At 64.7% G+C, this 914,487-nt stretch carries 811 protein-coding genes, 8 tRNA genes and 21 pseudogenes (1 of these 840 cut by a window edge); 446 read left to right on the forward strand and 394 right to left on the reverse strand.

Going from position 1 to position 914,487, the window contains the following annotated elements:
- The 4 genes and pseudogenes from ACVMDN_RS36215 to ACVMDN_RS36230 all read left to right on the forward strand — a co-directional run.
- A protein-coding gene (locus ACVMDN_RS36215) for an Hsp70 family protein (protein ID WP_076834596.1) crosses the window boundary here: on the forward strand, window positions 1-719 show its 3' portion. Its footprint begins 601 nt before the window's first position; only the last 719 of its 1,320 coding nucleotides appear in the window; its start codon lies off the left edge, out of view; the stop codon is at window positions 717-719.
- Between the two features lie 132 nt (window positions 720-851).
- The gene (locus tag ACVMDN_RS36220; RefSeq protein WP_076834598.1) at window positions 852-2,441 is read left to right on the forward strand and encodes an ABC-F family ATP-binding cassette domain-containing protein; all 1,590 of its coding nucleotides are present in this window, start codon (window positions 852-854) and stop codon (window positions 2,439-2,441) included.
- A gap of 865 nt (window positions 2,442-3,306) precedes the next feature.
- A pseudogene (locus ACVMDN_RS36225) lies at window positions 3,307-3,893 on the forward strand (flavodoxin family protein).
- Between the two features lie 47 nt (window positions 3,894-3,940).
- Window positions 3,941-4,060: pseudogene (locus tag ACVMDN_RS36230) on the forward strand (sigma factor); the annotation flags it as partial.
- Window positions 4,061-4,098: 38 nt separating this feature from the next.
- Here ACVMDN_RS36230 and ACVMDN_RS36235 read toward each other — a convergent pair.
- On the reverse strand, window positions 4,099-5,328 hold the full coding sequence (locus ACVMDN_RS36235; protein WP_057020899.1) for a hypothetical protein: 1,230 nt from the start codon (window positions 5,326-5,328) through the stop codon (window positions 4,099-4,101).
- A 383-nt stretch (window positions 5,329-5,711) separates the two neighbouring features.
- Here ACVMDN_RS36235 and ACVMDN_RS36240 point away from each other — a divergent pair, with 383 nt between their 5' ends.
- The 5 genes from ACVMDN_RS36240 to ACVMDN_RS36260 all read left to right on the forward strand — a co-directional run bounded on the left by ACVMDN_RS36240 (window position 5,712) and on the right by ACVMDN_RS36260 (window position 9,101).
- Window positions 5,712-6,425 (forward strand): thioesterase domain-containing protein, encoded by a 714-nt coding sequence (locus ACVMDN_RS36240; protein WP_141342041.1) that lies wholly within the window; start codon window positions 5,712-5,714, stop codon window positions 6,423-6,425.
- A 125-nt stretch (window positions 6,426-6,550) separates the two neighbouring features.
- Entirely contained in the window at window positions 6,551-7,090 is a 540-nt protein-coding gene (locus tag ACVMDN_RS36245; protein WP_244559011.1) for an SGNH/GDSL hydrolase family protein, read from the forward strand.
- A gap of 244 nt (window positions 7,091-7,334) precedes the next feature.
- Complete coding sequence (locus tag ACVMDN_RS36250) at window positions 7,335-7,979, forward strand: protein-S-isoprenylcysteine O-methyltransferase (RefSeq protein WP_083715233.1); 645 nt, start codon at window positions 7,335-7,337, stop codon at window positions 7,977-7,979.
- A gap of 131 nt (window positions 7,980-8,110) precedes the next feature.
- Window positions 8,111-8,311 (forward strand): hypothetical protein, encoded by a 201-nt coding sequence (locus ACVMDN_RS36255; protein ID WP_057020971.1) that lies wholly within the window; start codon window positions 8,111-8,113, stop codon window positions 8,309-8,311.
- A 112-nt stretch (window positions 8,312-8,423) separates the two neighbouring features.
- Window positions 8,424-9,101, forward strand: a complete 678-nt coding sequence (locus tag ACVMDN_RS36260) for a hypothetical protein (protein WP_229191612.1) — start codon at window positions 8,424-8,426, stop codon at window positions 9,099-9,101.
- On the opposite strand, the pseudogene ACVMDN_RS36265 reads toward ACVMDN_RS36260, so the two are convergent.
- Window positions 9,036-9,491, reverse strand: a pseudogene (locus ACVMDN_RS36265) (GNAT family N-acetyltransferase); the annotation flags it as partial. The gene ACVMDN_RS36260 and the pseudogene ACVMDN_RS36265 overlap by 66 nt on opposite strands.
- On the opposite strand from ACVMDN_RS36265, the pseudogene ACVMDN_RS36270 reads away from it, so the two are divergent.
- Window positions 9,457-9,661: pseudogene (locus tag ACVMDN_RS36270) on the forward strand (IS481 family transposase); the annotation flags it as partial. The pseudogenes ACVMDN_RS36265 and ACVMDN_RS36270 overlap by 35 nt on opposite strands.
- 44 nt (window positions 9,662-9,705) lie before the next feature.
- On the opposite strand, the gene ACVMDN_RS36275 reads toward ACVMDN_RS36270, so the two are convergent.
- Window positions 9,706-9,795: transfer RNA gene (locus ACVMDN_RS36275), tRNA-Ser, on the reverse strand.
- Between the two features lie 213 nt (window positions 9,796-10,008).
- Here ACVMDN_RS36275 and ACVMDN_RS36280 point away from each other — a divergent pair.
- The gene (locus tag ACVMDN_RS36280; protein ID WP_076834602.1) at window positions 10,009-10,872 is read left to right on the forward strand and encodes an alpha/beta fold hydrolase; all 864 of its coding nucleotides are present in this window, start codon (window positions 10,009-10,011) and stop codon (window positions 10,870-10,872) included.
- 468 nt (window positions 10,873-11,340) lie between these two features.
- On the opposite strand, the gene ACVMDN_RS36285 is transcribed toward ACVMDN_RS36280, so the two are convergent.
- A complete protein-coding gene (locus ACVMDN_RS36285; protein ID WP_076834604.1) occupies window positions 11,341-12,498 on the reverse strand; it encodes an ROK family protein in 1,158 nt (385 codons plus the stop codon).
- Between the two features lie 169 nt (window positions 12,499-12,667).
- Window positions 12,668-13,468: an SDR family NAD(P)-dependent oxidoreductase gene (locus tag ACVMDN_RS36290; RefSeq protein WP_456835848.1), complete on the reverse strand. Its 801-nt coding sequence runs from the start codon at window positions 13,466-13,468 to the stop codon at window positions 12,668-12,670.
- Window positions 13,469-13,592: 124 nt separating this feature from the next.
- On the opposite strand from ACVMDN_RS36290, the gene ACVMDN_RS36295 reads away from it, so the two are divergent.
- From ACVMDN_RS36295 to ACVMDN_RS36310, 4 genes are all read left to right on the forward strand, one after another.
- Entirely contained in the window at window positions 13,593-14,543 is a 951-nt protein-coding gene (locus tag ACVMDN_RS36295) for a GlxA family transcriptional regulator (RefSeq protein ID WP_057020904.1), read from the forward strand.
- A gap of 255 nt (window positions 14,544-14,798) precedes the next feature.
- Window positions 14,799-15,266, forward strand: coding sequence for a 50S ribosomal protein L21 (gene rplU / locus ACVMDN_RS36300; RefSeq protein WP_016847849.1), 468 nt, complete (start codon window positions 14,799-14,801; stop codon window positions 15,264-15,266).
- A gap of 102 nt (window positions 15,267-15,368) precedes the next feature.
- The gene (rpmA, locus tag ACVMDN_RS36305) at window positions 15,369-15,638 is read left to right on the forward strand and encodes a 50S ribosomal protein L27 (RefSeq protein ID WP_016847848.1); all 270 of its coding nucleotides are present in this window, start codon (window positions 15,369-15,371) and stop codon (window positions 15,636-15,638) included.
- A 170-nt stretch (window positions 15,639-15,808) separates the two neighbouring features.
- The gene (locus tag ACVMDN_RS36310) at window positions 15,809-16,405 is read left to right on the forward strand and encodes a GNAT family N-acetyltransferase (protein WP_028336336.1); all 597 of its coding nucleotides are present in this window, start codon (window positions 15,809-15,811) and stop codon (window positions 16,403-16,405) included.
- A 176-nt stretch (window positions 16,406-16,581) separates the two neighbouring features.
- On the opposite strand, the gene ACVMDN_RS36315 is transcribed toward ACVMDN_RS36310, so the two are convergent.
- Entirely contained in the window at window positions 16,582-17,496 is a 915-nt protein-coding gene (locus ACVMDN_RS36315; RefSeq protein WP_016847846.1) for a DMT family transporter, read from the reverse strand.
- A gap of 154 nt (window positions 17,497-17,650) precedes the next feature.
- Here ACVMDN_RS36315 and ACVMDN_RS36320 point away from each other — a divergent pair, with 154 nt between their 5' ends.
- From ACVMDN_RS36320 to ACVMDN_RS36375, 12 genes are all read left to right on the forward strand, one after another.
- Complete coding sequence (locus tag ACVMDN_RS36320) at window positions 17,651-18,130, forward strand: MaoC family dehydratase (RefSeq protein ID WP_076834607.1); 480 nt, start codon at window positions 17,651-17,653, stop codon at window positions 18,128-18,130.
- A 101-nt stretch (window positions 18,131-18,231) separates the two neighbouring features.
- Window positions 18,232-19,284, forward strand: a complete 1,053-nt coding sequence (gene obgE, locus ACVMDN_RS36325) for a GTPase ObgE (RefSeq protein WP_016847844.1) — start codon at window positions 18,232-18,234, stop codon at window positions 19,282-19,284.
- Between the two features lie 82 nt (window positions 19,285-19,366).
- Complete coding sequence (gene proB / locus ACVMDN_RS36330) at window positions 19,367-20,509, forward strand: glutamate 5-kinase (RefSeq protein WP_076834609.1); 1,143 nt, start codon at window positions 19,367-19,369, stop codon at window positions 20,507-20,509.
- A 123-nt stretch (window positions 20,510-20,632) separates the two neighbouring features.
- On the forward strand, window positions 20,633-21,925 hold the full coding sequence (locus ACVMDN_RS36335) for a glutamate-5-semialdehyde dehydrogenase (protein WP_076834611.1): 1,293 nt from the start codon (window positions 20,633-20,635) through the stop codon (window positions 21,923-21,925).
- Window positions 21,926-21,970: 45 nt separating this feature from the next.
- Window positions 21,971-22,594, forward strand: a complete 624-nt coding sequence (locus tag ACVMDN_RS36340) for a nicotinate-nucleotide adenylyltransferase (RefSeq protein ID WP_080583350.1) — start codon at window positions 21,971-21,973, stop codon at window positions 22,592-22,594.
- Window positions 22,595-22,780: 186 nt separating this feature from the next.
- Window positions 22,781-23,149 (forward strand): ribosome silencing factor, encoded by a 369-nt coding sequence (gene rsfS / locus ACVMDN_RS36345; RefSeq protein WP_016847840.1) that lies wholly within the window; start codon window positions 22,781-22,783, stop codon window positions 23,147-23,149.
- Between the two features lie 50 nt (window positions 23,150-23,199).
- The gene (rlmH, locus tag ACVMDN_RS36350; RefSeq protein WP_076834612.1) at window positions 23,200-23,682 is read left to right on the forward strand and encodes a 23S rRNA (pseudouridine(1915)-N(3))-methyltransferase RlmH; all 483 of its coding nucleotides are present in this window, start codon (window positions 23,200-23,202) and stop codon (window positions 23,680-23,682) included.
- 40 nt (window positions 23,683-23,722) lie between these two features.
- A complete protein-coding gene (locus tag ACVMDN_RS36355; RefSeq protein WP_083715231.1) occupies window positions 23,723-25,129 on the forward strand; it encodes a murein hydrolase activator EnvC family protein in 1,407 nt (468 codons plus the stop codon).
- On the forward strand, window positions 25,126-26,493 hold the full coding sequence (locus ACVMDN_RS36360; protein ID WP_057020912.1) for a S41 family peptidase: 1,368 nt from the start codon (window positions 25,126-25,128) through the stop codon (window positions 26,491-26,493). The genes ACVMDN_RS36355 and ACVMDN_RS36360 overlap by 4 nt, the downstream gene beginning before the upstream one ends.
- A 150-nt stretch (window positions 26,494-26,643) precedes the next feature.
- Window positions 26,644-27,858, forward strand: a complete 1,215-nt coding sequence (locus ACVMDN_RS36365) for a divergent polysaccharide deacetylase family protein (RefSeq protein ID WP_057020913.1) — start codon at window positions 26,644-26,646, stop codon at window positions 27,856-27,858.
- Window positions 27,859-27,941: 83 nt separating this feature from the next.
- The gene (locus ACVMDN_RS36370) at window positions 27,942-28,445 is read left to right on the forward strand and encodes an RNA pyrophosphohydrolase (protein ID WP_016843816.1); all 504 of its coding nucleotides are present in this window, start codon (window positions 27,942-27,944) and stop codon (window positions 28,443-28,445) included.
- A 33-nt stretch (window positions 28,446-28,478) separates the two neighbouring features.
- Window positions 28,479-28,979 (forward strand): RNA pyrophosphohydrolase, encoded by a 501-nt coding sequence (locus ACVMDN_RS36375; RefSeq protein WP_076834615.1) that lies wholly within the window; start codon window positions 28,479-28,481, stop codon window positions 28,977-28,979.
- Here ACVMDN_RS36375 and ACVMDN_RS36380 read toward each other — a convergent pair.
- From ACVMDN_RS36380 to ACVMDN_RS36410, 7 genes are all read right to left on the reverse strand, one after another.
- Complete coding sequence (locus ACVMDN_RS36380; protein WP_076834617.1) at window positions 28,937-29,932, reverse strand: helix-turn-helix domain-containing protein; 996 nt, start codon at window positions 29,930-29,932, stop codon at window positions 28,937-28,939. The genes ACVMDN_RS36375 and ACVMDN_RS36380 overlap by 43 nt on opposite strands.
- A gap of 13 nt (window positions 29,933-29,945) precedes the next feature.
- Window positions 29,946-30,191 carry a hypothetical protein gene (locus ACVMDN_RS36385; RefSeq protein WP_141342851.1) on the reverse strand — a complete coding sequence of 82 codons (246 nt, stop codon included), beginning with the start codon at window positions 30,189-30,191 and terminating at the stop codon, window positions 29,946-29,948.
- Between the two features lie 204 nt (window positions 30,192-30,395).
- The gene (locus tag ACVMDN_RS36390; RefSeq protein WP_028336321.1) at window positions 30,396-30,803 is read right to left on the reverse strand and encodes a F0F1 ATP synthase subunit epsilon; all 408 of its coding nucleotides are present in this window, start codon (window positions 30,801-30,803) and stop codon (window positions 30,396-30,398) included.
- Between the two features lie 116 nt (window positions 30,804-30,919).
- A complete protein-coding gene (gene atpD, locus ACVMDN_RS36395; RefSeq protein ID WP_016843821.1) occupies window positions 30,920-32,362 on the reverse strand; it encodes a F0F1 ATP synthase subunit beta in 1,443 nt (480 codons plus the stop codon).
- A gap of 26 nt (window positions 32,363-32,388) precedes the next feature.
- Entirely contained in the window at window positions 32,389-33,267 is an 879-nt protein-coding gene (locus ACVMDN_RS36400; protein ID WP_076834620.1) for a F0F1 ATP synthase subunit gamma, read from the reverse strand.
- A 91-nt stretch (window positions 33,268-33,358) separates the two neighbouring features.
- Window positions 33,359-34,888 carry a F0F1 ATP synthase subunit alpha gene (atpA, locus tag ACVMDN_RS36405; protein WP_028340804.1) on the reverse strand — a complete coding sequence of 510 codons (1,530 nt, stop codon included), beginning with the start codon at window positions 34,886-34,888 and terminating at the stop codon, window positions 33,359-33,361.
- Window positions 34,888-35,448 carry a F0F1 ATP synthase subunit delta gene (locus tag ACVMDN_RS36410; protein WP_028340805.1) on the reverse strand — a complete coding sequence of 187 codons (561 nt, stop codon included), beginning with the start codon at window positions 35,446-35,448 and terminating at the stop codon, window positions 34,888-34,890. The genes atpA and ACVMDN_RS36410 overlap by 1 nt, the downstream gene beginning before the upstream one ends.
- A gap of 629 nt (window positions 35,449-36,077) precedes the next feature.
- Here ACVMDN_RS36410 and ACVMDN_RS36415 point away from each other — a divergent pair.
- Window positions 36,078-36,569, forward strand: a complete 492-nt coding sequence (locus tag ACVMDN_RS36415) for a septal ring lytic transglycosylase RlpA family protein (RefSeq protein WP_057020918.1) — start codon at window positions 36,078-36,080, stop codon at window positions 36,567-36,569.
- A gap of 223 nt (window positions 36,570-36,792) precedes the next feature.
- Here the strand turns inward: ACVMDN_RS36415 and ACVMDN_RS36420 are convergent, their stop codons facing one another.
- On the reverse strand, window positions 36,793-39,003 hold the full coding sequence (locus ACVMDN_RS36420; RefSeq protein ID WP_076834622.1) for a primosomal protein N': 2,211 nt from the start codon (window positions 39,001-39,003) through the stop codon (window positions 36,793-36,795).
- 234 nt (window positions 39,004-39,237) lie between these two features.
- Between ACVMDN_RS36420 and ACVMDN_RS36425 the strand changes: the two genes are divergently transcribed.
- Together ACVMDN_RS36425 and ACVMDN_RS36430 are read left to right on the forward strand one after the other, a co-directional pair.
- A complete protein-coding gene (locus tag ACVMDN_RS36425; RefSeq protein WP_076834624.1) occupies window positions 39,238-40,209 on the forward strand; it encodes a tyrosine recombinase XerC in 972 nt (323 codons plus the stop codon).
- Window positions 40,210-40,353: 144 nt separating this feature from the next.
- Window positions 40,354-40,944, forward strand: coding sequence for a DUF4337 domain-containing protein (locus ACVMDN_RS36430; protein ID WP_028336314.1), 591 nt, complete (start codon window positions 40,354-40,356; stop codon window positions 40,942-40,944).
- Between the two features lie 209 nt (window positions 40,945-41,153).
- Here ACVMDN_RS36430 and ACVMDN_RS36435 read toward each other — a convergent pair whose 3' ends face one another.
- The 12 genes from ACVMDN_RS36435 to ACVMDN_RS36490 form a co-directional block, all read right to left on the reverse strand.
- Window positions 41,154-41,693, reverse strand: a complete 540-nt coding sequence (locus ACVMDN_RS36435; protein ID WP_076834626.1) for a hypothetical protein — start codon at window positions 41,691-41,693, stop codon at window positions 41,154-41,156.
- 40 nt (window positions 41,694-41,733) lie between these two features.
- The gene (gene lpdA / locus ACVMDN_RS36440) at window positions 41,734-43,134 is read right to left on the reverse strand and encodes a dihydrolipoyl dehydrogenase (RefSeq protein ID WP_057020923.1); all 1,401 of its coding nucleotides are present in this window, start codon (window positions 43,132-43,134) and stop codon (window positions 41,734-41,736) included.
- Window positions 43,135-43,219: 85 nt separating this feature from the next.
- Window positions 43,220-43,969 (reverse strand): SDR family oxidoreductase, encoded by a 750-nt coding sequence (locus tag ACVMDN_RS36445; RefSeq protein ID WP_076834703.1) that lies wholly within the window; start codon window positions 43,967-43,969, stop codon window positions 43,220-43,222.
- A 72-nt stretch (window positions 43,970-44,041) separates the two neighbouring features.
- A complete protein-coding gene (odhB, locus tag ACVMDN_RS36450; RefSeq protein WP_076834705.1) occupies window positions 44,042-45,283 on the reverse strand; it encodes a 2-oxoglutarate dehydrogenase complex dihydrolipoyllysine-residue succinyltransferase in 1,242 nt (413 codons plus the stop codon).
- A 167-nt stretch (window positions 45,284-45,450) separates the two neighbouring features.
- Window positions 45,451-48,411 (reverse strand): 2-oxoglutarate dehydrogenase E1 component, encoded by a 2,961-nt coding sequence (locus ACVMDN_RS36455; protein ID WP_076834628.1) that lies wholly within the window; start codon window positions 48,409-48,411, stop codon window positions 45,451-45,453.
- A 254-nt stretch (window positions 48,412-48,665) separates the two neighbouring features.
- Window positions 48,666-49,547 (reverse strand): succinate--CoA ligase subunit alpha, encoded by an 882-nt coding sequence (gene sucD, locus ACVMDN_RS36460; RefSeq protein ID WP_028340814.1) that lies wholly within the window; start codon window positions 49,545-49,547, stop codon window positions 48,666-48,668.
- A 95-nt stretch (window positions 49,548-49,642) separates the two neighbouring features.
- Complete coding sequence (locus tag ACVMDN_RS36465) at window positions 49,643-50,119, reverse strand: DUF1579 family protein (RefSeq protein ID WP_076834630.1); 477 nt, start codon at window positions 50,117-50,119, stop codon at window positions 49,643-49,645.
- 2 nt (window positions 50,120-50,121) lie between these two features.
- Window positions 50,122-51,318 carry an ADP-forming succinate--CoA ligase subunit beta gene (gene sucC / locus ACVMDN_RS36470; protein ID WP_057020926.1) on the reverse strand — a complete coding sequence of 399 codons (1,197 nt, stop codon included), beginning with the start codon at window positions 51,316-51,318 and terminating at the stop codon, window positions 50,122-50,124.
- A gap of 161 nt (window positions 51,319-51,479) precedes the next feature.
- Window positions 51,480-52,448: a malate dehydrogenase gene (gene mdh, locus ACVMDN_RS36475; RefSeq protein ID WP_028336306.1), complete on the reverse strand. Its 969-nt coding sequence runs from the start codon at window positions 52,446-52,448 to the stop codon at window positions 51,480-51,482.
- A gap of 209 nt (window positions 52,449-52,657) precedes the next feature.
- Window positions 52,658-53,845, reverse strand: coding sequence for a cell division protein ZapE (zapE, locus tag ACVMDN_RS36480; RefSeq protein WP_057020927.1), 1,188 nt, complete (start codon window positions 53,843-53,845; stop codon window positions 52,658-52,660).
- 222 nt (window positions 53,846-54,067) lie between these two features.
- Window positions 54,068-54,604, reverse strand: a complete 537-nt coding sequence (gene thpR / locus ACVMDN_RS36485; protein ID WP_057020928.1) for an RNA 2',3'-cyclic phosphodiesterase — start codon at window positions 54,602-54,604, stop codon at window positions 54,068-54,070.
- A gap of 166 nt (window positions 54,605-54,770) precedes the next feature.
- On the reverse strand, window positions 54,771-55,430 hold the full coding sequence (locus ACVMDN_RS36490) for an arylesterase (protein ID WP_076834707.1): 660 nt from the start codon (window positions 55,428-55,430) through the stop codon (window positions 54,771-54,773).
- A 55-nt stretch (window positions 55,431-55,485) separates the two neighbouring features.
- Between ACVMDN_RS36490 and ACVMDN_RS36495 the strand changes: the two genes are divergently transcribed.
- The 3 genes from ACVMDN_RS36495 (at window position 55,486) to ACVMDN_RS36505 (ending at window position 59,798) form a co-directional block, all read left to right on the forward strand.
- Window positions 55,486-56,205, forward strand: a complete 720-nt coding sequence (locus ACVMDN_RS36495) for an ABC transporter ATP-binding protein (RefSeq protein WP_028336302.1) — start codon at window positions 55,486-55,488, stop codon at window positions 56,203-56,205.
- Window positions 56,202-58,772, forward strand: a complete 2,571-nt coding sequence (locus tag ACVMDN_RS36500) for an ABC transporter permease (RefSeq protein ID WP_076834632.1) — start codon at window positions 56,202-56,204, stop codon at window positions 58,770-58,772. Before ACVMDN_RS36495 ends, ACVMDN_RS36500 begins: the two co-directional genes overlap by 4 nt.
- 234 nt (window positions 58,773-59,006) lie before the next feature.
- On the forward strand, window positions 59,007-59,798 hold the full coding sequence (locus ACVMDN_RS36505; protein WP_021078796.1) for a Bax inhibitor-1/YccA family protein: 792 nt from the start codon (window positions 59,007-59,009) through the stop codon (window positions 59,796-59,798).
- Between the two features lie 221 nt (window positions 59,799-60,019).
- On the opposite strand, the gene ACVMDN_RS36510 is transcribed toward ACVMDN_RS36505, so the two are convergent.
- From ACVMDN_RS36510 to acnA, 3 genes are all read right to left on the reverse strand, one after another.
- Window positions 60,020-60,391 (reverse strand): DUF2794 domain-containing protein, encoded by a 372-nt coding sequence (locus tag ACVMDN_RS36510; protein WP_028340822.1) that lies wholly within the window; start codon window positions 60,389-60,391, stop codon window positions 60,020-60,022.
- A gap of 527 nt (window positions 60,392-60,918) precedes the next feature.
- Window positions 60,919-61,680 (reverse strand): DUF1223 domain-containing protein, encoded by a 762-nt coding sequence (locus tag ACVMDN_RS36515; protein WP_057020930.1) that lies wholly within the window; start codon window positions 61,678-61,680, stop codon window positions 60,919-60,921.
- Between the two features lie 226 nt (window positions 61,681-61,906).
- A complete protein-coding gene (gene acnA, locus ACVMDN_RS36520; protein ID WP_076834633.1) occupies window positions 61,907-64,627 on the reverse strand; it encodes an aconitate hydratase AcnA in 2,721 nt (906 codons plus the stop codon).
- A 240-nt stretch (window positions 64,628-64,867) separates the two neighbouring features.
- Between acnA and ccmA the strand changes: the two genes are divergently transcribed.
- The 5 genes from ccmA to ACVMDN_RS36545 all read left to right on the forward strand — a co-directional run bounded on the left by ccmA (window position 64,868) and on the right by ACVMDN_RS36545 (window position 67,773).
- The gene (gene ccmA / locus ACVMDN_RS36525; protein ID WP_076834635.1) at window positions 64,868-65,470 is read left to right on the forward strand and encodes a heme ABC exporter ATP-binding protein CcmA; all 603 of its coding nucleotides are present in this window, start codon (window positions 64,868-64,870) and stop codon (window positions 65,468-65,470) included.
- Window positions 65,467-66,135, forward strand: a complete 669-nt coding sequence (gene ccmB, locus ACVMDN_RS36530; RefSeq protein WP_076834637.1) for a heme exporter protein CcmB — start codon at window positions 65,467-65,469, stop codon at window positions 66,133-66,135. The genes ccmA and ccmB overlap by 4 nt, the downstream gene beginning before the upstream one ends.
- A gap of 75 nt (window positions 66,136-66,210) precedes the next feature.
- Window positions 66,211-66,999 (forward strand): heme ABC transporter permease, encoded by a 789-nt coding sequence (locus ACVMDN_RS36535; protein WP_076834639.1) that lies wholly within the window; start codon window positions 66,211-66,213, stop codon window positions 66,997-66,999.
- Window positions 67,000-67,003: 4 nt separating this feature from the next.
- Window positions 67,004-67,183, forward strand: a complete 180-nt coding sequence (gene ccmD / locus ACVMDN_RS36540; protein WP_057020935.1) for a heme exporter protein CcmD — start codon at window positions 67,004-67,006, stop codon at window positions 67,181-67,183.
- Window positions 67,180-67,773, forward strand: coding sequence for a DsbE family thiol:disulfide interchange protein (locus ACVMDN_RS36545; RefSeq protein ID WP_057020936.1), 594 nt, complete (start codon window positions 67,180-67,182; stop codon window positions 67,771-67,773). The genes ccmD and ACVMDN_RS36545 overlap by 4 nt, the downstream gene beginning before the upstream one ends.
- A gap of 180 nt (window positions 67,774-67,953) precedes the next feature.
- Here the strand turns inward: ACVMDN_RS36545 and ACVMDN_RS36550 are convergent, their stop codons facing one another.
- On the reverse strand, window positions 67,954-68,556 hold the full coding sequence (locus ACVMDN_RS36550) for a septation protein A (protein WP_057020937.1): 603 nt from the start codon (window positions 68,554-68,556) through the stop codon (window positions 67,954-67,956).
- An 82-nt stretch (window positions 68,557-68,638) separates the two neighbouring features.
- A complete protein-coding gene (gene ftsY, locus ACVMDN_RS36555) occupies window positions 68,639-69,586 on the reverse strand; it encodes a signal recognition particle-docking protein FtsY (protein ID WP_038384709.1) in 948 nt (315 codons plus the stop codon).
- 49 nt (window positions 69,587-69,635) lie between these two features.
- On the opposite strand from ftsY, the gene ACVMDN_RS36560 reads away from it, so the two are divergent.
- Together ACVMDN_RS36560 and ACVMDN_RS36565 are read left to right on the forward strand one after the other, a co-directional pair.
- A complete protein-coding gene (locus ACVMDN_RS36560) occupies window positions 69,636-70,337 on the forward strand; it encodes an RluA family pseudouridine synthase (protein WP_057020938.1) in 702 nt (233 codons plus the stop codon).
- A 204-nt stretch (window positions 70,338-70,541) separates the two neighbouring features.
- Window positions 70,542-71,681 carry a DUF2336 domain-containing protein gene (locus ACVMDN_RS36565; RefSeq protein ID WP_076834640.1) on the forward strand — a complete coding sequence of 380 codons (1,140 nt, stop codon included), beginning with the start codon at window positions 70,542-70,544 and terminating at the stop codon, window positions 71,679-71,681.
- Window positions 71,682-71,941: 260 nt separating this feature from the next.
- Here the strand turns inward: ACVMDN_RS36565 and mtaB are convergent, their stop codons facing one another.
- Together mtaB and dapF are read right to left on the reverse strand one after the other, a co-directional pair.
- Window positions 71,942-73,216 carry a tRNA (N(6)-L-threonylcarbamoyladenosine(37)-C(2))-methylthiotransferase MtaB gene (gene mtaB / locus ACVMDN_RS36570; protein WP_076834642.1) on the reverse strand — a complete coding sequence of 425 codons (1,275 nt, stop codon included), beginning with the start codon at window positions 73,214-73,216 and terminating at the stop codon, window positions 71,942-71,944.
- 18 nt (window positions 73,217-73,234) lie between these two features.
- The gene (gene dapF, locus ACVMDN_RS36575; protein WP_076834644.1) at window positions 73,235-74,122 is read right to left on the reverse strand and encodes a diaminopimelate epimerase; all 888 of its coding nucleotides are present in this window, start codon (window positions 74,120-74,122) and stop codon (window positions 73,235-73,237) included.
- Window positions 74,123-74,305: 183 nt separating this feature from the next.
- On the opposite strand from dapF, the gene ACVMDN_RS36580 reads away from it, so the two are divergent.
- The gene (locus ACVMDN_RS36580) at window positions 74,306-75,010 is read left to right on the forward strand and encodes a GyrI-like domain-containing protein (RefSeq protein WP_057020941.1); all 705 of its coding nucleotides are present in this window, start codon (window positions 74,306-74,308) and stop codon (window positions 75,008-75,010) included.
- 5 nt (window positions 75,011-75,015) lie between these two features.
- Complete coding sequence (locus ACVMDN_RS36585) at window positions 75,016-75,756, forward strand: SIMPL domain-containing protein (protein ID WP_076834709.1); 741 nt, start codon at window positions 75,016-75,018, stop codon at window positions 75,754-75,756.
- 145 nt (window positions 75,757-75,901) lie between these two features.
- On the opposite strand, the gene ACVMDN_RS36590 is transcribed toward ACVMDN_RS36585, so the two are convergent.
- On the reverse strand, window positions 75,902-76,966 hold the full coding sequence (locus ACVMDN_RS36590) for an MBL fold metallo-hydrolase (RefSeq protein WP_076834648.1): 1,065 nt from the start codon (window positions 76,964-76,966) through the stop codon (window positions 75,902-75,904).
- 426 nt (window positions 76,967-77,392) lie between these two features.
- On the opposite strand from ACVMDN_RS36590, the gene ffh reads away from it, so the two are divergent.
- From ffh to rimM, 3 genes are all read left to right on the forward strand, one after another.
- The gene (gene ffh, locus ACVMDN_RS36595) at window positions 77,393-78,940 is read left to right on the forward strand and encodes a signal recognition particle protein (protein ID WP_018269389.1); all 1,548 of its coding nucleotides are present in this window, start codon (window positions 77,393-77,395) and stop codon (window positions 78,938-78,940) included.
- Window positions 78,941-79,025: 85 nt separating this feature from the next.
- Window positions 79,026-79,358: a 30S ribosomal protein S16 gene (rpsP, locus tag ACVMDN_RS36600; RefSeq protein WP_016847621.1), complete on the forward strand. Its 333-nt coding sequence runs from the start codon at window positions 79,026-79,028 to the stop codon at window positions 79,356-79,358.
- A gap of 18 nt (window positions 79,359-79,376) precedes the next feature.
- A complete protein-coding gene (rimM, locus tag ACVMDN_RS36605; protein WP_076834650.1) occupies window positions 79,377-79,898 on the forward strand; it encodes a ribosome maturation factor RimM in 522 nt (173 codons plus the stop codon).
- Window positions 79,899-79,911: 13 nt separating this feature from the next.
- Here rimM and gcvA read toward each other — a convergent pair whose 3' ends face one another.
- The gene (gene gcvA / locus ACVMDN_RS36610) at window positions 79,912-80,823 is read right to left on the reverse strand and encodes a transcriptional regulator GcvA (protein WP_057020944.1); all 912 of its coding nucleotides are present in this window, start codon (window positions 80,821-80,823) and stop codon (window positions 79,912-79,914) included.
- 171 nt (window positions 80,824-80,994) lie between these two features.
- Here gcvA and ACVMDN_RS36615 point away from each other — a divergent pair, with 171 nt between their 5' ends.
- From ACVMDN_RS36615 to ACVMDN_RS36640, 6 genes are all read left to right on the forward strand, one after another.
- Window positions 80,995-82,194, forward strand: coding sequence for an MFS transporter (locus ACVMDN_RS36615; protein WP_076834651.1), 1,200 nt, complete (start codon window positions 80,995-80,997; stop codon window positions 82,192-82,194).
- A 134-nt stretch (window positions 82,195-82,328) separates the two neighbouring features.
- Window positions 82,329-83,411: a quinone oxidoreductase family protein gene (locus ACVMDN_RS36620; protein ID WP_076834653.1), complete on the forward strand. Its 1,083-nt coding sequence runs from the start codon at window positions 82,329-82,331 to the stop codon at window positions 83,409-83,411.
- 9 nt (window positions 83,412-83,420) lie between these two features.
- Complete coding sequence (gene trmD, locus ACVMDN_RS36625; protein ID WP_076834655.1) at window positions 83,421-84,182, forward strand: tRNA (guanosine(37)-N1)-methyltransferase TrmD; 762 nt, start codon at window positions 83,421-83,423, stop codon at window positions 84,180-84,182.
- A gap of 109 nt (window positions 84,183-84,291) precedes the next feature.
- Window positions 84,292-84,672, forward strand: coding sequence for a 50S ribosomal protein L19 (rplS, locus tag ACVMDN_RS36630; protein ID WP_018269387.1), 381 nt, complete (start codon window positions 84,292-84,294; stop codon window positions 84,670-84,672).
- A 345-nt stretch (window positions 84,673-85,017) separates the two neighbouring features.
- A complete protein-coding gene (leuC, locus tag ACVMDN_RS36635; protein WP_076834656.1) occupies window positions 85,018-86,424 on the forward strand; it encodes a 3-isopropylmalate dehydratase large subunit in 1,407 nt (468 codons plus the stop codon).
- Window positions 86,425-86,595: 171 nt separating this feature from the next.
- Window positions 86,596-86,805, forward strand: coding sequence for a hypothetical protein (locus ACVMDN_RS36640; RefSeq protein ID WP_016847629.1), 210 nt, complete (start codon window positions 86,596-86,598; stop codon window positions 86,803-86,805).
- Window positions 86,806-86,930: 125 nt separating this feature from the next.
- On the opposite strand, the pseudogene ACVMDN_RS36645 reads toward ACVMDN_RS36640, so the two are convergent.
- A pseudogene (locus ACVMDN_RS36645) lies at window positions 86,931-87,497 on the reverse strand (hypothetical protein).
- A gap of 158 nt (window positions 87,498-87,655) precedes the next feature.
- Here ACVMDN_RS36645 and ACVMDN_RS36650 point away from each other — a divergent pair.
- Complete coding sequence (locus ACVMDN_RS36650) at window positions 87,656-87,949, forward strand: DUF1330 domain-containing protein (protein WP_076834711.1); 294 nt, start codon at window positions 87,656-87,658, stop codon at window positions 87,947-87,949.
- A gap of 77 nt (window positions 87,950-88,026) precedes the next feature.
- Here the strand turns inward: ACVMDN_RS36650 and ACVMDN_RS36655 are convergent, their stop codons facing one another.
- The 3 genes from ACVMDN_RS36655 to ACVMDN_RS36665 all read right to left on the reverse strand — a co-directional run bounded on the left by ACVMDN_RS36655 (window position 88,027) and on the right by ACVMDN_RS36665 (window position 89,603).
- Window positions 88,027-88,362, reverse strand: coding sequence for a hypothetical protein (locus tag ACVMDN_RS36655; RefSeq protein WP_076834713.1), 336 nt, complete (start codon window positions 88,360-88,362; stop codon window positions 88,027-88,029).
- Between the two features lie 127 nt (window positions 88,363-88,489).
- On the reverse strand, window positions 88,490-88,723 hold the full coding sequence (locus ACVMDN_RS36660; RefSeq protein WP_057020951.1) for a hypothetical protein: 234 nt from the start codon (window positions 88,721-88,723) through the stop codon (window positions 88,490-88,492).
- A 553-nt stretch (window positions 88,724-89,276) separates the two neighbouring features.
- Window positions 89,277-89,603, reverse strand: a complete 327-nt coding sequence (locus ACVMDN_RS36665) for a hypothetical protein (protein WP_057020952.1) — start codon at window positions 89,601-89,603, stop codon at window positions 89,277-89,279.
- 115 nt (window positions 89,604-89,718) lie between these two features.
- Between ACVMDN_RS36665 and ACVMDN_RS36670 the strand changes: the two genes are divergently transcribed.
- From ACVMDN_RS36670 to ACVMDN_RS36680, 3 genes are all read left to right on the forward strand, one after another.
- Window positions 89,719-90,117 (forward strand): metallopeptidase family protein, encoded by a 399-nt coding sequence (locus ACVMDN_RS36670; RefSeq protein WP_016847635.1) that lies wholly within the window; start codon window positions 89,719-89,721, stop codon window positions 90,115-90,117.
- Between the two features lie 87 nt (window positions 90,118-90,204).
- Complete coding sequence (leuD, locus tag ACVMDN_RS36675; RefSeq protein ID WP_057020954.1) at window positions 90,205-90,807, forward strand: 3-isopropylmalate dehydratase small subunit; 603 nt, start codon at window positions 90,205-90,207, stop codon at window positions 90,805-90,807.
- A 93-nt stretch (window positions 90,808-90,900) separates the two neighbouring features.
- Window positions 90,901-91,689, forward strand: a complete 789-nt coding sequence (locus tag ACVMDN_RS36680) for a hypothetical protein (protein WP_076834660.1) — start codon at window positions 90,901-90,903, stop codon at window positions 91,687-91,689.
- 169 nt (window positions 91,690-91,858) lie between these two features.
- On the opposite strand, the gene ACVMDN_RS36685 is transcribed toward ACVMDN_RS36680, so the two are convergent.
- Window positions 91,859-92,737 carry an HpcH/HpaI aldolase/citrate lyase family protein gene (locus ACVMDN_RS36685; RefSeq protein ID WP_141341390.1) on the reverse strand — a complete coding sequence of 293 codons (879 nt, stop codon included), beginning with the start codon at window positions 92,735-92,737 and terminating at the stop codon, window positions 91,859-91,861.
- A 142-nt stretch (window positions 92,738-92,879) separates the two neighbouring features.
- On the opposite strand from ACVMDN_RS36685, the gene ACVMDN_RS36690 reads away from it, so the two are divergent.
- Window positions 92,880-93,536: a carbonic anhydrase gene (locus ACVMDN_RS36690; protein ID WP_057020957.1), complete on the forward strand. Its 657-nt coding sequence runs from the start codon at window positions 92,880-92,882 to the stop codon at window positions 93,534-93,536.
- A 1-nt stretch (window position 93,537) separates the two neighbouring features.
- Here the strand turns inward: ACVMDN_RS36690 and ACVMDN_RS36695 are convergent, their stop codons facing one another.
- Both ACVMDN_RS36695 and ACVMDN_RS36700 read right to left on the reverse strand, forming a co-directional pair.
- On the reverse strand, window positions 93,538-94,098 hold the full coding sequence (locus tag ACVMDN_RS36695; RefSeq protein WP_076834665.1) for a TIGR00645 family protein: 561 nt from the start codon (window positions 94,096-94,098) through the stop codon (window positions 93,538-93,540).
- 38 nt (window positions 94,099-94,136) lie between these two features.
- Window positions 94,137-95,171 carry an aspartate-semialdehyde dehydrogenase gene (locus tag ACVMDN_RS36700; RefSeq protein WP_076834668.1) on the reverse strand — a complete coding sequence of 345 codons (1,035 nt, stop codon included), beginning with the start codon at window positions 95,169-95,171 and terminating at the stop codon, window positions 94,137-94,139.
- 116 nt (window positions 95,172-95,287) lie between these two features.
- Here ACVMDN_RS36700 and ACVMDN_RS36705 point away from each other — a divergent pair, with 116 nt between their 5' ends.
- Together ACVMDN_RS36705 and ACVMDN_RS36710 are read left to right on the forward strand one after the other, a co-directional pair.
- Window positions 95,288-96,082 carry a hypothetical protein gene (locus tag ACVMDN_RS36705; protein ID WP_076834670.1) on the forward strand — a complete coding sequence of 265 codons (795 nt, stop codon included), beginning with the start codon at window positions 95,288-95,290 and terminating at the stop codon, window positions 96,080-96,082.
- Between the two features lie 176 nt (window positions 96,083-96,258).
- Window positions 96,259-96,663, forward strand: coding sequence for a hypothetical protein (locus tag ACVMDN_RS36710; protein ID WP_057020960.1), 405 nt, complete (start codon window positions 96,259-96,261; stop codon window positions 96,661-96,663).
- Window positions 96,664-96,839: 176 nt separating this feature from the next.
- Here the strand turns inward: ACVMDN_RS36710 and leuB are convergent, their stop codons facing one another.
- A complete protein-coding gene (gene leuB / locus ACVMDN_RS36715) occupies window positions 96,840-97,952 on the reverse strand; it encodes a 3-isopropylmalate dehydrogenase (protein WP_076834674.1) in 1,113 nt (370 codons plus the stop codon).
- Between the two features lie 262 nt (window positions 97,953-98,214).
- On the opposite strand from leuB, the gene ACVMDN_RS36720 reads away from it, so the two are divergent.
- A complete protein-coding gene (locus ACVMDN_RS36720; protein WP_076834675.1) occupies window positions 98,215-99,078 on the forward strand; it encodes a DMT family transporter in 864 nt (287 codons plus the stop codon).
- A gap of 89 nt (window positions 99,079-99,167) precedes the next feature.
- Entirely contained in the window at window positions 99,168-100,376 is a 1,209-nt protein-coding gene (locus ACVMDN_RS36725) for a YbfB/YjiJ family MFS transporter (protein WP_076834677.1), read from the forward strand.
- Window positions 100,377-100,490: 114 nt separating this feature from the next.
- Here the strand turns inward: ACVMDN_RS36725 and ACVMDN_RS36730 are convergent, their stop codons facing one another.
- The 3 genes from ACVMDN_RS36730 to ACVMDN_RS36740 form a co-directional block, all read right to left on the reverse strand.
- Entirely contained in the window at window positions 100,491-101,276 is a 786-nt protein-coding gene (locus tag ACVMDN_RS36730; RefSeq protein WP_076834679.1) for a molybdopterin-binding protein, read from the reverse strand.
- Between the two features lie 10 nt (window positions 101,277-101,286).
- Window positions 101,287-101,919, reverse strand: coding sequence for a cytochrome b/b6 domain-containing protein (locus tag ACVMDN_RS36735; protein WP_076834681.1), 633 nt, complete (start codon window positions 101,917-101,919; stop codon window positions 101,287-101,289).
- Between the two features lie 180 nt (window positions 101,920-102,099).
- Window positions 102,100-102,654 carry a fasciclin domain-containing protein gene (locus ACVMDN_RS36740; protein WP_057020966.1) on the reverse strand — a complete coding sequence of 185 codons (555 nt, stop codon included), beginning with the start codon at window positions 102,652-102,654 and terminating at the stop codon, window positions 102,100-102,102.
- Window positions 102,655-102,980: 326 nt separating this feature from the next.
- Here ACVMDN_RS36740 and ACVMDN_RS36745 point away from each other — a divergent pair, with 326 nt between their 5' ends.
- Window positions 102,981-104,381, forward strand: coding sequence for an MFS transporter (locus tag ACVMDN_RS36745; RefSeq protein WP_057020967.1), 1,401 nt, complete (start codon window positions 102,981-102,983; stop codon window positions 104,379-104,381).
- 257 nt (window positions 104,382-104,638) lie between these two features.
- Here the strand turns inward: ACVMDN_RS36745 and ACVMDN_RS36750 are convergent, their stop codons facing one another.
- Window positions 104,639-105,400 carry an SDR family oxidoreductase gene (locus ACVMDN_RS36750; RefSeq protein ID WP_057018142.1) on the reverse strand — a complete coding sequence of 254 codons (762 nt, stop codon included), beginning with the start codon at window positions 105,398-105,400 and terminating at the stop codon, window positions 104,639-104,641.
- Window positions 105,401-105,486: 86 nt separating this feature from the next.
- On the opposite strand from ACVMDN_RS36750, the gene ACVMDN_RS36755 reads away from it, so the two are divergent.
- Window positions 105,487-107,016 carry a malonate--CoA ligase gene (locus ACVMDN_RS36755; RefSeq protein WP_076834683.1) on the forward strand — a complete coding sequence of 510 codons (1,530 nt, stop codon included), beginning with the start codon at window positions 105,487-105,489 and terminating at the stop codon, window positions 107,014-107,016.
- 26 nt (window positions 107,017-107,042) lie between these two features.
- Window positions 107,043-107,567, forward strand: a complete 525-nt coding sequence (locus ACVMDN_RS36760; RefSeq protein ID WP_083715232.1) for a DUF3658 domain-containing protein — start codon at window positions 107,043-107,045, stop codon at window positions 107,565-107,567.
- On the opposite strand, the gene ACVMDN_RS36765 is transcribed toward ACVMDN_RS36760, so the two are convergent.
- Both ACVMDN_RS36765 and ACVMDN_RS36770 read right to left on the reverse strand, forming a co-directional pair.
- Window positions 107,545-108,405 carry a sulfite exporter TauE/SafE family protein gene (locus ACVMDN_RS36765; protein ID WP_076834685.1) on the reverse strand — a complete coding sequence of 287 codons (861 nt, stop codon included), beginning with the start codon at window positions 108,403-108,405 and terminating at the stop codon, window positions 107,545-107,547. The genes ACVMDN_RS36760 and ACVMDN_RS36765 overlap by 23 nt on opposite strands.
- A 13-nt stretch (window positions 108,406-108,418) precedes the next feature.
- Window positions 108,419-108,658 (reverse strand): hypothetical protein, encoded by a 240-nt coding sequence (locus ACVMDN_RS36770; RefSeq protein WP_076834686.1) that lies wholly within the window; start codon window positions 108,656-108,658, stop codon window positions 108,419-108,421.
- Window positions 108,659-108,780: 122 nt separating this feature from the next.
- Between ACVMDN_RS36770 and ACVMDN_RS36775 the strand changes: the two genes are divergently transcribed.
- From ACVMDN_RS36775 to ACVMDN_RS36795, 5 genes are all read left to right on the forward strand, one after another.
- On the forward strand, window positions 108,781-109,683 hold the full coding sequence (locus ACVMDN_RS36775; protein WP_246786655.1) for a LysR family transcriptional regulator: 903 nt from the start codon (window positions 108,781-108,783) through the stop codon (window positions 109,681-109,683).
- Between the two features lie 229 nt (window positions 109,684-109,912).
- Window positions 109,913-110,311: a succinate dehydrogenase, cytochrome b556 subunit gene (sdhC, locus tag ACVMDN_RS36780; RefSeq protein ID WP_028337891.1), complete on the forward strand. Its 399-nt coding sequence runs from the start codon at window positions 109,913-109,915 to the stop codon at window positions 110,309-110,311.
- A 14-nt stretch (window positions 110,312-110,325) separates the two neighbouring features.
- A complete protein-coding gene (gene sdhD, locus ACVMDN_RS36785; protein ID WP_141341401.1) occupies window positions 110,326-110,700 on the forward strand; it encodes a succinate dehydrogenase, hydrophobic membrane anchor protein in 375 nt (124 codons plus the stop codon).
- Window positions 110,701-110,703: 3 nt separating this feature from the next.
- Entirely contained in the window at window positions 110,704-112,542 is a 1,839-nt protein-coding gene (gene sdhA / locus ACVMDN_RS36790) for a succinate dehydrogenase flavoprotein subunit (protein WP_057018135.1), read from the forward strand.
- A gap of 18 nt (window positions 112,543-112,560) precedes the next feature.
- A complete protein-coding gene (locus ACVMDN_RS36795) occupies window positions 112,561-113,346 on the forward strand; it encodes a succinate dehydrogenase iron-sulfur subunit (protein ID WP_028337893.1) in 786 nt (261 codons plus the stop codon).
- Window positions 113,347-113,374: 28 nt separating this feature from the next.
- Here ACVMDN_RS36795 and ACVMDN_RS36800 read toward each other — a convergent pair whose 3' ends face one another.
- The 3 genes from ACVMDN_RS36800 to ACVMDN_RS36810 all read right to left on the reverse strand — a co-directional run bounded on the left by ACVMDN_RS36800 (window position 113,375) and on the right by ACVMDN_RS36810 (window position 118,409).
- A complete protein-coding gene (locus tag ACVMDN_RS36800; protein WP_076834691.1) occupies window positions 113,375-116,125 on the reverse strand; it encodes a bifunctional acetate--CoA ligase family protein/GNAT family N-acetyltransferase in 2,751 nt (916 codons plus the stop codon).
- Between the two features lie 125 nt (window positions 116,126-116,250).
- Complete coding sequence (gene feoB / locus ACVMDN_RS36805; RefSeq protein ID WP_057018133.1) at window positions 116,251-118,125, reverse strand: ferrous iron transporter B; 1,875 nt, start codon at window positions 118,123-118,125, stop codon at window positions 116,251-116,253.
- Window positions 118,122-118,409 carry a FeoA family protein gene (locus ACVMDN_RS36810; protein ID WP_057018132.1) on the reverse strand — a complete coding sequence of 96 codons (288 nt, stop codon included), beginning with the start codon at window positions 118,407-118,409 and terminating at the stop codon, window positions 118,122-118,124. Before ACVMDN_RS36810 ends, feoB begins: the two co-directional genes overlap by 4 nt.
- Before the next feature lie 333 nt (window positions 118,410-118,742).
- Between ACVMDN_RS36810 and ACVMDN_RS36815 the strand changes: the two genes are divergently transcribed.
- The 6 genes from ACVMDN_RS36815 to ACVMDN_RS36840 all read left to right on the forward strand — a co-directional run bounded on the left by ACVMDN_RS36815 (window position 118,743) and on the right by ACVMDN_RS36840 (window position 127,571).
- Window positions 118,743-120,887, forward strand: coding sequence for a hybrid sensor histidine kinase/response regulator (locus ACVMDN_RS36815; RefSeq protein ID WP_076834716.1), 2,145 nt, complete (start codon window positions 118,743-118,745; stop codon window positions 120,885-120,887).
- A 265-nt stretch (window positions 120,888-121,152) separates the two neighbouring features.
- On the forward strand, window positions 121,153-123,177 hold the full coding sequence (locus ACVMDN_RS36820) for an ABC transporter ATP-binding protein/permease (RefSeq protein ID WP_194295430.1): 2,025 nt from the start codon (window positions 121,153-121,155) through the stop codon (window positions 123,175-123,177).
- 57 nt (window positions 123,178-123,234) lie between these two features.
- On the forward strand, window positions 123,235-124,092 hold the full coding sequence (locus tag ACVMDN_RS36825) for an FkbM family methyltransferase (protein ID WP_141341395.1): 858 nt from the start codon (window positions 123,235-123,237) through the stop codon (window positions 124,090-124,092).
- A gap of 186 nt (window positions 124,093-124,278) precedes the next feature.
- The gene (locus ACVMDN_RS36830; protein ID WP_057021286.1) at window positions 124,279-124,665 is read left to right on the forward strand and encodes a VOC family protein; all 387 of its coding nucleotides are present in this window, start codon (window positions 124,279-124,281) and stop codon (window positions 124,663-124,665) included.
- 106 nt (window positions 124,666-124,771) lie between these two features.
- On the forward strand, window positions 124,772-125,047 hold the full coding sequence (locus ACVMDN_RS36835; RefSeq protein WP_076834722.1) for a hypothetical protein: 276 nt from the start codon (window positions 124,772-124,774) through the stop codon (window positions 125,045-125,047).
- A 187-nt stretch (window positions 125,048-125,234) separates the two neighbouring features.
- A complete protein-coding gene (locus tag ACVMDN_RS36840) occupies window positions 125,235-127,571 on the forward strand; it encodes an OmpA family protein (RefSeq protein WP_253625286.1) in 2,337 nt (778 codons plus the stop codon).
- A 251-nt stretch (window positions 127,572-127,822) separates the two neighbouring features.
- On the opposite strand, the gene ACVMDN_RS36845 is transcribed toward ACVMDN_RS36840, so the two are convergent.
- Together ACVMDN_RS36845 and ACVMDN_RS36850 are read right to left on the reverse strand one after the other, a co-directional pair.
- Complete coding sequence (locus ACVMDN_RS36845; RefSeq protein ID WP_076834724.1) at window positions 127,823-129,580, reverse strand: alkaline phosphatase; 1,758 nt, start codon at window positions 129,578-129,580, stop codon at window positions 127,823-127,825.
- A 112-nt stretch (window positions 129,581-129,692) separates the two neighbouring features.
- Complete coding sequence (locus tag ACVMDN_RS36850) at window positions 129,693-130,058, reverse strand: polyketide cyclase (protein WP_076834697.1); 366 nt, start codon at window positions 130,056-130,058, stop codon at window positions 129,693-129,695.
- A 96-nt stretch (window positions 130,059-130,154) separates the two neighbouring features.
- Here ACVMDN_RS36850 and ACVMDN_RS36855 point away from each other — a divergent pair, with 96 nt between their 5' ends.
- The gene (locus tag ACVMDN_RS36855) at window positions 130,155-130,742 is read left to right on the forward strand and encodes a TetR/AcrR family transcriptional regulator (protein WP_456835847.1); all 588 of its coding nucleotides are present in this window, start codon (window positions 130,155-130,157) and stop codon (window positions 130,740-130,742) included.
- Here the strand turns inward: ACVMDN_RS36855 and ACVMDN_RS36860 are convergent.
- The 7 genes from ACVMDN_RS36860 to ACVMDN_RS36890 form a co-directional block, all read right to left on the reverse strand.
- Complete coding sequence (locus tag ACVMDN_RS36860; protein ID WP_456815475.1) at window positions 130,729-131,769, reverse strand: IS30 family transposase; 1,041 nt, start codon at window positions 131,767-131,769, stop codon at window positions 130,729-130,731. The two genes, ACVMDN_RS36855 and ACVMDN_RS36860, sit on opposite strands and share 14 nt — an antisense overlap.
- 178 nt (window positions 131,770-131,947) lie before the next feature.
- Window positions 131,948-133,285, reverse strand: a complete 1,338-nt coding sequence (gene argG / locus ACVMDN_RS36865; protein WP_076834961.1) for an argininosuccinate synthase — start codon at window positions 133,283-133,285, stop codon at window positions 131,948-131,950.
- A 90-nt stretch (window positions 133,286-133,375) separates the two neighbouring features.
- Complete coding sequence (locus ACVMDN_RS36870; protein ID WP_076834962.1) at window positions 133,376-134,158, reverse strand: phosphatase PAP2 family protein; 783 nt, start codon at window positions 134,156-134,158, stop codon at window positions 133,376-133,378.
- A gap of 157 nt (window positions 134,159-134,315) precedes the next feature.
- Window positions 134,316-134,816: a hypothetical protein gene (locus tag ACVMDN_RS36875; protein WP_076834963.1), complete on the reverse strand. Its 501-nt coding sequence runs from the start codon at window positions 134,814-134,816 to the stop codon at window positions 134,316-134,318.
- Between the two features lie 119 nt (window positions 134,817-134,935).
- The gene (rlmN, locus tag ACVMDN_RS36880) at window positions 134,936-136,150 is read right to left on the reverse strand and encodes a 23S rRNA (adenine(2503)-C(2))-methyltransferase RlmN (protein WP_057021293.1); all 1,215 of its coding nucleotides are present in this window, start codon (window positions 136,148-136,150) and stop codon (window positions 134,936-134,938) included.
- 125 nt (window positions 136,151-136,275) lie between these two features.
- On the reverse strand, window positions 136,276-136,869 hold the full coding sequence (locus ACVMDN_RS36885) for an invasion associated locus B family protein (protein ID WP_057021355.1): 594 nt from the start codon (window positions 136,867-136,869) through the stop codon (window positions 136,276-136,278).
- A gap of 154 nt (window positions 136,870-137,023) precedes the next feature.
- Complete coding sequence (locus ACVMDN_RS36890; RefSeq protein WP_057021294.1) at window positions 137,024-137,860, reverse strand: SDR family oxidoreductase; 837 nt, start codon at window positions 137,858-137,860, stop codon at window positions 137,024-137,026.
- 105 nt (window positions 137,861-137,965) lie between these two features.
- On the opposite strand from ACVMDN_RS36890, the gene ACVMDN_RS36895 reads away from it, so the two are divergent.
- Window positions 137,966-138,946 carry an NADPH:quinone oxidoreductase family protein gene (locus tag ACVMDN_RS36895; protein ID WP_057021295.1) on the forward strand — a complete coding sequence of 327 codons (981 nt, stop codon included), beginning with the start codon at window positions 137,966-137,968 and terminating at the stop codon, window positions 138,944-138,946.
- A gap of 355 nt (window positions 138,947-139,301) precedes the next feature.
- Here the strand turns inward: ACVMDN_RS36895 and ACVMDN_RS36900 are convergent, their stop codons facing one another.
- Window positions 139,302-139,679, reverse strand: coding sequence for a YkvA family protein (locus tag ACVMDN_RS36900; protein ID WP_057021296.1), 378 nt, complete (start codon window positions 139,677-139,679; stop codon window positions 139,302-139,304).
- Window positions 139,680-139,770: 91 nt separating this feature from the next.
- Window positions 139,771-140,076 (reverse strand): 4a-hydroxytetrahydrobiopterin dehydratase, encoded by a 306-nt coding sequence (locus tag ACVMDN_RS36905; protein ID WP_076834964.1) that lies wholly within the window; start codon window positions 140,074-140,076, stop codon window positions 139,771-139,773.
- Window positions 140,077-140,288: 212 nt separating this feature from the next.
- Here ACVMDN_RS36905 and ACVMDN_RS36910 point away from each other — a divergent pair, with 212 nt between their 5' ends.
- The 3 genes from ACVMDN_RS36910 to ACVMDN_RS36920 all read left to right on the forward strand — a co-directional run bounded on the left by ACVMDN_RS36910 (window position 140,289) and on the right by ACVMDN_RS36920 (window position 144,744).
- Complete coding sequence (locus ACVMDN_RS36910) at window positions 140,289-141,692, forward strand: TAXI family TRAP transporter solute-binding subunit (protein WP_229160558.1); 1,404 nt, start codon at window positions 140,289-140,291, stop codon at window positions 141,690-141,692.
- Window positions 141,693-141,873: 181 nt separating this feature from the next.
- A complete protein-coding gene (locus ACVMDN_RS36915; RefSeq protein ID WP_456835846.1) occupies window positions 141,874-143,436 on the forward strand; it encodes an alkaline phosphatase D family protein in 1,563 nt (520 codons plus the stop codon).
- A gap of 546 nt (window positions 143,437-143,982) precedes the next feature.
- Window positions 143,983-144,744: an N-acetylmuramoyl-L-alanine amidase family protein gene (locus ACVMDN_RS36920; RefSeq protein WP_371852199.1), complete on the forward strand. Its 762-nt coding sequence runs from the start codon at window positions 143,983-143,985 to the stop codon at window positions 144,742-144,744.
- A 22-nt stretch (window positions 144,745-144,766) separates the two neighbouring features.
- Here ACVMDN_RS36920 and ACVMDN_RS36925 read toward each other — a convergent pair whose 3' ends face one another.
- Window positions 144,767-145,888, reverse strand: a complete 1,122-nt coding sequence (locus tag ACVMDN_RS36925; protein ID WP_076834965.1) for a hypothetical protein — start codon at window positions 145,886-145,888, stop codon at window positions 144,767-144,769.
- Between the two features lie 92 nt (window positions 145,889-145,980).
- Window positions 145,981-146,355 (reverse strand): response regulator, encoded by a 375-nt coding sequence (locus ACVMDN_RS36930; RefSeq protein WP_076834966.1) that lies wholly within the window; start codon window positions 146,353-146,355, stop codon window positions 145,981-145,983.
- A gap of 201 nt (window positions 146,356-146,556) precedes the next feature.
- Here ACVMDN_RS36930 and ACVMDN_RS36935 point away from each other — a divergent pair, with 201 nt between their 5' ends.
- The gene (locus ACVMDN_RS36935; RefSeq protein WP_057021301.1) at window positions 146,557-147,321 is read left to right on the forward strand and encodes a Crp/Fnr family transcriptional regulator; all 765 of its coding nucleotides are present in this window, start codon (window positions 146,557-146,559) and stop codon (window positions 147,319-147,321) included.
- A 36-nt stretch (window positions 147,322-147,357) separates the two neighbouring features.
- Here ACVMDN_RS36935 and ACVMDN_RS36940 read toward each other — a convergent pair whose 3' ends face one another.
- Entirely contained in the window at window positions 147,358-148,707 is a 1,350-nt protein-coding gene (locus ACVMDN_RS36940) for an IS701 family transposase (protein ID WP_076828966.1), read from the reverse strand.
- A gap of 265 nt (window positions 148,708-148,972) precedes the next feature.
- Here ACVMDN_RS36940 and ACVMDN_RS36945 point away from each other — a divergent pair, with 265 nt between their 5' ends.
- Both ACVMDN_RS36945 and ACVMDN_RS36950 read left to right on the forward strand, forming a co-directional pair.
- Window positions 148,973-149,557 carry a hypothetical protein gene (locus ACVMDN_RS36945; protein WP_244559035.1) on the forward strand — a complete coding sequence of 195 codons (585 nt, stop codon included), beginning with the start codon at window positions 148,973-148,975 and terminating at the stop codon, window positions 149,555-149,557.
- A 206-nt stretch (window positions 149,558-149,763) separates the two neighbouring features.
- The gene (locus tag ACVMDN_RS36950) at window positions 149,764-150,534 is read left to right on the forward strand and encodes a response regulator transcription factor (RefSeq protein ID WP_057021302.1); all 771 of its coding nucleotides are present in this window, start codon (window positions 149,764-149,766) and stop codon (window positions 150,532-150,534) included.
- Between the two features lie 15 nt (window positions 150,535-150,549).
- Here ACVMDN_RS36950 and ACVMDN_RS36955 read toward each other — a convergent pair whose 3' ends face one another.
- The 4 genes from ACVMDN_RS36955 to ACVMDN_RS36970 all read right to left on the reverse strand — a co-directional run bounded on the left by ACVMDN_RS36955 (window position 150,550) and on the right by ACVMDN_RS36970 (window position 156,014).
- Window positions 150,550-152,022, reverse strand: a complete 1,473-nt coding sequence (locus ACVMDN_RS36955; RefSeq protein ID WP_076834968.1) for an HlyD family type I secretion periplasmic adaptor subunit — start codon at window positions 152,020-152,022, stop codon at window positions 150,550-150,552.
- A complete protein-coding gene (locus ACVMDN_RS36960; RefSeq protein ID WP_083715240.1) occupies window positions 152,019-153,755 on the reverse strand; it encodes a type I secretion system permease/ATPase in 1,737 nt (578 codons plus the stop codon). Before ACVMDN_RS36960 ends, ACVMDN_RS36955 begins: the two co-directional genes overlap by 4 nt.
- A 156-nt stretch (window positions 153,756-153,911) precedes the next feature.
- Window positions 153,912-154,370 (reverse strand): hypothetical protein, encoded by a 459-nt coding sequence (locus tag ACVMDN_RS36965; RefSeq protein WP_028343759.1) that lies wholly within the window; start codon window positions 154,368-154,370, stop codon window positions 153,912-153,914.
- Between the two features lie 264 nt (window positions 154,371-154,634).
- Window positions 154,635-156,014, reverse strand: a complete 1,380-nt coding sequence (locus tag ACVMDN_RS36970; RefSeq protein WP_244559036.1) for a hypothetical protein — start codon at window positions 156,012-156,014, stop codon at window positions 154,635-154,637.
- A gap of 301 nt (window positions 156,015-156,315) precedes the next feature.
- Here ACVMDN_RS36970 and ACVMDN_RS36975 point away from each other — a divergent pair, with 301 nt between their 5' ends.
- From ACVMDN_RS36975 to ACVMDN_RS37000, 6 genes are all read left to right on the forward strand, one after another.
- Complete coding sequence (locus ACVMDN_RS36975; protein ID WP_076834971.1) at window positions 156,316-157,035, forward strand: prolipoprotein diacylglyceryl transferase; 720 nt, start codon at window positions 156,316-156,318, stop codon at window positions 157,033-157,035.
- Window positions 157,016-158,461 (forward strand): radical SAM protein, encoded by a 1,446-nt coding sequence (locus ACVMDN_RS36980; RefSeq protein WP_076834972.1) that lies wholly within the window; start codon window positions 157,016-157,018, stop codon window positions 158,459-158,461. The genes ACVMDN_RS36975 and ACVMDN_RS36980 overlap by 20 nt, the downstream gene beginning before the upstream one ends.
- Window positions 158,458-158,736 carry a hypothetical protein gene (locus ACVMDN_RS36985; RefSeq protein WP_076834973.1) on the forward strand — a complete coding sequence of 93 codons (279 nt, stop codon included), beginning with the start codon at window positions 158,458-158,460 and terminating at the stop codon, window positions 158,734-158,736. Before ACVMDN_RS36980 ends, ACVMDN_RS36985 begins: the two co-directional genes overlap by 4 nt.
- A gap of 11 nt (window positions 158,737-158,747) precedes the next feature.
- Window positions 158,748-158,969: a hypothetical protein gene (locus tag ACVMDN_RS36990; protein ID WP_076834974.1), complete on the forward strand. Its 222-nt coding sequence runs from the start codon at window positions 158,748-158,750 to the stop codon at window positions 158,967-158,969.
- A 276-nt stretch (window positions 158,970-159,245) separates the two neighbouring features.
- Window positions 159,246-161,072, forward strand: a complete 1,827-nt coding sequence (typA, locus tag ACVMDN_RS36995; protein ID WP_016847242.1) for a translational GTPase TypA — start codon at window positions 159,246-159,248, stop codon at window positions 161,070-161,072.
- 164 nt (window positions 161,073-161,236) lie between these two features.
- Entirely contained in the window at window positions 161,237-162,487 is a 1,251-nt protein-coding gene (locus ACVMDN_RS37000; protein ID WP_076834975.1) for a flavin monoamine oxidase family protein, read from the forward strand.
- 42 nt (window positions 162,488-162,529) lie between these two features.
- On the opposite strand, the gene ACVMDN_RS37005 is transcribed toward ACVMDN_RS37000, so the two are convergent.
- The 3 genes from ACVMDN_RS37005 to ACVMDN_RS37015 form a co-directional block, all read right to left on the reverse strand.
- The gene (locus tag ACVMDN_RS37005) at window positions 162,530-162,937 is read right to left on the reverse strand and encodes a thiol-disulfide oxidoreductase DCC family protein (RefSeq protein WP_076834976.1); all 408 of its coding nucleotides are present in this window, start codon (window positions 162,935-162,937) and stop codon (window positions 162,530-162,532) included.
- Window positions 162,938-162,995: 58 nt separating this feature from the next.
- Complete coding sequence (locus ACVMDN_RS37010; RefSeq protein WP_076834977.1) at window positions 162,996-164,324, reverse strand: SDR family oxidoreductase; 1,329 nt, start codon at window positions 164,322-164,324, stop codon at window positions 162,996-162,998.
- Between the two features lie 125 nt (window positions 164,325-164,449).
- A complete protein-coding gene (locus ACVMDN_RS37015; protein ID WP_076834978.1) occupies window positions 164,450-164,917 on the reverse strand; it encodes a DUF2269 family protein in 468 nt (155 codons plus the stop codon).
- 374 nt (window positions 164,918-165,291) lie between these two features.
- Here ACVMDN_RS37015 and ACVMDN_RS37020 point away from each other — a divergent pair, with 374 nt between their 5' ends.
- Window positions 165,292-165,801, forward strand: coding sequence for a GNAT family N-acetyltransferase (locus tag ACVMDN_RS37020; RefSeq protein WP_016847248.1), 510 nt, complete (start codon window positions 165,292-165,294; stop codon window positions 165,799-165,801).
- Between the two features lie 165 nt (window positions 165,802-165,966).
- Window positions 165,967-166,497, forward strand: a complete 531-nt coding sequence (gene ppa, locus ACVMDN_RS37025) for an inorganic diphosphatase (RefSeq protein ID WP_028337382.1) — start codon at window positions 165,967-165,969, stop codon at window positions 166,495-166,497.
- Window positions 166,498-166,651: 154 nt separating this feature from the next.
- On the opposite strand, the gene folD is transcribed toward ppa, so the two are convergent.
- The 3 genes from folD to ACVMDN_RS37040 are packed head-to-tail and all read right to left on the reverse strand — an operon-like array spanning window position 166,652 to window position 168,185.
- Complete coding sequence (folD, locus tag ACVMDN_RS37030) at window positions 166,652-167,536, reverse strand: bifunctional methylenetetrahydrofolate dehydrogenase/methenyltetrahydrofolate cyclohydrolase FolD (protein ID WP_076834979.1); 885 nt, start codon at window positions 167,534-167,536, stop codon at window positions 166,652-166,654.
- A 1-nt stretch (window position 167,537) separates the two neighbouring features.
- A complete protein-coding gene (locus ACVMDN_RS37035; protein ID WP_016847251.1) occupies window positions 167,538-167,873 on the reverse strand; it encodes a DUF167 domain-containing protein in 336 nt (111 codons plus the stop codon).
- 21 nt (window positions 167,874-167,894) lie between these two features.
- Entirely contained in the window at window positions 167,895-168,185 is a 291-nt protein-coding gene (locus ACVMDN_RS37040) for a YggT family protein (RefSeq protein WP_016847252.1), read from the reverse strand.
- A 297-nt stretch (window positions 168,186-168,482) separates the two neighbouring features.
- Here ACVMDN_RS37040 and ACVMDN_RS37045 point away from each other — a divergent pair.
- Window positions 168,483-168,558, forward strand: a tRNA-Ala gene (locus ACVMDN_RS37045).
- Window positions 168,559-168,668: 110 nt separating this feature from the next.
- Here ACVMDN_RS37045 and ACVMDN_RS37050 read toward each other — a convergent pair.
- From ACVMDN_RS37050 to ACVMDN_RS37080, 7 genes are all read right to left on the reverse strand, one after another.
- Entirely contained in the window at window positions 168,669-169,478 is an 810-nt protein-coding gene (locus tag ACVMDN_RS37050; RefSeq protein WP_076834980.1) for an enoyl-CoA hydratase, read from the reverse strand.
- 116 nt (window positions 169,479-169,594) lie between these two features.
- Window positions 169,595-170,422, reverse strand: a complete 828-nt coding sequence (locus ACVMDN_RS37055) for a glutamine amidotransferase (protein WP_076834981.1) — start codon at window positions 170,420-170,422, stop codon at window positions 169,595-169,597.
- 142 nt (window positions 170,423-170,564) lie between these two features.
- Window positions 170,565-171,344 (reverse strand): SDR family NAD(P)-dependent oxidoreductase, encoded by a 780-nt coding sequence (locus ACVMDN_RS37060; protein ID WP_076834982.1) that lies wholly within the window; start codon window positions 171,342-171,344, stop codon window positions 170,565-170,567.
- 226 nt (window positions 171,345-171,570) lie between these two features.
- Window positions 171,571-172,074 carry a tellurite resistance TerB family protein gene (locus tag ACVMDN_RS37065; RefSeq protein WP_016847256.1) on the reverse strand — a complete coding sequence of 168 codons (504 nt, stop codon included), beginning with the start codon at window positions 172,072-172,074 and terminating at the stop codon, window positions 171,571-171,573.
- Window positions 172,075-172,351: 277 nt separating this feature from the next.
- Window positions 172,352-173,761, reverse strand: a complete 1,410-nt coding sequence (locus ACVMDN_RS37070; RefSeq protein ID WP_076834983.1) for an adenylate/guanylate cyclase domain-containing protein — start codon at window positions 173,759-173,761, stop codon at window positions 172,352-172,354.
- 41 nt (window positions 173,762-173,802) lie between these two features.
- Entirely contained in the window at window positions 173,803-175,188 is a 1,386-nt protein-coding gene (locus ACVMDN_RS37075; protein WP_076835005.1) for a cytochrome P450, read from the reverse strand.
- 83 nt (window positions 175,189-175,271) lie between these two features.
- A complete protein-coding gene (locus tag ACVMDN_RS37080) occupies window positions 175,272-176,633 on the reverse strand; it encodes a hydrolase (protein ID WP_456835845.1) in 1,362 nt (453 codons plus the stop codon).
- A 183-nt stretch (window positions 176,634-176,816) separates the two neighbouring features.
- On the opposite strand from ACVMDN_RS37080, the gene ACVMDN_RS37085 reads away from it, so the two are divergent.
- Window positions 176,817-178,496, forward strand: coding sequence for an MFS transporter (locus tag ACVMDN_RS37085; protein WP_076834985.1), 1,680 nt, complete (start codon window positions 176,817-176,819; stop codon window positions 178,494-178,496).
- Between the two features lie 137 nt (window positions 178,497-178,633).
- Here ACVMDN_RS37085 and ACVMDN_RS37090 read toward each other — a convergent pair whose 3' ends face one another.
- On the reverse strand, window positions 178,634-178,849 hold the full coding sequence (locus ACVMDN_RS37090) for a hypothetical protein (protein ID WP_076834986.1): 216 nt from the start codon (window positions 178,847-178,849) through the stop codon (window positions 178,634-178,636).
- 311 nt (window positions 178,850-179,160) lie between these two features.
- Between ACVMDN_RS37090 and ACVMDN_RS37095 the strand changes: the two genes are divergently transcribed.
- Complete coding sequence (locus tag ACVMDN_RS37095) at window positions 179,161-180,219, forward strand: polysaccharide deacetylase family protein (protein ID WP_076834987.1); 1,059 nt, start codon at window positions 179,161-179,163, stop codon at window positions 180,217-180,219.
- Window positions 180,220-180,764: 545 nt separating this feature from the next.
- On the opposite strand, the gene ACVMDN_RS37100 is transcribed toward ACVMDN_RS37095, so the two are convergent.
- The 4 genes from ACVMDN_RS37100 to ACVMDN_RS37115 all read right to left on the reverse strand — a co-directional run bounded on the left by ACVMDN_RS37100 (window position 180,765) and on the right by ACVMDN_RS37115 (window position 184,474).
- A complete protein-coding gene (locus ACVMDN_RS37100; RefSeq protein WP_076834988.1) occupies window positions 180,765-181,310 on the reverse strand; it encodes a carboxymuconolactone decarboxylase family protein in 546 nt (181 codons plus the stop codon).
- 21 nt (window positions 181,311-181,331) lie between these two features.
- Window positions 181,332-181,949, reverse strand: coding sequence for a nitroreductase family protein (locus tag ACVMDN_RS37105; RefSeq protein ID WP_141341232.1), 618 nt, complete (start codon window positions 181,947-181,949; stop codon window positions 181,332-181,334).
- A 97-nt stretch (window positions 181,950-182,046) separates the two neighbouring features.
- On the reverse strand, window positions 182,047-182,964 hold the full coding sequence (locus tag ACVMDN_RS37110) for an NADP-dependent oxidoreductase (protein WP_076834990.1): 918 nt from the start codon (window positions 182,962-182,964) through the stop codon (window positions 182,047-182,049).
- A 490-nt stretch (window positions 182,965-183,454) separates the two neighbouring features.
- A complete protein-coding gene (locus tag ACVMDN_RS37115) occupies window positions 183,455-184,474 on the reverse strand; it encodes a helix-turn-helix transcriptional regulator (protein WP_076834991.1) in 1,020 nt (339 codons plus the stop codon).
- Between the two features lie 352 nt (window positions 184,475-184,826).
- Between ACVMDN_RS37115 and ACVMDN_RS37120 the strand changes: the two genes are divergently transcribed.
- On the forward strand, window positions 184,827-185,852 hold the full coding sequence (locus ACVMDN_RS37120; protein ID WP_076834992.1) for a hypothetical protein: 1,026 nt from the start codon (window positions 184,827-184,829) through the stop codon (window positions 185,850-185,852).
- A gap of 50 nt (window positions 185,853-185,902) precedes the next feature.
- Here the strand turns inward: ACVMDN_RS37120 and ACVMDN_RS37125 are convergent, their stop codons facing one another.
- The 5 genes from ACVMDN_RS37125 to ACVMDN_RS37145 all read right to left on the reverse strand — a co-directional run bounded on the left by ACVMDN_RS37125 (window position 185,903) and on the right by ACVMDN_RS37145 (window position 190,533).
- Entirely contained in the window at window positions 185,903-186,289 is a 387-nt protein-coding gene (locus ACVMDN_RS37125; protein ID WP_141341231.1) for a hypothetical protein, read from the reverse strand.
- A 132-nt stretch (window positions 186,290-186,421) separates the two neighbouring features.
- Window positions 186,422-186,497 (reverse strand) — tRNA-Thr (locus tag ACVMDN_RS37130).
- Between the two features lie 109 nt (window positions 186,498-186,606).
- Window positions 186,607-188,388, reverse strand: coding sequence for a heme biosynthesis protein HemY (locus ACVMDN_RS37135; protein ID WP_076834994.1), 1,782 nt, complete (start codon window positions 188,386-188,388; stop codon window positions 186,607-186,609).
- Window positions 188,389-188,408: 20 nt separating this feature from the next.
- Entirely contained in the window at window positions 188,409-189,680 is a 1,272-nt protein-coding gene (locus ACVMDN_RS37140) for a COG4223 family protein (protein WP_076834995.1), read from the reverse strand.
- 112 nt (window positions 189,681-189,792) lie between these two features.
- Window positions 189,793-190,533: a uroporphyrinogen-III synthase gene (locus ACVMDN_RS37145; RefSeq protein ID WP_076834996.1), complete on the reverse strand. Its 741-nt coding sequence runs from the start codon at window positions 190,531-190,533 to the stop codon at window positions 189,793-189,795.
- Window positions 190,534-190,707: 174 nt separating this feature from the next.
- On the opposite strand from ACVMDN_RS37145, the gene tsaD reads away from it, so the two are divergent.
- The 4 genes from tsaD (at window position 190,708) to ACVMDN_RS37165 (ending at window position 194,677) form a co-directional block, all read left to right on the forward strand.
- Window positions 190,708-191,781: a tRNA (adenosine(37)-N6)-threonylcarbamoyltransferase complex transferase subunit TsaD gene (gene tsaD, locus ACVMDN_RS37150; RefSeq protein ID WP_076834997.1), complete on the forward strand. Its 1,074-nt coding sequence runs from the start codon at window positions 190,708-190,710 to the stop codon at window positions 191,779-191,781.
- 188 nt (window positions 191,782-191,969) lie between these two features.
- Entirely contained in the window at window positions 191,970-192,947 is a 978-nt protein-coding gene (locus ACVMDN_RS37155; protein ID WP_076834998.1) for an NAD(P)H-dependent glycerol-3-phosphate dehydrogenase, read from the forward strand.
- Window positions 192,948-193,064: 117 nt separating this feature from the next.
- The gene (locus ACVMDN_RS37160; RefSeq protein ID WP_076834999.1) at window positions 193,065-194,177 is read left to right on the forward strand and encodes an alpha/beta hydrolase; all 1,113 of its coding nucleotides are present in this window, start codon (window positions 193,065-193,067) and stop codon (window positions 194,175-194,177) included.
- 86 nt (window positions 194,178-194,263) lie between these two features.
- A complete protein-coding gene (locus ACVMDN_RS37165; RefSeq protein ID WP_057021328.1) occupies window positions 194,264-194,677 on the forward strand; it encodes an EVE domain-containing protein in 414 nt (137 codons plus the stop codon).
- A 164-nt stretch (window positions 194,678-194,841) separates the two neighbouring features.
- On the opposite strand, the gene ACVMDN_RS37170 is transcribed toward ACVMDN_RS37165, so the two are convergent.
- Window positions 194,842-196,020: a DNA topoisomerase IB gene (locus ACVMDN_RS37170; protein ID WP_076835000.1), complete on the reverse strand. Its 1,179-nt coding sequence runs from the start codon at window positions 196,018-196,020 to the stop codon at window positions 194,842-194,844.
- A 771-nt stretch (window positions 196,021-196,791) separates the two neighbouring features.
- Between ACVMDN_RS37170 and acs the strand changes: the two genes are divergently transcribed.
- Together acs and ACVMDN_RS37180 are read left to right on the forward strand one after the other, a co-directional pair.
- Entirely contained in the window at window positions 196,792-198,744 is a 1,953-nt protein-coding gene (acs, locus tag ACVMDN_RS37175; protein ID WP_076835006.1) for an acetate--CoA ligase, read from the forward strand.
- Window positions 198,745-199,082: 338 nt separating this feature from the next.
- Window positions 199,083-199,598, forward strand: coding sequence for a L,D-transpeptidase (locus ACVMDN_RS37180; RefSeq protein WP_076835001.1), 516 nt, complete (start codon window positions 199,083-199,085; stop codon window positions 199,596-199,598).
- A 78-nt stretch (window positions 199,599-199,676) separates the two neighbouring features.
- On the opposite strand, the gene ACVMDN_RS37185 is transcribed toward ACVMDN_RS37180, so the two are convergent.
- Both ACVMDN_RS37185 and ACVMDN_RS37190 read right to left on the reverse strand, forming a co-directional pair.
- A complete protein-coding gene (locus ACVMDN_RS37185; protein ID WP_210262897.1) occupies window positions 199,677-200,273 on the reverse strand; it encodes a thermonuclease family protein in 597 nt (198 codons plus the stop codon).
- Between the two features lie 40 nt (window positions 200,274-200,313).
- Window positions 200,314-200,541: a DUF1674 domain-containing protein gene (locus tag ACVMDN_RS37190; protein WP_057021331.1), complete on the reverse strand. Its 228-nt coding sequence runs from the start codon at window positions 200,539-200,541 to the stop codon at window positions 200,314-200,316.
- Window positions 200,542-200,716: 175 nt separating this feature from the next.
- Between ACVMDN_RS37190 and ACVMDN_RS37195 the strand changes: the two genes are divergently transcribed.
- The 3 genes from ACVMDN_RS37195 to purH all read left to right on the forward strand — a co-directional run bounded on the left by ACVMDN_RS37195 (window position 200,717) and on the right by purH (window position 205,793).
- Window positions 200,717-202,063 carry an RsmB/NOP family class I SAM-dependent RNA methyltransferase gene (locus tag ACVMDN_RS37195; RefSeq protein ID WP_076835002.1) on the forward strand — a complete coding sequence of 449 codons (1,347 nt, stop codon included), beginning with the start codon at window positions 200,717-200,719 and terminating at the stop codon, window positions 202,061-202,063.
- Between the two features lie 153 nt (window positions 202,064-202,216).
- Complete coding sequence (locus ACVMDN_RS37200) at window positions 202,217-203,968, forward strand: heparinase II/III family protein (RefSeq protein ID WP_076835003.1); 1,752 nt, start codon at window positions 202,217-202,219, stop codon at window positions 203,966-203,968.
- Window positions 203,969-204,200: 232 nt separating this feature from the next.
- Window positions 204,201-205,793, forward strand: coding sequence for a bifunctional phosphoribosylaminoimidazolecarboxamide formyltransferase/IMP cyclohydrolase (purH, locus tag ACVMDN_RS37205; RefSeq protein WP_057021334.1), 1,593 nt, complete (start codon window positions 204,201-204,203; stop codon window positions 205,791-205,793).
- A gap of 163 nt (window positions 205,794-205,956) precedes the next feature.
- Here purH and ACVMDN_RS37210 read toward each other — a convergent pair whose 3' ends face one another.
- Together ACVMDN_RS37210 and ACVMDN_RS37215 are read right to left on the reverse strand one after the other, a co-directional pair.
- Window positions 205,957-207,075, reverse strand: coding sequence for an IS630 family transposase (locus ACVMDN_RS37210; RefSeq protein WP_141343495.1), 1,119 nt, complete (start codon window positions 207,073-207,075; stop codon window positions 205,957-205,959).
- 159 nt (window positions 207,076-207,234) lie between these two features.
- Window positions 207,235-208,614 (reverse strand): MFS transporter, encoded by a 1,380-nt coding sequence (locus ACVMDN_RS37215; RefSeq protein ID WP_076833609.1) that lies wholly within the window; start codon window positions 208,612-208,614, stop codon window positions 207,235-207,237.
- 125 nt (window positions 208,615-208,739) lie between these two features.
- On the opposite strand from ACVMDN_RS37215, the gene ggt (ACVMDN_RS37220) reads away from it, so the two are divergent.
- From ggt (ACVMDN_RS37220) to ACVMDN_RS37230, 3 genes are all read left to right on the forward strand, one after another.
- Complete coding sequence (gene ggt, locus ACVMDN_RS37220; protein ID WP_076833610.1) at window positions 208,740-210,485, forward strand: gamma-glutamyltransferase; 1,746 nt, start codon at window positions 208,740-208,742, stop codon at window positions 210,483-210,485.
- 130 nt (window positions 210,486-210,615) lie between these two features.
- Window positions 210,616-211,914, forward strand: a complete 1,299-nt coding sequence (locus ACVMDN_RS37225; protein ID WP_076833613.1) for an MFS transporter — start codon at window positions 210,616-210,618, stop codon at window positions 211,912-211,914.
- Window positions 211,915-212,025: 111 nt separating this feature from the next.
- Window positions 212,026-212,901 (forward strand): SDR family oxidoreductase, encoded by an 876-nt coding sequence (locus ACVMDN_RS37230; protein ID WP_076833615.1) that lies wholly within the window; start codon window positions 212,026-212,028, stop codon window positions 212,899-212,901.
- 1 nt (window position 212,902) lies between these two features.
- On the opposite strand, the gene ACVMDN_RS37235 is transcribed toward ACVMDN_RS37230, so the two are convergent.
- On the reverse strand, window positions 212,903-213,238 hold the full coding sequence (locus tag ACVMDN_RS37235; protein WP_057021339.1) for a GIY-YIG nuclease family protein: 336 nt from the start codon (window positions 213,236-213,238) through the stop codon (window positions 212,903-212,905).
- A 102-nt stretch (window positions 213,239-213,340) separates the two neighbouring features.
- Here ACVMDN_RS37235 and ACVMDN_RS37240 point away from each other — a divergent pair, with 102 nt between their 5' ends.
- The gene (locus ACVMDN_RS37240; protein WP_076833617.1) at window positions 213,341-213,769 is read left to right on the forward strand and encodes a DUF1330 domain-containing protein; all 429 of its coding nucleotides are present in this window, start codon (window positions 213,341-213,343) and stop codon (window positions 213,767-213,769) included.
- 8 nt (window positions 213,770-213,777) lie between these two features.
- Here the strand turns inward: ACVMDN_RS37240 and ACVMDN_RS37245 are convergent, their stop codons facing one another.
- Window positions 213,778-214,443 (reverse strand): glutathione S-transferase family protein, encoded by a 666-nt coding sequence (locus ACVMDN_RS37245; protein ID WP_076833619.1) that lies wholly within the window; start codon window positions 214,441-214,443, stop codon window positions 213,778-213,780.
- Between the two features lie 130 nt (window positions 214,444-214,573).
- Between ACVMDN_RS37245 and ACVMDN_RS37250 the strand changes: the two genes are divergently transcribed.
- The 4 genes and pseudogenes from ACVMDN_RS37250 (at window position 214,574) to panE (ending at window position 218,374) form a co-directional block, all read left to right on the forward strand.
- Window positions 214,574-215,158 (forward strand): DUF2239 family protein, encoded by a 585-nt coding sequence (locus ACVMDN_RS37250; RefSeq protein WP_057021341.1) that lies wholly within the window; start codon window positions 214,574-214,576, stop codon window positions 215,156-215,158.
- 168 nt (window positions 215,159-215,326) lie between these two features.
- Window positions 215,327-216,626 (forward strand): annotated as a pseudogene (locus ACVMDN_RS37255) (MATE family efflux transporter).
- A gap of 110 nt (window positions 216,627-216,736) precedes the next feature.
- Complete coding sequence (locus ACVMDN_RS37260; RefSeq protein WP_057021342.1) at window positions 216,737-217,342, forward strand: 2-hydroxychromene-2-carboxylate isomerase; 606 nt, start codon at window positions 216,737-216,739, stop codon at window positions 217,340-217,342.
- A 111-nt stretch (window positions 217,343-217,453) separates the two neighbouring features.
- The gene (gene panE, locus ACVMDN_RS37265; protein ID WP_076833621.1) at window positions 217,454-218,374 is read left to right on the forward strand and encodes a 2-dehydropantoate 2-reductase; all 921 of its coding nucleotides are present in this window, start codon (window positions 217,454-217,456) and stop codon (window positions 218,372-218,374) included.
- Window positions 218,375-218,480: 106 nt separating this feature from the next.
- Here the strand turns inward: panE and ACVMDN_RS37270 are convergent, their stop codons facing one another.
- The 5 genes from ACVMDN_RS37270 to ACVMDN_RS37290 form a co-directional block, all read right to left on the reverse strand.
- Complete coding sequence (locus ACVMDN_RS37270; protein ID WP_076833623.1) at window positions 218,481-219,062, reverse strand: c-type cytochrome; 582 nt, start codon at window positions 219,060-219,062, stop codon at window positions 218,481-218,483.
- A 194-nt stretch (window positions 219,063-219,256) separates the two neighbouring features.
- Complete coding sequence (locus tag ACVMDN_RS37275) at window positions 219,257-220,534, reverse strand: PQQ-dependent sugar dehydrogenase (RefSeq protein WP_076833625.1); 1,278 nt, start codon at window positions 220,532-220,534, stop codon at window positions 219,257-219,259.
- A gap of 268 nt (window positions 220,535-220,802) precedes the next feature.
- Complete coding sequence (locus ACVMDN_RS37280; RefSeq protein WP_076833627.1) at window positions 220,803-221,435, reverse strand: DUF2865 domain-containing protein; 633 nt, start codon at window positions 221,433-221,435, stop codon at window positions 220,803-220,805.
- A gap of 287 nt (window positions 221,436-221,722) precedes the next feature.
- Window positions 221,723-221,797: transfer RNA gene (locus tag ACVMDN_RS37285), tRNA-Gly, on the reverse strand.
- Window positions 221,798-221,957: 160 nt separating this feature from the next.
- Window positions 221,958-222,449 (reverse strand): SRPBCC family protein, encoded by a 492-nt coding sequence (locus ACVMDN_RS37290; protein ID WP_083715192.1) that lies wholly within the window; start codon window positions 222,447-222,449, stop codon window positions 221,958-221,960.
- Window positions 222,450-222,672: 223 nt separating this feature from the next.
- On the opposite strand from ACVMDN_RS37290, the gene trxA (ACVMDN_RS37295) reads away from it, so the two are divergent.
- Together trxA (ACVMDN_RS37295) and ACVMDN_RS37300 are read left to right on the forward strand one after the other, a co-directional pair.
- Complete coding sequence (gene trxA / locus ACVMDN_RS37295) at window positions 222,673-223,593, forward strand: thioredoxin (RefSeq protein WP_076833629.1); 921 nt, start codon at window positions 222,673-222,675, stop codon at window positions 223,591-223,593.
- A gap of 30 nt (window positions 223,594-223,623) precedes the next feature.
- Window positions 223,624-224,298: an LON peptidase substrate-binding domain-containing protein gene (locus tag ACVMDN_RS37300; RefSeq protein ID WP_076833630.1), complete on the forward strand. Its 675-nt coding sequence runs from the start codon at window positions 223,624-223,626 to the stop codon at window positions 224,296-224,298.
- A gap of 100 nt (window positions 224,299-224,398) precedes the next feature.
- Here the strand turns inward: ACVMDN_RS37300 and ACVMDN_RS37305 are convergent, their stop codons facing one another.
- From ACVMDN_RS37305 to ACVMDN_RS37330, 6 genes are all read right to left on the reverse strand, one after another.
- Entirely contained in the window at window positions 224,399-224,956 is a 558-nt protein-coding gene (locus ACVMDN_RS37305; RefSeq protein WP_076833632.1) for a cytochrome b/b6 domain-containing protein, read from the reverse strand.
- A 10-nt stretch (window positions 224,957-224,966) separates the two neighbouring features.
- Entirely contained in the window at window positions 224,967-225,263 is a 297-nt protein-coding gene (locus tag ACVMDN_RS37310; protein WP_141339861.1) for a PepSY domain-containing protein, read from the reverse strand.
- A gap of 221 nt (window positions 225,264-225,484) precedes the next feature.
- The gene (locus tag ACVMDN_RS37315) at window positions 225,485-228,019 is read right to left on the reverse strand and encodes a bifunctional diguanylate cyclase/phosphodiesterase (protein ID WP_456835844.1); all 2,535 of its coding nucleotides are present in this window, start codon (window positions 228,017-228,019) and stop codon (window positions 225,485-225,487) included.
- Between the two features lie 161 nt (window positions 228,020-228,180).
- Entirely contained in the window at window positions 228,181-228,603 is a 423-nt protein-coding gene (locus ACVMDN_RS37320; RefSeq protein WP_076833634.1) for a PaaI family thioesterase, read from the reverse strand.
- Complete coding sequence (locus ACVMDN_RS37325; protein ID WP_076833635.1) at window positions 228,600-229,406, reverse strand: crotonase/enoyl-CoA hydratase family protein; 807 nt, start codon at window positions 229,404-229,406, stop codon at window positions 228,600-228,602. The genes ACVMDN_RS37320 and ACVMDN_RS37325 overlap by 4 nt, the downstream gene beginning before the upstream one ends.
- 11 nt (window positions 229,407-229,417) lie before the next feature.
- Complete coding sequence (locus tag ACVMDN_RS37330) at window positions 229,418-229,768, reverse strand: hypothetical protein (protein ID WP_076833637.1); 351 nt, start codon at window positions 229,766-229,768, stop codon at window positions 229,418-229,420.
- A 92-nt stretch (window positions 229,769-229,860) separates the two neighbouring features.
- Between ACVMDN_RS37330 and ACVMDN_RS37335 the strand changes: the two genes are divergently transcribed.
- Window positions 229,861-230,397 carry a TetR/AcrR family transcriptional regulator gene (locus tag ACVMDN_RS37335; protein WP_076833639.1) on the forward strand — a complete coding sequence of 179 codons (537 nt, stop codon included), beginning with the start codon at window positions 229,861-229,863 and terminating at the stop codon, window positions 230,395-230,397.
- 46 nt (window positions 230,398-230,443) lie between these two features.
- A complete protein-coding gene (locus tag ACVMDN_RS37340) occupies window positions 230,444-230,641 on the forward strand; it encodes a Trm112 family protein (protein ID WP_018269337.1) in 198 nt (65 codons plus the stop codon).
- A gap of 133 nt (window positions 230,642-230,774) precedes the next feature.
- On the opposite strand, the gene ACVMDN_RS37345 is transcribed toward ACVMDN_RS37340, so the two are convergent.
- Complete coding sequence (locus tag ACVMDN_RS37345; protein ID WP_076833641.1) at window positions 230,775-231,995, reverse strand: ubiquinone biosynthesis hydroxylase; 1,221 nt, start codon at window positions 231,993-231,995, stop codon at window positions 230,775-230,777.
- A 206-nt stretch (window positions 231,996-232,201) separates the two neighbouring features.
- Here ACVMDN_RS37345 and tesB point away from each other — a divergent pair, with 206 nt between their 5' ends.
- Window positions 232,202-233,065 (forward strand): acyl-CoA thioesterase II, encoded by an 864-nt coding sequence (tesB, locus tag ACVMDN_RS37350; protein ID WP_016841424.1) that lies wholly within the window; start codon window positions 232,202-232,204, stop codon window positions 233,063-233,065.
- Between the two features lie 87 nt (window positions 233,066-233,152).
- Here the strand turns inward: tesB and ACVMDN_RS37355 are convergent, their stop codons facing one another.
- Window positions 233,153-234,043, reverse strand: coding sequence for a DUF4339 domain-containing protein (locus ACVMDN_RS37355; protein ID WP_076833643.1), 891 nt, complete (start codon window positions 234,041-234,043; stop codon window positions 233,153-233,155).
- Between the two features lie 329 nt (window positions 234,044-234,372).
- Between ACVMDN_RS37355 and ACVMDN_RS37360 the strand changes: the two genes are divergently transcribed.
- The 5 genes from ACVMDN_RS37360 (at window position 234,373) to ACVMDN_RS37380 (ending at window position 237,702) form a co-directional block, all read left to right on the forward strand.
- Window positions 234,373-234,711, forward strand: a complete 339-nt coding sequence (locus tag ACVMDN_RS37360) for a P-II family nitrogen regulator (protein WP_028335836.1) — start codon at window positions 234,373-234,375, stop codon at window positions 234,709-234,711.
- A gap of 146 nt (window positions 234,712-234,857) precedes the next feature.
- Complete coding sequence (locus tag ACVMDN_RS37365; protein WP_076833844.1) at window positions 234,858-236,177, forward strand: ammonium transporter; 1,320 nt, start codon at window positions 234,858-234,860, stop codon at window positions 236,175-236,177.
- 178 nt (window positions 236,178-236,355) lie between these two features.
- Window positions 236,356-236,670 (forward strand): ArsR/SmtB family transcription factor, encoded by a 315-nt coding sequence (locus tag ACVMDN_RS37370; RefSeq protein WP_016841428.1) that lies wholly within the window; start codon window positions 236,356-236,358, stop codon window positions 236,668-236,670.
- A complete protein-coding gene (locus ACVMDN_RS37375) occupies window positions 236,667-237,023 on the forward strand; it encodes an SRPBCC family protein (RefSeq protein ID WP_076833645.1) in 357 nt (118 codons plus the stop codon). The genes ACVMDN_RS37370 and ACVMDN_RS37375 overlap by 4 nt, the downstream gene beginning before the upstream one ends.
- A gap of 52 nt (window positions 237,024-237,075) precedes the next feature.
- Complete coding sequence (locus ACVMDN_RS37380; protein WP_057020311.1) at window positions 237,076-237,702, forward strand: ATP-dependent Clp protease proteolytic subunit; 627 nt, start codon at window positions 237,076-237,078, stop codon at window positions 237,700-237,702.
- A 28-nt stretch (window positions 237,703-237,730) separates the two neighbouring features.
- On the opposite strand, the gene ACVMDN_RS37385 is transcribed toward ACVMDN_RS37380, so the two are convergent.
- Genes ACVMDN_RS37385 through ACVMDN_RS37410 form a run of 6 tightly spaced genes read right to left on the reverse strand, consistent with a single transcriptional unit; the run spans window position 237,731 to window position 245,465 of the window.
- Entirely contained in the window at window positions 237,731-239,536 is a 1,806-nt protein-coding gene (locus tag ACVMDN_RS37385; RefSeq protein WP_076833646.1) for an alpha/beta fold hydrolase, read from the reverse strand.
- Complete coding sequence (locus ACVMDN_RS37390) at window positions 239,533-242,043, reverse strand: glycoside hydrolase family 2 protein (protein ID WP_200844513.1); 2,511 nt, start codon at window positions 242,041-242,043, stop codon at window positions 239,533-239,535. The genes ACVMDN_RS37385 and ACVMDN_RS37390 overlap by 4 nt, the downstream gene beginning before the upstream one ends.
- A 44-nt stretch (window positions 242,044-242,087) precedes the next feature.
- On the reverse strand, window positions 242,088-243,086 hold the full coding sequence (locus tag ACVMDN_RS37395; protein WP_076833650.1) for a DUF1839 family protein: 999 nt from the start codon (window positions 243,084-243,086) through the stop codon (window positions 242,088-242,090).
- Window position 243,087: 1 nt separating this feature from the next.
- The gene (locus ACVMDN_RS37400; RefSeq protein WP_028335830.1) at window positions 243,088-244,011 is read right to left on the reverse strand and encodes an amino acid--[acyl-carrier-protein] ligase; all 924 of its coding nucleotides are present in this window, start codon (window positions 244,009-244,011) and stop codon (window positions 243,088-243,090) included.
- Window position 244,012: 1 nt separating this feature from the next.
- Window positions 244,013-245,215, reverse strand: a complete 1,203-nt coding sequence (locus ACVMDN_RS37405) for an acyl-CoA dehydrogenase family protein (RefSeq protein WP_371852180.1) — start codon at window positions 245,213-245,215, stop codon at window positions 244,013-244,015.
- A gap of 4 nt (window positions 245,216-245,219) precedes the next feature.
- Complete coding sequence (locus ACVMDN_RS37410) at window positions 245,220-245,465, reverse strand: acyl carrier protein (RefSeq protein WP_076833653.1); 246 nt, start codon at window positions 245,463-245,465, stop codon at window positions 245,220-245,222.
- A gap of 658 nt (window positions 245,466-246,123) precedes the next feature.
- Here ACVMDN_RS37410 and ACVMDN_RS37415 point away from each other — a divergent pair.
- From ACVMDN_RS37415 to ACVMDN_RS37425, 3 genes are all read left to right on the forward strand, one after another.
- Window positions 246,124-246,462: a P-II family nitrogen regulator gene (locus ACVMDN_RS37415; RefSeq protein WP_024583097.1), complete on the forward strand. Its 339-nt coding sequence runs from the start codon at window positions 246,124-246,126 to the stop codon at window positions 246,460-246,462.
- Between the two features lie 39 nt (window positions 246,463-246,501).
- Window positions 246,502-247,950, forward strand: coding sequence for an ammonium transporter (locus tag ACVMDN_RS37420; protein ID WP_057020316.1), 1,449 nt, complete (start codon window positions 246,502-246,504; stop codon window positions 247,948-247,950).
- Between the two features lie 199 nt (window positions 247,951-248,149).
- Window positions 248,150-248,554: a GFA family protein gene (locus tag ACVMDN_RS37425; RefSeq protein WP_028342016.1), complete on the forward strand. Its 405-nt coding sequence runs from the start codon at window positions 248,150-248,152 to the stop codon at window positions 248,552-248,554.
- Between the two features lie 164 nt (window positions 248,555-248,718).
- On the opposite strand, the gene ACVMDN_RS37430 is transcribed toward ACVMDN_RS37425, so the two are convergent.
- Window positions 248,719-249,192, reverse strand: coding sequence for an NUDIX domain-containing protein (locus ACVMDN_RS37430; RefSeq protein ID WP_076833655.1), 474 nt, complete (start codon window positions 249,190-249,192; stop codon window positions 248,719-248,721).
- Window positions 249,193-249,371: 179 nt separating this feature from the next.
- Here ACVMDN_RS37430 and ACVMDN_RS37435 point away from each other — a divergent pair, with 179 nt between their 5' ends.
- The 4 genes from ACVMDN_RS37435 (at window position 249,372) to ACVMDN_RS37450 (ending at window position 255,070) form a co-directional block, all read left to right on the forward strand.
- The gene (locus ACVMDN_RS37435) at window positions 249,372-250,598 is read left to right on the forward strand and encodes an aminotransferase class I/II-fold pyridoxal phosphate-dependent enzyme (RefSeq protein WP_076833657.1); all 1,227 of its coding nucleotides are present in this window, start codon (window positions 249,372-249,374) and stop codon (window positions 250,596-250,598) included.
- Between the two features lie 16 nt (window positions 250,599-250,614).
- Window positions 250,615-253,089, forward strand: a complete 2,475-nt coding sequence (locus tag ACVMDN_RS37440) for a DNA translocase FtsK (protein WP_076833658.1) — start codon at window positions 250,615-250,617, stop codon at window positions 253,087-253,089.
- 100 nt (window positions 253,090-253,189) lie between these two features.
- Complete coding sequence (locus ACVMDN_RS37445; RefSeq protein ID WP_028335823.1) at window positions 253,190-254,008, forward strand: outer membrane lipoprotein carrier protein LolA; 819 nt, start codon at window positions 253,190-253,192, stop codon at window positions 254,006-254,008.
- Window positions 254,009-254,254: 246 nt separating this feature from the next.
- A complete protein-coding gene (locus tag ACVMDN_RS37450; protein ID WP_076833660.1) occupies window positions 254,255-255,070 on the forward strand; it encodes an exodeoxyribonuclease III in 816 nt (271 codons plus the stop codon).
- Window positions 255,071-255,247: 177 nt separating this feature from the next.
- Here the strand turns inward: ACVMDN_RS37450 and ACVMDN_RS37455 are convergent, their stop codons facing one another.
- Together ACVMDN_RS37455 and ACVMDN_RS37460 are read right to left on the reverse strand one after the other, a co-directional pair.
- Window positions 255,248-255,688: a cyclic nucleotide-binding domain-containing protein gene (locus ACVMDN_RS37455; protein WP_076833662.1), complete on the reverse strand. Its 441-nt coding sequence runs from the start codon at window positions 255,686-255,688 to the stop codon at window positions 255,248-255,250.
- A 57-nt stretch (window positions 255,689-255,745) separates the two neighbouring features.
- Window positions 255,746-256,432, reverse strand: coding sequence for a response regulator transcription factor (locus ACVMDN_RS37460; protein ID WP_016841446.1), 687 nt, complete (start codon window positions 256,430-256,432; stop codon window positions 255,746-255,748).
- Window positions 256,433-256,673: 241 nt separating this feature from the next.
- Between ACVMDN_RS37460 and ACVMDN_RS37465 the strand changes: the two genes are divergently transcribed.
- Both ACVMDN_RS37465 and ACVMDN_RS37470 read left to right on the forward strand, forming a co-directional pair.
- Window positions 256,674-257,213, forward strand: coding sequence for a L,D-transpeptidase family protein (locus ACVMDN_RS37465; protein ID WP_076833664.1), 540 nt, complete (start codon window positions 256,674-256,676; stop codon window positions 257,211-257,213).
- Window positions 257,214-257,317: 104 nt separating this feature from the next.
- A complete protein-coding gene (locus ACVMDN_RS37470; RefSeq protein WP_076833665.1) occupies window positions 257,318-258,103 on the forward strand; it encodes a 2-keto-4-pentenoate hydratase in 786 nt (261 codons plus the stop codon).
- Between the two features lie 60 nt (window positions 258,104-258,163).
- Here ACVMDN_RS37470 and ACVMDN_RS37475 read toward each other — a convergent pair whose 3' ends face one another.
- Window positions 258,164-258,868, reverse strand: a complete 705-nt coding sequence (locus ACVMDN_RS37475) for a YggS family pyridoxal phosphate-dependent enzyme (protein WP_076833667.1) — start codon at window positions 258,866-258,868, stop codon at window positions 258,164-258,166.
- A gap of 109 nt (window positions 258,869-258,977) precedes the next feature.
- On the opposite strand from ACVMDN_RS37475, the gene ACVMDN_RS37480 reads away from it, so the two are divergent.
- The 4 genes from ACVMDN_RS37480 to holA all read left to right on the forward strand — a co-directional run bounded on the left by ACVMDN_RS37480 (window position 258,978) and on the right by holA (window position 265,350).
- Complete coding sequence (locus ACVMDN_RS37480) at window positions 258,978-260,669, forward strand: sensor domain-containing diguanylate cyclase (protein ID WP_076833669.1); 1,692 nt, start codon at window positions 258,978-258,980, stop codon at window positions 260,667-260,669.
- A gap of 353 nt (window positions 260,670-261,022) precedes the next feature.
- Window positions 261,023-263,659, forward strand: coding sequence for a leucine--tRNA ligase (leuS, locus tag ACVMDN_RS37485; RefSeq protein WP_076833671.1), 2,637 nt, complete (start codon window positions 261,023-261,025; stop codon window positions 263,657-263,659).
- On the forward strand, window positions 263,646-264,203 hold the full coding sequence (gene lptE / locus ACVMDN_RS37490; RefSeq protein WP_076833672.1) for an LPS assembly lipoprotein LptE: 558 nt from the start codon (window positions 263,646-263,648) through the stop codon (window positions 264,201-264,203). The genes leuS and lptE overlap by 14 nt, the downstream gene beginning before the upstream one ends.
- A 115-nt stretch (window positions 264,204-264,318) precedes the next feature.
- Window positions 264,319-265,350, forward strand: a complete 1,032-nt coding sequence (holA, locus tag ACVMDN_RS37495) for a DNA polymerase III subunit delta (protein ID WP_057020328.1) — start codon at window positions 264,319-264,321, stop codon at window positions 265,348-265,350.
- 106 nt (window positions 265,351-265,456) lie between these two features.
- Here holA and ACVMDN_RS37500 read toward each other — a convergent pair whose 3' ends face one another.
- The 5 genes from ACVMDN_RS37500 to mnmE all read right to left on the reverse strand — a co-directional run bounded on the left by ACVMDN_RS37500 (window position 265,457) and on the right by mnmE (window position 271,625).
- Window positions 265,457-266,347: a ParB/RepB/Spo0J family partition protein gene (locus ACVMDN_RS37500; RefSeq protein WP_057020329.1), complete on the reverse strand. Its 891-nt coding sequence runs from the start codon at window positions 266,345-266,347 to the stop codon at window positions 265,457-265,459.
- A gap of 144 nt (window positions 266,348-266,491) precedes the next feature.
- Window positions 266,492-267,343: a ParA family protein gene (locus ACVMDN_RS37505; RefSeq protein ID WP_028335813.1), complete on the reverse strand. Its 852-nt coding sequence runs from the start codon at window positions 267,341-267,343 to the stop codon at window positions 266,492-266,494.
- 31 nt (window positions 267,344-267,374) lie between these two features.
- Entirely contained in the window at window positions 267,375-268,040 is a 666-nt protein-coding gene (gene rsmG, locus ACVMDN_RS37510; protein ID WP_194295419.1) for a 16S rRNA (guanine(527)-N(7))-methyltransferase RsmG, read from the reverse strand.
- Window positions 268,041-268,175: 135 nt separating this feature from the next.
- The gene (gene mnmG, locus ACVMDN_RS37515; protein ID WP_076833675.1) at window positions 268,176-270,059 is read right to left on the reverse strand and encodes a tRNA uridine-5-carboxymethylaminomethyl(34) synthesis enzyme MnmG; all 1,884 of its coding nucleotides are present in this window, start codon (window positions 270,057-270,059) and stop codon (window positions 268,176-268,178) included.
- Window positions 270,060-270,299: 240 nt separating this feature from the next.
- On the reverse strand, window positions 270,300-271,625 hold the full coding sequence (gene mnmE, locus ACVMDN_RS37520) for a tRNA uridine-5-carboxymethylaminomethyl(34) synthesis GTPase MnmE (protein WP_456835843.1): 1,326 nt from the start codon (window positions 271,623-271,625) through the stop codon (window positions 270,300-270,302).
- Here mnmE and ACVMDN_RS37525 point away from each other — a divergent pair.
- Window positions 271,525-271,764: a hypothetical protein gene (locus ACVMDN_RS37525; protein ID WP_244558985.1), complete on the forward strand. Its 240-nt coding sequence runs from the start codon at window positions 271,525-271,527 to the stop codon at window positions 271,762-271,764. The genes mnmE and ACVMDN_RS37525 overlap by 101 nt on opposite strands.
- Window positions 271,765-271,924: 160 nt before the next feature.
- Here the strand turns inward: ACVMDN_RS37525 and rho are convergent, their stop codons facing one another.
- Entirely contained in the window at window positions 271,925-273,190 is a 1,266-nt protein-coding gene (gene rho, locus ACVMDN_RS37530; protein ID WP_021078151.1) for a transcription termination factor Rho, read from the reverse strand.
- Window positions 273,191-273,442: 252 nt separating this feature from the next.
- Window positions 273,443-273,865 carry a protoporphyrinogen oxidase HemJ gene (gene hemJ, locus ACVMDN_RS37535; RefSeq protein WP_057020433.1) on the reverse strand — a complete coding sequence of 141 codons (423 nt, stop codon included), beginning with the start codon at window positions 273,863-273,865 and terminating at the stop codon, window positions 273,443-273,445.
- Window positions 273,866-274,338: 473 nt separating this feature from the next.
- On the opposite strand from hemJ, the gene ACVMDN_RS37540 reads away from it, so the two are divergent.
- Genes ACVMDN_RS37540 through dnaQ form a run of 4 tightly spaced genes read left to right on the forward strand, consistent with a single transcriptional unit; the run spans window position 274,339 to window position 277,179 of the window.
- Complete coding sequence (locus tag ACVMDN_RS37540) at window positions 274,339-275,175, forward strand: pyruvate, water dikinase regulatory protein (RefSeq protein ID WP_016841463.1); 837 nt, start codon at window positions 274,339-274,341, stop codon at window positions 275,173-275,175.
- A 10-nt stretch (window positions 275,176-275,185) separates the two neighbouring features.
- On the forward strand, window positions 275,186-275,794 hold the full coding sequence (locus tag ACVMDN_RS37545; RefSeq protein WP_057020332.1) for a Maf family protein: 609 nt from the start codon (window positions 275,186-275,188) through the stop codon (window positions 275,792-275,794).
- A 29-nt stretch (window positions 275,795-275,823) separates the two neighbouring features.
- Window positions 275,824-276,423: a dephospho-CoA kinase gene (gene coaE, locus ACVMDN_RS37550; RefSeq protein ID WP_057020333.1), complete on the forward strand. Its 600-nt coding sequence runs from the start codon at window positions 275,824-275,826 to the stop codon at window positions 276,421-276,423.
- Window positions 276,424-276,453: 30 nt separating this feature from the next.
- On the forward strand, window positions 276,454-277,179 hold the full coding sequence (gene dnaQ / locus ACVMDN_RS37555; RefSeq protein ID WP_050383510.1) for a DNA polymerase III subunit epsilon: 726 nt from the start codon (window positions 276,454-276,456) through the stop codon (window positions 277,177-277,179).
- A gap of 167 nt (window positions 277,180-277,346) precedes the next feature.
- Here the strand turns inward: dnaQ and secB are convergent, their stop codons facing one another.
- Complete coding sequence (gene secB / locus ACVMDN_RS37560; protein ID WP_069279084.1) at window positions 277,347-277,835, reverse strand: protein-export chaperone SecB; 489 nt, start codon at window positions 277,833-277,835, stop codon at window positions 277,347-277,349.
- Between the two features lie 411 nt (window positions 277,836-278,246).
- Between secB and ACVMDN_RS37565 the strand changes: the two genes are divergently transcribed.
- From ACVMDN_RS37565 to ACVMDN_RS37575, 3 genes are read left to right on the forward strand one after another with little or no spacing between them, the layout of a single operon-like run.
- A complete protein-coding gene (locus ACVMDN_RS37565) occupies window positions 278,247-278,951 on the forward strand; it encodes a Tim44/TimA family putative adaptor protein (protein ID WP_076833679.1) in 705 nt (234 codons plus the stop codon).
- On the forward strand, window positions 278,929-280,545 hold the full coding sequence (gene mltA / locus ACVMDN_RS37570; RefSeq protein ID WP_233285960.1) for a murein transglycosylase A: 1,617 nt from the start codon (window positions 278,929-278,931) through the stop codon (window positions 280,543-280,545). Before ACVMDN_RS37565 ends, mltA begins: the two co-directional genes overlap by 23 nt.
- A complete protein-coding gene (locus ACVMDN_RS37575) occupies window positions 280,542-281,135 on the forward strand; it encodes a Smr/MutS family protein (RefSeq protein WP_076833684.1) in 594 nt (197 codons plus the stop codon). The genes mltA and ACVMDN_RS37575 overlap by 4 nt, the downstream gene beginning before the upstream one ends.
- Before the next feature lie 2 nt (window positions 281,136-281,137).
- Here the strand turns inward: ACVMDN_RS37575 and ACVMDN_RS37580 are convergent, their stop codons facing one another.
- From ACVMDN_RS37580 to hslV, 5 genes are all read right to left on the reverse strand, one after another.
- The gene (locus ACVMDN_RS37580; protein ID WP_076833686.1) at window positions 281,138-282,262 is read right to left on the reverse strand and encodes a hypothetical protein; all 1,125 of its coding nucleotides are present in this window, start codon (window positions 282,260-282,262) and stop codon (window positions 281,138-281,140) included.
- 157 nt (window positions 282,263-282,419) lie between these two features.
- On the reverse strand, window positions 282,420-283,724 hold the full coding sequence (gene hslU / locus ACVMDN_RS37585) for an ATP-dependent protease ATPase subunit HslU (protein ID WP_057020340.1): 1,305 nt from the start codon (window positions 283,722-283,724) through the stop codon (window positions 282,420-282,422).
- A 61-nt stretch (window positions 283,725-283,785) separates the two neighbouring features.
- Window positions 283,786-284,382: a DUF2585 domain-containing protein gene (locus tag ACVMDN_RS37590; protein WP_076833688.1), complete on the reverse strand. Its 597-nt coding sequence runs from the start codon at window positions 284,380-284,382 to the stop codon at window positions 283,786-283,788.
- Complete coding sequence (locus tag ACVMDN_RS37595; protein ID WP_076833690.1) at window positions 284,379-284,864, reverse strand: GNAT family N-acetyltransferase; 486 nt, start codon at window positions 284,862-284,864, stop codon at window positions 284,379-284,381. The genes ACVMDN_RS37590 and ACVMDN_RS37595 overlap by 4 nt, the downstream gene beginning before the upstream one ends.
- A gap of 2 nt (window positions 284,865-284,866) precedes the next feature.
- Window positions 284,867-285,424 (reverse strand): ATP-dependent protease subunit HslV, encoded by a 558-nt coding sequence (hslV, locus tag ACVMDN_RS37600; RefSeq protein WP_057020343.1) that lies wholly within the window; start codon window positions 285,422-285,424, stop codon window positions 284,867-284,869.
- A 245-nt stretch (window positions 285,425-285,669) separates the two neighbouring features.
- Here hslV and hisB point away from each other — a divergent pair, with 245 nt between their 5' ends.
- The 7 genes and pseudogenes from hisB to coaA all read left to right on the forward strand — a co-directional run bounded on the left by hisB (window position 285,670) and on the right by coaA (window position 290,505).
- Window positions 285,670-286,263 (forward strand): imidazoleglycerol-phosphate dehydratase HisB, encoded by a 594-nt coding sequence (hisB, locus tag ACVMDN_RS37605; protein ID WP_016841476.1) that lies wholly within the window; start codon window positions 285,670-285,672, stop codon window positions 286,261-286,263.
- Window positions 286,264-286,349: 86 nt separating this feature from the next.
- Window positions 286,350-286,880, forward strand: a complete 531-nt coding sequence (locus ACVMDN_RS37610; protein WP_076833691.1) for a DUF2628 domain-containing protein — start codon at window positions 286,350-286,352, stop codon at window positions 286,878-286,880.
- Complete coding sequence (hisH, locus tag ACVMDN_RS37615) at window positions 286,877-287,527, forward strand: imidazole glycerol phosphate synthase subunit HisH (protein ID WP_028341984.1); 651 nt, start codon at window positions 286,877-286,879, stop codon at window positions 287,525-287,527. Before ACVMDN_RS37610 ends, hisH begins: the two co-directional genes overlap by 4 nt.
- Window positions 287,524-288,253: pseudogene (gene hisA / locus ACVMDN_RS37620) on the forward strand (1-(5-phosphoribosyl)-5-[(5-phosphoribosylamino)methylideneamino]imidazole-4-carboxamide isomerase). The gene hisH and the pseudogene hisA overlap by 4 nt, the downstream one beginning before the upstream one ends.
- Before the next feature lie 9 nt (window positions 288,254-288,262).
- Window positions 288,263-289,039 (forward strand): imidazole glycerol phosphate synthase subunit HisF, encoded by a 777-nt coding sequence (gene hisF / locus ACVMDN_RS37625; protein ID WP_038382736.1) that lies wholly within the window; start codon window positions 288,263-288,265, stop codon window positions 289,037-289,039.
- 150 nt (window positions 289,040-289,189) lie between these two features.
- Window positions 289,190-289,513 carry a phosphoribosyl-ATP diphosphatase gene (locus tag ACVMDN_RS37630; RefSeq protein ID WP_028341982.1) on the forward strand — a complete coding sequence of 108 codons (324 nt, stop codon included), beginning with the start codon at window positions 289,190-289,192 and terminating at the stop codon, window positions 289,511-289,513.
- Between the two features lie 35 nt (window positions 289,514-289,548).
- Window positions 289,549-290,505: a type I pantothenate kinase gene (coaA, locus tag ACVMDN_RS37635; RefSeq protein ID WP_026192056.1), complete on the forward strand. Its 957-nt coding sequence runs from the start codon at window positions 289,549-289,551 to the stop codon at window positions 290,503-290,505.
- A gap of 173 nt (window positions 290,506-290,678) precedes the next feature.
- Here the strand turns inward: coaA and ACVMDN_RS37640 are convergent, their stop codons facing one another.
- From ACVMDN_RS37640 to ACVMDN_RS37650, 3 genes are all read right to left on the reverse strand, one after another.
- Window positions 290,679-292,928 (reverse strand): PAS domain-containing hybrid sensor histidine kinase/response regulator, encoded by a 2,250-nt coding sequence (locus ACVMDN_RS37640; RefSeq protein WP_076833693.1) that lies wholly within the window; start codon window positions 292,926-292,928, stop codon window positions 290,679-290,681.
- A 103-nt stretch (window positions 292,929-293,031) separates the two neighbouring features.
- A complete protein-coding gene (locus ACVMDN_RS37645) occupies window positions 293,032-293,553 on the reverse strand; it encodes a protease-associated domain-containing protein (RefSeq protein ID WP_076833695.1) in 522 nt (173 codons plus the stop codon).
- Window positions 293,554-293,672: 119 nt separating this feature from the next.
- A complete protein-coding gene (locus ACVMDN_RS37650) occupies window positions 293,673-295,211 on the reverse strand; it encodes a YifB family Mg chelatase-like AAA ATPase (protein WP_141339863.1) in 1,539 nt (512 codons plus the stop codon).
- A 722-nt stretch (window positions 295,212-295,933) separates the two neighbouring features.
- Here ACVMDN_RS37650 and ACVMDN_RS37655 point away from each other — a divergent pair.
- Both ACVMDN_RS37655 and fsrB read left to right on the forward strand, forming a co-directional pair.
- Entirely contained in the window at window positions 295,934-297,925 is a 1,992-nt protein-coding gene (locus ACVMDN_RS37655; RefSeq protein WP_076833705.1) for a TonB-dependent siderophore receptor, read from the forward strand.
- A gap of 26 nt (window positions 297,926-297,951) precedes the next feature.
- On the forward strand, window positions 297,952-299,241 hold the full coding sequence (gene fsrB, locus ACVMDN_RS37660) for a siderophore utilization protein FsrB (RefSeq protein ID WP_076833707.1): 1,290 nt from the start codon (window positions 297,952-297,954) through the stop codon (window positions 299,239-299,241).
- Window positions 299,242-299,336: 95 nt separating this feature from the next.
- Here the strand turns inward: fsrB and ACVMDN_RS37665 are convergent, their stop codons facing one another.
- From ACVMDN_RS37665 to rsmI, 4 genes are all read right to left on the reverse strand, one after another.
- Window positions 299,337-300,308 carry an MBL fold metallo-hydrolase gene (locus ACVMDN_RS37665; RefSeq protein ID WP_057020349.1) on the reverse strand — a complete coding sequence of 324 codons (972 nt, stop codon included), beginning with the start codon at window positions 300,306-300,308 and terminating at the stop codon, window positions 299,337-299,339.
- 187 nt (window positions 300,309-300,495) lie between these two features.
- Window positions 300,496-301,443, reverse strand: coding sequence for a glutathione synthase (gshB, locus tag ACVMDN_RS37670; RefSeq protein ID WP_076833709.1), 948 nt, complete (start codon window positions 301,441-301,443; stop codon window positions 300,496-300,498).
- 25 nt (window positions 301,444-301,468) lie between these two features.
- Complete coding sequence (locus ACVMDN_RS37675) at window positions 301,469-301,855, reverse strand: YraN family protein (protein WP_076833711.1); 387 nt, start codon at window positions 301,853-301,855, stop codon at window positions 301,469-301,471.
- On the reverse strand, window positions 301,842-302,795 hold the full coding sequence (rsmI, locus tag ACVMDN_RS37680) for a 16S rRNA (cytidine(1402)-2'-O)-methyltransferase (protein WP_076833712.1): 954 nt from the start codon (window positions 302,793-302,795) through the stop codon (window positions 301,842-301,844). The genes ACVMDN_RS37675 and rsmI overlap by 14 nt, the downstream gene beginning before the upstream one ends.
- Before the next feature lie 220 nt (window positions 302,796-303,015).
- Between rsmI and ACVMDN_RS37685 the strand changes: the two genes are divergently transcribed.
- On the forward strand, window positions 303,016-304,230 hold the full coding sequence (locus tag ACVMDN_RS37685; protein WP_057020352.1) for a penicillin-binding protein activator: 1,215 nt from the start codon (window positions 303,016-303,018) through the stop codon (window positions 304,228-304,230).
- Between the two features lie 192 nt (window positions 304,231-304,422).
- Here ACVMDN_RS37685 and hemW read toward each other — a convergent pair whose 3' ends face one another.
- Genes hemW through rph form a run of 3 tightly spaced genes read right to left on the reverse strand, consistent with a single transcriptional unit; the run spans window position 304,423 to window position 306,927 of the window.
- Window positions 304,423-305,580, reverse strand: coding sequence for a radical SAM family heme chaperone HemW (hemW, locus tag ACVMDN_RS37690; RefSeq protein WP_057020353.1), 1,158 nt, complete (start codon window positions 305,578-305,580; stop codon window positions 304,423-304,425).
- Window positions 305,567-306,202, reverse strand: a complete 636-nt coding sequence (gene rdgB / locus ACVMDN_RS37695) for an RdgB/HAM1 family non-canonical purine NTP pyrophosphatase (RefSeq protein WP_057020354.1) — start codon at window positions 306,200-306,202, stop codon at window positions 305,567-305,569. The genes hemW and rdgB overlap by 14 nt, the downstream gene beginning before the upstream one ends.
- A gap of 11 nt (window positions 306,203-306,213) precedes the next feature.
- Window positions 306,214-306,927, reverse strand: coding sequence for a ribonuclease PH (gene rph / locus ACVMDN_RS37700; protein WP_016841497.1), 714 nt, complete (start codon window positions 306,925-306,927; stop codon window positions 306,214-306,216).
- A 182-nt stretch (window positions 306,928-307,109) separates the two neighbouring features.
- On the opposite strand from rph, the gene hrcA reads away from it, so the two are divergent.
- Together hrcA and grpE are read left to right on the forward strand one after the other, a co-directional pair.
- Complete coding sequence (gene hrcA, locus ACVMDN_RS37705; RefSeq protein ID WP_076833714.1) at window positions 307,110-308,198, forward strand: heat-inducible transcriptional repressor HrcA; 1,089 nt, start codon at window positions 307,110-307,112, stop codon at window positions 308,196-308,198.
- A 165-nt stretch (window positions 308,199-308,363) separates the two neighbouring features.
- Window positions 308,364-308,969: a nucleotide exchange factor GrpE gene (grpE, locus tag ACVMDN_RS37710; protein ID WP_028341763.1), complete on the forward strand. Its 606-nt coding sequence runs from the start codon at window positions 308,364-308,366 to the stop codon at window positions 308,967-308,969.
- Window positions 308,970-309,017: 48 nt separating this feature from the next.
- Here grpE and ACVMDN_RS37715 read toward each other — a convergent pair whose 3' ends face one another.
- From ACVMDN_RS37715 to ACVMDN_RS37730, 4 genes are all read right to left on the reverse strand, one after another.
- A complete protein-coding gene (locus ACVMDN_RS37715; protein ID WP_076833716.1) occupies window positions 309,018-309,443 on the reverse strand; it encodes a VOC family protein in 426 nt (141 codons plus the stop codon).
- A 68-nt stretch (window positions 309,444-309,511) separates the two neighbouring features.
- Complete coding sequence (locus ACVMDN_RS37720; protein ID WP_076833719.1) at window positions 309,512-310,366, reverse strand: helix-turn-helix domain-containing protein; 855 nt, start codon at window positions 310,364-310,366, stop codon at window positions 309,512-309,514.
- Between the two features lie 22 nt (window positions 310,367-310,388).
- Window positions 310,389-311,099, reverse strand: a complete 711-nt coding sequence (pncA, locus tag ACVMDN_RS37725; RefSeq protein ID WP_057020357.1) for a bifunctional nicotinamidase/pyrazinamidase — start codon at window positions 311,097-311,099, stop codon at window positions 310,389-310,391.
- A gap of 84 nt (window positions 311,100-311,183) precedes the next feature.
- Window positions 311,184-312,119, reverse strand: coding sequence for a hypothetical protein (locus ACVMDN_RS37730; RefSeq protein WP_057020358.1), 936 nt, complete (start codon window positions 312,117-312,119; stop codon window positions 311,184-311,186).
- A 566-nt stretch (window positions 312,120-312,685) separates the two neighbouring features.
- Here ACVMDN_RS37730 and dnaK point away from each other — a divergent pair.
- The 8 genes from dnaK to ACVMDN_RS37770 all read left to right on the forward strand — a co-directional run bounded on the left by dnaK (window position 312,686) and on the right by ACVMDN_RS37770 (window position 319,806).
- Window positions 312,686-314,587, forward strand: a complete 1,902-nt coding sequence (gene dnaK, locus ACVMDN_RS37735; protein ID WP_028335770.1) for a molecular chaperone DnaK — start codon at window positions 312,686-312,688, stop codon at window positions 314,585-314,587.
- A 172-nt stretch (window positions 314,588-314,759) separates the two neighbouring features.
- Window positions 314,760-315,887: a molecular chaperone DnaJ gene (gene dnaJ / locus ACVMDN_RS37740; protein ID WP_076833720.1), complete on the forward strand. Its 1,128-nt coding sequence runs from the start codon at window positions 314,760-314,762 to the stop codon at window positions 315,885-315,887.
- Between the two features lie 99 nt (window positions 315,888-315,986).
- Entirely contained in the window at window positions 315,987-316,589 is a 603-nt protein-coding gene (locus tag ACVMDN_RS37745) for a class I SAM-dependent methyltransferase (RefSeq protein ID WP_076833722.1), read from the forward strand.
- 48 nt (window positions 316,590-316,637) lie between these two features.
- Window positions 316,638-317,216: an NADPH-dependent FMN reductase gene (locus ACVMDN_RS37750; RefSeq protein ID WP_076833724.1), complete on the forward strand. Its 579-nt coding sequence runs from the start codon at window positions 316,638-316,640 to the stop codon at window positions 317,214-317,216.
- Between the two features lie 6 nt (window positions 317,217-317,222).
- Window positions 317,223-317,933, forward strand: coding sequence for an orotidine-5'-phosphate decarboxylase (gene pyrF / locus ACVMDN_RS37755; protein WP_057020362.1), 711 nt, complete (start codon window positions 317,223-317,225; stop codon window positions 317,931-317,933).
- 21 nt (window positions 317,934-317,954) lie between these two features.
- On the forward strand, window positions 317,955-318,251 hold the full coding sequence (locus tag ACVMDN_RS37760; protein ID WP_456835841.1) for a DUF1330 domain-containing protein: 297 nt from the start codon (window positions 317,955-317,957) through the stop codon (window positions 318,249-318,251).
- 71 nt (window positions 318,252-318,322) lie between these two features.
- Complete coding sequence (gene dapB / locus ACVMDN_RS37765) at window positions 318,323-319,135, forward strand: 4-hydroxy-tetrahydrodipicolinate reductase (RefSeq protein WP_028341754.1); 813 nt, start codon at window positions 318,323-318,325, stop codon at window positions 319,133-319,135.
- Between the two features lie 47 nt (window positions 319,136-319,182).
- Complete coding sequence (locus ACVMDN_RS37770) at window positions 319,183-319,806, forward strand: 2,3-bisphosphoglycerate-dependent phosphoglycerate mutase (protein WP_076833727.1); 624 nt, start codon at window positions 319,183-319,185, stop codon at window positions 319,804-319,806.
- Between the two features lie 124 nt (window positions 319,807-319,930).
- Here the strand turns inward: ACVMDN_RS37770 and ACVMDN_RS37775 are convergent, their stop codons facing one another.
- Together ACVMDN_RS37775 and ACVMDN_RS37780 are read right to left on the reverse strand one after the other, a co-directional pair.
- Window positions 319,931-320,827 carry a methylated-DNA--[protein]-cysteine S-methyltransferase gene (locus ACVMDN_RS37775; RefSeq protein ID WP_076833729.1) on the reverse strand — a complete coding sequence of 299 codons (897 nt, stop codon included), beginning with the start codon at window positions 320,825-320,827 and terminating at the stop codon, window positions 319,931-319,933.
- A 273-nt stretch (window positions 320,828-321,100) separates the two neighbouring features.
- Window positions 321,101-321,661 (reverse strand): DUF2244 domain-containing protein, encoded by a 561-nt coding sequence (locus ACVMDN_RS37780; RefSeq protein ID WP_244558980.1) that lies wholly within the window; start codon window positions 321,659-321,661, stop codon window positions 321,101-321,103.
- Between the two features lie 22 nt (window positions 321,662-321,683).
- On the opposite strand from ACVMDN_RS37780, the gene nth reads away from it, so the two are divergent.
- From nth to ACVMDN_RS37810, 6 genes are all read left to right on the forward strand, one after another.
- Complete coding sequence (gene nth, locus ACVMDN_RS37785) at window positions 321,684-322,457, forward strand: endonuclease III (protein WP_200844514.1); 774 nt, start codon at window positions 321,684-321,686, stop codon at window positions 322,455-322,457.
- A gap of 106 nt (window positions 322,458-322,563) precedes the next feature.
- Window positions 322,564-323,709: an HlyD family secretion protein gene (locus ACVMDN_RS37790; RefSeq protein ID WP_076833731.1), complete on the forward strand. Its 1,146-nt coding sequence runs from the start codon at window positions 322,564-322,566 to the stop codon at window positions 323,707-323,709.
- Window positions 323,696-325,324 carry an MFS transporter gene (locus tag ACVMDN_RS37795; protein WP_076833733.1) on the forward strand — a complete coding sequence of 543 codons (1,629 nt, stop codon included), beginning with the start codon at window positions 323,696-323,698 and terminating at the stop codon, window positions 325,322-325,324. Before ACVMDN_RS37790 ends, ACVMDN_RS37795 begins: the two co-directional genes overlap by 14 nt.
- Before the next feature lie 140 nt (window positions 325,325-325,464).
- Window positions 325,465-326,517, forward strand: a complete 1,053-nt coding sequence (locus ACVMDN_RS37800) for a type III polyketide synthase (RefSeq protein WP_141339866.1) — start codon at window positions 325,465-325,467, stop codon at window positions 326,515-326,517.
- A complete protein-coding gene (locus tag ACVMDN_RS37805) occupies window positions 326,514-327,026 on the forward strand; it encodes an isoprenylcysteine carboxyl methyltransferase family protein (protein ID WP_076833735.1) in 513 nt (170 codons plus the stop codon). The genes ACVMDN_RS37800 and ACVMDN_RS37805 overlap by 4 nt, the downstream gene beginning before the upstream one ends.
- Complete coding sequence (locus tag ACVMDN_RS37810; protein ID WP_371852181.1) at window positions 327,023-328,588, forward strand: DHA2 family efflux MFS transporter permease subunit; 1,566 nt, start codon at window positions 327,023-327,025, stop codon at window positions 328,586-328,588. The genes ACVMDN_RS37805 and ACVMDN_RS37810 overlap by 4 nt, the downstream gene beginning before the upstream one ends.
- Here ACVMDN_RS37810 and ACVMDN_RS37815 read toward each other — a convergent pair.
- From ACVMDN_RS37815 to ACVMDN_RS37825, 3 genes are all read right to left on the reverse strand, one after another.
- The gene (locus ACVMDN_RS37815) at window positions 328,585-329,337 is read right to left on the reverse strand and encodes a sulfate transporter family protein (protein ID WP_057020368.1); all 753 of its coding nucleotides are present in this window, start codon (window positions 329,335-329,337) and stop codon (window positions 328,585-328,587) included. The genes ACVMDN_RS37810 and ACVMDN_RS37815 overlap by 4 nt on opposite strands.
- 104 nt (window positions 329,338-329,441) lie before the next feature.
- Window positions 329,442-330,854 (reverse strand): MFS transporter, encoded by a 1,413-nt coding sequence (locus tag ACVMDN_RS37820; RefSeq protein ID WP_076833736.1) that lies wholly within the window; start codon window positions 330,852-330,854, stop codon window positions 329,442-329,444.
- A 328-nt stretch (window positions 330,855-331,182) separates the two neighbouring features.
- Window positions 331,183-332,106: a LysR family transcriptional regulator gene (locus ACVMDN_RS37825; protein WP_076833738.1), complete on the reverse strand. Its 924-nt coding sequence runs from the start codon at window positions 332,104-332,106 to the stop codon at window positions 331,183-331,185.
- Between the two features lie 170 nt (window positions 332,107-332,276).
- On the opposite strand from ACVMDN_RS37825, the gene ACVMDN_RS37830 reads away from it, so the two are divergent.
- Together ACVMDN_RS37830 and ACVMDN_RS37835 are read left to right on the forward strand one after the other, a co-directional pair.
- Complete coding sequence (locus ACVMDN_RS37830; protein WP_076833740.1) at window positions 332,277-333,446, forward strand: CaiB/BaiF CoA transferase family protein; 1,170 nt, start codon at window positions 332,277-332,279, stop codon at window positions 333,444-333,446.
- A 7-nt stretch (window positions 333,447-333,453) separates the two neighbouring features.
- A complete protein-coding gene (locus ACVMDN_RS37835) occupies window positions 333,454-334,401 on the forward strand; it encodes a hydroxymethylglutaryl-CoA lyase (protein ID WP_076833742.1) in 948 nt (315 codons plus the stop codon).
- Between the two features lie 110 nt (window positions 334,402-334,511).
- Here the strand turns inward: ACVMDN_RS37835 and nikR are convergent, their stop codons facing one another.
- Window positions 334,512-334,949, reverse strand: coding sequence for a nickel-responsive transcriptional regulator NikR (gene nikR, locus ACVMDN_RS37840; protein WP_076833744.1), 438 nt, complete (start codon window positions 334,947-334,949; stop codon window positions 334,512-334,514).
- Between the two features lie 147 nt (window positions 334,950-335,096).
- Between nikR and ACVMDN_RS37845 the strand changes: the two genes are divergently transcribed.
- Complete coding sequence (locus ACVMDN_RS37845; RefSeq protein ID WP_244558981.1) at window positions 335,097-337,301, forward strand: TonB-dependent receptor; 2,205 nt, start codon at window positions 335,097-335,099, stop codon at window positions 337,299-337,301.
- A 3-nt stretch (window positions 337,302-337,304) separates the two neighbouring features.
- Here the strand turns inward: ACVMDN_RS37845 and ACVMDN_RS37850 are convergent, their stop codons facing one another.
- On the reverse strand, window positions 337,305-338,186 hold the full coding sequence (locus ACVMDN_RS37850) for a YiiX/YebB-like N1pC/P60 family cysteine hydrolase (RefSeq protein WP_057020373.1): 882 nt from the start codon (window positions 338,184-338,186) through the stop codon (window positions 337,305-337,307).
- Between the two features lie 199 nt (window positions 338,187-338,385).
- Here ACVMDN_RS37850 and ACVMDN_RS37855 point away from each other — a divergent pair, with 199 nt between their 5' ends.
- Window positions 338,386-339,795, forward strand: a complete 1,410-nt coding sequence (locus ACVMDN_RS37855) for a flavin monoamine oxidase family protein (RefSeq protein WP_076833746.1) — start codon at window positions 338,386-338,388, stop codon at window positions 339,793-339,795.
- A 335-nt stretch (window positions 339,796-340,130) separates the two neighbouring features.
- Window positions 340,131-341,375: an IS4 family transposase gene (locus ACVMDN_RS37860; protein WP_253626092.1), complete on the forward strand. Its 1,245-nt coding sequence runs from the start codon at window positions 340,131-340,133 to the stop codon at window positions 341,373-341,375.
- A gap of 88 nt (window positions 341,376-341,463) precedes the next feature.
- Here the strand turns inward: ACVMDN_RS37860 and ACVMDN_RS37865 are convergent, their stop codons facing one another.
- The 4 genes from ACVMDN_RS37865 to pheS form a co-directional block, all read right to left on the reverse strand.
- Window positions 341,464-342,408 carry an MBL fold metallo-hydrolase gene (locus tag ACVMDN_RS37865; RefSeq protein WP_076833748.1) on the reverse strand — a complete coding sequence of 315 codons (945 nt, stop codon included), beginning with the start codon at window positions 342,406-342,408 and terminating at the stop codon, window positions 341,464-341,466.
- Between the two features lie 35 nt (window positions 342,409-342,443).
- The gene (locus ACVMDN_RS37870; RefSeq protein WP_076833750.1) at window positions 342,444-343,220 is read right to left on the reverse strand and encodes a sulfite exporter TauE/SafE family protein; all 777 of its coding nucleotides are present in this window, start codon (window positions 343,218-343,220) and stop codon (window positions 342,444-342,446) included.
- Between the two features lie 215 nt (window positions 343,221-343,435).
- A complete protein-coding gene (pheT, locus tag ACVMDN_RS37875) occupies window positions 343,436-345,844 on the reverse strand; it encodes a phenylalanine--tRNA ligase subunit beta (protein WP_076833752.1) in 2,409 nt (802 codons plus the stop codon).
- Between the two features lie 163 nt (window positions 345,845-346,007).
- Entirely contained in the window at window positions 346,008-347,090 is a 1,083-nt protein-coding gene (gene pheS, locus ACVMDN_RS37880) for a phenylalanine--tRNA ligase subunit alpha (RefSeq protein WP_076833859.1), read from the reverse strand.
- Window positions 347,091-347,297: 207 nt separating this feature from the next.
- Between pheS and ACVMDN_RS37885 the strand changes: the two genes are divergently transcribed.
- Window positions 347,298-347,708 carry a hypothetical protein gene (locus ACVMDN_RS37885; RefSeq protein ID WP_057020377.1) on the forward strand — a complete coding sequence of 137 codons (411 nt, stop codon included), beginning with the start codon at window positions 347,298-347,300 and terminating at the stop codon, window positions 347,706-347,708.
- Window positions 347,709-347,725: 17 nt separating this feature from the next.
- On the opposite strand, the gene rplT is transcribed toward ACVMDN_RS37885, so the two are convergent.
- The 3 genes from rplT to infC form a co-directional block, all read right to left on the reverse strand.
- Window positions 347,726-348,085 (reverse strand): 50S ribosomal protein L20, encoded by a 360-nt coding sequence (rplT, locus tag ACVMDN_RS37890; protein ID WP_018269297.1) that lies wholly within the window; start codon window positions 348,083-348,085, stop codon window positions 347,726-347,728.
- Window positions 348,086-348,159: 74 nt separating this feature from the next.
- The gene (gene rpmI / locus ACVMDN_RS37895) at window positions 348,160-348,360 is read right to left on the reverse strand and encodes a 50S ribosomal protein L35 (RefSeq protein WP_008539890.1); all 201 of its coding nucleotides are present in this window, start codon (window positions 348,358-348,360) and stop codon (window positions 348,160-348,162) included.
- Window positions 348,361-348,792: 432 nt separating this feature from the next.
- A complete protein-coding gene (gene infC / locus ACVMDN_RS37900; protein ID WP_026192043.1) occupies window positions 348,793-349,332 on the reverse strand; it encodes a translation initiation factor IF-3 in 540 nt (179 codons plus the stop codon).
- Between the two features lie 228 nt (window positions 349,333-349,560).
- Here infC and ACVMDN_RS37905 point away from each other — a divergent pair, with 228 nt between their 5' ends.
- The gene (locus ACVMDN_RS37905) at window positions 349,561-350,355 is read left to right on the forward strand and encodes an alpha/beta hydrolase (protein WP_076833754.1); all 795 of its coding nucleotides are present in this window, start codon (window positions 349,561-349,563) and stop codon (window positions 350,353-350,355) included.
- A 178-nt stretch (window positions 350,356-350,533) separates the two neighbouring features.
- Entirely contained in the window at window positions 350,534-351,001 is a 468-nt protein-coding gene (locus tag ACVMDN_RS37910) for a nuclear transport factor 2 family protein (protein WP_076833756.1), read from the forward strand.
- Window positions 351,002-351,151: 150 nt separating this feature from the next.
- Here ACVMDN_RS37910 and ACVMDN_RS37915 read toward each other — a convergent pair whose 3' ends face one another.
- The 3 genes from ACVMDN_RS37915 to ACVMDN_RS37925 are packed head-to-tail and all read right to left on the reverse strand — an operon-like array spanning window position 351,152 to window position 353,815.
- Window positions 351,152-351,949 carry an acyl-CoA thioesterase domain-containing protein gene (locus ACVMDN_RS37915; protein WP_057020380.1) on the reverse strand — a complete coding sequence of 266 codons (798 nt, stop codon included), beginning with the start codon at window positions 351,947-351,949 and terminating at the stop codon, window positions 351,152-351,154.
- Window positions 351,950-351,983: 34 nt separating this feature from the next.
- Complete coding sequence (gene queG / locus ACVMDN_RS37920) at window positions 351,984-353,174, reverse strand: tRNA epoxyqueuosine(34) reductase QueG (protein ID WP_076833758.1); 1,191 nt, start codon at window positions 353,172-353,174, stop codon at window positions 351,984-351,986.
- Entirely contained in the window at window positions 353,123-353,815 is a 693-nt protein-coding gene (locus tag ACVMDN_RS37925) for a glutathione S-transferase family protein (protein WP_057020382.1), read from the reverse strand. Before ACVMDN_RS37925 ends, queG begins: the two co-directional genes overlap by 52 nt.
- A 263-nt stretch (window positions 353,816-354,078) precedes the next feature.
- Between ACVMDN_RS37925 and ACVMDN_RS37930 the strand changes: the two genes are divergently transcribed.
- Window positions 354,079-354,885: an undecaprenyl-diphosphate phosphatase gene (locus ACVMDN_RS37930; RefSeq protein ID WP_028341730.1), complete on the forward strand. Its 807-nt coding sequence runs from the start codon at window positions 354,079-354,081 to the stop codon at window positions 354,883-354,885.
- Window positions 354,886-355,154: 269 nt separating this feature from the next.
- Here the strand turns inward: ACVMDN_RS37930 and ACVMDN_RS37935 are convergent, their stop codons facing one another.
- On the reverse strand, window positions 355,155-356,123 hold the full coding sequence (locus tag ACVMDN_RS37935; RefSeq protein WP_076833759.1) for a complex I NDUFA9 subunit family protein: 969 nt from the start codon (window positions 356,121-356,123) through the stop codon (window positions 355,155-355,157).
- A gap of 146 nt (window positions 356,124-356,269) precedes the next feature.
- Here ACVMDN_RS37935 and ACVMDN_RS37940 point away from each other — a divergent pair.
- A tRNA-Leu gene (locus ACVMDN_RS37940) sits at window positions 356,270-356,356 on the forward strand.
- A gap of 116 nt (window positions 356,357-356,472) precedes the next feature.
- On the opposite strand, the gene ACVMDN_RS37945 is transcribed toward ACVMDN_RS37940, so the two are convergent.
- The 3 genes from ACVMDN_RS37945 to styA all read right to left on the reverse strand — a co-directional run bounded on the left by ACVMDN_RS37945 (window position 356,473) and on the right by styA (window position 358,743).
- Window positions 356,473-356,661 (reverse strand): hypothetical protein, encoded by a 189-nt coding sequence (locus tag ACVMDN_RS37945; RefSeq protein ID WP_141340868.1) that lies wholly within the window; start codon window positions 356,659-356,661, stop codon window positions 356,473-356,475.
- Window positions 356,662-356,835: 174 nt separating this feature from the next.
- A complete protein-coding gene (locus ACVMDN_RS37950) occupies window positions 356,836-357,363 on the reverse strand; it encodes a flavin reductase family protein (protein WP_076833763.1) in 528 nt (175 codons plus the stop codon).
- A 129-nt stretch (window positions 357,364-357,492) separates the two neighbouring features.
- Window positions 357,493-358,743: a styrene monooxygenase subunit StyA gene (gene styA / locus ACVMDN_RS37955; RefSeq protein ID WP_057020386.1), complete on the reverse strand. Its 1,251-nt coding sequence runs from the start codon at window positions 358,741-358,743 to the stop codon at window positions 357,493-357,495.
- Between the two features lie 93 nt (window positions 358,744-358,836).
- Between styA and ACVMDN_RS37960 the strand changes: the two are divergent.
- Both ACVMDN_RS37960 and ACVMDN_RS37965 read left to right on the forward strand, forming a co-directional pair.
- Window positions 358,837-359,733, forward strand: a pseudogene (locus ACVMDN_RS37960) (LysR family transcriptional regulator).
- Between the two features lie 255 nt (window positions 359,734-359,988).
- Window positions 359,989-361,199, forward strand: a pseudogene (locus ACVMDN_RS37965) (GNAT family N-acetyltransferase).
- 40 nt (window positions 361,200-361,239) lie between these two features.
- Here ACVMDN_RS37965 and ACVMDN_RS37970 read toward each other — a convergent pair.
- On the reverse strand, window positions 361,240-362,505 hold the full coding sequence (locus ACVMDN_RS37970) for an MFS transporter (protein WP_076833765.1): 1,266 nt from the start codon (window positions 362,503-362,505) through the stop codon (window positions 361,240-361,242).
- Between the two features lie 446 nt (window positions 362,506-362,951).
- On the opposite strand from ACVMDN_RS37970, the gene ACVMDN_RS37975 reads away from it, so the two are divergent.
- The 13 genes from ACVMDN_RS37975 (at window position 362,952) to ACVMDN_RS38035 (ending at window position 373,522) form a co-directional block, all read left to right on the forward strand.
- On the forward strand, window positions 362,952-363,464 hold the full coding sequence (locus ACVMDN_RS37975) for a hypothetical protein (protein WP_141340869.1): 513 nt from the start codon (window positions 362,952-362,954) through the stop codon (window positions 363,462-363,464).
- A 50-nt stretch (window positions 363,465-363,514) separates the two neighbouring features.
- A complete protein-coding gene (locus ACVMDN_RS37980; RefSeq protein ID WP_076833769.1) occupies window positions 363,515-363,796 on the forward strand; it encodes a hypothetical protein in 282 nt (93 codons plus the stop codon).
- A gap of 132 nt (window positions 363,797-363,928) precedes the next feature.
- Window positions 363,929-364,267, forward strand: a complete 339-nt coding sequence (locus ACVMDN_RS37985) for a hypothetical protein (protein WP_076833770.1) — start codon at window positions 363,929-363,931, stop codon at window positions 364,265-364,267.
- Window positions 364,264-365,709: an autotransporter family protein gene (locus tag ACVMDN_RS37990; protein ID WP_283805984.1), complete on the forward strand. Its 1,446-nt coding sequence runs from the start codon at window positions 364,264-364,266 to the stop codon at window positions 365,707-365,709. Before ACVMDN_RS37985 ends, ACVMDN_RS37990 begins: the two co-directional genes overlap by 4 nt.
- 233 nt (window positions 365,710-365,942) lie before the next feature.
- The gene (locus ACVMDN_RS37995; protein WP_076833773.1) at window positions 365,943-366,557 is read left to right on the forward strand and encodes a ribonuclease D; all 615 of its coding nucleotides are present in this window, start codon (window positions 365,943-365,945) and stop codon (window positions 366,555-366,557) included.
- A gap of 154 nt (window positions 366,558-366,711) precedes the next feature.
- Window positions 366,712-367,437 carry an LPS export ABC transporter periplasmic protein LptC gene (gene lptC, locus ACVMDN_RS38000; protein WP_057020391.1) on the forward strand — a complete coding sequence of 242 codons (726 nt, stop codon included), beginning with the start codon at window positions 366,712-366,714 and terminating at the stop codon, window positions 367,435-367,437.
- Complete coding sequence (locus tag ACVMDN_RS38005) at window positions 367,434-368,165, forward strand: LptA/OstA family protein (RefSeq protein WP_057020392.1); 732 nt, start codon at window positions 367,434-367,436, stop codon at window positions 368,163-368,165. Before lptC ends, ACVMDN_RS38005 begins: the two co-directional genes overlap by 4 nt.
- A 341-nt stretch (window positions 368,166-368,506) precedes the next feature.
- Entirely contained in the window at window positions 368,507-369,487 is a 981-nt protein-coding gene (gene lptB / locus ACVMDN_RS38010; protein WP_028341724.1) for an LPS export ABC transporter ATP-binding protein, read from the forward strand.
- Between the two features lie 204 nt (window positions 369,488-369,691).
- Entirely contained in the window at window positions 369,692-371,347 is a 1,656-nt protein-coding gene (gene rpoN / locus ACVMDN_RS38015) for an RNA polymerase factor sigma-54 (protein ID WP_076833777.1), read from the forward strand.
- 185 nt (window positions 371,348-371,532) lie between these two features.
- Window positions 371,533-372,132 carry a ribosome hibernation-promoting factor, HPF/YfiA family gene (gene hpf / locus ACVMDN_RS38020; RefSeq protein WP_028337939.1) on the forward strand — a complete coding sequence of 200 codons (600 nt, stop codon included), beginning with the start codon at window positions 371,533-371,535 and terminating at the stop codon, window positions 372,130-372,132.
- 231 nt (window positions 372,133-372,363) lie between these two features.
- Complete coding sequence (ptsN, locus tag ACVMDN_RS38025; RefSeq protein WP_016843543.1) at window positions 372,364-372,825, forward strand: PTS IIA-like nitrogen regulatory protein PtsN; 462 nt, start codon at window positions 372,364-372,366, stop codon at window positions 372,823-372,825.
- Between the two features lie 55 nt (window positions 372,826-372,880).
- Window positions 372,881-373,177 carry a nucleotidyltransferase family protein gene (locus ACVMDN_RS38030; RefSeq protein ID WP_057020394.1) on the forward strand — a complete coding sequence of 99 codons (297 nt, stop codon included), beginning with the start codon at window positions 372,881-372,883 and terminating at the stop codon, window positions 373,175-373,177.
- On the forward strand, window positions 373,178-373,522 hold the full coding sequence (locus ACVMDN_RS38035) for a HepT-like ribonuclease domain-containing protein (protein ID WP_076833778.1): 345 nt from the start codon (window positions 373,178-373,180) through the stop codon (window positions 373,520-373,522).
- 109 nt (window positions 373,523-373,631) lie between these two features.
- Here ACVMDN_RS38035 and ACVMDN_RS38040 read toward each other — a convergent pair whose 3' ends face one another.
- Window positions 373,632-374,237 carry a TetR/AcrR family transcriptional regulator gene (locus ACVMDN_RS38040; RefSeq protein WP_026192040.1) on the reverse strand — a complete coding sequence of 202 codons (606 nt, stop codon included), beginning with the start codon at window positions 374,235-374,237 and terminating at the stop codon, window positions 373,632-373,634.
- A 365-nt stretch (window positions 374,238-374,602) separates the two neighbouring features.
- Here ACVMDN_RS38040 and ACVMDN_RS38045 point away from each other — a divergent pair, with 365 nt between their 5' ends.
- The 3 genes from ACVMDN_RS38045 to ACVMDN_RS38055 all read left to right on the forward strand — a co-directional run bounded on the left by ACVMDN_RS38045 (window position 374,603) and on the right by ACVMDN_RS38055 (window position 378,227).
- Window positions 374,603-375,406, forward strand: coding sequence for an SDR family NAD(P)-dependent oxidoreductase (locus ACVMDN_RS38045; protein WP_016843541.1), 804 nt, complete (start codon window positions 374,603-374,605; stop codon window positions 375,404-375,406).
- A 36-nt stretch (window positions 375,407-375,442) separates the two neighbouring features.
- The gene (locus ACVMDN_RS38050) at window positions 375,443-376,573 is read left to right on the forward strand and encodes a DUF5938 domain-containing protein (RefSeq protein WP_076833780.1); all 1,131 of its coding nucleotides are present in this window, start codon (window positions 375,443-375,445) and stop codon (window positions 376,571-376,573) included.
- A gap of 124 nt (window positions 376,574-376,697) precedes the next feature.
- On the forward strand, window positions 376,698-378,227 hold the full coding sequence (locus ACVMDN_RS38055; protein WP_076833782.1) for an AMP-binding protein: 1,530 nt from the start codon (window positions 376,698-376,700) through the stop codon (window positions 378,225-378,227).
- Window positions 378,228-378,244: 17 nt separating this feature from the next.
- On the opposite strand, the gene ACVMDN_RS38060 is transcribed toward ACVMDN_RS38055, so the two are convergent.
- Window positions 378,245-378,802, reverse strand: coding sequence for a cytochrome P460 family protein (locus ACVMDN_RS38060; protein WP_076833784.1), 558 nt, complete (start codon window positions 378,800-378,802; stop codon window positions 378,245-378,247).
- Between the two features lie 261 nt (window positions 378,803-379,063).
- Between ACVMDN_RS38060 and ACVMDN_RS38065 the strand changes: the two genes are divergently transcribed.
- Window positions 379,064-379,411, forward strand: coding sequence for a DUF6665 family protein (locus ACVMDN_RS38065; RefSeq protein WP_057020400.1), 348 nt, complete (start codon window positions 379,064-379,066; stop codon window positions 379,409-379,411).
- A 79-nt stretch (window positions 379,412-379,490) separates the two neighbouring features.
- Here ACVMDN_RS38065 and ACVMDN_RS38070 read toward each other — a convergent pair whose 3' ends face one another.
- From ACVMDN_RS38070 to ACVMDN_RS38105, 8 genes are all read right to left on the reverse strand, one after another.
- Complete coding sequence (locus ACVMDN_RS38070) at window positions 379,491-379,760, reverse strand: BQ00720 family protein (protein WP_016843536.1); 270 nt, start codon at window positions 379,758-379,760, stop codon at window positions 379,491-379,493.
- Window positions 379,761-379,810: 50 nt separating this feature from the next.
- Window positions 379,811-380,236 carry an Hsp20 family protein gene (locus ACVMDN_RS38075; RefSeq protein ID WP_057020402.1) on the reverse strand — a complete coding sequence of 142 codons (426 nt, stop codon included), beginning with the start codon at window positions 380,234-380,236 and terminating at the stop codon, window positions 379,811-379,813.
- A gap of 170 nt (window positions 380,237-380,406) precedes the next feature.
- Window positions 380,407-381,489 carry a sn-glycerol-3-phosphate import ATP-binding protein UgpC gene (locus ACVMDN_RS38080; protein ID WP_057020403.1) on the reverse strand — a complete coding sequence of 361 codons (1,083 nt, stop codon included), beginning with the start codon at window positions 381,487-381,489 and terminating at the stop codon, window positions 380,407-380,409.
- On the reverse strand, window positions 381,489-382,337 hold the full coding sequence (gene ugpE, locus ACVMDN_RS38085) for a sn-glycerol-3-phosphate ABC transporter permease UgpE (protein ID WP_057020404.1): 849 nt from the start codon (window positions 382,335-382,337) through the stop codon (window positions 381,489-381,491). The genes ACVMDN_RS38080 and ugpE overlap by 1 nt, the downstream gene beginning before the upstream one ends.
- The gene (gene ugpA / locus ACVMDN_RS38090; RefSeq protein WP_076833788.1) at window positions 382,337-383,218 is read right to left on the reverse strand and encodes a sn-glycerol-3-phosphate ABC transporter permease UgpA; all 882 of its coding nucleotides are present in this window, start codon (window positions 383,216-383,218) and stop codon (window positions 382,337-382,339) included. The genes ugpE and ugpA overlap by 1 nt, the downstream gene beginning before the upstream one ends.
- Window positions 383,219-383,375: 157 nt before the next feature.
- Window positions 383,376-384,692: a sn-glycerol-3-phosphate ABC transporter substrate-binding protein UgpB gene (gene ugpB / locus ACVMDN_RS38095; protein ID WP_076833789.1), complete on the reverse strand. Its 1,317-nt coding sequence runs from the start codon at window positions 384,690-384,692 to the stop codon at window positions 383,376-383,378.
- 290 nt (window positions 384,693-384,982) lie between these two features.
- Entirely contained in the window at window positions 384,983-386,188 is a 1,206-nt protein-coding gene (locus ACVMDN_RS38100; RefSeq protein ID WP_076833791.1) for a CaiB/BaiF CoA transferase family protein, read from the reverse strand.
- A gap of 189 nt (window positions 386,189-386,377) precedes the next feature.
- On the reverse strand, window positions 386,378-386,803 hold the full coding sequence (locus tag ACVMDN_RS38105; RefSeq protein WP_076833862.1) for an organic hydroperoxide resistance protein: 426 nt from the start codon (window positions 386,801-386,803) through the stop codon (window positions 386,378-386,380).
- Between the two features lie 168 nt (window positions 386,804-386,971).
- Between ACVMDN_RS38105 and ACVMDN_RS38110 the strand changes: the two genes are divergently transcribed.
- On the forward strand, window positions 386,972-387,433 hold the full coding sequence (locus tag ACVMDN_RS38110; RefSeq protein ID WP_057020441.1) for a MarR family winged helix-turn-helix transcriptional regulator: 462 nt from the start codon (window positions 386,972-386,974) through the stop codon (window positions 387,431-387,433).
- Between the two features lie 56 nt (window positions 387,434-387,489).
- On the opposite strand, the gene ACVMDN_RS38115 is transcribed toward ACVMDN_RS38110, so the two are convergent.
- The 3 genes from ACVMDN_RS38115 to ACVMDN_RS38125 all read right to left on the reverse strand — a co-directional run bounded on the left by ACVMDN_RS38115 (window position 387,490) and on the right by ACVMDN_RS38125 (window position 388,414).
- Window positions 387,490-387,681 carry a GIY-YIG nuclease family protein gene (locus tag ACVMDN_RS38115; RefSeq protein WP_076833793.1) on the reverse strand — a complete coding sequence of 64 codons (192 nt, stop codon included), beginning with the start codon at window positions 387,679-387,681 and terminating at the stop codon, window positions 387,490-387,492.
- Between the two features lie 154 nt (window positions 387,682-387,835).
- A tRNA-Ala gene (locus tag ACVMDN_RS38120) sits at window positions 387,836-387,911 on the reverse strand.
- Between the two features lie 95 nt (window positions 387,912-388,006).
- Window positions 388,007-388,414, reverse strand: coding sequence for a TIGR02300 family protein (locus ACVMDN_RS38125; RefSeq protein ID WP_057020408.1), 408 nt, complete (start codon window positions 388,412-388,414; stop codon window positions 388,007-388,009).
- A 145-nt stretch (window positions 388,415-388,559) separates the two neighbouring features.
- On the opposite strand from ACVMDN_RS38125, the gene aroA reads away from it, so the two are divergent.
- The 12 genes from aroA (at window position 388,560) to ACVMDN_RS38185 (ending at window position 401,154) form a co-directional block, all read left to right on the forward strand.
- A complete protein-coding gene (gene aroA / locus ACVMDN_RS38130; RefSeq protein ID WP_057020409.1) occupies window positions 388,560-389,897 on the forward strand; it encodes a 3-phosphoshikimate 1-carboxyvinyltransferase in 1,338 nt (445 codons plus the stop codon).
- Window positions 389,894-390,523, forward strand: coding sequence for a (d)CMP kinase (gene cmk / locus ACVMDN_RS38135; RefSeq protein ID WP_057020410.1), 630 nt, complete (start codon window positions 389,894-389,896; stop codon window positions 390,521-390,523). Before aroA ends, cmk begins: the two co-directional genes overlap by 4 nt.
- 394 nt (window positions 390,524-390,917) lie before the next feature.
- Complete coding sequence (gene rpsA / locus ACVMDN_RS38140) at window positions 390,918-392,627, forward strand: 30S ribosomal protein S1 (RefSeq protein WP_028337539.1); 1,710 nt, start codon at window positions 390,918-390,920, stop codon at window positions 392,625-392,627.
- 465 nt (window positions 392,628-393,092) lie between these two features.
- Window positions 393,093-394,070, forward strand: a complete 978-nt coding sequence (sppA, locus tag ACVMDN_RS38145) for a signal peptide peptidase SppA (protein WP_057020411.1) — start codon at window positions 393,093-393,095, stop codon at window positions 394,068-394,070.
- Between the two features lie 174 nt (window positions 394,071-394,244).
- Window positions 394,245-394,574 (forward strand): integration host factor subunit beta, encoded by a 330-nt coding sequence (locus tag ACVMDN_RS38150; RefSeq protein ID WP_016847379.1) that lies wholly within the window; start codon window positions 394,245-394,247, stop codon window positions 394,572-394,574.
- A gap of 71 nt (window positions 394,575-394,645) precedes the next feature.
- Window positions 394,646-395,032 carry a LapA family protein gene (locus ACVMDN_RS38155; protein WP_057020442.1) on the forward strand — a complete coding sequence of 129 codons (387 nt, stop codon included), beginning with the start codon at window positions 394,646-394,648 and terminating at the stop codon, window positions 395,030-395,032.
- 75 nt (window positions 395,033-395,107) lie between these two features.
- Entirely contained in the window at window positions 395,108-395,809 is a 702-nt protein-coding gene (locus ACVMDN_RS38160; protein ID WP_057020412.1) for a phosphoribosylanthranilate isomerase, read from the forward strand.
- A gap of 120 nt (window positions 395,810-395,929) precedes the next feature.
- Window positions 395,930-397,147 carry a tryptophan synthase subunit beta gene (gene trpB / locus ACVMDN_RS38165; protein WP_076833794.1) on the forward strand — a complete coding sequence of 406 codons (1,218 nt, stop codon included), beginning with the start codon at window positions 395,930-395,932 and terminating at the stop codon, window positions 397,145-397,147.
- Window positions 397,144-397,980 carry a tryptophan synthase subunit alpha gene (trpA, locus tag ACVMDN_RS38170; RefSeq protein WP_076833796.1) on the forward strand — a complete coding sequence of 279 codons (837 nt, stop codon included), beginning with the start codon at window positions 397,144-397,146 and terminating at the stop codon, window positions 397,978-397,980. Before trpB ends, trpA begins: the two co-directional genes overlap by 4 nt.
- Before the next feature lie 104 nt (window positions 397,981-398,084).
- Window positions 398,085-399,026, forward strand: coding sequence for an acetyl-CoA carboxylase, carboxyltransferase subunit beta (gene accD / locus ACVMDN_RS38175; protein WP_076833798.1), 942 nt, complete (start codon window positions 398,085-398,087; stop codon window positions 399,024-399,026).
- Between the two features lie 95 nt (window positions 399,027-399,121).
- Window positions 399,122-400,366, forward strand: a complete 1,245-nt coding sequence (locus ACVMDN_RS38180) for a bifunctional folylpolyglutamate synthase/dihydrofolate synthase (protein ID WP_244558984.1) — start codon at window positions 399,122-399,124, stop codon at window positions 400,364-400,366.
- A gap of 47 nt (window positions 400,367-400,413) precedes the next feature.
- Window positions 400,414-401,154 carry a metallophosphoesterase family protein gene (locus ACVMDN_RS38185; protein WP_076833802.1) on the forward strand — a complete coding sequence of 247 codons (741 nt, stop codon included), beginning with the start codon at window positions 400,414-400,416 and terminating at the stop codon, window positions 401,152-401,154.
- Between the two features lie 5 nt (window positions 401,155-401,159).
- Here the strand turns inward: ACVMDN_RS38185 and ACVMDN_RS38190 are convergent, their stop codons facing one another.
- From ACVMDN_RS38190 to ACVMDN_RS38215, 6 genes are all read right to left on the reverse strand, one after another.
- Window positions 401,160-401,618, reverse strand: a complete 459-nt coding sequence (locus tag ACVMDN_RS38190) for a DUF2231 domain-containing protein (RefSeq protein ID WP_076833804.1) — start codon at window positions 401,616-401,618, stop codon at window positions 401,160-401,162.
- An 83-nt stretch (window positions 401,619-401,701) separates the two neighbouring features.
- Window positions 401,702-402,766, reverse strand: coding sequence for an ATP-dependent DNA ligase (locus ACVMDN_RS38195; protein ID WP_283805983.1), 1,065 nt, complete (start codon window positions 402,764-402,766; stop codon window positions 401,702-401,704).
- Window positions 402,767-402,862: 96 nt separating this feature from the next.
- On the reverse strand, window positions 402,863-403,183 hold the full coding sequence (gene trxA / locus ACVMDN_RS38200) for a thioredoxin (RefSeq protein WP_016847387.1): 321 nt from the start codon (window positions 403,181-403,183) through the stop codon (window positions 402,863-402,865).
- A gap of 116 nt (window positions 403,184-403,299) precedes the next feature.
- Window positions 403,300-406,776, reverse strand: a complete 3,477-nt coding sequence (addA, locus tag ACVMDN_RS38205; protein ID WP_076833808.1) for a double-strand break repair helicase AddA — start codon at window positions 406,774-406,776, stop codon at window positions 403,300-403,302.
- Entirely contained in the window at window positions 406,770-409,916 is a 3,147-nt protein-coding gene (addB, locus tag ACVMDN_RS38210; protein ID WP_076833810.1) for a double-strand break repair protein AddB, read from the reverse strand. Before addB ends, addA begins: the two co-directional genes overlap by 7 nt.
- Window positions 409,917-409,996: 80 nt before the next feature.
- Window positions 409,997-410,953 carry a LysR family transcriptional regulator gene (locus tag ACVMDN_RS38215; RefSeq protein WP_456815195.1) on the reverse strand — a complete coding sequence of 319 codons (957 nt, stop codon included), beginning with the start codon at window positions 410,951-410,953 and terminating at the stop codon, window positions 409,997-409,999.
- 57 nt (window positions 410,954-411,010) lie between these two features.
- Between ACVMDN_RS38215 and ACVMDN_RS38220 the strand changes: the two genes are divergently transcribed.
- Both ACVMDN_RS38220 and ACVMDN_RS38225 read left to right on the forward strand, forming a co-directional pair.
- Window positions 411,011-411,934: a hypothetical protein gene (locus tag ACVMDN_RS38220; RefSeq protein ID WP_244558982.1), complete on the forward strand. Its 924-nt coding sequence runs from the start codon at window positions 411,011-411,013 to the stop codon at window positions 411,932-411,934.
- Window positions 411,931-412,944, forward strand: coding sequence for a DUF2891 domain-containing protein (locus ACVMDN_RS38225; RefSeq protein ID WP_076833815.1), 1,014 nt, complete (start codon window positions 411,931-411,933; stop codon window positions 412,942-412,944). Before ACVMDN_RS38220 ends, ACVMDN_RS38225 begins: the two co-directional genes overlap by 4 nt.
- A 12-nt stretch (window positions 412,945-412,956) precedes the next feature.
- Here the strand turns inward: ACVMDN_RS38225 and ACVMDN_RS38230 are convergent, their stop codons facing one another.
- The 8 genes from ACVMDN_RS38230 to ubiE form a co-directional block, all read right to left on the reverse strand.
- Window positions 412,957-413,679, reverse strand: coding sequence for a nucleotidyltransferase family protein (locus ACVMDN_RS38230; protein ID WP_057020444.1), 723 nt, complete (start codon window positions 413,677-413,679; stop codon window positions 412,957-412,959).
- A 125-nt stretch (window positions 413,680-413,804) separates the two neighbouring features.
- A complete protein-coding gene (locus ACVMDN_RS38235; protein ID WP_028337556.1) occupies window positions 413,805-414,125 on the reverse strand; it encodes a PilZ domain-containing protein in 321 nt (106 codons plus the stop codon).
- An 87-nt stretch (window positions 414,126-414,212) separates the two neighbouring features.
- Window positions 414,213-415,736, reverse strand: a complete 1,524-nt coding sequence (gene tsaE, locus ACVMDN_RS38240) for a tRNA (adenosine(37)-N6)-threonylcarbamoyltransferase complex ATPase subunit type 1 TsaE (RefSeq protein ID WP_076833817.1) — start codon at window positions 415,734-415,736, stop codon at window positions 414,213-414,215.
- Window positions 415,733-418,243 carry a sensor histidine kinase gene (locus tag ACVMDN_RS38245; protein ID WP_076833818.1) on the reverse strand — a complete coding sequence of 837 codons (2,511 nt, stop codon included), beginning with the start codon at window positions 418,241-418,243 and terminating at the stop codon, window positions 415,733-415,735. The genes tsaE and ACVMDN_RS38245 overlap by 4 nt, the downstream gene beginning before the upstream one ends.
- A 519-nt stretch (window positions 418,244-418,762) precedes the next feature.
- On the reverse strand, window positions 418,763-419,221 hold the full coding sequence (dut, locus tag ACVMDN_RS38250) for a dUTP diphosphatase (protein ID WP_076833820.1): 459 nt from the start codon (window positions 419,219-419,221) through the stop codon (window positions 418,763-418,765).
- A gap of 51 nt (window positions 419,222-419,272) precedes the next feature.
- A complete protein-coding gene (gene coaBC / locus ACVMDN_RS38255) occupies window positions 419,273-420,739 on the reverse strand; it encodes a bifunctional phosphopantothenoylcysteine decarboxylase/phosphopantothenate--cysteine ligase CoaBC (RefSeq protein WP_076833822.1) in 1,467 nt (488 codons plus the stop codon).
- Between the two features lie 69 nt (window positions 420,740-420,808).
- Complete coding sequence (ubiB, locus tag ACVMDN_RS38260; RefSeq protein WP_076833825.1) at window positions 420,809-422,383, reverse strand: 2-polyprenylphenol 6-hydroxylase; 1,575 nt, start codon at window positions 422,381-422,383, stop codon at window positions 420,809-420,811.
- Window positions 422,380-423,141, reverse strand: a complete 762-nt coding sequence (ubiE, locus tag ACVMDN_RS38265; protein ID WP_057020427.1) for a bifunctional demethylmenaquinone methyltransferase/2-methoxy-6-polyprenyl-1,4-benzoquinol methylase UbiE — start codon at window positions 423,139-423,141, stop codon at window positions 422,380-422,382. Before ubiE ends, ubiB begins: the two co-directional genes overlap by 4 nt.
- Before the next feature lie 141 nt (window positions 423,142-423,282).
- Between ubiE and mutM the strand changes: the two genes are divergently transcribed.
- The 3 genes from mutM (at window position 423,283) to ggt (ACVMDN_RS38280) (ending at window position 426,557) form a co-directional block, all read left to right on the forward strand.
- Window positions 423,283-424,188 (forward strand): bifunctional DNA-formamidopyrimidine glycosylase/DNA-(apurinic or apyrimidinic site) lyase, encoded by a 906-nt coding sequence (gene mutM / locus ACVMDN_RS38270; RefSeq protein WP_076833827.1) that lies wholly within the window; start codon window positions 423,283-423,285, stop codon window positions 424,186-424,188.
- Between the two features lie 2 nt (window positions 424,189-424,190).
- Window positions 424,191-424,754 (forward strand): GNAT family N-acetyltransferase, encoded by a 564-nt coding sequence (locus ACVMDN_RS38275; protein ID WP_057020429.1) that lies wholly within the window; start codon window positions 424,191-424,193, stop codon window positions 424,752-424,754.
- Window positions 424,755-424,877: 123 nt separating this feature from the next.
- Complete coding sequence (gene ggt / locus ACVMDN_RS38280; RefSeq protein ID WP_076833864.1) at window positions 424,878-426,557, forward strand: gamma-glutamyltransferase; 1,680 nt, start codon at window positions 424,878-424,880, stop codon at window positions 426,555-426,557.
- A gap of 156 nt (window positions 426,558-426,713) precedes the next feature.
- Here ggt (ACVMDN_RS38280) and ACVMDN_RS38285 read toward each other — a convergent pair whose 3' ends face one another.
- Window positions 426,714-428,087 carry a serine protease gene (locus tag ACVMDN_RS38285; RefSeq protein WP_076833829.1) on the reverse strand — a complete coding sequence of 458 codons (1,374 nt, stop codon included), beginning with the start codon at window positions 428,085-428,087 and terminating at the stop codon, window positions 426,714-426,716.
- 224 nt (window positions 428,088-428,311) lie between these two features.
- Between ACVMDN_RS38285 and ACVMDN_RS38290 the strand changes: the two genes are divergently transcribed.
- Entirely contained in the window at window positions 428,312-429,115 is an 804-nt protein-coding gene (locus ACVMDN_RS38290) for a HesA/MoeB/ThiF family protein (RefSeq protein ID WP_076833831.1), read from the forward strand.
- Between the two features lie 9 nt (window positions 429,116-429,124).
- Here ACVMDN_RS38290 and ACVMDN_RS38295 read toward each other — a convergent pair whose 3' ends face one another.
- Window positions 429,125-430,132: an aldo/keto reductase gene (locus ACVMDN_RS38295; protein WP_076833833.1), complete on the reverse strand. Its 1,008-nt coding sequence runs from the start codon at window positions 430,130-430,132 to the stop codon at window positions 429,125-429,127.
- Window positions 430,133-430,252: 120 nt separating this feature from the next.
- Here ACVMDN_RS38295 and ACVMDN_RS38300 point away from each other — a divergent pair, with 120 nt between their 5' ends.
- Together ACVMDN_RS38300 and ACVMDN_RS38305 are read left to right on the forward strand one after the other, a co-directional pair.
- Window positions 430,253-431,164: a LysR family transcriptional regulator gene (locus ACVMDN_RS38300; protein ID WP_076833835.1), complete on the forward strand. Its 912-nt coding sequence runs from the start codon at window positions 430,253-430,255 to the stop codon at window positions 431,162-431,164.
- Window positions 431,165-431,595: 431 nt separating this feature from the next.
- Window positions 431,596-432,624, forward strand: a complete 1,029-nt coding sequence (locus ACVMDN_RS38305) for an IS110 family RNA-guided transposase (RefSeq protein ID WP_057016162.1) — start codon at window positions 431,596-431,598, stop codon at window positions 432,622-432,624.
- 562 nt (window positions 432,625-433,186) lie between these two features.
- Here the strand turns inward: ACVMDN_RS38305 and ACVMDN_RS38310 are convergent.
- Window positions 433,187-434,191 carry a 2-hydroxyacid dehydrogenase gene (locus ACVMDN_RS38310; protein WP_028335496.1) on the reverse strand — a complete coding sequence of 335 codons (1,005 nt, stop codon included), beginning with the start codon at window positions 434,189-434,191 and terminating at the stop codon, window positions 433,187-433,189.
- A gap of 345 nt (window positions 434,192-434,536) precedes the next feature.
- Here ACVMDN_RS38310 and ACVMDN_RS38315 point away from each other — a divergent pair, with 345 nt between their 5' ends.
- Window positions 434,537-435,064: an SH3 domain-containing protein gene (locus ACVMDN_RS38315; RefSeq protein ID WP_076824741.1), complete on the forward strand. Its 528-nt coding sequence runs from the start codon at window positions 434,537-434,539 to the stop codon at window positions 435,062-435,064.
- Between the two features lie 72 nt (window positions 435,065-435,136).
- Here the strand turns inward: ACVMDN_RS38315 and irrA are convergent, their stop codons facing one another.
- The gene (gene irrA, locus ACVMDN_RS38320) at window positions 435,137-435,628 is read right to left on the reverse strand and encodes an iron response transcriptional regulator IrrA (RefSeq protein ID WP_026192029.1); all 492 of its coding nucleotides are present in this window, start codon (window positions 435,626-435,628) and stop codon (window positions 435,137-435,139) included.
- 327 nt (window positions 435,629-435,955) lie between these two features.
- Here irrA and fabA point away from each other — a divergent pair, with 327 nt between their 5' ends.
- From fabA to fabV, 3 genes are all read left to right on the forward strand, one after another.
- On the forward strand, window positions 435,956-436,477 hold the full coding sequence (gene fabA, locus ACVMDN_RS38325; RefSeq protein ID WP_057015289.1) for a 3-hydroxyacyl-[acyl-carrier-protein] dehydratase FabA: 522 nt from the start codon (window positions 435,956-435,958) through the stop codon (window positions 436,475-436,477).
- 43 nt (window positions 436,478-436,520) lie between these two features.
- Window positions 436,521-437,744, forward strand: a complete 1,224-nt coding sequence (gene fabB, locus ACVMDN_RS38330) for a beta-ketoacyl-ACP synthase I (RefSeq protein WP_057015290.1) — start codon at window positions 436,521-436,523, stop codon at window positions 437,742-437,744.
- Between the two features lie 78 nt (window positions 437,745-437,822).
- The gene (gene fabV / locus ACVMDN_RS38335) at window positions 437,823-438,995 is read left to right on the forward strand and encodes an enoyl-ACP reductase FabV (protein ID WP_057015291.1); all 1,173 of its coding nucleotides are present in this window, start codon (window positions 437,823-437,825) and stop codon (window positions 438,993-438,995) included.
- A 120-nt stretch (window positions 438,996-439,115) separates the two neighbouring features.
- Here the strand turns inward: fabV and ACVMDN_RS38340 are convergent, their stop codons facing one another.
- From ACVMDN_RS38340 to rimP, 11 genes and pseudogenes are all read right to left on the reverse strand, one after another.
- Window positions 439,116-439,712, reverse strand: a complete 597-nt coding sequence (locus ACVMDN_RS38340) for a glutathione S-transferase family protein (RefSeq protein WP_076824493.1) — start codon at window positions 439,710-439,712, stop codon at window positions 439,116-439,118.
- On the reverse strand, window positions 439,709-440,185 hold the full coding sequence (locus ACVMDN_RS38345; protein ID WP_076824495.1) for a GNAT family N-acetyltransferase: 477 nt from the start codon (window positions 440,183-440,185) through the stop codon (window positions 439,709-439,711). Before ACVMDN_RS38345 ends, ACVMDN_RS38340 begins: the two co-directional genes overlap by 4 nt.
- A gap of 123 nt (window positions 440,186-440,308) precedes the next feature.
- Window positions 440,309-441,043 (reverse strand): superoxide dismutase, encoded by a 735-nt coding sequence (locus tag ACVMDN_RS38350; RefSeq protein ID WP_076824497.1) that lies wholly within the window; start codon window positions 441,041-441,043, stop codon window positions 440,309-440,311.
- Window positions 441,044-441,248: 205 nt separating this feature from the next.
- Entirely contained in the window at window positions 441,249-443,411 is a 2,163-nt protein-coding gene (pnp, locus tag ACVMDN_RS38355; RefSeq protein ID WP_050383431.1) for a polyribonucleotide nucleotidyltransferase, read from the reverse strand.
- Window positions 443,412-443,725: 314 nt separating this feature from the next.
- Window positions 443,726-443,996: pseudogene (rpsO, locus tag ACVMDN_RS38360) on the reverse strand (30S ribosomal protein S15).
- Between the two features lie 2 nt (window positions 443,997-443,998).
- Window positions 443,999-445,108: a tRNA pseudouridine(55) synthase TruB gene (gene truB / locus ACVMDN_RS38365; protein WP_076824499.1), complete on the reverse strand. Its 1,110-nt coding sequence runs from the start codon at window positions 445,106-445,108 to the stop codon at window positions 443,999-444,001.
- Window positions 445,108-445,518: a 30S ribosome-binding factor RbfA gene (rbfA, locus tag ACVMDN_RS38370; RefSeq protein WP_028343913.1), complete on the reverse strand. Its 411-nt coding sequence runs from the start codon at window positions 445,516-445,518 to the stop codon at window positions 445,108-445,110. The genes truB and rbfA overlap by 1 nt, the downstream gene beginning before the upstream one ends.
- 174 nt (window positions 445,519-445,692) lie before the next feature.
- Entirely contained in the window at window positions 445,693-448,389 is a 2,697-nt protein-coding gene (gene infB / locus ACVMDN_RS38375; protein WP_076824501.1) for a translation initiation factor IF-2, read from the reverse strand.
- A 107-nt stretch (window positions 448,390-448,496) separates the two neighbouring features.
- Window positions 448,497-449,183: an RNA-binding protein gene (locus ACVMDN_RS38380; protein WP_057015296.1), complete on the reverse strand. Its 687-nt coding sequence runs from the start codon at window positions 449,181-449,183 to the stop codon at window positions 448,497-448,499.
- A 15-nt stretch (window positions 449,184-449,198) separates the two neighbouring features.
- Window positions 449,199-450,815: a transcription termination factor NusA gene (gene nusA / locus ACVMDN_RS38385; RefSeq protein ID WP_057015297.1), complete on the reverse strand. Its 1,617-nt coding sequence runs from the start codon at window positions 450,813-450,815 to the stop codon at window positions 449,199-449,201.
- 3 nt (window positions 450,816-450,818) lie between these two features.
- Window positions 450,819-451,607 carry a ribosome maturation factor RimP gene (gene rimP, locus ACVMDN_RS38390; RefSeq protein ID WP_016840382.1) on the reverse strand — a complete coding sequence of 263 codons (789 nt, stop codon included), beginning with the start codon at window positions 451,605-451,607 and terminating at the stop codon, window positions 450,819-450,821.
- Between the two features lie 347 nt (window positions 451,608-451,954).
- Between rimP and ACVMDN_RS38395 the strand changes: the two genes are divergently transcribed.
- Both ACVMDN_RS38395 and ACVMDN_RS38400 read left to right on the forward strand, forming a co-directional pair.
- Window positions 451,955-453,025: a DUF2336 domain-containing protein gene (locus ACVMDN_RS38395; RefSeq protein WP_456835840.1), complete on the forward strand. Its 1,071-nt coding sequence runs from the start codon at window positions 451,955-451,957 to the stop codon at window positions 453,023-453,025.
- Between the two features lie 206 nt (window positions 453,026-453,231).
- A complete protein-coding gene (locus tag ACVMDN_RS38400; protein WP_076824505.1) occupies window positions 453,232-454,074 on the forward strand; it encodes a phytanoyl-CoA dioxygenase family protein in 843 nt (280 codons plus the stop codon).
- Window positions 454,075-454,164: 90 nt separating this feature from the next.
- On the opposite strand, the gene ACVMDN_RS38405 is transcribed toward ACVMDN_RS38400, so the two are convergent.
- From ACVMDN_RS38405 to murJ, 16 genes are all read right to left on the reverse strand, one after another.
- Entirely contained in the window at window positions 454,165-454,905 is a 741-nt protein-coding gene (locus tag ACVMDN_RS38405) for a tRNA (guanine(46)-N(7))-methyltransferase TrmB (RefSeq protein ID WP_057015301.1), read from the reverse strand.
- Entirely contained in the window at window positions 454,902-456,026 is a 1,125-nt protein-coding gene (locus tag ACVMDN_RS38410; protein ID WP_057015302.1) for a M20 family metallopeptidase, read from the reverse strand. Before ACVMDN_RS38410 ends, ACVMDN_RS38405 begins: the two co-directional genes overlap by 4 nt.
- A 179-nt stretch (window positions 456,027-456,205) precedes the next feature.
- The gene (locus ACVMDN_RS38415) at window positions 456,206-456,622 is read right to left on the reverse strand and encodes a helix-turn-helix domain-containing protein (protein ID WP_028335515.1); all 417 of its coding nucleotides are present in this window, start codon (window positions 456,620-456,622) and stop codon (window positions 456,206-456,208) included.
- A gap of 261 nt (window positions 456,623-456,883) precedes the next feature.
- Window positions 456,884-458,497 carry an apolipoprotein N-acyltransferase gene (gene lnt, locus ACVMDN_RS38420; RefSeq protein WP_076824507.1) on the reverse strand — a complete coding sequence of 538 codons (1,614 nt, stop codon included), beginning with the start codon at window positions 458,495-458,497 and terminating at the stop codon, window positions 456,884-456,886.
- Window positions 458,494-459,606, reverse strand: coding sequence for a hemolysin family protein (locus ACVMDN_RS38425; protein WP_076824743.1), 1,113 nt, complete (start codon window positions 459,604-459,606; stop codon window positions 458,494-458,496). Before ACVMDN_RS38425 ends, lnt begins: the two co-directional genes overlap by 4 nt.
- 1 nt (window position 459,607) lies before the next feature.
- Window positions 459,608-460,105 (reverse strand): rRNA maturation RNase YbeY, encoded by a 498-nt coding sequence (gene ybeY, locus ACVMDN_RS38430; RefSeq protein ID WP_057015306.1) that lies wholly within the window; start codon window positions 460,103-460,105, stop codon window positions 459,608-459,610.
- A 68-nt stretch (window positions 460,106-460,173) separates the two neighbouring features.
- On the reverse strand, window positions 460,174-461,244 hold the full coding sequence (locus ACVMDN_RS38435) for a PhoH family protein (protein ID WP_077231173.1): 1,071 nt from the start codon (window positions 461,242-461,244) through the stop codon (window positions 460,174-460,176).
- Between the two features lie 5 nt (window positions 461,245-461,249).
- Window positions 461,250-462,638 carry a tRNA (N6-isopentenyl adenosine(37)-C2)-methylthiotransferase MiaB gene (gene miaB, locus ACVMDN_RS38440; protein ID WP_057015307.1) on the reverse strand — a complete coding sequence of 463 codons (1,389 nt, stop codon included), beginning with the start codon at window positions 462,636-462,638 and terminating at the stop codon, window positions 461,250-461,252.
- A 204-nt stretch (window positions 462,639-462,842) separates the two neighbouring features.
- Window positions 462,843-463,523: an HAD family hydrolase gene (locus ACVMDN_RS38445; protein WP_057015308.1), complete on the reverse strand. Its 681-nt coding sequence runs from the start codon at window positions 463,521-463,523 to the stop codon at window positions 462,843-462,845.
- Between the two features lie 5 nt (window positions 463,524-463,528).
- Complete coding sequence (locus ACVMDN_RS38450) at window positions 463,529-463,981, reverse strand: Fur family transcriptional regulator (RefSeq protein WP_016840396.1); 453 nt, start codon at window positions 463,979-463,981, stop codon at window positions 463,529-463,531.
- A gap of 77 nt (window positions 463,982-464,058) precedes the next feature.
- Window positions 464,059-464,544: a ribosomal protein S18-alanine N-acetyltransferase gene (rimI, locus tag ACVMDN_RS38455; RefSeq protein ID WP_057015309.1), complete on the reverse strand. Its 486-nt coding sequence runs from the start codon at window positions 464,542-464,544 to the stop codon at window positions 464,059-464,061.
- Window positions 464,541-465,236 carry a tRNA (adenosine(37)-N6)-threonylcarbamoyltransferase complex dimerization subunit type 1 TsaB gene (tsaB, locus tag ACVMDN_RS38460; RefSeq protein WP_076824509.1) on the reverse strand — a complete coding sequence of 232 codons (696 nt, stop codon included), beginning with the start codon at window positions 465,234-465,236 and terminating at the stop codon, window positions 464,541-464,543. The genes rimI and tsaB overlap by 4 nt, the downstream gene beginning before the upstream one ends.
- 88 nt (window positions 465,237-465,324) lie before the next feature.
- Window positions 465,325-465,894 carry a NifU family protein gene (locus ACVMDN_RS38465; RefSeq protein ID WP_076824745.1) on the reverse strand — a complete coding sequence of 190 codons (570 nt, stop codon included), beginning with the start codon at window positions 465,892-465,894 and terminating at the stop codon, window positions 465,325-465,327.
- 201 nt (window positions 465,895-466,095) lie between these two features.
- Window positions 466,096-466,590 carry a universal stress protein gene (locus tag ACVMDN_RS38470; protein WP_028335525.1) on the reverse strand — a complete coding sequence of 165 codons (495 nt, stop codon included), beginning with the start codon at window positions 466,588-466,590 and terminating at the stop codon, window positions 466,096-466,098.
- 88 nt (window positions 466,591-466,678) lie between these two features.
- On the reverse strand, window positions 466,679-467,731 hold the full coding sequence (gene trpS / locus ACVMDN_RS38475; protein WP_076824511.1) for a tryptophan--tRNA ligase: 1,053 nt from the start codon (window positions 467,729-467,731) through the stop codon (window positions 466,679-466,681).
- A 65-nt stretch (window positions 467,732-467,796) separates the two neighbouring features.
- Window positions 467,797-469,335 (reverse strand): murein biosynthesis integral membrane protein MurJ, encoded by a 1,539-nt coding sequence (murJ, locus tag ACVMDN_RS38480; protein WP_456835839.1) that lies wholly within the window; start codon window positions 469,333-469,335, stop codon window positions 467,797-467,799.
- A gap of 244 nt (window positions 469,336-469,579) precedes the next feature.
- Here murJ and ACVMDN_RS38485 point away from each other — a divergent pair, with 244 nt between their 5' ends.
- The gene (locus tag ACVMDN_RS38485; RefSeq protein ID WP_076824515.1) at window positions 469,580-470,581 is read left to right on the forward strand and encodes an adenosine kinase; all 1,002 of its coding nucleotides are present in this window, start codon (window positions 469,580-469,582) and stop codon (window positions 470,579-470,581) included.
- 170 nt (window positions 470,582-470,751) lie between these two features.
- On the opposite strand, the gene ACVMDN_RS38490 is transcribed toward ACVMDN_RS38485, so the two are convergent.
- Both ACVMDN_RS38490 and ACVMDN_RS38495 read right to left on the reverse strand, forming a co-directional pair.
- Complete coding sequence (locus ACVMDN_RS38490) at window positions 470,752-472,491, reverse strand: AMP-binding protein (protein WP_076824517.1); 1,740 nt, start codon at window positions 472,489-472,491, stop codon at window positions 470,752-470,754.
- A 289-nt stretch (window positions 472,492-472,780) separates the two neighbouring features.
- A complete protein-coding gene (locus tag ACVMDN_RS38495) occupies window positions 472,781-473,974 on the reverse strand; it encodes a serine hydrolase domain-containing protein (protein ID WP_076824518.1) in 1,194 nt (397 codons plus the stop codon).
- A gap of 345 nt (window positions 473,975-474,319) precedes the next feature.
- Between ACVMDN_RS38495 and ACVMDN_RS38500 the strand changes: the two genes are divergently transcribed.
- From ACVMDN_RS38500 to ACVMDN_RS38510, 3 genes are all read left to right on the forward strand, one after another.
- The gene (locus ACVMDN_RS38500) at window positions 474,320-474,643 is read left to right on the forward strand and encodes a hypothetical protein (protein ID WP_057015316.1); all 324 of its coding nucleotides are present in this window, start codon (window positions 474,320-474,322) and stop codon (window positions 474,641-474,643) included.
- Window positions 474,644-474,884: 241 nt separating this feature from the next.
- A complete protein-coding gene (locus ACVMDN_RS38505; protein WP_076824520.1) occupies window positions 474,885-476,381 on the forward strand; it encodes an NAD-dependent succinate-semialdehyde dehydrogenase in 1,497 nt (498 codons plus the stop codon).
- A gap of 109 nt (window positions 476,382-476,490) precedes the next feature.
- Window positions 476,491-476,952 carry an FAD-binding oxidoreductase/lyase gene (locus ACVMDN_RS38510; protein ID WP_057015318.1) on the forward strand — a complete coding sequence of 154 codons (462 nt, stop codon included), beginning with the start codon at window positions 476,491-476,493 and terminating at the stop codon, window positions 476,950-476,952.
- A 201-nt stretch (window positions 476,953-477,153) separates the two neighbouring features.
- Here the strand turns inward: ACVMDN_RS38510 and ACVMDN_RS38515 are convergent, their stop codons facing one another.
- The 3 genes from ACVMDN_RS38515 to ACVMDN_RS38525 all read right to left on the reverse strand — a co-directional run bounded on the left by ACVMDN_RS38515 (window position 477,154) and on the right by ACVMDN_RS38525 (window position 480,153).
- Window positions 477,154-477,960 (reverse strand): crotonase/enoyl-CoA hydratase family protein, encoded by an 807-nt coding sequence (locus ACVMDN_RS38515; RefSeq protein WP_456835838.1) that lies wholly within the window; start codon window positions 477,958-477,960, stop codon window positions 477,154-477,156.
- A 261-nt stretch (window positions 477,961-478,221) separates the two neighbouring features.
- The gene (locus ACVMDN_RS38520; RefSeq protein WP_076824524.1) at window positions 478,222-479,136 is read right to left on the reverse strand and encodes a phosphoribosylaminoimidazolesuccinocarboxamide synthase; all 915 of its coding nucleotides are present in this window, start codon (window positions 479,134-479,136) and stop codon (window positions 478,222-478,224) included.
- 99 nt (window positions 479,137-479,235) lie between these two features.
- Window positions 479,236-480,153 (reverse strand): pirin family protein, encoded by a 918-nt coding sequence (locus ACVMDN_RS38525; protein ID WP_028335539.1) that lies wholly within the window; start codon window positions 480,151-480,153, stop codon window positions 479,236-479,238.
- Between the two features lie 293 nt (window positions 480,154-480,446).
- Between ACVMDN_RS38525 and ACVMDN_RS38530 the strand changes: the two genes are divergently transcribed.
- The 4 genes and pseudogenes from ACVMDN_RS38530 (at window position 480,447) to ACVMDN_RS38545 (ending at window position 484,302) form a co-directional block, all read left to right on the forward strand.
- The gene (locus ACVMDN_RS38530; protein ID WP_076824527.1) at window positions 480,447-481,022 is read left to right on the forward strand and encodes a GNAT family N-acetyltransferase; all 576 of its coding nucleotides are present in this window, start codon (window positions 480,447-480,449) and stop codon (window positions 481,020-481,022) included.
- Between the two features lie 31 nt (window positions 481,023-481,053).
- On the forward strand, window positions 481,054-482,127 hold the full coding sequence (locus ACVMDN_RS38535) for a helix-turn-helix domain-containing protein (protein WP_076824528.1): 1,074 nt from the start codon (window positions 481,054-481,056) through the stop codon (window positions 482,125-482,127).
- Window positions 482,128-482,459: 332 nt separating this feature from the next.
- Window positions 482,460-483,882: pseudogene (locus ACVMDN_RS38540) on the forward strand (serine hydrolase domain-containing protein).
- 129 nt (window positions 483,883-484,011) lie between these two features.
- Complete coding sequence (locus ACVMDN_RS38545) at window positions 484,012-484,302, forward strand: DUF1330 domain-containing protein (RefSeq protein ID WP_076824530.1); 291 nt, start codon at window positions 484,012-484,014, stop codon at window positions 484,300-484,302.
- A gap of 273 nt (window positions 484,303-484,575) precedes the next feature.
- On the opposite strand, the gene ACVMDN_RS38550 is transcribed toward ACVMDN_RS38545, so the two are convergent.
- Window positions 484,576-485,946, reverse strand: coding sequence for an MmgE/PrpD family protein (locus tag ACVMDN_RS38550; RefSeq protein WP_057015325.1), 1,371 nt, complete (start codon window positions 485,944-485,946; stop codon window positions 484,576-484,578).
- Between the two features lie 177 nt (window positions 485,947-486,123).
- Between ACVMDN_RS38550 and ACVMDN_RS38555 the strand changes: the two genes are divergently transcribed.
- Complete coding sequence (locus tag ACVMDN_RS38555) at window positions 486,124-487,263, forward strand: FUSC family protein (RefSeq protein ID WP_076824532.1); 1,140 nt, start codon at window positions 486,124-486,126, stop codon at window positions 487,261-487,263.
- A gap of 14 nt (window positions 487,264-487,277) precedes the next feature.
- Here the strand turns inward: ACVMDN_RS38555 and ACVMDN_RS38560 are convergent, their stop codons facing one another.
- The 9 genes and pseudogenes from ACVMDN_RS38560 to rpsT all read right to left on the reverse strand — a co-directional run bounded on the left by ACVMDN_RS38560 (window position 487,278) and on the right by rpsT (window position 499,542).
- A complete protein-coding gene (locus ACVMDN_RS38560; protein WP_076824534.1) occupies window positions 487,278-487,751 on the reverse strand; it encodes a DUF2867 domain-containing protein in 474 nt (157 codons plus the stop codon).
- A complete protein-coding gene (locus ACVMDN_RS38565) occupies window positions 487,748-489,145 on the reverse strand; it encodes an MATE family efflux transporter (RefSeq protein WP_076824536.1) in 1,398 nt (465 codons plus the stop codon). Before ACVMDN_RS38565 ends, ACVMDN_RS38560 begins: the two co-directional genes overlap by 4 nt.
- Window positions 489,146-489,202: 57 nt before the next feature.
- Window positions 489,203-490,495, reverse strand: coding sequence for a UDP-N-acetylglucosamine 1-carboxyvinyltransferase (gene murA / locus ACVMDN_RS38570; protein WP_076824538.1), 1,293 nt, complete (start codon window positions 490,493-490,495; stop codon window positions 489,203-489,205).
- A 164-nt stretch (window positions 490,496-490,659) separates the two neighbouring features.
- Complete coding sequence (gene gyrB, locus ACVMDN_RS38575) at window positions 490,660-493,095, reverse strand: DNA topoisomerase (ATP-hydrolyzing) subunit B (protein ID WP_057015330.1); 2,436 nt, start codon at window positions 493,093-493,095, stop codon at window positions 490,660-490,662.
- Window positions 493,096-493,579: 484 nt separating this feature from the next.
- Window positions 493,580-494,717, reverse strand: a pseudogene (gene recF / locus ACVMDN_RS38580) (DNA replication/repair protein RecF).
- 73 nt (window positions 494,718-494,790) lie between these two features.
- Window positions 494,791-495,156 carry an endonuclease domain-containing protein gene (locus ACVMDN_RS38585; RefSeq protein WP_076824746.1) on the reverse strand — a complete coding sequence of 122 codons (366 nt, stop codon included), beginning with the start codon at window positions 495,154-495,156 and terminating at the stop codon, window positions 494,791-494,793.
- 78 nt (window positions 495,157-495,234) lie between these two features.
- Window positions 495,235-496,353 carry a DNA polymerase III subunit beta gene (gene dnaN, locus ACVMDN_RS38590; protein WP_057015333.1) on the reverse strand — a complete coding sequence of 373 codons (1,119 nt, stop codon included), beginning with the start codon at window positions 496,351-496,353 and terminating at the stop codon, window positions 495,235-495,237.
- A gap of 264 nt (window positions 496,354-496,617) precedes the next feature.
- Entirely contained in the window at window positions 496,618-498,048 is a 1,431-nt protein-coding gene (dnaA, locus tag ACVMDN_RS38595; protein WP_057015334.1) for a chromosomal replication initiator protein DnaA, read from the reverse strand.
- A gap of 1,227 nt (window positions 498,049-499,275) precedes the next feature.
- Window positions 499,276-499,542 carry a 30S ribosomal protein S20 gene (gene rpsT, locus ACVMDN_RS38600; protein ID WP_057015335.1) on the reverse strand — a complete coding sequence of 89 codons (267 nt, stop codon included), beginning with the start codon at window positions 499,540-499,542 and terminating at the stop codon, window positions 499,276-499,278.
- Between the two features lie 373 nt (window positions 499,543-499,915).
- On the opposite strand from rpsT, the gene ACVMDN_RS38605 reads away from it, so the two are divergent.
- The 3 genes from ACVMDN_RS38605 (at window position 499,916) to ACVMDN_RS38615 (ending at window position 501,949) form a co-directional block, all read left to right on the forward strand.
- Window positions 499,916-500,233 carry a hypothetical protein gene (locus ACVMDN_RS38605; protein WP_016842666.1) on the forward strand — a complete coding sequence of 106 codons (318 nt, stop codon included), beginning with the start codon at window positions 499,916-499,918 and terminating at the stop codon, window positions 500,231-500,233.
- A gap of 130 nt (window positions 500,234-500,363) precedes the next feature.
- Window positions 500,364-501,020, forward strand: a complete 657-nt coding sequence (gene msrA / locus ACVMDN_RS38610) for a peptide-methionine (S)-S-oxide reductase MsrA (RefSeq protein WP_076824540.1) — start codon at window positions 500,364-500,366, stop codon at window positions 501,018-501,020.
- A 173-nt stretch (window positions 501,021-501,193) separates the two neighbouring features.
- Window positions 501,194-501,949, forward strand: coding sequence for a polysaccharide biosynthesis/export family protein (locus ACVMDN_RS38615; RefSeq protein ID WP_076824542.1), 756 nt, complete (start codon window positions 501,194-501,196; stop codon window positions 501,947-501,949).
- Between the two features lie 131 nt (window positions 501,950-502,080).
- Here ACVMDN_RS38615 and ACVMDN_RS38620 read toward each other — a convergent pair whose 3' ends face one another.
- The 3 genes from ACVMDN_RS38620 to ACVMDN_RS38630 all read right to left on the reverse strand — a co-directional run bounded on the left by ACVMDN_RS38620 (window position 502,081) and on the right by ACVMDN_RS38630 (window position 504,010).
- On the reverse strand, window positions 502,081-502,755 hold the full coding sequence (locus ACVMDN_RS38620) for a dienelactone hydrolase family protein (protein WP_076824544.1): 675 nt from the start codon (window positions 502,753-502,755) through the stop codon (window positions 502,081-502,083).
- A 134-nt stretch (window positions 502,756-502,889) separates the two neighbouring features.
- A complete protein-coding gene (locus tag ACVMDN_RS38625) occupies window positions 502,890-503,225 on the reverse strand; it encodes a hypothetical protein (RefSeq protein WP_057015339.1) in 336 nt (111 codons plus the stop codon).
- On the reverse strand, window positions 503,222-504,010 hold the full coding sequence (locus ACVMDN_RS38630; protein ID WP_076824546.1) for an alpha/beta fold hydrolase: 789 nt from the start codon (window positions 504,008-504,010) through the stop codon (window positions 503,222-503,224). Before ACVMDN_RS38630 ends, ACVMDN_RS38625 begins: the two co-directional genes overlap by 4 nt.
- 309 nt (window positions 504,011-504,319) lie before the next feature.
- Between ACVMDN_RS38630 and ACVMDN_RS38635 the strand changes: the two genes are divergently transcribed.
- The 4 genes from ACVMDN_RS38635 (at window position 504,320) to ACVMDN_RS38650 (ending at window position 509,922) form a co-directional block, all read left to right on the forward strand.
- Window positions 504,320-504,811 carry a (2Fe-2S)-binding protein gene (locus tag ACVMDN_RS38635; protein ID WP_026192016.1) on the forward strand — a complete coding sequence of 164 codons (492 nt, stop codon included), beginning with the start codon at window positions 504,320-504,322 and terminating at the stop codon, window positions 504,809-504,811.
- Window positions 504,808-507,093 (forward strand): xanthine dehydrogenase family protein molybdopterin-binding subunit, encoded by a 2,286-nt coding sequence (locus ACVMDN_RS38640; protein ID WP_076824548.1) that lies wholly within the window; start codon window positions 504,808-504,810, stop codon window positions 507,091-507,093. The genes ACVMDN_RS38635 and ACVMDN_RS38640 overlap by 4 nt, the downstream gene beginning before the upstream one ends.
- 290 nt (window positions 507,094-507,383) lie before the next feature.
- Window positions 507,384-508,481 (forward strand): HD-GYP domain-containing protein, encoded by a 1,098-nt coding sequence (locus ACVMDN_RS38645; RefSeq protein ID WP_076824550.1) that lies wholly within the window; start codon window positions 507,384-507,386, stop codon window positions 508,479-508,481.
- 151 nt (window positions 508,482-508,632) lie between these two features.
- Complete coding sequence (locus tag ACVMDN_RS38650; protein ID WP_076824552.1) at window positions 508,633-509,922, forward strand: cytochrome P450; 1,290 nt, start codon at window positions 508,633-508,635, stop codon at window positions 509,920-509,922.
- A 102-nt stretch (window positions 509,923-510,024) separates the two neighbouring features.
- On the opposite strand, the gene ACVMDN_RS38655 is transcribed toward ACVMDN_RS38650, so the two are convergent.
- Both ACVMDN_RS38655 and ACVMDN_RS38660 read right to left on the reverse strand, forming a co-directional pair.
- Window positions 510,025-511,605, reverse strand: coding sequence for an AMP-binding protein (locus ACVMDN_RS38655; RefSeq protein ID WP_076824554.1), 1,581 nt, complete (start codon window positions 511,603-511,605; stop codon window positions 510,025-510,027).
- 208 nt (window positions 511,606-511,813) lie between these two features.
- Window positions 511,814-512,233, reverse strand: coding sequence for a VOC family protein (locus ACVMDN_RS38660; RefSeq protein ID WP_057015344.1), 420 nt, complete (start codon window positions 512,231-512,233; stop codon window positions 511,814-511,816).
- A gap of 204 nt (window positions 512,234-512,437) precedes the next feature.
- Between ACVMDN_RS38660 and ACVMDN_RS38665 the strand changes: the two genes are divergently transcribed.
- From ACVMDN_RS38665 to ACVMDN_RS38725, 13 genes and pseudogenes are all read left to right on the forward strand, one after another.
- Window positions 512,438-513,409: a Bug family tripartite tricarboxylate transporter substrate binding protein gene (locus ACVMDN_RS38665; protein WP_057015345.1), complete on the forward strand. Its 972-nt coding sequence runs from the start codon at window positions 512,438-512,440 to the stop codon at window positions 513,407-513,409.
- A 171-nt stretch (window positions 513,410-513,580) separates the two neighbouring features.
- On the forward strand, window positions 513,581-513,868 hold the full coding sequence (locus ACVMDN_RS38670; protein ID WP_076824556.1) for a DUF3551 domain-containing protein: 288 nt from the start codon (window positions 513,581-513,583) through the stop codon (window positions 513,866-513,868).
- A 130-nt stretch (window positions 513,869-513,998) separates the two neighbouring features.
- A complete protein-coding gene (locus tag ACVMDN_RS38675; protein WP_076824558.1) occupies window positions 513,999-514,454 on the forward strand; it encodes an ArsR/SmtB family transcription factor in 456 nt (151 codons plus the stop codon).
- A pseudogene (locus ACVMDN_RS38680) lies at window positions 514,439-514,801 on the forward strand (SRPBCC family protein); the annotation flags it as partial. The gene ACVMDN_RS38675 and the pseudogene ACVMDN_RS38680, both read left to right, overlap by 16 nt.
- Before the next feature lie 18 nt (window positions 514,802-514,819).
- On the forward strand, window positions 514,820-515,557 hold the full coding sequence (locus tag ACVMDN_RS38685; protein ID WP_076824560.1) for a DUF899 domain-containing protein: 738 nt from the start codon (window positions 514,820-514,822) through the stop codon (window positions 515,555-515,557).
- A 144-nt stretch (window positions 515,558-515,701) separates the two neighbouring features.
- Window positions 515,702-516,058, forward strand: a complete 357-nt coding sequence (locus ACVMDN_RS38690; RefSeq protein WP_028335567.1) for a DUF1428 domain-containing protein — start codon at window positions 515,702-515,704, stop codon at window positions 516,056-516,058.
- Window positions 516,059-516,186: 128 nt separating this feature from the next.
- A complete protein-coding gene (locus tag ACVMDN_RS38695) occupies window positions 516,187-516,804 on the forward strand; it encodes a hypothetical protein (protein WP_057015349.1) in 618 nt (205 codons plus the stop codon).
- Complete coding sequence (locus tag ACVMDN_RS38700; RefSeq protein ID WP_057015410.1) at window positions 516,791-517,213, forward strand: transcriptional regulator; 423 nt, start codon at window positions 516,791-516,793, stop codon at window positions 517,211-517,213. The genes ACVMDN_RS38695 and ACVMDN_RS38700 overlap by 14 nt, the downstream gene beginning before the upstream one ends.
- 29 nt (window positions 517,214-517,242) lie before the next feature.
- Window positions 517,243-517,983: a di-trans,poly-cis-decaprenylcistransferase gene (locus tag ACVMDN_RS38705; protein WP_057015350.1), complete on the forward strand. Its 741-nt coding sequence runs from the start codon at window positions 517,243-517,245 to the stop codon at window positions 517,981-517,983.
- Between the two features lie 113 nt (window positions 517,984-518,096).
- Window positions 518,097-519,623 carry a magnesium-protoporphyrin IX monomethyl ester anaerobic oxidative cyclase gene (bchE, locus tag ACVMDN_RS38710; protein WP_076824562.1) on the forward strand — a complete coding sequence of 509 codons (1,527 nt, stop codon included), beginning with the start codon at window positions 518,097-518,099 and terminating at the stop codon, window positions 519,621-519,623.
- Window positions 519,624-519,747: 124 nt separating this feature from the next.
- Window positions 519,748-520,038, forward strand: a complete 291-nt coding sequence (locus ACVMDN_RS38715) for a hypothetical protein (protein ID WP_310885499.1) — start codon at window positions 519,748-519,750, stop codon at window positions 520,036-520,038.
- 173 nt (window positions 520,039-520,211) lie between these two features.
- The gene (locus ACVMDN_RS38720) at window positions 520,212-520,367 is read left to right on the forward strand and encodes a response regulator (RefSeq protein WP_307720376.1); all 156 of its coding nucleotides are present in this window, start codon (window positions 520,212-520,214) and stop codon (window positions 520,365-520,367) included.
- A 316-nt stretch (window positions 520,368-520,683) separates the two neighbouring features.
- Window positions 520,684-521,907 carry a threonine ammonia-lyase gene (locus ACVMDN_RS38725; protein WP_456835837.1) on the forward strand — a complete coding sequence of 408 codons (1,224 nt, stop codon included), beginning with the start codon at window positions 520,684-520,686 and terminating at the stop codon, window positions 521,905-521,907.
- Between the two features lie 139 nt (window positions 521,908-522,046).
- On the opposite strand, the gene ACVMDN_RS38730 is transcribed toward ACVMDN_RS38725, so the two are convergent.
- The 3 genes from ACVMDN_RS38730 to ACVMDN_RS38740 all read right to left on the reverse strand — a co-directional run bounded on the left by ACVMDN_RS38730 (window position 522,047) and on the right by ACVMDN_RS38740 (window position 524,143).
- Entirely contained in the window at window positions 522,047-522,568 is a 522-nt protein-coding gene (locus ACVMDN_RS38730; protein WP_057015355.1) for a DUF1697 domain-containing protein, read from the reverse strand.
- A 3-nt stretch (window positions 522,569-522,571) separates the two neighbouring features.
- On the reverse strand, window positions 522,572-522,877 hold the full coding sequence (locus ACVMDN_RS38735; protein WP_076824566.1) for a hypothetical protein: 306 nt from the start codon (window positions 522,875-522,877) through the stop codon (window positions 522,572-522,574).
- Window positions 522,878-523,030: 153 nt separating this feature from the next.
- Window positions 523,031-524,143: a helix-turn-helix transcriptional regulator gene (locus ACVMDN_RS38740; RefSeq protein ID WP_076824568.1), complete on the reverse strand. Its 1,113-nt coding sequence runs from the start codon at window positions 524,141-524,143 to the stop codon at window positions 523,031-523,033.
- Between the two features lie 659 nt (window positions 524,144-524,802).
- Here ACVMDN_RS38740 and ACVMDN_RS38745 point away from each other — a divergent pair.
- The 4 genes from ACVMDN_RS38745 (at window position 524,803) to greA (ending at window position 531,191) form a co-directional block, all read left to right on the forward strand.
- Complete coding sequence (locus tag ACVMDN_RS38745; RefSeq protein WP_076824570.1) at window positions 524,803-525,939, forward strand: hypothetical protein; 1,137 nt, start codon at window positions 524,803-524,805, stop codon at window positions 525,937-525,939.
- 311 nt (window positions 525,940-526,250) lie between these two features.
- The gene (locus tag ACVMDN_RS38750; RefSeq protein WP_244558656.1) at window positions 526,251-527,486 is read left to right on the forward strand and encodes an efflux RND transporter periplasmic adaptor subunit; all 1,236 of its coding nucleotides are present in this window, start codon (window positions 526,251-526,253) and stop codon (window positions 527,484-527,486) included.
- Window positions 527,483-530,629, forward strand: coding sequence for an efflux RND transporter permease subunit (locus tag ACVMDN_RS38755; protein WP_076824574.1), 3,147 nt, complete (start codon window positions 527,483-527,485; stop codon window positions 530,627-530,629). The genes ACVMDN_RS38750 and ACVMDN_RS38755 overlap by 4 nt, the downstream gene beginning before the upstream one ends.
- A gap of 79 nt (window positions 530,630-530,708) precedes the next feature.
- A complete protein-coding gene (gene greA / locus ACVMDN_RS38760; RefSeq protein ID WP_076824576.1) occupies window positions 530,709-531,191 on the forward strand; it encodes a transcription elongation factor GreA in 483 nt (160 codons plus the stop codon).
- 239 nt (window positions 531,192-531,430) lie between these two features.
- On the opposite strand, the gene ACVMDN_RS38765 is transcribed toward greA, so the two are convergent.
- Entirely contained in the window at window positions 531,431-532,069 is a 639-nt protein-coding gene (locus ACVMDN_RS38765; protein WP_076824578.1) for a GntR family transcriptional regulator, read from the reverse strand.
- Between the two features lie 124 nt (window positions 532,070-532,193).
- Here ACVMDN_RS38765 and bioB point away from each other — a divergent pair, with 124 nt between their 5' ends.
- From bioB to ACVMDN_RS38785, 4 genes are all read left to right on the forward strand, one after another.
- On the forward strand, window positions 532,194-533,189 hold the full coding sequence (gene bioB, locus ACVMDN_RS38770) for a biotin synthase BioB (protein WP_076824580.1): 996 nt from the start codon (window positions 532,194-532,196) through the stop codon (window positions 533,187-533,189).
- Between the two features lie 65 nt (window positions 533,190-533,254).
- On the forward strand, window positions 533,255-534,409 hold the full coding sequence (locus ACVMDN_RS38775; protein WP_076824582.1) for an 8-amino-7-oxononanoate synthase: 1,155 nt from the start codon (window positions 533,255-533,257) through the stop codon (window positions 534,407-534,409).
- Window positions 534,406-535,038, forward strand: a complete 633-nt coding sequence (bioD, locus tag ACVMDN_RS38780; RefSeq protein ID WP_076824584.1) for a dethiobiotin synthase — start codon at window positions 534,406-534,408, stop codon at window positions 535,036-535,038. The genes ACVMDN_RS38775 and bioD overlap by 4 nt, the downstream gene beginning before the upstream one ends.
- On the forward strand, window positions 535,035-536,297 hold the full coding sequence (locus tag ACVMDN_RS38785) for an adenosylmethionine--8-amino-7-oxononanoate transaminase (protein WP_057015366.1): 1,263 nt from the start codon (window positions 535,035-535,037) through the stop codon (window positions 536,295-536,297). The genes bioD and ACVMDN_RS38785 overlap by 4 nt, the downstream gene beginning before the upstream one ends.
- Window positions 536,298-536,410: 113 nt before the next feature.
- Here ACVMDN_RS38785 and ACVMDN_RS38790 read toward each other — a convergent pair whose 3' ends face one another.
- Window positions 536,411-537,562 carry a YXWGXW repeat-containing protein gene (locus ACVMDN_RS38790; RefSeq protein ID WP_076824586.1) on the reverse strand — a complete coding sequence of 384 codons (1,152 nt, stop codon included), beginning with the start codon at window positions 537,560-537,562 and terminating at the stop codon, window positions 536,411-536,413.
- 298 nt (window positions 537,563-537,860) lie between these two features.
- On the opposite strand from ACVMDN_RS38790, the gene ACVMDN_RS38795 reads away from it, so the two are divergent.
- On the forward strand, window positions 537,861-539,270 hold the full coding sequence (locus ACVMDN_RS38795) for an MFS transporter (protein WP_456835836.1): 1,410 nt from the start codon (window positions 537,861-537,863) through the stop codon (window positions 539,268-539,270).
- Here ACVMDN_RS38795 and ACVMDN_RS38800 read toward each other — a convergent pair.
- Window positions 539,267-540,169, reverse strand: a complete 903-nt coding sequence (locus tag ACVMDN_RS38800; RefSeq protein WP_076824590.1) for a LysR family transcriptional regulator — start codon at window positions 540,167-540,169, stop codon at window positions 539,267-539,269. The genes ACVMDN_RS38795 and ACVMDN_RS38800 overlap by 4 nt on opposite strands.
- Before the next feature lie 94 nt (window positions 540,170-540,263).
- Here ACVMDN_RS38800 and ACVMDN_RS38805 point away from each other — a divergent pair, with 94 nt between their 5' ends.
- The 7 genes from ACVMDN_RS38805 (at window position 540,264) to ACVMDN_RS38835 (ending at window position 547,327) form a co-directional block, all read left to right on the forward strand.
- Window positions 540,264-540,965: a haloacid dehalogenase type II gene (locus ACVMDN_RS38805; RefSeq protein ID WP_076824592.1), complete on the forward strand. Its 702-nt coding sequence runs from the start codon at window positions 540,264-540,266 to the stop codon at window positions 540,963-540,965.
- Window positions 540,952-542,190 (forward strand): CaiB/BaiF CoA transferase family protein, encoded by a 1,239-nt coding sequence (locus ACVMDN_RS38810; RefSeq protein ID WP_076824594.1) that lies wholly within the window; start codon window positions 540,952-540,954, stop codon window positions 542,188-542,190. The genes ACVMDN_RS38805 and ACVMDN_RS38810 overlap by 14 nt, the downstream gene beginning before the upstream one ends.
- Window positions 542,191-542,380: 190 nt before the next feature.
- Window positions 542,381-544,216 (forward strand): DUF1963 domain-containing protein, encoded by a 1,836-nt coding sequence (locus ACVMDN_RS38815; protein ID WP_076824596.1) that lies wholly within the window; start codon window positions 542,381-542,383, stop codon window positions 544,214-544,216.
- Between the two features lie 96 nt (window positions 544,217-544,312).
- Window positions 544,313-544,963, forward strand: coding sequence for a hypothetical protein (locus ACVMDN_RS38820; protein ID WP_141340230.1), 651 nt, complete (start codon window positions 544,313-544,315; stop codon window positions 544,961-544,963).
- Window positions 544,964-545,252: 289 nt separating this feature from the next.
- Window positions 545,253-546,065 (forward strand): pentapeptide repeat-containing protein, encoded by an 813-nt coding sequence (locus tag ACVMDN_RS38825; protein ID WP_076824600.1) that lies wholly within the window; start codon window positions 545,253-545,255, stop codon window positions 546,063-546,065.
- Between the two features lie 120 nt (window positions 546,066-546,185).
- On the forward strand, window positions 546,186-546,656 hold the full coding sequence (locus ACVMDN_RS38830) for an aminoacyl-tRNA deacylase (RefSeq protein ID WP_200844595.1): 471 nt from the start codon (window positions 546,186-546,188) through the stop codon (window positions 546,654-546,656).
- Window positions 546,657-546,907: 251 nt separating this feature from the next.
- Window positions 546,908-547,327: a CBS domain-containing protein gene (locus ACVMDN_RS38835; RefSeq protein ID WP_057015376.1), complete on the forward strand. Its 420-nt coding sequence runs from the start codon at window positions 546,908-546,910 to the stop codon at window positions 547,325-547,327.
- Window positions 547,328-547,518: 191 nt separating this feature from the next.
- Here the strand turns inward: ACVMDN_RS38835 and ACVMDN_RS38840 are convergent, their stop codons facing one another.
- Window positions 547,519-549,327 (reverse strand): NAD(P)/FAD-dependent oxidoreductase, encoded by a 1,809-nt coding sequence (locus ACVMDN_RS38840; RefSeq protein WP_076824604.1) that lies wholly within the window; start codon window positions 549,325-549,327, stop codon window positions 547,519-547,521.
- A gap of 284 nt (window positions 549,328-549,611) precedes the next feature.
- Here ACVMDN_RS38840 and ACVMDN_RS38845 point away from each other — a divergent pair, with 284 nt between their 5' ends.
- From ACVMDN_RS38845 to ACVMDN_RS38870, 6 genes are all read left to right on the forward strand, one after another.
- Window positions 549,612-551,555 carry a sigma-54-dependent Fis family transcriptional regulator gene (locus ACVMDN_RS38845; protein ID WP_076824606.1) on the forward strand — a complete coding sequence of 648 codons (1,944 nt, stop codon included), beginning with the start codon at window positions 549,612-549,614 and terminating at the stop codon, window positions 551,553-551,555.
- Between the two features lie 321 nt (window positions 551,556-551,876).
- Window positions 551,877-556,700 (forward strand): NAD-glutamate dehydrogenase, encoded by a 4,824-nt coding sequence (locus ACVMDN_RS38850; protein ID WP_076824608.1) that lies wholly within the window; start codon window positions 551,877-551,879, stop codon window positions 556,698-556,700.
- Between the two features lie 71 nt (window positions 556,701-556,771).
- Complete coding sequence (locus ACVMDN_RS38855) at window positions 556,772-557,098, forward strand: hypothetical protein (protein WP_456843668.1); 327 nt, start codon at window positions 556,772-556,774, stop codon at window positions 557,096-557,098.
- Window positions 557,099-557,378: 280 nt separating this feature from the next.
- Window positions 557,379-558,737, forward strand: coding sequence for a tyrosine-type recombinase/integrase (locus tag ACVMDN_RS38860; protein ID WP_456835835.1), 1,359 nt, complete (start codon window positions 557,379-557,381; stop codon window positions 558,735-558,737).
- A 723-nt stretch (window positions 558,738-559,460) separates the two neighbouring features.
- Entirely contained in the window at window positions 559,461-559,988 is a 528-nt protein-coding gene (locus tag ACVMDN_RS38865; protein ID WP_456835834.1) for an ImmA/IrrE family metallo-endopeptidase, read from the forward strand.
- A 10-nt stretch (window positions 559,989-559,998) separates the two neighbouring features.
- Window positions 559,999-561,150, forward strand: a complete 1,152-nt coding sequence (locus tag ACVMDN_RS38870; RefSeq protein ID WP_456835833.1) for a hypothetical protein — start codon at window positions 559,999-560,001, stop codon at window positions 561,148-561,150.
- 94 nt (window positions 561,151-561,244) lie between these two features.
- On the opposite strand, the gene ACVMDN_RS38875 is transcribed toward ACVMDN_RS38870, so the two are convergent.
- Both ACVMDN_RS38875 and ACVMDN_RS38880 read right to left on the reverse strand, forming a co-directional pair.
- A complete protein-coding gene (locus tag ACVMDN_RS38875; RefSeq protein WP_456835832.1) occupies window positions 561,245-562,642 on the reverse strand; it encodes a hypothetical protein in 1,398 nt (465 codons plus the stop codon).
- A gap of 3 nt (window positions 562,643-562,645) precedes the next feature.
- Window positions 562,646-564,385 carry a metallophosphoesterase gene (locus ACVMDN_RS38880; protein ID WP_456835831.1) on the reverse strand — a complete coding sequence of 580 codons (1,740 nt, stop codon included), beginning with the start codon at window positions 564,383-564,385 and terminating at the stop codon, window positions 562,646-562,648.
- A 193-nt stretch (window positions 564,386-564,578) separates the two neighbouring features.
- Here ACVMDN_RS38880 and ACVMDN_RS38885 point away from each other — a divergent pair.
- Window positions 564,579-564,719: pseudogene (locus tag ACVMDN_RS38885) on the forward strand (VOC family protein); the annotation flags it as partial.
- A 31-nt stretch (window positions 564,720-564,750) separates the two neighbouring features.
- On the opposite strand, the gene ACVMDN_RS38890 reads toward ACVMDN_RS38885, so the two are convergent.
- Together ACVMDN_RS38890 and ACVMDN_RS38895 are read right to left on the reverse strand one after the other, a co-directional pair.
- Window positions 564,751-565,167 (reverse strand): hypothetical protein, encoded by a 417-nt coding sequence (locus ACVMDN_RS38890; protein ID WP_456835830.1) that lies wholly within the window; start codon window positions 565,165-565,167, stop codon window positions 564,751-564,753.
- Between the two features lie 12 nt (window positions 565,168-565,179).
- Window positions 565,180-565,932 carry a hypothetical protein gene (locus tag ACVMDN_RS38895; RefSeq protein WP_456835829.1) on the reverse strand — a complete coding sequence of 251 codons (753 nt, stop codon included), beginning with the start codon at window positions 565,930-565,932 and terminating at the stop codon, window positions 565,180-565,182.
- An 846-nt stretch (window positions 565,933-566,778) separates the two neighbouring features.
- Between ACVMDN_RS38895 and ACVMDN_RS38900 the strand changes: the two genes are divergently transcribed.
- From ACVMDN_RS38900 to ACVMDN_RS38915, 4 genes are all read left to right on the forward strand, one after another.
- On the forward strand, window positions 566,779-570,060 hold the full coding sequence (locus ACVMDN_RS38900; protein WP_456843669.1) for an STY4851/ECs_5259 family protein: 3,282 nt from the start codon (window positions 566,779-566,781) through the stop codon (window positions 570,058-570,060).
- Window positions 570,057-576,164 (forward strand): DEAD/DEAH box helicase, encoded by a 6,108-nt coding sequence (locus ACVMDN_RS38905; RefSeq protein ID WP_456843670.1) that lies wholly within the window; start codon window positions 570,057-570,059, stop codon window positions 576,162-576,164. Before ACVMDN_RS38900 ends, ACVMDN_RS38905 begins: the two co-directional genes overlap by 4 nt.
- A gap of 74 nt (window positions 576,165-576,238) precedes the next feature.
- A complete protein-coding gene (locus ACVMDN_RS38910) occupies window positions 576,239-577,402 on the forward strand; it encodes a DNA cytosine methyltransferase (protein ID WP_456843695.1) in 1,164 nt (387 codons plus the stop codon).
- Entirely contained in the window at window positions 577,399-577,818 is a 420-nt protein-coding gene (locus ACVMDN_RS38915) for a very short patch repair endonuclease (protein ID WP_456835824.1), read from the forward strand. Before ACVMDN_RS38910 ends, ACVMDN_RS38915 begins: the two co-directional genes overlap by 4 nt.
- Here the strand turns inward: ACVMDN_RS38915 and ACVMDN_RS38920 are convergent.
- A complete protein-coding gene (locus tag ACVMDN_RS38920; RefSeq protein ID WP_456835823.1) occupies window positions 577,777-578,619 on the reverse strand; it encodes a hypothetical protein in 843 nt (280 codons plus the stop codon). The genes ACVMDN_RS38915 and ACVMDN_RS38920 overlap by 42 nt on opposite strands.
- A 313-nt stretch (window positions 578,620-578,932) precedes the next feature.
- On the reverse strand, window positions 578,933-579,430 hold the full coding sequence (locus ACVMDN_RS38925; protein ID WP_456835822.1) for a hypothetical protein: 498 nt from the start codon (window positions 579,428-579,430) through the stop codon (window positions 578,933-578,935).
- 918 nt (window positions 579,431-580,348) lie between these two features.
- On the opposite strand from ACVMDN_RS38925, the gene ACVMDN_RS38930 reads away from it, so the two are divergent.
- The 3 genes from ACVMDN_RS38930 (at window position 580,349) to ACVMDN_RS38940 (ending at window position 584,890) form a co-directional block, all read left to right on the forward strand.
- Window positions 580,349-580,660, forward strand: a complete 312-nt coding sequence (locus ACVMDN_RS38930; protein ID WP_456835821.1) for a DUF736 domain-containing protein — start codon at window positions 580,349-580,351, stop codon at window positions 580,658-580,660.
- 1,130 nt (window positions 580,661-581,790) lie between these two features.
- Window positions 581,791-583,173: a group II intron reverse transcriptase/maturase gene (gene ltrA / locus ACVMDN_RS38935; protein WP_456835857.1), complete on the forward strand. Its 1,383-nt coding sequence runs from the start codon at window positions 581,791-581,793 to the stop codon at window positions 583,171-583,173.
- A gap of 526 nt (window positions 583,174-583,699) precedes the next feature.
- A complete protein-coding gene (locus tag ACVMDN_RS38940; protein WP_456835922.1) occupies window positions 583,700-584,890 on the forward strand; it encodes a DUF932 domain-containing protein in 1,191 nt (396 codons plus the stop codon).
- A gap of 300 nt (window positions 584,891-585,190) precedes the next feature.
- Here the strand turns inward: ACVMDN_RS38940 and ACVMDN_RS38945 are convergent, their stop codons facing one another.
- Complete coding sequence (locus ACVMDN_RS38945) at window positions 585,191-585,370, reverse strand: helix-turn-helix domain-containing protein (protein WP_229162973.1); 180 nt, start codon at window positions 585,368-585,370, stop codon at window positions 585,191-585,193.
- A 156-nt stretch (window positions 585,371-585,526) separates the two neighbouring features.
- Between ACVMDN_RS38945 and ACVMDN_RS38950 the strand changes: the two genes are divergently transcribed.
- Window positions 585,527-585,799, forward strand: a complete 273-nt coding sequence (locus ACVMDN_RS38950) for a DUF2285 domain-containing protein (RefSeq protein ID WP_456835820.1) — start codon at window positions 585,527-585,529, stop codon at window positions 585,797-585,799.
- Between the two features lie 1,129 nt (window positions 585,800-586,928).
- Here the strand turns inward: ACVMDN_RS38950 and ACVMDN_RS38955 are convergent.
- Window positions 586,929-587,120 carry a hypothetical protein gene (locus ACVMDN_RS38955; protein WP_456835819.1) on the reverse strand — a complete coding sequence of 64 codons (192 nt, stop codon included), beginning with the start codon at window positions 587,118-587,120 and terminating at the stop codon, window positions 586,929-586,931.
- Window positions 587,121-587,526: 406 nt separating this feature from the next.
- Here ACVMDN_RS38955 and ACVMDN_RS38960 point away from each other — a divergent pair, with 406 nt between their 5' ends.
- From ACVMDN_RS38960 to ACVMDN_RS38980, 5 genes and pseudogenes are all read left to right on the forward strand, one after another.
- The gene (locus tag ACVMDN_RS38960; RefSeq protein WP_456835818.1) at window positions 587,527-587,943 is read left to right on the forward strand and encodes a transposase; all 417 of its coding nucleotides are present in this window, start codon (window positions 587,527-587,529) and stop codon (window positions 587,941-587,943) included.
- A gap of 1,374 nt (window positions 587,944-589,317) precedes the next feature.
- Window positions 589,318-591,108 (forward strand): chloride channel protein, encoded by a 1,791-nt coding sequence (locus ACVMDN_RS38965; protein ID WP_456835817.1) that lies wholly within the window; start codon window positions 589,318-589,320, stop codon window positions 591,106-591,108.
- A gap of 495 nt (window positions 591,109-591,603) precedes the next feature.
- The gene (locus ACVMDN_RS38970) at window positions 591,604-594,699 is read left to right on the forward strand and encodes a S8 family serine peptidase (protein ID WP_310884849.1); all 3,096 of its coding nucleotides are present in this window, start codon (window positions 591,604-591,606) and stop codon (window positions 594,697-594,699) included.
- A gap of 50 nt (window positions 594,700-594,749) precedes the next feature.
- A pseudogene (locus tag ACVMDN_RS38975) lies at window positions 594,750-594,878 on the forward strand (ABC transporter substrate-binding protein); the annotation flags it as partial.
- 131 nt (window positions 594,879-595,009) lie between these two features.
- The gene (locus ACVMDN_RS38980) at window positions 595,010-595,192 is read left to right on the forward strand and encodes a zincin-like metallopeptidase domain-containing protein (RefSeq protein WP_310884848.1); all 183 of its coding nucleotides are present in this window, start codon (window positions 595,010-595,012) and stop codon (window positions 595,190-595,192) included.
- On the opposite strand, the gene ACVMDN_RS38985 is transcribed toward ACVMDN_RS38980, so the two are convergent.
- The 8 genes from ACVMDN_RS38985 to ACVMDN_RS39020 form a co-directional block, all read right to left on the reverse strand.
- Window positions 595,160-597,373 (reverse strand): helix-turn-helix domain-containing protein, encoded by a 2,214-nt coding sequence (locus ACVMDN_RS38985; RefSeq protein WP_310884847.1) that lies wholly within the window; start codon window positions 597,371-597,373, stop codon window positions 595,160-595,162. The two genes, ACVMDN_RS38980 and ACVMDN_RS38985, sit on opposite strands and share 33 nt — an antisense overlap.
- 142 nt (window positions 597,374-597,515) lie before the next feature.
- Window positions 597,516-598,559, reverse strand: coding sequence for an alcohol dehydrogenase catalytic domain-containing protein (locus tag ACVMDN_RS38990; RefSeq protein WP_310884846.1), 1,044 nt, complete (start codon window positions 598,557-598,559; stop codon window positions 597,516-597,518).
- A gap of 1 nt (window position 598,560) precedes the next feature.
- Window positions 598,561-599,454: a malate dehydrogenase gene (locus ACVMDN_RS38995; protein ID WP_456843671.1), complete on the reverse strand. Its 894-nt coding sequence runs from the start codon at window positions 599,452-599,454 to the stop codon at window positions 598,561-598,563.
- Between the two features lie 363 nt (window positions 599,455-599,817).
- On the reverse strand, window positions 599,818-600,438 hold the full coding sequence (locus ACVMDN_RS39000; RefSeq protein ID WP_310884844.1) for a BMC domain-containing protein: 621 nt from the start codon (window positions 600,436-600,438) through the stop codon (window positions 599,818-599,820).
- Window positions 600,439-600,442: 4 nt separating this feature from the next.
- Window positions 600,443-601,270 (reverse strand): ethanolamine utilization protein EutJ, encoded by an 828-nt coding sequence (gene eutJ, locus ACVMDN_RS39005; protein ID WP_456835816.1) that lies wholly within the window; start codon window positions 601,268-601,270, stop codon window positions 600,443-600,445.
- Between the two features lie 2 nt (window positions 601,271-601,272).
- Window positions 601,273-602,670 carry an aldehyde dehydrogenase family protein gene (locus ACVMDN_RS39010; protein ID WP_456835815.1) on the reverse strand — a complete coding sequence of 466 codons (1,398 nt, stop codon included), beginning with the start codon at window positions 602,668-602,670 and terminating at the stop codon, window positions 601,273-601,275.
- 48 nt (window positions 602,671-602,718) lie between these two features.
- Window positions 602,719-603,018, reverse strand: a complete 300-nt coding sequence (gene pduA, locus ACVMDN_RS39015; RefSeq protein WP_310884841.1) for a propanediol utilization microcompartment protein PduA — start codon at window positions 603,016-603,018, stop codon at window positions 602,719-602,721.
- Between the two features lie 55 nt (window positions 603,019-603,073).
- A complete protein-coding gene (locus ACVMDN_RS39020; RefSeq protein WP_310884840.1) occupies window positions 603,074-603,373 on the reverse strand; it encodes a EutN/CcmL family microcompartment protein in 300 nt (99 codons plus the stop codon).
- A 209-nt stretch (window positions 603,374-603,582) separates the two neighbouring features.
- Here ACVMDN_RS39020 and ACVMDN_RS39025 point away from each other — a divergent pair, with 209 nt between their 5' ends.
- Genes ACVMDN_RS39025 through ACVMDN_RS39055 form a run of 7 tightly spaced genes read left to right on the forward strand, consistent with a single transcriptional unit; the run spans window position 603,583 to window position 610,894 of the window.
- Window positions 603,583-604,605, forward strand: a complete 1,023-nt coding sequence (locus ACVMDN_RS39025; protein WP_456835814.1) for a DUF7064 domain-containing protein — start codon at window positions 603,583-603,585, stop codon at window positions 604,603-604,605.
- A complete protein-coding gene (locus ACVMDN_RS39030; protein ID WP_456835813.1) occupies window positions 604,602-605,582 on the forward strand; it encodes an HAD family hydrolase in 981 nt (326 codons plus the stop codon). The genes ACVMDN_RS39025 and ACVMDN_RS39030 overlap by 4 nt, the downstream gene beginning before the upstream one ends.
- Before the next feature lie 40 nt (window positions 605,583-605,622).
- On the forward strand, window positions 605,623-606,039 hold the full coding sequence (locus tag ACVMDN_RS39035) for a PEP-utilizing enzyme (protein ID WP_310884837.1): 417 nt from the start codon (window positions 605,623-605,625) through the stop codon (window positions 606,037-606,039).
- A gap of 37 nt (window positions 606,040-606,076) precedes the next feature.
- Window positions 606,077-607,486: a hypothetical protein gene (locus ACVMDN_RS39040; RefSeq protein WP_456835812.1), complete on the forward strand. Its 1,410-nt coding sequence runs from the start codon at window positions 606,077-606,079 to the stop codon at window positions 607,484-607,486.
- A gap of 60 nt (window positions 607,487-607,546) precedes the next feature.
- The gene (locus ACVMDN_RS39045) at window positions 607,547-608,122 is read left to right on the forward strand and encodes a hypothetical protein (protein ID WP_456835811.1); all 576 of its coding nucleotides are present in this window, start codon (window positions 607,547-607,549) and stop codon (window positions 608,120-608,122) included.
- A gap of 9 nt (window positions 608,123-608,131) precedes the next feature.
- Window positions 608,132-610,594 (forward strand): pyruvate, phosphate dikinase, encoded by a 2,463-nt coding sequence (locus ACVMDN_RS39050; RefSeq protein ID WP_456835810.1) that lies wholly within the window; start codon window positions 608,132-608,134, stop codon window positions 610,592-610,594.
- A 15-nt stretch (window positions 610,595-610,609) separates the two neighbouring features.
- Window positions 610,610-610,894, forward strand: a complete 285-nt coding sequence (locus ACVMDN_RS39055) for a BMC domain-containing protein (protein WP_456835809.1) — start codon at window positions 610,610-610,612, stop codon at window positions 610,892-610,894.
- 532 nt (window positions 610,895-611,426) lie between these two features.
- Here the strand turns inward: ACVMDN_RS39055 and ACVMDN_RS39060 are convergent.
- Both ACVMDN_RS39060 and ACVMDN_RS39065 read right to left on the reverse strand, forming a co-directional pair.
- Window positions 611,427-612,602 (reverse strand): hypothetical protein, encoded by a 1,176-nt coding sequence (locus ACVMDN_RS39060; RefSeq protein WP_456835808.1) that lies wholly within the window; start codon window positions 612,600-612,602, stop codon window positions 611,427-611,429.
- A gap of 279 nt (window positions 612,603-612,881) precedes the next feature.
- A tRNA-Arg gene (locus ACVMDN_RS39065) sits at window positions 612,882-612,958 on the reverse strand.
- Between the two features lie 296 nt (window positions 612,959-613,254).
- Here ACVMDN_RS39065 and ACVMDN_RS39070 point away from each other — a divergent pair.
- From ACVMDN_RS39070 to ACVMDN_RS39080, 3 genes and pseudogenes are all read left to right on the forward strand, one after another.
- Window positions 613,255-614,334, forward strand: coding sequence for an LLM class flavin-dependent oxidoreductase (locus ACVMDN_RS39070; RefSeq protein ID WP_076824612.1), 1,080 nt, complete (start codon window positions 613,255-613,257; stop codon window positions 614,332-614,334).
- A gap of 95 nt (window positions 614,335-614,429) precedes the next feature.
- Window positions 614,430-615,439 (forward strand): annotated as a pseudogene (locus ACVMDN_RS39075) (alpha/beta hydrolase).
- Between the two features lie 110 nt (window positions 615,440-615,549).
- Window positions 615,550-615,807: a GCG_CRPN prefix-to-repeats domain-containing protein gene (locus ACVMDN_RS39080; protein WP_156436045.1), complete on the forward strand. Its 258-nt coding sequence runs from the start codon at window positions 615,550-615,552 to the stop codon at window positions 615,805-615,807.
- 180 nt (window positions 615,808-615,987) lie between these two features.
- Here the strand turns inward: ACVMDN_RS39080 and ACVMDN_RS39085 are convergent, their stop codons facing one another.
- Window positions 615,988-616,392, reverse strand: coding sequence for a YccF domain-containing protein (locus ACVMDN_RS39085; RefSeq protein ID WP_016843571.1), 405 nt, complete (start codon window positions 616,390-616,392; stop codon window positions 615,988-615,990).
- Between the two features lie 219 nt (window positions 616,393-616,611).
- Between ACVMDN_RS39085 and ACVMDN_RS39090 the strand changes: the two genes are divergently transcribed.
- Window positions 616,612-617,250: a carboxymuconolactone decarboxylase family protein gene (locus ACVMDN_RS39090; protein WP_076824616.1), complete on the forward strand. Its 639-nt coding sequence runs from the start codon at window positions 616,612-616,614 to the stop codon at window positions 617,248-617,250.
- A gap of 167 nt (window positions 617,251-617,417) precedes the next feature.
- Here ACVMDN_RS39090 and ACVMDN_RS39095 read toward each other — a convergent pair whose 3' ends face one another.
- Entirely contained in the window at window positions 617,418-619,190 is a 1,773-nt protein-coding gene (locus ACVMDN_RS39095; protein ID WP_057015383.1) for a putative bifunctional diguanylate cyclase/phosphodiesterase, read from the reverse strand.
- Window positions 619,191-619,394: 204 nt separating this feature from the next.
- Entirely contained in the window at window positions 619,395-620,357 is a 963-nt protein-coding gene (locus tag ACVMDN_RS39100; protein ID WP_057015384.1) for a sensor histidine kinase, read from the reverse strand.
- A 179-nt stretch (window positions 620,358-620,536) separates the two neighbouring features.
- On the opposite strand from ACVMDN_RS39100, the gene ACVMDN_RS39105 reads away from it, so the two are divergent.
- Window positions 620,537-621,379, forward strand: a complete 843-nt coding sequence (locus tag ACVMDN_RS39105) for an SDR family NAD(P)-dependent oxidoreductase (RefSeq protein ID WP_076824619.1) — start codon at window positions 620,537-620,539, stop codon at window positions 621,377-621,379.
- Window positions 621,380-621,860: 481 nt separating this feature from the next.
- Here the strand turns inward: ACVMDN_RS39105 and ACVMDN_RS39110 are convergent, their stop codons facing one another.
- Window positions 621,861-623,102 carry an LLM class flavin-dependent oxidoreductase gene (locus tag ACVMDN_RS39110; RefSeq protein WP_076824620.1) on the reverse strand — a complete coding sequence of 414 codons (1,242 nt, stop codon included), beginning with the start codon at window positions 623,100-623,102 and terminating at the stop codon, window positions 621,861-621,863.
- A gap of 272 nt (window positions 623,103-623,374) precedes the next feature.
- Here ACVMDN_RS39110 and ACVMDN_RS39115 point away from each other — a divergent pair, with 272 nt between their 5' ends.
- Window positions 623,375-624,781 (forward strand): MFS transporter, encoded by a 1,407-nt coding sequence (locus tag ACVMDN_RS39115; protein ID WP_076824622.1) that lies wholly within the window; start codon window positions 623,375-623,377, stop codon window positions 624,779-624,781.
- A 210-nt stretch (window positions 624,782-624,991) separates the two neighbouring features.
- Entirely contained in the window at window positions 624,992-626,167 is a 1,176-nt protein-coding gene (locus ACVMDN_RS39120) for an extracellular catalytic domain type 1 short-chain-length polyhydroxyalkanoate depolymerase (RefSeq protein WP_057015412.1), read from the forward strand.
- Here the strand turns inward: ACVMDN_RS39120 and ACVMDN_RS39125 are convergent, their stop codons facing one another.
- The gene (locus ACVMDN_RS39125) at window positions 626,168-626,836 is read right to left on the reverse strand and encodes an MBL fold metallo-hydrolase (RefSeq protein WP_076824624.1); all 669 of its coding nucleotides are present in this window, start codon (window positions 626,834-626,836) and stop codon (window positions 626,168-626,170) included. It lies immediately after the preceding gene.
- A 176-nt stretch (window positions 626,837-627,012) separates the two neighbouring features.
- Here ACVMDN_RS39125 and ACVMDN_RS39130 point away from each other — a divergent pair, with 176 nt between their 5' ends.
- Window positions 627,013-627,825, forward strand: coding sequence for an RMD1 family protein (locus ACVMDN_RS39130; protein ID WP_057015413.1), 813 nt, complete (start codon window positions 627,013-627,015; stop codon window positions 627,823-627,825).
- A gap of 120 nt (window positions 627,826-627,945) precedes the next feature.
- The gene (locus ACVMDN_RS39135; protein ID WP_076824626.1) at window positions 627,946-629,553 is read left to right on the forward strand and encodes an alpha-amylase family glycosyl hydrolase; all 1,608 of its coding nucleotides are present in this window, start codon (window positions 627,946-627,948) and stop codon (window positions 629,551-629,553) included.
- Here the strand turns inward: ACVMDN_RS39135 and ACVMDN_RS39140 are convergent.
- Window positions 629,541-631,242 (reverse strand): annotated as a pseudogene (locus ACVMDN_RS39140) (alpha-amylase family protein). The gene ACVMDN_RS39135 and the pseudogene ACVMDN_RS39140 sit on opposite strands and share 13 nt — an antisense overlap.
- Before the next feature lie 217 nt (window positions 631,243-631,459).
- On the opposite strand from ACVMDN_RS39140, the gene ACVMDN_RS39145 reads away from it, so the two are divergent.
- The gene (locus ACVMDN_RS39145) at window positions 631,460-631,945 is read left to right on the forward strand and encodes an MmcB family DNA repair protein (RefSeq protein ID WP_076824630.1); all 486 of its coding nucleotides are present in this window, start codon (window positions 631,460-631,462) and stop codon (window positions 631,943-631,945) included.
- 326 nt (window positions 631,946-632,271) lie between these two features.
- Here ACVMDN_RS39145 and ACVMDN_RS39150 read toward each other — a convergent pair whose 3' ends face one another.
- Together ACVMDN_RS39150 and ACVMDN_RS39155 are read right to left on the reverse strand one after the other, a co-directional pair.
- A complete protein-coding gene (locus ACVMDN_RS39150) occupies window positions 632,272-632,826 on the reverse strand; it encodes an ActR/PrrA/RegA family redox response regulator transcription factor (protein ID WP_016845514.1) in 555 nt (184 codons plus the stop codon).
- A 134-nt stretch (window positions 632,827-632,960) separates the two neighbouring features.
- The gene (locus ACVMDN_RS39155) at window positions 632,961-634,280 is read right to left on the reverse strand and encodes an ActS/PrrB/RegB family redox-sensitive histidine kinase (protein ID WP_076824632.1); all 1,320 of its coding nucleotides are present in this window, start codon (window positions 634,278-634,280) and stop codon (window positions 632,961-632,963) included.
- Window positions 634,281-634,421: 141 nt separating this feature from the next.
- On the opposite strand from ACVMDN_RS39155, the gene ACVMDN_RS39160 reads away from it, so the two are divergent.
- From ACVMDN_RS39160 to ACVMDN_RS39175, 4 genes are all read left to right on the forward strand, one after another.
- The gene (locus ACVMDN_RS39160) at window positions 634,422-635,228 is read left to right on the forward strand and encodes an ABC transporter ATP-binding protein (RefSeq protein WP_076824748.1); all 807 of its coding nucleotides are present in this window, start codon (window positions 634,422-634,424) and stop codon (window positions 635,226-635,228) included.
- Entirely contained in the window at window positions 635,225-636,049 is an 825-nt protein-coding gene (locus tag ACVMDN_RS39165) for an ABC transporter permease (protein ID WP_057015392.1), read from the forward strand. Before ACVMDN_RS39160 ends, ACVMDN_RS39165 begins: the two co-directional genes overlap by 4 nt.
- 128 nt (window positions 636,050-636,177) lie before the next feature.
- Entirely contained in the window at window positions 636,178-637,506 is a 1,329-nt protein-coding gene (locus tag ACVMDN_RS39170) for a polyhydroxyalkanoate depolymerase (protein WP_028341465.1), read from the forward strand.
- A 198-nt stretch (window positions 637,507-637,704) separates the two neighbouring features.
- Window positions 637,705-638,544: a M48 family metallopeptidase gene (locus tag ACVMDN_RS39175; RefSeq protein WP_076824634.1), complete on the forward strand. Its 840-nt coding sequence runs from the start codon at window positions 637,705-637,707 to the stop codon at window positions 638,542-638,544.
- A 259-nt stretch (window positions 638,545-638,803) separates the two neighbouring features.
- Here ACVMDN_RS39175 and ACVMDN_RS39180 read toward each other — a convergent pair whose 3' ends face one another.
- The gene (locus ACVMDN_RS39180) at window positions 638,804-641,059 is read right to left on the reverse strand and encodes a transglycosylase domain-containing protein (RefSeq protein WP_076824750.1); all 2,256 of its coding nucleotides are present in this window, start codon (window positions 641,057-641,059) and stop codon (window positions 638,804-638,806) included.
- Window positions 641,060-641,306: 247 nt separating this feature from the next.
- Between ACVMDN_RS39180 and ACVMDN_RS39185 the strand changes: the two genes are divergently transcribed.
- Window positions 641,307-641,732 (forward strand): DUF1330 domain-containing protein, encoded by a 426-nt coding sequence (locus ACVMDN_RS39185; protein WP_016845520.1) that lies wholly within the window; start codon window positions 641,307-641,309, stop codon window positions 641,730-641,732.
- Window positions 641,733-641,942: 210 nt separating this feature from the next.
- Here ACVMDN_RS39185 and ACVMDN_RS39190 read toward each other — a convergent pair whose 3' ends face one another.
- The 3 genes from ACVMDN_RS39190 to ACVMDN_RS39200 form a co-directional block, all read right to left on the reverse strand.
- Window positions 641,943-643,169, reverse strand: coding sequence for an ABC transporter substrate-binding protein (locus ACVMDN_RS39190; RefSeq protein ID WP_018269220.1), 1,227 nt, complete (start codon window positions 643,167-643,169; stop codon window positions 641,943-641,945).
- Between the two features lie 382 nt (window positions 643,170-643,551).
- Window positions 643,552-644,772, reverse strand: a complete 1,221-nt coding sequence (locus ACVMDN_RS39195; RefSeq protein ID WP_456835807.1) for an ABC transporter substrate-binding protein — start codon at window positions 644,770-644,772, stop codon at window positions 643,552-643,554.
- 203 nt (window positions 644,773-644,975) lie between these two features.
- Window positions 644,976-645,338: a DUF1304 domain-containing protein gene (locus tag ACVMDN_RS39200; protein ID WP_083714868.1), complete on the reverse strand. Its 363-nt coding sequence runs from the start codon at window positions 645,336-645,338 to the stop codon at window positions 644,976-644,978.
- 190 nt (window positions 645,339-645,528) lie between these two features.
- Between ACVMDN_RS39200 and ACVMDN_RS39205 the strand changes: the two genes are divergently transcribed.
- Window positions 645,529-646,053 carry a methylated-DNA--[protein]-cysteine S-methyltransferase gene (locus ACVMDN_RS39205; RefSeq protein WP_141340233.1) on the forward strand — a complete coding sequence of 175 codons (525 nt, stop codon included), beginning with the start codon at window positions 645,529-645,531 and terminating at the stop codon, window positions 646,051-646,053.
- Between the two features lie 769 nt (window positions 646,054-646,822).
- On the opposite strand, the gene ACVMDN_RS39210 is transcribed toward ACVMDN_RS39205, so the two are convergent.
- The 3 genes from ACVMDN_RS39210 to ACVMDN_RS39220 all read right to left on the reverse strand — a co-directional run bounded on the left by ACVMDN_RS39210 (window position 646,823) and on the right by ACVMDN_RS39220 (window position 649,662).
- On the reverse strand, window positions 646,823-647,197 hold the full coding sequence (locus ACVMDN_RS39210; protein ID WP_076824638.1) for a response regulator transcription factor: 375 nt from the start codon (window positions 647,195-647,197) through the stop codon (window positions 646,823-646,825).
- A gap of 102 nt (window positions 647,198-647,299) precedes the next feature.
- Window positions 647,300-647,974 (reverse strand): response regulator transcription factor, encoded by a 675-nt coding sequence (locus ACVMDN_RS39215; protein WP_076824640.1) that lies wholly within the window; start codon window positions 647,972-647,974, stop codon window positions 647,300-647,302.
- Complete coding sequence (locus ACVMDN_RS39220; protein WP_456815481.1) at window positions 647,968-649,662, reverse strand: PAS domain-containing sensor histidine kinase; 1,695 nt, start codon at window positions 649,660-649,662, stop codon at window positions 647,968-647,970. Before ACVMDN_RS39220 ends, ACVMDN_RS39215 begins: the two co-directional genes overlap by 7 nt.
- Before the next feature lie 425 nt (window positions 649,663-650,087).
- On the opposite strand from ACVMDN_RS39220, the gene ACVMDN_RS39225 reads away from it, so the two are divergent.
- The 3 genes from ACVMDN_RS39225 to ACVMDN_RS39235 all read left to right on the forward strand — a co-directional run bounded on the left by ACVMDN_RS39225 (window position 650,088) and on the right by ACVMDN_RS39235 (window position 654,040).
- Complete coding sequence (locus ACVMDN_RS39225) at window positions 650,088-650,354, forward strand: hypothetical protein (protein ID WP_057015418.1); 267 nt, start codon at window positions 650,088-650,090, stop codon at window positions 650,352-650,354.
- A 387-nt stretch (window positions 650,355-650,741) separates the two neighbouring features.
- Complete coding sequence (locus ACVMDN_RS39230; protein WP_244558658.1) at window positions 650,742-652,097, forward strand: HlyD family efflux transporter periplasmic adaptor subunit; 1,356 nt, start codon at window positions 650,742-650,744, stop codon at window positions 652,095-652,097.
- On the forward strand, window positions 652,094-654,040 hold the full coding sequence (locus tag ACVMDN_RS39235) for a glycosyltransferase (RefSeq protein WP_076824643.1): 1,947 nt from the start codon (window positions 652,094-652,096) through the stop codon (window positions 654,038-654,040). The genes ACVMDN_RS39230 and ACVMDN_RS39235 overlap by 4 nt, the downstream gene beginning before the upstream one ends.
- Window positions 654,041-654,565: 525 nt before the next feature.
- Here ACVMDN_RS39235 and ACVMDN_RS39240 read toward each other — a convergent pair.
- Window positions 654,566-657,358: a [protein-PII] uridylyltransferase gene (locus ACVMDN_RS39240; protein WP_076824645.1), complete on the reverse strand. Its 2,793-nt coding sequence runs from the start codon at window positions 657,356-657,358 to the stop codon at window positions 654,566-654,568.
- A gap of 199 nt (window positions 657,359-657,557) precedes the next feature.
- On the opposite strand from ACVMDN_RS39240, the gene ACVMDN_RS39245 reads away from it, so the two are divergent.
- The 6 genes from ACVMDN_RS39245 (at window position 657,558) to ACVMDN_RS39270 (ending at window position 663,351) form a co-directional block, all read left to right on the forward strand.
- Window positions 657,558-658,532: an aliphatic sulfonate ABC transporter substrate-binding protein gene (locus tag ACVMDN_RS39245; protein WP_076824647.1), complete on the forward strand. Its 975-nt coding sequence runs from the start codon at window positions 657,558-657,560 to the stop codon at window positions 658,530-658,532.
- Window positions 658,533-658,769: 237 nt separating this feature from the next.
- A complete protein-coding gene (locus tag ACVMDN_RS39250; RefSeq protein ID WP_253604643.1) occupies window positions 658,770-659,855 on the forward strand; it encodes an IS4 family transposase in 1,086 nt (361 codons plus the stop codon).
- A 262-nt stretch (window positions 659,856-660,117) separates the two neighbouring features.
- Window positions 660,118-660,951: an ABC transporter permease gene (locus ACVMDN_RS39255; protein ID WP_076824755.1), complete on the forward strand. Its 834-nt coding sequence runs from the start codon at window positions 660,118-660,120 to the stop codon at window positions 660,949-660,951.
- Complete coding sequence (locus tag ACVMDN_RS39260; protein WP_141343250.1) at window positions 660,951-661,736, forward strand: ABC transporter ATP-binding protein; 786 nt, start codon at window positions 660,951-660,953, stop codon at window positions 661,734-661,736. Before ACVMDN_RS39255 ends, ACVMDN_RS39260 begins: the two co-directional genes overlap by 1 nt.
- Before the next feature lie 157 nt (window positions 661,737-661,893).
- Window positions 661,894-662,403, forward strand: coding sequence for an OsmC family protein (locus ACVMDN_RS39265; protein ID WP_076824652.1), 510 nt, complete (start codon window positions 661,894-661,896; stop codon window positions 662,401-662,403).
- Between the two features lie 150 nt (window positions 662,404-662,553).
- Window positions 662,554-663,351 carry a hypothetical protein gene (locus tag ACVMDN_RS39270; protein ID WP_076824654.1) on the forward strand — a complete coding sequence of 266 codons (798 nt, stop codon included), beginning with the start codon at window positions 662,554-662,556 and terminating at the stop codon, window positions 663,349-663,351.
- Window positions 663,352-663,443: 92 nt separating this feature from the next.
- On the opposite strand, the gene mutS is transcribed toward ACVMDN_RS39270, so the two are convergent.
- Window positions 663,444-666,173 (reverse strand): DNA mismatch repair protein MutS, encoded by a 2,730-nt coding sequence (mutS, locus tag ACVMDN_RS39275; protein WP_076824656.1) that lies wholly within the window; start codon window positions 666,171-666,173, stop codon window positions 663,444-663,446.
- Window positions 666,174-666,385: 212 nt separating this feature from the next.
- On the opposite strand from mutS, the gene pcaF reads away from it, so the two are divergent.
- From pcaF to pcaG (ACVMDN_RS39290), 3 genes are all read left to right on the forward strand, one after another.
- On the forward strand, window positions 666,386-667,594 hold the full coding sequence (gene pcaF, locus ACVMDN_RS39280) for a 3-oxoadipyl-CoA thiolase (RefSeq protein ID WP_028337987.1): 1,209 nt from the start codon (window positions 666,386-666,388) through the stop codon (window positions 667,592-667,594).
- Window positions 667,595-667,699: 105 nt separating this feature from the next.
- The gene (pcaH, locus tag ACVMDN_RS39285) at window positions 667,700-668,401 is read left to right on the forward strand and encodes a protocatechuate 3,4-dioxygenase subunit beta (protein ID WP_076824658.1); all 702 of its coding nucleotides are present in this window, start codon (window positions 667,700-667,702) and stop codon (window positions 668,399-668,401) included.
- Window position 668,402: 1 nt separating this feature from the next.
- Window positions 668,403-669,005, forward strand: a complete 603-nt coding sequence (pcaG, locus tag ACVMDN_RS39290; RefSeq protein ID WP_141340581.1) for a protocatechuate 3,4-dioxygenase subunit alpha — start codon at window positions 668,403-668,405, stop codon at window positions 669,003-669,005.
- Between the two features lie 8 nt (window positions 669,006-669,013).
- Here pcaG (ACVMDN_RS39290) and ACVMDN_RS39295 read toward each other — a convergent pair whose 3' ends face one another.
- The gene (locus ACVMDN_RS39295) at window positions 669,014-669,991 is read right to left on the reverse strand and encodes a LysR family transcriptional regulator (RefSeq protein ID WP_076824662.1); all 978 of its coding nucleotides are present in this window, start codon (window positions 669,989-669,991) and stop codon (window positions 669,014-669,016) included.
- A gap of 232 nt (window positions 669,992-670,223) precedes the next feature.
- Here ACVMDN_RS39295 and ACVMDN_RS39300 point away from each other — a divergent pair, with 232 nt between their 5' ends.
- The 9 genes and pseudogenes from ACVMDN_RS39300 (at window position 670,224) to ACVMDN_RS39340 (ending at window position 677,055) form a co-directional block, all read left to right on the forward strand.
- Entirely contained in the window at window positions 670,224-671,453 is a 1,230-nt protein-coding gene (locus ACVMDN_RS39300; protein ID WP_083714869.1) for an ABC transporter substrate-binding protein, read from the forward strand.
- Window positions 671,429-672,157: a nitroreductase gene (locus ACVMDN_RS39305; RefSeq protein WP_082653659.1), complete on the forward strand. Its 729-nt coding sequence runs from the start codon at window positions 671,429-671,431 to the stop codon at window positions 672,155-672,157. Before ACVMDN_RS39300 ends, ACVMDN_RS39305 begins: the two co-directional genes overlap by 25 nt.
- A gap of 13 nt (window positions 672,158-672,170) precedes the next feature.
- On the forward strand, window positions 672,171-672,710 hold the full coding sequence (locus tag ACVMDN_RS39310; protein WP_076824664.1) for a 4-hydroxylaminobenzoate lyase: 540 nt from the start codon (window positions 672,171-672,173) through the stop codon (window positions 672,708-672,710).
- Between the two features lie 38 nt (window positions 672,711-672,748).
- Window positions 672,749-673,450 (forward strand): protocatechuate 3,4-dioxygenase subunit beta, encoded by a 702-nt coding sequence (gene pcaH / locus ACVMDN_RS39315; protein WP_076824666.1) that lies wholly within the window; start codon window positions 672,749-672,751, stop codon window positions 673,448-673,450.
- Window position 673,451: 1 nt separating this feature from the next.
- Entirely contained in the window at window positions 673,452-674,054 is a 603-nt protein-coding gene (gene pcaG, locus ACVMDN_RS39320) for a protocatechuate 3,4-dioxygenase subunit alpha (RefSeq protein ID WP_076824667.1), read from the forward strand.
- 143 nt (window positions 674,055-674,197) lie between these two features.
- Window positions 674,198-674,521: an ArsR/SmtB family transcription factor gene (locus ACVMDN_RS39325; protein ID WP_057015449.1), complete on the forward strand. Its 324-nt coding sequence runs from the start codon at window positions 674,198-674,200 to the stop codon at window positions 674,519-674,521.
- Between the two features lie 11 nt (window positions 674,522-674,532).
- Window positions 674,533-674,997, forward strand: coding sequence for an SRPBCC domain-containing protein (locus tag ACVMDN_RS39330; protein ID WP_028344907.1), 465 nt, complete (start codon window positions 674,533-674,535; stop codon window positions 674,995-674,997).
- Between the two features lie 21 nt (window positions 674,998-675,018).
- Window positions 675,019-675,869: pseudogene (locus ACVMDN_RS39335) on the forward strand (shikimate dehydrogenase).
- A gap of 16 nt (window positions 675,870-675,885) precedes the next feature.
- Window positions 675,886-677,055, forward strand: a complete 1,170-nt coding sequence (locus tag ACVMDN_RS39340; RefSeq protein WP_057015446.1) for a Gfo/Idh/MocA family protein — start codon at window positions 675,886-675,888, stop codon at window positions 677,053-677,055.
- Window positions 677,056-677,498: 443 nt separating this feature from the next.
- On the opposite strand, the gene ACVMDN_RS39345 is transcribed toward ACVMDN_RS39340, so the two are convergent.
- The 4 genes and pseudogenes from ACVMDN_RS39345 to ACVMDN_RS39360 all read right to left on the reverse strand — a co-directional run bounded on the left by ACVMDN_RS39345 (window position 677,499) and on the right by ACVMDN_RS39360 (window position 682,408).
- Window positions 677,499-678,809, reverse strand: coding sequence for an ABC transporter substrate-binding protein (locus ACVMDN_RS39345; protein WP_076824669.1), 1,311 nt, complete (start codon window positions 678,807-678,809; stop codon window positions 677,499-677,501).
- Window positions 678,810-679,093: 284 nt separating this feature from the next.
- Window positions 679,094-680,650: an MDR family MFS transporter gene (locus ACVMDN_RS39350; RefSeq protein ID WP_141340582.1), complete on the reverse strand. Its 1,557-nt coding sequence runs from the start codon at window positions 680,648-680,650 to the stop codon at window positions 679,094-679,096.
- A 97-nt stretch (window positions 680,651-680,747) separates the two neighbouring features.
- The gene (locus ACVMDN_RS39355) at window positions 680,748-681,920 is read right to left on the reverse strand and encodes an HlyD family secretion protein (protein ID WP_076824671.1); all 1,173 of its coding nucleotides are present in this window, start codon (window positions 681,918-681,920) and stop codon (window positions 680,748-680,750) included.
- A pseudogene (locus ACVMDN_RS39360) lies at window positions 681,913-682,408 on the reverse strand (MarR family winged helix-turn-helix transcriptional regulator). The gene ACVMDN_RS39355 and the pseudogene ACVMDN_RS39360 overlap by 8 nt, the downstream one beginning before the upstream one ends.
- A 152-nt stretch (window positions 682,409-682,560) precedes the next feature.
- Here ACVMDN_RS39360 and ACVMDN_RS39365 point away from each other — a divergent pair.
- Complete coding sequence (locus tag ACVMDN_RS39365; RefSeq protein WP_026191999.1) at window positions 682,561-683,049, forward strand: Fur family transcriptional regulator; 489 nt, start codon at window positions 682,561-682,563, stop codon at window positions 683,047-683,049.
- Between the two features lie 232 nt (window positions 683,050-683,281).
- Window positions 683,282-684,238, forward strand: a complete 957-nt coding sequence (locus ACVMDN_RS39370; RefSeq protein WP_028343556.1) for a DMT family transporter — start codon at window positions 683,282-683,284, stop codon at window positions 684,236-684,238.
- A gap of 187 nt (window positions 684,239-684,425) precedes the next feature.
- On the opposite strand, the gene ACVMDN_RS39375 is transcribed toward ACVMDN_RS39370, so the two are convergent.
- Window positions 684,426-685,685 (reverse strand): DUF805 domain-containing protein, encoded by a 1,260-nt coding sequence (locus tag ACVMDN_RS39375; RefSeq protein ID WP_158074159.1) that lies wholly within the window; start codon window positions 685,683-685,685, stop codon window positions 684,426-684,428.
- A 164-nt stretch (window positions 685,686-685,849) separates the two neighbouring features.
- On the opposite strand from ACVMDN_RS39375, the gene ACVMDN_RS39380 reads away from it, so the two are divergent.
- The gene (locus tag ACVMDN_RS39380; RefSeq protein WP_076824677.1) at window positions 685,850-686,038 is read left to right on the forward strand and encodes a hypothetical protein; all 189 of its coding nucleotides are present in this window, start codon (window positions 685,850-685,852) and stop codon (window positions 686,036-686,038) included.
- A 218-nt stretch (window positions 686,039-686,256) separates the two neighbouring features.
- On the opposite strand, the gene ACVMDN_RS39385 is transcribed toward ACVMDN_RS39380, so the two are convergent.
- A complete protein-coding gene (locus ACVMDN_RS39385) occupies window positions 686,257-687,132 on the reverse strand; it encodes a sulfurtransferase (RefSeq protein ID WP_057016781.1) in 876 nt (291 codons plus the stop codon).
- A gap of 259 nt (window positions 687,133-687,391) precedes the next feature.
- Here ACVMDN_RS39385 and ispG point away from each other — a divergent pair, with 259 nt between their 5' ends.
- The 3 genes from ispG (at window position 687,392) to ACVMDN_RS39400 (ending at window position 691,241) form a co-directional block, all read left to right on the forward strand.
- Window positions 687,392-688,681 carry a flavodoxin-dependent (E)-4-hydroxy-3-methylbut-2-enyl-diphosphate synthase gene (gene ispG, locus ACVMDN_RS39390; RefSeq protein ID WP_076824679.1) on the forward strand — a complete coding sequence of 430 codons (1,290 nt, stop codon included), beginning with the start codon at window positions 687,392-687,394 and terminating at the stop codon, window positions 688,679-688,681.
- A gap of 252 nt (window positions 688,682-688,933) precedes the next feature.
- A complete protein-coding gene (locus tag ACVMDN_RS39395) occupies window positions 688,934-689,827 on the forward strand; it encodes a TauD/TfdA dioxygenase family protein (protein WP_028343560.1) in 894 nt (297 codons plus the stop codon).
- 73 nt (window positions 689,828-689,900) lie between these two features.
- The gene (locus ACVMDN_RS39400) at window positions 689,901-691,241 is read left to right on the forward strand and encodes a Rieske 2Fe-2S domain-containing protein (RefSeq protein WP_057015585.1); all 1,341 of its coding nucleotides are present in this window, start codon (window positions 689,901-689,903) and stop codon (window positions 691,239-691,241) included.
- Window positions 691,242-691,398: 157 nt separating this feature from the next.
- Here the strand turns inward: ACVMDN_RS39400 and ACVMDN_RS39405 are convergent, their stop codons facing one another.
- Together ACVMDN_RS39405 and ACVMDN_RS39410 are read right to left on the reverse strand one after the other, a co-directional pair.
- Window positions 691,399-693,006, reverse strand: coding sequence for a Na+/H+ antiporter (locus tag ACVMDN_RS39405; protein WP_076824681.1), 1,608 nt, complete (start codon window positions 693,004-693,006; stop codon window positions 691,399-691,401).
- Between the two features lie 108 nt (window positions 693,007-693,114).
- Entirely contained in the window at window positions 693,115-693,489 is a 375-nt protein-coding gene (locus ACVMDN_RS39410; protein ID WP_016847513.1) for a nuclear transport factor 2 family protein, read from the reverse strand.
- A 250-nt stretch (window positions 693,490-693,739) separates the two neighbouring features.
- Between ACVMDN_RS39410 and ACVMDN_RS39415 the strand changes: the two genes are divergently transcribed.
- Complete coding sequence (locus tag ACVMDN_RS39415; RefSeq protein WP_076824759.1) at window positions 693,740-694,174, forward strand: GFA family protein; 435 nt, start codon at window positions 693,740-693,742, stop codon at window positions 694,172-694,174.
- 78 nt (window positions 694,175-694,252) lie between these two features.
- Here the strand turns inward: ACVMDN_RS39415 and ACVMDN_RS39420 are convergent, their stop codons facing one another.
- Both ACVMDN_RS39420 and ACVMDN_RS39425 read right to left on the reverse strand, forming a co-directional pair.
- Window positions 694,253-694,933 (reverse strand): DUF1345 domain-containing protein, encoded by a 681-nt coding sequence (locus ACVMDN_RS39420; RefSeq protein ID WP_076824683.1) that lies wholly within the window; start codon window positions 694,931-694,933, stop codon window positions 694,253-694,255.
- 18 nt (window positions 694,934-694,951) lie between these two features.
- Window positions 694,952-695,872, reverse strand: a complete 921-nt coding sequence (locus ACVMDN_RS39425; RefSeq protein WP_076824685.1) for a polyprenyl synthetase family protein — start codon at window positions 695,870-695,872, stop codon at window positions 694,952-694,954.
- A gap of 213 nt (window positions 695,873-696,085) precedes the next feature.
- On the opposite strand from ACVMDN_RS39425, the gene mtgA reads away from it, so the two are divergent.
- The 3 genes from mtgA to ACVMDN_RS39440 all read left to right on the forward strand — a co-directional run bounded on the left by mtgA (window position 696,086) and on the right by ACVMDN_RS39440 (window position 697,885).
- Entirely contained in the window at window positions 696,086-696,757 is a 672-nt protein-coding gene (gene mtgA, locus ACVMDN_RS39430) for a monofunctional biosynthetic peptidoglycan transglycosylase (protein WP_028337347.1), read from the forward strand.
- A 160-nt stretch (window positions 696,758-696,917) separates the two neighbouring features.
- Window positions 696,918-697,103, forward strand: a complete 186-nt coding sequence (gene rpmF, locus ACVMDN_RS39435) for a 50S ribosomal protein L32 (protein ID WP_021077536.1) — start codon at window positions 696,918-696,920, stop codon at window positions 697,101-697,103.
- Between the two features lie 143 nt (window positions 697,104-697,246).
- A complete protein-coding gene (locus ACVMDN_RS39440) occupies window positions 697,247-697,885 on the forward strand; it encodes a hypothetical protein (protein ID WP_076824689.1) in 639 nt (212 codons plus the stop codon).
- 7 nt (window positions 697,886-697,892) lie between these two features.
- Here ACVMDN_RS39440 and ACVMDN_RS39445 read toward each other — a convergent pair whose 3' ends face one another.
- On the reverse strand, window positions 697,893-698,165 hold the full coding sequence (locus ACVMDN_RS39445; protein WP_076824691.1) for a hypothetical protein: 273 nt from the start codon (window positions 698,163-698,165) through the stop codon (window positions 697,893-697,895).
- A gap of 219 nt (window positions 698,166-698,384) precedes the next feature.
- On the opposite strand from ACVMDN_RS39445, the gene ACVMDN_RS39450 reads away from it, so the two are divergent.
- From ACVMDN_RS39450 to ACVMDN_RS39475, 6 genes are all read left to right on the forward strand, one after another.
- Window positions 698,385-700,082 carry a putative bifunctional diguanylate cyclase/phosphodiesterase gene (locus ACVMDN_RS39450; protein ID WP_076824693.1) on the forward strand — a complete coding sequence of 566 codons (1,698 nt, stop codon included), beginning with the start codon at window positions 698,385-698,387 and terminating at the stop codon, window positions 700,080-700,082.
- A 204-nt stretch (window positions 700,083-700,286) separates the two neighbouring features.
- The gene (locus tag ACVMDN_RS39455; protein WP_076824695.1) at window positions 700,287-701,180 is read left to right on the forward strand and encodes an ABC transporter substrate-binding protein; all 894 of its coding nucleotides are present in this window, start codon (window positions 700,287-700,289) and stop codon (window positions 701,178-701,180) included.
- 32 nt (window positions 701,181-701,212) lie between these two features.
- Window positions 701,213-702,823 carry an amino acid ABC transporter permease/ATP-binding protein gene (locus ACVMDN_RS39460; protein WP_057015577.1) on the forward strand — a complete coding sequence of 537 codons (1,611 nt, stop codon included), beginning with the start codon at window positions 701,213-701,215 and terminating at the stop codon, window positions 702,821-702,823.
- A 40-nt stretch (window positions 702,824-702,863) separates the two neighbouring features.
- The gene (locus ACVMDN_RS39465) at window positions 702,864-704,105 is read left to right on the forward strand and encodes an acetamidase/formamidase family protein (RefSeq protein WP_076824697.1); all 1,242 of its coding nucleotides are present in this window, start codon (window positions 702,864-702,866) and stop codon (window positions 704,103-704,105) included.
- An 82-nt stretch (window positions 704,106-704,187) separates the two neighbouring features.
- Window positions 704,188-706,521, forward strand: a complete 2,334-nt coding sequence (locus tag ACVMDN_RS39470) for an acetamidase/formamidase family protein (protein WP_076824699.1) — start codon at window positions 704,188-704,190, stop codon at window positions 706,519-706,521.
- A 257-nt stretch (window positions 706,522-706,778) separates the two neighbouring features.
- Window positions 706,779-707,165 carry a RidA family protein gene (locus ACVMDN_RS39475; protein WP_076824761.1) on the forward strand — a complete coding sequence of 129 codons (387 nt, stop codon included), beginning with the start codon at window positions 706,779-706,781 and terminating at the stop codon, window positions 707,163-707,165.
- 125 nt (window positions 707,166-707,290) lie between these two features.
- Here ACVMDN_RS39475 and phaR read toward each other — a convergent pair whose 3' ends face one another.
- A complete protein-coding gene (gene phaR, locus ACVMDN_RS39480; protein WP_057015574.1) occupies window positions 707,291-707,881 on the reverse strand; it encodes a polyhydroxyalkanoate synthesis repressor PhaR in 591 nt (196 codons plus the stop codon).
- A gap of 313 nt (window positions 707,882-708,194) precedes the next feature.
- On the opposite strand from phaR, the gene ACVMDN_RS39485 reads away from it, so the two are divergent.
- From ACVMDN_RS39485 to yddG, 3 genes are all read left to right on the forward strand, one after another.
- Complete coding sequence (locus ACVMDN_RS39485) at window positions 708,195-709,373, forward strand: acetyl-CoA C-acetyltransferase (RefSeq protein WP_076824763.1); 1,179 nt, start codon at window positions 708,195-708,197, stop codon at window positions 709,371-709,373.
- 268 nt (window positions 709,374-709,641) lie between these two features.
- On the forward strand, window positions 709,642-710,367 hold the full coding sequence (gene phbB / locus ACVMDN_RS39490) for an acetoacetyl-CoA reductase (protein ID WP_076824700.1): 726 nt from the start codon (window positions 709,642-709,644) through the stop codon (window positions 710,365-710,367).
- A 187-nt stretch (window positions 710,368-710,554) separates the two neighbouring features.
- Window positions 710,555-711,427 carry an aromatic amino acid exporter YddG gene (yddG, locus tag ACVMDN_RS39495; protein ID WP_057015572.1) on the forward strand — a complete coding sequence of 291 codons (873 nt, stop codon included), beginning with the start codon at window positions 710,555-710,557 and terminating at the stop codon, window positions 711,425-711,427.
- A 271-nt stretch (window positions 711,428-711,698) separates the two neighbouring features.
- On the opposite strand, the gene ACVMDN_RS39500 is transcribed toward yddG, so the two are convergent.
- Together ACVMDN_RS39500 and gloB are read right to left on the reverse strand one after the other, a co-directional pair.
- Window positions 711,699-712,130, reverse strand: a complete 432-nt coding sequence (locus ACVMDN_RS39500; protein ID WP_076824702.1) for a cupin domain-containing protein — start codon at window positions 712,128-712,130, stop codon at window positions 711,699-711,701.
- Entirely contained in the window at window positions 712,130-712,897 is a 768-nt protein-coding gene (gene gloB / locus ACVMDN_RS39505; protein ID WP_076824703.1) for a hydroxyacylglutathione hydrolase, read from the reverse strand. The genes ACVMDN_RS39500 and gloB overlap by 1 nt, the downstream gene beginning before the upstream one ends.
- A 185-nt stretch (window positions 712,898-713,082) precedes the next feature.
- Between gloB and ACVMDN_RS39510 the strand changes: the two genes are divergently transcribed.
- Window positions 713,083-713,835 carry a class I SAM-dependent methyltransferase gene (locus ACVMDN_RS39510; protein ID WP_028343579.1) on the forward strand — a complete coding sequence of 251 codons (753 nt, stop codon included), beginning with the start codon at window positions 713,083-713,085 and terminating at the stop codon, window positions 713,833-713,835.
- Window positions 713,836-713,901: 66 nt separating this feature from the next.
- Here the strand turns inward: ACVMDN_RS39510 and ACVMDN_RS39515 are convergent, their stop codons facing one another.
- Window positions 713,902-714,672 carry a DUF4167 domain-containing protein gene (locus tag ACVMDN_RS39515; protein ID WP_076824705.1) on the reverse strand — a complete coding sequence of 257 codons (771 nt, stop codon included), beginning with the start codon at window positions 714,670-714,672 and terminating at the stop codon, window positions 713,902-713,904.
- A 481-nt stretch (window positions 714,673-715,153) separates the two neighbouring features.
- Window positions 715,154-716,041: a peptide chain release factor N(5)-glutamine methyltransferase gene (gene prmC, locus ACVMDN_RS39520; RefSeq protein WP_076824707.1), complete on the reverse strand. Its 888-nt coding sequence runs from the start codon at window positions 716,039-716,041 to the stop codon at window positions 715,154-715,156.
- Between the two features lie 105 nt (window positions 716,042-716,146).
- Here prmC and ACVMDN_RS39525 point away from each other — a divergent pair, with 105 nt between their 5' ends.
- Window positions 716,147-716,572, forward strand: a complete 426-nt coding sequence (locus ACVMDN_RS39525) for an HIT domain-containing protein (protein WP_057015567.1) — start codon at window positions 716,147-716,149, stop codon at window positions 716,570-716,572.
- A 241-nt stretch (window positions 716,573-716,813) separates the two neighbouring features.
- On the opposite strand, the gene ACVMDN_RS39530 is transcribed toward ACVMDN_RS39525, so the two are convergent.
- The 4 genes from ACVMDN_RS39530 to ACVMDN_RS39545 form a co-directional block, all read right to left on the reverse strand.
- Window positions 716,814-717,512, reverse strand: coding sequence for an ABC transporter ATP-binding protein (locus tag ACVMDN_RS39530; protein ID WP_076824708.1), 699 nt, complete (start codon window positions 717,510-717,512; stop codon window positions 716,814-716,816).
- Window positions 717,509-719,365, reverse strand: coding sequence for a branched-chain amino acid ABC transporter ATP-binding protein/permease (locus ACVMDN_RS39535; RefSeq protein WP_057015565.1), 1,857 nt, complete (start codon window positions 719,363-719,365; stop codon window positions 717,509-717,511). Before ACVMDN_RS39535 ends, ACVMDN_RS39530 begins: the two co-directional genes overlap by 4 nt.
- Before the next feature lie 14 nt (window positions 719,366-719,379).
- A complete protein-coding gene (locus tag ACVMDN_RS39540; RefSeq protein WP_076824710.1) occupies window positions 719,380-720,255 on the reverse strand; it encodes a branched-chain amino acid ABC transporter permease in 876 nt (291 codons plus the stop codon).
- A gap of 114 nt (window positions 720,256-720,369) precedes the next feature.
- Window positions 720,370-721,725, reverse strand: coding sequence for a substrate-binding protein (locus ACVMDN_RS39545; RefSeq protein WP_076824712.1), 1,356 nt, complete (start codon window positions 721,723-721,725; stop codon window positions 720,370-720,372).
- Between the two features lie 291 nt (window positions 721,726-722,016).
- Between ACVMDN_RS39545 and ACVMDN_RS39550 the strand changes: the two genes are divergently transcribed.
- Together ACVMDN_RS39550 and ACVMDN_RS39555 are read left to right on the forward strand one after the other, a co-directional pair.
- A complete protein-coding gene (locus ACVMDN_RS39550; RefSeq protein ID WP_244558659.1) occupies window positions 722,017-722,457 on the forward strand; it encodes a hypothetical protein in 441 nt (146 codons plus the stop codon).
- A gap of 145 nt (window positions 722,458-722,602) precedes the next feature.
- The gene (locus ACVMDN_RS39555) at window positions 722,603-723,073 is read left to right on the forward strand and encodes a MarR family winged helix-turn-helix transcriptional regulator (RefSeq protein WP_057015561.1); all 471 of its coding nucleotides are present in this window, start codon (window positions 722,603-722,605) and stop codon (window positions 723,071-723,073) included.
- A 34-nt stretch (window positions 723,074-723,107) separates the two neighbouring features.
- On the opposite strand, the gene prfA is transcribed toward ACVMDN_RS39555, so the two are convergent.
- From prfA to ACVMDN_RS39570, 3 genes are all read right to left on the reverse strand, one after another.
- A complete protein-coding gene (gene prfA, locus ACVMDN_RS39560; RefSeq protein ID WP_076824716.1) occupies window positions 723,108-724,187 on the reverse strand; it encodes a peptide chain release factor 1 in 1,080 nt (359 codons plus the stop codon).
- Between the two features lie 57 nt (window positions 724,188-724,244).
- Complete coding sequence (gene ptsP / locus ACVMDN_RS39565) at window positions 724,245-726,512, reverse strand: phosphoenolpyruvate--protein phosphotransferase (RefSeq protein ID WP_028343590.1); 2,268 nt, start codon at window positions 726,510-726,512, stop codon at window positions 724,245-724,247.
- A gap of 421 nt (window positions 726,513-726,933) precedes the next feature.
- On the reverse strand, window positions 726,934-728,190 hold the full coding sequence (locus ACVMDN_RS39570; protein WP_057015560.1) for an aspartate kinase: 1,257 nt from the start codon (window positions 728,188-728,190) through the stop codon (window positions 726,934-726,936).
- A gap of 209 nt (window positions 728,191-728,399) precedes the next feature.
- Here ACVMDN_RS39570 and ACVMDN_RS39575 point away from each other — a divergent pair, with 209 nt between their 5' ends.
- The 3 genes from ACVMDN_RS39575 to ACVMDN_RS39585 all read left to right on the forward strand — a co-directional run bounded on the left by ACVMDN_RS39575 (window position 728,400) and on the right by ACVMDN_RS39585 (window position 730,820).
- Window positions 728,400-728,867 (forward strand): PH domain-containing protein, encoded by a 468-nt coding sequence (locus tag ACVMDN_RS39575; RefSeq protein ID WP_057015559.1) that lies wholly within the window; start codon window positions 728,400-728,402, stop codon window positions 728,865-728,867.
- Window positions 728,868-728,881: 14 nt separating this feature from the next.
- Entirely contained in the window at window positions 728,882-729,664 is a 783-nt protein-coding gene (gene ubiG / locus ACVMDN_RS39580; RefSeq protein WP_076824719.1) for a bifunctional 2-polyprenyl-6-hydroxyphenol methylase/3-demethylubiquinol 3-O-methyltransferase UbiG, read from the forward strand.
- Window positions 729,665-729,920: 256 nt separating this feature from the next.
- A complete protein-coding gene (locus ACVMDN_RS39585; protein WP_076824722.1) occupies window positions 729,921-730,820 on the forward strand; it encodes a DMT family transporter in 900 nt (299 codons plus the stop codon).
- On the opposite strand, the gene ACVMDN_RS39590 is transcribed toward ACVMDN_RS39585, so the two are convergent.
- The 5 genes from ACVMDN_RS39590 to ACVMDN_RS39610 all read right to left on the reverse strand — a co-directional run bounded on the left by ACVMDN_RS39590 (window position 730,821) and on the right by ACVMDN_RS39610 (window position 733,827).
- Window positions 730,821-731,261 carry an EamA family transporter gene (locus ACVMDN_RS39590; protein ID WP_076824724.1) on the reverse strand — a complete coding sequence of 147 codons (441 nt, stop codon included), beginning with the start codon at window positions 731,259-731,261 and terminating at the stop codon, window positions 730,821-730,823.
- A gap of 112 nt (window positions 731,262-731,373) precedes the next feature.
- Window positions 731,374-731,844 carry a DUF1178 family protein gene (locus ACVMDN_RS39595; protein ID WP_057015556.1) on the reverse strand — a complete coding sequence of 157 codons (471 nt, stop codon included), beginning with the start codon at window positions 731,842-731,844 and terminating at the stop codon, window positions 731,374-731,376.
- Complete coding sequence (locus ACVMDN_RS39600) at window positions 731,841-732,716, reverse strand: carbon-nitrogen hydrolase family protein (RefSeq protein ID WP_057015555.1); 876 nt, start codon at window positions 732,714-732,716, stop codon at window positions 731,841-731,843. Before ACVMDN_RS39600 ends, ACVMDN_RS39595 begins: the two co-directional genes overlap by 4 nt.
- Window positions 732,716-732,988, reverse strand: a complete 273-nt coding sequence (grxC, locus tag ACVMDN_RS39605) for a glutaredoxin 3 (protein WP_057015554.1) — start codon at window positions 732,986-732,988, stop codon at window positions 732,716-732,718. The genes ACVMDN_RS39600 and grxC overlap by 1 nt, the downstream gene beginning before the upstream one ends.
- Before the next feature lie 29 nt (window positions 732,989-733,017).
- Window positions 733,018-733,827, reverse strand: a complete 810-nt coding sequence (locus tag ACVMDN_RS39610; RefSeq protein WP_456835806.1) for a ComF family protein — start codon at window positions 733,825-733,827, stop codon at window positions 733,018-733,020.
- A 77-nt stretch (window positions 733,828-733,904) separates the two neighbouring features.
- Here ACVMDN_RS39610 and ACVMDN_RS39615 point away from each other — a divergent pair, with 77 nt between their 5' ends.
- Window positions 733,905-734,747 (forward strand): methyltransferase domain-containing protein, encoded by an 843-nt coding sequence (locus tag ACVMDN_RS39615; RefSeq protein ID WP_076824727.1) that lies wholly within the window; start codon window positions 733,905-733,907, stop codon window positions 734,745-734,747.
- Between the two features lie 397 nt (window positions 734,748-735,144).
- Here the strand turns inward: ACVMDN_RS39615 and ACVMDN_RS39620 are convergent, their stop codons facing one another.
- On the reverse strand, window positions 735,145-735,555 hold the full coding sequence (locus ACVMDN_RS39620; RefSeq protein WP_076824729.1) for a (deoxy)nucleoside triphosphate pyrophosphohydrolase: 411 nt from the start codon (window positions 735,553-735,555) through the stop codon (window positions 735,145-735,147).
- A 174-nt stretch (window positions 735,556-735,729) separates the two neighbouring features.
- On the opposite strand from ACVMDN_RS39620, the gene ACVMDN_RS39625 reads away from it, so the two are divergent.
- Entirely contained in the window at window positions 735,730-737,058 is a 1,329-nt protein-coding gene (locus tag ACVMDN_RS39625; protein ID WP_076824731.1) for a TadE/TadG family type IV pilus assembly protein, read from the forward strand.
- A 159-nt stretch (window positions 737,059-737,217) separates the two neighbouring features.
- Here ACVMDN_RS39625 and argJ read toward each other — a convergent pair whose 3' ends face one another.
- Both argJ and ACVMDN_RS39635 read right to left on the reverse strand, forming a co-directional pair.
- A complete protein-coding gene (gene argJ / locus ACVMDN_RS39630; protein ID WP_456835805.1) occupies window positions 737,218-738,459 on the reverse strand; it encodes a bifunctional glutamate N-acetyltransferase/amino-acid acetyltransferase ArgJ in 1,242 nt (413 codons plus the stop codon).
- 284 nt (window positions 738,460-738,743) lie between these two features.
- Complete coding sequence (locus tag ACVMDN_RS39635) at window positions 738,744-739,670, reverse strand: peptidylprolyl isomerase (protein ID WP_076824733.1); 927 nt, start codon at window positions 739,668-739,670, stop codon at window positions 738,744-738,746.
- Between the two features lie 392 nt (window positions 739,671-740,062).
- Here ACVMDN_RS39635 and secA point away from each other — a divergent pair, with 392 nt between their 5' ends.
- The gene (gene secA, locus ACVMDN_RS39640) at window positions 740,063-742,927 is read left to right on the forward strand and encodes a preprotein translocase subunit SecA (RefSeq protein WP_076824735.1); all 2,865 of its coding nucleotides are present in this window, start codon (window positions 740,063-740,065) and stop codon (window positions 742,925-742,927) included.
- A 57-nt stretch (window positions 742,928-742,984) separates the two neighbouring features.
- On the opposite strand, the gene ACVMDN_RS39645 is transcribed toward secA, so the two are convergent.
- Window positions 742,985-743,419 carry a VOC family protein gene (locus ACVMDN_RS39645; protein WP_076824737.1) on the reverse strand — a complete coding sequence of 145 codons (435 nt, stop codon included), beginning with the start codon at window positions 743,417-743,419 and terminating at the stop codon, window positions 742,985-742,987.
- Window positions 743,420-743,584: 165 nt separating this feature from the next.
- Window positions 743,585-744,028, reverse strand: a complete 444-nt coding sequence (locus ACVMDN_RS39650; protein WP_016847408.1) for a MarR family winged helix-turn-helix transcriptional regulator — start codon at window positions 744,026-744,028, stop codon at window positions 743,585-743,587.
- A gap of 178 nt (window positions 744,029-744,206) precedes the next feature.
- On the opposite strand from ACVMDN_RS39650, the gene ACVMDN_RS39655 reads away from it, so the two are divergent.
- The 8 genes from ACVMDN_RS39655 (at window position 744,207) to ACVMDN_RS39690 (ending at window position 752,981) form a co-directional block, all read left to right on the forward strand.
- Window positions 744,207-745,388, forward strand: coding sequence for a substrate-binding domain-containing protein (locus ACVMDN_RS39655; RefSeq protein WP_076824739.1), 1,182 nt, complete (start codon window positions 744,207-744,209; stop codon window positions 745,386-745,388).
- 79 nt (window positions 745,389-745,467) lie between these two features.
- Window positions 745,468-746,652, forward strand: a complete 1,185-nt coding sequence (locus ACVMDN_RS39660; RefSeq protein WP_057015628.1) for a substrate-binding domain-containing protein — start codon at window positions 745,468-745,470, stop codon at window positions 746,650-746,652.
- Between the two features lie 164 nt (window positions 746,653-746,816).
- The gene (locus ACVMDN_RS39665) at window positions 746,817-748,331 is read left to right on the forward strand and encodes an amidase (protein ID WP_456835804.1); all 1,515 of its coding nucleotides are present in this window, start codon (window positions 746,817-746,819) and stop codon (window positions 748,329-748,331) included.
- Between the two features lie 54 nt (window positions 748,332-748,385).
- Window positions 748,386-749,243 (forward strand): branched-chain amino acid ABC transporter permease, encoded by an 858-nt coding sequence (locus ACVMDN_RS39670; protein ID WP_028337306.1) that lies wholly within the window; start codon window positions 748,386-748,388, stop codon window positions 749,241-749,243.
- 4 nt (window positions 749,244-749,247) lie between these two features.
- Window positions 749,248-750,465, forward strand: coding sequence for a substrate-binding protein (locus ACVMDN_RS39675; protein WP_028337305.1), 1,218 nt, complete (start codon window positions 749,248-749,250; stop codon window positions 750,463-750,465).
- Between the two features lie 6 nt (window positions 750,466-750,471).
- Window positions 750,472-751,566 carry a branched-chain amino acid ABC transporter permease gene (locus tag ACVMDN_RS39680; protein WP_253588262.1) on the forward strand — a complete coding sequence of 365 codons (1,095 nt, stop codon included), beginning with the start codon at window positions 750,472-750,474 and terminating at the stop codon, window positions 751,564-751,566.
- A complete protein-coding gene (locus ACVMDN_RS39685) occupies window positions 751,553-752,287 on the forward strand; it encodes an ABC transporter ATP-binding protein (RefSeq protein WP_028343255.1) in 735 nt (244 codons plus the stop codon). Before ACVMDN_RS39680 ends, ACVMDN_RS39685 begins: the two co-directional genes overlap by 14 nt.
- Window positions 752,280-752,981: a branched-chain amino acid ABC transporter ATP-binding protein gene (locus ACVMDN_RS39690; protein ID WP_057015632.1), complete on the forward strand. Its 702-nt coding sequence runs from the start codon at window positions 752,280-752,282 to the stop codon at window positions 752,979-752,981. Before ACVMDN_RS39685 ends, ACVMDN_RS39690 begins: the two co-directional genes overlap by 8 nt.
- Window positions 752,982-752,987: 6 nt before the next feature.
- On the opposite strand, the gene ACVMDN_RS39695 is transcribed toward ACVMDN_RS39690, so the two are convergent.
- From ACVMDN_RS39695 to ACVMDN_RS39705, 3 genes are read right to left on the reverse strand one after another with little or no spacing between them, the layout of a single operon-like run.
- Window positions 752,988-753,476, reverse strand: coding sequence for a DUF3147 family protein (locus ACVMDN_RS39695; RefSeq protein ID WP_076824835.1), 489 nt, complete (start codon window positions 753,474-753,476; stop codon window positions 752,988-752,990).
- On the reverse strand, window positions 753,473-753,820 hold the full coding sequence (locus ACVMDN_RS39700) for a DUF3147 family protein (RefSeq protein ID WP_057015633.1): 348 nt from the start codon (window positions 753,818-753,820) through the stop codon (window positions 753,473-753,475). Before ACVMDN_RS39700 ends, ACVMDN_RS39695 begins: the two co-directional genes overlap by 4 nt.
- On the reverse strand, window positions 753,817-754,440 hold the full coding sequence (locus tag ACVMDN_RS39705) for a phosphatase PAP2 family protein (RefSeq protein WP_076824837.1): 624 nt from the start codon (window positions 754,438-754,440) through the stop codon (window positions 753,817-753,819). Before ACVMDN_RS39705 ends, ACVMDN_RS39700 begins: the two co-directional genes overlap by 4 nt.
- A gap of 198 nt (window positions 754,441-754,638) precedes the next feature.
- On the opposite strand from ACVMDN_RS39705, the gene ACVMDN_RS39710 reads away from it, so the two are divergent.
- The 3 genes from ACVMDN_RS39710 (at window position 754,639) to ACVMDN_RS39720 (ending at window position 757,135) form a co-directional block, all read left to right on the forward strand.
- Window positions 754,639-755,715 carry a flavodoxin family protein gene (locus ACVMDN_RS39710; RefSeq protein ID WP_076824839.1) on the forward strand — a complete coding sequence of 359 codons (1,077 nt, stop codon included), beginning with the start codon at window positions 754,639-754,641 and terminating at the stop codon, window positions 755,713-755,715.
- A gap of 68 nt (window positions 755,716-755,783) precedes the next feature.
- Entirely contained in the window at window positions 755,784-756,014 is a 231-nt protein-coding gene (locus tag ACVMDN_RS39715) for a hypothetical protein (RefSeq protein ID WP_028337297.1), read from the forward strand.
- A 722-nt stretch (window positions 756,015-756,736) separates the two neighbouring features.
- Window positions 756,737-757,135, forward strand: coding sequence for a hypothetical protein (locus tag ACVMDN_RS39720; RefSeq protein ID WP_371852085.1), 399 nt, complete (start codon window positions 756,737-756,739; stop codon window positions 757,133-757,135).
- A 278-nt stretch (window positions 757,136-757,413) separates the two neighbouring features.
- Here ACVMDN_RS39720 and ACVMDN_RS39725 read toward each other — a convergent pair.
- The 5 genes and pseudogenes from ACVMDN_RS39725 to ACVMDN_RS39745 form a co-directional block, all read right to left on the reverse strand.
- Window positions 757,414-757,989 (reverse strand): annotated as a pseudogene (locus ACVMDN_RS39725) (L,D-transpeptidase family protein); the annotation flags it as partial.
- A 163-nt stretch (window positions 757,990-758,152) separates the two neighbouring features.
- Window positions 758,153-759,115 (reverse strand): acetyl-CoA carboxylase carboxyltransferase subunit alpha, encoded by a 963-nt coding sequence (locus tag ACVMDN_RS39730; protein WP_076824843.1) that lies wholly within the window; start codon window positions 759,113-759,115, stop codon window positions 758,153-758,155.
- Between the two features lie 511 nt (window positions 759,116-759,626).
- Window positions 759,627-760,655 carry an IS110 family RNA-guided transposase gene (locus ACVMDN_RS39735; protein ID WP_456835803.1) on the reverse strand — a complete coding sequence of 343 codons (1,029 nt, stop codon included), beginning with the start codon at window positions 760,653-760,655 and terminating at the stop codon, window positions 759,627-759,629.
- Between the two features lie 160 nt (window positions 760,656-760,815).
- The gene (gene xerD / locus ACVMDN_RS39740; RefSeq protein ID WP_057015546.1) at window positions 760,816-761,799 is read right to left on the reverse strand and encodes a site-specific tyrosine recombinase XerD; all 984 of its coding nucleotides are present in this window, start codon (window positions 761,797-761,799) and stop codon (window positions 760,816-760,818) included.
- Between the two features lie 16 nt (window positions 761,800-761,815).
- The gene (locus ACVMDN_RS39745; protein WP_016843561.1) at window positions 761,816-761,962 is read right to left on the reverse strand and encodes a hypothetical protein; all 147 of its coding nucleotides are present in this window, start codon (window positions 761,960-761,962) and stop codon (window positions 761,816-761,818) included.
- A 145-nt stretch (window positions 761,963-762,107) separates the two neighbouring features.
- On the opposite strand from ACVMDN_RS39745, the gene ACVMDN_RS39750 reads away from it, so the two are divergent.
- The 3 genes from ACVMDN_RS39750 to ACVMDN_RS39760 all read left to right on the forward strand — a co-directional run bounded on the left by ACVMDN_RS39750 (window position 762,108) and on the right by ACVMDN_RS39760 (window position 765,306).
- The gene (locus tag ACVMDN_RS39750) at window positions 762,108-762,728 is read left to right on the forward strand and encodes a shikimate kinase (protein WP_076824827.1); all 621 of its coding nucleotides are present in this window, start codon (window positions 762,108-762,110) and stop codon (window positions 762,726-762,728) included.
- A 10-nt stretch (window positions 762,729-762,738) separates the two neighbouring features.
- A complete protein-coding gene (gene aroB, locus ACVMDN_RS39755) occupies window positions 762,739-763,881 on the forward strand; it encodes a 3-dehydroquinate synthase (protein ID WP_057015544.1) in 1,143 nt (380 codons plus the stop codon).
- Between the two features lie 117 nt (window positions 763,882-763,998).
- Window positions 763,999-765,306: an HlyC/CorC family transporter gene (locus tag ACVMDN_RS39760; RefSeq protein ID WP_076824825.1), complete on the forward strand. Its 1,308-nt coding sequence runs from the start codon at window positions 763,999-764,001 to the stop codon at window positions 765,304-765,306.
- Between the two features lie 149 nt (window positions 765,307-765,455).
- On the opposite strand, the gene ACVMDN_RS39765 is transcribed toward ACVMDN_RS39760, so the two are convergent.
- On the reverse strand, window positions 765,456-765,902 hold the full coding sequence (locus ACVMDN_RS39765; protein WP_076824822.1) for a hypothetical protein: 447 nt from the start codon (window positions 765,900-765,902) through the stop codon (window positions 765,456-765,458).
- A 118-nt stretch (window positions 765,903-766,020) separates the two neighbouring features.
- Complete coding sequence (locus ACVMDN_RS39770) at window positions 766,021-766,296, reverse strand: BolA family protein (RefSeq protein ID WP_028338206.1); 276 nt, start codon at window positions 766,294-766,296, stop codon at window positions 766,021-766,023.
- A 109-nt stretch (window positions 766,297-766,405) separates the two neighbouring features.
- On the opposite strand from ACVMDN_RS39770, the gene ACVMDN_RS39775 reads away from it, so the two are divergent.
- Window positions 766,406-767,044 carry a J domain-containing protein gene (locus ACVMDN_RS39775; protein ID WP_028338207.1) on the forward strand — a complete coding sequence of 213 codons (639 nt, stop codon included), beginning with the start codon at window positions 766,406-766,408 and terminating at the stop codon, window positions 767,042-767,044.
- Between the two features lie 199 nt (window positions 767,045-767,243).
- Here ACVMDN_RS39775 and ACVMDN_RS39780 read toward each other — a convergent pair whose 3' ends face one another.
- Complete coding sequence (locus ACVMDN_RS39780) at window positions 767,244-768,338, reverse strand: citrate synthase/methylcitrate synthase (protein WP_456835802.1); 1,095 nt, start codon at window positions 768,336-768,338, stop codon at window positions 767,244-767,246.
- 76 nt (window positions 768,339-768,414) lie between these two features.
- On the opposite strand from ACVMDN_RS39780, the gene ACVMDN_RS39785 reads away from it, so the two are divergent.
- The gene (locus ACVMDN_RS39785) at window positions 768,415-769,638 is read left to right on the forward strand and encodes a citrate/2-methylcitrate synthase (RefSeq protein WP_057015541.1); all 1,224 of its coding nucleotides are present in this window, start codon (window positions 768,415-768,417) and stop codon (window positions 769,636-769,638) included.
- A 60-nt stretch (window positions 769,639-769,698) separates the two neighbouring features.
- Here ACVMDN_RS39785 and ACVMDN_RS39790 read toward each other — a convergent pair whose 3' ends face one another.
- Window positions 769,699-770,361 carry a DedA family protein gene (locus ACVMDN_RS39790; RefSeq protein ID WP_057015540.1) on the reverse strand — a complete coding sequence of 221 codons (663 nt, stop codon included), beginning with the start codon at window positions 770,359-770,361 and terminating at the stop codon, window positions 769,699-769,701.
- 292 nt (window positions 770,362-770,653) lie between these two features.
- Here ACVMDN_RS39790 and cobS point away from each other — a divergent pair, with 292 nt between their 5' ends.
- The 5 genes from cobS to ACVMDN_RS39815 all read left to right on the forward strand — a co-directional run bounded on the left by cobS (window position 770,654) and on the right by ACVMDN_RS39815 (window position 776,297).
- The gene (gene cobS, locus ACVMDN_RS39795; protein WP_057015539.1) at window positions 770,654-771,652 is read left to right on the forward strand and encodes a cobaltochelatase subunit CobS; all 999 of its coding nucleotides are present in this window, start codon (window positions 770,654-770,656) and stop codon (window positions 771,650-771,652) included.
- Window positions 771,653-771,655: 3 nt separating this feature from the next.
- Entirely contained in the window at window positions 771,656-772,066 is a 411-nt protein-coding gene (locus tag ACVMDN_RS39800; RefSeq protein WP_076824818.1) for a GNAT family N-acetyltransferase, read from the forward strand.
- On the forward strand, window positions 772,063-773,961 hold the full coding sequence (gene cobT, locus ACVMDN_RS39805; protein ID WP_076824816.1) for a cobaltochelatase subunit CobT: 1,899 nt from the start codon (window positions 772,063-772,065) through the stop codon (window positions 773,959-773,961). Before ACVMDN_RS39800 ends, cobT begins: the two co-directional genes overlap by 4 nt.
- Window positions 773,962-773,964: 3 nt before the next feature.
- Window positions 773,965-775,047: an esterase-like activity of phytase family protein gene (locus tag ACVMDN_RS39810; protein WP_200844626.1), complete on the forward strand. Its 1,083-nt coding sequence runs from the start codon at window positions 773,965-773,967 to the stop codon at window positions 775,045-775,047.
- Between the two features lie 137 nt (window positions 775,048-775,184).
- The gene (locus ACVMDN_RS39815) at window positions 775,185-776,297 is read left to right on the forward strand and encodes an NADH:flavin oxidoreductase/NADH oxidase (RefSeq protein ID WP_057015537.1); all 1,113 of its coding nucleotides are present in this window, start codon (window positions 775,185-775,187) and stop codon (window positions 776,295-776,297) included.
- Between the two features lie 19 nt (window positions 776,298-776,316).
- Here the strand turns inward: ACVMDN_RS39815 and ACVMDN_RS39820 are convergent, their stop codons facing one another.
- Window positions 776,317-777,456 (reverse strand): FAD-dependent monooxygenase, encoded by a 1,140-nt coding sequence (locus tag ACVMDN_RS39820; RefSeq protein WP_456835801.1) that lies wholly within the window; start codon window positions 777,454-777,456, stop codon window positions 776,317-776,319.
- A gap of 266 nt (window positions 777,457-777,722) precedes the next feature.
- On the opposite strand from ACVMDN_RS39820, the gene ltrA (ACVMDN_RS39825) reads away from it, so the two are divergent.
- Window positions 777,723-779,105 (forward strand): group II intron reverse transcriptase/maturase, encoded by a 1,383-nt coding sequence (ltrA, locus tag ACVMDN_RS39825; protein ID WP_456835857.1) that lies wholly within the window; start codon window positions 777,723-777,725, stop codon window positions 779,103-779,105.
- Here the strand turns inward: ltrA (ACVMDN_RS39825) and ACVMDN_RS39830 are convergent.
- Complete coding sequence (locus tag ACVMDN_RS39830) at window positions 779,056-779,769, reverse strand: FAD-dependent oxidoreductase (RefSeq protein WP_456843672.1); 714 nt, start codon at window positions 779,767-779,769, stop codon at window positions 779,056-779,058. The two genes, ltrA (ACVMDN_RS39825) and ACVMDN_RS39830, sit on opposite strands and share 50 nt — an antisense overlap.
- Before the next feature lie 55 nt (window positions 779,770-779,824).
- Between ACVMDN_RS39830 and ACVMDN_RS39835 the strand changes: the two genes are divergently transcribed.
- Window positions 779,825-780,463, forward strand: coding sequence for a TetR/AcrR family transcriptional regulator (locus ACVMDN_RS39835; protein ID WP_076824810.1), 639 nt, complete (start codon window positions 779,825-779,827; stop codon window positions 780,461-780,463).
- 105 nt (window positions 780,464-780,568) lie between these two features.
- Window positions 780,569-781,669, forward strand: a complete 1,101-nt coding sequence (locus ACVMDN_RS39840) for an LLM class flavin-dependent oxidoreductase (protein WP_076824808.1) — start codon at window positions 780,569-780,571, stop codon at window positions 781,667-781,669.
- Between the two features lie 66 nt (window positions 781,670-781,735).
- Here ACVMDN_RS39840 and ACVMDN_RS39845 read toward each other — a convergent pair whose 3' ends face one another.
- Window positions 781,736-783,418: a phospholipase D-like domain-containing protein gene (locus tag ACVMDN_RS39845; RefSeq protein WP_076824806.1), complete on the reverse strand. Its 1,683-nt coding sequence runs from the start codon at window positions 783,416-783,418 to the stop codon at window positions 781,736-781,738.
- Between the two features lie 231 nt (window positions 783,419-783,649).
- Window positions 783,650-785,917 carry a DUF2235 domain-containing protein gene (locus tag ACVMDN_RS39850; protein WP_076824804.1) on the reverse strand — a complete coding sequence of 756 codons (2,268 nt, stop codon included), beginning with the start codon at window positions 785,915-785,917 and terminating at the stop codon, window positions 783,650-783,652.
- 220 nt (window positions 785,918-786,137) lie between these two features.
- On the opposite strand from ACVMDN_RS39850, the gene ACVMDN_RS39855 reads away from it, so the two are divergent.
- Complete coding sequence (locus tag ACVMDN_RS39855) at window positions 786,138-786,557, forward strand: hypothetical protein (protein WP_028336188.1); 420 nt, start codon at window positions 786,138-786,140, stop codon at window positions 786,555-786,557.
- A 159-nt stretch (window positions 786,558-786,716) separates the two neighbouring features.
- Here the strand turns inward: ACVMDN_RS39855 and ACVMDN_RS39860 are convergent, their stop codons facing one another.
- On the reverse strand, window positions 786,717-787,895 hold the full coding sequence (locus ACVMDN_RS39860; RefSeq protein ID WP_076824802.1) for an ABC transporter substrate-binding protein: 1,179 nt from the start codon (window positions 787,893-787,895) through the stop codon (window positions 786,717-786,719).
- A 151-nt stretch (window positions 787,896-788,046) separates the two neighbouring features.
- Here ACVMDN_RS39860 and ACVMDN_RS39865 point away from each other — a divergent pair, with 151 nt between their 5' ends.
- A complete protein-coding gene (locus tag ACVMDN_RS39865) occupies window positions 788,047-789,045 on the forward strand; it encodes a winged helix-turn-helix domain-containing protein (protein WP_076824800.1) in 999 nt (332 codons plus the stop codon).
- A gap of 20 nt (window positions 789,046-789,065) precedes the next feature.
- Here the strand turns inward: ACVMDN_RS39865 and ACVMDN_RS39870 are convergent, their stop codons facing one another.
- Window positions 789,066-789,686, reverse strand: a complete 621-nt coding sequence (locus ACVMDN_RS39870; RefSeq protein WP_194295307.1) for a TetR/AcrR family transcriptional regulator — start codon at window positions 789,684-789,686, stop codon at window positions 789,066-789,068.
- Between the two features lie 52 nt (window positions 789,687-789,738).
- Here ACVMDN_RS39870 and ACVMDN_RS39875 point away from each other — a divergent pair, with 52 nt between their 5' ends.
- From ACVMDN_RS39875 to ACVMDN_RS39890, 4 genes are all read left to right on the forward strand, one after another.
- Window positions 789,739-789,996 (forward strand): hypothetical protein, encoded by a 258-nt coding sequence (locus ACVMDN_RS39875; RefSeq protein ID WP_057015528.1) that lies wholly within the window; start codon window positions 789,739-789,741, stop codon window positions 789,994-789,996.
- Window positions 789,997-790,283: 287 nt separating this feature from the next.
- The gene (locus ACVMDN_RS39880) at window positions 790,284-793,754 is read left to right on the forward strand and encodes an acyl-[ACP]--phospholipid O-acyltransferase (protein WP_076824798.1); all 3,471 of its coding nucleotides are present in this window, start codon (window positions 790,284-790,286) and stop codon (window positions 793,752-793,754) included.
- A 75-nt stretch (window positions 793,755-793,829) separates the two neighbouring features.
- Window positions 793,830-795,605: an NAD(P)-binding domain-containing protein gene (locus tag ACVMDN_RS39885; protein ID WP_076824796.1), complete on the forward strand. Its 1,776-nt coding sequence runs from the start codon at window positions 793,830-793,832 to the stop codon at window positions 795,603-795,605.
- A gap of 29 nt (window positions 795,606-795,634) precedes the next feature.
- Entirely contained in the window at window positions 795,635-796,597 is a 963-nt protein-coding gene (locus tag ACVMDN_RS39890; RefSeq protein ID WP_076824794.1) for an alpha/beta hydrolase, read from the forward strand.
- 203 nt (window positions 796,598-796,800) lie between these two features.
- On the opposite strand, the gene ACVMDN_RS39895 is transcribed toward ACVMDN_RS39890, so the two are convergent.
- Both ACVMDN_RS39895 and ACVMDN_RS39900 read right to left on the reverse strand, forming a co-directional pair.
- On the reverse strand, window positions 796,801-798,006 hold the full coding sequence (locus ACVMDN_RS39895) for an ABC transporter substrate-binding protein (protein ID WP_076824792.1): 1,206 nt from the start codon (window positions 798,004-798,006) through the stop codon (window positions 796,801-796,803).
- A 299-nt stretch (window positions 798,007-798,305) separates the two neighbouring features.
- Window positions 798,306-798,533, reverse strand: coding sequence for a hypothetical protein (locus tag ACVMDN_RS39900; RefSeq protein WP_028336196.1), 228 nt, complete (start codon window positions 798,531-798,533; stop codon window positions 798,306-798,308).
- Window positions 798,534-798,912: 379 nt separating this feature from the next.
- Between ACVMDN_RS39900 and ACVMDN_RS39905 the strand changes: the two genes are divergently transcribed.
- Window positions 798,913-799,194, forward strand: a complete 282-nt coding sequence (locus ACVMDN_RS39905) for a hypothetical protein (protein ID WP_141341019.1) — start codon at window positions 798,913-798,915, stop codon at window positions 799,192-799,194.
- A gap of 214 nt (window positions 799,195-799,408) precedes the next feature.
- Here the strand turns inward: ACVMDN_RS39905 and rpmB are convergent, their stop codons facing one another.
- Window positions 799,409-799,717, reverse strand: a complete 309-nt coding sequence (gene rpmB / locus ACVMDN_RS39910) for a 50S ribosomal protein L28 (RefSeq protein WP_028341882.1) — start codon at window positions 799,715-799,717, stop codon at window positions 799,409-799,411.
- Window positions 799,718-800,071: 354 nt separating this feature from the next.
- Here rpmB and ACVMDN_RS39915 point away from each other — a divergent pair, with 354 nt between their 5' ends.
- From ACVMDN_RS39915 to ACVMDN_RS39940, 6 genes are all read left to right on the forward strand, one after another.
- Window positions 800,072-800,902, forward strand: coding sequence for a DUF3108 domain-containing protein (locus ACVMDN_RS39915; RefSeq protein ID WP_076824790.1), 831 nt, complete (start codon window positions 800,072-800,074; stop codon window positions 800,900-800,902).
- 628 nt (window positions 800,903-801,530) lie between these two features.
- Window positions 801,531-805,043: a helicase-related protein gene (locus ACVMDN_RS39920; RefSeq protein WP_076824786.1), complete on the forward strand. Its 3,513-nt coding sequence runs from the start codon at window positions 801,531-801,533 to the stop codon at window positions 805,041-805,043.
- A 30-nt stretch (window positions 805,044-805,073) separates the two neighbouring features.
- Window positions 805,074-805,358: an RNA-binding S4 domain-containing protein gene (locus ACVMDN_RS39925; RefSeq protein ID WP_076824784.1), complete on the forward strand. Its 285-nt coding sequence runs from the start codon at window positions 805,074-805,076 to the stop codon at window positions 805,356-805,358.
- A gap of 136 nt (window positions 805,359-805,494) precedes the next feature.
- Complete coding sequence (gene fdxA, locus ACVMDN_RS39930) at window positions 805,495-805,833, forward strand: ferredoxin FdxA (RefSeq protein WP_057015519.1); 339 nt, start codon at window positions 805,495-805,497, stop codon at window positions 805,831-805,833.
- 411 nt (window positions 805,834-806,244) lie between these two features.
- Entirely contained in the window at window positions 806,245-807,051 is an 807-nt protein-coding gene (locus ACVMDN_RS39935) for a CarD family transcriptional regulator (protein ID WP_076824782.1), read from the forward strand.
- A 311-nt stretch (window positions 807,052-807,362) separates the two neighbouring features.
- Complete coding sequence (locus ACVMDN_RS39940) at window positions 807,363-807,917, forward strand: hypothetical protein (RefSeq protein ID WP_141341017.1); 555 nt, start codon at window positions 807,363-807,365, stop codon at window positions 807,915-807,917.
- Between the two features lie 335 nt (window positions 807,918-808,252).
- Here the strand turns inward: ACVMDN_RS39940 and ACVMDN_RS39945 are convergent, their stop codons facing one another.
- Complete coding sequence (locus ACVMDN_RS39945) at window positions 808,253-808,672, reverse strand: hypothetical protein (protein WP_057015517.1); 420 nt, start codon at window positions 808,670-808,672, stop codon at window positions 808,253-808,255.
- 194 nt (window positions 808,673-808,866) lie between these two features.
- Between ACVMDN_RS39945 and ACVMDN_RS39950 the strand changes: the two genes are divergently transcribed.
- Window positions 808,867-809,265: a nuclear transport factor 2 family protein gene (locus ACVMDN_RS39950; RefSeq protein ID WP_057015516.1), complete on the forward strand. Its 399-nt coding sequence runs from the start codon at window positions 808,867-808,869 to the stop codon at window positions 809,263-809,265.
- Between the two features lie 58 nt (window positions 809,266-809,323).
- On the opposite strand, the gene ACVMDN_RS39955 is transcribed toward ACVMDN_RS39950, so the two are convergent.
- The 7 genes from ACVMDN_RS39955 to cyoA are packed head-to-tail and all read right to left on the reverse strand — an operon-like array spanning window position 809,324 to window position 816,247.
- Window positions 809,324-809,860, reverse strand: a complete 537-nt coding sequence (locus tag ACVMDN_RS39955) for a response regulator transcription factor (protein ID WP_057015515.1) — start codon at window positions 809,858-809,860, stop codon at window positions 809,324-809,326.
- A complete protein-coding gene (locus tag ACVMDN_RS39960) occupies window positions 809,850-811,235 on the reverse strand; it encodes an ATP-binding protein (protein ID WP_076824780.1) in 1,386 nt (461 codons plus the stop codon). The genes ACVMDN_RS39955 and ACVMDN_RS39960 overlap by 11 nt, the downstream gene beginning before the upstream one ends.
- Window positions 811,207-812,013: an SURF1 family protein gene (locus ACVMDN_RS39965; RefSeq protein ID WP_076824829.1), complete on the reverse strand. Its 807-nt coding sequence runs from the start codon at window positions 812,011-812,013 to the stop codon at window positions 811,207-811,209. The genes ACVMDN_RS39960 and ACVMDN_RS39965 overlap by 29 nt, the downstream gene beginning before the upstream one ends.
- Window positions 812,014-812,039: 26 nt before the next feature.
- On the reverse strand, window positions 812,040-812,441 hold the full coding sequence (gene cyoD, locus ACVMDN_RS39970) for a cytochrome o ubiquinol oxidase subunit IV (RefSeq protein ID WP_076824778.1): 402 nt from the start codon (window positions 812,439-812,441) through the stop codon (window positions 812,040-812,042).
- Window positions 812,438-813,070, reverse strand: a complete 633-nt coding sequence (gene cyoC / locus ACVMDN_RS39975; protein ID WP_057015511.1) for a cytochrome o ubiquinol oxidase subunit III — start codon at window positions 813,068-813,070, stop codon at window positions 812,438-812,440. Before cyoC ends, cyoD begins: the two co-directional genes overlap by 4 nt.
- Window positions 813,067-815,070: a cytochrome o ubiquinol oxidase subunit I gene (cyoB, locus tag ACVMDN_RS39980; protein ID WP_057015510.1), complete on the reverse strand. Its 2,004-nt coding sequence runs from the start codon at window positions 815,068-815,070 to the stop codon at window positions 813,067-813,069. Before cyoB ends, cyoC begins: the two co-directional genes overlap by 4 nt.
- A 10-nt stretch (window positions 815,071-815,080) precedes the next feature.
- Window positions 815,081-816,247, reverse strand: a complete 1,167-nt coding sequence (cyoA, locus tag ACVMDN_RS39985) for a ubiquinol oxidase subunit II (protein WP_076824776.1) — start codon at window positions 816,245-816,247, stop codon at window positions 815,081-815,083.
- Window positions 816,248-816,480: 233 nt separating this feature from the next.
- Between cyoA and ACVMDN_RS39990 the strand changes: the two genes are divergently transcribed.
- Window positions 816,481-817,770 carry an MFS transporter gene (locus ACVMDN_RS39990; RefSeq protein ID WP_057015508.1) on the forward strand — a complete coding sequence of 430 codons (1,290 nt, stop codon included), beginning with the start codon at window positions 816,481-816,483 and terminating at the stop codon, window positions 817,768-817,770.
- A 91-nt stretch (window positions 817,771-817,861) separates the two neighbouring features.
- Here the strand turns inward: ACVMDN_RS39990 and ACVMDN_RS39995 are convergent, their stop codons facing one another.
- Window positions 817,862-818,671 (reverse strand): transporter, encoded by an 810-nt coding sequence (locus ACVMDN_RS39995; protein ID WP_076824774.1) that lies wholly within the window; start codon window positions 818,669-818,671, stop codon window positions 817,862-817,864.
- A gap of 192 nt (window positions 818,672-818,863) precedes the next feature.
- On the opposite strand from ACVMDN_RS39995, the gene ACVMDN_RS40000 reads away from it, so the two are divergent.
- Complete coding sequence (locus ACVMDN_RS40000) at window positions 818,864-819,265, forward strand: c-type cytochrome (RefSeq protein ID WP_057015128.1); 402 nt, start codon at window positions 818,864-818,866, stop codon at window positions 819,263-819,265.
- Window positions 819,266-819,337: 72 nt separating this feature from the next.
- On the opposite strand, the gene ACVMDN_RS40005 is transcribed toward ACVMDN_RS40000, so the two are convergent.
- Both ACVMDN_RS40005 and ACVMDN_RS40010 read right to left on the reverse strand, forming a co-directional pair.
- A complete protein-coding gene (locus ACVMDN_RS40005; protein WP_076824772.1) occupies window positions 819,338-820,831 on the reverse strand; it encodes a M48 family metalloprotease in 1,494 nt (497 codons plus the stop codon).
- 72 nt (window positions 820,832-820,903) lie between these two features.
- A pseudogene (locus tag ACVMDN_RS40010) lies at window positions 820,904-821,649 on the reverse strand (thermonuclease family protein).
- Window positions 821,650-822,127: 478 nt separating this feature from the next.
- Between ACVMDN_RS40010 and ACVMDN_RS40015 the strand changes: the two are divergent.
- From ACVMDN_RS40015 to ACVMDN_RS40040, 6 genes are all read left to right on the forward strand, one after another.
- Window positions 822,128-829,621 (forward strand): Ig-like domain-containing protein, encoded by a 7,494-nt coding sequence (locus ACVMDN_RS40015; RefSeq protein ID WP_456813658.1) that lies wholly within the window; start codon window positions 822,128-822,130, stop codon window positions 829,619-829,621.
- Window positions 829,622-829,779: 158 nt separating this feature from the next.
- Complete coding sequence (locus tag ACVMDN_RS40020; protein WP_076832824.1) at window positions 829,780-830,985, forward strand: ABC transporter substrate-binding protein; 1,206 nt, start codon at window positions 829,780-829,782, stop codon at window positions 830,983-830,985.
- Window positions 830,986-831,116: 131 nt separating this feature from the next.
- On the forward strand, window positions 831,117-831,911 hold the full coding sequence (locus ACVMDN_RS40025) for an enoyl-CoA hydratase (RefSeq protein WP_076832822.1): 795 nt from the start codon (window positions 831,117-831,119) through the stop codon (window positions 831,909-831,911).
- A 3-nt stretch (window positions 831,912-831,914) separates the two neighbouring features.
- Window positions 831,915-832,670 (forward strand): VOC family protein, encoded by a 756-nt coding sequence (locus ACVMDN_RS40030; RefSeq protein WP_076832819.1) that lies wholly within the window; start codon window positions 831,915-831,917, stop codon window positions 832,668-832,670.
- 301 nt (window positions 832,671-832,971) lie between these two features.
- On the forward strand, window positions 832,972-835,086 hold the full coding sequence (locus ACVMDN_RS40035; protein WP_076832817.1) for an acetate--CoA ligase family protein: 2,115 nt from the start codon (window positions 832,972-832,974) through the stop codon (window positions 835,084-835,086).
- 108 nt (window positions 835,087-835,194) lie between these two features.
- A complete protein-coding gene (locus ACVMDN_RS40040) occupies window positions 835,195-836,280 on the forward strand; it encodes an IS4 family transposase (RefSeq protein ID WP_253604643.1) in 1,086 nt (361 codons plus the stop codon).
- A gap of 334 nt (window positions 836,281-836,614) precedes the next feature.
- Here the strand turns inward: ACVMDN_RS40040 and ACVMDN_RS40045 are convergent, their stop codons facing one another.
- The 7 genes from ACVMDN_RS40045 to ACVMDN_RS40075 all read right to left on the reverse strand — a co-directional run bounded on the left by ACVMDN_RS40045 (window position 836,615) and on the right by ACVMDN_RS40075 (window position 844,942).
- Window positions 836,615-837,415 carry an enoyl-CoA hydratase/isomerase family protein gene (locus tag ACVMDN_RS40045; protein ID WP_028341859.1) on the reverse strand — a complete coding sequence of 267 codons (801 nt, stop codon included), beginning with the start codon at window positions 837,413-837,415 and terminating at the stop codon, window positions 836,615-836,617.
- A gap of 40 nt (window positions 837,416-837,455) precedes the next feature.
- On the reverse strand, window positions 837,456-838,616 hold the full coding sequence (locus tag ACVMDN_RS40050; protein ID WP_018269158.1) for an acyl-CoA dehydrogenase family protein: 1,161 nt from the start codon (window positions 838,614-838,616) through the stop codon (window positions 837,456-837,458).
- A 30-nt stretch (window positions 838,617-838,646) separates the two neighbouring features.
- Window positions 838,647-839,714 carry an acyl-CoA dehydrogenase family protein gene (locus tag ACVMDN_RS40055; protein ID WP_057020166.1) on the reverse strand — a complete coding sequence of 356 codons (1,068 nt, stop codon included), beginning with the start codon at window positions 839,712-839,714 and terminating at the stop codon, window positions 838,647-838,649.
- A 230-nt stretch (window positions 839,715-839,944) separates the two neighbouring features.
- Window positions 839,945-840,796, reverse strand: coding sequence for an IclR family transcriptional regulator (locus tag ACVMDN_RS40060; protein WP_057020165.1), 852 nt, complete (start codon window positions 840,794-840,796; stop codon window positions 839,945-839,947).
- 2 nt (window positions 840,797-840,798) lie between these two features.
- Window positions 840,799-841,932 carry an NADH:flavin oxidoreductase/NADH oxidase gene (locus ACVMDN_RS40065; RefSeq protein ID WP_076832814.1) on the reverse strand — a complete coding sequence of 378 codons (1,134 nt, stop codon included), beginning with the start codon at window positions 841,930-841,932 and terminating at the stop codon, window positions 840,799-840,801.
- 58 nt (window positions 841,933-841,990) lie between these two features.
- A complete protein-coding gene (locus ACVMDN_RS40070) occupies window positions 841,991-843,208 on the reverse strand; it encodes an ABC transporter substrate-binding protein (protein ID WP_076832812.1) in 1,218 nt (405 codons plus the stop codon).
- A gap of 15 nt (window positions 843,209-843,223) precedes the next feature.
- A complete protein-coding gene (locus ACVMDN_RS40075) occupies window positions 843,224-844,942 on the reverse strand; it encodes an AMP-binding protein (protein WP_057020162.1) in 1,719 nt (572 codons plus the stop codon).
- A 111-nt stretch (window positions 844,943-845,053) separates the two neighbouring features.
- On the opposite strand from ACVMDN_RS40075, the gene ACVMDN_RS40080 reads away from it, so the two are divergent.
- Window positions 845,054-845,815, forward strand: coding sequence for an N-acyl homoserine lactonase family protein (locus tag ACVMDN_RS40080; RefSeq protein WP_076832809.1), 762 nt, complete (start codon window positions 845,054-845,056; stop codon window positions 845,813-845,815).
- Window positions 845,816-845,907: 92 nt separating this feature from the next.
- Complete coding sequence (locus ACVMDN_RS40085; RefSeq protein WP_076832902.1) at window positions 845,908-846,690, forward strand: SDR family NAD(P)-dependent oxidoreductase; 783 nt, start codon at window positions 845,908-845,910, stop codon at window positions 846,688-846,690.
- A gap of 165 nt (window positions 846,691-846,855) precedes the next feature.
- Here ACVMDN_RS40085 and ACVMDN_RS40090 read toward each other — a convergent pair whose 3' ends face one another.
- A complete protein-coding gene (locus ACVMDN_RS40090; RefSeq protein WP_024582682.1) occupies window positions 846,856-847,134 on the reverse strand; it encodes a GlsB/YeaQ/YmgE family stress response membrane protein in 279 nt (92 codons plus the stop codon).
- 36 nt (window positions 847,135-847,170) lie between these two features.
- Window positions 847,171-847,776, reverse strand: a complete 606-nt coding sequence (locus ACVMDN_RS40095) for a YidB family protein (RefSeq protein WP_076832806.1) — start codon at window positions 847,774-847,776, stop codon at window positions 847,171-847,173.
- 151 nt (window positions 847,777-847,927) lie between these two features.
- On the opposite strand from ACVMDN_RS40095, the gene ACVMDN_RS40100 reads away from it, so the two are divergent.
- From ACVMDN_RS40100 to ACVMDN_RS40110, 3 genes are read left to right on the forward strand one after another with little or no spacing between them, the layout of a single operon-like run.
- Window positions 847,928-848,950: a 2-dehydropantoate 2-reductase gene (locus ACVMDN_RS40100; protein WP_076832803.1), complete on the forward strand. Its 1,023-nt coding sequence runs from the start codon at window positions 847,928-847,930 to the stop codon at window positions 848,948-848,950.
- A 40-nt stretch (window positions 848,951-848,990) separates the two neighbouring features.
- Window positions 848,991-849,197 (forward strand): hypothetical protein, encoded by a 207-nt coding sequence (locus tag ACVMDN_RS40105; protein WP_057020159.1) that lies wholly within the window; start codon window positions 848,991-848,993, stop codon window positions 849,195-849,197.
- Between the two features lie 22 nt (window positions 849,198-849,219).
- A complete protein-coding gene (locus ACVMDN_RS40110; protein WP_057020158.1) occupies window positions 849,220-849,642 on the forward strand; it encodes a CAP domain-containing protein in 423 nt (140 codons plus the stop codon).
- A gap of 10 nt (window positions 849,643-849,652) precedes the next feature.
- On the opposite strand, the gene ACVMDN_RS40115 is transcribed toward ACVMDN_RS40110, so the two are convergent.
- The 3 genes from ACVMDN_RS40115 to ACVMDN_RS40125 all read right to left on the reverse strand — a co-directional run bounded on the left by ACVMDN_RS40115 (window position 849,653) and on the right by ACVMDN_RS40125 (window position 852,564).
- Window positions 849,653-850,393: a hypothetical protein gene (locus ACVMDN_RS40115; RefSeq protein WP_456843673.1), complete on the reverse strand. Its 741-nt coding sequence runs from the start codon at window positions 850,391-850,393 to the stop codon at window positions 849,653-849,655.
- Between the two features lie 222 nt (window positions 850,394-850,615).
- A complete protein-coding gene (locus ACVMDN_RS40120; RefSeq protein WP_057020156.1) occupies window positions 850,616-851,713 on the reverse strand; it encodes a helix-turn-helix transcriptional regulator in 1,098 nt (365 codons plus the stop codon).
- Between the two features lie 200 nt (window positions 851,714-851,913).
- Window positions 851,914-852,564 (reverse strand): TetR/AcrR family transcriptional regulator, encoded by a 651-nt coding sequence (locus tag ACVMDN_RS40125; protein WP_076832797.1) that lies wholly within the window; start codon window positions 852,562-852,564, stop codon window positions 851,914-851,916.
- A gap of 84 nt (window positions 852,565-852,648) precedes the next feature.
- On the opposite strand from ACVMDN_RS40125, the gene ACVMDN_RS40130 reads away from it, so the two are divergent.
- The 6 genes from ACVMDN_RS40130 to ACVMDN_RS40155 all read left to right on the forward strand — a co-directional run bounded on the left by ACVMDN_RS40130 (window position 852,649) and on the right by ACVMDN_RS40155 (window position 859,670).
- On the forward strand, window positions 852,649-854,151 hold the full coding sequence (locus tag ACVMDN_RS40130) for a flavin-containing monooxygenase (RefSeq protein WP_083715167.1): 1,503 nt from the start codon (window positions 852,649-852,651) through the stop codon (window positions 854,149-854,151).
- Window positions 854,152-854,270: 119 nt separating this feature from the next.
- Window positions 854,271-854,347, forward strand: a tRNA-Arg gene (locus tag ACVMDN_RS40135).
- A gap of 157 nt (window positions 854,348-854,504) precedes the next feature.
- Window positions 854,505-855,935 (forward strand): UbiA family prenyltransferase, encoded by a 1,431-nt coding sequence (locus tag ACVMDN_RS40140; RefSeq protein WP_076832794.1) that lies wholly within the window; start codon window positions 854,505-854,507, stop codon window positions 855,933-855,935.
- Window positions 855,936-855,967: 32 nt separating this feature from the next.
- Window positions 855,968-857,323, forward strand: coding sequence for an FAD-binding oxidoreductase (locus tag ACVMDN_RS40145; protein WP_057020154.1), 1,356 nt, complete (start codon window positions 855,968-855,970; stop codon window positions 857,321-857,323).
- A complete protein-coding gene (locus ACVMDN_RS40150; protein WP_057020153.1) occupies window positions 857,323-858,069 on the forward strand; it encodes an SDR family oxidoreductase in 747 nt (248 codons plus the stop codon). The genes ACVMDN_RS40145 and ACVMDN_RS40150 overlap by 1 nt, the downstream gene beginning before the upstream one ends.
- A complete protein-coding gene (locus tag ACVMDN_RS40155) occupies window positions 858,069-859,670 on the forward strand; it encodes a hypothetical protein (RefSeq protein ID WP_076832791.1) in 1,602 nt (533 codons plus the stop codon). The genes ACVMDN_RS40150 and ACVMDN_RS40155 overlap by 1 nt, the downstream gene beginning before the upstream one ends.
- Before the next feature lie 36 nt (window positions 859,671-859,706).
- Here the strand turns inward: ACVMDN_RS40155 and ACVMDN_RS40160 are convergent, their stop codons facing one another.
- Complete coding sequence (locus ACVMDN_RS40160) at window positions 859,707-860,960, reverse strand: glycosyltransferase family 87 protein (RefSeq protein ID WP_076832788.1); 1,254 nt, start codon at window positions 860,958-860,960, stop codon at window positions 859,707-859,709.
- Between the two features lie 291 nt (window positions 860,961-861,251).
- Between ACVMDN_RS40160 and ACVMDN_RS40165 the strand changes: the two genes are divergently transcribed.
- Window positions 861,252-862,025 (forward strand): tetratricopeptide repeat protein, encoded by a 774-nt coding sequence (locus ACVMDN_RS40165; RefSeq protein WP_283805980.1) that lies wholly within the window; start codon window positions 861,252-861,254, stop codon window positions 862,023-862,025.
- A gap of 369 nt (window positions 862,026-862,394) precedes the next feature.
- Here ACVMDN_RS40165 and ACVMDN_RS40170 read toward each other — a convergent pair whose 3' ends face one another.
- Window positions 862,395-863,108: a hypothetical protein gene (locus ACVMDN_RS40170; RefSeq protein WP_028336241.1), complete on the reverse strand. Its 714-nt coding sequence runs from the start codon at window positions 863,106-863,108 to the stop codon at window positions 862,395-862,397.
- A gap of 317 nt (window positions 863,109-863,425) precedes the next feature.
- On the opposite strand from ACVMDN_RS40170, the gene ACVMDN_RS40175 reads away from it, so the two are divergent.
- Window positions 863,426-865,051, forward strand: a complete 1,626-nt coding sequence (locus ACVMDN_RS40175; RefSeq protein ID WP_456843674.1) for an aspartate ammonia-lyase — start codon at window positions 863,426-863,428, stop codon at window positions 865,049-865,051.
- 189 nt (window positions 865,052-865,240) lie between these two features.
- Here ACVMDN_RS40175 and ACVMDN_RS40180 read toward each other — a convergent pair whose 3' ends face one another.
- Window positions 865,241-867,076 carry a c-type cytochrome gene (locus ACVMDN_RS40180; protein ID WP_076832780.1) on the reverse strand — a complete coding sequence of 612 codons (1,836 nt, stop codon included), beginning with the start codon at window positions 867,074-867,076 and terminating at the stop codon, window positions 865,241-865,243.
- A 249-nt stretch (window positions 867,077-867,325) separates the two neighbouring features.
- Here ACVMDN_RS40180 and ACVMDN_RS40185 point away from each other — a divergent pair, with 249 nt between their 5' ends.
- Entirely contained in the window at window positions 867,326-868,006 is a 681-nt protein-coding gene (locus tag ACVMDN_RS40185) for an alpha/beta hydrolase family protein (RefSeq protein WP_076832777.1), read from the forward strand.
- A 158-nt stretch (window positions 868,007-868,164) separates the two neighbouring features.
- Window positions 868,165-868,899: an aspartate/glutamate racemase family protein gene (locus ACVMDN_RS40190; RefSeq protein ID WP_076832774.1), complete on the forward strand. Its 735-nt coding sequence runs from the start codon at window positions 868,165-868,167 to the stop codon at window positions 868,897-868,899.
- Between the two features lie 98 nt (window positions 868,900-868,997).
- Here the strand turns inward: ACVMDN_RS40190 and ACVMDN_RS40195 are convergent, their stop codons facing one another.
- Entirely contained in the window at window positions 868,998-869,777 is a 780-nt protein-coding gene (locus ACVMDN_RS40195) for an SDR family oxidoreductase (protein WP_076832771.1), read from the reverse strand.
- 40 nt (window positions 869,778-869,817) lie between these two features.
- Window positions 869,818-870,792 carry a ketopantoate reductase family protein gene (locus ACVMDN_RS40200; protein ID WP_076832768.1) on the reverse strand — a complete coding sequence of 325 codons (975 nt, stop codon included), beginning with the start codon at window positions 870,790-870,792 and terminating at the stop codon, window positions 869,818-869,820.
- A 179-nt stretch (window positions 870,793-870,971) separates the two neighbouring features.
- Here ACVMDN_RS40200 and ACVMDN_RS40205 point away from each other — a divergent pair, with 179 nt between their 5' ends.
- On the forward strand, window positions 870,972-871,769 hold the full coding sequence (locus ACVMDN_RS40205) for an enoyl-CoA hydratase-related protein (RefSeq protein ID WP_076832765.1): 798 nt from the start codon (window positions 870,972-870,974) through the stop codon (window positions 871,767-871,769).
- A gap of 2 nt (window positions 871,770-871,771) precedes the next feature.
- On the opposite strand, the gene ACVMDN_RS40210 is transcribed toward ACVMDN_RS40205, so the two are convergent.
- Both ACVMDN_RS40210 and ACVMDN_RS40215 read right to left on the reverse strand, forming a co-directional pair.
- Window positions 871,772-872,035 carry a hypothetical protein gene (locus tag ACVMDN_RS40210; RefSeq protein ID WP_063790168.1) on the reverse strand — a complete coding sequence of 88 codons (264 nt, stop codon included), beginning with the start codon at window positions 872,033-872,035 and terminating at the stop codon, window positions 871,772-871,774.
- 62 nt (window positions 872,036-872,097) lie between these two features.
- The gene (locus tag ACVMDN_RS40215; RefSeq protein ID WP_057020144.1) at window positions 872,098-872,982 is read right to left on the reverse strand and encodes a LysR family transcriptional regulator; all 885 of its coding nucleotides are present in this window, start codon (window positions 872,980-872,982) and stop codon (window positions 872,098-872,100) included.
- 114 nt (window positions 872,983-873,096) lie between these two features.
- Here ACVMDN_RS40215 and ACVMDN_RS40220 point away from each other — a divergent pair, with 114 nt between their 5' ends.
- From ACVMDN_RS40220 to ACVMDN_RS40235, 4 genes are all read left to right on the forward strand, one after another.
- Complete coding sequence (locus ACVMDN_RS40220) at window positions 873,097-874,458, forward strand: FAD-dependent oxidoreductase (RefSeq protein ID WP_076832897.1); 1,362 nt, start codon at window positions 873,097-873,099, stop codon at window positions 874,456-874,458.
- Window positions 874,459-874,572: 114 nt separating this feature from the next.
- Window positions 874,573-875,577, forward strand: coding sequence for an ABC transporter substrate-binding protein (locus ACVMDN_RS40225; protein WP_076832761.1), 1,005 nt, complete (start codon window positions 874,573-874,575; stop codon window positions 875,575-875,577).
- A gap of 158 nt (window positions 875,578-875,735) precedes the next feature.
- Window positions 875,736-876,509, forward strand: a complete 774-nt coding sequence (locus ACVMDN_RS40230; protein WP_076832758.1) for an ABC transporter ATP-binding protein — start codon at window positions 875,736-875,738, stop codon at window positions 876,507-876,509.
- Window positions 876,502-877,329: an ABC transporter permease gene (locus tag ACVMDN_RS40235; protein ID WP_076832755.1), complete on the forward strand. Its 828-nt coding sequence runs from the start codon at window positions 876,502-876,504 to the stop codon at window positions 877,327-877,329. Before ACVMDN_RS40230 ends, ACVMDN_RS40235 begins: the two co-directional genes overlap by 8 nt.
- Window positions 877,330-877,515: 186 nt before the next feature.
- Here ACVMDN_RS40235 and gtdA read toward each other — a convergent pair whose 3' ends face one another.
- Window positions 877,516-878,556 carry a gentisate 1,2-dioxygenase gene (gene gtdA / locus ACVMDN_RS40240; protein WP_076832754.1) on the reverse strand — a complete coding sequence of 347 codons (1,041 nt, stop codon included), beginning with the start codon at window positions 878,554-878,556 and terminating at the stop codon, window positions 877,516-877,518.
- A 158-nt stretch (window positions 878,557-878,714) separates the two neighbouring features.
- Here gtdA and maiA point away from each other — a divergent pair, with 158 nt between their 5' ends.
- Genes maiA through ACVMDN_RS40255 form a run of 3 tightly spaced genes read left to right on the forward strand, consistent with a single transcriptional unit; the run spans window position 878,715 to window position 881,033 of the window.
- A complete protein-coding gene (gene maiA / locus ACVMDN_RS40245; protein ID WP_076832895.1) occupies window positions 878,715-879,347 on the forward strand; it encodes a maleylacetoacetate isomerase in 633 nt (210 codons plus the stop codon).
- Window positions 879,337-879,849, forward strand: a complete 513-nt coding sequence (locus ACVMDN_RS40250; RefSeq protein ID WP_057020139.1) for a MarR family winged helix-turn-helix transcriptional regulator — start codon at window positions 879,337-879,339, stop codon at window positions 879,847-879,849. Before maiA ends, ACVMDN_RS40250 begins: the two co-directional genes overlap by 11 nt.
- Entirely contained in the window at window positions 879,849-881,033 is a 1,185-nt protein-coding gene (locus ACVMDN_RS40255) for a 3-hydroxybenzoate 6-monooxygenase (protein WP_076832749.1), read from the forward strand. Before ACVMDN_RS40250 ends, ACVMDN_RS40255 begins: the two co-directional genes overlap by 1 nt.
- A gap of 341 nt (window positions 881,034-881,374) precedes the next feature.
- On the opposite strand, the gene ACVMDN_RS40260 is transcribed toward ACVMDN_RS40255, so the two are convergent.
- From ACVMDN_RS40260 to ACVMDN_RS40280, 5 genes are all read right to left on the reverse strand, one after another.
- Complete coding sequence (locus ACVMDN_RS40260; protein ID WP_076832746.1) at window positions 881,375-882,985, reverse strand: benzoate-CoA ligase family protein; 1,611 nt, start codon at window positions 882,983-882,985, stop codon at window positions 881,375-881,377.
- On the reverse strand, window positions 882,982-884,112 hold the full coding sequence (locus tag ACVMDN_RS40265; RefSeq protein WP_076832743.1) for an FAD-dependent monooxygenase: 1,131 nt from the start codon (window positions 884,110-884,112) through the stop codon (window positions 882,982-882,984). The genes ACVMDN_RS40260 and ACVMDN_RS40265 overlap by 4 nt, the downstream gene beginning before the upstream one ends.
- Window positions 884,113-884,227: 115 nt before the next feature.
- Window positions 884,228-884,440 carry a hypothetical protein gene (locus ACVMDN_RS40270; protein ID WP_076832741.1) on the reverse strand — a complete coding sequence of 71 codons (213 nt, stop codon included), beginning with the start codon at window positions 884,438-884,440 and terminating at the stop codon, window positions 884,228-884,230.
- A gap of 110 nt (window positions 884,441-884,550) precedes the next feature.
- Window positions 884,551-884,772, reverse strand: a complete 222-nt coding sequence (locus ACVMDN_RS40275) for a cysteine rich repeat-containing protein (protein WP_028336261.1) — start codon at window positions 884,770-884,772, stop codon at window positions 884,551-884,553.
- A gap of 39 nt (window positions 884,773-884,811) precedes the next feature.
- Complete coding sequence (locus tag ACVMDN_RS40280; RefSeq protein ID WP_076832738.1) at window positions 884,812-885,597, reverse strand: cysteine rich repeat-containing protein; 786 nt, start codon at window positions 885,595-885,597, stop codon at window positions 884,812-884,814.
- Between the two features lie 249 nt (window positions 885,598-885,846).
- Here ACVMDN_RS40280 and ACVMDN_RS40285 point away from each other — a divergent pair, with 249 nt between their 5' ends.
- A complete protein-coding gene (locus ACVMDN_RS40285) occupies window positions 885,847-887,004 on the forward strand; it encodes an efflux RND transporter periplasmic adaptor subunit (RefSeq protein WP_057020182.1) in 1,158 nt (385 codons plus the stop codon).
- Window positions 887,005-887,016: 12 nt separating this feature from the next.
- Complete coding sequence (locus ACVMDN_RS40290) at window positions 887,017-890,184, forward strand: efflux RND transporter permease subunit (protein ID WP_076832735.1); 3,168 nt, start codon at window positions 887,017-887,019, stop codon at window positions 890,182-890,184.
- A gap of 390 nt (window positions 890,185-890,574) precedes the next feature.
- On the opposite strand, the gene ACVMDN_RS40295 is transcribed toward ACVMDN_RS40290, so the two are convergent.
- Complete coding sequence (locus ACVMDN_RS40295) at window positions 890,575-891,576, reverse strand: NADP-dependent oxidoreductase (protein ID WP_057020132.1); 1,002 nt, start codon at window positions 891,574-891,576, stop codon at window positions 890,575-890,577.
- A gap of 241 nt (window positions 891,577-891,817) precedes the next feature.
- On the opposite strand from ACVMDN_RS40295, the gene ACVMDN_RS40300 reads away from it, so the two are divergent.
- Together ACVMDN_RS40300 and ACVMDN_RS40305 are read left to right on the forward strand one after the other, a co-directional pair.
- Window positions 891,818-893,107, forward strand: coding sequence for a dicarboxylate/amino acid:cation symporter (locus tag ACVMDN_RS40300; RefSeq protein WP_456835799.1), 1,290 nt, complete (start codon window positions 891,818-891,820; stop codon window positions 893,105-893,107).
- 12 nt (window positions 893,108-893,119) lie between these two features.
- Window positions 893,120-894,076, forward strand: coding sequence for an amino acid ABC transporter substrate-binding protein (locus ACVMDN_RS40305; protein WP_076832732.1), 957 nt, complete (start codon window positions 893,120-893,122; stop codon window positions 894,074-894,076).
- Between the two features lie 57 nt (window positions 894,077-894,133).
- Here ACVMDN_RS40305 and ACVMDN_RS40310 read toward each other — a convergent pair whose 3' ends face one another.
- Together ACVMDN_RS40310 and ACVMDN_RS40315 are read right to left on the reverse strand one after the other, a co-directional pair.
- Window positions 894,134-894,361, reverse strand: a complete 228-nt coding sequence (locus ACVMDN_RS40310) for a hypothetical protein (protein WP_028337614.1) — start codon at window positions 894,359-894,361, stop codon at window positions 894,134-894,136.
- Between the two features lie 336 nt (window positions 894,362-894,697).
- On the reverse strand, window positions 894,698-894,955 hold the full coding sequence (locus ACVMDN_RS40315; RefSeq protein WP_158074232.1) for a hypothetical protein: 258 nt from the start codon (window positions 894,953-894,955) through the stop codon (window positions 894,698-894,700).
- Window positions 894,956-895,169: 214 nt separating this feature from the next.
- Here ACVMDN_RS40315 and ACVMDN_RS40320 point away from each other — a divergent pair, with 214 nt between their 5' ends.
- Both ACVMDN_RS40320 and ACVMDN_RS40325 read left to right on the forward strand, forming a co-directional pair.
- Window positions 895,170-895,526, forward strand: coding sequence for a response regulator (locus ACVMDN_RS40320; RefSeq protein WP_076832727.1), 357 nt, complete (start codon window positions 895,170-895,172; stop codon window positions 895,524-895,526).
- 20 nt (window positions 895,527-895,546) lie between these two features.
- Window positions 895,547-895,747, forward strand: a complete 201-nt coding sequence (locus ACVMDN_RS40325) for a hypothetical protein (RefSeq protein ID WP_076832724.1) — start codon at window positions 895,547-895,549, stop codon at window positions 895,745-895,747.
- Between the two features lie 58 nt (window positions 895,748-895,805).
- Here ACVMDN_RS40325 and ACVMDN_RS40330 read toward each other — a convergent pair whose 3' ends face one another.
- Window positions 895,806-896,741: an ATP-grasp domain-containing protein gene (locus tag ACVMDN_RS40330; RefSeq protein ID WP_076832721.1), complete on the reverse strand. Its 936-nt coding sequence runs from the start codon at window positions 896,739-896,741 to the stop codon at window positions 895,806-895,808.
- Window positions 896,742-897,038: 297 nt separating this feature from the next.
- Between ACVMDN_RS40330 and ACVMDN_RS40335 the strand changes: the two genes are divergently transcribed.
- From ACVMDN_RS40335 to ACVMDN_RS40345, 3 genes are all read left to right on the forward strand, one after another.
- Window positions 897,039-897,812 (forward strand): ferredoxin--NADP reductase, encoded by a 774-nt coding sequence (locus ACVMDN_RS40335; protein ID WP_076832718.1) that lies wholly within the window; start codon window positions 897,039-897,041, stop codon window positions 897,810-897,812.
- Window positions 897,813-898,064: 252 nt separating this feature from the next.
- The gene (locus ACVMDN_RS40340; RefSeq protein WP_083715165.1) at window positions 898,065-898,934 is read left to right on the forward strand and encodes a patatin-like phospholipase family protein; all 870 of its coding nucleotides are present in this window, start codon (window positions 898,065-898,067) and stop codon (window positions 898,932-898,934) included.
- 655 nt (window positions 898,935-899,589) lie between these two features.
- A complete protein-coding gene (locus ACVMDN_RS40345) occupies window positions 899,590-901,215 on the forward strand; it encodes an FMN-binding glutamate synthase family protein (protein WP_076832715.1) in 1,626 nt (541 codons plus the stop codon).
- A gap of 107 nt (window positions 901,216-901,322) precedes the next feature.
- Here the strand turns inward: ACVMDN_RS40345 and ACVMDN_RS40350 are convergent, their stop codons facing one another.
- The 5 genes from ACVMDN_RS40350 to ACVMDN_RS40370 all read right to left on the reverse strand — a co-directional run bounded on the left by ACVMDN_RS40350 (window position 901,323) and on the right by ACVMDN_RS40370 (window position 907,843).
- Complete coding sequence (locus ACVMDN_RS40350; RefSeq protein ID WP_076832712.1) at window positions 901,323-902,795, reverse strand: FAD-dependent monooxygenase; 1,473 nt, start codon at window positions 902,793-902,795, stop codon at window positions 901,323-901,325.
- A gap of 197 nt (window positions 902,796-902,992) precedes the next feature.
- Window positions 902,993-904,981 (reverse strand): carbohydrate porin, encoded by a 1,989-nt coding sequence (locus tag ACVMDN_RS40355; protein ID WP_076832709.1) that lies wholly within the window; start codon window positions 904,979-904,981, stop codon window positions 902,993-902,995.
- Between the two features lie 338 nt (window positions 904,982-905,319).
- Window positions 905,320-905,532: a hypothetical protein gene (locus ACVMDN_RS40360; protein WP_057020122.1), complete on the reverse strand. Its 213-nt coding sequence runs from the start codon at window positions 905,530-905,532 to the stop codon at window positions 905,320-905,322.
- Entirely contained in the window at window positions 905,529-907,172 is a 1,644-nt protein-coding gene (locus ACVMDN_RS40365) for an NRAMP family divalent metal transporter (protein WP_076832708.1), read from the reverse strand. The genes ACVMDN_RS40360 and ACVMDN_RS40365 overlap by 4 nt, the downstream gene beginning before the upstream one ends.
- A 407-nt stretch (window positions 907,173-907,579) precedes the next feature.
- Window positions 907,580-907,843: a hypothetical protein gene (locus ACVMDN_RS40370; RefSeq protein WP_076832705.1), complete on the reverse strand. Its 264-nt coding sequence runs from the start codon at window positions 907,841-907,843 to the stop codon at window positions 907,580-907,582.
- A 339-nt stretch (window positions 907,844-908,182) separates the two neighbouring features.
- Between ACVMDN_RS40370 and ACVMDN_RS40375 the strand changes: the two genes are divergently transcribed.
- Window positions 908,183-908,452 carry a metal-sensing transcriptional repressor gene (locus ACVMDN_RS40375; protein ID WP_076832702.1) on the forward strand — a complete coding sequence of 90 codons (270 nt, stop codon included), beginning with the start codon at window positions 908,183-908,185 and terminating at the stop codon, window positions 908,450-908,452.
- Between the two features lie 116 nt (window positions 908,453-908,568).
- Here ACVMDN_RS40375 and ACVMDN_RS40380 read toward each other — a convergent pair whose 3' ends face one another.
- Together ACVMDN_RS40380 and ACVMDN_RS40385 are read right to left on the reverse strand one after the other, a co-directional pair.
- Complete coding sequence (locus ACVMDN_RS40380; RefSeq protein ID WP_057020179.1) at window positions 908,569-908,838, reverse strand: hypothetical protein; 270 nt, start codon at window positions 908,836-908,838, stop codon at window positions 908,569-908,571.
- Between the two features lie 144 nt (window positions 908,839-908,982).
- Window positions 908,983-909,789 carry a creatininase family protein gene (locus tag ACVMDN_RS40385; protein WP_076832699.1) on the reverse strand — a complete coding sequence of 269 codons (807 nt, stop codon included), beginning with the start codon at window positions 909,787-909,789 and terminating at the stop codon, window positions 908,983-908,985.
- Window positions 909,790-909,933: 144 nt separating this feature from the next.
- Here ACVMDN_RS40385 and ACVMDN_RS40390 point away from each other — a divergent pair, with 144 nt between their 5' ends.
- Genes ACVMDN_RS40390 through ACVMDN_RS40410 form a run of 5 tightly spaced genes read left to right on the forward strand, consistent with a single transcriptional unit; the run spans window position 909,934 to window position 914,260 of the window.
- Window positions 909,934-910,977 (forward strand): ABC transporter substrate-binding protein, encoded by a 1,044-nt coding sequence (locus ACVMDN_RS40390; RefSeq protein ID WP_076832696.1) that lies wholly within the window; start codon window positions 909,934-909,936, stop codon window positions 910,975-910,977.
- 16 nt (window positions 910,978-910,993) lie between these two features.
- The gene (locus tag ACVMDN_RS40395; RefSeq protein ID WP_076832693.1) at window positions 910,994-911,797 is read left to right on the forward strand and encodes an ABC transporter ATP-binding protein; all 804 of its coding nucleotides are present in this window, start codon (window positions 910,994-910,996) and stop codon (window positions 911,795-911,797) included.
- Window positions 911,794-912,582 carry an ABC transporter permease gene (locus tag ACVMDN_RS40400; RefSeq protein WP_076832691.1) on the forward strand — a complete coding sequence of 263 codons (789 nt, stop codon included), beginning with the start codon at window positions 911,794-911,796 and terminating at the stop codon, window positions 912,580-912,582. The genes ACVMDN_RS40395 and ACVMDN_RS40400 overlap by 4 nt, the downstream gene beginning before the upstream one ends.
- On the forward strand, window positions 912,582-913,565 hold the full coding sequence (locus ACVMDN_RS40405; protein ID WP_076832688.1) for a 2-hydroxyacid dehydrogenase: 984 nt from the start codon (window positions 912,582-912,584) through the stop codon (window positions 913,563-913,565). The genes ACVMDN_RS40400 and ACVMDN_RS40405 overlap by 1 nt, the downstream gene beginning before the upstream one ends.
- On the forward strand, window positions 913,565-914,260 hold the full coding sequence (locus tag ACVMDN_RS40410) for an AprI/Inh family metalloprotease inhibitor (RefSeq protein ID WP_076832685.1): 696 nt from the start codon (window positions 913,565-913,567) through the stop codon (window positions 914,258-914,260). The genes ACVMDN_RS40405 and ACVMDN_RS40410 overlap by 1 nt, the downstream gene beginning before the upstream one ends.
- The last annotated feature ends 227 nt before the right edge of the window (window positions 914,261-914,487 follow it).

Below are 914,487 nucleotides of genomic sequence, written 5' to 3' on the forward strand. Positions count from 1 at the left end.
GCGACTTCTCCGTGATGCGGTTCTCGCGCAAGGGCGGCGTGCTGCGCGCCGAACCGCTGGGCCATGCCGGCATCGGCATCGCCGGCGACACCTTCGATTACCGCATCGTCGACCACATCGTCTCGCCGCGACTCGGCAAGGGCACTAGCTACCGCTCGTTCGACAAGGTGCTGCCGATCCCCAATCACTATTATTCGAGCCTCGCCCGCTGGCATCAGCTCGCGATGATGCGGGGCAATGGCGATTTGCGCGAGTTGCAGCAGCTCGCGCGCACCGCGCTCGATCCGGCGCCGCTGCAAGACTTCATCACCATCGTCGACCACGATCTCGGCTTCGCGCTTTATCGCGCCGTGTCCGACACCAAGGTCGCGCTGTCGAGCCGCGACCGTGTCGAGTTCCGCTTCGCCCGCGACGGCATCGATATCGGCGCCACAGTGACGCGCGACGATTTCGAATCCTGGATCGCCGACGACATCGAGCGGCTCGGCGCGACGGTGGACGAGGCGCTGGCCAAGGCGGGCATCACCGCGCGCGACGTCGAGAAGGTGTTCCTGACCGGCGGCACCTCGTTCGTGCCGGCCGTGCAGCGGCTGTTCGCCGAGCGCTTCGGCGCGGCACGGCTGACTTCGGCGGATCAATTCGAATCGATCGCCTACGGCCTCGCTTTGATCGGCCACACGCCCGATCCAGACCGCTGGACCTTCGCCGAGGCCGCGTGACGGCTGGCTTCGCGCCTTGATCCCGGCTCAATAGACAACTACATCACGTCAATCATCAATCCACGAGGATGCCGGCGACCATGGATTTCACCCTGACAGCAACGCCCATCAGCCTTGCCCTCGGGGATATTCATGCCTGCATCGATCGCGCTTTCTCACCTGACCCTGTCCGCGCCTGACGGCCGGGTTCTCCTTTCCAATGTCGATCTGAATTTCGGACCTGAACGCACCGGCCTTGTCGGCAGGAACGGCGTCGGCAAGACGACGCTGCTCGGCCTCATCGCGAGGGTGCGCACGCCGCAATCCGGCACGGTCTCGGTTCAGGGACGCGTCGGGATGCTGCATCAGACGGTTCAGCTAAAGCCGGATGAACGCGTCGTCGACCTGTTCGACGCGCGCCGCGCATTGGCCGCGCTACGTCGTGCCGAACAGGGCCTTGCGAGCTCCGAGGAGATTGCCGACGTCGACTGGACGCTCGATACGCGCATCGCGGCCGCGCTCGAGCGCGTCGGACTGAGCGATGCACTCGACGCGCCGCTGGCAGCGCTGTCCGGCGGCCAGGCCACCCGGGCGCGCCTCGCCGCCCTGACCTTCGCGCAACCTGATTTTCTGCTGCTGGATGAGCCGACCAACAATCTCGACCGCGCGGGACGCGAGGCGGTGATCGACCTGCTCGCCGACTGGCGGCAAGGCGCCATCATCGTCAGCCACGACCGCGAACTGCTGGAGACGATGGATGCGATCGTCGAACTGACATCGCTGGAAGCCAGGCGGTACGGCGGCAATTGGAGCCAGTATCGCGCACGCAAGGCCATCGAGCTGTCGGCAGCACGACACGATCTGGCCGATGCCGAGAAGCGCGTCGCCGAGATCGACCGTAACACAAGAGAAGCCAACGAACGGAAGGCGCGCAAGGACGGCGCGGGTGCAAGGAAGCGCGCCAAGGGCGATCTGCCGCGCATCGCCGCCGGGCTGCGCAAGGACCGCAGCGAGGACAGCGGCGGCGAGAACGCCCGCCTCGCCGAACGACGGCGGACGCAAGCGCTCGAACTTGCCACCGCGGCGCGGCAGCGCATCGAGGTGCTGCAACCGTTCGCGGTGCAGCTGCCCTCGACGCATCTGCCGGCGAGCAGGATGGTGTTGCGGATCGACGCGGCCGATGTCGGCTACAGCGCGGACGCGCCGACCCTGCGTGACGTCACCTTCTCCATGTCGGGTCCGGAGCGCGTCGCGATCACTGGCCCCAACGGTGCCGGCAAGACGACGCTGCTCAAGCTCGTCAGTGGCGACCTGACCGCGGCGCGCGGCACCGTCGAGGTGATGACCCGGTTCGCCATGTTCGATCAGGCGGTCAGCCTGCTCGATGCGTCGGCCTCCATCCTGGACAATTTCCGGCGCATCAATCCGGATGCCGGCGAGAACGCCTGTCGCGCGGCGCTGGCGCGATTCATGTTCCGCGCCGATGCCGCGCTGCAGCCCGTTGCGAGCCTCTCCGGCGGCCAGTTGCTTCGCGCCGGTCTTGCCTGTGTGCTGGGCGGCGTGAGGCCGCCGCCTTTCCTGATCCTCGACGAGCCGACCAATCACCTGGATATCGAATCCATGGAAGCGGTCGAGGCCGGCTTGCGCGCCTATGACGGCGCGCTGCTGGTCGTCAGCCACGATGAGGCCTTCCTCGAGGCCATCGCGATCACGCGCAGACTGGATCTCGCGTCGTGGAGGTGACGCGGAGAGCGGAGCAATTGCCATTGCGCAATCAATGTTCGAACGGCGAAGATTGATCAGGAAAGTGAACAGCCGAGCACGCGTCGCCTTGGGGTAGGTCGTAAGGCGCGGTGCTCGGCTGTCAGGCCGCGCGGCGGTGCGGCCATCCCGCCAGCCTCGCTTGTCCCCAAGCGCGAGGCCGTCGGAGCTGAATCTGGTCTGTTGCTAAATCCGCGCCGTCGAATGAAGCGCGTTTCTCCAAAGGGCAAATGCGACGAAGCCAGCGAGCAACAAAAAGCCGCCACCGGCCGCGATCAAGACATGCGCGAGCGTCATCTTGGAACATCCCAATTGAAAGGCTTCATGCGGAGCGATATGCGCCGCAACCTGGCAATCAAAAGCACTTCAAAATTGATTTGCCCCGCCGGCCGCCGCCGGACAGCCCGAAAGGTGGCTGGCACTGCGCTCTGCCCACCCTTCGATTTCAGAGCGGTTGTCCAGCCACTCGGCTGTTGCCGCTCATCGTGCGGTTCGTCACACCGCTCAACTGTCACGAGGATAATCGATAAAACTTTATCGACAATCGAAAGGAAAAATTAAGGTTACCGGCGCGACCGCGCGAGGTTCGACCTCGCTGCCGACACCCGGTGATGATGGATGGGATTGTCGGGGTCAACCTTCGGCGAGGGTCGATCGCCCCCGACGCGACCGCGGCTCCCACCAAAATATCGAAAACAACCCCATGCAAAGGAGCCGGCGGCCGCCGCTCCCGGCCTGCGTGGCGGTCAATTGGAGCAACATCCTCCGGACGAAAATTCGCAGGGCATGTCACGTTTCGACGCGCTGTCTTGTCTTGGCTTCTGCAAGGGCAGCAGCAGAGGACAGCATGCACACACTCGGAACCGGCGGTGGTCGCACCCTGATCGCAATCGTCTATCATAGCGCCTACGGTCATACCCGGCGGCAGGCGGAGGCCGTCAGGTCCGGCGTCCAGGATATCGATGGCGCAGAGGCGCTTCTGGTGCCCGTCGAGAACGTGGAACAGAACTGGGATCGGCTGATGGATGCGGAAGCGCTGATCTTCGGCACGCCCACTTACATGGGCGCCGCCTCCGCGGCCTTCAAAGCCTTTCAGGAAGCAACTTCACGCGCGGTGATGTCCAAAGGCTATCGCTGGAAAGACAAGCTCGCGGCAGGCTTCACCAATTCGGGGGCACACGCCGGCGACAAGCTGTCCACATTGATCCAGCTTGCATTGTTCGCCGCGCAGCATGGGATGCATTGGGTCAATCTCGATCTGCCCCCAGGGAACAACTCCGCATCGGGATCGGAAGCCGATCCGAACAGGCTGGGATTTTGGCTGGGAGCCGGCGCGCAATCGAACACCGCGAGGGTGCGGACACCGCGCCGCCGGGATCCGATCTCGCAACCGCCGGTCACCTGGGAAAGCGGGTCGCGAAAACCGCGCTTTAGTTCGTGCGCGGCCGTGACGCGGCCACGGCGACCGTTCGGGCAGCGTCATGAACGATGCAGCCGAAGCGTCGGCGGCCGAAATCTTCGCCGAGCTGCGTCCGCGCCTGATCCGGCTAGCCTATCGGATGCTGGGCTCGGTCGCGGACGCGGAGGATGTCGTGCACGACGGATGTCGTGCACGACGCCTGGCTGCGCTGGCTCGCGTCTATTCTCGGCATGACGGATCCAGCCGATCATCAACTTTGGTCGTCATCACCGAACCGTCCGCGTCGAACAGGCCAACCGCTCCGCACGGTGAAGTCGAAACGTCGAAATCGAGCGGACCGCAAGTAATCATGCAATAGTCGTAAGCCGAACGTTGATCGTTTCCCATTAGAAACTGATAGTGAATCTGCATAAAATCGAATCGATGACGTCTGAAGCGGATTGGACTTATCATTGAATGTATTTGGACGCGCCGAATCCTTGGGTGGCCACCTGAATGGTCTCGACTGACACGTTTCAGAGTGACGGGGTCGAAGCGATAGAAGCTGATTGCGTCATCTCGAGCCTGGTATTCGACCCAGCCTATCGCAGACGTTCCGGCCACAAGTTGCGCCGCTTTCCGTATTTGGCCGCCCATCGGATGCAGCGCGAATTTAGGAATGGTAGCGCCCACCGTGAGAACGCATAGTTTGGGTCCACACGTTTCGAGCGGAGGATCCGATGTCAGCGCGCGCGCCACCGCCGCAATTGTGAGCGCTGCGCCGAGGGAGTGGCCAACAATCAGAACTTCATCAACTTCTGCGGCCCGAACCGTTCTTGATATCAGGTTCGCAAAAGCGCCGAGCCGCTCGTCAAGTTTGTTCTTCTGCCCGTAAAGAAATTGGTGGGAGAAAATGGCATCATCGAGAATGTGATTTATCCTACGCTTTGGTCCGATCCAGAGCATCGCGCCGACGAAGATGGCAAGCGACAAAGAAAGTCCAAGCAGTAATTCGATCCAAAATGTAGCGTGTATGAGCCTGATCACCAGATATGACAGCCCGAGGCTGCAAAATGCGATCAATAGCAAGCAGCAATATGGAAAGATGAAAAAGACAGCGTACTTCCAGCTCGCGATCGCATATCTAAATATTGTTCCCGTCACGATGAAGTCGAATAGCGCTTTCAAGGATTGAACGAGACGAGACACGAAGCCGGCTTTCGAATCGCACCGAATGAGATCATCCCAGCGGAGTATTTCGAAGGTGACGTGAGTTTTCCAGTTTGGCCCCCATGCTTCCAGGCTGCATGAAGCACTAATTGCAGACGTGTTCGATATCTCCGACAGCCGTGAAGAAGCGCCCCAAATCTTTTGGAAGCTCGAGAGCGAGCGCCGCAAGCGCTCGACCTGCTCTTCGGGGGTGATTGGATCGTAACCACCAATGTGAAAGACGTGCCGTCGTCGAATCATCCAGCAGCTCGAATTCTGTAAAGATATTGATCGGCGCTCATTCTGTAAGACGGAAATGCATGGACACTTTGGCGCTACTCCTCGTTGACCGCAGCCCTTGGCGAACCTGACATGGATGATGCGGATCTCGGCTTGTAAAATTACCACTTCGTCCGCGGGGTGGCACTCGTTGAGTTTGGCTTTGAGCAAAAAAGCGCAGGGCGCCGGAGTCACTGACAGTAGAGGGTCCTGACGGTCGCGGCACGATCGCTTTCTTCGTGTGGCAAATCCGCGACAGCGAGCCAATTGCGCGCCTCAACGCGTTTTTCGAAGCCGTTCAGGATTGTCACGATTCGTAAGTCTGATTTAATGCGTCTCGACCTGAGGTGGCGGGGATTCTGACAATGGAGAGATTGCGTTGCAGCACGGCGCTGATTTGCGCCGGCTTGACGATTCTTTTGGCAAGCAGTCTGCTTTTGAACAATGGGGCTCAGGCGAAGCCCGGAACGGCGGTGGCGCTTAGATCGACAAATTCGCCCGCTCGACTGCACTCTTCTGCGGCGCACGTTTATTTATTCCGCGGATTGTTGAACGTCTTTTCTTTGGGCATGGACGACCTTGCCGCTCAGTTGCAAGCGGCTGGCGTTGTCGCGGCTGTCGCAAATCACACTCAATGGAGAAGCGTCGCCGACGAAATCATCGTAAGATATAGGGCAGGCCAGCGCGGGCCTATCATACTGGTGGGGCACTCTCTTGGTGCAGATGCCGTGATGTCGATGGCAGAGCACCTTGGCCAAATGGGCGTGCCGGTTGCTTTGGTCGTCCCATTCGACGGAACATCGTCGCATATGGCATCGGCCAACGTAGGGCGCGTTCTAAATCTGTACAAAAATGAAGGCGTTAGAATAGGTCGCGGACCCGGCTTCCGCGGCGAGCTGACGAATTTCTATGTTCGTAATGCAAACGTCACTCACTTCAACATCGATAAAGACACGGCGTTGCATAGCATGGTTCTACGAAAGATCAGGGCAATCGGATCGGCTGTCGCGCGCCCACGAAGAAATCAGAGTCCTTCGAACCCGGTTTCATCTGCAGCCCGAGCTTCGACCAACTCTTAGCATACCGTCCAAAAGGACAGTTTGAAGTTGGCGTTGACGCAAGATGTGAGGCTTTAGATTAGGTCCCTGCAGGAGCCCGGTGTCGGTGTTGTTTTTGCTTAGCACTTTAGGCCGGGAGACAGTCAGTGACGCCATTTAGAAAACGCTCAGCCGCCATCGCCATTTGTTGCGTGGCGGCCGTGTGTGCAGCCTTCACAAAGCCGATTCATATCGTGGCAGTCGGCGCAAGCAACACCCAAGGCTGGTACGTTGGGAGGCAAGGCGCTTACCCGGCCAAGCTAGAAGCCCTGCTGAGAGAGAAGGGCGTCAATGCGACCGTCGCCAATGCCGGAGTTCCCTTTGACACCACCGCCGGCATGTTGAAGCGCATTGATAGCGACGTGCCAAAGGGAACCGACATCGTCATCTTGCAGCCTGGAGGCAACGATAGGCGCTTCCTTGTCACGAAGGAGCAGCGGGCGGCCAACATCGCGGCGATGGAGCGACGGCTCCGTGATCGCGCCATCAAAGTCATTTTGTACGACGAAGAGATTCCTCCGCAGTATTACGCTTTCGATCTTATTCACCTCACGGCTGCCGGGCATGCTTTCATAGCGTCGCAATTGCTCCCGCGAGTGTTGGAGATAGACCGGAGAGCCACCGTGCCTCCGCCGCGCGCGAGATAGAAAAAGCCTTGCCATGCCGGCATTGTGCTATCCGGTTCGATAGAGCGAACCGGGCGACGCATCCACCCAGGATCCACCTGTCGGACTGCCAACTAATCGGTGGAAACGACCCGCAAGCCCTGTATGATTGGTTCATGCCGGTCTGTGGACGTGCTTCTGTCAGATCTCAGACGCTCGCCAAGGATGCTACCCTTTCGATGATCGGCGAAGATGGCGCGCCAGCGAAACAAGCGCGTGGTCCATGATGACGCCCGGTATTGCCAAGTTCGTGTTCGTGATGATGGCGGTCGGTTGGTATCTCATCCGCTACAGACACGCGCGTCGTGCTCGCCGTGAAAAGGTCGCGAGAAGCGCCCGAGGCTCGCGCGAAAACACCCTGCTGCTGATATCGCTCACGGGTCTTGGCATTGTGCCGCTCGTCTACATCGCAACGGCCATGCCTCATTTCGCATCATACGCTTTCCGGCCAGCTCAAGCCTGGCTGGGTGTTTTCGTCGCGGTTGCGGCGCTGGTCATGTTCCGGCTGACCCACCGAGCTCTTGGTCGGAATTGGTCCTTAAGCCTCGACGTGCGGGAAAATCATCGCCTGATCACAGACGGTATTTATCGGACAGTTCGCCATCCTATGTATACCGCATTCTGGCTTTGGGCTGCTGCTCAGGCATTGCTCCTTCCGAACTGGGTGGCCGGTTTCGCAGGCCTGATCGGATTTGGAACCTTGTTTTTCGGGCGAGTTGCCCGAGAAGAGCAGATGATGCTGGAAGCCTTCGGCGACGAGTATCGCGAATATATGGCCCGGACCGGACGCCTTTTACCGAGGCTGTTCCGAGCCGGCCACAAGAGACTCCTCTCGCCGAACTCACGTCCGGATACTCACACAAAGCAATAATGCCGTGCCGTTTTTGTCACACTCGGCAAGGAAATGACCGCGCAAGCGCCAGCTTTGCTACAGCGTTAATTACGCCATGGCCTTTAGAGGGTAGGCTGTTCATGTTCACGCTACCCATCTCGGAGATCACGATGTTGAAGTTCCTGGTTGCTGGAGTTGCGACGTTTGGTTTTGTGGCTGCCGCCAGCGCGGCAGATCTTCCTCATCCGCAGCCGGTTACTGCTACGGCTCCGGTTGGCAAGATGCCGATCGGCAAGTATCCGGTTGGCAAGTACCCCGTCGGCAAGTACCCGGTTGGAAAAGCTCCTGCTCCGATCGTGACGAAGGGTTAGCTCGAGGATCGCTCAGTCAGCGCACGCTTTAGTTTTGCTGAAGGCGCTGCTTGGGGCCGACTACCCTTGTGAGGGCTTGAACGTGCCAGAATCCAATCGGACACGGGGCGGCTTGTGGCTGCTTGCCGGAATTGGTGTCATTGTGGCTTCCGTGACTTTGGGAGCCGGCATCGGTCATGCGCAGCAATTGGCTGCGCAAACGGATCAAGCGCCGCTGCGGCAGGACAAGCCGCGTAAGCCGTCGACGAGGTCGGTTGTGGCAACGGCCGTCGCGGGTTCAAGCGGTCCCGCTTCCGGAGCAGCCGCGAAGCCGGTTCGAAGGTCCTCGGCCAAAGGGCCGTACTACGTCGACTTTCGTGCCCGCACGGCGGCTTCTTATGGGCATGCGTTTGTTTGGTACGGCAAGACAAGCGAGAAGCAGGTCGAAGTCGCCGGGCTGCACCCGGCGGGCGATGTCCTGCCTTATGTGCTCGGACATCTTACTTGGGTGCCCTCCGAGACCGGAGCGAGCTACGGCGACCTTGACGAGCAGTATCTGACGGCCAGCTATCGCGTGTACTTGAGCGAGGCCGACGCGAAGAAGGTCTTTGCGTACATCAAGCACCTCCAGGCGACCTCGCCTGTTTGGAATGCGGAAACGACCAATTGCACGGCCTTTATTGGTCGCATCGCCAACTTCATGGGCCTGAAGGCGCCATTCCATTTGTTGAAGCCTGAGGAATACGTAAATCAGTTGAGAGAGTTGAACGGCGGGCGCCAAACGGCGCAGTTGGCTGATTCGGATCGCTAGTTTTCCCGCTAAGGCTGTTCGAAATACCGGGAGGTCGAGGCTGTAGCGGATCGCGGCTGCCGCAAAGGTCCGGTTGCGCAAGGCAAGCGCCGCCTCGGTGGCGTAGCCCTGTCCGTCATAGAGCAGCCAGCCAAGCTCCTGCTCCGGAAACAGCGGCCCATGGTTGATGCCGACCTGGCCGACGCACTGCTTCGAAGCCGTGACCTCAATCATCAACGCGCCATGACCGAACAAGCGCCAGCACGCTAGGTCGTGGCAAAACATCCCCCACGCCGCGCGCACATCGATCGAGCCGCCCATTCCGGCCGATCGGAGCGAAGCCAGGAACGCCTGATCGGCGGGGAACTCGTCAATCGCCTGCGGACGGCTCTGCCTGCATCGCAAGCGCATCAACCTCTCCACCGTGCTGGCTGGACAAAAAACTCGGCATCAAGGAGGTCGACGACGGCATTTGGCTCGTCAGCTTCATGCACTATGATTTGGGATACTTCGACCTGGAGCAGAAAACCCTGCAACCCCTCGACAACCCGTTCGGCACGAGGCTGTCACCCATGTCTTAGGTACGACCTGTTACCCATGTCTCCGGGCTGGACAAGGCGAAGGGTGGCGGAGAGGGAGGGATTCGAACCCCCGATAGGCTTGCACCTATGCCGCATTTCGAGTGCGGTGCATTCAACCACTCTGCCACCTCTCCGATGGCCCGGGTGATTTGCGCCACCCGCGGTCGGGGCGTGTTCTAGGCGAGGATGGCGGGCCAGACAAGGCGCTGCAATAATATTTCCGTCACCCGTGCCTCGCGCCACCAAAGCACCAGGACGGCCGGAGAAAGCGCGCGGAAACAAAGCGCTAGCAGAACGGTTCTGGCTCGATCGGCGCGCGAGCGAACCAGCCGGAGCAGGAGCGGGCCATGGAGCATGTGACGATTCGAGCCAATGGCGCGGCGTTCCACGTCGCGCGGACCGGGACGGGCAAGCCGCTGCTGCTGTTGCACGGCTGGCCGGAGTTCTGGCTGACCTGGAAGCCTGTCATGGCGCGCCTCGCCGGCCGCTACACCCTGATCGCCCCCGACCTGCGCGGCTTCGGCGACAGCGACAAGCCCGAAGGCCCCTATGGCCCCGATCAGCATACCGACGACATGCTGGCGCTGCTGGACGCGCTCGGGATCGACAAGGCCGGCGTGGTTGGCCACGACGTCGGTGGCGCCGTGATGCAGCCCCTCGCCCGCAAGGCGCCCGAGCGCATCGCCGGATTGTTTTTCTTCGATTTCGTCTATCCCGGCATCGGGCCGCGGATGGCCGCGCCCGACCGGCTGAACCACATCTGGTACCAGTCGTTCCACCAGATGGAGATGGCGCCGGCGCTGGTCGGCGCCAACAGAGACAGCTGCCGCACCTATATCGGCCATTTCCTGCACAACTGGTCGCACCGCAAGGCTGCGTTCGACGACGTGATCGAGGACTTCGCCGACAACTTCTTCAAGCCCGGCAATCTCGCCGGCGGCTTTGCGCATTATCGCGCGTCGCATGCGGCGCGCGTGAAGATGATGCAGGGCGAAGCCCCGGCGCTGCCGCCGATCACTGTTCCGACCTGCATTCGCTGGGCCGAGCACGATCCGCTGTTTCCCTATGCCTGGACCGACCGATTAGGCGAGACCTTCTCCAATCTGGACCTTGGGATGTTTCCCGATGTCGGGCATTTCCCGCATCGCGAGGACCCCGACCGCGCGGCCGCCGAGATCGCCGGCTTCTTCGGGCGGATCAATTGGAAGTAGAAGTGGTGGGACCGCCAGGACGCGACAAAAACTGGCGGTCCCGTGCCGCTTCTTAATATTGCTGGCCGGGAAGTGCGGCTTCGCCGGTCGGCGGGAGCGACACGGTCCACGGTAGCGACCGACGTCGAAACGGCAACGCGAACCCGATCTTAACCTAACCGATCAACCTTACCGTGCGTAATCCGCGGCCGCTGGATCTGCGGATGGAGGTGCCCCGGATTTCGCGGAGCCTGTCATCGGGCGCGCATTCGCGCGACCCGTTGGCTGCATCCGGGCTACGCATGCTTACCTCCCCTTGAAAAGGGGAGGTCGCTTTGCTCGCCAGAGCAAAGCGGGTGGAGATCTGCTCTCTCCGCAAACAGCATCGCCTGCGGCCGACCCCCATCCCGACCTTCCCCCTTTCAGGGGGAAGGAGAAGGCAGACCGTAGCCCGGATGGAGCGCGCACGATCGCTGCAGCCCGCACGGCTCAGGCGTCGGCTTTCCTGGCTTTTTTGGCCTTTTTCTCGCTCTTTTCGCTCTCGTCATCCTTGTCTTTCTTCTCGGCCTTCTTGTCGTCCTTGCCGTTCTCCCGCTTGCGATTGGTGTAGCGGGCATTGCCAAGCCCGGTTCCGATCGTCAGCACGCCCCAGCGCGCGACATCCTGCATGAACGGGACCTCGGCCAGCCCCTGCACCACGCCGTCATTGTGCATCACGACCGCGGTGTCATGATCGCCGATCTGCGGGATCGCCTCGACCAGGCTCGCCGGCAAGTTGAATTTGCTGCTCTCCCAATTGCCGGGCAGGTTCTGCGCGCCCTTTTCGATCGATCCGTCCTCATTGATGACGCCGGGACAGGCGATGCCGATGAACGGCGCGAGCTTGAGATTCTCCTTCTCGGCGGCGGCAATCAACTCCTTCAGCATCTTCACCAGCCGCTTCACCGCGCCCTCGCGCGTCGGCTCGTCATCGGCGTGGCGCCACAGCTCCGATTTCCAGACCGCCGCCTTGGAGAGATCGGGCGCCTTCTTCCAGCGCGACTCGACCACGCCGCAGCGGATATTGGTGCCGCCGATGTCAACGGCGAGGACGCCGTCATGGGCCTCGAAAATCCACGATGGCGCCAGATGCAGCGTGCCGATCAGGCCGGCATCGTCGGGGTGAAAGCGGATCGGCAGCAAATCGACCTTGAAATCCTCCGACTTCAGGATGATCTCGGTGCGTGCGATGGCGAGTTCGCCGAGCCTGGAGTCGCGGAAGCCGCCGCCGACCACGATGCGCTCGGTCTTGGCCCAGGCCTTGGTGTTGAGGAAGCGCCGCGTCACATGGGCGAGCTCCTGCGCAAACTCCTCGATGGCGCTGTGCACGACCGCCGAGGCCTCGGTGTCGTCGCCGACCAACAGCTCATCGAGCTTCTTCTTGCTGATCTTGTCCGACGGCTCGTCGCCGAACGGATCCTCGTCCGATTTGCGCAGCGGCTTGCGCCAGCGGTCGAGGATCTTGCGGAACGCGCCCTTCGAGGCGCGATCGCCGAGAAAGCCCTCGTCGTCCTTCAGCTCGATGTTGAAGCTGTCGATGTCGACAGACGGCAACCGCGCGGCACCGTGGTGCGCGATGCCCGTGGTCAATCCAGCGTCTTCGGCCATTTGCCCGTGCCTGCCCGCTTGAGGGTCCCAGAACTATTTCTTGAGCATGATCTTTTCGGAAAACCGCTTCACACTTTTCCGGATCATGCTGTAACGGCCGGGAACTCAAATGGTTGCGTCCCGCGCTGCGCCGTCTGGCCAGGCGCGGGACGCAATTTTCGCAGGGGCGTCAGGCGGCCTTCAGCCCGTAGCGCGCCGCAGGCGTGCTGCGCGACAGGTTCGGCATCAGCTTCTGGCGGGCCGCCTCATAGGCCTGCCAATCGGCAGCCTCCGGCAGCGACGGCACGGTGATGACTTCGCCCTGGTCGAGACCGGCGAGCGCGGCGTCGACCATGTCCTCGGCCTTCATCACGATCTCGCCGGGCAGATGCTCGACCGGCGTACCGGCCACGCCCCAGAATTCGGTCGCGGTGGCGCCCGGCAACACCGCCTGGACCCGGATGTTCTTGTCCTTGAGCTCGTGCTGCAACGATTGCGTCAAGGCGAGGACGAAAGCCTTGCTGCCGCCGTAGACGCCGTTGAGCATCTCCGGCGCGACGCCGACCACCGAGGCGATGTTGACGATGGTGCCGCCGCGCGCGACGAATCCCGGCACCGCCGCATAGGTCAGGCGCATCAGCGCGTCGACATTGAGCGCGATCAAGTCGCTCATCTTGTCGACATCGGACGCGAGCAGCGGCGCGGTCGCACCGACGCCCGCATTGTTCACCAGCACGCTGATGCCGGTATTGCTGCGCAGAATGGATTCGATCCGTGACACGTCGCCGCGCTTGCCGAGGTCGGCGGCAACGATCTCGATCGATCGGCCCGTCTCCGCCAACAGACGCCTGGCAAGCCCATCGAGGCGCTCGCGGTTGCGTGCGACGAGGATCAGATCGTAGCCACGCCGTGCGAGCCGGTCCGCGTAGATGGCACCGATTCCGGACGACGCACCGGTAACGAGCGCCGTTCCTTTGGCTGACTTGGTCATGTTGGTCTCCTGTTTGACCCGAACGGCCGGTTTTGGCCGCTGTTCAGGTTCTACAGGCCCCCTTGCATGTCTCAAATGTCATATATACACCTTTTTAGGACACGTATCGTGGCTGGAGGGTTCCATGCAGGAGATCGGCTTCGTCGTCTTCCCGGGATTCCAGGTGATGGGCTTCACCGCCATCACCGCCTTCGAGATCGCCAATCTGGTGGCGGGTGAAAATTTCTACCGGGTCACACTGCTGTCCGAGAATGGCGGCCCGGTGCGGTCATCCGCGGGCTTCAATGTCGAGACCGAAGCGTTCAGCGCGCGCAGCTTCGACACGCTGTTCGTCGGCGCGGGCACCGAGCTGCATCCAGCGTCACCGAAGCTGACCGACTATGTTCGCCGCGCCCTGACGGCGTCACAGCGCATCGCCGCGCCCTGCGTCGGCGCCTTCTCGCTCGCCGAAGCCGGCCTGCTCGACGGCCGGCGCGTCTCCACGCATTGGCAATACGCCGCCGAGCTGCAGGCGCGCTTTCCCAAGCTGAAAGTCGAGCAGGACCGCATCTACATCGTCGACGGGCCGATCTGGACCTCGGCCGGCATGACCGCGACGATCGATCTGGCGCTGGCGATGGTCGAGCATGACCTCGGCGTCGAGGTCGCCCGTTCGGTGGCGCGCAAGCTCGTCGTCTATCACCGCCGCACCGGCGGACAGTCGCAGTTTTCGGCGCTGCTCGAGCTCGACCCGAAATCCGATCGTATCCAGAACGCGCTCAATTACGCCAAGGCGCATCTGCGCAACGAGCTCTCGGTCGAGGAGTTGGCCGCCGTCGCACGGCTCAGCCCGCGCCAGTTCAGCCGCGCCTTCCGTTCAGAGACCGGCCAGTCACCGGCCAAGGCGATCGAGCATCTTAGGGTCGAGGCGGCGCGCGAATTGATCGGTGACGGCCGCCATTCGATGGACGAAATTGCCGTAGAGACCGGCTTTGCCGACCGCGAACGGATGCGGCGGGCGTTCTTGCGGGTGCTGGGCCAGCCGCCCCAGACCATCCGACGCCACGCGAGGATCGCGGCCCAGGCGCAGGCTTGAGCCGCCAATCTCGGCCAAAACCATGCCAAACCCTTCATTTTTGGCCGGTTTTTGCCCTGCTTTACCTTGACTCTCGGTCGTTTGCGGCTATAAGTCCCCCCGTCCGGCGCGGGGATTTCTCGCGCCGATCGTTTTTGTGCGGACCATTTGGGAATTCATTCCCTTCGCACGAGACACGCAACCCATAGCGACTGAACAAAAAGCCGACCCGGGCGAATCGTCCGAGGCCGGGATCGAACACGAAGGAATCAAACGATGTTCGCAGTCATCAAAACCGGCGGCCGGCAATACCGTGTCGTTCCGAATGATGTACTCGAGATAGGCAAGATCGCCGGCGATGTCGGCACGATCGTGCAGCTTGGCGAAGTTCTGGTGCTCGGCGGTGACACGCCGGTGCTGGGAACGCCCACCGTCGCAGGCGCGTCCGTTGCAGCCGAAGTGCTGCAGCACAAGCGCGGCGCCAAGGTGATCGCGTTCAAGAAGCGTCGCCGCAAGAATTCACGCCGCAAGCGCGGCTATCGCGACGAGCTCACGGTGCTTCGCATCACCGAGATCCTCGCCGATAACGCCAAGCCGACCGTCGGCCCGCGGCCGAAGAAGGAAAAGGTCGCAGCGCCCGCCGATGGCGAGGATGCAGCGCCAAAGGCGGCCAAGAAGAAGGCGCCCGCAAAGGCGCCGGCCGCCAAGAAGGCTCCGGCCAAGAAGGCCGCGGCCAAGGCTTAAGAAGAAGTGATCGTCGCGCTTTCAGATGTGAAGCGTGACAAAACGTGAAATGATTCCGTCAAGGAATTGATCTAGAGATCAAAGCGAAGTCGGAGACGAGCCATGGCTCACAAAAAAGCAGGCGGTTCATCGCGCAACGGGCGTGATTCCAAGGGCAAGCGCCTTGGCATCAAGGCGTTCGGTGGCGAGCGCGTGATCCCCGGAAACATCATCGCGCGTCAGCGCGGCACCACCTGGCATCCTGGCCTTAATGTCGGCATGGGCACCGATCATACTCTCTTCGCCAAGGTCGAGGGTCATGTCGAGTTCCGTGCCAAAGCCAACGGCCGCACATTCGTATCGGTTATTCCGATGGCAGAGGCGGCCGAGTAGACGGTGGACACACATGAGTCCGCCGGGTCCTGTTGAACCGGCGGAGTCGCAAAGGGCTCCAAGGGGAGGCGGGATGACCGGCCTCCCCTTTTTGTTGCGCGCGTTCCACTTCGACCGCGCGTGACGTTCCAAGCGTTGCGTACCGATTTTTCGCATCACAGGAGCTCGACATGTTGCAGGACATCCCGACGCCGACCTTGCGCGAGGCAAGAGCTTGCGTCCTCGAGACAGAACGGCTGACATTGCGCAAGCCGACGCTCGCGGACGTAAAAGCAATCGCACGCCTCGCCAATGACCGCCGCATCGCGGAGAACACCCGCCGCCTGCCGCATCCCTATACCCAGGACGACGCCATCGACTTCGTGCGCGCGCTCGGCGCCGGCGGGCGCGAAACCGTTTTCCTGATCGAGAACAATCACACGCCGATCGGCATGGTCGGCATCGACTGGCGCGAGGAGACATCGGCCGAACTCGGCTACTGGCTCGGCGTCGACTATTGGGGCCAGGGCTTCGGCACCGAGGCTGCGCGCGCGGTGATCGATTACTTCTTCGAGGAGTTCGATCTCGACCAGCTGATCTCGGGCGCCCGCGTCGTCAATCCGTCGTCGCGCAATATCCTCGAGAAGTGCGGCTTCCAGTGGGGCGGCGTCGAGCTGCACCGCTTCGAGGCGCTGGGCTCCTCGAGCCCGGTCGACTGCTTCCGCCTGTCACGCGGTGTCTGGACGTCGCTGAAGCGCTGGAACAACTCGACCCGGCGGGAGAGCTGAGACTTTTGGCTTCACCCTCCCCTGGAGGGGGAGGGTCGTTGCTGAAGCGCAGCGGAAGGCGCAACGGGGTGGGGTGATCTCTCCACTCGGGCACCGTTGGATGAGGAGAGACCTTCACCCCACCCCGCCGCTCATTGCATTCGCGTCGACCCTCCCCCTCCAGGGGAGGGTAAACATCACGCCGGCGGATTCACCGCGGAGTCCGGGCGTCCAAGCTGTTGCTCGCGCACGAAGATGTAGAGGCCGGCCGCGATGATAATAGCGGCGCCGATGATCGTGGCCCAGGACGGCACGTCGCCGAACACCACGAAGCCGAAGATCACCGCCCAGACGATCATCGAATACTGGTACGGCACCACCACGCTCGCCGGCGCGAGCTTCAGCGAACGATTGACGCAAAGCAGCGCCGCGACCGAGATGATGCCGGCGGTGAAGAACAGCACGAGGCTGCCGGCTGACGGCGTCACCCAGCCGAACGGCGAGAGCACGAGGCCCAGGATGAAGGTGCCGCCGAATTGCGACGTCGCCAGCACGATATCGGGGGTCGCGCGCAGCGAGCGCGTGATCAGCATCAGCACTGCAAACGACAGGCTGCCGCCAAGCGCGATCATCGCCGGCCAGCTGATGGTCTGCGCCGACGGCCGAAGCGCGATCAACACCCCGCAGAAGCCGACCAGGATCGCGGTCCAGCGCCGCCAGCCGATATGCTCGCCGAGCACGAGGCCCGACATCGCGGTGACGAAGATCGGTCCGGCCAGATAGTAGGTGATGACGTCGGCGAGCGGCAGATAGACGGTCGCCAGGAAGAACGCCGCAACCTCCACCGTCGACAGCGTGACGCGCAGCAATTGCAGCCACGGGCGTTCCAGATGCAGAAAATCCGCGCGCCGCTGCCACACGATCGGCAGCAGCACGAGCAGCGCCGCACAGGCGCGCAGCCACAGCAATTGCCCGACCGAATAGGTGGCGACGATGAATTTGCCCATCGCATCGCCGAACGAGAACATGAAGATCGACAGCAGCATCAACCCGATGCCGGCGAGCCGCGCCGATCGGTCGTCGTAGGAGGACAGCTTTGCGAACAGGCTCATGAGCAGACTTGCGCTTTTGTTCCCGAGTCGTCCGGTTTTAAAGACGTGGATGCCCGGGACAAGCCCGGGCATGACGAATTGAACGGATTGCCGCACCTGCGCCGCTGCGATACCGGTAGCTGATCCCGGCAACAAAATGAGCAGGAAACGCCGCATGAGCGACTTCGACCCCACCCAGCATCGCATGGTCCCCGCGCAGCGCTGGTTCGAGGATTTCGTGCTCGGCGAGCGCTTCGTGATTCCGAGCCGGACCCAGACCTCGGCGGTGTTCGCGGCGTTCCAGACCGCCAGCGGCGACACCCATCCGATCCATTACGACGTCGAATATTGCCGCGCGCGCGGCATGCCTGATTTGCTCGCGCACGGCTTCCAGACCCTGGTGCACACCGCGCCCGGCGCGGGATTGTTCCCCTATGTCGTGGAGGAGTCGCTGATCGGCTTCCTCGAGCAATCGAGCAAGTTCCTGAAACCGGTCTATGCCGGCGATACCATCTACCCCGCGCTGGAGGTGATCGAGCTGTCGCCGGGCAAGACCACCGGCGTCGTGACGCTGCGCTCGACCGTGCACAACCAGCGCCGCGAGCTGGTGCTGGAGGGGATGCAGAAATTCCTGGTCCGGCGGCGGCCGAGTTAGCCGCAAGGGCCGTAAAAAGGCCCGAAAATTAAGGCTTTTCGCTGAAGTCAGGGCCTTTCCGGGTTGCCGCCGCGGCCACCCTGCCCTAACTAGTGAAAATCATGAAATTCCTCGATGAAGCCAAGGTCTATATTCGCTCGGGCGACGGCGGCAACGGCTGCGTCGCGTTCCGGCGCGAGAAGTTCATCGAGTTCGGCGGTCCCTCCGGCGGCAATGGCGGTCGCGGCGGTGACGTCATCATCGAGTCCGTCGACGGACTGAACACGCTGATCGATTACCGCTACCAGCAGCACTTCAAGGCACAGAAGGGCACCAATGGCATGGGCAAGGACCGCCATGGCGCCAACGGCAAGCCGATCGTGCTGAAAGTGCCGGTCGGCACCCAGGTGTTCGACGAGGACCGCGAGACCCTGCTGCACGACTTCACCGAACTCGGCGAGAAATTCGTGCTGGCTGAAGGCGGCAATGGCGGCTTCGGCAACGCGCATTTCAAATCCTCCACCAACCGCGCGCCGCGCAACGCCAATCCCGGCGCGCCCGGCGAAGAGCGCTGGATCTGGCTGCGGCTGAAGCTGATCGCCGATGCCGGGCTGGTCGGCCTGCCCAACGCCGGCAAATCGACCTTCTTGTCGGTGGTCAGCGCGGCACGGCCGAAGATCGCCGACTATCCCTTCACCACGCTGCATCCGCAGCTTGGCGTGGTGAATTTCGGCGGCCGCGAATTCGTGCTCGCCGACATCCCCGGCCTGATCGAGGGCGCGCATGAAGGCGCCGGGCTCGGCGACCGCTTCCTCGGTCACGTCGAGCGCTGCCGCGTGCTGCTGCATCTGGTCGACGCGACCTGCGAGCATGCCGGCAAGGCCTACAAGACGGTGCGCACCGAGCTCGAAGCCTATGAGGGCCATCTCGCCGACAAGATCGAGATCGTCGCGCTCAACAAGATCGACGCCGTCGCGCCCGACGAACTGAAGAAGCAGAAGGACCGCCTCAAGCGGGCGGCGAAGAAGACGCCGCTGTTGCTGTCAGGCGCGACCGGCGAAGGCGTGCAGGATGCGCTGCGCGCGCTGGTCGAGGTGATCGGCGAGGCGCCGGTGTCCAACAAGGCCAAGGGTGGCCAGGCGGAGCCGTGGGCGACGCCGGTGCCGCAGGGTTGAACGGCACAAGCCGCGCAACGCCTGGACTTCCCAAGCCACATTGTGGCGTCTATTGCTTCCACCTTCCTGCCAGACCGAATCCATGAAACGCCCCGCGCTCAAGAACTTTCGCCGCATCGTCGTCAAGGTCGGCTCATCGCTGCTGGTCGACTCGCAGGCCGGCGAAGTGCGCGCGTCCTGGCTCGCCGCGCTGGTCGAGGACATCGCAAAGCTGCACAAACGAGGCTGCGAGGTCATGGTGGTGTCGTCGGGCTCGATCGCGCTCGGCCGCAGCCGCCTGAAGCTGCCGCGCGGCCCGCTGAAGCTCGAAGAGAGCCAGGCTGCCGCAGCGGTCGGCCAGATCGCGCTGGCGCGAATCTGGTCGGAGGTGCTCGGCCATCACGGCATCGGCGCCGGGCAGATTCTGGTGACGCTGCAGGACACCGAAGAGCGCCGCCGCTATCTCAACGCGCGCTCGACGATCGCAAAGCTGCTGGAATGGGGCGCGGTGCCCGTGATCAACGAGAATGACACGGTCGCGACCACCGAGATCCGCTATGGCGACAATGATCGCCTCGCCGCCCGCGTCGCCACCATGGCGAGCGCGGATCTTCTGATCCTGCTGTCCGATATCGACGGCCTCTACACCGCGCCGCCCGCGCTCGATCCCGACGCCAAGCTGATCCCGGTGGTCGAAAGCATCACCTCGGAGATCGAGGGGATGGCCGGCTCGGCCGGGTCCGAATTGTCGCGCGGCGGCATGACCACCAAGATCGAGGCCGCGAAGATCGCGACCACGGCCGGCACCCACATGCTGATCGCCTCCGGCAAGATCGAGCATCCGCTCGCTGCGATCGCCGACGGCGGCCGCTGCACCTGGTTCCTGACCCCCGCCAATCCCGTCACCGCGCGCAAACGCTGGATCGCGGGCTCACTCGAGCCAAAGGGCACCTTGACCATCGATGCCGGCGCGGTCGCGGCGCTGCGCGCCGGCAAGAGCCTGTTGCCGGCTGGCGTGATCCGGGTCGACGGCCAGTTCGCCCGCGGCGATGCCGTGGTGGTGCGCGGCCCCGACACCCACGAGATCGGCCGCGGCCTGGTCGCATACGACGCCGAGAACGCCGAGAAGATCATGGGCCGCTCCTCGCCCGACGTGATGACCATTCTGGGCATCAGCGGCCGGTCCGAGATGATCCATCGCGACGACCTCGTGATCGGCCCGGCCGGGGCGATCCCGCCCAAATAAGCCACTGGATAGGCCATTGGCCGAGCGGGGCGGCCTGCCGCCCACCTGCCATGCCGGTTCCGCGCCTCGCCACCCTTCAATTGCCATGCTAGAACATGGCCTTAGTCCAAAGCTGGTAGTTTCATGAGCGCCCCCCTGAAGGCGATCGACGGCAACGCCGATCTTACTGCCCTGATGACCGACCTCGCCGCCAAGGCGCGCGCCGCGGCGCGCGTGCTGGCGCTGGCGCCGCCGGAGCAGAAGGACCGGGCGCTCGCCGCGATCGAGCGCGCGATCCGCGCCGACGCGCCGGCCATCCTCGCCGCCAATGCCGAGGATGTCGCCGAGGCGCGCGCGAGCGGCATGACCTCCGCCTTCGTCGACCGCCTGACGCTGACCCAGGCGCGCGTTGCCGGCATGGCCGATGGCGTTGCGACCGTGCGTGAGATCATCGATCCGGTCGGCGCCGTCACCGAAAGCTGGCAGCGGCCGAACGGCATGACCATCGAACGCGTCCGCGTGCCGCTCGGCGTCATCGGCGTGATCTTCGAGAGCCGGCCCAATGTCGCCGCCGACGCCGGTGTGCTGTGCCTGAAGTCCGGCAACGCCGTGATCCTGCGCGGCGGCTCGGACAGTTTCCGCTCCTGCCGCGCGATCCATGCCTGCCTGGTGCAGGGCCTGCGTGAGGCCGGCCTGCCCGAGGCCGCGATTACCCTGGTGCCGACCCGTGACCGCGCGGCAGTCGGCCTGATGCTGACGGGATTGAACGGCGGCATCGATGTGATCGTGCCGCGCGGCGGCAAGAGCCTGGTCGCACGTGTCGAGGCGGAGGCGCGCGTTCCGGTGTTCGCGCATCTCGAGGGCGTCAACCACATTTACGTCGACGCCAGCGCCAGGCTCGATATGGCCAAGGCGGTCGTGCTGAACGCCAAGATGCGCCGTCCCGGCGTCTGCGGCGCCGTCGAGACCCTGCTGGTCGATCGCACCGCTGCCGCGACGCAGCTGAAACCGCTGGTCGAGCTGTTGATCGATGCCGGTTGCGAGGTGCGCGGCGACGACGCCGTGCAGGGCGTCGATGCCAGGGTGAAGCCCGCATCCGACGAGGACTGGGACACCGAATACGAGGACGCGATCATCTCGGCGAGGATCGTCGACGGTCTCGATGAAGCGATTACGCATATTCAAAATCACGGCTCGCATCACACCGATGCGATCGTGACGGAGGATGCCGCTGCCGCGCAAAGGTTTCTCAACGAAGTCGATTCGGCGATCGTGCTGCACAACGCCTCGACCCAGTTCGCCGACGGCGGCGAGTTCGGCTTCGGCGCTGAGATCGGAATTGCTACCGGCAAATTCCACGCCCGCGGGCCTGTTGGCGCCGAGCAGCTGACGAGCTTCAAGTACCGCGTCCACGGCACCGGGCAGACGCGGCCGTGATCATTGTCGCACGCGCACGGTAAGCCATTGCAGCAAGCATCGAGCGTGTCGTTATCCGCAGCCCAGGCGCTTCCGTTCTATACCAACGGCATGCGCATCGGGCTGCTTGGCGGCTCGTTCAATCCGCCGCACGCCGCGCATCGCGCCATCAGCCTGTTTGCGCTCAAGCGCCTGCAGCTCGACCGCGTGTGGTGGCTGCTGACGCCGGGCAACCCGCTGAAGAACCATGACGGCCTGCATGCGCTTGCCGAGCGCGCCGAGGCCGCGCGCCGCGTTGCCGATGATCCGCGCATCGACATCAGCTGTCTCGAAGCTGTCATTGGCGTCAGCTACACTGTGGACACGATCATCCACTTGCGCCGCCGTGTCTCCGGCGTGCACTTCGTCTGGATCATGGGCGCTGACAATCTCGCGCAATTTCATCGCTGGAAAGATTGGCGGCGCATCGCGTCCGATGTGCCGATTGCCGTGATCGACCGTCCGCCCCAAAGCTTCCGCGCCCTTGCCGCACCGGCGGCGCAGGCGCTCGCGCGCTATCGCATGCCCGAAAATCAGGCGACACGGCTGGCCGACCAGCAGGCGCCGGCCTGGGTGTTCCTGACAGGAATGAAATCCAATTTGTCTTCGACCGGACTTCGGAACCCGGACGGGAGCTGGAGAACGGCATGAAGCGCAAAAGGGTTACTGGAATATTGAAACCATTAACCCCACATGCGTAGTATGGCGCGTGGGGCCGAGGATTCGGCACCCGCGATACAGTGAAAGGAATGGTCCCTGGCCACATCTGTATTGTCAAAGTCTGTTTTACCCAAGGTTCCAAAGACTGCGCGTAAAACATCGACGAAAACCGCGGCCTTGCAGGCGCAACCGGACGCCGACAAACCGGATGCCAACAAGACGCTGAGCCTGATCCTCTCCCGCCTCGAGGACATGAAGGCGGAAGAGACGGTCACCATCGACCTTCGGGGCAAATCCGCATATTCCGACTACATGATCGTCACCACCGGCCGGGTTAACCGGCACGTTGGCGCGATCGCGGAAAATGTGACGAAGAGCCTCAAGGAGAACGGGGTCAAGAACATCCATGTCGAGGGCTTGCCCAATTGCGACTGGGTGCTGATCGATTCCGGCGAGGTGATCGTGCACGTGTTCAGGCCTGAGGTGCGCGAGTTCTACAACCTCGAGCGGTTGTGGACTCAGAACCCGGCGGTCGCGGCGGTCTAAGGGGGTTCGAAGCCGATGCGAATCGGCTGCAGCGCAGCTAGTCTGCGTTGATGCGCCTTGTCGTGATCTGCATCGGCCGTCTGAAACAGGGCCCTGAACGGGAGCTCGCCGAGCGTTACCGCGAGCGCTTCGAGGATATCGGCCGCAAGCTCGGGTTTCGCGGCCTCGACATCCACGAGATCGCGGAAAGCCGCGCGCGCGACACCGCCGCGCGCATTGCCGAGGAGGCTGCGGCGATCTCCGCATTGCTGCCTGAGAAGCACGCGCTGGTCGCCCTCGACGAACGCGGCAAGAGCATCGACAGTGCGACCTTTGCCCGGCAGCTCGGCCGCTGGCGCGACGAGGGAACAGCACATACTGTCTTCGTGATCGGCGGCGCAGACGGACTTTCGCCTGAATTGCAGCGCAAGGCTTTGTTGCGAATTGCATTCGGCTCCGCGACCTGGCCGCATCAAATGGTCCGCGTCATGCTTCTGGAACAGATTTATCGCGCCGCAACCATTTTGGCCGGCCACCCCTATCATCGCGCGTAAGGCGTGGTGACGGACAGTCGAAACCACTGAACTCACGCGAATGCAGCACAAGCGGGACACAGCTTCGTATTCGGCTTCGCATGCCGGCACCGCGCGCCGCCGCCGGCTGCCGGCATCGCTGCCGCTGTCGATCGCGATGTTCGCCGCCTATCCGCTGGCCGCGGCGCACGCGCAAGCGACACCACCAGCGCAGCAATCTGCGCCGCCGGCGCAGCAGGCCGCAACCGCGGAGCCGTCGCCCGATGAGATCAAGCAGCGCGAACAGGAACTCGAGGCCGCGCGCGAGCAGCAGCGCAAGGCGACCGAGCTGCAGGAGAAGCTGAAGGCCGACATCGCCGCGATCGGCCAGGACCGCAGCAAGCTCAATCAGCAGCTGATCGATATTGCCGGCCAGGTCCGCGGCGTCGAGACGCGGATCGCTGACGCCGAGGCACGCCTGCAGCCGCTCGACGGCCGTGAGCGCGAAATCCGCGCCTCGCTCGATTCACGCCGCTCCGAGGTGATCGAGGTGCTGGCCGCGCTGCAGCGCGCCGGGCGACGCACGCCGCCGGCGCTGCTGGTGCGGCCCGAGGACGCGCTGCAATCGCTGCGCACCGCAATGCTGCTCGGCGCCGTGGTGCCGGAGTTGCGCGTCCGCGCCGAGAAGCTTGCGGCCGATCTCGGCGAGCTGGTGGCGCTGCGCAAGACCATCTCGACCGAGCGCGACGCGCTGGCGGCCGACCGCGACAAGCTGAAGGAAGACCAGACCCGGCTGGCGGCGCTGGTCGACGAACGGCAACGGCAGCAGAGCGCGGCCGAAAAGGACATGGAGGCCGAAGGCGCCCGTGCCATCGCGCTGTCGAAGCAGGCCGACAATCTGCAGACCCTGATCGCCAAGATGGAGCAGGATCTCAAGAGCGCGGCCAAGGCCGCCGCCACCGCCAGCCTCCAGGGAGCGCCGGCGACGGTTAACGGCAAGCCGAATCTGGGGGCGCTCAAGGACCCGGCCCGCATGAGCCCGGCGGTCGCTTTCGCCTCGGCCAAGGGCCTGTTCTCCTATCCCGTGAATGGCACCAAGATTCGCGAATTTGGCGGTTCCGACGGCGCGGGGGGCGTACAAAAAGGCATTTCTTTGGCAGCCAAGCCGGGCGCGCAGGTCACAACCCCGTGTGACGGCTGGGTTGTTTACGCTGGTCCTTTCCGTAGCTATGGACAACTCTTGATCCTCAATGCCGGGGGCGGGTATCATGTCCTGATCGCCGGGATGGAGCGTATTTCGGTAAACATCGGCCAGTTTGTACTTACGGGGGAGCCGGTTGCGACCATGGGGTCGACGTCCCAAGTTGCATCCATTCTCGCGACAAATGCGAGCCAGCCAGTGCTCTATGTTGAGTTCCGGAAAGACGGCACTCCAATCGATCCAGGTCCATGGTGGGCCGCAAATGAAGGCGAAAAGGTTCGCGGATGATGCGCAAGACTTCGGTAATTCTCCTTAGCGCCGCCACCGGCGCGGCCCTGACGCTTTTCGTTACGCAGCCCCGCGCTGTGCTGATGGGATCGAGCGCGCGCGCCGCGACGTCGGACACCTATCGCCAGCTCAATCTGTTCGGCGACGTGTTCGAGCGGGTGCGCAGCGACTATGTCGAGAAGCCCGATGACAGCAAGCTGGTCGAATCCGCGATCTCCGGCATGCTGACCGGCCTCGACCCGCACTCGAGCTACATGGACGCCAAGAGCTTCCGCGACATGCAGGTGCAGACCCGCGGCGAGTTCGGCGGCCTCGGCATCGAGGTCACGATGGAAGACGGCCTGATCAAGGTCGTCTCGCCGATCGACGACACCCCGGCCTCGAAGGCCGGCATCATGGCCAACGACATCATCACGACCCTCGACGACGAGGCGGTGCAGGGTCTGACGCTGAACCAGGCCGTCGAGAAGATGCGCGGTCCGGTCAACACCAAGATCAAGCTCAAGATCATCCGCAAGGGCCAGGACAATCCGATCGACGTCACGCTGGTGCGCGACAACATCCGCGTCCGCTCGGTGCGTGCGCGCGTCGAGGCCGATGACATCGCCTATATCCGCATCACCACCTTCAACGAGCAGACCACCGAAGGCCTGAAGAAGGAGATCACCAATCTGCAGGGCCAGATCGGCGACAAGCTGAAGGGCTACGTCATCGATCTCCGCAACAACCCCGGCGGCCTGCTCGAAGAAGCGGTCACGGTGTCCGACTCCTTCCTGGAGCGTGGCGAGATCGTCTCGACCCGCGGCCGCAACGCCGAGGAAACCCAGCGCCGCGCCGCCCATCCGGGCGACCTGACCAAGGGCAAGCCGGTGATCGTGCTGATCAACGGCGGCTCGGCATCGGCCTCCGAAATCGTCGCCGGCGCGCTGCAGGACCACAAGCGGGCGACGCTGGTCGGCACCCGTTCGTTCGGCAAGGGCTCGGTGCAGACCATCATCCCGCTCGGCTCGGGCAATGGCGCGCTGCGCCTGACCACCGCGCGCTACTACACGCCGTCGGGCAAGTCGATCCAGGCCAAGGGCATCGTGCCCGACATCGAGGTGCTGCAGGACGTGCCGGAAGAGCTGAAGGCGCGCACCGACACCAAGGGCGAAGCCTCGCTGCGCGGCCATCTCAAGAACGACGGCGACGAGAAGACCGGCTCGCAGTCCTACGTCCCGCCGGACGCCAAGGACGACAAGGCGCTGAAGATGGCCGACGACCTGCTGCACGGCATCAAGTCGACCTCGAGCGCGCCAGCGGCGCCGGAGGCCGCGCGCGACAAGGCCGCGGTCGACAAGCCGGGCAACAAGGCCGCGAACTGATTTAATCCGATCGATTCGGCGAACAGGGCGGCCCGCGGGCCGCCCTTTCTGCTTTCGGTGTCCGCCCGTAACCGTGCTTTGCCGGGCAGGCCGGCGCGCGGGATTGCACCGCATCGTGCTATCGTTCGCGCTGTTGATTCGGGGAGGGTCATGGCAGAAGCGGCCGACGAACTGAGCACGCCGCTTGGGCAGACGACCGTGGGCAGGACGCGCTGGTTTCGCCTGCCATTCACGGCGATGCAGGCGCTCGCCGTGCTGCTCGGGCTCGTGCTGGTCGGCTTTGTCGGCATCGCGCTGTTCAACGACAACCCGCTCGGGGGCGAGCCGATCGCCCGTGTCACGCTGCGCAATCCCCCGCCCGCCGCCGACGACGACAAGCACGCTCCAGCCGCCCAGGCGGCGGCCGAACCGGCGGCCAAATCCGCCGCCAAGGCCCCGGCCGCAGCCAGTGACGCGAGAACCGTCACCATCATCGACGGCTCCAACGGCAAGCGCCAGGACGTGGTGATCGGCGCCGGCGATCCGGCCGACAAGGCCGACGGCGATACGCCGCCACTTGCGATGACTGGCATCGATCCGCGCCTGCTGGAAAAGTCACGCTACGGCATGATCCCGGTGGTCACCGACGGCCTGAAGCCGTTCACGGTCTACGCGGCCGAGGCTGACCGCGCCAAGGCCGCCCGGATGCCCGTGGTCGCCATTGTGGTCGCCGGCCTCGGCGTCGGCGCCGCCAAGACCACCGACGCCATCATGAAGCTGCCGCCGGCGGTGACGCTGGCCTTCACGCCCTATGGCTCCGATCCGGGCAAGCTTGCGGAACGTGCCCGGACCCAGCGTCACGAGATCCTGCTGCAGATCCCGATGGAGCCGTTCGACTATCCCGACAACGATCCCGGGCCGCAAACCCTGCTGACCACGCTGAGCAGCGAGCAGAACCTCGACCGCTTCTATTGGCACCTCAGCCGCCTGCAAGGCTATGCCGGGATAGCCAATTTCATGGGAGGCCGGTTCGTTGCGGCCGATCCCGTGATGCACCCCATCGTCCGCGAAGCGGCCAAGCGCGGCCTGAGCTATTTCGACGACGGTTCCACCCCACGTAGCGTCGCGCAGACCCTCTCAGCGGGCCAGTCATTGCCGTTCGCCAAGGCCGATTTCGCCATCGACGCGGTGCCGACGTCGGCGGAAATCGACCGCGCGCTGGTCAAGCTGGAAACCATCGCCAAGGAACGCGGCACGGCGGTGGGCGTCGCCTCGGCGTTGCCGGTCTCGATCGAGCGGCTCGGCGCCTGGCTCAAGACACTGGACTCCAAGGGCATTATGCTTGTGCCATTGACAACGGCGATGCTGAAATCAAAATCGGGCTAAAGATTCAATCCGTTGGTGCAGCTCGATACCTTGCCGGGGGGCCGGGTCGGGCGGCTCCAGAAAATGTGCGAGGTAGCGGCAGCATGGCACGTTATGAAGACCTGCCCTATCGAACCTGCGTCGGCATCATGCTGCTGAATACAGCGGGGCTGGTCTTCATCGGACGCCGCGCGGGCGGCATCGAGCATGTCGACGACGCGCATGTCTGGCAGATGCCGCAAGGCGGCGTCGATCCCGGCGAGGATACGTTTCAGGCGGCGCGACGCGAGCTCTATGAGGAGACCAGCATCAAGTCCGTGGAGAAGCTCGGCGAGGTCTCGGACTGGCTGATCTATGATATCCCACGCACCGTCGCCGGCCGCGCCTGGAAGGGCCGCTATCGCGGACAGCGACAAAAGTGGTTCGCGTTACGCTTCACCGGCGATGAGAACGAGATCAACGTCGCCAATCCGGGCGGCGGCCACAAGGCCGAGTTCATCACCTGGCGCTGGGAGCCGATGAAGAATCTGCCGGAGCTGATTGTGCCGTTCAAGCGTCCGGTCTATGAGCGCGTCGTGAAGGAATTCGCCGGTCTGGCGGCCAAGTAGCCGACCGGGTCAACGCGCGACGTACCCACCGAGATGTCATCAGATAAGCCCTATCGCCCCAATGTGGGCATCGCGCTGTTCAACGCCGACGGACGCGTGCTGATCGGCCACCGGATCAAGGACGACGGTCCGGAGATCGTGCTGCCCGGCCTCGAATGGCAGATGCCGCAGGGCGGCATCGACGCCGGCGAGGATCCGGGCCAGGCCGTGATGCGCGAATTGTGGGAAGAGACCGGGGCGGTCAACGCCGACTATCTCGGCGAGACCGACTGGATGACCTACGAATTCCCCGCCTATGACGGGCCGGCATCGCACCGGCTCGCCAAGTTCCGCGGCCAGCGGCAGAAATGGTTTGCGCTGCGCTTCACCGGACGCGACGAGGAGATCGATCCATTGACGCCGCGCAACGGCCAGCCCGCCGAATTCGATCAATGGCGCTGGGAGCGCCTCGACCACGTTGCCGATCTCGTGGTGCCGTTCCGCCGCAACGTCTATCGCGCGGTCGCGACCCGGTTCGCGGAATTCGCCGGCTGATCCTGCGGCGGTATGCGCCGCGCGTCGCCCGGTGTCATGCCGTAGGTCGAACGGAAGACGCGATAGAAGGTCGCGATGCTGTCGAAGCCGCACGAGAACGCGATCTCGTCGATGCTGCGCTCCCGTATGGCGTAGAGCGCGCGCCTCGCCGCCTTCAACCTTGCCGCCGTCAGCGTCCGCGCAAATGACAGGCCGGTTGGCTCGAACAGCGCATGCAATTGCCGCAGTGAGATGCCGAGCTCGGCGGCAACCACGGCCGGCGTGAGCGAGGCGCGATGCAGGTCGCGGAACAGAATTTCGCGGGCGGCATGAAGGTAGCCCGCATGCAGCGCAGCACGGATTTCGTCCTGGCGTGGCCGCACGCGTCCGCGCGCGAGCAGCGCCAGGCGCACCATATGCGCAACGTCGTCGGCGAACTGCCCGGCTTGCGCGAGATCTCGCGTCATCGAGCGGAACATGGCGCCGACAAGCCGGGTCAGGCTCGCATCACGCGCCAGCGCGACCGGCGGCGCATCCTCGATCCGCGCGCCGAGCACGAGCTCGTCGGTGACCGGGATCTTGAGGCTGAAGAAGTCAAAGCCGTCGGTCCGTTCGGGTGTCGAGGCAAACGGAAGATTGGAGTGGCCGAACACCAGGTCGCCGTTGCGCACGAACTGGACACGATCGCGACCGATATTCATGTGGCCGGGGCCGCGCACCTGCCAGGCGAGATGCAGGCTGTTGCTCGGAACGCGCGCGATGTCGGATGCGGTCCGGCTGACGCGGTAGGAGGAAGCCGACATTTGCGCCAGCACGGCACTGCCCACCGTCGTCGCCGAGAAGTGTCCGCGGAAATCGGCTCTCTTGTCGCGCTCGAGCTCGATCGTGACCCCGAACAGGCTCTTGCCGCGCACCTCGCACCAGTGCTCGAAACGGTCCTGCGGGCGGAGAGCATCGGTGGTGAAGGTCAGCACGGCAGCTTGTCCGTTATGTCAGGAATGAAATCGCGATGCGGTCGGGCCGTATCGTCATCGCGCTGCAGCTTGTCATTTGTGCGCGATCCCTGCTGTAACCTGCTTCACATATTTGCAGGTCGTTCGGTCGGGCCGACCGCGAAGAAGCGACTTGTCGAGAAGAGGCGAGCCGCCGCAGCGTCGCTTCCTCATCGTCGGCAACCAATCGGCCCTGACCTGCGATATCGGCCGCGAGGATTGCTGCGACCTTACGCTTCATGAGTAGCGGCCCCCGAACCCAGATATGCCGAGGAGAATGCCGCCAGACGATCCCGCGCGCAATAAACATTGAACGCTCGCCACGGCGTGGCGAGCGTTGAATTATTCAAGCCTTCTCAGGCGATGATCGAAAAAGTGTGAGCTATTCCACTAAGGGGTCGGCTCACTCGACATGGCGGCGCGATCGCCGGTCGGCAACCGCGCCCTAGTGCATAGCCGTCGTGTTGAGCTCTTGCTGGATGCTCTTGAAGTGGTCGAGCCGCTCGATCGCGTGGTCGAGCTCGGAGCCCTCCTTCTCGGCGAGCTTCTCCTGCATCTCGTTGATCGTCTCGGCGAACTTCGCGCGATCGATGTCCGCAAGCGCGGTCGCGACGTCGGCGAGCACGGTGAGGCCCTTGTCCGAGACCTCGGCGAGGCCGCCGAGCACGATCACCTTCTCGCGCTTGCCGGCGGTCGTGATCGTCAGGATGCCCGGACGAACCGTGGCGATGACCGGAGCGTGTCCGGCGAGCACACCGAAATCACCCTCCACGCCGGGGACGTCAACCTGATCGACCTCGCCGGAGAAGGCGAGCTTTTCGGGAGAGACGAGATCGAAGTGGAAGGTGGCCATTGTCTTTCCGTTCTTTGCGCTGTCACCCGCGGGCTCGACCCGCGGGTCCATCAGTCAAAATACTTCACGTGCGATGGATCGTCGGATCAGGTCCGGCGATGACGACATCCCAAAGCTTAGGCGGCTTCGGCCGCCAGCTTCTTGCCCTTCTCGACGGCTTCTTCGATGGTACCGACCATGTAGAACGCCGCTTCCGGCAGATGGTCGTACTTGCCCTGGCAGAGATCGCGGAAGCCCTTGATGGTGTCGGCGAGGTCGACGAACTTGCCCGGCGAGCCGGTGAAGACTTCGGCGACGTGGAACGGCTGCGACAGGAAGCGCTCGACCTTGCGGGCGCGGGCGACCGTCAGCTTGTCCTCTTCCGACAATTCGTCCATGCCGAGAATGGCGATGATGTCCTGCAGCGACTTGTAGCGTTGCAGGATCTGCTGGACCATGCGCGCGGTGTTGTAGTGCTCGTCACCGACGACGAGCGCCGACAGCATGCGCGAGGTCGAGTCGAGCGGATCCACCGCCGGATAGATGCCCTTTTCCGAGATCGCGCGCGACAGCACCGTGGTGGCGTCCAAGTGCGCGAACGAGGTGGCGGGCGCCGGGTCGGTCAAGTCGTCGGCCGGCACGTAGATCGCCTGCACCGAGGTGATCGAGCCCTTCTGGGTGGTGGTGATGCGCTCCTGCAGCGCGCCCATGTCGGTCGCGAGCGTCGGCTGATAACCCACCGCCGAAGGAATACGGCCGAGGAGCGCCGACACTTCCGAGCCCGCCTGGGTGAAGCGGAAGATGTTGTCGACGAAGAACAGCACGTCCTGGCCCTGGTCGCGGAAGTGCTCGGCAACGGTGAGACCGGTCAGACCGACGCGGGCGCGGGCGCCCGGCGGCTCGTTCATCTGGCCGAACACCAGCGCGCACTTCGACTTCACGCTCGGATCCGGGTTGTGCGGATCGGCGTTGACCTTCGATTCGATGAACTCGTGATAGAGGTCATTGCCTTCGCGGGTGCGCTCGCCGACGCCGGCGAACACCGAGTAACCACCGTGCGCCTTCGCGACGTTGTTGATGAGCTCCTGAATCAGCACGGTCTTGCCGACGCCGGCGCCGCCGAACAGGCCGATCTTGCCGCCCTTCGCATACGGAGCAAGAAGGTCGACGACCTTGATGCCGGTGACGAGAATTTCGGCTTCGGTCGACTGGTCGGTATAGGTCGGCGCTTCTTGATGGATGGCGCGCAGGCCGTCGGACTTGATCGGGCCTGCTTCATCGATCGGCTCGCCGATGACGTTGATGATGCGGCCGAGCGTGCCTTCGCCGACCGGCACCCGGATCGGTTCGCCGGTGTCGGTCACTTCCTGGCCGCGCACGAGGCCCTCGGTGATGTCCATCGCGATGGTGCGGACGGTCGATTCGCCGAGATGCTGCGCGACTTCGAGCACCAGGCGGTTGCCGCCGTTCTTGGTCTCGAGTGCGTTCAGAATCGCCGGAAGGTGGCCTTCGAACTGCACGTCGACCACGGCGCCCGTGACCTGGGTAACGCGACCGATCTGATTGGCTGCTGTAGCCATGGACTGTTCTCCTTCGAAAATCTGCCTTAGACCGCCTCAGCGCCGGAGATGATCTCGATCAGCTCCTTCGTGATCTGGGCCTGACGGGTTCTGTTGTAAATCAGGGTTTGCTTGCGAATCATCTCGCCGGCATTGCGGGTCGCGCTGTCCATCGCGCTCATCTGCGCGCCATAGAACGAGGCGTTGTTCTCGAGCAGCGCGCGGAAGATCTGCACCGCGAGGTTGCGCGGCAGAAGGCTGCCGAGGATCTGGTCCTCTTCAGGCTCGTATTCGTAGGACGTGGAGGGCGCCGCATTGGCCGCGGGCTCAGCCACCTCCAGCGGGATGATCTGCTGCGCGGTCGGGATCTGCGCGATCACCGACTGGAAGCGCGAGTAGAACAATGTGCAGACATCGAACTCGCCGGCCTCGAACCGAGCCAGCACCTTGTTGGCGATGTCCTCGGCATTGGCGAAGCCGATCTGGCGCACCGAACGCAGGTCGAGGTGCTCGACGATGCGCTTCTCGAAGGTCCGGCGCAGCTGCTCGTAACCCTTGCGGCCAACGCAGAAGAATTTGACTTCCTTGCCCTGCGCGAGCAGCGCGTTCGCCCGCTCGCGCGCCAGGCGCACGATGGCAGAGTTGAACGCGCCGGACAGGCCGCGTTCGCCGGTGCAGACCAGAAGCAGGTGCACCTGATCGTTGCCGGTGCCGGCAAGCAGCGCCGGCGCGCCGGGCGTGCCGTTGGCTGCCGCGGCGATGTTGGAAATCACCGCATCCATCTTGGTGGCATAGGGCCGCGCCGCTTCGGCGGCGTTCTGCGCGCGGCGCAGCTTCGAGGCTGCGACCATCTGCATAGCCTTGGTGATCTTCTGCGTCGCCTTGGTCGAGGCGATGCGGACCCGCATGTCTTTTAGTGACGCCATTCTTCGTTCACCCCGGCGATCCGACCACAATGGTCAGATCGCAAGCCTCCGTTCGTCACGCCCGGCGGCGAGCCGGGCGACGCCCCATTCGTTATGCAAACGTCTTGGCGAAGCCCTCGACGGCCGTCTTGAGCTTGGCGGCGGTGTCGTCGGACAGATCGCGGCTGGTGCGGATCGCATCGAGGATGTCGGCGTTCTTGCCGCGTAGCAGCGACAGCAGACCGTCCTCGAACGCCTTCACCTTGTTGAGCGGCAGCGGATCGAGATAGCCGTTGGTGCCGGCCCAGATCACGCAGACCTGCTCTTCCATCTTCAGCGGCGAGAATTGCGGCTGCTTCAGAAGTTCGGTCAGACGCGAGCCGCGGTTGAGCAGGCGCTGGGTCGAAGCGTCAAGGTCCGAACCGAACTGCGCGAACGCCGCCATTTCGCGGTACTGCGCGAGCTCACCCTTGATCTTGCCGGCGACCTTCTTGGTCGCCTTGGTCTGCGCCGACGAACCGACGCGCGACACCGACAGACCGACGTTCACGGCGGGACGGATACCCTGGAAGAACAGATCGGTTTCCAGGAAGATCTGGCCGTCGGTGATCGAAATCACGTTGGTCGGAATGTAGGCCGACACGTCGTTGGCCTGGGTTTCGATGACCGGCAGCGCCGTCAGCGAGCCCAAACCATGCTCCTTGTTGAGCTTGGCGGCGCGCTCGAGCAGGCGGGAATGCAGGTAGAAGACGTCGCCCGGATAGGCCTCGCGGCCCGGCGGGCGGCGCAGCAGCAGCGACATCTGGCGATAAGCGACGGCCTGCTTGGACAAGTCGTCATAGATGATCACGGCGTGCATGCCGTTGTCGCGGAAGTACTCGCCCATGGTGCAGGCGGTGAACGGCGCGATGTACTGCATCGGCGCCGGATCGGACGCGGTGGCCGCGACGATGATCGAGTATTCCAGCGCGCCCTGCTCTTCGAGCACCTTGACGAACTGCGCGACGGTGGAGCGCTTCTGGCCGATTGCGACGTAGACGCAATACAGCTTGAGGTTCTCGTCCGGCTGGGCGTTGAGCGGCTTCTGGTTCAGGATGGTGTCGAGCGCGATCGCGGTCTTGCCGGTCTGACGGTCGCCGATGATCAGCTCGCGCTGGCCGCGGCCGATCGGGATCAGCGCATCGATCGCCTTGAGGCCGGTGGCCATCGGTTCGTTCACCGACTTGCGCGGAATGATGCCGGGCGCCTTGACGTCGACGCGCTTGCGTTCGGTGGCCTGGATCGGGCCCTTGCCGTCGATCGGGTTGCCGAGCGCGTCGACGACGCGGCCGAGCAGGCCCTTGCCGACCGGCGCGTCCACGATCGCGCGGGTGCGCTTGACGGTCTGGCCTTCCTTGATCTCGCGGTCGGCGCCGAAAATCACGATACCGACGTTGTCGGTTTCGAGGTTGAGCGCCATGCCGCGCGTGCCGTTCTCGAACTCGACCATTTCACCGGCCTGAACGTTGTCGAGACCGTAGACGCGGGCGATACCGTCACCGACCGACAGCACCTGGCCAACTTCGGTGACCTCGGCTTCCTGGCCGAAATTCTTGATCTGGTCCTTGAGGATCGCAGAAATTTCTGCGGCGCGGATGTCCATCAGCCTGCCTCTTTCATCGCGTTCTTGATCGAATTGAGTTTGGTGCGAAGCGAACTATCCACCATGCGGCTGCCGAGCTTGACCACCAGGCCACCAATAATGGAGGGATCGACCTTCACGTTGAGCGCGACGTCCTTGCCCGTCACTGATTTCAGTGCGGCCTTCAGCGCGTCGAGATTCTTGTCACTGAGCTGCTCGGCGACGGTGACTTCCGCAGTCGCCTCGCCCTTGAACTTCGCCACCAGCGCGCGATAGGCGCGGATCACATCGGCAACGGCGAACAGCCGGCGATTGGCGGTGAGCACCTTGAGGAACTTGGCCGACGTGCCGGCGATGCCGGCCTTGTCGAGCACCGCGGTCAGCGCCTTCAGCTGGGCGTCCGCCGCGAACACCGGACTGCGGACGAGGCGCTTGAGATCGGCGCTCTCGTTGAGCAGGGCCTCGAACTTGTCGAGGTCGGCCCGGACTTGATCGACGGATTGCTCGTCGCGCGCCAACTCGAACAGGGCCGTTGCGTAACGACCGGACACTCCCGAAACGGACGGATCTTCAGCAGCCACGAGCTCGCTCTTTTTTGCTGTCAAATTCGCAAGGGAAAAACCGTCGCCACCAAAGCAGCGCCTAGCGATCCAAGCCCTTGGAATTCAAGCGGGACTTCGATTTTCGACCGGCACAGGACGTGCCGGGACCGTTAAAATCGCGGCTTTGCTAACATAGCAATCGCGCAGGTGCAACATGACGGCATCGTGAGTGCCGCCTTGTCGCATGCGCTTTTTGCCGACCGCAGCCGGTGGCCGAACCGGAAAATTTGGCGCGCGGAAATTCGGCGCGTCGGCTCCGATTCGCGCCGCCGCGATTTTGTTCCATCGAAATTTGCATAGGCCTATGGCCGAGCGCGCAGGGAACTCCGGGCCGGCTGCGGTTTCATTTAGCGATTACTTACCGAAAACTTACCGTCGCCTCGATAATCAGTATTGGCAAGTATATTGATCGTTAAAAATTGGTTAAACAGCAAGATTACGGGACCTCGATTGACTACCCCAAGGCGGTAACAAGATATTTCAGCACGAGATAATCCGGATTTACTGCCCAATTCGTGCCTCATTGGGAAACCAAACGGCCTTGGTCAACGAAGGGACGGGGGTTCCACTTGCCGCGTTAGCGGCAATACTGTCTGAGGGTCTTATCAATGCTGAATATCAAGAAGGCGGCGGGCAACGTAACCCGCTCGCGTACGGCGCTTGCGTTTGTAGCCGCAACTATTCTGGTCGGGGGCAGCGTGACCGAGGCGTCCGCGAAGTCCCGGCACCACCATCATCGCCACCACCATCATCACCACGCCCGCGCCGAAGGCTCGTCCTGGCGCGACGCCAATGCATCGATCCAGCCGTCCGGCGGCCACTCGTTCTCGGGGATGGCCTCCTTCTACGGCAATGAGTCGGGCAGCCGCACCGCTTCCGGCCAGCGCTTCAACCAGAACGCCATGACCGCGGCCCACCGCTCGCTGCCGTTCGGCACCAGGCTCCGCGTCACCCATGGCGGCCGCAGCGTCGTCGTCACCATCAACGATCGTGGCCCGTTCATCCGCGGCCGCGTGCTCGACCTCTCCACCGGCGCAGCACGCGCCATCGGCCTGACCGGTGCCGGCGTCGGCCGCATCACCGCTGAGGTCGTCTCGTAAGCGCCTTCAGTAAGCGTTGCGTTGCGTAACGGCCGCGAGGCCTGCTTCGCGCCAAAAAATGGCCTGCCGTCGCAAATGACGGCAGGCTTTTTCTTTTGCGGGACGTGCTGCCAGCCGCCGTCATTGCGAGCGGAGCGAAGCAATCCATTTCACCGCGTTTGCGGACACATGGATTGCTTCGTCGCTTTCGCTCCTCGCAAATGACGGTCAAGATTGAAGCTGCTTACAAAAAGCTCTGCGGATCGACGTCGACCTCGAGCTTCAGATTGCCCTTGGTCTTGGGACCGGATTCCAGCCATTCGCGCAGATATTGCGACAGGTCGACATTGCGCAGCGACTTCACCAGCAGGCGGAAGCGATAGCGGCCCTTGATGACGGCGAGCGGCGCCTCGGCGGGGCCGAGCACCTGGATCCGCTCATCGAGCGGCGCCACCGCGGCGAGCTTGCGGGCGAAGCCTTCCGCGGTCGGACGGTCGCCGGCGGAGACGATCAGGCTCGCCAGCCGACCGAACGGCGGGTAGCCGGTGCGCTCGCGAATCTCGATCTCGCTGGCATAGAACGCCTCGCGGTCATTGGCGATCAGGGCCTTGATCACCGGATGCTCCGGCTGATGGGTCTGCAGAAAGCCGACGCCGCGGCCCTGCTCGCGGCCGGCGCGGCCGACCACCTGGTTCAGCAGCTGGAACGTCCGCTCGGCGGCGCGCGGATCGCCATTGCTCAGGCCGAGATCGGCGTCGATGACGCCGACCAGATTGAGCCGCGGGAAGTTGTGGCCCTTCGCCACCAGCTGGGTGCCGATGATGATGTCGACGCGGCCCTCGGCGATCTCGTTGAGCTCGCTGCGCATGGTCTCGATCGAGGTGATGAGATCGCTCGACAGCACCATCGTCCGTGCCTCGGGGAAGATGTGGGCGGCCTCCTCCTGCAGGCGCTCGACGCCGGGCCCGACCGCGACCAGCGATTCCTCGGCCGCGCAATGCGGGCAGATATTCGGGCGCGGCATCGAGAAGCCGCAATGATGACAGACCAGCCGCTGTCGGAACCGGTGATCGACCAGCCATGCATCGCAGATGGTGCAGGCGAAGCGGTGGCCGCAGGCCCGGCACAGCGTCAGCGGTGCATAGCCGCGGCGGTTGAGGAACAGCAGCGCCTGCTCGCGGCGCTCGATGGCATGGCCGATCTGCTCGGCCAGCACCGGCGAAATGAAGCGGCCGCGCGGCGGCGGCGCGCGGCGCATGTCGATCGCCTCGATATGCGGCATGTGCTGGCCGCCGAACCGCGACGGCAGCGCCACGCGCTGGTAGCGCCCCTTGCGCGCATTGACCTCGCTCTCGACCGACGGGGTCGCCGACGCCAGCACGATCGGAATCTTTGCGATATGGGCGCGGACCACCGCCATGTCGCGCGCGTGATAATGCGCGCCGTCGTCCTGTTTGTAGGCCTGGTCGTGCTCCTCATCGACGATGATGAGACCGAGATCGGCATAGGGCAGGAACAGCGCGGAGCGGGCGCCGACCACGACCGGCGCCTTGCCCTCGGAGATCGCGGCCCAGTTGCGCGCGCGCGTGCGCGGCGTCAGCTCCGAATGCCACTCCAGCGGCCGCACGCCGAAGCGCTGCGCGAAACGGTCGAGGAACTGGCCGGTCAGCGCGATCTCCGGCATCAGGATCAGCGTCTGCTTGCCGCGGCGGATATTCTCGGCGATCGCCTCGAAATAGACTTCGGTCTTGCCGGAACCGGTGACGCCGTCGAGCAGCGCGACGTGAAAGCTGCCGCTCGCGGCCAGCGTCCGCATCACGTCGACGGCGCTGCGCTGCTCGCGCGAAAAATCCGGCTGCGCGTAGGAGGGATCCGGAACGGGCGGCGGTGCCGGCGGCGGCATCGCCTCAACCGTCAGGGTGCCTTCGTCGACCAGGCCGTCGATCACGCCGGAACTGACGCCGGCCTCCCGCGCCGCCTCCGACTTGCCGTGCAGCAAGCGGTCCGACAGCACCTCGATCACCCGCCGGCGCGCCGGCGTCAGGCGCCGCGGCGGCTCGCCGACCAGCCGCACGCCGAGCCGCATCCGCTCCGGCCCGAGATTTTCGCCCATCCGCAGCGTCATCCGCAGCACTGTGCCGCGTGCCGACAAAGTGTAATTGGAGACCCAGTCGACCAGCTGGCGCAGCTCCGGCTTCAGCGGCGGAACATCGAGCTTCTCGCTGACGTCCTTGAGCCGGTTGTGCAGCCGCGGATCCGGATTGGCATTTTCCGCCCACACCACCGCAACCACCTCGCGCGGCCCGAGCGGAACGCCGATCACGTCGCCCGGCGCAAGCTCCATGCCGCGCGGAACGCGGTAGGAATAGGTCTGGTTCAGCGCGACAGGCACCAGCACGTCGACGACACGTATCGTCGATGCAGAGGCTGGGCCGGGGCGCGTGGTATGGTCCATTGAATCAGAAACCTTGAACCCGAGCGGGCTAGAGATTTGGTTTCTGATTGAATCAGAACCAAATCTCCAGCTTCTTGTTTTGACGCGTTTTCTTCACGCGAACAGGCGTCCACTTCGCTCGAAAACGCTCTACCACCGCTTCGCGCCTTAGCGAACGGTAAACGAAGGCAGTGCGATATAATCAGGAGATGAGCAGCGCCAATAGCCCTTAAGACACGGACTTAAAACCCAGACATGGCCCGGACCGATCAGCCTATCCAGCCGCTCGAGCTCGATTGCGCCGACGCATCGGTCACGCAGGAGATGACGCGCTGGCTGTCGCATCTGCGTGCGGAGCGGCGGCTGTCGCCGAAGACGCTCGAGGCCTATGCCCGGGACGTGCGCCAATGCCTCGCCTTCCTGGCCGGGCACTGGGGCGCGCGGGTGACGCTTAAGGCATTTGCCGCGCTCGAGGCGAGCGACGTGCGCGCCTTCATGGCGATGCGCCGAACCGAGGAGATCGGTGGGCGATCGCTGATGCGGGCGCTGGCGGGCCTGCGCTCGTTCGGACGATTCCTGGAACGCGAGGGCAAGGGCAAGGTCGGCGCGCTCTCGGCGATCCGCGCGCCCAAGGTGGCGAAGAGCCTGCCGAAGCCGATTCACATGGAAGCGGCGAAACGCTTCGCCGACGCCGACGAGCGCGCGGACGAAACCCGCGAGACCTGGATCCTGGTGCGTGACGCCGCCGTCATGGCGCTGCTCTATGGTTCGGGCCTGCGCATCTCCGAGGCGCTGGGGCTGAAGCGCCGCGACGTGCCGAAACCTGGCGAAGGCGACGTGCTCGTGGTGACCGGCAAGGGCAACAAGACCCGCATGGTGCCGGTGCTGCAGAACGTGCTGCAATTGATCGCGGACTATGCGGCGATCTGCCCGCATCAGCTCAGCCCGACCGGGCCGATGTTCGTCGGCGCGCGCGGCGGTCCCTTGAGCCCGCGCATCATCCAGCTCACCATGGAGCGGCTGCGCGGCGCGCTCGGCCTCCCCGACAGCGCAACGCCGCATGCGCTGCGGCATTCCTTCGCCACGCATCTGCTGAGCCGCGGCGGCGATCTGCGCGCGATCCAGGAATTGCTCGGCCACGCATCGCTGTCGACCACGCAAATCTACACCGGCATCGACAGCGACCGCCTGCTCGAAGTCTATCGCTCCGCGCATCCCCGAGGTTGAACGTTCGGTTCTGAAAAAATAAAGCGCGGGCTTTGGCCCGCCGTCATGCGCCGTTCATCTTGATACGGCTACCCAAAACCGTTCGGCCCTTGCCTTGTGCGCCGCATTCGGCAATCGTGGCGCGGTCTCATCCGGAGGGGAATCATGAGCGCACATGAAAGTATGGAGCACGCGGAGCATGCCGAGCATGCCTCGGGCGAGAACAAGAAGATCGCGCTCCTGATCGCCGTGATCGCCCTGTGCCTGGCGCTGTCGGAAACGCTCGGCAAGGGCGCCCAGACCGAATCGATCAGCAAGAATGTCGAGGCCTCCAACCTGTGGGCCTTCTTCCAGGCCAAGAGCATCCGCCGGACCGCGGTGCAGACCGCGGCCGAACAGGGCAAGCTGAACCTCGCGACCACCACCGACGAGGCGGCCAGGGCCGCGCTGCAGAAGCAGATCGACGATTGGCAGAAGACCGCGGCGCGCTATCGCTCGGAGCCGGAAACCGGCGAGGGTTCGGAGCAGCTCTCCGAACGCGCCAAGCACGCCGAGCATGAGCGCGACGAGGCCACCGCGAAATATCATCATTTCGAGCTTGCCTCCGCCGCCTTCCAGATCGCCATCGTGCTGGCATCGGCGACCATCATCACGGGCATCATCGCGTTGGCCTGGGTCTCCGGCCTGGTGACGCTTGCCGGCATCGTGATGACGGCGCTCGGCCTGTTCCAGCCGCACTTGCTGCATCTGCATTGAGCGCAGCGCGCCGCTTTCGAACCGTCATCCTGAGAGGCTGTGAGGCTTTCATGGCCGTCATTGCGAGGAGCGATAGCGACGAAGCAATCCATCCTTCCGTTCTGCCGACTTATGGATTGCTTCGCTTCGCTCGCAATGACGAGAATAGGGATCCTTCGAGACGACACGCAGAGCGCGGCTCCTCAGGATGACGGACCGAAGAGTCCTGCTTAGAGAGGCTTGCTGGTCTGATGCACGCTTTTGCGGAAGCGCGCGATCACACGCAGCGTGCGCGCCGCCCAGCCCTCGCCGTCGCCACTGATCATCTCGCGAATGCGCCGCTTGATCGGGTCGACCAGCGCGGTGGCCTTGGCCCGCAGCGCCATCACGAAATTATAGAGTGCCTCGAACCAGGGCATCTCCAGCAGCTTCGGCCGCGTCACGTCGAACAGGAAGGCCGTCACGCCGACGCCGACGAACTTGGCGAACAGGATCAGCGAGACCGCACTGAACCAATATTGGTTCGCCAGTAGCCAGAGCCCGATCAGCTTGAGCGGAAACAGCGGGATGACCGGCACGACGAAGACGATCAGCGTCATCGCCGGCGACAGCGAATCGACCCGGTCGGCAAGCCATTGCTTGAGCGCGCGGAGCGGAATCCACGCCACCGCCCGCGCCACGATCGGCTCGAGATGGTCCCATAGCCAAGCCTCGACCAGGAAGATGATCGCAAGCAGGACCCAGAACGGCTGAAGCAGGCGGCGCAGCATCGCTATGATCTCAACCCGGCTGACGCCGGACTTTCGATCATCACATATGGATGGCGCGCTTGCCCACCGCAAGCGCGGCTTCCTTGATCGCCTCCGAACGGGTCGGGTGCGCGTGGCAGGTGCGAGCCAGATCTTCGGCCGATCCGCCGAATTCCATCAGAACGCAGGCTTCATGGATCATTTCGCCGGCTTCGCGGCCGACAATGTGGACGCCAAGCACCCGATCCGTCTTCGCATCTGCGAGAATTTTCACGAAGCCGTCGGTGGTCTGATTGACCTTGGACCGGCCGTTTGCCGTGAACGGGAATTTGCCGACGGTGTAGGCGACGCCGGCCTGCTTGAGTTCTTCCTCGGTCTTGCCGACCGACGACACTTCCGGCGTGGTATACACAACACCTGGAATGACGTCGTAGTTCACGTGGCCGGCCTGGCCCGCGATGATCTCCGCACAGGCAACGCCTTCGTCTTCCGCCTTGTGCGCGAGCATCGGCCCGGCCACGACGTCGCCGATCGCATAAATACCCTTCACGTTGGTCGAGAAGTGCGCGTCGATCTCGACGCGGCCGCGATTGTCGAGCGCGACGCCGGCTTCCTTCAGCCCGAGGCCCTCGGTGTAGGGCACCCGGCCGATGCAGACGAGCACGACGTCGGCTTCGATGGTTTCCGCAGCGCCACCCGCGGCGGGCTCGACCTTGGCCTGCAGCGTCTTGCCGGAGCTATCGACCGCGGTGACCTTGGCGCCGAGCTTGAAGACGAAGCCCTGCTTCTCGAGCATGCGCTGAAATTGCTTTGCCACCTCGCCGTCCATGCCGGGCAGGATGCGGTCGAGGAATTCCACGACCATGACGTCCGCACCGAGACGCCGCCAGACCGAGCCAAGCTCGAGCCCGATCACCCCCGCGCCGATGATCAGCAATTTCTCCGGCACCTTCTCCAGCGACAGCGCGCCAGTCGAGGACACGATGCGCTTCTCGTCGATGTCGATACCCTTCAGGCGGGCGATATCGGAGCCGGTGGCGATCACGATGTTCCTGGTCTCGACGGTCTCGGACTTGCCGTCGCCGGAGACCTCGACCTTGCCGGCACCGAGGATCTTGCCGGTCCCCTTGAGCACGTCGATCTTGTTCTTCTTCATCAAGAACTCGACGCCCTTGACGTTGCCGTCGATGCCCTGCTGCTTGAAGTTCATCATCGCAGGCAGATCGAGCTTCGGCGCCGGGACGCTGACGCCCATCTTGGCGAAGGAGTGCCCGGCTTCCTCGAACATCTCGGAGGCGTGCAACAGCGCTTTCGACGGCATGCAGCCGACGTTGAGGCAAGTGCCGCCCAGCGTCGCGTCCTTCTCGACGACGGCGACCTTCATGCCGAGTTGCGCCGCGCGGATCGCGCAGACATATCCGCCCGGGCCGGTGCCGATGACGACGAGATCGTAAGAAGCCATGATGGAAGGTCCTGTAGCTAAGCTCTGTGACAATTGCGCGGGGCGCGATCGTGACGGCAGACCGCCGCCCGCTCTTGATCGTGTGCTAGCGACCGCCCGACACGTCGAGGATCGCGCTGGTGACATAGGAAGCCTCGTCCGAGATCAGCCAGACGATGGCGTTGGCGATTTCATCGGCGGTGCCGACACGCTTCATCGGCACCATATGGGCAAGCCGGTGCGCGCGATCGGGCTCGCCCCCCGCGGCGTGGATGTCGGTGTCGATCAGTCCGGGCCGGATGCCGGCGACGCGGATGCCCTCATTCGCGACTTCGTAGCCGAGGCCAATCGTGAAGGAATCGATCGCGCCCTTGGAAGCGGCATAGTCGACATAGGTGTTGGGCGCACCGAGCTTCGCCGCCACCGAGGACAGGTTGACGATGACGCCGCCCTTGCCGCCGTGCTTGGTCGACATGCGCTTCACCGCCTCGCGCGCACACAGGATGCTGCCGGTGACATTCACTGCCATCATCTGCTGGATACGCTCGGCCGACATCTCGTCGACACGCACGCCGCTCTTGCCGACGATGCCGGCATTGTTGACGAGCGCGCCGAGCGTGCCGAAGCCGTCGGCCGCCTTGAACAGCGCCAGGATGTCCTGCTCGCTGCCGACATCGCATTTCACCGCGATCGCCTTGCCGTTGCTGGCTTCGATCGCGGCGACGACCTCGTCCGCCGCGGTCTTGTTGGATGCATAGCCGACCACGATGCGATAGCCGCGCGCGGCGGCAGCGAGCGCGGCGGCGCGGCCGATGCCGCGGCTGCCGCCGGTGATGACAACGACCTTATCCGTCACTTTGATCCCCAAATGTGAGCAACCAACAGATCGCGGCGCCCGAGCCGATCGGACGCCGCGCGCGATACGACCTTAGAGGTCCAGCACCAGGCGGGCCGGATCCTCCAGGCTCTCCTTGACGCGCACCAGGAAGGTAACCGCTTCCTTGCCGTCGATGACGCGGTGATCATAGGACAGCGCCAGATACATCATCGGGCGCACCTCGATCTTGCCGCCGACCACCATCGGCCGCTCCTGGATCTTGTGCATGCCGAGGATGCCGGACTGCGGCGCATTCAGGATCGGCGTCGACATCAGCGAACCGTAGATGCCGCCATTGGTGATGGTGAAGGTGCCGCCCTGCATCTCGTCGATCTTGAGTTGGCCGTCGCGGGCGCGGCGGCCGTAGTCGGCGATCGACTTCTCGATGTCGGCGATCGACTTGTGGTCGCAGTCGCGCACCACAGGCACCACGAGGCCGCGGTCGGTGCCGACCGCAACGCCGATGTGATAGTAGTTCTTGTAGATCAGGTCAGAGCCGTCGATTTCGGCGTTGACCGCCGGAATGTCCTTTAGCCCCTGCACGACCGCCTTGGTGAAGAAGCCCATGAAGCCGAGCTTCGAGCCGTGTTTCTTCTCGAACGTGTCCTTGTAGAGGGCCCGCAGCTTCATCACCTCGGTCATGTCGACCTCGTTGAAGGTCGTCAGCATCGCGGCGGTGTTCTGCACGTCCTTGAGGCGGCGCGCGATGGTCTGGCGCAGCCGGGTCATCTTCACGCGCTCCTCGCGCGCGGCGTCGTCCGCCGGCGACGGCGCACGAACCTGCACGGCGGCGGCCGGCTGGTTGACCGGGGTCGGCGCCGAGGCGGCCTTCTCGATCGCGGCCAGCATGTCGCCCTTGGTCACGCGGCCGTCCTTGCCCGAGCCGGGAACGGTGGACGCATCGATGCCGCTTTCAGCGGACAGCTTGCGGACCGAGGGTGCCAGCGGCGCATCCGCCGGCGGCGCCTTCGGCGCAGCGGCAGCAGCCGGCGCAGCAGCGGCAGCCGGTGCGGCGGCCTTGGCGGGAGCCGCAGCAGCCGGCTTGGCGGCCGGAGCGGCGCCGTCATTGATCTGTCCGAGCAGCGCGCCGACGGCGACCGTCTCGCCGTCCTTGGCGATGATCTCGCCGAGCGTACCGGCCACCGGCGCGGGCACCTCGATGGTGACCTTGTCGGTCTCCAGCTCCACCAACGGCTCGTCCACCGCGACAGCTTCACCGGCCTTCTTGAACCAGCGGCCGATCGTGGCCTCGGTCACGGATTCGCCGAGCGTTGGAACGCGAATTTCAGTCATGGTCTTTTCCTCGATAACCCTGCGGTCGCAAAATTTGCGGTCGTGAAACTTGTCCGCCACCGCCCGCAAAGCGAGCGATCCGGTACTCCGTGACGACAGCACTTCTGCTGGATGACGCGGGATACCGGATGCCCCGCATTCGCGGGGCATGGCTTCAATGAAAGTCGTTAGTTCAGTGCGTCGTCGAGCAGCGCCTTGAGCTGCGCCAGATGTTTCGACATCAAGCCGGTCGCGGTTGCCGCCGATGCCGGACGGCCGGCATAGCGCGGACGCCTGTTGGGTGCGTGGATCTGGTTGAGCACCCATTCCAGATAGGGCTCGATGAAGTGCCAGGAGCCCATATTGCGCGGCTCTTCCTGGCACCAGACCACTTCGGCGTTCTTGAAGCGGCCGAGCTCCTGCACCAGCGCCTTCAGCGGCACCGGATAGAGCTGCTCGACGCGCATCAGATAGATGTCATCGATGTCGCGCTTCTCACGCTCCTCGTAGAGATCGTAGTAGACCTTGCCGGAGCACAGCACGACGCGGCGAATCTTGTCGTCCGGCACCAGCTTGATCTTCTCGTCCGGCAGCATCTGCGCGTCATCGTACAGAATGCGGTGGAACGTGGCGTTCTTGCCGAGCTCCTCGAGCTGCGACACCGCGCGCTTGTGGCGCAGCAGCGACTTCGGCGTCATCAGGATCAGCGGCTTGCGGATCTCGCGATGCAGCTGGCGCCGCAGCACGTGGAAGTAGTTCGCCGGCGTGGTCGGATTGACCACCTGCATGTTGTCTTCGGCGCACATCTGCAGGTAACGCTCGAGGCGCGCGGAGGAATGCTCCGGTCCCTGCCCTTCGTAGCCGTGCGGCAGCAGGCAGACGAGGCCCGACATGCGCAGCCACTTGCGTTCGCCCGAGGAGATGAACTGGTCGAACACCACCTGCGCGCCGTTGGCGAAGTCGCCGAACTGCGCTTCCCAGAGCGCCAGCGCATTCGGCTCGGCCAGCGAGTAGCCGTATTCGAAGCCGAGCACCGCCTCTTCCGACAGCAGCGAGTTGATGACCTCGTAGTGGCCGGTGTCTTCGCCGCCGAGATGGTTGAACGGCGTGTAGCGGCTCTCGTCCTCCTGGTCGATCAGCACTGAATGGCGCTGCGAGAAGGTCCCGCGCTCGGAATCCTGGCCGGACAGTCGCACATGATGACCTTCCTGCAGCAGCGTGCAGAATGCCAGGGCCTCGCCGGTGGCCCAGTCGATCCCGACACCGCTATCGATCGCCTTGGCGCGATTGTCGAGGAAACGCTGGATGGTGCGGTGGACGCGGAAGCCGTCCGGCACCTTGGTGATCTTGCGGCCGATATCCTTGAGAACGGCGACATCGACGCCGGTGACTCCGCGGCGGGCGTCCTCTTCCTGGTCGGCGATCTTGAAGCCTGCCCACTTGCCGTCGAGCCAGTCGGCCTTGTTCGGCTTGTAGCCGGCGCCGGCTTCAAGCTCGGCGTCGAGCCGCGCGCGCCAGTCGGCCTTGGCCTTCTCGACCTCGCCCTCGGTCAACACGCCGTCAGCGACCAGCCGCTTGGCGTAGATCTCGAGCGTTGACGGGTGAGAAGCGATCTTCTTGTACATCACCGGCTGGGTGAAGGCCGGCTCGTCGCCCTCGTTGTGGCCGTGGCGCCGGTAGCAGAACATGTCGATGACGACCGGCTTGTGGAATTTCTGCCGGAACTCGATCGCGACCTTGGCCGCGAACACCACGGCCTCCGGATCGTCGCCATTCACGTGGAAGATCGGCGCATCGATCATCTTCGCTACGTCGGACGGATAGGGCGACGAGCGCGAGTAGCGCGGGTAGGTGGTGAAGCCGATCTGGTTGTTGACGATGAAATGCAGCGAGCCACCGGTGCGATAGCCCTTCAGGTCGGACAGGCTGAAGCATTCAGCCACCACGCCCTGGCCTGCGAATGCCGCGTCGCCGTGCATCAGCAGCGGCAGCACGGAGATACGCATATCCGGCGGATCGCCGTGCTGGTCCTGCTTGGCGCGCACCTTGCCCATCACGACCGGATCGACGATCTCGAGATGCGACGGGTTTGCGGTCAGCGACAGATGGATGTTGTTGCCGTCGAACTCGCGGTCCGAGGAGGCGCCGAGGTGATACTTGACGTCGCCCGAGCCTTCGACCGAGTCGGGGTTGGCCGAACCACCCTTGAACTCATGGAACAGCGCGCGGTGCGGCTTGCCCATCACCTGGGTCAGCACGTTGAGGCGGCCGCGATGCGGCATGCCGACCACGATCTCCTTCACGCCGAGATTGCCGCCGCGCTTGATGATCTGCTCGAGCGCCGGGATCAGCGATTCACCGCCATCGAGGCCGAAGCGCTTGGTGCCGGTGAACTTGGTGTCGCAGAACTTCTCGAAGCCGTCCGCCTCGATCAGCTTGTTGAGGATCGCGCGGCGCCCCTCGGGCGTGAACGAGATCTCCTTGTCCGGCCCCTCGATGCGCTCCTGGATCCACGCCTTCTGCGCGGCGTTCGAGATGTGCATGAATTCGACGCCGAGCGTCTGGCAGTAGGTGCGTTCGCAGATCTGCACGATCTCGCGCAGCGTGCCGTATTCGAGGCCGAGCACGTGGTCGAGGAAGATCTTGCGATCGAAGTCCGCCTCGGTGAAGCCGTAGGAGCGCGGATCGAGCTCCTCGCGGTCGCGCGGCGCCTCGATGCCGAGCGGATCGAGCTTGGCGTGGAAATGGCCGCGCATGCGGTAGGCGCGGATCAGCATCAGTGCGCGAACCGAATCGCGGGTGGCCTGATGGACGTCGGCATCGGACAGTTCGGCGCCCTTGGCCTGCGCCTTGGCCGCGAGCTTGGTGCCGACCGCCTTCTCGACCTGGGCCCAGTTGCCGTCGAGCGCCGAGGTCAGCTCGTCGCGCGGCGTCACCGGCCAGTTGTCGCGGCCCCACGAGGCGCCCTCGGCGTTCTTCTGGACATCGGCCGGGGCGTCCTTCAGGCTTTTGAAGAAATCCTGCCACTCGGCGTCGACCGACGACGGGTCCTGCTCGTAGCGGGCGTAGAGGTCGTCGATGTAGGCGGCGTTGGTCCCCTGCAGGAATGATGAGAGTGCAAAAGCGGCGTTCGCGTCTTGGCGAGACATGGGCAGTCCTGGTGATTTTTTCGGTTCGCGCGTAGGAGACGGCGCTGATGCCGGTCTGGAAGTGCGCCGGCTGGATTGATACCCTTTACCCTATCTAGGACAGATATTCCTGCCTAAAAGAACTAAGAAATGAATTTATTTTCATTTTTTATTGATCGGCATTCCGGCACCAAAACGCAATAAAAGAGCGGGTTCCCCAAGGAGAACCCGCCCCAAATCACGCCAAACCTCGAAGGGAACTCGCCGGACGGCGGTTACTTCAGCATTTCCGCGAGCGTATGCCCGAGGCGCGCCGGCGACGGCGAGACCCTGATGCCGGCGGCTTCCATCGCCGCGGTCTTGGAACCGGCGTCGCCCTTGCCGCCCGAGATGATCGCGCCGGCATGGCCCATGCGGCGGCCGGGAGGTGCGGTGACACCGGCAATGAAGCCGACCATCGGCTTCTTGCGGCCGCGCTTGGCCTCATCCTTGAGGAACTGGGCGGCGTCTTCCTCGGCGGAGCCGCCGATTTCGCCGATCATCACGATCGACTTGGTCTTCTCGTCGGCCAGGAACATCTCCAGCATGTCGATGAACTCGGTGCCCTTGACAGGGTCGCCGCCGATGCCGACCGCGGTGGTCTGGCCGAGACCCTCCTGGGTGGTCTGGAACACCGCCTCATAGGTCAGGGTGCCGGAGCGGGAGACGATGCCGACCGAGCCGGGCTTGAAGATGTTGGCCGGCATGATGCCGATCTTGCATTCGCCGGCGGTCATCACGCCGGGGCAGTTCGGCCCGATCAGCCGCGACTTCGAGCCCGACAGCGAGCGCTTCACACGCACCATGTCGAGCACCGGGATGCCCTCGGTGATGCAGACGATCAGCGGGATTTCCGCGTCGATCGCCTCGCAGATCGCGTCGGCTGCGCCCGGCGGCGGGACATAGACCACGCTGGCGTCGGCGCCGGTCTTCTCGCGCGCTTCGGCGACGGTGTCGAACACCGGCAGGTTGAGATGGGTCGAGCCGCCTTTGCCCGGCGCCACGCCGCCGACCATCTTAGTGCCGTAAGCGATCGCCGCTTCCGAATGGAACGTGCCGTTCTTGCCGGTGAAGCCCTGGCAGATGACCTTGGTGTTCTTGTCGATCAGAATGGACATGGTTCGAGATGCTTTCGCGAGACGATCGGTGATGGGACTCTATGGTTTGAGCATGATCTTGTCGGAAAACCGGAGACCACTTTTCAGGATCATGCTCAGTGAATACGCCGGTACACGCCGGTGAGCACGTCGGCCCACCCTTCCGCGTCAGGCGAGAACTGGATTTTCATGTTGTAGGTGTTGTCGTCGACGACCTCGTAGACGTGACGGGCATTGCCGCGCAGCGAGCCGCGCACCAGGATCAGCGACTTGCCCGCCCATCTACCGGACGCCGGTGACGGCGGGTAGTAGCCGAGCGAGTCGTGCCAGAACAATTTGTAGGCCCGATCGTCGCGGTCGTAGGTGAACACGCCGTGGGTGGCGAAGCTCTCCTTGCCGTCGCGGGTCTGCACGCTGTCCTGGATCAGGTAGAAGCCGTTGAGCGCGATGCGCGCAACGACCTGCGAGGTGGCCGGACCGCCCGCGGTCCAGCGCGACGGATAGACCATCTCTTCGCCGCTCCACTCGCCCGCAAACGCCGCGAGCTTGCGGTGTTCGTCCAGCGGTGTCGGAGCGTCGAGATGATCGGCCATCGTTAGCCTCCCTTGACGGCTTTCACGATCTTCTGTGCAGCGTCATCGAGGTTGTCGGCGGGCAGGACGTTGAGGCCGCTCTCGCGGATGATCTTCTTGCCCTGCTCGACATTGGTGCCTTCGAGGCGCACCACCAGCGGAACCTTGAGGCCGACCTGCTTCACCGCGGCGACCACGCCCTCGGCGATCACGTCGCACTTCATGATGCCGCCGAAAATGTTGACCAGGATGCCCTTCACGTTCGGATCGGCGGTGATGATCTTGAACGCGGCCGCGACCTTCTCCACGCTGGCGCCGCCGCCGACGTCGAGGAAGTTCGCCGGCTCCATGCCGTACAGCTTGATGATGTCCATGGTCGCCATGGCAAGGCCGGCGCCGTTGACCATGCAGCCGATCGTGCCATCGAGCGCGACGTAGTTGAGGTCGTATTTCGACGCCTCGATCTCCTTGGCGTCTTCCTCGGTCTCGTCGCGCAGCGCGACCACGTCCGGATGACGATAGAGTGCGTTGCTGTCGAACGACACCTTGGCGTCGAGCACGCGAAGCTGGCCCTGCTTGGTGACGACGAGCGGATTGATCTCGAGCATCGCCATGTCCTTGGCGGCGAAGGCGGCATAGAGCTGGCCGGTCAGCTTCTCGGCCTGCTTGGCGAGATCGCCGGTCAGCTTCAGCGCCTTGGCAACCGTGCGGCCGTGATGCGGCATGATGCCGGTCGCGGGATCGACCGAGAACGAGACGATCTTTTCCGGGGTCGAATGCGCGACCTCTTCGATATTCACGCCGCCTTCGGTCGACACCACAAAGGAAATTTCGGAGGTCTCGCGATTGACCAGGATCGAGAGGTAGAACTCCTTGTCGATGTCGGAGCCTTCCTCGATGTAGAGGCGATTGACCTGCTTGCCGTGCGGACCGGTCTGCACCGTGACCAGCGTCGCGCCGAGCATCTGCTTGGCGAATTCGGCGACCTCGGCGGCCGATTTGGCGATGCGGACGCCGCCCTTGTCGCCGGCCGATGCTTCCTTGAACTTGCCCTTGCCGCGGCCGCCGGCATGGATCTGGCTCTTCACCACCCAGATCGGGCCGGGCAGCTGCTTGGCCGCCGCGTCGGCCTCTTCCGGCTTCAGCACCGGCACGCCGCGCGAGATCGGCACGCCGAATTCATGCAGCAAAGCCTTGGCCTGGTATTCATGGATATTCATGGAAAGACGCTCCCAAACCCTCGTGCGGCGACCTTTTACGTCAGCCTTGAGACTGGCATACCATATACCAAAGTTCGCGCAACTAAAAAATCCGCCGGAATTTCATCGCCTTGCACCCGACAGGCGATTGAAACCGCCTATCGGGCCATTGCCAATCGAGATTACTTGCCGAGCAGATCGGGCGCGATCTTCTTGCAGGCGTCGACCAGGCCCTGCACCGCACCGACCGACTTGTCGAAAGCCTCGCGGTCCTTGCCCGCCAGTTCGATCTCGACGATGCGCTCGACACCCTTGGCGCCGACCACGACCGGCACGCCGACATACATGTCCTTCACGCCGTACTCGCCGTTGAGATAGGCGGCGCAGGGCAGCACGCGCTTCTTGTCCTTCAGGTAGCTCTCGGCCATCGCGATCGCGGACGCAGCCGGCGCGTAGAAGGCGGAGCCAGTCTTGAGCAGGTTGACGATCTCGGCGCCGCCGTTGCGTGTGCGATCGACGATCTCATCGATGCGCGCCTGCGAGGTCCAGCCCATCTTGACGAGGTCGGGCAGCGGAATGCCGGCGACAGTCGAGTAGCGGGTCAGCGGCACCATGGTGTCGCCGTGGCCGCCGAGCACGAAGGCGGTGACGTCCTCGACCGAGACGTGGAATTCGTCGGCCAGGAAATAGCGGAAACGCGCGGAGTCGAGCACGCCGGCCATGCCGACCACCTTCTTGTGCGGCAGGCCCGAGGCCTTCTGCAGCGCCCACACCATGGCGTCGAGCGGGTTGGTGATGCAGATGACGAAGGCGTCGGGCGCGTACTTCTTGATGCCGGCGCCGACCTGCTCCATGACCTTGAGGTTGATGGAGAGGAGATCGTCGCGGCTCATCCCGGGCTTGCGCGGCACGCCGGCGGTGACGATGCAGACCTTGGCGCCGTCGAGCGCTTCATAGGAATTGGCGCCGACCAGATTGGAATCGAAACCGTCGACCGGCGACGACTGCGCAATGTCGAGCGCTTTGCCCTGCGGCACGCCCTCGGCAATATCGAACAGCACGACGTCTCCGAGTTCCTTGAGGCCGACGAGGTGCGCCAGCGTTCCGCCGATCTGTCCGGAGCCAATCAGAGCAATCTTGTCGCGTGCCATGGGAAATCAGTCCTTTGAACTGTGTACGGGAGGGAGGGAAGTCGGTTGCAAGGGTGGTTATCCCTTTCGAATGATCCATTCAAGTCGCGGCCTGCCCGATTGCGGGCCCTGCCTGGAATTCGAACAGGCATGCCAGCAACATCCGCCCCGGAGACACGAAAAGTTGCGCCGAACCGGACCGCGCGCAAGACGAAATATCGAGACTGAATTCAGGTCTCGACAAGGCCAGTCGATGCGCCGCTCGCCGAGGAGTCCTTCCGGCCGTGCGGCAGCGCCAGGTAGGATTCCGAGCTCATTTCGATCAGGCGCGAGGACGTGCGCTTGAACTCCATCGCCTCGACACCGTCGGTCGCGAGGTACAGCGACACCGGATCGGCCTCGGCCGAGGCCATCAGCTTCACGGCATTGTCATAGAGCGTGTCGATCAGCGAAATGAAGCGCTTGGCGGCATTGCGCTCGGCGTAATCCATCACCGGAATGTGGTCGATCAGGATCGTGTGGTAGTCGTGCGCGAGCCTGAGATAATCGGACGCGGCAAGCGGCTTCTCGCAGATGTCCATGAAGCTGAAGCGCGCGACGCCGTGCGCCGAGCAGGGCACGTTCAGGATGCGTCCCTTGATCGGAATGAGGCGTGCCTTGCACGGGGCATTGCCGGTCATCTTCCGCCAGGCCGCGTTGAGCGCGGCATCGGCCGCGTCATCCGCGGGCACCAGCCACATCTTGACGCCGACGAGTTTCTCCAGCCGGAAGTCGGTGCGCGCATCGAGCCGCAGCACGTCCATGTGGTCGGAGATCTGCGCGATGAACGGCAGGAACAGCGCGCGATTGAGCCCGCCCTTGTAGAGATCGTCAGGCGCAACGTTCGAGGTCGCGACCACCACGGTGCCGAGATCGAACAGCTTGGCGAACAGCCGGCCGAGGATCATCGCATCGGCGATGTCGGTGACGTGAAATTCGTCGAAGCAGAGCAGCCAGGCTTCGTCGAAGATCGCCTGCGCTGTGAGCGCGATCACGTCGCCGTCCGCGATCTCGCCGCGCGCGATCTGCTGACGGTAGCCGTAGATGCGCTCATGCGCCTCGGCCATGAATTCGTGGAAGTGCGCGCGGCGCTTGTGTTCGACCGGGCTCTGCTGGAAGAACAGATCCATCAGCATGGTCTTGCCGCGACCGACCTCGCCGTGGACGTAGAGCCCGCGCGGCGGCTTGTCGTCCTTGTCGCCGCCGAACAGCCGCCCGAACAGGCCTTGCTTGCGCTGCGGCTTGTAGCTCGCGAGCCGCTCATCCAGCGCGCCGAATGCCTCGGCGGCGCGGGCCTGGGCGGGATCGGCCTCGATCGCGCCGGAGGCGACCAGGGATTTGTAGAGCTCGAGAAAGGAACTGGGCGAGGTGGACAGCATGAGCCCACCTTACGGCCCTAGTGTGCGGCAAATTGCAAGCCGTGAATTGTGCCAGTGGGGTATGCACTTTCCTCTCCCTCGCCCCGCTCTTGCGGGGAGAGGGCTGGGGTGAGGGGCTCTCACCACCCGACGCGCTCTATCGACGGACCCGTACCCCCTCACCCGGATCGCATCTTCGATGCGATCCGACCTTTCCCCGCAAGCGGGGCGAGGTGAAGAGGCTCACGCGCAGAGCGCGTAGGAATCCTCGACCACATAGGGGCCGCCGCCTGTCGACGCGCGCGACGAGAACAGCACGAAGCGGTCCGCCAGGAAGCTGCGGCTCGGGAAGTAGCCGCGCACGGACAGATAATCCGCGACGTCCTGGCTCGAAGCGTCATGCAGACGAGCGAGCGTGACATGTGGCGTGAATTTCCTGCCCTCGGGATCGAGCCCCATCCGCTGCATCATCCGCTCGAGCTCGGCCTGCAGTTCGATCAGCGGCCGGCTCGGCTCGACGGCGGCAACCACCGCGCGCGGCTTGCGTCCGCCGAAGCTCGACAGGCCCTGCAATTTGACCTCGAACGGCTTGCGGTTTACCCGAAACAACATCGTCGCGATCTCGTTGGCCCACATGCCATCGATATCGCCGATGAAGCGCAGAGTGACATGATAATTTTCGGGATCGATCCAGCGTGCGCCGGGAAGGCCGCCACGCAAGCTGGAGAGGGTTTGGCCGATATCGGCCGGAATTTCCAGTCCAGTGAACAGACGCGGCATCGCAATAATCCTCGATGCTTGGCGCGGGTTTTGGGAGCCCGCACCCTGTAACGGCCCGGCGACGAATCACCGATGCCTATTTGTACCCGAGATATGTGACTCTGCGAAGCATGACCCGTTAACAGCTCGTAAACCTACGGACACGGCACGGCTCACTGCCTGCGCTTCAACTGCGTTGCCCTGATATTGCGCCGAGAAATGCCTCCACTGTGGGCAGGATATTTTTCACAACGATGTCCACACCTGCTGCCGTCGGATGCATGCCGTCGGCCTGGTTGAGTTTCGCGTCGGCGGCAACCCCATCGAGGAAGAACGGATAGAGCGGCACGCCAAGGGTCTTCGAGAGATCCGGATAGATCGCGTTGAACTTCGCTGCATACTCACTGCCATAGTTCGGTGGCGCGAGCATGCCGCACAAGAGCACGGCGATCTTGCGCGCCTGCAACTTTGTGATGATGTCGGAGAGCGCGGCACGCGTGACGGCGGGATCGATGCCGCGCAAGGCATCGTTGGCGCCAAGCTCGACAATCACGGCATCGGTTCCATCAGGCACCGACCAGTCGAGTCGCTCGCGGCCGCCCGAGGCGGTGTCGCCGGACACCCCGGCATTGCTCATCTCGACCTTTATCCCCTTGGCTTCCAACGCCTTTTGCAGCCGGATCGGGAATGCCGCCGGGCCTGGGAGGCCGTACCCGGCGCTCAGGGAATCGCCCAGAACCACCATCTTGATCGGCTTCGCCGGGCCCTTCTCCGGGCCATTCTCCAGCCTTGGCGTCTGCGCGCTGGCCGCCGTCATCAAGCCCATAAGCAACACGAGTATGTGCACGAAGATTCTCAACCGGCCCTCGACCGCAGACGCGGAAGTGCCATATGACCGAACCATGGACAGTCTCATCGAATCCTCTTCACTGACCGACGTCGAGCCGGACACCATTGCCGTCAGGAACGTCAATCTCTCGCTCGGCACCGGCGCGGCACGGGTCCATATCCTCAAAGATATCAGCCTTCGTGTGGCAGCGGGTGAGGCCATCGGCCTGATCGGCCCGTCGGGCTCGGGCAAGTCGACCTTGCTGATGGTAATGGCGGGGCTCGAACGTCCTGACAGTGGAGAAGTGGTCGTCAACGGCACCTCGTTCAATGCCCTCGACGAAGATGCGCTGGCGCGCTTCCGCGGCCGCCAGGTCGGCATCGTCTTCCAGTCATTCCATCTGATCCCGACCATGACGGCGCTGGAGAACGTGGCGGTGCCGCTCGAGCTCGCCGGCAATCCCGATGCCGCTGCGCGCGCCGCGCAGGAGCTGCAATCGGTCGGGCTCGGCGAGCGGCTGCATCATTATCCGACGCAACTCTCCGGCGGCGAGCAGCAGCGCGTCGCGATCGCGCGCGCGCTCGCGCCCGATCCCGCGATCCTCGTTGCCGACGAGCCGACCGGGAATCTCGACGAGACGACAGGCAAGCAGATCGTCGACCTGCTGTTCACCAAGCACGCCGAGCGCGGCATGACGCTGGTGCTGGTGACGCACGATCTCGCGCTCGCGCAGCGCTGCGACCGCGTCGTGCGGCTGCGCTCCGGCCGCATCGACGGACAATCCACGACATGAGCATCGCGTCCGAAGCCGCGGTGCAGGGCCGCGCGTCGTCGCTTGCCTTCCGTTATGCGCTGCGCGAATTGCGCGGCGGCCTGCGCGGCTTCTACGTGTTCATCGCCTGCATCGCGCTCGGCGTGATGGCGATTGCCGGCGTCGGCTCGGTCGCCGCGAGCCTTGGCGACGGCCTGTCCCGCGAGGGACGTACGCTGCTCGGCGGCGACGTCGCATTCTCGCTGATCTCGCGCGAGGCCAAACCCAACGAGGTCGCCTATCTGCGCACGCGCGGCGAGGTTTCGATCGCGGCCACGCTGCGCGCGATGGCCCGCAGCAATGACGGCAAGCTGGCGCTGGTCGAGCTGAAGGCCGTCGACGGCAAATATCCGATGCTCGGCGAGCTGACGCTCGAGCCGAACATGCCGGTCGCCGATCTGCTTGCCGAACGCGACGGCGTCTACGGCGCGGCCGCCGATTCGACGTTGCTGGCGCGGCTCGACCTGAAGCTCGGTGACCGCGTCACCATCGGCAGTGCGACCTACCAGATCCGCAGCGTGGTGGTGGCCGAGCCCGACAAGCTTGCCGGCGGCGTCGGCCTCGGGCCGCGCTTCCTGGTCAGCGAAGCCAGCCTGCACGCCACCGACCTGCTGCAACCGGGCAGCCTGGTGCGCTGGATCTACCGCGTGAAGCTGCCTGACGGCGCCAACGACGATCGCGCCACCACCGCGCTGATCGACGGCGCGCGGACCGCCGCGCCGGAGGCCGGCTGGGAGCTCCGCAGCCGCAGCAATGCCTCGCCGCAGCTCGAGCGCACCATCAACCGCTTCACCCAGTTCCTGACCCTGGTCGGCCTCGCGGCGCTACTGGTCGGCGGTGTCGGCGTCGCCAACGCGGTGAAGAGCCATATCGACCGGCGCCGCGACGTCATCGCTTCGTTCAAGGCGCTCGGCGCCACCGGCCGCGACGTCTTCACGATCTACTGCACGCAGGTGGTGGTGCTGGCCGGGATCGGCTCGGCGATCGGGCTCGTGCTCGGCGCCGCGCTCCCCTTCGTCATCGTCGGCCTGTTCGGCAAGCTGCTGCCGCTGCCGGTAGTGCCCGCGCTGCATCCCGACGAGCTCGCGCTGTCCTTCCTCTACGGCCAGCTCACCGCGCTGGCGTTCGGGCTGTGGCCACTCGGCCGGGTGCATGACGTGCCGGTCGCGGCGCTGTTCCGCGAGACCGTCGCCAGCGAGTGGCATCGCCCGCGCTGGAGCTATCTGGCGCTGATGGCCGTGGTGATCGCGCTCCTGATCGGAGTCGCGATCGGGCTTGCCTATGACAAGCGGGTCGCTGCCGTGTTCGTCGCCTCGTCGATCGCGGTGTTCCTGCTGCTGCGCGGAATCGCCGAGCTCCTGATGGCGGTGGCGCGGCGGCTGCCGCGCAGCCGCATGACCATGCTGCGGCTCGCGATCGCCAACATCCACCGGCCGGGCGCGCTGACGCCGTCGGTGGTGCTGTCGCTGGGGCTCGGGCTGGCGGTGCTCGTCACCATCACCCAGATCGACGGCAATCTGCGCCGGCAATTCCTGGCCGCCCTGCCGGAGCGGGCGCCGTCGTTCTTCTTCATCGACATCCCCTCCACCGAGGCCGACCGCTTCAATGCCTTCCTGGCGAAGGTCGCCGCCGGCTCGACCGTCGAGGATGTACCGATGCTGCGCGGACGGATCGTGGCCGCGCGCGGCGTCAAGGCCGACCAGCTCAAGCCGTCGGTCGATTCGGAGTGGGTGCTGCAGAGCGACCGGGGCCTGACCTACACCGGCGAAATTCCCAAGGGCTCGAAGATCGTCGAGGGCGAATGGTGGGGGCCGGACTACAGCGGGCCGCCGCTGGTCTCGATGGAGAAGAAGATCGCCGACGGCCTGTCGTTGAAGATCGGCGACGAGATCGTCGTCAACGTGCTCGGACGCGACGTGCCGGCGAAAATCGCCAACCTGCGCAACATCGACTGGCAGGGCCTCGGCATCAATTTCGTGCTGGTGTTCTCGCCGAATGCCTTCAGGGGTGCGCCGCACAGCCATGTCGCGACCCTGACGGAACCACACGCCGATTCCGCCGACGACGCGCGCATCATCAAGCAGGTCGCCGACGCGTTCCCGATGGTGACCAGCGTGCGGGTCCGCGAGGCGCTGGAGACGGTCGGCAGCGTGGTCAGCAATCTGGTGCTGGCGATCCGCGGCGCCAGCGCCGTGACGCTGATCTCCGCGATCCTGGTGCTCGGCGGCGCGCTCGCCGCCGGACACCGCCACCGCGTCTATGACGCCGTGATTCTCAAGACGCTCGGCGCCACGCGGGTGCGACTGCTCGGCGCCTACGCGCTGGAGTATCTGATGATCGGTTTTGCAACCGCGGTGTTCGGGGTGATCGCCGGCTCGATCGCGGCCTGGCTGATCGTGACTAGGCTGATGACGCTGAGTTTTATCTGGCAGGCCGGCAGCGCCGCGCTGGTCGTGGTCGCCGCGCTGGTCGTCACGGTCGGACTGGGGCTCGCCGGGACGCTGCTCGCGCTAAACCAGAAGCCGGCCTCAGTGTTGCGGAATTTGTGACAAAATGTAGCGGCGCGAGCGCCGTTTTTGCCTATGATGCTAGGGCAGAGCGACATTCGGCCGCGCGTGGAAGCTTGCGTCGGATGTGTTAATTTCCCACATACCAATCGGGTCGGATAGTCGGTTTGAATGACACGGAATTAATGTTCCGCAAACCGAGCCATCTGAGATAGATTTACGACCGGCGCCGCAAATCCCTTGCGCTCCACCGGGACCAACCACGGGAATTCGACCATGTCGGACCTAGACCGCAACTACGCTTCTCCTTTCGGCCGGGCCGCCGGGCGCATTGACGCTGCGGCCGTCGACGCCGGTCTGCGCGCCTACATGCTGCGCATCTACAACTACATGAGCATCGGCCTGGCCATCACCGGCCTCGCCGCGCTCGGCGTCTACATGGGTGCGGTGACGACCGACCAGTCGGCCGCCGTCGCCAAGTTCGGCAACGCCTATCTGACGCAGTTCGGCTACGCGATGTTCGTGAGCCCGCTGAAGTGGCTGTTCATCCTCGCCCCTCTGGCGATGGTGTTCGTCATCTCGGCCGGCATCAACCGCCTGCAGCCCGCGACCGCCCAACTCCTGTTCTGGGTGTTCTCGGCGCTGATGGGTCTGTCGCTGTCGTCGATCTTCCTGGTGTACACGCACACCTCGATCGTGCGCGTGTTCTTCATCACCGCGGCAACGTTCGGTGCGCTGAGCCTCTACGGCTACACCACCAAGCGTGACATGAGCGGCATGGGCTCGTTCCTGTTCATGGGTCTGATCGGCATCATCATCGCGAGCCTGGTCAACCTGTTCCTGGCGAGCTCGGCGCTGCAGTTCATCGTGTCGGTGGTCGGCGTGCTGGTGTTCGCGGGCCTCACCGCCTGGGACACCCAGCGGCTGAAGAACGACTACATCTACGGCTACGCCTCGCAGGGTGGCGTGATGGCAGAGCGTGCGGCAATCACTGGTGCGCTGTCGCTCTACCTGAACTTCATCAACCTGTTCACGCTGCTCCTGCAGCTGCTCGGCCAGCGCGACTAAGCGCCTCGAGCGAGCCGATCAAATCCAAGCCCCGGCCATTCCGCCGGGGCTTTTCTTTTGGGCGAGGCGAGATGTGATGTAGCCCGGATGAAGCGCAAGCGAAATCCGGGACAGGCTCATCCGCGGCTTCAACGGCCCCGGATTGAGCGGAGCCTGCCATCGAGCGCGTTCGCGCGGCCCGTTGGCTCCATCCGGGCTGCAAGCAGACTGACCTGACGCGCTTAGACCAGCGACAGCTTGCGGTCGATCACGAACAGCACGCGTTCGAGTTCATGGCCGCGGCGCAGGATCAGGCCGGTCGCGGAAATCACGCTGTACATGCCCTGCTTGCGCGCAAGCCGGGGGTCCTTCTCGATCCGGTAGATCGGCACTTCCGACGCGCGCCGGAACACCGAGAACACGGCCCGATCCTTCAGGAAGTCGATCGCATAATCGCGCCACTCGCCGTCGGCGACCATGCGGCCGTAGAGATTGAGAATGCGGTTGAGTTCAAGTCGATTGAAAGTCACGCGATTGGGCTGAGGGGTCGCGGCGGCGGTGCGCGCCGCGGCACGACTCCCGCTCGGATCAGTGTCCTCCGAGATCAAACTCATCGAGCGCCTCCTGTCACCTCGGTGGCGATCGGGTTCCGAAGGCCCCTCTTCGGGATCGTCACGAGAGTGACATGATCGCGCTAAGCGCGCGGGCCCGCAAGGGGCCAATCGCAATGCAACCGGGCCTTAACCACCGCCGCGCGCGGCGGATTGTCCGAAAAACCGCAGAGTCACGGGAACGTTAGCGGAATCATATTGCTGCCCCACTTCCGCCCATCGCCCGCCCCGCTGCCCTGCGAAAAGGAAACCCTGCGTTGGCCCGGTCCTTTCGGTTCCGGATTCCTCAGCCCCCAGCCCCCCGGGGCCGTCGGGATCGGGCCTGTTCGCAGGGGAGTCAAATCCCAACACTGGGCCAACGAAAGTTGGTCCTTTTTGTTTTGGGGCCTGCGCAAGCGAGACGCGCGCGCCAAGCACCGGCGCCTTCCTTTCGGCAGATCACTGAATGCAGGTTTGTCGCCATGCGGCTGCACGAAAACATGCGTGCGACCGGCGGAAGCCAGCGCATCGCGCCTTACCGCAGCGAGGCGCTAGTGAAGTGAGGTGAAGGCAGCGCCGAGCATCGGGCCCGGCTTGTCGCGGTTGCCGTCCTGGACGTACACCGCCGCAGCATCGACACCGTCACGCGTGATGTTCTCCAGCGGCACGGTCCAGCTCCCGGACGAACCGTTCCAGTCACCGACCTTGAGGAGATTGCGCACGACGTTGTGGTAGGTGATCTCGCGGCCGCGGTTCTCGCCGCGCGCGATCGAGATCGGCACCGACTTCGAGATCGAGCAGATCCAGACCTCGCCGCGCGACACGGCCGGCGACTTCGATGCGGCGACCGACACGTTGATCTGCTTTCCGCTCAGCGTCATCGTCACGGGCACCGACATCACGCTGCCGCTCCTTTCGGTGTCCTTGATGGCGTCCTCGATACTGGCGCGATCGCTGCCGATCACATGCGCGGAGCCATTGATCACGGCTTGCGGCGTGTAGACGTCGCGGTCGCCGCGAACATGCGAATAGGCCTTCTGGCGCGCGCTGAAACGGGAATCGGCCAGCGTGTCCTTCCAGCCGAGATAGTCCCAATAGTCGATCGGCATGCTCAGCGCGATGACGTTGGGGTCCTTCGCGAGGTCACCGATGATCTTGTCCGCGGGCGGACAGGACGAGCATCCCTGCGAGGTGAAGAGTTCGACGACGGCACGCGGATCGGCGTGGGCGGGGCGGATGATCGCGACGATTGCGCAGATACCAAGGGCGCTGGACCATCGCGAGATACAGTTATAGGCCATCATCGCTGTCATACTGCGAACCAGTCGTGATGATTTCCATCCGTAATTGTACGGAGCATGAAGTCTGTCCCTGAACTTGCGTGCCCCAAAACGCGAGAAAGCGGCCTTTTCATAGGCCGCCTTCTTTTTAGCCGCTACTCACTAAGCAGTGAGGCACCGATCACAAATCCGCGTTGGAGCATGGTCCGGAAAAGTGTGAAACGGTTTTCCGGACAGACCATGCTCAAACAAAGGGGCCTTAGGCCGCGAGTTTGCGCAGCACATAATGCAGGATGCCGCCGTTGCGATAGTAGTCGAGCTCGTCCAGCGTATCGATCCGGCAGAGCAGCGGGACATCCTTTTTGCCGCCGTCAGCGGAGACGATCTCGGCCGTTAGCGTCTGGCGCGGCTTCAGGTCGCCCTGCAGCCCGCGGATCGTGACCTTCTCGTCGCCCTTGAGGCCGAGCGAGGACCACGACGTGCCGTCCTGGAAGGTGAGCGGAAGCACACCCATGCCGACCAGGTTGGAGCGATGGATGCGCTCGAAGCTCTGGCAGATCACCGCGCGCACGCCGAGCAGGCGCGTGCCCTTTGCGGCCCAGTCGCGCGACGAGCCGTTGCCGTATTCGGCGCCGGCGAACACCACCAGCGGCACGCTCTCCTGCTGGTACTTCATCGCGGCGTCGTAGATCGACATCTGCTCGCCGTCGGGCCAGTGCTTGGTCAAACCGCCTTCCGGAATATTGCCGTCGGCACCCTTCAGCATGAAGTTCTTGATGCGGATGTTGGCGAAGGTGCCGCGCATCATCACTTCATGGTTGCCGCGCCTCGTGCCGTACTGGTTGAAGTCGGCGGGACGCACCTGGTGCTCGCTGAGGAACTTGCCGGCGGGTGAGGTCAGCTTGATCGAACCGGCCGGCGAGATGTGGTCGGTGGTGATCTTGTCGCCGAACATCGCGAGGATCCGCGCGTCGACCACGTCGGTGACCGGATCCGGCTGCTTCTTCATGCCCTCGAAATAGGGCGGGTTCTGCACATAGGTCGAGCTCATGTTCCAGCGATAGGTCTCGCTTTCCGTGGTCTTGATCTTGCGCCAGTTGGTATCGCCCTTGAACACGTCGGCGTACTTCTTCTTGAAGATCGTCGCGGTGACGTACTTCTTCATGAAGGCGTTGATCTCCTTGGCGGTCGGCCAAATGTCCTTGAGGAACACCGGCTTGCCGTCCTTGCCGATGCCGAGCGGCTCGACCGCGAGATCCTTGGTCACGGTGCCGGCGATCGCATGCGCGACGACGAGCGGCGGCGAGGCGAGGTAGTTCGCCTGCACGTCGGGCGAGACGCGGCCTTCGAAGTTGCGGTTGCCCGACAGCACGGCGGCGGCGACGATGCCGTTTTCGTTGATTGACTTCGAGATGTCTTCCGGCAGCGGGCCGGAATTGCCGATGCAGGTCGTGCAGCCGAAGCCGACGAGGTTGAAGCCGACCTTGTCGAGATCGGCCTGCAGGCCAGAATTGGCGAGATACTCCGCCACCACCTGGCTGCCCGGCGCGAGCGAGGTCTTCACCCACGGCTTGGCCTTGAGGCCCTTGGCGGCCGCCTTGCGCGCCAGCAGGCCGGCGCCGATCAGCACGCTCGGATTGGAGGTGTTGGTGCAGGAGGTGATCGCCGCGATCACGACGTCGCCATGGCCGAGATCGAAGTCACGGCCCTCGACCGCATAACGCTTCTGCTCGCCCTCGGGCTTCTTGTATTCGCCGACCAGCGCGGTCGCGAAACCGGTCGACACCGCCGGCAGCGCGATGCGGCCTTCGGGGCGCTTCGGCCCGGCCATCGACGGCACGACGTCGCCGAGGTCGAGCGTCAGCGTGGTAGTGAACACCGGGTCAGTCGACTTGGCGGTGCGGAACAGGCCCTGCGCCTTGGCGTAGGACTGCACCAGCTTGACGCGATCGGCCTTGCGGCCCGAGGTCTTCAGGTAATCGATGGTCGCGGCGTCGACCGGGAAGAAGCCGCAGGTCGCGCCATATTCGGGCGCCATGTTGCCGATGGTCGCCTTGTCCGCGACCGAGAGATAGTCGAGGCCCGGGCCGAAGAATTCAACGAACTTGCCGACCACGCCGAGCTTGCGCAGCATCTGGGTGACGGTCAGCACGAGGTCGGTCGCGGTGACGCCTTCCTTGAGCTGGCCCTTGAGCTTGAAGCCGACCACTTCGGGCAGCAGCATCGACAGCGGCTGGCCGAGCATGCAGGCCTCCGCCTCGATGCCGCCCACGCCCCAGCCGAGCACAGCGAGGCCGTTGACCATCGTGGTGTGCGAGTCGGTGCCGACCAGCGAGTCGGGATAGGCGACCTCGAAGGTGCCGGTCTTCCGGCCGACCGTCATCTTCTCCTTCTTGGTCCACACCGTCTGCGCGAGATATTCGAGGTTGACCTGGTGGCAGATGCCGGTGCCGGGCGGCACCACCGAGAAGTTCGAGAACGCCTTCTGGCCCCACTTCAGGAACTCGTAGCGCTCCTGGTTCTGCTTGTATTCCTCGGTGACGTTCTTCGCGAACGCCTTGTTGTCACCGAAGAAGTTGACGATCACCGAGTGGTCGATGACGAGATCGACCGGCACCAGCGGGTTGATCTTCTCGGCATCGCCGCCGAGGTTCTGCATCGCGTTGCGCATCGCCGCGAGGTCGACCACGGCCGGGACGCCGGTGAAATCCTGCATCAGGACGCGCGCCGGGCGGAACGCGATTTCGTGCTCGAGCTGGCGCTTCTTCAGCCACTTCGACACCGCAACGATGTCTTCCTTCTTGACGGTGCGGCCGTCCTCGTTGCGCAGCAGGTTCTCCAGCAGAACCTTCATCGAATACGGCAGCTTCGAAATCCCCTTCAGTCCGTTCTTCTCTGCCTGGGGCAGGCTGTAATAGACGTAGGACTTGCCGCCGACCTTCAGGGTCTTGCGGCATTTGAAGCTGTCGAGCGAGGTCATGCGAGGAATCCCAATTCTCAGTTATACCCGGCAAGGGTAACTAAACACCGGCGATCGACACTGGCCAAGGGATGGCCTGGGGTGGGTTGCGGCCGCCGACTGTGTGTGCTGCATCAAGTTCCGGGCTTATAGAACCTTTCTAGAAGCGCCGCCACACCGACAAGCGTGCGACAGCGTTGCGCGACCCAAAAATTCTCACGCGGTAGCGAAAGATTTCAGAGGGCTGTGACAAGACGAACCATGCGGCTCTCGGGACGAAATCTGAAATGCGTGCGCGGCGGACGCGAGGTGTTTTCCGGCCTCGATCTGTCGGCCACGTCAGGCGAGGCACTCGCCATCACCGGCCCCAATGGCGCCGGCAAGACCTCGCTGCTGCGCGTCCTCGCCGGGCTATTGGTTCCCGCCGAGGGTGTGGTCGCGCTCGAAGGCGGCGACGCCGAGCTCAGCCTGCCTGAGCAGGCCCACTATCTCGGCCACCGCGACGCCCTGAAGCCGGCGCTGAGCGTTGCGGAAAATCTGTCCTTCTGGCGGGAATTTCTCGGCGGCGAGACCAAGGATGCCGGGCAGTGCCTTGCCGCCGTGGCGCTCGACCACGCCGCGCACCTGCCGGCGGCCTATCTTTCCGCCGGCCAGCGCCGCCGCCTGTCGATCGCGCGCCTGCTCTCGGTGCGGCGGCTGGTGTGGCTGCTGGACGAGCCGACATCGGCGCTCGACGCGGCCGGACAGGCGCTGTTCGTCGGGCTGATGCGTGACCATCTCGCACAGGGCGGCCTGATCGTCGCGGCGACGCACCTGCCGCTCGGCATCGACGCGCGCGATCTGCGGATGGGAGGCGCGGCATGAGCGCGCTTGGCGCCTTGATCCGGCGCGACATCCGCATCGCGCTGCGCGTCGGCGGCGGCGCGCTGATCGGCGTGCTGTTCTTCCTCACCGTCACGGTGCTGATGCCGTTCGCGGTGGGCCCGGATCTCGCGCTGCTGTCGCGGCTCGGCCCCGCCATCCTCTGGCTCGGCGCGTTGCTGGCGAGCCTGCTCACGCTCGACCGCCTGTTCACGGCCGACCACGAGGACGGCTCGCTCGACCTCATCGTGATGAGCCGGACGCCGCTGGAACTCGCCTGCGCCGCCAAGGCGCTGGCGCACTGGATCGCCGCCGGCCTGCCGCTGATCATCGCAACCCCGGTGCTCGGCCTGCTGCTCAATCTCGACGGCACCGCGACGCTCGCGGTCGCCGCAACGCTGCTGGCGGGAACACCGGCGCTGACCTTCACCGGCATGATCGGCGCGGCCCTGGCGGTGACGCTGCATCGCGGCGGGCTATTGCTGGCGGTGCTGGTGCTGCCGCTGTCGATCCCGGTGCTGATCTTCGGGGTTGCGGCCTCGCAGGCGGCGATATCGGGCCCCCCGCCCTTTGGAACACCATTCTCGATCCTCTGCGCGCTGTCACTTGCCAGCCTCGTGATCGGCCCCTTTGCCGCCGCCGCGAGCCTGCGGCACGGGCTGGACTGAAATGAGCCCGATCAAATCTCGCCGGGAGGAGATCGGCCGATTGCCTGCGACACATCGGACGATTATCAGGGTGCCATGACGCTGACCGACCTCGCCAATCCGACCAAGTTTCTGGCGCTGACCGCGCGCATGCTGCCGTGGCTCGCGGGCGTGACCGCTATCCTGCTCGCGATCGGGCTCTACCAGTCGGCGATGGCGCCCGACGACTACCAGCAGGGCGCGACGGTCAAGATCATGTTCATCCACGTGCCGAATGCGTGGCTGTCGATGTTCGTCTGGGGCGTCATGAGCGTGGCCGCGCTCGGCACCCTCGTGTGGCGGCATCCGCTCGCCGACGTCGCCGCGAAAGCCGCAGCTCCGATCGGCGCCGCCTTCACCTTGCTTGCGCTCGTCACCGGCTCGCTGTGGGGCCGGCCGATGTGGGGCACCTATTGGGAGTGGGATGCACGCCTGACCTCGGTCTTGATCCTGTTCCTGATGTATCTCGGCCTGATGGCGCTGTGGCGCGCGGTGGAGGACCCGTCGCGTGCGGCGCGGGCGGCGGCGGTGCTCACGCTGGTAGGCGCGATCAACATCCCGATCATCAAGTTCTCGGTCGACTGGTGGAACACGCTGCATCAGCCGGCCTCGGTGTTTCGCGCGGGCGGGCCGACGCTCGACAAGGCGTTCCTGTGGCCGCTGCTGGTGATGGCGATCGCGTTCTCGCTGCTGTTCATCACCTTGCACCTAGCGGCGATGCGCAACGAGATCCTGCGCCGGCGCGTTCGCAGCCTGCAGATGATGCAGGCGAGCCGCGTCTCGTTCACGAGCGAGGTGGGCGGCGGTTCGCAGGCAACCGCGTCAAACGAAATTGGAGCGGCGTGATACGATGGCGCTTGGTCCCTACGCCTCCTTTATCGTGACCTCCTATGCGCTGGTCGCGGCGGTCGTGCTGCTGCTGATCGTCTGGATCATCGCCGACTATCGCCGGCAACAGGCGCGCCTCAGGGAGATCGAGGCCAGCGGCGTGACGCGCCGCTCGGGCCGCAGCGCGGCGGATATAAGATGAGCGATCAGGCGACCAACAGCCCGCCGCAAGCCCGCCGCCTGCTGGTGGTGCTGCCGCTGCTGATCTTCCTCGGCCTTGCCGGGCTGTTCCTGCTGCGGCTCTATGGTGGCGATCCCTCGAAAATCCCGTCGGCGCTGATCGGCCGGCCGGCGCCGCAGACCGCGCTGCCCGCGCTCGACGGCCTGGTGCGGGACGGCGCGCCTGTCCCCGGTCTCGATCCCGCCGCCTTCAAGGGCAAGGTCTCGGTCGTCAATGTCTGGGCGTCGTGGTGCGTGCCTTGTCACGACGAGGCGCCGCTGCTGACCGAGCTCGGCAAGGACAAGCGCTTCCAGATCATCGGCATCAACTACAAGGACTCGCCCGAGAATGCCCGGCGCTTCCTCGGCCGCTACGGCAATCCGTTCGGCATCGTCGGCGTCGACGGCAACGGCCGCGCCTCGATCGAATGGGGCGTCTATGGCGTGCCCGAGACCTTCCTGGTCGGGCGCGAGGGCACCATCGTCTACAAGCTGGTCGGCCCGGTGACTCCGGACAACGTCAACCGCGTGCTCAAGGCCGAGATCGAGAAGGCGCTCGCGGCGGGCAGTTGATAGCCGTTACTTGCGCTCACCTCTCCCCGTCCTTTACGGCGAGGGGCTTTGGACGGTGTTTGTAATAAACTCCGAGCCTATCCGTGGAGAGACCCTCACCCCACCCTCTCCCCGCATCCGCCTTCGCCCGAAGGCGGGCTTCGGCGGACAAGAGAGCGGGGCGAGGGAGCAGAGTGCTGATCACCCCTTCCGCACGTCGCCCGCGTCGGCCTCACTCGCCTCCAGCGAGACCGGCTCAAGGTGATAGCGCTTGGTCAGCGGCATCTGGGCGATGGCGAAGATCATGGTCAGCGGCGTCACGCCGAACACCTTGAAGTTCACCCAGAAATCCGTGGTCTGCGTGCGCCAGACAAGCTCGTTGAGCACCGCCATGCCGGCGAAGAACAGCGCCCAGCGCAGGGTGAGGATGCGCCAGCCCTGCGGCGTCAGGTTGAACACCTGGTCGAACATGATGGCGATGAAGGACCGGCCGAACAACAGCCCGCCGCCGAGCACGGCCGCGAACAGCCCGTAGATGATGGTCGGCTTGACCTTGATGAAGGTCTCGTCGTGCAGCACCAGCGTCAGCGTGCCGAACACCAAGACGATCGCGCCGGTCACCAGCGCCATGATCGGCACGTGCCTGGTCACCACATAGGATGCGATCATCGCGGCCACGATCGCCACCATGAACGCGCCGGTCGCGACGAACAGATGGTACTTGGCGTTGGCGATAAAGAACACGAGCAGTGGCCCGAGTTCGGTCGCCAGCTTGAACAGCGGATGCGGCTGGGTCTTGTCCATCAACTCTCTACTTTGATTTGAGGCATGACCCGATCCGAAAACCGGTGTCCACTTTGCGCTAACGCGGCCCTTCGGGTCGGGGTCATGCCTCGATTCCAGCAATTGCCTTGGCAAAATCCTTCGCCGCGAAGGGCGCGAGGTCCTCGACGCCTTCGCCGACGCCGATGAAATGCACCGGCAGCTTGTGCTTCTCCGACAGCGCGACAAGGATGCCGCCGCGCGCCGTGCCGTCAAGCTTGGTCATCACGAGCCCCGTGACGCCTGCCGTACGATGAAACGCCTCGACTTGCGACAACGCATTTTGTCCCACCGTGGCGTCGAGCACGAGCAGCACCGCGTGCGGCGCCGACGCATCGACCTTCCTGATGACGCGCACGACCTTTTCCAGCTCGTTCATCAGTTCGGACTTGTTCTGCAGGCGGCCGGCGGTGTCGATCAGCAGCACGTCGCGCTGCTGCTCCTTGGCCGCGGTCAGCGCGCTGAAGGCAAGGCTCGCCGAATCCGAGCCCTGGGCGCCTGATATGACCGGCGACTTGGTGCGCTCGCCCCAGACCTTGAGCTGCTCGATCGCCGCGGCGCGGAAGGTGTCGCCGGCGGCCAGCATGACCTTGCGGCCCTCGGCGGAGAATTTCGCGGCCAGCTTGCCGATCGTCGTGGTCTTGCCGGAGCCGTTGACGCCGACCACCAAGATGACGAACGGCTGCTTCGCGGTATCGATCTCGAGCGGCTTCGCCACCGGCGACAGCACCTTCTCGACCTCGGTCGCGACGACGTCCTTGACCTCGTCGGCCGAGATCGCCTTGTCGTAGCGCCCCTTGCCGACAGCCTCCGCAATGCGGACCGCGACATCGGTACCGAGATCGGCGCGCAGCAGCACATCCTCGATGTCATCGAGCATGGCCGAATCGAGCTTGCGCTTGGTGACGAGGTCGGCGACCGCGGTCCCGATCGAACTCGAGGTCCGCTTCAGGCCGCCCTTCAGCCGCTGCCACCAGCTCTGTTTTGGAGTTCCCGCAGTGGTATCGTTCATGGCGCGGACGTGTTAGCCGTTTCGGCCCATAAACGAAAGTCTCGACGAATTGATCGATGTTCCCCAACTAACCGCGGAAGAAATCCTGGGCCGGGTGCTCCACCGCGACGGCCTGATGCTGGTGATCGACAAGCCGGCCGGCCTGCCGGTGCATCGCGGTCCCAAGGGCGGCCCCAATCTGGAGGCCTCGTTCGAAGCGCTGCGGTTCGGCCTGCCGCGGCCGCCGGTGCTGGCGCATCGGCTGGACAAGGACACCTCGGGCTGCCTCGTCCTGGGACGTCACCGCAAGGCAACCGCCTCGCTCGGGCTGTTGTTCAAGCACAGCAAGATCTCGAAGACCTATTGGACCGTGGTCGAGGGCGGCCCTGCCGAGGATGAAGGCACCATCGACATGCCGCTCGGCCGGCTCAACGCCGAGCGCGGCTGGTGGCAGAAGCCGGACCCGGATGGCCAGAAGGCGATCACCAACTGGAAGGTGCTGGGGCGTGGCGATGGCCTCACCTGGCTCGCGATGGAGCCGGTCACCGGCCGCACCCATCAGCTGCGGGTGCATTCGGCGGCGATGGGCTGGCCGATCGTCGGCGACAATATCTATGGCAATGGTCCGCGCTTCGGTGAGCCGACCCTGCATCTGCATTCCCGCGAGATCGGCATCCCGATCTCCAGGAACAAGGACCCGGTGCATGTGGTCGCGCCGGCACCCGAACACATGCGGGAGCGGCTCAGGGCCTGCGGCTGGAACGGCGACTAAGCATGATCCGGAAAAGTGCGAAGCGGTTTTCCGAAAAGATTATGCTCAAACAAAGAGCTAAAGCGCGATGACGATCCAGCCCAACCTCATCGCGCTTTAGCCTCCGTGATTTTACGGACAATTATCCTTTACGGAACATTCAGGCCCATCCGCTAGTCCTGAAGGCAGCTTAGAAAAGCGCGCTGCGACGGCTCAGGACGAGCAATGCTGAATGATGGACAAGCAATTGTCGACGAGGTCGAGGCTGCGATACGCGCCGGCTCCGCCGATAAATGCCTGGCCACGGCAAGGCGCGTCACCGGCCTTTTCCTCGCATCCGCCGGCAAGTTCAACAGCGAACAGATCGAGCTGTTCGACAACGTGCTCGAGCGTCTGGTGAAGACCATCGAGTTGCGCGCGCTCGCCGACATCAGCGCCCGGATGGCGCTCACCGACATCAGCGAGCAGCTCGCACCGGTCGCCCAGGCACCGCCCGCGATCATTCGCCGTCTCGCCAGCAATGACGAGATCAGGATCGCGCGGCCGATCCTGCAGGAATCGTCGCGGCTCAGCGCGGACGATTTGGTCGAGATCGCACGGACCAAGAGCGAGCAGCATCTGCTCGCCGTCGCCGGCCGCTGGTGGCTAAAGGAGGTCGTCACTGACGCGCTTCTGGCGCGTCGCTTTGCGAGCGTGAGCCACCGCCTGGTCACCAATCCCGGCGCCAAAGTATCGCCGGGCGGATTTGCCGTCATCCTCGCGCAGGCCGAGCACGATCCGGTGCTTGCGGTCGAGACCGGCATTCGCGCCGACCTGCAGTCGGAGCTCCGCCTTCAGCTCCTGCGCCGCGCGACGGAAGAGGTTCGCGGCCGTCTGCTGGAACGCGCCCCGCCCTATCTGTTCGAAGAAATCCGGCATGCGATCGCAGCGGTCGCCGCCGGCGTCGAGCGCGACATGTCGCAAGTCCGCGACTTCACCGCGGCCAAGCACCACGTCGCGAAGCTGAAGGACGACGGCGAGCTCAACGAAGCCTCACTGCTCGGTTTCGCCAGGCAGCGAAAATATGAAGAGACCATCGTTGCGCTGGCGTATCTTGCGCAGTCGAACATCGAGGTGATCCGCTCCCTGATGCAAAGCCTGCGCAGTGAGGGCCTGCTGGTGCCGTGCCGGGCGGCAGGCCTGAGTTGGGATACCGCCGCCGCGGTGATGGAATGTCGCTATACCACCGGCTCCATGGGACCGGTCGAGCTCGCCCGTGCGAAGAGCCAGTTCACGAAATTGACCCGCGAAAACGCCGATCGCCTGCTGCGGTTCTGGCAGGTTCGCGCGTCGCAGCCGGCAAGGCTGGGCGGGCGCACGCACTGAGTGCGTCATGCACGATGCGCATGTAGAGATTCAACCTGTCAAATAGCTGGTTCAGTATCATCACATGCGAAATGCAGGTGATCCGCTGCTCCGGACGCGCCATGCGCGGCTCCCCACATTCGTCGTCGTGGCGAAAGCCTGGACCCATAACCACCGCATTCTGTGACCGTGCGAGATCGCGGCCCCAGCGTCGCGCAGCAATTGAGATCTGGGGTAATGGGCCCCGGCCTGCGCCGGGAGAACAATGGGAGCGAACTTTCTCAGCGGCCCGATGCAATGAGCCGCGCACCGTCATGGCCGCGGATAGTCATCGCGCGTACCATGCCCGGCACATCTCTCTCGATCGCGACCGGCAGGAAGTGCTCGGTGCGGCCTTGCCGCTCGCTCTCGGTCAGCACCTCGCGCATCGCGCCGACTTCCGCGTCAAGCCGGCGCAGCAGCGCGGCTTCGCCTGCCGCGCGCAGCCGCCTGGCGCGCTCCTTGATCGCGCCGCCATCGACCTGCGGCATCCGTGCGGCGGGCGTTCCGGGGCGCTTCGAATAGGGAAACACGTGCAGGAAGGTAAGATCGCATTCCGCGACCAGATCGAGCGAACGCGCGAACATCGCTTCAGACTCGGTCGGGAAGCCCGCGATGATGTCGGCGCCGAGAGCGATGTCCGGCCGCAGCCGGCGGACCTGCGCACAGAAATCGATCGCGTCCTTTCGTGAATGCCGGCGCTTCATCCGCTTCAGGATCATGTCGTCGCCGGACTGCAACGACAGATGCAGATGCGGCATCAGCCGCGCATCGTCGGCGATGACATCGAGCAGGTCGCGATCCGCCTCGATCGAATCGATCGACGAGATGCGCAGCCGCTTCAGCTCGGGCACATGGCGCAGGATCTGCCGGGTCAACTGGCCGAGTTTTGGCGCGCCCGGCAGGTCGGCGCCATAGCTCGTGAGATCGACGCCGGTCAGCACGATCTCGGCATGGCCGCGCTCGACCAGCGCGCGGACCTGATCGACCACCGCGCCCATCGGCACCGAGCGCGAATTGCCGCGGCCGTAGGGGATGATGCAGAAGGTGCAGCGATGATCGCAGCCGTTCTGCACCTGCACGAATACGCGAGGCAGGCCGCGCTCGAAGCCGCCGAGCAGATGCGGCGCCATCTCGGTCACCGCCATGATGTCGGCGACCGCGACCTTTTCGCTCGCATCGATGCCGAACGGCGCCTCGAATGCTGAACGTGTCACGCGCCACGCCTCGCCGCGCATCTTCTCGTCATTGCCGACGACGCGATCGACCTCGGCCATCTCGGCGAACATCTGGCTTTGCGTCTGCGCCGCACAACCGGTGACGACGATGCGCGCATGCGGGCGTTGGCGTTTCAACTTGCGGATCGACTGCCGCGCCTGCGCCACCGCCTCGTTGGTGACGGCGCAACTGTTGATGACGATGGCATCGGTAAGCCCGGCCTGCTCCGCCTCGCGCCTGATCACCTCGGATTCAAATGAATTGAGGCGGCAGCCAAAGGTGACGACATCGACGCCCATAACCGATCTCACGCCCGATCAAGCGACGCTGGCGAATAGCGCCGGATCGAAGCGGCCCTCATATTCGAAATCGGCGGTGCCGGTCATCAGCACGTGATCGTCGCGCTCGCGCCACTCGATGCCGAGCTTGCCGCCGGGCAGCGTGATCTCGACGCTGCGATTGGCACGCTTCAGCCGCGCCGCCGCAACCGCCGTCGCGCAGGCCGCCGAGCCGCACGCTTTGGTGAGACCGGCGCCGCGCTCCCAGGTGCGGATCGTGATGTGGTCGCGATCGACGATATGGGCGAGGGTGATGTTGGCGCGCTCCGGAAAGATCGGGTGGTGTTCCAAAAGCGGCCCGAAACGTTCGAGGTCGTAGGCATTGACGTCGTCGACCCAGAAGATCGCATGCGGATTGCCCATCGAGACCACCGAGGGCGAATGCAAGACCGGATTGTCGATCGGCCCGACCTGCAGCTCGATGTAGCGGGTGTCGCGAAACTCCTCAGCCAGCGGAATGTCCTGCCAGCCGAACTTCGGCGCGCCCATGTCGACGGTATAGAGATCGGGCGCCGGCCCCTGCCAGCAATTGAGCAGGCCGGCGCGGGTCTGGAACGTCGCTGATGTCTGGCCGGTCTTCTCGAAAATCCGCCGCACCACGCAGCGCATGCCGTTGCCGCAGGCCCCGGCCTCCGAGCCGTCATTGTTGTAGATCGAGATGAACGCTTCGGTGCCGTCGAGCCGCGGCGGCTGCAGCACCATCAGCTGGTCATAGGGCACGCCGCCCGCCGGCGAAGCCACGGCGCGCGCCTCCGCTGCCGACACCTGTGCCCGACCTTGTACCGCTGAATCGCGCAGGTCGACGACGACGATCTCGTTGCCGATGCCGTTCATCTTGGCGAATGCGTGATTGGCGAGCGCGCTCATCGATTTTCCCAAATTCTGCCCGGTTATATGGCGAGTGGTGGCCAGTTAGCCAGCCTGAATGGCCCCATGACACATCTGTCATGGGACGAATGCAGAACTTGCGTGTTAGGAATATCGCACCTCGCGGACCGCGCGCCGGGACAGATCGAGCGGCCGTTCGAGGCAGGGGATGGAGAAAAACCAATGAACCGTATCAACACGCTCCGCGCGGCCCTGGTCGCGCTGCTGCCCTTGGCCGCGATCGCACTGGCAAGCCCGGCCCCTGCCCAGTCGCCGTCAGCCTCGCCCGCTCCCGCAGCGAGCCCGACCCCTGCCCCTGCACCGTCGGCGACACCGGTGCCCCCGCCGGCCGAGACCAAGTCGCCGGCCGACAGCCCGGCCGCAGCGCAGACCCCGGCGCCGGCGCCGGCCGCCCCGGTGCAGACCGCCGATCCCTTCGGCGAGCCGTTCACGCTGGAGCCGAAAAAGGTCGTGATGCTGAAGGGCACGGCCAATTGGGATTCCGCCTTCGACGCCCTGATCGAGGCGTTCAAGCAGCTCACCGCGCTGCTCGACAAGGACGGCGTCAAGGCATCGGGCAATCCGATGATCGTCTACACCTCGACCGACGACACCGGCTTCACCTTCATCGCCGAGATCCCGGTCGATCAGGACGTCAAGAACCTCGGCAAGAACATGAGCATGGGCAATTCGCCCGACGGCAAGGCGCTGAAGTTCGTCCATCGCGGTTCCTACGACAACATGGACAACACCTATGAGGCGATCACCAACCACCTCGACGACAAGAAGCTCGAAGCCAAGGACACCTTTATCGAGGAATACATCACCGATCCGCTGAAGACCGCGGAGGACAAGCTTGTGATCAACGTCTACGTACCCCTGAAGTGAGCCAGATGACCCATCGCCTACCGCTTGGCCTCCCCGTTGGCCTCTCCTTCGCCGCCACCCTGATCGCGACCACGCTGCTGGCTGCGCCCGTACTGGCGAATGACGACTTTCCGCCGGCGGTTTCGGTCACCGGCGAGGCGACCTTGTCGGCGCCGCCCGACCAGGCGCAGCTCGACGCCGGCGTCACCACCGACGCCAAGACCGCACGCGAAGCCGCCGAAGCCAACAATGTGACGATGGGCAAGGTGCTGGCCGCGCTGAAGGGCGCCGGGATCGCGGAGAAGGACTTTCAGACCTCGCGGCTGTCGCTGCAGCCGCAATTCGCCAATCGTGGGCCGTCGTCGCCGAACGCCCCGCCCAGCATCGTCGGCTACCATGCGAGCAATCGCGTCACGATCAGGCTGCACGATGTAAGCAAGGTCGCCAGCGTCATCGACGTGCTGGTCGGCGCCGGCGCCAACGATATCGGCGGGCTCAATTTCTCGGTGTCGCAGGCCTCGAAGCTGCTCGACGAGGCGCGCGAAAAGGCGATCGCCGACGCCCGCCGCAAGGCCGAGATCTACGCCAAGGCCGCCGGCGTCACGCTCGGCGCACCCGTGAATATTGCGGAGGTCGGCTCGGCGCCGGTCCCGGTGTTCCGTCCCAAGATGGCGACGGCAGGCTTCGCCGCGCCGACGCCGGTGGCGCAAGGCGAGGAAACACTGACGGTCAATGTCAGCGTCTCCTGGGCGATCAAGGAGAAGTAATTCAAGGCAGCCAATTGACGTCGTCCCGGCGAAGGCCGGGACCCATTACCACCGAGTTTAGTTGTGAACGGAATCGTGGCCCCAGCGTCGCGCAACAATTAATATTTGGGGTAATGGGTCCCGGCCTTCGCCGGGACGACAGCATTTAGATTTCGAACACCTGCCCGGGCTTCAACGCGACAAACTTCCCGCGCGGCACCTTGGCGGCGTCGAGCGCTTCGCCAAGCGCGATCGCGGGCGCGTCGATCGCCTCGTCGGTCAACTGGAATGTGCCGTGGTGATGCGCCAGCGCCTGGGCGGCGCCACAATCGGCCAGCGCCTTCACCGCATCCTCCGGGTTCATGTGCTGGTCGCGCATGAACCAGCGCGGCTCATAGGCGCCGATCGGCAGGATCGCGAGCCGCAACGGTCCATGCGCCTCGGCCACCCGGCGGAAATGTCCCCCGTCGCCGTAGCCGGAATCGCCGACGATGTAGAGCTTGCCGGCCGGCGTCTCCAAAACAAAACTCGCCCACAGCGCCTTGTTGCGATCGAACAGGCCGCGCGCCGACCAGTGCCGCGTCGGCACCAGTGTCGCGGCAAGGCCATTGCCGAGCTCGGCGCGCTGATGCCAGTCGAACGCCTCGGCTTTGATCGCGGCATCGGACGTACGCATCGTGACGTCGTTGCCGAGCGGCGTGATCACGCGAGGACCAAATGCACCCGCAAGTTTCGACAGCGTCGCGACGTCGAGATGGTCGTAGTGGCCGTGCGACACCAGCACGACATCGATCCTGGGCAGTTTATCGAATGCGATGCCGGGATCGTTGTGCCGCTTCGGCCCGGCGAAGCTGAACGGCGAGGCCCGCATCGACCACACCGGATCGAACAGGATGTTGAGGCCCGCGGTCTGGATCAGCCAGCTGGCATGACCGACGAAACAGAGCCGCACCTTGTCGCCCTCGACGCGGGGCGGCGGCGTATCGGCATGGGGGCTCGGCGCCCATTCCGGCCAGACTGCGCGCTTCCGGCCGCCCCCGAACTGCCAGCGCAGCACCTCACCAAGCGATTTCGGCGGCGAGCCGTCCGGATCGAAGAAGTGCAGGCCGTCGAAATGATCGGACACGGGGCCGTCGTAGGTTTTCATGGTCGTCATCCAGATCGAGGGCACACCGATCGCTGCGGCGGCTCCGGTCAAGGTTGCGAGAAGGCGGCGGCGGGTGATCAGCACGCGGGTTCCGGAATAGGAGGCAGGCTCCGGTTATATGGGTGGCAGCGGCGAATTCGGAACCAATAGGGCAAATCGACGTGATTTCAGTACCTTACTGTCCAGACTGAGCGGATTTCAGCGAAACTTTCCTTGACTTTGCCGCCCCGGCAGCGTTTAACCCGGCCACTTTCTCGGAAAGCTCCGTCTTTTCGACCCGCCGACTGGTCCTGGAGGCCAGAGGCCAACGCCCGACAGCGCGATGCGCCCTCGGGCGCGAAAGTGTTTGGATTTCCTTCTCCCTCGCCCCGCTCTTGCGGGGAGAGGGTCGGGGTGAGGAGCTCTCTCCGCGCACTGTGCGTGTGGATAGCCCTGTACCCCCTCACCCGCCGCGCAAATGCGCGGCGACCTCTCCCCGCAGGCGGGGAGAGGTAAAAGAGGACAACGGCATTGTTCGACAATCTGTCGGAACGGCTTGGTGGCATTCTCGATCGTCTGACGGGGCGCGGTGCGCTGACCGAAAAGGACGTCGATGCCGCAATGCGCGAGGTGCGCCGCGCGCTGCTCGAGGCCGACGTCGCGCTCGAGGTGGTCCGTAGCTTCATCGACCGGGTCCGCGAGCAGGCGATCGGCGCCACCGTCGTCAAGTCGGTGACGCCGGGCCAGATGGTGGTGAAGATCGTCCATGACGAGCTCGTCGCCACGCTCGGCTCCGACGGCCAGACCATCGATATCAACTCCGTGCCGCCGGTGCCGATCATGATGGTCGGTCTGCAAGGCTCCGGTAAGACCACCACCACCGCAAAGCTCGCGCGCCGCATGGTCCAGCGCGACAAGCGCAAGGTGCTGATGGCCTCGCTCGACGTCTACCGCCCGGCGGCGATGGAACAGCTCGCGGTGCTCGGCCGCGACCTCGACATTCCGACGCTGCCGATCGTCGCCGGCCAGATGCCGCCGCAGATCGCAAGGCGCGCGTTGGAGGCCGGCAAGCTCGGCGGCTACGACGTCGTGCTGCTCGACACCGCCGGCCGCACCACGCTCGACGAAGACATGATGAAGGAGGCGGCCGAGATCAAAGCCGCCGCCAACCCGCACGAAGTGCTGCTGGTCGCGGATAGCCTCACCGGCCAGGACGCGGTCAACCTCGCGCGCTCGTTCGACGAGCGCGTCGGCCTCACCGGCATCGTGCTGACGCGCGTTGACGGCGACGGCCGCGGCGGCGCCGCGCTGTCGATGCGCGCGGTCACCGGCAAGCCGATCAAGCTGATCGGCACCGGCGAAAAGACCGACGCGCTGGAAGACTTCCATCCGAACCGCATCGCCGGCCGCATCCTCGGCATGGGCGACGTGGTCTCGCTGGTCGAGAAGGCCGCCGCCAATATCGACGCCGAGAAGGCCGCGCGCACCGCCGAACGCATGCGCAAGGGTCAGTTCGACCTCAACGACATGCGCGAGCAGCTGCAGCAGATGGCGAATATGGGCGGCATCGGCGGCCTGATGGGCATGATGCCCGGCATCTCCAAGATGAAGAACCAGATCGCGGCGGCCGGCATCGACGACAAGATCCTGAAGCGCCAGGTCGCGATCATCGACTCGATGACGCGGCAGGAGCGCAAGAACCCGGACATCCTGAAGGCGAGCCGCAAGAAGCGCATCGCGGCAGGCGCTGGCCAGAGCGTCGAGCACGTCAACAAGCTGCTGAAGATGCACCGGAACATGGCCGACATGATGAAGGCCATGGGCAGCGGCAAACGCGGCCCGCTCGCCGGCATCGCGCAGGCGATGGGATTCGGCGGCGGCATGAAGCCGCCCTCGGCCGAGGAGATGAAGGCGCTCGCCGAGAAGATGCAGGGCGGCGCCGGCGGCGGCCTGCCCAATCTGCCGAAGGATTTGCCGGCCGGGCTGCGCGGCGGCTTGCCGAACGTGCCGGGCCTAACCGGCCTTTCCGGCAAGCCGATGCTGCCGGGCCTCGGCGGTTTCCCGGGCAAGAAGAAATGAGGAATTCGTCGCGACGGCTCGTATACGGCCGGCGCGACGCGGAATGCCAATCAATCGAACACATCGACCTTTGAAGGAGAACTGAATGTCCGTTGTTATCCGCCTCGCTCGCGCAGGCACCAAGAAGCGTCCCGTCTATCACGTCGTCGTCGCCGACTCGCGCTTCCCGCGCGATGGCCGCTTCATCGAGCGTCTCGGCCACTTCAACCCGTTGCTGCCGAAGGACAACGAGTCGCGCCTGAAGCTCGACATGGACAAGGTGAAGGCCTGGCTCGCCAAGGGCGCGCAGCCGTCGGATCGCGTGACCCGCTTCCTCGACGCCGCCGGCGTCAAGAAGCGCGCGCCGCGCAACAACCCGGAAAAGGCCGTGCCGCGCAAGGAGCGCAAGGCGCAGGCCGAAGCCGCCGCCAAGGCTTAAGGCTGAACGGCGACCACGGTGGCTGCACCGGTCTGTGTCGCCCGTATCGGCGCTGCGCATGGCGTGCGCGGCGCCGTCAGGCTTTGGACCTTCACCGAAGATCCGCTGGCCGTGAAGGACTACGGTCCGCTGATGACCAGGGACGGCACGCGCCAGTTCGAGGTCACGCATGTGCGTGAGGCCAAGGACCATCTGGTGGTGACGCTGAAGGGCGTCGCCAGCCGCGATGATGCCGAACGGCTCAACGGGCTCGAGCTCTACGTTCCGCGCGACCGGCTGCCGGACACCGACGACGGCGAATACTACCACACCGATCTGATCGGGCTCGCCGCGGTGACGACGACGGAGCAGCCGCTCGGCAAGGTGATCGCGATCCATAATTTCGGCGCCGGCGACATCATCGAGATCGCCCCGCCGCAGGGCGCGACGATGCTGCTGCCGTTCACCAATGCCGTGGTGCCGACTGTCGATCTCGACGGCGGCCGCGTGGTGATCGACCTGCCCAAGGAAATCGACGGCGACGATCCGTCGGCGGCCTGATCGAAAATAATCTTCAACCCGTCATCCGGCCCTGCTGCTCGAGCCAGTCGCAGAACACCGCGCTGTGCGGATCGTTGCTGCGCCCCGCCGGGAAGTAAGCGAAGTAGCTCCGCGCCGGCAGGCTGACATCCGGAAACGGCGTCACCAGGCGCCCGGCCGCGAGATCGTCCGCGATCAGCGCGGTCGGTCCCATCGCGACGCCGAGACCATCGAGCGCGGCCTGGATCGTCAGATAGAAGTGATCGAAGGTCAGCGCGGCCGCCGGCTCCAGCGCGGATTGCCCGGCCTCGGTGAGCCAGTCGCGCCACAGCCGCGGCATCGACGTGACATGCAGCAGCGTGTGCCTGGAGAGGTCCGCGATCTCATTGAGCGGCAGCTGCCCCAATAGCGACGGACTGCATACCGGCAATCTCCGCTCCGACACCAGGAAGCGTGACGAGAAGCCGTGGAAGGTGTCGGGGCCACCGCGGATCACGACGTCGAATGATTCAGACAACGCATCCACCGGATCGTTCGACGTGCTCAAGCGTACCTCGATATCGGGATGCTCGGCGCGAAACCGGCTCATCCGCGGCAGCAGCCAGCGCAGGCTGAAGGTCGCGAGTGCATTGACGCGCAACACCGCGACCGCCAGATCGCCGCGCCGCTCGCGATGCTGCTGCACGGCGGCGGAAATCCGGTCGAGCGCGGGCGCGAACTCTGCCAGCAATGCCGCGCCTGCCGGCGTCAGCACCACGCGCCGCACCGATCGCCGAAACAGCGACGGCGCGCCCAGCCATTCCTCGAGCAGGCGGATCTGCTGACTGACCGCGCCATGGGTCACGCTGAGCTCGGCGGCGGCTTCCTTGAAGCTGCCTAGCCGTGCGGCGGCCTCGAAGGCACGCACCGCATTGAGCGGCGGCAGGCTGCGGCGTGGGACGAACATGATCCCTCAATACAAGATTTTCTAACGTATGATCCGATTATTACTGATTTGTGACAAGCGCCTTGGCGGCGCATGCTGCCATGCAAGCTCCTTGTATAGCTTTCTTTTCTGAGGTCCCCTCCTGGTGCTCGCCCGCGCAATCTTTAGATTTTCTTGCATTGGAGGGCGGCAATGAGCGTGTCGGCCGAAACCGGCACGACGCGGCCCGACCGTGCCCGGTCAACCCGCACCCTGACCGTGACCGGGCTCAACCACGCCCTCCACGACGGCTACACCGACGTCATCTACGTGCTGCTGCCGGTCTGGCAGGCCGAATTCGCGCTGAGCTACGGCCTGCTGGCGCTGCTGCGCGGGCTCTATGCCGGCGCCATGGCCGGGCTGCAGATTCCGGTCGGACGCATCGCGGAGCGGATCGACGGCAAGGTGATCCTGATCGCGGGCACGGCGCTGTCCGCAGTCGGCTACGCGTTTGCTGGATGCTCCGGCGGTGTCATTGGCCTCGGCCTGGCGCTCGCGCTCTCCGGCGCGGGATCGAGCACGCAGCATCCGATCGCTTCCGCCGCGGTGTCGCGCGCCTATGGCGCAGCGGCGCGCGGGCCGCTCGGTATCTACAATTTCTCGGGCGATCTCGGCAAGGCGGCGATCCCGGCCCTGACCTCGATCCTGCTGGTGATCATGTCGTGGCGGCACGCGCTGCTCGTGCTCGCTCTCGCAGGCTTGCTCGTCGCGGTCTGCATTGCGCTCTGGATGCCGGCCGTCGGCAAGGGCGCCGAGCACAAGGCGGCATCAGCATCGCGCGGCGCCAGCACAGGCTGCGGCTTTCATTGGCTGCTCGCGATCGGAATTCTCGACACCGCGGTCAGGATGGGCTTTCTCACCTTCCTGCCGTTCCTGTTGCGCGACAAGGGCGCCTCGCTGCCGACCAACGGCCTTGCGCTGGCGCTGGTCTTCATCGGCGGCGCGGCGGGAAAATTCACCTGCGGATGGCTCGGCGCGCGGGTCGGGACGCTGCGCACGGTGCTGATCACCGAAGGTGGTACGGCGGCGCTGATCGTGGCCGTGCTGGTGTTGCCGCTGGCGCCGGCCATCGTGCTGCTGCCGCTGCTCGGCGTGATGCTCAACGGCACCTCCTCGGTTCTCTACGGCACGGTGCCCGAACTCACCCCCGCGCATCAGACCGAGCGCGCCTTCGCGCTGTTCTATACCGGAACGATCGGATCGGGCGCGATCGCGCCTGTTATCTACGGCCTGCTTGGCGACGCGCTCGGCCCGTCGCTCGCGACCGCAGCAACCGCGCTCACGGCGCTGGCGATTTGTCCGCTTGCCGTCGCGCTCGCGCGGCATCTCGCTGACGATCCGACGACGGCGTGACCATAACGTGGGTTAGCCCGTAGCCCGGATAAAGCGCAGCGCAATCCGGGGCCGCTCGTCATTGCTTGCGTGATTCCCGGATTGCGCTTCGCTCCATCCGGGCTACTTAAGCAATGGTCTCACGGAGCATCCCAATGACAAGCACGCACAAGGCCTGGCGGCTGCACGCCCACAACGATCTGCGCTTCGAGGATGTCACGACGCCGATGCCCGCGCCCGATGGCGTCGTGGTGCGGATCGAAGCCGGCATGGTGCTGTCCTACACCAACAGGCTGCTGTCCGGCGCACTGCCCTACAGCCTGCCACCGATGCCGTTCGTGCCGGGCACCAACGCGATCGCGCGCGTCGTCGCCGCCGGCGACAACGTCACGCACGTGCAAAGCGGTGACCGCGTGTTCCTGAGCCCGCATCTGCGCGGCGACGTGCCGGATCGCGATCCGCCGCAGATCCTGATCGGCCTCACCGCCACGGTGACGACGCCGGAGGCGCTCGCATTGCAGGCGCGCTGGCGCGACGGCGTATTCGCGGAGATCGCGCACTGGCCGGCCGCCTGCGTTACGCCACTTGCCAATCTCGACGACAAGCCGGCGACCGAGCTGATCGGGCTCGCAAAACTGATCGTGCCGTTCGGCGGCTTGCAGCGCTCCGGCCTGCGCGGCGGGCAGACCATCATTGTCAACGGCGCGACCGGCTATTTCGGTTCGGGCGGCGTGATGCTCGCGGTCGCGATGGGCGCGGGCCGCGTCGTCGCCGTCGGCCGCAAGGAGGCCGCGCTCGAGCAGTTGCGCGACGCGTTCGGCCCGCGCGTCATTCCCGCCGTCGTCAGCGGCGATGCCGCAGCCGACCTTGCGGTCATCCGCCGCGCCGCTGGCGGCAGCGCCGATGTCGCGCTCGATCTGCTCGGCACCGCCAAGAGCACCTCGACCACACTGTCCTCCCTGCGCGCGCTCAGGCGTGGCGGCCGGATGGTGCTGATGGGCAGCGCCGAGGTGCCGCTCGAACTCTCGTTCCGCGAGATGCTGGCCAACGACTGGGAGGTGGTCGGGCAGTTCATGTACGACCGCACGGCACCAGGCCAGATCGCCGGCCTCGCCGCCGAAGGCCTGCTGGACCTGCGCAAGATCAATGTCGCGACCTTCAAGCTTGCCGACTTCCGACGCGCGGTGGACGCGGCCGCGATGATGCAGAGCCTCGACCTCACGGCCGTGGTGCCGTAACCAGAGGCCATGACATCGCAAGACACCACAGCCCAGGCGACACCATGGCGCGCCACCGTGCTGACCCTTTTCCCGGACATGTTTCCGGGGCCGCTCGGCGTGAGCCTCGCCGGCAAGGCGCTGGCTGGCGGACTCTGGGCGCTGGAAGCGCGCGACATCCGGGCCTCGGCCACCGACAAGCACCGCAGCGTCGACGACACGCCGGCCGGCGGCGGCCCCGGCATGGTGCTGCGGGCCGATGTGCTGGCGGCGGCGATCGACGCCGCTGATATCGCGCCTGACCGTCCGCGCCTCTTGATGAGCCCGCGCGGTCGGCCATTGACCCAGACCCAGGTCGCGGAGCTGGCGGCCGGGCCCGGGCCCCTGATCGTCTGCGGCCGCTTCGAGGGCATCGACCAGCGGGTGATCGAGGCGCGGGGCCTCGAGGAGGTCTCGATCGGCGATTATGTGCTGTCCGGCGGCGAAATCGCCGCGATGGCCCTGATCGACGCCTGCGTCCGCCTGTTGCCGGGGGTGATGGGCAAGCAGGCCTCGGGAACCGAGGAAAGCTTTTCCGAAGGACTACTGGAATACCCGCAATACACCCGCCCGCAGGAGTTCGAGGGCAGGCAGATCCCGGAAATCCTGATTTCCGGCGATCACGCCAAGGTCGCGGCCTGGCGGCTGGCCCAATCCGAGGCCCTGACGGCGGCCCGGCGGCCCGATCTCTGGGCCCGCAAGGCCGGCCAAAAAGCCGCTCGGCGAGGGACAAAAAACACGACAGACGGGTGACAAACCCTGCGCTTTGCCTTATACGGGCGGCCAAATCCGCACCCGCGCAGGATAGATGGACGTTTGCGCAGCCCGCGAAAGGCTGGGCGCGCCGCCGATGGAGATTTCGATGAACCTTATTCAGCAGCTCGAAAAAGAGCAGTTCGACAAGCTCGCCGCCACCAAGGATATCCCGGAATTCGGCCCCGGCGACACCGTCATCGTCAACGTGAAGGTGGTCGAAGGCGAGCGTACCCGCGTGCAGGCCTATGAGGGCGTTTGCATCGGTCGTTCCGGTCAGGGCCTCAACGAGAGCTTCACCGTGCGCAAGATCTCCTACGGCGAAGGCGTCGAGCGCGTCTTCCCGGTGATGTCGCCGATGATCGACTCGATCAAGGTCGTGCGTCGCGGCAAGGTTCGTCGCGCCAAGCTTTATTATCTGCGCAACCTGCGCGGCAAGTCGGCCCGCATCGTCGAGAAGCAGGACCGCCAGACCGCCGTTGGCGAGTAACGTTTCCCTCAGGGGATGTGACCGAAAGCGCGGGGCCTGCCCCGCGCTTTTTTGTTGCGGCGCGCCTATCTGACTTGCAGGCCCGCGCAATCGATCGATTGTCGCCGCTATGAGCCCTGTGTTAGAAATTTAGAATGGTTCCGGATCAAGCAAGCCAGACCTGCCAGCGCGTCGTGATCGACGATCGCTCGCGGCTGCCCGGCCGCTTCTTCGGTCGCTTTGCGACGTCGGCAACGTCCGAGCTTAGACGCGCAGCGTAACGCTGCCTGGACGCTTTCGCCTGCTCGCGCGCTTAAGACGCGCTCATGCCATCCCACCACTGAATTTCTTCTGGAGCTGAAGCTCATGTCCAAACCGACCACGCTGTACGACAAGATCTGGAACGACCATCTGGTCCACGAGGCCGACGACGGCACCTGCCTGCTCTATATCGATCGCCACCTGGTGCACGAGGTGACCTCGCCGCAGGCGTTCGAAGGGCTGCGCGCCGCCGGCCGCAAGGTGCACGCGCCCGAGAAGACGCTCGCCGTCGTCGACCACAACATCCCGACCACCGACCGTTCGAAGCCGAACCCCGACCCTGAAAGCATCGAGCAGATGCGGGTGATGGCCGAGAACGCCAAGGAATTCGGCATCGAGTATTACAACGAGTTCGACAAGCGCCAGGGCATCGTTCACGTCATCGGCCCGGAGCAGGGTTTTACGCTGCCCGGCACCACCATCGTCTGCGGTGACAGCCACACCTCGACGCATGGCGCGTTCGGCGCGCTCGCGCACGGCATCGGCACCTCCGAAGTCGAGCACGTGCTGGCGACGCAGACGCTGATCCAGAAGAAGGCCAAGAACATGCGCGCGATCGTCGACGGCAAGTTGCCCGAAGGCGTGACCGGCAAGGACATCATCTTGGCGATCATCGGCGAGATCGGCACCGCCGGCGGCACCGGCTATGTGCTGGAATATGCCGGCGAGGCGATCCGTGCGCTCTCGATGGAAGGCCGCATGACGGTCTGCAACATGTCGATCGAAGGCGGCGCGCGCGCCGGCCTGGTTGCGCCCGACCAGAAGGCGTTCGACTTCCTGCGCGGCCGCCCGAAGGCGCCGAAGGGCGCCGCCTGGGACGCCGCGATGCGCTACTGGGAGACGCTGCGCTCCGACGAGGGCGCGCATTTCGACCACGAGATCCGGCTCGATGCGGCCAAGCTGCCGCCGATCGTCACCTGGGGCACGAGCCCTGAGGACGTGATCTCGGTGACCGGCTTCGTGCCCGATCCCGACAAGATCGCCGATGAGGCCAAGCGCATCTCCAAGCATCGCGCGCTGAAATATATGGGCCTGATCGCCGGCACGAAGATCACCGACATCAAGCTCGACCGCGTCTTCATCGGCTCCTGCACCAACGGCCGCATCGAGGACCTGCGCGCTGCCGCGAAGATCGCCGAGGGCAAGACTGTCAACGGCAATGTCAACGCGATGATCGTGCCGGGCTCCGGCATCGTGAAGGAGCAGGCGGAAGCCGAAGGCCTCGACAAGATCTTCATTGCGGCCGGCTTCGACTGGCGCGAGCCAGGCTGCTCGATGTGCCTTGCGATGAACCCGGACAAGCTGAAGCCGGAAGAGCGCTGCGCCTCGACCTCGAACCGCAATTTCGAGGGCCGCCAGGGCTTCAAGGGCCGCACTCATCTGGTGTCGCCCGCGATGGCCGCGGCCGCCGCGATCGCCGGACACTTCGTCGACGTCCGCGACTGGCGGTAAGGTACGCGCCAGATTCTTTTTTGACGCGTTTTCTTCACGCGAACCGGGGCCACTTCGCTCGAAAACGCTATTGCTTCGTCTCAAGCTCGAGCCGTTTCGGAAACGGCTCGTTAACGGGGCGCACGCACACTGCCTCCTTGCGAAAACAAGCCTTCGCAAGGAGCGCGTGCCGTGGCCGATAAACCCGAATTCGTCGACATGATCAGCGACGCGACGCGCCAGAAGCGCCGTCGTGCCGTGGCGCGCATCATCGATCCGCTTCCCGAGGTGAAGGAAACCTCGCGCCTCAGCCACTGGCCGCCGGAGCGCTGGACGCAATGGCGGATGGAAAACCTGACGCCGTGGAAGATAAAGTCCTGGAAGCTGAAGAACTGGGACTAACGCCCCTTTCTTGACGCGTTTTCTTCACGCGAAGCGGCGCCCACTTCGTTCGAACACGCTCCAGCGCGCAAAGAGAGGGACCCAACAAGACGGGCGCCGTGAGGCGCCCGCTGTCATTTCAAACTTTACCAATAGACGCGATACGGCCGCCAGTAGTGACGGTGGTGCCACCACGGCCGGCAGATCCGGCGCGGTCCGTAATAGGTCCAGACCACCCGGCAACGGCGGTGATGATAATAGGCCGGGTAATAGTAGGACGATCCGTAGAAGAAGCGCCGGTGATGGAAGTGCCGGCGGTAATAGGGCCGATAGCCGTAGCGGTAACCGCCGCCGTAGAAGCGGTGGTAGCCACCATAATGGCGATGGAAGCCGCCATAGCGATAGCCGCCATGGAACGCCGGCGCGGCGCGGAAGCCGCCACCACGGAAGCCGCGGCCGTGAAATCCGCCGCCGTGGAATCCACCACCGCGGAAGCCGCCACCATGAAAACCTCCGCCGCCGTGGCCGCCACCGCCGTGCCGGACCTAGGTCGTCATGGCATCGGCCGCAGACCTTGCCGCGGGCGCGGCGGCCGGGCTCGCCAGCGACAGCGCTTCGGCGCGCTGCTGCGAAGCAACCGACAATGCGAAGACAGCGGCCGCCGCAACGCCGAGACGGCGCACCAATCCGCGCCGCAAATAGCTCTCCCTCATCTCTGAACCTCCCTGACAACGGCAACGAGCACCAAGCTGCATGGCAGCCGGTTTCATTGCGTTCATTGCAGTCGCTCCCGGCATGACGCTAGAAATCGCTGAGTGAATGCGCCATGAACGCGCAAAACGCTGCGGCGAAACGTCCGGGAGAAACGTCAGTGACTGTCTATGTGATCGTGCAACTCAAGATGACCGATCGCGCCGCCTATGATCGGTATCAGGCGCGCTTCTTCGACGTATTCAAGAAGTTCAACGGACGCCTGCTGTCGGCCGACGAACAGCCCGCGGTGCTCGAGGGCAGCTGGGATCGCGACAAGCTGGTGCTGATGTCATTCCCTGACGAAGCCGCATTCCGCGCCTGGTCGGAGTCGCCCGAATATGTCGAGATCTCCAGGGATCGCAAGGCGGGTGCGCAGGGCATTGTGCTGCTGGCGAAGGGCTTCGCGCCCTGAGGCGGACGGAGCGGCTCCGATCGGAGAGCTGCTCTCTTGTTGCACGGCTGATGTCGCGCACGGCGCGACTGCGTGCATCACCAGAACGGGCCGAACCCGAAGCCGAAGGTGAATGGCGCCGGCGCAGCATAGGGGTACGGCCGATAGTAATAGGGCCGCCCGTAATAATAGGAGCCGTACTGCCGATAATAGGAATAGGGCCGGTAGTACGGCCGGTAATAAGGACGGTAGCCGTAGTGATAGTGGCGACGATGGTAATGATGATAGCGCTGCGCGCTGATATCCGTTGCCTTGCCTACTTGCCGCTGCGGTGCCGCGGCCTGCGGCTGGGCTGATGCCGCGGCGGTTGCCGATGCCGGCGCCGTCAACGCGAATGTACAAGCGACAGCCGCGACACCGATCCATCTCATCATGATCAACTCCTGCAGATTGCGATGGATATCATCTCGCGTGCGCGAATCTGCCGGTTTGATGGCTGAGAACGACAACAGGCCCGCTGCTCACGGGCCTGTGTCTCAACTGCGCTAATACGCCGCGCGATCAACGGCGCCAGTGGCGACGATGCCCCCAGCCGCGGTGATGTCCGCGATGCCAGCCACGATGCCAGCCGCGCCCACCCCAGCGTACCTGCGTGGTCGCCTGGTTCGCGTTGTCCTGAACCGTGGCGGCTGTGCCCGGCGTGGCGAGCGACATCGCGCTTGCACGCTCGGCCGGCGCCGCCAACACCAACACGGCACCGACAGCCGCGAGCCCCAGAACCTTCATCGCCTTCATGAATTGTCTCCTTGATCCTTTGATGTCACGTCTTGCAGCGACGACTTGAACTTCTGCTTGACGCGTTTTCCTCACGCGAACCGGTGTCCGTCCCGCATCACGCGCGGGACAGGCTCCGCTGGAAAACGCTTCAGCTTTCGAATCGACGCCGTTGCCGCGACGCAGATCGCTAGCAGAATGCGGACGACGTGAATGGGAAGTGAATGACTGCGCCACGAACATGAATGCTGCCGGCGCGCTTCAGGTTCCGGCACTGCGCGCGATTTTTCGCGTTGGTGTGCAAACGACATAGACGATGGTCGTATCTCGCGTTCTGTCCGTTGCAGGATTGCCATGACACAAACGCGCACGCAGGTGGCTGCTTCGAACAGCCCTCGCGGCGCTCAGCTGTTCCATCATGCTCGGCGATGTCGCGCTCGCCGCCAAGGACCGGGCGACGACATCGGCACCGCAAGCCATCGCACGCGGATGCTGATGGCGGCGGCGGTTTATGGGCGACAGGTTTGATCGCGGCTGTTGCGATGATCGGCGCAACGCGCCGACATACGCGTAACTAGCCCGGCCGCCAGAAGCAGTTCATGCGCGGCGTGATCACGGTACCGCTCGGCCGGTGCTCCTGCACATAGGTCGCGGTGCAGTCGCGCACGGCGTTCGGACCGGGGTTGTAGCGCGGGATGACATCGGGTTCCCAATGATCGGGCCGGGACCGGTAGATCGGCACGCGCTTCAGCCGGCGGCGCTCGACGACGCGCGTGCGCGCGACCGGTGCCGCCTCGCCGACGCGCGCCTCAGCCGCCGCGCTCTGTGCCTGCGCCTTTGTCGCCGGGAGCGAGAGCCCGACTGCTACAGCCAACAGCGCTGTCGCCACGATCCGTTTCATTACGCCCACCCAAGCTCGATTCTTGAGCCCCATTCGTGGGCGGCACGGTCTCCCATTGCGCCGCCAAGGTCAACTGCGCTGGCGCCGCCGATAGCACTCGCGCTAAAGGAGTGTCATGTGGACCACAGAAAAAGCCCCCTCGCTGGCCGAGATGGAGGCCATGGCGCACGAGGTTTTCGAGCGCCTGCCCAAGACGTTCCGGGCCCTCTGCGAGGGCCTGATCATCCGCGTCGACGACTTTCCGACCGACGAGGTGCTCGACGAGATGCAGGCCGAGAGCGAGTTCGACCTGCTCGGCCTGTTTCAGGGCATCGGCCTGCCGCAGCAGAGCCATAGCGACGTGGCCCGGCTGCCCAACCTGGTCTGGCTGTACCGCCGGCCGATCCTGGATTACTGGGCGGAGCACGACGAGACCCTCGGCCACATCGTTCGCCACGTGCTGATCCATGAGATCGGGCACCATTTCGGCCTCTCCGACGCCGATATGGAGGCGATTGAGGCCGATGCGGGCTAGCCCTGCAGAAATGGCCCTTTTACCGCTGTCACATTCGCGATAAACATCCGGCCGATATCCGCTATTTTTTGCCCGGGAAGAGCACCGATGGATAAGTTCACCACGCTGGAAGGCGTCGCGGCGCCGCTGAAGATCATCAATGTCGACACCGACATGATCATTCCGAAGCAATACCTCAAGACCATCAAGCGCACCGGCCTTGGCAAGGGGCTTTTCTCCGAGCAGCGCTACAAGGATGACGGCAGCGAGAACCCGGATTTCGTCCTCAACCAGCCCGCCTATCGCAACGCGAAGGTGCTGGTCGCCGGCGACAATTTCGGCTGCGGCTCGAGCCGCGAGCACGCGCCCTGGGCACTGCTCGACTTCGGCATCCGCTGCGTGATCTCGACCTCGTTTGGCGACATCTTCTACAACAACTGCTTCAAGAATGGCATCCTGCCGATCCGCGTGTCGCAGGAGGACCTCGACAAGCTATTCGACGACGCCGAGCGCGGCGCCAACGCGACGCTGACCATCGACCTCCCCAACCAGGAGATCCGCGGTCCCGACGGCGGCAAGGTCAAGTTCGAGATCGACCCGTTCCGCAAGCACTGCCTGATCAACGGCCTCGACGACATCGGCCTGACGATGGAAAAGAAATCGTCGATCGACAGCTACGAGACGAAGCTCAAGGAACGCGCCTGGGCTTGAGGCTCAGCGCATCATCGTGCCCCGGTGCCGTCAGGCGCCGGGGCTTTTCTTTGCCGAATTCGCTCGCCGCAAACCCGCTGATAGCTGACGCGCATGCTGCCTGACATCGTCACCTTCTGGCACGGCTCGATGGACGCGCTGCGCCAGACCTGCCTGCGCTCGCAGGCGGCGGCGGGGCACAAGGTCACCGTCTACAGTTTCGATCCGATTCCCGGCCTGCCCGACGGTATCGGCAATGCCGGAGCCGAAGCCGTGCTGCCGCATTCGTTCGCGGAGAAGCTGCGCCCGGCGGAGCCCGACGGCTCGTGGCGCGACTGGACCATGCTGCAGTTCAGCGACTTCTTCCGCATGCGGCTGATGGCGCGGCGCGCCGGTCTCTGGCTCGACGCTGACGTGCTGCTGCTGAAGGGCGTCGAGCTCGATCCGGCCAAGCCCTATTTTGCCTGGGAGCGGCCGCGGCAGCTCGGCAACTCCGTGCTGTATCTGCCGACCGACGATCCAATCGTGCGCGCGTTCGAGGCGCTGATGCAGCAGGACGAGCTGATCCCGGACTGGCTGGCGCTGCGCCATCGCCTGACCTTTGCGATGCGCCGGCTGCGCGGCAAGTCCAATCGCCTCGCCGACATCCGTGTCGCGATCTACGGCCCGGCGGCGCTCACCGCGCTGGCGCGCCGCGCAGGCGAATTGCAGCACGCGCTGCCGAAGCGATCATTCTACGCCGTGCATGCCGAGCCGAAGCTGTTCTTCGAGCCGTCGGATTTTTCGCGCTACCTGAACGATCCCGGGATCATCGGCCTGCACATCTCGCCGAAAGGGCGCGGCAAGGAGGCGCCGATCCCGGGCAGCCTCTACGCGTGGGCGGCGGAGAGGTTTGGAGCGTAACGCAAACACCGCTGCACCCTCTCCCCTTGTGGGAGAGGGTGGCTTCGCGAAGCGAAGCCGGGTGAGGGGTTCTCTCCCACGGGAGAATCCCGGAAGCGGAGATAACCCCTCATCCGGCGCTTCGCGCCACCTTCTCCCACAGGGGGGAGAAGGAAGACGCTTCGCTGGGCTAATGCCCCATCGCGGCGACCGCATCGGCGATCGCGATCGTGCGCCTGGCCATCTCGGCGTGCAGGCGCTCGACCATGCGGCCGTCGAGCTGGATCGCGCCGCGCGAGGCGTTCTCCGGCTTCTCGAAAGCGGCAATGATCTTGCGCGCCTCGGCGACCTCGGCCTCGGGCGGCGTGAAGATCGCGTTGCAGGCATCGATGTGGCTCGGATGGATCAGCGTCTTGCCGTCGAAGCCGAGATCGCGGCCCTGCGCGCATTCCTCCGCGAAGCCGTCGACATTGCTGATGTCACTGTAGGGCCCGTCGAGGATCTCGAGCCCGTGCGCGCGGGTCGCCAGGATGCAATGCGTGATCATCGGAATCATCGCCGCGCGGCCCGGCTTCATCCGGATCCGGGTTTCGCGGGCAATGTCGTTCGGCCCGAACACGAAGCCGGCGAGCCGGGTTTCGGAATCCTTCGATGCCGCGGCCAGCTTGTCGGCGTCGAGCACCGCGCGCGCGGTCTCGATCATCGCCCAGACCCGGATCGAGGCAGGCGCATTGATGTCGCTGAGGCGATCGGCGACGGCGTTGAGATCGTCGACGGTCGAAATCTTGGGAACCAGGATCCCGTCCGGCTGCGCCTTGCCGGCCATGCCGATGTCGTCGACCCACCAGGGCGTGTCGAGCGCGTTGATGCGGATCAGCATCTCGCGCTTGCCGAAGCCCTTGGCGGCGACCGCCTTGGCGATCTGCTCCCGGGCTGTGGCCTTGGCGTCGGGGGCAACGGAATCCTCCAGGTCGAGGATAATGCCGTCCGCCGGCAGCGTCCGGGCCTTTTCCAGCGCCCGTGCATTCGATCCCGGCATGAACAACAGGCTGCGGCGCGGACGGGTCATCGACATTCTCCTGGGGGCTTGGGCTCCGCCACTGTCCATTGTTTAGGCATCGGACGGAACCATTCTTCGACGCTGCCGTATCATCTCAGGCCACACGCCGAAAGTCTTGTTCCCGTTACCCGCATGTGGTTAGCCAGAGGCCATGAAATTCTTTCCGAAGCAGTTGATCGACGGCTACCGGACGTTCGCCACCCAGCGGCTGCCGACTGAACAGTCCCGCTACCGCGACCTGTCGGAGCGCGGCCAGTTTCCCGAGACCATGGTGATCGGCTGCTGCGACTCCCGCGTTTCGCCGGAGGTGATCTTCGACGCCGGCCCCGGCGAGTTGTTCGTGGTCCGCAACATCGCCAATCTGGTTCCGGTCTATCAGCCCGACAGCAACGCCCACGGCGTCTCGGCCGCGCTGGAATATGCCGTGACCGTTTTGAAGGTGAAGAACATCGTGGTGCTGGGCCACGCGCAGTGCGGCGGCATCCGCGCCTTCGTCGACAAGATCAAGCCGCTCACGCCCGGCGACTTCATCGGCAAATGGATGCAGATGTTCATCAAGCCCGGCGAAATCGTCGAGCAACGCGAGCATGAGACCATGCAGGACTTCGTCGTCCGCATCGAGAAGGCCGCGGTGTTCCGCTCGCTGGAGAACCTGATGACGTTCCCATTCGTGCGCGAACGCGTCGAGAGCGGCGAGATGCAGCTGCACGGTGCCTATTTCGGCGTCGCCGAGGGCTCGCTGTTCGTGCTCGACCGGGTCGCGAAGGAATTCATCAGCGTCCGCGACGAGCTGAAATCAGACCAGTAATCTACTCGCTGCCGTGATGGCCGCTGCCCCAGCGGTCGGAGATCGCGAGCATGAAGGACGACACCACGAATACCAGGTGCACGCCGACCAGCCAGGCGAGCTTGCTGGGATCGAACGCGGTATCGAGGTTCATGAACGCCTTCAGCACCTGAATCGCCGAGATCGCGACGATCGACGCCAGCAGTTTTTGCTTCAGGCCGCCGAAATCGACCTTGGTCATCCAGTCCGGCCAATCCGGATGCCCTTCCGGATCGATCTTCGAGACGAAGTTCTCGTAGCCTGAGAACACCACGATCAGGATCAGATTGCCGGTCAGCGAGATGTCGATCAGCGCCAGCACGCCGAGAATGATGTCGGATTCCTTGGCATCCGGCACATGCAGGATGAAGTGCCACAGCTCCATGCAGAACTTGAACAGCAATGCCGCGAGGCTGATGACGAGACCGAAATAGAACGGCGCCATCAGCCAGCGGCTGTTGAACAGCAGGTTCTCGAAACGACGTTCAACCCGCTTCAGCGTCGGATTGGGCCGATAGGTCCCCGGTTGTTCCGCTTCCGCCATGCCACGCGCTTCCTGACGCCGTATTCCCGCGGCAGCTTTTATGCCGCCTTCTGCTTGGCGGTGATCAGCTTGCGGTTGATCAGGACTTCGGCGATCTGCACGGCATTGAGCGCCGCGCCCTTGCGCAGGTTGTCCGACACGCACCAGAAAGACAGGCCGTTCTCCACCGTCGCGTCCTCGCGGATGCGGCTGATATAGGTCGCGTCCTCCCCGGCAGCCTCATAGGGCGTGACGTAGCCGCCCGGCTCGTGCTTGTCGATCACGAGGCAGCCCGGCGCGCGGCGCAGGATGTCGCGCGCCTCGTCCGCCGTGATCGGATTGGCGAACTCGACATTGACGGCTTCGGAGTGACCGACGAAGACCGGCACGCGTACGCAGGTGGCGGCGAGCTTGATCTTCGGATCGAGGATCTTCTTGGTCTCCGCCATCATCTTCCACTCTTCCTTGGTGTAGCCGTCTTCCATGAAGACGTCGATCTGAGGAATGACGTTGAAGGCGATGCGCTTCGGAAACTTCTTATTGACCAGCTCGTCATTGGTGTAGACGGCCTTGGTCTGCGAGAACAATTCGTCCATTGCGTCCTTGCCGGCGCCCGACACCGATTGATAGGTCGAGACCACGACGCGCGTGATCGTCGCCTTGTCGTGCAGCGGCTTCAGCGCGACGACGAGCTGCGCGGTCGAGCAGTTCGGGTTGGCTATGATGTTCTTCTTGGTGAAGCCGGCGGTCGCATCCGCGTTCACTTCGGGCACGATCAGCGGCACGTCGGGGTCCATGCGCCAGGCCGAGGAGTTGTCGATCACGACGGCGCCGGCGGCGCCGATCTTGGGTGACCATTCCTTGGAGACCGAGCCGCCGGCCGACATCAGGCAGATGTCGATGTCGGAGAAGTCATAGTGCTCGAGCGCCTTCACCTTCAGCGTGCGGTCGCCATAGGAGACCTCGATGCCGACGCTGCGGCGCGAGGCCAGCACGATGACCTCGTCGGCGGGGAATTTGCGCTCGTCGAGAATGTTGAGCATTTCGCGCCCGACATTGCCGGTCGCTCCGACCACCGCGACTTTGTAACCCATCGTTCACTCTCCGACGAAAAATGCCCGTTCCCCCGCAAGCTGCGGAAAGGGAAGAGGCAGCGCTTCTATGCGAGAAACCCCGTCAAGACAACGTTGCGTAGCTTTTGAGCGTTTTGATGCGTTTATTTCGGGCCGATCCGGCCGCGCCCCATCATACGAGAAATCCGTCAGCACTGACGAGCTTCGTCGACGAGGTGTACGCGACGCTCTCCCGGCTGTTCGCCTATGTCGCCGTGCTCGCGCTGTTCGTCGTCCTCGGCAACTATCTATGGAAGCAACTGCCCGACGCAACGGCGATGGCGGCCCCTGCCGCCGCAGGCTGGAGCCCGGCCGGCCGCACGGCGCCGGCCTTTGCCGTAAGCCGGCTCGATCTGCGAGATAAAACAGAGACTTACGAGATCTTCCGGCACCCCGAGGGCGGCCGCAAGGACGCCTTCCGTTGGGCCGATGCCAACGGTGCAACAGTCGCCGAGCTGGAAATCTATCGCCCCGGCGGCGAGGCCATGGGGCCTGCGGTCACCGAGATTGTCGGGCGGCTCCACCCGGGCGGCGTCCGCGAGTTCGAGGCTGCCGGCATCGTCGACAGCAAGTTCGGCAGCGTCACCTTGCTGCGCCCGGCGCGGCAGGACGGCGACCGCGCCTGCCTCGGCTTCCTCAAGCAGGCCGACGCGCCTGACCTCCGGATCTCCGGCTGGACCTGCCAGGGCGCCAGCCTGCCGGCCCGGCGCGCCGCGATCATCTGCATGCTGAACCGCCTGACCCTGCTGGCCGCGGGCAACGATCCGCGGCTCGCCGCCCTGTTCGCGCATGCCGAGCTCAAGCGCACCGACTGCGTTACCTCCGGCGCGCCGGCCCTGTCGGCCGACTGGGTCATGGGCAGCGAGAACCCGCGCCTGCGCGGCGCCCTTTGATGGCGAGACCGTGGCAAGGCACTGGTTTTCATGAAACTTTTGGACTTGGACACGCATTATCTCGGCCGGTGTGGCGCAATTGACCTAGTGACGGCCTCCCCACCATGGCTACAATGTGTTCCGAGTGATTTCGGCGGACGCGCCAGCCCCGACGGGGCCGTAATGACGAGGATGCGATGACCCTAGAATTCCCTGCCGCGAACAAGCTCGTGGTGTTGCTTGCCGCGGCTGCCGTCACCGCAACCGCGTTCGGCATGACCGCAGCCAGCGCGCAGAGCCCGAGCACACGCAAGCAGCAGGAGCAGTATGACCGCGATGGCCGCCGCTACTACGGCGCGCAGGGTCCGAACCGGGTCTATCAGCAGGGTCCGCGCACCCGCGTTTACGTCACCACGCGCTCGTGGCTCGACGCCGGCACCGAAGTGCTGCCGGGCGACCGCAAGTTCAACGACTACGCCTATCCGCCGGAGATCGGTTATCCCTCGTTCGCGCGTGAGAACAACAACCGCCCGATCGATCGCCAGCCGCTCAGCCCGCCGGCCGATCTCGGCGGCTATCCGCGGAATTTCCCGCTGTACTGAGAATTTCGGCGAGCAGCCGATACGAAAATGCCCGGCTCCGGCCGGGCATTTTCATTTTTGGTGCTGTCATTCCGGGGCATCGCGCAGCGATGAACCCGGAATCTCGAGATTCTAAGGTGCGCAAGCGCACACCATAGTTCGATGCTACGCATCGCCCCGGAATGACGGCAGAGCCGTCACGCGTGCAGCTTCTGCAATTCCTTCAGGATCGCCTCGCCCATCTGGCTCGTGCTGGCCGGCGTGGTGCCTTCCGACTTGATGTCGGCGGTGCGCAGGCCGCTGGCGAGCACGGCCGCGATCGCCGCATCGACCTTGTCGGCGAGCTCGCCCATGTCGAAGGAATAGCGCAGCGCCATGCCGAACGACGAGATCATCGCGATCGGATTGGCGAGGCCTCGGCCTGCGATATCGGGCGCCGAGCCGTGCACCGGCTCGAACAGCGAGCGCCGCTTCTTCGTCTTCGAATCGACTTCGCCGAGCGAGGCCGACGGCAGCATGCCGAGCGAGCCGGTCAGCATCGCCGCGATGTCCGACAGCATATCGCCGAACAGATTGTCGGTCACGATGACGTCGAACTGCTTCGGCGCCTTGACGAGGTTCATACCGCCGGAATCGGCGAGCTGGTGCTCGAGCGTGACGTCCTTGTATTCGCGCGCGTGGACCTGGGTCATGACCTCGTTCCAGAGCACGCCCGACTTCATGACGTTGCGCTTCTCCATCGACGTCACCTTGTTGCGGCGCTTGCGCGCCAAGTCGAAGGCGACGCGGCCGATGCGCTCGATCTCGTAGGTGTCATAGACCTGGGTGTCGACCGCGCGCTTCTGGCCGTTGCCGAGATCGGTGATGGTCTTCGGTTCGCCGAAATAGACGCCGCCGGTGAGCTCGCGGACGATCATGATATCGAGCCCCTCGACCACGTCGCGCTTCAGGCTCGAGGCCTCGGCGAGCGCCGGGTAGCACACCGCCGGGCGCAGATTGGCGAACAGGCCGAGATCCTTGCGCAGCCGCAGCAGGCCGGCCTCGGGACGCACCTCATAGGGCACGCTGTCCCACTTCGGGCCGCCGACCGCGCCGAAGACCACGGCGTCCGCCGCCGTCGCCTTGGCCATGTCGCCCTCGGAGATCGACACCTTGTGGGCGTCATAGGCGGAGCCGCCGACCAGGCCCTGCTCGGTCTCGAACTTCGCGATGCCCTGCGCATTCAGCCAGTCGATCAGGCGCTGCACCTCGGCCATCACTTCGGGGCCGATGCCGTCGCCGGGGAGAAGCAGCAGTTTATGGGTCGCCATGGTGTTACCTCGAGCTAATCGTTGTTGTCGTTGCCGGGCAAGAGCGCGAAGCGCGTCCTCGCACAGATGACCCGGCAATCCATCCCGCTTCGAAAGGCCTCTGAAGATGGATGGATGCCCGGGTCGAGCCCGGGCATGACGAGCGGGGGAAATCCGGCCGGAGTGCTAAAGCGCCGGAGCCGGATTGGCAAGGCACCTCGGATCGGCCCAGAATGGTCCCAACGGGCAACCCGCGCCTCTAGAAGCCAACAAGACGGACCTCATGACCGCAGCCATCGTCTACGCCTTCGCCTCGGCGATTTTCCTCGGCGCCGGGGTGGTGCTGGCGCAGCTTGGCCTGCGCACCGTCGAGCCGCTGTCGGGCGCCGCGATCAGCGTGCCCACTTTCACCCTGCTATTCCTGGTGCTGTCGCCGCTGATCCTGCATGGCGAGCCGGTGGTCTGGCGTGCGCTGCCGATCTTCATGGCGATCGGGCTGTTCTTCCCGGCCTCGCTGACGCTCCTGACCTTTGCGTCAAACCGGGCGCTGGGACCGGTCATCACCTCGACGCTGGGCAATCTGGCGCCGCTGTTTGCGGTCACCGCCGCCGTGGTGCTGCTGCACGAGCCCTTGCTGCCGCAGCAGCTCATCGGCCTCGTCGTCGCGGTCGCGGGCGCCGCCATCATCACCGTGACGAGGCCGCGCGACCTCGGCCATTGGCGCAGCTGGGCGCTGCTGCTGCCGCTTACCAGCGCGCTGGTGCGCGGCATCGTGCCGCCGATCGCCAAGCTCGGCCTTGCGATCTGGCCGAGCCCGCTATGGGCCTGCCTGGTCGGCTACGTCATGTCCTCGCTGGTGGTGCTGACCGTGCAACGGGTCCGCAAGGGCAGCTTCATGGTGCAGGCGCCGCGCGAGGGCCGGTTCTGGTTCGCGCTGACCGGGATCAGCAACGGGCTCAGCGCGCTCAGCCTGTTCGCCGCGGTCCGCAACGGCCCGATCACGCTGGTGGCGCCGCTCGCCGCGATCTACCCGCTGGTCACCGTGGCGATGAGCGCGGTGGTGCTCAAGCATGTCGAGATCACCGCGCGGATCGTCGGCGGAACCCTGCTGACCGTGATCGGCGTCGCGCTGGTCCTGATCGCCTGATTGCCTGATACGCAAGACAGTGTTGCGGGCATCGGCGCTGGGCAGCGCCGCCGCGGCCTGTCACAATGGCCGCATTGCCGGAGTGAATTGTGAGAGCCCCCGCCCCGTCCTACCCGCATGCCGCGCGGCTGATCCTTATTCTGTCGCTCGCACCGACGGTCGGTCTCGGCATCGGCCGGTTTGCCTATTCGCTGGTGCTGCCCGACATGCGCGAGCAGCTGGCCTGGTCCTATTCGGCCGCCGGCTTCATGAACACGATCAACGCCGCCGGCTATCTGGTCGGCGCGCTGCTCGCCTCACGCCTGATCGAACGCTTCGGACTTGCCGCATCGGTGCGCTGGTCGACGCTGGCCTGCGCGCTGTCGCTGGCGCTTTGCGCCCTCACGGGCAATTTCGTGGTGCTGAGCTTTGCCCGCCTGCTGGTGGGCTTCGCCGCCGCGATCGGCTTCGTCGGCGGCGGCGCGCTCGCGGCAACCATCGCGCAATCGCGACCCGAACGCGCGAATTTCCTGCTCAGCCTGTTCTATGCCGGGCCGGGCGTCGGCATCCTCGCATCGGGCTTGATCGCGCCCTTCGTGCTGCAGGGCTTCGGCGCCGGCTCGTGGTCGATCGTGTGGTGGGCGATGACGCTACTTTCCGCGATCATGACCGTGCCGCTGATGCTGGCGCCGCTCCACGCCAACACCGCCGCCGGCGGCATCGTGCGGACCCAATTCGCTGTCATGCCGGTCCTGATCTACCTCGCCGCCTACTTCCTGTTCGGCGCCGGCTACATCGCCTACATGACTTTCATGATCGCCTATGTCCGGGACGGCGGCGGCGGCGCAGCTGCACAGAGCGCGTTCTGGAGCCTGATCGGCGTCAGCGCATTCGTGACGCCCTGGGTCTGGGGGCGGGTGCTGGCGCTCGACCGCGGCGGGCTCGCCACCACCATCATCCTCGGCGTCAACGCCCTCGGCGCCAGCCTGCCGATCTTCGGGCATTCGCCGCTGCTGCTGGCGATCTCGGCGCTGGTGTTCGGCGTCGCCTTCTTCGCCGTGGTCGGCTCGACCACCGCCTTCGTGCGTTTCAACTACCCGCCGCAAGCCTGGCCGACCGCGATCGCGGCGATGACCATCGCCTTCGGCATCGGCCAGACGCTCGGACCGATCGTGGTCGGCGCCATCACCGACGCGGTCGGCAGCCTGTCATTCGCGTTGAATGTCTCGGCCGCGATGCTCGCGCTCGGCGCGCTGCTGTCGGCGTTTCAGAGGAAGGTCCCCTCCCAGCGTCGTCCCGGCGAAGGCCGGGACCCATAACCACAAGCGGTTGCGATGGAAGGGAACGTCTCCCCTCGTACCTATTCCCGCGGCCGCGGGGTATGGGTCCCGGCTCCCGTGCGCAATTGCGCATTAGGCCGGGACGACAGCGAGTTAGCTCCCGCTGAACGAATTGTAGCCCTGGTCTTCCCAGTAGCCGCCCTTGTAGTCGTTGGTGACTTCCATCGAGAGCACGTATTTCGGGTTCTTGAAGCCGAGCTTGGTCGGGACCCGGATCTTCATCGGAAAGCCGTAGGCGCGCGGCAGGATCTCGTCGCCGAATTTGAACGTCATCTGGGTCTGCGGGTGCAGCGCCGAGCGCATGTCGAGCGGCGAGTTGTAGCCGTCCTTGTCGGCGCACTGGAACCAGACATATCTGGCACGGGTGTCGGCGCCGACCAGCTTGAGGAAATCGCGCAAGGGTGTACCGGTCCAGCTGCCGATCGCGCTCCAGCCTTCGACGCAGATATGCCGCGTCACCTGCTTGACCTGCGGCAGCTTGTACAATTCGTCGAGCGTCCACGACTTCTTGTTCTCGACCAGCCCGCGCACCTCGAGCTTCCAGTCCGCTGCCGCAATCTCAGGCGCGTCGTCGAGATCGTAATAGGCGTTGAACGGGAACGGCTTGGTGATCATGCTCTCGGGGAAGGTCGGCGCCAGCGCATCCGGATTGAACATCCAGGCCTGCACCGCATCGTTGAACTTCGACACCTGCTTCAGCATTTCCTCGGCTGACGACGAATCGACCACATCGCAGCCGGTGAGCAGCGTCAGCGCGCCGAGGCTGGTGCCCGCCGTGATGAAGCGGCGGCGCGTCAGCTCCGGCATCGTCTTCACCGCATCGCGCACGAGCAGCTTCTTGTCGACACCGGGGATCAGGAGCTTGCGGAGACGACCCATGACTACCTCCCTAGCGTCCGATGATCATGGCGCGCAGGCTCTTCGGCACCAGCAGCGCGAGCGCGACATGGATCACCAGGAAGGCGACGATCAGCGCCATGCAGGTGAAGTGAACGTAGCGGGCGAAATCGTAGCCGCCGAACAGCGACACCAGCCAATGCAGCTGCACCGGCTTCCACATCGACAGGCCGGACAGCACGATGACGACGCCGACCACGATGATGCCGGCATAGAGCAGCTTCTGCACCGAATTGTATTTGCTGAGATCGTCATGCGACAGCTTGAAGGCCAGCGCCGCCTTGGTGTCGGCAATCACGCCGCCGGGGGTGATCGGCAGCAGCTTCTTGCGGAAGCGGCCGGTGGCGAAACCCAGCGCCAGATAGACCAAGCCGTTGGCCATCAACAGCCACATCGCGGCGAAATGCCAGAGCAGCGCACCGCCGAGCCAGCCGCCGAGCGTAATGCTCCGCGAGAAGGTGAAGCTAAATAGCGGCGAGGCGTTGTAGATCTGCCAGCCGGACATGATCATCAGGATCATCGCGAAGGCGTTGATCCAGTGCACCATGCGCACCCAGACCGGCTGGATCGCCTTCGCGGGCGTCGCGGTCTCTGCCTGGTGGTCGCTGACGGCAAGGCTCGTCATGGGATGTCTCTGCTCGTGATCGTTACCAGGTTATACGCCCGGAACCGGCGTTCCGTTACGGGGTCAGGCATCATCAGTTTGATATAGGCTGCTTCACATGGTCACAAAAATGCGAGCCGGGCGAGGCGCCGGCTCGCTATGTCGCGGGTCCTTTGAGGGACTAAAGCAGGCCGCCAGGTGTTACGTCGCCGGCATCAGCACGGTATCGACCACATGGATGACGCCGTTCGACTGGTTGACGTTGGAAATCGTCACCATCGAGCTGCCGCCCTTGGCATCGACGATCCAGACCTTGCCGTCCTGCTTCTTGACGGTCAGCTCCTCGCCCTCGGCGGTCTTCAGCTTCTTGCCGTCGGTGAGGTCGGAGGCCTCGAGCTTGCCCGGCACCACATGGTAGGTGAGGATCTTGGTCAGCGTCGCCTTGTTCTCGGGCTTGACGAGGGTGTCGACGGTTCCGGCCGGCAGCTTGCCGAACGCGGCATTGGTCGGCGCGAACACCGTGAACGGGCCCTTGCCTTCCAGCGTGCCGACCAGGCCCGCAGCCTTCACTGCGGCGACGAGCGTGGTGTGATCCTTCGAGTTGACGGCGTTCTGCACGATGTTCTTCGACGGGAACATCGCGGCGCCGCCGACCATCACGGTCTTTTCCTCGGCACGGACCGGCGCCACGACAGTGGCGGTGATCGCAAGCGCGCTGAAGGCGGCGGCGGCGAGATAGGCAATACGCTTCGACATGGTTTCATCTCCCGATGAGTAGGCCGACCGGCGAGGCTTCGCCGGCGTTGAAGGGGCAACAACGGCGCGTGCTGGTTGATCAGTGCGTCGTCGTTGGCTGAGCTACGGCAGGCTTTCCGGACGGTTTCCGGAAATAATTCTTTGTGATTGTTGAAACCGGCCGGCGCGCGCTGCGTACACGCGACGCCTCGCGCTGCCCGGCATGCATTCCATTCAGCGGAATGGACGCGTGCGCTGCCGCGAGCAATTTGCTTGCCGCAGTCAGCTGATTGGTTCAGCTTGAGGTTGCGGCACAGCTTCGCAGAAAGCGGCCGCGGGGAGGCATCATGAGCAGCATCACGGCTGACGGCCACGCCGCACCTGCGGTGAACGATGCAAGTATCGACATCGGTCCGCTCGAGCAGAAGCACCTGCAATACGCCAACTACCGCGCGGTTGCGGACACAACCGAGATCACGAAAACGCATTGGCATATCGCCACCGCCAACGCGCTCGGCTGGGGCTTCGACGGCATGGACGGCGTGATCTTCGCGCTGATCTCGCCGATGGTGATCAAGGAATTTTCGCTGAGCCTGCCGGAGTACCGCTCCGGCATGCAGATCGCGCTGTTCGTCGGCATCGCGGGGCTTTACTTCTGGCCATGGCTCGCCGACCGCTACGGTCGCCGCACGCTGCTCGCCGTCAATATCGCGCTGTTCTCGCTCCTGATGCCGGTCGCGGCGATGTCGCCGACCTTCGCGGTGTTCGTGATCGCGCGCTCGCTGTTGTTCTTCGCGCTCAACGGCGAATGGTCGCTGGGCTCGATGCTGGTCGCGGAGACCTGGCCGGCCCGGCTGCGCGGCCGCGTCATCAGCATCACCCGCTCGGCCTGGTGCCTCGGCGCCACGCTCGCCGGCGCAATCACCGGGCTCGTGGCTGCCAATTTCGGCTGGCGCATCGCAGTGATGGTGCCCGGCGTGATCGCGCTGCTTGCGATCTATATCCGCTCCACCTGCCCGGAATCGCCCTATTGGGTGCGCGCGCAGGACCGCAAGCGGCGCATCTCGGAGACGCTGGCGCGCGGCGGCACGGTCAGCGCCGAGGACAGCGCCTGGTTCGGCAAGGCCAAGTCGGTCGGCATCCGCCAGGTGTTCATGCCCGACGTGCTGCCCGCCACGCTTGTTGCGCTGTTCGTCGCCTGCGCCTCGACCTGCATCTACGGCACGGTCGGCGCCTGGATGCCGCTGTATCTGTCGACCGAGAAGCACTGGTCGACCGCCGAGTACAGCCTGTTCTACGTGTTCTACGGGCTCTGCGGCTTCCTTGGACTGTGCTTGGTGGGCTGGCTGATCGACAAGATCGGCCGCCGCCGCACCTTCATCATCACCCTGATCGAGGGTGCGATCTTCATGACGCTCTGGGTCTATTCCGAAGACCGCGTGCTGCTATGGACGTTCGGGCTCGCCTGGTGTCTCGGCTTCCTCGGCTTCTGGGGGCCGAGCACGACGCTGACCGCGGAGATCTTCCCGACCCGCATCCGCGGCGCCGCCAACGGCGTGGTCTGGGCGATCGCCTATTTCGTCGGCTTCGTGCTGTTTCCCTTCGTCTCGATCGCGCTTCAGCAGCACACCGGCTCGTTCGCGCTGTCGTTCCTCTGCATCCCGGTGCTGATGATCGCGATGGCGATCGGCGTGTTCCTGTTCGTGCCGGAGCATACCGGGAAAGAGCTGAACGAGATCATCGAGTGAGTCGCGCGGGACTCCGTCGTTTGTAGCCCGGATCAAGCGCAGCGAGATCCGGAACCAGCCTCTCCGCGGGCAGACCGTCGGATTACGCTTCGCTCCATCCGGGCTACGGAGCTCCAACCTCCCCTTGAAAAGGGGAGGTCGCTTTGCTCGCAGAGCAAAGCGGGTGGGGATCAGCGCTCTCCGCATACAGCATAGCCTGCGGCTGACCCCCATCCCGGCCTTCCCCCTTTCAGGGGGAAGGAGAAGACGGTCCTCATCTAATCCCGGTTCGCCGGCGTCTGGATGAAGCCGCGGTTGTGGGTCGGGCTGATCAGGATCTCGTTCATGCACACCCGTGCCGGCATGCTGGCGACGAAGGCGATGGTGCGGCCGCAATCCTCGGGCTGCAGCATCTTGGCCTGCTCGGCTTCGCTCGGCACCACCGGCCGCTGCTTCAGGATTGGGGTCGCGACCTCGCCCGGCGACAGGCAGCAAGCGCGCAGGCCGTTGACGCATTCGTCCATGTTGAAGGAATGGGTCAGCGCCAGCACGGCGTGCTTGGTCGTGGTGTAGGCCGGGCCCGGCATCTTCGAGACGTGGCGGCCGGCCCAGGAGGCGACGTTGATGATGCAGCCGTCCTTCTGCTTGCGCATCGTCGGCAGCACCGCGCGCATGCAGTAGAGCACGCCGTTGAGGTTGACCTCGACGAGCTTGTCCCAGCCTTCCAGTTCCATGTCGGCCCAGCTGCGCTTCGGCACGTTGATGCCGGCGCTGTTGACCAGGAGGTCGATGCGGTCGTGCCTGCCGACGATCGCCTCGGCGGCCTTGTTGACGTCGGCCTTGTTGCTGACATCGAGCGGGATCGCCTCGGCCTTGCCGCCCTTTTTGGTGATGTTGGCCACCACGCGGTCGAGCTCTTCCTTGCGGCGGCCGGAGACCACCACCGTCCAGCCGTCCGCAGCCAGGAATTCCGCCCCGGATTCGCCGATTCCAGTACCGCCGCCGGTAACCCAGGCCACGCGTTTCCCATTATTTGTCATGCAAACTGTCTCCGTTGCTTTCCGAAGGGCGTTTTTGCTAATCCAGCCGAAATCTTCCGGCCCTTCGCCCCTCGGGGAATGTTTGCATGAACACGACCACCAACGCCAATCTGTTTTCCCGCCTGTTCGACGGCCTCGACGACCCCAGCCGGCTCGCGATCGAGCAGCTCGACGGCAGCCGCATCTCCTATGGCGATTTGATCGCGCGCGCAGGCCAGATGGCGAACGTGCTGGTTGAGCGCGGCGTCAAGCCGGGTGACCGCGTCGCGGCGCAGACCGAGAAGTCGGTTTCGGCCCTGGTGCTGTATCTCGCCACTGTGCGCGCCGGCGGCGTCTACCTGCCGCTCAACACCGCCTATACGCTGAACGAGCTCGAATACTTCATCACCGACGCCGAGCCGGCGCTGGTGGTCTGCGATCCTTCCAAGCAGGACGGCATCAAGGCGATCGCCGCCAAGGTAGGCGCCAAGGTCGAGACGCTCGGTGCCAACGGCAACGGCTCGCTGACCGAGGCCGCCGACCAGGCGGCGAAGGAATTCGCCACCGTGCCGCGCGGCAACAATGATCTCGCCGCGATCCTCTACACGTCGGGCACCACCGGCCGCTCCAAGGGCGCGATGCTGTCGCACGACAATCTGGCCTCGAACTCGTACTCGCTGGTCGACTACTGGCGCTTCACCGACAAGGACGTGCTGATCCACGCGCTGCCGATCTATCACACCCACGGCCTGTTCGTGGCCAGCAACGTGACGCTGTTTGCGCGCGCCTCGATGATCTTCCTGCCGAAGTTCGATCCGGACGTGATCATCAAGCTGATGGCGCGCGCCACCGTGATGATGGGCGTGCCTACCTTCTATACCCGCCTGCTGCAGAATCCCGGCCTGAACAAGGACGCCACCGGGCACATGCGGCTGTTCATCTCGGGCTCGGCGCCGCTGCTCGCCGACACCCATCGCGAATGGTCTGATCGCACCGGCCACGCCGTGCTCGAGCGCTACGGCATGACCGAGACCAACATGAACACGAGCAACCCCTATGACGGCGACCGCGTGCCCGGCGCGGTCGGCTTCGCGCTGCCCGGCGTCTCGGTGCGGGTGACCGATCCCGAGACCGGCAAGGAGCTCGCGCGCGAGACCATCGGCATGATCGAGGTCAAGGGCCCGAACGTGTTCCAGGGCTACTGGCGCATGCCGGAGAAGACCAAGGCCGAATTCCGCGCCGACGGCTTCTTCATCACCGGCGACCTCGGCAAGATCGACGACAAGGGCTATGTCCACATCCTCGGCCGCGGCAAGGATCTTGTGATCTCGGGCGGCTTCAATGTCTATCCGAAGGAGATCGAGAGCGAGATCGACGCCATGCCCGGCGTGATCGAGTCAGCCGTGATCGGCGTGCCGCATGCCGATTTCGGCGAAGGCGTCACCGCCGTTCTGGTCTGCGCCAAGGGCGCCGATGTCAGCGAGGCCGCGGTGCTGAAGGCGCTCGACGGACGGCTGGCGAAGTTCAAGATGCCGAAGCGCGTCTTCGTCGTCGAGGAATTGCCGCGCAACGCGATGGGCAAGGTGCAAAAGAATATTCTGCGGGATACGTATAAGAATATTTACGCGAAGGGATGAAGCCGCAAGAACGTCGTGAGGGGTAGATGGAGCGGGAGCAGGCTATCCAGATTAACGATCAACTCGTCATCGCGCACGAGGCGATGAAGAAGGCTCGAATCGCGATTGCGGAGCTCGGAAAGCAGGAGCGGCTTGAATTGGATGGCCGGCTTTATGACCTCCTGCTCGAACTGGAATGGCAGGTGATGCTACCGCTCTACGAACAGTTTCGCGACCTGATGAAGCTGGAGCTTCACGAAGAACTGCCTCCCCCGACCTCCGAACTGAAGTGGAGTGACGTGCGTCTTCCCCGTGGCGCTACGGAAGCTGCGCTCGACGACGTCATCATGTCGGCCCTGACATCGCGATGGCAGAAGGTCGCGATGATTATAGGGGTCGCGATGGCAGACTGCGAGAAACTGAAATTGCCGATAGCTCCTGAAATGATCGGAGCACGCTTGCGATTCCTGTCCCACGCTGATCGGATCGAGGGCGTCGGAGACCTCCGACCGTGGGGTCACAGCGAAGTACGGCTGAAGGACGAGCCGATCAGTGCCCGCCCAGCAGGCTGATCACGAACCGTCCGCCGACGATGAAGAGATAGGCCCCGAACGCCACCTCCAGCGCCCGCTTCGACAGCGCGTGCGCAACCTTGACGCCGAGCGGCGCGGTGACGAGCGTGGTCGGCATCACCAGCAGCGCCCCGATCAGTGAGACGTAACCGAGCGCGAACGGCAATTGCAGCGCGGCGACGTCGGGGAAGCGCGCGGCCGCGGGCCAGCCGGCATAGACGTAGCCCAGCGCGCCGGGGATCGAGATCAGCACCGCAAGCGCGGAAGAGGTCGCGACCGCCTGATGGATCGGCCGGCCGTAGAAGGTCATCAAGAGGTTGGCGAACAGGCCGCCGCCGATGCCCATCAACGTCGACAACAGGCCGACGAAGAAGCCATAGGCGCGCATCAGGAAGCCCTTCGGCACGTCGTCGCCGAACTTCCAGGTCTCGCGCGCCAGCAGCAGGCGCGCGGCCGCCGACCACGCCACCATCACGAACACGATCTTGAACAGCCGCTCCGGCGCGAACCGCGCGGTGACGCTGCCGGCGGCGACGCCGATCACGATCGGCAGCCACCAGCGCTTCAGGATCTCCATATCGACCGCGCCGCGGCGATAATGGGCGCGGAACGAGCTCAGCGAGGTCGGGATGATGATCGCGAGCGAGGTGCCGATACACAGCGGCATCCGCACCTCGAGCGGCACGCCCGCCAGCCGGAAGCATTCGTAGAACACCGGCACCAGGATCGCGCCGCCGCCGATGCCGAACAGGCCGGCGAGAAAGCCGGACAGCGCCCCGACCGCAATCAGCAGCAGCGCAAGTTCGAGCAATTCCTTGGGATCGAGGCCGGCCATCATGTCCTTCGCATCGTCAGGAGGCGCCTGCCTCGGTGCGGTCGGCCAACCACAGTGCGACCAGCGCTGCCACGGGAGCAGCGACCGCAATCAAGGCAAAGCGGAGTGGGATCGAGGACGTCGCGCCCTGCATCGGCAACGTCAGCACGTCGATTAACAGTCCGACGCAGGAGAAAACAAGCAGGATGGCCGGATCGTCGGCGCCGGCACGTCCGCGCCGCTCGAGCGAATTTGGACGGATGGACGTTGAGGCCATGTCGAACTCCTCAAATCGTGGAGCCGTCAGGCTAGACCCTTCTGAAAGACGGGGGTATTGCTGCAGATGAGCAGGCTCTCTTGCGAAATGCGGAAGGATCGGGCTTGGACCGGCTTGCGGCGATGGCGGCCTTTGTCCGCGCGGTCGAGAGCGGCAGCCTGTCGGCGGCCGCGCGCTCGCTGCCGAGCTCGCTGACCTCGGTGAGCCGGCAGATCAGCGCGCTCGAGGAGCAATTCGGCACCCGCCTGCTACTGCGTACCACCCGCCAGCTCGCGCTGACCGACGACGGACGCATCCTCTACGAGCGCGCGAAATCGATCCTCGGCGAGATCAGGGAGATCGAGGCGGCGCTGGCGCGCGACCCGCATCAGCCATCGGGACGGATCCGCGTCAGCTCGCCGAGTCTGATCGGTCGGCTCGTGATCGCGCCGCTGCTGGTCGAGTTTCTGCGCCGCTATCCGGCGCTGTCCGTCGACCTTCTGCTGGTCGACCGCGCCGTCGACATAGTCGAGGAGGATATCCATCTGGCTATACGCATCGGCCGCTTGCGCGACTCGCAGCTGGTAGCGCGCAAGCTCACCGATCTGCAGATGATTGTGTGCGCGTCGCCGGACTATCTGGCCCGGCGCGGCGCGCCGCAGACACCGGTTGATCTTGCCGGGCATGACTGCCTGGTGTTTTCCGATTCGCCCGGCAGCGCGGAGTGGCGCTTTGCCGACGGCAGCAAGACGGGTCGCAAAATCCGCATATCCGGTCGGCTCTGGATGAATAGCCTTGACGCGCTGGTCAGCGCGGCGCGGGAGGGCGCCGGCATCGTCCGCGTGCCGTCCTGGCAAGTGCAGTCCGAGCTCGCCGACGGTCGCCTGACGCGCCTGTTGATCGACCATGAGCCGGCGCCGACGCCGCTACATCTGATGCTTCAGCCGTCACGTCTCGCATCGCCTAAGATCAGGGCATTTGTCGATTATCTGGTGGAACGGTGGGGCAAAATCGACGCCTTGCGACCCCCGTTTGCGGGCAGTTGAGCGCGCCAACCGATCCACGAGCATCCCGATTCATTACTTTGTTCGCTCGGCCTTGCATCTGGTATACCACACTGCGGATCAACCAGAATTCGGCAACTCTAACAATGAACTTCGGTTCGACCGAAGGCTATTTGGCCGTTGCGCGGGGTGATCCGACTCCGTAAATAGAACTCCTCTACCGCGTTCCCCGATGGGCCGGCCGCGGTCCCTCACAACATAAAGCCCGCCGATGACCGCCAGGATCGAACGACCGCTTTCACCCCATTTGCAGACCTACCGGTGGACGCTGACGATGGCGCTGTCCATCGTCCACCGCGCCACGGGTCTGGCCCTCTATTTCGGCACGCTGCTGCTGGCCTGGTGGCTGATCGCCGCCGCTTCCGGCCCCTCGGCTTACGCCAACGTCCAGGCCTTCACCGGCAGCGCGATCGGCAAGCTGATCGTGTTCGGCTACACATGGGCGCTGATGCACCATCTCTGCAGCGGCATCCGGCATTTCGTCTGGGACCTCGGCTACGGCTTCAAGGCCAATGAGCGCGAAGCCCTGACCTGGGGCGCGCTGGTCGCCGGCATCGCGTTGACCGTTTTGGTCTGGATCATTGCCTACGCCGTGGGAGGTGGACGATGAGCGGCCCCTCCTCGATGCGCACGCCGCTGGAGCGCGTCCGCGGCCTCGGCTCCGCGCACACCGGCACGGGCGATTTCTGGCGCCAGCGCCTCACCGCGGTTGCGATGACGCTGCTGATCGTTCCCGTGATCGTCGTGGTGATCACGCTGATCGGCCGCAACCATGCCGGCGCGGCGCAGATCCTCGGCTCGATCCCAATCGCCATCATCCTGCTGCTCTTCATCGTCGCCAGCACCTGGCACATGAAGATCGGCATGCAGGTCGTGATCGAGGACTACATCCATAACGAGAAGCTGAAGATCGCCAGCGTGATGGCGAACAACTTCTTCTGCGTCGCGGTCGCATTGGCCTCGATCTACGCAATCCTCAAATTGTCGTCGGGAGTTTGATCCATGGCCGGTGAAGGAAACGGCAAGGCCACCAACGGTGGCCCGGCCACGAACGGCAAGGCCTACCCGATCCAGGACCACACCTACGACGTCGTTGTGGTCGGCGCCGGCGGCGCGGGCCTGCGCGCAGTGGTCGGCTGTTCGGAAGCCGGGCTGCGCACCGCATGCATCACCAAGGTGTTCCCGACCCGCTCGCACACGGTGGCGGCGCAGGGCGGCATCTCGGCCTCGCTCGGCAACATGCATCAGGACGACTGGCGCTGGCACATGTACGACACCGTGAAGGGGTCGGACTGGCTCGGCGACCAGGACGCGATCGAATACATGGTGCGCAACGCGCCCGACGCGGTCTACGAGCTCGAGCACTGGGGCGTTCCGTTCTCGCGCACCGAGGACGGCAAGATCTATCAGCGCCCGTTCGGCGGCATGACCATCGACTTCGGCAAGAGCCAGGCACAGCGCACCTGCGCCGCCGCCGACCGCACCGGCCACGCCATGCTGCACACGATGTACGGCCAGTCGCTGCGCCACTCGGCCGAGTTCTTCATCGAGTTCTTCGCCATCGACCTGATCATGGACGATCAGGGCGTCTGCCGCGGCGTCATCGCGCTCAAGCTCGATGACGGCACGCTGCATCGCTTCCGCGCCCAGACCACGATCCTGGCGACCGGCGGCTATGGCCGCGCCTATGCCTCCTGCACCTCGGCGCACACCTGCACCGGCGACGGCGGCGGCATGGTGCTGCGCGCCGGCCTGCCGCTGCAGGACATGGAATTCGTCCAGTTCCATCCGACCGGCATCTACGGCTCGGGCTGCCTCGTCACCGAAGGCGCCCGCGGCGAAGGCGGCTATCTCGTCAACTCCGAGGGCGAGCGCTTCATGGAGCGCTATGCGCCGTCGGCCAAGGACCTCGCCTCGCGCGACGTCGTCTCGCGCGCGATGACGATCGAAATCCGCGAAGGCCGCGGCGTCGGCAAGAAGAAGGACCACATCTTCCTGCACCTCGACCACCTCGATCCGAAGGTGCTGCATGAGCGGCTGCCGGGCATCTCCGAATCGGCCAAGATCTTCGCCAATGTCGACGTCACCCGCGAGCCGATCCCGATCGTGCCGACCGTGCACTACAACATGGGCGGCATCGCCACCAACTATCACGCCGAGGTGCTGACCAAGCGCAATGGCGACGACAATTCGGTGGTGCCGGGCCTGATGGCGATCGGCGAAGCGGCCTGCGTCTCGGTGCACGGCGCCAACCGCCTCGGCTCCAACTCGCTGATCGACCTCGTGGTGTTCGGCCGCGCCGCGGCGCTGCGCCTTGCCGACAAGCTGACCGCGAACGCCAAGCAGCCGGAGCTGCCGAAGGATTCCGCCGATCTCGCGCTCGGCCGGCTCGATCACTTCCGCCATGCCTCCGGCGGCACGCCGACCGCCAAGCTGCGCGACAGCATGCAGCATGTGATGCAGAACAATTGCGCGGTGTTCCGCACCGGCGACGTGCTGCAGGAAGGCCAGAACCTGATCCACAAGGTCTATGGCGGCGTCGGCGACATCTCGGTGTCGGACCGCTCGCTGGTGTGGAATTCCGACCTGGTTGAGACGCTGGAATTCGACAATCTGATCGTGCAGGCGGTCGTGACTATGGATTCGGCGGCGAACCGCACCGAAAGCCGCGGCGCGCATGCGCGCGAGGACTTCCCGGACCGCAACGACAAGGACTGGATGAAGCACACGCTGACCTGGATCGATCCGGCCGGCAAGACTGCGATCGAGTACCGTCCGGTGCACAGCTACACGATGACCAATGACGTGCAGTACATCCCGCCGAAGGCGCGGGTCTACTGAGAACGAAGGCGAGCAAGCATGGTTGAATTCGCACTTCCGAAGAATTCGAAGATTTCCGGCGGCAAGACCTGGCCGAAGCCGGCCGGCGCCACCGAGACGCGCGAATTTCGGGTGTATCGCTGGAACCCGGACGACGGCAAGAATCCGAGCGTCGACACCTATCATGTCGACACCAATGATTGCGGTCCGATGGTGCTGGACGGCCTGATCTGGATCAAGAACCACATCGACCCGACGCTGACCTTCCGCCGCTCCTGCCGCGAAGGCGTCTGCGGCTCCTGCGCGATGAACATCGACGGCCAGAACACGCTGGCCTGCACCAAGTCGATGCACGACGTCGGCGCCGGCGGCGCGGTGAAGGTCAATCCGCTGCCGCACCAGCCGGTGGTGAAGGACCTGGTCCCGGACCTGACCAATTTCTACGCCCAATATGCCTCGATCGAGCCGTGGTTGAAGACCACGACGCCGACGCCGCAGAAGGAGTGGAGGCAGAGCCACGAGGACCGCGAGAAGCTCGACGGCCTCTACGAGTGCATCCTGTGCGCCTGCTGCTCGACCTCATGCCCGAGCTACTGGTGGAACAGCGAGCGCTTCCTCGGCCCCGCCGCGCTGCTGCAGGCAAACCGCTGGGTCACCGATTCCCGCGACGAAGCGACCGGCGAGCGGCTCGACAATCTCGAGGATCCGTTCCGCCTCTATCGCTGCCACACCATCATGAACTGCGCCAAGGCGTGTCCGAAGGGCCTCAACCCCTCCGAAGCGATCGCCGAGCTCAAGTTCAAGCTGGTCGAACGCCAGATCTGATCCGTTGCAGCCGCGGCTGGCGCTGTTATCAGCGGCCAGCCGCAGCAGGCCGGATCAGGATATCGGCGCCGACCGCATCGACGCCGGATCGATCGAGGTCGAGTACGACATCGACGATGCTGTGATCGTCCGGATCCATCGTCACGGTGAAGCCGAGATCGCGGCACATCCCGATCATCGTGGTGTTCTCGGTCAGCACCTGGCCGGACAGACGCTTCAATCCCTCCGACCGCGCATAGTGGATCAGGAGCTGCATCAGCGCCCAGCCGAGCCCTTTGCCCTTGAGATCGGACTGCAGCAGGATCGCGTATTCGGCATTCTCGTACAGCGAGTCCGAATGCAGCCGGACCGCACCCATCATCTCGCCGGTGTTCGGATCGAGCGCCACAAACGCCATCGCCCGCGCATAGTCGAGCTGGGTCAGGCGCGCGATGAAGGCGTGCGAGAATTCCTTCATCGCATGGAAGAAGCGCAGCCTGAGGTCTTCGGCGGTGACGCGCTTGAAGAACTCGCTGACCATCGGCTCGTCTTCCGGCCGCATCGGGCGTACCGTGACACGCGAGCCGTCGCGCAGCGCAAGCTCACCTTCCCATTGCGACGGATAGGGCCGCACCGCGAGCCGCGTTTGGCCGGCAAACAGCCGCGCCGGCTTGCGGATCGCGACCCGCGCATCGAGCGCGAGCACGCCGCTCTCGTCCGCCAGCATCGGGTTGATGTCGAGCTCGGCGACCTCGGGAATGTCGGCCGCCATCTGCGCCAGCTTGACGAGGGTGAGCGGCACGACGTCCGCCGGGACCGCCGGCACATCGCCATAGCCGCCGAGCAGCCGCGAGACGCGGGTGCGCCCGATCAGTTCGCGAGCGAGATTCATGTCGAGCGGCGGCAGCGCCAGCGCCTTGTCGTTGATCACCTCGACCGCGGGGCCGCCACGCCCGAACACGATCACCGGACCGAAGGTCGGATCTTCGGCGATGCCGAGGATCAGTTCGCGCGCCGCGCGCCGCACGATCATCGGCTGGATCGTCACGCCTTGCAGGATGGCATCGGGCCGGGCACTTCGTGCCCGCGCCATGACGGTCCGGGCAGCTTCAACGACGCTGTCTTTCGTGCGCAGGTCGAGGATCACGCCGCCGACATCGGAGGCGTGCCGGATGTCGCGCGAGAACACCCTGACCACGATCGCATGTCCCTCGGCGAGGAACGGCGCCGCCTTCTCGGCAGCGTCCTCGGCACTGTTGGCGACGAGCGTCGTCGCGATCGGAATACGATAGGCCGCGAACAGGGCGACGATCTCGGCCGGATCGAGCCAGGCGCGCCCTTCCGACAGCGCGTTCACGACGACATGGCGCGCCGCCGCCGTCTCCGGCGTGAACACCGATGCGACGCCAGGCGGGGTTGCGGCGAGCGCGGTCGAGGCCTCGCGATAGCGCACCAGATACATGAAGGCGCGCACCGCATCGTCCTCGGTCGGGAAGTGCGGAATCCGTGCCGCCTCGAAGATCGCGCCGGTGCGCTCGTCGGCGCCGACCCAGGCCGCGAGCACCAGTGCGGCGACCGCACTCCGCTTCGTCCTGCGGTCGCGGACGCATTGCGCCACCGCCTCTGCAATCCCCTGGGCCGGCGCAACCGCGGTTTCCACATTCGCGACCAGCACCGCATCGCTGTTCGCATCATCGAGCAGTGCGCTGAGCGCCACCACGTAGCGATCGGCATCGGCATCGCCCGCGATGTCGACCGGATTGGCGCAGGACCAGCCCGGCGGCAGCACCTTGTCGAGCCGTTCGATGGTCTCCGCCGTCAGTGTCGCAGGAACCGCGCCGAGCTCGGCCAGCCGGTCGGTCGCGAGGATGCCGAGCCCGCCGCCATTGGTCAGGATCGCCAGTCGGTTGCCGCGCGGAACGAAGCCGCGGCCAAGCAGTTCGGCGCAATCGAACAGCTGACGCAGGTCGTAGACGCGCAGCATGCCGGCGCGACGGAATGCGGCGTCGTAGACCGCATCGGAGCCGGCCAGCGCGCCGGTGTGGGTCGCGGCGGCCTTGGCGCCCTGCGCCATCCGTCCCGACTTGACGATGACGACCGGCTTCAGCCGCGCCGCGGCGCGCGCCGCCGACATGAACTTGCGCGCGTCCTTGACGGCTTCGAGATAGATCAGGATCGCGCTGGTGTGGTCGTCGAGCGCGAAATAATCCAGGAGGTCGGCGACGTCGACATCGAGCTGGTCGCCGATCGACGCGATGCCGGAGAAGCCGAGCCGCCGCTCCGCCGCCCATTCGATCATCGCCGACGCGACCGCGCCGGACTGCGAGATCAGAGCAACGTGTCCGTCGGACGGCTGATGCGAGGCGAAGCTCGCATTGAGCTTGGCGCGCGGCACCATGACGCCGAGGCAGTTCGGCCCGATCAGGCGCATACCATGCCGTCGCGCCGTCTGCCCCGCGGTCTCCGCGAGCGAGCCCGGGCCATGGCCGAGACCGGCCGACAGGATCGCCGCGCCGACAACGCCGGCTGAAGCCGCCTCCGCGACGATCTCCGGAACCGCAGCCGCCGGTGCGCTGATGACGAGGAGGTCCGGAACGAATGGCAGCGATTTCAGGTCGGGAACGGTCGGCGCACCATCGACGTCGGCATAGTTCCGATTGACGACGCCGACGCGGCCGGTGAAGCCGCTCGCTCTGATGTTCCTGAGCACCGCCGCGCCGAGCGACGACGGACGCGGGCTGCCGCCGACGATTGCGATGCTTCGAGGCGAAAATAGCCGCTCCAGGCCGTACGTCGACATTGCATGGTCTCGCAGGGAACACGCGGAGGCGCCCGCTTCATGCGCCCTCGATCAACTCTACTGCTTCGCTTGGTTGCATGCACCTATCGCAGTTTCGAGTCGAGATGATGAAACTGTGTTGCCGATCAATGCAGGCCGAGCGCCTGCGCGAGGTTGAAAGTCAGGAAGCTCGCGACATAGGCCAGCGCGAGCATGTAGACGAACGTCACCACCATCCACTTCGCGCCGCCGGTCTCGCGGCGGATCACCGCGAGCGTCGAGGCGCATTGCGGGGCGAAGATGTACCAGACCAGCAGCGAGAGCGCGGTCGCCAGCGTCCATTTCTGCGCCAGCACCTGGCCGATCTGGTCCGCCGCCTCCTTGCCGCCCTCGATCGAATAGACCGTGCCGAGGGCTGCAACCGCGACCTCGCGCGCGGCCATGCCGGGGATCAGCGCCACCGCGATCTGCCAGTTGAAGCCGATCGGCCGCAGCAGCGGCTCGAGCGCATGGCCGATCATCGCGGCAAAGCTGTAGTTGATCGCCGGCCCCTCGGCGCCGGCCGGCGCCTGCGGGAACGAGGCCAGGAACCAGATCAGCACCATCATCGAGAGGATCGTGGTGCCGGCCCGGTACAGGAACATCTTGGCGCGGGTGAACACGCCGATCGCGATGCTCTTCGGCCGCGGCATCTTGTAGTCGGGCAATTCCAGCATGAACGGTGCCGGCGCGTGATCGCGCCACAAGAAGAATTTCGCGATCGCCGACACCGTCAGCGCGCTGGTGATGCCGGCGGCGTAGAGGCCGAACATCACGAGTCCCTGCAGATTGACGAAACCCCACAGCGTGGTCGCTGGAACGAAAGCGGAGATAATCAGCGTGTAGACCGGAATGCGCGCCGAGCACGTCATCAGCGGCGCGATCAGGATCGTGGTCAGGCGGTCGCGGCGATTGTCGATGACGCGCGTCGCCATGATGCCGGGAATGGCGCAGGCAAAGCTCGACAACAGCGGAATGAAGGCGCGGCCATGCAGCCCGGCGCCGCCCATGATGCGGTCCATCAGGAACGCGGCGCGCGCCATGTAGCCGAAATCTTCCAACAGCAGGATGAACAGGAAGATGATGATGATCTGCGGCAGGAACACGATCACGCTGCCGACGCCGGAGATCACGCCATTCTGCAGGAAGCTCTGCAACAGGCTCCAGCTTTCGGGCAGCAAATTGTGGATCAGCTGCCCGAGCGCGGCGAAGCTGTCCGACAGGAACTCCATCGCGGGCTGCGCCCAGGTGAACACCGCCTGGAACATCACGAACAGGATCACGGCCAGGATCACGAGACCCCAGACCGGATGCAGCACGACCGAATCGATCCGGTTGGTCAGCGTGTCGGGCTTGGTCGGCAGCGTCACCGCCGCCGCGATGATGCGGTCCGCCTCGCGCTGCGCCGCCTTGAGGTCGGCAATCGTCGGCGTCGTCCATTCGCTGGCCGCCGCCTCATGCGACTTGGAGAGGAATTCGTCGGTCCGCTTCAGGAGCTCGTCGATGCCGCCCTTGCGGACCGCGACCGAGGTCACGATCGGCAGTCCCAGCTCCTGCGACATCCGGTCGATGTCGATCGTGACGCCGCGGCGCTTGGCGATATCGATCATGTTGAGCACGAGCATCATCGGCCGGCCGACGCGCTTCAGCTCGAGCACCAGCCGCAGGGTCAGCCGCAGATTGGTGGCGTCCGCGACGCAGAGCACGAGGTCGGGCACCGCCTCGCCGTCGAAGCGGCCCAGCACGATGTCGCGGGTGATCTCCTCGTCCGGGCTGCGGCCGCGCAACGAATAGGTGCCGGGCAGGTCGAGCACGGTCACGCTGCGGCCCTCGGGCGTGACGAAGCCGCCGGACTTGCGCTCGACGGTGACGCCCGGATAGTTGGCGACCTTCTGACGGCTGCCAGTCAGGCTGTTGAACAGCGACGTCTTGCCGGTGTTCGGCGCGCCGACCAGCGCCAGGCGCAGGGATGCAGCGGTCATTCGACGATCACAGCCATGGCTTCGCTCCGGCGCAGCGCGATCGTGATGTTGTCGACGCGCACCGCGATCGGGTCCTTTCGTATCGTGCCTTCATGCAGGATTTCCACGCGCGCGCCCTCGACAAATCCCATCTCGACCAGGCGCTGCTCCAGCTCCTGCGGAGACAGCGATGAGCCCGTCACGAGCGCATCGAGCCTGATGATCTTTCCGACAAAACCGCGATCCGCATGTCCGAGCCGGACGTCCTGCAAATCATCCCGGGAGCTGTTTGGATCGCCTGTCATGCGGCCTGTTTTTCAGCAGGTAGTCACAGGGTCAAGCGTTTGCCCGTGAGAGGTTTTAGAACTCCTAAAAACAGCGCCCGGAAGCGCCATCCAGGCCGATTTTCCGCTTGACTGCCGGCGAGGCGCTAACGAGGTCGTGATGCCGCCGCGCCGCAGCCGCCCCGTGCTGCCCCGGACGCGAGCCGGCTGCGAGTTGATCGATCCGGGTTGGCCTCCGGTAACCTTGACGGGTCGCGGAATGGCGAACGGGCGTCCGCGCCGCGCCCGGCGGCGCCGTTTCGCTTCCTCCCGTGCAACGGTTTGCGTTATGGTCCGCGCGGAGCCGGAGCGCCCGTGCAGACCGCACAACGCAATTCGCTGAGACTGCTGCAATGGATGATGGCCGCCGCGCTGGCCCTTCCGCTGGCGCTGTTCGTTTTTGCCTCCGCAATGTCCTGGATCTCGATCAGCGAGGCCGCCGACCGGGAGATCCAGCGCACGCTCGATGTCGCCCATGAGCATGCGCTGAAGGTGTTCGAGACCATCGATCGGGGCCTAGCCGAGGTCACCGAGGTCGTCCGCGGCATGGGCGATGCCGATATCGGCGCGCGCGAGAAGAGCCTGCACGAGCGGCTGCGGCAGGTCGCCATGGCGCTTCCCCAGGTGAAATCGGTCTGGGTGTTCGATGCCAACGGCCGTGCCCTCGTCAACAGCCTGGTGCAGCCGGCCCCCGACGTCGACTTCTCGGACCGGGATTACTTCCGGATCCATGCCCAGGGCGACATCGGCACCTATATCGGCGAGGTGCTGACGCCGCGGCCGCCCTATCAGGGCTCGCGGTTCTTCAGCGTCGGCCGGCGCCGCAACGGCGACGACGGCAGCTTTGCCGGCGTGATCCAGGCCTCCGTGCTTCCGGAATATTTCGAGAATTTCTACGCCAGGATCGGCCGCGAGCCGGGCAGCTTCCTGGCGCTGATCCGGACCGACGGCGCCGTGCTGGCGCATTTCCCTGCCGTTGGCCACGATGTCCGGTTCCAGCCGAGCGGCCCGCTCGGGCGGCAGATCGTAGCCAGTCCCGAGGCCGGGACGATGACGATCCAATCCCCAGCCGACGGCATCGAGCGGCGCATGCGCTATCAGCGGCTGGCGGAATACCCGGTCTATGTCAGTGCCGGCCTTGAAACCTCGGCGATCCAGTCGCGCTGGATGTCGACCATGGCCCAGCACCTGATCTTCGGGATCCCGGCCACCGCCCTGCTGTTCGGCCTGCTCGCACTCGCCTTCCGACGAACCCAGCGCCTGCAGGAGGAGGCCAACCGGCGCATCGAGGCCGAGGAGGCATTGCGGCATGGCCAGCGGCTCGAGGCACTCGGGCAGCTCACCGGCGGCGTCGCGCACGACTTCAACAACCTGCTCACCGTGATCCGCGCGTCGGTCGACATGTTGCGGCGGCCGGACCTGCCGGAGCCGCGGCGGCAGCGCTACATCGATGCGATCTCCAACACCGTGAACCGTGCCGCCAAGCTGACCAACCAGCTGCTTGCATTCGCGCGGCGGCAAACCCTCAAGCCCGAGGTGTTCGACGCCTGCCAGAATGTCCGCACCCTGAGCGAGATGATCGCAACCCTGATCGGCGCGCGCATCGAGATCACAGCGCAGGTGCCGGACGAGACCTGTCTCGTCAACGCCGATGCCGGCCAGTTCGAGACCGCCATCATCAACATGGCGGTGAACGCGCGCGACGCCATGGACGGCGTCGGCCGGCTCACGATCGCGGTCCGCGCCGTGGACAGACTGCCGTCCGCGACCAGCACGCCGCCGAACTCGCCCGGCCACGTCGCGGTGTCGGTGACCGACACCGGCGTCGGAATTCCACAGGAGCTGTTCGGCCGCATCTTCGAGCCGTTTTACACCACCAAGGAGGTCGGTCACGGCACCGGCCTTGGCCTGTCGCAGGTGTTCGGCTTCGCCAAGCAGTCCGGCGGCGAGGTGACCGTCACCAGCGAAGTCGGCAAGGGTGCGACATTCACGCTGTATCTGCCGCGCGTCGTCGGCGGGCATGGCGCGCGAGCGCAGCGCACCGAGGACGCGCCCTCGGTCGATCGGACCAACGCATCGGTCCTGATCGTCGAGGACAATGCCGAGGTCGGAAAGTTTGCCGCCGACACGCTGACCCAGCTCGGCTGCACCTGCGTGCTGGTGGACAACGCCACCCACGCGCTGGAGGAGCTCGCCGTCGACGCCGACCGGTTCGACCTGGTGTTCACCGACGTCGTGATGCCCGGCATGAGCGGCATCGAGCTTGCGGAAGAGATCCGCCGGCAGCGCCTCGATCTGCCGATCGTGCTCGCCTCCGGCTACAGCCAGGTGCTGTCGCAGCAGGGCAGCGGCGGCTTCGAGCTGCTGCAGAAGCCCTATTCGGCCGAGCAGCTCGCGCGCGTGCTGCACAAAGCAACGCGCTCGCGCCGGCTGAAGCGCGATCAGGCGCCGGCGGAGTGAGTTGCGCGGCACATCTCAAGCACGTTGTCGTCCTGGCGAAAGCCAGGACGACGATGAGGATAGGTCTCGTTTCAAGATATCGAATATCGGTGTCATCACCCGCGGGTGATCCAGTGTCCCAGAGACGGCTGTGCTTGAATCAAGAGGTCGCGGCGTACTGGATCGCCCGCATGCGCGGGCCTCAGTCCCTGAAGTCGTTGCAATCCGCGCGACTGACCGCCGGTCCCAGTGCGGAACCGGGTAATTTGCCTGGCGTTATCGTGCCATGGGCAAAGCTGAGGCAAAATCCAAATCGTCGGACGGGCCGTCGTCGGCCAGGACTTCATCGTCTCGGAAAGCGAGCGCAAAGGCGGCCGGTCAAGAGCGCAAGGATCCCGCGGCAAGCGAAGGGGATGAGAAGTCGGAATTCGTCGAGGTGATTGCCGAAGGCGGCGAGGATGTCGAACCGCCGCCGCCGGAAATCGTCGAACCCGATCCCGAATTGTCGGCCGAAGAAGCCGAACAGGCGCGCAAGGACTATTTGCTGACTCGGTTCTGGATCAGCGCGCGCGGCTATTGGGGCCGGAGCGGCGACCGGCTGGCGTGGCTGTTCACGATCGGCCTGCTGCTGCTGATCGTCGCCAATGTCGCCGTTCAGTACGGCATCAATGTCTGGAATCGCGCGATCTTCGATGCGATCGAAAAGCGCGACGCGGCCAGTGTCTTCCACCTGACGGCCATCTTCTTTCCGCTGGCGATCGGCAGCGTGCTGCTGGGGGTCGCCCAGGTGTTCGGCCGCATGGGTATCCAGCGGCGCTGGCGCGCCTGGCTGACCAACGCCGTCGTGTCGCGCTGGCTGACGAACGGCCGCTACTACCAGCTCAACCTCGTCGACGGCGATCACAAGAATCCGGAGTACCGGATCGCGGAGGATCTGCGGATCGCGACCGATTCTCCGGTCGACTTCATCGCCGGCGTGACGTCGGCGCTGCTCTCGGCCGTTACCTTCATCGTCGTGCTCTGGACCATCGGCGGCGCGCTGACGGTGACGCTCGGCGGCTCGTCGATCAGCATCCCGGGCTTCCTGGTTATTGCCGCGATCATCTATGCTGCGATCGCGTCGGGCTCGATCACGGCGATCGGCCGCAGCTTCGTGCAGATCTCCGAGGACAAGAACCAGGCGGAAGCGGAATTCCGCTACATACTGACCCGCGTGCGGGAGAATGGCGAAAGCATCGCGCTGCTCGGCGGCGAAACCGAGGAGCGCGACGGCATCGACAAGACGTTCTCGAATGTGTTGCGGCAATGGGCGCGGCTCGCTGGGCAGCACATGCGCACGACGCTGGTGTCGCAGGGATCTAACCTCATTGCGCCGGTGGTACCCTTGCTGCTGTGCGCGCCAAAATTCCTCGACGGCAGCATGTCGCTCGGCCAGGTGATGCAGGCGGCCTCGGCCTTCACCATCGTGCAGACCGCGTTCGGCTGGCTGGTCGACAACTATCCGCGGCTCGCCGACTGGAACGCCTGCGCCCGGCGCATCGCCTCGCTGATGACGTCGCTTGACGGGCTCGAACGCGCCGAGACCGGCGACGGCTTCGGCCGCATCGAGCGCGGCGAGACCGCGGGCGAGGCCATGCTGAGCCTCAACGATCTCTCCGTCACACTGGACGACGGCACCGCCGTGGTCGGCGAGACCGAAGTGGTGATCGAACCGGGGGAGCGGCTATTGGTCGCCGGCGAATCCGGCACCGGCAAGAGCACGCTGGTGCGCGCCATCGCCGGGCTGTGGCCGTGGGGCGGCGGCAGTATCGGCCTGCACGCGGACCGCCGATTGTTCATGCTGCCGCAAAAGCCCTACGTGCCCTCGGGCACGCTGCGGCGCGCGGTGGCCTATCCCGGCGCGGCGGAAGACTGGACCATCGATGAGATCAGCCGTGCCCTGCACAAGGTCGGCCTCGACCATCTCAAGGACAAGATCGAGGAGGACGCGCCGTGGGACCAGACCCTGTCCGGCGGTGAGAAGCAGCGGCTCGCCTTTGCCCGACTGCTGCTGCATGCCCCCGACATCGTCGTGCTCGACGAGGCGACGTCCGCGCTCGACGAGAAGAGCCAGGACAAGATGATGGAGACAGTGACGACGGAACTGCCGAAGGCGACTATCGTCAGCGTCGCCCACCGCGTCGAGCTCGAAGCGTTCCATAGCCGCAAGATCGTGCTGGAGCGCCGCAAGGGCGGCGCCAAACTGGTCAGCGACGTCGATCTGATCCCGCGCAAGGGCAAGCGAAGGCTGCTCGGCCGCTTCCTGCGGTAACGGCAGGCAGCGGGCAGGGCGGCGTAACGGGCGTTGGCGCTGCCGGCAAAACCGGCTATGCATGCCGCGCTTTCGACGAGGCCATGCGTGATCCCGAGCAACGACATATCGCCGGCGCCGTTCGGCGCCTTCGCGCCCAATGCGGCGCAGGCCGCCATCATCCGCCTGGCTCATGGCTCAGGATTGAAGCGCGGCGCGTTCCGGCCCTGGCTGTCAAAACTGGTCAATCTGTTCGGCGCGGGGCCGCTGGACGTGACCTATCAGGGCGCATCGTTCCGCTTTTATCATCAGCAAAGCGCGACCGAGCGCGGCGCGCTGTTCAATCCCGATTACAACCTTGAAGAACTCGCCTTCCTGCGGGCGCATGTCGGCGCGGATGGCACCTTCGTCGATCTCGGCGCCAATGTCGGCACCTATGCGCTGGCGCTGGCGCGCGACGTCGGGCCCGGTGGCAAGGTGATCGCGATCGAGCCGCATCCGGTGACGCATGCGCGGCTCAAGTTCAACACCCAGGCCTCCGGCTTTCCGCAGGTGCGCCTGGTTGCGGCGGCCGCCGGCCCGACCGATGGCGAACTGATGATCGAGACCGACGGCGACAATCTCGGCGCCAGCCACATCGTCACCGGCACGCCGACGGGCAAGGCGTTCAAGGTGCCGTCGCTGCGGCTGCAACGCATCCTCGACGAGGCCGGCGCGAGCAAGGTCGATGCGCTCAAGATCGACGTCGAGGGTTTCGAGGACCGCGTGCTGATCGGCTTCTTCCGCGACGCGCCGCAGTCGCTGTGGCCCGGCGCGGTGGTGATCGAGCATCTGTCGAAGGACGAGTGGACCGACGACTGCATTGCGGACATGCATGCGCGCGGTTACGTCGAGCACGGCCGGACGCGCAGCAACACGCTGCTGGTGCGGAGTTGAGACCTGGCCGCGGCTGAGGTTGCCCGGATGAAGCGCAGCGAAATCCGGGACCAGACCATCCGCGGCTAGAGCAGCCCCGGATTGCGCTTCGCTTCATCCGGGCTACGCTTCTGAGATCTGCTCCCTCTCCCGCTTGCGGAGGAGGTGCAACGAGTCTGTAGCGTCACACAACAAGGGAGGCTCGCGATGATCGACCATATCGGCTTTTCCGTCTCCGACTATCAACGCGCGAAGGCTTTCTACCAGACGGCGCTGGCGCCGCTCGGCTACGGCCTGATCATGGAAGTGCCCGCGGAGGTGACCGGGCACGCGCCCGCCGCGGGCTTCGGCGCCGACGGCAAGCCGGACTTCTGGATCGGCGGCGAAGGCGCAATGAACAAGCCGGTGCATATCGCCATCACGGCCAGGGACCGCGCTACCGTCGACGCCTTCTACAAGGCCGCGATGGCGGCCGGCGGCCGTGACAACGGCGCGCCCGGCATCCGTGCGCATTACCACCCGAACTATTACGGCGCATTCGTGCTCGATCCCGACGGCCACAATATCGAGGCGGTCTGCCACACGCCCGGGTGAAACATCGGAACGCCGCGGCGCGCGATCCGTTGTCGCTTCGAACTTCGATGGAGCGATCAATGCGCGCGACGCGATCTGGCGGCGGCAGCCGCGGGGCCTCGATATGATGCCGATCGAGCCTCCCGAGATTCCGCCGACGACGCCGGGCACACCGAGCGAACCGCCGCCGGGAATTCCGCCCGGCAGTCCGCGCCCCGAGATTCCGGAGCCGGTGCGCGAACCCGGCGAGCCGCCGCGACCGGACGAGTTGCCCGGCAAGACACCTGACGAATCACCGGTGCGCGGACCGCCTGGACCGTCCGGCCCGCCGCCTGCGACAGATCGACTCGCCGCCGGTGAGTCGCCCTTGCGCCCAAGTTCCACGTCGATTGCAAATGTGTAGGCGCGTTTCTTCTGAACGCGCGGTGAACAACCACACACGCAACCCGTTATAATGTCGAAATAAACTTCGCCGATGATTCGTGGCTCGCCACAATCCGGCCTAACGGCTGGCGGTTCATCGTCCTGCCGAATTGTTCGGTTCTCACTTTGCTTTCCTGCCCAGACTTTCCGCCGGGGACTCCTAGACAATGACAAAGCTTCGTCTCGTGCTGCTTGCCACGACTGCGCTGACGGTGATGCAATTCGCCACCTCAGCGTCGCACGCCCAAACTTCGCCGCTGGTCGTCGCACAGGCGCAGAAGGAAGAAACCGGACCTGACGGAAAGCCGAAGGCGCGGCCGGCGCCGGGCGCGCCGGGTGCGCCGGGTGCTCCCGCACGTCCCGCACCGCCGGCCGCAGCACCGCATCCGCAGGCGCCACCTCCCGCCGCGGCACCCGCGCATCCCGCTCCGCCGGCCGCAGCACCCGCGAAGCCGACCCCGCCTCCAGCCCCTGCCCGGCCCGAGCCGCCCGCAGCTGCACCGGCAAAGCCGACGCCGCCTCCGGCAGCCGCACCGCATCCGGCACCGCCGCCGGCTCCCGCACGGCCCGAGCCGCCTGCCGCGCGCCCGACGACGCCTCCGCCGTCGGCTGCTCCCGCACATCCCACACCGCCGCCGCCCGCGGCCGCACCCGCGAAGCCATCGCCGTCACCGGCACGGCCGGAGCCGCCCGCAGCAGCGCCTGCGAAGCCGACCCCGCCACCGCCGGCGGCCGCCCCCGCACATCCGACGCCACCGCCGCCGGCCGCAGCACCGCAGCGACCCGGCACGCCGCCGCCCGGCGCAGGACCCGCGCACACACCGCCGACGCCGGCGCCCGGCGCCACGCCGAATGCCGCGCCCGCAGCACGTCCCGGCACCCCGCCCACGGCGGCAACGCCGACACCGACGCCCGCAACGCCGGGAGCTCCGACAACGGCGCCGGCCGAACGCCGTCCCGGCGATCGTCCGGGTGGCGAACGCGGTGAACGTCCTGGCGGCGCCAAGCAACCGCCGGGCACGCCGCCCGCGGCGACGTCAACGCCCGCGCCTTCGGCAACGACAACGCCTCCGGCAGCAGGGGCACGACCGGGCACGCCGCCCGCCGCGACAGCTCCCGGTGCGACACCGACGCCGACACCTCCGGCAGCCGGCGCACAGCCCGCGCGTCCAGGCACCCCGCCTGCCGCAACAACGCCTCCGGCACCCGGCGCGACGCCGACGCCACCGGCGCCAGGTCAGCAGGGACGTCCGGCGACACCGCCCGGAACGCCGGCGACCCCGGGCGCGGCAATGGGCGCGCCCGGCGCGACCCCGGCTCCGGGTCAGCCGGCAGCACGTCCGGGCGTCGCGCCCGGCGTATCGCCAGCCCAGGGCGCCGCGATGGGCGCGCCCGCGCCATCGGTCGTCCCCGGCTCGGCCGCCGCAACGCCGCCGCCCGGCCGCGCGCAATATGCGCCGCCGACGGTTGCGCCCGCCTTCCGCGCCGCGCCTGCCGTCGCAGCGCCGCTGCCGCCGCCACCGCGCCATGACAACATCAAGCCGCTCGCGATCGGTGCCGCCGTCGGTGCCGGCGTGGTCGCCGGCGCCATCATCGGCGGCAGCATCGCCGACCTGCACAGCCAGCGCCAGGAGGTGGTCGAAGGCGGCCGCACCATCTACACCGAGCCGGACCGCGTCATCATCCGCGATCCCGGCGGCCAGGCCTATGTGCGCGGCGACGACGTCTATCGCTTCCGCTATGGCGCGCGCGACATCCGCACCGAGACGATCGGCGGCGAGACGCGGACGGTCGTGGTTCGTCCCGACGGCAGCGAGATCATCACCGTGGTCGGCTCCGACGGCCAGATGTTGCGCCGAATCCGCAGGGATACTGGCGGCCGCGAGGTCGTCATCATCGACAACAGCTATCGCGATCCGCGCGCAGTCGGTGGTTTCTATGTCGACGCCCCGCCGCCCGTGGTCAACATTCCCTACGATCGCTACATCGTCGACGCGCAGGACGCGTCGCCCGACGTGATCTACGAGACCATGGAGGCACCGCCGGTGCAGCGGATCGAACGGCGCTACTCGCTGGACGAGATCCGCTACAGCCCCAATGTCCGCATGCAGATGCCGAGCATCGACGTCAACACGATCAACTTCGACTCCGGATCGTGGACCATCCCACCGGACCAGGCGGCGAGGCTGCAGGTGATCGCCGACGGCCTCAACCGAGCCATCCAGCGCAACCCGCGCGAGGTGTTCCTGATCGAGGGCCACACGGATGCGACCGGCAACGACACCGACAATCTGTCACTGTCGGACCGCCGTGCGCAATCCGCCGCCGAGCTCTTGACGCAGCAGTTCGGTGTGCCGGCTGAGAACCTGACCTCGCAGGGCTATGGCTCTCAATATCCGAAGGAGCAGACCGACGGACCGAGCCGCATCAACCGGCGCGTCACCGTCCGCCGCATCACCCCGCTGCTCAACGGCGGCACCGCCTCGGCCGCGCCGCCGCGCTGAGCCGGCGCGACATGACGGAATGGCCGGGAGCGATCCCGGCCATTTTTGTTTGCTCTCCTTCCCCCTGAAAGGGGAAGGTCGGGATGGGGGTCAGCCGCAGGTGACGGTGGCTGCGGAGAGAGCAGATCCCCACCCGCTTTGCTCTGGCGAGCAAAGCGACCTCCCCTTTTCAAGGGGAGGTTGGAGAAGCGTCGCCCCCGCAAGCGGGAGAGGTACAGCGGGCATGCTGATCGACCCAATCTCATCATTCGTTACTTCCCCTCGCCCAGTCCCAGCGCCTCGACCATCACGCGGAACACTTCGGTGTTGTCCATCGAGCCGTGGACGCGCTCGCTGCCCGGGCCCGTCGCGGTGAGAATGACGTCCTCGCCGGAATGCACGCTGGCGCCGATCATCGCCGGCAGATTGCCGAAGCGCAGCACGACGCCGGGGACATCCTTGTACTTGTCATTGGCCTTGAACGTGTCGGGCTGGTCGGCCTTCACGGTCGGCTCGTTCGGATCGTCGAGTTTCGGGCGGAACGTCTCGTAGTGATCTGGCAGGCTGGCGGAGAAGATTGCAAGCCGCCGGCTGACATCGACGCGTGACGGATAACCTTCGGCGTCCGGCGCCGGATAATTCGGGAACCCGGCTTTCTCGTAGACACCGACGCGCTCGCGCAGCGGCACGTTGGGTGTCGCCGCCATGTCGTCATTGATGGTGCCGACCAGGCTGTTCGGATGGTTGTGGTCGGCCACGACCAGGATCAGCGTGTCGTCGTTGCGCGCTTTCGCCCAGTCCTTTGCCAGCCGCACCGCATTGTCGAGCATGATGGTGTCGTAGACCGCGCGCTCCATGTCGAGCAGATGGGCGTATTTGTCGATCAGGCCGGACTCGACCATCAGGAAGAAACCGGCCTCGTGTTTCGACAGCACCGTGAGCGCGGCCTGGACCTGCTCGGTCAGGTCCGGCTGCTCGGGGAATTTCCTGACGCCGCCGCCCCTCAGGAACTTGCGGTCGAGCGCGCCGTCCATGTTGCCGGCGGCGAACAGGCCGAGCAGTTGGCGGGTGTCCGGTTTGGCCGCGAGCGTGGCGAGTTCGCCTGCGGTCGTCGCGACCGGATAGCCGGCGTCGCGGAAGCGCGCGAGATAGTCGACATCGTCCTTGCGTTTCGATCCGGACGCGGATTGCGGCAGGAAGTTCGCGGAGCCGCCGCCCATCAGCACGTCGGGCTTCGCGTCGAAATATTGCGCGACGATCGCGTCATAGGCGGCGCGGCGGCGGGTATGCGCAACCATCGCCGCCGGGGTCGCGTCCTCGACCTCGGTGTTGGTGACGATGCCGACGGCGAGGCCCGCCCGCCGCTTGGCAAGACTCGCGATGGTCTCGACCCTGGGATCGTCGAGCGGATCGGGCGTGCGATCGGCGTAGACGCCGAGCGCATTGACCGCGGCCTTGTGGCCGGTGGCGTAGGCGCTCGCGGCATTCGCCGAATCGGTGATGATCGAGTCCGAGCCGGCGGTCGCGACCAGCGCCATATGCGGCATGTCGTCGATCGCGAGCTTGCCGCGGCTCTTGCCCTTCGCGATTCCCTTGGAGAGGATTCGCGCGGCGACGCGATGCGACGGCGACATCCCGTCGCCGATGAACAGGATCACGTTCCTGGCCTTGCGTGCCCCGGTGTCGTAGACGGTCCAGCTCACGGTCCGGCTCTGCGTGCCGTCACTGACTTCGACGGCGACCTGCCCAGGCTTGACGAGCGAGACATCGCGCAGCAACAGCGCCGACTGCTCCCGGCCGGCCTCGTGCGCGGTGAATGTGCCGCCCTGGCCGAACACCGCGGCATAGTCCGCGCCGTTCAGCGTGACCTTGAGCTTTGCTTGATCGACCAATTCCGGAAGCTCGACCTTGAAGTCGAATTTGGCGCCGACGAGGATATCGGCGCGATCGATCGGATAGATCGTCTGGGCGAACGCCGGCGCTGCCGACAACACCAGCGTGACGGCCACGCCGGCAACTCCCTTGATCATGATCGATGCTCCGCCCTTGCGCATCATGCGCATCGGGGCGGAGGCTAGTGGCGGCGGATGACGGCGCAATGAGGCGGCGCCGGGGCGTATTGCCGCAAGGGCCGGCGCGATTTCAGCGCGCCATCTGCTGCGGATCGTAGAAGAAGCGCTCTTCGACGAGTTCATCGCCGCGCCAGGTCTGCCAGGCGACCTCCTCCATGCTGCGGACCCTGCCGTCCTTGCCGGTGAATTCGAAGCGCCAGCAGATCGCCGAATGATCGCCGTCAAGCAGGAGCGGCCCGAGCCGCGTGGTCTTGACGCCGGCGACCGCGGCCAGCACCGCCGCCTCGCGCGCCGCCAGCGCCTCGCGGCCGACCCGCCACTCGCCGTCGTTCTCCTGGGTGCGGGCATCGACTGAATAGAAGTTCCTGATCGCGCCGACATGGTCGTTGGACTCGACCGTGTCAGCGAAGGCTTGCAACGTCCTAAGCGAGGGCATCGAGCATTCTCCATTTACCGACTTATAGTCGGTATTTATCGACTGGTAGTCGGTAAGTCAATTGGCTTGCGTCTGGAACTGGGCTAGAGATGCGCCATGGCAACCCAGGCCGAACGGCGCGAGAAAACCAGAGCCGCCATCGTCAAGGCGGCGCGGCGCATTTTTGGCGAGCGCGGCTTCGCCGCTGCGACGATGGACGACATCGCCGCCGGCGCGCGTGTCGCCAAGGGCGCGGTCTATCATCACTTCGCGACCAAGGAGGCGGTGTTCGAGGCGGTGTTCGAGCAGGTGTCGATCGACCTTGTTGCCGATCTCGACCGCATCTCGCGCGCCGAGAACGATCCGCTGGCGGCGATGGTGGCGGGCACGCAGGGCTATTTCGCGGCGTGCTCGAAAGGCCCGACCGGCCAGATCATCTTGCGCGACGGCCCCGCCGTGCTCGGCTGGGAACGCTGGCGCGAGATCGACGCCAAGCATTTCGGCGGCAAGTTTCCGCGCGCGCTGGCCGCCGCGATGGATGCCGGCGTGATCGCCAAGCAGCCGATCGAGCCGCTGGCGCGGCTGCTGCTCGGCGCGGTGACGGAAGCCGCGGTTGCGGTCTCCGCGGGGCCGGATATCGGCAAGACCGGCACCGATTACGCGCGCGCGTTCCGCTCGCTGCTGGATGCGCTCAGGGTGAAGTAGGCAGGCCTCTCTCCCCACGTCGTCCCGGCGAAGGCCGGGAGGTGGATTCACATTCGAAGTGCAACACTTGAGCAAAGGACTCGGCAGGCGTGCGGTAGTCAAGGCATTTGCGCGGGGTGTTGTTGTAGGCGGCGATGAACTGGCGGAACTTGGCGGTCGAGAGGGTTAGAAGATCCGTCTTGCGGGGAATAAAGCGGCGCATCCTGCCGATGGCGTTCTCGATGCCACCCTTCTGCCAGGGGGCATGGGGATCGCAGAAGAAGGTCGCGATCGAGAGGCGGTGCAGCGCCAGGTGACCGGCGAACTCGGTGCCGTTGTCGAAGGTAACGCTCTGGCGCAGCTCTTGTGGAAGGGGCGCGAAGAAGCCCACGAGATGGCGGGCGACACCGCGCGCGACCTTGCTGGCAAGGCGGATGCCGAGCAGCAGCCGCGAGGTGCGTTCGTGCACGGTCAGCACGGCCTGACCGTATTTCGAGAACATCATCAGGTCGGCCTCCCAGTGTCCGGGCACGCTGCGGTCGGCCGCTTCGAGCGGCCGATTTGCCAAGGATACACGGCCTTCGATGAAGCTTGCGGGGCTGCCGCCCCGCTTGCCGCGGCAGCCGCGCTTGCTCTTGGCGCGCGGCAGATAGCGCCGCCAGTTGAAGTCCGTGGTGCGCCTGAGTTGGCGATAGATGAAGCGGTAGATGGTCTCGTGGGAGATCACCTTGCGCCCGTACTCGCGGGCCAGCCGGCCAGCGACCTGCTCGGGCGACCAGCCGCGGCGAAGGCGTTGCAACACCGCGCGGCGCAGGCCGGGCTCCCGTTCGAGGCGTCCGCCCGTCCAGCGCCGCGCTCGCATCTGGTGCTGGGCATAGCTCGGCTTGTAGCCGACCTGGCTCCCCCGATTGCGCCTCAGTTCCCGAGAGATCGTTGATGGCGAGCGATCCAGAGCTGCCGCGATTTGCCGGACCGAGCTGCCATTGGCCGATAGGCAGGCAATCTCGCATCGGTCGTCCAGAGAGAGCTGCTTGTAAGTCCGCCCCATGGCAACACCTCCTCAAGGAAGTGTTGCACTTCGTTTGTGAACTCAGGGGACCCATAACCACAGGGAGGAGTCGTGGAAGCGCGCTGGAGCACCAGCGTGCTTCATAACCATGGCCGGTGGTTATGGGTCCCGGGTCGCGCTTCGCTTGCCCGGGACGACAAGGCGAGAGGGTGCCGCCTCAGTCCTTGTCGTTCTCGAGCTGGAAGATCTGCGAGCCTTCGTCGCTCGAGATGAGGCCGGTCTTGTTGTACAGGCCGAGCTTGGCGCGGGTGTCAGCAATGTCGAGGTTGCGCATCGTCAGCTGGCCGATGCGGTCGGCCGGCGTGAAGGCGGCGTCCTCGACCTTCTCCATGCTGAGCCGCTCCGGCGCATAGGTGAGGTTCGGGCTCTCGGTGTTTGATATCGAGTAGTCGTTGCCGCGGCGCAGCTCGAGCGTCACCTCGCCGGTGACGGCGCGTGCCACCCAGCGCTGCGCGGTCTCGCGCAGCATCAAGGCCTGCGAATCGAACCAGCGGCCCTGATAGAGCAAGCGGCCGAGCCGCATGCCGCTGATGCGGTACTGCTCGATCGTATCCTCGTTGTGGATGCCGGTGACGAGGCGCTCATAGGCGATGTGCAAGAGTGCCATGCCGGGCGCCTCATAGATGCCGCGGCTCTTCGCTTCGATGATGCGGTTCTCGATCTGGTCACTCATGCCGAGGCCGTGGCGGCCGCCGATCGCATTGGCCTCGAGGAACAGCGCGACCGGATCTGCAAACGTCTTGCCGTTCAGCGCGACCGGCTGCCCCTCCTCGAAGCGCACCACGACCTTCTCGGCCTTGACGTCGCAATCGGCGCGCCAGAACGGCACGCCCATGATCGGGTTGACGATGGTGATGCCGCTCGCAAGGCTCTCGAGATCCTTGGCCTCATGCGTCGCGCCGAGCAGATTGCTGTCGGTCGAATAGGCCTTCTCCGCGCTCATCTTGTAGGCGAAGCCTTGCGCGGTCATGAACGCCGACATCTCGGCGCGGCCGCCGAGCTCGTCGATGAACTGCTGGTCGAGCCAGGGCTTGTAGATGCGCAGGCTCGGGTTGGTCAGCAGGCCGTAGCGATAGAAGCGCTCGATGTCGTTGCCCTTGAAGGTCGAGCCGTCGCCCCAGATGTTGACGCCGTCCTCCTGCATCGCCGCGACCAGCATCGTGCCGGTCACCGCGCGGCCGAGCGGCGTGGTGTTGAAATAGGTGATGCCGCCGGTCGAGATGTGGAACGCGCCGGACTGGATCGCGGCGATGCCCTCATGGACCAGCTGGGTGCGGCAATCGACGAGGCGGGCCTTCTCGGCGCCGAAATCCACCGCCTTGCGCGGGATCGCGTCGTAGTCGGCCTCGTCGGGCTGGCCGAGATTGGCGGTATAGGCGAAGACCTTGGCGCCTTTCAGCTTCATCCAGAGCAGCGCCGCCGACGTGTCGAGCCCGCCCGAGAACGCGATGCCGACTTTTTCGCCAGTGGGCAGGCTTTTCAGAATCGTACTCATGGGACGGTCCAATCGGTCGAAATCAATGATGTTTCCGGGGTGGCGATATCAAATTTCCGAACGCTGAGCACGCCTTTAATCAGGCCCAAATCAGGCCTCGGTCTGGCTGGACGCCGCCTTGCCGCCCCGGCGCCAGCGCTGCATCCACCGGTAGCCGGGCATCGCAAGGCGCGTCAGCGCGGCATCGACCTGGGCGTCAGTCAGCCGGGTCGCTGCCCAGCGGTAGATCAGCGCGTAGAACAGCCAGACCGTGAAGAACGACACCAGGCCCGCGATCGCCACATCGGTGAAGAAATGGCCGCCAAAGGCCATGCGAAGCCCGCTGGTGACGATGCCGAACACGGTGGCCCCGGCAAAGGCCAGCGGCCGCCACGCGGGCGGCGTCAGCGCCGCCGGTGCATAGGTCCAGAACGCGGTGGCGCCCTCGCCGGAGAAGAACGAGCAGTTGCGCGGGCAGCCGCCGCGCGGGTCCCACCACGGCATGAATTGCAGGTCGCCGCCGAACTGCGTCACGAACACCGGCCGCGGCCGGCCCCAATAATTCTTGAAGGTGAAATTGGTGAGCACGCCGGCCGAGAGCAGCATCGTGGTGAGCAGGAACACCGCGGCGCGGCCGGACATCAGCATCGGCCGGTCCGGGCGGATGAATTTCCAGACGATGGTCACGATCGCCGGCAGCACCAGCGCCCAGGCGATCCACATCGCCGCATCGCGCGCGAACGACGCCACCGCGTCGAGCTTCAGCGGGAAGGTTTTCTGCGCCACATCGTAGAACAGCGCCGCCAGCTTCAGGTCGAGCTCGGGATAGATCCCGAACAGGATGCCGATGATGAGCGCCAGCCCCAGCGCAATGAAAAGTCCGGTCCGGTTCATGGCGCGCGGTTTAGCCGAGGCGGATGAGCATGGGAAGTGACGTCATCCCCGCGCAACGGCTTCGCCGTTGTCGCTGGAGGTGCGAGCTCTTGCGAGCCCCGAAGGATGCGGTCTTGCTGCGGCCCATCCTTCGAGACACCGTGCTGCGCACGGTTCCTCAGGATGACGGCGGTGTTTGCGGCCGCCGTTGCGACGGCAATGGCGGGGGCGGCGGCAACGGTCGCGCCGGCTCGCGCCAGGCGCCGGCGGTGCGGCCGGCGATCAGCCAGTAGACCAGGCCCGCGACGATGCCGGCCCCGGTCATGATCTCCATGTGCCGGCGCACGATGCCATGGAATTGCATCATGTCGGGATCGAACGGAACCAGGCCGAGATAGCACGCCGCGCCGACGATCGCTCCGCCGACGGCATAGGCCAGCACGCTCCGGATGAAGAACGCCTCGGTGATCAGCACCACGATCAACGCCGGCAGCAGCGCAAAGCCTGAGATAAAGATGAACCCGAAGCCGAGCACAACGTTGATCGCGCTCTGGTCGATCTGCCCGCCGAAATCGCTGATCTCGGGATACAGCACCGCGACGACCACGATGATCCCTGCCACGAAGCAGGCCATCAGGAAGCCGAAGGCGACGACGAACAGGCGGCCGATCAGGGCCATGCTACGACCTCCCCGTCATTGCGAGCGGAGCGAAGCAATCCATCTCGCAGCTCGCCGAGGCATGGATTGCTTCGTCGCTTCGCTCCTCGCAATGACGGATTGCATGGAGGGCGTCACACTCAATCGGTCATCGCCATCGCGCGCAGCGCCTGGCGCTCGCGGGCCGAGAGCTTTTCGGTCTCCGACTTGAGCTGGCCGCAGGCGGCGAGGATGTCGCGGCCGCGCGGCGTGCGCACCGGCGAGGAATAGCCGGCGTTGAAGATGTATTCGGAGAATTTTTCGATCTGCTCCCAGTCCGAGCATTCGTAGGCAGTGCCCGGCCACGGATTGAACGGGATCAGGTTGATCTTCGCCGGAATGCCCTTGAGCAGCTTCACCAGGAGCTTGGCGTCATCGAGCGAATCGTTGACCCCCTTGAGCATCACATATTCGAAGGTGATGCGCCGGGCGTTGGAGGCGCCGGGATAATCGCGGCAGGCCTGCAGCAATTCCTTGATCGGATATTTGCGGTTCAGCGGCACCAGCTCGTTGCGCAGCTCGTCGCGCACCGCATGCAAGGAGATCGCGAGCATCACGCCGATCTCGTCACCGGTGCGCTGGATGTTCGGCACCACGCCCGAGGTCGACAGCGTGATGCGCCGGCGCGAAATGCCGATGCCTTCATTGTCGGCGACGATCAGCAGCGCATCGCGCACCGCGTCGAAATTGTAGAGCGGCTCGCCCATCCCCATCATCACGATGTTGGTGACGCGGCGCGTGCCGTCCTCGCGGTCGGCCCAGTCATTCAGCCGGTCGCGCGCCACCATAACCTGGCCGACGATCTCGCCGGCGGTGAGGTTGCGCACCAGCCGCTGCGTGCCGGTGTGGCAGAACGCGCAGTTCAGCGTGCAGCCGACCTGCGAGGAAACGCACAGCGTGCCACGATCGGTCTCGGGGATGTAGACGCACTCGACCTCGTGCGGCCGCTCGACCTTGTCGCCGCTCGGCAGCCGCAGCAGCCATTTGCGGGTGCCGTCGTTGGAGATCTGCTCGGCGACCACCTCGGGACGATCGACGGTAAAATGCTTCTCGAGCTCGGCGCGCATGTCCTTCGAGACGTTGGTCATCTCGGCAAAGCTCTTGGCGCCGCGGAAATACATCCAGTTCCAGAGCTGCTGGGTGCGCATCTTGCGCTGGCCGGCCTGCACCCCGATCTCGCCTAGGCGATCGGCGATCTCGGCGCGCGACAGCCCGATCAGCGACGGCTTGGCCGGCGGCACGTAGGTCTCGAGCGGAACCTTCTCGACCAGCGCGCTGGCGCCGGAGACGGCATGGGTGGTCACGGTGTCGGTCATGAAACCTCAAATAGGCCTTCCAGCCGGTGCTGCAAAGCCACCGAATACCTCGATTTCAGGCCTTAAGTCGATTTTTAGAGCATGATCTTTCCGGAAAACCGCTTCACACTTTTCCGGATCATGCTCTAGCGCCGGCAGTCCTGCCCGAGCCGGTCGAGCGCCTGCGCCAGGCCCTTCAGCGAGAAGGTGTCTGTCGTCTCGGTGCCCTTGGCCGAGACGGCTTTTACCGTCAGTTCGGCCGATTTGCGCATGGATTCCACCATCCGCTCCTCCTCGGCCGCATTCTTGATCCAGAGGCCGTCGCCCTGCGTGTACATCGCATAGGTCCCGCCGCCGACCTGAAGCGTCGATTCGGAGCCCGGCTTCACCGTGTAGCCGATCATGATCGAGACTTCGTTGACGACCTTCTCCGCCGGACGGGTGGAGATGAAGGCATAGGCCGGATCGCGCGGCCGGTTCGCCGGATTGGTCTTCGACGACGACGGCTTGGCGAGCGCAAAGCACACCTTCTTGCCGTTGGGCGATGCCGTGTACGCGCCCCAGGTCCCGAATTGGCCGATCAGCGTCGGCTCCGCGCCGCCGGCCGCAGCCGCCGCGGCCGAAGGCGCCGGCTTGGCTGCTTCCTTGGCCGTATCCTTCTTGGGCGCGGCCTGCGCCGGCGCGAGGGTGATGAACCCGCCCAGGATACAAGCAACCAGTGATGTCAGAATCTGCCGCACGGCCAACTGGTTCCCCCATCATTGTGACTGCAAGATGGCCCGGCGATTCCCCTCCGCCGGCTCGGATGGATAACCGGGAAACGCTTTTTTGGGAAGGCAGTTAGGCCGAAAGGCGAACGCCGCTCACCGTCGGGCGCGTAATCGCGACGCGTTATCACTTGGCGCGCGCAGCGCGCTGCTTCTCCCACTGCGCATCGGTCCATTGCAGCAGGTCCTCGGCACCGGAACTCCGTAAGTGCGAGCCGCCATCCTGCACCACCATCTCGCCGTTGATGTAGCCGGCCTGATCCGAGATCAGAAAGGTCGCGAGATTGGCGAGCTCCGAATGCTCGCCGGCGCGGCCGAGCGGATTGCGATGCGCCCAGCTCTCGCCGCGCCCTTCGGGGCGCAACTGTCCGGTCGCGCCTGCGGTCGGGAACGCGCCGGGCGCGATCGCGACGGTGCGGATGCCCTTCGGGCCCCACTCCACCGCCAGGCTCTTGGTCATCGCCAGCACGGCGGTCTTCGCCATCGCGGACGGCACCGTGAACGCGCGGCCGGTGATGGTCGAGGTCGACAGGATCGAGAGCACCACGCCCTTGTGCTTGCCGTCGATCCAGCGGCGGCCGGCGGCGAGCGTGCAGTACATCGTGCCATGCAGTGTCGGCGCGAGGATCGCGTCCGCCGCACGGAACGACAAATGTTCGCTCTGCGCAATAAAGGTTGCGGCAGCATTGTTGACGAGCACGTCGATCGGCGCGTCCTGCCAGACCTGATCCATCATCGCTTCGACCGCTGCGCCGTCGCGGATATCGCAGCGCGCGATGGAAACCTTGGCGTCGAGCTCGCTACGGAATTTTGCTGCGGTTTCCTCCAGCAGCCCCTCGCGCCGCCCGCAGATGATCAATTCGGCGCCGAGTTCGGCGAAGCGGTAGCCCATCGCAGCACCAAGGCCGGAGCCGCCGCCGGTGATCAGGATGCGCTTTTTTGCTAGCAGGCCTTTTTCAAACATAGTTTGATCCCTCCGCTTTGTATTGTCGCTCCGCCGCAAATCCGGCATGAAGCTTGTAGTCCAAGATCTTGCAGCTCTTTCTGCGTCCGAAACTCAGGTGTGTCCATGAAAGCCATCCTCTGCTCGCAATACTGTCAACCCGACGATCTCGTGCTGGCTGATGTGCCCGATCCGGTGGCGGCTCCCGGCGAAGCCGTAATCGCGATCAAGGCGGCGGCGCTGAATTTCTTCGACATCCTGATGATCCAGGGCAAGTACCAGATCAAGCCGCCGTTCCCGTTCTCGCCGGCTGCCGAAGTTGCCGGCGTGATCGAAAGCGTCGGCGCCGGCGTTACTGACCTGAAGGTAGGCGATCGCGTCGTCGCGTCCTGCGGCCACAACGGCGCGCGCGACAAGATCGCGCTGCCGGCGAATTCGATCGTGAAGATTCCCGACAATCTCGACTACGACCGCGCCGCCGGCATCATCATCATCTACGGCACCGCGCTGCATGCGCTGGAAGATCGCGCGAGCCCGAAGCCGGGCGAGACGCTCGCGGTGCTGGGGGCCGCCGGTGGCACCGGCCTTGCTGCGTGCGAGCTCGGCAAACTGATGGGGTTGAAGGTGATTGCCTGCGCCTCGTCGGACGAGAAGCTGGCATTCGCCAAGCAACACGGCGCCGAGCTGACGCTGAACTATGCGAAGGAAGATCTCAAAGAGGGCCTGCGCAAGCTGACCGACGGCAAGGGCGCCGACATCGTGTTCGATCCGGTCGGCGGCGCCTATGCCGAAGCCGCGTTGCGCTCGACCGCGTGGGAAGGCCGCTTCCTGGTCATCGGCTTTGCCGCCGGCGAGATTCCGAAGATCCCGCTCAACCTCGCACTGCTGAAGGGCTGCGATATCCGCGGCGTGTTCTGGGGCGCCTGGGCGCGGCAGAATCCGGACAAGAACCGCAAGAACCTCGAGAAGCTCGTGCAGTGGACCGCGGAAGGTAAGATCTCCTCGCATGTCGACCGCACCTTCCCGCTGTCGCAGACATCAGAAGCCCTGAAGGTGCTCGCCGGCCGCAAGGCGATGGGCAAGGTGATCCTGCATCCGGGAAGCTGAACCGAGATTGCGCAGCCCGGAAGGAGCCGAACGGACTACCATGGCGCTCCCTACCGTCTCCGTCACCCTGAGGAGCGCGCTCTTGCGCGCGTCTCGACGGGTCGACGGCCCCGCTGGTGGCCGTACATCCTTCGAGACGCGCTTCGCGCTCCTCAGGATGACGGATCGAAAGTTTCGTAGCCCGGATGGAGCGCAGCGAAATCCGGGATGCATCATAACCTTCCCTTGAAAAGAGGAGGTCGCTTTGCTCGCGAGAGCAAAGCGGGTGGGGACCAAATCTGCCGGCTTGCAGCGTCGCCTGTTGCTGACCCCCTTCCCGACCTTCCCCCTTTCAGGGGGAAGGAGAAGGCAGATCTCACTCCTCTTCCGGCACCCCGCGCTTCAGCGCGGCGCGGGCGGCATCGCGATGCTCCGGCGTGATGTGGCTTGCCACCATGCGGAGCGCAGTTGCGAGCACTGCGGCGTCATCGGTGAAGCCGAGGATCGGCAGCATGTCGGGCACGAAATCGAACGGCAGGATGAAATAGGCGATTGCCCCGAGCAGCGCCGCCTGGACATGGCGCGGCGTCTGCCGGTCAAAGGCGCAGTAATAGGCGGCCAGCAGGTCCTCCGCGAAGGGCAGGCTCGCCACCACCTTCTTGAACTTGATCCAGAAACGGCGGCGCACGCTTTCGGGGTCCTGCGCCAGCCGATCGGCAGGCCCAAATCCCACGCCGGGTTCGCTCGATGTCATCGCAAGGTTCCTCGACGCCGCGCCAGTTCGGCGGCGGACGATGCGAATCTGGGGACATCGGCGGACCCGCGCAAGGTTCCACGCGCCAGAGTCAATTGACCCCAAGCTGCCTTGCGATCGCGTTCATGGCCTTGGCGAGGTCGATATCGCGCTTGGTCACCCCGCCGACATCGTGGGTCGACAGCACCACCTCGACGGTCTTGTAGACGTTTTTCCACTCGGGGTGATGGTCGCTCTTCTCGGCGACCAGGGCGGCGCGGGCCATGAACCCGAAGGCCTCGTTGAAGTCCTTGAACACGAAAGTCCTGGCGATCGCCTCGCGACCGGACATCTCCGACCAGCCGGCCAGTTCCCAAAGGGCGGCCTTCTTTGCTTCCGCTGACAGCCGTTCGACCATGGTAACCCTCCCGTTTGACGCCGACTTTAGCCTAACAACCGGCCTCCGGGATGGGATCCACGCCCAAATTAAGGCCGAAATCGCGTCCTATCGCCGCTGGTAACCATGACGGAGTTGTAACATCTGTCCGTTCAGTAATTTGCTACACATAGAGGATGTATGCGCGTTGGTAGTTTTGCGAGATTGAGCCCCGACGATTGTTTGCGAGATCGATGACAGACGGCTCCGCCAGCATGTCGCCCAAGCCGCTGCGTTCGGCAAAGCGGCGGCTGATGTTCGTTTTGATCGCGGGCGCGCTGGCCATCATCGGCACGTTGCTGGCCGGCTATTATTTCGCCGTGCGTCCGGTGACGCTGCGGATCGCGGTCGGTCCTGCCAACAGCGATGACGTCAAGGTCGTGCAGGCGCTGGCGCAGGCCTTCAACAACCAGCAGAACACCCAGGTCAAGCTGAGGCCGGTGCAGACCGAGGGCGCCACTGCCAGCGCCCAGACGCTGGCCGACGGCAAGGCCGATCTCGCCATCATCCGCGGCGATCTCGAGGTGCCGAAGAATGCCCAGGCGGTCGCGACCCTGCGCAAGAATGTCGTGGTGATGTGGGTTCCGCCCGCCAAGGGCAAGGTTCGGAAATCCGCGCGGATCACCAAGATCGCGCAGCTTGCCGGCCGCAAGATCGGCGTCGTCGGCCGCACCCCGGCCAATGTCAATCTGCTGAAGCTGATCCTGACGCAATACGGCGTCGACCCGATGAAGGTCGAGATCGTTCAATTCCCGGCCAATGAGGCGGCGGAAGCGATCAAGAACCTCAAGGCCGACGCCTATCTCGCCGTCGGCCCGGCCAACAGCAAGATCACGATCGATGCGATCACGGCGTCGGTCCGCGACGGCGGCGAGCCCAGCTTCCTTGCGATCGACGCCTCCGAGGCGATCGCGCAGAACCATCCGGCCTATGAGGCCGCGGAAATCCCCGCCGGCTCGCTCGGCTCCGCTGACCGGCCCGATGATGAGGTGAAGACGATCAGCTTCTCGCACCACATCGTTGCGCGGAAGGGCCTGTCGGACTCGACGGTCGCGGCATTCACGCGGCAATTGTTCGCGATCCGGCAGTCGCTCAAGACCGATTTCCCGCTCGCCGCCAAGATCGAGACGCCGGACACCGACAAGGATGCCACCATTCCGGTGCATCCGGGCGCCGCCGCGTTTGTCGACGGCGAGGAAAAAACCTTCCTCGACCGCTACAGCGACTACATCTGGTGGAGTCTGATGGCGTTCTCGGCGATGGGCTCGGCCGGTGCGTGGTTCGCCGGCTATCTCAAGCAGGACGAGCGCAACACCAACACCTCGCAGCGCGAACGCCTGCTGGAGATGCTGAAAGCCGCGCGGCACAGCGATTCGATCGAGGAACTCGACCAGATGCAGGCGGAGGCCGACGACATCCTGCGCCACACGCTGGACTGCTTCGAGCACGGCGCGATCGAGGAAGGCACGCTGACCGCGTTCAACATCGCGCTCGAGCAGCTTCATAACGCCGTCGCCGACCGCAAGGCGCTGTTGTTCAGCATGCCGCAGAATTTGCAACGGGCTGCGACGCAGTTCAGGGCGGCGGGCACGGCGTAGGGGCGCCGCCAATCTTTATCCGCAAATCCCCCTTGCCTCCCCCGCACTCGGGAGAGGGAGCCTGACAGATGCGCTTCCCTTACGTCCCGCACTCCCGCCGCTGTAATCTCTCCGTCATGGAATTTTTCTAGGTCTTGGCGCGCCTGCGGCGCATTGTCGCTGTGACCTGAGGAGGCTCCCTATGACGATCCGGTTCTCGCGAAATCTCACCCGCCGACGCTTTCTCTCCACGGCGGCTGCGGCCGGCGCCGGCGTGATTGCGATGCCCTATCTGTCGCGCGCCGCCGACCGTCCCGTGATCACCCATGGCGTGCAGTCCGGCGATGTCGGCGTCGACGGCGGCGTGGTGTGGGCGCGTGCGGACCGGCCGGCGCAGATGATGGTCGAGGTCGCGACCACTGAATCGTTCAAGGACGCCCATACACTGCCGCCGATCACGGCGCTGCCCGAGAGCGACTTCACCGCCAAGATGCTGCTGGAGAACCTGCCCTCCGGCCAGGACATCTTCTACCGCGTCCGCTTCCGCGACCTCGCCCATATCGACATCGTCGGCGAGCCGGTGGTCGGACGCTTCCGCACCGCGCCGAGCGACCGCCGCGACGTCTCCTTCGTGTGGGGCGGCGATGTCGCCGGCCAGGGCTGGGGCATCAATCCCGACGACGGCGGCATGATCACCTTCGCCGCGATGAAGAAGCACGCTCCGGATTTCCTTCTGCACTCCGGCGACACGATCTACGCCGACGGCGTGATCCCGTCCGAGGTGAAGCTTCCCGACGGCAAGATCTGGAAGAACGTCACTATACCCGAGAAGGCGAAGGTGGCCGAGACGCTCGACGAATACCGGGCCGCCCACAAGTATAACTTCCTCGACAACAACGTCCGCGCCTTCAATGCCGAGGTGCCGATCTTCGTGCAGTGGGACGATCACGAGGTGACCAACAATTGGTCGCTGTCGAAACAGCTGCCGGCGGCCTACAAGGAGCGCGACATCACCGTGCTCGCGGCGCGCGCGGCAAAGGCCTTCCACGAGATGTATCCGATGCGCGAGAGCATCGTCGAGCCGGGCCGCGTCTATCGCACGCTGAGCTACGGTCCGCATCTCGACGTCTTCATGCTCGATGAGCGCAGCTATCGCGGCCCCAACGGCCCGAACCTGCAGGAGCAGTACGGCCCCGACGCCTATTTCATCGGCCCGGATCAGATGGCCTGGCTGAAGCGCGCGCTGCTCAACTCGCGCGCCACCTGGAAGGTGATCGCCTCCGACATGCCGCTCTCGCTGATCGTCTATGACGATGCCGCCAACAAGAAGGGCTCGGAAGCCTTTGCGCAGGGCGATGGCCCGGCGCGCGGCCGCGAGCTCGAAATCGCCGACATCCTGCGTTTCATCAAGACCGCGGGAATCGTCAACACGGTGTGGCTGACCGCCGACGTGCATTACGCCGCCGCGCACTACTACAACCCGAACAAGGCCCAGTTCCAGGAGTTCGATCCGTTCTGGGAATTCGTCTCCGGCCCGCTGCATGCCGGCACGTTCGGTCCGAACGAGCTCGACAACACCTTCGGCCCCGAGGTGAAGTTCATCAAGGCGCCGGGCGAAGGCAACCAGAACCTGCCGCCGTCGGCCGGCATGCAGTTCTTCGGCCACGTCAAGATCGACGGCAAGAGCGCGCAGATGACGGTAAGCCTGCGCGACCGCGTCGACGCCGAGCTGTGGGCGATCACGCTCGACCCGAAGCCGGTCTAGTGTGCTGAATGCGAAGTTCGTGCGATTTCGCGGCAGCCACTTTCACGAACTTCGCATTCATAAAGCACACTAGAATTATAAGTTTGCTAGTGTCCTTATCGAATCCGAGGTTCGCTCCGAAGGTGCGGCAAATGATGCGAACTTCGGATTCGGGACACTAGTTCGGTCACAGCCACGACGGAACCGGACTCTTGGTCTTGACGGCCTTGCCGCCAAGGCGAGGCAACGCGATTGCCGGGGATGGACCTCCCCGGCATCTTCCGGTACCGATGTCAGAGCCGTTATGCTGGGGGCCCGGAGGGGCGGAGCATGAGGCGCTGCGAATTCTTTCGCGTGCTCAGTGGTAGCGTTGCGAGGTTTCGGCCTCGCCGCTTGTTGGTCGTCGCGATCGCAGTGTTCGCGCTGCTGCCGATCGAAGTCAGCGATGCCGGCTGGCTGCCCGATCTCTTCAGGAGCTCACCCAAGCATGCCAAGTCGCCGAAGCGCGCGAAGGCGACAAGGGCTGCCAAATTGGCAAGGCACCGCGCTCCGCCCAGGCACCGCGCTATGCGGCTGGCCGCCCTTGGGCCAGTCACCCTGCCGCTTTCGGCTCTCAAGCCGGCCGCTGCCAAATGCGATCCCGCGACGTTCCGGATCGTGCTGGATGTCGGACATACCGCGCAATCGGAAGGCGCGATCAGCGCGCGGAATGTCGCCGAGTTCACCTTCAACCTGCGCCTTGCGCGGCTGATCGAGGAGAGGTTGAAGGCCGAAGGCTTTACCGAAACCAGGCTGCTACTGACCGAAGGCAAAGCGAGACCGAGCCTCTTCAAGCGGGTCGCCGCCGCCAACAATCTGCACGCGGATCTGCTGATGTCGATCCACCATGACTCCGTGCCCAACAAGATGCTCGAGGACTGGGAGTTCGAGGGGAAGAAAAGCCACTTCAGCGACCGCTTCAGCGGCTACTCCGTGTTCGTCTCCCGGGACAATCCGGACTTCAAGACCAGCCTCCGGTTCGCCGAACTGGTCGCCGGGGAAATGAAGGCCCAGGGCCTGCATTATGCCGAGCAATACAGCCAGGCCATCATGGGTCGTTACCAGCACCCGTTGCTGAACAAGGATACCGGCGTCTACAGCAATGATGAACTCATCGTGCTGAGAAAGACCGCGATGCCCGCGATCCTGCTGGAGGCGGGCTCGATCATCAACCGGGACGAGGAACGCGAGATGGACTCGCCCGAGCGCCAAAACCTCATCAGCAGCAGCGTTGCTTCCGCCGTGAAGGAATTCTGCGAGCCGCGATGGGCGCTGCTCGGTCCACCCTGACGGCCGAGCGATCGACTCCTCCTCAGCCCGGCTTGCCCGACTTGATCTCCTTGAACTTGGCAAGCGCCTGCTCGAACTTGGCGTTGAACAGCCACATCGCATCGAGGATCTCGCGGAAGGTCGCGGATGTTCTTACCCGGTCGGCCCGGCCGAACGCGAAGACGCTGTTGTTGCGCAGATATCGCATGATCCTGGGATCGGAAATTCTGTAGCCGACGAGGTTGCCCGATTTGAGCGCTGCCCTGGTCGGCGTGGGAATGATCTGGATCAGCTCAAAGACCTTCATCTGATCGATCGGGTCCGGCAGCGCTTTCTGGATCGCCGCGACCTGCGGGAAAAGTTCGGCGTGTGCGTTCATGAGGCCGTCCCGCACGGCGGTCCAGTGATTGAACCTGTGGTCGAGGTTGCCGACCCGCGCCTCTTCCCGGTCGTCGCGACGGCTCAGCGCAGGATCGAGCGTCGCGATCGACCCCTTGATGGCAGCCCATTTCCTTCGGCCGTCGCGATCCTCGGACGGGCCGGTCTGCAGGCTTCCTTTATAGGTGTTCGATCGTGCATTGCCCGCATTCTGCTTGCCGTTCGTCTCGGCAAAGAAGAGGCCGAGGCTGATACGGCCCGCGACGGCGGCGTCGGCGGCATCCAGACCCTTGGCGCGCGCGATCACCGTCGCCAGATCGACCACGTCCTTGAATGGCGTATCGGATGTTTGCGCACCGGCGGGCGGCGCCTCCATGACGTCGAAGAGCTTCCTGTACTCATCGAGCAGCGGCTCATCGTCGGCGTTGAAGTAGGCCGGGGGGATTCCGAATCTGTTGGGTCTGCCAATCCTGGACGGAAGCGCATCGGTGAGGTCCTTGTAGGCGCTCATCATCTCGACACGGGCCAGATAGATCGCCTGGCCCGGCAAGTCGGGCAGCGGCTGATTGGCATCGATCTGCGCGCGGCGCTGGCGCAGGATCGACTCGAAGCCCTTCAAGGCTTTGTCATAGGTCTCAAGCGCGGCCGATTGCTCGCTCGAAAGTGCGGCCGGCGTAGCGAGAGCTGGCGACACGAAGCGACCGACGACGGCCGAGCCGAACGGCGGCGCTGGCAGCAGCCCGAGAGCGAGCGCGGCTGCGGGCGCGGCAAAAATCCTGACCACCATGACGCTTTCCCGAAGCGCTTGCGTCACCGAATCCGACAGGCTGGATGGTAGACGACGAACGCGCCGACGGCGAGGCCGAAGCCGGCAATGCGTCAACGTCCGTTTCGCAGCGCCGCCTCCAGCGCCTCGCCCGAGCACGGCTTGGTCAGCCGCGGTTTGTCGGCGAGCGATGCCGGCAGCCGGATGTCCGCACCATAGCCCGTGACGAACGCGAACGGCACCTTCAGCGCATCCAGCCGCTCGGCGATGGCGAACGTCTTCTCGCCCCTGACGAGGCCGACGTCGAGCAGCGCGAAATCCGGCGCGCGTTCGGCGATCAGCTCGAGCGCCCGGGCGACGTTCGTGGCGGTGCGCACCGTCCGGGCGCCGAAGCCGAGGATGGTGTCCTCGAAATAGAGCGAGATGATCGGATCGTCCTCAACCACGAGGACGTCACCGGGCATGCCGGCATTGGGGGTGAAGTCCATGGCGTGCCAGTTTCCGTTTTTAAAGCATGGATGAAAGACCGGATCAGTCCGGCCGGATTGGCCCGCGACCGGCGCCTGAAAGCACGCCGGCTGTTCCCGAGGTGAAACCCATCACATCGCGGGCTGCCGCGTCTGTTCACTAGTGAACATAAATCTGGGAACTTTCCGATTATGGTCCGCGTTGGGTTCTCAGGATTTCCAATGATCACGAAACGGACCGAGTTGGCCGGGACGAGTGACCGGCCGTTCAACAATCTTTTGCGCCGGCTGAACGCCGCCGATTACGAACTGATCGCGCCGCACCTTGCCTTGGTCGAGGCCGCGGCCGGCGATCTGCTCTACAATCCCGGCGACGACGTCCAGACCGTGCATTTTCCTTGCGGGCCAAGCCTTGCGTCCTACATGGTGCCCAATGAGGACGGCCGCGATGTCGAGACCATCCTGGTCGGTCGCGAGGGCGCGGTCGGCGGCATCGTCAGCCAGGGCTTCCTGCCGGCCTACACCCGCATCACCGTCAAGTTCGGCGGCCCGTTCGCGCGGCTGCCGGTCAGCAAGCTCGACGCCGCCAAGCTGACGTCGATCTCCGTGCGCAACATCTTCGCGCGCTATGCCGATTGTATGCTGGCGCAGATCTTTCAGTCGACCGCCTGCAATGCGATCCACTCGATCGAGCAGCGCGCGGCGAAATGGATCATCTCGGCGATGGAGCGCACCAATGGCAACGGCATGGTGCCACTCACGCATGAACAGCTCTCGACTTTGCTCGGCGTCGGCCGCAGCTACACCAGCCGCGTGATCCAGAACTTCAAGGCGGAAGGCGTGCTCGAGACGCGTCGCGGCGCGATCGTGATCCGCGACGCGGACAAGCTGCGGCAGCGCTCTTGCCTGTGCAACGACGCCGTCAAGGATCATTTCGAGGAAGTGCTGCGCGGCGTGTATCCAAGCGAGGACAACCCGCAGAACTAGCACTACTTTGGCAGATTGTGTTTTCGCCGCTGTTTTTCACGGATTTGCTTTCGGCAATATGGGCACTGCTGAGACGGCGGCCGAAGGATGAGATCGACGATGGCGTGACGTACGGCTGGCATGGTTGGCTGAGGCGGAGGCCCGTTGATTCTTTTTTTTCCGCCCCGCGTATGCGAGGCGACGATGTTGCAGGAAGGCGTAGGCAATCATTGTCATCAAGGCGTGGCGATGAAGACCTTGCCATGATCGCCCTTCGAAGTGATCAAGTCCAAGTTCCTCCTTCAACTGCTGATGCGCCTGCTCACAAATCCACCGTGCCTTGATGGTGGCGGCCAGCGTGCGCAGATCCGTCGCCGCCGGAAGATTGGCCAGATAGTATTTCTTCTCCCCGGACGCACGTTGCTCGCCAATGAGCCAGGCTTCGTCGCCTGGGAGATGCTGCTGACCTTTATCCCATATCCGCTGCGGAGGGCCGTCGGCGGTCCGGACACGGAGAGCAGCAAATTGGGCTTTCAGCCGACCTTTCGTCCCGCTACGCCAACTCACGGTTTTCCATTTGGCGCTGGCGAGCATTTGTTCTGCGGCAATCGATAAGATATCGGGCACGTGGTGCTTTCGTGGTTTTCCGCGGACCTTGGTAATCGGCCAAATGAGCTTCACATCGACCGGATACACTTTCTGGTGCCGAGGGATGCCGACAGCCCAGGTCAGCCCGCGCTCTGTTAGCCCTTGTCGAAACGGTGCGCTGAGGCCGTATCCTGCATCCGCCAGCACACATCCAAAGCGCACGTTGGCTGCCATCGCGCGGTCAATCTCGGCTAGAGCAATCTCGGGCTTGGACCGTGCCGTTCGATGTTCGACTGGCACGCGAGCGCGCTTCAAACGAGATATGTCGCTTGTCCAACTGTCAGGCAGAAAGAGACGTAACGCGACCATCACGGGCACTTCGCCGCGAGCAAGCGTCAAAGACACCAGCGTTTGGCAATTTGCCGTTTTACCGAGAGCCGACGCGTATTGAGCCGCAACACCGACCGAGCGCTCACCCTTCTTGGGAAGTGAGGTGTCATCAATAACCAGCACCGCATCCCTGCCGCCGACAAGTCGGTCCGCCTGGTTGAGCAGCTCTGTCTCCAGCGGCGTCGCGTCCCAGACACCGTCCGCAATGAAATGGTGCAACTGGTCGTAGTTGCTCGCGGCAAGGCGTTCCGCCATCGGCTGAACGCTCTTGCGATCGCCCGGACCGATCAATCCCGCAACATACAGAGGACACATCCGCTGCCGGGTCTTATGACCCAGCCGGTCCAAGAACGGCATCAGCCAGCGTTCGAGTTCGTCTTCCCATCCGGGCATGGTCAGCCCTCCAAGAGCCGACCACCCATGAATCATTGAAAAATTGATTCGGGAATCCTATAAAACGCGGCAAAATCAACAATCTGCCAAAGTAGTGCTAGGGTGTGTACTCATTATTCGTCGCATCCGCCATGCTTCCGGAAGCCGACGCTGAACCCGATATCGCCGTAGGGGTTCGTCCTATCGCCCCAACCCCGCGCGCTTAATGAGCGCTTAACGCTTTTGCGCAACAGATAGGATCACCAGCGCGGAATTAGTCCTAGTTATGAGTGCGAACCGAGCTCCCGAGGAGGGGAATCGGATGGGACTGCTTTTTGTCGGAGCGCTGGCAGGAATCCTGATCGGCTTTGGCTGGTTCGCGCCTTCCCGAGGGGATTTCCTTGGGTGTGAGTCAAGACCCTGTTTCGACAAGGTTGCAGTCGCCCGACCCACGGAGCCAGTGCCGGCGGCGTTAGCGCCCGCGCCTGCGATCGTCAAATCGAATTCTGCAACCCCGGCAAAATCCGGCAGGAGACCATCATCGAAGAAACACGGACCGCCCGACCTCGCCAAGGCGGCGTCCCCGCGGACGAGGATCAACGTCCCGACACCCGAACACGCCGCGGACATGGCAGATCCTGTCCTCACCAAAGCGAAGGTCACGATTGCAGCGCAGATAGAGGATCCGGGATCGGCCGAATTCAGCGACATGAAGCGCGCCATGCGAAAGAACACGTTCGGACGCGCCGTGGATACGATTTGCGGGCGCGTGAAAGGAAGAAGTGCGTCGGGCGGAGAGACTGGAGGGAGGCCGTTTCTGTATCTTGTGAAGGAGGATGAAGCGTATGTCGTCGACGGCAAGTCGGGGTCGGCGGCGTCAACGGCGTATCGAAATATCTGCAAATAGGGGATGCGTCGACCGCGCCACGGCGCGCGTCCAAATGATTTGAGCGGAAAGAATTTCCCACCGAGGCGCCAGGCTATCCCGCAATGGATGCGATCCTGATGTCGGGGCTGCGCGTGATGATGCATTCAGGATGAATGCCGCAACGGTAAATGCGCAATACGGATCGATGGGACTGTCGCAGAAATTCTTTTCATTCCGAGGAAATCATGGACGACATAACCTCAAAACGGCTCAATGGAGCGCTTCACGTACCGGTTCTGGTGATCATCGAGCCGCACCTGTTGCCCCGCACATGTATTCTTAACGTCCTCAGGCGGGAATTGGCCGACTTCGAGATCCTCGACATGGCAACAGTCCGAGGCCTGGACTGCATGTCAACCCGCGACGTTCGTCTGGTGCTGCTGAGCATCGCGGACAAGCCCATCGGCGATCCCTCGGTCGAGGACGATCTCGCCTTCGTGGCCGAGCACTGTCCCAATGCCGCCGTCGCAATCCTGTCAAACCATGACGACGAGCCGACCGCGCAAGCCGCGATGCAGCGGGGTGTTCGCGGCTTTCTTCCCACCTCGCTACCAATCGAGGTCGTCATAGCCGGCCTGCGCCTTGTTCTTGTCGGCGGCGTCTACAGGCCGTTGCCGGTCGCCGAGATGAACAGGATGCCGGGTTTCGATCCGCCGGACGCGCGCGGGCTTGCGTCCGCATATCTGATGAACGAGGCAGCCAGGGCGGCCATCGACAGGAGCGGTCTCACGCCTCGAGAGCAGCACGTTCTCGCGGAATTGGAGCTCGGCCTGCCCAACAAGCTGATCGCAGCCAAATTGAAGCTCTCGGAAAGCACCGTCAAAATGCACATTCAGCACATCATGAGGAAATGTGCCGCTCACAATCGCACGGAAGCGGTCCTCCGCTGGCGCGGCCGGTCGCTCGCGCAGAATCGCGATCACGACCCGGGCACAGCCCCAATGCCGGAGACCTAGTCACGCTGAGCGGGATCAATCCTCTCTGAATGCACCGCGGAAGCTGTCGAGCAGGGGCCTGAGCGCGTAAAGTGCGACGGTACCGCGCCCCGTGGTGATGAACACTTGAACCGGCATACCGGGGACGATCTGGAAGTCGTTTGCGGCGATCTGCGCATCGTCGATCCGGATCTTGGTCGCGTAGTATGGCTGGTCGGTACGCTTGTCGAGTAGCCGGTCTGCCGATACGTGCACGACGATTCCCTTCAGGCGCGGTACGCGACGCTGATTGTACGGCACGAGATGCACCTCGGCATTGAGGCCGGGATGAACCACATCAATGTCCTCGGGCCTCAGGCGGGCGGTCACGATGAGGCGGTCTTGCCGCGGCACCAGCTCCATGAGCGGAGCACCCGCCCCGATGACGCCGCCCGTCGTATGGATCCGCAAGTCGGTTATCGCGCCGTCCTCAGGCGCCTTCACCTCCGTTCGCGATAGCTGGTCCCTGGCCGCAAGCAACCGTTCGCGGAGCTGGAACATCTGGTTCTGTGCTTCACGAAGCGACTGTGCGATCTCGCTCTGCCTGTCGCTCTCGAGCTTGAACAATGTGGCCTGCTGCTCGCTGATGACCTGCCCGGCGCGAGAAATCTGCGCGGTGATCTCGCCGCGGCGCCCCTCAACGTCGGCCAGTTCACGTTGCAGGTTCAGAAGCCGCGGCCGCCGTTCGAGTCCCTTGTTCACGAGCGTCGTGACCATATCCAGTTCTTCCCGGACGATGTCGACCCGCTGCCCGGTAGCGTTCTGCTGAGCCTTGAGACCTTCGATCTCCCTCTCGACTTGAAGCCTCCGTTCGCGAACGACCGCAAGCTGCGACTCATGAACCTGCCGGCGCGCCAGAAAAATGAACTGCTGCGCCGATACCGCGGCGGCGGCCACCCCATTTCGCTTGCTGTCCTGCTCCAGCGCGCTCGGGATTGCGATGCTCTCGAAGTTCTGCTGCTCGGCCTGAAGCCGTGCGGCACGAGCAATTGCATCCCACAACTGGCCTTGAAGGCTTTGCACCTCCGAACCGGGCCGTGTGTCGTCCAGCGCGATCAGCGTCTGTCCGCTTCGCACGATATCGCCGTCCGCAACCAGGATCTTCCTGACGATCCCGCCTTCCAGGTGCTGAATCGTCTTGCGGCTCGATTCTGATTCCACGACGCCGGAAGCGATCGCGGCGCTCTCGAGAGGCGCGAGGCACGCCCATGTGCCAAGCCCCAGCATGAAGCAGAGCACCAGCAGGTTGCCCGCCAGCGTGATACCGCGAAGCCGTCTACGCGGAGAGATGGGTGTCGGGGTCGCACACCATGGATATTCGAGGGGCTCGAAATCGTCGATCGCGGTAACCACGACTCCGAGCCGTCCGGCGAGCGGGGGGCTTGCCGGCGCTCGCACGAGCCGGTCCCAGATCGTGGGTAGCCTCGATATCGTGGGAAGCTTCCAGATGGTGAGAGGATTGCGGATCATGGCGCAATCCGCGATGTAACCTGGGGTCGGTTCAGGTGCCGCTCAAAGATTTCCTCGCTGTCGCCGAAAGCGACGACCGCCCCCTCTTCCATAATGGCAATCTTGTCTGTGGCTGCGAGGAGACCCATACGATGAGTGACGACGACCAGGATGACACCGGCGAGCTTCATGCGCTCGATAGCGTCCAGCAGCATTCGCTCGCCCCCGTAATCGAGACTGGCATTCGGTTCGTCGAGAACGATCAGGCGTGGACCGCCGAAAAAGGCCCGGGCAAGACCGAGGCGCTGCCGATATCCGCGCGAGAAGGATTTTTCACGGTGAATCACCGTGTCGTACCCGTTCGGCAGGCGCATGATCGCCTCATGAATTCCGACCAGCTTGGCCGCTTCCACGACCTTCCGCCGATCGGCATCATCAAGCCGTGCGATGATATCGCTTATCGTATCGCCGAGCAGGTCGATGTCCTGGGGGAGATAACCGAGACGGTGACCGCTTAGGCCCTCGCGAAGCAGCGAGACGTCGGTATTGTCGAGCAGGACACAGCCATGAGTTGGCGTCGACAGCCCGGCAATCACCCGGCCAAGCAGGGACTTGCCTGACCCGGACGCACCGATAATGCCAAGACATTCTCCGCTCGCGAGCGTGAACGAGACACCGTTCAGCAGCAGGTGATTGGTCCCCGATAGCCTCACGCCGACGTTGTCGACAACGAGACCGCTCGACGCCTGCCGCTGCGAAACCTCCGGATCCTGCTGTCCGGCGGCGGGGGACGCGGCGAGAACCGCGTCGAGCCGCTGACAGGCACGCACGGCCGTCCTGAGTGACTTCCAGCCTGCGATCGCACTTTCGACCGGCGCGAGCGCGCGGCTGAACATCAGTGTCGAAGCAAAAATGATCGCCGGACTCTTTCCGTGCTCGAGGACAAGCCACGCGGCAGCCCCCATTATCAACACCTGCGACAGCGCGCGGACCGGCTTGGTGACCAGCATCACGATCTCGCTTCGCCGGACTGCCACATCGTGCTCTATGCGTGCCTGCTGCGCGTCATGATAGATCGCGCGCGCAGCGCTATCGAGCATTCCCATGGCGCGGATCATATGGATGTTGCCTGCGGCGGCCTGGAGGCGGCCGTAGCTTCTGGACAGCGCGGCGCCGGATCTGAGCAGAACGTCCTCGGTAACCAGATCTCCGGCAACCGTGAGAGCGAAGAGGAAAGCCACACAGCAGGCGCCTACCACGCCAAGCAGGGGATGGATGAGAAAGAGGACCAGGAGGAACAGGGGCGCCCAGAGTGCGTCGAACAGCATCGGACATGCGCCGGAATCGATGAACTGGCGCAGCGCGGTGAGATCCCGATATGCGTCCGAAGCCCGCGTCCAATCGCTGCGAAACGCGGATTCGAGGCTGGCCGAAAGCACGCAAGGACGGAGCCGATCGTCGAGCCAGGCGCCAAGGCGACCCAGGACAGCGCGCCGCAAGGCATCGAACACGCCGCCGACCACGACCGTGATCGCGACAATGAGCGTGAGCAGGAGCAGCGTGTCGCCGCTCCGGCTCGACAACACCCTGTCATAGATCTGAAGAAGGTAGATGGAGGGCGCAAACAAAAGCAGGTTGTAGCTGCAGCTATACGCGAATACGAGACCAAGCGGTCCCGCACAGGACCAAAGGGCCGCGTGCAGTGGCGTCGAGATCTGCGGCAGGACAGGCAACCGAATGGGCGGCATCAGCATGATCGTCACCGCCTGAAATCGGAGTCCGGCGCACTTGCCCGACGGCCAACGCGATCTGCCAAGAAGCGCATCGGCAGGGCATCGGCGGGCATCGGCTTGAACTGCGGGACCGGCAGCAATGGCCGCCGGTCCCGCCGTGGTCGGACGAGCCGATGGTCAGAATGTATCGAGGTGGAAGCTCACTTCTCCACCCAGCGCGGCGTTGCCGTCTCCGCCATTGCCGCCGATGCCGGCCAGGACCTCCTGGTGCTGGTCCACCGCGAGCTTGTTGATCTGAGTGGCATCCGTATTGGCATATACCTTGGAGGTATCGTGGCCGCTGTAGGATTTCTGGCTTCCGTTCGACTCGGCGCTTCCGCCATGGGCCTTCGCAAACACCGAGGCCGTCGCGTTTGCGCCGCCGGCGTCCCAATCTGCGGTCTGAGTGACGTGGTCGCCGGTGTTCACATGCACATCGGCGCCTTCTGCCTTGTTGGTTGGATCGAAGTTGAGGGTCGGCTTGCTGATGATAGCTCCCTTGAAGGTACCGTCGCCGCCATTTCCGACACTTTGACCACCGGTGTTGATCGATTTGAATTCGATCGAATCCGAGATGCTGATCGCCTTGGGCAACATTTGAGCCTCCGTCCTTGTGTTGGCTGTCGTGCATCATCCATCCCGATCAGGCGGACGCGCACGGGCGAGTCTGATCCGGCGATGCGCGCTGCCGATAGATGTCAAATCGGACACCATCCGGCTTGGTCGACCTACGTACGAAAGTATGACATTCGTCGCGCAACATCGGAGCTCGAAACATCGGGAGGCGCCCCTGCGCGAGATTTGCATGCGCAGGGAGTCCGCTACCTTGCGACCGGCCTGCGCGAGCGGTGCGATGTTTCGCTATGCCAACAGGTGAAGATCGGACAGAAGATGGGCGGAAAGATCGCCACCCAGCGCGAGATTGCCGTAGCCGCCGTCCCCACCAAGTCCGGCAATCTGGACCGCACTCTGGTCGATGTGCACATTGTTGACCTGATCGGCCACGGCCGTCGAATGGGGCCCCGCGATTGCGATATTGATGGGTGCATAGATCGCGACGCTGACATCGATCAGGCTGCCGGCAAAATAGCCGTTGCCGCCGTTGCCTGCGCCGTTCGAGCCGGTCGCAATCGTGTCGGAGCCGCCCCACAAGCCGTGGGAAAGAAGGCTTGCATGGCCGCCCGTCGCGGCGTTGCCATTGCCGCCGTGCCCGCCCATAGCGGCGATCTGAACTACGGATTGATCCACGTTAGCGTCATTCGTCTGGACTGAATGAACGTTGGAGCCATAGCCCGCGACTGCGATGTTGATCGGGTCGTACACCAAGATCGAGGAATGCACGAGACTCCCGTGGAACGCGCCGTCGCCGCCATTGCCGGCCTGACTCCCGCCCGTTTGAACGTCCCAGACACTCCCTCCGTTGCTTGATCCCCAGCTGGGGTCGAGCGTGATGATGCTGCCGCCGACGGCCACATTGCCATTTCCGCCACTGCCGCCGACGCCCGCGACCTGCGTAGCCGATTGATCGATGTCGACTGTGTTCGATTGACTTGCATGGGCCGTGCCGCCTGAGCTCGCCACCGCAATATTGATCGGATGATAGATCACCACGGGAGCGTCCACCAACGCACCCGAGAAATGGCCGCTGCCGCCATTTCCGGCGCCGTTGTCGCCGCTCCCGATCACGCCGGGGCCCAGGGAAGCACTGATGCTGCCCCCCGATGCAAGGTTGTCATTCCCACCATGTCCGCCGACGCCGGCGATCTGAAAGGCGGATTGATCGACATTCAAATCGTTGGACTGGTTGGCCACGGCGGCCGAGCCGTATCCCAAACTCACCGAAATGTTGATCGGTTCATAGATCAACAGGGACGCGTGAATGATACCTCCGTAAAAGTAACCGTCTCCGCCGTTCCCGGCGGTGTTCGCCCCGCTCTCGATCGAAACGATGCCCGTCGCGGAATGGGATGCGCCGGCAGCAGGCTTCGTTGCCGAAGCATCCAGGCTCGCCGCAGTGTGGTTGCCGACGTGGCCGTACGTGTCGACCCCCGACGCGGTGGGATGGTCGGATTGGCCTGGGCCAGAGTCATAGGGCGGGGAATTCGACGTCGCGGGATGCGCATAGAGCCCTGCAAACGGGCTGCTCGGTGCCGGACCCGACTCGTCGTCACCATCGTGCCCATCGTCGCGATGAAAGGCGTGATGCAGCCGGATCCCGTCCGACATCCGCGAAAAATCCATCGTAGCCTTCCTCATCGCAATCGCTCCGCGCAATCGGGACGGGTTTTGCACTCCGGACAGAATGTCATCTTGGTAAGGTCGAAAGCCCAGCCGTCAGTTCGGATATAGCGCTTCGGATGGACGCCGTAACATCGGCTATATCCGTTCTGGCGCGGTTACAGCCTTTGTCGTTTTGCGGGCTGGCGTCGCCGGTGTGGTCCATCAGCCCGCCGCTCCCAGGCGGACGGGTTATAACCTCGTTCCGCCATTGCAATCGGGAAGCCGCTATCGCGGACCGCGAAAACCGCGCTACACTCGCCTCATGAGTGGGGCTGAACTTCACGCCGTTTTCGACGTCGCAGCATGGGGCGCGGCGGCCATCGCGATGTGGTGGCTGTCCCGGGTGCGGGGGCTGCAATTCCCGCGGCAATCCTTCGAGCTCACCTACATCGCCGCGCTGGTATTCGGCGCCGGCATCGGCGCCTACATCCTCGGCACGCTGAACCTGTGGTTCTCCGGCATGTCCGGCATCGCCCGCTCGGTCGAGGGCGCGCTGGCCGGCGGCATCGTCGCGATCGAGCTCTACAAATGGCGACACGGGATTTCGTTGCGCACCGGCGCGCGGTTCGCGCTGCCGCTTGCGATCGGCGTCGCGGTCGGCCGTCTCGGCTGCTATTTCGCGGGGCTCGAGGACTTCACCTATGGCACGCCGACCATGCTGCCCTGGGGCCATGATTTCGGCGACGGCGTGCTGCGCCATCCGGTGCAGCTCTATGAAAGCCTGGCGATGGCGGGGTTCGCGGCATTCTATGTCTGGGCCGTATTGAACCGAAATGCCGCCGTCATCACCAACGGATTCTACCTCGTGCTGTTCTACTACGGGCTGCAGCGCTTCCTGTGGGAATTCATCAAGCCCTATGGCGCGCTGATCGGACCATTCTCGCTGTTTCACCTGCTGTCGCTGTTTGTCATGATTTACGCCGCCGTCATGCTGGCGACGGCGCCGAATGTGAGCTTGAAGCATGAACGCGCCGCTGCGTAAGGCCCGCCCTTACATCTTCTGGGGCCAGACCCAGTCGCTATGCGAAACTTGCCTCACCCTGGTGCCGACCAAGATCCAGATATCAGGCAACGAGGTCTGGTACGAGAAGCGCTGCAAGCAGCATGGCGTGCAGTCGACGCTGGTCTCGACGGATGCGGCCTATTGGCGACTGTGCAAGGATTTCATCAAGCCCGGCGACCGGCCGCTCGCGTTCCAGCGCCACACCGAATTCGGCTGCCCCTATGATTGCGGGCTGTGCCCCGACCACGAGCAGCACTCCTGCCTGGCGCTGATCGAGATTACCGAGCATTGCAATTTAACCTGCCCGGTGTGCTTTGCGGATTCCTCGCCGGCGCGCACCAGCTTCACGCCGCTGGCGAAGATCGAGAAGATGCTGGACGCGCTGGTCGCGAGCGAGGGCGAGCCCGACCTGGTGCAGATCTCCGGCGGCGAGCCGACGCTGCATCCGGATTTCTTCGCCATTCTGGATGCGGTGCGTGCCCGCCCGATCCGCCATGTCATGATCAATACCAACGGCCTCAGGATCGCGCGCGAGCCCGACTTCGTGGCGAAGCTCGCCGAGAACAAGCGCGGGCTTGAGGTCTATCTGCAGTTCGATTCGCTGCAGCGCGAGGCGCTGGTCAATCTGCGCGGCGCGGACTTACGCAAGATCCGCCAACAGGCACTGGAGAGTCTCGAGCGCGAGGGCGTCTCGACCACGCTGGTCGCGACCATCAAGCGCGGCATCAACGACGGCGAGACCGGCGACATCGTCCGCCACGCGCTGACCTGGAAGTGCGTCCGCGGCGTCACGCTGCAGCCGGTGCAGGATGCCGGCCGCAACGAGCATTTCAACAAGGACACCGACCGCATCATGCTGTCGGAGATCCGCCGGCGCGTGATCGAGACCGGGGTGTTCGGCGCTGACGACATGATCCCGTTGCCCTGCAATCCCGAGAGCATCTCGATCGGCTACGGCCTGCGCAACGGCGACAAGGTGCTGCCATTGACCTCGCTGATCCCGCAGGAGCAGCTCATCGCCGTGATGCCCAACACCATCAGCCCGGAGAAGTATCCGGTGTTGCGGGAGAAGTTTGTCGACCTGTTCTCGCTGTCGTCGGGGCCGCTGAACACATCGGAGCGGGTCTGCGAATTGCTGTGCTGCCTGCCGAGCTTCGAGGTGCCGGAGGGGCTGACCTACGAGAACGTGTTCCGCGTCACCATCGTGCAGTTTCTCGACCGCTTCAATTTCTGTGTCGGCAACGTCAAGCGAAGCTGCATCCACTTCGTCACCGAAAGCGGCGCGATCATCCCGTTCGACACCTACAATCTGTTCTACCGTGACGGAAAGATCGACGGCATCCGCGCCGCGCTGGCCGGCCAGACCTATCGTGAAGCCCGGCAAAGCGAGGAGGCGCCGCGATGAGCGAGACCAATCCACCGCCCATCCCGCCTGCACCACCGGAGCCACCCTACCAATACGTCCCGCCGCCACCGTCACCACGCAGCGGCTGCGCCACCGCGTTCATGGTGCTGTTCGGGCTGGTCCTGCTGCTGCCGGGGCTCTGCGCCCTGCTGTTCGGGTTCGGCGTCCTGAGCGAGTCGAAAACCGATCCCTCCATTCTCTTCCTGATCCTGCTCGGGCTCGCGGTCTGCTTCGCCGGCGTGATGCTGATCCGCGCCGCGATTAAGGGACGCTAGTCCGGGGTATCGTGAGCAGTTTTCTGCAAAACCCGGAACAGAGACAGCGCAACGGCTGCCTGACCGCCCTCATGCTGGTGGTAGGGGTGATCCTGCTGATCCCTGGCGTCCTGTGCGCCATTCTCAACGCCAAGATGGGCGCCGGGGCCGGCGGCGACCCCATCACCATGTTCGTGATGATGGTGGCGCTGGGTGGGCTTGGCCTGATCGTGTTCGCGATTACCCGGAAGTAGGACCTGAAAGCCCCTCAAAACCCGCCTTTGGAACCAAAATCAGCCCTCCAAACAGCCAATAAATCATTGTTTTTTGGCGTTTTCTGACTATATTGCGCCGCAACGCGCAAGGTGCCCGGTCCTCTGACCGGGCTTCCTTTTTGGGGTGATGCGTCCCCGTCAAATTTCTTGGGTATGAGCGTGATCCGGGCCCGAATGGGCCACGCGAGCGAGCGGCCGGCCAAACTGGTCCGGCGAGATCGCGCATCTGACCATTGCACGACCAGAAGAAGAGCCATGAACCTTCGCAACGTCGCCATCATCGCCCACGTCGACCACGGCAAGACCACCCTCGTCGACCGCCTGCTGCAGCAATCCGGCACCTTCCGCGAGAACCAGAAGGTCACCGAGCGCGCCATGGACTCCAACGACCTGGAGCGCGAGCGCGGCATCACCATCCTGGCCAAGGCCGCCTCGGTGCAGTGGAAGGACATCCGCGTCAACATCGTCGACACCCCCGGCCATGCCGACTTCGGCGGTGAGGTCGAGCGCATCCTCAACATGGTGGACGGCGCGCTGGTGCTGGTCGACGCCGCCGAGGGCCCGCTGCCGCAGACCAAGTTCGTGGTGTCGAAGGCGCTCAAGATCGGGCTGAAGCCGATCGTCGTGATCAACAAGGTCGACCGTCCCGACGCACGCCCGACCGAGGTCATCAACGAGGTGTTCGACCTGTTCGCGGCGCTCGACGCCAGCGAGGAGCAGCTCGACTTCCCGATCCTGTACGGATCGGCCAAGCAGGGCTGGATGGCGGAGAGCCCGGAGGGTCCGAAGGACCTCGGCATGCAGCCGCTGTTCGACCTGATCGTGCGCCACGTCGAGCCGCCGAAGGTCGAGGAAGGTCCGTTCCGCATGATCGGCACCATCCTCGAGGCCAACCCCTATCTCGGCCGCATCATCACCGGCCGCATCTCCTCGGGCTCGATCAAGCCGAACCAGCAGGTCAAGGTGCTGTCCGCCGACGGCAAGCTGATCGAGAGCGGCCGCCTGACCAAGATCCTCGCCTTCCGCGGCCTTGAGCGCACCCCGCTCGAGGAGGCCGAGGCCGGCGACATCGTCGCGATCGCGGGCCTCACCAAGGGCACCGTTGCCGACACCTTCTGCGATCCCACCGTCGAGACGCCGCTGCCGGCGCAGCCGATCGATCCGCCGACGGTGTCGATGTCGTTCATCGTCAACAACTCGCCGCTCGCCGGCACCGAGGGCGACAAGGTGACCTCGCGCATGATCCGCGACCGCCTGATGCGCGAGGCCGAGGGCAATGTCGCGCTGCGCGTCGTCGAGGCCGCCGACAAGGATTCCATGGAAGTCTCCGGACGCGGCGAATTGCAGCTCGCGATCCTGATCGAGACCATGCGCCGCGAGGGCTTTGAGCTCTCGGTGTCGCGCCCGCGCGTCGTGCTGCAGAAGGACGAGGCGACCGGCGCCTGGCAGGAGCCGATCGAGGAAGTCGTGATCGACGTCGACGAGGAGCATTCCGGCGTCGTCGTGCAGAAGATGAGCGAGCGCAAGGCCGAGATGATCGAGATGCGCCCCTCCGGCGGCAACCGCCTGCGGCTGGTGTTCTACGCGCCGACCCGCGGCCTGATCGGCTACCAGGGCGAATTGCTGACCGACACCCGCGGCACCGCGATCATGAACCGCATCTTCCACGGCTATGCCGCCTACAAGGGCGAGATCCAGGGCCGCCGCAACGGCGTCCTGATCTCCAACGACCAGGGCGAAGCGGTGGCCTATGCGATGTTCAAGCTGGAAGACCGCGGCCCGATGATGATCGAGCCGGGCTGGAAGGTCTACAAGGGCATGATCGTCGGCGAGCACACCCGCGACAACGACCTCGAGATCAACGTGCTGAAGGGCAAGCAGCTCACCAACATCCGCACCACCTCGAAGGACGAGGCGGTGCGCCTGACGCCGCCGATCCGGATGACGCTGGAAAAGGCGCTCGCCTATATCGAGGACGACGAGCTCGTCGAGGTGACGCCGAAGTCGATCCGACTGCGCAAGAAGCACCTCGACCCGAACGACCGCAAGCGCGCCGAAAAGGCCAAGGAAGCGGTGGCGTAAGCTGTCATGCCCCGGTTCGACCGGGGCATCCAGTACGCCGCGGCCCATCAGTTCAATCGCTACTGTCTCTGGAATACTGGATCACCCGCCTTCGCCTGCGCGGGTGATGACAGTCATGCATGTGGCGGCTTCAGGCCCGGCGGCGGACGTGCTAGAGCCGGGACATGACTTCCCCTCCCTCCACGGTCGATGTTGCCATCATCGGCGCCGGCGCCGCCGGCCTCGGTGCCGCGAATGCGCTGAAGGACTCCGGCCTCTCCACGATCGTGCTGGAAGCCCGCGACCGCCTCGGCGGCCGCGCGCATACGATTCAGGCCGCGCCTGACGTGGTGTTCGACGTCGGCTGCGGCTGGCTGCACTCGGCCGACCGGAACAGCTTTGTCGGCATCGCCCGGCAACTCAACTTCGAGCTCAACAAGGACTTGCCGCCGTGGCGCGAGCGCGCCTACGGCGAGGCGTTCCCGCAGGCCGCTCGCGACGACTTCACGCACGCACTCGACCAATTCTACGACCGCATCGAGCAGGCGGCGCGGCACGGCAAGGACTGCCCGGCCAGCCTGTACCTCGAGCCTGGCAACCGCTGGAACCCGATGATCGATGCGATCTCCACCTATGTGAACGGTTGCGAGCTCGACCAGGTCTCGATCCTCGACGTCGACGCCTATGAGGACACCGACGTCAATTGGCGGGTGCGGCGCGGCTATGGCGCGCTGGTCGCGGCCTATGGCGCGCAGGTGCCGGTGGCGCTGAACTGCGAGGTCAGCCTGATCGATCACTCCGGCAAGCGGATCCGCATCGAGACCTCGCGCGGCGCGCTTGAGGCGGACAAGGTGATCGTCACCGTGCCGACCAACCTGATCGCCGATCAGACGATCCGCTTTTTACCTGCGCTGCCGGACAAGCTCGACGCCGCGCGCGGCCTGCCGCTCGGCCTTGCCGACAAGGTGACGCTGGCGCTCGCCGAGCCCGAGGCGCTGCCGAAGGAAGGCAATCTGCGCGGCGCCACCATGCGCACCGAGATGGGCACCTATCACATCCGCCCGTTCGGCCAGCCCTGCATCGAAGGTTTCTTCGGCGGCCGTTTTGCGCGACAGCTTGAAGATGCCGGCGACGGCGCCATCGCCGCGCACAGTATCGACGAGATCGTCTCCTTTCTCGGCAGCGATTTCCGCCGCAAGCTGAAGCCGCTCAGCGAATCCCGCTGGGCCCATGACCCGTTCGCCCGCGGCTCCTACTCGCACGCACTGCCCGGCCACGCCGACAAGCGCGCCGTGCTGGCCGCGCCGGTCGACGGGCGGCTGTTCTTCGCCGGCGAAGCGACGTCGCCGGAGTTTTTCTCGACGGCGCACGGCGCGCGGGACTCGGGCGAGCGGGCGGCGAGGGAAGTGGCGGATGGATTTCCGCATAAGGGGTAGCCGTCAGATTGGTCATTCCGGGATGGTCCGAACGACCAGACTTCACTCCAGCACCCTCGCCCGCATATCCGCGTCGGGCACGAAGCACGTCTCGTACTTCCCGAAGATGCGATAGCGGTTGCGGGCGATCAGGCTGTAGACGGCATCGCGCAGCGGCTTGGGGACCGCGAACAGTGTGCGGGTCCAGCGCCAGCCGGGCAGATGGCTCAGCACCGTCAGCGCCGCGTCGGACTTCATGTAGGCGACGCCGCCATGGACGACGGCGTTGGTGTCGGGGTCGTCAGGATCGATGCCGAAGCTCTTCGCCAGCCGCGTGCCGTAGCCGGACTGGATCGGCGTGAAGCGAAAGCGGCGTGCCGTGTCGCGGGCGATGACGAAGCGGACCCAGCGCGAGCAGAAGATGCAGACGCCGTCATAGAGGATCACGTCGTCGTCGGGCCAACTGCTCATCTCGATTCCCTCAACGCGTTTTCTTCACGCGAACCGGTTCCCACTTCGCTCGAAAACGCTACCGGTTATCCAGGATCAACAGCGCGACCAGCATCAGCACGATCGCAGGTCCCGTCTTCACCAGCGCGCCGAGCGGCTCGATCCAGAGATCCGGCGTCAGGATCGCCGATCCCGCCATGTAGCCGAGCGAGGCGACGATGCCTGCGATCAGACCGAACGCCGCGGTGCGACGGATCGCGATCAGCACCCCGATGCTCATGTCCATCAGGCTGGTCAACACCGTCACCGGCCCGACCAGCGCCGCCGGGAAATGGTGCGCACGCAAAATGCCCGCCGCGGCGTCATAGGAGATCACCAGCGCGATGAAGCCGGATGCGACCCAGAACAGCACGAGGCTTGCGAAGATCAGCGCCTTGATCAGGAACAGCCGCGCGAACCATTTATCCTGAATGGTCGCGGGGCGGCCGCCGACCGCTTGCGCGATTGTCGTCGGCACGATGCCGGTCGCTTGCATCCAGCCTGCGGGATCGCCGGTGACGCCGCGGCGCAGTTCGGCGATCGCGGTGGAGCGCAGCGGCGGCATCCAGCCGAGCCGGCTCGCGAGATCGCCGAGGCGGGCGCCGAGATCGATCAGGACCGGCGGCGTCGCGATGCGGACATGCTTTGCCGTGCCGAACGACCGGCGGAACTGGGCGATGACGCCGCCGAGCGAAATCGGCTGCTCCTGCATCAGGTCCCATGTCACCGATCGCACCGCTTCATCGGCGACATCGCGCGCCGCAAGCCAGGCGATGGTGGCGGCGATATCCTCGACTGCGACCGGCTGGAACGGCGTCGCCGCCTCCTCGGCCGGCAGATCGACCGGCAGCGCCGCCAGCGCGCGCAGCATGGCGCTGCCGCCATAAGCCGACGGCGCGATGACGAAGCCCGGACGCAGGATCGCATGGGGAATCCCGGACGCCGCGATCAGCCGCTCGGCCTCGCGCTTGGTGGTGCTGAAGGCGGTGCGGTCCGCCTCGGCCGTGCCGGGAATCGAGATGTGGACGAGACGGATGACGCGGTGGCTGTCACGGATCGCCTGCAACAGCCGCGCGACGAGGTCGCAATGCACCGCGCTTGTGTCGCTGCCCGGACCATCCTGCAGCACGCCGAGGCAGTTCACGACGATGTTGACCTCGTGCGTGCGAAGCAGCTGCGTCAGCGCCGCGGCATCCATCGACATGACAGGCAGCTCGATGTCGGTCGCGCTGATTTTCTGCGCCGGCGTGAAATGCCGCGCGACCCCGATCACGTGAAAGCCGCGCGCCCTCAGATCGTCGGTGATGGTGCGCCCGATCAGGCCCGAGGCGCCGAGCACGAGGATGTTGTGTGATGCGTCGTCACTCATGAGGCCCCAGACTATTTGGCGTCATTCCGGGGTGCGAAGCGAACCCGGAATCTCGAGATTCCTCGATGCGCAATTGCGCATCTGCGGTTCGATGCTTCGCATCGCCCCGGAATGACGACACTGCGCTAAAATGGTTTCGCGATCATCAGCCAGAGGATGATCATCACCGAGCCGAAGCCGGGAATACCGAACAGGATCCAGCGGCGAAACAGCGCAAAATAACGCGGCGGCAGCGGAAGACCTTTTTCGACGGCCGCCTGCGCAAGATTGCGCATCTCCATCTGCATGAAGACGACGGGAACCCAGAACACGCCGGCCAGCACATAGAGCGCAAGCGAAATCGCCAGCCAGCGCTCGGTGATGCTCGTTGCCGACAACAGCATCAGCAGTCCGCCGCTCACCGGCTGAAGCAGCACGGCACTCAGCGTGAAGATCATGTCCGCGATCACGACGGTCGCCGCCGTGCGCGCGATGAACGCCACATCCTGCGTGCGATGCGCCGCCAGCATGAAGAAGGCGATGCCGGTCCCGGTGCCCAGGATCACGATGGCCCCGAGCACGTGCAGATATTTGATCAGGAAGTAGAGCGTCATCGCAGTCCGCTCGTGATCAGGCCAACTTCGGCGCGCACAAATACCGCCGCTGCCATAGGCCGGTCGGGCGCGAAAATCCACTGCGGCGGGGCAGGCGTGGCGCGGTCGGAGTACCCACATCGCGTCTGGATTCGCTCGCAGAATCCTGGCCGCGAATCAGCCCCCGAATGAGCTTTTTCCAACTATGGCAGTGTCATACTGCGCTCGCGATCCACGCTTTGCACAGCTCCGGATCGGCGGTTGGCCGCTTGAACTCCGGCAAGTGTCCTCTTTCGGAACAAGTTCTCACGACACTGATGCAAAAAATCCACAGATTAACCGATAATTAACGATGGACCTTGAAGGCGGCCCGCCGACTTGCTTTGATTACAGGCATGAGCACAACGCTAATCGAGGTCCGGCCGGCCAAAGCTGCAGACGCGGCGGCGGTGGCGTCTACCCATGACGAAGCCTGGCGCTCGGCGTATCAGGGAATCATCCCCGGCGCCGAACTCGAAAAGCTGATCAATCGCCGCGGCCCGCAGTGGTGGGACAGCGCCATCCGCAAGGGCAGCCGCGTCAGCGTGCTGGTGTTCGGCGACCGGATCGCAGGCTACGCCAATTACGGCCGCAACCGCGCCCGCAGCCTGCATTTCGAAGGCGAGATCTACGAGCTCTATTTGCGGCCGGAATTCCAGGGGCTTGGCTTCGGCCGGCGCCTGTTCGCCTCCGCCCGCCGCGACCTGATGCAGAGCGGCCTCAAGAGCATGGTGATCTGGGCGCTCTCCGACAACGAGCCGGCGACCGAGTTTTACCGTGCGCTGGGCGGCCGGATGGTGGCGCGCTCTTCGGAGCGGTTCGGGCCCAAGTCGCTCGACAAGGTCGCTTTCGCCTGGGCCAACTGAAAATCCTGCTTCTCTCGCAGCTGCAGCAAGGCTAAACCAGCCTCCAGCGCTGCGCGCGTCGGCCAGCCCGGCCCCAAGGCCGGGCCGGGAGCCGTTTCGCGGCCCGGCGGCGCCAACCAAAAAATCACATCGTTCTCAACTTCCAAAGGCCACGCGGAGCAATCCATGCGTATCGACGCCATATCGATCGGAAAAAATCCGCCCCACGACGTCAACGTCATCATCGAGGTTGCCGTCGGCGGCGAGCCAATCAAGTACGAAATGGACAAGGAAGCCGGCACGCTCGTGGTGGACCGCTTCCTCTACACGCCGATGCGCTATCCCGGCAATTACGGCTTCATCCCGCACACGCTGTCCGGCGACGGCGATCCCTGCGACGTGCTGATCGTCAACACCCGCGCGATCGTGCCGGGCGCGGTGATGAGCGTCCGCGTGGTCGGCGTGCTCCTGATGGAGGACGAGGCCGGCGGCGACGAGAAGATCATCGCGGTGCCGTCATCGAAGCTGACCCAGCGCTACGACAAGGTGCAGAACTACAGCGACCTGCCCGACATCACGCTGCAGCAAATCCAGCACTTCTTCGAGCACTACAAGGACCTCGAGAAGGGCAAGTGGGTGAAGGTGCTACGCTGGGGCGACGCCGACGAAGCCCGCAGGCTGATCCTCGAAGGCATCGAGCGCGCGAAGAAGAAGTGACTATCCTCGCCCCGCTTGCGGGGAGAGGTCGGATCGCATGTAGCGGAGCGGAATGCGATCCGGGTGAGGGGGTACAGGTCTTTCGACAGTCCCATCTCGGAGAGGGGCCCCTCACCCCAACCCTCTCCCCGCAAGAGCGGGGCGAGGGAGCATTTCACACCGCCGGCGCCGCCAAGCCGGCAATCGCACAGGCGGCGCGCAGCGTGTTGACCAGGAGGCACGCCACCGTCATCTGCCCGACGCCGCCGGGCACCGGCGTGATTGCGCCGGCGACATTGAGGGCTTCCTGGAACGCGACATCGCCGACCAGTTTCGGCTTGCCGCCGGGCACCGGAATGCGGTTGATGCCGACATCGATCACCGTCGCGCCCGGCTTCAGCCAGTCGCCCCGCACCATCTCGGGCCGGCCGACCGCGGCATAGACCAGATCGGCCTGGGCGCAGAGCTTTGGCAGATCGCGCGAGCGCGAATGCGCGATCGTCACCGTCGCGTTCTCGTTCAGCAGCAATTGCACCAGCGGACGACCGACCAGATTGGAGCGGCCGATCACGATCGCGTTCATGCCCTCCAGCGAGGCGTGCACGCTCTTGGTCAGGATGATGCAGCCGAGCGGCGTGCAGGGCGACAGCGCCGCCAAGCCCCCGGCGAGCCGGCCGGCATTGTTGGGGTGCAGGCCATCGACGTCCTTGGCCGGATCGATCGCGTTGATGATGGTCTCGGTGTGCAGCGACTTCGGCAGCGGCAGCTGCACCAGGATGCCATGCACCATGGGATCGCGGTTGAGCCGCGCGATCAGCGCCAGCAGATCGGCCTGCGACACATCATCCGGCAGCTTGTGCTCGAACGAGGCCATGCCGGCGGCCTGGGTCTGGGTGTGCTTGCTGCGGACATAGACCTCGCTCGCGGGATCATGGCCGACCAGCACGACGGCGAGCCCCGGCGTGAGCTGGTGGTCGCGCTTGACGCGGGCGACCTCGTCGGCGACGCGGGCGCGAAGCTCGGCGGCGATGGCTTTTCCGTCGATGATGCGGGCAGTCATGTCAGTCCCTTGTCTGCTGGTTCGGCTTGGCCGCCGTCAGCTTCCTCAATGTATCGCCGAGCCCTTTCGGATCGCCGTCCACCGCGACCTGCTTGAGCCGCGAGGTGGCCCCGGACAGCAGCTTAACCCTGGCCTTCGGCACGCCGAGCGCCTTGGCCAGCAGCTCAGTCACCGCACGGTTGGCCTCGCCGCCCTCGGCGATGGCGCGCACCCGCACCTTCACCACCGAACGGCCGTTGGCCAGCGTTTCGATCCCGTCGATGTCGTCGCGGCCGCCGCGCGGCGTCACGCGCAGCGCGATGCTGATGCCCTCGGTGGAATAGCGCCACGGATCCATCAAGGCCCCGTCGAGAAAGGGTCAGATCACGTTGGGATAGATGTAATAGGCGATCACCCGCTGGATGAACATGATGATCAGGATCACGATGATCGGTGAAATATCGAGCCCGCCCAGATTCGGCATCACGTTGCGGATCGGCCGCAGCACCGGCTCGGTGATCCGGTAGAGGAACTCGGCCACCGCGGAAACGAACTGGTTGCGCGTGTTGACCACATTGAAGGCGACCAGCCAGGACAGGATGGCGGAGGCGATCAGCAGCCAGACATAGAGGTCGAGGATGATGATGACGATGTCGAGAACAGCGCGCATATGAGGGGGGCTCGCGGGTAAGACAACCGATTGAGGCGCAACGAGACCGGACTGAGCCGCCATCGCGCTTCTTGTTTGAGCGGGATCGTTTCGGAAAACCGCTATGCGCTGGGCGCTCGCGCGGTCCGCCGGGTCGGGATCACGCCCTAGATATCGGTTCATCCCCCCGCAAACAAGGGAAGTTCCCTGCGGGACGGGCCGAAAACCGCGCCTTCACCGTTCTTGACTTGACCTTGGGCGGGACTGTAAATGGCGCCCGACTGACGGCCGGGATACTCAGCAACACCCGGCCGCGATGGGGCCATAGCTCAGCTGGGAGAGCGCGTCGTTCGCAATGACGAGGTCGGCGGTTCGATCCCGCCTGGCTCCACCACGCTTCGCCCTTCGGGCTACGCGTGGCGCAGCCGCGCAGGAGCCTGGAGGGCGAAGCGTGGTGTCCGGCGAAGCCCAAAGGGCGAAGACGGACTTTGTCCGTTAGCCCCCTCACGTCCCCGTAAACCTTGGCGGCCGCTTCTCCACAAAGCTCGCGACGCCTTCCCTGAAATCATTGCCCTTCAGCGCGATCTGCATCTCGCGGTTGGCATCGATGGTGGCTTCGGCGAGCGTCTGGAACGGCACGTCGTAGATCTGGCGCTTGATCACAGCGATCGCGCTCGGCGAGACGAAATCGGCGAGGTCGCGGGCGTAGGCATAGGTCTCCTCGCGCAGCTTCTCCGGCGAGGAAAGCCGGTTGACGAGGCCGATGCGCAGCGCCTCCTCCGCCGACACCCGCCGCGCCGACATCAACAGATCGAGCGCGTTGGCGTGGCCGACGATGCGCGGCAGCATCCAGCTGATGCCGTGTTCGGCGATCAGGCCGCGCCGCGCGAAGGCGGTGGTGAACACCGCGGTGTCAGCGGCGAAGCGCAAATCGCAATAGAGCGCGTGGACCAGGCCGATGCCGGCGGTGGCGCCGTTGAGCATCGCGATCACGGGCTTCCTGATCGCGGGGTAGTAGGCGTAGCGCGTCTGCCAGTCGGCGCGGCGGTTCATGTCGAACGGGATGTTCTCGCCGCGCCTGACCTCGTTGGGATCGATTCCCTTCAGCGCGTCCATGTCGGCGCCGGCGCAGAAGCCGCGGCCCGCGCCGGTCAGCACGATGACGCGAACGTTGTCGTCGTCGGCCGCCGCCTCCATCGCGTGGCGCACGTCGCGCTCCATGATCGCGGTCCACGCATTCATGCGATCGGGGCGATTGAGCGTGATGGTCGCGATCCTGTCGCTGACCTCATAGAGGATGTGCTCGTAGCTCACGGCGATCTCCCTGTGCCTTGTCGTTATTGATACGCGCGGCGATGCGGCCTGCGCGCGGCGACCGACAGTAGCACATTCACCAGAATGAAAAGCCGGCGCGAAATTCCGCGTGGCGGCTATTCCGCGGCCTGCAGCAGCTGCCGTCGCGGCACGCGCGCGATCCAGCCGTCGATGAAATGCTTCAGCCACGCGCGCTCGGCGGCATCGTGCACAGCACGCTCGGCGAAGTGCAGATGACCCGGTTGTGCGCCCGGCGAATCCATCCGTGCACAACCGCGCGTGGTCCAGCGATGCATCATCGCGTAGGTCACGTCGGGATGGAATTGCAGGCCGAAGGCGTTGCCGAACTGGAACGCCTGCACCGGGAAATCGTCGCCCGCCGCGAGCAGGTCGGCGCCGGCCGGCAATTGAAATCCCTCGCCGTGCCAGTGATAGACCCGCGCCGGCCAGCCCGGGCAGAGCGCGCGGCCCGCCTCGGTCGGCCTGACCGGATAATAGCCGACCTCGACACGGCCTTGCGGATGCGGCGCGACCTCGGCGCCGAGCTGCCGCGCCAGCATCTGCGCGCCGAGGCAGATGCCCAGGAACGGACGCTGCTCGCGCAGCGGAACGGCGATCCAGTCGATCTCGCGCCGCACGTAGTCGTCGCCGTCATTGGCGCTCATCGGACCGCCGAAGATCACCGCGCCGGCATGCGCATCGAGCGTTTCGGGCAGCGCGTCGCCGAAGCGCGGGCGGCGGATGTCGAGGCGGTAGCCCAGCGCGCGCAGGGCGTTGCCGATCCGGCCGGGAGTCGATGTCTCCTGATGCAGCACGATCAGCACCGGCCGCAACGAGACCTGAGCCGAGATCTGATCCAAGACCTGATCTCTGGGCGTGACCGCGGCCGGCCTTCGGCTGGCGAAGGGCACCACGACACGGCTCTGGTCAGTCCGGAACGACATTGCCTCTGCTTAAAGTTTCGGCACGTAAGGCGCGATCATAGCTAAGTGGTCGTTAACATCGTGTGAGTTTGCGCACAGCCAGGCGAAGCAAATCGCGGGCCAGAAACAGCCTTAGCGGCAACGAGTGGGCTTTCCAGGGCAGCTAGCGCTTGCGGAGCTGGAATCCGCCGACCGCCGTCAGGATGAAGTCGCGCGGAAACAGCCGGAGCAGGAACGGCACCAGCTTGATGAAGGTGCCGGGCAGCACCGCGCGCTTGTTGGCCATCAACCCGCGATAGGCCTGACGGGCCACCTCTTCCGGTGAAACGTTGAGGATGGCGGAATCGAATCCAGGGGCAAATCCGGCGCGATCCTGAAACTCCGATGGTACCGGGCCCGGGCAACACACGGTGACACGCACGCCCTGCGGCGCCAGCTCACAGCGCAACGCCTCGGTAAACGACAACACATAGGCCTTGCTGGCGTAGTACACGGCCATGCCGGGGCCTGGCAGAAATCCGGCGATCGAGCCGAGATTGAGGATGCCGCCGCGGTTGCGGATCAGCTGGTCGGCAAAGCGCAGCGTCAGATCGGTCAGCGCGCGGATATTGACATTGATGATGTTGAGCTGCTCGGCGCGGTCGCGCTCGATGGCGCGGCCGAACAGGCCGAAGCCGGCATTATTGACGAGAAATTCGACCTCGACCCCGGCGTCGGTCAGGGCCTGCGCGATCCGGTCGCCCGCATCGGCGTGCTGGAGATCACAGGGGATCACAATCGGCGCTGCGCCGCCCTTGGCCCCGAGTTCGTCGGCGAGCGCCTTCAGGCGGTCGGCGCGCCGCGCCACCAGCGCCACACGGTGACCATTCGATGCAAACACGCGCGCCAGTTCGGTGCCTATGCCCGCCGATGCCCCGGTTATCAGCGTCACACGCTCGGTCACGTTTCAAACTCTTACTGCAAATTCTAGTGAGGTCCCCAACAAGCCGACGAGAGCATAGGCATGCGGTGGGACGCAAGCCGTGTGTAAGCTTGTGGACAGCGGCGAGGTACTGGTTTTGTGGTGAAACGCCAGATTTTCAGTCGGATCGCCCACAATCGCGGCGGACATTAAAATTTCGTCATCCCTGATACCGGTGACGATGCGTCCGCCGGCGCGGGCAATCGCGTCAGATTGCGGCGTCCGCCGTGCCCCAGGGGCCCTTTGGCAGCGCCGCCTGCTTCTCGGCAACCCGATGCTTGAGATCGATGCGGTCGCGCGAGGAAATGCCGAGCAGATCGGCGGCGCGCCAGACCACATTGTCCTCGAACTCGCTGACCTGACCGTCGGCATAGACCAGCTCCCACATCATCTCGACGATGCGCAGGCGTCCCTCCTCGTTCACCGAGCGCATGATCACACTGGTAAAGTGATAGAGATCGACGGCCTCGCCCTCGACGCGCATGGCAGAGGCGATCAGCTTGTCGGCCGCGCCGCGATCGAGTTGGAAACGGCTCTCGATCAGGCCGTGCAGCTTGCGCGTCTCGGCAGGCGTCGGCTCGCCATCCAGCGAGACGACATGCACCAGCAGCGCCGTCGCCGCCAGGCGATAGTCGCCGTCATCGAAGGTGCGGTCGGCCTGGGCGTCGGGGGAAACGATATCGGCAATGAATTGGCGAAGTCCGTCGAGCATCGTTCTCTCTGTGGAATGAAGTCTGCCTGATTTGAGCGCGATCTATCCGGCTATCAAGTTTTTCCGGATCCCGCTCCGTTGAAATCTATATGGCGTGGAAACAGAACCGGTGCAATCCGCGCAGGTTCCCGCTGCGACATTACGTTTCGGCAACATGGATTGAGTCATTCCGGGGCGATGCGAAGCATCGAACCCGGAATCTCGAGATTCCCCGATGCGCAATTGCGCATCTGAGGTCTGGTCCTGACGGACCATCCCGGAATGACGATGTGCTCAACTACGGTATCTCGTACACCACGAGCTTGTCGGCAATGCCACGCAGTGCCGCTTCCTTCTGGATCGGCTTGATCGCGGCGCGATCGAGGATGCCCGCGACCTCAGCCGATTCCATCACCGGCTGGGTCAAATGGATTTCCTGCGACGTCGACAGGCTCTGCACCCTGGCTGCGATATTCACGGTCTGGCCGAAATAATCCTGCCGCTCGTTGAGCGTCACCGCGAGGCACGGCCCCTCATGGATGCCGATCTTGACGATCAGATCTTCCTTGCCGCGCGCGGTGTTGAGCTGCTTCATCGCCGCCCGCATGCGCAGGCCCGCCGACAATGCATGCTCTGGCCGGATGAAGGTCGCCATCACGGCATCGCCGATCGTCTTCACCACGGCGCCGTGCTCGGAAGCGATGATCTCGAGCAGCGCGTGGAAATGCGCGCGCACCAGATCGAACGCGGCGAGATCGCCGACCCGTTCATAGAGCGCAGTCGAGCCTTTGAGGTCGGTGAACAGGAAGGTGAGCGCGGTGATCTTCAGCCGCTGGTCGACCGTGAGGTTGTCGGCCTTGAACACATCACGGAAGGTCTGGTTCGACAGCATCCGCTTCGCGGTGAGGATCGGCTTGCGCTTGCCGAGCAGCTCATGCAGCGCATCGGCCGCTACCCAAACAGCGGGCAGCACGCGGGTGTCGGTCTGGTTGTCCAGCGACAGCCGGAGCGGCCCCGGCCGCAGCACTGTGGTGCCGGTCGGCGCCTGCAGCTTGTTGAACACGATCGAGAATTGCTGGCGCTCGGTGGTCGGCTCGCCCTGCACGTCGAAGAAATGCGCCGAGTGCGTCACCGGCTCGAACACGATCAGGAACTGCTTCGGCAATTGCAGCGACAGCAGCGCCTTTTCGCCGGCCGGCAACTCCAGCGATTCCAGCGTCACCTCCTTGAGCAGGCGCTCCAGCGAGTCTTCGTTGAGCTCGATGCCCGAGCTCCAGAACATCTGGCGGACATATTCCCAGATCGGCAGCGTATTCGGATCATGCGCGCCGATGCGGCGCACGCGCGGGCTGACGGTGAAGGCGACCTCGACCAGATCGTCGACGGACGCTTCGTATCCGGCCGCGCACAGCGCACAATTATAGTCGTCATGGCGCAACGACTTCAGCGTCGAATGCGCATCGAGCACGCCGCCGCAGCCCGGGCACAGCACATTCCAGCTCATGTCGAACAGGCCGAGCCGCGACGCATGCAGGAAACCGGAGATCACCTTCTCCTGGTCGAGCCCGGTGCGGCTCGAGAAATCCAGCAGATTGATACGGTTGAGATCCCGATCATGACCGTCCGCGATCAACTGCTGCATCGCATCGACCACGGCCGGATCGGTCGTCTGCCTGAGGACTGCGAAATGGGCCTGCGTATCGCTCATGGTGAGCCCCTAGATGAGCATTGGGACACCGCCGCGCAAGATCAGCGCGGCTTGATCGTAAACACCGGCGAACGGTTCGGCTGTGTCGTCACCACGCCGATCGGCAGCACCGGATCTTTGTCCGCCAGCGCTACGCGGAATGCGCCGACAATCTTCGCAAGCGCGAGCGTCGCCTCGACCAACGCAAAATGCGCCCCGATGCAGACCCGCGCGCCGACCCCGAACGGCAGATAGGCGAACCGATCGGGCGGCGTTCCCGTCATGAAACGCGACGGCACGAACGCGTTCGGATCGCGCCACAGCTTCTCATGCCGGTGCAACAGCCACGGTGCGATCAGGATTACGTCACCCTTCCTGACCGGACGGCCCGCGATGGTATCGGGACCGCCTGCCGCACGCGCGATCAGGAACGCCGGCGGATAAAGCCGCATGGTTTCGTCGATCACCGCGCGGGTGAATTTCAGCCGCTCGATGTCGAGCGCGCCAGACGTCGCCGCGCTCCCGACTTCTGCCGCCAGCTGTTCCTGGGTCAGGGGATCGAGCGCCAGCAGATAGAGCGCCCAGAACAGCGCGGTCGCAGTCGTCTCGTGGCCGGCCAGGATCATGGTGGCGACCTGGTCGCCGAGTTGGGCATCGGTGAAGGCCTCGCCGGTTTCAGGATCACGCGCGGCGCCCATCAGGTCGAACAGGTCGCGGGCCGGCGCGTTGTCATCCTTGCCGGCCGCACGTCGCTCGGCCATCAGCATGCCGACGAACGCGGTCCAGCGCTTGCGGAAACGGGCGCGGCGGAAATCCTGCGGCGTCGGCCAGTTCAACGGCAGCACCAGATCGAGCATGTGCGGCCGCGCCAGCGTGTTGCCATACTCCATCACGAAATCCCGCAGCGCGGCGCCGTGGCGATCCATGCCGAACGAGAACATGGTGCGGCCGGCGATCTCCAGCGTCATCCGCTGCATCGCCTCGCGCAGATCGACCGGGCCGCCGCTGGCCGACTTCAGCTTGGCGATGGTCTCGTCGACCGCCGCAATCATGTAAGGCACCAGCGTCGTCACCGCGCGCGGCGTGAACGCGGGCGCCAGCGTGCGGCGCTGATGTTTCCACGCCCGCCCTTCGGCGATCAATAGCCCCTCGCCGAGCATCGGACGCAGCACGCGAAGGCCGGCCGGCGTGCGGGTGTAGTTCTCGTAATTGTCGACCAGCACATGGCGGATCGCATCCGGCGTGTTGAGGATAAAGCTCGAGTGGCCGAGAAAACGGCCCTGGACAATGTCGTCCTCATAGGCGCGCTGGCCCCAGGTCTCGATCGGCGAGTTGCGCATCACGCGCATGCGCTGGAACGCGCCCATGTCGTCCGGCGCGCGCGGCGGGGCCGGCGGGACCAGGGGCCGCCGCGTGACCGTGATATCGTAGACCTCGGCTATGCTCATGGTCCTCGCTTCCTGCCTCACGCGACGGCCGATCCGGCCATGCGATCCCGGCGCCAAGAAGGCGCGCGGACCCTCCACCAGACCTAATAAGTCAGCTCGGCGACCGCAATCCGATTTTCCGATGCCGGCCAGGCCCGCATCACGATGCGCTCCCCGTTGAAGATCGCGGCGACCGGACGGCCGACATCGTCCGCGGCCAGCCGCATCGTCGTCACCGAATCGGTCGGCACGCCCGGCTTTACATCGGCCGGCTCCTTGCGGTCGAACAGCACGATATCGCGCGGCAGGCCGAAATAGCCGCGCGGCCGCGACATCAGCACGACCGCGCCTGCGCCGGCATCGGCCGGTCCCAGCGGCCGCGCCGCGCGCAGATGCACGATCTCGGACGAGCGCGGAAACGGCGAGCGATAGATGTGCGTCGTCGCCGTACCAGGTGATGTCAGCACGAATTCGAGCGGCCACGACGGGTCGACCTGCGCCGGACCCCAGCGACCGTCGGCGCCGGTCTGCGAGCTGTGCAGCGGGCCGCCGATGCGCTCGCCGGTCTCCGCCGCGACATGATAGATATCTACCGTGGCCCCCGGCACCGGCCGGTTGGTCGGCACGCCGCCGGGCATGCCTGTGACGAGGCCGCTCAGCCTCACCGCGGTCTCCGGCACGATCTCGATCCGCCACGGCTCGTGCCTTGCGATGAATTTGTAGATCTCGCGAAAGGCCCGCGGATGAAAGGCGGTCTCGCGATGATCGACCGCGCCAAGCACCAGATTGGTCGCGCCTTTCAGCGCCGGGCCGTCCGTCGTGACGTTGGTCGGCGTGCCCGGCTTGCCGGCGAAGCGGCCGTCGGCCTGCGCATATTTATCGAGGCCGTCGCTGCGCAGCGTCAGGAACAGGGTGCCGACAGTCACTTCGCTGTCGCCATCGTTCAGTCCGCGCAGGAACGGACCACGCCCGTTGAACTCGTTGCCGAGCCCGTCGTCCCACGCATACACACCGTGATTGGGCGTGCCGCACAGCACCGCGTGGCTGATGTCGCCGCCGCCACCATTCTTGATGTAATTGCGGATCGCATTGCCGCCGCGCGAACTGCCGACCAGTGCGATCCGTGGCGCACCGGTCTTCTGCTTCAGCTCCCTGATCGCCTCGGCGAGCTCGCGGCGCTGGTCCTCGGTCGAGGAGCGGCTCGCCTGCTCGATCTTGTCGTCGGTGCGTGCCAGCGGATCGGTGAAATTGATCGCGGCCATGCGCTCGCGCGGCACCCCGTTGCATTCCATCCGCCACAGCGTCGTCATCCAGAGCGCGGCGTGATCGCCATTGCCGTGCACGAACAGAATCGGCGGGGTGTCACCGGCGGGCGCCGGTTGAGCCGAGGCCGGGGCGCCGAGGCGGCTGGCCAAGAGGGACAGGGCGCCGGCCCCTTGCAATATTCTCCGCCGCGACAGTGCCATTAGCCCCTTCCCCCGACCTTCCCTTGACCTGCCCTTGGCCTTCCTCAGGTCTTTCAGTGCTTTAGCTGTACCCTATCCCCGCCAAGGATGCCGTAATCGCTGGACAGGACACGCGTTTCGCGGGCATCAGTTGGTGCAGCCGGAATCGTCCAACAAGCCATAGCAGGCCAACCGGAACTGGATATGACCGAACCGCGTGATCGCCCCGACAGTATCACTGCACCGTTGCGGCATTCAATCTTCAGGCGAATCTGGCTCGCGAGCCTGCTCTCCAATCTAGGCATCCTGATCCAGGGCGTCGGCGCGGCCTGGGCGATGACGCAGATGACCTCGGAGGCCGACAAGGTCGCGCTGGTGCAGACCGCCTTGATGTTGCCGGTGATGCTGATCTCGATGCCGGCCGGGGCCATCGCCGACATGCACGACCGCCGCATCGTCGCGCTGGTGTCGCTGGCGATCGCGCTGACCGGCGCCACCAGCCTGACCGTGCTGGCCTGGCTCAATCTGGTAACGCCGAACATCCTGCTCGCGCTGTGCTTCGTCGTCGGCAGCGGCATGGCGCTGTTCGGCCCGGCCTGGCAGTCCTCGGTCAGCGAACAGGTGCCGCCGGAGACGCTGCCCGCGGCGGTCGCGCTGAACGGCATCAGCTACAACATCGCGCGCAGCTTTGGTCCGGCGATCGGCGGCATCGTGGTCGCGTCCGCGGGCGCCGTGGCCGCCTTCGCCGCCAATGCCGTGCTGTATCTGCCGCTGCTCGTCGTGCTGTTCCTGTGGAATCGCGTCAGCGAGCCGTCGCGGCTGCCGCGCGAGCGGCTGAACCGCGCCATCGTCTCCGGGGTGCGCTACATCACCAATTCGCCGTCGATCAAGATCGTGCTGACCCGCACCATGGTGACCGGCATCATCGGCGGCTCGGTCTCGGCGCTGATGCCGCTGGTGGCGCGTGATCTGTTGCATGGCGGCGCGCAGACCTACGGCATCATGCTCGGCGCCTTCGGCATGGGCGCGGTGATCGGCGCGCTCAACATCAGCGAGATCCGCAGCCGGCTCAGCGGCGAAGCCGCCATCCGCGTCTGTGCGTTGACGATGGGCGCGGCGATCGCCGCGGTTGCCGTGAGCAAGCAGCCGGTGATCACCGCCGCCGCGCTGGTGGTTGCCGGAGCGGTGTGGATGCTGGCGATCGCGCTGTTCAATATCGGCGTGCAGCTCTCCGCACCGCGCTGGGTCGCGGGACGTTCGCTGGCGGCCTTCCAGGCCGCGATCGCCGGCGGCATCGCGATCGGCAGCTGGTGCTGGGGCCGCATCACGGACGTCGGCGGCGTCGAGATGGCGCTGTTGATCTCCGCCGGTCTGATGCTGCTGTCGCCGCTGCTCGGCATCTGGCTCAGGATGCCGCCGATCGGCGCGCGCAACGAGGACGCGACGGATGCGCTGGCCGACCCCGAGGTGCGGCTGCAACTGAGCGGGCGCAGCGGCCCGCTGGTGGTCGAGATCGAATACCGGGTGGCCCAGGACAACGCCCGCGCGTTCCACAATGTGATGCAGGACGTGCAGCTCAGCCGCCAGCGCAACGGCGCCTATGGCTGGTCGATCGCCCGCGACATCGCCGATCCCGAATTGTGGACCGAGCGCTATCATTGCCCGACCTGGCTCGATTTCCTGCGCCAGCGCAACCGCGCCACGCAGATCGAGCGCGAACTGCATCAGAAGGCCGCCGACTTCCACATCGGCGCCGAGCCGATCCGCGTGCGCCGGATGCTGGAGCGTCCGTTCGGATCGGTGCGCTGGAAGGACGAGACCCCGGACCGCGCCGCCAAGGAGGTGATCCCGGTGGTCGCGACCGCAGCGGGCAGCAGTACGTAGTCACTCCATTGTCATTCCGGGGCGCGCGAATAGCGCGAACCCGGAATCTGGAGATCATCAGCTCGAGATTCCCCGATGCGCAGTTGCGCATCTGAGGTTCATCGCTCCGCAATGCCCCGGAATGACAGCTGATGGGTCTACTGCCCGTGATCGGCGAGCGTCTGCTGGCAGGCCTTGCTGAGGCGGCTGCGATGCTCCTTCAGGCACGCCAATACGACCTGATCGCCCTCGCCGAGATGGGCGCGGCAGAACCGCGAGGCATCGCGCGAGCAGGCATCGCGCCCCTGCTGCTGCGCCGAGGCGGCCGACGTCAACAGAACCAGCGGAACGACGGCAAGCAGAAATCGGGTCATCTCTCAAAGCCTCTCAAGCGTTTTCGCGCGAAGGGGTGCGGTTCGCGTGAAGACAACGCGTCAAATAAGGAATCCGGAGCCCCGTTCCGATTTCATCGGAGCGGAAACGGCTCCAGGGAATGCGACGCCGGTTCTATAGCGTTTCCGTGCCGCGAAGAAGCTTGAAACCGACTGTGACGGTCATCACGCATGGTAACGCCCGCTTTTTCTTGTCCTTCCGGCGCCTTGTTGGGATCGCGTTAAGACCTTGTTGGCATTAATCGCTCGTTACGGCTGTGGCGTATCCTTAAGTTCCGAGAGAGTGTGTAGCGATGCGTAGTGCGTTGGGCCTGATGCTGGCCAGTGTTGTAACGGCGATCGTGATCGCCGGCGTGTGGTTCTGGACCTCCTCGCCGCGTGCCGACGCGGCTCCTCCGCAAACCACGGCTGCGGCCAAGGCCGATCCGATGCCTGCGGCGGCAAAACAGGCCGCCAGGGACGATGTCGAGACGACCGCCGCGCTGTCGAAGCGCGCCGATGCCACCCAGGCCGCGGCCCCGGCCGCCACTCCTGCCCCGGCGCCGGCGCCGGCCCCCGTCGCGGCCGCGCCCAAATGCGCCAACCCCGACGCGCTCGGCATCAGCCGCACCGTCGTGGTCGACACCAATGGCGGCCCGGGCTTCGGTTTCCTGCAGTACAAGCAGTATGACTTCCTGACCGACAAGGAGGTCGTGCTGACCTTCGACGACGGTCCGTGGCCGACCACGCCGGCCGTGCTCAAGGCGCTGGCTGACGAATGCACCAAGGCGGTGTTCTTCCCGATCGGCCTGCACACCACCTATCACCCGGACATCCTGCGCCAGGTCGCCGCCGCCGGCCACACCATCGGCGCTCATACCTGGTCGCATGCGCATCTCGCCAGCAAGAAGCTGACCGAGCAGCAGGCCAAGGACGAGATCGAGAAGGGTTTTAGCGCGGTCAAGCTGGCGCTGGGCGCGAACCCTGCTCCGTTCTTCCGCTTCCCGGCGCTGGCGCACACCCCGGCGACAACCGCCTATCTCGGCACCCGCAACATCGCGATGTTCTCGGTCGACGTCGACTCCAACGACTTCAAGTCCAAGAGCGCGGACGAGGTGATCAACAACGTGATGACCAAGCTCGACAAGGAGCACAAGGGCATCATCCTGATGCACGACCTGCAGAAGCACACCGCGCAGGCGCTGCCGACGCTGCTCCGCAAGCTCAAGGCCGGCGGCTACAAGGTGGTCTGGATGAAGGCCAAGACCCAGCTCGAGACGCTGCCCGAATACGACGCGATGATGGCGAAGACCGAGAAGCCGATCGCAACGGGCCGGCCGATCGGCAACGTCGTGCAGACGGTCGCCGAGTAACCCCGCGAACGCACTCTCAACGCAAAGCGCCCCTGGACCCGATCCAGGGGCGCTTCGCTTTCTGATCGCAGCCACCCTCTGCTGATCCGACACGGCCGGACGACGTTGAACGCCCGTGCGCCTTCGAGAGTGGCACCATCGCGCCCGGTGGCTGCGGCTCAACCAAAATATCGAAAACAACCCCATGCAAAGGAGCTGGCGGATGCCGTCTCCAGACTGACCGTTTGAGGGCTGGTGCGCCGCACCAGGTGAAGATGAGAACTATCTTTACTCCATAGCCCTCTGGAGCCCTCCTTTTGCAAGACGGCGAAGGCTTGAGGCCCTCGACGCAGCATCTACCGGCTTGTTTCCATTCGTGGTTCGGATCGGGAGCACCGGAACGTTGACCGGGTTGCTCGATGGTGCCGGCCAGGCGCATCCTCACCTTCGCCCCGGCGCGGGCGCAGCGGGCGTTCGGATCGGCCGAGATGTATTGTCCCGTCTCACGCTCCCATCACATGAAACCTCCAACCATCTTCGGAAACGCTGATGCGATCGGATAGAGTTCAGATCGAGCCAGCTGGCGCAACGGCAGGAAAATCCTGCTCGGGATCGAACGCGTTATTGAAAAAGTTCGTCAGGGAGTACATGGCCACTAGCGCGACGATCTCCATGACGTTCGCATCTGTGTAGCCAGCGTCCCGGACGGCTTTCATATCGGCGTCACCGACCTTGCCGCGGGTTGTGATGACTTTGCGCGCAAACTGGAGAGCGGCGTCCCGCTTCGGATCACTGGCATGACCCTTCCGAGCGAGAATGATTTCGTTAGCCGGCAGCTTGGCCATATGCTCGGCCGTAAAGCTGTGAACCGTCAGGCAGTAGTTGCACCCATTCACTTCGGAGACAGCGAGGCCGATGCTGTCACGTGTCTTCACGTCAAGCGCCTTGCTCAAAGAGCTGAGCAGTGTAGCCCATGCGTTGAACGCGATCGGGCTCAGCGCGAAGGTCGTCATCATATTCGGAGTGAACCCGATGTTCCTGGTGAATCCATCGAGAGTCGGTTTCGAAGCTGCCGGCACCTGAGCCGGTGTTGGCAATGCATTTCGAGCCATCAGTAATCTCCGTAGATCGTATTATACCAGGTCCAGCACATCGGCCACCGGACGGCGCGGCTTCTGCGCCCAGTTTCCCGGACGCTCCGGCCCCACGGCCAACAGCAGGACCGGCACTTCGTCCTTCGCCAATCCGAACTCGCGGTGCACCGGTTCGGCGTCGAAACCGATCATCGGCGTCGAACCCAGGCCTAGCGAGCGGGCCGCATAGATGATCGCTGCCGCGCCGAAGGAGGCGGTTCGTAGCGCTTCATCGCGCTGGCGTTGTGGGTACTCCATGTACAGATTGCGCGCCGGGATCTCCCATTCCGGCACCATCTTCGCCGGCATGACGCCCGATTCCACCAGCGGCGCCAGGCGCTCTGGTATTACGCTGGAATCGGCCAACTTGCCGCAGACGATGAAGGTAACGGCTGCGTCGGTGATCGTGGGTTGATTCCAAGCGATCGGACTCAGCCGGGCTTTGGCTTCAGGCGTGCGCACGGCGATGAAGCGCCAGTTCTGCATGTGGAAGGATGTCGGTGCGGCGGTGCCGATTCGCACGAGCTCTCGGATCTGGTCGTCGCTCAGGGTGGCGGCAGGGTCGTAATACTTGGTGGAGCTGCGGCTCAGGATACATTCGATAACAGCATTGGTCATGGTTGGTCCTATAAGTGAAGGGATAGGTTGAGGCGCGAGAGTGCTTTCGCTCTCTTTGAGAGCGGGCCGGCCGCATTCATCGATAGGCGCGCGCCGCTCACGGACGAGCGCGAATGATCGTCTTCCCGCTGATCCGCTCGGTCGGGTTGAAGGCGGCAACGGCATCGTCGAGGGCAGCCACGTTGCCGATGTTTGTCCGCACACGTCCGTCACGCGCCCGCCGGACAATCTCACTCAGTTGGGCGCGATCGGGTTCGACGACGAAGTCTATCGTCCGGCCGTCAGCGGGCCGTGCCTCAGTCGGACCGGCGATGGTCACGAGCGTTCCTCCGGCTCGAATCAGGCGCGCGGACCGCTTCGCGATGTCGCCGCCAAGCACATCGAACACCAGATCGACTCCGCCGACATCTTCCAGAGTGTCGTTGTCGAGGTCGACGAACTCCTGTGCGCCGAAGTCGAGAGCCGTCTGACGGCCGGCAGCGCGTCCGGTACCGATGACGTAAGCACCGGCCTCACGTGCGAGCTGGGTTGCCATCGAACCGACGACGCCGGCGGCACCGTGCACGAGGACGCTCTGCCCCGCCCGAAGCCGGCCGTGATCGAATAGCCCCTGCCACGCGGTAAGGCCTGGCATCACGAGGGCCGCGCCCACCGTGAAATCGACATCGCCCGGCAGCGGCGCGAGGTTGCGCGCCTCGATGGCCACATATTCCGCCAAGGTGCCGTCGCGATACCAGTCCGCGAGACCGAATACCCGCTGTCCCACCGACAGCCCCGCCGTGCCATAGCCGAGGGCGGTGACCACTCCAGCCAACTCGTGGCCAGGGATCGACGGTGTTCGGTCACGCTCGCGGCGATCGGTCCAAGTCGGGGGCCACGTCAGCTCATCCCGGGTGAATCCCGCCGCATGAATCTCAACGACGACGTCGTTTATCGCGGCCTGCGGCTCGGGCCGCTCCACCAGCTTCATTCCGGCCGTTCCCGCCGCTTGGTCCGTCACAACGATTGCCTTCATCGTGCACCTGCCTGAGTGTGGCAGCTCATCATCTTCCGAACTCCTTTTCAGACGAACGAAAACCGGAAGGCGAAACTCGATGGCTCCATGACCTTGGATATTGAATCGATGCCATCGACGCGGCGCATTTCCTAAAGCCACGTTGCCACTGGTCCCGGCGCGATGAAACCCGCGACGGGCGTTCCTGGACGCGCGGACACGCATTCTGGACTCCAGAGCTCGCCAACGCCGAGGATCAGTGCGCCGAGTGTGCGCGAATCTGGCTAGGGAACGGGAAAGAGCCCGGTTGGGGCGCAGCGTCGGGTATGCACGAGCCCACGCGGCTTGCTTTCGGCCTTTGCTGTTTCCAGTTTTTTCTTCGGTCGGGCAGCGAGTTCAGCCAACGCTGATAGCCCGACGAACAGTTTCAATCGATGAGCGGAGTCGCTATTGGCACGCCCATCCAGATCGCACACTTGACGGGAGAGGTGCCTCGGAGGCGGTACTTGGCTCAAGTGCCCTTATCACTCCCAGCGTTCTTCACGCGCAGCCGGTACTCGCTAGGATCAACGTTGTAGGCTTTGCGGAATGCTCGCACGAAACTTGACCGGCTTTCGTAGCCGGCGTTGTAGGCCACAACATCGACCGGGGCTGATGTCGTCGTGAGATCGAGCGCCGCCTGCCGCATCCTGAGATCCCGAAGGATGGCCATCGGCGAACGGCCAAAGATCTCCGAGAACTTCGCCATGAATGCCGACCGGCTCAGACCCGCGCTATGCGCAAGGCTCTGAACCGTGTGAGCGGCCCCCGGCCGCGCCACCATATCGCCGAATGCACGCGTGATCTGCCGATCCGCGAGAATCGAAAACCGATCAGTCCAGCTGCGGGAGGACTTCATCGACCGCCTCACCAGAGCGATGATGACCTGCTTTAGCAGGGACGCCGTCATGGCGCCCATACCGATTTCCTGCACGCAAAGCTCCCCGACCGCTTCGCGAAGCTTCAGGTCGATCTTGTCCGTCGGCTCGAACTTCTCGATCACGGGCTCGCGCAATTCGCGAAACAACCCGACGGATTGTCCGAAGGATGCGTTGAAGAAGCCGCAGATCTGGATGATCTCGGGCTGCTCGGTCGGTGTTGCGATACGCAACACGCTGTCATGCTGCTTCCAGCAATCGCGGGAGATGAGCCTCTTCGGGCCGCTGGTTCCGTCGACTTCGATTACGAACGGGGTGCTCGGAGGCTTGATGATGAGGAGATGGGGTTCGAGCGACATCCAAGGCCCATCGCCGATCGAAATTCGTCCCCTACCACTAATGGTGTAATGGACCGCCGGTGCATCGATCGTCCCCATCTCGGCGCGATGGCCTGATGGAATCAGCATTTCGGTGAGCGCGACGACATCGATCTCAAGTGCCCGCATGAGGTTGTTGAGATCGGCGGTGGCGAGCTTCGAGGCAGAGACGGCGATCCGCGAATCTGGCCGCTCGCCCTGTCCGCTTCCGGCCCGCGATTTGGCCGTGTTTTGCATGGCAACCTGCTTACAAGATCAACCCGTGAATCCGCTAGGCGAATCTGCCTTCATCCTGGAACTGGATTTTAGGGCACGCTGAAAAGAGCCTTGGCGTGGTCCAGTCGGATTGTTGGAACTTGGTCCTATCGGTGGACCCGTATCGCTGTAGTTTTTGAACCTTGAAACAGGGTCTCGGCGCAACGCCGCGCTCGTACACACCAGCATCCACAGCACCAGCCTGTGTGCCGCGCCTTCGACGATGACTCGGGAATAGATTCGTCGGTCTGGCCCTCTCTTGCACGATGCCCGAACCCTGGAGAGTTTTGTGAGTGCATTCGAACAAGGTCGCGTACGGTCGGGCGACGATGGCTTGGCGAATACGGCCGCCGAAAAGCTGCGTTCGATGATCCCGGCGGCTGGAGCGATGGCCTATCCGTTCCTGCTCGATGCATTTCACCTCGCGGTCTCTCCCGCTGCTGGTCCGATGTCGTTTGGGCGACTGGCCCTGGCGGCGCTTTGCCTGTTGGCCGCGACCGCCGCGCCCTTGCTGGCTCTGGCTTGCGCTCATTGGATGACCAAGGCCGCACCGTCATCGTTCGCGCTGCGCACCCGGCGCCTCGCCTACCTCGGCATCGCCGCGCCGCCCTTGTTCGTGCTAACCGGCGTCGGTCTCGGCCTGCTGCACATCCCTGTCAGTGACGAGATTGTCTGGGTCGCGGGTTGGCTCGTCGCGTGCCTCTATGTGCTTTTCGGCGGCGAGCAGGCGCAACGTGCGGCACCATCAGCCGCGATTGCGCCCTCTATCGCCAAATGGCGCGTGACACATGGCGTCGCCGCAGCGATCATCCTTTTCTACGTCGCATTCCATCTCACCAATCATCTGCTGGGTTGGCTCGGACCTGATGTTCATGCCGCCGTGATGAAGGCGGGGCGCACCGTCTATCGGTCGTCCGTGGTGGAGCCCATCCTCGTCGTATTGATGCTGTTCCAGGTCGCCGTCGGGATGCGGCTCGCCTGGCGCTGGAGCCCGGCGCCTGCGGATGCATACCGCGTGTTTCAGATCGGCTCCGGCGTCTACCTCGCGGCGTTCATCGTGACCCATCTGAATTCCGCATTGGTCTCGGCGCGCGCCGTGCACCACATCGACACCAACTGGGCCTGGGCGTCGGGCGCACCGACCGGCCTGATCCACGACGCCTGGAGCATTCGCCTGGTGCCGCACTACGCGCTCGGCGTCTTCTTCGTCCTCGCGCATCTCACGTCGGGATTACGCGGCGTTCTGATCGCGCACGGCGTTGCCACGGCGGTTGCCAACCGGATCTGGGCAACCGGGCTCGCGATAGGCGGGCTGGTCGCGATCGCGATCATGAGCGGATTGTGTGGGGTGCGGATCTAGGCTTCAGCGGGCGGCCCGAGCGAGCCCGGTTGAGAAGAACATCGATGCCGTCAAGCTGAGGTTGACTTGCTGCGGTCACGCCAAAGCGCAAAGATCGCTGTTGCGAGCTTGTTCGGCCGATCAGGCCTCGCATAGCTGACCACCGGCTTGCTGGAATGATTTTCCATCAGCTCCCCTAGTATCTCGTAGTCAAGTTCGAGACCGAACTTTTCGTACGGTATGGATTCGGACTCAGCTCCCCCCGCAACATAAACGATATCGACTCGCGCCATGTCTTTCGCGATCGCCGCGGCTTCCTGCAAGGTGTCGCAGCCGTACGATTTGTATTCCCAGGAAGGATCGCTGAAGTGAAGTACCTTGCGGGTGCTTTCATCGAGCTTGCCGCGCTCTTCTTCAGAGAGCCCTATGATTATCACGTGGGCGATTTTCGGAAGCATCTGCCCAACCCCTTGAAATAGCGCCTCTAGAACTTGGTCTACCGGCGCGAGCGAGGGGTTCGACGCTCTGAGCAAGTCGTATCCGGGCGCCTTGATGCGCGCTGGGAGCAAGCTTCACTTCTGGCTGGGAAATGGTGCCGCAAGAGGGACTCGAACCCCCGACCCCGTCATTACGAATGACGTGCTCTACCAACTGAGCTATTGCGGCGAACCGTTCGGCAACGGCCGGATCACGCGGCCACCTGATATCGGGCATGACCCCGATTGGCAAGGACAACGCGGGTATCGAACCATACAGCCGTTAACCTAACCCCGAATTAGCTTCCCAAACGTGACAGAAATCCGCGCCAACCGCCCACCTGGGCCTTGGGCGGGCCGATTTGTTCCGCAAATTCGTCGACCGGACCGTCCTCGTCGACCCCGGGGTCATCAGGGGCCCGGATGATCGGGATTACGGCCGGAATGGGCGCCGGTGCGGCCTTGGGCAGGTCGGTCCGGGACCGGAACAAGGGGGCCGGCGCCGGGGGCGCCGATTCGGCGGCTGGAGGGGGAGCCGGTTCCGGCGCGGCGGGTTCGGCCGAGGCCGGGGCGGGCCCGGCCTCGATGGCCGCCGGCAGCGGGGCGTTATCCTGCACCGTCGGCGCGGCCGGCTCCAAGGGGTTGAGCTCGACTGGCTTCGCCTCGACCTGCTTCACCTCGACCGGCTCGGCCGGCTTGGCGTCCGCCGGCTCGCTGGCGACTTCCTTTGGCGGCTCGACCCGGCGCGGCGCCAGCATCGCCTCCTCGAAGGGCGACGGCTCGATGGCATGGCCCTTGTCGGACGGCAGCGCCGCCACCGGGGTCTGCCACTGGAAGGCGTCGAGCCGGCCGGTGACCGGCGAGACCGGACGCCAGCGGTCCGAGACATAACCGTCGGCGGTCCAGACCGGATCGTGCAGCGCGCGCACGGCGCGCAGGGTCCAGGCCCGCGCCCGGCCGCTGTCGCCATGCTCGGTGCGCTCGATCTCGGCCATCAACAGCGCGACGCGTTGCGTCGGCGCCGCGACAAACGGCTCCAGCGCCGCGCGCGCCCTGGCGAACTCGGCGGCGTCGATCGCGGCGCGCGCGATCGCCAGCGCGCCCTCGATATGTCCAGGCGTTTTCGCCGCCAGCGTCTCGACCCGCACCAGGCGCTGGCGCGCGGAATCGCCGAGCCGCACATGCGAATAGGCGTCGGCGAGATCGGGATGCGGCTGCGCCAGCCACGCGGTCTCGACGATGCGCATCGCGCGGCGCACCTGATGCGCCTCGCTCTCGAACTTCGCCGCGAGCACGGCGGCCGGGATCAGCGTCGGCGCCAGCTTGACCGCCTCCATCGCGCTCGCGCGCGACAGGTCGCGATCGACGGTCTCGAACTCCAGCGCACGCGCCGTCAGCAGCACGCCGCGCTGCCGCCGATAGGTCGCCTTGTCGATCAATCCGGCACTCTGGTTGTTGTCGATGATCGACAGCGCGCCGGCCCAATCGCCCTTGGCGCAGCAGAAGCCGAGCACCGCATGCGAGGCCCATGACGACGACGGCGACATCTTCAGCGCTTCCTCGGCGATCATCACGGCCGCCACCGGATCGTCGGCGCGCTGCGCCTCGATGAACAGACCGCGCAATCCAAGCAGCCGCGTGTCCTCGCGCTCGGCCATGGCACGGAAGGCGCGCTGCGCGCCGTCGCGGTCGCCGTCGAGCTGCGCCGATTGCGCGTGCAGCAGCAGTGCCAGCGGATCGCCTCCGGCGTGGCGCCGCGCCACTTCGGCATGCGCGCGCGCCGCCGAAGAATCGCCATGCCCGATCGCAAGCAGGCCTTGCGTGATGGCGTGGCGGCCGCGGGCGTGACGCCGCTCGCGCCGGCCACGGCGAATGTGCGAGGGAATCTTCCAGAGCCCGCGCAGGATCACGCCGGCGACCATCGCGACGACGACGACGAGGCCGAGCAGATACATCGGCTGCTTGGACGTGAAGCGCAAGCCGCCCCAGTTCAGCACGAGATCGCCGGGCTGATCGGCCAACCAGGCCGCACCCGCTGCAGCGAGCGCGATCAGCAGCAGGAACAGAATGATCCGGATCATCAAAGACCTATTGCAAAGGCTTACTGGTTGACCGTGGCGAGCGCCGCCATGGCGTTGTCGGCAAATTTACGCGACGCGTCGAGCGCGGCGCGGCGCGCGTCCACCTTGGCGAGCCAGGCTTGCGCCGCCGTGCGATCCGCCGGCGGCAGCGACTTCAATTCACGCTCGGTCAATGCGAGGTCATTATGCAGGGCGGCCGATGTCACGCGCGCGACGATGCTGCCGCGATCGGTCCCCGTGCCGTCGGTCCGTTCGATCTGGATCAGCGTGGAGGCACCGGCCTTCAGACGATCGACCAGCCCGGCGCTGGCCGCCGCAGCCTCCGGCGGAGGCGGCGCAAGTTTCGGCACGATCTCGATCAGCTCGCGGCACAGCGCGTTCGGGCTCGGCACGCCTGACCTCGCAAACGTCTCGAGCGGCTTCAGCACCTCGGCATCGTCCGACAGCGCCTTCGCGGCCTCGAGCGCGGAGGCATAGGGATCGCCGTGACGCACCGCGACGTCGAGCAGCGATGCCGCGACGACGCGGCGCAGCGGCACATCGTCGGCCTTCGCCTCGGCCTTGGTGTCGGCGATCTTGCCGTCCTGCCTCGCGATCGCAGCACCCTGCGCCTTGACCGCACCTTCGACCTTTTCGATGCGCGCCGTGATGCCGGAGAGATCAGCCGCAGCCGCGCCATCGCGCGGCGCGGCTTTCGCGTCATTGACCGCCGCCGCAAGCTTGTCGGATTGCGCCCGCGTCGCGGCGAGTTCGGTGCGCAGTGCGGCGATCGATTTGTCGAGCGCCTCCAGCCGCGCCGTCGCCGCGGGATCGGCGGCCGCCGCGACCGGCCTGCCGGCTTTCGATTCCAGCGCACTCAGGCGCGTGCCGAGCTCGTCGATGGCGGCACTGGGTTGCGGCGCCGGAACCGGCTGCACGACGGGCCAGCCGAGCAGCCAGCCAACCCCGATCACCAGCGCCGCCGCGACGGCGCCGGATATCGGAGCCACCACCCAGGGCGATACCGGCCGCGCCGGTTCGGCGTCCGGCGCCGCGGAGGCGGTCTCGGGCTGCGGCTCCGCTTGCGCTGCGGCGTCGCCTTGGGGCTCGGCCTCAGGCGTCGCCGCGTCCGCGGACGCCTTGGCAGCATCCTTGCCGGCATCCTGGTCCGTCTCCCTGGCGGCTTCCTCGGCCCCCTCCGCCTTCGACGGTTCGCTGGAGATTTCGGTCGCCTGAAGATCGATGGTCGGCGGCGCGCGCTTGGGCCGGGAATCCGGCGAAGATCCTGGGTCGTCTGGCCTTTCTTCAGCCATCGCGGGGGGTCCTCAAAACTATTGGCCGCATATTGTACCAGAATCGGCCCAGGCTCTTAGAGCACGATCCGAATAACCGAGCATTGCCTAACATCATGGTCAGACGAAAGAATTATTCCGGTCTCGGTCGCAGGGTGCGGCTGAGCGCCTCCAGCAGGGCGTTTTCGTCCGGCCGCGCCGCCACCACCACCTTGGTCGCGCCGGCGTCATGGAGCACCGCGGCGACGGCCGCCGAGATGCAGCATTGCGGCAAGGCGAGCGCCGAGATCTCGATCCCGTCGGCGCGGACCGTGTCCAGAAAGGCCTGCGCGCTGCGGCGGGAATAGTGCAGCACCGCGGTGATCCGGTTCGCCATGAAGGCGTCGCTGACCTCCCTCGGGAAGCCGGCCACCGGCGCCATCCGGTAGGTGGTGTGGGTGACGACGCTGAGCCCGCGCTCGCCGAGCTCGCCCGCAAGATCGCGCGACAGGTCGGCGCCGGCGAGATAGAGCAGCGTCGCCGATGCCGGCAGTTCGCCGGCGTCGACCCGTGCGAGCACGAGCTTGCGCAGCGAGACTGCATCGCCCTTCGCCACCATCACCTTGTCGAAGCCCGCGGCGCGCGCCGCATCGGCGGTGTGTGCCCCGACCGCAAACAGCGGCAGCCGCAACAAGGGGCTGGCAGCGAGGTCGACCGCGCGCAGCGCATTCGCGCTGGTCAGGATGACGGCATCATAATCCGCACCGTCGTCGCCGCGGAACGGCACCGGCTCGAAGCGCAGCACCGGCGCCGACAGGGCGTCAAAGCCGCGCTGGCGCAGCGTCGCGAGCGTCGCGTCATTGTCCGGATGCGGTCGTGTGACAAGGATTGTCAGGGTTTCAGGCCTCCAGCCGTATAAATTGGACGTTGGCGACCGATTGCACTTTAAGACCTCGCAATGCTACCCCGGAGCGGACATTTTGATGAGCATCATCTTGCCGGAAACCGGTTCCGGCCTGTCCGGATCATGCTCGTAGCACAAGGACCGAAATTGGGACACGAACCGCCGATGCTGGTGCTGGGGATCGAGACCACCTGCGATGAGACCGCGGCCGCCGTGGTCGAGCGCCAGGCTGACGGGCAGGCGAAAATCCTCTCCAACGTCGTGCGCTCGCAGACCGACGAGCACGCCCGCTTCGGCGGCGTGGTGCCGGAGATCGCGGCGCGCGCCCATGTCGACCTGCTCGACGGCATCGTCGCCTCCGCGATGAAGGAGGCCGGCGTCGGCTACGGACAATTGTCGGCGGTCGCGGCAGCCGCGGGCCCCGGCCTGATCGGCGGCGTCATCGTCGGTCTCACCACCGCGAAGGCGATCGCGATGGTGCACGATACGCCCCTGATCGCGGTGAACCATCTCGAGGCGCACGCGCTGACGCCGCGGCTGACCTGCGCGCTGGCATTTCCCTATTGCCTGTTCCTGGCCTCGGGCGGACACACCCAGATCGTCGCCGTGGTCGGCGTCGGTGAATATGTGCGGCTCGGCACCACGGTCGACGACGCGATGGGCGAGGCGTTCGACAAGGTGGCGAAGATGCTGTCGCTGCCCTATCCCGGCGGACCGGAGGTCGAGCGCGCGGCCGCCGGCGGCGACCCGACGCGGTTTGGCTTTCCACGTCCGATGCTCGGCCGCGCCGATGCGAATTTCTCGCTGTCGGGACTGAAGACGGCGGTGCGCAATGCAGCCAGCCGGCTGGAGCCGCTCGAGCCGCAGGACGTCAGCGATCTCTGCGCGAGTTTCCAGGCCGCGGTGCTGGAATCGACCGCGGACCGGCTGAGCGTCGGCCTGAAGCTGTTTCAGGAGCGGTTCGGCACGCCGCGCGCGCTGGTCGCGGCCGGGGGCGTCGCCGCCAACCATGCGATCCGCAGTGCGCTGCAGGAGGTTGCGGCGAAGGCGCAGACCACGCTGATCATCCCGCCGCCGGCGCTCTGCACCGACAATGGCGCGATGATCGCCTGGGCCGGCGCCGAGCGGATGGCGCTTGGCCTCACCGACACGATGGAGGCGCCGCCGCGCGCGCGCTGGCTGCTCGACGCCAACGCCAAGGCGCCGGCCGGCCACGCCAACAGCCGCGCCGGATATTGAACAATGTACGACGGGGCGCGCATCAGGCACCGTCGCATCTCGCCCCGCTTGCGGGGAGAGGTCGGATTGCGCAGCAATCCGGGTGAGGGGGTACAGGTCTCAACACTCGGCTCGCTCGCGGATAAAGCCCCTCACCCCAACCCTCTCCCCGCAAGAGCGGGGAGAGGGAGCGAAGGCAGGCCCGCCTGATGCCGGCGCATATGTCAGTGAGCGTGATCGGAGCCGGTGCCTGGGGCACGGCATTGGCCGATGTCGCGGCGCGCGCCGGGCGCAAGGTGACGCTGTATGCGCGCAATGCCGAGCATGCCGCGCAGATCCAGGCGATGCGGGTCAATCCGCGGCTGGCTGGTGTCCAGCTTCATCCCGGCATCGCCGTGACGTCGGATATCGCCGTCGCGGCACTCGCTGACATCATCCTGGCCGTGACACCGGCGCAGCATCTGCGCGCGGCGGTCGGGCATCTTGCGCCGCATCTCAAACCCGACACGCCTGTCATCGCCTGCGCCAAGGGCATCGAGCACGGCACGCATAAATTCATGACCGAGGTGATCGCGGAAGCCGCGCCGCGCGCGGTCCCCGCGATCCTGTCGGGGCCGAGCTTTGCCGACGACGTCGCGCGCGGACTGCCCACCGCCGTCACGCTGGCCACCAGGGACGAAGCGCTGGCACGCGCGCTCGTCCAGGCGCTCGGCTCGGCGACCTTCCGGCCCTATCACACCACCGACGTGCGTGGCGTCGAGATCGGCGGCGCGGCCAAGAACGTGCTGGCGATCGCCGCCGGCATCGTGGTCGGCAAGAATCTCGGCGCCTCCGCGCTCGCCGCGCTGACCACGCGCGGCTTCAGCGAGCTCGCGCGCTTGGGCCGCGCCTGCGGCGCCCGCGCCGAGACGCTCGCCGGCCTGTCGGGATTGGGCGATCTGCTGCTGAGTTGCTCGACCGCGCAATCGCGCAATTTCGCACTCGGCCTCGCGCTCGGCCGCGGCGAAGCCGCGCCGATCGGCAAGCTCGCCGAAGGCGCGTTCACCGCGCCGGTGCTGTGCGAGCTCGCCGCCGCGCAGAAGGTCGACATGCCGGTGTCAAACGCGGTCGCCGCGATCCTGGGCGACCGGCTGACCATTGACGCAGCGATCGAAGGCCTGCTGACGCGGCCGTTCAAGGCGGAGTAACGCACGTCACGGTCGCGCGTGGCGGAGCTTCACGATACGTGCGCGGCATACTAGCGTGGCGGCGAACCGTCGGATCCCGGTCCAACAAATCGAAAAACGGATCCCAAGGGAAAACCCATGCGTCAACCGCATCGTGCCATCCTTTCGATCAGCCTCGCCGTCGCCCTCACCGCCTCATCCGCCATAGCCCACGCCCAAACGGCCGCCACCTACGACGACCTTGCCAAGAGCGAGGCCGCCGCCAATGCCGACAACGGCAAGCGGGTCGCGCCACTCAAATCGATCGGCAATCCAACCGCCGACGTGTCTGCCGAGATGCAGGCAATGATCGGCGCGCCCTATCCGCCGCATTTCAATGCCGACCCCAAAACCCCTGCGGAATGGAAGGAGTTGATCGATCGCCGCGCCAAGCTTCTGATCGCGGGTATTCCGGCGCTGAAGGCGAAGCTCGGCGTCAAGGTCGAGGAAACCAGGCTTGCCGGCGTGCACTGCTACATCGTGACCCCGAACAAGATCGCGCTCGAGAACAGGCGACGCCTGCTGATCCACGTCCATGGCGGTGGTTACGTGTTCGGTCCCGGCGAAGCCGCGTTGCCGGAAGCCATCATGATGGCCGGCTTTGGCGGCTTCAAGGTCCTCTCGGTCGACTACCGGATGCCGCCGGACTTCCCCTATCCGGCCGCGATGGACGACGCGATGGCGGTCTGGAAGGAAGTTCTGAAATCGCACGAGCACCGCCGGCTGGCCATCTTCGGCACCTCAACCGGTGGGGCGATGACGCTTGCGATGGTGTTGCGGGCGAAGGATGAGAAGCTGCCGCTGCCCGCCGCCATCGCGCCAGGCACGCCCTGGTCCGATATCGACAAGATCGGCGACAGCTACGCGAGCAATGAATGGGTCGACAATGTGCTGGTGACCTGGGACGGCTGGCTCGGCCGCGCGGCGAAGCTTTATGCAAACGGCACCAGCCTGAAGAACCCCTACATTTCGCCGATCTATGGTGACTTCAAGGGCTTCCCACCGACCATCCTGACATCGGGCACGCGCGATCTGTTCCTCAGCAACACGGTTCGCACGCATCGCAAGTTGCGCCGCGCCGGCGTGATCGCCGATCTCAATGTCTATGAGGGGCAGTCGCACGCGCAGTACCAGTTCAACGTCGACGCGCCCGAGACGAAGGAGACGTTCACCGACATCGCCAGGTTCTTCGATCGATATTTGAAACAGTAGGTGCCGCGCCGGGATCAGATGCCCGTGCTTGTCGCGGGCATCCGCGTCGCTGTAGATTGCAGCGCAATCGAACGGGGTGAGTTGCGATGAATTACTGGCTGGTGAAATCCGAACCGTCGGTCTGGTCGTGGGACCATCAGGTCGCCAAGGGCGCGAAGGGCGAAGCCTGGACCGGCGTGCGCAACTTCACGGCACGGCAGAATCTCGTCAACATGAAGAAGGGCGACAAGGCGTTCTTCTATCATTCCAACGAGGGCAAAGAGATCGTCGGCATCGCCGAGATCATCAAGGAAGCCTATCCCGACCCGACCGACAAGACCGGCAAGTTCGTCTGCGTCGACATCAAGGCCGACAAGCCGCTGAAGACGCCGGTGACGATGGCCGCGATCAAGGCGGACAAGAAGCTCGCCGACATGGCGCTGGTAAAGTATTCGCGGCTTTCAGTGCAGCCGGTGACCGCGGAGGAGTGGAAGTACGTCTGCAAGATGGGCGGGCTGTGATGTCTCGTCCAACTCTACTGTCGTCCCCGCGAAGGCCGGGCGAAGGCCGGGACCCATTACCCCAAATGTCGATTGCTGAAACGAGCTGGGGCCACAGCGAATTCTAATCACAGGCGGCTGTGGTAACGGGTCCCGGCTTTCGCCGGGACGACGGCTTGCGGGACCTACGCCCCGGCCGCCATCACCACCTGCGCCAGCAATTGCTCGCGCTTGGACTGGGTGCGGTAGCCTCCCATCGTCGCGGCGAAGCGTTCGAGGATGCCGTCCTCGAAGGCTGTGACGATGGTGTCGTGGACATAGCTCTTGCGGCAGATCGCCGGCGTGTTGGACAGCTGGTCGGCGGCGGCACGGATCGCATCCAGCACCTGGCGCTTGCGGCCGCGCTGGCTGGTGGCCGGCGTGATCCGGGACAGCGATTCCACGACGACGGCCGACGCCATCAGGGTGCGGAAATCCTTCAGCGAGATCTTGATGCCGGCGATCTCGCGCAGGAACGCGTTCACCGCCGTGGTCGAGGCGGCCCGTACCACGCCGGAGCGGTCGTAATACTGAAACATGCGCTTGCCCGGGACGCCGCGCAGGATGCCGATCGCACGCACCAGCTTGGCCGCATCGCATTCCTTGCGCACGGCCTTGCCGCCCTTGGCCTTGAAGGTCAGCACCAGGGAGTCGTCTTCCAGCGTGACGTTGGACTTCAAGAGCGTGGTGGCGCCGCGGGTGCCGTTGAGGCGCGCATAGGATTCGTTGCCAGGCCGGATCGCGGTGCGCGCGATTAGTTCGATCACCGCCGACAGCGCGAACTCGCGCGTCGGCTCGTCGCCGGACAGAAACGCCGAGACCTTGCGCCGGATCTTCGGCAGCGCGGCCACCAGCTTGGCGAGGCGATGCGCCTTGCGCTGCTCGCGAACCTTCTCCCAGTCAGCGTGATAGCGATATTGCAGCCGGCCCGCGGCATCGCGGCCGACTGCCTGCAGATGCGAGCTCGGATCGCTGGAATAGCGCACCTGGCGATAGGCCGGCGGGACCGCCATCGCGTGCAGCCGGCGGATGGTGCGCGCATCGCGGACCCGCGAGCCATTGGCACGGACGAATGAATAGGTCTTGCCGCGCTTGATGCGGCGGATGGTCAATTCGTTCTGGTCGCCGAGCCGCAGGCCCAGATCGCGCGCCAGTTCTTCAACCGTCGTTCTGATGGCAGCGGGCGCGTCGAGCTTGAGTTTTGCCGGCGGCTGCAGCCTGGCCCGCGGCGGCTTGGACGGCCACTGGCCCAGTGCCTTTGCCAAGGCGACAGCGGGATCGGCGGAAACGGGCCGCACAGCCGCGATATTCTGCTGATCCATCATTACTCTCGCAAGACGCCTTGTTCCGCTGTTCTCCCGGTAATGCCGTTGCTTCGGGCTTCGTTCCGGTGGGCCGTCTGGCCTCGGAAACGCGATTTAGGGCGTCGGGGCCGACATTGCGAGTCGCGAATCAGTTATTGACTGTATTAAATTACCTTTCATGGGTGCCATTCGCCCGCTAACGTTGATTTTGGGCTGCCCGGGATCGGACAAAATGACGCGAGCGCGGTGCCGGAAACCGGCGTTTGAACGCCCGGAGGTCCACCGCGGTCCCCCAGATCAGGTCAGCGACCTTGCCCTTTCGCGCGCCGCTCTCGCCGGGGCGCGGCTCGAGCTCGGCAGCCACGGGACGGTCCAACCGCTGGCCGCAATCAAGGATTATTCGGTCACGAACGTGTTGACGCAGCTCATCGCGGCGGCGTCCGACAATTCGTTCAATTGTGCCCGAAGCCGTCGATCAAAATCGGCGTCAGCGCATCGTCGTCGCACGCGGCACCACTGCAGCGACGGCGAACGCGCAGAGAACGATACCACTACGACCAAGAGACCAGTGACCCCGAGCAAGCGATGGCGCATAGGTTTCTCTCGTCGATGCGTTGCGGTAAGCCGTCCTATCACAAGCGGAAGCCGGCGGACTATCCGGCGGCTTCAACGCGACGAAAGTGACAGTCCTTTTTCCTTGCCGGGCCGGAATGCGGCAACGCATAATCGCGGCAATGATCAAGACGGCTTGCCGTCGCGTCGTGCGCGATCGGCAATGAGTGGAGGAAAATGATGTCCGAGAAGATCTATGACGTGTCGGCCGACTGGGCCAAGCGCGCCTATATCGATGACGCCAAATATCGCGAGATGTATGCGCACTCGGTCAAGGACCCGAACGGCTTCTGGGCCGAGCACGGCAAGCGGATCGACTGGATCAAGCCCTTCACCAAGGTCGAGAACGTCTCCTTCGCACCGGGCAACATCTCGATCAAATGGTTCGAGGATGGCGTGCTGAACGTCGCCTGGAACTGCATCGACCGCCATCTCGACAAGCGCGGCGACCAGACCGCGATCATCTGGGAGGGCGACGATCCCTCCGAATCCAAACACATCACCTACCGCCAGCTGCACGACGAAGTCTGCAAGATGGCCAACATCCTGCGCACGCGGAACGTCAACAAGGGCGATCGCGTCACGATCTATCTGCCGATGATTCCGGAAGCGGCCTACGCCATGCTGGCCTGCGCGCGGATCGGCGCCATTCATTCGGTGGTGTTCGGCGGTTTCTCGCCGGACAGCCTCGCGCAGCGCATCAAGGACTGCGACTCGAAGGTGGTGATCACCGCCGACGAGGGCCTGCGCGGCGGCAGGAAAGTGCCGCTGAAGGCCAATGTCGATGCCGCCATCGCCAAGACCGGCGGCGTCGATTGGGTCGTAGTGGTGAAGCGCACCGGCGGCAAGATCGACATGAACCCGACCCGCGACCTCTGGTATCACGAGGCCGCTGCCATGGTGACGACGGAATGCCCGGCCGAGCATATGCACGCCGAGGACCCGCTGTTCATCCTCTACACCTCGGGCTCGACCGGAACGCCGAAGGGCGTGCTGCACACCTCGGCCGGCTACCTCGTGTTTGCGTCGATGACGCATCAATATGTGTTCGATTATCACGACGGCGACATCTATTGGTGCACCGCCGACGTCGGCTGGGTCACGGGCCACAGCTACATTCTCTACGGGCCGCTCTGTAACGGCGCGACCACGCTGATGTTCGAGGGCGTGCCGAACTATCCGGACAATTCGCGCTTCTGGAACGTGGTCGACAAGCACAAGGTCAACATCTTCTACACCGCGCCGACCGCGATCCGCGCGCTGATGCAGGGTGGCGACGAACCGGTGAAGAAGACCTCGCGCAAATCGCTGCGCCTGCTCGGCTCGGTCGGCGAGCCGATCAATCCGGAAGCCTGGGAGTGGTATTACCGCGTGGTCGGCGACGACCGCTGCCCGATCGTCGACACCTGGTGGCAGACCGAGACCGGCGGCATCCTGATCACGCCGCTGCCCGGCGCGACCAAGCTGAAGCCCGGTTCGGCGACACGGCCGTTCTTCGGCGTGGTGCCGGAGATCGTCGATGCCGACGGCAAGACGCTCGACGGCGAGACCTCGGGCAATCTCTGCCTGACCAGGTCATGGCCAGGCCAGATGCGCACGGTCTATGGCGACCACGCGCGGTTCGAGCAGACCTATTTCTCGACCTACAAGAACAAGTATTTCACCGGCGACGGCTGCCGGCGCGATGCCGACGGCTATTACTGGATCACCGGCCGCGTCGACGACGTCATCAACGTCTCCGGCCATCGCATGGGCACCGCCGAGGTCGAGAGCTCGCTGGTCGCGCATGAGGCGGTCTCGGAGGCCGCGGTCGTCGGCTATCCGCACGACATCAAGGGCCAGGGCATCTACGCCTATGTCACGCTGATGAAGGGCACCGAGCCGACGGAAGCGCTGCGCAAGGAGCTGGTCGCCTGGGTCCGCAAGGACATCGGGCCGATCGCCTCGCCGGACCTGATCCAGTTCGCGCCCGGCCTGCCCAAGACGCGCTCCGGCAAGATCATGCGCCGCATCCTGCGCAAGATCGCCGAGGACGAGTCGTCGAGCCTCGGCGACACCTCGACCCTGGCCGATCCGGCCGTGGTCGACGACCTCGTGCAGAACCGTCAGAACAAGAAGGGCGCGCCGGCGTAAGGCCAGCAGCAGCAAGGATCAGAAGACCAAAGAAGGGCCGCGCGCGATCACCGCCGCGGCCCTTCCCGTTTCCTGCAACGGGCGCTTCACGGGATTGTCATAGGCAAGGCGCGATTGAGGCGCGTTTGTGGCCAAGTGTTGTTTCCATGTCATTTACTTTAATCCGAACTTTTCATTCTCTCCCGCCATCAAGACGTGTCTCGCGGCCGGTGTGAAACCACCCGGTTAACACACGCAGTTAATGTTGCGTGCGTGAGACCGGCAGGCCCGGTTTTTCAAGGGCTCTGCATCTTCGTTTTTGGCTTCCTTGCGGGAGCTGTTGGGAAGTGGAGAGGTTGATGTCGAGGAAGTTTGCGGTGGCGCTGGCTGCCACCCTTGGTGCGGTTGCTTTGATATCGCAGGCGGCCGAAGCCCGGCCGGAAATGGTGGGAATACACGCCGACAACTATGAGCCAGGCACCATCGTAGTGAAGACCAACGAACGGCGGCTCTACCTCATTCTCGATTCCGGCCACGCGATGCGTTATCCGGTCGGTGTCGGCAAGTCCGGCAAGCAGTGGGCCGGCACCACGAAGATCGACGGCAAATATCGCAACCCAGCCTGGTCGCCGCCCGCCGAGGTCAAGCGCGACAAGCCCAGCATCCCGAACGTGATCGCCGGCGGCTCGCCGCATAACCCGATGGGCGTCGCTGCGATGACGCTGGCCGGCGGTGAATATGCGATCCACGGCACCAACGTGCCGGGCTCGGTCGGCGGTTTCGTCTCCTACGGCTGCATCCGCATGCTCAACAGCGACATCACCGACCTCTATTCGCGCGTCGAGATTGGCACGACGGTCGTCGTCACCCGCTGATCAGGCACAGCGCCTCGTCCAAAGCAAGGCCGCGCAGATGCGCGGCTTTTGTTTGCCCAGCCTGGTTTGAGCTGTCGCCTAGCGCGCGAAATATCCGCACCAGCCGAACCGGTGCCCGCCATTGTAGGCCCGCGCATGACCGGCCGCGAGCAGCGCGGCCGAGACGTTGTCGGTCTTCCTGGTCGCGACGTCGGCGACGACACGGCCCTGATATTTGTCGGGACCGACATTGTAGATCGCGACGTCGCCCTGGCCGAGCAGGTCACGCAGCGCCACCGTCGCCGCTTGCGCCATCTGCAGTTCGCGCGCACAGGACGCCTTCAGCTCCGGCGCATCGATGCCGCGCAGCCGGACTCGCGTGTACAGATCCGGGCCCGGCGAGAAATGCACCCGCGCCTCGAACGTGTCGCCGTCGATCGTCCTGATCACATCAACGTTGTGCCTGATGTCGGGCGCGCCGGCCCGCTGCCAGATCACGTCGGTGTCGCGCGACCTGCCGAGCGACCAATGCGGCGGCAGATGCACCCATTGTCGGATCGGCAGCGTGCTGCCGACGGCAATGCCGAGCACGAACACCCATGGCAGCGCCGCCGAGACGCGGCGGCCCCAAGGTGATCTTCGGAAGGGCGGACGTCCCGTCCCACGATAAGCATTTATTCTTTCGTATGGGGACATTTTCCCAGACTGGCGCGAGTCGAGCCGTCAGGCAAGGCTCTCAGAAGTCCGAGGCGATGCCCTTGGTCTCCCAATCGCCGTAACGCGTCGGTTCCGGCCCCTTCGGACCCTGGAACTCCTTCGGCCGCGCCGCCGCGTTCTGCGCGGCCGCCTCCTCTGCAGCCCTGCGCCGCGCCGCGGCCTCGGCGAGCGCGCGTTGCGCGGCTGGCGTCAGCGGCTTGCGCGGCGCGGCCTCCAGCGGCGATGACAACGGCGATTTATCAGACATGGCAAAACTTTCTGCCTGCGGATTCCGTATCTCTGTACTGGCTCAGTGACGACATCACGATCACGAAATCCCGCAAGGCGATTCTTACATTTGGCATATTCGCATGCCAGAGGTGGTATGGAGTTGATGGGCATGAGCCGAATGTAACTCAGCACCTTCGAGATATCTCCGCTTCATGCCTCCTTCAAGATTTGCAGTACCTGCCGAAGTCCCCGGTCTCGCGGCTCGCCGCATCGCGGCCGACATCCTCGATGGCGTGCTGCACAAGCACCGCACGCTCGACGACCAGCTCGACGGCGCCGGCGCGCATCCCGGCCTGAAATCGCTCGCCGATCGCGACCGTGCGCTGATGCGCCGGCTGGTGTCGACCATCTTGCGCAAGCTCGGCACGCTCGGCCATCTGCTGTCGCGCCTGCTCGATCGCGGCATCCCGACCGATGCGCCGCGCGCGCAGAGCGCGCTCCTGATCGGCGCGGCACAGATTCTCTGGATGGACGTGCCCGACCATGCCGCGGTCGATCTCTCGGTGCGGCTGGTGCAGTCCGACCGGCGCGCCGCGAAATATGCCGGGCTCATCAACGCCGTGCTGCGCCGCTGCGCGCGCGAGGGCCAGGGCCTGATCGACGAGATCAGCATGCAGACCCTGGACCTGCCGCCATGGATGCTGGCGCGCTGGAACGCGCATTACGGCGAAGCTACCGCGCGCGACATGGCGCTTGCGCTCGGCCACGAGCCATCGCTCGATCTGACGGTGAAGTCGGACGCGGCGCAATGGGCGACCCGCCTGCACGGCGAGACGCTGCCGACGGGAACCGTGCGCACGCTGCTGCAGGGTTCCGTCACGATGCTGCCCGGCTTTGCCGAAGGACAGTGGTGGGTGCAGGACGCCGCCGCCGCGCTGCCGGTGCGGCTGTTCGGCGACATCAAGGACAAGGCGGTCGCGGATCTCTGCGCCGCGCCCGGCGGCAAGACCGCCCAGCTCGCGCTGGCCGGCGCGCACGTCACCGCGGTCGACCGCTCGCCGGCGCGCGTGGCGCGGCTGCGCGACAATCTCACGCGTCTGGCCTTGCAGGCCGAGACCGTCATTGCCGACGCCGCCGAATGGCCCGCCGAGGCCGCAAGCTTCGACGGTATCCTGGTCGATGCGCCCTGCAGCTCGACGGGAACCATCCGCCGCCACCCCGACGTCGCCTGGCTGCGGCAGGAAGGCGACATCGCCGCGCTGTCGGCGCTGCAGAAGCGGCTGCTGCAAAAAGCCGCCAATCTGCTGAAGCCCGGCGGCACGCTGGTCTACTGCACCTGCTCGCTGGAGCCGGAGGAAGGCGAGCACGCGATCGCCGCGCTGCTGGCGAGCGAATCAGGCCTGCGCCGTGCGCCGGTCGAGACAAGCGAGGTCGCCGGCCTCGACGACATCATCACCGCCGACGGCGATCTGCGCACTTTGCCGAGCCATTTGCCCAATGCCGACCCGCGGCTCGGCGGGCTGGACGGATTTTACGCGGCCCGGCTGGTTAAATCCTGATTTTAAACTTCAGTCCTCTAAGCTCGAAGTGATTCGTGCGGTATCAAGAGGGTGCCTGGGCAGGTGCCTGGGCAGGTGTCTTGGCAGGTGTCTTGGCCGCGTTTCCGGACTAAATAAGGATTCGTTGAAAATTCCCTCCCCGCAAGGTTAGGCGTGTCGGTCGCTCAAAGCAGACGCATCTCGACGCTGATTGCTGGCCGCTTTGCCCGCAGCATGCTCGCACGCGCCAGCGGGAGCACGATTGCGCTGTCGCGGCTCTGGCCCGGCCGCACCGACCGGCTGGTCATCGCCCCGCACGATCTGCGGACCGCCGACGCCACCCGCGCGGCCGAGATCTATGCCGGACGATTCGTCTTCGCCGGCAAGATCGTCACCTGCCACGGCCGCTCGATCTTCGATCTCGAGCCACCGTCGGAGGATTGGGAAGCCGCCCTGCTCGGCTTTGGCTGGCTGCGCCACCTGCGCGCCGCCGACACCGCGCTGACCCGCGCCAACGCCCGTTCGCTGGTCGACGACTGGATCTCCAACCAGGCCCGCAAGCGGCCGCTGGAGCGCCGCGCCGATGTGCGCGCGCGGCGGGTGATCTCGCTGCTGTCGCAGGCTCCATTGGTGCTCGGCGACACCGACGGAAAATTCTACCGCAAATATCTGCGCGGGCTGGCGCGCGAGATCCGCTATCTGCGCCACGCGACGCTCGACAATGACGGCGTTCCGCGCCTGCAGGTGCTGATCGCGCTGTGCTACGCCTCGCTCTGTCTCGCCAACCAGGCGCGCAACATCAAATCGGCGACGCGCAAGCTGTCCGACGAATTGCAGCGCCAGATCCTGCCCGATGGCGGCCACATCTCGCGCAATCCCGGCGCGCTGGTCGAGCTGCTCAGCGATCTCCTGCCGCTGCGGCAGACCTTTGCCGCACGGAATATCGCGCCGCCGCCGGCGCTGCTCAACGCGATCGACCGCATGATGCCGATGCTGCGCTTCTTCCGGCACGGCGACGGCAGCTTCGCGCTGTTCAACGGCATGAGCACCGCGCCGTCCGATCTCGTCGCGACGCTGCTCGCCTATGACGACACCCGCGGCGTGCCGATGGCGAGCATGCCGCATACCGGCTTTCAGCGGCTTGATGCCGGCAACACCGCCTTGATCATCGATACCGGCCCGCCGCCGCCGGCCAGCGTCAGCCAGGACGCGCATGCCGGCTGCCTGTCGTTCGAGCTCTCCTCCGGGGTGAGCCGCATTGTCGTCAATTGCGGCATGCCAAGCACAGGCCGCGACAATTGGCGGCCGTTCGCGCGCTCCACCGCGGCGCATTCGACGCTGACCTATCGCGACGCCTCGTCATGCCAGTTCGTCGAGCTGTCGGCGATGAAGCGGCTGCTCCGCGGCGCGCCCATCACCAGCGGTCCGAGCAATGTCGAGAGCTACCGCGAAGCCGTTCCCGACGGCGACGTGCTCACCGCCTCGCATGACGGCTATCTCTCGCGCTTCGGCGTGATCCACCGCCGTGTGCTGATGGTCTCGCAGGACGGCACGCGGCTGGAGGGCGAAGATTCGCTGTCGCCGGCGCCGGGCGGCCGCATCAAGGGCAGCGAGGCCGATTTCGCGCTGCGCTTCCATTTGCATCCCTCGGTGAAGGCGAGCCGGCTGTCGGATGCCCGCGGCGTGATGCTGGTGCTGCCCAACCGCGACGTCTGGACCTTCGAGGCGATGGACGACAAGGTCGATCTCGAGGACAGCGTGTTCCTGGCCGGCAATGACGGCCCGCGCCGCACCTCCCAGATCGTGATCCGGCAGGACGCGAGGCAGGCCGGCACCATCCGCTGGAGCTTCGTGCGCTCCTCGACCTCGGCCTCCGCCACCACCGCGCGCCGCAACGCCCGCCGCGAGCCGGAACTGCCGCTGTAGGACGGGTGAGTCCTCCAACCCGTCATCCTGAGGAGCCGCGAAGCGGCGTCTCGAAGGATGCACGGCCCCGCCGGTGGCCGTCGACCCTTCGAGACGCGCTGCGCGCTCCTCAGCGTGACGGGGAAAGAATACCGGACCACCCTCAATTTGCGGGGAATCAGGCGCATGTACCGGTTTCGTACGGCACAAAACCATGCTACCCGGCTGCCTTAACAGCCAGGGATTTTCCGATATGACCGAGCAGCTTCGCCGCGTGACCCGCGCTCTGTTGTCCGTTTCCGACAAGACCGGACTGATCGATTTCGCCAAGGCGCTGGCCGACCATGGCGTCGAGCTGGTCTCGACCGGCGGCACCGCCAAGGCGATCGCGGCGGCCGGGCTGAAGGTCAAGGACGTCTCCGAGCTCACCGGTTTTCCGGAGATGATGGATGGCCGGGTCAAGACGCTGCACCCGAAGGTGCATGGCGGCCTGCTCGCGATCCGCGACAACAAGGAACACACCGCGGCGATGGCCTCGCACGGCATCGCGCCGATCGACCTCTTGGTCGTCAACCTCTATCCGTTCGAGGCCACCGTCGACAAAGGCGCCGGCTTCGAGGAGTGCATCGAGAACATCGACATCGGCGGTCCCGCGATGATCCGCGCCGCAGCCAAGAACCATGACGACGTCGCCGTAGTGGTCGAGGCGAACGACTATTCTGCCGTGCTCGACGAGCTCGCCGCGCACAAGGGCGCGACCTCGCTTCAGTTGCGCCGGCGGCTCGCCGCCAAGGCCTATGCGCGCACGGCAGCCTATGACGCCGCGATCTCGAACTGGTTTGCCGTGCAGCTCGACACCAAGGCGCCGGATTTCCGCGCCTTCGGCGGCAAGCTGATCCAGTCGCTGCGCTATGGCGAGAACCCGCACCAGACCGCAGCGTTCTATGCCACGCCGGAGAAGCGGCCGGGCGTTGCGACCGCACGCCAGCTGCAAGGCAAGGAACTGTCCTACAACAACATCAACGACACCGACGCGGCCTATGAATGCGTCGGCGAGTTCGATCCGCAGCGCACCGCGGCCTGCGTCATCGTCAAGCACGCCAACCCCTGCGGCGTTGCCGAGGGCCCCGATCTCGCCACCGCCTATGCCCGCGCGCTGGCCTGCGATTCCACCTCGGCCTATGGCGGCATCATCGCGGTCAATCGCACGCTCGATGCGGACGCCGCGCGCGCCATCATCGGCATCTTCACCGAGGTGATCATCGCGCCCGACGCAACCGAGGAGGCGATCTCGATCATCGCCGGCCGGCGCAATCTGCGCCTGCTGCTCGCCGGCGGCCTGCCGAACGCGCGCGCGGTCGGCCTCACCGCCAAGACCGTCGCCGGCGGCCTCCTGGTGCAGAGCCGCGACAATGCCGTGGTCGAGGACATGAACCTGAAGGTCGCGACCAAGCGTGCGCCGACCGACGCCGAGCTGCGCGATCTCAAATTCGCGTTCCGCGTCGCCAAGCACGTCAAGTCGAACACCATCATCTACGCCAAGGACCTCGCGACCGTCGGCATCGGCGCCGGCCAGATGAGCCGGGTCGATTCGGCACGGATCGCCGCGCGCAAGGCGCTGGACGCGGCCGCCGAGCTGAAGCTCGCCGAGCCCCTGACCAAGGGTTCGGTGGTCGCCTCCGACGCCTTCTTCCCGTTCGCCGACGGCATGCTCGCCTGCATCGAGGCCGGCGCCACCGCGGTGATCCAGCCCGGCGGCTCGATGCGCGACGACGAGGTGATCAAGGCCGCCGACGAGCACGGCATCGCCATGGTGTTCACCGGCGTGCGGCATTTCCGGCATTGAGTACGACCTGTAGCCCGGATGGAGCGTAGCGAAATCCGGGGCGGTTTCTCCGCGGACCAAAGACCCCGGATTGCGCTTCGCTCCATCCGGGCTACAAACCTGTCGTCCCCGCTAGTGCGAAAGCAGGGACCCATAACCACCCATGTTGCTTGGTGAGGGACAACTAGTGTCCTGAACCAGAAGTTCGCAACATCGGGGCTTGTTTTGCCGGGGCATTGTAACGGCAGAAGCGCTCGATGGAAGCAAGGATATCATCGGCGGATTTGGTCCATCGGAACGGTTTTGGATCGGCGTTGTGTCGTTCGATGAACGAGGCGATGTCCGCCCTGAGGGCGGCTACGCTGCGATAGACGCCGCGCCTGATCTTCTTATCGGTGAGGAGCGCGAAGAAGCGCTCGACTTGGTTGAGCCATGACGAACTGGTCGGGGTCAGGTGCACGTGCCAACGCGGCCTTTTGGCGAGCCATCTCCGGATCATTGGGGTCTTGTGCGTGACGTAATTGTCCATGACGAGATGGACGTCGAGTTCGCGCGGTACGGCAGCCTCGATCTCGTCAAGGAACTTGCGGAACTCGGCGGTGCGGTGGCGCCCGTAGCATTTGCCGATGACCCGTCCCGTCGCAATATCGAGGGCGGCGAACAACGATGTGGTGCCATGCCTTTTGTAGTCATGGCTCCTTCGGGCCGCCTGGCCGGGACGCATCGGCAGCAACGGCTGGCTGCGGTCCAGCGCCTGGATTTGGGACTTCTCATCCACACACAGAACGATGGCGTGCTCGGGTGGTGAGACGTAGAGGCCCACGACATCGCGCACTTTGGCCACGAAGTTCGGATCGGTCGAGAGCTTGAACGTCTCCATCCGGTGCGGCTGGAGCCCGAAGGCCCGCCAGATGCGTTGGACCGTCGATACCGATAGGCCGCTGGTCTTGGCCATGTCGCGGGAGCTCCAATGAGTGGCGTTCTCAGGGCAACTCTCCAACGTCCTCACGATCACGGCTTCGATGCGGGCATCGTCAATCGTGCGCGGCGCGCCGGAACGCGGCTCGTCGTGCAGCCCGGCCACACGCTGTGCCATAAAGCGCCGCCGCCACTTGCCTACGGTCTGCCGGTCCAGCCCGAGCTTGACCGCCACTTCCGTGTTCTGACCACCTTCCGCACAGGTCAGCACGATCCGGGCTCTCAGAGCCAGCGCCTGAGCCGTCTTCCGCCGCATCGTCAGCGACGTCAGTTCAGCCCGCTCATCATCACTCAATATCAGGGGGGCAAGTTGCTGGACCGCCATTGGAGACTCCGCCGCTGTTTGCCTCCATCCTTGGCACAGCGACGCGAATCTACTGCGAATCTATGATTGCGAACTTGTGACTCGGGACACTAGCCCCAGCGCGCCTTCGATGGATCACGCGGTATGGGTCCCGGCCTGCGCCGGGACGACGGCGGTGGTTTACTCCCGCACCTTCGCCAATAGCGCCAGTCCCGCGACGAAGAACGCCACCAGCACCGCCATGCCGGCCTTCTGGCTCGCGGTCGCCGCGGTGATCGCGCCGATCAGGAGCGGGCCGATGAACGACGTCACCTTGCCGGTAAGCGCGAACAAGCCAAAATACTGCGCGATGCGATCCTTCGGCGCGAGGCGGATCAGGAGCGAGCGCGAGGCGGCCTGCAGCGGCGCACCGGTGGCGCCGATCAGGCAGCCCAGCACGATGTAGGCGCGCTCGGCGGCGCCCGCGAACAACGGACCGCCAGGCACCGGCGGCACGACCTGGATGAACAGGACGGAATCCTTGTTCACGGTGAGGATCACGACGATCGCAAACAGCAGGATCAGCAAGCTGGCGGTGATCACGCGCTTCGGTCCGAATGCATCATCGAGCTTGCCACCGATCCAGCCGCCGAACGTGCCGGCCACCGCGAGGATGATGCCGAAGGTACCGATCCGGATCGTGTCCCAGCCGAACGTGCCTGCGGCATAGATGCCGCCGAACGCAAACAGCGAGACCAGCCCGTCGGTGTAGATCATGTTCGCCAGCAGGAAGCGCGCCAGTGACTTCTGCTTCGGCAGGCTCGACAACGATTGCCTGAGCTCGCGCAGGCCTTCGCCGAGCGCCGCGCGCATCGGGCGCTTCGTCGGATAGTCCGGCGTGAACAGGAACATCGGCGTCACGAAGATGATGAACCACAACCCGGTCAGCGGACCGGTGATGCGGTCGCCTTCATGCATGGCGGGATCGAGACCGAACAGCGGCGTGAAGCCGAACAGCGTGCGGCCGGTCTCGGCATTGGCGGCAAGAAAGCCGAGCACGAGAACAAGACTCAGGATGCCCCCGACATAGCCGGTGGCCCAGCCGGTGCCTGACAGCCGCCCGATCCGGTCCGGCGGCACCAGGGTCGGCATCATCGCATTGTTGAACACGGTCGCGAACTCGACACCGACGCTCGCAATCGCATAGGCGAGCAGCAGCGCCGGGATGATGTCGGGATTGCCGGGCTTGCCGATCCACATCGCGCTGGCGCCAATCACGAGCAGCGCACCGAAGCCCGCGATCCACGGCTTGCGCCGGCCGCTGGCATCGGCGATTGCCCCCAGCACCGGGGACAGCAGCGCGATCACAAGTCCGGCCGCCGCGGTGGCAAAGCCCCACAGCGCCTGGCCGCTCGCGGCATCAGGCGCGACGAAGCGCGCGAAATAAGGCGCGAACACGAAGGTCGTGATCAGCGTGAAATATGGCTGCGCAGCCCAGTCGAAGAAGATCCAGCTGATGACGGCGGCGCGGCCAGGATAAACCTTGGTGGTGGCCTTCGCGTCACCGGCGCCCGTCTGCATTGTTGCCGTCATCGCGAAAGATATTCCCAACTCGAACCACAGGCAGGCTTTTGCCGCTCCAATCCGCTCCCATATAGCATGGGCCGGTTTGACTGATACGGCGATGAACAGGGCAGGACATTTCGATGGCGCTGACGGCAACGATGTCGCGACGGCTGTTTGCCGCTCTCCTGGTGATTGGTATCGCGACGCCCGCCCTCGGCCAGGTCCAGCGCCGCTTCTATGAACCTTCAGCCGCGGACACGATTCGCAGCATTCACGCCGAAAACGGCATGGTGGTGGCGCAGGAGAAGCTGGCTGCGCAAGTTGGCGCCGACATCCTGCGACAGGGCGGCAACGCGGTCGACGCCGCGGTCGCCACCGGCTTCGCGATGGCGGTGACCTATCCGCGCGCCGGCAATATCGGCGGCGGCGGTTTCATGGTGATCCATCTCGCCGGGCGCAATGAGGATGTCGCGATCGACTATCGCGAGACTGCGCCGCAGGCCGCTACCCGCGACATGTTCCTGAACGCCGACGGCAAGCCCGATCCCGACAAGTCGCGCAACTCCGCGCTCGCGATCGGCGTGCCCGGTACGGTCGCGGGTCTCGCGCTCGCACTGGAGAAATACGGCTCCGGCAAGTTCACGCTGGCGCAGATCCTCAAGCCCGCGATCGATCTCGCGCGTGACGGATTCATCGTCACCGACGACACATCGGACACGCTGAACGACATGTATCGCCGCATGTCGCGCTGGCCGAATTCGGCCAAAACATTCTCGCACGCCGACGGCACGCCGCTGCGCGAGGGCGACCGCCTGATCCAGGGCGATCTCGCCGGCGTATTGACTGATATTGCCGAACAGGGCCCGCGCGGCTTCTACGAAGGTCCGGTTGCCGAGAAGCTTGTCAGCGGCATCAAGAATGCCGGCGGCATCTTTACGCTCGAGGATCTGAAATCCTACCAGCCGGTGATCCGCACGCCGATCCGCGGCAGCTATCGCGGCTACGACATCGTCTCGATGCCGCAGCCCTCCTCCGGCGGCGTCGTGCTGCTGGAGATCCTCAACATCCTCGAAGGCTTTCCGATGTCCGACATGAAGCAGGGCTCGGCCGCCTCGCTGCATGTGATGATCGAGGCGATGAAGCGGGCCTATGCCGATCGCGCGCGCTATCTCGGCGATCCCGCCTTCGTTGACGCGCCGACGCAATTGCTGATCGACAAGGACTATGCCGCCAAACAGCGCGCCACCATCGATCTTGCCCGCGCCACGCCCTGGACCGATGTGCGCAACGCCAAGCAGCCGCACGAAGGCGACAACACCACGCATTACTCTGTCGTCGATGCCGGCGGCAACGCCGTCAGCAACACCTATACGCTGAACTTCCCGTACGGCGTCGGCCTCGTCGCCGACGGCACCGGCGTGCTGCTCAACAACGAGCTCGACGATTTCACCGCAGCGCCCGGCGCCTCCAACGCCTTCGGCCTGGTCGGCTTCGAGGCCAATCTGCCGGGACCCGGCAAGCGTCCGCTGTCGTCGATGTCGCCGACCATCGTGCTGAAGGACGGCAAGCCGGTGCTGGTGACGGGCTCGCCCGGCGGCAGCCGCATCATCTCCGCCGTGACGCAGATCATCGTCGACGTGATCGACTACAAGATGGACATCGCGGCCGCGGTCGCCGCGCCCCGCATGCACCATCAATGGCTGCCCGACGAGGTTCGGATCGAGCGCGGCTTTCCCGACGGGGTGCTGACCGAGCTGAAGGCCAAGGGCCACAAGTTGGTCGAGCCGCTCGGCTACTCCTCCGCGAACTCGATCCTCGTCACGACCAACGGTCTGCTCGGCGCGCCGGATCCGCGCACGCGCGGCTCGGAGGCCGCGGGGTACTAAAGGATGATCCGCACCTAAGGCGTGCAAACGCGGCTTTGCCCCGCCTGCAACATCGCGATAGATTGGCGGTCCGCGCACCTCCGGCCGCGGATCGCAAACAGCCGGTGAAAGATTTCTCCGGGGAACGCGCATGAGCACGGCCGAATCCAAGTCAATGGAAGTCGCAGAGATCGAGGACACCAGCCTCCTCGCCTTCTATCGCGACATGAACCTGCAGGAGCGGCGCACGTTCTGGGCCTGCGCGTCGGGCTGGACGCTCGACGGCATGGATTTCATGATCTATCCGCTGGTGATCGGCACCATCATCACGCTCTGGAAAGTTGACCCCGGCACCGCCGGCCTCGCGGGCACCGTGACGCTGCTGGCCTCGGCCGTCGGCGGCTGGCTCGGCGGCTATCTGTCCGACCGGATCGGCCGGGTGAAGACACTGCAGCTCACCATCGTCTGGTTCTCGTTCTTTTCGCTGGTCTGCGCATTGGTGCAGAATTTCGATCAGCTCCTGATCGCCCGCGCGCTGCTCGGGCTCGGTTTCGGCGGCGAATGGGCCGCCGGCGCGGTGCTGATCGGCGAGGCGATCCGGCCGCAGTATCGCGGACGTGCGGTCGGCTCGGTGCAGTCGGGCTGGGCGGTCGGCTGGGGCCTCGCGGTGCTGGCGCAGGCGATCCTGTTCTCGGTGCTGCCGGCGGAGAACGCCTGGCGCTGGATGTTCGTGATCGGCGCACTGCCGGCGCTGCTCGTGTTCTACCTGCGCCGCTACGTCACCGAGCCGGAAATCTCCGCCGCGACCATGGCGCAGGCGCAGGCCTCTGGCAGCGGCCCCGCCGCGTTGTGGGAGATCTTCCACGGACCGATCCTGAAGACCACGCTGCTGGCCTCCCTGGTCGGCACCGGCATGCAGGGCGGCTATTACGCCATCACCTTCTGGGTACCGCGCTTCCTCACCACCGAGCGCAAGCTCTCGGTGGTCGGCTCGACCGGCTATCTCGCGACGCTGATCATCGGCTCCTTCATCGGGTATCTCGTCGGCGCCTGGCTCGCCGACCGGATTGGCCGGCGCAACCTGTTCCTGATCTTCTCGATCGGCGCGATCGCAGTGGTGCTGCTCTACACCCAGCTGCCGCTGTCCAACGAGGTGCTGTGGGTGCTGGGCTTCCCGCTCGGCTTCTTTGCCTCGGGCTATTTCTCCGGCATGGGCGCGTTCCTGACCGAACTGTATCCGACCCGGCTGCGTGGCTCCGGCCAGGGCTTCTGCTACAATTTCGGCCGCGGCATCGGCGCGCTGTTCCCGTTCCTGGTCGGCGCGCTGTCGACCACGACCACGCTCGCCAACGCGATCGCGATCTTCGCGGTGGCGGCCTACGGCGTGTTCTTCATTGCCGCCTACGCGCTGCCGGAAACCCGCGGCCGCGTGCTGCATGCGGATGGGTAGGCGGAAAGATACTCCTCACCCCAACCTCGAGAGCGAGCTTCGCTCGCCTCGGGCTCCCCCAAGGGGAGAGGGAGCCTGACAATGGTGCGTCCCTAACTGGAGGCCATTCTCATGACGTCGCTCAAAGGCAAGACGCTGTTCATCTCGGGCGCGAGCCGCGGCATCGGGCTGGCGATCGCGCTGCGCGCCGCGCGTGACGGCGCCAATGTCGCGATCGCGGCGAAGACCGCCGAGCCGCATCCGAAGCTGAAGGGCACGATCTACACCGCCGCCGACGAGGTCCGCGCCGCCGGCGGCAAGGCGCTGCCGGTGCTCTGCGACATCAGGGACGAGGCGCAGGTGATGGCGGCGATCGAGCAGACCGTCGCCGAGTTCGGCGGCATCGACGTCTGCGTCAACAATGCCAGCGCCATCAGCCTGACCAATTCGCAGGCGACCGACATGAAGCGGTTCGACCTGATGATGGGGATTAACACCCGCGGCACCTTCATGGTGTCGAAATACTGCATCCCGCACCTGAAGAAGGCGGAGAATCCGCACATCCTGATGCTGTCGCCGCCGCTCGACATGAAGACGAAATGGTTCGAGCACTCGACCGCCTACACGATGGCGAAGTTCGGCATGAGCATGTGCGTGCTCGGGCTCGCGGGCGAATTGAAATCGGCCGGCATTGCCGTCAACGCGCTGTGGCCGCGCACCACGATCGCGACCGCCGCGGTCGGCAATCTGCTCGGCGGCGACGCCATGATGCGCGCGAGCCGCACGCCCGAGATCATGGGCGATGCGGCCTACGCGATCATCACCCGGCCGTCGCGCGAATTCACCGGGCATTTCTGCATCGACGACAAGGTGCTCTATGCCAATGGCGTCCGCGACTTCGAGCGCTACCGCGTCGATCCCTCGGTGCCGCTGATGTCGGACTTCTTCGTGCCCGACGACGACGTGCCGCCGCCCGGCGTCACCGTGCAGCCGCTGCCGTCACACTAGGCTACACCGCGAACGCATTCAGCTCCGCGCGCCAATGCTGCACGCGCTCCTTCAGCAGCGTGTCGCGCACATAGGCGAGCTCCTCGTCCTCGATCCGCTCCAGCGTTTCGAGCGAGAGATTGTCCGCGCCATGCCCCGACCAGGCGCGCTGCAGCTCGGCGTTGCGATGACTGCCCATCCGCAGCGTGAACCAGATGCGGTTCTCGATCTTGTCGAGGTCGAGCGCCTGCCCGACCCAAACCTCACCGGTCGCGCGGCAGCGGATCGCGAATACGCCGGCAACGCTCGCGCGCTTCTTGTAGTCGGCGATGGCTTGCTTGCGGTCCTCGGTCTTCATGGTGACTCCTGTCGTTCTGTCGGGCTATTTATATCCGGGTATTATTGACAAAGCAATTATGCCCGGGTAAAAAGTGCCATCAACCTTCGATGGGACACCGACATGGACACCGCCGCCTGCTATCTCGAGCCGACCTGGAACGCCGGGCGCGACTTTGCCCAGCGCGAGATCGCGGGCGAGCTGGTGATGCTCAATTTGCTGCGCTTCCGCGCGATCGCCGACTATTCGCAAAGCCCGGAGCTCGCCCCGCCGCGGCCGATCGCGGGAGCTGCGGCCTACGACCGCTATGTCGCGCACACGCTCCCGCATCTGCGCAAGAGCGGCGGCGACATCCTGTTCAGGGGTGAAGGCCGCCCGTTCCTGATCGGGCCCGAGGGCGAGCGCTGGGACCGCGCGATGCTGATCCGGCAGAAGAGCCGTGGCGCGTTCCTCGCCTTCGCGGTGGCGGAGGCCTACCTCGCCGGCATCGGACACCGCACCGCGGCGCTGGCGGATTCGCGGCTGCTGCCGCGGGTCGAGCTGCCGCGATGACCGCGAATTTACCGGCCGACCTGGTACGGCCCGCCCTTCTCCAGCGCCCGCGCATAGGCCGGGCGGGCGTGAATACGCTCCAGGAACGCGACACACTTGGGATGGCCGTCCTCGAGCCCGCCGCGCGCCGCGGCGGCCTCGAGCGGAAAGCTCATCTGGATGTCGGCGCCGGAAAACTCGCTGCCGGCGAACCATTCGCTCTTGCCGAGCTCGCCTTCCCAATAGGCCATGTGCTGCTTGAGCTGCGGATTGACCAGCGTGGACAGCGCCGTGTTGGATACCTTGCGCACCAAGGGCCGCAGCAGCGCCGGCGCGCGCTTCGGCATCAGCGTGAACAGGAGCTTCAGCAGCAGCGGCGTCATCGCCGAACCCTCGGCGTAGTGCAGCCAATAGGTGTAGCGCAGCCGCTCCGGCGTATCGGCCGGCGGGATCAGGCGCCCGTTGCCGTAGGTCGCGATGATGTATTCGAGGATCGCGCCGGATTCCGCGATCGTGTGGCCGTTGTCGGTGACGACGGGCGACTTGCCGAGCGGATGGATCGCGCGCAGCTCCTTCGGCGCCCGCATGTCGGGCTGCCGCTGGTAGCGCACGATCTCGTAGGGCACGCCCAATTCCTCGAGCAGCCACAGCACGCGCTGCGAGCGGGAATTGTTGAGGTGATGAACCGTCAGCATGGCATCCTCTGAAAGATCAGCGCAATCGGGCGGCGTTTGGTGCCAGCGGGAAACCAGAAAGTCGAGATCCACGCGCCGCGATTGCCAAGAATTACCCGGGCAGTATGTCGCGCAATCTGAGAGGTCTACCATGAATCCTGCCTATGTCGCCTTCGAAGGCGAGCACCGCATCGGGGCCGGCGACCTCCCGGAGGTTGCGCGCGCCGCCAAGCAACACCTCGACCAACGCAAGGACGCCGCGATCCTGGTGTTCAACGGCCGCACCTCGGCGCTGGTCGATATCGATTTCCGCGGCTCGGTCGACGACGTGCTGGCGCGGCTGCCGCAGCCCGCACCTGCGCGCGACGAGGAGCCGACGCCGACCGCGCCGCGCGGCCCGGGACGTCCGAAGCTTGGCGTCGTCGCGCGCGAGATCACGCTGTTGCCACGGCATTGGGATTGGCTCGCGCAGCAGAAGGGCGGTGCATCGGTTGCGATCCGCAAGCTGGTCGACGAGGCGCGCCGCGCGAGCGGCGACAAGGATCGCACGCGCAGCGCGCAGGACGCCGCCTATCGCTTCATGACTGTCATGGCCGGCAACCGGCCGAACTATGAAGATGCGATCCGCGCGCTGTTCGCCCACGACCGGCGCCGCTTTGCGACGCTGATCGCGGACTGGCCGGCCGACATCCGCGATCACGCGATCCGGCTCGCCTATAGCGATCAAGCGGACTGACTGGTTTCGAGTGACATGGATGGCGGCCCGGCCTGCCGGCGATTCGGTTCTGATCGAACTGAACCGCAGCCCCTCGTCCGCCGCCGTCCCTGACGTCGCAATTTTTGGAAGTTGAACGTGTCCAACCCTCGCTCCCTGCGCAAAGCCTTCCTCGCCTTCCTCGCGCCGATGCTGCTCAGCAACGTGCTGCAGTCGCTGTTCGGCACCATCAACGGCGTCTATCTCGGCCAGATGATCGGCGTCGACGCGCTCGCCGCCGTCTCGGTGTTCTTTCTCGGTGATGTTCTTCTTCATTTCCTTCGTGATCGGCCTGAGCGCCGGCGCCTCGGTCATGATCGGCCAGGCCTGGGGCGCCGGCGAGCCCGACCGGGTGAAAGCGGTCGCCGGCACGACCATGACCGTGACGCTGCTGCTCGCGCTGGCGATCGCGATATCAGGCGGCCTGTTCGCCCGCCCGCTCTTGATCGCGCTCGCGACGCCATCCGACGTCCTCGACGCTGCCGTGGCTTATGCGCGGATCATGATGATCACGATGCCCATAACCTTCGCATTCCTGCTGCTGACGGCGATGATGCGCGGCGTCGGCGACACCGTGACGCCGCTGGTCGCGCTGACGGTCTCGACCGCCATCGGCCTGGTGGTGACGCCGGCGCTGATCCGCGGCTGGCTCGGCCTGCCGATGCTCGGCGTCGCCAGCGCTGCGGTCGCCTCCGCGGTCTCGGGCGTGGTCACGCTGCTGTGGCTGCATGTCCATATGCTGCGGCACCGCCATGCGCTGGCCTTCGACGCCGCGTTCCTGCGCGCGATGCGGCCGAACGGCGCCCTGCTGCGCATCGTGCTGCGGCTCGGCATTCCGACCGCGATCGGCATGGTGGTGGTCTCGCTCGCCGAACTGGTGCTGCTCGGCCTCGTCAACGGCTTCGGCTCGGACGCCACCGCGGCCTATGGCGCGGTTAACCAGGTGATCGGCTATGTGCAGTTTCCGGCGATCTCGATCGCGATATCGGTGTCGATCTTCGGCGCGCAGGCGATCGGCCGCGGCGATTCCGCCCGGGTCGGCGCCATCGTCCGGACCGGGATCGAGATGAATCTCGCGCTGACCGGCGGGCTGGTCGTGCTCGGCTATCTCTTCGCGCGGCCGCTGATGGGCTTCTTCATCGTCGACAATGCCGTGCTCAGGCTGGCGCAGCAGCTGTTGTACATCGTGCTGTGGAGCATGGTGCTGTTCGGTATGGCGACGGTGTTCTCGGGCGCGATGCGCGCCGGCGGCACGGTGTGGATGCCGCTGTTGCTCTCGACGCTGGCGATCGCGGTGGTCGAGGTGCCGGTCGCGATCCTGCTCAGCCGCTCCATCGGAGTCAGCGGCATCTGGATCGCCTATCCCGTCACCTTCGCAACCATGTTCGTGCTGCAGATGGCCTATTACGCCCTGGTATGGCGCAAGCAGACCATCAAGCGGCTGATTTGACATCGCGCGCCGCGGCTCACATGATGACTATCATATTCTACAGATGGCGCCTGCGACAGCCGGTCCATGCTAAATAAGCCCAAACTAGACAGGCCGAGGGAGAGACCGCCGTGAGCCAAAATCCGCAATTCCTGTTCGATTTCGGCAGCCCCAACGCTTTCCTCAGCCATGAAGCAATCCCGGCAATCGAAAAGCGCACCGGCGTCAAGTTCGAATATGTCCCGATCCTGCTCGGCGGCATCTTCAAGGCCACCAACAACAAGTCGCCGGCCGAGACGCTGGCGGGCGTCAGGAACAAGCCGGAGTTTCAGAAGATCGAGACCGAACGCTTTCTCAAGCGCTTCAACGTCAAGCCCTACACCTGGAACCCGTTTTTCCCGGTCAATACGCTGAACCTGATGCGCGCGGCGGTCGCCGCCCAGTTTGAGGGCGTGTTCGAGAAGTATATCGAGGCCGCCTTCCACCACATGTGGGTCGAGCCCAAGAAGATGGACGATCCTGAGGTCGCCGGTAAAGCCATCGCCTCCTCCGGCCTTGACGCCGCGAAACTGTTCGCCCGCGCACAGGACGCGGATGTGAAGGCCAAGCTGATCGAATATACCTCATCCGCCGTCGAGCGCGGCGCGTTCGGCTCGCCGACCTTTTTCGTCGGCAACGAGATCTTCTTCGGCAAGGAGCAGCTGCGCGAAGTCGAGGAAATGGTATCGGGAAAGTGAGATGAGCGAATGGCCAATAGCGAGTAGCGAATAGTCGAACAGTATCCTTATCTATTCGCTACTCCCTATTCGCTCGCCTCCTCGGGCAACAACAAAGAAGGACAAATTCCCATGCGCGTTCTCGTGGTCGGCGCCGGTGCGATCGGCGGTTATTTCGGTGGCCGGATGCTTCAGGCCGGCCGCGACGTCACTTTCCTGGTGCGCCCTCGCCGCGCTTCCGAGCTCGCCTCCGCCGGGCTCGTGATCAAGAGCCCGAACGGCGATGTCACGCTGAACAACCCGCCGACCGTGCAGGCCGACAAGCTGTCGGACAAGTTCGACGTCGTGCTGTTGAGCTGCAAGGCGTTCGATCTCGAGGATGCGATCAAGTCCTTTGCGCCCGCCGTCGGCGACAAGACCGCGATCATCCCGCTGCTCAACGGCATGCTGCATCTCGATACGCTCGACAAGACGTTCGGAGCTCAGCATGTGCTCGGCGGCCTGTGCGCGATCGCGGCGACGCTGAACGAGAAGCGCGAGGTGGTGCAGCTGCAGCCGATGCAGTCGCTCGGCTTCGGCGAGCGCGCCGGCGGCCTGTCTGACCGGGTGCGCGCGATCGCTGAAACTTTCTCGGCGATCAACGGCGCCAACGCCAGCGAGCATGTGATGCAGGACATGTGGGAGAAGTGGGTGTTCCTGGCCTCGCTCGCCGCCTCCACCAGCCTGATGCGGACCTCGGTCGGCAACATCCTGGCCGCGCCCGGCGGCAAGGATTTCCTGCTCGGCATCCTCGACGAATGCAGCGCGATCGCCGCCGACGCCGGCCATGGCCCGGGCGGACCGTTCTTCCAGCGCACCCGCGGGCTCCTGACCACCGAGGGCTCGCCGATGACCGCATCGATGTTCCGCGACATCAAGGCGGGGCTGCCGGTCGAGGCCGATCACGTGATCGGCGACCTGATCGTGCGCGCCGACGCCGCCAAGATCCCGGTGCCGAAGCTGCGCACGGCCTACACGCATCTCAAGGCGTATGAGAAGCAGCGGGCTGGGTGATCTTGTAGCCCGGATGGAGCGGAACGAAATCCGGGAATCATCTCGCGGCAGATAGAGCGCCCCGGATTGCGCTGCGCTCCATCCGGGCTACGCACATTTTTCGTACCTACAAATGCGCCAGATAATGCGCGAGCGCGGTGATCTCTTCGTCGCTCAGCGGATAGGCAACATCGGCCATCGCGGCCTGGGCGCCGCCGGAGCGCTGGCCCGACTTGTAATCGTGCAGCGCCTTGACGAGATATTCCTCGCGCTGGCCGGCGATGCGGGCCACCGCCTTGGTACCGGCAAACGTATCGCCATGGCATGAGGCGCAGCGGCGGCCGGCGGCGGCCTGCTTGCCCTTTTCGGACAAGTCCGGATTGTCGTCCTTGCCGCCCTTGAACGGCGTCAGCGACGCGAAATAGGCACCGAGATTGCGGATGTCGTCGTTGTTGAGCTGCTCGACGATCGGCTGCATCTGCTCGTTCTTGCGCGCGCCGGCGCGGAAGAACACCAGCTGCCATTGAACGTACTGGTCGAGCTGGCCGGCGAGCGAGGGAATGTTCTCGGTCTGCGAGATGCCGTTGTCGCCGTGGCAAGCGGCGCAGATTTCGGCCTTCGCCTTGCCGGCGGCGACATCGGCGGCATTGGCGGACGACGCAACTGCGATCACCGCCGCGAACAGGATTGCAAAGGACGCAACACGCATTGCCAGTTTTCTCCACGGGTCATTGCCGGGCCTGGCCCGGTAATCCATCTGGCTTGCAGAAGGGTTTTTGTTTGGATGGATGCCCGGATCAAGTCCGGGCATGACGAGTCTGTTCCGTCGTTGGGCTTGCCGAACCACGTAAACGGGGCTGCGGCTGCCTGATCGGCCACCGCAGCCCCGCATTGTTTCAACCGTTACTTCTTGCTGTAGCTGATGCGATAGATCGCACCGGCCCAGTCGTCGGCGACGAGAATCGAGCCATCCTTGTCGAGCAGGATGTCGGCGGGACGGCCGAGATAGCCCTGGTCACCCTCGATCCAGCCGTCGGCGAAGATCTCCTGCTTGGCGTTCTTGCCGTCAGGGCTCGCGGTGATCTTCACGATGCGGCCGCCCTGGTACTTATGCCGGTTCCAGGAGCCGTGCTCGGCGATCAGGATGCTGTTCTTGTACTCGGCCGGGAATTGGCTGCCGGTATAGAACTTCATGCCGAGCGGCGCGACGTGCGCACCGAGATTGTACACCGGCGGGGTGAACTCCGAGCACTTGTGACCCATCGCGAACTTGGTGTCCGGCAGGTTGCCCTGGTGGCAATAGGGATAGCCGAAGTGCTCGCCGATCTTCGAGATCATGTTGAGCTTGTCGCTCGGCAGATCGTCGCTGATCCAGTCGCGGGCATTCTCGGTGAACCAGTACTTGCCGGTGCGTGGATCGACGTCGCCGCCGACCGAGTTGCGCACGCCGAGCGCCCAGATTTCCGCGTTGCCGGTCTTCGGATCGACGCGGCGGATCTGCGACACCGAGGTCGGCGGAATGCCGATGTTGAAGGGCGGTCCGAACGGAATGTAGAACCAGCCTTCCTTGTCGACGGCGATGTATTTCCAGCCATGCGCCGCGTAGGACGGCATGTCGTCATACACCACCTTGCCGCTGCCGAGATTGTCGAGATTGGCTTCGGCGTTGTCGTACTTGATCAGCTTGTCGACCGCGATGACGTAGAGCGCGCCGTCGCGGAAGGCGAGGCCGGTCGGCATGTTGAGGCCCTTGAGAATGGTCTTGACCTCTTTCTTGCCGTTGTTGTCCTTGATCGCATAGACGTTGCCGAGCCCGAACGAGCCGACGAACAGCGTGCCCTTGTCACCCCAGGCCATCTGCCGCGCGGCGAGCACGTTCGAGGCATAGACCTCGATCTTGAAGCCCGGCGGCAGCTTGATCTTCTTCATCATCGTCGCGAGCTCGGAATCCGACGCACCGGTCGGCGGACCGGACGGCGGGGCAAGGCCCTTCTGCGCTTCGGTCTCGTCGCCGAGGAACCAGTCGTCCGGCGGATGGGTCCAGAATTCCTTGGTGCCCGATTCGTACTTCTTCAGCGCACGATTCTTGTCTGTCTGTTGCTGCGCACTGGCGAAGGTCGTCCCCGCCAGCAGCACGATCGCCGCGAACGCAAGTATTGATCGATTGAAAGCGGATTTCATCGCGTCACTCCCCTACGCAAGCCGTTGCAGCTTGCCTGTTATTGATTTTGAACGCCCTGAGAGATGATGGTGGCGGTCTGTGAGGTAGGTCAGACGGCAAAATGGTAGCACATCCATCGACGCTGAAAAGCGCGTCCGCCGGTGTGCGCTGCGTCAAAACTAGTTGAGACGATATTTGAGACGAAATTTTCCTGAGCAGCCTGCCTGATAACAAGGCATTCTGCACCGCAGCGTGATATTCGAATGAAGCTAACGCTCGTGATCGCCTCTATCGCGACGACAGGCGCGCCAGACCGAGCGCTTGCGCCTTGGCCTTCGACAGCGGCCTGAACAACACGCTGCGCCGCTGCCCGCTCGTGATCGCCGCGATCTTGAAGCCGTCATCGGCGACGATGATGTCGCCGGTGCGAAGCGTCATGTCGTCCTCGATCGCAATCGGCGAAAGGCCGGTGGACGCGCCGGCGCTGCACGAGCATTGCGGCACCATCTCGCGCTGGAAGCGGAATGCATTGGCGAGCGCCTTGTAGGTCTCGCCGGCTTCGGTTCTGGCGCTGTCGATATCGGAGCTGGAGTACAGATTCACCTCGGCGGCGGGACAGGCCGCCTCGCATGCCTTGACGTCCGCCGTCTCGCTGACGCGCGGCAACGGAAAGAAGCGGCCGTCGCAGGTCCTGACGCAGAAGTTTTGCTGGCCGCCCCGGTGCGACCGCGTCGTGATGTAGACCCGCGCTCGCGGCCGTTCGGCCGGCTCGAAGTCAGGCGCCGGCCCAAAGCCAGGCATGGGAGAGAAGCTGGGCGCCGGGGCATACGCCGAGTCGCTCGGCAATTGCTGCGCTGATGCGCCCGAACATGTCCAGACGCCGACCAGCACGACCAGCGCAGCGACGTTTGCGCGAGCCAAGCGGCGACTTAACCCGGAGCCGGCTTCCAACAGATCGACATCGTTCACGCGCTTGCCGCGCCGGCAAAACCGGCGGCAACCATTCCAGCGCCAACACAACCACAGATTTCTATCAGTTTTGAGAATGCAACGTTTGCCGGTTAACAAAGGCCGGAAACCGCCACGGCGGGCCGCGGCATCTTGACCTCGCAATCGCGCCGTGGAGACGCGACCTCGGGCCGGACAGCAAAAAGCCCGCGCCAATAGCGGGCCTTCATCAGACTGTCAGCTCGGTCAGCGAGAAGTTTTGGAGCGGGCGAAGGGGCTCGAACCCTCGACCCCGACCTTGGCAAGGTCGTGCTCTACCACTGAGCTACACCCGCATCCGAAATGGCGGCGATCGCTCGCCGGCAACGGCAGACCTATGCCAAAAGCTGTCTGTGAATGCAACACAAGAGCGCGGTCCGAACCTCACGAAATCGCACGGTTTCTCTAAAAATTGACCCCGAATCGGCCGAAACCGGCTGCGCCGCCGATTTCTTTTTAGATTTCCGCCGGAACCGGCCTCAGGGCAATCTCGTCCCGGAGCGATTCGAGCCAGGTCTCGAACCAGCCGGTCAGCGTCCGCGTCAGCTCGACGCGGCGGGTCGGGTCGCAATCGAACACGGCCCACCATTCGATAAAGGCCCGGTCGCCGTCGATCACCGGGGTTACCCGCAGGATCGCACTGAAATCCGTCACCGGCAGGGTCGGGGTGTCGACGAATTCGTAGGTCTGGAAGCGCTCGACGTCGGACTGCGCGAGCAGCCGCTGCCGGATCCGCCGCCCCCGGTACAGCACATTGCGCACGGCCCCGACGGTATCGCCGGATTTGCCGTCCTCGATCTGGCTCGCCCCCGCGCCCTGGACCCAGACCGGGTAATTGTTGAAATCGCGGATGATTTTCCAGACCTCGCCGGCCGGCTGCTCGAACACCGTGCTGTAATAGGCCTTTGCCACGGGCGCTCCCCTGATGTCATGACGGATCGCCATCATCGGCCGTTCCGCGGCACCCAGCCCACCCGATCTCCGATGGAACGGGACAGGCGGCCAAGCGATTGAATTTTGCTGGCTGACTGCCATTTACGGAGCATGATCCCGGAAACCGGTTCCCACTTTTCCGGGATCATGCTCTAGCTGACAGAACGGCTGAACGTGCCGTTCCGGGCGTGCTAGAACGCCCACCGGATTTCCGACCTCAGAAGCAGGCGAGGACAACGTGACGATAATGGAGCAGGGCGGCCCCACGCCCGAGGCAGCGCCCGATCTGATCAAGGAGACGACGACCCAGACCTTCGTCAAGGACGTCATCGAGGAATCGCGCCGTCAGCCGGTCATGATCGACTTCTGGGCGCCGTGGTGCGGTCCCTGCCGCCAGCTCACGCCGATCCTGGAAAAGGCGGTTCGTAACGCCAAGGGCCGGGTCAAGCTGGTCAAGATGAACATCGACGAGCATCCGCAGATCCCAGGCCAGATGGGCGTCCAGTCGATCCCGGCCGTGATCGCCTTCGTGGGCGGCCAACCCGCCGACGGCTTCATGGGCGCGGTGCCCGAGAGCCAGGTCAACGCCTTCATCGAGAAGATCACCAAGGGCGTGCCGGCCGCCGGCGAGCCCAATCTCACCGAGATCCTGGCCGAGGCCGACGCCGTGCTTGCCGAGGGCGACGCCGCCCAGGCCGCGCAGATCTATGCCGAGGTGCTGGCGCACGACGCCACCAACATCGCGGCGCTCGCCGGCCTCGCCAAGTGCTACGTCACGTCGGGTGCGATGGAGCAGGCCAAGCAGACGCTGGCGATGGTTCCGGAATCCAAGCGCAACGACGCCGCGGTGAAGGCGGTGCAGGCGGCGATCGATCTCGCCGAACAGGCGGAAGCGGTCGGCCCGGTCGCGGAGCTGGAACAGAAAGTCGCCGCAAACCCGCTCGATCATCAGGCCCGATTCGATCTCGCCACCGCGCTCAATGCGATGGGCAAGCGCACGGAAGCGACCGAGCAATTGCTCGCCATCGTCAGGCGTGACCGCAAGTGGAACGACGACGGCGCGCGCAAGCAGCTGGTGCAGTTCTTCGAGGCGTGGGGCGGCACCGATGAGGCAACCGTCGAGGGGCGCAAGCGGTTGTCGACCATCCTGTTCTCGTAAAGCACGCCCGTCACAGCAGCGGGACCGCAGATGCCGATCAATGCCGAATATCGCGGGCCCGGCGAGCTCCCGGAGGTGATCCCGGTGTTCCCGCTGCCCGGCGCGTTGCTGCTGCCGCGCGGCCAGATGCCGCTCAACATCTTCGAGCCGCGATATCTCGCGATGATCGACGACGCGCTGCGCGACGGCCATCGCCTGATCGGCATGATCCAGCCCGACGTGGCGCATTCGCAGAAAGAGGCGAAGCCGGTCCTGTTCCGGATCGGCTGCGTCGGCCGCATCACCCAGCTCGCCGAATCCGGCGACGGCCGCTACATCCTCGAACTGACCGGCGTCGCGCGCTTCAAGGTGGTCGAGGAGCTGACCGTGCAGACGCCGTACCGGCAGTGCAAGGTCGACTTCTTCTCCTTCGTCGGCGATTTCACGGCGCGCAAGGGTGAGGAGGCCGTCGACCGCAAGGCGCTGCTCGAAGTGCTGGCCGATTTCCTGGAAGCCAACAATCTGAAGGTCGACTGGGAAGGTATCGAGTCCGCGCCCAACGAGGCGCTGGTCAATGCGCTGGCGATGATGTCGCCCTATGGTCCCGCCGAGAAGCAGGCGATGCTCGAGGCGCCGGACCTGAAGACCCGCGCCGAGATCCTGATCGCGGTCACCGAGATGGACCTCGCCAAGAAGCGCACCTCGGGCGACCCGCCGGTGCAGTAGCTACCGACCGGGATCAGACGTTTGTTGTTTGGATCGGCTCGGCCCGCGATCGTCCACCTCTCCCCGTCGGGGAGAGGTAAACTTCCGTTGCGGCTTCAGCTTAAGAACGATTGCGCAGCTGCTTGCGGCCGGTGAACATCGCGCGCACCAGGTTCTGACGCTGCAGCAAACCGACCACGACGACGCCGAGCACATGCAGCCCGACCAGCACCATGACCGCATCCGAGGCATAGGCGTGGGTGTCCTCGACCCACCAGACTCCGAAGAAGGTCACGGTGACCTCCATCACGCCCGTGATTGTCGAGATCGCAAGCAGGAACAGCAGCGCCACCAGCATCACGGTGCCCGCCGGATTGAGTCCGATGTAGCGCCCGGTGATGCCGCGCCGGAGATTCCAGATGTAGCGCGGCGCGGCGCGCAGGCGGACGCCGAGCCTGCCGAAACGCGCGTAGCGCGTGCCGGCAAAGCCCCAGATCAGCCGGAACGCCAGCAGGGCGATCACCGAATAACCCGCCAGCCGGTGCAGCCGGTCATAGGTGCTGGGCGTCACCCAAGCGACCAGGACGAGGATGGCGAGCGCCCAGTGCCACAGCCGTAGCGGCAGGTCCCAGACCTGCAGGCTGGTCGCGCCGCGGGCGCCCCGCGCCGCCTCCGTCATCGCGCCTGCTTCACTTCGCGATCGTGTGCTTCAGGCTGAGGTCTTCCGGGCTGTAGAATAGCTCGTAGAGCTTGCCTTCCTTGACGCCGTACACCTCGTAGCAGGAGCCCTCGATTTTCGACCGGCGCACCTCGTAGCCGAGCGCCTTGGCCTTGGCTTCGGCCTCGCTTGCCGGCTTCCACGACGCCTTGTCGAGCTTGGTGCAATTCTTGTAGCCGTCGGCGAGCGCCGCCGATCCGGTCAGCCCAAGAACGCTCCCAAGGACGCATGCTGCAAGCGCAGCGCTCAAAGTCACTCTCACGCGCATATCCCCTCCGTTGACAATCTTACCCACAACGCCTTCGCGCAGGGCACATGCGTGACGAATGCTGACGCGATTGCCAAGTCAAGGAAGCGCCGCGACGGCTGGCTTTAGAGGAATTCTAACGGTCGCCAAAACACCTTTGCGCTCCACGCGCAGATCGGTTTTGACCGCGTGCTGCGGCCTTAAGCCTCATGCGTATCGGGCCGCCCGGCGCAGCCCATCGATCAGGACGCGGCACCCGCCATTGCAAGACGGACCGTAGGCCGTTCGGCCGCTGCCGGGGTTCGCCCGCCGATCATCTGTGCGACCTTCTCGCTCTGCACCGGCGGGCTGAAGTGGAAGCCCTGCACTTCCACGCAGGCATCGGCGCGGAGGATGTCGAGCTGCTCCCTGGTTTCGACGCCTTCGGCCGTCGTGGTCTTGCCGAGGCTGACGGCAAAGCGCACGATCGCGCGCGCGATCCGGCGCGACTCGTCGGTCGCGCCCGAGAGCTCGGACACGAAGCTGCGGTCGATCTTGACCTTGTCGAACGGAAACTTCTGCAGAAAGCTCAGCGACGAGTAGCCGGTGCCGAAGTCGTCGAGCGCGATCCGCACCCCGAGATCGTGCAGTTGGCTAAGCGCGGTAAACACCGCTTCGCTGTCCTGAATGATGGCCGTTTCGGTGACCTCGAGCTCGAGGCGCTTCGGCGAAATTCCGGCACTCGCCAGCGCGTGCACGATCACCGGGACCAACTCCGGACTCCTGAACTGCACAGGCGACAGGTTGATCGCGATCTTGAGGTCGTCGGGCCATTTGGCGGCCTCCGCGCACGCGGTGCGCAGCACCCATTCCCCGAGCGGCACGATCAGGCCGGTCTCTTCCGCCAGCGAAATGAACTGCGCCGGAGATACCATGCCGCGTTGCGGATGGTGCCAGCGGAGCAGCGCCTCGAAGCCGCAGGTCTCCCCGCTCGCGACGTGGATGAACGGCTGATAGTGCAGCTCGAACTCGCCATTGGCGAGCGCACTGCGCATGTCGCGCTCGAGGCTGCGGCGGGCCTGCAGCAGCCGATCGAGCTCCGGCTCGAAGAAGCGGAACGAGCCGCGCCCGCCGCTCTTGGCCGAGTAAAGCGCGAGATCGGCGCTGCGCAGCACCTCGTCCGAATCGGTGCCGTCGCGCGGAGCGATCGCAATGCCGATGCTGGTCGTGGTGGTCACCCGATGATCGCCGAGATCGATCGGCTCGCTGAGCGCCTTCCTGATCTTCTCGGCGAGCAGGCCCGCTTCCGTGACCGGATCGCTGACATGGTCGATCACCGAGAACTCGTCGCCGCCGAGCCGCGCAACCAGCGTCGTATCGCTGACGGATCTGCGCAAGCGCGCGGCCACCGACTTCAGCAGCGCATCGCCCGCCGGATGCCCGAGCGTGTCGTTGACGTCCTTGAAGCGGTCGAGATCGAGCATCAGCACCGCAAGACTCGGTCCGCCGCACCGGGCACCGGACAGCGCGCGCTCCATCCATTCCTTGAGCAGCACGCGATTCGGCAGATCGGTCAGCGCGTCATGCTGCGCCATATAGGTGATCTTGGCCTCGGAGCGCCGCTGCTCGGTGACGTCGCGATGCGTCGCCACCCAGCCGCCGCCGGGCATCGGCTGCCGCGTCACGCAGATCAGCCGGCCGTCGGCGAGCTCGTCGACCCGGCTGTTGATCTCGCCGGCCGGGAGCGCGTTCAGTGTCGCGAGCACCTGCGTCGCGGCGCTGTCGCTGGTCTCGCCCTTGAGAATGCCGTTGGCGATGCGATGCCTGATGATCGCGCGATGGGCCGTGCCGGGCAGCAGCAATTCCGGCGGCAGCCGGTACATCTTGGCGTAGCGATCGTTGCAGACGACGAGGCGCTTCTCCGCATCGAACATGCAGAGGCCCTCGCCCATGTGGTTGATCGCCGTATCCAGCCGGAACCTCTGCTCCTCCAGCTCCTTCTGCGACGCCTCGACCTGCTGTCGCGCCGACGAAAGCTGGCTGATGATCTCCTCGAAGCGGCGGGTGCGAAGCGCCAGCCGGCGATCCGCGAGCACGCCGACCAGGCTCATCCCGAGCACCGATAGCGCCACACCGGCGATCACGATGGCGAGGAAGGCAGGCGAGAGCGACAGGGCCGCCGGAGCCAGCAACGGATCCGGAACGATCTCGACCGCGCCCATCGCGGTGAAATGATGCGACACGATCGCAAGCGTCAACAGCAGCGCAGCGACGAGCGACATCCAGCGGTCCTGACGGCGCACCGCGATCGCCAGCGCGGCGTAGCCGAACAGCATGCCGAGCACGACGGAGGCCGCCACGAGATCGAACGACCAGACCACGTGGCCCGGTACTTCCAGCGCCCACATCCCGAGATAGTGCATGCTGGCGATCCCGGCTCCGATCACGGCGCCGCCGACCGGCGCGCGCCAGCGGCTGGAGTCGCTGGCGGCAAGCCCGAGGCCGCCGGATGTCAGCATCATCGCCGCGGCGAGCGACAGCGCGGTGAGGACGATACCGTAGCCGGTCGGGATTCCCGGCTCATAGGCCAGCATGGCGATGAAATGCGTTGCCCAGATGCCGTAGCCGATGGCGGCTCCCGCGATCGCAATCCAGATCAGCCGGGTCCTCGCCTGCGATGCAATTGCGCGATGAAAAATATTGACGGCCACAATACTGGCAACGAAGCAGACCAGTCCGGCGAGCAGAACGAGCCGCCAGTCATGCTCACCTGAAAGGCACGTAAGAACACGAAACATGCGTCGGTCCATGGTTGTCCGTGCGCACAGGCTAGGCTGATTGAATTGTCTTCTCGATAATATTCTGCAACTTTCAGTGGCATGGTTATCCGCGCGTAAGCCGATTCCGCACCGAAATTGATGGCTCCATAAATTTCACAACGATGCGCGATCCGCGCGGCTCAGCCTGGCAGCGGAACGAGCACGGTTTCACCGGTTGCAACCAGCGAGGTCTCACCTTGCTCGTTCTCCGCAAAAAGTTCCGCGCGCGCGAAGACCTGCCTGCGTCCGGCACGCAATGTGGTTCCTCTGGCGATGAAGCAGCGGCCCAGCGCGGGCTTCAGGCAATTCATCGAGAAATGCGATGCGGTGACGGAACCTGCGATCGACGCCGCGGCAAAGCCGCAGGCGGCGTCGAGCAGCGCCGCGATCACGCCGGCATGGAGGTGACCCGCATATTGGGTGAGATCGTCGCGCCAGGGCATCCGCAGTTCCACCGTGCCGGTGCCGGTGGAGACGACCTCGAAGCCGGCAAGCCGATTGAAGGCCGCCGACGCATTGGTCGCAACGAGACGTTCGAGATCGAAGCCCGGGCCAGTCGTCATGTAAAACTCCATTGCGGGGGTCGCCGTTCGAGATTCGCTCTGACGGCCTCGATGTGATTGGGCGAGCCGAGCAGAAGCGCCTGTTCGGCCGTTTCGGCCGCGAGTCCGGTCGCCGCATCGCGATCGGCTGCAAGATTGAGCAGCCGCTTGGCCGCGCGGATCGCATCCGGGCTGCGGTCCGCGATCGCGCGCGCCGTCTCCAGCGCGGCCTCGCGCGGCTGTTCGACGATGCGGGTGGCGAAGCCATGACCAAGCGCATCCTCCGCGGAGAAGATGCGCGCGGTGTAGGTGAGTTCACGGACCACATCCTCGCGCGCGAGATGACGCATCAGCTGCGTGCCGGCCATGTCGGGCACCAACCCCCATTTGGCTTCGATGATCGCAAGGCGCGTGCCGGGTGCGAGATATCTGATGTCGGCACCAAGCATCAGCTGAAAGCCGCCGCCGAACGCAACGCCATGAACGGCGGCGATGACCGGCACCGGCAGCTCGCGCCAGAGCCACACCAGATGCTGCGCAAAGTTGGCAATGCCGTGGGTCCGCCGGCCGAGATCGGCAAAGGGCAGGATGGACTCGCCCTCCGTCGTTGCGACCAGCCGCTCCATGTCGAGGCCTGCGCAGAAGGCCTGCCCTTCGCCCGAGAGCACCACAGCGCGGAGCTTGCGGTTGTCCGCAAGCTGCGCACCGATCTCGGCGATCGCGGCGAACATCGCCGGATCGAGCGCATTGAGCTTGTCGGGGCGGTTGAGCCTGACGTCCGCGACGCCATCGGCGATGCTGAGGCTGATGCGATCAGTCGTCATGGTCGCCCTCGCTAATAGCCGGCGGCGGCGAGCGCCACCACGGCGCTCATCGCCATCCAGCCGAAGTGGCGGCCGCGGGTCGCCACCGCGTTGGCGAGCGCCGCGATGCCGAACACGACGCCGAGCGTCGCCACGATCCAGTGCCGCGCGGCATCGGAGGCCATCGCGGGCGCAGCGATCAGCAGCACACCGCCGCCGATCCAGGCGACGGTACCGGCCTGATAGACCAGGCGGAGCAAGAGCCGCAGCCGCGGCGGCTCGACGGTGGCGCGCGCGAATATCCTGGTCTCGCCGAGCACGCCATGGATCAGGCTGACCAGAATGGCGACGACGCCGGCGCCCTGCAGCAGAAGATCACGCATCGCGATGCCTCCATACACTACTGTATGGATATGATACCGGCCGCTGGCGCCTGTCAATACACTTGTGTATGGTGGCGGCGGGACGGGGAACCATGACGGATCAGCTCTCGGTCAAGGACTGGCTCGATCAGGGCCTGAAGACGCTGGCGCGGCGCGGCTTCACGGCGCTCAAGGCCGAGCCGCTGGCCAAGGCCATGGGCGTCTCGCGCGGCAGCTTCTACTGGCATTTCGCCGACATCGGCGCCTACCGCGCCGCGATCCTGACCCATTGGCGCGAGGTCGCGGCCGAGCAGGTGATCGCCGAGCTCGAGACCATTCCGGAGGGCGGCGACGCGCTGGCGCTGTTGCTGCGCCGTGCCTTCTCGGCGCGGCTGGCGCTGGAACGCGCGGTGCGCAGCTGGGCCACCGCCGATGCCGTGGCGCGCGCCGTCGTGCTCGAGGTCGACGAGCGCCGGATCGGCTATATCGAAACCCTGCTGCGGCAGGCCGGATTCCCGGACGACGTGGCGCGCGGCCGCGCGCAGATCTTCTACTGGGCGTTCATCGGCTACGCGCTGTCCGAGCAGGCGCTGCCGAAGCCGCGTCAGCAGGCCGCGATCGATGAACTGCTGCGGATGGCCAAGCGCTGACAGCGCTTATTTGGATGTGCTACATCACGGCGAGCCGGAGACTCCCATGAATTCCACGACCGACCATCTCGAGAGCACCGCCGACCCAAAACTGCTGGAAATCCTGGTGTGCCCGATCACCAAGGGGCCGCTGGAGTTCGACGCCGCGCGGCAGGAGCTGATCTCGCGCTCGGCCAAGCTCGCCTATCCGATCCGCGACGGCATTCCGATCATGCTGCCGGAAGAGGCGAGAAAGATCGATTGAAGACGATGTAGCCCGGATGAAGCGCAGCGCAATCCGGGAAAGTGTCACTCCGGATAGTCTGCCCCGGATTTCGCGGAGCCTGCCATCGGGCGCGCATTCGTGCGACCCGTCGGCTTCATCCGGGCTACGAGGGCTAAAGCGCCTCGCCCTTCAGCAGCCGCGGCACCTCGCCTGACAGTCCCGCCGCCTGGCGGATGAACATCTCCTTCAGCGGCGGCGCGCGATCGACGAGCCCGAGGCCAATGTCGCGCACGGTGCGCAGCAGCGTCGATTCGTTGGAGAACAGGAAGTTCAGCGAGTTGGTGGCGACGCCCATCGCCATCGTATCGAAGCGGCGCCAGCGCTGGTAGCGCTCGAGCACGTCGGCCTGGCCGAGGTCCATGCCGAGCCGCGCCGCATCGACCACGACCTCGGCGAGCGCAGCGACATCCTTCAGGCCCATGTTGAGCCCCTGCCCCGCGATCGGATGGATCACATGCGCGGCGTCGCCGATCAGCGCCAGCCGTTCGGCGATGAACGAGCGCGCGACGAAATAGCCGAGCGGGAAGGCGCGCGGCTTGTCGAGCGGCTTGATCTCGCCGAGATGCAGACCGAAGCGCTGCTCGAGCTCGGCGTGGAATTGCTCTTCGTTCAAGGCGACAATGCGCGCGGCATCGTTGCGCGTCTCGGTCCACACCAGCGACGAGCGATTACCGGTCAGCGGCAGGATCGCGAACGGCCCGGCGGGCAGGAAATGCTCCTCGGCGCGGCCGTGATGTTCGCGCTCGTGCCCGACCGTGACCACGATGCCGGACTGGTCGTAGTCCCAGCCATGGGTCGCAATCCCGGCGCGCTCGCGCAGCTTCGAGCGGGCGCCGTCGGCGGCAACCAGCAGGCTCGCATCGATCACGGTGCCGTCGGCCAGCGTAACGCTGACGCCGTCGGGCCGCGACGCGAAGCTCGACACCGCGGCGGCGCGCAGCTCGACGCCCTCGGCTTCGGCACGGCTCGCGAGCGCATCGATCAAATAGCGGTTCTCGACCATATGGGCGAACGGCTCGCCGGGCGCGACATTGCCGGCGAAGGTCAGGAATACCGGGCGCGTCGCGTCCTCCAGCTTGGAGTCGGTCACGACCATATCCGTGATCGGCTGCGCCGTCGGCGCCACCTGGCCCCAGACGCCGAGGGTCTCGAACAGCCGCCGGCAGGCCGCCACGATCGCGGTCGCGCGCGGATCGCGGCTCGGGCGCTGGCTCAGCGCCGGATCGGCCACGATGACCGGGATGTCGGGCCCGAGCCCCTGGCGCAGCGCCACGGCCAGCGCCAACCCTGCAAATGCGCCCCCGCAGATGACAATACTTCGCTGTGCCGGCATTGCCCTTCCCTTACGCGCCTCACGCTCTCAGACTATGCTTGCTACCTGATAATAGCTGGGCGAAACAGGGGCCAGAAACAAGGTCACGAACCTAACGGACGTCATTCCGGGGCGATGCGTCAGCATCGAACCCGGAATCTCGAGATTCCGGGTTCACGCTTGCCCGTGCCCCGGAATGACCGTTCAAGTCAAACCGAAAGCCGCCGATGTCCAAGAGCCTGATCGACCTGCTGTCCATCCTCGATCTCGAGCAGCTCGAGGTGAATTTGTTCCGCGGCAACAGCCCGAAGACGAGCTGGCAGCGCGTGTTCGGCGGCCAGGTGATCGGCCAGGCAATGGTGGCGGCCTGCCGCACCGTCGAGGGCCGGCTGCCGCACTCGATCCATTGCTACTTCATTCTGCCCGGCGATCCGCAGATCCCGATCATCTACCAGGTCGAGCGGCTGCGCGACGGCAAGAGCTACACCACCCGCCGCGTCACCGCGATCCAGCACGGCAACGCGATCTTCTCCATCATGGTGTCGTTCCATGCCGAGGAGGAGAGCAACTTCAATCATCAGGAGAAGATGCCCGACGTGCCGCCGCCGGAGAAGCTGACCGCGGAGGAAGTGTCGAAGCAGCCGATGTTCAAGGAGATGCCGGAGTTCATCCGCCGCTATTACGAGAGCGACCGGCCGATCGAGCTGCGCCCGGTCGAGCTCGGCCGTTATTTCGGCCAGAAGATCGACGACGGCCGCATCCATGTCTGGATCCGCACCGCGGCCAAGCTGCCCGACGATCCCGCGCTGCATCTGTGCGCGCTCGCCTATGCGTCGGATTTCTCGCTGCTCGATGCCGTGATGGCGCGCTACGGCCGCACGCTGTTCGACAAGCGCATGATGCCTGCGAGCCTCGATCACGCGATGTGGTTTCACCGCCCGTTCCGCGCCGACGAATGGCTGCTCTACGCGCAGGATTCGCCGAGCGCGCAGTCGGGCCGCGGCCTGACACGCGGCCTGATCTTCAAGCCCGACGGCACGCTGGTGGCGTCCGTCGCGCAGGAAGGATCGGTGCGCGAGCGAAAGGCGTAGCGCTCACAGCGCGATCCGGAAAAAGCGCGGAGCGGTTTCCGGAGGCCTCACGCTCGAACAAAGCCGGTCGGCACGATGCGGTCGCGCTTACTGGCCGGCGTAGGCACCGCGCTCGGTCAGCGCGAATTGCGAGACGAACCAGTTGCCGTACCAGCGCAGCACCCACGGAATCGGGATCAGGAAGCCGCAGGCGATGGTGAACACGATGGTTCGCCACAGCACCTCGATGCCGGACGCATTGAAGCTGACCTCGCGACGCGTGCCGTCGATGTTGCGGCAGATCCAGCGCATCCAGGCGGTCAGCACCCAGGCCCAGCCGATGATGGTGATGGCCGAGACCACCATCGCCACGTACCAGCCGACATAGGCGACCGGGCTGCCCTTGAACGAGATCGGCAGGTCCTGGCCGCTCGAGCTGAGATGGCCGATGATCCAGCGCACGATCATCCAGCTCAGGAAGCCCTGCAACAGCAGCGAGAGCAGCGTCACGATGTTGCTGTCGGCCGCGCCGGCATAGGTCAGAAGGCCGAGCACGATGAAGACCCACCAGATGTCGAGCGGCTGCCCGGTGAAGGCGAAATGCGGCCGGCCCGGCACGCGGATATAGGGGATCGCAAAGCGGTACAGGCCGGTCGCGGTCCACGGCGCCGGGATGACGAGAATCTGGCCGATGAACATCAGGAGGCTGCGGCCGAACAGGCCCCAGATCGGGAAGTCGGCGGACAGCGTGCCGCCGCTATAGCTTCCGGACGCCACCACCGGCGGCGGTCCGCCGGCTTGCGGAAATACCGGCGGCGCGCCGGCGCTCGGGACGAGGCCCGGAATCTCCCCGGCCTTCTGCCAGCCGGCCATGCCCTCGGTCCACACCAGGGTGTCGGCCCCCACCGTGCCCCGGGTGATCAGGTCGCGGAGCTGGGTTTCAGGCAGGGGGCCCTTTTGCTGGCCTTCGGATGCATAAAACCAGTTTCGGTTCGACATTTCTTGTTTCCTCGGGGCGCGCGCACAGGGACACGCGATAGGCGAAACGAACCAGCAAGAGCGCTGGCCGGGGCGGGAAAGCCACATTGTGGCCGAGCGTTTCCATTCCGTACAGTGAGGGAGCACACGCGCTGCGCATGTTTTCCGCTTCAGCCTGCAAGTTTTTTATGCCATTTGCCCAGAAAGCTGCCAGATTTGGCGGACGCAAGTGCCGCTCAGGGATGGCAAATTGCCGCTCCGGGAGGCAGCAGGTGCCGGCTCGCGGGACGGCAAGTGCCGCTCCGGGACGGGCGCACACGGAAAACCTCAAGGGAATGAAGGCCTGAACCATGAAACTCGTCGTCGCGATCATCAAACCGTTCAAGCTCGATGAGGTGCGCCAGGCGCTGACCGCGATCGGCGTCCACGGCATGACTGTGACCGAGGTGAAGGGCTATGGCCGCCAGAAGGGCCACACCGAGATCTATCGCGGCGCCGAATATGTCGTGAACTTCCTGCCCAAGCTTCGGATCGAGATCGCCGTCGATACCGAGCTCGCCGACAAGGCGGTCAGCGTCATCACCGAGCACGCCCGCACCGGCCAGATCGGCGACGGCAAGATCTTCGTGACGCCGATCGATCATGCGCTGCGCATCCGCACCGGCGAGACCGACAACGACGCGCTCTGAACCCTGGAGCCTGATCCCTCGCGACAAACGCGGAAAGCGTTTGCGCGGAGATCATGCCCAAACAAAACGATCGAGATCATCGCCGGCAACGACGCCGGCGCAGCCACAACCGCACACCAAGAAACGACGACCGCCGGGGAATGATGATGGGGGCACGAGCTCTTCGTGCAGCGATATCAGCTGCGCCGATCACTGCTGCAATCCTGTTCGCGCAAGCCACGCCGGCCTTCGCGCAAGATTCGGCATCCAGCTCCGGCGTCAACGCCGCCGACACCGCCTGGATGATCGTCGCCACCGCGCTGGTGCTGATGATGACGATCCCCGGACTGGCGCTGTTCTACTCCGGCATGGTGCGCAAGAAGAACGTGCTGGCGACGATGGCGCAGAGCCTCACCGCCGTTGCGCTCGTCTCGATCCTCTGGGTCACCTTCGGCTATTCGCTGAGCTTCGTCGGCGACGGTCCTTGGCTCGGCTCGCTCGATCGCTGGTTCCTGGCCGGCATCACCATGGACAGCATCAATCCGGCGGCGAAGACCATCCCCGAAGCGCTGTTCATGCTGTACCAGATGACGTTCGCGATCATCACGGTGGCGCTGGTCGCAGGCTCGGTCGCCGACCGCATGCGGTTCTCCGCCTATGTGCTGTTCTCGATCGGCTGGTTCATCTTCGCCTATGTGCCGCTGGCGCATTGGGTGTGGGGCGGCGGCTTCCTCGCTGCAACGGGCGTGCTGGATTTCGCCGGCGGTCTTGTGGTGCATCTCTCCGCCGGCATCAGCGGCCTGGTCGCGGCCAAGGTGATGGGCAACCGCCACGGCTATGGCCATGACAATCTTTCGCCGTTCGATCTGTCGCTCGCGGTGGTCGGCACCGGCCTGCTCTGGGTCGGCTGGTTCGGCTTCAACGGCGGTTCGGCGCTCGCGGCCAATTCGCGCGCGGTGATGGCGATCACCGCCACCCATCTTGCGGCCTGCGCCGGCGCGCTGACCTGGGGCGCGATCGAATGGGCGACGCGCCGCAAGCCGTCGGTGCTCGGCATGATCTCGGGTGCGGTCGCGGGACTCGGCACCATCACCCCGGCATCCGGCTTCGTCGCGCCGTGGCACGGCGTCGTCATCGGCATCATTGCCGGCCTGGTCTGCTTCTGGGCCTGCACCTGGCTGAAGCATCGCTTCAAGTATGACGACTCGCTCGACGTGTTCGGCGTGCACGGCATCGGCGGCCTGACCGGCACGCTGCTTGCCGGCGTGTTCGCGGCCTCGGCGATCGGCGGCACGTCCGGCCTGCTCGAGGGCAATCCGAAGCAGCTGCTGATCCAGCTCTACGGCGTCGCGGTCACCTTTGTCTGGTGCGGCGGCGTCACCTTCGTGCTGCTCAAGCTGGTCAGCGCCTTCGTCCCGCTGCGCGTCTCGATGCAGCAGGAGCTCGAAGGTCTCGACATCTCCCAGCATGGCGAGGCGCTGCAGTAAGTAGCCGAGGCGGCGGTGGCAGCCGGACTCACGGGGCCAGGACGACGACACCGGCCACCGCGAGGGCGAATTTGTAAAACAACCCCATGCAAAGGACCCGAGCGCCGCGACGTCACGAAGTACGGCGCGAGCAAGGTTCGGGCTTGCACGACACATAAGTGTATGCTTATGTGTCGTCATGGTCGACACCGACATCTTCAAGGCGCTGGCCGATCCGACCCGCCGCAAGGTCTTTGAGAAGCTGGCCGGCGGCAGTCTGAACGCCAGCGCCTTGCGCGACGGACTTGAGATCAGCCAACCGGCAATGTCGCAGCATCTGGCGGTGCTGCGCGCGGCAGGGCTGGTGCGCGAGCAGCGACAGGGCCGCTTCGTGAATTATGAGGTCGACCCGGACGGCATCGCCAGCATCGGGACCTGGCTTGCCCGCTACCGCGCCTATTGGCCGAAGCGCATCGAAGCGCTCTCCGATCTGCTGAAGGACATGGATCAATGAGCGACACAGTTGAGCCTGATCATGCCGACGCCGACCTGATGCTCGAATACGAGCTCGATGCACCGCCTGAAAAAGTATGGCGCGCGGTGACCATTCCGGCTCTGCGCGAACGCTGGCTCCCGGATTGCGATCTCGCGGACGCTGAACCCCTGTCATCGATCGCTGGCGAAGAGGTGCGCTTCCGGCTGCGCGAGTCCGAGCCGCCGTTTCGCGAAAGCCATGTCACCTTCCGGATCGAGCCGAACGAGGCCGGCGGCACAAGGTTTCGCATCGTCCAGCAAGCCTGCGACATCAGGGCAAAACAGCCGCAACCGGCCAACAGCAACAACCGCACAATGATGCGCGCGGCCTGATCCTCAACCTCACCTACCGAGACTTCATCACCTGCAGCAATGGAGGTCGCCGATGCGCGACATGATGCAACTCGTCCCTATGGTCGTCGAACAGTCGAGCCGCGGCGAACGTTCCTTCGACATCTATTCCAGGCTCCTGCGCGAGCGCATCATCTTCCTGAACGGCGAGGTCAATGATGCGATGTCCGGCCTGGTCTGCGCGCAGCTGCTGTTCCTCGAAGCCGACAACCCCAACAAGCCGATCAACCTCTACATCAACTCCTATGGCGGCGTGATCACCAGCGGGCTTGCGATGTACGACACCATGCAGTTCATCAAGGCGCCGGTGCACACGCTGTGCATGGGCACGGCGCGCTCGATGGGGTCGTTCCTTTTGATGGCCGGCGAGCCCGGTCACCGCGCCGCGCTGCCGAATGCGAGCCTCCACGTGCATCAGCCGCTCGGTGGCTTCCAGGGCCAGGCGTCCGACATCCTGATCCATGCCACCGAGATGCAGGAGACCAAGCGGCGCATCATCCGGCTCTATGCGCAGCACTGCGGGCGCACCGAAGCCGACGTGGAACGGACCCTGGATCGCGATCACTTCATGTCCGCGCAGCAGGCGCTCGAATGGGGACTGATCGACAAGGTCTTCGCCGAACGCGACGCCGCCGAAAAACATGATCCGGTGCCGCGCTGATCTTCGTAGCTCGAGCGGCCAAGCCGTTTCATGACAGCGCCATCGATTTAGGCTTCACCTCGGCATGCTGCGCCGTGACCCGCACGGCATCGGGACGGCTCGATCCTCCGCGCCTGCCGCCGCCGCGGTGGTCGATCAGGCGCGCGACGACAGCGCGCCGCGCATGACGAGGCGTCAGCGAATGGTCGGCGTTCGGCAGCGTCAACCGCGTGACGCCAGGGATACTTGTGAGCCGTTTGCCGTCCTGACCGAAATGCCGTGCGATCTCCTGCAGGCTGAGATCGCCGTCCGAGGTGACCATGAGGACGCGCACGCCGCGGCTACAAAGCTCGCGCATCCAGCGCTCGACGCGGTTACGACCAAGCAAGGCGGACGGATGCATCGCCGACAGCGTCGACTTGACGGCTTCCAATCCGCGCCGCACCAGCCGCCTGGCGCTATCTGACACTGACAGCCTCCAGGCGGACCTGGTTGTCATCGCAGACCCCTCCTCCGGCCCGATCTGCGGCTGGCTTCCGCGATTCGCCTTGGAGGCTTCGTATGCTTTCCAGGCCGTAAGCTCCAGCGCGTAGGAACTGTTCCAGGCAAAGCAGAGCGGGTTGATCATGGTCAGGGCGCGGACGCGGCGGTCCGCGCGCGCAGTGTGAAAGGCCTGGAAGGCGCCCGAGCATATGCCCACAAGCTCGACTTTGGCAAAGCCCGCCCGCTGCATCCAGTCAATCGCCGCGCCGACGTCGAAGCGGGTGCGGGAATCATAGAGGAACAGACGATTGCTCCCGGCATCGTCGCTCAGGCCGAGGCCCGGCAGGTCAATGCGTAGCGACGCCACGCCGGCGGCGGCAAGCTCGCGCGCCGCCTCGACCGTGCCGCGCGCCCAACCGACATGCGGCACGCCGCCGGAGTTGAGGAAGATGACCGGATCGGCCGCAGCATGGCCGTCACGTGGCCGGGTCAGCACGCCACAGATCAATGGCGCCTGCCTGATCACAACCGGCTCTTCCGTGTAGTGCGATCCCTCCAATAGTTCGTGGCCGGTCAGGGACTCGACGCCCTGAGCTACGCCGGCGACGGCCCGGTCGGACAACCAATCCGCCCAGCAATCGACAACGTCGGCCGGGATCCGGTTCGCGGTCGGGTCGCACATGAGCAGGTGATAGTCCTTGAACTCCGCGATTGTCGCGCCTTCGAAAGAAGTTCGACCGTCGCGGATTTCAGAGCCTGCCAACGGCTTTCCGTTCGCGATCAAAAGCATCGGCAGGGGCGGAAGGGCCGCGACGGCCCGCCGCCAATCCAGCCTCGATAGATCGGCGAGCGTCTCATGCGAAAGCCGGAAGCCGACGACCTCGCGGCCCTCGGCGAACGTCGCGTCGCTTGCGGCGCTCTTGGCGAGCGACCCATCGATCACACGCGACATCGCGGTGATTTCGCGCACATAGGTTTTTCCGGAACTCGGTGGCGCAAGCAGCGCAAGGCCTGCCACGTCGTCCCGCCCCGCCGCAGCGAGCGGGGCCAGCAGCGCGCCGAGACGGAAGCCGGCGAGGATGACATCCTCCACGCCGCAATCCCGCTTCAACCGGTCGATCGCCGCGCCGATGCTTGCGGTCCAGGCCATCACCCGGCCCGGCGCCGAATGGTCGCCGGCAGCGTCGCCACAACCGGGATAGTCAAACAGCAGGACAGGCAGGCCCGCCGCGGCCGCCCTGTCGGACAACAGCTTCAGGAATCGGCGACTGCACAGATCCTCATGACCATGCGCGCCGGCGATGACAACGCCCCGCCGCCCCTTCGCTACGTTCAGCCAGCCGATGGTATCGGCAAAGACAACTGGTTTCATGTCATGCTCCCGGCGGACTCCCTTGTCCGCACGACTTCCAATTCTTCCGCTCTCGGCACCTCGTAGCTCGCGTCGCGATCGGCATTGAGCGCTGTCACCGCGCCGCCAGGTGTCGCCAGGGACGGACCGTCAAGGCCGACCTCCCGCTCGATGCCCGGCATCAGGTGGAAATTGTTCTCCGTTGGAACGAACCGATCGTCCTGGACGGAGACGTGGTAGGCCGCGCGTTTGCAGGCCAGCCGCAGCCGCCACGCGTCCTTCCGACGCACCAAACTCACAGTCAGGCCGACGTCGCGCTGCGCGGTCATGACACCCGGCAGCACATGGAAGGCCTCGGCAAAGACCTTCCCGTCGTCGCCTTCCAGCCTTGCAACGGTGACTTCATGGCCGGGCGGCCCGAAGCGATAGGCGTAGGAAATATCGAAAAAGGCGCCGAGTACCGAGAAGGCCGAAAGCGACAGGCCGCCGTGCGCCGGCACGCTGATCGGTTGGCGCGCCGACACCACCGGCGTGACGCCGTCCCGCAGACAGGTCAGCGATAATGTCGCCCGAACGGTCTGCGCGGTATCGTTGACGGCATGGACGGTCAGCCCGTTGACGCCCTCGTCGCTCAGGATCAGCCGTAGCGGGGCAAATGCCCGCCTCAGCCCGTGCCAGACGGGCTTAGGCCGGCCGGTCGAATCGACCACGCCCCAACCCGCGCCCGGCCGCAAGTCCTTCCAGAAGAACAGCAGCGCTCCAGCCGTCGGCGAACAGGGTCTGCGCCATTCGTCGATGGTGCGCTCCACTATCTCGGTCGTCACCGCACGGGAGAGCTCGAGATAGCGTCTGGTATTTTCGATGCGCAGCCGGCGCGCGTCGACGGAAAAAAGCGTTTCCAGATAGTGCTCGCGCACATCCTCGAAGTCCCACGACGCGCCGACGTCGCGCGGCACACCCGCCTTCCAGCGCGGATCGTGCACCGGCGGCACCGGCAGATGCGCATCCAGCGTTGCCTGGTCAGGCACATTGGCAAAGGCAAGACATTCGCTCGCGAAGCGCACTTCGGCCCGGCGCGCGTCATCCAGCGGCCGGCAATAGGCGCCGACCCCGTAATAATGCATCGGCCCGCCATCAGCCGTGAAAGGCAGGTTGCCGCCGGATGGCGATGACGTCACAAGCACCAGGTCGGGACGCTTCGCTTCAGCGATGGGGCGCACCACCTTGTCGAACCAGGGCGTCGGATCCATCGACATCGGCATGCCCATCATCGCCGCCTGCTGTGCCACCTCGCTGCCGCCGCACAGAACGGCGAGTGACGGCGAATGCCTGAGCCGCCCGAGCAAATTCCCGACCTCGCGCGAGAGCGACGCCTGCCAGACTTCGTCCTTCGCCGGATAGTCGAAATTGGCGAGCATCAGATCCTGCCAGACCAGGATGCCCATCTCGTCGCAGAGCTCGTGAAACGCGTCGCTCTCGTAGACGAACGTGCCGCCGACCCTGAGCATGTTGACGCCCGCCCGTCGTGCAAGATCGAGGTCGCGCGTGATCTCTTCGCGTGAGGACGGCAGCCGCACCGGGTCGGACGGCGTCCACACCGCGCCGCGACAAAAGACGGATACGCCGTTGACGACCAGCCGAAAGCCGCGTCCGTCGGTGCCGCGATCGATCTCGATATGCCGGAAGCCGACGCGGCCGAGCGCTACTCGCATCGAGCCTAGCGTGACGACAACCTCGTGCAGCGCCGGATCGCCATGGCTGCTCGGCCACCATGGCCCAACGTTCGCAATATCCAGTTTCGCCGTCAGCCGCGTCGCTGTCTCCGAGGTCAATGCGGCGACAGCGCCCGCGCAGGCGACCATGGCCGGCGCGTCATCAAACGGCTCGTCCAGCGTGATCGCGACGGAAAGATGCCCTGTTGTGCCGGCGAGGTCGGCCTGCATTTGCACATCGCGCACGCCTCGCCGGTTGGTATCGCGGATCAGCTTGATCGGTCGCCATGGTCCGACGATGTCGAAGCCAGGGGACCAACCCGGCATATGGCCGATCAGCGTGGTCCGTACGAGCCTCAGCCGCTGATCGTCGATCATGCGCGGCCGCCAGCGCGCACGCGGACCGGTCAGGGTTTCCAGATGGCGGTCGAGACTGCGGAATGCGATGGCCAGTTGCTCGCCGCCGGCAAGCGTCAGGGCCACATCATGGCGCTCGAACATCGAGGTCGAGGACAGCACGAGGCGATCGTCGAGCCAGACCTCTGCAACCGTCGCCAAGCCGTCAAATACGAGACGGGCCGGGCCGGTGACGTCGAGCCGGCGACGATACCAGACGTCCTGGTCGTGCAGCGGAGTGGGATGGTTGCGGTCCCAGCGGCCAAGCCGTTCCAGCGCAGCAGCGGCCGTGCCGGGGCACGCCGCCTCCAGCCATTCGGCGCTGCCGTCGATCGCCGCCGGAGACGCCCACGCGCCGGCCGGCGAGACGACCATGCACCAGCCGCTGTCCAGAGGCTCGGCCGTGTCGGTCGTCGACACCAAAGCGTCCATACACATGCATTCCCATGACCGGCGGGCCGGTCCTACGCTGCCTTGCTGGCGAGATCCGCCATGCGACCATCCAGAGCGTTCATCACCGTTTGCCAGGCCTTGGCCATCGGCCCGATGGCGTCCGCGAGCCCATCGAACCGATGCCGGGCCATGGCGCGGGCGAGCTTGAATTGCATGACCTTGGCGCCCTCGGCGATTGCCGCGGCGGCTTCGATCGCCTCGGCCAGACCGGTCTCGCCGTGCCGTCCCAGCCATTCCAGATGACTGGAGAGGAGTTCGAAATTGGCGCCCACCTGCCGCAACGTGTTGAAGGCGTAGATGTGAAAATACTCCGGTGACCGGGCAGCCAGTGCCTCGGCATGGCCGCCGAACACGGCCGCATAGGCATCGAGCGGATTGCGCTTCGGCCTGCGCCGCAGATGCTGCGCGAGGATTTCCGTGGCTGCACTGACCGGATCGCGCGAGGGGCGCGTGGTGTCGAACTTGACGAACTCGGCATAGGGAAACAGCGGCAGGCCGCCGGCCGGCGCGCCGTTGCGCTGCCCGAAAATGCCGTCATAGTCCTCGCCGTCCAGGGCGAAGTAGCCGTCGTTGTGGAAGTAGGCCATGTGGCGGCGCCCGGGAACGAGGACGTTGACGCCGATCGTCGTCTTGGAATGGCCACTGCGATAGGTGATGCCCTTCGTGTCGGGCAGGTAGAAGGCATCGACCTCGACCAGCGGCAGCCGCCCGCGCTCGATCTGGTTGAGAACGTGCGCCTCCAGACGATCGAACACGGACAGTTCCTGGATATCCAGGCCGGCCAATCGCTGCAGGTCGGCCGTCGGGAATTTGAAGAACGTGAACTGGTCGCCTTCGAAATCCTGCGCCACGGTGAAGCCGAGCGCAGCGACCGGGTCATTCCCGTTCGCATGCATGACTTCGATCAGAAGATCGACATAGCAGTTGGTCTGCGGCCATCGCCGCTCCGGATCGTGTAGCCGGTGCGGCTTGTAGTCGGCCGGATCGAGCCCGGCGATGGCACTCTGCATTTCAGTTGCCCCAAAGCGTGTCGCGCACGGAAGCCGGCCATGCCTCGACCTCAGGGCCGTGATGGCGGAACAGCGCGAGCGCCACGCGCTCCAGCCCGAAGCCGACGCAGGCCGAGTGGCACAGGCTGCCATCCGCGAATTTGAGGCCCCAGGTCTGGCCAAAATGGTCGCGATGATAGTTGAAGGACAAGCAGGCCGTCGGTTTCTCGATGCTGGTCACCGGGATCAGCAGCTCGAACTTGAGTCCCTCGTCGCGCTGGTTGTTGGCCATCATCTTGCCGCCGCGACCGAAGAACGGATCGTTGGCGAGATCAACCTCGCAGGGCAGGTCGAGGGATTCGATCATCGCCTTGCCGCGCTCCAGCCAGCTTTCGCGGAAGGCGCACACCTGCTCGGCCGTACCGATGCGGACGAATTCGCGCATGCGGAACAGCTGCATGCGCGCGGGATCCTTGGAAGGCTCATGACGGAAGCAGTAAGAGGAAAGCTCGAACAGCACACCGTCATCGGGCACCGGACCGCGCGCGGCAACGGTCGGATAGAGCGGATAGCAGGCGGCTGGCGTCAGCACGACGTTGGTCGCTTGCTGCAGTTCGGTCCAGTCCTCTCCCGCAGCCATCATGCCGAGAAGCTGCGCATGCTCGCGCTCGCCGCCCATGAAGGAATGCACGCAGCCTGCAAGCTGGGGGAAGCTTTTCATATAGCCACTGCCTTCAAGCGTGGCGCGGCTCATGCCCGGCGGGAAGTGGATGCGGGTTGCCTTGTCTGGCGCTCCGATGCTGGTCACGAGCCGCTCAAAGCGCTCGATCACGTCTTCGAAAACGCCGGAGCGGCCATAAAGCCCGTCTACTCCGGTCTTGAACAGGATGCTCTTGTCGAACAGGGTGTCGAGCAGGCTCTTGGCATCGAACGTCTTGGCGTCCATCTCAACCTCTCAGGCTGGTGTCAAAGCGGCTCATCAGCAGGAGCGTCGCGGTGTTGGAAAGAATACGGTCGTTCGAAATCATCAGCGGCGCTGAGCTCACATCGCGCAGGTGTCTGCCGACGCTGAACGGCGTGCCGTTCTTGTAGCCGACGATGCCGTTGATCAGCATGGCGAGCCGCACGATCGCCCCGGCCTTCTCGCTCGCGGCGACCTTCAGCGCGTTGATCTCGGCGGTAAAGCCAATCGAGGAGAGCGCGTCGTCATTGCCCTTGGCCGCATCGAAGCGGTCAATGGCGGCCGTGAGATGACCCTTCATCTCCTGAAGCAGGGCGGCCGCCTCGGCGAGCCGAAGCGCGCCCGGCGGCAGACTTCCATCCGCCTGCTTGCGCGCCGCAGCCTTGACGAATGCTTGCGCGCGATTGAAGGCATCGGTGGCGATACCGAACCAGGTCGCCGCCCAGAAGATATGCGAGCTCGCCAGCATCGACTGTGCCGCGATCTCCGAGAACGGCTTGGGGAAAATCTGCGCCGCGTCACCGTGCGCGACGAGATGAAAACCGTCCGAACAGGTGCCGCGCATTCCGAGCGTATCCCATACGGAGGTGCGCTCCAGCGTGCGGTTCAGGTCCGCGGGAATGACAACCATCACCTGATCGGAGCTTGCCGCGTCGGGAGCGCGCCGCGCCGTGGCAAGAATCGCGTCGGCGTGGCGGCCGTAGGAAATAACGGTTGCTTCCTTTGTCAGCGAGAAGCGGCCGTCTGCCACTTCGACCGCACAGATCGAATTGCGCAGATTGCCGCCGATGCCGGCTTCCGTGGTCGCCGAGGCCATCAGCAACTGCTCCGCCGCAATGCGGCGCATATAGGCCAGATGCCAGTCGCTGGCGCCGCCATGGCTGACGAAGCTCGACGTCTTGATCTGGTGCATGGCGTAGATCATGGCGCTCGAGCCGCAGGCCTGGGCGAGCTGAACGATCAGCTCCGCGATCTCCATCGTGCCCAATGCCTCCCCGCCATGCTCGACGGGAATCGCGACGCCGAGCAGGCGCTCGCGCTTCAATGCTTCGATGGTATCGGCCGGGAAGCGGCCCTCACGGTCTACCGCATCGACCTGCTGCGCCGCGACCTTGGCGACCCGACGCATGCGCTCGGCCGGCGTGGCGGCAGAGGCCGGCACGGGCTCCATCTTTCTCACCACGCTCATGGTCTTACGCCGTCCGCTGTGTCAGCCGTGAAACGGCGTCCGCGACGTTGGCGAGCGACGAGAAGGTCCGTCGCGTGAGCATCGCTTCGGGAAATTCGATGTTGAACTCTTCCTCGAGCGCCAGCATCACCTGCACCGTGGCGAAGGATGTCAGCCCTGCGTCATAGAGATTCGTGTCGTCGGTGATTGTGTTGAAATCCAGCGAAATCATCGGCTGCTGCTCGAGCAGCGCGCGGATACGATCAATCATTGGTTGCCCCACCTGTCATTGAAGTTCTTATGCGGCGGCAATAGCGCAACGACGGCAACCGCGGCGTTAACGCCGGAACGACAATGTTACAGACAGCTAACGATCGGTAACGAGCGCCGGCAAAAGTCCAGCATTGCTGTCCGGTCGGGCGTACCTGATGCGAGCCCTTGTCCGCTTCGCGCAGAACGACGCGGCGAGGATGCCCGCAACTGTCTTCGCGCTGGTCCCGTTTCGGGTGGGAACCCAAACAAGCCGATGAAGCCCAACATCAAATTCCCATCGCGCAATGGTCCGACAGACGCCAATGGCGAAATGATCGAGAGGGTGTTCGCGGACCGCGGGGCGAGCCCGGAAGCCCTCGCCGGATACCGCCTGCTGCCCCGCGGCTGAGCAGAATTGTGTCCGGAGTTAGCCGTGCCTGCGTTCTAGACAGGTCTGACCATATTTTAGGCGCGGCGGAATAGCGCAGGGGCACCTCCCACCCGTAAAGCGGGAAAAGGTCCGGATTCATAATCCATTAGCGAGCTCCGGCCGTTTGGCACGGCATTTGATTCTAAGGCTCCAGGCTGTGCCCGCGTAGTGGATGTCCTCCGCGTGGTGAACCTCAGTCGAAACTCCCGGTGTTCATTCGCACCGGGCCCAAGCGGGGATAGGACTCATGAAAATTGTTATGGCGATCATTAAGCCATTCAAGCTGGAAGAGGTCCGTGACGCCCTGACCGCCATTGGCGTTCACGGTCTCACGGTGACGGAAGTCAAGGGGTACGGCCGTCAGAAGGGTCACACGGAAATCTATCGCGGCGCCGAATATGCCGTGAGCTTCCTGCCGAAGATCAAGATCGAGGTCGCGGTCAACTCCGATCAGGTCGACAAGACCATCGACGCCATCACCTCCGCCGCCAAGACCGGCCAGATCGGCGACGGCAAGATCTTCGTCATCAGCCTCGAACACGCCGTGCGCATCCGCACCGGCGAGGCCGATGCCGCGGCCCTCTGATTTCGCGCTCAAACCTTAAGACCTCAGGAGTGAAATAACATGACGTTCAAGCGTCCCTATGGCGCGGGACTGGCGGCCCTTGCAGTCGGCCTGTTCGCCGCGACCGCCGCCTACGCCGAGCCGACCGTCAACAAGGGCGACAACGCCTGGATGCTGACCTCGACGGTGCTGGTGCTGCTGATGACCATCCCGGGCCTCGCGCTGTTCTATGGCGGCCTGGTCCGCTCCAAGAACATGCTCTCGGTGCTGGCGCAGGTGTTCTACACGGTCTGCCTCGTCACCGTGCTCTGGGCCCTCTACGGCTACAGCCTCGCTTTCACCGGCGGCTCCGACTTCATCGGGGGCTTCTCCAAGGCCTTCCTGATGGGCGTCACGCCGGACTCGAAGGCGGCGACCTTCTCGGTCGACGCCAACATCTCGGAACTCATCTATATGTGCTTCCAGATGACGTTCGCGGCGATCACGCCGGCCCTCATCGTCGGCGCCTTCGCCGAACGCATGAAGTTCGCGGCGATCGCGCTGTTCATCCCGCTCTGGGTGACGCTGATCTATTTCCCGATCGCGCACATGGTCTGGTACTGGCCGGGCCCGGACGCGATCCAGGATGCCGCCAAGGCGCTCGCCGCTGCGGCTGACGGCGCGGCGAAGACCGCGGCGCAGGCCAAGCTCGACGAGATCAACGCCGATGCCGGCTGGATCTTCAAGAAGGGCGCGATCGACTTCGCGGGCGGCACCGTCGTGCACATCAACGCGGGTATCGCCGGCCTGGTCGGCGCGCTGCTGATCGGCAAGCGGACCGGCTACGGCAAGGAGCTGATGGCTCCGCACTCGCTGACCATGACCATGATCGGCGCCTCGCTGCTCTGGGTCGGCTGGTTCGGTTTCAACGCCGGCTCCAACCTCGAAGCCAATGGCGGCGCTGCGCTCGCCATGACCAACTCCTTCGTGGCCACTGCCGCGGCGGCGCTGGCCTGGATGTTCGCGGAATGGATCATCAAGGGCCATCCCTCGCTGCTCGGCGCGCTCTCGGGCGCGGTCGCGGGCCTCGTCGCGGTGACCCCGGCGGCCGGCTATGCCGGCCCGATGGGCGCCATCGTGCTCGGCCTCGTGGTCGGCGTGGTCTGCCTGTTCTTCTGCACGGTCGTGAAGAACGCGCTCGGCTATGACGACTCGCTCGACGTGTTCGGCGTCCACTGCGTCGGCGGCATCGTCGGCGCGCTCGGCACCGGCATCCTGGTCAACCCGGCGCTCGGCGGTGCAGGCATCATCGACTACACCGCGATCCCGCCGAAGGTCGCCGATTATGACTTCGCGGCGCAGATGATCTCGCAGGTCTGGGGCGTCTGCACCACGCTGGTGTGGTCGGGCATCGGTTCGGCGATCCTCTACAAGATCGTCGACGTGATCGTCGGCCTGCGCGCCAACGTCGAGACCGAACGTGAAGGCCTCGACATCACCGAGCACACGGAGCGCGCCTACAACATGTGAGTTCTCCCGGGACTCTGGCTCCCTCCGGGGCCGGGTCCAGAACTACGGTTCGGGCACATACCCGGCAATGTCCGGACCGTTGAGGGGCTCCAGCGCAAGCTGGGGCCCCTTTCTTTTTTCCGCTGCTTGAGAAAATATTGTCGGAATTGCCTGCCATTGTGGAATGACAGGCTACAAACAACGAAAGCGGGAGGACGTCATGAAGGTGCAAGGCAGATGCTACTGCGGCAACGTGCGCTATGAGGCCGAGGGCGAGCCGATGATGGCGGCGCAGTGCCTGTGCCGCGAATGCCAGTACATCACGGGCGGCGGACCGAACATGTTCATGGCGATGCCGACCACCGGCTTCAAATACACCGCCAGCGAGCCCAAGCAGTTCACCCGCAAGGATCTCGACCGCGCCGTGACCCGCGAGTTCTGCCCGGAATGCGGCACGCATCTCGTGACCAAGGTGCCGGGCCTGCCCGCCACCATCCTGAAGGTCGGCACCTTCGACGACCCCTCGGTGTTCACCCCGCAGATGACGATCTACACCTGCGACAAGCAGACCTTCCACCATGTGCCCGATGGCAAGCCGTCGTTCGAGAAGCTGCCGGCGCGGTAGCCGTCACCCATCGCGCGCGTAGCCCGGATGGACCGGAAAATTGGAATCGTCATGGCCGGGCTTGCCCCGGCCATCCATCCCGCTTCGCAAGACTCTGGCTTAGTCGATGGATGCCCGGGTCAAGCCCGGGCATGACAAGTTGTGGGTCACGCCATGGAGCCGCGTCAGTCGATCAAAACTTCCTCATCCGGCAGCTCGCTTGGCGCGCCGTTGCACAAATAGCGCTCCAAGATGTCGGCAAGCGACAGCGGCGTCAGGCGCTCGCTCGCACCGGGTAGGTCGGCGATCGACCACCAGCGGAAGCAATCGAGCACGCGCGCCTCGGCCTCGTCGGCCATCACCGGCGTGAAGCGATCCGCATGAACGATCCGGTATTCCTCTTTCTGGGAAATCCGCCTGCCGCCCCAGTTGAAGGTGTGGTGCCGCCGCCATAATGCGGGCCCGGGCTCGAAATCGATCAGCCCCAACTCCTCGGCCAGTTCCCGCTGCAACGTCGCTTCAGCCGTCTCGTCGCCCTCGACGCCGCCGCCCGGCGCGATCCAGAAGCAGTCGCCGCCGTGCGGCGAGCGAATCCGCATCAGCAGGACTTCGCGCTCGCCGGTGATGATGAGCGCCCGGACGGCGCGGCGGTGGATCATGTCTCGGAGCAATTTCGATGCGGTGCCTTGGGATCAGCGCGGATATCACGCGTCGGCCGATCGTGCCGCACCGCCGATGGTTAATCGCGTCTTAACCTCGCCCTATCTATGGTGACTTGATCAGTTTACGGTCGGCGCCCCTACCCTCCGACCGCAGTGAAAGTGCTGGCATTTCAATCATGGCAATGACCGCCTCATCCGGCTTGGCGCAGGGCGCCGGCGATGTCGCATCCGCCGGCCAGGCCGAGCGTTCCCCTTTCCTGCGCACGACCGAGCTGCTGGCGCCGTATCAGCCCGCCAAGCCCTTGATTACGCTGTCATTAGGCGAGCCGCAGCACCCGGTGCCCGATTTCGTCGGACCGGTGCTGGCAAAACATACCGCCGATTTCGGCCGATACCCGATCGCCAAGGGCATCGAACCGTTCCGCCGCGCCGTCGCGACCTGGCTGGGAAGCCGGTTCCAGTTGCCGCGACCGGTCGATCCGGAGAGCGAGGTGATGGTGCTGAACGGCAGCCGCGAGGGGCTGTTCTTTGCCGCGATATCAGCCTCGCGCTACGTCGCGCCGCGCAAGGGCCGGCCGGCGATCCTGATGCCGAACCCGTTCTATCCGGCCTATGGCGCCGGCGCCCGCGCGGCCGGCTGCGAGCAGATCTACCTGCCGACCACGCTCGCTAACGGTTTCCTGCCCGACCTCGATTCGATCGACGAGGCGACGCTGGCGCGCACCGTCGCGTTCTTCATCGCCTCGCCCGCCAATCCGCAGGGCTCGGTCGCCTCGCGCGCCTACTTCACACGGCTGAAAGAGCTCGCCGATCGCTATGGCTTCATCATCCTGAGCGACGAGTGCTACTCGGAAATCTACACCCGCGAGGCGCCGGGCAGCATTCTCGAATGCGCCGGTCCCGACTTCAGCAATGTCGTGGCGTTCCAGTCGCTGTCGAAGCGCTCGAACCTGCCGGGCATGCGCGTCGGCTTTGCCGCGGGCGACAGGAAGTTTCTGGCCGCATTCCACGAGCTGCGCAATGTCGCCGCACCGCAGGTGCCGGTGCCGCTGCAGCATGTCGCGGTCGCCGCCTATAGCGACGAGGCGCATGTCGAGGAGAACCGCCGGCTCTATCGCATCAAGTTCGATTTCGCCGACCAGATCCTCGGCAACCGCTACGGCTACAAGCGTCCCGCCGGCGGGTTCTGCGTCTGGCTCGACGTCTCCGAGCGCGGCGGCGACGAGGCTGCGGCGGTCAGGCTCTATCGCGACGCCGGCGTGCGCGTGATTCCCGGCAGCTATCTGGCGCGCCAGCAGAACGACGGTTCCAATCCGGGCGCGGGCTATATCCGCCTTGCGCTCGTCTCCGACAGTGAATCGACGGCCGAGGCGATGCATCGCCTGGTCGAAACCCTGGGTTAATCGCGAAGCGCGAAGATTGAGTATGCCAGCGATCGAACGTGTCATCCCCCTGGTCGGCCATCTGCCGCTCTCGCTCCGCGAGGCGCTGGCGCGACGGCTGCGCGAACTCACCGGGCTCGGCCTGATCGCGCTGTCCGGCGCCATCACGGCGGCGCTGATGACCTGGTCGGTGCAGGATCCGTCGCTGAGCCACGCCACCTCGCGCGCGATCCGCAACGTGCTCGGCTATCCCGGCGCGATCGGCGCCGACCTCCTGATGCAGATTCTCGGTCTCGGCGCGATCATGCTGCTGCTGCCGGTCGCGGTGTGGGGCTGGCGGATGCTGACGCATCGCCCGTTCGACCGCGAGGCGCTGCGGCTCGGCTGCTGGATCCTGTGCACGGTGATCGCGGCGGGCTTCGCCAGCTGCTGGCCGCACAACACCGCATGGCCGCTGCCGACCGGGCTCGGCGGCGTGGTCGGCGACGCGCTGCTGCGTGCGCCGGCCGTCGTGTTCGGCCCGCCCGGCTTCATCTATCGCGTCGTGCTCGGCCTGATCCTGTTCGTCGCGATGGCGGCAAGCTTCCTGTTCGCCTGCGGCTGGGGTGCCAAGGAGCAGGACGACGAGCTGACGCCGATCTCCGACGACGACGAGCCGTTCGTCGAGGAAGAAGACAACGACCGCAGCTCGGTCTCGCTGGGCTGGCTGTTCCATGCGCTGATGAGCGCCAAAGCGCGGCTCGGCTGGCTGCTGACCACCGCCTACAAATCGCTGGTCTCGAGCGGAGCCCAGAGCCGCAGCGCTGCGTTCGAGCGCCAAGAGCCGAATATCGGCGGCGGCCGCCCGGCGCCCTCGATCGCGCCCGCGCATGAAGACCATGATGAGGACGAGGCTGAAGCTTTCGACGACGATGAGGAAGAGGAGGACGAGGAGGACGAAGCTCCCGCCGCCCGCGCCCCGCGCAAGAAGGCCGAGCCGAAGAAGAAGAATTCCGACAAGTTCGAGCTGCCCTCGGTCTCCGTGCTCAGTGCGCCGAAGGCCAGCGATCGACAGCCGCTGAGCAAGGCCGAGCTCGAAGCCAATTCGCGCTCGCTCGAGGGCGTGCTGCAGGACTTCGGCGTGCGCGGCGAGATCGTCAAGGCCAATCCCGGCCCGGTGGTCACGCTGTACGAGCTCGAGCCGGCGCCCGGCATCAAGTCGTCGCGCGTGATCGGGTTGTCCGACGACATCGCGCGCTCGATGAGCGCGCTGTCGGCCCGCGTCGCGGTCGTCGCCGGCCGTAACGCGATCGGCATCGAGCTGCCCAACGCGCATCGCGAGAAGGTCTATCTGCGCGAGCTTCTGGTCGCCAAGGAAAGCGTCGATTCGGTTGCGAAGCTGCCGCTGTGCCTCGGCAAGACGATCGGCGGCGACCCCGTCATCATCGATCTGGCGCGCACGCCGCATATGCTGATCGCCGGCACTACCGGCTCCGGCAAATCGGTCGCGATCAACACCATGATCCTGAGCCTGGTCTACCGGCTGCGGCCGGATCAATGCCGCCTGATCATGGTGGATCCGAAGATGCTCGAACTCTCCGTCTATGACGGCATCCCGCATCTGTTGACGCCCGTCGTCACCGATCCGAAGAAGGCGGTGGTGGCGCTGAAATGGGCCGTGCGCGAGATGGAAGAGCGCTACAAGCGGATGGCCAAGCTCGGCGTGCGCAACATCGACGGCTACAATGCGCGCCTCGTCGAAGCCAAGGCCAAGGGCGAAGAGCTGACGCGCACCGTCCACACCGGCTTCGACAAGGAGAGCGGCAAGGCGATCTACGAGGAAGAGAAGCTCGACCTCGAACCGCTGCCCTACATCGTCATCATCGTCGACGAGATGGCCGACCTGATGATGGTCGCCGGCAAGGATATCGAAGGCGCGGTGCAGCGCCTCGCACAGATGGCTCGCGCCGCCGGCCTGCATGTCATCCTTGCCACGCAGCGTCCGTCGGTCGACGTCATCACCGGCACGATCAAGGCGAACTTCCCGACCCGGATCGCCTTCCAGGTGACGTCGAAGATCGACAGCCGCACCATCCTTGGCGAGATGGGCGCCGAGCAGCTGCTCGGCCAGGGCGACATGCTCTACATGGCGGGCGGCGGCCGCATCAGCCGCGTGCACGGACCGTTCGCCTCGGACGAGGAAGTCGAGAAGGTCGTGCGTCACCTCAAGACGCAAGGCGCACCGGAGTATCTCGAAGCCGTCACCGCGGAAGAGCCGACCGACGAGGACGGCGCCGTGTTCGATGCCACCGGCATGGGCGGCGACGGCGGCGGCGATCTGTTCACGCAGGCGGTTGCGATCGTCAAGCGCGACCGCAAGGCGTCGACCTCCTACATTCAGCGCCGGCTGCAGATCGGCTATAACCGCGCGGCCTCGCTGATGGAGCGGATGGAACTTGAGGGCATCGTCGGTCCGGCGAATCACGCCGGAAAGCGCGAAATCCTGGTCGGGGAGGAAGAAGGCCAGTTCTGATCGGGGACGATCATCACGGAAAAACCATATCTCCCTCGGAAGAGGCGGGATAAAATCCGGCGCAGCGGGACGAGCGTCGAACAGAGACCTGACATATCTGATGGCAAAACACCTCATTGACCGCGGCACGCGCACTGCGCTCGCTCTTCTCGTCACCGCCGCGATCGCCGGCGCTGCGACTGCGCAGAATGCGCCGCCCCCGAAGCCCGCGCCCAACGCCGGATCCAAGGCTGCGCCAAAGAAGGACGCCGGCGCGCAGACCAATGCGGACAAGGGTCCGACGACGACGGGCGCCACCCAGGCACCGCCGAACCCGGTGATTCCCGATCCGCGCCGCAACGTGCCCGCCAACATCTTCCAGACCTTCGACGCCAACCAGAAGGCGCAGGCTGCCAAGGTCTCGGCCTATCTCTCGTCGCTGCAAACGCTGGTCGGAAATTTCGTCCAGGTCGGCCCCGACGGCACCAAGACCAAGGGCGATTTCTACATCCAGAAGCCCGGCAAGCTGCGCTTCGAATATGACGATCCGAGCCCGATCGAGGTGATCGCGGACGGCTCCTCGGTCGCGGTGCGCGACCGCAGGCTCGCCACCCAGGACGTCTATCCGCTGTCGCAGACCCCGCTGCGCTATCTGCTGTCGGACCGCATCGACCTGATGAAGGACACCAACGTCATCAGCGTCACCGCCGACGACGTGTTCGTCAGCATCACGATCGAGGAAAAGCAGGCGCTGGTCGGCACCAGCCGCTTCCTGCTGATGATCGGCGCCAAGGACGGCAAGCTCAAGCAGTGGACCGTTACCGACCCGCAGGGCTACGACACGACAGTTGCGGTCTACAATCTCGACGCGACGCAGAAGCCCGATCCGGCGCTGTTCAAGATCGACTTCACGACCTATCCCGGCACCTCGCCGGGCTGATCGCCTTTCCTTCTCCCCCGCCCCGCTCTTGCGGGGTCGAGACGAGCGAAGCTCGCTCTTGGAGGGTTGGGTGAGGGGCTGCCTCCACGAATCCGAAAGACGCGAGTACGCGGTGAGTCCCTTCACCCGGATCACATTGCGCTTCGCTCCATGCGATCCGACCTCTCCCCGCAAGCGGGGCGAGGTGGGAGCCTCCCTGTGGACAATTGAAATCCGCACCGAGAACCGTGCTAAGACGCACCTCTCATGCGGTTCTCCGTCACCACCTGGAATATCAACTCGGTGCGCCTGCGCATCGACACCGTCGCCAAGTTCATCAAGAGCGCGCGGCCGGATGTGCTGTGCCTGCAGGAGACCAAATGCATCGACGATGCGTTTCCGCTGAAACGCTTCAAGCGGCTCGGCTATGAACACGTCGCGCTGAACGGACAGAAGGGCTATCACGGCGTCGCTATCGTCTCGCGCCTGCCGTTCGAGACGACCGACATCAGGACGTTCTGCGACAAGATCGATTCACGGCACATCTCGGTGTCGTTCGGCGAGAAGGCGCAGCTGTCAAAGCCGCTGGTGCTGCATAATTTCTACGTGCCGGCCGGCGGCGACATTCCTGATCCCGCGCTCAATCGGAAATTCGAGCACAAGCTGCAATTCCTCGACGAGATGAAGGCCTGCGAGCCGCTGCATCCGCGCGGCGACGACCGCCACATCCTGGTCGGCGACCTCAACGTCGCGCCGCATGAGAACGACGTGTGGTCGCACAAGCAGCTGCTCAAGGTGGTCTCGCACACGCCGGTCGAAACCGAGAAGCTGCTCGCCGCGCAGGCGCATGGCGAATGGTTCGACATCGCGCGCGAGCGGATCCCGATGTCGGAAAAGGTCTACACCTGGTGGAGCTACCGCGCGGCGGACTGGACCGTCGGCGATCGCGGCCGACGGCTCGATCACATCTGGGTCTCGCGCGCGCTGAAGGATCAGGTCAGCGATTTCAAGATCACCCGCGACGCCCGCAGCTGGGAGCGCCCGTCGGACCACGTGCCGGTGACGGCGGTGATGGAGGTTTAAGTGCGCCGCCGACCCTCGACCCGTCATCCTGAGGAGCGCGGAACGCGCGTCTCGAAGGGTGCACGGCCCGGCTGGTGGCCGTCGACCCTTCGAGGCTCGCCCAGCGGCGCAATTGCGCCGCAAGGCTCGCACCTCAGGTGACGGTTCAATGAACTTGCGGAATGACGCGCGGAAAGATCACGTACTCAGCTTCCCGCCCGCCATCAGGATATCGCTTGCGAGCTGGCTGGTGCGCAGCGCGAGCTCGTCGCGTAGCCGAAGGGCCGCGGCGGGATCGCTTTCCAGCACGCGCTGGAACAAGCTACGCGCGACTCGGATCACCGAGCCGCGCTCCAGCGCGGTGGCGGTCGATGGCCGCTTCATCGCGACGATCAATGCGAGCTCGCCGATCAGCGCGCCGGGACCGGCGATGATCTCGGCGCCGCCTTCCTCGACGCGGAAGGTGCCGCGCTGCACGACATAGCCGGCGTCCGCGGCGTCGCCGGCCTTGAACAGCACGTCGCCTGCGTTGAAATCACGTTGCTCGGAGCCGATCGCCAGCATGCGCAAGGAGCTTTCGCCCAACAGACGCATTGTCGGGACCCGCTCGAGCAGGGCTACGTCATCATCGATCGACATTCAGGTCCGGTAACCGCGGTGCGCCTCGATTTCACGAATCGTTGAGCGCAAAGCGTATCACGGCACCAGCTTGTAGCCACCGGCTTCCGTCACCAGGATTTCCGGGTTGGCGGCGTCCTTCTCGATCTTCTGGCGGAGGCGGTAGATGTGGGTTTCCAGCGTGTGGGTGGTGACACCGGAATTGTAGCCCCAGACTTCCTGGAGCAGCGTCTCGCGCGACACCGGCATCTGGCCGGCGCGGTAGAGGAAGCGGAGGATCGCGGTTTCCTTCTCGGTCAGCCGCACCTTCCTGGCATTGGCGCCGGTCAGCATCTTCGAGCCGGGCCGGAACGAGTACGGACCGACCGAGAACACCGCGTCCTCGCTGGCCTCGTGCTGGCGGAGCTGCGCCCGGATCCGGGCCAGCAGCACCGCGAAGCGAAATGGCTTCGCCACATAGTCGTTGGCGCCGGATTCGAGCCCCAGGATCGTATCGGAATCGGTGTCGTGGCCGGTCAGCATGATGATCGGAGCCTTGAAGCCGCCCTTGCGGAGCGAGCGGACCACTTCGCGGCCATCGGTGTCGGGCAGGCCGACGTCCATCAGGACCAGATCGGGGGAATTGGCTTTGGCGGCAGTGGCGCCCTTGGCGCCGGTGTCGACTGCGGAGGCTTCGAATTCCTCGTGCAGCGACAGCTGCTCGACCAGCGTATCGCGCAGATCGGTATCGTCATCCACGATCAAGATCTTGCGGGCATTGGCCATAGGTACAATCCTTCGGGGGCGGGCGGTCAGAAGCAGAGGACGCTTATGGCCGTAACATCGGCTAGATATGTGTTCAGGTAGGCGATTGTTACCGATTCACAAGGCAACGCAGTCTACCTCAAATCCGGCGGGGCAGGACGTGAATGTCCTGTAATGCCGGGAAATAGGATGTTCTGAACCTCCAAGGCAAGCTCAGTTTGGAACGATTCTTAAGGGAAGGTCAGCTATTTCAATCACTTATATGACAGCCAAACGTGATCGACCGCTCTCCATCATCGAGGTCCGAGCAGCCGCCGGCGACCCGCGCCGGGGCTGGCTGTCGGCTGACGGCTGGACCGTGCCGGTGGCGCTCGGACGCGGCGGAATCCTCGCCAACAAGCGCGAGGGCGACGGCGGCACGCCGCGCGGCGTCTTCCATCCGCGCCAGCTCTGGTGGCGCGCCGACCGGCACCAGCGTCCGGCGACTTTCCTGCCGACCCGGCCGATCCGCCGCGAGGACGCCTGGTGCGAGGACCCCGCCGACCGTCACTACAACCAGCCGATCCGGCTCGACCGCGAGCAGGGCGGCGACCGCCTGACCCGCGAGGATCATCTCTACGACTTCATTGTCGAGATCGATCACAACGCCGCGCCGCGCGTCGCCGGCCGCGGCAGCGCGGTGTTCCTGCATCTGGCGCGGCCGAACTTCTCGCCGACCGCGGGCTGCGTCTCGATGACGAAGGCCTCGATGCTGCGGTTGTTGCGGCGGATGTCGCCGCAGACCAGGATCATCATCGGCTAGAGTTGTCGAATGGCTGAACATCGCTTTTCCCGCGCGACAGACGCGACGCGTTTGTGCTGAGATCGTGCACACCAGAAAATAATTCCCGCGGGGAGCGAAACAGCATGCTCGACAACAACAAGATCGCCGCCGCCTCGAAGGTCCTGCACGATCACTGGCACGCCGGCACCAAGCTCGCAGCGCTCGATGTCGCCATTCGGCCGCGCGATCGCGCCGAGGGCTATGCGGTGCAGGCCGAACTGGAAAAGACGTCGCGCAAAAAACTGTTCGGCTGGAAGATCGCGGCGACCAGCGCGGCCGGCCAGAAGCACATCAATGTCGCCGGACCGCTCGCCGGGCGCATCCTTGCCGAGACGGTGATACCGGATGGCGGCACCGCGTCGATGCAGGGCAACGAGATGCGCGTCGGCGAGCCGGAATACGCCTTCCGCATGGCGCGCGATCTCGCGCCGCGCACGACGCCGTACAGCGTGCAGGAGGTGCTGGAGGCCGTCGGGACGCTGCATCCGGCGATCGAGATTCCGGATTCGCGTTTCGCCGATTTTGTCGCCGCCGGCGAGGCGCAGCTGATCGCCGACAATGCCTGCGCGCATCTGTTCGTGCTCGGACCCGCAACCTCGGCCGACTGGCGCGCGATCGACCTGGTCGAGGACCGCCCGGTCATCACGCTGCGCGGCGAGCGCTATATCGGCCACGGCAAGAACGTGCTCGGCGATCCCTGCGCAGCGCTCGCCTGGTGCGCCAACGAGCTGCGCGCGCTCGGGCTGACCTTGCGGGCAGAGGAAGTCGTCACCACAGGCACCTGCCATCCCCCGCTGCCGATCACCGCCGGCGATAAATTCGCCGCCGATTTTGGCGCGATCGGAAAAGTGTCGGTGCGGTTCGTGTAGGCCGCGCACGCGCCACACACACCGCTGTCGTCCCTGCTTTCGAAAGCAGCGGGACGACAGTCAGTTATGCGGCACCGTCCGCGTCCCGAAGATCGCCGAGCCCACCCGCACATGGGTGGCCCCCATCTGGATCGCGACGGCAAAGTCCGCGCTCATGCCCATCGAGAGATTCGTCAGCCCGTTGCGCGCGGCGATCTTGGCGCAGAGCGCAAAGTGCGGCGCCGGCGCCTGGTCGACCGGCGGGATGCACATCAGTCCTGATATCTGCAGGCCGTAGGTGTCACGGCATGCCGCGATGAAGGTATCTGCGTCCTGCGGTGCCACGCCGGCCTTCTGCGGCTCCTCGCCGGTATTGATCTGGACGAACAGTTCCGGGTGCTTGCCTTGATTTTTGATTTCCTTGGCTAACGCTTCGCAAATGCTGGCGCGATCGACCGAATGGATCGCATCGAACAGCGCGACGGCCTCCTTGGCCTTGTTCGACTGCAACGGTCCGATCAGATGCAGCTGCAATCCCGGATGAGCCTGGGTTAGCGCCGGCCACTTGCCCTTGGCCTCCTGCACGCGATTTTCGCCAAATACGCGCTGTCCGGCGCCGATAATCGGCAAAATTGCGTCGGCCGCGAACGTCTTCGACACCGCGATCAAGGTCACCGACATGCGGTCGCGCCGCGCTTCCTTGCAGGCATGGGCGATCTCGCGTTCGACGGCGGCGAGGCCATGTGGTGAATCGGCCGGTAACGGCGTGGTCGGGCTTTGCGTCATGCTTGTGCCGTTCTCTGACAGGTGCGGGGGGTTGGCTCGAATTTTACCAAATTCGGGAAAGGCTTTTTGAAGCCCTGCATTCTAACTTGCGCACGGGCAAGGGAATAGAATGTCGGGCGTCACTTTCAACCGCAACCGGGTCAGGCTCAAGAAGGTTCTGGGAATTCGTGCCCGGCTGGCCTTGCTTGCGCTGATGCTGGTCGCGCCCCTGATGCTGGACCGCGTCCGCACGCTGGAGGATTCCCGCAGCAAGCAGATCGCGCAGGCCGCGGCCGGCTATGCCAGCCTCACCGCGCATGCCGCGGAAACCCAGCGCGAGGTGGTCTCCTCGGTCGAGACCATGCTGAAATCCGCCGCCTATATCCGCGCCTCCGGCGGCATCGCGCAGAGCTGCGAGGTGCTGCGCGCCAGCCTGCCGACGGTGCTGCCCTGGATCCGCAGCATCATGTTCGTCTCCAGGGACGGGCTGGTGCAGTGCTCGACCCTCAACGTCCAGGTCGGCCTCAATGTCGGCGACCGCGAATATTTCAAGAAGGCGCAGGACAACCGCGACTTCGTGTTCAGCGACTATCTGCGCGGCAGGACCAATGGCCGCCCGATGATGATGGCCGCGTATCCGGTGGCCGCGATCAATCCGGAGCAGGATGCCGTCGTGGTCGCCGGCATCAATATCGACTGGCTGTCGCAGATCATGGCCAATCTCGGCGGCCAGCCCGGCATGTCGGCCGTGCTGGTCGACTCTACCGGCGTCGTGATCGCCGCGCCCGCCGATCATGCGAGCCTGATCGGCCGCTCGCTCGACACCATCCCGCTGATGGCAGCGATCGCCGAGAAGGCGCTGAGCTATGACGAGCCGTCCGGCTCGGTGTCGTTCACCGCGTCCGACGGCGCACAGCGCACGCTGAGCTTCGCGCGCATCGCCGGCACGCAGTCCCGGCTGATCGTGAGCATGGACGAGGCCAAGGTGACCGCGGCGATCAACCGCGAGATCCGCACCGCCTATCTGCAGCTTGGATTTGTCTGCCTTTTCGTCTTGTTGGGCGCCCTGGTCGGCGCCGAGCGACTCGTCATCCATCCGATCGAGCTGATGACCGGCATGGCGCGGCGGTTCGGCGAGGGCGACTGGTCGGCGCGCGTCGCCAAGCACAAGCTGCCGGCGGAATTCGTGCCGCTGGCGCGTGCCTTCAACGCGATGGCGGCGCAGCTCAGCCAGCGCGAGCGCGAGCTGGTCGCCTCCAACGATCGTCTCACCGTGATGGCCTCGATCGATGCGCTGTCCGGCCTTGCCAATCGCCGCGGCTTCCAGAGCCGGCTCGACTTCGAGTGGATGCGGGCGCAGCAATATGAATGCGAGCTGTCGCTGATGATGATCGATGTCGATCACTTCAAGCTCTACAACGACACCTACGGCCATCCCGAAGGCGATGCCTGCCTGACCCGAATCGGCGAAGTGCTGTCGGGGATCGCCGCCGACACCATGGGCTTCGCCGGCCGCTATGGCGGCGAGGAATTCTGCCTCTTGCTGCCGAACACTGACGCCGCGCATGCGCTCGCGATCGGCGAGACCGTGCGCACCGCGGTGCTCGGCCTCGCCGTGCCGCACGCGTCCTCGAGCCATTGCGTCGTCACCGTCAGCGTCGGCGTCGCGACGACCAGACCGAACGAGACCCAGCGCCCCGGCGACCTGATCGAAGCTGCAGATGCCGCCCTCTACGCCGCCAAGCGCCGCGGCAGGAATGCCGTGATCGAGCACGGCTTCCTGCAGACGCTGGACGAAGCCGGGATGGCGCTGGCGAGTTGAGATCGTGCGTGATCGAGCCGCGCCATGAGCGCGGAACCATGACCATCGGCGACGCCGCATATTCAGCGTCGTCCTGGCGAAGCCTAGGACCCATTACCCCCACCGTTTATTATTGCGCGAAGCTGGGGCCACGATCCCTTCCTCGACAAAGCTCTGTGGTCCAGGCCTTCGCCAGGACGTCGAGAAGGCTGCAGACGGCGCCCCCCTGCGACAGCGGCAGGGCGGCTGCGCGAGGGGATGGGACGTTTGGAGGCCCCAAGCCGTTGACCGCGCAGGCGCTTTTGTGGCCTAGTCCGCCGTCCCCGGACGGGGCCCGAAAATCACCCAGAGCCACCCAAAATCCCTGCGATTTCATGACCGCCGAACGCTACAACGCCCGTGAATCCGAGCCCCGCTGGCAGCGCCTGTGGGACGAAAAGGCGATCTTCGCCTCCAAGAACGACGATCCGCGGCCGAAATACTACGTGCTCGAGATGTTCCCCTATCCGTCGGGGCGCATCCATATCGGCCATGTCCGCAACTACACGCTCGGCGACGTGCTGGCCCGCTTCATGCGCGCCAGGGGCTACAACGTGCTGCACCCGATGGGCTGGGACGCGTTCGGCCTGCCGGCGGAGAATGCCGCGATCGAGCGCAAGGTGGCGCCGAAGGCCTGGACCTACGACAACATCGCCGCGATGAAGAAGCAGCTGCGGTCGATCGGGCTGTCGCTCGACTGGTCGCGCGAGTTCGCGACCTGCGACCCCAGCTACTACAAGCATCAGCAGAAGATGTTTTTGGACATGCTGCGCGCCGGCCTCGCCGAGCGCGAGAAGCGCAAGCTGAACTGGGATCCGGTCGACATGACCGTGCTCGCCAACGAGCAGGTGATCGACGGCCGTGGCTGGCGCTCGGGCGCCGTCGTCGAGCAGCGCGAGATGAGCCAGTGGGTCTTCAAGATCACGAAGTACTCGCAGGAGCTCCTGGAAGCGCTGGATGGTCTCGAGCGCTGGCCCGACAAGGTGCGGCTGATGCAGCGCAACTGGATCGGCCGCTCCGAGGGCCTGTTGATCCGCTTTGCACTGGATGCGGCGACCACGCCGGCCGGCGAGAGCGAGCTGAAGATCTTCACCACGCGGCCGGACACGCTGTTCGGCGCCAAGTTCATGGCGATCTCGGCGGATCATCCGCTGGCGGTAGCGGCTGCCGCGAAGAACCCGAAGCTCGCGGAGTTCATCGCCGACATCAAGAAGATCGGCACCGCGCAGTCGATCATCGACACCGCAGAAAAGCAGGGTTTCGACACCGGCATCAAGGCGGTGCATCCGTTCGATCCGAGCTGGAAGCTGCCGGTCTATGTCGCGAACTTCGTGCTGATGGAATACGGCACCGGCGCGATCTTCGGCTGCCCGGCGCACGACCAGCGCGACCTCGACTTCGTCAACAAGTACAATCTCGGCAATGTGCCGGTGGTCTGCCCCGAGGGCCAGGACCCGAAGACGTTCGTCATCACCGACGTCGCCTATGACGGCGACGGCCGCATGATCAATTCGCGCTTCCTCGACGGCATGACGATCGAAGCGGCCAAGGAAGAGGTCGCCAAGCGGCTGGAAAGCGAAGTCCGCGGTAATGCGCCGGTCGGCGAGCGGCAGGTGAATTTCCGCCTGCGCGACTGGGGCATTTCGCGCCAGCGCTACTGGGGCTGCCCGATCCCGGTGATCCACTGCCCGAAATGCGACGTGGTGCCGGTGCCCGACGACCAGCTGCCGGTGACGCTGCCGGAGGATGTCAGCTTCGACAAGCCGGGCAACGCGCTCGACCATCACCCGACCTGGAAGCACGTCAGCTGCCCGAAGTGCGGGGCCAAGGCCGTGCGCGAGACCGACACGATGGACACCTTCGTGGACTCGTCCTGGTATTTCGCGCGCTTCACCGACCCGTGGAACGAGACCGCGCCGACCACGCCTGCGGTCGCCAACCGGATGATGCCGGTCGATCAGTATATCGGCGGCGTCGAGCACGCGATCCTGCATCTGCTCTACAGCCGCTTCTTCACCCGCGCGATGAAGGCCACCGGCCACGTCGACATGAGCGAGCCGTTCGCCGGCATGTTCACCCAGGGCATGGTGGTGCACGAGACCTACCAGAAGGCCGACGGCAGCTGGGTCACGCCGGCCGAGGTGAAGATCGAGGTTGGCGGCAACGGCCGCCGCGCGGTGCTGATGGCGACCGGCGAGGACGTCGCGATCGGCCCGATCGAGAAGATGTCGAAGTCGAAGAAGAACACCGTCGACCCCGACGACATCATCGCGAGCTACGGCGCCGACGTCGCGCGCTGGTTCATGCTGTCGGACTCGCCGCCGGACCGCGACGTGATCTGGAGCGACGAGCGCGTGCAGGGCGCCTCACGCTTCGTGCAGCGGCTGTGGCGGCTGGTGAACGAATCGGCCGAGATTGCCAAGACGGCGCCGGCGGCCCGGCCGGCCACGTTCGGAGCCGAGGCGCTGGCGCTGCGCAAGGCCGCCCATGGCGCGCTCGACAAGGTGTCGTCCGGGATCGAGCGGCTGCATTTCAACGTGTGTCTCGCCCATATCCGCGAGTTCGCCAATGCGCTGTCCGAGGTGCTGGCAAAGGGCGACAAGCCGGCGCCGGACCTGGCTCCAGAAGTTTCTTGGGCCGTCAAGGAGGCGGCGACCATCCTGGTGCAGCTGTTTTCGCCGATGATGCCGCATCTGGCCGAGGAGTGCTGGGTGGTTCTGGGCCAGACCGGGCTGGTTTCCGAGGCCGATTGGCCGCAAATCGAGCGCGATTTGCTGGTCGAAGACAGCGTGACCCTGGTTGTCCAGGTCAACGGTAAAAAACGAGGTGATGTTACCGTGCCACGGGCGGCCCAAAATGCGGATATAGAGGCTGCCGTTTTGGCGCTCGATGCGGTAAAAGCCGCCTTGGGCGGCAAACCCGTCCGCAAGGTGATCGTGGTGCCCATGAGGATCGTCAATGTTGTCGGCTAGGATCAGGATCGCCGCCCGGCTCGTGGCCGTGGCTGCCTTGGCCGCGCTGACGGCCGGATGCTTCCAGCCGATGTATGCCGAGCGTACCCTCGACGGCCAGTCGTCCGCGCTGCGCGAAAAGCTGATGGGCGTCGAGGTTCCGCCGGTCGACAAGCCGAACGCCTCGCGCGAGGCCCGGGTTGGCGTCGAGGTCCGCAACGCCCTCGCCTTCAAGCTCTACGGCACCGCCACCGGCATGCCGCCGACGCATCGGCTGGTGCTGCGCTTCAACACCAGCCGCTCCTCGCTGATGATCGATCCGGCCACTGCGCTGCCGACCAGCGAGAACTACGCCATCGACGCCCAGTTCAACCTGATCGAGATTGCGTCGAACAAGTCTGTGATGACCGGCACCACGTTCTCGCGCGTGTCCTATGACATGCCCGGCTCCTACCAGCGCTTCGCCCGCGCCCGCGCCTTCCGCGACGCCGAGGACCGCGCCGCGCAGGAGATCGCCGACAACATCCAGACCCGCCTCGCCTCCTTCTTCTCCACCGGAACCTGAGGCGGGAGGTCATTCCGGGGCGCGCCACCGGCGCGAACCCGGGATCTGGAGATGATGGATCGAGATTCCGGGTTCGCCTCTGACGAGGCGCCCCGGAATGACAGTTTAAGGCGAGATGGTCGCGCTTCGCGGAAAAGAGATCGACAGCTTCCTCGCCCGGCCTGACGCCGGCCGTCCGATCATCCTGCTGTACGGCCCGGACCTCGGGCTGGTGCGCGAGCGTGCCGACGCGCTGATGGCCTCCGCGGTCGACGATCCCAACGATCCATTCTCGCTGGTGCGGCTCGATGGCGACGAGCTCGCCGCCGAGCCGTCGCGGCTGGTCGACGAGGCCATGACGGTGCCGCTGTTCGGCGGCCGCCGCGCCATCCGCGTCCGCGCCGGCTCGCGCAACTTCTCGAGTGGCGTCGAGACGCTGACCGAGACCACGGCGCTCAGGGATTGCCGCATCGTGATCGAGGCCGGCGAGCTCAGGCCGGAATCGCCGCTGCGCAAGATCTGCGAGCGCGCCAAGAATGCGGTGGCGATCGGCTGTTATCCCGACACCGAGCGCGATCTCACCAAGCTGATCGAGGACGAGCTGCGCGCATCGAATCTGCGGCTCGCACAGGATGCGCGCGCGGTACTGATGTCGCTGCTCGGCGGCGACCGCATGGCTTCGCGCAACGAGCTGCGCAAGCTGGCGCTGTTCGCGCACGGCAAGGGCGAGATCACGCTCGAGGACGTCATGACCGTGGTGTCCGACGCCTCCGAGCTGAAGCTCGACCCGATCGTCGACGGCGCCTTCGCCGGCAACGCCGCGCTGGTCGAAAGCGAGTTCACCAAGGCAATGGTCGCCGGCACCTATCCCGGCGTGATCATCTCGGCCGCGCAGCGCCAGGCGGCATGGCTGCACAAATCAGCGCTCGCGATCGCGGACGGCACGCCGGCGTCAGCCGTGCTCGAAGGCGGATTCCCGCGGCTGCACTTCTCGCGCAAACCCGCGGTCGAGATCGCGCTGCGCAATTTCACGCCGCCGCGGCTGGTGAACGTGATCGATCAGCTCGCCACCGCGGCACTCGACATGCGCAAGCAGGCCTCGCTCGCCGCCGTCATCGCGCAGCGCGCGCTGCTCTCGATCGCGGCGAATGCGAAGCGGCGGGGGTAAATTGAAGAAGTCATTCCGGGGCATGCGAAGCATGAACCCGGAATCCAGAGATGTGGAAAAAGAGATTCCGGGTTCGCGCTGACGCGCGCCCGGAATGACGAAACCGCTAGCCGCCCTCCAGCCGCCGCACCACTTCGTCGAGCTGCTCGAGGTTGCGGTAGCTGATCTGGACGGTGCCGCCGGGATCGCGATGGCTGACGGTAACGGCAAGGCCGAGCGCATCGCTGACGCGTTTCTCGAGCGCCAGCGTGTCGGCATCCTTGTCGACCTTGGCCGCGCTGCCACTGCGCGCCTTCTGCGGCTTGCGCTCCGGCACGCCCTCCTCATGCGCCAGCGCCTCGGCCTGGCGAACGTTGAGACCCTCGGCGACGATGCGCTTCGCTGCAGCGAGCGGATCCGGCACGCCGATCAGCGCGCGGGCGTGGCCGGCGGAGAGATCGCCTTTCGAGATCAGCGCCTGCACCTCGACGGGCAGCTTGGTCAGCCGCATCATGTTGGCGACATGGCTGCGGCTCTTGCCGACGATCTTGGCGATGTCTTCCTGGCTGCGTTTGAACTCGTCGGCGAGCGCGTGATAGCCCTGCGCCTCTTCCATCGCATTGAGGTCTTCGCGCTGGACGTTCTCGATGATCATGATCTCGAGCGCGTCGGAATCAGAGACCTCGACCGGCACGATCGGCACTTCGTGCAGGCCGGCGAGTTGCGAGGCGCGCCAGCGGCGCTCGCCGGCGATGATCTCGTAGCGGTCCTGCGCGCCCTTGATCGCACGCACCACGATCGGCTGGATCACGCCGCGCTGCCTGATCGAATCGGCAAGCTCGCCGAGCTCGGTGTCGGCGAAGGTGCGCCGCGGGTTACGCGGGTTGGCCTTGAGGAATTCGATCGGCACCTTGCGCTGGTTGCGCGGCCGCTCGACATGCGCGGCCGCCTCGCCGCCGACATCTCCGATCAGGCTTGCCAGCCCGCGCCCCAGTCGCGAACGCGCTTCATCGGCCATTGTTGCGAGCTCCCTTGGATTCACACGCAGTACTCCAGACTTGAATTTCAAAAGAAACGTAGGATGGGTAGAGCGAAGCGAAACCCATCGCGGCTCGCAATGAGAGTGATGGGTTTCGCTTCGCTCTACCCATCCTACGCAACATCAATGCGTGCGCAGCTCGCGCTCGCGCTGGATCACTTCGGTGGCGAGCTTGAGATACGCATCGCTGCCGGCACATTTGAGGTCGTAGACCAGAACCGGCTTGCCGTAGGACGGCGCCTCGGAGATACGCACGTTGCGCGGGATCATGGTGTCGTAGACCTTGTCGCCCATGAACTGGCGCACGTCGGCAACGACCTGGTTGGAGAGGTTGTTGCGCGAGTCGAACATGGTCAGCACGATGCCGTGGATCGACAGGTTCGGATTGAGCGTCGAGCGCACCTGCTCCACGGTCTGCAGCAATTGCGACAGACCTTCGAGCGCAAAGAACTCGCATTGCAGCGGCACCAGGATCGCGTCCGACGCCGCCATCGCATTCACCGTGAGCAAATTGAGCGAGGGCGGGCAGTCGATCAGCACGTAGGTGTAGTCGGCTTCCGGCGAGACATTGTTGTTCAATCCTGCGATCGCATCGCGCAGCCGGAACGCGCGGCCCGGCGTGGTGCCGAGCTCGAGCTCGAGGCCGGAGAGGTCCATGGTGGAAGCCGCGATGTGCAGCCGCGGCACCGCGGTCGCGACCACGGCATCGCGCAGCGGCGCTTCGCCGATCAGGACGTCGTAGGTCGAGCAGCTGCGGTTGCGGCGATCGATGCCGAGGCCGGTCGAGGCGTTGCCCTGCGGATCGAGATCGACGATCAGGACGCGCTCGCCAATCGCAGCGAGTGCGGTCCCAAGATTGATCGCTGTGGTGGTCTTGCCGACGCCGCCCTTCTGGTTGGCGAGCGACAGGATGCGCGGATGGCCAGGCGGCTGGGACGCCTTATCCTCTTGATAAACCTCGTCCATCACAGTCATACCAAAATACCATTTGCTCTCGCGGAGTCCCCTAGCGCCGCTCGATTGACCCGAGTTCGACGATCCAGCCCTGTCCGCCGGTCCGGCTGGAGTGTAGCTTTGGCTCAATAATCCAATATTTAGTGGCCTCGGTCAATTCAGCCTCTACATCTTGACCCTTCAAAAACAGCGCCTTGGCGCCCTTTTTGACCCACGGCTCCGCAAAGCCGATGAGTTGATGTAACGGAGCCAGCGCCCGCGCGGTGACGCAATCGATGGGCCCCGGGATTCTATCCACAGTATCCCCGATATCAGCCAGGTGCACCGTCCCCGGCGAGCCCGTCACCCGTATCGCCTCGCGCAAGAATGCCGCCTTCTTGGCGATTCGCTCAACCAAATGAATCGACGCGCCCGGAGTTTCGGCCAGTGCGCAGGCCAGCACGACGCCGGGGAAGCCGCCGCCGCTACCGAGATCGACCCACGACTTCGCCGTCGGCGCCAGACTCAGGAGCTGCAGCGAATCGGAGACGTGGCGGGTCCAGAGGGTCGGCAGCGTCGATGGCGCGACGAGATTGGTCTTGGCCTGCCACGCCAGGAGGAGGGCGACGTAGCGGTCGAGCCGTGCCTCTGTTTCACGTGAAACAGGCGTCAGCGCGAGCGCCGCGGCCTTGTCCTTGACGGAGACACTGAGTTCGGCGGATTGCGAAATTGAAGCCATTCTCTGGAATGCCGGTCGAGCTCGTCGTTGCGAGCGAAGCGAAGCAATCCGTAGTGCCGCGTGAGGAAGCGATGGATTGCTTCGTCGCTTCCGCTCCTCGCAATGACGAGGGCCGCCGCCGTTTCACGTGAAACGTCAGGCAGAGGCCTTCGCAGTCTTCCGTCGCGCCTCGCGCCGCAGATAGGCCGCCAGGATACCCAATGCCGCCGGCGTCATGCCGTCGATCCGGCCCGCCTGCCCGACCGTCCGCGGCTGCGCCTTCTGCAGCTTGACGCGCGCTTCGTTCGAAAGACCGGGAACATCGGCATAGTCGACGTCGGTCAGAACCAGACCCTCGTCACGCCGGAAGGCATCGACATCGGCGGTCTGGCGCTTCAGATAGACATCGTATTTGGCATCGATCTCGAGATGCACCGCGATCGCAGGGTCAATGGCCGACAGCTCCGGCCAGATGGCCCGGACCGCGGGCCACTCGATCTCGGGGTAAGCCAGCAACTCGAAGGCCGACCGGCGGTGGCCGTCGCGATTGAGCGCGAGCCCGTGCTTGGCGGCCTCATTCGGCGTAATCGCGAGCGATTTCGCCAGCCGCTTGGCCGCCTCCAGCGCCGCCATCTTGGTCCGATGGCGCTCGGCGCGCGCCGTTCCGACGCATCCGAGCGCAATGCCCTTGTCGGTCAGGCGCTGGTCGGCATTGTCAGCACGCAGCGTCAGCCGATATTCGGCGCGCGAAGTGAACATGCGATACGGCTCGGTGATCCCGCGGGTCACGAGATCGTCGATCATCACGCCGAGATAGCCGTCGGCGCGGTCGAACACGATCGGATCTGCACTGCCGGCAGCGAGCGCGGCATTGAGTCCGGCGACAACACCCTGCCCCGCGGCCTCCTCATAGCCCGTGGTGCCATTGATCTGGCCGGCCAGGAAAAGCCCGCGCAGACGCTTGGTCTGCAGGGTCGGATCGAGCTCGCGCGGGTCGACGTGGTCGTATTCGATCGCATAGCCCGGCCGGACCATCTTGACCCGCTCGAGGCCCGGGATGCTGGCGAGGATCGCAAGCTGGACCTCTTCCGGCAGCGAGGTCGAGATGCCGTTCGGATAGACCGTGGTGTCGTCGAGCCCTTCCGGCTCCAGGAAGATCTGATGACCGTCGCGGTCGCCGAAGCGGACGATCTTGTCCTCGATCGAGGGGCAATAGCGCGGTCCGGAGCTCTTGATCTGGCCGGAATACATCGGCGAGCGATGCACATTGGCCCGGATCACCTCGTGGGTCGCCGGCGTGGTCCGGGTGATGCCGCACTGGATCTGCGGGGTCGTAATCCGGTCAGTCATGACCGAAAACGGCTCCGGAGGCTCGTCTCCGGGCTGCATTTCGACCGCGGACCAGTCGATCGTGGTGCCGTCGAGGCGCGGCGGCGTTCCGGTCTTGAGCCGGCCGAGCACAAACCCTGCCCGTTCAAAGGAAGCCGACAGGCCCATGGCCGGCGCCTCGCCGACCCGGCCCGCCGGCCAGTTCTTCTCGCCGAGATGGATCAGACCGCGCAGGAAGGTCCCGGTCGTGATGACAACCGCCCCCGCCGATAGCCGGCAGCCATCGCCCAGACGAATGCCGGTCACGCGACCGTCGACGACGATCAGTCCATCCGCTTCGCCTTCGATGACGCTGAGGTTCGCGGTCTCGGCGATCGCGGCCTGCATCGCGGCCGCATAGAGCTTGCGGTCGGCCTGGGCCCGGGGGCCCCGAACCGCCGGACCCTTTCGACGATTGAGCATGCGAAACTGGATGCCACCGGCATCGGCAACCCGGCCCATCAAACCGTCGAGTGCATCGACTTCGCGGACCAGATGGCCCTTGCCGAGCCCGCCGATGGCGGGATTGCACGACATCGCGCCGATCGTCGCGAAACGATGGGTCACCAAGGCGGTCTTTGCGCCCATCCGGGCAGAAGCGCTCGCGGCCTCGCAGCCGGCATGGCCGCCGCCGATGACGATGACGTCAAATGAGTCTGCCCTGGAAGTCATGCCGGGACTTCTATCGTGGAGTCATGAAAGCCGGAAGAACGAAGTTGGGATCGCCGCTCTGAGACCGAAGCCCGAGGCAAAGGCAAATATGGACTGCTTCGCTTCGCCCGCAATGACGGATGGGACCGTTTCACGTGAAACAGTGCGGCTGTATGATTGGCAATTGTTTCACGTGAAACAGGATGAGGGTTCCTTAACCAGATCGAAACCATGTTTCACGTGAAACAAGATGGGCGCCCGCTACTTCCCGACGCAGAACTCGCGGAAGATGACATCTAGGATGTCTTCAACATCCACCCGGCCGAGCAGACGACCGAGTGAGAAAGCGGCCCGCCGGAGTTCCTCTGCCGCCAGTTCTTCGCCCTGCCCGACCACGTCGATGCCGCGCTGAAGGGATTCGACCGTCTCCTGCAACAATCCGCGCTGCCGCGTCCGACTGATCAAGCCGCCTTCGCTGGTTCCAAAATAGTCCTGAGCGAACCCGACCAGCGCGGCGATCAGCTCTGACAACCCATCGCCACGAGCAGCCGAGATCCTGAATTCGGGGTAACTGCCGCCCTCGCCCGTCATGGTCCTGACGAGGTCGATCTTGTTTCGCACCAGCCAGGTCGGCCTCGCTCCGCCATGTCCCGCCTTTGCATCGCCGCTGTCGGCCAGCCACAGCACCAGGTCCGCCTCCGCGGCGCGGGCGCGGGCGCGGCGGACGCCCTCCTGCTCCACCGGGTCGTCGGTCTCGCGAATGCCGGCGGTGTCGATGACCGTCACCGGATAGCCGTCGAGGTCGAGCTGCACCTCGATCACATCGCGGGTCGTGCCGGCATGCGGCGAGACGATCGCGACCTCGCGCTTGGCGAGCTGATTGATCAGGGTTGATTTGCCGACATTCGGCGGACCGGCGATCGCGACCACCAGGCCGTCGCGCAACCGCTCGCCAAGCCCCTGCCCTGCAAGGACTTGCTTGATCTCATCATGCAGCGCGCGGATTTTCTCGAGCGCCGACCCGATCAGCTCGGCCGGCACATCGCCTTCGTCTGAGAAATCGATGCCGGCCTCGATCAGCGCCGACGCCGCGATGATCCGCTCGCGCCAGTCCCGCGCGCGGTCGCCGAGCAACCCCTTCAGCTGGCGCAGCGCCTGGCGCCTTTGACGGTCAGTGTCGGCGTGGATCAGGTCGTCGAGGCCCTCGGCCTCGGTCAGGTCGAGCTTGCCGTTCTCGAAGGCCCGCCGGGTGAACTCGCCCGGCTCGGCCGGCCGCACATTGTCGAATGCCGCGATCGCATCGAACATCGCCGCCAACACCGCGCGTCCGCCATGGACATGAAATTCGGCGACGTCTTCGCCGGTGGCACTGGCCGGGCCTGGAAACCACAGCACGACCGCGTCATCGATCGGTTGATGGTTCGAATCGCGGAGCAGCGCGCGGGTCGCCAGCCGCGGCACCGGCGTCTTGCCCGCCAGTCCTGCAATGACCGACTCGGCCATTGGGCCAGACAACCTGACGATGGCGATCGCACTCGGCGGCCGCCCCGAGGATAACGCGAAAATAGTCTGGTCGCGTGGATGCATCGCCTATTTCTTCCAGCAAATCGGCAAAGGCAATGCCGCTTCGATTTCGCACGCCTTCCTCAGAATGTTGCAGCGCAGCATCGTCTGGTTTCACTGCAAGCAGCCGCGCAGCAATTTTGCTGCGGGTGTCGTCAGCTAGCTCACAAAGCTACGATATAAATATAAATAAATTCAGATAGTTAAATGAAAAGTTAGTGGGGGGAGCCGCTCCCTTTATGCTGCACTTCGCTGCAGCAAATCCGCAGCATGAAAAAAGGCGCCCCGTTTGTGCGGAGCGCCTGTCCTTTTCGGCCGTGGCCTCAGGTGTTCATGGAATCGAAGAATTCCGAGTTACTCTTCGTATTGCGGAGCTTGTCGAGCAGGAAGTCGATGGCGTCCATGGTGCCCATCGGATTGAGGATGCGGCGCAGGACGTACATCTTCTTCAGCACCTGCGGATCAGTGATCAGCTCCTCCTTGCGGGTGCCGGAACGGGCAATATCGATCGCCGGGAAGGTCCGCTTGTCCGAAACCTTGCGGTCGAGGATCAGTTCGGAGTTACCGGTGCCCTTGAACTCTTCGAAGATGACTTCGTCCATGCGGCTGCCGGTATCGACCAGCGCGGTCGCGATGATGGTCAGCGAACCGCCCTCCTCGATGTTGCGCGCGGCACCGAAGAAGCGCTTCGGCCGCTGCAGCGCGTTGGCGTCGACACCGCCGGTCAGCACCTTGCCGGATGACGGCACGACGGTGTTGTAGGCGCGGCCGAGGCGCGTGATCGAATCGAGCAGGATCACGACGTCGCGGCCGTGCTCGACGAGGCGCTTGGCCTTCTCGATCACCATCTCGGCGACCTGGACGTGACGCACCGCAGGCTCGTCGAAGGTCGACGACACCACCTCGCCCTTCACCGAGCGCTGCATGTCCGTGACTTCTTCCGGACGCTCGTCGATCAGAAGCACGATCAGATAGCAGTCGGGATGATTGGCGGTGATGGAGTGCGCGATGTTCTGCATCAGCACCGTTTTGCCGGTGCGCGGCGGCGCCACGATCAGCGCGCGCTGGCCCTTGCCGATCGGCGCGACGATATCGATCACGCGGGCGGAAAGGTCCTTCTTGGTGGAATCCTCGAGCTCCATGCGGAAACGCTGATTGGGAAACAGCGGCGTGAGGTTGTCGAAATTGACCTTGTGCTTCGACTTTTCCGGATCTTCGAAATTGAGCGTGTTGACTTTCAGCAGCGCGAAATAGCGTTCGCCTTCCTTCGGGCTGCGAATATGGCCTTCGATCGTGTCGCCGGTGCGCAGGCCGAAACGGCGGATCTGCGACGGCGAAACGTAGATGTCGTCGGGACCGGGCAGGTAGTTCGCGTCGGGCGAACGAAGGAAGCCGAAGCCGTCGGACAGCACCTCGACAACGCCCTCACCGATAATGTCGGTCTCGGCGATCGCGAGCTGCTTGAGAATTGCGAACATCAGCTCCTGCTTGCGCATGGTGCTGGCATTCTCGACCCCATTCTCTTCCGCGAACGAGACGAGCTCGGCCGGCGTTTTCGATTTGAGGTCCTGGAGTTTGATTTCCCGCATTGGGGTCGTCCTGTGAGGAAGTAGGTAGGGAAGGGGTGCGAGGTGGCTCTGGAAAAAGCGGACGCCAAAGGAAGGTCCGCAGGTCTCAGCCAGGAAAGTGCCGTTTGGGCTTTCAAACCTGATGCGGCGCCGGTCCGAAAAGAACCGGAACGCGACCACATCCGCCTGCGTGGGGTGGGATAAATCCTATATAGAAAATCGATTCGTCCTTCGCAAGAAGGACTGAAGCATGCGTCTTGACCATCGTGATGTCTAGAACGGCTTCACCACCACCATGATCACGATCAGGATCATCAGAACCGTCGGCACCTCATTGATAATACGATAGAATTTCTGGGTTCGTTGATTCCGGTCGGCGGCGAAATCCTTCACGCAGCGGGACAAAAAGCCGTGGATACCCGACATGGCGAGCACCAGCGCAAATTTGACGTGAAACCAGCCGGATAGGTACCAGTGTCCGGCCCAGACCAGGAAAAGCCCGGCCAGCCAGGTCACTATCATCGCGGGGTTGATGATCCCCTTCAAAAGCCGCCGCTCCATGATCTTGAAGGTCTCGGACTGCCTGGAGCCGACCTCGGCCTCGCAATGATAGACGAACAGCCGCGGCAGATAGAGCATGCCGGCCATCCACGAGATCACGGCGACGATGTGCAGGGCCTTGACCCAGGCATAGATCGGCAGGGCGTTGATCCAGTCGAACATCGCAGTGATGCCTTTCGGGGAACAGTTCGGGAGGGCTCAGCGCTGCGCGCAAGGCTTCGCCGGCGAGGGACGGATACATATCCGCACACACGGCTCTCCTAAACCTAATTAATTTTAGAATCTAAGGTTTGAGTCTTAATGGCAGTGAATTTGACTCATGCAATCCGGTCCAGCGGTTGCTGCGCGCTTGTTCACATCCCTCAACATTCCGGTCGGCGGCGGCGGATATCCGGAATCTGTCGCAGGACTCAATTGGTTGTGCGCCTCTATGGCCAGCTTATGAAGAGACAAATCCACACTGCTTCACTATCATCTCCGCCATGACGTCGACTTATCCTTTTGCGACGTGCTGTGAAGAAGGGGGCGAGATATACAGGGGCCTGGCCATGGACCCGGATTCTTCTCCTCGACCTCCACAGGGATTCACAGGATAGACAGGGGCTCTGGTGCCGACGACCTCCAACTACTTCCATTTGCATCTGGTGTCGGACTCGACCGGCGAGACGTTAATCACCGTGGCGCGCGCGGTCGCCGCGCAATACGCCAATGTGACCGCGGTCGAGCATGTCTACCCCCTGGTGCGCAGCCAGAAGCAGCTCGATCGCGTGCTCGACGAGATCGAGGAATCGCCCGGCATCGTCCTGTTCACGCTGCTGGAGAAGGATCTGGTCGGCCGGCTCGAGGGCAAGTGCAAGGAGATCAACGTTCCGAGCCTGTCGATCATCGGGCCGGTGATGCAGTTGTTCGAGGCGTATCTGGGTGCCGCGACGACCGGGCGCGTCGGCGCGCAGCACGTGCTGAACGCGGAATATTTCCGCCGCATCGATGCGCTGAACTACACGATGATGCATGACGATGGTCAGCATGTCGAAGGCCTCGAGGAGGCCGATGTCGTGCTGGTCGGGGTATCGCGCACCTCGAAGACACCGACCTCGATCTATCTCGCCAACCGCGGCATCCGAACGGCGAATGTGCCGCTGGTGCCGGGCATCCCGCTGCCGCACCAGCTCGAGACCCTGAAGAAGCCGCTGGTGGTCAGCCTGCATGCGACGCCCGAGCGCCTGATCCAGGTCCGGCAGAACCGCCTGCTCACGATGGGCGACCGCGACAATGACACCTACATCGACAAGCAGTCGGTAGCCGACGAGGTCGCCTTTGCCCGGCGCCTCAGCGCGAAATTCAACTGGGCGCTGCTCGACGTCACACGGCGTTCGATCGAGGAGACCGCGGCCGCGGTGATGAAACTCTTCAACGACCGCCAGCGCGCGCGGCCGTCGGAATGATTCCCACGTCATGAGCATCTGGCGCGGCCCACAGAAGCTGATCCTCGCGTCGCAGAGCCGCGCGCGAAAGATGCTGCTTGAAAATGCCGGCCTCGATTTCGAGGCGCTGCCGGCCGACATCGATGAACGCGCGGTGCAGAAGAATTCCGGCCTTTCGGCCCCGGGCGAGATCGCATCGCTCCTGGCGCGCGAGAAGGCGTTGTTCGTCTCCAGGCAGAGGCCCGGTCAATATGTCGTCGGCGCCGACCAGACGCTGGCGCTGGGGCAACGGATGTTCAGCAAGCCCGCCGGCCGCACGCAGGCGGCCGAGCAGCTCGGCCTGCTCGCCGGACGGACCCATGAGCTGCATTCCGCCGTCTCGGTCGCACGCGATGGAAAGGTCCTGTTCAGCGATGTGGGTGTGGCCCGCATGACGATGCGGCGGCTCGCCGCCGACGAGATCGAGAGCTATCTCGACCATGCCGGGGAGGCGGTGATGACCAGCGTCGGCGCCTACCAGCTCGAGGGCCTCGGCGTGCATCTGTTCGAGCGGATCGAAGGTGACCATTTCACCATCCTCGGCCTGCCGCTATTGTCGCTGCTTGCGTTCCTGCGTGCTGAGAAACTGCTCGCGGTGTGAGGCGTGGCGACGGGAGAGATGCTGAACCGATGTTAATAGTTGGACTGACCGGCTCGATCGGGATGGGGAAATCCACCACGGCCAAACTGTTCATGGAGGCCGGCGTGCCGGTCTATGACGCCGATGCGGCCGTGCATCAGCTCTACGAAGGCGAAGCCGCGCCGGCGATCGAGGCCGCCTTTCCCGGCACCACCGCCGGCGGCAAGGTCGATCGCGCGAAACTGTCAGCGCGCGTGGTACACGATCCTGCTGCGATGAAGCAGCTCGAGCAGATCGTGCATCCGATGCTCGGCGCGTCGCGCCAGAAATTCTTCGCCGATGCGGAAGCCGCCGGTAACCCGATCGTCGTTGTCGACGTGCCGCTATTGTTCGAAACCGGCGGCGAGAAGCGTGTCGATGCCGTCGTTGTCGTCACCACCTCGCCGGAACTGCAGCGCGAGCGGGTGCTGGCCCGCGGCACGATGGATGCGGCCAAGCTCGACGCCATCATCGCCAAGCAGATGCCGGACGCCGAGAAGCGCAAACGCGCGGATTTCATAGTGGATACCTCGCACGGCCTAGATCCGGTGCGGGCGCGTATCCGCGACATTCTGGCCGAGGTTGTTAAGATGCCGAAGCGGCGCGCCTGATTCGCCCGCCTTTTCGGATTCATTCACGTCATGCGCGAAATCGTTCTCGATACCGAAACCACTGGCCTCGATCCGCTGCGCGGCGACCGGCTGGTTGAGATCGGCTGCGTCGAGATTTTCAACCGCATGCCGACGGGACAGACCTACCACGTCTACATCAATCCCGAGCGCGACATGCCGGCGGAGGCGTTCGCCGTGCATGGGCTGTCGACCGAGTTCCTGGCCTCCAAGCCGCTGTTCACTGAAGTGGTCGACGAGTTCCTGGCCTTCATCGGCGATACGCCGCTGGTGATCCACAACGCGTCGTTCGACATCAGCTTCATCAACGCCGAGCTCGACCGCATCAAGCGGAAGGCGATCCCGAAGGACCAGCTGGTCGATACGCTGTTGCTGGCACGGCGCAAGCATCCCGGCGTGTCGAACCGGCTCGACGATCTCTGTTCGCGCTATCAGATCGACAATTCCCGCCGCACCAAGCACGGCGCCTTGCTCGACGCCGAGCTGCTGGCCGAGGTCTATATCGATCTGATCGGCGCGCGGCAGTCGCAGCTGATCCTGGCATCGGAAACGTCGGATGCGCGCGCGGGCGGCCATAGTGGTGATACGCCGCGGCGGCAGCGCGAAACCCCGCTACTCGCGCGGGTCAGTGACGCCGATCGAGAGGCCCACAGGGCCTTCATTGCCACGCTCGGCGACAAGCCGATCTGGAACGATTACCTGCCGCCGCCAGCGCCTGCTGCAGCACCGGCGGCTTGAGCCCCTATTGCGCTCTATCCCCGTCATCCTGAGGCGCGAGCGGAGCGAGCCTCGAAGGATGCGCGGCCGCAGTCGGGCCGTCGATCCTTCGAGACGCCCGCAAGCGCGGGCTCCTCAGGATGACGGATCACACTTCCGCGCGTGTTACATTTTTTCGAGTTTAGAACTCAGCTCGGCTTGACGCCGGGAGCGGCCTGGGCGGCCGCCTGCCGCTCCATGTTCTGGCGGTAGAGACCGAGAAAATCGACGGGGTCGAGCAACAAGGGCGGGAAGCCGCCGTCGCGGACCGCGGTCGCGACGATCTCGCGTGCGAACGGGAACAGCAGCCGCGGGCACTCGATCATGACCAGCGGGTGCAGGTTCTCCTTCGGCACATTCACGATCCGGAAGACGCCGGCATAGGCGAGGTCGAAGCTGAACATCACCTTGCCTGCGGTCTCGGCCTTGCCCTCGATCGAGAGGATCACCTCGTACTCGTTCTCCGACAGGTTGTTGGCGGAGACGTTGATCTGGATGTTGATCGCCGGCTGCTGTTGCTGCTGGCCGAGCGAAGCCGGCGCATTCGGGTTCTCGAACGACAGGTCCTTGGTGTACTGCGCCAGTACGTTGAGCTGGGGAGCGGGTTGTTCGACGGGGGCGCCGTTGCCATTGGTCATGAAAATGTCTCCTGGAGCAGCGCTCGATGGACAGAATGTCCGACGGCACGCGTTAAGGTGTTGAGAATGCCGATGCCGGGCGAGTGGCTATCATAGGCCCGGCTCGGTCCACAAGGACGACGAAAGGGCGGGCCGGCGGCGAATTCTCCCGACAAAGGGCAGCGCGCGCAAGCCTGCACAATCTCTTAACAGCTTCCTAAATTATTGAAGATGCGCGATTTCCTGAAAAGGAACGGTTTCCCCCGGGGGTCAAAACGCGCTACAATACCCGTGCCAAAAAGCGCCATTGGCCGGGCATAGTTTCGTGCCTACATCTTCGGACTCTATCGGTGATGTGATCTCTGCTGTTCCCGACCGGGAACGCTTTGACGGCCGGCCCGTTGCCGGCAGAGACCAGAAAGCGAATTCGACGTGGATATTTACACCATCATCTTCCTGGCGCTGGCCGTGTTTATCTTCCTGCGCCTGCGCAGCGTTCTCGGACAGCGCACGGGAAGCGAGCGGCCGCCTTATGATCGCGCCGCGCCCAACGTCGTGCAGCGCGGTCAGGACAACAACGTCGTTCCGATCCCCGGATCGGTGATTGACCAGCCGGCCTCGGCGGCGCCCACCGAGCCGGTCGAGCCCACGGAACGCTGGAAGGGCATCGCCGAGCCCGGCACGGCGCTGGCGCAGGGTCTCGACGCGGTGGCCGTCCAGGATTCCTCGTTCGATCCGCGGCATTTCCTCTCAGGTGCCCGCTCGGCCTATGAAATGATCGTGCTGGCGTTCGCCAATGGCGATCGCCGCGCGCTGCGCGACCTGCTGTCGACCGAGGTCTATGAAAGCTTCGAGGCCGCAATCAAGGATCGCGAGAAGCACGAGCAGAAGACCGAGACGCGGTTCGTCTCGATCGACAAGGCCGAGATCGTCAGCGCGGAGACGCGCGACCGCTCGACCCAGCTCACCGTCCGCTTCGTGTCGCAGATGATCTCGGTCACGCGCGATAAGGCCGGCACCATCGTCGACGGCAGCCCGGACAAGGTCGCCGACATCACCGATATCTGGACATTCGCCCGCGACTCGACTTCCCGCGATCCGAATTGGAAGCTGGTTGGCACTGGAAGCGCTCACTAAGCATCTCAGCTACGGGCGGCTCGCGGTGGCGTGCTGCGCGCTCGCGGTGCTGTGCTCCACCGCAGCGATTGCCGCGCGCTACAGATCAAGCCGGCACCCTCCGCCGCGACACGAGCATAGCCACCCGATCCCCTATCCCAATCTGGAAATGCCGCTGCAGGTCAGCGGCAGCCAGTACGAGCCGCTCGCCTGGTCCAACGTCGCCGGCTGGAGCGCCGACGATCATCTCGCGGCCTACAAGGCGTTTCGCACCAGCTGCAAGCCGATCGCGGCCCAGCAGGGTGCGCCTGCAGATTCGAAAGCGCTCGGGAGCTCGCTGCGCGATCCCTGCCGGATCGCCAAGGGACTCGCGCTGAGCGACGGCGTCAAGGCGAAGGACTTCTTCGAGCAGAATTTCGTGCCGTTGCGTATCTCGCGGCTCGGCGAGGACGCCGGCTTCGTCACCGGTTACTACGAGCCGGTGCTCGATGGATCGCGGACCCAGACCGACGTCTACAACGTGCCGGTCTATCGCCGTCCGTCCAACCTGTTCGTGCGCGGCAAGACGCAGAATTCGGTCGGGCTGCCCAATGGCGGCGCGGTGTATCGCAAGATCGGCCGCCGCAAGCTCGTGCCCTATTACGACCGCGGCCAGATCGAGGACGGCGCGATCGCCGGCCGCGGGCTCGAGATCTGCTGGCTGAAGAGCCAGACCGATCTCCTGTTCGCGCAGATCCAGGGCTCGGCGCGGATCAAGCTCGAGGACGGCATCACGCTGCGCATCAATTACGACGCGCATAATGGTTATCCCTATACGCCGGTCGGACGCGTCCTGATCGACCGCGGCATCATCCCGAAGGATCAGATGTCGATGCAGAAGATCAGGGAGTGGATGGAGCAGAACCCCGACGGCGCCAAGGACCTGCGCCGGCAAAACCGCTCCTTCGTCTTCTTCCGCGAGGTTCCGCTGTCCGACAAGGACGAGGCCGTCGGCGCGCAGGGCGTGCCGCTGACGCCGGGCCGCTCGATCGCGGTCGACAAGGCGCTGCATGTCTACGGCACGCCGTTCTTCATCGCCGGCGAGCTGCCGATCGAATCCGAGCAGTCGAAGACGCCGTTCCACCGGCTGATGATCGCGCAGGACACTGGCTCTGCGATCGTCGGCCCGGCGCGCGCCGATCTTTATTTCGGCGCCGGCGCGGAAGCTGGAAAGGTCTCGGGCCGCCTGCGGCACAACATGCAGTTCGTCATGCTGGTGCCGAGGGGTCTCGACCCTGTCGCGCGCGGCCACAAGCTGCCTCTCCCGGATGAGCGGCCCTCGGCCAAGATCGCAAAGCTGTTTCCGCAGACCGAGCCGCCGAAGGACAAGCCGGCGGCGAAGGCTGCGGATGTGCCGACCGCCGGCATCGCCAGAAGCGCGGTGAAAGACTCAGGCAATAGCGCCGCCAGGAACCCGGCCGCGAAGGATGTCGCGCCCGCAACGCCGGCAGCGACGACCCCTGTCGCGCAGGCCGCACCTGTGGCAGAACCGGTGCCGCTGCCGGTCGCCCGGCCCGATATTCCGCAACCGGAGAAGCGGCGCTTCCGGCGCTATCGCCATTACCGCGATCAATGAAACGACCCGCGCCGATCCCCGATCTGTCCGCGCCGTCGCGGCGCAAGCGCGCGCTGAGCGAAGAGGAGCGCGCGCTCTGGGAGAGCGTGGCAAAGCAGGTCAAGCCACTGCGCAAGCGGCCGGTCGCCGCGAAGGCCCCCGCCGCCGCCTCTGACCCGGCCACCCATCACGCGATTGCCAAACCCATCCCGGTCAAGCCGGCGACAGCGGTCAAGGCTGCGCCGGCGCAACGCCCGCACGCGCCGCCGCTGGCGCCGATCGGCCGTCGCGAACGTGCAAAGCTCTCGCGCGGCCGGCAGGAGATCGATGCGCGGCTCGATCTGCACGGCATGACCCAGCTGCGCGCGCATCGCGTGCTGTTCACCTTCCTGCAGCGCGCGCACAGCGACGGGCTCACTTTCGTGCTCGTCATCACCGGCAAGGGCAAGGTCGGTGGTCTCGATTCCGAACGCGGCGTGCTGCGCCGCCAGGTCCCGGAATGGCTCAGCCTGCCGGAATTCCGCTCGCTGGTTGTCGGCTTCGAGGAAGCGCATGTCGGCCATGGCGGCGAGGGCGCGCTTTACGTGCGTGTCCGGCGCGCGCGAGCCTAAAGCTAAAACGGGCGGACGATCCCGACGCGCGGGATCAGCGTTACGATCCAGCCTGATATCGTCGTCTTGCGGTCGTCCGACGGGATCGCCGGCACGTCCTTCGACGCCGGCAGCATCCTGGTGGCATGCAGCATCAGGAACATGCAGACCGCCCAGTTCGAGATCCAGCGCGAATAGTCGAACACGGTCACGAACATCACGAAATAGCCGGCGCTGATCACAACGAGCGCTCCGAGCACGATCCGGCGATGCAGTTCACTCGCGAGCGCGCCAATCAGTCGCGCGAAATAGCGCCACAGCGGCGTGTGCAGCCAGATCAGCAGCGCAAACACCGGAACGCCCAGGATGTTCGAGGGCATGCGCGCCCAGGTGTCGGCGAACTCCTTCGACAGCGGCTGGTACCAGATGTAGCCGAACTGAAGCAGGTCGGTGCGTGACGGATCGGCCATCCGGCTCTGCAGATGACGGATGAATTCGTCATAGGGCACGTCGACCGTGCCAGCGAATTGCGCGACCAGGAACAGGATGCCGATCCCTGCGAGCGCTGCGATGCCGAAGACGGCGTTCCGCGGCGTCACGCCCTGCACCAGATAAAAGCGCAGCACCACGATCGCCGTGATGGTCGGCACATACATCAAGACGAAGATGTGATGGACCAGGATCAGCAGGATCGAGAACAGCGCGGCAATCAGCACATACGCCACTGAGCGCGCCGGGATCAGCAGCAGCACGATCGTCAGCGCACAGCCATAGATGTCGAAATGGCCGAGCGTGTGCATGAAGTTCTTCAGGAAGAACGGCGAGCCCGCGATGAAGACGAACAACGGCCAATGCGCGTCGTTGAAGCCGAATGTGCGGCGGAACAGTTTGATGAACAGCCCCAGCGTCACCAGCCAGATCGCGCCGGCCAGCGCGAACACCAGCCATACGGGCACCTTGTCGGTGAACAGCGACACGATCGCCCCGACCAGCGCGCGCTTGGTGAAGCCGTAATGATAGTCGACCAGCAGATGGATGTAGGGAACGAAGGGCGGCAGCGCGATCTTGTGCAGGAACACGCCGACCAGCACCGCCGCATTGACAGCCAGCATCAGGCGCCAGGGGTTTTGCCACACCCGCAGATTCATCGATCGCCCACTCTTGTCGTCCCGGGCAAGCGAAGCGCGACCTGGGACCCATAACCACCGAAGGTAGTTCTAGAAGGAATGTCGGCCCGAGTCTTTGTCACCGCGGACTGTCGGGGTTATGGGTCCCGACTTTCGCCGGGACGACTATGGTGGCCGCCTACAAAATAAATCGGCTCAGGTCGGTGTTCTTGGCGAGGTCGCCGACATGCTTGGTGACGTAGTCGGCGTCGACCTGGATGGTCTCACCGTGGCGATCGGGCGCGGTGAAGGAGATCTCGTCCAGCACTCGCTCCATCACCGTCTGCAGCCGCCTTGCGCCGATATTCTCGACCGTGGAATTCACCGCCACGGCGACATCGGCCAGCGCGTCGATGGCATTGTCGGTGATGTCGAGCGTGACGCCTTCGGTCTTCATCAGCGCGACATATTGCTTGATCAGCGACGCCTCCGGCTCGGTCAGGATCCGGCGCATGTCGTCGCGGGTCAGTGCCTGCAGCTCGACGCGGATCGGCAGGCGGCCCTGCAGCTCCGGCAAAAGGTCCGACGGCTTGGCGATATGGAACGCACCCGAGGCGATGAACAGGATGTGGTCGGTCTTGACGGCGCCGTGCTTGGTCGAGACCGTGGTGCCCTCGATCAGCGGCAGCAGGTCGCGCTGCACGCCCTCGCGGGAGACGTCGCCGCCGGCGCGGTTCTCGCGCACGCAGATCTTGTCGATCTCGTCGAGGAACACGATGCCGTTGTTCTCGACCGCGTTGATCGCCTCCTGCACCAGCTGATCGGTGTCGAGCAGCTTGTCGGATTCCTCGTTGACGAGGATTTCGTGCGAGCCCTCCACCGTCAGGCGGCGAGTCTTGCTGCGTCCGCCCATCTTGCCGAAGATGTCGCCGAGCGAGATCGCGCCCATCTGGGCGCCGGGCATGCCGGGGATTTCGAACATCGGCATGCCGCTGCCGCCCGACTGCGTCTCGATCTCGATTTCCTTGTCGTTGAGCTCGCCGGCGCGCAGCTTCTTGCGGAACGACTCGCGCGTCGCCGGGCTCGATCCCGGGCCGACCAGCGCGTCCAGCACGCGTTCCTCGGCGGCAAGCTGGGCGCGGGCCTGAACGTCCTTGCGCTTGCGCTCGCGGGTCTGTGCGATCGCGACCTCGACGAGGTCGCGGACGATCTGCTCGACGTCGCGGCCGACATAGCCGACCTCGGTGAACTTGGTGGCCTCGACCTTGAGGAACGGCGCGCCGGCGAGCTTGGCCAGCCGCCGCGCGATCTCGGTCTTGCCGACGCCGGTCGGCCCGATCATCAGGATGTTCTTGGGCAGAACCTCCTCGCGCAGGGAACCGGCGAGCTGCAGCCGCCGCCAGCGGTTGCGCAGCGCGATCGAGACGGCGCGCTTGGCGTCGGTCTGGCCGACGATGAAGCGGTCGAGTTCAGAAACGATTTCACGGGGAGAGAAGTGAGTCATTGGCTCTAGCTAGGTTGGAATCGCGGTCTCGGCAAGCGGCAGTCCCCCAAGGCATGGTCCCCTAAAGAATCGGCGGCCCGGCCTGCCACTGCCTGATCGCCTCGAACGGGTGGATCAGCATGATGATGTTCAGTGTCAGATTGTCGCGAATGTGAAGCAGCAGCACGGTTTCGAACAACACGCCGAGCGCGACGGTCGCCGCGATCGGCAGCTTGCGCGCCAGCAGGAAGCCGACAACCATCGCAAGGGTGTCCGACACCGAATTGACGATGGTGTCGCCGTAATAGTCCAGCGAGATCGTGCCGGCGCGGTAGCGCTCGATGATCCAGTTGGAGTTTTCGACGAGCTCCCAGCTGCCTTCGATCAGCATCGCGACAATCAGCCGCCCGGGCCAGGCGAGGCGCGGCAACAGGAGGAAGGTCAGACCGTAGAACAGCAGGCCATGCAGCACATGCGACAGCGTGTACCAATCGGCGATGTGCTGCGAGTTCTCCGAGCTCTGAACCGAGCCATGCCAGAGCTTGACGTAGCCGCAGGCACAGATCGGAAGACGGCCCATCGCATAAAGCAGCGCTGCTTGCAGCACGAGCAGTGCTGCCGCGATCGCCAGCCAATGCCGCGCTGAAACGCCGGTGATGGGCTTGTGCGCGATCGTCATGCGTCGCGCGCCATCAGCAGCGCCGGCCCGTCCGGCGTGTCGACCATACCCATCTTTCGAAAACCCGCCTTCTCGTAGGCGCGGATCGCGCGCGCATTGGCCGGATCGGGATCGGTGACGATGCGTGGCGCGCCCTGCGCCAGCCGGTCATCGACAAAGGCGCGGATCAGCGCCGAGCCGTGGCCACCTGCCATCATGTCGGGCTCGCCGATGAAGAGGTCGACCCCGCGCGTGCCCTCAGGCTGGACCCCGAAGCCGGAATTCCACGCCGTCAGGTCGTAGCACTGGATGTAGCCCAAATCGGACGCATCGGTTGCGACGATGAACTGGTCCATGGCCGGCTCATCGAGGTCGCCGCTGACCAGCGCATATTGCTCGGCCGGATCGCCCCACCATTCCCGGACATGCGGCAACGCCAGCCACTGCTTGACCAGCGGCAGGTCGGCCGGCGTCATCGGGCGGAAATGATAGGGGCTGGCCATGCTCAGCCGCCGATCGTCTCGATCGTCACGTTCCGGTTGGTGTAGACGCAGATATCAGCGGCGATATCCAGGGCGCGGCGGACGATGGTCTCGGCGTCCTTGTCGGTATCGACCAGCGCGCGGGCCGCGGCGAGGGCGTAATTGCCGCCGGAACCGATCGCCATGACCCCTGATTCGGGCTCCAGCACGTCGCCGGTGCCGGTCAGCACCAGGGAAACGTCCTTGTCGGCCACGATCATCATGGCCTCCAGCCGGCGCAGGTAGCGGTCGGTCCGCCAGTCCTTGGCGAGCTCGACGGCCGCCCGGGTGAGCTGCCCCGGATATTGCTCCAGTTTGCTTTCCAGTCGCTCGAACAGGGTGAAGGCGTCGGCGGTGGCGCCGGCAAAGCCGCCGATCACGTCGCCCTTGCCGATCCGGCGGACCTTCTTGGCATTGGCCTTGATCACGGTCTGGCCGATCGAGACCTGCCCGTCGCCGCCAATCACCACCTTGCCGCCCTTGCGGACCGTGCAGATCGTGGTGCCATGCCAGACCGGCAGCTCATTTGGGGATGCTTGCATAGGTTACCTCTCTTCCGGGCAGATTTAGGCGGTCGGGCAGGGGGTTACAATCGGGACGAAATCGGCGTGTTTTCAGGCGAAGTGGGCACCGGTTCGCGTGAGGAAAGCGCGGCAGAACCAGATCGACAACGATTTCCGGTCACCATGGCCGGAAGTTGGGGCGTTTCGAGGTCATCCCGCAGTAGCGAAGGTGACATCAGCCTGTTAAAAGACCGGCGTTTTCGGCACGGGAAAGCTCAATTTTCATGCGCACCGCAACCATCAAGCGCAAGACCAAGGAGACCGACATCGAGGTGACGGTCAACCTCGACGGAGCAGGCGTATCCACGGTTTCGACCGGGATCGGCTTCTTCGACCATATGCTCGACCTCCTGGCCCGGCATTCGCGCATCGACATCACGGTGAAGGCGGATGGCGATCTCCATGTCGATTACCACCACACCACCGAAGACGTCGGGATCGCGCTCGGGCAGGCCGTGAAGCAGGCGCTCGGCAACATGGCCGGCATCACCCGCTATGCCTCGATCCACATGCCGATGGACGAGACGCTCTCGCGCGTCGTGATCGACATTTCCGGCCGCCCGGTGCTGGTGTTCAAGGCCGAATTCCCGCGCGACAAGATCGGTGAGTTCGACACCGAGCTGGTGCGCGAGTGGTTCAACGCCTTCGCGATGAACGCCGGCGTGACTCTGCACGTCGAGACCCTATATGGCGAGAACAGCCATCATATCGCCGAATCCTGTTTCAAGGGTCTGGCGAGGGCGCTGCGGACGGCAATTGCGATCGATCCGCGTGCCCAGGGCGAAGTGCCCTCGACCAAGGGTCAGCTCGGCGGCTGATCTCTGGAGCATGATCCGGGAGAGTGGATGCCGGTTTTCCGAAAGATCGTGCTTTAACTAAGAGTCCATCCTCGGCGGAGCGTTCGATGCCGGTCTATACAGTGCATGCCCCCGTGGCCAACGGCGCCGATCTCGCGGCGACCGACAAGTTCGTCTTCGTGCGAGACGGCTTCCATTTCTGGGCCGCGGTTGCGGGCGTGATCTGGTTGGCCTGGCATCGGCTCTGGCTGGCGCTGATCGGCTGGTTCGTTCTTACTTTCGTGATCGATTACGCGCTGGCCAAGCTTGGCGTCGGCCGTAGCGCGATCTTCTTCGTCGACCTGGTGCTGATGGTGTTGCTCGGCCTCGAGGCCGCGACCCTGCAGCGCTGGACGCTGTCGCGGCGCAGGTGGCGCCAGATCGACATCGTCGTGGGCGACGATGCGGAGGCCGCCGAGCGCCGCTTCTTCGCGCGCTGGACCGCGCGGCATCGCGGCGCCGTCCACGATCAGCGCTCCGTCGATCGCGGCGCGCCGCCGCCGACCCGCGACGTTCCGGGTCAGTCATTCTCAAAACCCCCGTCGATGCCGCAAGGCGGCATCATCGGATTGTTTCCAGAGCCAGGAGGAACGCGATGACCGTTGCAATCATCGATTACGGCTCCGGCAATCTGCATTCGGCGGCCAAGGCCTTTGAGCGCGCCGCGCGCAGCATGGAGGATCCGCAAGCCATCAAGGTGACGCGCGATCCCGATGCGGTGTATCGCGCCGATCGCATCGTGCTGCCCGGCGTCGGCGCGTTCGCCGATTGCCGCCGCGGCGTCGACGCGGTCGACGGCATGCTGGAGGCGCTGACCGAGGCGGTGCGGGTCAAGGCCCGGCCGTTCTTCGGTATCTGCGTCGGCATGCAGCTGATGGCGACGCGCGGCAAGGAGCACGTGATCACCGAGGGCTTCAACTGGATCGGCGGCGATGTCGAGAAGATCGAGCCGCGCGACGAGAGCCTGAAGGTCCCGCATATGGGCTGGAATACGCTCGACATGGTGCGCGAGCATCCGGTGCTGGAGCGGCTGCCGCTCGGGCCGAAAGGACGTCACGCCTATTTCGTGCACTCCTATCACCTCAACGCCGCCAATGAGGCGGACGTGCTCGCGCGCGCCGACTATGGCGGGCCGGTGACCGCGATCGTCGGCAAGGACACCGCGATCGGCACCCAGTTTCACCCCGAGAAGAGCCAGCGCTTCGGCCTCGCTTTGATCGCCAATTTCTTGAAGTGGAAGCCGTGATTCTCTTTCCAGCGATTGATCTGAAGAACGGCCAGTGCGTGCGCCTGGAGCAGGGCGACATGGCGCGCGCCACCGTGTTCAATCTCGATCCGGCGGCGCAGGCGGCGAGCTTCGCCGCGCAGGGCTTCGAATATCTCCACGTCGTCGATCTCGACGGTGCCTTCGCCGGCAAGCCGATGAATGCGCATGCGGTGGAGGCGATGCTGAAGGCCGTCACCATGCCGGTGCAGCTCGGCGGCGGCATCCGCGACCTCAAGACCATCGAGGCCTGGCTCGACAAGGGCATCACGCGCGTCATCATCGGCACCGCCGCGGTGCGCGATCCTGAGCTCGTGAAGGGCGCGGCGAACACATTCCCCGGCCGCGTCGCGGTCGGTCTCGATGCGCGCGACGGCAAGGTGGCGGGTCGAAGGCTGGGCCGAGACCTCGCACGTGACCGCGCTCGAGATCGCACAGCGCTTCGAGGATGCCGGCGTCGCCGCGATCATCTTCACCGACATCGCCCGCGACGGTCTGCTCAAGGGCCTCAATCTCGACGCCACCATCGCGCTCGCCGACCGCATCTCGATTCCAGTGATTGCCTCCGGCGGCTTTGCCTCGATCGACGACGTCAAGGCGCTGCTGGAGCCGCGTGCGAAGAAGCTGGCCGGCGCGATCGTCGGCCGTGCGCTCTATGACGGACGGCTCGATCCGGCCGCCGCCCTTCAGCTGATCCGCGGCGCTTAGGAGGAGGTCATGTTCAAGGTTCGCGTGATCCCCTGCCTCGACGTCAAGGACGGGCGCGTGGTCAAGGGCGTCAACTTCGTCGATCTGCGCGACGCCGGCGACCCGGTCGAAGCCGCGATCGCCTATGACGCCGCCGGTGCCGACGAGCTCACCTTCCTCGACATCACCGCCACCCATGAAAACCGCGGCATCATGCTCGATGTGGTGCGGCGGACGGCGGAAGCCTGCTTCATGCCGCTGACCGTGGGCGGCGGCGTCCGCACCGTCGACGACATCAAGACCCTGCTGCGCTCCGGCGCCGACAAGGTCTCGATCAATTCAGCGGCCGTCAGCCGGCGCGAATTCGTCAAGGAAGCGGCCGAGAAATACGGCGAGCAATGCATCGTGGTCGCGATCGACGCCAAGCGGGTCAAGCGCGCCGGCGGCTCGGACCGCTGGGAGATCTTCACCCATGGTGGACGGAATGCCACCGGGATCGACGCCATCGAGTACGCCCAGGAGGTCGTCTCGCTCGGCGCCGGCGAAATCCTGCTGACCTCGATGGACCGGGACGGCACCAGGCAGGGCTTTGACCTGCCGCTGACCCGGGCGATCGCGGACAGTGTCCCCGTACCGGTCATCGCGTCCGGTGGTGTCGGCAATCTCGACCACCTGGTCGACGGCGTCCGCGAGGGTCACGCCACCGGCGTGCTGGCCGCGTCGATCTTCCACTTCGGGGAATTCACTATCCGCCAGGCCAAGGATCACATGGTGCGCGCCGGCCTGCCGATGCGGCTCGATCCCTAGCGTGAGCGTGGTCAGGAAAAGTGGAAACCGGTTTTCCGTGAAGACCACGCTCAAACAGGGAGAGCTGGGACTCCTTGTCACAAAAATGCTAAGTCCCCACCTAAGGGATGGTACCCGTGCGGTGCCGCTGTGCATGCTTGAGTTGAGTTGATGTCGCGTTTCACGGTCCACGATCTGGCCGCCACCATCGACGCCCGCGCTGCAACGGGCGGTGAGGCGTCCTACACCCGCAAGCTGCTCGACAAGGGCGCGGAGCATTGCGCCAAGAAATTGGGCGAGGAAGCGGTCGAGACCGTGATCGCCGCGGTCGAGAATGACCGCGATCACCTCATCGCCGAAAGTGCCGATCTCGTGTTTCACCTGCTGGTTCTGTTGAAATCCCGCGGCGTGAAGCTGGAGGACGTCGAGGCCGCGCTGGAGAAGCGCACCTCGATGTCGGGACTGGAAGAGAAGGCGTCGCGCAAGCGCGACTAGCGCAAATGATCGAGCGCATCGAGAGGGGCAGCCTCATGGACATCCGGGCACCAGATCAACAGTACAACCCCTACCGCATCTTCACGCGCCAGCAATGGTCGCATCTGCGTGACGATACGCCGATGACGCTCGAGCCCGGCGAGTTCGATCGCCTGCGTTCGATGCACGATCGCCTCGATTTGCAGGAGGTCGAGGACATCTACCTGCCGCTGTCGCGGCTGCTCTCGATCTATGTCGATGCGACCCAGCGGCTGTATTACTCGCAGCGCCAGTTCCTCAACATCCGCGACCGCAAGATGCCCTACATCGTCGGTGTCGCCGGATCCGTCGCGGTCGGCAAGTCGACCACGGCTCGCGTGCTGCAGGCGCTGCTGGCGCGCTGGTCGCCGCGGCCGAAGGTCGATCTGATCACGACCGACGGTTTCCTGTTTCCGAACGCGGTGCTCGAGCGGCAGGGCATCATGCAGAAGAAGGGCTTTCCGGAAAGCTACGACCTGCCGACGCTGCTGTCGTTCCTCAGCGACATCAAGGCGGGGCGGCGCCGCGTGCGCGCGCCGGTCTATTCGCATCTGACCTACGACATCGTGCCGAACAAATGGGTCGAGATCGACCAGCCGGACATCCTGATCGTCGAGGGCGTCAACGTGCTGCAGACCGGGCGGCTGCCGCGCGACGGCAAGGCGGTGCCGTTCGTCTCCGACTTCTTCGACTTCTCGGTCTATATCGACGCCGACGAGGCCGTGCTGCGGGAGTGGTACATCAAGCGCTTCCTGGCGCTGCGTGACACCGCGTTCACCGATCCGAGGTCCTACTTCCACCGCTACGCGCCGCTGTCGGACGAGGAAGCAACGGCGACCGCGATCGCGATCTGGGAGCGCACCAACCTCGCCAATCTCGAGGACAACATCCTGCCGACCCGCCCGCGCGCGACGCTGATCCTGAAGAAGGGCGCCGACCACGTGGTGCAGTCGGTCGCGCTGCGCCGGCTGTAGCCGGCACCGCATTCCAGCGAACGCGCCACATCACAGCTGTCGTCCCCGCGAACGCGGGGACCCATAGCCACAGGTGTCTGTGATTTGCAGCGCTGTAGCCCCAGCGGGCGTAAAACTGGCTTCGGTGGTTATGGGTCCCTGCTTGCGCAGGGACGACACCGAGGTATTGGCTGCTACGCCGCAATGTGCCGTGCGGCGGCGAGGCCCGCGAGCGCTTCTTCCAGCTTTTCGCGGTCGAGCGGCTTGATCAGAAAGCCGTCCATGCCGGCTTCGAAGCAGGCATAGCGGTCCTCCACCAGCGTATTTGCCGTCAGTGCCAGGATCGGGGTCCGGCGGACGGATTGTGCCGCTTCATGGGTGCGGATCTGCTTGGTGGTCTCGATGCCGTTGAGGCGCGGCATCTGGATGTCCATCAGCACGAGATCATAGGGCGTGCCGGCTGAGGTCGCCGACAGCCAGGACTCCATCGCCTGCTCGCCATTGGTGGTGATGACCACGTTGTGGCCGAGCCGGGTGAGCAGCGAGCGCATCAACAGCGCGTTGATCTCATTGTCCTCGGCGACCAGGATCGAGAACCCCTTGTCCGGCAGCGCGGATGCAAGCGCTGTGGGCGCGGACTCGGCGGCCGCCTCGATCGCAAGGCTCGGCGCAGCGACTTCCGGCGATGCGGTCAGGCGCGCGGCGAGCGACGACGCGCGCAATGGCTTCACCAGGTAGCCGGTGAACATGGCTGACTCGGAAGCCGAAAGGTCCTGCCGCGTCGCCGGCGTGAACATCACGATGCGATGGGTTGCATGGAGGCGGGAGGCGTCGGCAAACGCCTCCATCGTCGGCGTGCCAAGCGTGTGGTCGATCAGCACCGCATGCCAGCTCCGCTCCGGCAGCAGCGCCTCGGCGACGTTGGCATCCGACACGATGCAGGTCTGTGCGCCCCAGCGCTGCAACCGCCGCGAGATCAGCGAGACCTCGATGCTGTGTGGCGCCACCAGCATGATCGACTGTCCCGTCAAGTCGGGCGCGGCGAAGCCGTTGGCCTCGCCGGTATCGGCGGCGACGAGCGGGATCGACACCTCGAAGGTCGAGCCGGCGCCCGGCGTGCTTGCGAGCGTGATGCGGCCGCCCATCCGCTTGACGATGCGGTCGCTGATCGAGAGGCCGAGGCCGGTGCCGCCATAGCTGCGCGCGATCCGGTCGTCGGCCTGCTCGAACTCCCGGAAGATGCGCTGCTGCGCTTCCGGCGCGATGCCGATGCCGGTGTCGCGGACCAGGAAGCTGATCTCGTTCGGCCAGATGCCGGGCTCGACGATCAGCGCCACGCCACCGGTCGCGGTGAACTTGATGGCGTTGCCGGCGAGATTGAGCAGCACCTGACGCAGCCGCGCGGCGTCGCCGGTCACCTGCATCGGCAGCCGTTCGTCGACATAGGCGGCGATCTCGATGCCCTTGGTCTGCGCGCGCGGCGCCAGCAGCTCGGTGATGTCCTCGATCAGGCCGGACAGCGCGAACGCGCGGTGTTCGAGATCGATCTTGCCGGCCTCGATCTTGGAATAATCGAGCAGCTCCTCGATCAGCGCGAGCAGCGCGTCGCCGGATGTCTTGACCGCCTTGACGTAGGTCATCTGCTCCAACGTCAGCTGCGTATCCATCAGCAATCCGCTCATGCCGATGATGCCGTTCAGCGGGGTGCGGATCTCGTGGCTCGCCATCGCAAGGAAGCGCGACTTGGCGCGGTTGGCGGCGTCGGCCTGATCGCGCGCTTCGGCGAGCGCGCGCTCGCTCTCGGTGCGGTCGGTGACGTCGCGGCCGACGCTCTGCATTTCCGCGGGCGCGCCGGCATCGTTGCGCACGAGGCCTTCACGCCAGGCGATCCAGCGCGGTCCGAGCGGTCCCTCGATCTTCTGGTCGTAGACCCGCGTGCCGTTGGATTCGAGCGCGGTGTCGCCTTGTTCGAGCACCTTCAGCGTCGCGGTGCTGCCGATCAATTCGCTGCGGGGCCTCTGCGCCAGCTCGCAATAGGCATCGTTGGCATAGGTGATGAGCCCGTCGAGGTCGCGCAGCACGATCAAATCGTCCTGCGCCTCGAACAGGGTAGAGGCGCGCTGCTCGGCCTCCTGCAGTTCCCAGTTGCGGTCGGCCATCGCTTCATTGTGCATGGCGATGGTGCGCAGCCGCTTGCGCATCAGCCGCAGGCGGATGCCGAGCGTCACGATCCAAAGGCAGGCGAGCGCGAACAGGAAGCTGACCCCGATCGCGAATGCATTGGGATCGTAGCCGCTCTGTTGCGAGAGCGCGCCCGAAATGAACCCGAAGGCGCTGCCAAACGCGACGGAGAAGATCGTGAACGAGCGCACGATCGTCGCGAGCCAGGAATGGCGCCGGAGGAAGCGGCGAAGGCGCAACTTGATCCGGAAGAAACGCCCCATCAATGGTGACCCTGAGACAGCTTGATCTGGCGCTGACGATGCGTCGGCCAGCTTGCAAAGTGCTTGAAATTGGTGGCCATTTCGCGCTGCCCTCAGAACAGGGTTAGTGGGAGGTTAATTCCGCCATGACCCGGTTCGGGACGCGCGTGTCAGGTGCGGGCGATGCGGCTTCAAGTCGGCGGTGTCCGCCGCGGGCGCTGACGATCAAGGCCGCGGCATCCCGCACCGAGAACGTCTTCGATTGCACGAAGACACGGTAGTCGGACGGGCCAGCATCACGCGTCAGATAGATGACGGGGCCGGTTGCCGAGGCATCGCCGGAAATCCCGATCAGCTGCGCCGTCGCGCTGCTCTCGCAGGCGCCGGCCTCGGCGTCGTCGATGTCGTCGATCACGGTGAAGTCGGCGGCGTCGGCGCTGTCGGCGATCTGGACCCGGACGGTGGCCTGGCTGGGGTCGTCAGTGAAGCTGACGTGAAGCTGCGCCAGCCAGGGGATCGATGCGATCTGCATCGTGGCGCCGCCCACCTCGATGCAGGGCCGCGGGCCCGGCAGGAATTCGGCGCGGGCAAGGACCGCGGCCACGGCAAGGGGGACCACCGAGGTCAAAATCTTCAAACGCAACATGACACAACTCGCTCGACCCAAGCTTGCCGCCGATCGCGGTGCTTATGGTTTGCGGAGCGTAAATGAGAGTGGTTACTGTCACGTTGACGCGGCGGGCACCGGCCGGAAGCCGGCGGAGATCACGCCGCGCGGCGCAAATCGTCGGCCAATGCACGATAAGACAGCGCTTCGGCGAGATGTAGCCGGCCGATCGTCTCGGCGCCGTCGAGATCGGCAAGCGTGCGCGCCACCCGCAGCACGCGGTGATAGCCGCGCGCGGTGAGGTGCATGTTGTCGGCGGCCTCGCGCAGCAGCTTCTGCCCATGCGCGTCGGGTTGCGCGATGGTCTCGAGCAGCGAACTCGGCGCTTCCGCATTGGTGCGGACATGCGGCATGCCGGCAGCCGCATAGCGCGCGAGCTGGATGTCGCGCGCGGCCGCGACGCGGGCGGCAACCTCGGCCGATCCCTCCGCCGGCGGCGGCAGGATCAGATCGGCCGCGGTCACGGCGGGCACCTCGATCCGCAGGTCGATGCGATCCATCAGCGGGCCGGAGATCCGCATCTGGTAGTCGCCGGTGCAGCGGTCGAGCCGGCCGCGCTTGCAGGAATAGCCGGGTTCATAGGCATGGCCGCAACGGCACGGGTTCATGGCTGCGACCAGCATGAAGCGCGCCGGATAGGTGACGCGGTGGTTGGCCCTGCTCACCGAAACCTCGCCGTTCTCCAGCGGCTGACGCAGCGAATCCAGCACGCGCGGATCGAACTCCGGCAATTCGTCGAGGAACAGCACGCCCTGATGCGCCAGCGAGATCTCGCCCGGTTTGGCGCGCATGCCGCCGCCGGTCAGCGCGGCCATGCTGGCGGAATGATGCGGGCTGCGGAACGGGCGTCGCGCGGTCAGGGCGCCGTCGCGGATCTCGCCGGCAACCGAGGCGATCATCGAGACTTCGAGCAGCTCCGACGGCGACAGCGGCGGCAGGATCGAGGGCAGTCGCGCCGCCAGCATCGATTTGCCGGCGCCGGGCGAGCCGATCATCAGAAGATGATGACCGCCGGCGGCGGCGATCTCGAGCGCGCGTTTCGCGCTCTCCTGGCCCTTGATGTCGCGCAGGTCCAAAAGCGTTTCCTCGCGCTCATGCACCTTCGGCTGCGGCCGCGACAGCACCTGCGTGCCCTTGAAGTGGTTGGCGATCTGGATCAGCGAATCTGCCGCGATGATCTGGATGTCCGGACTGGCCCAGGCGGCTTCCGAGCCGCAGGCGGCCGGGCAGATCAATCCCTCGTCGCGCGAATTGGCGCCGATTGCCGCGGGCAGCACGCCCGCCACCGGCGCGAGCGAGCCGTCGAGCCCGAGCTCGCCGAGCACGGTGAAGCCGTTCAGCGCATCCGGCGGGATCGCGCCGATCGCCGCCATCAGGCCGAGCGCGATCGGCAGGTCGTAATGGCTGCCCTCCTTGGGCAGGTCGGCGGGTGCGAGGTTGACGGTGATGCGGCGGGCGGGAAGCGCGAGGCCGGAGGCGATCAGCGCCGAACGCACGCGTTCGCGGGCTTCCGACACCGCCTTGTCGGGCAGGCCTACTATTGCGAATGCCGGCAATCCCGGCGCGACCTGCACCTGCACGTCGACCGCGCGGGCTTCAATCCCCTCGAATGCGACGGTGGAAACGCGCTGGACCATGCTGCCCCTATTCTTCCGCAATCGAAGGTAGCGGAACCGGGCGGCAAGTGCAAGAACATTACAGGAACATTCGCGGCGCCGAGGGCTGGTCGCCCGGTACCAGTTCACCGCGCGGCGCATCCGTTTCCGGCCGGCGCGGAGGCGTCGGGCGTCGGCGCCATGACGCGCGCCTCGCGCGATCGAACACAGCTCGCATCGTCGACAACTGCAGGAATCATTCTCAAGAATCATTCCAGCACGACGAGCATCGCGCGCTTATTGTCGCAGCGCGTCGTCGATTTCCCCGCTGTTTCAGCGATCGCACGCTGATCGCGCGCGCAGTCTCGATCTATTCCAACTGCCGAGGTCTGTACTCGCGAGCCCCGCGCTGTAGAGCCGGATCACAAATCCATCCAGGCTGACATCAGGGGCGCCTTCGCGTGATCGGTCGACTTGTTTCGCATTCCACCCGTCAACATCCAGCGCTGCGAACGATCGGTCTATGTACCGCCGCCGTCCTTGCCGCAGGAGTCGCGACCGAACGCGCCGACGCGCAATCGGAACTGCCGCCGGTGAGCGTGGACGCGCCTCAGCAGCGCGCGATCACTGCGAATGCAAAACCGGTTCGTCGTCCGGTGGCCGCACGCGCGAGCCGCGCCAATCGTGTGGCTCGATCCCAGCAGGCGACGACGCCAGCTGCGGCACGATCCGGTGCCGGCGCCGGCGAGCGAGCCGGCGGTCCGGTGGTCGGGTTCGTTGCCACGCGTTCGGGCACGGCGACCAAGACCGACACGCCGCTGATCGAAATCCCGCAATCGATCTCGGTCGTCACGACCGACCAGATCAGGAACCAGGGTGCGGAATCGGTGGGCGCGGCATTGCGCTACACCGCAGGCGTCAGCGGCGACGTGAATGGCGGCTCGGACACCCGCTTCGGCGGCCTGCAGATCCGCGGCTTCGACATGACGATGCCGGGCCTCTATCTCGACGGCCTGCGGCTGCCGAGCAGCAACTATGTGCACTTCCTCGGGCTCGATCCGTACGGAGCCGAGCGCCTCGAGGTCCTGAAGGGGCCATCCTCGGCGATGTTCGGCGGCAGTGGCACCGGCGGCATCCTCAACTATGTCAGCAAGCTGCCGACTGCACGCGAGTTCGGGGAAGTGTCGCTGTCGGGCGGCAGCTTCAACCGCTATCAGGGCGAGTTCGACATCGGCGGCCGCGCCAACAAGGAAGGAACGGTGCTGTGGCGCCTGACCGGCGTCGCGCGCGATGGCGAGACCCAGGTCGACTACACCAAGGACAATCGCGTCTTCATCGCGCCCGCCGTCACCGTGAAGCCGAACGAGGACACCACGATCACCTTCCTCGCGAACTACCAGAAGGAACGCACCGGCTGGGGCCTGCAATTCCTGCCGCCGTCCGGCACCGTCTGGGCCAATAACGGCCGCTACATTCCGAACACGCGCTTCGTCGGCGAGCCCGGCTTCAACCAGTTCGACACCGAGCAATCCTCGGTCGGCTACATGCTGTCGCACGACTTCAACGAGGCGCTGACCTTCCGCCAGAACCTGCGCTATTCGTGGATGCACAACGAGCAGAAGAGCTTCTACGGCACCGGCTATGCATCGGCGGCCGACGAAGCCGCGGGCCTGCTGTCGCGCGGCGGCGCCGGCGGCAGCTCGACGATCGATTCCTTCGCGGTCGACAACCAGCTGCAGGGCAAGTTCGTCACCGGCATGCTGAGCCACACGACGCTGTTCGGCGTCGATTACCGCAACACCTCGTTCCGCGACATGGCCTCGAGCTACAGCACCGGCAAGCTCAACGTCTTCGCGCCAGTCTATACCAACAGCTGGACCAACAACGGACCGTATGACGACACCGGCATCAAGCAGTCGCAGGCCGGCCTCTATCTGCAGGACCAGATCAGGCTCGGCCGGCTGTCGTTTCTGCTTGGCGGGCGGCAGGATTTCGTCACTACCGACCTCGACAACAATCTCGCGAAAACGTCGACGTCGACCGACGCCTCGGCATTCACCGGTCGCGCCGCCGTGATGTACAATTTCGACAACGGCATCGCGCCCTATTTCAGCTATTCGGAGTCATTCCTGCCGGTGCTGAGCACCAATGCCGCCGGCGAGCTGCTGAAGCCGGAGTCCGGCGTGCAGTACGAAATCGGCGTCAAGTACCAGCCGGTCGGCATCAATGCGCTGATCACGCTGGCCGCCTTCGACCTGACCCGGTCCAACGTCGTCACCTACGCCCCGCCGTTCTATTTCGCCGAGCAGACCGGCGAAGTCAGGTCGCGCGGCGTTGAGCTCGAGGGCACCGCGACGCTGGTCGAGGGCGTCAACATCCGCGGCGGCTACGCCTATGTCGACGCTGAAGTCACCAAGGATCCCGTCAATGTCGGCAAGGCGCCAACCACGGTGCCGCTCAACCGTTTCTCGCTGTGGGGCGATTACACCGTTCAGGGCGGCCCGCTCGCCGGCGTCCAGTTCGGGGCCGGCGTCCGCTATGTCGGATCGACGTTCGGTGACGACGCCAACACCTTCAAGGTGCCGGCGTCGACGGTCGTCGATGCGCTCGTCGCCTATACCAGGGACAATTATCGCCTCTCGCTCAACGTCACCAACCTTGCCGATACGCGCTACGTGGCAGCCTGCTACGGCAACACCAGCTGCTTCTACGCGGAGGGCCGCAAGGCGATCGCGAAGCTGACCTATCGCTGGTGATCACCCCACAACTTGCTGAAATCCCCATGAGACCCATCTTCGGACGACTGCATCGCTGGGCGGGCCTTGTCACCGCGGCCTTCCTGTTCTTCTCGGGCATCACCGGCGCGATCATCTCGTGGGACCACGAGATCGACGATGTGCTCAACAGGAAGCTGTTCGAGGTGACGAGCTCCGGACCGGCGATCCAGTCCGTCGAGCTCGCCCGGCTGATCGAGCAGCGCGATCATCGCGCCCGCGTCGTCCACATGTTCATGACGGCGGAGAAAGGCGAGTCGCTGTGGTTCTTCGTGCTGCCGCGGATCGATCCGGCGACCGGCAAGCGCTACGCGCTCGACTACAACCAGGTCTTTCTCGATCCAAACACCGGCGCCGAGCTCGGACGCCGCTATTGGGGCGCGGTCTGGCCGGTGACCCGCGAAAACTTCGTCTCATTCCTCTACAAGCTGCATTACACGATGCATATCCCTGAATTCTGGGGCAGCGATCGCTGGGGCATGCGCTTCCTCGGCGTCATCGCCGTGATCTGGACGATCGATTGTTTCGTCGGCTTCTACCTGACCCTGCCGTCGCGGCGGCGCGCAAGGGCGCAGCGGGCGGCGGCGATACCGGCCGCACGCGGCAAGAGTTTCTGGACCCGCTGGGCACCGGCCTGGAAGATCAAGACCTCAGGCAGCGCCTATCGAATCAATTTCGACATTCATCGCGCCTTCAGCCTGTGGACCTGGGCCTTGCTGTTCGTGATCGCATTCACGGCATTCTCGCTGAACCTCTATTTCGAGGTGTTCTCGCCGTTGATGAAGACCGTGTCCAACTACACGCCGACACCCTACGAGCAGCGACCATATCGTCATCTCGACGATCCGATCGAGCCGAGGATCACCTATGCGGAGATCGCCGCGCGCGCCGCGGCCGACGGCAAGGCGCGCGGCTGGACCACACCGGCCGGTTCGATCAATTATGGTCCGGCGCATGGCGTCTATGCGGTCGCATTCTTCGAGCCGGGCGACGAACATGGCGCCGCGGGCGTCGGGCCGGCGCAGCTTTACTACGACAGCGAGGACGGCCGTCCGCTCGGCGAGCGGCTGCCATGGGTCGGCACAGCGGCCGACGTGTTCGTGCAGATGCAGTTTCCGCTGCATTCCGGCCGGATCGCCGGCCTGCCCGGGCGCATCCTGATCTCGCTGATGGGATTGGTGGTTGCGACGCTGTCGGTGACGGGCGTCGTGATCTGGTGGCGCAAACGTCGTGCGCGGATTGGCGCGCGAGAGACGATGCGCACTCGCTCCGCGAGCCGCCTTGCGCCGGCGGAATAGGCCGGGCGCCCCGTGCACTCCTTACACCGGGCGGCAAATGCATTCGGGAGCGGCGGCGGCCGCTCCCGAGGCAGTCCGTCTTCGCAATCAGTCCGTCACAGGTTCATCTGCATCGGCTCCGGATAGTAGTGGAAGCCTTCGCCGGCCTTGGCGACGTGGCCGTAGCCCGGCCAGGCGAAGTGATAGGACATCACGGCCGTCTTGTTCGCGGCCAGCATTTCCAGCAGCTTGACCCGCGACGCCGCCGCCTGCTTCGGATCGGTGTCGTAGGAGAACTCCATCCGCGGACGCTCCAGCAGCAGCACCGCGTGATGCGAGAGGTCGCCGAGGAAGGCGAAGGATTTGCCGCCCGAGCTCACCATGAAGATGGTGTGGCCCACGGTGTGGCCGGGCGCTGCGATTGCCGTCACGCCGGGCAGGAATTCCTGGCCGTCCTTGAAGAACACGATGCGGTCGCGCACCGGCAGCAGGTTCTTGCGGGCATGCACGATGAAATCCTTCAACGGGCTGCCCATCTTGCCTTCGTCGGTCCAGAACTCGAGATCGCTCTGCGCGATGTAGTATTGCGCATTCGGGAACAACGGCTTGTCGTTGGCGCCGACGATGCCGCCGATATGATCGATATGCGCGTGCGACAGCACGACGGCGTCGATGTCCTCCGGCTTGATGCCGGCTTCCTGCATGCTCTTCTGCTGCCGCCCGGTGGTCTTGCCGAATAGTTGCGACGTGCCCATGCCGGTGTCGAACAGGATCAGCTTGTCGCCGGTGTTGACGATCGGCGAATTCTGCTCGAGCACGACATTGTCGGGCGAGAGGAAGTTGTCGGAGAGCATCTTCTTCACCTCCTCCTTCGGCACACCGGTGAAGGTGCCGGAGGGGTCGCCGAGCGGAAGCGGCCCGTCGGATACGACGGTCACTTCGGCTTCGCCGAGCATGAAGCGGTGCCAGTAGGGTGTCTGCGTGCCGAGCTTTGGCGCGCGTGCCTGTGCGGTGCCCCCGAGCAGGGTGCTGGCGCCGAGACCGGCACCGAGCGCGAGCAAGGATCGTCGTGAGACATTGAGCGTCATAACGTCTTCCTCCAGAATTTTTATAAGATTTTCGCGTTGTGCCCGCGCGTTGACCCGCTGCTTGACCTGACGCAGGCAAGCGGATGCTGCCCTCGCCCGCGCAAGCTGGCAAGAAGAATAAGGAGAACGCATGCGCGATCGAACGCTGGCTAAAATTTCAGCCAGCTGTGCGGCGCACAAGGGAGGATTATTTCGCGGCGCGCTTCTTCTCGATGGTATCCCAGATCATCGCCGCGACGTCGGGGCCATTGAGCCGTTGGATTGCGCGGATGCCGGTCGGCGAGGTGACGTTGATCTCGGTCAGGTTGCCGTCGATCACGTCGATGCCGACGAACAGCAGGCCGCGTTCGCGCAGCGCCGGTCCGAGCGTGGCGCAGATTTCGCGCTCGCGATCCGAGAGTTCGGTCGCCGTGGCTGCGCCGCCACGGACCATGTTGGAGCGCAGATCGTCCGCCGCCGGCACGCGGTTGACGGCGCCGGCGAACTCGCCGTCGACCAGGATGATGCGCTTGTCGCCATGCTTCACCTCGGGGAGGAAGCGCTGGATCACCCAGGGCTCCTTGAACGTGACCGAGAACATGTCGAACAGCGAGCCGAAGTTCATGTCCTGCGGCATCACGCGGAAGACGGCGGCGCCGCCATGGCCGTGCAACGGCTTCATGACGACGGCGCCATGCTGGTCGCGGAATGCGTTGATCTCGTCGAGATCGCGCGAGATCAGGGTCGGCGGCATCAGCTGCGGGAAATTCATCACGAACAGCTTTTCCGGCGCGTTGCGCACGCTGGCCGGGTCGTTGACGACCAAGGTCTTCGGATGGATGCGCTCGAGGAAATGGGTCGAGGTGATGTAGGCGAGGTCGAACGGCGGATCCTGCCGCAGCAGCACGACGTCGAAGCCGTTGAGCGCCTCGCGCTTCGGCTCGCCCAGCGTGAAGTGATTGCCGACCTCGTCGCGCACGGTGAGAGGCTGCACCGGCGCCACCAGCTCCTCGCCGCGCAGCGACAGCTTGTCGGGCGTGTAGTAGGAAATGTCGTGGCCGCGTTTTTGCGCCTCGAGCAGCAGCGCAAAGGTCGAATCGCCGCGGATATTGATGCGCGCGATGGGATCCATCTGGACGGCGATCTTCAATTTCATAAGCGTGTCCCGCGAGGTCTTGAGGTTAATTAGGGCTGGCGTCGAATGCCGCTAACAGATGGCGCGGCAGGCTCTTCGGCGCAATCAGCACGGCGTCGAATCTGAGCTCGAATTCGGCATGTTCGGGATGCGCCATCAGCCAGGCCTGGGCGGCATTGATGATGCGCAGCTGCTGCCGCGGCGTCACCGCATAGGCGGCGTCGTCGAGGCTGGCCCGGGCCTTGACCTCGACGAAGGCCAGCAGATTGCGCCGGCGCACCACCAGGTCGATCTCGCCAAAGGGGGTGCGGAAGCGTCGTGCCAGGATGCGATAGCCCTTGGCGATCAGAAGCGCTGCGGCGCGGCTCTCCGCCGAGATGCCGGTCCGGAACGCCGCGACGCGCTCGGGCGAGGCGCTGTCAGTCTTCGCCATTGCCGTCCCCGATGGTCTTCGCAAGCTCGAGGGCACGGGCATAGACCTCGCGGCGCGGCCGGCCCGACAGTTCGACCGCATGGGCGACCGCATCCTTGACGCTGCCGCGGCCGAGTTGCGCCCGCAGCAGATCGTCGAGCGTATCCTGGTCCATCACCCCGGCATCATCGGCCGGCGGTCCGATGACCAGCACGAACTCGCCGCGCGTTTCCAGCGCGTCCGCGCCTGCCGCCAGCGCGGCGACCGGCGCGCGCGTGATCTCCTCGTGCAGCTTGGTCAGCTCGCGGCAGATCGCGGCATCGCGGCCGGCCATGATCGCGGCGAGATCGCGCAGCGTGTCCTGTACGCGATTGCCGGATTCGAACATCACGAGCGTCGAATCGACCCTCGCCAGCTCGTTGAGCCGGGCGCGGCGCGCGTGCTCCTTGGCGGGCAAAAATCCCTCGAAGAAAAACCGGTCGGTCGGCAATGCCGCGACCGACAGCGCCGTCAGCACCGATGATGGCCCCGGCACCGCGATGACGGCATGCCCGGCGGCGCAGACGTCGCGCACCAGCTTGAAGCCGGGATCGGAGATCAGTGGCGTGCCGGCGTCGGAAACCAGCGCGATCGCGGCGCCCTGCGCCAGCCGCTCCAGGATTTTTGGACGGGCCTGGGCCGCGTTGTGCTCGTGGTAGAGCGCAAGCTCCGCGGCGATCGCATAACGCTCGGTCAGCCGGCGCGTGATCCTTGTGTCCTCGCAGGCGATGACGTCGACACCGGCCAGCGTTTCCAGCGCGCGCAGGGTGATGTCGGCGAGATTTCCGATCGGGGTCGCGACCAGATGGAGCCCGGGTGCTGCCCTTGGCGCGGCCAATTGCTGGCCGCCGATCGAAAATGTTCTGGCCGCAGCGCCTGTCGTGGCATCCGAACTGTGGAGGGAACTGGCTTTTGCGCGCATAATGCCAATCTAGAGGGATGGCGGCGCTTGCGCCACATCCGCAAACGGCGGTGACGGAACGCTGGCTGACGGGGGAAATGGAGGCCGCGGCAAGGGCGCCGCGGGGCCATAATCCTTTTGTTTTAGTTAACTATTCGCCGAGAATATGCCTGAATCCACCCGCCTCATCAGAGCTGGATGGAGTCCTGGCTGATCACGGTCGGCCAAGAGAAGAGAGACGATGGAAGGCCCGCATCACCGCAAGTCCCCGCCGTCGGGCACCACCCGGCGGACCGCGCTCGGCCTCATCGTGGGCGCGCCGCTGCTGACGGCCTGTTCCGGCGTGCAGCAAAGCTTGAGCCAGTTTTCCAGCCCGTTCGGCGGCAACCAGGAAGGCGGTCCTGCCGGCCCGCAGCAGCAGCCGCAGGCGGTCGGCACCGGGCAGGTCAAGATCGGCCTGATCCTGCCGCTGTCGGCGTCCGGCAATGCCGGGCTTGCCGCCCAGTCGATGCGGAACGCGGCCGAAATGGCGCTGGCGGAATTTCAGAACCCGAACATCCAGCTCCTGATCAAGGACGATGGCGGCAGCCCGCAGGGCGCATCGCAGGGTGCCCAGCAGGCACTGTCCGAAGGCGCCGAGATCATTCTGGGACCGCTGTTCGCAGGCTCGGTGCCGGCCGTCGCGCAACTGACGCGGCCGCGCGGAACCTCGGTGATCGCGTTCTCCACCGATTCGAGCGTGGCCGGGCGCGGCGTCTATCTGCTGAGCTTCCTGCCGGAGTCCGACATCAACCGCATCGTCGACTACTCGGCGGGGATCGGAAAGCGCTCGTTCGCCGCGATGGTGCCGGACAACGCCTATGGCAACGTGGTCGAGGCCGCGTTCAAGCAGGCGGTCGGCCGCAAGAACGGCCGCGTCGTCGCATTCGAGAAATATGGCGCCGATCGCGCGACGCCGGCGCGAACCGTGGCGCAGGCGCTCGGCCAAGCCGATGCGCTGCTGATCGCCGACGATGGTGATTCGGTGGTCGCGACCGCCGATGCCTTGACCGCAGCCGGCGCCAATCTGCGCAACATCCAGCTGCTCGGCACCGGGCTGTGGGACAATCCGCGGGTGTTCGCGAGCCCCGTCTTGCAGGGTGGCCTCTACGCCGCGCCCGATCCGTCCGGCTTCCGCAGCTTCGCCGGGCGCTACCGCGGCAAATATGGCGGCGAGCCCGTGCGCACCGCGACGCTTGCCTATGATGCCGTGGCGCTGATGGCGGCGCTCGCGCGCACGCAAGGGGCGCAGCGCTTTGCGCCGGAGACATTGACCAATCCGTCCGGCTTTGCCGGTATCGACGGTCTGTTCCGCTTCCGCTCCGACGGCACCAATGAGCGTGGCCTTGCGGTCATGAAGGTGGCCTCAGGCGGCAGCACGCCGGTGGCAGGCTCGCCGAAGAGCTTTGGCGCTTGATTTTCGTCGGGCGGTCAAGCTGCCTTGTCGAGCGCCGGCACCCGCCAGCTCCTTTGCATGGGGTTGTTTTCGATATTTGGCAGCGTGCACCTAGAGCGGTTTCGAGCGAAGTGGATACCGGTTCGCGTGAAGAAAACGCGTCGAAACAAGAATCTAGAGCCTCGTTCCGATTCAATCGGAACGGGATAGGTTCTAGGCGGCGAGATCCGCAACGACCGCGTCGAGCACCGGGAATCCCGACGTCGTCACCCGCAGTCGTCCGTCGGCGTCGACGGCGATCGCGCCTTCCTCGCGCAGCATCGCGATCCGGTGCGGGTCGAGCTGGCGGCCGGAGAGCTTCGCATAGCGCTTGGGATCGATGCCCTCGGCGAGCCGCAGCCCCATCAGCAGAAACTCGTCGGCGCGTTCTTCGCTGTTGAGGCTGTCATCGCTGACGACGCCGTGACCGCGCTCCTCGACGTTCAACAGCCACGCCTCGGGGCGCCGCTCGGTTGCGGTCGCGTGCCTGACGCCATCGATGTCGAGCCGGCCATGTGCGCCGGGGCCGATGCCGGCATATTCCTCACCGCGCCAGTAGACGAGGTTGTGCTTGCACTCCGCGCCGGCGCGGGCGTGATTGGAGATCTCATAGGCCGGCAACCCTTCGCGGGCGCAGACCTCCTGCGTCACGTCGTAGAGCGCGCGCGCGGTCGCTTCGTCCGGCGTCTGCAATTTGCCGGCGGCATGCAGCCCGAAGAACGGCGTGCCTTCCTCGATCGTGAGCTGGTACAGCGACAGATGCTCGGCCGCTTCCGAGATCGCCTGCTTCAGTTCATCGGCCCACATCCGCGGCGTCTGGTCGGGGCGGGCATAGATCAGATCGAACGAGTAACGGTCGAACGCAGAGCGCGCGATCGCGACCGCGTCGAGCGCCTCGCGCGCGGTGTGCAGGCGGCCTAGCGCTTTCAGCGAGGCGTCATCGAGCGCCTGCACGCCGAGCGAGACGCGGTTGACGCCGGCTGCGCGATAGCCGCGAAAGCGCGTCGCCTCGACGCTGGTCGGATTGGCCTCGAGCGTGACCTCGACATCGCGCGCCACCTGCCAGTGCTTGCCGATCGCATCGAGCACGGCACCGACGGTCTTCGGCTGCATCAGCGACGGCGTGCCGCCGCCGAGGAAGATCGAGGACACCTGCCGCCCCGGCACGCGCGCGGCCGTCGTCTCGATCTCGCGGGCGAACGCGCGCACGAAACGCTCCTCGTCGACCGGCGCATGCCGCACATGGCTGTTGAAATCACAATACGGGCATTTCGACAGGCAGAACGGCCAGTGCACGTAGACGCCGAAGGCTTCTCGGTCAGCGTGGCTCAAGGCAGATCTCCGCGAGCTTCACGAAGGCGCGGGCGCGATGCGACAGGCCGAGCCCGAGCGGCGGCAGGCCGTGCTTCTCGATGCTGGTCATCTCGCCGAAGGTCCGCGTGTAGCCGTCGGGCAGGAAGGCCGGATCGTAGCCAAAGCCGGCGGTGCCACGCGGCGGCCAGACCAGGGTTCCATCGACGCGGGCCTCGACCTGCTCGAGATGATCGTCGGGCCAGGCCACGCACAACGCCGACACGAAGTGCGCCTTGCGCCGGTCCGGTGCGGTGGCGCCGCGTTCCTGCAGCAGCCGCTCGATCCGCGTCATTGCCGCCATGAAGTCCTTGCCCTCGCCGGCCCAGCGCGCCGAGTAGATTCCGGGCGCTCCGTCGAGCGCATCGACCACGAGGCCGGAATCGTCGGCGAAGGCGGGCAGTCCGGTCGCCTTCGCTGCCGCGATCGCCTTGATCGCCGCGTTGGCGCGAAAATTGTCGCCGGTCTCCTCGGGCTCGGCGAGGTCGAGCTCGCCGGCCGACACCACCTCCACGCCGTGCGGCGCCAGCAGTTCCCGCATCTCGGCAAGCTTGCCGGGATTATGGGTGGCGATGACGAGCCTTCCGGTGATTCGGCGGTGCATGACCAATCTGACTACGCCACCGCGATCTTTTGCAAGTCGACCAGACGCGCGACACCTTTGCGCGCCAGCGCCATCAGCGCCAGGAATTCGCCTTCCGAGAACGGCGTCTTCTCGGCGGTGCCCTGCACCTCGATGATCCGGCCGTCGCCGGTCATGACGAAATTGGCGTCGGTGTCGGCTTCGGAATCCTCGGCATAGTCGAGATCGAGCACCGGCGTGCCCTGGTAGATGCCGCAGGAGATCGCCGCCACATTGTCGCGCAACACGTTGGTCTTCAGCATGTTGCGGGTCTTCATCCAGTTGATGCAGTCGGCCAGCGCCACCCAGGCACCGGTGATCGAGGCGGTGCGGGTGCCGCCGTCGGCCTGGATGACGTCGCAATCGACCGTGATCTGGCGTTCGCCGAGCGCCTCGAGATCGACGGCCGCGCGCAGCGAGCGGCCGATCAGCCGCTGAATCTCGACCGTCCGGCCGCCCTGCTTGCCGGCCGAGGCCTCGCGGCGGGTGCGTTCCAGGGTAGCACGCGGCAGCATGCCGTATTCGGCGGTGACCCAGCCGCGGCCCTGGCCCTTCAGCCACGGCGGCAATCGCTCTTCCAGCGTGGCGGTCACCAGCACATGGGTGTCGCCGAACTTCACCATGCAGGAACCCTCGGCATATTTGACGACGCCGCGTTCCAGCGACACGGGACGCAGTTCGTCGGGTGCACGGCGGCTTGGCCGCATGAAATCCTCCAGAAATCCGAGAAAATTGGCTGGCCGTGCTTGTAGGAGCGGGAAGGGGCAGCGGCAAGGGTTTTGGCGAGGGTTTTCGGCCCCGGTGGGGTCCGGTACGAGGGGGCCGAATGCATGCTTGTCATCGGCCTCCCGGATCGACAAATTATGCAGCAATTGTGAGGGACTGGAGTGTGACTCACCACGATCCGATTGGCCTGATCGCGCCGCATGCCGGGCTCGCCCAGCTCAACGAGCGTTCGCGCGACATTTTTCGTCAAATCGTCGAAAGCTATCTCGCAACCGGCGAGCCGGTCGGTTCGCGCAACATTTCGCGCCTGATCGCATTACCGCTGTCGCCGGCCTCGGTCCGCAATGTGATGTCGGATCTCGAGCAACTCGGCCTGATCTATGCGCCGCACACCTCCGCCGGCCGGTTGCCGACCGAACTCGGGCTGCGCTTCTTCGTCGACGCGCTGATGCAGGTCGGCGACCTCACCGAGGCCGAGCGTCAGTCGATCCAGACCCAGCTTGCGGCCGTCGGCCGCGCGCAATCCGTCGAGGCCGCGCTCGGCGAAGCCTTGACGCGGCTGTCGGGACTGACCCGCGCCGCGGCGGTGGTGCTGACGCAGAAGTCGAATGCACGGCTGAAGCATATCGAGTTCGTCCGGCTGGAGCCGGAAAAGGCGCTGGTCGTGTTGGTCGGCGAAGACGGCCAGGTCGAAAACCGCGTGCTGGCACTGCCGCCGGGTGTTCCATCCTCAGCCCTGACCGAGGCGACCAATTTCCTCAATGCGCGGATCCGCGGCCGGACGCTGGCCGAAGCGCGGCTCGAGCTCGAGACGGCACTGACGCAAAATCGCGCCGAGCTCGATCAGCTCACGCAAAAGGTGGTCACGGCGGGCATCGCGAGCTGGTCCGGCGGCGAGAATGAGGACCGCCAGCTGATCGTGCGCGGTCACGCCAATCTGCTCGAGGACCTGCACGCGCTCGACGATCTCGAGCGCATCAAGTCGCTGTTCGACGATCTCGAAACCAAGCGCGGGGTGATCGATCTGCTCGGCCGCGCCGAACGCGGCGAGGGCGTGCGGATCTTCATCGGCTCGGAGAACAAGCTGTTCTCGCTGTCGGGTTCCTCGACCATCATCGCGCCCTACGGCGACGCCCAGGGGCGGATCGTGGGCGTTCTCGGCGTGATCGGACCGACGCGGCTGAACTATGCGCGGGTGATCCCGACCGTCGATTATGCCGCGCGCATCGTCAGCAAGATGCTGGGCGGCTGACCGGAGGGCGATTTCGCTTTCATTTGACGGGTTTTCTTCACCCAAGCCGGAGATTCCTGTTCCCGAGACCGGTATGTTGCGCTTGATTTTCGCCGGCCAAAGCACGATATCCCGGCAAGCAATCCCCAAGATTTGAACCGACGCGACTTTTCGAGAAGGCAAGCCATGACCGATCCGAACCGGGCCAATGACAACACCGAGAATTCGGCGCCGACGGGTGAGCCCGTGGTCTCGAAACCCTACATCATGCCTGACGAGCCCGAGGCCGGATCGGCGGAGGCGCTGACCAAGGAGCTCGCCGAGGCGCGCGACCGGACGCTGCGCACCCTGGCCGAGATGGAGAATCTCCGCCAGCGCACCCGCCGCGAGGTCGCCGACGCTAAGACCTACGGCATCACCGGCTTTGCCCGCGACGTGCTCGATATCGCCGACAACCTGCAGCGCGCGCTCGATGCGGTGCCAGCCGAGACCAAGGAAGCCGCCGATCCCGGCCTGAAGGCGCTGATCGAAGGCGTCGAGCTGACCGAACGTTCGCTGCTCAACGCGCTGGAGAAGAACGGCGTCAAGAAGTTCGACCCGATCGGCGAGAAGTTCGATCCGAACTTCCAGCAGGCGATGTTCGAGGTGCCCGATCCGTCGGTGCCGTCGGGCACCGTGGTGCAGGTCGTGCAGGCCGGTTACATGATCGGCGAGCGCATCCTGCGTCCGGCGCTGGTCGGCGTCTCCAAGGGCGGCGCCAAGGCCGCCCCGACCGCCGACATCACCGCCTGATCCGTCCGATCCCGGACACCCGTCTGTGAGCTCGCGGATTGCGCGGGCTCACGGTCGCGGCTTCTCGTGTGCCTTCGGCCAATAGGTGCCGAAGCTCCAGAGATTTCCTTCCGGATCGCGGCAGGCGAAGTCGCGGCTGCCATAATCCGTGTTTCGCAGTTCCATCTCGATCTTCGCTCCGGCAGCCTTGACCTTCGCGTACAGCGCGTCGGGATCGTCGACGGCGATATAGATCGAGTCGGTGCGGCGGTTGTCGAGGTCGCCGACCAGCCTGCCATATGCGTCGTCGCGGCTCTGGCCCAGCATCAGCATCGAGGAACCATAGGCGAGCTCGGCGTGATGGATCACGCCGCCATCGCGGTAGACGACGTGTTCGGTGAACCCAAGCACCGTCGTGAGCCAATTGGTCATCGCCTCGGCATCCTTGCAGCGCAGGGTCGGGTAGATGCGGGGCGGTTCGATGTCGTGCGTCATGGTCGCTCATCTCCTTGGCTGACGGCGCCATCCTGCACGGGGCAACGCGGCGTTAGCTTGAAGGTTTGTTACCAGTCCGCCAGCCCATCGCCGGCGTGAACCAGCCGGCGGTCGGTCAGCGCCCGGCGGCGCGCCCAGGCGGTTGGCGGTTCGCCTGCGAATTCGACGAACTCGCGGGCGAGATGGGCCTGGTCGGCATAGCCGCTTTCCGCCGCGATCCCCGCCCAGCCAAGCGCTGCGCCGCTTTGCGCCAGCCGGCTCGCCCGGTGAAACCGCATCATGCGCGCCAGCGATTTGGGGGCGAGGCCGAGTTCGGACCGAAACCGGCCAGCCAGATGCTTGCGGCTCCAGCCGATCTCGTCGGCCAATGCCGTGATGCTGATAGCGCCGGCCGAACGCGCCAGTTTTCGATAGGCGAACGCGACTTCGGGAGACGGCATGTGGCCGGCGCGGCGCAGCACGAACGCCTCGATCAGGTCGAAGCGGCGCTGCCAGCAGGTCACGGCGCCGAGCTGTTCGCGCAGACGACGGCCATCATGGCCGAGCACATCGTCGATATCGACCATGCGCCCGACCAGGTCGGTCACGGCGCCGCCGAAGAAGCCGTAGGCGCCGAGCGGGGTGAAATCGACCTGCACGCAGGCGGCGCGCCCGTCGGACTCGATGTAGACAGGCCCGGCATGCAGGCCGGCGGCGAAGCTGAGCTGACGATCGGCCGCACCGGGCTCGCGCGACAGCGCGATCAGGAACGGCGAGCCGAAACTGATGATCAGCGGGACGATCAGCGGCGCGGTCTGCCGCTGCGCGAACCGGCCCGTTGCGGTCTCGCGATAACCGGTGATCCGGACGATCAGGCCAGCCATGCGCGGCGACGGCAGGCGCTGCGCGAGATCGAATGCATGAGGTGACGCAGGCTCGGCCATGCGAATCTCGCGAGGCTGCGTCTTACGCGATATCCGAGGACTGGATGCGCTTGACGCCGGCCTTGGCCATGTCGTCCCAGGCCTTGGCGAGCGATCCCTGGGTGTCGATGCCGCGACAGGCGTCTTCCACCACATAGGTCTCGAAGCCGGCCTTGCGCGCATCGAGCGCGGTCCATGCCACGCAGAAATCGGTGGCGAGCCCGGCCACGAAAACCCGCTCGACGTTGCGCGCCTTGAGATAGGCGGCGAGCCCGGTGGTGGTCTTGCCGTCGGCCTCGGTGAAGGCGGAGTAGCTGTCGACGTCCTTGTGAAAACCCTTGCGGATGATCAGCTCGGCCTGCGGGATCGCGAGTTCCTTCGACAGCGATGCGCCGTCGGTGCCCTGCACGCAGTGGTCGGGCCACAGCACCTGCTTGCCATAGGCAAGGTCGACGGTCTCGAACGGCTTCTTGCCGGAATGGGTCGAGGCAAAGGAGATGTGTCCGGGCGTGTGCCAGTCCTGCGTCATCACCACATTGGCAAAGCTCTTGGCGATCCGGTTGATCACCGGCACCACCTGCTCGCCGTCCTTCACGGCAAGGCTGCCGCCGGGCAGGAAGCAGTTCTGGACGTCGATCACGAGCAGCGCGGAGCCGTCGTCGGGCTTGATCGCAGCCGCCCAGAGATGTTTTGGAACCAGCGCGGCAAGCGCCAGCGTACCGAGGCCTGCAACAACCTGTCGTCGATCCGGCATCGCGCCCCTCCTCGCTTTGATAATTGCACGAGGAGGCTAGTTCCGTTCGTGGAGCTGCGAAAGTCCGATTTTTCGGCGGGCCTGTCAGCCGCGCGGCTGGATGCCGTCGCGCACCGCGCGGAAGCGCGGGAAGGCCTTCTCCCAATCGGTGCGCGGGGAGCTGCCGATGATGCGCATCGATGTTTGCGCGCCGAACCGCAGCCACTGCACGATGGTCACCGGGGTATTGTCCTTGCCGCTGACGGCGTCGATGCGCGTCTCGAAGCCGGGCTGGCCGTCGATCCGGATCGGTTCGGACATGGTGATCCGCCCGTCGCGCACGCCGGGGATCGTGGTGGCGATCTGCTGGGCGAAGCGGCCGCGATCATCCGGTGTGGCCGGGGCCGAGCCGATGATGCCAAGCAGCATAAAGGGCTTGGTCTCAAGGCCCTTGTCGTCGCCGTCGGCCATCAGCAGCGCCGCGCCCGGCGCCAGCATGCGGACATTCTTGAAGCTGCTCAGCTCGGTGACCTTGAACGGCATCATGCTTAGCTGCTCGTCGACCGGCACCTCGTTGCGGATCTGGGCGGTGGCGAACATCTGCCGCACGGCGTCGTCGGTGTAGATCTTGCTCGCGTTCTCCGGCACCTGGACCGCGACATAGCCGGAGAAGGTCGGTCCCGGCAGGATCATGGAGTAGCGCCGCACATTGGTGGTGCCGTCACGCGCGCTCTCCACGGTGTAATAGGCGAGGCCCGCCGGCGTCTCGAGGCTCTCCGGCTTGATGTTTCCGCTACCGGCCGGGTTGGCCTTGAAGGCGCTCACGACCTCGTTGTAGGCGTCCGCGGGCAGATCGGCGATCAAGACCTTCACGCCCTGGTCCTCGGTCTCGAAGCCGATGAACGACTTGGCGCGGTTGAGGCCCACCAGCGGCTTCATCCCGACATGCGCGCCCGGCGGAAACACCACGTCGGCGGCAAAGCCACGACAGGTGGCAGCAAGCAGCAAGGCAACCGCAACGAGAAGTCGAAAAGGCGTCATGGGGGATCTACCGGTTTTGCTTGGTGGCCGCGCAACGGGGCCGGTGCAGGGCTGGATGGCCTCTTTCAGTCGGACCGCTTTTAGCGGTTTTGATGACCCTGCAACAGGCCGCCAAAGCCGCGCTCCGGGCCTGCAGGCCCGATTCCAGGGGCTTTTCGTCCCGATTGGCCGGCACTTTCCAGTTTCCCCACGTTTCCGACGATCGGCCACCAGCGGCCAAACAGCGCGCCCTCGGCCTGCGCCCGCTTCCGCATACGACGTTTGTGAGTGTTCACTCAACAGCGCGGACGTCGTGCAGCGGATGTTCGCGGTCGCCAGCGGGCCGCATCATTGCCGATTTGTTAACTTGGATCGGGCTTGAACCGGCGCTGCGGCCGGGCTGACACAATCTTTCAAACGTCAGTCTTTTCAGGCCTCAACGTTGCGTCCAGTCCTTGCGGGCAGGACCCTCTCTCCTATATCAGGCTCACCGTCGCAATATCGCGAGTATGTGAACGTCTGGGGGTTCGGTACGGAGCGCCGTCAGGGCCCAACCAACCTGCCGTAGCAAAGAGGATATCAAAACCATGGGTAAGGTCATTGGGATCGACCTCGGCACCACGAATTCGTGCGTCGCCGTAATGGATGGCAAGAACGCCAAGGTGATCGAGAATGCCGAGGGCATGCGAACGACGCCGTCGATCGTTGCTTTCACTGACGATGGCGAGCGCCTCGTCGGCCAGCCGGCGAAGCGCCAGGCGGTGACCAATCCCGAGCGTACGTTCTTTGCGGTGAAGCGCCTCATTGGCCGCCGCTATGACGACCCGATGGTCGAGAAGGACAAGAAGCTCGTTCCCTACAAGATCGTCAAGGCATCGAACGGCGACGCCTGGGTCGAAGCCGATGGCAAGACCTATTCGCCCTCGCAGGTCTCGGCCTTCATTCTGCAGAAGATGAAGGAGACCGCTGAGGCGCATCTCGGCCAGAAGGTCGAGCAGGCCGTCATCACGGTTCCCGCCTATTTCAACGACGCGCAGCGTCAGGCCACCAAGGACGCCGGCAAGATCGCCGGCCTCGAAGTGCTGCGCATCATCAACGAGCCGACGGCTGCCGCGCTCGCCTACGGTCTCGACAAGTCGAAGTCCGGCACGATCGCCGTGTACGACCTCGGCGGCGGCACCTTCGACGTCTCGATCCTCGAGATCGGCGACGGCGTGTTCGAGGTGAAGTCGACCAACGGCGACACCTTCCTCGGCGGTGAAGATTTCGACATGCGCCTGGTTGGCTATCTCGCCGACGAATTCCAGAAGGAACAGGGCATCAACCTGCGCAACGACAAGCTTGCCCTGCAGCGCCTGAAGGAGGCTGCGGAGAAGGCCAAGATCGAGCTGTCGTCGACCACGCAGACCGAAATCAACCTGCCGTTCATCACGGCTGACCAGACCGGTCCGAAGCATCTGACGATGAAGCTGACCCGCGCCAAGTTCGAGGCGCTGGTGGCCGATCTCGTCGAGAAGACCATCGAGCCGTGCCGCAAGGCGCTGAAGGATGCCGGCCTGACCGCCGGCGAGATCGGCGAAGTGGTGCTGGTCGGCGGCATGACCCGCATGCCGAAGATCCAGGAAGTCGTGAAGCAGTTCTTCGGCAAGGAGCCGCATAAGGGCGTCAATCCCGACGAGGTCGTCGCGATCGGCGCTGCGATCCAGGCCGGCGTGCTGCAGGGCGATGTCAAGGACGTGCTGCTGCTCGACGTGACCCCGCTGTCGCTGGGCATCGAGACGCTGGGCGGTGTGTTCACCCGCATCATCGACCGCAACACCACGATCCCGACCAAGAAGAGCCAGGTGTTCTCGACCGCCGAAGACAATCAGGGCGCTGTCACCATCCGGGTCTTCCAGGGCGAGCGTGAAATGGCTGCCGACAACAAGATGCTCGGCCAGTTCGACCTGATGGGTATTCCGCCGGCTCCGCGCGGCATGCCGCAGATCGAGGTGACCTTCGACATCGACGCCAACGGTATCGTCAACGTCTCGGCCAAGGACAAGGCGACCGGCAAGGAACAGCAGATCCGGATCCAGGCATCCGGCGGTCTGTCCGAAGCCGACATCGACAAGATGGTCAAGGACGCCGAGGTCAACGCGGCCGAGGACAAGAAGCGCCGCGAGGCTGTCGACGCCAAGAACCATGCCGACGGGCTGGTTCACTCGACCGAGAAGGCTCTGGCCGAACACGGTTCGAAGATCGCCGACACCGAGCGCCGCGCGATCGAAGACGCCGTCAGCGACCTCAAGGAAGCGCTGAAGGGCGACGACGCCGAGGCGATCAAGGCCAAGACCAACACGCTGGCGCAGGCTTCGATGAAGCTCGGCGAGGCCATGTACAAGCAGCAGGCCGAGGCCGATGCGGCCAAGGACGCTGCTAAGGATGACGTTGTCGACGCGGAGTTCACCGAGGTGGACGACGACAAGAACAACAAGAAGTCTGCTTAAGCGCGGATTTGCGATCATGACCCTCACACCAATGAGCACGCGCCGCGTCTCGGAGGAGTGGGGGTCATTTTTCTTTAAGGCGATCGCTGCATCTTCCAGACAGGCGCAATCCTTGACGCAATCGTCGGCGCAATCTTTGGCGATCGCGATGAACTTCGGACGGAATTGAAGGATGTCCACCAAGCGCTGCTATTACGAGACCCTCGAGGTTGAGCGGAACGCGGACGAGACCAAGCTGAAATCGGCTTTCCGCAAGCTCGCGATGAAATGGCATCCGGACAAGAATCCGGGCGACGCCACCAGCGAAGTCCGGTTCAAGGAAATCAACGAAGCCTATGAGGTGCTGAAGGACGGCGACAAGCGCGCCGCCTATGACCGCTTCGGCCATGCCGCTTTCGAGCAGGGCATGGGCGGTGGCGGCCCCGGCTTCGGCGCCGGCTTCGCCTCATCCTTCTCCGACATTTTCGAGGACCTGTTCGGCATGGCCGGGCAGCGCCGCAGCGGCGGCCGCGAGCGCGGCGCCGATCTGCGCTACAACATGGAGATCACGCTCGAGGAGGCCTTCCAGGGCAAGACCGCGCAGATCGAGATTCCGGTCTCGGTCACCTGCGAATCCTGCTCGGGCACCGGCGCCAAGGCCGGCACCAAGCCGAAGACCTGCTCGCATTGCGGCGGCGCCGGCCGTGTCCGGCAGGCCCAGGGCTTCTTCACGCTGGAGCGGACCTGTCCCGGCTGTCAGGGTCGCGGCCAGATGATCGAGGATGCCTGCACCTCATGCGCCGGTTCCGGCCGGGTGACGCGCGAGCGCACGCTGTCGGTCAACATTCCCCCTGGCGTCGAGGACGGCACCCGCATTCGTCTCGCCGGTGAAGGCGAGGCCGGTGTCCGCGGCGGACCGCCCGGCGACCTCTACATCTTCCTGTCGCTGACCACGCACCCGTTCTTCCAGCGCGACGGCGCCGACCTGCACTGCCGCGTGCCGATCTCGATGGTGACCGCAGCGCTCGGTGGCGAATTCGAAGTGCCGACCATCGACAAGGGCAAGACCAAGGTGAAGGTGCCGGCCGGCACCCAGTCCAGCCGGCGATTCCGCATCGCATCAAAGGGTATGCCGGTGCTCCGTTCGCGCCAGACCGGCGACATGTATGTCCAGGTCGTGGTCGAAACGCCGCAGAATCTGACCAAGAAGCAGCAAGAACTGCTGATGGAGTTCGAAAAGCTGTCGTCCGGCGCAACCCAGCCGGAGGCAGCGGGTTTCTTCTCTAAGGTCAAGGACTTCTTTGGCAATCGCTCCGTCTAGCCGCAGTCGTTATGCTTGACCGTAACGACTTCGATCTATACGTCTTTGTGACTGTTTTCTGACAACCGCTCGATTGTGCGGTCCCCGCCTGGTAGCGACATGCCTTTGCAATCGTCCGTGCGTGCGTCGAAGAAGCCCCTCCGTCTCGACGACGAGGTTCGATTTCTCCGTTCATGGATGGAGAAGCCGCTGCATATGGGCGCGGTGATGCCGTCCGGACGGTTGCTCGCCCGCACCATGGCGCAATATGTCGATCGCGACGCCGAGGGGCCGGTCGTCGAACTTGGACCCGGCACCGGGGCGATCACCAACGCGCTGATCGAGCACGGCGTCGACCAGAAGCGTCTCGTCCTGGTCGAATACAATCCCGGCTTCTGCGCGTTGCTGCGCGAACGTTATCCGCACGCCAGGGTCGTCCAGGGGGACGCCTATACGCTCCGTGATACGCTGTGGGAGGTGCTGAAATCTCCCGCCTCGGCCGTGGTCTCCGGCCTGCCGCTCGTCACCAAGCCGATGCTGACCCGCCTGAGGCTGGTCCGTGACGCTTTCCTGGCGCTCGCACCCGGCGCGCCGTTCATTCAGTTCACCTATTCGGTGGTGCCTCCGATTCCGAAGTCGCTGCCGGGCGTGTCCACAGAGGCCTCCGAGCGGATCTGGATGAACCTTCCGCCCGCGCGGGTCTGGGTGTATCGCAAGGGCTGACCACCCGGCGCCGTCGCGCCGGGCGAGCGCCTTACCTGCGATTTCAAAATGTCCGCGCTGAAAATCCTCGTGATCCCCGGATCGCTTCGGTCAGGCTCGCTCAATGCGAAGCTGGCTGCCGTGCTGGCGCACGAACTGGCGCAATCCGGCGCCGACGTCACCCGCATCTCGCTCGGCGATTTTCCGCTGCCGATCTATGATGGCGACCTGCAGGCGAAATCCGGCGTGCCGCAGCATGCCGTGAATCTGAAACGGATGATCGGCGCCCATCATGGCGTGCTGATCGTGACGCCGGAATACAATTCCTCGGTGCCGGCGCTGGTGAAGAACACGATCGACTGGGTGAGCCGCGTGCAGGATCCGCATGAGGTGCGAGGTCAGGTGTTCCACGGCCGCGCGTTCGCGATCTCAGCCGCATCCGGCAACCGGCTCGGCGGCACCCGCGCGCTCGCGGCGCTGCGCCTGATCCTGTCGGCGTGCCGCGCCACCGTGATCCCGAACCAGCTCGCGCTGTCATTCGCCGAGCAGGCCTATGACGATATGGATCATCTGAAGCACCAAGCCGACATCGACGCGATGCAGGCGCTGGTGCGGCAGCTGATCGACCAATCCCAACGCATGATGTGAGGTGACATGCAGCCAGCCAGGATCGCTCCAAGAGACCGGTTGATCGTGGCGCTCGATCTGCCGTCCGTCGCCAGCGCCGAGGCGATGATCGACCGGCTCGGCGATGCCGTCACCTTCTACAAGATCGGCTATCAGCTCGGTTATGCCGGCGGCCTCATCCTGGCGAAGCAGCTTGCAGGCAGCGGCAAGAAGGTCTTCCTCGATCTGAAGCTGCACGACATCGGCAACACCGTCGCGCGCGGGGTCGAAAGCGTCGCCGGGCTTGGCGCGACCTTCCTCACCGTGCATGCCTACCCGCAGACCATGAAGGCGGCGGTCGAGGCACGCGCCGGCTCCGGCCTGAAGATCCTCGCGGTGACGGTGCTGACCTCCTACGACGACACCGATCTGCATGCGGCGGGCTATCGCCTCAACGTCTCCGATCTCGTCGAAGCGCGCGCCAAACAGGCGCAGGCGCTTGGCGTTGACGGCCTCGTCAGCTCGCCCGAGGAGGCCGCCGCCTTGCGCAAGATCGTCGGCGACCAGATGAACCTGGTGACCCCGGGCATCCGCCCCGCAGGCTCGGCGACCGGCGACCAGAAGCGCATCATGACGCCGGCTCGCGCCATTGCCGCCGGCGCCGACTATCTCGTGGTCGGACGTCCGGTGATGGAAGCCGCCGACCCGAAGGCATCAGCCGAAGCCATTCACGCCGAAATCGCCCAGGCGCTCGCCTGAACAACAAGAGGGAGAACAGAGATGGCGAAGGGATACTGGATTGGACGCGTCGACGTTCACAATGAGGAAGGCTACAAGCCCTACATGGCGGCCAACCCCGCCATCTTCCAGAAATTCGGCGGCAAGTTCATCGTTCGCGGTGGCAAGTTCACCGGCGTGGAGGGACAGAGCCGCTCCCGCAATGTCGTGATCGAATTCCCCGATTACGCGACCGCGCTCGCTTGCTACCAATCGTTGGAATACCAAGCCAACATCAAGGTGCGGCAGCCGCATTCGATCGCCGACCTCATCATCATCGAGGGGTACGACAGCCCATAGTCCGCACATCGGGTAGCCGGTTCGGTTGCCGGAACAGCCTTGGCTCGCTATATCGCGTGGAGAGGTGAGCCATGGCTGACATGCGTCTGATTGTTGCGGGAGCCGGCGGCCGGATGGGCCGCACGCTGACCCGGGTGATTTCCGAAACCCCGGGGGCGGTGCTGGTCGGCGCTCTGGAAGCGCCGGGCTCGGAACTGCTCGGCAAGGACGCAGGCGTGCTCGCCGGCCTCCCCGCCAATGACGTCAAGCTGTCGGCCGATCTGTGGTCGATGTCGGCCGGCGCCGACGGCATCCTGGATTTCACCGTGCCGGCCGCGACCATCGCCAACGTCGCGATCGCGGCCGAGCGCGGCCTTGTTCACGTCATCGGCACCACCGGGATGTCGCCGTCCGACGATGCGGTGATCCGCAGCGTGACCAACCGCGCCATCGTGGTGAAGTCAGGCAATATGAGCCTCGGCGTCAATCTGCTCGCCGCGCTCGTCAAGCGCGTCGCGCAATCGCTCGACCAGAGCTTTGACATCGAAATTCTCGAGATGCACCACAAGTCCAAGATCGATGCGCCGTCGGGCACCGCCTTGATGCTCGGCGAAGCCGCGGCCGCGGGACGCAAGATCGCGCTCGATCAGCATTCGGCGCGCGGCCGCGATGGTCTCACCGGCGCGCGGCGCGCGGGCGATATCGGCTTTGCCTCGTTGCGCGGCGGCACCGCGGCCGGCGATCACAGCGTGATCTTTGCCGGCCCCTCCGAGCGCATCACGCTCTCGCACCATGCAGAAGATCGCGCGCTGTTCGCGCAGGGCGCGCTGAAGGCAGCGCTGTGGGCGCATGGCAAGAAGCCCGGCATGTATTCGATGGCCGACGTCCTCGGGTTGAGCGACTGACACCGCTCGACGGAATGAAATCAGGCTAAGCGAAAACGGAATCTGAAATGAGTGATCGTCTCCTTGTGCTCGTTCGTCACGGTCAGAGCGACTGGAATCTGAAGAACCTGTTCACCGGGTGGAAGGACCCTGATCTCACCGAGCAGGGCGTCAACGAAGCCAACGAGGCCGGCCGCAAGCTGAAGGCGCAGGGCCTGTCGTTCGATGTCGCGTTCACCTCCGATCTTACCCGTGCGCAGCACACGCTGAAGCTGATGCTGGAGCAGATCGGCCAGACCGGATTGCCGACCACGAAGAATCTCGCGCTCAATGAACGCGATTACGGTGATCTCTCCGGCCTCAACAAGGACGACGCCCGCAAGAAGTGGGGCGAGGACCAGGTTCTGATCTGGCGCCGTTCCTACGACGTGCCGCCACCCGGCGGCGAAAGCCTGAAGGATACGCTGGCGCGCACGCTGCCTTATTACGTGCAGGAGATCCTGCCCGGTGTGCTGCGCGGCCAGCGCACGCTGATCGCCGCCCACGGCAATTCGCTGCGCGCGCTGATCATGGTGCTGGAGAAGCTGACGCCCGAGCAGATCCTCAAGCGCGAACTCGCGACCGGCGCGCCGGTGATCTATCGGCTCAATGCCGATTCCACCGTAGCGTCAAAGGTCGATCTCGCGGGGTAGAGGTTTGATGTTGTCATTCCGGAGCGATGCGCAGCATCGAACCCGGAATCTCGAGATTCCCCGGTGCGCAATTGCGCACCTGAGGTCTGGTCCTTCGGACCATCCCGTAATGACGAGATAGAGGTTAGTGCAACCCCACCTGGCCGGCTTCCCAGCCCAGCATCGCCTGCTTGCGGGTGATGCCCCAGTGATAGCCGGTCAGCGCGCCGCTTTTGCCGAGTGCGCGATGGCAGGGCACCACGAACGACACCGGGTTGCGGCCGACCGCGGCGCCGACCGCGCGCGAGGCTTTCGGGCTGTTGATCTTGCAGGCGATGTCGGAATAGCTGACCGCGCGGCCCATCGGGACCTTGAGCAGCGTCTCCCACACCCGCACCTCGAAGTCGGTGCCGATCAAGACGACGCGCAGCGGCTGGTCCGCCCGCCACAACCTTGTATCGAACACGCGCTGCGCCAATGCTGCGGTACCGTCGGTGTCCTCGACATAGCTCGCGTTCGGCCAGCGCCGCTTCATGTCGGCGAATGCGGTCTGCTCGTCGCCGTGATCGGCGAAGGCAAGCCCCGCAAGCCCGCGATCCGTCGCGATCACGATCGCGGTGCCGAACGGCGAGGGATGGAAGCCGTAGCGCAGCGTCATGCCGCCGGCGCCGGTCTTCCATTCGCCCGGCGACATCGCCTCATGCGTGACGAACAGGTCGTGCAGCCGTCCCGGCCCTGACAGGCCGGAGTCGAGTGCCGCATCGAGCACGCTGGCGGAATCGCGCAGCAGGTTCTTGGCGTGGTCCAGGGTCAGCGCCTGCATGAAGGCCTTCGGCGTCAGCCCGGCCCAGCGGCGGAACAGATGGTGCAATTCATCCGGCGTGACGGCGGCGGCATCGGCCATCGCTTCGATGGTCGGCTGTGTGCGCCAATGCTCCGAGATGAACGCGATGGCGCGCCGAACCGAGTCATAGTCGCGCAGCGCGGCGCTCTGGAGGCCCGGCTTGGCCAGGCGCTGGTCGTGTATGGCGAGTGTCATCATGGTGTCTGATTTAGGAGCCATGGCGCGTCCAAACCACCCGATTTCTGACAAGCATGATCCGGAAAAGTGGGGACCGGTTTTCCGACGAGATCATGCTCAAAAGTAAGCTCGACTAGTGTCCCGAATCCGAAGTTCGCATCATTTGCCGCACTTTCGGAGCGAACTTCGGATTCGATAAGGACACTAGCAAACCTTTGATTCTAGTGTGCTTTATGAATGCGAAGTTCGTGAAAGTGGTTGCCGCGAAATCGCACGAACTTCGCATTCAGCACACTAGTGGATGGGGTTGTAAGTCGGGCCGCGTTTTGCGGCGTTGAGCGCCGCCGTCAAGGCCTTGGAGAAGCTGGCCTTTTCGTCCGGTCCGAGGAAGCTGCCAACGCTGACCCGGCGGCCCCGGGAGACCAGATAGAGCCGCTCGATACCGAACTCCTCATGCGAGATCTGTTCGAACCGCACCCAGAGCGGATTGAGCACCCATTCGGCCACATGACCGCGATGGCTGATCCTGCGCACCCGCAGTTCCGACGGTGTGACGGTGATCTCCTCGCTCGCCTTGGCGGAGCGGAAATTGACCTTGAACGCCCAATAGATCACCAGCGCGTCGAGGCCGAAGAAGCCGAAGATCGGCCAGGCGCCGAGCCACCAGAACACCGCGCCGGCGATGAAGCTGACCACGGTGACGAACGACATCAGCACGATAAAGCCGGTGCGATTCAGCGAGCGGTGCGGCGTCAGCAATGCCGAGAACAGTTTGGGCTCGGCCTCAGCGGCATCAGCCGCGAGATCATTGGCCCTGCGGTCTTCGCCCGGATCAAAGTCGTTGCCTGCGGTCATGGCCTATCAGTATATCCGGTTCATGGCCAAAATCATCCGCTCTCAACGCGCCAGCACATCAAGCGTTCGTTCCGCACCGAAGAAGAAGCCTGCGAATGCGGCAAGGCTGCTGCCCAAACGCGGGGCAAAGAAGGCCGCCAAGCGAACCGTAAAGTCAAAGCCATGGACATCGGAGGAGGTCTACGAGGCCTTCGACCGGTTCCGCAAAGCCAATCCCGAGCCCAAGGGCGAGCTCGAGCACCTCAATCCCTACACGCTGCTCGTTGCGGTGGTGCTGTCGGCGCAGGCGACCGACGCCGGCGTCAACAAGGCGACGCGAGCGCTGTTCGCGGTCGCCGACACGCCGGACAAGATGCTTGAGCTCGGCGAGGACAAAGTGCGCGACTACATCAAGACCATCGGGCTCTATCGCAACAAGGCGAAGAACGTCATCGCGCTCTCGCAGAAGCTGATCGCCGAGTTCGGCGGCGAGGTGCCGCGCACGCGTGCCGAGATCGAATCGCTGCCCGGCGCCGGCCGCAAGACCGCGAATGTCGTGCTCAACATGGCGTTCGGCGAGCACACGATGGCGGTCGACACCCATGTGTTTCGCGTCGGCAACCGCACCGGGCTCGCGCCCGGCAAGACGCCGCTCGAGGTCGAGCTGGGATTGGAAAAAGTGATCCCGACCGAGTTCATGCTGCACGCCCATCACTGGCTGATCCTGCATGGCCGCTACACCTGCCTCGCCCGCGGTCCACGTTGCGACGTGTGTCTGATCAATGATCTCTGCCGGTGGCCGGAAAAGACCGTCTGAGGCATGATCGTCGTCATGTGCTATCAGGGCGTTCTCGAGCGAAGTGGATGCCGGTCCGCGTGATAGGTTCGTCGGCTGTTCCGGTGGGTGATTGAGGGAGTGCGGTGTGGCAGAGCAGGTTGAAGATGGTCCGTCACCCGCCAGCCAGACCGCGACTGCTGCGGCGCCTGCCAAGGCGCAACCTTCGGCAAGCGGCTTCTGGAGCCGTTTCGCGATTCCGCTGTTTGTCGTGCTCGTCGCGCTGGTGTTCGTCGCGGTGGCGACCAGCCGCTGGGATGCCTGGGTCGGCAGCGCCACGATCCAGACCACCAATGATGCCTATGTGCGCGCCGAATTGACCCAGCTCTCCAGCCGCGTGTCCGGCGAGGTGCTCACCGTCGCCGTCTCCGATTTCCAGCGCGTCAAGGCCGGCGATCTCCTGGTGCAGATCGATCCCGCCGATTATCAGGCGCAGGTGGCGCAGGCCGAGGCCGGCGTGGTCGGTGCGCAGGCCGTGCTCGATAACCTCAACAACCAGGTCGAGCTGCAATACGCAACCATCGCGCAGGCCGAAGCTGCGCGGCTGTCCGCGGAGGCGCAGCAGACCTTGGCACGTCAGGAGGAAGAGCGTCAGCAGTCGCTGTCGCAAACCGACGCCGGCACGCGGCAGCGGCTCGAGCAGGCGACCGCATCCTACGCCAAGGCGGAGGCCGACGTGCGCGCCAGCCGCGCTGTCATCGCGGCACAGCGCCATCAGCTCGAGGTCCTGCAAGGCACCAAGAAGCAGCGTGCCGCCGACCTCGACGCCGCCAAGGCGCTATTGGCATCGGCCAAGCTCAAGCTTGGCTACACCAAGATCGTTGCGCCGTTCGACGGCGTCACCGGCGAGCGCCAGGTGCAGCCGGGCGACTACGTCAACATCGGCGCCAATCTGATCAACGTCGTGCCGCTGCCGAACGTCTATGTGATCGCCAACTACAAGGAGACCCAGCTGACCAACGTCAAGCCGGGCCAGCCGGTCGAGGTCACCGTGGATACGTTCGCGGGCCAAAGGCTGCGCGGCGTCGTCGAGCGCATCGCGCCGGCAAGCGGATCGCAATTCGCGCTGCTGCCGCCCGATAACGCCACCGGCAATTTCACCAAGGTGGTGCAGCGCATTCCGGTGCGTATCCACTTCGACAAGGGCCAGCCCTTGCTCGAGCGCCTGCTGCCGGGCATGTCGGTCGTCACGCGGATCGACACCGGCCAGGCGGTCGCCAATGGCGGAAAGTGACGACCGCGACCGTGGTCCGGTCTCGCGCGGCGACGTCGCGCGCTATCCGCTGTTCGCGGTCGTCGCCGTGCTGCTCGGCGCGTTTCTGGCGAATTTCGACAGCCGCCTGACCTCGGTCGGCCTGCCCGATCTGCGCGGCGCGTTCTCGCTCAGCTTCGACGAGGGCGCCTGGCTCTCGACGGCCGCCATCGGCTCGCAGATCTTCGTCGCGCCTGCGGTGGCCTGGCTTGCCACCGTGTTCGGCCTGCGCCGCGTGCTCGGCATTCCGAGCCTGGTCTATGCGGTGGTCTCGCTGACCATCCCGTTCGTGCGCGACTACACGACGCTGATCGCGCTCAGCATCGCCCACGGCATGCTGCTCGGCACCTTCGTGCCGGCGACGCTGATGATCATCCTGCGCAATTTGCCGATCCGATGGTGGCTGCCGGCGATTGCGATGTACTCGATCCGCGTCGGCTTCGCGCTCGACTCGTCAAGCTCGCTGGTCGGTTTCTATGTCGAGCATCTCGGCTGGCAGTGGCTGTATTGGCAGGGCGTGGTGATCGCGCCGCTGATGGGGCTGATGGTGTATCTCGGCACGCCGAAAGAACCCGTCAATCGCGACCTGCTGCACCATGCCGATTGGGGCGGCATGCTGCTGCTCGGCGCCGGGGTGTCGATGGTCTATGCCGGGCTCGATCAGGGCAACCGGCTGGACTGGCTGTCGTCGGGCACAGTGATGGCGCTCTTGATCGGCGGCGGGCTGTTGATCGTCGCCTTCATGATCAACGAAATGATCGCGCGCCGGCCCTGGGCGCATTTCAACGTGCTGTTCTCGCGCAATATCGGGCTCTCGCTGGTCGTCATCCTGCTGTACACGCTGACCAGCCTGTCGAATTCGTCGCTGGTGCCGAATTTCCTCGGCACCGTCGGCGCGCTGCGGCCGGAGCAGTCGGGCGTGCTGCTGTTCACCTACGGCGCGCCGCCGATGTTCGTGCTGGTGCCGATCTCGATCCTGCTGCTGCGCCACCTCGATCCGCGCATCGTCGTGGTGCTCGGCTTCTCGGCGTTCGCAGCCGCCAATCTCTGGGGCACGCAGCTGAGCCACGTCTGGGCGCGCGAGGACTTTGTCGGCATCGTCCTGCTCACCTCGATCGGGCAGGCGTTCACGCTGCTGCCGATCATCATCATGGCGCTGTCGAATTCCGATCCGTCGCGGGCGACGGCGTTCGCGGCCTATATCCAGATCATGCGCCTCGGCGGCGCCGAGATCGGCGTCGCGCTGATGGGGACCTGGCTGCGGGTCCGCGAGCAGATCCATTCGAACTATCTCGGACAGCACGTCCAGAATGGCGATATCGACGTCGTGAACCTGCTCAAGCGGCTGGCGGGTGAATTTTCCGGCCACGGCATTGGGACGGCGACGGGGCGCGCCGTCGGCACGCTGGCGGCGCTGGTGCAGCGCGAGGCCAACACGCTCGCCTATATCGACGGCTTCTGGCTGTGCTTCTGGCTCGCGATCCTGGCGCTGGTCCTGGTCGCCTTCATCACGCGCGCGCCGCAGGGCCCGTTGTCGCCGGCGCCGCTCGGCTTGGTGAAGAGCGCGATGCGCAGGCTGGGCGTCACCGCTTCCTGATTTTCGAAGAGGCGGCGCGGATATCGGCGCCGGGTCAATTTATAGTGAATGCGGCGCTCGCGCGATGTCGCAGGCGTGTTGAAATATTTTGCTCATCGCGCGGTTCCAAGAGCGGGGGAAATGGAGCCATGATGATCGAGATAAAGCAGACGGCCGCGCTTGTTTCCCTGGCGACGGCGGTTCCACCGCATCTATTCCATCAGGGACAGGTCCTGCAGGCCGCGCGCAATCTCCTCGCCGATCGCTATGCCGAATTCGAGACGCTCTCCAGCCTGTTCGCCAACACCGGCATCCAGCATCGCTACGGCGTCAAGCCGATCGAATGGTATCTCGAACGGCGCGGCTGGCCGGAGCGAACGCTGGCGTTCCTGGAGGGCGCGGAGACGCTGTACGTCGACGTGGCCCGCAAGGCGATTGCGCGCGCCGACCTGACCGGCGGGGACATCGATATCGTGGTCACGGTGTGCTCGACGGGTATAGCCACGCCGACGCTGGAGGCGCGCGTCGCCGGCAAGCTCGGTCTGCGGACGGATGTGTCGCGCGTGCCGGTGTTCGGCCTGGGCTGCGCGGGCGGCGTGTCGGGCCTGTCGATCGCGGCGCGGCTGGCCGAAGCGCGGCCGGGAGCGAACGTGCTGCTGGTTGCGCTCGAACTCTGCACGCTCGCGGTCCGGCACGACGAGCTCACCAAGGCAAATATCGTTGCGGCCAGCCTGTTCGGCGATGGCGCGGCCGCGATCGTGCTGCGTGCCGGCGACGGTGGCGCGACGCGGATCGAGGCGATGGGCGAAAAGCTGTGGCCGGATACGCTCGACATCATGGGCTGGACGGTCGATCCGGAAGGATTCGGCGTGGTCTTTCAGCGAACCATTCCGGATTTCGTCCGCGACCATGTTGGACCAGCCGTCGCCGAAATCCTGGCGCGGATGCAGCTGACCGCCGATGACATCGACCGCTTCCTCTGCCATCCCGGCGGCGCCAAGGTCATCGCCGCGCTGGAGCGGGCACTCGCGCTCGATCAGGGCACGCTCGATCACGAACGCGACGTCATCGCGGCTTGCGGCAACATGTCGGGCCCGACGGTTCTCTTTGTTCTCGAACGAGCCGGCGCCAAGGGATTGCCGCCGCGCTCGCTGCTCACGGCGCTCGGGCCGGGCTTCACGCTCAGCTGCGTTGCGCTCAGGCACGCGGCGTGAGCTTCGCGTCGGTCATCCTCTTGCTGGTCACGCTGCAGCGTCTCGGCGAGCTCGTGCTGTCACGTCGCAACACCGAGCGGCTTCTCGCACGAGGCGCGGTCGAGGTCGGCGCCAATCACTACCCGCTCATTGTCCTGGTTCACGCCGGCTGGCTGACCGCGCTGTGGATCTGGGGCCGCGACCAGGACGTCAATCTGGCCGCGCTGGCGGGTTTCCTGGTGCTGCAAGGCTTGCGGATATGGATCCTCGTCGCGCTGGGGCCGCGATGGACCACGCGAATCGTCGTGCTGCCGGGCGCGCCGCTGATCGCATCCGGGCCGTACCGATATTTCCCGCATCCAAACTACGCCGTCGTGGTCGGTGAAATCGCACTTCTTCCCCTCGCGCTCCACCTGCCGCGATTGGCGCTGATCTTTACCCTCCTCAATCTCGCGGTGCTTGCGGTCCGGATTCGGATCGAGAACCGCGCGCTCTCCGTCTCCGATTGGCCGCGCACAAGCACGCCATGAGCAAGGCGGATCACCGAACCGACGGCCCATCGGCTGCGACCTGGACCGGCTTTCTCCTGATGTGCTTCGGCATGTTCATGGCGATTCTCGACATCCAGGTCGTCGCAACCTCGTTGCCGACGATCCAGCGCGCGCTAGCGATCTCGCCGGCGGCGATGAGCTGGATCCAGACCGCCTATCTGATCGCGGAGGTGATCGCGATCCCGCTGACCGGCCTCTTCACGCATGCGCTGTCGTTGCGATGGCTGTTCGCGCTTGCGGTGAGCCTGTTCACTGCCGCCTCGGTCGGCTGCGCCCTCAGCGGCGGCTTTGCCGCGCTGCTGGCGTTTCGCGTGCTGCAGGGATTTTCCGGCGGCGTGCTGATCCCCGCAGTGTTCTCCGCCGTGTTCACGCTGTTCCCGGCGCGGCTTCATCCGGTGGCCACCACGATCGGCGGCGTCGTCGCGGTGCTCGCGCCGACCGTCGGACCCGTCGTCGGCGGCTGGATCACGCAGACCTGGTCGTGGCCATGGCTGTTCCTGATCAATCTGGTTCCGGGAACGGTGGCGGCCTCGGTCACGCCGTTGCTGCTTCCGAGGGAAGGCGTGCAGCTTCGGGCGTTCTCCAGACTGGATAAATGGTCGCTTGTCCTGCTCGCAGCGACGCTCGCAAGCTTCATGATTGGTCTGAAGGAAGCGCCGCAACGCGGTTGGGCGTCGATGCCTGGTCTCGGCCTGCTGATCGGAAGCATTGCCGGGATGGCATTGCTGATCCGGCGCACGCTCCGCGCGGTGGATCCGATCGCGCAATTGACGCTTTTCAAGCGGCGTCCGTTCGCGATCGGTTGCGCACTGAGCTTTTGCCTCGGCATTGGCCTGTATGGATCGACCTATCTGATGCCGGTATTCCTCGGTTTCGTCCGCCGCCATGACGCCTTCGAGATCGGCACGATCATGCTGGTCACGGGGGTTGCGCAGCTCGCCGCCGCGCCGCTTGCGGCGATCCTCGAAAGCCGCGTCGGCGCGCGGCGGCTGACCGGCGCGGGCTTCGCCTTGTTCGCGCTCGGCCTCGGCTGGAGCGCCATTCAGCCGCGCACGGCGGATTTTGGCGAGATGTTCTGGCCGCAGGTCGTGCGTGGCGTCGCGATCATGTTCTGCCTGCTACCGCCGACGCGCATTGCGCTGGGCGCCCTGCCGGAGGCGGACATTGCCGACGCCAGCGGACTGTTCAATCTGATGCGCAATCTGGGCGGCGCGATCGGGATCGCCCTGATCGATACCATCCTCTATGGGCGAAGCCCGATCTATGGCGAGGATTTCCGCCTGCGCCTGCTGGCGGGGGATGTCACTGCGGCGCAGGCGATCGGGCTCGATCCGAAGTTGCTGATCGACCGGCCGCCGGGTCTGCCGGACGACGCCACGGTGGCATTCATCCGGCCGTTGGTCGAACGGGCGTCGCTCGCACTCACCGTGAACGAAGCATGGGCGATGCTCGCCTGCGTGGCGATCGTCGGACTGCTGCTCGTGCCCTTCGCAAGCGATCGGGTGCCGGCATCGCTGCCCGAGCTTCCGGATACCACCTAGACCGAGGACACGTTGGTTCGCCGCGCCGGTTCGATCAACTCGCGCCGCGGGCCCGACAGCCGCTTGTACATGTGCACCATGAAGGCCATGCCGAACAGCGGCGTCGCCAGATTGACGATCGGGATCGAGACGAAGGCAGCGATGAACAGGCCCGCGGTAAAGACCGTCGCCGCGTTCTCCTTGCGCATCGCCTTGGCGTCATCAGGCGAGCGGAACCGCATCGCCGCAAGCTCGAAATACTCGCGGCCGAGCAGCCAGGCGGTCGCGAGGAAGAAGATGATGAAGCCCGCGCCCGCGAACAGCACGAACGGCAGCGCGACCAGATAGACCAGGATCGTCAGCAGCGCGGTCTTGACGCCCTCGATCGTCGCGAGCGTCACCGGCAGCGCCACGCCGGGATGGTCGGCCGGATAATGCTCGCGCTCGACATGGTCGGCGACGTCGTCGACAAACAGGCTCGCCACCAGCGAGGTGATCGCCGGCATCAGGAAGATGCCGCCGAGCACGACGCCAAGGCCCGCCGAGATCGAGACGATCCAGGACAGCACGTGCAGCGTGGAATGGAAATTGGGGCCGAGCATGCCTTCGGCCCAGACCTCTCCATAGTCGGCAAACCAGCTCAGCAGCCGCTGCAATCCGATCGCCAGCACGGTGATCAGCACCAGCGCAAGCCCGATCGAGCGCCACAGGATCGAGCGCATCGGCGGCGACAGGATTTGCGAAAGCGCCTTGACGGCGGCGGCTAACATGACTGGGTTACCTCTGCACAAATGACCCGCGAGAGGTAGACACCCAATATGGCTTCGGCAAGTGCCGTTTGTGCCGCGGCGAGAGCGTTTTCGAGCGAAATGCTCTAGGCGTCGAGCGGCCTGCCGCGGACGTTCGGTCCCCAGACACCGATGGCAATGATCACGATGACCATCGCCGCGGTGATCAGGCCGAACACGCCGCCGACGCCGGCCTCCTTCAGCATGAACGCCACGATGAAGCCGGAGAAGGTCGCGCTGAGCCGGCTCATCGAATAGACGAGGCCCGCGGCGCGCGCCCGGATCGCGGTCGGGAACACCTCGGTCTGGTAGGCGTGATAGGCGTAGGACAGCGTCATGTTGGCCCCCGTCACCAGCACGCCGCTGGCGATCAGCAGCACCGGCTCGGTGAGCTGCGAGAAGGCGAGACCGAACACCGAGATCGCGGTGGCCGCGCCGCAGATGATCCATTTGCGCTCGAAGCGGTCGGCGAAGGTTGCGGCCAAGAGCGGCGCGAGCGGATAGGCGAAGGCGATGATGAAGGAATATTGCAGGCTCTTGGTGACGTTGATGCCCTTCTGCACCAAGAGCGCCGGAACCCAGTTGGAGAAGCCGTAGACGCCGAATGCCTGGCAGAGATTGAAGATCATGAACAGCACGACGAGCGAGGCGTAGGGCGGCCTGAACAGGTCGGCATAGCCGGTCTCGGCCGGCGCACCTGCCGGCGCCATCGCTGCCGTCGCGGTCGGGCGCGGCGCCGCCGTCGGCGATGCGGCTTCGAGCGTCCGCATGATTGTCTCGGCCTCGGCAGCGCGGCCATGGCGGGCCAGCCAGAGCGGGCTTTCCGGAACGTAGAGCCGCAGCACCCAGATGATCATGCTGGCGGCGGCGCCGATCAGCACGACCCAGCGCCAGCCGTCGATGCCGTGCGGCGAGAGCGGCACCAGCCACCACGCGAGTGCCGCGACGATCGGCACCGCCGACAGCATGACCGCCTGGTTGATCGCAAACGCCCGGCCGCGCATCCAGCTCGGCACCAACTCGGTGATGTAGGCGTCGATGGTGATGACCTCGATGCCGATCCCGATCCCGGCGATGAAGCGCCACAGCAGCAGGCCGCCGGGTGTGGTCTGGCACGCCATGATCACGGATGCGGCGCTGTAGAACAGCAGCGACCAGGTGAAGACCGCCTTGCGCCCGAAGCGATCGGCGAGGAAGCCGAGGCAGAACGTGCCGACGAACAGGCCGGCGAAGGTCGCCGCGACGAAGGCGCCGATCCCGGAGAAGCCGAAGAACGCCTGCGTCGTCGTGGTCATCAATCCGCTGCGGGCAAGGCCCGGCGCGATATAGCCGGTAAAGAACAGGTCGTAGATTTCGAAGCAGCCGCCGAGCGAGAGTAGAATCACCAGCCGCCAGACGTAGCCGGACGTGGGCAGCGCCTCGAGCCGTCGCGAAATCTGGTCGGGTCCGCTTGTCGTGGTGGCGAGATCGGCGACCGAGCCGAGTTCGACGGCGCTCATGATGGTCCTCCCCGAATGGTGCAACGGCCGCCCTTCTTGCGAAGGCGTGCCGGTCGCGCATGTTTGGCAGCCGGGAGCCAGAAATCCAGACGAACATATCGAAGGAATCGTTCGATATTTTCGAACTCAGGGGGGAGGGTTGCATTGATTCACCTTTCAAACGGCTTGTTCAACTGTCGCCCCTGCGAAAGCAGGAACCCATACTCCGCGGCGGGTGTCGTGAAAGGGACTCGTCGTCCCACTGGTGCGCAACTTTGCGGTTCGGTGGTTATGGGTCACTGCTTTCGCAGGGACGACACTGAACCTGTGCAACCACTGGGTCATACATTCAGATCAGCAGCGTCGCCTCCCAGGCGCCGCGGCCCACTTGGTCTGCGATCAGGGCGCGGATCAGGCGGCACATCTCCTCCATGACGTAAGTCATTGGGCGGTTGCGCAAGCGGCAAAGATAGAGCGTGCGGGTCAGTTTTGGTTCGATGACTTCGCGCGCGACCAGCGATCGTGCCTTCAATGGCTCGCTGACGAAATGCGTCGTCGCGATCGTGCAGCCCAAGCCCGCGGTCAGCGCGCCGATCATGCCGCTGGTCGAGTTGAGATGCATGATCGCATTGGCCTCGAGCCGCTTCAGCAGCACGGGATCATCCAGCAGCGCGCGCGCCGATAGTCCGTACCGCAACAGGATCAGGGGCAGCCGCGTCACCTCCTCGAAGGTGATTGGCGTTTTCTTCCCGATCAGCTTCTCGGTGCCGACGCAGAACATCTGTTCCTCCAGCACCGGCTCGGCGACCAAGTCCTTTTCCGACGGCGGATTGTAGACCAGCGCGAGGTCGACCTCGGAACTCAGCAGATGCAGCAGCGTCGCGCCGGAGAGACTCTCGGTCAGCGACAGCTTCAGGTTCGGATATTTCGTCAGCACGGTGCGCATCAGCGGCACGCCGATCGCCTTCATCCCGGAATTGGCCATGCCGATCGAGATATCGCCGGCGATCACGCTGGCGCCTTCCTTGATCTCGCGCTCGGCCGCCGCCATCGCGCGCAGGATGATGCGGGCATGTTCATAGAGCCGCTCGCCCGCCGCGGTCGGTTCCATGCCGCGTGGCTTGCGCTCGAACAGCGGCGTGGCGAATTCAGCTTCCAGATTAGCGATGTGGTGGCTGAGCGCGGATTGCGCGACGTTGGCCTGATCCGCCGCCCGCGACAGGTTGCGCTGCTCGTAAACCGCGATGAAATAGCGAAGCTGGCGCGAATCCATGAGGGTTCAGCGTTCTAGAACCACGAATACTCTATTCGACAGATTATATTTTTCAGATAGCGTGCGGAAGCCTAACCTGCGCCGATCACAAAGCGTTTTCGAGCGAAGCGGATACCGGTTCGCGTGAAGAAACGCGTCAGAACAAGAGCGCAACGAGCACGGAGAAACCGATGACCGGGAACGGACTGCCGCTGGAAGGCGTGAGGGTCGTCGAGATGACCCACATGGTGATGGGGCCGACCTGCGGCATGATCCTGGCGCAACTCGGCGCCGAGGTGATCAAGGTCGAACCGCCCGCTGGCGACAAGACCCGTTCGCTCGGCGGCATGGGAGTGTCGTTCTTCCCGCTGTTCAACCGCGGCAAGCGCAGCGTGGTGCTCGACTTCGCCAAGTCCGAGGACCGCGACACGATGCACCGGCTGCTTGCCAGCGCCGACGTGTTCCTGGAGAATTTTCGCGACGGCCAGCTCGACAAGCAGGGGCTCGGCGCCGAGGAGCTTCGCCAAAAATATCCGCAGCTGATCATCGCCGGCCACAAGGGCTTTCTGTCCGGTCCCTATGATCATCGGCCGGCGCTCGACGAGGTCGTGCAGATGATGTCGGGGCTCGCGGCGATGACCGGCACGCGCGACAAGCCGCAGCGCGTCGGCTCCTCCGCCAACGACATCATGGGCGGCATGTTCGGGGTGATCTCGATCCTCGCCGCGCTCTATCAGAAGCGTGGCGGCGACAGGAGCGGCGCTGACATCCGCATCGGCCTGTTCGAGAACTGCCTGTTCCTGGTCGCCCAGCACATGGTCGAGTACGAGATGACCGGACGCAAGCCGCGCTCGATGCCGGAACGCGAGCATGCCTGGCCGATCTACGACATCTTCGATACCGCCGGCGGCGATCGCATCTTCATCGGCGTCGTCACCGAAGGTCATTGGCAGAGCTTCTGCCGCGAGTTCGGCCTCACGGAATTCGCCGACGATCCGACGCTGCGCTCGACCACGGACCGCATCATGGCGCGCGACCGGATCATTCCGCGCGTTGCCGCGGTGATCAAGGATTGGAACGTGGCGGACCTCTCGGCGAGGCTCGACGCGCTTAACATCTGCTTCTCGCCGATCAACCGGCCGGAGGATCTGCTCGGGGATCCGCATGTGCTGCGTCCCGGCGGGCTGGTCAACAACGTGAACGCCGACGGCAAGCCGTTCCGCGTCCCCGCGCTGCCGCTCGAATGGAACGGCCGCAATATCGGCGAAGGTCTGAAGGTGCCGGTGCTCGGCGCCGATACCGAAGCGGTGCGCGCCGAGCTCACACAACAGACGATTTCATCAACCGGAAACGCTGCATGAGGCTGACATGACCCGTGTCCACGATATCTATCCGAGCGACAAGGTGAGCCTGCGAGAGGTCGGCCTGCGCGACGGGCTGCAACTCGTGAAGACGTTCCCGTCGACCGCGGCGAAACAGCGCTGGGTGCGCGATGAATACGCCGCCGGCGTACGGCATTTCGAGGTTGGCTCGTTCCTGCCGGCCAAGACCTTCCCGCAATTCGTCGATGTCCGCGACGTGGTCGCCTCCATCGCCGCGCTGCCCGGGGCGCACGGCGTCGCGCTGGCGCTGAACGAGCGCGGCGTCAACGAGGCGCTGGCCACCGGCGTTGCCGAGATCGCCTCGGTGGTATCGGCGACCGAGGAGCACAGCCAGGCCAACGCCAACCGCTCGCGCGAATCCGCGATCGGGAACATCAAGCGGCTTTGCGAGCTGCGCGATGCCAGCGCGCACAAGCCGCTGGTCAATGCCGCGATCTCGATGGCACTGGGCTGCTCGATCGTCGGTCCCGTCGATCCGAACGAGGTGCTGCGCCTCACCGAGAAGCTCTACGAGGTCGGCGTCGACATGGTCGCGATTGCGGACACGGTGGGTTATGCCGGGCCGAAGCAGGTCGGCGAGCTGACGCGGGGCGCGGTGAAGATCGCGGGATCGAAGCCGGTCTGCGTGCATCTGCACGACACCCGCGGCATGGGCATCGCGAATGCTTCCGCCGCGCTCGATGAGGGCGCCCGCGTGCTCGACGGCTCGCTCGGCGGCCTCGGCGGCTGCCCGTTCGCGCCGGGCGCCACCGGCAATGTCGTGTTCGAGGACCTCGTCTTTCTCTGCGAGAGCAAGGGATTTCCGACCGGCATCGATCTCGATCGCCTGGTCGAGGTGCGCGCGATCCTGAAATCGGAGATGCCGAACGAGGCGCTCTATGGCGGTCTCGCCCGCGCCGGCCTGCCGCGCGGCACCAAGGCGAGGGCGGCGTAGCGTATTCATTGCGTAGCCCGGATGGAGCGAAGCGAAATCCGGGGCCTCGCCCGCAGACGGAGCTTCCCGGATTTCGCTGCGCTCCATCCGGGCTACGAGACGACACGCTCTCAATCGTGCCCGTGCCCCCGCTTGCGCGGCTTCTTGTCCGGGGCGGTCGGGATCATCACCACGCGGCCGTAACGCACGCCGCGTTCGGCGATGACGTGATCGGCGAGATGGCGGACCTCGCTGCTGGCACCCTTCAGCGCCGTCACCTCCATGCAGCTGTCGTCGTCGAGATGCACATGCAGCGTCGCCAGCGACAGGTCGTGATGGCCGTGGAAATTCTGCACCAGCCGCTTCGACAAATCGCGCGCGGCGTGGTCGTAGACATAGACCAGCGCCGCGACGCATTGCCCTGACGGCGCCTCTTCCGCGCTCTGCTGCAAGCCGGCGCGTGCGAGATCGCGGATGATCTCGGAGCGGTTCTGATAGCCGCGCGCCTCGGCGGCGGCGTCGATCTCCGCGAGCAGGTCATCCTCGATGGTGATGGTGATGCGTTGCATGGATTATCCGTGGTGGCTCGATTGCCTGGCGGTATGACATTTTTCTTGTAACGTCATACTGTGCTTGCTAGCGTCGCTTTGCCGAGGTTGGTTGGACTGGTGCGGTCGTCGCGTGACTGTAACAGGTATCATGCGGGGGCATGGGCGTTGCGTCGTACTGCATGGCGGATATTTCCCGCCGCCGCGTCCATTGCAGCATTTGCGCCGGCCGCCGAAGCGCAGGCGGTCGCCACCGTGCCCGGCCAGTTGCCGCCGGTGACGGTAACGTCGCCGGACCAGGCGCCACCCAGGCACGCCAGACCGTCCCGGCGTCCGCGCCATGTCGCCAGCGGCGGCCGCAAGCCTGCCGCGCTCCAACCAAGTCAACCCACCGCTGCGAGCGACGGAATCACCGGCGGCTCGGCGACCGTGTCCGCGTCCGATCTGCAACCGACCGCCGCCAGCGCGCGGCAGATTAGCGGCGACGAGGTGAATGCGCGGCCGATCTCGCGCGTCGGCGAAGTTCTGGAGGTGGTGCCGGGTCTGATCGTCACTCAGCATTCCGGCGAGGGCAAAGCCAATCAATATTTTCTGCGCGGCTTCAATCTCGATCACGGCACTGACCTCGCCATCACCGTCGACGGCATGCCGGTCAACATGCCGACCCATGGTCATGGCCAGGGCTATGCCGACATCAATTTCCTGATCCCGGAGCTGATCCGGTCGATGGATGTCCGCAAGGGTCCATACTACGCGGACAAGGGCGACTTCGCTTCCGCCGGCGCGGTCGACATCAATTATCTGAACGCACTGCCGAAGAACATCGCCGAGCTGACGGTTGGCAGCTTCGGCTATCTGCGCGCGATGACAGCCAGCTCGGCCAAGGCCGGCGATGGCACGCTGCTCGCAGCCTTCGAGGCCAACAAATACAATGGCCCGTGGGACGTGCCCGACGACATTCGCAAGCTCAACGGCGTACTGCGCTATAGCCAGGGTACCGCGACCGACGGCTTCTCGCTGACCGCGATGGCCTATTCCAATGGCTGGAATTCGACCGACCAGGTCGCGCAACGTGCGATCGACCAGGGCCTGATCGGCCGTTATGGCACGCTCGATCCGACCGATGGCGGCACCGCCAGCCGCTTCAGCCTGTCCGGCAACTGGGCGCAGTCCAGCGACTACGGGCAGAGCAAGCTCAACGCCTATGTGATCCGCTCGTCGCTGCAGCTTGACAACAACTTCACCTATTTCCTCGACGACCCCGTCAACGGTGACCAGTTCAGCCAGACCGACAGGCGCACCGTCTATGGCCTCGACGCCAGCCATGCTTTCGACCTTCGTTTCGCCGGCGTCGATACGCAGACCCGGGTCGGCGTGCAGACCCGCTACGACGACATCAATGTCGGTCTGTTCAAGACCGTGCAGCGCGAGATCCTGTCCAGCGTGCGCAACGACCAGGTGCAGGAGGGTAGCGTCGCGCTGTGGGCCGATACCACCGCGCGCTGGACCGACTGGCTGCGCACCACGGTCGGCATCCGCGAGGATTATTTTGCCGGCCATGTGCTGAGCGACACGCCGCAGAATTCCGGCAACGCCCAGGCGGCGATGACGAGCCCGAAGGCCGGCATCGTGCTCGGCCCCTGGTCCAGGACCGAGTTCTACGGCAATGCCGGCTTCGGCTTGCATTCCAACGACATCAGGGGCGCGACCATCACCGTCGATCCCAATGACAAGGTGACGCCGCTCGAGCGCGTGCCGCTGCTGGTGCGCTCGAAGGGCGCCGAACTCGGCATCCGCACCAGGGCGATCGACGGCCTCACCTCGTCGCTCGCCGTGTTCGTGCTCGATTTCGATTCCGAGCTGCTGTTCGTCGGCGATGCCGGCACCACCGAGCCGAGCCGGCCGAGCCGGCGCGTCGGCGTCGAGTGGACCAACCAGTACAAGCTCTTGCCGTGGGTGAGCCTCGATTTCGACCTCGCCTATACCCGCGCCCGCTTCACGGATGTCGATCCGGCCGGCAATTTCATTCCGGGTGCGCCGGCCTGGGTCGCCAGCGGCGGCGTCACCTTCGGCCGCGAGACCGGCTGGTTCGGCAGCCTGCGCGCCCGCTATTTCGGCCCGCGCCCGCTGATCGAGGATGACAGCGTGCGCTCGCTGTCGTCATTCATCGTCAACGCCCGCGCCGGCTACAAATTCGACAACGGGATGCGGCTGCAGCTCGACGTCCTCAATCTCTTCAACGCGCAAACCAACCAGATCGAATACTACTATCTGTCGCGGCTGCCGGGCGAGCCGATCGATGGCGTCGCCGACCGCCATGTGCATCCTGCCGAGCCGCTTGCCGTTCGGCTGACGCTTGCGGCAACGTTCTGATCGTCACACCGGCGCGCGACCTTCCGCGGTCATTTCCGCAGCCGGAAGCGCCGTCTCTTCGTCAGTCGCTTCAGGAACAAGCGGCGGCGACTTACGTTCTGGAAACACACCGAATTCGCCCGCCACCTCCTGGAGCGGCTTCTGCTTGTCGGCCCAGTGCAGGGCCGTATAGTCGAAACCGTGCACGATGGTGGGTTTGACGACTTCGAAATAGGGCGAGATGTCGAAATCGCGAGGCATGTAGAGCGAAGAATCGCGGATATGCAGGATCTCGCGGCGCGCCTTGCGGCTGGCGGCGCGCGTGATCTTGGGCAGGATCGGATAGCGCACGGCGTCGAACGCCTGCGCGATCAGCGCCGAGCAGATGATCTTGGTCGGATCGCCGGAGCCGAACGCGATCATGCGGCGGCGCCAGCGCTGCGGGATCGGCAGCGGAAACAGATAGCGCGCGAGATCGACGATGTTCTTGGTGTCGTAGCCGAAGCCGATGCGGTTGATGGCGTAGCGGCACACCGTGGTGCGGTCCTCGAACGACAGTCCGACCGGACGGCAGAGGCGGGTGTGGTAGGCGAGATATTTCGACAGCGGCGCGGAGGTCACGCCTTCGCCGATATTGGCCTCGATCAGCACATGCTGTTCGCCGTCAGGCTCGAACGCGCCGTCGATCGGCCCGACAAACAGCGCGGCGTGCGACCAGGTCGACTGCGTGAGGTATTTGATGATGCCGGAAATCCGGTTGTTGCCTTCGACCAGCAGCACGTCGCCGGGCTGCATGATGCTCCGCAGATGGTCCGGGTCGCTCGGCGTGAACGGCTCGTAACCGGGGACTTCCTTCTGCAGGTACCCCGCGATCCATTTACCGACGGTATCGAGCATTACGCCCATGGATTTCCCCCAGCGGTTCTATGACCGCTTGTGTTTCACTTAATCATGGTCGCAAGCTGTTGCAATTTAGTTCATGCCATCGGCGGATCAATCATGATTGATTTACCGTGATGGTTGCTGCGGTCGGTGAGATGCGGCACAGTTCGCGAAGCGTTCCCGTTCTCCGCAAGTCCCCGGAAACCATGCCAGAAGCTATGTCATGACCGTGACCCGCCGCGATTTCCTGTCGGCGTCCGCAGCCTTCGCGCTGGTGCCTGCGCTGGGCGGCCGGGTGCTTGCGGCGCCGCCGCCGCGCGAGGCCGACATCGTCGTGATCGGCGCAGGGGCCGCAGGCATTGCCGCGGCGCGACGGATCGTTGCCGCCAACCGCAAGGTGATCGTGGTGGAGGCGGCGGGCCAGGTCGGCGGTCGCTGCCAGACCGATGCATCGACATTCGGCGTGCCGTTCGACCGCGGCGCGCGCTGGATGCACAATCCCGAGACCAATCCGATGATCCGGCTGGCCCGCTCCGCGGGCCTCGACATCGTCACGGCGCCTGCGGGGCAGAAGATTCGCATCGGCCGGCGCTATGCCCGCCCCGGCGAGACCGAGGAGTTTTTGGCGGCGCTGGTGCGCGCCAATCGCGCCATCGACGACGCTGGGCGCAAGGCCGATATCGCCTGCGCCGCTGCGATGCCGAAGGATCTCGGCGATTGGGCCGGCACCGCGGAATTCCTGCTCGGGCCCAATTTCTGCGGCAAGGATCTGAAGGATCTCTCCGCCGTCGACAAGGTGCGCGCGCAGGATCGCAACACCGCGATCGCTTGCCGGCAGGGGCTCGGCGCGCTGATCGCAAAGCTCGGCGAAGGACTGCCGCTGGCGCTGTCGACGCCGGCGCAGCGTATCCTGTGGAGCAATCGCGACGTCATGGTCGAGACGCCCTCCGGCAAGATCACCGCGCGCGCCGCCATCGTCACGGTGTCGAGCAACGTGCTCGCGAGCGGCAATATCAAATTCGCGCCGGAGCTTCCGAAGCGCGCGCTCGATGCCGCCGCCAAGCTCAGCCTCGGCAGCTACGATCGCATCGCGCTGCAGATCCCCGGCAATCCGCTCGGACTGTCGCGCGATGACGTCATCATCGAGCAGAGCAATTCGACCAAGACGGCGCTGCTCTACGGCAATATTGCAGGCTCCTCGCTGTGTACGATCGACGTCGCAGGCTCGTTCGGCCGCGACCTGTCGGCGCAGGGCGAGCAGGCGATGTCGGCTTTCGCAGTGGGATGGCTGACCAAGCTCTATGGCAGCGAGGTCGGCGCCGCCGTGAAGAAGACCAGCGCGACGCGCTGGAATGCGCAGCCCTTCATTATGGGCGCGATGTCGGCTGCTGCACCCGGCGCACAATTCTCGCGCCGAATCCTGGCCGAGCCGATCGGCGCGATGTATCTCGCGGGCGAGGCCACCCATGAGACGCTGTGGGGCACCATCGACGGCGCCTGGGACAGCGGCGAGCGCGCCGCCGACGCCGCGCTGCGCAGGATCGGCGGGGCGAAGGAAGCGACACCGGCGCCCGCAGCGCCCGCCGCAAAACACAAGCGCCGCACGTCGCCTCGCTCCGGGGCGATGAATTGACGGTCGGGTGAGGTGACGGTTGAGCGCGGCCGGCCTTACCGTCGTGTGTGCGATGATTTGATTTGGTGGCGAGTGCTGCCGCACGACAGATGTCGTCCCTGCGAAAGCACTAGCGTGTCTACACGGTTTTGGGGCGCGACAGATTGACTCGGTGCAGCAAGAAGTGGCGTCTCTGCAGCATGTTGTATGATTCTCTCACTGGCGCTTTGATTCGAAGGAGCGCCAGCGATGCAGCCGGATTTGTCTTTGGGTGAGTTCGGGGACGTTCGTCTCGACAAAAGGGGGCGACGCTTCTCCGGGCTATGCTTTGCACGCGCAGCGTCTGCTTGCGCCAGATGGCCCGGGGCGATTGGGCTGCCAATATGACGTTCTGGCGGTTTGTGAACAACCCCCAAGTCACGATCGATAAATTGATTGAGGGCTGGAACACGCAGACGCGGACTGCGGTCAGCGGGCGTCATGTGCTGGCGATCCAGGATACGAGCGAGGTCAAGTTCCAGACCCAGGCGGGACGGCGGCGCGGGCTGGGCAAAGTCGGCAAGGGCAATGCTCGCGGCGTGCTGTTGCATGCGATGATGGCGGTGGATGCCGACAGCGGGGTCTGTCTTGGCCTTACTGGCGGCAACGTTTGGACGCGCAAAGGCAAGGTAAAAATCCCGCATGAGCGGCGCGCCTTGGCCGACAAGGAGTCGGCGCGCTGGGTGACGGCCGCCGAGCAAGGCCGCGACGTCCTGGCAGATGCCCGCATGATCACCGTCGTCAACGACCGCGAGGGGGATTTCTTTGCTCACTGGGCGCTGACGCCAGCTGAGAATGTCCATCTTCTGTCGCGTGCCATGCACGACCATGCGCTGGTCGATGGCGACACACTTTATCAGGCGGTCGAGCGGAGCCGCTTCTGCGACAACGCGGTGATCGATCTGCCGCAGCGAATGGATCGGCGCGGCCGGCAGGCCCATCTCTCGATGCGCTTCGGAACCGTCGTGCTCAAGCGGCCGCAGAGGCCCGGCGTCACCGACTTGGCGGAGGGCATCAAACTCAGCTTCGTAGAAGTGGTCGAGTTGCATCCGCCGAGAGGTGCGGAGCCCATTCGCTGGCTGCTCCTGACCACTCATCCGGTCGCCACCGTTAAAGACGCCTGGCAGATCGTCTCCTGGTACCGCCAGCGCTGGATCATTGAGCAACTCTTTCGCTCGCTGAAGAGCCAGGGTTTGCGCATCGAGGATAGTCAGATCGAGAGCGCCGAAGGCCTGATCAAGCTCGTGGCGGTCGCCACCAGAGCGGCATGTATCGTCATTCAACTCGTTCAGGCCCGCAACAGTGGCGAAGAATTGCCGGCTGAATTTGTCTTCACCGCAGAAGAGATCGAGACGCTCAGGGCCATCAACAAAACCATGAAAGGTCGCACCGAGCTTCAGAAAAACCACCATCGCCCCAACACTCTTGCTTGGGCGGCATGGATCATCGCAAAACTCGGCGGATGGACCGGCTACGCCTCCCACCGTCCACCTGGACCAATCACCTTCCACACCGGAATGGCCCGCTTCCAAATCCTCGCAAATGGCCCGACAAACGTGTAGATGCACTAGTGCTTTCGCAGGGACGGCACCGAGTATGTTGCGCAGCAGGTGGTCATGAATCCGCATTCTCGCGACATGATTTGTCCGATCACACCGGCAGCTTCAGCTCCATTAGATCCTTGGCCACCACGATGCGGCCGGAATAGTTCTTCTTCACGTCCCTCGTCCAGTCATCGTCGGTGACCTGCCGATCGTCGCCGGGGACGAAGTGACTGAGCACCAGCGTCTTCACGCCGGCGGCGGCTGCGATGCGGCCGACGTCCTCGGTCGAGGTGTGGCTGTCGAGCAGATGCTTCTTCAGCGTGGCGCCGTTCTTGGTCGTGGCGACCAGGCGATCGACCGCGGGGACATAGAGACATTCGTGCACCAGCACGTCGACGCCCTTGGCAAATTCGGCGAGCTTCGGGTTGTAGGCGGTGTCGCTGGAGAACACGATGGTGCCGTCCGGGGTCTCGAACTTGTAGGCGAAGTTATCCGTGATCGGCGGATGCGGCGTGCGGAACGCGGTCACGGTGACGTCCGATGTCTTCAGCACCACACCGTCGTCCCTGATGTCTTTCGCGATCAGCAGCTTGCGCGGGTCCGGGCGGCCTTCGTCCTCGATCCGGGTCTCGACGTCGAACTTGTTCAGCTCCCAATATTCCTTGGTCATCGCCTCGATGCCCTTGGGGCCGAACGAATGGATCGGCGTCGAGAGGCCGGCCGCCCAGGCGTTGTAGAACAGATTGCCGTATTCCAGATTGTGATCGGAATGATGATGGCTGATGAAGATGTACTTGACCTGCGGGATCGGCACGCCCGCGCGCACAAGCTGGCGGCTGACGCCCATGCCGCAATCGATCACGAACGGGGTATCGTTGACGACGACGAGATTGGCAGGGTTCGAAGCGCCGTTGCCGACGCGCGGCCCGCCCTTGGTGCCGAGGAACACGATGCGGGTCCGCGCCTTGTCGGTTTGCGCGCGCACGCCCGGTGCCGCGAGCACGGCGGCGCTGCCGAGCGCCAGTTTCAATGCGTTGCGGCGATCGATCATCGGTGTCTCCCTGGTCTCTTTTTTGTGCTGCGACCCTAGCCGCCGCGCAGGATGCCATCAAGCGCCGGCAGGCCGACGATGACGGCAGCCGCGATCAGCGCGTAGCAGATCGCGCGAAACACATTTTCGCTCGCCTTGCCGAACAGCGCGGCGCCGAACCAGACTCCGATGCCGTAGATCGGGCCGACGATCAGCGAGAACTTGACCGATTCGATCGTGATCAGGCCGGTGAACCAGTAGCTGACCAGCGAGAAGAAGTCCGAGGCACCGAAGAACAGCACGATATTGGCGCGCGAGATCACCGACGAGATCGGGCGGCCCAGCCAGTAGGCGACGATCGGCGGGCCGCCGGTCTGCGCGAGGCCGCTGCAGAAGCCGGAGAGGCCGCCGACGCCGACGGAGAGGGCGACGTGCTCCTTGCCGTGATAGCGCCAGCCCGACAGCAGCAGTGCGAGCAGCACCGCGACGAAGCAGGAGATGATCCAGCGCGTCGTGACAGGCTCGAGCACGGTCAGGAAATAGGTGCCGATGGGGACGCCGACCAGCGCGCCGGCGACCATGACCGCGGTCGCCTTGCGGTCGGCGTGGGTCCAGGCGTTCGGCAGCAGCGGCGTGGCGGCGATGAAGTCGATGACGAGCAGCAGCGCCGCCACCAGCCGCGGCGCCGCGACGCTGCTCGCGAGCGGCATGAAGATCAGCGCCGAGCCGAAGCCCGAGAAGCCGCGCGCCGTGCCCGACACGAAGGCGATCGCGCAAATCGCGAGCGCGATGCTGGTCGAGATGTCGGAGGGGATCAGGCTGAAGGAGGTCATGAAAGGATAACGAGATTCGACTAGCTGGCTGGCAACTCAAAGCGCCCCTACTCAGACCCGTCATCCCCGCGCAAAGGTTTCGCCTTTGTCGCTGGAGGTGCGAGCAGAGCGAGCCTCGAAGGATGCACGGCCACAGGCGGGGCCGTCGACCCTTCGAGACGGCCGCTACGCGGCCTCCTCAGGGTGACGGTGCAATAGACCGCCTGTGGTTCACATCACCCGCGCAGCGTGCCGCCGGTCTTCTTGGTCACATCGGCGACGACCTTGGCGGCGACCGCGTCGATCTCCTGGTCGGTCATGGTCTTCTCGCGCGGCTGGATCGTCACCGCGATCGCGATCGACTTCTTGTCGGGGTCGATGCCCTTGCCTTCGTAGACGTCGAACACGGTCACATCAGTGATCAGCTTCTTGTCGACATTCTGCGCCGCGCGGACGATGTCGCCCGCCTTGACGCTGCGATCGACGATGAAGGCGAAGTCGCGCGACACCGGCTGGAATGCCGAGAGCTCCAGCACCGGCTTGGCGCGCGTCGCCCGCTGCTTGCCTTGCGGGATGCGCTCGAGGATCACCTCGAACACGATCATCGGGCCGTCGGCGCCGAGCGCCTCGGCCGCACGCGGATGCAGCTCGCCGAAAGTGCCGAGCACGTTCTGCGGGCCGATCTGGATGGTGCCGGAGCGCCCCGGATGCAGCCAGGCCGGACCGCCGGGGACGATCTGCAGCGCCTGCATCGGCGCGCCGGCGGCCGCCAGCACGGCGAAGGCGTCGGCCTTGGCATCCATCGCATCCGCCGCAGCCGAGCCGGCCCAGTGCCGCCCGATCCCCTTCGACGAGGCGAAGCCATGGCGCACGCCGGAGGCGGCGACCAACTGGTCCTCCGGGCGGTCGCCGCGGAACACCTGGCCGACCTCGAACAGTGCCACATCGGGATAGCCACGATTGATGTTGGCCTGAACCGCCGCGACGAGGCCCGGCAGCAGGCTCGGCCGCATGTCGGAAAGATCGGCCGCGATCGGGTTGGCAAGCACGAGCTCGCTCTGGCCGCCGCCGAACAGTTTTGCCGCGTCATTGGTGATGAACGACCAGGTCACGGCTTCCACCATGCCGCGCACGCCGAGCGCGCGCTTGGCACGGCGGGTGCGCAGCTGCATCGGCGTCAGCACCGGCTTGCGCGGCTCCTCGCCGCGCTCGAACGGCGTCATCGGCACCTTGTCGACGCCGACGATGCGCACGATCTCCTCGACGATGTCGGCCTTGCCGTGCACGTCGGTGCGCCAGGACGGGATCGCGATCTTCACCACGGGGCCGTTGCCGGCCAGCATGAAGCCGAGCCGGGTGAGGATCAGCTTCACCTCGACCAGCGGCACCTCGATGCCGGCGAGGCGCTTCACTTCACTGAGCGGGAAGTCGATGACGCGATCCTCGCCGAACTGCTTGCCGACCACGACGTTCTCGGACGGCGTGCCGCCGCACAGCGCCAGCACCAGCTTGGTCGCGAGCTCGAGCCCGGGCACCATGAAGGCCGGATCGACGCCGCGCTCGAAGCGATAGCGCGCGTCCGAATTGATGCCGAGCTTCCGGCCGGTCTGCGCGATGTTGATCTCGTTCCAGAGCGCCGATTCGATCAGCACGTCGGTGGTGTTGTCGTCGCAGCCCGAGGCTTCGCCGCCCATGATGCCGGCGAGCGATTCGACGCCGTGCTCGTCGGCGATCACGCAGATGTTGCTGTCGAGCGTATAGGTGCGGCCGTCGAGCGCGAGCAGCGTCTCGCCGTCCTTGGCGCGGCGGACGGTGAGGTTGCCCTGCACCTTCTTGGCGTCGAACACGTGCAGCGGGCGGGCGCGGTCGTAGGTCATGAAGTTGGTGATGTCGACCAGCGCGTTGATCGGGCGCAGGCCGATCGAGGTCAGCCGCTTCTGCAGCCATTCCGGCGACGGGCCGTTCTTCACGCCGCGCACCAGCCGCAGCGCGAAGCCCGGACACAGCGTGGCGTCTTCCACCTTCACCTCGACCGGGCAGGGGAATTCGCCCTTGATCGGCCTGATGCCGGGGTCTTTGAACTTGCCCATGTCGGCGGCGGACAGATCGCGCGCGATGCCGTGCACGCCGGTGCAGTCCTGCCGGTTCGGCGTCAAATTGATCTCGATGGTGGGATCGCCGAGCCCGGCCCAGTCGGCATAGCCCTTGCCGAGCGGCGCGTCCGCCGGCAGCTCCATGATGCCGTCGTGATCCTCGGAGATCTGCAATTCCGCCGCCGAGCACAGCATGCCGCGGCTCTCGACGCCTCTGATAGTGCCGACGCCGAGGGTGATGTTCTTGCCGGGGATGTAGGTGCCGGGCGGCGAGAACACGCTGATCAGCCCGGCTCGCGCATTCGGCGCGCCGCACACCACCTGCACCGGCTCAGCCCCGTCGCCGGTGTCGACCATGCACACGCGCAGCCGGTCCGCATTCGGATGCTGCTCGGCCGAGATCACGCGCGCGATGGTGAACGGCGCGAGCGCCTTCGCCTTGTCCTCGATGTTCTCGACTTCGAGCCCGATCATGGTGAGCTTGTCAGCGAGCTTGTCGAGCGGCTCGTCGGTCTCGAGATGTTCCTTCAGCCAGGAGAGGGTGAACTTCACGGCTGCATGCCTCGGTTCTTGTTGGTGTTGACTAGCGTGCTTGCGACGGCGGCAGGGCTCCCTCCCCCTTTGCGGGGGAGGATTGGGGAGAGGCGTAAGCCACTTGCTCGGAAGGACGTTGCGCTGTCGGAGAGAGCGCGACGTAGGTCAAGGAGAACCTGACTCACGTACTCAGCCCTCCCGCGATCGACGGGATGTCGAGCGGCTTGAAGCCGTAGTGGCTGAGCCAGCGCACGTCGCTGTCGAACAATTGGCGCAGGTCGGCGATGCCGTATTTCAGCATCGCGATGCGGTCGATGCCCATGCCCCAGGCAAAACCCTGGTAGACGTCGGGATCGAGGCCGCAGGCGCGCAGCACGTTGGGGTGCACCATGCCGCAGCCGAGAATCTCCAGCCAGTCCTCGCCCTCGCCGAAGCGGATCTCGCCCTTGTCGCGGCGGCACTGGATGTCGACCTCGAGCGACGGCTCGGTGAACGGGAAGAACGACGGCCGGAACCGCATGTTGATGTGGTCGACCTCGAAGAACGCCTTGCAGAACTCGTGCAGGATCCATTTGAGGTGGCCGAGATGCGAACCCTTGTCGATCACGAGGCCCTCGACCTGATGGAATTGCGGCGTGTGCGTCGCGTCGGAATCGATGCGATAGGTGCGGCCCGGGCAGATCACGCGGATCGGCGGCTGCTGGGTCAGCATGGTGCGCACCTGCACCGGCGAGGTGTGGGTCCGCAGCAGCATGCGCGAGCCGTCCTCCTTCGGGTTGAAGAAGAAGGTGTCGTGCATCTCGCGCGCCGGATGGCCTTCGGGGAAGTTCAGCTTGGTGAAGTTGTAGTCGTCGGTCTCGATGTCGGGACCTTCGGCGACCGCAAAGCCCATGTCGGCGAAGATCGTGGTGAGTTCGTCCCAGACCTGGCTCAACGGATGGATGCGGCCGGTCTCCGCCGGCGCCTCGCGCAGCGGCAGCGTGACGTCGATGGTCTCGGCGGCGAGGCGCGCATCGAGCGCGGCCGCTTTCAGCACGTCGCGCCTGGCCGCGAGCGCCTGCGTCACCGCATCCTTGGCGAGGTTGATCTTCGCGCCTTCGGTCTTGCGCTCCTCCGGCGACATCTTGCCGAGGGTGGCGAGCAAGGCCGAGATCGAGCCCTTCTTGCCGAGCGCCGAGACGCGGACCGCCTCGAGGGCGGCCTCGTCAGCGGCTGAGGCGATCTGGTCGAGGATGGATTGTTCGAGCGTTGCGAGGTCGGACACGGTCAATTCCTGCGCTTGAGCGGAGCATGATCCGGTGGGAAGAACCGCTACCCGAACCGGTACCATGCGCCAAAATTCGGCTGGGTTGTCGCCGCCCGAAGGCGGTAACGTCAAGCGAAAAGCCGGTCATTTCGAGCCGGTGGCCGGCAGCATTGAACCCCGCGCGGAGGCCGGGCTACCCAAGGGGAGTTCAAGGAGGCCCACGCGATGTTGCTGCGATCTTGCCTGGCCGTGCCGGCGGTGCTGTTGATGCTCACCACGGCGCATGCCGCGACCGAGGAATGTCCCGCCAAATCGACCCAGATGGACGACATCATCGCGGAGCTTCAGAAGGCGCCGAGCTGCAACCGCGCGATGAAGATCTTCGAGGCGTGCGAATACGGCGCCAGCGGAGACGTCCAGTTCGGCGCCGTGGTCGAGAAGAGGTGCGAGGGGGACTTCCTGTCCGGCCTCGGAGCGTCGCAGAAGAAGGCCTATGCCGGCCAGCTCAAGCGCTGCGACCACAAATACGACCACGAAAGCGGCACCATGTACCGCTCGTTCACGGCGTTCTGCCGGGCGATCGTCGCCCAGCGCTATTCGCAGAAGGCGCTGAAGGCGGGCCCCAAATCGCGTTAGGGCCGCCCCGCCAGGATTCAGGCGGCCAGCGCGGCCTTGGCCTTCTCGGCGATCGCCTGGAACGCAACCGGCTCGTGGATCGCGAGATCCGACAGCACCTTGCGGTCGACGACGACGCCCGACTTGGAGAGGCCGTTGATAAACACGCTGTAGGTCATGCCGAACGGACGGACCGCGGCGTTGATGCGCTGGATCCAGAGCGCGCGGAAGGTGCGCTTCTTGCGCTTGCGGTCGCGGAAGGCGTACTGGCCGGCCTTTTCGACGGCCTGCTTGGCGACGCGGATGGTGTTCTTGCGGCGGCCGTAATAGCCCTTGGCGGCCTTGTAGACTTTCTTGTGCTTGGCGTGAGCGGTCACACCGCGTTTGACGCGAGACATGACGGAAATCCTTGATCTGGAAGAGGTGACGGGGCGCCGCGCAGTCGCGGCGAGGGTTCAAGCGATCGGTGCGATCAGGCGTTCGGCAAGAAGTACTTCTTGACGTTGTCGCCGTCGGTCTTGAACAGCACGCGGGTGCCGCGGAGCTGACGGATTTGCTTCTTCGTCCGCTTGATCATGCCGTGGCGCTTGCCGCGCTGGGCGTGCATGACTTTGCCAGTGGCGGTCACCTTGAAGCGCTTTTTAGCGCCCGACTTGGTCTTCAACTTGGGCATTTGGCTCTCCTGTCGCACAGCACGAAAATCGCCCCGAGAGGCGTCCGGCCGGCTAAAATGCTCGTTAGAGCGTTGAAAGTGCTAAGGTTTTTTCCGAATTGAAAGAACCTGCACCAGACGTCGCCACGGCAGCCCTTGATCAGCCGGGCGGCGAAGGCCCGGCTTATGACAGAGGATCGGCGGTTTTGCAACGTTTGCGGCGCGAAATCGGGGTCGGAACCGTCTTCCCCTTCCCCCTGAAAGGGGGAAGGTCGGGATGGGGGTCAGCCGCAAGCGATCCCGTCTGCGGGGGCACCAGATCCCCACCCGCTTTGCTCGGCGAGCAAAGCGACCTCCCCTTTTCAAGGGGAGGTGGATCCGGGCTACGGAAACGAAACAGCCCGCCAGATCGCCTGACGGGCCATTTCATTTCAACAAAGCGACAAATTCGAACTAGCGTGGCGCCAGAACCATCACGACCTGGCGGCCCTCGAACTTCGCGTCCTGCTCGACCTTGGCGAATTCGGCGACGTCGGCCTTCACCTTGTCCAGCAGCTTGGTGCCGATCTCCTGGTGCGCCATCTCACGACCGCGGTAGCGCAAGGTGATCTTGACCTTGTCGCCTTCCTCGAAGAAGCGCTGCATCGCGCGCATCTTCACGTCATAGTCGTGATCGTCGATCATCGGGCGGAGCTTGATCTCCTTGATCTCGACGACCTTCTGCTTCTTGCGAGCTTCGGCAGCCTTCTTCTGCGCGGAATACTTGTACTTCCCGTAGTCCATGATCTTGCAGACGGGAGGGCTGGTATTCGGCGAAATCTCGACGAGATCCATGCCGGCTTCCATGGCCATCTTGATGGCCACCATGGTTTCGACGGTGCCCTGATTGACACCCTCCGCATCGATCAGCTGGATCTGTGCGTTGCGAATCTCGTCATTGGTGCGCGGCCCTTCTTTGGCGACTGTGGGCGGGGCTCTATTGGGACGGCGAATGGGTAACTCTCCAAAGTTGTGAAAGGGAAGGCGGATATTTTGAAGCAAGATGCTGCAACGGGCAAGCGAACTCGCTTCTTAAGCGGCAAAACCGCCAATTGCGAGGCATTTTGGCCACGCCCGGCACATATAGCGGGCTCGTCTGCTCCGCAAGGCAGGGGTCGCAGCCGTTGACCGGTGCCGCGCGACAATTGAAAAGCAGATGCCTGACACGCGAGTGACCGAACCATGAGCCAAACCGCCGCATCGGAACAGGAACCTGCCTTCATCGAGGTCGGCGAGGGCAGCGAGGCGCGCCGGATCGCGGTGCGGGCCCGTGCCGGCAGCAATCCCGGGCTGTTCTGGCTCGGCGGCTTCAAGTCCGACATGGCCGGCACCAAGGCGCTGGCGCTCGATGCGTGGGCGGCCGAGCACGGCCGCGGCTGCGTCAGGTTCGACTATTCCGGCCACGGCGAATCCGGCGGCGATTTCGCCGACGGCACCATCGGCCGCTGGCTCGAGGAGAGCGTGGCCGTGTTCTCGCAGTTCTGCAGTGGGCCGCAGGTCGTGATCGGGTCCTCGATGGGCGGCTGGATGGCGCTGCTGCTCGCACGCGAGATTGCCAGGCGCGGGAACGGGAAGGCACAGCTCGCCGGCCTCGTGCTGATCGCGCCGGCGCCCGACTTCACCGAGGAGCTGATGTGGAAGGCCTTCTCGCCGGAGGTCCGCGCCGAGATCGAGGCCAAGGGCATGTGGCTGCGTCCGTCCGACTATGGCGACGGCACGCCCTATCCGATCACACGCAATCTGATCGAGGAGGGCCGCAAACATTTGCTGCTCGGAAGCAAGATCGACGTCGGCTGCCCGGTGCGCATCCTGCAGGGCGCGCAGGATCCCGACGTGCCGTGGAAGCACGCCTTCGCGCTGGTGCACCGCCTGCCGGCTGAAGATGTCGTGCTCACCATGATCCAGGACGGCGACCACCGCTTGTCGCGTCCGCAGGACATCGCCCGCATCATCGCCGCGGTGGCGGAGATCGGCTAAGCTTTTTTCCTTCTCCCCTTGTGGGAGAAGGTGGCGCGGACGATGTCCGCGCCGGATGAGGGGTTCTCTCCGCGGACACAGACCCCTCACCCGTCTCGAATGAGCTCTCGCTCATTCGATCCACCCTCTGCCACAAGGGGAGAGGGAAGAAGAAGCGAGGAGCCGGGAGAGACTACCAATGGACACGACAACAATGCTGCGCGCGTTCTGCGACGCGGTCGAACAGCGCAACGGCAAGGCCTTCGCTAGCCTTTTCACCGAGGACGGCGTCTATCACGATGTGTTCTACGGTGCCTTCAAGGGCCACGGCAAAATCGGCGAGATGATCGACGACTGGTTCTACCGGACCGCGACCGATTTCCGCTGGGTGATGCATGATCCCGTGAGCGATGGCACGACGCTCTACGCGCGCTACACGTTCAGCTACCGCTCGACCTTGCCGGAAGCCAAGGGCGCGCGTGCGATGTTCGAGGGCGTCGCGATCATGCGGCTGCGCGACGGCAAGATCACGGAGTACCACGAGGTCGCCAACACCGCGCCGGCCTTCGTCGATTTGAACTTCGCGCCGAAGCGGATCGCCAAGATCGTCGGCAAGCAGGGCGCGGAGCTGAAAGCGCGGCCGGAGATGCAGCGGCATCTGGCTTAGTCTAAGCCTCAATCCCCCCGTCGTCATTCCGGGGCACGCGAAGCGCGAACCCGGAATCCATTTCTCCGTTGGTCTTTACGGCCCGATGGATTCCGGGTTCGATGCTGCGCATCGCCCTCAGGTGCGCAATTGCGCACCGGGGAATGACAATCATGGCGGCGGCGGATTGGTCATCGGCTTGCGCTGGGCGAGCGCGGCCACCGTGGAGGTGCCGATCGGACCCTTCTCGTCATAGAGCCAGCATTCGCCGATCGCGATGCCGTCCGTGGCGTGATGGTTGACCACCTCGAAGCCGATCCAGTTGGTCACCGGCAAGCGATGCAGATAGATCGTGACGTCGCTGTTGATGTAGCCGAGCCCCTGGTCGCCGGCATTGGCGAAGGGGCTGGCGAAATCCGCGCCGGTCGCGACATGGACGAACGGCGTCATCTTCACGCCCGCGACGAGCTCGCGCACCTCGCTCATCCAGAGCCGGCGCTCGCCGAGCGAGCCCATATGGCCGACGATCGGCCGCGTCTCCCATTTGCCGTTCATGCCGAGCCTCGGATCGGTCGGCTTCGGAATGTCTGATGGCGCCGGCACGTTCCAGTTCGGCGGCGACCACACATTGCCGGGGGCATTTTCCGTCCGGCGCAACAATTGGCAGGAGGCGCGCGCCATGCTGGTGCCGCCAGAGACAAACTCGGCCTCGATCATCTTGATGCGCATGCCGTCGCGCACGAGCTTGGTCGTCACCTCGATCGGCGTCGTGATGCTGGGCAGCCGGAACATGTCGACCGTCAGCCGCGCCGGGACGAATTCGTCGGAGCCGTGGCGCTCCTCGATGACGAAGGCGAGGAGGCCGATCACGACGCGGCCGTGCAGGGATTCCGGACTCCACGGTCCGTTCGCAACGGCCGTCGGCATGAAGCCGTCGCCGTGCCTGGTGAAGAAGGGCTGGTTTGTCATGGCGTGCGACCATGACGGGAATGGCGCGATGAAATCAAGAGGCGGTGGCCGCGCGCCACTCCTGCTGCACGGTGACGTCGCGCTCGCCGCCAGCCCGCGACGCCAGCGCCGCGAATGCTTCGCGGGCGGTCAGTTGCGACAGCGCCCACACCGCGGCGCCGCGCACCAGCGGGCTCGCGTCGTCGAGCAAACGCCGCGCTTCGCCGACAAGGCTTGCGTCACCGGAGTTGCCGATCGCGATCAGCACATTGCGGATGAAGCGGTCGCGGCCGATGCGCTTGACCGGCGACTTTGTGAACAGCGCGCGGAAGGCGGCATCATCGAGCCGTGCGAGATCGGCAAGCGCGGGCGCCCGCAGCGCATCGCGCGCGGCGAGCTTCTGCTCGCGCCCCGCTTGCGCGAACTTGTTCCACGGACACACCGCGAGACAATCGTCGCAGCCATAGATGCGGTTGCCGATGCTCTTGCGGAATTCGTGCGGGATCGGACCCTTGTTCTCGATCGTCAGATACGAGATGCAGCGCCGCGCATCGAGCTTGTAGGGCGCGGGGAACGCCGCGGTCGGACAGATGTCCTGGCAGGCGCGGCAGCTGCCGCAATGATCGGCCTCGGCAACATCGCGCGGCAGCTCGGTAGCCGAATAGATCGCGCCGAGAAACAGCCACGAGCCGAATTCGCGCGACACGAGGTTGGTGTGCTTGCCCTGCCAGCCGATGCCGGCTGCCTGGGCAAGCGGCTTCTCCATGACAGCGGCGGTGTCGACGAACACCTTCACCTCATCGCCGGTGATCGTGGCGAGCCAGCGCGCCAGGACCTTCAGCCGCTTCTTGATCACGTCGTGATAGTCGTCGCCCTGCGCATAGACCGAGATCGCGCCATGCGACCGGCGTGCAAGGATGTCGAGCGGGTCGTCGTCGGGCCCGTAATTGACGCCGAGCATGATGATCGAGCGCACGCCGCCCCACAGCACGCGCGGATCGGTGCGCCGCTCCGGATTGGCCGCGAGCCAGTCCATGTCGCCATGGCCGCCGGAGCCGAGGAATTCGAGGAAATATTTTCCGGGCTCGCTGGTCGCATCAGGCGCGGTGAAGCCGACGGCGTCGAAGCCGAGCGCATGCGCCTCGCGCTGAAGCGCTGCCTTGAGATCGGAAGGGGAGAGCCTGACCGCCGGGTTCAGAAGTCGAGATCCACATAGGTGCGCGACGCCGGCACCCCCGCCAGCCATTCGCTGAGCAGCGGGCGGAACGACGGGCGGGACTTCACCCGCGCGTACCACGACTTTGCCGCGTCGTCCTCGCTCCATGGCACGTCGCCTAGATAGTCGATCGCCGAGAGATGCGCCGCGGCGGCGAGATCCGCGTAGGTCAGGCGGTCGCCGGCGAGATAGTTCCGCGTCTTCGCCAGCCAGCCGATATAGCTCAGATGGTAGCGCACATTGACCTTGGCGGCGCGCATGATGTCGGGCGCCGGCGGGCCGCCGCCATTATCCTCGCTCATGAACCGCTTGTAGATCCGCTCGGTCACCAGCGGGTTGGAGGCTTCCTCGAAGAATTTCTCGTTGAACCACGCCATCAGCCGGCGCACCTCGACGCGCTCGGCCGTCGACGTCGGCAACAGCCGCCGATCGCCGGCATCGAGGCCGTGCGTCTCGTCGACATATTCGGCGATCACAGGCGCACCCGGAATCGGCGGAAAGCTCTCGGCGATCAGCACCGGCGTGGTGGCTGCCGGATTGAGCGCCAGGAACGCCTCGCGCCGTTCCCACACCCGTTCCTCCACAAGGCGCAAATCGAGCCCATACTCGCCGAGCACGAGCCGAATGAAGCGCGAATGCGGACAGAACGGATGGTGATACAGCGTGTACATGAAGCCCTTGGTAGTTTCGCGGCGCTTAAGAAATCATCAACCTGTGCGGTCTGGACCTGTGCTTTGGCCAGACTAGTTCCGGTCGTCTCTATGTCGCGTCAGCACGCAAACCGGTAGCCATCCCCGCAGATGGTGCGGGTCACAAAAACGCTATAGCTCAGCAAATCGGCCGGGTAACCCATTGTTTGACGATTTTTTGCGATTGCGGCCAATGTACGAATAAGCGAGAAGAATCCCGTTTTCCACACAGGGCAGGCCACAACATGATGACGGATATGCTGCGGGCGGTGATTCTCGGCATCATCGAGGGCGTCACGGAGTTCCTGCCAGTCTCCTCGACAGGCCACCTGCTGCTTGCGGAGCGCTTCTTCAATCTGGGCGAAGGCAATTTCTGGAAGAGCTTTGCGATCCTGATCCAGCTCGGAGCGATCCTCGCGATCCTTGCGCTCTACTTCGTCAAATTGTGGCGCGTGGCGCTCGGAATGTTCACCAATCCCGACGACCGCCGCTTCGTGATCGGCGTGCTGGTGGCGTTCCTGCCCGCGGTCGTGATCGGCCTGATCGCCGGCAAATACATCAAGGAGTTCCTGTTCAATCCGTGGGTGGTCTGCTTCACGCTGATCGTCGGCGGCGCCGTGCTGCTGTGGGTCGATCAGCTCGATCTCAAAGTGTACGAGGACGATGCGACCCGCTTCCCGCTGCTGATGTATTTCTGGATCGGCGTCGCGCAGTGCCTGGCGATGATTCCCGGCGTGTCGCGCTCGGGCGCCAGCATCGTGGCCGCGATGCTGCTCGGCGCCGACAAGCGCTCGGCGGCGGAGTTCTCGTTCTTCCTCGCGATCCCGACCATGGTCGGCGCGTTCGCCTATGATTTCTACAAGAACCGGGCCGACTTCACCTCCGACAATCTCAGCGTCATCGCGGTCGGCTTCGTGGTGTCGTTCATCACGGCGATGATCGTGGTGCGGGCCTTCCTCAATTTCGTCACCCGCCGCGGCTTCACCTTCTTCGCCTGGTGGCGCGTGATCGTCGGCACGCTCGGCCTGATCGCGCTGGCGATGGGACGGTAAGGCGCGACGGACACCATCCCATCACCGCCACCCTGAGGAGGCCGCAAAGCGGCCGTCTCGAAGGGCGACGGCCCCGATCCCGGCCGTTCATCCTTCGAGGCTCGCACCTCCAGCGACAAAGGCAAAGCCTTTGCGCGGGGATGACGGGGAAGGGCTTGGTAGCGTGGGAAAAACGTAGTGGTGCCGTGCCGGCTCGCGCGGAGCCTGTCATCGGGCGCGCGTTCGCGCGACCCGTTGGCTTGGCCGGGACGACAGGTGGAGAGAGCTGCCTACGCGCTCTTCTTCTGGAACTGACCCGTCGCGCGGAAGCGCCAGAGATATTGCGGGGCGATCGCTTCCATCGAATCCGGCGAGATGCCGAGGCCTGCGAAGGTCAGGCCGGCGGCCTTGGCGGCGTCGGACACCACATTGTCCGAACGCAGCATCTCGACCTGGTCCGGCGTCAGCGTGAACGGCCCCGGCGCGAACTGCAGGAAGTACGACTGGAACTTGGCGAGGCCGAACGGTAGCGGCGCCAGCATGCGATCGCGCTGGGTGATCTTGAGGATGATCTGCATCACCTCGCGCATGGTCAGCACTTCCGGCCCGCCGAGCTCGTAAGCTGCGCCCTGCTTCGCCTCGCCGTCCACGGCATGGACCACGGCGTCCGCGACGTCGCCGACATAGGCCGGCTGCACCGTGTTGACCCCGCCGCCGACCAGCGGCAGCACCGGTGACATCCGTGCCAGCGCCGCAAAGCGGTTGGTGAACTGATCCTCGGGCCCGAACAGCAGCGACGGCCGCATGATGGTGGCCGACGGCAACGCCGCCAGCACCGCTGCCTCGCCGCCCGCCTTGGCGCGGAAATAGCTCGAGGGCGAATCCGCGTCGGCCCCGATCGCCGAGACATGGACCATCCGCCCGTCGGCCGCGGCCGCCGCCTTGGCGATGGTCTCGGCGCCCTTCACCTGCACGGCATCGAAGCTCTGCCCACCGCCCTCGGCCAGGATGCCGACCAGGTTGATGGCGATATGCGAATCACGCATCGCCGCCTCGACCGAGGCCGGGTAGCGCACATTGGCCTGGACGGCATGGATCTGCCCGACCCGGCCGAGCGGCTGCAGATGGCCGGCTAGCTCGGGCCGCCGCACCGCGACTCGGACGCGGTAATCGCGCTTGCAGAGCGCCCGGACCACGTTCCGCCCCAGAAAACCCGATCCGCCGAAGACCGTGACCAGCGTGTCCAGGTTCGATGCCATGGGGTGATTCCTGTGGGATTCGAGAGCGATTGACGTAGGTTAACCGTCTGGCGATACGCCATCGGCCTTATCCTGTACAGGGTATTTGAATTTCCAATCGCGAATTTGACAAGCGCGCAACCGATCCTTACTAAGCCGCTCCACATGCCCAGGTGGCGGAATTGGTAGACGCGCTGGCTTCAGGTGCCAGTGGCTTAACGGCCGTGAAGGTTCGAGTCCTTTCCTGGGCACCACCCCCTTTTAAGCGATTGAAATCGCTCAGTATCCGGGGGGTGGGTGCGGGCAAGCCATCACCCAGCGAGGGTAGAGGCGAGACAGCGATTCTACCGTTGGCCCTCATTTCTCGTCGTTAGACGCGACGGACGTATTCTCGTTCGATCCAAATCGAGTGCATGTAGCTGGACTCCTCGACCACCTCGCCGACTTCGAGTTCGACCAGTTCTCCCTTGAGATCGACGGTCGGAAAATGGCGGCCGAGACACCTCGTGAAGAATGTCCGCGTTCCCGTGTATTCCGGTAGCGAATCTGGAATCGCCACGACTTCGACTCTGTCCCCGATCTTCATTCCACCATCTCAGGACGGGCTTGACGAGCTTGGCAGGCACCCTGCTCAGCTGGCGCTTGCGATCGTTCCCCCGTGGCGCCACCGCTCCAGTGCGCCGCAAATTTCGGGTTCTCCAGGGGTCGTCGCGCGAAGGCTTCGCGCTTCGCCTTAGATCGCCCATCCGTCGGCGGGATAGGCGACTGCCTCCGCGGGCTCGATCGTCATGCCGAGCCCGTTGCAGAATCGGCTGGAATAAAAGGCGAGCGGGGAACCGTCTCGCTGCCGGCACCAGCGGACCTCGCCAATGAACAGCGTGTGGTCGGCGACGTCAATTGACCGGACCACGTCGCAAGCGAACTGGGCGATCGCTTGCGACAGGACGGGAAACTCTTCCCGGTTGACCAGCGATGGCGAGCTTTCGGCCTGCGGCCTGCCGGAGAAGTGCGCGCAGAGTGCGAGATCTTCCGCGTGAAGGACATTCACGGCGTAACGCTTCGAATCCATGATCGCCTGCCAGGTCCGCCCTCGCATCACCGAGACCAGCACGGTCGGCGGTTTGGTGGAGACGGTCGTGAAGCTGTTGGCCGTCATGCCGACCGGAGTGCCGTCGCGGTCGATGCTCGCCACGACTGTCACGCCTGTGGGGAATCGCGCAGCGGCCGCCCGGAAGCTCGCCGGATCGGGATGCGGGTTCATCGATCGCGCTCCATGGCGAAACCGCAAGAGGTCGCGCCTTTCGGCGTGTGGTTCGAGAGATGGTTTGTCGGCACGCAGTCGCGGCCTGGTGCAAGTGGACCGTACGGCCGGCTCGCGATCATTGTTGCGTCAGGCAGCGAGCGGCGCGCGCCTGTCGATCCAAGCGTGGATGCGCTTGTCGGTCGCGACACGATCCCACTGACGCTCCGGGTAGTTGAAATTATCGGTGAACTCGTCGCAGAGTTCTCGGTCCTGCGCCATGGTGAGGATCAGCCGACCCATCGCCTCGGACGGCGGCCGCAGCATCAGATTCGTCCAGCGCGCAGCCGCGAACACGCGATTTTCGCGGGCGCGATCCACCTCCTCAACGAAGCGTGCGTCGAAGGCCACCGTTTCCACGATCGCCTTGCCGAGTTCGAAGGCGGCGTAGGAGGCGATGTTGGCGCCTTGGCCCATCAGCGGGTCGACCACTGAATGTACGTCGCCCAGCGCGACGGCGAATTTCTCACCATCGAAGGCGACCGACGATTGCCGCACGGTCGGCACCACCGCGCCTTGCAGCAGGTCGAGCGGCTGGGCAAGCCCGAAGCGATGGGTGTCGATCCGGTTGTAGGTGTGCGGATGATGCTTTTCCAGCTTGTCGAGAATTGTCTGGCGGAAGGCTGCAGGGTCCGCGTCGTAGCTCAGCGAGACCAGATCGGCCATGTCGCCGCCGGGAATGTTCTCCATCAGGAGCGCCGTCTTCATGCCGCTGAATGACAGCGTCGGAATGACGATCATCTCGCCATGTCCGGGCGACACCGAGAGCGTGACACCGCGCGGGTCGTCACCGTCCGGGCTGCCGTGATCGACGCCGTCATAGAGGCCCACGCAGAGCAGGCGCTGTGGCTGGCTGTAGGGGGACAACTCCGGCCGATGGGCGAACATTCGCCCGAGCGCACCTTTGCCGGTCGACACGACGAGAAGGTCAAAGCGTGAAACCAGAGCCGGGATGTCGTCGTCCTGGATGCTGGCATATTCGATGCTGCCGCCGCGATGCTCGAAATCCCTCATCAGCGCGGGCAGGTACATGCGGTAATCCACTGCCCGGCTCGGCTTCTTGAACGCGCCGCGAAACAGCAGCCCGTTGCCTGGGAAATTAAAGAAATGGTCGTGGTGGTGGTAGATCGTGGCGGCGTCATCCCAATGGTTCACGCCTAGTTCGTTCTCACGCGCGATGGTGACGCTGTGATGGGCGACCGTGTTCATCAGCCGCGCCGAGGCGTACTGCTCCGGAGTGCGGTCGGTCAGCACCGTCGCCTGGATCCCATGCTGTTGGAGATAAAGAGCCAGATGCAGGCCCCCGATTCCGGCGCCGACGATCCCGATCGATTTGTTCATTGTTGATCCTCCCTGGTTACCGAGAGGCTAGACCGGATCGACTGTGTCCATGTAGGGAATGATAAGAATATTACAAATTCCTGGGAGGAATGCATGGATCGAATCGATGCGCTGCAAACCTTCATTCGCGTGATGGAGGCCGGCAGCTTCAGCCAGGCCGCGAGCGATCTGGGCCTCGGACAGCCGGCCATCAGCAAGCGCGTGGCGTTGTTGGAGGCGGAGTTCGGCTGCCGGCTGTTCGTCCGCACCACGCGCAAGGTTCGTCCGACGCCGTAGGCCGATCGCGTGCTCAAGCTCGCCAAGGATATCGTCGCGCTGTTGGAAAGTGCCAGCACGCCGGCGCAGAGCCGGGTTCGCAGTCCGTCGGGGACCTTGCGGATCACTGTGCCGACCTCGTTCGGTCGCTACTTTTTCCGCGGCATTTTCGCAGAGTATCTTCGCCGCTATCCCGACGTGCGGCTCGATGCGAGCTTCACCGAGCAGTTCGTAGACCTGGTGGAGACCGGGACGGAGCTGGCAATTCGGATCGGAATGCTGAACTCCAGCTCGCTGGTGGCGCGGCGCGTCGGCACCATCAAGCGCCTCCTGGTGGCGGCCCCTTCACTGCTCGCACGGCATCAAGCCCCGCTCCTCCCCGACCATCTGCGCCGCATGCCGAGCGTAACGTATTCACGCTTGTCGCCGCGGAATCAGTGGACGTTCGAAGCCGAGACCGGCCGCCATGTGGTCGAGATCGCGCCGTCCATGACCTGCGACGACGCCGACGTGATGACGCTCGCGACGGTTGAGGGGCTCGGCGTCGCGGTCCTGCCAAGCTGGTGCGCCGTCGAACACATCGCCGCAGGCCGGCTTGTTCATCTGCTGCCGGATTATGCGGTACCATCGCTACCGATGCATCTCGTCTATCCTGACCCGCATTGGATGTCGCACCGCGCGAGACTATTCCGCGATCTGATCATTGAGCGTGCCGACATGTTTGCGATTGGCTGAACACGTCGGCCGATGCTGGGAATTTGAGAACGCCGGCGATCGCCGCCGCAGCCCCTGCCGTCACACGATCCGTCGGCCCGCGCGTCGCGCGAAGCGACAGCTTCATGACCAACGAATAAACGATGGAGGTAATCCCAGTTCTCTCGTCCTGCGGCATTTTGCCAATTTTGTCCCGACATCGAATTACGCTCAGATCGGGCGCCGACTGGACGGCCCCAGCCGCGCTCCGACTATGCACCACGACAGAGCTTGGCGATGATCGCGATCGAAAGCCGGACGGCGCGAGCTCAATCAGCGCGCATCGCCGCCGTCGACGTCGTCCAAGATCTCGACGCCGCCGAGATGATCTGGCGGAGTCTTGAGAACTCGAGTCATTCCATCACGCCCTTTCAGCGGTTCGACTTCCTCGCCCCGTGGCAGCGTGAGGTCGGTGAGCGCGCGGGCCTGTCGCCTTTCATCGTCATCGCGCGTGACGGCGATGGCCAACCACGGGGCTTGCTGCCGCTCGCCCTGCAAACGGCTCTCGGCGTGCGCCGCGCGAGCTTCATGGGCGGCGAGCACGCAACTTCAATATGGGCCTGTGGGAGCGTGGGTTGGCCTTGGGTGCCACGAAGGCCGATCTCCACGCATTCATGGCGATGCTCGCCAAGCGTGACAAAGTCGACGTGCTGGCGTTGCGCCAGCAGCCGGCGCAGTGGCGCGGCGTGCAAAACCCGCTGGCGCTGCTGCCTCATGAGCCCCTGGTCTTGAACTGCCCGATGCGCACAATCGAGCCGGGCGCAACGGCCGCGAACCTGACCGGCAATCCCTCCCGCCGCATGAAGCTCAAGCAGCGCAAACTGCCGGAGCTGACCGGCTACCGCTATCACGTTGCCTCCACTGATGCCGATATCGCCCGCCTGCTCGACTGGTTTTTCCGCGTGAAGTCGGAGCGGTTGGCCGAGCGGAAGGTGTCCAACGTGTTCGCCGAACGCGCCGTGGAGAAATTCATCCGCGCCGCCTGCACGACAAGGCTGTCCCACGGCGGCCGTGTCATCGAAATCCATGCGCTCGAATGCGACGAGGAAGTGATCGCGATCTTCGCCTTGGCTGCCGATGGCCACCGCTTCTCGACGATGTTCAACACCTACACTTTGTCAGACAACGCGAAATTCAGTCCCGGCCTGCTCCTGATGCAGGAAATCATCCATCATTTTGCCGGCCGGCACTATCGCGCCTTCGACTTCGGCCTCGGCTCGCATGAGTACAAGCGGCTGTTCTGCAAGGACGACGAGCCATTGTTCGACAGTTTCATTCCGCTCACCAGGCTCGGCCGACAGGCCGCCGGAGTGATGTCCGCGGTGGACCGCACCAAGCGGCTGGTGGAACACCACCCGAAGCTCCGCGGTGTTGCGCAGCGCCTTCGCAAGGCCTTGCTTGACAAAGCATTCTGCGCAATTCCTCTCGTTTCCTCGCTTCAAATGTAGCTGCCGAAGCCTGCGTAGCCGGAACGAGCGGCCCCTGCCGTCACACGATCCGCCGGCCCGCGCGTCGCGCGATCGGCTGCTGCACGAAATACATCGCGATCATCGAAATGATGGTCGTTGCGACGACGATGTAGCCCAGCCGGTCGAAATGCAGCAGCGAACCGTCGGGATTTTCCGCGATGATCGCCGCCGCAAAGACCGAGCCCAGCCCGCCCGACAGCTGCTGCACCGAGGCCGAGATCGCGCTGAACGATCCGCGCTGGCTGGCGTCGGGAATCGCCGACATCAGGGCCTGGGACGGGATCATGCGCGAGAAGATGCCGATGAACATCAGCACATTGACCAGGATCGCGGTCAGCAGCGAGACGTGGCCGAGGTTGGTGTAGATCAGCACCATGATGACGGACACCACGCAGCCGAACACGAAGGTCGGATATTTGCCGAACGCATCGCTGGCGCGGCCGACCAGCGGCCCGATGATGATGCTGAACAGGCCCGAGACGAGATAGATCGTCGGCAGGTGGACGATGTCGATGCCGAGATTATGCACCGTGAAGGCGCTGCCGAACGGCATCAGCATGAAGCCGCCGGTCGCGAGCAGCGTGGTCACCAGGAAGGCCAGCGTGTAGCGCGGCTGGCCGACGGTCGCGATCAGATGGCGGAACGGATTGCTGTCGTGCTGCAATTTGAGATGGGCATCGACCGGGTGCATCGCGATCGCAATCGCCGCGATCGCGGCAATCGACAGGCCGACGATGGCCACGAAGCAGATGTGCCAGTTCCAGTGATTGGCCAGGAACAGGCCGGCCGGGACGCCGAGCACCTGGCTCGCGGCGAACGCCGTCTGCAGGATGCCCATGGCGCGGCCGCGCTGTTGCAGCGGGAACAGGTCGGTGACGATGGCAAGCACGACGGAGCCGATCACCCCGCCGAACACGCCGGTGACGATGCGGCCGAGCAGCAGCACGTGGAAATTCTGCGCCAGCGCGCAGAGCACGGTGCCGAGCATGAAGCCGACATAGAAGAACAGCAGCAGCCGCTTGCGGTCGAAGCGATCGGCAAAGCCGGCGGCGAGGACGCCGGAAATCCCGGCCGCGAACGCGTAGGCCGAGACCGCGACGCCGAATTGCCCGGCCGTGATGTTCAGCGACGGCATCAGGATGGCGCCGAGCGGCGACATGATGATGAAGTCGAGGATCAGCGTGAATTGCGTGAAGGCGAGCAGCGCGATCAGGAACGATTGGTAGCGCGAGAAGCCGCGCTCCTGCTGGTCGTCGATCGGCGCGGCGATGGTTTGGTCGGACATAAGGCTCATTTCATTTGGGACGGCGGGTTCGGGCTGGCAACAAATAGGGTCGGCGCGGCCCGATTTCATGGGGCGCGCGGGCAACAGTTCCCTCGAAATTGAACGCGTCGCGGCAATGACTTGGCCCCGACTTGGCCGCGTGCCCACGTCGAACTTGGCGAGAAAATGGGGACAGCGGCGCACCCGAGACGCCATGGCGATTTTGTTTCCGGTTGTGTCGGTCGATAACTGCAACGGGTGAATGCTGTACTTCACAACCTTGAAAGCGTGCGCACGTCAAGGATGTGAATCATGCGGATGCATCTCATGGTTCCGTCTGTGGCGACCGCGCAACAGGTCGCTGCAAATCGTTTCAAGTTTGAATGGAGCGATCGGCGGAGCTGAGAGCGGGGCGGGGGTGGCGGGAGGCCGGGGGCTCGGCTTCGCGCCGACGTTGGAGTAAGGGCATGGTTTCCTCGCGGCTCGCGGCGATCCTGTCGTGCACGGCTCTAAGTGGCGGTTGCCTGTTGTCCACGTCGCCGGCGTTTGCCGCCTGCGACAGTCTCGCGCCGGCGAGCGGGCAGACGGTAACCTGCTCGACCGCAGCGCCGAATCCCTCGCCGGCCGGCGTGCAGGCCGCTGCCGGCAGCTCGAACGTCACCGTGAACGTGCTGCAGGGCGCCGGCATCACGCCCGGCGCCGGAGCGACCGCGATCGGGCTTGTCTCCGGCAGTGCCGCCACCAATAACGGCACGCTGACCATCAGCGGCGGTGGCACCGGCATCTTCGGCAGCGGCGACGGCAACGTCTTCACCAACGGCGCGTCGGGCGTGATCACGACCTCGGGCGCCGGCAGCAATGTGATCGCCGCCAGCAGCAACGGCAACACGCTGATCAACAACGGCACGATCACGACGCAGAGCGGCACCTCGCGCGGCCTTGCCATCACCGGTCTCACGCAGCACACAACAACACGCTGATTAATACCGGGACGATCACCTCCCAGGGCCCGCAATCGCACGGCCTTTATGTGCAGACCGGCGACAGCAACACCTTCACCAATAGCGGCACCATCACCACGGCCGGCGCAGGCGCCCGTGCGATCTTCTCCGCCGGCCAGTTTGCGACCATCACCAATACCGGCACGCTGCTCACGACCGGTGGGGACGCGGGCGGCAGCGCCAACAACACCGTGTTCATGCAAGGCAATGCGGGCGTGTTGCGCAACAGCGGCATGATCGAGGCGCGCGGCGTCAATGCCGACGGCGTGTTCTCCAACACCGCCGGATCGTCGTTCACCGCCCGCATCTAGAACCTCGCCGGCGGCAAGATCATCAGCCAGGCGGGACCCGCGATCCGCACGCTCAACGGCGCCACCACCATCGTCAATGCCGGCCTGATCGCCGGCAACAGCGGTACGGCGCTCGCGGGCAGCGGCGGTGCGGTGAATTTGATCCTGCAAACCGGATCGCAGATCGTCGGGCTTGCCGATGGCGGCGGCAACAACCAGGTGCGGCTGCAAGGCAGCGGCACGGCCAACAATGCGTTCGCGCGATTCCAGACGTTGACGATGGAGGGCAATGACTGGACCTGGGCCGGCACCGGCACCTTCGCCAACACCTTCGTCAACAGCGGCTCGCTGACGCTGCAGACGTCGCTGACCGGCAATGTGTCGATCGCGGCCGGCACCAGCCTGCTGGCGGGCAACGGCGCCAATCCGTCGATCGCGCCGTTTCCGGGCGGCCCGCCGATCACCGTCACCAAGCCGGCGTCATCAACCTGACCAATGGCGGCGCTACCGCGGCGAACAGCCTGACCATTGCCGGCAACTATGTCGGCAATGGCGGCGGGCTCTATCTGCGCACCGTGCTCGGCGGCGATGGGTCGCCGTCGGATCGGCTCGTCATCTCCGGCGGCAATGCGTCGGGCTCGACCGCGGTGACCGTCACCAATGCCGGCGGCGCGGGCGCGCTGACCACCGCCGACGGCATCATGGTGGTGCAGGCCGTCAACGGCGGCACCACGGCTGCGGGCGCGTTCGGCCTCTCCAACGCCGTCGTAGCGGGCGCGCACGAATATCTCTTGTTCCGCGGCGGCGTCTCCGCCGGCAGCGCCGACAACTGGTATCTGCGCTCGACATTGTTGCCCGGCACGGCCTCGCCCGCGCCGGCGCCGCCTTTATCGCCCAACGTGGTGCCGCCGCCTCCGGGGCTGCCTGCGGAGGATCTGTCGTCGCTGACGCCGCCGCCGGCGGGCGCCGCGCCGGTCCAGCTCTACCGTGAGGAGGTGTCGGTCTATTCGGCGCTGCCGCAGGTGGCGCAAAAGCTCGGGCTGGCGACGCTCGGCACCTTCCATCAGCGCCAGGGCGATCAGGCCTTGCTGACCAGCGGCGGCGAACAGCCGGCGGCGTGGGCGCGTGCCTATGGCTCGCACAGCTCGCAGAGCTGGGCCGGCACGGTCAGCCCCGCCTTCGACGGCACCATGGCCGGCGTGCAGGTCGGCGTCGACATCCTGCGCTTCCAGTCCGCGCCCGAGCATCATGATCGCGCCGGCTTCTTCTATGCGTATGGCTGGGCCAGCGGCAACATCAGCGGCTTCGCGCTCGGCCTGAACGACGTCCGCACCGGCACGCTCTCGATCGACAGCCAGAATATCGGCGGCTACTGGACCCATGTCGGCCCGTCGGGCTGGTATGTCGACGCCGTGCTGATGGGCAGCTTCTTCGGCGCAAGCCCGCAGTCGGATCGTCAGGTCGGCGCACGGGTGTCGGGCACCGGCGTCGCTGCATCGCTGGAAGCCGGCGCGCCGATCCCGCTGAACAGTTTTCTCGCGATCGAGCCGCAGGTGCAGCTGATATGGCAGCGCCAGTCGTTCGACAGCTTCAACGACATGTTTTCGAGCGTCGCGCTCGGCAGTGCCGATACGTTGACCGGGCGGCTCGGCGTGCGCATTCCCTCAACCTTCGTCGCCGGCACGACCGAACTGCGTCCGTATCTCGAGGCCAATCTCTGGCACACGGCCGCGAACGACCGCAGCATCGCCTTCGCGACGACGGACCTGATCGCGTGCAAAGCCGCGGCACCGCCGTCGAGATCGGTGCCGGCGTCTCCGCGCAGCTCAATCGCACGATGCGCCTATGCGAGCGCCGACTACACGACCTCGGTGGACAGCCTCCATCGCGAGGACATCACTGGCCGCTTCGGCCTCCGCGTCAGCTGGCAATGATGGCGCGCCCTCGTGGGGGGCGCGCGGCGGGGACAGCAACCCATTGTCTCCGCTGCACAATGGCGGTACACCCTGAACTATCTGTGCCGGAACAATTAAGGATTCCCGCTGCTCGTGTCCGGCCCTGACGGGCCCCGATACCAATGCGCGATCCGAAGACTGGCGCATGCTCGCCTGTCGGCGGATTGGACGGTAGTTTATTCCGACAGCGATTCGACGAGGTTTTTGACAGCATGACCATCCGCCTGCATCGCGGCGACCTGCCCGATCTGTCCCGCTACACCGATTCGGTGGCGATCGACACCGAGACCATGGGGCTGCATCCGCACCGTGACCGGCTCTGCGTGGTGCAGATGTCGAACGGCGACGGCACCGCCGACGTGATCCAGATTCCGAAGGGCCACACCGATTCGCCGAACCTGAAGGCGCTGCTCGCCAATCCCAAGATCACCAAGATCTTCCATTTCGCACGGTTCGACGTCGCGGTGCTCTACAACACGTTCGGCGTGATGCCGACGCCGGTCTATTGCACCAAGATCGCCTCGCGGCTGTCGCGCACCTACACCGATCGCCACGGCCTGAAGGATCTGGTGCGCGAGGTGCTGAACGTCGAATTGTCGAAGCAGCAGCAGTCGAGCGACTGGGGCGCGCAAAGCCTCAGCGAGGCCCAGCTCGCCTACGCGGCCTCCGACGTGCTGCACCTGCATGCGCTGCGCGACAAGTTGAATGTCATGCTCGCGCGCGAGGGACGGACCGATCTCGCCCAGGCCTGCTTCGATTTCCTTCCCGCCCGTGCCAGGCTCGATCTCGACGGCTGGGAGGCCGAGGACATTTTCGCCCATTCATGATGAGCGCCGAATTCGTCGCGGCCGGGGCAGTTCCGCCCCGTTTCGGCCAAACTGTTCACGCGTGGTCCGGTGCAGGGGCGCGAGGTGAGGTCCGGGCTGCATATTCGGGCGGCTCCGGCTAGAATAGGGGCAGTTTCGCGCCTCTGGAGCTCAGGTGAATTCGGTTCAGAATCCAGCCTATGTCACGGGCCTCGAGGCGCGCTTTGCCGCCGCCGCGCGGCACAGTCGCATGGTGCGGATTCTGCGCGTCGCGGTTCCCGCGATGGTCGGGCTGGCGATGGCCGTGATCATCTACATCGCACTCTTCAATCCGTTCCACGACCTGATCCCCAAGCTGCCGCTCGAGATGGATAACCTCGTCGTGTCCGGCACCAAGATCACGATGGAAGCGCCGCATATCGCCGGCTTCTCCAACGACGGACGGCCCTACGAAATGTGGGCCAAGGCGGCGATCCAGGATGTCACCGATCCCGACCATGTCGAGCTGAAGACGATCCGCGCCAAGGTGGCGCAGCAGGATCGGTCGACGGTGACGATGGATGCGCGCACCGGCTTCTTCGACAACAAGAAGCAGCTGCTCGACTTGCGCCAGGACATCTTCCTGCAGTCGTCCACCGGCTATGAGGCGAGGCTGACGCAGGCCTTCGTCGACATCAACAAGGGCAACGTGTCGTCGGACGAGCATGTCGACGTCAAGCTGCTCGACGGCACGCTGACCGCCGACAGGCTCCGGATCTACAACAGCGGCGAGCTGGTGCGGTTCGAAGGCAATGTCGTGATGAATCTCGACAAGCTTGGTGACAACAATGCTGCCCCGCCTGCCGAGCCCGCTCCACCGCCGCCGCCGCCGAAGCCGCGCAAATCCGCCAACACGAAATGATTTTGATGATGAGACGTTTTCCGCACGGCATGGCAATTGCGGCGTTCCTGCTCGCGCTTTTCTCCGCGAGTGCCGCGTTCGCGCAGGGCTCGATGAGCGGCGTGCCCAACGCCATGCAGGGCTTCTCGCAGAACCGCGACCAGCCGATCCAGATCGAGGCTGCTTCGCTCGAAATGCGCGACAAGAAAAAGGAGGCGACCTTCGCCGGCAATGTGAAGGTCGTGCAGGGCGACACCACCATGACGTCGAAGACGCTGGTCGTGTTCTACGAGGATAAATCGACCCAGGCGCCGGCGCCCGCCCCGGCCGGCACCAAGGGGGCAAACGCCAAGGGCGCCGCGCCGATGCAGACGGCAACCCCGGGCCCCGGCGGCGCCTCCTCGATCAAGCGGCTGGAGGCGAAGGGCAATGTCGTCGTGACCCAGAAGGATCAGGTCGTCACCGGCGAGACCGCGATCTTCGACACCAAGACCAATCTGATCACGATGCTTGGCGGCGGCGGCAGCCAGGTGGTGCTGACCCAGTGCCAGAATGTGCTGCGCGGCGACCGCCTTTTGGTCGACATGACCACCGGCGTCTCGCGCGTCGAAGCCGACAATGGCAAGGTGCAGGGCCTGTTCATCCAGTCGCCGGGCGGACAGAGCGGCAAGTGCGGCACGCCGGCCGCCCCCGGCTCAGCCCCGGCCCCGTCGCCGATGCAGCTGCTTCCGGGCGGCAAGTCCAAGTAAGCTTCACGTAAGGTCAAGCAGAATCAATCAGTTAGATAATATTCTGCGGCCGCGTGGTTGAAGCCGGCGGGGCGAGACTGTATCTACTGCAGCGGCCCGGCCGAACAATGCGCCTCGAGGGGAATATGTCGGCCGGGACAGGGGCATCCATTCATTCAAGGCGCGGGTGATCGCGCTTTGCCGTGTTGTTCGAGCATGATCTCCGCGCAAACGCGTCCGCTTTTGTCGCGCGGGAAGGCCGGTATTCAGATTTCCGGCTCATGCTTGCGGCTTCGCACGCGAATCGATCGATGCGCAGGCGAGGTCGCGGGATCACCGTGAAAGGCTGAAGCGAAGCGGGGATGGTGGATTTTCTCGGCATGTTCCGGCGGCGCTCTGCGAAACGCAGTACCGGATTTGCGCGCTCGCATGACGACATCACGGCGCTCGATGACCAGTTCGGCGAGATGCTGACGTCTCCAGTGCGTGACGCGCCGCCGATGGCGCGCGCCGCGTCGGCTCCCGGCGTCGAGCTGCCGCGATCCCAACCGGCAGCAGCGCCGGCGCGTGCGAGGCCGGCCAGGAACAGCGCTCCCGCCGCGCCGCAGCTGATCAAGCGGCCGGGTTATCTGGCTGTGCATAGCGTGGAAAAGAGCTTCGGCAGCCGCCAGGTCGTGCGCGGCGTCAGCATCTATGTGCGCCGTGGCGAGGCGGTCGGCCTGCTCGGGCCCAACGGCGCCGGCAAGACCACCGTGTTCTACATGATCACCGGGCTGATCAAGGCCGATCGCGGCGCGATCGAGCTCGATGGCCACGACGTCACCAAGCTGCCGATGTATCAGCGCGCGCGCCTTGGCATCGGCTATCTGCCGCAGGAAGCCTCGATCTTCCGCGGCCTGTCGGTCGAGCAGAACATCCGCGCGGTGCTCGAGGTCGTCGAGCCCTCGAAGAAGAAGCGTGAGCACGAGCTGGATTCGCTGCTCGACGAGTTCAACATCACGCGGCTGCGCAAGAGCCCGTCGATTGCGTTGTCCGGCGGCGAGCGCCGCCGCGTCGAGATTGCGCGCGCGCTGGCGACGCGCCCCAATTACATGCTGCTCGACGAGCCGTTCGCTGGCATCGACCCGATCGCGGTCGGCGACATCCAGGACCTCGTCCGCCATCTCACCAACCGCGGCATCGGCGTGCTCATCACCGACCACAATGTCCGCGAGACGCTCGGGCTGACCGACCGCGCCTATATCGTCTATGCCGGTGAAATCTTGACTGAGGGAAGCCCGGAGGAGATCGTTAATGATCCCGATGTACGTCGGCTTTACCTTGGCGAGGAATTCCGCCTGTAGCGCATGATCCGCCAAATGTGAAGCGGTTTGGCGATAAGATCATGCGCTAATTAAAGAATTTGACGCGCGATCGGACGCAAAACCGGAGCGTCCACTTTTGCTGATCGCGGTTATCGCTATTTTCCAATCCGTCAAGCCGTGTACAAGGGCTTCGGACTAATATAAGCAAGAATCGAGCCAACTTTTAGGATCGTTCTTGCCTCCATGGCGCTGACCCAAAGACTAGAGTTCCGCCAGTCGCAGTCGCTGGTGATGACGCCGCAGCTGATGCAGGCGATCAAGCTGCTGCAACTGTCGAACCTTGATCTGTCGGCCTTTGTCGAGGAAGAGCTGGAGCGCAATCCGCTGCTGGAGCGGGCGGCCGACGGACCGGAGCCGCCGGTGGCGGGCGAGCCCGCCATGGAGCGGCCGGACTACGGCGATTCCGACGGTTCCAGCAGCTATGGGGACGATGGCGACGCCTCCGACATGGCCGCAGGCCCAGGCGGCGAGGCCGGCTTCGATCCCGGCCAGGAGGAATGGCTGAACCGCGACCTCGGCAGCCGCGCCGAAATCGAGCAGACGCTCGATACCCGCCTCGACAACGTGTTTTCCGAGGAGCCGGCGGAGGCGGCGGCGCGCGCCGCGCAGGATGCACCGCCATCGGTCTACACCGAATGGGGCGGCGGCGCCTCCAGCGACGACGAGTACAATCTCGAAGCTTTCGTGGCCGCCGAGCTGACGCTTGCCGACCACCTCGCCGAACAACTCGCGGTCGCGTTCTCGGCGCCGGCGCAGCGCATGATCGGGCAGTATCTGATCGACCTGGTCGACGACGCCGGCTACCTGCCGGCCGATCTCGGCCAGGCCGCCGAGCGGCTCGGTGCGTCGCAGCAAGCGGTCGACGAGGTCGTCGCCGTGCTGCAGAAGTTCGATCCGCCCGGCGTATGCGCGCGAAACCTGAGCGAATGCCTCGCGATCCAGCTGCGCGAGCTCGATCGCTACGATCCCGCGATGCAGGCACTGGTCGAGCATCTCGACCTGCTCGCCAAGCGCGACATCGCGGCCTTGCGAAAGCTCTGCGGCGTCGACGACGAAGACATCACCGACATGATCGCCGAGATCCGCCGGCTCGACCCGAAGCCCGGACTGAAGTTCGGCACCGCGCGAACGCAAACCATGGTGCCCGACGTCTATGTGCGTCCGGGTCCCGACGGCGGCTGGCATGTCGAGCTCAACAGCGACACTCTGCCGCGCGTGCTGGTCAACCAGACCTATTACGCTGAACTGTCGAAGACGATCCGCAAGGACGGTGACAAGTCGTATTTCACCGATTGCTTGCAGAACGCGACCTGGCTGGTCCGCGCGCTCGATCAGCGCGCCCGCACCATCCTGAAGGTCGCGACCGAAATCGTCCGCCAGCAGGATGGTTTCTTCACTTATGGCGTCGCGCATTTGCGGCCGCTCAATCTGAAGGCGGTCGCGGACGCGATCCAGATGCATGAATCGACGGTGTCGCGCGTCACCGCCAACAAATACATGGCGACCAATCGCGGCAGTTTTGAATTGAAGTATTTTTTCACCGCCTCGATCGCGTCGGCCGACGGCGGCGAGGCGCATTCGGCCGAAGCGGTGCGTCATCACATCAAGCAATTGATCGACGGCGAGGCCCCGTCGGCGATCCTGTCCGACGACACGATCGTGGAACGTTTGCGCGCCTCGGGCATTGATATCGCCCGCCGTACCGTCGCGAAGTATCGCGAGGCGATGCGGATACCATCCTCGGTGCAGCGCCGCCGTGACAAACAGAGCATGCTCGGTAATGCCCTTTCGGCTCCTGCCTCCTCGTCCGACCGGTCGCGCGATACAGCCTCCGTTTAGGTTACTTCTTGAGCGTGACCCCGTTCGGGTACGGACCGGGCCATGCGCTCGTTGCGTTCGCGCCAAATCGGGATAGTCTCAATCTTTCCAGGTCGAGCGTCGTCCAGAAGGGGAGGTAACCGGAAGCCCAGCAAGCATCATGCTCCTGCAAGAGTGATCGAGGCATCCAGCAATTGAGGCATCAAATGACCCTTCGAATCTCGGGAAAGAGCATCAGCATCGGCGAGGCGCTTCGCGCGCGCGTCAGCGAGCGCACCGACGAGGTCCTGCGAAAGTATTTTGATGGCAACTATTCGGGTCACATCACGCTGAGCAAGGATGGCTTCGGCTTCCGAACCGATTGCGCGCTGCATCTGGATTCCGGCATCACGCTGGAAGCCGAATCCAACGCCACCGACGCCTATGCCAGCGCGGACGCCGCGCTCTTGATGATCGAGAAGCGCCTGCGCCGCTACAAGAGCCGGCTCAAGGATCGCTCCGCCCGCAAGACCTATGCCGCGACGGCCGCGCTCGCCGAATTGAACGGCGTCGGGCTCGACGCGCCGAGCTACGTCATCGAGGCGCCCGAGAACGAGGACGAGGTCACCGAATACAGCCCGGTGATCATTGCCGAGGCAACCACCGCGCTGAAGCGGCTGTCGGTCAGCGAAGCCGTGATGGAGCTCGATCTGACCGGCGCCTCCTGCCTGGTGTTCCAGCATGGCGGCAGCGGCCGGTTGAACATCATTTACCGCCGTACGGACGGTAATGTCGGCTGGGTCGATCCGCCGGCGGTGAGCCCTTGAGGATAGTTGGCAGATGGCATTGACGTCCGAAGCCGGCCCTGCTTATGGTCCGCCGCCTCCAGGAACAAGGGGGGCGGAACAGGGTTCGCAGGTGTTGGCACCGCCGATACGTTGGAGTAGAAGCCCTGCCAACCGGACCCGGGCTAAGCCCGCATCCCACCTCATCTTCTTGACGCCGCCGCTGTAAAGCCTATTTCGCAACCTGACGGTCATTCACCTCGGAACGTCCCAATGCCGATTACCGATTTGGTCGCACCCGAGGCGATTCTCCCGGCTTTGAAAGTCATCAGCAAGAAGCAGGCGCTGCAGGAACTCGCCGCGCGTGCCTCCGCGCTGACCGGGCAGAATGAGCGCGCCATCTTCGAGGTGCTGCTGCAGCGCGAGAAGCTCGGCACCACGGCGGTCGGCTATGGCGTCGCCATTCCGCACGGCAAGCTGCCCAAGCTGGAGAAGCTGTTCGGCTTCTTCGCCCGCCTTGAGCGCCCGATCGATTTCGAGGCGATGGACGGCCAGCCGGTCGACCTGATCTTCCTGCTGCTCGCACCGGAAGGCGCCGGCGCCGACCATCTCAAGGCGCTGGCGCGGATCGCCCGCCTGCTGCGCGACCAGGACGTCGCCAAGAAGCTGCGCGCCTCACGCGACGCCCAGGCGATCTACTCGGTGCTCGCACTGCCGCCGGCGAGCGCGGCGTAAGTCCGCCTGCCGTACGATTTTGCGGGCGCTTGGCGGCCCGTGGTATAGTTCGTTCATGACGCGAACCGAAGCCCTCAGGAAGCTCCGTGACCAGGCCGATGCCATCAAGGCACTCGGGGCGACTTCGCTGTATCTATTTGGTTCGACTGCGCGCGACGAGGCTCGTGCAGGGAGTGATATTGATCTTTTCGTGGACTACGATCCTCGCAGCCGGTTCAATGCTCTCGACCTGGTCGCGACCAAGCGACTGCTCGAAGAGAGTCTCGGCGTCGAAGTCGATCTCACCACACGCAAAGGACTTCATCCACTGATTCGAGAGCGGATCGAGGCGGAGGCAACGCGGGTTTTCTGAATGATCGTGCGCTCCCCCTTGCTTCGTATCCACGACATGCTCGAAAGCATCCGTGGCATCGAAAAGGCGTTGGCAGGAAAATCCATCCGCGACTACGAGCGCTCGTGGCTGCTGCGCTCCGCAATTGAACGCGGAATCGAAGTCATTTCGGAAGCGAGCCGCCACCTCGGCAGCGAGTTAAAGGCTCAGCACGAGAATGTCCGCTGGAAAGACATCGCAGGCATAGGCAACATCTTGCGGCATGATTACCAGCGCGTTGACGCCACGATCATCTGGAAAGCGGTCAAGGATGATCTACCACCGCTGAAGGCCGCGCTGTTGGCGCTCAAGGCTTCATTGGAGTAGTCCGTAGCCCGGATGGAGCGAAGCGCAATCCGGAGCTACTCTAACTGCGGATAGTTCAGTCCCGGATTACGCTGCGCTCCATCCGGGCTACGGAGCGTTCGCAAACCTCTCAGCAGATCGTCGGCAGCAGACGGCGAACCTCGTCGAGCAGATCGGGGATTGCCTTCTCGTCATTGGCGAGATGCCGGAGCAGCGCGCTCTGGAACAGGCCGTCGAACAGCGCGTACAGCGCCGCCGGTGACGATGCCGGCCGCTTGTTGCCGAGCTCGGCGTAGCGCGTGGCGATGCGCCAGATCATCGCTTCCAGGCTCTTGTCGATCTCGAGCACGTCCTTGCGGAACGCCGGCTCGAACATCGCCTGCGAGCGCAGATCGTACCAGAGCCGATGCATGCGCGCTTCGTTTTCGAGCGTGGCCGCGAGCTTGGCGAGAAAACCTTCGGTCAATTCGTCGCGGCTGCGTGCTGTCGTCACCACCTCGTCATAGCGCGTCACGCATTTCGCCTTGTAGTGGCGGACGCAGCAGCAGATCAAATCGAGCTTGTCGCTGAAGTAGTAGTGAAACACGCCGTGCGTGAATGCGGAGTTTTGCGCGATCTCGCGCAGGCTGGTGCGCGCGAAGCCGAGCTCGCCAAGCGTCTCCAGCGCGGCCTCCGCGAGCTCGACGCGCCGCGCGTTGAACTTCTCGTCGCGCAGCGCCTCGGCCGCTACAGCCACCCGTTGGGCCGCTCCTGTCGCTTGCCGCGCCATTCCGTGCCTTCCCTCTGCTTCTTCCCTCGAGCAACTATACCGCGGCGACCGCGGCGCGCTCCATCTCTTCACAACCATCCTCTTTGACACTTGTCAAATTCAGACTTGACAAGTGTCAAGTTCCTGGACGAGGGTTGGCGAAATAATTTGGACAACCGTCAAGACGGCTGACCAATCGACGAACCAGGAGGAAATGCACCGCCGGGGCGCGCCAACGCTGCGCCCTGCCGACGCCGGCCGCGATCACCATTGCGCTCCAAATGCGCAGGCCCCGGCCCGCGCTGCCTCTGTCAGCACCACCATCAATCGGCAAGCAAAGGGAGGACTACGTCATGAGTGGGAAGAGCCTTGAAGGCAGGAAAGCCCTGGTCACCGGCGGCGCCCGGGGGATTGGCGCGGCGATCGCGCAGGCATTGGCGCGGTCCGGCGCCGCGGTCATGATCGGTGACATTCTGGATGACGCCGGCAAGGCCAGCGCCGCCGAGATCGCCAAGGCCGGGGTCAAGACCGGCTTCGTCAAGCTCGACGTCACTGACGATGCGCAATGGGAGCGGGCCGCCGCAGCGACGGTCGAAACTCTCGGCGGCTTCGACATCCTGATCAACAATGCCGGCATCGAGATCACGTCGCTGGTCGCCGACATCAAGGCCGAGGACGCGCGCCGCATGTGCGACGTCAACATCGTCGGCACCGTGCTCGGCATGAAGCACGCCTTCCGCGCGATGCGGCCGGGCGGCGCCGCGGGCAAGGGCGGCGCGGTCGTCAATATCGCTTCGGTCGCGGCGACGATCGCCTTCCCGAGCATCGCGGTCTATTCCGGCACCAAATCCGCGGTCGACCGCATGACGCGGGTCGGCGCGATGGAAGCCGGCAAGCTCGGCTATGGCGTGCGCGTCAACTGCATCTATCCAGGCCTGATCCCGACTGACATGGGCCTGCAGCTCGCCAACGACATCGTGAAGATCGGTCTCGCGCCCGACGTCAACGCCGCTGTCGGTTCGGTAGTGGAGCAGACGCCGCTCGGCAAGCTCGCGGAGGTCTCCGACATCGCCGACGCCGCCGTGTTCCTGTGCTCGAACGATGCGCGATTCATCACCGGCATCGGCCTGCCGGTCGATGGCGGCATGGGCATGTAGCAACAAAGCCGACAACAAGCATTTCGGAGGATCGCAATGAGCGACAAGAAGCCCGTCATCGTCTATGGCGCTTCCGGCTATACCGGCCGGCTGGTCTGCGAATATCTGCGCGAGTACAACATCCCCTTCATCGCCGCTGGCCGCAGCGCCGAGAAGCTCAACGCCGCGATGAAGTCGAACGTGGCCGGCATCGAGACCGCCGACTACGAGGTCGTGTCGGTGCCGCACACCGTGGCCGCGCTGACCGAATTGTTCAAGGGCGCCTCGGTGGTGCTCAACACCGTGGGCCCCTTCGCCAAGTTCGGCGGCGAGGTGGTGCAGGCCTGCCTGGCTGCCAGGTGCCACTATACGGATACGACCGGCGAGCAGGACTGGCTGATCACGCTCGAGCACGAGTTTGGCACGAAATTCGCCAATGCCGGCCTGTTGCTGGCGCCGGGCACCGCGCAGATGTACACCACCGGCGAGATCGCCGCGCAGCTGTGCCTGGAAACGCCCGGCCTCGACACACTCGATATCGCCGTGTTCTGGGGCGGCAGCCCGACCATCGCCTCGACGCAGACCATCCTGGTCAACGCCGCGATGGCCAAGGCCTACTACCTGGAGCAGAACAAGTACGTCGAGCATCAGCCCGATGCCGGCCTCTACAACCTCGCCATCCCCGGCCAACACGAGCTGGCGCTGGCGCTGCCGTGGGGCGGCACGTCGCACCCGGTGTGGTTCAAGCAGGATCCGCGCGTCGCCAACGTGAAGGTGCTGGGCGGCGTGTTCAATCGCGCGCTGATGCTGGGCGTGCCGCAGATCGTCGCCGCCGCGCTGGAGGCGACCAAGGACATGAAGCCCGACGAGCGCTACGCCGCGCTGGCACAGACCGCTGCCGGCGTGATGAACACCATGCCGCCGCGCGAGAACCCGCGTGTCAACAAGTCGCTGGATTCGGTGTATGCCTCCGGCCCGCTGGGGCGCGCGCACTGCGTCATCTACGGCAACAGCAACTACAAGCAGACCGGCATGTTGCAGGCCTATGCTGCCGCGCACCTGCTGCAGCAGCCGCCCAAGCGCGTAGGCTTCGCCTCCGGCTGTCAGGCGTTCGGTCATCGCGAGCTGCTCGGGCAATTGCGCAGCTTCGGCTTGGTCGGCAAGCCGGTCCTGACCGTGCATGATTGAGCTTGAGCCCCGCCCGGATCGGGGCTCAACACTCCGTTCCCTGAAGCGTTTTCGTTTTGCTCGAAAACGCACCTTCCGCGGGTGACGCAGTAGCGCGTCACCCGCCCCTTGCGCGAGACCTGCCATGCGCTTCATCGATTATCTCGATAAGGGTGCCTCGCTCGGCGCTGACGCGCCATGCCTCACGATGGACGGACGCGACCTCAGCTATGGCGAGGTGCAGCGGCTGAGCTACCGGATCGCGCGCGGGCTCGACCGGTCGGGCATCGCTCCCGGCGAGAAGGTCGCGATCCTGTCCGGCAACGATCCGCTCGCTTTCGCCTGCGTGTTCGGCATCTCGCGCGCGGCTGCCGTGTGGTGCCCGATCAATCCGCGCAACGAGGCGACCGAGAACAAGTTCATCCTCGATCAGTTCGATTGCAGCCTGCTGCTGTTTCATTCCAGCTTTGCGCCGATGGTCGACGCGGTCCGGCAGGACCTACCCAAGCTGCGCGCGCTGGTCTGTCTCGACGCCGAGCTGCCATTCGCGCCGTCATTCGACCGCTGGCTCGGCGGGCTCGCCGACGATGTCTATCAGCGCGCCACGATCGACGATCTCGCGATGATCCCGGGCACCGGCGGCACCACCGGCAAGCCGAAGGGCGTGATGCTGTCGGGACGCAACATCGAGGCGATGACCGCGCTGACTCTGATGGGCTATCCGTTCAAGGGCCGCCCGATTTATCTCGCGCTGGCGCCGCTGACGCATGCCGCCGGCGTGCTCTGTTTCCCGATCATGACGTTGGGCGGCCGCGTCGTGATCATGCACCACCCTGACATCGGCGAGTTCCTGGCGCTGATCGAGCGCTACCGCGTCACCCACACCTTCCTGCCGCCGACCGTGATCTACATGCTGCTCGATCATCCCGGGCTCGACGCGGCCGATCGCAGGTCGCTGCAATGCTTCTGGTACGGCGCGGCACCGATCTCGGCGACGCGGCTAGCGGAAGCCTTGAAGCGGATCGGGCCGATGGCGCAGCTGTTCGGCCAGACCGAGGCGCCGATGATGATCTCGATGATGCCGCCCGCCGATCACTACAATCCGGACGGCACCATCGCGATGGAGCGACTCTCGTCGGCCGGGCGGATCGGCCCGCTGGTGCAGGCCGGCATCATGGATGGCGACGGCAAGCTGTTGCCGGCGGGATCGCGCGGCGAGATTGTGGTACGCGGCTCGCTGGTGATGGAAGGCTACTACAGGAACCCCGAGGCCACGCGCGAGGCTTCGGCGCATGGCTGGCACCACACCGGCGACATCGGCTACATCGACGGCGACGGCTATCTCTATATCGTCGATCGCGCCAAGGACATGATCATCACCGGCGGCTTCAACGTATATTCGATCGAGGTCGAGAACGCGTTGCGCGCCCACGAGGCGGTGCAGGATTGCGCCGTCATCGGATTGCCCGACGACAAATGGGGCGAGCGGATCGTCGCCGTGGTGCAGCCGCGCGTCGGCCACACTGTCGATGGGACCGCGCTCGCCGCCTTCGTCAAGCAGCAGATCGGCAGCATCAAGACGCCGAAGCAGATCGAGGTCTGGGACGATCTTCCGCGTTCCAAGGTCGGCAAGGTGCTGAAGCCGGACATCCGCGCGCGGCTGGTGCAACGCTAGCCCGTGCGATCCGGTGTCTACCTCTTGCCGTACTCGGTGAACACGTAGTCGCGACTCTGTACCACCGTGTGGCACGCATGGCCGCACTTCGCGTCGTTTTCCTGGGGCGGATTGTCCGCCGTGGTGGCGGGCCTGAACACATCCGAGGTGGGATCATACTCGAACGCGCCGTATCCCCATCCGCCGCTGTCGGCGAACCTCTTGCTGTCCTTGACCATGAAGTCGACGTCGTGCTGCGCGCCCGGCACCGTCGGCTGACCGGGATACGCCTCCTGCTTCTTCGGGATCCAGTGGATCTTCGCCATCTTGGCGCCGTCCGGGAACGGCTTGCCATTGCCGGGTATGCCTTCCCGGAAGGCGCCGATCATCGCCGGATTGCCCAGGATCGCGGCGATGACGCCTTCGTTCTCGCTGATCGCGATCACGGGCCAGTCCTCGTATCCCCTGAACTCGGAGAACGCGAGACCGTTGGGCACCTGCAGGCTGTACTTGTCCTGCGCGGAAATCGCGACACCTGTCGCGAGGACGGAAATCGACACCGAAGCAACGAGATTGATCAGCGAGCTCTTCTGCATGGTCGCATCTCCTTCAATCGATTTGGCGGCGAATGATTCGTGCTGGAAATTCCTTGTCGCAGTGCTTCTCGCGGGAACTTATTACAGCACGGAAATGCACGGAGCGAAATGGAGCCGCGGCCATGGTCCGCTGCCCAAGGCTGCGCAATGAATTGCTCAAGTTGAGCGAGCTTTCGCTTGGCGATCGAAGACACGAGCACCTATTGACAACCAGCCGATGACGCCGGAAGACGGACGCGCGCAACGAACCAGGGATGACTGATGTCCCGCGATTTTCGCCTTGATCGCGTTCCCGTCGACGTTCTCGCTTACGAGCTCGCCGAAGAGAGGGCGAGTGCGCTCGGCCGCATGGGCCGCGCGCTGGAACAGGCACTCGCCAGGCTGCGCGAGTTCGATGCCGCCCATCCGCGCGCTGAAACATCGACGTCAACACAACAGGCACGGCGCCTCCTGGTGCGGGAGGCCGGCCATGCGCTCTGGATGTTCGTGGTGCAGCGGGAAGCCTGCGGGCTGCGCAACAACCGCATGCTGATGCGCGACTACAACGTGCCCGGCGAGGTGCAGCTCAGCATGGGCCCGATGCTCGCCACGTCGACCTCATCGCCATAAAAAATGCGCAGGCCCCCTCGGTGACGAAGCAGGCCCGCGCATTGAATTCGCGGATGCTGAATTCAGCCGTAGATTTGCGTCAGTGGACGCTGACGGCCTGCAGCTCGTTGCTCCACGCATTTGCGACCGCGGCTTCGCGGCTGTCGGTCAGCATGATCGGCGTGCCGTCGGCGGCGTGCAGTGCGAACAGCTTGAGGCCCGGCGCGATCTTCGGCGCTTGCGGAAAGAGATCCGGCACGTCCTCGGAGCGGACCTGCTTCACGTAGGCGATATGACCTTCGCCCAGATGGGCCAGCGCTTCCGGCGTGACGCTCTCGGATTCGATGGTGGTGGTACTCAGTTCACTCATGGTCTCGACTCCTCAGTCAGATAAGCGGTCGAGTCCGCTCGTTGTTTCTATTATTCGTGCTCATTGATAGCGATTGTCTTAATGACCCGTTCAGGTTCCGGCCTGGCCAGGTCGATCGACAACAACCCGTTCTTCAGATCCGCGCCCAGCACATGCATCCCCTCCGCCAGCACGAAGGTGCGCTGGAAGTGGCGCGCGGCGATGCCGCGATGGATGTATTGCCGGGCCTTGTCGTCCTGCTGGCGGCCGCGGATGACGAGCTGATTTTCCTCAATAGTTACATCGAGTTGGTCGCGGGTGAAGCCCGCCACCGCCAGCGTGATGCGCAGCCGCTCAGGCTGCCCGTTGGTACGGTCGCACCGCTCGATGTTGTACGGAGGATAGCCGTCGGCGCCCTTCACGACGCGGTCGAGCGCACGCTCGATCTCGTCGAATCCCAGAAGGAACGGACTGGACAACGATGGAACACGAGACATTACAAAGTCCTCTCGAAGCGACTTTGAGGGGCCCTTGCGGCGCCCCATGCAACCGGCGGGCCGTCTGGCCTCCGGTCAGTGAGGGATATGGGGGCGATCTGGATAGCGTTCAAGCAGCCCCGAAACCAGCCTAAACGCCCGCAACATGGGGGTAAATTCTTCCCGATCGGTTACTCCCCGACGCGCTTGCGGCCATCGGCGGTAAAGAGATGCAGCTTGTCGCGGGGGGCGACGGCCCGGATCCGCTCGCCGATGGCGGGACCCGAGACGCCGGGAACCCGGACGATCACCTCTCCGGGCGGCAGCTCGCCCGGATTGGCGGCAACGCCCTGCTCCTCGCGCTGGCGGCTGCCGTAGACGAAGGTCTCGGCGCCGACATGCTCGATCGCCTCGACCGTAAGGCCAAGCGCGACGCCGCCGGATGCGGTCTCGCTCGAGATCACGAAATCCTCCGGCCGGATCCCGACAATGCCGGCGCCGTCGGCGCCCGTGATCTGGGACTTCAGCTCGTCCGCGCGCAGCGGCATCAGGTTCATCGGCGGGGCGCCGATGAAGGAGGCGACGAAGGTGGTCGCCGGCTTCTGGTAGATGTCCAGCGGATTACCGATCTGCTCGACCTGGCCGCCGTTCATGACGACGAGGATGTCGGCGAGCGTCATCGCCTCGAGCTGGTCGTGGGTGACGTAGATCGATGTGGTGTTGAGCCGGCGCTGCAGCTTGCGGATCTCGACCCGCATCGCGATGCGCAACTTGGCGTCGAGGTTCGACAGCGGCTCGTCGAACAGGAACACTTTTGGCTGGCGCACGATGGCGCGGCCCATCGCGACGCGCTGGCGCTGGCCGCCGGAAAGCTGGCGCGGCTTGCGCTCCAGCATCGGCGAGAGCTCGAGGACGCGCGCGGCTTCCTCGACGCGGGTCTTGATCTCGGCCTCGGCCATGCCGCGGTTGCGCAGGCCGTAGGCCATGTTGTTGTAGACGCTCATATGCGGATAGAGCGCGTAGTTCTGGAACACCATCGCGATGTCGCGATCAGCAGGCTCGACCTGGTTCACGACGCGGCCGCCGATGTCGATCTCGCCGCCGGTGATGGTCTCGAGCCCCGCGACCATGCGGAGCAGCGTGGACTTGCCGCAGCCGGATGGGCCGACCAGCACGCAGAACTGGCCGTCGCCGACGTCGACATCGACACCCTTGATGGCCTCGAAGCCGCCGGGATAGGTCTTGCGGACGCTGCGCAGCGTGACGTTAGCCATTACTTTTCCGTCTCCACCAATCCGCGCACGAACAGTTTCTGCATCACGACGACGACGAACACCGGCGGCAGCATCGCGAGCAACGCGGTCGCCATCACGATCGGCCATTCGGTCAGCGCGTCCGTCGTCGTGATCATCTTGCGGATGCCGACCTGGATGGTCTGCATGTCGTCGCGCGTGGTGATCAACAGCGGCCAGAGGTACTGATTCCAGCCGAGGATGAAGAGGATCACGAACAGCGCGGCCATGTTGGTGCGCGACAGCGGCAGCAGCGTATCCCAGAAGAAGCGGAACGGGCCTGCGCCGTCGATCCGCGAAGCCTCCAGCAATTCATCCGGCACGGTCATGAAGAACTGGCGGAACAGCAGCGTCGCGGTGGCCGACGCAATCAGCGGCAGCGACAGGCCGGCATAGCTGTCGAGCAGATGCAGATCGGCGACGATCTTGTAGGTCGGATAGATGCGTACCTCGACCGGCAGCATCAACGTGATGAAGATGATCCAGAAGATCGCCATCCGGAACGGAAACCGGAAATACACGATCGCGTAGGCCGAGATGATCGAGATCGCGATTTTGCCGACCGCGATCAAGAGCGCCATGACCAGCGAGTTCAGCATCATGTGGAGCACCGGCTCGCGGGTCGAGCCGCTCGTGCCGACAAACAGCGTCTGGTAGTAGGTCTGGAGGAAATGGCCGCCGGGCAGCAGCGACATCTGGCCGTTGGCGATCACGGCATTGTCCTGGGTCGAGGCGACCAGCGCGAGATAGACCGGGAAGGCGACGATCGCGATCCCGATCCACAGGATGGCGTGAGCCAGATAGCGCTGGAAGCCTTCCTCCTCGACCATCAGTAGGTCACCTTGCGTTCGACGAAGCGGAACTGGATCGCCGTCAGCATGACGACGATGACCATCAGGATGACCGACTGCGCCGCCGACGAGCCGAGATTGCCGCCGAGCAGGCCGTCCGTATAGACCTTGTAAACCAGCGTCTCGGTCGCCTTGCCGGGACCGCCGCGGGTCATGGTGTCGATGATGCCGAAAGTGTCGAAGAAGGCGTAGACGATGTTGATGACCAAGAGGAAGAAGATGGTCGGCGACAGCAGCGGGAAGATCACGGTCCAGAACCGCCGCATCGGCCGGGCGCCGTCGATCGCGGCGGCCTCGATCACGCTTTTCGGGATGCTCTGCAGCCCGGCGAGGAAGAACAGGAAATTGTAGGAGATCTGCTTCCAGGCCGCGGCGAGGATGATCAGGGCCGCCGCCTGGTCGCCGTCGAGCAGCGGATTCCAGTCGATGCCCATGGCGCGCAGATAGCGCGACAGCACGCCGAGCGAGGGGTGCAGCATGAACACCCAGAGTACGCCGACCACCGGCGGGGCCACCGCATAGGGCCAGATCAGCAGCGTGCGATACAGCGTCGAGCCGCGCAGCGGCCTGTCAGCCATCACCGCGAGCAGCAGCGCGAAGGACAGCGATGAGACCGCGATCGCGAACGAGAACACGAAGGTTCGGACGATCGCCTCGAAATAGGCCGGCTCCTTGAACAGCTCGAGATAGTTCTCGAACCAGACGAAGCTGGTGGAGAGACCGAAGGCGTCCTGCAGCAGGAAGGACTGGATCACCGCCTGCAGGGCCGGCCAGTAGAAAAAGATCAGGACGATCGCGAGTTGCGGGGCAACCAGCGCGTAAGGCAACAGCTTTGATTGGAAAATCGCTTGCTTTTGCATGGGCTCGGAAGAAGGGCAGGCCGCGGATGCGGCCCGCCGGTTGATCGCCCTAAAGCGCGATGAGATGAGGTTGGATCGTCATCGCGCCTTAGCTTGTCGTCTGGGCATGGTGGAAAACCGCTTCGCGCTTGTCCGGTTCATGCCCGAAGGCATCATGTCAGCGGACGGCGGTCTTTTCAAACTGCCGCAGCATCTGGTTGCCGCGCTCGACGGCGGCGTCCAGCGCCTGCTTGGCGGTCTTCTTGCCGGCCAGCGCCTGCTCGATCTCCTCCGACCACATGTCGCGCAGCTGCACCATGTTGCCGAGGCGCAGACCGCGGGAATTCGCGGTCGGCTCCTTGTTGGTGAGCTCGAGCAGCGGGGTCTCGAGATAGGGCTGGTCCTTGTAGAAGCCTTCTTCCTTGGCCTTGGCGTAGGCGGCCTTGGTGATCGGCAGATAACCCGAGGCCTTGTGGATCCAGACCTGGCGGTCGGTGTCCGAGAGGAAGGTCAGGAACTTGGCCACGCCCTTGTATTCCTCTGCCGACTTGCCGCCCATCACCCAGAGCGAGGCGCCGCCGATGATCGAGTTCTGCGGCGCGCCCTTGGCGTCGGGATAATACGGCATCGGCGCCGCGGTGAAGTTGAACTTGGCCTGCGCCTTGACGTTGCCGAAGAACGCCGACGAGGTCAGGTAGATCGGGCATTCGCCCGAGGTGAAGCGGCCTTCGCCGGTGTTGGTGCGGCCGGCATAGTCGTAGGTCTTGTCCTTCTGCAGCTCGACGAGGCTCTCGAGATGCTTGACCTGCAGCGGGCCGTTGAATTCGAGCACGGTGTCGAAGCCGTCGAGGCCGTTGGCCTTGCTGGCGAGCGGCACATTGTGCCAGGCCGAGAGCTGTTCGAGATTGACCCAGGTGACCCACGAGCCGGAGAAGCCGCAGGTGTTATAGCCGGCTGCCTTCAGCTTCTTGGCGTCGTCGAACACTTGCGGCCAGGTCTTGGGAATCTCCGCGATGTTGGCCTTCTTCAGCGCATCGAGATTGATCCACATCACCGTCGACGACGAGTTGAAGGGGAACGACAGCATCTCGCCCTTGGAGGTCGAGTAGTAGCCGGTGATCGCGGGCAGATAGACGCCCGGATCGAACTTCTCGCCGGCGTCGGCCATCAGCTTGTAGACCGGTTTGACGGCGCCGGTGGCGGCCATCATCGTCGCGGTGCCGACCTCGAACACCTGCATGATATGCGGCGCGTTGCCGGCGCGGAACGCGGCGATGCCGGCGTTCATGGTGTCGGCGTAGCCGCCCTTGTAGGTCGGGATCACCTTGTAGTCGGATTGCGAGGCGTTGAAGTCGTTGGCCAGCTTGACGATGACGTCGTTGTTGGCGCCGGTCATCGCGTGCCACCACTGGATCTCGGTCACCGCGAACGCGGGCGACGCGAATGCAAGCGCGGCAGCGGCTGCCGCGGCAGCGCCTAGTCGTCGAAAGAACATCAAAACCCCTCCCAATTGGAACATCATCTTTCGTTGCGCGCGTTATCAGCGCCGGATGACGTTCAAATGACCGTATAAACGAAAGTCATGGTAGGGGGGAAGCCGAAGCGAAGGGAAGCGGTAAAAAAGGCGAAGACCGCAGCCGGCTCCGTGCGGTGCAGCGCCAAACGCGACGTTGCACCGCAGTGTTGATGCGTCGGCCGGTTCGATACGGGCCGACGCTCCAGCTTTGTCCTGACGCGAACCGGTGCGCATCCCGCATCGCGTGCGGGACAGGCTCGAAAACGCCTTTAGCGCTTGCGCTGGGGACCGCAGACCACGCCCTTCTCAACCAGGCCGTTGATCTCGTCCTTCGAGTAGCCGAACTCGCCGAGCACTTCCGCGGCGTGCTGGCTGAACTTCGGCGGCGTCCGGCGCAGGTTCGGCTTGGTGCGTTCGAGGCGGATCGGCGAGGCGACGCCCTTGTACCAATCCTTCTCGATGACGTCGCCGCGATGAATGGTGTGCGGGTTGGTCAGCGCCTGGTCGATCTTCTGCACCGGGCCAGCCGGCAGGCCGGCGGCGAGCAGCCGGTTGCACAGCGGCTCGGCCTCGTGCTGGCTGAACACCGCGGCCAGCTCGACGCGGAGCGCATCGCGGTTGGCGATGCGGTCCTTGTTGCGGGCAAAGCGCGGGTCGGTGCCGAGCTCGGGCTTGCCGATCTCCTTGGCGAGCTTGCGGAAGGTTCCGTCATTGCCGACGCCGATGAAGATGTTGTCGGTCTTGGTCGGGAAGATCGCGTACGGCACGAGGTTGGGATGCTCGTTGCCGGTGAGCGACGGCGGCTTGCCGTGCATGAAGTAGTTCGCGGTGTGCGGATGCATGATCGCGAGCCCGGTCTCGTACAGCGTCGTCTCGATGAACTGGCCGAGCCCCGAGCGCTGCCGCTCCGACAGCGCCATCAGGATGCCGATCGTGGCGTAGAGCCCGGTGGTGATGTCGACCAGCGGCACGCCGATCCGCATCGGGCCGCTCTCCGGCGAGCCGGTCGCCGCGATCATGCCGGTCATCGCCTGGATGATCGCGTCATAGCCGGGATTGCCGCCGCGCGGGCCGTCGGCGCCGAAGCCGGAGATCCGGCAATGCACGAGGCGCGGAAATTTCGCGCGCAGCACGTCGTTGCCGATGCCCCATTTGTCGAGCGTGCCGGGCTTGAAATTCTCGATCAGCACGTCGGCGGTCTCGAGCATCTTCATCAGCACCGCGCGTCCGCCCTCGGAAGCGAGGTCGAGGCCGATCGAGCGCTTGTTGCGGTTGATGCCGACGAAATAGGCCGCGTCTTCTTCGTGGAAGGGAGGACCCCAGTCTCGCACCTCGTCGCCGGCGGGCGGCTCGACCTTGATCACGTCGGCGCCGTGGTCGGCGAGAATCTGGGTGCAATACGGACCGCCGAGCACGCGCGTCAGATCGATCACGCGCAGGCCGGTCATCGCGCCCGTAGCCGCTGGGGTATTCATGGAAGCAACCTTCGCTCAGTTGGGATCAGATAACGAGGGTCCCAGAGCTAACGGTCTTCAGCCGGGGCAGCAATGCTTCCGTCGGCGCAGGCCCATGCAGCAGGCGGCGCATGCGTTCGCCAAGCGAACCAGCCGCTGAAAGAGCAATGGTCCGCCACGTGTTGCGGCGGACCATTGCGTGATGTGGAATTAGACGACGCTCAGCTTGACGTCGACATTGCCACGGGTCGCGTTGGAATAGGGGCACACATGGTGGGCCTTCTCGACCAGCGCTTCGGCATCGTTGCGCGCAAGGCCGGGCAGCGACACCGCGAGCTCGACGGCGAGGCCGAAGCCGCCTTCCGAGCGCGGGCCGATGCCGACCGTCGAGGTCACCGAGGCGTCGGCGGGAACCTTGGGGCCGCCCTGCGAGGCCACGAACTTCATCGCGCCGATGAAGCAGGCGGCATAGCCGGCCGCGAACAGCTGCTCCGGATTGTTGCCGGCGCCGCCGCCGCCACCGAGCTCCTTCGGGGTCGTGAGCTTGACGTCGAGTGCGCCGTCGAGCGTCGCCGCATGGCCGTCGCGGCCGCCGGTTGCCTTGGCGCTGGTCTTGTAGAGCACGTTCACAGACATCGTGGTCTCCCTTGGTGGGTTGGGCTTGAATTCGATGACGTATGTATTGCACGCAAATAGATTGCGCACAATATAAAATATGCGGTCTCACATTTAATTGTTCGCAATTGAATCCGCGGTCCCGTGAGCCCAGAATGACCCGGAAACGAGATGGATTCGATGGGAATCATGGCCAGGAAACCGACGGCCGCGGATCAGGCGCTGCGGCTCGACAATCAGATCTGCTTTGCGGTCTATTCGACCGCGCATGCCTTCAACCGCGTCTACAAGCCGCTGCTCGACCGGCTCGGGCTGACCTATCCGCAGTATCTCGTGATGCTGGCGCTGTGGGAGCGCGACGACGTCGCGGTGAAGGACCTCGGCGAGCGCCTGTTCCTGGATTCCGGCACGCTGACGCCGCTCTTGAAGCGGCTGGAGGCGGCGGAGTTGATCAAACGGACCCGCAGCACCGCGGACGAGCGGGTGGTGCTGATCGCGCTGACGCCGCAGGGCCACGCGCTGCGCGAAAAGGCCAAGGCCGTGCCGCAGTCGATCCTCGCGGCCTCGGACTGCACCGTCGGCGAACTGATGGCGATGAAGGACGAGATCGTCGCGCTGCGCGACCGGCTGAATGCGGTGCTGGGGGAGTAGGGGCGGTCGGGGCGGTTAGAGGCGCTTCTTGGCGAAGGCGCGGCCGGATGCGGACTTCAGATATTTTCAAAAGCGACGGCCTGCTTCTCGTCGCTGAAAGCGACGTAGGTCTTGAGCCGCCACGGTCCAAATTTGGATGTATGGGGCACTTCCCCGGCATTGTGCTTAGCCAGTCTAGCCCGCAGATCGGTAATCCGGACATAGAAGTGCAGGCAATCAAGGCTCTCGAGAATGTAAACGTATTTCATCTGTTCCCCCCAACACACGGCTGATGGGGTGGATGCTAACGCATTCGGATTTCGGAGAGAGCCCGGCTCCGCCCTTTGGGCTACGCCGCGGCAGCCTTCGCTCACTTCGCTACGATGGACTATCCGGGCTTGCCGAGCCGAAGCTCGCGAAGGCTGGTGGAGCCAGGCGGGATCGAACCGCCGACCTCTTGCATGCCATGCAAGCGCTCTCCCAGCTGAGCTATGGCCCCTTATCCAGTTGGGATGATCCTGGGGGATCGATCCCGGTCCGCGCGGCCTGGACGACTCGCGCGGCAGCACCGTTGATCATAGATCGGCGCCGATCTCAAGTCTCTTCGTCGCCTCCGACGTCACCAATGATGTCGGTCACGTCCTCATCGCCCTCTTCCTCGTCGGCGATGAAGGTCGAATCGTCGTCGTCATCGTCGTCGATGGTCTCATCGACCTCGATATCGTCCTCGGATTCGGGAACCTGGGCCTTGACCTTCCCGGTGTTCTCCTCGGCATCGGCCTCCTCGAGCGAGACCATCTCCTCGGCCTCGGCGGGCTCCGGCATGTCGGCTGCGGTCGCAGGCGAACTGACGGTGGCGCCACGGCCCCGCGGCGGGGCGATCGGCGCGATCGGCACGACTTCGCCGGTATAGGGCGAGATCACCGGATTCTTGTTGAGGTCGTAGAACTTCTTGCCCGTGGTCGGGCAAATGCGCTTGGTTCCGAGCTCGGACTTGGCCACGTGGTAATCCCAGAATTTTCCTGAAAAACGGAGCTTCACTTGGCTAGTTGAGGAGCCGCTGTCAATAGCGGTCTGCGCGCATTTGACGGGCGCGTGACGCGGTGTTGCCTATGTGATACCTGCCGCGACGCGAGAGGACACAATCTTGGCCCATTCTGACACCCCGACCTCGCTGGAATCGCGCGCGTGCGGCCCCCTGGCCGGCACGGTCCGCGTTCCCGGCGACAAATCGATTTCCCACCGCGCCCTGATCCTGGGGGCGCTTTCGGTCGGCGAAACCCGCATTTCCGGCCTCCTGGAGGGCGAGGACGTCCTCAATACCGCCAAATCCATGCGCGCGCTCGGCGCCAAAGTGGAGCGGTCGGCGCCGTTTACCTGGTCGGTGTCCGGCGTCGGGGTCGGCGGCTTCGCCCAGCCTGCCGCGCCGCTCGATTTCGGCAACTCCGGCACCGGCTGCCGGCTGGTGATGGGCGCGGTGGCCGGTTGCCCGATCGCCGCCATTTTCGACGGCGACGCCTCGCTGCGCTCGCGGCCGATGCGCCGCATCCTCGACCCGCTGGAGCTGATGGGCGCCCGAACCAGCGACATAAGGGAGGGCGGCCGGCTGCCGCTCACCCTGCACGGCGCCCGCTATCCGGTGCCGATCGTCTACAAGACGCCGGTCGCCTCGGCCCAGATCAAGTCCGCGGTGTTGCTGGCGGGGCTCTCCGCGCCCGGCATCACGACGGTGATCGAGCAGGAGGCAAGCCGCGACCACACCGAGCTGATGCTGAAGCATTTCGGCGCCGAGATCTCCTCCGAGCAGGAAGGCAGCCACGGCAGGCGAATCTCGCTGCACGGCGAGCCCGAGCTGCACGGCGCCAACGTCGTGGTGCCCGCCGATCCGTCCTCCGCGTCATTCCCGATCGTGGCCGCACTGATCGTCGAAGGGTCCGATGTCGTGTTCTCAGACGTGATGACCAATCCGCTGCGCACCGGCCTGTTCACCACGCTGCGCGAGATGGGCGCCTCGATCGAGGAGAGCGATGTGCGCGGCGATGCCGGCGAGCCGATGGCGCAGCTGCGTGTGCGCGCCTCGAAGCTGAAGGGTGTCGAAGTGCCGCCGGAGCGCGCGCCGTCGATGATCGACGAGTATCTGGTGCTGGCGGTCGCGGCCGCCTTCGCCGAGGGCACCACGACCATGCGCGGCCTGCAGGAGCTGCGCGTCAAGGAATCCGACCGCCTTGAAGCCACCGCCGACATGCTGCGGGTCAACGGCGTCAAGGTCGAGGTCTCCGGCGACGATCTGATCGTCGAGGGCCGCGGCCATGTTCCAGGCGGCGGCCTCGTTGCCACGCATATGGATCACCGCATCGCGATGTCGGCGCTCGTGATGGGCTGCGCCTCCGATCGGCCGGTGAAAATCGACGATACCGCCTTCATCGCCACCAGTTTTCCGGATTTCATCCCGATGATGCGCGCGCTCGGAGCTGATTTCGCATGATCATCGCCATCGACGGACCCGCCGCCTCGGGCAAGGGCACGCTCGGCAAGCGGCTCGCCCACCACTACGGCTATCGTCATCTCGACACCGGCGTGATCTACCGTGCGGTGGCCTATGCGATGATTCAAGCTGGTGCCGAGCTCAGCAACGAGGTGCTGGCCGTGGCCGCGGCGCTCGAGCTCGACCCCGAAAAGTTCGGCAATCCGATCCTGAAGACCCAGAAGGTCGGCGATGCCGCCTCCGTGGTGTCGGCGATTCCGCAGGTTCGCGAGGTGCTGGTGAACTTCCAGCGCCAGTTCGCCGCCGATCCGCCCGGTGCGGTGCTGGATGGACGCGACATCGGCACTGTGATCTGCCCGGATGCCGACGTGAAGATCTTCGTGGTCGCCGACCCCCGCGTGCGGGCACGGCGGCGCACGCTGGAGGCGCGCGCCCGCGGCGAGGACGCCGACGAAGAGGCGGTGCTCGCCGACATCCTCAAGCGCGACGAGCGAGACAAGAACCGGGCGATTGCGCCTCTGCGGCCGGCTCCGGACGCCCACACGCTGGACAATTCAAATCTGGACATTGAGGCCGGCGTCCGCGCCGCCATCGCCATCGTCGAGGCGGCGCGCGCCAGGCGCTAGAATCGCGGGCCGCCGCGGCGCTCTCGGCCCGAAAACCCAGCAAAATTGGGCATTTCCTGCTTGCCGAAAGTCGCATGCAGGGCTATATCAGCGCCGTTCGGAGCAGCATCGACGATGTCGAGGCCGTGTCTGAGCGGGCCGGCGATGGGTTTGAGCTATTCCTCAAACGAAACCAACGCCGCATCTGGAGGAACGCCCGCTCCCAGGTCTTGCAGTCGATATTTTCGTTTCAGGCTCCGGATCAATCATACGTACCGAACGTGCAGTCTTGCTGCCGGCCCGCTGTTGCACCTCCTGCAATGAGCGGTCGTCAGGGTTTGCGGAACCCCGACACTTCACGCACGGTGCGCCCATCAACCCGAACGGCCGGCGAGATCCCGCATCTGGAGAACAAATGGTTTCGAATTCTGCGTCTTCCTATACTCCCACCCGCGATGACTTCGCGGCGATGCTTGATGAGTCCTTTGCCGGCGGCAATTTGCAGGAAAGCTCGGTCATCAAGGGCAAGGTGGTTGCAATTGAGAAGGACATGGCCGTCATCGACGTCGGCCTGAAGACCGAAGGTCGCGTTGCGCTGCGTGAGTTCGCCGGCCCCGGCCGTGAAAGCGATCTCAAGGTCGGTGACGAAGTCGAGGTGTTCCTCGACCGTATCGAGAATGCGCTCGGCGAAGCCGTGCTGTCGCGCGACAAGGCGCGCCGCGAGGAAAGCTGGGGCAAGCTCGAGAAGGCGTTCCAGAACAACGAAAAGGTCAACGGCGTCATCTTCAACCAGGTCAAGGGCGGCTTCACGGTCGACCTCGACGGTGCGGTGGCCTTCCTGCCGCGCTCGCAGGTCGACATTCGTCCGATCCGCGACGTTGCGCCGCTGATGAACAATTCGCAGCCGTTCCAGATCCTCAAGATGGACCGCCGCCGCGGCAACATCGTGGTGTCGCGCCGCACGGTTCTCGAAGAGACCCGCGCCGAGCAGCGCCAGGAGCTGGTGCAGAACCTCGAAGAGGGTCAGGTGATCGACGGCGTGGTCAAGAACATCACCGATTACGGTGCGTTCGTTGATCTCGGCGGCATCGACGGCCTGCTGCACGTGACCGATATCGCCTGGCGCCGCGTCAACCACCCGACCGAGGTGCTGACCATCGGCCAGACCGTCAAGGTCAAGATCATCAAGATCAACCACGAGACGCACCGCATCTCGCTCGGCATGAAGCAGCTCTTGGATGATCCGTGGCAGGGCATCGAAGGCAAGTACCCGCTGGGTGCCCGCTTCACCGGCCGCGTCACCAACATCACCGACTACGGCGCGTTCGTCGAGCTCGAGCCGGGCATCGAAGGCCTGATCCACGTCTCCGAGATGTCGTGGACCAAGAAGAACATGCACCCCGGCAAGATCGTTTCGACCTCGCAGGAAGTCGAAGTGCAGGTGCTGGAAGTGGATTCGGTCAAGCGCCGCATCTCGCTCGGTCTCAAGCAGACCATGCGCAATCCCTGGGAAGTCTTCGTCGAGAAGTTCCCGGTCGGTTCGGTGGTCGAGGGTGAGGTCAAGAACAAGACCGAGTTCGGTCTGTTCCTCGGTCTCGAGGGCGATGTCGACGGCATGGTCCACCTCTCCGACCTCGACTGGAAGCTTCCGGGCGAGCAGGTCATCGACAACTTCAAGAAGGGCGACATGGTCAAGGCCGTGGTGCTCGATGTCGATGTCGAGAAGGAGCGCATCTCGCTCGGCGTCAAGCAGCTCGAAGGCGACCCCTTCGCCGAGCCGGGCGACGTCAAGAAGGGCGCGGTCGTGACCTGCGAAGTGCTCGAAGTGAAGGAGAGCGGCATCGAGGTCCGGATTTCGGGCACCGAGTTCACCACCTTCATCAAGCGGTCCGAGCTGGCCCGCGACCGCAACGACCAGCGCGCCGAGCGCTTCGCCGTCGGCGAGAAGGTCGATGCCCGCGTCATCCAGTTCGACAAGAAGGCCCGCAAGGTGCAGGTCTCGATCAAGGCGCTGGAAGTCGCCGAAGAGAAGGAAGCCATCGCGCAGTACGGCTCCTCCGATTCGGGTGCGACGCTTGGCGATATCCTCGGCACCGCGCTGAAGAACCGCGGCACCGACAAGTAAGCGTTCGCGCGATTTGAGGCGAACAATCGGGGCCCCGGCGCAAGCCGGGGCCCTTTGCTTTGGGGCATCCGTAGCCCGGATGAAGCGAAGCGAAATCCGGGACTTTCTATCCGTGCTGCTGAAGCCTCCCGGATTACGCTTCGCTTCATCCGGGCTACGGATTTGTCTTCCCCTTCCCCCTGAAAGGGGGAAGGTCGGGATGGGGGTCAGCCGCAGGCGATGCTGTTTGCGGAGAGAGCAGATCCCCACCCGCTTTGCTCTGGCGAGCAAAGCGACCTCCCCTTTTCAAGGGGAGGTTAGGGCGCGGCTGGGATGAAGCGCACGTGCACCCGGGCTACGAGTGCCTCCGAATACCGGGCCTTGTTTTCTTCATATTGCGTCGCAATTGATGTATTTGGCTAAGCTGATAGTGACGCTGCGACTGCAAAACGCGCGGATTGCGCTGACCATTTCTGGAGAGATCGGATGTCGCTGGATTCGGACGTGATCGTCGATCGTCGCCGCATCAGGCGCAAACTGACCTTTTGGCGCGTCGCCGCCGCGGTCATTGCGATCGCGGCCATCGTCGGCGTGGGCGTGGTCGCCGCCGGCGGACGCGGCACCTTTTCGACATCGAACACGATCGCGCGGGTCAATATCGACGGACTGATCCGCAGCGACCAGGATCGCGTCGAGGCGCTGGAGCGGCTCGGCAAGTCGAGCTATGCGGCTGTTGTCGTGCACATCAATTCGCCCGGCGGCACCACCGCGGGCTCCGAGCAGCTTTACGACTCGCTGATGCAGCTGAAGGCGAAGAAGCCGCTTGTCGTCGTGGTCGAGGGATTGGCCGCCTCGGGCGGCTACATCACGGCGATCGCCTCCGATCATATCGTCGCCCAGCAGACCTCGCTGGTCGGCTCGATCGGCGTTCTGTTCCAGTATCCGAACGTTTCGGAGTTGCTCAAGACTGTCGGCGTGAAGATGGAGGAGATTAAATCTTCCCCGCTGAAGGCCGCGCCCAACGGCTTCGAACCCACCAGCCCGGAGGCCCGCGCCGCGATCGACGGTCTCGTCAAGGACTCCTATGCATGGTTCCGTGGATTGGTGAAGCAACGGCGCGGCATGGACGATGACCTGCTGGAGAAGGTCGCGGACGGTCGCGTCTTCACCGGCCGGCAGGCGGTCGATCTCAAGCTGGTCGATCAGCTGGGGGACGAGAAGACCGCGATCGCCTGGCTGGTTGCCGAGAAGAAGGTCAAAAGCGACCTGCCGGTGCGCAATTACAAGCTTAATCCGCGGTTCGGCGACCTGACCTTCCTGCGCACGGCGGCGTCCGTGACGCTCGATGCGTTCGGTCTTGGCGCGATCGCGCGGCGGATCGAGCAGGGCGGCGTGGCCGAGGCGGTCGACCGGTTCGGGCTTGACGGCATGCTGGCGCTGTGGAGCCCGGCTGGAACCAACTGATCGGCTGCCAAAGGCGTGCTCGTCAGGCTATTCCCGCTTTGCGGGAATCGCCGCATGCCCCAATTGGGCTATTTGTCACGTGATTTCACGACGCCCTAAATCGATTTAGCGTCTTGACAGTGCACGGCATTTTCACGGAAATGGGTTTCCGCAAGAGCCCGGATCCCACTTTCGATGATCAAATCCGAACTTGTTCAGCGTATCGCCGAGCACAACCCGCACCTCTATCAGCGGGATGTCGAGAACATTGTGAATGCGATTCTCGATGAAATCGTCGCAGCGCTGGCACGTGGCGACCGTGTCGAGTTGCGCGGTTTTGGCGCATTCTCGGTGAAGCACCGCCCGGCGCGCGCCGGCCGCAATCCACGCACCGGCGAGCATGTGCCGGTCGACCAGAAGAGCGTGCCGTTCTTCAAGACCGGCAAGGAAATGCGCGAGCGCCTCAACCGCGACGTGACCGAGGCGGGCGCCGCCAAGGTCGATGCGCCCAAGGCTGATGCTTAAGGCGCGACGTCAGGCGTTGCCGTGTTGCGGGCGATATGCCCGCATTTGCTCCATCGCTGCGAGAGATGGTCATGCGAAAGTTCTTCACGGCAGTGGTCGTCGTTCCGCTCGGTCTGATCTTCATCATTTTTGCAGTCGCTAACCGTCACTGGGTGACGGTGTCGTTTGATCCCTTCAATTCGGTGACCCCGACGGTTGCGGTCACGCTGCCGTTGTTCGTCGTCATCATCGCCTCCGCGATCCTGGGCGTGCTCGCGGGCGGCATCGGAACCTGGTTCAAGCAAGGGCGCTGGCGCCGCGCGGCCCGGCAGCACGAGGCTGACGCCCGCCATGTCCGCGCCGAGCTCGCCGACCTCAAGGCCGCCGCCTCCCGGGACGACGCGCAGCGCCGTTCGGCCCCGGCGCAACTCGGCTTTTACGGGGCCGCCGGGCGAGACAAGCAGGGCGCGACGTTGTAGAACCCGCCCCACCGGACCAGGGTTCACCCCGGTTCCGGTCGCCCGACAACCCGTTTTGAGACCTGTTTCGAGACCATGCCCCTGCTCGTCAAAATCTGCGGCCTGTCCACGCGCGAGACGCTCGACGTCGCGCTTGAAGGCGGTGCCGATATGGTGGGGTTCGTATTCTTTCCGCCGTCGCCGCGTCACATCAGCCTCGAGACCGCGCGCGAGCTTGGCAGCCGCGCCAAGGGCCGCGCCGTCAAGGTCGCCCTCACCGTCGATGCCGACGATGCGATCCTGGAAAACATCGTCGAGACGCTGCGGCCGGATATCCTGCAATTGCATGGCAAGGAGACCACGGCGCGGCTGCGCGACATCAAGGCGAAGTTCGGCCTGCCGCTGATGAAGGCGCTGCCGGTCGAGACGTCGGCCGACCTTGCGCCGCTGCCGGGTTATGCCGGTGTCGCCGATCGCATCCTGTTCGATGCCCGCGCGCCGAAGGATGCCACGCGGCCGGGTGGCCTCGGCGCGCCCTTCGATTGGCACGTGCTGGAAAATCTCGATCTTGCGCTGCCCTACATGGTCTCCGGCGGGCTCAACGCCGACAACGTCACTGAAGCCGTCCGCGTCACGCGCGCCGGCGGCGTCGATGTCTCGTCGGGCGTCGAGCGCATGCCCGGTGTCAAGGATCCCGAATTGATCCGCGCCTTCATCCGCGCCGCGCGCGCAATCCAGCCTTCTTCACCTCTCCCCGTTCACGGGGAGAGGTCGACCGCGCAACGCGCGGGCGGGTGAGGGGCGCTGCAACGATGATCGAGCAATTGGAGAAACCCCTCACCCCAGCCCTCTCCCCGCAAGAGCGGGGCGAGGGAACGGAAACAGCGCCGCAAGCCGGCAAGAAGAACTGATGGTTCGATGAATCCAAACCTGCCCAATTCCTTCCGCAGCGGTCCCGACGAGCGCGGGCATTTCGGCATTTTCGGCGGACGCTTCGTTGCGGAAACGCTGATGCCGCTGATCCTCGATCTCGAAAAAGCCTATGCCGACGCCAAGGCCGATCCGGCGTTCCAGGCCGAGATGAATGTCTATCTGAAGGATTATGTCGGCCGGCCCTCGCCGCTCTATTTCGCCGAGCGGCTCACCGAGCATCTCGGCGGCGCCAAGATCTATCTGAAGCGCGAGGAGCTCAACCACACCGGTTCGCACAAGGTCAACAATGTGCTCGGCCAGATCATGGTCGCGCGCCGCATGGGCAAGAAGCGCATCATCGCCGAGACCGGCGCCGGCCAGCATGGCGTGGCGACGGCGACGCTGTGCGCGCGGTTCGGGCTCGGATGCGTGGTCTATATGGGCGCGGTCGACGTCGAGCGGCAGCAGCCGAACGTGATCCGCATGGAGATGCTGGGCGCCAAGGTCGTCCCGGTGCAGTCGGGCGCGCGCACGCTGAAGGACGCGATGAACGACGCGCTGCGCGATTGGGTCACCAACGTGCACAACACCTTCTATTGCATCGGCACGGTGGCGGGTCCGCACCCCTATCCGATGATGGTGCGCGACTTCCAGTCGATCATCGGCCACGAGACACGCAAGCAGATGCAGGAGGCCGAGGGCCGCCTGCCGGATTCGCTGATCGCCTGCATCGGCGGCGGCTCCAATGCGATGGGCCTGTTCCATCCGTTCCTCGACGATCCCTTGATCGAGATTTTCGGCGTCGAGGCTGCCGGTCACGGACTGACGCAGCTGCATGCCGCTTCGCTGGCCGGCGGCCGTCCCGGCGTGCTGCATGGCAACCGCACCTATCTCTTGATGGACGCCGACGGCCAGATCGAGGAAGCGCATTCGATCTCGGCCGGCCTCGATTATCCCGGCATCGGCCCGGAGCACGCCTGGCTGCACGAGACCGGCCGCGTGAAATATCTCTCGGCGACCGACGAGGAGGCGCTGGCCGCATTCCAGCTGCTGTCGCGGCTCGAGGGCATCATCCCCGCGCTGGAATCGGCGCACGCCATCGCGAAACTGTCCGAGCTCGCACCGCAGCGACCGAAGGATCACCTGATGGTGGTCAACCTCTCGGGCCGCGGCGACAAGGACGTGCCGCAGGTCGGCGACATCTTGAAGGCGAGGAAGAAGTGACCACCCGTATCGACGCACGTTTCTCCGAGCTGAAGCAGCAGGGCCGCTCCGCTTTCGTCACCTTCGTGATGGCCGGCGATCCCGACGCCAAGACCTCGCTCGACATCCTCAAGGCGCTGCCGAAGGCCGGCGCCGATGTCATCGAGATCGGCATGCCCTTCACCGACCCGATGGCCGATGGCCCGTCGATCCAGGCCGCCGGTCTGCGCGCGCTCAAGGGCGGCATGACGCTGCGCAAGACGCTGGCGATGGTCCGCGACTTCCGCAAGGAGGACAACGCCACGCCGATCGTGCTGATGGGCTACTATAATCCGATCTACATCTACGGCGTCGACCGCTTCCTGGCCGACGCCAAGACCGCCGGCGTCGACGGCCTGATCATCGTCGACCTGCCGCCGGAGGAAGATACCGAGCTCTGCATCCCCGCGATGAAGGCCGGGCTGAACTTCATCCGGCTGGCGACGCCGACCACCGACGACAAGCGGCTGCCGGCGGTGCTCGCCAACACCTCGGGCTTTGTCTATTACGTCTCGATCACCGGCATCACCGGCGCCGCGACGGCCGATTCGAAGGTGGTCGCGGAGGCCGTGGCCCGCATCAAGCGGCACACCAAGCTGCCGGTCTGCGTCGGCTTCGGCATCCGCACCCCGGAGACGGCGCGCGCGATCGCCGAGAACGCCAACGGCGCGGTGGTCGGCACCGCGATCGTCGATGTGGTGCGTGCCAATCTCGATGCCGAGGGCCGTGCGACGCCGAAGACGGTGAGCGCGGTGGCGGACCTGGTGTCGGCGCTGGCGCAGGGGGTCCGGGGCGCCAAGCAGGCCGCTGAATAAGCCACATTTTGCGGCAACAAGGCCGCCGATGGCGGCTTGCCGGGCTCGCCCGGCCCGCCATATATCCAGCTGGTGCGGAACCGATCCGCATTTCGGAGCGAACCATGAATTGGCTCACCAACGTCGTCCGGCCGAAGATCCGCAACATCCTGCGGCGCGAGACGCCGGAAAACCTCTGGATCAAGTGCCCGGATTCCGGGCAGCTCGTGTTCTACAAGGACGTCGAGGCCAACCAGTTCGTGATCCCCGGCTCGAACTACCACATGCGGATGGGCGCGGTGGCGCGGCTGAAGTCGATTTTCGACAACGAGACCTGGTTCGACGTCGCGCTGCCCGAGGTGACGGCGGATCCGCTGAAATTCCGCGACGAGCGCAAATATGTCGACCGCATCAAGGACGCCCGCACCAAGACCGGGCTGAACGACGCGATCAAGGTCGGCTACGGCAAGTTAGAAGGTGCCGGCGTCGTGGTCGCCGTGCAGGATTTCGATTTCATGGGCGGCTCGCTCGGCATGGCCGCCGGTGAAGCCATGGTGCGCGGGCTCGAACTCGCGGTCGAGAAGAAGTCGCCCTTCATCGTGTTCGCCGCATCCGGCGGCGCGCGGATGCAGGAAGGCATCTTGTCGCTGATGCAGATGCCGCGCACCACCGTCGGCGTGCAGATGCTGCGCGAGGCGCGCCAGCCCTACATCGTGGTGCTGACCAATCCGACCACCGGCGGTGTCACCGCGTCCTATGCGATGCTCGGCGACATCCAGATCGCCGAGCCCGGTGCGCTGATCGGCTTTGCCGGCGCGCGCGTGATCGAGCAGACCATCCGCGAGAAGCTGCCGGACGGCTTTCAGCGCGCCGAATATCTGCGCGAGCACGGCATGGTCGACATGGTGGTGCACCGCCACGACATGAAGGCCACGCTGGCGCGGCTGTGCCGCCTGCTGACCAAGGCGCCGGCGCTTGAATCCGCATCGAAGCCCAAGGCCGCGGTCACCGAGCCGGCCCAGATCGTCACGGCGCCTGAGACGGTGCCGGCCGCGCCGCACGCGTGACCGCAAGCGCCACCTCACCGCAAGCCTCGTTCGAGGCGTTGATCGCGCGGATATCGGCGCTGCATCCCAAGCGCATCGATCTCAGCCTCGATCGCATGCGCGGCCTGATGGAGCGGCTCGATCATCCCGAGCGCAAGCTGCCGCCGGTGATCCATGTCGCCGGCACCAACGGCAAGGGCTCGACCATCGCCTATCTGCGCGCGATTCTCGAAGCCGCCGGCCTGCGCGTGCACGTCTTCACCTCGCCCTATCTGGTGCGGATCAACGAATGCTACCGGCTGGGCGCCGTCGGCGGCGGCAAGCTGGTCGGCGACGAAGAGCTGCGCGAGACGTTCGAGCACTGCGAGCGCATCAACGCCGATAGTCCCATCACCATCTTCGAGATGGAAACGGCGGTGGCGTTCTGCCTGTTCGCCAAGCATCCGGCCGACGTCGCATTGCTCGAGGTCGGGCTCGGCGGCCGGCTCGATTCGACCAATGTGGTCGAGGCGCCGCTCGCCTCGGTGATCACGCCGGTCAGCATGGACCACATGGAATTCCTCGGCGACAATCTGACGGCAATCGCCGGCGAGAAGGCTGCGATCATCAAGCGCAAGGTGCCGGTGGTGTGTGCCGAGCAGGCGCCGGATGCGATGGCCGTGATTGAGGCGCAGGCGAACCGCATGCGCGCGCCGCTGCATGCGGCCGGCCAGCAATGGCATGTCGGCGTCGAGCGCGGCCGGCTGGTCTATCAGGACGAGCGCGGCCTGCTGGATCTCGCCGCGCCAAAACTGTTTGGCCGGCACCAGTTCGACAATGCGGGCCTTGCGATCGCGACCCTGCGCGCGATCGACGCATTCAAGCTCAACATCGCGGCCTTTGAAGCCGGCATCGTCAACGCGGAATGGCCGGCGCGAATGCAGCGGCTGGTTTCCGGCGCGCTGGTCGGCCAGGGGCCGCAGGGCTCCGAGGTCTGGCTCGACGGCGGACACAATGCCGAGGGCGGGCGCGTCGCGGCCGCGGCGCTCGGCGATCTCGAGGAGCGCGTGTCGCGGCCGCTGGTGGTGATCGTCGGGATGATGGCCAACAAGGATGCCGACGCATTCCTCGCCAATTTCGCCGGACTGACCCGCCACATCATCGCGGTCCCGGTGCCCGGCCGCGACAACGGCATGGCGCCGGACAGACTGGCTGACGCCGCGCGAGCGCTCGGCATGCGGGTCGAGATCGCTGATGGCGTCGACGCCGCCTTGCGGCGGCTTGCTGCGCTGGCCTACGAGGTGCCGCCGCGCATCCTGATCACGGGCTCGCTGTATCTGGCCGGTCCCGTGCTTGCGGCCAACGGCACGCCTCCTGCATAACAGGTGACGCGTCCCGGATGCGGTGCGCATGAGGGAGGACGAGCATCATGCGTTTTGCTGCGATCGCCGACATCCACGGCAACCATCTCGCGCTCGAAGCCGTACTGTCGGACATCCGCGCGCAGGGCATTTCCGACATCGTCGACCTCGGCGACATGGTGAGCGGGCCGCTCGACGCCCGCCCCACCATCGATACGCTGATGGCGCTCGATGCGGTCCATCTGCTCGGCAATCACGACCGCTACCTGATCGACCGCCCGCATGAGAAAATGGGCTCCTGGGAGCGGCTGACCTATACCCAGCTCGAGCCGCGGCATCTCGACTGGCTGCGCACGCTGCCGGCGAATTCGATCTATCGCGACGAAGTTTTCCTCTGTCATGCAACGCCCCAGAATGACGAGACCTACTGGCTCGAGACGGTGCTGCCGGGCGGCGAAGTCTGCATGTCCCCGCTGGAAGCGATCGAGGCGAGAGCGGCCGGCGTGCCGCAATCGCTGATCCTCTGCGCACACACGCATACCGCGCGCGCCATGCGACTTCGCGACGGCCGGCTGATCGTCAATCCCGGCAGCGTCGGCTCGCCCGGCTATCGCGCCGGCAAGCCGCATCCGCATGTCGTCGAGGCCGGTTCGCCCGATGCGCGCTATGCGATCCTCGAACAGGTCGATGGTGGCTGGGACGTAACCTTCCGCCACATCCCCTACGACCACGCAGCAATGGCGGCGCTGGCGCGGCAGCACGGCCAGGCCGAACTCGCCTCGGCGCTGGCGACGGGATGGATTCGCTGACTTGCCTAATGGATATGCGCCTCATCCGAGACGCCGACATGCTCGCGATAGACCATCTCCCAGCCCTTCCAGCCGGTGAACAGCAGGATCAGGACCACGATGAACGATAGCGCGAGACCGGTCGGCACGATGGCGGATGCGCCGTGCTCGAAGCGCAAATACCAGTTGTAGAGCGCGATCAGCACCGCGATGACATTGCCGCCGGCGTGCTGCCATGCATCGGAAAGATTGCGGACCTGATCGTCTCCGAGGAGATCGATCACGCCGGCGATGGCGGCGAGCGCGGCCATGATCAAGCCGATGCCAAGCAGCCAGAGCGAGGCGCTGGCCCAGAAGTCAGTGCCCGTCTTCCAGAAAGCGAGATCGGCAACGAAGGTCAAAACAAAGCATACGACTGGAAATGGAATAAGCATCGGATGGATAGGATGTCCCGCGACCTGCGCGGTTGATCTGGGGTTCGACATGGGTCCCTCCTGAGGGCCATTTGATCCCTCAACATGGACTGCCTGTCCGGGTTCCAATTCGCTGCACCGCAACGGCAGTGCCGTTATCCCCTCAACAGCTTCATCGGGTCGGCCGCCTTCTGCTTCAGTTGCTCGAACGAGCATTGCTTCGGCGCCTTGTCCGGACGCCAGCGCAGGATCGAGGTGCCGTGGCGGAAACGATCGCCACTGAAATGGTCGTAGCAGACCTCGATCACGAGCTTCGGCTTCAGCGGACACCATTGCGCCGAGCGCTCGGTCGACCACCGGCTCGGGCCGCCCGGCGCATTCCCGGTAAAGCCGGGCTTTGCAATCAACGGCTCGAGACGGTCGGTGAGCGCCGCCTTGTCCTGTTGCCTGATTGCGGAGGTGAAGCCGACATGATGCAACAAGCCGTCGTCGTCATAGAGGCCGAGCAGCAGCGAGCCGACCACTTGGCGGCCGCCGGTCCTGTTGGTGGCGTAGCGAAAGCCGCCGACCACACAGTCGGCGCTCCTGAACCTTTTGATCTTCTGCATGCCGTCGCGATTGCCGGCCTGATATGGCAGGTCCAGGCGCTTGGCGATCACGCCGTCGAAGCCGCCGCCGGATCGCGCCAGCCATTTCCCGGCAAGCGCGTAGCTTGTCGTCGCGGGAGACAACCGAACGCTGGAATTGGATTTCAATTGCGACCTGGCGAACGTCTCGAGCTGCGGTCGTCGTTCGCTCAAGGGCTGGCCGGAAAGCTTCTTCCTGGTTGGCGAGGCCAAGAGATCGAACGCCAGAAACAAGGCGGGCGTTTCCTGTGCCAGCCGCGTCACCCGGCTGGCGGCAGGGTGGATGCGCTGCAGGAGATCGTCAAAGGAGAACGTTCGGCCGTGCGGCACCACGATCTCGCCGTCGAGCACGAATGACGTTGCCTTCACGCTCAGCGCCGCGGCGACCAGCTCCGGGAAATAGCGGCCGAGATCTTCGCCGGATTTCGAGCGCAGGTCGACTTTGCGGCCTTCGCGTTTCAGCAGGCAGCGGAAGCCGTCCCACTTGGGTTCGTACTGCCACTCCTTCCCGCGCGGGATGGCATCGACCGAGCGCGCCTCCATCGCGACGAGCGGCGTGGACCTGGAAGCGGGCTTTTGACGCGGGGAGGGCAAGTGCCGGGACCTTCAAACGCAACACACACGGTCCCAACGCAAACGGCCGGCGAATCCGCCGGCCGTGCACGAATTTATTAATCAGAAGAAGCGGGATCAGACCGCAGCGGTGATCCACTGCTGCAGCTTGGCCTTCGGCGCGGCGCCGACCTGACGGGACGCCATCTCGCCGCCCTTGAAGATCATCAGGGTCGGGATCGACATCACGCCATACTTCGACGCCGTCTTCGGGCTCTCGTCGACGTTGAGCTTCACGATCTTGACCTTGTCGCCCATCGCGCCGGAAATCTCATCGAGAGCGGGCGCGATCATGCGGCAGGGGCCGCACCACTCGGCCCAGAAGTCGACGACCACCGGCCCGGTCGCCTTGAGCACTTCGGCTTCGAAATCGGCGTCAGAAACCTTGCCAACGGCCATGTGAATACCTCGTTCGGTTGAGACAAAAGGGCGCGGTTGGGAATCGCGCCCGGGAGCATGGGTCAAACCTATGAACGCCCCCTTGCCGGGTCAAGCGTGCTCACGCCGACATGAACTTATGCCAGGGCAGCGTCCAGCGCGGAGGCGGAAATCTCCATGATTTCAGTCGTTTCGGTCCAGAGCAGGGCGGCCCGCACGGGCAGCTGGGGATAAAGCCTGGCGAGCACCGCGCGGTATAGCGCGAGCTGCCGGACATAGCCCCGCGGCGCCTCGGCTGCCGTCTTGGGCGGAGCATGGTTGGTCTTGAAATCGACGATCAGGACGTCGGTTGGCGTCACCACCAGGCGGTCGATCTGGCCCGACACCAGCGCCTTCGGCTGGCCCGGCCGCTCCAGCCGCCCGACGATCGAGACTTCCGCGCGGCTGCCCGGCGCGAACACCGCGGCAAAGCGCGGATCGGCGATCAGGCCGAGCACCTGATCGGCGAGCGCGACCTGCTCCTGTTCGTTCCAGCCGTCGGCATTGCGCGCGAGGTAGCCGAGCGCGGCGGCGCGCCGCCGCTCGAGCGCGACGTCGGGCAGCGACTGCAGCAGGCGATGTACCAGCGTGCCGCGTTGCAGGGCGCGGGCACGCAGCAGCACCGATTCGCCGGTCCGGATCGGATGGCTGTCGTCATCAGCCGGATCTGACGGACGCAGCATGCTCGCCGCCGATGCTTCCGGTGCGGCCGCAGCACGCAGCCAGGACGGCAATGCGATCGGCACCGCGGCCGCTGACGCTGTCGCACCGGTGAGATCGGCGACGTCATCCGGCCGCGAATAGCGCATCACCTTGCCGCCTGGCGTCTCCAGCTCCTCGAGCTTGAGCCCGGAATTGGCGAGCCCCTTGGTGATCAGATCGTACCAGGACGATTTCCGCACCGTGTTCATGTTGCCGGGCATGCAGCCGCCGACGATCAGCCGGTCGGCGGCGCGGGTCATCGCGACATAGAGCAGGCGGCGATACTCGTCCTCGGTGTCGCCGAGCATCGCCTTGCGCGCCTCGGCGACGCCGGGCGGATCCTCGGCCTTCTTGCCGGCCCACACCACGACGCCGGGCGCGTTCGGCGCGGCATTGCCCTGCGGCAGATGGATCAGCCGCAGCCGCTGCGTGTCCGACGGCGAGGTCGTGGTGTCGACCAGGAACACCACCGACGCCTCGAGGCCCTTGGCGCCGTGCACGGTCATGACGCGGACCTCGTCGCGCGAAATCTCCATGTCGCGCTTCACCTCGGTGTCGGCGGCGCGCAGCCAGGCGACGAAGCCCTGCAGCGAGGCCGGCGCCTTGCGCTCATAGCTCAGCGCAAGCTCGAGGAATTCGTCGAGCGCGTCGTTCGCCTCATGGCCGAGCCGGCGCAGGATGCGCGCCCGCCCGCCATCGCCGCCGAGCAGCCAGGCGTAGAACGCGAACGGCGTCTCCTGGGTGAAGCGGCGCTCGCATTGTTCGAGACGGCGCAGCGCGGCCGAAAATTGCTCATCGGTGGGTGCCTGCGCGGCCAGTGCCTCGCGCAGCGAGCCGCGACGCTGGTACGCCAGCTTGAATAGATCGTCGTCGTCTAGGCCGAACAGCGGGCTCTTCAACGCCACCGCCAGCGCGAGATCGTCCTGCGGCAGCAACAGCGCATCGGCGAGGTTCATCAGGTCGATGATCGCGATGTGCTCGGTCAGCTTCAGCCGGTCGGCGCCGGCGACCGGGATGCCCGCGTGCTTCAGCGCCTGGATCACCGCGTCGAAGGCGTTGCCGCGCCGCCGCACCAGGATCAGCATGTCGCCGTAGCTGAGCGGCCGCCGTCCGCCGGTGCTGCCGGTCATGGTGCCGCTGGCAACGAGGCGCTTGATCTCGGCCTGGATGCGACGCGCCAGTTTCACCTCGGGGCTGGTCACCGACACGCCGTCGAACGGCGCGCGCCAGCCCTCGATATCCTGGCGATCGTCGGCCACGGCGAGATCCCAGAGCTCGATCTGGCTGGGGCCGGCATCGGCCATCGCGTTGTGGATCGGGTAGCCGTTCTCGATCGCATGAATGCTGCGGAAGATCTCCTGCTCGCGGAACACATGGTCGACCGAATGCAGGATCACCGGCCCCGAGCGGAACGAATAGGTGAATGACACCGGGTCGAATTTCAGCCCGGCTTCCTCGAACCGCCGCTTCAGCTCGCGCCGGCGCAGGTCGAATTCGCGCGGCGCCGCGCCCTGGAACGAGAAGATCGACTGCTTCTCGTCGCCGACCGCGAACACGGTGCGCACCAGGCCGTCGCGCGCGCCGGCGCCGGAGGTGAATTCCGAGATGATGTGCGCGACGATGTCCCATTGCCGCGGGCTCGTATCCTGCGCCTCGTCGATCAGCACGTGATCGACGCCGCGGTCGAGCTTGTAATGCACCCAGCCCGACGAGACGCGGTCGAGCATCGCCAGCGTCTTGTCGATCAGATCGTCATAGTCGAGCAGGCCGCGTTCCAGCTTCTCGCGCCGGTAGTGCGCGGCGGCCGCGGTCGCGATGTGGATCAGCGCCTCGGTGCGGTCGCGCGCGACCACGGCGCGGCGGCGCTCGATCAACGGACCGAGACGGTCGATCTCCGCCTCGAACCGACGGCCCGCGACCGCATTCTTCTTGATGAAACTGTTGGTGACGACAGACGCGCGCGGGGCGCGTTCATCGGTCAGGAAGACGCCGAGATATTCGTCGACCTGCGCTGCACCGGTGAAGGTCAGCGCGCTCCGCAGCCGTTCGGCCTGCTTCTGATCCGCCTTGCTGCTGGTATCGAGCAGCGTCGCCATCTCCTTCCAGCTCGCGCGCGGCAGGTTCGGCCCGTCGACGATCTCGCGCTCGACCTCCTCGATGCGATCATCGGCGGAGACGCCGAGCGCGGCCGACATCTGCGCTGCGGCGGCCGCGGCGTTGCCGGCGGCATCGGTCCAGGCCATGAAATGGTCGCGGCTGAGGCAGGCCTCGCGGACCACCTCCTTGAAAGTGACGTCGGCGGCATTTGCCATCGCCGTCCGCAGCGCGCGGCCGATCGGACTGTCGGGAATCCGCGAGGCTTCGAGGAACACCGCGAGATTGGCGCGCTCCATCATCTCGTTCTGGTCGCGGTCGTCGAGCACGGCAAAGCGCGCCGGCACGTTGGCCTCGAACGGAAACTGCTGCAGCAGGCGGGTGCACAGCGCGTGGATGGTCTGCACCTTCAAGCCGCCGGGGGTCTCCAGCGCGCAGGCAAACAGTTTGCGCGCCTCGCGCCGCAACGTGGCGGAAGGATGGGCAATGCCGGCCTCGCGGATCGCGGCGTCGAGCCCGGCGTCGTCGAGCGTCACCCAATGGCCGAGCGTCGTGAACACGCGCTCGGCCATGTTCGCGGCAGCCGCCTTGGTGAAGGTGATGCAGAGGATCTTTTCCGGCGGCACTCCCGACAGCAGCAGGCGGATGACGCGCTGCACCAGCACATGGGTCTTGCCCGAGCCGGCGTTGGCCGACACGAAGGTCGACGCTTTCGGATCGGACGCGCGCGCCTGCGCGTCGCGCACGGCGGGCGGAATCGGACGGGGCGCCTTCACCATTCCTCGATCCCCAGGCCGCCGGCGGCGGACCATTCCTTGATGCGTGCGAGGTCGTCATAGGCGCCGTAGCGGTTCGCCCACATCGAGAGGTTCAGCGAGGTGTAGGCCTGCTGCTCGTCGTCGAAGGCGCGGATCAGGGCCTCGAGCTTGCGCCGCGCGCTGTCGGCGGCCTCATCGGGCGGCTGCGGCGTGTCGTTGGTCTTGATCTTCAGCTCCAGCGAACGCTGCTCGCCCGGCGGATTGTTGCCGCTCAGCCTGACATAGACGAGGTCGCCGACCGAGGAGTCGGCCGGGATGTCGGCGAAGCCGCCCTCGCGCAGGATCGCGGCTTCCAGGGTGAGCTGCGGCGACAGGCCCATGCGCACCTGCTTGCCAGTCGGCGGCTGGCCGGTCTTGTAGTCGAGGATCGCAAAGCTGCCGTCATCGCGCCGCTCGATGCGGTCGGCGCGCGCCGAGAGCGTGAAGGTCCTGGCATCGTCGAGCGGGATGCCGATCTCGCCGCGGATCTCGGCCTTGATGGCCTCGATCTGGCCGCGCCGGGCCTGCTCCCATTCGGCAAACCATGTTGCGATGCGCTGGAAGCGCGGCCACCACAGCGCTCGCGCCTCGGGCCGCTCCATCAGCGGCGCAAAATATTTGGCCCCGATCTCGCGCAACGTGAGCAGGGTGTTGGCAGGCAGCGCGTCGGCATAGACCTGCGTGAACTCGCCGAGCGCCTCGTGGATCGCCGAGCCGCGATCGGCCGCCGACAACGGCATGTCGACGGGGTCGAGCGGATCGAGCCGCAGGATGTAGCGCGCATAGATCGTGTAGGGATCGCGCAGCCAGTCCTCGATCGCGGTGACAGACATCTTCAGCGGACGTGCCTCGCGCGGCGGCCGCGGCTCCGGCTGCGGGATCGGCTCGACCTTGTCGGGCCGGTCGAGCTCGGCGGCATATTGCACGTAAGTTTCGCCGGCCGATGTCGCGGCCTTCCAGCGCGCCTCGCCGGCGACCGCTTCGAGCCGATGCAGGAAGCGCGAGGCGACCGCCGGCGCACCGCCGACTTTTGCGGCGTGGGTGAGGATCACCTCGTCATGGCCGAGCAGCTGCGCAAAGTCGTGCGCGGAAAGCCCGATACGCCGCTCGGGAAGATCGAGCCCGAGCTCGTGCCGCATCGGCCGGCTCAGCCACGGATCGATCCGCGGCGCCGGCGGCCAGACGCCCTCGACCAGGCCGCCGAGGATGACGCGATCGGATTCGGTGAGACGTGCTTCGAGCTGGCCGAAGATGTTGAGCTGCGCGCGCGCCGATTCCGGCCGCCGCACCATGCGGTCGGCGAACGCGGTCTGGAACACCTCGGGATAATCGGCGAGCGGCGTCATCAGCCCGCTCGGCTGCTGCTTGGCGAGCAGCTCGTCGAACGCAGACGCCAGCGACGCACCGGCGCGCTCCTCGAACACGACGGCAACGCCGTTCTGGTCGCCGGACAGCGCGATCAGGGCCTCCCGGTGGCGCGCGGCCAACTCCGCGAAATCATAGGGTTTTGACGACGCCATGCCTTCGAGCGGCGCCAGCGCCGCCTGCAATCTGGCGATCAGGTCCTGCGCCCGGTTGAGCTCGTTGTCGCGCAGCCGGGCGCGCGGCTCCATGGCGTGCAGCGACGAGGTCTCGCCGCCGTGCAGTTTGACCAGCTCGGCGCGGAAGCGCGCGAAGTCGCGGGCGAGGCCGCCGGTCCCGGCTTGCGGCCGCGTGCCGCGGAGCAGCGCGATCTCCAGCACCTCGATCGCGCGCCGCAGCGCGCCACGCGAACCGCCGAGCCGGAACAGCGGATGCTTGAGCAGCGCGAGCAGCGTCGGCGGCTCCAGCCCCTTGGCCGCCGCCTCCGCGGTCAGGCGGGCGAACACGCCGGCCGGCGTCTCGATCAGCGCATCGCCGCCGGAATCGTCGAACTCGAGCTTCCAGCGCGTCAGCGACGCCATCACGCGGCGCGCCAGCGCGCGATCCGGCGTCACCAGCGCGGCCGATTTGCCGAGATGCCGCGCCTCGCGCATCGCAACCGCGATCGCCAGCGCCTCCATTTCCGGATTGGGCGCCTCGACCACGGTGAGGTTGGTCATCCCGGCGGAAATCCGCGCCACGATCTCCGGCCGTTCCAGCCGGTCGTGCCACTGCGCGGTCGCGGTCGAGGGACGCATCGTCTCCGACACCAGCACCTCGCGGCCGAGCGGCGCCGGCTCGGCAAGGCTCTCGACGTCGCGGCGCGTGATGCCGAAGCGGTCGAGCAAGGCGTGCATCGCGAATTGCGGATGGTTCGACGAGGGCGGCGTTACGAACCTGCCGTCGTCGCCGCGCTCGCCGCCGATCGTGTCCCAGGAGTCCTCGTCGAGATCGGTGTCGAGCCCGGGCAGCACCACGGCACCGTTCGGCAGCTTCGCCACCGCGTGCAGGAATTTCGCCGTCGCCGGCATCGAGCCGGTCGAACCGGCCGCGATCACCGGGCCCGCGTGGTGCGCGGTCAGCCGCGCCGCCTCCGCCTCGATCAGCAGATCGCGGCGCGCGGCGGGTTCGATCCGGCCGATCTCCTTGAGGTAGCTGGGCCAGGCGTCGCGCGCGATGCGCAGGAAGTCGAGCGAGTGCTGCCAGTATTTGTCGAGCTGGTCCGGCACCAGGCGGTCGAGCGCGCGCCAGTCGACGCGGCGCGTCACCATGTCGTCCATCAGCCGCGCCAGATCGCCGGCGAGTTGCAGCGTCGAGGCCGGCCCGCCGACCACCAGCGGCGCCGATACCGGCGTCTTCGCCCAGGCGGCGACCAGATGCGCCAGCGTCAGCCGGCGCTCGAGCTCGCCCAGCCTTGGCGGAATCTCCAGCGGCGCGGCGCCGCCGACGTCCTCGCTTTGGTCGGCGAAGGCGAGTTCGTCCTCATCGATGTCGCCAAGCGCGACGATGCGCGGCAGCACGGCGGCGTCCGACTTGAGCACATCGAGGAAGATTTCCCGCGCCAGCCGCCCGGCACGGCGGGTCGGCAGATACAGCGTGGCGTTGGCGAGCCTTGCCGGATCGCTCTGCGCCTCGAATCCCGCGACCAGCCGGCCATCGACCAGCGCCGAGATGACGGTCCGCAGGAACGGCGCAGAAACGGGAACACTGAAGACGCGCATGGGCTGCCTGATTCGAATCCGGCGCCAATATAGGGAGCGGCGACCGTCGTTAGCCACCCCTGTCGGAGAACCGTCACCGCTCAATATCGCAATCGGCCGGCGCAGCGATCGGCGGCATCCAGGAACCAGCGCAGCGCCGGATCCCGGGCGGCGCGGCTCGTATGGATCAGGTCGATCGCGAAGGCGGGGATGTCGATCGGCGGCGCGACGACGGCAATGTCGGCCAGATGCGTGAAGCGCCGGGCGATGCGCTCGGACATCGTGGCGATCAGATCGGTGCCGACCACGGCGAACGGAACGGCCACCACATGCGCAAGCGTCACCGCCACCCGTCGCTTCAGTCCATGGCGCGCCAGCAGCGCGTCGATCACGCTCGGCAGGCCATCGCCGCCGGCCGCCGAGAACAGCGCGTGCGGCAAGGTCGCGTAATCTTCCAGACTGAGGCGCTCCGATCGGTTCGTGCGCGTGGTATCGCGGACGCAGACGAAGCGTTCCTCGAACAGCCGGTGCCGGACACAGCGCGGCGAGTCCGGCAGGTGCCCGCCGATCAGGGCATCGAGCTCGCCGCGCTCCAGCTTCGCCAGCGCCACCGTCGCATCGGTGAGCGGGCGCACCGCAAGGTCAATGCCGGGCGCTTCGATGCGCAGCAGCCGGGTCAATTCCGGCACCACGACGAGATCGCCGTAGTCGGTCGCGGCGATGGTGATGCGCCGTCGCGCGATCGCCGGATCGAAGCCCTGATCGGGCACCAGCGCGCTCCGGATTTGCCGCAGCGCGTCGCCGATCGGCCCGGCCAGCGCCAGCGCCTTTTCGGTCGGCTGCATGCCCGCGCCGGCACGCAGGAACAGTTCGTCCGCAAACAGCGCACGCAGCCTTCGCAACGCGCTGCTCATGGACGGCTGGGCGAGCCCGATGCGCTCGGCCGCCCGGGTGACGTGGCGCTCCTCCATCAGCGCTTCGAAGGCGACCAGCAGGTTGAGATCGACGGCGGATAAATTCATTATAGCAATAATGCTTATAAGAATAATCGATTTCAACAATGATTTGCCCCGGCCTATGCTCATTGGCCGGACATGACGACGGGACCCAGGAATTTGGCGAGATTTGCGAGGCTGGTGCCAAGCGGGCCGACACTGCTGATCATCGGCGTGCTGGCAGGATTGGCTTTCCCCGCCTTGGCGGACGGCGCCCGCCCGCTGATGGCGGCGGCGATCTTCGTTCTGGTGCTCGGCACCTTCCTCCAGGTCGACGGCACGGCGTTCCGGCGCGCGTTGCAGCGGCCGCTGGTCTGGCTGCTGTTGCCGGCGCTGGCCATGCTGGCGAGCCCGCTTGCAGTCGGCCTTGCCGCGCGCGGCGCCGGCTTTCGACCCGAGCTGATCGTCGCATTGGTGCTGTCGGTGTGTGCGCCACCGTCGAGCGGCACGGCGGCCGTCGCGCGCATGCTCGGCTTCGATGCGACCATTCCGCTTGCCGTGACGCTGCTGTCGATGGCGCTGGCGCCGGTTACCGTGCCGCTGATCGCCGCGGGATTTGCCGGTCTCGCGCTCGATCCGCTGGCGCTTGCGACGCGGCTGGTCTTCCTGGTTGGCGGCGCCGGCGCGTTGGCGTTGCTGTTGCGCCGTCAGGCCGCTGCACGATTGGTGCAGCATGCGCGCATCATCGACGCGCTCGTGCTGGCCTCGCTGCTGCTGTTCGCGATCGCCACCATGGCCGGGGTGCGCACCCAGATCGAAGCGCAACCGGCCGCCGCGTTCACCTGCGTCGGCCTTGCCTTCGCCTGCAATCTTGCCCTGCAATTGTGTGGCGCGCTGCTCACGCCGGGCAATCTGGCTGCACGGCTGACAAGTGGCCTCGTTCTCGGCAACCGCAATGTCGGACTGGTCTGGTCGGCGATGGGCGCCGCGGTGTCGCCGATGACGGCGTTGTTCTTCGCCGCCACGCAGTTTCCGATCTATATGACGCCGCGGCTGATCGAGATGCTTGTTCGCCGCGAGCGCAAGGAGAATGCCTCACCATGAGCGCGACGATCCTGACCGAAGACCTCGCCGTCCGTTTCGCGCGCATCGCGCTCGGCCATGTCACGCGCGAATATCCGAACAAGCCCGATCACGTGCTGGCGGGGCCGCAGGATGCGCGCACGCCGCGCGAGCTGCATCCGGTGTTCTTCGGCAGCTACGACTGGCATTCCTGCGTCCACAGCTACTGGATGCTTGCCCGGTTGCTGCGCCGCTATCCCTCATCCGAGGCGGCGGACGATATCCGCGCGCTGTTCGACGCGCAGTTCGTTGCGGAGAAGATCGCGGCCGAATGCAGCTATCTCGCCGCCCCGACCGCGCGCGGCTTCAAGCGGCCTTACGGCTGGGGCTGGCTGTTGAAGCTCGCCGCAGAGCTCTCGCTCGTCGAGAACACCAACTGGCGCGATCGGATCGCTCCGCTCGCCGAGATCTTCGCGCAGCGCTACCGCGATTTCCTGCCGCTCGCCACCTATCCGGTGCGGGTCGGCACCCATTTCAACACCGCGTTCGGACTGCGCATGGCAGCCGACTACGCCGCGGTGACACAGGACGATGCGCTCAGTGCGCTGTTGCGCGACACAGCGCTGCGCTGGTACGGCGCCGATCAGGACTGCCCCGCCTGGGGTGAGCCGAGCGGTGATGACTTCCAGTCGTCCGCGCTGATCGAAGCGGAGTGCATGCGCCGGCTGCTGGCACCGGGTGACTTCCTGCCCTGGTTCGACCGCTTCCTGCCGCGGCTCGAGCTGCGCGAACCCGCAACCCTGTTCCGGCCCGCCACGGTCACCGATCGCTCGGATGGCAAGCTGGCACATCTCGACGGGCTCAATCTCAGCCGCGCATGGTGCTGGCGGGCGCTGGCCGGTGCGTTGCCGGCGGCCGATGCGCGCCGTCCGATCCTGCAGGATGCCGCGCGCCGGCATCTCGACGCCGGCCTGCCGTATATCGCCAGCGACTATATGGGTGAACACTGGCTTGCGAGCTTCGCGGTGCTCGCGATCGACGCCGATGGCTGACGAAGGCGCCGCCTACGCGACGCTTTCCAGGTAAGCTTCTTCCGCAGCCTGGATCGCGTCCGGAGTGCCGACATGCATCCAGACGCCGTCGAGGCGCAGGCCGAACAGCCGCTCCTGCTCGTTGGCGCGGTCGAACATCTTGGTCAGCGAGAACTCGCCGGCCGGCGCGTCGGCGAACAGCGCAGGCGACATGATCGCGGCGCCGGCATAGACGAACGGCACCACCTGGTGCTCGCGCCGCTTGCGCAACGCGCCATCCGGCAACATCGAATAGTCGCCGCGCCCGCCATAGCCGATGCTCGTAGCGGTCGGCGCCATCAGCAGCAGGATATCCATCCGCGCGGGATCGAAGGTTTCCGCGAGCCGCGCCAGATTGGAGCGCACGCCGTCGATCCACATCGTGTCCGCGTTCAGATGATAGAACGGCGCATCGCCGAGCAGCGGCAGCGCCTTCACTACCGCGCCGCCGGTGCCGAGCACCTGGTCGCGCTCGTCGGAGATGATCACGCGCGGACGGCTGCGGGGCTTGACGTGCTCGATGATCTGGTCAGGCAAATAGTGCACGTTCACGACCGCTTCGCTGACGCCGGCGCCGGCGAGCTTGTCGAGCACATGGTCGAGCAGCGGCTGGCCGGCGACGCTGACCAGCGGCTTCGGCATCGTGTTGGTCAGGGGGCGCATGCGCACGCCGAGGCCCGCAGCGAGCACCATGGCTTTATGGGGAGTGACGGGCATCTTCCGGATATTCTCGGTCATCATCTCTCATGCGCCGATCATATCACGGCGATTCGGCAAGCACATCAATCAGACGCCATAGTCACGAGACATGACGGCCGCAAGACGGCAATGACGACCCTGGCCTAGACGTCGGCAGCTTGCGTGCCGCGTCTGGCGGTTTTCTTCTTCTTGTCGCCTTGTTTGAGAAAGTTGACGCCGATCTGGTCGCCATTGACCCATGCCAGCTCGCAGCGGCGATAGGCCAATCCTGTGGACGACAGCAGCAGAAAGAACTCCTTCAGGTTCAGGCCCTCGACCGAGCCGTCGACGGAGAGCTTGGCGCCCGTCTCCGACACGTCTTCCATGGTGCAGTCGCGCCGCCAGGTGCCGTCGATGCCCATCATGTGCGCTGCTATGCCGCGCTCAAACGTGACACGATCGCCCTTGCGTCGTTCCGTCCCCATCGTGTGGTCCCGCTCCAGATCCGGCCGCGCCATGGATCAGGTGCGGGCTCCGCAACCTTAGGGGAGGCGAGGCTAATAACCCGTAAACTACGGTACTGGAGGAGGGACGTTGGCTTTGTACCAGATGCGGAAGCTGGTCAGCGCGGGGTGAGCCAGCGACCGCTCGAGATAGGTCCAGATCCGCGGCTGGTGCTTGAGATATTGCGGCTTGCCGTCGCGGCGGTTGAGTCGCGCAAAGGTGCCGAGCAGGCGGGTGTTGCGCTGCGCCGACATGATCGCATAGAGCTCGGCGAAGCCGGCCGGATCGAAGCTTTCATCGGTCGCGCGCCGCGCCTTGATGTAGCGGGTCAAGAGCGACAGCTCGAGCTGCTCGGGCACATCGATCCGGGCATCCTGCAGCAGCGACACCACGTCATAGGCCGCGGGGCCGAGCAGCGCGTCCTGGAAATCGATGACGCCGACGCGCAGGATGCCGGTGCGTTCGGCAAGCCAGATGATGTTCGGCGAATGGAAGTCGCGGATCACCCAGGTCTGCGGTGCGGCTGCGGGCTTCTCCAGCAGGCCGCGCCACATCCCGAGAAATTCGGCGCGAAGCTCCTCGCTCGGCTGCGCGCCGCGGTCTGGCAGGTACCATTCCAGCATCAGCCCGATCTCGATCAGCCAGGCGTCGATGTCGAACACCGGGATGTCGTAGCTCTCGTCCGACGTCAGCGGCAATTGCTCCGGCAGCACCTCGCGGTGCAGCGCCGCCAGCATGTCGACGGCGGCCTCGTAACGCTCGGCGATCGGCTGCGGTGGGTCGCCCTCGATGACGCCCTCGGCGCCGAAATCCTCGGTGATAAGGAAGCCGGATCCGAGATCGATGTGACGGATCGCGGGCGCCGAGAAACCATGCTTGCGCAGGCCGTTTCCGATCGCGACGAACGGCCTGACGTCTTCGGCGAGATGCACCGCTGCGCTGTAGGACTGGCCGCTGTAGATCGCCGGGCCGTCGGGACGGCGCGGCGAGTTCATCAGGATGACGGTGCCGTCGTCGTTGCGCAGCCGCGCATAGGAGCGCGTCGAGGCATCGCCCGGCATGCGTTCGCGCCGGGCATTGAGAAAGCCCGCGCGGTCGAGGAACTGGCGCAGCTCGTTGAGCCGCGCGACCTTCGCCGCGCCCTTGCCATGGCCGGTGATCTCGGCCGCGCGTGCCGCCGATCCGAGCGCCGGGCGATGGCTGAACGCGATATCGATGCGGTCGGCGGGCATCGCGTCGGGCGCGCGCTCCGGCCACTCGATCAGCGCCACGATGTCGTCGGGCAGCGGCGACAGCCCGATCTCCTCGAGCTCGCCGGCGTCGTTGATGCGGTAGAGGTCGGCATGAACCAGCGGAAACGACGGCAGCTCGTAGCTCTGCGCCAGCGTGAAGGTCGGGCTCGGTACCTCCAGCGCGTCGTCGTCGGCGAGATAGCGGATCAACGCGCGCGCGGCCGTGGTCTTGCCGGCGCCGAGATCGCCGGACAGCGTAATGACGTCGCCGGCGCCGATCAGCAGCGCGAGGTCGGCCATCAGCTCTGCTGTCGCGGTCTCGTTCGCGAGTGCCACCGAGAATGTCGAGGTCGCCGTCATTCAGCAGCGTTGCGGTGTGCGGTCTGGTCGATCGGGAAGTCGCAGGTCACGGTCGTGCCGTGGCCTACGGTCGAATCGACGCGCACCCGTCCGCCATGGAGTTCGACGAAGGAGCGGACCAGCGACAGGCCAAGGCCCGCGCCGCGGTGCCGCGAGCCGTGCGAATGGCTCTCGAACCAGTTGAACACCTTGTCGCGCATCTCCGCCGGAATGCCGGGACCGGCGTCGGTCACCGCAAACACCACGCTGTGCTCGGTGCGGTGGGCGCTGATCGTGACGGTGGCGTCGTGCGGCGAGAAGCCGACCGCGTTGGCGAGCAGATTATACAGCACCTGCACCACGCGCCGCTCGTCGCCGACAAAGGCGCCGATGTCGGGCTCGATATCGACCTTGAGGGTGATGCGGTCGGTCGCGAGGCGATCCTGGATGCCTTCGGCGGCGGCTTCGATCGCCTGGCCGATATTGACCGGACCGAGCTCGAGCTTCATCGCGCCGGCGTCGATGGTGGCGAGATCGAGAATGTTGTTGGTGAGCGCCAGCAGCGCGTTGGTCGATTTGGTGACGTAGTCGAGATATTCGGCCTGCTTCGGCGTCAGCGGTCCGGTCGAGGGATCGCTGAGGAAATGCGCGAAGCCGATGATGGTGGTGAGCGGTGCGCGCAGCTCGTAGGAGACGTGGTGGACGAAATCCACCTTCATCTGGTCGGCGGCTTCCAGCGCCTCGTTGCGCTCGCGCAGCGCCCGCTCAACATTTTCGGTGTCGGTGATGTCCTGGAAGGCGAGCAGGGTCTTGCCGTCGGGCAGCGGGATGGTCATGCAATTCAGCACGCTGCCGTCCTTGCGCTCGAGCTTGAGCGCGACCTGGGCGCGGTTCTCGATCGCGGTGATCTGCTCGCGCAGCGTCCGCCAGGTCAGGGCGTCGTCGAACAGCGGCCGGCACAGTGCTTCCACCGCCTCGATATGCGGCTCGCCCTGCAGCGCGTCGGCCGGCAGCTTCCACATCTTGGCGAAGGGCGGGTTGAACAGTTCCGCGCGGCCGTTGCTGCCGAACACCGCGACCGCCTCGCCGAGATTATCCAGGGTCTCGCGCTGCACCCGCGTCAGGCGGTCGTAGCGGCGCGCGAGGTCGAGGCTCTCGGTGACGTTGTCGAACAGATAGGTGACGCCGCCCTCGAGGTTCGGCGTGGTGACGACGCTGATGGCGCGGCCGTCGGGCAGGAACCAGGTATAGGTTTCGGATTCGACCGCGCGATAGGCCTCGTGCAGCTTGGCCTTCCAGGCGCGGAAATCCGGCTGCTCGGGCAGCTTGCGGTTGGCGCGCAGCCGGTCCAGCACGCTGGAATCGTCGGGGTTGCCGTCGAGGAAAGCCTGATCGAGGCCCCACAGCCGCCGATAGGACTCGTTGTAGAAGGTGAGCCGCCGGTCGGCATCGAACACCGCGACGCCCGAGGACAATTGGTCGAGGGTACGCCGGTGCGCTTCGACCATCCGCGCGATCGCCGCGCGCAACGCCGCAGCTTCGCTGGCGTCGATCGCGATGCCGGCGCTGCCGCCGGAGAGCTTGAGCGCCTGCACGTCGTAGATCCGCCGCTCGCCGCTGACGACGATCGGCAGCCGCGCGGCATAATTGGCATTGTCGTTCAGCGCGCGGGTCAATTCGCCGCGCTGGTCGCTTTCGAGCAGTTCGAGATTGCGCTGCAGCGCGTCCGACACGCTCTTGCCCTCGGTGGCGCGGACATAGGCCGCGTTGGCATAGCGCAGATTGCCCTCGAGGCTCTTCGCCCAGATCGGCCATGGCGCGGCGGCGGCGAAATCGCGCAGCAGCTCGGTTTCCTCCTGCAGCGCCTTGTAGCGCAGGTTGGACTCGGCGAGCTCGCGGCGCAGGCCGCCGAGCTCGCGGATCCGCACGATGGCCTGGCCGCCGATCGCGCGGCCCATCGCCTCGATGGCACGGCCGGCCGAGGTCGAGAGGTTGAGCAGGAACGCCTCGCCCTTCTCGCGCAGCGCGTCGACGGCGTGATCCATCTGCAGCGCCGGCTCGGGCGGCAGCCAGGTTCCGAAGGCGAGGACGCGTTGCGGCGATCCTTCCTGCGACATCACCAGCGAGATGTCGCCCGAGATCTGTGGCCGGTTGTCGCCCGCGGCCCAGGAGATCAGGACCTGCGGCTCGACGAACAGCAGCGCGCGCAGCCGGTCCGATTGCGCCTGCAGGTCCGTGATCTCGGACTGCAGCTGTTCCTCGTTCCTCGTCGCGCGCACGCGGGTGCGCATCAAGAGGATCGCGGCGACGGCCGAGAAGCCGACCAGCGCAAGCGACGTCGCGAGGACCGCGACCTCCTGGTGATTGAAGCCGAAATGATCCGACATCGCCTGGGCGACCGGGCTCTCGGCGGCAAACGCGGTGCGGGCTGGCAGCAATGCGGTGATGGCGAGCCCAATCATGCCGTCGCGCGCCAGTGAGGTGCATGACAGCAGGGTTCGACGCATTGCCGCGACTACGCCCGACATATGTTGCCCCAGAACGCACAAACCTTAAGGCATGATCCGGAAAAGAGGAGACCGGTGTTCCCTCACGGCAAACGTACGACGTTTGTCCGCCGATCATGCCCAAGCAGGACCAGACAGCCCGACGAAGACCCCCCGTCGTGCTCGAATCAAGACAGAATAGTCCCAACGGGACTCGGCGAGTAAGAGTCCAGACCGTGAACGCAGAATCCCCTGTGAAAAAATGCCGCCGGGTGGGGCGGATTTTACGCGAATTGACTCCGTATTGGTGCGGAGAGCGCGCACGAAGCGTGATCTTCCCGAGCTCGTCCGCACACTTGTCCGATGCGAAGGCGCTTGGCTCCCTCTCCCCGTTCTTACGGGGAGAGGGTTGGGGTGAGGGGCCGTCTCCGCATATCCGGTGATAGCTGCGTTCGCGGAGACTCCCCCTCACCCGGAACGCATCTGACGATGCGTTCCGACCTCTCCCCGCACGCGGGGCGAGGTGAAGTGGCGCCGCCGCTCGAGTGAAGTCGTCGCGCACTAGCGTCCGGTCGAGCCGAAGCCGCCGCTGCCGCGCCCGGTCGCCGGCAGCACGTCGACCGGAACCAGCTCGGCCCGTGTGACCGGCGCGATCACCATCTGCGCGATACGCTCGCCGCGCCGGATCGAGAACACCTCATGGCCGTGGTTGATCAGCAGCACGTTGATCTCGCCGCGATAGTCGGCGTCGATCGTGCCGGGCGAGTTCAGCACCGTGACGCCGTATTTGGCGGCAAGGCCGGAGCGCGGCCGCACCTGCGCCTCGTAGCCCGGCGGCAGCGCGATCGTCAGTCCGGTCGGAACCATCTCGTAGCGGCCCGGGAGCAGCAGCAGCGGCGCCGACTGCGGCACCGCCGCGAGCAGGTCGAGCCCGGCCGCGTCGGCGGTCTGATAGATCGGCAGCAGGAGATCGGCGCCGTGCGGCAGTTGATGGACTTCGACCTTGATGGTGGCGCTCACGATGCGGTTCCTACGGCTCTAGAGCATGATCCGATTGAATCGGATCATGCTCTAATCCTTTTGTTTGGTCGCGTTTTCTTGACGCGAACCGGTGACCACTTCGCTCGAAAACGCTCTTGCGATGCGCGACACCAGCGCGGTCGCGACTTCCTCCTTGGTCATGACAGGCCAGGAGTCGACGGTGACGTCCTTGCCCTCGCGCGAGAGCAGGTGAACGGTGTTGCGGTCGCCGCCCATCACCCCGGTTGCCGGCGAGACGTCGTTGGCGACGATCCAGTCGCAGCCCTTGCGCGCGAACTTCGCCTTGGCGTTCTCGATCAGATGCTCGGTCTCGGCGGCGAACCCAATCACCAGCGGCGGCCGCTGCTCCTTCAGCTTGGAAATTGTCGCGAGGATGTCGGGGTTCTCGACCAGCTGCAGCGGCGGCATGCCGGCCGCGGTCTTCTTCAGCTTCTGGCTGCCCTCGGTGGCGACCCGCCAGTCGGCGACCGCGGCGGCGAAGATCGCGACGTCGACCGGCAGCGCCGCCTCGACCCGGTGCAGCATGTCGCGCGCGGACTCCACGCGCATGACCGAAATGCCCTGGGGGTCGTCGAGCTCGACCGGGCCGGTCACCAGCACCACCTCGGCGCCGGCGGCGCGCGCGGCGGCGGCGATGGCAAAGCCCTGCTTGCCGGACGAGCGGTTGGCGATGTAGCGGACCGGATCGATCGCCTCATGGGTCGGGCCCGCGGTGATCAGCACCCGCTTGCCGGCTAGCGGACGTGGCTGCGGCGGGCGCAGCATGCGGTCGGCGGCGGCGGCGATCTCGGTCGGCTCGGCCATCCGGCCGACGCCGGCCTCGCCGGCTTCCGCCATCTCGCCCGCATTGGGGCCGACGGTGTGGACGCCGTCGCGGCGGAGCTGCAGCACGTTGCGGCGGGTGGCCGGATTGTTCCACATCAGCGGGTTCATCGCCGGCGCCAGCAGGATCGGCCGGTTGGCCGCCAGCAAGGTGGCGGTGGCGAGGTCGTCGGCATGGCCCTGCGCCATCTTGGCCATCAGGTCGGCGGTCGCCGGCGCCACCACGATCAGGTCGCAGTCCCGCGCCAGGCGGATATGGCCGGCGTCGAACTCACTCTCGGCGTCGAACAGGTCGGTGTAGACGCGCTCATGCGACAGCGCGCTGGCGGCGAGCGGGGTGACGAATTGCTGGGCCGCCCTGGTCAGCACGCAGCGGACCTGGATGTGCCGTTCCTTGAGTCGCCGGATCAGATCCAGCGCCTTGTAGGCCGCAATCCCCCCGCCGATGATCAGGGTGACGCGCGGCTCGCCGGCCACGCTGGCGGCCCGTGGAGCAGGGGCTGCCACTGTCGCGGAACCTGGGCCGGGCGCCTCGGAGGGCTCCGTACCGCCGTCTGCGAGGTCCCGGAGGATCACCCGGACCTCCTCCTCGACCGAGCGGCCGTTCCTGGCGGAGCGCAGCCGCAGATAGGCCTTCAGCGTGTCGTCGAGTTTGCGGATGGTCAGGCTGGCCATGGCGTGCCCTCAGGCATCATGCTCAAATAAATATGATAGCGATGCTATCACATGGTGCATGCATTGCAATCAGTGTGCCCGGATCGCGAAAAAGATCGCGATGGAGGCGATCGCAATGACCCAGAGGCCGACGGTCTGCACCCGCGCCTTGCGGGCCTCGGCGCGGGCCATTTCGTCGATCGAGTCCGAAGACAGCATGTGGCCCTCCAGCGTCATGGTCTCCAGCTGCTCGAGCACCGTGACGGCGCGGTTGGCGATCGACGGCAAGTTGGCGAGGATGCGGCCGAGCTCGCCCGCGCCTGAGATCGCGCCCTGGATGCGGCCGGCCGGGCCGAGATTCTGCGTGATCCATTCGCGCACCACGGGGTCGGCGATCTTCCAGATGTCGAGCTTCGGGTCGAAGCCGCGCGCCACCCCCTCGACCACCACCATGGTCTTCTGCAGCAGGATCAGCTCGGGGCGCGTCTGCATGTCGAACAGGCCGGTGACCTCGAGCAGAAGCGTCAGCAGCTTCGCCATCGAGATTTCCTCGGCGGTGCGGTTGTGGATCGGCTCGCCGATCGCGCGGATCGCCTGCGCGAAATTCTCCACCGAATGGTGGCCGGGCACGTAGCCGGCCTCGAAATGCACCTCGGCGACGCGGCGATAATCGCGGGTGATGAAGCCGAGCAGGATCTCGGCCAGGAAGCGCCGCTCCTTCAGCCCGAGCCGTCCCATGATGCCGAAATCCACGGCAACGAGCCGGCCGGCCTCGTCGAGGAACAAATTGCCGGGATGCATGTCGGCATGGAAGAAGCCGTCGCGCAGCGCGTGGCGCAGGAAGCTCTGGATCACCTTGCGGCCGAGATCGGGCAAATCGACCTTGGCCTGCGCCAGCCGGACGTGATCGTTCAGCGCGATGCCGTCGATCCACTCCATCGTCAGCACGCTGTGCGCGGTGCGATCCCAATCCACCGCAGGGACGCGGAAGTCCGGATCGCCGCGGGTGTTCTCGGCCATCTCGGACAGCGCGGCCGCCTCGAGCCGCAGATCCATCTCCATCGCGACCGAGCGCGACATCGTGTTGATGACCTCGATCAGGCGCAAGCGCCGCGCCTCGGCGGAATGCGCCTCGGCCTTGTGCGCGACAAAGAAGAAGTCGCTGAGGTCGCGGCGGAAGCGCGCGGCGACGTTGGGCCGGAGCACCTTGACCGCAACCTGATGCCGGACCCCGTCGCGCTCGATTTCGCCGCGATGCACCTGCGCGATCGAGGCCGCGGCAACCGCAGGGCCCAGATGCACAAAGGCCTGCGGCAGCGGCCGTTCCAGCGATTGCGTGATGACGGTTTCGGCCGCTTCCTGCGCGAACGGCGGCAGCCGGTCCTGCAGGGCTTCGAGATCGCGCGCCATCGCCACGCCGACCACGTCGGGCCGGGTGGCGAGGAATTGCCCGAGCTTGAGATAGGCCGGTCCGAGCCGCGTCAGTGCGCGCGACAACCGCGGACCTGACTTGGCGGAGCGGCGCTCGATCAGCCGCGCCAGCTTCAGCGCGAGCTGCCCGGGCGGCGGCACCAGCGCGGGATCGACGACGCCGAACACGCCCTCGCGCGCAAACACGAAACCGGCGCGGGCGAGGCGCGTGATGTGGGTCAGTGCAGAGATCACAAACGCCAGCCCGAATGCAGCGCCACGATGCCGCCGGAGAGGCTCTGCCACTTCACGCGGGCAAAGCCGGCGGCGCCGATCATCTCGGCGAACGCGTTCGGCCGCGGGAATTTGCGGATCGACTCGACGAGATATTGATAGGACTCGGCGTCACCGGTGACGGCGCGGCCGAGCGGCGGGATCACCTTGAAGGAAAACAGATCGTAGATCTTGTCGAGGCCGGGCACGTCGACGGTGGAGAATTCCAGGCACAGGAAGCGGCTGCCCGGCTTGAGCACGCGATAGGCCTCGCGCAATGCGAGGTCGATCTGCGGCACGTTACGGATGCCGAATGCGATGGTGTAGGCGTCGAACGCGCGGTCGGCAAAACCCAGCGTTTCGGCGTTGCCCTCGACGAACGACACCCGGTCATCGAGGTGCTGCTTCGCGGCGCGCTCGCGGCCGACGGCGAGCATGTCGGCATTGATGTCGCAGACCGTGGCATGAAAGCCCGCGCCCGCGGTCTTGGCGGCCCGGAACGCGATGTCGCCGGTGCCGCCAGCGACGTCGAGCAGCGCGAACGGCCGGTCGCCCTTCGGCGGATCGAGCATCGTGATCATGACGTCCTTCCAGGCCCGGTGCAGGCCCGCCGACATCAGATCGTTCATCAGGTCGTAGCGGGACGCCACGCTGTGAAACACGTCGTTCACCAGCGTCTGCTTCTCGCCCAGGGGCACATCCCTGAAGCCGAAATGGGTGGTTTGATCCGGCCGATCCATCACTCAGAACTCTTACCCTTTTTGGTCGCGTTTTCTTCACGCGAACCGGTAGCCGCTTGGCTCGAAAAACGCTCCAGCCAAACCATAGCGCGGCGGCCGCAATGGCGCTATCACGTCACTTCCAAAAGGTGAATGCCTGCCATGCCGGAATTACCCGAAGTCGAGACCGTCCGCCGCGGCCTGCAACCGGCCATGGAGGGGTCCACGATCCTCAAGGCCGAGGCTCGCCGCAAGGATTTGCGGTTTCCGTTTCAAAAAGACTTTATCGCCCGGCTGGAGGGCCGGACCATCACCGGGCTCGGCCGCCGTGCCAAATATCTGATGGCGGACCTGAACTCCGGCGACGTGCTGCTGATGCATCTGGGCATGTCGGGCTCGTTCCGCGTGCTGAAGCAGGACGGCGCGGCGACGCCGGGGCAATTCCACCATCCGCGCAGCGAGGATCGCGTGCATGATCACGTGGTGTTCCACATGTCGTCGGGCGCGGCCGTCGTCTTCAACGATCCGCGGCGCTTCGGCTATATGAAGATCATCGCGCGCAACGCGATCGAGGATGAACCGCTCCTGAAAGGGCTCGGTCCCGAGCCGCTCGGCAACGAGTTCGACGCGGCGATGCTGGCGCGCTCCTGTCACAACAAGAAGACCAGCCTGAAGGCCGCGCTGCTCGATCAGCGCGTGGTGGCGGGACTTGGCAACATCTATGTCTGCGAGGCGCTGTTTCGTTCGCATCTGTCGCCGCGGCGATTGGCCGCGACGCTCGCGACCAAGTCCGGACAACGCAAGGGCGTTGCCGGGGGCGAGCCGACCGACCACGCCAGGCGGCTGGTCGACGCGATCCATTCGGTGCTCAACCAGGCGATCAAGGCCGGCGGCTCCTCGATCAGCGACCATCGATTGACCAACGGCGATCTCGGCTATTTCCAGCATTCGTTCCAGGTCTATGACCGCGAGGGCGAGACGTGCCGTACGTCGGGCTGCGAAGGTATTGTCAGGCGCTTCACCCAGAACGGCCGTTCGACGTTCTGGTGCCCGAAGTGCCAGAAGTAGCAATGTTCGAGACCCCGCGCATCGAGACGCCACGCCTGATCCTGCGGCCGCTTGCGCTGTCGGATGCCGCGGCGATCCAGAGTCACTTCAACAATTGGAATGTGATCAAGACTCTCGCCACGGTGGTGCCGTGGCCTTATCCCGGCGACGGCGCGGAAAGCTTTATCAGGCGCGAGCTCGACAAGATCGCGGCCGGAGAGGAAAGCTATCAATGGGCACTGGTGTTGCGTGCCCGCGATGGCGAGGCGATCGGCAACATCAATTTCCGGCCGCGCGCCGACGGCCGCAAGGGCAATCGCGGATTCTGGCTCGCTGAGCCGTATTGGAATCAGGGCCTCATGACCGAGGCGATCGCGGCGGTGAACGATTTCGCCTTCCTGGCGCTCGGCCTCGATCACTTCCATGTCTGCAACGCGCCGTCCAACGTCGGCTCGCGCCGGGTCAAGCAGAAGACCGGAGCCGAATTCGTCGGCTTCGTCGAGCTTCCGCACCACAATGGCGAATCCAGAGCGGAGAAGTGGAAGGTGACGCGCGAGACCTGGTTGCGCGATCGCGCGAAGCCGTGACCTTATTTGCGAATACCGCCGCGAGGAAAATCGCGGCGGCTTGACCGTGCACGCGCGGCCGGAGAACATGGCTGCGATCGCTCCATCAAGAACGAGAACACAATGGCGATGAACGGCATGTCGATGAATGACGCCTGGCGCGACCGCGCCGCGACAAGTTTTCAATGCGAGAAGCAGCCGGCCACCAGCAGCCGCGGCATGGTGGTGAGCAATCATCCGCTGGCATCGAGCGCGGGCGCCGAGATGTTGGCTGCCGGCGGCAATGCGATCGATGCGGCGATCGCCACCTTGTTCACGCTGACCGTGGTCGAGCCGATGATGATCGGCATCATCGGCGGCGGCATGGCGCATATTCGTCTCGCCGACGGCAGCCATCGCTTCATCGACGGCCAGAGCACGGTGCCGAACGCGGTGCGGCCGGACACCTACACTTCGAAGCCAGGATCGGCGCACGACGTGTTCGACACCGTCGGCAACGAGAATTTGAACGGGCCGAAAGCGGTCGCGGTGCCGGGCTCGCTGAAAGCCTGGTGCGAAACGCTGCGCCGCTTCGGCACCATGAGCCTTGCCGATGTGATGCAGCCCGCGATCAAGCACGCCGCGCGCGGCTATGCGGCGACGCCCTATTTGCATGAATGCATCACCGACGGCGCCGAGGAGATGCTGAAGGACAAGCCGATCTCGGCGATCTATCTGCCTGATGGCACGCCGCTGAAGCCCGGCGAGCGCGTGGTGCAGGCGGAATATGCCGAGACGCTGAAATACATCGCCGATCATGGCGACAACGCGCTCTACCAGGGGCCGCTTGGCGACATCCTGGTCGACTACATGAAAAAGAGCAGCGGCTTCATCGCGCAGGAGGATCTCGCGACCTACAAGACCGTCGAGCGGCAGCCGATCCGCTGCGACTACCGCGGCTGGGAAATCCTCGGGCCTCCGCCGCCCGCGGCATCGGGCGTGCATATCACGCAGATGCTCAACATCCTCGAAGGCTATGACATCGCGCGGCTCGGCTTCGGCACGACCGAGACGATCCATTATCTTGCCGAGGTGCTGAAGATCGCCTTTGCCGACCGCGCGGCCGCGAGCGGCGATCCCGCCTATATCAACGTGCCGGTGGAGCGGTTGACCTCGAAGGCCTATGCCGAGGAGCGCCGCCGCGCGATCGATCCCGACCGCGCGCAAGCCTGGAGCGCCGGCGTCACCCAGCTCGAAAGCGCGCACACCACGCACATGACTGCGGCGGATGCGATGGGCAATGTGGTCGCGACCACCCAGACCATCAACAATCTGTTCGGCGCCAAGATCCTGATCCCGGGCCTCGGCACCGTGCCGAACAACTACATGAACCTGTTCGATCCGCGGCCGGGACACGCGCTGTCGCTGGCCGCCGGCAAGCGCGTCACCACCTCGATGTCGCCGATGATGGCGCTGCGCGACGGCAAGCTCGCCTACGCGCTCGGCCTGCCCGGCGGCAAGCGCATCTTCCCGAGCGCGATGCAGGCGCTGATCAATCTGATCGACCACGGCATGAGCCTGCAGGAGGCGGTCGAGGCGCCGCGGGTCTGGACCGAGGGCAATGCGCTGGAGGTCGAGCAGGCGGTGCCGGAGGCTGTCCGCGCCGCGCTATCAGCCAAGGGCCACAAGGTGCAGGTCGTGCCGACGGTGGCCGGCGGCATGAACGCGATCCAGTTTCACGCCGACGGCACGATGTCGGGCGCAGCCTGCTGGCGCGCCGACGGCACCCCGGTCGGCATTGCCGGCGGCCTCGCCCGCGCCGGGGTGCGCTTTGCGTTGAGGTGAGGTTGGTTAGGCTCCCTCGCCCCGCTCTCGCGGGGAGAGGGTGGGGTGAGGGGCTCACTCCACGAGGTGGTGTCCATTGATGGACCTGTACCCCCTCACCCGGATTGCATCTGGCGATGCAATCCGACCTCTCCCCGCAAGCGGGGCGAGGTAGCTCTACTTCCTGACGCAGATCACGCGGACCACGGCCGCCTTGGCGTCTGCCGAGTCGCCCGACGCGGTGACGCCATGCGCCTTCAGGAAGCTGCGCACCGTGTCGGCCGGCACCAGCGCGGCCTGCGCCGGCGGCGCCGCGTTTGCGGGGCCTGCGACGATGACGGGTTTCAGCACCGCGATCCCAGCAAACCTGCCGCCGCTATCGGTCGCCGCTGCGCCGGAGAACCCGAGCGCCGGCGCCGGTGACAGCGCCTGATCGCCGCCGCCGATCTGTGCGGCCGAAGCCTTCACGTTGCTCGCGGCCGCTCCGCCGCCCTGGTTCTGCGGATCGGCAATCCCGGTGATGTCGAGCGCGGTCTGCGTCGCCTGGCCTGCGATATTGAGCGGCTTCAGCCCGCGCGCGCCATAGATGCGCAGCAGCGCGAGATCGTGATCCCTGTCCTCGGCGACCCGATCGGCATTGCCGTAGCCCGGGATCGTCAGCGTGATGCAGTCGTCGGTCGCCACGCGATCGGTAACGATGGCGCCGTCGTCGCTGACCACTACGCCGGTGCCATATTCGACGGTCTTGCGCGGCGGCGGACCGGCCTGCACGGCGGACGGAAAGGCGTTGAAGGCGCTCGACATCGCGATCACCACCGGCTCGACCGTGGTCTGCATCGCCTGGTCATAGAGGATGGTGAGGATGCGGACCTCGTCGCCCTTCAAGGTGCCGCGCAGATAGAACTTCTTCAGGCCCTGCATGCCCGACAGCACGAAGAAATCCGGCTTCACCACGGTGTAGTCGATGGTGCGCCCGGCCGGCTCCTTCCTTTCCTGCTCGGCAAGCTTTGCGGTGGCGGGGCTTGCTTCCTTGCGCCGGGTCAGCAGCACCTGGACGGTGCCGGTCGGCGAGGTCCATTTGGCGCCAGAAGCGTCGCTGGTGAGCTGCGGCACCAGCTTTGTGGGAATGCCGAGCCGCGCCCCGGTGGCCGGCTCGGTGACGATCCGCCAGCCGACACCTTCCTGCTTCCGCCGCGCCGTGTCGGCGAGCACGCCGCGCTCCTGCGGATTCAGCACCCCGGTCGGCTTGCCGCCGCGCTTCTTCTGGAATTCCTTGATCGCATTGACCATGCGCTCGCTGACGTCGCCGGTAATGGCGCCGTTATATTCGCCGACCCAGGCGAGGTCGGATTGCAGCGCCAGCCGCTCGGCCTGCGCCATCGCGCCAGCGGTATCCTCCGGCTTCTGCAGCCCGGGGCGTATCGGCACCGTCGCCACGGTTTTCGGCTTCGCCCCCGCCGTCGAGGGCGGCGTCATCTGGGCCTGCGCCATGCCCATCCCTGTGACCGTAATGGAAGCGGCCATCAATGTTGCCGAAAGCACCGATCTCATGACAAATCCGGGGGGAATGACTGACACCATTGACGTCCAGGCAATTAAGCACATCTGCTTGGTCGGCAACAACCGCGCCTGGGTTCAGGGAGCGCGTCAACCCTCATCCCGAGGAGCGGCGTCAGCCGCGTCTCGAAGGATGAGGCCACGGACCGGGCCTCATGGTTCGAGACGCGCGTGCCGCGCTCCTCACCATGAGGGTCACGGGTAGGATAGATGAGACAATGCTGAGTGCCGACGAACTTGAACGCTATGCCCGCCACATCGTGCTGCGCGAGGTGGGCGGCCCCGGCCAGAATGCGCTGAAGCAGGCCTCCGTGCTGGTGATCGGCGCCGGCGGCCTCGGCGCGCCGGTGCTGATGTATCTGGCGGCCGCCGGTGTCGGCCGGCTCGGCGTGATCGATGACGATATCGTCTCGCTCTCCAATTTGCAGCGCCAGATCATCCATGCGACGTCTGATATCGGCAAGCGCAAGGTCGACAGCGCGGCGGCACAGATCCATGCGCTCAATCCGCATGTGACGTTCGAGGCGCATTCGATGCGGCTCACCGCCGACAATGCGATGGCGCTGAGCGCGAACTACGACCTCGTGCTCGACGGCTCCGACAATTTCGAGACCCGCTATCTCGTCGCCGATGCCTGCTTCCTCGCGAAGCGGCCGCTGATCACGGCCGCACTGGGCCAGTTCGACGGTTCGCTGACCACGATCCGCGCGCATGAGAAGAATGCGGACGGCGAGTTCAATCCGACCTATCGCTGCCTGTTTCCGGAGGCGCCGCCGCCGGGCACGGTGCCGGCCTGCGCCGAGGCCGGCGTGATGGGCGCGCTCGCCGGCGTCCTGGGATCGATGATGGCGCTGGAGGCGATCCGCGAGATCGTCGGCTTCGGCGAGGGCCTGGTCGGCCGCCTCCTGATGGTGGATGCGCGCGCGATGCGGTTCGAAACCCTGCGCTACGCGCGCGATCCGCAGAACCCGCTCAATGGCGATGGGCCTGTCATCACTGACCTCAGCGCCCATCGCACCTGATTGCTGCCGTTATCTGCTGGCCGGCTTCTCGCTGTCGAGATGCGCCATCTGCTCGGCCGCATAGCGCGTGCCGGCAGCGATATCCGGCGGGAAGGCTTTCGCCAGCGCTGCGAGATGAGCTTGCGTCAGCGTCAGCCTGGTCGCGCCGAGCGCTTCGGTGAGACGGTTGCGGGTGCGGGCGCCGACCAGCGGCACGATCTCCTTGCCCTGCGCCGCGACCCAGGCAATCGCGACCTGCGCCGGCGTCGCCCCGATCTCGGCGGCAACGGCGCGCAACTGCTCGACCAGCGCGAGATTGGCATCGAGGTTCGCGCCCTGGAAGCGCGGCGTCATCAGCCGGTAGTCCCTGCCGATCTTGCCGGACTCCTTCGACCAGTGGCCGCTGATCAGTCCGCGCGACAGCACGCCGTAGGCGGTGATGCCGATGCCAAGCTCGCGGCAGGTCGTCAGGATATCGCGCTCGATGCCACGCTCGATCAGCGAGTATTCGATCTGGAGATCGACGATCGGATGCACGGCGTGAGCACGGCGGATGGTGTCGGAGCCGACCTCGGACAGGCCGATATGTCTGATGTAGCCGGACTTCACCAGATCGGCGAGGCCGCCGATCGTCTCCTCGATCGGAACGTTGGGATCGAGACGTGCCGGGCGGTAGATGTCGATGTAGTCGGTGCCGAGACGTTGCAGCGAATAGGCGAGAAAATTCTTCGTCGCGGCCGGCCGGGTGTCCATTCCGGCGAATTCACCCGCGGGGCCGCGCAGCGCGCCGAACTTGACGCTGATCGTCAGCCGGTCGCGCGCGACGTCCTTCAGGGCTTCCTGCACCAGCATCTCGTTGTGGCCCATGGCATAGAAGTCGCCGGTATCCAGCAGCGTGATGCCGGCATCGAGCGCCGCATGGATCGTGGCGATGCTCTCGCCGCGATCGGCTGGGCCATAGACCTCGGACATGCCCATGCAGCCGAGGCCGAGGGCCGCGACGGTGGGCCCGGTTGAGCCGAGTTTGCGTGTGTCCATGTGGATGTTCCTCGAACGTTGGCGGCGGAAATCCGTCGCTAAATGCCGAGGTGATATGGGCCGGACGGTTTCGGACGATAAGCTGGACAATCGCGAATGGCTTGTTCACTATATCGAACAATGCAGGATTTCGACCTTCGCGATCTCGACGCCTTTGTGGCGGTGGCGCGCACGCGCAATTTCCGGCGTGCGGCGCTCGAGCAGCGCGTCTCGGTTTCCAGCCTCAGCCAGCGCCTGCGCGACATGGAAGAGCGGCTCGGCGTCCGCCTGATGAACCGCACCACCCGCAGCGTCGCGCTGACCGAGGCCGGCGAACGGCTGCTTGCCCGTGTCGCGCCGGCCATGGTCAACGTCGCCGATGCGATCACCGAGGTGCGCGGCCTGCGCGCCGAGCCGTCGGGGCGGTTGCGCATCAACGCGCCGCCGCCCGCGGTCGATCTGGTGCTGGCGCCGATGATCGCGCCGTTCCTCGCCAGATATCCGCGGGTCGAGCTCGACGTCGTTGCGGAGAGTGCGTTCGTGGACATCGTCGCGCAGGGCTTTGACGCCGGCGTGCGTTACGGCGAGCACCTGGCACAGGACATGGTCGCGGTTCCGCTTGGCGCGCCGCAACGTTACGCGATCGTGGCGTCCAGCGCGTATGTCGCAAAGCACGGCCGGCCGATGCATCCGAAAGATCTGCTGGCGCACCCCTGCATCCGCAGCCGCTTCAGCAACGGCGTGATGTTCGATTGGGAGTTCGAGAAGAACGGCCGCGTGGTGAAGATTTCGCCGCCGGCCAGGCTGACCGCGACCCATCTCGGCCTCGCGCTGCGCGCGGTCCATGACGGCGTCGGCTACTGGGCGACGTTCGAGGGCTATGTCCGCTACGGCGTCAAATCCGGTGCGCTGGTCAGCGTGCTCGACGACTGGTGCCCGCCATTCGACGGACCGTTCCTCTATTATCCGAGCCGTCGCCAGCCGCCGCCGGCGCTCGCTGCGTTCGTGTCGTTCGTCGCCGACTGGCGCAAGCAGGCGCGACGGAAGAAGTAGAGCAGGACCTCGCCACATCGTCGTCCCGGCCTTGAGCCGGGACCCGTACCCACAAATGCGGATTGCCTTGCAGCGCTGGGGCCACAGCCCTCGCAACAACGAGGCCCTGCGGTTATGGGTCCCTGCTTTCGCATGCTTTCGCAGGGACGACACCGAATGCGTGATTACAGCATGCGCCTCGCCGGCCGCACCGGCTCCTTTGCATGGGGTTGTTTTCGATATTTTGGCAGCGCGCCCCTGCGACGGCAGGGCTGTCGCGTGTGACTACCCACGTCCCGTAGATGGGGTAACGGGCCGGCCGCCCGCTCGCTACGGCGCAATTTGGAAGCGCGCTCGCGAGCGGCCTGTTGGTTGGAAGGCGGTCGTCCCTCAAACTGATGGTGTTCAACGGAGTCGGGCAAGCCCGCTCCAAGCATCATTAAGGGACGACCATGTACCACTATGCAGGAATTGACGTGTCTTTGGAATGCTCGAGCGTTTGCCTTGTCGATGGGACAGGCAAGATTTTGCGCGAGACGAAGGTTGCGAGCGAGCCGGCGGCGCTGATCGCCTGGTTCCGGTCGCTGGGTCTGGTACTGGAACGGATCGGGCTGGAGGCAGGCCCCTTGTCGCAATGGCTGTATGCGGGTCTGCGAGACGCAGGGCTTGCGGTCGAGCTGCTGGAAACGCGGCACGTTCGCGAAGCCTTCAAGTCGATGCCGGTGAAGACGGACCGCAACGATGCCCGCCGGATCGCGCAGTTGATGCGGCTCGGCTGGTTCCGGCCGGTGCACTGCAAGTCGGTCGCGGCGCAGGAGACCCGCGCCATCCTGACGGCGCGCAAGCTGCTGCAATCCAAGCTTCGCGATGTCGAGAACAGCCTGCGCGGCATACTTCGCGGTTTTGGCCTGAAGGTCGGTGCGACCACCGAGCGCACGTTCGCCGGACGCATCCGCGAGCTCGTGACCGGCCATCCCGGACTGGAGTTGGTCGCGGCGGCGCTGCTCCAAGCCCATGCGGTGCTGCTGCGGGAGTTCAAGAGCCTGGACAAGCACACCCAGAAGCTCGCCAGGACGCATCCATCCGCCAAGCTCCTGATGACAACGCCGTCCGTTGGTCCGATCGTGGCGCTCACCTATGCCGCGGCGATCGACGACCCGAAGCGCTTCCGCTCCTCGAAGGCCACGGGAGCCCACTTTGGGCTCACCCCGAAGAAGTACCAGTCCGGTGAGACCGACTACACCGGCCGCATCAGCAAGATCGGGGATGCCTCCGTGCGCGAGGCACTCTACCAGGCAGCTCACGTCATGCTGACCAAGCCGGTCAAGAATTGCTCGGCATTGAAGAGCTGGGCGATGCGGATTGCCCGGCGCGCAGGCATGCGCAAGGCCAAGGTAGCGCTGGCTCGCAAGCTCGCCGTGATCCTGCATCGCATGCTCGCCGACACCAAACCGTTCAACCCGATGACCAAGGCCATCTAGCCAGGAGCAGCAATCGGTTCCGGGCGGGCCACGACACCAGGCTCTCCCCGAGCGAAGTCCCTCCGCTGGGACGATGGATCCGGTCAGGCCGCCATCCGGGAAGTGGCTCACGACCACGCAATCCGTAGATTGGCCGGCCGGCTCCTCAATGCACCCCATCAGGCGACGGCCTTCGCGCCGATCCCGTACAGAAGCAAGTGCCCGGCGAGTGGATGACGCGAAAAGGGATTGACTAACCAAGGCCCGTTACAGAAGCCCGGATGGAGTGAAGCGTAATCTGGGGCGGCCTGTCCGCGGATACAGGCCCCGGATTTCGCTGCGCTCCATCCGGGCTACAGATCTCTCTTCTTCCCCCTGAAAGGGGGAAGGTCGGGATGGGGGGTCCAGCCACACGCACCGTCGCTCGTGGAGAGAGATGATCCCCACCCGCTTTGCTCTGGCGAGCAAAGCGACCTCCCCTTTTCAAGGGGAGGTTATGGAAAGAAGCGGTCCCGGATTGCGCGGAGCCTGTCATCGGGCGCGCGTTCGCGCGACCCGTTGGCTCCATCCGGGCTACGAGCGCTTACAGCATGCTCGGCAGCACGCGATCCGGCGGCTTGTGGGCGTCGAGGAAGGTTCGGATGTTGATGATCACCTTCTCGCCCATCTCGACGCGGCCTTCGATGGTGGCCGAACCCATATGCGGCAGCAGCGTCACCTTGCCGGCCTTGGCGAGCCGCACCAGCTTCGGGTTCACCGCGGGCTCGTGCTCATAGACGTCGAGGGCTGCGCCGCCGATATCGCCGGCTTCGATCAGCTTGATCAGCGTGTCCTCGTCGATCACCTCGCCGCGCGCGGTGTTGACGACATAGGCCTCTTTCCGGATCAGCTTGAGCCGCCGCGCCGAGAGCAGGTGATAGGTGGCCGGCGTGTGCGGGCAATTTACCGAGATGATGTCCATCCGCGCCAGCATCTGGTCGAGGCTTTCCCAATAGGTCGCCCCGAGCTCTTCGGCGATCATGGGCGCCACCGGGCGGCGGTTGTGATAGTGGATCTGCAGGCCGAAGGCGCGGGCACGGCGCGCCACGGCCTGGCCGATGCGGCCCATGCCGACGATGCCGAGGCGCTTGCCGCCGATGCGGTGGCCGAGCATCCAGGTCGGCGACCAGCCCGCCCAGTGCTGCCTGCCTTCGGTCAGGATCGAGGCGCCCTCGATCAGGCGCCGCGGCACCGCCAGGATCAGCGCCATGGTCATGTCGGCGGTGTCCTCGGTCAGCACCTTCGGGGTGTTGGTCACCGTGATGCCGCGGGCATGCGCCGCGGCGACATCGATATTGTCGACGCCGTTGCCGAAATTGGCGATCATCTTCAGCTTGCAGTCGGGCTGATTGATCACGTCCTCGCGGATCATGTCGGTCACGGTCGGCACCAGCACGTCGGCGGTTCGCGCCGCCTCGGCGATCTGCTCCGGCGTCATCGGCGTGTCGTCGAGATTCAATCTGGCGTCGAACAGCTCGCGCATCCGGGTCTCGATCGAGTCCGGCAGCTTGCGGGTGACGACGACGAGAGGCTTTTTCTTCACCGACATGTCCTGCTTTCATGACGCGCGGCTTGCCAAAAAGCAAACCGTTGAGGCCTCATTAACCCGGTTGTTCGACACTGCTGATAGCCGCGCTGTCCCGGCGTTTCCTTCGCGTTTCCTAGGGTTCCCCGATGCTTGCCCCGGCTCTTCGCCAAGGCGAAACGACGGGCAAATTCGGGTGTTCTGGCTCTCAGGCGTTCCGTCCTCTCTAGCAGAAGGCCGGGCCAAGACAAGAACCCCTCGGACTTGCAGTGCGGGAGCGAACGGCGCAGGCGCAGGGGCCTTCGGGCGTGGTTTGGGTTGCAATTCGCCGAGTGCGGGTTGGGCATTTCGGCAGGAGACGAGTTGATGGTGGCGTTCTGGCGTTTCAGTTCATTGGTGGCGCTGGTCGGAAGCATGCTGAGCGCGTCGGTCATGCCCGGACATTCCGCCAAGGATTTGAGCCCCACCACCAGCGGCCTGCCGATCCCGCGCTATGTCAGCCTGAAGTCGGATCACGTGAACGTCCGGGCCGGCCCGACCAAGGACAATGACGTCGCCTGGGTCTATACGCGGTCGGGGCTGCCGGTCGAAATCACCGCCGAGTTCGAGAACTGGCGCCGGGTGCGCGATTCCGAGGGCGCCGAAGGCTGGGTCTATCATTCCCTGCTGTCCGGGCGCCGCACCGCCGTCGTCACCATGAAGAACAAGGACGATCTGGCCTCGCTCTACGATCGTCCCGACGCCACCAGCGCGATCGCGGCGCGCCTACAGGCCGGCGTCGTCGCGCAGGTGAAGAAATGCGCCAATAACTGGTGCCGGGTCACCGGCAGCGGGTTCGACGGCTGGATCGAGCAGCAGCGCCTGTGGGGCGTCTACGCCGACGAGAAGGTTGATTGAGCTTCCCCGACCGCAAATGAAAATGGCCGGGACGAGCCCGGCCATCACAACTCAAATCGACGGTAAGACGGTTCAGCGCTTCTTGCGCAGCCGTACGACCATGTCGACGCGGGAGATCTCGTAGCCTTCGGGCACGTCGGGCATCTTCGACAGCACGAGGTTCGGGTCGGGAATGTCGACCAACTCGTGGTTATGCTCGAGATAAAAGTGGTGGTGCGTCGACACGTTGGTATCGAAATAGGTTTTCGTGCCGTCGACGCTGACCTGGCGCAGCAGGCCGGCGTCGGTCAGCTGGTTCAGGGTGTTGTAGACGGTCGCCAGCGACACCGGAACCTTGGCCAGCGTGGCTTCCTCGTACAGCATTTCAGCGGTCAGGTGGCGGGCACCCTTGCCGAACAACAGCCAGCCCAGCGCCATGCGCTGACGGGTCGGCCGCAGACCGGCAGACTGCAACATTTCGTTGACGTCATGCCACGGACAGCCGGTCAGGGCAGGGTGGTGCCCAGCGCCCCGGGCAGCCGGGTGCACGGCATCATCGTTCACAGCCGGTACTTCCTCGTTCATATCCACTCTATGCACCCAACTCAGGCAATATTCCTCATAAATATAAAAAGGATGCCTATCAGATGCAAGTTTTTCGCAACTAGAACGAATCCAAGCTGCGGTAGAAACCTAAGGAGAAGCGGTCATTTATCCTCGGAATGCCGCTTTGCCGCCCAGTTGGCGCTATGTTAGAGAGCGCGCGGACCACATATGCGCTTTCGGCAGAGATAACAGGCCGTAGCGTACCCAGGTAGCGCCAAGATGCGGGACGGGTTATTCCGGTTCCCGTGGGTAGATCAAGGTCCGACCAAGCAAAGCGCTCATCGGGACATCAGAGGTGGAAAGAGGATGCTGGATCGGCGCGGCGGTTACGAATACGAGGATTTGCTGGCTTGCGGGCGGGGCGAGCTTTTCGGTCCCGGCAACGCCCAGTTGCCGCTGCCGCCGATGCTCATGTTCGATCGGATCAGCGAGATTTCGGAGAATGGCGGCGAGTTCGGCAAGGGGCTGGTGCGCGCCGAGCTCGAGGTGAAACCGGATCTCTGGTTCTTCGGCTGCCATTTCAAGAATGATCCGGTGATGCCGGGCTGCCTCGGCCTCGATGCCATGTGGCAAATGGTCGGCTTTTACCTCGGCTGGATCGGTGGCGAAGGTCGTGGCCGCGCGCTCGGCCTCGGCGAGCTGAAGTTCTCCGGACAGGTGCTGCCGCAAGCGCGCAAGGTTGTGTACAACATCGATATCAAGCGCGTGATGCGGTCAAAGCTCGTGCTTGGAATTGCCGACGGGTGGCTTTCCATGGACGACGAGATTATCTATCGCGCCAAGGACTTGAAGGTCGGGTTGTTCAAGCAGGGCACGGCTCCATCTTGAGCAGGATCATCATGCGGCAACATAAAGGCAGGGCGAGGCGAACATGAGGCGGGTTGTCATCACGGGGATGGGTATTGTCTCGTCCATCGGTAACAACACCCAGGAAGTGCTTGCGAGCCTCTACGAGGCGAAGTCGGGCATTTCGCGCGCGGAGAAGGCCGCCGAACTCGGCTTCCGCTCGCAGGTGCACGGTGCGCCGACACTCAATCCTGCCGAGGTGATCGATCGCCGCGCGATGCGGTTCCTTGCCGAAGGTGCGGCGTGGAATCACGTTGCGATGGAACAGGCGATCCGCGACTCGGGCCTCGAGGAAAACGAAGTCTCCAACATCCGCACCGGCATCATCATGGGATCCGGCGGTCCGTCGACGCGCACGCTGGTGGAGGCCGCCGACATCGCGCGCGCCAAGGGCCCGAAGCGGGTCGGTCCGTTCGCAGTGCCGAAGGGCATGTCCTCGACCGCGTCGGCGACGCTCGCCACCTGGTTCAAGATCAAGGGCGTGAACTATTCGATCTCGTCGGCCTGCGCGACGTCGAACCACTGCATCGGCAACGCCTATGAGACGATCCAGATCGGCAAGCAGGATGTCATCTTCGCCGGCGGCTGCGAGGAACTCGACTGGACGCTGTCGGTGCTGTTCGACGCCATGGGCGCGATGTCCTCGAAATACAACGACACGCCCGCCACCGCCTCGCGTCCCTACGATCTCAACCGCGACGGCTTCGTCATCGCGGGCGGCGCGGGTGTCGTGGTGCTGGAAGAGCTCGAGCATGCCAAGGCGCGCGGTGCCAGGATCTATGGCGAGGTCGTCGGCTACGGCGCAACCTCCGACGGCTACGACATGGTGGCGCCGTCAGGCGAGGGCGCCGAGCGCTGCATGCGCATGGCGATGTCGACGGTGAACACGCCGGTCGACTACATCAATCCGCACGCCACTTCGACGCCCGCCGGCGATCCGCCGGAGATCGAGGCGATCCGCAAGGTGTTCGGCACCGGCGACAAGTGCCCGCCGATCTCGGCGACCAAGGCGCTGACCGGCCACTCGCTCGGCGCCACCGGCGTGCAGGAAGCGATCTATTCGCTGCTGATGCTGAACAACGGCTTCATCTGCGAGAGCGCGCATATCACCGAACTCGATCCGGTGTTTGCCGACATGCCGATCGTGCGCAGGCGCATCGACAACGCCAAGCTCAACACCGTGCTGTCGAACTCGTTCGGCTTCGGCGGTACCAACGCGACGCTGGTGTTCAGGCGGCTTGACGCGTGATTTCGCCTCTCCTCGCTTGCTGAGGGACATCCGCGGGCAGCGAATGGGAACATTGCAACGATCCGGAATGGGGTGGGAATGATTATTGAACCGCGCGTGCGAGGCTTCATCTGCACGACGGCACATCCCGTCGGCTGCGCCACGAATGTCCGCGAACAGATCGCCTATGTTCTGAAGCAGGGTCCGGTCGCCGACTGCCCGAAGCGCGTTGCCGTGCTGGGCTGCTCGACGGGGTATGGCCTCGCGAGCCGCATCGTCGCGACCTTCGCCGGCGGCGCCGATACGATCGGCGTGTCGCTGGAGCGTGAGCCGTCGGAAAAGAGAAGCGCCAGCGCCGGCTGGTACAACAACCGCGCCTTCGAGATCGAGGCCCAGAAGGTCGGACGCTCGCCGCTCACGCTGGAGGGCGACGCCTTCTCCGACGAGCTGAAGGCGACCTTCATCGAGCGCGTGCGCGAGAAATTCGGGCAGCTCGACCTCCTGGTCTACAGCATGGCCGCTCCGGTCCGCACTGATCCCGACACCGGCAAGACCTATCGTTCGGTGATCAAGCCGCTGGGCGCCCCGGTCGAGATCAAGACGCTCGACACCGAGACCGGCGAGGTGTTCCAGACCACGCTCGAACCGGCCAGCGAGGAGCAAACCGCGGCCACCGTCGCGGTGATGGGCGGCGACGACTGGAAGCGCTGGATCGACCAGCTCGCGGATGCCGGCGTTTTGGCGCCGGGCTTCCAGACGCTCAACTACACCTATATCGGCAGCGAACTGACCTGGCCGATCTACTGGAACGGCACGCTCGGCCGCGCCAAGGTCGATCTCGACAGCAAGGCGGAAGCGATCCGCGGCCGGCTCGGTGCGGACGCCGCCCGCGTCGTCGCGCTGAAGGCCGTGGTCACCCAGGCGAGCTCGGCGATTCCGGTGGTGCCGCTCTATGGCACCGTGCTGTTCAAGGTGATGAAGCAGCTCGGGCTTCACGAAGGCTGCATCGAGCAGATTGATCGCCTGTTCCGGACGAAGCTCGGTAAGGGCGTCGAGCTCGATGACGCGCAGCGCGTCCGGGTCGACGATTGGGAGCTTTCGCCCGAAGTGCAGACGGAAGTGTCGCGGCGCTGGCCACTGCTCACCACCGAGACGCTCGGCGAGTTGGCCGATCTCGGCGAGTACAAGAGCCAGTTCCTGCGCCTGTTCGGCTTCGGCATCGACGGCGTCGACTATACGCAGGATGTCGATCCCCGCGTCGTGCCGGGTTAGGCCGTTCGGGAAACATCGCAATCACAGCTTCGTAGCCCGGATGGAGCGCAGCGCATCCGGGACAGTCCCTCTGTGGCAGAGAGCCCCGGATTTCGCTGCGCTTCATCCGGGCTACATGTCTCACCCCGCCGCGATCTTCTCTGCGCGCTGGAACGCGGGCCGGGCCACGCAGCGGCCGATATAGGCCTCGAATGACGGCCGCGACGGCACCATCTTGAACACGCGCACCGCAAAGTTCAGTCCCGCGCCGATCGCGATGTCGGCCGCGGAGAATTGATCGCCGAGGATCCATGGCCCCTTCTGCAGCTCGGCGTCGAGCACGTCGAACACCTGCGCGGCGTTGCCCCATGCCGCGGTGCTGGTCGGCACCTCGAGCTTGGTGAAGAGCTGGATCAGCGCCGGCTCGATGCAACTCGGCGAGAAAAACAGCCACTGCAGATAGCGCGCCCGCTTCGGGTCCGTCGCTGCCGGCGCGAGTTTGGTCTCGGGATAGCGGTCGGCGATATAGGCGCAGATCGCGGCGGCCTCGGCGAGCTGCGCGTCGCCGTCGGTCAGCGCGGGCACCTTGCCCATCGGGTTGATCTTGAGAAAATCGGGCGATTTCTGCGCCCCGGTGCTGATGTCGGTCAGCACCCGTTCGTATGGCAGGCCGGATTCCTCCAGCAGCCAGATGGCTGAGAACGAGCGCGAGCGCGGCGACCAGTACACCTTGATCATGGCTTAGCCTCCGATGTGCGGTTTGTTCTCATCCACCGATAGTGCTTCATCATGAAGCCGGTGACCGGATGGGGCGCTTCCTTCTCGAAGATGAAGCCTTCGCGCTCGTACCAGCGCCAGGCCTTCTCGTTCTCCCGGACGCATTTCAGCCAGATCTCGTCGGGCATCTGCCGGCGCGTGAAGGCAAGCAGCTCGCGTCCCAGGCTCCGGCCCTGATAGGTGGGGACCACCATCAGCTGATCGAGCAGCGAGGTCGGCAGGTGCAGCGCAAGCATGGCGGCGATGGCGCCGCGATCGTCGACGACGAACAGGCTCCAGCCACCAGCGATCTCGCGCGGCAGGCGGACACGCAGATCGTTCAACAGGTTGTCGCTGGCTTGTGAGAGCCCGGTCGAAACCCAACTCGCCATCCAGGCGCGCGCGATCGCGTCATGTTCGTCGGGACGAGCGGGGCGGATGATCGGCAGCGTCATTGTTCCCTATCGCCTTCGACGCCGGCGGCGCGACGCTGTGGGTGCATAAAGGTGAAAGCCCGCGAGCGCCTCGCGGAGCTTTCAACTCTAGCGTAGTTGTGTGCGACCGGCGAGCCCGGCGGCTCACACGCCGAGCGTGCCGGCCTTTGCTGCCGCATAGCGCTCAGCCACGGCCTTCCAGTTCACCGTATTCCACCACGCCTTGAGATAATCGGGCCGACGGTTCTGATAGGTCAGGTAATAGGCGTGCTCCCAGACGTCATTGCCGAGCAGCGCGCGCTTGCCGTCCATGATCGGATTGTCCTGGTTCGGCCGGGTCTCGATCGCGAGCTTGCCGTCCTTGGTCACGGTGACGAACACCCAGCCGGAGCCGAACACGCGCCCGCCGGCGGCGTTGAAATCGGTCTGGAATTTTTCCATGCCGCCGAGGTCGCGATCGATCGCGGCGAGCACCTCGCCGTCCGCCTTGCCGCCGTTCGGTCCCATGATCTGCCAGAACATGGTGTGGTTGGCGTGGCCGCCCATGTTGTTGCGCACGCCGGTGCGGATCGCCTCCGGCACGCTGCCGAGATTGGCGAGCACCTCGACGACCGGCTTCTCGGCGATCTGCGGATTGTCCTTGGCGAAATTGTTGAGGTTGGTGACATAGGCCTGATGATGCCGGTCGTGATGGATTTCCATCGTCTTGGCGTCGATATGCGGCTCCAGCGCATTGGTGGGATAGGTCAGCGGATCGATCTTGAACGGTCCGGCTGGGACCTGCGCCGTGGCCTGCGCGAATGCCGTGCGCGATGCGGCTGCGGCTGCGGCGATGCCGCCTGCTGCGATGATCAAATGGCGTCGGGACATCGAGGACATCGTGGTTCTCCGTGCTGGGAAAGCTTCCTGATGTTAGGCCCGAGTTGTGAACGGGTTCCAGCGAATCCGGTCACAATGCCGGGTCAAAACCGCGCATGCCGATCAGCGGAGATTGATTTGCGCCCATCTCGGCAAACCAAAAAGGGCGGCCACAGGGCCGCCCTTTTCGTAACAGTCGATTTGGTAACAATCGATTTGCCCTGGCTTACTCGCCGGCAGCTTCGCGCGGCGCCGCAGCCGGCGCTTCGGTCTTCTGCTTGGCCTCGAGATCCTCGCCGGTCTCCTGGTCGACAGCCTTCATCGACAGGCGGGTCTTGCCGCGATCGTCGAAGCCGAGCAGCTTGACCTTGACCTTGTCGCCTTCCTTGACGACGTCGGAGGTCTTCTGCACGCGGTTGGACGCGAGCTGGCTGATGTGGACGAGGCCGTCCTTGGCGCCGAAGAAGTTCACGAACGCGCCGAACTCCATCACCTTGACGACGGTGCCCTCGTAAATCTGGCCGACCTCCGGATCGGAGGCGATCGACTTGATCCACTTGATCGCAGCCTTCATCGCCTCGCCATCGTTGGAGGCGACCTTCACGGTGCCGTCGTCCTCGATGTTGACCTTGGCGCCGGTCTTCTCGACGATCTCGCGGATCACCTTGCCGCCGGTGCCGATCACTTCGCGGATCTTGTCGGTGGCGATCTTGAAGGTCTCGATGCGCGGTGCGTATTCGCCGAGCTCGGCGCGCGCCGCGGTCAGAGCCTTGGCCATCTCGCCGAGGATGTGGATGCGCCCTTCCTTGGCCTGGCCAAGCGCAACCTTCATGATCTCTTCGGTGATGCCCTCGATCTTGATGTCCATCTGGAGCGAGGTGATGCCGTGGTCGGTACCGGCGACCTTGAAGTCCATGTCGCCGAGATGATCCTCGTCACCGAGGATGTCCGACAGCACCGCGAAGCGCTGACCTTCGAGGATCAGGCCCATGGCGATACCGGCGGTCGGCCGCTTCAGCGGCACTCCGGCGTCCATCAGCGACAGCGAGGCGCCGCACACCGAGGCCATCGAGGACGAGCCGTTCGACTCGGTGATCTCGGAGACCACGCGGATCGTGTACGGGAACTCGTGGTGCGGCGGCAGCACCGGGTGGATCGCGCGCCAGGCGAGCTTGCCGTGGCCGATTTCGCGGCGCTTGGTGCCGCCGAGGCGACCGGTTTCACCGACCGAGTAGGGCGGGAAGTTGTAGTGCAGCAGGAACGTTTCCTTGTACGTCCCCGACAGTGCATCGATGTACTGCTCGTCCTCGCCGGTGCCGAGCGTGGTCACGACCATCGCCTGGGTCTCACCGCGGGTGAACAGCGCCGAGCCGTGGGCGCGCGGCAGCACGCCGGCTTCGGCGATGATGTTGCGCACGGTCTTGGCGTCACGGCCGTCGATGCGCTTGCCGGTGTCAAGGATGTTCCAGCGAACGATCTTGGCTTCCAGTTCCTTGAACACGCCGGCGACGCGAAGCTTGTCGTATTTCGGCTCCTGGCCTTCCGGGAAGAAGTGCGCCAGCACCTTCTCCTTGACGGCGCCGACCGCGGCATAGCGTTCCTGCTTGACCGGGATCGCATAGGCCTTGCGGAGCTCCTGTTCGGCGATGCCGAGCATCTCCTTCTCGATCTCCGAATTGTCGATCGTGGTGACTTCGCGCGGCTCCTTGGCGGCCTTCTCGGCGAGTTCGATGATCGCGTTGATGACCGGCTGGAAGTGGCGGTGGCCGAACATGACCGCGCCGAGCATCACGTCCTCGTTGAGCTCCTTGGCTTCTGATTCGACCATCAGCACGGCGTCGGCGGTGCCGGCGACGACGAGATCGAGCTGGGTCTCGGTCATCTCGTCCAGCGTCGGGTTGAGCACGTATTCGTCATTGGCGAAGCCGACGCGCGCGGCGCCGATCGGGCCCTTGAACGGCGCGCCCGACAGCGTCAGGGCGGCGGAGGCGGCGACCAGCGACACGATGTCCGGATCGTTCTCCATGTCGTGCGAGAGCACGGTGACGATCACCTGGGTCTCGTTGCGCCAGCCGTCGACGAACAGCGGACGGATCGGGCGGTCGATCAGGCGGGAGACCAGCGTCTCCTTCTCGGTCGGACGGCCTTCGCGCTTGAAGTAGCCGCCGGGAATGCGGCCGGCAGCGTAGGTCTTCTCCTGGTAGTCGACCGTGAGCGGCAGGAAGTCGACGCCCTCGCGCGGCGCCTTCGCCGCGACGACGGTGGCAAGCACCACGGTCTCGCCGTAGGTGGCCATCACGGCGCCATCAGCCTGGCGGGCGATCTTGCCGGTTTCAAGTTTGAGGGGACGTCCACCCCAGTCGATTTCGACGGAATGCGAATTGAACATTTCGGTTTTCTTTCATGGTTTCACGAAAGCACGGCGCCCTGAAACACAAAGACCATGCCAAGACGGCGAGACACTGATGCGCTGTCGCGATCAGCATCCGGCGATCCTGCCATGGTCCCTGGATTTCGGATGGCGTCCATCCTTTCGGTCATCTGGGCATCTTGCCCGGTCCAGCGGCCGGATTGCTGCTGGACGCTAGTGTGCATGGCGCGACTGCCATGCTGCGCATGATCATCTTTCGACAATTCGAAAGCCCGAGTTCACGGACGACCATGCGAAAACGCGCGCGAACCCTCGCGCGCGTGCTTCTCAAATCAACGACGGATGTTGTGCTTTTCGAGCAGCGCCTTGTAGCGCGCCTCGTCCTTGCGCTTGATGTAGTCAAGCAGGGAACGACGCGTCGACACGAGCTTCAGGAGGCCGCGGCGTGAATGGTTGTCCTTCACATGGCTCTTGAAGTGCTCGGTGAGGTTATTGATGCGTTCCGACAGGATCGCGACCTGAACCTCGGGCGACGCCGGTGTCGCCGGCTTTGTTGGCATTCGTCTTGATGACTTCCGCTTTGCGTTCGGCGGTAATCGACATCGTCAGTTACTTTCATGGTTGCGAGCCGGACCGGCAGTCAGTCCGTTCAGGTTGAACACGCGCTTGGGGATGAGTTCGCCATTGCCAATTTCGGCAAGCGCGAGAAGCCGGCCTGCCACCGTGACATAGACTGTGCCGCTGGTATTGGGCGCATCCCGTCCGCGCAACAAAACGGCCTGGCCCCTGTGGAGCCTTGCCGCATCAGCCCGTGTGACGGCCAGTGCCGGGATGTCGTCCAGCGCGGTCTCAACGGGCAAAAGCGCGTCGGCGAGGCTGCCCTCGCCAGACGCGGCTCTATTGCATAAAGCCTCCAACTGTTCCAGCGGAATCATGTCCCGTTCGGTAAACGGACCGACAAGGGTCCGCCGCAGGGCGCAGATATGGCCAAAACAGCCCAGAATCCGGCCCATATCGCGGGCCAGCGCCCGGACATAGGTTCCCTTGCCGCACTCGGCCTCGAACACGGACTGGCCGTTATCGCCATGTTCCACAAGGGTTAATTCGTGAATTTCGACCGGGCGCGGCTTCAGTTCCACAGTCTCGCCGTCGCGCGCCAGATCATAGGCGCGCTCGCCCTGCACCTTGATCGCCGAATATTGCGGCGGGATCTGCTCGATCACCCCGGTAAAGCGCGGCAACAGTTCCCGGATCGAATCGGCGGTCGGCCGGCTCTCGCTGGTCCTGACCGGCCGCCCCTCGGTGTCGTCGGTGTCGCGCTCCTCGCCCCAGCACACCGTGAAGCGGTAGCGCTTGCGGCCGTCCATCACGAACGGCACCGTCTTGGTGGCCTCGCCCAGCGCGATCGGCAAGCCGCCGGAGGCGAGCGGATCGAGCGTGCCGGCATGGCCGGCGCGCTTGGCCTGGAACAGGCGCTTGAGCACCGCGACCGCCTGCGTCGAGGTCATGCCGATCGGCTTGTCGAGCACCACCCAGCCGTGGACGTCGCGCTTGTCGCGGCGCGGCTGCTGGTTCTGCCTGCCCTGCTTCTGGCGCGGGTCGTTGTTGGTGCGGCGCGCATCGTCGGTGCGATGGCCGGCAAAAGCATCCCGCTCAGCGTCGCGCGCGTCGGTATCCTTCGCGTCGATAACGCTGTTGGTCGTCATCACAGTCATCACTCGTCGTCCGAATCGGGTGCAAGGTCTCGCTGCACCGCAGGTGTCCGCAGTAGTTTCTCGATGCGCTCCGCCTCGTCGAACCGCTCATCGACGCGGAAGCGAATGTCGGGTGCAAATTTCAGGTTGACGCGGTGCGCGATCTCGCCGCGAAGGAACTTCTTGTTGCGCTCGAGCGCGGATATCACCGTGTCGGTGTCGCGTCCGCCGAGCGGCATCACGTAGATCGTGGCGAGCTTCAGATCCGGCGACATACGCACCTCGGGAACGGTGATGATGTGGCCTTCCAGATCGGGATCGTGAACCTCACCCTGTGACAGAATCTCGGCAACTGCATGGCGAACCGTTTCGCCGACGCGCAGCTGACGTTGCGATCCGCCGGGGCTGGAACTCTTCTTTTGACGGGGCATGACCTTTTTCCAAAACCGTCGCGCCCGCCAGCCGTGGCCGCGGGCATCAATGTCCTTGCTTTGCTTTCAATCGGACGATGCGCTGGTGGCCGGACTAAAGTCCGGCCACGCCGTCGCATTTTCAGTTAAATGGACCCAACGCCTAGCAAGATCTGCGCTTCGTAAGATTTGGACTTACAGAGAGCGTTGGATCGTCTCGATGCGGTAACACTCGATCACGTCGCCGACACGCATGTCGCCGTAGTTCTCGAACGCCATGCCACACTCCTGGCCGGCGACCACTTCCTTCACTTCATCCTTGAAGCGCTTCAGCGTCGACAGCTTGCCTTCGTGCACCACGACGTTGTCGCGGATCAGGCGAACATTGGCGCCGCGTTCCACGGTGCCGTCGGTGACGCGGCAACCCGCGACCTTGCCGACCTTGGAAATGTTGAACACTTCCAGGATCTGCGCGTTGCCCAGCATGGTTTCGCGCAGCGTGGGCGCGAGCAGGCCGGACATCGCCTTTTTGATGTCATCCACGAGGTCGTAGATGATGTTGTAGTAGCGGATCTCGATGCCGTTGCGCTTGGCCGCGGCCGCCGCTTCCTTGTTGGCGCGGACCGAGAAGCCGATGATCGCGGCGTTGAAGCCTTCCGCCAGCGTGACGTCGGATTCCGAGATGCCGCCGACGCCGGCATGCAGGATGCGGGCGGCGACTTCGTCGGTGCCGAGCTTCTCGAGCGAGCCCAGGATCGCTTCCAGCGAGCCCTGCACGTCGGCCTTGACGATCAGCGGGAACTCCTTGCGGCCCGCGGTCTTGAGCTGCGACATCATCTGCTCGAGCGAGCCGCGCATGCCCGAGATCGAGGCCGCGGCATTCTCGCGCTTCTGGTGCGCGCGATAGCTCGTGACCTGACGGGCGCGGGCTTCGTTCTCGACCACGGCGAGACGATCGCCGGCTTCCGGCGGGCCGTTGAAGCCGAGCACCTCGACCGGCACCGAAGGGCCGGCCTCTTCGAGATTCTCGCCCTGGTCGGAGATCAAGGCGCGGACGCGGCCCATCTCGGCGCCGGCCACGATGATGTCGCCGACGCGCAGCGTGCCGCGCTGCACCAGCACGGTCGCGACCGGACCGCGTCCGCGATCGAGCTTGGCTTCGATCACGGTGCCTTCCGCCGGACGCTCCGAGTTGGTCTTCAGGTCGAGGATTTCAGCCTGCAGCGCGATCATCTCGAGCAGCTTGTCGAGATTGGTCTTGTTCTTGGCCGAAACCTCGACGTCGACGACGTCGCCGCCGAGCGATTCGACCTGCACCTCGTGCTGGAGCAACTCGGTGCGCACGCGCTCCGGCCGCGCATCCGGCTTGTCGATCTTGTTGATCGCCACGATCATCGGCACCTTGGCCGCTTTGGCGTGATTGATCGCCTCGATCGTCTGCGGCATCACGCCGTCATCGGCCGCGACCACCAGCACGACGATGTCGGTGACCTTGGCGCCGCGGGCGCGCATCGCGGTGAACGCGGCGTGGCCGGGTGTGTCGATGAAGGTGATCTTGGTGCCGCTCTCGGGCGACAGCACCTGGTAGGCGCCGATATGCTGGGTGATGCCGCCGGCTTCGCCCGATACGACGTTGGCGTGGCGCAGCGCGTCGAGCAGCGAGGTCTTGCCGTGGTCGACGTGACCCATGACGGTGACCACCGGCGAGCGCGGCTCGGTGTCGGTGGAATTGTCGACGACGTCGAACAGGCCCTCTTCCACGTCGGACGCCGCGACGCGCTTGACGCTGTGGCCGAGTTCTTCGGCGATCAGTTGCGCAGTGTCGGCATCGATCACGTCGGTGATCTTGTGCATCGCGCCCTGCTTCATAAGCATGCGGATGACGTCGACCGCGCGTTCCGACATGCGGTTCGCGAGTTCCTGGATCGTGATCGCTTCCGGAATGGTGACTTCGCGGATCAGCTTTTCCTTCGGTTCGTTCGACGCATGCCCCTTCAGGCGCTGGGTGCGGCGGCGGAACGAGGCGATCGAACGCTCGCGCACGTCGTCGGCGTTGAGCGCAGTGGTCAGAGTGAGGCGGCCGCGCTCCTTCTGCGGGCCGGGCTTGTGGGTGGTCTTCGGAGCCGCGGCGGGGCGCACGGCGCCGCCGGGGCGGCGCACCAGGCGCGGACCTTCGTCTTCGTCCGGCCCGGCCGCAACTGCCGCCGGCCGCGGCGCAGAGGCTGGTGCGCGCGCGGTTGTCGTGGTGGTCGGGCGTGCTGCGGGCGCGCGGGCAGGCGGAGCAGACGCAGGTGCGGCTGTCGCAGGCCTGGCCGCTGTTGTGGCCGGAGCGCCGGGTTTGGCTTCGCCCTCGCCAAAGCGGCGCTTGGCCTCGACCTCGGCCTTGCGCTTGGCCTCTTCCTCGTGGCGGTGGCGCTCCTCTTCCGCTTTGCGGCGGGTTTCGGCGGCCTCGCGCTCTGCCTTCTCGGCAGCCTCGCGGACGGCGCGGCGCTTGGCTTCCTCTTCGGCCTGGCGGCGCTCCTCGATGTCGCGCTGACGGGCGTCGGCCAGCGCGCTGGCGCGCGCGGAACGCTCGTCCTCGGTCAGGGTCGGCAGCACCACGCCGGAGCGGGTGTTACGCTGTTGCTGGCCGGGAGGCGGGCCTGAGGGGCGGCCGAGCGGCGGCCTGGCGGCCGGCGCCGCAGGCTTTGCAACCACGGGTTCCGGCGCGTGCGCCTCGCCGGGACCATCGCCACCGACGCGACGCTTGCCGCGCTTCTCGACCACGACCTGCTTGGTCCGGCCGTGGCTGAAGCTCTGGCGCACGGTGCCCGTCTCGACGCGCGGCTTCAGCGACAACGTCTTGCTCGGGACACTCAAAGTCTTGTCGCCAGGGGTCTTGGTATCAACCATTCAGCAGTCCTAATCTCGTTTCGCTGTGCGTTTGCCGCACAAATCCTTCAACGTGTCGTCGTTTGCTGAGCATGACCGGTCGGAAAGACGGCGTCCGCCTTCCCGGATCACGCTCTGGAATTTCTGGCCGCTTCGGCGGTCTTGTCGTCGTCGGCCATCCGGTATCGGACCAGCATCTGGCAGCGCGACAGGAACGTCTTGCTCGCCGGGCCCGCGAGCAGCGCAGCATGTATCACATTTGACCGCCCAAGTGCCAAATCCAATTCTTCCGACGTCAAAACATTGACGACGGGGATTACCGGCGATTCACCACGTTTTTCGCCCCTTTGCCCCACGATCGCGTCCAATTTGCGGATTCCGTCCGCCGCGCCGTCGGAAGCGTGGATCAGGGCTGCAGTTTCGTTCCGGTTGAGTGCGTCCTCGACCTTGCCGAAGCCCGAAACGACCTGACCGGCTTTGGCGGCCATTGCCAGGGCCTCGGTGACGCTGCGCACCAGGAGGGTGTCGGTATCGGTGGGAAGGGTCGGCGCGACGCGGACGTCGCGCTTGAATCCCTTGCTAAATTGGTGACGGCGGACCGCTTCCGCAACGCTGCGCCGCGACGCGGAAACCCAGAGTCCGCGGCCGGGCAGCTTGCGCTTGATATCCGGGATCACCTCGCCTGTGGGCGCGACGACGAACCGGATCAGCTCGTCGATCGGACGCACCTCGCGGCTGACCGCGCACATCCGCGTGGTCGCGGACTTCTGCGTCCGCGGCCCATCGTCGAGATCGGGGTCAGCCTGAGCCAGCATCCGTGGGGCATCTCCTTACGAAGCCGTCGTTTCTGCTTCGGCGGCCTCGGCCTCCTCGGCAGGCTTGGCGAGGTCGGCCTCGGTGATCCAGCCGGCCTTCAGACGGGCCTGCATGATCACGGCCTCGGCCTCGTCGCGCGAAATCTCGATGCCGTCGAGGAACCCGGCATGCTTGGTCGGCTCGCCGCCTTCCTTGCGCTCGGTCCAGCCGACCAGATCGTCGGTGGCGCAGCCGGCGAGATCCTCGACCGTCTTCACGTCGTTCTCGCCGAGCTTGACCAGCATCTTGCCGGTGATGCCGGGCACGTCCTTCATGGCGTCCTCGACGCCGAGTTCCTTGCGCTTGGCTTCCAGTTCCGCCTCGAGCTGTTCCAGATATTCGCGGGCGCGGGTCTGCAGCTCGGTGGCGGTCTCCTCGTCGAAACCCTCGATGCCCGCGAGTTCCTTGACATCGACAAGCGCGAGTTCCTCGACCGAGGTGAAGCCTTCGGAGGCGAGCAGCTGGCCGACCACCTCGTCGACATTGAGCGCTTCCATGAACACGCGGGTCGAGTTCTCGAAGTCGGCCTGGCGGCGTTCCGACTCTTCCTGCTCGGTCAGGATGTCGATGTCCCAGCCGGTCAGCTGCGAGGCGAGGCGAACGTTCTGGCCGCGGCGGCCGATCGCCAGCGACAGCTGGTTGTTGGTGTCGGGAACCACGACCTCGATGCGCTCGCGGTCCTCGTCGATCACGACCTTGGCGACTTCAGCCGGCGCCAGCGCGTTGACGACGAAGGTCGCGATGTCGGGCGACCACGGGATGATGTCGATCTTCTCGCCCTGCAACTCGTTCACCACGGCCTGCACGCGCGAGCCGCGCATGCCGACGCAGGCGCCGACCGGGTCGACCGAGGAATCGCGCGAAATCACGCCGATCTTGGCGCGCGAGCCCGGATCGCGGGCGACCGCCTTGATCTCGACGATGCCGTCGTAAATCTCCGGCACTTCCTGTGCGAACAGCTTCGCCATGAACTGCGGATGGGTGCGCGACAGGAAAATCTGCGGACCGCGGGTCTCGCGGCGGACGTCGAAGATATAGGCGCGGACGCGGTCGCCGTTGCGGAACACTTCACGCGGCAGCATCTCGTCGCGGCGCACGATCGCTTCGCCACGGCCGAGGTCGACGATCACGCTGCCATATTCGACGCGCTTGACGATGCCGTTGACGATGTCGCCGATGCGGTCCTTGAATTCCTGGTACTGCCGGTCGCGCTCGGCCTCGCGCACCTTCTGCACGATCACCTGCTTGGCCGACTGCGCGGCGATACGGCCATATTCCAGCGGCGGCAGCGTGTCGGCGATGGTGTCGCCGACCTGGGCGCCCGGATTGGCGCGCTGCGCGTCGTGCAGCGAAATCTGGTTCGACGAGTTTTCGACGACGTCGACCACCAGCATGTGGCGGGTCAGCCGCAGCTCGCCCTTCTTGGCGTCGATCTCGGCATGGACGTCGGTCTCGCTGCCGTAGCGGGCACGCGCGGCCTTGGCGATGGCGTCTTCCATCGCCGCGATCACGATGGAGCGGTCGATCGACTTTTCGCGCGCAACTGCGTCTGCGATCTGCAGCAGTTCGAGTTTGTTGGCGCTGACTGCCATGGCTTAGTCTCCTTCGGATGGATCGATCTCGCCACGGCGCGCGCGCTCGGCCGCCAGGCGGTGCTTTTTGGTGTTAGTCGGAGCCGGTTTCTTGCCGGGCTTGTGAGCAGGCTTATCACCAGGCTTGGGTTTCGGCTTCTGGCTCTTCGCCGGATCGCTCTTCTTGGCGTGGGCCGGTTGCGGCGGCGCGAGGCCGAGCTCGCGGCGCAGCTCGCGCTCGGCGGCCTTGCCGCGGCGCATCGATTCCTCGATCAGCTCATCGGTCAGCACCAGCCGCGCGTCCGAGATGTCCTCCATCACCAGGAGAACCTCGGCGTCCTCGTCCGGACGCGGATCGTCGCGCCTGATGCGCACCGCATCGCCCTCGACGCCGGCAAGCACGCCGCGAAACCGCTTGCGGCCCTGATGCGCCACCGCCATCTCGATCTTCACGAGATGCCCGGTGTAGCGCTCGAAGTCGGAGCGGCGCACCAGCGGGCGGTCGATGCCGGGCGACGAGATTTCCAGCCGGTAGGCACGCTCGATCGGGTCGGCGACATCGAGCACCGGCGACAGCGCGCGCGAGATCGCCTCGCAATCCTCGAGCTGCATCGAGCCATCGGGTCGCTCCGCCATGATCTGCACGGTGCAGCCGGCATCGCCCGAGACCTTGATGCGCACCAGGCGATAGCCCATGCCCTGCAGCACCGGGACCGCGACCGCGGCGACGCGCGCCGCGACCCCGGGCTCGACGACGAGACGCGGCTCGGCGAGCAGTTCGGTGTCCACGGACGTGGCGGTCGGTTCGGTCATATCCAGTGTCAAAGGCTGTCTAAGGTCTTAAAGGCTGCCGAGGTCTGTTGTGTTGTTCAGGTGGCCTTAAGGGGCCGCTAACGCTACCCAAACCGGACCCGGCCTCGTTGGGTCCCGTCAGGTAATAAAAAAGAGCGGGTCCCGGGGGGCCCACTCTCCTACGCGATCGTATGAGATACCATAAGTTGCGCTGGATATAGCTCTTTTGCCCGGGTCCGGCAAGGCCCCCGGGTCCGGCGGGAGGCGATTTTACGGCTCTCCGGATGCCGGATTGATCTAACCCTCCGTTTACGAACGAGACCATAGATTGCCGAAAATCGGCAGAAGTCGCCGGTTGGACAAGGCCCATGACGACAGCCCCTGCGCTGATCCCGGAACTCGACGATATCGTTCGCCGCGGCGACCCCAAGCGCCGCGCCGAGGCCGCGCGGCGGCTCGGCGAGCTGTTCCTGCAGGGCGCCGCGAGCTTCCGTCCCGACCATATCGACCTGTTCGACGGGGTGCTGACCAGCCTGGTCCCGCATGCCGAGCTTGCCGCGCGGGTCGATCTCGCCGAACGGCTCGCGCTGCTCGCCAACGCGCCGCGGCATCTGGTCGGGCAGCTCGCCCGCGACGACGAGGTCGCGATCGCGGGGCCGCTGCTGCGCCGATCGCCGGTGATTGACGAAAAGGTGCTGGTCGAGATCGCCAATGCCAAGGGCCAGGGCCATCTGCTCGCGATGGCCGAGCGATCGAAGCTCTCGACTGCGCTGACCGACATCCTCGTCCGACGCGGCGATCGCGACGTCATCCGATGCGCGGCCGGCAATGCGGGCGCGGCGTTCTCGGACGCCTCCTTCACGACGCTCGTGCAACGCGCCAGCCAGGACGGCGTGCTGACGCTGCGGATCGGCCGCCGCGATGATCTTCCGCCCGAGCATCTGAAGGGCCTGCTCGCCGGCTCGATCGACGTGATCCGCCGCCGTCTGCATGCCGTCGCCAAGCCGGAACGCCAGGCCGAGATCAAGCTGGCGATGACCGAGATCGAGGGCGTGATCGTTCAGGTCGAGGGCCGCGATTTCACGGCCGCGCAGCGCGCCATCCTGGCGCTGCATCGCGCCGGCGAATTGAACGAGGCCGCGGTGGCCGGCTTCGCAAAGGCCTTCAAATATGAGGAATGCGTGGCGGCGCTCGCCGCGATGGCCGGCGTGAAAATCGTCACGCTTGATCGCCTGATCTCCGGCGACCGTTATGATCCGATCCTGATCGCCAGCAAGACGATCGGCTTCGAATGGCCGACCGTGCGCGCCCTGATCCTGATGCGGCTCGGGCCCAACCGCGTGCCGTCTCCTGCCGATATCGAAGGTGCGCGGGTGAATTTCGTGCGCCTGATGCCCTCGACGGCGCAGCGCGTCGTGGAGTTCTGGAAGTCGCGCTAGTTCACGCGGTCGTGGCGGTCTCTCTCCCCGTCATTGCGAGGAGCGAAGCGACGAAGCAATCCATATCTCCCCGCGCCGAACCATGGATTGCTTCGCTTCGCTCGCAATGACGAGCTGAATCAGCTGCGTCAAAATACTTCCCAAAAATTGCGTCGGCCCGCTATGCTTTCCGCAAGGCGCGACACAGCGCCAACAGGGAGATTGCCATGCTGACGGACGCCGACATCCAAACGCACGCCGCGCGGATCCGCGACGACGGATACACCGTGATCGAGCGCGCCGCCTCGCCCGATCTGGTCGAGGGGTTGAAGGCGGCGGTGCTGAGAATCGAGAGCGAGCGCAATCTCGCACCTGCCAGGACGTCGTTCGAAGGCTTCAAGACGCTGCGCATCAACAACCTCCTGACCTATGACGATCTGTTCTGGGAGGTGCCGCTGCATGACAACGTGCTGCCGGTGGTCGAACGCGTGCTGGACAGGGAATGCCTGCTGTCGTCGTTCTGCTCGCTGGTGCTCGGGCCCGGCCAGGAAGCGCAGCCGATTCACGAAGACACCCAATTGATCCCGTTGCCGCGGCCGCACATTCCGATCACGATCAATGCGATCTGGGCGCTGTCCGATTTCCGCGAAGATAACGGCGCGACGCGGATCATCCCGCGCAGCCACAAATTCGATTCGTCGCCCGAATACGGCAAGGAGTACGACGCGGTCACCGCGACCATGCCGGCCGGCAGCGTGATGCTGTTCGACAGCGCGCTGTGGCATGGCGGCGGCGCCAACAGCAGCGACGCCAGGCGCTTTGCCTTCTCCTGCGCCTATTGCTGGGGCTGGATGCGGCAGCAGGAGAACCTGCAGCTCGGCATTCCGCGCGAGACCGCAGCCCGCTTTCCGCGCCGGCTGCAGGAATTGTGTGGCTACAGCGTCTACAAGGGCCAGTTCGGCCACATCGACAATCACGATCCGATCGAGCTGCTCGGCCGCGAGCGCGGCAAGCGGATGGTGTGGGAGGCGACCGACGTCAGGAAGGCGCGGCTGGCGGGGCAGGCGTGAAGATATCCGTCATTCCGGGGCGATGCGAAGCATTGAACCCGGAACCTCGAGATTCCGGGTTCGTGCTTCGCACGCCCCGGAATGACGGCGTCAAGGCAAGCGCTTGAACCTCAAATACGCCGCCTTGCGCCCTTCGCGCTCGGCCTTGGCGCCGTAGCGCGTCATTGTGTAGTTCGGCCACGGCTGCTGCCAGTCGATCGCGCGCTCGGCGAGCCAGGCGAAGTCGGGCGAGCGCATCAGATGCGCCAGCGTCCAGGCGCAATAGTCGTCGATGTCGCTGACGAAGCGGAATTCGCCGCCCGGCGGCAGCAATCGTGTCATCGCAGCGACCGTCGCATCCTGCACGAAGCGCCGCTTCCAGTGCCGCCGCTTCGGCCAGGGATCGGGATGGATCAGGTCGATGCGCGCAAGCGAACGCGTCGGCGCCCAGGCCAGCAGTTCGGCCGCGTCGCCGGCGAACAGGCGGATATTGCCGATATTCAGCGCCTCGATCTGAGTCAGGATCTTCGCCATGCCGTTGACATAGGGTTCGCAGCCGATGAAGCCCGTGGCCGGAAAGGCCTGTGCCTCCGCGATCAGATGCTCGCCGCCGCCGAAGCCGATCTCGAGCCTGACATTCTCGATGCCGTCATCGAACAACTCGGTCAGCGCCTCGGGCGCGGGCGCCGAGATGTCGACCGCCAGATGCGGCAGCAGAGTGTCGATCAGGTCGGCCTGATGCGGGCGCAGCTTGTGGCCCTTGCGCCGTCCGAAGAACGAGCCGCGCGCATGCGCCATCGCGCCGTCGTCGGGGGAATCGCGATCGCCGCGGTCGCCTGGAGCCGGTGTCATCGCAGCGTTTGATAGAGACGGTGGAGCAGCCGCGCGCGCGGCTCGATCGACGAGATGTAGAGCTGCTCGTAATGGGTATGCGCGCCCTTGCCGTCGACGCCGAGGCCGTCGAGGGTCGCCGTGTGTGGCGCGGTGAAATTGCCGTCGGAGCCGCCACCGGTGAACACATCCACCAGCTCGAAGCCGAGCTCGGCGGCCAGCCCCTTGGCGTGCTCGTAGAGCGCGGCGCCGGCGTTGCTTTTCTCATAGGGCGGACGGTTCAATTCGCCCGATATCTTCACGCTGACGCCCTCGGTGCGTGAGGTGATTCCGAGGATCCTCGGCACCAGCTCGTCGGCGTCGGCCATCGTCGGCACGCGCATGTCGACTTCCGCATAGGCCTCCTCGGCGATCACGTTCGGCTTGGTGCCGCCGCGGACGACGCCGACATTGACGGTGACGCCGCGCTTCAGGTCGTTCATCGCCTCCAGCGCCTGGATCACATTGCCGAGCTCCCGGATCGCGCTGCGGCCGTCCTCGGGGCGCGTGCCGGCATGGGCCGGCGCGCCCTTGATGAACACGTCGAAACGCGCAACGCCCTTGCGTCCGGTGACGATCTTGCCGCCGTCGCGCGCCGGCTCGGTCACCAGCACGTATTTCGCCTTGCGGCCCTCGGCCTCGATCAGCGCCCGCGAGGTCGGGCTGCCGATCTCCTCGTCCGATACGTAGAGCTGGGTGATGCCGAGCGGCGGGCGCGCGCCGTCGGCGCAGACCTGCCTGAACGCATGATGGGCGAGGTAGGCTCCGCCCTTCATGTCGTAGATGCCGGGGCCGAAGGCGCTGTCGCCGTCGACCTTGAATGGTAACCGTTCGATGAATCCCATCGGATGAACTGTGTCGAGATGGCTCAGCACCAGGATGCCCGGCGCGTCCTGGCCCCAGGACGAGCGCGTCACCAGGTGGTCGCCGCAGCCGTCGCGTCCCGCAATGCGCTCCACCGTGGCCGGCAGGTCGCGATAGCCCGACGCGACGAGATCAGCCAGCTTGTTGACCTGATCGGGCCGCTCGGTCGGAGATTCGATCTCGACCCAGCGGCGGATGCCGTCGAGAATCACGGCGGTTTCGAACGGATTGCTGGACATGCTGTTGTCGTCGCCTGTGAGTTCGCTTTGTCATTGCGCGCACGCGCCGAAGCACGATCAGGAATCATGCTCAAAGGAGGCGCTCAAGCGCGATGATGCTCAAGCTGAGCTCATCGCGTTGGCGCGCGCCGGAATGGCATATTCCAGATTTGACGATCTCTCAAACGGATATGGCTGAATCAGGCCTGCTCGGCCGCCTCGCGCGCCGCGATCTGCTCGACAAGTTCGACGATGCTGCGGCGGAGCTTGGCGTCCGCAATCCGCGTGAAGGCGCGGGTCAGGGCCAGGCCCTCGGCGGTTGCCAGAAAATCGGAGACGTAGGTCGGCGAGGCACCCTCGCTGAAGCCGTCGGCGGTCTTGACCCCGCTCGGGCCGCCGTCGAACAGGAAGGAGACCGGCACCTGCAGGATTTCGGAGATCTGCTGCAGCCGGCTGGCGCCGACGCGGTTGGTGCCCTTCTCGTATTTCTGCACCTGCTGGAACGTCAGGCCTAGCGCCTCGCCCAGTTTCTCCTGGCTCATGCCGAGCATGATGCGTCGCATACGGACGCGGCTGCCGACATATTTGTCAACAGGATTGGGCGCTTTGGTGGACATCTCCAACTCTCCTAAGGGATTGCGCGCCCGTGGATGAGGCAAGTTGGAAGTGGAGTATGCCTCAGGCGCCGGTGCCGTCAAATCCTGCAAGGAGGATCGGGACGAAATGCGGACAATTTGCGCAAAGGGGCTGACTTGGCTTGTGATTTCGCGTGGACCCGTACAATGCGAAGTGCACGGTCGATCTGTCAACTGGTGGAATCATACTGAGGTAAATTTCGACGTTTTTTCGGGTTCGCGACAACCGGCGATATGCAGCCGTCAGGGTTTTCGCCTCACAAACCGCCGCCGCAACACGAACGCCAGGGCTGTGATCACAATCACAGCGGCGGGGACGTTCCCGACACGCGCATAGATCGTCGGCGCGATGGCTGCCGGCAGGCCGGCATCGAGCACGCCTTCGATGCCGAGCCCGAGTTGTGCAACGATCCGGCCAACCGGGTCGATCACGGCCGAGATGCCCGTGTTGGCGGCGCGGACCATCGGCAGGCCTTCCTCGATGGTGCGCAGCCGGGCCTGTTGCAGGTGCTGGTAAGGGCCGGTCGAGATTCCGAACCATCCGTCATTGGTGACATTGACGATCCAGCCGGGACGGTCGTCGCGGCTCACGACATTGCCGGGAAAAATCGCCTCGTAGCAGATCAGCGGCAGGGCGCGCGGTGCATTCGGAATATCGAGCGTCCGGCGAATCGTGCCGGGAATGTAGCCGCCCTGCACCTTGGTGAGCTGCACGAAGCCGAGCTTCTCCATCCAGTCCTGGAACGGCAGATATTCTCCGAACGGGACAAGATGCAGCTTGTCGTAGACCGCAAGCACGTTGCCGTCGTGGTCGATGACGTAGATGGAATTATAGGCGCGCGTCACGCGGACGCCGGGCGGCAGATCGGGCGCGCGCACCGAGCCGGTGATCAGCACGGTTCCCTTCGGCAGCAGGTCGGCGATCTGCGCCATCGCGTCGGCTTCCTTGGTCAGGAAGAACGGAAACGCGGATTCCGGCCAGATCAGGATGGTGGCATCCTTCACGCCGGTGGCGTGCGGCCCGGAGGCGCGATCCGACAGGGTGAGATATTTCTGCATCACCGCCGCCTTGGCGGAGTAGTTGAACTTGGCGTCCTGCTGCAGATCGGGCTGCATGATGCGCAGCTTGACGCCGTCGACCAACCTGGTCGGCTGCTGCGCGAGGCGGACCACGCCGAACGCCAGCATCGCCGCCAGAACCAGCACCGCGGCCACCGGCGCGCGCCACGGCTTGCGGCCGCGCGAGGCGCCATCGATCAACACGGCCGGACTTGCGAAGATCGCGACGGCCAGGAACGTCATGCCCCAGAGCCCGATCAGCGACGCGGTCTGGGCCAGCGCCAGCGGCTCGGTCAGTGCGTAGCCGAACGCATTCCACGGAAAGCCGCTGAGGAGATGGCCGCGCAGCCATTCCGAAATCGTCAGGCTGACCGCGAGCGCCAGCACGCGCGAGGCGTCGCGCGGCCAGATCAGCCGCGCCAGCGCGAAGCCGAACGCGGTGAACAAAGCGAGATAGGCAGGCAGGCCGAGCACCGCGAACGGCGTCAGCCAGGCGAAGGTGTCCGCATCGACGAAGAAGGCGTAGCCGATCCAGTACAGTCCCGGCACGAAATAGCCGAGGCCGAACCAGAAGCCGGACAGCGCCGCGGCAGGCAGACCGCGCCAGCGGCCGGCCGCGCTGCCGTCGATCAGCCAGACCGCGATGGAAAAGGTGAGAAACAGAACCGGCCAGGCGTTGAACGGCGCCATCGCCAGCGCAGACAGCGCGCCGGCCGCGAGCGCGAGGACGGCGCGTTTCCATCCCCAGGTCAGGATGATTGCAAGGCCGATCGATCGGAGCTTGTCGGACAGCCTCACTGCGGACCGGCTCCCTCGCCGGGCGGCGGCAGGTTGTCATTCGCCTGCGGGTTTCCGGAGTCCGGCGCCTGCTCGCGGCGCCGCTCGCGCTCCTTGCGCGGCGTCGGCCGTTCCTTGCGCGCGCTGATGCGCACGCGCTTGACCCGCCGCGGATCGGCGTCGAGCACCTCGACCTCGTAATTGCCGGGTCCCGAAATCACCTCGCCGCGCACCGGCAGGCGTCCGACGAACGATACGAGGTAGCCGCCGAGCGTCTCGACCTCCTCGCCGGCGTCGCCGATCACGAAATCCTCGCCGATCACCGAGCGGACATCGTCGAGGCTGGCGCGCGCATCGGCGATGAAGGAGCTGTCCGGCTGGCGCACGATGGACGGCGGCTCGTCGGAATCGTGCTCGTCGTCGATCTCGCCGACGATCTGCTCGACGATATCCTCGATCGACACCAGTCCGTCGGTGCCGCCATATTCGTCGACCACCAAAGCGAGATGGATCCGCGAGGCCTGCATCTGCGCCAGCAGGTCGATCGCGCGCATCGACGGCGGGATATAGAGCAGCTTGCGGATGATGTTGGCTTCCGACAGCGGCAGCGCGAGATCGACGCTGCGCAGATCGAGCCCCGCCGGGAACGGCTTCTTGCGCTTCGTCTTGGTCGCGTCGGTGACGCGGGCTCTCGCGGTCATGAAGGCGAGCAGGTCGCGGATGTGCACCATGCCCTCGGGGTCGTCGAGGGTTTCGTTGTAGACGACGAGCCGCGAATGCGCCGCGCTCTCGAACAGGCTCATCAATTCGCCGAGCGGAATGTCGCGCTTGACCGCGACGATGTCGGCGCGATGCACCATGACGTCGGCGATCCGCCGCTCGTTCAGCGACAGGATGTTGCGCAGCATGGTGCGCTCGATCGCCGAGAAGCCGACATCGTCGGGCGTCGAGGCGTCGAGCACCACCTGCAAATCGTCGCGCACCGAGCCGGCCTTCCAGCCGAACAGGGTGCGGATCGCGCGCACCAGCCAGCCCTCGGCCGCCGGGCGCTGCACCTCGCCCTCATGCACCACGGCGGGCAGGTTGCTCACGTTGCGCGGGTTGTCGTGGGTCGGTTCGGAATCCGGCATGTCAGGCGGTCCGATCCGCATAGGGGTCGGGAATGCCGAGGGAAGAGAGGACCTCGCGCTCGAGCGCCTCCATGTCCTCGGCATCGTCATCGTTCTCGTGGTCGTAACCGATCAGGTGCAGGAAGCCATGCACCGCGAGATGGCTCAAATGATGGTCGAACGGTTTCCCTTCTTCATCGGCTTCCCGCCGAGTCGTCTCATAGGCGATCGCGATATCGCCGAGCATGCGCGGGGCATCGTCGGGTCCGCCGGCGCCTTCGGGCTGCAGCGCCGGGAACGACAGCACGTTGGTCGGCTTGTCGATGCTGCGCCAGTTGGCGTTCAGCGTGCGGATACCGGCATCGTCGGTCAGCATCACCGCAAGCTCGGCGTCGGCGACATCGGCATCGGCGATTTCAGCGGCAGCCTCGATGGCGCGGTGGATCACCGCGTCGGCATTGGGCTCGGCCTGCCAGCATTCGGCGGTGACGAGAACCTCGGTGGCAGGAAAAGCGGACACGTTGGTTTCAAAATCTGCGTTATGGCCGGATCCCGCATCGTGCGGGCTCGCGGCCGAAGCTATTGGTCTCAAGATCTGGCGTTTGCCGGCTTTTGCGGCAATCCCTCATAGGCGGCCACGATGCGCGCCACCAATTCATGGCGGATGACGTCCTCGGCCTTGAAATGCACCTGGGCGATGCCCTCGACGCCGTCGAGCAGCTTCACGGCTTCCGTGAGGCCCGAGGCCTGGCCATGCGGCAGGTCGACCTGCGACGGGTCGCCGGTGACGATCATCCGGCTGTTCTCGCCGAGACGCGTCAGGAACATCTTCATCTGCATCGTCGTGGTGTTCTGCGCCTCGTCGAGGATGATGGCGGCATTGGTCAGGGTGCGGCCGCGCATGAAGGCGAGCGGGGCGATCTCGATCTCGTTGCCCTGCAGCGCGCGCTCGACGACGCGGGCGTCCATCAGATCGTACAGCGCGTCATAGATCGGGCGCAGATACGGATCGACCTTCTCCTTGAGGTCGCCGGGCAGGAAGCCGAGCCGCTCGCCGGCCTCGACAGCGGGCCGCGTCAGGATGATGCGATCGACCTCCTTGCGCTCGAACAGCTGCGCGGCATGGGCTACCGCGAGCCAGGTCTTGCCGGTGCCGGCCGGGCCGATGCCGAACACCAGCTCATGCCGCTTCAGGGCGCGGATGTAGGAATCCTGCGCCGCGGTGCGGGCGCGCACCGGACGCTTGCGCAGATTGATGGTCTCGAAGGTCGGCTTGGCGGTCTTGTTGTCGAATTCGAACAGCGAGCCCTGTGCGATCACGGCGCGGATCGCGCCTTCGACCTCGCCCTGATCGAGGTCGTGTCCTTCGACGGCCTGCGCGTAGAGCGTCTCCAGCACGCGCCGCGCCGCGTCGCAGCCGTCGCGGGAGCCTGCGATGGTGAGATGATTGCCGCGGGAATCGACCACGACGCCGAGCCGCCGCTCGATCAGCGCCAGATTCTGTCCGTAGGGGCCGACCAGCGCGGATGCCGCGCGGTTGTCGTCGAAATCGATGACGACCTGAGTTTCAGGGGGCCGGGTCTCAGGTGGCATTTGCATGTCGCGGTCAGGTTTGCGGCTGGGAGCGAGCGAAGACGAATCCGATGCGCTTTTGGGCAAGGATTTCAGGCTCCAATGGTCTGCGAAATGAGGCCGGGCACGGGTCGCGTCGCGAGCTCGCCGATCAGGCTGTAGCGCTCGAGGCTGTCGATCCTCACCGGGAGGACCTGGCCGATGATGTCGGGCGATGCCATCACATGGGCGGGCTGCAGATAGGCGGTGCGGCCGACGATCTGGCCCGGATTGCGCGCGGCGCGCTCGAACAGCACATCGACCGTTGTGCCAATCGCAGCCCGGTTGAAGGCCGATTGCTGGCTGTCGATCAATTCCTGAAGCCGCCCCAAGCGCTCGTCCATCTCGGCTGCTGACACTGTCTCCCGCATCTCCGCCGCCGGCGTGCCCGGCCGTGGCGAATACTTGAATGAATACGCCGCAGCGTACCCGATTTGCGTGACAAGCGCGAGGGTGGCTGAAAATTCTTCCGCGGTCTCTCCGGGGAAGCCCACGATAAAATCTGATGAAAAAGCAATGTCTTGCCGCGCGGCGCGGAACCGGTCGATGACGCGCCGGTAGTCATCGGCGGTATGTTTGCGGTTCATGGCGGCAAGGATCCGGTCCGCCCCGGATTGCACCGGCAGGTGCACGAACGGCATCAGTTCGGGCAAATCGCGATGTGCCGCAATCAGGGCGTCGTCGACGTCGCGCGGATGGCTGGTCGAATAGCGCAGCCGCATGACGCCGGGAATTGTGGCCAGCCGCTGCAACAATTTGCCGAGCGGCCAGACGCGGCCGTCGGGACCTTCGCCGTGATAGGCGTTGACGTTCTGTCCGATCAGCGTGAATTCGCGCACGCCATTGTCGGCGAGCTGCTTCACATCGTCGATGATCCTGGCGACCGGACGCGAGACTTCCGCGCCGCGCGTGTAGGGCACCACGCAGAAGGTGCAGAACTTGTCGCAACCTTCCTGCACCGTGACGAAGGCGGAGATGCCGCGGGCGCGGATCGCATCCGGCTTCGGCTGCGGCAGGAAGCCGAACTTGTCCTCGACCGGGAATTCCGTTTCCAGCGCGCGGCCGTTTGCCTTGGCGCGCTTCAACAGCTCGGGCAGATGATGATAGCTCTGCGGCCCGACCACGATGTCGACGGTCGGCGCGCGATGGATGATCTCTGCGCCTTCGGCCTGCGCGACGCAGCCGGCGACCGCGATCTTCATCTCGCGGCCCGCCCGCGCGGCCTCGTCCTTGGCGACGCGCAGCCGCCCGAGCTCGGAATAGACTTTCTCCGACGCCTTCTCGCGAATGTGGCAAGTGTTGAGGATGACGAGGTCGGCGTCTTCGGCGCTCGCGGTCTCGACAAAGCCCTCGCCGGCCAGCGTGTCCGCCATGCGTTGCGCATCGTAGACATTCATCTGGCAGCCATAGGACTTGATGTGCAGCTTGCGCGGCGTCGTCATGGAACCCTGAGAGTGAAAAATGGAAACGGCGCCATCGGGGCGCCGAGGCTGAAATATAGCTTAAACCGGGGAAAATCCAGCGGTCTGGACGTCATTCCGGGGCGATGCGTCAGCATCGAACCTCAGGTGCGCAATTGCGCACCGGGGAATCTCGAGATTCCGGGTTCGCTCCCTTCGGTCGCGCCCCGGAATGACCTCGCAGGGTCAGTCAGCGCTCGCCGTGGCCCCCACCCGGGCGATCAAATCGGGCAATTTCCGCATATCGGCGAAGGTGACGGCCGCGCCGGCCTGGCGCAGCATCCCCTCATGTTCCGCCGTGCAGTGGCTGCCGCCGTAAAAACCGAGCACGGTCATCCCGGCGGCGCGGGCGCCGGTGACGCCGGCTACGCTGTCCTCGATCACGACGCAACGCGCGGGGGTGGCGCCCATCTGCGCCGCCGCGAACAGGAATAGATCGGGCGCCGGCTTGCCGCGCTTGACCTGGGTGGCGGAGAAAATATGCGGCGCGAGCTGGTCGTAGAGCCCGGCGCAGGTCAAGCCGTGATGGATCTTTTCCGGCGTGCCGCTCGACGCCACGCATTTCGGTAAGCCGAGCGCGGCGATCGCCTCGCCTACATGCGCGATCGCGCTGAGATCGTCGGCATAGAAGCTCAGCGTCGCGTGCTTGACCTCGGCCTCGAAGGTCTCGGGCAGCGCGCGGCCGATCTCGCTCTCGACGATCCGCCGCGCCTCGCGGTCGGACACGCCGAGGAAGCGCTTCAGCACGCCGTCGGGTGTAATCGGAAAGCCGTGCCGCGTCAGCGTCTCCGCATGCGCGCGACAGGAGATCACCTCGCTGTCGACCAGCACGCCGTCGCAATCGAAGATGACGAGGTCGAAACTCACCCGGCTTACGACTTGCTGTCTTCGTCGAGCGGGACGCAATACAGCTCGAGACGGTGATCGACCAGCTTGTAGCCGAGCTTGCGCGCGATCTCGGCCTGCAGCTTCTCGATTTCCTCGGAGGTGAACTCGATCACCTTGCCGTCGCGCAGATTGATCAGGTGGTCGTGATGGCTCTCGGGCATCTGCTCGTAGCGCGCGCGGCCCTCGCGGAAGTCGTGGCGCTCGATGATGCCGGCATCCTCGAACAGCTTGACGGTGCGATAGACGGTCGAGATCGATATCTTGTCGTCGACCGCCACGCAGCGGCGGTAGAGCTCCTCGACGTCAGGGTGATCCATGGCCTCCGCCAGCACGCGTGCGATCACACGGCGCTGTTCGGTCATGCGCATGCCGGTCGCGGCGCAGCGCGCCTCGATGCCGGTATTCTTCTGCGCAGGCGTGATTTTCACCGTCGTCATGGGTCCTTGGCAGGTCCTTGGCCAGTCCTTGAGCCTTGGATGGCAGAGCAGGGCGCTGTTCTGCCATCGCGCCGATGTTACGACAAGTCGCGCCGCATCAGAAGCGCGTTCAAATGTTCCCCGCCGGGCTGCTTGTAGTAGCGTTCGCGGCGGCCGATCACGCCGAATCCGGCCTTTTCATAGAGCCGTCGCGCCGGCTGATTGTTCTCTTCCACCTCGAGGAAGATGGTGCGGATGCCGCGGCCGGCAAGATGGCCGAGATGGGTCAGCAGCAGGTCGCGCGACAGGCCGCGGCCGCGCTGATTGGAATCGATCGCAATCGACAGAATTTCGGCTTCGTCCGCTGCCATCCGTGAGACGGCAAAGCCGATCACCTTGCGTCCCTGCCGCAGCCGGTGCACCAGCGTGTTGCGCTCGGTCAGCATCGCCTCGAATTCGCCTTCGCCCCAGCCGCGATGAAACGACGCGCCGTGCAATTGCGCGAGTCGCGCCGCATCGCGCAGCGATGCGGGCTCGACCGCGGGCGGACCGCCGCCCCACCATCGTGACAGCCAGCCGATCATGTCGATCGCGGCGTGCTGATCTCGAGCCGGTCCTTCGGCGGCTTGGCGTCGGGCGCACGCAGATAGAACGGTCGCGGCGGCGCGGTTTCAGGATCCACAGCCGCGCCGATCCAGGCGACCCAGGTAATATCGGGCGCGGGCTGCCGGTCGACCTTGACCGGCGGGGCGGCGTCGGCGGGCCAGCGCTCGGCGAGGATATTGGCGGCGTTGCCGACCAGATGCAGCGCGCCGTGTTGGGAGGCCTCGAGCGCTTCCGCGATCGGCGCCACCTTCGGCTTGATGATCGGACTGCCGTCGCCGCCGACCAGCTGGAAATAGACGTGATCATGCCGCGCATCGATCGCCGACAGGATCGCAGCCGCGCCATTCTCGGCGACGACAGGCGCAGCGTAGGCGGCGAGCGTCGACAGTCCGACCACCGGCTTTTCTGCGGCCAGCGCCAGGCCGCGCGCCGCCGAGAGGCCGACGCGCAGGCCCGTGAAACTGCCGGGGCCGGTGATGACGGCGATGCGGTCGAGCCCGGCGAAGCCGATGCCGCTCTCTTTCATCACCCGAGCGATCAGCGGCATCAGCGCCTCGGCATGGCCGCGCTGCATCGCCTGCGATTCAATGGCGATTGTATTGCCGGAGGTGGTGTCGAGCACCGCCGCGGAGCAGGCGTCGAGCGCCGTATCGATGGCGAGAATCATCATGGGAGGGCGAATAGCGAATAGGGAATGGCGAACAGGGGTCTTGCGGAGAATGCTATTCGCGATTCGCCACTCGCCATTCGCCGCTCCATCACATCGGCCGGACTTCCTGCACGTCGGGCACGAAGTGCCGGAGCAGGTTCTGGATGCCGTGTTGCAGGGTTGCGGTCGATGACGGGCAGCCGGCGCAGGAGCCCTTCATGTTGAGGTAGACGATGCCGTCCTTGAAGCCGCGGAAGGTGATGTCGCCGCCGTCATTGGCAACCGCGGGACGCACGCGGGTCTCGATCAGGTCCTTGATCTGCTCGACCGTCTCGGCGTCGGCCTCGTCGAAGAACTCGTCCTCCTCATCGCGGGCGTCGTCGCTGCCGGCGGTGCCGTCGGCGAGCAGCGGCGCGCCGGACATGTAGTGCTCCATGATCGCGCCGAGGATCGCGGGTTTGAGGTGCTGCCAGTCGCCGTCCGCCTTGGTCACGGTGATGAAGTCGCCGCCGTAGAACACGCCGGTGACGCCGGATACGGCGAACAGCCGTTCGGCGAGCGGCGAGCGCGCGGCGGACTCGGGCGAGGAAAATTCCATCGTCCCGCTGTCGAGCACCGTGCGGCCCGGAATGAATTTCAGCGTGGCGGGATTCGGCGTGGCTTCGGTCTGAATGAACATCTGCTGTCTCCGGCGTCGCCGGTTCAAGGCCGGCGCGTTGGGTTCCATTATAGCGTTTTCGAGCGAAGTGACACCGGTTCGCGAAGAAAACGCGTCAAATCAAGGAGTCAGATGGCAACTAAAAAGCCCGCGATCAAGCCGCAAAACCGCGGTTCCAGGCGCATACCCATGCCCGGAAGCGGGTCCGGCGCCGGTAACGCGTTAGGACAGGGCGTCGATCTCGGCGTCGGTCAGGCCGCCCGGCACGATGGTCACCGGGATCGGGAATGCCCCCATGGTCTTGGCCATGGTGGTGATGATCGGCCCGGGCCCCTCGGCGCCCGGGTTGGCGGCCAGCACCAGCGCTGCAATATCGACGTCCTTGTCGATCACGTCGAGGATCTGTTCGATCGGGTCGCCCTCTCGAATCACCCGCTCCGGGGTGATCGCGGCGATGCCGTTGGCGCGGCCGGCGGCGCGGTCGAGCGCCTCGTTGGCGGCCTCCTCCGCCTCCGCGCGCATGATGTCGGCGACCCCGAGCCATTGCTGGTTCTGGTCCTCGGTCTCGATCACCCGCAGCATCACGACGCCGCCGCCGACCCGGATCGCCCACCGGCTGGCGTAGTAGACCGCGCGGTCCCATTCCGCAGTGTCGTCAACGATGACGAGGCATTTCGGCTTGTGACCTGACTCGTAGCTGCGTCGCTGGGTGGTCATGCATGTCCCGGTGCTGAACCAAACCAACCCATGGTGCCATACTCCCTCGCCGTTTGGGAGAGGGAGCGCGCAGTTCCTGCCTCGCGCGTCAGCGCGGGCGGATGAAGCCGACGATGTCCTTGGTGATGCGCATGGTCTCGTCGGCGATGCCGCGGGCGCGGTTGGCGCCGTCGGCGAGGACCGCGTCGACATGGCCGGGATCGGCGACCAGCTTCTTCATCTCGGAGGCGATCGGCGCCAGTTTCGCGACGCAAACCTCGACCAGCGCGTTCTTGAAGCTGGAGAACTGCCCGCCGCCGAACTGCGTCAGCACCTCCTGCTTGGAGATGCCGGCCAGCGCCGCGTAGATGCCGACCAGGTTGTCGGCCTCGGGGCGGGTTTCCAGACCCTTCTCCTCGGACGGCAGCGGCTCCGGATCGGTCTTCGCCTTGCGGATCTTCTGCGCGATGGTGTCGGCGTCGTCGGTGAGGTTGATGCGCGAATTGTCCGACGCATCCGACTTCGACATCTTCTTGGTGCCGTCGCGCAGGCTCATCACCCGCGTCGCCGGCCCCGTGATCAGCGGCTCGGGCTGCGGGAAGAACAGGCCGTCGGCGAAACCATGACCACGAATTGAATCAGCGAAATCGTTGTTGAACTTCTGCGCGATGTCGCGGGAGAGCTCCAGATGCTGCTTCTGGTCCTCGCCGACCGGCACATGGGTCGCGCGGTAGAGCAGGATGTCGGCGGCCATCAGCACCGGATAGTCGTAGAGGCCGACCGAGGCGTTCTCGCGGTCCTTGCCTGCCTTCTCCTTGAACTGCGTCATGCGGTTCAGCCAGCCGATCCGCGCGACGCAGTTGAAGATCCAGGTCAGCTCGGCATGGCCGGCGATCTGGCTCTGGTTGAACACGATGTGCTTCTTGGCATCGATGCCGGCGGCGATGAAGGCCGCGGTGACCTCGCGGGTGTTGCGGGCGAGCTCGGCCGGGCCGCCCCAGACCTCGACGCCCTGCGTGATCGCATGCATGTCGACGACGCAATAGATGCAGTTGTGGGTCTGCTGCATCTTCACGAAGTTGACGATGGCGCCGAGGTAGTTGCCGAGGTGCAGATTGCCCGTCGGCTGGACGCCTGAGAAAACCCGTTCAACGAACGCCATGGTCTAATTCCCGGAAATGGCTAGTTTTGCCGCGTCGTTTGCCACTTAAGCTCCGCGCGCGCAAGTCAGGCGGGGCGCCTTTGCCTGACGGCGTTAACCGCCTCGCGCCAGCCGGTGACGCCGAAAAGCTGCAAGAACAGCCCGTAAGCGGCGATACCTGCCGCGATCAGCACGAGCAGGGAGGCTGCTTGCACGAAACCGTGGCTACCGGCCGACGGCAGCCCGCCCTCCGCGAACCAGAGCAGGGCGCCCATCGCGAGCGCCGCGGCCAGGATGCGCGGCAGCCGGCGGCGCGCATCGGCATCGATCGAGAAGCCGAAGGTCGCGGTCCCCTTGCGGATCAGTGCCAGCGCGTTGCTCCAGGCGCCGAGCGCGATGCCTGCGGCAATTCCGCTCGCACCGAAAATCTGCCCGAGCAGAAAGGCCGCCGCGATCGTCACCACGATACCCTTCAGCGTCGCGAGCAGCGGCGTCAGCGTGTCCTCGCGCGCGAAGAATGCCGGCGACAGCGCCTTCACCAGCACATGCGCCGGCAAGGCCAGCGTCAGCCAGATCAAGGCTTGCGCGGTTGCCGCGCTATCCTGGGCGGTGAACGCGCCGTGCTCGAACAGCATCCGCACGATCGGTTCGCTCAGCACCATCAGGCCGAGCGTCGCCGGCAGCGCCAGCCCGACCGCGAGCTCGAGGGCACGTGATTCCGCATGCGCGATTGCGCTGGATTCGCCGCTGCGCACGGCGCGCGTCATCTCCGGGATCAGCACGGTGCCCATGGCGACGCCGACAATGCCGAGCGGCAGCTCGAGCAGGCGGTTGGCGAAATAGAGCCAGGACACCGCCGACGGCGAGGTCGATGCGATCACCGCGCCTGCCACCATCAGCCATTGCGGCGCGCTACTCGCGACCATGCCGGGGATCGCGCGGCCGAGAAAGCCGCGCATGTCAGGATCGAAGGACACGCGGAGCGGCGAGGCGAGCCTTGCGCCGCGCAGCGCCAGCATCGACAGTTGCAGGAAGCCGGCGACGCCGATCGTTGCCGCCATGACAATCGCGGCCTGCGCCGGCTCCTGCTGCCGCACCAGCAGCACGGCCATCACCGATATCAGCGCGATGTTGAACAACAGCGGCGAGAACGCGGTCAGCGCGAAACGTCCCTGGGCGCTGAGCAGCGCCATCATCACGGTGACCGGGCCGGCGAAGGCGAGATAGGGCAGCATCAGCCTTGCATCGTCGACGGCGAATTGCAGCGTGTCGCGGCCGACAAAACCCGGCGCGATCGCCGCGATCACCAGCGGCATCAGCAGGCCGATGACGAGCGCGGATGCGATCACCGCGGCGCTGACGGTGCCGAGCACGCGGCCGGCAAAGGCGGTTGCCGCCTCCAAGCCGCCGGCATCGCGTGCCTTCAGCCAGGCCGGCACCAGGGCGGCATTCAGTCCGCCCTCGGACAACAGCCGTCGCACAACATTCACAAGCTGGAATGCCGCCAGGAAGGCATCCGCCACCGGTCCCGCGCCCAGCAGCGCCGCGATCGCGGAATCGCGCACGAAGCCGAGCAGTCGCGAGGCCAGCGTTCCCGAGGAGACCGTGAGGAAGGAGCGGAACATGAGGCTTGTATAGCAGTAGCAGGTATAGCTTCCAGTGGTGCCGTCTTAAACCCGTCATCCTGAGATGCGAGCGAAGCGAGCCTCGAAGGATGAATCGGCCAGAGCCGGGCCGTTCATCCTTCGAGACGCGCTGCGCGCTCCTCAGGATGACGGGGAACAGGCAGGTTCAGCTTCGCTTGCTGCCCCGAGGCGTAACGTGATAGGCCGCCACTCTTGTTGGGTGGCGTTAACACAGGGCAGGTCTATGGCTGATGCAAAATACGACGTTCTTGGGATCGGTAACGCGATCTTCGACGTGCTGGTGCAGACCGACGAGGGGTTCCTTGCCCGTCACGGCATGACCAAGGGCTCGATGCAACTGATCGACGAGGCGCGCGCCACCGCGATCTACGGCGACATGGGCGTGGCGACCGAGATGTCGGGCGGCTCGGCTGCCAACACCATCGTCGGCGTCGGCAGTCTCGGTGCCCGCGCCGCCTATGTCGGCAAGGTCAAGGACGACCAGATCGGCAAGCTTTACGTCCATGATATCCGCGCCGCCGGCGTGGCGTTCGACACCGCGCCGGCCAGGACCGGACCGGCCACCGGCTGCTCCTACATCCTGGTGACGCCGGACGGCGAGCGCACCATGAACACCTATCTCGGGGCCGCGCAGGATCTGACGCCGGACGATATCGATCCGAACCAGATCGCAGCCGCCAGCATCATCTATCTCGAGGGCTATCTCTGGGATCCGAAGAACGCCAAGGACGCGTTCGTGAAGGCGGCTGACATCGCGCATGGCGCGGGCCGCCAGGTCGCGCTGACGCTGTCGGATTCGTTCTGCGTCGATCGCTACCGCGACGAGTTCGTCGATCTGATGCGCAAGGGCGTGGTGGATCTGGTATTCGCCAACGAGTCCGAGCTGCACTCGCTGTACCAGACCTCGGATTTCGACACCGCGCTGAAGCAGTTCGGCAAGGACACCAAGCTCGGCGTCGTCACGCGCAGCGAGAAGGGCTGCGTCGTGATATCAGGCGACAGCGTCGTCTCGGCGCCCGCCTCGCCGATCGACAGGCTGGTCGACACCACCGGCGCCGGCGATCTGTTCGCCGCCGGTTTCCTCGTCGGTCTCGTGCGCAATGTCGGCCATGAGAATGCCGGTCGGCTCGGCGCGCTCGCCGCCGCCGAGGTGATCCAGCACATCGGCGCCCGGCCGCTGGTGTCGCTGCAGGATCTGGCGAAGCAGCAGGGGCTGCTGGTTTAAGGGCGCCGCTCTTTCTCGCCTCGCCCCGCCTGCGGGGAGAGGCCGGATCGCATCGCAAGATGCGATCCGGGTGAGGGGGAGTCTCCGCGTACTCATCTTCATCCAGTTTGCGGAGGCGGCCCCTCACCCCGACCCTCTCCCCGCAAGAGCGGGGCGAGGGAGAAGAGAGATCACGCCGTCTTCGCCGCCTTGAGCCCGAGCCGCTGTTCGACCGCGTCGCGCATCACGAACTTCTGGATTTTCCCCGTCACCGTCATCGGGAATTCCTCGACGAACTCGACATAGCGCGGGATCTTGTTGTGGGCGATCTGGCCATGGCAGAAGGCGCGGACCTCGTCGGCGGTGAGCGTTTCACCCTGCCTGATCCTGACCCAGGCGCACAGCTCCTCGCCATAGCGCTCGTCGGCGACGCCGAAGATCTGCACGTCCTGGATCTTCGGATGGCGGTAGAGGAATTCCTCGATCTCCCTCGGATAGAGGTTCTCGCCGCCGCGGATCACCATGTCCTTGATGCGGCCGACGATGTTGCAGTAGCCCTCGTCGTCGATCACGGCGAGATCGCCGGTGTGCATCCAGCCATTGGCGTCGAGCACGTCTGATGTCTTCTCCTTCTCGTCCCAATAGCCGAGCATGATGCTGTAGCCGCGGGTGCAGAGCTCGCCGCGTTCGCCGCGCGGCACCACCTTGCCGTCGAGATCGACGACCTTGACCTCGACATGCGGATGGATGCGACCGACGGTCGAGACGCGGCGCTCCAAGGGATCGTCGGTCGCGCTCTGGAAACTCACCGGGCTGGTTTCGGTCATCCCATAGGCGATCGTCACCTCGCGCATGTTCATCTCGGTGTTGACGCGCTTCATCACCTCGATCGGGCAGGGCGCGCCGGCCATGATGCCGGTGCGCAGCGACGACAAATCGAAGCGCGCGAAGTCGGGATGGTCGAGCTCGGCGATGAACATGGTCGGCACGCCGTACAGCGTCGTGCATCTCTCCTGCGCGACCGTGGTCAGCGTCGCCAGCGGATCAAAACCTTCGCCGGGATAGACCATGGTGGTGCCGAGCGTGACCGAGGCGAGGTTGCCCATCACCATGCCGAAGCAGTGATAGAGCGGCACCGGAATGCAGATGCGGTCCGCTTCGGTCAGCCGCATGGCGAGGCCGGTGAAGTAGCCGTTGTTGAGGATGTTGTGATGGGTCAGCGTCACGCCCTTGGGCGAGCCGGTGGTGCCGCTCGTAAATTGAATATTGACCGGATCGTCGAATTGCAGGCTCTCGCCGAGCGCCGCAAGCTGCTCGCGATGGCGATCGCCGCCCATCTGCGATACCGCATCGAACAGAATGGTGCCCGGCGCCGCCGGTCCGCCGATCTGGATCACGGCGCGCAGTTGCGGCAGCCGCGCCGAGCGCAGATGGCCGGGCTCGGAGCTCGCGAGCTCGGGCAGCAGCGTGTTCAGCATCTCCATATAGGCCGAGGTCTTGAATGCGGTCGCCGTCACGATCGCGGCGCAGCCGACCTTGCCGAGTGCGAATTCCAGCTCGCTGAGGCGATAGGCCGGATTGATGGTGACGAGGATCAGTCCGGCTTTCGCGGCGGCGAATTGCGTTAGCGTCCATTCCGGCCGGTTCAGCGACCAGATCCCGATCCGCTCGCCGCGTTGCAGCCCGAGCGCGATGAAGCCCGCCGCCAAGGCATCGACGCGCTCGGCGAACTCGTTCCAGGTCCAGCGCACATTGTGGCTGGGCGAGACCAGCGCCTCGCGCGTGCCCCAGCGCGCCCGTGCGCGGTCGAGGCTGCGGCCGATGGTTTCACCGAGCAGCGGCGTATCGGAAATGCCGCAGACATAGCTGTCTGCCTTGCTGTCTCCCTTGGGTGTGGGTGCCAAGCTCGTCCTCCTCGTGGTCGTGTTCATGTCGTCACGCTTTTTGCGCGATCTTAGTCGTTTGGCGCCGATGGGACAGGCCCGACCTATGGCGGGTATGGTTTTCGATTGTGGCGGCGACGGGTTCCGCTTCACCTCGCCCCGCGTGCGGGGAGAGGTCGGATCGCATCGAAGATGCGATCCGGGTGAGGGGGAGTCTCTGCGAGTCCAATTGCGACCGTCTGCGCGGAAGCAGCCCCTCACCCCAACCCTCTCCCCGTAAGAACGGGGAGAGGGAGAGGAGTCCCGTCACGGTTGGTACGACTTATCTCATCGAGCCTTACGCCGCCCTTTGCCCGCTGCCGGCGTCGAGCCCGGCATAGATGCCCTTCTCGAAGCCTGCGAAGGCTTCCAGGCCGTGCTTGTCGGCGAACGGCAACAGCTGGGTCAGGATCACGCCGCAGACGTCGCGCGACGGATCGATCCAGTAATAGGTGTTGGCAAGGCCCGCCCAGGCGAGGCTGCCGGCGCTGCGGCCTTCCGGCGTCTTGGCGGTGTTGATGAGGAAGCTCAAGCCCCATTTCTTGACGATGTCGGGATAGAGATCGACATCGTTGGTGTACATCGGCAAGGCCGTCGTCATCTTGCCGACGGTGAGCTCGCCGATGTGATTCTGCCCCATGGTCGCGACCGTCTCGGCCTTCAGCACCTGATTGCCGTTGCCTTTGCCCTTGTTGAGGATCATCTGGCAGAACTTGATGTAGTCGGCCGCGGTCGAATACAGGCCGCCGCCACCCATGTGGAATTCAGGATTCTGCTCGAGCTCGAACGGGATTGCCGCCAGCGTGCCGTCCTCGCCGCGGGCATGCATGCCGACCAGCCGCTTGCGCATGTCGTCGGAGATCTTGAAGGCGGTGTCGCTCATGCCGAGCGGCGCGAACATATTGTCGCGCAGATAGGCATCGAGCTTCTTGCCGGATGCGGCCTCCACTGCCTTGCCGACAAAGTCGATATTGGTGCCGTATTCCCAGCGCGTGCCGGGATCGGTCATAATCGGCGTCTTCAGCGCGGCATTCAGGCAGGTGATGATGCCGGGCGTGCCGGTCTTTTCCAGATATTTGCCGAGGTTGCCGTCCCACATGTCGTAGGCGAAGCCGGCGGTGTGGGTCATGAGCTGGCGCAGCGTGATCGGCTTTTTCGCCGGCCGCAGCTGCGGTTCGCCCTTGGCGTCGAAGCCGTCGAGCACCTGCACCGCGGCGAGATCGGGCAACAGCTTGCCGATCGGCTCATCGAGCGAGAGCTTGCCCTGCTCGACGAGCTGCATCGCGCCCGCCGAAGTCACCGCCTTGGTCATCGAGGCGATCCAGAACACGCTGTCCGCCGTCATGGGATCGCTCTTGGAGAGGTCGCGCTTGCCGAACGCGCCTTCATAAATCACGTCCTTGCCGGTGGCCGCGATGGCGACCACGCCGGGAATTTCCTTTGCCTCGCTTTTCTGGCGCAATACCTGATCGATCTGAGCCTTGCTCTGCATTGGGGGCTTCCTCCGGTGGGGTTTATTGTTTTGAAGTGGGCGGATCATCCTCCCGCTTTTCCGCTCCCGCAAGGCGGGCGCGATGCGACGACGTCGCGATGTCGTGAAGGCCGGCCGCTAGGAACGGCCTTGGTCGGGAGGCGTTCACCACGCGCGCAGATTTTGCAGGGGACTTCGAGCAAGTCCCGGTGACCTTCGCGGGTGGCCACGGTAACGTGATCAAGGAATGATTTTCGTAACTGATTATTTGCATTAACGCATTCAGATCGCTGCACAAACGGTGCGGCGGATTGGACCGGATTTGACGAAAAGATTCGTCATTTCCCGCCTTGCGGGGGCGCAGCAATGATTTCGACATGGAGTGAATGGAAGCGCTATCCGCGGCCGGGCCGCGGCGAGAATATCGAAGCGCCGATCAGCCCAGGTCTCTACGAAGTCCGCTACGCAGGTACCGGCGCACTGCACTCGTTCGAGGCCGTCGCGAATGTTGCGCGGGCGCTGGCGCTGCTGCAGACCGGCGCCAAATCCTGGTTCGGCCGCCGCGATGCGCGGGCGCAGGCCGACCTCGAATACCGGACCTGCGCGACCTCGACCAAGGCGGACGCCAAGGCCGCGGCCGAGCGCATGATCGGGCGTCGTGAAACCTATATGTCCGGCGGCGCGGTCTGATCAGAGCCGTCATTCCGGGGCGATGCGCAGCATCGAACCCTCAGGTGCGCAACTGCGCACCGAGAATCTCAAGATTCCGAGTTCGGCTCTTAGAGCCGCCCCGGAATGACAACCCTCCAACAATCGCGCCGCGTTTGCGTCCAAGCAGGGTCGCGCCCGGCGCCGGTGCATCGCAGCGGCTTTCCGCCTATATAGGCGGCGAACACCCCCAAGAAATTCCAGAAATGACAGGAGTAACGCCATGACCCCGCCCGTCGCCGCACGCGCCACCCAATCCGCAGCATCCTCCCTGCAGAGCCGCCTGAAGGACCCCTCGCTGCTGCGCGACCGCTGCTATATCGATGGCGCCTGGGTCGGCAGCCCCGAATTCGCCGTCAACAATCCGGCGACCGGCGTCGAGCTGATCAAGATCCCGCAGCTGAGCGCCGATGACGCGACCAAGGCCGTCGAGGCCGCCGAGCGCGCGTTTCCGGCCTGGGCCAAGCTGACCGCGAAACAGCGCTCCAACATCCTGCGCAAGTGGTTTGATCTGATCATCGCCAACCGCGAGGACCTTGCGCTGATCCTGACCTCCGAGCAGGGCAAGCCGCTGGCGGAAGCGCTCGGCGAGGTCGATATCGGCGCCGCCTATGTCGAATTCTTCGCGGAAGAGGCGCGTCGCGTCTATGGCGAGACGATCCCGACCCAGCGTCCGGACGCGCGTCTGCTCGCGATCCGGCAGCCGATCGGTGTCTGCGGCGCCATCACCCCATGGAATTTCCCGAACTCGATGATCACCCGCAAAGTCTCGCCGGCGCTGGCGGCCGGTTGCACCGTGGTGCTGAAGCCCGCCAACGAGACGCCGCTGTCCGCGCTCGCGCTCGTTGCGCTGGCCGAGAAGGCCGGCGTGCCGAAGGGCGTGTTCAACATCATCACCGGTGATGCGCCGCCGATCGGCAAGGTGCTGTGCGAGCATCCGGCGGTGCGCTTCGTCGGCTTCACCGGCTCGACCGAGGTCGGCAAGATCCTGTACCGGCAGGCGTCGGTCGGCGTGAAGAAGCTCGGCCTCGAGCTCGGCGGCAACGCGCCGTTCGTGGTGTTCGACGACGCCGATATCGATGCCGCCGTCGAAGGCGCCGTCGTCTCGAAGTATCGCAACATGGGCCAGACCTGCGTCTGCGCCAACCGTCTCTATGCCCAGGACAAGATCTACGACGCGTTCGTCGCGAAGCTGTCGAAGAAGGTCGCGGAGATGAAGATCGGCGACGGCACGGAGCAGGGCGTGACGCAGGGGCCGCTGATCAACATGGAAGCGATCGAGAAGGTCGAACGGCACATTGCCGATGCGGTGAAGGGCGGCGCCAAGATCGTCACCGGCGGCAAGCGTTCGTCGCTCGGCCGCAGCTTCTTCGAGCCCACGGTGCTGTCGGATGTGCGGCCGGACGCGCTGGTCTCGCACGAAGAGACCTTTGGCCCGCTCGCGCCGGTGATCCGTTTCAAGGACGAGGCCGACGTGATCGCGATGTGCAACGCCTCGCCGTTCGGCCTTGCCTCCTACTTCTATTCGCGCGACATCGGCCGCGTCTGGCGCGTCGCCGAGGCGCTGGAGTCGGGCATGGTCGGCGTCAACTCCGGCCTGATCACGACCGAAGTGGCGCCGTTCGGCGGCGTCAAGGAATCGGGCCTCGGCCGCGAAGGCTCGCGCCACGGCATGGAGGAATATGTCGAGATCAAATACGTGATGATGGCCGGCGTCTGATCGCCGTCATTACCTTTGAGAGTGTAGCGAGATTAGGCCGTATCGTGACGGCAACTGCCGCTGCGCACCCTCTCCCCGTTCTTGCGGGGAGACGGTTGGGGTGGGGGGCATGCCGGGCAGCATCCATTGCCGGCCCGACGGCGGCGATCACGGCGAGTGGATCAAGCTCGGCTGGGCGTTCAACGCGGAACAGATCACCGAGCCGGTTCGCGAGCCGGAACTGAATCCCTATTTCCCCGAAGTCGTGCTGCGCGCGGCGAGCCGGCTGCAGCCAAAGCTCGCGCACTATCTCGGCGCGCTGCCGCGCGACCGCGTGCATTACGGCGGCTACTATCCGATGACGAGAGAGAATTGGCCACTGATCGGGGCGGCGAAGACGCCAAGCGTGTTCCTCGCCACCGCGCTGTCGGGCTACGGCACGATGGGCGCCCGCGCCACCGGCGACCTCTGCGCCCGCGCTGTGGTCGGCGCGCCCGTGCCAGTCTTCGCCCGCAGCCTTTCGCTCGCGCGCTATGACGACAAGGCGCTGATGGGTCAGCTTGCGGCGAGCGAAAGCCGCGGGTCGCTGTAGTTCTCGCCTTCGTAGCCCGAATGAAGCGAAGCGAAATCCGGAGTCTCTCCGCATTACCTTCCCCTGAAATGGGGAGGTCGCTTTGCTCGTCAGAGCAAGCGGGTGGGGATCAGCTCTCTCCGCATACGGCATCGCCTGCGGCTCACCCCATCCCGACCTTCCCCCTTTCAGGAAAAGGAGAAGGCTAGCGAGACGTAATCTTCAGCCGTGGCCGCTCTCAGTGCCGAAGGCGCCGTGACGGCCGACGCCGGAGGCAAAGCGCGCCGCGCCCGACAGCGTTTCGCCTGACGCTATCACGTCGAGCCCGCCGCGCATCTCGTTCCTGATCGCCTCTTCCTCGTCGAGGTCCCACTGCCGCAGCGCCGACAGCCGGTCGGCGCGCATGCATTTCTGCGGGAATCTCGCGATGTCCTTGGCGAGCGCAATGGCGTGGGCGCGGGCCTCACCCTTCGGCACCAATCGGTTCGCGAGTCCCATGCGGTGGGCTTCGGGCCCGGCAACCGGGCGTCCGGTCAGGATCATGTCGATGGCCTGCGAATGGCCGATCAGTCGCGGCAGGCGGATGGTGCCGAGATCGATCAGCGGCACGCCGAAGCGGCGGCAGAACACGCCGAAGGTTGCGTCCTCGGCCACGACGCGCATGTCGGCCCACAGCGCGAGCTCCATGCCGCCGGCGACCGCAAAGCCTGCGATCGCGGCGACCACCGGCTTCGACAACCGCACCCGGCTCGGTCCCATCGGCGCGATCGTGTCGTGGCCGCCGACCTCGCGCTTCTTCTCGGGATCGCCCGCCGCCACCGCCTTCAAATCGGCGCCGGCGCAGAAATAGCCGCCGGTGCCGGTGAACACCGCGACGGATGCGCTCGCATCCGCATCGAAGGCGAGAAACGCGTCATACAGCTTGCGCGCGGTGGCGCCATCGACGGCGTTGCGGTTGTGCGGACGGTTGATCGAGATGATGGTGACAGGACCGTCGCGCTCGACGAGCACGGTATCGGCATCGGACATGGGGCGCTCCCTGGGCTGTTCTTGTTGTGCCCGGAGAGTGGCATCAGAGGTGAGTTCGTTGCAATCCCACGACAGACAGCGCAATTCCGCAGGGTGGGCAAAAGCGAAGCGTGCACCGCTCATTCCCCGTCATCCCGAGGTGCGAGCGGAGCCAGCCTCGAAGGATGAATCGGCCACCAGCCGGGCCGTCGACCCTTCGAGACGGCCGCGTTGCGGCCTCCTCAGGGTGACGGTGAAAGAGCGAACGCGCCGACGGTGCAGCTAAACCTTCAGCTCGCTTCCCGTCACGCGGCGATACGCTTCCAGATACCGCTTGCTCGTCGCATCCACCACGCTCGCTGGCAGCGGCGGAGCGGGCGCATCGCCGTTCCAGCGGCCGGCGCGGCGCTCGACGTCGAGATAGTCGCGCAGTGGCTGCTTGTCGAAGCTCGGCTGCGGCTGGCCGGGCTTGTAGGCATCGACCGCCCAGAAGCGCGACGAATCCGGCGTCATCACCTCGTCGATCAGGATGATGCGGCCGTCCTTGTCGCGGCCGAACTCGAACTTGGTGTCGGCGATGATGATGCCGCGGGCGCGGCTGGTCTGCTCGCCGTAGCCATAGACGTCGCGCGCCATCTTCTCCAGCGTCGCGGCGACGTCGGCACCGACGATCTCGCGCACCCGCTTAACCGTGATGTTCTCGTCATGGCCGGCCTCGGCCTTGGTCGCCGGGCTGAAGATCGCGGGTTCGAGCTTCTGGCTCTCGACCAGGCCGGCCGACAGCTTCTCGCCGGCAAGCGTGCCCTCGGCCGCGTATTCCTTCCAGGCCGAGCCGGACATGTAGCCGCGGATCACGCATTCGATCGGAAACACCGTGGTGCGCTTGCACAGCATCGCGCGGCCGAGGATGTCGGCGCGATGGTCCTTCAGTTCAGGCACCGCGCGGATGATCTCGTCGGCATCGGCGCTGATCATGTGATGCGGTACGGTGCCCTCGAGCTGCCGGAACCACCAGGCGCTGATCTGGGTCAGCACCGCGCCCTTCATCGGTATGGTTTCCGCCATCACCACGTCGAATGCCGAGATGCGATCGGTGGTCAGCAGCAGCACACGATCGTCGCCGACGGCGTAGATATCGCGCACCTTGCCGCGGCCGATCCGGGGCAGGGGCAAATCGCTGGATAGCATCGCGGTCATGGCGTGATCTTTCTAGGTGGCTTTTCAAAATAGGTGGTTTGCAAAGACGAGCGCCCGCACGCGGCCGTGCGGGCGTTCGAGATTATCACAGGAATTAGCTCACTCCGGCAGCGGAATGAACTCGTGTTCGTGCGGAACCTGCGCGAAACGGCCGGTTTTCCAGTCCTGTTTGGCCTGCTCGATCCGCTCCTTGGATGACGAGACGAAATTCCACCAGATATGGCGCGGCCCCTCCAGGGCGTCGCCGCCGAGGAACATCATGCGGGTCGGCCGCAGCGTCTTGACGGTGATGCGGTCGCCGGGCCGGAAGATCAGGAGCCGCGGCCCCTCGTGGCGGTCGCCCGCGATCTCGACCTCGCCGTCGACGAGGTAGATCGCGCGTTCCTCGTGATCGGGGTCGAGCGGCACCGAGGTGCCGGCCTTCGCGGTCACCTCGGTGTAGAACCAGGGCGAGACCATGCTGACCGGCGAGGTGATGCCGAACGCCGAGCCCGCGATGATGCGCGCGGTGAAGTCGCGCTCGGAGATCATCGGCAGGTCGCCCGCGCCATAGTGCTGGAACGACGGCGCGATCTCCTCCTTGCCGGCAGGCAGCGCGATCCAGCTTTGCAGGCCCAGCATCTTCTGGCCGTCGCGGCGCTGCACGTCGGGCGTGCGCTCGGAATGCGCGATGCCGCGGCCCGCGGTCATCAGGTTCATCGCGCCGGGCTGGATCTCCTGGATGTTGCCCTCGCTGTCGCGGTGCATGATGCTGCCGTCGAACAGATAGGTGACGGTGGCGAGCCCGATATGCGGATGCGGCCGCACGTCCATGCCCTTGCCGGCGAGATACTGCACCGGCCCGAAATGGTCGAAGAAGATGAAGGGTCCCACCATCTGGCGCTTGCCGTGCGGCAGCGCGCGGCGCACCGCAAAGCCGTCACCGAGATCGCGGGTGCGCGGCACGATGATCAGATCCAGCGCGTCGCAGGTCTTTGGATCGCCGAGTTCGGGATCGGTCGAGGGCTGCCAGCTCATGTCGGACTCCTTACAGTAGTGTAGCGATGATACTCTTTTGCCGTGATCATACTCTCTATCCGTCGTCCCGGCCAAGCCAACGGGTCGGCGCGAAGCGCCGCCCGATGACAGGCTCCGCGCGAGCCGGGGCCCATAACCACCGATGCTAGTCTTGCGAAGGCCGCGGCCCCAGCTTTCGCTAGCAACACACATCGGTGGTTATGGGTCCCTGCTTTCGCAGGGACGACGAATTACTTGTGGCTTGCACCTGCTCTCGATGGCAGCAAGTTCAAACTTAGAAACCGGAGACAGTCATGGTTTCTCTGATCAAGCCAGGCGCAAGACTGCTGCAGGTCGATGGTCCCGTGATCGAGACCGCGCGGCTCATCCTGCGGCCGTGGCGCGCATCCGATGTCGCTGAGAACACGAAAATGCTGTCCGATCCCGAGACGGCGCGCTTCATCACGCCGGATCATCAGCCGGTCACGTCGGCGCTGAAGGGCTGGCGCAATGCCGCCGTCATCTCGGGCCACTGGGCGCTATACGGCTTCGGCATGTTCGCGGTGGAGGAGAAATCTTCCAGCCGCTACATCGGCCGCGTCGGCCCGTATTATCCGCCGGAATGGCCCGGCTTCGAGGTCGGCTGGGGCATCGCCAAAGAGCATCGCGGCAAGGGCTATGCGGTGGAAGCGGCGCGTGCCGCGATCGACTTTGTGTTCGCGAACTTCACGGTCGACCGCATTATCCATTGCATCGATCCGGCCAACGCAGCTTCCCAGGCCGTGGCGCGGCGGCTAGGTGCCGTGAATGAGGGGCCGGGCAAGCTCGAGGGCGATGTGGTCGATATCTGGGTGACGTCGCGCCAGCGCTGGCAGCGTGAGCCATCTTGAAAAAGCATGTCCGACCGACGATTGTTCGGCGATGACATCGGCTGCTTCAGATTGGGCCGCACTTGAACTCTGCCTGCGCAGCGCCAGCGTGGCGCTGCTGCTGGTGCTTGCCGCCTTGCTGCTCACTGACTTTCGCAAGGCGCTTTCCGGGCGCCTTGCGGCCGCCTTCGCGCTCGGTTCGGCCGCGCATGCGGTGACCGCCTCGATCGGTGCCGGGCCGCCGGTCTCGGACTGGCATGCGCCACTGATCGCGCTCTCGACCGGCGATATCGTGGTGTTCTGGCTGTTCACGCGCGCGCTGTTCGATGACGCGTTTCAGCTGCGCTGGTGGCACGGCCTGATCTGGGCCGCGGTCGTGGCCTACAGCTTCGTCAGTTGCATGTGGATTGCACCCGCCGGTCACGCGCGGATCGCGATCATCATGGTCAATTCGCTCACGCTCGTCTTCGTTGCGCTCGCGGTGGCGCAAACCATCGGATCGTGGTCGGCGGACCTGGTCGAGCGCCGCCGACGTGTCCGCGTCTTCATCGTCGCCGCCTCTGCGCTGTACGGCGGAATGAACGCGCTGCTGCAGATTGCCTATGCCGGCAGCCGCGTGACCGTGGAATGGGCCAACCTGGTGAACGCGGCCGTGCTCACCGCCATCGTGGCCGCAATCACCTGGGCGATGGTGCGCGTCGACGGCGCCGACCTGTTCACGGTGCCGGCGGAGGCCGTCGTGCCGACGAAGCCGGCCGCGGCCGAGGAGGCGGCCGACCGCAAGCTGGTCGATGCCCTGATGCGGCTGATGGCGGACGAGCGGATCTACCGCCATGACAACGTCACCATCGGCGCGCTGGCGACCCGGTTGAAAATCCCTGAATATCGTCTCCGACGGCTGATCAACCAGCGGCTCGGCTACCGCAACTTCAATGTCTTCTTGAACAACCACCGGATCGAGGAGGCCAAGGCGGCGCTCGCCGATCCTTCCCAGGCCGAAGTCCCGGTCATCACCATCGCCATGGACGCCGGCTTCCAGTCGCTCGGCCCCTTCAACCGCGCCTTCAAGGCGACCACTGGCGTGACGCCGACGGAGTACCGGAAGCTGAAGGCAAGCGCGGTGTAGATGTCCTGCTTGCGGCGGATACCGCTGCACCCTCTCCCCTTGTGGGAGAAGGTGGATTCGATGCGGTAGCATCGAAGCCGGCTGAGGGGTTTGTCTCCTCGGATAGAGAGAGACCCCTCATCCGTCGCGGACTTCGTCCGCGCCACCTTCTCCCACAAGGGGAGGAGGTAAGAGGCGTCGCGATTACAGGCCCTTGTAATCGCTGTAGAATTCCAGAATCGACCAGTCGCCTCCAATCCTCGACCAGCCCGATTTCCAAATCCGGCGAGCGCTCTCCCGTCCCCGGCGGCCCGATCCGGCCACGCGCCCGTTGCGCCATGCCGGAGGATCCCGTGACCCGTCGAAAGCTCTTTCTCATTCTCGCCGCCACCACCGCCTTCGGTGCGTTGGCGCTGTCCGCCGCCCGCGCCCGCGATGTGCCTGAGGTCGCGACCGGCTTTGTCGCCAACGTGATCTGCTCGGAGACCTTCGTCAGCGGGCTCGACCCCAGGCGAAACCTGACCGAGACCACTGACGCGATGCCGGGGGCCGGCCTGATCACTTGGGCGATGGACACCGAGGTCGACCTCGACCGCAAGGACGTCCACGCTGTTCGGGCTTGGCCGCAGCCATGCGGTCTATCGCGAGGGCATGGGCTGCACGCTCGAACATGACGAGACGCTGGGCGAGACTGCGTTGCCGCCTTTGAGGCCGCAGGCCGCGCTGCTGCCCGAGATCGCCGGCCCCGCGCTCGTCGCGCCGCAAACCCCGCAGCTTGCGGCTGCGCTCGACCGCGCCTTTGCCGAGCCGGCCGAGCCGCCGTTCCGCCGCACCCGCGCTGTCGTCGTGATGAAGGACGGCCGCATCGTCGCCGAGCGCTACGCCGCCGGCGTTGGCACCGACACGCCGCTGCTCGGTTTCTCCGCGACCAAATCGGTGATCTCGGCGCTGATCGGAATCCTGGTGCGCGAGGGCAGGCTGACGCGCGACCAGCCGGTCCCAATCGCGGCCTGGCGGAATCCTGACGATCCGCGCCACGCGATCACGGTCGACGAGCTGTTGCGCCACACCGCGGGCCTCGCACTCGGCAGTTCGCTGCAGGCGTCGCTGGCATCCGTGCTCGAGCCGGTCAACCGCATGAAGTTCATGGAATCGGATATGGCCGCCTTCGCCGAGAGCGCTCCGCTGGAGAGCGCGCCCGGCCGGGTCTGGAACTATCACGACGGCAACTACCTGATCCTCTCGCACCTGATCCGCAACGCCGCCGGCGGGCATGCGGCTGATGTGATGAGCTTCGCCCGTGAGGAGCTGTTCGGACCGCTCGGCATGCGCAATGTCGTGATGCAGTTCGATGCTGCGGGCACGCCGGAAGGATCGGGCGCGATGATGGCGAGCGCGCGCGACTGGGCGCGCTTGGGTCAGCTCTATCTCAATGACGGCGTGGCCGGCGGCAAGCGTATCCTGCCCGAGGGCTGGGTGAAATACTCGGCATCGCCGACGCCGAATGCCTGGGTCGGCTATGGCGCGGGCTTCTGGACCAATCTCGGCGACAGCTTTGGCGCTCGCTTCCGTGTCGAGCACGGCTGGCCGCGCGATGCCTTCTTCGCCAAGGGCACGATCGGGCAATATGTGATTATCGTGCCGTCGCAGCACCTCGTCATCGTCCGCCTCGGCCGCTCGCCGAACATGCCGCCCGAGGCGGACGGCGTGTTCGATCTGGTCCGTGACGTCGTCACAGCGACGTCTGCAAGTGCGCGGCTCGCGGGCGGCAATTGACCGGCATGTCACACAACACCCGCGCGATCGTGAATTGAATCTCGGCCTCCGGAATTTTCTGATGCTGTGGCGCATCTCGCGAGGAGGCGCGCCATAGTTTCTTGAAGCACGCGTCAACCGGAGACCATCATGCCGAAAGCCTACTGGATCGTGCACGTCACGGTTCACGACGAAGCCCGCTATCCCGAATATCTCGCCGCCGCGATGCCGGTATTCGTCAGATACGGCGCCAATTTCATCGTGCGCAATGGCCCCTATGAGGTGATGGAAGGCGCAACGCGCCAGCGCAACTTCGTCATCGAATTCAGGGACCGCGCCACCGCGATGGAATGCTACACCTGCCCGGAATATCAGGCCGCGAAGGTGATCCGGCAGAAATATTCAGAGGGGGATTTTGTGATTATCGATGGAGCGGAGTAGGACGCGCCGTCATTCCAGGGCATGCGAAGCATGAGCCCGGAATCCATTTCGCCACGCGGGCGATGACACCGCGCTGTTTGACTTCTTGAATTACGACGCATCCCCGCCGTCGTCGTCCCGGCGAAGGCCGGGACCCATTACCCCAAATGAGACTTGTTGCGCGACGCTGGGGCCACGATCCCCTTCATGATCAAATGCGGTGGTTATCGGTCCTGGCTTTCGCCAGGACGACAGCTGTGGGCGTGGCGTGCAGCCTGCGCCTCGACGGCCTGCTTACTGCCTTCCCAGCTGCGTCGCCTTCTCCACGCGATCGAAGCGCTCCAGCGTCAGGATGGCGTCGGCGAGCTGGTCGGCGCGCTTGTCGAGCACCGGGCGGGCCAGCGTCAGGAACTTCTGCTGCATCGCCTTTGCGTCGGGGAACGAGGTCGGCTCGCCGGAGGGATCGGCATAGAGGCGCTCATGGGTGCCGTCATCTGTCGTGATCGAGACGCGGGCGCCGAACGGATGGGTGCGGCCGACCTCGAGCCGGTCGTCCTGCACCACGTCGAACTTGTCGGCGAGCGCGTCGATGGCCTTGTCGCCCAGCCGGTCGTAATCGTCCCAGCCGAAATGGCCCTGGTCGAGCGCGATCGCGCCGGTGAAGAACATCGAGAACTGGCCGCCGACCACGGAGGTCGGGTGGCGCTTGGTGGCGGCGTCGCCGGTCAGCGTGATGCCGTTGCGGTGCAGACCGATCTCGACCTTCCTGATCTGGTCCGGCGTCAGGTTGTGCTCGCGCCGCATCGCGATCAGCGCGTCGATCGCGGCGTGGGTGTAGCGGCAGCTCGGATACGGCTTCACGCCGATCTTCAGCGTCTCGTAGGTGTGGCCCAAGTCCGCCACCGCCTTGTCCGGATGCGCATCGTCGCTGTAGCCGACCAGCAGGCCGTGCTTGCCTTCGACCGACTCGCTCGAGCCGATGAAGTCGTTGCGCGCCAGGGTCGCGGCGATCACGCCGTTCATCGCGGCGGCACCGACCTGGTAGCGCTTGTTCCAGGCGCCGTTGACCAAAAATTGCAGCGAGCCCGCGGCCTGGCTGCCGGAGACGCCGAACGCGGAAACGATCTGCTCCTTCGACAGGCCGAACAGCTTGGCCGCCGCCGCGGCAGCGCCATAGGTGCCGGCGGTCGCGGTCGGATGGAAGCCGCGGGCGTAATGCGAGGTCGGGTCGAGTGCGTTGCCGAGCCGGCAGCACACTTCATAGCCGGCGACGATCGCGGTCAGCACGTCGCGGCCGGAGGCGCCGACCATCTCGCCGACCGCAAACGCGGCGGGCACCACCGGTGCGCTCGGATGCAGCGAGGAATCGGCATGGGTGTCGTCGAAGTCGAGCGAATGGCCGAGCGCGCCGTTGAGCAGCGCCGCGACCGCCGGGGTCCAGGTCTTGGTGTCGCCGAATACGGTGGCCTCGCCCTTGCCGTCGAGCGCCAGCGCCTCCAGCATCTTCATCAGCGACGGCGTCGATTCCGCATCGCGCCGGGCGCGGATGGTGCTGCCGAGGAAATCCAGCGTCAAAACCTTGGCGCGCTCCAGCACCTCCGGCGGAATGTCGGAATATTTCAGGTCGGCGACATAGGCGGCGAGCGTTGCGGTTTCGTGGGCCATCGTGTTTCCTCAATTTTGCGGCGCAGGGTAGGCGGGCAGGTCAGGCCTTTCAAGCCACCTTGCCGCCGCGGGCAGCTGCCATGCTCCAGATCGGTTAGCTTCAGGTCGGTTAGCTTCAGGTCGGTTAGCTTCAAGTCATGTAACACGGGCCTTTCCTTTGATTGCGGATCACGGTGCATGAGGACCTTCGCAAAACGCATGTTCGACCAGCTCTGGGCTCGCAAGACGCAGCTGGCGCTGGCGGTCCGGATCGCGTCCGCCGGCGTGGCGGCCTATACCATCGCGCTGGCGCTCAACCTGATGCTGCCGCTCTGGGCGGTGCTGACCTCGCTGATCGTGACCCAGATGAGCGTCGGCCGCTCGCTGAAGGCCAGCCGCGACTACATGCTCGGCACTATCGGCGGCGCCGTCTATGGCGGCGCGATCGCGGTGCTGATCCCGCATTCCGGCGAGGGCAGCCTGCTGGCGCTGCTGGTGCTGGCGATCGTGCCGCTGGCCTTCATCGCCGCGCTCAATCCGAGCCTGAACTCGGCGACGGTGACGGCGGTGATCGTGTTGCTGCTGCCGACGATGCATCACTCCAACCCGCTGGACTCCGCGATCGACCGCGTCCTCGAGGTGACGGTCGGCGCGCTCACCGGGCTTCTGATCTCGTTCCTGGTGCTGCCGTCGCGCGCGATCAGCCAGATCAGGGTCAACGGATCGAAGCTGCTGGAACTGCTGTCGGCGGCGTTCGCCGAATTGCTCGCCGGCCTGACCCGCGGCCTCGACAACGACGCGCTGCACCGGATCCAGGACGGCATCGGCACCGCGGTGACCAATCTGCACGCGACCGGCCTCGAGGCCGAGCGCGAGCGCTCCATGCATCTGTCATCAGGACCGGACACCGGCCCGTTGCTGCGGACAATCCAGCGGCTGCGGCACGACGTCGTGATGATCGGGCGGGCCTGCGTGGTGCCGCTGCCGGCCGATATCCAGGCGAGGCTGGCGCGCCCATTGGCAGACGTCAGCAAGGCGATCGTGACTTACATGGTGGCGGTCGCGACCGCTCTGCGCGCCGGCAGCGGCCCGGCCGACATGGCGCCGGTCGATGCGGCGCTGCACGCCTATAGCGAGGAGGTCGCCGCGGTGCGCAGGGATGGCCTGATCCGCGGCCTGCCGGTCGATGCCGCCGAGCGCTTCTACGCGCTCGGCTTCTCGCTCGACCAGATGCGGCAGAATCTCAACGACCTCAAGCGCTGCCACGGCAATTGGTGCACCAACGCCGACGCCTCCGAGAAGATCGTCGCCGACACGCCGGAGAAGAGCGCGGCTTGAGATCGAGTACTACTTCAGCGTCCGGCCTTGCGCAGCATCGCGGGCACGATCAGGCGATGGAATGGCAGGATCACCGCGAGATAGGCGCGCCCGAACCAGTTGTGGGTGAGCACCAGCGTGGTCGCGGTAATGCTGCGCACAGCTCCCGCGGAGGCGACGTCGACGACGAGCCGGAAGTCGAGATGCTTGTCGTTGAATCCCGCGACCAGCCGCTCCGGCGTCTCGCTGACCACCGGAAAGATGCCGATCATATCGCGTGTCGCGCCGTCGGCTGCGCCCGAGGTTTTCAGGCCAAGCGGCGCGACGATGAAATTACGCAGGGCAAGCAGCCATTCGATCCAGCGCGGCTGCCGCGCCACCATCGCCTCGGCGGCGTGCCGCGCATCGAGGTCGGGGCGCGCGGTCGCGATGCGGAACGCGTCGACGAACTGCGCGCCGGCGAGCAGCGCGGCGGAATCCACGTTCGGCGTGACCTCGTCGACCCTCATTTGCCCAGTCTGCGTGCCAGCAGGCGGAAACGCAAGACAAGGAGGGTCGCATAGACCGCCGTCCCGAGCGACAGCCCGATCCAGACACCGGCGGCGTCGAGCTTGACCCAGAAGGCGAGCGCTGAGGCCGACGCGAAGCCGATCAGCCAATAGCTGATGATGGCAAACAGCAGCGGCACCTGGGTGTCGTTCATGCCGCGCAGCGCGCCCGCGGTGGTGGTCTGGATGCCGTCGGCGATGAAGAAGGTCGCGCCAATCAACAGAAGCGCCGCGGTGAGCTGCGCGGTGGTATCGGAGGCCTCGCCGAGGAACAGCGCCGCGATCTCGAAGCGGGCCAGGATCACCGCGAACGTCATGATGCTCATGAAGATGCCGCTGAGCGCGATCGCGACAAAGCCGGCGCGCTGCACCGCGTCGGTATCGCGGCGGCCGACGGCCTGACCGACCCGCACGGTAGCGGCCATGCTGACGCCGAACGGCACCATGAACAGGATCGCCGCGATCTGCAGCGCGATCTGGTGCGCGGCCAGCGCCGTGGTGCTGATCAGCCCCATCAGCAGGCCGGCCGCGCCGAACAGGCCGTATTCCAGCAGGAAGGCGATCGAGATCGGCGCGCCGACGGCGACCAGCTTGCCCATCAGCGGCCAGTCGATGCGCCAGACGCGGCTGAATACGTGGTACTTGCGGAACGGGCGGCGGCGCGCCGCGAACCACACGCCGGCAAGGAAGGTGCCGAGATTGACGATCGTGGTCGCAAGCCCGGCGCCGAACATGCCGAGTTCGGGCATGCCCCATTTGCCGTAGAGCAACAGGTAGACCATCAGCGCATTGGCCGGGATCGCCGCAAGCGTGATCCACAGCACCGGCTCCGGCCTGTTCACCGCGCTCATGAAGCCGCGGAGCGCGATGAACCACAGCGCCGGCAGGATGCCCCAGGCGAGACCGAACAGATATTGCTGCGCCAGATGCGCGGTGACCTGGGTCTGGCCGAGCATAAGCAGGATGCGCTCGCCCTGGAACGGCAGCGCCATCAGCGGCAGCACCATGAAGAAGCCGGCCCACAGGCCGACGCGGAGCGCGCGCCGCATCACGCGCGGGTTGCGCGCGCCGAACGCCTGCGCGGCCAGGGGCGAGACCGCCGACATCATGCCCATGCCAATGGTGAAGCTGACGAAATACACGGTGTGCGCCAGCGCCGCGGCGGCGACGTTTTCGCTGCCGAGCCGGCCGATGAAGGCGAGATCGGTCGTCATCATCGCGATCTGCCCGAGCTGCGTCAGCGCGAGCGGCACCGCGAGCTTCAGCGTTTCCGCGAGCTCGGCCGTGAACAGGTTGCGAGGGACGACAACGGCCGCGTTCGGCGCGGCCGGGTCGATCTTGTCGATGCAGGTCATGACGGCACGCTTAGCACGGCAAACCGGCCGGAAGGATGGCCAAGCTGCCGCAGGGAATCACGATCGCGCGGGAATCCGCTTGATCTTGGCGCCGAGGGCGTTGAGCCGCTCATCGATCCGCTCATAGCCGCGCTCGATCTGGTCGGCGTTGTTGATGGTGGAGGTGCCCTCGGCACACACCGCGGCCAGCAGCATCGCCATACCGGCCCGGATGTCGGGCGAGTTCATCGGCGCGCCGCGCAGCCGGCTGGGGCCGGCGACGATCGCGCGGTGCGGGTCGCACAGCACGATGCGGCCACCCATCGCGATCAGGTTGTCGACGAAGAACATCCGGGATTCGAACATCTTCTCGTGCATCAGGATGACGCCGTCGCACTGCGTCGCGGTGACGATCGCGATCGACATCAGGTCGGCCGGGAAGGCCGGCCAGGGCTGGTCCTCGAGCTTCGGCACATGGCCGCCGAAATCGTCCTGGATCTTCATGGTCTGGCCGGACGGTACGACGAGGTCGTCGCCCTCGATGCCGCAGACGATGCCGAGCCGCTCAAAGCCCATCCGGATCGAGCGCAGATGCTCGACGCCGGCGCGCGCGATGCGCAGCGGCGAGCGGGTCACCGCGGCGAGCCCGATCAGCGATCCGACCTCGATATGGTCGGGCTGGATCGCGAAAGTCGTGCTGCCGAGCGTTGCCGGCCCGTGCACGATGATGGTGTTGGTGCCGACACCTTCGATCCTGGCGCCGAGCGCGATCAGGAAATTGGCGAGGTCCTGCACATGCGGCTCGGAGGCCGCGTTGCGCAGATAGGTGGTGCCGCGGGCGGCGACCGCGGCGACCAGCGCGTTCTCCGTCGCGGTGACGCTGGGCTCGTCGAGGAACACGTCGGCGCCCTTCAGCCGCGTGGCGCGGAATTCGAGCCGGTGCGTCGCGGTGACGGTGGCGCCGAGCTGCTCGAAGGCCAGGAAGTGCGTGTCGAGCCGGCGGCGGCCGATCACGTCGCCGCCGGGCGGCGGCAGCGCGACCTCGCCGCAGCGGGCGAGCAGCGGGCCTGCGAGCAGGATCGAGGCGCGGATGCGCGCGCATAGCGCCGGATCGAGATCGGCGGCGCGGATCTCCCTGGCATGAATCTGCAGCGTGTTGCGCTCGGTCCATTCGGCGGTGGCGCCGACCGAGCGGCACAATTCGACCAGCGTTTCGGTGTCGCGGATGCGCGGCACGTTGGTCAGCGTGACCGGGTGCTCGGTGAGCAGTGCCGCGGCGATGATCGGCAGCGCGGAGTTCTTGTTGCCCGACGGCTCGATGGTGCCCGAAAGGCGGCGGCCGCCTTCGACGATGTATTGGATCGGCGGCACGCGGAATGTCCCCTAACGCATCATTCAGACTGGGCCATTGGAAATTCCGCAACGGAATCAACGGCCGTGCGGCACCGTAACACAACTGGCGGCGCAGCTTCCACACGAAAGGTAGCGCCGCGACGGCGCCGAAAAGCGCACACCCGCTTGGCCGTGCGCGGAACCTAGATGTCGATGGTTGCGCTGAGCGAATTGTCCTGGATGAACTCACGGCGCGGCTCGACCACGTCGCCCATCAGCTTGGTGAAGATATCGTCGGCCTCGTCGACCTCCTTGATCTTCACCTGCAGCAGCGAGCGCGCCTCGGTGTCCAGCGTGGTCTCCCAGAGCTGCTCCGGGTTCATCTCGCCGAGACCTTTGTAGCGCTGCAGCGAGATGCCCTTGCGGGCGGCGTCGGTCACGGCCTCGAACAGGTCGATCGGGCCGTGGATGATCTGCTCGGCATCCTTGCGCCGCAGCTTGCCCGCGCGCACGTAGATCTCTTGCAGTTCGGTCGCGTATTCATCGAGCTTGCGGGCGTCGGCCGAGCCGAGAAACGCGTCGTCGATCACGGCGAATTCCCTGACCCCGCGCACGGTGCGCTCGAACTGGAACCCCTGGCCTTCCGTGAAGGTGCCGATCCAGCCTCGCTCGACCTCTTCGGCCACGGCGTCCAGCCGCTTGGCGATGTATTCGGCCGCCGAATTGGCGGTGGCGATATCGCTCGTGATCCTGGGATTGAGCACGCCCGCGATCGCGGCCTGCTCGATGACGGCGCGATTATAGCGGCTATGCAGGTTGCGCAGCACCGAGCGGATGACCCGGGCGTCCTCGACCAGCGACAGCAGATCACGGCCCGAGCGGTCGTCGCCGGAGGCCGGCTTGAAGACGCATTCGTCGAGCCCGGTCGAGATCAGGTAGTCCTCGAGGGCGCGCTCGTCCTTCAGGTATTGCTCGGACTTGCCGCGCGAGACCTTATAGAGCGGCGGCTGGGCGATATAGAGATAACCGCCATCGATGATCGAGCGCATCTGACGATAGAAGAAGGTCAGCAGCAGCGTGCGGATATGGGCGCCGTCGACGTCGGCGTCGGTCATCACGATGATCTTGTGATAGCGCAGCTTGTCGACCGAGAAATCGTCGCTGATGCCGGTGCCGAGCGCGGTGATCAGCGTGCCGATCTGCTCGGACGACAGCATCTTGTCGGGACGGACGCGCTCGACATTGAGGATCTTGCCGCGCAGCGGCAGCACCGCCTGGAATTCGCGGTTACGGCCCTGCTTGGCGCTGCCGCCTGCCGAGTCGCCCTCGACGATGAACAGTTCGGATTTGGCCGGGTCCTTCTCCTGGCAGTCGGCGAGCTTGCCGGGCAGCGAGGAGACGCTGAGCGGATTCTTGCGGGTCAGCTCGCGGGCCTTGCGCGCAGCCTCGCGGGCCGCGGCGGCCTGGATCACCTTGCCGACGATCTCCTTGGCTTCCTTCGGATTCTCCTCGAACCAGGCGGCCAGCGCCTCGTTCAGGACGTTCTCGACCACCGGTCGAACCTCCGAGGACACCAGCTTGTCCTTGGTCTGCGACGAGAATTTCGGATCGGGCACCTTCACCGACAGCACCGCGGTGAGGCCTTCGCGGCAATCGTCGCCGGTCAGCGCGATCTTTTCCTTCTTCGCATTGGCCTCGGCATAGCCGTTGACCTGGCGCGTCAGCGCGCCGCGGAAGCCGGCCAGATGGGTGCCGCCGTCGCGCTGCGGGATGTTGTTGGTGAAGCACAGCACGTTCTCGTGGTAGCTGTCGTTCCACCACAGCGCCGCCTCGACGCCGATGCCGTTGGCTTCCGAACGCACCATGATCGGTGCCGGCACGATCGCCTTCTTGTTGCGGTCGAGATATTTGACGAATTCCTCGACGCCGCCGGAATAGTGCATCTCCTCGCGCTTCTCGACCGCGTGACGCATGTCGGAGAGCACGATGTTGACGCCGGAATTGAGGAAGGCGAGCTCGCGCAGCCGGTGCTCTAGCGTCGCGAAATCATATTCGATGTTCTTGAAGGTCTCGACCGAGGCGAGGAAGGTGACCTCGGTGCCGCGCTTGCCTGGGGCATCGCCGACCACTTTGAGCGGCGCCACGGCATCGCCGTGCGCGAATTCGATGTAGTGCTCCTTGTCGTCGCGCCAGATCCGCAGCGCGAGCTTGCTGGAGAGCGCGTTGACGACGGAGACGCCGACGCCGTGCAGGCCGCCGGAAACCTTGTAGGAGTTCTGGTCGAATTTTCCGCCGGCGTGCAGTTGGGTCATGATGACCTCGGCTGCCGAGACGCCCTCTTCCTTGTGGATGCCGACCGGTATGCCGCGTCCGTCGTCGTACACGGTGACGGAATTGTCGGCGTTGAGGGTGACCAGGACGCGGCTGGCATGGCCCGCCAGCGCCTCGTCGATGGCGTTGTCGACGACCTCGTAGACCATGTGGTGCAGGCCGGAACCGTCGTCGGTATCGCCGATATACATGCCGGGGCGCTTGCGGACGGCGTCGAGGCCCTTCAGCACCCGGATCGATTCCGCGCCATATTCGGCCGGAACGGGATGCTCAGATTCGGCAGGGGTCTGCCGGGCAGGTTCAGTCATGTGAGGCCTTCGAGGATATCCGAATCAGCCGCGCAATATGAGGCGCTGATTCCGCTATTTGTGCCATGAAAGAGGGGTTGCGCCTAGCGCAAAGTCTCCATCTACAAACTATTGAATAAATAGGATTTTTTAGGCCTGTTTCAAGGCTTTCAAAGGCGGATTCCGAGGGCTTTGAAAAGCCCGATTCGGTGGCGGATTCGGAGCCCCTATCGAGGCCGATTCTGCGCCGCCAGAAACATGATGAGACCAAGCTGAATTGGAGCGACTTCGGAGGTTCGCTTCTCCCCGCTGGGCAGGGCGAACCGGGGCGAGGGATGCTCGCGTAATTTCGGAATATTAGAATATTGTCCTGAGTTGCCCGACGTGTCAAGCTGCTTGGTCGAACGCCTGCCGCCGCTGGCCACTTTGCATGGGGTTGTTTTCGATATTTTGGCAATGCGCTCTGCGACGGCGCCATCGCTTCAGATTGCCCTAGACTAGCCAATCAGCCGCGCCGCGTGGCGCGGCCGGATTCGACGTCGAAAATCTCTCCTCGCGGGCCGATATCGACGAACGCCGCGGGATCGGCGCCGGTCATCCAGACCTGCGCGCCGAGCTTGGCGAGCTCGTCGAACAGCGCCTTGCGGCGGTTCGGATCGAGATGGGCGACGACCTCGTCGAGCAGCAGCAGCGGCACGATGCCGGTCATCTCCGCGACCATCGTGGCGTGCGCCAGCACCAGCCCGATCAAGAGCGCCTTCTGCTCGCCGGTCGAGGCGTCACGCGCCGGCATGTTCTTCGGCGCGTAGACCACCTGCAGATCGGTCAGATGCGGGCCGTCGAGCGTGCGCCCGGGCGGCGGCATCGCGCGGCCGGCTGGCGCGCAGGATCTCGCGGTAGCGGTCCTCCACCGCCGTTGCAGGCTCCTGCAGCAGCGCATTCTCCATCCAGCCGTCGAGCATGATCTCGGCGGAGGGGAAGGCCGAGGCCGCGCCGCGCTCGCGCAGCATCACGGCGAGCTTGGCGGCGGTCTGGCCGCGTGATGCGGCGACCGCGACCGCAAGCTCGGCGGTCTCGCGCTCGATCGCATCACACCAATGGTCGTCATAGTTGCGCACCTCGAGCAGCCGGTTGCGCGAGCGCAGCGATCGCTCCAGCGCGGAGACGCGGCTGGAATGCTCGGAATCGATCGCCAGCACCAGGCGGTCGAAGAAGCGCCGCCGTTCCGAGGCGGCGCCCATGAACAGGCCGTCCATCGCCGGCGTCAGCCACACGATGCGCAGATGATCGCCGAACGCGGTTGCGGACCCCACCGGTTCGCGGTCGATGCGGCAGCGCCTCGCGCTGCCGGCGTCGCCGGTCGGCGGATCGATACCGGTGCCGAGCGTCGCAAGGCCGAGCGCGCCCTCGACTTCGGCGGAGACCGCCCAGGAGCCGTCGCCCTGGTTGTCGGCGATGTCCTCCAGCGTCGCGCGGCGCAGGCCGCGGCCCGGCGACAGAAACGAGACCGCTTCCATGCAATTGGTCTTGCCGGCGCCGTTCGGCCCCACCAGCACCACCATGTCGCCGGCGACCTGCAGCGTCGCCGTCCGGTAATTGCGGAAATGCGTCAGCGACAGGCGGTGAATGCGGGACGGGGTCATTTCTCTTCCTTCCCCTCTCCCCTTGTGGGAGAGGGTGGCGTCTCACGAAGTGAGGCGACGGGTGAGGGGTATCTCACAGCTCGGCAAGCTTGGCGACAATGTCTTCCAGCACCGCCCCGGGCGTCCGCAATACGTCATTGTTCCAGTAGCGCAAGACCTGAAAGCCTTCCGCCGCAAGCGCGTCAGTCCTGGATGCATCACGCGGCGACGAAGCGTGCTGACCGCCGTCGATCTCGATGGCGAGGCGCTTCTCGAAACACGCGAAGTCGAGAATGTAATTTCGAAATGGAACCTGCCTTCGAAATTTCAAGTGCGACAGGCGCCGATCGCGCAGCAGGCGCCACATCTTCGCTTCCGCGTCAGTCGGCTCCCGGCGCATCTTCTTTGCGAAGCTGCGGAGGCGTTCATCGGTCGGTCGATGGTGCGGCGTTCGCGGCACCAACCCCTCACCCGGCGCCTGCGGCGCCACCCTCTCCCACAAGGGGAGAGGGTGCAGTTGCTCGTGAAGAGAGGGTTATCACACCCGCATCGGCATCAGCACGTAGAGCGCGCCCTTGCTGTCGCGGTCCTGCACAAGGGTCGGCGAGCCGGGATCGGCGAGCTTCAGCACTGCGACCTCACCCTCGATCTGGGCGGCGATGTCGAGCAGATAGCGCGAGTTGAAGCCGATATCGAGCGCGTCGGAGGCGTACTCGACCTCGAGCTCCTCGGTGGCGCTGCCGGAATCCGGGTTGGTGACCGAGAGCACCAGCTTGCCCGCGGACAGTGCGAGCTTCACCGCGCGGCCGCGTTCGCTGGAAATCGTCGAGACGCGGTCGACGGCGGCCTCGAAATCCTTCTTGTCGACGACGAGTTCCTTGTCGTTGTTCTGCGGAATGACGCGGCCGTAGTCCGGGAAGGTGCCGTCGATCAGCTTCGAGGTCAGCACCACATTGCCGAGCGTAAAGCGGATCTTGCCGTCCGACAGCTCGATCGAGATCTCGGCGTCGTCGCCCTCGATCAGCCGCTGCACCTCGCCGACCGTCTTGCGCGGGACGATGACGCCGGGCATGCCGGTTGCGCCCTTGGGCAGCGCGAGGTCGATCTGCGCCAGCCGGTGACCATCGGTCGCAACGCCGCGCAGGGTCGCCGCCTTGGCGCTGCCGGCCGCGTGCAGATAGATGCCGTTGAGGTAGTAGCGGGTCTCTTCGGTCGAGATCGCGAACTGCGTGCGGTCGATCAGGCGCTTGATGTCGGACGCCGGCAGTGAGAACGAATGCGTCATGTCGCCGGCGGCAAGGCCCGGGAAGTCGCTCTCGGGCAGCGTCTGCAGCGTGAAGCGCGAGCGGCCGGCACGCACGGCCAGCACCGAGCGGTCGCCGTCGGCTTCCAGCACGATCTGCGAGCCGTCGGGTAGCTTGCGGACGATGTCGTAGAACATGTGCGCGGGCACCGTGGTCGAGCCGGCGGTTCCGGTCTCGGCGGCCAAGGTCTCCGTCACCTCGAGGTCGAGGTCGGTCGCCTTCAGCGACAATTTGGCGCCCTCGGCGCGGATCAACACGTTGCCGAGGATCGGGATGGTGTTGCGGCGCTCGACCACGCGGTGAACGTGACCCAGCGATCTCAGGAGTTGCGCGCGCTCGACGGTGACCTTCATTGCAATACCCGCCAGATCCCTCAGATGGAAAAGCCGGGCGGCCGTTCAGGGCAGCGCCGCGGCATTGGAAACCCGAAAAGCCGGATCAATACCGGATTTGATCAAACCCACGGGGGGACCGCAAGGTGGCGCGGATGGGCGGCCGGTGCAAGCGATACGGGCGCGAAACGAGCCCCGTTCCCCACGTTTTGGGTCGGAAAAAAGTTTAGCCCTCCCCTTTGGCGAGGGGAGGGCTATGGAACGATCCGGCCGGATGAAGCGGCCCTATTCCTGCAGCTGGCGCTTCAGCGATTCGACTTCCTCCGACAGCGCCGTGTCCTTGGCGACCAGTGCCTCAATCTTGCGCACGGCGTGCAACACCGTGGTGTGGTCGCGGCCGCCGAAGCGCCGGCCGATCTCCGGCAGCGAGCGCAAGGTCAGCGTCTTCGCCAGATACATCGCGACCTGGCGCGGGCGTACCACATTGGCGGTACGGCGGGACGACAGCAAGTCGGAGCGGCTGACATTGTACTGCCGGGCGACCACGCGCTGGATGTCCTCGATCTTGATCCGCTTCGGCTCCTGTGGGCGGATCAGGTCGCGCACCTCGCGCTCGGCCATCTCCAGCGTCACCGGCTGGTTGTTGAGCTTGGAGTGCGCCAGCAGGCGATTGATCGCGCCTTCAAGGTCGCGGCCGTTATGGGTGATGGTGCGCGCCAGATAGTCGAGCACTTCCTCCGGTACATCGAAGCTCGCATGGTGGGCGCGGGCGGCGGCGACGCGCGACTTCAGGATGCCGAGCCGCAGTTCCTCGCCGAGCGAGCCCATCTCGACCACGAGGCCACCGGCGAGCCGCGAGCGCACGCGGTCGTCGAGGCTTTCCAGATCCGACGGCGGACGGTCGGCTGCGATCACAACCTGGCGGCCGGCATCGATCAGCGCGTTCAGCGTGTGGCAGAACTCGGCCTGCGTCGACTTGCCCTGCAGGAACTGCAGATCGTCGATGACCAGCACGTCGATGCCGCGCAGCGCCTCCTTGAAGGCCAGCGCCGTCTGCGTCTTCAGCGCCGCGACGAAGCCGTACATGAACTTCTCGGCGGTGAGATACAGCACCTTGCGCTCGCCGCCGGAATTGCCGGCCCAGGTCACCGCCTGCAGCAGATGCGTCTTGCCGAGGCCGACGCCGGCATGAATGTAGAGCGGGTTGAACATCACGGGATCGCCGCGGCGACCTTCCGCGACCTGGCGGGCCGCCGCATGAGCCAGCGTGTTGGACCTGCCGACGACGAAGCTGGCGAAGGTCAGGCGCGGATCGAGCGGCGAGCCGCCGAGCGCGTCGTGGCTCGCGGACACCGGCGCGGTCGCAACCGAGCGCAGTTCAGGCACGAGCCGGCCGTCAGTGCGCTCGATGCGGCGCACTTCGACGGGCGCAACCGTTTCCTTCACCGGAGCCGTCGCGCGGATTGCCGAGCGCACGGTGAGGTCGATGCGATGCACTTCGGGCATCTCGGCCTGCCAGCAGGAGAGCACGCGTTCGGCATAGTGCGCCTGGATCCAGCTCTTGAGGAACCGGGTCGGAACCGACAGATGCACGCTCTCGTCGTGCACGCTCTCCAGATCCATCCGAGCGAACCAGCTCGTGTAGACGTCCTCGCCAACGCTCGTCCGCAAACGTCCCTTCACCCGCGACCAGCGATCCTGTTCCGTGTTCGTCATTGCCTTCGTACTTCCAAGTCTGAGAGATAATCGTTGCGAAAGCGCCGTGCAGGTTTCCTGCCGCGGCGCGACCTCTAGCGGGCGCGGTCTGCTCCGGACAAAGCTCTCCCGTGTGGCGTCCATGCGCCACCCGACAGATCAGCTGTTTGGAGAAGATGCGCCCCGCGAGGTCAGCGCGTACTCGACGGACGCTTCGGGTGGGAGCTGACGTCCGAGGGGTTGATTACGGCACCACTGGAAATTTGCGCTTCGGCTGTCGTTGGTTCGACTGCAGTGATGATACCGTAAGCCATATGACCTCCCCCTCCCGCCGCGACGTATCGCGGCAAGTTGTCAGCTTGCTCGTGTCTTCAAATTCGAACTGCTGCTACCGAACACCGAAATGCCCGGCGCTTCGCCGCCGCCGTGTCGTCGTCAACCCGTTCACTCGCTCCGCGTTCCCGCTGCCAGATTCCGACTGACGTCCTGGTCTCTCTTGTTCGATCCCCCAAATTGCCGGGGACATCGCCGGAGAATTTTTGACACAGGTCGTCTGTCCTCATATCGCTATGAGTTGTCAATCTAGCTTCGCTTGGAAAGCGTCGCTAACGCACACACCGCCGCCGATTTGTGCGTCCGCCCCTGGGTCTCAAACCGCGCTGATCTGGAGAGCCGTGGGCGTCGCGAACAAGAAATAAATACACCAAGCTGATTTTCTGACAATCCGTGGATTCGACGGGGATCGAGACTCTTCGCGACTGTTGCGGCGTTGCCGATGCTGAGTTGCGAAAGCAAGTTTTTGAATCAGCGCACAGATTCACGCGTGTCACAAACGACGGTGCAATACCAAAAATTTTTCATAGAAAATTTACATTTGGTCTCGCGCCGGTCATTTTTCCAATCGCTGTCCAACGCTATGTGCATAAGTAATTCGCGAGACGTCATTTTTCTCGATTACTTTTGCAGGGTAACCCCGCTTCGCAAGTTTCGTCCGCGAAATGCTCGCGCGCTATTCCATCTATCTAGCTTAGCGAAGAACAATCTGTGGGCGAGTGTGGCGCGTTAAGCATGTCGAGCCGGTAGAACTACGGACGCGACGAAACATGACACGCAGTTCGTTGCGCGGCAACGCGAAGTGTTCTCGCGCTATGAAACTTCCACGACAAAAGTCGAGACAAAAACAAAAAGCCCGGCGCGAGCCGGGCTTCGTGACAAATGTGTTTTCCAGTCAGCTCTGGTGGCAAGCCGTTACTTCGCGAGCTTGGCGATGCTCTGCGTGAGGCGCGACACCTTACGGCTCGCGAGGTTCTTGTGAATGATGTTGCGCTGTGCTGCCTTCATCAGCTCGGGCTCAGCGCGGCTCATCGCCTTCAGTGCCGCCTCGCGGTCGCCGCTCTTGATCGCTTCCTCGACGGTGCGCACCGCGCCACGCATCTGCGTGCGGCGCGACTTGTTGACGATGGTGCGGCGGGCAATCTTGCGGGTCGCCTTCTTGGCGGAGGTGGTGTTGGCCATGGTTCTCTAACTGTCCTTCGGCGGTGATCGCTCGGTGGTCGGGCTTGCGCGCACCGGCCGGTTCAAATCTCAACTCTGATGTATTTGTCCAAGGTGGTTTTCTTGGGTGTCCTTGAGGCGGCCATGCGAAGAGCGCAAAATGCTGCCTCCGCATGCGACACTGTCCAAAGAACAGCGGCGGCAGGATTGCGCCCGCCGCCATCGGTCGGTCTTATAGATGGCGCGGGCTTAAGCGTCAACGCTTTCGGGACCCCAAAAGGGCCCGAAATCGTCCCTGCGGGGGCCGGATAAGCCGCTGAAGAGGTTGAATTTCCGGGGGGCGCCCGGTAAGGCCTGACGACGCGTGGGGCGCGACTGGGAGTTAGGGTGACGCATGATCCGCGGCTTTTTCCGTCTGATCGGCCTTCTGCTGCTGGCCGGCAGCTTCATCTTCATGGTCTATGACGGGGCCCGCTACGTCGCCGACCAGAGCCTGCGGTTCACCCAGTTCGGCCAGTTCTGGAACGACATCCACCAGTCGAGCCAGCAGGCATTCCATGCCTGGGTGGATCGCTTCGCGCCCTGGCTCTGGAATGACGTGATCCGCCTGCTTCTGGAGCAGCCGGTATTCGCGGTGCTCGGCATTGCCGGCATCCTGCTGATGATCCTGTTCCGGCCGCGTAAGCCCCTGATCGGCTACGCGCGCGACTGACTTGTCGGCAGCCCTCCTTGGCTGCACCGCCCCGTAACGGGGCTGCCATCATCCGCGTAAGGACATATATAGGTGACAGCCGGCCCGCAGGCCGTTGCCGCGTCGGCCGATGTCCCGCCTGGAGGTGTCCATGTTGTTCATGCGCAAGACCACTGCGTTGCCAAGCGCCGCCGAGGCGTTGCCGGGCCGCGCGACGCCGATCCCGACCGCGATCACCCATTTCGTCAATGGCAGCAAGTTGCAGCCGCCTTATCCGCAAGGCCTCGAGCAGGCGGTGTTCGGGCTCGGCTGCTTCTGGGGCGCGGAGCGCAAGTTCTGGGAACTCGGCGAGGGGATCTACACCACCGCGGTCGGCTATGCCGGCGGCCACACGCCGAACCCGACCTATGAGGAAGTATGCTCGGGGCGCACCGGCCACACCGAAGTGGTGCTGGTCGTGTTCGACCCGAAGAAGATCTCCTACGAGAGGCTGCTGAAGACGTTCTGGGAGAGCCACAACCCGACGCAGGGCATGCGCCAGGGCAACGACATCGGCACGCAATATCGCTCCGCGATCTACACGTTCAGCGACGCGCAGCGCAAAGCCGCCGATGAGTCGCAGGCGATGTATCAGAAGGCGCTTGCCGCCAAGGGCCTCGGCGCCATCACCACCGAGGTCGCGCCAGCCGGTGAATTCTACTTCGCCGAGGACTATCACCAGCAATACCTCGCCAAGAATCCGGCGGGCTATTGCGGGCTCGGCGGCACCGGCGTGTCCTGCCCGATCGGCGTCGGCGTCACCGCCTGATCGTCTTGTTGAGAAAGAGCTCGCTCTGGAAAGCCGGTTTGCGCTCTTCCCGGGCACGGCTCCAAGCCAATGGGAGGCCGGCTGTTCCGGCCTCCCGCTCGATCCTCGAAAACCCTTTGTTAACCATAAGTGGTGCAAGACTGGGCCTGTCTCGCCGTTGAGGGATAGGTCCGGTGCCGGTTGCACGCGCGTTACGATTGCCGATCACTGCCGTTGTGGCTGCGCTCGCGCTGTCTGGTTGCATGAGCACGTCCGGTCCCGTCGCCGTCGGCCCGCAAGGCGTCGATGCCGTCACCTACGGCCCGGCCTACGCACCCGCTCCGGTTGCCGATGCAGGCGGCAGCGGTGCGATCAGCGCATTGCGTTCCGCCTTCGCCAGCACGTCCCCTGGTTATGGCTATGCCGCACCGGCCGCCGCCCCGGTCGTCTATGCCGCCGCCTCCCCGGGTGGACCCCCCGCCGGTTACGACAACGGCTATCACCTTGGCCCCGGCGACAAGCTTCGCGTGGTGGTCTACGGCCAGGAAGGCCTGACCAATTCCTATGCGATCGACGCCGCGGGCGCGATCACCATGCCGCTGATCGGCTCGGTGCCGGCGCGCGGCCGCACGCCGGCCGGGCTTGCCGGCGAAATCTCGGCACGGCTGCGCAACGGCTATATCCGCGAGCCTTCGGTGGCGGTCGAGATCGAGTCCTATCGTCCGTTCTTCATCCTCGGCGAAGTCCAGGCCCCCGGCCAATATCCCTACGTGCCGAACATGACGGTCGAGAGCGCGGTCGCGATTGCCGGCGGCTTCTCGCCGCGTGCCCGCCGCGACAGCGTGACGCTGACCCACACCGATGCGTCCGGCTCCGGGCGCTTTGTGGTGCCGCTGGGCACGCCGATGAGCCCGGGCGATACGGTATTCGTCGGCGAGCGCTGGTTCTGAAGAAGGATAGTGTCCTTCTTCATTCCGGGATGGTGCGTTAGCACCAGACCCGGAACCTCGAGATTCCCCGATGCGCAATTGCGCATCTGTGGTTCGATACTGCGCATCGCCCCGGAATGACGCTTGCAGCGTCACTTCTTCAGATGCTTTGCGAAAAACTCCATGCTGCGCGGCCAGGCGATGTCGGCGCTTGCCTTGTCGTAGCTGGCGCGCTCGTCGCAATGGAAGCCGTGCTGCGCGCCGGGATAGATGAAGACCTCGACCTCGGGCCGCTTCGACTTGATGGTCTCGACATCGCTCAGGGGAATGCCGGCATCCTTCTCACCGAAATGTAGCTGCGTCGGCACCGCCGGCTTGTCGTCGGCGAAGCGCACGACGGCGCCGCCGTAATAGCCGACCGCGGCTGACAGCCCGGCCAGCTTGGTGGCGGCAGCATAGGCGACGCTGCCGCCGAGGCAGAAGCCGATGATGCCGACCGGACCGACCGGCTTCACCGCGTCGATCGCCGCCTGGCTGTCGCGCAGCATCGCGGCCCAGTCCGGATTGGCAACGAACTTCCGCGCCTCGGCGATCTCGTCGGGGGAATAGCCGCTCTGGAAGTTCGGCGTGATGCGGTCGAAGATCGAAGGTGCAACCGCGACATAGCCTTCCTTCGCCAGCCGGTCGCAGACCGAGCGGATGTGGTGATTGACGCCAAAAATCTCCTGGATCACGACGACCGCGCCCTTCGGCGCGCCGGCAGGATCGGCGCGGTAGGCGCCGAGTTCAAATCCGTCCGAAGCTTTGAGTTTGATGTCTTGTCCCATGGTCCATCCTTGTCAGTTTGGGGGGTGCATGAAGCTCTCGATGATGAGGCGCGATGACATCGTCGTCGCGCTTTGGCTCTTCGTTTGAACATGGCCGTTTCGGAAAACCGCTTCGCACTTTTCCGGACCATGCTCTAGCGCCACATCCAGTTCTCGCCCCAGTCGGCCTTCCAGCCGGTCAGCCGGTGTTTGCGGAATTGCAGGAAGAGGCGGTCGTGGTGCGGAAACAGCCCGCTGCCGCCGAGGTCGCGGAAGGTCAGGAAGATCTCGTTGCCGGGCCGTCCGCTGACATAGGTGAAAGGCGTGCCGAGCGCGCGCTGCGCGTCCGCAACGCCCATGCCGAACACCAGCGGCGTGGTGTTCGACAACGTCGCAGTGAAAGTGGACGGGGCTGTGACGAACGGCAGCTTCTGCGCGCTCGCCCCTGTCGTCGCCGCAGTCAGCAACAAGGCAACGGCGATTGTCTTCATGGCGCGGGCTTTCCCGGCGCGCCGGCTTCAAGGCCATCCAGGAACGGCAGCACCGCGGCGATGAAGGCCTGCGGCTGGTCGATGTTGACGGCATGGCCGGCGTTCGGAATCACCGCCTTCCGCGCCCCGGGGATTTTTGCCGCCATGTAGTCGGACGCCGCCAGGAACGGCGTGTCGTCGGCGCCGACCACAACCAGTGCTGGCACCTGGATCCCGGGCAGCGATTCGATCACCCGTGCATCGCGCTGTGCCAGCATGCCGCGCGCGGCGAGCGCGAGGCCCCTGGCGTTGCGATGGGTGACCGACGCGCGCTCGGCGCTCAACGATCTAAGCACCTCGAGCCCTTCGCGGTCGAAGCGGTCGCCGGTCTCGCGGGCGCGCTTGTTCCAGACCTCACGGGCGTCGTCCTTCTTGAAGCCCGGGCCGGTGTCGATGATCAGCAGCGCCCGCACCCGCTCCGGATGGGCGCGATGAAAGGCGAGCGACATGTAGCCGCCGAGCGACAGCCCGCCGACGATCGCCTTGTCGGCGCCGGCGGCGTCGAGCAGAGCGGCGATATCGCCGACCGTCAGCGCTTCGCTATAGGCATCGGGATCGTCGGGATAGTCGGACTGGCCGTGCCCGCGCATGTCCCACAGGATCAGCTTGTGCCGCTGCGACAGCGCCTCGATCTGGCCCTGCCACATCGCCGAAGTCGAGGAATAGCCGTGGGTCAGGATCAGCGGCGGGCCGCTGCCGTGAATCTCGTAGTAGATCTCGACGCCGTTGCGGTTGAGCTTGGCCATTGACGGGCTCCTTGTGTTTCTCTTGCCGCTGTCATCGGACGGCGTTGCCGGTGCTTGCTGCCGACGCTTTGAGCAAGCGCCTGGCGATTAGACACGAACGCTGGCATTGCAAAAAGCGTCATGCCGTTGCCGCATCGCACAACAGGCATCTTCGGAAATTTATTCTTTTCGAGCAATTCCAAATTGGATTGCCTCCAGCCGGGAACCGGATCATTGTTTCGGCAACTGTCGCTTACCCGGTGGGCGCCGGCCAAGACCCAACAGTGAGTTGCCGCCGTAAGCGGCTTCCTACACCGGAAGGGGAGAGAGATGCCAAATCTCAATATCAACGGACGGAATATGTCCGTCGAGGCGGCCAATGACACGCCGCTGCTTTGGGTCATCCGCGAGCAATTGCAGATGACGGGCACCAAATTCGGTTGCGGCGCCGGTCTGTGTGGCGCCTGCACGGTTCACGTCAACGGCGAAGCGGTGCGGTCCTGCCAGACCTCGGTCGCCGACGCCGTCGGCAAGAAGATCACCACCATCGAAGGCCTCTCCGCCAAGGGCGATCATCCCTTGCAGAAGGCCTGGGTCGCCGAGCAGGTGCCGCAATGCGGCTACTGCCAGTCCGGCCAGATCATGCAGGCGGCGGCGCTGCTGTCGAAGAATACCAACCCGACCAAGGAAGAAGTGGTCGCGCATATGGACGGCAACCTGTGCCGTTGCATGACCTATTCACGAATCCAGAAGGCGATCATGCGCGCTGCGTCCGACATGCGCACCGCATCGGCCACCGGATCCGAGCGGAGGGCCACATGAACAAGCACGTGAAAAACCTCGCGCCAGAGACGACCGATCTCAGCCGCCGTTCCTTCCTGGTCGGCACCGCTGCAACCGGCCTCGTGCTCGGCTACGCCGGGTCCGGCATCGACCAGGCGCTCGCGGCACCCGCGCCCGCCAACTTCGAGCCGAGCGTCTGGTATTCGATCGCGCCCGACGGTCTCGTCACCGTGACCTGCGGCAAGGCCGACATGGGCCAGCACGTCGCCTCGACCATGGCGCAGATCGTGGCCGAAGAGCTCGGCGCGAACTGGAAGGACATGCGGGTTCAACTCGCCTCCAACGATCCGAAGTTCAACGATCCCGTGCTGGGCGCGCAGATCACCGGCGGCAGCTGGTCGACGATGATGAACTTCGACGCGATGAGCCGCGCCGGCGCAGCCGGCCGCATTGCATTGACCGAGGCGGCGGCGGCCTCCATGGGCGTGCCGGCCGGCGAGCTGGTGGTACGTGACTCCAGGATCAGCCATGCGAAGTCGAAGAAGTCGATGTCGTTCGCCGAAGTGGTGAAGAGCGGCAAGGCGACCAAGACCTTCACGGCGGATGATCTGAAGGCGATCAAGCTGAAGACGCCCGACCAGTACACGATGATCGGCGTCTCGGTGCCGCAACTCGACATCCCGTCGAAGACCAACGGCACGGCCAAGTACGGCATCGACGTGATGGTGCCGGGCATGGTCTACGGCGCGCTGGTCACGCCGCCGGTGCGGTACGGCGCCACCGTGAAGTCGGTCGACGATAGCGCGGCCAAGAAGCTGCCCGGCTTCATCAAGGCCGTCACCCTCGACGACAAGACCACAACCACGACCGGCTGGGTCGTCGCGGTCGCCAACACCTATGCGCAGGCGAAGAAGGCCGCGGCTGCGCTGAAGATCAGCTATGACGGCGGTCCGAACGCAAAATTGTCGAGCGAATCGCTGCTCACGGAAGCCAAGCGGCTTCAGGGACTGGACGATTCCGGCCAGTTCTTCGTCAAGGACGGTGATCCCAAGGCGGCCTTCGGCTCGGCGGCCAAGGTGTTGGAGGCGGAATACACCACCAACATCAACATCCACGCTCCGATGGAGCCGATGAACGCCACCGCGGAGTTCAAGGGCGACATCCTGCACATCTATTCCGGCAACCAGTTCGCGACGCGCTCCGGCGCGATTGCGGCCGGCGCAGCCGGGATCGATCCGAAGTTCGTGGTGATGCACCAGATGTGGCTGGGCGGCGGCTTCGGCCGGCGTCTCGACGCCGACATGATGGTGCCCGCGGTGCAGGCGGCGAAGGCCGTCGGCAAGCCGGTCAAGGTCATCTACACGCGCGAAAACGACATGACGATGGATTTCTCGCGTCCGCTGACCTACCAGAAGGTGAAAGCCGGCATGGATGGCGACGGCAAGATCGTCGCGATGAGCCACGACGTGGTCTCGGCCTGGCCGACCGCGCGTTGGGGAATCCCCGATTTCCTCACACCGTCGGTCGACAAGAAGGGTCCGCTCGACTCCTTCACCGTGAACGGAGCGGACTTCTTCTACACCGTGCCCAACCACTATGTGCGGGCGATCAAGAACGAGATGGCGCACAACGCCACCCCGTCGGGTCAGCTCCGTTCGGTGGCGCCGGGCTGGACGTTCTGGGCGGTCGAAAGCATGATCGACGAGATCGCGCATGCGACCGGCAAGGACCCGGCGCAGCTGCGCATCTCGTTGCTCGACGGCAAGGGCAAGAATGACGGCGGCGCGCAGCGTCTCCGCAACACCTTGCTCGCTGCGATGGGGCTTGCCGGCTACGGCACCAAGCAGCTGCCCAAGGGCGAAGGCATGGGGGTGGCCTGCGTGTCGTCGCAGGAGCGCGCCACGGCGAGCTGGACCGCCTGCGTCGCCCATGTCGCGGTCGCCCCGTCGGGCGAGGTGACGGTGAAGAAGCTGACGGTTGCGACCGACGTTGGTACGCAGGTGAATCCCGACGGCATCCGCGCCCAGGTCGAGGGCGCGGCGCTGTGGGGCATGTCGCTGGCGCTGTTCGAGAAGGCGACGTTGAAGGACGGCGGCATCGAGCAGACCAACTTCGACAGCTACACGCCGCTTCGGATGAGCCAGCTGCCGGAAGTCGCGGTCAACGTCATCGCCAATGGCGAGAAGGCGACCGGCGTCGGCGAGCCCGCGGTGACGGTGGTGGCGCCGGCGATCGGCAACGCCGTCTTCAACGCGGTCGGTGCCCGCGTCCGCGGCCTGCCGATCACCGCGGAAGCCGTCAAGGCGGCGATGAAGGCGTAACGGCCTGAACGAACAAGAACGCCGGAGAGCACGAGCTCTCCGGCGTTTTTCTTTGCTCCGCGCGTCGGCCGGGCAGTGACGGCATCAACTTTGACGCCGCAGAAATTCATGATTCACCGCCGATCTGCGCAACTGCATCGATTTCCGGCCGGCCTGATTTTGCTGGCGGATTCGGCGATCGCTCTAATTGTATCCATTGCGCTCAGCCGCCGTTCAGCATCCCCATTAAGCCGGAGGGAACGCATCGTCAGGTAGCGTCCGGCGTCGGTCGTTACCGCGACGGGGATGCCATGACTGCCTTAGCCAACAACCAGACTTCGAAGCGCCGCCTCCTGCTGGCGTCAGATCGAAGCGATCAGAGCAACGAGCTCGCCAACATCCTGCGCTCGGTGGGCGAGGTCGATACCGTTCCGACCTCTGACATTCCCGAGCAGCCGGCCCGCGATCTCTCCGGCATCGTCGTCGACATCAATCTGCGCTCGCCCGAAGCCGTGCAACTCGTCCGCGCCAAGCTGCAGGCCGACGCCTATCGCGAGATGCCGCGGCTGTTCGTGCTGGCGGACGCCTTGCATCACGCCTCGATGCAGGCCTGGGCGCTCGGCGCCACCGACACGATCTCGCGGCCGTTCGATGCGCGCGGCATCCTGCAGCGCATCCGCGCCGCATTCCCCGACGACAGCGGCTATGACGAGACCGATCGCGGCAAGGCGCTCAACCGCGGCGTCGAAGCCGCGCACGGCGTGATGGTCAAGATGTTCGAGCGGATGCGCGCCGGGGAGCCGCTCAAGTTCGAGGACATCGTCGCCGCCGAGAACAAGATCCTCAAGGCGATCAAGCACAACTCGCTGCGCGAATGGCTGACCACGGTCGGCTGCCATCACCAGGAGACCTATCGCCATTGCCTGTTCGTGACCGGTTTTGCGGTTGCGTTCGCGCAGCACCTCGGCATGCGTGAGGACGATCAGCGCCGGCTCGCCCGCGCCGCGCTGCTGCACGACGTCGGCAAGGCCTTCGTCCCGGTCGCGCTGCTCGACAAGCCCGGCGCCTTGACGGTGGAGGAAATGGCCGAGATGCGCGAGCATCCGCGCCGCGGCTACGAGGCGCTGTCCGCGCAGGGCGGCTTCCCGCCGGAAATGCTCGACGTGATCCTGCATCACCACGAATTCCTCGACGGCACCGGCTATCCGAACGGCCTCAGCGGCAACCAGATCAGCGACATCGTCCGCGTCACCACGATCGTCGACGTCTATGCCGCTTTGGTCGAGAAGCGCGCCTACCGCCTGCAGTTCACCCACGCCAAGGCATTCTCCATGATGGAGGAGATGGGCGGCAAGCTCGACCAGCAATTGCTGCAGGCGTTCCGCCCGGTGGCGTTCGGGCATTATTGAGCCCTCAACCCCGTCATTGCTTCGTCGCTTCGTCGTCGCAATGCCGGCTGAGGCGATGGCTCTAGCCAATCAACGCAAGTCGCGCTCCTTACCTCCGCCTAGATTCCGGTGATCATCGGCAAGACCGATGCTCCGACGGGTGAGGACGATCATGGATACGGCAACGACCGGGGATTTCGACATCCCCGCCGACATCGCGGCAACCCTCGTCGATCCCGTCGCCTATGCGGACGACCGCATCCACGACAGCTATCGCTGGCTGCGCGCCAACAACCCGCTCGGCATCGCGCGGCCCGAGAAGTTCGATCCGTTCTGGGTGGTGACCAAGCACGCGCATATCCAGGCGATCAGCCGGCAGAACGAGCTATTCCACAACGCCGATCGGCCGACCACCCTGACGACGCAGGCGCTCGAGGAGCGCGTTCGCAAGATCACCGGCGGGCCCAATTTGGTGCGCTCGCTGGTGCAGATGGACGCGCCAGACCACCCGAAATATCGCGCGCTGACGCAAGGCTGGTTCATGCCGGCCAATCTCGGCAAGTTCGAGGCCCGCGTCCGCGAGATCGCGCGCGCCACGGTGCAACGCATGCTCGCGAGGGGCGGCGCCTGCGACTTCGTCGAGGATGTCGCGCTCGGCTATCCGCTGCACGTCATCATGGAGATCCTCGGCGTGCCCGAGGCGGACGAGCCGCGCATGCTCAAGCTGACCCAGGAACTGTTCGGGCCGCAGGATCCCGACACCGCGCGCGTCCGCGACGCGCTGAGCGCGGAGCAGGTCTCCGCGATGTTGCAGGCGATCATCGCCGACTTTTCCGCCTACTTCCGCAAGATCACCGAGGATCGCCGCCAGCACCCGCGCGACGATCTCGCCACCGTCATCGCCAACGCGAAGATCGGCGGCGAGTACATGCCGGAGCACGACCAGACCAGCTATTACATGATCGTCGCGACCGCGGGCCACGACACCACCTCATCATCGACCGCCGGCGCGATCTGGGCGCTGGCCAGGGACCCCGCGGAATTCGCCAAGGTGAAGGCCAATCCGGACCTGATTCCGGGCCTGGTCGACGAGTCGATCCGCTGGATGACGCCGGTCAAGCATTTCATGCGCTCGGCCACCGCAGATACCGAGCTCGGCGGCCGCAAGATCGCCAAGGGCGACTGGCTGATGCTGTGCTACGCCTCGGGCAATCGCGACGAGGAGGTGTTCGAGGACCCCGATCGCTTCCGCAGCGACCGCAAGCCCAACCGCCATGTCGCGTTCGGCTATGGCGCGCATCTCTGTCTCGGTCAGTACCTCGCCAAGCTCGAGATGCGCATCCTGTTCGAGGAGCTGCTGCCGCACCTGAAGTCGCTGTCGCTCGACGGCGAGGTGAAGATGACGCAGGCCTATTTCGTCAACGGCCCGAAGAAGCTGCCGATCCGGTTCGAGGTGAATTGAGTACTTGTCCTTCCGGGATGGTTCGAAGGACCAGGCCCGGAATCTCGAGATTCCGGGTTCGATACTAACGCATCGCCCCGGAATGACGCGATCAAGTCCGCCTCACTCCACCATCTTCCTGAGCTCCGCCTTCGCGACCTTCTCCAGCGTCGACCGCGGCATCTCGTCGACGAAACGGATTTCGCGCGGCAACTTGAAGTCGGCGAGGCCTGCGCGACAAGCGGCCATGACGTTGTCGTGGAGGTCGACGGGCAGCTTGGCGACGCCGGCCTGCGGGATGATGAAGACGACCGGCACCTCGTCCAGCATCGGATGCTTCTTCGCCACCACGGCGGCTTCGCGTACGCCCGGCACCACCGCGATCACCTGTTCGATCTCGGAGGCCGCGACATTCTCGCCGCCGACCTTCAGCATGTCCTTGGAGCGGTCGCCGAACTTGACGTAGCCGCGCTCCAGCATCGTGACGCGGTCGCCGGTGATGAAGTAGCCGAGCTCGTCGAAGCTTTCCCGCGTGGCCTTTTCGTTGTGCAGATATTCGGCGAACAGCGACAGGCCCGGGATGCCCTTGATCAGGAGGTTGCCGGTCTCGCCGACGCCGGTCGGCGCGCCGTCGTCATTGACGATGCGGATTTCGTATTCCGGCGCGGCGCGGCCGATCGACATCGGCGTGTTGGGCTGATCGACCTCGCCGATGATGCCGTGGGTGATGGTCTCGGTCATGCCCCACCAGCCGATGATCTTGATGCCGAACATCGCGAATGCCGGCGGCTCGTTCACGGCAGTGCCCCAGAGCCGGAATTTGTGCTTCTTCGGCACCTCGTGCTCCAGCAGCGCCTTCATGCAGAACGGGATCGTCGAGGTCCAGGTCGAGCCATGCTCGAGCGCCACCGGCCAGAAGCGGCTCGCCGAGAAGCGTGGCTGGATCACGCAGGTGCCCCCGACCCACAGGCTCGCCAGCATCGAATAGGCCAGCGCGTTGGTGTGAAACAGCGGCAGATAGGTCTGGTGCACGTCAAAGGCGTGCAGATCCTGATGCGCGGCGTTGATCTTGGCGCCCCACAGCGCGTTGGCGTGGGTCCACAGCACCGCCTTCGGCCGCGACGTGGTGCCGGAGGTGTATTGTACACTGCAGGGGGCGAGCGGATCGGTTGGGCGACGCGGCCGGTCGGCGCTGTCGGCAAACAGCGCGTCAAAACTGTCGCCGTGCGCGGGCGTTTGTGCCGGCGCTTGCCCGGCGTCGTGCGAGGTCACCGCGATCCAGCGCAGGCCCTTGCAGTTGGCTGATATCAGCTCGGCATAGGCCGGCTGGGTGATCGCGGCGACCGCGCCGCAATGGCCGGCAAAATATTCGATCTCGGCGGCGGCCGAGCGGGTGTTGGTGGTGACGGCGATGGCGCCGAGCTCGACGCAGGCGAACCACGACATGATCGCTTCGACGCAATTGTCGAGATGGATCAGGACATAGTCGCCCTGCCGGATGCCGCGCTTCGCAAGGCCCGCAGCCAGCGCGCCGACGCGCTCATGGAATTCGCCGTAGCTCCAGCGCCGTGCCGCCGTGTCGAACGGCGCCCAGATCAGGAATGGATGGTCGCGGCGCACTTCGGCGCGCATCCGCAGCAGCCAAGGCACGTCGAGCCCCGCAAACGGTCCCACGACGCCCGGCACTGCTTTTGAATTGCTCATATGTCCTCCCGCGCGGCCTTGCCGGCCGCCATTGATCTTGGTTGGAGCAGTTCTGCCATCGGCGTGCGCCGAGAGCAAATCGGGATCTGCAAAGCGGTTTTGCGCTGAAGCAATCTGTTCCGCCGCACGGAAGAGATCGATTTATTCGCGGCATCCGTCATCGGGCGCGCATTCGCACGCCGCGCCGGTTCGCAAGGACGAACGAAAGCTACGTCGCGTTCTTCTCGTACGACGAGATCTCGATCAGGCTGCCGTCGGGGTCGCGGCAATAGACCGAGCGCAGCGTGCCGCGCGCGCCCTGCTTGGCCACCGGGCCTTCCTCGATTCTGACGCCATTGGCCTTCAGATGTGCGACCACTTCCTCGGGCGTGCTCGAAGTGAGGAAGCAGAGATCGTCGCTGCCGGCCGCCTCGTGATCGGCGGTGAACCAGTCCACCTTGTCGGCATCGCGCGGCCGCACATTGATCTTCTGGTTGCCGAACACCAGCGAGGTGCGCGGTGTCTTGCCCTTGCCCGGGTCGAACACCTTCACCTCCATGCCGAGGATCCTGCTGTACCAGGCAACCGAGCGCACGACATCGGTGACGTTGATCACGAGATGGTCGAGCCCATTCACCTTGACGGACATGATCGATCCTCTTCGGTCCAGAGTGCTTTCGAGCGATGTGGTCGCCGGTTCTGGTGCGATCAGAGCCGAAGCTTAGTCTTTCGTCGCGGTCGGCGGCGCACGTGTCGCACTGGTCGCTTCAGGCATTGTTTGTTAAAACCGCGCCGCACGCAACGCAACAGAAACGGGCAGGGCGCCAAACCCTGCTGGATTGGGAGAAACTTCATGATTTCACGCCGTACCGCGCTGGGCCTGATCGGGTCGGGGATTTCGACATTCGCGATCGGCCGCGCTTCCGCTGCCGACTATCCGGCGCGGCCGGTGCGCTGGATCGTGGGTTATCCGCCGGGCGGCGCCACCGACATCATCGCGCGCCTGGTCGGGCAGCGGCTGTCGGAGAGGCTCGGGCAGCAATTCGTGATCGAGAACAAGCCGGGCGCCGGCAACAATATCGGCACCGAGGCAGCGATCAACGCCGAGCCGGACGGCTACACCGTGCTGCTGGTCAATCCGGCCAATTACATCAATGCCTCGCTTTACGCCAATCTGAAGTTCAACTTCGTGCGCGACGTCGCGCCGGTTGCTTCCTTCAATCGCGTGCCGAACGTGATGACCGTCAACAAGGACGTACCGGCCAAGACCGTCGCCGAGTTCATCGAATATGTGAAGGCCAATCCCGGCAAGGTGAACATGGCCTCTTCCGGCAACGGCACCTCGGTGCATCTCTCCGGCGAGATGTTCATGGCGATGACCGGCTGCAAGATGCAGCATGTGCCGTATCGCGGCGCCGCGCCCGCGATCACCGACATGCTCGGCGGCCAGGTGCAGGTGATCTTCGACAACATGCCCTCGATCATCCAGCACATCCGCTCCGGCGCGCTGCGCGCGCTGGCTGTGACGTCAACGGAGCGATCCTCGCAACTGCCCGATGTTCCGTCGGTTGCCGAAACCGTAAAGGGCTACGAGGCGAGCGCGCTGTTCGGCATGGGCGCGCCGAAGAACATGCCGAAGGAAGTTATCGCCAGGCTCAACACCGAGATCAACGCCGTACTCGCCGAACCCGACATGAAGAAGCGCCTGGTCGAGCTCGGCGGCGATCCGCTGATCCAGACGCCGGAAGCCTTCGGCAACGACATCAAGGCCGAAACCGACAAGTGGAAGAAGGTGGTCGAGTTCGCCGGCCTCAAGGTCGAGTAGGCCTCGCAAGAGGCGCGATGCTGGATCGCGCGGGACAAACGTGGCCCGCGTGGTACAGCCGGTCCCTGGCCGAAGCCGGTTTCGTCGGCCTTGACGCGGAATAAAATGACCTTCAGGAACCTTATCAAAGATGCCGCACCTGGCTAACTGCGGCGTCCGAGGAGCCGGATCATGCGCGCATCGGGATTGGCAATGCTTGTTCTGGGAACGATGACGCTCGCAGGCGCGGCGAGTATCACGCCCGCTTCCGCCGATCCTTATGACTACCCATGGTGCGCGCAGGGCCCGAGCCTGGGTTATCCCGGCGAATGCGCTTACCGGACCTACCAGCAATGCCTCGCGAGCGTGTCCGGCCGCTATCTCTATTGCGGCGAGAATCCGCGCTTCCTGTTCAGCGAACCGCCGCCGCCACCACCGGGCCGCTATCAGCGTCGGCACCGGACCGTTTATCCCGACTAGCGTTGCGGCATCACCGCAAGGCAGTCTGTCGCCACTGTTCCTGACGTTCGTCCCTCGCGTCGGGTCCATGCTGACGTGATCGTGAAGCCGCGCACTTGACGTCACGCCGTTTGCGCCTATACTAAACCACATGGTTAAGTATCAGGATGAGACGCTGGACCGCACCTTTGCGGCGCTTTCCGATCCCACCCGTCGCGCGCTGCTGGCGCGGCTCGGCGACCAGGAAAGCCTGTCGGTGAGCGAGCTGGCGCAGCCATTCGCGATGTCGCTGCCGGCGATCATGAAGCATCTCGACGTGCTCACCGATGCGGGTCTCGTCGCGCGCGAAAAGACCGGCCGCACGGTGGCGTGCCGGCTCACCGCACGGCCGATGGAGCAGGCGATGAACTGGCTCAATCGCTATGCGCAATTCTGGTCCGACAATCTCGATCGCCTTGCCGCCTTTGTGGAGGAAGAACCATGGCAAACCAATCCGCAGTCGCCGCCGACGCCGGCCTCGCCGCGCGCCCAAGCCTCACCCTCACGCGACGCCTCCGCGCGCGGCCGGAAAAAGTCTACGCCGCGTGGACCGAGCCGGAAAATCTAGCGCAGTGGTTCGGACCGGGTGGGGTCAAGCCGGCCACGACGCGTGCGGAGCTCGATGTCCGCGTCGGCGGACGCTATCGCATCGGATTCATCGGCACCAACGGCGAATATCACGAGGTCGGCGGCGTCTATCGTGAGGTGGTGCCGAACGAGAAGCTGGTGTTCAGCTGGGCCTGGCATTCGACGCCCGAACGCGAATCCGAGGTAACGATATCGATCAAGCCCGATGCCGGCGGTACGTTGCTCACCTTCCATCACGCGCAGTTCGTCGATGAGACCGCCCGCGACAACCACCAGCGCGGCTGGACCGCATTCCTCGGCAATCTGGAAAGCTTCGTCGACGCCTGACCTGCAAAGGAGCATCCCATGCAACAGCACATGATCGTCTCGCGTGAAGAATGGATCGCAGCCCGCAAGGCGCTGATGGCCGGTGAGAAGGAACTGACCCAGGCCCGCGAAGCGCTCAGCCGGCAGCGCCGCGAACTGCCCTGGGTCAAGGTCGACAAGGACTATGTGTTCGACGGGCCGGGCGGCAAAATGACGCTCGGCGATCTCTTCATGGGCAGGCCGCAACTCGTGGTGCAGCATGTGATGTTCGCGCCGGAGTGGGACGCGGCGTGCAAGAACTGCTCGTTCTGGGCCGACGGTTTCGAGCGCATGGTTCCGCATCTCGCCGCGCGCGACACCACGATGATCGCGATCTCGCGGGCGCCGCTCGTCAAGCTCGACGCATTCAAGGCGCGGATGGGCTGGACCTTCGACTGGGTCTCCTCGGGAGAGAGCGACTTCAACTACGATTACGGCGTGTCGTTCACGCAAGCGCAGATCGATGCGGGGAACGCGAAATACAATTATGGAACGACGCCGCTCTATGGTCCCGAACTGCCCGGCATCAGCGTGTTCTTCCGCGATGAGACAGGGAGCGTGTTCCACACTTACTCGACCTTCGCGCGCGGCCTCGACATGATGAATGCCGCCTATCACTATCTCGACCTGACGCCACTCGGCCGCCACGAGGAAGGATTGCCCTATCCGATGGATTGGGTGCGGCTACGTGACCAGTACCAACCGGCGCCGGTTCAGGCATCCTGCTGTCACAGCTGATCGTCATTGCGAGGGGCTCGCGACAAAATTGCAGGGCAATTTTGCGTGGAAGCGACGAAGCAATCCATCTTCAGCGTTTGGAGAGATGGATTGCTTCGCTGGCGCTCGCAATGAGAGGGAGCCCAAACAGCAGGAAACCGCCCAATGCCTTACGTCGATGGATTCATCGTCGCCGTGCCGAAGAAGAAACTCAAAGCCTATGCGCAACTCTCGAAGAAGGCCGGCAAGGTCTGGCGCGAGTATGGCGCGTTGGATTATCGCGAATGGGTCGCCGACGACGTCAAGCCGGGCAAGCTGACCTCGTTTCCGCAGAGCGTGAAACTGAAGGCCGGCGAAACCGTCGTGTTTGCCTGGATCACCTACAAGTCGCGCGCCCAGCGCGACCGGATCAACGCCAAGGTGATGGCCGATCCGCGCCTGGCATCGATGAGCATGGGTGACGTGCCGTTCGACGGCAAGCGGATGATCTATGGCGGCTTCGCCAGCCTGGTGAAGGTCTGACGCGGCACGGTTTCGCCGCAATCCGCGCAGTAACCGGCTGTTAAATATCACGCTCGGCAAGCCGCGCGATGCCGCTTGCGTTTACTTGGTGATCCCGTATACTTTGCAATACAAAGTTCGGGCGAATCATGCGTGACCTCGACAAGGCGTTGGCCGATATCCTCGCCATCCGCAGCCAGATTGCGGCCGGAACGGCGTTCCGCGGCTACGGTCCGGCAACCGTCGCCGCCACGAGCGGCATCGCGCTGGTCACGGCGCTTGCGCAATATCTCTGGCTCGCCGATCCCACCGCTCATCCGATCGCGTTCCTCGCAGGCTGGGCGGCGGCCGCGTTGGTCTCCGCCGTGCTGATCTGGATCGAGATGCAGGCGCGCTCGCGGCGGCATCATTCCGGCCTTGCGGACGCGATGGTCCAGCAGGCGATCGAGCAGTTCGTTCCCGCGGCGATCGCCGGCGTGCTGCTCGCGATCCTGCAATGGAAGTTCGCGCCCGAGACGTTGTGGATGCTGCCCGGCCTGTGGCAGGTGCTGGTCAGCCTCGGCGTGTTCGCTTCGGTCCGCCTGCTGCCGCGCACGATCGCGCTCGGCGGCGCCTGGTATTTCCTGTCGGGCTTCACGGTGCTCTTGATCGCAAGCCAGAGCCACGCGCTGTCGCCCTGGACCATGGGACTGCCATTCGCGATCGGCCAGTTGCTGCTCGCAGCGCTGCTCTATTTCGCTTCCGGAGGCCATGATGCCGAAGACTGACCTGACCACCGCGCCGTTCGCCTATGACGGCCTCGACCGCGTCATCCACGAGAAGGCGCGGCTCGGCCTGCTGACCTCGCTGATGGCGCATCCGAAGGGGCTCGCCTTTGCCGATCTCAAGCAGCTCTGCGGCCTGACCGACGGCAACCTCAGCCGGCACCTCCAGGTGCTGCAGGAGGCCGGTCTCGTCGACGTCATCAAGGGCTATGAAGGCAATCGTCCGCACACCACCTGCCGCCTGACCAAGAGCGGTCGTCGCCGCTTCCTCGACTATCTCGCCGTGCTCGAGCAGCTGGTGCGTGACGCGGCCAAGGCCGCCGGCACGGCCGAGAGGGCCGCCGGCACGGCAGAAAAGGCCGCCGGCAAGGACGACCGCGCAGCTGGCCGCCTCGGTATCCAGCCGGTTTGAACCATCTCATTTTGTCCGGAGACTTTGTGATGCAAAGTAACGTCGCGCTCAAGCCGGAAGCCGCCTTCAGGCTCCATGTCGGCATCATCATGGATGGCAATGGCCGCTGGGCAACGCGGCGCGGCCTGTCACGGCTGCGCGGACACGAGGCCGGCGTCGAGGCGATCCGCCGCATCGTCGAGGCCGCGCCGGACCAGGGCGTCGGCACGCTGACGCTCTACGCCTTCTCGAGCGATAATTGGCGCCGTCCGAAGGCCGAGGTCGCGGCACTGATGGGCCTGCTGCGCTTCTATCTCGCCAACGAGATCGCTGCGCTCGTGCGCAACGGCGTTCGCCTCACCGTGATCGGCCGCCGCGACCGGCTGCCCGACGGAATCGCCGCCGCGATCACGCGCGCCGAGGCCGAGACCGCCGGCGGCACCACGCTGCATCTGCGCATCGCGATCGATTATTCGGCGCGCGACGCCATCCTGAACGCCGCCGCGCGCGCGGCCGGCGCCGGCGAGCTCAGCCGCGAGACGTTCTCCGATCTCATTACCGGCGAGGCCGGGCTGCGCGACGTCGACCTGATCATCCGCACCTCGGGCGAGAAGCGGCTGTCGGACTTCCTGCTCTGGGAGGGCGCTTATGCCGAGCTGCATTTCACCGAGCGGATGTGGCCCGAATTCGATGCCGACGATCTCGCCGACGCACTCGGCTCCTTCCATCGCCGCGAGCGCCGCTTCGGCGGACTGACCGCGATCGCGCCGGCGGAGGTGCCGAACCTCTAACGCGTCAAGCCGCGCCAACTGCTCTCTTCCTAAAGCCCGGCCGGGGGGTTGGGCTCTCTCTCTCAAGATGCGGGGACGAACGATCACGCCAACCAAAGCGGGAGCGATCATCCATGCGCATTCTTCTCATCAACGTGCCGCACCCGGCGATCGGCAGCCGGATCCCCGACGACCATCTGCCGCCACTTGGCCTGTTGTCGATCGGCGGCCCCCTGATCGATGACGGCCACGACGTCGGTCTTATCGATGCCGAGTTCGGGCCGATGCCGGTCCAAGCCATCGTGGCGGAGGCATCGAGATTTGCACCGGATGCGGTGCTGTTCGGCCATTCCGGCTCGACGTCGGGCCATCCGGTCATCGCCGAGGTGGCGCAGGCGATCGTCAAGGCCGTGCCCGGTGTGCGGATCGTCTATGGCGGCGTGTTTCCGACCTATCACTGGCGCGACATCCTGCGCGAGGAGCGCTACGTCACCGCGATCGTGCGCGGCGAGGGCGAAGAGACGGCGCGGCGTCTGATGCGGGCGCTGGAGGCCGGCGAGGATCTCCGCATCATCAACGGCATCGCATTTCGCGACGATTACGGGCCGCGCGTGATGCCGCCTGCGCCTGTCATCCGTGATCTCGATGCCTATCGCGTCGGCTGGGAATTGATCGATCACGCGCGCTACAGCTATTGGGGCGGCCTGTGCGCCGTCGTCGTGCAGTTCTCGCGCGGCTGTCCGCATCTGTGCAATTACTGCGGCCAGCGCGGCTTCTGGACGCGGTGGCGGCACCGCGATCCCGTGCGCTTTGCGAAGGAGCTGGCGCGGCTCCATCGCGAGCACGGCGTCAAGGTGATCAATTTCGCCGACGAGAATCCGACCGTCTCGAAGAAGGCGTGGCGGGCCTTTCTCGAGGCCCTGATCGCGGAGGATGTCGATCTGATCCTGGTCGGCTCGACCCGCGCCGACGACATCGTGCGCGACGCCGATATCCTGCATCTCTACAAGAAGGCGGGCTGGCAGCGCTTCCTGCTCGGCATGGAGAACACCGACGAGAAGACGCTGGAGCTGATCCGCAAGGGCGCGACCACCACGATCGATCGCGAAGCCATCCGTTTGATGCGCCAGCACGGCATCCTGTCGATGGCGACGTGGGTGGTCGGCTTCGAGGAGGAGACCGATCGCGATCATTGGCGTGGTCTCAGGCAGCTGTTGTCCTGTGATCCCGACCAGATCCAGATGCTCTACGTCACGCCGCATCGCTGGACGCCGTATTTCCGTCTCGCGGCGGAGCGGCGCGTCATCCAGACCGATCGCAGGCTCTGGGACTACAAGCATCAGGTGCTGGCGACCCGGCACATGCCGCCATGGCGCGTGCTGCTCTGGTTCAAGTTCACCGAGATGGTGCTGCAGTGCCGCCCGAAGGCGCTGCTCCGCGTGCTGCTCCACCGCGACGCCGGACTTCGTCACGCGATGCGCTGGTACACGCAGATGGGCCGCCGGGTCTGGCCGCACGAAATCCTCGGCTTCCTGCGCGACAAGAGGTTAAAGAACGGGCCCACCGTGCAGGAATTTTGGGGCGCGCCGCAGGATATGGAGGAGGAATCGATGTCGTCGCACCGGCCCGAGCGCCGCGTCGGCCCATCACGCGCGGCGTAAGTCGATACCGTCTTGTCGGGTTCTGGATATCTGACGCTGATGACTGGACGCCTCAGTCATCAGCGCGATAATTTCCAGGTCGGCTGCGCAGAACAAAAAGAACCGTGGCGGTCGAGGCGTCGAGTTGAGCATACAGGTTGCGATCTTAAAAATATTGGCCAGTCACGTCCGCGGCAAAGCCACAATCAATTCACTTAAGCACGATCTCGCCGTGCTCTCATCGAGCGGCGACGATTGGCATGCGCGGATCAAACGTCTGGCGTCGCGGGTCCCCGAACTCGACATCTTTAGCCATGGCTATGTGCTCCGTGACGTCGAAGGCTGGGAGATCACATCGGCCGGTCGCGAGTTCCTGCTGCACTGGAAGCGGTCACGCAAGACAATCTGCCGTCCGCGCCATCGGCCGATACCGTAATCCGCGCCGAGGGCAGGCTGATCGTGGTCGGTCACCGCTTCAAGAATCGGGTGCGGGCACCGAGTGATCCCGAACAGAGCACATTGGCGCGCCGCCGGCCGATCCGCGAGCCGCATTGAACCTCACTGCGCTGCACGCGACCTACCTTCGGGACGTGGCTCTGGAGGTCGCAAATGACTGCTTTGGCTCAATCGATCGCACGCGCGTTTCCGGCCAATTCGCTTCGGAGCAGCATCGCCCGGCATCTCCTGCTGTTCGCCTTGGCGGTCCTGCTCGTCGCGGCGCTCAGGGCAGGCTACGGCCTCGATCTCAGCGCCGGTCTCTTTTAGCCGCGCGACAAATTATCCGGCGGCAAGTCATATTGGGTTAACCGGACCGGGGTAGCCAGGCGCACGCTCTCCTTGCATCTCGAACCCGGGCCGGTTTTCCATGGATAAGCCGATGCGCTGCCAGTGCGGCAGGACGCGAACCATTGTGCTCGACAAGCATTTCCGCACCGCGCTGGTATGCCCGAAATGCGATGAAGTTCAGCCGGCCGGGCCGGCGAGGGCGGAGGAACGGGTGTTAGCCGCACGCTAACGCGGTCGTGTTCGGCGCCGAAACCCGCTAGGTTCCGTCCGACGAAACGGACCAAAGCGAAACCCGATGCCGCAGCCTTCCGACACCGCCGCCATCACCCTTGCCGACATACGCCGTGCCGCGGATGTGATCCGGGATGCGGTCATGGTCCCGGCCTGCAACGAGAGCCGCACGCTGGGCGAGATCTGCGGCTGCCGCCTGTTCCTCAAATTCGAGAACCTGCAATTCACAGCGACCTTCAAGGAGCGCGGCGCGCTGAATCGTCTGCAGGCGCTTTCGCCCGCGGAACGGAAGCGCGGCGTGATCGCGATGTCGGCCGGCAATCACGCCCAGGGCGTGGCCTATCACGCCAAGCGGCTCGGCATCCCCGCCACCATCGTGATGCCGATCGGCACGCCAATGGTGAAGATCGAGAACACCAGGCGGCACGGCGCCGAGGTCATCATCACCGGGCAGACGCTGGAAGAATGCTTCGCGTTCGTTGGCTCGCATGCTGCGCAGAAGGGCCTGATCCTGATCCATCCCTATGACGATCCGCTGATCATTGCAGGGCAAGGCACGATCGGACTTGAAATGCTCGCGACGGTGCCGGAGCTCGATATCCTGGTGGTACCGATCGGCGGCGGCGGGCTGATCTCGGGCATCGCCACGGCCGCGAAGGCACTGAAGCCGTCGATCCAGGTCGTCGGCGTGCAGGCCCAGCTCTATCCGTCAATGTACAATGCGGTCAAAGGCGAGCAGCTGCCGATGCGCGGCGACACCCTCGCCGAGGGCATTGCGGTCAAGGCGCCCGGGCAGATCACCACGAAAATCGTGCGCGAGCTCGTTGACGACATCATCCTGGTCAGCGAGGACCAGATCGAGCGCGCGGTCGCGACCCTGATCTCGATCGAAAAGACGGTGGTCGAAGGCGCCGGCGCCGCCGGTCTCGCGGCGGTGCTCGCAGCTCCCAAGCGCTTTGCGGGCAGCTCAGTCGGCCTGGTGCTGACCGGCGGCAATATCGACACCAGGCTGATTGCCTCGGTCCTGACCCGCGAGCTCGCGCGCGAGGGACGACTGACGCAACTGGCGCTCGACATCGTCGACCGGCCCGGACAGCTCGCGGCGGTGTCGATCCTGCTTGCCGATGCCGGCGCCAACATCATCGAGGTCTCGCATCAGCGCACCTTCTCCGATCTTCCGGCGAAGGCGACGCTGCTCGAGCTCGTGATCGAAACCCGCGACCGCGCCCATCTGGAGGAGGTGCTGGCAAGGCTCAGCGCCGAAGGATTCGCGGTGCGGGAGAGTTAGCTGTCAGACTGCTTGACCGTCATCCTGAGGCGCGAGCGGAGCGAGCCTCGAAGGATGAATCGGCCACCAGCCGGGCCGTGCATCCTTCGAGACGCGCGCAAGTGCGCGCTCCTCAGGATGACGGATTTCAATGGGCGAACTAACCCTCGTTGTCACCCGCCGCCAGCTCGGCGAGCTTCGCGATGGTGTTGATGTTGCGCGCGGTGCCCTTGGCGGCGGCGGGGATCTTCAGCTTCGAGCGGCCCATGCCGCTGCCATAGGCGACATAGATCTCGCGCTTGCCGAGCCGCACCTCTTCGTCCTGCTGGCCCTTGATGCCCTTCAAGGCGTCCTTGGGCGGCGGCTCGTCGAGGAAGATCGCGACAGTATAGTTCGGCGGCGCTTTCGGAAACGGATTGGCCTTCAGCACCGCGGCGATCTCGTCCGCGCTGCGGACGGCGACGCCGACCGGCTTGCCGGCATAGGCCTGCAGCCGCCGCTCCAGCGTGGCCTTGACCTTGGCCGCGCCGAGCTTCGAGGAGAACACGACATTGCCGCTGGCGATATAGGTCTGCGCGTCGGCAAATCCCTCGTCGACGCACATTGCCTTCAACTCGGTCATCGGTAGCTTGCCGGTGCCGCCGACATTGACCGCGCGCAGCAGGGCGACGTAACGCGGCATCGACTAGCCGTCGGTTTTCCTCTTCGCGGGCTTCTTGGCCGGCGGCGGCTCTTCCATCGCCTTCTTCATGGCGCGCGCATAGGCGTCCGCGGCGTTCTCGGCCGAATTCTGCAACCGCTTGGCGGTCGCGGTTGCGTTCAGCATCGTGCTCTTGGCCAGGAAGCGGAAGCGCGCCTTGGTCTCCTTGTCCTTGGCCTTGGCGGCGCGAGAGACCCAGGCGGCCTGGCGTTTCTTGGCAGCCGCCATCACGGCCTTGGTCTGCGCTTTTGCGGTTTGCCGGATGACGGCGTCGAGGTCGGCTTCGGCCATTCAGTTGCACTCATTGACTGGACATGCGCCGGGCGGGCGCACGGAGGGAGGGACGCTACCCCTAGCGTAACCGGCACCGTTTGAACATGCGATCGTTTTGCGAATTCCCGGAGGATCGCATCGACCCCTGCACCGAGGCTTGCGCGGCGTGCGCTAGTCTCCTGACGACCCCGGCGGCACCTTCGCGCCGGCGAGCAGTCTGGCCAGCTCCACCTGCCGGCCCAGTCCGGTCTTGGCCAGCACCGCCTTGAGCTGGTTGCGCACCGTTTCGCGGGAGATGCCGAATGCGCCGGCGATTGCCTCGACGGTGCGTCCCTCGCCAATGCCGCGCGCAACGCGCGCCTCCGCCGGCGTCAGGTCGAACAGGCCCTGCAGCACTTCCGCGGTCGGCACCTCGGCCGGCACCACCGGCGTCACGATCACGATCGCCGCCGCGCGGTCGAACAGGTCACGCGCCGCGCCATGGATCGGGACCAGATGCACGATCAGCGGCGGCCGATCCTCCTGCGCCGCGATCGGCACCGAGCGCACCTCCACGCTGATCAGTCCCTGATCAAGCGCGACCAGCGCCTGTGCGAACAGCGCATCGGCAGTGGTCGCCGCCAGCGTCAGGCGCTCGCCGCGATCCTGCATCACGTCGGGCACCAGGCGGTCGAACAGCGTGTTGGCTGCCATCAGGCGGCCGCCGCGCCGCAGCACTGCCGCGGGCAGGCCGAGCATCGCCAGCGATTCGGTCGCCGCCCTGGCGCGCTCCATCCCGAGCCGCGCCGACAGCAGCGCGGCACGCGCCAGATGCGGCCGCAGCGCGTCGAGCTGCTCGATTGCTTCCCGCTCGATCGGCCCGTGCTGGTATTCGCGCTCGACGCTGTAGATCAGCACGTCGCCGCTCGGCACCGGGATCGCAGTACCGGCGCCCCATCCGAGCCCGCGCGGGCGGAAGAATTCGCGGATCTGGAAATCCTGCTGCACCTCCTCGGGCGTATCGAACACATCGATGTCGCGCAGGAAGCCGGCATGGTTGGCCGCGAGCAGGCGCGGCAATCGCCCGTTGCGCTCGTGCCAGCCGCCTTCGACATAGGCCACCGTGTCGTCGTGCATGTCGGGGGACGCGACCCAGCGGACGTCGTGCGGGGCCGCCGTCAACAGCACGATACCGCGCGCACGCGCGATCGCGCCGACCTGATGCAGGACATTCGGCCACAATTCGGGGACGACCGCGGCCTCATAGGCCAGTTCAATCAGATGCTCGTGCAGGTCGTTCGCCATCGGTCATCCCAAAAACCGTTGTTGCCCAATAGATAAACCCGGCGACCCCGGAAATATTGCGTAAAGCAATTCAGCCCGAGCCACGAGTCCGGGTTATTCCGGTGCGCGTTCACGCGCATCAGGGGGAATTCCGACGTTTTCGCCGCCTCTTCTTCGCGATTTTCGCGCGGCGGCCGGGGTCTCGCTCGCTCGGCTGCGATCCGGCGCGCGGCCGCCGGCGCACGGACGACGGAGGCGAAGCTCGATGCCAGGTCGGCGGGGCGGCCCCATGACTTGATAGAGACTTGATGAAGACTCGATAATCAGGGCCTGACGATCATCGCCGCGCGCGGCAAAATCGAAGCTACGTGACAGATGGAAACATTCCGAAGCATCCCGAAACCGGATTGGCATGACTGGCGCTGCGCCAAGCCCGCCGGCGTCACACATTTGCAACGTTGCACGCGATCGTTCGAGCATGAACATCCTTTAATTTGTATCCGCGCAATCCGTGGCGCCAGCTAGGGCATGATCCGGAAAAGTGCGAAGCGGTTTTTCGAAAAGGATCATGCCTAACGGGCGGCCTAAGGCGCGATGACGATTCAAACCGGGTCTGATCGCGCTTTTTAAGCGGCCACCTCTGACATTCATGCGAGCCATCGTCGGCTCGGGGAGGGCCGATGATCAGCCGCAGGGCGCTTTCCGGATTGTTGATGACGCTGGTCGGCCCCTCGTCGCGGGCCGGCAGCGACAGGCTGGCGCTGGGCCATTGCCAGGGATCATGCGCGAATGTCGACTTGCCGACCCTTGGCTACGATCAGTTCTGCCGGTCGTTGTTCGATATCGCGGCAAGCGGCAGGCTGCATGCGGTCGCAACCGGTTCGGAGATTCGCGGAGAGATGCGATCTCTGTTCCGGGCGCGGCGGCTTTATCGGCCGTCGCGTGACGAGATCCGGGTGCTCTGGCGCGCGCCGGCGGATGGCTTCTCGGTCGTGAAGGTCGAGTTCGATCTGGAATGCGGCGTGCCGGTGCGCGGATGTCTTGGAATTCCCGACGGAGAATTCAAGGGGTTGATCCTGCTCGGCCACGGCATGGCGAGCACGCCGGAGCGCTGCTTCGACGATGCCGACAAGGACTACATGAACGCGCTCGGCAAACGGCTATGTCGGGACGGTTACGTCGTCTGGTGTCCTTACATCGTCCAGATCGGAAATCAGGAGAGCCAGAACAACATCGCCGCGATGCTGGCATCTCACGGCATCTCCGCCCACAACGTGTCATGCGCATCGCTCGACGCCGGCGAAATCGTTTGCAGAAAGCTCACCGGCGTGTCGGGTTTGAATGTCGGCGTCTACGGGGTGTCCTGGGGCGCCTTTCTCGCGCTGCATCTGGAAGCCGCGACGGGGCAGATGCGGCCGACTGTCGTGTCCGGATATATGCGCGACGAGAAGAAGTTCCTGATGTCATCCGTGATCACCAGGAATCTCGGCGTCGAACTCGCGGCTTACATTCATTTCAGCAACGGCCGCGCCAAGTACGCCGGCGCGGAGCTGGCGTACTTGCTCTGCCCGTGCCCGCTGTTCGTCGAGATCGGGAGCCGTGACGGTGCAAACGCGCTGGAACTTGGGCGGGATGAAAAGTTTTCTCAAATGCAGTCGGTCTACGCATCGTCAGGCCATCCGCATTTGATCGACATGGATATCTTCGACGGTGTGCACGAGGTCAGCGGCAAGCGCGCGCGGCCGTGGCTATCCGAACGTCTGGCGTCGCCAGCCTATCAAGACACCTCTCGCTTGAAGAACGCCATCGCGTTGTGAGCGCAGCCTGACCTCGAGGGTACCGAGAGTGCGCTCGTGTGGGATCACATTGACGGGAGCTTTCGGCGACGGCGGCATGCACTGAGCCGGTCCGCGCGGCCGCAATGGCTGTGTCATGGTGGCGTCGCAGCGCTTCACAAAGCTGGCTGTCGTCGGGATCGGCGCAACGATCGCGATCAGCTTACAGCATTGTCGGATTGGCCGCGTTATGATCTGCTGCAACGCACTGCCCATCCTGACCTTCGGGTCTGAGGGAACTCGACGTCATATCCGTCTCGTAGCGTCTGTTGGTAGCCGAAGGGTTGGACTGCATGAGTGGTACGGAACGCATGCTCGGTGGCTTGGCAGAGTTTCTCGTATCGGCGGGACTAATGGCGGCGGGAGTATCGGCGGCCCATGCCCAGGCGGGGCCGCCCGGGCCTCCTGCCGTGGGCGTGTTCGAGGCGGTGAAGCGGCCGATCACCGAAACCAATGAATTTCTCGGACGCATCGAAGCCCCCAACCGCGTCAACGTGGTGGCGCGTGTGACCGCGTTCCTGGACAAGCGGAACTTTGTCGAGGGCTCCGAGGTCAAGGCCGGTGATCTCTTGTATCAACTCGAGCGCGGACCGTTCGAGGCCGATCTCGCATCGAAGAAGGCACAGGTCGCCCAATTGCAGGCGACGCTGGTCAACGCCAAGCTGACCACCGATCGCGCCAAGGCCCTGATGGGCGGCCCGGCCGGCCAGCAATCCAATGTTGATGCGGCGGTCGCCAACCAGCAGAGCCTCGAGGCACAGGTGCAGGCCGCGCAGGCGCAGGTCGACCTGTCCCAGATCAATCTCGACTACACCATGATCCACTCGCCGATCGACGGCAGGATCGGACGCACCGCGGTCACCGAGGGCAACGTCGTGACGCCGAGCTCGGGAACTCTGACGACCATCGTCAGCCAGGACCCGATGTATGTCACCTTTCCCGTGCCGGTGCGCGAGGCGCTCGATCTGCGCGACCGTTATGCGACGCGCGGCGGCTTCAAGGCCGTCGTCATCCGCCTGCGGTTGCCGGACGGCCGGCTCTTCGACAAGACCGGCGAGCTGAATTTCGTCAACAACACGATCGCGCAGAACACCGATACCATCTCCCTGCGCGGCACCATCCCTAATCCGCCGACATATACCTCCGTCGCGGCCGGCGGCTCGCTCCGCGAACTCACCGACAATGAGTTCGTGACCGTTCTCCTCGAAGGCGTGCAGCCGGTCGAGGTGCTCGCGATCCCGCGTTCGGCGGTGCTGTCGGACCAGCAAGGCGAATATGTCTATGTCGTCGGCGCGGACAACAAGGCCGAGCAAAGGCGGATCCAGCTTGGGCAATCGACCGCAACGATTGCGGCGGTGACGGGCGGCATCTCGCTCGGCGACAAGGTCGTCGTCGAGGGGTTGCAGAAGGTCAAGCCGGGCGAGGTGGTGGCGCCGGGGCCCGTCAGCGCGCTGATCCAGTCGAGCATGAAGGTTTCGGCGGATGGCGGCGCGAGCAGCGCGCCGAAATCGACGGGCAATAACCCATGATTTCTGCCGTCTTCGTCGATCGTCCGCGGCTTGCGATCGTCATCGCGTTCGTGATCACGATCGCGGGCGCGCTGGCGCTGATGCAGATTCCGGTCGCGCAGTTTCCGGACATCGTGCCGCCGCAGGTCACGGTCTCCGCCGTATTCCCCGGCGCATCGGCCGAAGTGGTCGAATCGAGCGTCGCCCAGCCGCTGGAAGCGCAGGTCGTGGGTGTCGACAAGATGCTCTACATGAAGTCGACCAGCGGCAATGACGGCAGCTACACGCTGACGGTCTCGTTCGCGCTCGGCACCGATCCCGATATCAACACCGTCAACGTCAACAACCGCGTGCAGAGCGCGCTCGCGCAATTGCCGACCGAGGTGCAGGCGCAGGGCCTGACCGTGCAGAAGAAATCCTCGGCGGTGCTGCAATTCATCGTGCTGTACAGCAAGAGCGGCGATCAGGATCCGCTGTTCATCACCAACTACGCCATCATCAACGTGCTGGACGCGATCTCGCGCACGCCTGGTGTCGGACAGGCCTCGCTGTTCGCGAAGCTGAACTACTCGATGCGGATCTGGTTCGACACCCAGCGCCTGACCAGCCTCAACCTGGCGCCGTCGGACGTGATCGCCGCGATCAGGGCGCAAAGCGTGCAGGCGCCGGTCGGCCGCATCGGCGCGCGTCCGATCAGCAATGACCAGCAGTTCCAGTTCAATGTGCAGACGCAGGGCCGCCTGACGACATCCAAGCAGTTCGGCGACATCGTGCTGCGGGCCAATCCGGATGGCTCGGTGCTGCGGATCAGGGACGTTGCTCGTGTCGAGATCGGCGCGCAGAACATGGATTCGGAGTCGCGGATCGACGGCAATCCCGGCGTGCCGATGGGCATCTATCTCGCGCCTGGCGCCAATGCCGTGACCACGGCCAAGGCGGTGCAGGCCACGCTTGCGCGGCTGTCGGAGCGGTTTCCGCCGGGGCTGACCTATCTCGTACAGTACGACTCCACCACCTTCGTGTCCGATACGATCAAGGAGGTGATGAAGACGCTCGGCGAAGCCTTCGTGCTCGTCGTGATCGTGGTGTTCCTGTTCCTCGGCAATCTGCGCGCCACGGTGATCCCGGCGGTCGCGGTTCCGGTCAGCCTGATCGGCGCGTTCGCGGTGCTGCTGGCGCTCGGCTACTCGGCCAATACAGTCTCGCTGCTGGCGATGGTGCTGGCGATCGGCATCGTGGTCGACGACGCCATCGTCGTGGTCGAGAACGTCGAGCGCGTCATGGAGGAGGAGCCGGAGCTATCGCCGGCCGACGCCACCAAGAAGGCGATGGCGCAGATCACGGCGCCGATCATCGCGATCTCGCTGGTGCTGCTCTCGGTGTTCGTGCCGATCGCGTTCATCCCCGGCATTTCCGGCACGCTGTTCCGCCAGTTCGCGGTGACGATCAGCGCCGCGATGGTGATCTCGGCGCTGAATGCGCTGACCTTGTCGCCGGCACTGTGCGCCGTGTTCCTGCGCCACGGCGGGCCGCGCCGCGGCATCATGGGACGGGTGCTCGGCAGCATCGACTGGGTGCGCGACCGCTATGCCGGCGTGGTGCAACGGCTGGTTCGTGTGGCGGTGCTGTCGCTGGTCGCGGTGCTGGTGTTTGCCGGCGCGGTGTTCGGCGTGTCGAAGATCACGCCGACCGGCTTCCTGCCCGAGGAGGATCAGGGCGCCTTCTTCATCGCGGTGCAATTGCCCGACGGCGCGTCGGTGGCACGCACCAGCGAGGTCACCAAGCAGGTCGAGGCGCTGTTGAAGAAGAATCCGGCGATCGACCATGTGCTGTCGATCATCGGTTTCTCGCTGCTCGACGGTGCCAGCGAGCCGAATTCGGCATTCATGGTGGCGCGCATGAAGGCGTTCGCCGATCGCAAGGCTGTCACCGACTCGGTGCAGGCTGCGATCGGGCAGACCTTCGTCGGGGGATCGCAGATCCGTCAGGCCTCGGTGCTGCCATTCAACCTGCCGCCGATCATCGGGCTTTCGACCTCCGGCGGTTTCGAATATCAGCTCGAGGCGCTCGAAGGGCAGGATCCGGCCTCGCTCAGCAGCGTGATGGGCGGGCTGATCGGCGCGGCGAACCGCAATCCGAATCTGGCCCGCGTGTTCTCGACCTTCACCGCGACCAACCCGTCGGTCTATCTCGATATCGATCGCGCCAAGGCGCAGGCGCTCGGCCTCAACATGGCCGACGTCTTCACCGCGCTGCAGGCCACGCTCGGCGGCATCTACGTCAACAACTTCAACCTGTTCGGCCGCACCTGGCAGGTCAATGTGCAGGGCGATGCCACCGATCGCCGCGACATTCCCGACATCTGGCAGATCTATGTGCGCAACAGCGGCGGCGAGATGGTGCCGATCCGCTCGATCGCAAGCCTGCGCATCGTGACCGGACCGCAGGTGATCACGCGCTACAACAATTATCGTTCGGTCACCGTGAACGGCAGCCCGGCGGCGGGCGTGTCCTCGGGCACCGCGATCGCGACGATGGCCGAGCTCTCCAAGTCGACGCTGCCTTCCGGCTATTCCTACGAGTGGACCGGCACGGCCTATCAGGAGCAGGCGGCCTCCGGCCAGACCGGCATCATTCTCGGCCTCGCGGTGCTGTTTGCCTATCTGTTCCTGGTCGCGCTGTATGAGAGCTGGACGATCCCGATTCCCGTGCTGCTATCGGTCACGGTCGGCGTGTTCGGCTCCTATCTTGCGATCAAGCTCGCGGGCCTCAACCTCGATCTCTACGGTCAGATCGGCCTCGTGGTGCTGATCGCGCTCGCCGCCAAGAACGGCATCCTGATCGTCGAGTTCGCCAAGGAGCAGCGCGAGGCCGGCAAGCCGATCGCGGAGGCCGCGACGATGGGCGCACAAATGCGCTTCCGCGCCGTCATGATGACATCAATTGCCTTCATCCTCGGCCTGGTGCCGCTGGTGGTCGCGACTGGTGCCGCGGAAATCAGCCGCCGTGCGGTCGGCACCGCGGTGTTCGGCGGTATGCTCGCCGCAAGCTCGGTCGGCATCTTCCTGGTGCCGATGCTGTTCGTCACCTTCCAGGGCTGGCGCGAGGGTGTAAAGAACCGCTTCGGCAGACGGACCAAGGCGGAACAGCCTGCCTCGCATTAGATACTGCCTAATCCCTTCGCGCATTAGGGAGGCGCGTGGGGCGGGTCTATGCTGCTGGCCTCATCGATGGAGTTCTGGATTGAGCGTTGCCTTCACCAAGGAAGAAAGTGCCGAGACCGCGTCCGAAACGCTGTTGCCGGACCGCCCCATTTCGCCGCATCCCAACCTGGTGACCGAAGCAGGACGCAAGGCGCTGGAGCGTGAGCTCCAGGCGGCACGCGAGGCCCTAGAGGCCGCGCAGCAGCTGGACGACGTCAACGAACGGCGGCGGCAGTCGGCGGTTCCGTTGCGCGACGCGCGCTATCTCACGGAGCGGCTCCGCACCGCGCAGGTCGTGCCTGACCCTGCTTCCACCGAAACCGTTGCCTTCGGTAGCACGGTGACCTTCAGCCGCGCCGACGGGCGGGTGCAGACCTATCGCATTGTCGGCGAGGACGAAGCCGATCCAAAGGCAGGCTCGATTTCCTTTGTCTCGCCGGTAGCGAGGTCGCTGATGGGCAAAGCCCTGGGCGACGTCGCAGGCTCGGGCGATCAGGAGCTGGAGATCGTCGCGATCGCTTAGAGAGTGATGGGATTAGATTGAATGGCGGTCGCAAAGGCGGCGCGTCCCCTCGCCCCGTTCTTACGGGGAGAGGGTTTGGGGTGAGGGGCTGCCTCCGCACACGCGGAGACAGATACTCTCGCGGAGACTCCCCCTCTCACCCGGAACGCATCTGCCGATGCGTTCCGACCTCTCCCCGCACGCGACCGCACGCGGGGCGAGGTGAACCGGAGTCCGCCGCTCGATTCGGAGCAAAGTGATCACGCTGCCGGCAGGGCAAGCCGCTCGATAGTCTGAATATGCCGCGCCAGCAGGCTGCAGGCCTGTTCGATGTTGCGTGCGCGCAGCGCCTGCAGGATCACGCGATGATCCTGGCTCGGCCGCGGCCGCCAGCCGGCGTTGCGCGCCATCGCGAACACCAGTCGCGAATTCGCAAGCTGCAGGCCGTCGAGGCTGGCAAGCAGCCGCGGCATCGCGCACGGCGCCACCAGCGCATGGTGAAAGGCGCGATTGGCCATCTCGAAATCCTGCACCGTCTCGGCATTGTCGCCTTGGATCATGGCGAGTTCGATCCGTGCCAGATGGGCCGATGTGAGCCTGGGGGCGGCATTGCGCAACGCCACCACCTCGAGCGCGGCGCGCATCTCGGCGATTTCCTTCACCGACCTGGTGTCGAGCGGCGCGACCCGCACCCCGCGTCGCGGCACCGCAACAACGAGATGCTGCGCCTCCAATTGCCTGAAGGCCTCGCGCACCGGCACGTGGCTCGAATGGAATTCGCGCGCGACATGATCCTGCCGCAGCGGCGCGTCCGGCAGCAATTCGCAGTTGATGATGCGCTCGCCGATCGCTTCGGCGATGCGCCCCGCGGTGGTCGTGTTCGCGCCTTCGCTCGTCATAGATTATCTATCGTAAAAACGGGTGCGCGCGCGTTCGGGCTCGGCTAGCATCGTTCTAAGTCCACAGATCATAGATAATATACCAGATTATCTATGATCCACAGCAAACGAGAAAGCAAGCCATATGGTTGATGTCGTGGAAATCGAACGGACCGACAGCCGCACCAGCGCAGCGCCCCGCAAGACCTGGGACCGTGCCGAGGCTGAAGCGCTCTATGACCTGCCGTTCGCGGATCTGATGTTTCAGGCGCAAGGCGTGCATCGCGCCAACTTCAATCCGAACCATGTCGAAACCGCGAGCCTGCTCAGCATCAAGACCGGCGGCTGCCCGGAAGACTGCGGCTACTGCTCGCAAAGCGCGCATTACGACACCGGCCTGAAGGCCACCCGCCTGATGCCGCGGGATGAAGTTGTCGCGGTCGCGCAGCGCGCCAAGGATGCCGGCGCAACCCGCTTCTGCATGGCCGCGGCCTGGCGCAGTCCGAAGGACCGCGATCTCGATCAGGTCTGCGACATGGTCAGCGCGGTGAAGGGCCTCGGCATGGAAACCTGCGTCACGCTCGGCATGCTGACGCCAAAGCAGGCCGAGCGTCTCTCCGACGCCGGCCTCGATTTCTACAACCACAACGTCGACACCTCGCCCGAGTTCTACGACAAGATCATCACCACCCGCACCCTGCAGGATCGCATCGATACGCTCGCGCATGTGCGCGACGCCGGCATCAAGGTCTGCTGCGGCGGCATTATCGGCATGGGTGAACAGGTCGATGACCGGCTCGGCATGCTGATGCTGCTTGCCAATCTTCCCAGCCATCCGGAGAGCGTTCCGATCAATCTGTGGAACGAGGTCAAGGGCGTGCCGGTCAACGACACCGCGGAACGGCCCGATCCGATCGCGCTGGTGCGTCTGGTTGCCACCGCGCGGATCATGATGCCGAAGAGCGTGGTGCGGCTGTCGGCCGGACGGCAATACATGACCGACGAGCTGCAGGCGCTGTGCTTCCTCGCCGGCGCGAATTCGATCTTCATCGGCGATGTACTGCTGACCACCAAGAACCCGCAGCGCGATCGCGACGCCAATCTGCTGGACCGGCTCGGCATCAACTCCGCCCTCGCCTGAGCGCACCTCCGGCACGCGCGCGGCGGGATTCGCCGCGCGACCAACTACAAATCTGAGAGAGAAGCATGAGCGCAATCCATGCGGCCAAGGTCGCTGATTACGCCGCGGCCTTGCACGCCCTGAGCAAGGACGATCGGCTGCGCGGTCTCAAGCCGCGCGCGGGCATCGATTTCGTCTCGAACGACTATCTGGCGCTCGCGAACGCGCCGCGCATCAAGAATGCGGTCTCGGCCGCGCTCGGGGCCGGCACACCGATCGGCGCCGGTGGGTCGCGGCTGCTGCGCGGCAATTGCGAGGAGCACGAACGGCTAGAGGCCGAAGCCGCCGCGTTCTTTGGAGCCGAGACGGCGCTGTTCTTCGGCGGCGGCTATGTCGCCAATTTCGCCGTGCTGACGACGCTGCCGCAGCGCGGCGATCTCCTGGTGCTCGATTCTCTCGTGCACGCCAGCATCCATGAAGGCGCGCGGGCCGGCCGGGCCGAATTCCGGATCAGCGCGCACAATGATCCCCAGTCGGTCGAAGACACCATTCGCGGCTGGCGTGCCGAGGGCGGCACGGGCCGGGCCTGGATCGTGGTCGAAAGCGTCTACAGCATGGATGGCGACGTCGCGCCGCTCGACGACCTCGTCGCCATCGCGGACCGGCACGACGCGTTCCTGATGGTGGACGAGGCGCATGGCACCGGCGTCTATGGCGAGCAGGGGCGTGGGCTGACGGCGTCCTATGAGGGGCGCGAGAACCTCGTGATCGTTCATACCTGCGGCAAGGCGCTGGGCGCCGCCGGCGCGCTGGTCACCGCTTCGACCGTGCTGCGCGACTTCATGGTCAATCGCTGCCGCCCGTTCATCTTCGCCACTGCACCGTCGCCACTTGTGGCCGTCGCCGTGCGCGAGGCGCTGCTGATCCTGCAGCAGGAGCCCCTGCATCAGCAGCGCCTGGCAAAACTGGTCGCGTTCACGCATCGCGAGCTCGACCTGCGCGGTTGGCGCAGCCCGTCGCGCTCGCAGATCGTGCCCTATATCGTCGGCGACAATGCGCGTGCGATGCAGCTGGCGTCTGCGCTGCAGGCGCGCGGCTTCGATATCAGAGGCATCAGGCCGCCGACCGTGCCGGCAGGCTCTGCCCGGTTGCGGATTGCGCTGACCCTTAATGTCGACGAGGACGACGTGCGCGCGCTGCTCGACGCGCTGGTCGACGAGACCAAAGGCTGGTCGCGATGACGAGCCGGATCGTGATCACCGGCACCGATACCGGGATCGGGAAGACGGTGTTCTGCGCGGGCCTCGCCGGCTTCCTCGGCGCGCGCTACTGGAAGCCGGTTCAGGCCGGCCTCGAGGAGGAAACCGATGCGCAACTGGTCGCACGGCTTGGCGGGCTCCCGGCGGATCGCATCGTGCAGGAACGTTACCGGCTTCGAACGCCGGCTTCGCCGCATCAGTCTGCCGCACTCGACGGCGTGCGCATCGACGCTGCCGCGCTCGGCGTGCCCGATGCCGGGGACCGTCCGCTGGTGATCGAGGGCGCCGGCGGGCTGATGGTGCCGCTCGACGGCAACACGCTCTATATCGATATCTTCGCGCGATGGCGCCTTCCGGTCGTGCTGTGCGCCCGCACCGCGCTCGGCACCATCAATCACTCGCTGTTGTCGGTCGAGGCGCTGCGCACGCGCGGGATCGACATTCACGGGATCGCATTCATCGGCGAGAGCAATCCCGAGAGCGAGCGCGCGATCTGCGAGATCGGGCAGGTGCGCCGGCTAGGCCGGTTGCCCTGGCTTGCTCCGCTTGCGGCAGACACGCTGCAGGCAGCGTTCAAGGCGTCGTTCCGGCGGGAAGATTTCAATCCATGACATCCGCTCGGAAGTCGCCGATCTGGCACCCGTTCACCCAGCACGCGCTGCACGGCGAGATGACGAGGATCGTGCGTGGGGAGGGCGCCTATCTCTACACCGCGGATGATCGCCGCATCATCGATGCGATCGCATCCTGGTGGGTCGTGACCCACGGCCATTGCCATCCGCACATCGTGCGCGCGATCCAGGACCAGGCGGAGCAGCTCAACCAGATCATCTTCGCGGGCCATACCCACGATCCGGCCGAGCAGGTCGCCGCGCAGCTGTTGAAGCTGGCGCCCGACGGGCTCGATTACGTGTTCTTCTCCGACTCTGGCTCGACCAGCGTCGAGGTGGCGCTGAAGATGGCGCTCGGCTACTGGCACAATATCGGCGCGACGCGCACGCAGATCATCGTGATGGAAAACTCCTACCATGGCGACACGGTCGGGACGATGTCGGTCGGCGCGCGCGGCGTCTTCAACAGGGCTTACGAGCCGCTGCTGTTCGACGTCGCGTCGATCCCGTTTCCGGCGCCTGGCTATGAACAGACGACGCTCGACGCGCTCGAAGCCGCGTGCAGGAAGGAATCCGCGGCAGTGTTCATTGTCGAACCGCTGATCCTGGGTGCGGGCGGGATGCTGATGTATCCGCCCTGGGTGCTGAAGGAAATGAAACGCATCTGCGCAGCCGCTGGCGTGTTGTTCATCGCCGACGAGGTGATGACCGGCTGGGGCCGCACCGGCACCTTGTTCGCCTGCGAGCAGGCGGACGTCAGGCCCGATATCGCCTGCTATTCGAAGGGCCTCACCGGCGGTTCGCTGCCGCTCGCGGTGACGCTGTGCCGTGCGGAGATCTACGACGCACATTATTCCAGTGATCGTTCGCGCACCTTCTTCCACTCCAGCTCCTACACGGCAAACCCGGTCGCCTGCGCTGCTGCAAAAGCAAACCTCGAGCTCTGGCAACACGGTGCAGGCGCGCGCGTCTCCGCGGTGGCTGCGATGCAGGAGCGTCTGCTCGCCGCGTTCCGTGCCGACGCGCGCTTCGAGAACGTCCGCCGCACCGGGACCGTCACCGCACTTGATCTGAAGGCGAGCGATGCGGGCTATCTCGCCGGCATCGGCCCAAAGCTTCAGGCCTTCTTCGAACGCCGCAATCTGCTGCTGCGGCCGCTCGGCAACACGATCTACGTCATGCCGCCCTATTGCGTCACCGAGGCGGATCTCGAGGAGATCTACGACGGGATCAGCTGTGCGGCCGACGCGCTGGCTTGACGGCGCGCTTCGCGCCCAAAAGTCAGGGATGATGATCGCATCGCGGTCGTGGTGCGCGCGATGGGGTCTCATACGACATCGGCGTGCCCTTGCAGGCACGCCGATGAGCCCGATCATGAGTGCTGGCGTGCCGCCGGATGCGGCCTCGCAGCGGGATGAGGCCGCGGCGCCGGTCGTGACACATGCGGGGGCGCGGGCCGATGCACAACCGCTTGCGCGACGCGCGGCGCCGGTGGATGCGCGACCGCGCGTGGCTGCGGCGGTGCATGCTGCACGAGCTGCGGTCTTGACGCCGGCGGAGCGACGTGCGGCGCGGGTGCGGGATGTGCGCCGGCACCGGGGAGAGTATGCGCAGTCGGCAAGGCGTGTCCCGGCGGCAAAGCGTTCCCCGTCGGTAGAGCGTGTCCGGCCGGCGAAGCATTTGCTGTCGGCAGGGCATGTCCTGGCGGCGGAGCATTCCCCGTCGGGAGAGCATGTCCCGTTGGCAAGGCGTGTGCGGCCGTGGGTTGCGCATGTCGGGGCGGCGGCGCCGCGATCGGCTTGCCCGGGCGCGCGGCCACCACGCCGGCGCCGCTGAACCGTGCTGCGTGCGCGGTCGCCGCGACCGCCGGATGACCATGGTTGTTGGTGAGCGTCAGCGCCGGATTCTTCATCGCCGCTTCCGCGTGTCGCGTCTGCTCGCCGGTCGCGGCCATGTGGTGCCCGCTCTGGGCCGCGAGCTGCTGCGGCGTCGGCTTCACCGTGGTGCCGCCGGTGCCGCCGTTGTAGCTGACGTTGGTCGTGTTGTTGACGACGGTCTTGTTGTAGACGTTGGTGACCGAGACGTTCGAGATGTTGTTGACGGAGCTGTTGTAGAAGAAGCTGCCGCCGCGCCAGTAGCCGCCCTCATAGCCGACGCCGGTGTAGCCGAAGCCATAAGAGATGCCGCCGTAGAAGCCGACGGTCGCGCCCCAATATCCGGCGTGGAAGGCGTAGGCGCCGTCGCTCCAGCCCCAATAGCCGGGGGTCCACAGCAATTCGGGCGCAGGCGGAAGCACCCATGTGCCGGGCACCCAGTAGTAACCGGTGTCGTCGTTCCATGCCCAATAGCCCGGAGTCCAGATGTAGCCGGGCGCGGGGATCGGCGGCTGGACATAGACCGGCAATGGCGGCGGCGCCGCATTGACGGTGATGCCGATGGCAAGCTGCCCGCGTGCTGGCGCGAGCGGTGAGAGACAGCAGAGGCTGAGAGCCAAGGCGAAAGGCAGTCCGGCGATGCGGCGCATGGCACATACTCCAATCTTCTTCCCCCAGCGTTGGAGTCGAATAGTGGCGGCGACATGAACCCGTTGTGAATGTTTGTGCTGACACCGTGATTTCGAGTTCGCGCGACGGCGGGATCGTTAACGACGGCGAATGCAAGTCAGCTCGGTGTCAGGATGGAACGCGACGGTGCGGTCGCGTCAGCTTCATCACTGCGCCAAATAGTCGAATTTTCGATTTGAATTGGACGACGACCCCCTGCGCGTCATCAATCGGTGCCCGGAGCATCCGGCTGCCAAAGGCCGGGCAGGGAGGTTTGGCATGGCGCGATCCGCCGACATCGACATCAACGCGGGCGCGCGCCTCGACAGGCTACCGATCTGCGGATTCCACTGGCGCATCCTGGCCCTGATCGGCGCCGGCATGTTCCTCGACGCGTTCGATATCTATCTGGCCGGCGGCGTGCTGGGCGCCGTGCTCAAGGCAGGCTGGTCGACGCTCGAGCTCAACGCCGCATTCGTCTCCGCGACCTTCGTCGGGATGACGATCGGCGCGTGGTGCTCCGGCATCCTCGGCGATCGGTTCGGCCGCCGCTTCTCCTATCAGATGAACCTCGCGATCTTTGGCCTCGCCTCGATCGCCGCGGCCTTCGCGCCGAACATGATGGTCCTGATCGGCCTGCGTTTCATCATCGGCATTGGCCTCGGCGCAGAGATCGTGGTCGGCTACGCGACGTTGACGGAATTCGTGCCGGCTTCCTCGCGTGGACGCTGGATCGGGCTGCTGGCCGTGATCACCAATTTCTCGCTGTTCGTATCCTCCATGGTCGGCCTGTGGGTGATCCCGACGCTTGGATGGCGCTACATGTTCGGCCTTGTCGGTTGCCTTGCGATGGTCGTCTGGATTCTGCGCAAGTCGATGCCGGAATCGCCGCGCTGGCTCGCCGCCAACGGACGCGCCGATGAAGCCGAGAAGGTCCTGTCGGCGATCGAAGTCGAGGCCGCGCGCAAGGCGACACTGCCTGCCGTCGCTGCCCGCGCGCCGGTGCAGGAGTCTCCCGGCGCGGTCTGGCGTCTGTTCCAGCCGCCGTATCTCGCGCGCACGCTGCTCGGCAGCCTGTTGCACATCGTCGTCGGCTTCAGCCTCTACGGGTTCATCGGCTGGCTGCCGACCTTCATGGTCAAGGGCGGCCACAGCGTGGTTTCCTCGCTGGGCTACACCACGGTGATGGCGCTGGGCGGCCCGGTCGGATCGCTGATCGGGCTCGTGCTGGCGGACCGGCTCGGACGCAGGCTGTCGATCGTCTGTTCGTCGATTGCGGCAGCGGCGCTCGGTATCGCCTATCCATACATGCCGGATGGTGTTGCGCTCGCGGGTGTGGGCTTCCTGCTGATCACGGCGATCTACGTGATGCTGGCGACCGGGTTCGCGATGCACGTCCCCGAACTGTTTCCGACGCGGTATCGGCTTCGCGGCACGGCGATCTGCGCCACATCCGGACGCATCGCGACCGCGCTGGTTCAATACGTCGTGGTTGCGATCTTCGCCTGGCAGGGGCTGACCGGCGTGCTGACGACCCTGGCCGGCATCCTCGTCTTCCAGGCCGTGGTCTTCCTCGTGTTCGGTTTCGAGACCAAGGGGCGCTCTTTAGAGGACGCATCGGCCGTCACGGACGCCGAGGCAGCACGTCAATCGCCCATGGCGCGGAGGCCGGCGGACCTCGGCGCCTAGTTCAGGTCGGAGCACGCCGCCCTGATCCGGTCGCGGAGCCAGCCGTTGGCGTTGCTCTGATCGTATCTGCGGTGCCAGTACAACATCCAGTCAAACGGCGCGGATTCGAACGGCAGTTCCTCCATCCTCAGATCATCGTCCATCAGCACGGTCGCGAGGTGCCTCGGCATCACCGCGAGCAGATCGGTCTTCTTCAAGACATGGGGCACGACCAGCCAATGCGGCACGTTCAGGGCGATGCGTCTTCGATGGCCGCGTTCGGCGAGCACGTCGTCGACGAAGCGAAGATCGGTCGGGCTCATCGAGACCTTCATGTGCTCCCGCGCGATGAAGCGCTCAAAAGTCAGCCGTGCGCGCTTGATCTGGTGTCCGCGTCGCATCAGGCAGACCATGCGGTCTCGCAGCAGCGTTTCCGAACGGATCGATGCGGAATGCTCGAGCCCCATGCTCACCGCGACGTCGATCTCGTCCCGCTCCAGCGCATCGATCGTCAGGGCGGGCGGCAGATGGATCGTGTTGTAGGAAATTCGGCCCTCCGGCGGCCGCGTTGCGGCGAGCCGCGGCAGCAGCAGGCATGCGAGAATGTCCGACATCCTGATCGTGAAGGTGCGTTCGGTCCGGTCTGGATCGAAGCCGGCGTCGCTCGCCATCACGCGCTCGACCTGACGCAGAACCTGGCGCAGCGGCTCCGCCAGTTCGGTGGCGCGGGGCGTCGGCTTCATCCCGGTTGTGGTCCGCACCAGGAGTTCGTCCTTGAACATCGCGCGCAGCCGGTTAAGCGCATTGCTCATCGCGGGTTGGCTGAGGCCGACCCGGTCTGCCGCCTTGGTGACGTGACGCTCGGTCAGCAATGCGTCCAGCGCGACGAGCAGATTGAGGTCGATGGATCGAAGGTTCATTCATCATTCATATCGTGAATGACGAGAGATAACAAATCCATTTCATCCATGATGGCGCAGCGCGTATCAATCGATCAGGACCAAGGAGGCACCAATGAGCTTTGAGACGATCAAGCGCGACGTGAAGATCTGCATGTTCGACCAGTACGGCACGGTCGTCGACATGCAGGGCGGCCTGACCAGGATCGCGGCGCCGTTCCTCGAGAAGAAGGGCTGGAAGGGCGATCCGAATTCCTTCGTCACGTGGTGGCGTCGCACGCATTTCGAGAACTCGATGATCGATGCGCTGCTGCATCGCGAGCACACGCCCTATCGCGAGATCGGGCACCGCGCGGTTGCCCACGTCATGGACCGCGCGAAGATCGACTATACGATGGACGATGTGCGCTACCTCGTGGGCGAGATCGAGAAGCTGTTGCCGTTTCCAGAGGTGCCGGACGCACTCGCGCGGCTGCAACGCAAGTACAAGCTCGTCGTGCTCTCGAACGGCGATCCGGACATGCTCGAGACCGCGAAGCAGTACCACAAGGTCCCGTTCGATCGCGTGATCTCGGTGGCCGAAGCCAATTCGTTCAAGCCGCATGTCGCGACCTATACGAAAGCGGCCGAGATCATGGGCGTGAAGCCCGCGCAGGTGCTGTTCGTGGCCAATCATGCCTTCGACTGCATCGGCGCCAAGTCCGCCGGCATGCGGACGGCCTTCATCGATCGGCGCAGCCGCCCGTTCGGCATCACGCCGCATCAGCCCGATATCCTGGTGCCGTCGATGAAGGACCTCGCCGATGCGATCGTCTGATCGCGAGCCGCTGTCGGGCATCAGGGTCCTCGACCTCTGCCGGGTGGTCTCTGGCCCGTTTGCCACGATGCAGCTCGGCGATCTCGGCGCCGACATCGTCAAGATCGAGGATCCGCGTCAAGGCGACGAAAGCCGCCGTTACGGACCCCCCTTCGTCGGCGGCGAGAGTGCGTATTTTTTGTCGGTGAACCGCAACAAGCGAAGCTGCGCCATCGATCTGAAGTCGCCGGCTGGGCGCGACGCGGTGCTCGATCTTGCATCCGTCGCAGACGTCGTCATCGAGAACTTCCGCCCCGGCACCCTGGACAAATGGGGGCTCGGCTTCGACGCGCTGCGCGCCCGAAAGGCCGACATCATCCTGTGCAGCATTTCGGGATTCGGTCGCACCGGTGCCGACGCCGCGCGCCCCGGCTACGATCTGATTCTGCAGGGCGAATCCGGCGTGATGGACATCACCGGCGATCCGGACGGACCGCCGACCAAGGTCGGCACGTCGATCGCGGACCTCGTCACGGGCCTTTATGCGTCGCATTCGGTGTTGGCCGCGCTGATGCGCAAGAGCCGCACCGGCGAGGGCGGCCGGGTCGACGTCTCCATGCTCGACGCCATGGCGTCGCTGCTGACGTTCAACGCCGGCATGTACTTCGCCTCGGGACAAAGCCCGAAGCGCCGCGGCAATGTCCATCCGACCATCAGCCCGTATGAACCGTTCGAGGCGAGTGACGGCTGGATCAATGTCGGGGTCGCGAACGACAAGTTCTGGGCGGCGTTTTGCGGCGTCGTCGGCCGTCCGAAGCTGCGCGAGGACATCCGCTTCGCAACCGCTCCGAAGCGTGCGGCGAGCCGCAACGAGCTCGTCGCGATCCTTTCGCCGATCTTTGCCCGGCGAAGTCGCGCCGACTGGCTGCAGGCGCTCGGCGCGGCGGGCATTCCGTGCGGCGCGATCAAGTCGGTCGGCGAGGTCTGCGAAACGCCTCAACTCACGCAGCGGGGAATGGTCCAGACCATCAGCCATCCGGCGGCGGGAGATGTGAAGTTCATCGCGAGGCCGACGCGGTTCGGCGACGAACCGCCGCCACCTTCCACGCCGCCGCCGATGCTCGGCGAACACACAGGCGAGGTGTTTACGGAATGGCTCGGCTGGAGCGACGATCGGCTCGAGAGGTCAGCGGTCGATGGCGCGTTCGGCGACTTTGGACGGACGTTCGTGCGATCGTCGATGTGAGCGGCGCCGCTGCGGTCGCGCCGCGCCGCCCAACGTGCGGCGAAATGGCGCGTAGCACAGTCCTGGCCTTTACCTGATCAAGCGCGCCCGTCCGCAGGAATTAAGAACTCGCTTTCCAAGATACAGAATTTGGATGACGCAATCCTGAATCGACGCCAATATTCCGGCCCAGGTTGAGGAGCGGCGCGCGATGAAGGACTTTATTGCCAAGTTCCTAACGTACAATCTGGAGATGCTTGCCAAGGCCTCGGATGAGGACCCGGCCGCGCATGACCAGAATGCAGTCTGGCTGCGCGCTGCGATTCCGGCTTGTCCGGCGGCAGCCGAGATCGGTTGGATCGGCGGCAATCCAGAACTTCCTGATCCCTTCCAATGGCCCAGCAGGGACGGCCAGCCGTATCAGTTTCTTTGCCAGATCAATTGCGCGTCCTTGCCGCCCAGCCTGTGGGGCGGCGTCGGTCCGAGGGCGGGGTGGCTGGCATTTTTCGCAGCCGTGTCCGGCCGTATCGACGTGAAAGTGATCCATCAACCGACGCTCGGACCGCAACGTCGCAACGAACGCGCCTGGCAGAAGAGCGCCACGGGTCTGTATTGGGTCGATGACAAGTATGACGGGCTGCTGGCACCGCCGCCCAGATGGCCGCTCGACTTCGTGCATCCCGTCGACGGCGAAAGCTGCGTTCCAAACCGGCTGCGGCGCAATCCTTCTGCCGATGCAGTTTTCGCCATCGCATCGTGGGAGCTTCAGCCGATCGATTGGAGAACGCTCGAACTGCTCGTGCAGGAGGTGCTTGCCCAATCGAGGGCGTGGGCGGCGCGTCTGACCGACGCGGCGCGGCAGCAGGAAGCGCGGCTCAAGCAGCCGCGCAAGGAGCTGGTGACTGCGTTCGAGCAACTCGCTGAAACAGCGGAACGGCTGCGCGAGGCGTTGGCACGTTCCGAAGCGGAGCAGCCATTCTCGTTGCAAAGCTGGCTGTCCCACGCCGAACTGGTCCTGCGCATCAGGGAGCTGCACAACGAGATCACCTTGCAGCGTGGCGGCAGCTTCGTTGCGGCGCTCGACAAGTCGGAAATCGAGCTCGCCAATGGCGAGGGTTTTCTGGCGCCGATCTGGGTGAAATCGAAAGCGCCTCTGTTTCCGCCCGATACCGAGCAAGGGCGCAGATATGCCGGGCTGGTTCGGCTCATTCAGGACCTTGAACGAGATATTCAGGCCGACGTACGGATGCCGTCGCCCGACAGGGGCGTTTCAGCCGATCTCGCCGGCTGGCTGGAATACAGGGAGAAGTTTCCGCAGGACTGGGAAGCCTATGCGGCGCGGGTTCGCGGGATTCGCAAACTGTACTACGCGTTCTGGATCGACAACGCCGCGGCGCTCGAGACGACGATGGCGCATGGTCGCGGGCTGCCGCCGCCCGAAAGCTGGGCAGACGCCCGCGGGCGCGCGGAGAGCGAGCGCGACTGGGCGCATGAGCAATTGCGCAGGTTCGGAACGGCCGAGGCAAGCGAGGGCCAGAGGCCCGCCATCGCACGGAGCAGGCAGCAGAAGGCCGAGGCGCTCGTCGCAGAGCTGGAAGCGGTCATGCGCAGGATCCGCGATCGCCAGAGCGAGGCCGCGTTCGTGCCCGACGAGTGGACCGCGCTCTATCGGCTGCTCGATGAGCGTGCGGCCGATCAGGCGCTGCCGGAGTTTTGGTCGACGGGGTACAGGGTGTTGCGCTCCGAAATCGCCAAGCAGCTTTACGCCGACGATCCCGATGCAGTGATCCCGGCGGCCCGGCATCCGCTTGAGACCGACTGGGCGTTCGACGCCGAGCAAGCCACGCTCCAGATCGGCGGCGCCCCGCGCGGCTGGTGCGCGGACTTTATCGAAGACAAGCCGAACTCGGTCATGCTGCTGCAATTTCCGAGCAACAATCTCACGCATTTCAGATGCGGCGACGTCAGCGACCTCGTCGTCTCGATCTCCCGCTCCGATCTTGAACGGTACGACTTCAAACATGTGCGGGTGGATGTATCGAATTGACAGATCCGCCGCAAAGGCGGTTGCCGGTGGCAGCCAAATGATCAGCGAAGCGAAAGACGGCCAATATCCGATTGCTGGCTGCGCAAAGGTGTCCTTTTGAAACGGCCTGTCATTCTTGCCGTCATGGCCATTGCATTGGCGTGGCTGTTGGTCCGATGCAGTACGCCGCAGGCATCTTTGCGCTACCGGATGACCATCGAGGTCGAAACCCCCGGCGGGTTGAAGTCCGGCTCTTCAGTGATGGAACTGCGCCTTGAGCGGGAATTCCTGATCCCGATGCCGGGCGCCGGTGGTTCCGACTGGGGTGGTGGCTTCACCATGCACGGCGAAGCCCCATTTGTGGATCTTGGCGACGGAAAGGTTCTGTTCGCGACGAACTACGATCGAAATTACAGCTATCTGAGCAGCATGACGCATATCGTCGTCCAGGTTCTCGGTTATCGCGAGCTGGCGCCGCCACTTCCGTCCGGCGACAACGCGAGAACCATGAGCGCGGCTGTCAAAGCCAAGCCATCCGGCGTCCTGCGCCCGAAGGACTATCCGACGCTGGTGACGTTCACCGACACGAGCAAGCCTAAATCCGTTGTCGTGGTCTCGTCCGACAATCTCGCCGCCGCCTTCGGGGCGGGCTACCGGCTCGGCCGAATGACGTTTCAAGTGGCCGAGCAGAATGCGCCGCTCACCGCTACTCTCGCGGCCCGTTTTCCGGCGCTAGTTGACGAGCGCGGCCGGCTGATCCTGCGTTAACTGGCTCGGTGATGCATCGCGAGGTGTTGGCGGCGTCCCGTCAATCGGGACAAGGCCTCGGGTTGAGCCGGCGCCATTCCTCCGGCGGCATGAAGGTGCCCGACCATATTCCGCGCCTGGCTTGGTTCGCCTCGTCCTGCTCCGGCTGAGACGGTCACTGGCATTGCCAGGATCGATATCCGGTTTCATACTCTGGCATAGGCCGGAGCCGGCCAGCTAACCTGACGGCGCGGCCAACCCGGAGAATACAAGAGACAATACCGGGTTTCTGAGCGGCGGAGAGACGGCGATGTCGTTTCGTCTCGCATTTGCCTTTGTGTCAATAGCGGCGGTGCTGGTTGATTCGACTGACGCCGTGTCGCAGGACATGCTGCGGAGTGTCGACCTCAACAGTCCGGAAATGACGGCGTCGGAGATGACGCGCGCCGAGGTCGATGCGCTCCTCAAATCGATCCCTCAAGGGGACGGACGCACTGCAGATTTGGATGGAAAGCGACTGTCGCACCTCGATCTCTCGGGCCTCGACTTCTCCGGCGGCAACCTTCATCTCGTAAAGCTCAACCAGACCAATCTGAAAGGCGCCCGCTTCGATCGGGCTATCTTGAACCAGGCCTGGCTAATCGACGCAGACTTGACAGGGGCGTCCCTCGTCAAGGCATCGCTGCTCGGCACGCAGATGCAACGCGCCAAGCTTGGCGGCGCCGACTTGAGCGGCGCTCGGATAACCGCCGATCTTTCCGGTGCCAGCCTGATCGGGGCCAGGCTTGCGGGCGCCGATCTGAGCGCTGATATGCGCAACCAATCGATGGGCCTGATGCGTGGCGTGCTCAAATCCGCCGATCTGCGGAACGCGGATTTAAGCGGCGCCAATCTCTCGCGCGCCGATCTCGAATTTGCGCAACTGCAGAATGCCAATTTGGCGAACTGCAGCCTCCATAGAGCTGACCTTGCGGGAGCCGACCTATCCGACGCCAATGTCGCCGGCGCAGATTTCACCGAGGCCGACCTTGCGTCGGCCCTGTTGCCGAGCGCGGCGGCGCTGGCCGAGGCCCGCAATCTGGACAAGGCCCGGAACTTGAACTTGGCGCGGCGCCCCCGTTAGGGATCGAATTGCAGTGTCCTGCGACAAGACCTATGTTCTGTCTTGAGAACCACGCAGCCGCTCATCGTGCGGCGGGCAGGACCACGGTGGATGGTTGCATGTCGCACCGGAGGTGACGCCATGACCATTTCTTCCAAACTGCACAATTATCTCGCTGCAGAAAACATCGAGTACGACGAAATCCCGCACGTACTGACGATGTCGTCAGCCCTTACCGCCCAGGCTTGTCACGTCTCGGGCGATCGCTTGGCCAAGGCCATTGTGCTGCGCCGCAACGACGGGTACCTGCTCGCCGTGCTGCCGGCATCGCATCACCTCAGGCTGGCGGATCTCAGGGCGAGATTCGGTGACGATATCGCCATGGCCGCTGAAGGCGAGATCGATCGGCTGTTCACGGACTGTACGCACGGGGCGGTTCCCGCCGCCGGTAGCTGCTACGGGCTCGACGTTATCGTTGATGACAGCATCCGGATGCAGCCCGAGATCTATATCGAAGCCGGCGATCATGAGACGTTGCTTCATCTCGGTCGTGCGCAATTCGCACGCCTGACCGCCGGTTCCCTGCATGGCAGCTTCAGTGCGCATGACTGAGGCGGCGTGACAGCGGGACCATCTATCTGTGCGCCCCGACTGGAGCATGATCCGGAGGGGTGCGAAGCGGCTCTTCCCCGAGGCAAGGGAGGAACGCGCTTGCGCGGAGATCATGCTCAAGCAAGGGGCTCGAGCGCGATAACGCTTCGACCCGGTTTCATCGTGCCTTAAGGCGCAGCACGCATGCAGTCGCGCCAGCTCTGTTGTATAATTGCGAGCGAGGGGGTGCTGCCTTGGACGGGAGGTCCTCCATGAAAGTCAAGGACGTGATGCACAAGGGCGTCGATTGGGTGAGCCCCGACACGCCAATCACCGAAATCGCGAAATTGATGCAAGGGCACGACATCGGCTGCATTCCGATCGGGCAAGACGATCGTCTGATCGGGATGGTGACGGATCGCGACCTCGTCTGCAAAGGTCTCGCGAGCAAGGACTTCAACTCTGCGCGCACCACAGCGCGGGATGTGATGACCGAAGGCATCCACTGCTGCCGGGAAGACGACGATCTGACGAAAGCTATACATCACATGGAAACGCTGAAGATTCGCAGACTGCCTGTGATCAACAAGAGCAAGCGGATGGTTGGCATGATCAGCCTGGGCGATGTAGGCCACTTTGCCGGTGCCGATCTCTTGTCCCAATGCATGAAGAGCGTGTCGGCTCATCATTGAGGCGAGGCCGGTCTGCGGGAAGCTGGCAGACCGGCCAGTATCGTGGTCAACCGGGAAGGCAATCGGTGCCGGCTGTCTCGCAGGCATCGGCCCGAAGCTGGACGGCGATCGGCACAGTTCGATCTCCATCCAATCTGTCGGGGGGCGGATCGCACGACGATCCGCCCGACACCTCGTTATCGCCCGGTCGATCAACCGAGGTGATGAACCTTCTGCAAGCCGTAGACCGGGGTTGGGATGCCTTCCATCCGCGCCTTCAGTTGCAGCGCCAGATACTGGGAGTAATGCCGCGACTGGTGCAGATTGCCGCCGTGGAACCAAAGTGCCTCCTGCTGGGTCGGCTTCCACATGTTGCGCTGCTCGCCCTCCCACGGGCCGGGGTCCTTGGTGGTATCGGAACCAAGACCCCAGACCTTGCCGACCTTGTCGGCGACGTTCTTCGAGATCAGGTCGGCGGCCCAACCGTTCATCGAGCCATAGCCGGTGGCATAGACGACGAGATCGGCGGGGAGTTCGCTGCCGTCCACGAACCTGACGCCGGTTTCGGTCAGTTCCCGCACCGCAGCGCCCTTGCCGCTCTTGAGCTTGATCGAACCGTCGATCACGAGATCGCAGGCGCCGACGTCGATGTAATAGCCCGAACCGCGGCGCAGGTACTTCATGAACAGGCCGGAGCCGTCGTCGCCCCAATCATGCATGAAGCCGACTTTCTCCAGCGCGGCGTAGAAATCCTTGTCGCGCTCGCGCATCTGCTCGTAGAGCGGGATCTGGAATTCGTGCATGATCTTGTAGGGCAACGAGGCGAAGATCAAATCGGCCTTGCGCGTGGTCATCCCGCTCGCCACCGCCTGCTCCGAATAGAGCGCGCCGAGCCCGATATCCATCAGCGTGTCGGATTTCACGATATGCGTGGACGAGCGCTGCACCATGGTGACGTCGGCGCCACCTTCCCATAGCGCCGCGCAAATATCGTGGGCGGAGTTGTTGGAGCCGATCACCACCACCTTCTTGCCGCGATATTTCTCCGGCCCCGGGTGGGTCGAGGAATGCTGCTGCTCACCCTTGAAGATGTCCTGCCCCTTGTAGGTGGGCCAGTTCGCCTTGCCCGACATGCCGGTCGCCAGCACGAGCTGCTTCGGCTTGAGCGTGATCTCCTTGCCGTCGCGCTCGACCACGACGGTCCATTCCCCGGCCTTCTCGTCATACTTGGCCGACTTCGCCGTGGTCGAGCTCCAGTAGTTGAGCTCCATGACCTTCGTGTACATCTCCAGCCAGTCGCCGATCTTGTCCTTCGGCGCGAACACCGGCCAGTTTTTCGGGAAGTCGATATAGGGCAGATGGTCGTACCAGACCGGATCGTGCAGGCAGAGCGACTTGTATCGCTTGCGCCAGGAATCGCCGGCGCGTTCGTTCTTCTCGATGATGATGGTTGGCACGTTCAATTGCCGCAGCCGCGCGCCAAGCGCGATGCCGCCCTGGCCACCGCCGATGATCAGCGCATAGGGTTGTTTTGCATGACCCAGCTCGGTGATTTCCTGGTCACGTTCCTCGCGCCAGCTCTTACGGTCCTTGCCATGGCCGTGCTTGGCGCCGAGCGGACGGGTGGAGCCGGACTTTTCCTCATGTCCCTTGATCTCGGCCATGGTGGTGAGCAAGGTCCAGATGCGTCCATCCTTCATGCGCAGGTGACCATAGCCGCGCGCGACATCGGTCTCGAATTCGATCCAGCTCTCGATGATGCCGCCGGCCTCGCTCGCGGCTTCGCCATCGGCAATGCGCCATCCCGACGGTTTGCTATCCGCAAGCCGCGCTTGAAGCATGTCGCGGATCTGATCCTTGCCTTCCATGGTTTTGATGTTCCAGGTGAAGGTGACCAGATCGCGCCAGTAGCAATCGGTCTGGAACAGCGCGATCGCGCGTTCGATGTCACCCGACGACAATGCGACGTTGAACTCGTCGAGCAGCGCGGTGATCTTTCCGTCCGGGGCCTTCGTGAGCATGGTTTCATTCTCCCATATGCCGGCGTCGATCGCCTTTGCGTCGTGGGTCCGGCGCGTTTGTTAGCGAGGTCGAATCTTGCCTCGACCACCGTGTCAGCAAGCCTCATGCCATTGCGGCGAATCTCGAAAAACGCTCGGCATTTCCTCGCGTTAGCTGTCGGCGCCAGGCCGCCTCACTTGTTGCGTCATGCAACAGGTGTTGCACGCAACAAACTTGATCGGCGGCACAATCCGAGTGACACTCGACGCAACAACGTGCGGGGAAACATCCAGGAGCATCAGCCGTGACGACGGAGCGGGCTGCGCACATCGACGAGCTGGTTCGCGTTGCGGACGGCCAGAGCAGCGCGCGTGACGCAATCATCCATCAGTCGTGGGTGCGATGCGTCTCCGAACACAAGCTCGATCCGTTGGTGCTGCGCGACGCTCATATCGTAACGTCCGGGCGGCTGCGCGAGCATCGCGACGCCATGGACGAGTTCCTGCACACGGCGCGCTTCGGCGTCGAGATGCTGTATCGTCAGATCGCCGGACTCGGCTATGTGCTGCTGCTCACCGATGCCAGGGGCATCACGGTGGATTTCATCGGCGACCCGACATTCAACAACACGCTTCGCAGGGCCGGCCTCTATCTCGGCGCCGACTGGAACGAGCCGCATGCCGGCACTTGCGCAGTCGGCACCTGCATCGCGACCGAAGAAGCCCTGACGGTGCATCAATCCGACCATTTTGACGCCACCCATATTCCGCTGACCTGCACGGCCGCGCCGGTCTTCGATCCCAGCGGCAAGCTCGCTGCGGTCTTGGATATCTCCGCGCTGCGCTCGCCGGAACCGAAGGCCAGCCAGTTCCTGGCGCTGCAACTGGTCAAGTCGTTTGCTCACAAGATCGAGAATGCGAATCTGCTGAACCGTTTCCGGCAGGAATGGATCATCAAGCTGTCCGGCTCCGCGGAATTCGCCGATGTCGATCCGGACTATGTGATGGCCGTCGATAGCAGCGGCCACATCATCGGCTTCAACAATCGCGCAAGGCAGCTGCTCGCCCGCGAACTGGCCAAGCGTCCGGACCTTCGCCTGCGGGCCGACGGCTTCGGCGTGTCCGACATCTTCGAATGCACCATCGACGATCTGCCGCGCTTCGCCCATTCGCGCCCCACCGGCCAACGCACGCTACGACTAGCCAACAGCGGCACGACGCTGTTCGCGCAGACCTTGCCGCCCCCGAACAAGCTGGCGGCGCCGGCGTCCTCCCGCAGTGAGTCGGCGCTTCCGGCGCCACTACGGAACCTGTTCCGCGGCGATCCCGCGATGCATCACGTGGTGACGCGCGCCGCCAAGCTCATCAACACCCAGATGGGCTTGCTCATCACCGGCGAAACCGGCACCGGCAAGGAGCACCTGACGAAGGCGCTGCATTCGGTCAGTGCGCGGGCAGGCAGACCGTTCGTCGCCGTCAACTGCGCCGCGCTGCCGGAAAGCCTGATCGAGAGCGAGCTGTTCGGCCACGAGGCAGGCGCCTTCACCGGAGCGGCGGCCAAGGGCAAGAAGGGCCTCGTGCTCGAAGCCGACGGCGGCACCCTGTTCCTTGACGAGATCGGCGACATGCCGATCTCGTCGCAGACGCGCCTGTTGCGCGTGCTCGCCGAGCGCGAGGTGACCCCGGTCGGCCGCACCCGGCCGGTCCCGCTCAATGTCCGCGTCATCGCTGCCACCCATCGCGACCTCGTCGCGCTTGTGAAGGCGGGGCAGTTCCGCGAGGATCTCTATTTCCGCCTCAACGGCGCGGTGCTTGCGCTGCCTCCGCTGCGTCAGCGCACCGATATCGAGTGGCTGATCGATCAATCCCTGCATCGGCTTTCGACGGAGCACAAGGCCAACTATGCGCTGACGGCAAGCGCGCGCAGCGCGCTGCTCAAGTACCAATGGCCCGGCAACATCCGCGAGCTGATCAATGCGCTCGATCATGGTTGCGCGCTGTCGAACGACGGCACGATCGATCTTGCCGATCTGCCGGACCGGATCGCTCATCCCCTGGGTGAGGATATCTCCGGAAAGCCGGTACGTGGCAGAGCGGCGACGTCGCGGCAAGCCGATGCGCTACTTGCGGCGTTGCGCAACAATCGCTGGAATGTCTCGCAGGTGGCACGCGAACGCGGCGTCGATCGTTCGACCATCCATCGCCAGATTCTCCGCTTCGGCATCACGATGCCGAAAGACCTGACCTGAGCGCAGTCGCTGCCCGCCGTCGCTGACTGCCACCGTCTGATACGACATCCCTGCCGAACGGTGGCGCGAACCCATTACATAATTGAAATTGCATGTGATTTTTCCTGCCCCAGTCGTTCGGCCACCGTCTTCGGCCCACCCGCTGTCGCAAGCGAAATTCAGCACGCCTCACGACAGCGTGCGCCGTTCGCTGCGGGATCGTAGTATTGTCGTCGGCAGCCGTCGAAGCTAGGATTTCGCGTAGCATTCGATCGCGACGCACGAAGAGATGCACTCCAGAATCAAGCGGATGGTCGCGGCTGCGATCGGACGGCACGGCAAATGGAGGACATTATGGCGTGGCGTGACGACAAGGCCCGGGCAGCCCTGATCCGCGATGCAGCGGGCAGCGTGCCAGCGGGCAAGAGCCCCCGGGCCTTTGCCGAGCCCTTGTTCGGCTACACCAATATCGAGGATCTCGCCAATTACGATGCCGCCTCGCTTGCCCTGCTGGCGGAGCAGGCCTGGGAGCACGTGCAGCGGCGCACGGCCGGCAGCGCCGATATCCGCGTCGTCAATCCGACGTTGCCGAACGGACGCGAGATTTCCGTGCTCGAAATTCTCAACGACAACATGCCTTTCCTGTTCGATTCCACCATGGCGGAGCTCGCCGATCAGGGCCTCGAGGTCACCCTGGTCGCTCACCCGATCATCGCGGTGGAGCGCGACGATGGAGGCAAGCTGCTGCGATTCTACGGGGAAGCACTGCCGGACGGAGCAAAGGGCGCGCGCGAAAGCCTGATTCATCTCCACATCACCCGCCTGGATGCGGATTCCGATCGCCAGAAGCTGATCGACGGCCTGACCAGGACGTTGAACAATGTCCGCGCCTGCGTTGCCGACTGGCGCGTCATGCGTGACAGTGTCGAGGAAGCGATCAAGACGTTCTCTTCCAATCCGCCGCCGCTGCCGATCGACGAACTCGCCGAAGCCAATCAGTTCCTGCAATGGCTCTGCGCGGACAATTTCACTTTCCTCGGCGTGCGCAAATATCGCTTCTCGCCCGACAGCGACGCGTCGGACGACATTACAACCGGCGAAGGCCTCGGCATTCTGCGCGATCCGGACGTGAAGGTCCTGCGTCGCGGCAGCGAAATGGTGGTGATGACACCGGAAATCCGCGAGTTCATGCACGAGCCGACCCTGCTGATCGTCATCAAGGCCAATGTCTCCAGCCGCGTCCATCGCCGCACCCGGATGGATTATGTGGGCATCAAACTCTACTCGCCCGACGGCCGGCTCGAAGGCGAGTTGCGCGTCGTCGGCCTTTTCACCTCGGGCGCCTATACTCGCTCGGTACGGCAGATCCCTTATGTTCGCCACAAGGTTTCGCGGGTGCTGCAGCGCGCGGGCTTCGACCCGAACGGTCATTCCGGCAAGGCGCTGATGCATATTCTCGAAGATTATCCGCGCGACGAGCTGTTCCAGATCGACGTCGACACGCTCTACAACTTCGTCATCGAGATCCTGATCCTCTACGAGCGTCCGCGCGTCCGGGCGCTGCCGCGGGTCGACAAGTTCGATCGCTTTGTCTCCATCCTCACCTTCATTCCGCGCGACAAATACGACACCGACGTCCGCACGCGCGTCGGAGCCTTTTTGGCGCAGGCCTACAAAGGGAAGCTGTCCGCCTCCTACGTATCATTCCCGGAAGGGGCGCTTGCGCGCGTCCACTTCATCATCGGACGCTATGAAGGCAAAACGCCCGTCGTCGACCGCGCCCTGCTCGAAGCCGGGATCAGCGCCATTGCCGCGACCTGGGCCGACAAGCTGAAGGCCGCGCTTACCGCGTCGACCGATGGCATGCGGGCGCGCATGCTCACCAACCGATATGCCCAGGCCTTCAGCGGCGGCTATACCGAGGTGTTCGGCGCGGAACAGGCGATCGCCGATATCACGACCGTCGAAAAGTTGACGCCGGCGCGCCCGGTGACGATTTCGGTTTACCGCATCGAAGGCGACGATCCGAGGCGCTTCGGCCTGAAGGTGTTTTCGGACGCCGTACCGCTGTCGTTATCCTACCGCGTGCCGGTGATCGAAAATCACGGCCTGCGTGTGGTCAACGAACGCACCTATCAGGTCGTGCCCGGTACCAGGCCTGCGCCGGTCTGGCTGCACGACATGACGATCGAGACCAGTGACGGCCTGCCCATCGAGATCAACCCGGAATTCAGCCATCGCCTGGAAGCCTCGATCATGGCGGTGGTGACCGATCGCGCCGAATCTGACGGATATAACGGCCTGATCCTGCGCACCGCCCTAAGTTGGCGGGAAGTCTCGACCATTCGGGCGCTGTCGCGTTATTTGCACCAGATCCGCGCTCCGTTCACCCAGGATTACATGTGGGAGACCTTGCGCAAGAACGCCGCGATCACGGCCAGTCTGGTCGCGATGTTCCAGACCCGCCTTGATCCGCGCCTCGCCTTGACGGAGGCCGAGCGCGCGGCGCGCGAGGCGGCTTTGCTTGCCGAGGTCGAGGAACAGCTCAAATCCGTCGCCTCGCTCGATGAAGACCGCATCCTGCGCCGCTTCACCAATCTGGTGCAGGCTACCGTTCGCACCAATCTGTGGCAGATCGGCGAGGATGGACACCCGCGTCCGGTGATCTCCTTCAAGTTCGAGGCGCGCCGGATCGACGACTTGCCCGCTCCACGACCGCTCTACGAGATCTTCGTCTATTCCCCTCGTGTCGAAGGTATCCACCTGCGCTTCGGCAAGGTTGCGCGCGGTGGCTTGCGCTGGTCCGACCGGCCGCAGGATTTCCGCACCGAGATCCTCGGCCTGGTGAAAGCGCAGCAGGTCAAGAACGCCGTGATCGTGCCGGTCGGAGCCAAGGGCGGCTTCGTGCCCAAGCGCCTGCCGCCGCCTTCCAAGCGCGACGCCTGGCTCGCGGAGGGCACCGAAAGCTATCGCATCTTCGTTCGCTCGCTGCTCGAACTCACCGATAATCTCGACGGCGACATCGTCGTGCCGCCCGAATCCACCGTGCGCCACGACGGCGACGACCCCTACCTCGTCGTCGCCGCCGACAAGGGCACCGCCACCTTCTCCGATGTTGCCAACGCGATCTCGGCCGAGAAGAACCATTGGCTCGGCGATGCCTTCGCATCTGGCGGCAGCCAGGGTTACGATCACAAGAAGATGGGGATCACGGCGCGCGGCGCCTGGACGGCGGTCAAGCGCCACTTCCGCGAGCTCGGCACCGACATTCAGACCATGCCGTTCACCGCGGTCGGCGTCGGCGACATGTCGGGCGACGTTTTCGGCAATGGCATGCTGCTCTCGCCGGCGACAAGGCTAGTGGCGGCTTTCGATCATCGCGACATCTTCATCGATCCTTCACCCGATCCATCGACCAGCTTCGCCGAGCGCAAGCGCCTGTTCGATCTGCCGCGATCGAGTTGGCAGGACTACAACAAGTCGCTGATCTCGCAGGGCGGCGGCGTGTTCTCGCGCTCGCTCAAGGCGATCCCGCTTGCGCCGGAAGTGCGCACGCTGCTCGATCTCGACAAGCCGCAAGCCACGCCTTTCGAGGTGATGACGGCGATCCTGAAGGCTCGCGCGGACCTGTTGTGGTTTGGCGGCATCGGCACCTATGTCCGCTCCTCCGGGGAAAGCGACGACCAGGTCGGGGACCGCGCCAACGATCCAATCCGCATCGCGGGTGGCGACGTGCGCGCCCGGGTGATCGGCGAAGGGGCCAACCTCGGCGTTACCCAGCGCGGTCGCATCGAAGCGGCGCAGAAGGGCGTCAAGCTCAACACCGACGCCATCGACAATTCGGCCGGCGTGAACACGTCCGACGTCGAGGTCAACATCAAGATCGCGCTGGCGCGTCCCGAACGCGAGGGACGCCTCAGTCCCACTGACCGCAACAGCCTGCTTGCCGCGATGACCGACGAGGTCGGCGTGCTGGTGCTGCGCAACAACTATCTGCAGACGCTGGCGCTGTCGCTGGCCGAGCGCAAGGGTGTGGCCGAGACCGGTTTCCTCACTCGCCTGATGCAGTCGCTCGAACAGCGCGGCTTGCTCAGTCGCGCTGTGGAGTTCTTGCCCGACGACGCCGCGCTCACCGAGCGCACACGGCGCGGCCAGTCCCTCGCGCGGCCGGAGCTTGCCGTGCTGCTCGCCTACGCCAAGCTGACCCTCTACGATGACCTGCTCGTCACCAGCGTGCCCGATGACCCCTATCTCGCCCGCGAACTCTCCCAGTATTTTCCGCGCGAGGTTCAGGACAAATTCCCGACCGCCGCCGGATTGCATCGGCTGCGGCGGGAGATCATCGCGACCAGTCTCGCCAATGCGGTGATCAATCGCGGCGGCCCGGCCTGCGTCGTGCGCTTGATCGACGAGACCGACGCCGATATCCCGACCATCGTCATGGCCTATGTGGCGGTCGATGAATGCTACGGCCTGAAGTGGCTCAATGATGCGATCGACGCGCTCGACGCCTGCATCGACGGGCAGCTGCAGCTATCCCTCTACGCTTCAGTGCAGGATCTCCTGCTCTCCCGCATGGTCTGGTACGTGCGCAATGCCGATTTCAAGGACGGGTTGGAGGCCGTCGTCGCGCGCTTCGGCCCGGCGATCCGCCAGATCGTCGCCGGGCTCGACACTGCCTTGCCGCCGGACTTGCAAGCCGCGCGCGTCAAGCGGCGGCAGGAACTCGCCGACGCCGGTGTCCCGGCCGGCCTCGCCGGAGAGCTCGCCGATCTTGACGCTTTGGTCTCGGCTCCCGACATCGTGACGGTTGCCGAGCGCACCACGCGCCCCATCGGCGATGCCGCTGCGACCTTCTACGCCGCCGAGGCGAATTTCCGTCTCGACCGCATCATCGCCGCCGCACGCAGTGTGCCGGCCAACGATTATTTCGAACGCATGGCCATCGATCGCGCCGTCGAGCAGATCGCCGGCGCCGAAAGGAGACTGGCCGCCGATATGCTGGCAACCGGCCAGTCTGGCCAGCAGGCCGTCGAGACCTGGCTCGCGGCTCACCCCGAGGCGACGCGTATCCGCCGCTCGGTGGAGGAGATCGCTGCCAGCGGCCTGACCCTCGCCAAGCTGACGGTGGCGGCGAACCTGCTGGGGGACTTGGTCAAGGCCTGAGGGCGTGCGAGGCAGCGATGTGAGAAGCGCGATGCTGGCGCAGGTAGCTAGCCGGTAAACGGAGGAATCCAATGATCCACGCCACTTGTCATACCGCCGACAATGTTCGCTGCATCGAGTTCGATGCCACACCGTGGTTCAGCGAGGCTGACGCTCCGAGCATTATCGATTTGGCTCAACGAGGATGGACCAGCACTGCGATTGCAGATTCCCTCGAGCACAGACGAGGACGAGGATACGAACGCCTCCACGACCTCATTGAGTATGCGGCGAAGCGACTGCAATTGGAGTCTTTGGAAGACCCAACCTGGGAAACCTTCGAGTGTGTCGTCGATGGACCCGAGGCCGTCGCCTGGCTCGAGAAAAACCGGCCCAACGTTATGGAAAGAATCCCCTAAGCTGGGGGAATCGCAGCAAAGGCTACGGTTGATCGGCGGCAACGAAGCGGAAATGGCGCACCCGACACGATTCGAACGTGTGACCTTTGCCTTCGGAGCAATTTAAGTGTGCCCTACGCAAAATCGCGATGGGGCGCTCAATGCTTCGCTATCCTACTAGTATCATTATAGAAACCTGGAATTGGCGGCCGCAGCGCCTATCCTGCTGCGCGCCCCGATTTCCCTCCAACTGCTTACGTGGTGCTTACGCGGGAGACGGGCTTCAAGTCGGAGAAATTCGATGACCAAGCTCAGTAAGCGGATCGTCGATGCCGCGGAAGCTCGGGACAAGGATTACGTTATCTGGGATGACGAATTGCTTGGCTTCGGTCTCCGTGTGTTCACATCGGGCAAGCGCAGCTATCTAATTCAGTATCGGTCAGCCGGCCGTTCACGCCGATATACTATCGGGCAGCACGGGGTCTGGACGCCGGAGCTCGCAAGGAAAGAGGCCAAGATCCAGCTGGGGCGGATCGCACAAGGTGACAATCCGGCCGAAGAGCGCCAGCTCGATCACAAAGCGATCACCGTCAAAGAGCTATGCGACCTCTATTTCGCCGACTTAAAGGCGGGGCTAATACTTGGAAAAGGCCGGCGCCCGAAAAAGGCGTCAACGATCGTGACCGACACCGGCCGTATCAATCGCCATATCGTGCCACTCATTGGCACCAGGCGCGTAAAAGATCTCGTCAAGGCGGACGTTAACAAGGTCTTGAAAGACATCATGGCGGGCAAAACCCGCGTTAGTGTGAAGACCAAGAAACTCCGCGGCAAAGCGATCGTACGGGGAGGAGTTGGTACCGCCACGCGAACTGTCGGTCTTCTCGGCGGAATCCTCACCTACGCAATGGAAGCTGGAATTATCGAAACGAACCCCGCGCACGGAATTCGTAAGCCGAAGGATAGGGTCCGCAACCGGCGTCTGACCGAAGCGGAGTATCGCGTCCTCGGTGGAATTTTGCGCAAGGCGGCCGAGGATGAGAAATACCAAATCACGACCGATATCATCCGCCAAATTGCTCTTACAGGATGTCGCCGCTCCGAAATGATAAACCTACGGTGGATCGAGGCTGACATGGAAGCAAGCTGTCTGCGTCTCGCAGATAGTAAGGAGGGTGCGTCCACGCGAGCTATCGGGTTGCCTGTGATGGAGTTTTTGGAAACGCAATGGACGGCTAGAACGGGGACTTACGTCTTTCCGGGCCAGGGCGATGACAACCCGTTTGGTAGCTTCCCCAATCATTGGGAAAAAATCTTTCGGAATTCGCCTCTCGCCGACATCACACCGCATGTACTAAGGCACAGCTTCGCAAGCATTGCGAACGACCTCGGATTCACCGAGGTCACGATCGCGGCTCTCGTCGGACACTCAAAAGGGTCGATCACGAGCAAGTATATTCATACGCTCGATACAGCGCTCATCATGGCCGCGGACACCATCTCCGGCTACATCCAGGGACTGCTCGACGGTGTCGAATTCAAGCAGACGGCCTACGCCCTTGACCGCGCCTCTCGAAAGGCGGCGCTTGCCCGCTTCCTCTGCAAGGCCGTCGGCGAGCCCTTCGCAGACGCCGAGCAAGAGCAGCGCTTCGCGGCCTGAAGCCGCCGTGCGGGCTCAGCCAAAAAGGACGACTGACATGCGGCAGCAGGCAAGTGAATGGAGCAGCTAGCTTCAGCCAACGAGTCTATTTTTCCGTCACGGTTTGCGCACGCTCAGGTGTCTTGGCGCCTGGCCGGCATGGGACATGCTAGGTAAGCGATTGATTGTGCTCGGTTTTATTGTCCGCTACGTGAATACCAATGTTGTGATGCATAGTTCGGTCTTCAGTTTTTAGCGCACGCCCCGGTTCCGCTTCGGCAAGTTGGACTTTGTTCCGTACCGTGGGTTTGAATCCCTCCCTCTCCGCCCTCATTTTTCGACAGCGCAGAAGTCCTTCAACTTACAGGGTTTCTTGACCAGCGGGCTTTTGGACGGTGGAGCACTACGGTGGAGCACTCTCTCCCCGCCTTTTGCCAGTCTGAGCGGCTTTTTCGACTGAAAAGTCGCTATCGATGTGGTGGGGTGTCGTGCGGAAGATAGTGCGGCACCGCTGTCCGACGGGGCGCAGCCGAGCACTGGCAAAGCCAACGTTGTCCGACGATGACGCGGAACGCACTTTGCTGGCTCCGGTTTGACGCATATGTAGCATCGGCGGGTCGACGGGCGCGAGCCTTCGGTTGTTCGGCGCCCTCAAGCTTTCCGACGAAGTTGCAAAGCAGGGGAAATTTTACTAGACGCGCGTTTGGTGAGTGCACGCAAACGCTGATTCGGTAGGATCGGGAGATGAACTACAGCGCGCCGATTGCCAGCGGACTGCCGAAGGTTGTCGTTGATCGGTTTGCCGCGGACGTGGCCCGGCAGGTGAGCTACATCCCGGGAGTGGACCTTATCCCCATCATCGCGAGGCTTGGTGGTCGGATTTCCACCCAGAACGTCCTCGATTTCAACCGCATCCCGGCGGGTTCTATCCGCATCGATGGTCCGGCCCAATTTGAGATATTCTTGGCAGCGCACACGGGACCCGTCCGCGATCGGTTCACGATTGCGCACGAGCTTGGTCACTACGTGCTCCACTATCTCTACGCCAACCGCAACGGGACCAAGGTCCAGCGTCTGGAGGCCCAGCGGTACGGGTCCGGCCCTGTCGAATGGGAAGCCAACTGGTTTGCTGCGGGATTTCTGATGCCGGTAGCCGACTTCCGGGAGCGGTTCGTGGCCTTGCGCGGGTCACTCGCTGCGCTCGCTGCGGAGTTCGGTGTATCCTTGGAGGCAGCGAGAATCCGGGCAGAGTCCGTTGGCCTAACTGCCTGAAGCCCGAACGATGGAGACCGGCCCCTTTAGCTCGGCGCTGCGGATGTTCATGAGCGTCGACATCGTCGGCTCTACGGCCTTTAAGCAGGCGGCCAAAGACCGGGCGTTAGAGAAGTCCGCGTCGGACGATTCCGAGCCGCCGCCCGCCGAGCCATGGTTCTCGCCCATCGCCCAGTTCTACCGTGGCATAGAACGTATATTCGCGCGGGAATGGATGCTTTGTACCGAGGCCTCGGACAAGGTCGACTGGCCGGCCGGCAAGCCGCCGGAGCTCTGGAAGAGCGTCGGCGACGAACTCATCTACACCAAGCTCCTTAGCGACCACCGCGAGGCACTCACGACGCTGAACGCGTGGATGAAAACGGTTGATGCCTACCGGAAGCGTCTGAAGGCGCAGTATCCCTCACTAGACCTCAAGTCGACCGCCTGGGTCGCCGGCTTCCCCGTCCACAACGCCGAGGTCGTCTTCCGCTCGTCCGTGCAGGGGTTGAGGGATGCTGAGGACGAGGACGACGAGGTCTTCAGCAATCTTGCCCTGCTCAACGAGTTCTACGCCGACCCGACTAGCCCAAATCTCACCAAGGACTACATCGGGCCCGCGATCGACACCGGCTTTCGCTTGTCGCAGCTCTCGACGCCGAGGCGCCTGGTGATCTCTGTCGAACTCGCGCTGCTGCTCGTTCATGCGGTCCGAACCCAGCCTCACGACTACGCATATGAGCGACCGCGGTTCTTCTTCGAGGGGCGGCACAGCCTCAAGGGCGTATTCGGCGGGCTACCCTATCCGATCTTCTGGCTCGACATGCGGCCTGCGCCGGCGCTGGAGGACAGCGAAGATGAACTCAACGCGCGAAAGCCGCTCGGTACCGACGCGGTGCTCACGTTCTGCCATGAATTCGTGAAAGCGAGCGACGGCTACTGCTTCACGCCGTACATCGTGGGAAACAGCGACCCAACCTTTAACCGGGTGCCGGACCGACACGTGCAGCGCCTTGAGGGGCTTAGGTCGTACTGGGAGAAAGAGGCTCAAAAGCGCGCCGACGAGAAGGTCGCAGGTCTCGAGAAGACGGACTCAGCAGCGGCCGAGCAGAGCGCTGATGAGAGTCTAGCGAAGATTTTGCGCGAACTCGATCCGGGCGCAACCGAAGGTCCAGCTGGCTGACCCGTCCAGCATCTGCAACCAAGCAACAACGAGCTTGCGTCGAAACCTCTCGTTGGAACTTGTCGGTTCGATTCCGTTGTAAGCTGCTTTGCCTTCAGAGCCTGGGTTGAATTCGTTCGGGTGGGACGGCGAGAGAAGTCTGCTCTGTGAACAACGTCGCGACGTCGGTGGCCTGAGCAAGATATGCGTCGAACGCACTCTGCAGGCCCGGAGAAGCGGTCGGATCCAGAACGACGGGGAGCGCATTGTTGTTCGCCGCCACGGCGGCAACGCGGACTTTTTGCTCCAAGTTGCGCATGTCTCCAATCGCCTTGTTTAAGTCGGTCATCGTCGTCGGCGTCACAAGCTTTCCCCCGATATAGACGACCTGGCTCAATCCGAGAATTCCGAGCAGTGCTTGAGGAATCTCGAACGACGACAATTGAGTGATCCCGCCGATGATGAGGGCGGCAGCGACGACCAGGCTGAAGATAAGGCTCTGATATCGATAGACGTCGAATTCGCCGTCCGTCGTAAGCAAGTCCCGCCAATGTGCTTCATTCGCTATGGTATGACGCGCGGACGGCAACCAACCTTTGCGAAGAAGATAAGCTCGGTTATCCGGCGACAACGTCGTTCTCGAGTTGTCGGCGCCTTTTGCGACCGTGGACCCGATGCCGGCAATGCCCATCAGCAGGAGGACCGTGCTCGATATGTCGGACAGCGCGCCGGTTTTGAGCAGGAAATAGGTGATCAGGCCGAAAACGATCAAGGAGAACATCAATACTTGGAGCTTTCCTAGGCTGGCCTTCCCGTCTGGGCCTGCAGTCATCGCGATCGGGTCGAAGTAGGCCAGCGCGTTTCGCGGACGGTCGGACCTGAATGCTAGTCCTGCAAGAAAAAAGCTCGCTACGACGACCGCCCACGCGACCACGGCGCTATATAGCGCCGGGCTAATGATCACGCCGGCGTCAGAAACCTTCAGTGGAGAGCCATTCTGACACGTGAACAGATAGATTTGCGATTGCCGCCAGGGAGCGCTTAGAATGTCCGGGAAATCGATGCTCACGATGGTACGGTCCCTAGCGAGCAGACGCTTCTTCACAAGCGTGTCGGTATCTCCCGCCTGGTGAGCGCGTAGTTGGGGTCGATCCAGGATGATCGGTGCGCCCTGGCCGGTGTCGATAGCGGCAAAGTACACGTCGTTGCCAGTGAAGGGCTCGTCGATACCTATGTCGACCGTGCTCCCCATCGGCAGTAAGGAGCTGCCGACGATGAGCCGGCCACCGATTTGCCTTCGCTTGTTCTGCAGCTCGGAAATGGCATCGTCATCAGTGATGCAGAGGTCTCGTTTGTCATACCGCCTCCTCTCCGGTGCGGCGGCTTCCGCCGTGGGCGCGGTTGGTGCCGCCGCCGAAGTCGGCGGCGTGGAGTTTGATTCCTGAGCTGCGCTCCCCTCGATGGAAGATAGCGAGAGAATCATGCAGACGGCGAAGCCAAAGAATGTCCGCATGAATCAAACTACTGGTTTCGGGGGTGACTTGTTCAAGGAGAAGCTTTCAATGAGGTGAGGCTTGAGCGGCGTTTTTGGAATGAAGCGGGGTTCATCGGGTGTGTGCGCACCGTGCTTTGGGTTTTCCTGCCAGTCCTCACGTGAAGGGACGGCGTCCAAGCCGACGACGAAAAACTCGATGTTTTCTTCGGTGATCCGCATCCTCACGAAGTTGTTGTAGGCGCCGATTCGCAAGGCGCTGAACGCATCGTTACGGTTCATCTGCAGGAAGCGGCAGGTAAACATCATGTTCCAGCCAAATAAGCTGGAACCCAGCACGAAACCGACCGGAAACATTTCGATGAGCAGTGCGAGCAGCCAAAGATGCACGCTGTAGGGGCCTTCGAACGAAAAGTAGCTCGCGTTCAGAGCTGCATAGTAGGTGCCCGCACCGATCACCAGCGCCGCATGTGCAAGGGAGTGCAGGGCACTAGTCAGAATCACGGCGTGCCTTTTCGACTTCTCCTGCTTGATCGTGTAGCCCATCAGGGACCACGCGAAGATCGCGACGATAGCAAAATACATATCCCAATGCGGCCGTAGGGAGATGGCGATCCCGAAGACGAAATAGATGGCGCCCATCAGGACGGAGAAGTCCCAGTTCGTGAGCGCGAAATACAGGTTGCGCCATACCAAGGACTTGCTGACCTCGAAGTCGGGATAGACGGCGGGCTCAGCTCCAGTATCCGACGCGCGAGCCAGGGTCAGCGATTGTTTGATACCGCAGCGCTTCAAGGAGATGGTGTTCTCCAATTGATGAGTCGGATGCAGAAAAGCGCCTCCTCCGCCGGAGGTGATGTACTGCTGATTGTTCAGGCCGGTGTATCGATTGTAATGGTGCGTGTCGCCTGACAGAACGACCGGCACCGTCAGTCCTCTTCCCGCATTCTCAGCAAGTTCGATCGCATACTCGACGATTTCCCACGACGTAGATTCTGACGATGCCTCCACGTACAGCCAACCCGGTTCGGCGCTGCAGAGCACGATTTTCGAGTTCTCGGGCATGTTCTCGGCGATCGTCTTGAAGTAGTCCGCCTGAGGCTGGTCCATATTGTCGGCGAGTTGGATATCGACAGCCCAGAGCCACCAGGTGTCCGTGAGCTGGTTGGCGAAGTAGCTCCGCCGCTGGACGGTGCGCCAACTGCCGAAACGGACCGGTTTGGCGCGGCAGAACCAGGCGAGGAAGAGCGTGAGGCCATCGTACCAATCGTGGTTGCCCGGAATCGCGAAAAGCGGTGTGCCGGCGGCTTCCTCCGGACGCGCATCGGGTGACGCCCAGGCGTAAGGCCAATACAACTGGTACCTATAGGCATTGGCGGTGGCTTTCGGATAGACCTCGTCGCCCCCCATGATCAGGGCTCGGCCCCGGGGAAGGTCCCTGCCACCGATCTTCAATTCCTTTTGCGCGAGCAGAGTGGCGACCGCATAGGTGCTGTCGAAGCCGTCTCCGAGATCCGCGACGAAATCAAGCCAGAGAGCTCCGTCTGGCCCCGGTTGAAGCGTCCGTCTCGTTTCCTGTGCGCGCTGCAAAAGCTTCTGCGTGTCCGTCGTGTCGAGCGCGGCGATCAGCAATCGCCTGTCGGCATACGACCCGAAGATCGAAGACAGAACGACGTTCACCAACAGCTTGAACAGCAGTACCGGATTGAACCAGTGTGCCATGCGCGGGTAGAGCTTGAAGTTGTGGATCGGCAACTGCGGCATGAGCGGCTCCTTTCAGCGTAGGATAGTGCAACACACCGCGGGCCGTTGCGTGGGAGGGAGTCCTGTCCACAACTTTTGGTAGTGCTACTTTAGATGGTGCGCCAAGCCAGGAGGCGGTCTGCTTCCGGCTGGTCGCGGTGCCAACTTCAGAGCGGAGGCAATGCCAGCGTTGTCCGCAGGCTGTCGCCAACCGGTTCTGGAGACGCTTGAAAGGCTCCGCACGCGCGGCGCGCCGCTCGTAGGCGAAGTAGTGCAGTATAAAGACGCGTATCGGCTCTGCTACATCCGTGGGCCTGAAGGGCTTCTCATCGGACTCGCCCAAGAACTCAGCTGAGCGCAATACGGAGACAAATGGGTCCGCCGCGTTAGCCGCACGGCGGAATGCCCCGCGCGTCGGCGTCCTCCTGCGTGGTCTCTCCGTAGTCATTCCCGTCCTTGTCGGTGATGTTGACGATGTTCGAGTCTGCCGCCTTCTCGTAGCAACGAGAGGTCGCAGCGCTCTCGAACGACGGGTCGGGACTGCCAATTGTTCTCCGGAACTTCAGGACGGCATCGCAGTGTTTCACAATCGCGCCGATGTCCTCTCCGTGCAGCGATGTGATCTTCAACTCCTCGATGAACGCCCGGCGCGCTCGTTCGCTTTTGGGGCGCGCGGCTTGCTTCAGGCGGGCGGGTGGTTTCGGTAGCTTCTCTTTCACCGCGCTTCTCTTTGCCGTCGATTTTCGGGCCTTTGCCTTCTTTGCCTTGGGCGACTTAGTTTTGCTTGCGTTCTTTTTCGCCATTCATACCCCCTGTCATGGTCTAATGCGGGAATTGCGAAGCCCGGCCCTGAGCTGCTCGTTGACATGGAACGCCTGAGCTAGGGGCGACAGCGATTGGCCGCCGCGGGCTAACCGGCCGAACGTGAACACGACCTGGTGGGTCCGCTCACGATTCGCGTTGAAGAACAAGCCGGACTGGTTCACCGACCCGGTGGAGAATTTCCAGGTGGGCGTTATGTCGCCGGAAACCGTCTCCTTGATGGAGACGGTCTGCGTGAGAACGTTCTTTTCGCCGGCGATCGCGTTCTTGTCATCGTCGGGACTGTCTGCGAGGCCCACCGTGACGAGCTGGATCCTCGTCTCGAGCAACGGCAGTATCTTCAAGTCGATGTCGACAAGCGGGGAGCCCTGCTGGCCGGTAGATGGATGTCGGCAGGGGCGCTCTTGATTGTTCGTGCGGAAGAGGTCTGGCTTGTACAGGGCCGACAAGGGATAGAAGACATTGAACGTATTGTCGTTGGTGGCGACCGAGGCGCCGGAGATGCCCCCGCCCAACGTGAACACCGGGGACAATGGCGACACGGGGGCCCAAAGGCCGGACGGGTTCAGGGTCGACGACTCGGAAACAGTCAGGTCGGTAGCGACTTCGACGCCCCAATCGACAAGATAGCTGCTGTAGGCACGCCGACTTGGCCTCTTGCGAGCCAGCTCCAGATCGTTCTCTACCGCGAGGGTCACCGCATAACTCAGTTCACACACAATGCTGCGGACGAGCGTGCGGTTCATCCTCTCGACGTCCTTCGTCTCCGAGTTCGGCCAGTCCCGCTGGCTGGGGATGTAGGTCCCGCAGGCGACTTGCGACAGGCATAAGGACAGACAAAAGACAAATCGCAATCCCATCGGCGGCCGCCTCCAGCGGCGAAGCAAAACGAAACGTCGGCGCCTACGCGCCGCAAAAAGATCTCGAGAGAAGAGGCCCCACCAACCGCAGGTAGAGCTCACAGCAATAAAAACATTTCCAGCCTAGTAGGCGCCCCTTCGGAAGTCTGTCGCCCAACTACAACACAAGGACAATTTTTGGTTGTAGATTCGCGCAGTGCGTTGCAACGCGAAAGCGCGGCGTAGCCCAGTTCTATTCCGCGGAGCATTTGCAACGTCGGGAGAGTGGGCACCGATGGTCCGCGGCTGGAGAAGGCACCTAAGAAAATTGAATTTCCGAGGGCAACACGGACATTGTCAAAAGCTGTTGCGACCAAACCTCCAAGGGGCCATGTGGGTCGATCTGAGGGCAACGATCTGCGCAACGCTGGGCCTCAGGGCCGTAAGGAGGATATCAGTTCGACTGGAGCCACGAGGTGGTCCTGTTGAGCGGGACCACGGTCATGGTGAAGGTCGCCCACGTCCGGCTCTGCCACAGCCGCATGCAACAGGCGGTAGGCCGGCGGCTTTCGCATCTACGTCGACGGTTATTTGGTGCAGCCGAATTGCGCCGCCGACCTGCAACAGTCATTCTTTGGTCTATGATGGCGATACCGCATTTGAGTTCTCTCGTGAAAGTTGTAGATTCTGGTGACTGGGGGAATTAGGTGGTCCGCGGCAACCAATGGATACGTCCCCGAGACAGGGGGCATCGTGGGGGATCGGGAAGAGCTTAGGAGCGCGTTTTACGAGTTGCTTCAAGAGAAGGGTCTAAGTCATCCCGACGGTCGACCGCTCTACGCTTATCGGTTTGCGCGTACGGACTATGACCATATCTGCAACGTCCTGAAGCGATTTGGTCCCTCGGCAGTTTTTCACCGACATGGCGCGGCGCTCGTCGTCGCTTACGTGGCCGAATGGTTCCGACGCGAGCGCAGCGGAGGTCATTGGGATTGGATTCGGCCGCTAAGGAGCGTTGGCTACGAGTATGGGCCCCACGCTCGGATCCAATACCGTGACATAGAGAACCTGGTGAGTTCTGGTTTGGCCGGGTGGCGGCGACCTGAACCGAGAGGCAGCGAACGGCTCCTCGCCATAGTCAGAGAGGCCGGTTTTCCGGTCGCCTCGGTTCGAGAAGATCCGCGAATTGCGTCGTGGCTCAAGAACGCGGTCAGAAGCGCGGAAAAAGGCTTCTCAGTTCAGGATTCAATTGGCGCGGAAGCATGGCGCGTGTCCGAACGGTTGGCACAAGCGCTGTTCGAGCCGGCTACTGAACTCTGCGACAAGATCATAGAGCTACGCGCTTGCCTCCCCACACAGCCGGAGCGGGGGACCGATCCCGTCGACTACCTCGATCAGACGAGACCAAATTGGCGCGACGAGCTTCCCTTCGATGTGGAATGCGAAGACATCCGCACGATGGTCGAGGAAATCGTGCGGCTGCGCGAAGATCCCGGAGCCGCCCTCGATGTAGTTCGCACTCTCGTTCTATCCGACGATGGATGGCGTCCCCGCGCGTCGCTTGGATTGTCCGGCAATGTTGATCTGAAGCGACTACCTCCTAGCGTTAGTGAAGCCGTGCGAAATGGTCGTCGAGTTCGAATCTTTCCGCGGCCACCGTTCTGCGACGAGCTCGTCGCCGTAGCGGCCATCGAAACGGTCGAGGCTGATGACGAACCGGTGCACGACCTTCGGCGGTTCGTCGCGACCTTTGAAGCTCCTCTTGCTTTGGCGAACGAAGCGCGACTTCTCGTGCAATCCGGGAATAGTACGATCGGTGAGTTCATTGCGCCCGGCGGAGACTCGCTGCTCCACCCGATCATTGCCCTTCAGATCGAGCAAGTGGGCGAGGACGGCGCTCCCAAGAGCCTGCGAGTCTTGGGAGGTTCGCCGGCCCAAACTGGCCGGCCTGTGCTCGCTCTTGCAATCCAGGAAGAACATTTCCATTCGGTCTCATTTTCCGATGGCTTTACAGATCTTGGTCGCTGCGTTGAATCAGACCATCGCGTCGTCAGTTTCCAGGGAACCGCTAGCGCCGTACTTGGAGGGACGCGTTGGACATGGCGGACCGCCGCCGAACGCGAAGTCGACGGTCGCTTGGTTCTCGTCGGAGGTCTCGTGCCGAGTGTGCGAGAGCCGGTCTTTCTTGGCGTTCCGCAAGTGTGGATCGAGCGCGAAAACCATTTGTCGACCCCGCGCCGCAAATCGCTTCATTGGCGCCCGCGCGGAAGAGGGATTTGGCATCCGATCGACAAGGGCAAACCTTGGGGCGATGTGGACCTGGCTGTAATCGAAGACGACGAGCTGCGCTACGCGATAGGCGCATCTATCGTCCCGCCAAGTTTCCAAATCGAAGTGCACCGCCGAAAGCGCGAGCTCCGTATTGCAGATGTGCAGACTCGAATCGTTGCGGCTCGCGCCGAGGATGAGCTGAACGTTCGATTGGACGGCGAGCACGCCGTCATTGCTCTCGGAGTACCCACAAAAGCGGCAACAATAACGCTTAACCTTAGGTGGGATGCCGAACTCCAATTGACGTTTGCGGACCCTAGTTATGAGCTGCGAATAGTCGATGAGAACGATCTCCTTATGCGGTCAAGGACGACATTATCAGTCGATGCTCTAAAAGGGCTTCGGCTGATAGCAGCCCGGGAGGTTTCTCTGTGCATGGAATTGCGCGCAAACAATATTCAGCGGATTTCAGTCTCCAGGACCGTCTCGGGAGAAGTGCCGCTTTCAGCATTTGCCGACACCATCACTCAGTTACTCGGTAGTTCGGAAAGCCTAGATGCTCAAGTCCGTCTGTCCGCCCTCGGCGCGAGCGATCACATAGCAGATGTTCGGTGGTATGATGACGAGATCGATCCCTTCAATGCACCACCCGCAAATGCGTTCGCCGCGCTCGGAGTCCTGCACCGGCTTGATGTCCGTGCATTCTGTCTAACGCGCCCCGCGGCCGGCACAGTTGACGTCGTGGCTCCTGCGAGCCAGGCGACCATGCGATCGGAGCTTGCGATCAAACTGCCGCCCGGGCCGTGGTTGATATTTGGACGGCGGCGACAAGGAGCCAAGATTAGGCCAAGGATTGTCCCATCGGTAGGAACAAGGGCCAAGGCAGAGGCTGAGAGTATGGCCTTGGAACGTGCGATCGAAATCGCGGCGTCAGATGTACGCCTGATTGAGCTTCTGCAAGCCTATTCGAAGCCCGATCAGCTTTCCCAGCGTGAGCGTCGAACGATCATGGATCTTCTCGTGCTCTCAAGGAAGGAGGGGCTGCCGATTTCCTCGGTAGACGCATTGAGGTTGCTCGGGCGTTGCCCAAGGCTCGCCGTCTCGCTACTCGCATCTTGCGAGTCGCTGGCAGAACGCGCCGCTCTGCTCGATCTACAGCGTGAGTTGCCATTTTTGTGGTGCTCCACCTCCGTTGCGGATTGGCTCGAAGCGTTTTCGCTTCGCCTAAAGCAGATAGGCGAGAAGCTCGCTGCTATCGGAATCGAAAGCGCAGCGGCGATCAGAAGCATAAGTAGTGCCCTTGACGATATCGTCAATCTGAGGCCCGAGTTGTCGGGACATGCAAAATTTGTCTTTCTCGCTTGCGTCGCTACGGAAATGGCCAAGCAGAGAAAGACGATCGACGGAACAACGCTCCATTTCCGTCAGTCCCCTCGTCGCGACGGAATCCGGCGCGAAGTGGATCGGCTCATCGGCCGGCATGATGACGATACATCGCCCCCGCAAAACATATTCACTCCAAAAAGCTTGCTCTCAAGGCGACCGTACTTTGAGCCTTACAACTCGAATTTTGCCGAGGTTATCGCGGCGCCGCTGCTTGTCGCCGATCATGCAAGCGGAAAGACTGCGCTTGAGCGAGACGAATTGCGGCGTAGTCGCGACGCGTGGCTGTACGATCCGGAGTATTTCGAAGCAGTTTTTCCAATGGGGTTGGATGAAGTGCTTCATGATTCTGTGAGCGCTGGGGAGAAGGTGCGGGCATGATTGATCTCGATCGCATGATGACGCGGTTGCCAGAGCAGGCAGCTAACGCCATCATCGGAATGTTGCGTCCACGCTCTCGCACCCTGGCAAGTTACTTGCGTAGTGTCTGGGGGGCGCCGGCCGGAAGCCCCGGTTCCCTGATTGCCGAGCCGTTCGTGGAAGGTGCTTTCCCCTGGCTGCCATTGAAGGGAGGATGGTCAGGGCTCGACCAAGGGATATTCGATCGCCGAACGATCGACGTGCTCAATTCCGTATCGTATCCGCCATATGCTCACCAGGCGGAGGCTTGGAAGCGCCTGACGTCCCCCGATCCAAGCTCGGTGATTGTGTCCAGCGGCACGGGCTCGGGTAAGACCGAATGCTTTCTCGCGCCGATTCTCGATCGGCTCATTAGGCTGTCCGATCGGGGGCAAAGGCAGCTGGAAGGCGTGCGCGCTCTGTTGCTTTATCCGCTCAACGCATTGATCAGCAGCCAAGAGGAGCGGCTGGAACGCTGGTTCGCACCCTTCGGAGGCAGCCTGCGATATTGCCTCTACAACGGCGAAACGCCTGAAACGGCCCGAGCTTCTGTGAGAGCCGAACGGCCGTGGCGAGTAGGCGACCGCACCGCGCTGCGCGCCTCGCCGCCGCCAGTGCTCGTGACAAACGCCACGATGCTGGAATACATGCTGATCCGTCAAGTTGATGCGCCGATCCTGGCGCTGTCTCGTGGCACGCTGGACTTCATCGTGCTCGACGAGGCTCACTCGTACATGGGAGCGCAAGCCGCGGAGATTGCGCTTCTTCTGCGCCGCGTTGCGCTCGCATTTGGCCGTACGCCCGATCAGATTCGCTATGTGGCGACCTCCGCCACCATAGGCGGAGCGAATGCGAGGGCGGAGCTCCATGATTTTCTCTGCAATCTCTCTGGTGCACCACGTGACGCCGTGGATGTTGTTGAAGGTTATCGCGCGCCCCTTCCGCCGATGCCGGCCTCTCAAGATGGTGGTCAGGTTTCGGTAAACGACCTCTCCGAGTTTGATCCGCTGGAGAGCGGCCGAATACTGGCCGAATCGAAGAGGTTGCGAGCTGTGCGAGAAGGGCTTCGGTCCGGCCAAATCTATTCCTGGCGTGGTTGGGCTCGCGAAGCGGCCGCGCTCGGTGTTGGACAGAGCGATGCGACAAGATTTCTCGTGGAAGCGGCCAGGGCGAGGGATCCCCAGGCCGACCCGGCGATGGCTGCCATCGGCGGAGATTCCATTCTTCCAAACCGAGTTCACCTATTTCATCGGACGGTGAATGGGCTCTGGACGTGCATAAATCCCCACTGCTCAAAGAGTCCTGCACAGGGAGTTGACGGCTCCGATTGGAACTATGGAGCGATCTTCTCGGAAGCTCGCGAACATTGTCCGTATTGCGAGTCAATCGTGTTGGAATGGGTCTGTTGCCAGCTGTGTGGCGACGGAGCGTTGCGAGCCGAGGAGCTTGATGGTGGTTCCCGAATTGCAGCATGGAGCGAAGGTGACGACGAGGATGAGTTCGAGCAGACGCTCGAGCGAGAAGACCCAAGCGAAGACGCAGAGGACGATGAAGGGGCGACGATAGATGCACCGACCTTTGTCTCGCGCCGATATCTAGCCTATCCCCCGAAGCCCGGGTCACGTCGACTGGACCTGGATTTGAGAACGGGAAAATTGGACGAAAACGCAAATGTAACGTTCGCTGCAAGTCGGGACATCCTGGAATGCCCGTGTTGCACGCGGGCGCCAAATCGGTTCGATCCCAACCGCGGTGCATTGCGGCCAGTCGCTGCTGGCGCGCCGTTCCTGATGGCTCAGATCACTCCAGGCTTTCTTGCGGACTTGTCGCCGGAGCTTGATGCGTCCGAGCCGCTTCCGTTCGATGGGCGTCGCCTCATTACGTTTACGGATGCCCGCCAGGGCACGGCGAGGCATGCGGCCAACGTGCAAGTCGCGTCTGAGCGGATGTTTGTCCGATCATTCATTTATCAGTTTGTCCAGGAAGCGCCTCCTGTCGATCAACAAGAGCTCGAGGCCCTGAACGCAAGGATCGCGCGGCTCAGGGAGTTTCCGGACGATCCCGAATTCACCCGACTGGCAGAGGAGTCCGAGCGCCAAAGATCGGCCATGCTGGATGGGCGCGCGAAGCGCTGGCGAGAGCTCGTCCAGCGGTTGGCCGGGCACACCACGGTCAATTCATTCCTGAGAGAGTTGTGGACCACAACCAACCGAGACGATCGCTTCCAAGATCCAGAGATGCTCGCGGAATTCCTGCTGTACCGAGAAGCGATGAGACGGCCAGTCCGAGCTAACTCGGCGGAGACACTCGGATTGTTTCGATTCGAACTACCTGGGATTGACCGCGCGGAGCCGCGGGTTCCTCCGGCCGCGCAGCGCATTGGAATGACCGATGAGGATTGGCGAGACCTACTTCGTCTCTTGGTCACGCATTTCCTGCGGACGAACGTCGCGCTCGACTTTCCACGATGGTGGTTGAGTTGGATAGACCGACGCCAGAGCCATATCGAGGTCAAACCGTGGAGCCCTGGGGAGAGATCGAGCCGATATGTGCGTCTTTGGCCAAACGCACAGGGCCCGCGGCTAACGCGCGTAGTACGCCTTCTGTTTCAGGCCCTGCGACTCGATCCTGACAGTCGCACTGACAAGGACAGCGTGGACGAAGTACTCACGGCTGCTTGGCGAGCACTCTTTCGTTTTTTGACGGCCTCGGACAACGGATTCCGTTTGCGGCTGGGAGATCTCGCTGTTGCTCGAGTCGACAGGGCATTCTGGTGTCCAACAACGAGAAGGGTGCTGGACACGACCATTCGAGGACGAAGTCCCTATGACATCGACGGGGTTCACCCCGTCGCGACGCCCATTACAATGCCACGCCTGCCATACTCTTGGCGTCGGGATCCGGTCGGGCAGATCGTGACCGAAGACCGGATCGACGACTGGCTGGCAACTGATCCGATCGTTGTGTCGCTTCGAAGTCTTGGAAGATGGGGCGATCAACAGGACCGTGCAGCGAAATTCTCGCCTTGGATACGCGCGGCGGAACACTCCGCACAACAGCCGAGCACGACACTCCGCCGGTATGAGAGGGAGTTCAAGGCCGGTAGGATCAACGTTCTTGGCTGTTCTACCACCATGGAAATGGGTGTCGATATCGGCAGTATCGAGGCGGTGCTGAATACGAATGCTCCGCCAGAGATCGCGAATTATCGCCAGCGCGTTGGTCGGGCAGGGCGGCAGCGTCAACCGATCGCAGTAGGACTTACGCTCTGCAAAAATCGCCCACTCGACCAAATGACGATTTCGAATCCGATAGAGTATCTCCAACGTCAGGTGCGAACACCTCGGGTGAGTCTTGACAGCCCGACCATCGCAACGCGTCACGCCGCTGCACTTCTCTTGTCGGAGTATCTTTCAAGTCTTGGATCGGAATTACACAAGCTGACCAATCAGGCATTTTTTGGTCTCGCGGCGGAGGCGAACTCACCGACTGATCCACCACCGGCCTCGGCCTTCGTGGCTTGGCTCGATACCGTCCCTTCGGCTCCGACGCTGTTGGACGAGCTGACATCGTTGCTGGCCGGTACTCCCGTCCGGCCGGGTTGGGATCTCGTTGAAGTGCTGAGAGCTCGTATGGATCGGATCCACTCCGAGATTCAGGCTGAATGGCAAGCGCTGGCGCCTGCCATCACGGATGGCTTGGCTGGAGATGTCGAACTCGCGGCGATCAACAGGGCGCGAGAAGTTCAGAGACTTCGTTTGGAGAGAGGGTATCTACTAGGTGAGTTGGCCGGCAGGGGCTTCCTTCCATCCTACGGCTTCCCAACCGACGTCGTTCAATTCGTAACCGAGACAGCCAGCGAGAGAGCGGCAAGAGCGCGCCGAGTTGAGGAGGGTGGAGCGCCGCAAGAGCAGAGCTTCGGTCGAGGTTATCCGTCGCGGTCACGCGAAGTGGGTATCTATGAATACGCGCCAGGCCGTGGGATCGTTGTAGACGGTGTTGTTCGCGAGTCTGGAGGCGTCACTCTCAACTGGCAAAGGCCCATATCACAAGATGGCCTTCGCGAGATACAAAGCTTGAGAACGATGTGGTCCTGTAGGACCTGCGGCGCCCTGAGCTCGAAACCGTCCGCTGTTGGTCAAACGCCCTGCATCGAGTGCGGATCGAGTAACTTCACGCCGATCAGATATCTAAGCCCTGGAGGGTTTTCGGTCGATGTTCGGTTCAAGGTGCACGACGATCCATCTGATCTCGGCGGATCGAGGGTTATAGACCCGTGGGTTTCGGCCCGAGAGGCGCCGTGGCGCTCACTGCCAGACCCTGACATCGGCCGCGTGCGTGCAAGCGCCGACGGAACGGTTTTCTGGTTCAATCCCGGGGATCACGGACACGGGTATGCAGTCTGTCTTCATTGCGGCCGTTCTGAAGCCGAGACAGTGGCGTCTGGCGGGTCTGGCCTAACAGGCCACAGGCCGCTGAGAGGTGCGCCAATGGCGGCCGATGGCCAAACCTGTAGTGGCGCTCCGGAATACTCTCCCTATGCGGTCGTACGAAATCTCAATTTGGGGCACGAAATACGTACGGACGTCTGCGAGATCCAGCTCTATGACTGTCGTTCGAGGGACGTTGCGTTGACGATCGCTCTCGCGCTACGTGAAGCCGTAGCAAAGAAGCTGGGCATTGACGCTGACGAAATGGGCTTTGCGGCGCCAGCTGCGCCAAACAACCGCGGCGTGGATTCTTATAGCGCAGTGATATTCGACAGGGCCAGCGGAGGAGCGGGTTTCTCGACCGTGATCGCACGCGACCCTGTGGCTTATTTGAGGGAGGCGCTTACTTTCCTCGACTGCTCGGCAATAGGTCGATGTGGAGACCGAGATGCGGTGCGGGTTTGTCCGCGTTGCGTTCTCGCGCCGGATGCACAGCACACAGTAGAAGGCACGGATCGCTTGAGTGCCTATGCGTTGCTGGCGCAGTTACTCTCGCGCATTTCACTTCCTGAGCAGCATCGCCTGTTTGGGGTGCGGACGGTGTACGAATCGGCTGCCCTTGCGGACGCGCTGAACGATTTGATTTCAACAAACCCAGCGGCCGAACTGACGCTGATGTTGCATGGTGACCCAAGTGCGTGGGACTTCGAACGATGGCCGGCCGCGTCCGTCATAGAGCGGTGGGGCGCCCGTGGACGCAGCGCATCGGTCGAAGTCAATGGGGCGATTTTGCAGCAAGCGGATGCGGTTACTCGCCGAAGAGTTGTCCTTTGGCTCGAAAGGGCGAGAGCTTCACTCCGGAATATGTCGCCGGGCAATGAGGATTTGCTTGCGGTGGTCACCGAGGGCGGGCGAGAAATCACCGCGTGGCGATCGCTTGATCGGTCAGCTTATTCCATCGATTTGAATTGGGCGAGCACCACTGAGGCTCCCGTCGTCCGAGGCAACCTAGAAGCGGCGTCCGAAAACGCGAGGAATATCGATCCACACACGTTGCTTGTCGAAAGAATACGTGAAGCGATCTTCGAAGTCGGTGCTGAACTTGATGGGCCCGTGGACGGCTTTGGAAAGCGGTTCAAGGCTCTCCTCGCGGGACGGAACGATACTCTCGCGGCCGTGCTCTCAGAGCCCTGCATCGAACTGCGGTACTCAGATCGGTATCTTTTCAGTCCTCTCGTGGTAAGGCTTGTTTCCGAGCTGTTGAGAGGCTTTTCCGATCAGAACACTGAGATCTTCGTAGACACCCTGCTGCAACGCCGTGACCAACGTCGCCCGAAGATGGGAACGACGGTCAAAGATGATTGGGCAGACATGGATTCTCGTACAGTTGTTTTTGAACATTTGCTCAAGGGGGTATCCGCTACAGCAAGGCTAGGACTACACCAGGATCTCGCTCACCGTCGTCGGCTCAGTTTCCGTACCGCTCGAGGAGAAGGGACGATTTTCTTCGATCAGGGCGTCGGATCTTGGAGTGCCGTGGGATCAGTTGCCTTCAATCCAATGGCTGCAATTGGGGACCAGCTTCAGGCAATTCAGGCACCATTTCTTGTTAAGAACGGAGGAAATGGCACATTTTTGGCGTGCAGACTGGATTGACGGATTGGGAACGAAATGAGAACAGTGTTAACCTGACACCGGGTGGTGCTCGATTCGCCGAGTTGGGGTTGGAAGTGAAGGTCGCGGGATTATTCGCCGGTGTTGGGGGATTGGAGCGGGGCCTTGCTGCAGCGGGGCATGAGCCAAGCCTGCTTTGCGAAATTTGGGAGCCCGCTCGTGCCGTCCTCGCGGCGAGGATGCCTGACGTTCCCTGTAAGCGGGACGTTCGAGATCTCAAGACCCTTCCGAGGGAAGTCGACCTGATAGCAGGCGGATTTCCCTGCCAGGACCTTAGCCAGGCGGGCCAAACCCTGGGTATTGGAGGCTCTCGGTCAGGGCTAGTGGGTGAAATCTTCCGCCTGCTCGACCGACGGCGCGTGCCATGGGTCGTGCTTGAGAATGTTTCATTCATGTTGCAACTCGACAAGGGAAGCGGCATGCGTACCCTGGTCGAAGCATTTGAGGAGCGCGGCTATCGGTGGGCTTACCGCGTCGTGAATAGTCTCTCGTTCTTGCCACAACGGCGGGAGCGTGTGCTTTTTGTCGCGACTACGACCGACGTCGATCCTGCTTCGGTCATTCTGACGGACGAAGCTGAGCCAAATGTGCTCCCAACCAATCTCGATGGTTATGCTCACGGTTTCTATTGGACCGAAGGAATACGTGGTCTCGGGTGGGCCCCCGATTCGATTCCCACATTGAAGAATGGCTCGACCGTTGGGATCGCTTCTCCACCCGCGATCTTGCTGCCTTCAGGGGATGTCATTACACCTGACATTCGGGATGCAGAGCGCCTTCAAGGTTTTCCGGAGAATTGGACCCGTCCGGCAGAGCAGGTTTCTCGTGCTTCGCTTCGCTGGTCGCTCGTCGGGAATGCCGTCACAGTTCCGGTTGCAGCGTGGTTGGGCAAACGCTTAGCTCGACCCGGCAAGTATGACGCCCATCGAGATGGCGCACTTCCTGCGAGTGGCAGGTGGCCAACGGCGGCACGGTATGACGGCAACGGCCGATACGCAGTTCGAATCAATTCCTATCCGAAATGGGAAGCGCGACCCGCCTTAACACAGTTTCTTCGTCACGATGGAAAACCCCTTTCGGCGCGTGCTACGCGGGGATTCCTTTCGAGGACCGAGCGAGCAAAGCTGCGCTTTGCGGACGGCTTTCAAGATCGACTTCGCGAACATCTCTTTCGAATGGACGCCCTTGAGAACGCGAAGTTCGCTGTTGCTGCCGAATGAAGGCGGCGCGCCCCGATGCCAAAACATCCGCACGAATGGCGCGGATCAGGCAAAAGGGTACAAAGATTGAGACGATCGTCGCGACCGTGCTGCGCGATCTAGGTGTCCACTATCGCAAAAACGTAAAGAAGCTTCCCGGCAGTCCCGATTTTGCGAACCGCTCAAAACGCTGGGCTGTCTTCGTAAATGGGTGCTTCTGGCACCATCACAAAGGCTGCCTGAGAGCGACAATACCCAAGTCAAACCGGAATTTCTGGCTTGCCAAATTCCGTGACAATAGACGCAGAGACGCACGAAGCATAACACTTCTTCGGCGGGAAGGTTATCGCATCATCGTCATATGGGAGTGTCAAGAGAATCAGATCCGAGGCAAGCTAACTAAGATCCTTAAATCGCGTCGCGTAGATGCCGGATAGCCGAGCAATCATGTTTTCATAGTTGTATATGTCACCCTTAGGCGGCGCGGGGGGTGCATTCATGAGCTTAACAGCACTTCCGTCGTTCGCCATATCTATCACGACAATCGAAATCGCATCGTAGCCAACATCGCCGACCTTTGAGCGACGCGGAAGTTGCTTGATTTTGTCAATTGCGAGCTGAGCATCGCGTGGCTGTTTGTGCTTACTCCACTCTGGATCTGACAACTTGTTCTTCTTGTTCAAATCTGGACTAAGGTAATTCTCTGCGACATTCACCATGGTGTAGGCGACTGCGACTGCCTGATCACTCGCTCCGTGAACGGTAAGATGCGACGAGTTTAGTTCGTCATATAGACGAGGAAGTGCGCGCTGATGCGCGGTCATACAGGCCTTGGCTTCGAGTGCCATGATTACCGACCCGACAGGGGCACGAACGAGTTGCGGAAGGGTGTCAAAGGCACTCCGTTCCTCGTCAGTCAGTTTGATTTGATAGCTTCTTCCCATGCTCGCTAAGGTCTCAGCCGTGGCCGGACCACCAGGCGTGCAGAGTACGAGGTCAAGATTTTTCTTCCGGTCGTGAACGAAGTCTCGCATTTCATGATTGATGCCGAAACAAACTGCGCCCGCCTTTACGTGACGCCTCAGAAGCGGAGTCGAGACCATCAAATCGAAGATCACGCCCCAGCAGGCGATTTTGGAGTGATGGTCACTGCGCGAGTGATACTGCCAGTCGTTATGATAGCGATCTCGAATGTTTGCCGACGACAATGTTCGCGCCAGTATAGCAGGCCCATTCATTCGTGCCTCGATCTTTCGTTCCAATATCTCACGTTTATCTGATTCGCACCGTGGCCTTCCCACGGACTTCCACTCAACGAGAAGAGTAGATCTTGCGAGCGGCAATGAGCTCGATTGTCCGACGACAGACTGCAGCCTCTTAAGAGACGCCAAAAAGATGTTGATGTTCCGTACGGGGTGGAACTATCTAAAAGGATGCTCAGAAGAGCACGCGTTGACCTCGTCAGGTGATCAAGGCGCCGTGCTTGCGCCAAGCTACCTTAAGTTGTTCAACCTGCCGATAAACAATGCCGAAATTCGACCCTGCGTCGGTTTAGATCAAGCGTCCGTGCCTCTCCAAGAGACGCATTAGAACGTTGTTTGCATGCGCGAAGTTGTCGAGTTGCCCGCTAAGTTCATAAGACCATTTGGCGCCATGGAAGAGGTTGTTGCGTAGGCGCCAAACGATCATTAGGAGCGCCAGAACACGATCACGAGGGTCATTGTTGACTCCTTGTATTACTGAGCGGACCAGTTCGGGATGATCAGTGGGACGAAGGCCGAGATACGGGAAATGGTCGGTCAGCGCACCCTCAGCAAAGTACCGGTCCTGGAAATAGCGTAGCTCTGCATTATACAACTCGGCCTCAAGCGTGCCGGCGGCGGTCCACTCGTCCACCTTCGCGCGGATGCGATCGGCGCGCGCGAAATTGCTCATGATCTTCGCTTCGAAGAGACTCCACAAGAAGGCGAAATTAAAGATCGCGCTGCGATCCTGTGCCGGGAGGTTTTTGAACCCGGGCGCCTTTTCCAAAAGCCATTGTTCGCTCATTGTAATCTCACCGATGCGTCCCAATAAAACACGAGGCGCTCTAGGAATGTCTGACAAGAAGAGATCCCAATCAACATTGTGAAAGCCCTACAGTAAAAAAGCAACCACGGGTTGTCGAGGCCTGAATTGCGAAGAGTTAAGAAAGCTCGTCGGTTGCCGCAGGTCGGCCCGCCTGATCGATACAGATGTGCGTATGCCGTCCGACACGGCCGTGAGGCACTTTGGTTCTCTCTGTGCGGCGTACCAACTCACGGGTCCAGTCCACCTAGCCGGAAGACCTGTGCGCTTCGGGTTGCCGCACAGCGGCGACCGCGGCATGAAAGCCCCGCCATGGTCAAGACCTCGGTCACGTTAATTTGCGCCGTCGGCGACGGCCAAGGGACGGCTGTGGCGTTCTCGTCAATCAGCAGCGAGCGAGAAGGCCGAATACTGTGCTCGTGTAATGCCTAGAGCATTGAGATTGCGGTCTGCCGCATCGCCAGACGTAGCTTCGCCTCGGCACGCGGGACTGCGACGAGGGGCGCTGGCGTTTTCCGAGGGTGCGTCTTTCTTTGCATTCATGCGCTGATGTCAGCATGTGCCCGATCGATTCGCCTCAAGTCCTTGTGCTGCGGTGGTGTCGGCCCGCGATGGTTGTCTCCGTCAGTTCGTTCAATGGCACGCGTCCAACGCACCCTCGAATGGGCTGATCAGGCCCGAGGGCCGGCCAAAGCCTCGATCGCCTTCCCGCAACGGCTGCACCTGCTTTTTCCCCTGCCGCGAAGTGGGCGGCATTCCTCGCGGGAGACAAAAAAGCAAGCTTGTCGCCGTCCTCCGCTGGCGCTGCGGGCCTGACGGCTGCGGGCCGATCGCTCCCCGGGCCAGGGATCGCCATCGAGGCCGCGATGGGCGCGGCCCGAGCAACCAACGGAGAGTACTATGGCTACTATCGGCACCTTCACCGCTTCGGACAACGGCTACGTCGGCTTCATCAAGACGCTGACGCTGAACATCAAGGCACGGTTCGCCGCATCCGAGAAGGATAACGACAAGGCGCCCGACTACCGCATCTTTGCCAGTGTGACCGAGTTCGGTGCCGCGTGGAAGAAGACCGCCCGCGACAGCGATCGCGAATACCTCTCGGTCAAGCTCGACGATCCGAGCTTTCCGGCCCCGATCTACGCCTCGCTGGTGAAGGTCGACGGCGACGAGGGCTTCACCCTGATCTGGTCGCGCCGCAGCGGCGACTGATCCTTCGGGATCATCGGCCCCGCCTCCTCGGAGGCGGGGCTTTTTGCGTGTGTGCCGAGCATGACCGGCAGCTTGGAGGTGGAAGTCCTCTATCCAGCCTGATGACGGTGAAGGATTAGCGAAGCGCAAGGGCGTCATCGCGAGGTGGGGTCTGAAGGAAGCGTGGAGCAAAGCCGCGGCCCGATGGACAAAAACCGGATAACGAGGCCTACCCGGCCGGACGAGCGAGCACGTGATCGCGAAGTCCACGGTCATCAAGGGCCGGGGTGGTAAATCCGGCGGGCGTGCGGCGAAGGCGGTCGATCTTACCTCGGGAGATCTGCGCTGCGTCTCGGCAACGAGACTGAGGTCGTCGTAAGGCGATCTGACCGCGGTGCAGAAGTCAGCAGAGGGCATAGTAGGCGGAACGAGTTTCGCCGAAGGCCTGAACGCTGGAAGTGACGAGTAGATGCAGCGATATCGCATCGGCCATGTGACTGAATTCCGGGCAACTGGCCTCGGAACGGCGGGAAGGGGTGAAACCCTGACTGACGCTGATCAGAGGAGTCGAAGCTGGCGCGACGATTGCTGACACCCAAACTACGGCGGCAACAGAACAACTCTTGCCGCTTAATCCAGCGAACCGCCGTATACGGACCCGTATGTCCGGTGGTGTGGGAGTTGCGCCTTGCAAGCGCGTTGAAGTCTGCCGTCTGAGATGACGGCCGCGGCAAAGCCTAGCGAGCAGCCGCGAACCGAGTCTTGCGTGGCGTCCGGTAACGGCCGTTGCGAAGCGTAGACAGGGAGGTTGTAGGCCGGAATGAAGTGAACGGGAAAATAGCCCCGAAATCGAACGTGATCGGAGTAGCCGACCCTGTCTCTCAAAGGGGAAGGCGGAACCGCAGGCCGCGACAACGCGAGCGGTCAGAGGTGCTCCCGGGGTTCGTACCGCCAGCATGCAATCAAAGGAAGCAGCGTGAACAAGGGAGATCCATCCGGTTCAAGCGCAAGCTTGTAAGACCTGCCAAGCCGCTGAGGTGAGAAGGGTCTGACGACCGGGTGGAAGTCAGACTGACCGATAGTACTCCGAGGACGGGAGAGCCGGCCACATGGGGAAGCGGTCAGCGGTAGTTGAATTGTTCTTGGGCGACATGGGCTCCATTCAACGGGAGTTACGGCCTTCTATGCAAAGAGAAGATCAGCTGACCATGGAAACGAAACTTGAACAAATAGCAGTGAAAGCTCGGCGCGAGACAAATCTTCGCTTCACCTCGTTGGCCCATCACATCACGCGCGACCGAGTGCAAAAGAATCTATTACAGATTCCGAAGCGCTCCGCCGCCGGGGTGGACGGACAGACGGTGGAGGCGGCGAAGGAGAGCTTCGAGGACTGGATAGGGCCAATGCTCCAATCCATCCATCGCCAGGGATATCGGGCGCCGAACATTCGGCGGGTCTATATCCCCAAGCCCGGTAAGACGGAGAAGCGCCCCCTCGGGGTTCCAACTGTCGCCGACCGGGCGCTCCAGCGCAGCACGGCTGAGGTGCTGGCCGCTATTTACGAGCAGGACTTCTTACCCTGCTCGTTCGGCGGCAGGCCGAAGCTCAGCGCCCATCATGCCTTGGCGACCCTCAATGAGGTGATCGCCGGCGGCATGATCAGCTGGGTGTTGGAGGCGGATTTGAAGAACTTCTTCGGGAGTCTCGATCATGATCGGGTCCTCCGGTTTGTCGAACATCGAGTCGGTGATCCGCGCCTGATCAGCTTGATCCGGCGCTGGTTGAAAGCGGGCATCCTGGAAGACGGAGCGGTGCACCCGAGCGAACAAGGAACGCCACAAGGCGGATCGATCAGTGTGCTTTTGAGCAACCTCTACCTTCATTACGTTCTCGACCTCTGGTTCGAACGCGTGGTGAAGGGTCGGTTGCGGGGCGAAGCCCGACTGGTGCGCTATATCGACGACTTTGTGATCTGCTTCCAATATCGATCGGACGCCACCCGCGTACAGGAGGCCTTGCGTCTTCGGTTGGGGAAGTTCGGCCTCACTCTAGAGCCGACCAAGACCAAGTTGGTCGAGTTTGGTCGGTTCGCGCAAAGACATGCGGGCAAACGCGGCAGAAACCGCCCGGAAACAATCTACTTTCTGGGGCTGACGCTCTATTGCACGCGAAACCAAAAAGGCAACTTCAAGGTTGGGATGCGCACCGAGAAATCTCGGCTAAAGCGCAGCCTTATGTCTCTGCAGGAGCTGATGCGGCAAATACGGCATTACAAGATCAGTGACCAGGCCGATGAAATCAACCTCGTCCTGCGCGGCCACTATGGCTATTACGGCGTCGCCGGAAATCTCCGGAGCCTCGTAAAAGTCTATCGGGCCGTGGAGCGTTACTGGCGCGGAATGCTGCGCAGCCGCAGCTGGGCAGGCCGACGCCTCACTTGGGACGCCTTCAACCAAATCAAAGAACGGACACCGTTGCTGAAGCCTAAGCTGCGCCTCCCTTATCGGGAGCTGCAAGCGCTTGCAGTGCTGTGAACCAACTGTCGAAGAGCGTCGGTGCGGGAAATCCGCACGCCACGTTCTGTGGGAACCGGGGGCGGGCGACCGCCTCCGGTGACCCGGTGGGAGGGGCTGCGAGGCTCCCCCCTATCCCGATTTCTTTGCGCCGCTTTGGAAGGAAGCAGAAAGCGCAAGTGCCATGCTGCAAACCGGAGAACGATGAGAACAGGATGCCGCGGGCTCACCTGCTATAGGTCGTCGGCCGGGCGAAGAGCCCACCAACAGCGCTAGCATACGGCCGAGGACTGCGGCGCGTCGCGCCGCTGGAAGATCGACTCGCGTGCGTAGCACGCGCCCGATCTTGACTTGAAAGCGCTTAGGGCTCCGCCCTCGGCGCGCTTCGGAGCGCCTTCCGCCCAGCTTCCTCCGCGCTAACGCGCTTCGTGCAGCCGGTTCCCCGCGAAGGCGCCCACTCCGCTTGCACACCCGCTGCTCGCCGCGAGGCAGGGTTGCAGCGCAGCGCTGCGCTTCAACCTCAGCCCATAGGAGAACGACCATGAACATGATGACCTTGTCCATAGGCGAACAGCCTGCATCCGGCGGCTTTCGCGTGGACGTCTCGCGCGGCCAAAGGATCGGCCGCGTGTCGTCCGAGTGGTTTGCGCGACCGGATGACGAGCGGTACCTGAACCTGCCGGGCCTTTATGAGGCGGTGCGGGGACGGGCCGAGCGCGCGGAAGCGCGAACGGTGGAAAGTCGGACCATCCGGGTAGAGGCGAGCCGAGACAATTCCGAGCGGTTGGTCCTGGTGGTGCCGGGACGTGACGAGCCAGTGGCGCCGACGCATTGGAGCTTTGGCCAGTTGTGCACGCTGGCGGGCGCGCCGACATCCTATCTGCGGCAGCTTCCTGCAGCCCTGTCGGCCGTCAACCTGCAATATGGCTTGCTGTCGCATCGCGCCGAGCTGGTGAAAACCTTAGAGACCGACAATGGACGCGTCGAGCTTCGTGCTGTCACCGGGCCGGACTATGGCCGCATCTGGGATCACGAGTTGGTCGCCGCGGTCATGAAGATCGCAGGCAATGGCACGGGTGACACGCGGTGGAAGGTCCCGGGCGTGATGGATTGGGCAACCATGACCCATAATCCGTTTGTGGACGTGACCAAAGACACGACCACGCTCTATGCCAGTGACCGGGATGTGTTCCTGTTTCTGGTCGACGACACCAACCCGATCGAAGCGGGTCGTCTGGCAGATGGATCGCCGGATTTGTATTTCCGAGGCTTCTACTGCTGGAACAGCGAAGTCGGCAGCAAGACGCTTGGGATTGCGAGCTTCTATCTTCGCGCCGTCTGCATGAACCGCAATCTTTGGGGCGTGGAGAATTTCGAAGAGATCACGATCCGGCATTCGAAGTTCGCAGCTCAACGTTTCGCGCATGAAGCCGCGCCTGCGCTGACCAGCTTTGCCAATTCCTCGCCCGCGCCATTCGTTGCCGGCATCAAGGCGGCGCGGGAGCGGATCGTTGCCCGCACGGATGAGGACCGGGAGACGTTCCTCCGCAAAGGTGGGTTTTCCAAATCCGAGACCGTGAAAATCATCGAAACCGTTCTAGGAGAAGAAAATCGCAAGCCGGAAAGCATCTTTGATTTCGTGCAGGGCATTACCGCATTTGCTCGCGGCAAGGCTCATCAGGACACGCGCCTCGAACTCGAAGGCAAGGCAAAGCGCCTGATGGACCGGACCATCTGATGACATGAGCCGCGCAATCGGGGAACGGTTGCGCGGCTTCGCTCGGTGCCTGGTGCGCGCCGCCAATCCGGCTGGCCGGATCGGCGGCGGCGACGCGTATCCGCGTCCGGCGCTCGCCGGGCCTCCGGCCCGGCTCGCAAAAGGTCAGGATCGAACCTTGGACACTTTCTCGTCAAGCAGGCCGACCGGCCGCACCTCCAAAGCTTGGGCCGTCTGTCAGATTGTTGGAAGGATCACGTTTTGCGTGGTGGACTGGAAATTCCGCAATCTAATGACGTTTGTTGCGCCCTCTCACGCAAACTAGTCGCTCTTCAGCAGTTTCCAGGGCTCGATCTGCAACCCAACGGCAATCCTTGCCAGGTTGTCGAGGGAAATGTTTCGTTCAGATCTTTCAACCGAGCTTAGATAGGTACGATTAATCCCGGACTCGTGCGCGAGCGCTTCTTGGCTAAGGCCGCGAGCAGCCCGGAGCCGGCGCATATTCCTGGCCAGCACGTCCCGGAGCGGTCCTTTGTGCGTCCTCTTCACGGACGCAGATACTGCTGCTTGATGCTTTTAAGGCTACCGCTTTTAAGTTACAATCCGCTCAGCCTGTTGCACTATGGGAAATGCGATGGGAGGGCACCAAAGGATACCATGTCAAAATTTCCGATTGATCCTGAGGTTGCTGACATAGCGCCGGCCGACGTCGAGCTGACGGTCTATGACAAGCAGCACGTAGTCACGTACATCCGCCTTCTACAGGCCGATAGCGAGGGCGCGGACTGGCGGGAAGCCGCTCGGATCGTGTTGCACGTCGATCCGGAGCGTGAGCCGGATCGCGCGCAGAACGCATACGAGAGTCACCTCGCGCGAGCTAAGTGGATGACCGAACAGGGGCGTCTCTTACGCGGTGCGGGGTCGAGTTAGAAGAAATTCGTCGACCAAATCCCTGATTTGGCGATCGTCGTCTCCGGCCACCACGTGGTCATTCGGGAGACCACGCGGTGTCAAACCAGGGTCCTCCTGCGGCCCAATCGATCGGAATTATTGCGCCACGATCCTTGTTTGCCGCGTGCAATGAGGCGGAAGTAATGCCTGGGTTCGACTGGCGGTCGCCGGAATCCTGCGAGAGCCTTCAAGGACGCAGAGATAGCAACATTGAGGCGACGGCTGGCACGCAGCGCTGCGCATCGGCGCGGTCGAAGTCTGGTCAACAGAACCGTCAAGCGGTGGCGCTCACCAAGTAGCCAGGTTGTCGTCCGACCGCAAACTTGACGCGTGGGCATACGCGGCCCGACAACCTTGGTGCGACAGGAAAGGGCGTGCGCCAGGTCCTTCCTTTAACGAGCCATCCAATCAGCGACGCGAGCGGTTGAGCGCGGCTCCTCACGCGCTCGATGCAGAGTGCTGATAGTACATATCGTGCCACCGCAGAAGCGCCGTTCGCCAGGAAGCCTATTCCGGATCGCGCCTGGAAAACGCACGACCTGCGCAGCCGAACCGTCCGCCTGATGCTGACGGAACGCAACGGGCGCAGCTGGCCGTTGCCCAAATGGAATAGCTGTCGTGTGTTCGCGAGCGCGAATCTTCTCTCATGAAACTGGCAGTCCGATGGGGGGCTGGATGGCCGCTACTTAGGACGTCTGCCCGCGTCTGCCGTGATCGGTCTTGCGTTCCGGTGAGGACGTGGGAGGAGTGATCGTGCATTACGAGTGCTTTCGATCTGCCATTCCCCTGCTCGATAGACTGCGGGACCATTCCTCCCTCCCGACCAACATATACCGGACCTGTGAGCGCGGTGGTGGCCTAGGGCGGCCGCACGGCCGTGGCGCGCAGCAGCGTTACCCTGGAAGGGCGCAAGCACGACGGTATGTTTGGCTCCGTCGGGAGCGCGCGTTCGGGCTGTTGTGCCGCTGCTCTTCGTTTGGACTGTCTGCAGCGGTCCGCACTTGCGAAGAAACGGCGTCACGGCCGACGGCGAGCTGCGGCATCACCACAGCCGGAGTGCTGCCGGCCGGTGCAAAGACACGCCGTCCATTGGCCAGCTCGACCGCCATCATGCCGTCCGGCGGCTGCACCAGATCGTGCAAGGCGGCGAGCGCCGTGAGCTCTTGGCCGCGCGGTCGGCGAGCGTCGCGAGTTGCGGTGCCTTGCGAGCGGTTAGCCAGCGGAACACCATGCTGGTGGCGACGCCATGGCGGCAGTAAACCTGCACCACGCTGACGCCGGGCTTCTCCGTCTGCTGCACGATCGCCCGCTTCTGCTGTTGCTGAACCGACGCCGGTTCGACGCCCGTCCCGCGCTTCCGGCGTCAAGCGGTGTTTGCGTCGCGCGCAATAAGCAGCGCTGCTTGATTGAGCCTGGGCACCCGGATGAAGCAACAATCGCCTGTCCATCTCGTCGCCGGAGTCTTCGCGATGGTCGCGCCGGATCTTCAACGAATCGGGCGAAAGACCGAGCGCGCCGCAGTATACTCAGCATGCCCCATGCCACTCTAGTTCATCGCCTCGTCATGCATGTTCTAGGACGCTCGAAGCGCGCCCGGACCGCAGTTCGTGATGACCATCGAAGCCATGTTGGACGCACGGCGACGATCTTCGAAGGCTTCGAAAAATTGCACAGGGGCGCCTGCTGGTCGTTCGACATGATCCGGTGTGCCGGCGTCTGATGACGGTTCCTGGCGTCGGCCCCGTTGCGGCCCTTCGTTCAAAGTCGGTGTCGATTACCCTCGGCGCGTCGCACGATCGCAAACGGTCGGCGCGCATTTTGGCCTGACGCCGAGGCGGCGACACCAGTCCGGAACCGCCGTGGACTATGAGGGCCGTATCACTAGGCAAGGCGATATCGCCGTTCGGGAGGCGCTCTGCGAGACGGCTGCAAGCCTTCTGCTGCGCGTCAGGACCTTGACCGCCTTGGGCGCGTGGGGACTGCGGATCGCCAGCGGTCAAGCATGCTGTGCGCGATCGTCGCCGTTGCGCCAAGCGCGCAAGCATTCTGCATCGGATGTGGGTCAGCGAGACCGACTTCCACATCGGCCTCGGCGCCAAGATAACCACGACGGCTCAGGTTGAAACCTGCGCAGCAATTGCTGCGCTGACAACCGGGAACTGTTGCCGGTCTCGCATCCAGCACGTTGAGGAGACGCAAATTAGAGATCCGCGCGCGCGGTGAGCGTCCGCTGGCGGGGCCGCGAAACGGGGAATCTCCGCTATATCTCGCCTGCTGCCGTCCTTCGGGGATGAGAGCGCCCGACTGCTTGGACAGCCCTGTTTACGAACCTGATGAAGAGCATGCGATGGCCATGTGCCGAACGCGAAGGAACGCATGGACCCCACCTGGAGAATGCAAGTCGTGACCGTGCTGATGGCGAACGCTGCTCGCAATCGAAGCAGCGAGATAAGGCGCTGCTTGTTTGGAGAAATCGTAAAAAAGCGTAGGAGGGAGTTGACTTTGCGTGCTCGATTAGGAGGGCGAGATAAAAGGGCGCACATTGCGCCGCGGTCGGTTCGTTGTGTTGTTTGGAGTTTTCCGTCTGCCGCGCAGGGTGCTCGCCTGGCCAGCAATGTGCGCCCTGCACGCAAGTCACTGGCACTCCGCAATCTATTAGACATTGCCGAGGTTGGCGATGGCCGAGGGGCGTGAGTTTCGCATCCGGCCCGGCCCCATCCACTCATGCACTTCGCGGCGGGCGTGGCCATTCATTGCGCAGGCGCTCGCGGCGGCCAAGAAGGTTGGCGGGCAGGTGTCCCATACGGACCGGATCATCCCAGGCAGCCGGTCGCGCTTAGGACACGGCCGGGTAGCAAGCGTGCGGGCCAACCGGCTGCTGACGGGGCCTCGCGCATCGTCGCTATCGGACCCGCGTCGTCCGTCACCGCGCGCCGCACCGTTCGTCGCCCACCTCAATTATCTCCGTCGCGAGGGGGGATCGACGACACGGACAAGGCGCGGCTGTTCGGGCCGCAGACCGAGGACGTCGACGGCCGTACCTTCGCGGAGCATGCGAGAGCGACCGTCATCACTTCCGTTTCATCGCGTCGCCCAGGACGCGGCAGCCATGGTGGGCCTCAAGTCCTTCGCCCGCGCGAGCTGATGGGCAGGTGGCGAAGGACCTACTTGGCGGCTCGGGCTGGCTAGCAACCTGTTGATCGATCCCCGGACCCACAGGCGATGATGGCGCCTGCCTTACCGTCTGTCAGGACGATCACCCGGCCGATCAACTCCTTCCCGGCAGCATGCAGTTCGCGGAGGATGCTATTGGCTCGGCCGTATGGCGTCAGGGCCAGTGTCGAGTACCAGCTTGGTCGGTCCATCAGCAATTGCACTTAGAAGGGGCAATTCTGATTCTCATTGACCTGTCCAGATTCGCGGAGCAGCCTGAAGCCCGATGGGCATCGCACATCCGGTCCGCTGAGCTTTCTCTGCTAGGACCTTACAAGAGCCGAATGGTGTTGGCGATCCGCCACATTGTCCTGCGAAGAGCAACCAACAAATTGTTGGTTCGGGTGCGCGCGCTTTTGCGTCGCAACGAATTCTACCTGATCCCGCTGGCGCTCCTGGTAGGCTTCATGGCGGGTGCCATTGTCACGCTGATGAGCGAGGTCGCCCAGATCGCCCATGTCCTGATCTACGGGATCCCGATCGACGTCCGCCTCAGCGCCCATGACCATATCAACCCGTGGGCGGCGCTGAGCGCCCCCGCGGTCGGAGGGCTCGCGCTCGGGATCATGGAGTGGTCGCGGCGGCGTCTGAAGATATCGAGCGCGGTCGACCCGATCGAGGCCAACGCGCTGCGCGGCGGACATCTCTCGCTCCGCGACAGCGTCGTGGTCTCGAGCCAGACCCTGATCTCCAACGGCTGCGGCGCGTCGGTCGGGCTCGAGGCGGGCTACACCCAGATCGGCTCGGGCGTCGCCTCCCTGCTCGGCCAGTTCCTCAATTTGCGGCGCACCGACCTCCGCCTGATCGTCGGCTGCGGCGCGGCCGCCGCGATCGCGGCGGCGTTCGGCGCCCCGATCACCGGCGCGTTTTATGCCTATGAGCTGATCGTCGGCGTCTACTCGGTGGCGAGTGCAGCCCCCATTCTCGCCGCGTCGCTGTCGGGCGCGCTCGCCGCGCAATGGTTCGGCGGCTCGCCCTATTTGCTGGAAGTTCCGCGCGTCGGCACGGTCAGCGTCGAGCAATACCTCGCCCTGATCGTGCTGGCGTTGATCGCCGGTGGTGTCGGAATTCTGGTGATGCGAAGCTCCGTTCTGTTCGAGCGCATGTTCACACAATCCTGGCTTCCGCTCTGGATCAGGCCGGCGATCGGCGGAATTTGCGTCGGCGCGCTGGCGATCGTCACGCCGCAGGTGCTCGCCGCCGGCCACGGCGCGATGGTGCTCGACATGCACCACGAGATGGCGGCGGGCCTGATCGCGACGATCATCGTGCTGAAGCTTGCCGCATGCATGATCTCGCTCGCCTCCGGCTTCCGCGGCGGTCTCTTTTTCGCCTCGCTGTTCGTCGGCAGCCTGCTCGGAAAATTGTTCGCCGCGCTGGTGATCCTCGCGAGCCCGAAGCTCGGAATTGATCCCCTGGTCGGCATGCTCACGGGCATGGCGACGCTCGGCGTCGCCATCGTCGGCGGTCCGCTGACGATGTCGTTCCTGGTGCTGGAGTTGACACGCAGCGTCGACGTCACCGCCGTTGTGCTGGCTGGCTGCATCGTCACCAGCATCTGCGTCCGCTTCAGTTTCGGCCATTCGTTCTCGACCTGGCGCCTGCACCTGCGCGGGGAGACTATCCGAAGTGCCAACGACGTCGGCTGGCTGCGCAACCTGTCGGTGGAGCGGATGATGCGCAGCGACGTCGCCAAGGCGCCATCGACCTCGACCATCGCGGCCTGCCGCCGCGAGTTCCCGTTGAGCTCGCTGCAGGCGATCGTGGTCGTCAACGACGCCGACGAATATTGCGGACTGGTGCTGCTTCCAGAACTTTATTCCGTCGAGCTCGATACCATCGCGGACGACATCCAGGTGGTGGAGCTCGCGCGCTATTTCGACGACGTGCTGCTGCCCGAGATGAACGTGAAGACCGCGATGGCCGTGTTCGACAAGGCGGAGGCGGATCTTCTGGCCGTGGTCGAATCCGCCGACAGCCGCAAGGTGATCGGCTATTTGCCCGAGTCGCTCGCGCGCCGCCGCTATGTCGAAGAGATCGACCGAGCAACCGGCGGCGTGCTCGGGGCAGTGTGAACAGCCTGGAAGGGACCACCGGACCGGCAGCAGGCCGAGTAGGAAAGCCTCGTAACTGGTCCCGGACTTGCCTTGGTGCTCAGATCAGCTTGCCGAGTGGCTTCTGGCTTCGCAGGCAACGGCCGGCTCTTCGCTCCTGACCATCACAGAGTTTCTCGATCTCGGGCTGGCAGGCGCTGCGAACCTGTCCCTCGCTGTGTGGTGTCCCCCGATCCTTTGCCGCATTGATCCTGAGCGGGTACGCCTTGGATGCAACAAACCAGCCACGATTTCCTCAGGCTTGCGGCTCTTTCCTTGCGAAAAACGCCGACGATATTGATCGACCCCAAATTGGTCGCATCGACCCCGATTTGTCCGGGATGGCACTCCCTCACGCCGTACTAAATCGCGCTGTGTCGCGGTCTTCCGCGTTGCTGCGGCCCTAACGGGTGCAGTCCCGGACGCGTCCGCGCTTTTGACGCGTCCCAAGGCAAATCGAACACAAGGGGGTATCCGATGTCCGACAATCTCAGCAACTTCATCAAACGCGCCTTGTGGCTCGGCGGCGTTTCTATCTGTGCATTGGCCCTGGCGCAGCAGGCATGTGCTCAACAGCTCTACCTAAACGCCAACGGCACGACGACCAGCGATCTTGAGGTCGCAGCCAAGAGCTGGATGACGCCTGAATTCACCGGCGACTGGGGACTCAAGGCGATGAATGCTCAATATGCCTACGCCAATCGCATCACCGGTAAGGGTATCCTGATCGGCGTCGTCGATTCTGGTATCCTCAGCTCCCATCCGAAATTCCAGAATCCCAGAATTCACGTTCTATCGAACCAGGGCCAATATGGGGCGGATGGGTATCGCTATGGCCCGACCGACGGCGCGTACAAGCAGGGTGATGCCTATTCCGATACGGGCAGCTGGATCGATGGCGTGAATGATTCACACGGAACGCATGTCTCCGGAACGATCGCCGCATCGCGCGACGGCAAGGAAATGCACGGCGTGGCGTTTGACGGTGAGCTTCATGTGTCGAACACAGGCGGCACCGACGAGATGATTTACGGCCCGAACGAGGACTACAATTATTTCAAGGGGGCCTACGGCAACCTGGTCACCGCAGGCGTCAGGGTCATTAACTCAAGCTGGGGCAACCCGCCTGATGAGGACGACTACAGTACCAGGCAAGGCGTGCTCAACGCCTACATGGGCTATGTCGGGAAGAAGACTTGGCTCGATGCCGCTGCCGAGGCCGCACAACGGCGCGTCATCATGGTCTTCACGGCTGGCAATGCCGGGTTTGACAATCCGTCGGTGCGGGCGTCGTTGCCCTATTTTCGGCCGGAGCTTGAACACGATTGGATTGCAGTCACTGCAATAGATCGGGCAGAGAAGCAACAGTTCAACAAATGTGGCCTGGCCAAGTACTGGTGTCTTGCAGCTCCGGGCGTTGATATCGACAGCACTGTGGTCAGTGCCGGCAAGCCGAGCTATGACCGCTGGAGCGGTACCTCAATGGCGGCGCCGCACGTGACCGGCGCCCTCGCGCTGGTCTTGCAGCGATATGCCTACATGACCAATGAGCAGGCACGCGACGTGCTGCTGACCACGGCGCGCCAGCCCAAGGGCTATTCGGGCGTCAACGAGATCTATGGCTGGGGCATTCCCGATCTCAAGGCCGCGATGAATGGTCCGGGCCAATTGCTGCGTCCCGAAAACTACAATCTTCCGACCGGTGTTACCGACACCTGGAGCAACAGCATTTCGGATGCGGCGCTGAGGCAGCGCAAGCGGGAAGAGGCGCAGGAGATCGTCGATCTGACCGGGGAAATTGCTGCTCGGGGCCGCGATCCCGCAGCCAAGGTGCTTCAAGTCCGTCTTGCAGCGCTCAAAGCCAAAACTGATGCGGAATACGCGGGCGCTCTGACCAAGTCGGGTGGAGGCACGTTGATCCTCGGGGGGATCAACTCTTATGCCGGCCCGACTTCCGTCGACGGCGGTGCGCTGATCGTGAACGGCTCGATTGCTTCGTCTTCGATGACCACAGTCAACGTCGGCGGTCTGCTCGGCGGTACCGGCACTGTTGGCAACGTCACCATCAACGGCGGCACGCTGTCGCCGGGTAACTCGATCGGCCTGCTCAGCGTGCAGGGCAACTTGGTATTCACAGCGGCGGCGAGCTATCTCGTGCAGATGTCGCCGACAAACGCCGACCGCACCAACGTGACTGGCACTGCAATGCTCGGCGGTGCCAACGTACTGGCGGTTTGGTCGCCGGGCAGTTATGTGATGAAGAGATATAACATTCTCAGTGCTGCCGGAGGCGTGAGCGGCACCTTTCATGGACCGGTCAACACCAACCTGCCGAAGAACTTCGCGGCGAATCTCAGCTACGATGCCAACGACACCTATCTGAACTTGGTGATGAGTGTTGCCGGGTTGAGCCGGAACCAGCAGAGCGTATCCTCCGCGCTGGTCAATTCGTTCAATCGCGTGGGCGGCATTCCGCTGGCGTTTGGCGCGCTGTCGCCACGACGCCTGACGGTGGCCTCGGGCGAGGCGGCAACCGGGATCCAGCAGGCCAGCTTCGATGCGATGAATCGCTTCACTGATCTGTTGACCGATCCCGCCATCCCAGGCCGGATGGGGCCGCAAGGGGTGGCGATGGCGTCGGTTGCGCCGTCGTATGCCGAGGAGAGCGATGCTGCGAGCGCCTATGCCGCGCTGATCACCAAGGCGCCGCCGCGCGTCGCGCCGTTCTATGAACCCCGCTGGAACGTGTGGGCGACGGGCTATGGCGGCGGCCAGACCACAGGCGGCAACGCGCTGACCGGCTCGGCGGACACCACCGCGCAGATCTATGGCACGGCGGTGGGAGCAGACTATCATGTCTTGCAGGATACGGTGCTCGGCTTTGCGATGGGCGGTGCGGGCACGAGCTATGGTCTTGCCGGTGGGCTCGGCAGCGGCCGGTCGGACGCCTTCCAGGCTGGCGTCTATGGCCGGCATGGTCTCGGAGCGGCCTATCTCTCTGGCGCATTGGCCTATGGCTGGCAGGACGCGACCACCGACCGAACGGTGCTCGACACCCATCTGCGCGGGCGCTTTGAGGCCAATGCGCTGTCCGGGCGGCTGGAAGGCGGCTACCGGTTCGCGACGTCGTGGCTGGGGGTGACGCCGTATGCGGCGGGGCAGTTCACCACGCTGTTCATGCCGAGCTATGCCGAACGCGTGTTGGCAGGCAGCGGACTGTTTGCACTGAGCTATACGGCGAAGGACGTCACGGCCTCGCGTAGCGAACTTGGCCTGCGCGCCGACCGCAGCTTTTTGATCAACGACGGCACGGCGGCCCTGACGCTGCGCGGCCGCGCCGCCTGGGCGCACAACTTCAACACCGACCGCAGCCTCCAGGCCGCTTTCGCAGCATTGCCGGCTTCCGGCTTCATCGTCAATGGCGCGGCGCAGGCGGCCGATGCGGGGCTCGCTTCGGTGTTCACCGAAGTGCGCTGGGCCAGCGGCTTCTCGCTCGCCGCCTCCTTCGAGAGCGAGTTCTCCAAAACGACCCGCGGCTATACAGGAAAGGGTACTGTCAAATACCAGTGGTGAGCGACCTTCGCTGCGCGCAGGCGGTCGACCGATTGGGACGGCGACCGGAGGAGGTGCTGCGCCGCGGCGGCGACCTCACGCGCGCCAGCGTGATGAAGCAGGCGGCGAGCCGAAAGCAGTTCGCGCAGGGCGGTTTGCTGCCGGGCGTGACGCTGAACACCGGCCCCGACGACTTCCAACTCACCGCAAGAGAGTTTCTATTCCACGGTCCTGCATGAACTGACGCATTTCAGCAGCGCACCCCCGCGCCCGAACCGGGAGAAAAGCAAGCGATTTGCCGACAAGCCCTATTGCTTCGAGGAATTGAATTGTGGAACTCGGTGCGGCGTTCCTGTGCGCCGAACTCGAGATCAGCAACGAACCGCGCCAGGATCACGCTCAGTATATCGCCCCTCATCTGGCAGACAAGCGGGCGGTCTTTCAGGCAGCAACTGCCGCGATCTTTCTCGCGCGATATTACCTATCCTATGAGGTCATTCATCCGCAGCGCTAGATAGAGCAGGACGCGTTGCTCGTACGCCGCAAGTTTGAGCCCGGTCAATCGCTCGATCTTGTCGAGTCGATAGGCGACTGTTTTTTGATGGGTGCGGAGCTCCTTGGCCGCAGCTTGTTGGGAACAGTTGCATGAGAAAAACGTTCGCAGGGTCTGGAAGAGCACGTCTCGCTGCGGGCTCTTCTCTTTGAGAAGCTTGCCCAAGGTTTCTTTTGCAAACTGGTGAAAGTCGGCTCCTTGCCGCATACTCATGAGAAGCCCGGCGACGCCGACTTCATCGAAGCCCACGACAGCCGCTTGGCGATTTTGGCGCGCAACGTCAAGCGCGATATGAGCGTCTTTCCATGCATCCGGCATCAGCATAGGATCGCGACAGCTCCGACTTAGGCCGATATAGACAAGCGAGCCAGGAACGCGCCGCATGACTTCCGCCAGAAGGCCTTGAGCAAAGTCGCGGACGCGCACGGCATCGGACGTGGAGACCACGAGGGCCAGTTCGTTGCCCCGCAACCCAGACAGCCGAACGAGATGTCGGGACGACAATCGGTCAGGGGCTTCCACAACCGACCGGCGACGAGCTTCAATTTCGCCGCCGGTAAGCAACCCGGATTTGCCAGGTTTGTCGATCCCGTCCACGCAGCATACGAGAACGCAGTATTCTCCAGGAATCTCGGCATTCAACTCTTTCGCTCGCTGGAGCGCGAGCTGACGCAGGTGATCCGGACCTTCAAGCAGGTCCCACGTCAGTATGGCCAGCTTGTCGGTGAGAGCACGCGCAGCCGCCCTCTCCTTGGTTTGATGAAGCGCCGTCGTCACACACAGCTCTGTAATCGCGAGTTGGGCGCTCTCGTCTTCGATTTCTGGATCGACGAGAATGGCCCAGCCCATCAGTTCCGATCCCGCCGTGATACTTTGGAACGCGAAGCGGAGCGTCCCTGAAGTCAAGGTCTTGTGGCGCGTATCCGACCCCGTACTTTGAGAGATTCCGGTACGGATAGCGCGCAGAATCGCATCGGTGACGGAGCTGGGGGGATGGCATGCTTTAACATCCAGATGCTTATCGAGGATCAGAACCGGAGAACGCAGATGCTCGTGAGCCCGTTGGGCGATCTCCGACAGGCTGCCACCGTTGAGCAATGTCGAGATCAGACTTTCTTGCAGGTTTGCGGAGTTGCGTATGACGTCGTAGCGTTGCTGAAGCTCAGCGTGGGCATCCTTCAGCTTTTGCGTGGCTAACTCGCGCGCTTCAAGCAGCGCTGCATTTTCGATGGCCAGGGAGGCAAGATTGGCGAGCGTCGCGAGTTCCGCCGTATGCTGCGCCGTGAAGGTGGATGGCTTTCGTCTCCAGACCTCTAGGACTCCGATCACCTGGTCCTGTGACATAAGCGGAACGGCCAAGGCTGAACGGACGCGCTCCGCGCGCGCGAGACTCATGAAGTCGCGGCTGATAATTTCGCTTTGAACATAATCCTCGATCGAGCAGGGCTGCCGGGTCTGCAGCACCCTCCCTCCAACGCCCTGGCCTGCCTTCATGCTCAGGCGCGCCGTCTCGACCGCAAAGTTTCCGGTGCAACGCTTCATAACCAAAGCGTCGCCCTCGAGAAGCATGATGCCGCAGATATCGGCGGACAGCCTGGTCTTGGCTTCGTGAGTGATTTGAAGAAAGATCTCCTGCAAATCCTGACTTTTAAGGATCTTGTTTGCAACGCGCTGGAATACGCGGATCGCTTCGAGCTTGTCGGGATTGACGGTTTGACTCTCACTCGATGCGATAGCGAGCCCAAAGACTTTGGACAGGACCGCGGCGGCTTCATTGAGCGCCGCAGGATCGCCAACACCCTCGGCAAGCAGGCCAACGCGGGCCACTTGCACGGGGATAAAGGCAGAGTTCTCGAAAATCACCACACTGTCTGCCGCGTCGGGCAGGCTCTCGATCAACGCTTCGTCAGCGCCGTCATTGAGTCTCTCCCATTCTCGCCAGGCGCCAGCCGAACGAACGAGAAGTCGTACGTCCTTTGCGGAGAGCAGGTTGCGAAAGAGAATACGAGCTTCGGAAAACAGCGCTTGCGTGCCGTGGTCGGCCGCGTTGACAAGCGTGCCAATAGCGTCTTTCAGAAAAGCCACCGGTAAAGCGGGATGCGGCTCCAAAACGACGTGCGCCAGCGGCGCGGTCCTGCTCATGCATACTCCTCCCAGGCGGCTCGGAGTGGCGCTGCAACGGCTCGTCTTCGCGAGGCCACTTTGTGCAACGCAATACGACTGCGGCCCTCGTAAGAGCTTGCTCTGACTTGCCTTAATTGGCAACCGCGCAGCGACGGCCCGACTAAATCCGAGGATCGATTACGGCCTTCAGAATCCTTTGCGCCTTTAGATCGGCATAGGCTTGCACGGCGTCAGCAAATCCAACCCGGCGATCCACAACAACGGTGGGGTCGAGAACGCCGGTCGTGATCAATGACAGAAGTCTGGGACGAAGCCGGATCGAGTCGCCGATCGCAAAGCCCAGCGTGAGCTCGTTTGCGAAACTCTTGGCGAGTGGAAACGGCCAGCTTTCGGTGGCATGGGCACCAACCGAGATGATACGCCCACGCTTTCTTACGAGATCGAAAGCTCCGGTCAGGGTGACGGCTGCTCCAACGGCTTCGACGACTAGATCGGCCCCCTCACCATCAGTCAGGCTGTCAATGAGCGAGCGGGCTTCGCTGGGCGAGGTAGCAAGGCTCCCGTTCGCACGGGCAAAGGCGCGGCGGGTCTCGCTGGGCTCGATAACGACGACTGCGCCAGCTCCTGCTGCCTGCGCGGACAGACTTGCCAGCTGGCCAACACTGCCGCCTCCTATGACAGCGATGATTTCTCCGGGCAGGAGAGCACCCCGCTCGACGGCTGCCCATCCCGTTGCGAGGTTATCGCCAAGAAGAATGGCGGCTTCATCGGAGCACCCCTTCGGCAACAAACCCAGCGTTGTGTCCGCGTTGGGAACCCGTACGATTTCCGCCTGTGCCCCGTGGAGTGCCGGGCCAAAAGACGTTCCTGTGCCGAAGAACGCCCTTTCGTGGCATTCCCAATGGTCGCCCCGGTCGCACCAACGGCAGTGACCGCAGGCGGTGAAGTCGGACGACATCACCCGGTTGCCAACCTTGAACCGTGTCACGGCCGCGCCGACCGCAATGACTTCGCCGACGAACTCGTGGCCAATAATTGCACCAGGCCGGATGCCCGCGAGGTCGCCGGCAATCACGTGAAGGTCAGTGCCACAGATGCCGGCCAATTCCACGCGTACCAGAGCGTCTCCAGGCTGCTCCACCTGCGGCGGAGCAACGTCCTGCAAGGCGACAGTCCCGCGACCCTGGTAGACGATGGCGCGCATATCAGCCCAATTCGGAAATGCGTTTGGCGATGCTGCGGGCAGCTTCCGCTAGCGCGGCTTGTTCTTCAGGACGGAGTGGGAGTGTGACGATCTCCTTGACACCATTTGCGTCCAGACGGACGGGAAGACCCAGGCGCGTGTCCGCCACGCCGTAAGCTCCTCCCGATTGCACACAAGCCGCGATCACGGGGCTGCTGCCTTTCACCATGGCCGCGACCATCGAGGCAGCAGACTCGGCTGGCGAGAAATAGGCACTACCCTTTTGGAGCAGTTTGACGACCTCAGCGCCAGAGTCCCGTGCGCGCTCAACGATGGCAGCCAGGCGATCCTTGGCGATCAACGTCTCGATCGGTCGACCGTTCGCAGTCGCGAGGCTTAGGGGAATGACCATCTCGGCGCCATGGCTGCCGAGGGCGATCGCATCGACATCCTGGGGCCTCGCGACGCCCTCGAGCGCGATGAGTGAGCAGAAGCGTGCGCTGTCGAGCACGCCCGCCATGCCGATGACCTTGTTGGCGGCGAACCCGGACAGCTTGGCCATCAGATGGGTCATCTCCTCGAGCGGGTTGGTCACGACGACCACCACCGCGTTTGGCGCATAACGACGAATCCCGTCCGCGACGCCTCCAACGATTTCTGCATTCACACCCGTCAGATCGGTGCGGCTCATGCCGGGCTGACGGGGGCGACCAGCCGTCATGACGACGTAGCGCGCCTCTTCGAGCGCCGCGAGATCGGTGCTTCCTTCGATGCGGGTTGTGAATCCTCGCAGCCCCGAGCTATGCCACATGTCGAGGGCCAACCCGGCGGCAAGGCCGGGAACGATATCGACGAGAACCACGCGCGAGAAGAGAGAGGTTTCAGCAAGCCGGGAGCGCGGTCGTGGCCCCGACATGCCCCGCGCCAATCACCGCGGCCCGTGGTCGATCGTCGTTCGTAGCGGCATTCGGCTCGCCCCCAACACGCATTTGCGGGGGCACAGGTGCTCCACGGCGATAAAGCGAGCCCGAGAGCGCGCCCAGCTGAAGCGAACCGGGACTCACTGAGGGTTTGGCCGCGGGGGCGGATCGCGAAGGAGCTAGCGGGATCGAAGGCATGGGTGACGCCGCAGGCGGTGCAGCGCTCCGCAGCGAACCGGATCGTTCGATCCGGATGTTCAGCTCTTTGGCGCGGTCGGCCGCCAGCGGCGTCAGAATATCCTTCGCAAATATGATGAGAACGCCGTTAGCACGCTCGACATCTGCAACAGATACGACGCTCATACTTTCGTTCCTCCCAGTTCTTCCAGCGAGGCGACCGCAGCTTTCGCCGCACTTTCGACTTCACTCTCGGTGCCAGAGATGAACAACCGGCCGAACCGGCCGACCGCGCGGACTTCGATCAAGCTGATGTTGGCAGCCTTCTCGGCCTCATTGCCGGCCAGCGTTACATAAGCCGCGGGCGTCGCTTCGAGCACGAAAAGGCTCGACCTCGGCAATAGCAGATTGCCCTTGCGCCACTTGTTGATGAGCTGAGCTTGATAGGGATTGACGTTTGTGACGAACTGCGAAGACGCAATCGTCGGCCGCACACGGTCCTCTTCCTTGAGGCCGAGGTAGTCGAGGACGGCTTGACCTGCCGCAAGCACTTCCGATTGGGTGCGGGAGTGAATTTCGAGAAGGCCAAACTCGCGCTCGATGATCTGCAGCGCCGGGCGCACGTCGGCCGCCTTGAGCGCAATGTCGGCGCACCGGAAGATCTCGTTGCCGGGTGCCACCTCGATGAAAAGCTCAGACATCCCGGCCACAGGCACATCGCCCTGACAGGTGGATGCGACATGCGCGGCAGCCTGAGGCTGCATGCTGTCGATGAAGGCGTATGTTCGCAGTTGGAAATCCATTGGGTTAGCTCTTTGCGATTCCGAAAGGAGTGACGAGTTCTGAGTGCGGATAAGCCCAGGTCTCAATTCCGCAGAAGGCAGCGACGATCGATGCCGCGTGAGGGACCCGGACCGCGCCGCCCACAAGATGAATGGAGCGAACGTCGCGGTCTCTAATTTGCCGGAGGATTGAGGTCGCGATCCGCTCAACGCCTGGACGAAGGATGTGAGAGTAATCCTCCTTGCCGAGGCGTTTGCGTTCCTCGGCATCTTCAATGGAAATTCTCAACGCGCCGGCGAGGATGAGGTCGAGGTGATGACCACCGCCCGGCTCGTCATCGAGGGCGATGATCGTGCCGTTCTCCACGATGCCGACACCCGTGGAGCCTCCGCCAACATCGACAATCGCGCCATTGTCCAGTCGCAGCAGCGCTTGTGCGGCAGACACCTCGTCGACGAGCTGGCGGCAGGTAATACCTGCGTTTTCGAGGACATACCGGCACGCGCGAGCTTCGGCCTCTGGAACGCCCGGAGGAAACGCTGTTGCGGCGGCGCCGATCTCCACCCCCATTGCGGTCGTTGCCGAGCTCTTTAGCTGCTTGACGGCGGTGACGGCATCTCCAAAATTGACGACGACGCCGTCCCGCACGGCCTGACAGGGAAGACTATCCCAATAGACTGGACGCCCGGCTCCATCCACGGCGGTCAAAACGATCGTCGCAGTCCCGAGATCCACACCGAAAGATACCGGAGCTTCGGAGGACGGAGCACGAAAGGTTGCTGCTGCCGATTCGAGAAACGCCGTTGTTTCGTGGTTGACCGCTGAAACGCTCGATTTGACGCGCGCGAGCATGGCTAGATCCCCATGTTCGCCTGATAGAGCGAACGCCACGGACGCACTTCATGCGCGATACGTTTGATATTGATCAGATGAAGTGGCGTGACGTTGTCGGAAACAATCGATCCACTCCAGGTGCCGGTGCCGAGCATGAAGGATGGATCGGTCGCGCAGCTATAGCCCATGCCGCCAAACAGAGTTGGCGTATTGATCACGATGCGCCCGGCACGAAGGGCCGACATGGTGGCGATGACCTGATCGTCCTCGCAGTGGAGACCGAGGGTGTGGCCTTCGCCACCGAACGCGAGGATATGGCGGCAGCGTTCGTACCCTGCCGCGAGGTCTGCCGTGCGGTAAAAGGACAAAACGGGCCCGAGGATCTCGCGCGACAGCGGCGTCTGCGGCCCCACTTCGGTGAGCTGCGCCCCGAGAACCTTGCAGTCGTCGGGGACGCCGACATTGATTCGACGGGCCAGCTCCTTCGCCGACAGGCCAACCGCTTCCGGCCTGAGTTCACCCTTGTCAGTAAACATGATCCCGGCCAACCGCTTCTGATCCGCTTCGCTCAGAAAGAACGTTCCTTGGGCCGCGAACGCGGCGATACCCGCATCGGCAATCGGCTCATCCAGCACGATGGACTGTTCGGCGACGCATGCCGTACCGTTGTCGAACGACTTTGACGTGATGGCCATCAGCGCGGCTTCCTTCACGTCTTTGACCGATCGATGGATGTAGACCGGCACGTTGCCGGCGCCGACCGCCAATGTCGGCTTGCCGCTTGAATACGCTGCACGCACCATTCCCGCGCCGCCGGTTGCAAGCACAACCGAGACGTCGGGATGGCGCATAAGCTCTCCCGTTGACTGAATGGTGGGTAGCTCGAGGCACGAAATCAGGCCCTTGGGCGCTCCGGCCTTGACCGCGGCTTCCGCCATGATCTCTGCCGCCCGGACACAGCACCGCACGGCGCGGGGGTGCGGTGCACATACAATGGCGTTGCCCGACTTTACGGCCGCCAGGCACTTGAATAGGACCGTGGAAGTTGGGTTTGTGACGGGGATGATGGCCGCGATCACGCCCATGGGAGACCCAACGGCCGTCATGCGGTTGACTTCGTCGACCCACAGAACTCCCACCGTCCGCATCGGGAGCATCGACGCGGCGACGAATTTGGTATTGTAGAGGTTCTTCAGGACTTTGTCCTCGTACACGCCAAACCCGGTCTCGTCGACCGCCATTCGGGCAAGCTCCTTGGCAGCGGCCGTGCCGGCATCCGCCATCGCCCGAACAATGCTGTCGACTTTTTCCTGGTCCGCGCCAGCGAACGCTTGGAAGGCTGCCCGCGCTTGACGCGCTTTGTTGCGCGCCTCCGCCAAGCCCGCCAAATCGGAATCAAGATCCATTGCCACGCCCATGGACTCACTCATGCATTGGAGTTTTGAGAATCAGATGGGAGATGGCGGTCAGCCCTTGCCGAGAATTCCTTCGACATCCTCGTGCGGTCGGGGAATGACGTGAACAGAAACTACTTCTCCGACTTTACCGGCTGCCGCAGCGCCGGCATCCGTGGCGGCCTTAACGGCGCCGACGTCGCCGCGTACCATCACAGTGACGAGGCCCCCGCCGATCTGTTCGCGCCCGATCAGCCGCACATTGGCGGCCTTCACCATGGCGTCGGCGGCTTCGATGGCTCCCACGAGCCCCTTGGTCTCGACAAGACCGAGGGCTCCCCTCGGTTGACCGGTCGTTGGCGTCGTATTCATTTGAGCGTCTCCTTGCTTTGGTTGGGATGTATTGTTCGGCGGGCGATTTTGCCGGTCATGCCTTCGAGTAGACATTCTTGCTGCCGATCTGAACTGTATCGACCACCGCAATGATCGCAGCGTCGGTCGGTACGTTGGAAGCGTCGGGAATGCGCGCAGCGCTTCCGCGCGTCACGAGCACGATCTCGTCCTCACCGGTCCCCACGAGATCGATTGCGACATAAGTCGTGGCGCCCTCAGGCGTAGCCGCATCCGTTGCCACTTCGACGGGGGCTACGACGAGCAGTTTGTAGGAATTCAGGCCGGACGACTTGATCGTGGAAACAACGGTTCCGACTACACGCCCGATCTCCATAGCGCACTCCCTGGACACGATTGTCGGCGCTCGACTGACGCCATTTTCGTGAACACTAGGGGGTCTAGCTGCGCGGCGTCATTCTCTTGCCCGGATAAAAAACAGCCGGCCGATTTATCTTGGACGCCCATGGCAAGGGCATTTTAAATACGGATGATGACGGTGCTCGCAGAGGGTGCCGCCAAGAGCGCCAGCTAGGGAGGAACAGCATGATTCAAGACGAAGACGTCCATTTTCACAAGGCGGACGCGGGCGTCCCGAATTGGGCGGAGACGAACTTTTTTGGGTTCTTCAACGCCGAGGCGAAACTCAATATCGGCGTCTACGCGCTGTTTCGTCCCAACCTGGGTATCGTCAGCTCCACGATCTGCATGAATTCCGGGTTTGCCAACACCCCTTGGGAAGCTGACTTCTGCGATCTTCGAGCGTCGATGCCGATCCCTGAGCCGCGCGATCTCAGCGCGTTCAAGCTCGAGAATTCACTCAGCATCAAGTGCCTGCGCCCGAATATGGATTGGCACATCGGGTATGATGACGGCGAAGGCACATTGATCGACGTTAACTATCGTTCGATCATGCTTCCTTTCGATATTCACGACCCCGATATGGACCCGATGAAGGCGAAAGCCCTCAAAGAAGCCGAACAGGGCGGCAAGTTCGCTTGGGGGACGGCCTATAACGGTCACTTCGACCAGACGGGCCATTTCAAGGGAAGGGTCGCCATACGCGGCAAGACGTTCCCGATCGACTGCATCTCGACCATGGATCACAGTTGGGGCCCTCGACCCGAGCGTGGCGCGCCCAACATGAGCTGGTTGCACGCCCACTTCTCGAAAGATCTCGCTTTCCACGTCATTTTCAGCTTCGACCCGAAGACGAACGGCCGCGAACTGTCCCTAGCTCATGGCTATGTGGTCGAAAAGAGCAAGATCTTTGGTCTGAAAGCGGCCTACGGCACGACAAAGAGGTCGCGTGACCGGTATGCCGATGAGGTCGATCTTGTCCTGACCGACAGCAGTGACCGGGAGTGGAAGCTGCACGGCAAGGGACTGACCAGCTTTCCCTGGCAGTGCTGGCCCAACATGGTGTCCTTCAACGCCTTGGCGCGGTGGACCTGCCAGAATCTGACCGGCCACGGGGAGATCCAGGACTTCTTCGAGATGCCGCAGCTGACCGCGCTGAACGCGGCGCCGGAGACCCGTATCCGCGCTGGGATGGCAGAAGCGCGATGAAAGAGGTGCGTGCTGTCCTCTTCGATCTCGACGGAACGCTGGTGCAGACCCGGGAAGCGTCGTGGCGGGTCTTCGCCAAGACGAACGCCGCCCTCGGGCTGGGCATCAACAGCCAGTCGGAATTCTTCCGTCTCCTCGAAGACAATATGTTTCACGGGCTTCAGAAGCATTGTGGCGACGGGCGGCGAGCCGAAGAGGCGGCACGGCATTTCCTTGACCTCTTGCAACGCGAATACAACCCAGAATTCGTCCCGGGAATGGCGGACGTTGTGCGGGCGTTCGCCGGAAGCTGCTCACTCGCCGTGATATCCTCCAATTCCGTCGCCACCATCCGACGCATATTGGATCGCGAAGGCCTGACGCATTGTTTCTCGCACGTATTCGGCGGCGATGTCGAAAAAGACAAGCGGGCCTGCGTTCGGCGCTTTCTGGTGGACCGTTCCTATCTGGTCAGCCGCAATTGCACGCCCGCTTACCGGGAGGGCCATGAGCCAGAGGCTCCGCGCGCGGATCAAATCGCACTCATCACAGACACCGTGGGCGATGTTCGTCATGCCGTGGAATGCGGCGTTCGCGCCATCGGCGTCGCTTGGGGCATGCATTCCGAGCAACAGTTGCGCGCCGCCGGCGCGGAATTTGTCGCCGTTTGGCCGCAAGAGCTCGTGGCACAATTGCTGCCTGACGGCTTTGCTTCAGGTTGCGCGATCGTGCCGGTGACCGAGCCCGGCGCTTGCTGCGGAAGCGGCGCCTCGCACTGCAATTGCGGTTGCCAGCATAGCGAGCTCGCCGAAGTAGCGGCCGTCCGACGAAGCCGACGCCTCGCCGCGACGGAGGCGCTCGGCGAACGCACGACGTGTGGCGCCGGAAGCTCTCCGGCACGCGACGACGTTCCCAGCGCCCGCGTCAGGGATGCGGACAATCTCCTTTTGCATACCCTTCGCCGGCTGCGAGGCGGCGAGCGACAGCCGTTCCATTGACCAATTCACCAGCCACGTCAACACACAGGGAGGAGCTTAAATGAGTTACATCGCGGAAGGTTACAACAGCTTCGAGACCAAAAAGACGCCGTCCGGCACCGTCAAGTATCTTCCGGATCCGAAGTCTGTCATCGCCCTGATCCAGAGTGGCAAGCTGAAGGAGCACATTCTCCTCGTTCAGGGCGGAACGACGACCTTCCTTGCGCCGGCCCTTAGCATGGGTGCGATCGGCGTGATCACGATGTCTGGCGCGCCGGAGTCCCATCTCGGGATTCTTTCACGCGAATTTCAGATGCCTTGCGTGATGACGACCTACCTGACCGACAGCGACTCCCGCTACGTCACCGGCGGAAACAACGACGCGCACTTTGCAGCCATCATCAAGGCCCTCGAGGGCAAGAAGGTCCAGCTGCACTGCGAGGACAGGGAGACCGGTCGGATCGCCATCGTCAGCTGATCAATTCCAAATATAATCGCAATCGAGGAGGAAACCGATGTCTACCTATAAGGACCGTTATAAGTCTGCGGACGACGGCATGCGTTTTCAGGATCTCGTGTACCAAGGCAATTTCAAGGGCATGGATCCCGTGCCCGACGGCATTCTTGGCGACAAGATCTTACGCCAGCGCGCAAAGAGCAAGGTGCTCGAGAAGGTCAGTAAGGAAGACGTCCTGCGCGACCAGTTCACGGTCGACGAGCTGAATGACCTCAACAACTATCTGGCCTGGAACATCTGGGACGTACTCGTGATGCGCGCGACCGAGGGCGTGTCCGGCATGATCCCGCGCCAGGAGTACGAAATCCTCGCCTTCATGCACGAGTTCTATCGATGGCCCGAAATCCTAGAAATGACGACCAATGAAGTTGGCGCCCAGGGCATCATCGACATCGGTGCGTCGGCCCGTCGCGAGATCGGCACGAAGGTGAACTGCGTCCACGACTGGTGTATCGGCGCGGTCGGCTTCGGCATGGGACGTTGCGGCCTGCTGGCGCTCGAAGCCATCCAGCCGCAGGACTACGTCCGCGAGAGCAACATCATCCTCAAGTTCATGCAACGTGTTCTCTGGGGCAAGCGCCAGGATGGCTACATCCTGAACTCCCAAGACCGCTATCGCTGCAAGATCCACGAGAAGGACATCCTCGAAAAGCTCGTCGGCCAAGTCGAGTACTTCGAACCTGGCAGCGAGAAGCATGACTCGTTCGTGCGATTCAATGCCGCCGCAGAGCTTCTGTCGTTCCTCGACCACTATGATTGCCGACTGGGATTGGGCGACACTGGCCCTTACGAGCTTCCCGACGGCAAGATCATGATCATCCGCGACCTCTTTACTAACGAGGAGGCCTTTGATTGGAGCGATGTTTGCGACCACGAAAATGTGCCACACTGCTACACGTTGTGCCTTGTCATCGACCCCGACAAAATGAATCTTTCGGAGATTCGGGTGAACGACATCTCGACGACGTTTACGCGGCCGAAGAACTACATCGAGCATATCGTCGGCGGCGCGGTCTTCGTGCGTGAGAAATGGAATACGCCGATGGACGAGGTCTACCCCGTCAAGATCTCGGAGTTGGACAAGCGTCTTGAGGGAATCCAGCAGGCTACGTTCAAGCTCTATACGAAGTTCTCACGGATGTCCCGGCGTACCCTTATCACCAACGGCATGTACGTGTACTACATCGACATGATCCTGCCGCATCTGCGCCTGGCCGGCACCTACGACAAGGCCTGCAAGGATTACGAGTTCTGGGAGATCGACCAGCGGGTTTCCAACTACTACTACGACATCGTGAAGCGGGGCTTTGCTCAGGCGACGGTGCCGCAGAAGATCTTCTCGGGTGAGGGCTATCTTCCGTTCCCCGACAATGTCAGCCTCAGCCGATCAAAGTACTACTGGAAATAGCCAAGAACGCGGTGCCGGACGCCGCTTCACGCGACGTCCGGCACCGTATCGATTGGACGGATGATGACAACATTAAGCGAACAAGAGTTTCTCGTGCTGAACGGCGCCCATTTGAAGAAGATGGCATCCGCCAACGAGCTGGCGCGCGCCGTTGGCGTCGCCGCTTCGGACGCCGAGGCCGTACTCAACGCTGCAGCAGACAAAGGGCTGCTAATGGTGGCCGAAGGCAAGTATCTGCTGCTGCCGGACGGCACCAGCGCCGTGCACGAATACTATACGACCGCCTACGGGACCCTGCGATCCAATGAAGAAGTTCTGGCGTGGTACGACCGCTTCGAGACGATCAATGACCAGTTCATCAAGCAGGTCAGCGAGTGGCAATCGGCGGATGGCGATGACCGAATTCAGGCGCGCCTCATCAAGACCGTGGAGCGGCTGATCAAGAACATCGGAGAGTTGACACCGCTGATCCCGCGCTATCACACCTACGTGGATCGCTTCGGCGCAAGTGTCGCGCTCGTGGACCAGGGCGAGAAGGACTATGTCTGCAAGCCCACGCTCGATTCCGTTCACAATGTCTGGTTCGAATTTCACGAGGATATTCTCTCAGTGATCGGTCGGCCACGGGATACGTGAAACAGACAGATGACGGCCAGCATGATGGGTGACAGTTTCGTTCGAGATGTGACCGCCGGCGACGTCGAGGACGCGATGCGGTTCGGCGGGAAGGCGAGCGGGCTCGCGAAGATGGCGCGCGCCGGTATCCCGATTCCTCCGGCCTTTGTCATTGGTGTTGAAGGTTTCCACCAATTCCGGGCCAACGGGGGAAAGATCGGACAACAGCTGCTTACGCAAGCGCATGAAGCGATCCGTGGCCTGGAAACACAAACCGATCGCTTGTTCGGCGACAAGAACCGTCCGCTGCTCATTTCCGTGAGATCCGGCGCGCCTGTGAGCATGCCTGGAATGATGGATACCGTCCTCAATCTTGGTTTGACGTCGGCGTCAGCATTCAAACTTGCAAGCGGTCCCGGGGGAAGCGATTTCGCGCTTGATACTTGGCTGCGCTTTTGGCGCATGTTTAGCGACATCGTCTTGGGACTTGACCCGGCTGAGCTTATGAAGGCCGTAAAGGCGCCCGAAGCGGCTGCGCGAAAGGACCTCAATCAGGCAAGTTTCGATTCATTAGAGCGATCAATCCTCGACCATATCGAGGCGGAAGGTGAATCCGTCAGCTCTGATCCCCTTCGCCAGCTTGAGCAAGCTATCGAGGCCGTCTTTCGGTCCTGGGACAGCGCGCGCGCAAAAGCCTACCGCAAGCATCATGAAATCTCACACGATCTGGGAACAGCTGTGACGATACAAGCGATGGTGTTCGGTAACGCCGATGATAACTCCGGTTCAGGTGTGGCTTTCACCCGAAACCCCAATGACGGTCGGAAGGCGCTCTACGGTGAATATCTGGTTGGTCGGCAGGGAGAAGATCTCGTCTCGGGAACGCATACGCCAATCGACCTTTCTGATTCCAAGGCTCTCGACCCGGCGTTGCGCGAAGCCTTCGAAAGGCACAGCAAGACGCTCGAAGCTCTCTATGTCGATGCCGTCGATATCGAGTTTACCGTTGAGGCACGGAAGCTGTACTTTCTGCAGGTGCGCCCGGCCAAGCGGACGGCCGCCGCGGCTATCAAAATAGCCGAGGATCTGGTTGAGGAGGGCGCCATCGATCGGGATACGGCCCTGTCTCGCGTCACTCCGGATCAAGTTCGAAAGGTTTCGCGTCCGGCTTTCGACGATGAGGATCTCGCGCGGGCGACGCTCGTTGCGCAGGGATTAGGCTCGTCGCCGGGACATGCGTGCGGTGCCGCGGTTCTCGACGCGGATCGGGCGGCTGACCGCGCGCTTGCGGGCGAGAACGTCATTCTGCTGCGTCCGACGACGAGCCCTCAGGATATCCGGGGGATGCTTGCCGCCAATGGGATCATAACCGCGCGCGGCGGCGCGCTGAGCCATGCCGCCGTCGTGTCTCGAGCGCTTGATCGTCCTTGCATCGTCGGTTGTGACGCGATCGATGTTGATCTCAATCGGAAGACGTTCACTATCGCGGGAAAGACATACCCTGAAGGCACGCAGATCTCGATGGACGGCAGCACCGGAAAAGTATTTGCCGGTGCACTCAAACTCAAGGCGGCCGGCGCGGGTCTGCCGTCGCTGAAAAATTTGCTTCATTGGGCTGATGAAAGGTCGAGGGCGACGGTCTGGACCTCCCCGAAGTCGAGTGAGGAGCTGACGGAGTCCGTCAATGCTGGCGTACGGGCAGGAAACCTGGTCAGCATCACGGATCTGATCATCGCGAACGGAAGCGTTGCCAAATTTGTTGAACTCACGGCAGCGGCCGGGCGAACAGATTCGCTGCGCGGCGTGGCGGACGGCATTCGTTCGATCGTGCACGACGCTTGTTCTTCAGCTCTAGCGGGAGCCTCGGATATCCCGCTGTGGTTGCGCCTCCCTCGCGTAAGTTCGGACCGGGCGCGCCGTTTGATCGACAATTGGGAGGAGCTGCCGGCGGGGTTCTTCCTACCTCTAGGTTCATCGAGCTACCTGCAGGCTATAATGGACGGAATATCTGCCGCCGCCAACGGCAAGGAAGTGGGTGTCCTGATCGGCGGAATCTCGTGCGCTGCCGAGCTCGGAGCATTCCAGCAAAAGGCCAAACGAACCGGCCTTAGTGCTGGCGCTGTCATCAACAATGTCATGGCTCTCGACAATGTCCTGCACTTCGTCGAGTCGGGGGCGCCGATCTGGATCGATGTTGCCGACATCGTCCGCACGGTCTGCGGCTTTCCGATCGAGGTCCAACAGTCGCTGGATGTGCTTGATCAGTATGCCAAGGAAGAGCTCATTCCGGCCAATCCGTTCCGCAAGCTCCCGGTGTATGTGACCGATCTTTTGGTGGCCGCTGCTTCCGCCGCAGACCAAGGCGCGCCCCTCGGAGTCGAGGGGAGCGGCATGCCTGGCGAAATGCTCGCCAAACTGCATCAAATGGGTTTCCGGCGCTTCGTCGTACCCGTTGGGCGGCGTGACGAACTTCGCTTTGTGCTTGGCCGTTAAAACAAGGAGTAGGCAATGGCACTGCAGGCGCTGGGCTTCGTCGAAACAAACGGGTTGGTCGCGGCTATTCAGGCTGCCGACGCTATGGTGAAGGCCGCCAACGTTAAGCTCGTCACGAAGCAACAAGCCGGAGGAGGCCTGATTTCGATCATTGTGCAAGGTGACGTCGGTGCGGTGAAGGCTGCAGTCGACGCGGGTGCCGCAGCGGCCGGCCAGCTCGGGAAGGTTGTGTCGGCTCACGTCATTCCACGGCCGCATGACGGCATGGAGGATATTCTGAAGCGCCCCCCAGTCCGATAGACTCTTCTGGTCGCTGACCAAACCGCCAGCTTGGTCTGCGGGCCTGCGCTCCTCCTTGCGAAACCGCCCCATGGCTCTACACGCACCGATCCAAGCTATCGAATGGACCACTTATCGGTAGCCAGGTTCGTGGGTTCGCATGTGCCGAAAAGGAAAGCGGCTTATATTTCAATGGGGATTGACTGACACTCTTTCAGCCGCTGCACCGTTCTCATTGTATCCGATCGTTCGAACCGGCAACAAACCAAAGAGTAGCGCGACAACGACCGTTGCGGCTAGTTTTGTGATGTTACCCCTTGTCACCGCCCGCGCCGTAGCTTCTGAGCGTGGGGTGGGAGGACGGATTTCGCGATGAAGAGCACGGCGCGCAAGCTAAAGCGACTCGACGCAAGACGAAAAAAGATGAACCCCCTTCGGAGGGGGAGCTATTGAGACCTCTTTTTTTCGCGCAATATTACCTATTCGAGTTCTAAAGCTGGCCACACAGACTAAGCGGTCTGACCCATGTTAATTGGTCGTGGATCGGCGGCACTTATGACCATTGGTTTACCTTCGCAATGGTCTCAAACATCCCCACAGCGCCCCCACCAAACGGATTGAGAGCTTCCGCTTTCGCCTTTGCCCAGTCGATCCATGCCCTCAGCGTGCGGTCTGAGACTGTGACGTCACCCTCGGTCGCGAGCCGAGCCTCGACCTCTGCGAGAAACGTCAGCAATCTCTCCCGCTGTTCCCAATTGACGGCATACTCGCGAAACTTGTTCCAGCGCTTCTCGTCGATTTCCCGCAATTGACGGGCTTCGTAACGGCGCGCTTCCTCTTCACGATAGCGCTTCTGCTGCTCTTCGTGTTCGCGCTTCATTTTTTCAAGGGTTGGCCCTGCCGCCATTATCGCGCCGACGATGGTTGGCATGAGTTGTCCGATTTTGATCTTTTGCGATTCGACCCACTCAGGCCGCCGACCTTGCAAGTAGGTCGTGATGCTGACCCGCAGAAAGCCTGAAGAATCCAGTCCCGACTTGCAATACTCGGTGAACGCAGTCCATTTTTGTTGCTCTTCCCATTGCTTGAGAGACTGCACCATCTTTTCAACGATTGAGCACTCGACTTGGTGTCCGTCGATCAAGAATGTTATCTTGCCTGACGCTGGTGATTTCTCGATTGCGCCGCCAGCCTTCTCAACGGCATAAAATATCGCGCTGGTGGCTCTGAGACGATACAGATCGCGCTCCGTTAGATCAGGGATCGAGGGTGACGCCCAACCGATGTCCCGACGGCGATTCCTGTTCTCCAGCTCGCGCTCTTTCTGGCGTTTCTTGTGACCGGCGATCCAGGCCTGCACGCGTGGGTGAAGGTTATCGTTGCGCTCAGGTACCGCGACATCGCGGATGCGGTCAGCCACCGTCGCGGCGGCTTGTTCCGCCGCAGGGGAAGGCGCGGGCTTTGGCGGCGTAGGGTGGATATCTGCCGCGCTTGGGATCCCGTCCCGGCGAGGTGGAAGCTTAAGTGTGACGACTGGCTTTCCTGCCTCCTTCTTGGCCCAGTGGCCGCGCGGAGGATAAGGCACGTCCAGCCTGTCGCAGACCTTGGCCAGGCCGTTCCCGGTGATTCCGAATTCCTCGGCAAGCCGGATCATCGGCTTATCCCAGACCATCCGGTACAGCTCTTCGCGCGTGACGCGCCGCGCATGCGAAGGTATCGGTATTTCCACCGTTGTTCGCTCCTGGCCAGTGTTAGTCGGGGAAAACGCTGGACCAGCTTGCTCCTGGCGAGACAGGGGCTGCAAGCCCTTGGAGCTGCGTGAGCCAATCCGAGATTGCCAGCCGGCCGTCGCTACTCAGTAATATCCAATCGCGATGGAAGGTGCCGGAGCATGACATGAAGGTCAGGTCCGGGCGCGAATTGGACGCGGAGCGTGACACGCTTGAGCATGCAGCCCCGGGATACTCGCGTCAGCTCTTGAAGCTGGGTGCCTAGCCTTGTGATGAAATGGCGCACCCGACACGATTCGAACGTGTGGCCTTCGCCTTCGGAGGGCGACGCTCTATCCAGCTGAGCTACGGGTGCTGACTGCTTACGCGGTGCTTACGCGAGCTTTGGCAGGTGTTGAGCGCCTGCGCGCCGCCCTCGCAAACCTTTGTATTTCAATCCTCTTTCTGACGCGCCTGTCACATCTGCCGGCTTGACACCTGCCTTCGGAGGGCAACGCTCTATCCAGCTGAGCTACGGGTGCGTGCAGGGGTTCATTTAGCTGATTGGCTCCGCGTCGGCAACGGCGTTGTCCAACTGGTTAAGGGCTGTAAACTGCCTCCCGACAATATGACAGGCCGCGAAAAAAGGCCGTCTTTCGAGGGAGTTTGCCCATGCGTCCGCTGGAATTCGGCTGGTATCTGCCCACGCATGGCGACACCACGGCCTATGGGCTGATGGAGGCCCAGATCGCCGGTTCGCCGGAACTCTGCGAGCGCGTGGTCGCGGCCGCTGAGGACGCCGGCTTCGAGTATCTGCTGATCCCGGTAGGCTCGGTGTGCTGGGAGGCCTGGATCACGGGCGCCTTCATGGCGGCGCGCTCCAGCCGGATCAAGCCGCTGATTGCGGCGCGGCCCGGCTATATCAACCCGGTGCTGATGGCAAAGATGATCTCGACCTTCGACCAGATGTCGGGCGGGCGGATCTGCATCAATCTGATCGCCGGCCAGAACGAGAGCGAGGTCGAGGCCGAGGGCGTGCGCTATGCCAAAGAGGAACGCTACGCGCTGATGGAGGAGGAGGTCTCGATCCTCAAGGCGCTGTGGACGACGCGCGGCCCGGTGCATTTCCAGGGCAGGTTTCACACGATCTCCGGCGCGCATATCAGGCCGCGGCCGCTGCAGCAGCCGTTCCCGAAATTCTATCTCGGCGGTGGCTCGCGGCAGGCCTGGGAGGTGTCGGCGAAGCATTCCGATGTTCATCTGTTCTGGGGCGACCTGCCGGAACGCATCGCGGAGAATATCGCCGAGATCCGGCGGATGGCGCGGGCGCATGACCGCGGGGATGCGATCGGCTTCGGCATGCGGTTGCAGGTGATCTGCCGCGAGAACGAGACGGATGCCTGGGAGGCGGCCGACCAGCTGGTGCGCCACGCCACCGAGCGGCAGAAGCAGGAGATGAAGACGCTTTACAATCGCTCGGAGGCCAACCAGCGCGTGCAGCAGCTCGCGCGCGACTACGGCGATCTCCTGATGCCGCATCTGTGGACCGGCATCACCAAGGTGCGGCCCGGCGCCGGCATCGCGGTGGTCGGCGATCCCGCGCAATGCGCCGCGACCTTGCAGCAGTTCATCGATGCCGGTTGCCACTCCTTCTGCCTGTCCGGTTATCTGCACGACGAGGAGGCCGAGCGGTTCGGCCGCCTGATCCGCCCGATCCTCGCCGCCAACAATCATGGACGGCTCGTGGCCTGAGGTGCGGGTGCGGAAGCTTTCCGAAAATTCACGGGTGAATCTGCGCCGGACGCGCCATGATCCAGCCGAGCTCGCGGCAGCAACGGAGTCGAACCATGCATCACCGGGCCTGGCTTGCGGCCGCGGCATTGCTCGTCGTGGCGGCGGCGCACGGACCCGCGGCGTCCGCGACGCAGGCACAGACCGAGCGCGACCGGAAACCGGTCAAGGAGATCGCCAATGCGCGGATTGCCGTCGGCAAAGCGAGCTTTCCGCTCTACCTCTCGGCCGACTGGTCCAACCCGCTGCCGGATGTTACGCGCGCGGTGCTCGTGCTGCATGGCGTGCTGCGCAATGCCGACGACTATTTTCGCGCGGCGCTGAGCGCGCAGGCCGCATCGCGCCGCAATTCCTGATCGAGTCCGACGTCGAGGCCTTCAAGCTGCCGGCGGAGACGCTGCGCTGGAGCCTCTATGGCTGGCAGGGCGGCGAGCCTGCGCTCGCGCCGAGCGCGGCGAGCTCGTTCGAGGCGCTCGATGCCATCCTGGCGAAGCTCGGCGACCGCAAGCTGTTTCCGAACCTGCAGCAGGTCGTCGTGTTCGGTCATTCCGGCGGCGGCCAGGTGGTGCAGCGCTATGCGATCGCGGTGAAGGGCGATCAGCTGCTGCTGCGCGAGGGCATCGGCGTGCGCTATGTGGTCGCCAATCCGTCCTCCTACGCCTATTTCACCAAGGAGCGGCCGGAGCCCGCGATCGCGGCGAACTGCCATGGCTACAACAGCTGGAAATTCGGTATGGACGACCGCCCGCCCTATCTTACCGAGCCTTCGCCGGCTGCGCTGGAGCAGGCCTATGTCGCGCGCCGCGTGATCTATCTGCTCGGAACGCTCGACACCAACCCCAATCATCCCGCGCTCGACAAATCCTGCATGGCGGAAGCCGAGGGGCCGTACCGTTACGCGTGCGGGCATTCCTATGCCGCCGTGATGCAGGCCCGCGACGGCGGCGCGCCAAACCACAGCGTGTGGGATGTGCCCGGCGTCGGCCATGCCGGCGGCAAGATGCTCAATTCGCCCTGCGGCCTGACCGCCGTATTCGACATCCCCGGCTGCGAAGCAGCGCGCTGAGCCCCCCGACACCAGAATTTGTGCGCGGAGACGGTGGCAAGCGGCACAGAGATCGCCTACGCTTGTGCCGCGAATGGAGCAGCACGACCGACAGCTCGATGGAGAACATCATGAGAGCAGGTTTGATCACGCTTCTGACAGCCGGTGCCTTCCTCGGCTTGACCCCGGCCAACGCCGCAGAGGGATGCGGTGACGGTTGCCACAGGACCTCACGAGGTGCCTGCGTGATCGACGGCTGGGGCACCGCCGCGCGGGTCAGGAATGAGTGTCCCGCCACCTCGCGCCCGCGCCCGCCGTGTGGTGGCGCTGGCTTCGTCTGGCGGCGCGACTACCAGGCTTGCAGCCAGACCACGAAGGATTGGCTCTAGTGTGCTGAATGCGAAGTTCGTGCGATTTCGCGGCAGCCACTTTCACGAACTTCGCATTCATAAAGCACTAGAATCATAAGTTTGCTAGTGTCCTTATCGAATCCGAAGTTCGCTCCGAAGGTGCGGCAAATGATGCGAACTTCGGATTCGGGACACTAGCCGTCGACGGCCTGACCAGCGTCACGCCGGCACGATCACCTTGCCGATCGGCCACAGCGCGATGCCGGCAAGCTTGAGATGCGCCCAGGCGAACGGGATGCCGATGATGGTCACCGCCAGCAGGATCGCGGTGATCACATGGCCGATCGCGAGCCACCAGCCGGCCAGGATGAACCAGATCAGATTGCCGATCACGCCGAGCGGTCCGGTACCGATGTCGGACGTGCCGGTCACCTCATCGCGGCGCACCGCACGCGAGCCGAACGGGAGCAGCGTGTAGACGGCGATGTTGAAGGCGGCGCGCGCCCAGGGCAGCCCGATAATGGTCACCGCCATGATCACGGCGGCGACCAGCCAGCCGAACGCCATCCACGCGCCGCCGATCAGGATCCAGAGGATGTTCAGGAGGATAGATACAGGCTGCATGGCTGACACCTTCGCGCCGCTTGGGACTGCTCTTTATATACGCCGCCGCCCGGGGCTGCGGTAGGTGTGGCCTAACCGCGCGCCTGCCGTGACGAGGCGCTTCACCGGCGGCTGGCACCGAACGACAGCTGGCATCTCATTGCATCCATCGCGACGGCAATTAATCTCGCGCGACCGGGCAGGGCGCAAAGACGCCTGCACCGAAAAGGGAGAACAACAATGAGAACAATATTCGGAGCAGGGATCTTGGCGGCGCTGGCATTGTCGGTGTCGGCCGTGCGGGCTGAGGACGCCGTGCGCTTCGCGCCGCTGAAGGCGGAGGAGCTGTCGCCGGCGCAAAAGGCCTGGGCCGACATGATCAGCGCGCCGCCGCGCAATGGCAAATTCACCGCGCCGCCCTACCGCGCCTATATCCGCAATCCCGATCTGGCACCAAAGCTGTCGAACCTGTCGGAGTATCTGCGGTGGAATACCTCGCTGCCGGCGCGGCTCAGCGAAATGGCGATCCTGATCACGGCGCGGCACTGGACCGCGCAATATGAATGGTCCGCGCACCATCCGCTGGCGATCAAGGGCGGGCTCGATCCGAAAATCGCGGACGCGATCGCCAAGGGCACGCGGCCCGAGAGCATGAAGGACGACGAGGCCGCGCTGTACGATCTCGGCATCGCGCTCTATCGCGACAAGAAGGTCAGCGACGCTGTCTACAAGGCGGCGCTGGATAGATTCGGCGAGCGCGGCATCACGGATATCATCGCCATCATGGGCTATTACGACATGGTCTCGATGATGCTGATCACGATGCAGGCCGGTCCCGCGAATAACGGCGTGCAGCCGTTGGCGGTGCTGGAGAAGTAGGGCGTCTGCAGTGGTCTCGCGTTCTTACCTCTCCCGCCTGCGGGCGAGGTCGACGTGCGCGCAGCGCGCGGCGGGTGGGGGCTCTCTCCCCAGTTTTGACTCGTGGTGAAACCCCTACCCCAACCCTCCGCCGCAAGCGGGAGAGGGAGCGCAGTCACATCGCGCGCTTACCGCCGGAAACCGCTGGCGCGCGAATAGCCCTGGCGGCCTTCCTGGGCGGGGCGCGCGGCCATGCTGGCGCGCGTTTCGCTGGCGACCGGCGTCGCCGGCTTCAAATCCTCGAGGAAGATCGGTTTGGCGAAGTAATAGCCCTGGGCATAGCGGATCTTGGTCGCGGCCTGCAGATAGGTGAGTTCCTCGTAGGACTCGATACCCTCGGCGATCACGGTCATGCCGAGCGCCTCGCTCAGCGATTCGATTGCGCGCAAGATGCCCTGGCTGCGCGGCCGCTGATGGATGTCGGTGATGAAGGAGCGGTCGATCTTGATCTCGTCGGCGGTGATATCGGCGAGCGCCGACAGCGACGAATAGCCGATGCCGAAATCGTCGATCGAGATGCCGACGCCGATGCCGCGCAGGATCGGCAGGATCTGGTCCTGGAAATGCGACCGCGTCACGAACGCGTCCTCGGTTACCTCGATCATGAAGCGTTTGGGGAAGCCGGTCTCCTCGAGCGCGCGCGCGAACCGGCGCATGAATTCGAGGTTGGAGGCCTGCTTGGCGGCGACATTGATGCTGATCGTCGCCGTCGGACCGAACGTGTCGTTGATCAGGTCGATCGACTTGACGATCTCCGCCAGCACCAGGAACGTCAGCTCGTCGATCAGGCCGAGCTCGACCGCGAGATCGATGAAGGTGCCCGGCGCCTGGATCACGCCCTCGTCGTCGCGCAGCCGCACCAGCGCCTCGATGCCCTTCACCTCCTGGGTGCGGATATCGACCTTGGCCTGGAACGCGCAGCAGAAACGCTTTTCCAGGATCGCCAGCCGCAGCGACTGCTCGATCTTCATCCGCGCCAGCGCCTCGCGCTCCATGCTGTTGTCGAAGAACGCGGTCGAGCCCTTGCCGTTGTTCTTGACGCGGTACATCGCGATATCGGCATTCTGGCGCAGCGCCTCGTAGCTCCGGCCATGCATCGGATAGAGGCTGACGCCGATCGAGGTCGAGGCGAAGATCTCGGAGTCCTCGATGAAGAACGGCGCCTTCAGCCGCTCCTGCATGACATGGATGAATTCGGCGACTTCGTCATTGCCGCTGATCGGGTTGAGCAGCAGCAGGAATTCATCGCCGGAGATGCGCGACAGGATATCGGTGTCGCGCAGCGCGTGGCCGAGTCGCTTCGACAGCTCAACGAGCAGCGCATCGCCGATCGCGTGGCCGTAATAGTCGTTGATGTGCTTGAAGTTGTCGACGTCGAGGAAGGCGAGCGCGAAATGGCCTTGCGAATCGTCGCGGATCAAGCCGTTGACGCGGTGCTCGATCACCCGGCGGGTCGGCAGGCCGGTCAGCTCGTCGTAATAGGCCGAGCGGAACAGCTGGTCCTCGAACGCCTTCTGCTCGCTGATGTCGGTCGAGGTCGAGATCAGGAGATTGCGACCGGCGATCCGGACGGGCCGGTGCGAGGTCAGGAACACGTATTTGGATGCGCCGCAGGAGAGCGTTTCCTCGAGCACCACCGGACGGCCGCTGCGCAGCAGGTCCAGGTTGGCGGCGTGGCGCTCGTCGACCGGGGACGGCTGGCTCGCGCTGGCGGCCAGCTGCAGCTGGCTCGCGGCTGCTTCATTCACCAGGATGATCTGGCCCTGCTCGTCCTGGACGGTCACTCCCGCCGGAAGGAGTTGGAGAAGGTCGCGCAGGATACGCAATTCATTGCCGGAAATATCGTCTTGGCCGGGCACTGCCGCGCCCGCCTGAAAATCGTGTCTGGTGAGACTGTGCATGCGCCGACCTTGGCAAAGTCCGTTGTAGTTTTGGTTAAGCGGACCTGCGAAATGCCGTGACAGAATGAGACCGCGACGGCTTTCGCAAGCCGTCGCGGCAATCGTCATTAACAGAGTATCAATGTCGGCCGCGACCGCTGGTGAAAGCGATTGCGCTGCGCGCGGTTGCATCAACACATGCGCGTGTGCCGGAAAGCCGACTTATCAACAGCTCGGAAGCTTGCACTGCATGGTGCAGTGAACACCGGTCTTCAGGTAACTGATCTCGGTCTTGCCGTCGAACGGCCGCAGCGCCGACTTGAGCAGCTTGGTGCCGAAGCCGGCTTCGCCGATCGTCTCGACCACTGGTCCCTCGGTCTCGTCCCAGATCACGTTGAGACGTCCGTCGTCGACCGTCCATGACACTTGTAAAAATCCGCGCGGCGAGGAGAAGGCGCCGTATTTTCCGGCGTTGGTTGCGAGCTCATGGAAGATCAGCGCCAGCGAGACGGCGAGCTTGGCGGGCAGGAACAGCTGCTCGCCATTGAGGTTGAACCGCACGTGGCCGTAGGGCCCGAGTTCCGAGCGCAGCAAATCCTTGATATCGCAGCCATAGCCGTCGACCCGCGCGATCAGATCGTCGGTTGCCGAGAGCGCGCGGATGCGATGGTCGATGCGCTGCCAGACATCGGGCCGGTCCTGCAGCGCCTGATGCAGCACGGCGTGAATGGTCGAGGACTTGTTCTTCAGCCGGTGCTGCAATTCGTCGACCACCACCTTGCGGTACTGCTCTTCCTCGATCAGCCGTTTGGAAACTTCGCGCTGCTGTGCGACCAGGGAACGGTAATGCTCGACGCCCCAGATCGCGATGCCGCACACAACCCAGAAGATCATCAGCAGCGCAAAGCGTGCCGGATCGGCGTGCGCGCCGCTGAAATTGAGCACGACGCCGAGCAGGCCGCTCGCCAGCGCGGTCGCGATCCCGATCCGGAAACCGCCAAGGGCGGTGGCAAAGAACACCGCCGGGAAATAGGGCGTGAAGAACACATCCGGCCGGATCTGGGCGAGCCCGAAGCGCGCGGCCGTGGCCAAAACGAGACAAAGCACCGCGAAGGCGACCGCAAGCCGCACCGACGGCTGGGCATCGCCCCGCCAACACGCCCTGAAATCGTCGATCCACTTCGCCATCGGTCGTTCCAGTTCACGTGAACAGGCGACCCAAAATAAGGCCGCTGCGACCGAAAAACCGCAGTAGTGGCCTTCTGGCCACAGGCGGACCTCGCGACCGTGGCGGCTTGCAAGTACTTGTATTGGCAGCAGGAGCTGGGGAATATCCGCAACATCATACGTAAGTTGAGGGGACCGACATGGGACGGCTGAACGGCAAGGTCGCGGTGATCACAGGGGCGACCAGCGGCATCGGGCTGCGCACGGCGGAGATCTTTGTCGCGGAGGGCGCGAAGGTGGTGATTGCCGGACGCCGCGCGCCGGAGGGCGAGGCACTGGCGCAACAGCTCGGCGAGACCTGCGTGTTCCGTCAGACCGACGTCACGGTCGAGGAACAGATGCAGGCGCTGATCGCGCTTGCGGTTGAGAAGTTCGGCCGGATCGACTGCCTGTTCAACAATGCCGGCGGCCCGGCGCAGACCGGGGGCATCGAAGGCCTCGACGTCGAGCGGTTCGATGCCGCGATGGCGACGCTGGTGCGCAGCGTCATGCTCGGCATGAAGCATGCCGCGCCCTACATGCGCAAACAGGGCTCCGGCAGCATCATCAACAATGGCAGCATCGCCGGACGGCTCGCCGGCTTCTCGTCGTCGATGGTCTATGGCGCCGCGAAGGCCGCGGTCATTCATTTCACCAAATGCGTGGCGATGGAGCTCGGCGAGTCCGGCATCCGCGTCAACTCGATCTCGCCCGGCGCGATCGCTACCGGCATTTTCGGCAAGGCGCTCGGGCTGTCGACGGAAGCGGCGGAGAAGACCGCGGCCGTGATGCGCGAGGTCTACAAGGCGGCGCAGCCGATCCCGCGCGCCGGACTGCCCGACGACATCGCGCATGCCGCGGTGTTCCTGGCGAGCGACGAATCGAGTTTCATCAACGGCCATGACCTCGTCATCGACGGCGCCATCACCGGCGGCCGCAACTGGAGCCAGCAGCAGGCGGGCTACGTCGCGCTGCGCAAGGCGTTCGATCAGGGCGCGGGGTAGCAGCATCCGTCATTGCGAGTGGAGCGACTTGTCCGCAGAAGCATTGGCGAAGGCGGGAGTAATCCATAGCGTGCGCTGCCGATTCCCTCAGGGCGAGGAAAATGCATGAAGCGCGTCTTGATCACGGGCATGTCTGGAACGGGGAAATCGTCCGCGATCGAAGAGTTGGTTGCGCGCGGTCATCGGGCTTACGACCTTGACACACCCGAATGGTCTCACTCGCACGCGGCATGTGCGGGTGATGACGCCGCATTGTTTGGCGTTTGAAGCGCAAACCATCCCCACCGTCGTCCCGGCGCAGGCCGGGACCCATAACCACGAATGGTGATTGTTGCCCAATGCTGGAAGGACGAGCCCCTTTCACAACACCCGCCGCGGCGTATGGGTCCCAGCCTGCGCCGGGACGACGGCGGTGGGTGTGGCGCGAGCTGGCGTTCTTTCTTCCTCCAGCGCTTTTTCTTCCTCCAGGAAGGATCACAAATCACGCCTTCTGTTTCGCCGCGGCCTTAGTAAGATCCGGTGCGTTCACGGCGGGGATCGCGACGCGGCCGGGGCCGGTTTGCTGGAGGGCGGCGGCGGCCTTGTCGTTCTGCATGATCTTGGCCATGACAGCCTGGCCGGCGCGCTCGAACACGGCGCGGTTGTCGATCAGGAACTGGCGCGACTTGCGCAGGCCGTCGATATAGCCATTGATCTCGGGCACGACATAGCGCGCGACCATGTCCCAGCTGCGGCGGGTATTTTCCGGATTGGCCCAGTCGTGCGCGAAGCCGATGATCGAGCCGACGCCGCCCGACACATCGACCAGGTTCTTGATCATCTTGATCAGATCATCCGGCGTGCCGATGGTGGACGCGGCGCCTTCGACGAACGCGGTCTTGTCGACGGCCTCATCGGGCGAGGAGAACGCGGTCAGGCCCGGCCGCATCAGGGTGCCGACGTTATATTCGTTGTGCCAGCGCATCAGCCCGGCACCGGCCTCGCGCCGCGCCTGCTCGCGGGTCTCGGCGATGTGCCAGGACAGCAGCACGCGCCAGTTGGCGCGGCTCACCGTGGTGCCGGCCTTCTTGGCGGCATCCTCGGCGAACTGCCATTGCTGCGGCAGCGCCATCAAGCCCTGGGTCGACATCGAGCCCAGCGAGATGATGCCGATGCCGTATTTGCCGGCGAGCGTCATGCCCGACGGCGAGATCTGCGAGGCCACCACGAACGGCATGTCCTCCTGCAGCGGCAGGATCTGCAACGCGGCGTCGTGCATCTCGAACCAGTCAGTCTTGGCGGTGACGCGCTCGCCGTTGAACAGGCGGCGGATCACCGCGATCGCCTCGTCCTGGCGATCGCGCTGGGTCATCGGGTCGATGCCGAGCGTGTGGGCGTCGGAAGCGAGCGCGCCGGGGCCGGAGCCGAAGATGGCGCGGCCGCCGGTCATATGGTCGAGCTGCACCATGCGCTGCGCGACGTTGAAGGGGTGGTGATAGGGCAGCGAGACCACGCCGGTGCCGAGCTTGATGCGCTTGGTGCGCTCGCCGGCGGCGGCCAGGAACATTTCCGGCGAGGCGATGGTCTCCCAGCCCGAGGAGTGGTGCTCGCCGCACCAGAATTCGTCGTAACCGAGCGCGTCGAGCTGCTCGACGAAATCGAGGTCGCGGCGGAATTGCAGCATCGGATGCTCGCCGATCGGGTGATGCGGGGCGAGGAAGGCTCCGAACTTGAGGCGCGCCATGGGTCGTTCTCTCCGGACTATTGTTATCGGGGGCTTTCCGCCAACCTACGGGGTGGCCCGGGGCAAGGCAATGCTCGGGGGTTGCGGCGGTCGCATGGTTGTTGCGCAAATCGGCGGCGATTGCCGCCGTCCGGAATGTTTCCTAGCGCGTCAACGCAAATTGGCAGCCGGGGCTCGAGCGTCTGTGATCCCGGGCTTACCTCGCAGGTAATCGAAGCGATGACCGGAATCTGCTGATGTCCGCTATAACGTCATTTCGGGCAGGACAGGACATGCACCAGATCGTTTCGACGCGAGCGGACACGTCCCGCCGCTGGTGGGTGCTGGCGATCGTAGTGTCGGCGCAATTCATGTTCGGGGTCGATGCCTTCATCGTCAACGTCGCGATCCCGACGATCGCGGCGGAGCTGCACGCGACGCCGGCAGAGATCGAGGCCGTGATCGCGATCTACCTGATCGCCTATGCCACGCTGGTGGTCACCGGCGGCCGGCTTGGCGACATCCATGGCACCAGGAACGTGTTCATCGCCGGCGTCGCCGGATTCTCGGTGACCTCGCTGTGGTGTGGTCTCGCGCAGTCCGGACCAGAGCTGATCATCGCCCGGCTGGCGCAGGGTGCGACCGCGGCGCTGATGGTGCCGCAGGTGCTGGCGACGCTGCATCTGTTGTTCTCGGGCGCCGCCCGCGCGCGGGCGTTCGGCATCTACGGCATCGTGCTGGGGCTCGCCGGCGCCGCCGGCTTCATGCTCGGCGGCGTGTTGGTGACGCTCGACCTCGCCGGGCTCGGCTGGCGCGCGGTGTTTTTCGTCAACGTGCCGTGCGGCGTCGTCATCATCGCGGCGGCATTGAAGATCATGCCGACGGTGCCGCGCCGGGCCGGCACGCGGCTCGATATCCCGGGCGCGATCGTGCTGTTCGCGGGCCTGCTGTGCCTGATCGGTCCGCTGCTGTTTGGCCATGATCTCAACTGGACGGCATGGGTCTGGCTGGTGATGGCCGTGGGCATCGCTGTGATCGCGACCTTCGTGCGGCTCGAGCGGTCCGTCGCGCGCCGCGGCGGCATGCCGCTGATCGATCTGTCGCTGCTGTCGGATCGCGCCTTCATGCGCGGCCTGGTCGCGGTGTTTTTCTTCTTCTTCGCCAACCTGTCGTTCTACCTGATCATGACCATGTTCATGCAGAAGGGCTTGCAGATTCCGCCGCTACAGGCCGGGCTGGTGTTCGTGCCGCTGGCGCTGACCTTCGTGGTTGCCTCGCGTCACAGCGGCGTGCGCGCAAGGCATCGCGGCACGCTGGTGCTGATCGAGGGCTGTGCGCTGCAGATCGTCGGTCTCGCCGTGCTCGTCGCGACAATTGAGGTGGTCGCGGCACCGTCGGCACTGCTGCTCGCGCTGGCGCTGATGATCTTCGGCTACGGCCAGGGGCTTGTCATGGCGCCATTGTCGAGCGCGGTGCTCGCGAGCGTGCGGCCCGCCAGCGCCGGTGCCGGCTCCGGCATGTACGGCACGACGACGCAGATCGGCAACGCGGCCGGCGTTGCCGCGATCGGCGCAGTCTTCTTCGCAATCGAGAGTACGATGTCAGCACGTCTGGCGCTGTTTGCGGCATGCGCATTGTTTGTGCTGTCGATCGCAATTTCAGCCGCATTTCTGTCATGGATGCGCCGCGCCACGGCGTGAATCCGGCGCCACGCGGCGCGCATTCCTGAAAAGTTGGTGCTCAAACAAGGTGCTATGGCAACTATTTCGGCCGGCTCGCAGCGCGATCACGCATTAACGCCGATTCTCACAAATTCCGCAGGGAAAGACAGCACACGGCCTTTTCATTTTGCAGTGCAGCAATTATCTGATCGGGTGACACAGAAGACCAAATCACCTCAGGAGTTGCTGTTGTCCCTGATCAACAACGTCGAATTTCTGCGTCATCTGCCGAAGATGAACGCGTTCAGCGGCCTTGGCGCACTCGCGCCGGCCGTGCCGACGCCGCTCGTCGAGACGACCGAATTCGGCGTCAACCCCGGCGATCTGAAGATGTTCTCGTTCGTGCCCGCGCAGCTGGCGCGGTCACCCGCGCTCGTCGTGGTGCTGCATGGCTGCGGCCAGACTGCAGCGTCCTACGATCTCGGTGCCGGCTGGTCGGCGCTTGCGGCGCATTACGGCTTCGCACTGCTGATGCCGGAGCAGCAGGCGTTGAACAACGGCAACACCTGCTTCAACTGGTTCAACCCGCAAGACATCGCGCGCGGGCAGGGCGAGGCCGCGTCGATCAGGCAGATGATCGCGCATCTGGTCGGCACGCATGAGATCGACCCGCGCCGCATCTATGTGACGGGTCTGTCCGCCGGCGGCGCGATGGCCTCGGTCATGCTCGCGACCTATCCGGATGTGTTCGCGGCCGGCGCCATCATCGCCGGCCTGCCGTTCGGCGTCGCCACCGATCTGCGCGAAGCGCTGCACGCGATGATGCATGGCAGCGCGCTCTCCGCGCCCGAGCTCGGCGGTCTGGTGCGCAACGCGTCGACGCATGGCGGCGCCTGGCCGAAGATTTCGGTGTGGCACGGCAGTGCCGACCGCACCGTGCATCCCGGCAATGCCGATGCAATCGTGCGGCAGTGGCTCGACGTGCACGGCCTGCCGCTTGCCGCGATGTCGAAGGCGGATGTCGACGGCCATCCGCGCGAGGTGTGGTGGAACGCCGACGGCGAAACGCTGGTCGAGTCCTACACCATCGCCGACATGGCGCATGGCACGCCGCTCGGGCTTGCCGACAATGACGAGCGCTATGGCGTGGAGGGCGCGTTCCTGATCGAGGCCGGGATCTCCTCCTCCTATCACATCGCGAGCTTCTTCGGCCTGACCGACAAGGTCCGTCAGCCGCATATCGCGCCGACCGGAATTCCGCGCGAGCGCGCTGACACGGTCTCGATGACGGTACCGGTGCCCGCGGCCGAGCCGGAGGTGGCATCCGGCCGCAAGAGCGATCGGCCGCGCAAGCGACGGAGCAAGGGTGTCGATGTCGGCGGCGTCATCACGCGGGCGCTCACCGCCGCGGGGCTGATGAAGTAGCTACATCTCGCCGGTCAGGAACGGATTCGTCATCCGCTCCTGGCCGATGTTCGATCCGGCGCCATGGCCGCAGATGAAGCCGACATCGTCGCCGAGCGGCAGCAGCTTGTCCTTGATCGACTGGATCAGGGTCGGGTGGCTGCCCCCGGGCAAATCGGTGCGTCCGACCGAGCCGGCGAACAGCACGTCGCCGACATGGGCGAAGCGCAGCTCCTTGTTGAAGAACACCACGCTGCCCGGTGAGTGGCCGGGGCAGTGCAGGATGTCGAAGGTGAGGTCGCCGATCGAGACCTGATCGCCCTCATCGAGCCAGCGGTCAGGCCCGAAATTGCGCACCCCGGTCATGCCGAAGCGCGCGCCGCTCGAGACGACATTGTCGAGCAGATATTTGTCGGCGATATGCGGGCCCTCGATCTTGACCTGCAGCGCGTCGCGCAGTTCGGCGGCGCCGCCGACATGGTCGATATGACCGTGGGTCAGCCAGATCTTCTCGACCGTCACGCCGGTCTGCTTGATCGCGGCCTGGATCTTCGGCACGTCGCCGCCCGGGTCGATCACCACGGCCTTCTTGGTGGGCTCGTGCCAGATGATGGTGCAGTTCTGCTCGAACAGCGTCACCGGCACGATGATCGCGCCGGCCTTCGGTTTGGTGTCGGTTGTCTCGTTCATGGGGGCACCATAGGCTTCCGGGAAACGCCGTCAACACGCGCTGGAAATGCGGCTGCCCCGGCGTGTGATCCCAAAACGGACCGTGATAAGGTCAACCTCCAGCAGAAGAAGTTCGTGAGCGGGCCGGTACGCGGCTGCTCTCGATCATGATTCAAGTCCTCGCAGTCCGGAACTTCATGACCCAGGCTTCCAAATCACCGCTCGGCGGACCCCGGACCACCGCGCGCGCCTTCTTCGTCGCGGATCGCATCAACACGTCGGGCCTCGAGCGCGGCGACGTGCTGGCCACGACGCCGCTGGCGTTTCGCGTCAATGAAAACGGCGTGGCGATCCTGTTCCGCTACGGCGTCGTCGTGCTGATCGGCCTCAATGCGCTGGAGGAGGATGAATTCCTGCGCAGCCTGCAGTCGCGCATGACCGGCCTGTTCACGCGGCGCGAGGAGGAGATCGCAATCATCGAGCTCGCCGCCGAGAAGGAGGATCAGATTCCGCCGGGCGGCCCGATCTATCTGCAGGGCCTCTCGCCGGAGCGGCTGATCCTGGTCGGCGAGGCGTTGGCGAAAAGCGTGGTGCTGGCGCGGCACGAGCGCGAGGTCCGGGCAGTCTTCGACACGACCGAGCCGCTTGCGCGTGAGCTCGCCAAGGGCGGCCGCGTCCATCGCGGCCGCGTTGCGATCCTCAAGCACATCGGCAACGCGCTGCTGGTGCGGCATCGCGTGGCCGGGCCGGTGGAAGTGTCGGAGAAGCCCGATATCCTCTGGGACAAGCCGCAGCTCGAGCGCCTCTACGCACGGCTCGAGGACGAGTATGAATTGAAGGAGCGTGCGGAGTCGCTGAACCGCAAGCTCGCAGTCGTCGCCGAAACCGCGCAGGTGCTGACCGACATCATCGACACCAGCCGCTCGCTGCGGCTGGAGCTGATCATCGTCTTCCTGATCCTGTTCGAGGTGCTGATCACCATCTATCAGCTGGCGATGGCCCGGCATTGAACGGGCTACAGCGGCCGAATCCGGCCATCTTTCCGTCCCGAATTGTGCGTCATCCCTGAGCCGATCGGCCACTCCGGGCGCGGAGCGGCCTGGGCCGGGCTGCGAGCTTGGGGGGACGGGATGGATCAGGACAGCAGGGACTGGTGGCGGCGCGGCATTTTCTATCAGGTCTATCCGCGCTCGTTCGCGGATAGCGACGGTGACGGCGTCGGCGATCTCAAGGGGATCATCACGCGGCTGCCCTATCTGACGCGGCTTGGCGTCGACGCGGTCTGGCTGTCGCCGATCTTCCCGTCGCCGATGGCCGATTTCGGTTACGATATCTCCGATTACACCGGCATCGACCCGCTGTTCGGGACGATGGAGGATTTCGACGCGCTGGTCGCGGCCGCGCACGATTCCGGCCTCAAGCTGATCCTCGATCTGGTGCCGAACCACACATCCGACCAGCACCAATGGTTCATCGAGGCGAAGAGCTCGCGCGATAACCCTAAGCGCGACTGGTACATCTGGCGCGATCCGGCGCCGGACGGCGGCCCGCCCAACAACTGGCTGTCCGAGTTCGGCGGCAGCGCCTGGGCGTATGACGAGGCCTCAGGCCAATACTATTATCACGCCTTCCTCGCGCAGCAGCCCGATCTCAACTGGCGCAATCGCGAGGTCAGGGACGCGATCTACGACGTGATGCGCTTCTGGCTGCGCAAGGGTGTCGACGGTTTTCGCGTCGACGTGATCTGGCACCTGATCAAGGATGCCGACTTCCGCGATAACCCGACAAACCCGCATTATCGCGCGGGCCGACCGCCGCACGAGAAGCTGCTGACGCAATATTCGACCGATCAGCTCGAGGTGCACACCGTCATCACCGAGATGCGCGGCGTCACCGAGGAATTCGACAACCGCGTGCTGATCGGCGAGATCTATCTGCCGCTGCATCGGCTGGTCGCCTATTACGGCAACGATCTGCGCGGCGCGCAGATGCCGTTCAACTTTGCGCTGCTGTCGACCTTGTGGAGCGCGCGATCGGTCGAGATGATCATCGCCGACTACGAAAAGGCGCTGCCGCCGGGGGCATGGCCGAACTGGGTGCTCGGCAACCACGATCGGCCGCGGGTGGCGAGCCGGGTGGGGCCGGCGCAGGCGCCGGTCGCCGCGATGCTGCTGCTGACGCTGCGCGGCACGCCTACGCTCTATTACGGCGACGAGATCGGCATGCGTCAGGTTGCGATTGCGCCGGATCAGGTGCGCGACCCCTTCGAGAAGAACGTGCCGGATATCGGCGTCGGCCGTGACGGCTGCCGCACTCCGATGCAATGGAGCGCCGAGCGCCATGCCGGCTTCTCGACGGCTCCGCCGTGGCTGCCGCTGGCGCAGGATTTTGCCAGCGACAATGTCGCAAGTCTCGAAGCCGAGAGGACGTCGATCCTCAATCTCTACAAGGCGCTGATCGCGCTGCGGCGAAGGCTGCCGCAGCTCGTCCATGGCAGCTATGAGCCGGTGGCGGCGCACGGTGATGTGCTGCTCTACCGGCGGCGCAGCACTGAGGGCGTCGCCGTGATCGCGCTGAACTTCGGCGCGGCCGCCGCGTCGGTCTCCTCGAGCGCGATCGGCTTCAGCAATGAGGTCCTGCTGTCGACCTTGATGGACCGGCAGGGCGAGAAGGTCGAAGGCGTGCTCGATCTGCGCCCCAATGAGGGCGTGATCCTCGGACCACATCAGGACGATTGACGCCGGGTGCGGGGCTCCATGGTATCGATGTCGCTGCGCTTGAGCAGATAGTCGAGCCCACCGACCCGATACCAGCGATAGCCGTAGGCCTCGATCAGAAGCTTGTGGCGACCGGCCTCGTCGGCGCGGCTGTGGTCCTCGGTCAGGAGATTGACGAGGAGTTTGCCGGCGTCGTCGGGCAGACCGACGTTGAACGATATCTCGAGCGGCTTTTCCGCGAAGTTGTGCACGAACAGCACCGAGTTGTTACGCCAGTCGTAGCGGATGATCAGGATGGCGGGATTGCGGCTTGCGATAACCTTGAAATCTCCCCAGCCGACCTCGGGGACTTCCTTGCGCATGCGGACGATGCGCTCGGTCCAGTTCAGCATCGAATTGGGGGTCGCGCCGTTGCTTGGCCGCGTTGACGTGCTCATAGCCATACGGTCCATTGTCGATGACGGGCACACATGGCCGATCGCTCTCGGTGAAGCCGGCGTGTGGCTCGGTCGACCATTGCATCGGTGTGCGCGCGCAACCGCGTTCGGGCAGGTCGAGATTGTCGCCCATGCCGAGCTCATCGCCGTAGCGGATCACGGGCGTGCCGGGAAGCGTGCACATCACGCTGTAAGCGAGCTCGATGCGTCGGCGGTCGCCGCCCAGCATGGGCGCAAGCCGTCGCCGGATGCCCCGGTCGTAGAGCTGCATGCTCTTGTCGGCACCGAATGCCTCGAACACCGTTTCGCGCTGCGGCTTCGACAGGCGGCCGAGGTCGAGTTCATCATGATTGCGCAGGAACAAGCCCCATTGTGCGGTCGCGGGCCGTGGCTTGGTCGCCGTCAGTGCCTTCGCCAACGGCTTCGTATCCGCCGACGCCAGCGCGTAGAACAGATGCTGATTGACATGGAAGTTGAACATCATGTGCATCCGGTCGCCGTCACGCCCGAAATATTCCATGTCCGTCTCGGGCAATACGTTGGCTTCAGCGAGGATGATCGCGTTGCCCTGGCGCCATTGCAGGAATTCCCGAAACGATCGCAGCATGTCGTACTGCTCGACCGGCTTGCGCCTGGAGGCGCCCTTGGTCGCGATCACGAAGGGCACGGCGTCCATGCGGAAGCCCGAGACGCCGAGCTGAATCCAGAACCCCATGATCTTGAGGATCTCGGCCTGCACATGCGGGTTCGATGTGTTGAGGTCCGGCTGGAAATCGTAGAAGCGGTGAAAGTACCAGGCGCCGGCTTGCTTGTCGCGCGTCCAGGTCGATTTCTGAACGCCGGGAAACACCATGCCGGTGTTGGCATTGGCGGGCTTCCTGTCCGACCAGACATACCAATCGCGGTACGGCGAGTCCTTCGAGCTGCGCGCCGATCGAAACCAGTCGTGCTGATCCGAGGTGTGATTGACGACGAGGTCGATGATGACGCGGATGCCGCGCTGCTGGCAGCCATGGGTAAATTCAACGAAATCGCCCAGCGTGCCGTAGCGCGGATCGACGTCGTAATAATCCGAGATGTCGTAGCCGTCGTCCCTGTTGGGCGAAGGCTGAAATGGCATCAGCCAGATCGCGGTGATGCCGAGCCCGTGCAAATAGTCCAGGCGCCGGAGCAGACCGCTGAAATCACCGATGCCATCGCCGTTGGCATCCATGTAGGTGCCAACCGACAGGCAGTAGATCACTCCGTTCTTGTACCAGAGGTCGTCGATCACCAGGCAATCCTCACCAGTCCACCTGTGGCGGCGGCCGGGAGGATAAGCGGTGAGGCGGCGACGGGTTCCTGTGGAGCGCCGTCCCGCAACGGAGCCGGACAACGCTCCGTGCCGGCCTGACGCTGCCGCGCTCTATCGGTGGGAGCATGATCTCCGCGGAAAGCCGGCTTCCACTTTTCCGGATCATGCGCTCGTGGAATCGGCTAATCTTCGCTCTATGGACTCATCCGCCCGCCAGATCGCGCTTGTGCCCGCGCCCGACCGACGCCAGTCGGAGACTGCGCTTGCGATCGCGCGCGGCACGGCGAGGCTTCTGAGATCGCTGGGATTTTCCTGCATCAGCGAATTGCCGCTGCCGTCCGGCCGAAGAGCCGATCTGGTCGCGCTGAACGAGCGCGGCGAGATCTGGATCGTTGAGATCAAGTCATCGGTCGAGGATCTGCGCGCCGACCAGAAATGGCAGGATTACCGGATGCATTGCGACCGGCTGTTCTTCGCCTTCACGCAGGATCTGCCGTGCGAGATCTTTCCCGTCGACACCGGTTTGATCATCGCCGACGCCTATGGCGCGCATCTGCATTGCGAGGCGCCGGAGCATCGGCTGCCGGCGGCCACCCGCAAGGCGATGACGGTGCGCTTTGCCATGGCCGCGGCGCAGCGCATCAACCGGCTGGTCGATCCGCAGGGGCACGCCGAGTTTTAGCGAATAACATGCTGTTGCCCCGTCATCCCGCGCAAAGGCCTCGCCTTTGTCGCCGGGGGCGCGAGCGGAGCGAGCCTCGAAGGATGGTTCGGCCGGGCTGGTGGCCGTCGACCCTTCGAGACGCGCGCAAGGGCGCGCTCCTGAGGGTGACGGACAGCTTGTTGGATTCCGTAGGATGGGTAGATCGAAGCGAAACCCATCAGCTTCGGGACACCGGGAGAGAGGATGGGTATCGCTTCGCTCCACCCATCCTACGAAGCTGCCCACCCTACAAAAGCAAATGGCCGGGAGGAGCCCGGCCATCGCGAAAGCAAATGAAGTATCGCTTACCGCGGGGCGCGCTTGGCGAGGATGCGCTGCAAGGTGCGGCGGTGCATGTTGAGGCGGCGCGCGGTCTCCGAGACGTTGCGGTTGCACATCTCGTAGATGCGCTGGATGTGCTCCCAGCGCACGCGGTCCGCCGACATCGGATTGGCCGGCAGCTCGGACTTCTCGGTGCCGGTCGCGAGCAGCGCGGCGACGACGTCATCGGCGTCGGCGGGCTTCGAGAGATAATCGACGGCGCCCATCTTCACCGCGGTGACGGCGGTGGCGATGTTGCCGTAGCCGGTCAGCACGATCGCGCGCGCCTCGGGGCGCTTGCGCTTCAACGCCGAAACGACGTCGAGGCCGTTGCCGTCGCCGAGGCGAAGATCGACGACTGCGAAAGCGGGCGCGGCGCGGCCGATCTCGGCGAGACCATCAGATACCGTGTCGCATGACTTCACCGCGAAACCCCGCGTCTCCATCGCGCGCGACAGGCGTTCCAGGAACGGCTTGTCGTCCTCGACGATGAGGAGCGAGCGGTCGGCATGGTCATTCAGTTCAGTGATGGCGTTCACGATCCATTTTTCCCTGTGGCAGACCCCTATTATATGTGGTCCTACTGCGGCGCTGCCAAGGCAGCCGAAAGTCGCGTGCTTGTCCGGAAAGAGCAATGCATCCGTAATGCCAGGGTCGCGATTAAGAATCGTTCTTAGGATTCGGTTTCGTCGCCAGGCGCGGCTTCCTCGAAGCGCTCGCGCGGCCAGACGATCTGCACCACGGCGCCGTGATCGGGAAAGGTGCGATTGGTAAACGACACCTTGGCGCCAGTGCGTTCCAGCAGCGTCCTTGCGATGAAAACGCCCAGACCGAGGCCCCCACGTGGGTTTTGGGCCTCATCCGCACCTCGGCGACGCGACAGATACGGCTCGCCGATCCGCTTCAGCATGTCGGGCGCGATGCCCGGACCGTCGTCGGAGACGACGACTTCAACGGTCTCGGCGTTCCACCACGCGTTCACCTCGACGGTCTGGTGCGCGAAATCGACCGCATTTTCGAGAATGTTTCCGACGCCATAGAGGATCGCCGGATTGCGCGCGGCGACCGGTTCAGGCGTTGCTGCGACAGCAAGCCGCACCTTGATGTTGATGCCGAAATCGCGATGCGGCGCCACCGCCTCCTCGATCAAGGTCGACAGCTTCATGGTGTCGAACGGCGCACCGCTCGATGACAATTGCGCGATCTTGCTCAGGATGTCGCGGCAGCGCTGCGCCTGCTCACGCAGGGTCTTGAGGTCGCCGGCGATCGCCGCGTCATGCACCGTCTTCTCGAGCTCGCGCGAGATCAGGAAGATCGTCGACAGCGGCGTTCCGAGCTCATGCGCGGCGGCGGCGGCGAGGCCGTCGAGCTGAGTCAGGTGCTGTTCGCGTGTCAGTACCAGTTCGGTCGCGGCCAGCGCATCGGAGAGCTGGCGCGCTTCCTCCGTCACCTGGAATGCGTAAAGACTGGTGACACCGATCGCGAGCAGGATCGAAAGCCAGACGCCGATCAAATAGATCGGCGGCAGCACCAAGGGATCGTCGGCGTCCCAAGGCAGCGGCAGATGGTAGAAGAACAGCGCCGAGGCGCAGGCGACCGCAAGGCAGCCGAGCGCTATCGTCAGCCGGATCGGCAGCACGGTGGCCGAGATCAGGACCGGTGCCAGGAACAGGAACGAGAACGGGTTCTGCAATCCGCCGGTGAAGTACAGGAGCCCGCCGAGCTCGACGATGTTGAAGGCGAGCAGGGCGGCGGCATAGGCCGGCTCCAGCCGCTGCATCGGGTTGAAGGCGATCTGCAGCGCCAGATTGAGCAGCGCCGAGAACGTCACGATGGTGACGCATGGGACGATCGGAACGTCGAATTCCAGTCCCTGCGCCACGATGAAGATGGCGACGAGCTGGCCGAGCGCGGCGAGCCAGCGCAGCCGCAGGATCGTATCCAGGCGGACGTAGCGGCGGGGTTGGCGGAAATCGGAAGCGACGTCGGTCATCCCGGGACCTTAGCTGTGCCGTGGGCGGCGCACAAATTCGCGACTTAGCGCAACGATGCGGGGCGAGCCTTTAATTACCGCCAAGCCTTTAATTACCGCCGAGCCTTGCGCTTATTGTCGCAATGGCTCAATGACGGCCATATGCAACAGGTCGGGACAGGTCAGAGGCAAGCTCCGGCGGCTGAACAAGGCGAGTCGGCCGCGATCGACGTTGCGCATCTGGTCAAGGTCTACAAGACCACCCGCGCGGTCGACGACATCTCGTTCCGCATCGCGCGCGGCAGCATCACCGGCCTGCTCGGCGGCAACGGCGCCGGCAAGACCACGACGATCGCGATGATCATGGGCCTGGTGCTGCCGACCTCGGGCAGCGTCGAGGTGCTCGGTGCACGAATCCCCGAGCAGCGCTACGACGTGCTCGGCCGGATGAACTTCGAAAGCCCCTACGTCGACATGCCGATGCGGCTCACGGTGCGGCAGAACCTGACCATTTTCGGGCGCCTCTATGCCGTGCAGCGTTTGCGTGAGCGGATCGACCAGCTCGCCGACGATCTCGATCTCAAGGAATTCCTCGACCGCTCCAACGGCAAGCTCTCCGCCGGGCAGAAGACCCGCGTGGCGCTGGCGAAGGCGCTGATCAACGAGCCGGACCTCTTGCTGCTCGACGAGCCGACCGCCTCGCTCGACCCGGATACCGCCGACTGGGTGCGGCAGCATCTCGAGACCTATCGCAAGACCCATAACGCGACCATCCTGCTGGCGTCACACAACATGCTGGAGGTCGAGCGCCTCTGCGACCGCGTCATCATCATGAAGCGCGGCAAGATCGAGGACGACGACAGCCCCGACCGGATCATGGCGCGCTACAACCGCGACACGCTGGAAGAGGTGTTTCTCGACGTGGCGCGCGGCCGGGTGCGGGAGGGCGCGCCAGAGGACACACCATGAGCGAACTCGTCAGCCAGCACCAGCACACCATTTCACTGCAACGCATCAACGCGATGGTGCTGCGCTATTGGTATCTCCTGATGTCGTCATGGCCGCGGCTCCTGGAGTTGGTCTACTGGCCGGCACTGCAGATCATCACCTGGGGCTTCCTGCAGAATTACATCTCGCAGGCATCCGGCTTCTTCGCCAAGGCGGGCGGCACGCTGATCGGTGCCGTGATCCTGTGGGACATCCTGTTCCGGGGGCAGCTCGGCTTCTCGATCTCGTTCCTGGAGGAGATGTGGGCACGCAACCTCGGCAACCTGATGATGAGCCCGCTGAAGCCGATCGAATTCCTGCTCTCGCTGATGATCATGAGCCTGATCCGGCTCGCCATCGGCGTGATCCCGATGACGCTGCTGGCGCTGTTCTTTTTCGGCTTCAACTTCTACGCCATCGGGCTGCCGCTGATCGCGTTCTTCTGCAATCTGATCTTCACGAGTTGGTCGGTCGGCGTGTTCGCCTCGGGCCTCGTGCTGCGCAACGGGTTAGGGGCGGAAAGCATCGTCTGGACGCTGATGTTCGCGGTGATGCCGCTCGCCTGCATCTACTATCCGGTCGAGGTGCTGCCGGCCTGGCTGCAAGCTGTCGCCTGGACGCTGCCGCCGACCTATGTGTTCGAAGGCATGCGCTCGCTTCTGATCGATCACGTCTTCCGCGCCGACCTGATGGCGTGGGCGCTGGTCATCAACGCGTTCCTGTTCGCTGCCTCTTTTGCGATCTTCCTTGCCCTTTTGCAGAGCGCCAAGCGCAACGGGTCGCTGCTCGGCGGTGGTGAATAAATGTCACTTTCTCGTGGATTCTCGGCCTTTTAGCCCGATATCGCCCCCAGATTCGGCTCGCGGCGCATTGACGCATTGTTACGCATTGGTCAGTATGCTGCGGCGCAAAACAGGGGTCTGAAAATACTATGCCCATCGGTGAATTTGGCGGTGCCCCGCCACTAGCGGCGGAAGGCAGCCCGGCACTCACGACGCCGTTGTACTGGATGTACGAGATGGCGCATGCGTCGCTCAATCCGGTGCGCGCGGTAACCGACGCCACCAAGATCCTGTTTCAGAACCCGCTCAATCCGTGGACCCACACCGAGTTCGGCAAGTCGATCGCCGCCGGTTGTGAGCTGTTCGAGCGCACCACGCGCCGCTACGGCAAGCCGGAATGGAACCTGCCGACGACCGAGGTCAACGGCATCCGCACTCCGGTCGAGGTCCGTTCGATCTGGGAAAAGCCGTTCTGCCGCCTGCTGCATTTCGATCGCAAGCTGACGCGCCCGCTGCGCTCGCCGCAGCCGCGCGTGCTGATCGTGGCGCCGATGTCGGGTCACTATGCGACGCTGCTCCGCGGCACAGTCGAGGCGTTCCTGCCGACCCATGAGGTCTACATCACCGACTGGGCCGACGCGCGCATGGTGCCGCTCGCGGCTGGCCGGTTCGATCTCGAGGACTATGTCGACTACCTGATCGAGATGCTGCACGCGCTCGGCGGCAATATGCATGTCATCGCGGTGTGCCAGCCTTCCGTGCCTGTCGTGGCAGCGGTTTCGGTGATGGAAGCCAACAACGATCCGTTCGTGCCGCTGTCGATGACGCTGATGGGCGGGCCGATCGACACCAGGCGCAATCCGACCGCGGTCAACAACCTCGCCGAAGAGCGCGGCATCGAGTGGTTCCGCAACAATGTCATCACCAAGGTGCCGTTCCCGCATCCGGGCGTGATGCGTGACGTCTATCCGGGCTTCCTGCAGCTCAATGGCTTCATCAGCATGAACCTCGACCGGCACATGGACGCGCACAAGGCGCTGTTCGCCAATCTGGTCAAGGGTGACGGCGATCTCGTCGACAAGCACCGCGAATTCTATGACGAGTATCTCGCGGTGATGGATCTCACCGCCGAATATTACCTGCAGACCGTCGACCTCGTCTTCGTCAAGCACGCGCTGCCGAAGGGCGAGATGACCCATCGCGGCAAGCCGGTTGATCCGTCGAAGATCCGCCGCGTCGCGCTGATGACGGTCGAAGGCGAGAAGGACGACATCTCAGGTCTTGGCCAAACCGAGGCGACGCACGCGCTCTGCACCGCGATCCCGAACCATCGCCGCGTGCATTACGTGCAGAAGGGCGTCGGGCACTATGGCGTGTTCAACGGCTCGCGTTTCCGGTCCGAAATCGTGCCGCGGATCTCCGATTTCATGGTTTCGGCGGCCAATACGCGGCTTTCGCTGGTCGCCGCCGCCGAATAGGTATCGCCCCGGCCGCGATTTTCGCGGTCACGCAAGTCGCTGATTTAACTAAAAGAATCCAAAATCGGGCAAGGCCCAAAGGGTGAATGTAATTTCATTCTTTGGGCCTTTTTCGTAACCTTGATTCATCGGAAAAATTCCGGTTCCAGCCCCTGCCGGTAGAGGTCAATTAACGGCCAACCCCTGTATATTGGGCAAATGATTTGTTTTTGCGCCGAGCGCTTTCCCTGGCGGCGGATATGGCAAAGTTCGGGCGAACTCCTGCTCCCCGGACTCTCAGAAATGGCTACTCGCGCGCTCCTCTATCGGCGGCCTGCCGAACCCGCGACCGTATTGGTCAGACACGGCTCCCAGTTCTTCACCGTCAGGTTGCGCCGGCATAGGCGCGCGCGCCGTTACACACTCAGGATACATCCAACCGATCGTGAAGCGATCCTGACGATGCCGCCGCGCGGCACGATTCCGGAAGCCAAGGAGTTCGCCAATCTCCATGGCGGCTGGATCGCCGCCCGTCTTGGCCGCTTGCCGAAGGCCGCGCCGTTCCAGCCCGGCACCGTGGTGCCGTTGCGCGGCGTGCCGCATCGCCTGGTGCATCGCTCGGGCGAGCGCGGCACGGTGTGGACCGAGACGCGCGACAGCGGCGAGAGGATCATTTGCGTCGCCGGCGGCGTCGAGTACATGGATCGCCGCGTGCACGACTTCCTCAAGCGCGAGGCGCGCAAGGACCTGCAGAAGGCGGCGCAGCTTCACGCCGCGGAACTCGGCGTGCGGGTACGCCGGATCTCGATCCGCGATCAGTCCAGCCGCTGGGGCTCGTGTACTTCGGCGGGTTCGCTGTCGTTCTCATGGCGGCTGATCCTGGCGCCGCCCTTCGTGCTCGATTACCTCGCCGCGCATGAGGTCGCCCATCTCGTCGAGATGAACCACTCGGCGCGGTTCTGGCGGGTGGTCGACAAAGTCTGCGCGTCGGTAACGCGCGCCAAGAACTGGCTCGACACCTACGGCAACGACCTGCACCGCTACGGGATCCAGGAGTAGGGCGCGCTGTTCGCCCCGAACGTTGCTGTCATCGCCCGCGAAAGCGGGCGATGCAGTATTCCAGAGGCGTTTGTCTTCAATCCAGGGGCTGAGGCGTACTGAATCCCCCGCCTTCGCGGGGGATGACGGCTTGAGTGCGTAGCCCAGATGGAGCGTAAGCGTAATCCGGGGCAGCTTTCATCGATGGCGTGACTGGTCCCGGATTACGCTTCGCTTCATCAGGGCTACGGAGCAACGCGATCCGTCCGCCTACCGACTTCTACCGAAACAACCGATCCGCCAGCCAGCCGTCCAGTCCAGCCGCAGCCTCGGGCCGCGCGTTCGGGTTGGGTGGCGCCGAGGCGCGGGCCGGCGTCGGCGGTGGCGGGCGATAGTAACCGCCGGATGGTACCGGCGCGGGCGGTTGCGATGCCTGCATCGGTGGCTGAATCTGCATCGGTCCCGCCGGCGCTGACGGCGCGGTGACCTGTGACGAGATCTGCATCAGGTTCGCCGGCCCCCAGCTGCCTTGCGAGTTCGGGATCGCCGCGACCGGCACGCCCTGATGCGCCGCCTTCATGAAGCGGGTCCACACTTCGACCGGCAAGCCGCCGCCGGTCGCCTTCTTGGTCGGTGAATTGTCGTCATTGCCGAGCCAGACGCCGGTGACGAGCTTGGCGGTGTAGCCGATGAACCAGGCGTCGCGATAATCCTGGCTGGTGCCGGTCTTGCCGGCGGCTGTCCAGCCCGGGATCTCCGCCTTGCGCGCGGTGCCCGAGATCAGCGTCTCGCGCATCATGCTGTTCATCATCGAATCATAGCGCGGCTCGATCACCTGGTTGGGCGGATCGGTCGGACGGTCATAGAGCAGCTTGCCCGAACTGGTCTTGATCTTGGTCACCACATGCGGCGAGATGGCGTAGCCGCCATTGGCGAACGGCGCATAGGCGCCGACCAGCTCGATCACGGAGACTTCCGAGGTGCCGAGCGCGATCGAGACGTTGGACTCCAGCTTGGAGGAGATGCCGAGCCGGTGCGCGGTGCGCACCACATTCTTGGCGCCGACCTCGACGCCGAGCCGCACCGCGACCGTGTTCAGCGACATCGCCAGGGCCTGGGTCAATGTCACCGAGCCGAAATATTCGTGGGTGTAGTTCTCCGGCTTCCAGCCCTTGATGTCGAGCGGCGCGTCGGTGCGGATGGTATCCGGCGTCAGCCCTGCTTCGACCGCGGTGAGATAGACGAACGGCTTGAACGCCGAGCCCGGCTGGCGCTTCGCGGTGACCGCGCGATTGTACTGGCTCTCCGAGTAGTTCCGGCCGCCGACCATGGCGCGCACCGCGCCGTCCGGTGTCATCGCCACCAGCGCGCCCTGGCTGACATTGAACTTCACGCTTTTGGCGGCGAGCTCATCGATGATGGCGGCTTCGGCGACATTCTGCAGCTTCGGATCGATCGTGGTCTGCACCACGATGTCCTGGTCGATCTGGCCGACCAAATCGTCGAGCACTTCGCCGATCCAGTCGGCGACATAGTTCACGGTGCCGGCGCCGGCCGGCTTCACCGCAATCGAGGGCTGACCGATCGAGGCCTTGGCCTGCGCCTCGGTGATGAACTTGGCATCGGCCATCGCCGCCAGCACGACCTGCGCGCGCTGCTCGGCGCCTTCAGGGTTGCGATTTGGTGCCAGCCGCGACGGCGACTTGACGAGGCCGGCCAGCATCGCGGCTTCCGGCAGCGTCACGTTCTTCGCCGACTTGCCGAAATAGCGCTGCGCGGCGGCCTCGACGCCATAGGCGCCGGAACCGAAATAGACCCGGTTGAGATAGAGCTCGAGGATCTCGTTCTTGGAATGCTTGCGCTCCAGCCAGAGCGCGAGCTCGGCCTCCTGCAGCTTGCGCTGCATGGTGCGCTCCTGGGTCAGGAACAGGTTCTTGGCGAGCTGCTGGGTCAGCGTCGAGCCGCCCTGCGAGACGCCGCGGTGCAGGAGGTTGGTCACCGCCGCGCGCAGGATGCCAACCGGGTCGACGCCGTAATGCGAATAGAAGCGGCGGTCCTCGATCGCGATGAAGGCCTTCGGCAGATAGGGCGGCAGATCCTTCAACGCGATATTGGCGCCGGCCATTTCGCCGCGCTGCGCCAGCACGCTGCCGTCGATGCCGACGATCTGGATCGTCGGCGGGCGCTTGGGAATCTCCAGCGACTGGATCGGCGGCAGATGCGCGCCGACCCACACCACGACACCGATCACCGCAATGCCGGCCCACAGGCCGAGCACCGCGGTCCAATAGAACAGGCGGCCGATGCCAAAGCCCCGCGACTTGCTGCGCCGCTTGCTGCCGCTGCGCGACGGGCGCGGTTTCTCGCTACCGGAATCGCTGCTCTTGTCGGTGCTCTTGGGTTTGGATTTGGCGGGCTTGTCGTCGCCGCCTCCGGGAATGCGATCGGACGGCGACAGCCGAAGGTCGGCAAGCGCGGCCGGAAGCCCGAACAGCGGCTCCTTGCGCGCACCGCCTTTTTTCCGTCCCCACGCCATCCGCAACGCTCACACCCTGACAGGGACGCACGCTAGCGTTCCCGGTTTAAGGGGCGGTTACGCAAAGCTTAACGGGGCATTAGGAGGTGAGGCAGCGCGTGCTACATAAGGAGCATGATCAGGAAAAGTGGGCACCGGTTTTCCCTCGCGACAAACGCGGAGCGTTTGCGCGGAGATCATGCTCAAACAGGATGGAAGAGCGCGATAGAGCGATCGCGCTAGGGAACAAGAAACGAAGGAGCACCGCATGGGCCATATCGATCCGACCAAGGACGTTTTCGCGCAGTTCCGGGACAACAACCGGCCGGGCCCGATCCACATGCTCAACCTGGTGCGCCTGCGCGAATGGGCCGCCTATCCCGACGGCCGCAAGGCCACCGGCGCGGAGGCTTATGCGGCGTATGGCCGCGAGAGCGGGCCGGTGTTCGAACGGCTCGGCGGCCGCATCGTCTGGCAAGGCCGCTTCGAGCTGATGCTGATCGGACCGCAGGAGGAGCGCTGGGATCACTGCTTCATCGCGGAATATCCAAGCGTCGCCGCCTTCGTCGAGATGATCCGCGATCCGGTCTATCGCGAGGCGGTGAAGCACCGCCAGGCCGCGGTGGACGATTCCCGCCTGATCCGCCATGCCGTGCTGCCGGTGGGGAAGAATTTCGGCGAGATTCCGAAGTAGGCGCGTAAAAATCGATGGGTCGCGGCGATCTCCATCCCCGTCATGCTGAGGTGCGAGCGGAACGAGCCTCGAAGCATGCACGGCCCCGCTGGTGGCCGTCGACCCTTCGAGACGCGCCTCGCGCTCCCCAGGGTGACGGTGATAGGACATCCCCGCAAACAAATCGGCGGCTTGGAGGCCGCCGATTGCATTTCAAACCTGCGCGACCGACTAGCCGGCCGGGCCGGCGTCCTCGAGGATCGGGCCGAACAGCTCCCAGCGCTCGCCGTTGAAGCGCATCATCTGCAGCTGCTTGTTGACGCGATAGTCGTTCGGCGCGGTGTTGCCCTTGATGCCGGGCAGCGCCATGTCGAGCTCGACATTCTTCAGGTTGGTCGCCTGCTTCAGCACGTTGTCGCGGGTCAGGTCGTCGCCGCACTGCTTCAGCACATGCACCATCAACTGGGCGGTCGAGTAGCCATAGGTGTTGAAGTTCGAGTTCTTGTCGCCGTCGGGATAGTACTTGGCCATGAAGTCGAAATAGCGCTTCATGCCCGGATCGTCCTTCCACTGCGGATCGGCCGGATCCTTGCCGTAATTGGTGCTGATCAGACCCTTGGAGGCTTCCAGGCCGGCCGGCTGCAGCACGGCGCCGACCGATGTCGCGTTGATGTCGACGATGTGGATCGGGTGCCAGCCGAGCTCGGCGATCTTCTTGATCGCCTGCGCCGCCTGCTTCGGCGTCGAGGCCGAGAAGAACAGGTCGGCGCCGGCGTCCTTGATCTTGATCACCTGGGAATCGATGGTCGGGTCGGAGACCTCGTAGGAGGCTTCGGCCACGATCATCTTGGCGGCCTTGTCGCCGAGGCCGGCCTTGATGCCGTTCAGATAATCCTTGCCGAGGTCGTCGTTCTGATAGAGCACGCCGATCTTGGCGTTGGGATGCTCCTTCAGGATGTACTGGCCGTAGATGCGCCCTTCGACGAAGTAGTTCGGGTTGAAGCCGAGCGTCCAGGGGAAGTTCTTCGGGTCGGTGAACTTCGAAGCGCCGGTGGCGGCAAACAGCTGCGGCACCTTCTTGGCGTTGAGATACTTCTGCACGGCGGCGTTCGACGGCGTGCCGACGATCTGGAAGGTCAAGAGCACCTCGTCGCTCTCGACGAGCTTGCGCACCTGCTCGACGGCCTTGGGCGGCGAATACGCGTCGTCATACTGGATCAGGTTGATCTTGCGGCCGTTGATGCCGCCCTGATCGTTGATCATCTTGAAGTAGGCCGCCTGGGTCTTGCCGATCGAGGCATAGGCGGAGGCCGGTCCGGAGAAGGGGACGGTCTGGCCGATCTTGATCTCGGTGTCGCTCGCGCCCGGATCGTACTTCTTCTGCGCAAAGGCCGACGTTGCTGACAGCGCGATCGCGAGCGCCGTTCCCGTGACCAAGTGGAAAATCCCGTTCCTCATAGTGCTGTTTCCCTCACGTGACTGATGGTTGGCCGATGATCTTGTCCGCGGGTTCAAGGTCCCGCGGTCGCCATCGCTGGGCCGGGATACTGGAGGAACCGTTATTGCAACGCAAGACGAGCACTGCCGAAAAGGTGAGCGATTTCAGTCAACCAAAGTAGGGGGCGTTGCGAAAAGGTGGGTGGAGCGGCGCGAAGGTTGGGGCCCGGCTTTACCTCGCCCCCGCCTGCGGGGAGAGGTCGCATCGCATCGAAGATGCGATGCGGGTGAGGGGGAGTCTCCGCGGGGGCAGCTAATGCAGCGGTGCGCGGAAGCAGCCCCTCACCCCGACCCTCTCCCCGTAAGAACGGGGAGAGTGAGTGAAGTCTCGTCCCGACCGCGGCTAGCCCGCCGGTCCGGTGTCCTCGATGATCGGGCCGAACAGCTCCCAGCGCTCGCCGTTGAACTTCATCATCTGCATCTGCTTGTTGATGCGGTAGTCGTTCGGCCCCGTCGTGATCGACATGCCCGGCAGCGCGAGGCTCGGCACGAACTTCTTCAGGCTGGTCACCTGCTTCATCAGGTTCTCGCGGGTGAGGTCGTCGCCGCACTGCTTGAGCACCTGGATCAGGAGCTCGGCCGTCGAGTAGCCGTAGGTGTTGACGGTGTTGAGCTTGTCGCCTTCCGGATAATACTTGTCCATGAAGGCGAAATAGGCCTTCACGCCGGGATCGTCCTTCCATTGCGGGTCGGCGGGGTCCTTGCCGTAATTGGTCGAGATGATGCCCTTGGAGATGTCGAGACCGGCCGGCTTCAGCGTCGCCGACACCGGGCTCGCATTGATGTCGAGGATGTGCACCGGGTTCCAGTTGAGGTCGGCGATCTTGCGGATCGCCTGCGCGGCGAATTTTGGTGTCGAGGCGTCATAGACCAAATCGACCCCGGCGGCCTTCAGCTTCACGATCTGGGAATCGACCGTCGGGTCGGTCAGCTCGTAGGACACCTCGGTGACGATCATGCTGGCGGCCTTGTCGCCGAGCCCGCTCTTCAGGCCGGTGATGTAGTCGCGGCCGAGATCGTCGTTCTGGTAGAAGATGCCGATCTTGGCGTTGGGGTGATTGGCCAGGATGTATTTGGCGTAGATGCGTCCCTCGGACTGGTAGTTCGGGTTGAACGCGATCGTCCACGGCGCGTTCTGCGGGTCGGAGAAGCGCGAGGCGCCGGTGGAGGCGAGCAGCTGCGGCACCTTCCTGGCATTCAGATATTTCTGCACGGCGGCATTTGACGGCGTGCCGATGATCTGGAACGTGAACAGCACCTCGTCGCCCTCGACAAGCTTGCGCACCTGCTCGACCGCTTTCGGCGGCGAATAAGCGTCGTCATACTGGATCAGGTTCAGCTTGCGGCCGTTGATGCCGCCCTGATCGTTGATCATCTTCATGTAGGCCGCCTGGGTCTTGCCGATGCCGGCATAGACGGATGCGGGGCCGGAGAACGGCACAGTCTGGCCGATCTTGATCTCGGTGTCGGTCGCGCCGATGTCGTATTTCTTCTGCGCGGTGGCCGATGTAACCGACAACGCGATCGCAAGCGCCGTCGCAGCGAGCAATTGCACGCTTCTCATGTCCGTGACCTCCCTGTTGCCGGTGATCTTGTCCGCAAGCTCAGGCCGGCGGATGTCACCGTTGCACGGGATGATGGAGGAACGGCTGGGCCATTGCAAGACGATGCACCCTGCGCGCGATGTCGCGTTTGAGCATGGTCCGGAAAACTGTGAAGCGGTTTCCGAGCGGATCATGCTCAAGAAAACAAAAGCGCGCCCGCGCTTTAGGCCAGCCAGAGCTGGATCAGCGCCAACGCAGCGGGAGCCGCCTGCACATAAAGAATGCGGCGGCTGACGGTGGCGGCGCCATAGGCACCGGCGACGATCACGCAGAGCAGGAAGAATGTCTTGATCTGGAACGCGAAGGCCGGATTGCCATGTACGAGGCCCCAGATCAGTCCGGCGGCGAGGAAGCCGTTATAGAGCCCCTGATTGGCGGCGAGCACCGCGGAATCGTTTGCCTTCTCGATCGAGTTGCGAAACGTCTTCAGCCCGAGCGGCTTGGTCCAGAGAAACATCTCGAGCACAAGGAAATAGACGTGCAGCATGGCCACCACCGCGACCAGAACATTGCCAAGCAACAACATATTGCGGCCCCCCAAAGCTTCGGTTCTGATTGAATCAGAATCGAAGCTCAAGATTCTTGTTTTGGCGCGTTTTCTTCACGCGAACCGGTCTCCGCTTCGCTCGAAAAACGCTCTACCCAGAATTCGGGTGGACGCTAGCATGCGGGCGGTGAATTGTATGCTGGCCGATCTGCTTGCCCGAGATATGACAATGGCCGACCGCAGGACTCCACAGACCTTCAACCTCGACCGCCTCAAGACCCCGATCGGCACCGCGCTGCTGGTGACCGATGACGACGGCGTGCTGCGCGCGCTCGACTGGGACGATTATGAAGGGCGCATGCTCGACCTGCTGCGGCTGCATTATGGCGCCGTGACGCTGCGGGACGGCCACGCGCCGGTTGCGATGCGCAAGGCGCTCGGCGATTACTTCAAGGGCGATCTCGATCGTCTCACCGATGTCGAATGGCGCGTCGCCGGCACGCCGTTCCAGCAGAAGGTCTGGCACGCGCTGCCGAACATTCCGCACGGCACCACCATGAGCTACGGCGCGCTGGCGGCGAAACTGAACGCGCCGAATGCGATGCGCGCGGTCGGCCATGCCAACGGCTCCAACCCGATCAGCGTCGTCGTGCCATGTCATCGCCTGATCGGCGCCAACGGCTCACTGGTCAAATATGGCGGCGGGCTGGAGCGCAAGCGCTGGCTGCTACGCCACGAGGGCGTGGAGGTCTAGAGCGTTTTCGAGTGGGAACCGGTTCGCGTGAAGAGGCGCGTCAAGACAACGATCCAGCAATCCGCTTCGGCCGCCGGTGTGGCGATCAATCGAGATCTTCGCTGGGCATGTTACGCAGATCGCGCACGACATAGAGGAACACGACGAGCGAAGGCACCCACGCGAGTATCGCTCCTACCAGCATCGCATCGACCGTCGTCATGTGAGACTCCTTGCGCGTTGTTGGCCAACGTCGTCAGATCGGCTTTTTCGATGGGGCGCCGGTTCTGGGGAAGGGATACAGCCACTTCCAATAGGCCTTGTTGCGCTCCAGCTGCCGCTTGTGGATCTCGCGACACTTCGTCGAGCAAAACTGCTCAAAATACCAATTATGCCGGATCAGCCCGAAAGGCCGCTTGCAGGCCGGATTTCCGCAACGAGCTGTCATGACGCTGCCTCCGCATTCGCGCGCCAAAGCCAGCGGATGAAGTCCTCCTGGCCTTTGTAGAGGCAGAGGCGTCCGCAGTAGCGTTCGCCCGCCGGATTTCGCAAACAGATGATCTTGGGCTCTTCGCTGTCACACTGGGCGCAGCGCGGTTCCGCACGCATGGCGACCTCCCTCCGAGGAATTGCCATTTGCCAATCAAAATGTCTGGTGCTGTCCTCGCCGTCGATCTTCCCGAAGGACGACGATGCGAAATCTCGCGCCGCCGCCGTCCATGCGCAACTTGTCCAGATGTTTTGTGGCATCATCCTTGCGTATAGCCGGCCTGGTGATGGCTGATCCAACTCACGCACCCGGCGCCGCGCTGTGCTGCCTGAGGGCGGTATCGAGGCATTTGATCAGGACGTCCCCGTCGCAGGGCTTGCTCAGAAAGCAGATCGCTCCAGCCTTCAGCGCCCGGACGCGATCGCTTTCGACCGAGAACGCCGTGACGAAAATGAACGGAAAGCGGTGTCCGCTGGCAATGAGGTGGCTCTGCAGGTCGAGCCCGCTCATGGCCGGCATCCTGACATCCGCGATCACACAGGATGTGTCATTCAGGCGGGGCGAGTGCAAAAATTCCTCGGCCGACGCGTAGGTCTCGACCGCGTAGCCTAGCGACCTGACGAGATTGTCGGTCGCGGTGCGAACCGACATGTCATCGTCGATGATTGATATCACTGGCGGGTTGGGCAAGGAGGTTATCCCGGGCCGGAAGGGCCTCTGGCGTGTGCATCATGTGGGGACCACAGTGCGTCGCCAATCGGGGCCGGAGAATCATACTTAGGTTTGCGCCCCGCCGGCTGCCGGTCCGATCTGGAGCATCTGTGCCATCCTGACCAGATCGGGTAACGACTTTGCCGCCATTTTCCGCATGATGTGCCCGCGGTGTATCTTCACTGTGATCTCGGCCACACCGATTTCGGCGGCGACCTGCTTGTTCATCAACCCCGCCGTGACGAGCGTCATCACCTGGCGTTCACGCGGCGTCAGGGTCGCGAAGGCGGCGCGCAGGTTGGCAAGAACCTTGGCCTCATCGCGACGACTCCTGTCGCGCTCGATCGCCGTCGTGACGGCATCCAGCATGTCCTGATCGCGGAATGGCTTGGTCAGGAAGTCCACAGCGCCGGCCTTCATGGCCCTGACCGTCATCGGGATATCGCCGTGGCCGGTCATGAAGATGATCGGAATATCGATGCCCGCCTTCGCCAGCTCCCCCTGAAAGTCGAGGCCGCTGAGCCGGGGCAGCCGGATGTCGAGGATCAGGCAGCTCGGGACATCCGGAGGCTTGCGCTGCAGAAATTCATGGGCCGAGCCGAATGCTGCGGTCCGCAAGCCGACGGACCGGAACAGATTGCTCAGCGCGTCCCGCACGGATGCGTCGTCGTCGACGACGAAGACGATGGGATCCTCGGCGTTTGCCAGACCAGAAGGCGATGCCGCGCGCCCGGTCACCATGCATGATCCTCTTCGTGCAGTGGCAAGGTGAACTGGAATGTCGCGCCGGGGCCGCTATTTCCGGTCACGGACAGGCGGCCTCGGTGGGCTTCGACGATCGATCGGCAGATCGACAGCCCCATTCCCATGCCGCTGGCCTTGGTGGTGTAGAACGCGTCGAACAGCCGTTCGGCATTCTCGGTCGCGATTCCGACGCCGCAGTCGGTGACCGTGACCACGATCTGCCCGGCCTCGTCATGGCGCGTCCGGATTACGAGTTCCCGCGGCCGGTCCGTGACCGGCTGCATGGCCTCGATACCATTGAGGACCAGGTTGAGGATGACCTGCTGCAGCTGGATACGGTCGGCGACGACAGACGGGAGCGCGGGAGCGAGGTCGAGCTGCAAGGATACCAGGTGACGCTGCAGTTCATGCTGCACCAGCCCGATCACCTGGTTGATGACTTCATTGACGTCGAGTGGCGCCTTCTGATCGGTCGTCTTGTTCACCATCGCGCGGACGCGCTGGATGACCTCGCCCGCCCGGTTGCCGTCGCTGATGATCGACCTGACCGCGCCGCGAGCTTCGTTCAGATCGGGGGCCGCCCGGTTGAGCCACCGCAGGCATGCCGCGGCATTGGTGACCACGGCGGCAAGCGGCTGGTTCACTTCATGGGCGATCGATGCGGCGAGCTCGCCGAGCGCCGTCACGCGCGTGACGTGTGCGAGGTTGGTCTGCGCTTCGTGCAACTCCGCCTCGGCTCGCTTGCGGGCGGTCACGTCGGTGACCGCTCCGATGAATTCGGTGTCGCCCGAAAGATTCGTCACCGCATGCGCCCTGGCGTGAACAAATTTGATCGCCCCATTGGGCATCAGCAATCGGTAGCCGTGTTCGAAGTCCTTGCCGTCGAGCGAGGCGCGGTCGATGGTCCGTTGCACGCGGGCGCGATCATCCGGATGGACGCGCTGCAGGACCGTGGCATGTGTGATGGAAGGAGCCCTGTCGAATTCGAAGATCCTGAACGTCTCTTCCGACCAGATGATCTCGCCGCTGGCGACGTGCCAGCCGAAGCTGCCGGTGTGGCTCAATCGCTGGGCTTCGGTCAGGTACATTTCACTCTGCTGCAGCGCATTTTCGGCGTGCTTGCGCTCGGTGATGTCCTCGCATGCGATCAGCACGATCAGCTGATCGCCCAGCCGCCGCACCGCCTTGGCGTTTTCACGAACCCAAATCCGTGAACCGTCCTTGCGGACCTTCCGGATTTCCCAATTGTGGGTCTGGCCGATGTTGTCGAGGCATGTCGCGACGTTGCGCTGGACCATGTCCCGGTCTTCGGCGGCAAAGACCCGCAGCACCGATTGTCCAAGCAGTTCGTCGACGGTGTAGCCGAGCTGCGCCGCGCCGAACGTGTTGACCGACAGCACGAGCCCCGTTGCGTCGACCATGAAGTACATGACCGGGTTGTGCTCGAATACCTCCTTCCATTGCGCTTCGCTGTTGCGCAGCGCCTCCATCGCGCGCTCCTCGCTGCTGGCTCGGCCGCGCAACATGGCTTCCATCCGCCTTTGCGAACGGCCCACCAGGCGGATCATCAGCAATGCGGCGGTCAGCGACGCGACGAGCAGCGCCAGGGCAACCAGATGGGCGGAAGCTGCCGGCTGCGGACCTAGCAACAGCCCGATGCAGGTTGTCGCCAAGGCCAGCACCATGCCGCCGAGCAGCCATTGCTCGGCCGACCAGGACTTCGTGGTCGGGTCGCGGATCATCGGCAGCCCAGCACTTGGCCATCATCATGGGCCGCGCTGCGTCGCTAGGTGACTGCTACCATCAGCGGCGACAACGTCGCCCTCCCAATAGACTGTATATTAGCAGCTTTCTTGCCGCCCGGGCGGGATGACGCCGGCCTTTTTGGCGGTCCACGCCCGTGGGATCGCGCAGAAAGCGAAGCCGTTGAGCGCGCTCAGGTCCAGGTTGCGACCTAAACTCAAGTATGAGTCGTCCCCACCGAATGTAACGGTCGGATCAACCTCCGTTCAATGGCCCGTTCCATCCCGGTGACTACGCTTATTGGGCAACTCGACGACGGCAGAGATTTCCGGGGTTCAGCAATCGCCAATCAGTGACGGAGATTGAAATGCCCAGCGCGCGCCTGCATCTGATCGTTTGCTCCGACGACGTCGACCACGAGGCAAGGCCTCAGAGACGCGATCGCAGCTTCCAGCCTTCCGTTATCGTTGGTGGCAGGCAAACAGCAAGCACGCTGACCGACAACCCGTGGATCGATCTGCTGGACGCATTCGATCTGGGCGTGGTGGTCTGTCAGGCCAGCTACCTGGCCTTGCTGGGAGCGAGCCTGGCGGCGCTGCAGCCGCAATTCGACGCGCCAGACTCAGGGCGGTAGCCGGCCCTGAATTCCAAGTCCGGCAGGCTGCCGGGACCGAAGCGCTGGCTGCTCACGCCTGGGTCGCGCAAGACGGGTCCGATCACAGCCTCCGTGAGAGCCCGGAATCCATTCCCCGCCTAGCCCCGGCCCTGATGGATTCCGGGCTCAGTTCTGCAGACGCCCTCGGCTGCGCAATGGCGCACCGCAATGATGGGCGGAGCAGGTCGACGGCGCGGCTCCCGCGCCAGGCTCCCGACGGCGGCAAATTGCAGCAATTTTTTCGAAAGATGCCCGGTTCGCTTTAGCCGCTTTTGAAGCACCTGATTATTGGATCTGTCCGGCAACGGCATCGCTCTGCAGAGCTGTGCGTTGGTTCGCGCACTGACAGATCAGGGGCCGGTCATTATGAATCAGGCACAGCAGCACAAGCCGCCTCCCGAAGACAATAATTCCGTCACCAGGAATGAGGCCGACGGCGCACGGGGATTGCAGCGCGATCTGCAGGAACGGCTGCAGCCGGAGCATGACGCGCCGGCCAGCGATAGCGCTCCCCATCCCGAAGCGCCCGCAGGCTCAGGCCGGATGGTTCGCCGCCTGCTCAAGGTCGGCATTGGCCTTGCCATCGTCACCGTCTTCGGATGGCTGCCGCTCAGGGCTGTGTTGCAGACCTCGAGCGTGGAGGCCGTGGTCAACGCCAGGATCGTGACCTTGCGCTCACCGATCGACGGCACCGTGAGCGCGAAGCCGCAGAAATCCACGCAGCTCAGCGTGGTTCACGAGGGCGATGCGATCCTTCACGTCGTTAACGCACGCGGCGATCGCGCCCGGCTCGATGATCTCCGGCGACAGATGTCGCGGTTGGAAAATGAGCGCCCGAGTCTGGCCGCCAAGCTTGCGGCCGCCGAGACGGCGCAACAGGATCTTGCCCGCCAGGCCGGCCAGTTCCGTGACGGCCGCATCCTTCAGCTCGAGGCCCGGATCGCCGAAATCCAGACCGCGATCGAGGCCGCCGCCGCACGGCGGGAGGAGGCCGTGGCCGCCGTCGAGCGGGCGTCGTCGCTGATCAAGTCGGGCAGCGTGTCGACGGTCGAAATGGCCCGCCTGACGCGCGAGCAGGCGATCTCGCAGCAGACCGAAATCGGCGCTCGACGGCGTCTCGACGCCGCCAAGGTCGAGCTCACCGCGGCAAGGAATGGCACTTATCTCGGCGACAGCTACAATGACCGGCCGAGCTCCGTGCAGCGCGAAGAGGAGATGCGCCAGCGCGTTAGCGATCTGCGCGCCGATCTGGCGCATGCCGACGCCGAGATCGACTGGCTGACCCACGAGATCGCAGCCGAGCAGCTGCACTACGTCAACCGGGCGGAAGCCGACATCAAGGCGCCGGTCGGCGGGCGCATCTGGGAGATGATGACGTCGCCCGGCGAGGACGTCAGGGCCGGGCAGCCCTTGCTCAAGCTGCTCGATTGCAGCGGCGCGGTGGTCACGGCGAACGTCACCGAGAGCGTCTACAACGGACTGAAACTCGGCGAGCAGGCGAGCTTCGAGCCGAATGACGGCAGCGCCGCGCTGCAGGGCGAGATCGTCAATCTCACCGGCGCGTCGGGCGCGCCCGCGAACCTTGCGATCAATCCGGATGCGCTGAACAAGGAACCCTATCGGGTCACGGTCTCGATGCCGGCGCTCGATACCACGGGCAAGGATTGCGCGGTCGGCCGCACCGGGCGCGTGGTGTTCAACGCGGACGTGGCAAAGTCATGATGGCGGCATTTGCGCCCGGGCTGGTCGCCTTCGGCGCCTGCCTTGCCATCCTACCCCTGCTCCGCCGCGAGCAGACCCTGGCCCGCGTCATGATGACCGGCATGTCGTTCGTCCTGCTGGTCCACTATTTCGCGTGGCGGGTGACCCACACCTTGCCGCCTCCGGGCCTCACCGCCGACGCGCTGGTCGGCTATCCCTTCATGCTGGCCGAGGCGGCCTCGATGATCGCGGTATGCCTGTCGCTGCTGTTCCTCAGCCGCACGATCGACCGCTCACCCGAGGTCAATTCGATCCTGCGCCGATCGAAGCTGCCCGCAAACGCGCCGCTCGTCGACGTCTTCATCTGCACCTACAACGAGGAGAAAGCGATCCTGGAGCGCACCATCATCGGCGCGACCGGGCTCAACTATCCCAATTACCGCGTCTGGGTGCTCGACGATGGGCGGCGGCTCTGGCTGCGCCGGCTCGCCCAGGAGCTCGGCTGCAACTATCTGGCCCGTCCGGACAACCGCCACGCCAAGGCCGGCAACATCAATCATGCGCTCCAGCACGTTTCCGGGCTGGCCGAGCGGCCGGAGTTCATCTCGATCCTCGACGCGGATTTCGTCCCGATGCCGGACTTCCTGACCCGGGCGATGAGCCTGATGCAGGACGGCAGCGTCGGCGTCGTGCAGACGCCGCAGCATTTCATCAACCCGGATCCGATCCAGACCAATCTTGCGGCGACCGATGTGTGGCCCGACGAGCAGCGCTTCTTCTTCGATATCCTGATGCCGGCCAAGGATGCCTGGGACACGGCATTCTGCTGCGGCACCTCGTCGCTGATCCGCTTCTCCGGCCTGATGCAGATCGGCGGCTTCCCGACCGATTCGGTGACGGAGGATTACCTCGTCACACTGCGGCTGAAGGAGAAGGGACTGCGCACGGTCTATCTGAACGAGCGCCTGACCATCGGACTCGCGCCGGAGGGACTGAAGGAATACATCACGCAGCGCGGACGCTGGTGTCTCGGCTTCATGCAGATCTTCCGCGGCCGCAGCGGGCCGTTCTCGCGGCAATCGAAGCTCGCCTTCATGGACCGGCTGTCGCTGGTCGACGCCTTCATGAGCTGGGCGGCGGTCTACGGCACCAAGGTGTTCGGCCTGGTCGTGCCGTGGCTTTATCTGCTGTTCGGGATCAAGGCGGTCCATGCCGACCTGTTCGAGCTGCTAAAATATTTCCTGCCGTTCTATGTCTGGCACGCCTTCACGATGGCCTGGATTTCGCGCGGCCGCTCGCTCGCGATCATGACCGACGTGTCGCAATACATCGCGGCGCCCGCGGTGCTGAAGGCGGTCGTGACCGGCCTCGCCAGGCCGCAGGGCCACAAATTCAAGGTGACGGCCAAGGGCGGCGACCGCAACCGCCGCTTCATCGAGTGGCCGCTGCTGCGGCTCTACGGTGCCGCCCTGCTGATCACGCTGTTTGCGATCGCCTACGCCTTCATCCTGCATCTGCGCGGCGAAAACATCGCCTATGGCGGGCTGGCGCTGGCCTGGAGCCTGTACAATTGCGTCGTGCTCGCGATCGTGTGCTTCATCTGCATCGAGCAGCCGCGGCGCCGCAAGGCCGAGCGGTTCGAGCGCGACGAGCCGATCCTGATCCATCAGGACAGCGAGATGCGGCTGATCCGGATGGCCGATATCTCGATCTCCGGTGCGCGCTTCATCGATCCCGTCCCGCCCGCCATCGGTTCCTTGATCAAATGCAATGTCTACGGACAGAACGTCGCCGCGACTGTGGTCCGGCGCACCCGCGACGGCTTCGGCGTCCGCTTCGAGGACGCGGTCGCGACCCGGGTCAATGTCGTGCGCGCATTCTATGCCGGCGAATATGTCCGCGCTTTCCAAGGCGTGCGCGCCGCGCCGGTCGGCAAGGCCCTGCTGATGCGGCTGTTCGGCTAAGGCACGGTGAGATTAGGTCGAATGGCGGCCGCGAAGGCGGTGCGCCCGCTCCCCGAAAGGGCGGGGCTATCGCAGGCCATCGGCCGTGACGACGTGGAAGCGTTAAAGAAGGACGCAAATGACATTTGCACCCAGGGGTGAGTGTGCATCTGCGCAATTTCGGATTATTGGAAGAGTATCCCTGAGTTGCCCGACGCGTCAAGTAGCCTGGTCGAACGCCAGCCACTGCCGGCTACTTTGCATGGGGTTGTTTTCGATATTTTGGCAACGCGCCTCCCCAGCAAAGGCAGGGCAATCGCAATGGCTCCAGCACCGCTGTTCCCGCGCCGTCATGGCCGGGCTTGTCCCGGCCACCCACGCCTTTTCGCGAAACCAAGACGCGGATGCCTGGCACAAGGCCGGGCATGACGAGTTTGTGGAGCTATCGAGCCGATATGCGATTGCCCTACCCGCAAGCGGGAGAGGTGCAGCCAGCGTGGCGCGAGACCGATCCAGCCTGACTTCATCAGGCTCTGGTGCGGCGTTTCACGCCGCCGGCTTCGCCGCCTGGTCCTCGCTCGCCAGCAGATGCAGCAGCGCGCTCTTGATCGCGGCCTGCCGGGTCGGTGCCGTGATCTGGGCGCCGAGCAGGTCGGTGACGTAGAACACGTCGCGGGCGCGTTCGCCGAAGGTCGCGACATGCGCCGAGGCGATGTTGAGGTTGAGCTTCGAGATCGCGGTGGTGAGCTGGTAGAGCAGGCCGGGCCGGTCGAGGCCGGAGACCTCGATCACGGTGTAGCGGTCGGACCACTGGTTGTTGATAGTCACCTCGGGCTCGACGATGAACGGCCGCGCCTTGCTGCGGACGGTGCGCTTGGCGACCGCCTCGGGCAGCCGCAGCTTGCCTTCCAGCACGTGCTCGATCATCTCGCCAATTCTGGTGGCGCGGCGGCCCTCGTCCTCGTCGCGGTCGTATTCGCGCGAGATCGAGATGGTGTCGAGCGCGCGGCCGTCGGTCGTGGTGTAGATCTGGGCGTCGACGATGTTGGCGCCGGCCGACGCGCAGGCACCTGCGATGATCGACAGCAGCCAGGGATGGTCGGTTGCCAGGATCGTCAGCTCGGTGACGGCGCGGACCTCATCGAAGCCGACATTGATCGCAAGCTTGTGGCCGGCCTGCTCGCTGGCGCGGATGAAGCGGGCCTGGCGGATCTTGCGTGCCAGCTCGACCTTGAGCCAGTAGGCCGGATAATGCCGGCCGATATAGGCGTTGAGCTCCGCCTCCGGCCATTCGGTGAAAGCACGGCGGAATTCGGCTTGTGCCACCGCGATGCGCTGGGCGCGGTTGACCTCGGAGAAGCCGCCGGTCAGCACCGGTTCGGTCTCGTAATACAGCGTGCGCAACAGCTGCGCCTTCCAGCCGTTCCACACGCCCGGTCCGACGCCGCGGATGTCGGCGGTGGTCAGGATCGTGAGCAGCTTCATCTGCTCGACCGACTGCACCACGGCGGCGAAATTCTCGATGGTCTTGCGGTCCGACAGGTCGCGCGATTGCGCCACCGTCGACATCGTCAAATGCTCCTCGATCAGCCACGCCACCAGTTCGGTGTCGGCCGCCGAGAAGCCGAGCCGCGGACACAGCCGCCGCGCCACCTTGGCGCCGGCGATCGAATGGTCTTCCGGCCGGCCCTTGGCGATGTCGTGCAGCAGCGTCGCGATATAGATCACCGGGCGGTGCTCGGGGCGGATCTTGCGGAACAGGTCGCTGGCGACCGTGAACTCCTCGTTGCCGCCGCGTTCGATGTCCTGCAGGTAGCCGATGCAGCGGAGCAGATGCTCGTCCACCGTGTAGTGGTGGTACATGTTGAACTGCATCATCGACACGATCTTGCCGAAGGCGCGGATGAAGTGGCCGAGCACGCCGGTCTCGTTCATCCGCCGCAGCACGATCTCCGCATTGTCGGAGGTCAGGATCTCCATGAACAGGCGGTTGGCTTCATCGTTCTCGCGCAGCTGGGTGTTGATCAGCTTCAGCGAGCGCGTCACCGTGCGCATCGCATCGGGATGGAAGGCGAGGTTGTTCTGCTGCGCAAGGCGGAAGATCCGGATCAGGTTGACCGGATCGTGCTTGAAGACGTCCGGCGCGGCGAGATTGATGCGGTTGTTGTCGACGATGAAGTCGTCGCTGCCGTTAACCCGCCGCCGCTTGGTGCCGGGCCGCAGCCGCGCCACCATCCGGCTCAGCACCGGCGCCGGCTTGTTGTGCTCTTCCTCGAGCTTGGCGCACAGGATCGCGGTGAGGTCGCCGACGTCTTTCGCGATCAGGAAGTAATGCTTCATGAAGCGCTCGACGTCCTGCATGCCGGGATGCGAGGTGTAGCCGAGGCGGACCGCGATTTCGCGCTGCATGTCGAATGACAGCCGTTCCTCGGCGCGTCCGGCGAAGAAGTGCAGATTGCAGCGCACCGACCACAGGAAGTCGGCGCAGCGGCGGAAGGTGCGGTATTCCTGCGAGTCGAACACGCCGCGTTCCAGCAGCTCGTCGGTCTCGCGCACGCGGTAGACGTATTTGGCGATCCAGAACAGCGTGTGCAGGTCGCGCAGGCCGCCCTTGCCGTCCTTGACGTTGGGCTCGACCAGATAGCGCGACTGGCCGGCGCGGCGATGCCGCTCCTCGCGCTCGGCCAGCTTTGCGGTGACGAATTCCGACGCGGTGCCCTGCACCACCTCCTTGTCGAAGCGCTCGACCAGCTCGTCATAAAGCGGCTGGTCGCCGGTCAGGAAGCGCGTCTCGAGGATCGCGGTGCGGATCGTCATGTCGCCGCGGGCCTGACGGATCGATTCATCGACCGAGCGGGTGGCGTGGCCGACCTTCAGCCCCATGTCCCAGAGGCAATAGAGAATCGCTTCAGCGACCTGTTCGCCCCAGGCGGTCTGCTTGTAGGGCAGGATGAACAACAGATCGATGTCGGACTCCGGCGCCATCAGCCCGCGGCCATAGCCGCCGGTCGCCACCACGGCCATGCGTTCGGCGCCCGAGGGGATCGGCGAGTGATAGAGGTGGCGGGTCGCCGCCGCGTAGAGGATGCGGATGATCTCGTCCTGCACGAAGCAGAGCCGTTCGGCGCAGCGCCGGCCGTGACGGTCCTTGAGCAGCAGCGCCTGCGCCGTGGCGCGCGCCGCGATCAGCTCGGCCTTGAGCAGCTGCGCCATCGCGGCGCGGAACTGGTCCTCGCGGCCGGCATGCCGTTCGGCAAGCGCATTCACCGCCGCGGTGATCCGCTCGGTCTCGAAACGATCATCCGCTTCAGGGCGGGCCTCGGCTACGACGCTGTCCATAGGTTCATCCGATATCGGACGGAGCCGTTGCTGTCACTGACCAAAGTATAACGACAGCAGCTCCATGCTCTCATGGCGGCGCTTCGAGCAAGATCGTTCTCGCGCCATCCCGTAAAGGGTAGAGATTTTCTCGTTGACCGCAAGGCTAACTCATTGAAATAAAAGATTGTTTCATAAAACTGATCGAGGGGGTCGACGAATGCAAAAATTTTCCCGGCGCACGTTCGCTGCGCTGCTCGCGGTCTCGACCTTGCTGCCCGGCGCGGGGCGCGCCGCCGACGCGCTGAAGGAGATCCGGATCGACTGGGCGACCTACAATCCGGTGTCGATGGTCCTGAAGCAGAAGGGCCTCCTGGAAAAGGAATTCGCCAAGGACGGCATCAGCATCGTCTGGGTGCAGTCGGCCGGCTCCAACAAGGCGCTCGAATTCCTCAACGCCGGTTCGATCGATCTCGGCTCGACCGCGGGTTCGGCGGCGCTGGTCGCGAAGATCAACGGCAACCCGATCAAGTCGATCTATGTCTATTCGCGTCCCGAATGGACCGCACTGGTCACGACCAAGGACTCCAGGATCGCGTCCGTCGCCGACCTCAAGGGCAAGCGCGTCGCGGTGACGCGTGGCACCGATCCGCACATCTTCCTGGTTCGTGCGCTGCTCGGCGCCGGTCTCACCGAAAAGGACATCACGCCGGTGCTGTTGCAGCACGCCGACGGCAAGACCGCGTTGATCCGCGGCGACGTCGACGCCTGGGCCGGTCTCGATCCGATGATGGCGCAGGCGGAGGTCGAGGACGGTGCAAAGCTGTTCTACCGCAAGGCGGAAGCCAACACCTGGGGCATCCTCAATGTGCGCGAGGAGTTCCTGAAGGCGCATCCGGATATCGTCCGCCGCGTGCTCGCGACGTACGAGGAAGCGCGGAAATATTCGCTGGCCAACTATGACGAGCTGAAGAAGACCTTCATCGCCGTCACCAAGCTGCCGGACGCCGTGGTCGACAAGCAGCTCAAGGAGCGCACCGAGCTGACCCACAGCCGGATCGGCAGTGCCCAGCGCGAATCGATCCTCGCCGCCGGCCTCGCCTTGCAGCAGGCGGGCGTGATCGACGCCAAGACCGACGTCAAGGCCGCGCTGGATTCCTTGGTCGACGATCAGGTCCCGCTGCCCACCAACTAACCGCTGTCGTTAAACTAACCTCCGTCGTCAAACTAACCTTCGTCGTCCCGGGCAAGCGAAGCGCGACCCGGGACCCATAACCACAGGGCTCTATTGTTGGACAAGGCTGTGGCCCCAGCTCGCTTGATTACCACGCCCTGTGGTTATGGGTCCCGGCCTTCGCCCAAAGGCGCTAAAATAGGATTTGCGCCTTGGATTCGCTTGTGATTCCAAGATGGAATGGCACACGAATCGCTTGTGAACAAAGATTGGGCGCGCGTTGTCGCCCGACTTGGCGGAGCCGAGGCTCTGAACATTAGCGCGCGCAAGACGAAGGCGTTTGTCCGTCCGCGGGAGATCAGCAATGCGGTCGACTTGCTGCGCCTGATCTTGGCTTATTGCCTTGGTGAGAAAGGGCTGCGGTTGACGGCGGCATGGGCCACGTCGGTTGGGCTTGTCGATATCTCCAACGTGGCTCTGTTGTATCGCTTACGTCAGTGCGGAGATTGGCTGGCAATCTTGGTCGAGCAGGCGCTTGCCGCCGCGGCGCCGAAGGCGAGCCGCGGTCGTCTGATCCGTATTGTTGACGCCACGACGGTCCCCAAGGCTGGGACGAGCGGCAGGAACAAGAACGCAGTGTGGCGTATCCATAGCGCGTTCGATCTTCCGCAGGAGCGCTTTGGTCACTTCGAACTGACCGATCAGCGAGCGGGCGAGACGCTGGATCGGATACCGGCGGTTGCCGGTGAGATCCGTCTTGCCGATCGCGCCTATCTGCAACCGGAGCGCATGGCGCATCTCGTCGATGCCGATGCGGACTTCGTGATCCGGGCCGGCTGGAAGAGCGCGCGCTGGCTCGATGCCGAAGGTAATCTTGTTGACCTCACTGCCGAACTGCGCAACGCCTCGGCGCGTGGCCTGATCGATCGGCCGATTTGGATAAAGCGCAAGTCAGGTGCGCCGCCGCTCGCAGTGCGTCTGGTTGCCGCGAAGAAGCCGGCGCAAGCTGCTGCGGCTGCGCGACGCAAGGCGCGCCGGACTGCACAAAAGGGAGGTCATCAGCTCTCCAGGCAAACACTTGACGCCGCAGATTGGGTGATCCTGGTGACCTCACTCAGGCCAGAGGACTTCACGACTGCAGATATCCTCGCCCTCTATCGGCTGCGATGGCGCATTGAGCTCGGCTTCAAGCGGCTGAAAAGCCTGATTGGCCTGAAGGGACCTCCCGGAACCGACGAGCGGTCCGCCAGACCCCATATCCTCGCTCATCTGCTGATCATTCTATTGCTCGAGCCGCTCGTCGACGAACTCGAAGACTCTCCCCGCTTGGCCGACGCCGCCTGACCCACCCAGTGACGTGGCGTCTGCTGCGCCAGCTCGTCGCTTCGCTACGGCAAGCGATCATTCCACAGCCCGCAATCGCTCTACTCTGCAGAGCCAGTCACGCTCTCCGGCGACATCTACGCGAGCCACCCAGACATAAGCGCCACTATCAGACTATGATCAAACTATCTTAGCGCCTATGGGCCTTCGCCGGGACGACGTGGATGGAGTTAGGCGCGCTCCGCCTTGCAATCCCGCTGGAAGAATAGTTGTTGCTATGGCCATGACCGTTGACCTGCCCGCGCTGGAACAGACGGCCCCGCCCGGTGCACCTGGGCGGTGGTCACGCTATGCGCGCCCGGTGCTCGGGCTCGTGCTGCCGATTGCGCTGGCGCTGGGCTGGGAACTCGTCGTCTCTCTCGGCTATTCCAACGGCCGCCTGGTGCCGCCTCCGTCAAAGGTGTTCGAGACCATCGTCGAGCTCGCCAAGAGCGGAGAGCTGTCGCGCCATATCCTCGCGACGCTGTGGCGCGTGGGCGCGGGCTTTGCGCTCGGTGTCGTCGCCGGGACCATCATGGGCGCGATCTCCGGCTATTGGGATTTCGCCAAGCGGCTGCTCGATCCGACGGTGCAGGCGCTGCGCGCGATCCCCTCGCTCGCCTGGGTGCCGCTGTTCGTGCTCTGGCTCGGCATTTTCGAGACCTCGAAGGTCGCGCTGATCGCGGTCGGCGTGTTCTTTCCGATCTATCTCGGCGTGATGGGCGCAATCCTGTCGGTCGATCGCAAGATCGTCGAGGTCGGGCGCGTGTTCCGCCTGTCCGGACCCGCCATGATCCGCCGCATCCTGTTGCCCGCCGTGCTGCCGGCCTATGTGGTGGCGCTGCGGGTCGGGCTCGGTTTGGGGTGGATGTTCGTGGTCGCGGCCGAATTGATCGGCGCGTCCGAAGGCCTCGGCTATCTGCTGCTCGACGGCCAGCAGCTCGGCAAGCCGGCGCAGATCCTCGCCGCGATCGTGATCTTCGCGATTCTCGGCAAGCTCACCGACTGGCTGATCGAGGTCGCCGCCGCACCGCTGCTGCGCTGGCAGGACGCGTTCGGCGCGCGGGGAGGGCAGTGATGCTGGCTCTCAAGGACGTCGGCAAGACCTATCCGAACGGTGTCCACGCGCTGGAGCGGTTCTCGGCCGAGATTGCGCCCGGCGAGATCATCGCGATCATCGGCGGCTCGGGTTGCGGCAAGTCGACGCTGCTGCGCGCCATCGCCGGCCTCGATCGCGCCTCTTCAGGCAGCGTGACGCTCGACAATGCGGTGATATCATCGCCGCACGCCAAGATCGGGATCATCTTCCAGGAGCCACGGCTGCTGCCCTGGCTCAGCGTCGCCGACAATATCGGCTTCGGCCTCGCCGGCCTTCCGGCCGAGGCGAGGCGCGCGCGCGTCGTGGCGGCGCTCGCCCGCGTCGGCCTTGCCGACAAGGCCGCGGCCTGGCCGCGCGAATTGTCCGGCGGCCAGGCGCAGCGGGTCGCGATAGCCCGCGCGCTGGTGCCGCAGCCCGAAGTGCTGCTGCTCGACGAGCCGTTCTCGGCGCTCGATGCCTTCACGCGGCGCGATCTGCAGGATCATCTGCTCGATCTGTGGGCCGACACGCGGCCGACCCTGATCCTGGTCACCCACGACGTGGACGAGGCCGTGGTGCTCGCCGACCGCGTGCTGGTGATGCGGCCGCGGCCGGGCCGGCTGTTCGAGGAGATTACCATCAACCTGGCGCGGCCGCGCGACCGCAAATCGGAGCTGTTCGACACCTTCAAGCGCCGCGTGCTGACCGCGCTCGACCGCTCGCTCGACCGTTCGGTGCGGGACGTCACCGACAAATCCAGCGCCGGCGAGGCGATGTGGTGGTGACATCCGCTCCTTAAGGCCTTACATCGGCTAGAGCATGATCCGGAAAAGTGTGAAGCGGTTTTCCGAAAAGATCATGCTAAAACAAGAATCTAAAGCGCGATGACGATTTCAGCCTGAGTCTCATCGCGCTTTAAGAAGAATAGCCGGGAGCAGACCCATGGACTCCGCCGAACTCCGCGCAATGCAGGCTCCGATCAAGGAGCGCTACAAGACCGACCCCCAGGCCGCCGTGATCACGCTGAAGGCCAAGGGATCGATCGACAATGAGAGCATCGCCTGCAAGGTCGAGACTGGCCGTGCGCTCGCGATCGCCGGCCTCCACCCCGCTACCGGCGGCTCCGGGCTCGAGCTTTGCTCCGGCGACATGCTGCTGGAAGCGCTGGTCGCCTGCGCCGGCGTCACGCTGAAATCGGTCGCCACCGCGATCGACGTGCCGCTGAAGCCCGGCAATGTCTTCGCCGAGGGCGATCTCGATTTCCGCGGCACGCTCGGCGTCGACAAGGAGACCCCGGTCGGCTTCCGCGAGATCCGCCTCCGCTTCGAGATCGGCACCGACGCGCCGCAGGACAAGCTCGATCTCTTGCTGAAACTCACCGAGCGCTATTGCGTGGTCTATCAGACCATCAAGAACGGCCCGAAGGTTTCGGTCACGATGCAGCGGGTTTAGCGCGTCGCCCCGGCCTAGTGCGCAATTGCGCACGGGAGCCGGGGCCCATACGCCGTGTCCCATCGGTTCAAGCCGCGCTGTCCGACGGCTTTCGTTCCACACGAACAGTCGTGGTTATGGATCCCGGCCTTCGCCGGGACGACGGAACAAATGTCCCCCGAACTCCACTTCGTCCTGATCCTCGTGCTGCGCATGGCGGTTGCGGCCGCATTCGTGGTCAGCGCGTCCATCATCACGGAGCGTTCGGGACCGGTGATCGGCGCGCTGATCGCAACCCTGCCGATCTCGGCCGGGCCGTCCTACACCTTCCTCGCGCTCGACCATGACGCCGCCTTCATCGCCGAGGGGGCGCTGGCGAGCCTGCCGGTCAACGCCGCCACGATCTATATGGGCCTGACCTACGCCGTGCTGGCGCAGCGCTTCAGCATGTGGATCAGCGCGGGCAGCGCGATCGCGGTGTGGCTGGTGCTCGCCACCATCATCCGCCAGTTCGAGTGGTCGCTCGTCGCCGGGCTGATCGTCAACGCCATCACCTTTGCGATCTGCATCCCGCTGCTGAGGCCCTATCGGCATGTCGCGAAAATGCCGCTGATCGCGCGGCGCTGGTACGACATTCCGCTGCGCGCCGCGCTGGTCGCAAGCCTGGTCGGCACCGTGGTCACGGCGTCAGGCTGGGTCGGCCCGCGCGTCACCGGCGTGATGGCGCTGTTTCCGATCGTATTCTCCTCGATGATGCTGATTCTGCATCCGCGCATCGGCGGCCCCGCAACCGCCGCCGTGCTCGCCAACAGCGCCTGGGGCTTGATGGGCTTTGGCCTCGGGGTTGCGGTGCTGCACGTCGCGGTGCTGCAACTCGGCTCGCCAATCGGCCTATGCTGCGCGCTCGCCACCTGCATCGTCTGGAATCTGGTGCTGTGGCAGATCGGGCGGAGGAAAGTAAAACGTTGACGCCGTCATTCCGGGGCGATGCGAAGCATCGAACCCGGAATCTCGAGATTCCGGGTCTGGTCCTTCGGAACATCCCGGAATGACGACAGCACCTACGCTTTCGGCAGCTTTGCCCGCAGCGCATACAGCGCATCCAGCGCCTCGCGCGGCGACATCTCGTCGGGATGCAGCGCCTTCACGGCCTCGACCAGCAGATCGGCCTCGCTCGGCGGTTTGTCCTCACTGGCGGCGCGGGAGGGGACGGCGAACAGCGGCAGATCGTCGACCAAGGCACGCGCGGTCTGGCCGCGGTCCTGGGCTTCGAGTTTTGCCAGCACCGATTTGGCGCGCGTGATCACGGCCGGCGGCAGGCCGGCGAGTTTTGCGACCTGGATGCCGTAGGAGCGGTCGGCCGAGCCCGGCAGCACCTCGTGCAGGAACACGACGTCGCCCTGCCACTCCTTGACCCGCACCGTGGCGTTGAACATCCGCGGCAGTTTCGCCGAGAGCGCGGTCAGCTCGTGATAATGCGTCGCGAACAGCGTGCGGCAGCGGTTGCTCTCATGCAGATGCTCGATCGCGGCCCAGGCTATCGACAGCCCGTCGAACGTTGCCGTGCCGCGGCCGATCTCGTCGAGGATCACCAGCGACCGTTCGCTGGCCTGGTTCAGGATCACCGCGGTCTCGACCATCTCGACCATGAAGGTCGAGCGTCCGCGCGCCAGGTCGTCGGCGGCGCCGACGCGCGAGAACAGCCGGTCGACGATGCCGAGCCGCGCCCGCGACGCCGGCACGTAAGAGCCGATCTGTGCCAAGAGCGCGATCAGCGCATTCTGGCGCAGGAAGGTCGACTTGCCGGCCATGTTCGGACCGGTGATCAGCCAGAGCTGACCGGATTTCTGGCCCGGCGCCGGCGACAGGTCGCAGGCATTGGCGATAAACGGCTGGCCGTCGCGCTTCAGTGCCTGCTCGACCACCGGATGCCGTCCGCCCTCGATCGCAAAGCCGAGCGAGCCGTCGACATCGGGCCGCACGTAATTGTCGTCGATCGCAAGCTTGGCCAATGACGTCGCGACGTCGAGCATCGCAAAGGCATGCGCGGCATTGCGCAGATCATCGCTCGCCGCGAGCGCCATCGCGCTCAGGCGTTCAAAGATCTCGAGCTCGAGATTGAGCGCGCGCTCGCCGGCATTGGCGATCTTGGCCTCGGTCTCGCCGAGCTCTGCGGTGGTGAAGCGGACCTGCCCCGCCAGCGTCTGGCGATGAATGAAGGTTGCATTCAGTGGCGGCGCGAACAGCTTGTCGCCGTGCTGCGCGGTGACCTCGACGAAATAGCCGAGCACGTTGTTGTGCCGGATCTTCAGCGTCTTGATGCCGGTGTCCTCGGCATAGCGCGCCTGCATCGCGGCGACGACGAGGCGGGAGGCATCGCGCAAATTGCGGCTCTCGTCGAGCGCGGCCTCATAGCCCTCGCGGACGAAACCGCCATCGCGCTTGATCAGCGGAAGCTGCTCGTCGAGTGCGCGGGAGAATTCCTGCGCCAGATCGCGCGAGGGACGCTGTAGCGCCGCCATCACGGTCGAAACCTCGGCCGGCGGATTGGAAAGCTGCGCCAGCAGCTCCAGCGCCTGGTCGGCGGCGAGGATGCCGTCGCGCAGGCTGGCGAGGTCGCGCGGGCCGCCGCGGCCGACCGAGAGCCGCGCCAGCGCGCGCGACATGTCGGGCGCCGCGCGCAGCACGGTCCTGACGTCCTCGCGCGCCGCGGAATCCGCGACGAAGGCCGAGACGGCATCGAGCCGCCGCGCGATCACGGCGACGTCGGTGAGCGGCGCGGCAAGGCGCTGCGCCAGGAGGCGCGAGCCCGCCGCGGTGACGGTGCAGTCGATCGCATCGAGCAGCGAGCCGCGGCGCTCGCCGGCGAGCGTGCGCGTCAGTTCGAGATTGGCGCGGGTCGCCGGATCGATCGCCATCGTGGTGCCGGCGGCCTCGCGCGCCGGCGGCGACAGCGGCGGACGCTTGCCGACCTGGGTGCGGTCGATATAGGTGACGGCCGCGGCCGCGGCGGTCGCCTCCAGTCGCGACATCGCCGACAGGCCGTCCATGGTCGCGACCGCGAAATAGTCGCAGAGTCGCCGCTCGGCGGTGGCACTGTCGAACACGTCGCGGGTCAGCGGCGTCACCGACGGCAGTTCGCGCAAGGTCGGCGCCAGCTCGCTGTCGCTGTAGAGCGCATCGGTGACGATGGCCTCGTTCGGATTGATGCGCGCCAGCGTCGCCGCGAGCTCCGCGGTCGCACACTCCGTCACCATGAATTCGGAGGTCGAAATGTCGATCCAGGCAAGGCCAAGACGATCCGCACCGGCCGAGCCGCGGGCGCGCGCGATCGCGATCAAGTAATTGTTGGTGCGGGCGTCGAGCAGGGTGTCTTCGGTCAGCGTGCCCGGCGTCACCAGCCGCACCACGCCGCGGCGGACCACGCTCTTGTTGCCGCGGGCTTTGGCCTCCGCGGGATTTTCCGTCTGCTCGCACACCGCGACACGATGGCCGGCGCCGATCAGGCGATGCAGGTAATCCTCGGAGCGTTCGACCGGAACGCCGCACATCGGGATGTCCATGCCCTGATGCTTGCCGCGCTTGGTCAGCACGATGCCGAGCGTCCGGGAGGCGATCTCCGCATCCTCGAAGAACAGTTCGTAGAAGTCGCCCATCCGGTAGAACAGCAGCAGGCCGGGATGGGCGGCCTTGATTTCCAGATACTGTTCCATCATCGGCGTGACGCGCGACGGCGCCTCGGCGGCAGGAGCGGGCTCGGGCGGAACGGGGATGGGCTGCTGGACTGTCATGAGGGGGCGGAAACTACAAAATTTCGTCGCGCGGTCCTATCCGCGAGGTCGGGGTTTTCCACCCTGTCCACGGTGCCAATTATGTCAGCCCTCACGGCAATGCGTGCGGGGCGCGCAGCCGCATCAATTGACCTGCCGCGGGCACGCTCCTAAAACCGATCTCAAGTTCCAGCCGATCCAGCGCTAAGTCGCGGCATTCAGGGAGAGATTCAATGCGTGATGTGTTCATTTGCGATGCCGTCCGGACCCCGATCGGCCGTTTCGGCGGCTCGCTCGCCAAGGTGCGCGCCGACGATCTCGCCGCGGCCCCGATCAAGGCGCTGATGGCCAAGCACCCGACGCTCAATTGGAACGAGGTCGACGAGGTGTATTTCGGCTGCGCCAACCAGGCCGGCGAGGACAACCGCAACGTTGCGCGCATGGCGCTGTTGCTCGCCGGCATGCCGGAGTCGGTTCCCGGCCAGACCCTGAACCGGCTCTGCGCTTCCGGCCTCGATGCAGTCGGCGCCGCGGGCCGCGCCATCCGCGCCGGCGAGATCGATTTCGCGATCGCGGGCGGCGTCGAATCGATGACGCGCGCGCCGTTCGTGATGGGCAAGGCCGCGGAAGCCTTCTCGCGTTCGTCCGAGATCTACGACACCACAATCGGCTGGCGCTTCATCAATCCGCTGATGAAGGCGCAGTACGGCGTCGATGCGATGCCAGAGACCGGCGAGAACGTCGCTGAGGAATTCCAGGTGTCGCGCGCCGATCAGGATGCGATGGCGATCCGCTCGCAGCAGCGTGCGGGCGCGGCGATTGCGTCGGGCTATTTCGCCGAGGAGATCGTTCCGATCCAAGTGCCCGGCGGCAAGGCCGGCCCGATCACCGTCGACAAGGACGAGCATCCGCGTCCGGAGACCACGCTCGAAGGTCTCGCCAAGCTGAAGCCGATCGTGCGCAATCCGGGCACAGTGACCGCGGGCAACGCGTCCGGCGTCAATGACGGCGCCGCCGCGATGATCCTCGCTTCCGAAGCCGCGGTGAAGAAGCACGGCCTGACGCCGCGCGCAAAAATCCTCGGCCTTGCCTCGGCCGCGGTGCCGCCGCGCATCATGGGCATCGGTCCGGTGCCGGCAACGAAGAAGTTGGTCGAACGCCTCGGCATCAAGGTGTCGGACTTCGACCTGATCGAGCTCAACGAGGCCTTCGCCTCGCAGGGTATCGCCTGCCTGCGCCAGCTCGGCGTCAAGGAAGACGCCGATTTCGTCAATCCGCATGGCGGTGCGATCGCGCTCGGCCACCCGCTCGGCATGAGCGGCGCGCGGCTGGTCTTGACCGCCGTGCACGGCATGGAGAAGCGGGGCGGGAAGCTTGCCTTGGCAACTATGTGCGTCGGAGTAGGTCAGGGCGTTGCGGTCGCGATCGAAAAACTTAATTAAGCCAATGGTTTGGAGGGGCTGAAAACAGCCCTTCCCCAAATTGGTTATGCATTATAATGATCTGACGTGAGCTCACCGGGCGCGTGGGCCGCGGAGGAATTCGCCATGACCTTGTTGTACCCGCTGCAATCGCTTGCGGCCCATCCGGCGCGGCTGTCGCCGGACTATCGTTCCACCGTGAAGCGTTCGCCGCAGAAGCCGCTGATCCCGCTGCGGCACACGCTCTCGGAGCTGACCGGGCCGGTCTATGGTCATGAGACCGTGCGCGCGCACGACAACGACCTCACCATCCAGGCGAAAGGCGAGCCGCTCGGCGAGCGCATCATCGTGCACGGCTATGTGCTCGACGAGGACGGCCGCGGCGTGCCCAACACCCTGGTCGAGCTGTGGCAGGCCAATGCCTGCGGCCGCTACATTCATGTCGTCGATCAGCACCCGGCGCCGCTCGATCCCAACTTCACCGGCGCCGGCCGCACCCAGAGCGATGCCAAGGGCTATTACAAGTTCATCACCATCAAGCCCGGCGCCTATCCCTGGGGCAATCACCATAACGCCTGGCGGCCCGCGCATATCCACTTCTCGGTGTTCGGCCACTCGTTCGTCTCGCGGCTGGTGACCCAGATGTACTTCCCGGGCGATCCGCTGTTCCCGTTCGATCCGATCTTCAACTCGGTGACGGACGAGAAGGCGCGGGCGCGGATGATCTCGTCGTTCGATCTCGAGAACACCAAGCCGGAATGGGCGCTGTGCTACCGCTTCGATATCGTGCTGCGCGGGCAGAGTGCCACGCCGATGGAGACCAAGTAACGTGTCGAACCCGCGTCCTGATGGAATCACGCCTTCGCAGACCGTCGGCCCCTATTTCAAGTACGGCCTGACGCCGAACGGCGAATATGAATGGAACGACGCTTTTACCAACAACCTTCTGACGCCTGACGTCTCGGGTGAGCGCATCCGCGTCGAGGGCAAGGTCTATGACGGCGACGGCGCCGTGATCCCGGACTGCATGCTGGAGATCTGGCAGGCCGATAGCCAGGGCCGCTTCTCCGATCCGCAGGATGCGCGCGCGCTGCCCAATTCGAGCTTCAAGGGCTTTGGCCGCTGCGGCACCGACAAGAACGGTGGCTACGCCTTCGACACCATCAAGCCGGGCGTGGTGCCGGATGCCGACGGCAAGCCGCAGGCGCCGCATATCGGGCTCGCGGTGTTCGCGCGCGGCATGCTGCTGCATCTCTACACAAGGATCTATTTCGACGACGAGGCCAGCAACGCCGCTGATTCTACGCTCGCGCTGGTGCCGGCGGAGCGCCGCGCGACGCTGATAGCCAGGCGCAAGGCCGGCGCGGGCAGCGTCTACACCTTCGACGTCCATCTGCAGGGCGACAACGAGACGGTGTTCTTCGACGTCTAGCCCGGCCGCTAGCCGCCGCGCCGCAGCTCTTCGGTGGCGCGCCGGAGCACCTCGTGAAGCCATTCGTGCGAAGGCTCGTCCTCGACGCGTTCGTGCCAGAGCAGCCGAACCTCCACGGGCGTCGTGGTGTAAGGCAGTTCATAGGTCGTGATCGCATGTGCCTGCTCGAGTGCACGCGCCAGCGGCCGCGGGACGATCGCAGCCAACTCGGAATCGATCAGCAGTGCGGGCAGGGCAAGGAAGTGCGGCAGCGAGACCGCGATCCGCGGCGGCCGGTCGCTGTCGGACAGCGCCCGTTCGAGCGCGGGGCGATCGTACATCTCCGAACGCCTGGCGAGTCCACGCTCGGAGATGAAGCCGCCAATCGCGCCTTCCTGCTCGCCGCCAAAGGACACCACGACTAACGGCAAGGTCGCGAGCTTTGCCTTGTCGAGCCGGCCAAGCTTGCGCCTTTTGCCGACGATCAGCACATCATTATATTCGAACAGCAGCGCCGTGCGGAAACGGCTCGGCGGCGACGAGAACACGCCGATCGCGACGTCGATGCGGCCGAGGTCGATCTGCTCGGCAAGATCGATCCGCGTCACCGGCTTGATGGTGAGGTCGATCGCAGGAGCTTCCCGGCCCAGGATCTTCAGGAGCGGCGGCGCCAGCACCATCGTCGTGAAGTCGTTGGCGGCCAGCGTGAACGGCTTGGTGGAGGCTGCTGGAGCGAAGGTCGGCAGCTCGACCGCGGCCTCCAGCGATCGCAGCGCCTGGCGAACCTGCGGCGCCATCGTCAACGCGCGCGCGGTCGGCTGCATGCCGGTGGCCGTGCGCACGAACAGGTCGTCATCCAGCATCTCGCGCAGCCGCGCCAGAGAGTGGCTGACAGCGGACTGGCTCAGCGCGACCTTCTGGCTGGCCCGCAGCACGCTGCGCTCCTCCATGACGGCGTCGAATACCTTGAGCAGATTCAGATCCAGGGTCTTGAAGGAAACGGACACGTTGAGAGTCCCCGTCTATGGCAGATCGCTCGCCTCGGCAAAATTCCGCGATCGACGGCAGTTAAGGCCAGGCGTCTGGCGGATGCAACCGAGCGGATTCTCCACGAGCGTATAGCCGTGTCGTCACCACCTGCCATCTGAAGCCGGTTCAGGATCACTCTGCAAGACTTTCACTTCCGCAACGCGGCGTTCTGGCCAAGATTGCCGGCGCCGGGTTGGGAGGAGAAAAGCGATGAAGGCCTGGGTGATGTTGGCCCGAAGTGGCGCGCGTAAATCAATCGGACTGGCGTTGATGCTGGTGGCGACGGCGACGTCGGCGATTGCACAGAACGGGCCGGTCAGGCTCGGCGTGCTGACCGACATGTCGTCGCTGTACGCTGACAATGGCGGCCAGGGCTCGGTGGTCGCGGCGCAAATGGCGGTGGACGATTTCAAGGGCAAGGTGCTCGGCCGCCCGATCGAGATCGTTGCCGGCGATCATCAGAACAAGGCGGATATCGGCTCGGCGATTGCCCGGCGCTGGCTGGAGAACGACAACGTCGAAGCCATCCTCGACGTCCCGAATTCCGCGGTCGCACTGGCGGTGCAGGGCATCACGCGCGACAAGAAGAAGCTGTTTCTCGCCACCGGCGCGGCAACGTCCCGGCTGACCGGCGACGAGTGCTCGCCGACCGGCATCCACTGGACTTACGATACCTACGCGCTGTCGCAGGGGGCTACGAAGGCGATTTCGCGCCTCGGCGCCAAGTCCTGGTTCTTTCTTTCGGCCGACTATTCGCTCGGTGCGCAGCTCGAGGCCGACAGCCGCAAGGTGATCGACACGACCGGCGGCAAGGTGGTCGGCGCCGTGAAACACCCGATCAACACGCCCGATTTCTCGTCCTTCCTGCTGCAGGCGCAGGCCTCCAGGGCCGACGTGATCGCGCTCGCCGACGCCGGCGGCGACTTCATCAACGCCGTGAAGCAGGCCGGCGAGTTCGGGGTGACGCGCGGGCAGAAGCTTGCCGGCCTGATCGTCTTCATCGCCGACATTCACAGCCTTGGGCTGCAGAGTGCGCAAGGCCTGATGCTGAGCTCGGCGTTCTACTGGGACCTCAACGACGAGACGCGGGCATGGTCGAAGCGCTTCATCGAGAAGACGAAGAAAGTGCCCACCATGATCCACGCCGGCACCTATGGTGCTGTCATGCACTACCTCAAGGCGGTCGAAGCCGCCGGCACGCTTGATGGGCCGACGGTCGCGGCCAAGATGCGCGAATTGCCGGTCAACGATTTCATGACCCGCAACGGCAGGATCCGTCCCGACGGCCGGCTGGTCCGCGACATGTATCTGTTCCGCGTCAAGTCGCCGGCAGAGTCGAAATACCAGTTCGACTACTACCAGCTGCTGGCCACCATCCCGGGTGAAGAGGCCTTCAGACCGATGGAGGACGGCGGATGCTCGCTCGTGAAGAAGTCGTGATCGACCGGGATGTGGCGTGCGGAGCCGCACGCAATCCAATCGACGAGGTGATCGCCGGCCGGCTGTCGTGCCGCGAGTTCTCCGGCAGTCCGGTCTCCCGATCGACCATCGAGCAGATCCTGCGCGTGGCGCGGTTCGCGCCGAGCGGCGCGAACATCCAGCCCTGGCACGTCTACGTGCTCGCCGGCGCCGCCAAGACCGAGGTGTCGGCTGCGCTGCTGGATGCGTATGAGAACGAGCCGAACGAGCACGTCTCCGAATATCAATACTACGCCAGCGCTTTCCCCGAGCCGTATCTCGGCCGTCGTCAGGAGTTCGGGCGATTGTTCTATGACTCGCTCGGGATCGCGCAAAGCGACGCTGCGGCGAGGAGCCGGCAGACCGCAAAGAACTTCATGTTCTTCGGCGCGCCGGTTGGGTTGATCGTCACCATCGATCGGCGTCTCGCGATGGGAAGCTGGCTCGATCTCGGCATGTTCATCCAGAACGTGATGCTGGCGGCGGTCGGACGCGGGCTGCAATCCTGTCCGCAGGAGACCTTCGCCAGATTCCATCGGATCTTGCGTCCGCTGCTGTCGATGCCCGCCGAGCAGATGGTGGCCTGCGGGATCTCGATGGGCCACCCCAGGGAGCGGTCGCGCACGCGGCTGATGCCGCGCGCGGAACTGGAGGCATTCGCCTCCTTCAAGGGTTTCGAGGATTAGACAGGAGAGAGTCATGGGAAGCCGGGAACAGCTTATCGAACGCAGCATTCCGTTTCTGCGCGAGGTCAAGGACATGACGCCGAGCGCGGCGATGGAGCGATGGCTCAACGAGACCTATGGAGAGGACAGCGCGCTGTACCAGGATCTCGCCCGCCTCATCAAAATGGGAGTCGAGGAGGGCTGGGCGGCGAACCAGGAGGTGGAAGGTCCGAACTATCGGCGCAGCCGCATCCTCGAGCCGGTCCCCGAGACGTTCCAGTTCAGCATCACCGCGGTCTACATGAACAGCACCGATCCGCGCCGCATCAAGGACGAGGACGATCACGACGTGCTGCGCGGGCAATATCATGGTCACCCCTATGGCGAGCTCAACCTCGTCGTTCCCCTCGACAAGGGCGCGCAGTTGAAGGGGCTGCAGGGCTGGCAGGGGCCGGGCTGGACCGCGCCGGATCCCGGCAGCCGGCACTATCCGGAGGTCAGGGGTGGCGCGGTCATCGCGCTGTTCTTTCTGCCGGCCGGGCGCATCTCCTACGATTTCAAGGCGCCGGCCTGATATCCGGCGCGGGCGGCAATCCGGTCTGGAGAAAGCGCATGACGTTGATCTACCCGGTCGCTTCGAACAGCGTCCATCCCGCGCGCCTGTCGCCTGCGTACCGCAGCGCGATCAAGCGCGTACCCTCAAAGCCGCTGGTCCCGATGCGACATACGCTCTCGGAGCTGACCGGCCCGGTCTATGGTCATGAGACCGTGCGCGCGCACGACAACGACCTCACCATCCAGGCGAAAGGCGAGCCGCTCGGCGAGCGCATCATTGTGCACGGCCATGTGCTCGACGAGGACGGCCGCGGCGTGCCCAACACCCTGGTCGAGCTGTGGCAGGCCAATGCCTGCGGCCGCTACATCCATGTCGTCGACCAGCATCCGGCGCCGCTCGATCCCAACTTCACCGGCGCCGGCCGGACGCAATCCGATGCCAAGGGCTATTACAAGTTCATCACCATCAAGCCCGGCGCCTATCCCTGGGGCAATCACCACAACGCGTGGCGGCCCGCGCATATCCACTTCTCGGTGTTCGGCCACTCGTTCGTCTCGCGGCTGGTGACCCAGATGTACTTCCCGGGCGATCCGCTGTTCCCGTTCGATCCGATCTTCAACTCGGTGACGGACGAGAAGGCGCGGGCGCGGATGATCTCGTCGTTCGATCTCGAGAACACCAAGCCGGAATGGGCGCTGTGCTACCGCTTCGATATCGTGCTGCGCGGGCAGAGTGCCACGCCGATGGAGACCAAGTAACGTGTCGAACCCGCGTCCTGATGGAATCACGCCTTCGCAGACCGTCGGCCCCTATTTCAAGTACGGCCTGACGCCGAACGGCGAATACGAATGGAATGACGCCTTCACCAGCAACCTTCTGACGCCTGACGTCTCGGGCGAGCGCATCCGCGTCGAGGGCAAGGTCTATGACGGCGACGGCGCCGTGATCCCGGACTGCATGCTGGAGATCTGGCAGGCCGATAGCCAGGGCCGCTTCTCCGACCCGCAGGATGCGCGCGCGCTGCCCAATTCGAGCTTCAAGGGCTTTGGCCGCTGCGGCACCGACAAGAGTGGTGGCTACGCCTTCGACACCATCAAGCCGGGCTTGGTGCCGGATGCCGACGGCAAGCCGCAGGCGCCGCACATCGGGCTCGCGGTGTTCGCGCGCGGCATGCTGCTGCACCTCTACACAAGGATCTATTTCGACGACGAGGCCAGCAACGCCACAGATTCCACGCTGGCGCTGGTGCCGGCCGATCGCCGTGCGACCTTGATCGCCAGGCGCAAGGCCGGCGCGGGCAGCGTCTACACCTTCGACATCCATCTGCAGGGCGACAACGAGACCGTGTTCTTCGACGTCTAGCTGCGCGCCGCCAGCGGCGCGCCAATCCAACTTTGGGGGACGGCCGAAAAATCCGCTGCGCGCGTTCGCCGCAGCGGATTTGGCTTGAACATGCGGCATCGGTTATATAATAAGGTTATTATATAACCGATGAGAGATAAAGCATGGCCAACCTCGACGCCGCCTTTTCCGCGCTCGCCGACCCGACCCGCCGGGCGATCCTGGCGCGCCTCGCGCTGGGCGAGGCGACTGTGATGGAGCTAGTCGAGCCGTTTGACATGACCCAGCCCGCGATCTCCCGCCATCTCAAGGTGCTCGAGGGCGCCGGCCTGATCGTGCGGCGGATCGAGGGCACCAAGCGACCGTGCCGGCTGGCGCCATCAGCGGTTACCGAGATCGATCAATGGCTCGGCATGCTGCGCCGTGCGCTGGAAACCAATTACGACCGGCTGGACGGTGTGCTGGCCACAATGAAGCCTGAGCAGTGAAGGGTATCCCCATGAGCAAGTTGACGCTGAAGACCGAAGGCGACCGCTATGTCGTCGTGACCAGGCGCTTCGTCGCGCCGCCGGAGGCGGTGTATCGGGCGCATACCGAGCCGGAGCTGTTGCAGAAATGGCTGCTCGGTCCCGACGGCTGGACCATGCCGGTCTGCATCAGCGAGGCGAAGCCCGGCGGCAGGATCCGCTACGAATGGACCGACGGGAAGGGCGGCGGCTTTCATTTGACCGGCGAATATCTCGCGCTCGAACCGTTCAGCCGCATCGTGCATGTCGAGCGCATGCATCTGCCGGATCCGACGCCGGACAATCATGTCGAGACGCGCTTTGCGCCCGACGGCGACGGCACCTTGATGACGATGCGGATGACCTTGCCGGATGCCGAAACGCGCGCAGCGATGCTCGCGACCGGCATGGAGCACGGCATGGAAGACAGCTATGCTCGGCTCGACCGCATGAGCTGAACGCGACTGACGTGAGGGACAATGCGCGACCGTTTCCTGACGGGGCTGATTGGCTATCCGATGATTCGGCGGCGCCTGCCATGCACGAAGCGGCCGCAGCAGCGCTCGGCGTTCGCGTCCACTACCAGCTCATCGAGGTCAACGGCGCCGGCCGCGACGAGCTGCGCGCGATGCTCGACGGCATCCGGCGGCTCGGCTTTGCCGGCGTCAATGTCACCTTTCCCTACAAGGAGGCGGTGGTCGAGCTGCTCGACGACCTCGCACCCGATGCGCGTGCGATCGGCGCGGTCAACACCATCGTCGTCGATCGCACGCGGCTGGTCGGACACAACACCGACGCGACCGGCTTTGCGCGCGCAATCGCGCCGCTGCTTGCGTCAGCGCCGCGCGGCCCGATCGCGCTGATCGGTACCGGCGGCGTCGGCAAGGCGATCGCCTTCGCGCTCGCCATCCTCGGCGTTGGTGAGTTCCGCATCTTCGATGCCGATGCCGCGAAGGTCGCGCGGCTGGCCGGTCAGTTGGCCAGCCGTCATGCGGTTCGTGGTGTCGCCAGCGTCGAGGGCGCGGTCGATGGCGCGACCGGCGTCGTCAACGCAACGCCGGTCGGCATGCTGCCGAGCCGCGACAGTCCTGTGCCGGACGGCTTGTTGCATCCGTCGATGTGGGTCGCCGACGCCGTCTACACGCCGCTGTGGACGCCGCTGCTGTTGGCGGCCAAGGCCAAGGGCGCCAAAGTTCTGACCGGGCGCGATCTTGCGATCTACGCAGCAGCGGACGCGTTCGAATTGTTCACGACAATGATGCCTTCGACGGATGTCATGGCAAATGCGTTCGACGCGGTGATGGCCGCACGCTACTCTGCGCCCGCCTGAGGGGCGGAGACACAAAATGACAAAAATCAGGATCGGGCTGGCCGGCTGCGGCTTCGTGTCGGAGCTGCATATGGTTGCCTACCGGCGCGTCTATGGCGTCGACGTCGAGGTGAGGGCGGTCGCGGCGCGCGGCGATCATGTCAATGCGTTCGCCCGCAAGCACGCAATCCCGAACGCCTATCGCAGCTTCGCCGAGCTGATCGCCGACCGCGAGCTTGACGTGATCGACATTTGCACGCCGCCGAACCTTCACGCCGCGATGATCGTCGAGGCAATGCAGGCCGGCAAGCACGTGATCTGCGAGAAGCCGTTCAGCGGCTATTTTGGCCGCGACGGCGACAAGGCGCCGATCGGCAGGCATGTGCCGAAAGCGCTGATGTACCAGCGGGTGATGGAGGAGATGGAGGTGACCCGCGCCGCGATCGAGCGAAGCGGACAACTCTTCATGTATGCGGAGGACTGGATCTACGCACCGGCGGTGACCAAGACCGCGGAGATCATCCGCGCGACAGGCGACAAGATCCTGTTCATGAAGGGCGAGGAGAGCCATTCCGGCTCGCATGCGGCGCATGCCGCCGAGTGGGCGATGACCGGCGGCGGCTCGCTGATCCGGATGGGCTGTCATCCCCTGTCGGCGGTGCTCTATCTCAAGCAGGTCGAGGCCAAAGCGCGCGGCGAGACCATCACGGTCGCCAGCGTCACCTGCGACGTCGGCAATGTCACCGCCGGCCTTAAATCCGAGGAGCGCGCCTACATCAAGGCCAATCCTGTCGATGTCGAGGATTGGGGCACGCTGACCGCAACCTTCTCCGACGGCACCAAGGCAACGGTGTTCTCCGGCGACATGATCATGGGCGGCGTGCGCAATTTGATCGAGACCTATACGAGCGGCGGCTCACTGTTTGCCAACATCACCCCGAACACGCATCTGACCAGCTACCAGACGAGCGAGGAGAAGCTCGCCTCGGTCTACATCACCGAAAAGGTCGATCGCAAAACCGGCTGGCAATATGTCTGCCTCGAGGAGGAATGGACCCGCGGCTACCTGCAGGAGATCCAGGATTTCATGGAATGCGTCGCGACCGGGCGGCAGCCCCTCGCGGACCTCGCGCTGGCGTATGAGACGACCAGGGTAAATTACGCCGGCTACTGGGCGGCGGATGAGGGCAGGCGGGTGGTGTTGTAACGGCGCGGGAGGAGCAGCGTGATTGCTCTCGTCCCATAGTGCGTATGCCGGGCCGTCCATCCTTCGAGGCTCGCTCCGCTCGCACCTCAGGATGACGGAGTCGAGAGCAGCATGTGAGTCTGGTACGTCGTCGCACTCCTTTTGGTTACCCCGCGGCTGCTCTTCCCTTCTCCCCTTGTGGGAGAAGGTGGCGCGCACAGCGCGCCGGATGAGAGGTTGTCACCGCGTCATTCGCTCGAGCGGCGAGGCGACATCTCACCTCACCTCGCCCCGCTTGCGGGGAGAGGTCGGATTGCATCGCCAGATGCAATCCGGGTGAGGGGGTACAGGTCTCATCGCGATCGCATTCGCGGAGAGAAGCCCCTCACCCCAACCCTCTCCCCGCAACAGCGGGGCGAGGGAGCGCAGCCCCGATGCGGCGGCAGTCTCGCCTCGTCGCCACGCTACGCCGCGTAGACCGATCCCTTCGGCAGCGGGAATACCGGATCCTGCGTGCGGATATTGGTCGGCCACACCACGGTGATGCGCTCGCCGGCGTTCTGCATCACGACCGGCGTCGAGCGCTCGTTCTGGCCGGACAGCGGCGTGCCCGGCGGATAGAACTTCACGCCATAGCCCTGGATGGTGCCCCCTGCGGGGATGTCGACGTCGAGCGCCGCCTTGCGGATCGCCTCGGGATCGAAGCCGCCGTACTTCTCCTTGGCGACCGGCAGCACATTGTTGAGCAGGATCCAGGTCTGGTTGAAGCCCATCGAGCAGTGCGGCGGCACTTCGGTCGCATTGGTCTTCTCGCGGTAGCGCGCGACCATGGTCTTGGTGAGGTCGCCGATTCCCGACGTGAGCTTGGCGGGATCGAGCAGCTGCGCCGGCACCGGATCGATGTTGCAGAAATTGTCGATGTCGGCGCCGAAGGTCGCGCGCAGCTTGTCGAGCTGGCTGTAGCCCGCGCCGGCGCCGAACAGCATCTTGAACTTCAGCCCGCTCTCGCGTGCCTGGCGCAGGAACAGCGTGATGTCGGGATTGTAGCCGGCATGCGAGATCACGTCGGCCTTGGCGCGCTTCAGCTTGGTGACCAGCACCGAGAGATCGGGCGCGGAGGCGGAATAGCCCTCCTTCAGCGCGACCTGGAGCCCGACCTCCTTGGCGAAGGCTTCGTCCGCGGCGGCGACGCCGACGCCATAGGGTCCGTCCTCATGGATCAGCGCCACCTTAACGTCCTTCGGCTCCATGCCGAGCTTGGCCTTGGCGTGCTCGTTGATGAAGCTCGCGAACGCCTGGCCGTACTGGTCGGAATGGATCTGCGCGCGGAATACGTATTGCAGGTTCTTGTCCTTGAACACGGCGGTCGAGACTGCGGTCGTGATCCACAGGATCCGCTTCTGCTGCTCGACCTTGGCGGCGAGCGGCACCGCGTGGGAGCTTGCGAACACGCCGTTGAGGATGTCGACCTTCTCCTGGTCGATCAGGCGATTGGCCTCGTTGATCGCGACATCAGGCTTGCTCTGGGAATCGACGTTGACCGGCGCGATCTTGTACTTGCCACCGATGCCGCCCTTCGCGTTGACGAGGTCGATCGCGATCTGGGTGCCGATCGAGGAGGCGACCGAGCCGCCGGCGGCGAACGGGCCGGTCAGGTCGTAGATCACACCGATCCGGACCGTTTCGGCCTGCGCCTGCGCCCGTGTCCAATCCAAGCTGAAAGCAGCGGCGGCAGCCGCTGAAGTCTTCAGCAGCGTCCTGCGTGAAGTCGGCATCGCGTCCTCCCCTGAAATCGTCAGTTGCATGACGGGTCTGCTTGTTTTCGCGGAGTATTGGGAGGCAAGGTCGGAAAGTCAACGCGGCTTGCGGCTGCGGCGTCTTGCGCTTTCGGAGGGGGCGTCCTCACTCTTTCACCGTCACCCTGAGGAGCGCGTAGCGCGTCTCGAAGGGTCGACGGCCACCAACGGGGCCGTGCATCCTTCGAGGCTCGCAAGTGCTCGCGCCTCAGGATGACGGTGTGACCAATCGCCCCGACACTCGGAGAACGTAGGGCGAAAACCTACTCCATCACCGCGGCATGATCCGATGGCGCCGACTGCGCGCGCAGCGTGGCCTTGGTCGAGCCGATCATCAGCGCGAGCGGGATCGAGACCAGGATGAACAGCATCACCAGCTGGTAGTCGTGCGAGAACGCGATGATCTGCGACTGCGCCGCCACCATCTTGTCGGCCATCGCGCGGCCGGCATCGGTGTTGAGGTTGATCATGCCCGATACGTCGGGCATCTGCAGCGCGTGGTTGAACGGATTGATCTGCTCCGACAGCTTTGCGTAGATCCGCCGTCCGCCTTCCGTCAGCTGCGCGATCACGATCGAGATGCCGATCGAGCTTGCGACGTTGCGCAACAGCGTCAGCATCGAGGTGCCGTCGGTGCGCAGATGGTTGGGCAGCGACATGAACGCCACCGTCGACAGCGGCACGAACACGAGGCCGAAGCCGAAGCCCTGGATCACGCTGACGACGATGATCTCGTTGGCCTGCGTCATGTCGGTCCAGCCGGTCATCTGGAACAGCGAGGCCGCGGTCAGCGCCAGGCCGGAGATGATCAGCGTGCGCGCCTCGATGTAGCGCATCATGCGGCCGACCAGCATCATCGCGACGAAGGTGCCGGCGCCGCGGGTCGCCAACAACAGGCCCGCGGTTATGATCGGGTAGCCGACCACGTTCTGCAGATAGGGCGAGGACAGCGCCATGGTCGAATACAGCACGAGGCCCATGACAGTCATGAACACGCAGCCGCCGAGGAAGTTCTTGTCCTTGAACAGCGCGAACTGGATGAAGGGCCGGCTGGTCGTCAGCGAATGGGCGAAGAAATAGTAGAAGCCGATCGCGGAGACGACGAATTCGATCATGATCTCGTTGGATTCCAGCCAGCCGAGCTGCTCGCCGCGGTCGAGCGCGAGCTGCAGCGAACCGATCGCGACCGCGAGCGCGCCGAACCCGAACCAGTCGAAGCGCAGATTGAGGTCTTGCTTGGTCTCGTCCATGAAGACGGCAAGGCCGAGCACGGTGATGGCGCCGAATGGCAGGTTGACGAAGAACACCCAGTGCCAGGAATAGGTCTCGGTCAGCCAGGCGCCGAGCGAGGGCCCCATGATCGGGCCCATCATCACGCCCATGCCCCAGATCGACATCGCTTTCGCGCGCTCATGCAGCGCGTAAGAGTCGAGCATCACGGCCTGCGACAGCGGCACCAGCGCCGCGCCGAACACGCCCTGCAGCAGGCGGAACAGCACCATCTGGTTGATGTCCTGCGCCAGGCCGCAGAACACCGAGGCGACGGTGAAGCCGGCCGAGCAGATGATGAAGATGCGCTTGCGGCCATAGCGGTTGGCGATCCAGCCCACCGGCGCGGTCATGATCGCGGCCGCGACGATGTAGGAGGTCAGCACCCAGTTGATCTGGTCCTGCGAGGCCGACAGCGAGCCCTGCATATAGGGCAGCGCGACGTTGGCGATCGTGGTGTCGAGCGCCTGCATGATCGTCGCGGTCATCGCGCAGATCGTCACCATGTTCCGGCGCATGCCGGGTACGGCGGATGGTGACGGTGCATTCATTCAGGTCGGTCCTGTTCGAGCGTTGGAAACCCGCTCCCCCGCAAGCGGGAGAGGGGGCGCACTGTCTCTGCGGTCGATGATCGACCGCTTCTTCTCTCTACTCGTGGTCCGGGTGCGCCGAGGCCGGCGCCAGCCCGAGCAGGCCGGCCAGCGTGCGGCGGTGGTTGGTGTCGATCGTCGCGTAGACGCTCATGCCGGCTTTCAGCTTCTTCACGAACGGATCGTTCTCGTCGAGATAGATCCGCACCGGCACGCGCTGCACCACCTTGACGAAGTTGCCGGTCGCGTTCTGCGGCGGCAGGATCGCGAACTGTGCGCCGGTGCCGGGCGACAGCGAGCCGACCTTGCCCTTGAACCGATGGTTGGGGAACGCGTCGACGTCGAGCTCAACCGGCTGGCCGACCGCGACATAGGTGAAGTCGCTTTCCTTCGGATTGGCGTCGACCCAGGGATGGTCGACGTCGATGATCGAGAACACCGGCGAGCCGGCGGCGACGAAGCGGCCGAGCTGGATCTGGTCGACCTGGGTCGCGACGCCGTCCATCGGCGCGCGCAGCACGGTGTGGTCGAGATTGCGCTGGGCGTCGTCGAGCTTGGCCTTGGCCTGGGCGTAGGGCGGGAACTGTTCGATCGGCAGGTCGATATCGCCGAGCAGCTGCGTCTTGTCCTTGGAGATCTGCTGCCTGATGTATTGCGCCAGGCTCTCGGCCGTCACTTGCGCATTCGCCGCGTTGTCGAGGTCGAGCTGCGAGCCGAAATTCTGCTTGGCCAGCGTCGACTTGCGTTCGACGTCGCGCTTCTTCAATTCGATGCTCTGCTGGGCGAATTCCAGCATCCTGCCGTTGATCTTGATGTTGTCGACCAGGTTGTCATAGGTGGTCCTGGTCTGGTCGAGCGCAGCCTTGGCCTGCGCCACCGCGAGGCGGAACGGCACGGGGTCGATCTCGAACAGTTCGTCGCCCTTCCTGACGTGCTGGCCTTCCTTCACGACGATCTTGTCGATCTTGCCGGAGATTTCCGGCGTGATCAGCACCTTCTGCGCGCCGACATAGGCGTCGTCGGTGCCGACATAGCGGCCGCCATTGAGATAGAACACGATGCCGCCGATCGCAGCGAGCGTCGGCAGCACGACCAGCAGCAGCGTGCGGCGATAGCGCCGCAGACCGGCCATCAGGCGACGGCGCGGCGCGCGGCTGGCCTTGCCCGACGGCGCAGGCTCGCCCGGATTGCTCTTCTGCTCGGGGGCCAGTTTGAGGACGGGTTCAGCCATAGCGCTGTTCACTTTCGGGAGGGCTCGCCGGCTGGGGTCTGGACGGCATTGCGAACGTTTTCCTTGATCGATTCCAATTGGGTGAGCAGGCGATACGCGTCAGCGGGGCTGATGCCCTCGAGCGCGGTCGCGGTGAGTTCGGAGCGGAGGCCGGCGAGCTTGCCGAGCAGCGGGCGCGCGGCCTTCTTCAGATAGAGGCGGTTGACGCGGCGATCGTTCTCGTCGCTGCGGCGCTCGATCCAGCCATTGTCGCAGAGCTTGTCGATCAGCCGCGTCAGCGTGATCGGCTGCACCTCGAGCAGCTCGGCGAGCTCGGTCTGTTTCAACCCTTCCTGGCGTTCCACCTTGGACAGCACGGCCCATTGCGCGCGGGTGATGCCGTAGCGTGCGGCCTCCTTGTCGGCATAGACCCGGATCAACCGGAACACTTCGCCCAGCGTAAACAAGAAGTCGGTGTCCACCGAACCGCGCATCGATCCTGCCTCCATAAGCTTGGGATATAATAAGCTTGCTTATGATTTCTGCATGCCGGGTTAATGCGAGGCTGCCCCGCATTGCGGGCATGGCTGCAACGCGGCGACGGACCGGGGTTTGGAGCCGGGCTTTGGGAACGGCCGCGCAAATGCTACATATCGAGGCAATGAGCCTGGCAAAGCCGACATTTCCTGCCCCCGACCACGATCACGGCCGCTGCGCCGCGGACGCGATGGCGCATGCCGAGCAGGTTTGTGCGCGCCGCGGCCAGAAATTCACCCCGATCCGCCGTCAGGTGCTGCAGGCGCTGCTGTCGAGCCATCGCCCGCTCGGCGCCTATGAGGTGATCGACGAGCTGGCCAAGACGATGCCGCGGCCGGCACCGATTACCGTCTACCGCGCGCTCGACTTCCTGATGGAGAACGGCCTCGTCCACCGCATCGAGAGCCGCAACGCCTTCCTCGCCTGCGCGCATGACCATGACGAGACCTCGATGGTGGCGTTTTTGATCTGCGACCATTGCGGCTCGGTCGGCGAGATCCCGGCCGCCCCCGTCGCGCAAAGCCTGACCGCGGCGGCGCGGGCCTCGGGGTTCATCCCGAAACTCTCCGTCGTCGAGATCGCCGGCACCTGCGCGCATTGCCAGAAGACGTAGATGGCGCGATGGTTTCAGCTAACTCGCACTGCTTTCGAGCTACCTCGCCCCGCTTGCGGGGAGAGGTCGAAATTCGCGGTAGCGAATTTCGGGTGAGGGGGACTCTCCGCACGCTCGCCTCTATCGAATTTGCGGCGACGGCCCCTCACCCCAACCCTCTCCCCGCAAGAGCGGGGCGAGGGAGCCCAACCGGCAATTAACAACACGGCACCAAGCCGGCCCGCGAGGAAACATGTCGACCCAAGCGATCTCCGCCAGCGTCACAAGGCCCGTCAGCGTCGGACACGGGCTGCCGCCCGGCGCCATCGCCGTGATGCTGATGCTGTGCGTGAGCTGGGGCTTCAACCAGCTCGCGGTCAAGCTTGCGCTGCCCGACGTGCCGCCGATGCTGCAGGCGATGATCCGCTCCGCCGGCGCGCTGCCGGTGATGCTGATCGTCGGCCACCTGCGCGGCGTCAAATTCTTCGAGCGCGACGGCACCCTCGTCCCCGGCATCATCGCCGGGCTGATGTTCGGCTGCGAGTTCGTGCTGATCTTCACCGGCCTCGTCTTCACCTCGGCCTCGCGCGCCTCGGTGTTCCTCTACACCGCGCCGTTCTTCGTTGCGCTCGGCTCGCACCAGTTCCTCGGCGAGCGTCTCTCGACCGTGCAGTGGAGCGGGCTTGCGCTGAGCTTTGCCGGCGTCGCGCTCGCGATCGGCGTGCCGCAGCCGAACGTCGATGCCAAGGTGCTGCTCGGCGACCTCATGGTGGTCGGCGGCGGCGCGCTGTGGGCGGCGACCACGCTGGTCGCCAAGGGCACAGGCTTGCGCAAGGCGGCGCCGGAAAAGGCGCTCGGCTACCAGGTCGCGATCTCGATTCCGATCCTTGGCCTCGCCGCCTGGATCGCGGGCGAGCGCATCGAGCATGTGCCGAGCGCGCTGTCGATCTCGCTGCTCGCCTATCAGGCGGTCTGGGTGGTGGGCTGCACGTTCGTCATCTGGTTTGCGATGGTGAAAACCTACTCCGCGAGCAAGCTGTCGGCCTTCACCTTCGTCACGCCGCTGTTCGGCGTCGTCGCGGCCTATTTCATCATGCACGACACGTTGACGGCGGTGTTCGGCGTCGCCGCGCTGCTGGTGATCGCCGGGCTCTATCTCGTCAACAAGCCCGACCCGAAGGTGACGCCGGATCCCAACGTGCCGGCGTGAGGTTATCCTGGGTGCCGTGCGCTCAACTCTCTCCCCGTCATGCTGAGGAGCGCGGAACGCGCGTCTCGAAGCACGACGGCCCAGCCGGCACCCGGGCCGTTCATCCTTTGAGGCTCGCAAGAGCTCGCGCCTCAGGATGACGAGCAAAGAGGAGCGGAATGCCGCAGACAACCGGAGCGCAATCCCGTTACATCATCCGCTCATGCATCTCGAAATCGACGTAGACCGGCGGAAGATGCAGCCCGCGGCCGGCAAGCATTTTTGTGCTCCCGGCTCCGAGATCGGTGACCTCGAGTGAGATGCCGAGCCCGTCCCGGTAGAGGATCGGCTGATAGCCCTTGATGATTCTCTGGCCGAACGCGGGATAGGGCGGCGCGCCATCGGAGAACGCGTGGCGGAATGCCTGGTAGAGCGTCGACGATCGCAGGGTCTCCATCGCGGCGCGCCCATCCCCTTCGGCAAGGCAGATGCGGATTCGGAAATAGGTGTTGTAGCTTTGACGCAGCTTCTCGATCGCAATGAATCCGGCTGCGCCCGCTCCGTCGAGCGCGTAATAGGCCGTCGTCCGATCCTGTTCCGGCGTCGCCGTCTCGGCCGCCTGCAACTGCTCTTTCTCCTTGCGCAGCAGGCCGGCAATGTCGGTCTGTCCCGCGTCCTTGCGCAGTTCAACTGCGCAATTGCGCACGATGCTGGTGCTTGCGCGATGGTTCAGGTCGATCTCCGCGCCGCCGTCCGGTAGGGCGTGCCAGCCGGCGGCCTCAAGTCGCGCCCCTGATCCGGAAAACAGCGCGTTGAATGGCGGTGAGGTGATGCCGTGTCCGTAACGCGCGCAGAGATCGACGACCATCCCGCACGCGGCGGTGACGCCGGGGTCGGTCTTGTCGGCGCCGGCCGACGCCCCGCCATCCGCCGGGATCGCGAATACGGCCATGACGGCTTTGGAAAAACCGGAGACCTTGCGTTCCGCCTCTTGCCTGGCGAGCACGGCCGGATTTGCTTCCGATGAATCGACGCCGGACCTCGCCCGTGCCGTCGAAGCGGTCTGCAGGCTTCGGCGGCCGAGTGCGGCGAGGAAGCAGAAGGCAGAGAAAGCAAAGGCGCAGATCGCCGGGATCGCGGCGATCAATCCATACGGCACGTGCACGCCAAACCATGCCTCGATGCGATCCTGGACAGCGGAAAAGAAGTAGAAGATGACAAACGGCGCAACGGCGAAGAACACCGCAAGGCCGGTGGTCAGGCCACTGTCGTGGAAGCGCCGGGCCGTCACGGCAAACAGCGGCAGCGCTATTGCGACGGCGGCGTAGACCGTCTTGTCGAGCTGATGGGCTGCGAGCAGGAGCAGCAGACAAAAGCCGAAGAACCACCAGAACTCGGCACGCGAAGCCCGTCCGGTGAAATCAGCGAACTTCCTGAAACAGGTGGCGATCGACGCGGTGGGATGCACGACCATCTCCGGCAGACGGCGGCACTCTAGCGGCGAAGATTTACGTTTCCCTATTGCTGAGCGGACAATTGTGGCCTTCAGGCGCAATTGCGGACGGTATCGATTTACGTCAACATCGCCTCCACGAAGGCTCCCATGCGAGGGATGCCGTTGGAGGCGCGCTGATGCCAATCGATGCCATCGATGCAATTGAAGCCGGTATTCGCTCCGCGTTCACCGCATACTCCAAGGAGGATGATCCGGACTGGCGGAGCGCGTGCTGGATCAAGCCGGATGAGTGCTCCCATCTGGCACGGAGCATTTTGAAGGAGTTGGCGGCCCGCGGCCTTGAGATCGTCAAGAAGCCGGCTTGATCGCCTCAAGACTCCGACGATTCATGTCGCGAGAATGCGGATGTATGACTCACGAGCGGCGCAACAAATTCAGTGTCGTCCCGGCGCAGGCCGGGACCCATTACCCCAAATCTCAATTGTTGCGCGCCGCTGGGGCCACAATCCCGTTCATCACCAAACGCGGTGGTTATGGGTCCTGGCCTTCGCCAGGACGACGGAGGAGACATCGCGCTTCCCCACTAACCCCTCTCGATTGGCAGGGACTCATCCTTCGCCCATTCGCCCATCGAGCCGTCATAGAGCGTGAGATTGTCGTAGCCGAGCCGATGCAGCTGGAACAGGTCGATGGTCGCGGAGATGCCGCCGCCGCAATAGGCGACGACGCGCTTGTCCCTGGTGATGCCTTGCGCTGCGAAGATTGCTTCGGCCTCCTCAAGCGGCACGAACGTCTTGGCCTTGGGATCGATCAAGGTCGCCGCCGGCACGCTGACGCTGCCGGGGATGCGGCCGGGTCGGCCGTAACGGCTCGGCTCCAGCCCCTTGTAGAATTGCGGGCCGAGCGCGTTGACGATGACGGTGTCGCCCTCCGTGGTCGCGGCGAGCACGTCATGCTTGTCGACGAACATGCCGTCCTTCGGCCGCGCCGGAAACGTCGCCGGCGGATAGCCGCCGGCAAGTCCGGTCTCGATGTCGCGTCCTTCGGCAGTCCATTTGTCGATGCCGCCGTCGAGCACGGCGGCACCCTCGAAGCCGAGCGAGCGCAGCATCCACCAGAACCGCGTCGCCCACATTGCGGTGCCGATCGAATAGAGCACGACGCGGCTGCCCGCCGAGATGCCGTGGCGGCCGAACGCGGCTTCGAGCTGCGCTGTCGGCGGCATCATGAAGCGCAGATGGGTATGGGCATCCGAGAATTCGGCCTGCAAATCGAGGAAATTGGCGCCCGGGATGTGGCCGGCCTCGAAGGTCTGGCGGCCCGAGACGACCATATAGGGAGCGTTGCTGCCGGCGGGGGCCGGCTCCAGATAGGTCGTGCAGTCGAACAGGCGAAGATCCGGCCGGGTCAGGATCTCGGCAAGTTCCGCCGTGGTGATCAGCTCGCTGTTGCCGGCCATTTTGCGTCCTCCCGGTGTGTGTTTAACGGGATGCTAAGATGCGCCAGATCACATGAAAAGCTGTCACTTTGCCCTTTGATTCACCCCAATCCGGTCCAATATAGCTGGGCATGCAGGACGCCGCTGCATGGCTTGCGTTTGGCCTCAATCGGCGCCATAAGCTATTGAATTCACTCCGAAACATGATCGTTTGGCCCGCCGCGCGCGAGGCCCATCGCCCCCTTGGTGAATGTCACCAAAACCTGATATTCGAGACGCCATGAACAAGCCCGAGATTTTGCCGCAAGACGACGTCGCCGGCCCCGCGCCGCGGCACCAAACCACGCAGGTCATGGTCGGCAACGTCGCCGTCGGCGGCGGCGCGCCGATCGTCGTGCAGTCGATGACCAACACCGACACCGCCGATGTCGACGGCACCATCGCCCAGGTTGCCGCGCTGTCCCGCGCCGGCTCCGAGATGGTCCGCATCACCGTCGACCGCGAGGAAGCCGCCGCTGCCGTGCCGCACATCCGTGACGGCCTGCGCAAGCGCGGCATCACCACGCCCCTGATCGGCGACTTCCACTATATTGGGCACAAGCTGCTCGCCGAATATCCGGCCTGCGCGGAGGCGCTCGACAAGTACCGCATCAATCCCGGCAATGTCGGCTTCAAGAACAAGCGCGATACGCAGTTCGCCGACATCATCGAGATCGCCAACAAGAACAACAAGCCGGTGCGCATCGGCGCCAATTGGGGCTCGCTCGACCAGGAGCTGCTCACCAAGCTGATGGACGAGAACACGGCGTCTGCGAATCCGCGCGATGCCCGCGCGGTGACCCGCGAGGCGATGGTGCAGTCGGCGCTGCTGTCGGCCGCGCGTGCGCAAGAGCTCGGCATGCCGAAGAACAAGATCATCCTGTCGGCCAAAGTGTCGGCCGTGCAGGACCTGATCGCGGTCTATCAGGAAGTCGTGCGCCGCTCGGATTATGCGATCCATCTCGGCCTCACCGAGGCCGGCATGGGCTCGAAGGGCATCGTGGCCTCCTCGGCCGCGCTCGGCATCCTGCTGCAGCAGGGCATCGGCGACACCATCCGCATCTCGCTGACGCCGGAGCCCGGCGGCGATCGCACGCTGGAAGTGCAGGTCGCGCAGGAATTGCTGCAGACCATGGGCTTCCGTACCTTCGTGCCGCTGGTTGCGGCCTGCCCGGGCTGCGGCCGCACCACCTCGACCACGTTCCAGGAGCTGGCGCGCTCGATCCAGGATTTCATCCGCGACGAGATGCCGGCCTGGAAGACCAAGTATCCGGGCGTCGAGCAGCTCAACGTCGCGGTGATGGGCTGCATCGTCAACGGCCCGGGCGAATCCAAGCATGCCAATATCGGCATCTCGCTGCCCGGTACCGGCGAAGCGCCGGCCGCGCCTGTCTTCGTCGACGGCAAGAAGTTCCGCACCCTGCGCGGTCCGGGCATCGCCGCCGACTTCAAGGCATTGGTGATCGACTATATCGACCAGCGCTACGGCAACGGCGCCAAGCTGCCGGAGCATGCCGGCGCCGCGGAGTAGTTTCACTCCGCGCGTGACCCACACTCAACCGTCGTCCCGGCGAAGGCCGGGACCCATAACCACAGGACGTGGTTGTGGCGCGAGATGCGGGTTACCAGCCTCCGCAAAACCCGATCCTGTGGTTATGGGTCCCGGATCTGCGCTCCGCTTCGCTGCGCTTGTCCGGGACGACAGATATGTTTGAGGCGCAGATTGCGCTTCCGTCGATGCGCGCTACGATGCTCCCAATCAAGAATGATTGGGAGAACGCCCATGAGCTCGCTGTCCGGCAAGCAGGGTCCACGCTACCGCCACCTCGCCGACCAATCCGAGCCCTATGAGACCATCGGCGTCGAGAAGCTGACGCCGATCATCGGCGCGGAGATCTCCGGCGTCGATATCGGCAAGCTGGTCGGCGACGATGCGCGCTCCAACCGCCAGATGGACGAGATCCATCGCGCGCTCGCCGAAAACCTCGTCATCTTCTTCCGCGACCAGCACATCAGTCCCGACCAGCATCTCGCCTTCGGCCGCAAGTTCGGTGAGCTGCATGTGCATCCGGCCGCGCCCAACGAGGGCGATCCGGCGCTGATGAAGATTTATGCCGACAAGGATTCGCCACGCGCGAATGGCGAGGGCTGGCACACCGACGTGTCCTGCGATCTCGAGCCGCCGATGGGTTCGATCCTCTACATCAAGCAGTGCCCGCCGCGCGGCGGCGACACCCTGTTCGCCAACATGTACGCCGCCTATGAGGCGCTGTCGGACCGCATGAAGGCCTATCTCGACGGGCTGACCGCGCTGCATGACGGCGAGCAGACCTATCGTGGCCTGTATGCGAACTACGGCGTCGCCGACAAGCGGGAATATCCTCGCGCCGAGCATCCGGTGGTCCGCACCCACCCGGTGACCGGCAAGAAATCGCTCTACGTCAATCGCGGCTTCACCCGCTTTATCGTCGGCATTCCGCGCGACGAGAGCGACGCCATGCTGGCCTATCTCTACCAGCACGCCGAGAACCCGCTGTTCCAGTGCCGCTTCCGCTGGACCGAGAACGCGATCGCGTTCTGGGACAACCGCTGCGCCCAGCACCGCGCGATGTGGGATTACTGGCCGCACACCCGCTCCGGCACCCGCGTGACCGTGAAGGGAGAGCGGCCGGTGTGAGGAATTGCGTGCTGCGTTGGTTCCACCCATCCTACGGACTACGAACTGAAAAAATGCCATCGGGAGACCGCCCATGCTTCGCGCCGAGGACAACAAATTCCTCACCGAATCCGGTGAGAGGACCGGCATGGGCGAATTGCTGCGGCGGTTCTGGATTCCGGTGCTGCTGTCCGAGGAACTGCCGGAGCCGGACAGCGACCCGAAGAAGATCGTTGTCATGGGCGAGGAGCTGCTCGCCTTCCGCGACACCAGAGGCGTGGTCGGCGTCATCGACCAGTACTGCCCGCATCGCGGCGCCAATCTTTGGCTCGGCCGCAACGAGGAATGCGGCATCCGCTGCGTCTATCACGGCTGGAAGTTCGATACCGACGGCCGCTGCGTCGATATGCCGACCTCGTATCCCGACCTCAACGCAAAGGACCTGATCCGGATCAAGTCCTATCCGGTGCGCGAATGGGGCGACATGATCTGGGCCTATATGGGCCCGGCCGATCAGATGCCAGAACTGCCGGCGCTGGAGATGGCGCTGCTGCCGGCCTCGCACCGCTTCGTCACCAAGAAGTGGCAGGACTGCAACTGGGTGCAGGCGGTGGAAGGCTCGATCGACACCGCGCATTTCACCTTCGCGCATCTCTCCTTCGAGAAGGAGGAGAACGAGATCCTCGACATCAAGAAGCATTTCGTGAACCCGCTGACCCGGGTCGCGACCGATCACATGCGCTGGATCGCCGAGGACCCGCGCCCGGTGATCAAGATCAATCCGCATGAGGCCGGCCTCACGGTGGCGGGCGGACGGCTCACCGGCAGCGACAACATCTACTGGCGCATCGCCCAGTTCCTGATGCCGTTCCACAGCTACGCGCCGAGCTCGATGCCGGGCGAGAACATGTTCGGCCAGACCTTCGTGCCGGTCACCGACACCAATTGCTGGATCTACACCTATGCGTGGAATCCCCACCGGCCGCTGACCGATGCCGAGCGCGAAGGCTACGCCAACGGCAACGGCGTGATGGCTGTCGTCGACGAGAACTACGTGCCGCTGCGCAACAAGGCCAACGACTATCTGATCGACCGCAAGCTGCAGCGGACCAAAAGCTACACCGGCATCAAGGGCGTCTCCGAGCAGGACGCCGCGGTGCAGGACAGCCAGGGCCCGATCGCCGACCGTACCCGCGAGCATCTCGGCCCGACCGATCTCGGCATCATGCATTTCCGCAAGCTGGTCATGGAGGCGGCCCGCGCGCTGCAAAAGGGCGAGGCGCCGCCGCATGCTCAGCATCAGGACCGTTACACCGTGCGCTCCGGCGCCTGCGTCACCAGCAAGACCAAGGACCTCACCGCCGTCATGATCGAGCGGTTCGGCGATCCCGCCGGCTTCGTCGGCGGTCCCGGCCAGAACGCCGCGGCGGAGTAATCTCTGCTGTCGTCCCTGCGAAAGCAGGGACCCATAACCACCGTTGGATATTGTTGAGATGCGCTGTGGCCCGAACCTTCGCCAAGCCAGCGACGGTGGTTATGGGTCCCGGCCTGCGCCGGGACGACGTGGGGAGGGATACCGCGCGCTACACGCGCTACAACGGAATCCTGCGATACTCGCGGTTGGCGAGGCTCGCTTCCTCGAGGTCGAGGTCGCGCTCGATCCGGCGCCTTGTCTCGTCGGTGATCTTGCCGTCGCGCAGCAGCATGTGGATGAACTTGCGCTCGGAGGCGATCAGCTCCCGCGTCAGCTCGGTGCCGGTGGCGGAAACGTCGTGCGTGTCGGGATTGAGCGAGTCGGGCAGCTGGTTGATCCGGATCTCGTGCCGTGAGCGCAAAAGCTTGATCACCTCGTCGGAAAGCTCGCGGTCGTCGGTGATGGCATCGAGCGACTTCAGCGCGGCGTTCAGCGCCTCGCGCCGCGCCGCGATCTCCTGCTCGTGCTCGGCGATGTGCTCGCTGCGCCCGTCCCTGGCGAGGCCGAGCCAGCGCACCACCGGTGGCAGAGTGAGGCCGAGCCCGACCAGCGTCACGAAGATCACGCCGAAGGCGACGAACAGGATCAGGTCGCGATACGGGAAGGCGTCTCCGCTCGGCAATGTCAGCGGCAGCGCCAGCGCCGCGGCGAGCGAGACCGCGCCGCGCACGCCGGTGAAGGCGACCACGAACACCGCCCGCCACGACGGCAGCGGATCGCGCTCGCTCACGCGTCGGCTGATCCAGCGCGGCAGATAGGTGCCGGGAAACACCCAGACGAAGCGCGCCACGATCACGATGACGGCGACAAGCACGGTCGCGGTGAGGATGTCGTGCAGCGGGAACGACTTCGACTTCTCGTACAGCGAACGCATCTGGAAGCCGGTCAAGAGGAACAGCAGGCCCTCGATCAGATAGATGATCAAGTCCCAGAAGAAGATGCCCTGCAGGCGCGTCGCGGCCGAGATCAACAGCGGTCCGTTCCAGCTCATGTAGAGGCCGCAGGCGACGGTCGCGATCACGCCGCTGCCGCCGAAATGCTCGGGGATCCAGTAGGCGAGGTAGGGCGTGATCAGCGACAGCGTGATCTCGACCTGCGGATCCCTGGCGCGGCGGCGGGCGCGCAGGCTGAGCCAGCCGACCGCGGTGCCGAACGCGATCTCGCCGGCGACGATGACGAGGAAGGTGCCGGTCGCCTTCGGCAGCGAGAACAGCCCGGTGGTGATCGCGGCGAGCGCGAAGCGGTAGAGGATCAGCGCGGTCGCGTCATTGGCGAGCCCTTCGCCCTCGAGCACCACCAGGATGCGGCGGGGCATGCCGAGCCTGCGGGCGATCGCCAGCGGGGCGACCACGTCCGGCGGCGCGACGATAGCGCCGAGCAGGAAGCCGATGCTCCAGGGCAGGCCGATCAGATAATGGGTCGCGGTCGCGACCATGAAGGCGGTGAAGATCACGCAGCCGACCGACAGCAGGATGATCGGCCGCAGGTTGGCCTTGAACTCGCGCCAGCTCATCGCGACGCTCGCCGAATAGATCAGCGGCGGCAGCACCACCAGCAGCACCAGCTCGGGCGGCAGTTCCAGCGACGGCATGCCCGGCACGAAGGCGAGCACGATGCCGACCAGCAGCAGCAGGATCGCGGGCGCGATATCGGTCCGCCGCGCCACCAGGGCGGTTCCCGCCAGCACGCCGAGCAAAGTGAGAAAAATCTGAAATTTGGCTTCCATAACGGGCTCAATTCGCCCGGAAACCGGTGCCAGTCAATGCGGTCCGGCCGGAGCCGGACCGCGGAGGGTGTGTCACAAAGCCTTCGCGGGCGCGCTGCGCCCGATCGATCAATCCCTGAGGTCGTAGCGGTAGGACTTCGAGACGATCTGCCAGCCGTCGGCGAGCTTCATCGCCACCAGATAGTCGGTGAAATAGCGCGGCGGCAGCTGGCAGCGCACCTTGATGAAGGCGGTGTTGTCGTCGGAGCGGTCGATGGTGACGATAAAATCCTCGCGCGGCTTGCCTTCGGCCTTCGCCGAGGTGCGCTTGCGCACCAGGGCAAGCCAGTCCGGCACGGTCAGGACCTTCAGCTCGCCCTTCTCCACCCAGCGCAAATCGGCGCTCGGATGAAAAGCCTCGGCGAGCTTGTCGGCATTGCTCTCGTAGAGACCGTCGAAATAGGTTTGCACGACGCTTTCGACGCTGGATCGATCTTGGCTCATTGGTTGGTCCTCCCGGCAGGGTTTGATCTGTTAGTGTTGCGTCTCTGACGCGTGATTCACTCAGTGTCATTCCGGGGCTCGCGAAGCGAGAACCCGGAATCTCGATCCACAACCTCTGGATTCCGGGTTCGCGACTTCGTCGCGCCCCGGAATGACGGAATGGACTGTCAGAGACACAATGCTAGGATTTAGCCATGAACCGCTAGATTGCGCCATGGCCGGCGACAAAATTCTGCGTGAGGGACGAGTTGTGACCGCATCTGCAAATTCGAACGAACATATCCTGACCGGCGAATGCTTCTGCCGCGACGTGCGCTACGAGGTGGCCGACGCGTTTGCCTATGCGCTCAATTGTCACTGCTCGAACTGCCGGCGCACCACGGGATCGGCGTTCAAGCCGTTCGCGGGAATCGCGCGCGACAAATTCACCGTGGTCGGCGGCGCTGATGGGCTCCTGATCTATGGCGATGAGCTCACCCACGACGCGCATTGCGGCCGCTGCGGCTCGCTGCTCTATTCGCAGGTCCGCGGCGGCGCCTATGTCCATGTCGCGATGGGTACGCTGCGCGATGCGCCGGCGATCCGGCCGACCGCCCATATCTTCGTCGGCTCCAAGGCGCCGTGGTACGCGATATCGGACGATCTGCCGCAATATCAGGAGCACGTGACGCAAGGCGGGGAATAAATTCGCACGACGTCATCGGCGTGCTGCTTGTAGCCCTTGCCGACCGCCCTGCGCACGGCATCTCATCAGGCGGCGCGACTAGATCGCGCTCGCGGCGATGTTTACCATCAGGGCGAGCAGCGCGGTGTTGAACACGAACGAGATGATGCCGTGCACGGTCGCGGTGCGGCGGATGATCTTGTCGGTGATGCCGACGTCTGAGACCTGCGCCGTCATGCCGATCACGAACGAGAAATAGACGAAGTCCCAGTAATCGGCGTCGGCATGTTCGTCGCCGCTCGGAAACTGCAATCCGCCGGGCGTCTTGCCTCGGTAATACTCATGGGCGTAGTGCAGCGCGAACGCGGTGTGCACCAAGGCCCATGACAGCGTGATGGTGACGATTGCCAGCGCCAGTCCGGCCGGGCTGCCCTTTGATGCGCCGAGCTCGAACACGATGGCGGCGAGGCTCGCCAGCGCGCCGAACGCGGTCAGCAGCAGGATCAGGAAACGGCCGTCGTCCTGCAGGATGGCGCTTCGCTTGATATGGGCGACGCCACAGCGCAGCATCATCACATAGGCCAGCACGAGATACAGCGCGGCGAAGGCATCCCAGCCCGCGAGCAGGCGCGTGACGATGCGCGGTGCTCCCGGCACCAGCAGCGCAGCCAGGATACCGAAAGCGATCGAGCCGAAGGTGCGCGGCCGGCCCACGACGACGCGGACCGGCAGCGGCAGCTTGCGGAAGCGAACAAGGCGGTCGTCGATCTCCTTGTTCATTTCGCGCTGTGCTCTCGGCTAGTTCTTGCGCTCGGCGACGAAGCGGGCGGCCGCGCGCAGCACGTCGCCTCGGTCGCCGAACACCGACAGCGCGGCGTCGGCACGCGCGAGGAGATCGCGGACGCGCTGCTTGGCGCCATCGATGCCGAGCTGGGTGACGAACGTGGTCTTGCCGAGCGCGGCGTCAGCGCCGGCCGGCTTGCCGAGCGCGGCGGCGTCGCCCTCGACGTCGAGCAAATCGTCGGCGATCTGGAAGGCTTCACCGAGCGCTTTGCCGTAATCGTCGAGCGCCTGGTACTCCTTTTGCGAGGACTGGCCGAGGATCGCGCCGGCGATGCAGCCGAAGCGGAGCAGCGCGCCGGTCTTCATCTGCTGCAGGCGCGCGACATCGACCGGCTCGCGGTCGCCGAAGCGGCCTTCGCCGGCGAGGTCGAGGATCTGGCCGCCGGCCATGCCGCCGACGCCGGAGGCGCGCGCCAGCGCGCGGGTCAACAGCAGGCGGACCTGGGCGTCCTTGTGGATCGCATCACGGGTGATGATGTCGAAGGCGATGGTGAGCAGCGCGTCGCCGGCGAGGATTGCGGTGGCGTCGTCATAGGCCTTGTGCAGGGTCGGGCGGCCGCGGCGCAGATCGGAATTGTCCATCGCCGGCAGATCGTCGTGGATCAGCGAGTAGCAGTGGATGCATTCCAGCGCGGCGCCGACCAGCAGCGCGGATTCGCGTGGGATGCCGAACACCGCCGCGCTCTCGACCGCGAGGAACGGCCGCAGCCGCTTGCCGCCGCCGAGGCTCGAATAGCGCATGGCCTCGATCAGCCGCTTCGGGCGCACGATCTCATCGCTTTCGGTCGCGTCGGACAGCAGTTTGGCGAGCAGGGCTTCGGTATCCTCCGCGGTCTGGTCCAGCCGCTTGGAAAACTCTGCAGTACCGGTCGTCATTAAGAATTGCTCCAGAAGAATTGCTCCAGATCGATTTTCGGCCGGACAATCGTTGATGGCATCGGCTTCGTCAATTCCCGCCCTGCGACGGAATGCGCCTTAAAAGTGCTGGAAAAACCGTGAATTATCCCGCAGACGTCGACGGCGCCGGCCGTGTTCTGGCGGGCGGGTCCCAAATCCTTCCTGGAATGGTCCTCCCCGGAAACCCCTGTTTTGCGCATCGTCCGAATTTTATTGCTGCTTTTGCTGGCGCTGCTGTTGCTGCCGTATCTGGTGGCGCCGTTCTATCGCACCGGCCATCCGGTTTCGGCGCTGATGGCGTGGCGGACCCTGCGCGGGGCCCCGGTGACGCGGCACTGGATCGATTTCGGCGCGATGTCGCCTTATCTGGTGCGGTCCGTGGTCGGCTCGGAGGATGCTCATTTCTGCAAGCATCGGGGCATCGACTGGGGCGCGCTGCGCGAGGTGCTCGACGACGCCGAGGATGGCGAGGTGGCCCGCGGCGGCTCGACCATCACCCAGCAGGTCGCCAAGAACCTGTTCCTGTGGTCCGGCCGCAGCGTGATCCGCAAGGGGCTGGAACTGCCGCTGGCGCTCTGGATCGATCTCGTGCTGCCCAAGCAGCGGATCCTGGAAATCTACCTCAATATCGCGGAAATGGGCCCGTCCGGCCAGTTCGGCGCCGAAGCCGGCGCCCAATATGCCTTCGGCCGGTCCGCCGCTGGGCTGTCAGCCCGCGAGGCCGCGCTTTTGGCCGCGATCCTGCCGAATCCGGTCAAGAGGAGCGCCCGGAACCCCGGCCCGGGGGTCCGCAGGCTGTCCGCCACCTATATGGTCCGGGCCAACTCCGTGACGCGCTGCTGGCGCGAAAATCGCGGCTCCTGAGGCCGATTTCGGACGCTTTTTGCTGTCTCCGGCCCTAGCTTTACGCAGTGCCTTCCTCTATAAGCGCGGCCTTACCGGCATCGCAGCTGGCGCTTTGAAGCGCTGTGCGCTCGTCCCCATTTCGGACGATGCCTCCGCAACACCCCTAGAGGACACCGTCATGGCCGTTCCCAGAAGAAAAACCTCGCCGTCGCGCCGTGGCATGCGCCGTTCGGCCGATGCGATCAAGACCCCGACCTATGTCGAGGACAAGGACTCCGGCGAACTGCGCCGTCCGCACCACCTCGACCTGAAGACCGGCATGTACAAGGGCCGCCAGGTCCTGAAGGCCAAGAAAGAGTCCTGATCGGACATTCGGCCTACGCGCCGCAGCCATGCGGCGCGGCGCCTGAATTCGGTCAACGAGTGCGGCCAAGACGGGCGCGTCCGCGGCGAGGCCAATGAGCATCGCCGCATTGCTGGTTCTCCCTGAATAAGGCGCAAGCCCCGATGGTCGGTTTTCCGCTGCTGCTCGTTCCGCTCGCGGTCTACAACATCATCGCTTTCCTGATGCCCGGCGTGTCGTTCACCGACCCGCTGATCAGGCTGACATTGCTGTCGGGCGAGCAGTGGCAGATCACGCTCAGCGACATGCTGCTCGCCGCCGCCGTACTGCTGTTGCTGCTCGAGGTCATCAAGGGCGCGCGCCCCGGCGCGAAATATCTCACCGACCATCTGCTGTCGCTGATCGTGTTCGGCGCCGCCGCTGCCGAATTCGTGCTCTGGCCGAAATTCGGCAACTCGACCTATGGCCTGCTCACGCTGCTGGCGCTGGTCGATTTCATTTCCGGAATTGCGCTGCGCACCCGCCGCCGTGCGGTGGTCGCACCGGCGCCCAGCGCCGGCAGGGCGCACCCTGCGGCAGCTGAGGCACCGCAACCTGCACCCGTAGCGGAGCCGGCACCCCGGCCTGAGCCCGCGCCTGTCGCAGCACCGACGCCTGCCGCGCCGCCACCGGCCGCACCGGTCCCCTCGGCGACGTCGGTTGCGGAATCCGTGCTGCTCGATCAGTCCGCGCCAAAGCCGACGGTGACCTCGCCGGATTTGCAGCCGGGCGGCCATCCGCCGTCGGACACGCCGCAGCGCTGATATTTTCCTAGATGATCTGCCGGGTCCGCCGCGCCACGCTGCGGCGTTCGTCGACATGCGGGCCGTAAGCGCTCTGCGCGTCGGCCAATGACCCACGCCGCTGCCCGCGCGTCTGCGGCTCGTGTGCGGCGGTCGCGATCAGGTGAGCCACAAACGACGGATCGGCATGCGGCAGCGGGATCTTGGGCGCCCAATGGGTGGTCGCGGCCAGCGGCACCAGCGCCGTGCTGGCCGCCGCAGCATCGCCGTCGAGGATTTCCGATTGATCGATATCCGGCATCGTCTGCGACCCGTTGGAGCGTCATAGTTTGGGACGTTGCGGCCCTCCGCAACACCCCTGTGGCAAGGGTCATGCCCGCCGTCCCCAGTTCGTTCCCGGACAGTCGAAAACGTGGTTTCCAGATTATTTATCAACTTCACCTAGCGTTGGATTCGCCGGAACCACTATCTTGAGAGCGTGTAGAATCACCGGGCGCCGTCCCAAATCGAGACATGTTCGATGCTCCCTGTCCCGCCAGCTGCCAGCATCCTCGCCTCGCTCGGCCAAGCGACATTCGCCTGGGACCTCGCGAGCGATGCGATCGCCTGGAGCGACAATGTGGCGGCGGTCTTCCCGGATATCCCGGTCGCGGCGCTGGCGAGCGGTGCCGAGCTTGCAAAGCTGATCGAGCCATCGCGCTCGGTTCGTACTGATGCGCTGGGCCAGTCCGCGCCGGCGCCGGTACGCGGCGGGGAGGGCGTTCCCTACCGGATCGAATATGGCGTGCGGGCCGTCACCTCGGCGCCGGTGATCTGGATCGAGGAGACCGGCTGCTGGTTTGCCGGCGCCGACGGCAGGCCGGCGCGCGTGCAGGGTGTCGTCCGCATCAACAATGAACGGCACGCCCGCGACGAGCAGCTGCTGAAGCTGTCGCGGCACGATCCGCTGACCAACGAGCTCAACCGCACCCATCTGATCGCCTCGCTCGCCGAGACGATGGAGGAGTGCGCGCGCTTCCGCTCCTCCTGCGCCTTCATGCTGATCGGCATCGATCACCTCGCGCGGGTCAACGATGCCTTCGGCTTCGATGTCGCCGACGCCGTCATCGCCGAGGTCGCGAAGCGGATTCGTGCGCGGCTGCGCAGCGGCGACATGCTCGGCCGCTTCTCCGGCAACAAGTTCGGCCTGATCCTGCGCAACTGCACCGTCGACGATACCAATGTCGCGGCCGAGCGCTTCCTCGCCGCGGTGCGCGACGAGGTGGTGCCGACCAAGTCCGGCCCGGTGTCGGTGACGGTGTCGATCGGCGCCGTCACCATTCCGCGCCATGCGAGGTCGGCGGAGGAGGCGGTCAATCGCGCCCAGGAGACGCTGGATGCGGCCAAGAGCCGCCGCGCCGGATCGTTCGCGCTGTGGAAGCCGAATGTCGAGCGCGACGCCCAGCGCCGCGTCAACATCCGCGTCACCGACGAGATCGTCACCGCGCTGAACGAGCGCCGCATCGTGATCGGCTTCGAGCCCGTGGTCGATGCGCGCCTGCGGCAGCCCGCGTTCTACGAGTGCCTGGTCCGGATGGAGCAGGACGACGGCCGCGCGCTGCTCGCGCCCGATATCGTGCCGGTCGCCGAGCGGCTCGGCCTGATCCGGCTGGTCGATCACCGTGTGCTGGAGCTCGCCATCGCCGAGCTCGCTGCCGCTCCCGGCGTACAGCTCAGCCTCAACATCTCGCCCGACACCACGATGGATCCGGACTGGTGGGCCACCATCGAATCTTTGATGCGCGCGCATCCCGGCGTCGGCGAGCGGCTGATCGTCGAGATCACCGAGACGGTGGCGATCCAGGATATCGACGACGTCCGCGGCTTTGTCACGCGCCTGAAGAACTTCGGCAGCCGGATCGCGATCGACGATTTCGGCGCCGGCTACACCTCGTTCCGCAACTTGCGCAAGCTCGGCGTCGACATCGTGAAGATCGACGGCGCCTTCGTGCAGAACATCGTGCGTTCGGCCGACGACCGCGCTTTCGTGCAGACGCTGATCGATCTCGCCCGCCGCCTCGAGATCAAGACGGTCGCCGAATGGGTGCAGGACGAGGAAGCCGCCGTGATGCTGCGCGAATGGGGCTGCGACTTCATCCAGGGCCGCCTGATCGGCCTCGCCTCGCCGGACCGCCCGTGGAACGCGTCGGCGGAGAAGCCCGTGCCCGCCACGGGCTGAAGCGGCCATAGGCCGTTTCACAATATCGGTCGTGATACCCGCGAAAGGGATTGCTCAAAATATGAGCGCGTCCTGCCCAAGGTTTGGCGGGAGTTCATCCAATTAATTGTGCGTCCCCAGACAAGTTTTCCGCCGGAGACCGCCGTTTACTTCTTCGAGGTTTGGACCGTGGCTTGCGCCATGACAACGTCGAAAGAGGATCGAATGGTCACGTTATCTTTTCCGCGCGCGTACAAACTCATGCACATCGCAGCGTTAGGGGCATTGCTCGTTGTGGGCGTCGGTGCTCCAACCGACGCCAGGGCAGCTGCGCCGGCCGCCTGTGCGGAGCTGCAGGCAAAGTATCCGGACTGGAAGGGCAAGACCCTCGTCAACGCAATCAATCCGCATACGCCGGGCTACGAGTCGATCGATCCGAAGGATCCGAGCAAATATGTCGGCTTCGATATCGATCTCGGCGAGCAGATCGGCGAATGCCTCGGCTTCAAGCTGACCTACAAGGCGGTGACCTTCGCCGCACTCCTGACCACGCTGTCCAGTGGTCAGGCCGACATTGTGATCTCCGACATCTACGCCACGGAAGAGCGTGCCAAGGCGGCCGACTTCATCACCTATTCGAAGGTGTTCGACGGCGTATTGGTCGCCAAGGGCAATCCGAAGAAGATCTCCGGCATCAACACCTCGATGTGCGGTGCGGCAGCGGCCGAGAACACAGGCTACGTTGAAGTTCCGCTGATCCAGGCGCTCGTGCCGGAGTGCAAGAAGGAGGGCAAGCCTGAGCCGACCATTCAGCTCTACGACAACAACGCCAACTGCATCCAGGCGATTCTGGCCGGACGCGCCGACACCTATGTCAACGACGTCAACACCGTCGACAATGCGGTGAAGGCCTATCCGGACAAGCTCGAAAAAGCTATCGCGGTGACGATCCCGTACAAGGTCGGCATCGGCGTGCCCAAGGACAAACCGGCCTTCCGCGATGCCGTGAAGGCGGCGCTGACCGAGATCTACAAATCGGGCGATCAGCTCGCGTTGCTGAAGAAGTGGAATCTCGATCCGGAGAACCTGATCGAGCCCGGTCTGCTGACGGTCAAGTAGGCCCCAGCACCGGCAAAAGGACGACATGCTCCATGGAGCTGTTCCTCCACTATTTGACCATGCCGTATATGATCGAGGGCATTCAGGCGACCTTGCAGGTCACCGCCCTCGGTCTGCTCGGCGGCCTGATCCTCGGTGTGATCCTGGCGTGGATGCAACTCAGCCGCTTCAGGGCGCTGGCGTCCTTCGCCCGGGTCTACACCGTGATCTTTCGCGGCACGCCGCTGATCCTGCAGATGGTGTTCGCCTATAATGCCCTGCCGCAGATCGGCATCAAGCTACCGGCCATTCTCGCCGCCGGCCTCGCGCTGGCCTGCAACGAAGCTCCGTTCATCGCCGAGATGCTGCGCTCCGGCGTGCTCGGCGTCGATCGCGGCCAGGTGCTGGCCGGGCAGGCGCTCGGCATGACGCCCGGCGTCCTGATGCGCCGGATCATCGCCCCGCAGGCGATCCGCTCGATGATCCCCGCCTTCGGCAACGAGACCGTCAGCGCGCTGAAGAATTCCTCGCTGGCGTCGGTGATCGCCGTGCAGGAGCTGACGTTGCGTTCGACCCAGATGGCGTCGGCAACTTTCGATTTCTTCTCGATCTTCTTCGCCTCGGGCCTGATCTATCTGTTCCTTACCGCGGCGATCGCCGGCATCCAGCTGTTCCTCGAATGGCTGTTCGATCTCGACCGCGCATCGAAGCAGATCAAGCTGATGCGGATGATGCCGGGGTATCGCGCGCAGGGACTCGATGATCCGTTGATTGCGGCCGAGGACGCGCCGCCCGAGATCTTGCCCGATGCCGGTGTCGCCGAATTGCCGCCGCCGCGGGCGCAGACCGAGCGTGTCGATCGCGCCAAACGCAACGAGATCCTTAAGCGGAACAATGTGGCGGTCGATGTTGCCGCATTGCGCAAAAGCTATGACAAGCAAATGGTGCTCGCCGGCGTCGATCTCACGGTGCGGATCGGCGAGGTGGTCGCCCTGCTCGGGCCGTCCGGCTCCGGCAAGAGCACGCTGCTCCGCTGTATCAACAATCTCGAACTCTGGAACGACGGCAGCATCAAGGTCGGCGGTCGCCGGCTCGGCTTCAGCGATAGCGGCAAGGCGCTGTCGCCGCGACTGTTGGCGCAGGCGCGCGCCGAGGTCGGTGTCGGTATGGTGTTCCAGCAGTTCAACCTGTTCGGTCACCTCACCGCGAAGGAGAACATCGCCGGGCCGCTGCGCTGGGTGCATGGTGTGTCGCGCATCGATGCGGATCGCCGGGCGACCGAACTGCTCGGGCGCGTCGGCCTCAGCCACCGCGCCGATGCGTTGCCGCGGCATCTCTCCGGTGGCCAGCAGCAGCGCGTCGCCATCGCCCGTGCGATCGCGCCGAATCCCAGCGTGCTGTTGCTGGATGAGCCGACCTCCGCGCTCGATCCCGAACTCGTCAATGAGGTCCTTGAAGTGATCCGTCGCCTCGCGGTGGAAGACGGCCTCACCATGATCATCTCAACCCATCAACTGCGCTTCGCCAGTGAAGTCGCTGATCGCGTGGTGCTGCTGGCGGATGGCGCGATCGTCGAGGAAGGCCCGGCCGACGAGGTGCTGAGCAATCCGCGCAATCCGGTCGCGCAGCGTTTCCTCAATGCCATGGAGGCCGAGGTCGCATGAATAGAACCCGTTCCGTTTCCATCCGCGTGAGGACCCCTGCGTGAAACATCATCTGCTGCCGGTATCTGCGAAGACTGTGCATTGGGGCTATTTCAGCAAGGTCGTGGCGCCGGCATTGAAGCTGAAGTCCGGCGACCGCGCGACCATCGAGACGCTGACGCATCACGCCAATGACGATTACGAGCGCATGATCGAGGGCGATCCGGGTGCCGAGAGCGTGTTCAAATGGACGCGCGAGCACAAGGCGGTGGTGCGGCGCGGTTCGGGGCCCATCGAAGGGCCGTTCATCCGCGGCTCCGGCGAAGGCGTCGGCGTGCACCTGCTCACCGGTCCGGTGGCGATCGAAGGCGCCGAGCCGGGCGACGTGCTGGAGGTTCGCATTCTCGACGTGCGACCGAGGCCGGCCTGCAAGGCCTGCCATGCCGGCAAATGCTTCGGCTCCAACGTCGCGGCCAATTGGGGCTTTCACTATCACGACCTGATCGAAGAGCCGAAGCCGCGCGAAGTGGTGACGATCTTCGAGCTCGACGCGTCGGGTGAGCCTTTCGCCAAAGCGGTCTACAACTATGTCTGGACGCCGCAGACCGATCCTGATGGCATCGTGCACCCGACCATCGATTATCCCGGCGTCCGCGTCGATCACGCCACCGTCGTCAAGCGTGAGAATGTTCTGAGCAATGTCCGTGTGCCCGCGCGGCTGCATTTTGGCACCATGGGCCTCGCGCCGTCTGAGCAGGATTTCGTCTCCTCGATCCCGCCGAGCTATACCGGCGGCAACATCGACGACTGGCGCGTCGGCAAGGGTGCCAAGATGTTCTATCCGGTTGCGGTGCCCGGTGCGTTCTTTTCGGTCGGTGATCCGCATGCCGCGCAAGGCGACAGCGAGCTCGGCGGCACTGCGATCGAGACCTCGCTCACCGGCGATTTCGAATTCATCCTGCACAAGCATCGCGATCTCGGCGGCACACAGCTCGAAGGACTGACGCATCCGATGCTGGAAACCCCCGACGCCTGGTCGGTCTACGGCTTCACCTACCCGAACTATCTTGCCGAGCTCGGCGCCAATGCGCAGCTCGAAATCGCCAATCACTCCAGCCTCGACCGCGCCATGCGCGACGCCTTTCGCAAGATGCGGCGCTTCCTGATGACGGTGCACAAGCTCAGCGAGGACGAGGCGATCTCGCTGATGTCGGTGGGGGCAGATTTTGGCGTGACGCAGGTGGTCGACGCCAATTGGGGCGTGCACGGGACCATCCGCAAGAACGTGTTCCGGTGTGACTGATCACGCGCCGGCCGCTGAGCAGGACGTGTCATCCTTGAGGATGGCACGGAGATTGCTTCGCTTCGGCCATAAAGGTCGATGCATGAGGTTGCGTCCGTTCACTAGTGAATCCTATTCCGAAGGCGACCGCCCCGAGGCGTGGCGGGACGTCCTGGCGTCGGTCGGCTTGCAGCCCACGGTCGCCACGAGCACCCATGCCGGCCATGCCATCGCGGTGCGGCGCAGCTTTCAGGGCGTGACGCTGGCCAGGCTTTCGGCAGGGCAACAATCGGTGTCGCCGCGCACGGATGCTGTGGCCGATCATCCGCTGGTGCTGCTGCCGCTCGAAGACGGGGTGGCGCTGAAGACGACCACCGGTTATCAGATCGTTGCTGCGCGGCATCTTCTCTTGCTGCCACGCGCAGGGGACTGGAGCGTGTCGTTCCAGCGCGAGATGCGCGCGGTAGTGCTGTCGGTGACGTCCGAACCGGCACATCGCCATCGCGCCACGTTGCAAGGCGGCGAGGTGCGGGTGCTCCAGCCCGGCGGCTTTGGCAGCGTATTCGCGCAGATGATGGAGCTCGCCGCGCGCGATCTCGACGCGCTGTCCGATGTCGAATGGACGGCGCTGGCGCGAAGTCTCGCCGATCTGCTGCCGACCTTCATGCGTCAGCACGGCGAGACGGCGGGCGATCGCGGCGGCGGCGCTTCCAAGGCAGCGACGCTGCATCGCCTGTGCCAGACCGTCGAACGCAGCCTCGAGGAACCCGATCTGACGCCGGTCAAAATCGCCAGTGCCGAGGGCATTTCTGAACGCTATCTGCAAAAGCTGTTCGAGGGGGCCGGCACCAGTTTCACGCATTACCTGCGCGAACGTCGGCTGCAGCGCACCTGGGCCGATCTGTCGAATCCCGCCGAGGCGCATCGTTCGATTTCCGAGATCGCGTTCCGCGTCGGCTTCAACGACTCTGCCCATTTCAGCCGCGCGTTTCGCCAGCGCTTCGGTCTGTCGCCGCGCGAATTCCGCCATCATGAAGCCGAGCGGCAGACCGCATCCGCGGCCACGGTGCAACGCGGCTGGCCTCAACAGGCGCTGGCGCAAATGTGCAGCCGGCGCGCAGCGCTGGTGCGCAGGACGGCTGCGCCGTTCAACGCCCATGACGTGGAGATCGCGGACGCGCCGCGCCATCACCATCTCGCCGCGGATGCCTCGCGCGTGCATTGGGGCTATTTCAGCCATTCGTTGCCGCCGCAGGTCGAGATCGGCTCCGGCGACACCATCACCATTGAGACGCTGACCCAGCACGCCTCCGACGATCCCGAGCGCATGATCAAGGGTGATCCAGGCGCGGAGAGCGTGTTCCACTGGACGCGCGATCGGAAGAACGTCGATCGCCGCGGCGCCGGCCCGCTCGATGCCTCGATCTACGGCCGCGGCGCCGGTGAGGGATTCGGCGTTCACATTTGCACCGGGCCGGTGGCCGTGAAGGATGCGGAGCCAGGGGACGTACTGGAAATCCGCATCCTCGACATCGCGCCGCGCGCGAGCCGCAATCCGGACTTCGAGGGCCGCGTGTTCGGCAGCAGCGTCGCGGCCTGGTGGGGCTATCACTACAAGGAGTTCCTTGCCGAGCAGAACGCCCATGAGGCGGTGACGATCTACGAGATCGTCGACGACGATGACGCGCCGCATGCCCGTGCGCTGTATTCCTATCGCTGGGAGCCGCAGACCGATCCGTTCGGGACGCTGCACAAGACTTACGACTATCCGGGCATCCCGATCCCGCCGTCATCGGTGCGGCGCCGCCACGACGTGCTCGACGGCATCCGCATTCCGCTGCGCCCGCATTTCGGAGTCATCGCGCTTGCGCCGCGCGAGGCCGAGCTTGTCGATTCCGTCCCGCCCGCATATTTCGGCGGCAATCTCGACAATTGGCGGCTCGGCAAGGGCTCGACGGTCTATTTGCCGGTGTCGGTGCCGGGCGCGCTATTGTCAGTCGGCGATCCCCATGCTGCGCAGGGTGACGGCGAACTCGGCGGCACCGCCATCGAATGTTCGATGACCGGCACGTTCCAGGTCATCCTGCACAAGAAGAACGAGCTTACCAATCAGCCCTTCGCCGATCTTACCTATCCGTTGATCGAGACCGAAGCCGACTGGGTGCTGATGGGCTTCAGTCATCCCAACTATCTCGCCGAATTCGGCGCCAAGGGGCAGAGCGAGGTCTACGCGACCTCGTCGCTCGATCTCGCGATGAAGGATGCGTTCCGCAAGATGCGCCGCTTCCTGATGAACATCAAAGGCCTTACCGAGGACGAGGCGATCGCGCTGATGTCGGTGGCGGTGGATTTCGGCGTGACGCAGGTGGTGGACGGCAATTGGGGCGTCCATGCCATTCTCAGCAAGCGCGTCTTCGATCACGCGCCGCAAAACTAGTGTGCTGAATGCGAAGTTCGTGCGATTTCGCGGCAGCCACTTTCACGAACTTCGCATTGATAAAGCACACTAGAATCATAAGTTTGCTAGTGTCCTTATCGAATCCGAAGTTCGCTCCGAAGGTGCGGCAAATGATGCGAACTTCGGATTCGGGACACTAGAGCATGAAAGATCGTGCTCGAACAAAGACATGAGATCATGATGCGATTCCGTAGAAACGCATCATGATCCATCAGAGAGCAGGCGAGGAGACGTCGTTGCAATTTCACATGATATCCGGCGGCCCGAAGCCGGTCGCGCCGTTCAGCCACGCGGTCGAGACGGATGGTTTCGTTTTCGTCACCGGCCAGATGCCGGATACGCCGGCCGCACCCGGCCTATTGCCCGAGGGCATCGTGGCGCAGACCCGCGCGGTGATGGAGAATCTGCGCGTGGTGCTTGCGGGCCTCGATCTCGGCCTCGAGCATATCGTGATGTCGCGCATCTATCTGACGCGCTTCAAGGAAGATTATGCGGCGATGAACGAGACCTATCGCCGCTATTTCCCGTCCGACCGCCTGCCGGCCCGCACCTGCGTCGGCGTCACCGGTCTCGCCTATGATGCGTTGATCGAAATCGATCTCGTCTGCCGCCGGCCTGCATAGACGCGCCCGCGAGGGTATGCTCGACCAGACGGAGACCGCCCGACGTCGGCGAGAGCCGCCGTCAGGACTTCAGAAGTGATGGCGGCCGGAGGTCCGGCCGGGCCGGCAGCGGACCTGAACGAGACCTACTCGTCCTTCTTCGTCGGCTGCGACATGCGCTCGAGGCGTTCCTGCATGTCCTTCATCTGGCGGCGAAGATCGTCGATGTTGCCGTCATCGGGCGTGGGCTCCGGCGCCTTGTCGGCCTCGCCGCCACCGCGTTGCGGCACGAATGGCTTGAACATCGAGAAGGTCTGCTGGAACAGCTCCATGTTGCGGCGGACCTGTTCTTCCAGCGGCGCAAACGGTGTCCCGCTCAGCGCGCCCGCGATCTGCTTGCGGAATTTTTCCTGTTCCTTGGTCAGCGTCTCGATCGACTGTTCGAGATATTTCGGCACCACCATCTGCATGCTGTCGCCGTAGAAGCGGATCAGCTGGCGCAGGAAAGTGGTCGGCAGCAGGTTCTGCCCGGCCTTGTTTTCCTGCTCGAAGATGATTTGCGCGAGCACGGAGCGGGTAATGTCGTCGCCGGTCTTGGCGTCATAGACGAGGAAATCTTCGCCTTCCTTCACCATCGCCGCGAGATCCTCGAGCGTGACATAGGTGCTCGTCCCGGTATTATAGAGCCGCCGGTTCGCGTATTTCTTGATCGTGGTCGGTTGTTCAGATTTTGCCATGGGCTCTCACTTCAACACCGAAGAACCTGGAACCCTACGGCATCGCCGCAGGGCAAAATGCAACGCATCGCAGCAAAGGTAAGCATTTTCAAAGCGGTTCGGCTACAGTTTTGTGCTGTGCGGTTAATTCCAAAGCATAGGATTTGCTCAGGAAAGTGCCAAGGGCGTCATTTTGAGTGCGTCGCGGCGCGATTTGCCCGACAGTGCGATTGACATGTCTCAACGAGGTTTACAGGATAGCCGTCAAGAGACAGGCCCGCCAAATCGGCCGCCCGCCGTCGAGAAACCCAGCTACAACCAATAGGAGATGTCCATGTCAGACGATGTCGTCATCGTCAGCGCCGCCCGCACCCCCGTCGGTAGCTTCAACGGCGCTTTCGCCACCACGCCGGCCCATGACCTCGGGGCCATCGCCATCAAGGCGGCGCTGGAGCGTGCCGGCGTCGAGGGCGGTCAGGTCTCCGAAGTCATCATGGGCCAGATCCTCACCGCCGCGCAGGGCCAGAACCCGGCCCGCCAGGCCTCGATCGCGGCCGGCATCCCGGTGGAAAGCCCGGCCTGGGGCGTCAACCAGCTCTGCGGCTCGGGCCTGCGCACGGTGGCGCTCGGCTACCAGGCGCTGCTCAACGGCGATTCCTCGATCGTCGTCGCCGGCGGCCAGGAATCCATGAGCATGGCCCCGCACGCGCAATATCTGCGTGGCGGCGTCAAGATGGGCGGGCTCGAGCTGATCGACACCATGATCAAGGACGGGCTGTGGGATGCCTTCAACGGCTACCACATGGGCAACACCGCCGAGAACGTCGCCAAGCAATACCAGATCACCCGGTCGCAGCAGGACGAGTTCGCGGTCGGTTCGCAGAACAAGGCCGAGGCGGCGCAGAAGGCCGGCAAGTTCAAGGACGAGATCGTCCCGGTCACCATCAAGTCCCGCAAGGGCGATATCGTGGTCGACACCGACGAGTATCCGCGCCACGGCGCCACGCTCGACGCGATGGCCAAGCTCCGCGCGGCCTTCGAGAAGGACGGCACCGTGACCGCGGGCAACGCCTCGGGCATCAATGACGGCGCCGCCGCCGTCGTGCTGATGACCGCCAAGGAAGCCGCCAAGCAGGGCAAGAAGGTGCTGGCCCGCATCGTGTCATGGGGCCAGGCCGGCGTCGACCCCAAGATCATGGGCACCGGCCCGATCCCCGCTTCGCGCGCCGCGCTGAAGAAGGCCGGCTGGAACATCGCCGACCTCGACCTGATCGAGGCCAACGAGGCGTTCGCCGCGCAGGCCTGCGCGGTGAACAAGGACCTCGGCTGGGATCCGGCCAAGGTCAACGTCAATGGCGGCGCGATCGCGATCGGCCATCCGGTCGGCGCGTCGGGTGCGCGCGTGCTGGTGACGCTGCTGCACGAGATGCAGAAGCGCGATGCCAAGAAGGGCCTCGCGACGCTGTGCATCGGCGGCGGCATGGGCATCGCTATGTGCGTTGCACGCGACTGAACAAAAGGCAGCGAGGCCGGTTAGGTGATGAAAAGATCATCTGTCAACCGCGAAGCGAGCTGATAAATAAGATGCCCGGCTTTGCGCCGGGCATTTTTGTTTCGACAGCATGATCCGGAAAAGTGTGAAGCGGTTTTCCGAGAAGACCATGCTCAAAAAAGGGAGCCAAAGCGCGATGACAATTCAACCTGATCTCATCGCGCTTTGTTGAGTGAGTGCGTAGGCCGGAGTTATCCGGTTATGAAAGACGGCCAAGGAGGAAACGGACATGGCACGTGTTGCATTGGTGACGGGCGGAACGCGCGGTATTGGAGCTGCGATCAGCAAGGCGCTGAAAGCGGCGGGCTACAAGGTGGCGGCGAGCTACGCCGGCAATGACGCCGCGGCGGAGAAGTTCAAGGCGGAGAGCGGGATTCCGGTCTACAAGTGGGACGTCGCCTCGTTCGACGCCTGCGCGGCTGGCGTCAAGCAGGTCGAGGCCGATCTCGGCTCGGTCGACGTGCTCGTCAACAATGCCGGCATCACCAAGGATACCGCGTTCCACAAGATGACGGTCGAGCAGTGGAATGCCGTGATCAACACCAACCTCGGCTCGCTGTTCAACATGACGCGCCAGGTGATCGAGGGCATGCGCGCCCGCAAGTTCGGCCGTGTCATCTCGATCTCCTCCATCAACGGCCAGAAGGGCCAGTTCGGCCAGGTCAACTACTCGGCGGCCAAGGCCGGCGACATCGGCTTCACCAAGGCGCTGGCGCTGGAGAACGCCAAGGGCGGCATCACCGTGAACGTGATCTGCCCCGGCTATATCAACACCGAGATGGTGCAGGCGGTGCCGAAGGACGTGCTCGAGAAGAACGTGATCCCGCAGATTCCGGTCGCCCGGCTCGGCGAACCCGAAGAGATCGCGCGGGCCGTGGTGTTCCTCGCCGCCGACGATGCCGGTTTCATCACCGGCTCGACGCTGACGGTGAACGGCGGCCAGTATCACGCCTGACGCGAGTAGCGTCGTCGCGTCGCAGGCGCGCACAATCAAGTAGCGAATGCCCGGCCTTGTGCCGGGCATTTTCGTCTTTACAACGCGCCACACGCGAAGGAAGACGTGGCCGGCCGGGACATCGGCGAGCGGCTTCAGACCGCCATCCTTTGGATAGTCATGCCCGGCCACGACGGATTGAATTGAGATGACGACCCGAACTGCCACCCTTGTCGGACTGACCGCCATCCTGATGTGGTCGCTGCTGTCGGTCATGACGGTCGCGACCGGGACGATCCCGGCGTTCCAGCTCGCGGCCATGACCTTTGCGATCGGCGCCGCGGTGGCGTTCGCGAGCTTCCTGTTGCGTCCATCAGCCTTCGGCGCGTTGAAGCAACCGCTTGTCGCCTGGGTCGTCGGCGTCGGCGGGCTGTTCGGCTATCACGCGCTGTATTTCCTGGCGCTGCGCTTCGCCCCGCCGGCCGAGGCCGGGCTGCTCAATTATCTCTGGCCGCTGTTGATCGTGCTGTTCTCGTCGCTGCTGCCGGGCGAGCGGCTTGCGGTGCATCACATCGTCGGCGCGCTGCTCGGCCTCGCCGGCACCGTGCTGCTGTTCGCCGGCAACACCGGCGCCTTCACAAAAGAGCAGATTCCAGGCTTCGCGGCCGCCTTCGTCGCGGCGTTCGTCTGGGCGTCCTATTCGGTGATGTCGCGCCGGCTCAAGGCGGTGCCGACCGATGCGGTGGCAGGCTTCTGCCTCGCGACCGCCGTGCTTGCGGCGCTCGTGCACATGATGGTGGAGACGACGGTGTGGCCCGCGACGCCGCTGCAGTGGCTTGCCGTCGTCGCGCTCGGCATCGGTCCGGTGGGGGCCGCGTTCTTCGCCTGGGATATCGGCATGAAGCGCGGCGACATCCGCGTGCTCGGTGCCGCCTCCTATGCCACGCCGCTGCTCTCGACCGCGTTCCTGATCGCAGCGGGCTTCGCCAAGCCCAGCGCCAATATCGCGATCGCCGCGATCCTGATCGCCGGCGGCGGGCTGATCGCGGCAAAGGACATGGTGCTGAGAAAAAGAACGTAGGATGGGTAGAGCGAAGCGAAACCCATCATCCCGCAGAGTAGATAGGAATTGATGGGTTTCGCTGCGCTCTACCCATCCTACGAAGAGGGTTGTTGCTACTGTTTCACCGTCACCCTGAGGAGGCCGCAGCGCGGCCGTCTCGAAGGGGCGACGGCCCCGTCTGTGGCCGATTCATCCTTCGAGGCTCGCCCAGCGGCGCAATTGCGCCGCAAGGCTCGCACCTGCAGCGACAAAGGCAAAGCCTTTGCGCGGGGATGACGGGAAAAAGCTCTTACGAAGCGGGCTCCCAGCCCTTCGGCGCCAGCTCGAACTTCGCGAACTCGAATCCCGGCGCGACGGTGCAGCCGACCAGCGTCCAGTCGCCGCTGCTTTCGGCGGCCTGCCATGTGTCCGCCGGCACGATTGCCTGTGGCTGCTCGCCGCGCGCCACATCCGGCCCGAGCGTGATCGAATGTGGGCCGCCGTCCTGCGCGATCCGCAATGTCAGCGGCGCGCCGGCGTAATAGTGCCACATCTCGACGGCGTCGATGCGGTGCCAATGCGAGCGCTCGCCGCGCGCCAGCAGGAAGTAGATCGCGGTCGAATGCGCACGGCCATTGGCGTCGCAGCGCGCGTCGCGAAACGTCTCGCGATAGTGCCCGCCTTCGGGATGCGGCTGCAGCGCGAGCCGCGCGATGATGTCGGCCGCCGAGAGGTCGGCCATCACGACTTGTTCTTGCGCTCGCGGAGCTCGCCGAACACCAGCGCCGGGTCGGCGCCCTTCATGTGCAGCTTTGCCGCCACCGCCGGCTCGTCGGCGCGCAGGAACACGTTGGCCTTCTTCTCGTCGCCGAGCAGCACCGGGATCGTCGGCTTGTTCTCGGCGCGCAGTTTTGTGACCTCTGCTGCGCGCGCCTGCAGGGCCGCATTGTCGGGCTCGATGGTGAGCGCGAATTTCACGTTGGAGGCGGTGTATTCATGGCCGCAATAGAGACGGAAATCGTCCGGCAGCGAGCGCAGCTTCAAAAGCGAATCCCACATCATGGGGTAGGTGCCTTCGAACACCCGGCCGCAGCCGATCGAGAACAGCGTGTCGGCGGCGAACACCGCCTTCTCGCCGTCGAACACGTAGGAGATATGGTCGAGCGTATGGCCGGGCGTCTCGACGACGCGCGCGAGCAGGCTGCCGACCTTGATGACATCGGCATTGGCGGCGCGCAGATCGACATTGGCGATCTTGGCCGACTGGTCGTGCGGGGCGACGACGCGGCAGCCATATTTCTGCTTCAGCTCGGCGACGCCGCCGACATGGTCGCCATGGTGATGGGTGATCAGGATATCGGTCAGCGTCCAGCCCTCGCGCTCCAGCGCCTTGATGATCGGGCCGGCTTCCGGCGCGTCGATCGACGCGGTCGCCTTGGTCGCGGGATCGTGGATCAAATACCCGAAATTGTCGGTGAGGCAGCTGAAGGTGCGAATTTCGGCGGTCATGATATCTCCACGAACAAACGGGACGGACATTTTCAAAGCATGATGTATTCGAAAGACCGGTATCGACTTTCCCGGGTCATGCTTTTAACGCGCCCAATATAGGGGTGAAATATGGCGTTAACGCTCCGGCGGCAATGCAATTTTCGGCGCACCCGGGCAGCAGGGGGCGTGTTAGGCTAAACACCATGGACGTCATCGACCTGCGCGACTTCTATTCGCAGCGCCTCGGCATCGTGGCGCGGCAGCTGATCAACCGGGGTATCCGCGCGCGGTGGCCGAACGCGGAAGGCCAGCGCGTGCTCGGCCTCGGCTATCCGACCCCCTATCTCGGCCTGTTCCGTGAGTCCTGCGAGCGCTGCATTGCCTTCATGCCGGCGGCCCAGGGCGTGCTGAAATGGCCGACCGGCCGGCCGGCGCTGGCCACCTTGATCGACGAATTCTCGATGCCGCTGCCGGATGCCGCGGTCGACCGCGTGCTGCTGGTGCACGCGCTGGAGATGTCCGATGACCCGGAGCGGTTGCTGCGCGAGGTGTGGCGGGTGCTCTCGCCGTCGGGGCGGCTGATCGCGATCATCCCGAACCGCCGCGGCGTCTGGACGCGCACCGACGCCACGCCGTTCGGCCATGGCCGGCCCTATTCGCGGGCGCAGATCACGCAGCTGTTGCGGCAGACCTGGTTCACGCCGTCGTCGTGGGGCGAGGCGTTGTTCATGCCGCCGGTGCAGGGCAGCTGGTTCCTGCGCTCGGCGATGGCGTGGGAGCGGGTCGGCGCGGCGCTGTCGATGCCGTTCGCCGGCGTGCATATCGTGGAGGCGACCAAGCAGGTCTATCGGGCGATTCCCGCGCGTCGCGAGCGCACGCAGCTGATCCCGTCATTGCGTCCGGTGCTGGTGCCGTCCTCGACGGCGACGCGCAAATCGACTCACGCAGAGTCGTAACACGACCCGAGGCGTGACGCGGACAATTCACCCTCCCCGTGAAGGGAGGGTGACAGATTTTCAGGATTACTCGTTGCCCGGATTGAAGTCGTCGCTCGGTGCGGGCTGCGTCGCCATGTCGGGGCGCGGGCCGTGCGGACGGCGGCGGCGGCGCGGAAAGCGCTCGCTCCGTTCGCCGCGTTCTGCGCCGCCATTATTGCCTTCATAGGCGCCGTTGACCTGTGGCTGCGCGCCGCCGGTGATGAACGAGGGCAGGCGATCGACGCCGCCGGCATCGGCCATCGCGGGCTGCGGCTGGTTCTGCGGTTGCGGCTGATATTGCGGCTGCGGACGATGCTCGCGCTCGCGGTGCTCACGCGGCTGCTGGTCGCGCTCGCGATGCTCGCGCGGCTGCTGCTGCTCGCGCTGGTACGGCTGCTGGCCGTTGTCGCGCATGAAAGGTTGCTGCTGCTGCGGCACGAAGCCCGGCTCCTGGCCGAAGCTCGAATAGCCGTCGCTGTCGTCGTCGCCGTCTTCGGTCGGGGTGACCTCGGCGTCGGGGCGCGGCGGCTGCTGATTCTGCCGGAACTGCTCCTGTGCGGCCGCGATGATCCGGTAGTAGTGCTCAGCGTGCTGGTAGTAGTTCTCAGCTGCCACCGGATCGCCGGAGGAGCGCGCATCGCGCGCAAGCTGAACGTATTTCTCGGCCACGTGGGAGGCCGTGCCGCGGATCTTGATGTCAGGTCCGTTCGATTCGTACACCCGTGTCAGGGGATTCTGGCCGCGCCGGTTATTGTTGTTGTTATTGTTGTTGTTATTCCGGTTGCGCATCCGCTTGTTGTTCTGACCGTTTCTCATCTGTCGCCTTTTATTCCAGCCCTGAAGTTATTGCAGTCCACAGTCCGATTTCTCAGAAGTCCGATTCCCAGAGTCCGATTCGGCGCGCGCCTAGGCACACGGAATCGCAATACCGTTCGAAGTGGTTTCGATGTCGCCGACCATCTCGTTCAGCAAAGTCGCGTGCAGCAAAGACGCGTTCCCCAACCGCCGGCAATCGCGCCAGCGACCAAATCATTCCGCCCGTTGAGACAGGCTCAGTTCTCGTGCGTAAGTCTTCAAGCGCAATAACAGGCTTTCGTTCGCTTGGCGGTCGAGAGCAGCACAGCTTCGGCTATTGCGCTCTATATGACCTGCGTTCCTGGAACCTTTCGATCGGCGGGCTCTGCTGAACCCTGGTCATCACCCGTAACGGATTACGGGGCCAGCACCGATGTTGTGCCCGGAACGTAGTCGTTCCCGGGAGATAATCCAAGAGGTTTTTTTTCGTTCCAATAGGACTTTATCGGGGCAGCCGGCGGGCGGAAACGGCCCTCGGGATGCCCCCCAGATCGGCCTTTGGCGGCCCCGTTGGGAATAACCCGGATGCCGTCATCAGCGCTTCAACGTCGCCGCTCTGACCCTGTCCGACTTCCACAACCAGAAATCCTCCTGAGGTCAAAAGACCCGCAGATTGCGAAATCAGCGCGCGGTAGGCGTCGAGCCCGTCGGCACCGCCGTCGAGCGCCGCGCGCGGATCATGCGCGCGCACCTCGATGTCGAGTCCGGCGACGTCGGCCGAGGGGATGTACGGCGGATTGGACACGATCAGCTCGAACGCGCCGACGAGCCCGCGGCCGTAGTCGCACTCGATCCATGTCGTGCGATCGGCGAATCCGAGCGCGGTGGCGTTGCGGCTCGCGGTCTGCAGCGCCTCCGTCGAGATGTCGGTGGCGAAGCCATGCGCGTTCGGCAGTTCCGAGAGCAGCGCCAGCAGGATCGCGCCAGAACCGGTGCCGAGATCGGCGATCCGCAACGCGCGCTCGGCCACCCCGTCGGCGCGCAGCAGTTCGAGTGCGCGCTCGACCACCGTCTCGGTGTCCGGGCGCGGCACCAGCGTCGCGGCGGACAGGTGCAGCGGCAGTCCCCAGAACTCCTTGACGCCGAGGATGCGCGCGATCGGTTCGCCGGCGAGGCGGCGCTGCGCGAGGTGCTCGAGGCGATCGGCTTCGTCCCTCGTCAGCGCGCGCTTCGCGCCCGTGATCATGCCGGTCAGATCGAGCCCCAGCACGGCGCCGACCAGCAGTCGCGCATCGAGCTCGGCGGCGTCGTGGCCGGCCGCCTTGAGGCGGGCGGTGAGGCTGCGCCTGATGCTCTCGACGGTCTGGCCATGTCCTGCGGGTTCGCTCATCGCGCGTTGTTAGCCGATGGTCGATGCGGCGTCGATATCACTTGCGCCCCGTGCGGCCGGCGCGCACGGTCAGAATCTGAACCTAGCGATCCGGAACGCGCGACCATGACGGGCTATGACGACCAGAACATCTTCGCCAGGATCCTGCGCGGCGAGGTCCCGAGCTTCAAGGTCTACGAGACCGACCGGACCTTTGCCTTTCTCGACATCATGCCGCGATCGCCGGGACATACCCTGGTGATTCCGAAGGCGCCCGCGCGCGGCATCCTCGACATCGCGGAAGACGACCTCGCCGCGGTGGCGCGGTCGGCCAAGCGCATCGCCATCGCCGCGATGAAGGCGTTCGCGGCCGACGGCATCATCATCCAGCAGTTCAGCGAGCCCGCCAGCGGTCAGGTGGTGTTTCACCTGCACATGCATGTGATGCCAGTGAAGGCCGGCGTCGCACTGCTGCCGGCGCAGACCGTCAAGGCGGAGATGGATGTGCTCGCCGATCACGCCAGGCGGATGATCGCGGCGCTGGGTGGGTGAGCGGGTGGCCCGGTCCGACGCGGGAATGCCGTAATCCCTATCCCGAGAGGCCATGCGCAATATCGAGTTCGTCATTGCGAGGAGCTCGCGACAAAATTTGTAAAGCAATTTTGCGCTGTAGCGACGAAGCAATCCATCCATCCGCGCATGCGGACCGATGGATTGCTTCGCGGAGCCTGTCATCGGGCGTGCGTTCGCGCGACCCGTTGGCTCGCAATGACGGCGGAGAAAGTGACGCGCCCTAAACCCCGAGATAGCGCTGCAGGACATCGGGCTGCGCCTTGATCTCCTGCGCCGGCCCTTCATGGACGATGTGCCCGTTGTTGATGATGTAGATGCGCTGCGCCAGCGCGAGCGTCGCGGCGAGGTTTTGCTCCACCAGCACGATGGTCTGTCCGGCCTCGGCGAGATCGCGGCACGCCTTCATCAGGTCGCGCACGATCACCGGCGCCAGGCCCTCGAACGGCTCGTCGAGCAGGATGATCTTGGGATCGCGTACCAAGGCGCGCGCGATCGCCAGCATCTGCTGCTCGCCGCCCGACAGGTCGGTGCCGCGGTTGCCGCGCCGCTCGCGCAGCCGCGGGAACATCTCGTAGATGCGGTCGAGCGGCCAGCGCTGCGAGGCGGTCAGGCCGGCGATCACGAGGTTCTCCTCGACGCTCAGGCTGCCGAAGATACGGCGCTCCTCATGGACCAGCTGCATGCCGGCTTGCGCGATCTTGTGGCTCTTCCGGCCGGAGATCTCGACGCCGTCGAACATCACCGAGCCGCGGCGCGGGGTGACGACGCCCATCAGGCTCTTCAGCGTCGTGCTCTTGCCGGCGCCGTTACGTCCGAGCAGCGCCACCACCTCGTTGCGCTCGACGTGCATCGAGACGTCGAACAGGATGTGGGAATCCCCGTAATAGCTGTTCAGTCCGTTGACCTCGAGCAGGCTCATGCGGCGAGCACTCCATGCACGCCGCCAAGATAGGCCTCCTGGACGGTCGAATTGGTCTTGATCTCTTCCGGCGTTCCCTCGACCAGCACGCGGCCCTCCTGCAGCACGGTGACGCGCTCGGCGAGCTCGAACAGCGCATCCATGTCGTGATCGATGATGATCATGGTGCGGCCCTGGCTGATCGACTTCAGCAGCTTGACGGTCTCGACGCGCTCGCGCGGGCTCATGCCGGCCAGCGGCTCGTCGAGCAGCAACAGGCTCGGCGACGTTGCCAGCGCCAGCCCGATCTCCAGCCGCCGCTTCTCGCCATAGGCAAGCTCGGACACGGGCGTGTCCGGCCTCGAGGTCAGATTGACCAGCTCGAGCGTCTGCTGCACGCGCTCGGACAGGCCGGGGATGCTGTCGATGCTGCGGAACAGGTCGAGCTTGAACTTGCCGCGCAGCGCCGACAGCGCCGCGATCACCAAATTCTCGCGCACCGTCAGCCCGGTGAACAGCTGGTTGACCTGGTAGCTCTTGGTCAGGCCGAGCTGACAGACGTCGGTGACGTTCATGCCGGTGATGTCGCGGCCCTCGAACAGGATGGTGCCCGAGGTCGGATGCACCTCGCAGGTCAGCATCTTGAAGAAGGTCGACTTGCCGGCGCCGTTCGGGCCGATGATGCCGCGCAGCTCACCGTGATTGACGGTGAAGTCGATGTCGCTGTTGGCGAGCAGGCCGCCATAGCGCTTGGTCAGGCCCCTAGCCTGGAGGATCGGGCCGGACGGATTGCCGCCAGCACGAGCCGCCACCGGCTTCGGCGCGGCGGGCGCTGCGGCGTGCCGCTCGCTTGCCACGGCGACGACCTCGGGTGCGCTCTCCTCCGGCTCCTTGGCGCCGCGCTGTCCGGTCAGGAGGCGGTAAAGATCGGCGAGGCCACCGATGATGCCGCGGCGCAGGAAGCACACCAGCAGCACGAACACGATGCCGAGCACGAGCTTCCAGGCCGCGCCGAGCCCGAGCGCCGCCTGCAGGAAGTCCTGCAGCGACAGCCACACCGCGGCGCCGACCAGCGGCCCGAACAGCGTGCCGCGGCCGCCGATCGCGGTTTGCATCACGAGCTGCCCCGACGTGTCGAAGGTGAACGCGTCAGGCGGCATGAAGGCCTGCAGCACGCCGAGCAGCCCGCCGGCAAAGCCGGCATAGGCGGCGGCGATCACGAAGGCGGTGAGCTTGTAGCCGTGGATGTTGTGGCCGACCGCGGTCGCGCGCAGCGGGTTGTCGCGGATCGCGCTGAACACGGCACCGACCGGCGAGCGCACGATGCGCAGCGCAATCACGACGCCGATGAAGTAGCACAGCGCCAGGAACTGATAGAGCGACCAGCCGGTGGTGAAGTGCAGCGTGGTGAAGCCGAGATTGAAGCTCGGGGTCGGCACGCCCGGCAGCCCGTTCTCGCCGCCGGTGAAGTCCGACAGCGGATTGAACTCGACGAAGAAGAACACCTCGGCGATCGCCACCGTGATCATCGCGAAGTAGATGCCGGTGCGACGCAGCGCGATCAGGCCGATCAGATAGCCGGTGGCGGCGGCCGCGATCATGCCGATGACGAGCGCGAGCACGACGTATGGAAAACCGGCGCGCGTCAGCAGATAGGCCGCGACGAAGCCGCCGGTGCCGTAAAAGGCCGACTGGCCGAACGACAGCAGGCCGGTGAAGCCGAACAGGATGTCGAAGCCGAGGCCGAACAGACCCCAGACCAGGATCCGGTTCACCGTGTTGGGCGCGAAGCCGAGCCACGGCAGCACGAAGGGCGCGACGATCAGGCCGGCGGCGGTCAGGAGTTCGATCAGGTATGGGCGCTGTTTAAGCATCTAGATATCCGTCGTCATTCGCGGCCCTGCGTGCCGAGCAGGCCATGCGGTCTGAGCACCAGCACGAGCGTCATCGCCGCGAACAGCATGACGTAGGCGTAACCGGGGTTGAACATCGAGGTGATGCTGATGATCTCGCCGGCGATCAGCCCGCCGAGGATGGCGCCGGGAAACGAGCCGACGCCGCCGATCACCACCACCACGAAGGTCTCGACCAGGATGTCGTCGCCGACACCCGGCGTCAGCGACACCACCGGTGCATTGATGATGCCGGCGAAGCCCGCGGCCATCGCGCCGATGCCGAACACGATCATGAAGACGCGGTAGACGTTGATGCCGAGCGAATCGACCATCACCGAATCCTCGATGCCGGCGCGCACGATCATGCCGAGCCGGGTGCGGTACAGGATCAGGAACAGCGCGCCCAGCGCGACCGCGACGATGCCGACGACCGCAAGCCGGTAGGTCGGGTAGAACAGGAAGCCGAGCGAGGTGATGCCCTGCAGCAGCGCCGGCGGCGGCACCACCTGCGACTGGCTGGTGAAGATCAGCCGCACGATCTCGACGAAGCAGATGCCGAGGCCGAACGTGACCAGCAGCTGGTCCTCATGCGGGCGGTGGTAGAAGTGGCGGATGATGATCCGCTCCATCGCAATCCCGAGCACCATCACGAACAGCGAGCCTGCGATCACGGCGAGAATGAACGAGCCGGTGTAGGAATAGGTCACGTATCCGGCGTAGCCGCCGATCATGAACATGGCGCCGTGGGCGAGGTTGAGCACCCCGAGTGTGCCGTAGATGATCGTCAATCCGGAGCTGATCAGCGCGAGCAGCGCGCCGAGCGCCAGTCCGTTGAAAAGTTGCGAGACGAAATTTGGCCAGTTGATCATGACGCGCGTTCACTTAGCCGTATACCTGGCCCGGTCAGTGGAGGATGCGTTCCGAGAAAAGCGGCGCCGCGGGCCGGGTCGCCCCGCCCACGGCGCCGAGTCTTCCCACGTTAATCAGGTGTAGTCGCCGAGATGGCAGCCGAACGCATCCGGCTTCTGCATCAGACCGTCGCCGGGGACGATCTCGATCACCTCGTAATAGTCCTCCTTGTTCTTCATCTCCTTTTCCATCTTGCCGCGGACGATGACGACGGGGCGGACGCACTGATGATCCTCGGGGCGATAGTGGACGTCGCCGACAAGCGAAGGCAGCGTCTCGCCCTTCTCATAGGCCTTGATGACGTCGGGCGGATAGAAGCTGCCGGCCTCCTCGACCATGCGGGCCCAGTGCGCGAAGCTGACATAGGCATTCTCGGCGCCCCATTCCGGCTTGTATCCGTACTTCTTCTCGAAGGCCTCGTTGAACATCTTGGCCAGCGGATATTTGTCCTCGATGGTCCACCAATAGTCGGTCGCGGCGTAGACGCCCTGCATCAGGCCGCCGGTCTCGCGGGCGATGAACGGCACCTGGTAGGGCACCACGAGCTTCATCTTGTCGAGCACGCCGAACTGCTTGGCCTGCTGCGTCGACAGCACGGCATCGTGACCCCAGTTGACGTTGATCAGCACGTCGGCGCCGGAGTTCGCGACGTTGAGCAGATAGGACGAATAGTCCGGCGCGCCGAGCGGCGAGACCTGGTTGGTGACGGTGGTCCAGCCCGCCTGGGCGAGGTAGTCCTGCATCGACTTGGTGACGGTGTGGCCGTAGGTGTAGTCGGGCGTCAGGTAGGCGGCCTTCTTGTTCTTGCCGAACTGCTTGATCAGCACCGGCGCGATCGCCGCCGCGGCGGTCTGGCCGAAGAAGTTCTGGCGGAAGCCGTAGCGCACGCAATCCTTGCCGGTGGTGTCGTTGGAGCCGGAAATGCCGCAGACGAAGATCACCTTCTCGCGCTGCGCCAGCTTGTTCAGCGCCACCGCGACCGCGCTCGACGTGCCGCCGGTGATCATCACCGCCTTGTTCTCGGAGATGAAGCGCTGCTGCGCCTGCACGGCCTCGTTCGGCTTCGCCGCGGAATCCGCGACGCCGAACTTCAGCTCCTTGCCGAGCACGCCCTTGCTGGTCTTCGGCGAGATCTTCTTGATCAGCTCGTGGCCGCTGTTGATGTGCTCGATCGCGAGCTGATAGCCCTTGAGCTCATCCTCGCCCTGCACCGCATAGGTGCCGGTGCGCGGGACCGAGATGCCGATGAACGCCGAAGAGCCCGACGAGCCCGCGGGATAGGTTCCGATCGCCGGGTGGTCCTCGGCGAAGGCCCGCGATGCGATCGAGGCCGGCAGCACGCTGCCGCCGATCAGGCCCGCGCCGGCTTGCAGCAAAGTGCGGCGCGAAACGTTCGGGGCACTGCCCGGCCGAAAATCCTTGGTGCTCATCGCTCAGTATCCTCCAATTATATTGATTGTTGGCGCGCATGCTCACTCGTCGCCTGATCGGATCGATCGGCGGCACGATGCGCCGGCTGCAATCGAGCAGCCTGTCACAGCTACAATTCCCCACCGGCATATTTAGTCAATGTCACCTTTCGTCGAATCATATCGGCCTACGATAGAAATAATATCGTTCTACGATGTATCGAGGTTTACCGACCGGGTGCGGGTCCTGTAAGTGAGGGAGCGATGATCCAGGAGCCTTCAAGTCGCACCGGAAATGCCGGAGAGCACGCCGTGTCCGAGCACGGTGCCGCCGGGCAATCGGGCAGCCTGAGCATCCGCGCGATCAACGTCCTGAAGGAACTGGCGGTCGAGCTGCTCGACGAAGTGCCGCCGAAGGTGGGCTGGGCGCCGCCGGACGATCTGCTGCGGCTGCTCACCGCGCGCCACCTCGCGACGGCGCGAAATTGCGGACGGCAAACCATGCGCGAGATCATCGCTTGGGCCGAGACGCGCGGGATAACGATCCCGTCTCCGCATCACACCGGCAAGTCGTTGACGGAGGTCTGGGGCGATCTGGTCGCGCGTGCCTCGGCCGGGCATCTCACCAAGAGCGAGATCACCGAGGCGCTGGAGAAATCCATTCGCCGCAGGAGCCCGCGGATTCCGGTCGCGTTCCAGATCGTGCTGCTGAAAATATTGAGCTCGACCTACGATCACTGGCCGCAGCCCTGAGCTTGCGCGGCCCCGCCGCTCGATCGTCAAACCGTTGAAAACATAAGTGGAAGGGCGGCCGGTAGTATGGTGCGTCCGGCGCGGGCTTGATAGCGTTGCACGGCGTCTGCCGTCCGGCGGAGCGAGCCAGCAGCAGGACGATCGAATGCCGCAACCAAAGCAACGACGAGCGCTCGCCGGCGCAACCAAACGCAAGGCCGTGGCCGCGACGGTGGACTACCGGGCGCTGGCGCAGTTTCGCTACGAGTTGCGCAGGTTTCTCGCATTCAGCGAGGAGGGCGCCCGGAAGGCCGGAATGACGCCGCGGCAGCATCAGGCGCTGCTCGGCATCAAGGGTTTCGTCGATCCCGGTCCGCCGACCGTCGGCGACATCGCCCGGTTCCTGCTGATCCGGCATCACTCCGCCGTCGAACTGATGAACCGCATGGCAAAGCTCGGGCTGGTCAGCCGCCTTGCCGATCCGGATGACGCGCGGCGGGTTCAGCTCAAGCTGACGGCAAAGGGTGAGCAGAAGCTCCAGGCGGTCTCGAAGAAGAACATCGAGGAACTGCGCCGCGTCGCGAGCCCGGCGTTGCGCCGCTTGCTGAAGTCTTCGCCGTCTTCCGAAGAGGACTGAGTGCAGCATCCGCCGGCGCAAGCGGCGGCGCGCGTCAGGCCGCTGCGCCCTGCGCGGCGAGCTGTGCCGCCTGGTGCTCGGTGGTCAGCGCGTCGATCAATTCGCCGAGCGCTTCGCCCGCGATCACCTGCGGCAGCTTGTAGAGCGTCAGGTTGATGCGGTGGTCGGTGACGCGTCCTTGCGGGAAATTATAGGTGCGGATGCGCTCGGAGCGGTCGCCGGAGCCGACCTTCTCCTTGCGGTCGGCGGAGCGCGCCGCCTCGACGCGCTGGCGCTCGGCATCGTAGATGCGCGAGCGCAGGATGTTCATCGCCGACGCCCGGTTCTTGTGCTGCGAGCGGCTGTCCTGCATCATCACGACGATGCCGGTCGGCAGATGGGTGATGCGGATCGCCGATTCGGTCTTGTTGACATGCTGACCGCCGGCGCCGCCCGCGCGCATGGTCTCGATCCTCAAGTCCGTGTCCTTGATATCGACGTCGACGTCCTCGACCTCGGGCAGTACGGCGACCGTGGCGGCCGAGGTGTGGATGCGGCCCTGTGTCTCGGTGTCGGGCACACGCTGCACGCGGTGCACGCCGGATTCGAATTTCAGCTTGGCGAACGCGCCGCGGCCCTGCACCTCGGCGATGATTTCCTTGTAGCCGCCGACGGTGCCTTCGCTCGCCGAAATCACCTCGACCTTCCAGCCCTGCAAGGACGCGAAGCGCTCATACATCCGGAACAGGTCGCCGGCGAACAGCGAGGCCTCGTCGCCGCCGGTGCCGGCACGGATTTCCAGCATCACGTTGCGGTCGTCCATCGCGTCCTTCGGCAACAGCGCGATCCGGATCTGCTGCTCGAGCTCGCCGAGCCGCGCCTGCAGCGTTTCCAGCTCGGCTTCCGCCATGCTGCGCATTTCGGCGTCGGTCTCCGCATCCGCCAGCATCGCCTCGGTATCGGCGAGTTCGCTGCGCGCAGAACGGTAGAGCTTCACCGCGTCGATCAACGGGTTGAGCTCGGCGAGCTCGCGCGTGATCTGCACATAGCGCTCGGACTTGACCTCGCCGAGCAGCTCGGCCTCGAGCGAGGCATGATGGGCGAGCAGGACGTCGAGTTTGGCTTCGGGTAGCATGGCGGTATCTCGAATTGCGGAAGGTACGGAAGGGCGGCAGCGGCGACGGCAGCGTCGCTACAAGGCCAGCCCCTCGGTTTCCGCAAACTTCGTCAGCGCCGCGCGGATCGAGACGCTGCCGACCGGCGCGTCCAGCAGCGGATTGATCATCGCCTCGGCCTTCTTGGCATCGAGGTCGAGGATCAACGCCTTGACCGGGCCGTGCGCAGTTGCCGACAATGAAAGAGAACGGTAGCCGATTGCGATCAGCGCCAGCGCGCCGATCGGTTTCGACGCCATCTCGCCGCACAGCGAGGCGGCCTTCTTCGCCGCCTTGGCCTTGCGCACGATGTCGCGCAGCGCGCGCAGGATCGGCGCCGAGAGGATGTCGAAGCGTTCGGAGACCTTGGCATTGCCGCGGTCGACAGCAAACAGGAACTGGAACAGATCGTTGGAGCCGACCGAGACGAAGTCGACCTTCTTCAGGAGCTCGTCGAGCTGGTAGAGCAGCGCCGGCACCTCGACCATGGTGCCGATATCGATCCGCTCGGGCAGCGAATGGCCGTGCTGGCGCAGATAGGTCAACTCGCGCTCGACGATCGCCTTGGCCTGGTCGAACTCGGCGATGTCCGAGATCATCGGGAACATGATCTTCAGCGCGCGGCCGCCGCCGGCACGCAGCAGCGCGCGGATCTGGCCGCGCAAAAGGCCCGGACGGTCGAGGCCGAGCCGGATCGCGCGCCAGCCGAGCGCGGGATTTTCCTCGATCACGGTCTCCATATAGGGCAGCGCCTTGTCGCCGCCGATGTCGAGCGTGCGGAAGGTGACGGGCTTGCTGCCTGCGGCGTCGAGCACGGTGCGGTACAGCGCGAGCTGGTCGCTCGAGCGCGGCAGGTTCGGGCTCACCATGAACTGCAATTCGGTGCGGAACAGGCCGATGCCGGCGCTGCCGGTGTCGTCGATATGCGGCAGGTCGATGGTCAGGCCGGCATTGATCAGAAGCTCGATCGGCTGGCCGTCCTTGGTCACGCAGGCCTTGTCGCGCAGCGCCGAATATTGCGCCTGCCGCCGCGCCCGGAACCGGACACGCTCGGCATAGGCGGATTCGATCTCGGTCGAGGGGCGGACATAGATCTCGCCGGAAATGCCGTCGACGATGATGGCATCGCCCGGGTCGGCGATGCCGGGCGCGTTCGGCACCTCGCCGACCGCGGGAATGCCGAGCGCGCGCGCCACGATCGAGACGTGGGAATTCGCGGTGCCTTCCTCCAGCACCAGGCCGCGCAGCCGCTTGCGGTCATAGTCGAGCAGCGCCGCCGGGCCCATCGCGCGGGCGATCAGGATGGCGTTGTCGGGCAGCTGCTCGCGCGACGGCGCATGGTCCTGGCCGACCAGCTGCCGCATCAGGCGATGGCCGAGATCCTCGAGGTCGTGCAGGCGGTCGCGCAGATAGGGATCGGTCGAGCGCAGCATGCGCGCGCGGGTGTCGGACTGCACGCGTTCGACGGCGGCTTCCGCGGTGAGGCCGGTGGCGACCGCCTCGTGCAGCTTGTGCGACCAGCCCTGGTCGTTGGCGAACATGCGGTAGGCTTCCAGCACCTCGCGGTGCTCGCCGCCGTCGGCGACGTCGCCGCGCTCCAGCATGCGGTCGAGATCGGCGCGCAGATTGGCGAGCGCAGTGTCGAGCCGCTTGATCTCCTTCGGCAGATCCTCGGCGATGTAGTTGGTGATGACGACGCGCGGCTCGTGCAGCACGACGTGGCCGAGCGCGATGCCGTCGGAGAGCACCGCGCCGGTCTTGTGCAGCGAGTGCCGCGCGGCGGGCTCGGCGCCGGGCTGCGCCAGCGCGGCAAGCTCGCCGGAGGCGATCATCTCCGCCAGCACCATGGCGGTGGTCTGCAGCGCCTCGACTTCTTCCTCGACATAGGTGCGCTTGGCGCGGTTCTGCACCACGAGCACGCCGAGCGTGTTGCCGGCGCGCAGGATCGGCACGCCGAGGAACGAGTGGTAGGCCTCTTCGCCGGTCTCCGGGCGGTAGGCGAAGGCGGGATGGCTTTGCGCGTCGGACAGGTTGAGCGGCGTCGCCTCGCTGGCGACGAGGCCGACCAGGCCTTCATGCGCGCTCATCACCGTGCGGTGGACGGCGTCGCGGTTCAGACCTTCGGTGGCATAGAGTTCGAGGGTGTTGTCGATGCGCAGCACGTAGCAGGAGCAGACCTCGGCCACCATGTTGGCCGCGATCAGCACCACGATCTTGTCGAGCCGCTCCTGGGCGGAGACTTGCTCCGCCATGGTCTCGCGGAGCCGTCTCAACAGGATGCGGGGGCCTCCCGACGCGCTCCGCATATGTTTCAGTCCCTCCCCACGTAGCCAGCGCACCGGTGCGGCCGGCCGTTGGCGCAAAACTCGTCAAAAACAACAATTTTAATCATTCGGCGTCGCCGCTCGCCAGTTCCCGCCGATTCGGGATCACTAAACTGTGCCACAGTTTGCGACAGCCTACCTGACTGGCCGTATAGCCAATCGAGGCTTGCTTTGCCAAGCAAAACGCCTGCCAGTAGCAAATAACGTCTGCGTCAGCCCAATGCTGCGCCCGCTAAGAGAAATTCTAACTCCGGGGCGCGGCTGGGGAGCACGGCCAGTGCTCGGTCTCGTCGTTCCGGGGGCGTCGCGAAGCGGCGAACCCGGAACCTCGAGATTCCGGATTCGATGCTGTCGCATCGCCCCGGAATGACAGCGGAGCGAGCCCTGCCCCTGCCGGTCGCGCCTACGCCTGGTCGAGGCCGTACAGCGTGTGCAGCGTGCGGACCGCGAGCTCGGTGTAGGCGGCGTCGATCAGGACCGAGAACTTGATCTCGGAGGTGGTGATGGCGCGGATGTTGATGTTGCGGTCGGCCAGCGCCTTGAACGCCTTGGCCGCGACGCCGGCATGGCTGCGCATGCCGCTGCCGATCACCGAGACCTTGGCGACGTCGGTCGCGGTATCGACGCGAGCGTAGCCGATCTTGGCCTTGGCGGCGGTAATCGTGTCCTTGGCGCGGTTATAGTCGCCGGCCGGAACGGTGAAGGTGAGGTCGGTGGTCTTGCCGTCCTCGGACACGTTCTGCACGATCATGTCGACATTGATATTGGCATCCGCGAGCGGCCCGAAGATCGCGGCGGCGACGCCAGGCTTGTCCTCGATCTGGCGCACGGAAATCTGGGCTTCGTCCTTGGAGAAGGCGATGCCGGTGACGACGTGCATTTCCATGATTTCCTCCTCGCTGCAGATCAGCGTGCCCGGCGGCTGGTTGGCGTGCGGGTCGATATCCTCTGGCTTGTCGAAGCTGGAGCGCACGAAAATCGGCATGTTGTGCACCATGCCGAGTTCCACCGAGCGAACCTGCAGCACCTTGGCGCCCTGCGAGGCCAGTTCCAGCATGTCCTCGAAGGCGATCTTGTCGAGCCGGCGCGCCTTCGGCACCACGCGGGGATCGGTGGTGTAGACGCCGTCGACGTCGGTGTAGATGTCGCAGCGGTCGGCGCGCAGCGCGGCGGCGATCGCCACCGCCGAGGTGTCCGAGCCGCCGCGGCCGAGCGTGGTGATGCGGCCGGTGTCGGGATTGATGCCCTGGAAGCCGGCGATCACGGCGACTTCCTTGCGCTCCTTGAAGCGGGTGATGATCTCGGTGCCGTCGATATCGAGGATGCGCGCCGAGGCATGCGCCTCCGAGGTCTTGATCGGGATCTGCCAGCCCTGCCAGGAGCGCGCCTGGATGCCGATGCCCTGCAGCACGATCGCGAGCAGGCCCGAAGTGACCTGTTCGCCGGAGGCGACCACCGCGTCATATTCGCGCGCGTCGTGCATCGGCGAGGCATCGGTGCACCAGGCCACCAGCTCATTGGTCTTGCCGGACATCGCGGAGACGACGACGGCGACCTCGTGGCCCGCGTCGACCTCGCGCTTCACATGCTGCGCGACGTTGCGGATACGATCGATATTGGCGACGGATGTACCGCCGAATTTCATCACGAGGCGGCCCATGACGACGCGTCTATTCCTTTAAGAGGATAAGTAGGTTAACCCACGCCGAAAACCGCAAGCGCGGGGACCGAAACGCGCGTATACATAGCGCCGCGCCCGGGGGCAAGCCGGTAGGTAGGGGGCCCTCGAGTGTCTTTTGGGGGTGTTTTGACCGGTTGCGGGCGGGTTGTGGCGCACGGGTAACACGGGGCAACTCGAAGGCGGATTGGATGGGACGTTATATCGATGAGATCCTGCAGCCTGGCGAGAAGGTGCTGTATTCCACCAATGCGCACTGGATGTTCTATCTGCCGGCGATCGGGGCCTGGATCGTGGTGCTGGCGCTCTTGATCCTGTCGCGGATGACGACGGTCGACGGCCTCGTGATGGCCTGCTTTGCGGCCGCCGCCGTGGTCGCGGTCGCGGCGCTGTACTGGACCGCCGCGGCCTGGTTCCACCGCTGGACCACCGAAACCGACGTCACCAATTTCCGCGTGGTGCACAAGAGCGGCTTCATCAAGCGGCGCACCTTCGAGATGAGCCTCGACAAGGTCGAAAGCGTCGACGTCAACCAGAGCATCATGGGGCGCCTGCTCAACTATGGCGACGTCACCATCCGCGGCGTCGGCGAGGGCATCGAGACCATCAGGACCATCGCCGCGCCGCTGTCGTTCCGCAATTCGATCACCGCGCGATAGGGGCGCGCGCAATCATGGCCACGCAATCAACTCTTTCCGGTTTCTCCGCCAGTTCCTCCGCCAATGCCTCCGCCAGCTCGGTCGATCCGGCCGAGGTCGCGAAATTCTCGAAACTGTCCGATGAATGGTGGGATCCGCGCGGCAAGATGGCGCCGCTGCACAAGATCAACCCGCTGCGCCTGACCTATATCCGCGACGCGGCCTGCCGCAAGTTCGAGCGCAACGCCAAGAGCCTCAGCTGCCTGTCCGGCCTGCGCCTGCTCGACATCGGCTGCGGCGCCGGCCTGTTGTGCGAGCCGTTCACGCGGTTAGGGGCCCAGGTGATCGGGATCGATCCGTCCGCCACCAACATCGCTGCCGCGAAGCTGCACGCCGACAAGGGCCATCTGTCGATCGACTACCGCTGCACCACGGTGGAGGAGATGGACGCCCGCGAGCGCTTCGACATCGTGCTGGCGATGGAGGTGGTCGAGCACGTCAATGACGTCGGCGCCTTCATCAAGCGCTGCGCTGTCATGCTCAAGCCCGGCGGGCTGATGGTGGTCTCGACCCTGAACCGCAACTTGAAGAGTTTTGCGCTGGCGATCGTCGGCGCCGAATACGTGCTGCGCTGGCTGCCGCGCGGCACCCACGAGTGGAGCAAGTTCGTCACCCCCGCCGAGCTCGAGCGCTATCTCGGCGACGTCAACCTCACCGTCACCGAGCAGGCCGGCGTGGTCTACAACCCGCTCGCCGACAAATGGACCGTGTCGACCGACATGGACGTGAACTACATGGTGGTGGCGGAAGAGGTGTGAGTTAGATACCACGGTCTCGGCCACACAACAGGTGTCGTCCCTGCGACCACAGAATGCGTAGCCCGGATGGAGCGTAGCGTAATCCGGGACTGCTTCGTCCGCGGATGAGCTGGCCCCGGATTGCGCTTCGCTTCATCCGGGCTACGGAAGTTTGTGGACATCGCGCAGGCCTGTCATGCGCCCACTCGGTTGACCGCGTCAGCGGCAATCGGCACGCTGGGCCTGTACTCCCGCCGGCATGCTTTCCTTATCCCCCATGTTCACGATCGCCTCGCTCTGGATCCCCTTCACCATCGTCGCTGCGTTCGGGCAGGTGGCGCGCAATGCGATGCAGCGGCATCTGACCGGGCCGCTCGGGACCTGGGGCGCGACCAATATCCGCTTCCTGTTCGGCCTGCCGTTCTCGGTGGTGTTCTTCGCGCTGGCGGTGCTGCTGACCGGCGATCGCGTGCCGTGGCCGTCATCGTCGTTCTGGCCGTGGCTGGTGACCGGCGCGCTCAGCCAGATCGTCGGCACCGGCTTCATGCTGCTGGCGATGAACGACCGCTCTTTCGTCGTCACCACGGCCTACATGAAGACCGAGGCGATCCAGACCGCGATCTTCGGCTTCATCTTCCTCGGCGACCATCTAACGACGACCAAGGTGATCGCGATCGTGATCGCGACCATCGGCGTCGTCATCACCGCGCTGCGGCCCGGCGGGCAGAAGAGCTTCGCCGACCTGCGCCCGACCGTGCTCGGCCTCGGCGCCGCCGCAGTGTTCGCGATCTCGGCGGTGAGCTTTCGCGGCGCGATCATCGCGGTGCCCTCAGTCTCATTTGTCACGGCGGCCTCCTACACGCTGATGTGGAGCCTCCTCGTGCAGACGCTGATCCTGTCGGTCTATCTGTTGTTGCGCGCGCCCGACGTGCTGAGGTCGATCCTCAAGCTGTGGCGGCCCTCGATGTTCGCGGGCTTCATGGGCGCATTCTCATCGCAATTCTGGTTCCTGGCGTTCGCGCTCACCGCCGCCGCCAATGTGCGCACGCTGGCGCTGATCGAGGTGCTGTTCGCGCAGGGCGTGGCGTATTTCTCGCTCAAGCAGCCGTTCTCGCTGCGCGAGGTGTTCGGCATCGTCCTGATCGTGATCGGCGTCGCGCTCTTGATCGCCGCGTAATTACCCTTTCACCGCGATCAGCACCGCGCCCGCGGAGATCAGCGCGATCCCGATCCAGCCATAGGCCGAGGGGCGTTCGCCGAGGAAGGTAGCGCCGAACAGCGCCACCAGCACGACGCTGAGCTTGTCGATCGGCGCGACCAGCGTCGCAGGTCCAAGCTTGAGCGCGCGGAAATAGCAGATCCACGACGCGCCGGTGCCGAGCCCGGACAGCAGCAGGAACAGCCAGCTCTTCGCCGAGATCGGCCCGGACTGGGTGAACTGTCCGGTCGCGAACAGGATGGCCGACAGCGTGATCAGCACGACCACAGTGCGGATCAGGGTGGCGAGATCGGAGTTGATGCCCTCGACGCCGACCTTGGCGAAGATCGCGGTCAGCGCGGCGAAGACGGCGGAAAGGAACGCCCAGACCTGCCAGGAGGAGAATGAGTCGGGAGTCATGCTCTTCCCAGATTGTCATTCCGGGGCGTGCGCAGCACCGAACCCGGAATCTCGAGGTTGCGGCGCGAGATTCCGGGTTCACGCGTCGCGTGCCCCGGAATGACGCTGCGCGTCAATTCCGGTCTTCCGGCAGCGTCGGCAGCGGCGAGACCTCGACGCCTTCGTCGATCAGCGCGCGGGCCTCTTCGGGCGAGGCCTCGCCGTAGATCGGCCGGTGCTCGATATCGCCGTAATGCATCTTGCGTGCTTCGTTGGGGAAGCGGTCGCCGACATTGTCGGCGTTCTTCACGATGTGGTCGCGCAGCTCCTTCAGCTTGCTGCGCAGCTCGCGCTCCTGCGCCATCATCAGCGATGTCGACTCGCTCGCCGCTGCCTCGACGGGCGCGGCCGGCGCCGGCTGGGCCGGTTCGCGGCCCTTCTTGCTGACGACCTGCGGCGCCATGATGGCGCGCTCGATCTTGCTTGAGCCGCAGGACGGGCAATCGATCAGGTGACGCCGCTCCTGCGATTCATAGGCCGAGGAGCTCTGGAACCAGCTCTCGAACTGGTGGCCGCGCTCGCAGCGCAGCGTGTAGCGGATCATGCCGAACCCCGGACGAGGTGCAGATGTTCCGGGCCGGCCTTGGGGTCGGCGATGCCGAAACGCCTGCCATGCTGCAGCGAGGGAATGGTCTTGCGCGCGGTCTCGACCTTGGCGGGGTCGATCTCGGCCAGGAACACGCCCGGCTCGACGCCGCCCTCGGCGAGGATCTCGCCCCAGGGGTCGATGATCAGCGAATGGCCGAAGGTCTCGCGCTTGTTCTCATGCAGGCCGGCCTGCGCTGCCGCGAACACGAAGCAGCCGGTCTCGATGGCGCGGGCGCGCAGCAGCGTGTGCCAATGCGCTTCGCCGGTCTTGCGGGTGAAGGCGGACGGCACGGTGAGGAACGATGCGCCGGCTTCGGCCAGCGCACGGTACAGCGCCGGGAAGCGCACGTCGTAGCAGATAGTCAGTCCGATCCGGCCCCAGGGCAGGTCGGAGATCACGGCAGTCTCGCCGGGCTGATAATTGGCCGATTCGCGGTAGCTTTCGCCGCCGGGCAAATCGATATCGAACATATGGATCTTGTCGTAGCTCGCGAGCAGATTGCCCTCGGGCCCGATCAGGAACGAGCGGTTGACCGCCTTCTCCGGCGAGTAGCGCAGCGCCAGCGAGCCGATATGCAGGTGGATCTTCAGCTCGGCGGCCAGCGCGCGATACGCCTTGAGCGACTGGTCGTCCTCTTCGCTCGCCAAATGCTCGAACAGCGCCTTGCGGTTGAGCTGCATCATGTTGCTGACCTCAGGGGTCAGCACGTACTTGGCACCCTGCGCCGCCGCCTCGCGGATCAGCCGCGTGCCCTGCTCGAGGCTCGGCTCCGGCAGCAATCCGGTGCGCATCTGCACCATGGCGGCGGTGAAAATGTTCTCCGTCATCAGGCGCCGCCTCCGTTGCTGAGCAGGCCGTCGAGCTTGCCCTCGCGGTCGAGCGCGTAGAGCTCGTCGCAGCCGCCGACATGGGTCTTGCCGATGAAGATCTGCGGGAAGGTCGAGCCGGCACCGGCGCGGCCATACATCTCGTCGCGATAGGCCGGGTTGCTGGCGACGCTCAATTCGGTGAACGCGGCGTTCTTGCGCGTCAAAAGCGATTTGGCCGCGCTGCAATAACCGCAGCCCGGGCGGGTGTAGATTTCAATGGCAGCGGTCATGGTGCGCTCGGTTGAACCAGAATGTCAGATTATATGGGAGCGCGGTGGGTATCGACAACCCGGGCAAACACCAGCACGTCGACCTGCGCGGCTTTGGCGCGGAGCAGCGCCCGTGCGCAGGCGTCCACTGTCGCGCCCGAGGTCAGGACGTCGTCGATCAGGATCACGCGGCGGCCCTGGACGTCAGCCTTGCGTTCATCGGCGACCCCGAATGCGCCCTGCACATTGCTGGCGCGATCCTTGCGTGACAGCCCGATCTGCTGCTCGGTGGCGCGGATGCGCCGCAGCGCTTCGGCAGCCATTTTGACGCCGCTCTGGAGCGCGATCACCTTGGCGAGCGCCCCGGACTGGTTGTAGCGCCGGCTCCAGCCGCGCCGCCAATGCAGAGGAACCGGAACCAGCAGATCGGCGTCGGCGAGCAATTCCTTCCCCGCCCGCGCCATCCAGCGATCCATTGTTGGCGCCAGATCGGTGCGATCCTGGTATTTCAATGCGTGCACCAGCGTGCGCGCGACATCGTCATAGCGCACCGCGGCGCGGGCTCTGCTGTAGGCCGGCGGATTGGCGATCGCCTCCATCGACAGCAACCCGGGCCCGGGATCGTAGACGAAGGGAATCCCAAGCCGCGGGCAGAACGGCGGCGCGATGAACGACAATCTGGCCCAGCAGGCCGCGCACACCCCCTCGCCATCGACCGGCTCGCGGCACGAAACGCATAGCGTCGGCAGCGCGATATCGAGCGCCAGCCGCGCCGTGCGCAGCCACGCGCCCCCGATCGCGCCAAGCGCGCGCTGGACGTGACCGGTAATGGAGCGTGTCGGTGATGCCTCGGCGTCCATGGCGGGCGAGGCTAGCGTTTGAGCAACGCCGGCTCAAGGCGCATTGCCTGCGGCGGCGGTCCGGCGTAACCAGCGGCATGACACCGAACCCGCCCTCAGCCCCCATCCTGTTCGACCGCGCCTTGCTCGGCGCGCGGCTGGCGCGCGCGCGGCGCGAGGGCGCGGCGACATTCCTGCTCGAGCGTGCCAGCGAAGACATGGCGGACCGCTTGCAGGCGGTATCGCGCAGCTTTTCGGCGGCGGCCGATGTCTGGACGCCGGGTGTCGGGCTCGCGGACGTCCTGTGCGGGCGTGTCGCCGCGGTCGATGCGATCGGTTTCAGCGAGGCGGAAGCGCTCGGTCTGGCGCCGGAGTCGCTCGATCTTGTGGTCTCCGCGCTGGCCTTCCAGTTCGTCAATGATCTGCCGGGCGTGCTGGCGCAGCTCCGCCGGGCGTTGAAGCCGGACGGGCTGCTGCTCGCTTCGATGCTCGGCGGCGATACGCTGACCGAGCTGCGGCAAAGCTTTGCCGCGGCGGAGGCGGAATGCGAGGGCGGGGCGTCGCCGCGCGTCGCACCGTTCGCCGATCTGCGCGATATCGGCGCGCTGTTGCAGCGGGCCGGCTTCGCGCTGCCGGTCACCGACGTCGACCGCGTCGTGGTGCGCTATTCAAGCGCGTTCGCGCTGATGGCTGACCTGCGACGCATGGGTGCGACCAATGTGCTGCGCGAGCGCCGCCATACCTTGACCCGCCGCGCCACCATGCTGCGGATGGCGCAGATCTACGGCGAACGCTTCGCCGATCCCGACGGCCGCATCCGCGCCACCTTCGACATCGTCTGGCTGTCCGGCTGGGCGCCGCATGAAAGCCAGCCGAAGCCGCTCAAGCCAGGGTCGGCGAAGGCGAGCCTTGAGGCGGCGGTGAAGGGGATGAAGCGTTAGGGACGCACGACGCAAGGGCTCCCTCTCCCGCTTGCGGAGGAGGGCAATTGGATATGGAATGAACCGATTCTTCCGCGCCGTCATGGCCGGGCTTGTCCCGGCCATCCACGTCTTTATCTCCGCGTGGAAACGAAGACGTGGATGCCCGGGACAAGCCCGGGCATGATGAGTTTGTGGGAACTCCGATCGCCTCAAACGGCCATATGCGATTGCCCTGTCCTTGCGGGAAAAGGCGAGGGGAGCTTGCACGATTTCGGAATAATGGAATTATGCCGGTGAGTTGCCCGACGTGTCAAGTCGCCTGGTCGAACGCCTGCCACCGCCACCTGCTTTGCATGGGGTTGTTTTCGATATTTTGGCAGCGCGCCTCCCTCGCAAGCGGAAGAGGCGAAGAGGATCACAGCAACAGATCGATCAGATGCGGCAGCAGCGGGATGTCTGCGGGCGGCATCGGGTAGTCGCGCAGCTTGCTTGCGCGGACCCAGGCGAGGTTCTGGCCCTCGCGCGCCGCCGCGATGCCCTCCCAGCGCCGGCAGATGTAGAGCGGCATCAGCAGATGGAAGGTCTCGTAGGCATGGCTGGCGAAGGTCAGCGGCGCGAGGCACGGCTCGCTCACGGTGATGCCGATCTCCTCATGCAGCTCGCGGATCAGGGTCTGCTCCGGCCGCTCGCCGGGCTCGACCTTGCCGCCGGGGAATTCCCACAGGCCGGCCAGCGCCTTGCCCTCGGGGCGCTGCGCCAGCAGCACGCGCTTGTCGGCATCGACAAGCGCGCACGCGACGACGAGGGTCAGCTTGATGTCAGCCATGCGGCGGGGGATTCCTTCCAGTCTGCAAGCTTTCATTAACCAGCAACGCGCTGTCAGCCAAACGATTTATGCCCGCGCGGCTTTCCGCGATCGCGATAAGCCGGCCTTAATTCGTATCCGGCAGGGTGAAGGTTCTCATTTATCTGCCCATCATATTCTTTGCCGACATAACCCATGAGCACCTTGATCCGGACCATCAGCCGTTTCCGTCGCGATCGCTCCGGCAACATCGCAATGACCTTTGGCCTCGCTGTGCTGCCGCTCGTCGTCGCGGTCGGATGCGCGGTCGACTATTCCCGCGCCAACCAGATCCGCAGCAAGCTGATATCGGCCGCCGACGCCGCGAGCGTCGGATCGATCGCCAAGGCGTCGCCCGGCTTCATCGCCGCCGGCGCCATGACCTCGGACGGTGAGATCCAGGCGGGCGAAGCCGATGCGGCCAAGATCTTCAACGGCAACATCTTCAACCAGAACGGCTTCACGCTGACCAGCGTGACGCCGACCATGACCAAGACCGGCGGCGTCATCACCTCGACGGTCAAGTTCACCGCCGATGTCCCGACCATGTTCCTCGGCGTGATCGGACAAAGCAAGATGACGGTGACCGGCGCGTCGACCTCGACCGCGAACATGCCACTCTATATCGACTTCTATCTCCTGCTCGACAACTCGCCGTCGATGGGGGTTGCGGCGACGCCGGCCGACCTGACCAAGATGGTCAACAACACGTCCGACAAGTGCGCCTTCGCCTGTCACGACTACAACGACGCCAACAACTACTACAATCTCGCCAAGACGCTCGGCGTGACGACGCGGATCGACGTGCTGCGCAGCGCGACCCAGCAATTGATGGACACGGCCGCGAACACCGCGACCTATGCCAGCCAGTACCGGATGGCGATCTACGATTTCGGCGCCTCGTCGAAGACGATCGGCCTGCGCGCACTGTTCTCGCTGTCGACCAGCCTGTCGAGCGCCAAGTCCGCGGCCGGCAACATCGACCTGATGGGCGTCTACGGCAACAACGATACCTACACCGCCGACAAGGACAGCCAGTTCTCGACGGTGCTTCCGGCCATCAGCAACGCGATCAGCGCGCCGGGCCCGGGCACGGCGGCAGCGCCGATGAAATACCTGTTCTTCGTATCCGACGGCGTGGCCGACGAGCCGAATTCAAGCTGCCTGAAGCCGATCAGCGGCGGCAATCGCTGCCAGTCGCCGATCAATCCGGCGCTGTGCACGGCGATCAAGAACCGCGGCATCAAGATCGCGGTGCTCTACACGACTTACCTGCAGCTGCCGACCAACGGCTGGTACATGACCTGGATCGATCCGTTCAACCAGGGCCCGTTCGGCCCGTCGCCGAACAGCCAGATCGCGCAGAACATGCAGGCCTGCGCGTCGCCGGGCTTCTATTTCGAGGTCAGCCCGACGCAAGGCATCGCCGACGCGATGAACGCGCTGTTCAAGAAGGCCGTCGCCGACGCGCGGATCAGCAGCTAGCGAAGCGCACACGCTCTATCACCGTCACCCTGAGGAGGCCGCAAAGCGGCCGTCTCGAAGGGTCGACGGCCAGGGTTTCTCTATGCGGCGCTCTCGTGGCCGTGCATCCTTCGAGACGCGCTACGCGCTCCTCAGGATGACGGGTAGGAAGGTGTGCGATTAAGACCGGTAATCTCCGTTGATCGCGACGTATTCCTTGGTGAGGTCGCAGGTCAGCACGCGGTCTTTGGCCTTGCCGAGGCCAAGCGCGACCTTGATCTGGACCTTCGGCGCCTTCATCGCCTCCGACACCTCTTTCTCGTTGTAGGAGGGGTCGCGCGCGCCGCTCTTGGCGACGCGGATGCCGTTGAAGGAGATCGAGAGCTTGTCGCGGTTGGCGGGCTCGCCGGCCTTGCCGACCGCCATCACCACGCGGCCCCAATTGGCGTCCTCGCCGGCGATCGCAGTCTTCACCAGCGGCGAATTGGCGATCGACATCGCGATTCTGCGTGCCGACGGTTTGGTGGTGGCGCCCTCGACCACGACCTCGACCAGCTTGCGGGCGCCTTCGCCGTCGCGCGCCACCTGCTCGGACAGATCAGCGAGGATCTGCTGGAACGCCTTGGTGAAGGCCTTCAGCCGCGGGTCGCCGGCGCGCGAGATCTTCGGCGCGCCGTTGGCAGCGGCGGCGCCGGTCGCGAAGGCGAGCAGCGTGTCCGAGGTCGAGGTGTCGCCGTCGATGGTCAGCGCATTGAAGGTGTCCTCGACGCCGGCCTTGAGCAGGGATTGCAGCACCGAGGCCGACAGCGGCGCGTCGGTGAAGATGAACGACAGCATGGTCGCCATGTCGGGCATGATCATCCCGGCACCCTTGGCCATGCCGTTGATCGTCACCTTGGCATTGCCGAGCTTGACGGTCGCGGTGGCGACCTTCGGAAAGGTGTCGGTGGTCATGATTGCCTTCGCTGCGTCCATCCAGCGATCGGGGGTCGCGGTCTCCGCGAGCTGCGCCAGCACGCCGTCGAACTTGGTGGCGTCGAGCGGCTCGCCGATCACGCCGGTGGAGGCGAGGAACACGTCCGATGTCGAGCAGCCGACCGCCTTCGCCGCGATCTGCGCGGTCAGCGCGGTCGACGCCTTGCCGGTCTTGCCGGTGAAGGCGTTGGCGTTGCCGGAATTGACCACCAGCGCGCGCGCAGCGCCGCCCTGCAGCTTGGCGCGGCACCATTCGACCGGCGCCGACGGGCACTTCGACTTGGTGAAGACGCCGGCCACCGCGGTGCCCTTGTCGAGCAGCGCGAGCAGCACGTCGGTGCGCCCCTTGTAGCGGATGCCGGCGGCAGCGGTCGCAAGCCGCACACCCGCGATCACGGGCATCTCGGGAAAGTCGGGCGGGGCGAGGGGGGAGACGGCGGTGGACATCGGCAAGCTTCCGGCTACGGGGAGGGAAGCGCTCCATAACATCTCGCCGCAAGAAGCGGGAGAGGGCTGCGATGCGAACGCGCTGTCATGAATCGTTCAAGGAAGCGGTAGCGCGACGAATGTGTAGCCCGGATGGAGCGAAGCGCAATCCGGGACGAGTCCCTCCGCGGCAACAGACCCCGGATTTCGCTGCGCTTCATCCGGGCTACGAGGACGGGCTAAAAAAGCAAAATGGCCGGGACGAGCCCGGCCATCGCGCATTGAAGCTATCGACGTCGCAAAGCTTACTTCTTCGCCGGCGCCATCTTGTTGTCGGCCGGCTTCGGCGCGTCCTTGGCGGCATCCGCCGGCGCGGCCGCATCGGCCGGCTTGTCCATGCGCTCGACCTTGGCGGCCTCGCGCAGCTTGGCGACATAGTCGGCCTGGGCCTTGCGGGTCACATAGGTCTCGATCTGGGCCTTCACCTGCTCGAAGTCGGGCGCCTTGCGGTTGCGCTTTTCCTCGACCTTGATGATGTGCCAGCCGAACTGCGACTTGACCGGATCGGAGATCTTGCCCGGCTCGAGCGAGAAGGCGACCGCGGAGAATTCCGGCACCATTTGCTCCTTGGTGAAGAAGCCGAGGTCGCCGCCGTCGGAGGCGCCGGGGTCCTTGGACTTCTTCTTGGCGAGCTCGCCGAAATCGGCGCCCTTGTCGAGCTCGGCCTTGATCGCCTTGGCCTCGTCCTCGGTCTCGACCAGGATGTGGCGGGCGTGCACCTCCTGCTCGCCTGTGATCTGCTTGGCGGCCTCCTCATAGACCTTCTTCATGGCGTCGTCGGTGGTCGCGGCCTTGCCCTCGCTGGCAAGCAGGCTGTCCATCAACAGGCGGTTGCGGGTGAAGGCGAGCCGCTTCTTGAAGTCGTCATTGTTCTCGATCTTCTTGTCCTCGGCGGCCTTGGACACGATCTTCATGTCGATCAGGAAGGACAGCACGTTGTCCTTGCGGGTCGAGGGGTCCATCTGCTGCAGGCTCTGGCCGAGTTCCTCCTCGGCGAGCGCCACGTCGCTGGCGTGGATCTCCGAGCCGTTGACCTTCGCCAGCACCGGGTCGGATTCCGCGGCCCGGACCGGGAGGCCGGCAGCCAGCACTGCGACAAGACAGCCCGTCGCGGCCAGGGTGGCGAGGCCGAGGCGCAGGCCGGTTTTGGTTTCCGGGGGCGAGGTGGTCATGCAAAATCCTTGTCTCAAAGGGGGGAAGCTCGAGCGGGGCGGACACTCGCCCAATCGTGTTACATTGGCAACGCGAAAGTCTTGTCAAAATGATGAATTCCTTGACATCTTGCCAGCGTTGACAACCCCCCGACCGGGCCATATCTCTGGCCAACCGCGTCAGCGGCGAGAGCGCTTATTTTGCTGCGTTTTTCGCCGTTGAACCCAGGATGGCCTGTTTCCCACTCAATTGGCGGAGGAGCCCCCGGGCCGGGGCTCGAACCGTAGCGCGTCACGTTGAGTTGATAGGCGATCCGGCGGACCATCTCAGGCTGTAATCCAAGACTGAATTCCAAATTGAATTCCAACACTGAACGAAGACCGAACTCGAGACCGAAGAACAGGAATTTCGCATGATCGGCGCGCTCGCCCGCAAGTTTTTCGGCTCCGCCAACGACCGTCGGGTCAAGGGGTATCAATCCCGCGTCAACGCCATCAATGCGCTGGAGCCCGAGCTCGTCAAACTGACGGACGAACAGCTCAAGGCCCGCACCGCCGAGTTCAAGCAGCAGCTCGCCAGCGGCAAGACGCTGGACGACATCCTGGTTCCGGCCTTCGCCACCGTACGCGAGGCCGCCAAGCGGACGCTCGGCCAGCGCCATTTCGACGTTCAGCTGATCGGCGGCATGGTGCTGCACGAGGGCGACATCGCCGAGATGAAAACCGGCGAAGGCAAGACGCTGGTCGCGACGCTCGCGGTCTACCTGAACGCGCTCGCCGGCAAGGGCGTCCACGTCGTCACCGTCAACGACTACCTCGCCCGCCGCGACTCCGGCTGGATGGGCCAGATCTACGCCTTCCTGGGGCTGACCACCGGCGTGATCGTGCACGGCCTCGACGACGCCGAGCGCAAGGCCGCTTATGCCTGCGACATCACCTACGGCACCAACAACGAATACGGCTTCGACTATCTGCGCGACAACATGAAGTACCGCCTGGAGGACATGGTCCAGCGCGAGCACTATTACGCGATCGTCGACGAAGTGGACTCGATCCTGATCGACGAGGCGCGCACGCCGCTGATCATCTCCGGCCCGCTCGACGACCGCTCGGATTTCTACAACACCATCGACACCTTCATGCCGAATCTCGCCAAGAAGGACGACTACGAGGTCGACGAGAAGCAGCGCACGGTGACGCTGACCGAAGCCGGCATGGAGAAGCTGGAGAACCTGCTCCGCGACGCCGGCCAGCTCAAGGGCGACTCGCTGTACGACGTCGAGAACGTCTCCGTCGTGCATCACGTCAACCAGGCGCTGCGCGCGCACACGCTGTTCACGCGCGACAAGGACTACATCGTCCGCGACGACGAGGTCGTCATCATCGACGAGTTCACCGGCCGCATGATGCAGGGCCGGCGCTATTCGGAAGGCCTGCACCAGGCGCTGGAAGCCAAGGAGCACGTCACGGTCCAGCCCGAGAACCAGACGCTGGCCTCGATCACCTTCCAGAACTATTTCCGGATGTACCAGAAGCTGTCCGGCATGACCGGCACGGCGCTGACCGAAGCCGACGAACTGTTCGACATCTACAAGCTCGAGGTCGTTGAGATCCCGACCAACCTGCCGGTGGCGCGCCTTGACGAGGACGACGAGGTCTACCGCACCCAGAACGAGAAATACGCCGCGATCCTTGCCGAGATCGAGCGCGCCAACAAGCGGCTGCAGCCGGTGCTGGTCGGCACGGCGTCGATCGAGAAGTCGGAAGTGCTGGCCGAGTACTTGAAGAAGCACGGCTACAAGCAGATCGACTTCACGTCCGAATCCGGCATGGAGAAGCTCTATGCCGCCGCGCGCGCCGGCAAGCCGGCAAAGCTGTTCGCGGTGCTGAACGCGCGCTTCCACGAGCAGGAAGCCTATATCGTCGCGGAAGCCGGCGTGCCGGGCGCGATCACGATCGCGACCAACATGGCCGGCCGCGGCACCGACATCAAGCTCGGCGGCTCGCTCGAGATGCGGATCCAGCAGGAGACCGCCGGGATCACCGATGAGGCCGAGAAGGCCAAGAAGATCGAGCAGATCAAGGCCGACATCGAGCGCTTCCGCGAGATCGTGCTGAAGGCGGAAGAGGATTTCGAGGTCGAGCCCGCCAAGGGCAACAAGCCCGCGAAAACCGTGAAGAAGCCGGGCGGCCTCTACATCATCGGCTCAGAGCGTCACGAATCCCGCCGCATCGACAACCAGCTGCGCGGCCGTTCCGGCCGTCAGGGCGATCCCGGCCGCTCGAAGTTCTTCCTGTCGCTGGAAGACGACCTGATGCGCATCTTCGGCTCCGACCGGCTCGACAGCATGCTGCAGCGGCTCGGCCTGCAGGAAGGCGAAGCGATCATCCATCCCTGGATCAACAAGGCGCTCGAGAAGGCGCAGCAGAAGGTCGAGGCGCGCAACTTCGACATCCGCAAGAACCTCTTGAAGTTCGACAACGTCCAGAACGACCAGCGCAAGGTGATCTTCGACCAGCGCGTCGACCTGATGAAGGACGACAGCGTCGTCGAGACCGTGACCGACATGCGCCATGCCTTCGTCGAGGACGTGGTCGCCAAATACATTCCCGAGCACGCCTATGCCGAGCAGTGGGACACCGCCGGCCTCAAGGACGAGCTGAAGCGTGTGCTCGATGTCGATCTGCCGGTCGATGAATGGGCCAAGGAAGAGGGCATCGCCGACGAGGAGCTGCTGACGCGCATCGAGACCCATGTCGACGAGCGCATGGCCGCCAAGGTCGCGCAATGGGGTCCCGACGTGATGCGTTACGTCGAGAAGACCATCCTGCTGCAGACGCTGGACCATCTCTGGCGCGAGCACCTGATCATGCTCGACCATCTGCGACAGGTGATCGGCCTGCGCGGCTATGGCCAGCGCGATCCGTTGCAGGAGTACAAGACCGAGGCCTTCAACCTGTTCCAGGAGATGAGCGCGCATCTGCGCGAGGCCGTCACCGCGCAGCTGATGCGGGTCGAGATCGTGCCGCCGGAGGAGCCGCCGCAGCCGCTGCCGCTGATGGAAGCGCACAAGCTCGATCCCAACACCGGCGAGGACGAGTTCGCGCAGGCCCGCCTGACCGAAGCGACCTACGCCCAGGCCTCGCTGGCGCCGGGGATGATTGCCACCGACCGCGATCCGAACGATCCGGCGAGCTGGGGCAAGGTCGGCCGCAACGAGGACTGCCCCTGCGGGTCTGGCAAGAAGTACAAGCACTGCCACGGCCGGTACGCTTAAGCCGCCACGCGCGCCGACGCCGCGGGCGACTGGCCCGCCCGTCGAGCCGCAGCGCCTTCAGCCGGCGAAGGCCTTGTCGAGATCGGCGATCACGATCTTCTGCATCTTCAGCATCGCCTGCATCGCGCGGTCGGCTGCCTTGCGATCGGGGGCGCCGAGATAGCGGCCGAGCGCGGTCGGGATCACCTGCCAGGACAGGCCGAAGCGGTCTTTGAGCCAGCCGCAGCGCGATTCCTGGCCGCCGTCGGTGAGCTTCTCCCAGAAGTAGTCCACCTGCTCCTGGGTCTCGACGCTCAGGAAGAACGACACCGCCTCGTTGAACTTGTGCTGCGGCCCGCCATTGAGCGCGTGGAACCGCTGCCCCTCGAGCTCGAAGGTCGCCATGAAATCGCTGACGGTCTCGATCTCCGCGTTCGGAAACACCGATTGGTAGAAGGCGACGGCATCGCGGACGTTGTTGTCGAGCCAGAGGAACGGCGTGATCGAAGTCATGACGGGAAGTCCTCGCTAATTGTCGATCGGGGAAGCCTGCGCGACGGCGCGCGAAGGCTGCGCCGCAGGGCGCGCCCCAAGGACGCACCAAACCGCTGCATCCCGACATTTCCTGCCGGTCTTTTTTCGATGGTTTCGGCAGGAGCGCGCCGGGCCGGCGCGGCCTTAATTGGCGCTGCCGATCAGGCTTTCCAGCAGGCGCTTGAGCTCGGTGGTCGACTTGTCGCCATAGCTCTCGACGATGTGCTCCTCCTGGCTCACCGCGAGCGAGTTGAGCCGCCGGCACAGCGCCTTGCCGCGGTCGGAGACGAACATCAGCACCTTGCGGCGATCCTTGGGATCCTGGACGCGATAGACCAGCGCGTCCGACACCATGCGGTCGATCATCTTGGTCAGCGTCGGATGGTTGAGCAGCACAGCATCCGCAAGCTCGCCCATCGAGTGGCCGTTGCCGTCGGACAGCACTTTCAGGATGCGCCACTGCTCGACCGGCACGCCTTCCTTGGCGAGCCGCGTCTCCAACTGCCGGTTGATCTCCCGGTTGGCTTGCGCCAGCAGGTAGGCGAGATGTTCGGTGATCGGGGAATTTTCTTTCGGCGGTTTAGCCACGGCGTGAGACCTGGTTCCTGACCCGGTGAATGAATGTCCGGCAACTCATGCCGTTTCTATATGCACTTCAATTGTTGAATATTCAATATTTTCACCTAGGATATTCCCCCAACCAAGGGGCGGATGCCGCGACCGCCCGCTGGCTGCGTTGCGTACTGCTTCCCAGACAGGAGTTGGCGTGCTCTCGACGGTCTCTTTCCAGGCGTATGGCGGCATGCCCGTCGCGCCGCCGCTGCTGTTTCGAAATCCGTCGTCCTGCGCGGCCGATCTCGCTTTGACCGTCAAGCCGGGGTCCTCGCGCCGCGGCGGCACCGACAGCAAGCTTAGAATCGGCAATTTCATCACCTTCTCGGGCGCGCCCGGGATCTGGGGGCCGATCTCCGCCAACAGCGTCATGCTCGCGGTCGCCGAGATCAACCGCCGCGGCGGCATCCGCGGCCGCGAGGTCGAATTGTCGATGTACGACGCCGGCGGCCCGATCGAGGAGGTGGTGCGCCGCGCCGAGCGGGCGATCGCGTTCGACGAGATCGACGTGATCATGGGCTCGCATATCTCGGCGGTGCGCCTCGCGCTGCGCAAGGTCACGGCCGGCCGCATCCCCTATGTCTACACGCCGGTCTATGAGGGCGGCGAGCGGACGCCGGGGGTGATGGCGATCGGCGAGACGCCGCGCGCGGAAAGCCGGCCGGCGATCCACTGGCTCACCGAGGTCAAGAAGGCGCAGCGCTGGTACCTGATCGGCAGCGATTATGTCTGGCCCTGGCAGTCGCATCGCGCGGTGAAGCGCTACATCAAGGAGGCCGGCGGCCACGTCGTCGGCGAGGAATTCGTCCCGCTCGGCGAGGACAATCACGAGCCGCATCTGGCGCGGATTCGCGCAGCACGGCCCGATGTCGTGCTGATCACCCTGATCGGCACCGACAGCATCACCTTCAACCGCGCCTTCGCCGAGGCCGGGCTTGCCGCGACCACGCTACGTTACGCCGGCGCGATGGACGAGACCGTGATGCTCGGCATCGGCCCGGACTCGACCCAAAACCTGTTCTGCGCCTCCGGCTATTTCGGCTGCATCGATTCGCGCGCCAATGACGACTTCCGGACCAGCTACCGCGCGATGTTCGGGGCGCATGCGCCGCCGATCGGCTCGGTCGGGCAGTCGAACTATGAGGGGATGCGCTTTCTCGAAGCGGCGGCCAACCAGGCGCGCTCGCTGTCGATCGGACCGCTGTCCGCCGCAGCGCACAACCTCGTCTACAGCGGCGCCCGCGGCACCGTCACCCTTCGCGACGGCCGCGCTGAGATGCCGATCTATCTTGCCGAGGCCGACGGTCTCGACTTCAATGTGATCAGGACGATCTAGATGGACCGGGCGATGCCGCGCTCGCCGCGCGGCTTGCCGGTGCCAGACAGGAGCAGGTGTGCATTCGACGCCCTACGTCATGGCCCGAACCTTGAGCAACAGGTATGGCGGCCTTCCATGCCCGCCTTCCCTGCTGTTCCGGAACCTGACGTCGGCGCGGTCCGATCGGGTGTTTTCTCCGATGGATCGGGACGGTTTCGGTCCGCGCGGTGCGCGCAGCCGGCTTCGGATCGCCGGCTTCGTCTGCTGCACCGGTTCGCCCGGGATGTGGGGACCGGCCGCGACCTCGAGCGCACAGCTCGCCGTCGCCGACATCAACCGGCGCGGCGGCATCCTCGGCCGCGAGGTCGAGTTCTCGGTCTATGACGCCGGCGGACCGATCGAGGACGTACTCGACCGCGCCGAGCAGGCGATCGCGTCCGACGACGTCGATCTCATCATGGGCATGCACACGAGCGCGGTGCGCGTCGCGTTGCGTGGCCTGATCACCCGCAGCAAGATCCCCTACATCTACACGCCGGTCTATGAGGGCGGCGAGCGGACGCCCGGCGTCATCGCGATCGGCGAGACGCCGCGCTGGCAGAACCGGCCGTCGATCCACTGGCTGGCCGAGGCGAAGCGCGCCTCGCGCTGGTACCTGATCGGCAGCGACTATGTCTGGCCATGGCAGTCGCACCGCGCGGTGAAGCGTTACATCAAGGAGACCGGCGGGCTCGTGGTCGGCGAGGAGTTCGTGCCGGTCGGCGAGGATAATCACGAGGCGCAGCTGGAACGCATCCGCGCCGCGAAACCCGATGTCGTGCTGATCTCGCTGATCGGCACCGATAGCGTGACCTTCAACCGCGCCTTCGCCGATGCCGGCCTTGCCGCCACCACGCTGCGCTTTGCCGGCTGTTTCGACGAGACGGCGCTGCTCGGCATCGGCGCCGACAAGACCGAGAACCTTTACTGCGCCTCCGGCTATTTCCCCTCCGTCGGCTCACGCGAAGGCGACGATTTCAGGGACCGCTATCGCGCGATGTTCGGTGCGTTCGCGCCGCCGGTCGGCTCGTGCAGCGAGTCCGCCTATGAAGGGTTCTGCCTGCTCGAGGCCGCCGCCAAGCGCGCCGGCACGCTGGACATGCGGCCGCTGCTCGCGGCGGCGGACAACCTCGTCTATCGCGGCCCGCGCGGTCCGGTCACGGTGCGCAGCGGCCATGCCAGGATGCCGATGTATCTTGCCGAAGCCGACGGTCTCGACTTCAGGGTGATCAAGCCGATCTGAGCAGTGCGACAGCGTCGCCGGAAGGTTTTGCGAAATAATACTTGAAAAGGAAAATATTTCCGTTTTCAATACAGCAACGGGGTGAGCGGTTCGCGCGGGCAGCGCGCCGCTGCACCTGCGTCGAGGGATCAAATCCAAAGATCAAAAGCTATCAGGAGAGCGCCGTGACCGTCGTCCTTCCCACGCCAACGCAACTTCGTGCCGTCGCCGAGCAGTGCGGCCTGTCACTGACCGATGAGGATGTGGCCTCGTTCCGGGGCCTGATGCAGGGCTCGATCGACGCCTACAACGTGATCGCCGCGATGCCGGACGAACTGCCTGCGGTGAAATATCCGCGCACGCCCGGCTATCGCCCGGCGCCAGAGGAGAACCCGTGCAACGCCTGGTACTACAAGTCGACCGTGAAGGGCGCGGCGTCCGGCAAGCTCAAGGGCAAGACGGTGGCGCTGAAGGACAACATCATGCTGGCCGGCGTGCCGATGACGAACGGCTCGTCGACGCTGGAAGGCTATATCCCCGATTTCGACGCCACCATCGTCACGCGGATGCTCGATGCCGGCGCCGAGATCGCCGGCAAGACCCATTGCGAGCACTTCTGCCTGTCCGGCGGCAGCCACACCAACTCTTACGGAGCGGTGCACAATCCGCACAAGATGGGCTATTCGGCCGGCGGCTCGTCGTCGGGCTCCGGCGTCGTGGTCGCGCTCGGCGAGGTCGACATGGCGATCGGCGGCGACCAGGGCGGCTCGATCCGCATGCCGTCCTCGTTCTGCGGCACCTACGGCATGAAGCCGACCTGGGGCCTCGTGCCCTATACCGGCATCATGCCGATCGAGATCTTCGTCGACCACACAGGACCGATGACCGCAACGGTGGAGGACAACGCGCTGCTGCTCGAGGTGATCGCCGGCGACGACGGCTACGATCCGCGCATCAAGGCGCCCAAGGTCGAGGATTACACCAAGGCGCTGGGCAAGGGCGTCAAGGGCATGAAGATCGGCATCCTCAAGGAAGGCTTCGAGCAGCCGACCGCGGAAGCCGCGGTCAATGAAAGCGTGCGCGAGGCGGCCAAGCGCTTCAAGGATCTCGGCGCGTCGGTCGACACCGTGTCGATCCCGATGCACATGGTCGGCCCCGCGATCTGGACCCCGATCGGCACCGAAGGCCTGACCCAGACCATGATGTTCGGCGACGGCTACGGCCTCAGCCGGCCCGACCTCTATTCGACCTCGCTGATGGACTTCCATCGCGGCTGGCGCCGCCAGGCGGACTCGCTGTCGGAGACCACCAAGCTGTTCATGATGCTCGGCACCTACATCAACAACAATTTCGGTCCGCGCTTCTACGGCAAGGCGCTCAACATCTCCCGCCGCCTCACCGCGGCCTATGACAAGGCGTTCAAGGATTACGACTTGCTGCTGCTGCCGACCACGCCGATGAAGGCGCCGGCGCTGCCGGCGGCCAATGCCAGCCGCGAGGACTATGTCGCCCGTGCGCTCGAGATGATCACCAACACCGCGCCGTTCGACATCACCCACCACCCGGCGATGTCGCTGCCCTGCGGCATGGTCGACGGCCTGCCGGTCGGGTTGATGCTGGTCGGCCGGATGTTCGAGGAATCCACCATCTACCGCGCCGCGCACGCCTTCGAGCAGGCCGGCGACTGGAAGAAGATGTGAGGCGCCGCTTGTTGCAGACGCAGGCTGGATGGATCGAACGCCGGATCGAACGACATGGCTAGCACTTTTGCCGCGGCGTTCGAGATCGTGAGCTTCGGCGCGATCATCGTGCTGGTGGTGCTCGGGCTCGGCATCATCGCCAGCATGATGGGCATCTTTAACTTCGCGCAGGGCGAGTTCGTCCTGCTCGGGGCCTATGTCACCTATCTGGCCTACGCCCATGGCGCACCGGTCTGGGCCGGCATGGTCGCGGCGCCCTTCGTGGTCGGCGCGATCGGCTTCGTGCTCGAGGCGCTCATAATCCGGCGCTTCTACGCCGCGCCGATCGTGGCGATGCTCGGCACCTATGCGCTCGGCCTGATCATCCGCGAAAGCGTGCGCGGCCTGATCGGCGGCTTCTATCTCACGGTGCCGGAGCCGATCGGCGGCTCGATCGACCTCGGTTCGGTCCACATCTCGGCCTGGCGCTTCACCATCATCGTGATCACGCTGTTGGTGATGGGTGGCTGCTATCTCTTGCTGGCGCGCACCTCGTTCGGGCTTCGGGTCCGCGCCACGCTGGAGAATCCGGCGCTGGCGCGCGCGTCGGGCATCTCGACGCCCCTGATCTACGGGGCGACCTTCGCGTTCGGCGCGGCGCTGGCCGGACTTGCCGGCGCGCTGATCGTGCCGGTGTTCAGCCTGTTCGCCGATCTCGGCATCCGCTTCCTGATCCAGGGCTTCGTCGCCGTGATGGTCGGCGGGGTCGGCTCCTTCATCGGTCCGGTCGCCGGCGCCGGTGTGATCGGCACGCTCAGCGCGGCGCTGCCTTGGGTGATGTCTCCTGTCGTCGCCGACGTCCTGGTCTTCGTGCTCGCCATTGCCTTCATCAAATTCCGCCCACAGGGCCTCATATCGGGAAAAGGGGTTTAGTCAGATGTTCGATCGCACCAATCTCACGCGCCGCCGCTTCATGAGCAATTTCGCGTTCGCGACCGGCGCGCTCGCGACCGGGGTCGGCAGCTGGGTGGTCAGGCCCGACTGGGCCAACGCAGCGGAGGGACCGATCAAGGTCGGCATCGCGACCGACCTGACCGGCCCGATCGCCTATGCCGGCAACGCCGACGCCAACGTCGCCAAGATGGTGATCAAGGAGATCAACGCCGGCGGCGGCCTGCTCGGCCGGCCGCTCGAGCTCTATATCGAGGACACTGCCTCGAACGAATCGGTCGCGGTCGGCAATGTCCGCAAGCTGATCCAGCGCGACAAGGTCGACATGGTGCTCGGCGGAATCACCTCGTCGATGCGCAATGCGATCAAGGATCCGATCGTGGCGCGCGGCAAGACGCTCTACATCTATCCGCAGCTCTACGAGGGCAAGGAGTGCACGCCCTATCTGTTCTGCACCGGACCGACCCCGGCGCAGCAATGCGACACCTTCATTCCCTGGCTGATCAAGAACGGCGGCAAGAAATTCGCGCTGCCGAGCGCCAACTATGTCTGGCCGCACACGCTCAACGTCTACGCCCGCAAGGTGATCGAATCGAACGGCGGCGAGGTGGTGTTCGAGGAATACTACCCGCTCGACCAGGTCGACTTCTCGGCCACCGTCAACCGCGTCATCTCCAACAAGGTCGACGTCGTCTTCAACACCGTGATCCCGCCCGGCGTCGGCCCGTTCTTCAAGCAGCTCTATGAAGCCGGCTTCCTCAAGAACGGCGGGCGGCTCGCCTGCGTCTACTATGACGAGAACACGCTCAACATCAATCAGGCCAACGAGATCGAGGGCCTTGCGAGCTGCCTCGACTATTTCAAGGTGCTGACCAAGGAGGATCCGTTCGACGCCAAGCTCCAGGCAGCCTATGAGAAGGATTTCCCCGGCAACTTCCTGTTCGCGGCCGGCAGCGCCGCCACCGGAACCTATCGCGGCCTCAAGCTGTGGGAGGCGGCGGTCAAGGAGGCCGGCAAGGTCGACCGCGACTCCGTTGCGGCCGCGCTCGACCACGCCAAGATCGCCGAAGGGCCGGGCGGACCGGCGGAGATGGTGCCGGGCAAGCGTCACTGCAAGATGAAGATGTACACCGCTGTTGCCAAAGGCGGGAACTATGAGATCGTCGCGCGCAGCGACGGTCTCGTTGATCCCAAGGAATGCTGAGCGACCATGGTTGGAGCAAGAGAGGCTGTCGCACGCGTCGGTGAGGAACCAGATGTCGTGACGGGCGAGGGTGCACCGGCCGCAAGCGCGCCGGCGGGACGGGTATCGGCAGGATGGAAGGTCCTGCCGATCGTGGAAGGGCTGGTGCTGCTGATCGCACTGGTCCTGCCATGGGTGCTGCAGGACTATCTGACGGTGTTCGCCACCCGCGTGGTGATCCTCGCGTTGTTCGCCCTGTCGTTCGACCTGGTGTGGGGCTATGCGGGCATCATGAGCTTCGGCCAGGCGCTGTTCTTCGGCGCCGCCGGCTACGGCGTGGCGCTCTTGGCGCGCGATCTCAACGTCACCTCGATCCTCCTGATCCTGCCTGCCGGAACGCTGATCGGGCTCACCGCGTCGCTGCTGCTCGGCGGCTTCCTGCTGCTCGGGCGTTATCCCTCGAGCGTGATCTTCGTCTCGCTCGGCACCCTCACCGGCTCCTATGCCGCGGACCGGCTGGCGCGCGGCTGGTACTATCTCGGCGGCCAGAACGGCATCCCGTCGATCCCGCCGCTCACCCTCGGCAGCTACGAGTTCGAGGAGGGGCCGATCTACTACTACATGGTGCTCGGCATCCTCGTGGTCGTCTATCTGCTCTGCCGCTTCCTGGTCCGCTCGCAATTCGGCCTCGCGCTCGCCGGCCTGCGCGAGAACGAGCAGCGCATCGCCTTCTTCGGCTACAAGGCGCAGCATCTGAAGGCGATCATCTTTGCAGTCGGCGGCACCATCGCCGGTCTTGCCGGCAGCCTCTATGCCTTCCACGAGGGCTTCGTCTGGCCCAACATGCTGGGCGTCGTGTTCTCGACCCAGGTCGTGCTCTACGTCTTGTTCGGCGGCTCCGGCACGCTGATCGGCGCCGTGATCGGCACCGTGATCATCGAGGGCGTCAGCTTCTGGCTGTCCGACAATTACCGCGACGTCTGGCCGATCATCCTCGGCGTGCTGCTGCTGCTCGTCATCATGTTCCGGCCGCTCGGGCTGATCTCCTTCGTGCTCGGCGAGCGCGAGCGGGTCGGCAGTTTCGGCAAAGCCCCGAAGGAGACCGGCAATGCCGCTCCTTGAGGCGCAAGGGATCAGCAAAGTGTTCGGCAAGCTGACCGCGCTCGACGGTGCAGCGCTGACCGTCGGCGAGAACGAGTTCCACGGCCTGATCGGCCCGAACGGCTCGGGCAAGAGCACGCTGATGAAATGCGTCGCCGGCGCCGAGGTGCCGACCACCGGCAAGGTCAGCTTCATCAACACCGACATCACGGCGTTCACGCCGACCGAGCGCGCCCGCGCCGGCATGAGCCTGAAGTTCCAGATCACCTCGGTGCTGCCGACGCTGACGCTGTACGACAACATCCTGCTGGCGCTGCAGGCGCACTGCTCGCTGTTCGACCTGGTGCTGTCGCGCACCCGCAAGAAGCTGCACGATCAGGTGATGACGATGCTGACCCAGTTCCGGCTCGCCGATCGCGCGCATGATGCCGCCGCGGCGCTGTCGCACGGCCAGCAGCAATGGCTCGAGATCGCGATGGCGCTCGCCGGCAAGCCGCGGCTGTTGCTGCTGGACGAGCCGACCGGCGGCATGAGCCTCGAGGAGCGCCGCGTCACCGGCGAGCTGTTGCAGCCGATCAAGCAGCATTGCTCGCTCGTCATCGTCGAACACGACCTCGATTTCATCCGCGACATCTGCGACCGCCTCACCGTGCTCGACCAGGGCAAGGTGCTGGCCTCGGGAACGGTCGCGGAAATCCAGGCCAACAAAAGCGTCCAGGAGATCTATCTTCGCCGTGCCTGAGCAAACCTTCCTCGATATCCGGCATCTCGACGCCGGTTATGGCCGCAGCCAGGTCCTGTTCGATGTCAACATCGGCATTCCCTGGCGCGGCGGCGTCGCCGTGCTCGGCCGCAACGGCGCCGGCAAGACCACGCTGATGAAGACCATCGTCGGCGAGCTCGCAAGCTCGCAGGGCGAGTTGTTCTTCGACGGCCGCGACATCACCCGCCGCCGCACCGAGGAGCGGGTGCGCTCCGGCATCGGCTATGTGCCGCAGGAGCATTCGGTGTTCGCCCGCCTGTCGGTGCGCGACAACCTCGCCGTCGGCTCGCTGTTCAATTCCGATGCCAGCGCCGTCGATCGCGTGCTGGCCATCTTTCCGAAACTCGGCCAGCGGCTCGACCAGCCGGCCGGCACGCTGTCCGGCGGCGAGCGCAAGATGCTGGCGATCGGCCGCGCCATGCTCGGCAATCCAAAGTTGCTGCTGCTGGACGAGCCGACCGAAGGCGTCTGGATCGGCGTGATCGAGGAGATCACCGAACGGCTGATCGAGCTCGCCAAAAGCATCTCGGTCGTGATCGTCGAGCAGCATCTCGACCTCGCGCTGCGCGTCGCCGACTATGCCTATGTGCTGGACCGCGGCCGCGTCGCGCTGCAGGGCGGCGCCAGCGAGGTGCGGAGCGATCCGGAACTGCTGCGCTATCTGGCGCCGTAGCAGGCTTCAATGCGGCAGGCGGTCGGCCTTGCGGCCGATCACGCCGTCTCCCGGCGTCCGCGTCCGCCGTGCCGATCGTATCTCGCGACGCACATACCAGGCCGCGACCGAGCAGATCAGCCAGGCCAGCGATGCCGCGATGAAGGCGGCCGGGACGCTGCGGCCCACCGTCAGCGCGAAGACGATGGCGAATGCCAGCATGCCGACCGCGCCGAGCGCTGCGCCCGCCGCATCGAGCGCCGCGGCCTGCTGCCCGCGCCACGTGCCGTCGAGGCCGGCGTTCCGCTTGCGGCGGATTTCATGCTTCTCGATGAGGGTGGCGCTGGCGCAGAAGATGGCGGGGAGTGCAAGAAAGGCGCCGCCGACATAGGCGCCGCACGTGCTGCTGATCAGTCCGGTCAGGACGGTGGCGCCGCCACCGAGCACGAAGCGGATCAGATATTCGGTCCACCGGCTTTCCCTGAGCGAGGACAGTGAGACGCGGACCGGTGTCATGCCTGTCCTCCGGCAACGCCCAGCAAGCCGAAGACGATCGCGAGCCAGACGACAAGCGCCAGCAAGGTGGCGGGGGCAGCGCGGAGCCTCGCGCGAATCAGCAATTGGCAGACCACGAAGCTATAGATGGCCAGCGCAACGGCGCCAGCCATCATCGCGCGGCTCTGCAGGCCGGCATAGTCGGTGCCGTGCTGGTACACGGCGATGCCGAGGGTGGCGAGCGCAACCGACGGCGCCGCGCCGAACAGCCCGGCGAAGCTCTTCGGACGCAGCACGTCACCCAGCATCGCGAAGGCCGACACCACGGCCCCGCCCACGAGAAAGCGGATGACATATTCGCTCATCGCGCCTTGCCCCGCGGTGGATCGTCACCGGGATAGCCGGTCCACAATCGCAGCAGCCGCTCGAGAAGTGCTCCGAGCCCGAATCCCGCGATCACGTCGCTCGTCCAGTGTGCGAGAACCATAACGCGCGTCAGCGAGAGGCCGACCGCGAGTGCCTGGATTGGGCGGCGCGCGCCGGCGGGCAATGTCGCTGCCGCCGACGCCAGCGCGCCCATATGCAGCGCGTGGCCGGATGGGAAGGCGTCGTCGCGCTTGCCAGAGATCGGGATGCCGTTGGCATGGCCGGCCACGGTCAGGCGATCCGGGCGAGTCTGGTTGAACAGCAACTTCAGGCCATGCGGCAGCAGCGATGCTGCGACCGTCACCAGCAGCGCGTGATTGCCGGCGCGCTCGAGCGAGGCGCCGCGCCCGCGCGAGGCGAGCCAGCCTGCGGCGGCGAGCGCAAGCAGGACCTTTTCGTCAGCGCCCCAGGTCAGTGTGCGGGCGATCTCTTCCGGCGCAGGTGCGGTGTTGCGGGCGATCGCACGCGCGATCATGGCGTCCGCCGCGGTCGGGCGAATGGTGATCGGGAAGGGGGCGCCTCGCTGGCGGCGTGCGCGAACTCGGGCTGTCGTATGCATGATCAGGTTCCCATCCAACGCGCCAGCCGCGGCATGGGTCCTAACCGGCGTGCGAGGCATCGCCCGGAGGAACCAAATGCAGATCGATGGTCTTTAGCCTCTGCCCGTCTCGACTTGATCCCAAGGTCTCATCCCGAGGTTTCGCGCGCCAACCGGGATGCACGGCGGGCGATGGATTGTAGGCAGGGAGAGGTGTCGATGACGGAGCCGGACGTTCGCAAGGGGATGCCGCCGGTCAAGCTTTCGCGCGATGAATTCGAACGGCGCTACCGCAAGCGATTTGCCGATCCGGTCTTTCAATCCATGCAGACGGAGCTTGCGACGATCATCGCCGGCGCCTGGGACGCCTATCGTCATTCGCGCAAGGCGCCGGTTACCCGCAAGGCCGGCCCCGGTTTTGCCGATCCCGACTATGATCTCGCGGTCGATTGGCTGTCCGCGCGCGATGCCATCGATGAAGCGCAACGCAGGCACGACGATCCAAACGAAGCGCCGCATATCCTGCTGATCAACGGCTCCTCGCGCAGCGAGCACACGTGTCCCGGCGAGATGTCCAAAAGCTGGCGCATGGTCGAGATCGCCGAGGCCGCCTTCCGCGAGATGGGCCTCGCGGTCGATGTGCTCGATCTGTCGCGGCTGACGTCCGAGTTCGGCAGGGAGATTCACCCCTGCAAGTCCTGCGTCTCCACCTCGATGGCACTCTGCCACTGGCCGTGCAGCTGCTATCCGAACTACTCGCTCGGGCAAACCGACGACTGGATGAACGAGATCTATCCGCTGTGGGTGCGCGCGCACGGCATCATGATCATCTCGCCCGTCAACTGGTACCAGACGCCGACCGGACTCAAGGCGATGATCGATCGCCTGGTCTGCGCCGATGGCGGCAATCTCGATCCGACCTCGACCCACGGTAAGACCGCGAGCGAAGCCAAGGCGCTCGAACTCAAGGGCTGGCCATACCCCAAGCATTTGCGCGGCCGGCATTTCGGCATCGTGGTCCACGGCGACAGCGTCGGTGCGGAAACATGCCGCCGCTTTCTTGCGGACTGGCTCACCGACATGGAGTTGATCTCGGCCGGCGGCAGGGCCGAGATCGATGGCTATGTCGGCTACATGAAGCCCTATGCGACGTCGCATCGCGATCTCGACGAAGACAAGGCCTTCCAGGAACAGGTGCGCAATGTCGCGCAGGCGCTCGGCGCCGCCGTCGACCTCGCGCGCACCGGGCATCTGGAAGATCCCGGCAAGGGGCTTGAGGACCCGCGGCCGAAGTAGGATGGAATCCGGGTTCCCAAAGGAACGATGGGCCCCCGCTGCCCGTTAGGCCGCGGGAGGAAGTCACAATGCGCTATATTTCGATTGCAGCTCTTGTTGCTGCTGCCGTGATGAGCAGCGGTGCCGCGTTGGCGCAGCATTCCGGTACGCCATCGGAACAGAGCGCGTGCACGCGCGATGCACAGCGCTTCTGCCGGAAGGACCTCGGCAATGACGGTGCCGTGCAGAACTGTCTTCAGATGAAGCGGGCCAGCCTGAGCCGAAGCTGCAAGAAGGTTTTCGAAAGCCACGGAATGTAACCCGTCGCCTGCCAACGCGCATGCGACGTGACGGAGCGTGGCGTTTGAAGCCGCGAGCTGGCGGTGCGGCGCCTTGAGTGCGATCGGCGCCCGGCCTCCCTGCGCGCTCTGCCAACGGAGAGAGCGGAACGAAGAGCAAAGCTCGGACAAATCATGTCGCGAGAACGTTGTGGTGTGACTCACAGACCGCGCCACACACTCAATGTCGTCCTGGCGAAAGCCAGGACCCATTACCCCAAATGAGAGTTGTTGCGCGACGCTGGGGCCAACGATCCCATTCACGATCAAGTTCGGTGGTTATGGGTCCCTGCTTTCGCAGGGACGACGGCTGGAAATAGTTTGCGCTACAGCAGCATTGCGACAAGCGGCAGCGAGCTGTCTTCGCGCAGACGCGCCCCGCCTACTTCACCGCCGAGAAGCGGGTGTCGAACGAGTTGGTCTGCACCACAGGCGCGGAGCCGGCGAGTTGGGTCGACGACGACGGGGCCGGTGCGGCGGCTGCGGCCGTGGTCACTGCCGGCTTCGGCGCGGGCTTGGCGGCCTGCTTCGGCTCAGCCTTGGGGGCGACGCGAACCACCGATTGCGGCTTGGCCTCGGCGACCTTCGGCTTGGCTGGTGCGGCAGCGGCCGGAGCCGGCGCGGTCGTCTTGCTGGCGTCGGCGGTGCCGCCGATCCCGACCTTGCGGGCAAAACTGGAGAAGAAGCCTTCGGATTTGTCAGAGGTGGATTTGTCAGAGGCGGATTTGTCAGAGGCGGATTTGTCGGACGCGTTCGCCGAGGCGACGCGGGTGCTGGCCGACGATGCGGTGGACGACGTTGTCGCCACGACCGGCTCTTCCTGCTGGACCGCGAGATTGGGCTTCGGCGGATTGACCGTACCGGGGATCGTGCCGGGCGCGCGCGCCAGCGACATCGAGGCCAGCGCCTGGCTGTCGCCGCCTTCGGAGAGGCCGGTGTTTCCTTCCGGAATCTTCGAGGCGAAGATCGCGTTCATGCCGCCGTCGATGCCGGTGTTGAGGCGCGCAACGGGCGTGCCCTTGGATACCAGCTTGGCGGTCTCGGCGGCGTCCTTCTGCTCCTTCTCGTGCACGGCGCTCGCGATCTCCTCGGGGATCACATAGGCCGGGCACTTCGCGGAGGCGTCGAACACCGGATCGCGTGTCGCGCCCGGCGCCTTCACCGCGTCGAACACATACTTCTTCTCGCAGAAGTCGACCTTCGGCTCCTGCTTCGTCACCTCGAAATGATCGTAGCCTTCCTTGATCATCTTCCAGAACGGCATGTTCGGATTGTTGCGGTGCTTGGCCATGTTCACCGGCGTCATCCGGAACGGGTAGGCCTGCAGCTGGAACGCCTTCTGGCCGCCGAAGAAGGATTCGCGGCCGAGCGAGTAAATCTCTGCGATCTGCTCGTCGGTCATCGCGTAGCAGCCGCGCGAAGAGCAATCGCCGTGCACCATCAGCTGCGAGCCGGTGCGGCCGAGCGCCTTGTCGAAGGCGTTGGGATAGCCGGTGTTGAACGACAGGTAATAGGCCGACTGCGGGTTCATCTGGCTCGGGTTGATCGAGTAGAACCCTTCGGGCGCCTGGCGGTCGCCTTCGCGGACCTTCGGACCGAGGTCGCCCGACCAGCGGCAGATTGGATAGGTCTTGAGCAGCGCGAACTGGCCGGAGCGGTTCTGCTTCCAGACCTCGAGCTCGGCCTCCTGCTTGAACAGCCGCACCAGGATCGGCGACTGCATGTCCATGTCCTTTTCGGTCATGGCAGCGACGAGCTTTGGCGGGACCGGCTGGTTGGCCTTGGCGTTCTGCGCGAGCGAGATCTGGTCGCTGTCACAACCGGCGAGCATGACGCCTGCGGCGAGGACCGCCGAGGTCAGAAGCGCGCGTACGAGCGTGCGATGAGTCAAGTCCGAGCTCCACACCCACCGGGCGATTTTCGCGACCCCAACACGGCGAATATGCCCTGAAGCCATTGTGTAAAATATTAGCCTTCGACGACCCCTGCTCGCAACCTGAACCGGGGCGGACAGCCCTCACGGTAGCAGGCATGGTTCAAGGAATGTTAAAGACCCGGCTCGGGGCCCAATTACGGCAAAATTGGTCGATTTGGACGAAAAATCGGGCGGTTTGGGCGCCTCAGCCGAGCTTGCGGCCGATATCGAGGAATTTCTGGCGCCGCTGTTTGCGAATCGCGTCCGGATCAAGATTTCGTAGGTCGTTGAGCGCCTGGGCGACGGCATCGCCGGTGGTCGCGATCATCGCGCCCGGGTCGCGATGAGCGCCGCCCGAGGGCTCCTTCAGGATCTGGTCGATCACCCCGAAGCGCAGCATGTCCTGGGCGGTGATCTTCATGCTGTTGGCGGCTTCCTGCGCCTTGGTGCCGTCGCGCCACAGGATCGAGGATGCCGCCTCCGGCGAGATCACGCTGTAGATCGCGTGCTCCATCATCAGGACGCGGTTGGCGGTAGTGATGGCGATGGCGCCGCCGGACATGCCTTCGCCGGTGACGATCGCGACATTGGGCACGCCGAGCGACAGGCAGGCGTCGGTCGAGCGGGCGATCGCCTCGGCCTGGCCGCGTTCCTCGGCGCCGATGCCGGGATAGGCGCCGGCGGAATCAACGATCGACAGCACCGGAATGCCGAACCGGTCGGCCATCTCCATCAGCCGCACCGCCTTGCGGTAGCCTTCGGGCCGCGCCATGCCGAAATTGTGCTTGATGCGGCTCTCGGTGGTGGCGCCCTTCTCCTGGCCGACCACGCAGATGCTCTCGCCGCGGAAGCGGCCGAAGCCGCCGACCAGGGCCTCGTCGTCGGCGAATTTGCGGTCGCCGGCCATCGGGGTGAATTCGGTGATCAGGCCGCCGATGAAATCGGTGAAGTGCGGCCGCTGCGGATGCCGCGCCACCAGCGTCTTCTGCCACGGCGTCAGATTGGAATAGAGCTCGGTGAGCGCCTGCGCCGCCTTGTCCTCGATCCGCGCGACCTCGTCGCCGATGTCGCTGCCGCTCGCGGCAAGCGCACGCAACTCGTCGATCTTGGATTCAAGCTCGGCGACGGGTTTTTCGAAGTCGAGATAGCTGCGCATCGGGTCGGGCATCAACTCAATATAGGGAGGAACGGTGCGAGGGGCGAAGCGGTTTCGGCGTCGGAAAGAGAAGCTTTGTAACTTCAAACGGTTAACGCGCATCCGGGTGGAATGCACGCTTCGGGATCGCAAGCAGGTGACGCTCTTTCTGCGGAGACGAAGCGGAAGTCAAGGCGGATTGCTCGTAGCCCGGATGGAGCGAAGCGCAATCCGGGGAGCTATATCGACCGATATTCCATTCCCGGATTTCGCTTGCGCTTCATCCGGGCTTCTGTAACGGGCCTTGGTTAGTCAATCCCTTTTCGCGTCATCCACTCGCCGGGCACTTGCTTCTGTACGGGATCGGCGCGAAGGCCGTCGCCTGATGGGGTGCATTGAGGAGCCGGCCGGCCAATCTACGGATTGCGTGGTCGTGAGCCACTTCCCGGATGGCGGCCTGACCGGATCCATCGTCCCAGCGGAGGGACTTCGCTCGGGGAGAGCCTGGTGTCGTGGCCCGCCCGGAACCGATTGCTGCTCCTGGCTAGATGGCCTTGGTCATCGGGTTGAACGGTTTGGTGTCGGCGAGCATGCGATGCAGGATCACGGCGAGCTTGCGAGCCAGCGCTACCTTGGCCTTGCGCATGCCTGCGCGCCGGGCGATCCGCATCGCCCAGCTCTTCAATGCCGAGCAATTCTTGACCGGCTTGGTCAGCATGACGTGAGCTGCCTGGTAGAGTGCCTCGCGCACGGAGGCATCCCCGATCTTGCTGATGCGGCCGGTGTAGTCGGTCTTACCGGACTGGTACTTCTTCGGGGTGAGCCCAAAGTGGGCTCCCGTGGCCTTCGAGGAGCGGAAGCGCTTCGGGTCGTCGATCGCCGCGGCATAGGTGAGCGCCACGATCGGACCAACGGACGGCGTTGTCATCAGGAGCTTGGCGGATGGATGCGTCCTGGCGAGCTTCTGGGTGTGCTTGTCCAGGCTCTTGAACTCCCGCAGCAGCACCGCATGGGCTTGGAGCAGCGCCGCCGCGACCAACTCCAGTCCGGGATGGCCGGTCACGAGCTCGCGGATGCGTCCGGCGAACGTGCGCTCGGTGGTCGCACCGACCTTCAGGCCAAAACCGCGAAGTATGCCGCGCAGGCTGTTCTCGACATCGCGAAGCTTGGATTGCAGCAGCTTGCGCGCCGTCAGGATGGCGCGGGTCTCCTGCGCCGCGACCGACTTGCAGTGCACCGGCCGGAACCAGCCGAGCCGCATCAACTGCGCGATCCGGCGGGCATCGTTGCGGTCCGTCTTCACCGGCATCGACTTGAAGGCTTCGCGAACGTGCCGCGTTTCCAGCAGCTCGACCGCAAGCCCTGCGTCTCGCAGACCCGCATACAGCCATTGCGACAAGGGGCCTGCCTCCAGCCCGATCCGTTCCAGTACCAGACCCAGCGACCGGAACCAGGCGATCAGCGCCGCCGGCTCGCTCGCAACCTTCGTCTCGCGCAAAATCTTGCCTGTCCCATCGACAAGGCAAACGCTCGAGCATTCCAAAGACACGTCAATTCCTGCATAGTGGTACATGGTCGTCCCTTAATGATGCTTGGAGCGGGCTTGCCCGACTCCGTTGAACACCATCAGTTTGAGGGACGACCGCCTTCCAACCAACAGGCCGCTCGCGAGCGCGCTTCCAAATTGCGCCGTAGCGAGCGGGCGGCCGGCCCGTTACCCCATCTACGGATCCCTAGGACTTCTCCGCCAACGGGTGCAGGTCGCGGACCAGGCTCTTCAGCCGCTCCTCGACCACATGGGTGTAGATCTGGGTGGTCGAGATGTCGGTGTGGCCGAGCAGGGTCTGCACGATGCGCAGGTCCGCGCCATTGTGCAGCAGATGGCTGGCAAACGCATGACGCAGCACGTGCGGGGAGACCAGCCGCGGCGCAAGGCCGGAGGCGCTCGCGAGCTCCTTCAGATCGCGGGCGAAATGCTGCCGGGTCAGATGGCCGCTCTCGCCGGAGGACGGAAACAGCCATTTCGCCGGCGCGGCCTTCTTCGCCTTCGGCTGCATCACTTCCAGCGCGGCGAGATAGTCCGCCATCGCCTGGCGCGAGGCGTCGTTCAGCGGCACCAGCCGCTCCTTGTTGCCCTTGCCGCGCACCACGATCATCCGCGCGTCGCGCCGCGCCGCCGAGACCGGCAGCGACACCAGCTCGGAGACGCGCAGGCCGGTGGCGTAGAGCACCTCGAGCAGGCAATACAGCCGCAGCGCGCGCAGCCGCTGCGCCGGCGAGACGTCGGTCTGGGTCAGTTCCTTGGCGCGGGTCAGCATGCGGTCGACGTCGGCGATCGACAGCACCTTGGGCAGGCCGCGGCCGCGCTTCGGGCCGGACAGGATCGCGGCCGGATCGTCGGTGCGGACCCGCTCATTGAGCAGGAAACGGTAGAGATGCCGCATCGCCGACAGCCGCCGCGCCACGCTGGTCGACTTGAAGCCTCTGACATCGAGGTCGGCGAGGTAGCCACGCAGCGTCTCGGTGTCGGCGCTGGTGAAATCGGCGCCGGCATGGGCGAGGTAGTCGGAGAAATCGGTGAGGTCGCGCCGGTAGGCGTCGAGCGTGTTGGCGCCGGCGCCCTGTTCCGCGGCGAGCATGTCGAGGAACAACGCGGTCAGTCTGGCGTCGGAGGACTTGGCGAGGGTCTTGGCGGGATTTTTGGCAGCAGCGGGCATGCCGGAATCATAGCGTCTATTTCTTGAGGAACTTATCCGGTGGGATGGTCACCGTCATTTCCCGCGGTTTCGGGTGCACGAAATTAGCCAGCGCGAAGACGATGCCGTAGCCGATCCCGAAAATCACGGCGACGACCGTCAGGAAGCGGAACAGGCTGGGCATGGAGGCGACTCGGGCGGCGAATTAACCAATGAAATCATCCAACATGTTCCCCGCGCGGTTGCAAGAGTCGCTGGTAAGGGTGTCGCCGGGGGTAGTATAGGTGGCTCGAATTCTGAACAATTCGTCCCAATATCCGAGCTTTTTGATGTCCGACGCAGCCGTACCGGCGCCTACCCACCCGACCCTGGAGGCCGACATCGCGGCCGCGCTGGGGACGAGGTCGATCGTGCTGGTCGGCATGATGGGGGCCGGCAAGTCGACCATCGGCCGGAGGGTGGCGGCGCGACTCAAGCTGCCGTTCACCGATGCCGACACCGAGATCGAGGCGGCGGCGGACATGACTATCCCGGAGATCTTCGAGAGCAAGGGCGAGCCGTATTTCCGCGACGGTGAGGCGCGGGTGATCGCCCGCATCCTCGGCAATGGCCCGGTCGTGCTGGCGACCGGCGGCGGCGCCTTCATGCGCGAGGAGACCCGCAACCGGATCCGCGACCGCGCGATCTCGATCTGGCTCAAGGCCGACAGTGATATCATCATGCGCCGGGTGCGCCGCCGCGCCGATCGTCCGCTGTTGCACACCCCTGACCCCGAAGCGACCGTCAACCGCCTGCTCAGCGAGCGCGAGCCGGTCTACGGCACCGCCGATTTGACGATTGCCTCGCGCGACGTGCCGCACGACCGCATCGTCGACGAATGCCTCGAGGCCCTGCATGCGCATCTGTGCGGTGCGCGTCCGGCCGACGAGCAACCACCTGTGATGGATTGAACGCGACCTCATGACTGCGCCCTTGAAACATTCCGCCTCAGTTACCGTCGACGTCGCGCTCGGCGACCGCGCCTATGACATCGTGATCGGCCGCGACGTGCTGCAGTCACTCGGCGAGCGTGTCGCGGCGCTGCGGCCCGGCGTGCGTACCGCCATCGTCACCGACCGCACCGTCGCCAAGCACTGGCTGGAGCCGACCGAGGCGTCGCTCGCCGCCGCGGGGGTGCCGACGTCGCGGATCGTCGTCGAGGAGGGCGAGGGCTCGAAGAGCTATGCCACGCTGACCGAGGTCAGCGAGGCGCTGATCGCGGCGAAGATCGAGCGCAATGACCTCGTGATCGCGCTCGGCGGCGGCGTGGTCGGCGATCTCGCCGGCTTCGCGGCCGCGATCCTGCGCCGCGGCGTCGATTTCGTGCAGGTGCCGACCTCGCTGCTGGCGCAGGTCGATTCCTCCGTCGGCGGCAAGACCGGCATCAACTCGCCGCAGGGCAAGAACCTGATCGGCGCATTCCACCAGCCGGTGCTGGTCATCGCCGACACCTCGGTGCTCGACACGCTGTCGCCGCGCCAGTTCCGCGCCGGCTACGCCGAGGTCGCGAAATACGGCATCCTCGGCGACGAAGCCTTCTTCGCCTGGCTCGAGAAGAACCACACCGACATCTTCGCCGGCGGCGCCGGGCGCGAGCACGCGATCGCAACCTCCTGCCGCGCCAAGGCGGGCGTCGTCTCGCGCGACGAGCGAGAGACCGGCGAGCGGGCGCTGCTCAATCTCGGCCATACCTTCGGCCATGCGCTGGAAGCCGCAACCGGCTTCTCCGACCGGCTGTTCCACGGCGAGGGCGTCGCGGTCGGCATGGTGCTGGCGGCGGAATTCTCGGCGCAACTCGGCATGATTTCGTCCGACGATGCGGGGCGCATCGCGCGTCATCTGTCCGCGGTCGGATTGCCGACGCGCCTGCAGGATATCGCAGGCTTCGCGCAGGAAGGCCTTGCCGACGCCGACGCGCTGCTGGCGCTGATGGCGCAGGACAAGAAGGTCAAGCGCGGCAAGCTCACCTTCATCCTGCTGGAGGCCGTCGGCCGCGCCGTGATCGCCAACAATGTCGAGCCGCAGCCGGTGCGCGACTTCCTGCAAGCCAAGCTGAAGGCCTAGACCGGGATGCCTCTCCTTCGGATCGTCATCCCGCTCTATCTTTTTGATTTGAGCATGATCCTTTCGGAAAACCGCTACACACTTTTCCGGATCATGCTCTAGCCACGGATCAGTTCAGTGGGATGGTTCACCTTCTCGATCGTGCTGCTCTGCCTGTTCATCTCGGCGTTTTTCGCGGCGAGTGAGACGGCGCTGACCGGCGCCTCGCGCGCCAGCATGCTGCGGCTGTCGAAGCAGGGCAACACCGATGCCGGTGTGGTCTCCAAGCTGGTCAACATGCGCGAGCGCATGATCGGCGCGCTGCTGCTCGGCAACAACATCGCCAATATCGGCGCCTCGGCGCTGGCGACCGGCGTGTTCACCGCCTGGTTTGGCGACGTCGGCGTGCTCTATGCCACCGCTGTCATGACCGTGATGGTCGTGGTGTTTGCAGAGGTGCTGCCCAAGACCATCGCGATCAACGCGCCCGACCGCATCTCGCTTTTGGTCGCGCGGCCGATGCGGCTGACGATCTTCGTGCTGGGGCCGCTGCTCACCATCATCGAGACCATCGTGCTGGCGCTGATGAAGCTGCTCGGCATCAAGGTCGGGGCGCATCAGGCGGTGCTGTCGCCGACCGAACGTCTGCGCGGTGCGGTCGATCTGTTGCATCACGAGGGCAAGGTCGAGAAGCAGGATCGCGACATGCTCGGCGGCTTGCTGGATCTCAGCGAGCTGCAGGTCTCCGACGTCATGGTCCATCGCACCGAGATGACGATGGTCAACGCCGACCTGCCGCCCGAGGAACTGGTGCGCGAGGTGCTGGCGAGCGAATACACCCGCATCCCGCTGTGGCGGGAGAAGCCGGAGAACATCGTCGGCGTGCTCCACGCCAAGGACCTGCTGCGCGCGATGCGCGCCAACGAGGGTGACATGTCGGCGATCGATGCCTCCGCGATCGCGCTGCCGCCCTGGTTCGTGCCGGAGATGCGTCCGGTCTCCGAACAGCTGAAGGCGTTCCGTCGCCGCAAGACCCACTTCGCCCTCGTGGTCGACGAGTATGGCGAGGTCGAAGGCATGGTGACGCTGGAGGACATTCTGGAGGAGATCGTCGGCGACATCTCCGACGAGCATGACGTCGTCGTTGCCGGCGTGCGGGCGCAGCCGGACGGCTCGGTCGTGGTCGACGGCTCGGTGCCGATCCGCGATCTCAACCGCGCGATGGACTGGCGCCTGCCGGACGAGGAGGCGACCACCGTCGCCGGCCTCGTGATCCACGAGGCGCGCTCGATCCCGGAGCGCGGCCAGAGCTTCACCTTCCACGGCTTCCGCTTCCGCGTGCTCCGCCGCGAGCGCAACCGCATCACCGCGCTGCGCATCGTCGCCGTCCCGCGCGAGACCGAGCTGGAGGAGAAGAAGCCGAAGCGGGCGGGGACGGCGTTCTAGTTCGAGTTGGCTAGGCTGCCGGTACCGTCACCCTGAGGAGCGCGCATCGCGCGCGTCTCGAAGGGTCGACGGCCACCAGCCGGGCCGTGCATCCTTCGAGGCTCGCTCCGCTCGCACCTCAGGATGACGGTTTGGCGACTGCCCCAGTGCTACTCGATATCGATCGAGATACCCGACAGCTTCCAGGCGCCGTCGGAGGGGATGAAGCCGAGCTGATACTTCACCTGCTTGGGCGTGGTGTCGAAATGTCCCTTCAGTCGCAGCACGCCCTTGTCGTCGATCCTGGCGTCCTCGTCGAGAACGATCGGCTTGGCAACCACGGCGTCGAACACCGCATGCTTGTCGACCAGATCCTTGAAGATGGTCTTGAGCTTGTCGGGTGGAAACTGGTCGCGGAACGGCTTTGAGATCTTGGCGTGGAACACGGTGAAATTGTTCGCGGCCACCGCATCGTTGAGCGACACCAGGATGCTCTTGATCAGCACCTCCTGGACGAACGGGCTCGGCATGTCCAGCGCGGAGGCCGGGCGCATCGCGCAGATCAGGAGCAGGCCGGCGGTGACGATCGACCGGAAACGTGGCCAGCAACGGATCATCAATGGCCCCATATCATGCGTGGCGGTGCAATCCGTAGTTTCACCTGCTCACCTATGGAGCAGGTCCATCCTGTTCTCATAGAGGAAAACCACCGCTTCGTCTTGAGGCAAGCGCGAACTAGCGCGGCTTTTCCCCGGGGCCGTGGGCGTGGATCGCCAGCGCATGCACCGAGCCGGCGAGTTCCTGCGCCAGCGTCGCATTTATCATGCGATGGCGTTCGATCCGGCTCTTCCCTTCGAAGGCCGGAGACACAATATATACCCGAAAGTGCGTCTCCCCGCCTGGCCTGTGGCCGGCGTGGCCCTCATGCAGATGTGACTCGTCGACGACGTCGAGGCTTTCCGGCAAGAAAGCTTCACGCAACTTGTTTATGATAGCGTCTTTGGTGCTCATGGCGGCGGAGTTAGGTTCGCGACAGCTTTTCGTCAATGGTGCAAGCGGGAAACGAGGTCCGCGCAATGTCAAGACTTGAAGATTTGTGCATTGCGTAGTCAAAGAGAACATGCCGATCGATTCATCAAAATTCTTCGACTCCATTCGCATCAAGCCGACCAAGGTCAGTGCGAAGCGCCAGGCGCAGGCCGGCGAGCAGGCCGTGACCTGCGAGTGGGCGGGTTGCCAGAACAAGGGCGCGCATCGCGCCCCGAAAGGCCGCGAGAATTCACGCGAGTATTGGCACTTCTGTCTCGACCACGTCCGTGAATACAACCAGTCCTACAATTTCTTCCAGGGTATGAACCCTGACGACGTCGCGCGCTACCAGAAGGACGCGCTGACCGGCCACCGTCCGACCTGGAAGATGGGCGCCAACAACGGCAAGAAGGGCGAGAGCGGTCTCGATGCCGCCTCCGATCCGTTCCACGTATTCTCCGAGCTCAACGGCCGCGGCCGCTGGCGCCCCGGACCCGGTGGCGCGGAGCCCAAGCCCGAGACCCGCAAGGTGATGAACGCCGAGCGCAAGGCGCTGCAGGTGATGGGGCTCGGGGCCGAGGCGACGCTCGAAGACGTCAAGTCGAAGTACAAGGCGCTGGTCAAGCAGCACCACCCCGACGCCAATGGCGGCGACCGCTCCACCGAGGATCGCCTGATCGAGATCATCAAGGCGTACAATTATCTGAAGACCGTGGTGCGCGAGGCCTGAAGTCTCTCGTCCTCGTCGCCCCTGCCTAGTGCGCAGTTGCGCACGGAGCTGGGGCCCATAACCACCGGCCGTTATCGTTTGCACAAGATGTCTGCCCGATTGCCCCATCGATGGGCCGCGGCGTGTGGGTCTCGGCCTTCGCCGGGACGACGGCGGAGTGTGTGGCTCCGCCATCGTAAACGTTGATGCGGCTTAGTTCTCACCCCTTCGGCACCGTCCCGACATAGGACGAGCTCGGCCGGATCAGGCGCCCGGTGCGCCGCTGCTCCAGGGCGTGCGCGGTCCAGCCGGCGGCGCGCGCGGTGGCAAAGATCGGCGTGAACGCCTGCCGCGGGATTTCCAGCCCGTCGAGCAGGATCGCGGTGAAGAACTCGACATTGGTCTCGAGCGGCCGCTCCGGATTCTTTTTCCGCAGCGCCTCGCGGATGTAGGCCTCGACCTCGCCGGCAAACGGCAGGTCGGCGCCACTGGCCTCGAGGCGCTCGATCGCGATCTTCAGCACGTCGGCGCGCGGGTCGCGCACGCGATAGACGCGGTGACCGAACCCCATCAGCCGTTCGCCGTGCGCCAGCGCGCCGTCGACCCAGGGCTTGATGCGCTCGCGCGTCCCGATCGCGTCCAGCATTTCGAGCACCGGCTCAGGTGCGCCGCCGTGCAGCGGGCCGGTCAGCGCGCAATAGCCGCCGGTGATCGCCGCGAACAGGTCGGCCTGCGTCGAGGCGATCACCCGCGTGGTGAAGGTCGACGCATTCATGCCGTGGTCGCAGACGGTGACGAGATAGGCGTCGAGCGCCGCCACCTCGCGCGGCTCGACCTTGCGGCCCAGCAGCATCCGCAGCGTGTCGGCGGCGTGGCCGGCATTCGGGTCCGGCGCGATCGGGTCGTGTCCCTTGGCGTGTTGGACCAGCGCGCCGGCGATCACCGGGAAGGCGCCGACGATGGTCGCCTCGTGCTCCAGCCCGCTCTCGCCGCGGAGGCCTGCGATCGCGGCCCGGAAGCCGTCGACGATCGACATGCCGCGCGTCGCCGGCAGCAGGTCCGGCAGGCGGGCGAAGGCGCGTTCGCGGGCGGCGCCGAGGCTGGCGCGGACATTGGCTTCACTCAGCGACTTGCCGGTGGCGCCGTTCCACAGCCGCGCCGTGACGCCCTCGAAGCTCGACTTGCCCGCGAGGTCGGCGACGTGCTCGCCGGCGATGATCATTTCGCCGCGCTCGCCGTCGACATGGCTCAACACGGTCTCGGCGGCAGGAACGCCGTCCAGACCGATCTGGCTCTTGGTGAGGTGCATATTCATGGCCTGATCTCCTTGCTTCACCCCTTCAAGGTCAGGCCTCTCGACGAGTTGATCAATCTTGATTATATAAATCAATATGAAAAAATCCGCCGAGCTTTACCTCTCCGCTCGCGAAGCCGCCGCCGAGCTCGCGATCTCGCCGGCGACCCTCTACGCTTATGTCAGCCGCGGGCTAATCCGCTCAGAGCCGTCGCCGGATTCGCGCAGCCACCGCTACCGCGCCGAGGACATCAGGGGGTTGAAGGAGCGCCGCGTGCCGTCGCCGGAGCCGCGGGGCTTCCGTAATTTCGACGCCGACCTGCCGGTGATGGATTCGGCGATCGCAACCATCACCGAGCAAGGCCCGATCTATCGCGGCGTCAACTGCGTCGAGCTCGCCGAGCGCGACACGCTGGAGCACACCGCGACGCTGCTGTGGGATGTCACCGGCGTCGATCCGTTCGCGCCGGACAATTGCCCGCACCTCTCGGACGAAATGCGCGCGATCGCTGAGGCCGCGCGCCGCGCCCAGCCGATCGACCGCACGGTGGCGGTGCTGGCGCTGGCGGCAAGTGCCGATCCCGGCGCCTTCACGCGCGCGCCCGACGGCCGCGCCATGGTCGGCGGCCGCATCCTGCGGCTGCTGGTCGCGACCATGCTGAACGCTGCGCCATCGAACGAGCCGCTGCACGAGCAGGTGGCGCAGGTTTGGACGCCAGGCAACAAGCACGCGCCCGACCTGATCCGCCGCGCGCTGGTGCTGCTCGCCGATCACGAACTGAATGCGTCGACCTTCACCGCACGCTGCGCGGCATCGACCGGGCTCAATCTGTACGACGCCGTGATCGCGGGTCTCGTCGCGTTGAAGGGACCGATGCATGGCGGTGCCGGCGTGCTCGCCTCGCGCCTCGTCAAGACGATGCTCGACAATGACGTTGCGCCGGTGGTTCGTGAGCGGGTCGCGCTTGGCGAGCGTTTCGCCGGCTTTGGGCACGGCGTCTACAAGAAGGGCGATCCGCGTGCGATCTCGCTGCTCGAAGCGCTGACGCGGGCCGGCGCGCCGCGCAAATTCACCAGGGAAGTGCCGGAGCGGATCGCGGAGGCAACGGGCGAATTCGTCAACATCGATTACGCGCTGGCGGTGCTGGTGCATGCGCTGCGGATGCCCGCGGGCAGCGAGCTTGCGCTGTTCGCGATGGCGCGCAGCGTCGGCTGGATCGCGCATGCCAGCGAGCAGCTTCAGCTCGGCAAGTTGATCAGGCCTCGCGCGCGCTATGTCGGTCCGGCACCCGGGCGGGCGGGAACGACCAACAGCATCTAGCGCATGATCCGGAAAAGTGGAGACCGGTTTTCCGAGAAGATCATGCGCAAGTGAAAGGAATTATTTCGCCGGCTTGGCCGGTTCGATCAGGCTGCCGCCATGCCGGCGGCGGATGGTCCAGACGGCCAGCGCCAGGATCACGGCGCCGCCCGCGACCGCAAACATCCAGAGATGCTTGCCGACATGGCCATGATGCGGCAGGCCGGCATAGTCATGCAGCGCGGTGACGGCGAGCACGCCGGGCAGCACATGCGCCGGCGCCCAGAGCAGGATCGCGGGGATGTTGACCGCGTAGAAGCGCGCCGGCGGCATGCCGAGCGCGCCGGCCGTGATCGGCACGAAGGCGCGGATCGGCGGCACGAAGCGGGCGAAGAACACCGCGAGCACGCCCCAGCGGTTGAAGAAGGCCTCGCTCTGCGCCACCACGCGCGGGTAGTTGGAAAGCGGCCAGGCCGACAGTATCTCGCGCTGGCTGCGGTGGCCGATCAGGTAGGCGGTGCCGTCGCCGAGCATCGCGCCGGCGGCCGCCGCGGCGAGCACCGGCAACAGCTTCAATTCGCCGCCCGGCACCAGCGCGCTCAACGCCAGGATGATGGTCGACCCCGGCACCAGGGAGCCGACCACCGGCACCGCCTCCAGCAGGGCGGCCAGAAACAGGGTCAGATAGGCAAGCCAGGCGTGGGCCGAAACGAACGCGATCAAAGGGTCAAGGAATGAAGTCACAAAATTCCCATGTGGCGGTGTTATCGATTTGAGAGCTAACAACTCCCCGCCGGGCTGAAAAGTGCCCGGCCCGGGCCGGCCGTCGTGGTGCTGCGGCGAAAGTACGGCGGGATTTGCAGGGCAGCCTTCCAAAAACCGAGTTTCGCTCCTATCTTTATGATAGAACAACGGAACTTTGATTTGCTCGCGGGCTTCTGCCAACCGTTGCTCTCTGCTAGGCTTATGCGTAGCACCCCATCCGCAGCCAAACGATTAATCTGGTTTCGGGAACGCCCGGGACCTCGGAGGATGAATGACGACCGCCGTCCAGACCAAAGCTCAGGAACCCGTCGGCTTGCCCGACATGAAGGTGTCGGTCCGGCAGGTCTTCGGGATCGATAGCGACCTGGAAGTTCCCGCCTATTCCGAAGTCGATCCGCATGTGCCGGAGGTCGACAGCGACTACCGCTTCGACCGCGCCACCACGCTCGCGATCCTCGCCGGCTTTGCCAAGAACCGCCGCGTGATGGTCACCGGCTATCACGGCACCGGCAAGTCCACCCACATCGAGCAGGTTGCGGCCCGCCTCAACTGGCCCTGCGTGCGCGTCAACCTCGACAGCCACATCAGCCGTATCGACCTCGTCGGCAAGGACGCGATCGTGGTCAAGGAAGGCAAGCAGGTCACCGAATTCCGCGACGGCATCCTGCCCTGGGCGCTGCAGCACAATATCGCGCTGGTGTTCGACGAATACGACGCCGGCCGCCCGGACGTGATGTTCGTGATTCAGCGCGTGCTGGAAGTCTCCGGCCGCCTGACGCTGCTCGACCAGAACAAGGTGATCAAGCCGCATCCGGCGTTCCGCCTGTTCTCGACCGCCAACACGGTCGGCCTCGGCGACACCTCGGGCCTCTATCACGGCACCCAGCAGATCAACCAGGGCCAGATGGACCGCTGGTCGATCGTCACCACGCTGAACTACCTCGCCCATGACGAGGAAGTGGAGATCGTGCTGGCGAAGGCGAAGCACTATCGCACCCAGGAAGGCCGCGACATCGTCAACAAGATGGTGCGGCTGGCGGATCTCACCCGCAACGCGTTCGCCAATGGCGACCTGTCGACGGTGATGAGCCCGCGCACGGTGATCACCTGGGCCGAGAACGCCGACATCTTCAGCGATATCGGCTTCGCGTTCCGCGTCACCTTCCTCAACAAGTGTGACGAGCTGGAACGGCCGCTGGTCGCCGAGTTCTACCAGCGCTGCTTCAACGTCGAGCTGCCGGAATCCTCGGTCAACGTGGCGCTCAGCTAGTCCATGCCGAAAATCTCCGTCGAGCGCACAGTCACACAGACGAAGAAAGCGGTGCTCGGCGGATTGCTCCACTACAACAACGAGAAGATGGGGAAGCAGAAGTACAAGCGCTTCGCCATCTCGCTGCGGCAAGGCGACAAGATTGTCGGCGGCATCGTCGGCGAGGTCTGGACCGCGGTGTTGTTCATCCAGTTGTTCTGGATGGAGCAGAAGTTTCGCAACAAGGGCTTTGGCGCGAAGCTGATCAAGGCGATCGAGGACGAGGCGCGGCGCTTCGGAGCGACGCGATCCTATCTGGATACGATGAGCTTCCAGGCGCCGGGCTTCTACCGCGCCAACGGATATAAAGAGTTCGGTTCGATTGAGGGGTATCCCGGCGGCGTAACGCGCCATTGGTTTACGAAATCGCTATGACAACCTCCAACATCAAATTCCGTCCCGGATCCAAGGAAGCGCCGACCGAGCCGTTCAAGCGCTCGGTATCGGCGTGCCTGAAGGCGATCGCCAAGAAGCCGGAGCTCGAGGTCTCCTTCGCCGCCGAGCGCCCGGGGCTCGCGCCCGGCAAGGCGCGGCTGCCGGAGCCGGCGCGCAAGATGACCAAGCGTGATGCGGCGATCGTGCGCGGCCACGCCGATTCGATCGCGCTCAAGATCGCCTGTCACGATCCCAAGGTGCATCGCAAGCTGATGCCGGGTAATCCGCAGGCGCGCGGCGTGTTCGAGGCGGTCGAGCAGGCGCGCGTCGAGGCGATCGGCTCGCGGCGGATGGCGGGCGTTGCGAAGAACCTCACCGCGATGCTCGACGATCATTTCCATCGCGGCAAGTATGACGAGATCACTGATCGCGCCGACGCGCCGCTGTCGGATGCGCTGGCGATGCTGGTGCGCGAGCGTCTCACCGGCATGGCCCCGCCCGCGGCCGCCAAGAAGATGGTCGATCTCTGGCGTCCGACCCTGGAGGACAAGATCGGCTCGCGGCTCGACAAGCTCAGCCGTTTCACCGAGGACCAGGCGAGGTTCGGCGACCTCGTCCATGATCTGCTGTCGGCGCTCGATCTCGGCGACGACCGCAACATGGATTCGGACGATGACGACGACCAGGACGAGAACCAGGACGGCGAGAGCGATCAGTCCGGCGCCGAGGGCTCGCCCGACTCCGATGCCGCGCAGGAGATGAGCGCCGACCAGGCGCAGACGTCAGCGGAAGAGATGAGCGAAAGCGCGATGGAGAGCGCGCAGGCCTCCACGTCTGATACGTTCGACGACGGCGAGCTCGGCGACGACGAGACGCCGGGCGAGGCGACGCGGCCGAATGCGCGCGGACAGAACGAGCCGCGCGGTCCGGAATATCACGCCTTCGCGCCGAAGTTCGACGAGGTGATCGCCGCCGAAGACCTTTGCGATCACGACGAGCTCGAGCGGCTGCGCTCCTATCTCGACAAGCAGCTCGCGCATCTGCAGGGCATCGTGGCGCGGCTCGCCAACCGCTTGCAGCGTCGGCTGATGGCGCAGCAGAACCGCGCCTGGGATTTCGATCTCGAGGAGGGCATCCTCGATCCGGCGCGGCTGTCGCGCGTCGTCACCGATCCCTATCATCCGCTGTCCTTCATGCATGAGAAGGAGGCGACCTTCCGCGACACCGTGGTGACGCTGCTGCTGGATAACTCCGGCTCGATGCGCGGCCGCCCGATCACGGTCGCCGCCACCTGCGCCGACATTCTGGCGCGCACGCTGGAGCGGTGCGGCGTCAAGGTCGAGATCCTCGGCTTCACCACGCGCGCCTGGAAGGGCGGGCAGTCGCGCGAAGCGTGGCTCGCGGCCGGCAAGCCGGCCAATCCGGGCCGCCTCAACGATCTCAGGCACATCATCTACAAGTCGGCTGACGCACCCTGGCGTCGCGCGCGGAAAAACCTCGGGCTGATGATGCGCGAAGGCCTGCTCAAGGAGAACATCGACGGCGAGGCGCTCGACTGGGCGCACAAGCGCCTGCTCGCGCGCCCCGAGCAGCGCCGCATCCTGATGATGATCTCCGACGGCGCGCCGGTCGACGACTCCACGCTGTCGGTCAATCCCGGCAACTATCTCGAGCGGCATCTGCGACACATCATCGACGAGATCGAGACCCGCTCCCCGGTCGAGCTGATCGCGATCGGCATCGGTCACGACGTGACGCGCTACTATCGCCGCGCCGTGACCATCGTGGACGCCGAAGAGCTCGGCGGCGCCATTACCGAAAAGCTCGCCGAGCTGTTCAGCGAGACTCACGGCTCGGCGCCCGCGCCGGGCGTCCGGCGCCGCCTCCACTCGTGAGACATGCGCTCATCCCCTAGCCGCCGCCGTTTCCTCCAGGGTATGGCGGCGGGGCTGTCGGTCGCCGCATTGCCGCGTCTTGCGCAGGCGCAGAGCGCGACCCAGCCGCCGGCAACGTCGAGGCCGGCTGCGAGGCCGAGCCCCTACCGGGTCAACGAACCGGTTTCGATCGACGTCAACGCGCGGCCGATGCCGTCGTTCGATATCCGCGACCGCGCGCGCACGCGGTTCGGCGCGCTGGAATATCGCAGCGGCCTGATCCTGACCTCGTCGTTCTCCGGCTTCGGCGGCCTCTCCGCGCTACGGCTCGATGCCAAGGGCGAACGCTTCATCGCGGTCAGCGACCAGGGCAGCTGGTTCACCGGCCGCATCGTCTATCGCGGCCGGGAGATGGTCGGGCTCGAGGATGTCGAAGCGGCGCCGCTGCTCGGCGCCGACGGCAGGCCGATCACCGCGACCCGCGGCTGGTATGATTCGGAATCGCTCGCGCTCGACGGCTCGTTCGCCTATGTCGGTCTCGAGCGGGTCAACCAGGTGCTGCGCTTCGATTTCGCCAAGGGCTTTACCCGCTCGCGCGGCGAGGTGATTGCGCTGCCGCCGGCGGCACGCAAGCTTCCCAACAACAAGGGGCTGGAGGGGCTCGTCTTCGTGCCGAAAGGCCAGCCGCTTGCCGGTACGCTGATCGCATTCTCGGAACGCGGGCTCGATGCGAGCGGCAATTTGGTCGCCTTCCTGGTCGGCGGCAAGACGCCGGGCCAGTTTAGCGTCCGTCGCAGCGAGAATTTCGATATCAGCGACGCGGTCCTGCTGCCGTCGGGCGGTCTGTTGATTCTGGAGCGGAAATTCTCCTGGTTCGGCGGCGTCGGCATCCGCATCCGCCGTCTCGCGCTGTCCGATATCGCGCCCGGCGCCGTGGTCGACGGCCCCGCGATCTTCAATGCCGATCTCGGCAACGAGATCGACAATATGGAAGGCATCGACGCCCATGTCACGGAGGAGGGCGAGACCGTGCTGACCATGGTCTCCGACGACAATTTCTCCCTGATCCAGCGCAACCTGCTGCTGCAGTTCACGCTGGTGGACTGAGGGCGCCGGCCCGGAGGGACCCCGTCAGGACATTGCTGATCTGCGCCCCGGCCTGCGCGGCCATCCGGACGGTTGGTGATCGGCCGTGGTGCCTCTATCTTAACCGGGCCCTCTCCCCGATCCCGGATATCCGCCGCATGAGCACCCTGTTCTCCCCGATCGAACTGCGCGACCTGAGACTCTCCAATCGCGTCATGGTCTCGCCGATGTGCCAGTATTCGGCCGTCGACGGCTCCGCCAACGACTGGCACTTCACCCACATCAACATGCTGGCCCTGTCGGGCGCGGCGATGTTCTGCATCGAGGCCACCCATGTCGAGGATATCGGGCGGATCACGCCGGGCTGCCTCGGTCTTTACAACGACGCCAACGAGGCGGCGCTGAAGCCGATCCTGGCCTCGGTGCGCAAGCATTCGAAAGCGGCGGTCGCCATGCAACTCGCCCATGCCGGCCGCAAGGCGTCGAGCCAGCGCCCCTGGGAGGGCGGGCAGTTGATCCCGATTGCCGAAGGCGGCTGGCAGACGGTCGGACCATCTGACGTCCCGCACAAGGAAGGCGAGGCCGCGCCGGTGGCGCTCGACGACGCCGGCCTGACGCGCATCCGCGAGGCCTTTGTCGCGTCGGCGAAGCGCGCCGACCGACTCGGCATCGATGCGCTCGAGCTGCACGGCGCGCACGGCTATCTGCTGCACCAGTTCCTGTCGCCGATCGCCAACAAGCGGACCGACCGCTATGGCGGCTCGCTCGAAAACCGCATGCGCTTCCCGCTGGAAGTGTTCGACGCCGTGCGCGCCGTATTCCCGGATCACAAGCCGATCGGCATGCGGGTGTCGGCGACCGACTGGGTCGAGGGCGCCTGGGACCTTGCGCAGACCATCGAGTTTGCCAGGGAGCTGAAGAAGCGCGGCGTCGACTGGATGGATGTCTCCTCCGGCGGTGTCTCGCCGTTGCAGAAGATCCCGCTCGGGCCGGGCTACCAGGTGCCGGCGGCGCTGGCGGTCAAGGAGGCGACCGGCGTTACCACGATGGCGGTCGGCCTGATCACGGAAGCGAAGCAGGCGGAGGAGATCGTCTCGTCCGGCAAGGCCGATATGGTCGCGCTCGCCCGCGGCATGCTCTACGACCCGCGCTGGGGCTGGCACGCTGCCGCCGAGCTCGGCGGCGAGGTGAGCGCACCGCCGCAATACTGGCGCTCGCAGCCCTCGACGCAGAAGGCGCTGTTCGGCAAGACCACGTTCGGGACGCGCTGACAGCGCACCTCGTGCGAGGTCACGGCATGGCGGGCCCGAACCAGCGCGTCAGCGCGGCGTCGAGGCCCGTCGTGTCGGCGTCGTCGGCCGCCCAGGCGATGCAGGCATCCGGGCGGATCAGCAGCGAAGCGCCGCTACGTCGCGGCACGCATCGCACGAAGATATCCCAGCGTGCCGCGATCGCTGACGCGGCTCCATCAGTCGCATCGATCAGCACGGCCCTGCCGTCCTCCATCTGATCGAACAGGGTTGTTTCCGCGTCGCCGTCGCCGAGAGCGAAATTGCCGGAGAGCCGGCCGACCGATGGATGGTCGCTGCCGAGATCGTAACGGATCCTGACGCCGCTGATCATTTCGCCGAAATAGCGGGTGCCCTCGTCAAGGCTCATCAGATCAGCGACGATGTCGCGCAGGGCGTCCGTCAACACATCAGGCCGCATCAAGGCGACCTGGGCGCGGGTGTTGGCCAGCACCCTTGCCGCGATCGGGTGCCGCTCCTCGGTGTAGCTGTCGAGCAGGCTGTCGGGCATGCGATCGCACACGACCGCCGCAAGCTTCCAGCCGAGATTGACCGCATCGAGCAGGCCGAGATTGAGGCCTTGTCCGCCGAATGGCGAGTGCACATGCGCCGCATCGCCCGCCAAGAGGACGCGGCCCCTGCGATAGCTGTCGGCCTGTCGCGCATTGTCGGTGAAGCGCGTCGCGGTCTTGACAGCGGTGACGCGAACGTCGACGCCGCTGATCCGGCGCAGGGTGGTCTCGATCTCCTCGCGCGTGACCGGCGCGCTGCGATCGGCCGGCGGTCCGTCGAACTCGGCCAGGAACACCCGGCCAGGAATCGGTCCATAGGCCATCATGCCGACCGGCGTTCGCCGCCAGCCGACCGGCAGAAGTCGATCCGGATGATCGAGATCGACGATGGCCTGGTGTCCGGTGAGGGTCGGTTCGGTGCCGGGTTGCGCCTTGCAAGCGCGTTGAAGTCTGCCGTCTGAGATGACGGCCGCGGCAAAGCCTAGCGAGCAGCCGCGAACCGAGTCTTGCGTGGCGTCCGGTAACGGCCGTTGCGAAGCGTAGACAGGGAGGTTGTAGGCCGGAATGAAGTGAACGGGAAAATAGCCCCGAAATCGAACGTGATCGGAGTAGCCGACCCTGTCTCTCAAAGGGGAAGGCGGAACCGCAGGCCGCGACAACGCGAGCGGTCAGAGGTGCTCCCGGGGTTCGTACCGCCAGCATGCAATCAAAGGAAGCAGCGTGAACAAGGGAGATCCATCCGGTTCAAGCGCAAGCTTGTAAGACCTGCCAAGCCGCTGAGGTGAGAAGGGTCTGACGACCGGGTGGAAGTCAGACTGACCGATAGTACTCCGAGGACGGGAGAGCCGGCCACATGGGGAAGCGGTCAGCGGTAGTTGAATTGTTCTTGGGCGACATGGGCTCCATTCAACGGGAGTTACGGCCTTCTATGCAAAGAGAAGATCAGCTGACCATGGAAACGAAACTTGAACAAATAGCAGTGAAAGCTCGGCGCGAGACAAATCTTCGCTTCACCTCGTTGGCCCATCACATCACGCGCGACCGAGTGCAAAAGAATCTATTACAGATTCCGAAGCGCTCCGCCGCCGGGGTGGACGGACAGACGGTGGAGGCGGCGAAGGAGAGCTTCGAGGACTGGATAGGGCCAATGCTCCAATCCATCCATCGCCAGGGATATCGGGCGCCGAACATTCGGCGGGTCTATATCCCCAAGCCCGGTAAGACGGAGAAGCGCCCCCTCGGGGTTCCAACTGTCGCCGACCGGGCGCTCCAGCGCAGCACGGCTGAGGTGCTGGCCGCTATTTACGAGCAGGACTTCTTACCCTGCTCGTTCGGCGGCAGGCCGAAGCTCAGCGCCCATCATGCCTTGGCGACCCTCAATGAGGTGATCGCCGGCGGCATGATCAGCTGGGTGTTGGAGGCGGATTTGAAGAACTTCTTCGGGAGTCTCGATCATGATCGGGTCCTCCGGTTTGTCGAACATCGAGTCGGTGATCCGCGCCTGATCAGCTTGATCCGGCGCTGGTTGAAAGCGGGCATCCTGGAAGACGGAGCGGTGCACCCGAGCGAACAAGGAACGCCACAAGGCGGATCGATCAGTGTGCTTTTGAGCAACCTCTACCTTCATTACGTTCTCGACCTCTGGTTCGAACGCGTGGTGAAGGGTCGGTTGCGGGGCGAAGCCCGACTGGTGCGCTATATCGACGACTTTGTGATCTGCTTCCAATATCGATCGGACGCCACCCGCGTACAGGAGGCCTTGCGTCTTCGGTTGGGGAAGTTCGGCCTCACTCTAGAGCCGACCAAGACCAAGTTGGTCGAGTTTGGTCGGTTCGCGCAAAGACATGCGGGCAAACGCGGCAGAAACCGCCCGGAAACAATCTACTTTCTGGGGCTGACGCTCTATTGCACGCGAAACCAAAAAGGCAACTTCAAGGTTGGGATGCGCACCGAGAAATCTCGGCTAAAGCGCAGCCTTATGTCTCTGCAGGAGCTGATGCGGCAAATACGGCATTACAAGATCAGTGACCAGGCCGATGAAATCAACCTCGTCCTGCGCGGCCACTATGGCTATTACGGCGTCGCCGGAAATCTCCGGAGCCTCGTAAAAGTCTATCGGGCCGTGGAGCGTTACTGGCGCGGAATGCTGCGCAGCCGCAGCTGGGCAGGCCGACGCCTCACTTGGGACGCCTTCAACCAAATCAAAGAACGGACACCGTTGCTGAAGCCTAAGCTGCGCCTCCCTTATCGGGAGCTGCAAGCGCTTGCAGTGCTGTGAACCAACTGTCGAAGAGCGTCGGTGCGGGAAATCCGCACGCCACGTTCTGTGGGAACCGGGGGCGGGCGACCGCCTCCGGTGACCCGGTGAATGCGAAGCCTGCGCGCTTGCGCACGGCGCTGCGTCCGCCGTCGCAGCCGACGAGATAGGCCGCGTGCAGCGTGGCATCGCCGGACGCGTCCTTAGTTTGCGCCACGACGCCGTCGCCGCTATCCTCGAAATCGATCAACTCGCAGCCGCGCCTGATCTCGATGCCGAGCGCGTGGGCGCGCTCGGCAAGCATGCTTTCCAGGGCTTGCTGGTTCACCCCGCGCAACCGCCGGTCCGGCTCGCGCTGACGCGTCTGGTCGATCAGGAAAATGCCCGAGAAGTGACCGCCGAATTTCTTGAACGGCAGGTCGTTCGCATCGCCCGAGCCCTTCATGAGCCTGGACATGCTGTCCGCCATGCTGCGTTCGACCGCATTCATCGCATCGCCGAGGCCGCGGCGCTCGAGGGCCTCGCCTGCCAGCGCGCCGATCGCGCCGGCCTTGATGGTCTGGTCGGGCTCGGCCAGCCGCTCGATGACGATCACGTCGGCGCCGCCCAGGGTCAGTTCGATCGCCAGCAGCAGTCCGGTCGGCCCGGCACCGACCACAACCACATCGGTTCGTTCACGCGTCACGCCGTCACCATAAAATTATACTAAGTATAATATTTATTATGGTACAAATTCCCGCATGTCAAATCAGGGCGGGTTGCGGGAGCGGAAGAAGGAGGCGACGCGCCAGGCGATCTCGGATGTCGCCACCGAGCTGTTCCTGGAACGGGGCTTCGACAATGTTTCGGTGGCCGAAGTCGCCGAGGCAGCCGAGGTCTCCCGGATGACGGTGTTCAATTACTTTCCACGCAAGGAAGACCTGTTCTTCGACCGTGAAGAGGAAAGCCGTCAGTTGCTGCGGACTGCCTTTGCCGAGCGTCCGGCCGGCGAGGCGCCGATCGCGACGCTCCGCAAGCTGGTGCACAGCCTGGCGGATCGCGTGCATCCGTTCGCGAAATTCACCGACGCAACGGCGAAATTCTGGCGCACCGTCGCCGAGAGCCCGGTGCTCTCGGCGCGGGCGCGCGAGATGCGTGACGAACTGATCGATGATCTCGCGAGCGTGCTGGCGGCAGCCATCAAGCGCCCGCTCGCCGATGCCGATGCCCGGCTCGCCGCGTCGATGGTGGTCACGGCGCTGACCGTCGCCTATGCGGAAGGGCTTCGCGAGCACAAGGCCCGCAGGTCGGCTGCATCGTCACGCGAGACCTTTCTGCGGATCATGGAGCGAAGCTTTTCCGGTATCGCGATCATGCTGAAGGATACGCCCTACGCATGAATCCCGGCCGAGCCGGATGCGACAAGGCCATTGTTCTGCCGTAGCCGGGGCAGCTACTCTCGAAGCGCGTGCGGAAGACACGCATCGAACAAAGAGAGGAAACCCATGGAACTCGGATACTTCGCGATGCCGTCGCATCCGCCGGAGTGCGGATTGAAGGAGGGCCACGACTGGGACCTGCAGGTGCTGCGCTGGCTCGACGAACTCGGCTATCAGGAAGCCTGGATCGGCGAGCACCACACCGCACCCTGGGAGCCGCACCCGTCGCCCGACCTGCTGGTGGCGCAGGCGCTGCTGCAGACCAAGAACATCCGCATCGGACCCGGCGGCTTCCTGCTGCCGTATCATCACCCGGCAGAGCTCGCCAACCGCGTCGCGATGCTCGATCATCTCTCGAACGGGCGGCTCAACTTCGGCGTCGCGGCCTCCGGGCTGCCGAGCGACTGGGCGATGTTCAATGTCGACGGCATGTCAGGACAGAACCGCGACATGACCCGCGAGGCGCTCGAGATCATTTTGAAGATGTGGACCGAGCCGGCGCCCTGGACCCACAAGGGCAAGTTCTGGACCGTGACCAAGCCGGACACGATGTTCGATTTCCTCAAGCCGCATATCAAGCCTCAGCAAGCGCCGCATCCGCCGATCGGCGTCGCGGGGCTCTCCAAGAATTCGGACACGCTGAAGCTCGCCGGCGAGCGCGGCTTCATTCCGATGAGCCTCAACCTCAACCCGGCCTATGTCGGCAGCCACTGGGACTCGGTGGAGGCGGGCGCGGCCAAGACCGGCCGCACGCCGAGCCGCAAGGATTGGCGAATGGTGCGCGAGGTATTCGTCGCCGACACCGATCAAGAAGCATGGAAGCTGTCGACCGGCGACATGATGGGCCGGATGATGGGCGAGTACTTCCTGCCGCTGCTCGGCCACTTTGGTTTCAAGGATTACTTGAAGGCCTCGCCCGACGTGCCGGACAGCGACGTCACGGTCGAATATTGCGCGCGCAACAACTGGATCGTCGGCTCGCCCGCGACCGTCACCGAGAAGATCGAGCAGATCTACCAGGAGGTCGGCGGCTTCGGCGTGCTCCTGGTGTTCGGCTTCGACTACAAGCACAAGCCGGAAGCCTGGCACAATTCGCTGCGGCTCCTGAAGCAGGAGGTGCTGCCGCGGCTGAAGCATCTCGACGCCTCGGTCGGCCGCGCGGCGTAGGTTTGGCGGAGAGGATAACAAGGGGCAGCGGTAACGCTGCCCCTTGTTCACGACGGATCGCCGGCGTCAGGTGGTGCCGAGCCAGAACCGCGTTTCGGTTTCCGCCCAGCCCTTGCCGATGCGGTTGCTCAGCCAGGTGTCGCTGCGCTTCAGACCCTTGTCCTTCTGGCCCTCCGGCGTGTTGCGCCAGGCCTGCCAGCGATACTGGCCGTAGATGCTGACGATGCGCGCGGCATAGGTCAGCGCCAGCTGCGAATCGCCCCTGATGATGACGAGGTTGTCGTCGTTCTTGGTGCTGGCGCGGTCGGAGAAATTGTGCGAGCCGGTCATGACCACCGCGTTCTTGCCGGCCGGATCCAGCACGATCACCTTGCTGTGCACGGCGATCATGAATTTGCCGGTGTTCTTGATCTCGTGCTCCCACCAGTCCGCGGTCTTGTCGATGCCGGCGGGCCGGATCACGTCGGCGATCTGCTTGCCCTTGAAGACCTGCTGCTGTCCGTCGCCGGCCAGGAGCTGCAGCTGATCCTTCGGGCTGTCCTTGCCCTGCGCCGGGAAATTGTTGAGCACCCCGCGCACATAAAGCTTCTTGTCCTGCGCCTTCTCCAGGATCGGGCCGAGCAGGCCCTTGTTGCCGGGATTGAGCATCAGGCACGCCGCGCCATGCTCGGTGTCCTCGATCATCCTGGTGGCTTCCTTGAGGTCGCCGCTCCTGGTGGTGGGCGTGAACCAGACGCTGAGCTTCGACTTGCCGATGGTGAAGGGCCATTCGTGATCGCCGGCCACGGCCAGCGCCTTCGGCGACTTGCTGCCGTCGGCGTAGATCGCTTTCCAATGGTCATGATAGGCCGCCGCGACCTTGTCGTCGGTGATCTCGAGCCCGTTGTTGTTCTGGGTGCACAGTCCGGACCGGGTCCAGTTGGTGCTGCCGGTCCAGACCACCTTCGGCTTCTGCGCGCCGTCGCAGAACACCGCGAACTTGTTGTGGGCGTAACGGCTCGGCGCGATCTTGCGGCGAACGATGTCGACGCCGGCCTTCTTCAGCACGCCGGCGTTCTTCTCGGTGTCCTTGGCGGTGGCGTCGGACTTGCCTGTGCTGTTGCCGAGCACGACGTGCGCCTTGCCCTTCATCGCGGTCAGCGCGGCGATCAGCTCAGGGTCGTTGAGCTCGTAGAGCGCGAGATAGACGTCGCGCTTGCTCTTCTTGGCTTCAGCCAACAGCGCCAGCAGGCGGGCGCCGAGCTGGCCCTTGAGGAAGTCACGGATCTTGTTGCCCTTGGTCGAGATCGCCTTCTCCAGGGTTTGCGCCGGCTTTTTGTCCTTGCCGATCGCGCGCGACAGCCATTGCGCCGAGATCGTGCCGCGGTTGAACCATGGCTTGAGCAGGCCCGACGGCATTGCGGAGACGTATTCGGTCCATGTCGCTGGCGCACTGTAGGCGGGCTTCACCTTGGTGGCGCCGTCCTTGAGAACCGGAACGACGCCATAGCGGACCGGCGCGTCGGTTGGCGCCAGGAAATCGGTCCAGTTGGTCTTCTGCACCGGCCATTCGGTGCTCGGCCGATGTTCGCCCGGCTTGTGATCCTGCGCCTGGTCCTCGAACCCGACCCAGGTGTCGACCACGGTTGCACTTTTGCCCTGCTGCTGACGATACAGCGCAAAGCCGAGGCAGTCCGGGATCATTGCCGCGACCTCCCAGACCACGAAGATGCCGTCGGTGGTCGGGAACGCCTGAATTGTGGAAATCATGGTGATGCCTCCAAATCGCGGCTGAGAAATATCCGGTCGACATGAACCTGGCGCGTCAACGTCGCCCGGCGATCCCTGAAGTCGCGTCGGATCGTTCCGGGCGTCGGGGCAGCTGATCTAGCAAGGAGAGTATGCCAGACAATCTACAACCTGGTCTGTCGGCAGGATCACAGATCGGTCACGTCGTGCGCACCCGTTGGGCCGCGATGCTGTGGGCCCGATCGCGGCTTCCTACAGCAACCGCACCGTGACCTTCGCCTTGCCCTTATGGTCGCCGTAGAACCATCCGCAGACCCAGGGCAGGCTGATGACGGCCTGGTTGACGTAGAGGAAGATCTCGCCGCTGCGATCGGCGGTGAAACGCGCCTTGTAGACCTGCGGGTCGGTGTTCGACATCGGCAGGGGGTCGAGAAAATACTCGTCGACGCCGGTCTCTCCGACCCGTGCGATCAGCCTGAACCATGGCCGGAACAGGATCCGCCGCAGGAAGATCGCGAAATAGCCGCGCAACTGCTTTGTGCCTTCGATGGTCGAGGTCCGGTATCCGATCGGCGTCACCGCGCGGCCGGCGTCCTCCCATGGCTCCGACATCGTGATCGCGATCTCGTATTTGAACCCGGTGCGGACCTTGAGGCCGGTCGGCGCACAGATGGCGCCGGTGTCGAAGTCGGCGGCATCCTGCGGGATGCCCTTGTCGACGGCGACAAGCTTGTCCGTTGCAGTGCCCTTGCAGAATGCCCCCGTCGAATCGGCGAGATTGAACAGGAAGTGGCTGGCCAGCGTCGCGCTGAACCAGACCAGCAGGGCCGTGAGCAGGAAAGGGACGACATGCCGCTTTCCGACATTGAGAATCCACTGATAGACCGCGCTGGTACGGAATCGATAGATCGCATCGTGCAAGAACCCGGAGAGTGGCGTCGGCTTCGCGCGGTCACGCCAGATGATCCGCATCCTGTCGCTGATCGTCGCGCTGAGCGAACTGCCGGCACCCATCAGCACGATGACAGCAAGGATGCCGCCGGCGAACCATTCCGGATTGCCGGCGTACCAATCGGTCCACCAATGAAAGGAATCGGGCAGGAATGATTGAACGAAGCGCACCAGCTCCGAAATCATCCTGACATAGGAGCTGAATTCGTGCTCCTTATGCTGGTTGTGGAACAGCCAGAACGCGGCCAGATGCAGCGACGCCGCCAGAGTGGCGAAGTAGGCGATCCGCCGCAGCCAGACGTAGTTCCACAGCTTCTCCTGCGCGGCATAGCGCGCCGGTGCGCCCGCGGGCGTCTCAAACGTATTGGCGCCGAGCGGGGTGACCTGGCCGCTGCGCGAGACGACCACGTAGTTCGGCGGAAGTCCGATCGGGGCATAGGCATTGGCGCCGCTGTTGATCCGCTCGAACACGCTCTCGTGGATCTTCGGCATCGGCACGCTGACGCCGGCATAGGGATCGTTGCAGAGGTCGGCGACCTTGCGCGGACCGTACCGGTAGTACGCGCCGAGGCCCACCCGCGAATCGTAGAGGCGGCCATCCTTGTCCTCGGAGGACTTGATTGACTTGATCGCGTCAGGGTCGGCGATCGGTGCGCTCTTGAATGCGAGGCCGCGCTTGACGGCTTCGTCGACCAGCCAGGCCAGCGGCACGAAGGCGACGGCGTCGTCCGGATAGCCGCCGCCGACATTGGCGTGCATGCCGACGAACCAGACCTGGACGAGGCGCTCGCCATCGATGCTGGTCGGCACGGCCGGTGCGGGCTGCCCCGGCTCTTGCTCGGTCCAGAGCACCGGATGAAAGGTCGTGCGCTCGTCGTCGAGCGCCAGCGCGTGTCGCGCGCACTTGACCTTCGGGCTGAGAATCCGGTTCGGTAGTTCGAGCGGCCACACCCAGTTGGAGATGCCGCGCGTCATCTCGTCGATCGGCAGGCCATAGGCCGCGACGGTATCCCAGATGCCGATGAACTCGATCGCCGGCACCGGCTTCCGCGCGATCCTTGCATACGGCTTGTTGCCTCGAAGGCGATCCCACAGCGGCACAAGAACATAGTCGCGCAGCGCGCGGAACAGCACCTCGATGCGCCAGATCGAGTGGTAGCCCTCGGCCCGGTATGCGCGATAGGCCTTCACCGCGCCGTCGTGCAGCTCGGATTCGGTGTCCGCGACGATCAGGCCCTGATCGAGGATGAGTGCGGCGAGCGTGCGCACGGTGAACGCGCCGCGGCTGAATCCGAACAGGTAGACCTTCGAATCGTTCGCGTGGTCGTAGTTCCGGCAGATGAACTTGTAGGCGTCGAGGATATTGCGCTTGAGACCGTAGCCGAAGGCGCCGCCGAGGATTGCCAGCGGAATGAATTTCGACGTGCCGACGCCGTCATCATACTTGGCGGCCTGCGTATCGCCCTGCAAATCGAGCGACTGGAAGATCCGCCAGACATTGGTGCGCCAGACGCTGGAAGCGGCGTTGCCGGTGCCATCGGACAGAATAATGATCTTCGGACTCGGCATTGAAAGACGCTCGCTGAAACGAATGAAGCGGATGGCGCAGCGTAGCAGGGACCGGATCGTTTGCTACCTTTGATCGCTCTTTAATCATTCCATGCCGCGATAGGTGTGAACTAGCGCACAAAGCGTCACGTGGTCGCGGCCATGTGAGAGGTGACCGCTTTCGCGTTGCTGCGAAAAGGCCTAGCCTAATAGCGGCGCAATTCATTGATGAGGCACAGCCATGCGCAGCCACGTCAGAAAATTTGCCCACGTCCTTGAGCGCTTCGGCCTTGCTTTGGCGGGAGCCGCAAGCGGTCTGTTTGTCGCCATCCATGTCGGCTCGAGCGTCTCGGCGCTGACCTCGCAGGCGTTCCTGCTCGTCATGATGCTGGGCGGAGCGATCGGCTTCTATCTCGGCATCGATACGCCGCCCAAGCTGTTCCATCCGAAGGATTCGGCCTCGATGCGCAAGATCGACGCGGCGGAGCTGCTCGGCGCGATCGGGACCTTCCTCGCGACAATGGTTGCGTTCTTCTCGGTTGGCGTCGTCGTGCTGCGCAGCGAGCCGGACATCGGCTGGACCGCGGCCATCATGGCGGGCTGGGTGCTCGGCGTTGCCATGCAGATCGTCGGCGGCACGATCGCGCGGGCGCGCGCGTGAAGCGTCGGAGTGGCGTTGGACGAGGCTGGTTTGCTGGCTCGGGATCGGTCGTGTTGCAGGGGGGATGGTCTGAACGCAAGTCCTGTGTCGGCCGTCACCGCTACGCCGGGACACCGCAAAGGCCTACGCCGAGCCGGATCAGCTGCTACTGCGCCTCCCTCATCGGTTCGCGACCTTGGCGGGGTCCTTGACCGCCTTGAACGTCTCCTGCTCGACGCTGTAGAGCTCGCCGCCGACCTTCTCGACCCTGCGAATGTAGATGTCGTGGACGACTTCGCGCGTCTTCGGGTCGATCGACATCGGGCCACGCGGGCTTTCCCAGGCCATGCCCTTCATGGCTTCGACCAGCGCATCGCCATTGGTCTTGCCGCCGGTCACCTTCAGCGCCTCGTAAATCAGATGCATGCCGTCATAGGCGCTGACGCTGATGAAGTTCGGTCGAACATTCGCGTTGGCCTTGCGAAACGCCGCGACATAGTCGCGGTTCAGCTCGGATGGATGCGCGGCGGAGTAGAACCCCGCCGTGATCATGCCGATCATCGCATCGCTCATGCCCGGCAGGTCCTCGTCGTCGGCGATGTCGCCGGGGCCGATCAGCTTGATCCCGCTCTTGTCGAGCCCGCGCTCGACGAACTGCTTGGCCAGGATACCGGCCTGGCTTGTCGGGACAAAAATGAACAGAGTGTCGGGATTGCCATCCCGCGCGCGCTGCAGGAACGGCGCGAAATCGGGGTTGGCCAGCGGCACTTTCAGCGCTTCGACGATCGTTCCACCTGCCGCGGTGAAGCTCGCCGAAAATACGCCGGCGGCTTCGCGCCCGGGTGCCCAGTCGGATGCGATGATGGTGGCCCGTTTCGATCCGTTTCTCGCCGCCCAATCCGCCAGCACGCTGGCCTGCTGCGCGTGCGTCCAGCTGGTGCGCACGAAGTAAGGCGACCGTTCGGTCACGATCGAAGTGCCCGATACCATCACGACGGTTGCCGTCTTGCTCTCATTGGCCAGCGGCGCGAGCGCCAGCACGCTCGGCGTCAACCCGCCGCCGAGGATTGCCACCCCGTCGTTGACGATCAGCTCCTGCGCAATGCGCTTGGCATTGTCGGGCACGCTGGCATCGTCCCGGACGATCAATTCGACCTTGCGGCCGGCGACCATGTCGCCGTGCTGCGCCATGTAGAGCCGCGCCCCGGCGACCGCCTGCTTGCCGACCGGCCCCAGGACGCCGGTCAATGGCATCACCAGCCCGACCCTTACGACGTCCTGCGCCTGGGTGGGTCCCGGTCGCACCGCCGCAAGCGCCAGAACGGCCCCGACCAACATGGCAAACCGGGTACTCGACATGGCCAACCTCCCGCGAGCCCGGAGATGATGCCGGGCCGGTTCGCGACTATCGGCTTCGCGCCAGGGAAGTCCTGATGAAGAAGTGACAGAACGCCGAATTTCCTGCTAAATTTTCCCGATTGGTGCCGTCTGTGGGCATGGAGTGACCTCTATGGACCCGGCGACTGATTCCGTTTTGATATTTGATTCCTTTGAGCTTGATCTCGCCCGCGGCGTAGCCCGCGTGGATGGCGTCGATCTCGATCTCAGGCCGAAATCATTCGCGGTGCTCGGCTATCTCGCCAGCAATGCCGGGCGGCTGGCATCCAAGCAGGATCTGCACGAGGCGGTCTGGGGCAACGTCGCGGTTTCCGACGACTCGCTCGTCCAATGCGTCCGCGAGTTGCGCCTGAAGCTGCGCGATGATGACCACCGCATCATCAAGACGGTGTCTCGCCGCGGCTATCGCCTCGATGCCAGGCCGCTGCCGCCGCCGCACGATCATGGATCGCAGAACGTCTCGCGCCGAACGTCCGCTCCCCGCGGTATCGCGGCACGCTTGGCCGCGCTTCCCCGATGGTTGCTGATCGCCGGCCTGTCGGTGATCGCCTTCGCATCATTCGCATCCGTGCCGCCGCTGGCCAACGGGATGTGGCATCCTCTGGCCGAATTGGCGCACTGGCTTGTGCCGCAGGATCACGGCATCGTGCCGAAGCAGGATGTCGAGCGGATCACCGCGCTGGCCGCCGAGAAGCAGCTGCCGCTTCCCGCCTATCGCGTTCGCGCGCCGGCAAGCGACGTGCCGGACAATGTCCGCCGCTTTCTCGGCGTGTGGGTGAGCGCCGAGGGTTGGATCAATTCGCACCGCCAATTCATGATGATCGTCACCAATGTCGATCGGGATTGTGTCGCGACCGGCTATCTCGTGAACGGCCCGGCGATGCCGCACAGCCGTGTACCCGGGCCCGGCTTTTCCGGTGGCTTCACCGGATATGTCCTCGACGACGTCTTGCGCTATGACGGCAATACCGGACTGCATTCCGCCTCCATCACCGCGGATGGGCGGATCGAGTTCAAGCTCGTCTTCCGTGAGGGAGGTACCGGTGTCGTGTTCCTCGAACCGCTCTGGACCCTTGCCCACCCAGGCCCCATTGCACGCAGTCAAACCTGATCGAAGCGCACCCGGTGTGATTACGCGCGCCGCGAAACACCGAGCCCCGCCAGATGCGTGTCGACGAACTGCGCGAGGCGCTCGCGCAGCATCTCAGGCGGGACCGCGACCATGCGCTCTTCGAGGCCGAGCGAGATGATGCCGTGGACCGCGGAGAACATCGTCCGCGACAGCAACGCGACATCGTCGGGATCGCGATCGGGCAGCAGCCGGAGCAGCGGCGCATGCATCAGCGCGAACGCCTCCATCACCATCGTGAGGATGTCTTCCGGAAACGGCCGGTCGTCCTCCATCCGGTGCTCGAACAGCGAGCGCAGCAGATTGGCGTGCTCGGTGGCGAAGCCGAGATAGGCGTCGGCAAGTCCGTGCAGCTGGCGCAGGGGATCGTCGGCCGGGACCGCCTTGAGGCGTGTGGTCAGGGCGTGAACGGTCTCCCGGTTCACGGTCAGGATCAACCCGTCGAAGTCGCCGAACTCATTATAGACACTGCCGATGGAGCAGCCGGCGGCCTCGGCGACATCGCGAACCTTGAGTGATCTCAATCCCTTAGTGGCGATTGACCGGCGCGCGATCTCGATCAGCAGGGCCCGCCGCTGAAGTTTTTTTCGGTCTCGTCGCGATTCTTCTTGAACAATGTTCATTTTCATACTACTAATTTGAGCGTTGCTCAAGTTGGCATAGGAGGCCACTCAGATGCAGACCCTAGCACTTCAATTGACCGCCACCCTTGTCGATGACGCGATCGAGCTCGTGAAGGGCTTCGGCCGCGCCGTCCTCACGCTGGCGACCGCGCCGATCGAGCGGATCGCCCGCGCCTGCGACGTCGCAGGCGTCCTGGAGCAGCGGCGCGCGGATCGGCGCGCGCCGCGCCAGGCGGCTGCGAGCGGAGGCCGCTGCAAGCCGCGCAACTGCCGATGGTCACCGTTCGGCGGCTTGAGTGAACTGACCTGAAGCACGCGGCCCGCAATTGTCGGCGAAACCTCAACAAAGCGCTCACCATGTCCCCTGCGAGCCTATCCGGCGTCGATCAGCCCCAGGTCTGGATAAGGTCTCGTACATCTCTGGCGGGCAATGTCGCGACGTCCCGGTTCGCCCGATTTTGCGCGCCTTCGAACCGATACGTTGCGGAAAAGACTAAAGGCTGCGGCATCCCCGTCATTTTCTCCATGCTCACCATTCTCCGCCACCCGAATTCGCAGACCTGCCAGCGCCGTGCGCGCTAACCCAAGGAACCGGTCATGATCAAGGAATTGATGACGTCCCGCCGCTTCGCGCCGCTGTTCTGGTCGCAGTTTTGCTCGGCGTTGAACGACAACGTGCTGAAGAACGCGCTCGTCATCATGCTGCTGTATGGCGTCGCCAACGAGCAGGGGCCGGCGCTGGTCCAGCTCGCGGGGGCGGTGTTCATCGCTCCGTTCTTCGTGCTCTCGGCGCTCGGCGGCGAGCTCGCCGACCGCTACATCAAGTCCGTCGTCGCCCGCCGGCTGAAGTTCTTCGAGATCTTCGCCGCGGCCTTTGCCGCCGCCGGCTTCTTCACCCATTCGATCCCGCTGCTGTTCATCGCGCTGGCGCTGTTCGGCATCGTCGCGGCGCTGTTCGGTCCGGTGAAATATGCCGTTCTGCCCGACCAGCTGTCGGTGTCTGAACTCGCGACCGGCAACGCGCTGGTCGAGGGCGCAACCTTCATGGCGATCCTGATCGGCACCATTGCGGGTGGCATGTTCGTCGCCGGCGCCAGCCACATGGGCTGGATCTGCGCCGCCGTGGTCGGCCTGTCGGTGCTGTCCTGGGCGTTTGCATCGCGCATCCCGGTGACGCAGCCGTCGGCGCCCGATCTGCCGATCACAAAAAATCCCTGGACCTCGACCGTGCGCCTGTTGAAGTCGCTCTATGCCGAGCCGCGGCTGTGGGACGGCATGGTGATCGTGTCCTGGTTCTGGATGGTCGGTGCGATCGTGCTGTCGCTGCTGCCTGCGCTGATCAAGGAAGGCGTCGGCGGTACCGAGGGCGTGGTCACGCTGTGCCTCGCCGTGTTCGCGATCGGCATCGCCGCCGGCTCGCTGTTCGCCGCGCAGCTGAGCCATGTCCGCCCGAACCTCGCGCTGGTGCCGATCGGCGCCATCGTGATGGGCGTGGTCGGCCTCGACCTCGCCTGGGCGATCGCCACCACCTCGCTCGGCAAGGATGTCACCGCGGTTGCGTTCGCGACCTCGTTCGGCGGCTTCCGCATGCTGGCCGACTTCTTCCTGTTCGCCTTCGGCGGCGGCCTGTTCGTGGTGCCGTCGTTCGCTGCCGTGCAGGCCTGGACCGCGCCGTCCGAGCGCGCCCGCATCATCGCCGCAGGCAACATTTTGCAGGCCGGCTTCATGGTCGCCGGCGCGGTGTTCGTCGGCGCCCTGCAATATATCGGCCTGCCGATCGCCTGGATTTTCTTCGGCCTCGCCGTCGCGAGCTTCGGCACCGTCTGGTTCGTGCTGAGCAAGTGGGGCAAGGAGGGCGTGCGCGACTTCGGCGCGCTGCTGTTCCGGGCGCTGTTCCGTGTCGAGGTGCGTGGCATGGAGAACCTGCCGCCATCGGGCACGCGGATGCTGATCGCGCCCAACCATGTCAGCCTGGTCGATGGCCCGCTGCTGCACGCCACCTTGCCGATCGATGCGAGCTTCGCGGTCGACACCGGCATCTCCAAGGCGTGGTGGGCCAAGCCGTTCCTGAAGATGATCAAGCACTACACGATGGACCCGTCCAAGCCGCTGGCCGCGCGCGACCTGATCAAGCTGGTCGCCGCCGGCGAGCCGGTGGTGATCTTCCCGGAAGGGCGCATCACGGTCTCGGGTTCGTTGATGAAGGTCTATGATGGCACCGCAATGATCGCCGACAAGGCCGATGCGGTCGTCGTCCCGGTCCGCATCGAGGGCGCGCAGCGTTCGCATCTCAGCTATCTCAAGAATGGCGAGATCAAGCGCTCCTGGTTCCCCAAGGTGACGATCTCGATCCTGCCGCCGGTGAAGCTGCCGGTCGACCAGTCGCTGAAGGGCAAGGCGCGCCGCAATGCCGCCGGTGCCGCGCTGCAGGACGTGATGATCAACGCCATGGTCCAGAACGCGATGCTCGACCACACGCTGTTCGAGGGCCTCGGCCACGCCTATCGCGACCGCGATACCGGCAAGCCGATCATCGAGGACGCGCTCGGCACCAAGCTGACCTATCGCAAGCTGATCCTCGGCGCCCAGGTGCTGAGCCGCAAGCTCGAGCAGGGCACCGCGGTCGGCGAGAATGTCGGGGTGCTGCTGCCGAACTCGGCCGGCGTTGCCGTCGTGTTCATGGCGCTGCAGACCATCGGCCGCGTGCCGGCGATGCTCAACTTCTCGGCAGGTCCAGTCAATGTGCTGGCGGCGATGAAGGCGGCGCAGGTGAAGACCGTGCTGACCTCGCAGGCCTTCATCGAGAAGGGCAAGCTCGACAAGCTGATCGCGGCGCTCGCCGGCCAGGCGCGCGTCGTCTATCTCGAGGATGTCAGGGCCGGCATCGGCCTCGCCGACAAGGTCGCGGGCTTCCGCGCCGGCATCGCGCCGCGCGTCGCCCGCAAGGCCAACGATCCCGCGGTCATCCTGTTTACCTCGGGTTCGGAAGGCACGCCGAAGGGCGTCGTGCTGTCCCATCGCAACATCCTCGCCAACGCGGCACAGGCGCTGGCGCGGGTCGATGCCAATGCCAACGACAAGGTGTTCAACGTGCTGCCGGTGTTCCACTCGTTCGGTTTGACCGGCGGCATGATGATGCCGATCCTCGGCGGCATCCCGATCTTCATGTATCCGTCGCCGCTGCATTACCGGATCGTGCCCGAGCTGATCTACCAAACCGGCGCGACGATCCTGTTCGGCACCGACACCTTCCTCACCGGCTACGCCCGCTCGGCGCATGCCTATGACTTCCGCACGCTGCGGCTCGTCATCGCCGGTGCGGAGGCGGTGAAGGAGCGCACGCGGCAGATCTACATGGAGCGCTACGGCATCCGCATCCTCGAGGGCTATGGCGTCACCGAGACCGCGCCGGTGCTGGCGATGAACACGCCGATGGCCAATCGCCAGGGCACCGTCGGCCGCATCTCGCCGCTGATGCAGTACCGTCTCGATCCGGTCCCCGGCATCGAGGAAGGCGGCCGCCTGTCGGTGAAGGGCCCGAACGTGATGCTCGGCTATCTCCGTGCCGAGAATCCCGGCGTGCTCGAGCCGCTGCCCGAAGGCTGGCACGACACCGGCGACATCGTCTCGGTCGACGCGCAGGGCTTCATCGCGATCAAGGGTCGTGCCAAGCGCTTCGCCAAGATCGCCGGCGAGATGGTCTCATTGTCCGCGGTGGAGGCGATCGCGGCCGCGATCTGGCCGCAGGCCATGTCGGTTGCGGTCACGCTGCCCGATCAGCGCAAGGGCGAACGCATCGTGCTGCTCACTACGCAGAAGGACGCCGACCGCGCCGCGATGCAGCGCCAGGCCAAGAGCGTCGGCGCCTCCGAGCTCGCGGTGCCGGCCGATATCCGCGTCATCGACAAGGTGCCGCTGCTCGGCACCGGCAAGACCGACTATGTCGGTGCCACTGCATTGGCCAAGGAAATAGCAGCGGAACTCGCCGCGGCGCCCGCGCCGCAGGCCGAGCCCGCCGGCGATGAGGGCGAGGCCGAGCCCGCGCAGCTGGCGCAACACGTTGCATGAGGCTTGGCATGATGGTTGTGCTTTTCGGGAGCATGTTGTCAGATAGACGGCAACTGCTCCCGAGAAAGCACGATCATGCTGGACAAACTGAACCCGGCTACGGAGGATGCGCCTGAACTTGCCGCCGAGCGATGGATCGGCGCGCTGGATGCGGCGCTCGCGAGCCGCTCCATGGAGGCTCTATCCGCATTGCTTGCGCCGGAGAGCCACTGGCGCAATATCTTCGGCATCTCCTGGCAATTTGCGACCTTCAGCGGGCGGCAGCGCGTCGTTGCCGAACTGCTGACGCGCGCTGAAGCGGTCGGCGCGAGCGGATTTCGTCTCGATGACCGTGCCTTGATACCGCGGCGGGCCGTGGTGGCCGGACGCGAGACGATCGAGGCGGTCTTCACCTTCGACACGTCGAATGGTCCCGGCACCGGTGCGGTCCGCCTGCTGCATGAGAGGGGCGGAAATTCCGTGGCGTGGACGTTCTCCACGATGCTCGACTTCAACCGCATCTGCGAGGCGCGCGCCGATGGCGCCGCCGAGCAATCCCATGCGCGCGATTTCGCCGCACCCGACTGGCTGGAGCAGCGGCAGGCCTCGCGCGCCTATGCCGACCGCGAGCCCGATGTGCTGATCGTCGGCGGCGGCCATGCCGGCATCGCGGCCGCGGTCGAGTGCAAGCGGATCGGGCTCGATGCCCTGATCGTCGATCGCGAGCGGCGCATCGGCGACAATTGGCGGCTGCGCTATCGCGGGCTCAAGCTGCACAACAAGACGCCGGTCAATCTGTTTCGCTACCTCCCGTTCCCGCCGAGCTTTCCGGACTACATCCCGAAGGACAAGATCGCGAACTGGCTGGAGAGCTATGTCGACATCATGGAGCTCGACTTCTGGACCGAGACCTCGTTCGAGGGCGCGCGCTATGACGATACGACGCAGCGCTGGACCGTGACGCTGCAAGGGACCAGCGGCCCGCGCACGCTGCATCCGAAGCACATCGTGCTCGCGACCAGCGTCAGCGGCACGCCGAACATTCCCAGGATCGACGGCATCGGGAATTTCGAGGGGAAGGTGCTGCACTCCAGCGCCTTCGCGGCCGGGCGCGAATGGGCGGGGCGTTCGGTCGTCGTGTTTGGCACCGGCACCAGCGCGCATGACATCTGCCAGGAGCTGCACGCCGCCGGCGCCGACGTCACCATGGTGCAGCGCAGCCCGACCATGGTAGTCAATGTCGAGCCCGCGCAGCTCTACGACAAGACCTATCTCGGCGACGGACCGGCGATCGAGGTGCGCGACATCCTCAATTCCGGCGTGCCGCTGCCGGTGATGAAGATCGCGCACAGGATCATCACCGACGAGGTCAAGCGGCTCGATGCGTCGTTGCTGTCGCGGCTGGAGCGCGCCGGCTTCCAGCTCGAGTTCGGCGAGGACGGCACCGGCTGGCCGCTGAAGTTCCGCTCCCGCGGCGGCGGCTATTACTTCAATGTCGGCTGCTCCGAGCTGATCGCCGACGGCAAGATTCGCCTGATCCAGGCCGCCGACATCGCTGATATCACCGCCACCGGTCTTGCGCTGAAGGACGGCACATCGCTCGGCGCCGAGCTGTTCGTGCTCGCTACCGGCTACAAGGGCCCGGACCATCTGGTCGGCAGATTGTTCGGCGAGGACGTCGCCGAGCGCGTCGGCCGGGTCTGGGGCTTTGACGATGCGACGCAAGAGCTGCGCAACATGTGGACACGCACGCCGCAGCCCGGCCTTTGGTTCGCCGGCGGCGCGTTCTCGCAGGCCCGCATCTACAGCCGCTTCATCGCGCTGCAGATCGCAGCGATCGAGGCCGGCACGCTTTCCAAGCAACTCACCTGAACTCCGCGCACTCGCACTGAAGGACTCCCATGCCGCTTCCGCTCGATCCCGTCATTGAGAAGATCATCCCGCTGCTGCCGCTGCGCGATCCCGAAACCATGACGCCGCAGAGCTGTCGCGATTCGCTCCGGGCGTTGGCGGAGGCGCGCAAGGCGGTGCCGCCGCCGCCGGTCGACGTGGCACGCGATATCGAGGTCGCTGGCGCCGCCGGCAAGCTCGGCGCGCGGCTCTATCGCAACGGCCGCGGCACGGCGCCGACCGTGATCTTCTTCCACGGCGGCGGCTGGGTCGCCGGCGATCTTGAGACGCATGATCGCCAGGCCCGCAACCTCGTGATCGACACCGGCGCTGTCGTGATCTCGGTCGATTACCGCCGCCCGCCGGAAACCCGCTTTCCCGGCGCGTTCGAGGATGCGTTCGCCGCGATCCGCGACGTGGTCGCGCGGATCGATGAATTCGGCGGCGATCTCGCCCGCGTCGGCGTCGCCGGCGATTCCGCCGGCGGCAATCTCGCCGCCGCCACCGCGCTGGCCTGCCGCGACGCCGGGATCAGGCTCGCCGGGCAATTGTTGGTCTATCCCGTCACCGACGTGGTCGGCAATTTTGCCGACGCGGCCGAGAACGCCAAGTTTCCGTCACGCGCCGAGAATGCGGACGGCTACTTCCTGACGCGGGCGACGATGCAGTGGTTCTGCGGGCACTATCTCGCCGACAAGGCTGAGGGCGCCGACTGGCGCGTCTCGCCGCTGCGCGCGAAGAGCCTTGCGGGTGTGGCACCGGCGGTGGTCACCACAGCCTGGTTCGACCCGCTGCGCGACGAGGGCCATGCCTACGCCGAGGCGTTGCAGGCGGCCGGCGTGCCGGTGACCTATCATTCCGGCGAGGGGCTGATTCACGGCTATTTTGGTCTCGGCGACGCGTCGGAGGCCGCACGCGCCGAGGCGCAGCGCGCGCGGGCGGATTTTCGGGCGTTGCTGGAGCGGGGCGTCTAAGCTCCCGTCGTCCCGGCCTTTGTAGGGCGGTCTAACCTCCCGTCGTCCCGGCCAAGCGAAGCGCGAGCCGGGACCCATAACCACCGCAGCCTGTTGTTGCGGCGGGCTGCGGCCCCAACGTCGTGCCACTCCATCCAGTCGGGGCAATGGGTCCCGGCCTTCGCCGGGACGACGACGTGGATGGATTTGCGTTCAACAACCCCTCAATCATTCCCGATCGTGTCGCCGAACAACTGCCAGGTCTCGCCGTTGAACTTCTGCAGCCGCATCGCTTCGACCGGGAAGTAGTCGGTCGGCGAGGTCTTCACCTTGATGCCGGGCAGGAACATCGGCAGCGCGACGTCGAGATTGGCGGCCTGCTTCATGATGTTCTCATGGGTGAGGTCGTCGCCGCACTGCTTCAGCACCTGCACCGTCGCCTCCGCCACCACATAGCCGTAGACGATCAGCTGGTCCTGCAGATTGCCGTCCGGAAAATACTTCTTCATGAAGTCCTGCCACGCGATCACGTCCGGATCCGACTTCCACTGCGGATCGTTCGGATCCTTCAGCGAGTAGGACGAGATGATGTCCCTGGAATATTCGAAGCCGGCCGGCTTCAGCACCGAGGACACCGAGGTCGAGGTCGCCGCGAGGAAGAACAGGTCGGGCTTCCAGCCGATCTCGCCGATCTTCTTGATCGCCTGCGCCGCCTGCTTGGGGATCGCGTGCATGAACAGCACGTTGGCGCCGGATGATTTCAGCTTCACGATCTGGCTGTCGACCGTCGGATCGGTCGATTCATAGGTCGTTTCCGCCACCACCATCTTCGCGGTGTTCTCCGGCCCGAGCCCCTTCTTGAAGCCGTTGCCGTAGTCCTTGCCGGCGTCGTCGTTCTGGTAGAACAGCGCGATCTTGGCGTCCGGCTTGTTGGTCAGGACATACTTGGCGTAGACCGCGGTCTCGGCCTGGTACGACGGCTGGAAGCCGATCGTCCACGGATAATGCGCGTAGTCGCCCCACAACGTGGCGCCGGCGCCGACGAACAGCTGCGGCACCTTCTTGTCGTTGAGATATTTGCGCACGGCCAGGCCGGTCGGCGTGCCCAGCGGATTGAGGATCGCGGCGACCTCCTCCTGCTCGACGAGCTTGCGGGTCTGCTCCACCGTCTTCGGCGGCGAGTAGCCGTCGTCGAGCGTGATCAGGTTGATCTTGCGCCCGTTCACGCCGCCCTGGTCGTTGATCATCCTGAAGTAGGCGGCCTGCGTCTTCGCGATCACGCTGTAGGCCGATGCCGCGCCGGAGAATGGCGAGGTCTGTCCGAGCTTGATCTCGGTGTCGCTGGCGCCCGTGCCATATTTCTTCTCGGCGGCGTGTACCTGCGTCGCGAGCGCAAGCGCGACGGCTGCCGTGACGGCCTTCCAGATCATCGTGAGCCTCCCTGTGGCTTTTTGTTTTGTTCGCGAGGGAGAGCTTACGTGAGCGGCCGCACGTTGGGCTTGTGGTGAGACGCCGGGGCAGGGATGCGAAAATGCGGCTGGTGCTATAGCGGCACGGTGTAACCACCTGCGTCGTCGCGGCGAAGGCCCGGACCCATTACCCCAACTGCTTATTTGGAGCGACGCTGGGGCAACATTCCGCGTAACGGCAAACTTTAGTGATAATGGGTCCTGGCCCCCGTGCGCAATTGCGCACTCGGCCGGGACGACGATGATGAGAGAGTCGCGCCTCAGCGCACCCGCACGCTGCCGGTCGTGACCGGATCGGTCGGCAGCACGGTGGCGCCGGCTCTGCTGGCGGCGGCAGAGGTGATCATGCCGGGCTCGGCCGCGGCCTGCACATTGCGGGGCGGGTTGAATTCGAGGATGACGAGGGCGGCCGTGGCGAGCACCGCCACGGCGGCGGTTGCAATCGCAGGCACCAGTCTTCCGCGCGGATCGGCTGCGCGAACTTGCATCGAGCAATTCCTTTATCGGGGTCGTTCTTTGGACGTGACATAGGAACGGCCAGGCTTCTTCCCAAGAGTGCGGCGCACATGCCTCACAATCAGTTGTGCTGGCCGTGATGTCTCTCACGGTCTTCGAGACGATGCGGCGTACCGCGTCGAATCGCATTCGTGTCGGACGGCTTGTTTGCACACTAATATCTGGAAGAGATCGTGGCGTTTTGCATGCGCCTCATGCGCTCGTGATTGATCGCGTGAGGTTGTGATTAACGTCCGCCTTCGCCAAGGCTGCGGCGCGACAAGCCCACGCGAGAAGCCGCTTTTGCCTTTATTTATAGGCTTTCTTTGTGGGTCGGGGCGCGCGCGTTAAGCGTTTCTTCACGCGCTCTCGATGGATCAAGCAGAAGATTCGTGTGATGTGCGCGTGATGGAGGAGATGACACCGCTGTCATTGGCAGCAGCTGTCAGCGAACTGTCGCAACCCATGGTGACGCCGTCATTGCGAGAAGCGAAGCGACGACTTGTCCGCCGAAGCCTTGGCGAAGCGACGAAGCAATCCATCTCTCCTTACGCAGAGCAATGGATGATTTTACTTCGGTCGTCATTGCGCAAAGAAGATTCCACTTCGCCGTCGGGCCTCGATCGCGGTCTCATTTCAATTCTATTGCTTTGATACCAAGTCGACGAAATGCACTGATGCGTCGCTTGACACGAGAGCCCGCGTGTCCCCTTCCGAAATTGGTCCAGCGTTCACGCATGAATGTGCGACGCATGCAACCAGAGCGACCATCTCGGTAGCCAGTTTGTTGGCCAAGCAAAAACGGCCGGGTCATCCGACCCGGCCGTTCAAATCTCTCTTCCCGCGAATTCCGCTCCCGCAGTCTCGCTCAGCTCGCCTTCTTCACCGGTGCCGGCTTGCCGACCTTCTTCTCGATCGCGCGCTTCAGGTCGAGGGCGCGGGGCGAGAGCACGTCGGCCTTGGCCTTGAGCAGATAGGCGTCGAGGCCGCCATTGTGGTCGACGCTCTTCAGCGCGTTGGTCGAGACGCGCAGGCGCACGTTGCGGCCGAGCGCTTCGGAGATGAAGGTGATGTTGGCCAGGTTCGGCAGGAAGCGCCGCTTGGTCTTGATGTTCGAGTGGCTCACCTTGTGGCCCGTCTGGGGGCCCTTGGCCGTCAGTTCGCAGCGCCGGGACATCTTACAAAATCCTTATTGCATCCCCGCCGCTCGAAGGGCGTGCAATCACACGGCCCGCGCGGGGGTTTTGAATTCGCGTCCATTTTCCAGGAACCGCGGGTGTATAGGGGGAGAATACCCGGGCGTCAAGATTATATCGCCGCATGCGGGGCACCGGAATTGCCGGTTCATAAGGTCTTCCAGCCACTTAACGGCGGATATGGCAACCATATAAAGGGCGTATTCGGCTGCAAGTCTAGGTTCCATACAAGATGCGCCTTGTTGTCCGGCCGAATTGAACGCCGAAATGGACAATGGATAGAGCGCCGATAGCAGGACCGTCAGGTAGGTTAAGTGACCACCGCCATTGCCATTTTGCCCCCGCTCGGCCGGCTGCTCGGCCTGTGCGCGGGCGCATTGCTGCTGTTCTGCGCCGAGCGCGCCAGCGCGCAGGGGCGGCTCGACGCCCAGTATGAGGCGACCCTGGCCGGTATCCCGGTCGGCAAGGGCAGCTGGACCATCGAAGTCGGCGACGACAGCTTCTCGGCCTCGGCCCAGGGCGGCACCGCGGGCCTTCTGAAAGCGTTTTCCGGCGGCTCTGGCGCGGGCGCCTCGCAGGGCCGCGTCGTCAACGGCGCGCTGGCCGCCACCTCCTACACCGCGACCACCACCACCTCGAAGAAGTCGGAGACGATCCGGATGGTGCTGGCCAATGGCGGCATCAAGGAATCCGCGATCGAGCCGGAGCCGCCGGTCGATCCCGACCGCCTGCCGGTGACCGATGCGCAGAAGAAGAACGTGTTCGATCCGATGACCGGCTCGTTCCTGCGCGCGCCCGGCAATGCCGAATTGATGAGCCCGGATATCTGCCGCAGCGGCGCCGGCATCTTCGACGGCCGCATGCGCTACGACCTCAAGCTCGATTTCAAGCGGGTCGAGATCGTCAAGGCCGAGCGCGGCTATCATGGCCCGGCGCTGGTCTGCGCGCTCTATTTCGTGCCGATCTCGGGCTACATCCCGGATCGCCCGGTGATCAAATATCTCGCCGCCCAGCGCAACATCGAGATCGCCTTCGTGCCGATCGCCGGCACCCGCCTGCTGGTGCCGTTCCGCATGACGATCCCGACCCCGCTCGGCCAGGCCATGCTGGAAGCCACCTCGTTCGTCACCACAGCCGCGCCGCCGCGCGTGGCGAAGACGCAGTAAGTCGCACCGTCATTCCGGGGCGCGCGTAGCGCGACCCGGAATCTCGAGATTCCGGGTTCGTGCTACGCGCGCCCCGGAATGACAGACAGAGGTAGGCGCGGACCAACAACAAATGTCACCGGAATCCAGTTGACTCTTGTCCGCTTCTGATTCGACTCGGCCACCCCTGGAACTTAAGGAATTCAGTCCGCATATCCTGTGCTTGTGGAGCCCCTTCAAACTTGATCTAGTGCCGCCGCCGTCAGCCTGCCCGAGATGTTGCGGTGAACGTTTCGAGCCCGGAATCGAGTCAGCGATTCGGCCGCGATTCGTTCTAGAGTCGTTCCAGAGCTTAAGGTAGGCGCGGAAAGCGTCGCATTATGAGACAGATTTTGTGAAAAGGACGCGTGAAGGAGTGAAGACCAGAGCGTCAATCCCTCACCGTCACCCTGAGGAGGCCGTGCAGCGGCCCTCTCGAAGGGCGACGGCCCTGCTGTCTCATCAAGATCGCCGCAAACGGGTCGATCTCGGCCGTGCATCCTTCGAGACGCGCTGACGCGCTGCTCATAGGTACAACGGCGAATTCGCCGTCGTACCGGGGATGACGGATCAGAGAGCGCCCCAACAATTCAAGAAACACCTGCAAAATATGGTTTTCTCAACTTCGTTCGGAAATGACCGCGTGCCCGGTGCAGGCGTCACCGCGGTGCTCGGGCCGACCAACACCGGCAAGACGCATCTGGCCATCGAGCGCATGCTGGCGCATTCGTCGGGCCTGATCGGGCTGCCGCTGCGGCTGCTGGCGCGCGAGGTCTACAACAAGATCGTCGATCGCGCCGGCGTCGACAACGTCGCGCTGGTCACCGGCGAGGAGAAGATCAAGCCGAAGGCGCCGCGCTTCTGGGTCTCGACCGTGGAAGCGATGCCGCGCGATCTCGATGTCTCGTTCCTCGCGGTCGACGAGATCCAGATCGCAGCCGATCTCGAGCGTGGGCATGTGTTCACCGATCGCATCCTCAATCGCCGCGGCCGCGACGAGACGCTGCTGCTGGGCGCTGCGACAATGCGGCCGATGATCGAGCGGCTGCTGCCGGGCGCTTCCATCGTCACGCGGCCCCGTTTGTCGCAGCTCGAATTCGCCGGCGACCGCAAGATCACGCGGCAGCCGCGCAGAACGGCAATCGTCGCGTTCTCCGCCGACGAAGTCTACGCGATCGCCGAATTGATCCGCCGCCAGCATGGCGGCGCGGCCGTGGTGCTGGGCTCGCTCTCACCACGCACGCGCAATGCCCAGGTCGCGATGTTCCAGAACGGCGACGTCGATTATCTCGTCGCCACCGACGCGGTCGGCATGGGGCTCAATCTCGACGTCGATCACGTCGCCTTCGCTTCCGACCGCAAGTATGACGGCTACCAGTTCCGCCGCCTGACGCCGGCCGAATTCGCGCAGATCGCGGGCCGCGCCGGCCGCGCGACGCGCAACGGCACCTTCGGCACCACCGGCCGCTGCGCGCCGTTCGAGCCGGAGCTCGTCAACGCGCTGCAGAACCACACCTTCGATGCCGTCAAGGTGCTGCAATGGCGCAACGCGAAGTTGGACTTCGCCTCGCTCGGCGCGTTGCAGGTGTCGCTGGCGCTGTCGCCCAATCATGAGGCACTGACGCGGGCCCCGGTGGCCGAGGACCTGCGCGTGCTCGAGCATGTTGCGCGCGACGCCGAGGTGCGCAATCTCGCGCATGGGGCGGCCGCGGTGGAGCGGCTGTGGGAGGCCTGCCAGGTTCCGGACTACCGGAAGCTGTCGCCGGCCGCCCATGCCGAACTCGTGACCACGCTGTATGGCTTCCTGATGCAAAAGGGGCGTATCCCTGACGCATGGTTTGCCGCCCAGGTCGACCAGGCCAACCGGACCGACGGCGATATCGACACGCTATCGGGCCGGATCGCGCAGATCAGGACCTGGACCTTTGTTGCCAACCGGCCGGACTGGCTCTACGACCCGGACCACTGGCAGGGGATCACGCGCGAGCTCGAAAATAAATTATCCGATGCGCTGCATGAACGGCTCACGGAGCGTTTCGTTGACAGGCGGACCAGTGTATTGATGCGCCGCCTGCGGGAGAACTCAGTTTTGAATACGGAAATTGGCAAGACCGGTGAAGTGATCGTGGAAGGCCACGTGATCGGCCGGCTCGATGGTTTCACCTTCGCACCTGATGCGGCCGAGGCCGGCAGCGACGCCAAGGCGCTGCAAGCCGCCGCCCAGCAGGTGCTGGCGCGCGAGATCGATGCGCGCGCCGAGAAGCTGGGCGCCGCCCCCGACGAGCAGTTCGTGCTGACCTCCGACGGCACCATCCGCTGGACCGGCGATGCGGTCGCCAAGCTGGTGGCCGCCGAGGACGCGCTGCATCCGCGGCTGCGCATCATCTCCGACGAGCGGCTGACCGGCGCCTCGCGCGAAGCGGTGCAGACCCGGCTCGACCTCTGGCTCAAGACGCATATTGAAAAGCTGCTCGGGCCGCTGTTCGAACTGTCCAAGGCCGAGGACCTGCAGGGTATCGCCCGCGGCATCGCCTTCCAGCTGGTCGAGGCGCTCGGCGTGCTCGAACGCGCGAAGATCGCGGCCGAGATGAAGGATCTCGACCAGCCCTCGCGCGCGGCCCTGCGCAAATACGGCGTGCGGTTCGGCGCCTACCACATCTATTTCCCGCAGCTCTTGAAGCCCGCGGCGCGCTCGCTGGCCTCGCTGCTGTGGGCCGAGAAGCAGAGCAATGCCGACATGGCAGCATTGTCGAATGTGCAGCATCTCGCCTCCAGCGGCCGCACCTCGTTCCCGGTCGACAAGGCGTTGCCGCGCGATGCCTATCGCGTACTCGGCTATCGCCAGTGCGGCGAGCGCGCGGTGCGCGTCGACATCCTGGAGCGGCTCGCCGACCTGATCCGCCCCGCTTTGGCCTGGCGCGAGACCTCGCCGGGCGAGAAGCCTGCGGGTGCGTTCGACGGCCGCGGCTTTGTCGTGACGCAGGCGATGACCTCGCTGACCGGCTCCGCAGGCGAGGATTTTGCCTCGATCCTGCGCGCGCTCGGCTACCGCATGGACCGCCGTCCGCCGCTGCTGCCGAAGCCCGTCGAGGCCGCGCCGGCCGAGGCCACCGAGGCCGTCGCCGAGACCACGGAGACCGTGGCCGGGACCACCGAGACGGTCGCCGCCGAGACGCCGACGGTCGAGGCCGCCGTGGATGCGCCGGTCGGTGCCACCGCCGAGGTTGTGGCCGAAGCGCCCGAGGCTGCCCCGGATCAGCCGGTGTCGGGCGATCCCGCACCGTCGGCCGCGCTGCTGCCCGATGTCGGCTTTGCCGAGGTGGTGTCCAGCGAGGCTACGCCGGTCGTCGTCGAGACCAAGCCCGAGCCCGTGGCAGAAGTTGCCGCGGAGCCCGCCGCGGTCGCCGAAGAGCCCGCTGCTGAGGCGCCCGCTTCGGAAGTATCCGAGCCCGCGCCTGCCGTGGAAGCCACTGCAGAGACACCCTCCGAGACCGCCACTGAGGCGGCCGCGGAGACCGCGAGTGCCGAGGCAGCACCGGCTGAAGCCGCCGCCGCGGAGACGCCGGCCGAGCCGCAGCTGGTCGAAGTCTGGCGTCCCGGCGGCCGCTCCGACGAGCGCCGTCCGCATCATCGCGGCCACGATCGCAACCGCGGCCGTCACCAGGGCAAGCCCGCCGAGGGCGCGCAGGCCGCTGAAGGCGGCGGCGAGGGCGACAGCAAGCGCGAACAGCATCGCCGTCCGCGCCGTCACCAGGATTTCCGCGCGCCGCGTCCAGGCGCGCCCGCGGATCCGGCTGCGGCGCCCGCCGAGGGCGCGCAGGCCCGCGACAACAGGGACGACAAGGGCCAGCGCCGCGAACGCTTCGAAGGCAAGGGTCGCGATCGCGACAATGAGCGTCGCCGCGACAACAAGTTTGGCGGCGACCGCAAGGGCGAGCGCGGCGATCGTGACCGCGGCGGCCGCGATTTCGGCAAGGGCGGCCGCGACAAGCGCGAGGGCGGCCCGTCGCATCGGCCCTACGCCTCGAGCGCGCCGCGCGAGCGCGACCGGCCGATCGATCCGAATTCGCCATTCGCCAAGCTCGCTGCCCTGAAAGAGCAGCTCGCAGGCCGGAAGGAATAGTCCAACCCTTGGTTTAACGCTTGGTCTAGTTTGGATCGACAGCGCCTCGACAAATGGCTGTGGCATGCGCGCCTGGTGAAGGCCCGCACCAGTGCCGCTGAACTCGTCGTATCGGGGCATGTCCGGATCAACGGCGCGCGTGAGAAATCGCCGGGCCATGCGGTGAAGGCGGGCGACGTCGTCACCGTCGCGCTCGACAACAGCGTCCGCGTGCTCAAGGTGATCGGCTTTGCCGAGCGGCGCGGCGATGCCAGCTCGGCGCGGGTGCTGTACGAGGATTTGCAGGCTGGCAATTTGCAGGCCGGTAAGGAGTAGTTATCTAGCGCTTGCTATCTCAATTTGGGTGGCAGGAGCGTGAGAATACGGGCGTTTTTCGAGGGCCGCTTCCCTTGCGGCCCCGGTATTCCTGCGCTACGCAACCCCAGAAAAATCGATCGTTCCGGAGTTTTGGATGACCTACGTCGTCACTGAAGCCTGCATCAAGTGCAAATATACCGACTGCGTCGAGGTCTGCCCCGTCGATTGCTTCTACGAGGGCGAGAACATGCTGGTCATCCATCCCGACGAATGCATCGATTGCGGCGTGTGCGAGCCGGAATGCCCGGCGGACGCCATCAAGCCGGACACCGAGCCGGGCCTGGAAAAGTGGCTCGAGGTCAACCGCGACTACGCCAAGAGCTGGCCGAACATCACCCAGAAGAAGGACTCGCCGGAAGACGCCAAGGAGTGGGAAGGCAAGGAAGGCAAGTTCGATAAATATTTTTCTCCGAATCCCGGCAGCGGCGACTGATTCGCCAGGGAATACCGTGGTAAGGTCGGACTCTGGTCCGCCGCGGCCCTCCGTTCGGCCGCCGATTTAACCCTAATGACGGACATATGACCTGAACGGCCCCTGTTATGCCCGGAATCGGGCGTAAACCATTGATTTTTGCGGAAAATGTGCTATATCTGACACATTACAGGCCAAGAACCCCCTGCCATGCGTACCTTGTGGCTTCGAGGTTCCCGCAAACTCGAACAGGGGCGTGGCAGTTTCCGCGCGCAGGCTGTGTCACAGAAAACGCGTAAAAAGAGTGCTTCAAAGACGACGAAAAAAGCCGCTGTCGTTGCTCGCAGCGCAACCAAGGGCCGTGCCAAGGCGTCCGTGAAGGGGGCCAAGAAGGCGGCGGCTGCAAAGTCCTCAAAGAACAAAAGAAGCGTGATGCCAGAAAAGACTGCCAAGACTGCCGCGAAAGCGGCAGCTGCGAAGCCCGCTGCTGCCAAGGCCGCCCCCAAGCCTGCCGCGACCAAGACGGCTGCTGCGCCGAAGCCGGCCGCCCCGAAGGCTGCCGTCCCCGCCGCTGCTCCGAAGGCTGCCGCCAAGCCGGCCGCCGCGCCGCGCATCGAGGAGCCGAAGAAGGTCGTGACGCAGCGTCAGGGCTTCAAGGCCAATGAATTCGTGGTCTATCCCGCTCACGGCGTCGGCCAGATCCTGGCGATCGAGGAGCAGGAGATCGCGGGCGCCAAGCTCGAGTTGTTCGTGATCAATTTCATGAAGGACAAGATGACGCTGCGCGTCCCGACGGCGAAGGTCGCCAATGTCGGCATGCGCAAGCTGTCGGAGCCGGCGCTGGTCAAGAAGGCGCTGGAGACGCTGAAGGGCCGTGCCCGCGTCAAGCGCACCATGTGGTCGCGCCGCGCCCAGGAATACGAAGCGAAGATCAACTCGGGCGACATCGTCGCGATCGCCGAGGTGGTCCGCGACCTCTATCGTTCGGAATCGCAGCCCGAGCAGTCCTATAGCGAACGCCAGCTCTATGAAGCGGCGCTCGACCGCCTGTCGCGCGAGATCGCGGTCGTGCAGCACTCGACCGAGACCGAGGCGATCAAGGAGATCGAAGGCCAGCTCGCCAAGAGCCCGCGCCGCGGCGCCAAGGCAGAAGCCGAGGGTGAAGGCGAGGGTGATGCCGACGGCGAGGATGCCGATACCGATGGCGACGATACCGCCGTCGAGGACGAAGCCGCCTGAAAGGGTTCGACGGATTGAAAACAAAAGCCCGGTCGCAAGACCGGGCTTTTTGCTTTGGCGGCGTGTCCGTGGGGCACGCTTACCTCTCCCCTTGTGGGAGAGGTCGGATTGCATGGCAAATGCAATCCGGGTGAGGGTGCAGGCTCTCCGCAAGTTGCAGCCCCTCGACCGCGATCTTCGCCCGGGCAGATCGATATTCCAAACTGTCCGCGCCGCTGGACTCTTGGACCAGCGGCACACGTTGCCGACTTATCCCGAAACGGAACGCCGGTAACTTTCGCGCGTTCGCTCGCCAGTGAGGAGAGCGGACCATGACATCAAAGGCAGGCATTTTTTTCGCAGGCGTTGGAACAACTTTTATTATCCTAGGCGCTGGGTTCGGTGGTGGACTGTTCATGGCGAATTCGGCGCTTAAGGATTCTGCCGGCGCCCCCGCGCGTGTCTCTTCGCCAGCGCCCGCGGAACCAGCGCGCGTTATCCTGCCATCCACGGCAGAAGCTGCGCAGCCACCGCAGCCTGCCACCCAACGAGAGCCCGCCACGCCAGACGCAGCCTCACCGCCGCAGCCGCCACTGGAGCCGGTCAAGGACGTACAAGCGCCTGTCGAGCAGCAGGCGGACGTGGTGGACACGAGAAAATCTGACATTGCAGAAAAGGAGCGGCGTAAGCGCTACGCCGAACGCAAGGCGAAGCGCGTCGCGACCGAGCAGGCGAGGCGTCAACAGCGGCGCATCGAACAAGGCGAGCAACGCCGCGAAGCTCCGGTGCTCTTGGAGCAGGCGCGACGCCACGAAGTGCCGATCATGGCGTCTGAAGACGATGACTCCCCGCCGCGTCCGTTCGCGAATTTCTTCAGGAATGACTGAGCGCATCGCTTTAGTGAAGGAGCCGAGGAACAGTCCGCAATCGAGGGACGTCAGTGCTGATACAGAAGGCCCGTTCGTCTGATGGCTAACGAAAACTCCATTGCTTCAACTGCCAGTCCTGAACAACGCATAGAGCAGGCGTCAGAGGCGATCCGTCAGATGGCTGAGCGCGGCGTATTCGAACCTTTGCCGCAACAAGATCGGTGGCTGCATCACTTGAGTGAAGCGACCAGGGCGGCTCCGCTTCAATCGCTTGCCGTTGCATTCTTGCTGGGGGTCTTCCTGGCTCGGCGGTAGCCCGTCGGCTACGCCGTTGATGCTGCCGCGCCGCGTGCTCAATACGAGCGCTGCTTGATGCCCCAGCGGCGGTTCTCGGAGGTCACGATCCATAGATTGCGGTGACGGCTGGCAATCGATCCGTCGGCGCGGTCGCGGCTGTATTCGACCAGCAGATGCACCTTGCGCGGCCCGACCAGCACCGGCTCCTTGCGCTGATAGGTGCTCTTCGTCCATCCCGTGGTGCGCGCCAGATCGTTGAAGAACGACGGCGGCAGCTGGCCCGGGCCATCCCAGATCACGAGCTGCTCGCCGGATAGGATGACGTGCGGGAAGTGCAGCAGCGCGTCCATGCCGGCGAGATCGCGAGCGTTGAAGCGGTCGGTGAAATCGTCGATGCAGCGGATCGCCGCCGCGATCATGGCCGCATGGTCGGCATTGTCAGGGTCGGGTTGGAAGAGCTTGTCGGCATTACTCATGCCGTCGCTCTACACTGGCAGCGAAGCGAGCCGCAATGACGCTCGAAGCTACGTAAACGATCCTGACCAGTATCGTCTTGTCTTGCTTCATGGATGACGACGGCAACCGGAGCGCGGCGTGCTATGCTGACCGCCCTGCCGTTATTTGATCGACATTAAACTGACCCCATCAATTTGCAGCGAGGAGAAATTCGATGACATCCAATGTTGAGGCAACCAGGAAGGGTTATGAGGCCTTTCAACGTGGTGACATTCCGACGCTCATGAGGGATCTGATCGATGACGACTGCACGTGGATAACCCCGGGTCCCCAGGACAAACTGCCTTGGGCCGGGACCTTCAAGGGAAAGCAGCAGATTGCAAACTTCTTCGTCCAGGTTGGCGAGAATCTGGAATTCAGCGAGTTCGCGCCGCGTGAGATGATTGAGCAGGGCGACACCGTCGTGGTCCTGGGTACACTCACGGCGCGGGCAAAGAAAACAGGCAAGACTGTAACGAACGAATGGGCCCACGTTTTCAAGTACCGTGACGGGAAGGCGGTCCGCTTTCAGGAGTACATTGACACTGCGGCGGATGTTGCCGCGATGTCGTGACAAAGCAAGAGGCAGGCGCGCATGCGCGGATGTCGTCGGCGTCATCCGCCTCTATCGCCTACTTCACCCGCTGCTTCTCGAGCTTGCGCGCCAATGTCCGGCGGTGCATGCCGAGTCGGCGGGCGGCTTCCGAGATGTTGAAGTCGGTCTCCATCAGGGTCTGGTGGATGCGCTCCCATTCCAGCGTCTTGATCGACGTCGGCCGCGCACCGACCTCGATGGCGGCATTGCCCTGCGCTTTAAGGAACGCGGCCTCGATGTCGTCGGTGTTTGACGGCTTGGCCAGATAGTGGCAGGCGCCGAGCTTGATCGCCTCGACCGCCGTCGCGATGCTGGCAAAGCCGGTCAGCACGACGATCAGCATCTCAGGATCATGCGTGTGCAACGCCTCGACGCAGGCAAGGCCCGATGCACCGCCGGCGAGCTTCAGGTCGACCACCGCATAGCCGGGCGATTGCTGCTCGAGCAGCTGGCGGACCTCGTCGAGCGAGGCCGACACCGCCACATCATAGCCGCGGCGCTCGAACGAGCGCTTCAACGTGCGGGCGAAACCCGCATCGTCCTCGACGATCAGGAGCTGGCGTTCATCCGTCAAGATGGTCTCCGATCGCGAGCGTCGAAAGCGGCAGCTCGAGCCTGACCGCGGCGCCGATGTCCGGCCGGTTGCGCGCCGTCACCACGCCGCCCAGCTTGCGCACCACGTTGACCACGAGGAACAGGCCGAGGCCGCTGCCGGGGCTGCCCTTGGTCGATTGATACGGCTTGCCGATATGCGCCAGCATCTCGCGCGAGAAGCCCGGGCCGCGATCGGTCACCGACAGCACCAGCGTGTCGGCATTGCGCTCGGCGGTCAGCTCGATCCAGTCGCGCGACACCTCGGCGGCGTTGTCGAGCACGTTGAAGATCGCCTGCTTGAGCGCGATGTCGGATACGATCGCGAGATCAGCGCCGCAGGCATTGCGGAAATACAGCGTGGCCGACGGCCGCGTCGTCCGCCATTCCTCCACCAATGCCGTCAGGAACGCCGTGACCGTGGTCGGCGAGGAGCCTTCGCCGCGGGCTTCGCCCGCCGAGAGCAGGATGCCCGTCACGATCGACTTGCAGCGCTGCACCGAGATCTCCATCTCGCCGAGGTCCTGCGACATTTCAGGGTCGGAGGCGAGCGCGGGCATCCGGCGCCAGTCGCCCAGGATGACCGAGAGCGAGGCGAGCGGCGTGCCGAGCTCATGCGCGGCGCCGGAGGCCAGGAGGCCGATCCGGACGATGTGATCCTGCTCGGCGGCGTGCTGGCGCAGCGCCGCGAGGCGCAGGTCGCGATCGCGCAGATTGCGGTTGATCCGGGTCATGAACACCACGAGCAGCACGGCGTCGAGCACGAGGCCGATGAAGGTGCCGGCGATATAGAGGTTGAAGGCATCGGCGAAGCCTTGCTGCGGCAGCTCCAGCGGCCGGTAATAGCTGGTCAGCCAGGCGAAGTTCATGCAGACCAGCGCCACCAGCGACCAGGTCGAGGGCGCATCGAGCAGCACCGCGCCAAGCGTCACCTGCAGCAGATAGAGCGAGGTGAACGGGTTGGTGGCGCCGCCGCTGAGATAGAGCAGGGCGGTCAGCGCCGCGACGTCGAGCGCCAGCGCGACCAGCAGCTCGCGGTTGTTGATGTCGGCGCGGTAGCGCAGCCACAGCAGGCTGACGACATTGAGCGCCACCAGCCCGGAGATCACGGCCGCCAAGGGCAGCAGCGGCAGCGCGACGCCCATCCAGAACTGCACGAAGCCGATGGTGGCGATCTGGCCGATCACGGCGATCCAGCGCAGCTGGACCAGGAGGGCCATGTTCTTGCGATTGGTCGCGATGTCGGCGGGCGCTGCGAGGTCGAACGGCATGCCGGCGGCCGCGCCCGCGGCGGACGGCGTTGCCGCCGCGCCGGTCGCGGCCTTGTCGTCATGCAGATCCGATGTGCGCTCGAGCATCTGGGCCTGTGTCGCGAGACAGATTGCGGGCTGCGCCGATCAAGCGGCGCACGGCGGCGCGCCGTGAACCCCACCTTGGATCGGAGGCGCCGGCGCGGCTCCTGCCGCTGATGACGCGCAGGAGCGCGCCCGCCAGCATAAGGGCCAGTGCGAACCATGTCAGCGCGTAAATCAGGTGGTTGTTCGGAAACCGCACGATAGTGAGCCCGCCGATTGGGTAGCCGCCCGGATTTGGCGTCGCATCGGCGTCGATGAAGAAGGGGGCTACATGCGACAGTCCGTGCGCGGCGGCGATGGCGGCAACGTCGCGGGAATACCAGCGGCCGGCCGAAGCATCGTTGCTGCGCAGGAAGCCGCCCTTCGGCTCCGACATCCGCAGCAGTCCGGTGACGCTGACGGCGCCCTGCGGCTCGCCATCGCGCCGTGTCGCGGGATCGCGCTTATCAGCGGGAACAAAGCCGCGGTTGACCAGCACGGTGGTTCCGTCGGCGGCTTGCAGCGGGGTCAGTACCCAGAAGCCGGGACCTTCGGCCGTGACGGCCTGCACCAGCGTTTCGTCGGCGTTGAGGAACGTGCCGCGTAGGGTGACGCGGCGGTATTCATCGCTCGCGGCCGTGACCGCCGGCCATGACGATGGGGGCGGCGGCGCGACCGGCGCGGCATGCATGCGCTGCTCGACCCGCTCGATCAGCGCCAGCTTCCAGGTCCGGCGTTCGATCTGCCAGATACCGAGCGCGCTCAGCAGCACCACGCCCAGCATGCCGAGCGTGAGCAGCAACAGCGAGGGTCTGGCAGACCGCATCGTCACGGCATCTGGCTCATGTCGTGCAGCGGCATCATGTTGATGTTGAGATGATGCATGACCCACAGCGAGCCGGTCAGCGCGATCACCACCATGACGACGGTGAAGATCATCGCCATCATGGTCCAGCCGTTCTCGGACCGCGTGTTCATGTGCAGGAAGTACACCATGTGCACGACGATTTGCACCGCGGCGAGCACCAGCACGATCAGCGCGGTGACCTGCTTGTCGGCGATGGCGCCGGTCATCACCAGCCAGAACGGCACCGCAGTAAGGACGACGGAGAGACCGAAGCCGATCAGATAGCTCTGCAGCGAGCCGTGAGCCGCGCCGCCGTGATCGCCATGTCCGTGGCTGGCATTGGCTTCGAGCGTATGAGCTTTGGCGTGAGCTTTTGTTGTCATCGCAGCATTCCCAGGAGATAGACGAAAGTGAAGACGCCGATCCAGACCACGTCGAGGAAGTGCCAGAACATCGAGAGGCACATCAGCCGGCGCCGGTTGGCTTCGATGAGGCCGAAGCGCGCGGTCTGCACCATCAGCGTCACCAGCCAGACGAGGCCGAAGGTGACGTGCAGGCCGTGGGTGCCGACCAGGGTGAAGAATGACGACAGGAAGGCGCTGCGCTGGGGCGTCGCGCCCTCGTGGATCATATGCGCGAACTCGGTGAGCTCGATGCCGAGGAAGGCGAGGCCGAACAGCCCGGTGATGGCGAGCCAGGCTTGCGTCGCGCCGATCCTCGATTTCTCCATCGTCAGCATGGCGAAGCCATAGGTGATCGAGGAGAGCAGCAGCATCGTGGTGTTGAGCGCGACCAGCTTGAGGTCGAACAGGTCCTTCGGCGATGGGCCAGCGGCATAGTTGCCGCCGAGCACGCCATAGGTCGCAAACAGCATCGCGAAGATGAGGCAATCGCTCATCAGGTAGATCCAGAAGCCCAGCATGGTGCTGGCGCCTTCCGGATGATCGTGCTCGTCCACAACGTGAAAGATCGGCTCGGAGTCCTGGGTGGAGACGGTTGTTGCTACGCTCATGTCTGGGCTCCCGCGGCGAGCACGCGTGTCCGCGCGTCTTCAGTCCGCACCACCTCATCCGCCTGGATGTGGAAGTCGCGGTGATAGTTGAAGGTGTGGCCGATCGCGACCGCGAGCAGCGCAACGAAGCTGACGGCGGCGAGCCACCAGATGTACCAGATCAGGCCGAACCCCATCACCGTCGCAAGTCCGGCGAGGATGATGCCGGTGCCGGTGTTGGAGGGCATGTGGATCGGCTTGAAGCCGGTCAGCGGGCGCCTGTAGCCGCGGCGCTTCATGTCCCACCAGGCGTCGTTGTCGTAGACCACGGGCGTGAAGGCGAAGTTGTAGTCCGGCGGCGGCGACGAGGTCGCCCATTCCAGCGTCCGCGCGTTCCAGGGATCGCCGGTGGTGTCCTTCAGCTGCTCGCGGCGCAGAATGCTGACCGCGAACTGCACCAGCATCGCGACGATGCCGAGCAGGATCAGGAACGCGCCGAAGCCCGCGATGATGAACCAGATCTGCAAGGAGGGGTCGTCGAACACGCGGAGCCTTCGGGTCACGCCCATCAGGCCGAGCACATAGAGCGGCATGAAGGCGAAGTAGAAGCCCGAGACCCAGAACCAGAACGACAGCTTGCCCCAGAACGGATCGAGCCTGAAGCCGAACGCCTTCGGGAACCAGTAGTTGATGCCGGCGAACAGGCCGAACAGCACGCCGCCGATGATCACGTTGTGGAAATGCGCGATCAGGAACAGGCTGTTATGCAGCACGAAATCGGCCGGCGGCACCGCCAGCAGCACGCCGGTCATGCCGCCGATCACGAAGGTCAGCATGAATGCCACCGTCCACATCATCGGCAGCTCGAAGCGGATGCGGCCGCGATACATCGTGAACAGCCAGTTGAACATCTTCGCGCCCGTCGGGATCGAGATGATCATGGTGGTGATGCCGAAGAACGAGTTCACGCTGGCGCCGGAGCCCATCGTGAAGAAGTGGTGCAGCCAGACCAGGTAGGACAGGATGGTGATGACGACGGTGGCGTAGACCATCGAGGTGTAGCCGAACAGCCGCTTGCCGGAGAATGTCGCGGTCACCTCGGAGAAGATACCGAACGCCGGCAGCACCAGGATGTAGACCTCGGGGTGGCCCCAGATCCAGATCAGGTTCACGTACATCATCGGGTTGCCGCCGAAGTCGTTCGTGAAGAAGTTGGTGCCGACGTAACGGTCGAGCGACAGCAGCGCCAGCACCGCCGTCAGCACCGGGAAGGAGGCGACGATCAGGACGTTGGTGCAGAGCGAGGTCCAGGTGAACACCGGCATCTTCATCATCGTCATGCCCGGCGCGCGCAGCTTGACGATGGTGCAGATCAGGTTGATGCCCGATAGCGTCGTGCCGACGCCGGCGACCTGTAGTCCCCATATGTAATAGTCGACGCCGACATCGGGACTGTAGCCGATGTTCGACAGCGGCGGGTAGGCGAGCCAGCCGGTGCGGGCGAATTCGCCGACGAACAGCGACATCATCACCAGCACGGCGCCGCCGACCGTCATCCAGAAGCTGAAATTGTTGAGGAACGGGAAGGAGACGTCGCGAGCACCGATCTGCAGCGGCACCACATAGTTCATCAGGCCGGTGACCAGCGGCATCGCCACGAAGAAGATCATGATCACGCCGTGTGCGGTGAAGATCTGGTCGTAGTGATGGGCCGGGAGGTAACCGTCGGAGCCGCCAAAGGCGATCGCCTGCTGCAGCCGCATCATCAGCGCGTCCGCGAAGCCGCGCAGCAGCATCACGATGCCGAGGATCATGTACATGATGCCGATGCGCTTGTGGTCCACGGTGGTGAACCACTCGCGCCACAGATAGGTCCAGAGCCGGAAATAGGTGACGATCGCAAACAGCGCGAGGCCGCCGGTCGCCACCACCGCGAAGGTGCCGACCAGAATCGGCTCGTGGATCGGCAGCGCCTCCAGATTGAGGCGGCCGAAGATCATCTTGACGAGATCGGGATTCATGCGGTCCTCCTCAGGACTCTGATTTCGGACGCTGACCGAGCAGCAAGGATGTCGACGAGGGGTGCGCGGGCGAGAACGGCGGGCGCTTCAGCCCGAAGCCGCGCAGCGGCGTCAGGTCGAGCGGCGCGGTGATCTCGTGCGACGGCGCGTCCTTGATCTCGTCCATCGAACAGATGCCGGCGACGAAGGTCGGCTCGGAGCCGAGCGGCGCGCCGCGGCGGGCGTATTTGTCGTAGGTCAGCGGCAGCGTGTTGTTGAAGCCTTCGCGGCCGAGGCCGCCCTTGGCGTCGATCGCCATCATCTCGCTCATGCACATCTTGCCGGGTTCGACGCACATGTTGAGGACCGCCTTGTAGAGATCGCGGTCGACCGAGCGGTAGAGCCGGACCGGATCGTTCTGGCTCGGACGCTCGAGCTGCAGATAGTCGGTGCGGCCGAGCATATTGGCGCTGGTCTTGGCGGTGGCGATCCACTTGTCGAAATCGGCGCCAGACAGGCTCTTGAAGTCGAAGTGCATGCCGGAGAAGCCGGCGCCGCTGTAGTTGGCGGAGAAGCCGCGATAGGTGCCTTCCTTGTTGGCGACCGCGTGCAGCTTGGTCTCCATGCCGGGCATGGCGTAGATCTGGCCGGCAAGCGCGGGGATATAGAACGAGTTCATCACGGAGGACGCCGTGATGCGGAAGCGGATCGGGCGGTCGACCGGAGCTGCGAGCTCGTTGACGGCGGCGACGCCGTAGTCCGGGTAGATGAACAGCCACTTCCAGTCGAGCGCGACGACCTCGACATTGAGCGGGGCGTCCTTGCTCTCGATCGGCTTGTCGGCGGCGATGCGGCCGAGCGAGCGGTAGGGATCGAGCAGATGGGTGCCCATCCAGGTCAGCGCGCCGAGGCAAATGATGATCAGCAGCGGCGCCGACCAGATCACGAGCTCGAGCTGGGTGGAGTGATCCCACTCCGGCTCATAGGGGGCCGCGGCGTTGGACTGGCGGTAGCGCCAGGCGAAGAACACGGTCAGCGCCATCACCGGAAGCACGATGATGAGCATCAGCACGGTCGAGATGACGACGAGGTCGCGCTGCTGGACGGCGATGTCGCCGGCAGGCGCCAGGACGACGAAATCGCACCCGCCAAGGAGCGCCGCGAACGGCAATAAGGCCAATAATTTCAAGGCGCGCACGGCTCACCCCACTTGAATTTTATGAGTTCCGCCAAGGGGTAGCTGCGATGCAGCAAAGTTCACATTGGACAATTTGTCCAATGTTGCACTGCGGGATGGAGGGTCAGAAGGTGAGGTGGACCGCGTGGCAATCTGCCCGTGGCCTCACTTCTTGTTTGAGCACGGTCTGTTCGGAAAACCGGTTTGATCGTGCTCCAAAGGACGGTTTTCCGGCGATGGCACAAGCCCCAGCAATGGCTCACGGCACCCCGACCGCATCAGGTCACGGGCAGGCGAAACCCGGCGAAATCGCCATCGGCGTCATCATCGGACGCACGTCGGAATTCTTCGATTTCTTCGTCTATGCGATCGCCTCGGTCATCGTGTTCCCGAAGCTGGTGTTCCCGTTCGTCAATGAACTGACCGGCACGCTCTATTCATTCGGCATCTTCGCGCTGGCCTTCGCCGCGCGGCCACTCGGCACCGTCATCTTCATGGCGGTCGACCGCCGCCACGGCAAGGGCGCCAAGCTCGTCATCGCGCTGTTCCTGCTCGGCACCGCCACGGTGGCGCTCGCGTTTCTGCCCGGCTACGACACGATCGGCGTCGCGGCGATCTGGCTGTTGGCCGCCGCGCGCGTGCTGCAGGGTATCGCCTGGGGCGGCGCCTGGGACGGCCTTGCCTCGCTGCTGGCGATGAATTCGCCGGCGCATCGCCGCGGCTGGTACGCGATGGTGCCGCAGCTCGGCGCGCCGCTCGGGCTGATCGTGGCCAGCGCGCTGTTCGCCTTCTTCGCCGGCAACCTCTCGGCGGATGATTTCTTCGACTGGGGCTGGCGCTATCCGTTCTTCGTCGCGTTCGCGATCAACGTGGTGGCGCTGTTCGCGCGGCTGCGCATGGTGGCGACGGATGAATATTCCGAGCTGTTCGAAAGCCGCGATCTCGAGCCGGCGCGGGTCGGCGAGACCATCGCGCAGGAGGGCCGCAACATCCTGCTCGGCGCCTTTGCGCCGCTGGCGAGCTTTGCGCTGTTCCACATGGTCACGGTGTTTCCGCTGTCCTGGGTGTTCCTGTTCACCAAGGAAAGCCCGGTGCGCTTCCTGATCATCGAGATGATCGGCGCCATGGTCGGCGTCGTCGCGATCATCGCCTCCGGCATGATCGCCGACCGCGTCGGGCGCAAGCCGCTGCTGCTCGGGTCTGCGGTCGCGATCGCGGTCTATAGCGGCTTTGCCCCGCAGCTGCTCGATGCCGGCGCGTTTGGCGAAACGGTGTACATGGTGCTCGGCTTCGTGCTGCTCGGCCTGTCGTTCGGCCAGTCGTCGGGCGCGATCGCCTCGAGCTTCGCGCGCAACTATCGCTACACGGCCTCGGCACTGACCTCGGATTTAGCCTGGCTGTTCGGTGCCGGCTTTGCGCCGCTCGCGGCGCTGCTGCTGGCGACGCATTTCGGCTTGATCTCGGCCGGTGCGTACCTGTTGTCGGGCGCGGTGTGGACGCTGCTGGCGCTGTGGCTGAGCGGATTGCGCGAAGCCGAGGGTTGAACTCTTCTCCTTCCCCCTGAAAGGGGGAAGGTTTCCCCACCCGCTTTGCTCTGGCGAGCAAAGCGACCTCCCCTTTTCAAGGGGAGGTGGGCTAGCGGAACAATCCGTCGACGCGGAACGAGTACCCCAGGCCGACGATGTAGTTCGGCGAGTTGCGGCTGAGTCCGAACGCGACATGGAAGTCGACCTGCTGGGTCGGCGTGATCTGGTACAGGCCGCCGGAGTTGATGAGCTGGGTCGGCCGCGCACCGTCGGGATAGTCGCCGACATATTCGGTGAACACACTGATCCGCTCGGTCAGCTTCTTCTCGATCACGAAGGTCGCTTCCGACATGTGCCGGCCGGTCAGCTCGGCAGGGCGGAAGAATTCCGTGAACATGCCGCTGACGCCCCAGCCGTCATGCAACTCCCATGACCACGGCAACTGGATGTAGGGCTGCGCGCCGCGACCGGCGATTTCGGCAGCGCCCGTCGGCAGCGCGACGCCGGCCGTGATCGAGAGGTCGATCTTCCCCGGCAGCGGACTGATCTGCCATTTGATGGCAGGCGCGACGTCGGAAAAGCCCGACGCGCCGGGCGATTTCACGGTGCCGACATAGCTCGGTAGGTCGATCAGCACCTCGAGGCAGGGCGCAATCCCGAGCCGCCAGCGGCTGTTGCTGCCGTCGATGCTGCGGCCACTGCTCCGGCCGGTCAGGTTGATGCCGTTCTCGTTCTGCAGGCTCCCGACCGGCACGACGATACTCGAATTGGTGACGTCGGGCCGGTCGGTCGCGATTTCGTCGCCCGGCTTGGGACAGCCGTCCGCGCGCGCGGCGGTGGCTGCTGCGAGTGTGAGCGCAGCAAGCACGCACCCGAGTTCGGCAAGTCGAGCGACGGCGCCGAACCGATTCTGAAACACTGGGGATGCTCCAATAGCCCGGCGCCGCTGCGGAGGTGGCAGCTTTCGATAGAGATCGGCGGCGCGCGGGGAAATTCCCGGTTGGCTCAAAAATCTTCGTCAGTCGCCGGTCGCGCGAGCGCGCGGCATTCCAGGGAATAGAATCGCGGCATGGCTGCTCCTGTTGTGGTGGCAAACAGGAGAGCCCCGGGAATGAGCATTCGTTCGATCGCAGGCGTGCTGGCGCCGCGGCAAGCCAAAATTGCCGCGATGGCGGCCATCGCGATTCTGCTCGCCCTGAACAGCGCCCGTGCCGCGGGAGATGCGGCGCGCGGCGCCACGCTGTACCAGGGCTGCGGCGATTGCCACTCGATCGACAAGAACGACGTCGGCCCGATGCACAAGGGTGTCGTCGGCCGCCTAGCCGGCTCCGTCGCAGGCTACGACTACTCGCCGGCGCTGAAGAACTCGAAGATCGTGTGGACCGAGGAGAATCTCGACAAATGGCTCACCGGTCCGGACACGATGGTTCCGGGCACCAAGATGTTCTACGAGGTTCAGGACCCGAAGGATCGGGCCGACATCATTGCCTTCCTCAAGGAGAAGGCGAAGTAGAATGTAGCCTGTCGTCCCGGCCTTCGCCGGGACGACAGCGGTGGTGAGGCGCGAGCACGACGCCTCGCGGCCTCAATCCACCACGATCTTGACGCGGTCGCGCGGCTTGACCTGGGCATGGGCGTCGAGGCCGTTGAGCACGCGGAAGCGCTCGGCCGGGTGATCGACGCCGGACATGCGGTGCGACAGCGATTCCACGGTGTCGCCGGGCTGCACGTTAATGACCTTGATGCGCAGCGGGCGCGCGGCCTGGATCTCGTCGAGCGTCAGGCGGCGGAACGAATTGACGGTCTCGCGCGCGTTACGCTCGCTCTCGGTGGACTTCTGCTTGGCGGCGAAGATGAAGCGGTAGACGTCGCTGCCGAAGCGCAGCGCATAGACCTTGAACTGCCACTGGTCGCCATGGGCGGTGGCCGACGCCGCCGGAAAGCCGTTGATGTTGAGGTCCTCGGTCGAGGACTTCTCGACGCCTTCCATCCAGCCCGAATTCAGGTAGTCGCCGAGCGACTGCTCGGCCGGGACCCGCACCACGTCGAAGCGCATCGCCTGGCTGCCGCCCTCGCGCACGCCGATCACCGCCTGCGCGGTGTTGTCGAGCGTGAAATTATCGGGCGCGGTGAAGGTGAAGCCGAGCTTGGGATGCAGGAAGCGGCGGCCGCGCACGAACCCTTCGCTGGGATCCTCGCCATAGACGATGTTGTCGATCGCGGCGAGATAGGTCTCGCGATCGCGCTCGTTGCTCTCGGGCGATGAGTATTGCCGTGCGGTGGTCTGCGCGTTGTTGATGCGCTCGGGCGTCGCCGGATGCGACGAGGTGAAGTCCTGCGCGCGCGGATCGAGCGCGGTCTTGCCGATCTTGAGCGCGGCATTGCGCTCCATCGCGGTCAGGAAGCGCGCCGCGCCGTAGGGATCGAAATGCGCGCGAGCGGCGATCCCGACGCCGATGCCGTCGGCCTCGAACTCCTGCTGGCGCGAGAAGCTCGCCATCGTCAGCTTGGTCTTGGCGAGCGCCAGCGCGGTGAGATCGGGATCGGTGCTCATGTCGGTGACGACGCGCGTCACCACAGCCGCCTGGCGGGCCTGGTCCTCGCGCATCGCCGCGTGCTTGGCCAGCACATGCGCCATCTCGTGGCTCAGCACCGAGGAGAGCTCGGAGGTGTCGCTGGCGAGCGCAATCAGGCCGCGCGTGACATAGAGCTGGCCGGTCGGCAGCGCGAAGGCGTTGACCGCGCCGGAATTGAGGATCGTGACCTTGTAGGCCTGGTCGGGCCGTTCGGAGGCGGCGACCAGCCGCTCGACGGTCTTGCTGATCAGGGCCTCGAGCTTCGGGTCGTCGTAGGCGCCGCCATAGGACGACAGGATGCGCTCATGCTCGCGTTCGCTCGTGGGCGTCTGCTGTACCACGCGGTTCGGCTTTACCGGCGCCGCTGCTGCCGTGGGCGCGGCCTGCTCGAACCGGCCGACATTGCCGCAGGCCGACAGCGTCAGGGCGGCGCAGACGAGCGCCGGCGCAGCCAAAAGGCGGCGGCCAGTCCCCTCTTCACGCCGTCCTGCGCGCTCAATCACGTCAAAAACTCACAAATTGTCCCGTAAAAAGACCGGGGCATGGCCCCTGGGTCTCTTGAGTCCCTTGGGCCTCTAGTTCCCGCCGAGCACTTCAAGCTGCCCCACCCGGAGCAGTTCGATTCGCGGCCACGTCGTGCTTCCACCCAGCCTCGTACACGAATCTTACGATTTTCCAGAGACTTGGGCGCAAGCCCGGCCGCCTCGAACGCAGGGACTATGCGCCTTGAAATAGTCGCAGCAAAGTCCTGAGTCCAGTTTCGACCGAAATTCAGGTAGGTCGTCGCGCCCGCCTGACGCACGGACAAAACCCTGCCCTCGACCACTGTAAAACGCCCGATCCCGGTCAAAATATCGGCGGAACTTTCGGCGTTTTTTATGACGGTGGCCTCGGCCCAGGTTCCCGATCGGGCGGCCCTGGCCTCGGCCTCGGCCGCCATCAGCGCCGCCGCACAGTCCTTGTCGGCGACCTCGGATGACGCCACAGCGAGGCCCTGGCGCAGCAACTCGCTTTGCACGGGCTTCTCACTGCCTTCGAGGAATGCGTAGGCCAGCTGCCGGCCATAGCGGTCCGGCGTGTCGTCCTGTCCGCGCAGCGTCACCTCGCGGCCGACCAGCAGCGCCGTCAGTGCAGCGATGGTCTTCGCCTTGTCGGCCACCTCGATACCGGCGAGCTTGACCTCACGGGCGTCGTCGAGCCGCAGGCTGCGCGCATCGACGATGGCGGCGACGCGACCCTCGCCCTGAATCTCGAAATTGCATCCAGCCGCTTCGGCGCGTCCGCTGCACGCGCCGATCGCGAGGACGCATGCTGTCATCATCACCGCCCACGGACGGCGACGCCATGCACTATCGCGTGGAGGCGTCATGCGGCACTCGTCACTTCGGCGCGCTCCGCTCGGAGCGTGGTCGCCAACAAGGACAGTCTGACGGAAAGATCGCTTCAGAGCCACCACAAGCGAAGCGAAATCGCATCGAGGGATGCCATCGTTGATTCGGTGGTCAATTTTTCTGCGGCGCTTCTCATCGCGTGCACAGGCGAAATTGGTGTTTCACATCAATGCGTGCCTGTCGCGGGACGAACTCGTCTTCAGCACCCCTTGTCGTGACGAAAATTGCCGTCCGATCGTGCGTCGAGCGGCCCTCACACGCGTCAACCTTACCCATTCATGATTGCAACTCCGTGCGCGGAATGAGAATTCGTTATTGTTGCCAATGACTTGCGGCGCAAGGTAACTATTCGGCAATTTTTTGAAAGGCGACCGATTGCGGTCGCTCACGCATATTGCCGAGGTCCTTGTGTCGAATCCCGTTGTTCTGACGCTGACGACCAGCGATCCGCTGCACGATTATCTCCAGCTCTACAACGCGATCTCGGCGATCAGCGTCGGTGGTGGTCTGGCTGCGGCCAACACCGATTACGTCATCAACTTCTCGCTCTCGTCCGGCGCGCGCACGCTGCAATTGCTGGACGATCTGCCGGCCATCAATCTGATGAACGGCTCAACGCTGACCTTCGACGGCAACTCCGACTACAACAATCAACTCGGCGGACAGGACTATAGCGACATCGTCGATGCGCGCGGCTATCAAGGCTTCGTCGTCACATCAGGCACGGTGACGTTCAAGAACCTCACGATCGTCAACGCGGTTGCGAGCGGCGGCAATGGCGGGGTCGGCGGTGGCGGCGGCGGCGCGGGCCTCGGCGGCGGCCTGTTCGTCGGACAGAACGCCAACGTCACGCTGAACAACGTCAATTTCGGCAGCAACACGGCCAAGGGCGGCGATGGCGGCGTGGTCGATCCGGCCGGCGGCGGCGGCGGTGGCGGCGGCATCGGTGCCGATGGCGGCAGCGGCAATGGCGGCGGTGGTGGTGGCGGCGGCTTCGGCGGCCAAGACTATTACGGCTATCACGGCAATGGCGGCAGCGGTTACAGCGAGGCGGGCTCCGACAGCCAGCATCCCTCGACCGGGGCGCAGACCGCGGGCGGCACACCGGCGACGATCGAAGGTGCGGCGGGCGGCGGACAGGGCGCCGACAATTACGGCGGCTCAGGCTACGGAGCACATGCCGGCGGTGGCGCGAGTGGCGGCGGTGGTGGCGGCGGTGTCGGTGGCGGCGGCGGCGGCATCGGCGGCGCCAACTCGGTGGGCGGCGGCCCCTCGGGCACCCTGATCGGCTTCGGCGGCGCCGGCGGCATGGGCGGCGGTGGCGGCGGCGGCATTTATGGCGGCGGCAATGGTGGTTTCGCCGGCGGAGGCGGCGGCTCCGGTAACGGCAGCGGATACGCGCATACCGGCGGCAATGGCGGTTTCGGCGGCGGAGGCGGCGGTTCGAACGGCACGCCCGGCACCGGCGGATTCGGCGCCGGCAGCGGCTCGCTCGCCGGCGGCGGTGGCGGCGGCCTTGGCGCCGGCGGCGACATCTTCGTTCAACAAGGCGGCACGCTGACCGTCATCGGCGGCACCTTGATGGATGCGACCGAGACCGGCGGCACCGGTGCCAATGGTGCGGGCAACGGCTCCGCCTATGGTGACATCTTCATCCAGGGCACGATGGTCGTCACGCCGACGCACACCGTTTCCACGGTCTTCGAGGGATTGCAGACCGTCACCACGCTGACGATCGGCGACAGCATCGCCGATGAGCGGGGTATCAGCGGCAGCGGCACCACTGGCAAGCTGGTCGTCTCCGGCGGCGGTACGCTGACGTTGACGGGTGCGAGCACCTATGTCGGCGGCACGCAGATCGATGCCGGCAACACTCTCTCGATCACGGCCGACAACAACATCGGCGGTTCGGCCGGTGCGCTGATCCTCAACGGCGGCACGCTGACCACGACCGGCGGCTACACCTTCACCCACAACATCCAGGTCACCGCCGCTGGCGGCACCTTCGACATCTCGTCCGGCACGATTGCCGACACCGGCGCGATCAGCGGCTCCGGTACGTTCACGCTGTCGGGCGCCGGCACGTTGCAGCTCGGGCTCGGTCAGCTCGCGGGGTTGACCGGGACGCTCAACCTGAGCAGCGCGCATCTTTCGCTGACGACGGGCGGCACGTTCGACGACTCAATTTCGGTCGGCGGCAGCTCGCTCCTGAAGATCGCGAACGGCGCAACCGTCACCGATACCGCCCTGATCAGTGGCGGCGGCAATCTCGGCATCGACGGCGGCGGCACCTTCGTGCTCGGCCATGCCAACACTTATGGCAGCACGACGATCTATTCCGGCACAGTGTGGCTTGCGACGGCCGGCGCAGCCGGCACCGGCAACATCTCCTTCACGACCGGCCTTCCCGGCACGCTGAAGATCGACGACGCCGCGCTGACCGGCAACGCGCTCACCAACAGCATCTCCAACTTCAATCCCGGCCAGTCCATCGACCTGACCGGGCTGCACTACAACACCCAGAATACCTCGCTCAACACGGTCAGTCTTTCCGGCAACACGCTCTCGATCTCGAACGGCACAGTGACGGATACGCTGACGGTGAACGGGCTCGACGGCGGCGCCCGCTTCCAGCTTTCGCAGGATGCGAATGGCGGCACGGTCGTGCAGCTTGTGTCGACCCGCGTCTTCAATGTCTCAAACGTCACCGAGCTCAATGCGGCCATCCTGCAGATGGATTCCGGCGGCCAGAACGCCGCGCCGAATGCCAACTACACCATCAACATCACCGCCAGCTTCAGCCTCTCGTCGGAGCTGTACGCGCTCAATCTCTTGAGCGGATCGAGCGTCACCATCAACGGCAGCGACGGCCACGGCGGCACGCACACGATCGACGGCCTCAACGCCCAGCGTGGGTTCTTCGTCTATGCGGGCAACGTCAATCTCGAGAACCTGACCATCCAGAACACGGTGGCGGCCGGCGGCGGCATCATCCAGGGCGGCGGCGGCGGTGGCGCCGGGCTCGGCGGCGCCCTGTTCGTCTCGGCGAACGGCAGCGCCACGATCGACAATGTCGTATTTCACAACAGTGCCGCGATCGGCGGCAATGGCGGAACCGGCAGTACCGCGAGCAACGCCAACATCGACGGCTTCGGCGGTGGTGGCGGCATGGGGGGCCAAGGCGGAAACAGCAGCGGTGGCGGCATCGGCCTTCACGCACAGGGTGCGAACTCTGCCGCATTTCAGAACGGGGCCGCTGGCATCGTTCCCGGCGCCGCGGGGGGCGGCAAAGGCGTCGACGGCTACCTGATCCCGTTCGGAGGCGGGACCATGCTTTACTGGTATGGCGGAACGGGCGGCGCCAATGGCGGCGGCGGCGGCGCGGGTGGCTTCTTCGGCAACAACAACCGCGCGCACGGTACCGGCGGTGGCGTCGGCGGCGGCAACGCAATCGACGGCGGCAATGGTGGCTACGGCGGTGGCGGCGGGGCGTTCGGCAATGGTGGCTTCGGTGGCGGCGGCGGCTATGGCGGCGGTGGCGGCTTCGGCGGCGGTGGCGGCGTCAGCGGGCTCGGCGGCTTCGGCGGCGGTGATGGCACGGCGGGTGGGGGTGGCGGCCTCGGCGCTGGTGGCACCATCTTCGTTCAGCAAGGCGGCTCGCTGACCGTCAAGGGCGGCTCGCTGTCGAACGATTCCGGCTTCAGCGCCGTCAAGGGCGGCACCAATGGCATCGGCCAGGCCAGCGGCTCGGGTTTCGGCTCCGGCATCTTCATCCAGGGCAACAACAATCTCAGCTTCACGCCGGCCAGCGGCCAGACGCTGACGGTCGTCAACGACATCGCGGACCAGAGCGGCAATGGCGGCACCGGTGCCAATGCGGGCGTCGGCGGTCTCGTTATCAGCGGCGGCGGTACCGTCATCCTCGGCGGCAACAACACCTACACCGGCAATACCACGGTCAGCGGCGCCGACACCCGGGTGTCGATCTCCGCCAACGTGAATCTCGGCGCGGTGACCAATGTGCTGAAGCTTGGCGACGGCACCGGTATCAGCTTCACCGACGGCTTCACGCAGACCCGCAACATCACCGTCGCGGGCGATCCGGTCTTCAACGTCGCCGCCGGCGAGACCGTTACCCAGAGCGGCGTCATTTCCGATGGCACGACGCCTGGTGATGTCGAGGTGACCGGTGGCGGCCGGTTGGTGCTGTCCGCGCACAACACCTATTCGGGCGGCACCGTCATCAAGGGCTCCATCCTGGAGCTGGCGGCGAACGGCGCGGCAGGGACCGGCGCGATCGCCTTCACCGACGGCAGTACCGAAAAACTCGTGCTCGATGCCGCGGCATTCTCCGGCGCCTCCTTCAGCACGTCGATCACCGGCTTTGCCGGCGGCGACACCATCGACTTCGGCAACATCGCCTATGATGCCACGACGACGCTGTCCTATGCGAACGGCGTGTTGCTGGTGAAAAGCGGCAGCGGCACGACGCTCGCATCACTGAACCTGAGTTTTGGCGCTGGCGCCTCGGCCGGCTCGCTGATGCTGGCGTCCGACGGCTCGGCCTCTCCGCATCTCGAGATCCGGTCACAGGCGAGCATCGCCTCGGTCACTTCTGACACCACCGATCATCTCACGATCCTGAACGCCGGCAAGGTAGTGACCATCACCGTCAACTTCAGCAACACGGTGAACGTGACCGGCGCGCCGGAGTTGCTGCTCAACGACGGCAAGGCCGCGACCTATCTGAGCGGCAGCGGCTCGCAGGCGCTGGTGTTCAGCTACACGGTGCAGGACGGCGACAGCACGTCCGATCTTCAGGTGCAGAGCCTCTCGCTCAACGGCGGCACGATCAGGGATCCCGGCGGCCAGGACGCCGACGTGACCCATGCGGCGACCGACCTGCATCTCGTGATCGACGCGATCGCGCCGACCGTGTCGGTTGCGGCGAGCTCGACCGCACTGCTGGCCGGGCAGACCTCGATTGTCACCTTCACCTTCTCCGAGGCGGTCACCGGCTTTGCGCTGACGGACACGACGGTGAGCGGCGGCGCGCTGAGCAACCTCGTGCATGTCGGCGTCAACGCCGCGCACCAGGACATCTACACGGCAACCTTCACACCCGACGTGACCAACGCCGAGGCGGGCTCGGTGCAGGTCAACGCGTCAAGCTATACCGACAGCGCCGGAAACGCCGGCGCGGCAAGCAGCGCGATCAGCTTCACCGGCGATACCAAGGCGCCGACGGTGGCGGTTGCAGCCGATCACACCACGCTGGTTGCCGGCGATAGCGCGGTTGTCACGTTCACCTTCTCCGAGGCCGTCGGCGGCTTTGGATTGGGTGATGTCACCGTCCAGGGCGGTACGCTGGGCAATCTCACCCATATCGGCGTCGATGGCTCCGGCCACGACGTCTACACCGCGACCTTCACGCCCGATGTGACCAACACCGAGGCAGGTTCGGTGCAGGTCAATGCGTCAAGCTATAGCGACGTTGCCGGCAATTCCGGCGCGTCGAGCAACACGATCAACTTCAGCGGCGACACCAAAACGCCGACCGTGTCGGTTTCAGCTGACCATGGTACGCTGCTTGCCGGCCAGACCGCGGTCGTGACCTTCACCTTCTCCGAGGCCGTCGCGGGCTTCGCGCTCGGCGACATCAGCGTCAGCGGCGGCGCGTTGGGCAGCCTTGTCCATGTCGGCGTCAACGGCGCCGGCCAGGACATCTACACCGCGACCTTCACGCCCGACGTCACCAACGCCGAGGCTGGCTCGGTGCAGGTCAATGCATCGAGCTATAGCGATACGGCCGGCAACGCCGGCGCTGCCAGCAACGCCATCAACTTCACCGGTGACACGCTGGCGCCGACGGTCTCCGTCACGCTCAATCCCGACACGGTGCTGGCCGGCGACCTCTCGGTCGCGACTTTCACCTTTTCGGAGGCGGTGTCGGGCTTCGCCCTTGGCGACATCACCGTCCATGGCGGCGCGCTGAGCAATCTCGTGCATGTCGGGCTCAACGGCGCTGGGCAGGACGTCTACACCGCGACCTTCACGCCCGATGTCAGCGACACCGAGACCGGCTCGGTGAAGGTGAATGCGTCCGGTTACGGCGATGTGGCCGGCAATGCCGGCGCGGCAAGCAACACCGCGACGATCGGCGGCGATACGCTGGCGCCGACGGTGTCGATCGCGGCTGACCGTCACGCGCTGCTGGCGGGCCAGACCGCGCTGGTGACGTTCACTTTTTCCGAACAAATCGCGAGCTTCGCGCTCGGTGACGTCACGGTGCATGGCGGGGCGTTGGGCAATCTGCTCCATGTCGGCGTCAACGCATCGGGCCAGGACGTCTACACGGCAATTTTCACGCCGGACGAAAGCAACACTGAAGCGGGCTCGGTGCAGGTCACCGCCGCGAGCTATACGGATGTTGGCGGCAATACCGGTGCGGCGAGCGGCACCATCAGCTTCACTGGCGATACCAGGGCGCCGACGGTGTCGGTTGCCGCGAGCCCGAGCACGGTGCTTTCGGGCCAGACTTCGGTTGTCACCTTCACCTTCTCCGAGCAGGTCGCGGGCTTTGCGCTCAGCGATACCGTCGTCGCCGGCGGCACGGTGACCAATCTGGTCCATGTCGGGCTCAACGTGTCGGGGCAGGACGTCTACACCGCGACCTTCACGCCCGATATCAACGACGTCGTGGCGGGCTCGATCCGGGTCACCGCCGCAAGCTATGCCGACGTATCAGGCAATGCCGGCGCGGCGAGCAATACCGCGACGATCGGTGGCGACACGCATCCGCCGACGGTATCGGTGGCGGCCGATCACACCCTGCTGCACGCCGGCGACGCCGCGTTGATGACGTTCACCTTCTCCGAGGCGGTCGCAGGTTTCGGACTCGGCGATGTCACGGTCCATGGCGGACTGCTGGGCAGCCTCGTCCATGTCGGCATCAATGGCGCGGGCCACGATATCTACACAGCGACCTTCACCGCCGATGTCACCGACGATCTGTCGGCCGATCTTTCGGTTGCCGGGGCGAGCTACACCGACATCGCCGGCAACGCCGGCGGAGCGAGCAACGCGGTCAGCTTCACCGGCGACACCAAGGCGCCATCGGCGCCGACGCTGGCGCTGCACCGCGACACCGGCGTCTCCAGCGCCGACCACATCACCAGCAATCCGCTGATCGATTACACCAAGTTCGATGCGGCCGACACGCTGCGCTACAAGGCCGACGGCGCCTCGGGCTTCTCCACGGCGGCGCCGGTCTTTACGGCTGATGGTATGCACTCCGTCACGGTGCAGGAGGTCGACGCCGCCGGCAATGTCAGCGCGTCGTCGAGCCTGACGTTCACCCTCGACACCACGGCGCCCCATCTCGCCGGGATCACGGCGACGCCCTCCGGCGGCGTCGCGGCGCCGGGTTCGCTGGTGCAACTGACGGTCGGCTTCAACGAGGCGGTGCATGTCAATGGCGGCACGCCGAGCCTGACGCTGAACGATGGCGGCACCGCAATCTACGACGCCGCGGCGACGGCGCTGCTCGGCGATTCCTCGAAGCTGGTATTCGATCACATCGTGTCATCGACGGATCGGGCCGGATCGCTGGCGGTGACCGGCTTCGCCGCCGATGGCGCCGATGTCGTCGACCTGCCCGGTAATGCGGCCTCGCTTTCGGCGGTGTCCGCCGTGTTCGACGCCCTGCATATCAACGAGACCATCGTGCCGGCCTACACACTCGGGGCTATTACCCGGCCGGAATTGCATCTGGATCTGGGCGGTCGCATCATCATGGATGCAACGGCATCGGCATTCGCCGGACATTATGGCATGCAGTACCTGTTCCTCGGCCTGCCGGCGGGAACGCCCCATCAGACCGTTCCCGACTTTCATCTCTGATCGCAGCGCCGCCGCAAGCTCCGGCGCGGCGCTTCATTCCGCTTAGTGGAAAACAGATTGCTGCCGCTGCGGCTTGCTGCAGTGCAGGCCATGCGGCATGATCCGGCCCTCGAAACGGACCTGATGGAACGAGGTCCGCGCTGCAAGGGAGGATTGGAATGAGACGAGTTTTGGCCGGCGTTTTGGCCTGTGCGTTTGCGATCTCGGCGAATGCGTCGCTGGCGCAGGACAAGCCTCCGCTGAAGCTCGGCGGCATCCTCGATATGTCGAGCCTCTATGCCGACATCACCGGTTCGGGCAGCGAAACCGCTGCCAAGATGGCGGTGGAGGATTTCGGCGGCGAGGTGCTCGGCCGCAAGGTCGAGATCGTGGTCGGCGACCATCTCAACAAGGCTGACCTCTCCGCCAACATCGCCCGCGACATGATCGATAACCAGGGCGTCGAGATGATCTTCGACGTCGCGGCCTCCGCGACCGCGCTCGCCGCTGCCGAAATCGCCAAGGCGCGCAACAAGATCATCATGTTCAACGGTCCGGGTTCGATCCGCCTCTCCAACGAGGCCTGCGGCCCCTATACCGTGCACTACGTGTTCGACACCTTCGCGCAGGCCAATGTGACCGGCCTTGCCGCGGTGAAATCCGGTCTCGATACCTGGTTCTTCCTTACCGCGGACTACGCGTTCGGTCAGGACCTGGAAAAGGACACCAGCAACGTCGTGGTGAAGTCGGGCGGCAAGGTGCTCGGCAGCGTGCGGCATCCGATCAACACCTCGGATTTCTCGTCCTTCCTGCTGCAGGCGCAGGCGTCGAAGGCCAAGGTGATCGGCCTTGCCAATGCCGGCGGCGACACCATCAACGCGATCAAGCAGGCAGCCGAATTCGGCCTCACCAAGAGCGGCCAGAAACTGTCGCCGCTATTGGCCTTCGTCACCGACATCGACAGCGTCGGGCTCGATACCGCGCAGGGCCTGTTGCTGGCGGAAGCCTTCTACTGGGATCTCAACGACGACAGCCGCGCCTTCACGAAGCGCTTCATGGAGCGCACCAAGCGGGTGCCGACCTCGGCACAGGCCGGGGTCTATTCCTCGGTGACGCACTATCTCAAGGCGGTGAAGGCCGCCGGCACCACCGATGCGGCCGCCGTCATGAAGGTGATGAAGGAGAGCTCGATCAACGACATGTTCACCAAGAACGGCAAGATCCGCGAGGACGGCCGTATGGTGCACGACATGTATTTGTTCGAGGTCAAGAAGCCGTCGGAATCGAAGGGCCGCTGGGACGACTACAAGCTGGTGGCGACCGTGCCGGGCGACCAGGCCTTCCAGCCGCTGTCGGAGTCGCGCTGCCCGCTGGTGAAGAAGTGACGAAGTGACGAAGTCACACAGTCATCCCGGGGCGTGCGAAGCACGAACCCGGGATCTCGAGGTTCCGGGTCTGGTGCTTACGCACCATCCCGGAATGACGGATTCAAAATAACAACGAAAGGCAAAACGCCATGAGCGATAATCAGATGGTCCTCCAATCCCTCGACAAGGGCCTGCTCACCATCACCATGAACCGCCCCGATCGGCGCAACGCGCTCAATCCCGACATGACGCGCGGCCTCGTCGAGGCGGCGCGGCGGGCGCAGGACGATACCGAGGTGCGCGCCGTGCTGATCCGGGGCGCCGGCGGCACCTTCTGCGTCGGCGGCGACGTCAAGTCGATGGCGGAAGGCCGCGCCCCGCTGCCGTTCGAGGCCAAGATGGCCAACCTGCGCCGCGGCATGGAGGTCTCGCGCATCCTGCACCAGATGCCGAAGCCGGTGGTGGCGCAGCTCGACGGCGCCGCGGCCGGCGCCGGGCTTTCGATCGCGCTGTCCTGCGATCTCCGCGTTGCCGGCGCCTCCTGCAAGATCACCACCGCCTTCGCCAAGGTCGGCTTCTCCGGCGACTACGGCGGCACCTACTTCCTGACCAAGATGCTCGGCAGCGCGAAAGCGCGCGAGCTCTACATGATGTCGCCGGTGCTGTCGGCGCAGGAAGCATACAATCTCGGCATGGTCTCCAAGGTGGTGCCTGATGCCGACGTCGAGGCCGAGACGTTGGAGCTGGCGCGGTCGCTGGCGCAGGGCCCGTCAGTGGCGCTCGGCTACATCAAGCGCAACATCAACAATGCCGAGACCATGACCCTCGAAGCCTGCTTCGACGGCGAGGCGATCCACCACACGCGTGCCGGCGAGACCACGGACCACAAGGAAGCGGCAAAAGCCTTCGTCGAGAAGCGCAAGCCCACCTTCCAGGGGCAGTAGACCATGGCCGAGTACATGCGGCTGCGGCAGATCTGCCTGGTGGCGCCGCAGCTTGCGCCCGTGATCGCGGACATCTCCGCGATCATGGGCCTCGACGTCTGCTATCGCGACGGCAACGTCGCGAAATACGGCCTCGAGAATGCGCTGCTGCCGGTCGATACCATCCTGCTCGAAGTCGTCGCGCCGTTCCAGCCGGGGCCGGGCACGGCGGCCGGCCGCTTCATCGAGAAGACCGGCGGCCGCGGCGGCTATATGGCGATCTTCGTTTGTGAGGATCCCGACGCGCGTGGCGCCAAGGCCAACGCGATGGGCGTGCGCACCGCCAACGTGATCACGCACGCGCCGTATCACGGCGTGCAGCTGCATCCGCGCGACTGCCGAGCCGCCTTCATCGAGTTCAACCACACCGACGGCAGCGACGACGTGCTGGGGCCGTACCCGCCGGCCGGCCCCGACTGGCAGAAGTCGATCCGCAAGGACACGACTTTGGCGCTGACCACGGTCGAGATGCAGAGCCCCGAGCCTGAGGCGTTGGCGACGCATTGGGGCAGGATCATCGGCATTCCCGCCGATGGTGCCGTGGTGAAGCTGCCGAACAGCACCTTCCGCTTCGTCAAGGGCGACAGCGAGATCATGAGCGGCTTGACGTTCAAGGTCGCCGACAAGGCGAAGGTGCTGGAGGCCGCGAAAGCCAGAGGCTGTGCGGTGAAGGGCGACGGGTTCCTGCTCTGCGGCGTGACGTTCAAGCTGACGGCGTGACGTCGTAGCCCGGATCCAGCGAAGCGAAATCCGGGGCCGCGCTCTTCGCGGATAGACCGGCCCCCGGATTGCGCTCCGCTCCATCCGGGCTACGCATCTTTCTCCCGTCATCCTGAGGAGCCGCGAAGCGGCGTTTCGAAGGATGCACGGCCCGGCTGGTGGCCATGCACCCTTCGAGGCTCTCTTCGATCGCACCTCAGGGTGACGGTGAACGATTGGCGCTTGCGGGGAGAGCGGTTGAGCTCGCTGTAGCGATCCAATATCGTCAAGAGCAACAACAACAATCGGGAACACGCTCCCCATGCCGCATCCGCTCGATACCTTCTTCGCCCCAAAAAGCATCGCGCTGATCGGCGCCTCGCGCGATCATGAGAAGATTCCCGGGCGGCTGCTCGCGATGCTGCGCAAGAACGGCTATCCCGGCGCGCTCTATCCGATCAATCCGAACTATGACGAGATCGACGGGCTGAAATGCTTCAAGTCGGTCGCCGAGATCGGCGCGCCGATCGATCTTGCCGTTATCGTCATTCCCGCCCGTGCAGTGCTGCCGGCGCTGGAGCAATGCGCCGCCGCGGGCGTGAAGAACGCGGTCATCATCTCGTCCGGCTTTGCCGAGGAAGGTGGCGACAGCGCTGACATGCAGGATGCGATCGTCGCGCTGGCGAAGCGGACCGGGATGCGGATCAGTGGCCCTAACGCCGAAGGGTTTTACAGCCAGGCGCAGAAGGTCGCCGCGACCTTCAGCCCGACCGTCGACGTCAAGCCGGATGCGCCCGATCTGGTCGCCAGCAAGCGGCGGATCGGCATCGTCGCGCAGAGCGGCGGCATCGGCTTTGCGATCTATCATCGCGCCAAGGCGCTCGGCGTCGCGCTGAGCTATGTCGTCAGCGCCGGCAATGAGAGCGATCTCGGCGCCGGCGAGTTCCTCGACTACATGGTGCAGGATGCCTCGACCGACGTGATCCTGCTGTTCATCGAGGGTATCCGCGACGTCGACAAGTTTTTGGCGGCGGCGAAGCGCGCGGCAGAGCTCAAAAAGCCCGTGATCGTCACCAAGGTCGGGCGCTCCGGCGCCGGCGAGCGCGCGGCGGCCTCGCACACCGCGAGCATGGCGGGTTGGTCGGCGGCCTATGATGCGGTGTTCGCGAAATACGGCTTCATCGTCTCCAACGACCTCGACGAGGCCGTGACCATTGCCGCGGTTCTGACCACCAATCCGCTGCCGAAGGGCGATCGCGTCGCGGTGCTGACGGTGTCCGGTGGCGCCGGCATCTGGGGCGCCGATACCGTCTCGATGCAGGGCCTGCGCGTGCCGGAGCTTTCAGCCGCGATCCAGAGCCAGATCAAGCAATGGATGCCGTCCTACGGCGCGGCGGGCAATCCGGTCGACGTGACCGCGCAGGGCGTGTCATCCGGCGGACTGCAGAAGAGCATCGAGCTGTTCGACACGTCTGATGAAGTGGACGCGACGCTGGTGGTGCTGTCGCTGTCGAGCGAGACGCGGATGCCGTTCAAGGAAGCCGAGCTGAAGCCGGTGATCGCGGCGCAGAACAAGCCGGTGGTGTTCTATTCCTACACGCTGCCGTCGCAATTCGCGCGGCAGGAGCTGGCGAAGTCGGGCGTGGTGGTGCTCTCGGGACTGACCCATGTCGGCGTCGCAATGCGGCGGCTGGCGGACTATGCCGGCTTCAAGCCCGCGCCGGAGATCTCGGCATCAGCGTCGCCGGCGCACGATCTCTCCATGCATCTCACGTCGAAGACGTTGTCGGAATATGACAGCAAATCGCTGCTGCGCGCGGCCGGCATTGCGCTGCCGGATGAGGTGCTGGTGACCGACCGCGACGGGCTCGACGCTGCGATCGAGCGCGCCGGATTTCCACTGGTCATGAAGATCCAGTCGCCCGCGATCGCGCATAAGAGCGAGGTTGGCGGCGTCCGCGTCAACATCGCCGCCAAGGGCGCGGCATTCACGGCCTATCGCGACATGCTGGAGACGGTGCAGAAGCAGCGGCCGGGCGCTGAAATCCAGGGCGTGCTGGTCGGGCCGATGGCCAGGAAGGGCGTCGAGATCATCGTCGGCACCATGACGGACGCGACCTTCGGGCCGATGGTGATGGTGGGGCTCGGCGGCATCACCACCGAACTGTTCAAGGACGTGGTCTATCGCCCCGCGCCGGTGAGCCCGGCTGAAGCGAGCACGATGCTGGAGACGCTGAAGGCCGCGCCGCTGCTGCGCGGCTTCCGCGGCGCGCCGAAGGCCGATGTCACGGCACTGGCGCGTTTGATCTCGCAGATTTCAGTGCTGGCGGCGCAGCATGCGAACGAGATAGCCGAGATCGAGGTCAATCCGGTGCTGGTGCACCCGGAGGGGCAGGGCGTGACGATCGTCGATGCGCTGGTGGTGCCGAGGGGTTAGCTAGATATCTCCCCGGTGTCGTCCCGGCGTTCGCCCAAAGGCGCTAAAATAGGATTTGCGCCTTGGATTCGCTTGTGATTCCAAGATGGAATGGCACACGAATCGCTTGTGAACAAAGATTGGGCGCGCGTTGTCGCCCGACTTGGCGGAGCCGAGGCTCTGAACATTAGCGCGCGCAAGACGAAGGCGTTTGTCCGTCCGCGGGAGATCAGCAATGCGGTCGACTTGCTGCGCCTGATCTTGGCTTATTGCCTTGGTGAGAAAGGGCTGCGGTTGACGGCGGCATGGGCCACGTCGGTTGGGCTTGTCGATATCTCCAACGTGGCTCTGTTGTATCGCTTACGTCAGTGCGGAGATTGGCTGGCAATCTTGGTCGAGCAGGCGCTTGCCGCCGCGGCGCCGAAGGCGAGCCGCGGTCGTCTGATCCGTATTGTTGACGCCACGACGGTCCCCAAGGCTGGGACGAGCGGCAGGAACAAGAACGCAGTGTGGCGTATCCATAGCGCGTTCGATCTTCCGCAGGAGCGCTTTGGTCACTTCGAACTGACCGATCAGCGAGCGGGCGAGACGCTGGATCGGATACCGGCGGTTGCCGGTGAGATCCGTCTTGCCGATCGCGCCTATCTGCAACCGGAGCGCATGGCGCATCTCGTCGATGCCGATGCGGACTTCGTGATCCGGGCCGGCTGGAAGAGCGCGCGCTGGCTCGATGCCGAAGGTAATCTTGTTGACCTCACTGCCGAACTGCGCAACGCCTCGGCGCGTGGCCTGATCGATCGGCCGATTTGGATAAAGCGCAAGTCAGGTGCGCCGCCGCTCGCAGTGCGTCTGGTTGCCGCGAAGAAGCCGGCGCAAGCTGCTGCGGCTGCGCGACGCAAGGCGCGCCGGACTGCACAAAAGGGAGGTCATCAGCTCTCCAGGCAAACACTTGACGCCGCAGATTGGGTGATCCTGGTGACCTCACTCAGGCCAGAGGACTTCACGACTGCAGATATCCTCGCCCTCTATCGGCTGCGATGGCGCATTGAGCTCGGCTTCAAGCGGCTGAAAAGCCTGATTGGCCTGAAGGGACCTCCCGGAACCGACGAGCGGTCCGCCAGACCCCATATCCTCGCTCATCTGCTGATCATTCTATTGCTCGAGCCGCTCGTCGACGAACTCGAAGACTCTCCCCGCTTGGCCGACGCCGCCTGACCCACCCAGTGACGTGGCGTCTGCTGCGCCAGCTCGTCGCTTCGCTACGGCAAGCGATCATTCCACAGCCCGCAATCGCTCTACTCTGCAGAGCCAGTCACGCTCTCCGGCGACATCTACGCGAGCCACCCAGACATAAGCGCCACTATCAGACTATGATCAAACTATCTTAGCGCCTATGGGCCTGCGCCGGGACCCATAACCACCGAAGTGAGTTGTAAGAGAAGCCGACGGCGCTTGTGCCCCTTCCGCGGGCCGCGGCGTATGGGTCCCGGCTCCCGTGCGCAATTGCGCACTAGGCCGGGACGACCCGTGGAGAGAGCGGCGCTTGCGGCTACCGCCCCTTGAAGTTGGCGACGCGACGCTCGGCGGTGGCCTTGACGCCTTCCTTGAAGTCTTCGGTCGCGCGCAGCTTGGTCTGCTCGGCGAGCTCATGGTTGGTTGCGGCGAGCACGCGGTCGGCGAGGCCGGCGCGCATGGTGGCGCGGGTCGAGACCAGGCCGAGCGGCGAGCATTCGGCGATCTCCTGCGCGAGCTTCATCGCTTCCGCCCGCACCTGATCCTGCGGCACCAGCACATTGGCGAGGCCCCAGCGATAGGCCTCTTCGCCGGTGACGCGGCGGCTGGTGTAGAACATCAGCTCGGCATTGTTCTTGCCGATCAGTTCCGGCAGCGTTGCGGTCAGGCCGAAGCCCGGATGGAAGCCGAGCTTGGTGAAGTTGGCCGAAAAGCGTGCCTCGGGGCAGGCGACGCGGAAGTCGGCGGAGACGGCAAGGCCGAGGCCGCCGCCGATCGCGGCGCCATGGATCGCCGCGACGATCGGCTTCTTGTTGCGGAAGATGCGCACCGCCTGAACGTAGAGATGGTTGATCGGCAGGTTGGAAGCCGGATCGCTCTTGGCGCGCTCCTCCTGCTCCTGGCGGGCCGGATCGCCGAAATTGGCACCGGCGCAGAACGCCTTGCCTTGCGCCGCCAGCACCGAGGCGCGGATCTCGATATTGTTGTCGAACTCCTCCAGCGCGTCGGCGATCTGGTTGATTAGCGCGACGTCGAAGAAGTTCAGCGGGGGTTTCCGGATTTCGATCAGGCCGACATGGCCGTGGGTTTCGACGCCGATATCAGTGTACTTGGTCATGATCTGTCCTCGTTGAATTAGCGCAGGCGAGCCCGCGCGGCTAGCGCAGGCCAAGTCCGCGGGCGATGATGCCGCGCAGCACTTCGGTGGTGCCGCCCTGGATCGTCAGCTTGGGCGCGGTCTTGATGGCGAAATCGAGCTGCTTTTCCAGCGTCTCGCGGTTGGTCGCGGTCTCCTCGACGAAGGCGGCGAGATCGCGGACGCGATGCGGCAGCTGCTGCTCCCACACCGTGCCGATGTCCTTGACGATCGAGGCCTCCACCACCGGCTCCTTGCCGGCCTGCAGCATGCCGGCGACCGACACCGACATGCGGCGCATTGTGTGCACCTGCGCCACCAGGCGTCCGATGCCCTCGGCGCTGCGGGTGTCCGGGTTCTTGCCGACCGCGCGCACGAGCTCGGTGAGCACGTAATAGGTCTCGAGGAAGCGCTCGGGACCACTTCGCTCATAGGCGAGCTCCGACGTCGCCTGCTTCCAGGCGCCATCGACCTCGCCCAGCACGTGATCGTCGGGCACGAAGTAGTCGGTGAACACGACCTCGTTGAACTCGAACTGGCCGGTGATCTGGCCGATCGGATTCACCTGGATGCCCGGCTGCTTCATCTTGACGAGGAACTGGGTCAGGCCGTGGCGGCGGTTTTCCTTGGTCGGCGGCGAGGTACGGAAGATCGCGATCATGTAGTCGGCGATGTGCGCCGACGAGGTCCAGATCTTGGTGCCGTTGATCAGATAGCCGCCGTCGGTCTTGGTGGCGCGGGTCTTCGCCGCGAACAGGTCAGAGCCGGAGTTCGGCTCGCTCATGCCGATGGCGAAACAGACCTCGCCGCGGCAGATGCGCGGCAGGATGTCCATCTTGATGTGCTCGGGCGCGTATTTCAGCAGCACCGGCCCGCTCTGGCGGTCGGCGACGAAGAAGCGCCGGGTCGGCGCGTTCGCCACCCGCATCTCCTCGGTGACCACGTAGCGCTCGAGGAACGAGCGCTCCTGGCCGCCATATTTCTTCGGCCAGGTCATGCCGAGCCAGCCCTTGGCGCCGACGCGACGGGAGAATTCCGGCGCGTCATTGTCCTCGCGGTTCGGCGCGTGGGGATCGAAGGTGCCGGCGGCGATTTCCTCGGCGAGGAAGGCGCGCACCTCCTTGCGGAGCTGCTCGCATTTTTCCGGCAGGCGGATCGGATCGAAACGAAGGGCTGCAGTCATGATGTCCAGTCCTGATCTTTCTGCCTGATCTCAGCGCGAAGCCACCAGCGGCCACAATTCATCGGCGCCACGATTCGCGACGAGCTTGCCGAGCTCGACCGCCCAGTAGCTCTCCGAGCCGAAATCGTCGCGCCAGGCCAGCGCCCGCAGCGAATAGCGGTGCAGGATGTGCTCGATGGTGAAGCCGATCGCGCCATGCACCTGATGCGCGATGCCGCTGCCCTTCTCCGCCGCTTCCGAGCAGCGGACCTTGGCCGCTGCGGCCTCCAGGAACACCGCATCAGTGTCCAGCGACTTGGCATTCACGATCGTGTCCGCCGCGGAGGTTGCGGCAGCGAGTGCCGCGGCGTTTTCGCCGGCGAGCCGGGCGAGGTTGTGCTGCACCGCCTGGAATTTCGAGATTTTCTTCTCGAAGGCGATGCGCTCATTGGAATAGCGCACGGAAATGTCGAGCATCGCTTCCAGCGCGCCGGCGATCTGCAGGCTGCGCACCACGCCGCCCATCAGCATCAGCGTGGACTGGTCAAAACCCTTCGGCGCCGGCCTGGTCGTGACCGGCTGCACCTTATCGAGCGTGACAATGTCGTTATGATCGCCGCCGAGCCCGATGCCGGATTCGATCCGGCACTTCGCTGCATCGATCAGCGCGATCGACACGCCGCCATTGCCTTCAGCCAGCACCGCGAAATGTTTTGCGTCCTTGGCGAACGGCACGCCGCGGGCGCGGCCGGAGAGCGAGCCGTCGGCGTTGAGCGTCACGCGGTCCTTCGGGCTTGCCGGCAGCACGGTCATCTCGCCTTCGGGAGAGGCGATCCTGGCTTGCGTCAGCAGCCAGCCGGCCAGCATTGTTTCGGCCAGCGGAACAGCGATCGCATGCCGCCCAGCGACGTTGAGGACGCTGAATCCTTCGGCGAGGCTGGCGCCGGAACCGCCGAGATCGTCGGGCACCCAGGACAGCGGCAGGCCGGCTTCGGTCAGCGCCTGCCACAGCGGCGCCTTCCATGCGCCCTGCTTGTCGTGATTGATGGTTTGGGCATCCGCGAGATCGGCGAAAATCTTTTCCGCGGTCTCGGCGACGATGTTTTCACTCTCCGCCACAGCGTTCCTCGTGTTGATTGGCTCGGGCTGGCTGTTCGGCCATGCCCTGCTCGCGATGTTGTCTTGCGCTCAATGATGCGGAAAAGCCATAGCCGTGACAAGCGCTGCCCGCAGGGCCACTTGCGCGGATGGCATGAAGCCGGACTTGGCGCATGAATTCCGCATAGTGAACTTTCGATTGTCCCCGTTTGTATGCCACGCACACGCGCAAACCGGCCGCCGACATAAGTTCAGTCCGCCAGATGAAACTCGATTGCCTTCCGCATCAGGTCGGCGAACTCGGTCTCCTGGGTGACCAGTGCGTCGTTCAATCCGGCCACGCACAGCACCAGCGGTTCGTTCGATTCCGCAATCGGCGGCAGGTTCATGGCGACGGCGCCCGCGCCCGGCGTGACCAGGCCGAGCGAGAAAGCGTGCCCCTTGGCGCGGACCTTCTTCAGCTCAAGCAGCAGCGCCTTGATGTCGACCTGACGATCGGGCCGGCTCTCGTTGGCGTTGATCAGGCGCACCAGGCGGCGCACCTCCTTGTCCGGATAGGCCGACAGCAGCGCGTAACCCGACGCGGATCGCGCCAGCGGCCGCAGCGTTCCGGCCTTGACATACAGCCGCATCGGCAGCTTGGCCTGAATGATATGGACATACTGCGCGCTGAGCCCGTTGCGCACCGCGAGCATGATGGTCTCTCCGGTCCGCGCGGAGAGCTCTTCCATCAGATTGACCAGGCGTCCCTTCGTGAACAACGCCGGGCTCAGCCAGTGCCCCAGCATCGAGATCCGCGGCGTCGGGATATAGGTGCGGCGGCTGGTGTCATAGTGGAGATAGCCGAACGCCGTCATCGTCCGCATCAACGCCGAGGTGCTGGATTGCGGGAACTTGAGCGCGGCCGCGACTTCGATCGCGGAGGCGGCGCGCTGGTGCTCCTCGAAGAATTCGAGCACGTCGAACACGCGCCGCGCCGACTTGACTGCATTGTCCATCTTCGGCAGGTCGCGCGAGGTGTCGCCGGGGAAATCGGGGCCGTCGAAAGACCGCGCGCCGGCAGCCGCGCCGGCCTTCGCTACATCCTTCTTCGCCACCGGCATCGCTATCGTCCCTGCTGCGCCACCCGCCGCTTCAGCCACCAGCCATATTGCTCCGGCCAACTCGTCCACTCCGGATCGCATCCGAGCGCAAGCGCCGTCTGCGCGGGCCAGTTCGGATTCCACAGCAGTTCGCGGCCGAGCGCAATAAGCGTCGCCTTGCCGTCCCGCAAAATGGCTTCGGCGTAGTCCGGTTCGCGGATCAGCCCGACCGCCACCGTCGGCATGCCGACTTCCTTCTGGATGCGCTCGGCGAACGGCACCTGGAAGCCCGGGGTGCGCGACACCAGCGAATTGCCGCGCGGTAGCTTCATGCCGCCCGACGAGCAGTCCACCATGTCGATCCCGATCGCCTTCAGCTCCGCCGCAAACGCGATCGAGTCCTCGATCGACCAGCCGATGTCGACGCCGTCGACCGACGAGATGCGGACGAAGGCCGGCAGATGGCTGGGCCACTCCTCGCGCATGATCGCCGCGATCCGCAGCGGCAGGCGCATGCGGTTCTCGCGCGACCCGCCATACTCGTCGTTGCGGTTGTTCGCCAGCGGCGACAGGAACGAGTGCATCAGATAGCCGTGCGCGCAGTGCAGCTCGATGACGTCATAGCCGGCCGCCCTGGCGCGACGAAATGCCTGGCGATAGTCGTCCACCAGGGCATCGATCTGCTCTGAAGTCATCATCTGCGGTGCCGGCCAGCCGTCATCGAAGGGAATGCCGCTCGAGGCCGCGATCTGCCATGGGCCTTCGCCGCGTGCCTTGATGTCAGCTTCGCCGAGCGGGTTGCCGCCTTCCCACGGCCGCTGCGAGGAGCCTTTCCGGCCGCCATGTGCGATCTGGATCGCGGCCTTGGCGTTGAAGCTGTGGATCAGCGCGGCGAGGGCGGCGTGGTCCGCGATGTGCGCATCGTCCCAGATGCCGAGGCATCCATGGGTGATGCGCCCCTGGGTGTTCACCGAGCTCTGCTCGACGAACACGAGGCCGGCGCCGCCGGCGGCGAGCTTGCCGATATGCGCGGTGTGCCAATCGGTGGCGCGCCCCTCCTGCGCCGAATAGGTCGCCATCGGCGAGACCATGATCCGGTTTTTCAGTTCGAGGTCGCGCAGTTGCAGCGGGGTGAACAGCAGCGGCAGCTCAGTCATGGGATGTCCAGCCTTGCCTGTGGTTTCTTGCCTGTGGTGCGTGGATTCGTGCGCGCAGTCATTTCTTCAGCAGCGGACAGGCGCTCTCCTCCGGCGTCGCAAACGCCTCCTTGCCCGGAATCACCTGAACCAGCTTCTCGTAATCCCAGGCGCCCTTCGATTCGGCCGGCGATTTCACCTGCACGAGATACATGTCGTGAATGAGCTGGCCGTCCTCGCGCAGGAATGCGTTGCGGGCAAAGAAATCGTCGATCGGCATGTCCTTCATCTGCGCGATCACCTTGGGGCCGTCGTCGGTGCCGGACTTCTCGACCGCCTTGAGATAGTTCATCACCGCGGAGTAGAGGCCGGCCTGCACCATGGTCGGCCGCTTCTTGGTCCTGGCCATGAAGCGCGCGGCAAAGTCGCGGGTCTTGTCGTCGAGATCCCAATAAAAGGCGGTCGCGAGCTGCAGCCCCTGGGCGGCCTGCAAGCCGATCGCGTGGATGTCGCTGGTCTGCATCAGGAAGGCCGCGAGCTTCTGCGTATGCGCCATCCCGAATTCCTGCGCCTGCCGGATCGAGTTGGCGAGGTCGCCGCCGGTGTTGGCAAAGGCGATCACCTCAGCCTTCGAGCTCTGGGCCTGCAGCAGATAGGACGAGAAATCCATGCTGTTGAGCGGATGCCGCACCTCGCCGGCGATGCTGCCGCCGACCTTCTCCACGGTCCTGGCCGCGTCGTTGCGCAGGGCGTGGCCGAAGGCGTAGTCGACCGTGACGAAGTACCAGCTCTTCGCGCCTTCCTTGGCCAGCGCCCGCACCGTGCTGTTGGCGAGCGCATAGGTGTTGTAGGTCCACTGCACCGAATTCGCCGAGCAGCCCTTTCCGGTCAGATCGGAGGAGCCGGCCGACGACACCAGCATCGCCTTGTTCTTCTGCTTGGTGAGCTCGAGCACGGCGAAGGCGACGGCGGAATTGGCGAAATCGACGATGACGTCGACATTCTCCTGCTCATACCAGCGCCGCGCGATGCCGGCGCCGATGTCTGCCTTGTTCTGATGGTCGGCATCGACCATCGCGATCGGCTTGCCCAGCACCTTGCCGCCGAAATCCGCGATCGCCATCCGGACCGCTTCGACCGCTCCGGGGCCGGCGGCGTCGGCGTAGAGGCCGGCCTGATCGGTCAGCACGCCGATCTTCACCGCGTCGTCGGAAATCTGCGCGTGGGATGGCGCGGCGGCGAAGGCGACTGAGAGGATTGCAGCGCTCGCGGCGATCCATCCGTATCTCGATGTCATTGTCCCTGGTTTCCTCTAGTTCGATTGCCTTATGGCGTTGGTCTTGTCTTGCCGCAGGTCGATCATGCCCGGATGCGACTGCGGATCCCTGTCCGCGCCGAGCAGCACGTGCTTCTGGATCTTGTTGGTCGAGGTCAGCGGCAACTCGGCGACGAAAGCGATCCACGCCGGCAGCTTGAACGCCGCCAGGCGTTCGCGGCAGAAGCGGAAGATGTCCTGCGCGAGCTCGCGTGAAGCATCGGCGCCGTCGTTGCTCACGATGAAGGCCGCAACTTCCTCGTCGCGGATCGGATCGCGCGCGGCGATGACTGCGGCCTGCTTGACCTGAGGCGACGTCGTCAGCACGGCCTCGACCTCCGCCGCCGAGATGTTCTCGCCGGCGCGCCGGACCAGATGCTTCAGCCGGTCGACGAACACGAAGGCGCCGTCCTCGTGCTGCCAGGCGCTGTCGCCGGTGTGAAACCAGCCGCCGCGCCAGGCCTGCTCGGTGGCCTCGGGGTCCTTCAGATAGCCGGAGAACAAGCCGCGCCGCGGCGTCGCTTCCGAATGGCGCACGCAGAGTTCACCGACTGCGCCAGCCGGCAGCGTATTGCCGTCGGCATCGAGGATCGTCATTTCGAGCCCCGGTACGCTGCGGCCGATGGTGTTGGTCTCGAGATGGCGCGGCTCGACCGTGTTGAACGGACTGCGCCCGGTCTCCGTCATGCCCCAGCCTTCGACGAAGGGGATGCCGAAGCGCTCGCGGGCTCGCGCGCGCTGCTCGGGATTGGCGCCGACGCCCATCGAGAAGCGCAGCGCATGGGCCTTCTCGTCCGGCGTCTCCGGCTGCGCCAGCAGGGCCGCGACGATCACGCCGAGATAATGCAGCACGCTGGCGCGGCATGCGACGATGTCGTGCCAGGCAAACTTTGCGTTGAAGCGTTCCGGCAGGATCAGGCAGCCGCCGGTCAAGATCATCGCGATCGGGGTCAGCGTCAGGCCGGCCATGTGGAACAGCGGCAGCGGGCTGTAGAGGCGCTCCATTCCGGCATGATACGTCGCCTCGCCGCCGTGGCTGACGTACCAGCGGCCGGTCGAGACCACGTATTCATTGGTCAGGATGCATCCCTTCGGACGCGCCGTCGTGCCTGACGTGTACAGCAGCGCAGCCTCGGTCTCGCTTCCCGGCTCGTCGGCGCGCGGTGGCGGTCGCTGGGCGTGCGGGACTGTCTCGACGCTGGCGCCGAGATCGTCACCGGAGACGGTGAGCAGCGGAACGTCGCCGGTCAGCGCCTTCTGCAATTCCTTCTGATCGGCCAGCGTGACGATCAGGTCGGGTTCGGCATGCGCGATCAGGTATTCGATTTCCGCTGCGCGATAGGCCGGGTTGATCGGAACGATCGAAACGCCGATGCCGTTGAGCGCCAGCCAGTGCACGATGAAATCGGGGCGATTCTCCAGCAGCAGGCAGGCGCGGTGGCCGTGGCCGAAGCCTGCTGCACGGTACTGATCGCGCAACGCGCAGACCTGCCGCGCGATGCCGCCATAGGACAGTTCGACGCCGTCGGGAAAGTATGCGCGGTCGGCACGCGCGGGAATGCAGAGAAAGGGTTTGAACGCTGCCGCATCGGATGTCGCAGCGAACGTGCTGAACACGGTGTACATCGTGGCGAAACTTCCCTTCGACGGCCGCTGATCGATGCCAACGATGCCGATCCGAAGGAGCCCGGGTGCTTCGTTGAGCGCATTTGTCATGCGATCGCGACGTTGCGCGGAAGCTATAAGGACGAATAATATGCTGTCAAATCCATTATGAGTTTCCATAAAACTCATATGTAGTTTGAAGCCAAAAGCGGAGGTAACGAGATGAAGATGCATATGTTGTCGGGCGGCCGTCTCCAGATGTCGAAGCGGACCTATCTGCCCGATGCGGCGCGCGGCGAGATGATTGAGCTTCCGGTCGCCTGCGTGCTGTTGCGGCATGCGCAGGGCAATGTGCTGTTCGACACCGGATGCCATCCCGATGTCGCGACCGATCCTGAAGGGCGGCTCGGCACGCTCGCCAAATACATGCGCCCGATCATGCCGGCGGATGATCATGTGCTGACGAGCCTGAAGGCCGTTGGCCTTGGCGCTGATGACATCGACGTGGTGATCTGCTCCCACCTGCACACCGACCATTGCGGCTGCAACGCCTTCTTCAAGAAGGCGACGATCTTCGTCCACGCGCTCGAGATCGAGGCCGCGAATGCCGATAACGCGTTCGATCGCGGATACATCAAGGCGGATTGGGATCATCCGCTGAAGATGGAGATCTTCGACAAGCAGATGGATGTGTTCGGCGACGGCAAGCTGACGCTGGTCCCGCTGCCCGGACACTCGAAGGGAACGACCGGCGCGCTGGTCAAGCTCGACAACAGCGGCGAATTCCTGCTCGCCTCCGACGCGCTCAGTGTGCGCGCCAATCTCGACCAGCGGACCTCGCCGAGGAACAGCCTTGACGTCGGCCAGTTCCTGAAGTCGCTCGACGAGATCGCCAGGCTCGAGGCGTCCGGCGTCAAGATCATCTGCGGCCATGACGAAGCGCAGTGGGCCAGCCTGCAAAAGGGCCTGAACGCGTACACGTGAGGATTTTGGGCGCGGCTTGCAGATGTCGTTCCACGCGATATGGTGTGCCGCCGCCGGAGTTCATCTGGCTCACAACAACAAGGAAAATGCAGATGTCCAAGGATGGTTTGTGCGCGATCGTGACGGGATCGGCATCGGGACTCGGCGCCGCCACCGCGCAAATCCTCGCCACGCAGGGCGCGCGCCTCATCATCAATTATTCCAACAGCAAGGCGGAAGCCGAGGCGACCGCGGAAGTCTGCCGCAAGCAGGGCGCCGAGGTGCTGGTGGTGCAGGGCGACGTCTCGCGCGATGAGGACTGCAAGAAGATCGCAGCCGCCGCGCAGGGCTGGGGCCGCCTCGACGTGCTCGTCAACAATGCGGGCACCACCAAGCACGTGCCGCATCACGATCTCGACGGCCTGACCGCGGAAGATTTCCAGCGCATCTACGCCGTCAACACCATCGGCCCGTTCCAGATGGTTCGTGCCGCGCGCGCGCTGCTCGAAGCCGGCGCGAAGGCATCTAGCCGTCCGTCGGCTGTGGTCAACGTCTCCTCGGTTGCAGGCATTTCCGGCGGTGGTTCGTCGGTCGCCTATGCCGCGAGCAAGGGCGCGCTCAACACCATGACGCAGTCGCTGGCGCGCGCGTTGGCACCGTTGATCCGCGTCAACACGGTGTGTCCGGGCTATATAGATACGCCCTGGTTCACCAAGGGCCGCGGCGAGGCCGGCGCCAAGCAGGTGCGCGATGCCGTGGTGGCGCGCGTGCCGCTGAAGGTCGCCTCGACGGCCGAAGACATTGCCAACCTGGTCTGCTTCCTGGCGAGCCCGGCGTCGAGCAACATGACCGGTGAGTTCGTCCGCATGGACGCCGGCATGCATCTGATTCAGTGACGGAGCGCCGTTGCACAAATGAAAAATGCCCGGGCCTGGCCCGGGCATTTTGATTTTGAACCTGTCGTTGTTCCGTCATTCCGGGGCGATGCGTTAGCATCGAACCCGGAATCTCGAGATCCCGGATTCGATGCTTCGCATCGCTCCGGGATGACGCCTACGGCGTCACCTGTTTCCGATATCCGGGATCACGCGCGCCGCGACCAGCCGATTCCAGATGAACAGCACCACCAGAGCGCCGATCGTGGCGGTGATGAAGCCGGCACCTTGTTCGGGACCGTAATGGCCGATCGCCTGGCCGATGAAAGTCGCAAGAAACGCGCCGGCGATGCCGAGCACGGTGGTGAGAATAAAGCCGCTTGGATTGTTCGGTCCCGGCGACAGGAATCGCGCGATGATCCCCGCGACAAAGCCGACGATGATGACCCAGATGATGCCGCCCATGACTGTCGTCCTCCTCAGATGGAATCAACGCTACCGTCAGAGCCTGCGGTGCAACTCGTCGCCGCTTGGCAGCCGGCCGTCCGGCGTCAGGTGATTGATCGCGTCGGGCAGATATTGGCTGAGGCCCTGCAGCAGTTCGTCGCGCGAGAGGCCACTCTGCGATGCCAGCGAGTTGATCTGGTCGGCGCCGAGCGCGTTGGCGAGATCGCCGGGCGCGATCTGCTTGTTGGGACCGTTGCTGACCCAGGAATTGGCCGCGTCGCCATGGCCCTTCTGCTGCAGCTGGTTGAGCAGATCGCCGAGGCCGCCGCTGAGCACGGTGCCGGCTGCGCCGCCGGCGAGCAGGCCACCAAGGCCGCCCTTCAGCAGATCGCCGAGCCCGCCGCTGCCGGCGCCGCCAGGCAGGCCTGCGGTGACGTTGCCGGGAGGAAGCGGCGGCGCCTGCGCCGGCTTCGGCTCAGGGGCGCTCGCGTCCGCCTGGCCGCCGGAGAAATGCTTGACCGCCTTCCAGGCGAGCAGCGCGAGGATAGCCATCGTCATCGGCGACATTCCGCCGCCGCTCGAACTGTCGGATGAGGTGCTTGGCGCGCTCGGACCGCGCGGGCCGTTCTGCATGCCATTGAGTACGTCGAGTAAACCCATGATCGTCTCCTGCCGCAACCGTGCCCCGAGCGGGAAACATAGCTTCCGCCCATGACGGTTACAAGGCGGGCCACCCGGACCGCGGTGCGTCGAAATAGGCAGGCAACCCAAGGTCTGCTATCGAGCCAATGATGAATGGACGTTTGGCCAGATGAACCAGGACCGGCCGATTGGCATTGCGGGCGCGGGAAGCATCGGCTGCTTCGTCGGCGGCACGCTCGCGGCTGCGGGGCGCCGTGTCGTGCTGCTGGCGCGGCCGCGGCTGATCCAGGAGATCGCAGGCAACGGCTTGCGGGTCAGCAGCTTTGACGGCTCCGAGCGGACGGTATCCGCGGACCGGCTCATTGTGTCCGACGATCCGTCGATCTTGTCCGACGTTCAGACCGTGCTGGTGACGGTGAAGAGCGCCGATACCGCTGCGATGGCCGATGCGATCGCGCGCCACGCGCCTGGCGATGCCGCGGTGATCAGCCTGCAGAATGGCGTCGGCAATGTGCCGCTGCTGCGCGACCTTCTGCCGGGCCGCAGGGTGCTCGGCGGCATGGTGCCGTTCAACGTGGTCGCGCTCGGCGACGGCCGCTTCCATCGCTCGACCTCCGGCGACATCGTCATCGCGCAGGATGACGCAGGCACCGCGGCGCGGCTGTCGGTGCCGGGTCTTGCGATCAAGTCCACTGGCAATATCGACGGCGTGCAGTGGGGCAAACTGGTCGTCAATCTCAACAATGCGCTCAATGCGCTGTCCAATATTCCGCTGCGGCAACAGCTCGCGCAGCGCGGCTGGCGACGACTGCTTGCCGATCAGATGGCCGAGGGCCTGGCCGCGGTGCGCGCCGAAGGCATTGCGCCGGTGTCGCCGACGCCGCTGCCGTCGAACTGGATGCCGCCTTTGCTGCGGCTGCCCGATGCGCTGTTCGACATGCTGCTCGGCCGCACCATGAAGATCGATCCCGAGGCGCGCTCCTCGATGTGGGAGGATCTGCAGCGCGGCCGCCGCACCGAGATCGACTATTTGCAGGGCGTGATTACCGCGATCGCGGATCGCCGCGGGCTCGAGGCGCCATTGTCGCGCCGCGTCATCGCGCTGATCCGGAAGGCGGAGGCGGACGGCAAGGGCTCGCCGGGGCTAACGCCCGAACAGATCCGCGATGGCAGTGACCATGAACGCCGATGATCGTCCGCCACGTCGATCGAACAACAGAGGAGATGACATCATGAAATGGTCCAGCATCATGCTGTTCACGCTTGTTGCGCTCGCGGCCGGCCCGGTCCGTGCGGCGCCGCCGACCGTGACACCGTCGCCTGGCTATGATGCGCGCTTGCAGGAGCAGCGCGCGGCGGCTGCGGCAGCCAGCCGAGCGGCCACGCCTGCGCACAAATCGGTCGCGCCCCGACACCACAAGCGCACCCGCGCGCACTGATCCATTACAGAGACGACTTCAGATGAAGCTGCTGTTCCTCGCGCTCACCTTCGTGTTTGGCTTCACCACGGCCTCAGGTGCCGCCGACTATGCCGGCTCGATCAGTGCCTACCGGCGCGCCAACCGCATGCCCGCGGTGAAGCTCGACGCGAAGCTGAACGCGATGGCGCTGAAGCAGGCCCAGGCGATGTCGGCGACCGGATCGGTCAGCCACTCCGCGGGCGGCAGCTTCTTCACGCGCATCGCGCCGCTCAAGAAGCAGCGCGCCGCCGAGAATATCGGCGCCGGCTTCATCGCCTTCGCCGAGATGCTGAAGCAGTGGGAGAATTCGCCGGGCCATCGCGAGAACCTGCTGATGCCGGGCGCCAAGCGCGTCGGCGTCGCCTTCGTCGACAATCCGAAGTCGCCGTACCGCAGGTTTTGGGCGATGGTGATTACCGATTGAGCCTGCGGTGTCATTCCGGGGCGGAGCGAAGCGACGAACCCGGAATCTCGACGGAAATGGCAGAGAGATTCCGGGTTCTCGCTTGCGCGAGCCCCGGAATGACCAAGCGAACCGTCAGTTTCGCTTCGCAACCTTGGTCGGTGGCGGCGGTGTCGGCGTGAACAGCTTCTTCAGGCCGTCCAATCCCTCGGAAAGCCGCGGCCATTCGCAGGAGAACGTACCCTTCATGCAGTTGCTTGCCCGCGGCCGCGGTTCGGGAATAGGGACGGCCGCGACCCGCGGCTTGGACCGGCCTTGCGGCGGGGACGGGGACTTTCGCAATCTCACTGCGCGCCGGTTCATTGTGCAATGACGCCTGCTGGATCTGCGGCGGCCGCACCGGCTGTGTCTCCTGCCGCTCGAGCTGCTTCGCATTGAACGCCGCGACGATACGCGAGCGGCGCTGTTGCTCGAGATAGCCGGTATATTCCTGGTCGATCTTCTTCTGCTCGTCCGGCGTCGGATTGGGACCCGCGATGTCGAAGCTGCGGTCCTGCATGAAGTCGTAATAGGTGTAGCCACCGCCAGGCTTGCGACGGCCGGCGAACTTGGCGTTGCAATCGGCGAGTTGCGCGGTTTTGTCTTCCCTGGTCTTCGCCTTCTCGGCGAGGTCGGCGCAGTCCTCGAAGTCTTTCGGGCCGCCGCGCCACCATTGCGCGTGCGCGCTCATCGGCGCCAGCACGCAAGCGACGGCGAAAGCGGCAACAGCCAACGTCGATGATCGTGACGGCATCACGGACATTGAGACCAAACCCGAACGACACAGAGTGAGCAGATTGTCGCCATTTTAGTGACACTTGTCACCCGGGAACCCGACGATTTTCCTGACCTGTGGAATGTTGCCGCGGCTGATGGAACACAGCCTTCGCGATTGGAATAATTGAAGAATCTCGTCGGAACGGGCCGGAGATCAGAACAATTCGCCTTTAATCGTTCACTTCACCCTGTGCAGCAACGCAACCAGTTCCGCCTGCCGGTGGGTGCCGGTCTTCTGGAAGATCGTCTTGAGCTGATTGCGCGCGGTGGCAAGGGCAACGCCGGCCGCCTGAGCGGCCGCTTCGACCGAATCGCCGCGCGCAAGCCGCGCGGCGAGGCGTGCCTGCGCCGGCGTCAGCTCGAACGTCGCCGCCAGCAGCGCCTGATCGAACGCGGCGCTGCCTTCGAGATCGCGGATCAACAGGATCGCGCGCGCCCCGAGGAACGGCGAGCGCGCCGCCGGAGGCACCGGTTGGATCTGGATCACGATCGGCCGCTTGTCGATCCTGCGCACCACGATCGGCGACGACGGCAATGGGTGCAGGTCCGAACTGTGGGCCAACTGATCGATCAGCCTGGTCAGATCGGCATTGGCCTGTCGGTCGAGCAGGGTGAGGCGATTGTTGCGGATCGCAAGGTCGTAGCCGAGGCAGCGTTCCGCCTGGCTGTTCATGCCGATGATGGTGCCGAAGCGGCCGACGGCAATCGCAGCGACCTGGATCAGATCGAGCGCGCCGGTGATGCCCGAGAGTGCGGAGCGGCCGACGACGGCGGAGAGCGTCGCGGCTTCCGTGAGCGGCGCCGACACCCTTTGCAGCGCCTTGATCTCGTCGGCGTCGAACAAGCCTTCCCTGGGCGAACGCTGGATCGTCAGTGCCCATAACGCCGGGCCGGAGTGGAAGCCGATCGCCGCGAACCATTTCAGTCCGAACTCGCCGAGCGTGGCGTAGAGCGGATCGCGCAGCATCTCGGTTTCGGATTCGAACAGATCCGCATCGGTGATGACATCGACGCCGGCATGCATCAGCGGCACGCCGCGGGCCGCGCGGATGTCGGTGAGGTGAAGATTGTGCGGGAAGTAGGTCTTGGTGAAATACTCGGTGATCGAGTCCGTGCGCGGAATGTCTTCAGTGCGGATATCGCTCTGAAGCATCGCAGCGCCGGTCGCGCCGACGGCGGCGCAGACCTCGTCCATGAAGGACGGCCAGGTCGAGGGATCGAGAACCACATCGCCGAGGCGCGCGGTCACATCGTCAAGCCTGTGCAGATCGACCAAAATTCAGCTCCGCCGATGCAAACAGCGTTGTTTTGTCAGGCGAAACAGGCTGCACCTCGTTGCGCCCGGTACCGGGCATAAGAAAACCCAGGGGCCCGATATGCAAGTTAAATCAGCGACAGGCTAGGGGCCGGGTCCGCAAGCGCTGGCGAAACATGATCGAAAATCGGCGGGTCCCGCTGGCCGGTGCGATCCGGCCGCTACGATAAGTGACCATCCTCACGGTGGCCGGCCTCGGTCAGCGCCACGCGGCAGAAGCTGGCGGCGATCGCGACGACCTCTTCCACGGCCTGCGGATATTGCTTCGACACCCAGCGCAGCGCGATCGAGATGACGGCGCCCACCATGCCGACCGAGAGCAGCGAGGCGGCCGCGCCCTTGCCGCTGCGCTTCGGGTCGAGCGCCGGCGGCACCAGGATGTCGCTGAAGACGCGCAAGGCGTCGAGCTTGACGGCATCGACCGCCGGACTGATGCCTGAAATTTCCAGCAGAAAGACCCGGGCGGGCTTCGGGTGCTGCTTCAGCCGCGTGAAATAGAGCGTCAGCGCCGCGTGCAGCCTCATCTCGGCATCGTCGCCTGCGGCTGCAGCGGCCGCGGTCATTTCCTCGTGCAGGTGGCCGACGACATGGCCGTAAGCGGCGATCAGCAGAGCCTCGCTGTTCGTAAAGGACTCGTAGAAATAGCGCTCGGTCAGCTCGGCCGCCTCGCAGATCGCCTTCACGGTGGCGCCGCGATAGCCGACCTCGCCATAGACCTCGATCGCCGCGTCGATCAGCTTGAGCCGCCGCTCGGCGCGGCGTTCCTCGGCGTCCATACCGCCATAGAGGCGGGCTTTCCGGCTGCTTGCCATGAAAGTGTATTGACACGAGGCATTGTCAGATGTCAAGTTATCTGACAATATGTATTGTCAATACTGCCACGGGAGGGTCAAGGCGTGTCCGTTCATTTCGACGTGTTGATCGTGGGCGCGGGACTGTCGGGCATCGGCGCCGGCTATCATTTGCAGGCCAACTGCCCTGACCGCAGCTACGCCATTCTTGAAGGCCGCGACTGCATTGGCGGCACCTGGGACCTGTTCCGCTATCCCGGCATCCGCTCCGACTCCGACATGTACACGCTTGGCTATTCGTTCCGGCCGTGGACCGAGCCGAAGGCGATCGCGGATGGCCCGTCGATCCTGAACTATGTGCGCGAGACCGCGCGCGCCTACGGCATCGACAAGAACATCCGCTTCAACCATCGCGTCGTGCGCGCCGACTGGTCGTCGGCGGACTCGCAATGGACGGTCGAGGTCGAGCGCGGGCCGGAGAAGACGATCGAGCGCTTCACCTGCAGCTTCCTGTTCATGTGCAGCGGCTACTACAAATATGAACACGGCTACACGCCCGACTTCCCCGGCATCGCCGATTTCGCCGGCCGTGTCGTCCATCCGCAGAAATGGATCGACGACATCGACTATGCCGCCAAGAAGGTGGTGGTGATCGGCAGCGGCGCGACCGCGGTGACGCTGGTGCCGGAAATGGCCAAGACCGCCGCCCATGTCACGATGCTGCAGCGCTCGCCGACCTATGTCGTGGCGCGGCCCGACGAGGACAAAGTCGCCAACTGGCTGCGCGCGCGGCTGCCCGCGAAACTCGCCTACGGCCTCACGCGCTGGAAGAACGTGCTGTTCGGTATGTATTTCTACCGGCTCTGCAAGCGCGATCCGGAGCGCGTCAAGAAGCTGATCCTCGGCGGCGTGCGGCATGCACTCGGTCCGGACTACGACGTCGCCACCCATTTCACGCCGCGCTACAATCCGTGGGACCAGCGGCTTTGTCTGGTGCCGAACGGCGATCTCTTCGAATCGCTGCGCAACGGCAGATCGTCCGTCGTCACCGATCAGATCGAGACCTTCACGCGTGGGGGCATCAAGCTCAAGAGCGGCAATGTGCTCGACGCCGACATCGTGGTGACCGCGACCGGCCTCGATCTGCAGGTGCTCGGCGGACTCGAGATCAATGTCGACGGCGCGCGCGTCGATCTGTCGAAGACCATGAACTACAAGGGGCTGATGTACTCGGGCGTGCCGAACCTCGCCGCCGCCTTCGGCTACACCAATGCGTCCTGGACGCTGAAATGCGACCTGACCTGCGAATATGTTTGCCGCATGCTCAACCACATGAAGGCGAACGGCTACGCGCAGGTCACGCCGCGGCGGAACGACCCTGATGTCGCCGAACTGCCCTGGGTGGATTTCTCATCGGGCTATATCCAGCGCGCCGCCGCCAGGTTCCCCAAGCAGGGCTCGCGCCGGCCGTGGCGGCTCTACCAGAATTATGCTCTCGATATCATGACGCTGCGCTTCGGCTCGCTGAAGGATGAAGCCATCGAGTTTCTCCCGGCGCGTCAGGCCAGCGCGGATGCCGCCTCGAATCCGGCACGCCAGGTGGCGTAACGCGCGACGCGCCAAACGCCATGCAACTTCGCGCGCGCCCGATGTGGCGCGGGCTGGCGATCACCCGGCAGCTCTGCTATGGGATGGCGACGCCCGCATGCTTTCGCTGCGGGCCGTGCGGTCCCGTAGCTCAGCCGGATAGAGCGACGGTTTCCTAAACCGTAGGTCGGAAGTTCGAGTCTTCCCGGGATCGCCATTTTTCGCTCGCCGCGCGCTGTCGGTGAGGCTTTTCACCACGCATTTCGGCGCCATCTGCCCGGCGTTCGCTCCCCCCAAGTTCACCCGAGATCAAGTTCACCCCAAATTAGGGAAAGCCCGGGACAATGGGGAGGGGGCACCGGAAGACCGCACGTATGCGAGCTAGCGTTCCAGAACGGGTTGAGCAGGGGGGCGGCGATGCCCTTCGCGATCCGCTGCGTTCGAAGGGCCGGCCGCTCGTCGTCGATGTCGACGAGGTCATGGTGCGGGGAAGCTCCGTCCCGGCCGATATCGCATCCGATCTGATCCGCCGCCTTCGCGCTTTCGCCGCGGCGATCACCGCTTCCCTTGGAGCGCAAGCGCGATCGACTCATGGTGTAGCTCGATCGGGGTTCGATCCATCCCGGGCGCAATTTGACCCCGACGCGGTGAGGTTCCTGCTGCAGGTGCTGGGCGAAGGCCGCCCGGTCTACCTTTGCTCGGAAACCCATCCCGAGCCGTTCGTCAGCGCGGTCGCCGAGCATCTTGGCGTCTTCACCGCCTGGGCTGCCGCGCCGGAACGTCGATTGCCGCCGGCGCAGCGCGAAGAGCTGCCGCCCGTGCTTCGGCAGGGCTTTGACTATATCGGCAGCGCGGCGGTCGCGTTGCCCGATTCCGCATCGCGCCTCGCGCGCTCCGCTCGATCCGAGCCGTCCGCGCCCGCGCGGGTCAGTATGCGCGTCAGTATGCGCAGCTGGCTGAAGCTGTTCAGGGTGCATCAATACGCCAAGAACGCCCTCGTGCTGGTGCCGCTGCTGACCGCACACAAATTCGCATTGGGATCGGCGGCGACGTCGCTGCTTGCGGTGATCGCATTCTCGCTCTGCGCGTCGGGCGCCTACATCCTGAACGACCTTCTCGACGTCGAGGCCGACCGCGCGCATCCGACCAAGCGCAACCGCCCGATCGCAAGCGGCGCCATCCCGGCATCGCGGGCCGTCGGCGCGATGGCCCTGGCGCTGGTCGCCGCATTCGCGATCGCAATGTCGATATCGATCGAGTTCGGCGGCGTCCTGCTCGGCTATTTCGCGCTGACCACCTCCTATTCGTTCTGGCTCAAGCGCATCGCGACCGTCGACGTCGTCGTGCTCGCCACGCTTTACACCGTCCGCGTGATCGGCGGCGCCGTCGCGATCAGCGTGCCGATGTCGGAATGGCTGCTCGCGTTCTCGCTGTTCATCTTCATGTCGCTGGCGCTGGTGAAGCGCTATATCGAGCTCGCCGGCCAGCCGGACGGCGCCGTGCTGGCGGCGCGCGGCTACCAGGTCGAAGACAAATCGATGATCGCGATCCTCGCCGCCGCGTCAGGCTTCAACGCCGTCGTGATCTTCACGCTCTACATCTCGTCCGATACGGTGCGCGCGCTTTACAGCCATCCGCAACTGCTCTGGGTCGGTTGTCCGATCTTGATGTACTGGATCGGCCGCGTGATGTTGTTCGCGCAGCGCGGATTGATCGACGACGATCCGGTCATCTTTGCGCTGAGGGATCGCGTCAGCTGGGTCGCGCTCGGCGCGATCGGCGCCATCATGCTCGCCGCCATCTAGCGATGCCGGCGGCTGCGTTACCAGGAGCTGTGATGTCGACCTCCAGTCCGGGCGGCATTGGCCTGTCCGGCTGGGGCAACTATCCCAGGGCGTCGTCCGAACTGCTGGCGCCGCAGACGCCCGCAGGCGCGCGGGACCACCTGCTTGCGCGGTCCGGCGTCGTCGCGCGCGGGGCCGGGCGGGCCTATGGCGATGCCGCGATCGGAACGCAATCCACGATTTCGTCGCGCGGCCTGAACCGGATGCGGAGCTTCGATGCCGCAACCGCGCGATTGACGGTCGAAGCCGGCGTAACCATCGCCGACATCCTTGCCGTTTTCGAGCCGCGCGGCTTCTTCCTCAAAGTCGTGCCCGGCACGAAATTCGTGACGGTCGGGGGCGCGATCGCGGCCGACGTTCACGGCAAGAACCATCATCGCGATGGCGGCTTCGGCACCGTCGTCGATTCGTTCCGCATTGCGCTGCCTGGCGGCGAGATCGTCACCTGCTCGCGATCGGAAAACGCCGCGCTGTTCGCGGCGACGTTGGGAGGCATGGGCCTGACGGGCATGATCCTCGACGCGACGCTGCGGCTGCTGCCGATCGAGACCGCCTGGCTACGTCAGGACACCCGCGTCGCCGGCAATCTCGACGCGGCGATCGATCAGCTGGAAAGCAGCGCATCGACCACCTATTCGGTGGCCTGGATCGACTGCCTTGCGCGCGGCGCGGCGCTCGGCCGGTCGCTGGTCTATCTGGCCGAGCACGCCACGCGGCGCGACAAGGATATGCTTGGGCCCGGCCTCGAGACGTTTCCCAGGCTTCGCGCGTCGCGGCTCGCGGTCCCGGAGCTGTTTCCGGGATGGCTGCTCAATCGCGCATCGATGCGGGTGTTCAACGAGCTGTACTTCCGCCGCGGCGCCGCGCATCCGGGCAAGCCACGGCTGGTCCATTGGGACCCGTATTTCTTTCCGCTCGATGCGATCGCCGACTGGAACAGGATCTACGGCTGGCGCGGCTTCGTGCAATATCAATGCGTGATCCCGGCTAGCCGCGCGCGCCGCGTTCTCGCCGAAATTCTCGATCGTGTGTCGCGGCGCGGCGATGCGTCGTTTCTCGCGGTGCTCAAGCAGCTCGGCGAAGGCAGCGGGCCGATGTCGTTTCCGCTCCGCGGCTACACGCTGACGATGGACTTTCCGGTCACCGACGCGCTGTTCGGGTTTCTTGACCAGCTCGACGCGCTGGTGGTCGATGCCGGCGGCCGGCTCTATCTCGCCAAGGATGCGCGGCAGTCCCGCGCGACATTCGAATCCGGATATCCCGGCCTTGCGGCCTTGCGCGACATCCGCCAGCAGATCGGGGCGAACAGTCGCCTCGTGTCCCATCTTTCAGCACGGCTTGGAATTTGATGACCGGCACAAAATCAATTCTGGTGATTGGCGGCAGTTCGGACATCGGGCACGCGACCGCGCTGCGCTATGCGAGGGACGGATGGCGCGTGATGCTCGCCGCCCGCGATATCGCCGCGGCACAGCGCAATGCGGACGACATCAAGACGCGAAGCGGTACCGAAATCTCGGTTGTCGCGCTCGACGTGCTGCAGACCGGGCAGCTTGCCGGCTTCGTCGCCGGTCTTTCCCCACTTCCCGACACCGTCGTATGCGTTGTCGGGGAGCTCGGCGATCAGCAGCGTGCCGAGACCGATCCCGAGCTTGCGACGAAGATCATGCGCACCAATTTCGAGGCGCCCAGCCTGCTGCTCGAACTGTTCGCGCAAGCCTTCGCGACGCGCGGCTCGGGAACCATCGTCGGCGTGAGCTCGGTCGCCGGCGATCGCGGGCGGGCCTCGAACTATTATTACGGCGCGGCCAAGGCCGGCTTCTCGCAATTCCTGTCCGGCTTGCGCAATCGTCTGGCGCTTGCGGGTAAGGTCCGTGTCGTCACCGTCAAGCCGGGATTCGTGCGGACCAGGATGACGGCGCATATGAAGCTGCCGGCTCCCCTGACGGTGCAGCCGGATCGGGTCGCGGAGGATATCTTCCGGGCCGATGTGACGAGGCCGCGTGACGTGATCTATGTGGCGCGCCGCTTCCGGCTGGTGATGGCGATCATCTGCGCGCTGCCGGAGACGATCTTCAAACGGATGCGTATCTGATGCCCGGCGTCGCCGCCAACCACGCGTCGTTCCCGCGATCCAGCGCGATCCGGCCGAGCGTCCCGCTCGTGACGGCATCGCTGTGGCTCGCGCTGTTCGCGGCGACGCTGATCTTCAGCGTCATGCTCTGCGACGGCAGGCTGATCTTCACCCTCGACGATCCCTACATCCACCTCGCCGTCGCCGATCACATCCGGTCCGGCGGCTACGGCGTCAATGCGTCCGAGGTCTCGTCGCCAAGCTCGTCGATCATCTGGCCCTATCTGCTGGCCGTGACGGAGACGCTGCGTCTTGGCGCATTCGGTCCGCTCCTGATCAATGCCGCGGCAGCGGCAGCGACCGTCGTGGCTTTCCTGCGCATCCTTGAATCGGCTGAACTGCTCGACCCCGGCCGGGAGAAGCCGCTGCTGCTTTTCGTCGCGTTGCTCGCCATTTTTTCGTCAAGCGCGATCGCCCTGCCGATGACCGGCATGGAGCACAGTCTTCACGTTTGGGCCACGGTCGCGACTTTCGGCGGCCTGACCGAAGCCGCGCGCGGACGGTCGCCGACCGCCATGCATTTCGCGGCGCTGGTGCTGCTGCCGCTGATTCGCTTCGAGGGAATCGCGTTCGCCATCGCGGCGATGATGGGGTTTGCCCTGCTCGGCCAGCGCCGTTTTGCCGCCGCGGCCGCTGCCGTCACGCTCTGCGCGTTCGCCGCGTATTTCGCGCGAATGGCCTCGCTCGGTCTCCCGCTTTTGCCGAGTTCGGTATTGCTCAAATCGCGCATCGCCGAATCCGGCTATGAAGGGACCGGCGTCATCGCCTCCATCCTCCGCAATCTCGGCGACAGCTTCGCTGATCCCGCCGGCTTCAGGCTGATGCTGCTCGGTCTTGCGCTCGCCGCCGTGATGGCGCTGCTCCGCTCCGACCGCGGCGCCCTGATCGTCTGTGCGACGGTGCTCGCCGCGATCGCTGCGCATCTCGGCTTTGGCCAATATGGCTGGTTCCACCGGTATGAGGTTTACATCGTTGCGCTTGCGGTGCTGGCGCTGCTCTACGCGGTTGCACGCGCGCGAGCGGTCTTGAGCGTCCCGCAATGGACCGCCGCGACGCTCGCCAGCGTCGGGCTGGCCGGTTTTGCCAGCGTGGGCTATGTCAGCGCCGCCCTGGAGACGCCGTTTGCCTCGCGCGGCGTCTACGAGCAGCATTATCAGTTGGGCCGCTTCGCCCAGCAGCTATACCGGCGGCCGGTTGCCGTGAACGATCTTGGACTCGTCGCCTGGGGAAATGCGAACTTCGTCCTGGATCTGTGGGGGCTCGGTTCGGAGCGCGTGCGCAAGGCGAAGCGGGCCGGCCGCTACGGCCCGGCCGAGATGGCCGCGCTCGCCGACGAGTATCATGTCGGCGTCGCCATGATCTACGACAGCTGGTTTGCGCAGGGCGTGCCGGCGAGCTGGAGGAAGGTCGCGATCCTGCACACGATTCCGGTGACCGGCGCGCGGGGTGACGTAAGCTTCTACGTCACGCCGGCCGCGGAGCCAGAACTCGTCGCCGGCGCGCTGAAGGCCTTCGCGTCGACCCTGCCGGCGCGCGATCGTCTCGAAATGGTGGCGCCGTGAGTGTTGCGTGATCGCGGGGCGTGTCGCGCCGGGTGCTCAAATCCTCGCAAGAGGCCCCTGCGCCGGAACGGGAGAGCCCCTGCTTGACTCGCGCAGCAGCAGGATTGCGACGATCAGCGTGATCAGCGCGGCGATCCCGAAGCCTCCGATCGAAAGCACGTCGACCCAATGGACGTCCGTGCGCGGCGTGTTGTTATGGACCGTGTGCATGTAGCCGAAGGCTCCGATCGGTATCGGCGCGGCATAGATGATCGCACGTTCCCACTCGCGGGCCTTGGCCTGAAGCGCCGGCAACAGCAGCGCCATTCCGACACTGAAGATCAGGAAGTCATAATCATACGCATAGGGGCTGATGCAGACCGATACGATCGCGGTCAGGCCGAGACTCTCGCGCACCGGCATCTTGCGGTAGACCGCGACCAGCACGATGCCGAGCGCAAGGACGGCGACGATGCCCTGGCCGATAAACGCTGCCGACGCGGAGAACCCCGTGGTTCGCAGCGCGGCATAGGTCGAGACCATTCGGTACAGCGGATAATAGGCTTCCCGCAGGAATACCGATGAATCGTGCACGCTCTGCAGCATCACGGTCCAGATCTGCATGCCGAACAGCACCGTGCAGATCGCCGAGCTGATCAGCACGACGGCGCCCGCCGTCATCACGACGATCCACGAGCGCCGCAGGATGGCGTAGAGTGCGAAAGCAACGGCGAAATGCGGCTTGATGATCATGAGACCAAGGGCCACGCCCGCGAGCATCGGCCGCTCTTCGAAGTACAGGCACACCAGCCCGATCAGTGCGGCGGTAAGGAAGCTGTTCTGACCGCATGCCAGCGTGACCCCGATCGTCGGAAAGAAAACGATCAGCACAAGCACGAACCGGTTTCCGGCAAGACGCCGCAGCACCGCGAGATAAAGAGCCAGCGTCGAGGCCATGAACAACAGATAGGCCATCCCGAACGGGACCAGCGCGAACGGAGCCAGCAGCAGGTTGAATTGCGGCGGATAGGTCCATGGCATGAAGCCGTCGTGCCCGCCCGACGCCTGCTTCTCGATGATGGCGAGCTTCGCGAATTGATAGGCCTGGTCGAGGTCGCCGAGCCACACCAGCTTTGCGGTGATGTAGAAGGCGGCGAAGTCGACCAGTTCGCGGCCGTGCCCCAGCCCCAGCTGGGAGAACCACACAACCTTGAACAGGAGGGCGGCGACCAGCATCACGAGGATTCCGCGTGTGTAGTTGGCGCGCTTCGAGTCCGTCGACTGAATTGTTTCGAGCGTTGTTGCGAGCATCAGGCCGGGCCCTGTTATGGCAACCCAAGCTAGATTGAATAGGTTAAGCAGTCGAAAAATTGCAGGGAGAGGGTGGATCCCCTGTGGCCTGACAGCCGCAGGGATGCATGAAATCGGTCGGTGGAGGCTGGAACCGGACGGTATCTCGGTGTCCGGATGCGACTTTCGCTGGACGCTCCGTCGGCGGCAGTGATAACGGCTGACAAGAACCATCTCACGACGGACCGCATGCCGAAACCGCCGCCTTTTTCCAATCGCGGGCCCAGCCCATCCCCGGTACTGCAACGCGCCGTGGTCGCATTGCAGATGGGACAGGTCGTCGAAGCCGAGCGGCTGGCGGCGGAGGTCTTGAAGGCAAACCGGACCGATGTCGGCGCGGCCTCGATCCTGGCACGGGCGCTGATGATCCAGAACCGCAACGAGGAAGCGATCGCACCGCTCGAGCGAGCCGTACGCCGCGTCGAGGATCCCGGCCTCGAGACCCTGCTTGGCGCAGCGCTCGGCGGCGCTGGTCGCGGCAGCGAGGCGATCGATGTGCTGCGGCGAACCACCGCGCGGCGGCCGCCGTACCTGCCCGCATTCCAGGCGCTGGCAGGGCAATTGCACTCGGCCGGTCGCATCGACGAGGCGGTTGCCGTCATCGAGAGCGCGCTCGTTCTCGCGCCGGAGAGCCTCGAGTTTCAGCTGCTGCTGGCGCAGCTGCTGCCCCAGCGCAATGAGCGTGGCCGGGCGCGCGAGATTCTGGAGAAGCTGCGCAATGCGGCGCCGGGACATCCCGATGTTCTGGCCGCGCTCGCGCGTGTGCTGCTGCTCGATGGCGAATATGCTGCCGCGGCGGATCTCTACCGCCAGGTGGTGGCGCAGCGCCCCGACGACCCGCTGACGCGTCTCAGCTTCTCCGCCAGTCTTCTGGAAATGGGCGACCGCGCGGCCGGCGAGGCCAATCTGCGTCTCGCGTTGCGCGGCCGGCCGCAAATGATCGGCCGCACGACCGCCGCGCTGATCATGTCATCGCACGGCCGCTTCTTCTTCCGTCGCAGCGCCTTTGCGGAATTTCTGAGCTAGGGCGTTTTCGAGCGAAGCGGACACCGGCTCGCGCTAACGCGTCAAAACTAGAATCTAGAGCGGCGGGGATAAGCCGCGGCCTCTGCGCTCAAGCACAAGCGCCTCTGGAATGCTGGATCGCCCGCATCCGGGTGAAGACACCGAACTGGCTCAGGATCGCGCCCCATAGTCGGTGTCGTCCTGGCGAAAGCCAGGACCCATTACCCAAATCTCAATTGTTGAGCGCTACCGGGCCGCGATCCCGCTCATCACCGAAGACGGTGGCTAAGGGTCCTGGCTTTCGCCAGGACGACGGCGGTGGATGCCGAGCCTCCCATCGGGTAGTTCGCAATGACGGAGGAGGCCGCAGCGGAGCTTCGCGCGCCCGCTCTACGTCCGAAACTGCCGCCGATAGAGTCCGGACTCGCGGGCCATCCTGTTGGTCAGTTCCTGGGCGCGCGATGTTTCATCCGGCGTCATCGCGGCGGTCTGCGCGACCCAGTTTTCGCGCTTCACCGGGAAGCACTGCGCAACCGGCGTGCCCTTGGGCAATACGCCGTTGAAACTGGTGTCGTGCCAGCGTGCCGGGAAATGAACCCAGCTGTCGTGAAACAGATCGCAATCGACCATGCCGGTCAGCGTGGTGAACGGCAGGTCGAACCGGTTGACCGGATGCGTGAAGAACAGCGAGTAGCCGGGCGGCGCCTCGATGGTCCACAGATTGACGAACTTGATGACGAAGCGGTCGGGCTCGAACAGCGGCGAGCCGACTACCTGGCTTTCGTCGTGGAAGCCGACCGGCGAGCGCGGGAATTCGAGCGCGCCGCCGGCGGGAAGGTCGTTGTCCCAGGTGATCGCGCCATTCTCGACCTTGAGATCGCAGATCAGCGGCAAAAGGAAACCCGATGTCATCGCATCGACGAATGGCGGGCAGCGCTTGACGGTATCCTCTTCGCGATTGCTCATCGTATTGAAGGCCTGCGTCGGCATCGCCTTGAGCCATCCGGGAAGCCCCAACGACGCAGGCATCGGCGGCGGAATCTTGCCCTCGAGCTCCGCGGGGCAGCGGAATTTGATGGTGATCGCTTCGTTATTGTTGGACACGGCTTTGGTCCTTGGTTCGTTCAGTGTCGGCGGCGCCCTTGCGCCAGTCGATGCTCGTCTAGCACGCGACGACGGGGCGGAGAAAGCAGCCGCATCGGTCGCGAAGCGAGCCGCGATATCGAGCTATAAGTTGTTGTTATCATGACGGATAAGGCAAAGTCCTTAATCTCACGGTTCGGCGCGCGCCAATGCCGGTTTTCCGCGTCTTGCCGCTCACCGGTGTGCAAGACTCTGCCGATAGGCATTGGCTTTCGACGCCCGCCGGGCGCATCATGGCGTCGCTGACGACACGATCCGCGTGAGGTAACGGAGGTACCATGGCCGAATCGAAGGTTGAGACCGCCAACGCTGCAGCTGCCGCGTCCCCCTCCGGCGAGAGCGGCAGCGGCCCCAGCCAGCTCGCGGTCGCGACCGTCCGCACCGTGCCGATCGAGCAGGCGCAGTCCCGCACCGAGCACGATCTGCTCGGCGAGGACGACGTCCCGGCCAATGCGCTGTGGGGCATTCACACCAAGCGCGCGGTGATGAACTTTCCGATCACCGGCGTGCCGGTCGGGCACTTCCCGGAATTCGTCCGCGCGCTGGCGCTGGTGAAGCAGGCTGCCGCGCGCGCCAACAAGCGGCTCGGCTATCTCGCACCGGGGAAGGCGGATGCGATCGAAGCGGCCTGCACCCAGATTGCGACCGACAAGGTCTATGCCGAATCCTTCGTCGTCGACGCGATCCAGGGCGGCGCCGGCACGTCGACCAACATGAACGCCAATGAGGTGATCGCCAACGTCGCGCTGCGGCTGATGGGGCGCAAGCCGGGTGACTATCACGCGCTGCATCCGAACGACGACGTCAACATGGCGCAGTCGACCAACGACGCCTATCCGACCGCGCTGCGGCTCGCGGTGATTTTCGCCACCCAGCCGCTGGTGCGCGCGCTGGACGATCTCGCCTACTCGCTCAAAGGCAAGGCGGTGGAGTTCGCCGACGTGTTGAAGATGGGGCGCACCCAGCTTCAGGATGCGGTGCCGATGACGCTCGGCCAGGAATTCGATGCCTTCCACGTGACCGTGAAGGAGGATGTCGCGCGCCTGAACGAGATTTCCGCGCTGTTCCGCGAGGTCAATCTCGGCGCCACCGCGATCGGCACCGGCATCAATGCCGATCCGCGCTATGCGGCGCTCGCGGTCGAGGAATTGTCGCGGCTGTCCGGCCAGCCGATGGTGCTTGCCTCCAACCTGATCGAGGCGACGTCCGATCTCGGCGCCTTCGTCCTGTTCTCCGGCGTGCTCAAGCGCGTTGCGGTCAAGCTGTCCAAGATCTGCAACGACCTGCGGCTGCTGTCGTCGGGGCCGCGCACCGGCATCGGCGAAATCCGCCTGCCCGCCGTGCAGGCCGGCTCGTCGATCATGCCCGGCAAGGTCAATCCTGTCATTCCCGAAGTGGTCAACCAGGTGGCTTTCCTGGTGATCGGGCACGACCTCACGGTCACGATGTGCGCCGAAGGCGGCCAGTTGCAACTCAACGCGTTCGAGCCGACCATCGGCTATTGCGTCTTGAGTTCGCTGCGCATGCTGACGGCGGCGGTCGATACGCTGACCAAGCGCTGTGTCGACGGCATCGAGGCCGATCGCGAGCGTTGCCGCAGCCTGGTGCAGGGCTCGATCGGTCTGATCACGGCGCTGGCGCCGTCGCTCGGCTACGAGGCCTCATCGCGCGTGGCGCGCCGTGCGCTCAAGGAGAACCGCTCGGTCGCCGACATCGTGCTGGAGGAAAAACTGCTGACCGAAGCGCAGCTCAACCAGCTCCTCGAGCTCGAGGCCATGACCCCGCCCGGCGCGCCGGCAGCCGGTGCCGAGGAGTTGAAGGACAGCCGCTGCATCGGCAGTCGGCTCCCTCTCCCGCTTGCGGGTAGGGCAATCGCATATGACCTTCAGCGGCTACGGAGGTAACTCCGGCCTCGTGGTTCGAGACGCGCCGCAAGCGGCGCTCCTCACCATGAGTGCCGCAAAACAAGACCCGTCATCCTGAGGAGCCGCGCAGCGGCGTCTCGAAGGATGGCCGCGAGGACGCTGCCCGACAGATTTTTCTATATGCGATTCCCCCGCAAGCGGGAGAGGGGGCGCAGTCCCTTCGGGGGCCTACAGCGTCTTGATGAACTCGATCAGGGCGCGGCGCTCGTCTTCCTTCAGCTCCGGCCCGATCACGCCGGTGCGCTTCTCGTTGGAGAATTCGTGTCCGGAATTGCCGTTGCCGCGCTTGGTGGTGTCGAGCATGAAGGCGTTCCTGATCTTGTCCTTCCAGACGTAGCCGAGATCCTTGGGATCATACTCCCGGCCGCCGAGATAGAAGGTCGCGGGACGGTCCTTCACCGGCGACAGCAGTGCGTAGATGGTCGGGACCGAGCCGTTGTGCAGATACGGCGGGGTCGCCCAGATGCCGTTGAGCGGCCGGACCTTGTAGGCGAGCGGCGCCTGGATCTCGTTCGGCCGGTAGCCGTTGATGCGCTTGCGATCTTCCGGCGGGGTCTTGTTCTGGTCGTACCAATAGTCGACGGTCTTCTCGACGAGATCGCCGAGCGCAGGACCGAAACTGCTGTCCTTGATGTTCAGATTGGCCGGCGTCTCGACGGTGCGGTGCGCGAGGCCCTCGGCTTGCGCGCTGTCGGTACCGATATGGCTGATCGGAATCATCTCGACATCGAGCAGCGGCTGGCCGGCCTCGTTCCTGGTCCAGCGCCTCTTGTCCTTGAACAGCGCAAAGGCTTCGCTCGCGGGCAGCGCCTTGCTGTCGATCGCCGGGCCGTGACAGCCCTGGCAATGCGTCTTGTAGAGCTCGCCGCCCTTCTTCGCGAGGTCCATGTTGATTGGCGGCAGGATGTTCTCCGGCCATTTCGGCGAAGCAAGTCCGCCAAAACCCTTGTCCTCGCTGGGCGGCTCGCCGGCGATCATCCGCTCCATCTCGTGCAGCACGTCGATCCGCGCGCTCGATTTGTAAAGCCCCTTGGACTCGTCGAGCAGGTTGAGCTCGGCGCTGACGCCGAGCGCCTCGCCGGCGTTGCGTACCATCGGCTGCATGATCGAGCCGTCATATTGCACCCAGCTGAACCACGGTGCGTTCCAGATTCGCGGGAAATGCACCGGCGCCGAATGCGAGGCGTAGTTGTTCGGGTTGTTCAGGTCGATCGAGAACACTTGGTTGCCGATCCGGTTCAGCGCGTCGAGCCGCGCATAGCCTTCCTCGACGCTGTTGGCGGCGACCTTGTTCTCCAGCGAATTGATGTTGGCGTATTGCTTCAGCACGAGGTCGAGCTGGCCGCGCAGCGCCATGCGTTCGTCGAGGCTGGCATCCTTGCCGAGGATCTCGTCGGCAAAGCGCGAGAAGCGCCCCGGCCAGAACCGCGTCAGCAGCAGTGAGACGCCGACGCTCTTCTGGAATTCGAACAGATTGGTGTTGGCCGGCCCACCGTCGATCACGATCTCGGTGCCGCGATAGCTGAAGCTGCCGGTGTGGCAGGCGGCGCAGGTCAGGCCGACGCCGGTCATATCCGCCTTGCTGTGCGGATTGCGCCACGGCGCGCCGTTGGCATCGGCCATCGGGCCGCCCTGCGAAAAGCCGATCGGCAGCGCATCGGGTTTGCCCGGAATCACCGTGTCGGGAATAAAGCCGAAGCGGCCGAGATAATTGGTCTCGCTGAGTCGCGGCGCCGCGGTGAACAGCGGCCAGACCGTCGGCTGCTCCAGCGCCATGAACCATTCATGGGGAATGCCGAAGGTCCGTGTGCCCTGGTCGGCGTGATAGAACCAGCGCAGCCGCTCCGCGCTGACATTCTGATCCAGCCACACCGTCTTTGCCGGCGGCTGGTAGTCGACGACCTTGACGCGGAAGCCGCTCGCCACCGTCTCGATATCGTCCTTGAAATAGAGCACGCCGGCGACAATCAACAGTCCGATGACGAATATCGTCTTGCGAGGCATGCCCCGTTCCCCCAATTCGCGGTATCCGCGCGTGATATGGATGAGATGTTAAAATTCGCCGAAAAACGAGTTCGCGTTAAGCGTGTGATGCGGTGTGCGCCATCCTACAGTCGCGGCGCTTGGTCTAACAACGGAAATGTTGATTGGCTGTGAGCCAGTTCACTTGCGGCGTTCCCTCCGCGGCGGCATTTGCGCGCATCGAGGCCTGCGGCTAGAAACAACGGCGCAACAATTCTTCGAGATGTCATCTTGAACACGTCAGGCGTGCAGCCGCTCACGATCACGGTCTCGGACGACAGCACGGTGTCCGCGCTGCTGCTGCGGCCGGCGCAGGCCCGTAGCGCCTATGTGTTTGCCCATGGCGCCGGCGCCGGCATGACGCATCCCTCGATGGTCGCGATTGCGGAGGGCCTGGCGGAGCGCGGCATCGCGACATTGCGCTATCAGTTTCCCTACATGGAGAAGGGCAGCAAGCGGCCCGATCCGCCCGCCGTCGCGCAGGCAACGGTGCGTGCCGCCGTGGCGGAAGCTGCGCGTCATTGCGGCGAACTGCCGCTGTTCGCCGGCGGCAAGTCGTTCGGCGGACGCATGACCTCGCAGGCACAGGCCAAGGCGCCGCTCGCCGGCGTGCGCGGGCTGCTGTTTCTCGGCTTTCCGCTGCATCCCGCCGGCAAGCCATCGAGCGAGCGGGCCAGGCATCTCGCCGAGGTCAAGGTCCCGATGCTGTTCCTGCAGGGCACCCGCGACGCGCTGGCCGAGCTCGACCTGCTCGAGCCCGTGGTGAAGGGGCTGGGTCATCGCGCGACGCTGCATCTGGTGCAGGAGGCCGACCACTCCTTCCATGTCCTCAAGCGCTCCGGCCGCAACGACCACGAGGTGATGGCCGAGGTGCTCGATGCCTTCGCGGGCTGGGTGGCGGAGCATGCATAGGTGTGTAGCCCGGATGAGCCAAGCGACATCCGGGGTCTGCATGCCGCGGGCGAGATCGGTCCCGGATATCGCGGAGCCTGTCATCGGGCGCGCGTTCGCGCGACCCGTTGGCTCATCCGGGCTACGCTTGGCCGCGAAAGGGATGTTATTCTCCACCCATGACAAAGATCCTGATCGTCAATCCCAACACCACCGCGTCGATGACCGCAACCATCGCGACCGCCGCGCGGGCGGTGGCCTCACCGGGCACCGAGATCGTCGCCGTCACGTCTGCGATGGGACCGGCCTCGATCGAAGGCTTCTATGACGAGGCCTTCGCCGTTCCCGGGCTGATTGAGGCGTTGCTGAAGACGCCCGATGCCGACGCCGGCATCATCGCCTGCTTCGACGATACCGGGCTCGATGCCGCGCGGTCGGCGGCCCGCTATCCGGTGGTCGGCATCTGCGAGGCGGCGCTGGTCACCGCCGGGCAGATCGCCAAGCGCATCGGCATCGTCACCACGCTGCCGCGCTCGATCGTCCCGCTGGAGGAACTGGTCCGCCGCTACGGCTTTGCCGACCGCGCGGTGGTTACTGCCTGCGATGTCGCGGTGCTCGATCTCGAGAAGCCGGGCTCGGGCGCGAGGCCGAAGCTGGAGGCCGAGATCGCCCGCGCGCTGGACAAGGGCGCGGACGCCATCGTGCTCGGCTGCGCCGGCATGGCTGATCTTGCCCATGAGCTGTCGGTGAAATTCGGCGTGCCCGTGGTCGACGGCGTGGCCGCCGCGGTGAAGCAGGCGGAAGCGCTTGCCGGCCTCAAGCTGACGACGTCGCGCCGCGGTGCCTATGCCTCACCTGGGGCGAAGAGATACACGGGTTTGCTCGAAGGATTCGCGCCGGCTCCAGAAGACTAAGCTTCGTCATTGCGAGCGAAGCGAAGCAATCCATGGCGTCGCATGCCGAGAATGGATTGCTTCGTCGCTGTCGCTCCTCGCAATGACGGATGAAGTTTTTATGACGCCACCCCGCGATAGATCCGGTCGCGCAGGCGGCGCATGCCGGACAGCCAGCGCTCGCGATTGGTGGCCTTGCGCTGCATGTATTCGTGCACCTGCGGATGCGACAGAATCAGGAAACGTTCTTTCGCCATCGCCTCGATCACCATGCGCGCAACCTCGCCCGGCTGCAGCACGCCGTCGACGCGCGCGGCACTCGGACCCGGCGTCGTCATGCCCGTCTGCACCGATTGCGGACAGAGCACGGAGACGCGGATGCCGCGATCGCCATACTGGATGGCGAGATGCTCGGCGAGCGCGACCGCGGCATTCTTGGTCACGCCGTAAGGCATCGAGTTCAGCGAGGCTAATAGCCCCGCGGCGGATGCGGTGTTGATGAGATAGCCGGAGCCGCGCGCGAGCATGCCGGGCACCAGCGCGCGCGCCGCGTACACGTGGCTCATCACATGCACGCGCCAACTCACGTCCCAGTCGGCATCGGACGCGGTCTCTTGTCCCTTGCGCGAGAGCCCGGCATTGGAGAAGAACACGTCGACCGGACCATATTTGTCCTCGGCCGCGGCGATCAGCGCCTTGATGTCCTCCTCGAGCCCGACATCGGCGGTGACGGCGAGGCCGTCGATATCGCCGGCGACGCTCGCGAGCCTGTCGCGCGAGGTCTTGAGATCGGCGACCACGACGCCGCGTGCACCGGCGTCCGCATAGGCCCGCGCCACCGACTCGCCGATCCCGCTCGCGCCGCCGGTGACGACGCAGACCTTGTCCTTGACTTGCATGGTTCGATGTCCCTGCTTGTTATCGTGGTGGGTCGGATTGTCAGCCCTGATACAGGCCCTTGTCACGCGCCTTCTGGATCGCGAGCGCGGCCATCAGGTCGAGCATCGGGGTCGAAATGGCGGCCGCGCGGGCGAATGCCGCCGGTGCGCGCACCAGCACATCGATCTCCATGGCGCGCCCGAGTTCGTAGTCCTGCAGGATCGACGGCTTGTGGTCCGGCGCCGGCCCTGAGCGGGTGACACGCTTGACCTCGGGAATATAGTGTGTCGCCACCGCATTGGCCTCGTCGAGCAGGCGCGGGATCACGTCCTGCATGTCAGGATCGTCGCGGACGCCGCGCGCAGTCAGCCCGGTCAACAGGCAGAGCACCGACATCGACATGTTGGTCAACAGCTTCGACCAGATCGTCTCGCGGATCTGCTTGACCTCGGGCGATTCGATCGCGGCGTCGTTGAGCGCCGCGCGCAGGCGGGCGATGCGCTCGCTCTGGCGATCGTCGCATTCACCGATCAAGAGGCGGTTGCGGTCCGGCGACAGGTTCGCGACGACACCCGGCGCGACCACCTCGTTGGAGGAAAAGATCACGCCGCCAATGATCCGCTGCTTCGGGACGGCGCTGCGCAAATGCCCGCCGGGATCGAGGAAGCCGAGATCGGGGATCGCGGGATGCTGTGGCGGGAGGCCGAGATCGTACCACCAGGGAATGCCGTTCTGCGCGAACACGATTGATGTGTCGCGCTGAAGCAGCGGCGGGAGCCCGGCTGCGAGCGCGCCGATGCCGGTCGCCTTCAGTGTGCTGATGACGATGTCTTGCGGTCCCAAATCGGCAGGATCGGCTGAGGCCTTCACCTTCGCGGTGATGCTGGTGTCGCCGACCTTCAGCGTCAGTCCGTTGGTCCTGACCGCGTCGAGATGTGGCCCGCGCATCACGCAGGCCACATCATGGCCGGCACGTGCGAGCCGGATCGCGAAGTGGCTGCCGACGGCGCCCGCGCCGAAAATGCAAATACGCATGAGTGGAACAATTCTCCGCAACGTGCCCGGTCAGTTTCCACAAGCGCGGGGCATCGCGCAACCCGTCATGCGCGTGGCGCGGTCGCGCGCGCTCGAAAGTGATGGATCAAGGCATCCGCTCTCGCCATAGTGCAAGGCCAGTACAAGATAACAGCAATGCCGAACGAGGGAGCAACGTCATGTCGGCCAGCCCAGTCCTGTGGAGCCTCGATGCGCGGGGTGTCGCGACCGTCACGCTGAATCGTCCCGAGGTCAACAATGCCTATGACGGCGCGCTGATTGCAGGCGTGCTGGCCGCGATCGACGATCTCTCGACCAGGCCGGTGCGCGTCGTCGTACTGAAGGGCAACGGCAAGCATTTCCAGGCCGGCGCCGACCTGAAATGGATCAACGGCGTGCGGCCGAAATCGTTCGAGGAGAACGAGGCGGCGTCGCGCGCCACCTTCGAGGCGGTGCAGCGTCTCAACACGCTGCCGGTCCCGACCGTCGCGCTGGTGCAGGGCGGCTGCTTCGGCGGCGGCACCGGCGTGATCTCGGCCTGCGATATCGTGATCGCGGCCGACAATGCGCTGTTCTCGATCACCGAGGTGCGCTGGGGCCTGACCGCGGCGATCATCATTCCGCAGCTCTGCGACGCGATCGGCGTCCGCCAGGTGCGCCGCTATGCGCTGACCGGCGAACGGTTCGGCGCCGAGGATGCCCGCCGCATCGGCCTCGTCCATGAGGTGGTGCCACTGGCCGGTCTCGACAGCGCCGGCGCCAAGGTCGTCGAGCAGCTGCTCGGCAATGCCCCGGATGCGATGGCCGAGACCAAGAAGCTCGCGATGGAAAGCTCGTTCGGCGGCATGGCGGTGGACGATGCGGCCTACAAGCGCCTCGTCCAGCTGCATTCAGCCAAGCGGCAGACCGCGGAAGCTGCCGAGGGGCTTGCATCCTTCGCCGAGAAGCGCGCGGGCCGGTGGGGCGGCGGCGCGTAAGCTCAGCAGCCGCGGCAGATGCCGCGCATGCTGCGATAGACCTCTTCGTCGTCGCGGCGCATCTGCTGCAGCTGATCTAACGTCTTCGATTCGCTCGACCGCGTCACCGGCGGCTCGGGCTTGCGCTTCGCCGCAAGTTCCTGCTCTTGCCGATGGTAGCAGGCCTCGCGCTCCGCCTTGGCCTCAATGAAGCGGCAGGTCTCGATCGCGGCCGCGGGCCCAGCGACGATGATGAGACCAAACGACATTGAGATCAGGAGTTTCAAGCGGGCGATCCTTTCGCGTCCTTGTCTCAGGTCGGCATGCCAACGGCAACGCCGGCGTCGCATCACAGCGGCTGCGACAGCGATTTCTTCAATGTCTTCAGCAGCGCCTGCACCGCGGCGGCATCGATGCGGCGCTCGGGAACGGCGGCCTTGACCCACAATTCCGGAATAGGAAAGTCGGTGAGTACCGGCTGCAACGCGCCGTCGCGCAGCGCGTCCGCGACCAGATAATGCGAGAGCAGCGCAATGCCGTTGCCGGCGATCGCGCTTTGCGTCAGCACGCGGCCTTCGTTCGAAGAGAGAATCGGGCGGACCTGGATATTGATGCGGCCGCGCGGTCCCTCGAACGGCCATTCCGGTCCGGTCGGCAGGAAGCTGAGGCAGCGATGATCGACCAGGTCGCGCGGATGCTTCGGTATGCCGTGCTTCTTCAGATAGGCCGGTGAGGCGCACACGAGGCGCGGCAGCCGGCACAAGGGCTCGTCGACCACGCCGCCGAAGGAATGCGGGAAGGCGCCGATCGCGAGGTCGAAACCTTCGGTTACCGGATCGACCGGACGATCGATCATCACGATCTCGAGCTTCACGCTTCCGTTCTGTTTCTGGAAGATCGTGAAGGCATCGGCGAGCCGCGCCACCGTCAGCGAAGTCGGCGCCTTGACGCGCAGATGATCGGAGAGGTCGCGCTGCTTCTCGCCCATCCGCGACAAGAGATCGCCGACATCGGCAACCACGCCACGGGCGCGGTGCACATATTGCTGCCCGGACTCGGTCAGCCGCAACTGGCGGGTCGAGCGGTGGAACAGCGCGGTGCCGATCCGCTCCTCGAGTTGGGTGACGCGTTTGGCGACGACGGATGTCGCGACGTTGAGCTTGCGCGCCGCGGCGGAAAAGCCGCCGGCATCGGCGGTGGCAAGGAAGGCTTCGAGATTGACCAGCGTATCCACCTGCCTTGCTCGTCTTTCTCGATTCGCGAAAGCTGATTACATAATTTGGTGGATTGTACTGCAATCTGCATCAATTCATAGTTGGCCCAATCAACTTTGTTCAGGGCGGAAATGATGCGAGCGAGCACGATCGAAGAACCTGCGCGGCAGGTCCCGGTCTATGGCGAATATGACGTGGTGGTGCTTGGCGGCGGACCGGCCGGCATCGCGGCAGCGGTCGGCGCGGCATGTGCCGGACGGCGGACGCTCCTGATCGAGCGTTACGGATTTCTCGGCGGCATGGGCACCGCGGCCGGCGTGACCAACTTCTGCGGACTGCACGCCAACATCTTCGGCGAGATGCACCGCGTGGTGCAGGGCATCGCCTCCGACCTCCTGGCGCGGATTGACCGGCTCGGCGGGCTGAACGCGCCACATCTGATCCTCGGCAAGATCCTTGCGCAGGCCTACGACACCGCGGCCTACAAGATCGCGGCCGACGATCTGCTCGCACATCACAAGGTCGACATTCTGTTCCACGCGCTCGGCGCCGGCGTCGTCATGGATGGTTCGCATATCCGTGCGCTGATGGTGGAAACCAAGGCCGGCCGTCAGGCCGTGCGCGCCAGCATCTTCATCGATTGCTCCGGTGACGGCGATCTCGCGGTGTGGGCCGGTGCGCCCCATGAAGTCGGCGATAATGCCGGCGGCATGCTCTACCCCTCGATGATGTTCCGCCTCAACGGCATCGATCCAGCGAAGGCCGGCGATGCCTGGCGCACCATCCCGGCGCTGATGGCTGAGGCCGAGGCCGCCGGCACCCACACATTCCCGCGCAAGTCGGCGATCGTGCGGCCGCAGAAATCGCAGATCGAATGGCGGGTGAATTTCACCCAGGTGACGCGAAGCGACGGCGGCGCCATTTCCGGTATCGATCCTGACGACATGACGCGCGGCGAGATCGAGGGCCGCCGCCAGGCGGTCGAAGCGTTCAGGTTCCTGCGCACGGTGCCCGGCTTCGAGAATTCCTACATCGTCGATCTGCCGCCGCAGCTCGGCATCCGCGAGACGCGGCGCGTGATCGGCGGCTACATGCTGTCAGGCGAGGACGTGCTGGGCTGCGCCTCGTTCGAGGATTCGATCGGCGTCAATGGTTGGCCGAAGGAATCCCATGTGCCGGGTGATGTGATCTTCGAGTTTCCGCCGATCCCGGAGAGCCGCGGCTATAACGAGTTGCCGTACCGCATGCTGGTACCGGAGGGCGTCGACAATCTCCTGGTCGCCGGCCGCTGCGCCTCGATGACCCATGAGGGGCAATCGGCGGCGCGCGTCTCCGGTGCCTGCTTTGTGATGGGCGAGGCGGCGGGAACCGCAGCCGCGCTCGCGCTGTCGGGCAATACGATTCCGCGCGACATTTCCGTCGAAAAGTTGCAACAACAGCTCGGCACACAGGGCGCGTTCATCGGCCGCGATCAGGCCGTGCCCGAAGGAATCTAGAGCGTTTTCAAGCGAAGTGGATACCGGTTCGCGTGAAGAAAACGCGTCAAAACAGGAATCTGGAGCCCCGTTCCGATTTAATCGGGACGGAAGCGGCTCCAGGCGGAGGACGGAATGAAGGGTTGGGCGCGGCTCGCAGTCGCGGGCATGCTGGTGTGGGCCGCGAGCGGCATCGCGCGGGCCGACGATCTCCTGAAGGCGAAGATCGGCGTCTTGCGGCTGTCGTCCTCGGCGCCGGTGTTCATCGCGCAGGACAAGGGCTATCTCCGCGACGCCGGACTCGACGTCGAGCTCAAGTTCTTCGACGCGGCGCAGCCGATCGCGGTCGCGACCGCGTCGGGCGATGTCGATTTCGGCGTCACCGCCGTCACCGCGGGGCTCTACAATCTCGCCGGCAAGGGCACGCTGAAGGTGATCGGCGGCATGAGCCGCGAGAAGGCCGGCTATCCCCTGATTGGCTATTTCGCCAGCAACAACGCCTATGCCGCCGGCCTCAAGACGCCGAAGGATCTGGCGGGCAAGCGCGTCGCGGTGACCCAGGTCGGCTCCAGCTTCCATTATTCGCTCGGCCTGCTCGCCGACAAATACGGCTTCAAGCTGTCCGACGTGAAGGTAGTGCCGCTGCAGTCGCTGTCGAACGCGGCCGCGGCGCTGAAGGGCGAAACCGTCGACGCCGCGCTGCTGCCGGTCTCGACCGCGCGGACGCTGATGGATTCCAACGGCGCGAAATTGCTCGGCTGGGTCGGCGACGAGACGCCGTGGCAGCTGGGGGCGATCTTCGCGTCGCCGAAGGCGCTGACCAACGCACCGCTGGTGACCAGGCTGCTCACCGCGCTCACCCGTGCCGACCACGAATATCACGACGTGATCCTGACTGCGATCAAGGACGGCGTGGCGCCGATCAACGACAAGACCAGGCCGCTGCTCGAGATCATCGCCAAATACACCAACCTGCCGGTCGCGCAGGTGGTCGGCAATTGCGCTTATATCGATCCCGACGGCAAGCTCGACGTGAAGAACCTCGACAACCAGATCAAATGGCTGCAGGGGCAGGGTTTCGTGGACAAGGGTTTCGATGCCAATGCGATCATCGCCAAGGATTACGTGAAGGCGGATTGATGTTAGACCGCAGACACCACTCTATCCCCGTCATCCTGAGGAGCCGCGAAGCGGCGTCTCGAAGGATCGACGGCCCCGATAGTGACCGGCCGTCCATCCTTCGAGACGCGCGCAAGTGCGCGCTCCTCAGGATGACGGGTCAAAGAGTGAGCCGGTAGATGGACCTGATCGCCGACCATATCAGCCATCGCTTCGGCGCGCTCGACGTTCTCGACGATGTCTCCTTCACGGTCCGCGCGGGCGAGATTGTTGCGATCGTCGGTCCGTCCGGCTGCGGCAAGAGCACGCTGCTGTCGATCCTCGGCGGCCTGCTGCGGCCGAGCAAAGGTGCCGCCGAGCTGCGCGGCGCGGCGCCGGCTGATAGCCTCAATCCGCTGACCTTCGTGTTCCAGGATTTTGCGCTGCTGCCGTGGAGCACGGTCGAGGACAACGTCGCGTTTCCGTTGTTGCATACGGGTTTGAGCGCCGGCGAGCGCAGCGCCGTGATCGACGATGCGCTGCGCCGCACCGGGCTGTCGGATTTCCGCAGCGCCTATCCGAAGCAACTGTCCGGCGGCATGCGCCAGCGCGTCGGCATTGCGCGGGCACTCGCGGTTCGCCCCGCGATCCTGCTGATGGACGAGCCGCTGTCGGCGCTGGATTCGCAGACCCGCGAGCTCCTGATGGAGGATTTCGTGCGCCTGCTCGCCGACGGCGCGATGGGCGCGGTCTATGTCACGCATAATCTCGAGGAAGCGGTGCGGCTCGCCGACCGCGTCGTGGTGCTGTCGCGCCGCCCTGGCCGGATCCGGGAAATCGTGACCATCCCGATGACGCGCGCCGAGCGCGGCACGACGGATGCGCGCGGGCCGATGGCCGCGCTACAGGGTGAGCTGTGGTCGTTGATCCGGAAGGAGGCGATCGATGCCGAGCGCGAGGTCCAGCATGCTTGACCGCGCGCCGCAGGAAGCGAAAGACCAGTCGGCGGAGGCGACGCGCCCGGTCGCGTTTCGCGGCGCCGGCTTCACGTCTGGCGGCAGCCGCCATGCCGGCTGGATCGCGCTCGCGCTCGTGATCGCGGTCTGGCAACTCGCCGGCAGCGCAGGCTGGGTCAATCCGCTGTTCCTGCCGGCGCCGTCGGCGATCGCGTTCGCGATCTATAAGCTCGCGATGTCGGGTGCGCTGTGGCAGCACTTGTCGTGGTCGATCATGCGGATCGGTACCGGCTGGATCATCGGCACGGCCGCCGGCGTCGTGGTCGGCTTCGCGATCGGGCTGTCGACGATGGCGCGCGGCGTCGGCATCACCTTCATCTCGGCGCTGTTTCCGATTCCGAAGATCGCGCTGCTGCCGTTGCTCATTCTATGGCTTGGGATCGGCGAGGAGCCGAAGATCGCGACCATTGCGCTTGGCGTGTTCTTCTCGACCGCGATCTCGGTCTATAGCGGCGTCGATGCGGTGCCGCGCAATCTGATCCGGATGGCGCAAAGCTTCAACGTGCCGTTCCACGCCATTGTCCGCCGCGTGATCTGGCCGGGCGCGCTGCCCTCGATCCTCGCCGGCTTCCGCATCACCGCGTCGGTGGCACTGCTGCTCGTCGTCAGCGCCGAGATGATCGGCGCGCAATACGGCATCGGCGCTTTCGTCCTGCAGGCCGGCAATCTGATGCAGACCGATCAGCTGCTCGCCGGCGTCGTGATCCTGTCGCTGTTCGGGCTTGCGGTGGGGAAGCTGATCAATTTGCTGGAGACGCGGTTGCTGCACTGGCGGTAAGGGGGGCGCTGCCGCCACACACAAAGTGTCGTCCCGGCGAAGGCCGGGACCCATAACCACAGGGCGTGGTTGTTAGAAAAAGGCTGGGGCTCCAACGCGTTCAACCAATCAAGATTGGTGGTTATGGGTCCCGGCTTTCGCCGGGACGACGTGAGGTGGGCGCTGCGTGCCTTGCGCAGACGATCGTTACGCGTTCCCCCTGTCCTCGCGGAACAGGTCGAGCTTCTGCTGCACCGGGCGGTCGGAGAACGAGAACAGCACGGAGTCGGCATCGGCCTCGTGGGTGACCCAGTGCCAGCTCGGTACCACGAACAAATCGCGCGGTCCCCACTCGAAGGTCTGGTCACCGACCCTTGTGCGGCCTTTGCCCTCGATCGCGGCGAACACGGTCGCATCGGTTGCGCGATAGCGCGCGGTCTTGAAACCCTTTGGCAGCAGCTGGATGAAGGTGCCGATGGTCGGCATCGCGAAATCGCCGGTCTCGGGGTTGGAGAATTTCAGCTTCAGCCCGTGGCAGGCGTCCCACTCGTCGCTGACCTTGGCCTTCTCCAGCGCCTCGCGGGTGTATTCATAGGGATAGTTGAAGATCGGCGAGGTCTTCGAGGTTCGCTTCTGGTCGATCGGCAGCAGATTGTGGCCGTAGCGCGCGAAGCTGGCGCCGGCCGGCTTGGAGATCGACTGCTGATCTTCCTTGGCGCCTTCGGCAAACGAGCAGTCGAAGAACTGCACCATCGGGATGTCGAGCCCGTCGAGCCAGAACATCGGCTCATTGGTTTCGTTGGAATGATCGTGCCAGGTCATCGACGGCGTGATGACGAAGTCGCCCGGCGACATCGCGGTGCGCTCGCCGTCGACGGCGGTGAACGCGCCCTTGCCCTCGAGCACGAAGCGCAGCGCCGATTGGGCATGGCGATGGGCGGGGGCGATGTCGCCCGGCACCACCATCTGCACGCCGGCGAACAGCGAGGTCGTGATCTTGGACTGGCCGCGCAGGCCGGGATTTTCCAGCACCAGCACGCGGCGCTCGGCTTCCTTGGCCGTGATCAGCTTGCCGGCCTCGTTCATGTAGTCGCGGATCTGGTCGAACTTCCACAAGTGCGGACGGCAGGCGCTTTTCGGCTCCGGCGTGATCAGATCGTTCATCACGTTCCACAGCGCCGAGAGGTTCTGGCCGTCGATCTTCTTGTAGAATGCGTCGCGCTCCGGGGTCTTCTGCACGGCTTCCATGGCAAGCCTCCCATCATTCTTGTCGGTGCAATTTAATTGACAGTATACTGACAATATGGCTAGCGTCAATGAAGCAAGCCATGGCGTTTTCGAGCGAAGTGGATACCGGTTCGCGCAAAGAAAGCGCGCCAAACCAGAATAATGCAAGGGAGGTTCCGATGAAGCTGCATGGCTATTTCCGGAGCAGCGCGTCCTACCGGGTCCGGATCGCCCTCAACCTGAAGGGGCTCACCTCAGAGCATCTGCCGCATCATCTGCGCAAGGGCGAGCAGTGCGCGCCGGCCTATCTCGCGATCAATCCGCAGGGGCTGGTACCGACGCTGGAGAGCGACGCCGGCGCGATCCTCACCCAGTCGCTCGCGATCATCGAATGGCTCGACGAGACCAATCCCAACCCGCCGCTCTTGCCGAAAGATCCGCTGCGGCGCGCCAAGGTGCGGGCGTTTGCGCAGGCGATCGCCTGCGATACGCATCCGGTGCAAAATTTGAAGGTGCTGGCGCGGCTGCGTCAGCTCGGCCTGCCCGAGGAGCAGGTGACGGAATGGGCGGCCTGGGCCAATCGCGAGGGACTGTCGGCCTGCGAGACCCTGATCGCGGCGGAGTCCGGCCCGTTCTGCTTTGGCGATGCGCCGACACTGGCCGATCTCTGCCTGGTGCCGCAGCTCGCCAATGCGCGGCGCTTCGGTGTCGACGTCTCGGCCTATCCGCGCCTGCTCAAGGCCGAGGCCGCGGCAAAGCAAATCAAGGCGTTTGCCGACGCCGCTCCGGACAAGCAGCCCGATGCCGAATAACAAACCAGCGCCTGTCACCATGGACGCGGTCTATACCGCGCCCGGCTACCTGTTCCGGCGGATGCAGCAGATCGCGGTCGCGCTGTTCATCGAGGAGTGCAGGGCGTTCGACCTGACGCCGGTGCAATACGCCGCGCTGGTCACGATCTCGACCCATCCCGGTATCGACGCCACGAGGCTCTCGGCGGTGATCGCGTTCGACCGTTCCACGCTCGGCAACGTGATCGAACGGCTGCAGGCCAAGGAGTTCATCGTGCGCAAGCCGGCGCCCGAGGACAAGCGCGTCAAGCTGCTCTATCTTACCAAGGCCGGCGCGGCTGTGTTGAGCGACATCATGCCCTCGGTCGACAAGGCGCAGGCGCGGATGCTGCAGCCGCTGAAGCCGGCCGACCGCAAGACGCTGCTGGCGCTGTTGACCCAGCTCGTCGACCTCAACAACGAAGCGTCGCGGGTGCCGCTGCGCGCCGAGGACGCGCTCGAACATCTCGGGAGGTCGGGCTGATGGCGGAGACGAGACCTGTCCTGATCGCGGGTGGCGGCATTGGCGGCCTTGCCGTGGCGCTGGGCCTCGCGCAAAAAGGCATCCGCTCGATCCTGCTGGAGAAGGCCGCCGCGCTCGGCGAGATCGGCGCCGGCATCCAACTCGGCCCGAACGCGTTCCACGCCTTCGACTATCTCGGTGTCGGCGAGGCCGCGCGCAACATGGCCGTCTATATCGATCAGCTCCGGCTGATGGATGCGCTGACCGCCGACGAGATCACCCATATCGATCTCGGCGACGCCTTTCGCGCGCGGTTTGGCAATCCCTATGCCGTGGTACATCGCGGCGATCTGCATGGCGTATTCCTGCGCGCGTGCCAGAATCACGAGCTGATCGAACTGCGCGTGTCCAGCGAGGTGGCAGGCTACGAGCAGGATGGTTCGTCGGTGACGGCAAAGCTCGCCGATGGCGAGCGGATCACCGGCCGGCTTCTGATCGGCGCCGATGGCTTGTGGTCGAACATCCGCAAGCAGGTGACGTCGGACGGCCCGCCGCGCGTCTCCGGCCACACCACCTATCGCTCGGTGATCCCGACCGAGCAGATGCCGGAGGATTTGCGCTGGAATGCGGCGACGCTGTGGGCCGGCCCGAAATGCCACATCGTGCATTATCCGCTGTCGGGCTGGAAGGTGTTCAACCTCGTCGTCACCTATCACAACAATGCGCCGGAGCCGGTTGCAGGCAAGCCGGTGTCCGAGGCCGAGGTGATGAAGGGTTTTACCCACGTCCATGAGCGGGCGCAGAACATCATCCGCCACGGCACCAACTGGAAGCTCTGGGTGTTGTGCGACCGCGATCCGAACGAGCAGTGGATCGACGGCCGCGTGGTGCTGCTCGGCGACGCCGCGCATCCGATGCTGCAATATTTCGCGCAGGGCGCCTGCCAGGCGATGGAGGACGCGGTCTGCCTGTCGCACATGCTGGCCAGTCACGATGACCAGACAGCGGCGCTGGAGGTCTACAGCGCGCAACGCTTCCCGCGCACCGCGCGCGTGCAACTGATGTCACGCGCGATCGGCGAACACGTCTACCATCCCGCAGGCGAGCACGCCCGCATCCGCAACGCGATCATGAGCGCGAAGTCGCAGGTCGAGTGGTGCGATGACATCGCCTGGCTGTATGGCGGGACGGGGCTGGGCAGCTAATTACTCGTCGTCCCGGACAAGCGAAGCGCGATTCGGAACCCATAACCACCGAAGGCTGTTGTGATGGCAGGCTGGGGCCCCAGCCTTTGCGCCGCAAATATTTGTGGTTATGGGTCCCGGCCTTCGCCGGGACGACATCGAATGTGTGGCGGGATGGCGGGGCAGCTAATGCTCGTCGTCCCGGACAAGCGAAGCGCGATCCGGGACCCATAACCACCGAAGGCTGTTGTGATGGCAGGCTGGGGCCCCAGCCTTTGCGCCACAAGCATTTGTGGTTATGGGTCCCTGCTTTCGCCGGGACGACATTGAATTTGCGGTGGCCGCGTCCATCAACCAACGCCCTACATCCGCATCACCGCCTGCCGGTCGATCTTGCCGGTGCCGGTCTTCGGCAGCTCGTCGATGAATTTGACCTCGCGCGGATATTTGTACGGCAACAGCCTTGTCTTGACGTAGTCCTGCAGCCGCCGCGTCGCTTCGGCTGTGTCGAAGCCGGCCTTGTTCATGACAACCACGGCGCGCAGCGTCATGCGCCGGTCCGGCAATTCGGCGGCGTAGACGGCGCATTCGCGGACGTCGGGGTGATCGGCGAGGCAGAGCTCGACCTCCAGCGGATAGACCCACTGGCCGGAGATCTTGATCAGATCGTCGGCGCGGCCGCGGAAGAAGTGGAAGCCGTCGCTGTCGCGCATGAAGCGGTCGCCGGTGTAGATCCAGCCGTCCTCGCGCACGGTCTCGGCGGTCTTGTCCGGCCGGTTCCAGTACAGCGGGGTCGCGGAATCGCCGCGCACCCACAGGATGCCTTCCTCATTGTCGCCGACCTCGCGGTCATCGCTGTCGCGCAGCATGATCTCGTAGCCGGGCACGCGCAGGCCGGCGGCGCCGAGCTTCTTTTGTTCCGCGCGGTTGCTGAGATAGACGTGCAGCACTTCGGTCGAGCCGAGGCCTTCGATGATCTCGAGCCCGGTGAGCCGCTTCCAGCCGTTGAAGACGTCGGCTGACAGCACTTCGGCGGCCGAGACCGCCATCCGCAGCGAGGAGAAATCGGCGGTGTCGGCACCTTCAGCCTTGGTCAGGGAGATGTAGAGCGTCGGCAGGCCGAAGAACACGGTCGGGCGATATTGCCCGATCGCCGCGAAGATCGCGGCCGGTTTCGGCTGGCCCGGCAGCAGCAGCGTCGCGGCGCCGACGGAGAATGGAAACGTGATCGAGTTGCCGAAACCGTAGGCGAAGAAGATCTTCGGCACCGAGAAGCAGATGTCGCCGGGCGAAAGCTTCAGCACATTGCGGGCAAAGGCGCGCTCGCTATAGGCCATGTCGTGCTGCAGATGCACGATGCCCTTGGGACGGCCGGTCGAGCCCGACGAATACATCCAGAATGCCATCTCGTTGCGGTGCGTGTCGGCCGCGTCGAGCTCGGTCGGAAACGCTTGCAGCCAATCAGCGGCCTCGCGCGTTTCGGCAGCCGCGTGATCACCGGCGGCGCCGTTGACCACCACCAGCGTACGCAGCGGCGTGTCCTTGCAGGCTTCCGCGTTGAAGCGCGCACAGAATTCCGCATCGGTGACGGCGACCTGCGCGCCGGCGTCGGACAGGTAGAATTGCAGCAGCTCGGGCGTCGTCAGCGTGTTGATCAAGAGTGGCACGAAGCCGGCACGCACCGCGCCGAAGAATGCCGCGGGATAGGCCGGGGTGTCGTCGAGAAACAGCAGGATGCGGTCGCCGCGCTGCAGTCCAAGCGACCGGAAGGCGTGGCCCCAGCGTGCGGCCTCAGCGCAGAGCTCGCGATAGGTCCGCGTGCCGGCCGGGCCGGTCAGCGCCAGGCGCTCGGCATTCCCGTTGCCGAGATTGTCGAACAGGATGCAGCTCGCATTGTAGCGCTCGGGGATCGTAAAGCCGATCTCGCGCGCACCGGGATTGTCCAGCGGAACCTGGTCGGCGATCCCGGTCATGATTGTCCCTTTGCGGCTGCGTAGCGGGCCATGAAGGCGGGCGACATCGCGCGCAGCCGCGCGTCGTCGATCCGGCCGGAACGGGTGATGTAGCTGTAGGCGAAATCCATCAGGTCGAGCGTCATGTGCGCGGGGAAGTGCTCGTACCAGTCGGCGCTGGTCCGCGCCGCGGTGACGAGCTTCTTCACGATTGGCTTGCGCTCGCTCTCGTAGCGGGCAAGCGCGGCGCCAATGCCGCTCTCGGTCTCCAGCGCCTTGGTCAGCGCAATCGCATCCTCGATCGCGAGCCGCGTGCCCGAGCCGATCGAGAAATGCGCCGAATGCAGCGCATCGCCGATCAGCACCATGTTGCCGTGCGACCAGCGCTCGTTCCAGATCCACGGGAAATTGCGCCACACCGATTTGTTCGAGATCAGCCGGTGGCCGTCCAGCGCCGCGGCGAATATATCTTCGCAGATCGCCTGCGACTCTTCGATGCTCTTGTCGGCGAAGCCGTAGGCCGCCCAGGTCGCCGCGTCGCATTCGACCAGGAAGGTGCTCATGTCCTTCGCATAGCGATAGTGATGGGCGTTGAAGCTGCCGCGCTCGGTCGCCACGAAGGTCTGCGACAGCGTCGCGAAGGTCTTGGTGGTGCCGTACCAGGCGAATTTGTTGGTGGAATGCGAGACCGAGGCGCCGAAGGCGGACTCATAGCCGCGGCGAACCATCGAGTTCAGCCCGTCGGCGGCAACGATCAGGTCGTAACCCCTGAGCTGGTCGACCGATTGCACCACGGTGTCGAAGCGTGGCGTGACGCCCGTGCTGCGGACCCGCTCCTGCAGGATCGTCAGCAGCGCCAGCCGGCCGATCGAGGAGAACCCGACGCCGTCGATCTCGACGCTCTTGCCGCGCAGATTGAGGGTGATGTTCTTCCAGCTCTCCATAAGCGGGGCGATGGCGTCGACCGTCTCAGGGTCGTCGGCGCGCAGGAAGTCCAGCGCCTGTTCGGAGAACACCACGCCGAAGCCCCAGGTGGCGCCGGCCGCGTTCTGCTCGAACAGGTCGATCTCGGCGTCGGGATGACGCTTCTTCCACAGATAGGCGAAATAGAGCCCGCCGGGCCCTCCGCCGATCACGGCGATCCGCAACGTCTGCCTCCCAGATTGACAGTGTACTTACAATTTGGCTCCAGACTAATCGCCCTCCGGCGGGAACGCCAGAGGGAAAATGCGTGCAGCGACTAGCCGCGTGGGGCCGAAGGGTTCAGTAGCAGCGGCGGGCCTTGACCCCGTCGACCCATACCCAGCGGCAGCCGGCGGCGACGGGTTTGCGGGCGACGACCGCACCGTTGGGACCGGCGCAGCCGGCGCGGTAGACGCCGCGCGCGCAAACGACCGCATTGGCGCCGAAGGACTCGAAGGTCATGGTCGCGGCAAAGGACAGCAGGGCCGCGGCGATCAGCAATATTGAACGCATGAAAATTCCCTCTCCCGGGTGAGGCATGGTTGGCCTGCAGGTGGCAACAAGGTGCTGCGGTTCCGTGCCCGGCAAATCGCCGGGCACATGTCGTCTCACCGCCCGCGCGGCTATTTCTTTTCCGCTTCCGCCAGCACCTTCTTGCAGGCGGGCGCCAGCTTGTCGCTCTGCTTGGCGAGACAGGCGATGATGCGGCCGCCGCCGGGCGTCACGCTTTTGCAGAACTTCTCGTAGTCGCCCATGCAGGCGTCGCGTTGCGCGGTGGTCAGTTCCTGCGCGTAGACAGCGGTTGCGCCGCAAAGCAGCGCGGCGGTCAGGACGATACGCAGCATTGTTTGCTCCCTTCTCCGGTTTCTAGCGTGACAACAGGATTACCGCGCTGCGAACGGCGCCAACACATCGCGGCACGCCGGCGACAGCGAGCCGGCATTGGTCGCAAGGCACTGCACGATCCGCCCGCCGCCCGGCTGGACGCCGCCACAGATCGAGCGGACGTCGGCGCCGCAGGCCGAGCGCAGCACGAACAGCTCTTCGCGCGGTCGCAGCGGCCGCAACGCGATCACGGCCGGCGCCGCGGCTGGTGCTGTCGTCGCTGCAGCGCCGGCGGCCGGCGCGGCGGCGCCGCCACCAGCGGCGGCGACGGCCTTCTCGCAGGCCGGCGAAAGCTTGCCCTTGTTCTTTTCGAGACACTGCAGCGCCGCCGCGCCGCCGGTCGGCACGCCCGCGCAAACCTTGGGATAATCGGAGCGGCATGCGCTGCGGATCGCGGAGATCTGCGTGTTGGACGGCGTCCCGGCCGCCTTCGGTGCGGCGGCTTCGGTGGCGGGCTTGGCCGCTGCCGCGGGAGCAGCTTCGGTCTTGGCCGCCGCGGGCGCGGAGTCTGCCTTCGGTGCGGCGGCCGGCGCTTCGACGGCCTTCACCGCGCTGGCGCAGCCCGCGCCGAGGCTTGCCATGTTCTTCTGCAGGCATTGCAGCGAGGCTTCGCCGCCCGGCGGTACGCTGGAGCAGTGGGCGATGTAGTCGTTGCGGCATTGCGACTTGATGGCGTCGCGCTGCGCCTGGGTCGGCGCCTGCGACAAGGCCGGTGCGGTGCTCATGGATGCTGCAAGCGCAAGACATGCGGACAGCTTCGTTGCTCGTGTCAACGCATTGATCATCTGAATTAATCCTCTGGTCGCGCCGGATGTCTCCGGCTCAACTGAACTGAGTTCTGAAAAAGTCTTGTTGTAGCAACCTCGGCGAGCGGCATCATTTTCGCTTTCGAGTTCCGCTGCAAGCGGATTGTTGCTATGGATGAAGCAGGCGGATTTTTTGCCCGTCACGAGATCTTTAAATTTAGTCATTTGAATCGAGGCTCGGAAATGAGGCATGCGCGCGCGTCAGCACATTTCGGTCGGAGCAGTTTTGTGCGGCTGCGAAATGCACCGCTTGCGCGCATCGCGTTCGTCGTATCGGCCTTCGTCAGTTTAAGTGCCTGCGAGCAAAACAGTTTTGTTGCGCCGCCGCCGCCCAAGGTCGAGGTTGCGCCGCCGGTGCAGCGCGCCATCACACGTTATCTGGACGCCACCGGAAACACCGCGCCGATCCAGACCGTCGATCTGGTCGCGCGCGTGCAGGGCTTCCTGCAGGCGATCAACTATCAGGACGGCTCCTTCGTGAAGGCGGGGACCACGCTGTTCACGATCGAGCCGGAGACCTACAAGCTGAAGCTGGAACAGGCGCAGGCCGCAGAGGTCGGCGCGCAGGCGACGCTGAAGCAGGCCGAGCTCGACTTCAAGCGGCAGACCGATCTGGTGCAGCGGCAGGCGGTCTCGCAGGCGACCCTTGATACCTCGACCTCCACCCGGGACAACGCCCAGGCCAGCCTGCAGCAGGCCCAGGTCAACACCAGGATCGCGGCGGTCAACTACGGCTACACCAACGTGGCCGCGCCGTTCGACGGCATCGTCAGCAATCACCTGGTCTCGGTCGGCGAACTGGTCGGCGTGACGTCGCCGACGCAGCTTGCCACCATCGTGCAGCTCGATCCGATCTATGTGAATTTCAACGTCAACGAACAGGACGTGCAGCGCGTGCGGGATGAAGCGCGCCGTCGTGGTCTGACGGTCAACGAGCTCAGGCAGTTGCCGGTCGAGGTCGGCCTGCAGACCGAGACCGGCTTTCCTCACAAGGGCAAGCTTGACTACATCTCGCCGACCCTCAACCAGTCGACCGGCACGCTCGCGGTCCGCGGCGTGTTCGCAAATCCGGACCGGACCTTGCTGCCCGGCTTCTATGTCCGCGTTCGCGTGCCGTTCGACAAGCAGGACAACGCGCTGCTGGTGCCCGACGTCGCGATCGGCAGCGACCAGGCCGGCCGCTACGTGCTGGTCGTCAATGCCGAGAATGTGGTCGAGCAGCGCAAGGTGACGACCGGCCCGCTCGATGAGGGGCTGCGCGTCATCGAGAGTGGCCTGAAGCCGGATGACCGCATCGTGACCGCCGGATTGCTGCGCGCGATCCCCGGGCAGAAGGTCGATCCGCAGGTGCAGAAGGCCGACGCGGCGCCGACAGCCGCCAAATAGGACGCACGCGCCATGATCTCGAAATTCTTCATCGAGCGCCCGGTCCTTTCCAACGTCATCGCGATCCTGATGATCCTGATTGGCGGCGTGGCGCTGTACAATCTCGCGGTCGCGCAATATCCCGACGTGGTGCCGCCGACGGTACAGGTGACGACGCGCTATCCCGGCGCCTCGGCCAAGACGGTGGTCGACACCGTGGCGCTGCCGATCGAGCAGCAGGTCAACGGCGTCGAGGACATGCTGTACATGCAGTCCTACAGCGGCGCCGACGGCACCTATACGCTGACGGTGACCTTCAAGATCGGCACCGACCTCAATTTCGCGCAGGTGCTGGTGCAGAACCGTGTCTCCAGCGCGTTGTCGCAGCTGCCGACCTCGGTGCAGAACCAGGGCGTCACGGTCCAGAAGCGGTCGACCTCGATCCTGCTGTTCGTGACGCTGACCTCGCCGAACAAGACCTATGACAGCCTGTTCCTGTCGAACTACGCCACCATCAACATCCGGGACGAGCTGTCGCGCCTTCCGGGCGTCGGCAACGTCACGGTGTTCGGCGCCGGGCAATATTCGATGCGGGTCTGGCTCGATCCGAACAAGCTGCAGGTGCGCGGGCTGGTGCCGCAGGACGTCATCCAGGCGATCCAGCAGCAGAGCCAGCAGGTCACCGCCGGCCAGGTCGGCGCGCCGCCGACGCCGGCGGGCCAGGCGTTCCAGTACACGCTGAACGTCAACGGCCGGCTCGACGACAAGAGCCAGTTCGAGGACATCATCGTCAAGACAGGCAATGTCGGCGACGTGACCCGGGTCCGCGACGTCGGCTGGGTCGAGCTCGGCGCGCAGACCTACAGCCAGATCTTCTCGCTGAACCAGAAGCCCGCGACCGGCATCGGCGTGTTCCAGTCGCCGGGCGCCAATGCCTTGCAGGTCGAGAAGGCCGTCGAGAAGAAGATGGCGGAGCTCGCCAGGCAGTTCCCGCAGGACATCAAATACGACACGCCGTTCGACACCACCAAATTCGTCAACGCCTCGATCGAGGAGGTCTACAAGACCCTGTTCGAGGCCGGCCTGCTGGTGCTGGTCGTGATCCTGGTCTTCCTGCAGGACTGGCGGGCGATGCTGGTGCCGGCAACCACCGTGCCGGTCACGATCATCGGCGCGTTCGCGGCCATGGCGGCGCTCGGCTTCACCATCAACCTGTCGACGCTGTTTGCGATCGTGCTGGCGATCGGCATCGTGGTCGACGACGCCATCGTCGTGGTCGAGGGCGCGGCGCACAATATCGAGCGCGGCATGTCGGGCCACGACGCCGCGATCAAGGCGATGGACGAATTGTTCGCGCCGATCGTCGGCATCACGCTGGTCTTGATCTCGGTGTTTTTGCCGGCGGCGTTCCTGCCCGGGCTGACCGGGCGAATGTACGCGCAATTCGCGCTCGTGATCGCCGCCACCGCGCTGCTCAGCGCCGTCAACGCCGCGACGCTGAAGCCGACACAATGCGCGCTATGGCTGCGTCCCCCCGCGCCGCCCGAGCAGCGCAATTTCTTCTATCGCGGCTTCAACGCGGTCTATGATCGGCTCGAGCGCGGCTACACTCGGCTGGTCAGCGGCATCGCCGGGCATGCCAAGACCTCGGTCGCTGTTGCGCTTGTCATCATCGGGCTTGCCGGCTACGGCCTGTCGCGGGTGCCGACCGGATTCATTCCGATCGAGGACCAGGGCTATCTGCTCGCCGCGGTGCAATTGCCCGACGGCGCGGCCCTCGACCGCACCCAGCACGTGCTCGACGAGGTCACCAGGATCGCCGGCAAGACCCCGGGCGTCGACCAGGTGGTCTCGATCGCCGGCATCTCGGCGCTCGACAATTCCTCGAGCCTCGCCAATGCCGGCGTCGCCTATCTGATCCTGAAGGACTGGAGTGCGCGGGGGCCGGGCGAGGATCTGCGCTCGCTGGTCTACGGGCTCAACGACAAGCTCGCGGTGATCCCGGAGGCGCGCATCCTGGTGATCCCGCCGCCGCCGATCCAGGGCATCGGCAACGCCGCCGGCTTTGCCATGCAGGTCGAGCTGCGCGACGGCAATGCCGACTACGGCAAGCTGCAGGCGGTCACGGGGGCGATCGTGGCCAATGCACAGACCCAGAGCGCGCTGCAGCGGGTCCAGTCGTCGTTCCGCTCGATGGTGCCGCAGTTCGACGTCGACGTCGATCGCATCAAGACGCAGACCCTGCACGTCACCCCCGACCAGATCTTCGCGGCGCTGTCGTCCTATCTCGGCGCCAGCTACGTCAACCAGTTCACCAAGTTCGGCCGCACCTTCCAGGTCTATACCCAGGCCGAGGCACAGTACCGCCTGAGCCTGCGCGACATCGAGAACATGATGGTGCGCAACAGCAACGGCGACATGATCCCGCTCGGCACGGTCGCCAAGATCACGCCCTCGATCGGACCGTCGCTGATCAGCCTCTACAACCTCTATCCGTCCGCCTCCATCATCGGGCTGCCGGCGCAGGGTTACTCGTCCGGCCAGTCGATGGCGCTGATGGAGGAGATCGCGGCCAAGACGCTGCCGCCCGGGTCGGGCTTCGAGTGGACGGCGATGTCGTACCAGGAGAAGGAGGTCGGCAGTCAGATCTACTACGTGTTCGCGCTGGCGCTGCTGCTGGTCTATCTCGTGCTCGCCGGGCAATATGAGAGCTGGTACGCGCCGATCTCGGTGATCCTGGCCGTACCGCTGTCGCTGCTCGGCCCGACGCTGGTGCTGCTGAGCCTGAATATCGAGAACAACCTCTACACCCAGATCGGCACCATCTTGCTGATCGCGCTGTCGGCCAAGAACGCGATCCTGATCGTCGAGGTCGCGCTGGAACGTCATCTGCGCGACGGACGGTCGGTGCTGGATGCGGCGATCGACGCGGCACGCGCGAGATTCCGGCCGATCCTGATGACGTCGTTCGCCTTCATCCTCGGCGTGCTGCCGCTGGTGATCGCGACCGGCGCCGGCGCAAACGCCCGCAAGTCGATCGGCATCACCGTGTTCTCCGGCATGATCGCCTCGACCTGCCTCGCCGTGCTGTTCGTGCCGGCGTTCTTCGTCGTGGTGCAGAGTTTTGAGAACTGGCGCAAGGCGAAGAAAGGCAAGACGGCGCCGCAAGCCGCTCCACAGGCGTCGGGCACGGCGCATTAGGTCTGCGCATTCAAACCTATCACCGTGCCCCTGAGAGGCCGTGAATGGATGACTCTCGATGACGCAACATACTCGATGTCGTCCCGGCCTAGTGCGCAATTGCGCACGGGAGCCGGGACCCATAGCCACCGAAGGTCATTGTTGCACGACGCTGGGGTCACAGCTTTCTAACGACTCAACCCTGTGGTTATGGGTCCTGGCTTTCGCCGGGACGACGAGGGGAGAGATTGCGCTGCATCCCCGTCACCCTGAGGAGGCCGCGAAGCGGCCGTCTCGAAGGGGCGACGGCCACCAGCCGGGCCGTGCATCCTTCGAGACGCGCTACGCGCTCCTCCAGCGACAAAGGCGAAGCCTTTGCGCGGGGATGACGGGTTCGGAGATGTTCCCCGCCTACACCTTCACCATGCGCTTGCCGCGATTTTCGCCGGCCAAGAGCCCGATCAGCGCCTGCGGCGTGTTCTCGAGGCCGTCGATCACGTCCTCCTGCACCTTGAGCTTGCCCGAGGCGACCCAGGACTGCAGGTCGGCGAGTGCGGCGTCGCGCTGGTCCATGTAGTCCATCACGATGAAGCCCTGCATGATCAGCCGCTTCACCACGATCAGGCCGGGCACGCCGCGCGGGCCGTGCGCGGAGGGGACGCCGTCATATTGCGAGATCGCGCCGCAGCAGGCGATGCGGCCGCGATTGTTCATCTGCGCCAGGCAGGCTTCCAGAATGTCGCCGCCGACATTGTCGAAATAGACGTCGATGCCCTTGGGCGCCGCCGCGCGCAGCGCCTTGTAGGTCGCGCCGTCCTTGTAGTCGACCGCGGCGTCGAAGCCGAGCTCGCTGGTCAGCCAATGGCACTTGTCCTTGCCGCCGGCGATGCCGACGACGCGGCAGCCCTTGATCCCAGCGATCTGGCCGACGATCGAGCCGACCGAGCCCGCGGCCGCCGACACCACCACGGTCTCGCCTTCCCTGGGCTTGCCGACGTGGAGCAGGCCGAAATAGGCGGTCAGGCCGGCAACGCCGTAGACGCTGAGCAGATGCGTCATCGGCTCGAGCTTCGGCATCTTTGCCAGGTGCTTGGCGGGCACGGCGGCATAATCCTGCCAGCCGGTGTCGCCGAACACGATGTCGCCGGGCTTCAGGCTAGAATCCTTCGACGAGATCACCTCGGCGATGCTGCCGCCGGCCATCACGGTGTTGGCTTCCACCGCAGCGCGGTAAGTGGCGCCGTGCATCCAGGCGCGGTTGGCGGCATCGAGCGAGATGTAGCGCGTCCGCACCAGCGCCTCGCCGTCCTTCGGCGTGGGGATCGTCCCCGTGGTCAGACGAAAATGCTCGGGGCCAAGCTTGCCGGTCGGCTTTTCGACAAGCAGGATCTGGCGATTGACGGTGTCGTTCATTGGCGGTGTCTCCCCCTTTGCCTTCGCTTTGCCTTCCCTTGGCGTTGGTCGTTTCGCATGCAAATTGACCGCGACGCGCGCAGCGCCTTGCACAGATTGTGCGCTGCATGAACGCTAGTCCGCGCGCTGGCATTCCACAACGGGAACGTTTCGGCAAAGTCCCGCTGGACGCGAAGCGTGTTGCGTAGCTGCGTAAATCTGCCACACTTGCCCTCCGCCGGGAACTGACGGGGGTAAGAGAATGTCCAGCAGGTTTACGCAGTATATCCTGATTGCGATGGTCCTTGGCATCGCGATGGGGACGATTGTCTTCAACTACTTTCCTGACAGCCGTGCCGAGATCGCAGCAGACGTCAACCTGATCGCGATGCTGTTCCTGCGTCTGATCAAGATGATCATCGCGCCGCTGGTTTTCGCAACCCTCGTCGGCGGCATCGCCCATATGGGAAGCGGCGCCAAGCTCGGCCGCATCTTTGCCAAGACCATGGGCTGGTTCGTCTCCGCCTCCTTCGTCTCGCTGCTGCTCGGCCTCGTGATGGTCAACCTGCTGCAGCCCGGCGCCAACTTCCCCGGCACGCTGCCCGACAAGGCGCAGTCGACCGGACTGCCGGTGTCGGCGTTCTCGATCGAAAAATTCGTCACCCATCTGATCCCGACCTCGATCGCGGACGCGATGGCGCAGAACGAGATTCTGCAGATCGTCGTTTTCGCGGTGTTCTTCGCGGTCGCGCTCGGTGCGATGCCTGAACGGGCCAAGCCGATCATGAGCCTGATCGACGACCTCGCGCACATCATGCTCAAGGTCACCGGCTATGTGATGCTGTTCGCGCCGCTCGCGGTATGGGCCGCGATCATGGCGACCGTCTCGAAGAACGGCCTCGGCGTGCTTTGGAAGCTCATCGTCTTCATGGGCGGATTCTATCTCTCGCTCCTGATCCTGTGGGGCATCCTGGTCGTCGTCGGGTTCATCGTGATCGGGCCGCGCTACAGCCATCTTTTGCGGCTGATCCGCGAGCCGCTGATGATCGCGTTCTCGACCGCCTCATCGGAGGCGGCCTATCCGAAGACGCTGGAGGGGCTGAACAGGTTCGGCGCCTCCTCGCGCATCTCGGCCTTCGTGCTGCCGCTCGGCTATTCCTTCAACCTCGACGGCACGATGATGTACTGCACCTTCGCGAGCATCTTCATCGCGCAGACCTACCATATCGAGATGTCGCTCGGCACGCAGCTCGCGATGCTGGCGACGCTGATGATCACCTCCAAGGGCGTCGCCGGCGTGCCGCGCGCGTCGCTGGTGGTGATCGCCTCGACGCTGGCGCAGTTCAACATCCCCGAGGCGGGCCTGCTGATGATCATGGGCATCGACACCTTCCTCGACATGGGCCGCAGCGCCACCAACGTGATCGGCAACTCGCTGGCGACCGCCGTGGTCGCGAAGTGGGAGGGTGAGTTGAAGCCCGAGCACGAGCTCGGGCCCGACGACGCGGTGCCGCAGGATGCGGTGCCCGGCGCCGTGATGGCCGGCCATTGACGGGAGGCATGCATGCACCGCGCCCGCTGGAGGCCGATACGGGCTGAGGCGCCTCTCCTGTCGACACGCCTGCTGTCAGCTTGTCTGCTGGCGGCAAGCCTGCTCGCCGCACCGGCGTCCGCACAGCCGGCGGTCGAGGGGCTCAGCCCCACGCTCGCCAACATCAAGGCCACGCACACGGTGCGGATCGGCTATCGCGAAAGCTCGCCGCCGTTCTCGTTCCTCGATCACTCCAACCGGCCGATCGGCTACAGCCTCGAGCTGTGCGATGCGATCGTCGAGGAGATCGGGACCGAGGTCGACGACGCCAATCTCAAGGTCGACTACGTCAAGGTCACCTCCGACGACCGCATTCCGGCGGTCGTCGACAAGAAGATCGACCTTGAATGCGGATCGACCACGGCGAATGCCGAGCGCGGCAAGCAGGTCGCATTCTCGCCGCTGATGTTCGTGGCCGGCACCAAGCTGATGGTGCCGAAGGCCTCCGGCGTCACCCAGGTCGCCGACCTGAAGGGCAAGACGGTGGTGGTGACCAAGGGCACCACCAACGAGCAGGCGATGCACAATGTCGACGCCAAGCAAAAGCTCGGCCTCAACATCGTCACCGCCCCCGACCACGAGCAGTCCTACCAGATGCTGGTGGACGGCAAGGCGGATGCGTTCGCGACCGACGACATCCTGCTCCACGGCCTGATCGCGCGGCACAAGTCGCAGGACAAATTCCGCGTCACCGGCGACTACCTGTCCTACGATCCCTACGGCATCATGTACCGCAAGGGCGAGCCGCAGATGAAGGACGTGGTCGAGCGCGCGTTCCGCAGGCTGGCCTCGAACCGCGACATCGTCCCGCTCTACAACAAATGGTTCGTCGCCCGGCTGCCGACCGGCGAGAAGCTGAACGTCGCGCTGTCACCGCAGCTCGAAGAGGCCTTCAAGGCGCTCGACGATTCGCCGGGCGGGTCGAACTAGCCGCGAATTTAGGCCTCTCCCCTTGCGGGAGAGGTCGGAAAGCCCGGTGCGCGCCGTTCACCGCCAATAACGCCGCGACAAATCCAGGCACTGCCGGACCCAGTATCCGTTCACATGGATCAACTGGCATGTGCTCGGAGGCGGCTCCTTGATGATCGGGTAGCCGTGGATGTCGATATTCGTCGGCGCCGTGACGCCGCGCCAAAACACCGCGTTGGCGGCCGGAGGATTGAAGGCGGCGGCGAACGCCGCGAGTGCGACGAAGCTCAAAAGAAGTTTGCGCATAATCTGTTTCCGGATCAATCAATGCACGGAAGCGTACTCCCTTGCGCAGGATGAGCAAGGCGCTGAATCGATCAAAATGACGGTCAGAACTTCGGTGCCGGCTGTACCGCCGCCCCCGCGTCAGCCGCCGCGAACCGCCATGCATGCGAGGGCAACGATGCCGACCGCCGCCAGAACAACCATGACCTGGAAAACCGCGCGCCCAAGAATCGCTCCCATCAAAGCTCCGTCGATCCGGCGGGATCTTCCTTCGAGTGTCCACGCGCCGCGATCTCTGGAGCATCATCGGCAGGCAAGATTCGGCTGTTGCGGTCTGCGAACTCGTCGCTTCACCGGCTAATGTCGTTCGGCGACGATTCGATCGACCTGTTGCTTCAGCTCTGCTTCCATTTCGGAAATGACGTCGTGCGGCAGGCGAGCGCGGAGCGGATCGGTCGTCTCGTGCTGCATCCTGGGCCGCTTGGCGAGCGCGGGTCGTTTAAGCGCCTGATCCTCGATCAATCGTCGAGAGGACGCATAGCCTGTCGCGCCGGCCGTCACGTTAGTCCCGTGGGATTCGCAAGGATCCTGATCCGACTGCACAACGTTCTTCATGAGCTCTGCCTCCTGGCACTATCTCGCAAGAATTCCCTTGCTCAGGCCCGAACCATTCGGCTCGTCCGGCTTGTCGCCCATCGATGACGCTGAAACCTGCAAAGTTGTTCCGCACGGAACCTGCAAGGTCTGCCGGAACAGTCCCTCATGAAGCGGGAACCAGAACCATCAGCGTCCTCGATCATTAACTCTGGTTGATCGTTCGGAGGTCGCCATGGCTTACGCGAGACCAATTCGTCAAATAGCAATTGTGGTCGAAGACGACACGATCCAGCGCGACATGATTGCGCTGTTGTTGGAAGAAGGCCATTTCGACGTCATCCAGTGCGAAGACGCCGAGACGGCAGCGCTGGCCATCAAGATGCGTCATCCGTCGCTGGTGGTTACCGATATCAAGCTCATGGGCAAAATGGATGGCGTCGAGCTTGCACGCTTGGCCGTCGATTGCGACCCGGGCGTGCGCGTTATGGTCATCTCGGGCCGGCCCCCGGACAGCGCGCTGCCTGAGGGCGTCAAGTTTTTCGAGAAGCCGGTTTATCCACCCATGCTGCTGCGAGAGCTGGCGTCGTAGATCTCGCCGACGGGTGGCCCATGCAAGACGATCCCGAAATCGATTGGCACCGGGAGCAGATTGCGAAGAACCGGGAACTGATCGCGGAATTGCAATCCGGAAATACGGCGGGGGCTGACGTGTTTCCAGAGACGCAAGCCGAGATCGATCGTCTCACGGCACAGATCGAGCAATCGGAATTGATCGTCGCCGCCTATGAAAAGGAGCACCCGCAAGACTGATCGGGCGCACACAGTGCAGGATCGCGCCGGCGAGCCCGCGTCGTCGGGCAGGGAAATGCTACGCGAACACTTCGTCCAGCGCCGCCGAATACGCCGCCTCGACCAACGCCGGATGCCGGCGCCCCAGCGCTTCCATCTTCACCCCGGTGTTCACCTCGAGGATTTTCCACGCGCCGTCCGTGCGCACGACGTCGATCGAGGCGAAGCGGATGCCGACGGCTTGCGCGGCCTTGACCGCGAGCGCGACGCAGGCCTCGCGCATTGCGTCATCGGCGAGCAGCACGGGCTCCGCGCCGGCATCGAGGTTGTGCCGCCAGTTCAGCAGAAGCCGTTCGCCGGCGGGCGGAACGGCGTCGAGCGCGGCGGCATCGAAATCCTCGGTGATGGTCTTGAGTTGCTCGGCCGTCGCGCTCGCCTGCGCCAGCGCGCGCAGCGACTGGATGCCGTCGCCAGTCACCGACGGGCGCGCCTTACCGTAGACGGTCAGCGCGCGCGCATCGAGCAGCACGACGCGCACCTCGTCCACGATCTCGACATAGGGCGAGATGGCGAGACTTGGATGTGCGGCAAGGACGCGCGCGACCGCGGTCTCCAATTGCGCCCGCGTCGTCACGCGGAACACGAGCTCGCCGGAGGTCCCCTCATTGGGTTTGATGACGAGCCCCTGCGGATGCTGCTCGAGCAGACGCTGCATCGCGTCCAGCGAGTCCGATCCCGGGATGTGCTTGCTGAGCTTCGCGCCCAAAAACAGCGTATGCGGAATGACGGGGACGCCGGCCGATGCCAGCACGTCCGCGCAGGCCGATTTGTCGTTGGCGACCTGATGCGCGACCGCGCTGTTCAGCCCGACGTCGTAGCCGATCGCGAGCCGCCGCGCGTTGCCCTTGGTCATGGTGACCAGCCAGCCGCCGGACCGCACCTCGACGGCAATCGCGTGCGCCAAACAATATTTTTTGATGGTTTCCAGGAAGATTCGCTGGCTGATCAGGACCACGAGATCATTTTCCCTTCACCGCGGTTTTTGTAGCAATTAATTGCCAGATCGATGCCGATCTCAGCAAGTAAATTACGTACAGCGCCACGTGTTAACGATGACTTCGTTGAACCTCTGCGCGAAATCGAACGACTGCCATTCTGAGATCGCAATTGCACGCCAGTTGATCTTGACTATCTCCTGCATTGGCGCAATGGACACGCGAGATCTTCAGTGATTTCGGCCACTTCCGCGCCGTCGCGAGCCGTCTAGAAATCAAACCATTCTAATTCTGGTCAGTCGAGAAAACGAAAACCCATGAGCGCGTTCTATCGAGAGAAAGTTCTTTCCGTTCAGCACTGGACCGATACGCTTTTCAGCTTCCGGGCGACCCGCGATTCCGGTTTCCGCTTCCAGAACGGGCAGTTTGCCATGATCGGCCTTGAGGTCGACGGCAGGCCGCTGCTGCGCGCCTATTCGATGGCGAGCGCCAATCACGAGGAAGAGCTCGAGTTCTTCTCGATCAAGGTGCAGGACGGCCCGCTCACCTCCAAGCTGCAGAAGATCCGCGAGGGCGACACCATTCTGGTCGGCCGCAAGGCGACCGGCACGCTGATCACCGACAACCTGATTCCCGGCAAGCGGCTGATGCTGCTGTCGACCGGCACCGGCCTCGCCCCGTTCGCCAGCCTGATCAAGGACCCCGAGGTCTATGATCGCTACGATCAGATCCTGCTGGTGCATGGCTGCCGTCAGGTCTCGGAGCTCGCCTATGGCGAGGAGCTGGTCGCCAAGCTGCGCGACGACGAGCTGTTCGGGCCGCTGCTGTCCGAGAAGCTCTCGTACTACCCGACCGTGACGCGCGAGCCGTTCCGCAACCGCGGCCGCATCACTGATCTGATCACCTCCAACCAGCTGTTCAGTGACCTGCATCAGGGCCCGCTCGACATCGAGACCGATCGCATCATGATGTGCGGCAGCCCGGCGATGCTGGAAGAGCTGAAGCAGCTGTTCGAGACGCGCGGCTTCAAGGAAGGCAGCGGCAACACTCCCGGTCACTTCGTGATCGAGAAGGCGTTCGTCGAGCGCTAACCGGTGTCGTCCCGGGCAAGCGAAGCGCGACCCGGGACCCATAACCACCGTTGCTGATTGGACGAAGGCTGAGGCCCCACCGGGCTTCAGCCTTTTGCATTTGTGGTTATGGGCCCCGGCCCCGTGCGCAATTGCTCACTAGACTAGGCCAGGACGACGATGGTGTTTGTAGTGCGCACCATTGCCACGCTGCTATAACGCCCCCAACGCCGCGCGGCCTTTGCGCGAACGCGGCGATTTGGGAGCAGAACCTTGTCCATCACCGATCCGGATGCACCGAAAACCGCCTTTGTGTTTGCCGGCGGCGGCAGCTTTGGCGCGATCCAGGTCGGTATGCTGCAGGCGCTGGCCGCGCATGGCGTGGTTGCCGACATGGTGGTCGGCTCCAGCGTCGGCGCACTGAACGGCGCGTTCTACGCCGGCGACCCGACGGTCTCGGGCGTCGCGCGGTTGGCCGAGATCTGGCGCGGCCTCAGCCGTCAGGACGTGTTTCCGGTGACCTGGCGGACGCTGGTGAGCTTCCTGTGGCGGCGTGACTTCCTGATCCCGCATGACGGCGTCCGCAAGCTGATCGACGATAACATCCCGTTCCGCAATCTCGAGGACGCGCGGATCCCGATCCACATCGTCACCACAGACATCATCAGCGGCGACAGCGTGGTGCTGTCGGAAGGTTCGACAGCGGAGGCGATCGTCGCGTCGACCGCGATCCCGGGCGCGTTCACGCCGGTGCACTACCGCGATCGTTTCCTGGCCGATGGCGCGATCTCCAGCAACACGCCGGTCCGCGTTGCGGTCAGGCACGGTGCCAAACGCCTGATCGTGCTGCCGACCGGGCATGCCTGCGCCAACCAGGCGCCGCCGGTCGGCGCGCTCGCCAATGCCCTGCACGCGCTGACGCTCCTGATCGCGCGGCAGCTCGTCAACGAGCTTGAGAACATCGGGCCCGATGTCGAGTACTTCGTGGTGCCGCCGCTCTGCCCGCTGGTCGGCTCGCCCTACGATTTCTCCCGGACCTCGGATCATATCACGCGGGCGCTCGACACCACCAACGCCTGGCTCGACGGCGACGGTCTGAAGCCGGGCCACATCCCGCACGAATTGCAGCCGCACGAGCATTAGGCGAACGGTGCTCTCTCCTCATCTCCTCTGCGAGCGCACTCACATGCGCGGGTGATGACACCGCGTGGTGCGACGCCTCGAATCGAGAACCATCCCCATCGTCGTCCCTGCGAAAGTGTTTGGTCCCGTATGATTGGCGAGGGCCCGCATTGGGGCCTGGTAGCGGAGGCATTTGAGCCTGGTTCGATTATAGTCGTGGACGAATTTGGCGATGAAGGTGTCTCGATCGGCGTGATCGATGAAGGTCCGCCGCGGCGTATGGGTCCCTGCTCCCGTGCGCAATTGCGCACCAGGCAGGGATGACGGGTTGGAGGAGCCCGCAGATTCACATCACGATTTCGGGATAATAGAATAATGCCGCTGATTTGCCCGACGTGTCAAGGTGCCTGGTCGAGCGCAGGCGTCGCCGGCTCCTTTGCATGGGGTTGTTTTCGATATTTTGGCAGCGCGCCCTGCGACGGCAGGTTATCGCATGCGCTCCCCTTCGTTGCAGTGCAAAAGTCGATTTCGTTTTAGTTTGACCGGTATCCGCACCCGCCCATTCGGGCGGTTGTCACATCTGTGACTGCTCGGCCGTATAACCGTAGTGCACTTGTTCCGCGAGTTGGATTAGGCTCGCGGCCGACAGGTCATTTGGGCAGACCGGAGGAATTTCATGGATACAGTGCTGCTTCCGTTCTCGCCGCGCTTCATCGTGCTGACCATCTGCGCCGTCGTCACCGCGCTCCTGCTGCTGGTTGGAATTTTCGATCACAAGGTCTTCAGGATCGTCCTGATCCCGCTGGTCATCTTCGGCGCGCTGACATTGCTCGGCATTCGCGACCTCACCCAGAAGAACCACGCGGTGCTGCGCAACTACCCGATCTCGGCGCATGTCCGCTTCCTGCTCGAGGAAATCCGCCCGGAGATGCGGCAATATTTCTTCGAGAGCGAGAAGGACGGCATGCCGTTCTCCCGCGACACCCGCGCGGTGGTTTACCAGCGCGCCAAGATGGTGCTCGACAAGCGGCCGTTCGGCACCCAGGAGGACGTCTATCGCGAGGGCTATGAGTGGATGCACCACTCGGTGGCGCCGAAGCCGAGGGCCGACCAGAAATTCCGCATCACCATCGGCGGCCCCGACTGCACCAAGCCGTATTCGGCCTCGGTCTTCAATATCTCGGCGATGAGCTTTGGCGCGCTCAGCCCGAACGCGGTGCGGGCGCTCAATGCCGGCGCCAAGAAGGGCGGCTTCGCCCACGACACCGGTGAGGGCGGCGTCAGCCCCTATCACCGCGAGATGGGCGGCGACATCATCTGGGAGATCGGCTCCGGCTATTTCGGCTGCCGCAACCGCGACGGCACCTTCAATCCGGATCTCTTCGCAAGCGTCGCGGGTGACGACCAGATCAAGATGGTCGAGCTCAAGATCAGCCAGGGTGCCAAGCCCGGCCATGGCGGCGTGCTGCCGGCGGCGAAGGTTTCCGAGGAGATTTCCAAGATCCGGGGCGTACCGATGGGCGAGGACTGCATCTCGCCGGCCTATCATAAGGCGTTCTCGACGCCGCTGCAGATGATGGAATTCGTCGCCCGGATGCGCCAGCTGTCCGGCGGCAAGCCGGCCGGCTTCAAGATGTGCATCGGCCATCCCTGGGAATTCCTGGCGATCTGCAAGGCGATGCACGAGAGCGGGCTCTATCCCGACTTCATCGTGGTCGACGGCAATGAAGGCGGCACCGGCGCCGCGCCGCTCGAGTTCATGGACCATCTCGGCATGCCGATGCGCGAGGGCGTCAATTTCGTCCACAACGCGCTGGTCGGCATCGGCGCGCGCGATCGCATCAAGATCGGTGCCTCCGGCAAGATCGCGACCGCCTTCGACATGGCGCGCGCGATGGCGATCGGGGCCGACTGGTGCAATTCGGCGCGCGGCTTCATGTTCGCGCTCGGCTGCATCCAGTCCCTGAGCTGCCACACCGATCGCTGCCCGACCGGCGTCACCTCGCAGGACCCGATCCGCAACCGCGCGCTCTATGTGCCCGACAAGATCGACCGCGTGTACAACTACCACCACTCGACCCTGCACGCGCTGACCGAGCTGCTCGCCGCCGCCGGCCTCGAGCACACCAAGGAGCTGCGCCCGATCCACTTCTCGCAGCGGAGTTCGACCACCGAGGTCTCTTCCTTCGCCGAGCTCTATCCGACGCTGCGCCCCGGCGAGCTGCTCGAAGGCACCCAGGACCGCCGCTTCCGCGACGCCTGGGCGATGGCGCGCGCGGATTCGTTCCAGCCGGCGGGGTAGGGGGCGGCAAATCCGTAGCCCGGATGAAGCGCAGCGCAATCCGGGACCACTCTCTGTGCGGATCGACCGATCCCGGATTACGCTGCGCTCCATCCGGGCTACGCTCATTACGTACCAGCGGACGCGCCGAACCATTTGGTCAGCGCCTCGGTTAGGCCGGCCTGCGTTCGCTCGCCAACCCACGCCACGTAGCCATCGGGCCGCACCAGCACCGCGATCGGGGCCGAAACCCTGCCGTGCGCGGGAAGCTCCCATGCGCCGCGATACTCGGCATCGACCAGCTGAACCCGGTCGGTCCATCCCGCGATGGCGATGCCGCCGGGCTCGCCGAAATTCAGCAGAACCGGCCGCGCCCGGTGCAGCAGCGCGAAGACCTGCATCGGGCCGTCGGCCGTGACCAGATCGAGATCGGGCATGCGGCGTCCAAGCAGCGGATGGCCGTCGCCAAGATCGTAGTGAAGATCGAGGCCGGACATCATCGCGGCAAAGCATTTGCGCGGCACGTCCATGCGCAGAAGGTCGGAGACGATCTCGTTCAACGCCTTGGTGCGCGGATCGGTGCGGTTGAGCGCGACATGCGCCATGGTGTTGCGCAGCACGCGGGCCGCCACCGGATGCCGTTCGGCTTCGTAGGTGTCGAGCAGGCTGTCCGACGCGATCTGCTTGACCACCTGGGCCAGCTTCCAGCCCAGGTTCACCGCGTCCTGCACGCCGATATTGAGGCCCTGGCCGCCCATCGGTGGATGCACATGGGCGGCATCGCCGGCCAGCAGCACGCGCTGTTTGCGGTAGGTCACGGCCTGCCGGGTCATGTCTGTGAAGCGCGAGATCCAGCCCGGACTGTGGATGCCGAAATCGGTGCCGTACGCGGCGACCAGCGCCTCGCTGACGTCGCGCAGGGTCGGCTCCCGGTCGGTGCCGAGTTGCCGCTCGGCCAGCACCAGCCGCACCCGCCCGCCAGCGTCCGCCTTGCCGATCGCCGAGGTGCCGGTGTCGTGCTGGCGAAAGCCCCATTCCGGCTCGCCCGCCATCTCGGCCTCGGCAATCAGCCAGCTTGTGGTCGGATCCCACCCGGCGAATTCGATGCCGGCCGCTTTGCGGACGAGGCTCCGGCCGCCGTCGCAGCCGACGAGATACTGTGCCCGGAGCAATTGGCCATCCGACAGTTCGACGTCGACGCCGGCGTCGTCCTGCGTGAAGCCGGTCACGTCGCGCGCGCGGATAATCGGCACCGCCAGTTCGCCGACCCATTCGCCGAGCAGGCGCTCGATATGGTTCTGCCGGAGCCCCAGCGTGAAATTGCGCCGGGTCGGAAAGTCGGTGATCTCAAGCGGAACCAGGTGCGAATGGAACAGCACCGCCGGATGGCGCGTTCCCAGCGCGACGAAGCGGTCGCCGATGCCGCGCTGATCGAGCACCTCGATGGTGCGCGCGTGCAGGCCGCCGGCCCGAGCGCCGATCAGGTCCTCCCCCGCACGCCGCTCGACAATCGCAACATCTATTCCCGCCAGCGTCAACTCGCCCGCCAGCATCAGCCCGGTCGGACCTCCGCCGGCAATCACGACAGCATGTTCCCGCATCCCGCACTCCCTCCGTTCGATTGGGCGCGCGTTCTACGGGATGACCCCGGGCTTGCGGCAAGCCCGGGGGGTCTACATATATCTGAGTGGGGAGAGGGCGTTTGCCCTATCGAACCAATTCCGAGACATCATTGACAAGAACGGCGCGGCAAATTTGCTGTCGTCCCGGCGCAGGCTGGGACCCAGAGATGGCGCGTTCAGAACTCGCCGTGGATGCGGCCGGAGAAGATGTGCACCGGGCCGCGGTCGGCGTTGTAGGCGGGGTTGGTGATGAACTGATAGTCCGCGGTCAGCGTCAGGTTCTTGTTCACCTGATAGGCGTAGTAGGTCTCGAAGATCCGCTCCGGGCTGTAGTTCAGCGCGCCGTCGCCGATCAGCAGGCCGAGGCCGCCGGCGGCAAGGTAGTCGCGATGCGCTGATGACAGCCCGTTGATCGCGCCGCCGATGCCGATCGTGTCGTTCGCCCGTCCCCACCTGCTGCCCTTGATCGACAGGCCGCCCGACACGCTGCGATCGACATCGGTGAACGACAGGATCTCGGTCCGGCCGTCGTTCCAGCTGAGGCGGCCGAACAGGCCGACATCCTTTGCGATCTGCTGCTCGCCGTTCAGATAGAAGCCGTATTTCAGATTGTCCTTGCGGATGCCGGCCATCACGTCGTTGATGTCGAGCCCCGGATTGGCGTCCTCGATCGCGAGCGCCCGGGCGTAGTTGCCGGTGTTGCCGCGGTTGCCGAACACGCCGACGCGCAGCTTGCCGGGCTGGTCGAAGATCGAATAGCGGCCCTCGAATTCCACCACGGCGCCGCCGGTGTTGAACACCAGAACGTCGCTGTTCGGTGCGTTCGGCACCTGGAACACGCCGGCGCGCACCGCCCAATCCTTGCGGTTGAGCTCGACCACGGCGCCGCGGGTGTAGCCGGGCAAGTCGGCCGGGAAGTCGTAGGCGGCGGACGCCCACATCGCCCAGTTCATGAAATCGGCGCGCGGGTCCTTGGCGTAGGAATTGCCGTCAAAGAAATCGCCGACCGCAAAGCGCCCGACCACGAGCGTGAGTCGATCGATGTCACGCTTACCGGCGATCTGGTTCGGGCCGTCGGCGACGTCTTCCTGCTCGCCGCCGAAGCCGAAGGTCTGCTTGAAGTAGTAGCGCTGCGGCCGGATTTTCGGGAACGGCGCGCCGGCCTTCTGGGCTTCGCCGTTCGAGAAGCCGGCAAGGCCGAGCGTGCCGTTGAGGCCAAAGCCCTGCGCGGTTTCCGGGTTGAAGTAGAACTCGCCGCCTTCCCAGAGCCGCACGCCGAGAAACGCCGTCGTGGTCCAGGTCTGCTGCAACTGCCCCGCGCCGGGAAGGCTGTTGGTGCCGGCATAGGGCGAGCGGAAGGACGGATAGGTCTGCGGCAGCAGCGTCGTCTGGCCGTGCACGCTCCAGTCGCTCGATTCGGGCAGCGCGGTGCGCGTCGGCGTTGCCGACCACGGCGAATCGCCAAGCTGATAGTTGAGGCCGAATTTCAGCAAATGGATGCGCGGGTCGATGCTGACGCCGGGCAGGCCGAAATCATTGAGGCCGAGCGTGCGGCGCGACAGGTCGACATAGTCGTATTCGACCTTGGCGGTCCAATTGCCGCTCACCGCGAATTCGGCGCCGGCGCCGACGGTCCAGCCGGTCTGGTACTGCCCGGGCTCCGAGATCACCTCGCCCGCGGCATCGTTGACCCGAACCTGGCTGTGGCCCCAGGCGAAACCGCCGGTCACGTAAGGCATCCAGGTGCCGAAGGAGTAGCCGGCGCGGCCGCGCAGCGTGCCGACATAGTCGATCGACGAATTGAAGGGGCCGAGCACCCGCCGCGGCAGGTCGGTCGGGCCGGTGAAGGTCGCATCCGCCTCGATGCCGAGCACGAAGCGGTTGGCGAACTCCCTGTTGTATCCGACCTGGAAGCCGCCGATCCCGCCGGTGATGGTGGGCGGAAAGAACACGCCCTGTTCCAGGATCGGATTGGTGCCGGGGCCCAGCGTGCCGTCGCCATAGCCGACATGGGCGCCGACATAGAATCCGGTCCAGCTGTAGACCGCCCTGGCGGCGGGGGATTTGAGGGCCAGATCGGCCGCGGTCGCCGGCGCGCCGAAGGTTGCCGCACCGAGCGCTGCGCCGGCGGCGATCTGGACCCGGAAGAGGCGGACGCAGGTCATGACGCGGCTTTCCGCGAACGAGTGGCGGTTTCGCCCGGCATCACTGCAGATTTGGTGGCCGCTTGCCACCCGAGATTTGAAATCATCGCCCGCCGTCCCCGGTCCGATCTGTGTCGTCCCATCCAAAGCCAGATCAGCACCTAGCATCCCCTGTTACTTATTGCAAATAATTCGCAATAGCAACTGAGGCGCACCCAATACCGTTCCGATTTGCACGCCACCGTGACAGTCACGTAACAGCGCGAGGCGGCAGGGCCACATCGGCGGCGATCAGCCGCGTGTCGGTGGCAAACCGGTCGCGACCCGACCGTTCAATCGATGCCGCCATTGTCCTCGTCCTATGTGTTGATGAGTGCCGGCTGCGATGCCCTGCCGAGCACGACCCGCGCGCCGGCCCGTTCGATACATCGCGCCAGCGACAGCGCCGTCCGCAGCCCGGCGTTTGAGATTGTGCGTTTCCGGTGGAGCGCGGCCGCGCCGCGCAGGATGGCGCTCGCCAGCCTGAGCAGCACGATCGCGCCCCATCGCCGGCCGCGACTGAGCGCGGTCACGCTCCCACCGTGGCGAGCTGGACGATCCGCAGCAGCACGAGGCCGGCGGCGACGACGAGATAGCCGCGCAGCACGATCATCCAGATCCGGCTCAGCGGGCTGAGCCGCGCCGGCGGCAGCCGGTCGAGCGGCGGCATCCGCCAGCTGTCGCGGTCGACCAGCGAGGGCTTGCGCTTGAAGCGGAAGGACGCGTTGCGGCGCGACGACGTCCCGTAGAACTTGACGGCTGCCGTGATCGCGAGCGCAAGCACGCTGCCGCCGACGAGGATGCCGATGATCCACGTCTCGCCGAGATGGGGGAACAGCACCGCGGCGGTCAGGATCACCGACAGCATCACCAGCCCCGCGACCACCGCGCCGGTGAACAGGTTGAGTTTGGTCGAATTGACCCAGGGCCCGAGGATGTGGCGATCGTTGCACAGCAGCAGCAGGAACACGGTCGCGCTCGGCAACAGCACGCCGGCCAGCGTCTGCACCGCGTTGGTCAATAGTCCGAGCGGCGTGCCCGGCGTCAGCACCAGCACCGCCGCGAGCACGATCAGGCCGCAATAGACGCTGTAGAAGCCCTTCGCGTCGCACGGCTTGCGGTGCAGCGAGTGCTTGACCGCGAACACGTCGCCGATCGCATAAGCGGTCGCGAGGGAGACTGCCGCAGCACCGATGATGCAGGCATCGAGCAGCGCAAGGGCGAACAGCACCGCCGGCAGCCGGCCGGCATATGTCTCGAGGCCGACCGCGGTCCCCAGCGCGTCCGTGTAATTGCCGAATTCGGGCTTTCCTGCGAACACTGCCGCGCAGAACGAGATCATCGCCACCGCGCCGACCACGACCAGCACGATGCCGATGCATAGATCCATCCGTTCATAGCGGATGAAACGCGGCGTGATCCGCTTGTCGATGATGTAGCTCTGCTGGAAGAACAATTGCCACGGCGCCACCGTGGTACCGACGATGGCGACGATCAGCAGCATCACCTCACTGAGCTTGGCGTCCTGCGGCATCTTCGGCACGAAGAAGTCGGAGGCGATCTGCCCGACCGGCGGATGCACCATCAGGATCACGGGTACCAGCAGCAGGCTGCCTGCGACCAGCGCGATGCCGAAGCGTTCGAAGCGGCGGAAGTCGCCAGTCGAGACCGCCAGCATCACGATAACAGCCGAGGCCAACACGCCCCAGAACTGCGAGACGCCGAGAAAATGAAGTGCAAACGTGATGCCGATGAACTCGGTGACAATGGTCAGCGCGTTCAATACCAGGAGGTCGATGACGCTGAAGGCACCCCAGAACTTGCCGAAGCGCTCGAAGATCAGCCGCGCATGGCCGACCCCGGTGACGGCGCCGAGCCGCACCACCATCTCCTGGTTGACGTAGAGCACCGGGATCAGCAGCAGAAGCGTCCACAGCAGCGTGGTGCCGTAATTCTGTCCGGCCTGGGTATAGGTGCCGAACGCGCCGGCGTCGTTGTCGCCGACCATCACGATCAGGCCGGGGCCGACGATCGCCAGCAATGTCTTCAGCCGGGCCAGCAAGGTCGCGCGCGGCGCGGTGTCGTCGCGAGCGATGCTGCCGAGCGCGCCGTGGATGTCGCCGGCATGCGCGCTGTCGAGAATGGCGGTTTGTGTGGTCTTGCTTTCGGTCATTTCGCGTCTCCTCGCCGCCTTTCGGCACGGCGGGAGGGACGCAGGCGTCGTCAGGCGCGCACGTCTCCGCTGCCGTGAGCAGCGGCATTTCCAGATGTGATGCAGATCGAGAATCCCGTTGCCGCGCCTGAATGCCGCGCAACGGGGCAACTAGGTCCTTCGTCCATGTCGGCCTCCTAAACCAAGACAACTACTTCCGACCGAGCAGCGGGCGCCGCTTCACCTCGCCCCGCGTGCGGGGAGAGGTCGGATCGCATCATCAGATGCGATCCGGGTGAGGGGAGTTTTCGCGAACTCAGCTATTACCGTGTGCGCGGAGGCGGCCCCTCACCCCAACCCTCTCCCCGCAAGAACGGGGAGAGGGAGCGGCCAGCACTGTCGTTATCAAGCCCGCCCTCACGGTCGGCTTAAGCGCACAGCCGTGGCTTCGCTGCGGCGCGTCGCTGCTGATCGAGATCACCGCCGCTGTCGTCGACGATCCAACGGCATTCCAGGCGGCCGTCGATCAGGACCCAATGACAGGCCGGGGTTGGACGCCGGTGGCGGCCCGCCAGGCGGCGAAAGCCCGGCAGGTTGTCATTGCAATGAATGGCGGCCGGCGGCGGCATGCGCCGCGGCTCGACAACGCGCCGCGGGCTTGCTTGCCGGAATTTTGCGAGCTTTTCGAACATCGCTCACCTCCACTTCCGCTGGTCGCGGCAGGCCGGTGAGGAGCAGTGGTCAGCTTGGGCGCGACCACCCGTCCACGCAGGCGAGATCTGCGCGATCAGTCTTGCCGTGTTGCGGCGTCACCAGTCCCGGCATCGCCGGACTACTGTCGCCTGAGTTGCTACTGCCCATGTGCCTTCTGTGCTGGCTCGTGGATCGACTTGTCTCCGGGGCCAGAACCCCGGGGCGGAACGAACGTTCCTGCCATCGGGCACTACGCCCGCGACAATGGCCTGTCAAGTCGATTCGGCTATCCTCCGGGGAGGATCATAGCTATCCTCCCCGGAGGATAGGAGAGCCAGATGTCCCACGACCATCCGCACGCGGCGATCGCCAGGCGCCTGAAGCGCGCCAACGGCCATCTCGACACCATCGTCGAGATGATCGAGCAGGGCCGGCCCTGTGCGCAGATCGCCCAGCAATTGCAGGCGGTGGAGAGCGCGATCGAGAGCGCCAAGAAGGCGCTGATCCACGATCACATCGGGCACAGCCTGGAGGAGACGCTGAAGGCATCAGGGCCGAAAGGGCGAGCCGTGCTGCGCGATTTCAGGCTGGTCGCGAAGTATCTGTGATCGCTGCGTTCAAGAATTGACCCGCCCGGGGGGATCGCCGGACGGGTCGGTTGCGACACGGGGTGGATGAGGACCCGTGCCGAACGCAGGATCCGCAACCCTGGGAATTGCGTCGATCAGTAGGAGCAGCTGCGCACGCGGCCGATGTAATTGCCGTAGGCGTCGAACTGGCGCACCCAGCCGCAGCGCCGATAGCCACCGCCGTAGTAATAGCCGTCGCTGGCCGCGATTGCGCTGCCGACAACGGCGGCGCCGACGAGACCTGCGCCAACGCCCCAGCCCCAGCCATAGGGCTTCGCTTCAGCCTGCGACGTCGTGGACGCGATGGTGCCGGTCACGGCGAGCGCGGTCAGGGCGAGGGCGGCGAACTTGGTCTTGATCGACATGGAATACTCCATCCTGTGTGGGCGGCGCCGGTGTGGTCCGCATGCCCGTTGGACGGAGGCTGTCCGGTTCCGGTTCGAAGATCGGGGCGGAAATATGGTTTCGCGAATTGTTTCGTCGCGCTTGTCAGGACGAAGCAATCGCGGTCATTTGCCGCGAAATACGCCGGGATCGAACCTGTCGACATCGGCGAGCAGCTCGCAGAACGCGCGCGCGCCGTGCTCGATCAGCTTCTCGCCCTTCTCGGCCGAGGCCTTGGTCGCATCGCCGATCGCGCCGCTCGGATTGAGGTCCTGCGCCTGCCAGGCGAACGGCGCCGGCCGCTGCGTCGACAGAAAGCGATAATCCTTCTCGATCCGCACGCTGGCCGGCTTGAAGTCCGCGATCGCATCCTTGCGCACGGCGTGCGGATATTTCGCCAGCATGATCGAGGTCTCGACCGCGCCGCCATGGATGCCGTGGCGCAGTTCGCCGGCGTCGAACAGCCCGTCGGGCGCGCCGAAGCGCGACCAGCTCGTGGTCACCACCAGCATCTGATGGTGCGCGCGCAGATCCTGCGCCACCAGCTGCATCGCGGCGGAATTGCCGCCATGGCTGGTCACGATCACGAGCTTCCTGACGCCTGCGCGCGCCACGCTCTCGCCGAGCGCCATCCAGCTCTTCAGCGCCACGTTGGTCGGCAAGGTCAAGGTACCCGGAAAATCGATGTGCTCGGTTGAGATGCCGACCGGCTGCAACGGCAGGAACGTGGCGGGAGTGGGCGCCGGCAGCAACTCTCGCACCCGCGAAAGATAGGCCTCGCCGATCATGACGTCGGTTCCGAGCGGCAGATGCGGCCCGTGCTGCTCGGTCGCGGCCAGCGGCAGCACCGCAATCCAGCGCGCGGCCGTATCCCTGGCGATATCGGGCCAGTGGATGGCGGTCCAGTCGCGGGGCGGAAGCTGAGAAGTCATCAAGCCGGTCGTTTCAATACAAGCGTTTCACGGGATGGATTTGCAGGCTAGTTTGTTTAACATCATAACGGGTTCGCGTCTCCGGGCGCGGTCCACGTCTTCCCGCCTTCCATCATGGGCCATAATGATCGACGGAGTCCAACCATGATCCCGGCCTTTTTGCTGCGAGCGTTAACCACAAGCCTTCTGACCGCCGCGCTTTGCGTTGCCGCGACGCTTGCCCCGGCGCAGGCGCAGACCTCAGACAAGATCTTGGACAAAGTCTCGTTCGGCACCAATTGGGTCGCCGAGGGAGAGCATGGCGGTTTCTTCCAGGCGCTCGCCGACGGCACCTACAAGAAATACGGCCTCGACGTCACCATCGTGCCGGGCGGTCCCAACGAGAACAACCGGATGCTGCTGATCGCGGGCAAGCTCGACTTCTTCATGAGCGCGAACTCGCTGCAGACCTTCGACGCCGTCACCAACAACGTGCCGCTGGTCGCTGTCGCCGCCATGTTCCAAAAGGACCCCCAGGTCTTCCTGACCCATCCCGAGGTCAAGGCCACGAAGATCGAGGATCTGAAGCCGCTCACGCTTTTGATTTCGAAGGAGGGCATCACCAGCTACTTCCAGTGGCTGAAGTCCGAATACGGCTTCGACGAGAACAAGGTGAAGCCCTACACCTTCAATCCGCAGCCTTTCATCGTGAACAAGCAGACCGCGATGCAGGGCTACGTCACCTCGGAGCCTTTCGCGGTCGAGAAAGCCGCCGGCTTCAAGCCGAACGTGCTGCTGCTCGCCGATTACGGCTTCAACTCCTACTCGACGCTGATCGAGACCCGCCGCGACCTGGTCGACAAGAAGCCTGACCTCGTGCAGCGCTTCGTCGATGCCTCGATCGTCGGCTGGTACCACTACGTCTACGGCGACAACTCGGCCGGCAATGCGATGATCAAGAAGCTCAATCCCGACATGAACGACGAGCTGCTCGCCTATTGCGTCGCCAAGATGCGCGAGCACGGCATCGTCGATTCCGGCGATTCCATCAAGAACGGCATCGGCGCCATGACCGACGAGCGGATGGCGAGCTTCTTCGACAAGATGGTGCGGGCCGGCGTGGTCAAGAGCGCCATCGACTATCGCCAGGGCTACACGCTGCGCTTCGTCAACAAGGCGGTCGGCGCCGAGCTCCGGCCGAAGAACTGACGGGTGCGGACGGGCGATGGCGGAGCCTGCGTTGTCTGGATCTGATGCAGCGTCGGCTGTGCGCCTGCGCGGCGTCAGCAAGACCTATGACAGCGGCGTGAGGGCACTCGGGCCGCTCGACCTCGACGTGAGGCGCGGCGAGTTCGTCTCGCTGCTCGGGCCCTCCGGTTGCGGCAAATCCACCGCGCTGCGGCTGATTGCAGGTCTCGCCACGCCAAGCGCCGGCACGGTCGAGGTCTCGCATCATGGCGCGGAGCAGCGCGGCAGCCACCGCATCGGCTTCGTATTTCAGGAGCCGACCCTGATGCCGTGGGCTACCGTGCGCGACAATGTCCGCCTGCCGCTGAAGCTTGCCCGGCTGCCTGCGACCGACGCCGATGCGCGCATCGATGCGGCGCTGGATCAGGTCGGGCTCGCGGAGTTCGCGAGGGCCTATCCGCGCGAATTGTCCGGCGGCATGAAGATGCGGGTGTCGCTGGCGCGCGCGTTGGTCACCGATCCGGATGTCCTCTTGATGGACGAGCCGTTCGCGGCGCTCGACGAGATCACGCGGTTTCGCCTCAACAACGACCTGCTGTCGCTGTGGCGCACCCTGCACAAGACCGTCATCTTCGTGACGCACTCCGTGTTCGAGTCGGTCTATCTTTCCGAGCGCGTGATCGTGATGACCGCGCGCCCGGGCCGGATCGGCGCCGAGTTTCGCATCACCTCGCCGGAACCGCGCGGCGAGGAGTTCCGCACGTCGGCCGAATACGCCGCGTTCTGCCGCGAGGTCTCCAGCGCGTTGGCGCCATCCTATGCAGGGCAGGCGGGCGCATGAAATCTCCGCAAGACCTCGTCCGTTTTCTGCTGCCGCTTGCGGTGTTCGCCGCTGGCCTCCTGCTCTGGGAAGCCATCGTCCGCGGCTATGGCATCCAACCTTACGTGCTGCCGAGCCCGCTGTTGGTGCTGAAGACGCTGGTTGCGGACTGGCCCATCCTGTCGCAATCGCTCGGCGTCACGCTCCTGACCACGCTCGAAGGCTTCGTTGCCGCGGCAGTCGGCGGCATCGTGCTGGCGCTATTGTTCAACCAGTCGAAATGGCTGGAGTATTCGCTGTTTCCCTATGCCGTGGTGCTGCAGGTCACGCCCGTCATCGCGATCGCGCCGCTGCTCCTGATCTATCTGCAGCAGCAGACCGCGGTGATCGTCTGCGCCTGGATCGTGGCGTTCTTTCCGGTGCTGTCGAACACGACGCTCGGCCTCAATTCGGTGGATCGCAACCTCGCCGGATTGTTTCAACTTTATGGCGCCTCGCAGCTGCAGACGCTGCTGTTCCTGAAGCTGCCCGCGGCGCTGCCCTATATCCTCGGCGGTCTGCGCATCGCCGGCGGGCTGTCGCTGATCGGCGCCGTGGTCGCGGAGATCGCGGCGGGCAGCGCCGGCGCCGGCTCGGGCCTCGCCTTCCGGATCGCTGAATCGGGCTACCGGCTGAATATTCCCCGCATGTTCGCGGCACTTCTGCTGCTATCGCTGGCCGGGATTGTCATTTATGGGTTGCTGGCGCTAGTTTCGCACCTGTTGTTGCGGCGTTGGCATGAAAGCGCGTTAGGAAAGGACAGTTGATGGCCCCGATTTCTTCCGAAAAGATCGATCTGTTGATCTATGGACCGATCCGGCCAATCCTCGAAAACGGCTTTCCCGATCAATACGTGCTGCACCGCGCTGAGAGCCGCGGCGACCTCGAGCGGCTGACGCCCGATACGATGGCCAAGATCCGCGGCATCGCCGTCACTTATCACACGATGGCGACCGACAAGACCGCGCTGGCGATGTTTCCGAAGCTCGAGATCGTCGGCAGCTTCGGCGTCGGCTACGACCACGTCGATTCCGCCTATGCGCGCGATCACAATATCGTGGTCACCAATACGCCCGACGTGCTGACCGAGGAGGTCGCCGATGTCGCGATGGGCTTGTTGATCGCGACGTTGCGCGAGTTCGTCAAGGCCGACCGCTATGTGCGCTCCGGGCTGTGGCAGACCCAGAATTATCCGCTCAGCGTCGGCTCGCTGCGCGACCGCAAGATCGGCATCGTCGGCATGGGCCGGATCGGCCAAGCGATCGGACGCCGGCTCGATGCGTCACGGGTGCCGGTGTCCTATCACTCGCGCAATCCGTCCAAGGACGTCTCCTACAAGCACTATCCCGATCTGATCGAGATGGCGAAGGCGGTCGACACCTTGATCGTCATCGTGCCGGGCGGCGCCTCGACGGCGAAGATGATCAATGCCGACGTCTTGAAGGCGCTCGGTCCCCGCGGCGTGCTGATCAATGTCGCGCGCGGCTCGGTGGTTGACGAGCCGGCGCTGGTCGCGGCGCTGAAGTCCGGCACCATCCTGGCCGCCGGTCTCGACGTGTTCGCGGCCGAACCGAACGTGCCCGACGAATTGAAGGCGATGCAGAACGTCGTGCTGCTGCCGCATATCGGCTCGGCCTCGGTGGTGACGCGCAACGCGATGGACCAGCTCGTGGTCGACAATATCAAGAACTGGTTCGCCGGCAAGCCGCCGCTGACGCCGGTTGCCGAAACGCCGGTCAAGGATCGCTGATGTCGTTGTCCCGCTTCAACGCCGTGCTGTGTCTGCTGCTGGCCGCGTGCGGTCCGGCAGCGGCGCAGGACGTCACGACGTTGAAGAAGGACATGATCGGGCAGTGGGAGCTCGCCACCACCGAGCGCAGCAAGACCTGCGTCGTGACGCTGAAGAGCGATGCGGCGCCGCAAGGCTTCAAGCTCGAGCTCGAGCCCGCTTGCGCCGCCGCGCTGCCCTTCACCAAGGACATCACCGGCTGGAGCATCAAGGGCCTCGGCGACATCGTGCGGCTGCACAATGCCGCCGGCGAGACCATGATCGATTTCACCGAGGTCGAGACCGGCATCTTCGAAGGGATGCGCACCAACGAGGGCGTCTACATCCTGCAAAACCTTGCCGCGGCGCGCTCGCTCGCCAAATCGATGGACCAGATGATCGGCGACTGGTCGATGGTGCGCGGCAACGGCCAGGCGATCTGCACGCTGGTGCTGACCAACACCGACGCCGGCAACGACAATTTCCAGGTGTTCCTGAAAGGCAAATGCGATCCCGCGGTTGCGGCCTTCAACCCGACCATGTGGCGGCTCGACCACGGCCAGATGATCCTGATGTCGGCCAAGGGCGAGACCTGGCAGTTCGAGGCCGACGACAACGCCCAATGGCGCCGCGTCCCGGACAGCGCCGATCCGCTGATCATGCTGCGGGAGCAGTAGGTCGGGTGCTGGCCTCGTAGCCCGCATGAGCGCAAGCGATATGCGGGATTTCGCCGATGCATTCCCCGGGTATCGCTTCGCTCACCCGGGCTACGCGATTGCCACAAGCTCCGTGTCGTCCGTGCCTAGTGCGCAATTGCGCACGGGAGCAGGGACCCATAGCCACGATGCCGGTTGGTTTTGCGCGGCTGTGGCCATGGCTCGCTTCAGCAACTCAACCCGGTGGT

Source organism: Bradyrhizobium sp. USDA 4510, assembly GCF_054059095.1.

Coding starts and splice junctions, on each gene's coding strand:
- ACVMDN_RS36705 (WP_076834670.1), top strand. CDS start 95,288: ATGCGTTTATTTCGGGCCGATCCGGCCGCGCCCCATCATACGAGAAAT.
- ptsN (WP_016843543.1), top strand. CDS start 372,364: ATGCCGATTACCGATTTGGTCGCACCCGAGGCGATTCTCCCGGCTTTG.
- ACVMDN_RS38860 (WP_456835835.1), top strand. CDS start 557,379: ATGACCAAGCTCAGTAAGCGGATCGTCGATGCCGCGGAAGCTCGGGAC.
- panE (WP_076833621.1), top strand. CDS start 217,454: ATGCGCGTTCTCGTGGTCGGCGCCGGTGCGATCGGCGGTTATTTCGGT.
- ACVMDN_RS39470 (WP_076824699.1), top strand. CDS start 704,188: ATGAGGTTGCGTCCGTTCACTAGTGAATCCTATTCCGAAGGCGACCGC.
- ACVMDN_RS36660 (WP_057020951.1), bottom strand. CDS start 88,723: ATGAAGGCGATGAAGGTTCTGGGGCTCGCGGCTGTCGGTGCCGTGTTG.
- ACVMDN_RS37085 (WP_076834985.1), top strand. CDS start 176,817: ATGACCGAACCGCGTGATCGCCCCGACAGTATCACTGCACCGTTGCGG.
- ACVMDN_RS39160 (WP_076824748.1), top strand. CDS start 634,422: ATGCAACAGGTCGGGACAGGTCAGAGGCAAGCTCCGGCGGCTGAACAA.
- ACVMDN_RS38785 (WP_057015366.1), top strand. CDS start 535,035: ATGACATCCGCTCGGAAGTCGCCGATCTGGCACCCGTTCACCCAGCAC.
- rlmN (WP_057021293.1), bottom strand. CDS start 136,150: ATGACCGACACCGTGACCACCCATGCCGTCTCCGGCGCCAGCGCGCTG.
- ACVMDN_RS40145 (WP_057020154.1), top strand. CDS start 855,968: ATGTCGACCTCCAGTCCGGGCGGCATTGGCCTGTCCGGCTGGGGCAAC.
- ACVMDN_RS36515 (WP_057020930.1), bottom strand. CDS start 61,680: ATGACAGCGATGATGGCCTATAACTGTATCTCGCGATGGTCCAGCGCC.
- ACVMDN_RS38530 (WP_076824527.1), top strand. CDS start 480,447: ATGGTTTCTCTGATCAAGCCAGGCGCAAGACTGCTGCAGGTCGATGGT.
- ptsP (WP_028343590.1), bottom strand. CDS start 726,512: ATGCGGAGCGCGTCGGGAGGCCCCCGCATCCTGTTGAGACGGCTCCGC.
- irrA (WP_026192029.1), bottom strand. CDS start 435,628: ATGAACGAGGAAGTACCGGCTGTGAACGATGATGCCGTGCACCCGGCT.
- ACVMDN_RS37340 (WP_018269337.1), top strand. CDS start 230,444: ATGAATTCCACGACCGACCATCTCGAGAGCACCGCCGACCCAAAACTG.
- ccmD (WP_057020935.1), top strand. CDS start 67,004: ATGGCGCTTGGTCCCTACGCCTCCTTTATCGTGACCTCCTATGCGCTG.
- ACVMDN_RS40150 (WP_057020153.1), top strand. CDS start 857,323: ATGACCGGCACAAAATCAATTCTGGTGATTGGCGGCAGTTCGGACATC.
- ACVMDN_RS38740 (WP_076824568.1), bottom strand. CDS start 524,143: ATGGCGAACGACCTGCACGAGCATCTGATTGAACTGGCCTATGAGGCC.
- ACVMDN_RS36535 (WP_076834639.1), top strand. CDS start 66,211: ATGACGCTGACCGACCTCGCCAATCCGACCAAGTTTCTGGCGCTGACC.
- trpS (WP_076824511.1), bottom strand. CDS start 467,731: ATGGCGTTCGTTGAACGGGTTTTCTCAGGCGTCCAGCCGACGGGCAAT.
- folD (WP_076834979.1), bottom strand. CDS start 167,536: ATGACTGCCCGCATCATCGACGGAAAAGCCATCGCCGCCGAGCTTCGC.
- ACVMDN_RS40365 (WP_076832708.1), bottom strand. CDS start 907,172: ATGACCGAAAGCAAGACCACACAAACCGCCATTCTCGACAGCGCGCAT.
- ACVMDN_RS39730 (WP_076824843.1), bottom strand. CDS start 759,115: ATGCCCGACCCGATGCGCAGCTATCTCGACTTCGAAAAACCCGTCGCC.
- ACVMDN_RS38060 (WP_076833784.1), bottom strand. CDS start 378,802: ATGCAGAAGAGCTCGCTGATCAATCTCGTTGCTTCGGTGTCGATTTCC.
- ACVMDN_RS39340 (WP_057015446.1), top strand. CDS start 675,886: ATGACAAAAATCAGGATCGGGCTGGCCGGCTGCGGCTTCGTGTCGGAG.
- ACVMDN_RS38275 (WP_057020429.1), top strand. CDS start 424,191: ATGTTCGAGACCCCGCGCATCGAGACGCCACGCCTGATCCTGCGGCCG.
- ACVMDN_RS36710 (WP_057020960.1), top strand. CDS start 96,259: ATGACCCTAGAATTCCCTGCCGCGAACAAGCTCGTGGTGTTGCTTGCC.
- ccmA (WP_076834635.1), top strand. CDS start 64,868: ATGCGGCTCTCGGGACGAAATCTGAAATGCGTGCGCGGCGGACGCGAG.
- ACVMDN_RS37525 (WP_244558985.1), top strand. CDS start 271,525: ATGACCGACTCGGCCATTGGGCCAGACAACCTGACGATGGCGATCGCA.
- ACVMDN_RS38560 (WP_076824534.1), bottom strand. CDS start 487,751: ATGAGGGTCGACGAGGTCACGCCGAACGTGGATTCCGCCGCGCTGCTC.
- ACVMDN_RS39125 (WP_076824624.1), bottom strand. CDS start 626,836: ATGAACGAGACAACCGACACCAAACCGAAGGCCGGCGCGATCATCGTG.
- secB (WP_069279084.1), bottom strand. CDS start 277,835: ATGACCAATGGCAACGGCGCCCCCGTCGAACAACCCGCTCCCCAGCTC.
- ACVMDN_RS38825 (WP_076824600.1), top strand. CDS start 545,253: ATGTCGTTTCGTCTCGCATTTGCCTTTGTGTCAATAGCGGCGGTGCTG.
- ACVMDN_RS38685 (WP_076824560.1), top strand. CDS start 514,820: ATGCAACAGCACATGATCGTCTCGCGTGAAGAATGGATCGCAGCCCGC.
- ACVMDN_RS39045 (WP_456835811.1), top strand. CDS start 607,547: ATGATGACAACATTAAGCGAACAAGAGTTTCTCGTGCTGAACGGCGCC.
- ACVMDN_RS38995 (WP_456843671.1), bottom strand. CDS start 599,454: ATGTCGGGGCCACGACCGCGCTCCCGGCTTGCTGAAACCTCTCTCTTC.
- ACVMDN_RS36745 (WP_057020967.1), top strand. CDS start 102,981: ATGAGCAGCATCACGGCTGACGGCCACGCCGCACCTGCGGTGAACGAT.
- ACVMDN_RS39355 (WP_076824671.1), bottom strand. CDS start 681,920: ATGGCTGAACCCGTCCTCAAACTGGCCCCCGAGCAGAAGAGCAATCCG.
- ACVMDN_RS38675 (WP_076824558.1), top strand. CDS start 513,999: ATGGTTAAGTATCAGGATGAGACGCTGGACCGCACCTTTGCGGCGCTT.
- pncA (WP_057020357.1), bottom strand. CDS start 311,099: ATGCCGGATCGACGACAGGTTGTTGCAGGCCTCGGTACGCTGGCGCTT.
- ACVMDN_RS38225 (WP_076833815.1), top strand. CDS start 411,931: ATGAGCGCGACGATCCTGACCGAAGACCTCGCCGTCCGTTTCGCGCGC.
- ACVMDN_RS36375 (WP_076834615.1), top strand. CDS start 28,479: ATGTCATCAGATAAGCCCTATCGCCCCAATGTGGGCATCGCGCTGTTC.
- dapB (WP_028341754.1), top strand. CDS start 318,323: ATGGCTGACATGCGTCTGATTGTTGCGGGAGCCGGCGGCCGGATGGGC.
- ACVMDN_RS38620 (WP_076824544.1), bottom strand. CDS start 502,755: ATGGGACAAGACATCAAACTCAAAGCTTCGGACGGATTTGAACTCGGC.
- ACVMDN_RS39800 (WP_076824818.1), top strand. CDS start 771,656: ATGCCGAAAATCTCCGTCGAGCGCACAGTCACACAGACGAAGAAAGCG.
- yddG (WP_057015572.1), top strand. CDS start 710,555: ATGACGACCCGAACTGCCACCCTTGTCGGACTGACCGCCATCCTGATG.
- miaB (WP_057015307.1), bottom strand. CDS start 462,638: ATGACGACGCCGCGCAAGCTGCACATCAAGTCCTATGGCTGCCAGATG.
- ACVMDN_RS36370 (WP_016843816.1), top strand. CDS start 27,942: ATGGCACGTTATGAAGACCTGCCCTATCGAACCTGCGTCGGCATCATG.
- ACVMDN_RS39540 (WP_076824710.1), bottom strand. CDS start 720,255: ATGATCAACTGGCCAAATTTCGTCTCGCAACTTTTCAACGGACTGGCG.
- ACVMDN_RS37360 (WP_028335836.1), top strand. CDS start 234,373: ATGAAACTCGTCGTCGCGATCATCAAACCGTTCAAGCTCGATGAGGTG.
- hisB (WP_016841476.1), top strand. CDS start 285,670: ATGCGCACCGCAACCATCAAGCGCAAGACCAAGGAGACCGACATCGAG.
- ACVMDN_RS36930 (WP_076834966.1), bottom strand. CDS start 146,355: ATGGACTTCACCCCCAATGCCGGCATGCCCGGTGACGTCCTCGTGGTT.
- ACVMDN_RS37455 (WP_076833662.1), bottom strand. CDS start 255,688: ATGTCGATCGATGATGACGTAGCCCTGCTCGAGCGGGTCCCGACAATG.
- ACVMDN_RS37835 (WP_076833742.1), top strand. CDS start 333,454: ATGACCCGTGTCCACGATATCTATCCGAGCGACAAGGTGAGCCTGCGA.
- ACVMDN_RS36420 (WP_076834622.1), bottom strand. CDS start 39,003: ATGGACCATACCACGCGCCCCGGCCCAGCCTCTGCATCGACGATACGT.
- fabB (WP_057015290.1), top strand. CDS start 436,521: ATGAGGCGGGTTGTCATCACGGGGATGGGTATTGTCTCGTCCATCGGT.
- ACVMDN_RS39300 (WP_083714869.1), top strand. CDS start 670,224: ATGAAGGCCTGGGTGATGTTGGCCCGAAGTGGCGCGCGTAAATCAATC.
- ACVMDN_RS37020 (WP_016847248.1), top strand. CDS start 165,292: ATGAGCACAACGCTAATCGAGGTCCGGCCGGCCAAAGCTGCAGACGCG.
- ACVMDN_RS38700 (WP_057015410.1), top strand. CDS start 516,791: ATGCCGAAGACTGACCTGACCACCGCGCCGTTCGCCTATGACGGCCTC.
- fdxA (WP_057015519.1), top strand. CDS start 805,495: ATGACCTACGTCGTCACTGAAGCCTGCATCAAGTGCAAATATACCGAC.
- pnp (WP_050383431.1), bottom strand. CDS start 443,411: ATGTTCAATTCGCATTCCGTCGAAATCGACTGGGGTGGACGTCCCCTC.
- sppA (WP_057020411.1), top strand. CDS start 393,093: ATGTCGCTGGATTCGGACGTGATCGTCGATCGTCGCCGCATCAGGCGC.
- ACVMDN_RS39535 (WP_057015565.1), bottom strand. CDS start 719,365: ATGCTTAAACAGCGCCCATACCTGATCGAACTCCTGACCGCCGCCGGC.
- ACVMDN_RS36425 (WP_076834624.1), top strand. CDS start 39,238: ATGGCCCGGACCGATCAGCCTATCCAGCCGCTCGAGCTCGATTGCGCC.
- ACVMDN_RS36740 (WP_057020966.1), bottom strand. CDS start 102,654: ATGTCGAAGCGTATTGCCTATCTCGCCGCCGCCGCCTTCAGCGCGCTT.
- hisH (WP_028341984.1), top strand. CDS start 286,877: ATGACCGTTGCAATCATCGATTACGGCTCCGGCAATCTGCATTCGGCG.
- ACVMDN_RS37040 (WP_016847252.1), bottom strand. CDS start 168,185: ATGCGCGCTGTTCTCGACATCGTCATCATCATCCTCGACCTCTATGTC.
- ACVMDN_RS39115 (WP_076824622.1), top strand. CDS start 623,375: ATGCACCAGATCGTTTCGACGCGAGCGGACACGTCCCGCCGCTGGTGG.
- ACVMDN_RS37190 (WP_057021331.1), bottom strand. CDS start 200,541: ATGTCTGATAAATCGCCGTTGTCATCGCCGCTGGAGGCCGCGCCGCGC.
- ACVMDN_RS39530 (WP_076824708.1), bottom strand. CDS start 717,512: ATGAGCCTGCTCGAGGTCAACGGACTGAACAGCTATTACGGGGATTCC.
- gloB (WP_076824703.1), bottom strand. CDS start 712,897: ATGACCGCCGAAATTCGCACCTTCAGCTGCCTCACCGACAATTTCGGG.
- mutS (WP_076824656.1), bottom strand. CDS start 666,173: ATGACAGTCCAGCAGCCCATCCCCGTTCCGCCCGAGCCCGCTCCTGCC.
- obgE (WP_016847844.1), top strand. CDS start 18,232: ATGAAATTCCTCGATGAAGCCAAGGTCTATATTCGCTCGGGCGACGGC.
- ACVMDN_RS38515 (WP_456835838.1), bottom strand. CDS start 477,960: ATGTCCGATGCCGATACCGTGCTCGTCGAGCGCGACGGTCCTGTCACC.
- ACVMDN_RS38115 (WP_076833793.1), bottom strand. CDS start 387,681: ATGAAATACGTTTACATTCTCGAGAGCCTTGATTGCCTGCACTTCTAT.
- sdhC (WP_028337891.1), top strand. CDS start 109,913: ATGACCGCCAGGATCGAACGACCGCTTTCACCCCATTTGCAGACCTAC.
- ACVMDN_RS39055 (WP_456835809.1), top strand. CDS start 610,610: ATGGCACTGCAGGCGCTGGGCTTCGTCGAAACAAACGGGTTGGTCGCG.
- ACVMDN_RS38065 (WP_057020400.1), top strand. CDS start 379,064: ATGTCCCGCGATTTTCGCCTTGATCGCGTTCCCGTCGACGTTCTCGCT.
- ACVMDN_RS36920 (WP_371852199.1), top strand. CDS start 143,983: ATGCGGCTGGCCGCCCTTGGGCCAGTCACCCTGCCGCTTTCGGCTCTC.
- ACVMDN_RS40050 (WP_018269158.1), bottom strand. CDS start 838,616: ATGACTGCAGCCCTTCGTTTCGATCCGATCCGCCTGCCGGAAAAATGC.
- leuS (WP_076833671.1), top strand. CDS start 261,023: ATGACCGCCGAACGCTACAACGCCCGTGAATCCGAGCCCCGCTGGCAG.
- ACVMDN_RS39500 (WP_076824702.1), bottom strand. CDS start 712,130: ATGGCCGACCTCTCGGCGGCCGACATCATCGCGCGGCTCGCGCTGCAG.
- phaR (WP_057015574.1), bottom strand. CDS start 707,881: ATGGCAAAATCTGAACAACCGACCACGATCAAGAAATACGCGAACCGG.
- ACVMDN_RS36890 (WP_057021294.1), bottom strand. CDS start 137,860: ATGTTTGAAAAAGGCCTGCTAGCAAAAAAGCGCATCCTGATCACCGGC.
- ACVMDN_RS37435 (WP_076833657.1), top strand. CDS start 249,372: ATGGCAATGACCGCCTCATCCGGCTTGGCGCAGGGCGCCGGCGATGTC.
- rbfA (WP_028343913.1), bottom strand. CDS start 445,518: ATGCCCCGTCAAAAGAAGAGTTCCAGCCCCGGCGGATCGCAACGTCAG.
- ACVMDN_RS38605 (WP_016842666.1), top strand. CDS start 499,916: ATGATCCGCGGCTTTTTCCGTCTGATCGGCCTTCTGCTGCTGGCCGGC.
- ACVMDN_RS36910 (WP_229160558.1), top strand. CDS start 140,289: ATGACAGACGGCTCCGCCAGCATGTCGCCCAAGCCGCTGCGTTCGGCA.
- ACVMDN_RS38765 (WP_076824578.1), bottom strand. CDS start 532,069: ATGACGAGCGAAGGCGCGAACACGACCACCGCGGGGCGCATCGCCGAA.
- ACVMDN_RS39840 (WP_076824808.1), top strand. CDS start 780,569: ATGGAACTCGGATACTTCGCGATGCCGTCGCATCCGCCGGAGTGCGGA.
- ACVMDN_RS36465 (WP_076834630.1), bottom strand. CDS start 50,119: ATGGCCGATCATCTCGACGCTCCGACACCGCTGGACGAACACCGCAAG.
- ACVMDN_RS39195 (WP_456835807.1), bottom strand. CDS start 644,772: ATGAGAAGCGTGCAATTGCTCGCTGCGACGGCGCTTGCGATCGCGTTG.
- ACVMDN_RS39545 (WP_076824712.1), bottom strand. CDS start 721,725: ATGAGCACCAAGGATTTTCGGCCGGGCAGTGCCCCGAACGTTTCGCGC.
- ACVMDN_RS38340 (WP_076824493.1), bottom strand. CDS start 439,712: ATGATCAAGGTGTACTGGTCGCCGCGCTCGCGCTCGTTCTCAGCCATC.
- ACVMDN_RS38720 (WP_307720376.1), top strand. CDS start 520,212: ATGACTGCTTTGGCTCAATCGATCGCACGCGCGTTTCCGGCCAATTCG.
- ACVMDN_RS36415 (WP_057020918.1), top strand. CDS start 36,078: ATGCTGAATATCAAGAAGGCGGCGGGCAACGTAACCCGCTCGCGTACG.
- ACVMDN_RS39620 (WP_076824729.1), bottom strand. CDS start 735,555: ATGGCTGACATCAAGCTGACCCTCGTCGTCGCGTGCGCGCTTGTCGAT.
- ACVMDN_RS36835 (WP_076834722.1), top strand. CDS start 124,772: ATGCCGATCGAGCCTCCCGAGATTCCGCCGACGACGCCGGGCACACCG.
- cyoD (WP_076824778.1), bottom strand. CDS start 812,441: ATGACAACAAAAGCTCACGCCAAAGCTCATACGCTCGAAGCCAATGCC.
- hpf (WP_028337939.1), top strand. CDS start 371,533: ATGACCCTTCGAATCTCGGGAAAGAGCATCAGCATCGGCGAGGCGCTT.
- styA (WP_057020386.1), bottom strand. CDS start 358,743: ATGAACAAATCGATCGGGATCGTCGGCGCCGGAATCGGGGGCCTGCAT.
- ACVMDN_RS37180 (WP_076835001.1), top strand. CDS start 199,083: ATGTCGAGGAAGTTTGCGGTGGCGCTGGCTGCCACCCTTGGTGCGGTT.
- ACVMDN_RS39610 (WP_456835806.1), bottom strand. CDS start 733,827: ATGGACGCCGAGGCATCACCGACACGCTCCATTACCGGTCACGTCCAG.
- ACVMDN_RS39770 (WP_028338206.1), bottom strand. CDS start 766,296: ATGAGCACCAAAGACGCTATCATAAACAAGTTGCGTGAAGCTTTCTTG.
- mutM (WP_076833827.1), top strand. CDS start 423,283: ATGCCGGAATTACCCGAAGTCGAGACCGTCCGCCGCGGCCTGCAACCG.
- phbB (WP_076824700.1), top strand. CDS start 709,642: ATGGCACGTGTTGCATTGGTGACGGGCGGAACGCGCGGTATTGGAGCT.
- ACVMDN_RS37925 (WP_057020382.1), bottom strand. CDS start 353,815: ATGTACACGCTGTATCACCATCCGTTCTGTCCGCATTCGCGCTTCATT.
- ACVMDN_RS40070 (WP_076832812.1), bottom strand. CDS start 843,208: ATGACATCGAGATACGGATGGATCGCCGCGAGCGCTGCAATCCTCTCA.
- ACVMDN_RS39625 (WP_076824731.1), top strand. CDS start 735,730: ATGAGCACCTTGATCCGGACCATCAGCCGTTTCCGTCGCGATCGCTCC.
- ACVMDN_RS37475 (WP_076833667.1), bottom strand. CDS start 258,868: ATGACGCAAAGCCCGACCACGCCGTTACCGGCCGATTCACCACATGGC.
- ACVMDN_RS38295 (WP_076833833.1), bottom strand. CDS start 430,132: ATGGACACACGCAAACTCGGCTCAACCGGGCCCACCGTCGCGGCCCTC.
- ACVMDN_RS38755 (WP_076824574.1), top strand. CDS start 527,483: ATGATTTCTGCCGTCTTCGTCGATCGTCCGCGGCTTGCGATCGTCATC.
- ACVMDN_RS39695 (WP_076824835.1), bottom strand. CDS start 753,476: ATGACACCGGTCCGCGTCTCACTGTCCTCGCTCAGGGAAAGCCGGTGG.
- rho (WP_021078151.1), bottom strand. CDS start 273,190: ATGCGGGAAATCAAACTCCAGGACCTCAAATCGAAAACGCCGGCCGAG.
- ACVMDN_RS38930 (WP_456835821.1), top strand. CDS start 580,349: ATGGCTACTATCGGCACCTTCACCGCTTCGGACAACGGCTACGTCGGC.
- ACVMDN_RS39845 (WP_076824806.1), bottom strand. CDS start 783,418: ATGATTTCCACAATTCAGGCGTTCCCGACCACCGACGGCATCTTCGTG.
- ACVMDN_RS36875 (WP_076834963.1), bottom strand. CDS start 134,816: ATGGCCCTGATCGGCCGCCTGTTCGTCGTCGCCTTCGGCTTCCTGATG.
- ACVMDN_RS36925 (WP_076834965.1), bottom strand. CDS start 145,888: ATGGTGGTCAGGATTTTTGCCGCGCCCGCAGCCGCGCTCGCTCTCGGG.
- ACVMDN_RS37210 (WP_141343495.1), bottom strand. CDS start 207,075: ATGGCGGTCCAGCAACTTGCCCCCCTGATATTGAGTGATGATGAGCGG.
- ACVMDN_RS38245 (WP_076833818.1), bottom strand. CDS start 418,243: ATGTCGGGCGTAGTCGCGGCAATGCGTCGAACCCTGCTGTCATGCACC.
- ACVMDN_RS38730 (WP_057015355.1), bottom strand. CDS start 522,568: ATGCCGCGTTACGTCGCCCTGCTGCGCGCGGTCAATGTCGGCGGCACC.
- pcaH (WP_076824666.1), top strand. CDS start 672,749: ATGACGTTGATCTACCCGGTCGCTTCGAACAGCGTCCATCCCGCGCGC.
- ACVMDN_RS38800 (WP_076824590.1), bottom strand. CDS start 540,169: ATGAACCTTCGATCCATCGACCTCAATCTGCTCGTCGCGCTGGACGCA.
- ACVMDN_RS39105 (WP_076824619.1), top strand. CDS start 620,537: ATGGGACGGCTGAACGGCAAGGTCGCGGTGATCACAGGGGCGACCAGC.
- ACVMDN_RS40280 (WP_076832738.1), bottom strand. CDS start 885,597: ATGATCAATGCGTTGACACGAGCAACGAAGCTGTCCGCATGTCTTGCG.
- ACVMDN_RS40255 (WP_076832749.1), top strand. CDS start 879,849: ATGGCGGAGACGAGACCTGTCCTGATCGCGGGTGGCGGCATTGGCGGC.
- ACVMDN_RS36500 (WP_076834632.1), top strand. CDS start 56,202: ATGAGCATCGCGTCCGAAGCCGCGGTGCAGGGCCGCGCGTCGTCGCTT.
- ACVMDN_RS36255 (WP_057020971.1), top strand. CDS start 8,111: ATGTTGAAGTTCCTGGTTGCTGGAGTTGCGACGTTTGGTTTTGTGGCT.
- ACVMDN_RS38855 (WP_456843668.1), top strand. CDS start 556,772: ATGATCCACGCCACTTGTCATACCGCCGACAATGTTCGCTGCATCGAG.
- fabV (WP_057015291.1), top strand. CDS start 437,823: ATGATTATTGAACCGCGCGTGCGAGGCTTCATCTGCACGACGGCACAT.
- ACVMDN_RS36795 (WP_028337893.1), top strand. CDS start 112,561: ATGGTTGAATTCGCACTTCCGAAGAATTCGAAGATTTCCGGCGGCAAG.
- ACVMDN_RS38190 (WP_076833804.1), bottom strand. CDS start 401,618: ATGTCGAACCCCAGATCAACCGCGCAGGTCGCGGGACATCCTATCCAT.
- ACVMDN_RS37775 (WP_076833729.1), bottom strand. CDS start 320,827: ATGATGACACTCGCCATACACGACCAGCGCCTGGCCAAGCCGGGCCTC.
- ACVMDN_RS36975 (WP_076834971.1), top strand. CDS start 156,316: ATGAGTGGGGCTGAACTTCACGCCGTTTTCGACGTCGCAGCATGGGGC.
- bioB (WP_076824580.1), top strand. CDS start 532,194: ATGGTTGATGTCGTGGAAATCGAACGGACCGACAGCCGCACCAGCGCA.
- mtaB (WP_076834642.1), bottom strand. CDS start 73,216: ATGGGCGTCGATGTCGTCACCTTTGGCTGCCGCCTCAATTCATTTGAA.
- ACVMDN_RS38950 (WP_456835820.1), top strand. CDS start 585,527: ATGTCAAAATTTCCGATTGATCCTGAGGTTGCTGACATAGCGCCGGCC.
- ACVMDN_RS39810 (WP_200844626.1), top strand. CDS start 773,965: ATGCGCTCATCCCCTAGCCGCCGCCGTTTCCTCCAGGGTATGGCGGCG.
- ACVMDN_RS39900 (WP_028336196.1), bottom strand. CDS start 798,533: ATGCAAGTTCGCGCAGCCGATCCGCGCGGAAGACTGGTGCCTGCGATT.
- ACVMDN_RS38775 (WP_076824582.1), top strand. CDS start 533,255: ATGAGCGCAATCCATGCGGCCAAGGTCGCTGATTACGCCGCGGCCTTG.
- ACVMDN_RS38045 (WP_016843541.1), top strand. CDS start 374,603: ATGAGTGGGAAGAGCCTTGAAGGCAGGAAAGCCCTGGTCACCGGCGGC.
- ACVMDN_RS38230 (WP_057020444.1), bottom strand. CDS start 413,679: ATGCCCGTCACTCCCCATAAAGCCATGGTGCTCGCTGCGGGCCTCGGC.
- addA (WP_076833808.1), bottom strand. CDS start 406,776: ATGGTGAAGGCGCCCCGTCCGATTCCGCCCGCCGTGCGCGACGCGCAG.
- ACVMDN_RS36545 (WP_057020936.1), top strand. CDS start 67,180: ATGAGCGATCAGGCGACCAACAGCCCGCCGCAAGCCCGCCGCCTGCTG.
- ACVMDN_RS40390 (WP_076832696.1), top strand. CDS start 909,934: ATGATCCCGGCCTTTTTGCTGCGAGCGTTAACCACAAGCCTTCTGACC.
- ACVMDN_RS36285 (WP_076834604.1), bottom strand. CDS start 12,498: ATGGCCGAAGACGCTGGATTGACCACGGGCATCGCGCACCACGGTGCC.
- ACVMDN_RS37410 (WP_076833653.1), bottom strand. CDS start 245,465: ATGATTGATCGTATCCGCGCGCTGCTCGAGCAGCAGCCGATGATTTCG.
- ACVMDN_RS37135 (WP_076834994.1), bottom strand. CDS start 188,388: ATGATCCGGATCATTCTGTTCCTGCTGCTGATCGCGCTCGCTGCAGCG.
- ACVMDN_RS36240 (WP_141342041.1), top strand. CDS start 5,712: ATGGAGAGATTGCGTTGCAGCACGGCGCTGATTTGCGCCGGCTTGACG.
- ACVMDN_RS37385 (WP_076833646.1), bottom strand. CDS start 239,536: ATGAAACCAGTTGTCTTTGCCGATACCATCGGCTGGCTGAACGTAGCG.
- ACVMDN_RS39230 (WP_244558658.1), top strand. CDS start 650,742: ATGAATCAGGCACAGCAGCACAAGCCGCCTCCCGAAGACAATAATTCC.
- ACVMDN_RS38870 (WP_456835833.1), top strand. CDS start 559,999: ATGGAGACCGGCCCCTTTAGCTCGGCGCTGCGGATGTTCATGAGCGTC.
- ACVMDN_RS36855 (WP_456835847.1), top strand. CDS start 130,155: ATGGCAACCCAGGCCGAACGGCGCGAGAAAACCAGAGCCGCCATCGTC.
- ACVMDN_RS37395 (WP_076833650.1), bottom strand. CDS start 243,086: ATGCAGAGTGCCATCGCCGGGCTCGATCCGGCCGACTACAAGCCGCAC.
- ACVMDN_RS37905 (WP_076833754.1), top strand. CDS start 349,561: ATGAGCCAAACCGCCGCATCGGAACAGGAACCTGCCTTCATCGAGGTC.
- ACVMDN_RS39860 (WP_076824802.1), bottom strand. CDS start 787,895: ATGTCGAGTACCCGGTTTGCCATGTTGGTCGGGGCCGTTCTGGCGCTT.
- ACVMDN_RS37290 (WP_083715192.1), bottom strand. CDS start 222,449: ATGATGGCGATCCGTCATGACATCAGGGGAGCGCCCGTGGCAAAGGCC.
- ACVMDN_RS39670 (WP_028337306.1), top strand. CDS start 748,386: ATGGCTAGCACTTTTGCCGCGGCGTTCGAGATCGTGAGCTTCGGCGCG.
- ACVMDN_RS36970 (WP_244559036.1), bottom strand. CDS start 156,014: ATGGATTTTTCGCGGATGTCGGACGGGATCCGGCTGCATCACGCCTTT.
- grpE (WP_028341763.1), top strand. CDS start 308,364: ATGACCGATCCGAACCGGGCCAATGACAACACCGAGAATTCGGCGCCG.
- ACVMDN_RS39940 (WP_141341017.1), top strand. CDS start 807,363: ATGACATCAAAGGCAGGCATTTTTTTCGCAGGCGTTGGAACAACTTTT.
- ACVMDN_RS37445 (WP_028335823.1), top strand. CDS start 253,190: ATGGCAAAACACCTCATTGACCGCGGCACGCGCACTGCGCTCGCTCTT.
- ACVMDN_RS38285 (WP_076833829.1), bottom strand. CDS start 428,087: ATGAGATCGGTGCTTTCGGCAACATTGATGGCCGCTTCCATTACGGTC.
- ACVMDN_RS38310 (WP_028335496.1), bottom strand. CDS start 434,191: ATGTCGGTGAAGAAAAAGCCTCTCGTCGTCGTCACCCGCAAGCTGCCG.
- rpmB (WP_028341882.1), bottom strand. CDS start 799,717: ATGTCCCGGCGCTGCGAACTGACGGCCAAGGGCCCCCAGACGGGCCAC.
- ACVMDN_RS39225 (WP_057015418.1), top strand. CDS start 650,088: ATGCCCAGCGCGCGCCTGCATCTGATCGTTTGCTCCGACGACGTCGAC.
- ACVMDN_RS37865 (WP_076833748.1), bottom strand. CDS start 342,408: ATGATCGATCGCCGCAACGCATTGAAACTGGCGCTCGGCAGCGCCGCC.
- ACVMDN_RS37910 (WP_076833756.1), top strand. CDS start 350,534: ATGGACACGACAACAATGCTGCGCGCGTTCTGCGACGCGGTCGAACAG.
- ACVMDN_RS39145 (WP_076824630.1), top strand. CDS start 631,460: ATGGACTCATCCGCCCGCCAGATCGCGCTTGTGCCCGCGCCCGACCGA.
- ACVMDN_RS37075 (WP_076835005.1), bottom strand. CDS start 175,188: ATGAGCATAGCCGAGGTCTACGATATCACGGTCACGCGGCGGCCCCTG.
- ACVMDN_RS39705 (WP_076824837.1), bottom strand. CDS start 754,440: ATGCATACGACAGCCCGAGTTCGCGCACGCCGCCAGCGAGGCGCCCCC.
- ACVMDN_RS39935 (WP_076824782.1), top strand. CDS start 806,245: ATGCCAGAAAAGACTGCCAAGACTGCCGCGAAAGCGGCAGCTGCGAAG.
- ACVMDN_RS39235 (WP_076824643.1), top strand. CDS start 652,094: ATGATGGCGGCATTTGCGCCCGGGCTGGTCGCCTTCGGCGCCTGCCTT.
- ACVMDN_RS39700 (WP_057015633.1), bottom strand. CDS start 753,820: ATGAGCGAATATGTCATCCGCTTTCTCGTGGGCGGGGCCGTGGTGTCG.
- sdhA (WP_057018135.1), top strand. CDS start 110,704: ATGGCCGGTGAAGGAAACGGCAAGGCCACCAACGGTGGCCCGGCCACG.
- ACVMDN_RS37240 (WP_076833617.1), top strand. CDS start 213,341: ATGGACACCGCCGCCTGCTATCTCGAGCCGACCTGGAACGCCGGGCGC.
- ACVMDN_RS36840 (WP_253625286.1), top strand. CDS start 125,235: ATGACAAAGCTTCGTCTCGTGCTGCTTGCCACGACTGCGCTGACGGTG.
- ACVMDN_RS40090 (WP_024582682.1), bottom strand. CDS start 847,134: ATGGGCGGCATCATCTGGGTCATCATCGTCGGCTTTGTCGCGGGGATC.
- infB (WP_076824501.1), bottom strand. CDS start 448,389: ATGGTTGATACCAAGACCCCTGGCGACAAGACTTTGAGTGTCCCGAGC.
- ACVMDN_RS39200 (WP_083714868.1), bottom strand. CDS start 645,338: ATGTTGTTGCTTGGCAATGTTCTGGTCGCGGTGGTGGCCATGCTGCAC.
- pcaH (WP_076824658.1), top strand. CDS start 667,700: ATGACCTTGTTGTACCCGCTGCAATCGCTTGCGGCCCATCCGGCGCGG.
- ACVMDN_RS38470 (WP_028335525.1), bottom strand. CDS start 466,590: ATGACCACCCAGCGACGCAGCTACGAGTCAGGTCACAAGCCGAAATGC.
- ACVMDN_RS40075 (WP_057020162.1), bottom strand. CDS start 844,942: ATGACAAATGCGCTCAACGAAGCACCCGGGCTCCTTCGGATCGGCATC.
- rimI (WP_057015309.1), bottom strand. CDS start 464,544: ATGATCGGCTGGCTGTCACGATGGTGGGGCGGCGGTCCGCCCGCGGTC.
- ACVMDN_RS39020 (WP_310884840.1), bottom strand. CDS start 603,373: ATGGAGATCGGGCGTGTAGTCGGAACCGTTGTTTCCACGATCAAGTCG.
- ACVMDN_RS38795 (WP_456835836.1), top strand. CDS start 537,861: ATGGCGCGATCCGCCGACATCGACATCAACGCGGGCGCGCGCCTCGAC.
- lptB (WP_028341724.1), top strand. CDS start 368,507: ATGGTGGATTTTCTCGGCATGTTCCGGCGGCGCTCTGCGAAACGCAGT.
- trmD (WP_076834655.1), top strand. CDS start 83,421: ATGACATCGCAAGACACCACAGCCCAGGCGACACCATGGCGCGCCACC.
- ACVMDN_RS38895 (WP_456835829.1), bottom strand. CDS start 565,932: ATGAACCGCACGCTCGTCCGCAGCATTGTGTGTGAACTGAGTTATGCG.
- ACVMDN_RS38875 (WP_456835832.1), bottom strand. CDS start 562,642: ATGCGGACATTCTTTGGCTTCGCCGTCTGCATGATTCTCTCGCTATCT.
- mdh (WP_028336306.1), bottom strand. CDS start 52,448: ATGGCACGCGACAAGATTGCTCTGATTGGCTCCGGACAGATCGGCGGA.
- ACVMDN_RS37140 (WP_076834995.1), bottom strand. CDS start 189,680: ATGGCTGAAGAAAGGCCAGACGACCCAGGATCTTCGCCGGATTCCCGG.
- ACVMDN_RS40155 (WP_076832791.1), top strand. CDS start 858,069: ATGCCCGGCGTCGCCGCCAACCACGCGTCGTTCCCGCGATCCAGCGCG.
- ACVMDN_RS40230 (WP_076832758.1), top strand. CDS start 875,736: ATGGACCTGATCGCCGACCATATCAGCCATCGCTTCGGCGCGCTCGAC.
- ACVMDN_RS38985 (WP_310884847.1), bottom strand. CDS start 597,373: ATGAGCAGGACCGCGCCGCTGGCGCACGTCGTTTTGGAGCCGCATCCC.
- ACVMDN_RS38670 (WP_076824556.1), top strand. CDS start 513,581: ATGCGCGCATCGGGATTGGCAATGCTTGTTCTGGGAACGATGACGCTC.
- ugpA (WP_076833788.1), bottom strand. CDS start 383,218: ATGCAAAAGCAAGCGATTTTCCAATCAAAGCTGTTGCCTTACGCGCTG.
- ACVMDN_RS38655 (WP_076824554.1), bottom strand. CDS start 511,605: ATGAGCAATTCAAAAGCAGTGCCGGGCGTCGTGGGACCGTTTGCGGGG.
- ACVMDN_RS37195 (WP_076835002.1), top strand. CDS start 200,717: ATGCCTCCTTCAAGATTTGCAGTACCTGCCGAAGTCCCCGGTCTCGCG.
- ACVMDN_RS38080 (WP_057020403.1), bottom strand. CDS start 381,489: ATGGCTAACGTCACGCTGCGCAGCGTCCGCAAGACCTATCCCGGCGGC.
- ACVMDN_RS39595 (WP_057015556.1), bottom strand. CDS start 731,844: ATGATCCGCTACACGCTGCGCTGCGAGCGCGGCCACCAGTTCGAGAGC.
- ACVMDN_RS39575 (WP_057015559.1), top strand. CDS start 728,400: ATGGGACGTTATATCGATGAGATCCTGCAGCCTGGCGAGAAGGTGCTG.
- ACVMDN_RS36945 (WP_244559035.1), top strand. CDS start 148,973: ATGGGACTGCTTTTTGTCGGAGCGCTGGCAGGAATCCTGATCGGCTTT.
- sdhD (WP_141341401.1), top strand. CDS start 110,326: ATGCGCACGCCGCTGGAGCGCGTCCGCGGCCTCGGCTCCGCGCACACC.
- ACVMDN_RS38535 (WP_076824528.1), top strand. CDS start 481,054: ATGACATCGGCTGCTTCAGATTGGGCCGCACTTGAACTCTGCCTGCGC.
- ACVMDN_RS38565 (WP_076824536.1), bottom strand. CDS start 489,145: ATGACCTGCATCGACAAGATCGACCCGGCCGCGCCGAACGCGGCCGTT.
- ACVMDN_RS39350 (WP_141340582.1), bottom strand. CDS start 680,650: ATGAATGCACCGTCACCATCCGCCGTACCCGGCATGCGCCGGAACATG.
- ACVMDN_RS40225 (WP_076832761.1), top strand. CDS start 874,573: ATGAAGGGTTGGGCGCGGCTCGCAGTCGCGGGCATGCTGGTGTGGGCC.
- rph (WP_016841497.1), bottom strand. CDS start 306,927: ATGCGGCCAAGCCGCCGTGCACCCGACGAACTGCGTCCCGTGTCGCTG.
- ACVMDN_RS38465 (WP_076824745.1), bottom strand. CDS start 465,894: ATGTTCATTCAGACCGAAGCCACGCCGAATCCCGCCACGCTGAAATTC.
- tsaB (WP_076824509.1), bottom strand. CDS start 465,236: ATGATGATTCTCGCCATCGATACGGCGCTCGACGCCTGCTCCGCGGCG.
- rpmI (WP_008539890.1), bottom strand. CDS start 348,360: ATGCCCAAGTTGAAGACCAAGTCGGGCGCTAAAAAGCGCTTCAAGGTG.
- ACVMDN_RS38550 (WP_057015325.1), bottom strand. CDS start 485,946: ATGGCCCACGAAACCGCAACGCTCGCCGCCTATGTCGCCGACCTGAAA.
- ACVMDN_RS38925 (WP_456835822.1), bottom strand. CDS start 579,430: ATGAGCGAACAATGGCTTTTGGAAAAGGCGCCCGGGTTCAAAAACCTC.
- ACVMDN_RS40320 (WP_076832727.1), top strand. CDS start 895,170: ATGGCTTACGCGAGACCAATTCGTCAAATAGCAATTGTGGTCGAAGAC.
- ACVMDN_RS37300 (WP_076833630.1), top strand. CDS start 223,624: ATGCCGATCAATGCCGAATATCGCGGGCCCGGCGAGCTCCCGGAGGTG.
- ACVMDN_RS37850 (WP_057020373.1), bottom strand. CDS start 338,186: ATGGGCGTAATGCTCGATACCGTCGGTAAATGGATCGCGGGGTACCTG.
- maiA (WP_076832895.1), top strand. CDS start 878,715: ATGAAGCTGCATGGCTATTTCCGGAGCAGCGCGTCCTACCGGGTCCGG.
- rpmA (WP_016847848.1), top strand. CDS start 15,369: ATGGCTCACAAAAAAGCAGGCGGTTCATCGCGCAACGGGCGTGATTCC.
- ACVMDN_RS39205 (WP_141340233.1), top strand. CDS start 645,529: ATGGCCGACCGCAGGACTCCACAGACCTTCAACCTCGACCGCCTCAAG.
- ACVMDN_RS36430 (WP_028336314.1), top strand. CDS start 40,354: ATGAGCGCACATGAAAGTATGGAGCACGCGGAGCATGCCGAGCATGCC.
- leuD (WP_057020954.1), top strand. CDS start 90,205: ATGGATAAGTTCACCACGCTGGAAGGCGTCGCGGCGCCGCTGAAGATC.
- ACVMDN_RS37110 (WP_076834990.1), bottom strand. CDS start 182,964: ATGAAGGCAATCGTTGTGACGGACCAAGCGGCGGGAACGGCCGGAATG.
- ACVMDN_RS40190 (WP_076832774.1), top strand. CDS start 868,165: ATGACAAAGATCCTGATCGTCAATCCCAACACCACCGCGTCGATGACC.
- ACVMDN_RS39270 (WP_076824654.1), top strand. CDS start 662,554: ATGTCCCCCGAACTCCACTTCGTCCTGATCCTCGTGCTGCGCATGGCG.
- ACVMDN_RS39615 (WP_076824727.1), top strand. CDS start 733,905: ATGACACCGAACCCGCCCTCAGCCCCCATCCTGTTCGACCGCGCCTTG.
- ACVMDN_RS38815 (WP_076824596.1), top strand. CDS start 542,381: ATGAAGGACTTTATTGCCAAGTTCCTAACGTACAATCTGGAGATGCTT.
- ltrA (WP_456835857.1), top strand. CDS start 777,723: ATGGGCTCCATTCAACGGGAGTTACGGCCTTCTATGCAAAGAGAAGAT.
- ACVMDN_RS39680 (WP_253588262.1), top strand. CDS start 750,472: ATGGTTGGAGCAAGAGAGGCTGTCGCACGCGTCGGTGAGGAACCAGAT.
- leuC (WP_076834656.1), top strand. CDS start 85,018: ATGTCCAAACCGACCACGCTGTACGACAAGATCTGGAACGACCATCTG.
- ACVMDN_RS36250 (WP_083715233.1), top strand. CDS start 7,335: ATGACGCCCGGTATTGCCAAGTTCGTGTTCGTGATGATGGCGGTCGGT.
- ACVMDN_RS37580 (WP_076833686.1), bottom strand. CDS start 282,262: ATGAATCTGCGGGTGTGGCAAAACCCCTGGCGCCTGATGCTGGCTGTC.
- ACVMDN_RS39590 (WP_076824724.1), bottom strand. CDS start 731,261: ATGACTCCCGACTCATTCTCCTCCTGGCAGGTCTGGGCGTTCCTTTCC.
- feoB (WP_057018133.1), bottom strand. CDS start 118,125: ATGACCGCTGCATCCCTGCGCCTGGCGCTGGTCGGCGCGCCGAACACC.
- rpmF (WP_021077536.1), top strand. CDS start 696,918: ATGGCCGTTCCCAGAAGAAAAACCTCGCCGTCGCGCCGTGGCATGCGC.
- ACVMDN_RS39885 (WP_076824796.1), top strand. CDS start 793,830: ATGCTGGACAAACTGAACCCGGCTACGGAGGATGCGCCTGAACTTGCC.
- ubiG (WP_076824719.1), top strand. CDS start 728,882: ATGGCCACGCAATCAACTCTTTCCGGTTTCTCCGCCAGTTCCTCCGCC.
- tsaE (WP_076833817.1), bottom strand. CDS start 415,736: ATGACGGCGACCTCGACATTCTCGGTGGCACTCGCGAACGAGACCGCG.
- tesB (WP_016841424.1), top strand. CDS start 232,202: ATGTCCAAGAGCCTGATCGACCTGCTGTCCATCCTCGATCTCGAGCAG.
- xerD (WP_057015546.1), bottom strand. CDS start 761,799: ATGCCCGCTGCTGCCAAAAATCCCGCCAAGACCCTCGCCAAGTCCTCC.
- ACVMDN_RS39710 (WP_076824839.1), top strand. CDS start 754,639: ATGACGGAGCCGGACGTTCGCAAGGGGATGCCGCCGGTCAAGCTTTCG.
- ACVMDN_RS40315 (WP_158074232.1), bottom strand. CDS start 894,955: ATGAAGAACGTTGTGCAGTCGGATCAGGATCCTTGCGAATCCCACGGG.
- ACVMDN_RS38665 (WP_057015345.1), top strand. CDS start 512,438: ATGATTTCACGCCGTACCGCGCTGGGCCTGATCGGGTCGGGGATTTCG.
- ACVMDN_RS39880 (WP_076824798.1), top strand. CDS start 790,284: ATGATCAAGGAATTGATGACGTCCCGCCGCTTCGCGCCGCTGTTCTGG.
- ACVMDN_RS40370 (WP_076832705.1), bottom strand. CDS start 907,843: ATGTTCGAAAAGCTCGCAAAATTCCGGCAAGCAAGCCCGCGGCGCGTT.
- ACVMDN_RS37330 (WP_076833637.1), bottom strand. CDS start 229,768: ATGCGTGATCTTCTGCTGCAGGGCGCCGGCGTCGTCGCCATTCTGGTC.
- ACVMDN_RS39245 (WP_076824647.1), top strand. CDS start 657,558: ATGCAAAAATTTTCCCGGCGCACGTTCGCTGCGCTGCTCGCGGTCTCG.
- ACVMDN_RS37250 (WP_057021341.1), top strand. CDS start 214,574: ATGAATCCTGCCTATGTCGCCTTCGAAGGCGAGCACCGCATCGGGGCC.
- ACVMDN_RS36895 (WP_057021295.1), top strand. CDS start 137,966: ATGAAAGCCATCCTCTGCTCGCAATACTGTCAACCCGACGATCTCGTG.
- ACVMDN_RS38500 (WP_057015316.1), top strand. CDS start 474,320: ATGATTTCGACATGGAGTGAATGGAAGCGCTATCCGCGGCCGGGCCGC.
- lpdA (WP_057020923.1), bottom strand. CDS start 43,134: ATGGCTTCTTACGATCTCGTCGTCATCGGCACCGGCCCGGGCGGATAT.
- ACVMDN_RS39100 (WP_057015384.1), bottom strand. CDS start 620,357: ATGGCGAAGTGGATCGACGATTTCAGGGCGTGTTGGCGGGGCGATGCC.
- ACVMDN_RS37575 (WP_076833684.1), top strand. CDS start 280,542: ATGAAACGACCCGCGCCGATCCCCGATCTGTCCGCGCCGTCGCGGCGC.
- ACVMDN_RS40235 (WP_076832755.1), top strand. CDS start 876,502: ATGCTTGACCGCGCGCCGCAGGAAGCGAAAGACCAGTCGGCGGAGGCG.
- ACVMDN_RS39330 (WP_028344907.1), top strand. CDS start 674,533: ATGAGCAAGTTGACGCTGAAGACCGAAGGCGACCGCTATGTCGTCGTG.
- ACVMDN_RS39780 (WP_456835802.1), bottom strand. CDS start 768,338: ATGAATATGCACCTCACCAAGAGCCAGATCGGTCTGGACGGCGTTCCT.
- ACVMDN_RS39510 (WP_028343579.1), top strand. CDS start 713,083: ATGGACGTCATCGACCTGCGCGACTTCTATTCGCAGCGCCTCGGCATC.
- ACVMDN_RS39735 (WP_456835803.1), bottom strand. CDS start 760,655: ATGTACCACTATGCAGGAATTGACGTGTCTTTGGAATGCTCGAGCGTT.
- murJ (WP_456835839.1), bottom strand. CDS start 469,335: ATGTTCCGCTCCTTCCTCACGGTCTCCTCGGGAACGCTGGCCTCGCGA.
- ACVMDN_RS39095 (WP_057015383.1), bottom strand. CDS start 619,190: ATGCACAGTCTCACCAGACACGATTTTCAGGCGGGCGCGGCAGTGCCC.
- ACVMDN_RS39685 (WP_028343255.1), top strand. CDS start 751,553: ATGCCGCTCCTTGAGGCGCAAGGGATCAGCAAAGTGTTCGGCAAGCTG.
- ccmB (WP_076834637.1), top strand. CDS start 65,467: ATGAGCGCGCTTGGCGCCTTGATCCGGCGCGACATCCGCATCGCGCTG.
- thpR (WP_057020928.1), bottom strand. CDS start 54,604: ATGCCGCGTCTGTTCACTGGACTGGAAATTCCGGCCGATATCGGCCAA.
- ACVMDN_RS39960 (WP_076824780.1), bottom strand. CDS start 811,235: ATGCTCGAGCGCACATCGGATCTGCATGACGACAAGGCCGCGACCGGC.
- ACVMDN_RS36830 (WP_057021286.1), top strand. CDS start 124,279: ATGATCGACCATATCGGCTTTTCCGTCTCCGACTATCAACGCGCGAAG.
- ACVMDN_RS37730 (WP_057020358.1), bottom strand. CDS start 312,119: ATGACGCCTTTTCGACTTCTCGTTGCGGTTGCCTTGCTGCTTGCTGCC.
- leuB (WP_076834674.1), bottom strand. CDS start 97,952: ATGGCGACCCATAAACTGCTGCTTCTCCCCGGCGACGGCATCGGCCCC.
- pcaF (WP_028337987.1), top strand. CDS start 666,386: ATGCGTGATGTGTTCATTTGCGATGCCGTCCGGACCCCGATCGGCCGT.
- ACVMDN_RS40250 (WP_057020139.1), top strand. CDS start 879,337: ATGCCGAATAACAAACCAGCGCCTGTCACCATGGACGCGGTCTATACC.
- ACVMDN_RS37825 (WP_076833738.1), bottom strand. CDS start 332,106: ATGGATTCGCGCCAGCTTCGCTATTTCATCGCGGTTTACGAGCAGCGC.
- ACVMDN_RS37370 (WP_016841428.1), top strand. CDS start 236,356: ATGGTCGACACCGACATCTTCAAGGCGCTGGCCGATCCGACCCGCCGC.
- ACVMDN_RS37400 (WP_028335830.1), bottom strand. CDS start 244,011: ATGGACGCCAAGACGTTCGATGCCAAGAGCCTGCTCGACACCCTGTTC.
- ACVMDN_RS39905 (WP_141341019.1), top strand. CDS start 798,913: ATGGATCAAGCAGAAGATTCGTGTGATGTGCGCGTGATGGAGGAGATG.
- ACVMDN_RS36980 (WP_076834972.1), top strand. CDS start 157,016: ATGAACGCGCCGCTGCGTAAGGCCCGCCCTTACATCTTCTGGGGCCAG.
- ACVMDN_RS38410 (WP_057015302.1), bottom strand. CDS start 456,026: ATGTCCAGCAATCCGTTCGAAACCGCCGTGATTCTCGACGGCATCCGC.
- coaE (WP_057020333.1), top strand. CDS start 275,824: ATGTTAATAGTTGGACTGACCGGCTCGATCGGGATGGGGAAATCCACC.
- ACVMDN_RS36510 (WP_028340822.1), bottom strand. CDS start 60,391: ATGAGTTTGATCTCGGAGGACACTGATCCGAGCGGGAGTCGTGCCGCG.
- secA (WP_076824735.1), top strand. CDS start 740,063: ATGATCGGCGCGCTCGCCCGCAAGTTTTTCGGCTCCGCCAACGACCGT.
- hslU (WP_057020340.1), bottom strand. CDS start 283,724: ATGACTCACTTCTCTCCCCGTGAAATCGTTTCTGAACTCGACCGCTTC.
- ACVMDN_RS38920 (WP_456835823.1), bottom strand. CDS start 578,619: ATGAATGGGCCTGCTATACTGGCGCGAACATTGTCGTCGGCAAACATT.
- ACVMDN_RS37320 (WP_076833634.1), bottom strand. CDS start 228,603: ATGACGACTGGCCCGGGCTTCGATCTCGAACGTCTCGTTGCGACCAAT.
- fsrB (WP_076833707.1), top strand. CDS start 297,952: ATGAGACCCATCTTCGGACGACTGCATCGCTGGGCGGGCCTTGTCACC.
- rplU (WP_016847849.1), top strand. CDS start 14,799: ATGTTCGCAGTCATCAAAACCGGCGGCCGGCAATACCGTGTCGTTCCG.
- ACVMDN_RS37470 (WP_076833665.1), top strand. CDS start 257,318: ATGCTCGACAACAACAAGATCGCCGCCGCCTCGAAGGTCCTGCACGAT.
- ACVMDN_RS36750 (WP_057018142.1), bottom strand. CDS start 105,400: ATGACAAATAATGGGAAACGCGTGGCCTGGGTTACCGGCGGCGGTACT.
- ACVMDN_RS38510 (WP_057015318.1), top strand. CDS start 476,491: ATGCCGGGCAGCATCCATTGCCGGCCCGACGGCGGCGATCACGGCGAG.
- ACVMDN_RS39775 (WP_028338207.1), top strand. CDS start 766,406: ATGCCGATCGATTCATCAAAATTCTTCGACTCCATTCGCATCAAGCCG.
- ACVMDN_RS36290 (WP_456835848.1), bottom strand. CDS start 13,468: ATGACCAAGTCAGCCAAAGGAACGGCGCTCGTTACCGGTGCGTCGTCC.
- ACVMDN_RS37815 (WP_057020368.1), bottom strand. CDS start 329,337: ATGTTAGCCGCCGCCGTCAAGGCGCTTTCGCAAATCCTGTCGCCGCCG.
- ACVMDN_RS40355 (WP_076832709.1), bottom strand. CDS start 904,981: ATGACCTGCGTCCGCCTCTTCCGGGTCCAGATCGCCGCCGGCGCAGCG.
- ACVMDN_RS39890 (WP_076824794.1), top strand. CDS start 795,635: ATGCCGCTTCCGCTCGATCCCGTCATTGAGAAGATCATCCCGCTGCTG.
- ACVMDN_RS40345 (WP_076832715.1), top strand. CDS start 899,590: ATGGATACAGTGCTGCTTCCGTTCTCGCCGCGCTTCATCGTGCTGACC.
- ACVMDN_RS39090 (WP_076824616.1), top strand. CDS start 616,612: ATGAGAACAATATTCGGAGCAGGGATCTTGGCGGCGCTGGCATTGTCG.
- ACVMDN_RS37685 (WP_057020352.1), top strand. CDS start 303,016: ATGGAAGGCCCGCATCACCGCAAGTCCCCGCCGTCGGGCACCACCCGG.
- ACVMDN_RS38380 (WP_057015296.1), bottom strand. CDS start 449,183: ATGCTGGCTCAGGCTGACCCCGATCTCGACGATGGGCCGCGGACGCAG.
- ACVMDN_RS40200 (WP_076832768.1), bottom strand. CDS start 870,792: ATGCGTATTTGCATTTTCGGCGCGGGCGCCGTCGGCAGCCACTTCGCG.
- ACVMDN_RS40300 (WP_456835799.1), top strand. CDS start 891,818: ATGTCCAGCAGGTTTACGCAGTATATCCTGATTGCGATGGTCCTTGGC.
- ACVMDN_RS39190 (WP_018269220.1), bottom strand. CDS start 643,169: ATGAGGAACGGGATTTTCCACTTGGTCACGGGAACGGCGCTCGCGATC.
- ACVMDN_RS36825 (WP_141341395.1), top strand. CDS start 123,235: ATGCATGCCGCGCTTTCGACGAGGCCATGCGTGATCCCGAGCAACGAC.
- gcvA (WP_057020944.1), bottom strand. CDS start 80,823: ATGTTCGTCCCACGCCGCAGCCTGCCGCCGCTCAATGCGGTGCGTGCC.
- ACVMDN_RS39570 (WP_057015560.1), bottom strand. CDS start 728,190: ATGGGCCGCCTCGTGATGAAATTCGGCGGTACATCCGTCGCCAATATC.
- ACVMDN_RS36820 (WP_194295430.1), top strand. CDS start 121,153: ATGGGCAAAGCTGAGGCAAAATCCAAATCGTCGGACGGGCCGTCGTCG.
- ACVMDN_RS39920 (WP_076824786.1), top strand. CDS start 801,531: ATGGTTTTCTCAACTTCGTTCGGAAATGACCGCGTGCCCGGTGCAGGC.
- rpsT (WP_057015335.1), bottom strand. CDS start 499,542: ATGGCCAACACCACCTCCGCCAAGAAGGCGACCCGCAAGATTGCCCGC.
- ACVMDN_RS39030 (WP_456835813.1), top strand. CDS start 604,602: ATGAAAGAGGTGCGTGCTGTCCTCTTCGATCTCGACGGAACGCTGGTG.
- ACVMDN_RS39645 (WP_076824737.1), bottom strand. CDS start 743,419: ATGACTTCGATCACGCCGTTCCTCTGGCTCGACAACAACGTCCGCGAT.
- gshB (WP_076833709.1), bottom strand. CDS start 301,443: ATGAAATTGAAGATCGCCGTCCAGATGGATCCCATCGCGCGCATCAAT.
- ACVMDN_RS38850 (WP_076824608.1), top strand. CDS start 551,877: ATGGAGGACATTATGGCGTGGCGTGACGACAAGGCCCGGGCAGCCCTG.
- ACVMDN_RS38005 (WP_057020392.1), top strand. CDS start 367,434: ATGATTTTGATGATGAGACGTTTTCCGCACGGCATGGCAATTGCGGCG.
- ACVMDN_RS40195 (WP_076832771.1), bottom strand. CDS start 869,777: ATGCAAGTCAAGGACAAGGTCTGCGTCGTCACCGGCGGCGCGAGCGGG.
- ACVMDN_RS39305 (WP_082653659.1), top strand. CDS start 671,429: ATGCTCGCTCGTGAAGAAGTCGTGATCGACCGGGATGTGGCGTGCGGA.
- ACVMDN_RS39585 (WP_076824722.1), top strand. CDS start 729,921: ATGTTCACGATCGCCTCGCTCTGGATCCCCTTCACCATCGTCGCTGCG.
- ACVMDN_RS37950 (WP_076833763.1), bottom strand. CDS start 357,363: ATGAACCCGCATCCCGATCCGGCGAGCTTCCGGGCGGCCGCTGCGCGA.
- ACVMDN_RS40295 (WP_057020132.1), bottom strand. CDS start 891,576: ATGAACGACACCGTCAATCGCCAGATCCTGCTTGTCGAAAAGCCGACC.
- rlmH (WP_076834612.1), top strand. CDS start 23,200: ATGCGCCTTGTCGTGATCTGCATCGGCCGTCTGAAACAGGGCCCTGAA.
- ACVMDN_RS40035 (WP_076832817.1), top strand. CDS start 832,972: ATGCCGCATCCGCTCGATACCTTCTTCGCCCCAAAAAGCATCGCGCTG.
- ACVMDN_RS36315 (WP_016847846.1), bottom strand. CDS start 17,496: ATGAGCCTGTTCGCAAAGCTGTCCTCCTACGACGACCGATCGGCGCGG.
- mnmG (WP_076833675.1), bottom strand. CDS start 270,059: ATGACTTCCAGGGCAGACTCATTTGACGTCATCGTCATCGGCGGCGGC.
- ACVMDN_RS38110 (WP_057020441.1), top strand. CDS start 386,972: ATGGCCAGGAAACCGACGGCCGCGGATCAGGCGCTGCGGCTCGACAAT.
- ACVMDN_RS36280 (WP_076834602.1), top strand. CDS start 10,009: ATGGAGCATGTGACGATTCGAGCCAATGGCGCGGCGTTCCACGTCGCG.
- ACVMDN_RS38690 (WP_028335567.1), top strand. CDS start 515,702: ATGCCTTACGTCGATGGATTCATCGTCGCCGTGCCGAAGAAGAAACTC.
- ACVMDN_RS39895 (WP_076824792.1), bottom strand. CDS start 798,006: ATGATCTGGAAGGCCGTCACGGCAGCCGTCGCGCTTGCGCTCGCGACG.
- ACVMDN_RS39750 (WP_076824827.1), top strand. CDS start 762,108: ATGTCCGACGCAGCCGTACCGGCGCCTACCCACCCGACCCTGGAGGCC.
- ACVMDN_RS37005 (WP_076834976.1), bottom strand. CDS start 162,937: ATGAGCAGTTGGCCCGACGACGACGTGATCCTCTATGACGGCGTCTGC.
- ACVMDN_RS37795 (WP_076833733.1), top strand. CDS start 323,696: ATGGCGGAAAGTGACGACCGCGACCGTGGTCCGGTCTCGCGCGGCGAC.
- ACVMDN_RS39310 (WP_076824664.1), top strand. CDS start 672,171: ATGGGAAGCCGGGAACAGCTTATCGAACGCAGCATTCCGTTTCTGCGC.
- ACVMDN_RS38395 (WP_456835840.1), top strand. CDS start 451,955: ATGACGACAGCCCCTGCGCTGATCCCGGAACTCGACGATATCGTTCGC.
- ACVMDN_RS40025 (WP_076832822.1), top strand. CDS start 831,117: ATGAGCGATAATCAGATGGTCCTCCAATCCCTCGACAAGGGCCTGCTC.
- ACVMDN_RS37460 (WP_016841446.1), bottom strand. CDS start 256,432: ATGGCCAATGCCCGCAAGATCTTGATCGTGGATGACGATACCGATCTG.
- ACVMDN_RS37935 (WP_076833759.1), bottom strand. CDS start 356,123: ATGGCATCGAACCTGGACACGCTGGTCACGGTCTTCGGCGGATCGGGT.
- ACVMDN_RS39835 (WP_076824810.1), top strand. CDS start 779,825: ATGTCAAATCAGGGCGGGTTGCGGGAGCGGAAGAAGGAGGCGACGCGC.
- addB (WP_076833810.1), bottom strand. CDS start 409,916: ATGCGCGTCTTCAGTGTTCCCGTTTCTGCGCCGTTCCTGCGGACCGTC.
- ACVMDN_RS36685 (WP_141341390.1), bottom strand. CDS start 92,737: ATGACCCGTCCGCGCCGCAGCCTGTTGTTCATGCCGGGATCGAATGCA.
- ACVMDN_RS37640 (WP_076833693.1), bottom strand. CDS start 292,928: ATGGGGCGTTTCTTCCGGATCAAGTTGCGCCTTCGCCGCTTCCTCCGG.
- ACVMDN_RS38075 (WP_057020402.1), bottom strand. CDS start 380,236: ATGTCTCGTGTTCCATCGTTGTCCAGTCCGTTCCTTCTGGGATTCGAC.
- ACVMDN_RS36935 (WP_057021301.1), top strand. CDS start 146,557: ATGATCACGAAACGGACCGAGTTGGCCGGGACGAGTGACCGGCCGTTC.
- ACVMDN_RS37235 (WP_057021339.1), bottom strand. CDS start 213,238: ATGAAGACCGAGGACCGCAAGCAAGCCATCGCCGACTACAAGAAGCGC.
- ACVMDN_RS36355 (WP_083715231.1), top strand. CDS start 23,723: ATGCAGCACAAGCGGGACACAGCTTCGTATTCGGCTTCGCATGCCGGC.
- ACVMDN_RS36220 (WP_076834598.1), top strand. CDS start 852: ATGCCTGCATCGATCGCGCTTTCTCACCTGACCCTGTCCGCGCCTGAC.
- ACVMDN_RS36960 (WP_083715240.1), bottom strand. CDS start 153,755: ATGCTGATGCCGCCCATTCGGTTGCCTGTCCTGCCGCAGATCTCGACG.
- msrA (WP_076824540.1), top strand. CDS start 500,364: ATGTTGTTCATGCGCAAGACCACTGCGTTGCCAAGCGCCGCCGAGGCG.
- ACVMDN_RS37830 (WP_076833740.1), top strand. CDS start 332,277: ATGACCGGGAACGGACTGCCGCTGGAAGGCGTGAGGGTCGTCGAGATG.
- ACVMDN_RS36870 (WP_076834962.1), bottom strand. CDS start 134,158: ATGAACCGGACCGGACTTTTCATTGCGCTGGGGCTGGCGCTCATCATC.
- zapE (WP_057020927.1), bottom strand. CDS start 53,845: ATGCTGTCCACCTCGCCCAGTTCCTTTCTCGAGCTCTACAAATCCCTG.
- ACVMDN_RS38105 (WP_076833862.1), bottom strand. CDS start 386,803: ATGTCTGTGAACGTGCTCTACAAGACCAGCGCCAAGGCAACCGGCGGC.
- ACVMDN_RS39440 (WP_076824689.1), top strand. CDS start 697,247: ATGGTCGGTTTTCCGCTGCTGCTCGTTCCGCTCGCGGTCTACAACATC.
- ACVMDN_RS36360 (WP_057020912.1), top strand. CDS start 25,126: ATGATGCGCAAGACTTCGGTAATTCTCCTTAGCGCCGCCACCGGCGCG.
- ACVMDN_RS39025 (WP_456835814.1), top strand. CDS start 603,583: ATGATTCAAGACGAAGACGTCCATTTTCACAAGGCGGACGCGGGCGTC.
- ACVMDN_RS38300 (WP_076833835.1), top strand. CDS start 430,253: ATGCAGGATTTCGACCTTCGCGATCTCGACGCCTTTGTGGCGGTGGCG.
- ACVMDN_RS37720 (WP_076833719.1), bottom strand. CDS start 310,366: ATGGCCGAGCCTGCGTCACCTCATGCATTCGATCTCGCGCAGCGCCTG.
- ACVMDN_RS39380 (WP_076824677.1), top strand. CDS start 685,850: ATGCCAATCGATGCCATCGATGCAATTGAAGCCGGTATTCGCTCCGCG.
- ACVMDN_RS36905 (WP_076834964.1), bottom strand. CDS start 140,076: ATGGTCGAACGGCTGTCAGCGGAAGCAAAGAAGGCCGCCCTTTGGGAA.
- ACVMDN_RS36435 (WP_076834626.1), bottom strand. CDS start 41,693: ATGCTGCGCCGCCTGCTTCAGCCGTTCTGGGTCCTGCTTGCGATCATC.
- ACVMDN_RS37415 (WP_024583097.1), top strand. CDS start 246,124: ATGAAAATTGTTATGGCGATCATTAAGCCATTCAAGCTGGAAGAGGTC.
- ACVMDN_RS36700 (WP_076834668.1), bottom strand. CDS start 95,171: ATGGGTTACAAAGTCGCGGTGGTCGGAGCGACCGGCAATGTCGGGCGC.
- ACVMDN_RS38070 (WP_016843536.1), bottom strand. CDS start 379,760: ATGAGTGAACTGAGTACCACCACCATCGAATCCGAGAGCGTCACGCCG.
- ACVMDN_RS38290 (WP_076833831.1), top strand. CDS start 428,312: ATGCTGAGTGCCGACGAACTTGAACGCTATGCCCGCCACATCGTGCTG.
- ACVMDN_RS38055 (WP_076833782.1), top strand. CDS start 376,698: ATGCGCTTCATCGATTATCTCGATAAGGGTGCCTCGCTCGGCGCTGAC.
- dnaJ (WP_076833720.1), top strand. CDS start 314,760: ATGTCCACCAAGCGCTGCTATTACGAGACCCTCGAGGTTGAGCGGAAC.
- ACVMDN_RS38495 (WP_076824518.1), bottom strand. CDS start 473,974: ATGCAGAGCAAGGCTCAGATCGATCAGGTATTGCGCCAGAAAAGCGAG.
- odhB (WP_076834705.1), bottom strand. CDS start 45,283: ATGACTGAAATTCGCGTTCCAACGCTCGGCGAATCCGTGACCGAGGCC.
- ACVMDN_RS39110 (WP_076824620.1), bottom strand. CDS start 623,102: ATGGCGCGCCTCAAGTTCGGAGCCTTCCTCGCCCCGCATCACCCGATC.
- ACVMDN_RS36320 (WP_076834607.1), top strand. CDS start 17,651: ATGAGCGACTTCGACCCCACCCAGCATCGCATGGTCCCCGCGCAGCGC.
- ACVMDN_RS38645 (WP_076824550.1), top strand. CDS start 507,384: ATGACTGCCTTAGCCAACAACCAGACTTCGAAGCGCCGCCTCCTGCTG.
- ACVMDN_RS40275 (WP_028336261.1), bottom strand. CDS start 884,772: ATGCTGCGTATCGTCCTGACCGCCGCGCTGCTTTGCGGCGCAACCGCT.
- dnaN (WP_057015333.1), bottom strand. CDS start 496,353: ATGAAGGTCACCGTCGAGCGCGCGCAACTCCTGAGATCGCTGGGTCAC.
- coaA (WP_026192056.1), top strand. CDS start 289,549: ATGGACATCCGGGCACCAGATCAACAGTACAACCCCTACCGCATCTTC.
- ACVMDN_RS37070 (WP_076834983.1), bottom strand. CDS start 173,761: ATGAGCGATACGCAGGCCCATTTCGCAGTCCTCAGGCAGACGACCGAT.
- ACVMDN_RS37450 (WP_076833660.1), top strand. CDS start 254,255: ATGCGGTTCTCCGTCACCACCTGGAATATCAACTCGGTGCGCCTGCGC.
- ACVMDN_RS38945 (WP_229162973.1), bottom strand. CDS start 585,370: ATGCGCCGGCTCCGGGCTGCTCGCGGCCTTAGCCAAGAAGCGCTCGCG.
- ACVMDN_RS37750 (WP_076833724.1), top strand. CDS start 316,638: ATGTCCGCGCTGAAAATCCTCGTGATCCCCGGATCGCTTCGGTCAGGC.
- ACVMDN_RS38450 (WP_016840396.1), bottom strand. CDS start 463,981: ATGACGACGGTGAAAATCACGCCTGCGCAGAAGAATACCGGCATCGAG.
- ACVMDN_RS36505 (WP_021078796.1), top strand. CDS start 59,007: ATGTCGGACCTAGACCGCAACTACGCTTCTCCTTTCGGCCGGGCCGCC.
- ACVMDN_RS36655 (WP_076834713.1), bottom strand. CDS start 88,362: ATGATGAGATGGATCGGTGTCGCGGCTGTCGCTTGTACATTCGCGTTG.
- ACVMDN_RS37760 (WP_456835841.1), top strand. CDS start 317,955: ATGGCGAAGGGATACTGGATTGGACGCGTCGACGTTCACAATGAGGAA.
- ACVMDN_RS37275 (WP_076833625.1), bottom strand. CDS start 220,534: ATGAAATCCGCTTTCAATCGATCAATACTTGCGTTCGCGGCGATCGTG.
- ACVMDN_RS38155 (WP_057020442.1), top strand. CDS start 394,646: ATGCGAAAGTTCTTCACGGCAGTGGTCGTCGTTCCGCTCGGTCTGATC.
- ACVMDN_RS39420 (WP_076824683.1), bottom strand. CDS start 694,933: ATGAACAAGGAGATCGACGACCGCCTTGTTCGCTTCCGCAAGCTGCCG.
- ACVMDN_RS36770 (WP_076834686.1), bottom strand. CDS start 108,658: ATGGCCTCAACGTCCATCCGTCCAAATTCGCTCGAGCGGCGCGGACGT.
- ACVMDN_RS37380 (WP_057020311.1), top strand. CDS start 237,076: ATGCGCGACATGATGCAACTCGTCCCTATGGTCGTCGAACAGTCGAGC.
- ACVMDN_RS39170 (WP_028341465.1), top strand. CDS start 636,178: ATGCCCATCGGTGAATTTGGCGGTGCCCCGCCACTAGCGGCGGAAGGC.
- ACVMDN_RS39865 (WP_076824800.1), top strand. CDS start 788,047: ATGGACCCGGCGACTGATTCCGTTTTGATATTTGATTCCTTTGAGCTT.
- ACVMDN_RS36550 (WP_057020937.1), bottom strand. CDS start 68,556: ATGGACAAGACCCAGCCGCATCCGCTGTTCAAGCTGGCGACCGAACTC.
- ACVMDN_RS39010 (WP_456835815.1), bottom strand. CDS start 602,670: ATGGGCGTGGCAATGGATCTTGATTCCGATTTGGCGGGCTTGGCGGAG.
- ACVMDN_RS38965 (WP_456835817.1), top strand. CDS start 589,318: ATGGTGTTGGCGATCCGCCACATTGTCCTGCGAAGAGCAACCAACAAA.
- ugpB (WP_076833789.1), bottom strand. CDS start 384,692: ATGTTCTTTCGACGACTAGGCGCTGCCGCGGCAGCCGCTGCCGCGCTT.
- ACVMDN_RS36620 (WP_076834653.1), top strand. CDS start 82,329: ATGACAAGCACGCACAAGGCCTGGCGGCTGCACGCCCACAACGATCTG.
- ACVMDN_RS39945 (WP_057015517.1), bottom strand. CDS start 808,672: ATGAGTAATGCCGACAAGCTCTTCCAACCCGACCCTGACAATGCCGAC.
- ACVMDN_RS39875 (WP_057015528.1), top strand. CDS start 789,739: ATGCAGACCCTAGCACTTCAATTGACCGCCACCCTTGTCGATGACGCG.
- ACVMDN_RS39400 (WP_057015585.1), top strand. CDS start 689,901: ATGCTTCGCGCCGAGGACAACAAATTCCTCACCGAATCCGGTGAGAGG.
- ACVMDN_RS37885 (WP_057020377.1), top strand. CDS start 347,298: ATGTTGCTGCGATCTTGCCTGGCCGTGCCGGCGGTGCTGTTGATGCTC.
- ACVMDN_RS37995 (WP_076833773.1), top strand. CDS start 365,943: ATGACCATCCGCCTGCATCGCGGCGACCTGCCCGATCTGTCCCGCTAC.
- ACVMDN_RS40105 (WP_057020159.1), top strand. CDS start 848,991: ATGAAATGGTCCAGCATCATGCTGTTCACGCTTGTTGCGCTCGCGGCC.
- ACVMDN_RS37305 (WP_076833632.1), bottom strand. CDS start 224,956: ATGACGGAGGCGGCGCGGGGCGCCCGCGGCGCGACCAGCCTGCAGGTC.
- ACVMDN_RS38150 (WP_016847379.1), top strand. CDS start 394,245: ATGATCAAATCCGAACTTGTTCAGCGTATCGCCGAGCACAACCCGCAC.
- ACVMDN_RS37715 (WP_076833716.1), bottom strand. CDS start 309,443: ATGACGCACGACATCGAACCGCCCCGCATCTACCCGACCCTGCGCTGC.
- ACVMDN_RS36900 (WP_057021296.1), bottom strand. CDS start 139,679: ATGACATCGAGCGAACCCGGCGTGGGATTTGGGCCTGCCGATCGGCTG.
- accD (WP_076833798.1), top strand. CDS start 398,085: ATGAATTGGCTCACCAACGTCGTCCGGCCGAAGATCCGCAACATCCTG.
- ACVMDN_RS36860 (WP_456815475.1), bottom strand. CDS start 131,769: ATGGGGCGGACTTACAAGCAGCTCTCTCTGGACGACCGATGCGAGATT.
- ACVMDN_RS40350 (WP_076832712.1), bottom strand. CDS start 902,795: ATGCGGGAACATGCTGTCGTGATTGCCGGCGGAGGTCCGACCGGGCTG.
- ACVMDN_RS38695 (WP_057015349.1), top strand. CDS start 516,187: ATGCGTGACCTCGACAAGGCGTTGGCCGATATCCTCGCCATCCGCAGC.
- ACVMDN_RS40175 (WP_456843674.1), top strand. CDS start 863,426: ATGGCCGAATCGAAGGTTGAGACCGCCAACGCTGCAGCTGCCGCGTCC.
- rimP (WP_016840382.1), bottom strand. CDS start 451,607: ATGACCGAACCGACCGCCACGTCCGTGGACACCGAACTGCTCGCCGAG.
- ACVMDN_RS37170 (WP_076835000.1), bottom strand. CDS start 196,020: ATGATGGATCAGCAGAATATCGCGGCTGTGCGGCCCGTTTCCGCCGAT.
- sucD (WP_028340814.1), bottom strand. CDS start 49,547: ATGTCCATTCTGATCGACAAGAACACCAAGGTCATCTGCCAGGGCTTC.
- ACVMDN_RS39450 (WP_076824693.1), top strand. CDS start 698,385: ATGCTCCCTGTCCCGCCAGCTGCCAGCATCCTCGCCTCGCTCGGCCAA.
- cyoB (WP_057015510.1), bottom strand. CDS start 815,070: ATGAATCCCGATCTCGTCAAGATGATCTTCGGCCGCCTCAATCTGGAG.
- ACVMDN_RS38415 (WP_028335515.1), bottom strand. CDS start 456,622: ATGTCCACCAAAGCGCCCAATCCTGTTGACAAATATGTCGGCAGCCGC.
- ACVMDN_RS38520 (WP_076824524.1), bottom strand. CDS start 479,136: ATGACCGCGATGCTATCCAGCGATTTGCCCCTGCCCCGGATCGGCCGC.
- ACVMDN_RS39850 (WP_076824804.1), bottom strand. CDS start 785,917: ATGCCGAGTCCGAAGATCATTATTCTGTCCGATGGCACCGGCAACGCC.
- ACVMDN_RS37095 (WP_076834987.1), top strand. CDS start 179,161: ATGCGTAGTGCGTTGGGCCTGATGCTGGCCAGTGTTGTAACGGCGATC.
- holA (WP_057020328.1), top strand. CDS start 264,319: ATGGTCGCGCTTCGCGGAAAAGAGATCGACAGCTTCCTCGCCCGGCCT.
- ACVMDN_RS38915 (WP_456835824.1), top strand. CDS start 577,399: ATGAAGGCGGCGCGCCCCGATGCCAAAACATCCGCACGAATGGCGCGG.
- ACVMDN_RS40405 (WP_076832688.1), top strand. CDS start 912,582: ATGGCCCCGATTTCTTCCGAAAAGATCGATCTGTTGATCTATGGACCG.
- pduA (WP_310884841.1), bottom strand. CDS start 603,018: ATGAATACGACGCCAACGACCGGTCAACCGAGGGGAGCCCTCGGTCTT.
- nusA (WP_057015297.1), bottom strand. CDS start 450,815: ATGGCAGTCAGCGCCAACAAACTCGAACTGCTGCAGATCGCAGACGCA.
- ACVMDN_RS37975 (WP_141340869.1), top strand. CDS start 362,952: ATGGTTTCCTCGCGGCTCGCGGCGATCCTGTCGTGCACGGCTCTAAGT.
- ACVMDN_RS37780 (WP_244558980.1), bottom strand. CDS start 321,661: ATGACCGCAGGCAACGACTTTGATCCGGGCGAAGACCGCAGGGCCAAT.
- acnA (WP_076834633.1), bottom strand. CDS start 64,627: ATGACCTCGCTCGACAGCTTCAAATGCCGCAAGACCCTGAAGGTCGGC.
- ACVMDN_RS37545 (WP_057020332.1), top strand. CDS start 275,186: ATGAGCATCTGGCGCGGCCCACAGAAGCTGATCCTCGCGTCGCAGAGC.
- coaBC (WP_076833822.1), bottom strand. CDS start 420,739: ATGGCCAGCCTGACCATCCGCAAACTCGACGACACGCTGAAGGCCTAT.
- ACVMDN_RS36495 (WP_028336302.1), top strand. CDS start 55,486: ATGGACAGTCTCATCGAATCCTCTTCACTGACCGACGTCGAGCCGGAC.
- ACVMDN_RS37160 (WP_076834999.1), top strand. CDS start 193,065: ATGCGTCAACCGCATCGTGCCATCCTTTCGATCAGCCTCGCCGTCGCC.
- ACVMDN_RS40160 (WP_076832788.1), bottom strand. CDS start 860,960: ATGCTCGCAACAACGCTCGAAACAATTCAGTCGACGGACTCGAAGCGC.
- ACVMDN_RS39410 (WP_016847513.1), bottom strand. CDS start 693,489: ATGAGCCAAGATCGATCCAGCGTCGAAAGCGTCGTGCAAACCTATTTC.
- ACVMDN_RS36615 (WP_076834651.1), top strand. CDS start 80,995: ATGAGCGTGTCGGCCGAAACCGGCACGACGCGGCCCGACCGTGCCCGG.
- typA (WP_016847242.1), top strand. CDS start 159,246: ATGAACCTTCGCAACGTCGCCATCATCGCCCACGTCGACCACGGCAAG.
- ACVMDN_RS36365 (WP_057020913.1), top strand. CDS start 26,644: ATGGCAGAAGCGGCCGACGAACTGAGCACGCCGCTTGGGCAGACGACC.
- trxA (WP_016847387.1), bottom strand. CDS start 403,183: ATGGCCGTTGGCAAGGTTTCTGACGCCGATTTCGAAGCCGAAGTGCTC.
- ACVMDN_RS36690 (WP_057020957.1), top strand. CDS start 92,880: ATGAAATTCTTTCCGAAGCAGTTGATCGACGGCTACCGGACGTTCGCC.
- ACVMDN_RS38865 (WP_456835834.1), top strand. CDS start 559,461: ATGAACTACAGCGCGCCGATTGCCAGCGGACTGCCGAAGGTTGTCGTT.
- ACVMDN_RS39165 (WP_057015392.1), top strand. CDS start 635,225: ATGAGCGAACTCGTCAGCCAGCACCAGCACACCATTTCACTGCAACGC.
- ACVMDN_RS40020 (WP_076832824.1), top strand. CDS start 829,780: ATGAGACGAGTTTTGGCCGGCGTTTTGGCCTGTGCGTTTGCGATCTCG.
- ACVMDN_RS40270 (WP_076832741.1), bottom strand. CDS start 884,440: ATGCGTTCAATATTGCTGATCGCCGCGGCCCTGCTGTCCTTTGCCGCG.
- ACVMDN_RS37970 (WP_076833765.1), bottom strand. CDS start 362,505: ATGTCCGACCAAACCATCGCCGCGCCGATCGACGACCAGCAGGAGCGC.
- ACVMDN_RS37335 (WP_076833639.1), top strand. CDS start 229,861: ATGACGGATCAGCTCTCGGTCAAGGACTGGCTCGATCAGGGCCTGAAG.
- ACVMDN_RS39395 (WP_028343560.1), top strand. CDS start 688,934: ATGAGCTCGCTGTCCGGCAAGCAGGGTCCACGCTACCGCCACCTCGCC.
- lptE (WP_076833672.1), top strand. CDS start 263,646: ATGTTGTCGGCTAGGATCAGGATCGCCGCCCGGCTCGTGGCCGTGGCT.
- ACVMDN_RS39555 (WP_057015561.1), top strand. CDS start 722,603: ATGCCGCAACCAAAGCAACGACGAGCGCTCGCCGGCGCAACCAAACGC.
- ACVMDN_RS39715 (WP_028337297.1), top strand. CDS start 755,784: ATGCGCTATATTTCGATTGCAGCTCTTGTTGCTGCTGCCGTGATGAGC.
- ACVMDN_RS37505 (WP_028335813.1), bottom strand. CDS start 267,343: ATGACTGTGATGGACGAGGTTTATCAAGAGGATAAGGCGTCCCAGCCG.
- nth (WP_200844514.1), top strand. CDS start 321,684: ATGGCCAAAATCATCCGCTCTCAACGCGCCAGCACATCAAGCGTTCGT.
- ACVMDN_RS40180 (WP_076832780.1), bottom strand. CDS start 867,076: ATGCCTCGCAAGACGATATTCGTCATCGGACTGTTGATTGTCGCCGGC.
- ACVMDN_RS39385 (WP_057016781.1), bottom strand. CDS start 687,132: ATGGCCGGCAACAGCGAGCTGATCACCACGGCGGAACTTGCCGAGATC.
- fabA (WP_057015289.1), top strand. CDS start 435,956: ATGCTGGATCGGCGCGGCGGTTACGAATACGAGGATTTGCTGGCTTGC.
- dnaA (WP_057015334.1), bottom strand. CDS start 498,048: ATGACGAACACGGAACAGGATCGCTGGTCGCGGGTGAAGGGACGTTTG.
- ACVMDN_RS39220 (WP_456815481.1), bottom strand. CDS start 649,662: ATGGTGCTGGCCTTGGCGACAACCTGCATCGGGCTGTTGCTAGGTCCG.
- ACVMDN_RS40140 (WP_076832794.1), top strand. CDS start 854,505: ATGCGAGCTAGCGTTCCAGAACGGGTTGAGCAGGGGGGCGGCGATGCC.
- ACVMDN_RS37820 (WP_076833736.1), bottom strand. CDS start 330,854: ATGAGCGCCGTCGAACTCGGCTCGGTCGCCGATCTCGCCACCACGACA.
- ACVMDN_RS39000 (WP_310884844.1), bottom strand. CDS start 600,438: ATGGATTTCCAACTGCGAACATACGCCTTCATCGACAGCATGCAGCCT.
- ACVMDN_RS36810 (WP_057018132.1), bottom strand. CDS start 118,409: ATGACAGGCGATCCAAACAGCTCCCGGGATGATTTGCAGGACGTCCGG.
- ACVMDN_RS38880 (WP_456835831.1), bottom strand. CDS start 564,385: ATGCCGCAGTTGCCGATCCACAACTTCAAGCTCTACCCGCGCATGGCA.
- truB (WP_076824499.1), bottom strand. CDS start 445,108: ATGACTGTGATGACGACCAACAGCGTTATCGACGCGAAGGATACCGAC.
- ACVMDN_RS38650 (WP_076824552.1), top strand. CDS start 508,633: ATGGATACGGCAACGACCGGGGATTTCGACATCCCCGCCGACATCGCG.
- ggt (WP_076833610.1), top strand. CDS start 208,740: ATGGCGCTGACGGCAACGATGTCGCGACGGCTGTTTGCCGCTCTCCTG.
- cobT (WP_076824816.1), top strand. CDS start 772,063: ATGACAACCTCCAACATCAAATTCCGTCCCGGATCCAAGGAAGCGCCG.
- ACVMDN_RS37230 (WP_076833615.1), top strand. CDS start 212,026: ATGACGTCGCTCAAAGGCAAGACGCTGTTCATCTCGGGCGCGAGCCGC.
- rplS (WP_018269387.1), top strand. CDS start 84,292: ATGAACCTTATTCAGCAGCTCGAAAAAGAGCAGTTCGACAAGCTCGCC.
- ACVMDN_RS37155 (WP_076834998.1), top strand. CDS start 191,970: ATGCCGGCGCATATGTCAGTGAGCGTGATCGGAGCCGGTGCCTGGGGC.
- ACVMDN_RS39265 (WP_076824652.1), top strand. CDS start 661,894: ATGGACTCCGCCGAACTCCGCGCAATGCAGGCTCCGATCAAGGAGCGC.
- ACVMDN_RS37405 (WP_371852180.1), bottom strand. CDS start 245,215: ATGAGCGTGGTGAGAAAGATGGAGCCCGTGCCGGCCTCTGCCGCCACG.
- ACVMDN_RS40400 (WP_076832691.1), top strand. CDS start 911,794: ATGAAATCTCCGCAAGACCTCGTCCGTTTTCTGCTGCCGCTTGCGGTG.
- ACVMDN_RS39155 (WP_076824632.1), bottom strand. CDS start 634,280: ATGACCGACGTCGCTTCCGATTTCCGCCAACCCCGCCGCTACGTCCGC.
- ACVMDN_RS36295 (WP_057020904.1), top strand. CDS start 13,593: ATGCAGGAGATCGGCTTCGTCGTCTTCCCGGGATTCCAGGTGATGGGC.
- ACVMDN_RS37355 (WP_076833643.1), bottom strand. CDS start 234,043: ATGTCGAACCGAAACTGGTTTTATGCATCCGAAGGCCAGCAAAAGGGC.
- ppa (WP_028337382.1), top strand. CDS start 165,967: ATGCGTATCGACGCCATATCGATCGGAAAAAATCCGCCCCACGACGTC.
- ACVMDN_RS37100 (WP_076834988.1), bottom strand. CDS start 181,310: ATGGCTCGAAATGCATTGCCAACACCGGCTCAGGTGCCGGCAGCTTCG.
- ACVMDN_RS36310 (WP_028336336.1), top strand. CDS start 15,809: ATGTTGCAGGACATCCCGACGCCGACCTTGCGCGAGGCAAGAGCTTGC.
- ACVMDN_RS39345 (WP_076824669.1), bottom strand. CDS start 678,809: ATGCCGACTTCACGCAGGACGCTGCTGAAGACTTCAGCGGCTGCCGCC.
- ACVMDN_RS37650 (WP_141339863.1), bottom strand. CDS start 295,211: ATGGTCCAGCGCGTTTCCACCGTCGCATTCGAGGGGATTGAAGCCCGC.
- ACVMDN_RS38100 (WP_076833791.1), bottom strand. CDS start 386,188: ATGAATACCCCAGCGGCTACGGGCGCGATGACCGGCCTGCGCGTGATC.
- acs (WP_076835006.1), top strand. CDS start 196,792: ATGTCCGAGAAGATCTATGACGTGTCGGCCGACTGGGCCAAGCGCGCC.
- ACVMDN_RS36850 (WP_076834697.1), bottom strand. CDS start 130,058: ATGCCCTCGCTTAGGACGTTGCAAGCCTTCGCTGACACGGTCGAGTCC.
- ACVMDN_RS39185 (WP_016845520.1), top strand. CDS start 641,307: ATGGGCCATATCGATCCGACCAAGGACGTTTTCGCGCAGTTCCGGGAC.
- ACVMDN_RS37665 (WP_057020349.1), bottom strand. CDS start 300,308: ATGACGCTCAATGTCTCACGACGATCCTTGCTCGCGCTCGGTGCCGGT.
- ACVMDN_RS37930 (WP_028341730.1), top strand. CDS start 354,079: ATGATGACGGATATGCTGCGGGCGGTGATTCTCGGCATCATCGAGGGC.
- ACVMDN_RS38990 (WP_310884846.1), bottom strand. CDS start 598,559: ATGCGCGCCATCGTCTACCAGGGTCGCGGGACTGTCGCCTTGCAGGAC.
- ACVMDN_RS40395 (WP_076832693.1), top strand. CDS start 910,994: ATGGCGGAGCCTGCGTTGTCTGGATCTGATGCAGCGTCGGCTGTGCGC.
- ggt (WP_076833864.1), top strand. CDS start 424,878: ATGAATGACGCCTGGCGCGACCGCGCCGCGACAAGTTTTCAATGCGAG.
- ACVMDN_RS37090 (WP_076834986.1), bottom strand. CDS start 178,849: ATGACCCGATTTCTGCTTGCCGTCGTTCCGCTGGTTCTGTTGACGTCG.
- ACVMDN_RS37675 (WP_076833711.1), bottom strand. CDS start 301,855: ATGGCGAAGACTGACAGCGCCTCGCCCGAGCGCGTCGCGGCGTTCCGG.
- rsmI (WP_076833712.1), bottom strand. CDS start 302,795: ATGCGCGCAAAAGCCAGTTCCCTCCACAGTTCGGATGCCACGACAGGC.
- ACVMDN_RS39870 (WP_194295307.1), bottom strand. CDS start 789,686: ATGAACATTGTTCAAGAAGAATCGCGACGAGACCGAAAAAAACTTCAG.
- ACVMDN_RS38905 (WP_456843670.1), top strand. CDS start 570,057: ATGATTGATCTCGATCGCATGATGACGCGGTTGCCAGAGCAGGCAGCT.
- ACVMDN_RS36915 (WP_456835846.1), top strand. CDS start 141,874: ATGACGATCCGGTTCTCGCGAAATCTCACCCGCCGACGCTTTCTCTCC.
- grxC (WP_057015554.1), bottom strand. CDS start 732,988: ATGACCGCTGCCATTGAAATCTACACCCGCCCGGGCTGCGGTTATTGC.
- ACVMDN_RS40080 (WP_076832809.1), top strand. CDS start 845,054: ATGAAGATGCATATGTTGTCGGGCGGCCGTCTCCAGATGTCGAAGCGG.
- dnaQ (WP_050383510.1), top strand. CDS start 276,454: ATGCGCGAAATCGTTCTCGATACCGAAACCACTGGCCTCGATCCGCTG.
- ispG (WP_076824679.1), top strand. CDS start 687,392: ATGAACAAGCCCGAGATTTTGCCGCAAGACGACGTCGCCGGCCCCGCG.
- ACVMDN_RS36965 (WP_028343759.1), bottom strand. CDS start 154,370: ATGTTGCCCAAGGCGATCAGCATCTCGGATTCGATCGAATTCAAATCG.
- queG (WP_076833758.1), bottom strand. CDS start 353,174: ATGGCTGGCGGGGGTGCCGGCGTCGCGCACCTATGTGGATCTCGACTT.
- argG (WP_076834961.1), bottom strand. CDS start 133,285: ATGAGTACGATTCTGAAAAGCCTGCCCACTGGCGAAAAAGTCGGCATC.
- ACVMDN_RS39130 (WP_057015413.1), top strand. CDS start 627,013: ATGACCCAGGCTTCCAAATCACCGCTCGGCGGACCCCGGACCACCGCG.
- ACVMDN_RS38835 (WP_057015376.1), top strand. CDS start 546,908: ATGAAAGTCAAGGACGTGATGCACAAGGGCGTCGATTGGGTGAGCCCC.
- ACVMDN_RS36940 (WP_076828966.1), bottom strand. CDS start 148,707: ATGATTCATGGGTGGTCGGCTCTTGGAGGGCTGACCATGCCCGGATGG.
- ACVMDN_RS39425 (WP_076824685.1), bottom strand. CDS start 695,872: ATGACGACCGGTACTGCAGAGTTTTCCAAGCGGCTGGACCAGACCGCG.
- ACVMDN_RS38425 (WP_076824743.1), bottom strand. CDS start 459,606: ATGCCGGATTCCGAACCGACCCACGACAACCCGCGCAACGTGAGCAAC.
- ACVMDN_RS40030 (WP_076832819.1), top strand. CDS start 831,915: ATGGCCGAGTACATGCGGCTGCGGCAGATCTGCCTGGTGGCGCCGCAG.
- rplT (WP_018269297.1), bottom strand. CDS start 348,085: ATGTCTCGCGTCAAACGCGGTGTGACCGCTCACGCCAAGCACAAGAAA.
- ACVMDN_RS40065 (WP_076832814.1), bottom strand. CDS start 841,932: ATGACTGAGCTGCCGCTGCTGTTCACCCCGCTGCAACTGCGCGACCTC.
- ACVMDN_RS37480 (WP_076833669.1), top strand. CDS start 258,978: ATGTCGGGCGTCACTTTCAACCGCAACCGGGTCAGGCTCAAGAAGGTT.
- ACVMDN_RS40375 (WP_076832702.1), top strand. CDS start 908,183: ATGTCCCACGACCATCCGCACGCGGCGATCGCCAGGCGCCTGAAGCGC.
- ACVMDN_RS36235 (WP_057020899.1), bottom strand. CDS start 5,328: ATGATTCGACGACGGCACGTCTTTCACATTGGTGGTTACGATCCAATC.
- ACVMDN_RS39215 (WP_076824640.1), bottom strand. CDS start 647,974: ATGGTGACCGGGCGCGCGGCATCGCCTTCTGGTCTGGCAAACGCCGAG.
- ACVMDN_RS37165 (WP_057021328.1), top strand. CDS start 194,264: ATGAATTACTGGCTGGTGAAATCCGAACCGTCGGTCTGGTCGTGGGAC.
- ACVMDN_RS40220 (WP_076832897.1), top strand. CDS start 873,097: ATGCGAGCGAGCACGATCGAAGAACCTGCGCGGCAGGTCCCGGTCTAT.
- ACVMDN_RS40125 (WP_076832797.1), bottom strand. CDS start 852,564: ATGGCAAGCAGCCGGAAAGCCCGCCTCTATGGCGGTATGGACGCCGAG.
- ugpE (WP_057020404.1), bottom strand. CDS start 382,337: ATGGTCGAGGAGGAAGGCTTCCAGCGCTATCTGGCTCACGCCATCCTG.
- ACVMDN_RS36695 (WP_076834665.1), bottom strand. CDS start 94,098: ATGGCGGAAGCGGAACAACCGGGGACCTATCGGCCCAATCCGACGCTG.
- ACVMDN_RS38485 (WP_076824515.1), top strand. CDS start 469,580: ATGGCTGATGCAAAATACGACGTTCTTGGGATCGGTAACGCGATCTTC.
- rpoN (WP_076833777.1), top strand. CDS start 369,692: ATGGCGCTGACCCAAAGACTAGAGTTCCGCCAGTCGCAGTCGCTGGTG.
- ACVMDN_RS38970 (WP_310884849.1), top strand. CDS start 591,604: ATGTCCGACAATCTCAGCAACTTCATCAAACGCGCCTTGTGGCTCGGC.
- ACVMDN_RS37630 (WP_028341982.1), top strand. CDS start 289,190: ATGTCGCGTTTCACGGTCCACGATCTGGCCGCCACCATCGACGCCCGC.
- ACVMDN_RS38400 (WP_076824505.1), top strand. CDS start 453,232: ATGCTGACGGACGCCGACATCCAAACGCACGCCGCGCGGATCCGCGAC.
- ACVMDN_RS37855 (WP_076833746.1), top strand. CDS start 338,386: ATGACCGTGACCCGCCGCGATTTCCTGTCGGCGTCCGCAGCCTTCGCG.
- ACVMDN_RS36385 (WP_141342851.1), bottom strand. CDS start 30,191: ATGAAGCGTAAGGTCGCAGCAATCCTCGCGGCCGATATCGCAGGTCAG.
- ACVMDN_RS39600 (WP_057015555.1), bottom strand. CDS start 732,716: ATGACGGAGAACATTTTCACCGCCGCCATGGTGCAGATGCGCACCGGA.
- ACVMDN_RS38180 (WP_244558984.1), top strand. CDS start 399,122: ATGCGCGGCCTGATGGAGCGGCTCGATCATCCCGAGCGCAAGCTGCCG.
- rsmG (WP_194295419.1), bottom strand. CDS start 268,040: ATGGCTTCAATTTCGCAATCCGCCGAACTCAGTGTCTCCGTCAAGGAC.
- ACVMDN_RS37315 (WP_456835844.1), bottom strand. CDS start 228,019: ATGTTTCGTGTTCTTACGTGCCTTTCAGGTGAGCATGACTGGCGGCTC.
- ACVMDN_RS38160 (WP_057020412.1), top strand. CDS start 395,108: ATGCCCCTGCTCGTCAAAATCTGCGGCCTGTCCACGCGCGAGACGCTC.
- ACVMDN_RS40310 (WP_028337614.1), bottom strand. CDS start 894,361: ATGCGCAAACTTCTTTTGAGCTTCGTCGCACTCGCGGCGTTCGCCGCC.
- ACVMDN_RS37915 (WP_057020380.1), bottom strand. CDS start 351,949: ATGACAAACCAGCCCTTCTTCACCAGGCACGGCGACGGCTTCATGCCG.
- ACVMDN_RS37425 (WP_028342016.1), top strand. CDS start 248,150: ATGAAGGTGCAAGGCAGATGCTACTGCGGCAACGTGCGCTATGAGGCC.
- ACVMDN_RS37065 (WP_016847256.1), bottom strand. CDS start 172,074: ATGCTCGACGGACTTCGCCAATTCATTGCCGATATCGTTTCCCCCGAC.
- ACVMDN_RS39950 (WP_057015516.1), top strand. CDS start 808,867: ATGACATCCAATGTTGAGGCAACCAGGAAGGGTTATGAGGCCTTTCAA.
- ACVMDN_RS39660 (WP_057015628.1), top strand. CDS start 745,468: ATGGCCCGAACCTTGAGCAACAGGTATGGCGGCCTTCCATGCCCGCCT.
- ACVMDN_RS40325 (WP_076832724.1), top strand. CDS start 895,547: ATGCAAGACGATCCCGAAATCGATTGGCACCGGGAGCAGATTGCGAAG.
- cobS (WP_057015539.1), top strand. CDS start 770,654: ATGACGACCGCCGTCCAGACCAAAGCTCAGGAACCCGTCGGCTTGCCC.
- rpsA (WP_028337539.1), top strand. CDS start 390,918: ATGGTTTCGAATTCTGCGTCTTCCTATACTCCCACCCGCGATGACTTC.
- ACVMDN_RS37035 (WP_016847251.1), bottom strand. CDS start 167,873: ATGGATCCGTGGCGCTATTCCACCGAGGGCATCAGCATCGCGCTGCGC.
- ACVMDN_RS38660 (WP_057015344.1), bottom strand. CDS start 512,233: ATGTCCGTCAAGGTGAATGGGCTCGACCATCTCGTGATCAACGTCACC.
- ACVMDN_RS37185 (WP_210262897.1), bottom strand. CDS start 200,273: ATGTCCCCATACGAAAGAATAAATGCTTATCGTGGGACGGGACGTCCG.
- ACVMDN_RS37115 (WP_076834991.1), bottom strand. CDS start 184,474: ATGCAAAACACGGCCAAATCGCGGGCCGGAAGCGGACAGGGCGAGCGG.
- ACVMDN_RS38305 (WP_057016162.1), top strand. CDS start 431,596: ATGTACCACTATGCAGGAATTGACGTGTCTTTGGAATGCTCGAGCGTT.
- ACVMDN_RS38050 (WP_076833780.1), top strand. CDS start 375,443: ATGAGCGACAAGAAGCCCGTCATCGTCTATGGCGCTTCCGGCTATACC.
- ACVMDN_RS37125 (WP_141341231.1), bottom strand. CDS start 186,289: ATGCTTCCGAAAATCGCCCACGTGATAATCATAGGGCTCTCTGAAGAA.
- ACVMDN_RS38630 (WP_076824546.1), bottom strand. CDS start 504,010: ATGGCCAAGCTCAACCGCAACGGCGTCGAGATCTACTACGAGATTCAC.
- nikR (WP_076833744.1), bottom strand. CDS start 334,949: ATGCAACGCATCACCATCACCATCGAGGATGACCTGCTCGCGGAGATC.
- ACVMDN_RS39365 (WP_026191999.1), top strand. CDS start 682,561: ATGAGCCTGGCAAAGCCGACATTTCCTGCCCCCGACCACGATCACGGC.
- ACVMDN_RS39745 (WP_016843561.1), bottom strand. CDS start 761,962: ATGCCCAGCCTGTTCCGCTTCCTGACGGTCGTCGCCGTGATTTTCGGG.
- ACVMDN_RS38635 (WP_026192016.1), top strand. CDS start 504,320: ATGCCAAATCTCAATATCAACGGACGGAATATGTCCGTCGAGGCGGCC.
- ACVMDN_RS37225 (WP_076833613.1), top strand. CDS start 210,616: ATGAGCACGGCCGAATCCAAGTCAATGGAAGTCGCAGAGATCGAGGAC.
- ACVMDN_RS36400 (WP_076834620.1), bottom strand. CDS start 33,267: ATGGCGTCACTAAAAGACATGCGGGTCCGCATCGCCTCGACCAAGGCG.
- ACVMDN_RS37055 (WP_076834981.1), bottom strand. CDS start 170,422: ATGTCGTTCCGGACTGACCAGAGCCGTGTCGTGGTGCCCTTCGCCAGC.
- ACVMDN_RS39035 (WP_310884837.1), top strand. CDS start 605,623: ATGAGTTACATCGCGGAAGGTTACAACAGCTTCGAGACCAAAAAGACG.
- ACVMDN_RS38940 (WP_456835922.1), top strand. CDS start 583,700: ATGATGACCTTGTCCATAGGCGAACAGCCTGCATCCGGCGGCTTTCGC.
- ACVMDN_RS39485 (WP_076824763.1), top strand. CDS start 708,195: ATGTCAGACGATGTCGTCATCGTCAGCGCCGCCCGCACCCCCGTCGGT.
- ACVMDN_RS36335 (WP_076834611.1), top strand. CDS start 20,633: ATGAGCGCCCCCCTGAAGGCGATCGACGGCAACGCCGATCTTACTGCC.
- ACVMDN_RS36760 (WP_083715232.1), top strand. CDS start 107,043: ATGGAGCGGGAGCAGGCTATCCAGATTAACGATCAACTCGTCATCGCG.
- ftsY (WP_038384709.1), bottom strand. CDS start 69,586: ATGAACGATACCACTGCGGGAACTCCAAAACAGAGCTGGTGGCAGCGG.
- ACVMDN_RS36720 (WP_076834675.1), top strand. CDS start 98,215: ATGACCGCAGCCATCGTCTACGCCTTCGCCTCGGCGATTTTCCTCGGC.
- ACVMDN_RS39445 (WP_076824691.1), bottom strand. CDS start 698,165: ATGCCGGATATCGATCAATCGGAAATCCTCGACGGCGATGCTGCGGCG.
- ACVMDN_RS37105 (WP_141341232.1), bottom strand. CDS start 181,949: ATGACCAATGCTGTTATCGAATGTATCCTGAGCCGCAGCTCCACCAAG.
- ACVMDN_RS38185 (WP_076833802.1), top strand. CDS start 400,414: ATGCGTTTTGCTGCGATCGCCGACATCCACGGCAACCATCTCGCGCTC.
- cmk (WP_057020410.1), top strand. CDS start 389,894: ATGATCATCGCCATCGACGGACCCGCCGCCTCGGGCAAGGGCACGCTC.
- ACVMDN_RS37000 (WP_076834975.1), top strand. CDS start 161,237: ATGACTTCCCCTCCCTCCACGGTCGATGTTGCCATCATCGGCGCCGGC.
- ACVMDN_RS36390 (WP_028336321.1), bottom strand. CDS start 30,803: ATGGCCACCTTCCACTTCGATCTCGTCTCTCCCGAAAAGCTCGCCTTC.
- ACVMDN_RS38805 (WP_076824592.1), top strand. CDS start 540,264: ATGAGCTTTGAGACGATCAAGCGCGACGTGAAGATCTGCATGTTCGAC.
- ACVMDN_RS37310 (WP_141339861.1), bottom strand. CDS start 225,263: ATGCGCGTGAGAGTGACTTTGAGCGCTGCGCTTGCAGCATGCGTCCTT.
- ACVMDN_RS37465 (WP_076833664.1), top strand. CDS start 256,674: ATGACAGCCAAACGTGATCGACCGCTCTCCATCATCGAGGTCCGAGCA.
- ACVMDN_RS37325 (WP_076833635.1), bottom strand. CDS start 229,406: ATGACGACTGATCGCATCAGCCTCAGCATCGCCGATGGCGTCGCGGAC.
- ACVMDN_RS39525 (WP_057015567.1), top strand. CDS start 716,147: ATGACGGGCTATGACGACCAGAACATCTTCGCCAGGATCCTGCGCGGC.
- hisF (WP_038382736.1), top strand. CDS start 288,263: ATGTTCAAGGTTCGCGTGATCCCCTGCCTCGACGTCAAGGACGGGCGC.
- ACVMDN_RS39515 (WP_076824705.1), bottom strand. CDS start 714,672: ATGAGAAACGGTCAGAACAACAAGCGGATGCGCAACCGGAATAACAAC.
- ACVMDN_RS36730 (WP_076834679.1), bottom strand. CDS start 101,276: ATGGGTCGTCTCCGCAAGCTCCTGATCCCCGGTGTCGACAAGAAGCTG.
- ACVMDN_RS39070 (WP_076824612.1), top strand. CDS start 613,255: ATGCGTCCGCTGGAATTCGGCTGGTATCTGCCCACGCATGGCGACACC.
- bchE (WP_076824562.1), top strand. CDS start 518,097: ATGCGCATTCTTCTCATCAACGTGCCGCACCCGGCGATCGGCAGCCGG.
- dapF (WP_076834644.1), bottom strand. CDS start 74,122: ATGAGCGCGCTCGCCAATCACGCATTCGCCAAGATGAACGGCATCGGC.
- ACVMDN_RS37270 (WP_076833623.1), bottom strand. CDS start 219,062: ATGCGTGTTGCGTCCTTTGCAATCCTGTTCGCGGCGGTGATCGCAGTT.
- ACVMDN_RS37745 (WP_076833722.1), top strand. CDS start 315,987: ATGCCTTTGCAATCGTCCGTGCGTGCGTCGAAGAAGCCCCTCCGTCTC.
- ACVMDN_RS40385 (WP_076832699.1), bottom strand. CDS start 909,789: ATGACTTCTCAGCTTCCGCCCCGCGACTGGACCGCCATCCACTGGCCC.
- ACVMDN_RS40335 (WP_076832718.1), top strand. CDS start 897,039: ATGAGCGCGTTCTATCGAGAGAAAGTTCTTTCCGTTCAGCACTGGACC.
- ACVMDN_RS38035 (WP_076833778.1), top strand. CDS start 373,178: ATGATCGTGCGCTCCCCCTTGCTTCGTATCCACGACATGCTCGAAAGC.
- ACVMDN_RS39080 (WP_156436045.1), top strand. CDS start 615,550: ATGAGAGCAGGTTTGATCACGCTTCTGACAGCCGGTGCCTTCCTCGGC.
- ACVMDN_RS38505 (WP_076824520.1), top strand. CDS start 474,885: ATGACCCCGCCCGTCGCCGCACGCGCCACCCAATCCGCAGCATCCTCC.
- ACVMDN_RS38840 (WP_076824604.1), bottom strand. CDS start 549,327: ATGCTCACGAAGGCCCCGGACGGAAAGATCACCGCGCTGCTCGACGAG.
- ACVMDN_RS36755 (WP_076834683.1), top strand. CDS start 105,487: ATGAACACGACCACCAACGCCAATCTGTTTTCCCGCCTGTTCGACGGC.
- tsaD (WP_076834997.1), top strand. CDS start 190,708: ATGCTGGTGCTGGGGATCGAGACCACCTGCGATGAGACCGCGGCCGCC.
- ACVMDN_RS40045 (WP_028341859.1), bottom strand. CDS start 837,415: ATGACCAAGTACACTGATATCGGCGTCGAAACCCACGGCCATGTCGGC.
- ACVMDN_RS39240 (WP_076824645.1), bottom strand. CDS start 657,358: ATGGACAGCGTCGTAGCCGAGGCCCGCCCTGAAGCGGATGATCGTTTC.
- ACVMDN_RS37345 (WP_076833641.1), bottom strand. CDS start 231,995: ATGCCGGCACAGCGAAGTATTGTCATCTGCGGGGGCGCATTTGCAGGG.
- ACVMDN_RS37010 (WP_076834977.1), bottom strand. CDS start 164,324: ATGAGTGACGACGCATCACACAACATCCTCGTGCTCGGCGCCTCGGGC.
- ubiE (WP_057020427.1), bottom strand. CDS start 423,141: ATGGATCGGCCGGATCAAACCACCCATTTCGGCTTCAGGGATGTGCCC.
- rpsP (WP_016847621.1), top strand. CDS start 79,026: ATGTCCGTTGTTATCCGCCTCGCTCGCGCAGGCACCAAGAAGCGTCCC.
- sucC (WP_057020926.1), bottom strand. CDS start 51,318: ATGAATATCCATGAATACCAGGCCAAGGCTTTGCTGCATGAATTCGGC.
- pyrF (WP_057020362.1), top strand. CDS start 317,223: ATGCAGCCAGCCAGGATCGCTCCAAGAGACCGGTTGATCGTGGCGCTC.
- ACVMDN_RS40110 (WP_057020158.1), top strand. CDS start 849,220: ATGAAGCTGCTGTTCCTCGCGCTCACCTTCGTGTTTGGCTTCACCACG.
- ACVMDN_RS37590 (WP_076833688.1), bottom strand. CDS start 284,382: ATGACGATCGCGCACAAGCCCATCACCGGCGTTTCAGCGCGGCATTGG.
- cyoC (WP_057015511.1), bottom strand. CDS start 813,070: ATGAGCGTAGCAACAACCGTCTCCACCCAGGACTCCGAGCCGATCTTT.
- ACVMDN_RS39050 (WP_456835810.1), top strand. CDS start 608,132: ATGACGGCCAGCATGATGGGTGACAGTTTCGTTCGAGATGTGACCGCC.
- prfA (WP_076824716.1), bottom strand. CDS start 724,187: ATGCTACCCGAAGCCAAACTCGACGTCCTGCTCGCCCATCATGCCTCG.
- ACVMDN_RS38790 (WP_076824586.1), bottom strand. CDS start 537,562: ATGCGCCGCATCGCCGGACTGCCTTTCGCCTTGGCTCTCAGCCTCTGC.
- ACVMDN_RS37215 (WP_076833609.1), bottom strand. CDS start 208,614: ATGCAGACGGGCGCCGGTGACGCGAAGGCCACCACCAAGGTTTATCCT.
- ACVMDN_RS36800 (WP_076834691.1), bottom strand. CDS start 116,125: ATGTCGACGTACGGCCTGGAGCGGCTATTTTCGCCTCGAAGCATCGCA.
- ACVMDN_RS38235 (WP_028337556.1), bottom strand. CDS start 414,125: ATGGGGACGGAACGACGCAAGGGCGATCGTGTCACGTTTGAGCGCGGC.
- ACVMDN_RS36585 (WP_076834709.1), top strand. CDS start 75,016: ATGACCCATCGCCTACCGCTTGGCCTCCCCGTTGGCCTCTCCTTCGCC.
- trpB (WP_076833794.1), top strand. CDS start 395,930: ATGAATCCAAACCTGCCCAATTCCTTCCGCAGCGGTCCCGACGAGCGC.
- ACVMDN_RS38490 (WP_076824517.1), bottom strand. CDS start 472,491: ATGAACACGACCACGAGGAGGACGAGCTTGGCACCCACACCCAAGGGA.
- ACVMDN_RS40290 (WP_076832735.1), top strand. CDS start 887,017: ATGATCTCGAAATTCTTCATCGAGCGCCCGGTCCTTTCCAACGTCATC.
- ACVMDN_RS39175 (WP_076824634.1), top strand. CDS start 637,705: ATGATTTGTTTTTGCGCCGAGCGCTTTCCCTGGCGGCGGATATGGCAA.
- ACVMDN_RS39455 (WP_076824695.1), top strand. CDS start 700,287: ATGGTCACGTTATCTTTTCCGCGCGCGTACAAACTCATGCACATCGCA.
- ACVMDN_RS36950 (WP_057021302.1), top strand. CDS start 149,764: ATGGACGACATAACCTCAAAACGGCTCAATGGAGCGCTTCACGTACCG.
- ACVMDN_RS37595 (WP_076833690.1), bottom strand. CDS start 284,864: ATGGCCAGCCCCTATCATTTCCGCCCGATGACGCCGGCCGACCTGCCG.
- rdgB (WP_057020354.1), bottom strand. CDS start 306,202: ATGCACCGCCGAATCACCGGAAGGCTCGTCATCGCCACCCATAATCCC.
- ACVMDN_RS40205 (WP_076832765.1), top strand. CDS start 870,972: ATGTCGGCCAGCCCAGTCCTGTGGAGCCTCGATGCGCGGGGTGTCGCG.
- proB (WP_076834609.1), top strand. CDS start 19,367: ATGAAACGCCCCGCGCTCAAGAACTTTCGCCGCATCGTCGTCAAGGTC.
- ACVMDN_RS40410 (WP_076832685.1), top strand. CDS start 913,565: ATGTCGTTGTCCCGCTTCAACGCCGTGCTGTGTCTGCTGCTGGCCGCG.
- ACVMDN_RS36580 (WP_057020941.1), top strand. CDS start 74,306: ATGAACCGTATCAACACGCTCCGCGCGGCCCTGGTCGCGCTGCTGCCC.
- eutJ (WP_456835816.1), bottom strand. CDS start 601,270: ATGCTCGCGCGCGTCAAATCGAGCGTTTCAGCGGTCAACCACGAAACA.
- ACVMDN_RS38345 (WP_076824495.1), bottom strand. CDS start 440,185: ATGACGCTGCCGATCATCCGCCCCGCTCGTCCCGACGAACATGACGCG.
- ACVMDN_RS38640 (WP_076824548.1), top strand. CDS start 504,808: ATGAACAAGCACGTGAAAAACCTCGCGCCAGAGACGACCGATCTCAGC.
- ACVMDN_RS37770 (WP_076833727.1), top strand. CDS start 319,183: ATGAGTGATCGTCTCCTTGTGCTCGTTCGTCACGGTCAGAGCGACTGG.
- ACVMDN_RS38735 (WP_076824566.1), bottom strand. CDS start 522,877: ATGGCCGAAGCCGACCTCGACGCCGTCATCCGGCAAACCGCAAAAGCG.
- ACVMDN_RS37860 (WP_253626092.1), top strand. CDS start 340,131: ATGGCCCGGGGCGATTGGGCTGCCAATATGACGTTCTGGCGGTTTGTG.
- ACVMDN_RS40000 (WP_057015128.1), top strand. CDS start 818,864: ATGAGCATTCGTTCGATCGCAGGCGTGCTGGCGCCGCGGCAAGCCAAA.
- prmC (WP_076824707.1), bottom strand. CDS start 716,041: ATGAGCGAACCCGCAGGACATGGCCAGACCGTCGAGAGCATCAGGCGC.
- ACVMDN_RS39990 (WP_057015508.1), top strand. CDS start 816,481: ATGGCTCACGGCACCCCGACCGCATCAGGTCACGGGCAGGCGAAACCC.
- ACVMDN_RS38405 (WP_057015301.1), bottom strand. CDS start 454,905: ATGACACCGGCTCCAGGCGACCGCGGCGATCGCGATTCCCCCGACGAC.
- ACVMDN_RS37365 (WP_076833844.1), top strand. CDS start 234,858: ATGGGGGCACGAGCTCTTCGTGCAGCGATATCAGCTGCGCCGATCACT.
- ACVMDN_RS38810 (WP_076824594.1), top strand. CDS start 540,952: ATGCGATCGTCTGATCGCGAGCCGCTGTCGGGCATCAGGGTCCTCGAC.
- ACVMDN_RS36985 (WP_076834973.1), top strand. CDS start 158,458: ATGAGCGAGACCAATCCACCGCCCATCCCGCCTGCACCACCGGAGCCA.
- ACVMDN_RS36765 (WP_076834685.1), bottom strand. CDS start 108,405: ATGATGGCCGGCCTCGATCCCAAGGAATTGCTCGAACTTGCGCTGCTG.
- ACVMDN_RS36665 (WP_057020952.1), bottom strand. CDS start 89,603: ATGAAACGGATCGTGGCGACAGCGCTGTTGGCTGTAGCAGTCGGGCTC.
- ACVMDN_RS36680 (WP_076834660.1), top strand. CDS start 90,901: ATGCTGCCTGACATCGTCACCTTCTGGCACGGCTCGATGGACGCGCTG.
- ACVMDN_RS40305 (WP_076832732.1), top strand. CDS start 893,120: ATGCACCGCGCCCGCTGGAGGCCGATACGGGCTGAGGCGCCTCTCCTG.
- ACVMDN_RS37015 (WP_076834978.1), bottom strand. CDS start 164,917: ATGACGCTCTACTTCCTGATCAAATATCTGCACGTGCTCGGGGCCATC.
- ltrA (WP_456835857.1), top strand. CDS start 581,791: ATGGGCTCCATTCAACGGGAGTTACGGCCTTCTATGCAAAGAGAAGAT.
- ACVMDN_RS38890 (WP_456835830.1), bottom strand. CDS start 565,167: ATGGCGAAAAAGAACGCAAGCAAAACTAAGTCGCCCAAGGCAAAGAAG.
- ACVMDN_RS39815 (WP_057015537.1), top strand. CDS start 775,185: ATGAGCACCCTGTTCTCCCCGATCGAACTGCGCGACCTGAGACTCTCC.
- ACVMDN_RS36845 (WP_076834724.1), bottom strand. CDS start 129,580: ATGATCAAGGGAGTTGCCGGCGTGGCCGTCACGCTGGTGTTGTCGGCA.
- ACVMDN_RS38030 (WP_057020394.1), top strand. CDS start 372,881: ATGACGCGAACCGAAGCCCTCAGGAAGCTCCGTGACCAGGCCGATGCC.
- ACVMDN_RS39460 (WP_057015577.1), top strand. CDS start 701,213: ATGGAGCTGTTCCTCCACTATTTGACCATGCCGTATATGATCGAGGGC.
- purH (WP_057021334.1), top strand. CDS start 204,201: ATGACCGAGCAGCTTCGCCGCGTGACCCGCGCTCTGTTGTCCGTTTCC.
- ACVMDN_RS38705 (WP_057015350.1), top strand. CDS start 517,243: ATGCAAAGTAACGTCGCGCTCAAGCCGGAAGCCGCCTTCAGGCTCCAT.
- ACVMDN_RS37645 (WP_076833695.1), bottom strand. CDS start 293,553: ATGTTGCGTTTGAAGATTTTGACCTCGGTGGTCCCCCTTGCCGTGGCC.
- ACVMDN_RS37430 (WP_076833655.1), bottom strand. CDS start 249,192: ATGATCCACCGCCGCGCCGTCCGGGCGCTCATCATCACCGGCGAGCGC.
- dnaK (WP_028335770.1), top strand. CDS start 312,686: ATGGGTAAGGTCATTGGGATCGACCTCGGCACCACGAATTCGTGCGTC.
- ACVMDN_RS39325 (WP_057015449.1), top strand. CDS start 674,198: ATGGCCAACCTCGACGCCGCCTTTTCCGCGCTCGCCGACCCGACCCGC.
- ACVMDN_RS39370 (WP_028343556.1), top strand. CDS start 683,282: ATGTCGACCCAAGCGATCTCCGCCAGCGTCACAAGGCCCGTCAGCGTC.
- ACVMDN_RS39085 (WP_016843571.1), bottom strand. CDS start 616,392: ATGCAGCCTGTATCTATCCTCCTGAACATCCTCTGGATCCTGATCGGC.
- ACVMDN_RS36955 (WP_076834968.1), bottom strand. CDS start 152,022: ATGATCCGCAATCCTCTCACCATCTGGAAGCTTCCCACGATATCGAGG.
- ACVMDN_RS40260 (WP_076832746.1), bottom strand. CDS start 882,985: ATGACCGGGATCGCCGACCAGGTTCCGCTGGACAATCCCGGTGCGCGC.
- ACVMDN_RS37080 (WP_456835845.1), bottom strand. CDS start 176,633: ATGGCACTGTCGCGGCGGAGAATATTGCAAGGGGCCGGCGCCCTGTCC.
- atpD (WP_016843821.1), bottom strand. CDS start 32,362: ATGGCTACAGCAGCCAATCAGATCGGTCGCGTTACCCAGGTCACGGGC.
- ACVMDN_RS37420 (WP_057020316.1), top strand. CDS start 246,502: ATGACGTTCAAGCGTCCCTATGGCGCGGGACTGGCGGCCCTTGCAGTC.
- ACVMDN_RS36565 (WP_076834640.1), top strand. CDS start 70,542: ATGCTGAATGATGGACAAGCAATTGTCGACGAGGTCGAGGCTGCGATA.
- ACVMDN_RS38525 (WP_028335539.1), bottom strand. CDS start 480,153: ATGAGCTGGCAGCCCTCGACCGATCCCGAACTCGGCGATCCAAAGACC.
- hslV (WP_057020343.1), bottom strand. CDS start 285,424: ATGCAAGCATCCCCAAATGAGCTGCCGGTCTGGCATGGCACCACGATC.
- ACVMDN_RS37810 (WP_371852181.1), top strand. CDS start 327,023: ATGAGCAAGGCGGATCACCGAACCGACGGCCCATCGGCTGCGACCTGG.
- ACVMDN_RS40100 (WP_076832803.1), top strand. CDS start 847,928: ATGAACCAGGACCGGCCGATTGGCATTGCGGGCGCGGGAAGCATCGGC.
- ACVMDN_RS39260 (WP_141343250.1), top strand. CDS start 660,951: ATGCTGGCTCTCAAGGACGTCGGCAAGACCTATCCGAACGGTGTCCAC.
- ACVMDN_RS36735 (WP_076834681.1), bottom strand. CDS start 101,919: ATGACGAGCCTTGCCGTCAGCGACCACCAGGCAGAGACCGCGACGCCC.
- ACVMDN_RS39765 (WP_076824822.1), bottom strand. CDS start 765,902: ATGATCCGTTGCTGGCCACGTTTCCGGTCGATCGTCACCGCCGGCCTG.
- ACVMDN_RS37375 (WP_076833645.1), top strand. CDS start 236,667: ATGAGCGACACAGTTGAGCCTGATCATGCCGACGCCGACCTGATGCTC.
- ACVMDN_RS38725 (WP_456835837.1), top strand. CDS start 520,684: ATGCCGCAGCCTTCCGACACCGCCGCCATCACCCTTGCCGACATACGC.
- ACVMDN_RS40380 (WP_057020179.1), bottom strand. CDS start 908,838: ATGTCGATCAAGACCAAGTTCGCCGCCCTCGCCCTGACCGCGCTCGCC.
- ACVMDN_RS39635 (WP_076824733.1), bottom strand. CDS start 739,670: ATGACCACCTCGCCCCCGGAAACCAAAACCGGCCTGCGCCTCGGCCTC.
- ACVMDN_RS38625 (WP_057015339.1), bottom strand. CDS start 503,225: ATGAAGACAATCGCCGTTGCCTTGTTGCTGACTGCGGCGACGACAGGG.
- ACVMDN_RS36775 (WP_246786655.1), top strand. CDS start 108,781: ATGGCGGCCTTTGTCCGCGCGGTCGAGAGCGGCAGCCTGTCGGCGGCC.
- ACVMDN_RS36670 (WP_016847635.1), top strand. CDS start 89,719: ATGTGGACCACAGAAAAAGCCCCCTCGCTGGCCGAGATGGAGGCCATG.
- gtdA (WP_076832754.1), bottom strand. CDS start 878,556: ATGGAAGCCGTGCAGAAGACCCCGGAGCGCGACGCATTCTACAAGAAG.
- ACVMDN_RS36455 (WP_076834628.1), bottom strand. CDS start 48,411: ATGTCTCGCCAAGACGCGAACGCCGCTTTTGCACTCTCATCATTCCTG.
- ACVMDN_RS40085 (WP_076832902.1), top strand. CDS start 845,908: ATGTCCAAGGATGGTTTGTGCGCGATCGTGACGGGATCGGCATCGGGA.
- ACVMDN_RS38750 (WP_244558656.1), top strand. CDS start 526,251: ATGAGTGGTACGGAACGCATGCTCGGTGGCTTGGCAGAGTTTCTCGTA.
- ACVMDN_RS38350 (WP_076824497.1), bottom strand. CDS start 441,043: ATGTCCTCGATGTCCCGACGCCATTTGATCATCGCAGCAGGCGGCATC.
- gyrB (WP_057015330.1), bottom strand. CDS start 493,095: ATGACTGAACCTGCCCGGCAGACCCCTGCCGAATCTGAGCATCCCGTT.
- ACVMDN_RS39040 (WP_456835812.1), top strand. CDS start 606,077: ATGTCTACCTATAAGGACCGTTATAAGTCTGCGGACGACGGCATGCGT.
- ACVMDN_RS38555 (WP_076824532.1), top strand. CDS start 486,124: ATGAGGACCTTCGCAAAACGCATGTTCGACCAGCTCTGGGCTCGCAAG.
- ACVMDN_RS37870 (WP_076833750.1), bottom strand. CDS start 343,220: ATGACCTCCTTCAGCCTGATCCCCTCCGACATCTCGACCAGCATCGCG.
- ACVMDN_RS38830 (WP_200844595.1), top strand. CDS start 546,186: ATGACCATTTCTTCCAAACTGCACAATTATCTCGCTGCAGAAAACATC.
- ACVMDN_RS37610 (WP_076833691.1), top strand. CDS start 286,350: ATGCCGGTCTATACAGTGCATGCCCCCGTGGCCAACGGCGCCGATCTC.
- ACVMDN_RS39785 (WP_057015541.1), top strand. CDS start 768,415: ATGAAAAAATCCGCCGAGCTTTACCTCTCCGCTCGCGAAGCCGCCGCC.
- ACVMDN_RS39135 (WP_076824626.1), top strand. CDS start 627,946: ATGGATCAGGACAGCAGGGACTGGTGGCGGCGCGGCATTTTCTATCAG.
- bioD (WP_076824584.1), top strand. CDS start 534,406: ATGACGAGCCGGATCGTGATCACCGGCACCGATACCGGGATCGGGAAG.
- ACVMDN_RS37500 (WP_057020329.1), bottom strand. CDS start 266,347: ATGGCCGATGAAGCGCGTTCGCGACTGGGGCGCGGGCTGGCAAGCCTG.
- ACVMDN_RS39675 (WP_028337305.1), top strand. CDS start 749,248: ATGTTCGATCGCACCAATCTCACGCGCCGCCGCTTCATGAGCAATTTC.
- ACVMDN_RS40095 (WP_076832806.1), bottom strand. CDS start 847,776: ATGGGTTTACTCGACGTACTCAATGGCATGCAGAACGGCCCGCGCGGT.
- atpA (WP_028340804.1), bottom strand. CDS start 34,888: ATGGACATCCGCGCCGCAGAAATTTCTGCGATCCTCAAGGACCAGATC.
- mnmE (WP_456835843.1), bottom strand. CDS start 271,625: ATGCATCCACGCGACCAGACTATTTTCGCGTTATCCTCGGGGCGGCCG.
- argJ (WP_456835805.1), bottom strand. CDS start 738,459: ATGTCCACCGCCGTCTCCCCCCTCGCCCCGCCCGACTTTCCCGAGATG.
- ACVMDN_RS38545 (WP_076824530.1), top strand. CDS start 484,012: ATGCCGAAAGCCTACTGGATCGTGCACGTCACGGTTCACGACGAAGCC.
- ACVMDN_RS39180 (WP_076824750.1), bottom strand. CDS start 641,059: ATGGCGTGGGGACGGAAAAAAGGCGGTGCGCGCAAGGAGCCGCTGTTC.
- ACVMDN_RS38745 (WP_076824570.1), top strand. CDS start 524,803: ATGATCAGCCGCAGGGCGCTTTCCGGATTGTTGATGACGCTGGTCGGC.
- aroB (WP_057015544.1), top strand. CDS start 762,739: ATGACTGCGCCCTTGAAACATTCCGCCTCAGTTACCGTCGACGTCGCG.
- ACVMDN_RS39255 (WP_076824755.1), top strand. CDS start 660,118: ATGACCGTTGACCTGCCCGCGCTGGAACAGACGGCCCCGCCCGGTGCA.
- ACVMDN_RS39855 (WP_028336188.1), top strand. CDS start 786,138: ATGCGCAGCCACGTCAGAAAATTTGCCCACGTCCTTGAGCGCTTCGGC.
- ACVMDN_RS39405 (WP_076824681.1), bottom strand. CDS start 693,006: ATGGAAGCCAAATTTCAGATTTTTCTCACTTTGCTCGGCGTGCTGGCG.
- ACVMDN_RS37245 (WP_076833619.1), bottom strand. CDS start 214,443: ATGCTGACGGTTCATCACCTCAACAATTCCCGCTCGCAGCGCGTGCTG.
- ACVMDN_RS40060 (WP_057020165.1), bottom strand. CDS start 840,796: ATGCCGGTGGCGAAGAAGGATGTAGCGAAGGCCGGCGCGGCTGCCGGC.